A 901,060-nucleotide genomic window follows, 5' to 3' on the forward strand; every position below is an offset into this window, starting at 1 on the left:
GTCCTGCCCGGTGAGCAGCTGCGGCCACAGCGCGGCGAGCACGAACAGCACCAGCACCAGCGCGCACAGCAGTGTGCCGATGTCTGCGGCCAGGCGCACCCAGCCGCGCCAGCGCACGTGCTGCCGGGCGGTGACGGCCTCGGCGACGACTCCCCCGCTCATGCGGTGGCCTCCGTTCGGTCGGCGTCCGTAGGTTCGGATGCCGCAGCGGCGTCGTCGTCCTTCGACGGGGCGATCACGCGGTCGGCGTCGCGCACCCGCGGATCGACGAGCGCGTACGACAGGTCGACGAGCGTGTTCACGAGGATGAACACGGCGGTGCCGACGAGCACGACGCCGATCACGACCGGGATGTCCTGCGAGGCCACCGAGTCGACGAGCAGCCGCCCGAGCCCCGGACGGCTGAACAGGGTCTCGGTGATCGCGGCGCCACCGAGCAGGGCCCCGAACGAGAACCCGAGCATGGTCAGGTACGGCACCGCGGCGTGACGGAGCGCGTGCCGCACGGTCACGGCGAGCGACCCGAGACCGCGCGCACGGGCCGAGAGGATGAAGGGCTGCTCGAGCGCATCGTCGAGCGACTGCCGCAGCACCTGCAGCAGCAGGGCGGCCGTCGGCAGCGCGAGGGTGAGGGCGGGGAGGACGAGCGAGCGCAGATCACCGCTGTCGAGGATGGGGAGCGCGCGCAGCCACACGGCGAACACGAGCATCAGCACGAAGCCGAGCCAGAACACCGGGGTCGACGCGAGCACGAGTTCGACGCCCGAGGAGATCCAGCTGGGCAGGCGGCGACCGGCGGTCAGCACACCGCCGGTGAGCGAGATCACGACGGCGAGCACGATCGCGACGAGCGCCAGGGCGATCGTCGGACCCGCCTGCGCGGCGAGCAGCGGGGCGACCGGTTGCTCCTGCACGTACGACATGCCGAGGTCTCCGCGCAGCAGACGACCGAGGTAGAGGAAGTACTGCACGATCAGCGGCTCGTCGAGGTGGTACTCCTGCCGCACGACGGCGAGAACCTCGGGGCTGATGTCGACCTGCTGCTGACCGGCGCCGAGGATCGCGAACGCCGGGTCGACCGGCACGAGCCGCAGCGCGAAGAACGTGAGGGTCGCCGCACCCCACAGCGTGATCAGGCTCACGCCGAGACGGCGCAGTACTCGCCAGACCGTGCTCATGTCGTTCCTCCTCCGTGTGCGTCTCGGGGCGGGACCCTTCGACAAGCTCAGGGACCCAGTACCGGGGCGGGACCCTTCGACAGGCTCAGGGAGAGCGACCGCCCTGGGTTGCTGAGCCTGTCGAAGCATCCCAGGGCGGTCACCCCGCGAGACTCAGTTCTTCCAGGCGTCGAACAGGTACGGCTGCGGCCACGCGTAGTCCCACGCGACGCCGTGCACGTTCGGCTGCCAGGCCACCACGCGGGCCCGCGAGTACAGCGGGATCGACGGGGCGAGTGAGGGCAGCAGCTCCTGCGCCTGGCCGTAGAAGTCGGCGCGGGCGGCCGGGTCGGCGCTGGCGCGCGCCTGGGCCAGGATGCCGTCGAGCTCGGCATCCGCCAGGAACGACGCGTTCGAGCCGATCGACGAACCGTCCGACACGTTGTCGCCGCCGTACAGGCGCCACAGCTGCATGCCGGTCGCCTCCGACTGGAACGACGGCATGATGCCGTACTCGCCGGTGTACAGGCGCTGCGAGAAGTCCGCCGCCGGAACCGGCTGCAGCACGAGCTCGAAGCCGAGCTCCTTCGCGTCGATCTGCACCTGCTCCAGCGTGCGCTGGGCGAGCTGGTCGTTGTCGGCGTAGGGCACCGTGGTGCTCAGGCGCTCGCCGTCCTTGGTGCGGTAGCCGTCGGCATCCGTTCCCGTCCAGCCGGCCTCGTCGAGCAATGCGCCCGCGGCATCCGCGTCGAACTCGATGACGTTCTCGAGGTCGGTCTTGTAGTCGGGCGTCGTGGTCGCCAGGTACTCCTGCACGGGGTACGCGCCGAACGTCGCGCTCTTGACGATCGCCTCGCGGTCGATGCCGGTGAGCAGCGCACGGCGCACGTTCACGTCGTCGAACGGCGCGGTGCGCGTGTTCAGGTGCAGCGTGAACCCGACGCCCGGCAGCAGGAACTCGTCGGACTCGTAGCGGTCGTCGGCCGTGACCTCTTCGGCGTACTCGGGAGCGATGTAGTCGACGATGTCGGCTTCGCCCGTGAGCAGCGCGTTGTAGCGCGTCTGGTCCTCGGGCAGGAAGCGGTAGGTGATCTTGTCGAGGTACGCGGCGCCCTCGTGGGTGCCCTCGGGGCCCCAGTCGTAGTCGTCGTTGCGCACGTAACTGATGCTCTGGCCCTTGACCCACTCGTCGAAGACGAACGGACCGGTACCGACCACGGTCGACGCGAGCGAGTCCGGGTCGTCGAGCAGCTGTGTCGGCGACACGATGCCGAAGTACGGGGCGGCGATCAGCGTGAGGAAGCTCGACTCCGGCTGCTCGAGCGTGATGCGCACGGTGTACTCGTCGAGCACCTCGGCCGTCGGGCCCAGCTTCGCGACCGAACCCGTGGACTTGTTGGCCGGGTCGGCGACGTAGTCGAAGTTGACCTTCACGGCCTCGGCGTCGAACGGGGTGCCGTCGTGGAAGGTCACGTCGTCGCGCAGCGTGAACGTGTACACGCGGGCGTCGTCGGACACCTCCCAGTCGGTCGCGAGCCACGTGCCGTAGGTGCCGTCGCCGTTGTCCCACACGAGGGAGTCGACGACCGGGGTCAGCACGTGCGCGCCGCCCATCTGGTCGACGAGCGGGTTGAGCTGCGGCGGTTCGGAGCGAGCCGCGACGACGAGGTCGCCGCCGGTGACGGGCTCGCCGTTCTCACCCGAGGACTCGGGGGCGGCCGAGGCGCAGGCGGTCAGGGTCAGAGCGGTGACGACGGCTGCTGCGACGGCAGCGCCGAGGCGACGGGGGATTCCGGATGCCACGATGGGTCCTCTCGGGTCGGCACGGGCTTCCGACGCTATCCAGGCCCGCGGATGCCGGTCGCCCCGGGCTACACAGGGCGACACCGTGCGTCAGATTGCGTCACACGGGTGAGTTGCGAGGGCGAGTGGGCTAGGGTCGGCGCCCTTCTTGCGACAGGCCAACGTGTTGGGCGGAGAACTCCGTGTTGGGCGGACGAATCTTCGACATTCGTCCGCCCAACGGCGAGAACTCCGCCTCAGCGATCATCCCGAGCCGAAAGGAAGACGCTAGCGGCGAGAGTTGAGCCAGGTCCGATCGTCGGAGTCTGCGTAGCTGATAACGACGATCTGCTCGGAGATCGCGTCGCGCTCCGCTCTCTTGAGACCCGCAGCTTTCAGGAACTTCCTTCTCACGTCATCCTCAGCAAGCTTGGAACTACTATCTGCGTTCCACCAGTAGAGGAGCAACGCCCGCTTCTCATCCTTGAGCAGCGCATCCGCGATGTTCTTCCACCACCACTCGTCGGTCTTGCCCAGCGAGCATCCGAAGACGATGAACAAGCTCGTGTCATCGAAGAGGTGCGCATAACGCTGCTCCACTCGTGCCCAGTACGTCTTCGCCAACTTAGCGCCAGGGCTCCGAGGATCACCGTCGCCGTTCGTTCCGAAGAGAAGCGAGCGAGGAATGTCCTGATAGCCATGAGGGTGCGCGACCTGCATCTCGACGTAGCTCGATGACGCGTAGTCCCACTTGTCGAGCGCTAGCCCGCGAGGGTCCGCCTCGAAAGTGAAGTTCGTATCCACCGTCGAGTACGGCACGGGGTCGAACTGCTCCGAATCCATATAGAGGTAGTTGTCCAGGAGCGAGGTGTAGTTGAAATTCACGAAGTAGAAGTTGTAGAGGTCGTAGTTCGCCTTCTTCAGGCCGAACGGAATCCTCTCCAAGTCCTCTCTGCTCTCGATGTCCTTCAAGAACTTGGAGAGGGACGCTCGGCCCCAGCGATTCGATTGCGCGTCCGAACTCACTTCGGCGAGAAGCGATGTACTCACCACCATGTTGAGGAACTCGGAGAAGTGTTCGCGAACCTCATCGAGAGACCGCCGAATCTCTGCAATCGGCTCACGAGCGGCTTCGAGGCTGGCGATGCATTCCTCGATGTCGCTCCAGTTCTCACGCCCCTTCTTCAGAGCCGATTCCATCTCGCCGACGATCAAATTTCCATCATCGACGTTCTTCATCTTCATGAAGTGATAAAAATCCGCATAGCGCGTCGTCGTCGTCTGCTCGTACTCGCGCAGGATCTGGATGTCGAACCCGTTTCCGACGAGCGCCATGATGTTGATCTGATCGTTGAGGTGATTCAGTCCCGATACTTGCGCGTAGCCCAACGGATCGTCTCCCTCGATTTTGCGAAGCCTTGTGGCACCGCTCCCATATGATGGTGGATTCCGCCCAACCGGGACAACTCACAACGAGGGTCAGCCCCCGAGCAACTCCCGCCGGAGGCGCTCGAGTCGCACGGCGGCCTGCAGGCGGAACCGGTACTCGGCATCCGCGGGGTCGCCGTCGAGCAGCGTCCAGATCCGGTCGAGCCGCTGCTGCACCGTGTTCGTGTGCACGCGCAGCGCGGTCGCGGCACCCTGGCGGCTCTCCCCCGCGTCGAAGTACGCGACGAGGGTGTCGACGAGAGCCGTGCCCCGCCGTTCGTCCCACGCGCGCACCGGCCCGAGCACCCCGTCGACGAACCGGGCCGCAGCCTCCGGCTCCCCCGACGAGAGCACGTGATACGGCGCGAAGTCGTCCGACCGCACGGTCGCCCCCGACACCCCGAGCGGTCCCAGGAACCGCAGATCGCGCACCGCACGCTCGACCGACGCGCGCAGCGCCGGCACCCCGTCGACCGTCGCGCCGACGACCGCGGTGACCGACGGATCGTCGAGCCGCTCGGCGAGGATCCGCCGCACCTGCTCGGTCGCGGCCACGAGACCGGCCCCGCCAGCCCCGGCCCCAGCCCCGGCCCCAGCCCCGACGGATGCCGTCCACGCGACCACGAGCCCGTGTTCGCGCACCGTGACGAGGCCGTGGTCGCCGACGGCATCCGCGGCCACCGTCAGCGCACCCTCGCGTCCGCGCACATCGATCGCCGCCGCGCCCACGAGCGGGTGCACGACCTCGGCGGAGAGAACGGATGCCTCGGCCGAACCGTCGAGCACCGCACCGAGCACGCGTGCACGGCGTTCGGCGCGGATCGCCGAGACGGCATCGCGTTTGAAGGAGACGAGGGCGGCGACCTGCGCGGCGCGCTCGAGCGTGGGGCGGGCGACGTCGTCGGGCACGGCGTCCTCGTCATCGGCGACCATCGCACCGAGCACCCGGTCGGCACCGAGGATCGCGACCACCAGCCACCGGCGCTCCCCGTCGACCACCGCGACCGCATGCCCGCTCGCCCGGCTCTCCCGGATCGCATCGGCGAGGGGCCTGCGGCGCGGCAGGCCCGCACGGGCATCCGCTCCCGCATCGAGGGGAAGCCCCGTCTCGTCGACCGCGCGCACGCGCCGCCCGAGGCGATCCGACACCGTCGCGACGAGATCGATCAGGGTCGCGCCCGAGACGACGGCGGCGGTGAGCTCTTCATGGATGCCGCCGACGATCTGCGTCGCGGCGAGGTGGCGCTCGAGCTCGGCGTACGCCTCTTCGGCGCGGGCGCGGGCAGCCGCGCTCTCGGCCAGCACGCGCGCGCTGTGCAGCACGGCGGCGGCATGATCGGCGAACGCCGAGAGCAGCAGCACCTGGTCAGGCGTGAAGTCGTGGGCGAACCGGTTGCAGGCGAACAGCGCTCCGAGCACCTCGTCGCCGACGGCCAGCGGCACGCCGAGGAACGAGACGAGTCCCTCGCGCGCGACCGCATCGTCGATGGAGGGGTCGTGCGGAGCATCCGCCATGCGCGTGTACTCGCGCACCCAGACCGGTTCGCGGGAGTCGGCGACCAGGCTCGCGAGGCCGTACCCGGCGGGCACGAGCAGGTCGCGGAACTCCGGGGTCACCGTGCCCGCCGAATACCGCACGCGCAGATCGCCCTGCGCGTTGTCGACCTCCGAGAGGTACGTGACGTCGGTACCCATGAGTTCGTGCGCGCGCTGAACGAGGCGGCGCAGCACGTCGGTCACGTCCTGCAGTCGCACGAGTTCGCGCGCGGTCGAGAAGAGCGCCTCGAGTTCGACGGTGCGCCTCCGCAGCCGCGCGGTCTGCTGCTGCGACTCCTGCACCGCGGCGAGGATCTCCTCGACATCGGATGCCGCGGCATCCGCCTCGGTGAGCAACTGCGTGAGCGCGAGCATCCGCTCCCCCGGCTCGGCACGCGCGGCCGCGACGACCTCGCGCACGAGCGCGGACGCGGTGTTCTCGGCCATGAGGCTCCTCTCACCCCCACCTTCCCACGGGCCCGGTTTCCGCCGGGTATCTGCGCGATGCCGCCGGAGGATCGCGGATCCCGTCGAGACCCACCGATCGCGTCGAGACCCACCCTCCGCGACGTCGGGCGTGAGGGGTTTCGACGCCGTGGGACCCTTCGACAGGCTCAGGGACCCAGTCACGCGAAAGGACCCTTCGACGGGCTCAGGGACCAGTCATGCGCCCCGCGACGGGAACCGCGGGGGGCGGCGCTCGGCGAAGGCGGCGAGGCCCTCGCGGGCGTCGTCGCTCGCGAACGCCTGCTGCCCCAGCACCGCCTCGAGGCGGAACGCCTCCGACTCGGGCAGGTCGGCGAGCGCACGCACGGCCCGCTTCACGGTCGCGAGCGCTGTGGCGCTCTTCGTGAGCAGCTGCTCGGCGACGGCGATCGCTTCGTCGTGCAGAGCGGATGCCTCGACCACCCGGTTCACGAGCCCGTACCGCAGCGCGGTCTCGGCGTCGATGCGGTCGCCGCGCAGCATGAGGTCCATCGCGAACGCGTAGGGGATCTGCCGGATGAGCCGCACGAGCGTGCCCCCGGCCGGCACGACGCCGACACCGGTCTCGGGCAGCGCGAACTGCGCATCGGCGGAGGCGAGACGGATGTCGGTCGACAGCATGATCTCGAACCCGCCGCCGAGGCAGAGACCGTTGATCGCGGCGACCACCGGCTTCTCGAGCGTCGAGTGCTTCTGGTGCGCGGCATCCCACTCGCTGATGTCGAAGCGCTCCTCGGTGAGCGCCGGGATCGATTCGCCCAGATCGGCGCCGACGCAGAACGCGCGCTCCCCCGCCCCCGTCAGCACCGCGACGCCGATGCGCGGGTCGCCCTGCACCTCCGCGAACGCGGCGCCGAGTTCGTCGTACATCGCGAGCGTCAGTGCGTTGAGCTTCTCGGGGCGGTCGATCGTGATGACGCCGATGCCATCCGTGCGGTCGAGACGGATGCCCATCAGATCGTGCCTCCCGTGCGCAGCGCGGCGACCTCGTCGGCCGAGTAGCCGAGGAACTCTCCCAGCACCCGATCGGTGTGCTCACCCATGTCGGGCGCGAGCCCCGCGGTCTGCGCGGGAGTGCGATCGAGCTTCACCGGCGACCCGAAGGTGCGCAGCGACCCGTGGCCCGGGTAGTCGTTGTCGACGATCATTCCGCGCGCGGCGATCTGCGGATCCTCGACGACCTCGCCGATGTCCTTCACCGCGCTCAGCGGCACGAGGTCTCCGGCGAGCGCCTCGAGCTCGGCCTTGGTGCGGTCGGCGAACCAGCGCACCACCATCGGCTTGACCCTCTCCTGGTAGACCTCGGCATCGAAGCGGGCGGCCATGCTGTGCAGGTCGGGGTTGTCGTCCCAGTCGGCCGGACTGCCGAACGTCTCGCACGAGATGCGCCAGAACTTGTCGGTGTACCCGCCGAAGAACACGAAGCCGTCGGCGCACGGGAACAGCTCGTAGGGGCGCACGAACGGATGCTGGTTGCCGAGGGGCTTCGGCACGACACCGTCGACCGTGTAGGACACGACGGCGTTCTCGGTGAGAGTGAGGACGGAGTCCTGCTGCGAGATGTCGACGAGCTGCCCCTCGCCCGTCTGCTCGGCGTGCCGGAGCGCCGCGAGCACCCCGATCACGCCGTAGAGGCTGGCGGCGAGGTCGCCGATGATCGTGCCCACACGGGTGGGCGGGCCACCGGCCTCACCGTTCATCGACCACAATCCGCCGGTGGCCTGCGCGCTGTTGTCGTAGGCGGGGCGCAGCCGGTACGGACCCGACTGGCCGTAGCCGCTGAGCGCCGCGTACACGAGCTTCGGGTTCACCCGACGCAGACGCTCGTAGCCGTGCCCGAGACGGTCCATCGTGCCGGGGCGGAAGTTCTCGACGAGCACGTCGGCGCGCTCGACGAGCCGGTCGAGCACCTCGGCGGCACCCGGGCTCTTCAGGTTCAGCGTGACGCCCAGCTTGTTGCGGTTGTACTGCGCGAAGAATCCGCTCAGCGGCTCCGCATCCTCGCGCGGCAGCATCGGCGGGAAGGTGCGCGTGTAGTCGGGGTCGCCGGGGTTCTCGACCTTGATGACCGTCGCGCCCAGGTCGGCCAGGATCATCGAGCAGTAGGGCCCGGCGACGACGCGTGTGACGTCGACCACCACCACCCCCGCGAGTGAGCCGGGAGCGGCATCCACTCCTCCGAGTCCGGCGAGCAGGGCGCGGGTGGCGTCATCGATCATCGAGAGGATCCTTCCGGGGCGGGAGCGGCGGCACGGCGCGAGAGGCGGTGGAGCAGGGTGACCGAGACGAGGGTGACGATGCCCGCGACGACCATGTAGAGGGCGATCGCCCACGAGCCGCCGAACACGTCGAGCAGCTCGAGGTAGATGATCGGCACGAACGCCGAGCCCACGATCGTGCCGATGCCGAGCGCGAGCGACATGCCCGTGTAGCGGATGCGCACGTCGAACGCCTGTGCGTAGAGCACGCCGAGGGTGCCGTAGGTCGCGCAGAAGCCGATCGTCGTCGCGATGTAGGCGACGTATGCGGCGGCGAGGCTGCCGGTGTCGATCAGCCAGAACGCCGGGAACGCGAGGAGCACCGAGAGGATCGTGCCGGAGGCGAAGACCTTCGCGACGCCGAAGCGGTCGGCGAGCCACCCGGCGAGCGGGAGTCCGACCAGCGCCAGCAGCGAGCAGATCGTCGCGATCGTGAGCATCTCGGGCTGCGTGTGCCCGACGAACTGGGTGCCGTAGGTGAGGCTGAACGTGAACAGCATGTAGAAGACCGCACCGATGACGGCGAAGCTGAGGGCCGCGAAGACGACCTGGCCCGGGTGGGTCTTGAGGGTCTCCCAGAGCGGCACGCGGGCGGCCTTACCGGCATCGCGCATCTTCTCGAACTCGGGGGTCTCACTGATCTTCAGACGGATGAACAGGCCCACCAGCACCAGCACCGCGCTGATGAGGAACGGCACCCGCCAGCCCCACGCCTGGAAGGCGTCGCCGGGGAGCGCGACCAGCGGCAGGAACACCAAGGTCGACAGCGTCAGCCCCAGCGCGAGTCCCACCTGCGGGAAGCTGCCGAGGAACGCGCGACGACGCGGCTCGGCGTGCTCGACGACGAGCAGGACCGCACCGCCCCACTCGCCGCCGAGAGCGAAGCCCTGCACGAAACGCAGCACCATCAACAGGATCGGGGCGGCGACCCCGATCGCGGTGTAGGTCGGCAGGAGACCGATGAGGAAGGTGGCGACACCCATGAGGACGAGCGAGATGACGAGCATCCGCTTGCGTCCGATGCGATCGCCGAAGTGCCCGAACACGATCGACCCGAGCGGGCGGCCGAAGTACCCGACAGCGATACCGCCGAACGCCAGGATCGTGCCGACGAGCGGGTCGTAGTCGGGGAAGAAGAGGCTGTTGAGGATCAGCGCCGCCGCCGTCGAGTAGGCGAAGAAGTCGAACCACTCGACGGTCGTGCCGACGACGCTCGATGCGACGATCGTGCGGATCTGCGAGCGCTCCGCGGGAGGCGCGTCGCGCCGGGCGGTGGATGCCGAGGTCATGGGGTTCCCTTTCCGCGGCGTCTCCGCTGACGCCGGCCAGGGATCAGCCTGTCAGGGCGGGAGGCACGGGCCTATGTCTCGGACGCATACACCTGTGGTCTCCATGTGGCGCTTTGAGCCACGGGCATCCGCGGGGTGGCGCCCTTCGTCTCGTCGCTGCGCTCCTCGCTCAGGAACCGGTTCGTCAGTCTCGCTGCGCTCCTCGCTCAGGAACCGGGAGGTACAGCCGGTCCCTGAGCGAGCGGAGCGAGACGAAGGGCCGCACACAGCGGAGGAGATCTCGCGTTCCGCAGGAGCATCCGCTGGATTCGATCCTGCGTTGCGCGAGATCTCCTCCGCTGCGGGGCGCGGCACCGCAGGGCTTGTGTGCCTCGGGATGGCCTGGGAGGCTTCGAGGCAGGAGAGGATGCCGATGAGCCAGCGAACGCGACGAATGCGACACGGGGTCGGGATGACGCTGGGACTCGTCGCCCTCACCACCCTGGTCGCATGCACGGCCACCGACCCGGCTCCCACGACATCGAGCGCCCCGGCCTCGCCGACACCGTCGTCCGCCGCGGCATCCGAACACTTCCTGGGCGAGTGGGTGTCGCCCGACGACGCGGCGGTCACGTTGACGCTCAGCGCTGACGGCACGCTGGTCGCCTTCGACGGATGCAACTCGCACTCCGGAACGTGGGTCGGGCCGAACGGGGGAACGATCGGCCTGGAGTTCACGTCGAGCACGGAGGCGAGCTGCCCCGAGGGCGTCGTCCCGTGGCTCACGACGTCGGATGGCGCGATCGTCGACGGGCCCGAGGTCGCCCTCACACTCTTCGGCCCGACGGATGCCGAGACGGGAAGCCTGGTGCGGGCCGACGGCTAAACGTTCGTCGGGGCCCTTCGACAGGCTCAGGGACCCAGTTGCGGGTGCGGCGAAAGCGGGGTCGCTGAGCCTGTCGAAGCGTCCCTCACGAGATACGGCCTCAGCCGCGCAGCAACCGGCGCCAGGTGAGCTCGGCGAGGACGGATGCCTGCAGCGGAAGCACCTCGTCGTCGAAGATGGCCTGCTCGGAGTGCAGCGGCATCGGACCCGAGTCGGGGGCGGCACCGACGAACACGAGGGCGCCGGGCACTTCCTGCAGCACGTAAGAGAAGTCCTCGGATGCCATCGACGGCGCCGCGAGCCGGATCACGCGCTCCTCCCCGACGAGCTCGTCGAGCACCTCCAGCACCTCGCGAGTCTCGGCCGGGTCGTTGTAGGTCACGGGGTACGAGGCGATGAACTCCGACTCCAACCGGCATCCGTTGGACTCGGCGATCCCCGCCAGCATCACCGGCAGCTGCTCGCGCACCGTGTCGAGGGTCTGCATCGACAGGGTGCGGATGTTGGCCTCGAGCGACACGGTCGCGGCCAGCACGTTGCTCGCCTCGGAGTCGCTGCTCAGGCGCGTGATCGAGATCACGGCCTGGTCGGTGGCGGGCAGGCGGCGTGCGGCGAAGGTCTGCACCGCGAGGATGAGCTGCGCCGCCACCGGCACCGGGTCGATGCCGAGCTGCGGGAAGGCGGCGTGGCCGCCGGTGCCGTGCAGGGTCAGGCGCAGCGCGCTGGCGCTCGCCATCATCGCGCCCTCGCGGGTGACGAGCTGTCCGCGCGGGGTGGCGCTGTCGACGTGGATCGCGTACGCCGCGACCGGCCGCGCCCCGGCGGCGTCGAGCACGCCCTCCTCGATCATGATGCGACCGCCGGCCTGCCCCTCCTCACCGGGCTGGAACATGAACACGACCGTGCCGGGGAGTTCGTCGCGGCGGGCGGCCAGCAGCCGCACGGCACCGAGCACTCCGGCCATGTGCAGGTCGTGGCCGCAGGCGTGCATCGCGCCCGAGGTCGCGGCGAACGGCAGACCGGATGCCTCGGTGATGGGCAGTCCGTCCATGTCGCCGCGCAGCAGCACCACCGGGCCCGGACGCCCGCCGCGCAGCACAGCGGTGATCGACGACAGCGACTGCCCGACGGTGATCTCGAGTCCGAGACCCTCGAGCTCACGCAGCAAAATCGCCTGCGTGTTCGGCAGGTCGAGTCCGATCTCGACCGCTCCGTGCAGCTCGCGCCGCACGGCCGTGAGGTGCGCGCGCAGTTCTTCCGCCGCACCCCCGAACCCGCCGTCGAAACCAGAACCCGCGTCCGAACCGGAACCCATCAGAACTGCATCCTCTCGCCGAGAACGGGGACCGCGTCGAGCAGGTCCACCGTGTAGGGGTCGGCGGGGTTCGCGAGCAGTGCTTCGGTCGGCCCGGCCTCGACCAGCTTGCCATGTCGCATCACGCACACCTCGTCGCTGATGTACCGCACGACCGCGAGGTTGTGCGAGATGAACAGCATCGACAGCCCCAGTTCCTGCTGAACCTCGCGCAGCAGGTTGAGGATCGCGCCCTGCACCGAGACGTCGAGGGCGCTGGTGACCTCGTCGGCGATGAGCACCGAGGGCTCGCCCGCGAGGGCGCGCGCGATCGTGATGCGCTGACGCTGGCCGCCCGAGAAGGCGCCGGGCCGCTCGCCCGCGCGGTCGGGGTCGAGGTGCACCTGGGCGAGCAGTTCGCGCACGCGGGCGATGCGCTCGGCGCGGGTCCAGCGGCGGCCGGTGGCGCGCAGGGCCTCGGCGATCGAGTCGCCGATGGGCATGAGCGGGTCGAGGGCCGAGAACGGGTCCTGGAAGACGAGCTGCATGCGGCGGCGTGCGCGGCGTGCGGCCGCCCCATCGGTCGCCGTCTCGACGCCGTCGACGCGGATCGATCCGGATTCGGGGCGCACGAGCCCGACGGCGGCGGCCGCGATCGTGCTCTTGCCCGACCCGGATTCGCCGACGAGTCCGACCGTGCGGCCCTTCGGCACCGACAGGCTCACCCGTTCGACCACGCGGGTACGGCCGTAGCGGACACTCAGGTCCGTGATCTCGAGCGCGTTCACACCGGCACCTCCTTCTCGTGGGCACCGTCGTGGGAGCCCTCGCGGGCATCCGCCGGGTCCTCGGTCGGCGCGGAGTCGTCCAACGCCTCGGGCATCAGTTCCGGCGGGATCACCGGCAGCGGCTGCGTTCGGTCGCTCGTCATGTCGGGGAGGCACGCGATGAGCGCCTGCGTGTACGGATGCTGCGCGTCCTGCCGGATGCGGCCGGCCGAGAGCGCCTCGACGACCCGCCCGTCCTTCATCACGATGACCCGGTCGCAGAACGCCGAGACGAGGGCGATGTCGTGCGAGATGAACACGATCGCCGCTCCCGTCTCCTCCTGCGCCCGGTGCAGCACGCCCATCACCTGACGCTGCACGGTCACATCGAGCGCGGTGGTGGGCTCGTCGGCGATGATCAGCCGCGGCTTGCCGGTGAGCGCCATGCCGATCATGGCCCGCTGACGCATGCCACCCGAGAACTCGTGCGGGTACTGCTTCAGCCGGTTCGCGGCATCCGGGATCCCGACGGCGGTCAGCGCGTCGGCGGCGCGCACGCGCGCCTCCTTCGGGCGCATGCCCATGTGCACTTCGGGCACCTCGGTGAGCTGGCGTCCGATGGTGAGCGCGGGGTTCAGCGAGGTGAGCGGGTCCTGGAAGATCATGCCGAGCTCGACGCCCAGGCGGGCACGATCGGATGCCGTCAGCTGCCCGGTCATGTCGAGGTCGTCGAAGCGGTGCGCGGAGGTCGTGATGATCGCGTCGTCACCGAGGAGCCCGGCGAGCGCCATCGCGGTGAGCGATTTGCCCGACCCGGATTCGCCGACGATGCCGACGATCTCGCCCCGGGCGACCCGCAGGTCGACGCCGCGCACGCGCTCGACCACGCCGCCGTCGGCGGTGGGGAAGGCGATGTGCAGGTCGGTGATCTCGGCGACCACGTCGCTCTCGGGCGCCGCGGCGGCCGGGGCCGGGTTGCGTCGGCGCGAGGTGATCGTCACCCCGCCGACGGCCCGGGCGGCGACGGCGCGGAAGCCCGAGCCGCGGGTGCCGGCGACGGCTTCGCTGAGCAGCGTGAAGACGAGACCGGCGAGCACGATGGCGATGCCGGGGCCGATCGCCGCGAGCGGGTTCACGTAGATGCGCAGGATGCCCTCCTGCAGCATCCGCCCCCAGTCGTACGCGGGCGCCTGCACCCCGAGGCCGAGGAACGAGAGACCGGCGAACGACAGCAGCGTGACGCTCGCGGTCGCGGCGGCGTTCACGAAGAACGGGTTGGCGATGTTCGGCAGCACGTGCCGCAGCAGGATGCCGACCGGCCCGACGCCCACCACGCGGGCGGCCCGCACGTAGTCGCGGCCCGACACGGAGGAGGCGAGGTTGTACACGAGACGGGCGAACGACGGGATGCCCGCGAAGCCGATCGCGAGCATCGCCCCGGTCGCCGTCGCGCCCCAGATGACGGTGAAGAACAGCACCATCAGCAGCCAGGGGAACGCGAGCAGGATGTCGAGGAGGCCCGTGAACCAGCGCCGCGGGTACTTGGGCAGGATGCTCGCGACGAGACCGAACACGATGCCGCCGGTGAGCGCGATCGCCGTGGCGCCGAGCGTGAGCAGCAGCGTGAGGCGCGTCGCGGTGAGCACGCGGGCGAGGATGTCGCGGCCCAGCTCGTCGGTGCCGAACGGGTGCGCCGCGCTCGCGCCGAGCAGACGCGAGGAGACGTCGGTGGTGTCGGCGGCCGGGCCCCAGATCGTGGGACCGGCGACGGCGAGGAACACCAGGAGCGCACTGCCGGCGAGGGCGGAGATCGCGGTGGCGTTGAGGAGTTTCTTGCGCACGGACATGTCTCAGCCCTCCGTGATCGACGAGCGCGGATCGATGGTGGCGAGGATGACGTCGACGACGAGGTTCACGCCCAGCACGATGAGCGCGTAGACGATGACGACGCCCTGCACCATCGGGTAGTCCTTGGCCCCGACCGACGAGACCATGATGGTTCCGAGTCCGGGGATCGCGAACACGGTCTCGATGAGCACGGTCGCGGCGGTGAGGCCGGCGAGGATGAGCCCGCCGACGGTGAGCGACGCGGTGACGATGTTCGGCAGCGCGTGCCGCAGGTGGATCAGGTGCCGCGGCAGGCGCTTGGCCCGGGCGGTGGTCATGTAGGTGGTGTCGAGCACCGCCAGCATCTCGACCTGCACGATGCGCACGAGGTACGCCATCGGGCCGATCGCGAGGGCGATGACCGGCAGCACGGCATCCGCCGGTTTTCCCCATCCGGCCGCCGGCAGCCAGCCGAGCTGCACCGCGAACAGCGAGATGAGACCGACCGCCACGAGGAAGCTCGGGACGGCGATCAGGATGCCGAGCACGGCCGAGAGCGTCATCGACAGGCCGCGGCGACGGCCGGAGCGCGCGAGCACCGCCGCGCCGATGCCGGCGGGCAGCGCCCCGATCACGGCGATGATGAAGGCGAGCACCGCGAGCAGCAGCGTGGTCGGGAAGCGCTGCGCGAGCACGTCCGCCACCGGTCGCTGCAACCGCACCGAGGTGCCGAGGTCGCCCGTGAAGAGACCGCCGATGAAGCGGAAGAACTGCTCCCACATCGGCCGGTCGAGGCCGAGCTGGGTGCGGGTCGCCTCGACGAGCTGCGGCGTCGCGCTCTGACCCAGCGCCGCGCGCACGGGGTCGCCGGGCACGAGGTACATGAGCAGGAACGACGCGACGATCACCACGGCCAGGGAGATCACGAGCCGGCCGAGGCGGCGGAGCAGGAACGCGGTGCGCGGGGAGAGCCCCCGACGCAGGCGGCGCTCCTCCACCCGCGCCGCCAGGGCGGCCGTGGTGGTGTCGACCACCTCGGCGGTCGCGGGAGGAGGAGTCGTCGTCATGTCAGCCCAGCATCCGGATCGAGGTCGGCTGGATGAAGTTCGGCTGCTCGAACACCGCGCCCGACTGGTAGGTCGGCAGGATGTTGTCGGTCACCGGGAACACGTCGAAGCGGTTGATGAGCTCGGCCTCGGCGTCCTGCCAGATGCCGCAGGTCTCCTCGGGGCTCGCGCTCGAGGCCTCGGCGGCGAGAGCGGAGTACTCGGGGTTGTCGACCCACATGAAGTTCAGACCGCCCTGGTCGGGGGTGGCGCCGTCGAAGAACGTCGACAGCACGACCGGGCCGCCCGGTGCCACCTGCACCCAGCCGGTGTCCCAGTCGAAGGTCGACCAGAGCTGCTCCGACCAGGCCGCCGCGTCGTTCGCGAACAGCTCGGTCGTCACGCCCAGCTCGTCCCACGTCTCCTTGACGAGCTCGGCCGCGGCCGCGTGCGTCGAGGTGGGGGCGTTGTAGACGAACTTGATGGTCAGCGGCTGGCCGTCCTTGGTGCGCGTGCCGTCGGAGCCGACCGTCCAGCCGGCCTCGTCGAGCAGCTCGGCCGCCCGGTCGAGGTCGGTGTCGGGCAGCTCCCACTTCGGACCGTCGGCGACGCAGAGCAGCGGGTTCTTGGTCACCAGCGAGACGGACTCCAGTGCCTCGCCGTCGGCGATCACCGTGCCGACCTCGTCGCGGTCGATCGCGATCGACAGCGCCTCGCGCACGAGCGGGTCGGAGAACGGACGACCCTCCTTCTCGTTGAAGAGGATCATTCCGACGGGGTTGCGCACACCCGAGTGGGTGAGTCCGGCGCCGTCGAGACGGGCACGGTCCGCGCCCGAGATCGTCGCCGCGTTGATCTCGCCGGAGACGAGCAGGTTGGCGGCCGTGCTCTCATCGGTGACGACGCGCGCCTGGATCGTGTCGGGCAGACCGACGGTCTCGCTCGTGACGTCGTCGGGGCCCCACGTGTAGTCGTCGCGCTTGGTGAACGTGTAGGTGTCGCCCGGCTTGACGTCGCTCAGGCCGAAGAGTCCGGTGCCGTCGGTCGCGTCCGACAGCGTGGTCGGGTCGGCGAGGCCGGCGTCGCAGACGAGCATGATCGTGCCGACGTTGACGGCCAGGAACGGGTTGTTCTCGGTGCTCGTCACCGTCACGACGTTACCGTCGGCGGTGGCCGAGATCGTCTCGTCGATGACCGAGCCGTACGAGAAGGTCGCGTTGGCGGGGTCGGCGTTGTAGTTGAGGTTGTCGGCGACGGTCTGCGCTGTGAACTCCGACCCGTCGGTGCAGGTGATGCCGTCCTTGAGGGTGAAGACGACCTCGGTGCCCGTCTCCTCCCAGCTTTCGGCGAGCCAGGGCACGAGGTCTCCCTCGTCGGTGACGGCGATCAGCGATTCGTAGGCGAGGCTGACGACCGCGAACGTGTCGGGCGAGACGGCCTTGAGCGGGTTCAGGTCGCCCGGGTCGTCGCCGACGGCGGTCACGAAGGTGCCGCCGGAGACGTAGTCGCCCTCGGCGGGCGCGGACTGATCGTTCGAGCCCGCGCAGGACGTCAGTGTCAGCGCAAGCGCAGAGAGAACGGCGGCCACGGGTACTGCGGTACTGCGTTTCATAGCGATCTCCTGATTTCGGGTGAGGGGGTGGAGCTGCGGATGCTGTGGTCTTCTTCTTCCGGTCAGCGGACCGGAACCTCGGCCGAGAGCCGCGCGAGCGGGCCTGCGGCCTTGACCGTCACGTTGACGGTGGGCTGGGCGGTGTAGGGAACGTGCGTCTCGAGGACCTCGACGATCGACACCTGCAGCGGGTCGGCGCCGGCCTGGATCGCCTTCGCGATGGCGGCTTCGGATGCCTGCTCGATCGCCTGGTTGCGATCGCCCATCGGGGCCATCTGATCGGCTCGGCCGCCGGCGAGCGAGATCGCCGCGCCGACCGCGTTGGCGACGCCGCCGTGGTCGGGACGCAGGATGCTGCCGGCGCTCGCGAGGCTGTCGGGAACGAGGAATCCGCCGCCGCCGACGACGACGAGAGGGATGTCCATGCGTCCGAGGGAGAGGCGTTCGACGGCCTCGTCGAGGCGATCGGCGACCTTCGCGAGCGCCTGCTCGAGCGCTTCGGTCACCTGCGACGACAGCGCGGGCAGCGTGCGACCGGCGACGGGGCTGCCGGCGAGGGCCGCGGCATCCGTCAGCGTCGGGGTGGAGCCGCCGAACAGCAGGCCCTCCCGGTCGATGCGGTAGCCGACCGAGTCCGGGCCGACGCGGCCCGAGGCGACGTCGACGATCGTGCCGCCGCCGATGCCGACGCTGAGGATGTCGGGCATCCGGAAGTTCGTGCGCACCCCGCCGATCTCGCGCGGCAGCGTCGACTCGCGGGGGAATCCGCCCACGACCACGCCGAGGTCGGAGGTCGTGCCGCCCACGTCGATCACGATCGCGTCGTCATGGCCCGAGAGGTACGCGGCGCCGCGGATGGAGTTCGCGGGGCCCGATCCGATCGTGAGCACGGGGTACTGCGCGGCGTAGTCGAGCGACATCAGTGTGCCGTCGTTCTGGGCGAAGAAGGTGGTCGCGTCGAGACCCTCCTCGGCGACGACCGTCACCAGCGCTTCGGTCACCGACCGGGCGACGCTGTAGAGCGCGGCGTTGAGGAGCGTTGCGTTCTCACGCTCGAGCAGACCCGTCGGGCCGATGTCCTGGCTGAGGAACACCCGGGTGTCCTGCCCCAGGTGGCCGCGCAGCAGGTCGGCGACCTCGAGCTCCTGCTCGGGCGACGAGGGGCTGAAGATGCCCGCCACGGCGATCGCATCGAAGTCGTCGAGGCCGTCGACGAAGCGCAGGATGCCGTCGCGGTCGAGCGGGGCGATCGGGGTGCCGTCGACCATGTGGCCGCCGCCGAGCATCGTGGCGCCGGCGAGCACCATGCGCACGAGGTCGTCGGGCCAGCCGGTCAGCGGCGGGTACTCGGTCGCGGCCGGCGCACCGAGGCGGATCATCGCGACCCGGTCGAGCTGGCGGCGCTGCACGATCGCGTTGGTCGCGTGGGTCGTGCCGAGCATGACGCGCGAGACACGGGAGCGGTCGTCGCCGATCGCGGCGAGCACGTCGCGGATGCCGGCGCGGATGCCGCCGGTGATGTCATCGGTCGTGGCGCGCTTGGTCCACGCGAGCACCCGGCCGTCGCCGTCGAGCACGACCGCGTCGGTGTTCGTGCCGCCGACGTCGACGCCGATGGAGAGGTCGCGGGCGGTCATCGGGTCGCTCCTTCGAACGGGACGTACGGCAAGTCGTAGCCGAAGGCCAGGGGCCCGGCGAGTTCGAGGCCGCGGGGCGTGCGCCAGATCGGGTCGCAGGCCCACGCGAGAACCGAGACGCGCTGGCCGAAGCGCAGCATCTCGGTGGTGATCGCGTGGCCGGTCTCGGCGTCGATGATCGTGATGAGGTCGGGCACGCTCACCAGCACCTCACCGTCTTCGAGCACGAGCAGGTTCTCGTTCTGCAGCTCGAGGCGCTGCAGGCGGCCCCGGTCGGCGCCGGTGCCGGTGATCGTCACCGAGCCGCGCACGAAACCGCCGACGGTGCGGCGGTCGAGGTCGGTGATCTTGCCGGTCATGAGCACGCGGGCGTCGAGCTCGGCGGCAACGGCGGCCACCGGGTCGGACGACGACATCAGGGCGTGGCCGACGCGGATGGCGGCGCTCACCGTGCCCTCGATGACCGAGCCCTTCACCTGGTCGGCGGTCATCGGGTAGTGCGCGCCGATGCAGATCGAGCCGCTCGCGACGGTGAGGGCGCGGGCGTGACGCTCGAGCCAGTGCAGGTCGACCGTCTTCATGACCGAGATGTTGCCGACGACGTCGCTCTGCACGGCCCATGCGCAGGGGACGCCGGCGACGTTCATCGCCACCATCGCGGCATCCGGGAACGCCCGGCCCATGCCGTCGGCGTCGAGGATCTGCAGGCCGAGGCGGGCGGCCCAGCCGATCGGCTGCACGCCGTTGCTTCCCCCGATCTCGGCCGCCATGAGCGTCGTGACCTTGCGGCCGAGCAGCCTCTCGGCCTCGGCGAGCAGCGCGTGGATCTGGTCCTTCGCGGCCAGCATCTCGATGCCGACCGTCGGGGCGCCGATGCCCGACATCAGGATGACGACGTCGTCGGCGCCGAGGTCGTCGACCTGCACCAGGCGCACGGGGCCGTGCTCGCGCAGCGCGGTCTCGACCATGATCTGCGAGGTGTAGACGGCGCCACCGCCGCCGGTGCCGAAGATCGCAGTGCCGACGCCGAGCGCGGCGATATCGTCTGCCGTGATCTCGGTGATCGGAGCCGCGGTGCGTGCGACGGAGGAAGTCTGGGCCATGTGTTCACGGTACGGAGCCGTTCACCTCCCGGCAATGTTTCCTGCATCCAGTGATTCCGGGCATACTGTGCGCATGGCACAGTACACACTGCGGGATCTGCGTGATGACGCCGACAGACTCGGGCTGCGCTCGCACGCCGGCCCCGTCGACGACCGGCAGATCGTGCGCGTCGACCTCGCCGCCGTCGACCGCCTCGACGCCCTCGCCACCGGCACCCTCGCGATCATCGACGGCGAGGAGCAGCCACCGCCCTTCCGCATCGACGTCGCCCTGCGGCAGGCCAGCGCCCGCGGCCTCGCCGGCCTCGTCTTCACCGCCCCGCTCACACTCGCCGAGACCGCGCGCGTACTCGCCGAGCGCGCCGGCGTCCCCGTGTTCTCGGCCGTGGGCGTCGGCGCCGCCGACCTCGCGAAGACCATCGACCGGGCCATCTCGGGCGGGGCGTCGGAGGCGATGATGCGCGGAGCGCACGCCATCGCCCTCGCGACCGAGGCCGCGGCATCCGCAGACAGCACGACCGAGAGCATCCTGTCGGTCGCCGGCGGCGCACTCGGGGTCGCGCTGTCGATCGCCCCCGACCAGGCCGCCGCGTGGACCGATGCGGATGCCGTGTTCATCGGCGAGGTGCTCATCGGGCGCCTCGTGGCCGATCGCACCGACGGCGCGACCGAGGTGTCGCTGCCCGTGATCGCCTCGCTGCTCTCGCGCGTCGCGCAACGGCAGAGCCGCGACCGGTTCGCCCCCACGCAGTCGCGCGCCGACCTGCTCGTCGAGCTCGTGCTCGCCGAGCCCTCGCGCGCCGAGGGCTTCGTCGCCCAGGCCGCGCGTCTCGGGCTGCCCCTCCCCCAGTCGCACGCGGTCGCCTGGCTCGCCCCGACCGGCACCGCCGACCCCGACGCCCGGGCGCCGCGCAGCGTGCAACCCGCGCTCGAACTGTTCGCGCTGCAGCTCGTCGAGGCGCGCGAGGAGATGTGGCACGTCGCCTTCCTGCAGGACGACCTGCTGCTCGTGTGCACCGAGGAGCACGGGGCCGGCGACCATCAGCGCCGCGTGCGCGAGGTCGCGATGCTCATCCAGGAGCGGGCGCAGGAGATCGCCGGCTCCGACTGGGCCTACACGCTCGGGCTCGGCACCCCGCAGGTCGGCGCGCTGGGACTGCGGCAGTCGGCGGCCGAGGCGCGCATCGCGGCTGAGTCGGCGATCGCCGCCGGGCGCCTCGGCGGGGTCGAGCTCACCGATGTCACGGGCCTGCGGCGGGTGCTGCTCGACGTCTACGCCTCGCCGATCAGCCGCGAACTGCTGCACGACATCCTGCGTCCGCTCGACGACCTCGGCCCCGAGCGCGCGCTGCAGTCGGTGCGCACCCTGCTCGTGTACCTCGCGCACGAGGGGTCGCTCGTGCACGCCGGCCGCGAGCTCATGCTGCACCCGAACGGCGTGGGGTACCGGATGCGGCGCATCCGCGAGCTGCTCGGCATCGATCTCGCCGATCCCGACGCCCGCTTCGCCGTCGAGCTCGCCTGCCGCGTGAGGTTGCTCGGCGCCGGGTAGCCCCGTCTCCCGGTCAGCGACCGAGCTCCGCGCGGAGCGCCGGGCCGTCGGCGTCGAGACCGGGCGCGCGTGCCAGCCGCACCGTGCCGTTGGTGCCGAGCGCCGACCGGGCTATCGACACCCCGTCGTCGTGCTCGATCAAGCCGAGAGCATCCGCCTGCGGGCCGCGGGCCGCCGCCTCGGGGGTGCGCACGCGCGCCACGAGCACACGCGCCGCCTGCAGGCATCCGACCACCGTCTCGAGCGGCAACGATCCCACCCGCGCGGCCAGGATGCGCTCGAGCTCGTCGCGCCCCTCCACCCGGGCCCGGTTGCCCGCCCACTCCGGCCCACCGAGCACGGCGCCGAGGTCGAGCGCCGCCACGAGACGCGCGAACATCGCGTCGTTGGTCGCGCCGAGCACGACATGACCGTCGGATGCCGCGAACGCGCGGTACGGCACGATCGACGGGTGCGAACTGCCCCACGGCTTCGACGGGGGTCCGCCGGCCGACGTCGCGGCGATCACCGTGCCCAGCGAACTGAGCGCGGTCGCGAACAGCGAGAACTCCAGACGGCGGCCGACACCGGTGCGCCCGCGTTCGAGGAGGGCGGCGAGCACGCCGTTGATCATCGACATCCCGGTCGCGATATCGACCATCGCCACCCCGGAGCGCACGGGATCGGCTCCCTCGTACCCGGTCACGTGCATGAGCCCGGACTCGGCCTCCACCGTCACGGCGGTGCCCGGTTCGGCCGCGAGCGGGCCCTCCTGCGAGAACCCGCTGATCGAGGCGTAGACCAGCCGCGGGAACCGTTCGCGCATCGCGTCGGCGCCGATCCCCAGTCGGTCGGCGACCCCCGGACGGAAACTCTCGACCACGACATCCGCCGTGCCGATCAGCGCGTGCGCGGTCTCGCGATCGGCGGGGTCGGCCAGGTCCAGCGCGATGCTGCGCTTGCCGCGGTTGATCGCGTGGAAGTACGCGCTCGCCCCGTGCACGAACGGCGGACCCCAGTGCCGGGTCTCGTCGCCGATGCCCGGCTGCTCGACCTTGATCACGTCGGCGCCGAGCTCGGCGAGGGTCATGGTCGCGTACGGCCCGGCGAGCAGCCGGGTGAAGTCGATCACGCGCACGCCCTCGAGCGGCCGGAAATCTCCGTCAGTCATCGTCGCCCCTTCGCTCCCGAGCGAGGTTATCGACGAGCGGATGCCGTCGGCGATGGGTGCTGCGCACACCGAACGGGGCGCGGGGTGGGCCCTTCGACAGGCTCAGGGACCCGGTTTCCGGGCAGGAACCGATTCCTGGGTCGCTGAGCCTGTCGAAGCGTCGCAGGAATCCCCACCAGCCTCAGCGCACGAACACCCGCTCGCCGCGGATCCAGGTCTCGGCCACGCGCACGGCGGCGATCTCGTCGTCGGGCACCGTGAAGACGTCGCGGTCGAGCACGGCGAAACTGCCATCGAGCCCCGGTGCGAGGCGCCCGACACCCTCCAGCGGCGACAGCGAGGCCGCCCGCGAGGTGTACAGCAGCAGCGCCTGCGGCACGGTGATCGCCGCCTCGGCGCCGAACTCGATGCCGTTGTAGGTGCGGCGTCGCACGGCGGCCTCGACCGAGAGCATCACGTCGTCGGCGCCGCTCCACGCGGTGGCCGGCCGGTCCGACGACAGTGCCAACGGCTCGAGCCCCGCGTACAGGCGCGCGATCGGGTAGGCATCCGGCACCTGCTCGACGCGCAGCGCCTTCTCGTACCCGTCGTACTCGGCGTAGAAGAACACCGTGTGCGTGGCGATGCCGAACGACATCCGCCCCGATCCCAGTCGCGCGAGATACGCGTCGCTCACGATCGTCGCGTGCTCGATGCGCACCGAGGGGATGCCGTCGAGCCACGGCTCCTGATCCTCGAACAGCTCCACGACGCGGTCGAGCGCCCGGTCGCCCATCGCATGCACGGCGAGCTGCACGCCGTTGCGGCGGGCCCAGTCGCCGGCCGCGAGCACGTCGGCGTCGTCGACGAGACGCAGGCCGTGGTCGCAGGAGTCGGGGTACGCCTCGTGCACCCAGGCGGTGCGGTTGGAGTACGCGCCGTCGAGCACGACCTTCACGCCCGCGATGCGGATCGGCCCGGTGCGGTCGTCGTCGGTCAGCTCCCCGAGGGGCGCCTCCGGGTCCCACCCCGGGTACAGAGCGACGCGGGTGCGCAGGCCGCGCTCGGCGGCGGCGCGGAAGGTCTCGAGCGGGCGGTCGATGCGCGACGACAGCAGGTCGCAGACCGCCACGATGCCGCGTGAGGCGAGCTCGTCGCCGATCGCCACGATCGCATCGATCTGCTCGTCGCGGCTCGGCGCCGGGATGAAGGCTGCCACCACGTTGACCGCCGCGATCTCGGTGAGCACCCCGTTCGGGTTGCCGTCGGCGTCGCGTTCGAACCGCGCCCCCTCGGGGTCGACCGTCGTGGCGGTGATGCCGGCGATCTCGAGCGCGCGGGTGTTGCAGACGGCCGAGTGCGCGTCGCAGCGCCAGACCAGCACCGGGCGATCGGTGGCGATGCGGTCGAGGTCGGCGGCCGTCGGCATCCGCCCCTCCGGGAACTTGGTGTCGTCGAATCCGCGCCCCAGCACCCAGGCATCCGCCCCGCTGATCGTCGCGGCGTGCGCGTCGAGCACGCGCACGAGGTCGTCGGCGCTGAGCACGGCCGGCGGGAAGCACTCCGCCGCCGCCGCGGTTCCGGCAAGCAGCGCGGGGTGCGTGTGGCTGTCGAGCAGTCCGGGCAGCACGGTGCGGCCGCCGAGGTCGACGGCATCCGCATCGGTCACGTCCGCCGCGTCGCCGACCCAGTCGACGATCCCGTCGACGACGCGGAACGCCGAGGCGAACGCGGTCTCGCTCTCGCCCGTGAACACACGGCCGTTGGTGAAAGTGGTCATCACAGCTCCCGGTGGGTGAAGCGGCCGCCGAGCAGGGTGGCGGCGACGGGCATGGACCGCAGTTCGTCGCGGTCGCTCGCGTAGGGGTCGCGGTCGCCGATCACGAGGTCGGCGGGCTGCCCGACGGCGAACGAGGTACGAACGGATGCCGCGAGCGCCACGTCGAGCGGAAGACGCTGCTCGGGGTGCCAGGCGTCGCGGTCGCCGCGGCTGCGCGCGGTGGCCGCGCTGAGCGAGATCCACGGGTCGAGCGGGGCGACCGGGGCATCCGATCCCAGGCGCAGGGTCGCGCCCGAGCGGTGCAGCGAACCGAACGCGAAAGCGCGACCGGTGCGGCCCGCCCAGTGGTGGTCGGCGACGTCGCGGTCGTCCATGGCGTGCTCGGGCTGCACGCTGGCGATCAGGCCGAGCGCGGCGAAGCGGGCGAAGTCGTCGTCGCGCACGAGCTGGGCGTGCTCGATCACGCCCTTCATGTCGAGGGCCTGGAACGTGTCGAGCACCTCGGTGTTCGCGCGGTCGCCGATCGCGTGCACGGCGGCCTCGATACCGGCGCCGCGGGCGCGTTCGAGCAGGCGGCGCAGCTCGGGGATCGGCACGCTCTCCATGCCGCAGGCGTGCGGGTGGCCGGGGTCCATGCCGGGGTACGGGTCCCAGCACCAGGCGGTGCGGGTGTTCAGCGAGCCGTCGACGACGACCTTGAGCCGGCCGAAGGTGACCAGACCCGCCTCGTCGACGATGTCGCCGGTGCGGACGCCCGTGGCGATCACCTGCTCGAGCAGGTCGGGCCACACCGCGATGTCGGTGCGGAGGCTCGTGAGCCCGCCCGCCGTGCGCGCCGACCATTCGGCGATATTGTCGGTCTTCTCGTACTCGACGATGCCCACGACGCCACGCGCGGCGGCGGCCGACGCGGCATCCGCATAGGCATCCGCCGGCAGCTGCGCGGCCTCGTCGAAATCGTGCAGGATGCCGATCCACGGCCCCTCGCGCAGCAGCCCCGTCTCGTCGAGCTCGACACCCAGGCGCGCGGCCGCCGCACGGTTCATCCAGCCGCAGTGCAGATCGCCGCTCACGAGCACGACCGGGATGTCGCTGACCGTGGCCTCGAGGGCCTCGAGCGAGGCGGGCACGGGCCACAGCCCGTCGCGGAACCCGTAGCCCATCAGCATCCCGTCGCTCGGGGGGGCGCCCTCGGCGCGCGCCCGCCGCACGATGTCGAGCACGTCGTCGGCGGTGCGGGTCTCGGTGAGGTCGAGGCGCCGGCGACGGATCACGTGCTGCGTGAAGTGCACGTGCGCGTCCCAGAACCCCGGGCCGATCCAGCGACCGCCCGCCTCGACGACCTCGCCCGCGGGTGCGACCGTTCCGGCGGGGCCGATCTCGGCGATCACTCCGTCGCGAACGAACACGTCGACCGGCTCACCGCCGTCGTACGGGCGCACGTCCCGCAGGGTGAGGGACTCGGTCATGCTGCTCCTCTCAGCGCGCGGCGCGCGCGGGGATGGTCGGGGTCGGCGGGCGGGGCCGCCGGTCAGGCGACGGGGACGGGCGAGGTCGCGAAGCCGAAGAGGTCCTTCGGGTCCTCGGGGGCGGCGACGAGGTCGATCTCGGTGTCGAGCCCCGTGCCCGCGAGATCGGCGCGCAGGTGACGCAGGGCCGAGAAGTCCTCGATCGCGAAACCCACCGAGTCGAAGATCGTCACCTGCTCGGGCGAGGTGCGTCCCGCAGCCGTCCCGTTCAGCACCTGCCAGAACTCCGTGACCGGGAAGTCGGCGGCGACGTTCTGGATCTCGCCCTCGACGCGCGTCTGGGGCGTGTACTCCACGAACACCGGACCGCGATCGAGGATCCGCGGGTCGAGCTCGGTCTTGCCCGGGCAGTCGCCGCCGATCGTGTTGATGTGCATGCCCGGGGCGACATCGGCATCCGTCAGCACCTGCGCGACCGCCTTGTCGGCCGTGCACGTCGTGACGATGTCGGCGCCGGCGGCGGCCTCCGACGCCGAGGCGCACACCGTGATGTCGAAGCCGCGCGGTGCGAGGTTGCGCACGAACTTGGCGGATGCCGCGGGGTCGACGTCGTAGATCCGCAGCCGCGAGACACCCAGCACCCCGCGGAACGCGAGGGCCTGGAACTCGGCCTGGCTGCCCGCCCCGATCATCGCCATCGTCGACGAATCCGGGCGCGCGAGGCGCCGGGCCACCATCGCCGAGGTCGCCGCCGTGCGCAGCGCCGTGAGCATGGTCATCTCGGCGAGGAACACCGGGTAACCGTTGTGCACATCGGCGAGCACACCGAACGCGGTCACCGTCTGGTACCCGCGACCCGGGTTGAACGGGTGACCGTTGACGTACTTGAACGCGTAGATGTCGGGGTCGCTGATCGGCATGAGCTCGATCACGCCGAACGGCGTGTGATTGGCGACGCGCTCGCTCTTGTCGAACGACTCCCACCGGCGGAAGTCCGCCTCGATCGTGTCGGCCATCTCGGTCATGATCGTCTCGGCTCCGCGGCGCGAGATCCACTCGACCATGTCACCCACTCCGACGAACGCGGTCATGCGGTCACTTCCTTTCCATCGAGCACGTCGCGGTTCACATCCGCGATGCGATCGGCGAGCTTCGGGTTCTCATAGGGGCCGGGGTTGCGCAGCGCCTCGACGACGCGCGCGATCACCTCGGGGGACTTGTCCTGGTGCATCTTCTCCTTGGCCTCGATGCGGGTGGCCCGCAGGCGGAACCCCACGGTGCCGTGCACGATGCGCTCGGCGTAGGCGGTGTTCTCGAGAGTGCGATGCATCAGGTACGGGTCGGGCAGCGGGCTCTCGAACCAGCTCACGAGGCGGTCGAGCACCGCGAGGTTCTCGTCGTCGGAGAGGATCTCGGGGGTGCCGAACAGGTGCGCGACGGCGAAGTCCCACGTGGGCACGGCCGGCGACGTGCCGTACCAGCTCGGCGAGACGTAGCCCTGGGGGCCGTAGACGATCACCATCGTCTCGTGCCGGCCGAGCTGGTGCAGGCGCTCGTCGGGGCGACCGACGTGGCTCACGATCGAGATGCCCTCGGCATCCTCTTCGAGCAGCACCGGGTAGTGCGAGGCGACGAGTCCCTCGCCGGGCACGTGGCTGACGATCGTCGCCCACGGGTTCTCGCGCACGAGGGCGCGCACGGTCTCGACGTCATCGAGGGCGTAATCGGGGTTGTGCCTCACGGTGTCTCCAGGTGGGGGGTGGGATGGCCGTCAGGCCCAGGTGATGTCGGCGGTGGCCAGCACGACATCGTCGGCGTCGACGGCGGTGACGCGGATGCCGTCGGGCGCGGTGTGTCCGACCAGACGCAGCGGCCGGTCGACGAGCACCGGTGCGATCGCCCGCACGTCGAGACGCGCGGGGACGCGCTCGGGCGTGTGCCGTCGGGCGGCGTCCATCAGCAGGATGCGCGTCAACGGCCCGTGCACGAGCAGGTCGGGCAGGCCCTCAACGTCGCGCGCCCAGGCCCGGTCGTAGTGGATGAGGTGCGTGTTGAACGTGAGCGCCGAGAACCGGAACAGTTGGCGGGCGTCGGGCGTGAGCTCCTCGACCCACTCCCCCTCCGCCGCGATCGACGGGTCGGGGCGCGGGGCGCGGGCAGGGGCATCCGGATCCGCCGCCTCGAGGAAGACGTCGTGCCACACGCTGCGCACCGCCACCTCGCCAGCGACCGCATACTCGCGCACGATGTCCACGAAGGTCAGACGCCCGCGCGAACCGGTCTTGTCGACCACCGAGCCCGGGGACGTGGTCTGCACCACCTCGTCGCCGAGGCGGATCGGTCGCAGGAACTCGGTCGTCTCGCCCGCGTACATGCGGCGGGGCAGGTCGATCTCGGGCACGACGCCGTCACGCGCCGGGGTGCCGTCGGGGCGCAGGTCGGCCAGTGGCACCGCGAACGGGAAGAACACGCCCTCCCAGGCGGCGGGCAGCAGGTCGCCCGCGGCGAGCGCCGGATCGGCTGCCGCGAACGTGCCGCGGTACGCCTCGACGGTGTCGGCGGTGATGGGCGCGGTGCGCACGACGGGCGCGGGGGTGCTCACGGCAGTGCCCCGGCGGCGCGCAGCTCGGCGATGCGGGCGGCGTCGTACCCGGCGAACCGCGCCAGCACCTCGTCGGCGTGCTCGGCGAAGCGGTTGGCGGTGCGGGCGGGGGTCGCGGGGGTCTCCGACAGTTTGATCGGCTGACCGAACATGCGCAGCACGCCCAGGTCGCCGTAGTCGGCCTCGACGATCATGTCGCGCTCGGCAGTGCCGGGGTCATCGACCACCTCGCCGATCGTCTTCACCGCGGTGAGGGGCACGACGTCGCCCGCGAGGTCCTCGAGCTCCTGCTTGGTGCGGGTCGCGAGCCACCCCGCCACGATCGGCTTGACGCGGCGCTCGTACACATCGGTCTCGAACCGCTTGCGCATCGTGTCGATCTCGGGGTCGTCCTTGAGCTCGGGGGTGCCGAACAGGTCGCAGCTCGCGTTCCACAGCTTGTCGGTGTACGCGCCGAAGAAGACCTGACCGTCGGCGCAGTCGAACAGCTCGTAGGGCCGCACCCAGGCGTGCGCGTTGCCCTGCGGCGACGCGACGTTGCCCGTGACCGTGTAGTCGACGACCGCGGTCTCGGTGAGGGCGACGATGCTGTCGACCTGCGCGACGTCGACGACCTGGCCGACGCCGGTGGCCTCGGCGTGACGCAGCGCGGCGAGCGTGCCGATCACGGCGAACAGGGTCGCCGAGAGGTCGCCGATCGTGACGCCGACGCGCACCGGCGGATGCTCGGCGTAGCCGTTCATCGACCAGATGCCGCCCGCGGCCTGGGCCGTGTTGTCGAAGGCGGGGCGCTTGCTGCGCGACCCCGTGCGGCCGTAGCCGGAGATGGCGGTGTAGACCAGGCGCGGGTTGATCTCGCGCAGCACCTCGTAGCCCACACCGAGCTTCTCCATGGTGCCGGGGCGGAAGTTCTCGACGAGCACGTCGGCGCCGCGCACGAGGTCCTTCAACACCTCCTTGCCCTCGGGGGTCGCGAGGTCGAGACCGACGCCGAGCTTTCCGCGGTTGTACTGGGCGTAGTACGCGCTGAACTCCTCCTCGCCGTCGGTGAGGTACGGCGGGAAGCCGCGCGACACGTCGGGGTCGCGCGGGTTCTCGACCTTGATGACCGTCGCGCCGAGGTCGGCGAGGGTCTGCGAGGCGTAGGGGCCGGCGAGCACGCGCGACAGGTCGATCACGGTGACTCCGGCGAGCGCGCCGGGGGCGGGGAGGGTGGTGTCGATCATGCGGGAGTGACCTCCTGTGCGGGTTCGGGGGTGTCGAGTCCGGCGGCCGCGAACGCGCGGGCCACGTTCGACGCGGGCCGCACGGTGCGGATGCGGGAGAGCCAGAGCGTGGTGGCGGCCAGGGCTTCGAGATCGAGTCCGGTCTCGATGCCGAGGCCGTGCAGCATCCACACGAGGTCCTCCGTCGCGAGATTACCGGTCGCGCCCTTGGCGTAGGGGCAACGGCCGAGCCCGCCGACCGACGCGTCGAACTCGGCAACGCCCAGTCGCAGGGCGGCGTGCACGTTCGCGAGCGACTGCCCGTAGGTGTCGTGCAGGTGCAGGGCGATCGCCTCGACGGGGATGCCGGCGTCGAGGGCCTCCTCGATGACCGCGATCGTGTGACCGGGCGTGGCGACGCCGATCGTGTCGCTGATCGCGATCTTCCGGGCTCCGGCCTCGTGCAGGGCGCGGGCGGCTTCGGTGACGGCATCCGTGTCGACGCTCCCCTCCCAGGGGTCGCCGAAGGCCATCGAGACGTAGCCGCGCACGGGGATGCCCTGCGCGGTCGCCGCGGCGATCACCTCGACCGCGCGGTCGATGGCGCCTGCGCGAGTGGTGTTGAGGTTGGCCTTCGCGAACGACTCGGTGGCGCTGACGACCACCGACACCTCGCGGATGCCGGCGTCGATCGCGCGCTGCAGACCGCGGAGGTTCGGCACGAGGCCGACGGCGCGGGCGCCCGCGGGCACCTCGAGGCCGGAGACGACCTGCTCGGCGTCGGCGAGCTGGGGGATCCAGGTCGGCGGCACGAAGCTCGTGACCTCGAGGTCACGGCTACCGGCGGCGTACAGCCGACGGCAGAGCTGGATCTTGACGGCGGCGGGGATGATGTCGGTCTCGGCCTGCAGGCCGTCGCGCGGACCCACCTCGAACACGGTGACGCGCGCGGGGAGCCCGTCCTCGCGGATCACCCGGGGCGCCGGGACCGTGGCGGTCATGCGCCGGCCCCGCCCCCGCGCAGTTCGGCGAGCACCTCGCGGGCGTACTCCACGCGGATGCGGCGGTCGGCGACGATCCGGGCGGCGACCGCGCCGATCTCGTCGACGTCGGCACCCGCGGATGCCGCGATCGTGCGCGCGTGCAGGGTCATGTGTCCGCGCTGGATGCCCTCGGCGGCGAGCGCCCGGCAGGCGGCGAGGTTCTGGGCGAGTCCGACGGCGGCGATGACGCTCGCCAGCTCGCGGGCGGTCTCGACGCCGAGCAGCTTCACGGACGCCTGCGCGGTGGGGTGCGCGCGGGTGGCACCGCCGACGAGCCCGACGGCGAGGGGCACCTCGAGCGTGCCGACGAGGTTGCCGTCGGCATCCTTCTCGAACTGCGACAGCGCCGTGTATCCGCCGGCTCGGGCGGCGTGCGAGTGGCAGCCCGACTCGACCGCGCGGGTGTCGTTGCCGGTGGCGAGCACGACCGCGGTGATGCCGTTCATGATGCCCTTGTTGTGCGTGGCGGCACGGTAGGGGTCGGCCTCGGCGAACGCGCTCGCGGCGACGATGTCGTCGACGACCTGGGGACCGCCCAGCAGTTCGGCGTCGAACACGGCGCGGGCGCGGGTGAGGCGCAGCTCGGCCTTGTTGGTGAGGATGCGCAGCAGCGTGCGGGTGCCGGCGAGCTCGGCGATGCGCGGGGCGATCGCCTCGGCCATCGTGTTGACCGCGTTCGCGCCCATCGCATCGCGCACGTCGACGTGCAGGTGCACGATGACCTGCACTCCGGCGCGGGTGGGGAGCACGCGCACCGAGATGTCGAACGCCCCGCCGCCGAGCGAGACCAGCATCGGGTCCTGCTGGTTGGCGAGCTCGAGCAGCTCGTCCTTCGCCTCTAGCAGAGCGAAGCGCGCGCCGTGCGGGTCGATCGCGTCGAGCACCTGGATCTGGGCGATCATCACATCGCCCGTGTACGAGGTCGTGAAGCCGCCGTGACCGCGGGCCATGCGGGCGGCGTTCGAGGCGGCGGCGACGACGCTCGGCTCTTCGGTGGCCATCGGGATCAGGCGGTCGCGTCCGTCGATCGTGAAGTTCGTGGCGACGCCGACCGGCACCGCGATGAGACCCACGACGTTCTCGACCATGTGGTCGGCCTGAGCGAGCGAGAGACCGCTGTCGGGGCGCAGCGCCCCCAGAGCATCCGCATCCAGCTCCGCACCCTGCGCGACGAGCGCGAGGCGCTCATCCGGGGTGTGATCGCGGAGTCCGGAGATTCGGCTGTTGATCGACATCGGCCACCTTCCTTCGGGACAGCGACCGGGTCATCGGCGCTGTGGTCAAGGAAGACACTAGGAGCGGGCGGCAGGGGCGACGATGGGTGGAACACTCATCCTCGGGGCCCCGCTGTATGCGGTCGACACATCACCCCGCCTGATCGCGGAACCTAGACTCGCACCATCACCCGGAGCGCGGACCGCGGGTCCCCCGAGCGCGAGGAGTACGCATGCCCTACACCGATTCCGCCGATGTGCGCCTGTACTACGAGGTGTTCGCCGGGGCCGATTCCCCCGCCGACGCCCCCGTGCTCGTGCTCGTCTCGGGCGGCGGCGCCCAGCTACTCAGCTGGGACGAGGAGTTCATCGGCATCCTCACCGCCGGCGGCCTGCGGGTGGTGCGCTTCGACAACCGCGACACCGGTCTCTCGCAGCTCTTCGGCGGACCCGACGACGTCGACGGCGGCTACGACCTCATCGATCTGGCCGAGGACGTGCTGCGCGTGCTCGACGATCTGGGAGTCGCGAAGGCGCACGTCGCCGGGCATTCGATGGGCGGGATGATGGCGCAGATGCTCGCGATCCACCACCCCGAGCGCATCCTCAGCCTCGGGCTGCTGTCGACCATCCCCGGCCAGTCGCGCCGCTGGGTCGCGCACGGCGAGCGCCCCGAGCTCGCCGAAGCGCCCGTGCGCGTCACGCGCGAGCAGGCCGTGGCGTTCACGCGCACAGCCCTCGAGGCCGCACCGGTCGGACGCTTCGACCACCAGGTCGAGTGGCACGTGCGCGCGACCGGCGAGGCCTACGACCGCGGCTACCACCCGGAGGGCTTCTCCCGGCAGTGGGCGGCGCTCACGCGCGCGCCCGAGCGCCTCGACGCCCTGCGGTCGGTGACCGCTCCCGCGTTCGTCTTCCACGGCCGCGACGACGACGTGCTGCACTGGGCATCCGCCGTCGACATCGCCGAGGCGATCCCCGGCGCCGAACTGCAGGTGCACCCCGACATGGGGCACCTCATCCCCCACGAGCTGTGGCCCGAACTCGCGGCCGGACTCCTGCGCACCGCCGCACGCGCCGAGGGTCGCGGCTGAGGGACCTGATTTGAGGGCGACAGCGCTCATGCTCGACACTGAAGTCACGCGCCTGTCGGCGCCGCCCTCCCCCGAAGGGACGAAGATGCCCGAGCACGACGACGCCATCGCCTCGCTCCTCGATGCGGCCCACGACCCCGAACTCGTCGGCCCCACCGGTGTCAGCGACGCCCTCCGCGCGCTCGGGGCCAGCGAAGCGGATGCCGCGCTGCTCGCCGAGCGCGTCGCCCGCATCCAGCGCGAGCTGTCGCGTCTGCGCCGCCGCGAGCACGAGCTCACCGCCCTCTTCTCCAGCGCTCGCGAGCTCGCCGAGCTGCGCGACAGCGACGCCGTGCTCGCCCGCCTCGTGCAGCGCGCCCGCGAGATGATGGGCGTCGACCTGGCCTACCTGTCGGAGTTCGACCCCGACACCTCCGAGCTGCGGGTGCGCGAGACCAGCGGTTCGGTGAGCGCCTCGTTCCAGCAGTTGCGCGTGCCCCCGGGTCGCGGCCTCGCGAGCGTCGTGGTCGAGTCGCGCACCGCGCAGTGGGTCGCCGACTACACCGCCTACACCGAGGACCGCCACGACACCGGCATCGACGACGCCGTCTCGGCCGAGGGCCTGGTGTCGATGCTCGGCGTGCCGATGCTCAGCAGCGACGACGTGCTCGGTGTGCTGTTCGTCGGCAACCGCGAGACGAAGGAGTTCTCCCCCGACGAGGTCGCGCTGCTGTCGGCGCTCGCCGACCACGCCTCGGTCATCCTGCAGACGACGCAGACGCTGCGCGAGCTGCAGCTGTCGGAGGATGCCAGCCGTCGCACCCTCGAGAGCCTCACCGCGCACCTCGTCGAGCGCGACCGCGCCAACACCGTGCACCAGGAGCTCGTGCAGGCGGTGCTCGCCGGCGGCGGATTCGGCCCGGTGGCCGAGACCCTCGCCTCGGCCCTCGGCCGGGCGGTCGCGATCATCGATGCGCAGGAGAACGTGATCGCCGCCGCGGGGCTGCCGCTCGCCCCCGGGATGCTGTCGCTCGACGAGCCCGTGCGCGACGCCCTCGCCGAGAGCCGCCGCAACGGACACTGCGTACCGGTCGCGGGCGCGGGCGTGCGCGCCGTTTCGGCTCTCACCGCCGGGAACCGCCACTTCGGGGCGCTCCTGCTCGGCGACGGCGCCTTCGAGCTCGGCGCCGTCGACTTCCGCACCGTCGAGCGTGCGGCCCAGGTCGGGGCGCTGCTCGAGCTGCAGCAGGAGGCGGCATCCGGAGCCGACCACCGCGTGCGCAGCGAACTGATCGCCGACCTGCTCGACGACGTGCCCGAGCGGCGCTCCGACGTCGAGCGGCGTGCGCGCCGCCTCGGCGTCGACCTCGCGACCCTCGACTCCCTGCTGCTGCTGGCGGTGCCGGGCGATCAGCAGACCGCCGCGGCGCGCGCCGTCGTGCGCTCGCTCGACGACCGTGCGCTGGTCGGCGAGTACCGCGGATTCGTGGTCGCCGCCCTCGCGAGCGACCGCGGCCCCGTCGATCCCGAGCGCCTGCGGAGGGAGGTCGCCTCCGCGATCCAGGAGGCGGTGACCGTCGTCGTACCGCCGCCCGCGAAGGGTCCGCTGCCCTCGGCGTTCCTCGCCGCCCGGCGCACCGCGCGCCTGCTCGCCGCGCTCGAGCTCGCCGATCTCACCGCGCGCGTCGAGGACTTCCTGCCCTACTCGGCCGTGCTCGACACCGATGCGCAGGGGCTGTCGGCGTTCCTGCGCGACACGATCGGGGCGGTGCGCCAGTACGACGCCGAACGCAACGCCGATCTGCTCGGCACCCTGCGGGCGTTCGTGCGCAACAACGCCAGCCCCACCCGCACGGCGCGCGCCCTCAACTTCCACACGAACACGATCCTGCAGCGCCTCGACCGCCTCGACCACGTGCTCGGTGCCGGATGGCGCGACGACGAGCGGATGTTCCGCATCGGCATCGCCGTGCGCCTCGACGAACTGCGCGAGCGCCTGCGGGGCCCGGCCTCGTAGCGTTGCGCCCCTGTGTGCACCGATCGGTCATGAATGCCGGTTCTGAGGCATGAAAAGCGGCATTCATGACCGATCGGTGCATCCATAGCGCGGATGCCGCGGGGCGGGGCCCTTCACGCGCGACTCGGGAGGAGAACACAGCCTCCGCAGGAAGCATCCGCCGTTCCGATCCTGCTCAGGCCGCGAACTCCTCCCGAACGGATGCCGCGAGGTGCCCCCACGCGCGACTCCGGCGGAGAGCTCCCCGTCGGGCGGAAGCATCCGCGCGAGAACTCCGCCCAACGACGAGAACTCCGCCCATCACGGATGCCACCGAGCGACCCGTCGTCGACCGGTTCCTGAGCGAGCGAAGCGAGACGAAGGGCCCCCGCCCTCACCAACGGAGGAGAACACAGCCTCCGCAGGAAGCATCCGCCGTTCCGATCCTGCCGAGGCCGCGAACTCCTCCCGAACGGATGCCGCGGGGTGGGCCCTTCGACAAGCTCAGGGACCCAGCTCCTCCTACCGCTCACCCTCCGCGTCGAACGCCTCGACCCCGGTCTGCGGGAACGGATGCGGGCCGCGAGGCCCGAACACGAGCACGAGCTCGGCGACGGCATCCGACTCGTTGCGCACCCCGTGCCGCATGCCCTCGGGGGCGTAGAAGGCGTCACCCACCCGCAGAACCCGGCGATCGGAACCCGCCGTGATCACGACCTCTCCGCGCGTGACGATGTACATCTCGTCGGAGCTGTTCGGCGAGCAGCTCGTGGGGTCGTCGTCGAGGTGATGGTGCTGCCCCTCCTCGGCGCCCGGCTCGAGCCGGTACATCATGACCGACGTGGGCAGCGACGTCGATTGCTGGAAGTACCACTCGATGCCGATCCGGCCCTCGCCGTGGTACAGCTCCCAGTCGTGCTCGTTGTCGCCGCGTCTCTGCACGCGCATGTGCGACCCCTTTCGAAGAGACCCTCAGCTCCGGTACAGCACCGGCATCGATTCGAGGAGCTTCTGGGTGTACGGATGCTGCGGAGCGTTCATGACCTGCTCGCCGGTGCCCTCCTCGACGACCCGCCCCTGGTGCATCACGGCCACCCGATGGGCGATGTGGTGCACGACCGAGAGGTTGTGGGTGATGAAGAGGTAGGTGACGCCGGTGTCCTTCTGCAGCTGCACGAGCAGGTTGAGCACCTGCGCCTGCACCGACACGTCGAGCGCCGAGGTGGGCTCGTCGAGCACCACGAACTCGGGTTCGGCGGCCATGGCCCGTGCGATCGCGATGCGCTGGCGCTGTCCACCCGAGAACTCGTGCGGGTAGCGTCCGGCGGAATCCATCGGCAGTCCCACGCGGTCGAGCGAGTCGGCGATCCGGCGGCGGCGCTCCTTCTGGCCGATGCCCGCCGCCACGAGCGGCTCGGCGATCGACCGGGCGACCGTGAAACGCGGGTCGAGGGAGTCGTTGGGGTCCTGGAAGACCATCTGGATGCGGCGGCGGTGCGTGCGCAGGGCGCGACCGCGGATACCGGTGACGTCGGCGCCGTCGAACTCGATCGTGCCGAGCGTGGGCTTGCGCATGAGCAGGATGGCGCGGGCGAGCGTGCTCTTGCCCGACCCGGATTCGCCGACGAGACCGAGCGTCTCGCCGCGGGGCACGTTGAGGCTCACGTCGTCGAGGGCGGTCATGACGTTGTCGCCGTGTCCGAATCGCTGGGTGATGTTCTTCACCTGCAGCACGTCGTCGGGAAGGGCTGCGGGGGTCTGCAGGGCGTCGGTCACGATGCCTCCTCGAGCACGGCGGGAACGCTGTCGAAGTCGTTCACGGCGGGGATGACGGCGAGCGGCGAGCGCACGGGCACCGAGGGCCGCGGGATGCTCTCGAGCAGCGCCCGGGTGTACGGATGCCGCGGGTCCTCGAGCACGCGTCGGGCCGAACCGGTCTCGACCACGCGTCCGCGGTACATCACGGCGACCCGCTCGCAGAGCTGGCCGATGACGCCGAGATCATGGCTGATGAACAGCACGCCCATGCCGGTCTCGTCGCGGAGGCTCTTGATGAGGTCGAGGATCTGCGCCTGCACGGTCACGTCGAGGGCGGTGGTGGGTTCGTCGGCGACCAGCAGGTCGGGGCCGGCGGCGACGGCGATCGCGATGACGACGCGCTGGCGCTGACCGCCGGAGAGCTGGTGGGGGTAGTAGTTCAGGCGCTTCTCGGCATCCGGCATCTGCACGAGCCGGAGGATCTCGAGGGCCCGGGCGCGCGCCTGCTTCTTGTCGGCCTTGCCGTGGATCTGCAGCACCTCGGCGATCTGGGCGCCGATGCGCATGCAGGGGTTGAGCGCCGACATCGGCTCCTGGAAGACCATGGATGCCTTCACTCCGCGCACCTGGGCCCAGTCGCGCTCGGTGGCGTCGTTCATGTCGGAGCCGGCGACGTCGATGCTCGCGGCGGTGACGCGGGCCGAATCGGGCAGCAGCCCCATCATGGCGAGCGCGATGCTCGACTTGCCGCTGCCGGACTCGCCGATCACGCCGACGATCTCGCCCTTGCGCACGCGCAGCGAGACGCCGGAGACCGACGGCGGGGCGCTGCCGTAGGCGATGCTGAGGTCTTCGACGCGGAGGGCGTCGGTGGCGTCGGTCATGCGCGACTCGCTTCTGTGATCGATACGGGAGAGAAAGCGGGGAGGGGTGCCCCGGCGCCTCCGGGGGGGGGAGAGGCGCCGGGGCGGGGTGTCACTGCGTCAACCAGGCGTGGTCGAGAGCCGAGCGCGCGTAGAACGCGTCGTTCTCGTAGTCGTGCAGCTTGTTGCTGTCCCAGACCTCGAAGTACACCGGCACCGCGGCGGGCACGAACTCGAGCGCCTTGTCGGCCGCCTCGGTCGCGAGTTCCGCCACGAGCTCGTTGTACTCCTCGGGGGTGGCCGCCGACTTCGCCTGCACGAGCAGTTCGCGGGCCTTCTCGGCGTCGGGGTTGCCGTCCCAGTGGTTGTAATAGCCGCCCTCGAGCAGCACCGGCTCGAGGTAGTAGGCCGCCGAGGCGCGCGGGCTGCCCGGGATCGCGACGAGGTCGGTCCAGGACTCGCCGGTGGTGAAGATCGGCGAGATCTCGGCGAGCGGCGTGGCCTTGAGGTTGAGGGTGATCCCCGCCTCGGCCAGCTGCTGCTGCATCATCTCGTAGACCGGGTGGTGCGCCGCGGCGACGTCACCCATGTAGCTGAGGGTGATCTCGGGGTTGGGCTGACCGGCCTCTTCGAGCAGACGCTTCGCCTCGTCGACGTCGCGCTCGTGGTACGGGAGCTTCGTGGCGTCGGTGGCGCCGGGGTCTCCGGCGGGCGGCACGAACGAGATGCCGGCGTTGCCGAGCATGGCGGTGTCGACGATCGCCTGTCGGTCGAGCGCGAGCGAGAAGGCGCGGCGCACGTCGACGTCGGCCAGCGGACCCGACTCCGGGTTCACGTAGACGGCGAGGTTCTGACGGAACGCGGCCTCACCGAGCGTGAAGCCCGACGAGGCGGCCTGCTGCGCGAGGCTGCCGTCGATGAACGACGCGGCCTGCACGCTGCCCTGCTGCACGGCGGCGAGCAGGGTGTTCTCGTCGGGGTACAGCTCGAACACGATCGTGTCGATGTAGGGCTCCTCGCCCCAGTAGTTCTCGTTCTTCTCCATCGTCACCGAGACGCCCTGGTTCCACTCGGTCACCTGGTAGGCGCCCGTGCCGACGCTCGTGGTCTGACGCTCTTCCTCGGTGGCGTTGCCGTAGGCCTCTTCGCTGACGATGAGGAAGGTCTGCCGCGCGGAGACCGCGTCGAGGAACGTGCCGTCCGGGGCGCTGAAGTGGAACGTCACCTCGTAGTCGCCGGTGGCCTCGACGCTGTCCATCAGGCTGAGGTAGGTGGCGTTCGTGCCGCCGTCCTTGCGGGTCTCGAACGAGTAGACGACGTCACCCGCGTCGAACGGGGTGCCGTCGGCGAACGTGACGTCGTCGCGCAGCTGGAACACCCAGGTGGTCTCGTCGGTCTGCTCCCACTCGGTGGCGAGGGCCGGCTCGATGGTGCCGTCGTCGTCTCGGGTGAGGAGGGTGTCGTAGGCCATCGAGTAGATGACCTCGGCGGCGATGGCCGAGGCCACCATCGGGTCGATGCCGCCGGCCGAGGGCTCGGCGGGCACGCCCCACGTGAGGGTTCCGCCGGCGACCGGGTCACCGGCATCCTCTCCGCCGGTGCCGGTACCGCCGCCGGACGTGCATCCGGCGATCGCCAGGGTCGCGACGGCGAGTGCCGCCACCCCTGCCCAGTGTCGTCTGTTCATACCTCTACTCCGTTCGGGTGTGCTGCGTGGATGTGGTGGTGCGGTCGGGGTTCGCCGGGCCGCGGCGCTTCGTGCGGCGCCCGAGCGAGAAGGCGGGCTCGCGCCGCGGGGCGAGGTAGTCCTGCATTCCGTCGGCGAGGAGGTTCCACGCGGCGGACAGCAGGATGATCACCAGCGAGGGCAGGATGATCAGCAACGGCTGCAGCTGCATGAAGCGGGTGAACTCGCTGATCATGCGGCCGGCCGAGGGCTCGGGCGCCTGCACGCCCTGGCCGAGGTAGCTCAGCGCCGCCTCGATCAGCACGACCTGCGAGGCCACCGAGGCGAACTGCACGAACAGCGGGGTGAGCACGTTGGGCAGCAGGTGCTCGACGATCACGCGCGCCGGGCGCACGCCGCTGAGGGTCGCCGCGAGCACGAAGTCCCGCTCGCGGAGGGCGATCACCGGAGCCCGCATCACCCGGGCGAAACCGGGGGCGAACACGAGCCCGAGAGCGAGGATCAGCGGCCACGGCCCGTTGCCGATCACGACGCCGACGACGAGGGCGACGAGGATCGCCGGCAGGGCGAGCACCGCGTCGACGACGCGCATGATGACGGCATCCACCCATCCGCCGACGTACCCGGCCACCAGACCGAAGAAGGTGCCGATCACCGCGCCGAGCAGCGCGGCCGCCCCCGAGATGATGAGGCTGGTGCGGGCGGCGAGCGCGAGGCGGGTGAACGTGTCGCGGCCGAGGTTGTCGGTGCCGAGGATGTGGTCGAGGCTCGGCGCGGCGAGCGCAGGGCCCGAGGCGACGAACGGATCGTAGAGCGGCGCGACCGTCATCCAGCCGGCGAGGATCAGGATGACGCCGAGGATGCCGGCGCCGCTCCAGAAAGCGGGGCCGAACTTGCGGCGGGCCGGGCGCTTGCCGGCGACCTCGGCGAGGGCGAGTTCTCTTGTGACGGTCATCGCGTGTGCACCCTCACTCGGGGATCGATCAACGGATACAGCAGGTCGACCACGAAGTTGATCACCACGTAGACGACACCGATCAGCAGCACGGTGGCCTGGATGATCGGATAGTCGGAGGAGCGGATGCCGGTCAGCAGCAGTGAGCCCATCCCCGGCAGCGAGAACACCGCCTCGATGACGACGGTGCCGCCGACGAGCGCCGCGAGCTCGATGCCGATGACGGTCGTCACCGGGATGAGCGCGTTGCGCAGCGCATGCCGGCCGACCAGTCGTCCGGGCGAAGCGCCCTTGGCGCGGGCGGTGCGCACGAAGTCCTGACCGAGGGTGTCGAGCAGGGTGCCGCGCGTGTACCGGGCGACGATCGCGGCGAGCACGATGCCGATCAGCAGAGCGGGCAGGATCAGCACCCCGATCGCCCGCAGGGGATCGTTCGCCGCCCCCGCGTATCCCACGAGCGGGAGGCGGAGGGTGAGCGAGTTCACCAGGATGAGAACGGTGCCGAGCACGAACGGCGGCGTGGCCAGCAGCACGAACGACAGACCGCGCACGACGTGGTCGGGCAGCCGGCGCCAGCGGGTCGCTGCCAGCACACCGGCCGGGATGCCGAGCACGGTGCCGAACACGGTCGCCATCACCGCGAGGGTGAGGCTGAGCGGCAGGCGCGTCGCGATGAGGGTCGACACCTCGCCCGGCACGGTGATCGCACGGCCGAAGTCTCCCTGCACGACGCCCAGCAGCCACGAGAAGTACTGCGTGATCCACGGCTGGTCGAGACCGAGCTCGGCGCGCAGGGCCTCGAGCTTCGCGGGGTCCGGGTTCGCCGGGTCGACGAACGCGGCGAGCGGGTCGCCCGGGATGATCCTCACCATCGAGAACACGATGATCGAGAGGATGAAGAGCACGAACAGCGACGAGAGGATGCGCTGGATGATGTAGCGGGTCACCGTCGTGTCACTCCCCCGTGCTCATCACGCGGTCGCGTGCGCCCGCTGTCGCGTGCGTGCGGGGTCCGAGAACGGAGGGTGTCGTCGATGACATGGCGGTCACGCTACCCAGCGCGCGAGGGCGTCTGTACGGTGCGGCGGCCCAGGGGAACGGTCGCATGATGGGCGAAACCTCCATAGCAGGGGCGGAAGAAGGGCGCGGCGATCGGGATGCCGCGGGCAGGCGGGTCAGACGACCATCGAGTCCGCCGCGGCGAACTCGCTCAGGTCGTCGGTCGACTCGCCGTCCAGGGCGAGCTCGGCGAGCACCCGACCCAGGGCCGGCGTGAACTTGAAGCCGTGACCCGCAGCGAGGCCGACGATGATGTCGGGGTGCTGCGGCAGCGCGCTGAGCACGAACCGGCGGTCCTTGGTGAGGGCGTACTGGCAGGTGACCGTGCGCAGTTCGGGGCCGGATCCGGGGATCACGTCGTGCATGAATCCGGTGAGCTGCTCGATGAGCTCGGGCGAGGGGACGAACGACCGGTTCTCGGGCGTCATCCGGTTCTCCGACACGTCGCGGGCGGCCTTGATGGTCGGCTCGCCGTAGGTCGGGAACCCGTAGTAGCACTCGTCGTCCTCCCAGATCCACACGGGGAAGACCGAGCGATCGTAGTTCTCGGGCTCGGCGGGGCGGAAGTAGCTGACCTGCTCCTGCATGATGTCGAGGGGGATCGTCGCACCGAGCGGGTCGAGGAGCGTGTTCGTCCAGGCATCCGTCGCGAGGATCACCTTGCCGGCGCGGATGTCGCCGTTCGACGTGTGCACGATCACGCCGTCGCCGTCGGGCGTGAGGCTCTCGACGGCGGTGCGGTCGCGGATGTCGGCGCCATGCACGCGGGCGCGCATCTGCAGCGTTGCGACCGTGCGGGAGGCATGGGCGATGCCAGTGTCGGCGGTGTAGACCGTCTCGACGTTCTCGGGCACGCGGAACTGCGGCCAGCGCGCCTGCACCTCGGCGGGCGAGAGCAGTTCGTGCGCGACGTCGCACTCGGTGAGAGCGGTGGTGAAATCGGATGCCGAGTAGGGGCCGTCGGAGGGGATGAGGATCACCCCGCCGGTGATGGTGAGCAGGCGCTCGCCCGACTCGGCCTCGAGGTCGGCCCAGTCGCGGTACGCGGACTGGGCGAGGCGCACATAGGCGGTGGATCCGTACGAGGTCCGCACGATGCGCGAGGTGTCGTGCGAGGCTCCCCGCACGTGACCGAGCTCGTACTGCTCGAGCGCGACCACCTTCGCTCCACGACGGGCCAGGTGGTAGGTGGCGGCGCTGCCGAGCGCTCCCATCCCGACGACTGCGACCTCGAACGACTCCATGATGCTCCGTCTCTTCCGCGGACGGTGCACACCACCGGCCTGTTGTCGTTCAGTGTGGATGCCGCCGCGGGGCCGTTGCTATGGGGCGATGTCCCATGTTGTTCGCACAGGAATGTGCCTTCGATACGCGTCCGACCCCGCAGATGACAGGCGTGGGCAGAAGGTGTTTCCGGCGCGTTTCGGGTGCAGCGGCGGGCCCCTTCGACAAGCTCAGGGACCCAGTTGCAGAGGCTGGGTCGCTGAGCCGCACTACTGGGTCGCTGAGCCTGTCGAAGCGTCCCTCCCCGAGGAACGGGACAGCCTCGGCAGATCTTCGCCCCGCTGCTCGATGAGCGCGATCTTCTTCGCCCGGCTCCAGCCCTGGATCTGCTTCTCCCTGAAGAACGCGGCGTCCACGGTGTCGAACTTCTCCGCGTAGACGACCACGACGGGTCGGCGGACACGAGTGAAGTGCGCCGCGAGCTCGTCATCGTGGTTGTGCTGCCACACGCGTGCGTCGAGATCGCCGTTCGTGCTTCCGGTGTAGAAGCATCCGTCGTTGCAGCGGAGGATGTACGTCCAGGCCATGGGCAATTGTCGGATGCCGTGAACGGCGCGTTTGCCCGCCTGGGGATAAGTCTCGTCGGGCAGGGCCCTTCGACAGGCTCAGGGACCCAGTCCCCGACCGGGTCACCGAGCCGCGCCACCGAGTCGCTGAGCCGAACCGCTGGGTCGCTGAGCCGCACCGCTGGGTCGCTGAGCCTGTCGAAGCGTCCCCCACGAGACGCAGCTCCGCGGGGAGGGGCCCTTCGACAAGCTCAGGGACCCACTCCTCGAAACCGGGCCGCCGCTCACGACGAAGCCCCCGCAGACACGCTGTCTGCGGGGGCTCGGCCGGTCTCGGTAGCGGGGGGTCTACTTCGAGACGAGCTCCGACGGGAGGTCCTTCGCCGTGGCGACGGCGCGATGCTGCCGCACGGTCATCGTGAGGATCGCGCCGACGATCATGATGCCGCCCGTGATGTACAGGGCGACGGTCGCGACGCCGGTCGTGTCCTTCACGAAGCCGATCAGGTACGGTGCGGCGAAGCCCGCGAGGTTACCGGTCGAGTTGATGAGCGCGATACCGCCGGCGAGGGCGGTGCCGGCGAGCATCGAGGTCTGGAAGCTCCAGAAGATCGCCGGGATCGACAGGGCACCCGCGTTGGCGAGGCACAGGCCGATGATTCCCCAGACCGGGTCGGTGCCCGCGATGATGCAGATCGCGAAGCCGGTGGCGCTGAGCAGGAAGGCTGCGGCGATGAACTTGCGGCGCTCGCCGGCGCGGTCCGACAGGTAGCCGAACGTGACCATCGAGATGATCGCCGCGAGGCTGGGCAGCGCGCTGAGGAAGCCGATCTGCACGGTGTCGGTGATGCCCAGGTCTCCGATGAGGGTCGGCAGCCAGAAGCTGATGCCGTACAGGGCGAAGTTGTACGAGAAGTACACGGCGGTGAGCAGCCAGATCAGCTTGCTGGTGAAGACCTTGCGCAGAGGGGTCTCGGCCTCGTCGACGCGTTCGGCGGCGAGGAGGGAGCCGAGGCGATCGCGCTCGGGTTCGGTGAGCCAGGTGACCTTGCGGTAGTCCTCCTGCAGGCAGAAGAGGATGACGATACCGAGGAGCACGGTGGGGATCGCCTCGATCACGAACAGCCACTGCCAGCCGGTGTGGCCCCAGACGCCGTCCATGCCGCTGAGGATGAAGCCCGAGACGGGGCCGCCGATGAGGCCCGACGAGGCGAGCGCGATGTAGAAGATGCCCCAGGCGCGTCCGCGGCGGCTGGCGGGGAACCAGTGCGCCATGTAGAAGAGGATGCCGGGGATGAAGCCGGCCTCGGCGACACCGAGCAGGAAGCGCAGCAGGTAGAACATCCACTCGCTGTCGACGATGAACATGAGGCCCGAGATCAGGCCCCAGGTGATCATGATGCGGGCGATCCACTTGCGCGCGCCGACCTTGGCGAGGATGAGGTTCGAGGGGATCTCGAAGATGAAGTAACCGATGAAGAACAGTCCGGCACCGAGACCGTAGACCACGTTCGAGAATCCGAGGTCGGCGCTCATGGTGGCCTGCGCGTAGCCGATGTTCACACGGTCGAGGTACGAGAGGAAGAAGCCGAGCATCGCGAGCGGGAGCACGCGCAGCATCACCTTCCGGAAGAGCTTGTCGTCGTTGACGGTCGTCATGAGGGTCCTTCGTCGGTTCAGGGGGGTGTCAGAGGGTTTCGGGTGAGCGGTAACGGGTCAGACGGCGGGTACGTCGAGTCGGTAGACCCGCGCGGCGGTGCCGTGGAAGAGGGCGTCGAGTCCCGCGGCGTCGAGGCCGGCGGCGCCGGTGAGGATCGTGTCCATCACCTCGTCGAAGTCGGGGGCGGTCAGGGTCGCGACCGGCATGTTGGAGGCGAACAGCGCGCGGTCGGCGCCGAAGATCGCGAGGGTGTCGCGCACGACCTCCTCGTTGGAGGAGCGGTCCCAGCGGTTGCGGTACAGGCCGAGCTCCGACACCTTGACGGCGGTGCCGGGCAGCGCGGCGAGGCGTTCCATGCCGTCGCGCCAGACGCGCAGGGCGTCGGCGTCGCGGTCGAGCGGCAGGCCGCAGTGGTTGATCACGACGGTCAGCTCGGGGAAGTCCGCGAGTACGTCGGCTGCTTCGGCGAGGTGGTAGTACGGCACGCGCAGGTCCCACGAGAACCCGTGCGCCGCCAGCGCCGCGATGCCCTCGACCCACGCGGGGTCGTGGAGGGTGCCGGGGCCGGTCGCGGTCTCGTCGGCTCGTGCGGCGATGACGGGCTTCGAGCGGATGCCGCGCACGATGGAGCGCTGCGCGTGCCCGGCGAGCACCTCATCGCGGTCCGGCTGCAGGAATCCGACGTGAGCAACGGCGGCGATCGGGAAGCGTCCGCCGGTGGCGTCGCTGAGCCCCTGCAGGAAGTCGTCCTCCGCGACCTGTTCGCTCCGGCTGCGCTCGGCCTCGCAGTGCACGGTGCCGAGGATGGTCCAGCCAGCGGTCTCGGCGAGGTACTCGCGCGGCAGGAAGGTGCGGCGCATGGCGTTGTAGTCGCCGAGGAAGAACTGCTCGTTGTACTCGTCCTGGATCCAGGGCCAATGGCCGTCGCCGTCGAGGTCCCAGAAGTGGTGGTGGGCGTCGATGATGCGCAGATCGTGCCCCTCGGGGAGGCGCGTGTCCTGGATCCGGCGAGCTGTCTCGATGCTCACAGCCGCACGCCCTCCACGAAGGCGGTGCGCACGTCATCGGCCACGCCCGCGAGGTCGGCGAGGCGGATGAGCTCGCCCTCGGCGATGTCGCGCACGAGGCGTGCGCCGGAGAGCAGGTAGTACGCGGCCGCGAGGGTGTCATCGGCGTCGGTGACGGCATCCGCCCGATCGATGATGACGGGTGCGACGCCGTCGATCTCGTGGTGGTGACCACGCACCTCGAACGTCTCTCCCGCGGCGAGCGCGCGGGCGGCGCGGGCGGCGAGCACCGTGTGGTGCCGGGGCTCGGCGAAAGTCGAGGTGCCCTCGACCAGAGCGTCGATCGTGAGCGGGGTCTCGACGCCCATGAAGTGGTACGGCCAGTAGATGCAGGCGTAACGACCCGAGCGCGAGACGATGTGACCCTTGCCGGCGAGCAGGTCCCAGGTCTCGGGGTCACCGGTGGTGACGATCGCGAACACGCCGCCGGCGAAGCTCGTCTCGCCGGGCAGGCGCAATGCCGAGAACACGTCGACCGTGCGGTCGGTGCCGATGATGCCGCCGTCCGCGCGGCGGGCGTAGATGTCGGCCAGCTCGCTGGGGCGGGCGACGGGGTAGTGCATGCGCTCGGTGTCGGCGGTGGCGCCGGCGTAGAGCGAGACGACGGCCATCTCGCAGGAGTCGGCGGCGGCGGCGCGCTTGAGCGGTGCGACGACGGATGCCCGGGCGGCGAGCGTCTTGTCGATGTCGTCGCCGAGGAACAGGTGGTCGGTGAGGGCGGATGCCTCGATCCGCTCGCCCTGCTGCTCGAGCACTCCGGTGGCGGGGTCGAAGACGAGATCGTACTCGCCGGACTTGCCGAGGGCGACGACCTCGAGGCCGACGCGCTCGACCCAGTCGAGCAGGCGCAGCAGGTTGGCGGGCTGGTCGCCGTCGCCGGGCAGGTAGCCGACGCCCTGGGCGCGGGCGGCGCGCGAGAGCGAGACACCGGCGACGCTCTCGATCTCCTTGCTGACCATGACGACGTGGATGCCGCGCTCGATGGCCTCGGCGGCGTAGCGGTAGCCCGCCTCGACGCGACCGGAAGCTTCGACGAGCACGTCGATCTCGTCCCAACGGACGTCGTCGTGGCCGGGGATCGGCTCGGCGTCGGGGAGTCCGCCGAGGTCGGCGATGAGGGTGCGCACGCCGTCGACATCGGGGTCGATGAGCTGCGTGGCCGTCATACGGTCGATCGAGCGCAGCTGGGAGAGGAACGTGCGGCCGAAACCTCCGCGTGCGCCGGTGAGAGCGACGCGGATAGGAGCGCGGGTCATCGGTGGTCCCCTCTGCACGGGACGTTCCGTGCGGTCGTACGAGTGCAGCGGGAGCGGGTTCTCCCTGCGGCCTCGAACACTGTTTCACAGACGTAAACATTTCTCAAATTTGTTCACAACAGTTCACACGTGATGGAATGGGGGCACCCACTCCCGAGGAGGAACCGTGATCGACATCGGCGCCGTCGCAGACGACTTCACCGGCGCGACCGACCTCGCCATCGCGCTGCGCCAGCGCGGGTTCCGCGCGATCGTCTCGATCGAGGACGCCCCGCTCGACCCGGCCGAGCTCGGCGATGCGGATGCCGTCGTCGTCGCCCTCAAGACCCGCACCGCCCCGGTCGGAGACGCGGTCGCCCAGTCCCTCCGCGCCGTGCGCGCCCTCGAGGCCCTCGGCTCCCGCCGCTACTACGTGAAGTACTGCTCGACCTTCGACTCCACACCCGAGGGCAACATCGGCCCGATCCTCGACGCCGTGCTCGACGAACTCGGCGAGACCCGCACGATCGTCGTGCCCTCGTTCCCCGACAACGGCCGCACCGTCTACCGCGGACACCTGTTCGTGCACGACGAGCTCCTCGAGCACTCCCCCATGCGACAGCATCCGCTCACACCGATGACGCAGTCGCGCCTGCGCGACATCCTCACCCCTCAGACCGCGCGCCCGATCCACGAGGTGGGGGCGGATGCCGTGTGGGCGGGCCCCGCGGCCCTGCGCAGCACCCTCGGCTCCGAGCCGGCCGGCTACACCGTCGTCGACGCGATGACCGACGCCGATCTCGAGACCATCGCGACCGCCGTCTCGGACTGGCGCGTCGTCACCGGCGGGGCGGGTCTCGCCCTCGGGATGACCGGACCGCGCCCCGGCACCCTCTCCCAGATCGAGGTCACCCCCGGCCGCCGCTTGATCGTGTGCGGCAGCGCCTCGGCGAAGACCCGCGCGCAGATCGCGCACGCCGCTCACACGCTCCCCAGCCGCAAGCTCGACATCGAGGCGATCGCAGACGATCCCGAGCAGGTCGTGGCCGACACGGTCTCGTGGCTCGAGACGCTCGACGCCGACAGCATCCCGCTGGTCTACACCGTCGGGTCGCTCGACGACATCCGTCGCGGCCCCGAGGGCAACACCGTCTCCGGCCGGATCGAAGAAGTGCTTTCGGCGATCGTCGACCGCGCCACCGCCGAACTCGGCGTCACCCAGGTGATCGTCGCCGGCGGCGAGACCTCGGGCGCGGTCGTGCAGCGCCTCGGCATCCAGCGCCTGCTGATCGGACCGCGCATCGCCCCCGGCGTGTGCTGGAGCGGCGCCGAAACCGCGCACGGCCCCGTCACCATCGCTCTCAAGTCGGGCAACTTCGGCGCCGACGACATGTTCACCACCGCCTGGAGGGCGCTCGATGACCACTCCCACTGACGCACTCATCGCGGCCGGCGCACGCGTCGCCGCCGCCGGCATCAGCCCCGGCAGCAGCGGCAACGTCAGCATCCGCGTCGACGACGTCGTGTACATGACCGGCACCGGCACCGACCTCGGCCGCCTCACCGACGCCGACATCGCGGTCGTCACCCGTGGCGGTGAGCACCTGCGCGGCGCGAAGCCGTCGAAAGAGCTGAGCCTGCACCTCGGGTTCTACGCCAAGAACGTCGAGCACACCGCCGTCGTGCACCTGCACTCGCCGTTCGCGGTCGCCGCGAGCTGCCTCGAGCCATGGTCCGAGTACAGCGCCATCCCGCCCCTCACCCCCTACTTCGTGATGCGCGTCGGCCAGACGCCGCTGGTGCCGTTCCGCGTGCCGGGCGACCCCGACCTCGCCGCGCAGATGCTCGCGCTGCCCGGCCCGTTCCGCGCCGCACTGCTCGCGAACCACGGTCAGATCGTCTCGGCACCCGGCCTCGATGCCGCCGTCGAAGCGGCGATCGAGCTGGAGGAGGCGTGCCGCATCGCGCTGCTCACCGACGGCAAGCCCCGCCGCCTGTTGCCGCCGGAAGACGTGCGCGCCCTCGCCGATCGCTGGGGCACTCCCTGGACCGAGGAATCCACCCTCGTTCGCTAGGCTGACGACGACATGACCCCCTCCGACGACGCCACCGCCACGCCGCTCATCCCCGAGCAGCGGCGCGAGCTGATCGTCAAGCACCTGCGCCGCGAGGGCGTGCTCAGCTACCGCCAGCTCACCGGCATCCTCGGCGTCAGCCACATGACGATCCGGCGCGACATCGCCGTACTCGAAGAGGCTGGCCGCGTGCTCGCGACCCCCGGCGGGGCGAAGATCGCCTCGCGCCTGGTCACCGAGCCGTCGCGGTTCGAGAAAGCTCGGCAGGACGTCGCCGAGAAGGACGCGATGGCCCGCCACGCGGCATCCCTCGTCACCGAGTCGATGACCATCTACCTCGACGCCGGCACGACCATCCAGGCGATGCGCCCGCACCTCGAGACGGTGCAGGACCTCACGGTCGTGACCAACGACCTCGCCATCATCGCCGCGTTCCTCGACCACCCCACCGCCGACATCATCGCCATCGGCGGACGCGTCGAGAAGGCCAACCAGTCGACCACCGGGCGTCTCGCCGCTCTCACGCTGCACGAGCTGTCGATCGACATCGCGTTCCTCTCGTCGTCGTCGTGGGATCTGCGCCGCGGCGTCACGACCCCGACCGAGTCGAAGATCGCCCCGAAGACCGCGGCGATCGAGAGCGCGAGCGAGACGGTGCTCGTCGCCGGCAGCTCGAAGTACGGCTCGTTCGGCCGCTACCGGGTGTTCGACCTCGAAGACCTCGACGTGATCGTCACCGATGCGGGCCTGAGCGACGCCACCGCCGCCGGCATCGAAGAACGCGGCGTCACGGTCGTCCGCACCGGCGCGTAGACCCGTCCCGAACCGGGTCGCTGAGCCACCTACCGGGTCGCTGAGCCTGTCGAAGCGCCCCACGACGCACCCGGTTCCTGAGCGAGCGCAGCGAGACGAAGGGCCCCGCTCCGCAGGAGATCACACGCAACGCAGGATCGGATGCCGCAAACGCTCCTCCGTTACGCGAGAACTCCTCCGCAACACGGGGCGGGACTCCTACGCCACCAACTCCCCCGCATGCACCGCCCGCAGCAGCGCGCCGAACTGCGTCGCAGCGGTGAGCGGATGCTCAGGATGCCACTGCACCCCCAGCAGGGGCAGGGTCTCGTGGGCGATGGCCTCGATCACGCCGTCGTCGGATCGCGTGAGCGCCATCAACCCCTCGCCGAGTTCGTCGATGGCCTGATGGTGTGTGCACAGCGCGGGCGGCGCGAGCCCCGGCGCGACGGCCGCGAAGTCGAGCGTCGTGGCGATGAACGGCTCCGCCCCCGGCCCCCGGTGCCCGGGAACGTGCTGCAACAGGCTCCCGCCGAGGGCGACGTTGAGCAACTGATGTCCCCGGCACAGTCCGAGCAGCGGGCGCCCGGCGCCCACGGCATCCATGATCACGGCGATCTGCAGCCGGTCTGCCCGGCGTTCGTACGGCGACCTTCGCGGCCGACGGTCCTCCTGACCGTAGAGTCCGGGTTCGATGTCGTCGCCGCCGAGGATCACGACCACATCGGCCTCGCGCGAGGCCTGCCGCAGCTCGGGCTCGGGGTCTTCGGCCGCGGCGTGCAGCGAGGCGGTCCATCCGAGCCCCTCGACGGCGGCGACGGCCGCCTCGTTGAGCGAGTCGAGGAGGGCCTGGTACCCGGCGGCGGCGCGGGGCCGGTGGGTGCGCACATGGAAGAGAGCGACGTGCGGGGCGGTCATGCGGATGCCTCGGTCATGGGTACTCCTCCAGCACCAGGAAACCGTGCGAATAACCCCAGGTCAAATGCGTTATTGATACCTTTTCGCTCGCAATCTTCCCGTAACGGAGCGGTAATACGAGACACGTATCGTGCCCTCATGGAGCTCCGTCAACTGCGCTATTTCATGGCCGTCGCCGACGAGCTCCACTTCGGCCGCGCGGCCCAGCGGCTGCACATGTCGCAGCCCCCGCTGAGCGTGCAGGTGGGCAGGCTCGAGCAGGAGGTCGGCACCGCGCTGTTCGAGCGCAGCACCCGTCGCGTCTCGCTCACCCCGGCCGGCCGGCATCTGCAGGAGCGCGCCCGCCGCATCCTCGACGAGGTCGAATCGGTGCGCTCCGACATGCGCGACTACGTCGATGGCCTCGCCGGTCACCTCACCGCGGGCTTCGTCAGCTCGGCGAACTACACCCTGCTCCCCGGCGTCGTGCAGCTCTTCCGCGCCCGCCGCGAGAAGGTCACGCTCAGCCTCGTTCCGCTCACCTCGGGCGAGCAGTTCGCCCGGCTGCGCGAGGGCACGCTCGATGTCGGCATCGTGCGTGACGAGGTGCCGCCGCAGGGGCCGGCATCCGTTCCCCTGACCTGCGAGGTCGTCTTCGAGGAGCGCCTCGTCGCCTGCCTGCCCGTCGACCATCCGTTGGCCGGCCTCTCCGAGGTCACGGCCGAGCAGATCACCGGTGTACCGATGATCACCTACCCCCGCGCGCTCATGCCGGGCTTCGTCGATCGCGTCGCCGAGGTGCTCGGGGCGAGCGGCCGCACGCCCCGAGTGATCGAAGAGGTCGCCCACCAGGAGACCGCGCTCGGCTTCGTCGCCGCGGGCATGGGTGCGAGCATCCTGCCCGAGTCGGTGCGCCAGCTCGTGCCGCCGTCGATCGCCGTCGTGCCGCTCGCCGGCTCACCGACGACCCAGCTGCTCGCCGTTCGCCAGGCCCGGGCCGGGAGCCCCGTTCTCACCGCGTTCATCGACTGCCTGCACGACGCCGCCCGGTCGCTGCCCGTCTCGGCGTAGTCCCCGGCATCGGCTTCTCACCCCGGACCCGCCGAAAACTCACCCCGGTGGTCGCGTCACGAAAACCGATATACGGCGTCTTAACCAGTGAAGGGCTTCTTGCCTTCGCCGGCCTCCCCGCCGGCAGCCGGCCTCCCCGCCGGCATCCGATCCAGGTCCCCACGACCGGATCCCGAGGGAGGGCGCCCCAACGCCCTCCCTCTTCTCTGTGCCGCCGACGCTCGCACGCGTCTCGATGAGCGGATGCCGCCACTCAGGCGCCGTCCAGAATCAGTCCGTATCGTCGCCGACTCGCTGTCCATCCTGGGGAGGGTCGACGAGCGAAAGGGGATCCCCATGTGGGAGACCGTTGTTCCTGCGCTCTACGCGATCGTGCTGGCTTTCTGGATGTTCATCGCCGGGACGCTCATCGCGTCACGACGCCGCGGCAGGCTCGACCGCAACAGGCGAACCATCGCGATGCTGGTTCCGATGTGGGTGATGATCGGCGCTCTCTGGTTGTGGAAGTACCCGGCGATCGAGCCCCTCTGGCTGCAATACCTGCTCCTGATCGCGCTGCCCGCGGTCGTGGGGGCCGGCGTCGCGGGGATCATCGGCCATGTGCGGGCCAGCCGCTCGACCGCTCCTCACGAGGATCGCTCGATCTCGGAGGGAGAGCGATGACCGACCAGCTCGCCACGACCATCAGCATCGCCGTCGCGATCGCACTGGCACTCGTTTCACTGGCGTACGGCCTCACCCTCGGCCACCTCCGCCGCCACAAGCGGGAAGCGCGCGGCCCGGCGCGACCCCGCAACCTCGGGGCGATGATCTTCTTCTCCGCCGCGATGCCCGGGGGCATCGTCTTCCTGTGGAGCCGACCGATCTTCGAACCCGTGCTGCAGATCGCGCTGCTCTGCATCCTCCCGGCGCTGATCGGCTACGGCATCCACGCGGTGGTCCGTCGACACCGGGAGCCCTGAGCCGTCGCCGCCCTGATCTCCCTGTTCCGCGAGAGGATGGTCTCGGCCCACCCTCGAGGAGACCCATGTCCGCAGCATCCGCTCCCCTGTCCCAGCCGCTGTACCGCGCGACGTTCGCGCAGGCGGTGAGCCGGTTCTTCCGTCAGTTCGCGACGTTCACCGGGCGGGCCTCGAAGAGCGAGTTCTGGTGGGTGGCGCTGTTCGTTTTCCTCGTGACGCTCGTGCCGAACGCCCTCCTGACCGTGGGCCTCACCTCCGGCATCACGCACTCGATCACCAGCCAGCTCACGGTCTCGGCCGGCACCGACCTCGACTCCGCGATGCCGGTCGGCACGACGGGCGCGGCGATCCTCGACGACCCGACGGCCGCACTGCTCATCCCGCTCGGGGCCGCGATCGGCGGCGTCATCGCCCTCGCGCTCGTGGTGCCGTGGCTCGGCCTGACCTGGCGCCGCCTGCACGACGCGGGCCTCGCCGGGGCGTGGTTCTTCCTGTCGTTCCTCCCGGCCGTCGGCGGTCTCTTCCTGCTCGTGCTCATGCTGCAGCCCGCCAAGCGAGAGGGCCGCCGGTTCGACCCGGCTACCTGACGCGGCCGCCCGGCCCCTCACGCCCGGCGTCGTCGCCGTGACCGCGCCTCCTCGTCGAGCATCCGCCGCCGCTCCCGCCACCCCAGGAACAGGGCGACCGAGGCGATCACGAGACTGACGAGCGCGGCGACCCCCACCCATACCCCCGCGGATCCGACCACGAGCGCGAGCCCGAACAGCACCCCAGCGGCGAGGAACAGCACGCCCTGCACCAAGAACCAGCGCCAGCGCGGCATCCGCCCGCCCCTCAGCCCTCGCCCCGCACGGAATCGGATGCCGCGGCCACCGCCCCATACCGGCGACTGCTCGGTCGGCGCGGCGTCGCGCGTTCGCGCGCCCGCTCGCGCAGCGCGAGCGAGAACCCCAGCGCCGAGATCGAGAACACCAGGATCAGCGTGAGGATCGCCTCGATGACGTGCCGATCGTCGCAGGCGAGCAGGAGCATGCCGCCGACGACCAGGAACACGAGCCCCTGCAGCAGATACGCCAACGTCGTCATCACGGGCGCCGTTCCGTGTGGGTCACCCGACGCTCACGACGGCGCTCGCGCAGCGCCCGGGTGAGCATGATCCCCGATGACAGGAACGCCGCGGGCACGACGAGTGCCACCCACCAACTGGCGCCGACCGCCGCGATGACGAGCGAGAACACCATCGCGCCGAGGAACAGGATCCCCGCCTGCCCGAGATTCCACTTCCACTGATCCATGACCGTTCCCCCTCGCATCGCGCCGGCGTCGCCTCACACGCACGCCCCCTCATCCACATGACGAGATCGGCCTCGCGATCGGTCGCACTCCGTCCCATCCGGCTCGATTTCGAGCACCCGCGTAAGAAATCGCCCCCTCGCTCGTCTCCTAAGGGGGCATCGCGCCCGCATCGTTCGAACCGGGGAAAGGAACGACGACATGAGCGAGGGAATCCCTCTCTGGTCACCGGGTTCGCTGACCGCGCCCGACTCCGCCGCGCACGCGCGCTTCCACGTGCACGCCGACGCGGATGCCGTGGCCGCCGCCGTCGAACAGATCGTGATCGGCGGCGAGCACACCGATCTGCAGGTCGACGATTCGCGACAGCATCTGCGATTCCGCACGAAGCGCACGATCTGGAACTGGGAGATGGAGGTCGGCGTGACCTCGACCCCGATGCGCCGCGGGTGCGAGGTGCAGATCTCGCTCGACGTCGCGCCCGACCGCCCGTTCAGCCCGCACGACGCCGAGAAGAACGCCGCCGCGCTCGAGCAGATCCGCTGGCAGCTCGAATCCGCCGTCGGTTGATTTCCGGAATCTGCGACAGATTCCTGCACTCCATCCGTCAATAGATGTGGAAGCGGAGTCTCGGTCTTCGCTTCCGCCCTCGATCCGGGAATATCGAGGCCACAGGTGGGCGGCATGGGGGTGTCGTCCACCGCAGGTGGCCGGCATCTCTTGCATGCGGATGCCGGCCACCCCGGTGGGGATTACTCCCCATGTCCCCTGCCATAGCGGCCGCACAGGTTTCGCTATGCTCGGGCGCATGACCCTGGCTACCGTCCAACACCAACTGTCCACGCCCGAAGGTTTCGCGAAGGCGGTCGACGGCAAACGCACCGTCTCGAGCCTCGGCTGGACGAGCCTCGGGCTCGGCGCCGCGGCGTTCGCGTTCAACCTCTTCTCGACCGGTCAGGCCGTGGACTGGGCGTGGGAGTACATCCCGCAGCTGCTCTTCCGCCCCGACCTCTTCGAGTACTCGAGCGGACGCAGCGAGGTGTGGTCGTACGTCTACTCCTTCGCCCCGCTCATCCTCGTGCCGCTCGGCATCATCCTGCTGATCGTGCACTTCGCGACGCGCAAGAACGCGGGCGCGAACCTCTTCACCGACTTCCAGTCGCGCGGCTGGGTCGGCAAGCAGCGCTACACCGGGCTGCAGGTCAAGAACGGCAACCAGACGGTCGACACCGTGCTGATCTCGCACCCGAGCATCCCCGACGAGAGCTTCGACGCGATCGCCCTGCAGTTCCAGACCTACGTCACGAGCCTCGATAAGAAGGCGCTCAAGGCGTTCACCACCAGCGCGACGAAGGCGGGCGTGCTCACCGGCATCCCCGCCGCGGTGATCGCACCGGGCATCCCCGCCGAGGTCGTCATCGCCCCGACGCAGGGCAAGAGCGAGTTCGCCGTCGTCATTCCGCCCGCTCCGGGCACGACCGGCAAGTTCAAGGTGCTGCCGATCAAGAGCTGATTTCCTGCACTCAGTCGCCGATTCGACGAGCGAGCGTCAGATTCCTGACGCTCGCTCGTCAATCTTTTGAGGGGTAGTCGGTTCCCTCATCTACGCGGCGGCTCCAGGGGAGTGTCGCGTGAAGGGGGCGGAGTGTGGTGCGCCGCTCCCTTCACCCTCCACAGTGAGTCGATTGGTGAGAGATGAGCGTCATCCTGGACGAAGTCCGCGTACGGCCCCGCAAGGCATCGAAGAGGGCGCGGATGCCGAAGGACTTGGCTCTCACCGACCCCCTCCCGGGAACGCTGGGGGTACCCCGCGCAGAGGCGTACCTGGGTGGCGAGCCGCGGCGTGAGCGTCGCTATCTCGGCGACGAGGCGTTCCTCGAGATCGGAACGGCCATCGCGTCAGGCGTGCTCGAAGACGGCGAGCTGCTGCGCGACCGCGAACTGGCCGAGCAGATGGGCATCTCCCGAACGCCGGTGCGCGAAGCGATCTTGCGCCTGCAGCAGATCGGCATGATCGATGTGCTCCCGTCTCGAGCTACGCGCGTGACGCCGCTGACCCGCCAGATCGCCGAGGACTGCCGGCGCTGGGCGGGCTACTGCGGGGGCATCGCCGCCCGCCAGGCGGTCGCGTCGCTGTCGACGACGGATGCCGAGACCGCCGTCTCCCGCATCGATGGGCTGCTCGAGGCCATCGGCTCGCCCGCCGAGGCGGCGACGGCCGCGCTCGACCTCCTGCTCTTCCTGTCGGCTCGCGCCGGCAGCCCGATCCTCCACGCCGAGCTCACCGAGCGCCAGTTCTCGCTGTTGCGGGCACTGCGCCGGCTCTCGTACTCGTCGCGCGAGGTCGACTCCGCGCGCAGGGCCAGCCGCGAACTCGCCACCGCGATCGCACGCCGCGACGGCGACGGCGCCGAGACGGCGATGCGGCGCATCTTCGGCATCCGCTGATCTCGTTCCGGTGGCGTCACTGAAGCACCGTGAGAATCAGCGCGGTGACTCGTCTTCTCTCCTGACACCCTTTCCCGGAACCAGAGGAGCCCACGGTGGAAGCCATCGGGTTGTACGCCCTGCTCGCCTTCGTCATCGTCGTGCCGATCGTGTGGGCGGTGATCGGCCGACGGGTCCGCGCTCGGGCCGCTGAGGCCGGGACGACGGCGGGCGTCAGCCTCGAGAAGCGCGTGCGCGCGTCGTCCGCTACCCGCCTGCACGGCGACGCGGTCGCGATGGGTGCACGACTCGTCTTCGCCGATGCACCACGAGGGAGGGCCACGGTCGACGCCGCCCTCGCGGGAATCAAGGCCGTCACCCGTATCAACGGCGACACGTGGCACATCGCCCACGGTTCACCGCGCGCGGTCACCGCCGCGTGGGCCGTCGACGAGCACGACCGAGGCATCTTCTACGCGGCCCGGGCCACCGAGACCCTCGGCTCGCTGATCGCGACGCACACGTGGAAGAAGGCGCTCACGAAGATCCAGGAGCTCGCCGCGGCGCAGGGAGTCGAGGTGGAGGCATCGGTCTCGGCGCTGGTGCGCACCGACGAGAAGGATGCCGGCGACGCCGTGTGGGTCGCCGCCCTCTGAGCACTGGGGGGCGGGCCCTTCGTCTCCCTCACCCGGCCCCTGAGCGAGGAGCGCAGCGACGAGACGAAGGGCGCCGCCCCGAGGCTCAGCGCTCCTCGGCCTCGGCATCCGTCGGGTGCGACTCGCGCCGCGCGTACCCGACCCATGCGTCGCGCTTGGCCGCTTCCTCTGCGGCGCGACGACGGCGCTGCAGCACGATGAACACGACCGCGAGCGCGATCAGCACCACGACCAAGCCGATTCCCACCGCGAGCAGGATGCCGGGCAGCGGACCGACCTCGGTCTGCACGTCGTCGACGCCGTCGATCGGATCCGCCGAGGCGGTGCGCACGAGCGGACTCGTCCCATCGCCGACGTAGAGGCTGAGCAACGCGGTCGCCCGCAGCTCGGCCTCGGGGATGTCGCCGATCCGCGCGGGGATCTCGATCGTCTTGGTCTCGGCCGCTCCGAGGGTGAGCGACCAGGTCGCCTCGTTTCCGTCGACCTCGGCCCCGTCGAGCGAGCCGAGTGCGACGTAGGTGGGCGGGGTGAGCACCACGCGGGCCTGAACGGCCTCGCCCCTGTTCACGATCTCGGCGGTGTAGGTGATCCGCTCCCCAGCGGCGAGAGCCTCGGCGTCGCTCGTGAGCGTGACCGCGATGTTCGGCGCCGACTGCTCGGCGGCGGCCGCCGGAGCCCCATCGAAGCCGAGCAGGCCCAGCACCGGCAGTGCGATTGCGAGCACGGCCGCAAAACGGGTGACAGTTAAGAGATGTATGCGTGACATGTCGTGGATGCGGTGAACGGGCGAGGCCTGATGGCCCCGCCCGTTCACCTCTGCCTTACTTCTCGATTACTCCGTGATGTTCTGACGACGGCGCACCAGGAGCAGTGCGAGTCCGGCGAGGATCGCCAGCGTCGCGACTCCGAGGCCCCCGCCCACGATCCACGGGTTCAGACCCGTGGTCGCCAGCGGCGGGGCCGGCGGCGTGACCGTCGTGGTGACCGAGCACGCGTCGCCGCACGCTCCGCCGTCACCGGGGAGCACCGCGTTCACGAGCTCACGGTCGCCCGTGAGGGGATCGTTGACCGTGACGCTGTAGGTGACCGAGACGACCTGGCCGACCTCGAGCGCACCCGCCCAGCTCAGCACCGGAGCGGTGTAGGTCGCGCCGTTCGTCGCGTCGCCGTTGTAGGTCGCGTCGTCGAGCACCTCCGACAGGTCGTCGGTGAACGATGCCGGCGTCTCGTCGGTGTACGCGACCGCACCGGTGTTGCCGATGGCGATCGTGTAGGTCACCTTCTGACCCGCGGCCGTGGTCTCCGTGTCGACCGACTTGGAGACCTCGTACGCGGAGATCGGCGTGTTCGTGACGCACGAGCCCTCCTCGAGGCACTCGCCGCCATCACCCGGGGTGACGGTATTGGCGAGGTCGAGGTCACCGGTCGCGGGGGCGTTCACGGTCACCGAGTAGGTCAGCGTGACGCTGTCCTCGACGGGGATCGCGAGCGACCACGACAGGATCGGGGCGGTGTAGGTCGCACCGTTCGAGGCGTCGCCGTTGTAGGTCGCATCGTCGAGCACACCCGAGAGATCATCCGAGACCGTGGCCGGGGCATCCGTCGTGAAGGCAGCGGCACCGGTGTTGGTCACTGGGGAGGGTCGAATGGGGAGAAGGCTCCCCACACTCAGTTGACGGGTCCAGCGACGGAATCTGTCGGTGGCACACGAAATCAGTCGTCGATCGTGCCCGTGGAGGCGCCGGTGAGCATCGCCCCACCCTCTGTGCGGCCATCGAAACGGAACTCGTACTCGATCTGCGCGCCCGGGACATGCCCGATGTCGAAGCGCCCACCACCCGGAGAATCGAGACTGGTCGTGCACGTCACGTCACCGCCCTCGACGAGACAGTCCCATCCGGAGGGAGCCGACACCGACTCGACGTCGACGGACAGGTCGATCCGGAGGAACCCGACCGTCCACGATTCGTCCTCGATGGCGAGCGACATGTCGAACTCGCTGGTCGCATCGTCTACCTGCACGGCCGTCACCGTCAACGAACCCGGCGGGGTCTCGGCGAAGAACCACGTCTTCGTGACGAAGGTCACGACGACCACCGTCATGAGCACGAGCGCCGTCGCGGCGGCCGCGAGCATCGCCGTCGTGCGCGCCCACTCCTGCCAGAACGACCCGGAACCAGCATCGGAAGGAACGTCGGCCGGGACATCGGCGGGAGCATCCGCCGGCATCTCCGGCGCCGAGGCATCCGTCCCGTCGACCGGTTGCTCGCTGGCCTCGGCCGAGCCCGACGGGCCGGCCAGTGCCACCGCTCCCGCGAGCGGCAGTGCGCCGAGCGTCGCGAGCCCGGCGAATCGTTTCCACGACCGACGGCAATACGGGCAGGTGCGGTAGTGGTCGGTCGCCCGGCCGCCTTTCGTGCCCTCGGGGGTGTCGCCCACCGCATCGGGCAGCAGCTGCGCCGCCGCCACGCACTCAGGCCGGGCGTTCTCCTCGAGCAGCAGCCGCAGGGTCGTGCGACGCAGATTCCCCTTCGCCCGGCGCGACAGCGAATAGATCGCGGATGCCGGACGCGCCATGTGCTCTTCGAGGTCGCGCGGCTTGCGCCCCTCGAGCACGGTTGCGACGAGCACACGCTGCTGGTCAGACGGCAACTCGGCGAGCGCCTTGCGCACGATCGCCAGCTCCGACTCGATCTCGAGTTCGCGGATGCGCGGATCGGCGCTCGACACCGGCTCCTCGACGTTGTCGAGCGGGGCGACCTTCGACCGCGGCGAGCGGAAGTCGTCACGGATGCGATTGCGCATGGTCTGGGCGATGTACGCCGGCACGTTCTCGGTCGGGCCCGTGCCCTGCGACCACTTCGCCAGCACCATCAGCAGCGCATCGCCGAGCAGATCGTCGGCGTCGTGCGTAATGCCGGCGATCCGTTTGGACGTGTGAGTCAACGACGGGAGCACCTGCGCGAAGTACTCGCCCGCGGCATCACGATCTCCCTCCGCCGCCCGAAGCACGAGAGCGTTCAAGTCAGCGGGATCGAGCGAAGGCGCGTCATCGGAATCATTACCGGCGCCGGAACGGGCAGTCGCCGCGTCGGGGGGAAACGCGTCGGTCATCACAATCCTCATCGAGTCGCAGGCGATCGCGGAGCACGTTCGGGTGTGCTGCCGCCGAGCCGCTACGATACACCGGCCGACCGACGAAGAGTGTGAGATTGGGTTTTCACGGGGACGAAATGATCCCGGGTGAGGTCAAGATCGACGGACCGATCGTCCCTGTCCGCCGCCTTTTCAGCGCGGAGCAGATGCTTCCGTCAAGCCTCGCTTGAGCGCGGCTTCAAGCGCGTCGTAGTCCGCGCCCTCGAAGACGACGGGTTCGGAGAACGTGCGTTCCTTGTTGTTCTTCCCTTCGTAGAGCACGAGCGTCGCCAGGCCGAGCCGGTCTTCCTTCGACGTCCAGAACTCGATCTCCACGTTCGTGTGGGATGGCTGCGGGGGGAGAGGAGTGAAGAAGGCGGGATCATGTGTCTGGAATGCGCGCAACAGCGAGTCGTAGACAGCACGCCCTCCCGCGGCCGAACTGTAGTGACGCCTACGAAGAGGATTGCCGGACCGGACGAGCTTCCACACCCGCCCCCAGCGGGCCGCTGCGATGAGAAGCGCGATGACGACCAAAGCGAGGAAGAGCGGTGCCACCAGCGTTCCCAACCGGCGACCGACGGTGCGTCTGGTAGAGCCCGTCTGCTGCGCGGCATCCTCGCGCAGGTCGGCGAAGTTCACGAGCACGTACACGAGAATCGCTGCCGCCAGGATCGCGAGGACGAGGAAGATCACCGTCCGCGGCCAGGATCGCTGCCGCACATAGGTTTCGGGCCGACGATTGAACTCCGGATCGAACGCTGCCACGACTTTGCTCCCTCGTCTGCTACCGGGCGCCAGCCCGAGGCTCCCAGATCGGTCGCCATCATCAAGACGAGATCGGCATCGGAATCAATCGCCGACATCGGACACGAGATCAGATGGCGGAGATGCGCCAGGCCGCGGCGTGCGACTGCCCGGGCTCGAGCACCACCAGGTCGACGCCCGAGTTGAAGGCATCGGGAGGGCACGTCATCGGCTCGACGGCGAGGCCGATCCGGTTCGTCTCGGGCAGCGGGGTGTCGGCCGTGTGCACCTGCACCCACGGGCAGCGCTCGTCGAACGTGATCGCGACGCCGTGGCCGTCGGTCGCGAGCACCGTCACCGCGGCGACGCCCGACGGATGCCGCTCGAGAGACGTGAACGCGTGGTCGATGAATGTCTCACCGATCAGCCGCTCCTCACGGAAGTCGAACTCGGGCACCAGCTCGACGGCTTCGACGCGCACCGGGCTCAGGCGATCCTCGGTCACGAGCAGCACCTCGGATGCCGGCAGGCTCAGCGTCCAGGCATCCACCCCGCCGTCGCCCGCCCACAGGTACGGGTGCGGTCCCGTGCCCCACGGCGCGGGCACGTCGTCGACGTTCGTCGCGGTCACCGTCTGGGTGAGTCCGTCGATGCCGACCGCGTACTCGGTCTGTACGGTCACGCGGAACGGGTACCCGTCCTGCGCGGGGATCGTCGCCTCGAGCGTCACCCGATCGGATGCCGTCGCCACCGCGTCCCACTCGGCCCAGGCGAGCAGCCCGTGCAGGGCGTGCCCGCGCGCGGGCTCGGTGAGCGCGAGCTGGTGGTCGACACCGCCGAACGAGTATGTGCCGTCGACGACGCGGTTCGGCCACGGGGCGAGGGTCGCTCCGCGGTAGGCGGGGCGCACGGCATCCGCGTCGAAGGGAACGACCAGATCGCGACCCTGGAACGTCAACGCGCGCAGAGAGGCGCCGACGCTCGCGATCGTCGCCTCGTAGCCGTCGGAGAAGATCGTGAACTGGCGGCCGGAACGCGGGGTGGTGGTCATTGGATCCACGTTACTTGTGCGGGCGGGTCACAGGCCCTGGGCGAGGCGGTGGTAGGCCTGGTTCCAGCGCACCTGCTGCTGGAACTCGGACAGGCGGGTCGTGTCGTCGATCACGAGCAGTTCGACCTCCGCCATCTCGGCGAAGTCGCGGAACGCCTCGATGCCCACGGCCGTCGACATCACGGTGTGGTGCGCGGCTCCGGCGGTGAGCCAGGCGGCGGCGCTGGTCGGGAAGTCGGGCTGCGGCTTCCACACGGCGCGGCCCACGGGGAGTTTCGGCAGCGCCGCGGTCGGCTCGACGTTCTCGACGACGTTGGCCGTGAGGCGGAACCGGTCGCGCATGTCGGACAGCGCCACCACGACCGCCGGGCCCGGGTCGGCCGTGAACACGAGGCGCACCGGGTCGCCCTTGCCGCCGATCCCCAGCGGATGCACCTCGAGCGTCGGCTGCTGCGACGACAGCGACGGTGAGACCTCGAGCATGTGCGCCCCGAGGATCACCTCGTCGCCCGGGGACATGTCGTAGGTGTAGTCCTCCATCAGGCTCGCGCCACCGGGCAGACCCGCACCCATCACGTTCGCGACGCGCACGAGCAGCGCGGTCTTCCAGTCGCCCTCGGCGCCGAAGCCGTAGCCCTCGGCCATCAGGCGCTGCACCGCGAGACCCGGCAGCTGCGTCAGCGCGCCGAGGTCTTCGAACGATGTCGTGAACGCGCCGAATCCCCCCTCCTCGAGGAACGAGCGCAGTCCGATCTCGATCGCCGCCCCGTCGCGCAAGGACTGGTGGCGCTCGCCCCCGCGACGCAGTTCGGGAGACACGGCGTAGAGCTCTTCGTACTCGGCGACGAGGGCGTCGATCTCGGCATCCGAGGCGGCGGCGACGGCATCCGCCAGGTCGTTCACGCCCCAGGTGTTGACCTGCACGCCGAAGCGCAGCTCGGCCTCGGTCTTGTCGCCCTCGGTGACCGCGACGAAACGCATGTTGTCGCCGAACCGGGCCAGCTTCAGCGACCGCGCCGCCGCGAGGCCCGCCGCCGCGCGCTGCCAGGTCGCGAGCTCGGCGCGTACGCGCGGGTCGCTCGCGTGACCGACGATCGTCTTGCGCGGGATGCCGAGGCGCGTCTGGATGTACCCGAACTCGCGGTCGCCGTGCGCGGCCTGGTTGAGGTTCATGAAGTCGAAGTCGATCTCGCTCCACGGCAGCGCCACGTTGTGCTGCGTGTGCAGGTGCGCGAGCGGCTTGCGCAGGCTGTCGAGGCCGGTGATCCACATCTTCGCCGGGCTGAACGTGTGCATCCAGGCGACGACGCCGATCACGCGGTCGTCGGCGTTCGCCTCGAGGGCGATGCGGCGGATCGCGTCGGAGTCGGTGAGCACGGGCTTCCAGACGATGCGCACCGGCACGTCGTCGGCCGCGTCGAGGATGCCGGCGATCTCCTGCGACTGGGCGGCGACCTGGGCGAGGGTCTTCGGGCCGTAGAGGTGCTGGCTGCCGGTGAGGAACCAGACCTCGTAGCCGTCGAGCGACGTGGTCAGCGGGGTGCGGGTCATGAGGCGTCCTTCTTGAGGTCCGGGCGGGGGGCCTGGCTGGTTTCCTGCGTGGGCAGAGCGGTGATGGCGGCGGCCTCGATGGCGAGGCCCGCGCGGTAGCGGTCGAGGTAGGCGGCGAACCCGGCGACGTCGGTCGGGTCGGGTTCGGCGGTGGTGACGGATGCCCCGGCGAAGACGGCCTCGTCGAGATAGGCGGCGAGCGGTCGGTCGGCCTGATCGAGGTACGCGGCGAGCACCGCGATGCCCCACGCTCCGCCCTCGGCGGCGAGATCGCCGACGTCGACCGGGGTGTCGAGGGCCGCGGCGAGGAAGCGCTGGGCCACACCCGCCGTGCGGAACAGGCCGCCGTGGGCGAACATCCGCTCGATCCGCACGCCGTCGTCGGCGAGCATCCGCATGCCCAGGGCGAGTGTGCCGAAGACGCCGTAGATCTGCGCGCGCATCACGTTCGCGAGGGTGAAGGAGGCATCCGGGGTGCGCACGAAGAGCGGGCGGCCCTGGTCGAGTCCGACCACCGGCTCGCCGGCGAGATGGTTGTAGGCGAGCAGGCCACCGGCATCCGGATCGCCCTGCAGCGCCTCGGCGAACAGGGTGGCGAAGACCTGATCCTCGTCGACGAACTGCCCGCTCGCGACCGTGAACCGGTGGAACAGCGCCGCCCAGGCGCCGAGCTCGCTCGCGCCGTTGTTGCAGTGCACCATCGCGACCGTCGCGCCGGCGGGCGTCGTGACCAGATCGAGCTCTTCGTGCACGGTGGGCAGCGGCTTCTCGAGCACCACCATCGCGAAGATGCTCGTGCCCGCGCTGACGTTGCCGGTGAGCGGGGCGACCGAGTTCGTCGCCACCATGCCGGTGCCCGCGTCGCCCTCCGGCGGGCAGAGCGGAATACCGGGCTGGAGCACGCCGGTCGGGTCGAGGAGCGCGGCCCCCTCGGGGGTGAGGGCGCCGGCATCCGCCCCCGCCGGGAGCACGGCCGGGAGCAGCGGGCGCAGGTCGCGACCGGTGTGGTCGCGGTAGGCCTGGAGCAGGCGCTCGTCGTAGTCGATCGTGGCGGAATCGATCGGGAACATGCCCGAGGCGTCCCCCACTCCGAGCACGGTGCGACCGGTCAGGCGCTCGTGCACGTAGCCCGCGAGGGTGGTGATCGACGCGACGTCGGCGACGTGGGATTCGCCGTCGAGCGCTGCCTGGTGCAGGTGCGCGACCGACCATCGCTGGGGGATGTTCACGCCCAGAACCTCGGTGAGCTCGGCCGAGGCCTCGCCCGTGCTCGTGTTGCGCCAGGTGCGGAAGGGCACGAGCAGAGTGCCGTCGGCGTCGAAGGCGAGGTAGCCGTGCATCATCGCCGATATACCGATCGCCCCGAACGAGGAGGGGCGGATGCCGTGGCGCTCCTGCGCGTCGTCGACCAGTGCGGCGTGCGCCGCCTGCAGCCCCAACCACACCTCGTCGAGCGGATAGGTCCAGCGGCCGTCGACGAACCTGTTCTCCCACGTGTGCGATCCGGTCGCCAGCACCTCGGCGGTGTCGGCGTCGATCAGGCAGGCCTTGATACGGGTCGATCCGAGCTCGATGCCGAGGGCGGTGCGGTTGCGCGCGATGGCGTTCGCGGCGCTCGAAGCGGTCATCGGCGGGCGTCCGCACTCTGCCCGTACACGTTCTGGTACCGGTCGAACAGGCGGTCGATCGCCTCCTGCGGGAGGGGGATCACCGGGCCGGCCTCGCGGGCGTAGTGCACGGTGCGGGCGACGTCTTCGACCATGACCGCGGCCTTCACGGCATCCTTCGCGTCGACGCCGATCGTGAACGGCCCGTGGTTCTGCATCAGCACCGCACGGCTGCGGTGACCGCTGAGCGTCTCGACGATGCCGCGACCGATCGAGTCGTCGCCGATGATCGCGAACGGGCCGACCGGGATCGGGCCGCCGAACTCATCGGCCATCGCCGTGATGACGCAGGGGATCTCCTCACCGCGCGCCGCCCAGGCGACCGCGAACGTGGAGTGCGTGTGCACGACCCCGCCGACCTCGGGCATGTGGCGGTAGACGTACGCGTGCGCCGCGGTGTCGCTCGACGGGCTCCGCTCGCTGCCGGGGGCGCCGGGGATCGCGGTGCCGTCGAGATCGCAGAGGATCATGTTCTCGGGCGCGAGATCGTCGTAGCTCACGCCCGAGGGCTTGATCACGAACAGGTCGGCTCCGGGCACACGGCCCGAGACGTTGCCACCGGTCCAGACGACCAGGCCGTTGCGCACGAGTTCGCCGTGCAGGCGGGCGACATCGGCGCGGGTGCGGTCGATCGCCGCCTGGATGTCGGGGGCGTATCGGGGGGCGTCGTCGCTCATGGCACCTCGTCGTGTGTTTGACTGTGACCGGTCACAGTTCGTGTCACGGAAAGCCTACGGCCGGGTCGGTGGCGGGGTCAAGCGGCCGGGCGGCCGCACCTTCGGGAGGAGATCTCACGCAACGGAGGACCGCTTGCGGCATCCGCTCCTGCATTGCGCGTGATCTCCTCCCGCCACGCGCGCCGGGTCCCCGAGAAACGCCTCAGACCGACGGGGCCGCGATCGAGTCACGCACCACGAGTTCGGGCACGATCGACTCCGCGGATGCCGCGGCATCCCCGGCGATCACCGCCGCGACCGCCCGCCGTGCGAGCTCGTCGAAGTCCTGCCGCACCGTCGTCAACCGCGGCCAGGCGTACGCCGCCTCCGGCAGATCGTCGAAGCCGACGACGCTGATCTCCCCCGGCACCGCGACACCTGCCGCGTGCAGCGCGCCGATCAGCCCGAGCGCCATCTGGTCGTTCGCGGCGAACACCGCCGTGGCTCCGCCGTCGCGCAGCGCCTGCGCCGCCTCGAATCCGGCGCGCGCGGTCCAGTCACCGACCACGGTGAGCACGGGCTTCAGCCCCCGGGCCGCGAGCTCGGCCGCGAAGCCCTCGGCACGGGACTCCGCCTCGAGCCAGTCGGCGGGTCCGGCGAGGTGGGCGATGCGAGTGTGCCCGGCATCCGCCAGCGCCCCCACCGCCAACCGCGCACCGGCGACCTGGTCGACGCCGACCCCGCGCGCATCGTGGCCGGCCGAGTGCAGGGTCACGATCGGAACGCCGACCGAGACGGTGTCGAGCATCCGCAACGTGCGGGCGTGCGGGGCGACGACGAGGATTCCCTCGACCCCCTGGGCGACGAGGTGATCGACCGCGGCCGACACCGATGCCGCGTCATCGGCATCCGCGAAGGCCGCGCTCACCCAGTACCCGGCGGCGCGGGCGGATGCCTCGATCGCCGCGATGCTGCGCGAGGGACCAAACTGCAAGGCGTCGGAGGCGAGGATCCCGAGCGTGCGCGACCGGCGCGTGCCCAGGGCGCGGGCGGCGTTGTTCATGCGATAGCCGAGCTCGCCCATCGCCTTCTCGACCCGCTCGCGCGTGGCGTCGGCGACATCCGGATGCTCGTTCAGCACCCGCGAGACTGTCTGCCGAGACACTCCGGCGAGCGCGGCGACATCGCGCACTCCGACCGGCCGCCCATTGTTGTCCACCACGTCGAGGAGTCTAGGCGGCGCGGCATCCCGTCCCTAACTCAGGACACTCGGGGCGAAACGCATCCGAAAGCCCCGGTTTGGGGCCCGAATCCGCAGTTTGTCCTGAGTTGGGTACGCGCGGCTTCGGGCATGACTCCGGCCCGACTACCCCGCGACGACGGCGAGGGGGTCGGTCCACAGCGGGCGGAACGCGAGTTCGGCCGCGCCGACGAGCAGCCGGTCCGAGCCGAGGGCCGCGGTGCGCAGCTCGACGACCTCGGCGCTCTCGCTCATCGCGAGTCGCGAGACCTCGGCCGCGAGGGTGTCGTGCTCGGCGTCGTCGAGCAGCGCGAGGAATCCGCCCAGCACGACGACTGCGGGGTTCAGCACGTTCACCGCGTTGGCGAGAGCGCTGCCGAGCACCCGGGCCTGCCGAGCGACCTCGGCCTCGGCAGCGGGGAGGGCTGCCTCGTCGAGCGCTGCGGCGAGCGCGGCGTCGTCGGCATCGTCGAGGCCGAGGAGCGCCAGCAGATGCCGCCGGTTCACCTCTTCTTCGAGCACCCCGTCTGACGTGCGTCGGTCGGCGTCATCGTCGATGCGAGGGCGGTTGTGACCGAACTCCCCCGCGTAGCCGTTCGCCCCGGTCGCGGCCCGTCCGTGGATCACGAGCCCGCCGCCGATGCCCGAGGCGCCGCCGTTGAGGTAGACGAGTTCGTCGATGTCGCGGCCGGCGCCGAAGAGGTGCTCGGCGAGCGCCCCGAGGGTCGCATCGTTGTCGACGGCGGTGCGGATGCCGGTGAGCTCCTCGATCCGCGCGGCGAGAGGTTCATCGGTCCAGGCGAGGTGCGGGGCGTTGCGCACGACGCCGTCGGCGGTGCGCACGAGCCCGGGCACGGCGACGCCGATGCCGATCACGGTGCTGTGCAGCAGAGCATCCGTCTGCCAGTGCGCCAACCGGGTGGCGACGAGCGCGGCGACCTCGGCGACGGTCGGGGTGGCCGTGTTGACGATGCGCTCGCGCACGACGATGCGGCGGTCGAGGGCGACGGCGGCGATCTCGACCGCGTCGACCTCGGGGTGCACGCTGATCGCGACGACGGATGCCGAGGGCGCGACCACCGGCGAGGGGCGGCCGGCGCGCGACGAGGATTCCGGCGGGCGCTCGTCGACGAGTCCCGCGGCGGCGAGTTCGAAGACGAGGGCGGCGATCGTGGAGCGGTTGAGCCCGGTGGCCTCGGTGAGGGCCGATCGCGACTGGGCGCCGTCGTGATGGACGATCGACAGGATCCGCGCGAGGTTCGCTTCGCGGGAGCGCGGGGTGGTCAGGTCACGGGGCACGTTCCCACTTTAGGGGTGCGGATGCGGCCCGTCATCGGTTATGTTGTGAATCACAACTTATTGCGCCGCGGCATCCGCCCCGGCCCCGCAGACCACCGCAGCACTCGCAGAGGAGCGATCATGCCCACCCCCACCCGCGCCGACAAGTTCTCGTTCGGACTCTGGACCATCGGCTACAACGGCACCGACCCGTTCGGCGGCCCCACCCGCCCGGCGCTCGACGTCGTGCACGCCGTCGAGAAGCTGTCGGAGCTCGGCGCCTACGGCCTCACCTTCCACGACGACGACCTGTTCGCCTTCGGATCGACGGATGCCGAGCGCCAGACCCAGATCGACCGCCTGAAGGGTGCGCTCGCCGACACGGGTGTCGTGGTGCCGATGGTGACCACCAACCTCTTCAGCGCTCCCGTCTTCAAGGACGGCGGCTTCACCTCGAACGACCGCCAGGTGCGCCGCTTCGCGCTGCGCAAGGTGCTGCGCAACCTCGATCTCGCCGCCGAGCTCGGAGCCAAGACCTTCGTGATGTGGGGTGGCCGCGAGGGCGCCGAGTACGACTCGGCGAAGGACGTGCGCGCGGCTCTCGAGCGTTATCGCGAGGCCGTCAACCTGCTCGGCGACTACGTCACCGACAAGGGCTACGACATCCGCTTCGCGATCGAGCCCAAGCCCAACGAGCCCCGCGGCGACATCCTGCTGCCGACGCTCGGCCACGCGATCGCGTTCATCGACTCCCTCGAGCGCCCCGAGCTCGTGGGCGTCAACCCCGAGGTCGGGCACGAGCAGATGGCGGGCCTCAACTTCACCGCCGGCATCGCCCAGGCGCTGTACCACGGCAAGCTCTTCCACATCGACCTCAACGGTCAGCGCGGCATCAAGTACGACCAGGACCTCGTGTTCGGTCACGGCGACCTGCACAACGCGTTCTCGCTCGTCGATCTGCTCGAGAACGGCGGCCCCGGCGGGGTTCCGGCCTACGACGGCCCCCGCCACTTCGACTACAAGCCGTCGCGCACCGAGGACGAGACCGGGGTCTGGGACAGCGCCGCCGCCAACATGCGTACCTACCTGCTGCTCAAGGAGCGCGCCGCGGCCTTCCGTGCCGACCCCGAGGTGCAGGAGGCACTCGCCGCCGCGAAGGTCGCCGAGCTCTCGACGCCCACCCTGAACGAGGGCGAGAGCTACGACGACCTGCTCGCCGACCGCGCGGCCTACGAGGACTTCGACGCGAACGCGTACCTCGGCGGCAAGGGATTCGGCTTCGTGCGTCTGCAGCAGCTCGCCACCGAGCACCTGCTCGGCGCCCGCTGAGTCCGGCGATGGCACTCGTCCTCGGGGTCGACTCCTCGACCCAGTCCTGCAAGGTGGTCGTCGTCGACTCCGTGACGGGTGCCATCGTGCGCTCCGGCCGCGCCCCTCACCCCGACGGCACGTCGGTCGATCCCGAGGCGTGGTGGGACGCGCTGCAGCAGGCGATCGCGGACGCCGGGGGCCTCGACGACATCGAGGCGTGGGCCATCGGCGGTCAGCAGCACGGCATGGTCGCGCTCGACGCCGAGGGCCGCGTCATCCGCGATGCGCTGCTGTGGAACGACACCCGTTCCGCGCAGGCGGCCGACGATCTGATCGGCGAGTTCGGGGCATCCGTCCTCGCCGATCGCACCGGCCTCGTACCGGTGGCATCGTTCACGATCACAAAACTGCGCTGGCTGCGCGATCACGAACCCGACAACGCCGCCCGGGTCGCCGCCGTCGCGCTGCCTCACGACTGGCTCACCTGGCGCCTGCGCGGCTTCGGACCCGAGCGGCCCGACCTCGGCGAGCTGGTGACCGACCGATCGGATGCCTCGGGCACCGGCTACTGGAATCCCCGCACCGGGGAGTACGACCGCGAACTTCTCGTCGCCGCGCTCGGCCACGACGCCGTGCTGCCGCGGGTGCTCGGCGCCCGCGAATCGGTGACGGATGCCGCGGGCCGGCGCGTCGCGCCCGGTGCCGGCGACAATGCCGCCGTCGCCCTGGGCGTCGGTGCCCGGACGGGCGACGTGGTGGTGTCGATCGGCACCTCGGGAACGATCTTCGCGGTGACCGACCGGGGTGTGGCCGATCCGAGCGGGATCGTGGCGGGCTTCGCGGATGCCGCCGACGGCTACCTGCCCCTCGTCTGCACCCTCAACGCCGCACGCGTGCTCGACGTGATCGCGCGCCTGCTCGACGTGGACCATGACGGATTGAGCACCCTCGCGCTGGAGGCGTCGCCCGGAGCGGGCGGGCTCGAACTCGTGCCGTACTTCGAGGGGGAGCGCTCGCCAAACCTGCCCGAGGCGAGCGCGAGCCTGAACGCCATGACGCTCGCCTCGACGACGCGCGAGAACCTGGCGCGCGCCGCGGTCGAGGGGATGCTCGGCGGGCTGCGCTTCGGTCTCGACGCGCTCCGCGAGCTCGGCATCCCTCTCGATCGGGTGCTGCTCGTCGGCGGCGGCGCTCAGTCCCGTGCCGTGCGGGAGATCGCGCCGCTGGTGTTCGGTCTGCCGGTCGAGGTGCCGGAGGCGGCGGAGTACGTCGCGGTCGGCATGGCCCGGCAGGCGGCATCCGTCCTGCGCTGACCCGCAGGCAGGGTCAGGTGATCGTCGCGACGAAGACCGGGGTCATCGCGGCCATCATCGCGGCCGAGATGACCATGGTGACCGCGCGCGACACGGCATCGCCCGTCGGGCTGCCCTCGGTGAGCTGCTCGATGCGCTTCTTGAGTCGACCCGACGAGATCGGCCCCACCTCGTCGCGCAACAGCGGATGCGCCGCATTCATCCCCTGCAGGATGGCGAGCAGCGCGAGATCGGCCTGGGTCGGCGCGAGCGTTCCCGCGATCACCGCGGCGAGACGCGAACGCAGCAGCGTCTCGGGACCGGGATCGGACTCGGGAGTGCGCTCGGCGCCCCACCCGAAGAAGCCCCGCTCGCCGCGCGCCAGAATCCCCTGCGTGACCAGGGATTCGACGACCTCATCGAGAGGATCGAGCTTCGACCGCATTACGAGCGACTGCAGCCTCTTGCCGTTCACCGGCGCGAGACGGGCGAGCGCGGCATCCAGAACCGGATGCCCGGTCGGCTCGGCGGAGACGATCGTGATCGCGGGGTTCTTGCCCTCGCCCACGGTCACGCGATGATGCAGCACGAGGTCGACGATCACGGCCGCGATCTCACCGAACAGGCGGTTGGTGCTCACGCTCGACTCGACCCGGCCATCCGGCCGGAGCAGCAGCAGGTGGAGTTCCTCGACGATCAGCATGCCCTCACGGTATGCCGCGGCATCCGCCCGCCGCATCCCCCGTGAGGCGGATGCCGTTTGACAAGCAGGGACGCTTCGACAGGCTCAGCGCCTCAGAGTGAACGGGTCCCTGAGCCTGTCGAAGGGCCCGCCCCGAGTTACTCGGCCGCGGCGATCTTCTTCACGTCGTCACTGTTGAGCAGACGGAACGCGAGGGCCGCGAGGGCGCCGCCGACGATCGGGGCGACGACGTAGAGCCACAGCGAGCTCCAGGCGAAGTGACCGCTGACCGAGAGGCCGAGCGCGACCGCCGGGTTGAAGCCGCCGCCCGAGATCGAGCCGACCGTCGTCGCACCGACGAACACCACGCCACCGATCGCGAGGCCGTAGAACGAGTTGCCCGCGGTGCCCTTGGCCGTGGCCACGTTGAGCACGACGTACACGAGGAAGAACGTGAAGATCGCTTCGACGAGGAACGCCGGACCGACCTGCACGACCATGGCCTCCTTCTCGGGCGCCCACCAGACGGCGCTGACGAGCGCTGCCAGCACGCCACCGATGGCCTGGGCCACGATGTAGGCGATCAGGTCGGCGACGCTGAGGCCGCCGCGCACGAAGACACCGACCGTGACGGCCGGGTTGAGGTGGGCACCGGAGATGTGCCCGGTCGCGAAGATCAGCACGGCGAGCGCGAAGCCGATCGCGAGCGGGGTCAGCGCGCTGCCGCTGTTCACCGCGCCGATGATGCTGAGAACGAAGAGGAAGGTGGCGAGCGCTTCTGCGACCGCCTTGCGTGCCGTACCGGTCATGGAGATCCCGTTTCTCGAGTCTGGTGGTGCGCGATCCCCCCGGACCGCCGGCTGAAAACTATCGGCACCTCCCCCGGGCGTGTCGCGCGACGCGCGGCATTCCTGAGAAATCGCTGAACGAATATCACCCTGTCAAGCCCGTCGCCGAACGGATGCCGCGCCCCTAGTGTTCCGAGGATGACAACCGAAAAGGCCCCGGCGGCCGAAGCCCCGACGCGACTGCGGCGGGCGATCACCGGTCCGCTCCTGTTCGCCTTCATCCTGGGCGATGTCCTCGGTGCCGGCATCTACGCGCTCATGGGCGTGCTGTCCGAGAAGGTCGGCGGGGTGCTGTGGGCACCGCTGCTCGTCGCACTCCTGCTCGCGCTGCTCACCGCGGGGTCGTACGCCGAACTCGTCACGAAGTACCCGCGCGCCGGTGGCGCCGCGGTCTTCGCCGAGCGGGCGTTCCGCAGTCCGGTCGTCTCGTTCCTCGTCGGCTTCAGCATGCTCGCTGCCGGTGTCGTGAGCGCCGCAGGCCTCTCGATCGCCTTCGCCGGCGACTACCTCGGCACCTTCATCGACCTGCCGACGACACCCGTGGCGATCGCCTTCCTCGCCGTCGTCGCGCTTCTCAACGCCCGCGGCATCCGAGAATCCCTCGGAGCGAACCTGGTCATGACCGCCATCGAGCTCAGCGGTCTGGTCATCGTGATCGCCGTCGTCTCGGTGTTCTTCTTCGGCGGCGGGGGCGATGCCTCCCGCGTCGTCGAGACGCCCGAGGGCACCCCCGCGGCACTCGCCGTGCTCGCCGGCGCCGTGATCGCGTACTACTCCTTCGTCGGCTTCGAGACCTCCGCGAACATGATCGAAGAGGTCAAGAACCCGAGCCGCACGTACCCGCGCGCACTGTTCGCCTCGCTCCTCACCGCCGGCGTCGTCTACGTGCTGGTCGGTCTCGCGAGCTCGATCGCCCTGCCGGCCTCCGAGCTGCAGGAGTCCTCCGGCCCCCTGCTCGCGGTCGTCGAGGCCGCCGGGGCCAGCATTCCCTCCTGGCTGTTCAGCCTCATCGCCCTCATCGCCGTCGCCAACGGCGCACTGCTCACGATGATCATGGTCAGCCGCCTGACCTACGGCATGTCCGAGCAGAAGCTGCTGCCGGACGTGCTCTCGCGTGTGCTGCCGAAGCGCAAAACGCCATGGGTCGCGATCCTCGTCACCACGCTGGTCGCGATGGGCCTCACCCTCGTCGGCGACCTCGAGACGCTCGCCGCGACGGTCGTGCTCCTCCTGCTGGTCGTGTTCCTCAGCGCCAACGTCTCGGTGCTGGTGCTGCGTCGCGACAAGGTCGCCCATCCGCACTTCCGGGTGTGGACGTTCGTCCCCGTGCTCGGCATCCTGTCGTGCATCCTGCTCTTCACGCAGCAGAGCCCCGAGGTCTGGCTGTTCGGCGCCGTCCTGCTGGCCGTCGGAGCCGTGCTCTTCCTGCTCACCCGCCTCGCGCGACGACGCGCAGACACGACCACCCACCACCCCACCGAGGAGAACACCCATGAGCACGCAGAATGACACCGCGAATGACGGCGCGAACGACGGCGAGGACTTCGAAGCGAACCGTCACGACCAGCTCACGTCGGCCCCCGAGTCGACCGAAGCGGATGCCGCTCCCCGCATCGACGTGAGCGAGCACGACGGCACGACGCGCATCGACATCCGCGACGACGCCGAGGTTCGACCCGGCGCCGGACCGGGGATGCCGGAAGCCGACGGCGAGTAGCCCCGGCTCTCGGGCTCAGATCACTCGACGGGCGGCTCGACGCACGGCAGCGCTGCGGCGTTGACCGCCTCGCGATACTGCTCGGCGGTGAACGGCAGACCGAAATCGGGAGCGGTCTGGCCGTCGGCGGCCGGAGCCTTCGAGCCGATGGCCGCGAGCTCCCAGGCCAGGGACTGCGCGATACCCGCCCCCGCGGTCGAGTTGTTCAGCACCACGGCGACGGTGAAGCCGCTCGCCGGGTCGGAGTACGCGGCGGTCGCGTAACCGGGCGTCCACCCGTGCTGACCGACCATCGAACCGACCAGGAACGCGCCGCCCGTGGCCTGGTACCAGGACTCGGCACCGTCGAACGCGGGCAGCGGCGCGGCGAAGCGGTCGGGCTCCTCCTTCGTGCGCAGCACCTGACGGGCTTCGGCCTGCGCATAGCGACCGAGGTCGGCGATCGTCGAGACGGCACCCGAATCGGTGAACCCCGAGCTCGACGACATCTTCGTGATGTCGACGGGGGCGCTGCACGCGAAGCCGCCCTCGACCGGGTTCAGGTAGTGGCCCTGGAGCACGTCGCCGGTCGACGGCGTCGCGGAGGTCGAGGGCGGGAGCGACGTGTTCGCGAGGCCGAGCGGCTCGGTCACGTACTCGGCGATCAACTGCGACGCCGACATCCCGGAGGCGCGCTCGAGCGCGAGGCCGAGCAGCAGGTACCCGGCGTCGGAGTCGCGGTACGTCGTCGCCACGGGAGTGCGCGGAGCGGCGAGGCCGAAGCCGGCCAGCTCGAGCGGAGCCCACACGCGGTCGGGGGTCTTCAGCCACTCCGCCTTGATCTTCTCCTCCGACGATCCGAGGCCCGAGGTGCCGTTGCAGAGGTCGAGGAGGGTGACGTCCTCGAGGTCGGGCACGCCCGACACGTAGTCGGGAACGGCGCCGTCGAGGTCGACGGTGCCCTCGTCGGCGAGCGCGTAGAGCACATCGCACGTCATGAGGCGCGTGACATCGGCGATGCGGAACGACATGTCGACATCGACCGGAGTCTCACCACCGGGCTCCTGCGAGCCGACGCCCGTCACCCACTGGCCGCTCCACGGGGCCCAGACCCCGACGATCGCGGCCGACGAGCCCGACGCGCGGATCGCGTTGTCGACGGCTTCCTGCATCTGCGCGGTCATGTCGTCGGGCAGAGCGCCGTCGACCTGCGCCGGAGGCTCGTAGGTGAAGCTGTCTTCGGAGGTGCATCCGGTGAGGACGAGTCCGAGCACGACCGCACTGGCCGCGGCGGCGCGCCAGCGGCGCGACGAGAGAAGCTGCATGTAGGAAACCCCCGGAGATGTGTCCCCCGATTCTAGAGCGCCGAGCCTGAAAGACGACATCGAGCCCTCGGCATCCGCCGACGTTCTATGGTGATCTGGTGCCCCACATCTTCGATGACGCCGTGACCGCCGCCGTCCTGCACCACATGAACGACGACCACACCGACGACAACCTGCTCATCGCCCGTGCGTTCTCGACGGCATCGGATGCCGAGGTGACGGATGCCGTCATGACCGCGTTCGACGGCGACGGCGGCACCTGGCAGGTCACCCGTGCCGGCGAGACCACGGAGCTCGTCGTGGCGTGGCCGGGCGGATCGATCACCGAGCGCCCCGAGGTTCGTCGGGAGATCGTCGCGCTCTACGACGCGGCCTGCGAACGGCTGGGCATCGAGCCCCGTCCGCACGCCTGATCCGGGGTCGTCACAGGGTTTCGCCAAAGGTAAGGCTGCCCTTACACTGAAGGCATGCCCGAGATCCTCTCCTTCTCCGCCGCCCTGCGCGAGCGCTCGTCCGGATCGCACTCCCGCAGCGAGACCGCCGGCTTCATGTCCGACCTCCTGAAGGGCGAAGGCTCCCGCGAGGACTACATCTCGCTCGTCGCCCAGCACTACTTCATCTACGAGGCGCTCGAAGGTGCCGGCGACCGCATGCGCCAGGACCCCGTGGCCACCGTCTTCATCAGCGACAAGCTCACGCGCCTGCCCGCGCTCGAGGCCGACCTCGAGTTCCTGCTCGGCGCCGACTGGCGTTCGCAGATCGTGCCGCTGCCCACCACGCAGCGCTACGTCGAGCGCATCAACCAGGTCGGCGCGACCTGGGCGGGCGGATTCGTCGCCCACCACTACACCCGCTATCTCGGCGACCTCTCGGGCGGCATCTTCATCGGCCGCGTGATGGCCCGCCGCTTCGGCTTCGAGACCAACGGCATCGGGTTCTACCTCTTCGATGACATCGCCGACCCGGCGGCCTTCAAGGACGTCTACCGCGAGCAGCTCGACGCCGCCCCGTGGGACGAGGCCGAGCGCGAGCGCGTCATCGACGAGGTGCTGCTCGCCTACCGCTTCAACACCGAGCTCTTCGAAGACCTCGACCGGGCCCGCGCCGCGGCGTAGTCCCGCACGTAGCGGGCCCTTCGTCTCGTCGCTGCGCTCCTCGCTCAGGAACCGGGTCTCTTTCGGAACCGGTCGCCGAGCGAGGGCAGCGAGACGAAGGGTCAGGCCTTCGGGAGCTCGGGCGTCGAACGCGCGATCCAGGCTTCCCGCATGAACCGCCGCACGTCCTCGTCGACGCGGATGTCGCTCGGGCGCAGCGCGCGCGACAGGTACAGGCCGTCGAGCGAGGTGAGGCGGCTCAGCGCGACGTACGTCTGCCCGGGCGCGAACGCCCCGGATCCGAGGTCGATCACGGCGCGGTCGTAGGTCTTGCCCTGCGATTTGTGGATCGTGACCGCCCACGCCAGCCGCAGCGGGAACTGCGTGAACTCGGCCACCACGTCACGGCTGAGCTTCTTGGTGTTCTGGTCGTAGGCGTACCGGAAACGCTCCCAGACCGCCGGCTCGACGTCGACCTCCTCGCCGTCGATGTCGACGCGCACCGCACCGCCGAGAATGCGCAGCACCGTGCCGATCGTGCCGTTGACCCACCGCGGCGGCTCCCCCGACATGGCGGTGTCGTTGCGCAGGAACATGACCTGCGCGCCGACCTTGAGCTTGAGCTCCGACTCCGCCGGCAGCGACGCCTCGCCGCGGCCGAAGTCACCGCTGACCTCCGCCCGCGCGGTCTGCTCCTTGCCCGGGAGAGCGGCGAGGTGGCGGCTGTTGATGCCGTTCACGATGTCGTTGCGGGTGGCGAGGGTGATCATCGGCACCTCCCCCGGCTCGGGGTCGGGAGGGGTACGCGCGCCCTGCGTGTTGAGCACGCCCGCGATCTCGGCGGTGACCCGCCCGTAGCGCACGGCGTTCAGCATCGCCTTGAAGCCGTCATCGGACTGCCGGTGGATCTGCACGAGTTCTCGCACGTGCAGCTCGGCACGGGTGTCGACGGCGAACAGCCCGTCCTGGTCGGAGGAGCCTTCGCCGCCGCCGGTGCCGGCCCACACGTGCGCATCGAAGAACCAGAACGAGCGGTAGTGGTCCTTGACGTAGCGGGCCTCGTCGCCGCGGGGCGGCACGGGCGCCAGCTGGTACGGGTCGCCGAACATCACGACCTGCACCCCGCCGAACGGCTCGCCCCGACGCCCGCGCGCCTGACGCAGCGAACGATCGATGGCATCCATGAGGTCGGCGTTGACCATCGAGATCTCGTCGATGACGAGCGTCTCGATCGCATTGAGGATGCGCCGGGTCGCGTCGTTCTGATCGATGTCGCCGTCGGCGATGAGGCCGATCGGCAGCCGGAACAGCGAGTGGATCGTCTGCCCCTCGACGTTCAGGGCCGCGACGCCGGTCGGCGCGCAGATCGCGATCTGCTTCTTGGTGTTCCAGGCGAAGTACTGCAGCAGCGTCGACTTGCCGGTGCCCGCGCGCCCGGTGATGAAAACGTGCTCGTTCGTGTCCTCGATGAGTCGGAAGAGCTCGTGCTGTTCTTCGGACAGGGCAGGAAGGGACACGGTTCTCGCAGAGGAAGACGGACGGATGCGGGCGCCCCACCATGCTACGGCTCGCCGTGCGACGCGGGGTGTCGGCGCTCGGCTTCGTCCCAGGACGCTTCCCTAGACTGACCCCATGGACGGGGTGGAGTCTTCGGCGCGCAAGCGCGCGCGCGTGGGGGTCGATCTCACGATCCTCGCCCTCGTCGGCATCGTCCTGATCGCGGCCCTCGGCGCCGGCGGAGCCGTGCTCTACAAGGACTACTACAGTCCGTCCGCGTTCGTCACCCGCTACCTCGACCTGCTGTCCTCCGGCCGCGCCGCCGACGCACTGCGCGTTCCGGGCGTCGCCGTCGACCGCGAGACCCTGGATGACGCGGGACTCTCGCCCACGGCATCCGAGGCCCTGCTGCGCCATGCGGCGCTCGCCCCGCTCACCGACGTGCGCATCGAGTCCGAGAAGGCCGTCGACGACGGCTTCGCGGTGACCGTCGGCTACTCGGCCTCCGGTCACCCCGGCACGACGACGTTCACGGTCACCCAGGACGGCTGGGAGGGTGTCGCCCCGCGCTGGCGCTTCGACGACAGCCCGCTCGCGGTCGTCGATCTCACGCTCCGCGGCGCCGACCAGTTCTCGGTCAACGGCTTCGCGGTCGACCGACGGCAGGTCTCGGCCGCAGGGATGGATGCCGCTCCCCTCGACCCGTTGCCGCTGCTCGTCTTCACCCCGGGCCTGTACGCGGTGACGGTCGACACCGCCATCTCGGAGTCGTCGGGCATCGGCGTGCTCGCCGACACGCCCCTGGCCACCACCCCGCTCGACGTGCAGACGACGCCCACCGAGGAGTTCCTCTCGGTCGTGCAGGAGCGCGTCGAGGAGTATCTGACGAGCTGCACCTCGCAGGAGGTGCTGCAGCCGACCGCCTGCCCCTTCGGCATGGAGGTCAAGAACCGCATCGCCACGCTGCCCGCGTGGTCGATCGTCACGCAGCCGACGGTGACCGTCGAGCCCGACGGTTCGCAGTGGCAGATTCCGCCGACGGATGCCGTGGCCCACGTCGAGGTGGATATCCGTTCCCTGTTCGACGGGTCGATCCAGACGGTGTCAGAGGACGTGCCGTTCCAGGTCAACGGGACGATCGTGATCCTCGCCGACGGCACGGCGTCGATCCGCGTCGGCTCGCCCGAGGACGCCCCAGCCGGCTAGTCGTCGGGTGTCTCCGGCTCAGCTGCGGCCGGCGTCGGCGTTCTGGCGGTCGCGCTCGGCGATGCGGGCGAGCTTGGCGTTGTACTCCTCGAGCTCCGCGTCTCCGGTGCGGTCGGCGTGGCGGTCGCGGCGCTTCTGCAGCTTGGTGTCGCTGCGGCTCCACTGGATCGCGACGGTGATGGCGAGGATGAGCGTGGGGATCTCGCCGATCGACCAGGCCACGCCGCCGCCGATGTACTGATCGTCCATCGGGTCGGGTCCCCAGGTGCGGCCCATCGAGCCGAACCAGTCGGCGACCATGAGGCCCTCCTGCATCATGATCGCGACGCCGAAGAACGCGTGCATGGCCATGATGGCGATCAGGGTGATGAGCCGGCCCGGATACGGCAGGCGGTACGGAATGGGGTCCTCGCCGATGAGCGTCAACACGAAGAGGTAGCCCGAGATGAGGAAGTGGATGACCATCCACTCGTGCCCGAGGTGCTCGAACATCGACCAGCGCACGAGGTCGGTGAAGTAGAACGCCCACAGCGACAGGATGAAGATGCCCGCCGCGACGAACGGATGCGTGACCACCTTCGAGAACGGCGAGTGCACCGCCCAGAGGATCCATTCGCGGCCGCCGCGCGTGCCGTCGTCGCGCTTGTGGATCGCGCGCAGCGCGAGCGTCACCGGAGCACCCGACACCAGCAGCAGCGGGATCGCCATCGACAGCATCATGTGCCCGAGCATGTGCACGCTGAACAGGTACTCCTGGTACGCGTTGATCGGGCCGCAGGTGACCCAGACGAGCAGCAGCATCCCGAGCACCCAGAAGACGGTGCGGTGGATCGGCCAGCGATCGCCGCGGCGCTGCAGACGGATGACGCCGGCGATGTAGAGGAAGAGCCCGAACCCGGCGGCGACCAGCCACAGGATGTCGAGGTCCCACGAGGTGAACCAGCGGTCGAGGGTGAACTCCGGCGGCACGTTCGAGCGGGTCAGCACCTCGGCGGGGGTCTGCGCGAACGCGGCCTCCTCACCGGTCGGCGGGGGTGTGCGGGCGAGGGCCGCGGCAGCACCCGAGGCGAACCCCATGAGGGCGACCTCGCAGAGCACCAGCATCCAGAACCAGGCGGATGCCCGGGGGCCGTCGAGCTTCGGGATCAGACGCGCGCGGTACCAGGCGCCGAGCAGGCCCATACCGCCCAGGAGCACGACCTTGGCGAGCAGGATCGCTCCGTAGGGCGTCGCGAGCTGACTCCAGTCGCCGAGGGCGACGACCGAGCGGGCGACGCCCGAGATCGCGACGACGAAGAACGCGGCGATCGCGAGCGACGAGTAGCGTCGCACGAGCTGCGCACCGTCGACGCCGTCGCGTCCGCGCAGCAGCACGATCAGCAGCAGACCGCCGAGCCACACCGCGGCGCCGATCGTGTGCAGCAGGATCGAGTTGACCGCGACCGTGTGGCCGGCGAGATCGCCCGAGTGCCCCTGCGTGGCGAGGGGGAGGAAGGATGCCGCGGCCAGGAGCGCCGTGATGAGCGTCGGCGTCCAGGTGCGCCAGGCGAAGGCGAGCACCGTGATCACGGAGCCGAAGATGGTCGTGATCAACCACGACTGACCCAGGGCCGTCTCGAGCAGGTAGCGGCCGAGCTGCGCACCGAACTCGCGCTCGATGCTGAGCTGCGGGTTGAACGCGGCCATGAACGTGAGGAACGCGGTGAACCCCGCCGAGATCGTGAAGACCGCCGCACCGATCGAGGCGATGTTGAGGGCCGTGTCGAACGGCTTCTCACCGCTCTTGAGGGAGAACAGGGCGAGCACGAGCGAGCCGAGCATCGCGGCGGCCGCGACGTTCATCGTGAGCTTGACGATCGGGGTGGCCCACATGACGAAGGGGCCAGGATCCTGCAGCAGCAGGGGTGCCGCTCCCCCGCCGACGATCAGCGCGGCGACGACGCCGACGATCGCGGCGACGGCGAGGATTCCGATGCCGGCGAGGCGGTAGGCCGACGCGCTCGATCGGGTCGTCGCGGCGCGGGTGTTCACCCCTCCAGCCTAAGCCGCGGCATCCGTGCCGGCTGACGTGGCGCTGGATGCTGCAGGCTCTCTGCCTGGGACGCAGAAGGCCGCCACCCCGAGGGGCGGCGGCCTTCGACAGGAAGCGTCTTACTTGACGGCTGCCTTCAGCTTGGAACCAGCGGTCACCTTGACGCGCTTGCCGGCCGGGATCTTGATCTCGGCGCCGGTCTGCGGGTTGCGGCCGGTGCGAGCGGCGGTGTCGACCTGCTCGAACGAGATCCAGCCCGGGATCGAGACCTTGCTGCCCTTGGCAACGGCGTCGGAGACCGTGGAGAACAGCGCGTCGAGGACACCCGAGACGGTGGCCTGGCTCTGGCCGGTGGCGCTGGCGATGCTCGCGACGAGCTCGGTCTTGGTGATGGACTTGTCAGCCATGTCATCCTCCAGCGACGAGGATCTCGTCGCATCGTTGTGTGGATCGGGGCGGATGCCCCTGGTCGAGTGACCGCCTTGAATGTATCAATGACCACCCCCGTTTCCGCGTCATTTCGCGGGTTTTGGTCATTTATTGGGCGTGTTGCACGACTTTTGTCACTCCAGTCACAGGTTTTCGGGCGTGTCCCGACCCTTTTCAGGGCCGGTGCGCCGCGATCACGGCCTGCGCCGTGCGCTCGAAAGCGGGCGATACGCGGTCGTCTCCGTCGAGGTATCCGCCGACCAGAGCGGCGTCGCGGAGCAGCACGAGCGAGGCCGCGACCTCGGCCGGCCGCTCGAGACCGGCCGCTCCGGCGACCTGTTCGAGCGTGCTCCGGAACCACTCGCGGTGCTCGTCGATCATCGCGCGTACGGGTCCCTCGCCGTCGGGGTACTCGGCTGCGGCGTTGATGAACGGGCAGCCGCGGGTGTGCCGCAGGCGGATGTCGGCGACGATGCCGTCGATGACGGCGTCGATCAGCCGCGTGGGGTCGGTGACGGCGGATCCCGCCTCGGCGAACATGTCGCGCAGCATCCGATCCTCGTTCTCGAGGTAGGCGAGCACGAGGTTCTCCTTGCCGCCGAACTGCTTGTACAGCGTGGCGCGCGTGACCTCGGCCTCAGCGATCACGCGGTCGACGCCGACCGCGTGGATGCCCTCCTCGTAGAAGAGGCGCGTGGCGGCCTCGATCAGGCGTGCGCGGGCGGGGCTCGGGCGCTTCGTGGTGTCGGTGCTCATGGTGGGTCCTCCCCTCATCGTGGCATCCGTTCGGCGATTTCTCGATTCTCGGGAATACCTTGCGGTAGATAGAACGTTCGGTCTACTATCAGCGTAACGCACTTCCACCCCGCAGGACCGAACACAGGAGAAAGATCATGAACAGCACCGACAAGACCCCCATCGTCCTCATCCACGGACTCTGGATGACCCCGAAGAGCTGGGACACGTGGGCCGAGCGCTTCCGCGCACAGGGCCACGAGGTCATCGTTCCCGGATGGCCCGGCATCGACGACCGCACCGTCGACGACATCCGCCGCGACCCCTCGGCCCTCAAGGGCATCGGCCTGAAGCAGATCGCCGACAACTATGAGCGCATCATCCGCGCACTCCCCGTCAAGCCGATCATCATGGGCCACTCCTTCGGCGGCGTGCTCACGCAGATGCTCGCCGACCGCGGCCTCGGCGCCGCCTACGTGGGCGTCGCTCCCGGACAGACCGCCGGCGTCACCGCCCTCCCCCTCTCGACCCTCTGGACCGGTACCCCGATCCTCTCCAACCCCTTCGGACGCAACGGCGCCAAGCCCCTCTCGAAGCGCCACTTCCACTTCACCTTCGGCAACGACCTGTCGCGCGCGGCATCCGACGCCCTGTGGGAGGAGTACGCCGTCAACTCGTACAACCGGGTGTTCTTCGAGGGCGTGACCTCGGTGCTCAACGAGAAGGGCGGCGTCACGCACGTCGACTACGCCCGCGCCGACCGTGCTCCGCTGCTGCTCATCGCCGGCGAGATCGACCACGTCTTGCCGCCGGCCATCGTGCGGGCGATCGAGAAGAAGTACCGCGCTTCGGGCAGCCCCGCGATCGTCGACTACATCGAGTACCCCGGACGCACCCACCGCCTCGTCAGCCAGGACGGCTGGGAGCAGATCGCCGACCACGCCCTCGCCTGGGCGGTGCAGCACGCCGAGGCATCCGTGGCGTGAGGGGTGGGGCTCCGCACCCCGTTGGGCGGAGAACTCTCGGTTGGGCGGAGAAAAAGCCCCTAATTCTCCGCCCAACGCGGAGTTCTCCGCCCGGCTCATGACGCAAGGTGGAGCCGCTGGGCCACGGCGACGAGGATCTGGGCCTGAACCGATGCCCACTGGTTCATGAGCTGGTCGTACCCGATCCGGATGACGTGATAACCGCGCAGCATCAGTTCGGTGTCGTGGGCGATATCTCGCGATCGTTGACCCCCGACGTGGTGACCGCCATCGATCTGAATCACGAGACGCTCGCCGATCACGAAGTCCACGCGATGACCGAACAACCACACCTGAGGCGTGATGGGAAGCCGCAACCACGCGAGCCGAGTGCGGAAGATCGTCTCGGTTCCGGCATCCGCGAACGGCGCCGCATCCGCGAGCAGCTGACGCGCCGCCGGAGGCAGACTCACCCGGGCGAGCGCGTCCGGATCGACTACCCGCTTCCGCAGCGCGGACTCCCAGGTCGCGAGCGCGTCTTCATACGGCTGACAGCGCGCGATGAGGACAAGCGCATTCTCGATCGAATCCTCGAGCACCTCCGGATCTCGGAGGAAGAGCGGCTTGCTCCAGTGCACGACACCCTGGACTGCGCCCGCGTGGCCTGATGCCGGAGGAGCGGCGACGTGCACGCCGTCTGCGCTCGAGACCCAGAGCCCCCGACGCGACGCGAGTGTGATGCAGCTCAGCACCACACCGCGCCTCGCCGCCGCGATGAGCATCGGATCGCAATCCGGGCGCGCCACCCAGCCGCGGCACACCGAGATCAGCGACGCGCTACGGATCGCCTTCCGCAACGAATGCTCCGTGACGCCAGCCAGACGCAGCGTCGAGATTCGGGCGATGCCCCTCGCGCAACGACCTCTCTCACCGCATGCATCCGTCGAGGATGCCCGCCGCGCACCGTCACGAGGGTCGCCAAGGCCGGGTTCTGTGGACATGCAGCCGCTCGCGCGAGATGTGGAGAGCAACACGTCGGGCGGAGAACTCACCGTAGGGCGGAGGTTTCGACTCCAAGCATCCGCCCCACGCGGAGAAGTCCGCCCATCGCGTCGCCCAGCACCACCCCCACACACGCAAAAGGGGCGAGGATCCGAAGATCCTCGCCCCTCCGGACCCCGAGACGAGCTCAGGGACCGAAAATGCTACTTACCAGCTGGACTTGGTCACGCCGGGCAGCTCGCCGCGGTGCGCCATGTCACGGAAGCGGACACGCGAGATGCCGAACTTCGTGAGGACACCGCGGGGGCGGCCGTCGATGACGTCGCGCGAACGCACGCGAGCCGGCGACGCGTTGCGCGGCAGCTTCTGCAGGCCGACGCGTGCGGCCTCGCGGGCCTCGTCGGTGGCGTTCGGGTCGACCAGGGTCTTCTTCAGCTCGGCGCGACGCTCGGCGTAACGCTCGACGATGACCTTGCGCTGCTCGTTGCGAGCGATCTTGCTCTTCTTAGCCATTGATCAACGCTCCTCTCGGAATTCGACGTGCTTGCGGACGACCGGGTCGTACTTCTTGAGCACGAGGCGGTCGGGGGTGTTGCGGCGGTTCTTCTTGGTCACGTACGTGTAACCCGTACCCGCCGTCGAACGCAGCTTGATGATCGGACGTACGTCCTGAGCCTTCTTGGCCATTAGAGCTTCACACCCTTCGCCTGGAGGTCCTTGACCACGTTCTCGATGCCGCGGACGTCGATCACCTTGATGCCCTTGGCGGACACGTTGAGCGTGATCTTACGACCGAGCGACGGAACGAAATAGGTCTTCTTCTGCACGTTCGGGTCGAAGCGACGCTTCGTCCGGCGGTGCGAGTGCGAGACGTTGTGACCGAAACCGGGAACAGCTCCGGTCACCTGGCACACTGCTGCCATGATGACTCCTTCTATACCGTGAGGCCGGACGGCCCCACCCAAGATCCCTTGTCTGCACGCCATCCACCCCTCGGGACGAACAGCATGCGAACTGCGCACAGGAGTGTGCACAGACAATCGCCAATGCTATCACAGCGCAAAGGGATGCCGAGAACGCCGAAAGGCCCGCGGATGCCGGAGCACCCGCGGGCCTTCGAGAACCGGAGAACCTACTCGGTGACCGGGATCGATGCCGACTTCAGGGCGTCGACCGTGGAGGTCTGCGCGTCCTTCAGCGCATCGGCGAGGGTGCCACTGCCGCTGACCGCACCCTTGAAACCGTCGGAGACGTCGGCGTAGGTCTGCGTCATGGTCGGGCCCCACACGAAGTCCGGCGACACCTGCGTGGCCGCCTCGGCGAACACGTCGTAGATCTTCTGTCCGCCGTAGAAGTCGACGCCGTCGGCGTAGACCGGCAGCTTCAGGCCGGCGGTGGTGGCCGGGTAGAGGTTCGCGGCCTCGGCGAGAGCGGTGAGCGCCTCCTCGGAGGTGTTCAGCCACAGCGCGAACTTCGTCGCCTCGTAGACGTGCTCGCTGCCCTTGAGGACCGCGGTCGACGATCCGCCCCAGTTTCCGGCGACGGAGTCACCCGCGCTCCACTGCGGGAGCGGCGCGACGGCCCAGTTGCCGGCCGTGTCGGGGGCACCGCTCGAGATGGAGTTCGCGCCCCAGACGGCGGAGTTCCAGGTCCAGACCTCGCCCGAGTTGTAGGCGTTGTTCCACTCGTCGGTCCAGGCCGGGACGGTGGCGACGAGGTCGTCGTCGAGCAGACCCTGCCAGTAGTCGGCGACCGAGACGGACTGCTCGCCGTCGAGCGAGACGGTCCAGCCGGCGTCATCGCTCGAGAACCACTGCCCGCCGTCCTGCCACACGAAGCCGGCGAACTGGTTGATGTCGGACTGCGAGAAGTTGGTGATGTAGCCGCCCAGCGCGCGGATCTGCACCGCGGCCTCGCGGTACTCGTCCCACGTGGTGGGGATCGGGATGTCGTTCTGCTCGAACAGGTCGGCGCGGTAGAACAGCGCCATCGGGCCGATGTCCTGCGGGATGCCGTAGACGCCCTCGGTGCCGAGCGTCACCTGCCCCCAGGCCCAGTCGACGAAGTCGCCCTCCGCGGCCACGACGTCTTCGCAGGCGCTGAGGTCTTCGATGCCGTCCTGCACGAGGAAGTTCGGCAGGGCGTCGTACTCGATCTGACCGAGGTCGGGAGCGTCGCCCGCCTGGAGCTGGTTGAAGAAGTTCTGGTACGTGCCGCCGTTCCCGTTGGGGCCGGTCTGCACCTTCACCTGGATCTCGGGGTTCTCGTCGTTCCAGATCTTCACCACGTCTTCGATCCCGGGGATCCACGACGTGAACTCGAGCGTGACGTCACCGTCCGCCGGGGTGCAGGCGGCGGCGTCGCCCCCTGTCGAGGTGTCTCCGCCACCGGCGGAGCATCCCGTGAGCACGAGCGCCGCGATGGCGATCGCGCCGGCTGCCTTCTTCTTCGAATGCTGCATTTCTGACCTTTCTCGGGTGGTGCATCGCCGGACGGGCCATCCGCCCGGCAACCTGCTCACTTCAGGGCGCCGGCGCCCAGACCGTTGCGCCAGAAGCGCTGGAGCAGGAGGAACGTGACGATGAGGGGGATGACCGACAGCAGGGCGCCGATCAGCACGAGGCCGCGCAGCTCGGGGAGCTGGTTCAACTGGTTGTTCCAGTTGTAGAGGCCGTAGACGACGGGGAAGAGCTCTTCGCTGCGCAGCATGATCATCGGCAGGAAGAAGTTGTTCCAGATCGCGACGAACTGGAAGAGGAACATCGTCACCAGCGCCGGGGTCATCAGGCGGATGCTGACGGTGAAGAACGTGCGGATCTCCCCCGCACCGTCGAGACGGCTCGCCTCGAGGAGCTCGTCCGGCACCGACGACGCCGCGAAAATGCGCGCGAGGTACACGCCGAAGGGGCTCACGATCGAGGGCAGGAAGACCGACCAGAAGGTGTTCGTGAGGTTCGCCTGGCTGAAGATGAGGAACAGCGGCAGGGCGAGCGCGGTCGCGGGGACGAGCACACCGCCGAGCACGATGTCGAAGAGCGCGTTGCGCCCCGGGAAGCGGTACTTCGCCAGCGCGTACCCGGCCATCGCCGCGAGGAGCGTGGCGATCGCGCCGCCGAGCGCGGCGTACAGCACCGAGTTCAGCATCCACTTCAGGTAGACACCGTCGCGGTAGGCGAACAGGTCGACGATGTTGTCGAAGAACTTCACGTCGGCGAACCACAGCGGGGCCGTCGTGAGGATGTCGCTGTTGTCCTTGCTCGCCGCGACCAGCAGCCACCACAGCGGCAGCAGGAAGTACACGGTGAACACGGCCATGATGAGCATCGCGGCACCGCGCGAGATGCCCGATTCGCGTGCGGCGCGTCCGGTCGAGCGGCGCGCCCCGATGATCGTCGCGGTGGTCATGCGTTCTGCTCCTTGCGCTGCATGTACTTCATGAATCCGAACGAGAGCACGAAGGTCGTCACCGCGAGCACGACCGAGAAGGCCGCCGCGAGGTTCGTGTTCGGGATGGATGCCGTCGCGAACACGGTCATGTTCGGAGTGAACGTGCTGGTGACCGCCGAGCTGAACGAGCGGAAGACCTGCGGCTCGGCGAGCAGCTGCAGCGTGCCGATGATCGAGAAGATCGCGGTCATCACGATCGCCGGTCGCACGAGCGGGATCTTGATCGACCAGGCGATGCGCCACTGCCCGGCGCCGTCGAGGCGGGCTGCTTCGTACAGCTCGGTCGGGATCGACAGCAGCGACGAGTAGATGATGAGCATGTTGTAGCCGACGTAGACCCAGGTGACGACGTTGGCGATCGACCAGAGCACCAGATCGGCGCCGAGGAAGTCGATGTTCTTGGTGATCGCGGTGAAGGGCGACAGGTTGGGCGAGAACAGCGAACCCCACATGATCGCGGCGATCACGCCGGGAACCGCGTAGGGCACGAAGAACGCGAGCCGGAAGAAGCGCTTGCCCTTGACCAGCGGCGAGTCGAGCAGCAGCGCGAACAGCAGCGCGAGGCCGAGCATGATCGGCACCTGCACGACGCCGAAGAGCAGCATCCGCCCCATCGAGTTCCAGAAGGCCGAGTCCTGGAAGACCTGCACGTACTGGGCGAAGCCGCCGAAGACGAGCTCGGCCTTGCCGAAGGTGCCCTCGCGGCGCACGACCAGCAGCGACTGCCAGAACGCGTAGGCGATGGGGGCGACGTAGAACAGCGCGAACAGCACGCCGAACGGCAGGAACAGGAAGGCGATCGCGCCCTTGTGCGGGATGCGGGATCGACGCCGACCCGGCGCCGCGCCGGTCTTCGCCGGCGCTGTGAGCGTGGTGGTCATACATCCTCCTTGATGATGCGGACCGCCCCGGCGGGGACGGTGATGATGCCGGTGGCGGCGGAGCCGGTGAGGAGCTCGGTGCCGGTCGCTGCGACCTCGATGGGGTCTGCGCCGTGGTTGATGATGAAGCGGTAGGCGGCATCCGCTCCGACGCGGCGCACCACGTCGACGTCGGGTCCGGCTCCGGGTGCCGCGGCGATGCCCGCCGCGTCGGCGAGCCGCGCGACGAGCGCGCGGTACGCCTCGGGCGACGGCTGCGTCGCGAGGTACCAGGCCTCGCCCGCGCCCTGCGCCCGGCGCGTGATCGCGGGGTGACCGGCGGAGGGCCCATCGACGAAGGAGGCGATGGCCTCGGCATCCGTCGTGCGCAGCCGCTCGCTCCAGACGGATGCCGTCGAGCCGTCGCTCAGCGCGACGCTCTGCCCCGGCACGAGCGGCGCGAACTCCTCGGAGCGGATGCCGAGCAGCTCGCGGAACGCGCCGGGGTAGCCGCCCGTGCGCACGCGATCCTCGGCGTCGACGATGCCGCTGTAGAAGGTGACGAGCACGGTCGCTCCGCGCTCGACGGCGCGGGCGATGACGGCCGCCTCCTCGTCGCGCACGAGGTGCAGGGCCGGCACCACGATCAGGCGGTAGGCGTCGAGGTCGGTGCCGGGGCGCACGACGTCGGCGACGATCCCGGCATCCGCCAGGGCGGTGTGCGCGGCGTGCACCTGGTCGAGGTAGCGCACCTCTTCGCTCGGGCGCCCCTCGTTCTCGACGGCCCACCAGTTCTCCCACGAGAACAGCACCGCGGCGTCGGCGACGACGCGGGTGCCGGCGACCTCGCCGAGGCTCTCGAGCATGCGGCCCAGTTCGACGGTTCCGCGCCACAGGTCGCTGTCGGTGCCGGCGTGCGGCAGCAGCGCAGAGTGGTACTTCTCAGCGCCCTGGGTCGACGCGCGCCACTGGAAGAAGCAGATGCCGTCGGCGCCGCGGGCGACGTGCGAGGCGACGTTGCGGGTGAGCTCGCCCGGGGCCTTGGCGAGGTTGACGGGCTGCCAGTTGACGGCGCTGGTCGAGGTCTCCATGAGCAGCCAGGGGTCGCCTTCGGCGAGGCCGCGGGTGAGGTCGGCGGCGAACGAGAGCTCCTGGCGCGGGTTCGCGATCCGACGGTCGAGATAGTGGTCGTTGGCGACGAGGTCCATGTCGGCGGTCCACGACCAGTAGTCGAGGGCGCGGATGTGCGCGGTGACCATGAAGTTCGTCGTCACGGGGGTGTCGCTGTGCGCGCGGATGATCTCGGCCTCGGCGCGGTAGAGCGCGAGCTGCTCGTCGGAGCTGAAGCGCTGGAAGTCGAGCACCTGGCCCGGGTTGCGCAGCGAGAGCACCTGCGCGGGAACCTGCACCTCGTCGAACGAGCCGTAGCGCTGGCTCCAGAAGCTGGTGCCCCAGGCGGTGTTCAGCGCGGCGATGTCATCGGCGTAGCGGTCGCGCAGCCAGGTGCGGAAGGCGCCGGTGCTGGTCTCGCAGTAGCAGAGGGCGTTGTGGCATCCGAGCTCGTTCGAGACGTGCCAGAGGGTGACGGCGGGGTGCGAGCCGTACCGCTCGACGACGCGGCGCGTGACCTCGGCCGCGTAGGCGCGGAAGACGGGGCTGCTCGGGCAGTAGGCCTGACGGCCACCCTGGTGGAAGACGGTGCCGTCGATGCCCTCGGGCAGGATCTCGGGGTGCGTGGTCGTGAGCCACGGGGGCGGGGAGGCCGTGCCGGTGCCGAGGTCGACGCGAATGCCGGCGGCGTGCAGCTGCGCGATGATCTCGTCGAGGCCGGAGAAGTCCCAGCGGCCCTCGCCCGGGTTGATCGTCGACCATCCGAAGATGTTGATCGCCACGAGTCCGACGCCCGCTTCGCGCATGAGGCGGATGTCTTCGGGCCAGACGCTGCGGTCCCACTGCTCCGGGTTGTAGTCGCATCCGAAGACGAGACCCTCCCCCTCGGACAGAGAGGAGATGAGGGTGGGCGCGGCGGCGGGCATTCGGTTTCGCTCCTTTGCGGAAGAGATGTGTGCACGTGCACAGTTCGACTCACGAAAAGATCGGGATGATTTTCTGTGAACGTGCACACATCGTCACATGTCCGCCGGCTCGACGTCAAGTCCAGTCGCTAGGCTGAGCATCATGAGCTCCTCGACGCGCCGCCGCAGCACCGTGCACGACGTCGCGCGCGTCGCCGGCGTCTCGCGCGGAACCGTCAGCCGCGTGCTCAACGGCGGCTACGTCTCGGACTCCTCCCGCACCGCGATCGAAGAGGCCATCCGCGAGGTCGGCTACGTGCCCAACACCGCCGCGCGCAACCTCGTGCGTCAGCGCACGCAGGCCATCGCGTTCATCGTGCACGAGCCGCACGCGCTGTTCCTCGAAGACCCCAACATCGGGGCGATCATGCTCGGCACCAACGAGACGCTCTCCGAGGCCGACTACCAGATGGTGTGCCTCGTGGTCGACTCCGACCGCGACACCGAACGCGTCGCCCGGTACCTGAACGGCGGCTTCGTCGACGGCGCGGTGATCGTCTCCGCCCGCGCGCAGGACCCCATCACGAAGGCCGTCATGCGCCTCGACCTGCCCGTCGCCTACGTCGGGCACCCGCCCGACGTCGATGCGGCCTGGGTCGGCGTCGACAACCACGGAGCCGCCCGCGCGATCACGTCTCGGCTGCACGCGACCGGACGCCGCCGCATCGGCATGATCGCCGCGGCGCTGGATCGCGACTCGGGTGCCGATCGCCTCGCCGGGTTCACCGAGGCCCTCGGCGCCGACTTCGACCCCGCACTCGTCGAACCCGTGCCGCTGTACTCCTACGCCGACGGTGCCGCGGCCATGACCCGCCTGCTCGAGCGCGCGCCCGACATCGACGGCGTGTTCGCCGCATCGGATGCCGTCGCCGCCGGCGCGATCTGGGCGCTGCGCGAGGCCGGTCGCCGCGTGCCCGAAGACGTCGGCATCGTCGGCTTCGACAACAGCACCTGGGCGATGCGCACCACTCCCCTGCTCTCGACGGTCGACCAGCCCGCCGAAGGACTCGGGGCGGCGGCCGCGGCATCCGTGCTCGCACAGCTGCGCGACGACGAACCCGCCGCCCGCACCGGCATCATGCTCGACACCCCGGTCGTCTGGCGCGACTCCGCCTGACGGGTGAGGCGTCTCGGGGCGGGACGCTTCGACAGGCTCAGCGACCCAGTGGTGCGGCGCCCGTCCGGGGAGGGACGCTTCGACGAGCTCAGCGCCCCAGTGGTGCAACGGCCGTCAGGAACTGGGTCCCTGAGCCTGTCGAAGGGCCCCACCACGCGCCGCGTCCTCGGCGCCGCGGCCCCAGCGGAACGGCGAGACCGTCGGGTCGCCGGCGATCCAGAAGCGCCAGGGGAAGGCATCCGTCCCGGCGATCCCGGCGACGCCCACCCGCGGGCCCGACGCCACCTCGACCGGCTCGTCGCTCAGCCACAGCTCGGCGCGCGCTCCGTGCCACTCGGCGCCCGTGACCGCGTCGATGCCGTCGTGGAGCGGATGCTTCAGCCCCACCGCCTGCCCGAACCGCCCGGGCCCGCGCGCGAGATCCCGCAGCACCCGGGGCGTCAGCGACGCGTCGATGCCGCGGCGGCTCGCTGCGGCATCCACTCCCCCGTCGACCTCCCCGGCGCGCAGCAGCACACCGCCGGCGACGCCCTCCGGTCCGCACACGACGTTGACGCACGAGTGGATGCCGTGACTCAGATACACGTAGAGATGCCCGGGCTCGCCCCACATCGTGGCGTTGCGGGCGGTGCGCCCCATGCGGGCGTGGGAGCCGGGATCGGCGAACTCCCCCGTGCCCTGCCCGTGGTAGGCCTCGACCTCGGTGAGGCGCATCCGCACCTCGACGGCCGGCTCACCGGGCACCGCGACGACCGTGCGCAGCTCGGCGCCCAGCAGTCGCGGGGCGACGTCGACCGGCAGACCGCTCAGCTCGTCGCGGGTCGCCCGGTGCAGAGCGCCGACCATGTCAGAAGCGCGGGGCCGTCTGGCACCACGAGGCGTCGAAGCCGGTGAGCACCGGCATGGCGTCACCCGTGCGCAGGTCGATCAGGTGCGTCTCCATCGTCTTCGGCAGCGGGAGCAGCATCTCGTCGTAGGGGTTGTCGGTCATGTTCGGGGCGATCACCACCGCGGCGTATTGGCCACTGGGCGAGGCGCAGGCCTGCAGGATCGAATCCGTCGAGGGAACCTCGATCAGCGGGCTCGCCGTGCCGTCGTCGTCGACCTTCACGACCGCCTGGCCGGTCGGGATGCCGAGCTCGTTGCGCTGCACGACGTGCCGGAGCGTGCCGCCGGGGAACGGAGTGATGGTCGAGGCGATGCCGTAGTCGGGGTTCGAGGCGGCGAGCGGCTGCTCCGATCCGTCGGCCAGATTGAGCTCGACGACCGTGCCGTCGAGGCGCTCGACGATCGCGGTGTACGTGCCGCGGCTGATGCCCTGGATGTTCGCGGCCAGACCGAGCGACTGCACGCCGGCATCGCTCGAGCGGTCGACGAGCGACAGCGCGCCGTCGAAGTCGATGAACAGCACCGCGGCGCTGTCGGGCACGAACTGCCACGCGAAGATGCTGGCCTCGGTGTCGCCGACCTCGATGACCTGCGGCTCGGAGTCCTTGTCGTTCAGCGACTGGGTCACGAGCACGCTCGCGCGGCCCTCGGTGTCGCTGAGCTCGCGGTCGGAGTAGCTGTAGCCGACGAGTCCCCCGCGCTCCGACACCTGGATCGATCCGACGTAGCCCTCGCCGGGCAGGGGCAGCTCGCGCTGGTTGCCGCCGTCGTGGTCCATCACGAGGATGTGCGAGCCGTCGTCCTCCTCGACCGTCACGACCAACTGCGACGAGGTCGCGCGAAAGTCGTTGATCTTGTCGGCGGCGAACACCGGCACGCCGTTCTCGCCGGTGAGGTCGGTCTGGAAGATCTTGTCTTCCTTGTCGCTGCGGTTGAGCAGGAAGATGCTCGAGGGCGGCGTGGTGAACGTCGTCGTCAGGTCGTTCTTCGGCCCACCCGATGCGCCGGTCGCGTCGGCGACCGTGACGGTGTACTCCGTCTCGTCGTCGAGCGGAACGGTGAAGCGGATGCCGATGCCCCGGCCCGCGGCATCCACCGTGAACGGCACCGACGGTTCGACCGTCACCTGCGCGGGGTCGATCGCCGCGAGCGACTGGTTGGCCGTGAGGATGAGACGGCTGCCCGAGGCGTCGATCGCGTGCGCCGGATCGACCTGCACCTCGGTGATGCGCGGACCCTGCGTGAGGCTCACGACGCCGAGGCCGGCGCCCACGAGCACCAGGATGCCGAGCACCGCGGCGAGCGCGATCCCGAACCGGCGCGAACGCTTCGGGGTGGCCTCGACGGACCCGGGTTCCTGAGCCACGGGTTTCACAGGCTCCGCGAAACTGGGTCCCTGAGCTTGTCGAAGGGCCCCGCCCCGAGGCTCCTCGACGAGCGGGGATGCTTCGACAGGCTCAGCAACCCAGGTTTCCGGGGCGTCAGCGGAACGGGGTTTCGGGGCGTCAGCGGAACGGGGTTTCGGGGTGTCTGACTCCGGGGCATCCGCAGCCCCGGGGTCCTGAGCTTGTCGAAGGGCCCCGCCCCGAGACTCCTCCTCGGCCGCCTCCGCCGCCGCGGCGGCCTCGCGGGCGGCGCGCATCTCGGCGCGCGTGCGCGGGACGGCGGGGCCTTCGGGCCGCTCGTCGTCAGTACTCATACGGGTCTCCCGGCTCGTCGATCGCGACGACCTCGGTGGGGACGATGCTCAGCTTGCCGTCGGCATCCGTCTTCACCGTTCCCGTGACCTCGACCCACTGTCCGGTGTCGTACGCGCTCGCGTCGACGTCGACCGGCAGCGTCGCCGGCTGCGCGTCGATCACGCAGTGCGTGATGACCATGCGCGTGAGGTTGACCTCGCCGTCCTTCACCGCGTCGGGGGTGACGAACCCGACCAGCGAGACGGATGCCCCGTCGTAGGCCGCCGTGTTCGTCGCCGTCGCGAAGACGCTGGCCCAGTCCCCCACCCCGAAGGTGGAGGTGTCGGCGATGCCGAGCGTGACGTCGTCGGAGCCGGCGAAGAGCGCCGTCTGCTCGCCGACGCGCGACATCGCGAGTTCGACCGAGAGCGACGCCGGCGGCAACACGAGGGCCGCCGCGACGACGCCCGTCGCGAGGATGCCACCGGTCACCGCTCCGGCGGCGGCGAGGGCGCGGCGCGGGGTGGGAGCGGCATCCGAGTCGTCGTGCGCGGTGCCGTGATCGTGACCGTGATCGGCCTCTTCGCCCAGCGGCAGGGTGCACGACCAGATCGCACCCAGAAGGGTCACGACCGCCGCGGCGCACGCGAACCACACCGACTCGGGGCTGATGTAGAGGGTGAGGCGGCCCGTGAAACCGAGGCCGAGCGTGACGATCGACACGAAGGTCGCGAGCCCGATGCCCAGCCACCGCGTGCCGAGGGCGCGCAGACGAGAGCGCGAGGGGGCGTGCGTGTGCTCAGCGGTCGTGTTCTCAGCGGTCGTGTTCTCAGACAAGGACGTTCACCCCGATCCCGATCGCGAAGGCCGAGGCGACCACGACGCCGACGATGCCGAGCAGCGTGCGCGCCGTGAAGGTCGTGCGCATGAGTGCGAGCATCTTCACGTCGACGAGCGGGCCGACGAGCAGGAAGGCGACGAGGGCTCCCGACGAGAACGTCGAGGCGAACGACAGCGCGAAGAACGCGTCGACGTTCGAGCAGATCGCGACCGTCATCGCGAGCGCCATCATGGCGACGATCGACAGCACCGGGTTCGCGCCGATCGCGAGCAGCATGTCGCGCGGGATGAGCACCTGCACGGCTCCGGCGAGGGCCGAGCCGATCACGAGTGCGGGCATCACCGCGCGCAGCTCGATGAGGAACTGCGTCAGGCTGCGCTTGACCGGGGTGCCGTGCTCGTGGGTGACGCGGTCGCACGTGTCGATGAAGCGCTGCGTGAGCATCGCGTCGGGCGAGGGGTGGCGGCTGTAGATCCAGCCGATGAGGTTCGCGATCAGGTAGCCGCCGACGAGACGGGCGACGAGGATGCCGCCGTCCCACCCGAACGCCGCGTGCGTGGTGAGGATCACGATCGGGTTGACGATCGGCGCCGCGATGAGGAAGGTCATCGCCTCGGCCGGCGCGAGCCCGCGCATCATGAGTCCGCGGGCGAAGGGCACGTTGCCGCACTCGCAGACCGGGATCAGCATGCCCAGCAGCGACAGCACCGCTCGGCGGGCCCACGCGCGCTTCGGCAGCCAGCGGTGGATGACGTCGGCCGGCAGCCACACCTGCACGACGATCGACAGCAGCACGCCGAGGATCACGAACGGCAGGGCTTCGATCAGCACACTGAGCGCGAGGGTCAGTCCGTCCTGCGCGCGGGTGGGCAGCGAGGCCGGGAACAGCTGAGGCAGGAACGCGTCGACCAGGAACAGCGCCGCGATGATGACGGCGCCCAGGATCAGGCCGATCCACGCCGAGCGCGGCGACCGCGTCGAGCCGTGGGCGTGCGCGTGGCGCTGCGGGGCGAGCAGAGTCACGCGGTCGCGGCCCTCTCGGCATCGCGTTTGTTGGTGCAGGGGGCGCACAGTCCGAAGATGTCGACGACGTGCGCGGCATCCGTGAATCCGTGCAGTGCGGCCGTGCGGTGCGCCCACTGCTCGACGTCCTTGGCCTCGATCTCGACCGTGAGTCCGCAGTTGCGGCAGATCAGGTGGTGATGATGGCCCTGCGTGGTGCAGGCGCGGTAGAGCGCCTCGCCCTCGGGGCTCTGCAGCGAGTCGGCATCGCCGGAGGCGGCGAGACCCGCGAGCGCGCGGTACACGGTGGCCAGGCCGATGCCCGTGTTGTCGTCGCGCAGCGAGGCGTGCAGGTTCTGCGCGCTCACGAAACCGCGCGCGTCGGCGAGTGCTTCGCGCACGCGTTCGCGCTGCCAGGTGTTCCGCTGAGCCATACCGACGATTCTAGGCGTCGGGGATCGGCGAGGGCTGGGAGTCGCTCACGTCAGACCCGCACCCGCCGCACGCGGGCCCGGGCCTTCTGCACCACCCAGCACACGACGTAGATCGTGAACGACAGGGTGGTGATGTACGGGCTGACGGGCAGGGTGCCGGCCAGGGCGAGCAGGATCCCGCCCACCGCTGAGACGAAGCCGAACAGGGCGGCGAGCAGTGGCACGGCCACCGGCCCGGCGGTCACGCGCATCGCGGCGGCGGCGGGGGTGACGAGCAGCGCCATCACGAGCAGCGCACCGATGATGTGCACGCTGACGGCGACGATGAGGCCGAGCAGCACCATGAACAGCAGGCTCACGGCACGGGTGGGCACACCGCGGGCGGCCGCCGACTCGGGGTCGAGCGAGTCGAAGCGCAGCGGGTTCCACATGATGAGCAGCCCGAGCAGCACCACCAGGCTGATGCCCATGAGCCAGCCGAGGTCGGGGCTCGACACCGAGACGATCTGCCCGGTGAGCAGGCTGAACCGGTTGGCGCTGCGGCCGTCGTAGAGCGACAGGAACAGGATGCCGAGGCCGAGGCCGAACGGCATGAGGACGCCCACGATCGAGTTGCGGTCCCGGGCCTTCGCGCCGAGGACGCCGATCAGTATCGCCGCGACGAGGGCTCCGCCGAGCGACCCGAACACGACGCTGCCACCGAACAGCAGCGCGGCAGCGGCGCCCGCGAACGACAGCTCGCTCACCCCGTGCACGGCGAAGGCGAGGTCGCGCTGCATCACGAAGACGCCGATGAGTCCGCCGACGATGCCGAGCACGGCCCCCGCGATGATCGAGTTCGAGAGCAGGGCCACGAGCTCGCCGTAGTCCTGGAACGAGAAGACGTCGCTCCAGTCGACCAGAGGCCTCATGCTGCTCCTCCGTGCGCGTGCTCGTGGTCGCCGTGATCGTGGTGGGGCTCGGCATCCGGAACGCCCACGACCACCAGCCGGTCGCCGGCGCGGAGCACGAACACCGGGGTGCCGTAGAGGTCGGTGAGCACGCGCGTCTGCAGCACCTCGTCGGGGGTGCCGAGCAGGAAGCGCCCGCCGGCGATGTAGAGGATGCGGTCGACCTTGCCGAGGATGGGGTTGATGTCGTGGGTGACGAACATCACGGCCGCCTCGCGCTCGCGGCGCTGCCGGTCGATGATGTCGGTCACGGCGACCTGGTTGGCGAGGTCGAGGTTCGAGAGCGGCTCGTCGCACAGCAGCAGTGCCGGCTCGTCGGCGAGTGCCTGACCGACCCGCAGCCGCTGCTGCTCACCGCCGGAGAGGAGTCCGACGCGGCGATCCGCGAAGTGCGCGGCCCCGACCGACTCGAGCAGACGGTCGACCTTCGCACGGTCGCCGCGGTGCGGCACCGGGAACCCGAAGCGGCTGCCGTGCACGCCCAGGGCGACGAGGTCGCGGGCCCGCATGCTCGTGTCGGGCGCGAGCGAGCGCTGCTGCGGGATGTAGCCGATGCGCGAGTTCCCCCGGTGCACGGGCTCACCCGCGACGCGGATGGTTCCCGACGACAGCGGCTGCAGACCGAGGATGCTGCGCAGAAGGGTGGTCTTGCCCGAACCCGAAGGGCCCAGCACGGCGATGAACTCGCCGGGCTGGACCGTCAGATCGAGTCCCGACCAGAGTTCGCGGTCTCCACGGTGGAGCGAAGCATCCGCGATCTCGAGGACGGGGCGCCGACTCACGACTGGGTCGCGGCGGCGAGGCTCTGGATCGCGTCACTCATCCACTCAGAGTACGACGATCCGTCCTCCAGCAGCTCCGTGAAGGCGATCACGGGGATGCCCGCGGCCTTCGCGGCATCCTCGACGCGCTGCGTCTCGGAACCACCGGTCTGCGCGTTGGTGAGGAGAGCGGTGACCTCGCCGCTCTCGATCACGTCGAGTGCCTGCAGCAGAACGGCGGGGGCGACATCGGTGCCCTCCTCGACCGACTCGGCGAAGCCCTCGGGGGTGACATCGGTGAGTCCGGCGGCCGCGGCGAGGTAGCCGGGCAGCGGCTCGGTGATGAAGACGTCGATGCCCGAGGCATCCGCCTTGATGGACGCGAGGTCGGCTTCGAAGCCCTCGAGCTCGGCCGTGAGCTCCGCCGCGTTCGCGGCGAACTCGTCGGCGCCGTCGGGGTCGAGCTCGGCGAGCTCGTCGGAGATCGCCTCGACGACGTGGATCATCGTGTGCGGGTCGAACCACACGTGCTCGTTGAAGCCCTCGATGTGGTCGTGACCCTCGTGGCCCTCTTCGCCCTCGGCGTGCTCGTGGTCGTGCTCCTCCTCGGCGGGCGCCTCGGTCGCTTCGTCGTCGGCGGCATGGTCCTCGTCGGCATGGTCGTCGTGAGCCTCGTTGCCGGGGTAGTCGTGCGAGTACTCGACGGCCGTGACGACGTGGGGGTCGTTCGCGTCCTGCAGGAGCGTGTCGATGAACGCGTCGTATCCGCCGCCGTTCTCGATCACGAGGTCGGCCTTCTGCACCGTGAGGCGGTCGCGGGCGGTGGCCTCGTAGGAGTGCGGGTCCTGCGAAGCGGAGGTGATGATCGACTCGACGTCGATACGGTCGCCGCCGATCGTCGAGGCGATGTCGCCGTAGACGTTGGTGCTCGCGACGACCGTGATGGTGCCGTCGTCGCTCGCGCCCTCTCCCGCAGCGGCGGTGGAGCATCCGGCCAGCGTCAGGGCGGCGACGGATGCGAGGGCGAGAACGATCACGGGCTTCTTCATGCTCTCACTTTAAACGCTAATGAGAACCATTATCAAATCGGCATCCGCAGACGTGCTCCTCCCCACCGTCGAGACCCATCACTCGCGTCGAGACCCACCACCCGCGACGTGCGGGGTGATGGGTCTCGACGGCGGTGATGGGTCTCGACGCGGCCGGACGGGTGTCAGGCGAGCAGCGCGGCCGGGGCGATCCAGACCGTGGCCTCGCCGGGAAGCGACGAGCCCTCGAGCGGGATGCTCGTGAGCACGACGTCTGCGGCATCCGCTCCCAGATCGAACGGCTCGGTGCCGAAATTCGTGACGATCTGCCATCCGTTCGGACGCGCGAAGCGCAGCACGTCGGCGCGACCGGTCTCGACCCACTCCAGCGTCTCGCCCGTCTGCAGCGAGTGCCGCAGGCGCAGCGCCTCACGGTACAGCGACAGCGTCGATGCCGGATCGGATGCCTCGGCATCCACCGCGTGATCGGCGAACCACTCCGGCTGGGGCAGGTGCGCGGCAGCCGCGCCGAACCCGAACGAGACGCCGTCGGCGCTCCACGGCAGCGGCACGCGGCATCCGTCCCGACCCAGTCCGTCGAACTCCGCCCCGCGGAAGAACGCCGGGTCCTGTCGCTGCTCGGGCGAGATCTCGGCGACCTCGTGCAACCCGAGTTCCTCGCCCTGGTACAGGTAGGCGCTGCCGGGCAGGCCGAAGAGCAGCAGCGACGCGGCCGTCGCGCGACGCAGACCGCGCTCGCGATCGAGCAGCTCGGAGGGGCCGCCGGCCGCGACCCACTCCGTGCCCTGCTTCACCGCACGACCCTGCAGCGGTGCGAGGCCGTAACGGGTGGCGTGGCGGGTGACGTCGTGATTCGAGAGCACCCACGTCGTCGACGACCCGCTCTGCCGGGCCTGTGCGAGGTTCTCGTCGACGATCTCGCGGAACTGCGCGGCGTCGAAGTCGGCCTCGAGCAGGTCGAAGTTGAACGCCTGCCCGAGCCCCTCGGCGGAGGCGTAACGGGCGCGGCGTTCGGGTGTATCGACCCACGCCTCGGCGACCGCGGTGCGCGGCGGGTCGTACGAGTTGAAGACCTGCCGCCACTCCGCGTAGATCTCGTGCACGTCGTCGCGGTCGATCAGCGGGTGCGAGCCCGAGGAGCGGTCCATCGCGTCGAGCTCGGCGCGCGAGGGCAGCGGCTCGCTGAGGTCCTTGGTGAGCATGTGCGCGACGTCGATGCGGAAGCCGTCGACCCCGCGGTCCGACCAGAAGCGCAGGGTCTTCAGGAAGTCCGCACGCACCTCCGGGTGATCCCAGTTGAAGTCGGGCTGCTCGGTGGCGAAGTTGTGGAAGTACCACTGGCCGTCCTCGACCCGCTCCCACGCCGACCCGCCGAACACCGAGACCCAGTCGGTGGGCGGCTCGGCGCCGTCGGGCCCCGTGCCCTCGCGGAAGATGTACCGCTCGCGCGCGGCCGAACCTCGGCCCGCGGCGAGCGCCTCCTGGAACCACGCGTGCTGATCCGACGAGTGGTTCGGCACGATGTCGACGATGACGTGGATGCCGCGGGCGTGCAGCGCCTCGACCATCGCGTCGAAGTCGGCGAGGGTGCCCAGTCGCGGGTCGACGTCGCGGTAGTCGGCGACGTCGTAGCCGCCGTCGGCGAGCTCGGACGGGTAGAACGGGCTGAGCCAGACCGCATCGATGCCGAGCGCCGACAGGTAGTCGACGCGCGACAGGATGCCGGGGATGTCGCCGAGCCCGTCGCCGTTGGCGTCGGCGAAGCTGCGGGGGTAGATCTGGTAGACGGCGGCCTGCCGCCACCACGCTGCCGTCTTGTCGTCTTCGCGGGTCTCGGTGAGAAGCGAATCGGTCATATCGGGGAGTGCTCCTTCGTTTCTTGCGGTGGTTCTCGTGTCAGCCCTTGACGGCGCCCTGCGTGACGCCCTCCATGACGAAGCGCTGCGTGAACAGGTAGGCCAGGATCGCCGGGGCCATCGCCATCAGGTACGAGGCGAACGACACGTTGTAGTTGTTGCTGAACTGGGTCTGGAACAGGTTCTGCCGCACCGGCAGCGTCTGCAGCGCCGGGTCGGAGATGATGAGCGACGGCATCATGAAGTCGTTCCAGGCGTAGAGGAAGGCGAAGATGCCGACCGTCGCACTCATGGGGGCGAGCAGCGGGAAGATCAGCTTCCAGAACGTCTGCCACGTGGTGGCGCCGTCGATGCGGGCGCTCTCCTCGAGCTCGATCGGGATCGACCGCAGGAACGCCGTGAACAGCAGCACGCTGAAGCTCAGCTGGAACATCGTCGCGAGGATGATCACGCCGAACGGGTTGTCGAGCCCGAAGCGTCCGGTGAGCTGGATCTGCGGCAGGGCGACGACCGGGAACGGGATGAACATCGCCGCGAGCAGGTAGAAGAACGAGTAACGGAAGAGGCGGCGGTCCCAGTTGCGCACGATCGCGTACGAGGCGAAGGCCGCGAGCACGATGGTCGCGATCACGGTGCCCGCCGTGACGAGCAGGGAGATGCCCGCGCCGACCGGGAACTTCGTGAGGTTCCACGCCTCGACGAACCCGTCGATGCTGAACGGCGCCGGCAGCGAGAACGCGTTGCCGTCGACCGCCTGGCCCGTGGTCTTGAACGCCATCGAGACGGTGACGTACAGCGGGAGGAGAACGGTGACCGCGCACAGGATCAGGATGATCGTGCCCGACCAGTTGACCCGTTCCATGCGCACGCGGGGCTTCTTGCCCGCGACCTGTGTGGTGATCGTCTGCGTCGACATCAGAGTGCGTTCCTTCCGCGCGTCAGCGACAGCTGGAGGAGGGAGATGAGCACGGCGACGATGAAGAAGATGGTCGCGTTGGCCATCTGATAGGCGTAGTCGCCGCCGTTGAAGCCCGCGATGATCGTCATCGCGACGCTGCGGGTGGAGGTTCCGGGGCCGCCGTTGGTGAGGCCGACGATGATGTCGTAGGCGTTCAGGAAGCCCTTGAACCCGAGGATGACGTTGATCACGACGTAGCCCATGACGAGCGGGAGCGTGATGCGGGTGAGCTGCTGCGTCTTGCTCGCGCCGTCGATGCTCGCCGCCTCGTAGACCTCGCCGGGCACCGAGAGCAGGCCGGCGATGTAGATCAGCAGCGTGCCGGGCACGGCCTGCCACGCGGTGACGATGACGATCGCCACCCAGGCCAGGTCGGGGTTGGCGAGCAGGCTCGTCTGCAGCCACGGGATGCCGGTGGCCGCCCCCGCGGCGGGGATCGAGTTCGAGAACAGGAAGTTGAAGACGTAGGCGATGATGATGCCCGAGATCACCATCGGGATCACGAAGATCGTGCGCAGCCCCGTCTTGAAGCGGATGCGGGAGGTGAGCCCGACCGCGAGCAGGAACGCGACCACGTTGACCACGATGACCGTGGCGATCGAGAACCCGAACGTGAAGAGGTAGCTCTGCAGGATCGCCGGGTCGCTGAACATGGCGATGTAGTTCGTGAAGCCGTTGAAGCTCCACTCGCCGATGCCGATCGAGTCGGTGAAGCTGAAGAAGATGCCCATCACGCCCGGCACCGTGATCGCGAGGGTGAAGATCACGAGCGTCGGCAGCAGGAACAGGTAGTAGATCGGCTCGACCCGGCGGGTGCGAGGACGGATGCCACGCTTGCCGCCCGTGATGACCGCCGTGGTGTCGGTCGGAATCGTCGGAGTGATGGTCATGATGCCGGCTCCTCTGCCGAGGCGTTGTCCTGGGTCGACGGGATCGGGGCGCGGAACGCGATGCGCGCCCAGTCCGCGTCCATGGTGCGCAGCGTGTTCTGCGTCGAGGCGCCCAGCACCATCGCCTGCGCGTAGTTGAAGATCGGCAGGGTCTTGGGCACGAGCACCGAGGGGCCCTGGTAGATCTTGCCCTCGTCGTAGTACTCGATCATCCCCTCGATGCGCGGGTCGTCGGGGGCCGGGGCATCCGTCGTCGGGGTGAAGCCGAGCTGCGAGGCGTTGTACTCCTCGATGTTCTCGGGCTGATACAGGAACTCGAGGAAGTCGCGGGCGGCCTCCTGGTGGCGCGACCCCTCGGGGATCATCGCCGCGAGGTCCATGTTGACGCGCACCTCGAGGTCGTCCGGGTCGTCGGTCATCGGCAGCGGGAACGTTCCGAGCGGCAGGTCGGGTGCGGTCTTCGCGATCTCGCTGAACGCCCACGGCCCCTGCAGGTACATGGCCGCCTCGCCCTTCGCGAAGGCGAGATTGCCGTCGCCGTACGCCCTGCTCGCGGCATCCGCATTGGTGTAGTTCTCGGCGAGCTGCATCATGCGATCCATAGGCTCGGCGAAGTCCTTCTCGAACGAGACCGGGGCGTCGGGCCCGACCTCGGTTCCCTCCTCGGCGAGCGCGTCGAAGAAGTCGATCACGTCGACCGATCCGCCGGCGGTGTAGTCGTACCAGCCCTGACCGACGGTCCAGTCGTCCTTGAAGGTGCCGTAGAAGGGATCGATGCCCGCGGCCTTGAGCTGATCGCAGACGGCGATGAGCTCGTCCCAGGTGGTCGGGACCTCGAGGCCCTGGGCCTCGAAGATCTCCTTGTTGTAGATGACGGATGCCGCCATCACCGAGTACGGCAGGGCGCTCGTGCGACCCTCGCAGGAGCCGTACTGGTCCATGAGCGGCTGAAGGTCGTCGCGGATGGTGGCCGCGGCGTCGGTGCCGGAGAGATCGGTGAGCGCGCAGCGCTGCACGAACCGAGCGATCTCGTAGTTGTAGTTGCCGAGCATGATGTCGGGCGGGTTGCCGCGCACGAAGCTGGCCGAGACGACGTCGACGCCCGAGGTGTCGATCTCGACCTTCACGTCGTCCTGCGAGGCGTTGTACTCGGCGACGCGTTCGGTCATGAACTCGATCGCTTCGCGCTTGCTGAAGGTGAAGCGGATGGTCTCCGCTCCCGAGCCGGCTGCGCAGCTCGTGAGGGCGGCACCGATCAGCGTGAGGCCGAGGCCCCCGGCGATCAGCCGCAACGCGCGTGTTCGTTCTCCAGACACCGTCGTCCTTCCGGTTTTTAGATCCGATAACTAAATCTAATGAGCGAATTTACTCCGCTGGAAGGTACTCTCTCATTCAGACGACAGGAAGGCAAGAGCGTGGCAGACATCACCGCGGGGCTCGGCACGGGGCGTGCCAGCGTCGGCGCCGTGCTCGACTTCGCCTGGAGTGCGGGCGAGTTCACCGCCACCGACGTCATGGCCGCGACCTCGCTGACCCGCTCCACGGCCATCGATGCGATCGACACGCTCGTCGGCGCCGATGTGCTGCGCGAACTGCCGAACGCCCGCGTGGCCGGCAGCTATCGCTCCGGCCGACCCGCCCGGCGCTTCGCCCTCTCCCCCGACCTCGGCGTCGTCGTCGGGATCGACGCGGGCGACACGCACCTCTCCGTCACCGTCGCCGACCTGCTCGACCGGAATCTCGTGCACCATCGCGTCGAGGTGTCGCAGACGCAGCCCGCCGCCGATCGTCGCGCGCTGATCATCGAACGCCTGGGCGCCGCTCTCGACGAGGCCGGAGTGACGCGGGATCAGGTGCTGGCCGTCTGCGCCGGCGTCGCCGCCCCCGTCGATCGCAACGGCATCTCTCCCCCGCACCCCGACGGCTTCTGGGAGCGCACGAACCCCGGGCTCGCCGAGGCGCTGCGCGGCTGGGCGCCGGTCGTGCACGTCAAGAACGACGCACAGCTCGCGGCGATCGCCGAGGGCGCGGTCGGCGGGGCGATCGGATGCCGCGACTACGTCGCCCTGATCGCGAGCGAACGCTACGGCGGCGGCGTGGTCGTCGACGGGCACGTGCTGCACGGCGCCCACGGCGGCGTCGGCGAGGGCGTCGTGTTCGACCACATCATGGGCGTCGGCTCGGCCGTCGGCCTCCCCTACTCGGTGCAGGATGCGGCACGGGATGCCGTCGCCTCGGGCACCGTGGCGCCGTCGTCGGCGTTGGGGCGGCTCGTGGCGGAAGAGCGCATCGACCCGCGCCTCGTGCTCACGCTCGCCGCGTCGGGCGACCCCGATGCCCTGCTCGTCACCGAGCACGTCGGCGCCGTCGTCGCCCGCATCGTCGGCGTGCTCGGCAGCATGTACGACCCGGCCCGCGTGATCGTGTGCGGCGCCGTGGCCGAGAGCATCGAACCCGTGCTCGAGGTCGCCCGCCGCCTGCTGCCCGCGGAGCTGCACCTTCCCGCGCCCCTCGTGCTCGCCTCCGAGCTCGGCGCCGAGGTCGTGTCGGTCGGCGCCGTCGCGACCGCCCGCCGTGCGGCGCGCGAGAGCTCGGTGCCGCTTCTCGCGGAGCAACGTCTGTCGGTGCTCGCGTAGCGCCGCGGCATCCGTTTCCGACCGTGAGGAGTCACGACATGCCGCAGGCGGATGCCGATTCGCGACGCGTCGTGACCCCTCACGCGGCGGCGGCCCAGCGTCGCCGATCGCCGTCGACGATCGAGCTGCTCCTCGACGCCGCCGCCGAAGACGCGGTGCGAGCCGAGTGGGATGCCCTCGCCGCGCTCGGTCTGTCGAGCCTCGCCGGACACACCTCGGCGAGCAATCGACCGCACATCACCCTGGCCGCTCGGACGGAGCTGCCCCCGCTCGACGCGGGCGTCTTCACGGACCTCCCTGCGCTCCCGATCACGCTCGGCGCCCCGGTGCTCTTCGGCACCGGCGAGCGCCGCGTGCTCGTCCGCAGCATCCTGCCCACCGCAGAACTGCAGCGTTTTCACGCGGCGATCCACACCGCGATCGGTCCGGGAGAGGATGCCCCGCACACCGCCCCGGGCGAGTGGACCCCGCACGTCACCCTCGCCCGCCGGCTGCGCCTCGCCGATCTCGAGACCGCGCTCGGCTGCATCGGTGGCGATGTTCACAGCCGCGCTACGAGCGTGCGGCGCTGGGACCCCGCCACCGGAACGACCACCACGCTCGCGACGCTGCCGCAGGGCTAGGGACGATCGGCTCGGCTACGCCCCGTCCGCCTTGTCGCTGCGATCCGCCGCCGCCAGGATGGTTCCATGAGACGCGTGCTGGTGGGACTTCTGGCCGGCGGCGTCCTGCTCCTCACCGGCTGCGGAATGAATCAGTCCGCCGCTGACGAGGTCGTGCCCGGCCTTCCCGACGGCTGGAGCGGGCCGCAACCCGATCTCATCACCGCAGAGCCCGTCGCGGGATGGGTCGACGGCGAGGATTCCTTCGGGATCGTGACGTTCGGCAGCTCGAGCTGCCCCCTCGTCGCGGCCTCGGTGTCGGCTGACGACCCCGGCACGGTCACGGTCGATTTCCGGTACTCGAACAACCCGTGCACGGCCGACATGGCGATGACCACGCACGTCTTCACGCTCCCCGAGAACGTCACTCAGCGCCCTGTGGCCGTCGCCTTCGTCCTCGACGGCACAACCGTGCGCATGGAGCTACCGGGCTGAGCCGGGGCCGCTCGGCCGGGTCACGGCATCGCCCTCACACGGGCGCCCGGCGGTTGTGAGCGCTTCGCGCCACAGTCGTAACCTGCCGCCCGATCGCCGGAAACGACGCTCTTGCACCATGAAAGAACCTGAGTTTCCGTGTTCCCTCTCGTGGAGGTCCCGTGTCCTATATCAAGCCAGCCGAGCTCGCCGTTCGCATGGTCGACGCCGGCGCATACAAACTGCAGTTGTCCACCCGCGATACGCTCATCCGCTCCTTCATGGGCGCGGCGCTCCTCACGATCGCCGCCGCATTCGCGGTGACCGTGTCAACGCAGACGGGGCAACCGCTCCTCGGCGCGCTGCTGTTCCCCGTCGGGTTCGTGATGCTCTACCTGCTCGGCTACGACCTGCTCACCGGCGTGTTCACTCTGGGTCCGCTCGCGCTGCTCGATCGCCGCCCCGGGGCGACGTTCGGCGCGCTCATGCGCAACTGGGGCCTCGTCTTCCTGGGCAACTTCGGCGGCGCCTTCCTCGTGGCGATCCTCATGGCGGTCTACTTCACGTACGGATTCTCCACCGCCCCGAGCGCCGTCGGTGAGGCCATCAGCGAGATCGGGCACGGGCGCACGGTCGGGTACGCGGACCACGGAGCGGCGGGCATGCTCACGCTCTTCATCCGGGGCGTGCTGTGCAACTGGATGGTCTCCACCGGTGTGGTGCTCGCGATGATCTCAGACAGCACGATCGGCAAGATCGTCGCGATGTGGCTGCCGATCATGCTGTTCTTCTACATGGGGTTTGAGCACTCCATCGTCAACATGTTCCTGTTCCCGTCCGGCCTGCTCATGGGAGCCGACTTCACGGTGTGGGACTACCTCGTCTGGAACGAGCTGCCGACGGTCATCGGGAACCTCGTGGGCGGTCTCCTGTTCGTCGGCCTCCCGATCTACCTCACGCACGGTCGGCAGAAAGCGCGCTCCACCGGCGACCGGAGCCGTCGTGTCCGCTCGCGCACGACCGCCGTCGCGATCAGCGCCGACGCACCGGTCTCGCCGGTCGTCGAACCGGAACGCGAACCGTCTCGCGTGTGACGCGCATCGTCGGAGGGGCGGATGCTTCGGCATCCGTCCCTCCACCGTGCGGCACGGGATCGCGGTCGATCAGGCGGTGCCGCGGAAACGATCGACGATGACGTCGGCCACCCGCGCATCCGCACCGAGCGGAGCGGAGGTGAGGTCGGCTCCGGCTCGCTCGACCAGTCCGGCGAAGAAGCCGGGAGCGAGAACGTGGCTCGCCGCGATCACCCGACGAGCACCGGAACGGCGGGCGTCGGCCACGGCAGCGGAGATCCGTGGGTCGATGGCCGAGGCGTACCCCACCGTCAGCGGCACGGGGATCAGGCGGGCGAGCGCCTCGGCGGTGCGGGCGACGTCGACCGCCGAGGCCGGATTGCGGGATCCCGCAGCGGCGAGAACGACATGATCGCCCTCCTGCCAGCCCCCGTCGACCACCTCGAGAAGGCGGGAGAGCAGGAGGTCGGCGATGAGCGGGTGCGTGCCGAGCGGCTCGGTCTGACGCACGTTCGCATGCGGGGAGACGGCGTCGGTGATGTCGACCGCCGTGTGGAATCCGGCGGACAGCAGAAGGGGCACGACGACGACCTCGTCGTCGTGCCGCTCGCGCTCGACCACGTCGTGCACGGTCGGCTCCTGCACGTCGACGAACGCCTCGACGACTCGGGTCTCGGGGAGCCTCGCCCGCACGAGATCGACGATCTCCGCGACCGTCGACCGGCCGACCGGGGAGTCGGTGCCGTGGGAGCACGCGATCAGGGTGGTCATGATTCCTCCTCCACGGCCAGGCGATACCCCCGCTTGACGACCGTCTGGATGCACGCCGCCCCTCCCAGCGCCTCGCGCAGACGGGCGACGGCCATCTCGACGGCATGCGCACTCTCGCCGCTGCGCGGCAGCGCGCGGGCGATCTGCTCACGGGAGCGCACGTCGCCCGCGGCATCGAACAGCTCCGACAGGACGCCGGTACCCGAGCGAGACAGCGGCACGAACGTGCCGTCGAGCACCACGCCGCCGCTGCGCATCTCCATCGTTCCCGCCGCCGTGCGCAGACGAGGCGCGGCCCCGGAGGAGAAGTGGTCGACCACGCACCGCACGAGCGAACCCAGGCGACCACGCGCGGCGAGGGTCGTGCGCAGATCGGCGTCGACCAGCGGCGCGGCCGTGATGGGTCCGACAGCGGCGAGAAGCAGCCGCGCGCTCGCGGCTCGACGGCGGATCGCACCGAGGATCTCGGCCCGTTCGGCCGCCCGGATCCACTCCGCCGCACCGGGGGACGACGTGAAGAGCACCGCATCGACCTCGCCGTGTGCGGCCTGGATCACCGTTCGGCGCAGCAGCTCCGGATCCGGAGGCGGCCCCCAGCGGTAGACGGTGATGCTCACGACATCCGCGCCCTGTTGGCGCAGCAGCTCGTCGAGTCCATCCGAGCCGGCCCCGTGGTGCTGGACCGCGATGCGGAGACCCGCGACGCCCTCCGAGGTCAGATACTCCCCGACCTCCGCCGATGTCTCGGACTCCGCGACCCAGTCCGCGGTGAACCCGGCCTGCTGGATCGCGCCGTGCGCCTTGGGCCCGCGGGCGACGAACTGCGCATTCGCGAGCGCAACCGTGAGGTCCTCGGCCAGACCGTTCTCGTGCGCCGCATCGATCCATCCGCGCAGGCCGACTCCGGTCGTGACGACGACGATGTCGGGTGGTCGGCTGATGAGCTCCGTCGTTCGTGCGAGCAGATCGGCATCGTCTTCATTGGGAAGGATGCTGAGCGCCGGGGCGCGAAACGTCCGTGCTCCGCGTCGCTCGAGCGCCGATGCGAGCTCGCCGGCGCGCCGATCCGCCGCGATGGCGATCGTGCACCCCTCGAGGGCGGGGGCGAGTCTCGGTCCGTCCGTCACGCGTTCGCTGTCTCCTTCGGGATCGGCAGAGGAAGAAGCAGACCCTCGTCCGCGACATCGCCGATCACGATCACCGCCGGGTTCTGCAGACCCACCGCCTCCGCGTCGCGCACCGCGTGTCGCAGAGTCGTGCGGGTCGTCCGCTGCTGGGGCGTATGCCCGCTCTCGACGAACGCTACCGGACGATCTTCCGGAGCGCCCTGCGCCAGCGCCTTCGCCACCAGACGCGGCAGTGCCGCGACGCCCATGAGCACGATCGTGGTGACGGCATCGTCGGCCATCGCGCGCAGCGTGCTCTGCGCGATCTCGCCCTGGCCGTTGACGACATGGAACGCGCCGGAAGTGCCGCGATGCGTGACGGGGATGCCGGCCGCCTGGGGCACCGCCACCGCGCTCGAGATCCCGGGAGTGACAGCGACGGCGACCCCCGCGGTCAGGCACGCCTGCATCTCCTCGCCACCGCGACCGAACACGAAGGGGTCTCCGCCCTTGAGGCGTACGACGCGTAGACCCGCCAGCGCGCGATCGACGATCAGCCGGTTGATCTCCGCCTGCGGAACCGGGTGCCGTCCCGGAGCCTTCCCCACGTCGATGACCTCCACGTCGGCGGCGAGACCCTGCACGATCTCGGGCCCGGGGCCCAGACGGTCCATGACGAGCACATCGGCCTCGGCGATGAGACGTCGCGCCCGCACGGTCATCAGGTCGAGGGGCCCCGGCCCGCCGCCGACGAGGTCCACCCGGCCCGAGCGCGGCGCCCGATGCCGACGGAGCGGGAGCCGCCCCTCCCCAACCAGATCGACGATGGCGTCACGCACCGCGACAGACCTCCGCGGATCCGCGCCCGCGGTGCTCGTCACGCCGACGATCACGTCACCGATCTCGGCCTGCGCCGACAGCCGCGCCGAACCGTGCCCGCCGTCCGTGGCGTTGATGCAGAGCACGCGCGCATCCTCGCAGCGATCGGCCACTTCGCGGTCGACGCGAGTATCGCCGGTGGCCGTGTGCACGAGCCACGCCCCGTCGAGGTCGGCGGGGAGGAACGGGCGCTCGATCCACTGCGCCTCTCCACGATCGACCACGGCCGCGATGTCGGCGTGCACCTCGGGAGCGACGATCCGCACCCGTGCGCCCTCGGCGAGGAATCGGCGCAGCCGCCGTGCGGCCACCGCTCCTCCGCCGACCATCAGCACATCGCGTCCCGCCAGCGAGACACCGAGCATCATCGTCATCTTTCCTCCTCCGAGAACAGCTCGACCTGACCGTCGACGACCACGACCGTCCAGACCCTCAGCGCCGCAGGCTCGCGCCCCTGCGCGTCGAGGCACTCGCCGGTTCGCAGATCGAAGACCTGCTTGTGCATGGGAGAGGCGACCGTCGGCGCGTCTCCGCGAGTGCCGACGATCCCCCGGGAGATGACGTTGGCCCCGCTGAAGGGGTCGAGGTTCGACACCGCATGCACCGATCCATCGGCGAGCAGGAACAGCGCGACCTGCGTTCCGTCGTGGAGCGCGGCACGACCGCGCTCCACCTCCAGATCGCTCACGGCGCAGATCCGGATGCCGCGCGCGACGGGACTCGTCGCTTCGAGAGTCATCGACGCACCTCCAGCGTCGTCCCGGCGATGAGCACCGATCCCGACTGCTTCTCCGCCTCCGTCGCCGGCCGCACCTGACCGCGCTCGGGCACGTACGCGAGAGACGGGTCCGGGGTGTCGGTCGCGTTCACGAAGGACTCGAAGCGTCGCAGCTTCGCCGGGTCCTTCAAAGTCGCAGCCCACTCGTCCTCGTAGCGGTCGACGTGCAACGCCATGGCGGCGTCGAGATCATCGCAGATCCCGAGGCTGTCGTCGAAGATCACCTCACGGAGACCATCGAGCCCGCCGTCGAGCTCGGCGCACCAGCCGGCGGTCCGTTGCAGGCGATCGGCCGTGCGGATGTAGTACATGAAGAAGCGATCGATCGCGCGGATGAGCCCCTCATCGTCGAGGTCGGCGGCGAGCAGCTCGGCATGCCGCGGAGAGAAGCCCCCGTTGCCTCCGACGTACATGTTCCACCCGGTCTCCGTGGCGATCACACCGACGTCCTTCGACCGGGCCTCCGCGCATTCGCGCGCGCAACCCGAGACACCGACCTTCAGCTTGTGCGGTGCGCGGAGTCCGCGGTAGCGCAGCTCGAGGCGCACGGCCATCCCCACGGCATCCAGAACGCCGTACCGGCACCAGGTGGACCCGACGCACGACTTCACGGTGCGCAGAGCCTTGCCGTAGGCCTGGCCCGACTCGAACCCGGCATCCACCAGCCGCTGCCAGATCTGCGGAAGCTGCTCGAGGCGGGCACCGAACATGTCGATGCGCTGGCCGCCGGTGATCTTCGTGTAGAGCCCGTAGGTGTCGGCGATGGTGCCGATGGCGATGAGTCCGGCGGGAGTGACTTCGCCGCCCGGCATCCGCGGCACCACCGAGTAGGTGCCGTCCTTCTGCATGTTCGCCATGACGTGGTCGTTGGTGTCCTGCAGCGTCGCGTTCTCACCGTCGAGCACGTGCTCGCCGACGAGGACGGCGAGGATGCTGGCGAGGGCGGGCTTGCACACATCGCACCCTCGGCCCGATCCGAACCGCGCGATGATCGCGCTGAACGTCGAGAGTCCCGAGACGCGCACGGCGTCGAACAATTGCCGCCGTGACATCGCGAAGTGCTCGCACAGGCCCTCGGATGCCGTCTGCCCCAGCTTCACGAGCTCCTGGCCGACGATCTTCTTGACCATGAAGATGCACGATCCGCAGGTCGCGCCCGCTTTGGTGCACGCCTTCACCGCCGCGGCATCCGTGCATCCGTCTTCGTGCACGGCGTCGCGGATGCGGCCGGCCGTGACGTTCGAGCAGGAGCAGACGACTGCCTCGGCCGGAAGCTCGGTGGTCGGCTCCGAGCCGCCCGCCGGTGCCAGGTAGGCTGCGGGGTCACCTCCGAGCGCTGCTCCGACGAGCGGACGCAGGGCGCCGTAGGCCGACGCGTCGCCGACCAGGATGCCGCCGAGCAGAGTCTTCGCGTCGTCGGAGAGCACGAGCTTCTTGTAGACACCGTTCACGGGGTCGGTGAAGACCACATCCAGCGCGTGGGGCGTGGTCGCCATTGCATCGCCGAAACTCGCCACATCGACGCCGGAGAGCTTGAGCTTGGTCGAATCGTCGTACCCGGGGAAGGTCGCGTCGCCGCCGAGGAGCAGAGTCGCCGCGACTTCGGCCATGGCGTAACCCGGAGCGACGAGCCCGACCGACCGACCGTCGTAGTTCGCGACCTCGCCGATGGCGAGGATATGGGGGTCGGCCGTACGGCACCGCTCATCGATGAGAACGCCACCGGTCGGGTGCACGGCGAGCTGCGCTTCACGTGCCAGCGCATCGTGCGCCCTCACGCCGACGGTGAAGATCACGATGTCGGTCTCGTGCATGGCGCCGTCGTCGAACTGCAGCGCGGCCACCCGGCCGGACGCGTCCGCATCGACGCGCGTGGTGCGGGTACCCGTGCGCACGTCGATGCCCTTGGACTCGATGAGTCGGCGCAGGATCGTGCCGCCGGGCAGATCCAGTTGCGCCGACATCAGACGGTCGGAGGACTGCACCACCAGGCAACCGACGTTCATGGTCTGCAGCGCTCCTGCCGCCTCGAGCCCGAGCAGCCCGCCGCCGATCACCGTTCCGCGCAGCGGACGACCGAGCGCGGCCTGTCTCTTCGCGACGTACTCCTCGATCGCGACGACGTCGTCGAGGGTGCGGTAGACGAAGCATCCCGGGAGGTCAGCACCGTCGACGGCAGGGCGCAGGGCCGTGGAGCCGGTCGCGAGCACGAGGGTGTCGTAGCGGTGGGCATCGCCGGACCGCGTGTGCACGACGCGCGCCGATCGATCGATCCGTAGAACGCGGTCTCCCTGCGAGAAGTTCACCCGCGAATCCGAGAAGACACTCTCCTCGAGTGCGAGATCGGAAGGCGTCGCCCCCGCGAAGAACGAGGTCAGCTTGACGCGGTCGTACGGCAGGTGCCCCTCATCGCCGATGACGGTCACTCGGGGAGACGCACCGGGCGACCGGAGCAGACTCTCGACGAACCGGTGGGCGACCATGCCGGCCCCCACGACGACGATCTCGTCCGACGTCGACTCTCTCGCGCTCACAGTGCCTCCTCCGATGACACTCCTGACGCTAAGCGGGAGATGTTTCGCGAGGCGACGGGCGGCCGTTACGCGCAGAGAACGTTCTGCTCACAAGTCCGTAACGGGGATGTGAGGTGCCCGGGTGCTCGACTCAGTCGACGAGCAGCGCGGGCTCCTCGAGCACCGATGCGACATCGGCGACGAAGCGGCTCATGGCGTCGCCGTCGACCACGCGGTGATCGAACGAACCGGCCACCGTCGTCACCCAGCGGGGGCGCACCTCGCCGTCGACGACCCACGGCTTCTGGCTGATCGTGCCCATGGCGACGATGCCGGCCTCGCCGGGGTTGATGATCGGGGTGCCGGCATCCATCCCGAACACGCCGATGTTGGTGATCGTGATGGTGCCGCCCTGCTGGTCGGCGGGCGAGGTCTTACCCTCGCGGGCCGTGAGGGTAAGGCGGTTGAGGGCGCGGGCGAGGTCCTTCATGCCGAGGTCCTGCGCGTCCTTGATGTTCGGCACGAGCAGGCCGCGGGGTGTGGCCGCGGCGATGCCGAGGTTCACGTAGTGGCGCACCGCGATCTCGGCCCCGTTCTCGGTCTCGACCCATGCGGCGTTGATCATGGGCGTGCGACGCGCGGCCCAGATCACGGCGCGGGCCATGATCAGCAGCGGCGAGACCTTGATGTCGGCGTACTCGGGCGCGGCCTTCAGGCGCTTGACGAGCTCCATCGTGCGCGAGGCGTCGACCTCTTTCCACACGGTGACGTGCGGGGCCGAGTACGCGCTCTGCACCATCGCCGAGGAGGTCGCCTTGCGCACGCCCTTCACCGGGATCGACTCGGTGCGCTCGGCATCCGACGCCGACACGGATGCCGCGACCGGCGCGACACCGCGGGCGAGACCCACCGGGGCGTTCTGCGGTGCGGGCACGGTCTCCTCGCGCACGGCACCCCACTCCGGGGTCTCGATGTTGCGGAACACGCTCGCCTGCGAGGCGAGCTTCATGACGTCGTCACGGGTGACCTCGCCGTCGGCGCCGCTCGGGGTGACCGTGGTGAGGTCGACGCCGAGGTCGCGAGCGAGCTTGCGGATCGGAGGCTTCGCGATGACGCCCACCGACGAGCGCACCGGGCGCTCGGCCGGGCGCTTACGACGCGAGGTCGCTCCTCCCCCACTGCCGTAGCCGACGAGAACGGATCCGCCGCCCTCTTCCGCGGCGGGCGCGGCAGCTGCCGGCGCCGGAGCGGCCGGAGCCGCGGCATCCGCCTGCACGAAGGTGATGATCGGGGTGCCGACCTCGACCGTGGCGCCCTCGGCGACGAGCAGCTCGCCGACCGTTCCGGCATGGGGCGAGGGCAGCTCGACGAGCGACTTGGCCGTCTCGATCTCGCAGATGACGTCGTTGATCGCGACCGTGTCGCCGGGCGCGACCTTCCACGTGACGATCTCGGCCTCGGTGAGGCCCTCGCCGACATCGGGAAGGGTGAAGTTCTGCGTGCTCATCTGCGGTCCTTTCGGAACGTCTCAGTAGGCGAGTGAACGGTCGACGGCCTCGAGGATGCGGTCGGCATCCGGGAGGTAGGCGCCCTCGAGCTTGGCGGGCGGGAACGGGGTATCGAAGCCCGACACCCGCAGCACCGGCGCCTCGAGAGCGTAGAACGCGCGTTCCATGACAGTCGCGGCGACCTCGCTGCCGATGCTGCCGAAGCCCTGGGCCTCCTGCGCGTAGACCATGCGTCCGGTCTTGCGCACCGAGTCGAGGATCGGCGCGTAGTCGATCGGCGAGATCGAGCGCAGATCGACGACCTCGCAGCTGGTGCCCTCCGACTCGGCCAGCGCAGCCGCCTGCAGCAGCGTCGTGACCATCGCGCCGTGTCCGACGAGGGTGACGTCGGAGCCCGCACGCACGACCCGCGAGGAGTGCAGCGGGGCGGCGGAGGCCTCGAGCTCGACCTCGCCCTTGGGCCAGTAACGGCTCTTGGGCTCCATGAAGATCACGGGATCGTTCGAGGCGATCGCCTCCTGGATCATCCAGTAGGCGTCGTTCGGCGTCGAGGGCGACACGACCCGCAGGCCCGGGGTGTGCGCGAAGTACGCCTCGGGGCTCTCCTGGTGGTGCTCGACCGCGCCGATGTGCCCGCCGTAGGGGATGCGGATCACGATCGGCATGCTCAACGAGCCCTCGTGACGATTCGTGAGCTTGGCGAGCTGCGTGGTGATCTGGTCGAAGGCCGGGAACACGAAGCCGTCGAACTGGATCTCGACCACCGGGCGGAACCCGGCCATGGCGAGTCCGATCGCGGTGCCGACGATGCCCGACTCGGCGAGCGGGGTGTCGAGCACGCGCTTGTCGCCGAAGTCGCGCTGCAGGTGCTCGGTCACGCGGAATACACCGCCGAGCTTGCCGATGTCCTCGCCCATGAGCAGGACCTTGGCGTCGTCTTCCATGGCCTTGCGCAGACCGGCGTTCAGAGCCTTGCTGAACGGCATCGTCTCGAGGGTCACTGCGCTCCTCCTTCGAACGACGCTTCGTACTTCGCGAGCCACGCCTTCTGCTCGGCGATCAGCGGGTGCGCCTCGCTGTAGACGTGGTCGAACATCCGGCTGACCGGCGGCGGGCCGAGTTCGACCGTGCGGGCGCGGAGGTCTTCCGCGGCATCCGCGCCTTCGGCGTCGACGTCGGCGAAGAAGGATGCCGCCGCTCCCCGGTTCTCGAGGAACGCGCGCATGCGGGTGATCGGGTCGCGCTGCGCCCACGATTCCTCTTCGTCGTTCCCGCGGTACTTGGTGGGGTCGTCGCTGGTGGTGTGCGCGCCCAGGCGGTAGGTGACCGCCTCGATCGCGCGCGGCCCCTGGCCGGTGCGCGCCTCGTCGAGCGCGGTGCGCGAGACGGCGTAGCTCGCGAGCACGTCGTTGCCGTCGACGCGGACGCTGGGGATGCCGTAGCCGGCGCTGCGCTGCACGAGCGGAACGCGCGACTGCGTCGATACCGGCACCGAGATCGCCCAGTGGTTGTTCTGCAGGAAGAAGACCGTCGGCGACTGGTAGCTGGCGGCGAAGACCATCGCCTCGTGCACGTCGCCCTGGCTGGAGGCGCCGTCGCCGTAGTAGACGATGACCGCTTCGTCGCGGTCGACGTCACCGCTGCCGGAGCGGCCGTCGAACGCCAGGCCCATCGCGTAGCCCGTGGCGTGCAGTGCCTGCGACCCGAGCACGAGGGTGTAGAGCCGGGTGTTGCCGTTCTTGGGATCGGAGGGATCCCAGCCGCCGTGCGAGACACCACGCATCAGCTTGATGATGTCGAGCGGGTCGACGCCACGGATGCGGGTGACGACGTGCTCTCGGTACGACGGGAAGATGGTGTCCTGCGCACGGGCCGCTCGACCCGAGCCGACCTGCGCCGCCTCCTGGCCGCGGCTCGGCGGCCAGAGCGCCAGCTGCCCCTGCCGCTGCAGGTTGGTGGCCTGGGTGTCGATGGCGCGGATGACGACCATGTCGCGGTAGAACTGCTCGAGTTCGGCATCGCTGATCGATTCGATCAGCGACAGGTACCGCTCAGCAGCGGGGGTAGGGGCGAATCGGCCGTCTGCCTCGAGGACGCGGACGATTTCGTTCTCTGACGAGCTCACCGTTCCACGCTATCCGAGGAACGGTGCCTAGGGCTGGAGAGTCCGCACAACGGATTCAGAAACCTGTAGGACCTTGTCCACCGATTCATGCTCTCCGACGGATATGCGGATGCCGTCACCCGAGAACGGGCGCACGACGATGTCGCCGGCGACGAAAGCCGCGGCGACCTCGTCGGTGCGGTCGCCGGCGGGCAGCCAGACGAAGTTGCCCTGGGAGTCGGGCACCTTCCAGCCCTGGGCGCGGAGCCCGGCGACGAGGCGGGTGCGGCGGGCGACGATCTCGGTGACGCGTTCGAGCAGCTCGGCTTCGGCGTCGAGGCTCGCGATGGCCGCGTTCTCCGCCGCAGCCGTCACGGAGAGGGGTACGCCGGTGACGCGGGCCGAATCGAGCACCTTCTCGTGGCCGATCGCGTAGCCGATGCGGAGGCCTGCGAGTCCGTACGCCTTCGAGAAGGTGCGCAGGACGACGACGTTCGGATGCCGGTCGAAGATGCGCTCGGCGAGACCGTCGACCGCATCGGGCGCCGTGACGAACTCGGCGTATGCCTCGTCGAGAATGATCAGGACGTCGGCGGGGACCCGCTCGACGAAGGCCGCGAACTCGCCGCTCGTGATGATCGGACCGGTCGGGTTGTTGGGCGTGCAGACGATGATCGCGCGGGTGCGGTCGGTGACGGCATCCGCCATCGCGTCGAGGTCGTGACGCGCGTCGTCGGTGAGCGGGACCGGCACTCCGGTCGCTCCGGAGATGAGCGGCAGGCTCGGGTACGCCTCGAACGACCGCCACGCGTAGATGACCTCGTCGTCGACGGATGCCGTGGCGAGGATCAGCTGATGCAGGATCGACACGCTGCCCGCGGCGACGTGCACCTGGTCGGGCTCGACGCCGTACCGCGCACCGAGGCGCTCGCGCAGCCGCAGCGCCGTGGCGTCGGGGTAACGGTTGATCGGCGTGATGTGCTGCATCGCCTCGACCACCGACGGCAGCGGGTCGAAGGGGTTCTCGTTGCTCGACAGCTTGAACGCATCGGGTCCCGCCTGCTTGCCCTGGCGGTACGGCGCGAGCGCGGCGATGGCGGGGCGGATGCGGGGAAGGATCGGGTCGGTCACGAGGACGAGTCTACGAGTGCTCGAGGGAAGCGCAGCGGACGAGTCCTCCTGACAATCACCACTCCCGCGTGGAAGACTGGGCGGACCATGCGCTTCATCATCCGAGTCGTCGTCAACGCGTTCGCCCTGTGGGTCGTGACGCTGATCCCCGCGCTGCAGGTGAGCATCATCGCGTTCCCTCCGGGCGAGACGCTGCAGCTCGTGCTCACGCTGCTCGCGGTCGCCGCGATCTTCGCGCTCGTGAACACGATCATCGGCACCGTCGTGAAGATCGTCGCGTTCCCGCTCTACATCCTCACCCTCGGGCTCATCGGGTTCGTCATCAACGGCTTCCTGCTGTGGCTGACCGCCTGGATCACGAGCGGCTTCGGCTGGGGACTCACGGTCGGCCACTTCTGGTGGGGCGTCGTCGCCGCGCTGATCATCTCGATCATCAACGGTATCTTCGGCTTCATCCTGCGCCCGCAGGCCAAGAAGCAGCGCCGCCGCGACTGAGGTCACAGCACGTCCTTCCGTCGCCACCACTCGTCTCCGATGACCGGTGCCGGTGCGGGCGACCCGCCCGGTGCCACCACGTCCTCGGGCAGCACGCGCTCGGCCCGATAGTCGGTCGACGTGACCGAGGTCGCCTGACCGAGTTCGTTCCACAGGCCGTCGAGCCCGTCGACCCGCGGGTCACCCGACTCCTCGACCATCTCGGCGGTCTCGACGTAGGTATCGAGCATGTGCGGTTCGAGCGTGAGATCCTGCAGACCCTCGACCGGATCGCCGACGCGCTCCGCGGTGAAGCTGTCGGGAGAACCGGTCCCGCCGGGGGATCCGCCGCCGGCCAGGGAAGACACGACATCGTCGGTGTGCCGCAACTGCACGAGCGTCTGGTCGTCGTCGAGCGTCGGCTCGACCGGGCTTCCCGCGGTGATCTCCACACCGACGTCGTAGACGTCGTCCATCGCGAGATGCGAGGCGATCGCCCCTCCCTGCGAGTGCCCGACGACATCGACCCGGTCACCCGGTTTCGCGCCCGATGCCTTCAATGCGTCGAGCGTCGCTTGGTAGGAGGCCGACTTCTGTTTCGAGTAGAGCTCGACGTTGGACTTCATGTCCCACGGCTCCTTCCCCCCACTGAGGAGCGACTGGGTGCCCTTCACATACGCGACGAAGCGGTTCGTCCCATCGGGCATCGTGTACTTCTCCACCCGCACCTGCGCTCCCCCGGAATTCGGAAACCGCTGGAGGGCCTCCGGCAGCGAGGTCGGCGGGGCTTTCGGGGTCGTCGTCGCGACCGGAGTGACGCGCACGGCATCCGCCCTGCCCTGCAGCGTCGTCCCCTTCGGGATCACCCCCTTGCCGAGCAGGGCGGCCGCCATACCGATCCCGCCGAAGAGTCCACCGAACCACGTATCGAACCCGACCTGCGTATCGAGTCCGTCGAACCGGTGCGTGCCCCAGTCCAGAACGAGGGCAGTGACGAGGCCCTGGACCCGGGGATCGGCATCCAGGATCTCGTCGGCCCGTGCGTTCAAGGCAGCCGCCGCAGCGGCATCGCTCGCGGCGAGCGCCTCCGCCTGCGCGCGCAGCTCGACCACCTCGTACGCATCCGCCATGAGCAGCGTCGAGGACGCCGTCGTCTCGGCCGTGAGCCGCAGCTCGTCGAGTCGGGTGCGACTGCGCCCGAGCGCATCGAAGCCGCTCCACGAACGGCAGGCGGCCGATCCCATGAGCAGCGCATAGGCGTTACCCGCAGCGGCCGCACCCTGCGCGAGTGACCCCGCCGCCGCGGCCAACCGCGTGCCGATGTCGCGCAGCACCTCGGTGTCGACCGAGATCGCGCCGCCGTAACGGATGTCGAGGTCGTCGCTCATCCGAGTCCCACCGCTCGCTGCTCGGCCTCGGTCGACTCCAGGATCATCACCTCGAGGGCGACGAGTCCGCGCTGCTCGGCCATCGTCTCGTGCAGCGACCTCAGCCCGTCGGACGACCATTCGGTCTCGTCGACGAGCGGATCGAGCGTCGCCGCTGCGGTCTGCGTGAAGTCGAGGGCGACGCGGAGCTGAGCCCCGGCCTGCTGCCACATCGACAGGTCGTACGGGGTCCACTCATCGGTGGTCGGGAGGGCGATCGAGGAGTACATGCCCACAGCCTGCGCCGCGCGACGACTCGGCGATCACCGTGGGCGCACGAGCGGTGCAGAGCATCGCTCGATCGCGAGCTGTGCAGGATGAGTCCGACCCCGAACTGTGCACGACGGCCCGGGAGCGGCAGAATGGTTCTGTGACATCCCCGGATCCCTTTCGCGTGATCTTCGTGTGCACGGGGAACATCTGCCGATCCCCCATGGCCGAGGTCGTCTTCCGCGACCTCGCCGAGCATCAGGGGCTGGGCTCGCGCATCGTCTCGCGCAGCGCGGGCACGGGCGACTGGCACCTCGGCGAGCGCGCCGACCACCGCACGATCGACTCGCTCGCCCGCCGCGGGTACGACGGATCGCAGCACCGCGCGAAGCAGTTCACCGCGGCATCCTTCCTCGAGAACGACCTCATCGTGGCCCTCGACCGCACGCACGAGCGCATCCTGCGCGAGTGGGCGCGCGACGAGGACCAGGAGGGCAAGGTCACCCTCCTCCTCGGCTTCGACCCCGACGCCTCGACCCATGATGTGCCCGACCCCTACTACGCCGGCCCCGAGATGTTCGATTCGGTGCTCGGTATGATCGAGACGGCGACTCGCGGGCTGTTCCGTCAGCTCGAACCCGCCCTGCGCCAGCCCCGCACGCCCCGCATCTGACGGGCCCGATCAGGAGGATTCCCCTGACTTTCCAGCCTTCGCTTCCGCCGCAGCCCCTGAGCCCCCTCGACGGTCGCTACCGCGGCACCGTCACCGGACTCGCCGACTTCCTCTCGGAGGCCGGCCTCAACCGGGCCCGCGTCGAGGTCGAGGTCGAGTGGCTCATCGCCCTCACCGACCGCTCGCTGTTCGAGACGTCCCCCCTGTCGGATGCCGACAAGGAGCGCCTCCGCGCCCTCTACCGCGACTTCGGCCAGGCCGAGATCGACTGGCTCGCCGAGAAGGAGGCGGTCACCCGCCACGACGTCAAGGCCATCGAGTACCTCGTGCGCGACCGCCTCTCGACGCTCGGCCTCGACGCCATCGCCGAGCTGACGCACTTCGCCTGCACGAGCGAGGACATCAACTCGGTCTCGTACGCGCTCACCGTCAAGCGCGCGGTCGAGAGCGTCTGGCTCCCCGCCCTCGACTCCGTCATCGCCAAGCTCCGCGAGCTCGCGGTCGAGCACGCCGACGCCGCGATGCTCTCGCGCACCCACGGCCAGCCCGCGACCCCGTCGACCATGGGCAAGGAGATCGCCGTGTTCGCGTGGCGTCTCGAGCGCGTGCGCGGCCAGATCGCGGCATCCGACTACCTGGCGAAGTTCTCGGGCGCGACCGGCACGTGGTCGGCGCACCTGTCGGCCGACCCCGACGCCGACTGGCCGACCATCGCCCGCGAGTACGTCGAGGGCCTCGGTCTCGGCTTCAACGTGCTCACCACTCAGATCGAGTCGCACGACTGGCAGGTCGAGCTCTACGACCGCGTGCGTCACGCCGGCGGCATCCTGCACAACCTCGCCACCGACATCTGGACGTACATCTCGCTCGGCTACTTCGCGCAGATCCCGGTCGCCGGTGCGACCGGGTCGTCGACCATGCCGCACAAGATCAACCCGATCCGCTTCGAGAACGCCGAGGCGAACCTCGAGCTCTCGGCCGCGCTGCTCGGGTCGCTCTCGCAGACGCTCGTCACGAGCCGCCTGCAGCGCGACCTGACCGACTCCACCACGCAGCGCAACATCGGCGTCGCGTTCGGGCACTCGCTGCTCGCGCTCGACAACCTGCGCCGCGGGCTCAATGAGATCTCGCTGTCGCGCGACGTGCTGCTCGCCGACCTCGACGTGAACTGGGAGGTGCTCGCCGAGGCGATCCAGACGGTCATCCGCGCCGAGGTCGTCGCCGGTCGCTCGAGCATCACCGACCCGTACGCCCTGCTCAAGGAGCTCACCCGCGGACACCGCATCGGTGGCGCCGAGCTCGCCGAGTTCGTGCAGGGCCTCGAGATCGGCGACGCGGCCAAGCAGCGCCTGCTCGCGCTGACCCCCGCCACGTACACGGGAATCGCCGAGCGCCTCGCGCGCTGACGCCTCTCCGCCACGCAGAAACGCAGAAACGCACCCCATGCCCATCGGGCGGGGTGCGTTTCTGCGTTCGGCTCGGGCACGCGCGTGCACCAATTCAGGAAGATCGATCGACTGCGATCGGCGGGTCCGCGGGATTCCGCGGGTGACCCCACTCGGCGGCCACGGTTTTCCTGATTTATGACACGCGCCAGGCGGGCACGCCGCCGGCAGGACTATTCCGTGCGGTCGGTGCGGGCGTCGCCCGCGGCAGCGCCGTCGTCGGACTCGGGGTCGTAGAGCACAGGACGGTCGACCGTCTTCGTGACGTCGGCCGGGTCGACGGCCAGGATCAGCATCGCCAGCATGAGCAGCGTCACGATGAACGCACCGCCGCCGACGACCAGTCCCAGCATCACCGGGGTGAGGCCCTCGTAGCTGCCGTTCGCGATCGCGGTGTTCACGCGGGCCGTGAAGGCACCGGTCGAGACGAGCGTCACGATCATCGCGAACACACCGCACGCGAGGGCGATGCCCAGCAGGTGCAGCGGCCGCAGGATGTCGCGGCGGGTGGGCTTCTCTTCGCTCATCGGGCGTCTCCGCTCTCGGCGGGAACGGATGCCGGGGCGACGGCATCCGCCTTCTGGGGCGTGAGTCCGGCGATGCCGAGGAAGACGGCGACGAGCGCGGCGTAGCCGCCGAGCATCCCGACCCCGAGGATGATGCCGGTCAGCTCGAAGGTGCCCGCTTCCTTGATCGTGTAGTCGTGGGTGAAGCCGGCAGGGATCACCCAGAGCAGCACGGCGAGCAGGATGCCGAACGACCCGATGATGATGGAGTCACGAGCCGTCGGGTCCGTGCCGATACGGCGAGCACGGATGCCGGCGAGCAGTTCGGTCAGACCCGTCGCGAGCGCCCAGGCGCCGACGACGATGAAGAAGACGTCATTCGTGCGCCACACGGGGATGCCGGTCGCCATGCCGGCCGCGACGCTGAGCAGGCCGATCACGACGGCGGGCCACCGCGACCCCGCGGGGAACACCAACCACACCGACAGCAGCATCACGAGGGCCGTCGCGATCGCGAAGCCGCTGAAGACCGAGAGACCCACCGACGCGGAGTGATCGGACGAGAACGTGATCATGAGGGCGGCGACGGCGGCGAACAGCGCGCGCAGCAGTTGCACGTTGCGCACGGTGAAGGTGCGGGAAGGGGCAGACATGAAGATCCAGAGTCCTCCGGGGTTGTGCTCCCAGTCTACGCGGGGGCGCCGGGGCGGAAGGACGGGGCTGTTCGCGGGGCCCGATGGATCTCCCCAGATCGATCATCGGGCCCCACGAGTACGCAGCACGGGGGCATCGCTGCGCCCGATCATCCTCCGCAAGGTCGGGCACCCTGCCTGCGTCGAGACGATCACGTCGACCCCACTTCGTCACCCAGGTCCCCAGGGGTGGCCTCGTGCGGTCGTAAGCTCACTCTAAACAGCAGTTCTTCACATACCGGAGGGGGTCTGTGATGGAGAGTGAAGATTTTCTGAAGCCCTCGAACGGGCCCGGCTTCCCCGCCGCGTTCAGGGATGCGATCAACGCGCGCCGCGTGACGCTGTCGTGGGTGCAGGAGCGTCTGCGCGCCCGTGGCAACCAGGTGTCGATGGCGACGTTGAGCTACTGGCGCTCGGGGGCGCGGCATCCGGAGGGCGCACAGTCGCTGGCCGCGGTCGCCGATATCGAGGAGCTGCTGCACCTCGACCGCGGTGCGCTGACCGGGCTGCTGCGGTCGTCGCGAACGGGGCCGCTCGGACCGAACCTCTTCCCGATCGACGAGCACGCCATCGAAGAAGCCGTGAAGGAGGCCTTCGCGGCGCTCGGTGCGGAGTACCCCGACACCTCGCGCGAGCTGACGACGCACTCGGTGACGGACGTCGGGATCGAGGGTCACGTCGTGCAGAGCCGCACGCGCAGCATCGTGCAGTCGACGATCGGCACCATCACGGCGATCCCGTTCCTCGAGCTCACCCCCGGCATCCCCACTCCGGCGCCGGAATTCGCCGCCGACTTCGGGGGTCGCATCGCGAACCGCTACTCGCACCCCAGCGGCGAGGTGCACGGCGTGCTGTTCGAGCTCGACGCACCGCTCACGGCGCCGAACACGGCGATGGTCGAGTGGTCGGTGTCGTATCCGCCGGGGTACCCGCCGCAGCTCGAGACCGGGCACGCGGTCGCCCGCCAGTGCCGCGAACTGCTGGTGTGGACGAGGTTCCACCCCGAGGCGCTGCCCGACTGGTTCGAGGAGCAGGTCGACACTCCGCAGAGCCAGACGGCGACGCCGGTGACGCTGGAGTCGGGCACATCGATCCACCAGGTGCGCCGCGCGTTCGGGCCGGGCGCACTGCTGCTGCGCTGGGGCTTCGGCGAGCGCGAACCCGAATCGGATCCGTCGGGTCAGCCGGGCTGATCGCCCGTCGCGATCGGACGCCCCGGCGTGTTCGACCACTGGCTCCACGAACCGGGGAAGACCTTCGCCTCGATGCCGACCTCGTCGAGCACGAGCGCCGTGTGCGCGGCGGTGACGCCCGAGCCGCAGTACGCCGCGACGCGGGTGCCCTCGGCGATGCCGACGGTGGCCAGGTTCGCGCGCACGGTCGCGACGTCGAGGATGCGTCCGTCGGCGTCGAGGTGCAGCATCGTGGGCAGGTTGACGGCGCCGGGGATGTGCCCGGCGATCGGGTCGAGGGGCTCGGTCTCACCGCGGTAGCGCTCGGGAGCGCGCACGTCGAGCAGCACCCCGGATGCCGGGAACGCCGCCGCCTCGTCGATCGACAGGGCGTCGTCGCCGATCTCGCGGAGCACCGCGGTGCCCTCCTCGGGCGACTCATCGGCCGTGTCGACATCGTGACCGGCGGCGATCCATCCGCGGATGCCGCCCTCGAGCACGTGCACGTCGACGCCCGCCTGGCGCAGCAGCCACCACGCCCGCGCAGCGGCGAGGCCCTTCGCATCGTCGTAGGCGACGACCAGATCGCCGTCGTGCACACCCCATCGGCGCACCGCCCGCTGCAGGGTCTCGGTCGACGGCAGCGGGTGGCGGCCCTCGGAGGCCTCGCCGTGCGTCGCGAGCTCGGAGTCGAGCGGCACGTAGACGGCACCGGGGATGTGGCCCTCGAGATACTCCGCGTGGCCGTCCGGACGGTCGAGCCGCCAGCGCACGTCGATCACGCGCACGGGGGCACCCTGCTCTCGCAGGTCGCTCAGTTCGTCGGGGCTCACGAAGTTGCTCATGCAGCGAGGCTACCGACGCGTTCGATGCATCCGCTCGGAGCCGACATTCTTCGTGATCTTCCGGCATCCCGCACGGCGCTATCCTCGATGAGGCAGCCGTCGAGAAAGGGCCCCGCGATGCCCACTCGTCTGCGCTGGATGCGCTTCCGCCCGCAGGAGGCCGCCCTCATCGCGATCACCGCGGTCTGGGGCAGCACCTTCCTGCTCGTGCACTGGGCGATGCAGCACTCGGGTCCCTGGTTCTTCGTGGGGCTGCGCTTCCTCGTGGCGGGACTCATCAGCGTCGTCATCTTCCACCGCGTGCTGCGCGGCATCCGCTGGCGGGACATCGGCGCCGGTGTCGCGATCGGCGTCATGATCCATCTCGGCTACGGCTTGCAGACCGTCGGACTGCAGACGATCGACTCCAGCACCTCCGCCTTCATCACCGCGATGTACGTGCCGCTGGTGCCGCTCGCGCAGTGGGCCGTGTTCCGCAAACGCCCGCCCGCGATGGCGTTCGTCGGGGCGGCGCTCGCGTTCGTCGGGCTCGTGCTGATCGCCGGACCCGACGCGTTCTCCCTCACCCTCGGCGCCGGCGAGATCGCCACGATGATCAGCACTCTGCCGATCGCGGCCGAGATCATCCTCATCAGCGTGTTCGCCGGGCGCATCGACCTCGGACGCATCACGATCGTGCAGCTGCTCACGGCGGGCGTGCTCGGACTGCTGACGATGCCGCTGGTCGGCGAGGGGTTCCCTGCGTTCTCGTGGGTGTGGGTCGTGTGCGCGATCGGGCTGGGCGCGGCGAGTTGCCTCATCCAGCTCACGATGAACTGGGCGCAGAAGTCGGTCTCCCCCACGCGCGCGACGATCATCTACGCGGGCGAGCCGGTCTGGGCGGGCGTGATCGGGCGCATCGCCGGCGAGCGCCTGCCCGCCCTCGCCCTGGTCGGTGGCGGACTCGTGGTGCTCGGCACCCTCGCGAGCGAGCTGAAGTTCGTGCGGCGGCGGGACCGGGCACCGTCACCCGAGGAGCCCCGGGAATAGACCCGGCCGTGCCGCGTTCTACCCCACATGATTGAAAGTTCAACGGTGGTTCCCCTCGCCTCCGAGCGGACCCGCGTGCGCGTACCGATGGCCTTCGCCGACGGGTACTCCACCACCGCCGACGTCGTCACCTTCGACGGCCTCGTCGACGGACGCGAGCACCTGCTCCTCGGCCTCGGCGACTGGCGCGCGGCGCTCGACCGTGCAGCCGACGGCGGACCCGCCCCCCTCGTGCGCCCGCACAGCGAGTGCCTCACCGGAGACGTCTTCGGTTCGCAGCGCTGCGACTGCGGCCCCCAGCTGCGCGAGGCCGTCGAACGCATCGCCGACGAGGGCGGCTTCCTTCTGTACCTCCGCCAGGAGGGTCGCGGCATCGGCCTCTACGCCAAGCTCGACGCCTACGCGCTGCAGGACTCCGGCCTCGACACCTACGAGGCGAACGTCGCCCTCGGTCGCGGTGAGGACGAGCGCGACTACACCGTCGCCGCTCAGATGCTCGCGGCGGTCGGCGTCGACGGCATCCGCCTGCTCAGCAACAACCCCGACAAGGCGCGCCAGCTCGAGGCCCTCGGCATCCGAGTGACCGAGCACGTGCCCACCGGAGTGCACCTCTCGGAGGCGAACACCCGCTACCTCGAGGCCAAGCGCGACCACACCGCGCACACCATCGACCTCTCGGCGGCGTGAGCATGGACGCGCGGATCGACGGACAGACGGATGCCGTGCGGCACCCGCGCCGGCTCGATGACGCCGAGATGCAGACGTGGCTGCCGGTCATCCGCTTCGTGCAGCTGCTGCCACAGGTGCTCGATCGCGCGCTGAAGGACGAGGTCGGGCTCAACCACGCGCGGTACGCGATCCTCATCATGCTCGCCGGGCAGATCGACGGCGGGGCGACCACCATGACCGAGCTCGCCCGCATCGCGGGGCTCAGCCGGTCGCGCCTGAGCCACGCGATCGACTCCCTCGAGGAGCGCGGCTGGGTGGAACGCACCTCGTGCGGCGCCGACAAGCGCACGCTCTCCGCAGCCCTCACCCCGGCCGGGCGCGACCTGTTGCGCGAGGCGGCGCCGGTGCACGTCGAGCAGATCCGCGAACTCGTGCTCGACCCGCTCACCGACGAGGAACGCGGTCAGCTCGCCGGCATCCTCACGAAGCTGCTGCCCGGGGTGACGGCGGCGCTGTAGGCGTTCTGCTCGGGTTCTGCTCTGAGCAGAAACGATGCCGCCGAACCGTGCGTCGTACCGTGAGGCATGGCCGACATCGTCCCCTTCCCGCGCACGCCCCGCCCGAGCGACCCCGAGCCGCTGTGGCGCCACCTCCTCGGCGAGCAGTTGCGCCGACGCCGGCACGAGCGCGGCGAGACCCTCACCGAGACCGCCGACACCGCGGGCGTCTCGCCCCAGTACCTCTCGGAGGTCGAGCGCGGGCGCAAGGAGCCGTCGAGCGAGATGATCGCGGCGATCGCCGGCGCACTCGACACCAGCCTCGTCGAGCTCACCAGCGCGGTGGCCGATGAGCTGCGCGCGGCGTCGGTGCCGGCATCCGCCCGTGCATCGGTCTTCGCCCTCGCTGCCTGACCCTTCGCGGGGGCTGGGGCGCTTCGACAGGCTCAGCGACCCAGGGTGGTGGCCCAACAAGCCTGGGTCCCTGAGCCTGTCGAAGGGCCCGCCCCGCGCCTCTACCCCCGCTCCCCCAGCACGGTGTCGATCAGTCCGTAGGCCTGGGCGGCGGATGCCGTGAACACGCGGTCGCGGTCGGTGTCGGCACGCAGCTCCCGGGCCGTGCGGCCGCTGTGCCGGGCGAGGATCTCCTCCATGTCGGAGCGCACCCGCACGACCTCGTCGGCCGCGAGGATCAGGTCGGGGATCGCCCCGCGCGACTGCCCCGCCGGCTGGTGCAGCACCAGTCGGGCGTGCGCGAGTGCGGCCCGCTCCCCCGGTGCTCCGGCGGCGACGAGCAGGGCGGCGGGTCCGATCGCCTGTCCCACGCACGTCGTCGCGATGCTCGGGCGGATGTGCTGCATGGTGTCGTAGATCGCGAGCGCCGCCCCCGGATCGCCGCCCTCGCTGTTGATGTAGAACTGGATCGCGCTCTCGGGGCTGTCGGCGTCGAGGTGCAGCAGCTGGGCGATCAGCGCGTTCGCAACGCCCGCGTCGATGCCGGTGCCGAGGTAGATGACGCGCTCGGCGAGCAGGTGCGAGTACACGTCCATGACGCGCTCGCCCCGCGGATGCTGCGCGATCACGTTCGGGATCGTGTAGCCGCTCATGCGCCCGCCCCCAGCCCGACCCGCGCACGTCGCCGGGGCATCACGTCGGAGAGAGACGACACGATCTCGTCGATGAAGCCGTAGTCGCGCGCCTGCTCGGCCGTGTACCAGCGGTCGTGCAGCGAGTCCTCGAAGATGCGCTCACGGGTCTGCCCGGTGTCGTCGGAGATGAGTCCGAGCACCGTGTCGCGCATGTGGCGGAGGTCGTCGGCCTGCGTCTCGATCTCGCCCGCCGATCCGCCGATCCCCGCCGAGCCCTGATGCATGAGGATGCGCGCGTGCGGCAGCGCCCGACGCTTGCCCGCGGCGCCCGCCGAGAGCAGGAACTGCCCGGCGCTGCACGCCAGCCCGAGCGCGAGGGTCGAGACGTCGTTGGGGATGAGCCGCATGATGTCGCGGATCGCGAGCATCGACGGCACGGAGCCGCCGGGCGAGTGGATCCAGAGGGCGATGTCGGTCGCAGCATCCTCGGCCGAGAGGGTGAGCAGCTGCGTCATCAGCAGCGTACCGTTGTCGTCGTCGAGGGCGCCGTCGAGCACCAGGACGCGTTCGTGGAACAGGGCGCGTCGGGCCTCGGGCCCGAACTGCGGGAGGGGGTTCTCTTCGCTCATGCCCCCAGCATCCGCCGGTCGCCCCTCGCGCACGCCGGAATCTGCCCTCGGCCGATCCGCCCTGGGCAGAGGGCCCCTTCACGGCGCGTAACACCGCCGACTCACGCGGTTCCTAGGCTGGAGGCATGGCCAAGCATGAAGAGAACTCGTGGTCCGAGGACGGCATCAACTTCCGCACCCGCAAGTGGGTGCGCCCGGAAGACCTCAATGCCAACGGGTCTCTGTTCGGCGGGAGCCTGCTGAAGTGGATCGATGAGGAGGCCGCGATCTACGCGATCGTGCAGCTCGGCAACTACCGCGCGGTGACGAAGCTGATCTCGGAGATCAACTTCGAGGCCTCCGCCGTGCAGGGCGACCTGATCGAGATCGGTCTGACGGCCACGCACTTCGGCCGCACCTCGCTGACGATGCGGGCCGTCGCGCGCAACATGATCACGCGCAAGCGCATCCTCACGATCGAGAAGATCGTGTTCGTGAGCCTCGACGAGGACGGCAACCCGACCCCGCACGGCTACCGCGACATCACCTACAACCGCGACCGGATGCCCACCGAGCGGCTCTCGACCGGAACGGTCATCCTGCCCAAGCTCTGAGCGGCGGGCGCGAGCCCGGCGAACGCGGTCGCGAGGTCGGCGATCAGGTCGTCGACATCCTCGAGTCCGATCGACAGGCGCAGCACGTCGGCGGCGGGGCGCGCTTCGGCCGGCACCGGTCGGTGCGTGAGCGCGGCGGGGTGCTGGATGAGCGAGTCGACACCGCCGAGCGAGACCGCGTGGGTGAAGAGCGTGGTGCCCGAGGCGACAGCGGATGCCGCGGCGTACCCGCCCTGCATCCGCATCGCGATCATCGCCCCTGTGCCGCGCATCTGACGGTCGAGGATGCCGTGCGGGTCGCCGTCGAGCCCGGGGTAGAAGACCTCGGCGATCTCGGGCCGGTCGAGCAGCCACGACACGATGCGGCGGGCGTTCTCCTGCTGACGCTGCATGCGCACGGGCAGGGTCGCGAGTCCGCGGTGCAGCAGGTACGCGCCGAGCGGGTGGAGCAGGCCACCCGTCACGGCGCGTACGCGTCGCAGCGCTTCGGCGGTCTCCTCGGCGCAGGCCACGACTCCGGCGATCACATCGCCGTGCCCTCCCAGGTACTTGGTCGCGCTGTGCAGCGACATCGCCGCACCGAGATCGATCGGGTTCTGCAGGATCGGTGTCGCGAACGTGTTGTCGACGACGACCGGCACCTCGCCCGCCTGCCCCACGACCTCGGCGATGTCGGCGATGTCGAGCGTGGGATTGGCGGGTGTCTCGAGCACCACGAGGCCGGTGTCGGGACGGATGCTGCCCGCCACCTCGTGCGGATGGCAGTAGGTGACCTCGGCGCCGAGCAGCCCCGAGCCGAGCAGATGGTCGGTGCCGCCGTAGAGCGGGCGCACCGCGACGACGTGGCGCTTGCCGACCGCATTGGTGTGCGCGAGGATCACGGCGGTCATCGCCGCCATGCCCGACCCGAAGGCGACGGACGCCTCGGCGTGCTCCATCTCGGCGAGCGCCTCTTCGAAGCGGGCGACGGTCGGGTTCCACAGGCGCGCGTAGACGAGGCTGCCGTCGGCGGGCGGGCGCCCACCGGTCGCCATCGCCTCGTAGGAGTCGCCGCCGCGCTCGACGTCGGGCAGTGGGTTCGTGGTCGACAGGTCGATCGGCAGCGCGTGCACTCCGAGATCCGCGAGGTCGGAGCGGCCGCTGTGGACGGCGACGGTGTCGGGATGCAGCGGGGCGGTCATCCCTCCATGTTGCGCGTATCGCGGCGTGGACGGTGAGAATCGACAGCATCCGCCGCCGATCAAACTGATATCGCTATTCTGAGCAAGAACGGATGCCGAGGAGGACCCGACGTTGCCCAAACCCCCAGGATCGCCGCTCGACGAGACCGACCTCGCGTTGCTCGCCGTGCTCACCCGCGAGGCCGACATCACGAACAAGGCGCTCGCCCACCGCCTGAACCTCGCCGAGTCCACCTGCGCGCACCGCGTGCGGGCGCTGCGCGAGCGCGGGATCATCCGCGATACGCGGATCCGCCTCGACGAGGCATCCGTCGGCTATCCGTTGCAGGCGATCATCAAGGTGCGCCTCGCCAACCACACCGGCCCCACCGTCACCGCCCTGTTCGACGCGCTCGCGAGCGTGCCGCGCGTGCTCCAGGTCTTCCACGTCGCCGGGGTCGACGACTTTCTCGTGCACGTCGCCGTCGAGGACGCGACGGCGCTGCGCGACATCGTGCTCGAGCACATCACCGTGCACCCGGTCGTGCGCGGCACCGAGACCCAGCTCGTGTTCGAACTGCGCGACGGCGCCGGGCTGCTCGCGCGCTAGCGGCGGCATCGGCTCGTTCCGGAATCAGCCATTCGCGCGACGGGACCGACGCACCTGCGCGAGGATGGAACGCATGACCCGCAGTGCCACCGCCGCCACGCAGACCATCCGCGAGATGCGCGACTTCCTGTTCGCGAACGCGACCGACTACGACGCCGCCCGCGCGGGGTTCTCGTGGCCGCAGGTCGACGAGTTCAACTTCGCGCTCGAGTGGTTCGACGTCGTCGCCGGCGAGACACCCGACCGCCCCGCGGTGCAGATCGTCGAGGCCGACCTCTCGCTGCGGTCGTGGACCTACGGCGAACTCTCCCGCCGGTCCGACCAGGTCGCCGCATGGCTGACCGGTCTCGGCATCCGTCGCGGCGACCACCTGATCGTGATGCTCGGCAACACGATCGAGCTGTGGGAGGTGATGCTCGCGATCACCAAGATCGGCGCGGTGTCGATCCCGACCTCGACGCTGCTGTCGGCATCCGACCTCGCCTACCGGATCGATCACGGCCGCGCCCGCGCGGTCGTCACGCTCGGCACCCTCGGCGACCGTCTCGCAGACATCGACGACGGCATCCTGCGCATCGGCATCGGCGACGGCATCCCGGCGGGTTGGGAGCGATTCGCCGATTCGGCGGATGCCCCGACCGTCTTCGAGCCCGACGGCCCGACGCCCGCCACCGACACCTCGCTGCTGTACTTCACCTCGGGCACTACCAACCGTCCGAAGCTCGTGCAGCACACCCACGTCTCGTACCCGATCGGGCACCTGTCGACCATGTGGTGGCTGGGCGTGCGCCCCGACGACGTGCACCTCAACATCTCGTCGCCCGGCTGGGCGAAGCACGCGTGGTCGAGCTTCTACTCGCCGTTCCTCGCCGAGGCGACCGTGTTCGTCTACAACTACGCGCGCTTCGATGCGAACACCCTCATGCAGGTCATGGACACCCACCACGTGAGCACGTTCTGCGCGCCGCCGACCGTGTGGCGGATGCTCATCCAGGCCGACCTCGCCCGCCTCACCCACCCGCCGCGCGAGCTCGTCGGCGCCGGAGAACCGCTCAACCCCGAGGTCATCGACCGCGTGCGCGACGCGTGGGGTGGAACCATCCGCGACGGCTTCGGGCAGACCGAGATGACCTGCTGCGTGGGCAACTCCCCCGGGCAGCCCGTGAAGGTCGGCTCGATGGGACGGCCGCTGCCCGGGTACCCGGTGGTGCTGCTCGACCCGGTGACCGGCGAGATCGTCGACGGGGCGAGCGAGGGCGAGATCGCGCTCGACCTGTCGCAGCCGCCGCTGGGGCTCATGGCCGGGTACTACGACGACCCCGAGAAGACCGCGGAGTCCCGCGTCGGCGGCTACCACCACACCGGCGACATCGCGGTGCGCGACGATGAGGGGTATCTCACCTACATCGGGCGCGCCGACGACGTGTTCAAGGCATCCGACTACAAGATCTCGCCGTTCGAACTCGAGTCGGTGCTGCTCGAGCACGACCTCGTGATCGAGGCGGCGGTCGTGCCCAGCCCCGACCCGACGCGCCTGTCGGTGCCGAAGGCGTACGTTTGCCTGACGGCGGATACCGCCGCCGACGGCGAGGCCGCCCGCTCGATCTTCGCCTACGCGAACGAACGTCTGTCGTCGCACCTCTGGGTGCGGGTCATCGAGTTCGTGGACGAGCTGCCCAAGACGATCTCGGGCAAGATCCGCCGCGTCGAACTGCGGGCCCGCGAGGCCGCGCGCGTCGAGGCCGGAGATTCGGCCGGGCAGCACTGGGAGCGCGACTACCGCTGAGACCGGTGAACTGCCGGAACTCGGCGAACGGGACTCAGCGCACGACGGCGATCGCGCCGGTCGCCGTACTCGGCGTGCGCGCCGGAACCCGGATCGTGGTCGTGGCCGGCGCGGGCTGCGCCGCCTCGACCACCGCTGCCGCTCGTGCCGCGCTGCGCGTCATGCGCCCGTTGTCGGCGGCGCTGATGATCGCGCGCACGATGCCGCCGAGCACGAGCATCGCCCCCAGGGCCGCTCCCGAGATGATCAGGGGCAGCCACTGGTGGGCGAACGATGCCGTGGAGCTCAGGAGCGCCGCGGGAATCCACACCCCGACCGCCCCGCCGCTGAGCCCACCGGCACCGCGAGCGATCGCGGCCCCCGCCACGATCGCGCAGACGACGGCGATCGCCGCGCCGATCCATCCGATCGGAACCAGAAATCCGGCCAGGTCCCTGGCAATGGCAGCTGTCGTCATGATGACCCCCCGGTCTGCGGAATCTCCGCACTCTCCACAGTAGAAAAGCGTACGCGGATCCCCATCCGTCTCACGCATGATCTTTGTCATCCTTTCGGAGGACAGCGATCGGAACCCTTCTTCTACTAGACGACCGAAGTGCTCATTTCTGACGCGGTTTCGGCGTTCGATTCGCGTGGGGTCCGGATGCCTCAGCGGCGCGCCCTGCGGCGCGACGGGCGCAGGGTCAGCCGACGCAGGCCGCGCTTGCGCACGACGGGGATCGGCTGGGTGACGACCGCGTCGACCACCATCGATCCGTCGGTCGGGCCGACGATCGCCATCGCCGAGGTCTCGGTCGCCTCGGCGGGCGCGACGGGCAGTTTCGCGAGCGCGCGATGCGCCTTCACGTACGCGGGCACCAGCAGCACGATCGCGCCGACCCAGGCGAGCGGGTTGCTCAACGCGACGCCCGCGAACCCGATGACCGCGCCGAGTGCGACCGCCGCGACGACGCGCATGACCAGCTCGATCACGCCGGTGACCGTCGGAACGAGCGTGTGGCCGAGCCCCTGCAGCGCGCCGCGCAGCACGAACAGGATGCCGAGCGCCCAGTAGCCCGCACCGTTGATGATGAGCATGAGGTGCGCGAGATCGACGACCTCGTCCGACCCCTCGCCGACGAACAGGCGCACCATCGGCGCACCGAAGGCGACGAGCAGTCCGCCGAGCACGAGGCCCGCGGCGATCGCCATCCACGTCGCCTCCTTGACCCCGCGGCGGATGCGGTCGGGGCGGCGTCCGCCGTGGTTCTGCGCCGCGTACATCGAGGTCGCCAGCCCCAGTGACGAGAGCAGGGCGACGGCGAGACCGTCGACGCGCGAGGCGGTGGTGTAGGCGGCGACGGCATCCGATCCCAGCGTGTTCAACGCGACCTGCACGGTCAGCGTGCCGATCGCGATGATCGAGGCCTGGAAGCCCATCGGCAGGCCGAGGCGCAGGTGCTCGGCGATGTCGGCGCGGGTGACGCGCCAGTCGCTGCGACGCAGGTGCAGCATCGGCAGGCGACGACGCACGAACTCTAGGCACAGGGCGACCGAGATGGCCTGGGCGATGACGGTGGCGAGGGCCGCTCCGCCGACACCCCACTCGAGCGGGCCGACCATGAGCACGACGAGTCCGACGTTGAGCGCGCAGGAGATGGTGAGGAAGACGAGCGGGGTGCGCGAGTCGCCGATCGCGCGGATGATCGCCGACAGGTAGTTGAAGAACATCGTGGCGCTCGCGCCGAGGAAGCTGATCTGCGTGAACGTCGTCGCCTCGGGCATGAGCTCGGTCGGCGTCTGCAGGAGGGCGAGCAGGGGGCCGGCGATCAACGGCGCGCACGCCGTGAGGATCACGCTCGTCGCGCCGCTGAGCAGCACGCCGGTCGCGACCGAGCGACGGACGGCCGCGTTGTCCCGCGCACCGAACGCCTGGGCGATCGGGATCGCGAATCCGCTCGTCAGTCCCCACGCGAAGCCGAGCAGCAGGAACAGCAGGGGTCCGGTCGCACCGACCGCGGCGAGCGAGGTCACGCCGAGGTGCCGCCCGACGACGATCGCGTCGGCGAACTGGTAGAGCTGCTGCACGACGTTGCCGAGCAGCAGGGGGATCGAGAAGGCGAGGATGACGCGCCACGGACGGCCCGTCGTGAGGGAGGTTGCCATGAGGGAGGACTCGCAGGGCTGGAGTACGGATGCGGGGATGGCGGCACTGCTCCGTGTCGCGGGAAAGAGTCTATCGAATCGATTCGGTGAAGTGCACGCGAATCCGTGGATAGGGTGGGCGGATGAGCAGGTATCCGGCGACGATCGCGGGTGCCGTCGACCACGAGCTCGCCATCAAGAAGTCGCGGTTCCTCACGCACATCGCGCCGGTCGGGTCGGTCGAGGAGGCCGAGGCGGTGATCGCCGGCATCCGCAAGAGGGCGTGGGATGCCGCGCACAACTGCACCGCGATGGTGACCGGTCTGCTCGGCGATCAGGCCCGCTCGTCGGACGACGGAGAACCGTCGGGCACCGCGGGGATCCCGATGCTCGAGGTGCTGCGCCGCCGCGAGCTGACCGATGTCGTCGCCGTCGTCACCCGCTACTTCGGCGGCGTGAAACTCGGCGCCGGCGGGCTCGTACGGGCCTACTCGACCGCGACCTCGGAGGCGCTCGACCTCGCCCGGCTGGTGCGGCGCGAGGCCCTCACCCAGGTGCGGATCGAGGTCGCGCACGCCGACGCCGGGCGCTTCGACAACCTGCTGCGCGACTGGGCCGGCCACCACGGCGCCACGCTCGGCGAGCCCGCGTACGGCGCGGCGGCCACGCTCGAGGTCTGGGCGCCGGCGCTCGAGATCGCGCACCTGACGGATGCCGTGGCCGCGGCATCCGGCGGGGACGTCGTGCCCGTGGTCGGTGTCGAGCGGGTGGTCGACGTTCCGGAGTGAGGGCGTTTCTCGGGGCGGGCCCTTCGACAGGCTCAGGGACCCACTCCGCACAACTGGGTCGCTGAGCCTGTCGAAGCGTCCCCCACCCACGCGGATATTCTGAGGGGATGTTCGACAGCCCGCTCTCGGCCTCGGCGTACGAGGTCCTCGGGGTGACGCCGGGCACCGACGACGACGAACTGCGCCGCGCGTATCGCGCCCGCCTGCGCGAGGCGCATCCCGACACGGGCGGCGATGCGGCGGTGTTCATCCGGGTGCAGCGGGCGTGGGAACTCATCGGCACCCCCGCGGGCCGCGCGAGCTACGACCGCACGCGCAGCGGCGGAGACGAGTGGCGCGCGCCCGAGCCCGCCCGCACCGACACACGCCCGCGCCCGAAGACCTCCGGCGAGGCCGGCGCCTGGCGCCGTGCCCGCTACGTGGCATTGCTCGAGGAGTGGGCGGGCGAGAGCATCCCCGACCCGTACGCCCCGAGCCTCGTGCGCGCCGCACCCCGCGCCCTGCGCCGCCTGCTCGCCGACGCCCTGGCCGAAGAGGGCACCGCCCACGCGGTGGCGGGGCTGGGCATGGGCTTCACGCTCTGGCACGGGATCGCGACCAGGCCCGCGAGCGCCGGCGACGACGCGGATGCCGAGCACCGCCTCGACCACGTGATCCTCGGACCGTCGGGCCTGTACGGGGTGATGTCGGCCGACTTCGGCGGCGTCGTGGGTTTCCGCCGCGGCGAGATCACGGGCCCCAGCCTCGGGCACCGCGCCCCCGTGACCGACCTGCTCGCACAGATCCGCTCCGTCGCCCGGGCGGCCCGCGTGACCTTCAGCGGCGCGATCGTGGTGCTGCCCGACGACGACCTGTCGATGCCCTCGACGCCTCTCGGGAGCATCCGCGGTCTGCCCGTCTTCGTCGTGCGCCGCAGCATCCTGCCCACTCTCCTGCGCCAGGGCCTGCCGGGTACGCGGGTGATCGGTGGCAACGAGCTGTTCGACATCCGCACGCGCCTTCGGCACAGCATCCGCCACCTCTGACGCACGCCGCACCTCTGACGCACGCGATCGGGCGACACGCGGGCCGACACGCCGTACTTTTGAATCACTAAAAAGAGCGGGTAGGGTCGGAGACATGGAGACCACACTCGATCAGGCGCTTCGCGGCGCCGGACTGAGGGCGACTGCGGGCCGCGTCGCCGTTCTCGAGGCGCTGGACTCCATGGCCCATACGGATGCCGAACGCCTCTACCGGGCGATCTCGGAGGTGCTGCCGACCACGTCGATCCAGTCGGTGCACAACATCCTCGCGGACCTGACGACGGCGGGCCTCGTCCGCCGGATCGAACCGGCAGGCTCCGCAGCGCTCTACGAACGGCGCATCGGCGACAACCATCACCACATCGTCTGCACATCCTGCGGGGCCGTCGGCGATGTGGACTGCGTCGTCGGCGAAGCGCCGTGCCTCACCCCGTCGTCTTCGGGGGGATTCACCGTCCAGACAGCAGAAGTCACCTTCTGGGGCCTGTGCCCCAGCTGCCAGAACGCCGCGCAGTAGTCCGACGCATCCGCCACCGACCCGCCACCCGCGGAGAAGGGCTGTTCGCCGTACCCGCGCGCAGAAGGAGAACACCATGACGAAACCCGCCACCACCACCCAGACCGGCACCCCGGTCGCGAGCGACGCGCACTCGCTCACCGTCGGAGCCGACGGCCCCACCGTCCTGCACGACCGCTACCTCGTCGAGAAGCTCGCCTCCTTCAACCGCGAGCGGGTGCCGGAGCGCAACCCGCACGCCAAGGGCGGCGGCGCTTTCGGCGAGTTCGTCGTCACCGAAGACGTCTCGGCCTACACCCGCGCGGCCGTCTTCCAGCCGGGCGCCACCAGCGAGACGCTGCTGCGCTTCTCCTCGGTCGCCGGCGAGCAGGGCTCCCCCGACACCTGGCGCGACGTGCGCGGCTTCTCCCTGCGCTTCTACACGACCGACGGCAACCTCGACATCGTCGGCAACAACACCCCCACCTTCTTCATCCGCGACGCGATGAAGTTCCCCGACTTCATCCACTCGCAGAAGCGCCTCGGCGATTCGGGTCTGCGCGATGCCGACATGCAGTGGGACTTCTGGACCCTCTCGCCCGAGACCTCGCACCAGGTCACCTACCTCATGGGCGATCGTGGCCTGCCGCGCAGCTGGCGCCACATGAACGGCTACGGATCGCACACCTACCAGTGGGTCAACGCCGCGGGCGAGCGCTTCTGGGTGCAGTACCACTTCCTGTCGAAGCAGGGCGTCGAGGCGATGGGCGCCGACGAGGCCGAGCGCCTGGCCGGATCGGATGCCGACTTCTACCGCCGCGACCTGTTCGACTCGATCGCCGCGGGCGACTTCCCGGAGTGGGACGTCTACGTGCAGATCATGCCGTACGACGAGGCCAAGGCGTACCGCTTCAACCCGTTCGACCTCACGAAGACCTGGTCGAAGAAGGACTACCCGCGCATCAAGGTGGGCACGTTCACCCTGAACCGCAACCCGGAGAACTTCTTCGCGCAGATCGAGCAGGCGGCGTTCTCGCCCGGCAACCAGGTGCCCGGTACCGGCATCTCGCCCGACAAGATGCTCATGGCGCGCGTCTTCGCGTACCCCGACGCGCAGCGTCACCGCGTCGGCACGAACTACAACCAGCTGCCGGTCAACCAGCCGCATGCCGCAGAGACCCGCAACTACATGCACGAGGGCAACATGCAGTATCGGTTCAACCCCGCCGAGCACCGCGTCTACACCCCGAACTCCTACGGTGCGGCCGGCGGCCCCGAGGCCGACCCGCAGGCGGGTGTCGAGGCGAGCTGGGAGTCCGACGGCGAGCTGATCCGCTCGGCGGCGACCCTGCACAGCGACGACGACGACTTCGGTCAGGCGGGCACGCTGTACCGCGAGGTCTTCGACGACGTGCAGCGCGCACGCTTCCTCGAGACCCTGACCGGTCAGGGCAAGTCGATCACGGTGGACGGCATCCGCGAGCGCTTCTTCCAGTACTGGACGAACGTCGACGCCGCGCTCGGAGAGGCCCTGCGTAGCCGCGTCTGAGGTGAGTCGGGTCACTGACGGATTCGCGTCGAGACCTACCACCGCCGTCGAGACCCATCGCCCCGCACGTCGGGGGCGGTGGGTCTCGACGTTCCCGGTGGGTCTCGACGCGCATGCACGCCCCGCCGCAGAGCAGAATGGATGCCGTGGCTGTCCCTCTCTCCGACCTCACCCGCATGCCCGAACCCCAGCAGGTCTACGCCGCTGACGGCACTCGCCTCGCGACGTACACCTGGGGAGAACTCGACGCCCCGGTCGTCGTGATCGTGCACGGGTTCGCCTCGAACGCCCGTGACAACTGGGTCCTCACCGGCTGGGTGCGCGAGCTCACCAAGGCCGGGTACCGCGTGCTCGCCCTCGACCAGCGCGGGCACGGACTCAGTGAGAAGCCTCACCAGGCCGAGGACTACAGCATCCGCACCCTCGTCACCGACGTCGAAGCCGTGATGGACGCGTACCTCGTCGACGACGCCGTGTACGTCGGATACTCATTGGGCGCGCGGGTGGGCTGGGAGGTCGTGAAGGAGCTACCGCACCGCATCGGCCGTGCCGTGCTCGGCGGGGTGCCCGACGGCATCCCCCTCGCCCGTCTCGACCTCGACCAGGTGCGCGCGTACATCGCCGACGGAACGCCAGTCGCCGACCCGACGACCCAGAACTACATCGCCCTGACCGAACGAGTGCCCGGCAACGACCTGCGCGCGCTCGTCGCGCTGGCCGAGGGCATGCGGGCGTCCGGGTCGATCGACCCCGACCCGGCGGATGCCCCCACCCGCCCGATCCTCTTCGCGACGGGGTCGAAGGACGCGATCATTGAGGGCTCGCGCGCCCTGGCATCGGCCGCCCCCGACGCCCGCTTCTTCGAGATCCCCGACCGCAACCACTTCAACGCCCCGGGCTCGTCGGCGTTCAAGAGCGCCGCGGTGGAGTTCCTGCAGGGTTGAGGGCTGGAGCTGCCGGACGCGCGCAGCGGAGGAGATCACACGCTCTGCAGGACCGGTTTCGGCATCCGCTCCTGCATTGCGCGAGATCTCCTGTGGACGTGATGCGCCGGGTACCCTGACGGCGCGACCACGAAGACAGAGCGCGGCTCACGGAGCGACGTCTTCCTGAGCGTCTTCCTGACGTGGATGCTGACGGTGTTCGGCTTCGGGGCCTCGATCGTCGCCCTGTGGTTGATCGCGTTCAGCGGCTGGGGTGAGCCCGGATCCAGCCCGCAGATCGTGTCCGCCCTCACCGTTGCGCACCTGATCGTCGGAGTGGGCGCGATTGCAGCCGGAATCGTGTTGTCGCTGGCGCTCCGCGAACACGCACGTCTCATCGCGCTCATCGTCCTCTGCACCGTGGGGCTGTCGGCCGCGGGATCCATCGTCGGCGCGTGGATGGTCGCTTCCGGCTGAGGGCCGATCCGGCCGCGCGCAGCGGAGGAGATCACACGCTCTGCAGGACCGGTTTCGGCATCCGCTCCTGCATTGCGCGAGATCTCCTGTGGAGCGTGCGTCAGTCGGCGGCTGCGCCCCGCGACTGTTCGCCCTCGCGCGAGCGCCGCACGAACCAGGCGGTCGGGCCGATGACCGGCACCAGTGCGATGACCAGGAACCACAGCAGGAAGCGGATGCCGACGACTCGGCGATCGCGCACGGCGGAGACGAGAGCGACCACCGTGTAGACCATCGCCCCAACCCACAGCGCGAAGAGGATCACGTCGTAGGCGGTGGGGATGAGCGGGTTGGCGTCCATACGGGAGTCTCCTCAGCGGTCGAGAGCCCAGCCTTTCACGCCGTCGGGCACCGCGTCGGGCGGAGATCTCGGCGTTGGGCGGAAATTCCGGGACAGTTCGTCCGCCCAACGCGGAGAACTCCGCCCAACCGCGCGCCCCGCGCCCCCGCGCCCCACGCATGCGAAAGGCCCGCCGCCTCCGAGAGACGACGGGCCGGGCAGAGACTCAGACCGCGGTCTCGGCGCGCTTCGGCAGCACCCATCCCGCACGCGGGAAGTGGCAGGTGTAGCCGTTCGGGTACTTGATCAGGTAGTCCTGGTGCTCGGGCTCGGCCTCCCAGAACGGGCCCTCGGCCTCGATCGTGGTGACGGCCTTGCCCGGCCAGAGGCCCGAGGCATCGACGTCGGCGATGGTGTCGCGGGCGACCTGCTGCTGCTCGGGGCTCAGCGGGAAGATGGCCGAGCGGTAGCTCGACCCGATGTCGTTGCCCTGACGGTCACGCGTCGACGGGTCGTGGATCTGGAAGAAGAACGCCAGGATGTCGCGATAGGTCGTCTTGGTCGGGTCGAACACGATCTCGACCGCCTCGGCGTGACCGGGGTGGTTGCGGTAGGTGGCGTGGTCGTTCTGGCCGCCCGTGTAACCGACCCGGGTGTCGAGCACGCCGGGCTGGCGGCGGATCAGGTCTTCCATGCCCCAGAAACAACCGCCGGCGAGAACCGCCGTCTCGGTGCCGGGGGTGCGGGTGATGGTTCCGGTGTCATCGGTCATGACTGCTCCTCGGAGTCGTGGGTGGTGGTGCCGGTGCCGTCGGCGGAGAAGAGGCCGCTGTAGCGACCGTACCCCTCTTCGACGAGCTGGTCGGCGGGGATGAAACGCAGGGCCGCGGAATTCATGCAGTAGCGCAGGCCTCCGGCGTCGCGCGGGCCGTCGTCGAAGACGTGCCCGAGGTGGCTGTCTGCCCCGCTGGATCGCGCCTCGGTGCGCTTCATGAACAGCGAGCGGTCGGTGCGGGTGGTCACGGCATCCGCCTCGATGGGCTTCGTGAAACTCGGCCATCCCGTGCCGCTGTCGAACTTGTCGGTGGAGCTGAACAGGGGCTGGCCCGAGACGACGTCGACATAGATGCCGGCGTCGTGGTTGTTCCAGTAGGCGTTGCGGAAGGGCGGCTCGGTGGCATCCTCCTGCGTGACCTCGTACTGCAGGTGCGTGAGGTCGCTGACGGCCTCGGGCGTCTTGCGGAAGTCGTTCGACATGGTCTGTGTCTCCTTTGTCCGACGCCGCTGGCTGCGACGTCTCTGATCACAACCAGCGAGCGACCCGTTTTGGTCCCGCAGGGCTGAGAGCGGGCTGTGAGTTTTTCTTCGTCACGCGAGCACGCGGACATGAGACGATTCCGAGGATGGATGCCGCCAACGATGCCGAACTGCGCGAACTCCGCGCCCGCGCCTACGGCCCGAGGGCCGACATCACGAACGACCGCGCCGCGATGCGACGTCTGCGCGAACTCGAAGCGGCCCGACGTGCCGAGCAGAGCGCCGCGACGGCTCCCGCAGGACCGCCGGTCGGCGCGGAAGAACCGGATGCCGCCCCCGCCGAGCAGCTCCCCACCGACGCGGCACCGGCGGTCGCCGCCCGCTCCGGTGCCCCCACCGCCGACGACGGCGAGCCCGAGTGGTGGCACCCCGGCGACGAACCCGACGATGACGCTCGCGTCGGGGCGACGGCATCCGTTCCTCGTCGGCGACGCGTACTCTGGGCGCTCTCGGTGATCGCTTCGGCCGCCGTGGCTGCCGGCGTGACCTACGCGCTCACCGGGGTTGCACCGGTGTCGGCATCGTCGGGTGTGCCGCAGACGACGACCCTGCATCCGACCTCGGCGACCGCGGTGCCGCAGGGGTTCTTCGGCGCCGCGGAGGACACCCCCGTCTACGACTTCTATGGCCTCACGCTGTTCCACGCCGAGGGCGGTTTCGGGGTCGGCGGGAGCGGTGTCACGGATGTCTGCATCATCGCCGTCGCGACCGAGGAGGTGCCCGCGGTCGACTCCTTCGACTCCACGTCGTGGGGAGTCAACGGCCCCATCTACAACGGATGCAGCGCGGGTGCGTTCCCCGCGACCATCGAGGTCCCCCTGCGGAGCGAAGCGCCCGAAACGCTCCGCGCCCGGTTCCCCGAGGCGCGTGGCGTGCAGTTCGTGCTCGACGGCGACCGCATCGGGGTGTTCGTCGACAACGGGCCGACGTTCGGCTGAACGGGGGCCGATCGGCCCGCCTCTAGGCTGATCCCGTGGATTACGCCGCCGATCTCCGCCGCCACCCGCCCGTCGCGGGAGCGACGACCGACACCGGACTCATCGAGTTCGAGTGCGACCTTCTGCGAGGCACCGACGATGAACTCGGGATCCAGGCGTACGCGACATCGTCCGCATCGCTCGAGAGCGACGTGCTGCCGGTGCTCACGAATGCGCTGGATCGGCTCGATTCCCTCCGTCGGATGATGCCCGAGTACGACGCCGACCTGGCGATCGTGACGCTGTACGAGGGGCGCCTCGGCCTGACGTTCTGGGAGCGCACCCAGAACAACGAGTTCATCGCGATCTTCACCCCCGACGACGCCGCCCCGCACGGGTGGCGCTACGACGGGCTCGGCGACCTCTTCGGCGGCTGAGGGCGCGCGGCCGTCCCGCGCTGCGGCGGCGCACTCCCGCGTCGCACTCCCGCGCCGCGCCGACTCGATAGAGTGTCTCGTCTGCACACACACCCTGGGGGACGCACATGTCGGTTGGTCTGCTCGCCGTCGTCGACGACATCCTGAGCGCGGCGATGAAGGCTTCGGCCAAGGCCGCGGGCGTCGTGATTGACGACGCCGCCGTCACGCCGCAGTACGTGCAGGGCATCACGCCCGCGCGCGAGCTGCCGGTCGTCGCGAAGATCGCCGTCGGGTCGCTGGCGAACAAGTTCGTCATCATCATCCCGGTCGCGCTGCTGCTCACCGCCTTCGCACCGTTCGTGCTGCCGTACCTGCTGATCCTCGGCGGCGCGTACCTCTGCTTCGAGGGCGCCGAGAAGGTGCTCGAGTGGTTCGGGGTGCAGCACGGCCACGCCGACGAGGGCGCCCGCAACGAGAACAAGCTCGTGTGGGGCGCCGTGCGCACCGACCTGATCCTTTCGACCGAGATCATGCTCATCTCGCTGTCGAACCTCGAGGCGGGCCTCGACATCTGGACCACCCTCGCGATCCTGGCCGTGATCGCGCTCATCATGACCGGCGTCGTCTACGGCGCGGTCGCGCTGCTGGTGAAGATCGACGACATCGGTCTCAAGATGGCGAAGAGCCGCGAGAAGCGCGTGCGCCACACCGGCATGCGCATCGTGCGATCGATGCCCGGAGTGTTCCGCTTCATCAGCATCCTCGGCACGGTCGCCATGCTCTGGGTCGGCGGGCACCTGCTGCTGGTCAACCTCGGCGAGGTCGGAGTGCACTTCGGCGCCGACATCCTGCACGGGATCGAGCACATCCTCGAACCTGCGGGCGCCGTCATCGTCTGGATCGGCGACACCCTCTTCTCGGCGATCGCCGGCCTCGCCGCCGGACTCATCATCGTCGGGATCGTGCTCGGGATCGCGAAGGTCTTCGGCAAGAAGCCGAACTTCCACGAGGGCGAGGAATCCCCCGCCGACGTGCACGCCTGACATTCGCCGACGAGGGTTCCCGTCGCGGAGCCGCTCTGCCACAATCGGGCGTGTGAGCACCCTGGTGAATGCCGACAACTTCGTCCGCGCCGAGAACGACCGCATGTTCGCCGACCTGCAGCGCGATGCGGGCGGCATCAACACGTTCTCGCACAACCGCGAACCGGCCGCGATCGACAAGCAGACCGTCATCCGCCTCAACCGCGACACCCTCTACAGCTTCGCCATCGTCGACATCTCGCAGGGCGCCTCGTTCACGCTGCCGGATGCCGGCGACCGCTACCTCTCGGCGATGGTCGTGAACGCCGACCACTACGTCAACCGCGTCTTCCACTCCCCCGGTGAGCACGAGCTCTCGGTGGAGGAGTTCGACTCCCCCTACGTCGCCCTCGCGATCCGCATTGTCGTCGATCCGGCCGACCCCGCCGACGTGGCGGCCGTCGTCGCCCTGCAGGATGCGATCGAGCTGCGGAGCGCCTCGGCCGTGCCGTTCGAGATGCCCGACTACGACACGGCCTCGTTCGACGAGACCCGGTCGGCACTGCTCACGTTGGCGGGGCGGATGACCGGCTTCGAGCGCACCTTCGGGCGCGTCGACGAGGTCGACCCGGTGCGCCACCTGCTCGGCACGGCCGCGGGATGGGGCGGACTCCCGACGAGCGAGGCGACGTATTTCGGAGCGAACCCACGCCTTCCCCTCGGCACCTACGAGCTGACGGTCGGCGACGTGCCGGTCGACGGCTTCTGGTCGATCTCGGTCTACAACGCCGAGGGCTTCTTCGAACCGAACGCGGCGGACGCCTACACGGTGAACGACATCACCGCCGAGAAGAACCCCGACGGATCGGTGACGGTGCACTTCGGCGACTGGCCCACGGGCACGCCGAACGTCATCCCGACGCCCGAGGGGTGGAACTACCTCGTGCGCCTGTACCGCCCGCGCGCCGAGGTGCTCGACGGGAGCTGGACGTTCCCGACGCTCACCGCCTGAGTCGGGCGGATGCCGGCCGGCTCAGCCGCGCCGACGGCGAACGACGATGCGCTTCTCGTCGGCGGGGTTCATCCGGTCGAACCAGACGTCGACGGATTCGCCCTCGACGAGCGGATCGGCGACGTCGATGACCGCGCCGCGACGAACGAAGCGCTGCGTGCCCTGTCCGTCGACGAAGGAGTAGGTGACAGCGGTGAGGATGCGCGTCGACTCACCGAAGTGCGTGTACCCCTGATTCGTCACCGTTCCGTCGACCGGATCGGAGCCGCGCACGATCTCCTCCTCGATACTCGCCTGCGTCGTACGACGACGCAGACCCACGACGGCCAGCACGGCGAACAGCGCGCCCACCCCGAGGAGGGAGACGCCGAGAACGATCGGTCCGGCGTTCAGCAGGCAACCGACTCCCGCGCCCGCGGTCACGAGCGCGATCGGCGCAGCCCACCCCGGGAGACGGAGGTTCTTGACCGAGAGCCGTACCCAGAAGATCAGACCGACGATCGCCGCGAGACCGCCGATCAGGGTACCCATCATCGCCACCAGCAGCCACCCGGTGTGCGCCGACACCTCGTCGGCCGCGGGCTCACGCGCCATCATGAGCACGCACGTCATCAGACCGCCCGCGCCGGCGAAGGCGAGGATGCCGGGGACGAAGAGATCCTTGATGGTCGGAACTCGAGCGGCTCGCGCGCGGCGGGCCGCATCGGGATCGACGGTGCTCATGCCTCCATCTGAGCACATTCTGCGCGTGCGCTCCAGAGAGGCCCTCCCGACCTCAGCCGCGCGCGTGATCCGGGCTGCGCAGCCATTCGTCGAACGTGATCGCGCCCTGCAGCGCGTCGGGCCCGCCGCGCAGCGCGCCGGAAGCCAGCCCGCGACCGTAGGCGCCGGGCAGCTTCACGTCGAGCACCCGCCGACGGATGCCGTCGAAGGCGAGCTGCCGTCGGGCGACGTCGACGAGCGTCTCATCGCGCGGACCCACGAGATCCTGCGCGCGCCCCACCGGCCCTGCCTCGACCACCCGCACCACGTGAGCGGCGACCTCGCGGGCGGCCACGGGGCGCATGAGCGTGCGCGGCGCGACCGCGAAGGGCCCGGCGATCTGCGCGAGCACCTGCCCCGCGAACTCGTGGAACTGCGCGGCGCGCACGATGGTGTGCGGGATCGTGCCCGCCGCGACCGCCCGTTCCTGGGCGAGCTTCGCCGCGTAGTACGCGGTGTCGATGCCGTCGATCCCCACGATCGAGAGCGCCACGTGGTGCGTCACCCCGACCTGCGCCCCAGCCGCGAGCAGGGTGCGCGTGCCGGTCGAGAAGAAGTCCCGCGCCTTCTTCCCCGACAGCGTCATGATGCTGGTGACGTCGATGACGGCATCCACTCCGGCGAGCGCCTCGGTCACCCCCTCACCGGTGAGCACGTTCGCCCCGCTCGCGCGCGCGAGCACGACGACATCGTGCCCGGCCTCGCGGGCGGTGCGGCTGACGTGGCGTCCGACGGTTCCGGTGCCTCCGGCGACGGCGATCCTCATGGGTGTTCCTCTCGTTCGGGGTGCCCTGCGCGTCACCCTGTCACAGGTCCGACGATGCAGTGGGCGCGAGTGTGAGGTCGGTAGTCTTCGAGAGCACCCGTCTTCGAGAGTGCCCCGACGAGGAGAACCCGTGGACGACGACCAGGACGACGTGTTCGGCGAACGGCGCCGTCTCACTTCCCTCGCCTATCGCATGACGGGAACCCTTGCCGATGCCGAAGACGTCGTGCAGGAGACGTACGTGCGCTGGTATCGCCTGACGGATGCCGAGCGCTCCGGCATCCTCAACCCGCCCGGGTGGCTCACCACGGTCGCGAGCCGCATCTCGCTCGACCTGCTGACCTCGGCGCGGCGACGACGCGAGCAGTACGTCGGGCAGTGGCTGCCCGAACCGGTGCCGCTCGACCTGTTCGTGGGTGGGGAGCGGATCGCCCCGGCATCCGTCGCCCTCGACGACCCGTTGGAGCGGGTCGCGCTCGATGAGTCGGTGTCGACCGCGCTGCTCGTGGTGCTGGAGTCGATGACGCCGGCCGAGCGGGTCGCATTCGTGCTGCACGACATCTTCGAGGTGCCGTTCCCCGAGATCGCCGAGATCCTCGGGCGCTCGGCGGCAGCGGTGCGTCAGCTCGCCACCTCGGCCCGGCGCCACGTGCGCGAGAACCGCACGAGCGCGGTGCCGCGCGCCGAGCACGACCGGGTGGTGCGGGCGTTCCAGCACGCGAGCCGTTCGGGCGGTATCGAGCAGTTGCTGCGGGTGCTCGCCCCCGACGTCGAGCTGCACAGCGACGGCGGCGGGGTCGTGCGCGCGGCGCTCAACGTCGTGGCCGGCGCCGATCGCGTGGCCCGGTTCCTGCTCGGGATCGCGGCGAAGCGCCCCGACATGCAGCTGGAGGAGATCGAGACAGGCGACGGGATCGCACTGCTGTTCCGCGAGTACGGCGAGGTCGTCAGCGTCGTGAACCTCGGCGTCACCGACGGGGCGGTGACCCGCGTGTGGATCATGATGAACCCGCACAAGCTGTCGCACTGGCGCACCGACGTCGCCGCATCCTGATACCGTCGGCGATGCGCTTCCCGCAGCGCAGACCCAGGAGAACCCCGTGCAGATCAGGGATGCCGGAGTCGCCGACCTCGAGGCGCTCACCGAGATACACAACCACGCCGTGGCGCACACGACCGCGATCTGGAACGAGGACTCCGTCGACGTCGACGACCGGGCCGCGTGGCTGGGCGAGCGTTCGTGCGACGGATTCCCGGTGATCGTCGCCACGGATGACACGGGCGTGCTCGGCTACGCGTCGTTCGGTCGGTGGCGCCCGCACAGCGGTTATCGGCACACGGTCGAGCACTCGGTCTACGTGCGCGAGGAGCAGCACGGACGCGGCATCGGACGCGCCCTGCTGACCGCGCTGATCGAACGGGCCCGCGCGCAGGGCGTGCACGTGATGGTCGCCGCCATCGAGAGCGGCAACGCCGCCTCGATCGCCCTGCACGAGAAGCTCGGCTTCGTCGAGGTCGGACGGATGCCGCAGGTCGGTGCCAAATTCGGACGCTGGCTCGACCTCACCTTCCTGCAGCTCACGCTCGACGAGCGGGCCACCCCCGCACCGGCATCCTGAGCATGGATCCCCTGAACTGGCTCGTCGAGGCGTTCAACTCGAACTGGGTGCTGCCCGGCGGGCAGACGCTCCTCGTGCGCGAGGTCGTCGGAAACGCCTTCGGTCTCGCGAGCGCGATCGGCGGGATGCGCCGGCGCATCTGGGCCTGGCCCGTCGGCATCATCGGCAACGTGCTGCTGCTGACCGTGTTCCTCGGCTCGGTGCTCAGCCCCGACCACTCGCTGCCGCACCTGCTCGGGCAGGCCGGACGCCAGGTGATGTTCATCGCCGTCGCGATCTACGGATGGGTGCGCTGGCGTCAGGCCGAGGGGGGTCGGATCCAGCCGCGGTGGGCGCCGACCGGAGCGCGCATCGGTCTGGTGCTCGCCCTGGTGATCGGCACGGTCGCGCTGACCCCGCTCTTCCGGGCGCTCGGTTCGTGGGAGCCCGTCTGGGCCGACGCCTGGACCTTCGTCGGCTCGCTGCTCGCGACCTACGGCATGGCCAAGGGGTGGACCGAGTTCTGGCTGATCTGGATCGCCGTCGACGTGGTGGGCGTGCCGCTGCTGTTCAGCTCGGGCTATTACGCCACCGGACTCATGTACGTGTTCTACGGCGGGTTCACCGCGGTCGGTTTCATCGTGTGGATGCGCACGCAGCGGCGGGCGGTCGAACCGATCCTCACCGCGCAGACCGGGCTGATCCCTGTGCAGAAGAGTGTGCAGAAGAAGAGCGCTCGGGGATCAGCAGCACGACCCCCAGCAGCAGACTGATCCCGAGCGCCACCATCTCGCCGACCGCCGATGCGAGCGGCATGTGCGCGAGGTGGAACGCGTGGTACGCGAAATGCAGCGTGCCGAAGACCGTCCAGGCGAGACCGAGCACGCGGTGCGCGATCGGGTGACGCCAGATCAGCCCGCCGATGCTCGCCGCTCCGAGCGCCAGGTACACGGCGCCGACATCGCGGATGAGGTGTTCGTTGAACGGACCGTCGACCGAGACCCACGAGCCGAGCACTCCGGGGAACGAGTCGTAGAAGCTCTGCGCCGCGAAGTACGCCCAGCCGCCGACGAACAGCGCGAGCAGGGCGGAGAACGCGAGGGCGAGGAAATGGAGTCGTCTCATGCTCCTGATGACGACGCGGGAGGGGCGGGTGTGAGGTCGGGGGTCGCCCGTCGCACCGCGGCCCCGTACCCAACTCAGGAAGATCGGGGCGAAACCGGCTGAATCCAGGCCAGATCGGCACCGAGGCGACCGACCTTCCTGAGTGAGGTACGCCCGTCCCCCGGGCTCACTCGCGCTCGCGCCGCCGCAGCACCCCGGCGAAGAGCACCACGGCGATGCCGACCGCGGGGATCAGCAGCAGCCCCACGCGCAGGCTCGTCGCGTCGGCGATCATTCCCACGACGGGCGGAGACAGCAGGAACCCGAGGCGCATGAGCCACGAGACGACCGTGAGTCCGGTGCCGTGACGTAGGCCCGGCAGCACATCGGCCTCGTTCATCGCGGCGGGAACCAGGGTCGCCACTCCGAACCCGGCGGCGGCGAAGCCGATGATCGTGCCGGGGATCGTGGGGAACGCGAGCGCGACACCCATGCCCACCACCACGATCACGCCACCGGCGCGCGCGACGAGTCGCTGGCCGAAGCGGTCGACGAGGCCGTCGCCGAGCAGGCGCCCGATGAACTGCGCGCCGACGAGCGCGATGAACCCGGTCGCCGCGATCGCCGCGGGGGCGCCGAGCGAGCCCAGGTACAGGGTCGCCCACGAGTTACCCGCGTCTTCGACGATCGTTCCGGCCATCGCGATGATCACCAGGGCGATCAGCATCAGGACCACGCGAGGACGGATGCCGGCACGCACCGCCGCGCGCACATCAGCGGGGTCGGCCACCGCCTCTTCGTCGGCGGCTGCGGCGGCCGCATCGAGTCCGGGGAGGCAGAACCGCAGCGCCGTCAGGGACACGGCCGAGAACAGCACCGCCGAGATCGCGAGGTGCACACCGATCGGCAGGCCGAGGGCGATCGCCGCGGCGGCCATCGATCCGCCGAGCACCGCACCGATCGACCAGACCGCGTGGAAGGAGTTGAGGATCGAGCGGCCGTACCCGCGCTGCACGCGCAGACCGTGCGCGTTCTGGGCGACGTCGGTGATGGCATCCATCGCGCCGCCGAGGAAGAGGCCCAGCGCGAAGAGCAGCACGCTGGGCGCGAGACCGGCGGCGAGCACTCCCACGCTCGTGAGCACGGTGCCGACGACCGCGACCTTCGCCGAGCCGAAGCGCCGGATCAGTGCTGCGGCGGCGAGACCCGCGACGATCGCACCGACCGGGAACGAGGCGACGGCGAGACCGTAGACGGTGTTGTCGAGCCCGAGCTGCTCCTTGATCTCGGGGTAGCGCGGCAGGATGTTGGCGAACAGCGCCCCGTTGGTGAGGAAGAGCGCGGCGACGGCGCCGCGGGCGCGACGATCGGCACGCGTGGGTGCGGTGGTGGTGGTCATGATCTTCCGAGGTCAGCGAGTGGTGATGCGCTCGACGGCGATGGCGACCTCGGCCGGGTCGCGCTCGTCGTCATCGAGGGCGCGATGGATCGAGAGGCCTTCGATCAGGGCGTCGAGCATCCGGGCGGTCTGCGGGTCGAAGTGCCGTTCGAGGGCCACGCGGCTCCGGGCCATCCACGCCGTCGTGATGGCCCGGTAAGCGGGATCGCGGGCGGCGAGCGTGTAGATCTCGTGCGAGAGAACGAGCTCGCGCGCATCGCCGAACACGTCGCGCAGGATCAGCTCGACCACCGCGGCGCGCGCCTCGGCGGGGTCGGATGCCGCCGCCATCCGCTTCTCGAACCGTTCGCTGATCTCGGTGCCGAAGCGCGTGAACGCCTCCCGCAGCAGGTCGTCGATGCCGTCGAAGTAGTAGGTCATCGACCCGAGGGGCACACCGGCGGCCTCGGCGATGCGACGGTGCGACGCCCCCGCGACGCCGGACTCGGCGACGACGTCGAGGCAGGCGTCGATGATGCGGTCGCGCGCGCGGGATCGTTCTGGCGCCCGCGGCGACTGCCCGGTTCAGGCGCCATCGGCCGTGTCGATCTCGCGGATCACGCGTGCCGGGTTGCCGACGGCGACGACGTTCGCCGGGATGTCGCGGGTGACGACGGCGCCCGCGCCGATCACGGAGTTCTCGCCGATGGTCACGCCGGGGCACACGATCACTCCCCCGCCGAGCCACACGTTGTCGCCGATGACGATGGGTTCGGCGGCCTCGAGCTTGTCGCGCCTCATCGTCGGGTCGATCGGATGCGTGGGCGTGAGCAACTGCACGTTCGGACCGATCTGGCAGTCGGCACCGATCGTGATCGTGGCGACGTCGAGTGCCGTGAGGTTGAAGTTCACGAAGGTGCGCGCGCCGATCGAGATGTGATCGCCGTAGTCGACGTGCAGGGGCGGACGGATCGCGACGTCGTCGCCGAGGTCGCCGATGAGGTCCTGCAGCCAGCCGCGCGCGGCCGGGTCGCCCGAGATCGTCTGCCGGTGGTAGAGGTCGGCCAGGCGCGCGGCGCGGGCCGTGCGGGCGGCGAGCTCGGGGTCGTCGCCGATGTACAGGTCGCCGGCGAGCATCCGCTCCCGCTGCGTGCGGGGATCGCCCGCGAAGTAGTCGGTCATGGATCGAGGGTATCACCGTATGCGTACGATCGTACGCACTATCTCAGACCGCAACGCGAGGGGCCAGGGCCGACAGCATCCGCAGCTTCTCGTGGCTCTCGCTCCCGGGGATCGCCGTGTACACGAGCAGCGCCTGCGACTGCTCCGGATCGAGCAGGCTCTGACAGGTGAGTTCGAGCGCCCCGAGATCCGGGTGCACGAAGCGCTTCGTCTCGTGCGGGCGGAGCCCGACCTCGTGCGTCTCCCAGATCTCCCGGAACTCGGCGCTCTGCGCGTGCAGATCGTCGGCGATCGCCGCCGCTCGCGACCGGGGGCCGCGCCGTGCGATCACCTCGCGCAACCCCGACACCCAGAGCCGGGAGAGGTAGTCGTGCTCATCCTCGGCGTACAGCTCGCGCGTGCGCGGGTCGCTGAACCAGCGATATCCGATGCTGCGCTCGGGACCGCGCAACGATGCCGTATCGCCCGTCAGCGCGATCCCGAGCGGCGTCTGCCGCAGTGTCTCGCCGAGCTCGCTGACGATCTCGGCCGGGGTGTCGCCCAGGCGGTCGAAGATGCGCAGCATGCCCGGGCCGATGTGGTCGCCCGCTCCCCCGCGCGGTGGCGGTTCGTGCCCCGCGAGGCGGAAGAGGTGGTCGCGCTCGTCGATCGTGAGGTGCAGGCCCTGCGCGATCGCGGCGATCATCTGCTCCGAGGGCAACGGCCCGTCGCCGCGTTCGAGACGGGCGTAGTAGTCGGCCGACATATGGCTGAGCGCCGCGACCTCCTCCCGGCGCAGCCCCTCGGTGCGGCGGCGCTGACCCCGGTGCAGCCCGACGTCCTCCGGCTGCAGACTGTCTCGGCGCAGTCGCAGGAACCCCGCCAGCGCCTCTCTGTCGATCGCCATCCGGCACCGTCCTTTCGCCGCACCGATCCTCGCACCCGCGGCCGAGGCGTATCCACTGCATGACGTGTCCTGGATGCGCGGGGCCGACGACCGCACGCTGGAAGCAGACCACGAAGGAGCACACCATGACCCGCAGAAGCATCGACATCGAGATCCCCGACCTCACCGGCCGCCGCGCCGTCGTCACGGGAGGCAGCGACGGCATCGGCCTGCGCATCGCGACCCGCCTCGCCGCCGCCGGCGCCGAGCTGGTGCTGCCCGTGCGCAATCCGGCGAAGGGCGAGGCCGCGGCATCCGTCATCCGCGCCACCGCGCCCGACGCCCGCGTGCAGATCGCCGCGCTCGACCTCTCGTCACTGGCATCCGTCGCTGCACTCGGCGAGAGCCTGCTGTCGGACGGACGACCGATCCACCTGCTCGTGAACAACGCCGGCGTCATGACTCCACCCGATCGCCAGACCACCGCCGACGGCTTCGAGCTGCAGTTCGGCACCAACCATCTCGGCCACTTCGCCCTCGTCGGGCACCTGCTTCCGCTGCTGCGGGCCGGGCGGGCACGCGTGACCTCGCAGGTGAGCGTCGCCGCGAACCAGGGCGCCATCAACTGGGACGACCTCGGGTGGGAGCGTTCGTACAACGGCGGGCGCGCCTACAGCCAGTCCAAGATCGCGTTCGGGATGTTCGGGCTCGAGCTCGACCGTCGCAGCGCGGCCCACGGCTGGGGCATCACGAGCAATCTGTCGCACCCGGGTGTCGCCCCGACGAACCTGCTCGCGGCGCGACCCGAGCTCGGGCGATCACGCGACACCGTGGGGGTGCGCGTGATCCGCTGGGCCTCGGCGCGCGGCATCCTGCTGGGCACTCCCGAGACCGCGGCGCTGCCCGCGCTGTACGCGGCGACGTCATCGGATGCCCGGGCCCGCCGCCTCTACGGCCCGAAGGGACCCGGACACCTCGGCGGTGCACCGGCCGAGCAGCCGCTCTACTCACGGCTGCGCAGCGAGGCGGATGCCGCGCGCATCTGGCGGCTGTCGGAGGAGCTGACGGGTGTCGCGTTCCCTGACGCCGCGATCAGTCGGTCGACCGCGAGCTGAACAGCCCGCGCAGCACGAGGAAGACCACGACCGCGACGACCAGCACGATCGCGAGCTTGGCGACGAACCAGAGGATCGAGAACAGCGCGCTCACGATCCACCAGGCGATCACGATCGCCACGATGACGCCGAGGATGGTCCAGAGGTTCTTGGTCATGCCTCCAGCCTAGGTTCCCTCGCGGGGCGTTCGAATCGCTCAGGCCGCCGGGATCTCGTCGATCGAGAAGTACACCGGCAGGCCGCTCTCGCGAGCGATCTCGACGTCCGTGTCGGCGCCGGCGGATGCCCCGGGCAGACGCAGCACCGCATCGCAGTGCTGCAGCAGCCGGTGCGCGGTCTCGTACATGACGTCGCCATCGGCGTCCGCGGCGTCCGCCGCGCCGAGCGTGCGCAGGATCGGCAGCGCGACCCATTCGCCGATCATCGGCACGTGCCCGAGGCGGAAGATCGGAGCGGATGCCTCTTCGAGCCGCTCGAGGTTGGCGGCGATGCGCGCGGGGTCGCCGTCGGTTCCGGAGCGGTAAGGGCCGGCGATCAGGATCAGCAGTGGAGTTCTCATGCCGAAGACTGTAGCGTTAACCGTGCAAGAACGTGCAACTTCATGAAGGAACGCAAATGCTCGGTGCGCAGCGCAAAACCCACCTGCTCGAGATCCTCGCCCGCGACGGCCGGGTCGTCGCGAAGGACGTCGCCGCCGAACTCGCGCTCTCCGAGGACTCCATCCGCCGCGACCTGCGCGAACTCGCCGACGAGGGCAAGGTCATCCGTGTCTACGGCGGCGCCCTCCCGGTGCCCGCCGCCGACCGCCCCGTCGACGAGCGGTCGGACCTCGCGACGGCGAGCAAGGAGCGGGTCGCCCGGCGTGCGGCCGACGGCATCCGTCCGGGCTCGACCATCGTGCTCGACGCCGGCACGACCACCCTCGCCCTCGCCCGTCTGCTGCCGTCCGGCGCCGATCTCACCGCCATCACCCCGAGCCCCGCGATCGCCCTCGCGGTCGCCGCGCACTCCGATGCGCGGGTCGTCATGATCGGCGGTGAGCTGTCGCGGCACTCGATGGTCGCCGGGGGCGCGCTCGCGATGGAGGCGATCCGCCACCTCGCCGCCGACACGTTCTACCTCGGCGCCACCGGCATCCACCCCGAGCACGGCCTCACCACCGGCAGCCTCGACGACGCCGTCACCAAGCGCGCCATCGCCGAGCGCTGCGCCGAGACGATCGTGCTCGCGAGCGAGGAGAAGATCGGCGCGGTCTCGCGCTTCCCCGTGCTCGATCTCGCCGCCGTGACGGCCGTGATCACCGATCCGCTCGACGAGAATCCGCTGATCGCAGGGCTGGCCTCGGCGATCGCGCGTTCATAACTCCGGAAGAACATCGGCGAACCGCCAAGTTCGCACCGCTTTCGGACTCCGCAGACTCGTTTTCGAGGAGTTATGAACCGCAACCGGCTCAGACCGGTACCGGAGCTGTACCCAACTCAGGAACAACGGGCGAAACCGCACCGAGAACAGTCGATTCGGACCGCCCGAGCCCTGATCTTCCTGAGTTGGGGACGCGGGGTGCGCGTGACTCCGGAGAATCGGAGGGTTCGGGCCGGATTCGACCGAATCGGGGCCGGCGGCACGAAGTCTTCCGGAGTCACGCGCACCGTCCGTCACACTTCCCGCGGCTACGGCGTCAACACTTCGACGGCGCACCCCGCGCCGACGAAGGAGACAACGTGTCGCACGTCAACATCGGCAAGACCTACCCCGCTCCCTACCAGGCGATGCTCGCGTTCGCGGGCACGGCCGCCGAGGCCGGAACGGATGCCGGGCTCTCGCCGCTGCTCGTCGAACTGGTGAAGGTGCGGGCCTCGCAGCTCAACGGCTGCGCGTTCTGCCTGCGCATGCACGCCGCGGATGCCGTGAAGCACGGCGAGACCGCCGACCGACTGGCCGTGCTCGCCGGCTGGTGGGAGTCGCAGTACTTCAGCCCCGAGGAGCAGGCCGCCCTCGTCATCGCCGAGCGGGTGACCCTGATCGGCGACCACGGGCGCCTGCCCGATCGCGGCATCACGCCCGAAGACGTACTGACCGAGAAGCAGATCGCCGCGGTCACCTGGCTCGTCGTCGTGATCAACAGCTGGAACCGGATCGCGATCACGAGCCACTACCCCGTCGCGCCCTGACCGCGCGCGGGCCGGAACCGAGAGGGAGGGGAGGACGCTCCCCAGCCTCCTCCCCTCCGTGATGCCCCGGTCCGACGGGGAGACGGACCGAGGACGTGGCGCGCGATGAGGGAACGGCGCCATCTAACACGACGAGACCGGTGCGATTTTCTTACGCGGTTTCGGCGGCGACTTCGACGGGAGGATGCTCCGCCGCCCACGAGGCGAGCAGACGCAGCCGCTCGGCCGACGGCGATCCGGGTTCGGCTGTGTAGATCATGAGCACGTTGCCGGGCTCGGCGGTGATCGCGAGTTCCTCGTAGGCGAGCGTCAGCTCACCGACGACCGGGTGCCGGAACCGCTTCGTGCCGGTGCCGTGGATCCGCACATCGTGCGCCGCCCACAGCGCACGGAAGACCTCGCTACGGGTCGACAGCTCGCCCACCAGATCCTGCATGCCCTTGTCGTGCGGGTCGCGGCCCGCCTCGGCGCGCATGATCCCGACGCACATGCTCGCGAAGAGATCCCAGTCCGGGTAGAAGTCCCGCGACGCGGGGTCGAGGAACTGGAAGCGCGCGAGATTCGGGGTGCGCCCGCCATCGCCGATCACGGGCGAGTAGAACGCGCGGCCCAGCTCGTTGGTCGCGAGCAGGTTCTGGTTCGCGTCGCGCACGAAGGCCACGGCATCCGTCATCGCGGCGAGCGCCCACGTCAGACTCGGGCGCGGGGCGCTCTGTTTCGTCGCGCGGCGGCGCGCACGCCCACTGGCGGGCACGCCGTCGGCGGCGCGCGCCAGGTCGAGCAGATGCGCACGCTCGGCCTCGTCGAGCAGCAGCGCCCGCGACAGCGCATCGAGAACGGATGCCGACGCCCCGGCGAGCGCGCCCCGTTCGAGTTTCGCGTAGTACTCCACGCTCACCCCGGCGATCGCTGCGACCTCACTGCGCCGCAGCCCGGCGACACGACGGTTGGTGCCTGCGGTGAGTCCCACCGCCTCGGGGGTGAGCCGTGCGCGGCGGGTCATCAGGAACTCGCGCACCTCGGATCGGTTGTCCATGACTTCAGGGTAGGTCGCAGGTCGCCTCTGCGGGAGGCGCGAGGGGTGCCCTGCCGGTACACCCCTTCGCAGGGACTCCCTCCCCCGTCGCGCGAGGCGCACAGTGGGAAGCATCCACTCAGAGAAGGAGACCACCCACATGCGTGGAGTCGTCATGCACGCCCCCGGCGATGTCCGGACCGAAGACCTCGAGATGCCCGTCATCGTCGAGCCGACCGACGCGATCATCCGCGTCACCGCGACCTGCATCTGCGGGTCGGACCTCTGGCCGTACCGCGGCCTCGAGCCCCTCGCCCCGCACGGACAGCGGATGGGCCACGAGTACATCGGTGTCGTCGAGACCGTCGGCGATTCCGTGACCTCCGTCGCGCCCGGAGACTACGTCGTCGGCTCGTTCGTCGCCTCCGACAACACCTGCGAGATCTGCCGAGCGGGCTACCAGTCGCGCTGCGTGCACCAGGTGATGATGGGATCCGTCGGCACCCAGGCGCAGTACGCGCGCATCCCCCTCGCCGACGGCACCCTCGTGAAGACGCCGGGCGAGCCCTCCGCCGACCTCGTGCCGTCGCTGCTCGCGGCATCCGATGTGCTCGGCACCGGCTGGTACGCGGCCATCGCCGCCGAAGCCGGCCCCGGCAAGACCGTCGCGGTCGTCGGTGACGGCGCCGTCGGACTCCTCGGCATCCTCGCCGCGAAGCAGCTCGGTGCGGAGCGCATCATCGCGATGTCGCGGCACGCCGACCGGCAGGCGCTCGCGCGCAGATTCGGTGCGACCGACATCGTCGAGGAGCGCGGGGATGCCGGCGTCGCCGCGATCAAGGAGCTGACCGGCGGACTCGGTGCGCACAGCACCATCGAGGCCGTCGGCACGCAGGAGTCGATGGAGCAGGCGATCCGCGCGACGCGGGCCGGCGGGCACGTCGGATACGTCGGCGTCTCGCACGACGTGTCGCTCGACGGCTTCGAGCTGTTCTTCTCGAGCGTGCACCTGCACGGCGGGCCCGCTCCCGTGCGCGCCTACCTGCCCGAGCTGATCCAGCTCATCTGGGACCGCGAGATCGACCCCGGCGTCGTCTTCGACCTCACGTTGCCCCTCGACGAGGCATCCGAGGGGTACAAGGCGATGGACGAGCGCCGTGCGACCAAGGTGCTGCTGACGACGGACTGACCGTCGGCTTTCGAGAGGAGACACCATGAACATCGAAGCATCCGTGCCCACCACGAAGAACCCGCCGGAGCAGTTCGCCGGCGACGTCTGGCTCGACGTGATCGCCGCCCCGCACGAGGCGGGCCAGCGCGCGACCGTCGCCCTCGTGCGCTTCGCGCCCGGCGCCCGCACCGCCTGGCACTCGCATGCGCGCGGCCAGTACCTGCGCGTGACCTCGGGTGTGGCCCGGTTCGGCGACCGCGACGGCAACATCATCGAGGTGCATCCGGGGCAGACGCTCTACACGCCGCCCGGCCAGGATCACTGGCACGCGGCGGCACCCGGCTGCTTCATGGAGCACATCGCGATCCTCGAAGCGGGCGACGACCCGGCGGCGACCACGACGTGGAAAGAGCACGTGACGGATGCCGAGTTCGACGGGGCGGTCGGCGCATGACCGGCTGGACGGGCGGGCAGCGTTCCGTCGGCGACATCGCCCCGGCCCTCGCCCACTACACGGATGCCGTGCTGTTCGACGAGGTCTGGGCCAGGCCCGAACTCTCGCCGCGCGACCGCAGTCTCGTCACGGTGTCGGCGCTCGTCACGCTCGGGGCCGTCGATCAGCTCGAGTTCCACCTGGGCTTCGCCCGCGACAACGGCGTGACCGAGGAGGAGCTGGTCGAGGCGATCACGCACTTGGCGTTCTACGTGGGCTGGCCCCGGGCGATGGGCGCGATCGCGGCGGCGCGGAGGGCGTTCGCGGCGTCCTGAGTGACGGCATCCGGCTGTTCTCCTGCACGACTTCGGAGCTCTCGGGTCTCGCCTCTCGCCTCTCGCCGGCACAACTTCGGAGCTCTCGCTTCTCCCCCGCACAACTTCGGAGTTCTCGGGCGACACGCCGGGGGGACGGATGCCGCGACGCGGCGTGTCTCGTCGGATCTCCGAAGTTGTGCGGCAGCTGACCCGCGCATACGCGTAGACCGCGGCGCGAGCCCGGGTACCGTGGGCAGGTGTTCGAAGAGACCGTGACCGACCGGCTGATCCTCACTCCCATCGCCTCGGCGGATGCTCGGACCGTTGACGCGATCTTCGCGCTGCAGTCCGACCCCGCGACGTGGGCGCATCTGCCGGAGGCCGTCGAGACCGACATCTCCCAGAGCCGGGCTCGCGCGGCCGATCACGGAAAGTCGTGGGCGGAGTTCGGCCTCGGCTGGTGGGTGCTGCGACTGCGCGCGCCCCTCGGAGACCTCGACACCGAAACGGTCATCGGGATCGGCGGGGCTGCGATCCGACCGCATCAGGCCGCCGCATGGAACCTCGGTTACCGGCTCACTCCGGGCGCCTGGGGACACGGGCTCGCGACCGAGGTCGGCCGTGCGGGCCTGGCCGCGGCGACCGCCGCCCGCCCCGATCTGCCCGTCACCGCCCGCGTGCTCGCCCACAACCGCGCGTCGTGGCGCACGCTCGAGCGGGTGGGTCTCGCGCAGGTCTGGGAGGGAGACGCGCCCGCCGACTACGCCCTCACGTCGGGCATGCGGCGACGTGTCTATGCCGATCGAGCTCTGTCCCCGGAACTCTGCGACCGTCTCATCGCCCTGGGCTGATCCGGTCGCGCCCCCGCACGACTTCGGAGTTCTCGGGCGACACGCCGGGGGACGGATGCCGCGACGCGGCGTGTCTCGTCGGATCTCCGAAGTCGTGCGGGGCGGGGGGCGCTTCGACGGGCTCAGCGACCCAGCGGGGCGCGGACCCTCAGACGTACAGGAGGTCGTCGGCGACAGCATCCGCCCAGCCCGGCACCGCCAGGCGCGCGGGGTCGTCCCACTCGCCCGCGACGATCTGCGCGAAGGCACCGCGCACACCGAAGAGCTTCTCGAGCGGGCTCCAGTCCGACTCCCCCGGCATCGGCACGAGCGAGCGCTCGACGAGCGCGCCCGGGTGCAGCTCCTCGATCAGCGACAGCAACCGCACGCCCGCCGACACGGGGCGCAGCGCCTCGGCATCCGTCACGTGCAGGATGATGCCCTCGCACGCCTCGCCCGCGTGGTCGCGCACGAGCGGGGTGAACCCGTAGGGCACGGCGGCCAGTCCCGGCAGGCCCGCGGCGTTGACGGCGGAGGCGTAGCGTTCCCCGTCGATGAACGGCGCCGCGATCACGCGGAACGGCACGGCGGTGCTGCGACCCTCCGACACGTTCACGCCCTCGGCGAGACACGTGCCGGGGTACAGCAGCGTCGTGGTGGGGCTCGGCAGGTTCGGCGACGGCGGCATCCAGGTGCCCTCCCCTCCGCCGATCGTCGCACCGCGGGTGAGCCCCCCCACCTCGACGACCTCGAGGTCGACGTCGATGCCGCGCGTGCGCACCCAGTGCCGGGCGAGTTCACCGATCGTGAGGCCGTGGCGGATCGGCATCGTCCAGCGGCCGACGAGGGACTGCGCGCCCTCGTCGAGCATCGGCCCCTCCGCGCGATCGAGCCGCCCGCCGAGCGGGTTCGGGCGATCGAGCACGACGACCGCGACGCCCGCATCGGCGCAGGCCTCGAGCAGGTGGCTCATCGTCCAGATGTACGTGTAGAAACGGGCGCCGACGTCGGGCAGGTCGACGAGAACGACGTCGAGGTCGTCGAGATCGGATGCCGACGGCCGCACCGCTTCGCCGTAGAGGCTGCGCACCTCGACGCCGGTGACGGGATCGCGCAGGTCGCCGACGTGTTCTCCCTCTCGCGCCCGCCCGCTCAACCCGTGCTCGGGCCCGAACAGCCGCGCTAACGAGAAGCCCGTCGCGGCGAGCGCCTCCCTCCCCCGCAGCAGCCCGGAGGTGAGTGCGAGGTCGTTCGTCAGCATCCCGATCCTGCCGCCGGTGAGGCGGGCGAGCAGATCGGGGCGGATGTCGCGGCGGATCAGTCGGTCGATACCGAGGTGCAGGGCGGGCATGTGATCAGTCGATTCTGTGGTCGGTGACGGCGTTGAAGGTGCGCTGCAGGTTGTCGGCGATGGTGTCGTAGTCGGCCTGGGCGATGCGCGTGAACAGGAAGTCGAGCACTGCGAGCTGCGCGATGCGGCTGGCCATCGCGCCCGAGCGGAAGGTCGACTCGGAGACGGCGGTGAACAGCACGAGATCGCAGACCCGCGCGAGCGGCGAGCGCGGGTTGTTGGTGATCGCGATCGTGGTGGCGCCCGCACGAGCGGCGACCTCGGCCGACTGCACGATCTCGAGCGTGCGCCCGGAGTGCGAGATCGCGATGGCGACGTCGCGCTCGTCGAGCAGGGCGGCGCCGGTGAGCGCGAGATGCAGATCGGTGCGTGCCTGGGCCACGAGTCCGGCGCGGTGCAGTTTCTGCTCGAGATCTTGAGCGGCGAGTCCGCTCGATGCGGCGCCGTAGATGTCGATGCGGCGAGCGCCGCGCACGGCGCCGACGCACGTCTCGAGCACGTCGATGTCGACCTGGCGCGCGGTGCGCTCGATGGCGGATGCCTCGGCGAAGGCGATCTTGCGCACGGTCGTGAGGGCGTCGTCGTGGCGACTGACATCGCTCTCGGACACTTGGAAGCGCTCACGTTCGGAGGCCGTGCGGTCGAGTTCGGTGGCGAGGGCGAGGCGCAGATCGGGGTAGCCGGAGAAGCCGAGGCTCTGCGTGAAGCGGGCGATGCTGGCGACCGAGGTGCCCACGGCGAGCGCCAGCTGGGTGATGGAGTTGTCGACCGCGCTCTGCGGATCGGCGAGCACGTGGGAGGCGATCCGGCGCTCGGTGGGCGTGAGCACGGAGAGCCTCTGGTGGATGGCGGTCATCGCGCTGGTGGTCACGCCAAAAGGATTGCAGATTCGAATCAATAAGTGAAAGGAATTTTCAGAAAGCCCTTGATCTTCTGTAACTCATTGCCCAAAGTAGGGCAGAGGCATTCACAGCAGAGCGCCCCGGTCCCGTCCGACGGCTCTCATCAACCGAGAGGATTCCCATGCGACACCGCACCACCCGACTCGCGTTCACCGCGGGCCTTCTCGTCACCGGGCTCGCCGTCGCGGGCTGCGCTCCCGCCGCGTCCAGCGGTGACGGGGACGGCGAAGAGGTCACGCTCAAGATCTGGTCCTGGCAGGCATCCTCGTCGCCGAAGTGGGAAGCCGTCTTCGACAAGTACGAGGAATCGCACCCCGGCGTGACCATCGAGTTCGAGGGCTACCAGCCCACCGAGTACAACCAGATCCTCGCCACCGGCCTCGAGGGCAGCGACGGACCCGACATCGCCATGCTGCGCGCCTACGGCGGCATCCAGCCCGCGATCCAGTCGGAGCAGATCGTGCCGATCGACGACATCGTCGACGGTCTCGACCAGTTCGACCCGACCGTGCTGCGCGCCGCTCAGGGCAAGGACGACGGGGCCACCTACGGCGTGCCCTTCGCGTACCAGACCATGCAGATGTTCTACAACAAGACGATGTTCGACGAGATGGGCCTCGAGGAGCCCACCGACTGGGACGAGTTCATCGAGCTGCAGGACACCCTGCTCGACGAGGGCGTGACGCCGATGGCGCTCGGCGCCCGCGAGGACTGGGTGCTGCCGATGTTCCACGACATCGTGGGCTCGGCCAACTACGGCGGCGCCGACTTCGAGGAGAAGGTGCTCGCCGGCGAGACCGACTTCACCGACCCCGCCTACGTGTCGTCGCTGCAGATCGTGCAGGACATGCAGAAGTACCTCGACAAGAACGTCAACGCGATCGCCGTCGCCGACGCCGTGCTGCAGTTCACCTCGGGCCAGGCCGCGCAGTGGCCCGGCGGCTCGTTCGACCTGCCGACGTTCCAGAACTCGGCGCCCGACACCGAGTGGGGCGTGTACGAGGTGCCGCCGGCCCCCGGCAGCGCCCTCGACCACGCGGTCACCCCGGGCTACGCCGACGGCAGCTTCGGCATCAACGCCGCGAGCGAGAACCAGGATGCCGCGACCGAGCTGCTCAACTGGATGACCACGACGGAGTTCGGCCAGCTCGTCGCCGACGAGGTCGACCAGTTCTCGGCGCTCCCGGGCGTGACCTACTCCGACCCGCTCATGCAGGAGATGAACGAGGCGTACACCGCCAACCCGGCGCCGTACCTGCTGCTCGTCGACTTCCGCTACGGCGACCCGACCGGCACCGCAGTGCTCGGCCCGGACATCCAGGCGATGTTCCTCGGCGACAAGACGCCCGAGCAGCTCGGCGCCGACCTGCAGTCCGGGGTCTCCACCTGGTTCACCCCGGGTTCCTGATCCGAACACGAGGGGGCGTCGATCCGGCGCCCCCTCGCGGAGCGAAAGACACACCATGGCCCTGACCCTCCCCCTCCGGCGCGACCCCGCCACCTCGGGCGCCCCGAAACGCCGCACCCGCGCGGGCATCGCGCTGAGCACCCCCACGGCGGCGCTGTTCGTGCTGCCCGCGGCCGTGCTCTTCGCGGTGCTGATCCTCTACCCGATGCTCGCCGCGCTCAGCTACTCGTTCTTCGACTGGCAGGGCACCAAGCAGGGCGGCTTCGCCGGCGTCGCCAACTACATCACGCTCCTCACGAAGGAGCCGTACGCCTCCGAGCTGTGGAACGCGTTCGGGCACAACCTGCTGCTGTTCGCCGGGGCGCTCGTCTTCCAGAACTCACTCGGCCTCGGCATCGCGACGCTGCTGCATCGCCGCAAGCGCACCAAGCGCTTCTTCCAGACGATCTTCGCGCTCCCCTACCTCGTGAGCCCGATGGTCATCGGCTACCTGTGGTCGCTCATGCTGTCTCCGCTGTTCGGTCCGGTCAACGCGATCCTGCGCGGCGTGGGCCTCGAGAGCCTCGCCCTGCCGTGGCTCGGCGACCCGCAGCTCGCGATCTGGGTGATCGTGCTCGTGAGCGCCTGGCAGTGGCTCGGTTTCCCGATCCTGCTCTACGGCGCGGCGCTCGGCGGCATCCCCGAGGAGATCGAGGAGGCCGCGTCGCTCGACGGCGCGACCGCCGCCAAGCGCTTCCGCTACATCACCCTGCCGATGCTCACGCCCACGATCGGCATCATCACCGTGCTCACCTTCATCGGCAGCATGGAGGCGATGGCGATCCCGTTCGCCCTCGCCGGATCCAACGGCGCCCCGGCCGGGTCGACCGACGTGATGATGCTGCTCTTCTACCGCACCGCCTTCGAGTCGGGCAACCCGAACTCGATCGGCGTCTCCTCCGCGCTCGCGACGGTCCTCTTCATCTTCATCATGGTGATCTCGGTCGTGATCACCTCGACGATGCGTCGCGCCGAACGAAAGCTGTTCTGATGAGCACCGCCACCGAAACCCGCCCGGAGCCGACCACCGAGGCCATCGTCTCGGGCCGTCGCCCCGCCGCGCCCCGACGCCGGTCGAGCCGCACGAACGACACCCCGTTCATCGGACGCCTGTTCGCGAACGTGTTCCTGTGGGGATACGCGCTCGTCGCGATCGGCCCGCTGCTGCTCATGGTCAACAACTCGCTGCGCACCCAGCAGCAGATCGCGACCGAGCCGCTCGGCCTGCCCGTGCCGCCGACGTTCACGAGCTTCCAGAACGCGTGGATCACGGCATCCTTCGACACCTACTTCGTCAACTCGATCACCGTCACGGTCGGCTCGGTCATCGTGACCACCGTCGTGTCGGTGCTCGCGGCCTACGCGTTCGCCCGGGCGCGGGCGAAGTTCTTCCGGGGCATCGAGGCGGTGTTCCTCTCGGGCCTCATGCTGCCGGTGCACCTCGCGATCCTGCCGCTGTTCTATCTGCTCGACTCGCTCAAGATGACCAGCAACGTGTTCAGCCTGATCCTCGTGTACGGCGCCCTCGGCATCCCGTTCACGACCTTCGTGCTGACGGTCTTCTTCCGCGCCCTGCCGATCGAGCTCGAAGAGGCGGCGCGCATCGACGGCGCGGGTCCATTCCGCACCTTCGTGCAGATCCTGCTGCCGCTCGTGCGTCCGGCGCTCGCGACCGTGATCGTCTTCCGCTTCGTGCCCGTGTGGAACGACTTCTTCTACCCGCTGATCCTGCTGCGCGACCGTGACTCGTACACGCTGCCCGTCGGGCTCACCCGCTTCTTCGGCGAGTACTCCACCGACTGGCCGCAGCTGTTCGCGGGTCTCACGATCGCCACGATCCCGCTGGTCGTGCTGTTCCTGCTGGCCACCAAGCAGATCATCAACGGCCTCACCTCCGGCATGAGCAAGTGAGTCGCGCGTGGTGAACGGCGCTCCGGGGTCGGCGTGGGCATCGCTGCGGTCGATCGACGACGGTGCGGTGGTGCTCGGCTCCGCCGCCGATGACGAGCGGATGCCGTTGACCCCGGCGCACCTGTTCGACCTCGCCTCGCTCACCAAGACGTTCACGACCGTCGCCGTGCTGCGGCTCGTCGACGCCGGGCTGCTGGGGCTGGACGAGCCCGTGCGGTCGTTCGTGCCCGTCGGCTCGGAGGCCGATGGCGTGACGCTGCGGCAACTGCTCACGCATACGTCGGGCTTGCCGGCCGAGGGGCGGATGTGGCGGACCGGACTCACCGGGGAGGAGCTGCGCTCGGCGGTGCTCCGGTCGCCGCTCGTCGCGTCGCCGGGCTCGATGCACCGCTACTCGGACGTCGGATTCATCGCGGTCGGCGAGATCGTGGAGCGGGTCTCGGGGCGGGCGTTGGAGGCGCACGTGGCCGAGATCGCGGGGTTGCTCGGCGCATCGTCGTTGACCTGGCAGCCTTCGGCGGACCTCGCGGTGGCGACCGAGGTGCAGCCTCATCGCGGGCTCGTGCGCGGCGAGGTGCACGACGAGTTGGCTCACGCCCTCGGCCGCCCCGCGGGGCACGCCGGGCTCTTCGGGGCGGTCGAAGACGTGGCGGCGCTCGCGCGCATGATCCGCGACGACGGGGTCGGCGCCGGCGGACGCGTGCTGTCGGCCGACGGCATCCGTCTGATGACGACGCCCGCCGCGACCGCCGATGCCGGGTACGGACAGGCGGTCGGCCTGCGCGTGCGTGACGCGGCCTGGATGGGCGGGGCGGATGCCGTCGGCCACACCGGCTTCACGGGCACCGCGTTCGCGGTCTCGCGCTCGGGCGCCTTCGGCGTGCTGCTCACCAACCGCGTGCACCCGACTCGCGAGGGCACCGATCTCAGCACCGTGCGCCGGGAGTTCTTCTCGTTCCTCGGGTGAGGTGGGTTCCTCGTGCCGGGACGCTTCGACAAGCTCAGCGACCCCGTGTCGGTTCCTGAGCGAGCGGAGCGAGACGAAGGGCTTGCATCTCGATGCTCGGTTCGGTGCTCGTCGATCAGCCCTCGCGCCCCGACTTCAGCCGCGCTTCAGCAGAAAGGCAGCACACTGGAGGCATGCGCATTCTGGTGGTCGACGACGAGGTGCGTCTCGCCGACGCCGTGCGCCGCGGGCTCGAAGCCGAAGGGTTCGCGGTCGACGTCGCCCACAACGGGGTCGACGGGCTCTGGCGCGCCCGCGAGACCCGCTACGACGCGATCGTGCTCGACCTGATGATGCCGGGCATGAGCGGGTGGAAGGTGTGCGAGGCGCTGCGCGCCGAGGAGAACTGGACGCCCGTGCTCATGCTCACCGCCAAGGACGGCGAGTGGGACCAGGTCGAGGCCCTCGAGACCGGTGCCGACGACTACGTCACGAAGCCGTTCTCGTTCGCGATCCTCGTCGCCCGGATCCGCGCCCTCGTGCGCCGCGGGGCGGTCGCACGCCCGGCCGTGCTCGAAGCCGGAGACCTGCGCCTCGACCCCGCCGCCCACGACGTCTGGCGCGGCGAGACGCCGATCACCCTCACCGCCCGCGAGTTCTCGGTGCTCGAGTACCTCATGCGCCACCGCGGGCAGGTGATCTCGAAGCGCACCCTCATCGAGGGCGTGTGGGACGACGACTTCGACGGCGACCCGAACATCGTCGAGGTCTACGTCGGCCACCTGCGGCGGAAGGTCGACAAGCCCTTCGACCGCGAGGCGATCGAGACGATCCGCGGCGCCGGATATCGATTGGCGGCCGACGGTGGCTAGGCGCGGCTGGCGGTCGGTGCGCGGGCGCACCACGCTCGGTGCGACGGTCGTCGTGGCGGTGGCGCTGGCGATCGGCGCGGTGTCGTTCTACGGCATCCTGAGCGGGAGCATCCATTCGGCGACCGAGCGCTCCGCCGAGCAGCGCCTCGACGAGCTCGCCGAGCGGCTCGACCAGCCGGGCGGTCGCGGGCCCGACGGCGCCGACGGGCTCGGCGGGCTCGGCGGGCTCGATGACGAGATCGTGCAGATCATCGCCGACGACGGATCGGTGCGCGCCGCCAGCGAAGAGGCGCGGGATGCCCTCGGCTCGACCGCTCTGCCCGTCACCGACGACGCGATCACGATGACCATCGACGACGAACCGATGCTCGTGCTCTCGGACGACCTCGACGACGACCGGACCCTCGTGCTCGCCGTCTCGGTCGAGAACGACGCCGAGACACTGTCGACCGTCGCGGTTCTGCTCACCGTCGCCGTTCCGCTGCTGCTGCTGCTCGTCGCCGTGACGACGTGGCTCGTGACCGGACGCGCGCTGCGGCCGGTCAGTCGCATCCGCGAGGAGGTCGACGGCATCACCGCCGAACGCCTGCACCACCGGGTGGCGGTGCCCGACTCCGCCGACGAGATCGCGGCACTCGCGTCGACCATGAACGGGATGCTCGATCGGCTCGACGCGTCGGCGACGGCTCAGCGCAGATTCGTGTCGGATGCTTCGCACGAACTGCGATCGCCCCTCGCCGTGATCCGCCAGCACGCCGAGCTCGCCCAGGCCCACCCCTCGACCACGAGCATCGGCGAACTGGCCGAGGTCGTGTCGGACGAGGGGCTGCGGCTGCAGGGCATCGTGGAGTCGCTGCTGCTGCTCGCCCGCCTCGATGAGGGTGCCGGCTCGGTGCACGAGCCGGTCGACCTCGACGACATCGCGCTCGGAGAGCTGCGGCGACTGCGCTCCTCGGGGGTGGAGGTCGACGGGTCCGGCATCCGCGCCGCCCGCGTCGAGGGTGACCCGCGCCTGCTCGGGCAGTTGCTGCGCAACCTCGCCGACAACGCAGCCCGGCACGCGCAGGGCCGCGTGGCGATCGGGGTCGCGCCCGCCGACGGGTACGTGTTCGTCACCGTCGAGGACGACGGCGCGGGTGTGCCGGTCGACGAGCGGGAGCGGGTGTTCGAGCGCTTCGTGCGCCTCGACGAGGCGCGAAGCCGCGACGCCGGCGGCAGCGGACTCGGGCTCGCGATCGTGCGGGGTATCGCCGCGGCCTCGGGTGGAACGGTCGCCGTCGACGACTCCCGCTGGGGTGGCGCACGGTTCGTCGTGACGCTGCCGCTCGCGCGGTAGCGGCACGGAGCCAGTTCTCGTGGCGGGACGCTTCGACAGGCTCAGCGACCCAGCGCGACAAGGTCCCTGAGCCTGTCGAAGGGCCCACCGCACGGAGCCGCGTTCCTGAAGACCGCTTCAGGACGCTTCAGGGTGGCTTCAGCGGTGTCGCGGGAGCATGAAGCCATGAACGACAAGACCCCGAACCCCGACCAGACGCCCGAGTCCACGCCCGACGCTCCGACGGTGCCCGTGACCCCGACGACGGATGCCGCGACGCCCGCGCCGACCGCACCCTCGGCCGAAGCATCCGCCGCCCCTGCCGCTCCCGCCCCGAAGCCGGGACGCAAGCGCGCCCTGCTCATCGGCGGAGGAATCGCCGCGGCCGTGGTGCTCGCCGGCGGCGGCGTCGCCATCGGAGCGGCGATCGGCGACGACTTCGGTGACGACGACGACCGCCCCTCGATGTCGGACGGCCAGCGCCACGACGGCGACCGCGGAGACGACCGCGGACAGGACGACCGCTCCGACGACGGCGCGCCGCAGCAGGACGGCCCCGTGACCGGCATCGGTTCGGACTCCGCCGACGAGATCGTCGAGATCGCGGATGCCGCCCGCGGCGCCGCCGACGGCGAGGTCACCTCGATCGACGCGAAGCGCGACGGCACGTGGGAGGTCACGCTCGAGACGGCATCCGGTGACGAGTCCGAGGTGCGCGTCACCGCCGACCTCGCGACGAGCATCGTGTCGACGGATGCCGCCGACGGTGACGACACCGGCCCATCGCTGACCCTCGATGAGGCGACCATCCGCTCGCTCGTCGCCGCGGCGCTCGACGAGGCCGAGGGGCTCATCACCGACCTCGACGTCGACGACGACAGCGTCAGCCCCTACGACGTGTCGGTGCTCACGAGCGACAACCGCTCGATCGACATCGACCTCGACAGCGCCTTCGCCGTCGTCGGCACCGACCTCGACGACTGAGGCCCGCGCCGGGGCGGATACGATGCAGGGATGAGCGCTATCGACGACGTCTCCATCGGCGGTGAGGTGATCCGCCTCGGCCAGTTCCTGAAGTTCGCGGGACTCATCGATTCCGGCGGCGACGCGAAAGAGGCGATCATCGACGGCTTCGTGAAGGTCAACGGCGAGGTCGACCGCCGCCGCGGGCGCCAGCTGCACGACGGCGACCTGGTGTCGTTCGAGGCCCGCACGGTGCGCGTACGCCCCTGACCCGATCCGCCGTCAGGCGCCGGCGACCTGATACCTCAGGTACATCAGCCCTCCGTCGAAACGGTGCTCGTCGATCAGGTCGAGATCGAGGCGAACCCCGTCGGGGAAGAACCGCAGCCCGCCGCCCACGATGCCGGGCCCGATGAACATCTGGAACTCGTCGACCAGGCCCGCGCGGATCGCCTCGGCCGCGATGGTGGGGCCGTCGATCGTGAGGTCGTGCGGCAGTTCGTCCTTCCACCGCGCGACCGCCTCCGGGTCGAACTCGCGCTCGATACGGGTGCGGGCGCTCGACACCTCGGCCAGCGTGCGCGAGAAGACGATCTTGTCGGCCTTCTGCCAGCTCAGGGCGTAGTCGATGCCCTCCTGCGGCTGGTCGGGCTCGAGGTGCGCGGTCTCCCAGTACGACATCGTCTCGTACATGCGCCGGCCGTACAGGTAGGTGCCGACGTCGTCGAACCGTTCAGTGATGAAGGCGTGCACGCCCGGGTCGAGCGCCCAGTCGAACCCGCCGTCCGGACCGCTCGCGTAGCCGTCGAGCGACGTGATCATGGAGTAGATGAGGCGTCCCATGGGGCGACGGTACCCCGCCCGCTCGGGCGGCGATAGGGGGTGCGCACGCGGTGGGACCCTTCGAGAAATGGGGCGGATGCTCCGCTCAGACCGCGAGCAGACGCCGCGGCGAGACCGCCTCCACCGGCACCTCCGCCCTCGCCGATGACGCCCCCGCGACCCCCGCGACCGCACCGAGCGCCCGATCGAGATCCGCGACGAGGTCGTCGAGGTCTTCCAACCCGATCGACAACCGCAGCAGACCGGGGTGGATGCCGGCGGCGGCGAGCTCGTCGGCATCGCGCAGCACGTGCGTGGTGGTGGCGGGGTGCAGCACGAGAGAGCGCACATCGCCGAGATGGGTCATGCGGGTGAAGACGCGCAGGGCGTTCGTGAAGGCGCGAGCCCCGTCGACCCCACCGCGCACGGTGACGGCGAGCACCGCCCCGAATCCGCGCGTGAGGTAGCGGCGGGCGACGGCGTGGTGCGGGCTCGACGGCAGCCCGCTGTAGTCGACGGACTCGACCTGCGGATGCCCCTCCAACCAGCGCGCCAGGTGCAGTGCCGAGTCGGACTGCCGTTGCACGCGCAGCGACAGCGTCTCGATCCCCTGCAGGATGAGGAAGGCGTTGAGCGGCGACGGCACCGGCCCGTACCGCATCGCGACGCGGCGGGCGAAGTCGAGGAACGCCGTGTGCGGCGAGCGCTCGGCGAAGGTGAGTCCGTCGGGCCCGGGCGTGCGGGCGATCTGCGGGTAGGCGTCGGCGTGGGCCGCCCACGGGAACGTTCCGCCGTCGACGATGACTCCGCCCAGCACCGTGCCGTGGCCGGCGAGGAACTTGCTCGCCGAGTGCACGACGATGTCGGCGCCGTCTTCGAGGGGCCGCAGCAGGTAGGGCGTCGCGAGCGTGTTGTCGACGACGAACGGAATCGCGTGCCGACGGGTGAGGCGGGCGAGGGCGGCGACGTCGAGCACGTCGTTCTTGGGGTTGGGGATCGATTCGGCGAACACCACACGGGTGTTCGGACGGATGCCGCGCTCCCACGCCGCGAGGTCGTTCGGGTCCGCGACGAAGTCGACGGTCACGCCGAGGCGGGCGAGGTCGTCGCGGAGCAGTTCGCGGGTGCCCTCGTAGATGCTCGACGAGGAGAGCACGTGGTCGCCGGTCGAGACGAGGGCGAGGATCGTGGTGGCGACCGCGGCCTGTCCGCTGCCGACGAGCAGCGCCGCGGAGGCCGACTCGAGATCGGCGATGCGGCGCTCCGCGGCGGCGTTCGTGGGGTTGCCCACGCGCGTGTAGCTGAAGCCCTCGTCGGTGCCCGCGAAGCGCGCATGCGCCTGATCGAAGTCGTCGAACACGAAGCCCGCGCTGAGGTGGATGGGTGTCGCGCGTGGCGCGTGCGGCCCGTCGTACCGCTCCCCCGCGTGCAGCTGCCGCGTGCTGAATCCGAGGCCGCTCATGACAGCACCGACTCCGGCACCCGGCGCTCGGGCCGCGCGCGACCGAACCGCTCGCCGAGCGTGCTCTCCTCGTACGCGCGCCGGGTGAGGCCCCGCAGCTGGAGCTCGGGCACCACCTGGTCGACGAACTCGCGGAACCCGGTCGGCTGCGTGAGCGCCTGCACGACGAAGCCGTCAGCGGCGCCGGTCTCGAAGCGCTCCTGGATGTCGTCGGCGATCTCGAACGCCGTACCCACCGACACCGACTCCCAGAACGACTCGGCGTACAACTCCCGCGCCGTCAGGCGCTCCCCCGCCTGCAGCCGCGCGAGGCGCCGGTTCGGCGACTTCGACTCGTTGGCGATGCCGGCGGCGACACCGCCCGCGGCACCGGCGTCCGACTCGAGCGCGATCACGGCATCCGGATCCGCGCTCAGCACCTGCCCGATCGAGTGCGCGACGTCTTCGACGATCAACGCGTCGGGTGTGGACGCGAGGATGCGTGCGGCCTCGGCCCGGGCATCCGCCGTCGTCTCGCCCACGACCGGGCGGTACTGCGGCAGGATCGCGACGTCTCCGGGGTCGCGCCCGTGGGCGACCACACGCGCCTTGAGCCCGGCGGAGAACCGCTGCGCCTCGGCGAGCGGCAGCGAGCGGGCGAACACGGCATCCGCGGTCGCCGCCGCCAGCTCCTGCCCGGCCTCCGACCCGCCGGCCTGGAAGAGCAGCGGATGCCCCTGCGGAGGTCGCGCGATGTTGAGGGGCCCGCGCACCGCGAAATGGTCTCCCCGATGATCGGTCACGTGCAGCTTCTCGGGGTCGGCGAACAGCCCGCTCGTGCGATCGGCGAGGATCGCATCGTCGGCCCAGCTGTCCCAGAGCAACTGCACCACGTCGACGAACTCCCGCCCGCGCTCGTACCGCAGCGCGTGGTCGAGGTGCGCATCGCCGCCGAAGTTGCGGGCCTCCTCGGGGTAGCGCGAGGTGACGAGGTTCCAGGCGGCGCGTCCACGGCTGATGTGATCGAGCGAGGCGAGCGCTCGGGCCACGTGGTACGGCTCGTTGTAGCTGGTCGAGACCGTGGCCGCGAGCCCGATCCGGCTCGTGCGCGCGGCGAGCGCCGACAGCAGCGTGAGCGGTTCGAGCCGGGTCTGACCGTAGTGGTCGATCCCCGAGGGGAAGCGATCCCAGAAGTACAGCCCGTCGGCGAGGAAGAGCGTGTCGAAGATGCCGCGCTCGGCGGTCTGCGCGAAGTCGGCGTAGTAGTCGATGTCGACGTGCCGGTGCGGCTCGGCGTCGTCGTGACGCCAACCCGAGACGTGCGACCCTCCCGGGTGGAAGAGGAAAGCGGCGAGGAGCAGTCGACGGGTCATGCGGCGTACCTTCCGGCGGGGCGGGCGAGGCCGAGGTTCTCGCGCAGGGTGTCGCCCGCGTACTCCCCCGGGTAGATTCCGTGATCGGTCAGGCGGGGCACGATGTGCTCGACGAACCGGGTGAGGGTGTCGGGCAGGGTCGGCGCCATCAGGATGAACCCGTCGGCCGCACCGTTCTCGTACCTCTCGATGAGGTGGGCGGCGAGGGTGTCGGGCGTGCCGACGGTGAAGCGGCGGCGCAGCACCTCCCACGCCAGCTCCCGCAGCGTGTAGGGGCGCTGCGCGAGCAGGTCGGCGATCGCCTTGTACCCCGACTTCGACTGGTTGAACCCCTCGTGATCGAAGTCGAAGGTGAACGTCTCGTCGACGTCGCGCTCGCCCAGATCGACGCCCAGGTAGTGCGCGAGCAGGTCGACCTGCACCCGCTCGGGGGTGAGCTCGGCGAGCTCGCGGAACCGCTCCTCGGCATCCGCATCGGTGTCGCCGATGATCGGCGAGAACCACGGCAGCACCTTCAGATCGTCGGCCCCGCGGCCTGCGGCGAGCGCCCGCCGCTTGTAGTCGTCGTAGAGCTTCTGGCCCGACGCGAGCGATCCACCGCCGAGGGTGAAGACGGCATCCGCCGTGCGACCCGCCAACGCTCGGCCGGCCTCCGACGCCCCGGCCTGGAACAGCGGCGGATGCCCCTGCACCGGGCGAGGGATGTTGAGCGGTCCGCGCACGGCGAAGTGCTCGCCGCGATGTTCGAGCACGTGGAGCTTCGAGCGGTCGGCGTAACGCCCGGAGCTCTTGTCGAAGATGAAGGCGTCGTCGTCCCAGCCGTCCCAGAGACCGTTCACGACGTCGACGAACTCGGCGCCGCGCTCGTAGCGGATGCCGTGGTCGAGGTGCGTGTCGCGGCCGAAGTTGCGGGCCTCCTCGTCGCTCGCGCTGGTGACCAGGTTCCACGCCGCGCGGCCGTGGCTGAGGTGGTCGAGCGAGGCGAGCTTGCGGGCCACGTGATACGGCTCGTTGTAGGTGGTCGAGACCGTGGCGGCGAGGCCGATCTTCGTCGTCAGCTGCGAGAGCGCGCTGAGCAGCGTGAACGGTTCGAGGCGCACGTTGGTGCCGTGCTCGATGCCCGAACGGAACCGATCCCACACGTACAGCTCGTCGGCGAGGAACAGTGTCGCGAAGCGCCCGGACTCGGCGGTCTGCGCGAAGCGGGTCCAGTAGTCGAGGTCGAGGTACGACGACGCGTCGGCGCCCGACCTCCAGCCGGTGATGTGCTCGCCGCCCGGGTAGAACACGCCGGCCGCGAAGACGAGGGGCGCGCGGCTCATGCGGCCACCTCGCGGCGGATCGCCGCGTTCAGCGCCGGTGCGACGTCGGAGGTGAAGAGCTCGAGGGCGTCCTTCTGCTGCTCGAGCGAACGGTAGAGGCCATCGAGCTGCAACTGGATCTGCGTCGTGTGGGCGAACGCCGGGTGGGTCGCGATCGACGCCGCGATGTCGTCGGCCGTGCCGTAGTGCAGGTTGAGGCGCTCGGCGATCTGCGCGGTCGAGTCGGCCTGGGGCAGGAAGTCCCGCGCCCACTGCCACTTCGCGATCAGCCCCTCCTCGGCCTGGGCGAGGGCCTCCTCACGCGTGCGGCCGGGGAAGATCCACGTCGACAAGCCGAGCCGCGGCACCGCCCCCTCGGCGAGACCCCGGTGGTACGCCTCGGCCGACACCTCGCCCGGCACGACCTGGGTCGTGCCGATCAGCACGCCCTCGCCGCGCTGACCGGTCTCGTACGCGCTCTGCGCGGTGAGGGTCGCGTGCCAGATCCGGTCGGCGAGGTCCGGTCGCGCCGGGGCGATCACCTCGCCGTCGACGGTCACGGCCTCGCCGCGCAGGGCGGCGGCCAGCCGATCGACGGCCTCGAGATAGGCCCGGCGGCTCTGCGTGCGATCGCCGATGTGCGGGATGCCGAACGCGGATGCCGTCTGCGGCTGTCCACCGTTCGCGAGCCCCAACTCCACCCGGCCCCCGCTGAGTGCGTCGAGCACCGCGGCATCCTCCGCCACCCGCAGCACCTGCTCGAGCGGAAGCGTGATCGCCGCCGTGCCCAGCCGCAGTGTCGAGGTGCGCGCGGCGAGGGCGCCCAGGAACACGAACGGCGACGGTAGGCCACCCAGCCGACCGGCATCCGGTTTCGCCAGATGGAACTGACGCACCCACGCCGACCCGACGCCCAGCCCCTCGGCATGGACGAACAGATCGAGGTAGTCGAGGTACGTCTGCTCAACCGCGCCGCGATGATCGGCGAGGTGCGCGAACAGACCGATGTGCAGGGACTCGGTGACGCCGGCGGGCGAGTGCGGGGTTGACATGGCGCCACGTTAGAGCGGCCCCTCGACGAGCGGAACGGTGCGGTTCACGGGGCGTCAACGCCGGTCACGCGGAGACCGCGCGCGTCATCCGGAGTCATGTGTCGTCACCGAGAGGAACCATCGTCGCGCGATCCGGGCGACGGGGCTTTGATGGGCGTGTCATCCGACCGAGGAGGAGAAGATGCTCGAACCCACCGCGACGCTCGTGATCCAGCACGCGACGTTCCTCTTCGGCGCCCGGCCACCCCGAAGGAGGAACACCATGACCGATTCCGCCGTGCTCGACGCCCCCGGCATCGCCACCGACGGCCTCGTGCACCTGACCGCGCACGAGGGAACGGTGGAGGTCTGGAGCGGCGACGAACGCATCGCCACCAGCTCGAACGTCATCGAACTGCACGAGGTCGACGTGCCCACGCGGCTCTACTTCCCGCGCGGCGACGTCGACCTCACCCGGCTGCGCCGCGTCGAGAACACCACGTTCTGCCCGTTCAAGGGCGTCGCCAGCGACTACTGGGCCCTCGCCGACGGTGCGGATGCCTCGCCCGTCGCGTGGTCGTACCCCGAACCCATCAGCGCGTTCACGCCCATCGGCGGGCACATCGCGTTCTACGACTCCCTCGAGATCCGCCCCGTGGGCGACGGCCCCGGCGCAAAGGCCTGACCCGGTGAGCACGGGGACCACCGCACGTCGCGCCGACTACCCGGCCGCCGACCCCGGACCGGTCCCCGTGCGCATCCGCCACTCGAAGGGCGGGGGTGCGCTCGGCTTCTTCGAGACCACCGGCGACGTGCGCGCCTTCACGCGCGCGGGGCTCTTCCAGCCCGGCATCCGCACCGATGTCGTCGTGCGATTCTCGGCGACTCTCGGCTACCGGGGCAGCCGCGAGGCCTGGCGCGACCTGCGCGGTTTCGCCGTGAAGTTCCTCACCCCCGACGGCGAGTACGACCTCGTCGGCAACAACTCCCCCGTCTTCTTCCTGCGTGACGAGGCGAAGTTCGCCTCTCTCGTCGTCGCCCACAAGATGTACCGCGACGGCTCGGTCTTCGACTACGACCGGCTCTGGGACTTCTGGACCCGCAACCCCGAGTCCGCCCACCAGGTGGCGTGGCTGCTGAGCGACCGCGGCATCCCGCGGTCGTGGCGGCACCAGGACGGCTTCGGATCGCACACGTTCCAGTGGGTGAGTGCCGCCGGCGAGCGCTTCTGGGTCAAGTACCACCTGCGCACCGACCAGGGCATCTCGAACCTCTCCGACGACGAGGCATCCGAGATCGACGAGACCGAGGTCGACCATCAGCGGCACGACCTGCGCGCCGCGATCGACCGGGGAGAGCATCCGTCGTGGACGCTGTCGGTGCAGGTCATGCCCGACGACGACGCCCGCAGCGCCCCGTTCAACGCGTTCGACCTCACCAAGACCTGGCCGAAAGCGTCGTATCCGCTGATCGAGGTCGGCCGGCTCGTGCTCGACCGCAACCCCGACGACGAGGTCGCCGAGATCGAGCAGGCGGCGTTCGCCCCGTCGAGCTTCGTTCCCGGCATCGGCCCGAGCCCCGACCCGATGCTGCTCTCGCGCATCGACAGCTACTGGCGCTTCCACCGGCACCGCGTGCAGGAGGGGGTCGCGAGTCGTGCGGTCGCGCCGTTCACGGCATCCGCCCGCGGCTGGGACGACGACCTCGCCGCGCAGGCCCGGGAGTGGGACGCCGACGACGACTTCCGCCAGGCGGGCGACCTCGTGCGCCGCGTGCTCGACGATGCCGGCCGAGCGAGGTTGCGCGGCGTGGTCGTGTCGCAGCTCGCCGAGATCACCGACCCGGCGCTGCGCGACCGCGCCGTGGAGTTCTGGCGCCGCATCGACGCGGCCGAGGGTGCGGCGATCGCCGACGCTCTCACGTGACCCGGTCAGTCGGGCCATTCGCGGCGCAGGTCCTCGAGGTACCCGACCGGATAGACCTGGTCGCACTAGCCCGCCAGGGACACGAACGCCCTGTTCCCGGAATCGGCGCGGGCGAGCGGACCGTGTGCGGACGAGATGTTCTGATGCGTCCCGCGAGTGTACGCGCGACAGGCGGACGCCGTCCTAACTCAGGACAAACGGGCGGAATCGGGCCAGAAACAATGGATTTCGGTCCGCCGAGCTCGGTTTGTCCTGAGTTGGGTACGCAGGGGCCGCGCATAACTCCGGAGAATCGGGAAGATCGGGCCGGATTCGGCTGTTTCAAGGCCCGGCGGACGCGTTCTTGAGGAGTTATGAACGCGGGCCGCTCGGATTCGGGTCCCGGAACTTGTCGAAGGGTCCCGCCCCGCGATGCTTCGACAAGCTCAGCAACCCAGGGCTCAATCTCAGCAACGCAGGACTCACGCTCATCAACGCAGGGCCCACGCTCAGCAACGCAGGGCCCGAGGAGACGACCGGGCGCGACCTCCCGCAGGTCGCGCCCGGTCCTTCGCGGGCCTACGCGGCGATGACGTCGCGGAGCCCCCGCGTGGTCTCGCCGCGCAGGCTGCGGGCGGCATCCACGAGGGATGCCGAGTACGGATGCCGGGGCGCACCGAGCACGTCGTCGACCGCTCCGGTCTCGACGATGCGTCCGCCGTTGAGCACGGCGACGCGATGCGCGATGCGGCGGACGACAGCGAGGTCGTGCGTGATGAAGAGGTACGACACCCCGGTGCGCTCCTGCAGCTCGACGAGCAGGTCGAGCACGCGCGCCTGCACGCTCACGTCGAGCGCCGAGGTCGGTTCGTCGCACACCACGAGCGGGCTGCGGCCGGCGAAGGCACGGGCGATCGCGACGCGCTGCTTCTGGCCGCCGGAGAGTTCGTCGGGGAGCTTGTCGAGCACGTCGCCCGCGAGTCCGGTCGAGAGGGCGAGCTCTTCGGCGTCGGTGTCTCCGCGCAGCAGCTGGATCGATCGCGTGAGCGTCTGCCGCACGGTGCGCCGCGGGTTGAGCGAGGCGTCGGGACTCTGGAACACGAACTGCACGGGCACCGCGTCCGCGGCATCCGAACCGTCCAACTCCACCGTGCCCTCGGAGCGCGCGAGCCCCGCGATCACCCGGCCGAGCGTGGTCTTGCCACTGCCCGATTCGCCGACGAGGCCGAGCACTTCGCCGCGGCCGATGTCGAGGTCGACGCCGTCGAGCGCGAGGTGCGCGCCGTAGCGCTTCGTGACACCGCGCACCGACAGCAGCGGCTGCGCGTGTTCGGGCTCGACGGGGCGCGACGGCGCGTCGAGCGAGGGCACCGCCTCCACCAGCACACGCGAGTACGGGTGCAGCGGGGTCTCGACGAGGCCCGCGGCTTCACCGTGTTCGACGAGGATGCCGCGCTCGAGCACCCCGATCCGCTCGGTGTGGCTCGCGACGAGCGGCAGGTTGTGGCTGATGAGCAGGGTGGCGAACCCGCGCTCCCGGCGCAGTCGGCCGACGAGCGCGATGACCTCGGCCTCGACCCGGCTGTCGAGCCCGGTGGTCGGCTCGTCGAGGATGAGCAGGCGCGGATCCGCGGCGAGCGCCATCGCGATGACGACGCGCTGCTGCTGCCCTCCCGAGAGCTCGTGCGGGAATCGATGGACCAACGAGGCGGGGTCGGGCAGGCCGACGTCGGCGAACGCGGCGATGGTCGCCGCCCGCGCCGCCGCCGAGCGCAGACCCTGCAAGCGGTACGTCTCGGCGACCTGGCTGCCGACCGACCGAGTGGGGTTGAGCGCCCGCGCGGGCTCCTGGTAGACGAAGCCGATCGAGCCTCGACGGTACTCGCGCAGTTCCCGCGGTCCGAGACCGAGCACGCCGTGCCCCGCGACGGTCAGCCGCTCGGCACTCACCCGGGCCCCCGCCGGCAGGTACCGCGCCAGGGCGAACGCGATCGTGCTCTTGCCCGACCCCGACTCCCCCACGAGTCCCAGTGACCCACCGGGCTCGATATCGAAGTCGACGCCGTCGACGGCCCGCCGCCGCTGACCCTCGACCTCGTAGTCGACGCTCAGTCCGCGCACGCTCACCAATGGTTCGGTCATCGTCGGAACACCTCTCGGAAGTTGTCTGCGATCAGGTTGAGGGAGACCACGAGCGAGGCGATCGCGAGGGTGGGGAACGCGAGCGTCCACCACGCGGCCTGCAGGTAGGTGCGGTTCTCGTTGACCGCGAGCCCCCAGTCGGGCGACGGCGGCGCCGACGCGAGTCCGAGGAACGACAGCGACGACGAGATGAAGATCGCGCCGGCCACGCTCAACGTCGCCTGCACGAGCACCTGCGGCCAGACGTTCGGCAGCAGCTCGCGGAAGACGATCCGCACCGCACTCTCTCCCTGCACGCGCGCACTGGTCACGTACTGCTTGCCCATCTCGACGAGCACGGCGGCGCGCACGATGCGGGCGATACCGGGGGCGAAGAGGATGCCCACCGCCACGATGATCGTCGGCGCGCTGCCGCCGAACGCGCCGACGATCACGAGCAGGAAGATCAGCGTCGGCAGGGTGAGGAACACGTCGAAACCGCGCATGAAGAGCTGGTCCACCCAGCCGCGGCGGTAGCCGGCGATGAGGCCGAGCGTCGACCCGAGAGCGGTGGCGAGCGCCGCCCCGATCGGTCCGACGAGCAGCGCCGGTTCGGCCCCGGCGAGCACGCGGGCGAACACGTCGCGACCGATGCGGTCGGTGCCGAACCAGTGCTCGGCGCTCGGCGGCGACAGGCGGGCGCCGCTGTCGGCGAAGGGATCGAGGCCGACGAGGCGCCACCCCACGGCGGCCGCGACCCAGAGCAGCACGATGAGCGCGCTGATCACGAACGTCGGGCGGCGCAGGAGAGCGGCCCAGCGACGCGGCCGCGGCGAACGCGATCCAGAAGGACGACGGATGCCGGTGGCGACGGCATCCGTCTCGATGATGTCGATCGCGGCCGGGTCGGCACCGCGCACCGCTTCGGTGAGTGCCATGTCATTCCCCTTCGTCGAAGCGCACGCGCGGGTCGATGAGCACGAGGGCGATGTCGGTGATCAGGAGCGCGAGCAGCGCGACGACCCCCGTGACCATCACCCCGGACTCGAGCAGGAAGATGTCCTTCTCCACCGTCGCCGACACCAGCAGGGCACCGAGCCCCGGGTAACCGAACAGCGTCTCGACGATCGCACTGCCCCCCAGCAGCGTGCCGACGTAGACGCCCAGCAGCGACACCGTGGGGATGAGCGCGTTGCGCGCCACGTGCCCGACCGCGAGCTGCGGACCGTGCACCCCCTTGATGACGGCGGTGCGGTAGTACTGCGAGTCGAGGGTGTCGAGCACGCCCGTGCGGGTCATGCGCGCCAACACCGACAGGTAGCCCAGGGCGAGGGTCACCGCCGGCAGCACGAGCGCCCGCAGCACCTCGACCGGAGGGCCGTCGAGGCTGATCGACGACTGGATCGGGAACCACTTGAGCCACAGGCTGAACACGATCAGCAGCAGCACGCCGACCACGAACTCCGGCACGGAGGCCAACGACATCAGCGCGATCGTGAGCGTGCGGTCGGTGCGCGATCCCTCGCGGCGGGCCTGGATCGCGCCGAGCCCGAAAGCCACCGGCACCAGGATCACGAACGCCACCGCCCCGAGGAAGAGCGAGTTGCCGAGGCGCCCCAGCACGAGTTCTCGCACCGGAGCGCCGTAGATGAGGCTGGTGCCCCAGTCGCCCTTGACGAAACCGAACAGCCAGGCGAAGTAGCGGGAGACCAGCGAGCCGGTCAGCCCGTGAGCCTCGTTCCATGCCTGCACCTGCTCGGAGGTCGCGTACTGGCCGAGGGCGTTGCGACCGGGATCACCGGGTACGACCTCGATCAGCCAGAACACCAGCAACGACACCACGAGCAGCACGAGCGGCACCTGGATGAGGCGCTGCCCGATCAGTCGCGGCACCTGGCTGTGCCGGGAACGGAGGACCGCCAGCCCCCGTCGGGCGGACGACGCCGTCGCGGCGTTCCCGCCCGACGAGAAGCTGACGGTCATGGGTCACTCGCTCGCGATCGAGATGCCGGCGAAGTTGTAGCCCGACCAGAAGTCGATCGGGGCGATGAAGTCGCCCGTGACCCGCTTGTTCTGCAGCACCTCCGAGCGCACCAGGGCGGGGATGATCGTCGGAACATCCGTCCACTCCGTCTGCGAGATCTCGGTGATGAGCTGCTCGCGCTCGGCTTCGTCGGTCGTGGCGTCGAAGTCGGTGACGAGCGTCCCCAGGTCGGGGTTGGCGTAGTGCGCGGCGTTCCACGCCGCGCCCTCTGCGTAGAAGAGCGAGTAGTACTGCGAGGGCACGCGCTTGCCCCAGCTGGTGATGGTGAGCGGAGCGTTCAGCCAGGGAGAGTCGTCGCCCTCGGCGTAGTACTGCTCGTCGGAGAGCACCTCGAGCTGCACGTCGAAGCCGTCGATCGCGTTGAGCTGCTGCTGCAGCACCTCGCCGTAGAGCTGGAACGACGTCGTGATCGTGAACGACACCGTGCGCCCGTCGAGCAGATCGGCGACCTTGTCGAGATCCTGCGCACGCTGCTCGATGTCGAGCGGCTGGGGCAGGTAGTCCGGCAGCACGGGGAAGTCGTTGCCCGGTGTGGCCGTACCCCCGAAGACGAGGTCGACGATCGCATCGCGGTCGATCGCCCAGGCCAGCGCCTGCCGGATCGTGACGTCGTCGAACGGGGCCTCGGTGACGTTGAGGTGGATGCCGTAGAAGTGGCTGTATCCCGCCGAGAGGGTGTCGTAGTCGTCGACGTTCACGGTCGCGAGCACCTCGGGTGACACGGTGATGCGGTCGATCTCCCCCGCCTGGAACGCGAGCACGATCGCCTGCGGATCCTTGTAGACCTTCAGTTCGATGCCGTCGAGGGCGATCTCGTCGGCGTTCCAGTAGTCGGGGTTCTTGACGTAGGTGACACTGCGGCCGACCTCGTAGTCCTCGAGCAGGAACTGCCCCGCACCGACCGGGTTCTCGAGCCAGGTGCCGGGTTCGTAGTCGGCGGGCAGGATGCCGGTGTTGTTGCCCGCGAGCAGACGCGGGAAGTCCGAGAACGGCCGCGCGAGCGTGAACGTCACGGTGCCCTCGTCGGTGGCGGCGACGGAGTCGAGGATGCCGGTGAACGCGCTCTTCGCGGGCGAGATGCTGTCGTCGCCGATGAGGGCGTCGAACGTCGCCACGACGTCGTCGGCGGTGACCGGGTCGCCGTCGTTGAACGTCGCCCCCTCGCGCAGCGTGAACGTCCAGGTGAGACCGTCGTCGGATGCCTCCCAGTCGGTCGCGAGACGCGGCAGCGCCTCGCCGTCGGCGGTGAAGCTCACGAGCTGCTCCGTGACGAGCCCCGTGATCAGCTGCGCGTCGCCGTCGGCGACCGTCAGCGGGTCGAGCTCGGCGCCGGGATCGCTGATGCCGATGCGGTACACCGCGGACGCGGCATCCGCCGTCGTGTCGTCGGAGGGCGTGGCGGTCGCGCATCCGGCGAGCGCCAGCAGGGTCGCGCTGAGGGCGGCGACGATCGCCAGGGGCCTGCGGCGCCCCGGCACAAGTGCCGTCGGGGGCGAGGAGAGAACGGTCATGGGCGGTGTCCTTGGGGTCGGGTGAGGCGTTACTGCGGAAGGAGTTCGGCGGCGTCCACCTGGACGCGCTCGGAGTAGAAGGCCACGTGGCCGGCGATCGGCTGCAGGTAATCGAACGGGGTCGGGTACGACCAGGCGACGTCGGTGGCGGGGTCGCTCTTCAGCGCCCAGTAGTCGTCGGCGTCGCCCTTGACGGGACAGTGGCTCGTCGACGCGGTCTCCTGCAGCAGGTCCCAGTTCACGTCTTCGCGCGGCAGGTAGTAGCGGTCGGCGTGGTTCGACTCGTGCAGCACGATGGCGCGGGTCGAGTCGGCGAGCACGGCGTCTCCGGCGAGCACGCGCACGCGATGGGCGGCGGGCTCGGTGGTGACGGTGTGGGCGGGCTTCTGCGCGGTGGTGTCGGACATGACGGCGGCTCCTGGATCGCTCGGGCGTGCGGTGGGTACGCCCATAGAACCGTCAGATCGCCCGGGCGCCTATCGACGTTCCGCACCGTGAACAGACGTTCCGTCCGATGACGTCACATTTCCGCGTGAGTCGACCGTTCGTCTCGTGCGCGCACGAAAAGGGGCGGCCCTTCGTCTCGTCGCTGCGCTCCTCGCTCAGGAACCGGTTCCTGAGCGAGCGCAGCGAGACGAAGGGCCGCCCCTTCGAAACCGCCCCGCGGCCTACCGCTCGATGTGGTCGAGGTGCAGCATGCGGGCGAGGTTCTTGTCGAGTTCGTCGTCGCGGAAGATCTTCTTCCAGTCGTCCTTGATGATCGACTCGCGGCCGTAGTCCATGGCGATCAGGCAGGCGTCGGAGAACGGGTTGTCGCCGCGCAGACCGTTGGCGAGCGCGACCTGGGTGTGGCCGTAGAGGATGCTGCGCGCCGCCGCCTCGGGCACGCCCATGGTCTTGACGGTCTCGTCGAGCGCCTCGTTGAGGAGCGCGCCGATCATGCAGGCGACGGTCTCGACGAGGGTCGGCTCGAGCTGCGCGAGCTGCTTGATCGTCACCCAGTGCACGTCGATGACGGGGGCGTAGATCGCGCGCACGGTCGCCTCGACGATGGCCTGCTTGGCGGGGTCGTCGCTCTCGATCGCGGCGATCGCGTCTTGCGGCGCGGCGATTCCGCCGAAGGTGTCGGCCCACTGCTCGGGCGTCTCGCGCTGCAGGAAGATCGACGGGTGGCACGGGTGCGCGACGGCCTGGATGACGTCGTCGCGCGTGGTCAGCAACCCGGCGTAGGCCGCGGCCGGGTCGAGCGTGAGCACGATCGCGCCGGGTCGCAGCTGCGGCACGAGGTCGGCGGTCACCGGTCCGAGGGCGAGGTCGGGCACGGCGAGCACCACGATGTCGGCGTCGGCGACGGCGGTCGCGGCATCCGTCAGTTCGCGTCCCGCGTCGACAGTGCGCTGCTGGCCGGCCGGCGAGTTCTCGACGAACCAGACCGTGTGGTCGGTCTTCACGAGGTTGTTCGAGACGCGCATGCCCATCTTGCCGCCGGCGCCGATCACGGCGATCCGGTAGGTCGCGGTCTCGGTCGCCGCGGCTGTCGAAGTGTCGGTCATGGAGTGCTCCTCAGCAGTTCGAGTGTGATGCGGGTCCATTCCCGCTCGATTCGGATGGTGGTCGCGGCGTCGCCCTGCCAGGGCAGCCAGTGCTCGACGATCTCGTTGACGCCTCGCTCGCGCGGACGCACGGTCTCGAGCAGGTGGGCGTAGTCGTGAAGGCCCGTTCCCATGGCGGTGCCCGAGTAAGTGAACCCGACCCAGCCGTCCTGCCGCGCGAAGGCGAAGTCCTTCACGTGCACGTTCTTCACGAGTCGCGCGGTCTGCTCTGTGCAGGTCTGCGGATGCTCGAGTCGGGCGACCACGTTGGCGGGGTCGAGGCAGATGCCCAGCCGCGGGCTGCCGACCCGGTCGATCACGCCGATGAGGTCGGCGGTGGCGACCTGCTCGTAGGTCTCGAGGGCGAGGGTGACGCCCGCGCGTTCGAAGGCGCGCATGCTGCTGCGCAGCGAGGTCTCGGCCTCGGCGAGCGTCGGGCGCGAGTCGGGGCCGTAGAGCATGCCGCGCACGAGTCGCGCGTCGAAGACCTCGGCCAGACGCAGGTAGCGGGTGAGGTGCTCGGGAACGATGCCCTTGGTGCCGAGTTCGATCGTGAGGCCGAGGTCGCGCGCGGCCCGGGCCGCATCGCGCACCTCGGCATCGCTCATCGTGTCGAGCGGGGCGTAGTCGCAGATCTGGAAGAGGTCGACGCCGTGGGCCTTGGTGTCTTCGAAGGCGCCGATCAGGCCGAGCTGCGCGGGCGCACGATCGGAGTGCTGCCAGAAGTACGCATAGGTGCCGAAGCCGATCATGCGGCGCCGCCTTCGCGACGACGGGCCAGGACGGATGCCTCGTCGAGCACGGAGAAGAGGGCATCGGGGTCGTGCGCGAAGCGCCCCAGGAACACCCCGTCGACCGCATCGCCGAGGGCGGTGAGGAGCCCCGGTCCCGCCGCGCCGCCGTAGATCACGACCGATCCGTCCCGTGCGGCATCGGCGTCGAGCGCCGCGCGCAACGCCGACGCGACGACGCGCACGTGCTCGTCGGGCGCGGGTTCGGGGGCGCCGATCGCCCACACCGGCTCGTAGGCGACGATCACGGCGCCGGCGGGGGCATCCGTCAGCGCCGAGTGCAGCTGTGCGACCGCGACGTCCGCGGCATCCGCCGGAAGCTGCCGCTCGCTCTCACCGATGCAGAGCAACGGGGTCAGCCCGGCCCTCAGCGCGGCGGCGACCTTCGCGGCGACGACCTCATCGGTCTCGCCGTAGAGGCGGCGCCGCTCGGCGTGCCCGATCTCGGCGATCGTGGCACCGACCTCGGCGAGCTCGGCGGCGGCGACCTCTCCCGTGAACGCACCGGGTTCTTCGGCCGAGACGTCCTGCCCACCGACGCGCACCGGCGTACCGGCGAAGGCGGCGAGCGCGGGCAGCACCTGCAGATAGGTCGGAGTCACGAAGAACGTCACCGCACCGGAGCGCACGGCGTCGTGGTCGCGCACGCGCGCGGCGACGTCGTCGAACCAGGCGTGCGCCCGCTCGTGCCCGAAGTACGTCTTCAGGCTCACCCCGACCGTGACCTGCGGCATCAGCAGGCGCCGGTGGTCTCGTACGCGTCGATGACGGCGACCTTCTCGGCGCTCGCGCTGGTGGTGTCGAACCGGTAGCCGAGCCACTCGCGCACGAGACGACGCGCGAGTTCGATGCCGACGACGCGCTGGCCCATCGTGAGCACCTGTGCGTTGTTCGAGAGCACGGCGCGCTCGACCGAGAACGAGTCGTGCGCGGTGACGGCACGGATTCCGGCGACCTTGTTGGCGGCGATCGCCACGCCGAGACCCGTGCCGCAGATGAGCAGCGCGCGATCGGCCTCGCCCGCGGCGACCAGTTCGGCGGCGGCGATCGCCACGCGCGGGTAGGCGGTGTGCCCGTCGGCGTCGACGCCGACATCGACCACCGACACGACGCCGGGGTTCTGCTCGAGGTCGCCCTTGAGGATCTCCTTGTAGTCGAATCCGGCGTCATCGCAGCCGATGACGAGGCGCAGCTGGTCGGTCATGTCGTCTTCCTTCAGTCCTGTACGGCGAGATCCCGGGCGGAGTCCCGGGCGGAGTCCCGGGTGGCGAGGAGCTCGCCGAGAGCGGTGGCGATCAGTGCGAGCGAGATCGCACCGGGGTCGGGGGTGCCGACGGAGTGCTCGCCGTGAGTGCGCGCGCGGCCCATCCGCGGCAGCAGATCGGCGGTCGCGGCGGCGGCGTCGGTGGCGGATGCCGCGGCCGAGGCCCAGGCATCCCGCAGCCGCTCCCCCTCGCGGGCGCCCGCCTGCAGTGTCGCGGCGAACGGCACCAGCGCGTCGACGAGGGTCTTGTCGCCGACCTCGGCCCTGCCGTACTCCTGCACCCCGCGCAGCCCCTCGGCGACACCGGCGGCGACGGCCGCGGCATCCGGTGTTCCCGCATCGCCGAGCCGTGCGGCGACGGCGTTCAGGATCACGCCCCAGAGTGCGCCCGAGGTGCCACCGGCCTTGTCGGCCCAGGCGTCGGCCGCGGCGGCGAGGGTGGTCCGCGCGCCGGCCCCGGCCTCCGCTGCGGCGATCCCCGCGGCGAGCGCGGCGTGCGATCCGCGCTGCATGCCGATGCCGTGGTCGCCGTCGCCGGCGATCGCGTCGATGCGTCCGAGCTCGTCGGCGTGGGCGTCGATCGTGTCGACGATCACCCGCAGCGCCGCGCTCACGGTGCGCGCCGCCTGCTGCGAGGCGTCGTCACCGGGCGTGATCTCGTGCGCTTCAACCACTTCCTCGTGCGCGTCGGACTGCGCGGCCGCGACGACCGACCCGCGGCGGTAGGCGGGGGCGTCGACCGGGGTGTCCCACAGACGTTCGAGTTCTTCATCAAGCCAGAAGAGCGTGAGCGAGGTGCCGGCCATGTCGAAGCTCGTGCAGTACTCGCCGACGTGGGGGTCGACGAGGACGAGGCCCGCCGCTTCGAGCAGCTGGGCGATGCGCCGGTAGACGACGAACATCTCCTCGTACTTGAGCGAGCCGAGTCCGTTGAGGATCGGCACGACGCGCGCGCCCTCGACCGAGACGCCCGCAGGGATCTCGTCGAGCAGACGTTCGACGAGCAGTTGCGCCAGGCCGTCGGCGGTGGGGATGTCGGTCTCGTCGATGCCGGGTTCGCCGTGGATACCGAGGCCGATCGCCATGCGCCCGCTCGGCACCGCGAACAGGGGCGCGGGGGCGCCGGGGAGGGTGCAGCCCGTGAACGCGACACCGAACGAGCGGGTGCGTTCGTTCGCGAGGGCGGCGACGCGGGTGACGCCGTCGAGGTCGTAGCCCGCCTCGGCGGCGGCGGCCGCGGTGCGGAAGACGGTGAGGTCGCCGGCGATGCCGCGGCGCTTGTGCTTCTCGGCGGGCGGGGCGCTGAGGATGTCGTCGGTGACGGTGACGGTCCGGGTGGGGATGCCTTCGGAGCGCAGCTTCTCCTGCGCGGCATCGAAGTTGAGCACGTCGCCGGCGTAGTTGCCGTAGCTGAGGAAGACCCCGGCGCCCCGGTCGACGGCCTTCGCGATCGCGTAGACCTGCTGGGCCGAGGGCGAGGCGAAGAGGTTGCCCATCGCGGCGCCGTGCGCGAAGCCCTGTCCGACCAGTCCGCCGAAGGCCGGGTAGTGCCCCGATCCCCCACCGATCACGACCGCGACCTGTCCGTCGGGGATCACGGTGCTGCGGATGACGCCGCCGCTCGCGCGGCGCACCGACCGGGGGTTGGCGGCGACGAAACCCTCGATCATCTCGTCGGCGAAGTCGGCGGGGGCGTTCCAGAGTCGGGTCATCGCGCGCTCGCCTTCGTCGTGCGGATGCTGTCCACGGTGACTCCTCTGTCGGTGGCCGTCGGTCGGGTCGCCGTGCGGACCCGGGTCTATATTGGCAAACCGGTTGACCAATTGCAAACGCGCAACGGTGCCGCCGTGAGCCGGGCGCGATGCCGGCGACGCCCCGCAGAACCGGCTCAGCCCGCGGCGTCGCCGCTCAGACGCAGCAGCGCGGTCGACATGTGCGTCGCCATCGCGGCGGCAGCGGCGTTCTCATCGGATGCTGCGACCGCCCGCAGGATCGCATCGTGCTCCTCGATCGCGGTCAGCACGCTCTCGGTGTCGTGCACGGCGCGGTCGGAGTACACCTGCAGCAGCGACCGCACGACGTGCAGCATGTCGACGATCGTGCCGTTCGCGGCGGCCTCCGAGAGGGCGCGGTGAAAGCGGCTGTCCGCCGCGGCGAACGCCGAGAAGTCGTCCATCGATGCGCGCATCGCCTCGAGGGTCGTGGTCAGTGCGGCGACGGCCGAGGCATCCGCTCGTGCGGCCGCCAGGCGGGCGACGTAGATCTCGAGACCCGACCGCAGCTCGATGAGCTCGGCCGTGTTGCGGTCGCCGATGAGCAGACCCCAGCGCAGGGTCTGCGGCAGGAGGTCGCTCGCCGATCCCCGCAGGTACGTGCCCGAGCCCGGGCGCACGTCGACGATGCCGAGGATCTCGAGCGCCGCGAGCGCTTCGCGCACCGCCGAGCGCCCCACCTCGAGCGTCGCGGCGAGCTGGCGCTCGGGAGGCAGACGCGTGCCCGGGGCGATGTCGCCCCCGGTGAAGAGGTCGAGCAGCCGCCGTGCCACTTCGGTCACCGGCGACCCCGCGGGCAGCGCGTTGAGCGAATCCGCGATGTTCAACGTGCGGTTCTCGGGGTAGGCGGGCATGGGTTCGAGAATAGCCGTCGCCGTGGCGTTACCCGGTCGACGGCGTCCGCCGCAACCCCGCTCCCCTTTCGCCCGGTCCCTGGCAGGCTGACGTCATGAAACTCGTCTCCTACGCCGCTCAGCAGCTCGTCACCACCGACGACGTCGCGGACGCTCTGGTCGTCCTCGCCGCCGAGATCGCGAACGAGGGAGGATCGCAGGCCCTGCAGATCCCGATCCTCGTCGATGACGAAGAGGATCTGGCCGAGCTCGTGGTCGGCGTGGGCAACGACGTTCTGGTCGGACCGCACGCCTCCACGGGCGCCGATCCGGACTTCTCGGAGCACGCCGCGCGTCTGCGCTCGCACCCCTCCTACCCGAAGCGGCGGGCCGCAGACGGCGACGCCGACGAGGAGGACGGTGCCTGGGTCGTCGACTTCGATCTCGACGCGGGGGCGAATCGACTCTGATCACCCCTCGGAGGAAGACTGTCCGGTCCTCCGTCGCCCGAGACGGAGGACCGGCGAAGTCGACGAGAGGTGCGCAGAGCGCTCCGCCCCCCGGGGCGTCGCTCCTGACCGAGAGAGAACAGGAAGCGCGCCGTCCGGTTCGACCGACGCAGAACCGGCAGTGCCGACTCGTTGTCCTCCGAGCCTAGGAGCCACGCCAGAATCGGCCGCATCGGCCCTCGACCATTGACGCGCGATGCGCATTGCTGCTAGACGACGAAGGGGCGGATGCCGAAGCATCCGCCCCTTCGGAGGGAAAGGACTCCCTCTTTCACCGGCGATCAGGATCGACGAGCCCGACGCGCGACGGTGAACGCGCCGCCGGCCACCAGGAGCACGAGCGCGAGTCCGACCAGGGCGAGGGGGACATCCTGTCCGGTGCTCGCGAGCCCGCCCGCAGAGGGCTGCGGTGCGGCCGAGGGGGAGGCCGGGGGCGTGGTCGGCTCGTCGGTGGGCGACGGCACGAAGGTGTAGACGATCGAGCACGTCACGTCCTGCGTGAGTGCCAGAGCGACCACATCGGTGGATGACACGTCGACCGCGGTGTCGGTGCCGCTGATGACGCAGCTCCAGTCGGTCGTCGTGTAGCCGGCCAGGACGGATGCCGAGAGGGCGTAGTCGCCCGCATCGACGGCCGCGGCGGTGACCGCGGCCTCACCCGTGACACCGACGACGCCGGCGGTCGGGCCGTCGGCCGTGAGCTCGGCGTCCGCAGCCGTGAGGGTGCCGCCGTTGACGGTGGCCTGGAGCGTGAGACGCGGCTTCGCCGAGACGGCGCCCGTGATCGTCTTCGTCAGGTTGCAGCCGTCGAACAGCACCGCGAGGGTCACCGGGGTGACCTCGCCCGTGAACCCGGACTCGGGCGTGAAGGTGACGGTGTTGTCGGCGTTCGCGACGTACGTGCCCTCACCCGCGACGGCGAGCGTGTTCTGCACGGCGCCGTCGGCGTCGAGGAACCCGATGCCGGTGGGCACGTCGGTGCCGCTGTCGCCCTCGAGGGCGTCGAAGCTCACGGCGGTGTTCTCGACACCCGAGAACGCGACGTGGGCAGTCGTGTAGTCGACGGGCGTGCTCGTGATCCAGTCACCGTTGCCGGCTTCGTTCCACGGCGACACGCGGAACGTGTAGTTCGCGGCGGGGTCGAGGCCGCTCACGCTCTGCTCGCGCTCGGCGGAGATGCCGGCATCCTTCGACACCACGCTCCACGTCGCGCCGCCGTCGGTCGAGGCCTCGATGACGTAGTCGAGCAGCTGCGTCTGCTGGTACGGAGCCTCGGCGCCCTGGGGGCCGGAGGCGCAGTCGATCGTGAGCTGCGCGGTGGTGCGGTCGGCGCCGAGCGTCGTGCACACCGAGGTGACGGGGTCGGGCGTCTTGCCCAGGATCATCACGCGGGTCGAGTTCGTCCCCTCGCCGACGGTGACGTACATGCGGCCGTTCTCGTCGAACGTCATGCCGCGTGCGGTGGTGAGGCCCGGGTAGGTGCCCGGCGTCGTGCCGTTGCGGAAGACCTCGATCTCGTTGCCGTCCTTGTCCCACTCGACGATCGCGCCGTTCTGGCTCCAGGCGAACACGTGCTGCGTGCGCGGTTCGACCTCGGCGCTGAACACGACCTGGCCGGCGAGCAGCGCCGACGAGGTGAACTGGCCGATGACCTGGTTCGCGGCGTTGCGCTTCTCGAGGAAGGGCGTCGCGGCGGGCTCGTCGCGGAAGTTGATGAGCGGCACGTACATCGATCCGTCGACCTTGTCGACCGCGACGCTGTACGGGTTGCGATACACGGGGCCCGCGAGGTCGAGCAGCACCGAGCTGTTCCAGGTGCCGTCGGCGTTGTACTTCTGGAAGCGGTCGCTCACCTCGGAGTTCACCAGCACGCCGCCGTCGGGCGTCGTGTCGATGCCGGTGCGGTAGAAGTGCACGCCGGGCTGGTCGCGCTGCGCCCAGGTGCCGGTCCAGCCGGCACCGGCGATCTCGTTCAGGTTGAGGTCGTAGCGCTTGATCGCTCCGGCGGCACCGCCCACGGGGGCCGCACCCTCCGAGTTGACGACCCACGCCGTGCCGTCGGCCGTGTGCGCGATCCCGCGCGGGCCGTTCAGTGCATCGACGGGGAGGTTCACGTTCGTACGGTCGGCGTACGAGGCATAGAGCTGACCGATACCCGTGTTGCGAACGCGCGCGCTCGAGGCGGACCCGTTGACGGCGTACGTGCCGGCGCCCGTGTACTCGGTGACCGGCGCGTCGGTCGTGCCGATCGCCGCCGGGTCTCCGCCGAGCAGCGAGTAGTCGGCAATGCTGGGCGTGCCCTGCTGACACGGCGACGCGGCGCCGAGGAACCCGCAGAGGAGGTTACTGTAGATGACCTTGCCGCTGTCGCTCGTGGTGAGCGCACCCGTGACCGGATTGATGTCGGCGCCGTAGGTGAAGGTGTTCGCGCCCTCGTAGGTGCGGATGTCGCCGACGACACCCCACTTTCCGGAGCCCTCGGCCTTACCGGAGGTGTACGGGACGCTCGTCGTGGTGCCGGTCTCGGTCGGCGCGGCGCTGGCTGCCGTCGGGACGCTCACGACGGCGAGCCCTCCCGCGAGGACGACGGCGAACGTCGCGGCCAGCGCGCGGGCGCGCCGACGTGGTGCTAGAGAATGATCCATGCCCTTAACGACGAGGGAATCGCCGTTTCATGACGCGGAACCCGTCGCGGCCTTCCTCTCCGCCCCCGCGCGATAGCGAGTGAGCGGCCGTCACGCAAGGCTTTTGCCCCATCCGCCCGACGCGCGCACGATGGCGATATGTCCACCCCCATCGGTCGCCCCCTGGAGACCTACGCTCCGATCGGCGACGGTCGCACGGTCGCCTTGATCGGCTCGGATGGCTGCATCGACTGGCTGCCCTTGCCCGATCTCACCGATCTTCCGGTGTTCGCGCGCCTCCTCGATGAGGAGACGGGGGGATGCTTCGAGCTGCGGCCCGTCGCCGAGTTCCGCACCGAGCGACGCTATGTTCCCGAGACGAACGTGCTCGAGACGACCTTCGTGACGGATGCCGGACGCGTCCGCGTCACGGACGCCCTGGTGTCGGGTGTCGCCGGACGACTGCCGTGGGCCGAGCTCGCCCGGCGGATCGACGGCATCGAGGGTTCCGTGGAGATGCGCTGGTGCGTGCGTCCCGGCACGTCGCTGCGCACGGCGGCACCCTGGATCGAGAACACCGACCACGGCCCGGTGGTGCGCAGCGGCGCCACGGCGTTCGCCGTCGTGGGCTTCGATCACGGGCCACTGCATCCCGATCCCGACGGAGCCGACGGGCCGCGTCTCGACGGTGCATTCTCGGCAACGGCGGGCTCACGCCACCTGATCGCCCTCGCGGCCACGCACGACGAACCCCTCCACATCCCCGATCCGCACAACGTCGACGACGGCATCGATCGCACGATCGAGAACTGGCGGCACTGGTCTCGCGTCTTCTCGAACGAGGGCCCCTGGAGCGAGCAGGTGCAGCGCAGCGCCCTCGCCTTGAAACTGCTCATCTACAGTCCGTCGGGCGCCATCGCCGCTGCCGCCACCACATCGCTGCCCGAGAACCCGGCCGGCGGCAAGAACTGGGACTACCGTCACGCCTGGGTGCGCGACCTCGCCTACACGGCGCACGCGCTGGTGCGCTTCGGCCTGCGGGAGGAGACCCAGGCCGCGCTGTCGTGGATGCTCCGCACGATCCGCGACCACGGCCCCGAGCTCCACGTCATGTACACGCTCGACGGCGGGCTCGTGCCCGAGCCCCACGAGTACGACGTCGAGGGCTGGCGCGGGATCGGGCCGGTCGTGACCGGAAACCCCGCGGGCGACCAGCTGCAGCTCGGCGTCTACGGCGACCTGCTCGCGATCTGCCGCACCTACGTCGATGCGGGCAACGTGCTCGACATCGGCACGGCACGGATGCTCGCGGGAATCGCCGACCGTACGTGCGATCTGTGGCGCAATCCGGACTCGGGCATGTGGGAACTCCCCGAGGAGCGGCACTACGTCTCGTCGAAGATGGGCTGCTGGAAGGCCCTCGATGACGCCGTCGCGCTGGCCGACGCCGGTGCGATCCCCGGGAGCGCCGATCGCTGGCGGGCCGAGCGCGAGCGCATCCGCGGGTGGATCGACGCGAACGGCTGGTCCGCCGAGCGCTCGGCGTACGTCTTCTACGCCGGCTCGGAGGAGCTCGACGCCTCGGTGCTGCTCCACGCGCCGTCGGGTTTCGACCGCGGAGAGCGCATGTCGACGACGATCGATGCCCTGGCCGACGAGCTCGGCGCGGGTCCGCTCCTCTACCGCTACAGCGGGGCGGATGCCGAGGAGAAGACGTTCGTGGCGTGCGCGTTCTGGCGCGCCGAGGCGCTCGCCTGCGTCGGCCGGCACGACGAGGCCCTCGCCCTCATGGACGAACTCATCGCCCAGGCCAACGACGTGGGCATCTACGCCGAGATGATCGACGCCGACGACGGCTCGGCCTGGGGCAACACCCCGCAGGCACTCAGTCACCTCGCGTTCCTCACGGCCGCCATGACCATCCGCGACGTCGTCCCCGACGAGCTGTTGCGCGACCGCACCTGAAAGACCGACACGAAAACAAGGAAGGGGAACACCATGTCCCGTGACCAGTACACCTTCACCAACCCCGCCGAGCTGTACGCCGACATCGAGCCGCAGAAGCAGCACATGCCCGAGCCGGGCCTCGACGCGGACCTCGCCCCGAAGGCTGACCTCGGCGAGGAGAGCTACCGCGGCTCCGGCCGCCTGACCGGCCGCAAGGCCCTCATCACCGGTGGCGACTCCGGCATCGGCGCCGCCACCGCGATCGCCTTCGCCCGCGAGGGCGCCGACGTCGCGCTCTCCTACCTCCCCGAGGAGCAGGAGGACGCGGACCGGATCGCCGGCATCGTGCGCGAAGCGGGCGTCAAGGTGGCGACCTTCCCCGGAGACCTGCGCGATCCCGAGTACTGCCGCACGCTCGTCGCCGAGACGGTCGGAGCCCTCGGCGGTCTCGACATCCTCGTGAACAACGGTGGCAAGCAGATCTACCAGGAGTCGCTGACCGACATCACCGACGAGCAGTTCGACGACACGTTCAAGACGAACGTGTACGCGATGTTCTGGATCACGAAGGCCGCGCTCCCCCACCTCCCGGCAGGCTCCGCGATCATCAACACCACATCGATCCAGGCGTACTCGCCGTCCGACATCTTGGTCGACTACGCGTCGACCAAGGCGACGATCAACGCCTTCACGAAGGGCCTCGCCCAGCAGCTCGCGCCGAAGGGCATCCGCGTGAACGCCGTCGCCCCGGGACCGATCTGGACCCCGCTGCAGCCGAGCGACGGACAGCCGCAGGAGAAGATCGACCAGTTCGGTGAAGACACCCCGCTGGCCGCATGGGCCAGCCGGCCGAGCTCGCCCCGGCCTACGTCTTCCTCGCATCGGCCGAATCGAGCTACGTCGCCGGTGAGACGCTCAATGTGAACGGCGGCATGCCGACTCCCTGATCGCCGCGGCCCTTCGTCTCGTCGCTGCGCTCCTCGCTCAGGAACCGCGCTCGAACACCGGTTCCTGAGCGAGCGCAGCGAGACGAAGGGCCGGTACCCCGCACGGCTCGCGCCCGTCAAGCCCGTCGCGCCTCGGCATCCGCCCCGGCACGCTGGAAGCACCCAGACCACCGCCCCCAGGAGGACTCCATGAACACCGACTCCAGCGACAGCCGTATCGACGAGACACCCGAGAACGTCCAGCCGCTGCGCGACGACGAGGCGACCTCGTTCGCCGACCCGTCCGACGACCCGGCCCAGGCCGAGTGGGAGCGCACGGATGCTCTCGACGCCGGTGCCGACATCGATGAGGTTGTGGCCACCGGAGCCGACCCCGACGAGCTGCCGTCGGACGACGACGAGATCCCCGCGACGGACCTGCCGTCGAGCGGCCTTCAGCCCGAGACGCAGGAGGGCGACCCGGTGATCGCCGAGATCGGCGAGGACGGCGAGGGCGACCTCTCGCCCAACGACCTCTGACCGCCGGTGGCCACGCGACTGCTGCTGCTCGCCGACACGCACGTGCCCGCGCGGGCGAAGCGCCTGCCCGACGCCGTGTGGCGCGAGGTCGACCGCGCCGATGTCGTCATCCACGCCGGCGACTGGATCGACCTCGCGACGTTCGAGACGCTCGACGCCCGCGCCGCCCGATTGATCGGGGTGTGGGGCAACAACGACGGTGCCGACCTGCGAGAGCGGATGCCGGAGTTCGCCGTCGAGGCGATCGAAGGTCTCACCGTGGGCGTGGTGCACGAGACCGGTGCGGCCACGGGCCGTGAGCGGCGCATGGACCTCGCATACCCGGACGCCGCACTCGACGTTCTGGTGTTCGGGCACAGCCACATCCCGTGGGACTCGCGCACGCCCCGCGGCATCCGCCTGCTCAATCCCGGGTCGCCGACCGACCGACGGCGCCAGCCCGTCTGCACGCTCATGACCGCGGTCGTCGACGGGGACGAGTTGCGCGACGTCGAGCTGGTGCCGGTCGAGCGGGCATGACCCCGCTCCTCAGGCGGCGAGCGCCGACTGCTCGCGCCGCGTCTTCGCCTCGCCCCGGAGCACGGCCGCGACACCGAGACCGCAGAGCGCGAAGCCGACGAACGTCACGATCGTGAGGGGTTCGCCGAGCAGGATGCCGCCGGCGATCGCCGTCGCCGGCGCGATGAGGAACAGCAGCGCCTGCAGGGCGGTTATCCCCACCCGTCGCAGCAGCCACCAGTAGAGGCCGTAGGCGGCGAGCGTCGGGAACAGGGCGGTGAGCACGACGGCGAGCCAGAACGATGCGGATGCCGGGGGCACCAGCGACCCGGTGGCCACCGACACCGCGAGCAGCAGGACGGCGGTCACGGTGACGTGGATGGCGAGCGTCACGAGCACCCCCGTCTGCACCGCGGATCGCCGCTGCAGGAACGTGCCGACGATGAGGCACACCATCGCGGTGGCCGGCAGGAGGTAGGCGATCGGGGGTGCGGCCGACGATCCGAACTGCGAGCGCACGACGAGCAGCACACCGACGGCGCCGAGGGCGAGGCCCGCCCACTGCGATCCCCGCACGCGCAGTCCGAGGATCGGTCCGACGAGCACGGCGACGATGAGGGGCTGCACCGCATCGATGAGCGCGACCGTGCCCGTGGCGATGCCTGTCGCGACGGCTCCGTAGACGGCGGCGCAGTATCCGAACTGCGCGAAGAGCCCGATCAGCGCCTGCGTGCGCACGTCGCGACCGGTGACGCCCTTCGCGGCCCCCGAGACGCGGACGATGAGCAGCAGCACGATCGCCAGGGGGACGAACCGCCAGACGAGCAACGTGAGCGGTGCGACGTCGACCGTGGCGAAGGCCGGGATGATGAAGCCCGAACTCCACGTGACGATGAAAGCGGCTGCCGCTGCGGCCGTGAGCAGCCCGCGAAGTACACCGATCTGTTTACTCATGCGTCCGACTATACAGGTTGGTATAGTTTTTGCATGACCTCGTCCGTTCCCGAGCTCGCGCCTCTCACCCCCGGAGCACGCCGTGTGCTCGACGCCGCCTCGCAGCTCTTCTACGAGCGCGGCATCCATGCGGTCGGGGTCGACACGATCGCCGAGGTCGCCGGTGTCACCAAGAAGACCCTCTACGACCGGTTCGGCTCGAAGGAGGCGCTCGTCGTCGCCTACCTGCAGCACCGCGACGCGCGCTGGCGCGAGCACGTGGCCGCGCACCTCTCCCGGGTTCCCGAGCCGGGCATCGACCGCGTGCTCGCGATCTTCGACGCGGCGATCACCTGGTCCGACGACAACAGCCCCAAGGGCTGCAGCGCCATCAACGCCCGCGCCGAGATCGGCGAGGGCAACGACGACCACCCCGTCTTCCCCGAGGTCTCCCGCCAGAAGGTGTGGCTGTTCGACCTGTTCGACGAGCTCTGCGCCGAAGCCGGCATCCGCGATCACCGCGCCGTGGCGCAGGCGATGATGCTCCTCTACGAAGGGGCGATCGTCACGGTCGGCATGGCGACGTTCACCGACCCCTTCGTCGTCGCGCGCGGCTGGGCGCGCACGCTGCTCACGCGGAGCTGATCGCGCGGCGGCGGTCGCCGGTCACCCCCGAACGGGCTCCAGTCCGGGCTCGCGGTGGATCGCGACGGTGTATCGCTCGATCTCGGCCTCGAGCCGCGCGACCGGCCAGAGCTCCGACCCGCCGTAGCTCCAGAGGCGGATGAACTCGCGGATCGAGTCGAGATAGTTCGCGGCCTGATGCCATGCCGGGTAGGCGTCGCGGTGTTCGCCGTACGGGAAGGGCTCGTCGAGATACGGGCGCAGCAGCCGACCGTTGAACACGTTGTCGTGCGGGCGGACGGCGACGGAACGGGCGACGTCGGCCTCGAGCAGAGAAGCCGAGGGCGACCCGTCGCGCACCGCGAAGTAGAAGGCGGAGCGCACGATGCTCACGAGGTGGATCTCCTCGGGCACCCGGTGCGTCGCGAACGGCAAGCGGGTGATGACCTCGGCTGCCCGCACCGCGCGCGTGGTCTGCCCGTAGACCCCGAGGCCGAGCACGGCCCCCGTCGCCATCGCGATCGATCGCTCCGACGAGAGCGAGAACGCCTTGCTGCGGAGTCCCGTCATCACGAACTTCGCCTTCTTCGGCATCCCGGTCAGGTCTTCGGGGGCGAGGGCCTCGACGAACAGCGGCGTCAGCCGCGCCTTGAGCGCACGGTGCTCGGCCGGGTCGAGCTCGGGAAGCGACGGACGATCCATGGCGATGATTCTCCCGGACGGGTGAGGGCGGAGGGAAGCCGCCCTCACCCGGCCCTGCCGGACGACAGGGTCGGCTCCGGGACGAGCCGAGCGAGGCGATGGGGTTCCTCACCGGGGAAGACGAGGTGGGCGAGAGAATCTCACGGGGTTTCCGGAAAAGGGCTGACCCGCGGGCGGTTCTGCGCCATACTGTTGCTCGATACAGGCGATATATCGGTAACCGGGGGGTAATGATGGATGCTGCAATGGCCGTCGATCTGACGGTGGCATACGTGTGGTCGCTCGTGAGCGGGTTGGCCGTGTACGTCTTCTACGGATTCGCACTCATGGGGATCTTCCGCAAGGCCGGGCTGAAGGCCTGGCCCGCATGGGTGCCGCTCTTCAACACCTGGCGCGTGCTGCAACTCGGCGGGCAGAAGGGTTGGTGGGTGCTGATCGGGCTGATCCCGGTCGTGGGCACGCTGCTCTACCTGGTGTTCCTGATCATGGCGGGCCTCAAGATCCAGGAGGCGTTCGGCAAGCCCGGCGTGTTCTTCGTCCTCGCGATCCTGCTCACGCCGGTCTGGTACGGCATCCTCGCCTGGGACTCGTCGGTGTGGCGGCCGAAGCACACGCCGATCGTTCCGGCATCCGGCTACGAGGCGGCCACGCCCGCATGACCACCGCACTCGCGGTGCTCGCCCTGCTCGGGGTCGCCGTCGCGGTCATCGCGCTGGTCGCCCTGCACGTCGTGCCGAGCGGACTGTCTCCCCTGCGCGACCCCGTCAGCGCCTACGGCATCTCGCGCTGGCGCGCCCTGTATCGCACGCAGACCGTCGCGACCGCGGTGGCCGCCGTCTCCCTCGCGGGAGCGCTCCTCACCGCCGGCATCCCGTCGACCCTCCCTGGCCTGATCGCGCTGGCGGCGCTCGCGCTCACCCGCGCCCCGATCAGCTGGGTGCCGATGGATGCCGCGGACGCACCCCGCACCGCCACGGGGAGCCGACACAACCTGCTCGCCTTCGGTGCGTTCGCCGCGGCATCCGTCGGTGGATTCATGACCGGCATCGCGTTCTCGGCCGCCGGGTTCGACGGCGCTGCGAACGCCTCGACCGTTCTCGGCTGGGTGATGACCGTGGCGAGCGCCGTGACGATCCTCGCCTCGGTCGTACGGCCGCTCAAGCCGATCTTCGGCCTCGCCGAGCGTGTCATCTACCTCGGGATGTTCGCCTGGCTGGTGCTGAGCTCCGTGGCGCTGCTCGCACGCTGAGGTCAGTCTCCCGAACCCTTGCCCGGCTTTCCCGCGTGGTCGGGCTTGTTGCCGTTCTGATCCGACGGGTTGTCCTTGGCCCCGTTACCGGGGGTGCCCTTCTCGCCCTGACCGGAGTTGCCGTTCTCCCCGTCGTCGACGGTTTCGACGACCGACTCTGCCGGTGAGACGGGCTCGCTGACGACCTCGTCGCTCACCGGCGCCTCGGTCACGACCTCCTCGGGCGCGACCTCCGCGGGTGCGACCTCGATAGAAGCAACCGCACGGGCCACGGCCTCCGAGAGCGCACTTCCCGAGGCGCCCGAGTCCGGGACAAGGGCCATCGCGCCGGCGACGGAGACTCCGGCGACCACGAGCGCGGCTGCCCCGGCGATCACGCGCGTGCGGGCGCGGCCGACGCGTGCGGGGCGCTCGGCGGGGAGAACGGCCGTGCGGCCCGTCTCGGCATCCGCAGCTCCGCGGTCGTCCTCGACGGTCGCCGCTTCGGCCACTGCGGGCGGAGCAATCCGGTCGGCGGCCGCGCGACTCGTCGCCGGCTCGTCCCCGCTCAGGAGCGCGCCCGCCGCCCTGGCCACCTCCGCGGCGGTCGGTCGCCGATCCGGCTCCATCGCGGTCATCCGCTCGAGCAGATCGCGCCAGGCCGGGTCGACATCGCCGGGAACCGGGGGCGATCCGGCCAGCCGTGCGATCGCGGCGGCGCGACCCGAGCCGATCGGCGTGTATCCGGGCTCGCCGGTCAGCGCTTCGAGCACGACGAGGCCCAGAGCGAAGATATCGGCGGGTGTGCCCGGGTCGTGGTCGCGCAACTGCTCGGGAGCCATATAGGTGAGAGTGCCGAGCACGATGCCGGGCGTGGTGAGGCGCGATCCGTCGACGAGGCAGGCGATCCCGAAGTCGGCGAGCTTGGCCGTCCATGCTCCCCCGCTGCGCGTCCCACGCCTCTGCAGCAGAACGTTCGACGGTTTGACGTCGCGATGCACGATGCCTGCCGCGTGCGCGGCGGCGAGGCCCTGCGCCAGATCACGGGTGAGCGCGGCGAGTTCGCGCGAGGGGATCGGTCCCTGCGCCATGCGCTGGGCGAGCGTCGGCCCGTCGATGAACTCCATCACCAGGTACTGCGGCCGCCCCGGATCGAGCTGGGCGTCGAAGAGCGTCACGAGCGCCGGATGGTTGAGCGAGGCGAGCAGGGCCTTCTCGGTGTGCGCGCGTTCGACCGAGACCTTCGCCTCGTCTCCCGGATGGATCATCTTGATCGCGACCGTCCGCCCGAGATGCGTGTCCTCGGCGCGGTAGACCGTCGCCATGCCGCCCTGTCCGACGCGGTCCTCGAGCAGGTACCGGCCGTCGAGCAGAGCCTCTGTCGGCGAGACGACTTCCAGCGTCATCGGGTACTCCTCATCGCGAAACGTCGATCGATCCTCCGACACTATGCCTCTCGAACGGCCGGAGTCAGTGGGCTTGACTCCGGCCGATCGAGTGGTTCGCTGCCTGCGAGACGTCACGCCGCGAGCGGCACCGCCCCCACCAGCACGCCGACCGCGAGCATCACCAGCGACACCGCGCACGCCCGCCACAGCACCTTCTTGTGGTGGTCGCCGAGGTTGACGCTCGCGAGCGAGACGAGCAGCAGAATTGCCGGCACCAGCGGGCTCTGCAGGTGCACGGGCTGGCCGGTGATCGATGCCCGAGCCATCTCGACGGGTTCGATCCCGAAGTGCTCGGCACTCTGGGCCAGCACCGGCAGGATGCCGTAGTAGAAGGCGTCGTTCGACATGAAGAACGTCAGCGGGATCGACAGGATGCCGGTGATCACCGCGAGGAACGGCCCGAGCGCGGTGGGGATGGCGGTCGTGATCCAGCCGGCCATCGCGTCGACCATGCCCGTGCCGTTCAGCACGCCGACGAGCACGCCGGCGGCGAGCACCATCGAGACGACGCCCACGATGCTCGGGGCGTGGGCGACGATCTCGTCGGCCTGGCTCTTGAGCTTCGGGAAGTTGATCACCAGCGCGACCGCCGCCCCGACCATGAAGACGTAGGCGAGCGGGAAGATGTCGGCGACGAGCAGCACCATGACCGCTGCGGTGAGGGCGAGGTTGACCCAGATGAGCTTCGGGCGCAGCGTGGCGCGGTTCGGGTCGAGCATCGTGTCGGCCATCGCCGTGTCCTCGCGGTCGAGCAGCGCGGTCGCCGCCGGCAGGCCTCCGCGGCCACCGGCGAGGGTGACGATGTTGCCGGTGCGCAGCGTGGCCCGGGCGCCGGGGGTGGCGTTGCCGCCGCGGAACACCTTCGAGCCGGTACCCGCCGAGCCGCCGATGCGATCGGGGTCGATGCTGCCGAGGCGCTTGCGCTCTCCCAGCCCGAGGAACCAGGCGAAGAGCAGGGCGACGATGAGACCGGCCGCCAGCGAGGGCAGCATCGGCACGAAGACGTCGGTGGGCTGCAGGCCGAGTGCGGTCGCGGCGCGCACGGTCGGGCCACCCCAGGGGACGATGTTCATGGTGCCGTTCATGAGACCGGCGACGCAGGTCAGCACGACCGGGTTCATGCCCAGCTTCAGGTAGATGGGCAGCATCGCCGAGGTGGTGATGATGAAGGTCGTCGAGCCGTCGCCGTCGAGCGAGACCGCGCCGGCCAGGATGGCCGTGCCGAGCACGATCTTGGCCGGGTCGTCGCCGAGCAGCCGGGTGATGAAGCGGATGAGCGGGTCGAAGAGTCCGACGTCGATCATGATGCCGAAGTACATGATGGCGAACATCAGCAGCGCGGCGGTCGGTGCCATGTCGGAGATCGCGTCGATGATCATCTCACCGAGGCCGAGACCGGCGCCGGCGAAGAGTCCGAACACCGTCGGCACCAGGATGAGGGCGACCATCGGGGTGAGGCGGCGGGTCATGATGAGCGCCATGAAGACGAGCACCATCGTGAACCCGAGGGCCACGAGCACGCCCTCGGGCGGCAGGAACGCCGTCGCGTAGCCCTCCTCGGCGGAGAGCAGGATCCCAGGTTCCACGTTCACATCGACTCCTTCGTCGTGTCGTGCATCAGAGCGGAGCACCGCGTGCGGCGCATCCCGAGAGACTAGGTCGATCGCAGACGCCGCGCGCGCTATGTCGCATTGCTGCACGTTGTGCGCGTAGCGTGTGTTCTGCGCATTGTGCTCACGACGCGACGAGGAGGTTGCCCCGGTGCGTTTCGCCACCCGACTGCTGCTCGTGCAGCTCGCGACCGTCGCCGCGGTCGTCACCGTCTGCACCCTCGTCTTCGGATGGCTCGGCGTGCAGCAGCTGCGCGCCGAGTCCGAGGCGACCGCGCTCAATATCGCCCGCACCCTCGCCGAGGACCCCGATGTCCGTCAGCTCGTCGCCGAGTTCTCGGCCGATCCCGGCACGCCCGAGGCCGCGGCGCTGCGCGGCGGACCCCTGCAGCAGATCTCGGTCGACGTCGCCGATCGCACCGATGCCCTGTTCGTCGTGATCACCGACGATCACGGCATCCGCCTCGCCCACCCCAACCAGAATCTACTCGGCCAGGTCGTCTCGACCCCGTTCGAAGAGGTGCTGCGCGGAACCGAGGTCGTCGACTGGGAGGTCGGTACGCTCGGCGAATCGGCGCGCGCCAAGGTGCCGATCTACGCGACGGCCGGCGAGCCGCCGGTCGGCGAGGTGAGCGTCGGGTTCGAGCGCGCGAGCGTGTTCGACGAACTGCCCGCCCTGATCGCGACCATCGCGGTCGCCGGGGTCGCGGCCCTGGGCCTGGCCGCCCTGGCCACGCTTCTGCTGCGGCGCCGTTTCGAGCGGCTGACGCTGGGCCTGCAGCCCGAAGACCTCGTCGCGCTCGTGCAGAATCAGGCCGCCGTGCTCGAGGGGGTCGGCGACGGCGTCTTCGCGGTCGACCCGGAGGGCGTCGTGCGCGTCTGCAACAGCGCGGCGGAGCGGATGCTGCAGCTCGACTCCCCCGTCGGTCGCCGCGTCTCTGTTCTCGGGTTGGACGACACCGTGAGACGGCTGCTCGACGGTCGCGGTGCGATCGCCGAGACGGTGGTCGGCGATCGGGTGCTGTATCTCGACGCTCGTCCGGTCGTGCGGGAGGCCCGGCCGCTCGGGGTGGTCGTGGTCGTGCGGGATCGCACCGACATCGAGGCCCTGGCCGGTCGCCTCGAGACCGTGCGCGCGACGACCGAGGCACTGCGGGTGCAGCGTCACGAGTTCGCCAATCGTCTGCACGTGGTCTCCGGCCTGCTCGACGCCGACCGCGGACGTGAGGCACGCGCCTTCCTCGACGAGCTCACGCACCGCGGGTCGGTGGGCGGCGATGTCGAGGGGATCGAGCGGGTGCCCGATCCGTTCCTGCAGTCGTTCCTCGGAGCGACCGCGGTCACGGCCCGCGAGCGCGGTGTCGCGCTGGTCATCACCGACGACACGCTCCTGCTCGGAGAGGTGACTGCCGCCGAAGACGTCGCTGCCGTGATGGGCAACCTGGTCGACAACGCGATCCGTGCCGCCGTCGCAGGCACCGAGCCGCGACGGGTCGAAGTCACCCTCCTCACCGACGGCAGCGAGTTGGTGCTGACGGTCGCCGACTCCGGCGCGGGCATCACCCCGCCCGACCGCGACCCCTTCGCCCCGACCACCGAGACGATCGCCGTGCGCTCCGGTTCCGACGCATCGGATGCCGGACCCGTGCACGGCCACGGCTACGGGCTGCCACTCTCCCGCGACCTCGCCCGCCGGCGCGGTGGGGACGTGTGGCTGATCTCGTCGGGTGGCGGTGGCGGCGGTGTCGGCGTCGGTGCCGTCTTCGGCGCCCGCATCCCTTCGGCGGTCCGACCGCCCGACGACGACCGGCATCTGGAGGAACAGTGACCGACGACATCCGCGTGCTCGTGATCGACGACGACTTCCGCGTGGCGGGGCTGCACCGCGACGCGGTGGCGAGCGTGCCCGGCTTCACCCCGCTCGAGGCAGTGCACACGCTCGACGCCGCGCGCCAGGCGCTGCGCGCGCATCAGCCGGACCTGCTGCTGGTCGATGCGTACCTGCCGGACGGCGACGGCATCCGCTTCGTCGCCGACACCGAGCGCGACGCCTTCGTGCTGTCGGCGGCGACCGATGCCGTGACCGTGCGGCGCGCGATCAACGCCGGCGCCCTCGCCTACCTCGCCAAGCCCTTCGACGCCACGGCGCTGGTCGACCGACTGCGCCGCTACGCCCGCATGCGCAATCTGCTCGGCGGCGACGCGGCGCTCACCCAGGAGCGCATCGACCGTGCGATGTCGATCATGGCCGGCGGCGCCGAACCCGCGACCGTCTCGCGCTCGGCGACCGAACAGCTCATCCTCGACGGACTCGGCGACGACGACGAGGCATCCGCCGCCGAAGTCGCCGAGCGCGTGGGCATCTCCCGCGCGACGGCCCAGCGTCATCTCGCCGCCCTCGCGACGCGAGGCCAGGTCGAGGTGCGCCTGCGCTACGGCACCACCGGGCGGCCCGAGCATCGGTACGTGCGGGTGGGGAGTCGGTAGTTCGGATGCGGATGCTGGCTCCGGCGATGCCGCCGATGGGATGCTGAGCACGATGAAGCGTTCGACGAAGATCACGATGATGGTGTCTGCAGCCGTCGTTACGGGGCTGCTCGTTCTCGCGCTGCCGGCGGTGCTCGGGGCGACGACCTGGGTCACCGGAGTGTTCGGTGCGGGGTCGGGTTCTCCCGTTGCGACCGCGTCTCCGAATCCGACCGATGCCCCGGCATCCGACGATGGTCTGGTCGACCTCGGCGACGGCATCTCGGTGCCCGCCGGCGGGCCGGGCGAGTGCACGAGCACCGCCCACATCAGCACGATGTCGACGCGGACCGACGACTCCGGCCCGTACTACTCGAAGCTCATCGGTGACCTTGTCGACAGGGGCCCGTCGGAGCTGGCCAGTGGCCAGGCACTCACTGACGAGGCTGGCGACGTCTACGCATACGAGGTCGCTGCGGGCGACAGCGCGATCGCGATCGGCGAGCGATTTTGCATCGACTACATCACGGTCCAGTCGCACAACCATGTGCGCGCCGGCATGATCCACACAGGCAACATCCTCTACCTGCGCCCCGACCCGACGCTTCCGTGGGTCAGTCCCTATGAGCCGTTCGACGTTCAGCCCGGCGAGCAGACCGGCCCGTACTACGACGCGATCGACTTCATGCGCAATGCGGTCGTCGCGCGAGACCTCGCGGAGGCGCAGCGGGTGTGGGCCGGACTCGGCCCGCGCATCCATCCGGACGCCCGGACGATCGCGACGCGGGCGCTCGAGGCGGGCGATTGGGAGCTGCTACGGCAGATGTTCCCGTGAGGGGTGAGAGGGGCGTTGATGAATTTATCAACGCCCCTCTCACGCCCGGCCCGATCAGTTGAAGTCGCCACCCGGGGCCATGTCCATGAACCGTGAGTAGTGGCCCTGGAACGCGACCGTGATCGTCGCGGTCGGACCGTTACGGTGCTTGGCGACGATGAGGTCGGCCTCGCCCGGACGCACGTCCTTGTCGTAGACGGAGTCGCGGTGCAGCAGGATCACCATGTCGGCATCCTGCTCGATCGAGCCCGACTCACGCAGGTCGCTGATCGCGGGCTTCTTGTCCTGACGCTGCTCCGGACCACGGTTCAGTTGCGACAGGGCGATGACGGGAACCTGCAGCTCCTTGGCGATGAGCTTGAGGCTTCGCGAGAACTCCGAGACCTCCTGCTGGCGCGACTCGACGCGCTTGCCCGAGGTCATGAGCTGCAGGTAGTCGATGATGACCATGCGCAGTCCGGCGCGCTGCTTGAGACGGCGGCACTTGGCGCGGATCTCGACGAGCGTCATGTTGGGGCTGTCGTCGATGTAGAGCGGGGCGTCGTTGATGCGGCCACGGGTCGCCGCGACGGTGGTCCAGTCGCGGGGGTCGAGGGTTCCCTTGCGCATGTTCTGCAGCGGGATCGCGCCCTCGGCGCTGAGCAGACGCATCGCGATCTCGCTCTTACCCATCTCGAGCGAGAAGAAGATCGACGGGAAGTCGTGACCGATCGATGCCGCGCGCGCGAAGTCGAGCGCGAGCGTCGACTTACCCATGGCGGGTCGGGCGGCGACGACGATCATCTGCCCACCGTGCAGGCCGTTGGTGAGTTCATCGAGCTCGCGGAATCCGGTCGGGATGCCGGTCATCGAACCGTCGCGGCCGTTCGCGGCCTCGATCTCCTCGATCGCGGCGTCGACGGCGTTCGTGAGGGGAACGTAGTCCTCGGCGGTCTCGGTTCCGGTGACGGAGTAGATCTCGGCCTGCGCGTTGTTGACGATGTCGGTCGCATCGCCCTCACCCGCGTAGCCGAGCTGCACGATGCGGGTTCCGGCGTCGACCAGGCGGCGCAGGATTGCGCGCTCCGAGACGATGCCGGCGTAGTAGCCGGCGTTGGCCGCGGTGGGGACGATCGAGGTGAGCGAGTGGAGGTAGTCGGCACCGCCGGCCCGGCCCAGCTCGCCCGTCTTGATGAGCTCATCGGTGACGGCGACGACGTCGGTCGGCTCGCCGTGCGAGTAGAGCGAGAGGATCGCCTCGAAGATGAGCTCGTGCTTCGGCACGTAGAAGTCGGCGCCCTTGAGCGTCTCGATCACGTCGGCGACGGCATCCTTCGACAGGAGCATGCCGCCCAGCGCGCTCTGCTCGGCGAGCAGGTCGTGGGGCGGGGTGCGCTCCGGCCCGCGCGGGCTTCCGCCCATGCGCTCTTCTGAGATGTCGGCGATCGACACGCTGCTCCCTTCGCTGCGACGTTCTGCGGTACCGCGACACCCGGGACCTGGGGCGTCGTGCTGTCGTCCGGGCCGAGAACGGCCATCTGCGCAGCACATCACGGACTTCCGACATTGGGTCGCTCGCCCACGCTACGAGCGGCGTTATCCACACGCAACACGGCCTGTGGATAACTCTGTGGAGAGCGTGCGAACAAGTCCGGAGAGTCTGTGCACAACGCATGTGGATAACCCGGTGGAGTACCCCGAGTTCAAACTTTCTTTTTCGCCTGGACCGGGGGTTTCCTGTTTCCCCACCCTGTGGATGAGAACGGGCTTCAACTGCACATTTAAGGTTTGTTCATCTCGAAGACACATGTGAAGAACTTGGGGAAAGTCAAGCCGGAATTTCGCCGGGCGCGTCACACGGCGACACGCGCGGAATCCTGCGGAAGGTGTCATCGGATCGGCGCGAGATGGATGGACATCGCGATATACCGGGAGTATCGTCACCCGGTATCGACGCAGAGCGCGTCGGAACGATCGTCTTTCGGAGGGGGAAGTCGACGTGAACGCTCGAGCAACCCGTCGCGGCGTACCCGCGATCGCCCTGTGGGGCGGTCTGGGAGCGCTCGCGTGGGCGACGATCACCGTCCTCACCGGCGGCGGATCCGCTCAGGCCGACGAGCAGAAAGACCCCTCCCTTCTCGGAGAAGTGTCGTCTCTCGTCACCGGAACCGTCTCCACGGTCGGCGACACCGTCACCGCCGTGACCGAGCCGATCGTCACCCAGGTCGTCGCGCCCGTCGTGAACCAGGTCGTCGCCCCGGTCGTGCACGAGGTGGTCGCTCCGGTTCCCGAGACCGTCCCCGCCGTCGTCGAACACGTCACCGACACGGTCGCCGAGGTGCCCGTCGTGGGAGATGTCGCGACCCCTGTCGTCGAGACCGTCACCGACACCGCACAGGCCGTCGTCACACCGGTGGCCGACCTGCTGCAGGATGCTCCGGTGTCGCAGATCGTCGATCCCGTGCAGGATGCCGTCGCCGCACTGCCGGTGGTCGGCGGGCTGCTCCGCGACCTCGGCGTCACGAAGCTCCTCGACGATGTGACCGGTGTCGTGGACGACACCACGGGCATCGTCGGCGAAGTCGTCGAGAACACGGTGCCCCCGGTGCTGGTCGGGCTCGACCCGACCGAGTCGCTCCCGCCCGTCGTGCTTCCGCCCGTCGTGGTCCCCGATCCCGGATTCGCGGGCGTTCCGACCGTGGTGCCGGCGGATGCTGCGGGCGCCAGCACCGTGTCGACGCTCGCGCCCGCGCCCCGGCATCCGCTCGACGAGTCTGCGCTCTCCGCGCCCGTCGAGGCCCCTGCTCCGGCGACGACTGCGTCCGCGTCCGGCCATGCCTCCGGCCCCGCCACGGCCCCCGTCGGCGGGCCGCTCGCACCGTCTTCCTCCGCCACTTCCGGCGGAGCATCCGCTGTCTCTCCCGCCGGTCTGACCGACGCGGGAATTCCCGCGCTCCGTGCCGAGGAGCGCACCTCCGGCGCATCCGACGACGTCCTGCCGACGTCGTCGGTCGCCGACACCGACGTCTCCCCCGACTGACGGGTCGTCACGTCGTCCCCTCGAGGACGACAGATGCCGTGCTGCGCGCGCACATCTTCGCGTGCACCCACATCAGACACCCCAGTCCAGTCAAGGAGAAAGTCATCATGCGTACTTACCTCAAGCGGGCCCTGTGGGGAACGCTTCTCGCCGGCGGGATCACCCTGCTCGGCGCAACGGCCGCGAACGCGGCAGACACCTCGGGAGACGACAGCGTCCTCTCGGGCACCCAGGTCGAGGCTCCGGTCTCGGTCCCGGTCACGATCGTCGACAACGCGATCTCCCTGCTCGGAGACTCCTCCGCGCAGCAGGCTCCGGCCCCGGCGCCCGCACCTGCGCCTGCCCCGGCACCAGCCCCCGCCCCGGCACCGGCGCCGGCGGCCACGACGAACGGTGACTCCGGCACGGCATCCGGATCGCAGGCCGTCGTGAACGTCACGGTGCCGGTGACCGTCACCGACAACTCCGTCAGCCTGCTCGGCGACTCGTCGAGCGAGCAGACTGCGGCGCCCGCCGAGGCCCCGGCCCCGGCTGCCGCCGCGCCGGCCCCGTCGGTCACCACGACCGGCGTCGACGGTCTGCTCTCGGGCACCCAGGCGCTCGTGCACGTCGACGTGCCGGTCACCGTCTCGGGCAACGCGATCTCCCTTCTCGGAGACAGCGCGACCGCAGGTCAGGATGCCGCGGCACCGGCACCCACGACCGCACCGACGGATGCCGTCGCCCCGAGCACTTCAGGTGACGACGCTATCGCCGGCGGCACCCAGGTGATCGCGCCGATCTCGGTTCCGGTCGACGTCTCGGGCAACGCGATCTCCCTTCTCGGAGACAGCGATGTCGCGGGTGGCGACGCGGCACCGGCGGCACCGGCAGCACCGGCAGCACCGGGTGAGTTCACGGCGCTTCCGGCACCGTGGACGAGCACGTCCGGCGATGACGGACTTCTGAGCGGCACCCAGGTCACCGCCCCCGTCACCGCACCCATCGACGTCACCGGCAACGCCATCTCCCTCACCGGAGACAGCGACGTCAGCGGCACCACCGGCAACGGCACCGGCACCACCCCGGGCGCCCCCACCACCGGCGGCACCACCACCGGTGACGACGGCATCCTCGGCGGCACCCAGATCACCACCCCCGTCACCGCACCCATCGACGTCACCGGCAACGCCATCTCCCTCACCGGAGACAGCGACGTCAGCGGCACCACCGGCAACGGCACCGGCACCACCCCGGGCGCCCCCACCACCGGCGGCACCACCACCGGTGACGACGGCATCCTCGGCGGCACCCAGATCACCACCCCCGTCACCGCACCCATCGACGTCACCGGCAACGCCATCTCCCTCACCGGAGACAGCGACGTCAGCGGCACCACCGGCAACGGCACCGGCACCACCCCGGGCGCCCCCGCCACCGGCAGCACCACCACCGGTGACGACGGCATCCTCGGCGGCACGCAGATCGGCCTTCCGATCACGCTGCCGGTGACGATCGGAGACAACGCGATCTCGGTGATCGGTGACAGCACGGTGACGACGCCGACCGGCACGGACCCGGGAACCGATCCTGGGACTGACCCCGGAACGGACCCCGGAACGGACCCTGGCACCGACCCCGGCACGGATCCGGGAACCGACCCCGGTGTGACGCCGGGTACGGACGCCGGAGTCGGACCGAGCTCGGGCGGCACGATGGCCGCGGGCATGGCGACCTCGTCCGGAGGAGCTGACGCCCTCGCCACCACGGGTGGCGCGGCGTCGCTCGCCCCGGTGTTCGTCGCCGTTCTCCTGCTCCTGACGGGAGCGGGCCTGCTGCGCCGCCGCACGGCGTAACGCGGACCCCGGTGGTCCGGCGCCCTGGAGGGAGGAGGCGCCGTACCACCGGCGCGCCGCGTCGCCGAGGGAGCGACGAGTTGCCCCCGGGTCCCCAGCCCGGCGTCGACCTCTGACGCGGCTGCAAGGGCGGATGCCCCGTGCCCCCAGCGCGGGGCATCCGTCGCGCCCGTTCACAACTCCGGGGATCTGCGTTCATTTCGGTCGAGGAGGCCCCGAATCCACCGATTCCACGTGGATTCTCCGGAGTTGTGCACCGCACCCGTGGACGTTCGAGGACGCGTGCGAGTGGATGGTCGAAGAGTGGGGGCCCCGCGCTGTGAGCAACCCGTGGCTTTCGGCCTTTCCTTCGGGTTACGCCCGCGCATGACTCCGGAGATCTGCGCTCGGTTCGGTCGAGGAGGCCCCGAATCCACCGATTCCACGTGGATTCTCCGGAGTTGTGCACCGCACCCGTGGACGTTCGAGGACGCGTGCGAGTGGATGGTCGAAGAGTGGGGGCCCCGCGCTGTGAGCAACCCGTGGCTTTCGGCCTTTCCTTCGGGTTACGCCCGCGCATGACTCCGGAGATCTGCGCTCGGTTCGGTCGAGGAGGCCCCGAATCCACCGATTCCACGTGGATTCTCCGGAGTTGTGCACCGCACCCGTGGACGTTCGAGGACGCGTGCGAGTGGATGGTCGAAGAGTGGGGGCCCCGCGCTGTGAGCAACCCGTGGCTTTCGGCCTTTCCTTCGGGTCACGCCCGCGCATGACTCCGGAGATCTGCGCTCGGTTCGGTCGAGGAGGCCCCGAATCCACCGATTCCACGTGGATTCTCCGGAGTTGTGCACCGCGCATGTGCACTAACTCAGGAAAAACCGCACCGAACTCCCCCGAATCAGCCCGAAACCACCCCCAAGCCCGCGCTTTTCCTGAGTTAGCGCACACCCCTCCCATGCCACACCCCCAGAAACGCCGAACGCCCCCTGTCCCGAAGGACAGAGGGCGTTCGCACTTCGACGGGCTCAGTGACCCAGCGAAGACGGAATTACTTCGCGGCGACGACCTGCAGCGTGATGACTGCGGTCACGTCGTCGTGCAGACGAACCGTGGCCTCGTGGTCACCGGTCGACTTGATCGGCGAGGTGATGTGCACCTTGCGCTTGTCGATCGAGCCGAGGCCCGCAGCGGCGACGGCGTCTGCGACGTGCTCGGTCTTGACCGAGCCGAAGAGACGACCAGCGGCGCCGGCCTTGACGGCCAGACGGACCTTGGTGCCCTCGAGGGCGTTCTTCAGTGCGACAGCGTCGTCACGATCGTGGATCGCGCGTGCCTGACGCGCGGCCTGGATCGATGCGACCTGCTTTTCGCCACCACGGGTCCACGCCGTAGCGAAGCCCTGGGGGATGAGGTAGTTACGGGCGTACCCGTTCTTGACCTCGACCACGTCACCGGCACTACCCAGCCCGGCGACCTCGTTCGTGAGAATCAGCTTTGCCATCTCGATACCCCTTACCGGCCGGCGCCAGCGTAGGGCAGGAGCGCCATTTCGCGCGCGTTCTTGATCGCCGTGGCGATCAGACGCTGCTCCTGCACCGAGACACCGGTGATACGACGGGCACGGATCTTGCCGCGCTCCGAGACGAACTTGCGAAGGGTGGCGACATCCTTGTAATCGATGACTCCGACCCGGATCGACTTCGCGGGAGCGGTGGGCTTGCCACCCTTCCGCGGCTTGCGGCGGTCGCCGCTCGACTTTCCAGCCATGGTTTTTCCTTAGTTATGAGCGGATGCCGTCCCCGAAGGGGCGGATCCAGAAGTGTTGATCAGAACGGGGTGTCGTCGCCGAAGCTGCCCGGAGTGCTCCAGGCATCGGCGCTGGTCGACGAGCCGGGGGTAGACCACGGCTCCTCCGACACCTGCTGCTGCTGTGCGGGGCGAGACTGTCCTCCGCCGCCACCGCCGTTCGAGGCCGCACGGGTGACCTGCGCGGTCGCGTACCGGAGCGAGGGGCCGATCTCGTCGACCTCCAGCTCGATCGCGGTGCGCTGGTTGCCCTCGCGGTCCTGGTAGGAGCGCTGACGCAGACGGCCCTGCGCGATGACGCGCATGCCCTTCGTCAGTGAACCTGCCACGTGCTCGGCGAACTCGCGCCAGACGGATGCGCGGAGGAACAGCGCTTCGCCGTCCTTCCACTCATTCGCGGCACGGTCGAAGTTCCGAGGCGTCGATGCGATGGTGAAGTTCGCCACCGGCAGCCCGTTCTGCGTGTACCGCAGCTCGGGGTCGGCCGTGAGGTTTCCCACAACGGTGATGACGGTTTCGCCGGCCATGGGACTTAGGCCTTCGCAGCCTTGGCGGCCTTGCGAGCAGCCTTCTCTTCGGAGCGCTTGGCTTCCGAAGCGACCATCGCCTGAGCCTCTTCCGAGCGGAGGACCTTGGTGCGCATGATCTGCTCGTTCAGCTTGAGCTGACGGTCGAGCTCCTGCGTGGCCTCGCTGGTAGCGGTGAAGTTGACGACGGCGTAGATGCCCTCGTTCTTCTTCTGGATCTCGTAGGCCAGACGGCGCTTACCCCAGATGTCGACCTTGTCAATCGAGCCACCATCGTTGGTGATGACCTTCAGGAACTTGTCGAGCGTAGGTGCGACCTGGCGCTCGTCGATCTCGGGGGTCAGAATGACCATGAGTTCGTACTGGTGCGTCACTTACCCACCTCCTTCGGACTAGAACGGCTTCCGAGGATTTCTCGAAAGCAGGAGGGTGTGTGAACGTGCCTGCCAGAAGGCAGACAACCTGGACAGTCTAGCGGACGCAACCCTGAGCTTCCACCGCGCGTGACTCTCGCCCTTTGGCATGCTTGTCTGCGGTGGCCGGTGACCGTCATCGGCCACGTGAAGGGGGGACGCCATGCGCGTCAACATGTGGAAGGCCGGAGCCGTCATCGCCGCCGCGATCCTGCTGGCAGGATGCTCGGCACCGAGCGGGAATGGCAACGAGAGCAAGCCCAGCAGCTCGAGCAGCTCCTCGTCGTCGGAGGAGACGTCGACGGCATCCGACTGCCCCGAACTGAAGGAGGGCGAGACGATCGACATCGCCGACCTCAGCACCTGCTCGGCTGACCGGATGGAGGAATCCGCCGGTTATGCGGCCACGTCGACCACCATGGGAATGGTCTCGACCGCGCGCTACGACTCGGCCAACGACGCCACCGAGGTCATCTCCGACATGGGCTCGATGATCATCATCGGCGACGACACCTGGGTGAAGAGCCCGACCAGCGAGTGGCAGGTCGCCGACCCGAACGCCAGCGACCCCGTGATCGCGGCGCTCAGCACGGCCGCGCAGAACGCCGCGTCGCTCGATCCCGCGACGGCGGCCGCCGCTCTCTCGGGCGAGTTCACCGTGACCGGCACCGGCGAGCGCCTCGGCCAGAAGGTCTACCTCGTCACCGGCACCGCTGAGACGCAGGGAGTCGAGGTCGACGCGACCTTCGAGGTCACCGCGGACTACATCATGCTCGCGACCTCGACGAAGACCGAGGTGCAGGGTCAGGCCATCGAGTCGGTCCTCGAGATCACCGACTGGGACGTGAAGCAGGACATCGTCGCCCCGATCTGATCGGCGACGCGGAAGGGCCCGGCATCCACCACGGATGCCGGGCCCTTCTGCGTCGCGTCAGTTCAGGACGGGCGGGATCTCCGACCACACCTCGCGGTCCTCGGTGGACGGGGCGTCGGGGATGCGGCCGGCCCCGTCGGGCTCGGGGATCGCCGCGAGCAGCGCCTGGGTGTACGGATGCTGGGGCGCGGCCCAGAGCCGATCGGTCGGCCCCGACTCGAGCACGCGCCCGGAGTACATGACGAACGTGCGGTCGGCGATGCGTCGCACGACGGCGAGGTCGTGCGAGATGAAGAGCATCCCCGCGCCGGACTCCGCCACGAGGTCGCGCATGAGGCCGGCGACACTGGTCTGGGTCGACGCATCGAGGGCCGAGATCGGCTCGTCGGCGACGAGCAGCGAGGGCCGAGCGGCGAGCGCCCGGGCGATCGCGATGCGCTGCTTCTGCCCGCCCGAGAACTGGTGCGGGAAGCGCGAGGCGACCGAGGTCGGCAGACCGACGCGCTCGAGCCATTCCTCGACGGTGGATCCGGCGGCACCGCGCGCTCGGGCGGTGGCGATGCCGTCGGAGATCTGGTCGCCCACCCGCCGGCGCGGGTTGAGCGAAGTCGACGGGTCCTGGAAGACCATCTGGATGCCGGTGAGGGCGATCGAGCGTCGACGGATGCCGAGGGGCGAGACCGGTGCACCGTTGAACAGCACCGTCCCTCCCGCGGTCTTCTCGATGCCGACGACGGCGCGAGCGAAGCTCGACTTGCCGCTGCCGGACTCGCCCACGAGGGCGACGGTCTCGCCCGCGGCGACGGTCATCGACACCCCGTTCACGGCGATCACGGGCGGGTTGCCCGGGTAGCGCACGACCATGTCCTGCGCGTCGAGGACGGAGACCTCACTCATCAGCGTCCTCCTCGATGCGGGAACCGGGCAGTGCGGCGAGCAGCATCCGCGTGTACTCGTGCTGCGGGTCGCGGAACAGCGTCTCGCGATCGGCCTTCTCGACGATCAGGCCGTCCTTCATGACGGCGACCTCGTCGGCGATCGCGCTCATCACGCCGAGGTCGTGCGTCACGAGCAGCACGGCGAGCCGGCGCTCGATCGCGAGGTCGCGCAGCAGCTGCAGGATGCCGGCCTGCACCGTGACGTCGAGCGCGGTGGTCGGCTCGTCGGCGAGCAGCACGTCGGGGTCGCAGGCCAGGGCGCACGCGATCGCGATGCGCTGGCGCTGACCTCCCGAGAACTGGTGCGGGTAGCGCTTCAGCGCCTCGGCGGGGTTCGGCACCTGCACGGTCTGCAGCAGCTCGACGGCCTTCTCGCGGGCCGCCGCACCGCGGAGACCGAGGTGCACGCGCATGTGGTCGGTGAGCTGGCGGCCGACGGGCAGCTGCGGGTGCAGCGATGCCGAGGGGTCCTGGAACACCATCGCGATGCGCTTGCCGCGCACGCGGTTCATCGCCCGACGCGTGAGCCCGACGAGCTCCTCGCCCGCGAGGGTGATCGATCCGCCGGTCTTCGCCTGTCGCGGCAGCAGTCCGAGCACGGCGAGCGAGGTGAGGGTCTTACCCGAGCCGGATTCGCCGGCGAGACCGTGGATGCGGCCCGCCTCGAGGTCGAGCGAGACCCCCTTCACGAGCGGGCGGCCGATGTCGATCGTCAGATCGCGGATGCTCAGCGCGGTCATGCGGGCACCCCCGCGGCATCCGTCTTCTCGGCCTGCTTCTCGTGCGTCACTTCGGCCGTCGGGTCGAGGATGTCGCGCATCGCGTCGCCGAGGAAGTTGAACGCCAGCACGACCGTGAGGATCGCGAGACCCGGGAAGACCCCGAGCCACCAGGCGTCGAAGTTCTGCATGGCCGACGAGATCATCGAACCCCATTCCGCCGTGGGCGGCTGCGCGCCGAGGCCGAGGAACGACAGCCCCGACAGCAGCAGGATGGCGGCACCGATGTCGAGCGTCGCGAGCACCAGCACGGGGCCGGCGATGTTGGGCAGGATGTCGACGAACAGCGTGCGCAGCGGCGAGTGGCCGAGCAGGCGTCCGGCGATGACGTAGTTCTGCCCGCGGAGGCCGAGCACGATGCTGCGGGTCACACGCGAGTACTGCGGCCACGAGACGACGATGGCGGCGATCACCGCATTGAACAGCGACGGTCCGAGGGAGGCCGCGACCACCATCGCGAGGATCACCGTCGGGAACGCCATGAAGAGGTCGGTGATGCGCATGAGCGTCTCGTCGACCCAGCCGCCGAAGTATCCGGCGAGCGCACCGATGAGGGTGCCGATGATCATGGCGGCGACGACGAGCATGAGCGCGAGCGGCAGGCTCACGGTCGCACCCGTCATGAGGCGCGAGAAGATGTCGCGGCCGTTGCCGTCGGTGCCGAGAAGGGTCTCGACCCCGGGCTCCTGCAGGCGCGGGAAGATCTGCGCGTTGGGGCCGTAGGGCACCCACCACTGCGCGGTGAAGGCGACGATCACCCAGGCACCGGCGATGACGGTGCCGATGATGCCGAGGGGCGTGCGCCAGGCGCGCGGCCAACGGAAGCGGAACCGCCAGGGCCCGGATGCGGCGTCGATGCGGCTCATGCGATCCTCACTCTCGGGTCGAGGACGCCGTAGAGCATGTCGACGACGAAGTTGATGAGGAGATAGATGAACCCGACCACGAGGCCGACGCCCATGATGCCGGGCAGGTCGAGGTTCGCGGCGGAGTTGTAGGCGTAGGTGCCCAGGCCCGGCCACGCGAAGACCGACTCGACGAGCACGGTGCCCGAGAGCAGGGTGCCGAACGCGACGCCGACGACGGTGAGGATCGGGAGGGATGCGCCTCGCAGCACGTAGTCGAGGATGACGCGCATCGCGGGGAGGCCCTTGGCGCGGGCGGCGCGCACGTAGTCGCTGCCGAGCACCTCGAGCACCGAGGTGCGGATGAAGCGGGTGAGCAGGCCGATGGTGACGAGCGACAGCACCATGACCGGCAGGGCGAGGTGGGCGAGGGCGTCGAAGTAGCCGACGGCGTCGCCGTTGAGCAGGTAGTCGACCGTGTAAAGACCCGTCACGCGCGGCGGCGGGGTGATCGACGGCGAGATGCGGCCCGACCCGGGGGCGATGCGCAGCTCGAGGAAGAAGACGTAGAAGCTGACCAGAGCGAGCCAGAAGGTCGGCACGCTGAGGCCGACGAGCGTGACGACGCGGATGACCTGGTCGGTCACGAGTCCGCGGCGGTACGCGGCGAGCGTGCCGAGCACGATGCTGACGACCAGACTCAGGATGATCGCGCCGATGGCGATCTCGATCGTCGCCGGCACGGCGGTGGAGAGGTCGCTGGTGACCGCACGGCCGGTCACCAGCGACGTCCCGAGGTCCCCGCGGAGCAGGTTCCCCATATAGATGAAGTACTGCACGATCAACGGCTGATCGAGTCCGTGCTCCCGGATGAACGCCTCTCGCGTCGCCGGGTTCTGCGATGCGCCCTCACCGAGCGCGGCCGAGACCGGGTCTCCCGGCACCAGGTTGGTGAGCAGGAACGTGACGATCGTCACGCCCACCAACAGGAGCAGGGAGGTGCCGGCCCGCCGCAGCAGGTATCCGATCAGGGGAGACCGACGCCTGCGCGCCTGTCTCTGCACCGCCACCGTTGTCATGCGTCGCTATCCGTTCAGCCGGCCGGGGTGATCTCGGCGATGTCCATCTCCCACACCGAGTTGTACACGGCGCCCGAGACGGCGGATGCCGAGGCGATGTTGCGACCCGGAACGATGAGCGGCACGAACGGGCCCTCGGCCTGCATGGCCTCGGCGAACTCGGTGAACAGGGCGGTGCGCTCGTCGGCATCCGTCGCACTGGCCGCGTTCGCGGCGATCTCGGCGATCTCGGGGTTCGCCTCGGCTGCCCAACCGGCACGGAGGCCGACCTTCAGGCCCGGGCCGAACGGCAGGAAGTTCGCGGAGTCCGCGTAGTCCGGACCCCAGAACCACAGGCCGAAGCCCTCGGTGCCGTTGACGTAGGCGTCGAGCTCGGTGGCGAACGGCGCCGGGGCGAGCTCCACCGCGATGCCGGCATCCTCGAGCTGCGCCTGGATGCGCTCGGCGAGCGGGGTGAACTCCACGCCGCCGACCGGGTAGTCGTTCGGGAACTGCAGCTTCAGGGTCTGGCCCGTGTAGCCGGCCTCGGCGAGAGCGGCCTTCGCCGCGTCGAGGTCCTGCGAGACGCCGCCGTCGAGCGAGCCCTCGAATCCGGGCGGGATGACGCCGGTCGCCTGCACCGCGCCGGCACCGGCCAGTTCGAGCAGCGCGTCGTAGTCGAGCGCGTAGCGGATCGCCTCGGCGATCTTGACGTTCGCGAGGTCGCCTCCCGCCTCGCCCTGGTTGAGCAGCAGGAAGATCGTCTGGCCCGAGGGCACGGAGTCGACCGTGAGGTCGTCGCCGAGGCCCGCGACCTGGTCGCCGTTCAGGTCCATCGCGACCATCGAGTCGCCGCCCTTGAGGTTGGCGAGCTGCGTGGCGCTCTCCGAGACGTTGCGCACGACGACGCGGTCGTAGGCCGACTCCTCGTCGCCGTTGTACTCGTCGTTCTTGGTGAGCACGACCTGCGACGAGAGGTCGAGGGTGTCGAGCACGAACGGACCGGAGCCCGCCGACTCGCCGTCGAGGAAGCTCTGCGCGCTGTCGGAGCCGTCGGTCGCGCCGCCGTTCTCGATCACGACGTCGGAGTTGACGATGCCGAGCGCCGGGTTCGCGAGGATCGCGGGCAGCTGCAGCAGCGGGGTCTCGGACGTGAAGGTGATCGTCTTGTCGTCGACCTCGGTGATCGTGATGCCGGCGAGCAGGAAGTTGGGCTTGGCGTCCTCCATGCCCTGGATGCGCTGCAGCGAGAAGACGACGTCCTTCGCCTCGATCGGGGTGCCGTCGGAGAAGACGCGGTCGCCCTCGAGCGTGAACGTGAACTCGGTCGCGGTGTCGTTCTGCTCCCAGGAGGCGAGTCCGGGAACCGGCGTCGAGACGTCGGAGCCCTCGAAGTCGACGAGGGTCTCGTAGATCGCCTTGGCGATCATGTTGCCGGTCGGGTCGTAGGTGTGACCCGGGTCGGTCGTCTCGATCGAGAACGCGGTGTCGATGACCAGCGAGCCGGAGCCCGACGAGTCATCGCCGTTGTTGGCGGAGTTTCCTCCCGAGCAACCGGCGAGCGCGAGGAGCGCGACCGCTCCGAACGCGAGCGCAGGCAGAGTGCGGCGTGACGACATGTGAGCCTCCAAGGGCGAGGAGTACATTCGGGTGTCGGCCGCCACTGGTGTGGACGACCGTGGATCAGATTCGCATCATATGCGACGATGTGTCCAGCAAGTGTCGGGATGACCGACACGGTCTGTCCAGATCATCAACCGTGGGGAGCAATATGTCCAGCAAGGATGCTGAAGCATCGAAGCATTCTGGACGAAGTGCCACCGGGTTGGACGAGATCGCATACAAGATTCTCGAAGTGCTCCGTGATAACGGTCGCATCTCGATCGCCGCACTCGCCGACAGGGTGGGGATATCCCGCGCCAGCGCTTATTCGCGAGTCGAATCATTGGTGAGCGACGGCGTGATCACCGGGTTCAGCGCCCGGGTCGATCAGGCCAAGGCGGGTCTCTCCATCGGCGCCCTCGTCTTCGTCACGGTGCTGCCGCAGGCCTGGGCGTCGTTCCGTGATCGCGTGAGCGAGATGCCCGACGTCGAGTGGTGCGCGATCACGACCGGCGAGCACGATGCCATGCTGCTCATCCGCGCCGTCGACGTCAGCGGCGTGCACGAGTTCTCGACCGGGGTCATCGCGCAGCTGCCCGAGGTGCGCACCGTCGTCAGCGTCGTGGTGCTCGACGAGGTCATCCGTCGGCCCTACCTGCTGCCCTCCGACATCCCCGAGCGTCACGCCGAGATCCCCCTCGGCATGACGCGCTGGACGCCGGCATCCCCCGGGCGCGACGCGCTACCGCCCCGCTGACCCGGTCAGGCGGGGATCTCCTCGCACACGCTCAGCTGCGGCAGGCCGTGCATCTCGTAGTGCTCGACGAGGCGGATGAGTCCGTCGTCGGTGAGCTCGAGCTCGCTCTCCCCGTCGCCCGTGACGACCTGGCCGTCGGCCACGAGCACGTGCACGAACGACACCCAGATCGTGTCGGCGGTGCGGGTCCCCACGAACTTGCCGAAGGTCACCGTGTCGCCGGTGTACCCGCCCCAGATCGCACCGTCCTTCTCGAAATACTCGAAGATGCTCGGAGCCTCGGGGTCGACCGCCGAGGTCGTGGACGAGATCATCCGGAAGCGGCGGCCATCGAGCGAGGGAAGGGTTGCAGTCGCAGTCACCCTTCGATTATGGCGGGCGCATCACACCTCCCGGGTACCGTGGTCGCATGGAGTGGATCGCGAACCCGACCGTCGGCGACTGGCTGCGGGCGCGGCTCGACACTCGCACGGGAACCATGCACGCCGCGGTCCCGCACGGGTTCGAGGCCTATGCGCGCGTGTTCCATCGGGGCTTCACCCGGTCACTCCCCGGTCGGGCGGTCCCCGCTCCCGAGGAGTGGGAACGGATGCCGAACGCCGAGCGCGAGCGCCTGCAGGGCGAGTTCGTCGACGCCGAGGTCACCTGGGCCGAGACCGCTGCGGCGTTCGGCACGACGATGCATGCGCTCGCGCAGTGGCATCGCCTCGTGCGCACTCCGATGGCCGGCGACTGGCGCACGCGCATCGCCCCGGACGGCCGCGAGTTCGACGCCCCGACCGAGGGCGAGCTCGATCCGTCACTCCTGCCCGCGGTGGCCGACGTGCTCGCCGCGCACACCTCGACGCCGGATGCCGGGTTCGCAGCGCTCTGGGAGGGATGGGGCAACCTCGTGGGCCACCTCGGCATGCCCGCGAATCCGGGCCTGTTCGGTCCGTCCGGAGGCGACGACCCGCACCACCAGGCGATGCTCGGACGCAGCACGCACGATCCGTTCAACAACGTCTTCCGCAAGCCGACCTGGCAGGAGGGCCTGCTCCCCCGCGAGGTCTCCGAAGGACCGCGGCTGGAGTTGCCCGACCGTGCCCACGTGCTCTTCTCCGCCGGGCCGCGCGTTTTCGCCGACCCGGACTGGGTGCTCGACGCACCGTGGCGTGACCGCCCGTCCGAACAGGACGGCTTCCCCGCCTACGCGCAGAGTCCGAATCTGATCTGGCCCGAGGACCGGGCCTGGGTGATGGTCACCGAGATCGACGCCGACTCGACCGTCATCGCCGGGTCCGGCGACCTCATCCGCGCGCTGTGCACCGACGACCGCATCGAGGCCCTCCCGCTGCGTGAGGGTTCTGCGCTGACCTGGGATTCCGATGAGGTGAATCGATGAGTTCGCCGCAGCATCCGGCATCCGCCTTCGACGCCCGCGCACTGACCGGCCCGGTCGATCCGCGGGCGGTCGGGGCGTTCACGGCCGACCTCAAGGCGCGACGCGCTCCGGCGTCCGCCGGCACGATCGCCGGAACGGTGATCGGCGTCATCGCGCTCGGATTCGCCGCTCTCGTGGGCGTCGTCGTGCTCGGTGGAGTCGTCACCAGCACCCTGCGCACGGGAGGGTCGACGGGCGCCTCGATCTTCGCCGTGCTCCTGGTGCTCGCCCTGGGCGCCGCCGCCGTGATCACGTTCTTCACGGTGCGCGCCAACCGCATCCGCCGCTATCGGATCGGCATGTTCGCTCAGGCGAACGGCATGAGCTACACCGAGCGTATCGCGAACCCGCCGCTGCCGGGCATGATCTTCAGCCTCGGGTCGGGGCGGCTGGCGACCGACCTGGTGCGCGGAACGCAGCCGCGGTTCGTCGAGTTCGGCAACTACCAGTACACGGTCAAGCACGGCAAGAGCTCGACCACGTACCGCTGGGGCTACATCGCCGTGAAACTCGACGTGCCGCTGCCGAACATCGTGCTCGACGCGCTCGGCAACAACGGTTTCGGCTCGAACCTGCCGGCGTCGTTCCAGCGCGCGCAGCGCCTGTCGCTCGAGGGAGACTTCGACCGGCACTTCACGCTGTACTGCCCCGAGGGGTATGAGCAGGACGCCCTCTACCTCTTCACGCCCGACATCATGGCGCGGTTCATCGACCATGCCGCCCAGCTCGATGTCGAGATCGTCGACGACTGGATGTTCCTCTACACGAGGCGCCAGGCGTCGACGCTCGACCCGGCGACGTGGGCCTGGTTGTTCGGCGTCGTCGGTGCGCTGATGACGAAGTTCGACCAGTGGGCGCGCTGGCGCGACGACCGCCTGCGTGCGCAGCATCGGCAGATATCGGATGCCGTCGCGCCGGGTGCCGCGGCATCCGCATCGCTGCCCTTCGCACCGCCGGCGGGACTGCTCACTCCCCCACCGGGCGTCGCCCCGCAGGGCCGACGACTGAAGCGCCGGGTGACGTGGATCCCACTCGTCATCGTGATCTTCATCGGCGTCGCGTACGCGTTCATGTCGATGCGCTGACCCACGTCGGCGGGTGCGGACATCGAGTGTGGGGGTGGGTGCTGTTCTGGGGACCAGCACCCACCCCATCCCCCCTCGGGATCAGAAGAAGTTCGACTCTCCCTCTGCAGACGGCTGTGCCGTCAACGCCTTCGCCTGCTGGGGACAAGCGGTATATCGGCGGTTGCAAAAATGGTATTCCGGACCACGTTGCAATTCGTTGCACAGTTATTCAGTCTTCACACCCATCGGTTCCTGAGCCTCGACCTGGGTCCCTGAGCTTGTCGAAGGGTCCCCCACCCTCACTAGGGTGAACGTCATGCCCGACGCACCCGCACCCGTCCCCTCGCGCGCCGTCGGCCTCACCCGAACCGTCGTCGGGCTCTCCGTCATCACCGTGCTCGTGCACACCTATCTGCTGGGCATCAGCGCCGGGCGCACGAGCCTGATCGACTACTTCGGATACTTCACGACCCTCACGAGCCTGCTCACGAGCGCCCTGCTCCTCGCGTCCGGAGCGCTCGCGCTGCGCGGTCGACGGCATCCGCTCTGGTTGTCGTACGCGCGCGGAGTCGCCGTCACCTGCATGCTGCTCGTGGCCGTGATCTACAACCTGATCGTGCCGGGAACCGGATCGGCGCCGGCGTGGGTGAGCGTGGTGCTGCACGCCGTCTTCCCCCTGCTCGTCGCGCTCGACTGGTTGCTGATCCGCGACCGCCCGGTGCTGGCCTGGCGACACCTGTGGGTCGTCACGGTCTACCCGCTCGTGTGGATCGTCGTCGTGCTCATCCGCGGCGCGACCGACGGCTGGGTGCCGTACGGATTCCTCCTGCCGTCGCACGGCCCCGCCGTGCTGGCGGCACATGTCGCCGGGCTCCTCGCCGCCCTGCTCGCCCTCGGCGCACTGGTCTGGCTCGCGAGTCGCTTCCGTCTCGTCCGCCGCAAGAGCCCGGGGCCCTGAGCCCGTCGAAGCTGCGCCCCCCCGCCGTATCCGTTCGGGAGGATTTCTCGCGCTCGGCAGGATCGAAACGGCGGATGCTTCCTGCGGAGGGCGAGTTCTCCTCCGCTGCTGCACGCGGGCCCCGCGAACCTCACGCCAACCCGAAGTACTCCAGCTCCTGGTCGTCGAGCATCCGCGACCGGATCAGGAACCGCATGCCGGTCGGCCCCTCGACCGAGAACCCGGCACCGCGCCCCGGCACGACGTCGATGGTGAGGTGCGTGTACTTCCAGTACTCGAACTGCGACTCCGACATGAAGACCTCGACCTCTGCCTCCAGCCCGACGTCGAGACTCCCGAGCTGCACGTCGCCCGGCCCGGTGAGGAACATCCCCACCGGGTAGCACATGGGCGACGAGCCGTCGCAGCATCCGCCCGACTGATGGAACATGAGCGGGCCGTGCTGCACCGTGAGGTCGCGGATGAGGGATGCCGCAGCATCCGTCACCGCGACCCGCTGGTAGGTGCCGATGTCGACCATCAGAAGAAGCCCATCGGGCCCTCCGCGTACGAGACGAGGAGGTTCTTCGTCTGCTGGTAGTGGTCGAGCATCATCTTGTGGTTCTCGCGACCGACGCCCGACTGCTTGTACCCGCCGAACGCGGCGTGCGCCGGGTACTGGTGGTACGTGTTGGTCCACACGCGCCCGGCCTCGATCGCCCGACCCGCGCGGTAGGCGATGTCGCCGCTGCGACTCCACACCCCCGCGCCCAGCCCGTAGAGGGTGTCGTTGGCGATGTCGATCGCGTTGTCGAAGTCGTCGAACGAGGTGACCGACAGCACCGGGCCGAAGATCTCCTCCTGGAAGATGCGCATGTCGTTGGTGCCCTCGAACACGGTCGGCGCCACGTAGTAGCCCTCGCTGAGATCGCCGCCGAGGTCGACCCGCTCGCCGCCCGTGAGCAGCCGCGCACCGCCCTGCTTTCCGATGTCGATGTAGCTCAGGATCTTCTCCAGCTGATCGTTGGATGCCTGGGCGCCGATCATCGTCGCGGGATCGAGCGGATTGCCCTGCACGACCTTCCCGACCCTCTCGAGCCCGTCGGCGAGGAATCCGTCGTAGATCGATCGCTGGATGAGCGCCCGCGACGGGCAGGTGCAGACCTCGCCCTGGTTGAGCGCGAACATCGTGAAGCCCTCGAGCGCCTTGTCGTAGAACGGGTCGCTGGTGGAGCGCGCGACGTCTTCGAAGAACACGTTCGGGCTCTTGCCCCCGAGCTCGAGCGTCACCGGGATGAGGTTCTGCGAGGCGTACTGCATGATGAGCCGGCCGGTCGTCGTCTCGCCCGTGAACGCGACCTTGCGGATGCGCTTGTGCTGCGCGAGCGGGGCGCCGGCCTCGATGCCGAAGCCGTTGACGATGTTCACGACGCCGGCGGGCAGCAGGTCGCCGATGATCTCGAACAGGAACAGGAGGGATGCCGGTGTCTGCTCGGCCGGCTTGATGACGACGCAGTTGCCCGCGGCGAGCGCCGGGGCCAGCTTCCACACGGCCATCAGGATCGGGAAGTTCCACGGGATGATCTGCCCGACCACACCCAGCGGTTCGTGGAAGTGGTACGCGACGGTGTTCTCGTCGAGCTGGCTGATACCGCCCTCCTGCGCCCGCAGCACACCGGCGAAGTAGCGGAAGTGGTCGACCGCGAGGGGGATGTCGGCGGCGAGCGTCTCGCGCACCGGCTTGCCGTTCTCCCACGTCTCGGCGACGGCGATGCGCTCGAGGTTCTGCTCGATGCGGTCGGCGATCCTGTTCAGGATGACCGAGCGCTCGGCGGGACTCGTCTTGCCCCAGGAGGCGAAGGCCTTCCAGGCGACGTCGACCGCGCGGTCGATGTCTTCACCGGTGCCCCGGGCGACCTCGGTGAACGGCTTGCCGTTGACGGGGCTGACGTTCTCGAAGTACTGGCCCTTCGCGGGTTCGACGAACTCGCCGCCGATGTAATGGCCGTAGCGGGGGCGGTAGTCGGCCAGGGATCCCGGCTGACCCGGGGCGGCGTAGGCAGTGGACACGTCTTCTTCGACGATGGTCATCGTGACTCCTCGGGCTGGGCCGCGCCTCGGTGCGCGGCTGTCCTCCGACGGTAGGTCGCGCGACGTTGCACCCGGGTGCGCAACGTTGCGCCCGGTTGCGGATGCTCCTCAGGCCTGCGCGCGCTCGAGTCGCTCGATCCGGGCGACCAGTCCGGGCCGCTTCGGCGAGCGCGCCGGCAGCATCTCGAGCGCGAGGCGCAGCGCCTCGGCATCCGACTGCCCCTCGGGGATCTCGGCGTACGAGAGCAGCACGTCGAGGCTCGCCTCCGACAGCATCGCCTCCCGCAGCGCCGCCCGCACCGTCTCACGGAACTCCTCGACCCCGGGCGAGGTCGACTCGGGCAGCACCGGGCCCCGGTAGGCGGTGAGCGCGACCCGGTGCGCGCCGCGGTCGAGCAGCGACATCACGTCCTGTGCGTCGGTGTCGAGGGTCACGGGCAAACGGTACGGTCTCGACTCGGGCACCAGCTCCGGCATCCGCTGTTCGAGCACTTTGCGCAGCCGCACCATCTCGGGGCGCAGCGTGTCGGGCGAGACGTCGGCGCCGTAGACGAGCTCGGTGAGGCGCTCGGCCGACAGCCCCTGCCGGTGGACGGCGAGCATCAGCAGGATGGCCGCGTGGCGGGCGCTGAGCTCGATGACCGATTCCTCATGATCGGATGCCGTCTCGAGCCGTGCCCTGTCGCGACCGAGTACGTGCAGGGTCGCGCGCGCCGCGGCGCGGGTGCGCGTCGGCGCAGGGTGCACCCGGGGCGCCACCTCGGCCCGGGCGCGCAGGCGGGTGATCAGCAGTTCGGACTCGACGGCACGGGCGGTCGCATCCACGAGCAGTCGCGCCTGCGGGGTCACGACCTCCGAACCACCCGTGATGTCGATCACTCCGAGCACGCGCTGCGTCTCGGGGTCGCGCACCGGTGCCGCCGTGCACGACCACGGGTGCACCAGGCGGTTGTAGTGCTCGGCGCCGCGGATCTGCACCGGCTGTCCGAGGGCGAGCGCGGTGCCCGGGGCGGTCGTGCCGACGGCACCCTCCGCCCAGTTCGCGCCCGCGACGAAACCCATGTCGTCGGTGAGGCTCTGCAGCTGGCGGTCTCCCTCGATCCACAGCAGTCGACCGGCCTGGTCGCCGATCGCGATCACCACTCCCGCGTCTTCCGGAGTGCCCGGCAGCAGCAGGCCGCGGATCGTGTCCATGACGGCGGCGAGCGGGTGCGCACGCCGATACTCCTCGAGCTCGTCGAGGCCGAGTTCGAGCGCGGGCGGGCTCTCGGGGCCGACGCGTCCGCGCCACGACCGCTCCCACGACGCCCGCACGAGCGGGCGCACCTGCTGCAGGCGCTGGTCATCGAGGTTGCCGGCGAGCAGCTCTTCGTGCGCACGCTCGATGATCAGGCGAGAGGCCTCAGGCGAAGACTGCCACTGCGACGGCACAGGGACTCCGTTCCTCGGGGGTGGAGCGTGCTCCCAGTGTAGGAGCCGAGGTCGCCCGTGGGAACCCTCCCACGGGTGATCGAGGAGGTTCTGCCGCGAGGCGAAAGACCGTCCGCCGCCGCCACCACCGCCCGCCTCGGCGGCTCAGGCGCGCGCCGCCCACCAGGCGCGCAGACGCTCCTCGGCGACCTCCGGACCGAGCACGCCCTCGTCGAGGCGCAGGTCGAGCAGGAACTTGTAGGCCTCGCCGACCTCGCGACCGGGACGGATGCCGAGCACCTCCTGGATGCGGTTGCCGTCGAGTTCCGGACGCATCGCGTCGAGCTGCTCCTGTTCGGCGAGCGCCGCGATGCGCGACTCGATGTCGTCGTACGCCGACGACAGTCGCGCCGCCTTGCGCTTGTTGCGCGTGGTCACATCCGCACGGGTGAGGATGTGCAGGCGTTCGAGCAGGGGGCCCGCATCGCGCACGTAACGGCGCACCGCGGCATCCGTCCAGGCGCCCTCGGCGTAGCCGAAGAACCTCAGGTGCAGCTCGATGAGGGTGGCGACGGCATCCGTCGTGGCGGTGTCGAACCGCAGGGCCTGCAGGCGCTTGCGCGCCATGCGGGCGCCGACGATGTCGTGGTGGTGGAACGTGACCGCTCCGCCGTCTTCGAGCTTGCGGGTGCGGGGCTTGCCGATGTCGTGCAGCAGAGCCGCGATGCGCAGCGCCACGTCGGGCTCGGCACCCGGATGCCGGGAGTGCTCGAGCGAGATCGCCTGGCGCAGCACCGTCAGGGAGTGCTCGTAGACGTCCTTGTGGTGGTGGTGCTCGTCGACCTCGAGCTTGAGGGCGCTCACCTCGGGCAGGAACTCATCGATCAGTCCGGTCTCGACGAGAGCGCGGATGCCGCGCACCGGGTCGTCGGTCTGCATGAGGCGTACGAGCTCGGACTGGATGCGCTCGGGGCTGACGATCTCGAGCGTCGACCGCAGCCGGGTGATCGCGTCGGCGGTGTCGTCGTCGATGCGGAAGTCGAGCTGCGCGCTGAACCGGGCGGCCCGCAGCATGCGCAGCGGGTCGTCGCCGAACGAGACGTCGGGGTCGGTCGGAGTGCGGAGCACTCCCGCGATGAGGTCTTCGACCCCGCCGGTCGGGTCGACGAGCTTCACCGAGGGCACCTGCAGCGCCATCGCGTTGACGGTGAAGTCTCGGCGCACCAGGTCGGCGTCGATCGTGTCGCCGAACTCGACGGTGGGCTTGCGCGTCACCCCGTCGTAGCTGTCGGCGCGGTAGGTCGTGATCTCGACCTGCTCCTTCTGCACGCGCGCACCGATCGTGCCGAACGCACGGCCGATGTCCCACTGCGCGGTCGAGATCGGGGTGACGATGCGCAGGATGTCGTCGGGCCGAGCATCGGTCGTGAAGTCGAGGTCGTGGGTCGGACGCCCCAGCAGCGCATCGCGCACGGGACCGCCGACGACGGCCAGGTCGAACCCGGCATCCGCGAACGCCGTGGCGAGGGTGCGCACCACCGGATGCGCGGCGAGCGCGCCGAGACGGTCGAGGCCTTCGGCCATGTTGAGCATGGGTTCCAGCGTAGTCGGGCGGTGTGGTCGTGCCCTCAGAACAGCGGGTTCTCGCCCCGCGCCCGGTCGATCGCCTGCACCCGGCCCTGGATGAGGCGCAGCAGCATCATGCTCAGCACGCCGCCGCCGATCACGGCCACCGCGACGAGGAACCAGATGCCGACCTCGGGGTCGATGAGCTCGAACCCGTAGATGAGCACTGCTCCGAGAAGCAGGACCGGCCCCTCGATCAGCGCGAACGTGATGAAGAGGCGGGTCTGGCGCGAGAGGTACTCCTTCTCGACGGCTCTGACCCGTGCATCAACCGAGGAGTCTCCCGCGTGGCTCATGCATCCACGGTACCGATGCGACGGGATGCGTTCCAGCATTCCGCCGCCGACGTCCCCGCCATAGGATCACCCCATGGCCGACGACAGCACCCCTCCCCCGGCATCCGATCCCGCATCCGACCGGAATCCCGACGCCGCCCGCACCCCGTCGCGGCGCGGGTTCCTCAAGATGGGTGGGGCCGCGTTCGCCGGCGCCGTCGTCGGCGGTGCGGCCGGAGCGGCCATCGGGGCATCCGTCGCCGCGCAGAACTCGCGCAACGGGTTCGCGTCCGAACCCGACCCCTTCGCCGCCCTCACCCCGCGCAGCGAGCCCGGGTTCGACCACCTCGTGGTCGTCATGGGCGAGAACCGCTCCTTCGACAACCTGCTCGGCTACCTGTACTCGCAGCAGACGCTGCCGGCCGGCGAGACGTTCGAGGGGCTCGCGTTCGGGAAGCACAGCAACACGGCATCCGATGGCACCGTCGTCGACGCCCACGTGTACACCGGCGACACCGATCGCATCATGAGCCTGCCCGATCCCGACCCGGGCGAAGAGTACCCGCACGTCAACACGCAGATCTTCGGCACGGTCGACCCGAAGGGAAACGCCGATCTGTTCGTCGACGAGATGACCGCCCCGTTCAACGCCCCGACGCACGGCGAGAAGGCCACGATGTCGGGGTTCCTCGAGGACTACATCATCAACTTCCGTCGCCTGCGCAAGGGCACGGAGCCGAAGCCCGAAGAGGCCGCGCACATCATGGGCTCGTTCTCGCCCGAGATGCTCCCGGTGCTCTCGACACTCGCGAGCGAGTTCGCGGTCTTCGACCACTGGTACGCCGGCGTGCCCTCGCAGACCTTCTGCAACCGCTCCTTCTTCCACGCGTCGACCTCGCACGGCTTCGTCACCAACCAGGCAGGCGGCGGCTACAAGAAGTGGCTCGACGCTCCCGCCGCCCCGACCGTCTTCAACCGGCTCGAAGAGAAGAAGGTGAGCTGGAAGATCTACATCGACAAGCTGCAGCTCGTCTCGTTCACCGGGATGCTGCATGCCGCCGTGCTCGAGAAGTACTGGCGCACCGACCACTTCGGCACGATGGAGGACTTCTACGCCGACACGAAGAACGGCACCCTCCCCGCCTACGCGTTCATCGAGCCGCGGATGGTCTACGACCACAACGACTTCCACCCGCCGTTCGGCTCGCCCCGCGAGAGCACGGTCGACGGAGAGCCGGTCTACGACAGTGCGATCTCCGACGTGCGCGCCGGCGACCGACTCATCCACGACATCTACGAGGCCGTGCGCACGAGCGCCTCACCGAAGGGGTCGAACGCGGTCAACACCCTGCTGCTCATCACCTTCGATGAGCACGGCGGATGCTACGACCACGTGCCGCCGCCCGCCGCGACCAAGCCGACCGCCGGCACCGGTGCCGGCGAGATGGGGTTCACCTTCGACCGCCTCGGATGCCGCGTTCCCGCGATCGCCGTGTCGGCGTACACGAAGCGCGGCACGATCGTGCACGACGAGATGCATCACGGCACCGTCACCGCCACGCTCTCGCGGCTCCACGGATTGAAGCCCCTCAACGATCGCGACGCCTCGGCGAACACGTTGTTCGAGGCCATCAACCTCGATCAGCCGCGGCATCCGTCGGACTGGCCCGTCACGACTCCCGCCTACACGCCGCCGAACCCCGAGGAACTCGAGCCGAAGCCGGGAGACCCCTCCGGCATGAAGCCCCTCACACCGCCCGCGCGGGGACTCCTCGGACTGCTGCTGTCGCGCTATGGAAAGCCCGGAGAGCCCGACCCCGAGACGTTCGCCGACGCCTATCGCCTGCTGCACGAGCACGGCGAGGAGCTGTTCGGGCCGCCCACCTCCTGATCGGATGCCTAGGCTGAGGTCATGATCACCGCCGACCCCACCGCCCTCGCCTCGTTCTGGGATGGGGTGCGGTCGGAGCATCCGGAGCTTCCCACCGCCGTGCCCCTGGCCTGGGCCTTCGGCGCGACCCCCGCGCACGCGGATGACCTGCTGGCTCTGGTGCTCGAGGGCATCAAGACGGGCACCGCCTCATCGGTCTGGGACTACGAAGCAGCAAGCGATCCACTCCCCGTCGAGGGCGAGCTGAGCATCATCCTCGACGGCACCGGAGCACCGCGCGCGGTGATCGAGACGACGAGCATCCGCATCGTCCCCTTCGACGAGGTCGAGGCCGCGCACGCCCACGCCGAGGGTGAGGGCGACCGCACGCTCGAGTACTGGCGCACCGCGCACGAGCGGTACTGGCGCGCGCACTCCGAGAATCCGCGGGGTTTCGCGCCGGATATGCCGGTCGTGTGCGAGCTGTTCCGGCTGCTGCACCCGGCCGGGCGTCCATAACTCCGGAGAAAACTGCTTCAGCACTCCGAACACATCGAATCCGGCCTTGAACACCCAAATTCTCAGGACTTGTGAACGCGAAGAACGGATGCCTCACCCCTCGTCGCGCCCGCGCGCCCGCCGACGCGACACGATGAGCAGCGTCGCGCCGAGCAGCAGCACGACCGCTCCGCCGGCCGCCCACGCGAAGGTCTCGGGGCCGAGGCCCGTACCGGGGAGCGTTCCGGTGCCCGCACCACCCGTGCCCGGCGCCGGCGGTGCGACGGGCGTCGTCGGCGGGTCAGGATCCGGCGACGGGCTGGGCTCGACCACGACCGCGGCGAGCACGAAGTCCTGGGCGATGACGGTGCCGCCGCCCTGTGGCAGGAAACCGAACGAGCGGCGCGCGAAGTCGACCGCCTGCGTGCCCTCGGGCGGGACGACCGTCAGGACGTAGTCTCCCGGCGCGAGACCGCCGAGGCTGTAGGAGCCGTCTTCCGCCGACACGAGCAGCCGCGTTCCACCCGGACCCTCGAGCGTGAGGGCGACCCCGGCGACCGGGGCACCCGATGCATCCCGCACGGTTCCCGAGAAGCTCCCCAGCAGCGCGAGCTCGAAGTTCACGTCGGTCAGCGACTCACTGCCGAGCTCGACCGTCGCGCTGGTGGGTCCGAGTGGCGCATAGCCGCTCGGCGGCGCGATCGTGACCGTGTAGTCACCCGGGGGAAGGCGCGGGATCGTGTACTCCCCGAGCGGGCGGGTCACGGTCGTCGCGACGATGTTCCCGTCGGGGTCGGTGACGGTCACCACCGCCCCGCTCACGCCGATACCCGTCGCCGGCGATGTGACGACGCCACTCAGATCGGCGTTCGTCAGCAGCACGAAGTCTTCTTCCGGCGGGATGGTGATCGGTTCCTCACTGTCCTCCGGCACCGAGATCGAGCGCGTGTCGGCGGCGGTCGAGAAGCCGCCCGGTGGGATGACGCGCACCACGTGGTCACCGACGGGCACGGTGTCGAAGAGGTACCGCCCGTCCGACTCCGTGATCGCGGTGAGCTCGGTCCCGTCGACGACCACGGTGACCGCGCCGACACCGTTGCCGCTCTCGTCGACCACCCGTCCGGAGACCGCGACCGGCACGATGTCGCGCACGACGAAGTCGACGCCGACGGCATCCGTCTCACTGAGGTCGACGGGTCGGGTCGAGGGGCCTTCCGCGATCTTTCCCTCGGGTGCGCTCACTCGCACGGTGTACCCGCCGCTGCCTTGGATGCCGGGGAAGGAATAGGTGCCATCGGCGCCGGTCGTCGTCGAGGCGACGACCCGACCGTTCGCATCGGTCAGTATGAGATCCACATCCGCTTGCGGTGCATCGGCGTCGTCGACGACGGTTCCGCTGACGTCGCGCGCGAGCGAGGCGAACCACGTCTGGTACACCGGCAGACCCGAGCGGCGGGTGAAGACGAAGCTCAGGGTCGTGATGGGAGCGGAGGGTTCGAACCAGGCCGCCGCACCCGAGGTGTCGACCGCACCGGCGTTGCCGGTCAGCGTGAGGGTCGTGTCGTCCCAGGTGGGCACATCGGTGGCCGATCCGGTGCATGACGGCTTGCCGACCACGCCGGGAGCGCAGTAGTTGAAACCGCCGCGGAACCCGAGCTCGTCGGCGGTGAGCGCCTGTCCGTCGGGACCGGTGGCCTGGATGCGCACTGCGTCGGCGTCGATGTCACCGAGCACGAAGGTCCAGCCTGCGGTGGGTGTCGGGTCGAGGAAGGAGTACGTCGTCGTCGACGATCCGGTGGGGGTGTCGGCCTGCGGGCGCAGGTTCAGATAGGGCTGGTCCCGGCTGGATCCGTACTTCGCGCCGACGGGGGTGCCCTGCGAGAGCCACGTCGATGCGCCCGAGATCACTCCGACCTGACCGGAGCGCGAGGTGCTGGTGACGATCGCGACCATGGACGGGTCGGGGGTGATCTGCACCGAGGTCGAATACGCACCGCTCGTGCCGGTCAATGGCTGCCAGGTCGCCCACTGCGTCGTGGTCGCGGCGGACGCGGGGCTCGCGACCACCGCGACAGCAGCCACCAGGGCCAGGACTCCGATGACGATGCTGCTTCGCTTCGCGCGCATGGCGCCAGGCTACATCGGTATACCAGCGAGGCGAAGAAAAACTTCCGCCTCGGCCGGCCGTCAGTTCGCGCGCGAGAACGTCAGGTGCACGACCCCCGACTCGGCCGTCTCCGACGCGACGGAGTATCCGGACTCGAGTCCGCGCAGGTCGTCCCACAAGCGGATGCCGCTGCCGATGAGGATCGGGGTGATGCCGACGTGCAGCTCGTCGACGAGACCCGCGCGCAGGTATTCGCGCACGGTCGTCGCTCCGCCGCCCACCCGCACGTCTGCGCCCTCCGCAGCCTCGACCGCGCGTCGCAACGCCTCTTCGGGCGCCGCGTCGATGAACTCGAACGACGTGCCGTTCGCGAACTCGATGCGCTCGCGCGGGGTGTGCGTGAGCACGAACACCGGCGCGTGGAAAGGCGGCTCGTCGCCCCACCAGCCGCGCCAGTCGGGGTCGTCGGGGTTCGCGTGCAGACCGAACATCCCGGCGCCCATGATCTCGGCGCCGATGTTCTCGAAGTAGCGTGCGGCGTACTTCTCGTCGACCCCGGTCGTGCCCGCACCGCTCGTGTCGTGGAACACCCGCTCACGGAACGTGCGCGTCGCGGCATACGCCGCCGTGAGACGACCCCAGTCCTCGCCGAACGGATTTTCCGGGGTCTGGTCGGTGGTCGTGGCGAAGCCGTCGAGAGAGATGTTGAGATCGACGCGAACGCAGGTCATGGGGTCTCCGATGTCCGAGGAGCGGATGCCGCGGCATCCGACACGGCGAACCCACTGTCGACCATCCCGCGCGCCGTGTCAACGGCCGGCCGGTCCCGGCGAGCGCCCACCCTCGACGCCGAAACCCGCCACCCGCGCCCGACGCGTCTCAGACGACCGGGTCGCCCTGCACCGGCCCCTCGGTGTTCGGCTTCCAGCCGAGCGCTGGCGCGACGTGCTTCGCGAACGACTCGAGCACGTGCAGGTTGTATGCGGGGCCGAGCTGGTTCGGGATCGTGAGCAGCAGGGTGTCGGCGGCCATGACGGCGGAGTCGTTCTTCAGCTGCTCGATGAGCACGTCGGGTTCGGCGGCGTAGGTCTTGCCGAAGGTCGACCGGTAACCGTCGATGATGCCGATCTGGTCGCCGCTGTCCTCGCTGCGCAGACCGAAGTACGCCCGGTCCATGTCGGTGATCAGCGGGAAGACGCTGCGGCTCACCGAGACGCGCGGCGAACCGGTGTGACCGGCCTCTTTGTAGGCCGCACGGAACAGCGCGATCTGCTCGCTCTGGAGTTCGTGGAACGGCACGCCCGTGGCCTCGGTGAGCAGCGTCGAGCTCATCATGTTGAGGCCCTTACGCCCCGTCTCCTCGGCGGTCGCCCGCGATCCCGACCCCCACCAGATGTGGTCGCGGAGCGTGGGCGACTGCGGCTCGATCTGCAGGTAGCGTCCGGCGCCGACCATCCGAGGGTCGCCCGGGGCGAGGCCCTCGCCGTCGATCGCGCGCAGGAAGAGGTCGAACTTCTCGCGGGCCATCACACCGCCGCGCTCGGGATCCTCCTCGTCGTGGAAGCCGAACGTCTCGTAGCCGCGCAGAGCCGTCTCGGGTGACCCACGGCTCACGCCGAGCGCGATGCGTCCGTCGGCGATCAGGTCGAGGGCGGCCGCCTCCTCGGCGAACTGGAACGGGTTCTCGTAGCGCATGTCGATCACGCCGGTGCCGACCTCGATGCGCTTCGTGCGCGCGGCCATCGCCGACAGCAGCGGCATGGGCGAGGCGGCCTGGCGGGCCCAGTGGTGCACGCGCACGTAGGCGCCGTTCACCCCGATCTCATCGGCGCCCTCGGCGATCTCGATGGTCTGCTTCAGCATGTCGCCCGCGGTGCGGGTCGCCGAACCCTGGACATCGGCGTAGTGACCGAACGAGAGGAATCCGAAAGCCTTCATGGTGTATTCGAACGCATGGATGCCGCGGGTTATTCCGCCGCGAGGAACCCGTCGATCAGCAGCGCCCGGATGCGCGGCTCCAGCTCGGCCCAGAGATCGGCGAGCGGAACGTCGAAGAGGTCGGCGAGGGCCGCGGCGATCTGCCCGACCGTCAGCTCGCCGTCGCAGGCGCCCACGAATGCGGCGAGCGCCGGGTCGACGTTCACCGTGCGTCCGAAGCCGCCGCCCTGACGCAGTTCGATCACGCTGGGGTCGTCATTGCCGGGCAGCAGGTGCCGGGCCTCGGTGACATCGGATGCCGTGACGAGGGTCGCGGGAATTCCGCTCGCGAGCAGGTCGTGCGCCACGAGTCCGCGGCCCAGCGCCTCGCCCACACCCGACACGGCCTGGCCGACGTGCTCGCTGCGTCGGAGCACGGGGGCGTCTCCGCGACGGATGAGCACGTATCCGAAGCCGATCGCGGTCACCCCGCGTGCGGCGAAGTCGTCGAGCCAGGCGGTGAGCAGCGGCGTGAACTCCGCATCGCGCGGGGTGGTGCCGCCGTCGCGGATCCACAGCTCGGCGTAGGCGAGGGGCGAGAGCTCCTCCCGCTCGACGACCCAGAGGTCGAGGTCGCCCGGCACCCAGGCGTCCAACCGCGCCAGGCCCTTCACCCCGTCGCGCGACTCCCAGTTGCCGAGCAGCTGGGCGCTTCCGCCCGCGGTGAGGAAGGCGGGTGCGGTGCGCACGAACTGTTCGACGAGCGCGTCTCCGATGAGTCCGCCGTCGCGGTACTCGTACTCGGGCACGCCCTCGGTGCGCGGCGTGATGACGAAGGGCGGGTTCGAGACGATCAGGTCGAAAGCCTCCCCCGCGACGGGCTCGAACATGCTGCCCAGACGGAACTCGATGTTGCCGATCCCGTTCAGTCGTGCGTTGAGCTCGGCGTAGGCCAGGGCCCGAGAGGAGATGTCGGTCGCGACGACCCGTCCGGCACGGCGCGATATGAGCAGCGCCTGGATGCCGCATCCGGTGCCGAGGTCGAGCGCGCGCTCCACCTCGATCGGCACGACGATCTCGGCGAGGGTGCGCGAGGCGCCGCCCACTCCGAGCACGTGGTCGGCGGGCAGCGCGGTGCCGAGCGCGACCTCGTCGAGGTCGCTCGCGATCCACCACTCCCCGACCCCGTCCGCGTCGACGAACGACTGCGGGCGCAGGAGCGCGGTGGGCGTGACGACGGTGTCGGATGCCGTGGCGAGACCGAGAGCCGTCAGCCCGTCGACGCCGAGACGTGGAAGCGCCTCCTCGACGGAGCGTCGCGGCTGCGGCATCCCGAGCACGAAGAAGCGCCCCAGGGTCGCGAGAGTTCTCTCGTCACCCTCGATCGCGCGCAGGATGGGCTCGCGCATGCCGCGGGCCAGGGCGTCGTCGGCCTCTTCGCCCCACAGGCGGCGCAACGGTGCGGAGCGCAGGTCGGCGGCGTCGAGGTCGGCGGCGAGCGAAGCGCATCCGAGCGGGTCGGGAACGGGCATGGCAGAGGCGGACACGGCCGTCACTCTACGCGTCTTCAGGGTTCTCCTCCGGCGCGCCTTCTAGAATCACAAGGTCAGTACTCACGATTCCGCCCTCTTCCCGGGCGTTCGAGGAAGACCTTCATGACCGCGAGCACCCCCGACAGACGCCTCCGTGCGCGTCTTCGGCGACTCACGAGCGCGGCGGCCGCGTTCGCCCTCGCGGCCGGTCTCGGCGCGCTCGCGTCTCCGGCGATGGCGGCCGACGGCGACGACGAGACGACGGATGCCGGCATCGTCGAGCTCTCCGTCGCGATCGGCTCGCACGGCAGGATCACCCCGGGTGCGTCGGCCACGGCATCCCTCTCGCTGCAGAACGACACCGATGCCCGCCTGTCGACCGGCACCGTCACGGTCGAGATCAACCGCACTCCGCTCTCCGACGGCACGGCCGTCTCGACCTGGCTCGATGAGACGTCGGCGCCCGGAGAGTTCGAGACGCTCGGATCGAAGGCGACGGATGCCGTCGAGGCGGGCGGCTCCGATCGCGTCTCGGTCGACATCCCGCCGGAGTCCCTCGCCGAGCTCGCTCCCGGTGTCTATCCGATCCGGGCGGGACTGAGCGGAGCGAGCACCGGCACGGTCGGCAGCGATGACTTCGTGTCGCGCAACGTCTCGGCCGACAGCGTGCTCGTCGTGACCGCCGATGCCGTGCAGGTCGGGGTGATCGTGCCCATCACCGCGACTCCTGCCGACGGCGTGCTGCTCACGGCCGACGAGCTCGCCGAGCTCACGGCGGCCGACGGGGCTCTCACGGCTGCTCTCGAGGGCGTCTCGGGCACGGCGGCCGTGATCGCCATCGACCCCGCGATCGTCGCGGCGATCCGGGTGCTCGGCACCTCGGCGCCGGCGAACGCGACCGATTGGCTCGAGCGCTTCGACGATCTCCCCAACGAGCGCTTCGCCCTGCAGTTCGGCGACGCCGATGCGACGGTGCAGGCGCAGGCGCAGCTGCCGGAGCTGCTGCAGCCCACGACCCTCGCGCCCTTCGTGAACCCCCTGAGCTTCCCGAGCACCCCGGCGACGGCCACGCCGACCCCCGGCACCTCCACGCCGTCTCCGACGCCCTCCGCGACCGACGCGCCCGTGCTGCCCGACGACGAGACGCTCACGACCATCGACGACGCCATCGAGGGAATCGTCTGGCCGTTGGCGGGCGCCCGCTCCGAAGACCTCGCGAGGTTCACCTCCTACTTCGGCGGCGAGGTCACGACGATCGTCTCGTCGTCCGCGACGGATGCCGTCGACACCGCGCACGCGACGACCGACGGGCACGACCTGCTCGTCGTCGACGAGGCGATCTCCGCCGCGATCTCCGGTGCCGCGGGCGAATCGGCTTCGGGCGCCCGGCAGCGCTGGCTCGCCGCAGCGAGTGCACAGCTCTACTTCGCCGGGCAGGCGGCGCCGCAGGGCCCGCTCCTGGTCGGCCTCGACCGCGACGAGACCCGAGACGCCGCAGCGCTTCGTGAGGCGATCGCCGCGGTCGACTCCCCCGGATTCGACCTGTCGTCGGTGCGCTCGGCTCCTGCCGCGGGCGTCGCCCTCACCGGTGCCGTCGACGACCTCCGCGTCAGCGCTCTCCAGAACATGCTGGTCGACGAGGGCACGCTCGCCACCTTCGCGACGATCCTCGACGACCCCCAGGTGCTGCTCGGTCGGGAGCGCATCCGCGTGCTGCGCGAGATCGCGGTCGGCGTGCCCGAGACGAAGTTCAGCACCAACGTCGCCGTGCACCGTGCGGCGACGAACGACACGCTCCACGCCGTCAGCATCCCCCCGTCGAGCACGATCCAGCTGCTCAGCGCCAACGCCGACCTCCCGTTCAGCGTGCGCAACGACCTGCCGTGGCCGGTCAATCTGCGCCTGACGGTCGCGCCCACCGACCCCCGCCTCGAGGTGCAGGGCAGCAACGAGGTCGTCGTGCAGGCGAACTCCAGCGCCCGAGTCAAGGTTCCCGTCTCTGCGCGCGTCGGCAGCGGCGAGCTCGATCTGCGCCTGAACCTCTACAGCCCCACGGGGGCACTGATCGACGGCCCGCAGACGGTGCGCGTCGCGGTGCGCGCCGAGTGGGAGACGATCGGTCTCGTCATCTTCGGCGGTCTCGCCGTGCTGCTGATCGTCGGCGGTGTGATCCGCACGGTGCTCCGTCGACGTCGGGAGTCGTCGGTCGCGGGTGGCGAGACGGATGCCGCGATCGATGCTCCGGCCCAGACCGACGAGGACATCGACGCCGGAGAGAAAGAAACCACGTGAGCAGTCTCGGGCGCGCGAGCGCGATCATCGGCGCCGGCACCCTCGTCTCCCGCATCACGGGGCTGCTCCGCAGCATCGTGCTCGTCGGGGTACTCGGATCGGTCGCCTCCGAGGCGGCGGACGCCTTCACCTACGCGAACCAGCTGCCGAACAGCGTCTTCTCCCTGATCTCGGTCGGCATCCTCACCGCGGTGATCGTCCCTCAGATCGTGAAGGCCACCGCGGATGCCGACGGCGGCAACGCCTTCATCTCGAAGCTCTTCACCCTGGGCACGGTCGTGCTCGTGGTCGTGACCGCGATCGCCACCGCGGCCGCGCCCTGGCTCGTGCACCTCGTGGCCGGCAAGGCGAGCGATGATGCGCTGGCGCTGGCCACCGCCCTCGCCTACTGGTGCCTGCCGCAGATCCTGCTCTACGGTCTGTACGCGATGCTGGGCGAGGCGCTCAACGCGCGCAAGATCTTCGGTCCCTTCACGTGGGCCCCCGTCGTCAACAACATCGTCTCGATCGCCGGCTTCCTCGCGCTCGGCGCCCTCTTCGGCCCGGTCTCCACCCGGGCCGCCGACTGGACGCCCGAGATGATCACCGTGCTCGGCGGCACCGCCACGCTCGGCATCGCGCTGCAGGCCCTCGTGCTGCTCGTGTTCTGGCGCCGCACGGGACTCGCCCTCAAGCCCGACTTCCGCTGGCGCGGTGTGGGTCTCGGCAACGTCGGTCGGCTCGCCGGATGGACGTTCCTCATGGCGTTCGCGAGCCTCGCGGCCGGCATGTACCAGGGCTACCTCGTGAGCGAGGTGTCGGGCCTCGGGGCCTCGGCCACCGTGACCGCCAACGCCTGGCTCATCTTCATGCTCCCCTACTCGGTGATCGTGCTCTCGATCGGCACCCCGTACTTCACGCAGATCAGCGCGCACGCGGCAGCCGGACGAGACGACGAGGTGCGCGCGGACATCGCGCAGAGCATCCGCACCCTGCTGTTCTTCATCGTCGCCGCCACCGCCGCCGTCGCCGCGGCCGCGATCCCCGCCTCCCGCGTCTTCACCGACAACGCCGACGACGCCCAGGCGGCCGCCCTCGTGCTGATCGCCTACCTGTTCGGCCTCATCCCGCTCACGATCCTGTTCATCGTGCAGCGCACCTTCTACGCCTACGACGACACGCGCACGCCGTTCTGGTTCACGATCTTCCAGTGCGTGCTCATCGTCGGCACGGCCCTCGGGGCTCTCGGCCTGCGTGAGGCGGGCATCATCCCGCTCACCTCGCTCGCCGCCGCCGTGGCCCTCGGCCAATCGATCGCGAGCATCGTGCAGACGATCGTCGCCACCTGGCTGCTGCACCGCAAGATCGGCGGCCTGCAGATCCGCTCCTGGATGGCCGCGATCGGCCGCTTCGCCCTCGCCGGCATCCCCGCGGGCTTCGCCGGATGGGGCGCCTTCGTGCTGCTGGGCGGCGTCGACGGCTGGACGATGGCCGACAAGTTCCAGGGCGCCCTCGGTACCGCGATCGTCGGACTCGTCGTCGTGGTCGTCTACCTCGGCATCCTCGCCCTGCTCCGCGCTCCCGAACTGAAGGCCGCCGGAGCCCTCGCCCGTCGCTTCCTGCCCGGTCGCTGAGCGTCTCCCGTCGCGGGAATGCCGCGCGGTTACCATGGGTTGAAGCTGTCGGACATCATTCGATGGCATTGCAGTTCTCACAGGGAGCATTTCATGCGTCAGGTCGTCATCATCGGCTCCGGCCCCGCCGGTTTCACCGCCGCCATCTACGCGGCGCGCGCGAACCTCGAGCCGCTGCTCATCGCGAGCTCGGTCGAGGTCGGCGGTGAGCTGATGAACACCACAGAGGTCGAGAACTACCCCGGCTTCCCCGATGGCATCCAGGGCCCCGAGCTCATGGCCAAGTTCCAGGAGCAGGCCGAGAAGTTCGGCACCGAGGTCGTCTACGACGACGTCGCGTCGCTCGAGCTCGACGGACCGGTCAAGAAGGTCACCCTCGGCAGCGGCACGGTGCACGAGACCCAGACCCTCATCTACGCGACGGGCTCGGCGTACCGCAAGCTCGGCATCGAGGGCGAAGAGCGCCTCTCCGGCTACGGCGTCTCGTGGTGCGCCACCTGCGACGGCTTCTTCTTCCGCGAGAAGACGATCGCGGTCGTCGGCGGCGGCGACTCCGCGATGGAGGAGGCCACGTTCCTCACCCGCTTCGCCGACAAGGTCTACGTGATCCACCGCAAGGACACCCTCCGCGCGTCGAAGATCATGCAGGAGCGCGCCTTCGCGAACGAGAAGATCGAGTTCATCTGGAACAGCGAAGTCGCCGAGATCCTCGGCAAGGACTCGGTCGAAGGCGTGCAGCTGCGCTCCACCGAAGACGGCACGCTGCGCGACCTGCCCCTCGACGGTCTCTTCGTCGCCATCGGCAACGACCCGCGCACGCACCTCGTGCACGACAAGCTGAAGCTCACCGCCGAGGGCACGATCTGGGTCGACGGCCGCTCCTCGGTCACCTCGGTTCCCGGTGTCTTCGCCGCCGGCGACGTGATCGACCCCACCTACCGTCAGGCCATCACCGCTGCCGGTTCCGGAACGGTCGCCGCCCTCGACGCCGAGCACTTCCTCGCCGACCTCGAAGACGCCTCCGTCGAGTTCCCGGCCGCCGAAGCGGCCGAGATCATCACCGCCTGACCTACGGGAACACTTTCCCCCGGTCGGCTGTTGTATCCGACGAACCTCGAACAAGGAGAAACTCTGATGAGTGCACAGGCTACGAGCCAGGCGACCTGGGAGCAGGACGTACTGCAGGCCGAAGGTCCCATTCTCGTGGACTTCTGGGCCGAATGGTGCGGACCGTGTCGTATGGTCGCCCCGGTCCTGGACCAGATCCAGGCCGACAACCCCGACAAGATCACCATCCTCAAGCTCAACGTCGACGAGAACCCCGAGCTGGCGATGAAGTACCAGATCACGTCGATCCCGGCGATGAAGGTGTTCCAGGGCGGTGAGGTCAAGACGACCATCATCGGCGCGAAGCCGAAGCCGGCCCTCGAGAAGGACCTCGCGGCCTTCATCGGCTGAGTCTGAGAAGTTTCGGGCCGTCGTCTCCTTCGGGAGGCGGCGGCCTTTTCTGTTCTACGGATGCTTTCGGTGACGGGCTCCGGGATGTTCCCCTCTCTCGCAGAACGGGGACCCTCCCGCTTCGCGGGCCCCTCCCGACAGAAGCTGGGTCCCTGGGCTTGTCCAAGGCCCCACCCCGCGGCTACTTGTCCGACACCTCGACCCGCGGCAATCCACGGGCTGTGCGCGCGCGATCCACGATCTCCTGGATCACCGGGGTCTTCGCGGCGCTGTAGCTCGAGGTACCTCGGGCAGCGGCGGCCACGGCATCGCACTTCGCGTGCCGGTAGCGATCGGCATCCGCGGGGTTCTCGAGCAGCCAGTCCCGCAGGATCCTCTGGTCCACGGCATCCCAGTCCGCCGCGGTGAAGAAGTGCGCGATATGCGTACGCACGCCGTCCCTCTCACGGAGCATCACCGGGTGACTGCGCACCGCGCTCCCCCGCCGCCAGCCCGACCTCTCGAGCGCACTCCGATGCCGCTCGAAGTCCGCGGCATCCGCGACCCGCACCGCGAGGTCGATGATGGGCTTCGCGCGCATGCCGGGGATCGCGGTCGAGCCGATGTGCTCGATGACCCAGTCCGGGTCGCCGTGCGAACGCAGCTGAGCGGCGGCAGCTGCGAACTGCTCGGGCCACGACGGGTCGTAGGCGACGAGCATCCGTGGCATCGTCAGGAGGCGTCCGCGACCGTCGGGTCCCACCGGCGGTAGCGCTGCTTGTCGTCGAGCAGGCCCCACACGGCCGGCGTCAGCTCCGGGTACTCGAGCGCGATCTGCCGCAGCACCCGGTAGTGCCGGGCTTCGTTCGGCCGCACGCCGTCGTTCGCGCTGATGTTGTCGGCGCGCAGCAGGTAGACGACGAGCTCATCGATGCTGGGGAGGTCCTCCATGAACTCCCACGGATCCTCCCCGCCCAGCAACCGCTCCTGCACGATCACGGCGAGTTCGTCGGATGCCTCGGCACGCAGTACTTCCAGGCTGGCGCGACGGGGGACGGACTCGCTCATGCCTTCCAGCCTACGCGTGTGCGCGACGGGGTCGGCGCTCGACCTTCACATCCTCGCTCATGTCCTCGAGCTCCTTGCCCTTGGTCTCGGCGACCTTGAAGTACACGAAGAAGAACGACAGCAGTGCGAAGAACGCATAGAAACCGTAGGCGAACGGCAGGCCGATGTTGGCGAACGCGGGGAACGTCGTCGAGATGAAGAAGTTCGCCGCCCACTGCGCCGCCGCCGCGACCGCAAGGGCGCCCGCGCGGATCGAGTTCGGGAACATCTCGCCCAGCAGCACCCATACGAGCGGACCCCAGGTGGCCCCGAAGAACACGACGAACGCGTTGGCGCAGATCAGCGCCACGGTCGACCAGGGTTCGGGCAGCGTGACGGCACCGGCGGAATCGAGGGTGCCGAACGAGAACGCGAGAGCCATGAGGCCGAGAGAGATCGTCATGCCCACCGATCCGACGAGCAGCATGATGCGCCGGCCGACCTTGTCCACGAGCAGGATCGCGACGATTGTCACCACGATGTTCGTCACGGAGGTGATCACCGTGATCAGCAGCGCCTCGGATTCACCGAAGCCGACCGACTGCCACAGCGTCGTCGAGTAGTAGAAGATGACGTTGATGCCGACGAACTGCTGGAAGACCGACAGCAGGATGCCGACCCAGACGATCGGCTTGAGGCCGAAGCGGTTGCCGCGCAGGTCGCGCAGGGATTCCTTCTTCTCCGTGTCGATCGTGCCGGTGATCTCGGAGATCTTGGCCTTCACGTCGACCGTCCCCGTGACGGTCGTGAGCACCTCGGATGCCTTCTCGATGTCGCCCTTGCGCACGAGATAGCGCGGGGATTCGGGGAGTTTCAGCGCCATGATGCCGTAGACGATCGCCGGGATCGCTTCCGCGATGAACATCCATCGCCAGGCGTACAGGCCCCAGAGCGACTCGGCAGCCCCGCCGGCGACCTCGGCGAGCAGGGCGTCCGACAACAGGGCGACGAAGATACCGCTCACGATCGCGAGCTGCTGCAGCGAGCCGAGTCGACCGCGCATGCTGGCGGGCGAGACCTCGGCGATGTACGCCGGCGCGATGACGGATGCCGCGCCGACACCCAGGCCACCGACGATGCGCCAGATGATCAGGTCGATGACGCTGAAGGCCAGACCGGAACCGATCGACGACACCAGGAAGAGGACCGCAGCCGCGACCATGATGGGGATGCGTCCGTACCGGTTCGCCAGCGGACCGGCGAACCACGCGCCGACCGCACAACCGATGAGGGCCGACGAAACGGCGAAGCCCTTGAGGCCGGCGCCGAGGTCGAAGCCCGACTGGTTGCCGGCGAGAGCATCCACCGCGCCGTTGATGACCGCTGTGTCGAATCCGAAGAGGAATCCACCGAGGGCCGCGGCGATGCTGATCGCGATCACCTTCCCCTTGATGCCGGATCCGGATGCTGTCGCTGACATGTTGCCCTCCCATGGGTCGTCCTCAGCGAGTCTAGAACTCCGGAGAATCTCGCGGGGGTGCTTGACATCGAGGGCCGTCAACGAGAAAAGCGCCCGACTCCCCGAGATTCAGGGGGTCGGACGCGGTTCTCTGCGGTGGATCCGGCTCAGTTGCCGTAGCTCTCCTCGCCGAGTTCACTGAGGATGCGGTTGAGATCCTGGATCGAGGCGAAATCGATCGTGACCTGGCCTTTGCGCGAGCCGAGGGAGATCTTCACCCGCGTGTTGAGGCGATCCCCGAGCTTGCCGGCGACCTCGTCGAGGTAGGCGCGGCGCGCTCCCGGCGTCGCCTTCGTCGTCTTGGTGCCACTGCTCCACTGCGTCTTCGCGGCCTCCTCGGTCGCGCGCACCGAGAGGTCTTCGTTCACGACCTTGTCGGCGAGGCGCTGCATCGATTCGGGCGTCTCGAGGCTGAGGATCGCGCGAGCGTGGCCCGCGGTCAGCACGCCCGCCGCGACACGCTGCTGCACGGGCACCGGCAACTTGAGCAGACGGATCGTGTTGCTGATCTGAGGACGGGAACGACCGATGCGCGTCGCGAGTTCCTCCTGCGTGATGCCGAAGTCCTCGAGCAGCTGCTGGTAGGCGGATGCCTCTTCCAGAGGGTTGAGCTCGGAACGGTGGAGGTTCTCGAGCAGCGCGTCGCGCAGGAGATCCTCATCGGCGGTCTCGCGCACGATCGCGGGGATGGCGGTGAGGCCGGCCTCCCGAGCGGCGCGCGTGCGCCGCTCCCCCATGATCAGCTCGTAGTCGCCCTCGGAGTTGGTGCGCACGACGACGGGCTGCAGCACGCCGAACTCCCGCACGCTGTGCACCAGCTCGGCGAGATCATCGGCGTCGAAGTGGGTGCGCGGCTGGCGCGGGTTGGCGACGATCTTGTTCGGGTCGACCTGCACGAGGTGGATTCCCGGCACGACGGTGAGGTCCGCAGCATCCGCGCCCTCAGCCGGTGCCTCGGTCGTGGTCGTCGACTCCGACGGACGGATGCTCGAGCCGGGGAAGAACACGTCGACCGGACGCTCCGTCTGATCGGCCGTGGGGATGAGTGCGCCGATTCCGCGGCCCAGACCAGTGCGCTTCGCCATCATTTCTCCTTGCTCTGCGCCGCACGCGACGCGATTTCGACAGCGGCCTCACGGTACGCGATCGCGCCGGCGGACTGACCGTCGTAGGCGATCACCGTCTGGCCGAAACTCGGGGCTTCCGACACGCGCACCGACCGCGGGATCATCGTCTCGAGCACCTGCTCGGGGAAATGACCGCGCACCTCTTCAGCCACCTGCTGCGCCAGGCGGGTACGCCCGTCGTACATCGTCAACAGGATCGTCGAGAGGTGGAGACCCGGGTTCAGGTGCTTCTGGATCATCTGGATGCTGCCGAGCAGTTGGCTCAGACCCTCCAGCGCGTAGTACTCGCACTGAATGGGAATGAAGACCTCGGATGCCGCGGTGAACGCGTTGATCGTGAGGAGACCGAGCGACGGCGGGCAGTCGATGATCACGAAGTCCATCGGCGTGCTCTTGAGGTACTCGTCGAGTGCTGTGCGCAGTCGATGCTCGCGCGCAACCTGCGCCACGAGCTCGATCTCGGCGCCGGCGAGGTGAATCGTGCTCGGCGCGCAGAAGAGGTTCTCATCTTCGGGGCTCTGCTGGACGATCTCAGCGAGGGGCGTGCCCTCGATCAGGACGTCGTAGATGCTCGCGGTCTCCGCATTGTGTGGAACTCCGAGCGCCGTCGACGCGTTTCCCTGCGGATCGAGGTCGATCACGAGGACCTTCGCCCCCAGTCCGGCGAGGGCCGAAGCCACGTTCACCGCGGTCGTGGTCTTACCGACCCCACCCTTCTGGTTGGAGACCGTCATCACCCGCGTCTCTCCGGAGAACTCCACCTTCGTGGACTCCAGAGCACGACGTCGAGCTGACAGGTCGGCGAGCTCCCGCGCGAGCGGTGTATCCATCCCGAATGATTCACTCGGGGATGCCTTTTCGGACTGTTTCACGTGAAACATCCACTCCTTTCGGGGCCGCGTTCCACTCTAATCGCTTGGACCGACGTCGGAACGCCGAGGATGGGGTTCCTAGGGCTGTCGAGGGCTGTATCTCGGGTTTCCCGGGCGCTCTTCGGGGTGTGGGGGTGCAGTAGTCCCTGGGGTGTGGAGGTGAAGCGCTCCCTTCGTTCGCAGAACGGGGATCCTCCTGCTTCGCGGGCCCCTCCCGATGCTCACTCCCGGGAGTACTTCACCTCCACACGGCTCCTTTGCCTCAACCAAGGGTGGTTGGCGTCCTATCCTTCTCAGCGTTTCACGTGAAACATGTCGGCTCCAAGGGGGATGCGTCGACAGGCATAGGTCTGGTCTCCGCGTTGCAGCCTGCGCGATGTGCCGGGCCTGCGTCTGTATGGTCACGCGACCTCGCAACCGGAGCCGGCTGCCATCGACGTGACTTCTGCCAGGCGCGTGCCGGACCTTGGCCGTACGGCCCGGCTGCCCTCCTGTGGCCGTAGGTGGATACTCACTAGAGGACGACTCCGCTGGTTCCTGACTATTCGGAGTCGCACAGGTGCAGTGTTAGCCGCCGCGGCTGAATACACGTTTCACGTGAAACACAGGGGGATGAGTGTCTAGCGGGCCCGGGCTGAGAGATACCCACGGTCCCTGAGCGAGCGAAGCGAGACGAAGGACCGCCAGCGAGGAACAGTCAGCTACGCGCCCCCGCGCAGTACCTCTCTCGTCACTCTCCATCCCCCGTTCCCCACTCTCCCCTTTCCCCCCTCCCCTCGCCACGCTCCCCGCTTCTCTCGCTACGTGCTCCGCACTCCTCGCCACGTTCTCCGCACTCCTCGCCAGTCCCCGGCCGCCGTCTCGGCGATGAGGAATCGTATGTTTCACGTGAAACAAGTTCAGATGGGCCCAAGCTGCGGCGCTTCGAGCCTTTGATCATCACCGATTGCTTCCGCCGAAAGGAAGTGGGGCACTCCCCCAGACGGCAGCGGTAGCCCGCAACGCGGCGCCCGCCCCGCCCCGTCCGCCCGTGCCGTACCGCCGCCCCGCCGCCTCCCGCCGTGCCCTTCCCCGCGTCCCCCGCGTCCCCCCGGCGTCCCCCTCGTCCCGCTTCGCCTCGCTGCGTCTTGCTTTGAGCGATCCCGCTTCGCGTCATCCCGCTTGCCTCGCTTCGCATCCCCATGCCTCGTTTCATGCCGGCTTGCCGCGTTTCGTTCCGGTTCACCGAGCTCTCCTACGAGGGGTGGGGCGGAAGGCGCGAAGTGGCGCGGCGCAAGGCGAAGGGAAGCAAGGCGAAGGGCCGAAACGAGTGCCACCAGTCCCCACACCTCCCCACACTCCCTCAATTTGTTCGTCGCTATCCCGGCCGCAGCACCACATGTTTCACGTGGAACATCGCCCTCAGAGCCCCGGGAACGGCGCAACGCGCAACGACAGGTGACGTGGACCGCAGAGGTGACTGGGTGCTCCAGGACCTATCGTCGCGCGACCCGCGGCCCAGCGACCCCCGCCATCACTGCGCGAGTGGGCCACATGAAACAAGAAGAAGCGAACGAAGTCACAAGCGAAGGGAACACCACCACTGCGCACCAGCTGCCTCAAACCCTCTGATCGGGCTTTCTAACCAGATGTTTCACGTGAAACAAAGCCATCCGACACCAGCAGCCCTCAACGCACTCGCCCTCCGCGCGCTGCTGCACCAGATTGCGTGAGGTTGGTGCCGCTCGCTCGCCTGAGCATCGGCACGAGCTCGCGAAGCAGCAACGCCTCAAGCTCTCCTCAACGAGCGGGAAGTACCTAAGAGCCGCAACCCAACCGACCAACCCTGCCACTCCCAACGTCTTCGCAGTGGAGACGACGATCTTCATCGAGAACGATGTTTCACGTGAAACACAGATGTCCAGAGGCCGTCAGCGCCCGCTCCTCCCTGCTCGCACAGGCCTACAAGCCACCGTGTGGAGGTGGCGTACTCCCGGGAGTGAGCATCGGGAGGGGCCCGCGAAGCGGGAGGGTCCCCGCTCTGCGAACGAAGGGAGTACGCCGCCTCCACACCCACAAGAAACGCACGAAAGCAGTCACCGACGTTTCACGTGAAACAGCAGAACTACGAGGACTCCACTCCCCCACGAACCATGAAGACGTCCACGGCATCCTCGCTCTCGAGCCTGAACCCATGACGCTCATAGAGACGCCGAGCGGCACTCCCCTGCAGCACGTTGAGGCGCAAAGGGAGCCCGGTGTCATGCTTCTCGAGAACGTGAGTGAGCACCGCAGTCCCCACACACCCTTGCCCTGCACGTTCGGGTCCAGATAGAAGTGCTCGATCCATACGGCATCCGGCTCGTCGCGAACGGCAACGGATCCCACGTCGCGCCCATCGAGGACGATGACCCAGGTGTTCTCCGGCACGAAAGCCCTCAGGAAGCGTTCACGCACCCAGGTCGGGTCGTACCTGTCGAGTCGCTCGAGATCCGGACGCATCACCACGGCGCGCAGCTCGGCCATCCACGCCGCATCGGTCGATGTGCTCGTGCGCAACGTCCAGCCCATGTCGATACCCTCCCGACCGCGAACACTCTGATCTAAAGCGAATCCGCGCGACGTTTCACGTGAAACATCGTCGACCTCAGGCGTGACCCCTCCCTCGGCGATGCGATGTTTCACGTGAAACATCCGCGCTCAGGCGCGTACGAAGGCCCGGATCACGCGGGTGATCTCCGGGAGAACGCCCTCACCGAGCACCTCCACTCGCACGTCGCTGAGCTTGTACTTCTTGATCTGCTTCTGCGCGGCGTCGATCTCGTTCGCCGCGTTCATCCCCTTGAGGAGAGTCACCTCTCCCCCATCGCGCACGAGCGGGGCAGTGAGAGGGAGCAGTGTGCGCAGAGCGCTGACGGCACGCGCGGTGACCACGTCGAAGGCGCCGGGTCGACCCACATCCTCGGCACGAGCGCGCAGGATGTCCACGTTCTCGAGGCCGAGCTCGTCGACCTGCTCGGTCAACCACGTCACGCGTCGTTCCATGGGCTCGATGAGGGTCCAGTGCACATCCGGTCGGGCGATCGCCAGCACCAGACCCGGAAGTCCCGCTCCAGAGCCGATGTCGGCGACACGGCCGTGGAAGAGAGGTGCGGCGATCGCGCTGTTCAGAATGTGACGCGTCCACAGTCGCGGCAGTTCCAACGGGCCGATCAGACCACGCTGTTCTCCCTCACGGGCGAGGGCGTCGGTGAAGGCACGTGCGGTGTCGATCCGATCACCGAAGAGCGTGGCCGCAACGGCCGGTTCCGCCTCGAGCCCACTCATGCCGAGTACATCCGACATCGATCGTTCGATGTCAGCGACGGCGCAGAACCGTGTGACGGTCCGCGCCCTCGCCGTACGACTCGGAGACGAGTCCACGTTCCGCCGCGATGTCGTGTACGAGCTTCCGCTCGTAGCTGGACATCGAGGGCAGCGACGCCTGAGACGCACCCTCGTCGAGCTTCGCTGCAGCGGCATCCACCAGCGTCTCGAGCTGACGACGACGCGTGTCGCGCGAACCGCCGATGTCGAGGATCAGGCGGGAGAACGATCCGGTCTTGCTCTGCACGGCGAGGCGCGTGAGCTCCTGCAATGCCTGAACCGTGTCGGGAGCCGACAGGAGGCTGAGCCCGTCGCCCTCCGCCTCGACCGAGACGTACGCACGTCCCTGACGAACATCGAGATTCAGATCGCCGTCGATGTCGGCGATGTCGAGCAGCTCCTCGAGGTAATCCGCGGCGATGTCGCCCTCGTTCTCGAGCTCGGCCACCGTTGGCTCGACGTTCTCGGTCACGCTCTCGCTCATCAGGAGCCCTTCTTCTTCGCGCGCTTCTTGCCCACCGGCTGCTGACGCTTCGGGGCTTCGGCCTTGGCCTTCTCCGCCTCGTCGAACAGACGCTTCTGCTCGGCCTCGTACGCGGCCATCGGAACGACCTTGCCCGAGGAGTCGATCGCCTTGCCCTTGCGAGCGAGGCGCTCCTCGCGGGCCTTGGCTGCTTCGGAGCCGGGCGTCGGCATCTCGCGGATGACGAGGAACTGCTGCCCCATCGTCCACAGGTTCGAGATGAACCAGTACACGACGACGCCGAGCGGGAAGAAGATGCCCGAGAAGATGAAGCCCAGCGGCAGAACGTAGAGCATGATCTTCTGCATCTGGTACGCCTGGCCGGTCTTGGCCTCGGGCGACAGGTTCTTCGAGATGATCTGCAGCTGGGTGAAGAACTGCGAACCGATCATGAGCACCACGAGCGTGACCAGGATGATGATCGCCGTGGTGTTACCGGCGTCGACCGCGTTGCCCAGCGTCTCGTGCAGCGAGGCGACACCGAAGAGCTTCGCGTCGTAGAACTGCTCGGTGAGCTCGGCGTTGAGCAGGCCCACACCGCCGATGCCGGCCGCGTGGTGCTTGGTGACATCGCTGAGCACGCTGAAGAGCGAGAAGAAGACCGGCATCTGCACGAGGAGCGGGAGACAGCTCGACATCGGCGTCGTGCCGTGCTTCTTGTACAGGGCCATCGTCTCGCGACTCATGGCCTCACGGCTGAGCTGGTCGCGCTTGCCCTTGTACTTCTCCTGGACTTTCCGCAGTTCAGGAGCGATTTCCATCATCTTTCGCTGGCTCTTGATCTGCTTCACGAAGAGCGGGATCAGAGCAGCACGCACCACGATGACGAGACCGACGATCGACAGGACCCAGGTGATGCCCGACGCTGCCGGCAGGCCGACGGCGGTCAACAGCCAGTGCCAGGCGACGAGCACCAGCTCGACCAGCCACTTGAGCGGCCAGAGGATGGTTCCGATCAGATCGAAACCTCCGGAGGAGGGGGCCGGCGACGGTGAGACGCTGGCGAACAGAAGGTCGAGACCCACCGGTCAGTCCTTTCGAGCGGGAACGACGAAACCATGGGCGGTCAGGTCGTGGCGGAAGTGTTCGTGCGGTTTCACGTCGTCGACGCCCCCGCGGGTCCAGGGATTGCAACGGAGGATGCGCCATGCCGAGAGCAGTGTTCCCCGCACGGCACCGTGCTGTTGCACCGCACCTACAGCGTAAGCCGAACAGGACGGGTAGTACGCGCAGACATCTCCGTACATCGGGGAGATCACCCTGCGGTACCCGGTGAGGAACCCGAGCACGAGATTGCGCGGGATCAACGGGATGCTGCGCATCAGATCACCCGTGTGCAGGTGTCCCGTCCCGATGGAGGATGCCGGCAGCGCGGTCATCGCGCGTCCGTCGGTGCGAGTCGGGAGAAGCAGCGCTCGACATCGGCCTGGAGCTCGGCGTAGGTCGCGGTCGCGGACGAAGGAAGGGCACGGATGACGACATCCGTGCCCTGGGGTACGCGAGACAGCGCTTCGGCGCACACAGCTTTGAGTCGACGCCGCACGGTGTTTCGAACCACCGCCCCGCCGACCTGCTTGCTGATGATGAAGCCGAAACGCGCGGCCCTGCTCTCATCCGTCGTCATCATCGAGGTGATGACGCGCGCCCCGCCACAGCGTGAACCGCGACGAACGACCAACCGGTAGTCGCTCCCGCGGGTCAGCCGATAGGCGCGGGCGAGCACAGCGGATTACGCGGAGAGCTCGGTGCGGCCCTTCGCACGACGCGCGGCGAGGATGCCACGACCCGCACGGGTACGCATACGGGCGCGGAAGCCGTGCTTCTTGGCGCGACGACGGTTGTTGGGCTGGAAGGTGCGCTTGCTCATAAGATCACTCCGGGAATGCTGCCACCGGATTCACTGCGACCGGAGACAATTTTGGGAACTGCCGAAAAGGCATAAGTCAACCGACTAAGGGTACGTCGCGGCGGCGCACAGAGCAAATCTGCGCGCTTCGCCGCGGTGGATCGGTGAGTACCGCACAGCCATTATCCACAACCTCGAACGCCGGGCGTGACACAACACGCGCGTTGATTTTCCAGGGCAGGTTGCCGTTCCCGGCTGCGATGACTACCGTTGGCATCCGTAGTTATCCACAGGGGCGACCCGCGTCTCGCAGCCCCTCACCGATCCCCGCCCGGAGCGTCATGTCCTCACCTGCCCAGCCCGACGTCCCGATCTGGACCACGGTGCAGGAGTTGCTGGTCGATGACGATCGGGTCACGCCGCAGCTGCAGGGCTTCCTGAGTCTCGCCGTCCCGGCAGGGGTCATGTCGGCCACCCTCTATCTCGAGGTGCCCAACGACCTCACCGCCGCACAGATCAACAAGCGTCTGCGGCTGCCGATCATGGAGGCCCTCACCCATATCGGTGAAGAGGTCACCTCTTTCCGCGTCGTGGTCAACCACGAGCTCGCCGAGCAGCCCACCGCCCCCATCGCCGTCGCCGACTTCGGGCGACAGGAGAACGTTCGGGTCGAGTCGCCGATGGAGCAGCCCACCCCGCTGCGCCACGAGTCGCGCCTCAACCCCAAGTACACGTTCGACAACTTCGTCATCGGTCAGTCCAACCGTTTCGCGCACGCGGCGGCGGTCGCCGTGGCCGAGGCGCCGGCCAAGGCGTACAACCCGCTCTTCATCTACGGCGACTCGGGGCTGGGCAAGACCCACCTCCTCCACGCGATCGGCGACTACGCACAATCCCTCTATGCGGGGGTCAAGGTGCGCTACGTCTCGAGCGAGGAGTTCACGAACGACTTCATCAACTCGATCGCGAACAACCGCGGCGCCGCGTTCCAGGCGCGCTACCGCGAGGTCGATATCCTGCTCATCGACGACATCCAGTTCCTGCAGGGTCGCGCCGAGACGCAGGAAGCGTTCTTCCACACCTTCAACACCCTTCACGACCACAACAAGCAGGTCGTGATCACGAGCGACGTCGCACCGAAGCACCTCACCGGTTTCGAGGACCGCATGCGCAGCCGCTTCGAGTGGGGTCTGATCACCGACGTGCAGGCGCCCGACCTCGAGACCCGTATCGCCATCCTGCGCAAGAAGGCTCAGAGCGAGGCCCTCCACATCCCCGACGAGGTGCTCGAGTACATCGCGACCGTGGTGTCGTCGAACATCCGCGAACTCGAGGGCGCACTCATCCGCGTCTCGGCCTTCGCGAGCCTGAACCGCTCGGCGCTCGACATCTCCCTCGCCCAGACGGTGCTGCGAGACATCGTCGACACGGCGGAGGACAACATCATCTCGCCAACCGACATCATCACCGCGACCGCTCAGTACTTCAAGCTCACGGTCGACGACCTGTACGGATCGAGCCGCTCGCAGCAGATCGCGACTGCGCGTCAGATCGCCATGTACCTCTGCCGGGAGCGCACGAGTCTCTCGCTGCCGAAGATCGGTCAGCTGTTCGGCAACCGCGACCACACCACGGTGATGTACGCCTACAAGAAGATCAGCGACCTCATGAAGGAGCGACGCTCCATCTACAACCAGGTGACCGAGATCACCACGCAGCTCGGTCGACGCTGACCGCTCGCACCGCAGTAAGCGCCTCGAGAAGGGGGACACGGCATCCGTTCGCGGGTCGTGTCCCCCTTTTTCCGACTTGACGACGATCCGCGGCATCCGATAAATGCCTCTATGCACATGTGGATAACTTGTGGATGGTTGTGAATCACATCGGGATGAATGAGGTCCGAAGACCCAAACCTGTGGATAACTTCGGGGGACGGACCGGACGGTCGGATGCCTCGAACCCGCGGTTTCCTCAGGGATTCCACAACTGACAAGCGTGTAGTTCCCTACTCGCGACTACTATCCACCGAGTTATCCACAGTATCCACAGCTGTTAACACCGTTAAGGAGTTAACCCGGTTAAGGCGCGATCCGATCACCAGACGGTGGGGAGAACCACCCCGAACGACAGATTCCCGTCGGCGTAGGGATCCGAAGGTCTCTGGGGCTAGCATGGGAAGCCCTGCGGTGGGCCCACCTCGCAGCAGTACCGACGACACCGTCCTAGATCGACGACAAGGGAGCACCCGTGAGGTTTCAGGTCAACCGCGATGTCTTCAGCGAGGCAGTGTCGTTCGTCGTCAAGCTGCTGCCGCAGCGCAACCCGCAGCCGATCCTCGCCGGAGTGCTGATCGAGGCGGACGGTTCAGGTCTGACCCTTTCGGCCTTCGACTACGAGGCATCCGCCCGCACCACGATCGAGGCCACCGTCGACACCCCCGGCACGATCCTCGTGCACGGCCGTCTGCTCTCCGACATCGCCAGCCGTCTGCCGAACGCTCCCATCGAGATCGCGGTCGAGGAAGACGGCGGCATCACGGTCACCTGCGGATCCGCCCGATTCACCCTCGCGGCCATGCCCGTCGAGGAGTACCCGTCGATCCCCGAGGTCGCCGGCTCCTCCGGTGTCGTCCCGGCCGACGACTTCGGCACCGCGATCGCCCAGGTCGGCTTCGCCGCTTCGCGTGACGATGTCACCCCGGTGCTCACGGGTGTGCAGCTCGAGGTATCGGGCCAGAGTCTGAGTCTCGTCGCGACCGACCGCTACCGCGTATCGCTCCGAGACGTGCCGTGGGACGGCGAATCCGCTGCCGATCAGACCGCACTCGTCCCCGCCCGCACGCTCGTCGAGGTCGGGAAGACCTTCGGCCACGCCGGAACCATCCAGATCGCGTTCTCGGGTGCCGGCGATCGCGAGATCATCGCATTCACCGCGGGCAACAAGACCGTGACCTCGCTGCTGATCAAGGGCAATTTCCCGCCCGTGCGCCGCCTGTTCCCCGAGCAGACCGAGCACTACGCGGTCGTCAACACCGCCGACCTCATCGAGGCCGTGCGTCGTGTCGCCCTCGTTCTCGATCGCGCGGCTCCGCTGCGGTTCACGTTCTCGAGCGACAGCGTGACGATGGATGCCTCGGGCAGCGAGCACGCTCGCGCCTCCGAGTCGGTCGACGCGATCCTCTCCGGTGGCGAAGAGGTCGTGCTCGGCCTCAACCCGCAGTACCTGATCGAGGCGCTCGGCGCCGTGAAGAGCGAGTTCGTGCGCGTCACGTTCACCTCGAGCGACAACGCCAACAAGCTCAGCCCCGTGCTGATCACGAGCCAGACCTCGGTCGACCAGGCGGGTCTCGACTCGTTCAAGTACCTCCTGCAGCCGAACCTCCTGCTGCGCTGAGCCGCCTGCGCTGAGCCCCGGATCCGGCCGTTACGCGCCGGAAACCATAGCGCTCAGAATGCGAAACACCCGACTGCGAGAGTCAGCCGTACCCCCTGAGCACGGCTGCTCCGCGTAGCCGTGCAGCCGAGCTCGTCTCTCCAGACGAAAGACGCTCCGCATGCCCGAGATCCCCCCTGCCCGATTCCGCCGGTTGCGAGAGCTCGCATCCGGCGTCGCATTCACGGCCGCGACGCTGCTCGCGTTCGGTGCGGCATCACCCGCCTCGGCCGTGGTCGTGCCCGACTCGTACGAAACCGCCACCCTCACCGCCGCTCCGACGTCGGTGTCCGTCGGTGACACGATCACCGTCAGCGCGGTGTTCACCGGTCTGGTCGACGCCTACGCGTACGAGCTCGACATCGCCTACGACCCCGACCTGCTCGCGTTCGTCGCCGACAGCGAGATCCTCCCGACCGGCGGCTTCGGATCGGCGACCGACTCGGGCAGTGAGATCGCGGTCGCCGCGACCCGGCTCGGCACCTCCCCCGGTCTGACCGGCACACAGACCCTGGTCACACTCACCTTCACCGCACTCGAGGCGGGCGACGCCTCGCTCGACATCGCGAACGGACGCATCGTCGACTCGAGCACCGCATCGTCGACGGTCGATTCCGATGCGCCGGGCACGTCGACGACGGTGGAGATCACCGCCGATGAGGACACGGAGCCGGGGCCCGGTGACGGAGGCTCCGATGGTGGCTCCGACGGCGGCGATACCGACACCGGTTCCGGATCGGGTTCGGGTTCCGGTTCCGGTTCCGGATCGGGCACGACGACGGACGGCTCGCTCGCCGTCACGGGCGCGGATGCCGCACCCTGGCTGATCCTCGGTGCGGGAGCCATCGCCGCCATCGCGGCGGGCACCGTCATCGCCGTTCGACGGAGGACCCGATGACCGCGCACGACACCCGAGCAGAGAAGCCGAGAACCAGGAGAGACACCACTGTGAAGAAGACCACCCTGCGGATCGTCGCCGCCGTCTCGGTCGTGGGTTCCACGATCGTCGCGGCCGGGATGGCGAGCGGAGCAGCGACGGCGGCGGCACCGGCCACCGTCAGCCTCCCGCCGTACTACAGCGAGCTCGACGTGACCGGTGATGAGATGGTGACGGCCGCGGATCTGTCCGTCGCCGCCGAATCCCTCGGTCTCACGGCGTCGTCGCCGGACTGGTCCCGAGTGGCCGTCCTCGATACCGATGCCGACGGCGAGCTCACGATCCTCGATCTCGCCGATCTCTCGCAGCGGATCATCTACGACGACGGTCCCTTCGAGCTCGTCGAAGCATCCGTGATCGACATGCAGGCGGCGATGAATGCGGGAGTCGCGACCTCCCAGAGCATCACTCAGGAGTACCTCGACCGGATCGCCGCGTACGACCGCACGGTCGTGCCCGGCGGAAGCCGTCCGCTCAACTCGATCATCACGGTGAACCAGAAGGCCCTCGCCGATGCGGCTGCGGCTGACCAGATCCGTGCATCCGACGGCATGACGAGCATGCTGCTGGGCGTGCCGATCGCGCTGAAGGACAACTACGACACGGTCGACATGGTCACCACCGGTGGATGCGCCTGCTGGAACGAGAACCAGACCGCGACCGACGCGTCGATGGTGCGCGGACTCCGCAGCGACGGCGCCGTGATCCTCGCGAAGGCCAGCCTCGACGAGTTCGCCTACGGATTCGTCTCGGAGTTCTCCTCGTTCCAGGAGCCGGGAGCGACGTCACTCGTGGCGAGCCCGTACGACACGACGCGGACGGCCGGCGGATCCAGCGGTGGCACGGGAGCCGCGATCTCCGCGAACCTCGCCGGCATCGGCTTCGGCACCGACACGGGTGGGTCGATCCGTGTCCCGTCGTCGTACAACCAGCTCGTGGGTGTCCGCCCCACGGTGGGTCTGGCCAGCCGCGACGGCATCATCCCGCTGGCCCTCTCGCAGGACACCGGTGGGCCGATGGCCCGTTCCGTCATCGATGCCGCCGTCGCTCTCGACGCGGTGGTGGGAGTCGATGACGCCGATCCCGTCACCGCACGACAGGAGGGCCTCGTGCCCGAGTCGTACACGTCGTTCCTCGACGCGGATGCGCTCCAGGGCGCGCGGATCGGCTACGTCTCGTCGATGGTGGGAACCAACGCCGGCACCGTGCGACTCTTCTCCGAGGCGACCGCAGCGCTGACCGCGCAGGGCGCGACCGTGGTGCCGATCACTCCTCCGTCGGGGTTCTCCGCCGTTCTGAACGAGGGCTCCGGGTCGACGAACGAGTTCCTCCACGATCTCGACGAGTACATCGCCACGCATCTCGGCCCCGATGTCGAGGCGCGCACTCTGACCGACATCCTCGCGACGAACAGCTTCGTCACCTCGCGGCGGTCGATCTACGTCGCGCGCAATGCGGTCACCGAAGCGACCTACCAGGGCTGGGCGGGCGAGACCGGTACGCACACCGTGCAGCTCGCGGCCGGCAAGACGCTCGTGACGCAGATGATGGAGGATCTCGACCTCGACGCGATCGTCTACCCGAGCACGAACGCCTACGGGACCCAGGGAACCAACATGCGGCTGAGCCCGAACACCGGGATGCCGTCGGTCACCGTGCCGATGGGGCAGACGATCGCGGGTGAGACGCTGCCCGGCAGCGGCGTGAACCTCGAGTTCCTCGGACGCGACTTCGACGAGGGAACCCTCCTCGGTCTGGCGTACGCGTTCGAGCAGGCGACGGATGCCCGCACGGCGCCGTCGCTCTACGGCCCGCTGCCGTGATCCACGACCGGCGACTGCTCGAACAGCTCGGGCAGTCGCCGGTCCGGCTCCGCCGGGGAAGATGTCCGACCCCGAAGGTAGGCTGACTCCGTGATCGTGGAGCATCTGAGTCTGGTGGATTTCCGCAATTACGCGACCGCCGAACTCGCTCTGCACCGCGGACCGAACGTCCTGGTCGGCCGGAACGGGCAGGGAAAGACGAATCTCGCCGAAGCCGTGGTCTTCCTCGCCACGCTGGGCTCGCACCGGGTCTCGTCCGATGCCCCCATGGTGCGCGACGGACAGGAGTTCGCGATCATCCGCGCGCGACTCTCGCACGGGGAGCGCAAGGTGCTCGCCGAGGTCCAGGTGAATCGGCAGGGCTCGAACAAGGCGCGCATCAACGGCTCCCCGTCGAAGACCAACGAGCTGCCGCGTTACGCGCACGTCGTGCTCTTCGCCCCGGAGGATCTTCAGATCGTGCGTGGCGACCCGTCGTCGCGCCGCCGTTTCGTCGACCAGCTGCTCATCCAGCGCACGCCTCGCCTCGCCGCCGTGCTCGCGGACTACGACCGTGTGCTCAAGCAGCGCAACGCGCTGCTGAAGTCGGCCCGGGCCCGCGGCATCCGGGGTGAGGGACTGAGCACTCTCGACGTCTGGGACGACAAGCTGGTCGCGCTCGGCTCCGAGATCATCGTCGCGCGCCAGCGCCTGGCCAACGACCTGCAGCAACCGGTCGCCGATGCGTACGCCGCGATCGCGGGTGCCGATCATAGACCCCAGCTCGAGTGGGCGCTGTCGATCCGCGGCGGGGATCCCGAAGAAGACGAAGACGATGCCGCCACCGCGTCCGAGGATGCCGTGACGCCGGCGGCCGTCGCCGAGCAGTTCCGCGCGTCGCTCGCGTCGAAGCGCTCGAACGAGCTCGATCGCGGTCTCACGCTGACGGGTCCGCATCGAGACGATCTGGTGCTGCGCGTCCGCTCGCTCCCGGTGAAGGGCTACGCCTCGCACGGCGAATCCTGGTCCGTCGCGCTCGCGCTGCGTCTCGCCTCGGCCGAGCTGCTGCGCAGCGAATCCCCGGCCGGCGACCCGGTGCTGATCCTCGACGACGTCTTCGCCGAGCTCGATGCCGACCGTCGTCAGCGGCTCGCTGCGCTCACGGCGGGCTACGAGCAGGTGGTGGTGACCGCGGCCGTGGAGGAGGATATCCCCGAGGTGCTGCATGCGCACGTCGTGCGGATCACCGCGGGAACCATCAGCGACGAGCGGTCGGGGGGCGACGAATGAACGACATCGTGAATCCGGCATCCGTTCCGGCATCCGAGACCTCCGCCCCCGAAGCGCCCGAGACGGTGGCGACCTATCTGCGTCTGCGGGGACTCAAGCCCAGCGCCAAGAACTGGCGCAAGAAGAAGCGCGTCTCGATCGACGACGAGAACGCCCCGTTCGCTCCCGGCCGCGACCCCGGTGCCCTCGGCGCCGTGCTCGACAAGCTCAGCCGCGACTCCGGTTGGCAGATCACCCTCGCCCGGGAGGACCTGGTGCGGCAATGGGCCGATCTCGCCGGTGCCGATACGGCGAAGCACTCGGAACCGGTCTCGCTGGAGCGCGGGCTGCTGACGGTGAAGTGCGATTCCACCGCGTGGGCGAAGAACCTGCAGTACATGCGGGCGACCATCCTCACCGAGATCGGACGACGGTATCCGGATGCCGGCGTCGAGAACCTGCGCTTCATCGGACCGGACGTCCCCTCCTGGAAATGGGGTCCCAGAGTCGTTCCAGGGCGGGGCCCGCGCGATACCTACGGGTAGGGCACCATGCAAGGGGGTAAAACCTCTCAGAGGCCCACACGCGGCCGTTGAGCGATATTTCGAGAGAAAACCCGGCTAGACTGGGAGTTCGCAATATCGATGTGGAGAATGTCTTCTGATGACGCCTGAATCCCCCGCCGACGAGTCCGAATCGACCACCGGGGGAACCCCCGACCCTTCGACGGGTGCGACCGGAGGAACATCGAACGCACCCGCGGGCGATCTCCCCGAATACGGGGCCGACTCGATCCAGATCCTCGAGGGCCTCGAGGCCGTGCGCAAGCGCCCCGGTATGTACATCGGGTCCACCGGTCCGCGCGGTCTGCACCACCTGGTCTACGAGATCGTCGACAACTCGGTCGATGAGGCGCTGGCCGGCTACGCCGACACGATCCTGGTGACCCTCCTCGCCGACGGTGGCGTGCGCGTGGTCGACAACGGCCGCGGCATTCCCGTCGATCCGCACTCCTCCGACCCGACCAAGTCGACCGTCGAGGTCGTCCTCACGATCCTGCACGCCGGTGGCAAATTCGGCGGCGGCGCCTACGCCGTCTCGGGCGGTCTGCACGGCGTCGGCTCCTCGGTCGTGAACGCGCTGTCGACGCGCTTCGAGGTCGAGGTCAAGCAGAAGGGCTTCGTCTGGCGGCACAGCTTCGCCGACGGCGGCGCCCCGCAGCAGCAGCTCGAGAAGGGCGAGGCGACCGACGAGACCGGAACCGCGATCACCTTCTGGGCCGATGGATCGATCTTCACCGAGACGACCGAGTACGACTACGACACCCTGCGCACGCGCTTCCAGCAGATGGCGTTCCTCAACAAGGGACTCCGCATCGAGCTGAGCGATGAGCGTCCGTCCTCGACCTACGAGATCGAGGAGAACGGGCAGACGATCGAGAAGCAGCCCGGCGACGTCTTCTTCTACGAGCGCGGACTCGTCGACTACGTCGAGTACCTCAACAAGGTGCGTCACGCCGAGGTCGTCACCGAGGAGATCATCGCGTTCGAGTCCGAGGACACCGAGCGCAAGATTTCGCTCGAGGTCGCGATGCAGTGGACCACCTCGTACACCGAGAACGTCTTCACCTACGCGAACACCATCAACACGCACGAGGGTGGAACTCACGAAGAGGGCTTCCGCGCCGCACTGACCACCCTGGTCAACAAGTACGCGCGCGCGAACAACCTGCTCAAGGAGAAGGACGACAACCTCTCGGGCGACGACGTGCGCGAGGGGCTCACCGCCGTCATCTCGATCAAGCTCGGCGAGCCGCAGTTCGAGGGACAGACCAAGACCAAGCTCGGCAACACCGAGGCGAAGGCGTTCGTGCAGAAGGTCGTCGGCGATCAGCTCGGCGACTGGTTCGAGCGCAACCCGAGCCAGGCGAAGAACGTCATCCGCAAGGCGATCGATGCGGCGACCGCGCGCCTGGCGGCTCGAAAGGCACGGGAGACCGCGCGTCGCAAGAGCGTCTTCGAGTCGGCCGCGATGCCCGACAAGCTCAAGGACTGCACGAGCAAGGACCCGTCGATCAGCGAGATCTTCCTCGTCGAGGGTGACTCGGCCGGCGGTTCCGCGGTGCAGGGTCGCGACCCGCACACGCAGGCGATCCTGGCGCTCCGCGGCAAGATCCTCAACGTCGAGCGCGCGCGCCTCGACAAGGCCCTCGGCAACAAAGAGGTCCAGGCGATGATCCAGGCCTTCGGCACGGGCATCGGCGAGGACTTCGACATCGAGAAGGCCCGCTATCACAAGATCGTCCTGATGGCGGATGCCGACGTCGATGGCCAGCACATCACGACGCTGCTGCTCACCCTGCTTTTCCGCTACATGCGCGGACTCATCGAGGCCGGCTTCGTGTACCTCGCGATGCCGCCGCTGTACCGCCTGAAGTGGTCGAACTCGCCGCACGAATACGTGTTCAGCGATGACGAGCGCGACGCGCTGCTCAAGTACGGCCTCGACAACGGCAAGCGCATCCCGAAGGATGCGGGCATCCAGCGCTACAAGGGTCTCGGCGAGATGAACGCCAAGGAGCTGTGGGAGACCACGATGGATCACTCCACCCGCACCCTCCGTCAGGTGACGATCGAGGATGCCGCGGCCGCCGATGAGATCTTCAGCGTGCTGATGGGTGAGGACGTCGAATCGCGCCGCACCTTCATCCAGCGCAACGCCAAGGACGTCCGCTTCCTCGACATCTGACGCCACCCTGGGTCCCTGAGCTTGTCGAAGGGTCCCGGATGCTTCGACAAGACTGAACGACCGGAATCGAAAACCACATGACTGACGAAGAACGCCCCGTCCCCGAGCACGACCACGGCCGGATCGACCAGGTCGACCTGCAGTCGGAGATGCAGCGCAGCTACCTCGACTACGCGATGGCCGTGATCGTCGGCCGCGCGCTGCCGGATGTGCGCGACGGCCTCAAGCCGGTGCACCGCCGCGTGATCTACGGCATGTACGACGGCGGGTTCCGCCCCGACAAGTCGTTCTCGAAGTGCGCCCGTGTCGTCGGCGAGGTCATGGGTCAGTACCACCCGCACGGCGACTCGGCGATCTACGACGCCCTCGTCCGTCTCGTGCAGCCGTGGTCGCTGCGGTACCCGCTGGCACTCGGCCAGGGCAACTTCGGGTCGCCCGGCAACATGGGAGCCGCCGCCCCGCGATACACCGAGACCAAGATGGCCCCGCTCGCGCTCGAGATGGTGCGCGACATCGAAGAGGACACGGTCGACTTCACCGACAACTACGACGGTCAGACCCAGGAGCCGACGGTCCTCCCGGCCCGGTTCCCGAACCTCCTCGTCAACGGCTCGGTCGGTATCGCGGTCGGTATGGCCACGAACATCCCGCCGCACAACCTGCGTGAGGTGTCGGAGGCCGCGCTCTGGGCCCTCGACAACCCCGGCATCACCCGCGAAGAACTGCTCGACGGCCTGATCCAGCGCGTTCCCGGCCCGGACTTCCCGACCGGCGCGCAGATCCTCGGCACCAAGGGCATCCACGAGGCGTACCGCACCGGCCGCGGATCGATCACGATGCGCGCCGTCGTCAACGTCGAGGAGATCCAGGGTCGTACCTGCCTGGTCATCACCGAGCTGCCGTATCAAGTGAACCCCGACAACGTCGCGGTCAAGATCGGCGATCTCGCCCGCGACGGCAAGATCACGGGCATCGCCGACATCCGCGACGAGTCCTCCGACCGCACGGGTCAGCGACTGGTCGTCGTGCTCAAGCGCGATGCCGTCGCCAAGGTCGTGCTCAACAACCTGTACAAGCACACGCAGCTGCAGGAGAACTTCGGCGCGAACATGCTCGCGATCGTCGACGGCGTGCCCCGCACCCTCGCGATCGACGGGTTCATCAGCCACTGGATCGCGCACCAGATCGAAGTGATCGTGCGTCGCACGCAGTTCCGCCTCAACGAGGCCGAGAAGCGGATGCACATCCTGCGCGGATATCTGAAGGCGCTCGACGCTCTCGACGAGGTCATCGCGCTCATCCGCCGGTCGCAGACCACGCAGGAGGCGAACGAGGGACTCCAGAAGCTCCTCGACATCGACGAGATCCAGGCCGAGGCGATCCTGCAGATGCAGCTCCGTCGCCTCGCCGCGCTCGAGCGTCAGAAGATCATCGATCAGGCGAACGAGCTCGAAGCGCTCATCACCGACTACAAGGCGATCCTCGCCGACGAGGGCCGTCAGCGCACGATCATCCGCGAAGAGCTCACCGGCATCGTCGACAAGTTCGGCGACGAGCGCCGCACGCACATCCTGCACGGCTACGACGGCGACGTCTCGATGGAAGACCTCATCGCCGAGGAGGAGATGGTCGTCACCGTCACGCGCGACGGCTACATCAAGCGCACGCGCAGCGACAACTACCGCTCCCAGCACCGCGGCGGCAAGGGCATCAAGGGCGCCCAGCTGCGAGCGGATGACATCGTCGAGCACTTCTTCGTCACGACGACGCACCACTGGCTGCTGTTCTTCACCGACAAGGGTCGCGTGTACCGCGCCAAGACCTACGAGGTGCCCGAGGCCGGCCGCGACGCGAAGGGCACGCACGTCGCGAACCTGCTGGCGATGCAGCCCGACGAGAGCATCGCTCAGATCCTCGACATCCGCGACTACGCGGTCGCCGAGTACCTGGTGCTCGCCACGCACAACGGTCTCGTCAAGAAGACCCGCCTCGAGGCGTACGACACCAACCGTCAGGGCGGCGTCATCGCGATCCGCCTGAACGACGACGACGCACTGGTCGGCGCTCTGCTGGTCGATGCCGAGGACGACATTCTCCTCATCAGCCGCAAGGGCATGTCGGTGCGCTTCCAGGCCACCGATGAGGCGCTGCGTCCGATGGGTCGAGCGACCGCGGGTGTGAAGGGCATGAAGTTCCGCGAGGGCGACAGTCTGCTCTCGGCGTCCGTCGCCGCCCCCGGCCGATTCGTGTTCGTCGTCACCGACGGCGGGTACGCGAAGCGCACGGCGGTCGAGGAATACCGCGTCCAGGGACGCGGCGGATTCGGCATCAAGGTGGCCAAGCTGCACGACGATCGGGGCACTCTCGCGGGTGGTCTGATCGTCTCCGCAGACGACGAGGTCCTTGTGGTTCTGTCCAGCGGCAAGGTGGTACGCTCTGCCGTGGCCGAGGTGCCCGCCAAGGGCCGAGACACCATGGGAGTGGTGTTCGCCCGGACGACGGAAGCCGACCGGATCCTCGCGATCGCCCGCAACGGCGAACGTGGCCTCTCCGACGAAGACGACACGGATGAGGCGGATGCCGCAGCAGACGTCACCGAGACGACAGAGACCCCCGAGGAGAGCACGGACGCATGAGCACGGTAGCCGACAAGCTCGCGAAGAAATCCACCCGTAAGACCGGTGGCAAGCAGGTTCGCCTGCGCCTGGTCTACGTCGACTTCTGGTCGGCCGTGAAGCTCTCCTTCCTCGGAGCTGTGGCCCTCGCGGTCGTCACGATGGTGTCGTTCTTCCTGATCTACCTCGTGCTGCAGGCGACGAACGTGCTGACCACGGCCGATTCGTTTCTCGCGGGCATCACCGACAACGCGTTCAAGCTCACCGAGGTCGTCGGACTTCCGCAGGTGATGGCCTTCGCTGCCGTCGTGGCGATCCTCAACCTCATCGTCTTCACGGTGCTCGGCGCCGTGATCGCGGGGATCTACAACCTCGCTGTGAAGGTCACCGGCGGCCTGCTCGTCGGCTTCATGTCGAACTGACCGATTTTCATGGAGGGGCGGATGCTGCGGCATCCGCCCCTTCGTCGTGCTTCGCTCGCTCACGGACCGGTTCCTGAGCGAGGAGCGTAGCGACGAGACGACGGGCGCACGGGGGTAGGGAAAACCCGAACCCAGGTGTCCGGGTTCCTCGGTGTCGGCGCGATCTGCGCGCCCGTACCTTGGAATCATGACGACACAGACTGCGACCCCGCCGCAGGCGACGGCCGTGAAGCCGCCGCTGAGGATCCCGCTCACCATCCTGCATCTCGCGGGAGTGGGCGTCATCGGCGGCATCATCAACGCGACCCTCATCGGGATACTCGGAACCGGCCTCGGACTGCTCTTCGCCTTCGGCATCGGGGTGGTCTTCCTCGTCGGCCTGGTCTACGCGCTCTTCGGCGTCGGTTGGTTCGAGGTCGCCCGGGTGAGCGCGCTCTACCGCACGCCGATCGCGCCGCTGCGTCTGCGGCCGCGCGAACGGCCCGGCTTCGGCGGGTGGCTCCGTGCTCTCGGCCGCCAGACGATCGACGGACGCATGTGGCGGGCGCTCGCGAACTTCGCGATCGCCGTGGTGCTGGGCTTCATCGTGCTGCGTCTCGCCGCCGCGTTCGCGTGGTCGGTCGTGATCTCCTTCGCGCCCCTCACCTCCGCGGAATCGGTGGTCGGTCCGTTCGGCGGTGGCGCCGTGCTCGTCGCCTGGGCCCCGCTCGTCGGCGTCCTCGGGATCGCCGCGTCGGTCGCCGGCATGATCGGTCTCGCCCTTCTCCACCGCACGCTGTCGCTCGCGATCGTGGTGCGCAGCCGTGAGGCCGAACTCACCGAGCAGGTGCGCACGACCACCGCGCAGCGTGAGGGAGCCGTGCGCGCCGCCGACGTCGAACGCACCCGCATCGAGCGAGACCTGCACGACGGCGTCCAGCCGCGACTCGTCTCGGTCGGCATGACGCTCGGGCTCGCCCAGCAGAAGATCGAGACCGATCCCGATGCGGCGAAGGAACTGATCGCCGAGGCGCACACGTCCACGAAGGCCGCCATCACCGAACTCCGACAGCTCGCCCGCGGCATCCACGCCTCGGTGCTCGACGACCGGGGACTCGACGCGGCCCTGTCGGCACTCGCCGGTCGCTCGCACATCCCGGTCTCGCTCGACGTCCGCATGGACGGACGATGCAGTCGTGAGGCGGAGGCGGCCGTGTACTTCTCGATCGCCGAGTCGCTGACCAACGCCGCGAAGCACTCGCGGGCCAGCGAAGCGCGAGTGACGGTGCGGATCCGCGAGGGCAACACGCTCTGGGCCCGCGTCGAGGACAACGGCATGGGCGGCGCGCAGGTGCAGCCCGGTGGCGGACTCGACGGGATCGCCAACCGCGTGCTCGCCGCGGGAGGGACCTTCCGCCTCGAGAGCCCGCAGGGCGGCCCGACCAGCCTGGAGGTGAACGTGCCATGCGCATCCTGATCTGCGAGGACTCGGTCCTGCTGCGCGAAGGTCTCGTGCGTCTGCTCGAGGACGCCGGCCACGAGGTCGTCGCGGCACTCCCCGACACCTCGGGACTCACCGAGGCGGTCGCCACGACGGATCCGGAACTCTGCATCCTCGACGTGCGCCTGCCCCCGACGTTCACCGACGAGGGCATCCGTGCGGCGCTCGGACTGCGGTCGACGCATCCGTCGCTCGCCCTCCTCGTGCTCTCGCAGTACGTCGAGGAGCGCTACGCCTCCGATCTGATCGCCGCACAGGGCGGTCCGCTGGGCTACCTGCTCAAGGACCGGGTCGCCGATGTCGCCGAGTTCCTGCAGTCGGTGCAGCGCATCGCGGAGGGCGCGACCGTGCTCGACCCCGAGGTGGTGGCGCAGCTGCTCACGCGGCGCAATCGCGACGATCGGATGCTGCGGCTCACCGAGCGCGAACGCACCGTGCTGGCGTTGATAGCGGAGGGCAAGTCGAACCAGGCGATCGCCGGACTCCTCTTCGTCTCGGAGGCGAGCGTCGAGAAGCACATCACCTCCATCTTCCAGAAGCTCGGGTTCGAGCAGGACGAGTCGGGAAACCGCCGTGTGCTCGCCGCCCTCGCCCACATCGAGAACACCGGCGGTCCCATCCCGCCGGCCACCCAGAACGGAGCGGCGCGATGAGCACCGACCAGAACGACCACCAGGGCGGACACACCCCGCTCACTCCCCCGCCGGCGTCCGCGCCGCCCCAGCCGACGGCATCCGTTCCGCCCACGCCCCCGCCGACCGCGCCCGGCGGGCCGACCGGTACCGGTGCACGATCGGGCGGGGTGACCGCGATCGCGATCGTCACCGCGGTGGTCGGCGGAATCGCCCTCGTCGGTACGGCGGGGACGGCGGCGATCGGGGCTATGAGCAACGTCAGTGTCGCGAGCAACGCGGGTGGTGACACCGTGCAGGGCATCGACGTCGACGGCATCGACTCGCTCACCGTCGACGCCGATGCCAGCAGCATGCGTGTGGAGTTCGGCGACGTCGATCAGGCGGAACTCTCCATCTCGAACCGCCGTGGCCCGGACTGGACCATCGAGCGCGACAGTGACGAACTGGTGGTGCGCAGTCCCGACAATCGCTGGGACTGGTGGTTCGGCGACTGGGGCCGTGAGGGCGAGGTCGCCGTGCTGACCCTGCCGGAGGCTCTCCGCACCGACGCGATCGACGCCGACCTGACGCTCGACGCCGGAAGCCTCGACGTCGTCGGTGACTTCGGTGCTCTCGACATCGACGTGAGCGCGGGGGCGCTCGATGTCGAAGGGTCGGCGACCGCTCTGGCGGTCGACATGAGCGCGGGCCGTGCCGACATCGTCCTCGCCGACGTCGACGACGCATCACTGAGCGTCTCGGCCGGAGAACTCAATGTCGAACTGACCGGAACCGCCCCGACGCGGACGACGGTCGAGGTGAGCGCGGGCTCGGTCGACCTCACGGTGCCGGATGTCGCGTACGACATCACCCAGAGCGTCGACGCCGGGTCCCTCGATGCTCGGGTCGAGCAGTCCGCGAGCGCCCGACGCAGCATCGAGGTCTCGCTCTCGGCCGGTGGCGTGACGATCCGTCCGGGCCGCTGATCGCCCATGAGCGCGGGGACTCGCCCGGGTCCCCGCGCTCGATTGGGAGTTTCGGCGAATCTCCGGTAAAGTTTCGGAGGTTGACGGGCCCATAGCTCAGGTGGTTAGAGCGCTTCACTGATAATGAAGAGGTCCCAGGTTCAAGTCCTGGTGGGCCCACACATCAACTCAAGAAATACCCCTCGGGGCCTTAGCTCAGTTGGTAGAGCGCCTGCTTTGCAAGCAGGATGTCAGGAGTTCGAATCTCCTAGGCTCCACACTGTGTTGAGACAGTTCGAGAAGGCCCCGCCATGTGCGGGGCCTTCTCGTTTCCACAGGTGTTAACAACTCTGTTAAGAACTTTCGGGCGGTTGCTGCCGGATCCTGGGAGCACCGAGACTCCATCGCCGCTGTTCCCGCCTCCGCCCGCACCCTGAGCGTGGACCGAACCTCCGTACCTCCTCCGAGTGCGGGCGATCGACTCGATCCCGTGGGTCGATCTCCGTAGCGTGGGACGCATGGACATCAGACGAGGACTCACCATCGGGGCGGTGCTGACGGTCGGCATCGCCCTCACCGGGTGCACGGGTGCGCCGACGGATGCCGAGAAGCCTGCGCCATCGGCATCCGCTTCGTCCGCTCCGACCCCGACGCCCGCCCCGACCGCGGATGCCGACACCGACGCGGCCCTGCTGCCGATTCCCGTCGACGACATCACGGACTGGGCGGACACCGCCATCACCTGGGCCGACGACGCCCAGGGCACCGGTACGTTCTCGGGCTGGCTGAGTGAGCACACCTCCGCGCACCACCTGACGAGCTTCTCGTCGGTGCCCGCCGGCACGTACCAGGGGCAGATCGCCTGCCGCGGCGACGGCACCATCACCCTCCAGGGGGGCGAACTCGACAGCGACCCGAGCACCGAACCGATCGAGTGCACGAACGCCACCATCGCCTTCGACCTCACCACCACCGGCACCGGGATGAGCGTGACGCTCGATCTCGACGGAGCCCCCACCGTCTACGCCGTCGCCCTCCAGCGGGTGGAGTGACCGTCCCGCGCACTTCTCAGCGGATGGCGCTGATCCGCACCGGTCCGCGTACGTGATCGATGCGCACGGGCTCGCCCTTCTGCGTGACGACGACGTCGCCCTGCGCGGCGAGGGCTCCGGCGATCCGGCGCACGTCGTCCATCGAATCGCGCCACGTGTCGCCACCCACGGTGCGGGCGACGTCGCTCGGGCAGATCGACGAACCCTCCCGTCGGCGCGTGAGAGTGCGGATGGCGGCGGCGATCCTCTCGTCGAACCCGCTGCCGGTTCGCTGCTCCCACCACGGGTGTCCGCGCTCTCCGAGAGCGACCTTCGCGTCCTGGACGCGCCCCCGAGCATCCGTCTCCCCGTCCTTGACGGCGCGACGTGCGGCCATCAGTTCATCGACCAGCTCCTGCCGGAACGAGTCGGGGATCGACGGATCCGTCGCCCGCCAACGTCGTCCGTCGATCACGAAGTGGTGGCCGTCCGGCGTGCGCTCGGGCTCGGTGCGGTGGTCGGTGGGGGTGGACATGGAGTCACTCTGCGCGCGGTTCCCTCGGAGATGAAGGGACTTGACGCGCGGGTGCGAAGCCGTGCACAGCGCCTGAGGGGTCACGACACGCCGTCATCGTCCGCTCGGGCACGGCGTGTTCTGACCCCTCGCGAGGACGACACGCAGGTACCGCGACTAGCCTGGCGCGCATGACCGAGAACAGCGACCTGACCGACGCGAGCACCTTCGACCTGGCCGAGCTCTCGATCGGATTCCTCGCCCCGCCCGAGGTCTTCGACGAACTGCACCGCCGCGTGCACGAGATGCTCGAGACGGAGTTCGAGAACGTGGTGTGGGAGATGCACATCCGCGAGAACCTCACCGACGACCCCGACCACCGCGAGAACTATGCCGGCCTCTACGAGCAGGTCGAGATCGAGGAGAAGCACGGGTTGCTGGGCAAGCCCGTCGACTCCTGATCGTGAGGGGTCAAGACACGCCCCGAGCGTGCGGCTCGGCACGGCGTGTCTTGACTCCTCACCGATAGGAACTCAGTCCCTCCGGCGGAAGAACCTCGCGCGGGCGGCGGCATCCGCCGGGGTGTAGACGACCAGCTGGATGTCGGTCTGGTCGGACGGCCGCAGCTGGTGATGCTCGAACACGAGCCTGCCCAGTGACGGATGCCGGAACACGCGTTCGCGCGATTCGAACCCCCGCACGTCGTGGCTCTCCCAGCGTTCGCGGAACTCCGGGCTCGCCTCCATCAGCCGCCCGACGAGGTCGCGATAGCGCGGGTCACCGAGTCGCGGCCCCGCCTCGGCGCGGAACTCGGCGAGGAAGCGGCGGCTGGTGTCGTCCCAGTCGTCGAGCAGGTCGCGCACGGCGGGGTCGGTGAAGATCAGCCAGAGCAGGTTGCGCTTCTCGGGCGGTGTGGTGGCGACGTTCGGATAGAGCGCCTCGTAAGCGGCGTTCCACCCGGCGACGCCCCAGTCGGGCGCGAGTGCGTAGGCCGGGTGCTCCTCCAGCGCATCGAGGAAGCGCTGAACGTGGGCCGGTGCGGTCTCGACCGCCTCACCCGTGCCGGGCCGTGCGGGTGCGAACCCGGCCAGGCGCAGCGCGTAGTCGTGCTCGGCCACGGTCAGGTGCAGCGCCGTGGCGACGGCATCCAGCACCTGCCGCGAGGGATTGATGTCACGCCCCTGCTCGAGCCAGGTGTACCAGGTGACGCTGACGCCCGAGAGGTACGAGATCTCCTCACGGCGCAGACCGATCGTGCGGCCGCGCCCCGCGGGCGGCAGGCCGTAGGCGCCGCGGTCGAGCTGCTCGCGCCGGGCACGGAGGAACGCGCCCAGTTCTCTGCGCTGCTCCTCGTCCACGGCCACAGAACAAACCTAGTGCTCTCACTACTAGTGTCAGCGCCGTCTTCCGGCATCCGTCCCGTCCCACGAAAGTGGAACCATGCCCACCCCTCTTCGTTCCCGCACAGTCACGCATGGCCGCAACGCCGCCGGAGCCCGCGCCCTCTTCCGCGCCGCCGGCGTCAACGCCGCCGACTTCGGCAAGCCGATGATCGCCGTGGCGAACAGCTTCACCGAGTTCGTGCCCGGCCACACGCACCTGCAGCCGGTCGGACGCATCGTCTCCGACGCGATCTCGGCGGCGGGCGGCATCCCCCGCGAGTTCAACACGATCGCCGTCGACGATGGCATCGCCATGGGTCACGGCGGCATGCTCTACTCGCTGCCCTCGCGCGACCTGATCGCCGACTCGGTCGAGTACATGGTCAACGCGCACCAGGCCGACGCGCTCGTGTGCATCTCGAACTGCGACAAGATCACCCCCGGCATGCTCATGGCCGCGCTGCGCCTGAACATCCCCACGGTGTTCGTGTCGGGCGGTCCGATGGAGGCCGGTCGCGCGACGCTGGTCGACGGATCGGTGCGCACCCTCGACCTGGTCGACGCGATCTCCGAGGCGGCGAACGACACGGTGTCGGATGCCGACATCCAGCGCATCGAGGAGAACGCCTGCCCGACCTGCGGATCGTGCTCGGGCATGTTCACCGCCAATTCGATGAACTGCCTCGTCGAGGCGCTGGGCCTCGCCCTGCCGGGCAACGGTTCTGTTCTCGCCACCCACACCGCTCGTCGCGCGCTATACGAGAAGGCCGGTGAGGTCGCGGTGCAGATCACCCGTCGCTTCTACGACGAGGACGACCGTTCGGTGCTGCCGCGCGAGGTCGCGAGCTTCGCCGCGTTCGAGAACGCGATGGCGCTCGACATCGCGATGGGCGGATCGACGAACACGATCCTGCACCTGCTCGCCGCCGCCCACGAGGCCGGGATCGACTTCGGCCTCGACGAGATCGATGCGATCTCGCGTCGCGTGCCCTGCCTCGCCAAGATCGCCCCGAACCCGGCCTACGGCCGCATGTACTACATGGAGGACGTGCACCGCGCGGGCGGCATCCCCGCCGTGCTCGGCGAGCTGCGTCGTGGCGGTCTGCTGAAGGAAGACGTGAGCACCATCCACTCGGAGTCGTTCGCGGCCTGGCTCGACGACTGGGACATCCGTGGCGGAAAGGCGACCGACGTCGCGAAGGATCTGTGGTTCGCGGCTCCCGGTGGCGTGCGCTCGTCGAGCGCGTTCTCGCAGTCGGAGCGCTGGGCGGCTCTCGACGAGGACGGCGAGAACGGATGCATCCGCGATGTCGACCACGCTTACTCGGTCGACGGCGGTCTGGCCGTGCTGCGGGGCAACCTGGCCGTCGACGGCGCCGTGGTGAAGACCGCGGGTGTCGACCCGTCGATCCTGGTCTTCTCGGGCCCGGCGGTGGTGTGCGAGTCGCAGGAGGAGGCGGTCGCGAAGATCCTCGGCAAGAAGATCCAGCCGGGCGACGTGGTCGTCATCCGTTACGAGGGCCCGAAGGGCGGCCCGGGCATGCAGGAGATGCTGCACCCGACGTCGTTCCTCAAGGGCCGCGGACTGGGCAAGGTGTGCGCCCTGATCACCGATGGCCGCTTCTCGGGCGGCACCTCGGGTCTGTCGATCGGGCACGTCTCGCCCGAGGCGGCATCCGGCGGCGTCATCGCGCTCGTCGAGGACGGCGACATCATCTCGATCGACATCCCCACCCGCGGCATGACCCTCGAGGTCAGCGAGGCCGAGCTCGAGCAGCGCCGCGCGCGCCTGCTGGACGCCGGTGGGTACCGTCCCGTCGACCGTCAGCGCCCCGTCTCCCTGGCGCTGCGCGCCTACGCGGCCATGGCGACCTCGGCCGACCGAGGCGCCGTGCGCGACGTCGAGGCGGTCGAGAACGCCCTGCGCGAGCAGGAGATCCGGCGGGCGTCCGCGCTCGTCTGAACCCGACGCTGAGGGGTCAGAACACGCCGCTCGCGACTGCACGCCTGCAGCGTGTCGTGACCCCTCACGATCACTGTGAGCGGGTCGACGTCCGTTCGATCAGGCGCATCGGCACCACCACGCTCTCGGGTTCGCGGGTGCGGTCGCCGAGGCGGGCGAGTGCCAGGCGTGCGGCCGACCGTCCGAGCTCTTCGACGTCGCCGGTCACGACGCTGATCCCGAGCACCGTCGCCCACTCCGGGTCGTCGAAGCCGATCACGGCGGGCGGCGCATCCGTCGTCGCGATCTCCTCCATGACGCCGAGCAGCACGCGGTTGTTGCCGGCGACGATCGCGGTCGGAGGTTCGTCGAGGGCGAGCAGTTCGCGCACGCACTCGCGCGACGATGCGACGTCGTGCGCGTCGGTGCGCAGCAGCTCGCGCCAGGCGACCGGCGACCCGTCGAGCACGTCGCCCATGCCGGCGAGACGGGCGCGGTAGGTGGGCAGCCAGGCGTAGTCGCCGATGAACGCGATGCGCCGGTGTCCGCGATCGATCAGGTGCTGGGCGACGAGGCGCCCGCCCTCGCGGTTGTCGAACACGACGGAGTCGGCGGCGAGATTCTCGGCCGGCCGGTCGACGAAGACGACCGGGATGCCGCGGGCCTGCAGCGTCGCGTAGTCGGCGTGATCGGTCATCGCCGAGACCGTGATGACCGCCTTGGTCTGCCGGTCGGCGAGGTCGTGCGCGACGCGCTTCTCCTGCTCGGCGGACTCGCGGGAGTTCGCCACAGACAGGTGCATACCGCGCGGGCGGATCTCGTCTTCGACGGCCTGGGCGAGAGCCGAGTAGAACGGGTTGGTGAAGTCTCCGGTGATGAGTCCGAGCGAATCCGCGAGACGACCGCTGGCGAGGAGGCTCGCGGCGGCGTTGCGCTGGTAGTCGAGCTCGGCGGCCGCGGCGAGCACGCTCGTGAGGGTCTTCTCGCTGACGTACGACTCGCCTCCGAGTGCACGCGATGCCGTCTTCAGGCTCACGCCGGCGCGTGCGGCGACCTGCGCGAGCGTGGGGCGGGGTGCGGCCCCGTCTTCGTGTGGTGTCATCTGTTCCTCTACCGCCTCGAGCGATCTGCTCATTATGACGGGTCATCCGATGGGGGATGCATCTTCCGCCCACGGCATCCGCTGTGTTAGTGTCTCGATCTATGACAGCGATGTCATAAACGTCGCGCAGCCCGCCCCCCGGTATCTGCGACAGGCGAACGACACACCGCAGTGGAGTTTGAGGAGCAACCATGACTGTTCCCCGTAAGAGGAACGAACGACCCGCAGGTCGCATCTGGGCGGCCGCCGGCGCCGCCGTGACGGTGACCCTGGCCATGCTGACGCCGCTCCCCGCGGCGGCTGCAGCAGGAGGGACGTTCTCGTCGTCCTTCGAATCGACGGATGCCGTGCCCGCACTCGCGGGCACCGGTGAAGCCGTCAACATCACCGGCGACCGCTTCGCCCCCGGCAGCATGCTGCCCGCGATCGCGCCGAACGGCGTCACGGCCTCGGCGCAGAACGCGCCGAACGAAGCCGCCGTGTTCGCCGCCGATGCCAACGCCTCGACCAAGTGGCTCGCGTTCGTCAACAAGGGGTGGCTGCAGTACCAGCTCACCGCCGCGCAGCCGCTGCAGAAGTACACGCTCACCTCGGGTGGCGACGCGCAGGAGCGCGACCCCAAGAACTTCCGCGTGCTGGGCTCGAACAACGGCACGGACTGGACCCCGGTCGACGAGCGGAGCGGTGAAATGTTCACCGCGCGCGGTCAGACCCGCACGTTCGAACTGGCTGCGCCGAGTGCGCCGTTCCTCTACTACCGTCTCGACATCACCGAGAACCGCACGCCCACCACCAACCTCATCCAGCTCGCCGACTTCGAGCCCATCGCGGTGAGCGACGGCGCCCCGACCGCGAGCGACCTGCGTGTCGTCGTCGGCAACGGTCCGACGGCGTCCGACACCGCCAAGACCGGCGTCGGCTTCACCGGAACCAAGGCCGTGCAGTACTCGGGCCGTCACCTCGACGCCGGCGCCGCATCGTCGACCACCACCCTCTACGAGAACGTCGATGTGACCGTCGACGGCGACAGCCAGCTGTCGTACCTCGTCTTCCCCGTGCTCGACGGCGAGCAGACGTACGCGGCCACCTTCGTGGCCGTCGATCTCGCCTTCGACGACGGCACCACGCTCGCCGCGACCCCCGGCGTGACCGACTCGTACGGCTACCCCGTCACCGCCACCGAGCAGGGCCGCTCGAACAGGCTCTGGCCCAACCAGTGGAACAAGGTCACCGTCGACCTCGGAGCCTTCGAGGGTCGCACCGTCGAAGACATCCGCTTCACGTACTCCCACCCGGGCGCGGACGTGAAGAACATCGAGGCGCCGACCGCGGCCACCGCGTTCACCGGCTGGCTCGACGACGTCGAGATCGACGCCGCGACCCCGCTCGATGACTCCGACGGACTCGTGTCGTACGTCGACACCCGCCGCGGCACGAACTCGACCGGCGGCTTCTCCCGCGGCAACAACCTGCCCGCGACGGCTTGGCCCAACGGCTTCAACTTCATCACCCCGATGACGAACGCGGACAACACCGGAACGATCTACCAGTACCAGCGCGCCAACAACGCGCAGAACAAGCCCGGACTCAACGGCATCGGTTTCTCGCACCAGCCGAGCATCTGGATGGGCGACCGCAACCAGCTCGCCGTGCTCCCCGCCGCGAACGCCAACCCGACCTCGAACCTGAACGACCGCAAGCTCACGTTCACGCACGAGAACGAGATCGCGCGGCCGGACATCTACGACGTCACCTTCGACAACGGCATCCGCACCGAGGTGACCGCCACCGACCACGGTGCGATCTACCGCTTCGAGTTCGCCGGCGACGCGAGCTCGATCCTCATCGATCAGCTCGTGAACTCGTCGAAGCTCTCGATCTCGGGCGACACGGTCAGCGGCTGGGTCGACGGAGGTTCCGGCTGGCCCGGACGCACCCGCATGTTCGTCTACGGCACCTTCGACCGCGCACCCGCGACGGCCGGCCCGACGACCGTCGGCGACCGCAACGGCACCGCGCGCTTCGCCTCGTTCGACACGACCGGTGACCGCTCGGTCGAGCTGCGCATCTCGTCGTCGTTCATCTCGCAGGACCAGGCGAAGAAGAACCACGACTTCGAACTGAAGGACGTCTCGTTCGACGACGCCCACGCCGCGGTGAAGAATGCCTGGAACGAGCGCCTCTCGGTCGTCGACGACGTGCAGGGCGCGACCGAAACCCAGCTCATCACGCTCTACTCGAGCCTCTACCGGCTCAACCTGTACCCGAACTCGCAGTTCGAGAACACGGGCACCGAGGCCGACCCGGTCTACAAGTACGCGAGCCCCGTGGCCGGCACGACCGGCTCGGCGAGCGACACCCAGACCAACGCCAAGATCGTCGACGGCAAGATCTACGTCAACAACGGCTTCTGGGACACGTACCGCACCGCCTGGCCGCTGTACTCGATGCTCTACCCCGACGTGACCGAAGAACTCGTCGACGGCTTCGTGCAGCAGTACCGCGACAGCGGATGGATCGCACGTTGGTCCTCTCCCGGCTACGCCGACCTGATGACCGGCACGAGCTCCGACGTCGCGTTCGCCGAGGCGTACCTCGCAGGCGCCCTCTCGACCGACACGGCACTCGAGGCCTATGACGCCGCGGTGAAGAACGCGACCGTGCTGCCGGCATCCAACGCCGTCGGCCGCAAGGGACTCGGGCAGTCGATCTTCCTCGGCTACACCGAGGCCACCACCCACGAGAGCGCGTCGTGGGGTCTCGAGGGCTACATCAACGACTTCGGTATCGCCGAGATGGCGAAGGCCCTGTCGGAGGACCCGAACACCCCCGCCGACCGCGTCGCTCAGCTGAAGGAGGAGGCGACGTACTTCGAGGCGCGCGCCGAGCACTACGGCGAGATGTTCAACCCGGAGGCGGGCACGTTCACCTCGCGCAACGCCGACGGCTCGTGGACCTCGGGCGCCGACTTCGACAAGAAGGCGTGGGGCGGTGCATTCACCGAGGCGAGCGCCTGGACCTTCGGCTTCCACGCGCCGCACGACGTCGACGGCCTGGCCGCGCTCTACGGCGGACGCCAGGGCCTGGTCGACGTGATGCACGACTTCCTCACCGTGCGCGAGAAGGCCGACTACTCCGGCATCCACGAGGCGCGCGAGGCGCGTGACGTGCGACTGGGCATGCTCGGCATGTCGAACCAGATCGCGCACCACATCCCCTACGTGCTCGCCGAGGCGGGCGACCCCTCGGGTGCGCAGGAGCTGATCCGCGACATCCAGGACCGCCTCTTCATCGGCGACGACATCGGCCAGGGCTACCCGGGCGATGAGGACAACGGCGAGTTCTCGGCCTGGTACGTCTTCTCGGCGCTCGGCTTCTACCCGCTCGAGGTCGGCTCCGGGGACTACACGATCGGTACGCCGCTGTTCGACAGCGCGACACTGAACATCGGCGGCAAGAAGCTCGTCATCAACGCCCCCGGGGCGTCCGCGGGCAAGGACTACGTGGCGGGCGCCAGCATCAACGGCACCCCGATCACGGAGACCACCTTCGACGGAGACCTCGTCCGCGCGGGCGGAACGCTCGACTTCACGATGAGCGACACGCCCTCGGCGTGGGGTGCGAAGGACCTCGGTGAGGAGCTCGACGTGCCCGCGACCCTGGTCGACGCGACGAAGGCCGGACGCGGCGTGCTGACGGCCACCGATGGAACCCCCGTCGGGTCGCTCGTCGACGACAACATGAGCTCCAACGTGGCGTTCACGGGCGACACCGCCGAACTCGTCTGGACGTCTCAGTCCGGTCCGGTCTCGATCGGGCAGTACACGCTCACGAGTGCGAACAGGGCGAACGCGCCGTCGAGCTGGACGCTCGAGGGCTCGGTCGACGGCACCACCTGGACCGAGATCGACAGCCGCACGGCGCAGTCCTTCACCTGGGACACGCAGACGCGACCGTTCACGACCGCGAACCAGGACGGCTTCACGAGCGTGAAGCTGACGCTGAAGACGGATGCCGCGACGCTCGCGCTCTCGGAGGTCGAGCTGTTCGCCTCGGCATCCGCCGCCGACGGTCTCGCCATCTCGGCCGGGTCGCCGCAGCGGGTCGCGGTCGACACCGAGTTCACGGGAACCCTCGCCACGATCGTCGGGACCGAGACGGATGCCTCCGGCTACACCGTCACGGTCGACTACGGCGACGGTGTCGCGGTGACCGACGTGACGCTGACGCGCGACGACCTGGGTGGCTGGAAGGTGAGCGCACCGCACACCTTCACGAAGCCGGGCACGTACTCGGCAGCGATCACGGTGCGGGACTCGGCCGGAGCGGTGGCGCAGACCACGGCGACGGTGACCGCGTTCCGAGACGAGACGCTGGTGGGCGCCTTCAACAACGTCTGCATCGGTGACCTCAACGTCACGGCCGCGAACTGCGACTCGCAGGGCCACGGGTACTTCCGCGACAAGATCAACGCCGACGGCTTCGTGCAGGGTCAGACCCTGACCGTCCCGAACACGACGCTGACCTACGACCTGCCGGCGATCCCGGCCGGCCAGCCCGACAACATCACGGGCGAGGGTCAGACGGTCAAGGTGTCGCTCGGCACCGGTGCCACGCAGATCGCGTTCATCGGAACCGCCACCGAGAGCAACCGCGACTCGGTCGCGACGCTGCACTTCACCGACGGCACGACGCAGCAGGTGACGATCAGCCTGGGCGACTGGGTCGGCGCATCCGGCAACCCCTACAAGGGCAACACGGTGCTGACGATCTCGGAGGGCCGCCTCTCGGGCACGGGTCCCGAGGGTTCGGTGAAGAACACCGCCATCTACGCCACCGCCGGCATCCCGCTGGCGGTCGATGGAGACGGTGCGCCGAAGGTCGTCGAGTCGCTCACGATGCCGAAGGAGGCGGGTTCGCTCAACGACGGACGCGTGCACATCTTCGCTCTCGCCTCGGACGGCGACCGCACGGCAGCAGCTCCCCTGAGCGTCACGGCCGGAACGGTCGACGGTCAGATCGCGGGCGAGGAGTTCGACGCGACGCTCGCGACGATCGCCGGTGGTCAGGGCGAGACGTCGGCACTCGTCAACTGGGGTGACGGAACTCCTGTCGCCGAAGTGACGATCGCCGACGGCGCGGTCACGGGAACGCACACCTACGCCACCGCCGGCACCTACACGGTGACGGTCACGGCCGACGACGGCGTGCGGTCGGCGGATGCGCAGCTCGAGATCGGGGTCGTCGACCCCGAGCCCGAGTACGCCCCCGAGATCCAGGTGCCCGAGGGCACGGTCGCCCCGGGAGACCGGGTGACCATCACGGGTTCGGGCTTCGCCGCCGGAGAGAACGTGTCGGTGCGCATCGACTCGGAGACCCCGGTGGTCGTGAAGGCCGATGGGAACGGTGCGATCAGTGCCGAGATCACGGTTCCGGTGGATGCCATCGACGGCGCGCACCCGGTGGTGGCGCTCGGCGACGTCTCGAAGGTCGAGGCTCGTGGAGCGGTCCAGGTGGCCGTCGACCCGACGGCCCCGCGCAACACGTCGGTCTCGCTGTCGGCCGGATCGGACGACCCGGTCGCGGGCGAGTCGATCCCGCTGATCGCGACGGTGAAGCCCGCGGGCGCCGCCGGCAAGGTCGACTTCTTCGAGGGCGACGAGATCGTCGGCTCGGCGGAGGTCACCGGTGGCACGGCCACGGCCGACGTCACCATCGCGACCTCGGGTGCGCACACCTACATCGCCCGGTTCGTGCCGTCCGACGACACGGCGTTCCGTGCCTCGGAGTCGGCGCCGCTCACGATCGACGTGCGAGACACCCCGGTGCTCGAGGCCGAGCTCGTGATCGGAGCGTCGACCGTGCAGCAGGGTGGCACGGTGCAGGTGACCGGTCGCGGGTTCGCGTCGGGTGAGGTCGTGTCGCTGACGCTGCACTCCGAGCCGATCCACCTGACGGATGCCGTCGCCGACGAGTCCGGAGCGTTCCGACTCCAGGTGACGATCCCGACGAACGCGGAGGTCGGCGCCCACACACTGATCGCCGTCGGAGCAGATTCCGGTCTGACCGCGGAAGGCGCTCTCACGATCACTGCCGCACCGGTCGGTGGCGGTGGTGGCGGCGACGGGCTCGCCGGAACCGGCGGAACCGTCCCGATCGCCGCGATCGCGGTGCTGTTGCTCCTGCTCGCCGCCGGTGGCGTGCTGGTGCTGCGCCGACGCCGCGTGGAGTCCTAACCCCCGCTCCACTCCCCACAGAAGCCGCCCTCCCCGCCCCCGGGGGAGGGCGGCTTCGCCTTTGCGTGGCGGGCCCTTCGACAGGCTCAGGGACCCAGTTCCTGCGGTCAGGGCACGTCCGCTGGGTCAGGGCACGTCCGCTGGGTCGCTGAGCCTGTCGAAGCGTCCCACCACGTGACCGCCCGATACGCTCACGGGATGGATGAGCACGAGATCGTCGTCCGCGTGACATCGGATGCCCCGTGGCTCCCGCCGGGTGGCCGGGCCGAAGTCGTGCGGCGGGACAGTCCGTCGAGCCCGATGTCGATGGTGAGACTGCTCCTTCGCCGCGGTGACGAGGTGTTCTGCGTCCCCCGGGCGGAGACGGGAAAGCTCGACCTCCCGACGGGACTGACGGCTGCGAACGACCTCGACGGATCGGTCGCGATCCGCGCGCTCGCCGCGGAGGTGGCGGGTCTCGGTGTCGATCTCGCGTTCGTCGGTGCCGTGCGCAACGTCGTCGAGCGTCCGGTGGACGACTACCCCTGGCCGACTCCGCGCGCCCACTTCGGCGTGTGGGCGTCTCCGGATGCCCCGATCATCGACGGCACCTGGGTCGATCTCGCGACGCTGACCGAACGCCACTGGCACCCACTCGCCGGTTGATTTCTCCCGTCCCAGCGCCCCCACCCCGCGCGAGCGTTCAGACCGAGCGCAGGGAATGCTCGGAGGTGTTGAGGCGCTCGCAGCCGTCGGCGGTGAGCACGACGATGTCCTCGATGCGGGCGCCCCACTCCCCCGAGAAGTAGATGCCGGGCTCGATGCTGAAGGCCATGCCCTCGCGCAGCACCAGGTCGTTTCCGGGCGCGATGTAGGGCTCCTCGTGCACGGAGACGCCGATGCCGTGACCCGTGCGGTGCAGGAAGGCCTCGCCCAGCCCGGCATCCGCGAGCACCTGCCGGGCGGCGGCGTCGACCTCGGATGCCGTGACCCCGGGCCGTGCGGCGTCCACTGCCGCCTGCTGCGCGCGCACGAGTACGGCGATGCGCTCGGCCGCCTCCGGATCGGGGGCGCCGACCGCATAGGTGCGCGTGCTGTCGGAGTTGTAGCCGCTGGGCACCGCTCCCCCGATGTCGACGACCACGATGTCGCCCTCTTCGATCACGCGATCCGACACCTCATGATGCGGGTCCGCGCCGTTCGGCCCCGACCCGACGATCACGAACTCGACGGTCTCGTGACCCTCGGCGACGATGGCCCGGGCGATGTCGGCGGCGACCTCGCGTTCGGTGCGACCGGCGCGCAGCCACTCGGGCACGCGGCGGTGCACGGCGTCGATCGCGTCGCCCGCCCGACGCAGCTCGGCGACCTCGGCGGCATCCTTGATCATGCGACCCTCGCGCAGCACGGGCGTCGCGAGTTCGAGGCGCACGCCCAGTCGCTCGCCGATCGGGATCACGTGCAGGGCGGGCAGGGCATCCGACACCCCGACCCGCGCCACCGAGCCGACGGCCACCGAGCCGACGGCGTCCGCGACCAGGTCGTACGGGTTCTCGCCGTCGACCCAGTCCGACACCGCGAGGCCGAGCGTGCCGACCGCCGTGCTGCGCACCTTCGCGAGTTCCATGCGGGGCACGACCACGGTCGGCGCGACACCGGGCCCGATCACGAGAGCGGTCAACCGCTCGATCGTGTCTCCCTCGACCCCGATCAGGTACTGCAGGTCGGGACCGGGGCCGACGATGACGGCGTCGAGCCCCGCTTCGGCGGCGAGAGCGGATGCTCGCTCGAGACGGGCGGAGTATACGGAGGAGGAGAAGGGCGGAGTGCTCACCCGGCCCACGCTACTCCGCCGCGGGCCTCAGCTGATGGCGAGACGGATGCGCTCGGTGAGCAGCGTGCGGTTCGCCGGGGTGAGTTCGAGCAGTGCATAGGCGGTCGGCCACATCGTGCCCTCGTCGAGGTTGGAGATGGGCTCGAAGCCGAACGTGCCGTAACGCACCTTGAACTTGCTCGCGGGCTGGAAGAAGCACAGCACCTTGCCGTCCTTCCCCCACCCGGGCATGCCGTAATACGTGCGGGGCATGAGGTCGGGCGCGACCTCCATGACGAGTTCGTGCAGCGCGGTGGCGAGCTTCTTGTCGTTCTCGTCGGGCAGCTTGGCGATCGCCTCCCGCAGGTCGGCCTCCCCTGCCACGCGCTGCTCCTCGGGCGTCTTCTTCGCGCGGGAGCGCTTCGCCTTGGCCTCGTGGGCGGCGGCCTGCATGGCTTCGCGTTCTTCGGCGGTGAAGTTCTTCGTGTCGGTCTTCTTGTCGTCGGCCATGACGACTCCTCTCATCGGTGCGTGATCTCAGCGTAAGGATGCCGGGGGCCGCGTGGCTTCTCGATTCGTGATCGATCGCCCGCGGCATCCGTCATACGCGGAGATCCCCCGGTGAGCGCCGGTTAGTGTGGGGGAATGGACCTGCGTGTGGCGGCATACGCGGTCGTCACGGACGACGACGACCGCCTGCTCCTCGCGCGCTGGATCGAGGGCCGCCGCGTCGCGTGGACGATGCCCGGTGGAGGGCTCGAGGCCGGGGAGTCTCCCGAAGACGCCGTGCGCCGCGAGCTCCGCGAGGAGACCGGGTACACCGTGAAGGTCGGCGAGTTGCTCGGCATCCACTCCCGGGTCATTCCCGCGAGCCAGCGCGTGCACAAGGCCGATCAGCCGCTGCACACCCTCCGCATCGTCTATCGGGCGACCGTGACGGGCGGCAAGCTGCGTTACGAGACCGACGGGTCGACCGACATGGCGGGATGGTTCACGCGCTCGGCGGTCGCGGAGCTTCAGCGGGTCAAGCTCGTCGACATCTCGCTGCGCATGGCCGGGATCTTCTGACCGCGACACGCGAGCGAGCGGATGCTCAGGCCCGGGGTTCCTCGGGAACCGAGATGTCGGCGACGGTGGCGCCGTAGGCGGCGATGAGGTCGTCGGCGTCGACGAACAAGCTGTATCCGTGCGCTCCCGCGCCCATGGCGATGCGCTGTCCGACGATCGACTCGTCGGCGAAGACGGGCCAATCGGTCGTGCTGCCGATCGGCACGATGGTGCCCCGCTCGTAACCGGTCGCGGCGAGCGCCAGGTCGGCCTCAGGGAGCCGCAGCTTGTTCACGCCCACGACGGCGCGCAGCTTGGGCCACGAGATCGAGCGTCCACCCGGGATCAGGGCGAACAGATAGGTGTCGTCGGCGCGCTTGACCACGAGGGTCTTCACGATGCCGGACGGGTCGAGCCCCAGGAGCTCGGCTGCCTCGAAGAGGCTCCGCGCCTCCGGCCGCTCGCGGATCTCGATGTCGAGACCGCGAGCGGCGGCGGCGTCGGTGACCCGCGCGTGCGGGTCGGTGGAGTGTTCGGCGCTCACGCGTCGGGCGCGGAGAGCGGGTCGTCGGCGACCCAGAGCTCGTCGTCCGCACGCAGAGCGGTCCATGCGGCGTAGAGCACAGCGGCGGCTGCGGCGGCACCGAGGATCAGCGCGACGATCGAGCCGAGGCCCGAGCTCTGCTGCTGCTTCTTCTGGTGGGCCTTCTGCGCCTTCTTGATCTTCTTCGAGACCGGGGCGACGATGCCGTGACGCTTGTTGTTGGCGACGTCCCAGGCGCTGAGTGCCGTGCCCACGACGCCTCCGACGATCGGCACGACCTTGTCGTCGACGACGTGCTTGCCGATCTTCACGCCGCGGTCGACCACGGGGGCGACGCGACGGTTGTAGGCGTCCTGCACGACCGGCACGACCTGCTCCCGGTAGGAGTGTCCGAGCTGGTGGCTGGCCTCTCGGGCGACGCCGGCAGCGTGCCCGACGAGCTCCTGCTGCGCCTCCCAGAGCTGGTTCGCGTCCTTCTGAAGACGACGCAGTTGCTTCTTCCGCTTGCGGCTGAGGCTCACGATGCTCTCCTGTCGATGTGGAGTACGGGTTCCCCATCCTGCCAGACAAGTCTGTACGGGGGGAGGGAATCGCCCACCCCTTGACTTATCCCGAGATGTGCAGGAGAACCCGGCGAACACACCGGAAGCTCTGCGAGAATGGACCTATGCCTCACGCTTCCCATGTCGCAACCCTGCACACCAACCACGGTGACATCGTCATCAACCTCTTCGGCGACCAGGCCCCGAAGACGGTCAAGAACTTCGTCGGCCTCGCCGACGGCACCCAGGAGTGGACGAACCCCGCGACCGGTAAGCCGGGCGAGGGTCCCCTCTACAAGGACGTCATCTTCCACCGCATCATCCCGAACTTCATGATCCAGGGCGGCGACCCGCTCGGTCAGGGCGTCGGCGGTCCGGGCTACAACTTCAACGACGAGATCAACGCCGAGCTCAACTTCGACCAGCCGTACATCCTCGCGATGGCGAACGCCGGCTTGCGCCGCAACGCCATCACGGGCGAGGTCGAGGGCACGAACGGCTCGCAGTTCTTCATCACCACCGACCCGACCCCGTGGCTCAAGGGCAAGCACACGATCTTCGGCGAGGTCGCCGATGACGCCTCGAAGGCCGTCGTCGACAAGATCGGCTCGGTTCCCACCGCTGCCGGCGACCGCCCGATCGAGCCCGTCGTGCTCCAGTCGATCGACATCGTCGCGGCCTGACGACAGCGATCGCCGATCCGGATGACGACGCCTGAGTTCGCGAGCAATCGCGACAACTTCTGTTACCGGCATCCGGATCGGCAGAGCTTCGTGCTCTGCCAGCGCTGCCTGCGCACGATCTGCGGCGAATGCCAGACGCCCGCCGCGGTCGGGGTGATCTGCCCTGAGTGCATGAAGGCCGAGCGCAAGAACCGCACCCCCGCGCAGAAGCGCGCCGAGCGCCGCTGGGGTGGTGGTTCGACGGCCGCCGTCATGGGGATCACCCGCAGCGGACGCCCTCTGGTCACGTACGCCCTCCTGGCGGTGACCTCGTTGATCGGTCTCATCCAGCTCATTCCCGGGGTGGGCGAGGCGCTCACGCAGCAGATGGTGTTCGCGGCCGCGTACCTCTACCCCGATCTGTCCGGAGCGCCTTTCCAGCCCTGGCGCTTGCTCACGGCGGTGTTCGCGCACGGCGGGTTCATCCATCTCGCCCTCAACATGCTCGCGCTGTGGTTGATCGGCCAGAGCCTCGAGCCCATGCTCGGCCGGGTGCGCTTCCTCGCGCTCTACCTGATCAGTGGTCTCGGTGGCTCGGTGATGGTCGCCCTTCTCGACCCGAGTCAGCCGACGGTCGGAGCATCCGGTGCGATCTTCGGCATGATGGCGGCTCTGCTCATCATCGGCCGCCACATCGGAGCCAATGTCACCGGACTCCTGGTGATCCTGGGCATCAATTTCGTCTATGGACTCTTCTTCGGCGGCGGGCGCATCTCGTGGCAGGCCCATCTCGGCGGACTCGTCGTGGGCGCGCTCGTGGCCTACATCATCGTCAAGACGAAGCGGCGAGAGCAGCGGATCTGGCAGACCGTCGCTCTGACGGCGCTGACGGTCGTGCTGCTCGTCGTGGTCTTCGTCGTTCCACCGCTGATCATTCTGGCCTGATGAGGGGTTGTTAACAACTCTGTTAACACCTGTGAATAACACCGGTGTAATTCTCCCCAGGTGTGGATAGACCTGTGGATAACTCTGTGGGCGGCTTGTGAGTTCCTGGGGATACAGCCCGCCCGGAACGACGAAGGCCCCTCGCCGGAGCGAGGGGCCTTCGGAAGTCGTGGGTGCTGAGCTCAGCGCCAGCGCGTGGTCATGAGGAAACCGATCAGCGCGATGCCCAGGCCGATGCCGAGGTTCCAGTTGCCGAGGCCCGGGATCGGGAACTGCTGGCCCGAGATGTAGAACACGAGGATCCACGCGAGGCCCAGCAGCATGAAGCCGATCATCACCGGCTTGAACCACACGGCGTTGGGAGCGGCGTCGCCTTCGGCGCGCTCGACAGCGGGTTCTTCGGTCTTTCGGTCTCGTGCCATTCCAGCATTGTACCGAAATCGAGTGATGATCCCGAGTGCGGATGCCGGGGCGCTCCTCGACGGTCGCGGCGCACCCACAGCGCGACGGGATAAGATCACGCCATGACTGCATCCGTCGTGCCTGGGGGGCGACGCGCGCGACGGTCCCGTCGACGTTCGCGCGCCACGTTCGCGAGCGTTCTCGGGGAGCTCCTGCTCACCGCCGGCGTACTCGTTCTGTTGTTCGTCGCGTGGCAGATGTGGATCGGCGACATCATCATCGCCGCCCAGAAGAACGAAGAGGGCGCGGCCGTCTCGGCCGAGTGGGCCGCAGGTCCCACGCCCGAGCTCCCCCCGCTCGTGGAAGGCGACGACGGCTCGACGTATTACGAGCCGGTGATCCCCGCAGCACCGGCCGACACCGAGCAGCTCGGTCAGATGCACATCCCGCGTTTCGGTGCCGACTACAACTACGGCATCTACGGCGGCACGACGCGTGCCCGCACGCTCGACAACCTCGGCATCGGCGTCTACACGAACTCGAAGATGCCGGGCGAGGTCGGCAACTTCGCGATGGCCGGGCACCGCACGACCTGGGGCAAGCCGTTCAACCAGCTCGACAAGCTCCAGATCAACGACGCGATCGTCGTCGAGACGAAGGACGGCTGGTTCACCTACCGCTTCCGCACCCTCGAGTACGTCAAGCCGACACAGACCGACGTGCTCGCCGACGTGCCGCAGATGCCCGAGGTCGCGACCGGTGAGCGCTACATCACCCTCACCGCGTGCTCTCCCCTGTACTCGCTGGCCGAGCGCATCGTCGCCTACGGAGTGTTCGAGAGCTTCCAGCCCCGTGCCGAGGGTCCGCCCCCGGCACTGACAGACCCGCCGCCGCCCCCGGCCGCACCGTCCATTTAGAGGCACGAGGAGAAACATGTACGCCGCAATCTGGCGCCTGCTGCCCGGCCCCTGGTGGATCCGCCTGCTCATCGTGCTCGTCGTCGTCGCCGCGATCCTCTACGGGCTGTTCTGGTACGTCTTCCCGTGGATCAGCCCCATCATCAACCCCGGCGAGGTCGACCTCGAATGACCCGGGTGCTCGTGGTCGACAACCACGACAGCTTCGTGCACACCCTGGTCGGCTACCTCCACGAGCTCGGCGCCGAGACCTCGATGATCGAGGCGGACGCCGTCGACGCCGCCGAACTCGACGCGCTCCTTCCGGAGTTCGACGCCCTGCTCCTCTCCCCCGGCCCCGGCACCCCGGCGGACGCCGGAGTGTCGGTGGATGCCGTACGACTCGCGGCCGAACGACGGATGCCGCTGCTCGGCGTCTGCCTCGGGCACCAGGCGATCGGCGAGGCCTTCGGCGCCCCGGTGACCGCTGCGCCCGAGCTCATGCACGGCATGGTGTCGGCGGTCGTGCACGACGGGTCGGCGCTGTTCGACGGCATCCGCTCCCCCTTCGACGTCGGGCGATATCACTCGCTCGGGGTCGCGGCATCCGATCTGCCCGAGGCGCTGCGCGTGACCGCGCACACGGCGTCGGGCACCGTCATGGGCATCGCGCACCGCGACCTGCCGATCGTCGGCGTGCAATTCCACCCCGAGAGCGTGCTCACCGAGAGCGGCTACCGCCTGCTGGCGAACTGGCTCGCCCTCGCCGGCGACACGGATGCCGTGGCGCGGTCGACGGGCCTCCACCCCCTGGTGTGACCCCCGGGGTCAGCCGGCGGAGTCAGCCAGCGGGGGCGGTCGAGCAGAAGCGCAACTCGACCGTCGAGCCGACCGGCACGTCACCGGGCGCTGCCGACATCGAGATCACCGTGTTCGGCGCGACACCCGCGGCGCACTCCCCCTGGTCGATCGGGCTCGCGATGAGCTTGAGACCCTCGAGCTCGGCCGTCGCTGCGTCGATCGTGAAGCCGCTGAGGTTGCGCAGCGTGACCTTGCCGCTCGCGACGACGAGGTTGACCACGGTTCCGGGCGCGACCTCGGCGTCGGCGGGCTGGCTCGACTCGATGACCGTGTCGCCCGCGATTTCGGGTTCGTTCCTCTGGATGACCGTGCCGAGTTCGAGTCCGGCATCCGCCAGTGCCTGACGGGCGGCATCGAGCGCCATGCCCTCGATGGCCGGGACGGCGACCGTCTCCTGACCCGTCGAGACGTAGATGGTGACCAGGTCGCCCTTCGCGACGGCGACACCGGCCTGCGGATCGGTGCGCGTGACGTTGCCCTCGGCGATGTCGGAGCTCGTCTCGAGCACCAGTTTCGCCTCGAGATCGAGTTCGGAGAGATCGGCCTGGGCGCGGTCGGAGGCGACGTCGACCAGGTCGGGCACCACGCGAGCGGTCTGCGGCACCTCGGGGGGACGCATCGTGACCACCCAGAACAGCACCGAGGCGATGAGCACGGCGAGAAGGGCCACACCGGCCCAGATCCACGCCACCGGCGGGCCGGACTGCGTGCGCGCCATCGTCGTGTCGGTGCTGAGCTGGCGCAGCGATCGAGCCGTCTCCTGCGCCTGGCGCGGGTTGGCACCGTAGAGCTCGCTCGTGAGTGCGCCCAGCTGCTTGCGCGTCGGAGCCTCGCCCGCGACCGCGGCGTCGAGGGCCGAGCGGAAGTGCGCGGCATCCGGGTACCGCTGGTACGGGTCCTTTGCGAGAGCGCGCAGCACGATCGGATCGAGGGCGCCCGGGGAGTCCTCGTTGAGCTCGGTCGGCGGCACCGGGGTCTCGCTGACGTGCTGGTAGGCGACGGCCACGGGCGATTCGCCGCGGAAGGGCTGACGACCGGTGAGCAGTTCGTAGAGCACCACGCCGGTGGAGTAGAGGTCGGCGCGCGCGTCGACGGGCTCGCCCTTGGCCTGCTCGGGGGAGAAGTACGCGGCCGTTCCGATGATCTGCGTGGTCTCGGCGACCGTCGACGAGGAGTCCGAGACGGCACGGGCGATGCCGAAGTCCATCACCTTGACCTTGCCGTCGGGCGTGACCATGACGTTGCCCGGCTTGATGTCGCGGTGCACGACGCCGGCACGGTGCGAGTAGTTCAGCGCCTCGAGGATGCCGTCGACGTAGCGGATCGTGTCGTCGAGGGGCACGGGGCCGGCCGCGATGATGTCCTTGAGCAGCGTCCCCTTGACGAGTTCCATCACGATGTAGGGCGGATCGTCGGACGAGGCGTCCGCCGCCGAATCGCCCGCGTCGAAGACGCGCACGATCGAGGGGTGCGACATGCGCGACGCCGCCTGCGCCTCGAGCCGGAACCGGGTGCGGAACGCGGTGTCGCGCGCCAGGTCGGGATCGAGGATCTTGATCGCGACCTCGCGCCCGAGGGTCAGGTCGTACCCGCGGTAGACCTTCGCCATGCCGCCGTGCCCGATGAGCTCGTCGACGCGGTACCTACCCGCGAGAACGCGTGGCTCTGTGGACACGGATGACCCCCCTGGGACAACTGGACGTGATGTGTGGTGGAGTAAAGGCTACCCTCAGTTGCCTGAGTTCCCGCCGTTCCCACCGTCTCCGCCGTCGTCGCCGTTGCCCGGATCGACGGCCGCTCCCTGGATGGCGGTCGACTGCCCCTGCGGGGAGTTTCCGGACTCGCGGTCGCCGCAGAACGCCTTGTAGGTGCCGGTCACGACCTGCCCGGCCGTGCCGGTGTTGATCGAGATTCCCGCCGTGGTCTCGTTCGGTCCGAAGCTCTTCGTGGTCACGGCCGGCTGGCCGGGACCCGCGAAGGATGCGTTCGTGATCGTCACCTCGTAAGAGGAAAGGGTTCCGGTGCCGTTCGGGCAGGAGAACGCCGTCCAGTTGATCGTCGCAGAGCCGCCCTCGAGGAACGTGCCCGAGAACGTCGGCGCGTTGGTCGGGGCTCCGACCGCGGCCTGGTCGGCGTAGAGGTAGAGCGTGATGTCACTGCCCACATCCACCGAGCCACGGGGCTCCACGCGCTCGACAGCGCCGACGAGGTCGGCGGACGGGGCGACGGTCGTTCCGGTCACGCAGTTGGGGACGAGGCCCGCACCGCGTGCGGCGGCGAGAGCCGCGTCGCACGTCATACCCGGCAACTGCAGGGCATCGACGTCGACCGGCTCCGGGGCGGGCGTCTCCGTCTCTGTCGGAGTGGGCTTCGGGGTGGGGGTGCGAGAGGTCGACGTGCTCGGCGTCGGGTCGGCGTCGCTGTCGCCCTGGTTCATGAGCGCGAAGACGGTTCCGCCGAGCACGATCACCAGCAGGGCGATCAGAGCGACCAGCGGCCACGTCCACGGGCTGCGCTTCTTCTTCTTGCCGTCGGTCGCCTCGTCGTCGCCGGCTCCGGTGGGGAGCTGCGCCGTGGTCGGCAGCACGCGGGTAGCCCCGTCGTCGCCACTCGCGGTGAGGATGCGCGTCGCGTCGTCGGCGACGCCGCCCGTCGCGATGGCGGGCACGGCGATCGCCGCGGAGTTCAGGTCGCCGCGGCGCAGCGCCTGGGCGGCGCGTGCGACGGTGGCCGACGACGACGGACGGTCGCTCGGCTTCTTCGCGATCATCGCCATCACGAGGTTCTGCACGGGGATCGGCACGGTCGGCGGCAGCGGCGGCGGCTGCTCGTTGATCTGCGCCATCGCGATCGCCACCTGCGACTCGCCCGTGAAGGGGCGCTTCCCGGCAAGGCATTCGTAGGCGACGATGCCGAGCGAGTAGGTGTCGGTCGCGGGGGAGGCCGGGTGACCCGAGGCCTGCTCGGGCGACAGGTACTGCACGGTTCCCATGACCTGACCGGTGGCCGTGAGCGGCACCTGGTCGGCGATGCGCGCGATACCGAAGTCGGTGATCTTGACGCGGCCGTCGGGCGTGATCAGCAGGTTTCCCGGCTTGATGTCGCGGTGGACGAGACCCGCCGCGTGCGCGGCCTGCAGAGCGGATGCCGTCTGGGCGACGATGTCGAGAGTCTTGTCGGCGCTCAGCGCGCCGTCGCGCTCGAGCACGGTCGACAGCGCCTCGCCGGGCACGAGCTCCATGACGAGATAGGCGCTGCCGTTCTCCTCGCCGTAGTCGAACACGCTCGCGATGCCCTCATGGTTGACGAGTGCGGCGTGACGGGCCTCGGCGCGGAAGCGCTCGAGGAACCCGGGGTCGCCCATGTACTCGTCCTTGAGGATCTTGATCGCGACGGTACGTCCGATGACGTGATCCGTCGCCTCCCAGACCTCACCCATGCCACCGATCGCGATACGCGACTGCAGCTCGTAACGACCACCGAACGACACACCCTGCGTCGGTCTCATCTGCCCAGCACCGCCTCTATGACCTTCTTCGCAATCGGAGCGGCGATCGTGTCGCCGGATCCGGATTGACCCTGTCCTCCGCCGTCTTCGACGACGACTGCCACCGCCACAGCGGGGTCGTCCGCCGGCGCGAAGCCGGTGAACCACAACGTGTGCGGCTTGTTTCCGTTCTCAGCGGTGCCGGTCTTACCGGCCACGTCGATCCCGTCTATTCTTGCACCCTGCGCAGCGCCCGTTGAGACGCTCGCGACCATGGCATCCGTCACCTCGTCGGCGATGTCGGGCTCGAGCGCACGGCCGAACTCGGTGTCGTCGTAGGAACGCACGACCGAGAGGTCGTTGCCGATCACCTGATCGACCATCCGCGGGTTCATCACCAGGCCGTCGTTCGCGATTCCGGCCGAGATCATCGCGACCTGCAACGGCGTCGCCGTGACCTGTCCCTGTCCGAATCCGGAGAGGGCCGTCTGCGCGTCGTCGAGCGCGCGCGGGTAGCTCGAGGCGGTCGAGACGAGCGGCGTCTCGAAGCTCTGGTTGTAGCCGAACTTCTCCGCCATCTCGCGGATCGCGTCGTCTCCGAGCTTCACCGCGAGCTCGGCCATGGGGATGTTGCAGCTCAGGCGGATCGCCTCGGCGATCGTGACGGTCTCACCGCCGCCGCAGGTGCCTCCCCATGCGTTCGAGACGCGGTTGCTCGACCCGGGAAGCGTGTACGACGCGGGGTTCGGGAGCGTGGAGTCGGGCGTGAAGTCACCGCTCGCGTAGGCGGCTGCCGCAACGACGAGCTTGAACGTCGAGCCCGGTGGGTTGAGGTCGCCGGCGATCGCGCGGTTGGAGAGCGGCTTGAGCGGATCCTGCACCAGCTGGTCGTACGTCGCGTTCGCGGCATCCGCATCGTGCGTGGCGAGCAGGTTCGTGTCGAAACCGGGCGTCGAGACCATCGCCAGAATGCGGCCCGTGCTGGGTTCGATCGCGACGACCGCGCCCTGCAGCCCGCCGAGCGCATCGTAGGCGGCCTTCTGGGCCGCGGCATCGAGCGAGAGCTCGACGCTGAAGCCGGTCTGCGGCTGCCCGGAGAGGATGCGCTCGATCTCGGAGAAGAATGCGCTCGATCCGGTTCCCGAGAGATCGGCGTTCATCGCCTGCTCGATGCCGGTGCGGGAATCGAGGGCGGCGTTGAAGTATCCGGTGACGGGCGCCCACATGCCGGCGTCGGCATACACGCGCTGGAACTGATAGCGATCGTCGGACGGCACGGAGGTGGCGACGTTCGTACCGTCGATGATGATCGAGCCGCGCTGGATCTCATAGCTGTCGAGGCGCGTGCGCTGGTTGTTGTCGTTCTGGGCCAGCGCATCGGCGTCGACGACCTGGATCCAGCTGGTGGCGGCGAACAGCGCGATGAACATGAAGAGCATCACGATGCTCAGGCGACGCAACTCACGGGTCATCCGATCACCACCCTCGGTTGGCGGCGTACGCCGTCGGAGATGCGCAGCAGCAGCGCCACGATGAGCCAGTTGGCGACGAGCGACGAACCGCCCGCGGCGAGGAACGGCGTGGTCAGACCCGTCAGCGGGATGAGGCGGGTGACACCGCCGACCATGATGAAGACCTGGAGGGCGATCGTGAACGAGAACCCGATCGCGAGCAGCTTGCCGAAGTCGTCCTGACCGGCGAGACCGATGCGCACCCCGCGACTGACGAACACCATGTACAGGCAGAGGATCGCGAACAGGCCGATCAGGCCGATCTCCTCACCGAGGCTGGTGATGATGTAGTCGCTGTGGGCCAGGGGAGTGACCCATGGGCGGCCCTGGCCCCAACCGGTACCGAGCATCCCGCCGTGCGCGAGACCGAAGAGCCCCTGCATGGGCTGGTAGCCGGCACGTTCGGGGTCGACCTGGTTCGGGTCGAACAGGAACAGCCAGTTGATGAAGCGCCCGCGCACGTAGCTGAGGATCTGGGTCGCGAGCGCGACGCCCGCCGCCACGAGCCCGAGGCCGATGACGACCCAGCTGGTCTTGCCGGTGGCGACGTACAGCATCGCCACGAACATGCCGAAGATCAGCGTTCCGGTACCGAGGTCGCGTTGCAGCACGATGATGCCGAGCGAGATCAGCCACACCACCAGCACCGGACCCAGCTCGCGCATGCGCGGCCAGGTCATGCCGAGGAAGCGCGTGCCGACCGAGGTAAGGCTCTCCCGCGTGCGCACGAGGTAGCCCGCGAAGAAGATCGCGAGGCAGATCTTCGCGATCTCACCCGGCTGGAAGGCGAACGCCCCGCCGAGCGACACCCACACGGCCGCATTCGCGTCGGGGATGCGCAGGCCGGGCACGAACGGCAGCAGCAGGAACACGATGCCCGCGAAGCCGAAGATGTACGTGTAGCGGAAGAGGACGCGGTAGTTGCGCAGCAGGATCACCGCGGCGATCGCGCCCGCCAACGAGATGCCGGTCCAGGCGAGCTGCTTCGTCGAATAGGCATCCCACCCGGTGAACGACTTGGCGATGTCGATCCGGTAGATCATCGCGATGCCGAGGCCCGTGAGCAGGGTCGCGATCGGGACGACGAAGGGATCGGCATCCGACGCCACGACCCGCAGCACGATGTGCAGGGCGAACGCGAGCACGGCCAGGCCGCCGCCGATCGCGAGGATGACGGGGTCGACGGTGCCGAGAGCGCCGAGCTGCACGAGAGTGAGCGCGGAGCCCGCGATCAGCACGGCGAACAGGAGCAGCCAGAACTCGCGGTTGCGCTGCTTCTGCGGGGTGCGGATGCGCTTGAGCGCCTTGAGGACCGCGGTGTCGGCGGAGACGTCGGTGCTCATCCGTCGCCTCCGTCCTCGGCGGGAGTCTCGGAAGGCGTCGGCGTCGGTGTGGGGAGCGGGGTCGGAAGCGCGTTGGCATCGGCACCCGCCCGCAGACGATCGACGATGGCCATGGCATCCGACAGCGAGCGGGCCGTGATCGTGCGCTCGACCGACGCGCGCTGGTACTCCGGCAGGTTCGCGAGCAGGATGTCGGTGTCTTCGACGGGCGTCGACAGGGTGATCGGGCCGATGTTCTGCTGCACGCCCTGGAAGATCACCACGCTGTCGTCGTCGGCGCCGATGAAGTAGCGGGTCTGCGTCCAGCTGTAGGCCGCGAACGCGGCGAAGCCGAGCATCGCGAGCACCAGGAGCATCGCGGCGATCCAGCCGACGCGGCGACGGGTCGCGCGCCGACGATCCTCCTCGATGAGCTCTTCGAGGTACTCGGCGGCCGGTTCGAAGTGGCTGGGATCGTTGGCCGCCTGGCGCACCGGGTGCAGCCAGTTGCCGCGCGGGGCGCGCACGGGCGGCACGATGATGCCCGAGGGGTTCGAGGCCGCGCCGACGATCGTGGGCGTTCCGGAGGAGAGCGGATGCTGTCCGCCGACGTCGACGATCACGATCGTGACGTTGTCGGGGGCGCCGCCGTCGAGGGCCTGCTTGAGGAGGTTGTCGGCCGTGCGCCCCGGCGCGAGGCCCAGGCGCATCGCCTTGAGGATGCGGTTCTCGTCGACGACCCCCGAGAGGCCGTCGGAGCAGAGCAGCCAGCGATCGCCCGGCTGCGTCGGCATGACGAACATGTCGAGCTCGGGGTCGGAGTCCATGTCGCTGAGCACGCGCATGAGCACCGAGCGACGCGGGTGGTAGCGCGCCTCCTCGGGCGTGATGCGGCCCGAGTCCACGAGCCGCTGCACGAAGGTGTGGTCGGCCGTGATCTGCGTCAGGGCGTCGTCGCGGTACAGGTAGATGCGCGAGTCGCCGATGTGGCCGATGACCGCGTACTCGTCGACCATGATGATCGCGCTGACCGTGGTGCCCAGGCCCGCGAGCTCGGGGCGGTCCTTCGCGGCGCGGATGAGATCGCCCGCCGCGGTCGTCGCCGCGGCCTGCAGCGATGCCTGCGCGTCGTCTGTCGAGGCGTACGCCTGATCGAGCGGTTCGAGGCGCTGGATCGCGAGGCTCGATGCGACGTCACCGCCGGCGTGACCGCCCATGCCGTCGGCGACGACGAACAGGTTGGCTCCGGAGTACCCGGAGTCCTGATTGTTGGAGCGGATCTTGCCCGTATGGGAGATCGCGGCGCTCGAGCCCTCGAAGACCATGCCGGCGTCAGGCTCGCAGCTCGAAGGTCGTGGCGCCCACCTTGATGGGGGTGCCGAGCGACAGCGAGACGGGGGAGTTGCCGACGCGCTGGCCCGCGACGAACGTGCCGTTGGTGGAGTCGAGGTCCTGCACCGCCCACGCGTCGCCGCGCAGGATCAGGCGGGCGTGGTGGCTGGACGTGTAGTCGTCACGGATCACGAGGGCGGACTCGCTCGAGCGGCCGATCGTGAGGGTGTCGTTGCCGAGGGGGAGTTCGAGCCCCGCCTTCGGGCCCGAGGTGATGACGAGACGCTGGGCGGTCGCGACGGTCGCCGGACCCGTGGAGGGCTTGGCGGAGGCGGGCTTCGCCGAGGCCGGCTTCGCGACGGGGGCGGCCGGAGCCGCGGAGCCGGATGCCGGGGCACCCGCAGCGGCCTCGGCGGGGAGCTTGCGCACCTTCACGCCGAAGAGATCGGCGCGCAGCGAGTAGACCACGCCGAACACGAAGAACCACAGCAGCACCAGGAAACCGATGCGCAGGAGCAGGAGGACCAGTTCACTCATGGATGCCTCCGAACGCACGGGTGGCGTCGCTGACACGCGCAGGTACCGTCTGCGGCACCACGCGGAAGACGAGATCGGTGCGACCGATCGTGATCGTGGTGTCGGAGGGGAGGGCCGCTTCGCGCAGCTTCTGACCGTTCACCTTGGTGCCGTTGGTGGAGCCGAGGTCGCGCATCATGGCGCGCTCGCCGTCCCAGAGGATCTCGGCGTGCTTACGGCTCGATCCGGCATCCGCGATGGTGATGTCGGCATCCGTGCCGCGTCCGATGACGGTGCGCGCGCGGGTGATGCGGTGCCGGCGACCGTCGACGTCGACCACGGCCTCCCAGCTCACACGGCCCTCGACCGTTCCGGAGCTGACGCGCACCGTACCCGTCGACACCTTCTCGTCGGGTTCGAGCACGATCGAGAGCGGGCCGCCGAAGCTGTAGCCCTGCGACTTCGAGTGCTTCGTGAGCAGGGCGTGCAGCTCGTCGGTCAGAGCGCCGCCGAGTCCGCGCATCCGCTCGGCGTCGTCGGCGCTGAGGCGCACGACGTAGTTGTTGGGCGCGATGATGCGGTCGCGGCTGACGACCGCCGCCTTCGTATCGGCCTCGCGCCGCAGCGCCGAAGCGATCTCCACCGGCTGGATGCCGCTGCGGAAGGTCTTCGCGAACGCGCCGTTCACGGCGCGCTCGAGACCCTTCTCAAAGCTGTCAAGTAGTCCCACTGGGCTCCTCTGGCATGCCAACTGGTAGGGACATCGTAGCCAGGTGTGCTGAAGATCCGCCCCGCGACGGGCTCGGAGTCGCGGATTTCCGGGGTTTTCTGGGGTACGGGGGGAGTTTCTCGTGGGGTCGCGACGCGTGATAGCCTTACGAGGTTGAGTTCTTCGGAACGAGACACTCGCGCGAGTGGCGGAATGGTAGACGCGCTGGCTTCAGGTGCCAGTGTCCTTGCGGGCGTGGGGGTTCGAGTCCCCCCTCGCGCACAGCGAGTTGAAAGGCCCGGTTCCTCTGTGGAACCGGGCCTTTCGCGTGCGGAGAAGTCCGGCCGTATATGCGGCTTCGCGTCGTTTCACGCCGGACTCCACACACCGCCCGGCCCCGCGGCCTCCGCCACCTTCCGACTGATGACCCCCAGCTGCCGCGCCTGGGCATCCGTGAGGGTGTCGAACACGAGGCTGCGGATGAGCGCGTGGTGGGCGGGGGTCGACTCGGCGACCACCTGCGCGCCGGCGTCGGTGAGGATGCCGAGGGTGAAGCGTCCGTCACTCGGGTCGATCTCGCGACGCACCCACCCCTTCGTCTCGAGTCGGGAGACCGCGCGCGACAGGCGCGACAGCGTGCAGCTCGCGTAGGCGGCGAGGACGCTGAGACGCAGGGTGCGCTCGGGGGCGCTGTGCAGCGCGAAGAGGATGCCGTGCTCGAAGTGCGTGAGCCCGCTGTCGCGCTGCAGCTGCGCGTCGAGGGCGGTGGGCAGGCGCTCGAGCAGGGTGGCGAGCGAGGCCCAGATCGCGAGCTCGTCGGAGCTCAGGCCGTGGTCGGCGTTCGTGTTCGGCATGGCCCCAGGGTATCCCGAATTGACTTGCTTGAGCAAGTGAAAGCCTGTAGCGTGACTTGCTCAAGCAAGTGAAAGGACATCGAACATGGATCTGCGACTCGCAGGCAAGAAGGCATTCGTCAGCGGCTCGACCCAGGGGATCGGCTACGCCATCGCCGCAGCGCTCGCCGCGGAGGGCGTGCAGGTGACGCTCAACGGTCGCAACGCCGAGCGCCTCGACAGCGCCGTCGCGCGGCTCCGGGCGGAGCATCCGGAATCCCACCCGAACGGTCTCGTCGCCGACTTCGCGAAGCCCGACGAGGTCGCGCGCCTTCTCGCCGACCTCGGCGACGTCGACATCCTCGTCAACAACGTCGGACTGTTCGGCCTGGCCGACTTCTCGGCGACCTCCGACGACGAGTGGTCGCGCTACCTCGACGTGAACCTCATGAGCGCCGTGCGCCTGTCGCGGCAGGTTCTCGGGGGCATGCTCGATCGCGGGTGGGGGCGCATCGTCTCGATCAGCAGCGAGTCCGGCGTGAACGTTCCCGCCGACATGGTGCACTACGGCGTGACCAAGGCGGCGATGATCGCCCTCACCAACGGCCTCGCCAAGCTCACCCGCGGCACCGAGGTCACCGTCAACACGGTGCTCGGCGGACCCACGTACTCCGACGGGGTGGCCGCGACCGTGGCTGCGGTGGCCGAAGCGCAGTCGCTGCCCGCCGACGCCATGAAGCAGGCGATCATCGGCCAGAACGCCACGACGCTGCTCGAGCGATTCCTCGAGCCGACCGAGATCGCGAGCCTCGTCACGTACCTCGCGAGCCCCGTCGCCTCGGCGACCAACGGTGCCGCCCTCCGCGCCGACGGAGGCGTGCTCACCGCGATGCTGTGAGCCGCGAACGGATCAGCCGCGAACGGATCAGCGCGAACGGATCAGCGCGAACGGATCAGCGCGAACCGATCAGACGGCACACTCCTCGGATCTCTCGGTGATGATCCAACCGGTCACCTCGCGCGTCATGACCACCGTGCCGCAATCGCCGGAGGCGAGGTAGGTCACGAAGAGGGTGGCGTCGCTCTCTGTCTGCTCCTGGATCGTCACATCGACCTCGCTGCTCTGCGCGGTCGCGCGATACAGGTCGGCGGTGGCGGTGATCATCTCGGCGCAGGTGCTCACCGCGAACGCGCCGCTGCCGTTGAGTTCGGCGATCATGCGCGCGGCGAGTTCGGGGGAGAGACCGGCGCACGCCGCTTCGGCGTCGGGGGCGCGCGAGGCTTCGAGCCAGGCGAGGAAGCTCTCGACCGGGCCGAGGTCGCCGGACGGCGTTGCGCTCGGGAGAGGGGAGGCCGTGATCGGTGTCTCGGCGGCCGGGGCATCCGACGGGGCTGCGGGCGAGGGCGTGGCCGCGCATGCGCTCAGCACGACGGCTGCGGCCAGGAGGACCGCGCCCGCCATCACACCGCGTCGGGGCTGGAAGATCACCCGCTCATCATGTCAGGGCGCCCTCAGCCCTCGCATCCCGGGCAGACTGGAGGGAACGTTCGACACCCCGGGAGATGCAGATGACCGACCAGCCTCGTAAGCCACCCGCACAAGCAGTTCTCACCGTGCAGGAGGTCGAGCAGGTCAGTCCCGATCTGATCCGCATCACGGCCGGCGGCGACGGCTACGCGGACTTCACCGACAACGTCTACACCGACAAGTACGTGAAGATCCTCTTCGCCGACCCCCGTCACGGCCTCGTGCCACCGTACGACCTGGCGCAGCTGCGCGAGGAGAGTCCCGAGAAGCTCCCGACGCGGCGCACCTACACGGTCCGTTCGGCCGACCCCGAGGCGCGCCTGATCGTGATCGACTTCGTCGTGCACGGTGACGAGGGCGTCGCGGGTCCGTGGGCCCGCCGGGCGCAGCCGGGCGACACCCTCGTCGTGAGCGGTGCCGGGGGCGGGTATCGGCCCGAGCCGTCGACGCCCTGGCATCTTCTCGTCGGCGACCACACGGCGCTGCCGGCGATCTCCTCGGCGATCGAAGCGATGGAATCGGATGCCGTCGGCCACGTGATCCTGACGGTCGCCGACCCGTCGGACCGGGTGCTGCCCGCGGCGCCCTCCGGCGTGAGCGTGCGCTGGACCGCCACCGACGAAGAACTGCTCACCGCCCTCGCCGACCTGCCCTGGGCCGACGGCACCCCCGGGGTCTTCGCCCACGGGGAGCGCGGCACGATCAAGGAGGTGCGCGCACTGCTGAAGCAGCGCGAGGTGCCCCGCGAGTCGCTCTCGATCTCGGCGTACTGGGCGCGCGGTCGCGCTGAGGACCAGTTCCAGGCCGAGAAGCGCGAGCCGATCGGGCAGATCGAGTAGTCGCCGTCCGGCATCCGTCGAACATCCACGAGAAGGAAGAACTCATGATCGAGCCCGGTGACCACGTACGACTCGGACGATCGGGGCTGCGCATCTCGCCCGTCGTGCTCGGATGCATGAGCTTCGGCGCCCCGGATCGCGGCGCGCACGGCTGGTCGCTCGATGAGGAGTCGAGCCGACCCCTCATCCGGCAGGCCCTCGAAGCGGGGATCACGACGTTCGACACCGCCGACGTCTACTCCGACGGCACGAGCGAGGAGTTCGTCGGCCGCGCGCTCGCCGGCTTCGCCCGCCGCGACGAGATCGTGCTCGCCACCAAGGTGCACGGGCGCATGGGACCCGGCGCGAACCAGGCCGGCCTCAGCCGCGGGCACATCCTCTCGGGCATCGACGCGAGCCTGCGGCGCCTCGGCACCGACTACGTCGACCTGTACCAGATCCACCGGTGGGACCCCGAGGTGCCGATCGAGGAGACGATGGAGGCGCTGCACGACGTCGTGCGCTCGGGCAAGGCGCGGTACATCGGCGCCTCGTCGATGTGGGCGTGGCAGTTCGCGAAGGCGCAGCACGTCGCCGCGCAGAACGGGTGGACCCCGTTCGTGTCGATGCAGGACCAGTACAACCTGCTGCAGCGCGAGGAGGAACGGGAGATGCATCCGTTCTGCCTCGACTCCGGCGTCGGAGTGCTGCCGTGGTCGCCGCTCGCGCGGGGACGCCTGACCCGCGACTGGGACGAGACGACGAATCGCACAGGGAAGGATGCCTTCGGCGCGACGCTCTACCACCGCGAAGAGGAGTCCAACCGGGCGATCGTCGAGGCCGTCGCCCGTGTGGCATCCGATCGGGGCGTCTCCCGCGCGCAGATCGCCCTTGCCTGGGTCGCGCAGCAGTCGGCGGTCACCGCGCCCATCGTCGGCGCCACCCGTGCGGCCCACATCGACGACGCGGTCGCGGCTGTCGGCATCCGTCTCGAACCCGCCGAGATCGACGCGCTCGAAAGGGCCTACACGCCCCGCGAGGCCGAGGGGTTCTGAGAGGCGCCGCAGGGTTCTGAGGGGCGCCGCAGGCCGAGTGCATCGGTACGCTCGGGGGTGAGCTGCGAGCACACATGACCAAGGACGGTGATGGGCGATGAGCCGACCGGAGACCCCGCCGATCGCCGTCGAGAGTGCGCCGGTGCGGTGGTCCCGCTGGTGGGTGTCCTCGGGAGCGCTGTTCCTGCTGACGGCCCTGCTCGCCGCGTATCGCAGTCTGCCCGGCACGCTCGACGGGGGCGTGCTCAGCGCACTGAGCGTGGCGACGTCGGCGGGGTTCGGTCTCGCGTTGATCACCGCGGCGATCGCCGGGGTGAGGCATCCGTCGGTCGGGTTGCGCAGGAGCGCGATCGTCGCCCTGGGCCTTCTGGCCGTCTGGATCGTCGCCGGCCCGCCCCTGCTGCTCGCCGTGTTCGGCGTGTCCTCCTCGGCGCCCGTGTTCATCGACGCGATCGTCAAGATCGCGCTGAGCGGCGTGGTCGTCGCGGGCTTCACTCGCAGCACCCTGCCCGACCCGTGGCGGTACACCCCGGCGGCAGTGCTCGCCGCGGTCGTGCTCGCCTCGCTCATGGAGTTCTTCCTGCGCTCGGGAGCGGTGACCGACATGAACGCGATCGTGCTCGTCGCCAACGTCCTCCTGCTCACCCGGATCGTCGCGACCGGAGCGCTGGGGGCGGTGGCCCTGCGGGCCGCCCGATCGCGCGCGGACTCGGTCGTCGTGCTCGGAGGACGGGCCGACGCATGAGCGATGACGAGCTGCGGGCCCTGCGTGCGCGGGCCTACGGGCGGGATGCCGACATCGACGGCGACCCCGCAGCGATCGCCCGGCTGCGCGCGCTCGAGGCGCAGGCGGCACCGGCGGCGCTGGTCGTGACGGCGCCGGTTCGTGAGGTTCCCGTCGTTTCGGTCGCTCCCGCGCCGCCGGTCGAGGAGGCGGCGACGGATGCTGCGCCCGATGAGTTCGGCCGCAGCGGCGAACTCCCGCGCACCGGTGAGCCGTCGGCGATCGACGCCGAGAACGCGGAGCCCGAGCATCCGTCGCCCTCCCGCCTGCGCACCCTCTTCACGCCGCGGCCGTCGGCACCCTGGCTGTGGCTGGGCGCGGCGTGCATCGCGCTCGCCGCCTTCGGATCCGCGGCCGTCGCGGCGGCCGTGCGGTCGGCCGACCCGCGCTTGGTGGCCGAGATCGCGGTCGACCCGGATGCCTCGTGGCCCGAGTCGTTCGGCGAGAAGGGGCCCGACGCGGCGCTGTTCGAGGAGTTCGCCGGTCTGACGATCGCCCGCGGCGTGGAGTGGCTGTCGTTCGATGAATCGGACGCGATGTGCATCGTCGCGATCGACACGGAGGAGCTCGTCGGAGACTCCGGAGGCTTCCAGATCGCGGCCTGGGGGTGCGACGCCGGGTCGTTCCCGCCGGTGATCCGGATCGAGGTCACGTCCGCTCAGCCCCAGGCGCTGCGCGACCGCTTCGGCGACGGCACCGGCCTCGAACTGATCATGCGCGGCGACCGCATCGAGGTCTTCGCCGATCGGTGAGGAGACGGGTTTCTCGGGCGGCACCCTTCGACAGGCTCAGGGACCCAGGCTCTTCGCGTCGTCGGGCACGGCATCCGCGTCACATTTCGGGCACTGACTCGTCTTCCTTCCTGGGGAGCACGCGTTCGGCGTGCCGTGGAGGGGAGCAGGGCCGATGGCTCAGTCGCCGCGTATGTACGGCATCCGCGCCGATCACGACACCGACAGCATCGTGATGTACCAGGCGTACTCCGACGCGATCGCCGATGCGGCGCTCGCGAACGGCCGCTTCGTCACCCCCTTCTCGTTCACGCGGATGACGTGGATCAAGCCGTCGTTCCTCTGGCTCATGCACCGCAGCAACTGGGCGCGCAAGCCGGGCCAGCAACGCATCCTGGCGGTGCGCCTCAGCAGGGAGGGGTGGGAGACCGCCCTCTCGCGATCGGTGCTGACGACGTCGCATCCGGATGCCGTCGCCGACGCGGCCGTGCACGTGCAGTGGGACCCCGAGCGCTCGATCCGCGGTGCGGCACTCGACCACTACAGCATCCAGGTCGGCGTGGGTCGCGGGCTCATCCGCACGCTCGCCGACGAGTGGACGCTCGGGATCGACGACCTCACGCCGACCGTCCGCAAGATCGCCACGCTCGTGCAGAGCGGTCAGGCCGATCGCGCGCGTCGTCTGCTGCCCCCGGAGCGCGCCTACCCGCTGCCGCCGGCGCTGACGCGGCGGATCACACCCTCGGACCGCTGATCCGTCGGGCCGGACACCCGCCGCTCAGAGCGTTCTGAACTCGATCGATCGGGTGCGGCTGCGCATGCGGCGGATCGTGAAGACACGGTTCTCGCGCACCCAGCGCCCCGGACCCTCGGCCGGTCCCAGTGCCTCCGTCAGGTACTGCTCCACCGACGCCAAGCGCGCATCGTCATCGTCCGGCCGGGTGCCCGGCGCGCGCGTGCCCGGCGCCATGAAGAACGTTGCGCGCGGGCCGGGCGACGCGTCGAGGTACACACGCACCGCCGAGGGGAAGAAGCGCGGTGGTGAATCGGCCGCCCTGTCGAGCGGGGAGCGATCGTCGAGGTAGCGGTGGCGGGCTGCCCAGGCGGTGGCCTCCGCGCCCTGGAGCCAGTCGGCCGCGGCATCGCGCAGCTCGATCGCCGAGTACTCCGGCGACAGGCTCAGGCCGAGACTGCGGTTCGTGGCGGTGACCGCGGCGGTGAGGTGCCCGAGATTCCAGTGCTTGTCGGTGCCGGACGGCTTGCCGACCCGCTTCGTGACCGCGGCGAGCAGACGCCGCTCGAAGCCGGCATCCGGTTCGGCGGTGAAGACGAGATGGACGTACGGATGCAGCGACGAGAGCTCCGGTCGCACGTCGTCGGCGGCCAGGCCGTTCGCCTCGAAAGCCGCGAGGATCGCATCGGCGTCGCGCGATTCCCGTCGCCAGAGGTCGTCGATCAGAGCAGGGATCGCGGTCAGCAGGTGGTCGGGGGAGTACTCCGGCGCCTTCGGTCGGGCGGACTCCGACGCGGTCGCCGGGGCTGCGTCGCTCGCCGCCGGGGCCGCCGCCGGGGCCGTGGCCGCCGGGCCTGACGTGCCCGCCGGGCCTGCCGTGGCGACCGTGGCGAACGCGGCATTGACGTAGGGGCGTCGACTCGTCGGGGCGCCGGGTCGAAGGGTGAACTCGCGGGCGCCGTGCGCCCATCGCCCCTCTTCCGTGGCGGGGCCGAGCGCCTCCGTGACGTAGCTCTCGATGTCGGCGAGACGACCCGCATCATCGGCCGCACGGGAGCCGGGCGCACGCGTGGTGGCCGGGAGGAGAAGCGTGACGCGCGGGCTCTCCTCGTCGTCGAGGTCGAGGTACGAGCGGGGCACGAAGTGCTCACGCGAGGCGTCGGCCGCCTGCTCCGACGGCGACCGGCCATCGATGAAGCGGTGGCGGATCGCCCAGTCCTCGGCATCCGTTCCCTCGAGCCATTCGACCGCCGCCGCACGCATCTCGGTCACCGCGTACACGGCGAACAGGCGCACCTCCACGCGCGTCGCCGAGGCGATCAGTCCGGCACGGAAGCGGCCGATGTTCCAGGCTCGGTCGTCGCCCGATGCCTTGCCCAGGCGCTTCGTGACGGCAGCCCTCAGCTTGCGTTCGAGCGTCGCCTCTCCCGCCTCCGCCAGTCGGAACCGGAAGGGTGCAGCCGGCCGTACCGCGGCGACACGGGCGTCGTCGTCGACGGTCAGGCCCACCGCGGAGACGGCGGCGAGAAGGTCGTCGGGCCGCCGTGAGTCCCGACGCCAGACCTCTTCGAGGAAGTCGGGCAGCGCCGTCATCAGGAACTCGGCGGAGTAGAGAGGGGCTTCGTCGATCGCTCGCGTATCGCTCATAACCCCACCAGGCTAACGGCGTGCCGTGCGGCGCGCGCTACTCCTCGTCCCAGAGCGTGTAGCCGGTCACGCCCGCGGGGATGAAGTCGAGGGGCTCGGTGAGCTCGTCCTCGGTGCCGACGATGCGCCCGGTCTCGCGTGAGACGAGCACGGTGAGCCGGTAGAGCGGGTTGGACGGTTCGGCGACCTCGAGGCCCACCACGTCGCGCCCGAGTCGATCGGTCGTGCGGCCGAGCACGGTCACCCCGCCGGCATCGACGAGCATGTCGAGGAGGGTCGCGTGCTGCGCGTCGGTGAGCGTCCACTGCGACATCAACGAGACGATGGCCGCCCCGAGTTCTCCCGACGTCGGCGCCGGATCATCGCTCAGATAGGGGGCGAGCGCGGCCTTCAGCTCGTCGCGACTCGACCCGTCGAGGGCGGCCGTGGCGGGCGGGATGTTGAACTGCTCAGGCGTCATCGTGACGCGGTCGATCAGCTCCCCCGGCTCGTAGGGGCTCTCGCCGAGGCCGGCGGGTCGCTCGCCGTCCTCCCAGTAGGGCTCGCCGGCGACGATCGTCGTGACGCCGCCCTCGTCGAGCGTCCAGTCGATCGTGACGTCCTGCGGGATCACCTCGATGTTCTTCTCCGACATGTCGATGCTCCAGCCCCAGGTCACGAGCTCCACATGCGGTGCCTGCACCGGTCCGTCGCCGTCGGCGAGCGCCGCGTGCGCATCGGCGAGCACCGCGTCGAGCGGCTCGGCATCCGTATAGATGAGGGGCGGCGGGGTGAGGGCGACCGCCCGCTGGTCGGGAGCGAGCACGTTCACGGCGATCAGTGCGACGATCGCGCAGGCGGCGACCGCGGTGGTCAGACCGGCCGCCCAGATCCCGCGCCGGTGCGGCGCTCGCCGCGGGGCGAGGTCGCCGCGGATGATCCGCTCCCGCAGGGCGATGTCCTGGGCGCGCAGCGCGGTCTCGCGGGCGGGCGAGGGGTGCGCGAGCGCGAAGAGCTCGTCGAGCCGGTCGTCGGTGAGAGTCATGCGTCCGCCTCCTTCGCCTCGAGCTGCCGGCGCAGTTTGGCGCGTGCGCGGGTGAGCGTCGTCCAGACCGCGGCCGCGCTGCACCGGAGCACCTGCGCCACCTCCCCGGCGCTGAGCTCGTCCCAGTAGGTGAGCACGACCACCTGGCGTTCGCGCGCGCTCAGGGTGACGATCGCCTCGCGCAGGGCGAGGGCTTCGAGCGGATGCAGTGCGTCGGAGGTCTCCTGCAGGCCACGAGTGAGTGCGTCGATCGCCCGGCGCTTCGAACGATCGCGCCGGGCGGCGTCGCGCAGCTTGTTGTCGGCCGTGCGGATCAGCCAGGTGATCCCCATCGGATTCTCGGGCTGGAGCTTCTTCCACGCCACGACGAAGACGTCGGCGGCGATCTCCTCGACCTCGCTCCGGTCGTCGAGGAAGCACGAGAGGTGACGCCGCACCCGGGGCAGGTGCTCGTCGAACAGGATGCGGAAGGCGACGGCTTTGCTCCGCGGTGCCGGGGCGCCCGGTGCGCCCGTCGCGCCCGTCGCTCTCGTCGTTCCCGTGCGAGTGGCGTGAGCGCGTTCGCGCGCGATCCGGCCGTCGACCTCGGCGAGCACGACGCGCAGGCGCGCGCGAGGGTCCGATCGCAGACGCATCGCCACCCCGCTCCGTCTCTTCCCTGCCCCCTCACGGTACCGGGAGGAAGCACTCGTGCGCCCCGTGTCAGCCCCTCGACGGGGCGCACGAGCCGGCCCCCCGACTCTCAGTATCGATCGGGGGCGCGGAGCGGCGGCATCCGCTCTTTGGCTCGAACGGTCGATTCCTTACACACTTCTCTTCGGGGTCATGCGCGGCGATCGATCGCCGTGAGCACGACGTTGCCGATCGTCGCGACGACGACGATCGCGAGGCCGAGGAAGAAGACGGCGACGAGCAGGGTCGGCACCGGTTCGGCGTCGATCAGCGGATGCCGGAGCGTCCACAGCCGCAGCACCACGGCGGTCGCCACCGCCGCGAGACCCAGCACCAGCAGCATCACCCACACGAGTCGTTGCACGGTCTCCCCCCTCCGCGAGCGACGCTACAGCGCGGGTCGTGTGCTCGCGCGCCCTCTCTTTGCACGTACGACGGATTCCTGACAGGCGCGGCGGGTGGGACTCGGGGCATCCTCCGCAGGTCGTACGCCGGTCATCCGCAAGACGGTACCTGCGGCGGATGCGCTGGGGTCTCCGCCGCTCGTAGCGTGGAGCACATGATCACAGCAGAAGGCCTCACGAAGAGGTTCGGAGACAAGACGGCCGTCGATGACGTGTCGTTCACGATCAAGCCCGGAGCCGTCACCGGCTTCCTCGGGCCCAACGGTGCGGGCAAGTCGACCACGATGCGGATGATCGTCGGGCTCGACCGCCCCACGTCGGGCCGCACGACCGTCGGCGGCCGCGAGTACCGCAAGCTCGGGGCGCCGCTCACCGAGGTGGGCGTGCTGCTGGACGCGAAGGCCGTGCACACCGGCCGCACCGCCCGCAACCACCTGCGCGCGATGGCGGCGACCCACGGCATCCCCGCGTCGCGCGTCGATGAGGTCATCGACCTCGCCGGCATCGGATCGGTCGCCCGCAAGCGCGCCGGCAAGTTCTCGCTCGGCATGGGGCAGCGCCTCGGCATCGCGTCGGCGCTGCTCGGCGACCCGCACACGCTCATCCTCGACGAGCCGGTCAACGGTCTCGACCCCGAGGGTGTGCGCTGGGTGCGTCAGTTCGTGCGGCACGCGGCATCCGAGGGACGCACCGTGCTGCTCTCGAGCCACCTCATGAGCGAGATGGCGCAGACCGCCGACCACGTCATCGTGATGGGGCGCGGCAAGGTGCTGGCGGATGCTCCACTCGAAGACCTCGTGCGGGCCTGGACCACGAACCGCGTGCGCGTGCGCACCCCGCACGGTGCGGCACTCGCACAGCTCGTGGCGGGGCCCGACGTCGAGATCGTGAGCACCGCACCCGATCTGTTCGACATCACGGGCCTGCCCGCCGCGCGCATCGGCGACCTCGCCGCCGAGCGGGGCGTCGCCCTGCACGAACTCACCCCGACCACCGGATCGCTGGAGGACGCGTACCTCGCGCTTACCGGCGAGGCCGTCGAGTACCGGACGAAGGAGATCGCATGACCGCCCCGGCCCTCACCCCGCCCCGCGCCGCCGTGCCGCACCAGGTCGACACCCGCTACCGCCTGACCTTCGTGCGCGCGCTGCGCGGCGAGTGGATCAAGCTCACCACGGTGCGTTCCACCTGGTGGTCGATCGCGATCGCCGCGGCCCTCACCATCGGCATCGCGGTGCTCTTCGCCTCGGCCGTCGACATGCCCGGCTTCGAGCCGATCCAGGCGGTCGTCTCGCCGATCCAGTTCACGATGCTGCTCGCCGGCATCCTCGGTGCCATCGCGGTCACCGGCGAGTACTCGACGGGCATGATCCGTTCGACGCTCACCGCCAACCCGGGTCGCGGCTCGGTGCTGGCCGCCAAGTCGGTCGTACTCGCGGTGTTCCTCTTCGTGTCGTCGCTGATCATCTTCGGCATCACGGCGGCTGCCGTGTCGGCCGTCGTGGCCGGTCGCGACCAGGGCATCGACTGGTCGGACTTCGACCTGTCGTTCGGGCCGATCCTCACGGCGTCGCTCTCGATGGCCGTGTTCGCGCTGATCGGTGTCGCCTTCGGGTTCATCCTGCGCTCGGGCGCCGGGGCGATCGCGGCGACCGTCGGTCTGCTGTTCGTGCTGCCGATCGTGGCGAGCATGTTCTCGATCGCCGGCGAGGCCTGGAAGTGGGTGTCGGATGCCGGGATGTACCTGCCCTCCTCGGCGGCGCAGAGCCTCATCCTCTCGGGCGGACCGCTCGAGACGCCCGTCGCGTACCTGACGCTCGGCGCCTGGGTCGTCGCGACGCTGCTCATCGCGTGGGGCGTGCTGCGCACTCGCGACGCGTAGAGTCTGGCGAGTGATCACGACGCGCAGCCGCAGCGCCTCGGTCCGAGCCCCGGCTCGGGCCTCGGCCCGGGTCTCGGCCCGGGACGACGAGGAGCTGCGGCTGCCGCGTCCGCCCGGGGTGTTCCGGCGCTTCTGGGCGCGGCACCCCGTCGTGGGCGATGCGGTCATCGCGCTGCTCTGCCTGTTCCTCACGCTGACGCCGGCGAGCAGCGTGCGCACCAGCATCCCGGACCCCGCGGGCATCGTGCTCTCGATCATCGCGCTGGCCGGGGTGCTGGCCGCGTGCGTGGCCCTGTTCTGGCGGCGTCGGCATCCGCTCGTGCCGTTCGTGCTGTCGTTCGCGCTGCAAGCGCTGTTCGTGGTCGGCATCCTGCCGGGCGGCACTCCGCTCATCCTGGTCACCGCCTACGCGCTCGCCGTGTACGGCTCGTCCCGCGCGGCGTGGATCGGATTCGGGGTCGCCCTGGGGGCGCTCGTCGTCTGGGGAGGCGCCTTCGTGCTCGGCGGCGGGCTGGGGTTCGCCGACGCCGCGAACGCCGTGATCGGTGCGGTCATCTTCGGTCTGATCGGCACCCTCATCGGCGTCAACGTGGGCGGGCGCAAGCGCTATCTCGACGCGATCATCGACCGATCGCGGCAGCTGCTCGTCGAGCGCGATCAGCAGGCGCAGCTCGCCGCCGCCGCCGAGCGGGCGCGCATCGCCCGCGAGATGCACGACATCGTCTCGCACTCGCTCACCGTGATCGTCGCGCTGTCGGAGGGGGCGGCGGCGACGGCCGATCGCGAGCAGGCCCGCACCGCATCGACCGCGACGGCTCAGACCGCCCGCACGGCTCTCACCGAGATGCGGGCGATGCTCGGGGTGCTCCGCGACGACACGAGTCCTCTTCCGCTGGCGCCCCTCACCGCCCCGTCGCCCGAAGACACGGTGGCAGCGGCGCAGAGTGCGGGGTACCCGATCAGCCTGACCGCATCGGGAACACCCGTGATGTTGTCCGCACCCATCGACCATGCGCTGTCGCGGATCGTGCAGGAGGGGGTGACGAACGCCATGCGTCACGCTCCGAGCGCGACCGCGACCAGCGTGCGCGTCGAGCACCGGGCCGATGCCGTGATCGTCGAGATCGTGAACGACGGGGCGACGGAGCCGGGCGATTCCCCCGGCTTCGGGCTGCGCGGCCTCGACGAGCGCGTCGCGCACGTGCGGGGCACGATCGCGCACGGCCCGGTCGACGGAGGACGATGGATGCTGCGGGCCGAACTCCCGCTCATACAGGAGGACGCATGACCGAGAAGATCAGGGTGCTGCTGGTCGACGATCAGCAGCTCATCCGTCTCGGATTCCGGATGGTTCTCGAAGCCGAGAACGATATCGAGGTGGTCGGCGAGGCCGGCGACGGTGAAGTCGCGATCGCCCAGGCCGCGGCGCTGCAGCCCGACCTCGTGCTCATGGACATCCGGATGCCCGGGCTCGACGGCATCGCCGCGACCGAGCAGATCGTGCACCGGCATCCGCAGACCCGCGTTCTCGTGCTGACGACCTTCGACCTCGACGACTACGCCTTCGGCGCGATCCGCGCGGGGGCGAGCGGATTCCTGCTCAAGGACGTGCAGCGGCACGAGTTGCTCTCGGCGCTGCGCGCGGTGCATCGCGGCGACGCGGCCCTCTCGCCGCGGATCACCCGGATGCTGCTGCAGCACGTGACCCCGACACTGGGTGTCTCGGGTGTCTCGGCTGTGTCGCCCGCCTCGGCTGTCTCGCCCGCCTCGCCTACCTCCGTGGCGGCGGTGGAGGTTGCCGCCGACCGGGGAGATGCGGCCGCCTCTCTTCTCGAGTCGCTCACCGACCGCGAGCGCGACGTCTTCCTCGCTCTCGCCCGGGGTCTCAGCAATGCCGAGATCGGTGACAGCCTCTTCGTGACGGAGTCGACGGTCAAGACGCACGTCGGCCGCGTGCTCGCCAAGCTCGGTGCTCGCGACCGCATCCACGCCGTGATCCTGGCGCACCGTGCGGGGCTCGTCGTCGGCGACTGACCGAGAATCGCGGCGGATCGGCCCCGCGTGACGTCGATGAGGCGCGTGATGCGCTCGGCGTCGATGAGGTGCGCGAGGTCGATGAGGCGCGCGGGGTCGAGGGACGCGCGACACCGAGGGGCGTTCGACGTCGAGGGGGTGCGCGACGTTGATGCGAGGCGACGCGACGCGCGCAGCACGCGTCACACGAAGAGCACGCGCCACACGAAGAGCACGCGCCACACGAAGAGCACGCGCCGCCCAGAGAGCACGCGTCAGACGAACATCACGCGACGCGGAGCGCGGTCGGCATGGATGCGGCCGAGGGGGCTGGTCCACTCGATGGTGCCGTCGGGTCTGGAGCGCGCGGTCCAACGGTGGTCGGAGTCGATGTCGGGATGTTTGAGCTGGTGGTGACTCCTGCAGAAGTGGGCGAGGTTGTCGATCGCCGTTCTGCCGCCCTGGGCGTGGTCGTGGTTGTGGTCGATCTCGCAGCGGTGAACGGGCATGCGGCAGCCGGGGAAGCGGCAGTGTTGATCCCTCGCGCGGAGGTATCGGCGCATGCCCTCGGTGGGAGTGTAGGTGTCGGTTTCGGTGACCATGCCGCTGGCGTCGAGGAAGAGACGGCTCCAGCCGTTGTTGCGGCCGGCAAGGGCGCGGGCGATGTCGGGGTCGAGGGGGCCGTGGCCGTCGAGTTCGGCAGGGTGGTCGTCGAGTCCGGCGAGGGTGGTCGCGGCGATCGTCACCTGGATGCGTGCCTGCACCCCGTCGAGGTCGTTGCCGAGTGCGGGACTGGGCGAGGCTGCGAGCAGCAGGTCGCTGAACAGGTCGGCCCGGACCTGATCGATGGTCCGCTCGTCGTCAGGAACACTGATGCTCTCGGGAGCCGCAGGTGATGCGAGTGGGTCGATGGTAAAAGTGGAGTCCTCGCCGAAGATGACACCGGCGAGCGGGTCGTCCGGCGCGATGTGTTCGGGCAGGATCACGTCTTCCGGATCTTCGCCGTCGAGGAACGTCGGTGCGGGTGCGTCATCGCGGGCCCGGATCACCTCTCGTGCCATGCGCGTGATGCGGTCCTGGATCGCCACGGCGAGCGTCTCGGGCAGTACCGCGGTGAGCAGGGCGAGTCCGTCGTCGAGCGACCGCACGGTCACACTGCGTTCGGAGGCTGCTCGTCGGTGCCGTTCGAGGAGCGTCTCACCGGCGAGGGCCGCGGCGACCTGCCGGGCGTGCGCGCGGGTGCGGGCGGGCGAGTCGGCTTCGGCGACCACGAGTACCGCGGTCTCGTAGAGGCCCAGCACCGCGGCATCCGCCCGACCGTTGCGCACCGCCTCGCGCACCACGGACGCTGCTCTCACCATTTCGCGCACGTGCGCGGCGGTCACTCGTCCCGCGGTGAACGCCCCCTCGACCGCCGGCATGCTCTGCAGAGCCAGCGCGTCGGAGAACGCGAACTCCACCGCACCCCGCGACAGGTGTCCCGCCGCGGAGTACTCCGCGATCATCGACCGGTAGATCGCATCGCGGTGATACGGATGCTCCGCGACCTCCGCATCGTGCTCGCCGATCCGCTCGCCCAGCAACGCGGTCGCCTGCGCTTCGAGCTCGGCGATCCGCCGCCGCACCTCCACCCACGCGTCGAGCAGACGACCGCGTTCGACCCTGTCGAGGGAAGTCGCGGCGTCTGATGTCATGCTCCGAGTTTAGTACATATGTTCGATTCGAGCAAGCATCCGAGCCAGGAGATCGGGTCTCGTTCAGCCCCGACCAGTACCCTGGCTGCATGCCCTCCCTCGTCGCCGCAGGTTCGACGCGCGCTCCGCGCCGCCTGGCGTCGGCGACCCCGATGGGGGAGTGGATGCGCGTCGTGATGCACCCCGGCACCAACGGATGGACGAGCGTCTGGGGAACGATCTCGCACGGCGAGATCGCCGGCTGCCCGCCACCTCGTCGACCTTAGGCCGCGCCTCACCGGGGCGGCCGAACGTTTCGTCGACCACTCCCACTTCTCGAGGTACCCCTGTGTCTTCTTCCCGTCTTCGTCTTGCCCCGCACGAGCTGTGGCGAGGCATCCGTTCCACCGCCCGCAGCGACGTCTTCGGTGGCGCGCTGCTCCTCGCCGCCACCATCGCCGCGGTCGTCCTCGCCAACTCTCCGGCCGCACCCTGGTACGAGGCCGTTCGCGACTTCACCTTCGGCATCCCCGCGCTGCATCTCGAACTGAGCGTCGGTGCCTGGGCGGCCGATGGACTCCTGGCCATCTTCTTCTTCGTCGTCGGACTCGAGCTGAAGGAGGAGTTCGTCGCGGGTCGGTTGCGCGATCCCCGGCGAGCGGCGCTCCCGATCGCGGCGGCGATCGGCGGTGTCGTCGTTCCGGCCCTGTTCTTCCTGATCGTCAACGCGTCGAGCGATGCGGAGGTGTTGCGCGGCTGGGCCATTCCCACGGCGACCGACATCGCCTTCGCGGTCGCGGTCATCGCCGTGGTCGGTCGATTCCTGCCGCCGGCACTGCGCGTCTTCCTCCTCACTCTTGCCATCGTCGACGACCTGATCGCGATCACGATCATCGCGACCTTCTACACCGAGTCGATCAGTCTGCCGCTGCTCGTGCTCGCGCTCCTCCCGCTCGCCGGTTTCGCCTTCGCGGTGCAGCGGGGCGTGCGCGCGTGGTGGATCCTGCTGCCGCTGGCGATCGCGGTCTGGGTCTGCGTGCATGCGGCCGGTGTGCACGCCACCGTCGCCGGGGTGCTGCTCGGATTCGTCGTTCCCGTGCTGCCGACCGAGCGGGCGCGTGTCGCCGTCGGTGAGGATGACGACGGCACGCAATATGACGGCTTCGCGGCGCATTTCGCCGACCGCTGGGGAGTCGTCGCGACGCTCTTCGCCGTGCCGGTCTTCGCCTTCTTCGCGGCGGGTGTGAGCATCGGCGGGATCGACGGACTCCTCTCGGCGCTGCGCGACCCGATCACGATCGGCATCATGATGGGCCTCGTCGTGGGCAAGCCGATCGGCATCCTCGTCACGACGTTCCTGCTGAGTCGCATCCCTGCGCTCCGTCTCGACGCGTCGCTGCGGTGGCCCGATCTGGCGGGCATGTCGTTCCTGGCGGGCATCGGGTTCACGGTTTCGCTCCTCGTCGGCGAGCTCGCCTACGGCTCGTCGTCGGTCGCCGACGAGCACGTCAAGATCGGGGTGCTGCTCGGATCGTTCCTGGCCGCGGTTCTCGGCGGTGCGGTGCTGGGCGTTCGGAATTCGCGTGCGCGTGCGGAGCTGGACCCCGCGGGACGACGGCCGGATGCCGACGGCCCGCAGCCGCCCCGGCATCCGTAGGCTGGTCGGAAGCCACTCGACGAAAAGGACACCCCATGGCAACGACAGCGCTCAGCAGTGCGGACTTCGCACAGACGGTCGAGAAGGACGGCATCGTGCTCGTCGACTTCTGGGCGGAATGGTGCGGCCCCTGCCGGATGTTCGGCCCGATCTTCGAGGGGGCGTCGGAGCAGCACCCCGACATCACCTTCGCGAAGGTCGACACCGAGGCGAACCAGGACCTCTCGCGCGCTGCGGGCATCGTCTCGATCCCGACGCTGATGGCTTTCCGCGACAACATCCTGGTCTTCTCGCAGGCCGGCGCCCTGCCCGCCCCGGCTCTCGAGAACCTCATCGGCCAGGTGCGCGCCCTCGACATGGACGCCGTCCGCGCTCAGATCGCGGAGGCGGAGGCGGCGGCCGAGTAGTCGCCCGCGAGGGGCATCCCTCACCGCACGATCGGACTCTCGGCGGCGATCACCTCGCTCGACATCGGCAACTCGCCCAGGATGCGAGGCGCACCGTCGACCCATTCGACCCGCACGCCCTGTGCCTCGAGCGCCTCGACGTCGATCTCGATGTCGAGGAGTGGAAGCCGGAGATCGCCGAACCGTCGCGCGACGACCTCGCTCACGCGATCGGCCGTGGTCGCGTGGATGAATCCCACGTCGTCGAGATGCATCCCGCGCGTCGAGACGACGTACTCGCCGAATCCGCGACTCATCTCCCAGTCGTCCTGGATGGCGATGTGATGGATGTGATTGCCCAACGCTCCTCCTTAATGAAACGCAACCGTTGCATTAAACGCTAGGCTACTCCTATGACAGGAAAGCGCGGACGACCCTCGGCCGCCGAGAGGCTCGAACGTCACGAGCGGATCGTCGAGCTCGTCGTCTCGCTCCTCGCGTCCGAGGGGTACGACGCCGTGACCTTCGACCGCATCGCCGCCGACGCGCACGTCGCCAAGCGCACTCTCTACAGCGAGTACGGTGACCGGCTCGGACTGATGCGCGCCGCCGTGCGCCGACAGCACGCCTATGCAGACGAGGCATGGCGATCGGTGGGCGGGGTGCGCGAAGCATCCGTCGCCGTGGTGAGCCACCTCCTGGCCGACGATGCGATCGCCGTTCATCGCGCGCTCATCGGGGCGGCAGGAGCCGATGCGACGCTCGCCGCGGAGTTCTACGACGAGGGGCCGGGTCGGGCGCAGCGATTCCTCGGCGAGTACCTGCCGGTGGATGCCGTCGTCCCCGCCGACCTCCTCTTCTCCGCGCTGCTCGGCGAACCGCACCGCCGGCGCCTGCTCGGGCTCGATGCGGCACCGTCGGCCACGACGGTTTCCGCGCACGTGGACCGCACGCTCGCCGCACTCGGCCTGTGACGACGGGCGTTCGGGGCGTCCCCTCCATCACACCCCGCGAATGCGACCCGCGATCACCCGCCGACGCGGCCGATCGACCCGCCGAAGTACACCTCGACGGCGCGCACGCGGCCGTCGTGCACCTCGAGCGACTCGACGTTGCGCCACAGTATGCCGTCGACGGCATACTCGTAGCGGTGCAGCACGAGACCGTCGATCGGGATGATCTGGAGGGTCTGCGCCGGTGAGCTGAAGTGACCCGCGGTCGGGAAGCAGCGCTCCAGCCAGGTCGCCTTGTCGATGTGGTCGTCCTGCGGGCTGGTGAACACGAAGTCGTCGGCCATGATCCGCTCGGCCGCCGCGCGATCCTGCTCGCGGAATGCCCGCATGAACTCCTGGACGACCCCGACGGCGCTGCTCGACATGTCGCGAGCGTAAGCCGCGACGGATGCCGTCGCAAGCGGATGCTCCTGCCCGGCCGCGTCACGAGGTCGGCTAGAATATCGCTGCCTCTCCACTCCTCGGGCGGAGTCGAGGTGATGGGGGATGTACGCCCGGTATCCGTCCGGCTTTACCCGAAGCCATGAAGGAGAACCCCGGTGGGGAACACTCGCGTTCGCGCGCGCCTTTCGCGCACCCTTTCGATCCTTACCCTGGCGGCTGCGCTCGCCACAGGACCGGTCCTCGTCGCGCCCGCCGAACCCGCCGCCGCGGCATCCGGGTTCACACAGGCCGCGACCGATCGAGCCCTGACGGGCGAGACGCCGTCGCCGCGCACGGAGGTGAGCGACAGCACCGGGCTGACACCCGCAAACCTCGCCATCGCCGGCCTGAGCGGCGCCTTGCTGCTCGCCGTCATCGGCGGGGTGGTTCTCGACGTGCGCCGTCGCCGCCCGTCGCGGCGGAATCGGATGCCGGGGGTGTGAGCGCATCGATAGAGTGTGCGCGGGGATGACCGCGTCAGCGATGAGGGGATTCAGGGAATGACGGTTTCGACGCGCACGATTCGTGGTGCACGGGGGCGGGCTCTCGCAGCCCTCGGCGGGGTGTTCGCGCTCGCGTTGGCAGCGGGCGCGGCTGCGGTGCCGGCCCAGGCGGCGGAGGCTCCGCTCGCGGTCACGCCGGGGGCCTGCGTGCCCGCCGACGTCTACGTGAACAGCGGCGACGACCCGCTCACCCTCCAGCGCTACGGGGCGGATGCCGCGACCGGTGCTCTCGCGCTCGAGTCGAGCGTCGCGCTCGACCGCTCATTCGGCGACATCGCCTGGAACGCCGATGAGACCGTGCTCTACGGGGTGGACTGGACCGACCCGCAGCACCTCTTCACGATCGATGCCGCCACGGGCGTCTCGACGGATGCCGGTGAGATCCTGTTCGACGACGGCAGCGCCCCCTTCGAGGACAACTGGCTCAACTCGCTCTCCGCGACCGCCGACGGCCGACTCCTCGCGGCCGGGTACCAGTACACGAGCATCTGGTTCCTCGATCCGGAGACCGCGCGGCTGACCGATGCGCCGGTGAGCTTCCCGATGCTGGCCGACGGCGAGACGTACCTCGCCTCGGGCGGCGACTTCCTCACCCTCGACTCCGGCCTGATCCTCGGTCTCGCCCACGACGGCGCCGACCGCGGGTTCCTCGTGCTGTTCGATTTCGCCGCCGGCACCAGCACGGTCGTCGGCCAGGTGCCGCTGTCGTTCGGTGCGGCGCTCTCGGGCGGACGCGTGTACCTCGCGGCATCGACCGGCGAGATCCTCGTGCTCGACGGCATCCCGACCACGGCATCCGAAGCGCCGCTGGCGACGTCCGTCGTCGCGACCACCGATCTCCCCCTGTACGGAGCGACCTCGCGCCAGGACTCGGGGGCGTGCCCCGTCGCGGCGCTGACGTTCGTGAAGGACTTCGCCGGCAACGATGACGCCGACGGCTCGGGAACGGTGACCGTCGGCGACACGCTGAGCTACACGCTGACGGCGACCAACACGGGCGAAACCGCTCTCACCACCGTCACGGTCGACGACCCGCTCACGGGGCAGAGCACCTCGTGCGAGCGGGTGGAGGTCGGGGCGGCCTGCGTGCTCACGGCGACGCACCGGGTGACGGACGCCGACCTCGTCGCCGGGCAGGTCGTGAACACGGGGCGGGCGAGCTCGGCCGAGACGGATGCCGTCGAGGATGCCGTCACCACGCCGGTCGTGGCCGCACCGGCCCCGCAACCCAGCACGGGCGGCGGCGGTGCTGCTGCGGCTCCCGCTCTCGCCGAGTCCGGCGGCGCCACCGGACTGCCCGCCATCATCGCGGCGATGGGTCTGCTTCTCTGGGGGGCGGTTCTCGTGATCCGTGAACTTCACCCCCGGTTCACCCACCGCGCTCCGTAATCGGAGCCCTTCTTCCCCGTCTCTCCAGTGCAGGGGTCTTCGGACCCGTGCGTGAACGCCCGGTTCCCGAGGCCGCGGCGTTCGACGAGTACCGGAATCGGTACCGACGCAGGGGTGCGTCCCCCCATTGACGCGCCCCCTCATCTGTTCTGGAGTAATCGATGTCTGAGCACATCGCGCGGCGATCCCGCGCGCGCACATTCGTTCACTGGCTGGCGGGTATCCTCGTCGCCCTCATGTCCATCGGCGGGCTGAGCGCTCCGGCGCTCGCCGCGGGTGGCACGGTCACGGTCTTCCCGGTCGACACCGGAAGCGGACACAACGGCATGCCCGTGCTGACGGAGGGTGGAACCTACGCCTTCCAGCTCGGCTACGGCAGCATGGACGACGGCGCCGTCGTCGCGATCGGCCTGCCGTCGGGGATCACGATCCCCGATGCGGCTCTCACCGTTCCCGACGGCAACACCGCCGTTCGCTCCCTCGCGGTCAACGCCGCCGGCGAGCTCGTCGTGACGTTCAACGATCCGTTCCCGGCCGATGTGAACCAGGGTGTTCTCGATCTCTCGTTCACGGTCGAGAAGGTGCAGCGGTCCGAGGTCCGCGACCTGGTCTGGAACGTCGACGGCACCCCCACGACCCAGAAGGTGATCATCACCGAACCCGGCGAGTCGCCGCAGTCGACGGGCACATCGTCGAACAAGTCGGTCGGCGGCGTGAACATTCCGCACACGGTCGTCGACGGTCGCGTCGTGATCGACCCGAGCGCGCTCGACATCGCCCTGCCGTACACGGTCACCGTGTCGAGCAGGGAGGCGCGCGACATCACGGTGACCGACACCCTCGGCGCCCACCTCGCCTTCGTCGAGGGGTCGCTCGCCGGCACCAAGGTCGTGCGCGACGCGAACGACCTGAACCCGGTCACCACCGCGCTCACCGATCTGCCCGCGATCTCGGGCACGAGCTTCGCCCACACCTTCCGTGCCGAGGCGAACTCGATCTACACCTTCACCTATCGGGCGACCATCGCCGACGCCGCTGCCCTCGAGGCCGTGCGCGCCGACCTGCAGCGCGCGTACGACGCCGTCGACAAGATCAACGGCGGTTCCTACTCCGTCACCGTCACCAACCAGGTCGACGTGAACGGCACGAAGCACAGCGCCGGCACCGCCATCCGCGGTTCGGTCAAGGGCCAGGACCGGCCGGGAACGGGCGCCGCCTTCGGCAAGACCGTCGACCCGACCGCCGTACAGCTGCAGAAGCAGCTCGCCGCCGGCGCGACCCTCGAGACGGCGATCGACGCGACCTACACGCTGCGCGCCGACCTGCGCGTCTTCGCCGACTTCGCCGACGGCCCGTTCGCGCTGACGCGCAACGTCGTCATCCGTGACACACTGCCGGCTCAGACGTCGTGGAAGACGGATGCCGCCGGCTTCCTCACCGCGATCGATCAGGACGGCACCGCCGTCGCACTCCGCCCCGCCAAGGGCATCACGAGCGACGTCGAGAAGACGATCGCCGCCGACGAGTACCGGGGCACCTACGTCGTCGACGGCAAGAACCTCTTCGTGAACATCGGCAAGGACGTCACCAGGGAGTACCGCCTCTCGGCCGCCGCCACGATCACCGCTCTGCCGCAGCAGGCGAGCAGCGACAACCAGTACGCGACCCAGTACCGCGTGTCGAACGACGCGTACTTCGTGTACGACGACGGCAAGTACGAGTCGAAGTCGGCCTCGACGACGATCACCGTCCCGAAGGACACCTCGGGCGGCGTCGACGACCCGGGCCGGTTCTCGAAGACCGCCCCGGGCGGAACCGTCTCGGTCACCGGCGGCACGTCGACGACGATCCCGTACACGTTCCGCATCGGTGAGAACGTCGGAGACGCCGCGACCTCGCGCATCGTCGACGAGATCGATCACTCGATCTTCGACGTGACCGCGGCGACGCTCCCCGCGATCAAGGAGTCGATCACCGGCGCCTACGACTACAACTACCCGCTCGACGGCGACACGTTCGACGTGACGATCGCCGAGGACGGCACGCTGGTCATCGCCCCGAACGACGCGTTCCCCAAGGACGCCGCGTGGGGAGCCGCTGCCGCGCCGTTCACCAAGAGCTGGACGATCACGGTCGACCTGCCCACGCAGGTGCTGCAGGGGAAGCAGACCATCGAGGTCGACAACTCGGCACGCTACGAGGGGGAAGGTCAGGAGATCGTCTACACCTCGACCTCGCGCACGACGGCGACCAGCTTCGGCAACGAGATGGAGGTGCGCAAGCGCGTTTACGACGCCGCGAACGACGCCTTCACCGGAAGCCTGCGGGTCGAGATGGATGCCGAGGGCGCCCTGACGCAGACCGACTTCATCTACCGCGTCGAGCTCCTGCCGCACGGCACCTTCACCCACATGGTCGAGGACGTCGTCGACGTGCTGCCCGCGGGCGTGGAGTTCCTGGGATGGGTCGCACCGGGTGACGTGACCTCGGGCACGACGACCGGCGGTGCCACCTACACGGTGCCGGGCACGAACATCACGGCTGCGTACGATGCGTCGACCGACACGGTCACGCTCGAGCGCGGACGCCTCGTGAGCGGTGAGACGCTGGCCCTGTTCTTCAAGGTGCGCGTCGTCGACTACCAGGCGAACGTCGGCATCACCAACATGATCGGCGCCGTCGGCGCCACGATCACGCCGACGAACGACTACCCGCTGAACCTGCTCAAGCGCGACAGCACGGATGCCGCGAAGCTGATCACCGACGCGGGCGCCCGCTTCTCGGTGCTGGCCGACGACCAGCAGACGGTCGTGCTGAGCGACCTGCGCGTGGTCGACGGCAAGATCGTCACGGCCGAGGGCACGACGCCGACCGTGAAGAGCGCCGGAACGTTCTGGCTGCGCGAGGACGTCGCGCCCGCCGGGTACCAGCTGGCGACCGAGCTCACTCGCATCGCCGTCGCGGCGAACGGGGTCTCGGACGACGTGGTGCTCTACAACACCCCGGGCACGACGCCCGAGCCCGAGAAGACGTACGCGATCGGCGACGTCACGTGGATCGACGCGAACAGGGACGGCCGACAGGACGACGACGAGCAGGTTCTGCCCGGCGTGACCGTCGAGCTCATCCAGGACGGCGAGGTCATTGCGACCACGACGACCGACGAGCGCGGGCGTTACCTGTTCGACGAACTGCCGGCCGGGGAGTATCGCGTGAAGTTCACCCTGACCGCGGACCAGAAGAAGACGTACGTCTTCACGCAGGCGGATGCCGGGGCGGACGACACCGTGGACTCGGATGCCGACACCACGACCGGCATGACGCAGACGATCGTGCTCGGGCCGGACAACGTCCACCTCTCGCGCGATTACGAATGGAACGACGTGCGGGCCACCGAGGGCGTCGACCCGACCTGGGATGCCGGCGTGATCGTGCGCGAAGCGCCGACCGAACCGACGCCGGGCACCCCGGGTGCAGGCGCCGAGGAGCCGGGAGAGAGCCCGGTCGACCCGGCGCGGCCGGGCACCCCGGGCGTCAACGCGCTCGCCACGACGGGCGGCGACCTGCCGCTCGCGCTCGCCGGAATCGCGCTGCTGCTGATCTCGGGAGGTGCCGTCACGTTCGCCGTACGCCGACGCCGCGCGGCCTGATCCGCGGAAACATCGAGTCCGGCGCGGGACACCACGAGAGACGTGGTGTCCCGCACCGGGGCGGGTGAAGCGAGGGTGAAGTTTCGCCTTCGCAGCGGCTCGGCGACCCTTCAGACGACAACATGCAGATGAGGCTCTGTCCTCGCGACCTCTGCGTCGCCCTGCGGTTTCTGAAGGGGAGTTCAATGACCGGTCCATCTCGCGCGCCCTCGCGCCTGCGCACAGCAGCCGTCGCCATGCTGGCGACGCTCGCCACCGTCACCATGATGCTGGTGGCCGCGCCCGCGGCGTACGCGGCGGGACCCGCCGTGCTCTCGATCGAGATCACGCCGGTGAATCCCACTACCGGCGAGGCAGTGACGGCGACCGGCTACGGACAGCAGAACAACCGTCTCGGATACCGCATCGCATACTCCTGCTCGGTCGCGGAGTGCACCGACACCGTGGTCACGCTGCCCGCGGTCGCCCTCGACCCGACCTACGGCACCTTCCGCATCCACCGCTACGAGACGTGGACACCGCCCGCCGGCGGTGGCGCGACGATCGCCAACACGGTGACGGGCGGAGTCACCGTGCGATTGGGCACCGTCGCGGCCGGGACGTCGTCGACGTTCCTCGTGCAGTACGTGCGCGACATCGATGCCAGCGCGCCCGGCGCCGCGGCTCCCGCCTACTTCCCGAACGGCTACCAGATCAGCAACTCGGCGACGATCACCTCGCCGAACGCGGTCGGACCCGCCACGGCCACTGCAGCGCCGGTCACGTGGCAGATCGCATTGCCCGCAACGCCCACCGTCGTGAAGACCGGTCCGGCGACGGTGCGCCCCGACACCGACATGACCTACACGGTCGCGATGTCGGACGGGTGCTTCACCAACCGCGGCTCCGGTCGCTGGACCGCCGCGGGCAACCTGCTCTGCGGCGAGAGTTACAGCGTGGTGGATCGGCTGCCTGCCCAGGCGCAGTTCGTCAGCGCCGGGGACGGCGGCGTCTACGACGCGGCGAATCACACCGTGACCTGGACGAAGTCCGGCGCGACCGCGGCCGGTGGATTCGGTGTCGCCGCCGTGGGCGGCTGGACCCAGGGGTACGGATACAACCCGCGCACCGTAACGGTCCGCTATCCCGCGAGCGCCTTCCCCGAGTCGGCGGACGGAGCGGACTTCATCGCTCCCGTCACCAACAACGTCGATGTCAGTGTGACCTACCTCGACGACGCGCAGACCGTGAAGACGGCGACCACCTCGTTCCGGCACGACGTCGTGCGGGTCGAGCCGTTCGGCCGCGCCGAGCAGACGAAGATCGGCAACGCCGACCAGGACATCAACGGATCCCGCTGGGTGAACGTTCCGCCGGACACGACCGGACTGGTCTGTCCGACGAGCGGCCGCGACGACTGGAACCGCGTCTGCACGCCGGGACAGACCGTCGCGCCATTCGCGACGCGCACCGACCGCTTCTGGCAGGTCGACACCTACAACCGCGGCAACGTCGCCGGCATCGCGACCGTGGTCGACGACGATCTGGGCAACTCCGACGTGCGCGTGCGGCGGATCACGACCTCGGGCGGCGCGACCGCACCGACGATCGCCTGGACGATCACCGACGGCACGACGACGACGCAGGGAACCACGACCGCGACCACCTACACGGCCCCGGCGGGCTCGTGGCTGACCGCGGCCACCGTGACCTCCGGTTCGCTGGCCGGCCCCAACCTGCTTCCGAGCGGCACGGCCGGAACCCTCTTCCGCATCAACTACGGGTACGATCTTCCGGTGGGCAGCCCGCTGTTCACGTGGCGCAACGCTGCGTCGGCGACCATGACCTACCCCGATCAGCCGCAGATCTCCCCGATCCCGGTGACCTCGACCGCAGCGGTGATCTTCCGCGAAACCCCGAAGGTCGCCGCCGCGGCGCCCGCTTTCAGCGCGGGATTCGTCGGCACACCGGTGGTCGAGGGCGGCGGACAGGTCGTTCCCGGAGGCAAGGTGACGTACCGCGTCAACGGCGCCACTGCCAATATTCCGGCCGACCGTACGGTTTCGCCCCAGTACGTCTTCATCGCACCGATCGGGTGGAACATCACTCCGAACTCGGCGAGCTTCGCCGCGGGAACCGTGCCGCCGGGAGTGAGCTTCACCTCCAAGAACGTGACGATCGCAGGCGTGACGCGTCAGGCGGTCATCGCCTCGTGGCCGACCGGGGCGACGTTCGGCGCCAACGCGACCTGGCCGACGATGAGCGTCTCGGCGAGCCCGACCTCGGCGGTCGCCGCCGGAACGAGCAGTGTCGCGAACGTCTGGACAGGAGACTCGCGCAACGCGTTCGCTCCGGACGCCACCACATGGGGCGGAAAGGTCGTCGACACGACGGACGTCGACGGAGACGGCAACATCACGGAGGCGTTCGCCTCGAACTCCATCAGCGTCTCGGTGAGCGGCGTGGCACGTCTCGACGTCGTGAAGGAGATCTGCGTGGTGACCGACGACGACTGCGTGTGGGTGTCGAACCCCGACGTGGTGGTCGGCGTCGATCCCGACGCGAGTGACATCACCTACCGCGTCACGCTCGTGAACTCGGGAAACACCGTGCTCTCGGGCATCGTCGGCTACGACATCCTGCCGCACGTCGGCGACGGCCGCGGCAGCACGTTCGCCGAAACGTTGAACACCGTCACCTTCCGATCCTTCAACATGGCGCTGAGCTACTCGGCGTCGCAGAATCCGTGCCGCACCGAGGTGCTCCCCACGAACCCCGGATGCACCACCGGGTGGACGGCCGGCGCGTTCGGTGCCTCCGCGATCCGCGCGCAGGTGAGCGGCAATCTCGCACCGGGAGAATCGTCGTCGTTCGAGTTCACGGCGAACGTCGTGCCGGGCGCCCCCGCCGACGCGATCGCCTGCAATTCGGTCGCCATCGACAGCGCCAGCACACTGCCGACCGAACCGCGCCCTGTGTGCGCGACCACGCAGGAGGCCGATCTCGCGGTCTCGGTGCCCGATCGCCTGCCGCTGCAGGCCGGACGCCCCGGCACGGTTCCCTTCGTGGTGACGAACCTCGGCGGGTCGGAGGCTGCGCCGGCGACCGTCGAGATCGCCGTTCCTGCCGGCATCCGCATCACCAGCCTGACCCCCGAGGGGTGGGTGTGCGATGCCGATGATGTCGCCGCCGACGGCTCGGTGCTCGGACCCGTGACGTTGACGTGCGATCCGGTGACGGCGGAGGGCGCATCGCGCATGCTCGCGCTCGACGAACCGAACCCGCTCGACCTGCCCGCCGTCATTCCCGATGACCAGCTGGTCGGTGACGACACGTGCTTCGGGGCCGAGGTCTCCGGCCTGATGTCCGACCCCGTCGACGCGAACAACACCACCGAGGCGTGCTTCGTCGTCGCGCAGGGAGACGCCCTCATCGGCATCACCAAGACCGACGGCATCGACACCGTCGCGATGGGCGAGGAGTTCACGTACACGATCGACGTCGCCAACCTGCTCACGGGCGAGGCGATCGCGGATGCGGTCGTAACCGACACCCTGCCCGACACCCTCGCGTTCGTCTCGGCCAGCGCGGGTGGCGTGGTGACCGATCAGGGCGAGGCGGATGCCGACGGCCTGCGCCCGGGAGGAACGGTGACCTGGAGCATCGCGTCCCTGGCGCCATCGGGCCGGCTCGGCGACGGCGATGCCGCGACGGGGGCGGCGGGCTCGACCCAGCAGGTCACCGTCACGGTGCGCATCGTGCAGGCCGCGGAGACGCAGGACGAGATCGTCAACGGCGTCCGGGTCGAGGCGGGCGATCCGGCTCTCCCGGGTGTCATCCTGGCTGCCGACGACTCCGACACCGACGACCTGATCCGATCGGCCGCACTGACGCTCGTGAAGTCGGCATCGCCGACCATCGTCGACGGCGTCGGCGACGAGGTCGCCTACTCCTTCGAGGTCACCAACTCCGGTGACGTCACCGTCGCCGACGTGCAGATCGACGAGACCGCCTTCTCGGGAACGGGTACGGCTCCGGTCGTCACGTGTCCGGCGGAGGCGGGCGAGCTCGCCCCGGGCGACGTCGTCACCTGCTCTGCTGCATACGAGGTCACGCAGGCCGACCTCGACGCCGGAGCGATCACCAACACGGCCATCGCCTCGGCGTCGGCTCCCGCCGGCGTCGACGATCCCGAGTCCGAGCCGTCGACCGCGACCGTCGACGTGACCGCGGCGCCCGCTCTCTCCCTGGTGAAGTCGGTGGCATCCGATCCGATCCAGGCGGCGGGTGACGAGGTGTCCTACGTCTTCACCGTCACGAACGACGGCAATGTCACACTCGAGGGCATCGAGATCGAGGAGACGGCGTTCACCGGATCGGGTGAGGACGTCGTCGCGAACTGCGCCGACGGCTCCCTCGCGCCGGGCGACTCCGTCGACTGCACCGCGACGTACGCGGTGACCCAGGCCGACGTGAACACCGGACGCATCGACAACACGGCGGTGGCCCACGCCACCACCCCGGCGGATGACGTCGTGTCGAGCGACCCGTCGTCGGCCCCCGTGATCATCGACGCGGCTCCGGGTCTCACGGTCGTCAAGTCCGCGACCCCGACCGACCTCGCGGTCGACGACGAGGTCACGTACTCGTTCGTCGTCACCAACACCGGCAACGTCACGCTCCAGAGCGTCGCGGTCGTCGAGGGCGAGTTCACCGGATCGGGCGACCTCTCGGCCGTCGACTGCGGCGATGTCTCGCGCACCCTCGATCCCGACGACCAGTTGATCTGCGAGGCGACGTATGTCATCACGCAGGACGACGTGGATGCCGGTTCGCTGTCGAACACTGCGACCGCGACGGGTACCGGTCCGGGCGGGCCGATCGCGTCCGACCCCTCGCGCGAGGATCTCTCGTTCGAGCGCGTGCCCGGCCTGGCGATCGTCAAGACGGCCGACGTCGAGGGCATCGAGGCGGCGGGGCAGGAGATCGAGTACCGCTTCCGGGTGACGAACACCGGCAACGTGACGGTCTCGGACATCGCGGTCGAGGAGGGGGCGTTCTCCGGAACGGGCGAGCTCTCCGAGATCGGCTGCGAGACCGGGAGCCTCCTGCCCGGTCAGTACGTGGACTGCGTCGCTGCGTACGAGGTCACGCAGGACGACGTGGATGCCGGCGGCATCACCAACACGGCGTCCGCGACGGCGAGCGTGCTCGGCGATGCGACGGTCGACGCCGATCCGTCGACCAGTGAACTGCCGTTCATCGGCGTGCTCTCCCTCTCTCTCGAGAAGGTCGGTACCCCGATCGACGTCGACGGTGACGACAGGATGACGGTGAACGACCGCATCCGCTGGACCTTCACCGTCACGAACCCGAGCGCGGCGACGCTCTCGGGTCTTGAGGTGTCGGACCCGATGGCGGGTGCGATCGAGTGCGAGGCCGACGTGCTCGCTCCCGGAGAGACGGTGGCGTGCGCGGCGATCGAGGAGTATCAGGTCACGGCCGCGCAGGCCGCGGCAGGGGAGGTCGTCAACGTGGCGACGGCCACCGCGACGGGTGTGGGTGACGCCCGGGCGGATGCCGAAGCGACGGCCAGTGTGACGATCGTCGAGGTCGCTCCCGCTGCTCCCTCGCCGGCGGGTCCGTCAGGCCCGCTGGCCACGACCGGCGGCGACCCCCGGGCGTGGACTCTCCTCGCCCTTCTGGTGATGCTCGCCGGCGCGGGACTGGTCGTCGTCTCGCGGCGGCAAGGGGTGCGGCGGGGTTAGCGTCGCGCCCGCGTACGGAGCGGCGGCCGACGACCCGAAGGTCGGTCGCCGCTCGGTATATTGCATAGGAGAAAAGAGAGCGATTCCCTCCCCTCATGAGCAGTGATCCCCTGGGTGACGTGCGCCTCCCACCGTCCCCCGACCAGGTCGAGCACGGCCTGCGCCGCGCGCTCGACGAGGAGGACTGGTCGTCGGCCGTGCAACTGCTCGGCACGCACTGGTCCCTCCTCCTGGACGAGCATCGGGAGCTCCTCGACCTGGCCCTGAAGGCCGTGCCGCTCGGTGCGTTCGAGCAGGATGCCCGAGCCGCGGCCGTGCGCGACATCCGCCTGCACTCCTCGGCGGACGCCGTCGACCGGATGCTGGGCGCTGCCACTCTCCCCGACGCCGACGACACCGCGAAACTGGAGTCCCTCGCACGTTCGGAGCGAGCGCTCAGCCTGCTCAGTGTCGCCTCGTCGCGCATGATCGCGCTCCGCGTGCGAGGCAGGATGTCACGCGCGATCCAACTCGCCCGGCTGGTGGAGATGTTCGGGCGCATCGCCGCGGTGCATCAGCCCGCACTCGTGCACGATCGTCTGCCGCCGGCGCTGCTGCAGGCGGGGATCACGCGCGGACTCGCCGACGACCTCCCCGGCGCCGCCGTCGGGCTGCGCGATGCCTACGAACGCGCTCATCAGTCCCGCGTCGCCTACGTCGAAAGGGATGCCGCCGGGAAGTCGGCCCTCTTCCATGCGCTGGAGGGCGACATCGAGCAGGCGCGCTCCTGGCTGGAGCGTCACGACGATGCACCGACCGCCGACGGCTGGTATCGCTCCCGGATCGCGCTCACCGCGGATGTCGCGCGGAGCCTCGTCGCGATCGAGGGTCTCCGGTCGTCCGAGGCCCAGGCCGCCGTGCGCTTGCTCGATCAGCCCGTCAACGCCGAGCAGAGCTGGGGGCCGACCGTCTCTTACGCTCGGATGCGCTACGCGCTGGCGTGGGGGGACCGGCTCAGCGCGCTGGATTCACTGCGCTCGGATCGCGTCAGGTACGCGGAGTGGCTGGGCGAAGGCACGACGATGGGACCCCTGTTGGCCCAGGGAGAGGTCGATCTCCTGCTCTCCCTGGGGCAGACGCGTCAGGCTCGCCTCGTCATCGACGCTCAGGACGACCACCTCGTGAACCGTGTGGCGCGCGCGCAGCTCGCTCTCGTCGAGGGAGACGTCGTCGGGGCGGCGCGTCGTGCGGCGGCGACGCTGGGGGAGAGGCAGACGATCCGCGCGCGGGTGAAGGCCCTGACGGTGCACGCCGTCGCCACCGATCGCCGTCCCGGGGGGATGAGTGCGGCCGAGAGCTACTCGGATCTCAGAGCGGCGATCGGCGAGCGCGGGTTGCTGTTCGCCGCGCTGAGCGTGCCGGCCGATGTGCGAGGGCCGCTCGATGCGCTCCTGCCACCGGATCACGGCGCACGCCAAGTGCTTCCGGATCCGACGGATCGGGTGCGCCTGACGCCCCAGCAGCAGCACGTGCTCCTCGGGCTCGAGCGGGGCCTCACCGTGCGTGAGATCGCGCTCGAATCGCACCTGTCGACCAACACCGTGAAGTCGCACGCACGGGCGCTCTACCGCCGTCTCGAGTCGACGACTCGCGATGAGGTGATCGGGCGGGCCTACGAGCTGGGGCTGTTGTGAGGTGCCTCCGTACGGTTTCGTCCGACGCCGGCGCGATGCAGGGCGGAGGCGAGGGCGCCGGAGAGCTCCGACGCCAGCAACTCGCCGACGATGCGCCCGAGGAATGATCCCAGCAGGATCGCCGGGGAGAGGTGCTCGGGCGAGAACACGACGATGGAGACCCCGAAGAGAGCCGTCCCGGCGCACACCGCCGCCAGGAGATACCGTCGGCGTACCCGCGCGCCCGTGCCTCGCGTGCGCCAGACGACGAGGTCGATGACCGCTCCGGCCAGCACCAGCGGGAAGATCACGATCACTCCCGCGGTGTTCGCGACCGCGATGAAGACGGCGGCGATCGCACTGGTGAGCACGGCCGTGCCCGGCACATCGGTCAGCCGCCGGGCCAGGAACGGCAGGAGGCTGTGCACTCCGGCCACCAGTGCGTACATCGGCGGGGCGAGCGGGGCGAGCGCGGTGAGCAGGGGGGCGGTCACGAAGTGGATCAGCAGGTGCACCGCGGCCAGCGCTCCGCAGATCAGGAGCACGCGAGTCGTCGGGCGACGATGAGTCGGGGAGGCCATCCCCCTCACGGTACCGGGGTGGGGCCCTTCGATGGGCTCAGGAACCCACGCGGGGCGGGTGAGATTCCCGCCCGTCGCTCGTCTAGAAGATGAGGACCTCCCCAGGCCTCGATGGAGCGGGCTCGCCCGCGGCTGCGGAGCCTTCCTCCCACATGACCCCGCAGCGTCGCGAAGAAGGAGGGGCGTTCCCCAGCGCCTCTCCTTCTCGGCTCTCGCTCCGCATCGACCCCGCCGCATCGAGCCCGCAGAGGGTGAGTGAGTGGGTGAACTCGTGGGTGATTTCTCCGACGTTGCCGTTTCGGAACACCCCTCTTCTTGTTCTCTTCTCATAAGGGGAGCGGGCGACTGCCGTCCGCTGCAAGGGGAGACATGATCGATGTGGATGGACCGACGCGCTTCGCGACGGATGCTGCGGCAGGGGATGAGAACGACCTCGCCCGTGCGACGAATGCGGGGGAGCGCGGGGCGGCCGATGTGCTGTTCACTCGGAGCATGCCGACTCTGCTGAACCTCTCGCGTGCGATCGCGGGGCGAGCGATGGAGGCGGAGGAACTGCTCTCGGTCGCCCTGCTCGCGACCTGGGAGAAGTGGTCGCAGGGTCGCGGCCCGGTCGAGAACGCCCACGCCTACATCGCGCAGACGATGCGCAATCGTCTGCGCGACGAGATGCGCGCTCCGCGGTCGCGCAACGTCGCGCTCGATGACGCCAACGTGCACGAGTTCGCGCACCACGACGAGACCGATCGCATCCACGCGGCGATCGACAACGAGATCGTCGGGGTGGCGTTCGCGCGGTTGTCGGACGAACAGCGGATGCTCCTCACCGAGGTGCTGATCAACGGTCGCAAGCCGCAGGAGGTCGCTCTCGAGCTCGGCCGTTCGTCGGGGCGGGTGAGCTCGGCGGTGTACCGCGCGAAGGCCGCGCTGCGGACCGAGCTGGTGGCCGAGTGCCTTCGGCGGGCGTGCCCCGGGGCGGGGTGCGGCACCGACCAGGAGGGGATCGCTTTGCTGGTGGGTGCGAAGCACACGTGGAATGCCGGTCATCCCGCCGTGGCCGCGGCGCACGAGTGCCCCGGATGCCGGGCGGGCCTGCAGGCCTATGCGGCGCTGCCCGGGGCGCAGTCCGTGACGGTCGCCGCGTGAGCGCTCCGGTCGACGGCACGGACCTCTGAGTCATGTCGTCGTACATCAGCGCCGTCTCCGAAGCGGCGCTCACCGAAGCGCTGGACTCGGGCGACGAGGATGCCGTCGCTGCTGCACTCACCCTGCACGTGTGGCCCTTGCTCAACGCCCACTACGACGCCTTCGAGCAGGCCTTCCGATCACTGCCCGTGACGGTGCGTGCCCGGCACTTCCCCCTCGAAGCGCTCGGGCAGCTCGCGATGGTCGCCGGCTCCCATCGAGCGCGTGAGGTGCTGCTCTTCGACCACCGCCGCGCATCCGCTAAGGAAGCCGGGGGCATCCACTTCGTGCAGTTGCTCGCCGCCCGACTCGCGGGAGACTACGCCGCAGCCACCAGATCGGCCTCGCGCCTCGCGGACTGGAGCCGTGCGGCGTCGGACGAGGGACTCATCGCCGATGGCCCTGCCGCGTTCTTCATGACGCAGAGCGGCTTCACCGATTTGGTGAACGGACGAACCGCGACGGCCGTACGCCGGTTCGGCCTCGCCCGACGGATGGCGACCTCGGCGACGCTGCACGACAGCGAGCGCGATGCGCTCGGGAAGTCGGCGCTCGCACACATCGTGCGCGGATCCCTCAGCAGCGCGCGTCAGGCGCTCGCGCTCGCCGAGGAACTCCCCGTGCGGGCCCCCACGCTCTTCCAGAGATTCTCGGCCAGCACCGAACGTTCCGCGCGAGCGCTGATCGCCGTCGAGCAGCAGGATGACGCGGCATCTGCCCTCGCCGCTCTCACGCTGCTGGAATCTGCCGACGAGCTCTGGCCCTTCAAGCTCCTCGCCCTGGGGCGCGACGCGCTCGCGCGGGAATCCCCGCTCGAGGCGCTCGAGTTCGTCACCGTCTCCCAGGCGACGCAGCTCATCCCCGCGCGCTCGCTCGCGTCGGATATCGTCACGGCGTTGCGGGTCGAAGCGTTGCTCGCGATGGATCAGCCCCTCGCGGCCGCCCGCGCCAGCGAGAACGACGAGACCGGGATCTTCACGCGGCTCGCTCGCATGCGCGTCGCGATCAGATCGGGCGACCGCGAGCGTGCGCGCCGTCTCGGCGCGGCGATCGTCTCGGACCCCGAGGCCACCCCGCATGTGCAGCTCGAGTCGCGCCTGCTGCTCGCCTGGGCCGACGTGCTCGACGACACGTCGCTCAGTTCCGCGACCGCGGCCATGGCCACGGCCTACTCGGCGCAGGGGGGAGTGCGCCAGTTCACCGGCGTGCCCGGTTACGTGGTGGAGGCTCTGCGCGCGCTCGTGAACGACCCCGCCTCGATCCCGAGCCCCGAAGCATCCGCCCTGACGACCGGCCAGTCTCTGCTGCGAAATCCGCTCACGCACCGCGAACGGCACGTGCTGATCGCCGCGTCGAACCATGCGACGCTCGCCGAGATCGCGTCGGAACTGAAGGTGTCGCGCAACACCGTGAAGACCCAGCTCTCGTCGCTGTACCGCAAACTCGGCGTCGGAACGCGAGCGGATGCCGTGGCCGCCGCCACTCGATTGGGGCTGCTCGACACCCCACGGCTCGGAGATCCCGACGGCGTCTGAACCGGCATCCGCCGGCCTGTGACACGGCATCCGCCCCGTCCCGGTGATGTTCCGGGCCGTCGCTCGTCTAGTTAACGATCGCTGGCGCTCTGCGCCGGACGACACATCATCTGGATGGGGAGGAATCGGAATGAGTAACGAGAGAGGACCGCGCGGGGGCGCGGTCGCACAGACATGGGGGCGGCGACTGCGTCGCGCCATCGGTCTCGGTGCTGTGGGCATCCTGGCGAGCTCGGGGCTCGTTCTGGGAGCGGTCGCGCCCGCGAGCGCGGCCGACGGGGACTTCACGCTCGACCTGCAGGCACCGGAGTCGGTGCCAGTCGGTCAGTCGTTCAACTACACGGCGACGCTCGACTTCGAGGGCCCGGCGGCGACGCACAGCGGCGTCGTGCTGACGACGACCATTCCCGAGGGGCTCGCCTTCGAGTCCTGCCCGATCGGCGGATCGTCGCCCATCGCGAGCTGCTCGTTCGATGCGGACACGCGCGCTCTCACGATCACTCTGAACGACACCGACACCGACCCGCTCAGCGTGGCGTACACGGTGCGCCAGCAGCCCTACAACGACCGCTACGAGGGTGAGATCTTTACGACCTCTATCACCGGCACGGGTGGGCCTTCGGGCCCCGTGACGTCCGACCCGGTCGAGACGGTGCTCACCGGCTCGAACCAGTACAACGCGGCGAAGGGTTTCGAGACGCTCACGGGTAGCGACAACCGCACCGTGACCTACAAGTTCAACATCGGCGTCGGCGGTCCCCTCCCCGGGACCTTCGCCTCGCACGCGCAGGAGCTGATCGACACGTTCCCCGCCGGGGTCGAGTTCGTGAGTTCGAACGCCGGAATCGGTTCCTGGGACGTGTCGGCGTTCCCGACCGTCGTGTGGTCGAACGACACCGTGTACTACAGCTTCGGATCGATCGACATGTCGGGCAACGCGATCTCGATCACCGTTCGGTACCCCGAGGAATCGTTCCCGGGCCTGGTGCGCCCGCCCACGAACACGGTCGACCTTCGGACCCAGGACGCGAGCGGCGTCTGGCACGACGGGTCGCCGGCATCGGTGCAGTCGGTTCCCTTCGCCGAAGGGAACGCACCCGGCGTCGCCGCGTCGAAGGAGGTCCTCTTCGGCGGGAGTTCCGCAGGGTTCCTGTCACTCGCGATTCTCATGAAGGGGTCGTACGTCGGGCCGGCGGGAACGCCGAACCTCGACGCCCTCGTCCTGGAGGACTCGGGCGCGGCGGGCAGTGCGAATGCCGCGTGGTTCGAGCACTACAACGTCCTCAACCTCGATGTCGCGTTCAACGGTGTGCTCGCGGCGGCCGACCTTCCGTACACCCTGGAGTACCAGGTCAACGGGTCGCCGACCTGGCGCAGCGTGACGCCGGCGAGCGGCACGGGCACGTCGGCGAGGTACGTCGCCCATGTCGTGGGTTCAGAGGGATGGGATGCGGGTGTCTCGCTGGGACTCGTGGCCGGCGAGACGCTGAGTGGATGGCGCATCGTCGTCGCGCCCGGTGCGGAGACGGTTCCGCTGGCGAGTGAGGTGCAGGTGACCATGGCGGGGCAGCCGGTGTTCCGGTCGATCTCCGAGGGCATCATCGAAGCTCCCGCACCGGCGGGACCGCCGGTCGGACCGGTGGACAACACGCTCAGCGTGCACAATGGCGACAGCTCGATGACGGCCGAGGACGACTACTCCTTCACGCCCGCCGACTCCGTCTACCTGACCACGCGGATCGATGGTCCTTCGTCGATCAGCGTCGGCGGAACCGGAACCTATCGCGCCGGCATCGTCAACCAGAACCCCAGCGAGGTCTACCAGGATTCGGTGATGTCGGTCCTGCTGCCCTGCGGTGTGCTGTACGACTCGACCCAGCAGATCTCTCCCGTGAACCCGCCCACGCTCGGTATCCCGTCGGCGGCCCCGGCGATCGGTTCGGGAGTGACGGTCGATTCGTCGAAGCGCATCACGAACGCTGACGGCTGCGAGCAGCAGGTCGTCGAGTTCACGTTCGACGAGGTGCCGCCGATGCGTGCGCCCGGGGTGGCGAACCACCGCGGCGTCGAGAACACCGGCTGGATGTACGACATCCCGGTCACCGTTCTCGCCGAGGCGTACGACCCGGCCGCGACCACCATCGCGCCGCAGTCGTGGGTGCACACGAACGACACCCGCTTCCTCAGCGTCGCCGATGGCGGCACGGGAGCAGCGACGGTCCCGATGATCGGCTACAACCCGTTCTTCAACACCGATCTGAACGACTTCGACCCCGCGCGCGGCGTCATCGCCTACGCGCAGACGTTGACGACGATCAACACCGCCGGTGGCGTGCTGATCGACAAGCTGTCGTCGGCATCCGTCGATGGACCGTACGCGATCAGCAGCGAGGTGAACGAGGGCGCGTTCTGGCGCATCTTCGTGAGCAATGTGTTGCCGGGCACGGTGTCGGATGCGGTCTACTTCGACCGCCTGCCGAACGTCGCCGACGGCGACGACTTCTCGGTCACGCTCTCGGGTTCGGTCACCGGCATCCCGACGGGCGCGACGGTGGAGTACTCGACCGACGCGACTTCGGCGACCACGGGAACGTGGACGACCGACCCGACCGGCGCCACGGCGTTCCGCGTGCTGGTGCCGACGATGGCGACCGGTGCGAACTTCACGCTGATCGTCCCGACCTCGGTCGATGGCGAGACGGTGGCGGCGCAGTCGGCCGACAACGAGATCTCGGCGACGGCGATCTACAACGGCAACGCGGTGGCGTTCGAGTCGAACCCGGCAGTGGTGACGATCTCGTCGGCACCCGGCATCGGCATCGTGAAGACGACGAACGGCATCGACGTGCCGACCTCGGATGCCGCGCCGGTCGTTCCCCAGGGATCGAACGTGCAGTGGAGCTATGTCGTCACCAACACCGGTAACACGGTGCTGACCGATGTGACCGTTGCCGACATCGGCGGCGCGATCGGGTCTGACGGCGAGGCCGTCGAGGTGTTCGCGCCCGACGGATTCGACGGCGCACTCGCTCCCGGAGAGTCGGTGACGTTCACGGCGAGCGGCATCGCGATCGAGGGTCTCTACGAGAACACCGCGACCGCGACGGGAGTGCCGTCGGACGAGGAGGGCACGCCGATCCCGGATGCGGCACCCGTCGATGCGGCGGACTCGTCGTGGTACACCGGTGGAGCGGTGGGACTCGAGATCGTGAAGCAGGTGTCGCTGAACGAGGACGGCCCCTGGTCGGAGACGGTCACGGCACCGGTCGGCACGATCATCTACTGGAGCATCGCCGTCACCAACACCGGTGAGACGCCGCTGACGAACGTCGTGGTGTCCGACCCGCTGGCGACCTCGTTCGAGGAGACCACGATCGAGACCCTCGCCGTGGGTGAGACGCGGGTGTTCGTGGTCGAGCACGAGCTGACCGAGGGGCTGACGAACGTCGCGACGGCATCCGTCGACATCGATGGCGAGCCGGTCGTCGTGGCCGACGATGCGGCCGCGTCGATCACTCCGGTCGTGCCGTCCGCTCCGGCTCCGCCGGTGCAGGGCCTCGCCATCACCGGTGGCGGGCTCGCGGTCGGGTTCCTGGTGCTCGCACTGGGTCTGATCGCCGCGGGTGCGTTCTTCGTGATCCGCCGACGCCGCACGGCCGAGTAACCCGGTCATCGCCATCAGCGCCCGGACCGCCCTTCAGGGGTGTCCGGGCGCTGATGCGTCCGGGCATCTCGACTGGCTCCGCTATTACCGGTTCCCCTGGTGATGTTCCGGGCCGTCGCTCGTCTAGTTAAGGATCGCTGGCGCTCGGCGCCGGCCGCACACCATCTGGATGGGGAGGAATCGGAATGAGTAACGAGAGAGGACCGCGCGGGGGCGTGGTCGCACGAGGAGGCGCTCGGCGGGCGTTGCTGGCGGGGATGCTGTCGTTCATCCTGGCGGTCACCGGTCTGCTGAGCGTTCCGGCTGCCGCCCAGGCCGCCGATGGCGACTTCACCATCGCGCTGACTACGGAGCCGACGGTCCCGTTCAAGGAGAACTACAACTACACCGCGTCGATCAACTACAGCGGTGTAAGCGCGTCCAACCCGTCAGGTGAGGCGACGCTCCGCACGATCCTTCCCGAGGGGACGGCCTTCGAGTCGGTTCCGTTCGGTGACGGTCAGCCGGTTTCGTCCTACACCTATGACCCGGCGACCCGCGAACTCGTCCTCACCCTTCGCCCTTCGACGGAGCAGCTCGTGAGCGTCGTCTACACGGTGCGCCAGGTCGACAATGCCGAGAAGTACTCTGGCATCACTCTCGACACCTCCATGACCGCCACCGGTGGACCGAGCGGACCGGTGTCGTCGGCTCCCGTCAGCACCGAGGTGGTCTCGGGTAACGACTACTACGCCACCAAGTCGGCGTCGACGGTGAGCGGGAGCGACAACCGCACCGTCACGTACACGTTCGGTGCCGGCTATGCCGGGACCCCCTTCACCTCCCACGCCCAGGAGTTCACGGACGTGTTCCCCGCCGGAACCGTTCTCGTGGGAACCACCGGATCGGGGTGGGACACCAGCGCGTTCCCGACCGCGGTCTTCCGTAGCTCTGCGCTCTACGGCGCCGATGGCGCGACGTTCGGCGCGGGGTCGATCACGGTGAAGTACCCGGCGTCGGTGCCTGCGTGGCAGGTCGGTACGCAGCCTCCGGCCAACACGGTGACCCTGCGCACCGAGGACGCGAACGGTGTCTGGCGAGACCAGTCGCCCGCGACCGCTCAGGGTCCCGCTTTCGCCGAGGGTGAAGCCCCCGGCGTCAACGCGACGAAGTCGGCTCCGCCGACGAGCAGCGCCGGCCTGCGCACCCATTACACACAGACCACCGGCGCCTACAACGGCCCGGATGGCACGGCGGATGCCCCCGAGCTGGTGCTCACCGACAGCGGAGCGGTGGGCGCGGGTTCGAACGCGTGGTATCACCACAACGACGTCATGCAGCTCCTGATCGAGTTCGACCCGAGTCTTGTTGCGCGCAACTTGCCCTACAAGATCGAGTACCAGACCAACTGGTCGTCGTCGTGGAACGACTACACCTCGTTCAACACCGCGCCGACGACCGCGAACACCAAGGTTCTCTCGGTCGCCAACGTCGGTTCGACGAACGTCGGCGGCACGGATCAACTCCTGCTTCCTGTCGGCGAGGTGCTCACCGGATGGCGGGTTACCCTGGCCCCCGGGGCAGAGACGGTTCCGGTCGGCTCCGAGGTGCGCGTGCGTATCGGCTCGCAGCCGGTCTTCCGCGACATCGCCGACGGTATCTTCGAGGCTCCGGCTGCCGCAGGCGTCAGCCCGGGCGTGCTCACGAACACGCTCGAGGTGGCGGCGGGCGGAATGAGCAGTACCGCGAGCACGAACTTCACCCCTGTCGACTCGGTGCACCTCACCACCCACATCGAGGCGCCCAGCTCGCTCTCGGTAGGCGGGTCTGGGGTGTTCACGGCGGGAATCGTGAACGAGAATCCGTCCGAGACCTACGAGGACTCCGTCATGAACGTGCTGCTGCCGTGCGGTGTGGTCTACGACCCCTCGGTCGGCATCACCCCCCTCCCGATCCGGGCGGTCGACGTCGGCGTGCCCGCAGCTCCCACCGTGGGTGCGGGCGTCACTGTCGACACGTCGAAGCGAATCATCGACGAAGACGGCTGCGAGCAGCAGGTCATCTCGTTCACCTTCGATACGATCGCGCCGATGCGCGCCCCGGGCGCCGCGAAGAACGGCGAAGTCGGTACCGGGGGGTGGCAGTACCAGATCCCCGTCACGGCCCTCGCTCAGGCCTACGACCCGACCGACATCATCGTCACGGCATCGTCGAACGTGCACTCGGCGGACCCGCGCTTCATCTCGACGGCGGAAGGGGGAACGGGGGTCGCCACAGTGCCGATGCTCGGTCACCTGTTCTTCGCTGACGTGCATGACTTCGATCCTCATCGGACGATCATCGCGATCGCCTCGGCGAACACCTCGGTCAATGCGGCGGGTGGTTTGCTGATCTCCAAGCTCTCGAGTGCCGCCGCGGCGGGTCCGTGGGCTCTCGACTCGGAGGTGAGCACGGCGTCGTTCTGGCAGATCTTCGTCAACAACATCCTGCCGAACCCCGTGACGGACGTCGTTCTCTTCGACAAACTGCCGAGCGTCGCCGACGGTGACGACTTCGACACGCGCCTCACGAGTGCCGTCACCGGTGCTCCCGCGGGTGCGGTCATCGAGTACTCGACCGATGCGACCAGCGCGACGACGGGAACATGGACCGCGAACCCCGTGGGGGCGACGGCCTTCCGCGTGGTCGCCGGAACCCTCTCCAACGGTGCGACGTTCACGCTGACGGTGCCGACGGAGAACCTCGGTGATCTGTCTTACGGCCAGCGTGACACGAACACTCTGTCGGCCACCGGCACGTACAACGGGAACCCCGTGCAGTTCGGCTCGAACGAGGCGGCTGTGACCGTTCTCGCGACGCCGAACTTCTCGCTCGTGAAGAAGACGAACGGGGTCGAGTACGACGCCGCACCGGGTGCCCTCGTGGCGGCCGGGTCGACCGTGACGTGGACCTACGAGGTCACGAACACGGGCGACGCGCCTCTCGACGACATCGCGGTGTCGGATGCCTTCACCGATGGCTCCGGAACGACGGGTACGTTGACCCCGACGAGCGAGGCCGACGGTCCGCTCCTGCCGGGTGAGACGCGCACCTTCGAAGCGACGGGGACCGCGGTCTCCGGTCAGTACCAGAACACCGCCACGGCCACCGCGACCGCGGTCGACGACGAGGGTGCGGCTCTGCCGCAGCAGCCCGCGCCGCAGATCGACGACTCCTGGTACCTGGCGGGCGAGTCGGGCCTGTCGATCGTCAAGACGACGAACGGCGAAGAGGTCACCTCGGCTCCGGGTCTCTGGCTCACGCCGGGCAGTGACGTCGAGTGGGCGTACACGGTCACGAACACCGGGCAGCTTCCGCTGATCGACGTGCTCGTCACCGACGTCGACTCCGAGGGCACGCTCGTGTTCGAAGACGTCATCGATCGCCTCGAGCCGGGCGAGAGCGTCACGCTCACGGCCTCGGGAACCGCGATCGTCGGCCAATACCGCAACACGGTGACGGCCGAGGCATCCGATCCCGCCGGCGAGGGAACGCTCGTCGCCGCCGATGACTCGTGGTACTTCGGCGTCGAGTCCGGTCTCGCGGTCGACAAGCTCGTTTCGGCTGCCGAGAACGGGCCCTGGACCGAGACCGTCGAGGTCGCGTCGGGGGCTGCGACGTACTGGCAGCTCACGGTCACCAACACGGGAAACTCGCCCCTGACCGACGTGGTTCTCAACGACCCGAAGCTCGACCAGTCGATCACCGTCGGTGATCTGCTGCCGGGTGAGGCGGCTGTTGTGGTGCTCGAGCTGGAGCGCACGACGCAGAACATCGAGAACGTCGTCACCGCGGCCGGTGCCGATCCGCTCGGCGGCGCGGTGACCGACTCCGACGACGCGTCGGCGACGGTGATCGTTCAGGGCCTCGCCATCACCGGTGGCGGGCTCGCGGTCGGATTCCTGGTGTTCGCACTGGGTCTGATCGCCGCGGGTGCGTTCTTCGTGATCCGCCGACGCCGCACGGCCGAGTAGCCGGCGGCTGACGCCCTGAGAGCGCCCGGGCATCCCTTGAGAGAGCGGATGCCCGGGCGCTCCGTCGTGGACGGAATGGCTTGCACATGAGTTCCGCTGAATACCCGTTCAGCGGTAAAGAAGTATTCAGTTGCATATATCTCCGGAACCCCAGTAGCCTCCGAGACGACGGTGCGTCAGATTCTCTGCGTTCATCCGTTGTCACTTATGCGTCGGCTACCCGGGCCGACCTGGTCGGCCACCCTGCCGACCGAGGGGAGGGGCGCCGTCGTGCGCCCGGAGATGAGGAAACCGATGGGGGAGTACACGAAAGACGCGCGCTCGACGCGCAGACGAAAGACTCGCGGACTGGGGATCGCCACGGTCCTCGGCGCCGCAGCGGCGGTGGCTCTGTCACCGCTGGCGGCCTCGGCCGCACCGACGCCCGACGCCGGCCCGACGATCGGGGGCGCGACCGTGAGCGACACCGTGATCGGTGTGCGGTTCACGGACGTCTCGGCCGACCTCGGACCGTCGTACGCGCTCGGCGACGACGGCAACGCCTACGCCTGGGGCCTCAACTCGCTGGGACAGCTCGGCGACGGCACCACCACGAACCGCCTTACCCCGGTTCGGGTGGCGGCGCCCGCCGGCGTGACCTTCACCGAGGTCGCGGGCGGTGAGGGCTTCGCGATCGCCCTCGACCCCACCGGTCAGGCCTACTCATGGGGACAGGGTCCCTACGGCCAGCTCGGTGACGGCGACACGCAGAGCCGCACCGCGCCGGTCGCGGTGCAGATGCCCGCGGGCATCACCTTCACCGATGTCGATGCGGGCTCGTACCACTCGCTCGCCGTCGGTTCCGACGGCCTTCTCTACGGCTGGGGCTACAACGGGCAGGGGCGCATCGGCGACGGCACCACCACCCAGCGGACCGCTCCGGTGCAGCTTCCCACCCCGGCGGGCGTGACCTTCACCACCGTCGACGCGGGGAGCACGTACTCGCTGGCCCTCGCGAGTGACGGATCGATCTACGCCTGGGGCCAGAACTACTCCGGCACACTCGGCGACGGCACGCAGAACGACCGGGCGACCCCTGCTCTCGTGCAGACACCCGCTGGCGTGACCTTTACGCAGATCTCGGCGGGCAACAGCCACGCGCTGGCACTCGCCTCCACCGGCGAGGTCTACGCCTGGGGATCGAACCTCGGCGGACCGATCGGCACCGGCGACACCTCGGGCGACCCCGTGCTCACCCCCGCGATCAGCGCGATCCCCGCGGGGGTGACGATCGCGCAGATCAGCGCGGGTTCGTCGTACTCCCTGGCTCTCGACAGCAGCGGTCAGCTCTATTCGTGGGGCGCCAACGACAACGGCACGCTCGGCACCGGCACCACGACCGGCCGTTACGTTCCGGGTCTCGCGCAGCTGCCCGCAGGAGTGACGTTCACCTCGATCGACGCCGGCTCGCAGCACGCGCTCGCCACCGGCTCCGAGGGCAAGACGTACTCCTGGGGCGTCAACAGCATCGGCATGCTCGGCGACGGAACCAGCCAGAACCGCCGCGCCCCGGGGCTCGTGCGCACGCAGGTCACCGTCACCGGCGTGACCTTCGACGGCATCCCCGGCACCGACCTCGTGCAGAGCGACGGCGCCTGGAGCGTCACGACACCCGCGTACTGCGGACCGTCCGACGTGGCCGTCTCGTACACGCAGTTCGGCGTCGCGGCATCCGTGGTCTTCGATGACGGCTATGTCTTCGGCTCCGCCCCGACGATCACCGAGAGCCCCACGCCCTCGGTCGTGGTGGCCGGTCAGTCGGCGACGCTGACGGCCGCGGCCGACGGCGACGACGCACCGACTGTGCAGTGGCAGCAGGCGCTCACGGCGGGAGGCCCGTGGGAGGACATCGTGGGGCAGGCCTCGACCTCGATCACGGTGAACCCCACCGACACGACGTACTACCGCGCCGTGTTCACCAACTGCCTGGGCCAGGCGATCACCGAGCAGGCGACCATCAGCCTGCGCGCCTCGACCGGCGACCCGGGAACAGGCGACCCGGGAACCGAGAACCCCGGAACGGAGAACCCCGGAACGGACGATCCCGGCACCGAGAATCCCGGCACCGATGAGCCCGGTACCGAGAACCCGGCGGGCGGCGGCAGCAGCGCGCCCGGCGCGGGTGCGAGCTCGAACGGCAGCGCCTCGGCGGACGCGACCCTCGCGCTCACCGGTGGCGGAGCGCCCTGGGCTCCGATCGCGATCGGCGGGGGACTGCTCCTCGTCGGTGCGGCCGGAATGCTCCTGCGCGGGAGGCGGTTGGTCTGACGACCGCACGCGTCGAATCGGCGGCACCGGATGACCGGTGCCGCCGATTCGCGTTGGTCCCGGGCGGGCGGGAGTGCAGGACAATGATGATCGGGGAGGTCGTCAGATGGCAGTACGGGCACGGCAGCGCACGATCGATCCGGCGATCCTGCGCGAATACGCGGAGGACGACCGGCTCAGCGCGGCCGCCAACGCGGGCGATCGCGCGGCCGCCGGCATGTTCCTGCTCCGCAACCAGCGGATGCTTCTCACCACCGCGCGCCGACTCGCCACCAGCGGTATCGACCCCGACGACCTGCTCGCCGATGCCCTCGTCGGCCTGCTCTCGCTCTGGAAGAGCGGCACCGGACCGAAGGAGAAGGCGGGGGCGTACGTGATCCGCTCCATGCGCAACCGCATGATCGACGAGTTCCGCTCGCCGCGCTCTCGCGTGCTGCCGCTCGTCGATACCGAAGACAACCTGCCGACGGTGATGCAGGACACGCGGCACATCGAGCTCGACACCGAGTACCGTCGCGTGCGCACAGCGCTGCTGCTGCTTCCCGACGATCAGCAGCAGGTGCTGCGCGCCACGATCATCGACGGACGCAAACCCGCCGAGCTGGAGGATGAGCTCGGGCGGCCGGCGTCGTCGATCTACGCCCTCAGTCTGCGCGCCCGCAAGGGACTGCGCCGCGCCATGCTCCGGGTGATCCTCGAAGAGGACGATCCGCCCGCCGAGTGTCGTCACGCGGCCACGAGACTCCCCCCGGTGGTCACCGAAGACGTCGACGACGCCGCGGACTCGACCGGCATGGAGCACATCCGCGACTGCCCCCGTTGCCGCGCCGCGTGGGGTCGATTCGGCACCACGGCCACGCTGCTCGGCGTCGCCACCGTGCTGCTGATCGGCAACATCGTGCTCGGCCCCACCAGCGCCGAGGCATCCGAGGAGCCCACGAGCGACGCGGAACCATCGGCCGAGTCGCCGTCAGCCGGATCACCGTCGGTCGGATCGAGCGCGCCGAGCGTGAGGGGTGGGGCCGCGGCATCCGTCTGGCAGGTACTGGGCAACATCTGGCCGGTGCTCGCGATCGTCACGGGTCTCGGCATCCTGGGCGTGGTCGCTGTGCCGCCCGTGATCGAGCAGATCGCCGCCCCGGCGCCGATCGTCTCCGAACTCGTCGTCACCTCCGACATCACCGGGCAGGGCACGGCGACTCTCGCCGTCTCGCTCACCGGGCGCGAGGAGTCGTCGACCGTCTCTCTCACCCTGCCCGAGGGGCTCGCGGTGGTCGCGGCCCCGACCGGGTGGGAATGCCGGCCGACGGATGCCGCGCTCGTCTGCACGGTCGAGGGGCAGCCGGACGGCCTGTTCGTGCTCAGCGACGACCGGGCCGAACAGGTCGGCGACTACCGCCTCGAGGTCTCGGCCGTCATCGGCGACCAGACCCTCACCGGCAGCGCCTGGGGCCAGATCGGTCCCGATTCGCAGACCGTCCGCGCGTCGATCGACTGAGCGCGGCGTCTACGTGCCGAACGGATGCCTGTCAACGGGCATCCGTTCCCGGCCCGTCGCGGGCACGCTGGAATCCTCACGACCGACGACGAGAGGAGCACGACATGTCGAATCCCGAGGGTCTCATCAACTCCTTCGGTGCCGAGGAATCGGCGATCCGCCCCGAGGAGGAAGACCTGATCGCGGAGGAGCACGCCGAATCCGACGACGAGGTGTCTGCGGAGGAGCGCATCGCCGGCCAGGACGCGATCGGCGGCGGCGTCAACACCGATCCCGACCTCGGACTCGCGAGCTCGCCGTCGGACATCTCGGCCGCCGACCTTTCCGACGGCACCTCATGAGCGGGTCGGACTCGAGCGCCGACATGCCGACCGGAGCCGAGGCCGAGGAGCGCATCGCGGAGCTGCTGGAGCAAAGACAAAGCGACGGAGTCGGGGTGGACGACGTACCCGCGGGTGGCGGCGGTGCCGACTCCGGCGCGGCCGGCGCAGTGGGGGTCGACGACGACACGGATGCTGCGGCATCCGCCGACGCCGATTCTTACGACTCCGCGCATAACGACGAGCCGGGGGTCGGCAACCGCCGCCCGTGACGCCGCCCGTGACCTCGCGGGTGGGCGGGCACGGCCTCAGGCCGCTGACGGGTGCAGGACGACCTTGATGCAGCCGTCCTCCTTCTTCTGGAACATGCTGTACAGCCCGGGCGCATCCTCGAGCGGAGCGTGATGGGTCGTCAGGTCCATCACCCCGAGCGGATCGGCGGCGTCCTCCACCAGCGGCATGATGTCGTCGATCCAGCGCTTGACGTTGCACTGCCCCATACGCAGGCTGATCTGCTTGTCGAACAGCGTCTTCATGGGCATGATGTCGGCGTCTCCCGCGTAGACACCGCTGAGCGAGACCGTTCCCCCGCGACGCACCGCGTCGATCGATGCGTACACGGCGGCGAGGCGATCGATGCCTGCCTTGTCGAGCAACTGGCGCGCGGCGGCATCGGGGAGCAGCCCCACCGCCTTCTGCACGAACTCCACTCCGGCGTTGCCGTGCGCCTCGAGACCGACGGCATCCACCACTCCGTCCGCGCCGCGGCCCTCGGTGAGGTCGCGCAGCTCTTCGACGATCGTGTCGGTGAGATCGAAGGTGTCGATGCCGTGACGCTCGGCCATCGCGCGGCGTTCCGGAACGGGATCGACGGCGAGCACCCGGTAGCCGCGGTGCCGACCGATGCGAGCGACGAACTGACCGACGGGGCCGAGCCCCATCACCGCGAGCGTGCCGCCCTCGGGCACCTCGGCGTACTCCACGCCCTGCCATGCGGTGGGGAGGATGTCGCTGAGGAAGAGGTAGCGCTCGTCGGGGAGGTCGACGCCGATCGGGATGTGGTTGTAATCGGCCAGGGGTACCCGCAGGTACTCCGCCTGTCCGCCCGGAACCTGGCCGTAGAGCTTGGTGTAGCCGAAGAGCGCCGCCCCGCTGCCGTACTCGCGCACCTGCGTGGTCTCGCACTGCGACTGGAACCCGTGCGTGCACATGAAGCACTCGCCGCAGGAGATGTTGAACGGGATGACCACCCGGTCGCCGACCTTGAGCTTCGTCACGCCCGCGCCGACCTCGACGACGACCCCCATCGGCTCGTGGCCGAGCACGTCGCCGCGGTCGATGAACGGTCCGAGCAGCTCGTACAGGTGGAGGTCGGACCCGCAGATCGCCGAGGACGTGATGCGGATGACGGCATCCGTCGGTTCCTGGATGACGGGGTCGGGCACCTCCTCGACCGTCACGTTACGGGTGCCCTGCCAGGTGAGTGCCTTCATCGTGTGCTCCGATCCGTGGGTGTCGTCCCACCGTCGTCGCGGTCGACGACGCCGGCATACCCGGTTGACAGGCCCCGGTGAGGGTGCTTCGAGGGTGCGCGCAATACGCTGGTCGGGTGCTCACCGGTCTCAGTGCTTTTCCGCTCACCCCGATCACCGACGACCGGGTCGATCTCGCCGCCTACGGCGGACTGATCGACCGTCTTGCCGATGCGGGGGTCGATTCCATCGGCGCGCTCGGCTCGACAGGGTCGTACGCCTATCTCGACCGGCAGGAGCGTCGGGCCGTGGCCGTCGCCAGCGTCGAACACTCCCGGGGGATCCCGGTGGTGGTCGGAGTGGGCGCGACGCGCACCTCGCACGTGCAGGCGCTCGCCGATGACGCGCAGGATGCCGGGGCGTCCGCCGTGCTCCTCGCCCCGGTGAGCTATCAGCCCCTCACCGACGACGACGTCTTCGGGCTGTACGCCGACGTGACCGCGGGCCTCTCGGTGCCGCTCGTCGTCTACGACAACCCCGGCACGACCCGGTTCACGTTCTCGCTCGACCTGTACGCGCGGATCGCGGAGCTCCCGCAGGTCGCGGCGATCAAGATCCCACCGGTCGGAGGGGTCGACGCGTCTCGGGCCCGTGTCGCGGAGATCCGCGCAGTCGTGCCGGAGCACGTGCGCATCGGCATCTCGGGCGACGGGGTCGCGGCGGCCGGCCTGCTCGGCGGGTGCGACACGTGGTTCACCGCGGTCGGGGGCACGCTGCCGCAGTCGATGCTCGCGATCGCGCGCCCCGCGCTCGCCGGAGAAGAGGTGGCGCTGACGGAATCCGCCCGCCTGCAACCGCTCTGGGACCTCTTCGCCGTGCACGGAAGCGCGCGTGTCACCGCGACGATCGCCGAGCATCTCGGCCTGGTCGCCGCCCCCTCGCTGCCCCGGCCCCTGCGCGGACTCGACGGCGTGGATCGCGCGCGAGTGGTCGCCGTGGTGGAGGAGCTGGGGCTGCGCGACTGAGCCGCGTGCGGCGGCCCTTCGTCTCGTCACTGCGCTCCTCGCTCAGGAGCCGGGTTCCTGAGCGGGCGCAGGGAGACGAAGGGCCGCCCCTCGACCCGGGTTACTCGGCCGCGGCCCGGCGGCGGCGGGCGACGACGAGCGTCGTTCCTCCGGCGGCGAGCAGGATGCCGAGGGCCAGAGCGCCGAGCGCGAGCTGTCCGCCGGTCGTGGCGAGCCCGTCGGGATCGGCGGCACCGCCACCGGTGCCCGGAGTCGTGCCCTCCCCCGCGCCGGGGTCGGTGCCCTCACCCGTCCCGGGGTCGGTACCCGGATCCGTCCCCGGGCTCCCGCTCTCGACGAGTCCGTCGATCGCCGCGCGCAGTGTCTCCGTTGCACGCGCGATGGTCGCGGCATCCGTACCGAGGTCACCGGCCACGGCCCGCGCCTCGACGAGAGCCGACTGCAGAGCCGCGAAGCTCGCCGTCGTCCACCCGTCCGCCGTGATGGCAGCCGCCTCGGCGATCGTCTGCTCGAGAGCGGTCGCATCGGCGAGGCGCACCGTGATGTCGAACGTCTCGCTGCGGGTCTCGCCACGATCCGTGAACGTCACCGTGACGGTGCGGACACCGGCCGACGAGGCGTCGAAGCCCGTGACCGTCACGAGCGGGGTCACGTGGAGCGTCGATCCGTCGGCGTACGAGGCGATGACCGCCAGGCCGTCGTCGTCGAACGCGTCGCCCACCAGGTACGCGCTCTTGGCCGGGGCCGTGAGGGCGATCGCATCGAGCGCCGCCACCGCCGGAGCGTTCGCGGCGAAGGTGTTGTACTCGCCGCGCACCCCCAGCACATCGGCGATGTTCTCGGCGATCGTGCGCTTCGTGCCGTCGTCGGCCGCCGGGGCTCCGAACGAGAACAGCTGGAACACGTCGTTGATCGCGATGTGGCCCGACTCGGCGATGACGCGTCCGTCGGCGTTGTGCGAGGCGGCGTAGGTCGCTCCCGAGCTGTAGACCGCGAGCGTGCGGCGCATGACCGACGCGCTCGTGATCACCGTGTACGACGAGTCGCCGCGCGCGCTGAGTGCGAGCATGGCGTGCTGCGCTCCCTGCACCAGGCTCGACGAGGTGTCGACGACGACGATGCGGTCGGCCGCGACGCCGTTGGCGAGCAACCAGGTGCGCTGCGCACCGGCCTCGGTGATGCCGTTGCGCGCGGCTCCGCCGACCACGGTGACCGTCGATCCGGGGTTCGCGGTGAGCGCCTCGACCGCGATGCGCAGACGCGCGAGCGACGTCTCGGTGAGCGAACCGTCGTCGTTCAGCTGCGAGCCGGGCACGATGAAGGTGTGACCCTTCGCCGGGACCTCGGCCACGGCATCCGCGAACTCGGTCATCGTCAGCGCACCGTTCCACCGCTCGGCCAGGTCGGCGAGACGGTCGGCGTACTCGGGCGAGAACGCCCGGATCTGCGAGACGACGCGCAGGGCGTCGACCGCGTCGCCGAGGCGCTGCGCGTTGACGAAGCGGCCGACGAGCTGGCGCTGCACGCCGTTGTAGGCGTCGGTCTCCACGTTCACGCCCCACACCTTCGCGACGTTCTGCGTGATCGAGTCGCGCTCCGAGATCGAGGGCGGGTTCTCGGACGTGCGGTTGTCCATGTACGCGAGGTTCGCGACCGAGACGGGAGCGGATGCCGTGCCATGACGCAGCTGCGCCGACAGCGCCGCCGCCTCGAACACGACCGTCGCGCGACGGAGGTGCGAGGCGCTCGACACCAGCGTGTAGCTGGTGATCGACGGGTCGGCCACGAGCATCTCCATGGTGTTGATGCCATTGGTCGGGGTGTCGGTCGCCGCATTCTCGAAGATGATGCGGTCTTCGGAGATCCCCTGGCCGAGCAGCCAGGCGCGCATGACGCCGGCCTCTGTCTGGCCGTTGCGCACGACGCCGCCGGTGACGACGATGCGGGAGTTCGGGTAGGCGTCGAGACCGGCTTTCGCCTGCTCGAGACGACGGATGAGCTCGGGCTGAGCCGTGCCGTCGTTGTTCAGCGCGTAGCCGAGGATGATGAAGACGTGGCCCTGCTGCGGGATTCCCGCGGGCACCGTCTCGTTGATGCGGAACGCCGTGTTCGCGGCATCCCACGTCTCGATGAGCTGCGACCACGCGGCCGAGAGCGCGGGCGAGGTGTCGCCCATGCGCGCGGCCGACAAAGCGGCATCGGCGGTGAGGTTGTTGCGCATCTGGCTGATCGCGCGCGGCACGAAGGCGTCGGCCACGGCGGCATCCGGTGCGGTCACGACATCGACGGGCTCGGCGACGGCACGGAGCACGGGGCGCTTGGCCTCGTCGCTCCACTGCCAGACGGTGTCGAAGTCCCAGCCGAGCGCGGTGAAGGTCGCGGCCTCCTGCAGCTCGCGGGCGGTCTTCGGTGCGCCCTGCAGGTTGTCGGCCGACCCGCCGTTCACGGCCCAGCCGTTGACGGTGATCGTGTTCAGGGCGAGGTTGTCGCGCAGCGTCGGGTTGCCGACGCCGACCAGGCGCGCGGCGTTGCCGCTCGTACCCTGCACGGCGCCCGCGAGCGCGACGTTGCCGGTGATCTGCGCGCCGCCGTTGCCGACACCCGCGATGGATCCGACGTTCGCGTACGCCGCGGTGACGGTGACGGTCGTGTAGTTGTCGCGCACGATCGCCGAGCTGTCGTTCCACGCGGTGATGCCGCCGGTCTCCCACTGCCCCGACGCGCGGCCGGTGCTGTAGGTGTTCGTGACGGTGCCCCAGTTGTTCGACACGATGACGCCGCTGCGGTGCCCGCCGGTGACGACGCCGCCCCGCACGAACACCTGGTCGATGGTGCCGTAGTTGTTCGCGGCGACGACCGCCGCACTGGCGTCGACGGTGAGACGCGAGACAGGGTTCACGAAACCGAGTCCGCGGATCGTGCCGTTGTTCTGCGCGACGAAGCCCTGGTTGTTGGCGGTGACGATCTCGAGGCCGGTGATGACGTGGCCGTTGCCGCGCAGTTCGCCGGTGAACACGGGGACCGGCGTCCAGCGCGCGGTCATCGTGATGTCGGCGGTGAGTTCGAACGTGCCGTCCGGGTGCTGGCGCAGCAGGTCGAGGTCGGCCTCCGATGAGATCGTGTAGACCTGCTCGGCGAGCACGGTGATGCCGGCCGTCGCGGCGACGGTGTCATCGGCGCGCAGCAGAGCGATCGTGCGGGTGCCGGTGCGGGCGTCCGCCGGGATGACGACCTTGCCCGAGACCGAGCCGCCGGTCGTGGCGCGGAAGGAGCCGAGCACGGTCGCGCGGTCGTCGTCGAACACGACACGGTAGTCGGCACCGGCGTCGAGCCCGGACGCCGCGAACGCGAGCGTCGTCGAGACCTCGACCGTGTCGCCGTCGGGCAGCACGAGCACGGCGGCGCCGTCGGCGCCGATCACGGTCGGGGCGGTGCCGGTCGCGATGACCTCGACGTCGCCCGCGTCATCGACCTCGACGGTCGCGGTCATCGCCGCGGCCAGATCGATGCGCTGCCACGAGCCGGTCGGAGTGCCGGTGCGGTCGAGCGGGTAGCCCGGTTCGATCTGCGTCTGGGCGAGCACCTCGGTGCGCTGCGCGTCGGTCAGCGTCGGGTAGGTGCTGCGCAGCAGAGCGGATGCCGTCGCCGGAACGGAGGGAGCGAGATCGGTCGGGCCGGTCTGCGCGAAGCCGTAGGTGAGGCGCTCCTGGAATGCTGTGATCGCCGAGGCGCGATCGGTCACGACCTGCGCCGTGCCGCCGGGAACCGCGGCGCCGGCGAACGGATCGTTCTGGAACGGCGTGCCGGTGGCGGCGCAGGCGGCGAGGTCGTCGCCGCAGTTCGTCTCGAGGTACGCGACGAGTTCGTCGCGGGCGGGGTCGATGACGTCGCGGCGGTAGGCGGCATCCGTCCATCGCTCGGCGACGAGCGCCTGACCGGCGATGCGGCCGCCCATCACGTCGAGGGGGTAGTGCATCCCCAGCACGATGCGGTTGGTGCCCATCTCGCTGACGCGCGAGAGGATGCCGGGGGCGAGCTCGGGCACGAGGGTCGCGAGGGTGAGGCCGGCGAGGTAGGAGTTGGTGGTGTGGCCCGAGGGGAACGAGGCGCTGGCGCAGTAGCCGCCGTAGCCGACACCGACGGTGCGCGGGTCGGTGAAGACGCCCGAGGAGTCGGTCGTCTCGGGAACCTGCTCGATGCTCAGGCTTCCATTCGCCTCGGTGTAGGCGGTGCCGGTGCGGATGCCGGCGAGCGACGACGCGTTGTAGGTGTTCGCGTCGCAGGCCACGCCGGTGGTCGCCGGGTCGGTCGCGAGGAACGGACGCGGGTAGTTGAACGCGACCTTCGCGGCGTCGGTGTCGGCGTACCCGGCCATGCTGTTCATGAGCTCGCGGGTCTTGGGCAACTGCCCGCCGCGCAGGCCGTTGATGTAGATCGGCTGCAGGGTCGAGCCGAGACCGGTGCCCACGAGCAGCGCGGCGTCGTAGTTCGCGTCCTGCAGGGCCTTCAGCTGCTGCGCTTCGGTGGCGTGGTTGTTGATCCACACCGTGAGTTCGTCATTGTGGGCGGCTGCCGCGGCGTTCGCCACCTCGCCGTCCATCGTGCCTCGGCCGTCGGAGTGCCAGATGGCGTCGTAGCCGCCGAGGATGTCGAGGGAGTCGGGGCGTGTGCCATCGCTCGGGTAGGTCGCGGCGGTCGCCGACAACGGGGTCGCCAGGGCGACGAGGGTGGCGGCCAACGCGGCGGTGAGAACCTTCGCCGAGCGCGACCGTATCGGTTGCTTCATGAGGGATGCGTCTCCAGGGTGAGGGATGCGCGTCGGGGCACGCGCGACCTGGGGACACTAGCGGTGGCGGGGTAATCGTTCGGGTGAACGGGTGCTGGTTTCGGGGCCCGCCGGGTGAACGGTCACCTATAGGATCTTCGAAATCACCCTGGTCGTGCGGGAATCCCGAAGGCGTTGCACAATTCACCGAGAGTTCGGATTGCGGGCGCGGTGTGCGCGGCCTCAGACCGCGGGAAAGCGTTCGATGTTCAACTCGACCCAGTCGCGGAGTCCGCGCAGAGGGCGAGCGGCATCGATGCCGAGCTCGGTCAGTGAGTACTCGACCCGCACCGGCACCTCGGCGAAGACCTCGCGCGTGAGCAGGCCTCGGTCCTCGAGGCGGCGGAGCGTGGCGGTGAGGACCTTCGGGCTGATGCCCATGAGCCGCTTCTTGAGTTCGCCGAACCGCAGTGCGCCGTCTTCGAGGGCTCCGATCGCGAGCGCGCTCCACTTGTCGGCGAGCAGGTCCAGAACGCCGCGGCACGGGCACTGGGCGTCGTAGACGTCATGCGGGGTGCCGAGCGCGCAGGTGTCGAGCGTGGTCATCCCGCAATGGTAACCGAAAGATACTAGAGACCCTTGCGGGTAACTGGGGTGGACTGGATATGGTCGAGCCATGGCAGAACAGACGTCCCCCACGACACCCGCAGAACTCCCCGCGACCATGCTCGCGATCGACGCGCCCGGCGGTGCGGCATCCGATCCGGGTTCGATGGTCGACGTGGAGATCCCCACTCCCGTTCCCCACGGACACGACCTGCTCGTCGCGGTCGACGCCGTCTCGGTCAATCCGGTCGACGTCAAGAATCGCGGCCGTGCGAAGAAGGGGGATGCCCCGCGTGTGCTCGGCTTCGACGCCGTCGGCCGCGTCGTCGCCGTCGGCGAGGACGCTCGTCGTTTCGCCGTGGGTGACCGCGTCTTCTACGCCGGTCAGGTCGACCGTGCAGGATCGGACGCGCAGTTCCAACTCGTGAACGAGAACATCGTCGGCGCGGCACCGGAGTCGCTGACGGATGCCGAGGCCGCCGCCGTGCCGCTCACGGCGATCACCGCCTGGGAAGCGTTGTTCGATCGGCTCCGCCTCGACGCCGACAGCGAGGGCACCCTGCTCGTGATCGGTGCTGCGGGCGGGGTCGGGTCGCTGATCATCCAGTTCGCCCGGGCGCTGACGCGACTCACGGTGATCGCCGTGGCCTCCCGTCCGGAGTCGGAGGAATGGGTGGCGCGGATGGGCGCCGACCACGTCGTCGGGCGCGACTTCGCCGACGCCGTCCGCGAGATCGCACCGGGGGGCGTCGACTACGTCTTCACCTCGTTCACCCCGGGCAACATCGACGCCATCGCCGCGGTCATCCGCCCCCGCGGCGAGGTCGTGTCGATCGACGAGACCGGTGGCAGCATCGACGCGCTCAAGGGCAAGAGCGTCACGTGGCACTGGGAGCTCATGTTCACCCGGCCCATCCACGAGCCCGACGACGACTACCAGCACGAACTGCTCACGCGCGTCGCCGGTCTCCTCGACGCCGGGGAGGTGAGCACGACGCTCACGACCACTCTCTCGCCGCTCGATGCGGCGACCCTTCGCGAGGCGCATGCGCTCGTCGAGACCTCGCGCACGATCGGGAAGGTCGTCGTGACCGGTCCGTGGGGCGCGGAGTAATCGGCTAGTCGCCCAGCGCCGCCGCGATCGCGGCATCCACGTGCAGCGAGGTCGTCGGGAACACGGGCACCGGCACGTCGTCGGCCGTGAGCAGCAGCTCGATCTCGGTGCAGCCGAGGACGATGCCCTCCGCGCCGCGCGCGATCAGCCGGTCGACGACCTCGACGTACGCCCGTCGTGACTCGTCGCGCACGACGCCGTGCACCAGTTCGTCGTAGATCACGGCATGCACGGTGCGGCGGTCGTCGGCATCCGGAACGAGGGTGCGGATGCCGTGCGCCGCGAGCTTCTCGGCGTAGAACGGCTTCTCCATCGTGAAGGCGGTGCCGAGCAGGCCGACGGTGGCGAGCCCCGCGCCCGACGCCGCCGCGCCGGCGGCATCAGCGATGTGCAGGAAGGGGATGCCGACGGCATCCGTGATCCGGTCGGCGACGAGGTGCATGGTGTTGGTCGCAAGCACGAGGATCTCGGCACCTGCTGCCTCGAGCGCGCGGGCGCGATCGGCGAGGAGAGCGCCCGCGGAGTCCCAGTCGTCCTGCGCCTGCAACGCCTCGATCTCGGCGAAGTCGAGCGAGTCGAGCAGGATGCGGGCCGAGTGGTAGCCGCCGAGTCGTGCGGCGACCCGCTCGTTCGCGAGCCGGTACCACTCGAGGGAGGACTCCCAGCTCATGCCGCCGAGAACACCGATCGTCTTCATCCGATCAGGCTATCCGCGGTGTGGGACCCTTCGACAGGCTCAGGGACCCAGCCTCTGCAACGGGTCGCTGCGTCTGAAACTGGGTCGCCGTGCACGCAACTGGGTCGCTGAGCCCGTCGAAGCGCCCCGCCGCGAGACTCACGCCAGCGCGGAACTCCCCTGCAGGGCGTGCACGACGGGGGCGAGCTCGGGCTGATCCATGGCGTCGCCGAGCGTGCGCTCGAGGGTCTCGTCGTGGATCGGGTGCGCCTGGTCGTACAGCGCACGCCCGGCGGCGGTGAGCTCGGTGTAGATGCCGCGGCGATCGTCGGCGCAGAGGATGCGGGTCAGCAGCCCGCGATCTTCCAGGCGGGTGACGAGGCGGGTGGTGGCGCTGGGGCTGAGGGCGGTCGCGCGCGCGAGCTGCTGCATCCGCATGTGCCAGCCGTCCTGACGGCTGAGCGCGTCGAGCACGGTGTACTCGACGACCGACAGGCCCACGGATGCTCCGAGTGCGCGTTCGAGCTCGGTCTCGATGATCCCGTGCAGGGCGGCGAGTGTGCGCCAGCCTCGTGCGCGGATCTCGACGGCGTCGTCCGAGATGCCCATGGTGACCTCCGAAAGTCGTTGCTTGCGCAAACTACTTGCGCGTGCAATCATTGTGTTCCGGACGCAATATCCCGCGTCTGCAACTACCTTATCAGAGCACCACGGAGCACCACCATGCCACTCGGACTCATCGCACTCGCCCTCGGAGCCTTCGGGATCGGACTCACGGAGTTCGTGATCATGGGCCTGCTGCCCGAGGTCGCCGCCGACTTCGCCGTGAGCGAGGCCACCGCCGGCTGGCTCATCTCCGGCTACGCGCTGAGCGTCGCGGTCGGAGCGCTCGTCGTCACCGCCGCCACGGTGCGGCTGCCGCGCAAGGCCGTGCTCATCGGGCTGCTCGTGCTGTTCATCGCCGGCAACGCCCTCACCGCGATGGCTCCCGACTACACCGGCGCCATGATCGGACGCATCGTCGCGGCGCTGTGCCACGGGGCCTTCTTCGGCATCGGCTCGGTCGTCGCCTCCGAGCTCGTCGCCCCCGACAAGAAGGCCGGTGCGATCTCGATCATGTTCACGGGCCTCACCGCGGCGAACGTGCTGGGCGTGCCGTTCGGAACCTTCATCGGCCAGCAGTTCGGCTGGCGTGCGACGTTCTGGGTGATCACCGTCATCGGTGTCGTCGCCCTGATCGGCATCGCCGCCGTCGTGAAGGCCCCGCGCTCCGCCGACGCGGTCGTGAGCCTGCGGCAGGAGCTCTCGGCGTTCCGCTCCGGGCAGGTGTGGCTGTCGCTCGTCATCACGGTGCTCGCCTTCGGCGGCATGTTCGGCGCCTTCACCTACGTCGCGTACACGCTCACCGGAGTCTCGGGCTTCGACACCGCCGCCGTGCCGTGGCTGCTCGTGCTCTTCGGCGTCGGTCTCGTGGCCGGTAACGCGATCGGCGGACGCCTCGCCGACCGCTCGATCGACCGCACGCTCCTTCTCTTCATCGCGGCGCTCGTCGTCGTGCTCGTCGCGTTCGCCCTGCTCGCGTGGTCGCAGCCCGCGACGATGGTGATCCTCGTCGCGATGGGCGGCTTCGGCTTCGGCACCGTTCCCGCGCTGCAGAGCCGCATCATGCAGTTCGCTGGTGGGGCGCCGACGCTCGCCTCGGGCGCGAACATCGGCGCGTTCAACGTCGGCAACGCGCTCGGCGCCTGGGCCGGAGGTGTGGGGATCGCCGCCGGGCTCGGCTACACCTCCCCCATCTGGATCGGCGCGGCGATCACGGCATCCGCCCTGGTGATCATGGTGTTCGCGGCGCGGGCGGCCTCTGCGGCGCGGCGCGCGCACCGCGCGGAGTCGGTCGAGCTCGTCTCGGTCTGAGGATCTCGGGGTGGGGCCCTTCGACAAGCTCAGGGACCCAGTTTGTGGGGCCCTTCGACAAGCTCAGGGACCCGGTTGCTGGGTCGCTGAGCCTGTCGAAGCGCTCCGCCCGGGCGACTACTGCGCGCGCATGAACTCCTCGGCCTGGCGCACCTGCTCGGCCGACGGGCGGATGCCGGTGTACAGCACGAACTGCTCGAGCGCCTGCCGCGTCGCGACCTCGGCGCCGCTGATGACCGTCTTCCCCGCCGCGCGGCCCGCGCGCACGAGCGGCGTCTCGGCGGGCAGCGCCACGACGTCGAAGACGACGGATGCCGCGGCCACCGCCTCCTCCGAGAACGACAGCGTGTGCTCATCGGGCCCGCCGGCCATGCCGATCGGGGTGATGTTCACGATGATGTCGGCGGTGCTGTCTCCGGCATCCGCCTGCCAGGCGAAGCCGTACAGGTCGGCGAGGGCGCGCCCTGCCCGCTCGTTGCGGGCGACGATGGTCACGTTCGCGAATCCGGCGTCGCGGAAGGCGGCGGCTGTGGCCTTGGCCATGCCGCCCGATCCCTTCAGCAGCACCGAGGCTGCGGCATTCAAGCCGTTCTCCTGGATGAGCTGGGCGATGGCCGAGTAGTCGGTGTTGTACGCGGTGAGCACGCCGTCGTCGTTCACGATCGTGTTGACCGAGTCGATCGCCGAGGCCGACTCGTCCATGCGGTCGACGAGCGCGATGACGTCTTCCTTATAGGGCATCGAGATCGCGCACCCGCGGATGCCGAGGCCGCGCACGCCCGCGATCGCCTGGGCGAGATCGGTCGGCGCGAAGGCCTTGTAGATCCAGTTGAGGTCGAGGGCCTCGTAGAGGAAGTTGTGGAAGCGCGTGCCGTTGTTGCTCGGTCGAGCCGACAGCGAGATGCACAGCGTCATGTCCTTGTTCAGCATGGTCACCCGCTCAGGCTACTCAGCTTCGAGCGCCTCGCGGATTCGGGAGAGGCGGAACGCCGGAGGTGCCCCCGTGCTGTCCGCCCCGCCTCTTCCCGAAACCTGCGATCCTTGCGGATCAGTCTCCCCACCCTTGCCGCTTCCGCCACGGCCCCCGTCGTAGCGTGTTCGTGCTTCCTCCCCTATGGTGAAGATGCATGCACATGGGGATCGATCGTCTCCGTCTTTCCCCAGAAGACGGGAAGCCTTCCCCAGAGGCAAGACGATCCGTGCATGCGATTGGGCCCTCTCGAGTAGGTCAGTCCCCAATGGGCTACTCGAGGGGGCCGCTATCGACATGATTGCACTTTTTTTGAGATTTGTCCCCCAAATGGGGGACACGGATCCAAAAAAAGAGGTACAGTGGAATCTGACGCACCCTCCGGTCGTCTTCGGCCCTCATCGCTCCCCCCGCGGTGAGGGCCACACCATTTTCTGAGCGAGGGTCCGTCCTCGGGGGCGTCGGCGCACGACGCCCCCGCTACCGTGCCGCTCGTGCAACATTTGGATTACCTTCTGATTGCGGCTATTGCCCTCGGGGTCTCCTCCACTAGCGTTAGCGATGTCGGTGCATCCCTGCGTCGGCTATTTTTTCCAGCAGAACAGGCAGTACATGAGCACCCAGGGCACGGTCAAGTGGTTCAACTCGGAGAAGGGCTTCGGCTTCATCTCCCCCGACGACGGAGGCGCTGACGTCTTCGCGCACTACTCCGCAATCGATTCCTCCGGCTACCGGTCTCTCGAAGAGAACCAGCGAGTCGAGTTCGACGTGGCGCAGGGCCCCAAGGGCCTGCAGGCAGAGAACATCCGCCCCCTCTGAGCGGGCAGGAGCATCGCTCCCCGACCGGATCCGTCGCCATCGGTGACATCCGGCGGGGAGCTTTGTGCTTTTCGGGGTGATTCCGGGGCGGGCGACGCGTCGGTCGGCGTGCACTAACTCAGGAAGAACGGGCGATTTCCGCCGGATCCGGCCCGAATCGCGCCCGATCGGTCGAGTCTTCCTGAGTTGGGTACGCGACCGATCGGCGTCAGGCCGAGAGCAGCAGTGCGCGCAGCTCGTCGACGGATGCTGCGCGGAACGCCGCGTCGTCACCCTCGTGCGCGTCGCTGAAGCCCCACTCGACGAAGATCACCGGAACGCCGTTGGCGTTGCCGCCCTCGACGTCGTGGTGACGATCGCCGATGAGCACCGGGCGCGAGACGTCGGCGCCGCGCTCTTCGAGGCGGCGCAGCGCCTCGGCCACGATGTCGGTCTTCGAGGCGAGGGTCGACTCGTCGGGCGTCGCTCCGACCGTCGTGACGAAGTCGGCGCGCAGGTCGAAGTGATCGATCAGGGCGTCGACCTGGTTCTCGGGCTTCGAACTCGCGGTCGCCTGCGGGATGCCGGCGGCGTGCACGTCGTGGATCAGGTCGGTCACCCCGGGGTAGGTGGTGACGTCGGTCGTGTAGCCGTCGGCCTTGCCGAGCGTGCGGTAGAACGACACGGCCTCGGCGGACTGCTCGGGCGTCATGCCCGCCTGATCCTGGAACGACTGGAACATGGGCGGCCCGATCCAGTGCACGAGCTGCTCGCGCGTCGGCGCCGGGTGCCCGAAGTGAGTGAGGGCGACGTTCAGGCGGCGCAGAATGCCCACCGAGGCGTCGACGATCGTGCCATCGACATCCCACAGCACGCAGGAGTAAGGGGAGGAGGCCATGCCCTCCAGCCTATGGGGCGCGGGGCGCGTGATCGCACACGGTGCACGGACGTGCAGATGGGGGCAGGCGTCAGAACAGGCGGGGGATGCCCGACTCGATGCCCTTCATGTCGTCGTAGTCGAGAACGAGGCAGCGGATGCCGCGGTCCTCGGCGAGCACGCGCGCCTGCGGCTTGATCTCCTGCGCGGCGAACACGCCCTGCACGGGGGAGAGGTGCGGGTCGCGGCCGAGGAGTTCGAGGTAGCGGGTGAGCTGCTCGACGCCGTCGATGTCGCCGCGGCGCTTGATCTCGACCGCGATGGCGGCGCCGTCGGCATCCCGCACCAGCAGGTCGACCGGGCCGATCGCCGTCGGATACTCGCGGCGCACGAGCGTCGCGCCCTCGGAGATGCGCTCGACCTGCTCGGCGAGGAGGCGCTGCAGGTCGGCCTCGACGCCGTCCTTCTGCAGGCCGGGGTCGATGCCGAGCTCGTGCGAGGTGTCGTGGATGACCTCGTAGATCTGCACGCGCAGCGCATCGCCGGTCTTCTTGTGGCTGACCCGCCATACCTCGACGACGCCGGCGCTCGCTTCTTCCTCGCCGGGCTCCTCGGTGGTGAGGGTGCACGGCGGGCTCATCCAGTTCAGCGGCTTGTAGCTGCCGCCGTCGGAGTGCACGAGCAGACTCCCGTCTCCCTTGTGCACGAGCAGACGCGTGGCAAGCGGAAGATGGGCATTGAGCCGACCGGTGTAGTCGACCGAGCAGCGGGCGATGACGAGACGCACCCGACGAGCCTACTTCGTCGCGCGCGGGTTCTCGCGCGACGGGTTCGCGAGTCTGCGCAGGGCTGGGGCGCGGGTGCTCACCTTCGACGCACGGTCGACGGGATCGTCTCGCGGGTTGAGTGTCGGAGGGCGCAGCGGCAGGCGGATGCCGCGCGGCCGACGCGCCTACTTCGTCGCAGACACCTTCTCGTCGGCGCGGAGCGGGCGGGCGGCGCCGGAGAACAGGCCGGATGCCACGATCAGGGCGACCAGGATGAACAGCGTGTTGAGCAGGCCGATGTGCTCGCTGATGAAGCCGAGCACGGGAGGGCCGCCGAGGAAGGCGACGTAGCCGATGGTCGCGGCGGCGCTGACGCGGGCTGCGGCCTTGGCGGGGTCGTCGGCCGCCGCCGACATGCCGATCGGGAAGCCGAGCGAGGCGCCGATGCCCCAGAGTGCCGCGCCGACCAGCACCAGGGGCAGGTTCGGGGCGAGGATGAACAGCAGCACACCGCTCGCCGCCGACACCGCGAGCACGCGCAGCACCGCCACACGGCCGAAGCGGTCGACGAGGGGTCCGCCGAAGAGGCGCACCACGGTCATCCCGACCGAGAAGACGGCGAGGGCGATGGCACCGGTGCCCGTCGTGAAGCCGTGACCCTGCTCGGTGCCGAGAGCGATCCAGTCGTTCGCGCCGCCCTCGGCGAAGGCCATGCCCAGCATGACGACGCCGAGGAGGTAGGTGCGGGGCTCGCGCCACGCCTCGAGCGAGGTGTGCAGGCGCTCGCGCCAGGCGGGCTTCTCGGCGGGTTCGGGATCGAGCGCGGCCTCGCGCACGGGAACCTGCAGGAAAGTGGCGACGGCGACGAGAGCGAGCAGCATGCCCATGATGCCCGCGTGGGTCGCGACGGTGAGCTGCAGCCAGGCGGCCAGCGCGCCGATTCCCGCGCCGATCACGGTACCGAAGCTGAAGAACGCGTGGAACACCGGCAGCACCGTCTTGCCCATCTGCTGCTCGATCGCCGTGGCCTCGACGTTCATCATGACGTCGAGGCATCCGTTGCCGAATCCGAACAGCACCATGCCGGCGAGCACGAGCGGCACCGAGCCGAACACGGTGGACCCGAAGCCGACGAGCGCGATGCCCGCCGAGAACATCAGCATCATCGTGAGCATGCCGACGCGCGCGCCGGTGCGGGCCATGACGGCGGGGCTCGTCGAGATACCGATGATCGAGGCGATGCCCATGCCGAGCAGGATGAGTCCGACCTGCGCGTTGTCGAGGTCGAGATCGGCTTTGATGCTGGGGACGCGCGACGCCCACGTGGCGATCGACAGACCGCTGGCCATGAAGATCGCGAAGATCGCGGCGCGCCAGCGGACGAACTGCGAGCGGGTGAGGACGGCATCCATGCGCGTCATCCTATCGAATCGATTCGACGCGCGGAAAGGCGGGCGGGCTATTCTCGAAGCATGAGCAGTCAGGAGCCGCCTCGGCGCGCGACCATCGCCGACGTCGCCCGTGAGGCAGGAGTCGCGACGTCGACGGCATCCGTCGTCTTCAGCGGCAAGGCCAAGGTCGCCGACGCCACCCGCGAGCGCGTGCTCGCCGCCGCCGCCGACCTCGGCTACGCGGGCCCCGACCCGCGGGCCGCCTCGCTGCGACTCGGACGCAGCGGCATCGTCGCCGTGGTCTTCGAGGGGCACCTGCGCAACGCCTTCCTCGACCCCGTCACCACCGCCATGATGGACGGTCTCGCCGACGGGCTCGCCGAGCTCAGCGCCGGCATCCTGCTCATGCGCGACGAGCCGGGCGAAGACGGCCCCGGCCTCGCCAGCGCCCCGGTCGACGCCTACGTGCTGATCGGCTGGTCGGGTCGCACGCGCGAGTCCGTCGAGGTGGTGCGCGGTCGCGGCCTGCCGGTGGTCGTGATCGAGGGCGACCCGGGCGACGGCACGATCCCCCGCATTGCACTCGACAACGCGGATGCCTCGGCCGAAGTCGCCCAGCACGTCTACGACCTCGGGCATCGCGACGTCGCCCTCATCACCCTCACGCTCGGCCACGACCGCGAACGCGGACCCGTCACGCCCGAGCGCCTCGCCGCCGCGACCGTCGGGGTGACCGTCGACCGGCTCGAGGGCATGCGTCGCGTCTTCCCCGACGCTCCGGCGATCTCGGCATCCGGCAGCTTCATCGACGAGGGCATCGTCATCGGACGGATGCTGCTCGCCGACGCCGCGACCCGACCCACCGCCGTGCTCGCGCAGAGCGACCTGCTCGCGGTCGGTGTGATCCGCGCCGCGGAGGAACTCGGCCTGCGGGTGCCGGAGGACGTCTCGGTCGCCGGGTTCGACGGCATCGCGATCGACGGGCTCGGTGGGCAGTCGCTCACGACGACCGTGCAGCCGGCCGTCGAGAAGGGGCGCGCCGCCGGCGAGCAGGTCGCGCGGATGCTCGGCGGCGAGGCCGGGGAGACGCAGAACCTGACGTGCGTGTTCCGGCCCGGCACGACGACCGGGGTTCCGGCGCGCTGAGGCCCTTCTCGGGGTGGGGCCCTTCGACAGGCTCAGGGACCCAGTAGCGGAAACTGGGTTGCTGAGCCGAAAACTGGGTTGCTGAGCCTGTCGAAGCACCCACCACGCAGCACGTCAACTGCGCTGCGGCCCCAGGGGCAGCTCCGTCTCGCCAAAGTCGAGGATCCGGTAGCGGCCGCACTCGATGATCTCGTCGGGGATCGCCTGGATCGGCAGTTCCCACTCGACCGTCTGAGCATCCTCGACGAGGAACGACACGGTTTCGGTGTCGAAGTCCGTCCGGTTCACGAGCCACGCGTAGCCGTTGAGCTGGTGGTCGACCTGCACGAGCTGCGACGGGTCGTCGAGGTGGAGCTTGGGCAGACGAACGGTCCAGAACTGCCCGGCGCCGGTGCGGGCGGATGCCTCGACCCAGTCGGTCACGCACGCGGCATCCGCATCTGACGCGTTCGCGGCGTCACTCAGGCGGGGGATGCTGAGGCCGCCGCCGACCAGCAGGATCACCGCCGCGACCGCCGCCGCTTGCCGCCGGAGTCGTGTCGGCAACCGCAGCGTGCTCGGCATCGCCACGAGCGCGAGCGCCGGGGCGAACGCGACCGGTTGCAGGTAGCGCGCGGCGTGCGTGCCGAGCACGATCGCCCCGACGGCGACCAGCACTGGCAGGGCCCAGCCAGCCACGGCGACGAACCGTGAGCCGGGATCGTCGACCCTCACGGTCCGTACGACGGCCAGCGCGATCAGGGCGAAGACGACGAGGAGCGCGACGACCCCGGGCGGTGTCGAGAGCCGCGCCGCGAGCAGGTCGCCGTAGTAACCGATCGACTCGCGCCAGAGGTCGGGCTGGGCGTATCCGGCACCGGTGTTCGCGATCCATGCCGAGAACGGAATACGCGCGGCGAAGCCGAGCGCGGTGCCGCCGATGAGTGCAGCGAGAACGGTCAGCATCCGCCGCCGCGTGGCTGCACGCAGGGCGCCGATGATCGCGATCGCGCCGAGCGGTACGGTCGCCCACGCCGCGAAAAGCGGGTTCGACAGCGTCGAGACGAGGGCCACGGCGCCGAGCACGAGAGACATCGGCACGAGGTGGGCGCCGTCGAGCATCCGTCGGGCGATGCCGAGCACGAGAACGACCCCGACGACCGTCGCCGAGTAGTACGTGGTCGTGAGCTGCAGCGAGGCGAGTTCGAGGGCGTCGCGCGAGGCCGAGGTCTCGGTCATCGCGAGCACGCCGAACGCGGCGAGAGCGACCACCGACCAGGCGACCGGTGCCCGTCCTTCTCGCCGTCGCCCGGCGACGAGCCGCAGCGCGCCGTAGAGGGCGAGCAGGTTCACGACCGCGCTCACGGCGAAGAGTCCGTTCGCGTCCAGCGGCAGCGCCGCGTCGAGACCGGTGAAGACCGCCGTCTCGGGCAGGAACAGCACGCTCGACATCGCCCAGTCAAGCGAGTCGCCGGCGAGCAGCGAACGCGAGAGCATCGCGACGATGAGAGAGTCACCGTCGCGGAACAGCAGGTCGGCTCGGACGGAGGAAGCGACGGATGCCGCGACGATGAGCGCCACGGCGGCGGCCATCACCCATCCCCCGAGCTCTCGCACCCACGTCCGCGTCACGGGCTTACTCTGCCACGACCGTGTTCTCGTGGGGGACGCTTCGACAGGCTCAGCGACCCAGTTCTTGTCAGCGACCCAGTGGCGTGGGATGAACACGAACTGGGTCCCTGAGCCTGTCGAAGGGCCCCGCCCCATGGCCGCTCGATGCCGCAGTTGTATAGTCAGCGCATGCGGAGGATCTGCGCCGGTATCGGCCTAGCGGGGATGCTCGCTGTCGGGCTCACCGGGTGCAACCTCCCGTTCCCGGGCGAGTACACGAACTCGCCGCTGAAGTTGTCGAAGGTGGATGGGAGCCCGGCCATTGCCTACTGCGGCGATCCCGGGACGCTCGTCTATGTCGTTATGTGGTGGGCGCAACGGTCGGACACCTCGTATGGTGAGGTCGCCTTCAAAGCGTCAGGAACGGCGGAGATTCTCACCGGAACGATCATCGGGCCTTCCTCCCTCCCCTCCGGAATGACCGTCGCGGACGACTCAGGATTCCCCGCAGACTTGGACAACATAGACGTCACTGTCGAGGTCGACGGTATGAAGTCGAGCGTTCAGTTCTTCTTCGAGGATGATGTCGCGTCGATCGAGGACTGGCAGCCGGACGGATGGATGCGCGCGGACGGGTCGTACAGCGAAGAGCCGTGCGGGTGAACCACGACGGTGGTGGGGTCGACGGGGCCGTCGTGCGGAACCGCGCGACGACGCCTCAGGGGAATGTTCACCGAATCCGGAGGATCTGCGCCGGCGTCGGCATAGCGGCGATCCTTGCTGTCGGGCTCACCGGGTGCAACCTCCCTTTCCCCGGGGAGTACACAGACGCGCCACTGAAGTTGTCGAAGGTGGACGGGAATCTGGCCATCGCGTACTGCGGTGATCCCGGAACGCTCGTCTTCGTTGACATGTGGGTGGCGCGGCGATCGAACACCGCGCGCGGCGACGTTTCGTTCGAAGCGTCGGGCTCGGCGGAGATCGTCGGCGGATCGGTCATCGACACCGCCGCGCTCCCCGCGGGGCTGACCGTCACGGCCGATTCCGGATACCCCTCGGATCCGGACAACATCGCTGTCACTCTCGAAGTTGATGGTGTGCAGTCGTTCGCTCAGTTCTTCTTCGAGGATGATGTCGCGTCGATCGAGGACTGGCAGCCGGACGGATGGATGCGCGCCGACGGGTCGTACAGTGCGGAGCCGTGCGAGTGAATCCTGACCTCATCATCGGGGGAGTGCTCGTCGCCGTCGGGATCATCGCGATCCTGGTGAGACGGCCCTTCGTGCGGCTCATGTATCGCGGTCTCCGCATGTTCTATGGAGAGCCAGTGGCTGACGACTCGATTCGCGGACGCCCGATCGTGCGCATCGCGGTGGTGGGCGCGTTCACGATCGTGTGCGGTGGCGTGCTGTTGGTGACGGCGGCGATGGAGCTGCTTTGAGAGGACAGGGTGTTCGCGTGGGGGACGCTTCGACAGGCTCAGCGACCCAGTTCTTGTCAGCGACGCGGGCCCGCCCCTTCGTCTCGCTTCGCTCGCTCAGGAACCGGCGGCTCGGTCCCTGAGCGAGGAGCGAAGCGACGAGACGAAGGATCTCAGTCGACCTGGGCGCGGAGGTCCCAGACCTGTTCGATCGGGGCGAAGCCCTCGGCGCCGTCCGGGCCGCGGAACAGTTCGACGAAGCGGCCGATGTCCTTCTGCCACTCGGCGTTCGCCGGGTCCTCGTCGAGCTCGGCGACGGCGGCATCCCAGTCGTCGCACTCGACCAGGTGGAACAGCCGCTGGCCCGAACGCCAGATCGTCCAGTCGTGGATACCGATGCGCGCGAACGTCGCCGCGAGGGCATCCGGGATCCGGGCGTGGTGCGTGCGGTAGTCGTCGATCGCGCCGTCGCGGATCTCGGAGTGCAGGGCGATGCGCATGGGCATCCTTTCGTCGGTCGTGCGGGTCAGTCGCGCGGGCGGAAGGAGATCGCGACGGGGATCGCGGCATCCGCTGCTTCCACCACGATGGCATCTCCGTCGCGCGAGGCCGAGACCGGCTCGTCGCCGATGCGCGCGCTCGTCTCGTCGAGCAGGCCGTCGGGATCGGGCAGACGGATGCTTCCGCGCTGATCGGTCACGGCATGCACGGCGCCGTCGGTGCGGGTCCAGCGCACCCACGGCTCGTCGGATGGCTGCAGGCGCGGCTCGGGCCGGGCGCCGAAGACGGCATGCCCGAACCGCTGGTTCCACTCGCCCAGCCCCTCGAGCGTCTGCCGCTGCGCGTCGGGGATGCGACCGGATGCCTCGAGTCCGATGTTCAGCAGCAGGTTGCCGCCGCGCGACACGACGTCGACGAGCAGGCGCACGGCCTCGTCGGCGGTGAGGAGGTGCTCGGTACCCTCGTTGCGGTTGTGCCCGAAGGAGAGGCCGATGCCGCGGCAGTTCTCCCACGCCTCGCCGACCTCGACCGCGGTGCCGTGCACGTACTCGCTGGTGCGGAAGTCCCAGTGCGACTCGCCCCACCGGTCGTTGACGACGCCCTCGGGCACCGCGTCATAAAACGCCTGGAACGCGTGCGCGAGGCTCTTGGGCCCCGGTTCGATCCCGGCCTGCGGCCAGCGGATGTCGCCCCAGAGGATGTCGGGGCGGTAGCGGTCGATGAGGTCGATGACGTGATCGTGCGCGTACTCGGCGTAGGCGAGGTCGTCGGGGGCCGGGGCGTCGTCGCGGTCGATGGGCGGCAGGTCGGAGAAGTGCCAGTCGAGACCGCCGGAGTAGTAGACGCCGAAGCGCAGGCCGCGGGCGCGGGTGGCGTCGGCGAACTCGGCGATCAGGTCGCGCTGCGGTCCCCGGGCGACGGTGTTGCGTCCATCGGTGGCCGGCGCGTCCCACAGGGTGACGCCGTCGTGGTGCTTGGTGGTGGGGATGAAGTACCCGGCGCCGGTCGCGGCGACGACCGCGAGCACCTCGTCGGCGTCGAACTCCTCGGCCTTCCACTGGTCGAGGAAGTCGTCGTAGGGGGCTCCGCCGTGTACCTCCTGCTGGTGCCGGTGCGCGGGCGATCCCTCGATGCGGATCGTGTTGGCGTACCACTCGGCGTAGGGGTTGTGGGCGTACCACTCCTCGCGCGGCACGGCTCCGAGCTCGCCGGTCGGCTCGGCCCAGGCGGGCACCGAGTACGGCCCCCAGTGCACGAAGATCCCCAGCGCCGCGCCGCGGAACCACTCCGGCAGCGGGCGCTCGAACGCGCGGTACTGCGCGGGGCGAACAGGATCGGTCTTGAACATGGCCATCATCGGCACCCTTCGTCACACCCTTGTGAATTGCTTCGACTATCACCTATCCTATAGGAAATCTGGAACTCAACGAGGAGCTTCAATGACACCGGCAGACTTCCGACGCCCCACCACCCGCATCCCCGGCGGTGAATGGTTCAGCGGCGCGGGCTTCGGCATCTTCGTGCACTGGGACCAGGCATCCCAGCAGGGCATCGAGATCTCCTGGCCGCTGGTCGGCCGCTCGATCATCCCGGGCGTGGATGCCGTCGACGACGCGGTGACCGTCGCCGAATACCAGGCCACCGCGCCCACGTTCGACCCGCAGAACTGGGATGCCGCCGACCTCGCTCGCCGCGCGAAGGCGGCCGGTGCCACGTACGTCGTCTTCACCGCGCGCCACCATGCCGGATACAACATGTTCTTCACGGAGCAGTCGGACTTCGGGGTCGAGCACGGCCCCTTCGGTCGCGACATCACCCGCGAGTTCGTCGACGCCGTGCGCGCCGAGGGGCTCAAGGTCGGCATCTACTACAGCCTCCCCGACTGGAACCACCCCGACTACCCGGCGTTCCGCGATGAAGACCTGCCCTACAAGCTCGAGCACTGGCCCGCCGCCGGCATGCCCGAGTTCGCCGACACCCCGGATGCCACCGATCGTCACCGTCGCTCCAGCCCCGAGGAGTGGTCGCGCTACCTCGAGTACGTGCGGGCGCAGCTGACCGAGCTGCTCACGAACTACGGCACGATCGACCTGCTCTGGTTCGACGGCGACTGGGAGCGCTCGGCGGCGGAGTGGACCGCTCCGGGTCTGCGTCGCCTGATCAAGGAGTTGCAGCCCGACGTCGTGATCAACGACCGCCTCCCCGGGCAGGGCGACTACCGCACGCCCGAGCAGGGGTTCCCGCTCACAGTGCCCACCGGTCCGTGGGAGCTGTGCCTCACGATCGGCGACCACTGGGCCTGGCGCACGCACCCCGACAACGAGAAGTCCGCGCGGTCGCTGCTGGTGACCCTCATCGACGTGGTCGAGCGCGGCGGCAACCTGCTGCTCAACGTCGGCCCCGGCCCCGACGGCACCCTGCCCGAGGTCGAGAACGAGCGCCTGCAGGAGTTCGCCGAGTGGATGCACGCGCACGCCGAATCCGTGATCGGTGTGGAGCCCACGCAGGGCATCGACTTCCACGGTCCGACGACCGCCCGCGAAGGGCGCCTCTACCTGCACCTGACCGCGATCCCGGTCGACGAGATCATCGTGCGCGGTCTGCCGGTGCGGCGCATCACGCGGGTGCACCGGCTCGCCGACGGCCTCGAACTGCAGCACGACGCGAGCTTCGAGGTGCACGAGGCATCCACCGCCGGCGACGACTCCGGCGAGCTGCGCATCGTCGCACCGGCATCCCCCAGCGGTGCCCTCATCGACGTCATCGCCATCGACTTCTCCACCGAGTGATACCCGAGTGATCCGAGCAGTACCGCAGTAACCCGAGCAACACCCCCTCAACAACACACGCATCAGTTGCAGCATCCAATGAAGGAGGCAGTCAGTATGAATGCAGTCTCGAACCGGCGCGCGAAGCGCCTCATCCTCACCGGCGTCGCCGGCCTCAGCGCCCTCGCTCTCGCGGGGTGCGCGAGCGGCGGCGGCGGGGGAGGCGGCGGCGAGGCGGGCGGCCCGCTCGTGCTCTACACCTGGGCCGCGAGCGAGGGCGACCAGGCCCAGTGGGCCGACTTCATCTCCGGGGCGCAGGCCGAGGATCCCGACCTCGACATCTCGGTCGAGGGGCCGAGCTTCTCCGACTACTGGACCAAGGTGAAGACCCGCCTCTCGGGTGCCAACCCGCCCTGCCTGCTCACGACCCAGGCCGCCCGTGCACAGGAGCTCGGCGACCTGCTCATGCCCCTCGACGACCTGATCGAGAAGAGCGGCTTCGACATCGAGAACATCGACGAGTCGATGCTCAGCGGCATGACGGTCGACGGCACGATCCGTGCGATCCCCTACGACGCCGAGCCCATCGTGCTCTTCTACAACGTCGAGGCCTTCCAGGCCGCCGGCCTCGAGCTGCCGGGTGCGACCTACACGCGCGACCAGTTCGTGTCGGATGCCAAGGCGCTCACCGACGGCGACAAGAAGGGCCTCGCGCTCGCGCCCGGCATCTTCATCCCGAACGCATGGTCGCTGGCCGACGGCGTGCCCGCGGTCACCGAGGACGGCGAGCTCGACCTCACCAACCCCGAGTTCGTCGAGCAGATCCAGAGCTTCTTCGACCTCGTCGCGGTCGAGGGCGTCGCGAAGGCCCCCGAGGCCGCCGACGGCTCGGAGGTCTCGCAGCAGGCCTTCACCAGCGGCGAGGTGCCGATGCTCATCGAGGGTCCGTGGATGTACGGCAGCTTCGCGGATGCCGCGGACTTCACCCTCGGCGTCTCGATCGTTCCGTCGACCAGCGGCGACGCCGCGGCGATGACCGCCGGCTCCGGCTTCGGCATCGCGGCGAACTGCGACCGCCCCGACGAGGCGTTCGCGGCCATCGAGGCGCTCACCTCGCTGTCGGTGCAGGAGAAGCAGGCCGAGGCCCGCGGCATCGTTCCCGCCCGCATCGAGGCGCTCCCGGCCTGGGCCGAGGGCAAGACCGAGGGCTCGTCGGAGGTGGTCGAGGCTCTGCTCTCGAACGCGACCCCGCAGCGCACGACCCCGACCTGGAACCAGGTCGAGACCCTGATGACGCAGTACGGCGTGCAGGGCTACCGGGGTGAGCTGACGGCGGAGGAGATCATGGACACGATCACGAACTCGGTCGCGGGCTGAGCGGATGGCGATCATGAGCGACCGGAGCGAGGCCACGGCCTCCTCCGCGATGCCCGGCGTGGCGGGGGTGCCCATCGGCGCCCCCGCCCCGCCGGGGCCGCGGCTGCCGCGTCGGCGCGGGAACGGGTGGGTGGCGGTGGCGTTCCTCGCCCCCGGGATGATCGGGTTCGTCCTCTTCATCCTCACGCCGCTGTTCGGGTCGGCCTTCATCAGCCTCTTCGACTGGAAGCTGTTCGGAAGCCCCGACTTCATCGGCCTCGAGAACTACGTCAAGCTGTTCCGCGACCCGACCTTCTACACGGTGCTCGGCAATACGGTCATCTTCGCCGTGGTCTACACGGCGCTGAACCTGTTCGTCGCTCTCACGATCTCGCTCTGGCTCAACACCCGCATGAAGGCCGCGGGCGCGTGGCGGGTGATCTTCTTCCTCCCGGTCATCACCCCGATGGTCGCGAACGCCCTCGTCTGGCGGCTGCTGCTCTCGCAGGACGGTCTCGTGAACTCGATGCTCGCCACCGTCGGCATCGACGGACCCAACTGGCTCTCCGACTCGGCCTGGGCACTGCCCTCGGTGATCGCGATGTCGGTGTGGCAGTCGTTCGGCTACAACGTCATCGTGCTGTCGGCGGGACTCAGCGCCATCCCGAAAGAGCTGCTCGAAGCATCCCGCATCGACGGCACCAGCGCCTGGCAGCGACTGCGGTACATCATCCTCCCGCTGCTCTCGCCCTCGCTCTTCTTCTGCTCGACCATGACGATGATCGGCGCCTTCCAGGTCTTCGTCCAACCGCTGTTCCTCACACAGGGCGGCCCGGGCGAGAGCACCAACACGTTCGTGCTGTACCTCTACCGCAACGGCTTCGTCTTCGACCGGCTCGGCTACGCCTCCGCCCTCGCGTGGATCCTCTTCGTCGTGGTGATGCTCATCACGGCCCTGCAGTTCGTCGGCCAGCGCAAGTGGGTGAACTATGAGTGATCGTGACCTCTCGGCGACCGCGCTGCTGATCCTGCCGCGCCGTCGGCACCAGCGCCGATCGACCCTCAAGGAGTGGTTGAACACCGCTGCGATCGCGCTCGTCGCGCTGATCTTCGCGTTCCCCTTCATCTGGATGTTCCTCACGGCCCTCAAACCCGAGAACGAGGTCTTCACGGCGACGCCGCAGATCTTCGGGTCCGAGATCCGCTGGGCGAACTTCGTCGAGGCGTGGACGGTCGTGCCCTTCGGGCGCTTCATCCTCAACGGGCTCATCGTCGCGATCGCCGGTGCCGCGCTCTCTGTCGTCGTCGCCGTGCTCTCGGCCTACGCCTTCTCGCGGCTGCGCTTCAAGTTCCGCGACAAGCTCTTCCTGCTGTTCGTGCTCACGCTCGTGCTGCCGCAGGAGGTGCTCGTCGTGCCGCTGTTCATCATGATCAACAGCTGGGGCTGGAACGACACCTACGGCGCGCTCATCATCCCGTTCGCCTTCACCGCGTTCGGCACGTTCCTCATGCGACAGTTCTTCCTCACGATCCCGATCGAGTACGAGGAGGCCGCGCTCATCGACGGTGCCTCGCGCCTGCGCACGCTCTGGTCGGTGCTGCTGCCGCAGCTGGTCGCACCGCTGAGCGTGCTCGCGGTCTTCTCGTTCATCGGCTACTGGAACTCGTACCTGTGGCCGCTGATCATCATCAACACACAGGACATGGCGACCGTGCCGCTCGGGCTGGGGATGTTCACCGGCCAGTTCGGCACGCAATGGTCGCTACTCATGGCGGCGTCGACGCTCGCCGTCATCCCCTCGTTGATCCTCGTGCTGCTGCTGCAACGGCAGCTCATCAAGGGGGTCACCCTGGGCGGACTCGGAGGACGATGATGAACGCATCGCAGAACACCGGCTCGAGCATCCTCGACGCCACCACCGCGGCCCACGCTGCTTTCGCCGATGTGACGGCGGGCAGCCGGATCGTGCACGTCGAGGCGCAGCTCGTCGACCTGCCGGTCGAGACCGTGCGCACCGACGCCCTGCAGACCTTCGTCAAGCAGGAGACGATCTTCGTGCGGATCCGCACGGCCGACGGCACCGAGGGTGTGGGATACAGCTACACGATCGGCACGGGCGGCGGGGCGGTGCTGAGCCTGCTGCGCGAGACGCTGCTGCCCGCACTGATCGGGCTGGAGGCCGAGAGGCCCGAGGCGGTGTGGCTCGCGCTGTTCGGCATCACCCGCGCCACCACCGTCGGTCCGATCACCGCGCTCGCGCTCGCCGCGGTCGACACGGCGGTGTGGGATGCGAAGACCCGCCGCGCCGGCCTGCCGCTGTGGGTCGCCGGCGGGGGAGCCTCGCCGTCGATCCCGATGTACGACACCGAGGGCGGATGGCTGCACCTCACCGTCGACGAGCTCGTCGCGCACGCGGTCGCCTCGAAGGAGCGCGGCATGGGCGGGGTGAAGATCAAGGTCGGCAAGCCCCGCGGTCACCAGGACCTCGAGCGTCTGCGGGCCGTGCGCGATGCCGTCGGCGACGACCTCGACATCATGGTCGACGCCAACCAGTCGTTCACGGTCTCGGAGGCGGTGCGCCGTGCGCGCCTCTTCGAGCAGGTCGACGTGTTCTGGTTCGAGGAGCCGCTGCCCGCGGAAGACATCGAGGGCCACCGCCAGCTCGCCCGGTCGACCTCGGTGCCGATCGCGGTCGGCGAGAGCATGTACTCGATCGGCCACTTCCGCGAGCACCTGCAGCGCGGGGGCGCCTCGATCGTGCAGCCCGATGTCGCGCGGGTCGGTGGCATCACGCCCTGGCTCAAGATCGCGCACCTGGCGGAATCGTTCAACGCCCCCGTCGCCCCGCACTTCCTCATGGAGCTGCACGTGTCGCTCGTGTGCGCCATCCCGAACGCCCTCTACCTCGAGCACATCCCGCAGCTGCGGGCCGTCACCACCGACGAGCTGCGCATCGAGGGCGGTCGCGGCTGGGCGCCGACCACGGCGGGCCTCGGCATCGCGTGGGACGACGCGGCGCTCGGGCGGTTGATCGTCTCGTGACCCGTCCCGTTCCCGTGCGCATCGGTCGCGGCGGACTCTCGGCCCCGCCGATCGGGTACGGCGCGGCCGCGCTCGGCAACCTCTACAGCGCGCTCGCCGACGACGCCTGGCCCGAGGTGGTGCCCGCGGCGTGGGCCGGCGGCATCCGCTACTTCGACGTCGCCCCGCACTACGGTCTCGGTCTGGCCGAGCGGCGGTTGGGCGAGAGCCTGCACGCGCTGCCGCGCGAGGAGTACATCGTTTCGACCAAGGTCGGACGGCTGCTCGTGCCGCAGGATGCCGCGGGCCGCACCGACCTCGACAACCTGTTCGCCGTGCCCGCCGATCATCGGCGCGTGCGCGACTACTCGCGCGACGGGGTGCTGCGCTCGATCGACGACTCGCTCACGCGGCTCGGCCTCGACCGGATCGACCTGGTGCTGGTGCACGACCCCGACGACTTCGAGGCCGAGGCCCTCGACGGCGCCTTCCCCGCGCTCAGCGACCTGCGCGACCAGGGCGTGATCCGCTCGTTCGGGGCGGGCATGAACCAGAGCGCGATGCTCGCCCGGTTCGTGCGCGAGACGGATGCCGACGTGATGATGGTCGCCGGGCGTTGGACGCTGCTCGACCAGTCCGCCGGCGACGACCTGCTGCCCCTCGCCGCCGAGCGCGATGTCTCGGTGCTCGCCGCGGCCGTCTTCAACTCCGGCATCCTCGCGACCGATACCCCCGGGCAGGGGAGCCTGTTCGATTACGGTCCGGCCGACCGCGCGGTCGTCGAGCGCGCGCAGGAGATCGCGCGCATCGCGCATCGGCACGGGCGCACGCTGCCCGAGCTCGCGGTGCAGTTCCCGCTGCGGCATCCGGCCGTCGCCGCCGTCGTGCTGGGCGGGGCCAGCGCCGCCCAGCTCGCGCAGAACAGCGCGCTCGCCGACCGACCGGTGCCGGAGGATGTCTGGCGCGAACTGCAGGAGCAGGGCCTGCTCGGAACGGATGCCTCCGCGCGGCAGCCGCGGGCGCGAGAAGGGCAACCCGTACGATGAGACTCATGTTCAGCGACGACGAAGCCCGTGGACCACGGGCTCTGCCCGCCCGCCGTGCCCTCGTCGACGACGTCTACGACGCCGTGCTCGGGCTGCTCATGGACCGGGTGATCGAACCCGGTGCCCGCGTGAACATCGACGCGGTCGCCCGCGACCTCGACGTCTCGCCGACCCCGGTGCGCGAAGCACTCACCCGCCTCGAGTCCGAGGGGCTCGTGATCAAGCGCGCGCTCAAGGGCTACGTCGCCACCCCGCTGCTCGATGCCGACGGCCTGCGCGACCTCTACGACATGCGCGAACTCCTCGAGCCCGAAGCGGCACGCCGCGCGACGACGCACATCGACGCCGAGACCGAGGCCGAGCTAACCGCCTCGGTGGCGCAGATGCGCACGGCATCCGCCCCCGACGACGACGAGCACTTCGAGAACTACCGCCGCTTCATCGACGAGGACCTGCACTTCCATCACCTCATCGCCGAGCACGCCCAGAGCCCGCTGCTCTCGGAGGCGATCGTGCGGCTGCGCTCGCACATGCACCTCTACCGGCTCAACTTCCGTCACGACTTCGAAGACGACACGGTCAGCGAGCACGAGAAGATCCTCTCCGCCCTGCGCGATCGCGATGCGGATGCCGCGGCAGCCGCCATGCTCACCCACATCACCAACTCCTACGCCCGCCTCGGCCCGGTGCTCGCGGCGCGCTCGGAGTAGCTCCCGGGGCGCCCCGCTTCGACAGGCTCAGCGACCCGGTCGTGGTGGTCCCTGAGGTCGCGACCGTGGGTCCCTGAGGTCGCGACCGTGGGTCCCTGAGCCTGTCGAAGGGCCCCGCCTCACGGCCGCGGCCTAACGGTTCCCTAACGCCAGGTAGAATAGAACCAGACACCCGCCCGCCTGCGCCGTTTTCCCCCGGCCGACGAGCCCTGAGGAGCCGCGTATATGCTGACGCTCCTCGCCGTGTTCCTCCTCGGGTCTCTCCTGATGCCCGTTCTGGTGCGCTGGCTGGGGTCTCAGGCATTCGCGATCGCCGCTCTCATTCCCGCGGCGGCATTCGTCCACGCGCTGGTGATGACGCCGCAGGTGATCGACGGTGACTCCCCGTTCGTCTCGGTGTCGTGGATCCCGCAGCTCGGGCTGAACCTGTCGATGAACATGGACGTGCTCGGCTGGGTGCTCACGCTCATCGTCACGGGCGTCGGATCGCTGGTTCTCCTCTACTGCCGCTGGTACTTCCACGACGAATCGGCCGGGATCGGCCAGTTCGCGGGCGTTCTGCTGGGCTTCGCCGGCGCGATGTACGGCCTCGTGCTCACCGACGACCTGGTCATGCTCGTCATGTTCTGGGAGGTGACGAGCATCCTCTCGTACCTCCTCATCGGTCACTACCGCCGTCGCGCGGCCAGCCGTCGTGCCGCGCTGCAGGCGCTGCTGGTCACCACGCTCGGCGGACTCGTGATGTTCGTCGGCGTCGTGCTGCTGGTGGTCGATGCCGGAACGTCGAGCATCCGCGAGATCCTCGCCGAGGTGCCGACCGGTCCGATGATCGATGCCGCGATCGTCATGCTCCTGATCGGCGCGATCAGCAAGTCGGCGATCTTCCCGTTCCACTTCTGGCTGCCCGGTGCGATGGCCGCTCCCACTCCGGTGAGCGCCTACCTGCACGCCGCCGCGATGGTGAAGGCGGGTATCTACCTCATCGCGCGCTTCGCGCCGATCTTCGCGCTGAGCCCCACCTGGCGTCCGATCGTGATCAGCCTCGGCATCCTGACGATGCTGATCGGCGGGTTCCAGGCGCTGCGCGAGACCGACCTCAAGCGTATCCTCGCCTTCGGCACCGTCAGCCAGCTCGGTTTCTTCGCCGTGGTCGTCGGCTACGGCACGCAGGCCGCGGCGCTGGCGGGGCTCGCGCTGGTCATCGGCCACGCGCTGTTCAAGTCGGCACTGTTCCTCATCGTGGGTGTGATCGACCGTCAGCTCTCGACGCGTGACATCAACGAGCTCTCGGGCGTGGGCCGGCAGGCCCCGGTCATGACGACGGCGGCGTTCATCTCGATCGCCTCCATGGCCGGCATCGCCCCGACCCTCGGTTTCGTGGCGAAGGAATCGACGCTCACCGCCCTGCTCGACGATGCGATCGGCGGATCCGCGTGGGGACTCGTCGCCCTGATCGGCGTGATCCTCGGATCCATGCTCACTGCGGCATATGGCGTGCGCTTCCTCTGGGGAGCCTTCTGGACCAAGCGCGACGCGCAGGGCGATCGGATGCCGGACACCCCCTGGCCCGACCCGCCCGTCGGGTTCCTGTCGGCGCCGATCATCCTCGCGGGTGTCACGCTCGCCGCCGGCATCGGCGCTCCCGCGCTCGACGTCGCGCTGCAGGGATACGCGGTCACGGCGACCCCCGGCCTCGACGCCGAGGGGCTGGCCGTCGAAGGCCCGGGGCACCTCGCCCTCTGGCACGGCTTCGAGCCGGCGCTCGGCATCTCGATCCTGTCGATCGTGCTGGGATTCGGGATCTTCCTGCTCTCCCGCCGCACGGGCTGGGACCGCAAGGCCCGCCTGCTGCCGTTCACCGCAGCCGATGTCTACTACTTCGTCATGCGCGGCGTCGACCGCCTGTCGGTGCTCAGCACGACCCTCACCCAGCGCGGTTCGCTGCCCGTGTACGTCGGCACGATCTTCGTGGTGTTCGTCGCCGCCGAGGTCACGGCGCTCGTCGCGACCGACATCGACCGCTTCCAGCTGTCGGCCTGGCACACGCCGGTGCAGATCGTCGTGGCGCCGATCATGGCCGCCGCCGGTCTCTTCGCGGTGCGGGCGCAGAAGCGCTACACCGGAGTCGTGCTCGTGTCGGTCACGGGCCTCGGCATGGTGGTGCTGTTCGCGACCAGCGGTGCCCCCGACCTCGCGCTCACGCAGATCCTCGTCGAGACCGTCACGATGGTGACCTTCGCCCTCGTGCTGCGCCGCCTGCCCTCGAAGATGGGCGAGCACAACGCCTCGGTCGGGCGCATCCCGCGGGCGCTGCTCGCGGTGGGCGTCGGTCTCACGATGGCGCTCGTCGCCGTGGTCGCCACGCAGTCGCGCATCCACGAGCCCATCTCCACCTCGTTCGCGCAGCTCGCCTACGAGATCGGCCACGGCAAGAACGTCGTCAACGTCGCCCTGGTCGACCTGCGTGGATGGGACACGATGGGTGAGCTGTCGGTGCTCGTGCTCGCCGCGACCGGTGTGGCCTCGCTCGTCTTCGTCACCCATCGCGCCGACATGCTCGCCGCCACCCTCAAGCTGCCGCGGTCGAAGCGCCGCCGCACGCAGAGCCGCCCGCTGGTCGAGACGACCGAGGGCATCCGTTTCCAGACCACCGAGAACGAGAGCAGCCCCCGGGCCTGGCTCGTCGGCGGAACGAAGATGAAGCCCGAGAACCGGTCGATCCTGCTCGAGGTGATCGTCCGGGTGCTGTTCCACACCATCATCGTGGTGTCGATCTTCCTGCTCTTCTCCGGTCACAACCTCCCCGGCGGCGGTTTCGCCGGCGGTCTCGTCGCGGGCATGGCGCTCGTCATGCGCTACATCGCGGGTGGCCGCTGGGAGCTCGGAGCAGCCGCACCCACCGACGCGGGACGTCTGCTCGGCGCGGGCCTCATCCTCGCGGTCGGCAGCGCGCTGATCCCCCTGTTCTTCGGCCAGGCGCCGCTCACCAGCACGTTCTGGGAGTGGGAGATCCCCGGCTTCGGCCACATGGAGTTCGTCACCTCGACGATCTTCGACGTGGGCGTCTACCTCGTCGTCATCGGCCTCGTGCTCGACGTGCTGCGCAGCCTCGGGGCCGAGGTCGACCGTCAGACCCAGGCGCTGCGCGATGCGCCGATGGTCTCGCGTGAGAGGCGGGGTGCCCACTGATGGACGTCTCGCTCACCCTCATCGTGATCATGGCCGTGCTCTTCGCCTGCGGCGTGTACGCGATGCTCGAGCGCAGCCTGACCCGCGTGCTCATCGGATTCCTGCTGCTCGGCAACGCGACGAACCTGCTGCTGATGATCGTCATGGGCGTGCCCGGACGCGCGCCGTTCTACGGCGTCGACGGCGACATCAGCGACCCGCTCCCGCAAGCCCTCACCCTCACCGCCATCGTCATCACGTTCGCGGTCTCGGCGTTCCTGCTCGCGCTCATCTACCGCTCCTGGCAGCTGGGCCAGGCCGACACGGTCGAAGACGACGAGGCCGACATCGCGCTGCGCGAGCGCACCGACGCCGACGAAGATCTCATGGACGACGAGTCCGAGTCCGACGACGACGAGGCCACCACCGACTTCGTCGGCGTGCAGACCGCGCCGATCACGGTGCTCCACATGCGCGACCACTCCTCGATCCAAGACGACGCGCCCGTCGATCGTGCCTACGGCTCGTACGGGACGGATGCCTCCGCGGGCGTCCTCGATGCCGAATCGGCGCCTCCCGACGACGACGAAGAGGAGACCGAGTCCGTCGACGAAGCGGATGCCGAGGGATCCTCCTTCCGGACGGATGCCGACACCCACGCCGCCGATGCCGACGAAACGGATGCCGCGGACGCGGCCCGAGACACGGCTTTCGATCCGGCATCCGACGACAACGCCCCCGAGCACAACGATGAGGAGGATCGCCGATGAGCGTTCTGGTCCCCCTCCTCGTCGGGCTCCCGCTGCTGGGCGCCGCGATCACGCTCGTCTTCGGTCGCAACGCGCGCCTGCAGGTGTTCGTCACCGTCGTCACGCTCGCCGCCGTCTCGGTGATCGCCGCCGTGCTGCTGGTCGCCGTCGACGCCGGCGACACCCCGATGGCGGTGTCGGTGGGCGGATGGCCGGTGCCGTTCGGCATCGTGCTCTACGTCGATCGGCTCGCCGCCCTCCTCGTACTGATCTCGAGCATCGTGCTGCTCGCCGTGCTCCTCTTCTCGATCGGTCAGGGGGCCGCCGACGGCACCGACGAGACCCCGATCTCGATCTTCAACCCCTCGTACCTGATCCTCGCGGCGGGCATCTTCAACGCCTTCATCGCGGGCGACCTGTTCAATCTGTACGTCGGGTTCGAGATCCTGCTCGTGGCCTCGTACGTGCTGATCACGCTGGGCAGCACCGAGTCGCGCATCCGCACCGGCGCCGTGTACATCGTCGTGTCGCTGGTGTCGTCGATCCTGTTCCTGGCGTCGATCGCGATGATCTACGGAGCCGTCGGCACGGTCAACATGGCGCAGATCGCCGAGCGCATGGCCGAGCTGCCGCAGGAGACGCAGCTCGTGCTGCACCTCATGCTCGTCGTGGCGTTCGGCATCAAGGCCGCCATCTTCCCGGTGTCGTTCTGGCTGCCCGACTCCTACCCGACCGCGCCCGCCCCGGTCACCGCCGTCTTCGCCGGATTGCTGACCAAGGTCGGCGTCTACGCGCTCATCCGCACCGAGACGCAGCTGTTCGCCTCGAACAGCATCGACACGCTGCTTCTGATCATCGCGCTGGCGACCATGGTCGTCGGCGTGCTCGGCGCCGTCGCGCAAGCCGAGCTCAAACGAATCCTGTCGTTCACACTCGTCAGCCACGTCGGGTACATGATCTTCGGTCTCGCGATCGCGACGCCCGCGGCCATCGGCGCCACGGTGTACTACATCGTGCACCACATCGTCGTGCAGACGACACTGTTCCTCGCCGTGGGGCTGATCGAACGAAGAGCCGGCAGCACCTCGATCCTGCGGGTCAAGGGGCTGCTGAAGATCGCGCCGGTGATCGCCGTCCTCTACTTCATCCCCGCCATCAACCTCGGCGGGTTGCCACCCTTCTCCGGGTTCATCGGAAAGTTCGCGCTCTTCGAGGCCGCGGCATCCGTCGGCACCCCCCTCATGATCGTGCTGATCATGGGCGGCATCCTCACCTCGCTCCTCACCCTGTACGCGCTCATGCGCGCCTGGAACCTCGCGTTCTGGCGTGAGGAGGAGGACTCGACCGAGACCGAGGGACGCATCTCGTACCTCGGCAACGCGCCGGCAGCCGATGAGCAGCAGGAGCGTCGCCGCATCCCCAAGATCATGACGCTCGCGACCGCCGGCATGGTCGGGGTCACCGTCGCGCTCACCGTCTTCGCGGGCCCGCTCTACGAGCTCTGCGACCGCATCGGCGAGACGCTGCTGCAGCCCGTCAACCTCGTGCAGCTCGAAGAGGAGGTGGGCGGATGAGTCCCGAGGGCAAGCGTCACTTCTGGCGCGACCTGCGCGCCCAGCTGCCGTTCCTCGCCTGGCTGGTCGTGCTGTGGATGCTGCTGTGGGGGCAGTTCACGCTGCTGGCGTTCGTCTCCGGACTCGTCGTCGCGGTGTTCGTGACCCGGGTGTTCCGCCTGCCGACGGTCGAGCTGTCGGGGCGGGTCAACGTCTTCTACGCCGCGCTGTTCGTGGTGCAGTTCCTCTGGGCGCTGCTGCGAGGCGCCGTCACCGTCGCCATCCAGGTCTTCGACTTCCGCAAGCAGCCGGGCACCGCCATCATCGCGGTGCCGCTGCGCTACGCCGACGATCTTGTCATGACGCACGTCGCGGTCGTGTCGTCGCTCGTGCCGGGCTCGCTCGTGGTCGAGGCCGATCGTGATCGCCGCGTTCTCTACATGCACGTGATCGGCGTGGACGGGATGGACGACGTCGAGAAACAGCGCCGCATCGTGCTGCGCTGGGAGCAGCGGGTGGTGCGTGCGCTCGGCGATCCCGCGCAGTATCGTGCGCTCAAGGCCGATGAGCGGGCACGGGCGACCGCCGCCGGATCTTCGACGAAGGGCGGTGCCCGGTGAACATCCTGCTGCTCGTGATCATGGTGGTGTTCGGCATCGCCGCGATCCTCACCGTCATCCGCATCTTCCGCGGGCCCACGATCCTCGACCGCGCGGTCGCCTCCGACGTGCTGCTCACCGAGGTCATGTGCGTGCTCGGTGCCGAGATGGCGATCAACGGCCATACGCGCAGCATCCCGGTGCTGCTCATCATCGCCGCGATCGGCGTCTTCGGATCGATCTCGGTCGCCCGCTTCGTCGCACGAAGGGACAACACGACGCCATGAACATCTTCGGTCTCGTCATCCCCGACGCCGTCATCGACGTGACGGTGCTCGTGCTCATCCTGCTCGGCGCGCTGCTCTGCCTCTCGGCAGCGGTCGGACTGCTGCACTTCCGCGATGTGCCGTCGCGGCTCCACGCCGCCACGAAGCCGCAGGTGCTCGGACTCGTGTTCATCTGCCTCGCGGTCGCCCTCGCGCAGCGCAGCGTCGGCGGCATCCTGCTGGGGCTGCTGCTGGTCGCCCCGATCGTGCTCATGCAGTTCGCGACCGCCCCGCTCTCGGCGCACATGGTCGGACGCCAGGCCTACCGCAACGGCTCCGCCGATCAGCGCCACCTCGTCGTCGACGAGCTCGCCGACGCCAAGCAGACCCCGCCCGCCGCGGGGTAGTGCGCGGGGGCGTGTGTTCACAACTCCGGATAATCAGGCACTATCCACCTGAATCTGCTGTCCTGAGCGCCATCCCATCAGTTTCTCCGGAGTCATGAACAAGCTGGGAGGGCGCCACTACTCCTCCACGGTGCGCCAGTGTGCCGGACTTGTTCCGATGTCCGCGATACGTGAGTAGCGCAGGCCCCCCGCCGCACACACTGCTGTGGTGCGAAACAGCAAGAAAGCCGTCAGAGATCGAGTCGTAGAGGTGTATGCGCCCTGCGTGTTCACGCGATCGAATTTGCTCGCTCGCGGGGTGAGCGGGCGCTCGATCACGCGGGCCGTCGAGGCGGGAGCGCTGCTACGACTGCGACGAGATCGCTATGCGTATCCGGACATCGCGGCCGAGGTCGCAGAGGCCGTGCGCATCGGTGGACGACTGTCCTGCCTGTCGCTTCTCGTGGCGATCGGAATCTTCGTGCATCGGGCCTCGGGCCTGCACGTGCAACTCGCACCCGACGCGTCGCGCGTGCGACCGCCTGGCTCAGCACGCACTCGGCTGCATTGGAGCGCACCGTCGTCCGTGCCGGCGCCCCTGCATGCGGCGGCATTCGAGGATGTCGTCCGACATGCGATCAGATGCCAGACGCCTCGTGGTGCACTGGCGACGCTCGACAGCCTGCTCCACCACAGGCTTCTGACTCGGAGACAACTCGCCACAATCTTCGACGGGTTGCCGCAGCGCTACGCCCGCCTTCTTTCCCTCGTCGATGCGACCGCAGAGTCGGGGCCGGAGACCTTCATGCGCCTCATCCTGAAGGCGATCGGCGCGGAGTACGAGACGCAGGTGCGCATAGAAGGAGTCGGGCGGGTGGACTTCGTCATCGAGGGGTGGTTGATCATCGAGTGCGACAGCAGGGAGTTTCACGAAGGATGGCTTGCGCAGGTCGAGGATCGGAGACGTGACCTGGCTGCTGCCGCACGCGGCTACGTCACGATTCGACCGCTTGCAACGGACGTCATGGAGCGACCGGACATCGTGCGAGGTGCCGTGATCGACGTGATGGCTGCTCTTGGCATGCGTGGCGGACGCGGTCGGCGTTCATAATTCCGGATACTCAGGGGCTCAGCGCGCACTTGCGCTCGTAAAGGGGGCGAGAGCGCGCAGAATTCCGGAGTTGTCGACGTCCGAGACCGGTGGCCGGTGAGGGGGAGGAGTGCGCTCGTCCGAGCGTTCGCTCTGGACGCTCTGTTCATAACTCCGGAGAAAGCGCCGTCGATGTGGCTACCGCGAGCATGTGGCCGGTGCGTGCGACCTTTCTCCGGAGTTATGCGCGCTGCGCCACACCCCTCACAACTCGGCGGCGAAGCCCTCGATCAGGCGGGCGGCGGGCTCGGAGTCGCTGATCAGCGTGCCGTGGCCGTGGTCGGGGATCACCTCGAGCCGAGCACCGGGAATCGCATCGAGGATCGCACGGCACCAGCTCATCGGCGCGAGCGGGTCGTCTTCACCGCGCAGCACGAGCACCGGCGCGGTGATGCGCACGAACGCCTTCTCGGGCTGGTGAGCGATCGTGGCCCTGATCTTGCGGATCAGGTGCGGCCCGCCGCGCAGGTACTCGCGCGCGCCGCGCCAGATCACCAGCGGTCGCTCGCCCATCAGGTCGCGCATCAGGTACGAGCCCTGCGCCGCGAGGTTGCGCTTGGTCTTGTCGACGGTGGGCCCGGCGAGTACGACGCCCGAGACGAGGAGCGGATGCCGTGCCGCGAGCTCCGCCGCGATCTGGCTGCCCATCGAGTGACCGATCACCACGACGGGTCCCTCGCCCGTGTGCCGGAGGTATGCCGCGACGAGGTCGGCGTGGCGCTCCATCGTGAGGGTGCGGGTGGGTTCGGGGGCCTCGCCGAACCCCGGCAGGTCGAGCGCGATGAGCCGACCCGGGAGCCGCTGCGCGATGTCGAGGTAGACGCTGCGCCCCATGCCGATGCCGTGCAGCAGAAGGAACGTCGGCTCGCCCTCACCGAAGGTCTCGGCGATCAGGGTCGACCCGGCGTGCTCGAATTCGAGGAGCGTGACGGGGGTCCCGGCGGGGGCGAGATAGCTGGTGGGCACCGTTCCACGTTAGTAGAGACGGCCTCCCGCCCCGCACCGGGGACTCAGCCCCCCCCGCCCCGCACCGGGGACTCAGCCGATGAGGCTGGGCTGCAGGTCGCGCAGCGTGCGCCGATGCGTCATGCGTGTCACGCCGATCATCGCGAACAGCAGCGCACCGACCAACCAGATGCCGAGCACGATCAGGTCGCCGCCCGCTCGGGCGAGATCACCCCCGTACATCAATTGCCGCATCGCATCGACGACGTAGCCGAGCGGCAGCACGTGGTGCAGTGCCGCGAGCGGGGCGGGCAGCGTCTGCCAGGGGAACGTGCCGCCGGCGGTCACCAGCTGCAGCACCATGAGCACGAGCCCGAGGAACTGCCCCACCGAGCCCAACCACACGTTGAGCGCGAGGATGATCGCCGCGAACGTCGCCGAGGCGAACACCAGCACCCCGAGGGTGCCGAGCGGATGGTTGAACGTGAACCCGAGGGTGAGCGCGAGGATGCCCATGAGCCCCACCATCTGCACCGCGCCGAGCGCCGCGGGCGTCAGCCACCCGGCGAGCGTGATGCGGATCGGGGAGTGCAGCGCGGTGATCGCGCGCCGCGAGATCGGCTTGACGATGAGGAACAGCGCGTAGATGCCGATCCAGGCCGAGAGGGCGGCGAAGAACGGGGCGAGCCCGGCACCATAGTCCTCGGCCGAGGCGACCTTGTCGCTCGACACCTTCACCGGGTCGGCGATCGTGTCGGCCTGCAGGCTGCGCAGCTCGGGGGTGGATGCCGGGATCTGGTCGACACCGGATGCCAAGCCGTCGCGCAGTTCGGCCGCTCCGCCGGCGAGGGTGCTCAGTCCGTCGCGCAGCTGCGCCGCGCCGTCGTTCGCGGATGCCGCGCCCTCCGCGACCGTGCCCGCACCGGTGGCGAGGCTCGAGGCGCCGGTCGAGAGGGTCGCCGCGCCGGAAGCGACCTGTGCCGCGCCATCCGCGAGCTGATCGATCTTGCCGACGTCCGCCTGCACGGTCGCGTTGCCGTCCTGCAGCCGGGTCGCGAGCGGGTCGAGCTTCGCGAGCACCTGGTCGATCTCCTCGGGCGTGAGGCCCTGATCGGTGAGGATCGTCGTGATATCGGTGCGCACCTGCGGCAGGGCATCCGTCGCCTGCTGCACGACCGAGCCCGCCCGGTCGGCGATGTCGGCGAGCTGGCGGTTGCCGTCGCTCACCTGCGCGGCGCCGTCGGCGAGGGACTGCGCCCCGGTCGCCAGGGTCTGGGCGCCGGAGGCGAGCTGTGCGGTGCCGTCGGCCAGCTGGGCCGTGCCGTCGGCGAGGGTCGCGCTGCCCGTCGCGGCGGTGTTCGCGCCGTCGGTCAGCTGCGTCGCCCCGTCGGTCGCGGTCACGAGGCTGTCGCGGATGTCGCTGAGCCCGGTGAGCAGGCGCTCGGCCGCCTCGCTGCCGACCATCTCGGCCACCGAGCTGCGGATCTTCTCGACCGCCTGCGTGCCCATCGACGATGCGAGGTAGTTGTTCGCGTCGTTGGTCTCGAGGTCGATGCGGGCCTGGTGCGGGTCGTCGCCCGCGGCCGAGGTCAGCGCCGTCGAGAAGTCGGAGGGGATGGTCACGGTGAAGTCGACGGTGCCGTGGCGCAGGGCATCCGCTGCTTCGTCGGCCGTCATCCGCTGCCAGTCGAAGGCGTTGCCGTCGATGAGGTTGTCGGCGACGTCCTCGCCGTAGTTGACGGTGTCGCCGGCGGCGGCGTCGGATGCCGTGGACGGCGCCCCCGCATCGTCGACGACGAGTGCCACCGGCACCTCGGGGAACTTGGCGTACGGGTCCTGGTTCGCCCAGAGGTAGAGGCCGCCGTAGAGGATCGGCACGCACACGAGCGCGATGAGCGCGATGATGCCCATCTTGCTCGCCGTCAGCCGCCGCAGCTCGGCCGCGATCATCGCGGGAACCTTCATGAGGCGGCTCCGTTCGTGTCGTCTTCGTCTTCGTCGTCGGGGTCGGGGTCGGGGTCTGTGGTGCGGCCCTTCGTCTCGTCGCTGCGCTCCTCGCTCAGGGGCCGGGCTTCTTCGGGTTCGGGTTCCTGAGCGCCCGCCGTCTCGTCGCTGCGCTCCTCGCTCAGGGACCGGGCTTCTTCGGCATCCGCTTCTGCGTCGGCATCCGCTTCCGGCTCGAGCACGAGTGGCTCGACCGGGCCGGAGGCGTTGACCGCGCCGAGCTCCTGCATCCGCTCCAGCGCCACGGCTGCCGAACCGCCGAGGATCACGAGCATCGCGAACCCGCGCTCGGCGAACTCGGCGGCGATGCGCCACCAGCCGTCGGGCGAGCCGCCGTGCCGGTCGGGCGACACGAGCACGACGGCATCCGTCCCGTCGCGCAGCACCGCGAGCTCGCACAGGATGCGCACGCGCGCCGAGGGGTCGATGTTGCCGATCGGCACCGAGGCGAGCTCGGCGTACCCGAGCTGCGACAGCCAGCGCTTGGCGTGGAGCGGCGTCGCGCCGAGCCCGGCGAACATCAGTTCCTCGCCGACGACGCCCGCGAGCGAGATGTCGGGGTGCGGGTCGCTGACGTCGGGGGCGTCGACGAGGGCGACCCGGCGGCGCAGCTCCCTGGCGCTCTCGGAGTCATCGATCGTGACGCGACCGGTCTCGGGGCGCATGCGTCCGCTCGCGATCAGGCCGAGGACGGTCGGGCGCTGCTCGGTCTCGGCGAGGGCGTACCGCACCTCGCCGGTGTGGAACTCGAGAGTCGTGGGCGGGAGGGCCTGGCCGTTCTTGCCCTTGCTCACGTCGTGCAGGGTGATCCTCATGCGGGGACCTCCGTCGGGCCGGTGACGATGTCGGGGTGGGCGGCGAGCAGCTCATCGGCTTCGCGCCACGAGAGCCCGGCGATGCTGAGCACCGCGCGGACGGCGAGGTTCGCGGCGCCCGTGCTCGCGGCATCCGTGCGGGAGATGACCGTGCGCGCGATCTCCTCGATGAGACGGGCGAGGGTGGGGGCGGCGAGGTCGCTGCGGAAGCTGCCGTCGTCCTGGCCGCGGCGTACCAGGGCGGCGACCGTGCGGCGCAGCGGGGCGAGGGCGTCGGCCGTGTGCTGCACGTGCGCCTCGTCGAGCGCGAGGGCGGCGGCGACCTGCACGTGCGCGGCCTCGTGCCAGAGGCGTGCCGTGAGGCGGGCGAGGGCGAGGCGGGCGTCGGCATCGGTCACGGATTCGGCGATGGCGTTGAAGCGCTGGGCGCCGGTCGAGATGAGTTCGCGGATGAGGGCTTCGCGGTCGTCGAAGTGGCCGTAGAGGGTGCGGCGCGAGAGGCCGGCGCTGCGGGCGATCACGTCGACCGAGGCATAGGGGTCGACGGAGAGCGCGGAACGGGCGGCGTCGAGGATGCCGGCGCGGTTCTCGATGGCGTCGCGACGGGGTGCGCGGGTGGTCATGGATTCGAGTGTACTTAATGTGCACAGTTGTGTGCAAGATAACTCAATGGACTCACAGCATCCGCTCGTGCCACGCACTCCGCGAGGCCGCACGGAAAAGGGGGCGGATGCCGCAGCATCCGCCCCCTGATCGAAACCCGCGAGGGGTCAGTCCGTGCCGGAGTCGAAGGCCGCGCCTTCGGAAGCCGTGTCGACCGCGTCGGCGAGGTTCTCGTCGACCTCTTCGACCGCACCCGTGATCTCGCCCGACTCGCCGGCGGTCACGCGACCGACGAGCTCGCCCGTGGCGCCGCCGACGAGGCCGAGGCCCGCATACTGCTCGAGGCGGGCACGCGAGTCGGCGATGTCGAGGTTGCGCATGGTGAGCTGGCCGATGCGGTCGACCGGGCCGAAGGCCGCATCGCCGACGCGCTCCATCGACAGCTTCTCGGGGCCGTACGACAGGTTCGGCGAGACGGTGTCGAGGATGGTCCAGTCGTCACCACGGCGCAGACGGATCGTCACCGATCCGGAGATCGTGAGGCCGACCCAGCGCTGGATCGACTCGCGCAGCATGAGCGACTGCGGCTCGAGCCAGCGACCCTCGTACATCAGGCGACCGAGGCGTCGGCCCTGCTCATGGTACGTCGCGAGCGTGTCTTCGTTCAGGATGCCGTTGACCAGGCGCTCGTAGGCGATGAACAGCAGGGCCATTCCGGGGGCCTCGTATATGCCGCGCGACTTCGCCTCGATGATGCGGTTCTCGATCTGGTCGCTCATGCCGAGGCCGTGGCGTCCGCCGATCGTGTTCGCCTCGCGCACGAGCGCGACCGGGTCGGAGAACTCGACGCCGTTGAGGGCGACCGGTCGGCCGGCCTCGAACGTCACGGTGACGTCTTCGCTGTCGATCGCGACCGACGGGTCCCAGAACTTCACGCCCATGATCGGGTCGACGGTCTCGAGCGAGACGTTCAGGTGCTCGAGGGTCTTGGCCTCGTGCGTCGCGCCCCAGATGTTGGCGTCGGTCGAGTAGGCCTTCTCGGCCGAGTCGCGGTACGGGAAGTCGCGGGCGACGAGCCAGTCGCTCATCTCCTTGCGCCCGCCGAGCTCGGTCACGAAGTCGGCGTCGAGCCACGGCTTGTAGACGCGCAGACGCGGGTTGGCGAGCAGGCCGTAGCGGTAGAACCGCTCGATGTCATTGCCCTTGTAGGTGGAGCCGTCGCCCCAGATGTCGACGCCGTCCTCCTTCATGGCGCGCACCAGCATCGTGCCGGTCACCGCGCGCCCGAGGGGAGTGGTGTTGAAGTAGGTCTTGCCGCCCGAGCGGATGTGGAACGCACCGCACGAGAGCGCCACGAAGCCCTCTTCGACCAGCGCGGTCTTGGCGTCGACCAGGCGCGAGGCTTCGGCGCCGTACTCGAGCGCACGGCCCGGGATCGAGTCGATGTCGTCTTCGTCGTACTGGCCGAGGTCGCCGGTGTACGTGTAGGGCACGGCGCCCTTCTCGCGCATCCACGCGACGGCGACGGAGGTGTCGAGTCCTCCGGAGAAGGCGATGCCGACGCGCTCGCCGACGGGCAGGGACTGGAGGACCTTGGACATACCCTCCAGTCTACGGCGGGCGGCGTGTCGCTCCCGAATGCGTGACGGCATCCGGATGCGGTCCATTCCGGACTGCTGCCGGCGTGCGGCTGCCGGCTCCGGCGCATGCAGCGGAGGAGATCGCACGCAACGGAGGAGCGAATCCTGGATTCCGTCCTGCGGAGCGAGAGATCTCCTCCGTATGGGAGAGGCGGATGCCGTAGGCGCGCTGTCGTGCCAGAGTGGGCCACGGAGGTGCTCATGGGCGCAGCAGTGCTGTGGGGCGTGGTCGCGGCGGCGCCGCTGTTCATCGGTGCCGTGCTCGCGATGCTGCGGAAATGGCCGCCGCGCTGGCTGGGCATCGTGCTCGGCTTCGGTGCGGGCGCGCTCATGGCCTCGATCGCCTTCGAGCTCTGGGAGGAGGGCCTCGATCGCGGGGGCCCGTTCCCCCTGGTCATCGGCGTCGCCCTCGGCGCGATCAGTTACTACGTCGCCGCACGCATCCTCGACGCGCGCGCCGCGAAGAAGAAGGGCGACGCGGGCGGCGGACAACTCGCCGTCGGTGCACTGCTCGACGGCATCCCGGAGCAACTCGTGCTCGGCATCGGCCTCGCGTCCGGCGAACCGGTGAGCATCGCGCTCGTCGTCGCCATCCTCGTCTCCAACCTGCCCGAATCGATCGGCTCGGCCGCCGACCTGCTCGACGGCGGCATGAAGCGCTCGCGCGTGCTGCTGCTGTGGGCCGGCGTCGCCGTGATCTGCGCCGCCGCGACCGTCGCGGGCTTCGGCCTCGCCAGCATCACCGGCGACGCATTCCGCACCGCGGCCAGCGGTTTCGCGGCCGGGGCGCTGCTCGTGATGCTCGTCGATTCGATGGTGCCGGAGGCCCAGTCCAAGGCCAAGGAGTCGACCGGTCTCGCGACCGTTCTGGGCTTCGCGCTCGCCGCGGGTCTCGCGCTCGCGAGCTGAGCGCCTCGGCGGGGGTGGGACGCTTCGACAGGCTCAGCGACCCAGCGAGGGGCAGCGGCCCCGGGCCTCAGAACCCGGGGTACTCCTGGATCTTCTTCTCGAACTCGTCGCGGTCGTCGTCACTGAGCACGGCGCTCGCGATCACGAACAGCTGCAGTCCCTCGACCGGCTCGCCGGTGCGCGCGTTCTGCGCCTCGCGCTCGGTTCTGAATCCGCCGTCCGTGTCGTTCGACAGGTCGTAGATCGTCGCATAGAAGCGCAGCGGATCGGGGTAATTCTCGGTGTACGACTCCCACGTGTGCTGGGTGCGCGGGTCGTCGCTGCCGTAGAGCTTCTCGATCATCGTCGGGTCGATGCCCGATCCGGTCGGGTCGTTGAAGGCGTACAGACCGTACATCCCGTGCTCCTGCACGACCTGATCGATCACGGCCATGACCTGCTGTTTGCGCGCGTAGTCCTGGATCGGTTCGTTGGTCGCCCAGCCCGCCGAACCGTACTCGTAGAGCATCGACTCCCCGCCGTAGCCGTTGCGCTCGGGCCGCAGGTCTTCGTCGGTGAACTGCGTCCAGGTGTAGCCGAACTCGTCGCTGAGGCGCTGGCGCACGTCGGCGAAGAGGCTGTCGGCCTCGGCACGCACCTCCTCGAGCGACTGCTGGTTCAGCACGTCCTGGTTGTCGGTGCCCTTGATGCCGGGGTAGGCCTCGGCGTGCTTCTGCTCGTCGGACTTCGCTCCGTCGTAGTTGCCGCTGGCCGACGATTGCAGGGCGCTGAGCCCGCCGACGGTGGCGACGTTGAACAGCACCGCGATGACGAGGGCGATCGCGCCGAGCAGCCGCCCCCGCTTCGTGGCGATCGCCGCGATGATGACCGCGACGAGCACGAGCTGCAGGGCGAGCATCGTGACGCCGTAGAGCAGGTCGGTGCCGCCGGCGAGCATCGTACCCAGCAGCACGATGGCGAACAGGATGCTGGCGAGCAGGGCGATCCATCCGATCGCGTTCGCCGACCGGCGCTCGTCGTCGCCGTCGGCCACCGACACGAACGTCGGGAACGCCGGTGCCTCCTGCGGTCCGGTGCCGCGGCGCGCACCGCGGTAGCCGCCGGGCGGCGGAACGGGTGGCGCACCTTCGGCGCCCGCGAGGTAGCGGGCGCGCTGGCTCTCGTGATCCATCACCATGGCCTGTCCGTTCCCGAGCCGGGCTCGTCGCCGCCCTGCTGCTGGTCGCGCTCCTGCGTGCCCTGGTCGAGCTTGTCCTTGAGGTCGTCGAGCTTCTGCTCGTCGGGCTGCTGCGGCTGCTCCTGCTGCTCCTCGCCCTCCTGCGGGTCGGGCTGCTGCTCCTGCTCCTGCTCCTGCTGCTTCTCCTTCAGGCGCTCCTCGGAGTCGTCGAGGCTCTCGCCCATGTCGCGATCCGGATCGGACGACTGGTTCTCGGCCTCTTCGCTGTTGCACTCCTCGGGCGTCTCGACGACGATCGTCAGCGCCTCGGCGTACAGCTGGGCCGCACCGGCGCCGTCGCCGCCCTCGCGGGCCGCATCGCCCATCCGCTCGATCACGAGCGAGAGGTTGACGCGCACGGCGCAGACCTCCAGGCCCGTCGCCAGGTCGAGGGCCTCTTCGAGCTTCGTGCGTGCCTTGGGCAGTTCCTCGGCGCCCGCGAGCGCGGTGCCGACGTTGAAGGGGGCCTTGTACGGCTCGAAGAAGTTGAGGAACTCCTGGCCCTCGGCCGCCGCCTCGGAGCCCGCGTAGTCGTCGACGACATAGGCGCTGATCGCCTGGTGCGCGAACGCGTACATGCTGAGGATCTTGCCCACGAAGAACAGCGACACCAGCACGAGGGGCAGCGAACCGATCGCGATCCATCGACGGATGCTGCGGCGCCGACGGTTCGAGGCGAGCAGTTGCGCGGCCGCGGCCTGCGGGTCGGTCGCGGTGGCGGACGGAGCGTCGGTCATGCCGTGCCTCCCTTCGGGGTGCGCAAGCCGCGCAGGCGGGCGATCAGCATGGCCGCGCGCGCCAGTTCGATCCCGAGCAGCACGATGAGCACGAGCGCCGCGATCCAGTAGAGCTCGGTCACGTTGCCGACCTCGCCCGATTCGGCGTAGTTCGTGGTGGTCGTCGGCGCCTCGGGCAGCTTCGGCTCGGTGTCGGCTGTGCGGTGCTCGTACTCGACGCCGAGTTCGGCGGCCAGCGCCTGCAGGTTCTGCTCATCGACGACCGACAGCGCATCGGAGCCCTGGTACTGGATGTACCCGGCATCCTTTCCGTCGACGCCGCCGCTGGTGATGCGCATGGGCCCGCCCTCGGCGGTGCCGTACCCGAACACCGCGCCGGCGTCGATGTAGGGCGCGCTCGCGGCGAACGACTCGGGGTCCGACGACACGGTCTGCTCGCCGTCGCCGAAGTAGAACACCATGCGCGAGCGGTCGGGCGACGACTCGGCCGCCGACGCGAGCGTCTGCTCGAGCAGGGTCGCGGCGATGCCGATCGAGCTTCCGCGCGACTGGCTCGTGACCTCGGGGCGCAGCACGTCGAGAGACCCGACCAGCGCCGTGGTGTCGGTGGTCAACGGCATCCGCAGTTCGGCGGCGGCGTCGAAGGTGAGCAGCGCGAAGCGCGCGCCCGGGTACTCGGCGATGATCGTGCGCACGTCGGCGCGCACGCCGTCGAGGCGCGGCTCTCCGTCGGCCCAGTCCTCGGCGACGACGCTCGCGGTCGTGTCGACCACCAGCACGATGTCGGTGTCGGTCGCCAGGGTCTGCGTGGCGCCGCCGGGGATGCCGGGGCGCAGCAGCATGACGAAGCAGGCGAGCACCGCGGCCAACCGCAGCGCCCAGAGCAGACGGTGGTTGCGCGTCTGGGCGGTCGAGCGCCCCGCGTCCTTCGGCGCGCGCACGAGCACCCACACCACGAGCGCGGCGATCGGGGCGAACAGCAGCAGGAGCAGGAAGACGTTGATGGCGGGTTGGAAGATCACAGTCGCACCCTCCACAGCAGCACCACGAACGACAGCAGCGCGATCGAGACGACCACGATCCACAGGTCGGGGGCGTCGGTCCACACCACCTGCGCCTCGCCGCGGAGCTCGGTCGCATCCTGCTCGCGCACCTGCTCGACGATGTCGCCGACCGTGGTCGTGTCGCGCAGTCCGTAGGCCTGACCGCCGGTCGCTTCGGCCGCAGCGGCGAGTTCGGCGCTCACATCCGCGTCCTTGCCCTCGACGGGGTTCAGCGCGAACACGCGCACGCCGTTCGATGCGGCGTAGTTCGCGGCCTCTTCGAGCGTCACGATCGACGCGCCGTTGATCTCGTTGTCGGTTGCGAAGATCACCGAGCGCGAGCGCTCGTCGTCGGGGTGGTCGAAGCCCATCGCGCAGGCGGCGAGCCCGTCGCCGATCAGCGAGGCGCCGTTGCCGTTGAGCGTGCCGACCCAGTGCTCGGGGATCTGATCGACGTAGTCGAAGCTCTCGCGCATGCTCTCGAGGTGCGTGCGGATGAAGTCGTAGTCGTCGGTGAGCGGGAAGATCTGCACCGGCGAGCTGTTGAAGATCGTCAGCCCGATGCGCTCGCCCTCGAAGCCGTCGAGCAGCTCTTCGAACACCGTCAGCACCTCGACGTCGACCTCCGACATCGATCCCGAGACGTCGAGGCAGAGCATGATGTCGCGGCTCGTGTTGACGGGCTGGATCGTCTGGGAGGACATCGGCCGGGCGGCCACGACACCGGCCGTGATGACCGTGAGCGCACCCAGGAGCAGGATGCCGCTCAGGGCGATGATCCGTCGGGAAAGCGCTTCGCGGAACGCGGGCAGCGCGCGCAGACGCTCCGCGCGGGCGATGCGTGCGCGGTCGGTTCCCGTGGACTGCCCGCGGCTGCGCAGTCCGAGCGCGATACCGATGCCGAGGGCGGCGATCACGACCGCGGCCGCCACGATGATGAGCCAGCCGTTCGCTAGTGCCATGAGCGCACCACCGTCCGCGCCGCCTCGGCGCCGGCGAGAGGATCGATCGGCGGGCCCTGGCGGAAGATGCTCGGATAGTAGTGCCGGCGCATCGCGTCGATCAGGGCGGGGTGCACTCCACGGGAGACGAGGTCGTCGAGGGCGAGCACCGGGGCCTCGAGGCCGCTGTACTCGTTGACGAAGGTGCGCACCACGCGACTCAGTTCGAGGTTGGCGTTGCGGGGCGAGAGCCGCTTCTCGCGGTAGTCGGTCTCGATCTGCTGCACGCGGTCGAGGTACTCCACGCGCAACTGGCTGAGCACGTCGCCCGTGAGCAGCTGCGGCTGCTCGATGCCGAGACGGTCGGCGGGGCGGCGCTGCTTCGTGAGGGCGATCACGAGCCACGCGCCCACGATCAGCAGGGCGAGGATGCCGAACGCGAGCAGCACCCAGCCCCAGCCGTACTGCGCCGGCGGGTAGAGCTCATCAGACCCGGGCATTCGACCTCCCGCCGGATCGGCTGAGCGCCCCGTGGAGCAGGCGCAGCAGCTGGGGGACGGCCGACTCCTGACCCTCGAGCACGGCGTGGCCGATCTCGAGGCGCTTCAGGGTCTCGGCGAGGTGCGCCTCCTCGGCCTGCGCCTGCGCGGTGAGCTGGCGCACGATCGCCGCATCGCCCTGCACGAAGTCCGGCACGTCCCAGCTGCTGTCGACGTCGCTGCGGATGCGCCCGGTCGCGTGATCGAGCACCGGATCCGCGTCGCGGAGGGTGAGCCACAGCACGTCGTGCTGCACGCGCAGCCGGCGCAGCATCCGCTCGGTCTCGCTCGTGATGGGCGCCTCGTCGGTGATGACGGCGACGATCATGCGCCGCGACACCGTGCGGGTGACGTACGAGAGCAGGCCGTCGCGGTCGTTGGGAACCGTGCTCTCGTCGGTCGCCCGGCTGATCGTGCGCAGTGCGTGCTCGAGCGCGCCCTCGCTGCGACCGGGGGGCAGGCGACGCGCGCGCGAGGCATCGCCGTACACCGTGGTGAAGTCGTCGCCGTGACGCAGGGTCAGGATGCCGAGAGCACCGGCCGCCATGATCGCGAGGTCCTTCTTCGGGCGTTCGTCGGCCGCGAGGGCCGTCATCGAGCGCCCGGTGTCGACGACGAACAGCACCGTCTGCATGCGCATCGCCCGCGATCGCTTGACCAGCGGCGTGCCCAGGCGGGCCGTCGCGCGCCAGTCGATGTCGCGCACCTGGTCGCCGTATTCGTACTTGCGCAGGTCTTCGAAGTCCAGGCTGCGCCCGCGCAGCAGCGACGCGTGCGCACCGTCGAGCGCGTGCATCGACTTGCGCGACGAGTGCAGGAAGAGCTTGCTCTTCACCTGCGTGATCAGACTGGGCATGGGCTTCTGTTCCGGTGCGGGGCGACGGTTCCTGGCTCGGCGACCGGGTCAGGGAGTGGGGACGGCGGCGAAGATCTGGTCGATGATCTCCTCGCTGCGGATGCCCTCGGCGTCGGCCTCGAACGTCAGCAGCACGCGGTGGCGCAGCACGAGGTGCCGCAGCTCGCGGATGTCTTCGGGCAGCACGTGCGAGCGACCCTTGAGCAGGGCGAGGGCGCGCGACGCCTGCAGGAACGCGATGCTCGCGCGGGGGCTCGCGCCGTACTTGATGAACCGGGCGCGGTCGTCGCCGATGTACGGTGCGGGGTTACGCGTGACGTACGCGATCGACACGATGTAGTTGCGGATCGCGGGGTCGACGTAGATGCGGCTGGCCACGTCCTGCAGCATGTGGACGTCGTCGAGCGAGATCGCGCTCGAGACGTGCCGGTCGGGGTCGAGCACACCGGAGTCGATGCGGCCGAGGATCTCGAACTCCTCGGCGGGGCTCGGGTACTCGACGATCTCCTTGAGCAGGAAGCGGTCCATCTGCGCCTCGGGCAACTCGTAGGTGCCCTCCTGCTCGATCGGGTTCTGCGTCGCGATCACGAGGAAGGGCTTCGGCAGGTGGTGCACCTCACCGCCGATCGTGGTCTGGTGCTCCTGCATCGCCTCGAGCATGGCGCTCTGGGTCTTGGCGCTCGATCGGTTGATCTCGTCGAGCAGCACGAAGTTGGCGTGCACGGGGCCGAGCACGGTGCGGAACGAGCCGGTCGCCGCGTCGTAGATCTGGTTGCCCGTGATGTCGCTCGGCAGCAGGTCGGGCGTGCACTGGATGCGCTTGAACTGCGCCTTGACCGTGTCGGCGAGGGTGCTCGCGGCGGTCGTCTTGGCGAGGCCGGGCACGCTCTCGAGCAGGATGTGGCCGCCGGCGATGAGTGAGATGAGCAGGCTCATGCGCAGGCGCTCCTGGCCCACCATCTTCGCGGAGTAGGCGTCGGAGACGACCTTCAGCACGTCGCTCGCCCGCGAGATCTCCGCGTCGGACGGGGCCGTCCTGGGCGCGGCATCCGCTTTCGGAGCCGGGGCGGATGACGGGGCCTGTGCAGCTGCGGCGGGAGCGGATGCCGGGAACGTCGGGGGCGTCGCCGCCGCGGCGGGAGGAGGCGGCGTCGGCGCGTCGCGCTGTTCGCTGCGAAGCGCGGGTGCCGGCGCGGGAGGCGCGGGCGGGGGCGGAGGGGCCGTATTCGTCGACGGGTCCGGCGCGTAGGGCTCGTTCATCTGCAGTCTCCTCGATCACGCGGGGAAACATCGCGTCCTTCCCCCGCACCAGGGTAACCGCATCCACCGACGCGCCGGCTCGGAGCCGATGGGGAGGAGTCCCCATCGGCCGAGCGCCCCGTCGGATCAGGGAACGCGGATGCCTCGGCGACGACCCACCCAGACCACACCGGCGGCGACGGCGATGATGCCGATCGCGATCCCGATGATGTAGACGACGACCGAGCCCCATCCGCCGGGGCCGTGCGGGTCGAGGAACGGATAGGGGTACCACCACGGGTTCCCGGTGATCGGGCCCGTGATGAAGTTCGCGCGCACCATCGTGTAGACGGTCCATACCAGCGGGAAGATCACGGCGACGAGGGCCGCGCTCCACGGCAGTGCGCGCCGACGGGGCGCGAAGAGCACATCGAGGAGCATGACGAGCGGCACGATCACGTGCAGCGTCTCGTTGGTCCACACCTCCGAGACCCCGTCGAGGTTGATGTACCGGAGGAGCAGGTTGTAGACGATGCCCGTGACGATCATGTACGTGCTGGTGCAGACGAGCAGCGTGGCCAACCAGCGGGGTTCGGGGGTGTCGTCGCGGCGCGTGCGGATCATCCAGATCGCGGCGATGGTCAGGGAGACCACGGCGCCGATGTTCGACAGCACGGTGAAGAAGCTGAAGAAGTTCGCCACGACGGTCGGCACGTGCGAACCCCACTCGGTGGTCGACGAGTGCGCGTTCGTGATCGACACCGTGATCTGCCGCACGAGCGCCGCAGCGCCGAGAAGGGCTGCGGCGATCCGCAGGTAGGGCCACCAAGTAGTCATCATGCCTCCGCCGCCAATGTATCGGGAGAAGACCGATGACATCAGGCGAAAAAACCATTTGCATGGAGTTGGTATATCGATAACCTCCGAGTGGGGACGCGCTCACGGATGACGACGGAGGACGCGGATGAGCGAGCAGGGCACGGTCGGGGAGAAGACGGAACGGCGACTGCGGCGCCTGCGCCCCGGGCTCAGCATCCAGTCGAAACTGCTCATCATGCTCCTGGCGGTGAGTCTCGTCTCGTCGGTCATCGTCGGTGCCGTGGGTTTCATCAACGGACGCCAGTCGCTGCACGACGCGGCGGTCGATCAGCTCATCACCATCCGCTCGATGCGCGCGGCCGAGGTCACCGACGCGATCGAGGCCGTCAAGAAGGATGCCTCGCTGCAGTCGCGCAACCTCAGTGCGCAGACGCTCTCGACCACCGTGAACGCGGGGTACGAGGAGCTGGAGCAGCGCGAGGTCACCGCCGACGAGCGCGCGCAGCTCGAGTCCTACTACTCCGACACCTTCATTCCCGCGCTGGAGGGTCGTGCCGGCGAGCAGTACGGTGACAGCGCCTTCATCCCCGAGTCGAACGCCGGGCAGTTCCTGCAGACGCGCTTCACCACGCAGAACCTCGACTTCGACGCCGATTACGACACCCTGCTCAACGACAATGATGCCGAGGACGGATCGTCCTACTCCGCAGCGACCGAGCGCTACGGTGACTACCTCGGACGGCTCATAGAGCAGGCCGACTACGAGGACGCGCTCCTGCTCAACCTCGACGGCGACATCGTCTTCTCGGCGTACAAGGGCGTCGAGCTCGGCAGCAACCTGAACACGGGTCCGTACCGTGACACGATGCTCGCTCAGGCATACGCGGATGCCATCGCCACGAACTCCGTCAGCACCGTTGTGCTCACCGACTTCGAACGCTGGATCCCCTCGCTGAACGTGCCGACGATGTGGGTGGTCTCGCCCATCGGCAACGACAGCCGCATCACCGGCGCCCTCGCCCTGCAGGTGTCGTTGGAGACGATCAACGACCTGACGACGGGGTCGGAGGGCTGGAAGGAGCAGGGTCTCGGCGACACGGGCGAGGTGTACCTCGTGGGTCTCGACGACCTCATGCGCAGCGACTCGCGGCGCCTCATCGAAGACCCCGAGAACTACGAGCAGCTCGCGATCGACGGCGGCACCCCGCCGAGCGTTGCGAAGCGCATCGTCGAGGTGCAGGGAACGGTGCTCCTCCAGCCGATCAACACGCGGGCGGTGGCGGAGGCGCAGGCGGGCAGGACCGGCACCACGACGGGTCCCGGGTACCTCGGCATCGACAGCGTCACCGCGTACGCCCCGCTGGAGGTCGATGGACTCGACTGGGTCATCATCGCCCGGATCGACTCGTCGGAGGCGTTCGCCCCCGTGGCCGACTTCACCCGCATCGTGCTGCTGTCGCTCCTCGGCATCCTGCTCGGCGTCTCGCTGCTGTCGCTGTTGCTCGCCCAGGTCTTTACCCGACCCATCCACCGCCTCGTCGGCGCGGTGCACCGGGTCGCCGAGGGCGATCTCGACGTGCAGGTGCCGCAGGGCGCGCGCGACGAGTTCGGCGACCTGGGCAGTGCGTTCAACGACATGGCGTCGAGCCTGCGCATCAAACAGGAGCTCATCGATGAGCAGCAGGCCGAGAACGAGAAGCTGCTGCTCACGCTCATGCCCGAGAGCGTCGCCGCGAAGTACAAGCAGGGCGACGAGACGATCTCGGAGGCGCACGAGAACGTGTCGGTCGTGTTCGCCGAGCTCGTCGGCTTCGACGACTACGCGCGCGGGCTCTCGGCCGAGCAGGAGATCGGCCACCTCAACACCCTCATGCGCGGTTTCGACGAGGCCGCCGAGAAGGCCGGGGTCGAGAAGGTGCGCACCCTGCGCGGCGGGTACCTCGCCTCGTCGGGACTGATCGTGCCGCGCGTCGACAACGTGCGCCGCAGCGTCGAGTTCGCGAAGAATCTGCTCGGGGTGATCGAGCGCTTCAACGCGCAGAACGGGTCGTCGATCGGCCTGCGCGCCGGTGTCGACACCGGCACGGTCACGAGCGGGCTCGTCGCCCGCACGAGCCTCGCCTACGACCTGTGGGGCGATGCCGTGAACCTCGCCTACCGGGTGCGATCGGTCACGGGCGAACCGGGCGTCTACGTGAGCCAGACGGTCTACGACCGCACCCGCGAGATCTTCTCGTTCACCGAAGCGGGCACCGTCGAGGCCCGCGGCACGACCGAGACGGTCTGGAAGGTGGCCTGACATGTTCGAGGACGCGTTCCGCGACGGCTGGGGATGGTGGGTCATCGCGCTCGCCGTGGGCGTGCCGGTGCTGCTGGTCGTCCTCACCGAGCTGATCAACGGGCTCCGTCGTCGCAACAATGCAGTCGCCGGGCCGCTGCGACTGCTGCGCAACGGCGTGATCCCGGTCGGTGCGCTGTTCGCCCTGTTGGCGTTCGCGATCCAGTCGCCCGCCGAGCAGGTGTGGACCCGTGTGGTCGCCACCGTGTTCGGGTTCCTGGTGATCCTGTTGCTGCTGTCGTCGTTCAACGTGGCGCTGTTCGCGCACGCCGCCGAGGACTCGTGGCGCAAGCGCATCCCGACGATCTTCGTCGAGATCGCCCGGCTGGTGCTCGTCGCGCTGGGCCTCGCCCTGCTGTTCTCGTGGGTATGGGATGCCGACGTGGGCGGTCTCTTCACGGCCCTGGGGGTCGGGTCGATCGTGATCGGCCTCGCGCTGCAGAACGCGGTGGGAGGTGTGATCTCGGGCTTGCTCCTGCTGTTCGAGCAGCCGTTCAAGATCGGGGACTTCCTCGATGCGGCGGGTGTTCGCGGGCGGGTCGTCGAGGTGAACTGGCGCGCGGTGCACATCGACACCGGCTCCGGCATCCAGATTGTGCCGAACTCCAGCCTCTCCGGTGCGTCGTTCACCAACCTCAGCGAGCCCGACGGGCCCTACTCCGCGTCGACCTCGGTGAAGTTCTCGACCGACGATCCGCCGCACGAGGTGATGGCGCTGCTCGTCGAGGTCGCCGACGCCCTGCCGATGAAGGTCGCGCGGGAACGGGCATCCGTCAGCTACTCCGGCGCCGGGGCATACGGCGTCGCGATCCCGGTGGCGGGGCCGTCGGATGCTTCGCGCGCCCTGTCGACGTACCTCTCCTGGCTCTGGTACGCCGCGCGCCGCCACGGCTTCGCGCTCGACGGCGACGCCACCGATCCGATCGCCGAGCCCGGGCGTCTCGCCGAGGCCCTGCGGTCGATCGCGTCGACACTGCACCTGCGCGACGACGACCTCGAGGCACTGCTCACGGCCTCGTCGCTCGAGCGCTACGGGGTCGGCGAGATCGTGCTGCCGAGCGGCGTCGTGCCCGACGAGGTGCGGGTCGTGGTGTCGGGCCGGGCGATCCTGTCGCTCGAGGTCGACGGCGGGCGGGTGGAGTTCGCGGCGGCCGAGAAGGGCGACATCATCGGGCAGACAGCCCTCACCCGCGAACGCACGCAGGCGGTCACCGTCGCCGGCGAGATCCTCACGGTCGTGGTGCTGCCGCTCGCGACGGTCGACGAGCTGATCCGCACGCGCCCGCGTCTGGCGGCGGAGATCGGGGAATCGCTCGAGCTCAAGCGCACGCTCGCCGCTGATCGGCTGGCCGCGCTGAGTCTGTCGCGGGGGTCGATCGGGTCGCGGTGAGGCGGAACAGGTCGCGGTAAGGCGAACGGCGCGACTCAGTGACGCTTTCGCGCGCCGCGGAGGCGCCCGATCCCGACGACGATGAGCGAGATGACGACGATCGCGGCCGCGATGGCGGCGACGTACAGGCCCACCGAGGCCCAGCTCGAGGTGTTCGGGTTGAGGAACGGGTACGGGTACCAGTAGGGCGTGGCGGTGAACGGGTCGGTGATGAACGGCCCGCGAACCAGTGTGTAGCCGCCCCACGCGAGCGGGAAGACCACGGCGGGGAGCGCGGTGCCCCAACCGAGTGCGCGGCGGCGGGGTGCGAAGAGAACGTCGAGCAGCATCACGATCGGGAGCACGACGTGCAGCGTCTCGCTCGTCCACGCCTCGGTCGCGCTGTGCGAGGGGATGTCGCGGAGCAGCAGGTTGTAGACGATGCCGGTCGTGATCATGTAGGTGCTCGCGTAGGCGAGCAGCACGGCGAGCCAGCGGGGTTCCGTGTCGTCGCTGCGGCGGGTGCGCAGCATCCACCCCGCGGCGATCAGCAGGACGATGGCCGCGATGAGACCGGAGAGCGTGGTGAAGAAACTGAAGAAGTTCGAGACCGCGGTGGGGATGTCGCGTCCCCATTCGGTCGTCGCCGCCTGGGCGGTCGCGATCTCGCGTGTGAGCTGCCGCGCGAGTGCCGCGAGCGCGAGTAGGGCGGCGACGATCCGCACGAAGGGCCACACAGTTTTCATCGTTCCTCCGACGTTCCGTGCTCGACACTCTGGCGGTCGAACCGTCGGACACCGTAGCCGTGAAATAGACGAACTCCGGCATCTCCGGGCGGTTTCCCACTCTGGACGCGGGCTTGTCGGAATATCGCTAAGTGGGGCGCCGAATTCGGGCGGATTCGGGCGGATTCGGCCGGATTCGCTATGGCGATCGGTATATCGACACGCCTGAGTCAGCCCCGCCGCCCCCACCGCAACCGCGTCACGAGCACACCCAGCAGGCAGAGCGCGCCGCCGAGGAACATCAGCGGGGTCGGCACTTCGCCGAAGATCGCCCACGACATCAGGATCGCGACCGCGGGCACGACGTAGGTCGTGGCGGAGGTCTGCCCCGCGGTGCTGCGCTGCAGCACGTAGGCCCAGGTCGTGAAGGCGATCGCCGTGGGGAAGATGCCGAGGTAGACGACCCAGAGGGTCGAGCCGAGGGGAGCGCTCTGCATCGCACCGATCAGGCTGCCCGTCCACGGCAGCAGCGCGACGGTGCCGGCCATCGCGCCGAGCCAGGTGAGCGTGGTCGCATCGGACCCGGCGCTCAGCAGATGCTTCTGCAGCAGCGTGCACCCTGCGTACATGACCGCGGCGAGCAGGGCCAGCAGCAGCCCTGTGAGATCGGGGCCCTCACCCTCGGCCGCCTGCGAGTTCATGCCGATCAGCACGACGCCGAGGAACGCGATCGGCGCCCCGATGATCAGCGGCTTCGGGAACCCCTCGCGCAGGAAGAGTCCGCTGAACACCACGACCATCAGCGGTGCGAGGTTCACCACCATCGCCGCCGTGCCCGCGTCGAGCGTGCGCTCGGCGGCGTTGAGCGCCAGGTTGTAGACGCAGAACCACCCGACGCCCCACACCGCGACCAGCCACCAGTGCCGGCGAGCGGGCAGACGGATGCCGTGGCGCACCGCGATGATCGCGAGAACGAGACTGCCGACCGCCATGCGCAGCAGCGCGAGCGCACCCGGGTCGAAGTGCGGACCCGCCCCGCGGATGCCGATGAACGCCGACGCCCAGAGCACGACCGTCACGAGGGCGGCGATCAGCACGAGCGGTCCCTGCCGGGGCTTCGTGCCCGGCAGGTCGCCGGTGAGGGGAGCGGTCTTCGACATCCTCCGATGGTGTCAGGGGCCTCCGACATCCGCGATGCGCGGGAGCGACAGCATCCGTCCATATCCCGCCAGGACCTCGCCGAAGGCGATGTCGGCCCCTTCGATAGGATGGGGGAGCCCGACAAGGGCCAGCTCATCAGCCGGTGCAAACCCGGCGAAAGCAAGGGGGACACCCATGCCAGGAATCGTTATCGTCGGCGTGCAGTGGGGCGACGAAGGAAAGGGCAAGGCCACCGATCTGCTCGGTGACCGCACCGACTGGGTCGTGAAGTTCAACGGCGGCAACAACGCCGGGCACACCGTCGTGGTGGGCAACGAGAAGTACGCCCTGCACCTGCTGCCCTCCGGCATCCTCTCCCCCGGCGTGACGCCGGTCATCGGCAACGGCGTCGTCGTCGACCTCGAGGTGCTCTTCCACGAGCTCGAGGCGCTCGGCGCCCGCGGCATCGACGTGTCGCGCCTGAAGGTGAGCGCCAACGCGCACATCATCACCCAGTACCACCGCACGCTCGACAAGGTCACCGAGCGCTTCCTCGGCAAGCGCATGATCGGTACCACCGGACGCGGCATCGGACCGGCCTACGCCGACAAGATCAACCGCGTCGGCATCCGCGTGCAAGATCTGTTCGACGAGAACATCCTGCGCCAGAAGGTCGAGGGTGCGCTCGACCAGAAGAACCACCTGTTGGTGAAGATCTTCAACCGCCGCGCCATCACGGTCGACGAGATCGTCGAAGACCTGCTCTCGTATGCCGAGCGGCTGCGCCCGCTGGTCGCCGACACCGGCTACCTGCTGGCCGAGGCGCTCGACCGCGGCGAGGTCGTCGTGTTCGAGGGCGGCCAGGCCACCATGCTCGACGTCGACCACGGCACCTACCCGTTCGTGACGTCGTCGTCGGCGACCGCGGGTGGCGCGGCCACCGGTTCGGGCGTCGGTCCCGGTGCGCTCGACCGCATCGTCGGCATCGTCAAGGCGTACACGACCCGCGTCGGATCGGGTCCGTTCCCGACCGAGCTCTTCGACGAGCAGGGCGAATGGCTGCGCTCGCGCGGCTTCGAGTTCGGCACCACCACCGGCCGTCCGCGCCGCGTCGGCTGGTACGACGCCCCGATCACCCGCTACGCCACGCGCGTCAACGGCATCACCGACCTCGTGCTCACCAAGCTCGACATCCTCACCGGACTCGAGCAGATCCCCGTGTGCGTCGCCTACGACGTCGACGGCGAGCGCTTCGACGAGGTGCCGGTCAACCAGACCGACTTCCACCACGCGACGCCGATCCTCGAGTACTTCCCCGGCTGGAGCGAAGACATCTCGGTCGCCCGCACCTTCGACGACCTGCCCAAGAACGCGCAGGACTACGTGCTCGCGCTCGAGAAGATGAGCAACACGCGCATCTCGGTCATCGGCGTAGGCCCGGAGCGCGACCAGGTGGTCGTGCGCCACGACCTCGTCGACTGACCCCGTGACCCGTTTCTGGCTCGGGGGCTACGGCCCCGAGATGGACGGCTCCGCCGAGGGGATCGGATTCCTTGCCGGAGACGACGGCCGCGAAGCCACGACGCTCGGCTACCGCGACCTCGCGGCGACGGCATCCTCGCCGTCGTGGTTGGCGCAGCATCCGGCGCTCGACGTCGTCTATGCGGCGCTCGAGCACGAGGGCGCGGTGCAGGCCTTCGTGCGCTCGGGCGAGGGATCGCTCGCCCCGCTCGGCGGCCCGGTGCAGGCGGGTGACGCCGTGTGCCACTTGGCCGTCTCGCGCGACGGGGCGACGCTGATCGCCAGCTGCTACGGCGACGGTCGGGTCGTGCGATTCGGCCTCGCGACCGACGGGCGCATCGTGCGGGCGAAGGCGGATGCTGCGGCGGCGCTGCGCGCGGCACTGTTCGGCGAGGACGAAGACCCCGACGCGGTGCGCGAGGAGCCGGGCGTGGGTGCGGCGGCATCCGATCCCTACGGTCTGCCCGCTCGCGCTTCGCACGCCCACTCGGCGGTGTTCCTGCCGGACGGGCGTATCGTCACGACCGACCTCGGCTTCGACCTCGTGCGCTTCTGGCGGCTGTCGGGCACCGGGCTGCGCCTCGACCACGAGGTGATCCTGCCGCTCGGCGTCGGTCCGCGTCACATGGTGGTGCACCCGAGCGGGCATCTGCACATCGTCACGGAGTACTCGTGCGAGGTGTTCACCCTCGCCGAGACCCCGAGCGGGTCGTGGGCCGTCGTGTCGTCGACCCTGTCGAGTCCCATCGCCGAGGTCGGCGTCGACTTCCCCGCCGAGCTCGCCCGCACCCGCGACGGCGCCTTCCTGTACACGGCTCTGCGCGGCAGCAACACGATCGCGGCGCTGCGCGTGCTCGGCGGAGGTGAGCGCCTCGAATCCATCGCGCTCGCCGACTCCGGCGTCGACTGGCCGCGACATCACCTGGTGTTCGAGGGCAAGCTCGTGGTCGCCGGGCAGCGGTCCGACTCGATCAGCCTGATCGACCTCGACGAGCGCACGGGCGCGCCCCTCGGCATCCGCCACCAGGCCCCCGCCGCGACGCCGACGCACATCCTGCCGGTGCGCTGACCCGGTCGCCGGGGCTTCGGTCCGGCTCGGCGTGTGTGCCCAACTCAGGAAGAACGCTCGGATTTCGCCGGATTCGGCTTGTTTCGGGCGGTTCTGTTTCGGTCCTTCCTGAGTTGGGTACGCCCTCGGCCGGAGAAGCGGTGCACAACTCCGGAGAATCGGTCCCGATCTGGCGGGTTTCGTACCCCCAGCGCCGGCGCGGCCCGGTTTCTCAGGAGTTGTGAACCCCGCGCGGCGCATACCGTACCCGGCGCGTCGGGGAACAACCACCCCGTGACACGACGTTGCTGTTCAGCGAGACTGTTGCGCGGAGAGGTGCGAAGCGATGACTGCAGACAAGACGAACGAGTACGACCTGATCGTGCTGGGCGGAGGACCGGTCGGCGAGAACGTCGCGGACCGCGCGGTGCAGGGAGGTCTCACGGCGATCATCGTCGAGAGCGAGCTGGTCGGCGGGGAGTGCTCGTACTGGGCGTGCATGCCGTCGAAGGCGCTGTTGCGCTCGGCCCAGGCGCTGCGCGCGGCCCAGCACGTCGCCGGCGCGAAAGAGGCGGTGACCGGTGCTCTCGACGTGCGTGCGGTCTTCGCGCGCCGCGACTCCTTCACGAGCAACTGGTCGGACGACGGCCAGGTGAAGTGGCTCGAGTCGGCGCACATCGATCTGGCCCGCGGGCACGGGCGCCTGACGGGCGAGCGCGAGGTCACGGTGACCGATGCCGACGGCGGCACGCGCGTGCTGCATGCCCGCCACGCGGTCGCGATCAGCACGGGTTCGGATGCCGTCGTGCCGCCGATCCCCGGTTTGCGCGAGGCTTCTCCGTGGACGAGCCGCGAGGCCACGAGCGCCGAGGAGCTTCCGGACTCGCTGGCCGTGATCGGCGGCGGTGTGGTCGCGGTCGAGATGGCGACGGCCTACGCCGCGCTCGGATCGACGGTCACCCTCATCGCACGCAGCGACCTGCTGGGCGGCATGGAGCCGTTCGCGGGCGAGCGCGTCGCGGCGGGGCTGCGCGAGCTCGGCGTCGACGTGCGGCTGAACACGGGCACGTCGGCCGTGTGGCGCGATGACGCCGGCGTCACGATCACCCTCGACGACGACAGCGAGGTCACCGCGAGCGAGGTGCTCGTGGCGACGGGGCGTTCGCCGCGCAGCGGCGACATCGGCCTCGAGACGGCGGGCCTCGAGCCCGGCACGTGGATCGAGGTCGACGACACCCTGCGGGTGCCCGGTTCGGACTGGCTGTACGCGGTCGGCGACGTCAACGGCCGGGTGCTGCTCACGCACCAGGGCAAGTACCAGGCGCGCGCGGCGGGCGATGTGATCGCCGCCCGGGCGAAGGATGAGCCGGTGGATGCCGACGAGTGGGGTCGCCACGCCGCCACCGCAGACCACGCCGCGGTTCCGCAGGTGACCTTCTCGATCCCCGAGGTGGGGTCGGTCGGGCTCACCGAGAAGGCCGCACGCGATGCGGGCCACGAGGTGAAGGTCGTCGACTACGACCTGGGCTGGGTGGCCGGGGCGAGCCTTTACGAGGACGGGTTCGAGGGGCAGGCCCGGCTCGTCGTCGACACCGCGCGCGACGTCGTGCTCGGTGCGACGTTCGTCGGCCCGGAGGTCGCCGAACTGGTGCAGGCCGCGACGATCGCGGTCGTCGGCGAGGTGCCGATCAAGCGCCTGTGGCACGCCGTGCCCTCGTATCCGACGGTGAGCGAGGTCTGGCTGCGCCTGCTCGAGGGCTACGGGCGGGCCTCGGCGTGAGCCGCCGGGCCGGGGCGTCGACGGAGGCGCTGCGGCATCCGATCCGAATCGGCCGACGCTCCGAACAGGGAGTGACGGCGGATGCTTCGCTGTGCGCTTTATTTCTCACATTGACGGCCGTGCGCACAACCCCCGCCGCAATGTCGGCGACCTCTTATACGCTCTAACCCACATCCCAGGAGGCAGAACCATGAAGGCTGTACTCGCAGGAACCGTGATCGCCGAGGCCGACGAAGCCGACCTCTTCCGCATCGAGGGCAACTGGTACTTCCCGCCGGCGTCGATCACGCCGGGCGCGCTCGTCGAGAGCCCGACGCCGTACACGTGCCCCTGGAAGGGTGCGGCGCAGTACTTCTCCGTCGAGGTCGACGGGGAGCTGCACAAAGACCTCGCGTGGTCGTACCCGACGCCGTACCCGACCGCTTTCGAGCGCGTCGGCGGCGACTTCTCGGGCTACGTCGCGTTCGACCCGAGCGTCGAGGTCTCGGCCTGACCGGCGACGGCATCCGCTCGTCGTCGTAGAACCCGCCGCACACATGCCCGCCATCGTCGCGCCCTGCATCGATCCCCCGACGGGAGACCACCCATGATCGAATTCCGCAACGTCACCAAGCAGTTCCCCGACGGCACCGTGGCCGTGAACGACTTCAGCCTGGTGCTGCCGTCGCGCAAGACGACGGTGTTCGTGGGCTCGTCGGGCTGCGGCAAGACGACGCTGCTGCGCATGATCAACCGCATGGTCGAGCCGACCTCGGGCGACGTCGAGATCGACGGCGAGAGCGTGCTCGGCGGCGACCCGGTGCAGCTGCGCCGTCGCATCGGCTACGTCATGCAGAACTCGGGGCTGATGCCGCACTTCACGGTGATCGACAATGTCTCGACCGTGCTGCGTCTGAACGGCGTGAAGAAGTCCGACGCTTATGCGCGCTCCCGTGAGCTGCTCGACACGGTCGGTCTCGACCAGAAGCTCGCCGAGCGTTACCCCAGCCAGCTCTCGGGCGGTCAGCAGCAGCGCGTGGGTGTGGCCCGCGGTCTCGCCGCCGACCCGAACATCCTGCTCATGGACGAACCGTTCGGCGCCGTCGACCCGATCGTGCGCGCCGATCTGCAGCAGGAGACCCTGCGGCTGCAGCACGAGCTCGACAAGACGGTCGTGTTCGTCACGCACGACATCGACGAGGCGTTCCTGCTCGGCGACCAGGTCGTCATCCTCGACAAGGGCGCGCGGGTCGTGCAGGTGGGCTCGCCGAGCGAGATCATCGAGAACCCGGCCGACGACTTCGTCGCCTCGTTCATCGGCGCGGACCGCGGGCGCCGCGCGCTGCACCTCAAGCAGACGCCGCAGGGCACCGTGGTCGTCGACTCCGAGGGGCGCACCCAGGGGGCGCTCGTCGCCGAGACCGAGCACGTCGACGGTCCGCTGGCGGGGCCGGATGCCGCTGCCCTCGGCGCCGTGCAGGGTGGTCAGCCGTGAACTGGGTCGTCAACAACTTCGGGCTGATCCTCGAGCTCACCGCGGTGCACCTGCGGCAGAGCATCGTGCCGATCGTGCTCGGGTTCGTCCTCTCGCTGCCCCTCGGCTGGGTGGCCTGGCGTTACCGACTCGTACGCGGCCCGATCATCGTTCTGACGGGTCTGCTGTACACGATCCCCTCGCTCGCGCTGCTGATCCTGCTGCCCGCCACGCTCGGCTACTCGGCGATCAGCGAGACGAACCTCGTGATCGCCCTGACGATCTACGCGATCGCGATCCTCGTGCGCGCCGTGTCCGACGGCCTCGACTCGGTCGACGACGATGTGCGCCAGGCGGCGACGGCCACCGGGTTCGCGCCCTTCCGCCGTTTCTGGGCGGTCGAGTTCCCGCTCGCCGGCCCCGTGATCCTCGCCGGACTCCGGGTGACCGCGGTCAGCACGATCTCGCTCGCCACCGTCGGCATCCTGATCGGCGTCACGAACCTCGGCTACCTCTTCACGAACGGCCTCGAACGGCGCATCATCGCCGAGGTCTTCGCCGGGGTGATCGCGGTCGTCGTCATCGCCCTCGTGATCGACCTGATCCTGCTGCTGATCGGCCGCGCGCTCATGCCGTGGACGCGGGCGGCCTCGAAGGCCACCGCGAGCCGCGCGATCGCCGTGGGGGCTCCCGCATGAACCTCTTCGTCGAAGCCTTCGCCTGGATCTTCGCCCCCGCCCAGTGGACCGGCACCTATGCGCTGCCCAAGCTGCTCGGCGAGCACCTCGCCCTCACCGCGATCTCGGTACTGATCGCCGCGGCGATCGCGATCCCGATCGGGTGGCTGATCGGGCACACGGGCCGCGGACGCGAGGTGGCGGTCGCCGTCTCGGGTGCCGCCCGCGCCATCCCCTCGTTCGGACTCATGGTGCTGCTCGTGCTCCTGCTCGGAGTGCTCCGCATCCCCGAGGCCGCGATCATCACCTTCGTGCTCCTCGCGATCCCCTCGCTGCTCGCCGGTGCCTACACCGGCCTCGAAGCGATCGATCGGCGCACGCTCGACGCCGCCAAGGCGATGGGCATGACCGGCTGGCAGGTGTTCTGGAAGGTCGAGGTGCCCCTCGGCCTGCCGCTGCTGGTCGGCGGCATCCGCTCGGCGCTCCTGCAGGTCATCGCGACCGTCACGATCGCCGCCTATGTGAACCTCGGCGGTCTCGGCTGGCCGATCATCCAGGGCATCCCGCTGCGCCGGTTCGACCAGGTGCTCGCGGGCGCGATCATCGTCGCGGTGCTCGCCCTGATCGTCGATCTGCTTCTCGCCACCGCGCAGCGCGCCGCCGTTCCCGCCGGGCTCCGTGGCGGTGGGCCCCGCGCCGACGGCAAGCGATCGAGCCGGACCGCGGCTTCCCGCACCGGCTCGGCCACGGCATCCGCCACCAGCTCCGAACCCGCACCCGCCACCGCCTGAGCACCGCCCGGCGTCATCCACCTGAATCCACAGCACTCGAAGTCCCAGCAGTTTCCAGAGAAGAGGAAATCCATGTTCACAGCACGAGGCAAGCGCTCCGTCCTCGCCGTCGGCCTTGTCGCCGCGGCCGCGCTCACCCTGTCGGCCTGCGGCGGAAGCAACCCGCTCGACGAGCCGTCCGACAGCGCCGGTTCCGGCAGCGGCGACACGATCGTCGTCGGCTCGCAGGCGTACTACTCGAACGAGATCATCGCCGAGATCTACGCCCAGGCCCTCTCGAACGCCGGTTTCGACGTCGAGACGCAGCTCAACATCGGTCAGCGCGACGCGTACATGCCCGAGGTCGAGTCCGGCGCGATCAACGTCTTCCCCGAGTACACGGGCAGCCTGCTCGAGTACCTGTCGAAGGACGGGGTCGACGTCACCAGCCCCGACGATGTCTACGCCGCCCTGCAGGACGCCCTGCCCGACAGCCTGACGGCTCTCGACTTCGCCGAGGCATCCGACCAGGACACCTACACGGTGCTCAAGAGCTTCGCCGACGAGTACGGCATCACCTCGATCGCCGACCTGTCGAAGGCTCCGTCGCCCGTCACCATCGGTGCGGCTCCCGAGTTCGAGCAGCGCCCGTACAGCCCGTCTGCGGCCAAGGATGTCTACGGCGTGGACCTGCAGTTCTCGGCCACCGGCCCGAGCACGCTCGAGTCGCTGCTCGCCGGCGAGATCCAGGTCGCCGACATCTACACCGCCGACCCGGCCTTCGAGACCGAAGACATCGTGGCCCTCGAAGACCCCGAGAACCTGATCATCTCGTCGAACGTCGTGCCGATCGTGTCGAGCGACATCGCCGACGAGGTCTCCGACGTGCTCAACGAGGTCAGCGCCAAGCTCACCGCCGAGGAGCTCGTGTCGCTGAACGTGCTCAGCACGGTCGACCAGCAGTCGTCGAAGGACATCGCCAAGAAGTGGCTCGAGGACCAGGGTCTGATCTGACCTCCTGACCGCATCACCGGAAGTGCCCGGGCCCGATGGGTCCGGGCACTTCTGCGTGTGCCCGGCATCCGTCCCGGCATCCGTCCCGGCATCCGTCCCGGCATCCGTCCCGGCATCCATCCCCGGCATCCGGGGACCCGTCGAAACCATCACCCCCGTCGAGACCCATCGTCACCGACGTGGCTCGTGGTGGGTTTCGGCGCGCGTGGTGGGTTTCGGCGCGACTCCGAGAGGGGATGCGCGAGGGGCGTGCGAGAGACGGGATCCGACGGAGGATCCGCCCCTGCTACACCCGGGCGTCCTGCCTCGGCACCCAGACCTGCTTGATGATGATGAGGATGGATGCCGCCACCGGCACCGCGACGAGAGCCCCGAGCAGACCGAGCAGCGTGCCCCCCGCGAGGGCGCCGATCACCACGAGCGAGCCGGGGATCGCGATCGCCTTGTTCATGACGCGCGGAGTGATGACGTACGCCTCGATCTGCATGTAGACGAGGTAGATCGCCGCGAAGATCAGCGCACCGAGCGGGTCGGTGAAGAGCGCGAGGCCCGTACCGATGATCCAGAACATCACCGATCCGACCAGCGGGATCAGCGTGATGCAGAACGCGACCGTCGCCATGAGCGGCGGGAACGGGAGCCCCAGGAACGTGTAGAGCAGCAGCGCGAGGATCGCATTGAAGAACGCGAGCACGACCATGCCCATCACGTACCCACCCACCGAATCGGTGATCTGGTCGGTGATGTCGCCGGCGCGGTCGCGGTCACGGGCGGGGATCAGGCGCAGCATGCTCTGCTTCATTCCCGGCAGAGTCGCCACGAAGTACAGGGTGAGCACGAGCACCACGATCACACCCGAGATCCCCGAGGCGATGGATGCTCCGACCTGCAGTGCGCCGCCGCCGATGCTGGCGATGTTGCCGGGGTCGGTGAGGAACTTCTGCACGTCGGCCACGAGGCCCTGGAACTGGTCGCCGAACTGGTCGTCGAGCGTGGCGTAGAGATCGCTGCGCTGGAAGTCGGCGATCATCCCGGGGACCGATCGCACGAAGCTCGCGATCTGCTCGATCACGATCGGCAGCACCATCCAGAGGATCAGCGCCACGACGACGATCAGCGACAGGATCACGATCACGACCGAGATCGCGCGGGAGAGCCCGCGGCGCTCGAGGAAGCGCACCGACGGATCGAGCCCGAGGGCGGCGAAGAGGGCGAGGGCGATGTAGATGAGCACGGTCGACAGGCTCGTGACCGCGAGCCCGAGAACGAGGGCGCCGAGACCGCCGAGCGTCACCAGGAAGCCGAAGACGAAGGGGCGATCGATGCGGGTCCAGAACGAGCGGCTCGGCGTCATCGGCTCGATCACGACGGCCCGCTGCGGGTGCGACGCAGCCGGCGCGCCCGACGCGTTCGCCGGTGCCGCGGCCGACGCCGCAGACGGAGCGGTCGCAGAGTCCGCGGCCGGCGAGTGCTCGTCCGCCGACGCGGCGTCGTCGGAGTGCCCGGATGCCGGCGGCTTCTCGTTGCTCATGTGCTCACGATAGCGGTGCCCGGCATCCGATCACCGGCGTTCGCTCGCGCTCTAGAGTGGAGGCATGACCGCGCCACAGGATCCGAAGGCCGAACTGCTGCGCCTGCGCGCCAGCATCGACAACATCGACGCCGCGCTGATCTTCATGCTCGCCGAGCGCTTCCGGGCGACTCAGCAGGTCGGTCATCTCAAGGCCGAGTACGACATGCCCGCCTCCGACCCCGGTCGCGAGGAGCAGCAGGTCGCCCGCCTGCGCGCGCTCGCCGAGGAGGCGCACCTCGACCCCGAGTTCGCCGAGAAGTGGTTCAACTTCGTGGTGGCCGAGGTCATCCGTCACCACACCGCGGCAGCCGAGTCACGCTGACCGAGCCAGCCGGCCAGACCGCCCGCCAACCCGTCGGTCAGACCGTGATCGTCCGACCCGTCTCGAGGCCCTCCACCGCGAGGGTGTAGGCGCGACCGATCTCGTCGTCGCCGACCGGGCGGTGACCGGCGAACAGCCGGTGATAGCCGGGGGAGTTCTCGAGCACGTCGGGCGAGACCGCGTTGATGCGGATGCCGCGGGGCGCCTCGGCGGCCGCCGTGATCACGAACGACTCGAGCGCACCGTTGGCCATCGCGGCCGCCGCGCCGGTGGCGATCGGGTCGCGCGACAGCACGCCGCTGGTGAGCGTGACCGATCCGCCGTCGCGCAGGTGCGTGATCGCCTGACGCACGACCTCGATCTGCGGAAGCGTCTTGCCGAGGAACGCCGCCGTGTAGTCGTCGCGGTCGAGTTCGGTGAGGTGCTTGAACGGCACGGAGCCCGCCGCCACGACCACGGCGTCGATGTCGTTCACCTCGACGAACAGGGCGGCGATCGACGCGGCATCCGCCAGATCGACGCGCACCTCGCCGGTGCGCGACGCGCGGATCACCTCGTGCCCGCGGGATTCGAGCGTGCCCGAGACGACGCGGCCGATGCTTCCGGATGCTCCGATGACGACGATCTTCATGACCCCAGTCTTTCACCGCAGACGGACGAAGGGCCCGGCGTTCCCCGTCCGCCGGACCCTTCCGAGGTCATCACGGAGCCGAGCCGCGGTGATCTCTGAGCAGTCGGTGCCGGTCGTCGCCCTCCCGCACTCCCCAGTGCACGGATGAACCCCCCTCGACCGCGTCCTCCCGACTCCGGTGCTCGGAGCCTCCCGCGTTCGACACCTTCCGAAGAACAGGAGCGCCTCGCGCCCCTCGTGATACATCGCGTCGAGAAAAACTCGAAAAACCTCAGAACCCGGCGCCGTGGCACTGGAACGGCGCCCGATGCCCGGTCTCCTGCGCGGCGACGGCGAGGGCGGGCGCGGGGTCCATGCCGTCGGCGAGGTGTCCGTGCACCGTGGCGAGCAACTCGCACGCGACGTCGTCGGGCACGGTGACGGGGGCGGCGATCACGCAGCGGGTGCCGGCGTGCAGCCACACCCGCGTCATGCCGAGCGCCTCCTCGCCCCAGCGCACCGCCGAACGGCCCAGCTCGCACGCCGAGAGGATGACCGTCTCGGGGGCCGTCGGGATCAGGTCGACGTCGTAACCGAACAGCGTGCCGTCGGCGAGCTCGAAGCCCGAGAACAGGGGGTTGTCGGCGGAGTGCCGCCCGTGCGCGGCGATGTGCAGCAGATCGGACGCCCCGGCCAGCTCGGTCACGGCCGACACCGTCGCCTCGCCTCCGAGGAGCGTGGGGGTCGCGGCATCCGTCGTCGCCCAGGCCGCGCGTGCGCGTTGCACCTCTTCCCCGGCGCGGGGCACGCGCGGACCGGTGGCGAAGCCGATGCGTTCCGGGCGACGACCCGTCGCGCGGCGGGTGCGCACCTCGGCCCAGCGCGACGCCGAGGTCGCGACCGTGAAGGGCACGCCGTGCATGCCGGGCAGCATCGCCCACGGCACACCGGCCAGTACGCCGGGCAGGGTGATGACGATGCGCTGCGCATCCGCCGGGTTCACCGCGGCGCGCACGGGGGTGAGGAGCTCGTTGTCGAGGGTCTGCAGGCGCACGGCCAGCGAGCGCTCGATCAGCGCGGACAGGGGGCCGCCCCGGGTGAGGGCGGCGACGTCGAGGTCGGCACGGAGCCCGTCCATCGCGGCGCGCACGCGCGGCCACGACAGGTCGACGACCGTTGCTCCGGATGCCGTCGTCGCCACGCACAGCAGCTCATCGCCCGTGTAGAGGTACGCGAGCAGTGCCGTGCCGGGGTCGAGGTGCGCGCGGGCGCCGGGGAGATCGAGGCGCCCGCGGGTCTCCCCGGCGCCGGTCGCCGCCCACTGCCGCTCGCGCACCCGGTCGCGCAGCACGCGCACGCGGGCGTCGGTCGTCCAGTCGGCACCGGCGAGGTCGGCGCGCAGCATCCGCAGCTCGGCGAGATCGGATGCCTGTGCGTCGTCGACCGGCGGACGCACCGGCGCGACCTGGTGGCTGAGGTGACGGGCGCGCTCCGCCCACTCGAACAGCACGGCGGGGTCGCGCGTCCTCGCCGCCGCCCGAAGGCCCGCGAACATCAGATCCGTGCCGTGCATCGCGACGGACGCCTGCAGGTCGAGCGCGCCGAACGACTGCTGCCACGAGGTGAGCAGGTCGAGTCCCTCGGTCGCCGCGCGCAGGGCCGCCGTGTGGCGACCGCCCGCCGCCGCCCGGGCGGCGCGCACCTCGTGCGCCCTCAGCCGCAGCGGGGTGGGGGCGCTCGCATCGACGCGCGGCATCCGTCCGCTGCCGTCGCGGCGCGCGTCGAGGCGCAGGGCGGTCGCCTCGGTGCGGAAGCCGCCGTGCGCGAGAGCGGATGCCGTGCGCTCGATGTCGTCGTCGATGCGCGCACTGCGGCTCGAGGGCCGTGTGCGCAGCCGCGACTCGAGGCGCACGGCGTCGGCGCGCGCCGCCCAGCCCGCGCTGCCGAGGGCGGCGAAGCGGCGGGCCGCGGTGCGTGCCATGCGCTCGGCCGCCACCGGGTCGTGCCGCATCAGGGAACGCGACAGGTGGAACTCCGCCTCGCCCCGGGCCTGCGGCATCCGCTGCGCCCCGAACTGTCCGGCCACCCGGGCGAGCAGGGTCTCGGCCTCGGTCGTCAGCCCGGCATCGCGCAGCACCTCGGCGCGGTCGAGGTCGCTGATCGCCGTCGCGAGGTCGCTGGTCGCCGCGAACACCGGGCGTGAGGCGGTCATGAGCGACAGCGCGGTCACGAGGTCGCCACCGAGCAGCGCCGCGTAGCCGAGGTTGTGGCGGGCCTCGGCGAGGGGTTCCTCGTCGCCGTTCGCCTCGTAGACCGCGACGGCCCGGTGCAGGTCATCGGTCGATGCCGCGAGCTCGTGCCGCTGCATCCGCACCATCGAACGGTTCATGAGGCAGTTCGCGAGCTCGGTGCTCTCGTCGCCGGTCGCCCCGAGCGCGTCGATCGCGCGGCTGAGCATGACCTCGGCCTCGGCGAGGGTGCCGCCGTGCATGAGCAGCGTGCCGAGCTGCCCGCTCAGCAGTGCGACGGTCGCGTCGCTGAGCCCCGCGCGATCGAGCGCCTCGCGGCACAGCTGCTCGGCCTCGGACGGATGCCCGGTCTGCGCCTGCACGTACGCCCGGGTGCCGTCGATCCGTGCCCGCAGGTCGGCGTCATCGGTGCGGGCCGCGGCGTCGTCGAGGGCGCGACGGGCCGCCGCGAACCGTCGGGCGTTGGCCGCTTCGACCCCGCGCCGGTGCAGTTCGCTCGCGGACAGGGGCATCCCCCCAGAATGCCGGGTCGCGGCACCCGGGGGGAAGTCCTGTCGCCGGCTGGCTGGGACCCGTCGACAGTCTCAGGGCCCCAGCCGATGCCCCAGGGGGAGGCCTAGTCGACGGGTGAGGGGAGGTCGGCGACCACCGAGGTCACGGCGGCGTCGACGGCATCCGCGTCGACATCCGCCACCGAGACCTCGCCCAGGAGCGCGGCGATCCGGCCCGCGACGTACGGTGCCGCGAACGACGTGCCGCTCCACACCGCGAAGCCGCCGCGGTAGTCGTCGGGATCGATCGTCTCGCGCCGCAGCCCGTCGATATCGGCCCGCGTCATCGCCTGCTGACCGCCCACGAACGCCGGCGACGTGCTGACGACCGCGGCCCCCGGGGCGTACAGCCGCACCCACGGTCCGACGTTCGAGAACAGCGCCACCGACCGGGCCGAGGGGTTGAGCGCCCCGACCGAGACGAGCGGCGCCCAGCGGTCGCGGGCGATGCCGTTGTCGGCCCCCGGCCACGCCCACAGCGACGCGGGGAACGACGGGCGGTCGATCGCATCGTTGCCGGCCGAGCACACCACCACGCAGCCGAGCTCCCGCGCCTTGGCGAGCAGCGCGTAGAGGGTGCGGCTGTAGAGACCGTCCTCCGGGGTCTCGTGGTAGTACCCGAGCGACAGGTTGAGCACGTCGATCGGATGCCCCGTCTTCGGGTCCTCGCGATACCTCCGCAGCAGCTCGATCACCTGCGCGAGCGTCGTCAGCAGGTCGCTCTCGTCGACCACTCCGAGCGCCCCGGCGACGCGCACCGAGAGGATGTCGGCATCCGGAGCGGTCTGGCGCACGATGCCCGCGATGAACGTGCCGTGCCCCGCGACCGCGTCGATCTCACCGTCGAGCTGCCCGTAGAGGTCGGGGTAGCGCTCGGGATCCGCGTCGTCGGTCAGGCCGATCGGGACCCCGTCGAGCTCGACGTGCCGGGTGACGATGTCATCGGGCAGCCAGTCGTGCACTCCGCAGCCGGTGTCGAGCACCGCCACCACGGGGCGCCGGCCCGTCGTCGGGTCGGGTCCGCGCCGGGGCGCAGGGCCCAGCCAGCTCACCGGCTGCCGCGCGCCGCGACCCGGCTCGAGGTAGTCGTCGCTGCCGCCCGCGCCGGCCCCGCGCACGGGATTCGTGCGGCTGAACGGGTTGGTGCGGCTGAACGGGTTCGTGCGGCTGAACGGATTGAGGCCGACCGGATCGATCGACAGCACGTGCTCGAGGCTCGTGCGCGGCATGGTCGAGCGCGACATGCGGCGGGCGCGCTGCAGCACGCGCCAGGCATCCGGAGCGACCGGGGATTCGCCGCCGGTCGGCTCTTCGGGGGTGGTCAGGCGCGCGCGGAGGAAGCCGGGGACGCCGGGCAGCAGCTCGCCGGCATTCTCACGATCGGATGCCTCGATCTCGAGCGTCCATCCGAAGGAGTCGGCCGCGTCGCGCAGCGTGCGCAGCTCGCGGTCGTACTCCTCCCCGTTCTCGAGGTCCTGCGTGATCAGCAGGCGCGTGGGCAGGTACGCGGTGGGGAACGCGCGGATGCCGTCGACCGGCTCCACACTCGGATCCAGCGCCGTGCCGCGCCTGATCGATCCCTCCGCCCGGTCCTGCCAACTCCACCCTCTCGGCTGCTCCATGCGTCATCCCTTCCTGCGCGGGTCCTTCCCCGCGTTCCATTCCCGGTGCCCGTCGGGTCGGCGGGCACCGCCACAGCTCACAGCGGTTACAGCGATCTACAGCGGTACAGCGATCTACAGCGGTACAGCGATTACGGCGATACAGCGGTCAAAGCGTCACGGCGTCACGGCGTCACGGTGGTCAGAGTTCGAAACGCGGCGTCGCGAGAGTGCGCGCCTCGCCGCCGACCGTTGTGGTCAGGCGCACCGTGGTCATGCCCGCGGGGACCTCGTCGAACACGAACCGTCCGGTCTCGGCGGGTGCGGTCGTGCGGATCGTCTCGCCCGCCGAGCCCTCCTCGCCCTGCGCGAGCACGATCTCGGCGGCCGCCGTGTCGACCCACCCGTCGACGCGGCGCAGGCCGCCCGCGCTCGCCGTGGCGTGCAGCAGGATGCTCGTCGTGCCGTCGCTGAACTGCAACGTCAGGGCATCCGTGTCTCCGCGCACCGCGCCGAGCCGGTCCTCGATGAGCGTGAGCAGCGCGTACTCCTGGTTCAGTCCGTCCGCGGCGACGGCCGCGATCATCCGATCGACGAGGGTGTCGGGCACCGGGTCGGCATCGCGCCACATCGCCCGCAGCTCGGCGAACAGGGCGTCGTCGTGGGCGCTCATGCGATCCCCTCCGCCCGCGGGGCGGTGTCGAGAAGCGAGCGCAGTTTCGCCAGGCACCGCTGCCGGGTCGGGCCGATGCTCCCCACCGGCATCGCGAGATCCTGGGCGAGGCGGGCGTAGTCCGGGCGGTCCTCGAACGCGACCACCCGCAGCAGACGCTGGCACCGTTCGGCCAGTCGACGCACGGCGTTCCAGAGTTGCCGCCGCTCATCCGCGATCGCCGCCCGCTCCTCGGCCGAGTCCTGCACCGGCAGAAGGGCGTCGAGGTCGTCGGCATTCGTCGTGTCGACGCGTCCGTGGGCCTTGCCCACGCGCCAGGCCTCGCGGCGGGCGGTCGTCGTGAGCCAGGCCGACACCGCCTGCGCGTCGGAGATCGCGGCGTGACCGCGCACCAAACGCATCCATGTGGTCTGCACCACGTCTTCGGCGAGTGTGCGCTCGAGTCCATACGCCCGGACGACATGCCACAGCACGGGCGTCATCAAGCGGACGAGCCCGTCCATCGCGCGACCGTCGCCCTCGCGCCATGCGTCGAACAGGTTCGCCGCATGCTGCCAGCGAGGGGGACCGTCGTCCGACGCAGGATCGAGCGCGGTGCCGGGAGCACCGTCGATCATGAAAGACATTGTGAGCACACCTACCAGGAGCACGGCAAGAGGTTTCTGATACATGACGTGATTGGTCGGAGTCCAGGAATTCGGGGAGCGGATGCCGTCATGCCGGGCCGATACGGTGGACGGGTGACCCTTCTCGCCGTCATCCTGTTCCTCAACGCCGCCTTCAACGCGATCGCGTGGCCGCAGTTCCTCCGCCGGGTCGCGAAGGACCCGCGTGCCAAGGACGCGAACGGCAAGGCCACGAAGTTCCTGATCGTGCACATCGTGCTGATCTCGATCGCGCTGACCCTCGCCCTGCTCTCACTGCTCGCCGGCATCGCCGCGCTCACGGGCGCGCTGTAACTCGGGCGCCGAGGAATTCGGGCATCCGTTCGTCGAGACCCATCGATCGCGCCGAGACCCATCGTCCGCGACGTCGATAGGGGTGGGTCTCGACGGTTCCGGTGGGTTTCGAGGCGCAGGCGGATGCCGAGGGCTCAGGCCTCGTAGCGGCGGGCGTGCTCGGCCCACCGCGCCTCGACCGGCAGGGCGCGCAGTGCGCGGTTGCCGGTCGCCAGCGCGACCGCGACCGTGCAGAGCGCCGCGCAGACCAGGATCGTGTTCTGACGGCCGATCCAGGCGAGTCCGAATCCGGCGATCAGCGGTCCGAGCGGCATCGCCCCCATGCCCAGCACCCCGGCGGCGCTGTTCGCGCGCCCGAGCAGGCGGCTCGGGGTCGCGACCATGAAGTAGCCCATCATCCCGGCGTTGAGGGCGGGCACGAGCAGCACCGCCGCGCCGAGCACGGCGATGATCGCCCACGGTTCGACCATCCATGACAGCGCGACGGTGGCGACCGCGACCACCGAGAGGGCGGTGATGGTCAGGATGCCGGCGCCGATGCGCGGAACCAGCAGCGGGGCGATCACAGCTCCGACCAGCATCACGCCCCCGACGCCGGCGCTCAGGGCGCCGATCAGCAGTTCGGAGTGCCCGGCCTGCTGCAGCGCGTAGATGGTCGTGGTGATCGCGGCGTTGAAACCGAGGTTCACGATCGTGGTGATGGCGAGAACTCCGCCGAGATCCGGGCGGGAGAACAACCAGCGGAACGCCTCGCCCATTTCACGGACTCCGCTGCGAAAACCCGGACCGCCCGCGGCATCCGCGGCGTGTCTGAGCGCGACGTGCCGAGCATCCGTCTGTTCGTCTCCGTTTTCGCGCGTCGTGCGCGAGCCGCCCCGCGCGAGCACCCACGCGGTGCCCGCGGCGATCAGATGGCAGAGCGTCATGACGAGGCCGACCAGCCACCCTCCGACGCCGAGCAGCACACCGCCGAGCGGTCCGCCCGCGAGCTGCAGCGCGGCATCCCGCCCCTGGTTGGCGGCCTGCGCGCGGCCCATGGCGTCGTCGGGAACGATCTCTTTCAGCGCGCTCTCGCCAGCCACGTCGAAGAGTCCGCTGCGTGCCGCGAGCAGCAGATTGATCGCGAACAGTGCGCTGAAGGTGAGCGCCTCGCTCGCCGCGAGCAGGGTGAACGCCGTGGCGAGCGCGATACCGAGCAGTGAGCCGACGAGCATCAGCACGACGCGGCGGTGGCGATCGGCGAGCACCCCGCCGACCAGGGTCGTGAGCAGGCGGGCGACGAGTCCGGCCCCCGCGATGATGCCGGCCTGCGCGGGGTCGTCGGTGACGATGAGGGCGAGGAGCGGGATCGCGAAGCCCGACAGGGCGGCGGCGAGGCCCTTGCTCGTGTCGCTCACGAGCCAGGTGAGATAGCGGGTGTTCCGCCACAGGCGGTGCGGGGCGGTCGCGGTGGTCATGGCTCGATGGTAGATCCGCAAGAAAAGTTGCGCAACTACTATTGCGCAAATTCGGGTGCGGATAGACTCGGCGCATGGCTGACGACGAGACCGCGGCGGATGCCGAGTGGATGACCTCGGCGATGCTCAAGGCGTTCGCGAATCCGCTGCGCCGCCGCATCCTGCGCCTGTTCTCGCGCCATGAGCACCTGCGCGCGGCCGACATCGCCGCCGAGCTCGAGGTGCCGGCCAACAGCGTCAGCTTCCACCTGCGGGCACTGGCGGATGCCGGGCTCATCGTCGAAGCGCCCGAACACGCGCGCGACCGCCGCGACCGCGTGTGGACGAGTCGCAAGGGGGCGCTCAACGTCGGTGGCCCCGAGAACCCCGTCGTCGACGAGGCTCTCGGAACCGCCGTGATCTCGGCCATCGCCGAAGAGCATCAGGACCTGTTCCGCCGCGTGATCGCGTGGACGCCCGAGTATGTCGCCGGGCGCACGGCCGAGGTGCACGCGACCTTCTCGCAGCGCACGATCCGGCTCACCGAGGCCGAGTTCGAGAAGGCCATGATCCGTGTGAACGACGTGCTCGATGAGGCGCAGAAGGCGCACGACGACGCCGACCCCGCCGGTCGCCACTGGCAGATCGACGTGATCGGCGCCGACGACACGATCTGATCGAAGTTGTGCGGGGTGGGACCCTTCGACAGGCTCAGGGACCCAGTACGTGTGCGGGGCTACTGGGTTGCTGAGCCTGTCGAAGCATCCCCCATGCGGGAGGCCCGGCGCTACGGCTTCGCGCGGCGGAAGGCCAGGAACGAGATCGCGGCGAGGATCGCGGCCGCGAGCAGTCCCCACAGTGCGATGCCGAGCGCGCCGGCGTCGAGGAACGCGGCGCCGACCTCCCCCCAGAGCTCGAGCCGAGTGGCCAGGAAGGCCAGGCCGATGAGCACGAGCGACAGCCCGACGCTCACGATCGTGAGCACCGTCGGTCCCCAGCTCTTGTAGATCGTCGCTCCGGTGAAGCCGATCACGAAGAGGAGCAGGGCCAACGCGAAGTAGACCGTGAACGCTCCGAGCGGGCCGGCCTCCCAGAGCCACGGAAGGTAGAACACGTAGCCGTTGATGCCGTAGCCGTCGGTGAGGGTCTCGATCGCACCACCGATCAGGAAGATGATGCCGAGGAAGGTGCTGCCGAGAACCGCGGTGAGGAGAGTTCCGACGAAGAACTCCCGGCGCGTGACGCTCATCGCCTGGGAGAACGGGAACGTGAGCGTCATGGACGACAGGCCGAGCGCGAAGAAGTACCAGAGCGGGGCCTGCCCGCCTCCGCCGTACTTGGGGCCCGAGGTCGGGATCATCGCGTAGATGAGCACCGAGATCACGACGGCGGATCCGAGGATGATCAGCGGCACCCAGACGAAGGTCTGCCGGTTGATGAGCTGCAGGCGGACGACGTTGAGCGTGCGTCGCATCAGAGTGCCCCTTCCTTCACGGCCGAGGGGATCTCGGCCTTCTGGGTGAGTCGGACGATCAGCTGCTGGAGAGAGACGGGCGCGAGGTCGAGCCCGAGTCCGGTGACCTCGGCGCGTTCGGCGGAAGAGAGGGCGCCGAGCACGGTGACGGATGCCACGCGCCCGAGCGACTCGCGATGGAGGACTTCCCGGTCGCCGACCCAGGAGTCGACGGCGGCGGCGTCGCCGACGACGGTCACGGCACGGTCGCGCACGGCATCCGTGTCGTCGTTGAGGAGGATGCGCCCCTGGTCGATCACGATGACCTTCTCGATGAGGTTCGACACCTCGTCGATCAGGTGCGACGACAGGATGATGGTGCGCGGGTGTTCGGCGTAGTCCTCGATGAGGCGGTCGTAGAAGATCTGCCGGGCGACGGCGTCGAGCCCCAGGTAGGGCTCGTCGAAGAACGTCAGCTCGGCGCGCGAGGCGAGCCCGATGATGACTCCGACCGCCGAGAGCTGGCCGCGCGAGAGCTTCTTGATCGTCTGCTTCATGGGCAGCTGGAACTCGGCGATGAGTTCGTCGGCGAGGGCCTGGTCCCAGTTCGGGAAGAACAGGCGGGCGGCCGTGAAGGCGTGCCGCGGGTAGGCGTCGTCGGGGTACTTCTGACTCTCGCGCACGAAGCAGATGCGGCTGAGCACGCGGGAGTTCTCGTACGGGTGCTCGCCGAACACCCGCACCGAGCCCGAGGTCTCGAAGTTCTGGGCGGTGAGGATCGACATGAGCGTCGTCTTGCCGGCGCCGTTGCGACCGAGGAGGCCGTAGATGTGGCCGCCCTCGAGCGAGAGCGACACGTCGTCGAGCGCCCGGGTGTCCTTGTAGCGCTTGGTGAGGTTCTGCACCTCGATGACGGTGGTCATGCGGGGGTCTTCCCTTCTCGTGCGGTGGGGGTTCGTGCCGCGCGCTCGGCGAGCAGCGCGGCGAGGTCGTCGGCGTCGAGACCCAAGGTGCGGGCCTCGGAGATCAGCGGATCGATGTACCGGTCGGCGAAGGCGGCGCGACGCTCGCCGAGGAGGCGCTCGCGGGCGCCGTCGGCGACGAACATGCCGATCCCGCGGCGCTTGTAGATGACGCCCTTGTCGGTGAGCATCGCGACTCCTTTCGCTGCGGTGGCGGGGTTGATGCGGTAGAACGCGGCGAGCTCGTTGGTCGAGGGCGCCTGGGCCTCCTCGGCCAGCGAACCGTCGACGATCGAGTCCTCGATCTGCTCGGCGATCTGGAGGAAGAGGGGCTTGCCTTCTTCGATCACGCGTCCTCCATGGGTTAGGGGGTTACTTACATGACTAACTAACCCCCTAACCGGGAGTGTTGTCAACCCCTCGGTCGCGTAGATTCGTAAGGACCCCCGACGAACCCCACGCGAAGGACACCCCATGGCACGGCTTCAGGACGGGTGGGGCGACGAGCGCCTCACCGCACGCGACAAGGGAATCCCCGACCGAGCGATCGGGCTGACCGTCGACGAGTTCCTCGCGACCGGGCCCCGGCTGTCGGAGTTCTGGACGCCGATCATCGCGCTCGACGACGCAGCGATGCGCCACAACCTCTCGGTGATGGCCGACTGGACCTCCGCCCGAGGCCTGCAGCTCATGCCCCACGGCAAGACGACCATGGCCCCCGCGCTCTGGCAGCGTCAGCTCGACATCGGATGCCCCGGCATCACCCTCGCGACCATGGGGCAGGTGCGCACCGCCCGCACTTTCGGCCTCGACAGCGTCATGCTCGCGAACGCCGTCGTCGACGCGCGCTCGCTGCGGTGGCTCGCGGGCGAGCTCGCCGACCCCGACTTCCGCTTCGTGAGCTGGGCCGACTCCCTCGAGACCGTCGACGCGATGGAGCGCACCCTGCGTGAGACGGGTGTGCCGCGTCGGGTCGACGTCTGCGTCGAACTGGGAGCCGAGGGCGGGCGCACCGGCGCCCGGAGCGTCGAGGCGGCGATCGAGATCGGGCGTCGGATCGCGGCATCCGATGTGCTCCGCCTCGCCGGCGTCGGCGGCTACGAGGGTGCGCTCGGGCACGACCGATCGGATGCCGCGCTCGCCGCCGTCCGCGCCTACCTGGCCGACCAGCTCGTCGTGCACGAGGCCCTCGGCGACCTCTACGACGAGGGCGATGTCTTCGTCACAGCGGGCGGCAGCGCCTATTTCGACCTGGTCGCCGAGGTCTACGCGCCCGCGATCGCCCGCGACTCCCGCACGCGGTTCACGCTGCGTTCGGGCGCGTACATCGTGCACGACGACGGCTTCTACCGCGGCATCTCGCCTCTCGACGAGACGTTCCCCGGCACGGAGGCGGGCGGGGCGTTCCGCTCGGCGATGCGCGGCTATGCGCGGGTCGTCTCGCACCCCGAGCCCGCGCTCGCCCTGCTCGACGGCGGCAAGCGCGACTTCCCCTTCGACGAGGGGCTGCCCGTCGTGCACGGGCTCGCCGGAGAACTCGGTGAGGCGCTCGCGCCGCTCGCCGGGGCATCCATCACCGCGATGAACGACCAGCACACGTTCGTGCGCGGCGCGGACGTCGCGATCGGCGATGTCGTCGCCCTCGGCCTCTCGCACCCGTGCACCGCGTTCGACAAGTGGCACTTCCTGCCCGTCGTCGAGTCGGCCGAGTCGGACCGCGTCGTGGAGCTCGTGCGCACGTTCTTCTGAGGGCTCTCTCGTGGTGGGCCCTTCGACCGGCTCAGGGGCCCAGTTCCTGAACCCTGGGTCGCTGAGCCTGTTGAAGCGTCCCGGACCCCGGCTCAGGGACCCAGTTGCTGGTGTCGAGACCCAGCACCCGCGTCGAGACCCGCCACTCGCACGAAGTGTCTCTGTAGGGAGAGCTGCCGGAGCGCCACCCGGAGGGCCGCGGGGGAGAGAATCTCGGCCGAAGTAAGCGCAGCGCGTCCGAGAATCTCGGCGGAGACGGGCCCCACGCAGTGGGGCTTGCGCGCAGACAGATCGACCGGAAAATACCGCAGGCTTCACGGTGTTCGAACGCGCGGCCGCGCGTTCGAACACCGTGGCCGGCGGCGCCGGCCTCCGCTCAGCTGAACAGCGAGGAGATCGTCGCGGCGATCTTCCCCATCAGGGCGACCCGGTCGACCGTGGCAGCCCACGCCCACCGGTCGCGGATGCCGTCGACGAGCAGCTGCACGCACATGCGCTCGAGCAGCTGCATGAGCAGCCGGCGGATGCCGTCGATGAGACGGCGGCGCCACACGCCACGGCGTCGACGTCGGGCGCGAGCTCGACGGGTGGCTAGGGATGCGCGAGTGAGGTTGTTCATGTTCGTGATGCGCCGGTCGGGGCCGGTGGAACAACCTTCGGGGGACTGGGAACTGATGCCGTTTTCGTGGGTCATGCACGCCATGTACGAGGCATCGAGGAATTTTGGTGAGGTCCGGCTGTCCAACCTGGTGGGCGAGTAGAGCCGTGACGGAGCTCGGGTCGTCCACAGGTGGTCAGGGGGTGACTCCGCGGCGCCACAGGCGCACGGTCCGATACCTGGCCCACGGGCGAAACAGACAGTGCGCCAAATGACGAAGCCCCCGGCCAGACGGCCGGGGGCTTCGCTGAACGAACGTGAGAGTTGGCTCAGGTTTCAGTACTTGGGCGGGTCAGCAAGACGCCCAGGTTCCCTGGGGCAAGTTCACCGGAGGGGTGTACGAGTGCTGACCCGGTGCGAGCGTCGCGCAAGGCATCCACGTCATGCCGGGGTAGCTCACCCGGTGCTTGATCTTGATGGTGTAGGTGTTGCAGTTCTGAGTGTTGAACCAACCGAACTCCCAATAGGCACGCACGCCGCTGTTCTGCTGCGAGCAGGGGCCAGTCGGTCCGCGGAGGGTGTCGTCGGCGGGGACACTCACGGTCGTTGCGGGTTCTGCTACGGGTGCGGCAGCAGCAGGCGCGACCGTTCCGAACATGGCGAGGGCGCCGATGCCCACGGCCGCGAGAACCTTCGCGGGCGTCCATTGGGAGTTCAACTTCAAACGCATACTTATCTACGGTCTATTGACTGAATATTCAATCGATTTTGAATATCACTCAACAACATACCGACGCATGCAGGAGATTCATAGGTTGAATTTTGAAGCGACTTCGGTTATCAGAGAAGCAGCGCTACACCCCGGGATCATCGCTTGGGCTTGAGCGCCCGGATGAGGACTGTGACTTGCCAGCCCGCGACGCAGAGCTCGGAAATCGCGACTGCCCACGCGACGTGGGGCACGGATTCGAGCACGGCAAACAGCACGATCAGCGGTGCCCCGACACCCGCCCCGATCAGCGTCGACACGGCGAGCGTGCGGACTTTCCCCACGGCGATGAGGCAGGCATAGCCGACGAGGGCGGAGGTGCCGATGCCGATGAAAGCGACGCCGAACGGGATCGAGAGCTCGAGCGGGACGTGCAGGTTCCCGGCGGTCAGCAGGGGCGAGATCACGGGGGAGAGGAACGTGATCGCGATGCCTCCGACGACGCCGAGGAAGACGCCCGTATATGTCGCGATGCGCGCGCGACGGGGCAGGTCGTCGGGGTCGACGGGCACCCAGCTTTGGAAATACTGCTGAATGGGCTGGAGTGCGATCGACGCGTACTTGAACAGTCGATCGGCGATCGCGTAGAGCGGTTGCATCGCCGGGACGAACGTCTGCACCGCGATCATCGGCAGCGAGACGTACAGGCTCGTGGTCAGCGAGGCGGTCGCCGCGTGACGCTGCGCCTGCAGAGTGGCAAGGAAGCGGGCCGGCGGGGTCGATCGCGTGGGCGCTCCGCGGAGGATGACCACGGCGTCGATGACGACGGCAGCCAGGAACCCCAGCCCCTGCCCGAAGAGGTACATCCACCCCTCTCCGCTGATCATCGCGAGCACGACGCCGAGAACGTTCCCGACCATCATGGGCACGGTGTCACAGAGGAACAGGCGCAAAGGCCGCCCTTCACCGATGAAGTACCACGCCCCGCCCAGCGACGGCAGGAGGTATGCGGCCGCGCCGATGACCGCGACCGGGAGGTCACCACGGGACAGCAGGAACAGCAGCGCCGCGGTGAACGGGAGGGTGATGACGTAGAGAATCGCTCGGATGCGCAGAGAGTCTCGATAGAGGGCATGCCGGTCGTGGACGGGAGTGCCGGCGATCATCGCGGCGCCCGTTGCACCCCACCCGTAACCGACCAGGATTCCCGCCATCTGCCCGACGGTCTGCACCAGGACGAGCCGACCCCAGTCGGTCGGACCCAGGCTGAGATTGAGGAGCCAGAGGGCGATCAGCCCGAGCAACGTGGACAGGCCCACACTCAACGAGAAACCACCAATGCGACCTAGAGCCGAGGTTCCCCGGGGCCGCTCGGAAAGGTCGCTACGCCGATCATCCGTGTCCTCGAGCCTCGACGTCATACGTCGATGTTCGCATGAACGAGCGACACGCGACTGAGACGTCCACCAGGCGCACACGTCCGTCCTGTGCACGAAACTGGCCGTCGACGCATCCGGGGGACAAGATCGAGGGCCAGCGGATCGAGTCTGTTCGCTCGGATGCTCTGGGCGTGTTCGGGGTGATTGGGGGACGAAGCGGTCGAGCAGGGGCCGGACGTCCAGGGATGGCAGCAGCGATTTCGCGAGTAGACCGAGTTCCTTCATTACGCCTGCGTCGGTGGGTTCCTCGAGGGCGATCCAGATGTGGCGGCCGCTGGTCGGCCCGGACTAGGCGATCAGGTGGTCGATGCGCAGCTCGTCCAGCCACAGCGACAGCCTGTCGGCATCGCGTACCGCGTTGCCGTGGCCGGCGTCGAGGTCGAAGGTGAGGTAGTCGTACTGTTCGCGATCGCCCGAGAGGTACATCGTTCGTGGGGCGGGCGCGCGATGGGGCACTCCGACAGGCTCAGAGACCCAGTTGCGTGGTGTCGAAACCCACCGCGCGTATCGAGACCCACCGCTCGCCGCATCGCTACCGACGGGTTTCGCACACTAGAAGCGCGGGAGAAGGGTGTCAAGAGCCCTTCGTCGGTTCCTGAGCGAGGAGCGCAGCGACGAGACGGAGGGCCCCGCGTACAGTGAACAGGTGCCGGAGTTCCCCTACAGCCGCCTGCGTCGCTGGCCCGATGTCGAGGCCGAGAACCTGCAGGCGCACGACGCGACCGACCTGCTCCTGACCGAGCGTGCGCTCGCGCTCGTCGCGGAGCGCGGTGTCGCGGGCCCGGAGATCGCGGTCATCGGCGACGAGTACGGGGCGATCACGCTCGCCTTGACGGATGCCGGGCTGCGCGGCATCCGCGTGCACCAGGATCTGGCGACCGGTCGCCGTGCGCTCGACCGCAACGCCGCCGACCTGGGGATCGACGGCTTCGTCGCGCACGAACTCGACAGGTCGCTGCTCGACGGCGCGCGACTGGTGCTGCTGCAGCTGCCGAAGGCGCTCGCCGAGCTCGAGGAGATCGCGGATGCCGTGGCCCGCTGGGCCGCCCCCGATGCGGTGCTCGTCGCCGGCGGGCGCGTGAAGCACATGGCCATCGCGCAGAACGAGGTGCTCGGGCGCAGCTTCGGCGTCGTGCAGGCGCAGCGCGCCGAGCGGAAGTCGCGACTCGTCATCGCGTCGGAGCCGAAGGAAGTGCCGGTCGCGCCGCCTTTCCCGGTGACGGCCACGCATGACGGGTTGACGCTCGTCGCGCACGGCGGGGCGTTCGCCGGGGCGAAGCTCGACATCGGGACGCGGGTGCTGCTCGACGTGCTGCGGGGTGGGGCCCTTCGTCTCGCTTCGCGGTCCCTGAGCGAGGAGCGCAGCGACGAGACGAAGGGCGCTCAGGAACCGACGAAGGGCGCTCAGGTCCTCGACCTGGGCTGCGGCACCGGAGCCCTCGCCGTCTCGTACGCCCGGGCGCACCCGGATGCCCGCGTGATCGCGACCGATCGCTCGGCCGCAGCCGTCGCCTCCGCCCGTGCGACCGTCGTCGCGAACGGCGTCGCCGACCGGGTCACGGTGACCCACGACGATGCGGCCTCCGAGGTGCCGACGGCATCCGTCGACGTCGTGCTGCTCAACCCGCCGTTCCACCTCGGCGCGAGCGTTCACACGGGCGCGGCGACGCGCCTGTTCGAGGCATCCGCTCGTGTGCTCCGACCCGGCGGAGAGCTCTTCACGGTGTTCAATTCGTCACTCGGATACCGGGCCGAGCTGACCCGTCTGGTCGGCCCGACCGAGCAGCTGCACCGCACGCCGAAGTTCACGGTGACGCGCAGCATCCGTCGCCCGCGCTGAGGGGTCAGAACACGCCGCGATCGGATGCCGCCGTGCGGCGTGTCTCGACCCCTCAGGGGGCACGAGAAACGCGCGCGGCACGCCCGCTCGAGATTCGCTAGATGCCCGAGCAATTCCCCGGTCAGCACGCGATTCTATGAGTATGCCGATAGACCGGATTTGCCCCTGACCGGCCATTTCGTTACGTTGGTCTGTGGGCCTGACGGCCCGAAGACCAGTCCGCGACCACGTCCTTCTTTCGATGAGCTGTGCTGCGAAGAGGCGTGGACGTACGGTCGTTGCTCTATCGCGGTGGATCCGAAATCCGCCGTCCGTGCCGCCACAGCAGACATGTCGAACGGCCTCGAGAGCATCACCCGGGCGTAACCGAAGCAGGCTCAGCCACCCGAAGGCGAGCCGCAGGGGAAACGTGTCCGAAACCGTTCTAGAAGCGCGCAATCTTTTCAAGGTGTTCGGGAAGAATCCGAACCAGGCCGTCCGCCGGCTGAAGGCGGGCGAGAGCCGAACGCAGGTCGCCGAGGCGGGAACCGCCGCCGTCATCGACGCCAGCTTCACCGTCAACCGCGGTGAGATCTTCGTCATCATGGGGCTCTCCGGCTCCGGCAAGTCCACCATCATCCGCATGCTCAACGGCCTGCACCCCGCCACCGACGGATCCGTCACGGTGAACGGCGACCCGATCACCGGCATCCCGGCGTCGCGTCTGCGCGAGATCCGCCGCGACCGCGTGTCGATGGTCTTCCAGCACTTCGCCCTGCTGCCGCACCGCACGGTCGCCGCGAACGTCGCCTACCCGCTCGAGCTCAAGGGCGTCGCCAAGGCCGAGCGCCTCGCGAAGGCCGAGGAGATCCTGTCGCTCGTGGGCCTCGAGGGCCAGGGCGAGAAGCTGCCCTCCGAGCTCTCGGGCGGAATGCAGCAGCGCGTCGGCATCGCCCGCGCGCTCGCCGCCGACAGCGACATCCTGCTGATGGACGAGGCGTTCAGCGCCCTCGACCCGCTCATCCGCCGCGAGATGCAGGAGCAGCTGCTCGAACTGCAGCAGAAGCTGCACAAGACGATCGTGTTCATCACGCACGACCTCAACGAGGCGATGTTCCTCGGCGACCGGATCGCGGTCATGCGCGACGGCCGCATCGTGCAGATCGGTACGCCGGAAGACATCCTCACCGACCCGGCCAACGACTACGTCGAGCAGTTCGTGCAGGACGTCGACCGTGCCCGCGTGCTCACCGCCGGCAACGTGATGGAGCGTCCGCGCCCCGTCGTCGCCGAGGGAGCCGGCCCGCGCACCGCGCTGCGCCAGATGCGCGACGCCTACATGTCGGCGACCTATGTCGTCGGCCGCGACCGCCAGCTCGTCGGCATCGTGACCGACCGGGATGCCGTCAAGCTCGTGCGCAAGGGCACCTCGACCCTGCGCGACATCATCAAGCCCGTGCCGCAGAGCGTGAGCGAGGACGAGGTCCTCATGAATCTGTTCGTGCCCGCGGTCGAGTCACCGCTGCCCCTCGCGGTGACGGATGCCGCCGGCCGACTCGCCGGTGTCATCCCGCGCGTGACCCTGCTCGCGGCCCTCGGCCCCGGCCCCGGTGCGACGGGCGAACTCACGCTGCCCCTGCTGCCGATGCCGCAGGCCGAGATCGACGCCGTGCTCGACGACGGCTGGACGGCGGAGCCCGCGACGGGATCCGATGCGTCGGCCGTAGGGGAGGTGCGCTGATGGACTTCCGCATTCCCCTCGGTACGTGGGTCGCTGCCGGTGTCGACTGGATCAAGGACAATCTCGACGGTTTCCTCGGTGCGATCTCGTTCGTCGTCTCGTTCCTCGTCGACGGTCTGACGCGCGCGCTGCTCAGCCCGCACTTCATCGTCATCATCGTGATCGCCGCGCTCATCGCGTGGCTGGTGCGTTCGTGGCAGCTCGCGATCGGCACGGTCGTGTCGTTCGGTCTGATCGTCGCGATGAACCTCTGGGTGCCCGCGATGCAGACGCTCGCGCTGGTGCTCGTCGCCGCCGTGATCGCCGTCGTCATCGCGATCCCGCTCGGCATCTGGTCGGCCCGCAACGCCACCGTGCGTGCGATCCTCAAGCCGGTGCTCGACTTCATGCAGACGATGCCCGCCTTCGTCTACCTGATCCCGGCGATCGTGTTCTTCAGCATCGGCGTCGTGCCGGGCCTCGTCGCGACCGTGATCTTCGCACTGCCTCCGGGCGTGCGACTGACCGAGCTCGGCATCCGCGGTGTCGACTCCGAGACGGTCGAGGCCGGGCAGGCGTTCGGCGCCAAGCCGGGCCAGATCCTGCGCGGCATCCAGCTGCCGCTCGCGATGCCGACCATCCTCGCCGGCGTCAACCAGGTCATCATGCTCGCCCTGTCGATGGCGGTCATCGCCGGCATGGCGGGCGCCGACGGCCTCGGAAAGCTCGTCGTCGAAGCGATCTCGACCATCAACATCGCCAAGGGCGTCGAGGCGGGTCTGGGTGTCGTGCTCATCGCCGTCTTCCTCGACCGCGTGACCGCGGCGCTGGGCACGCTGGGGGAGAACCCGTCGTCGCTGCTCGGCATGCTCGCGCGTCGCAAGGCGAAGCAGCGCGGTGCCACGGCATCCGCTTCGTCGTCCGGTTCGACGGATGCGACGGATGCCGCCGACGAGGCCGAGCGCCACGTCGCGTCGCCGCACCGCGCCCCGGTCACCACCGCCTGACGTCTTCCCTTCCGAAGCACCACTGCAGTACCCGCAACACAGCACACATCCATACGTGACGAGAGAGATACACATGAAGAAGAAGCTCCTGACCATCGCGGCGATCGGCGCCGCAGCATCCCTGACGCTCGCCGGTTGCAGCGGCGACGGCATGGGCGGCACCGGAGGCGGCTCCGACAGCGGCGACGCCGGCTCGGGCGACAAGGGCACGATCACGCTCGGATTCCTGCCGTCGTGGACCGACGGCCTGAGCACCGCGTACCTGCTGCAGGACCAGCTCGAGAAGATCGGCTACACGGTCGAGATGAAGACGCTCACCGAGGCCGGCCCGCTGTACACCGGCCTCGCGCAGGGTGACGTCGACATCTACCCGTCGGCCTGGCCCGAGCTCACCCACAAGTCCTACATGGACACCTACGGCGACGACATCGAAGACCTCGGCGCTTACTACGACAACGCCAAGCTCACGATCGCGGTTCCGGAGTACTCCGAGCTGAACTCGATCGAGGACCTCGTCGGCAAGGGCGCAGAGCTCGACGGCAAGATCTACGGCATCGAGCCGGGTGCCGGTCTCACCGCGCAGACCCAGTCGATGCTGCCCGAGTACGGCCTCGACAGCGAGTACGAGCTCGTCACCTCGTCGACCGCCGCGATGCTCACCGAGCTGAAGTCGGCGACCGACAAGCAGGAGGACATCGTCGTGACGCTGTGGCGTCCGTTCTGGGCCAACGACGCCTTCCCCGTGAAGGACCTCGAAGACCCGAAGGGTGCCATGGGCGACCCCGAGGCCCTGCACTTCCTGGGAACGAAGGGCTTCGCCGAGGAGTTCCCCGAGGCCGCGGAGCTGATCGAGCAGATCAAGCTCGACGACGCCCAGTACGGTTCGCTCGAGGACCTCGTCGTGAACGAGTACGGCGAGGGCAAGGAAGCCGAAGCGGTTGACGCATGGCTCGAGGAGCACGGCGCGGACTTCGACTGGGTCGTCAGCTGATCTGACGCTCTGTCTCGCCCCGCGCTGCAACGCGATGGGCGGATATCTCGCCGATGGGCGGAGGATTCTTCTCGAATCCTCCGCCCATCGGTGTTTTCTCCGCCGGAACGATGATGCCTCGGGTCACCGCACCTTGCGGCGGTAGGCGAGCATCGCGAAGGCGTAGGCGACGATCAGGATGCCGACGCACCAGGCGAGGGCGACCCAGATCGCGGACCCCACGGGCTCGCCGGCGAACAGCGCCTGGATTGTGTTCACGATCGACGTGACCGGCTGGTTCTCGGCGAACCAGCGCACGGGCCCGGGCATCGTGTCGGTCGGCACGAAGGCCGAGCTGATGAACGGCAGGAAGATCAGCGGGTACGAGAACGCGCTCGCCCCGTCGACCGTCTTGGCGCTGAGTCCGGCGATGATCGCCAGCCAGGTGAGCGCCAGGGTGAACAGCAGCAGGATGCCGATGACCGCGAACCATGCTCCGACGCTCGCCCCGGTGCGGAAACCCATCAGGAACCCGACGCCGAAGATGATCGCCAGGGTGATGCCGTTCGCGACGAGCGAGGTGAGCACGTGCGCCCACAGCACGCTCGATCGGGCGATCGGCATGGAGTGGAAGCGCTCGAAGATGCCGCTCTGCAGGTCGGTGAAGAGCCGGAACGCCGTGTAGGCGATGCCCGACGCGATCGCGATGAGCAGGATGCCGGGGAGCAGATAGTTCACGTAGTTCTCCTGGCCGGTGCTCTGACGCAGAGCCCCGCCGAAGACGTACACGAACAGGAGCATCAGGGCGATCGGGGTGACCGCCGTGGTGATGATGGTGTCGGCGCTGCGGAAGATGTGCCGCATCGACCGGCCGGTGAGGGTCGCCGTGTCGGCGGCGAAGTGCGTGCTCATGCTGCGTCCTCCTTCGGGGCGCTCGGGCCGACCAGCGAGAGGAAGATCTCCTCGAGCGTCGGCTGCTTCTCGACGTACTCGACCTTCGCGGGAGGCAGCAGTGCCTTCAGCTCGGCGAGCGTGCCGTTCGCGATGATGCGGCCCTCGTGCAGGATCGCGATGCGATCGGCGAGCTGCTCGGCCTCGTCGAGGTACTGGGTGGTGAGCAGCACGGTGGTGCCGGTGTGCGCGAGGTCCTTCACGACCTGCCACACCTCGAGGCGGGCCTCGGGGTCGAGACCCGTGGTGGGCTCGTCGAGGTAGATGACTGCGGGGTCGCCGATGAGGCTCATCGCGATGTCGAGGCGGCGGCGCATGCCGCCGGAGTAGGTGCCGACCTTCCGGCCCCCGGCATCCGTCAAGCGGAAGCGGGCGAGCAGATCGTCGGCGATCCGTCCCGCGCCGGGCAGATGCCGCAGCTTCGCGACGAGCACGAGGTTCTCGCGTCCCGTGAGGATCTCGTCGACGGCGGCGAACTGGCCGGTCAGGCTGATCGTCTCGCGCACCTTCAGCGGGTCGCTCGCGACGTCGTGTCCACGCACGTTCGCCGTGCCGGCATCCGCCGTCAGCAGCGTCGAGAGGATGCGCACCATGGTCGTCTTGCCGGCGCCGTTCGAGCCGAGCAGGGCGAAGATCGACCCCGCCTCGACCTCGAAGTCGACGCCCTTCAGCACGTGGAGGTCCTCGTAGGACTTCTCGATACCGGTGACGGTGATCGCTGCGGTCATGACTCCTTCTCCTCGTCTCTCGCTTCGTCGACGGCCTTGATCAGGCGCGCCCGCTCCTTGTCGATCCACTGCACTCCGCCGTACGACTCGGCGTAGGTCTCGGCGAACTCGACGGGGTCGTCGCCCACGATCGCCGAGATCGGAGTGCCGTCGATCGCGGCCCGCTCCCACAGGTCGGCGAGGCCGAGGAAGATCTGCACCAGGGTGTCGCCGTCGGTGATGCCGCCGTAGTACATCGAGTAGCGGTGCTGGGCGTTCGCCACCGAGCGGTAGGGCTCGGGGAGGGCGTCGATCCGCTTCTTCGCGTCGCGGTACTGCTTCTTCTGCTCGAGCGATCCGGTGAGCGCTTCGATCCACTTCGCAGCCATGTCAGTTCTCCTCTTTCGTGGTGTGGGTGTCGTTCGTGTCGTTCGGGGTGTTCGTGTCGTTCGTGATCGCGGGGTTCAGGCCGTCGATCCGTCGCGCGAGCAGGTTCCAGGTCTTCCAGAACTCCGCCAGCTCGTGGGTGCCCTGCGCGTTGAGCGTGTACACCTTGCGGGGCGGGCCCTTCTCGCTGGGCACCTTCTCGACGTCGACGAGCCCGCGCTGCTCGATCCGCACCAGCAGCGCGTACACGGTGCCCTCGGCGGTGTCGGTGAAGCCGTGCTCGCGCAGGCGTGCGGTGATGTCGTATCCGTAAGCCGGCTGCTCGGCGAGGAGCGCCAGCACGATGCCCTCCAGGGTGCCCTTGAGCATCTCGGTCATCTGCTTGCCCATCAGGTTCGCCTCCCTCTCATCCGTCGGTACTCAGTGATACTGGGTACCGGTACAAAGTAACACTAGGTACCGGTACTTAGCAACACTGAATACCGGTTACATCGTCAGACACCGGTCCCTGCCTCGTTGTTGATCAACGGGAAGGCGTCGATGGGGCGCCGCTGCCCGTCACAACTCCAGGGGGAGAAATGAAGTTCACGAAGATATCGGCGCTGGCCGGTGCGGCGACGCTGGTGTCGCTGCTGCTCACGGGGGTGGCGGCCGCACCGGCGACCGCGGCGCCCATCGATGCGACATGCGGTTACGCGGAAGAGGGCACCGGCGGCAAGTTCACCGACTCGATCTGCTGGTTCGATTTCGCCGGGTACGACCAGTCCATCGGCCTGACCGCGGAGGGGCAGCGGTTCGAGACCACGCTCGGCGAGTACGACATCGCCTACACGGTCACCCAGCGGCCCACGGGCATGGGGTGGCAGCCGCGCGGCGTCGAGGCGCGACCGTCGACCGACCCGTTCTTCCCGATGGGCAACTGGGACTACTACGACGGCATCCCGGGCCTGCCCTACCTCTACGCCAACCGCGGCGCCTCGTTCGGCTCGGTGCAGATCAACATCGTCGACGTCGAGGTCACGCTGAAGGGCGTGCCGGTGACCGGCTACGACCTGGTCACGGCCGCCCCCGAGACCCCCGACGCCATCGTCGGCTCGCTGGGCGAGCGGATCTTCTGGGACTCGGATCAGCCGCTCACGATGATCGACAGCACGACGCCGATCACCTCGGGCGGGGGATGCACGATCCCGCTCGCCGGCGACGGAACGCACGCCGCGGTGTGCAACCCGGCGAACGCCGGAACCACGAGCGCCTTCGGCACCATCCTGGCCGCTCCGTCGGCCACCGCGATCTCCGGCACGCTCTTCCTGAACTCGGCCGGTGAGCGCGAAGCGCTCGCCTTCGGCATCCGCACCTCCACGCTCACGCTCGAGAAGAGCGTCGACGGCCGCGTCGACCCGCTCGACTCGTTCGACGTGCAGGTCACCTCGCCGGAGGGCGTCGCCCTCGCGACCGCCACGACCGGCGCCGATGACACCGCCGCCACCTCCGCGACCACCGTGATCCCGAGCGGGGCGTTCACGCTCTCCGAGGCGGCCACGGCCGGAGCGCCGAGCCCGCTGGACTACTACGACGCGGCGTGGACGTGCACCAACAACACCGAGGGCAGCACCACCGTCCTCCCGAACGGCACCGATCCGGCGCAGCAGCTCACGCTCGCCGCGGGTGACTCGGTCGACTGCGTCGTGACGAACACCGCCAAGCAGGCGTCGCTCGGCCTCGTCAAGTCGGTCTCGCCCGCCACGGCATCCGTCGGCGACACGGTCGTCTACGACTTCGCCGTCACCAACGACGGCGCACTGCCCGTCGAGAACCTCGTGATCGATGAGACGACGTTCACGGGCACGGGCGAGCTGGGCGACATCGTCTGCCCGGTCACCACGCTCGCGGTCGGCGAGTCGACCACGTGCCAGGCCCCATACGTCGTGACCCAGGCCGACATCGATGAGGGCCTGGTCTCGAACGAGGCGACCGCGTCGGCCGGCGTGGTGGGCACCTCGGTGACCGTCGATGCGAACTCCTCGACCGCGCTGCTCGACACCCCGGGCACCGGACTGCTCGACGTCGTGAAGACGGTCGACAGCCCGACCGCGGCCGTCGGCGACACCGTGCTGTACACGCTGACCGCCACGAACGCGGGCACTCTGACGCTGTCGGACGTGGAACTCTCGGACGTCGACTTCACGGGCGCGACGCCCCTCGACGAGCTGACCTGCGACAAGAGCGCACCGGTCACGCTCGCTCCCGGTGAGACGCTCACCTGCACGGTCGAGTACGAGGCCGCGGTCGCCGATATCGGCACCGTCACCAACGACGCGAGCGGCACGGCGACCGATCCGCACGGCGAGCCCATCGCCGGGAGCGACTCGGCTTCGCTCTCGGTCGTCGCGGCGCCGGCGCTGCCCGAGACGCCGGATGCACCCGTCGCGCAGACCGGCGCGACCCTCGCCATCACCGGCGGCGACGCCCCGTGGCTCGTCGGCGGCGTGGGCGCGATCCTGCTCCTCGTCGGAGCATCCGTGCTGGCCTTCCGTCGCGCACTCCGGAGCTGATCCGCGCGCGACACGGAGCGCCTCGGACCTTCGGGTCCGGGGCGCTCCGTGCGTCGGGGCCGTACCCGGTCCTCCTCCGCTGCCGAGCCGTCGGGGCCCGCCCCGGCACAACGTCGGAGACTCGAGGAGACCCGCCGAGTCGACGGCATCCGTGGCCGGGGTGTCGGGTCGGATCTCCGAAGTCGTGCGGGCAGCGGGAGGTGAGGTGGTGGTGGTGCCGCCCGGCCGGACGGGCCAGAGTGGGGGACATGGCGTCGGCGGTCGCGTGGTCGTGGCGGAACGCCCTGCACGGGGCGGTGCTCGGAGTGCCCGCCGGGATCGCGATGCTCGCCGACCCCGTCGACGGCTTCACGACCGGGCTCACGCTCGCGGTCGGCGTGCTCCCGGCGGCCGGACTGGGAGTGGCGGCGACCCGGCCGCAGCGGGCGCGCGGCCTCGTGATCGGCGCCATCGCGGCGGCGGCGATCTTCGTCGGATCGGTGATCGGACGGATGCCGGCACTCGCCGTCTGCGTGATCTTCGTGCTCTGCGTGGCCGTGGCGCTGCTCGCCGCCGACCGCTCCCGTCGCCTCGCGACCCCCGTGCTCGTGCTCGGACTGCCGTTGATCGGCGTCGGGCTCTCGTTCGCCTCGATCAGCGACGGGGCGGGCGCCGCGCTGCTGATCCTCGCGGGCACCGTCTACGCGTTCCTCGTCTCGCTGCTCTGGCCGGCGCGGGAGTCCGCCGTGCGCCCCGTCGCCCCGCCCGCCACCCGCGGGGCGATGCTCGTGTACGGCATCCAGATCGGGATCGCGGGTGCGCTCGCCGCGGCGTGCGGCTTCGCCCTCGGCGTCGACCACCCGGGGTGGGCGTGCGTCGCGGCGCTCATGGTGAGCCGACCGGCGCATGCCGCGCTGGTGTCTCGGGGGTGGGGGCGCGCCCTCTCGGTGCTCATCGGGGCGGTGCTGGCCCTCGCGGTCGCCACCCTCTCGCCGCCGTCGGCCGTGTTCGCGGTGATCCTGGTCGCCGTGCTGACGGCGGCGACGGGCACCGCGGGCAGTCGCTGGTACGTGTTCCCGCTGTTCTCGACGGTGATCGTGCTGTCGCTCCTCATGGGTCCTGAGGGCGAGGCGCCCGCGCACTGGTTCCTCGAGCGCCTGGGTATGACCCTGCTCGGCATCGCCCTGGCCCTCGCCGCGGCGGCCGTGGTGCCGCGCGTGGCCGCACGACTTCGGAGATCGTGACGGATCGCTAGCGCCGCCGCCAGGGCAGCAGCCGGTCCCACACGCCGCGCGGGGCCTCGGCGACGACGGCCGGCGGCGGCACCACGAACTGCACGATCTCCTCGGCTCCGTGGTGCACGACCCGATACAGCGCGGTGCCGATCAGCACGCCCAGCGCGATCGACATGACCGAGACGAGAGCGGCCAGGAAGTCGGCGAGTCCGCTGTCGGTCGCGACCGCCTCGGTGAGCCCGACGAGCCCCGCGGCTCCCGGAACGAGCAGCCAGAACGCGGGCAGGAACGTGATCTGCGCCGGGGCGGCGTGGCGCAGCGAGGCGATCCAGAACACGACGAGCGTCATGGCGACCGCACCGATGAATCCGCCCATCGTCGCGCCGAGCAGCACAGACCCCGCCCACTGGCCGCTGTAGGCGGCGATCAGAGCGAGCAGCACCCAACCGAACGTCGACGCGGGCGCCGAGAAATGCAGGTAGTTGCCGAGGGCGAGGACCAGGATGCCGATGAGCGCCACCCACCACGGCAGGAAGGCGCTCGCGGCGAGGGGCTCGTAGGAGCGGGATTCGACGCCGATCACCGTGCCGGCGGCGAGGATGCCGAAGGCCAGCAGTGCGAGTTGAACGAAGCCGTAGACCAGCCTCGACGCCCCCGAGATCATCTGTCCCGCGGCGAGCTCGACGGTCGCGGTGGTGAGCACCCCGCCGGGCAGGAACGTCACCAGCGGCGCGATGAGCAGCCGGATCGGGTCGCCGATCTCGATCACCTCGGCGAGCAGGAACACCGCCGTCGCGCACACGAACGCGGCGGCGATCGGCAGCACGAGCTGCAGGGTGGGCGAGCGTACGAGCTTGAGCAGCCCGATCCCCGCACCCAGCACGAACGCGACGATCGCGCCCTGCCAGGTGGGGGTGAGCAGCAGCGCGAGGCCCGTCGTCAGCACGGCGTGACCGAACGTGCGGGTGACCCAGCCGAGGCGCGGGCGCATCGCGCCGACCTCGTTCAGGCGACGGATGCCGTCGAGCGGTGGCACTTCGCCGGCCCTGGCCCGCGCGATCAGCTCGTACAGCGCGGCGATCTGATCGAAGCGGAACGAGGCGTTCGTCGCAGAGCGGATCGCGACCCGCGACTCCTCGTCGTCGCCCGTCTCGACGAGGATGATCGTGGGTAGCACCACGAAGTCGGTGTCGTCGCCCCCGTAGGCGTCGGCCACCTCGGTCATGGTGTCGCGGATGCGGTCGACCGATTCGGCCGAGGCGTTCATCCCCTGCGCCAACCCGAGCAGGAACTGGCGCAGGGCCGATCGGTCGACGGCATCCGTCATGCCGCCGACCCGCCCTGCGCGTGCGCCGTCATGTCACGAGAACAAGAACGACAGCGTGACTCCGACGATGATCGCGACGCCGACGTACACGAGGTTCGGCAGCTGGAACGAGTGGTCGAAGACGTACTTTCCCATCTTCGTCGTGCCGGTCTGGTCGAACGCGACGGTCGCGACCTGGCTGCCGTTGGCGGGCAGCGTGTAGATGCCCATGGTCGACGGCCAGAGCCCCACCAGCAGAGGTGCGGGTAGGCCGATCGTGATGCCGATCGGTACGATCGCGTTGGTCGCACTCGACTGGCTGGTGGTGAGCATCGCGACAGCGAACAGCGCCAGCGCGAACAGCAGCGCCCCGAGGAACGCCGACGACCCCGAGACCACCGAGCCGAGCCCGTCGACGATGAGGGTCTGGTTCGCGGCGACGAAGGTGTTGGCGAGCCACGCGATACCGAAGAGGGCGATCGCACCGACGAGGCCGGCGGGGAACGTCGGCTGCTTCGGCACATCGGATGCCCTGACCTTGCAGAACACGAAGATCAGCGCCGCGATCACACCCATCACGACCTCGATGATCACGGTGACGCTGAGTCGCACCGGGTCGCCGGAGTCGTCGGTGCCGATCACCGGACGAAGGCCTTCGAAGAGTCCGAAGAACACGATCACGCCGACGCCGATGAGGAACAGCGCGGCGGAGAGCACCGCGGTCGGGGCGAGCTTGTTCTCGTGGGCATCCACCGTCGGCGGCTTGATCTGCTTGCCGGCCAGACGGCGCTGGAACTCGGGGTCGTCTTCGAGGTCCTTGCCGTGGCGCATCATGACGAGCGCGGCGACGAACAGGCCCGCGATGGATGCCGGCCACATGATGAGCAGCAGCCCACCGAGGTCGACGCCCTGCGGCGCGAGCAGCACCACCATCGACGCGGTGGCGGCCGAGACGGGCGAGCAGAGGATGCCGACCTGCGAGGCGACCGCCGAGACCGACAGCGCCCGTTCGGGGCGGATCTTCTGCTGGTACGACACGTCGTAGATCACGGGGAGCAGCGGGTAGAAGATGTTGCCGGTGCCCGCGCCGACCGTGAAGAGGAACGACATGGCGGGCGCGAGGAACACCACCGACTTCGGTTTGCGCCGGATCACCTTCGCCGCGACCGACACCATCCAGTCGATGCCTCCGGCCGCCTGCATCGTGGATGCCGCGGTGATGACCGTGATGACGATGAAGACGGCATCCACCGGGGCGTTGCCGGGTGCTTCGCCGAAGACGAAGATCAGCACGGCGACGCCGACGAGTCCCCAGACGCCCAGGCCGATCCCGCTCGTGCGGGTGCCCATGTAGATCGCGAGGATGACGACGATCAGCTGTGCGACGAGGATCCACACGTTGTCGTTCATGACGACGGCCCCCGCGTGATGGGGCCGGTGCCCGTGAGGATCTCGGTCGCGAGCTCGGTCTCGACGATGCGTCCGTCGATGGCCTCGACCCGCAGGGCCAGGGGGTTCTCGACCGGGCTGATCGCGGTGACGAAGTCGGCGTTCTCGAAGTGCAGCGACTGCAGGTTGCCGACCGCGTAGCCCGTCGCGAGCTCACCGCTCAGCAGCGAGTCGTGGAAGAGCGGGCGCCGCTGGTCCTCGGCGTCGTAGTGCGGGCAGAAGCTGCCGTGCAGGAACCCGAGTCCTTCGGGGAGCACCTGGAGGGTCGGACCGTAGCTGTCGGTGGTTCCGCCCTCGAACCAGCAGATGCCGCCGGCGCTGCCGCCCGTGAACACGACGTTCGAGTCGGGGTCCTCCCACATCTCGCGCATGATCTCGTCGAGGCCCTGCCGCTTCCACACGTCGAGCATGTTGGCGGTGTTGCCGCCGCCGACGTGGATCACGTCGAAGCCCTTCACGAAGCCGGCGAGATCGTCGACCGCGCGGTGGAAGAGCGGAAGGTGGTGCGGCGCGCACCGGTCGGAGTCGTACGTCGAGTAGAAGCTCACGATATATGCGGCGTCGTCTCCGGTCGCCGTGCCCACGAAGAGGACCCTCGGTCTCTTCTTGCGCGTGAGACCGAGGATGTAGTCGTGCGTCGGATCATTCCGACGCTCCATCATCGCCTTGCCCGCTCCGGTTGCCACCACATGAGACATGAGCCACCCCGCTCTCGACTGCAGATGCGGCCAAGATATCGGTGTGCCGGGGGTCCCGCTAGCCCATCTTTGAAAAGGCTGTGGGCGTGGTCAGCGGGGAAGGATCGCCGAGACCTGCGTACGGACGCCCTCGACGATCTGCGTGACGTCGACCTCGGCATCGCTGGACGCCATGGTGAGGAACATGATCGACGAGACCACCCGCGCCAGGGCCGAGGCCTCGGCGGCGGGGATGCTTGCGAGGCGGGAGAGGGTCTCGGCGAGAGCCTGCTCGGTCTCCCCGACGATGGCGAGCGCCGCGGCGTGATGCGGTTCGGTCGGGTCGCCGAAGACCATCTCTCGCAGGTAGGTGCGCCCGTTCTCGACCTGCACCCGATTGCACTCGATGATGGGCGTCGCCAGCGCCATCATGCCGTCGAGGGGCGTGCGGGCATCGGCGGATGCCGCGCGGCCGCGCTCGAGCGCGTCGGCGTAGTGCGAGTTCTGCACGAGCAGCAGGAGCTCGCCCTTGGTCTTGGCGTACAGGAACAGGGTGCCGGTGCCGATGTCCGCCGCATCGGCGATCTGCTGCGTCGTCACCTCGTCGACGCCGCGCTCGGAGAAGAGCTCGGCGGCCGCGGCCACGATGCGCTCGAGCTTCTGCTGCTTGTTCCGTTCGCGTCTTCCGACGGGTGCGCTCTCTGCGGGCACGAGACTCCCCTCGGAATAGATTCTGACCAGGCTCAGTTATGAGTTTAGTCGCGATCGTGCGGGCCACGAGCGACAGGAATCATTGTTCCACGAGCCGAAAGAAGTCCTGATGACCTCCCTCACCCACGCCGTCGTCCTCGTCACCGGAGCGAACGGAGGCATCGGAACGCATCTCGTCGAGCAGGCACTCGCCCGGGGCGCCGCGAAGGTCTATGCGACCGCCCGCCAGCCCCGCGAGTGGGCGGACCCGCGCGTCGTTCCGCTCACTCTCGACGTCACGGACCCGGCGTCGATCGCGGCCGTCGTCGCCGCGGCATCCGACGTCACCGTGCTCGTGAACAACGCCGGTGCCTCGACGCCCGCCCCCGGCATCCTCACCCACACCGACGAGGAGATCCGCCACAACGTCGAGACGAACTTCCTCGGACCGCTGTTCCTCGCTCGGGCCTTCGCCCCGCTGCTCTCGGCGCACGGCGGGGAGACCGCCATCATCGATATCCACTCGGCCCTGTCGTGGTACGCCGTCGCCGGCATCTACTCGGCGACGAAGGCGGCCCTCTGGTCGGCCACCAACTCGCTGCGGCTCGAGCTGCAGCCCGCCGGGGTGCAGGTCGTCGGCGTGCACGTCGGCTACGTCGACACCGCGATGGCGGCGCACGCCACCAGCCCCAAGCTCGACCCGGCCGACCTCGTCACCCAGATCTTCGACACGCTCGAGGCCGGCGGGTACGAGGTTCTCGCCGACCAGACCTCGGTGCAGGCCAAGGCCGGACTCTCGGCTCCGCTCGAGGTGGTCTATCCGCAGCTCGCGCAGGGCTGAGCCTTCTGCGACAAAGAGGGCGCCACCGAGCGGTGGCGCCCTCTTTCGCATGCCGAAGGCCGTCAGGCGGCGAGGAACCTCGCGGCCATCGGGGCGAACTTCTCCCAGTACTGGAAGATGCCGCCGTGCCCGGAGTTCGGGTAGATGATCAGCTCCGACCCCGCGATGCGCCGGTGCAGATCCTCGGAGAGGACCGACGGCACCATGCGGTCGTTGTCACCGTTGGCGATGAGCGTCGGCTGCGTGATCACCGACAGGTTCGACGGGGCGGAGCGGCCGAAGCGCTGGATCGCCTTGAGCTGCGTGCTGAACGCCTTGTTTCCGATGGGCGCATCCCGGTCGATCGCGCGTTCCTTGAGACGCTCGACGAACGCCTTGCTTGCCCGCTTGCCGATCGCGTCGCGGTTGAAGAAGAGGAACTCCTTGGGGTCGGATCGGGTGAGGGCCGACCGGAAGATGTCCCAGTACGTCACACCCACGACCTTGTCCATGTCTTTTCCGCCCCGCGGTCCCGTGCCGGTGAGCACGAGCTTGCGCACGAGTTCGGGATGCGCGACGACCAGGTCCTGGGCGATCATTCCGCCCATCGAGAACCCGAAGACGTCGATGGTGTCGTAGCCGAGCCGGCGGATGAACGCATACGCATCGTCTGCGGCCTCCTCGAGTGTGGCCGGCACGGTGCCGCCTGACGCGCCGACGCCCTGCTGATCGAACGTGATGACGTGCCGAGTCTTCGCGATGGTGTCGACGATGCGCGGATCCCAGTTGTCGAGGGTCGCGGCGAGATGCGTGAAGAAGACGACCGGTACATCCTCCGTGGGACCCAGCTCGCGGTACGCGAACTTCTTGCCGTCGACCGTGATCGATCGGGTCGGCGCCTGCGCGTAGGAGGTGATGGGTGGGGTGTCTGCGGTCATGATCGAGTTCCTCTCCGTCCGCGCTCGATGGTGCAGGGGCGGGTCAAGCGACCGCCCCCGCCCCCGTGACGACGACCTTGCCGCGCAGGCCGCCGCGCGTGAGCGCGGCCAGGGCCTGCGGGGTCTCGTCGAACGGGAACGCCGCGCCCACGACGGGGCGGATGCTGCCGCTGTCGACGAGCGCGGCGATCTCCCGCAGCTGCGAGCCGTCGGCCCTCATCCACAGGAACTCGTAGCCGACGCCGAGCTTCTTCGCCCGCGCGCGGACCTTGCGGCTCAGCGCCGCGATCGCGAGGCGGAGGAGGGGGTTGAGTCCCGCCGCGCGAGCGAAGGCGGGGTCGGGAGGCCCCGCGATCCCGATCGCCTTTCCGCCGGGGCGCAGGACGCGCAGCGACTTCTCGAGGTTCTCACCGCCGAGGCTGTCGAGTACGAGGTCGTAACCCGAGAGTTCTTTCTCGAAGTCCTGGGTACGGTAGTCGATCACCACGTCGGCCCCGAGTTCGCGCACGAAGTCCGCGTTCTTCACGGATGCTGTGGTGGCCACGTGCGCGCCGAGATGCTTCGCGAGCTGGATCGCGATCGAGCCGACTCCGCCGGCGCCGGCGTGGATGAGCACCTTTTGACCGGCCTGCACGTTCGCCCTCTCGACGAGTGCCTGCCATGCCGTCAGTGCCACGAGCGGCAGTGATGCGGCCTCGACGATGCCGATCGACGTGGGCGCGGGGGCGAGGTCGGCCTGGTCGATCGCGATGCGCTCGGCGAACGTTCCGATCCGCTGGTCGCGGGGACGGGCGAACACGTGGTCGCCCACGGCGAATCCCCTGACCTCCGAGCCCACGCGCAGCACGGTGCCGGCGACGTCGTGACCGAGGACGAGGGGCAGCGGGGAGGGCAGGATCGCCTTGAATTCGCCCGCGCGGATCTTCTCGTCCAACTGGTTGACGCCGGCCGCCTCGACGCGCACGAGCACGTCGCGCACGCCGAGTTCGGGCTCGGGCGCTGCGACTTCGTGCAGCGGCTGTGAGTAGGTGTCGAACGCGAACGCGCGCATGTAGCGTCTCCCAAGGTCGAGTTGACTCAATTATGAGTCAACTCAGTTTCCTTGTCAACGCAGAGCGTGCCGGGCCGGGGTGGGCTGATGCCGCGGGTCAGACGGCCGTGAAGTGCAGGAGCAGTGCGTTGCCGGGGTTCAGCACCGGCAGGGGGAGGCCCTGCGCGAGCACCGCGCCCGTGACGGTGAAGTCGGATGCCGCGAGCCACGCCGGGTCCGCGACCTGGTGGCGGTGCGCTCCGCCGATCTCGTCGCGCACCCGCACGCGGTACGTCGCCGCGGGGTCGAGGCCCGGGATCGGTACGCGCGGAGACTGCGCTGTGGCACTGGTCTCGGTGCGCACCCACGCGAACACGGCCTCCTCGCGGTCGGCGCTCACGACGCCGTGCAGCAGGCTGCCGGGGTCGACGTCGTCGCCGCGCACCGTGACGCCCGAGTGCAGCAGTCCCCGCAGCTCGCGGTACAGGGCGGTCCAGGCGGCGATCGCGGCGCGGTCGTCGTCGGATGCCGTCGTGAGATCCCACTCGAGGCCGGCGTGACCGAACAGGGCGGTCGCGGCGCGGAACGCGAACGACGCGTGCCGACCGGTGGTGTGCGAGACCGTCGGGCCGACGTGCGCGCCGATCAGCTCGGGCGGCAGCAGCGTCTGCGTGCCGCGCTGGATGCTCTGGCGCTCGATCGGGTCGTTGCAGTCCGACGCCCAGACACGGTCGGTGCGGGCGAGGGTGCCGAGGTCGGTGCGGCCTCCGCCCGAGGCGCACGATTCGATCTCGAGACGCGGATGCCGGCGACGGATCTCGTCGAGCACGCGGTACACCCCGAGCGTGTGGGCGTGCACGCGGCGGCGGCCGCGCGCGTCGAGCGAGGCGTGCAGGTCGCGATTGTGGTCCCACTTGACGAAGTCCACGCGGGCACGCGTGATCACGTCATCGAGCCGCTCGACGATGTAGTCGACGACGTCGTCGCGCGAGAAGTCGAGCACGAACTGGTGGCGCGAGGCGAGCAGCGGGTTCTCGCCGAGCAGCCAGTCCGGATGCTGTCGCGCCAGGTCGGAGTCGGGGTTCACCATCTCGGGCTCGAACCACAGGCCGAACTCGAGGCCGAGGTCGTGCACGCGCGCCGAGAGCGGTGCGAGCCCCTCGGGCCACACGTCGCCGTCGATGAACCAGTCGCCGAGGCCCGCATGGTCGTCTCGGCGTCCGCGGAACCAGCCGTCGTCGAGCACGAACCGCTCCACGCCCAGCTCGGCGGCGGTCGTCGCGAGCGCGGTGAGGGTGTCGAGGTCGTGGTCGAAGTACACGGCCTCCCACGTGTTGAGCAGCAGCGGCCGCGGCGTCTTCGGGTGGCTCGGGCGCGACCGGATCGACGCGTGGAACCGGGCGGTCACGCCGTCGATCCCCTCGTCGCTCCAGGTCGAGAGCAGCTCGGGCGAGCCGTACGTCTCGCCGGGCTGCAGACGCACCTCGCCCGCATCGACGAGTTCGCCGCCGCCGAGCACCGAGCGGTGGGCTCCGGCGCCCTCGGGCAGACGCTCGACCAGCATCTCCTGGTTGCCGCCCCACGCGAGGTGCGCGGCCCAGACCTCGCCCGAGCGGAAGCGGAAGCCCTCGGTGCCGGTCAGGGTCAGGAACGAGGAGTCGTGGCCGGGGCGTCCGCGACGCGACGACCGCAGCCAGGTGCCGTCGTGGATCGCGGCGCGCTGCGACACCTTCTCGTTCGTCCAGCGGCCCGTGAAGTCGACGACCTCGGCGGCGCGGGCGGGCAGCGGCAGCAGCGAGCGCACGGCGCCGACGTCGACCGGATGCTCGGCGCCGATGTTCTCGAGGACCACGGAGGAGTGCAGCACGCCGGCGTCGTCGAGCACGAACGTGAACGTCGCCTCGACCGTGGCGCGCGCATCCACCAGCACGAAGCTCGCGCTCGCGGCATCCGTCTGCACCGTCCGCGTCCGCGCGAACCCGTCGATCACGGCATCCGCTGCGGTCGCCTCGATCGCCGGGGTGCCCGACCATCCGTGCGCGCGGCCGGGCGCGATCGAGAACGAGCGGGCGACGTCGAGGGAGCTGTTCATCACGGCCGGGGTGGCGGTCGCGAGGAGGCCGGGGATGTCGGCATCCGTCAGCGGCGCACCCCAGTGCGCGATGGTCGGGGCGCCGAACAGGTCGGTCGTGACGACGAGGCTCACGCCTCCGTTGCGCAGGTGCGTGGCTTCCGGAACGGCGCTGTCCGGAACGGGGTTACTTGACGACATGAATTAATCATAGCCAGACCGGAGACGGGAGTTGTCGGCAAGGATGGGAACATGACCACTGCACTCGACGAACTCCTGGCCGCCGTCATCGAGAGCGGCCACCTCGACGAACCGGTCGCCGAGGACGGCATCGTGCACGGCCGCGCCCACCTCGAGGCCGCCGGCACCGACGTCACCGTCAACATCGACCCCGAGATCGAAGACGGCGATGCGGATGCCGAGGCCGACGTCGACGAGCTGGTCGCGGGAGTCGAGCGCATCCTCTCGATCACTGAGAAGCGCTGGCGGGCCATCGTCGACGAGGCCGCGTCCGACATCGAGGAGGCGGTCGGCGAGTCCGAGGTCAGCGAGCGCATCGACCTGCGCGATGACATGGAGGCTGCGTCGGTCGTCGTCTTCGCGGATGCCGTGCTCGTGTCGTTCGATGCCCCGCGGCAGTTCCCCGACTCGCGCATCCTCGTGCAGCTCGACGAGGAGCTCGAGGTCGACGGCGTCGAGGTCGCCGAAGACGACGGGGTCGAGACGATCTCCTTCGCCTCGGGCGACGCGCTGCTCGACCACATCAGCCGCGACGACGCCTGAGGTTCTTGCCGCGGGACGCTTCGACAGGCTCAGCGACCCAGTTTCTTCCGCCCCACGGGGTCCCTGAGCCTGTCGAAGGGCCGGCCCGCGCGACCAATCAGCTGTAGATGCGCGCCGCGCCGACCTGCGCCTCGAGCAGCGGCAGCGTGCGTGAGCGCTCCGGCTTCGGGCGGATGCCGAGCACCGTCGCGATCTCGAGCGCGAGGGCGGCGTGCCCGGCCGCGTTCGGGTGGAACGGGTCGCCCATCAGCCCCCACGGGATTCCGCCGGCGCCGAGCTCGATGAGCCGGGCGTACTGATCGACGAGGATGACGTCTTCGCTCGCGGCGACCTGCCGCACGGCATCCGCGAATTCGGCGACACGGGCCCGCTCCGGAGCGTTGGCGACGTCGATCGGCGGCGGGGTCTGCAGCACCGCGATCGCGCCCAGCGCCCGCACCCGTGCGACGAACTCGCGCAGCGAGGCGGCGTACTCCTCGGGCGAGATGACCGGCTGCGGTCCACCGGTCGAGAGGTCGTTCGTGCCGATCATCAGCGTCACGACGTCGGGCCGCCACGACGACACCCGGCGCTCGAAGTCTCCGAGGATGTCGACGATCCGGTGCCCGCTGATCGCCGAGTTCACGACGATGTCGCGCACCCGCTCGAGCTCACCGCGAACGAGTTCGTGCAGGTGCTCGGCGTAGCTGCGGCCGCCTTGCGTGAAGACGAGGCCGTGGGTGATCGAGTCTCCGGTGATCACCCAGGTCAGCGGGTCGCCGCCCGCGAGCAGGTCGGCGAGGCGGGCGAGATCGGATGCAGCGGTGGGGGCGGTGGTGTCGGACACGCCTCCGACCCTATCCACAGCATCCGACGTCGTGCATGCGGCCACGCAACGGGAGGAGATCTCACGCTCCGCAGGATCGAAAGAGCGGATGCCTCCTGCGGAAGCCGAGTTCTCCTCCCGGGGCGCGCGCCGCCGCGCTCAGAGCCAGCGCTTGTACTTGAAGATCCCGAAGAGACCGATCGCGAACGCCGCCATTGCGCCGAGAGCGAGCGGGTAGCCGAACGCCCAGTGCAGCTCGGGCATGACCTCGAAGTTCATGCCGTAGACGGTGCCGACGAGGGTGGGGGCGAAGATGATCGCCGCCCACGAGGAGATCTTCTTGATCTCGTCGTTCTGCGCGATGCTCGTGTCGGTCTGACGACGGGCGACGAGGGCGGAGTGCACGCGCAGCGCGTTCTCGAGGATCGCGCGGAACGAGTCGACCCGCTCGTTCACGCGGATCGTGTGGTCGAGCACGTCGCGCAGCGACCGCTGCAACTCCTCGTCGATGCGGTACTTGTCGGACCCTCGGCGCAGCCACTCGAGCATGCCGGTGAGGGGGTGCACCGCCCGCTGGAAGTTGATGACCTCGCGCGAGAGCTCGTAGATGCGCCGGGAGAGCGCGTCGTCGTCGCTGTCGCCGAAGAGCTGGTCCTCGATCTCGTCGATGTCGTTCTCGAGCCCCGCGACGATCGGCTCGTACTCGTCGACGACCTCGTCGAGGATCGCGTAGAGCACCGCTTCGGGTCCCATCGCGAGCAGCTCGGGGTGCGCCTCCATCCGCCGCCGCACGGCCGCGAGGTCGGGCGACTCGGCATGGCGGATCGTCACCACGAAGTCGGGGCCGACGAACAGGTGCAGCTCGCCGAACTCGACGGACTCCTGCTCGTCGCGGTAGCGCGCCGGCCGCAGCACAGCGAAGAGCGTGTCGCCGTAGCGCTCGACCTTGGAGCGCTGGTGGCCCGAGAGCGCGTCTTCGACGGCGAGCGGATGCAGATCGAACTCGCGCGCGACCGAGGCGACCTCTTCGGGGCTCGGTCGGTAGAGGCCGATCCACGCGATGCCACCGACGGAGTCGAGGATGCGGTAGGTCTCGTCGAGGTTCTGGGGGGTCTCCACGCGACGTCCGTGGACGTACACGCCGTTGTCGATCAGGGCCATGGGAGTGCTTCTTCTCTCGCAGGCGCACACCGACCGGGGTCGGGTGCGCGGGTTCGTCAGGATGCGGAGGACGCCACCCGGGACTGCGGAGATCGACGTGCGAACGCGGAGCGGATGCTCAACGCGCGAGCGCAGGGAGTCGCGACGCAGCGAGGGCGGCGTCGTTACTATCGTCGGACATCGCCATCACCGCCTTTCGGGACTCATCGGGTCACTCGACCCAAGGGGAGAGCATACTCCTCGGCTCTGGCAGGATTCTGCGTGCTGGGACCCATCGACAGGCTCAGGGACCCAGTTCAGCGCAGGGGCGCTGCGGGTCTAAGAACTGGGTTGCTGAGCCTGCCGAAGCATCCCGCCCGCGCGCTCGGGAGGAGTTCTCGCGCAACGGAGGAGTGTGTGCGGCATCCGCTCCTGTGCTGCGGGAGAACTCCTGCGTTGTGCGCGGGGGAGGGGCGACGTCTCGGGCGGAGAACTCGGCGTCGGGCGGAGTAATCGGGCGGATGCTTCCGCCCAACGCGATGATCTCCGCCCGGAGCGGGGTGGGGGCCGCAGGCAAGGCTCAGAGACCCAGTTCAGCGAAGGGCCAGCCGGGCTATAGGGTGACGACCTCGCCCGCGCGAGCGGCGGAGGCCTGGGCGGCCTTCACGATCTCGACGGTGCGGATGCCGACACCGGCGTCGGGTTGCGGCTGACGCCCGGCGCGCACGGACGCGACGAACTCCTCGAGCAGCAGGGCGTCGAGGTCGGCGCCGATCGGGTCCCATGTCTCGCCCGCGGCGTCGTGACCGGCCACACCCTTCGCGAACGGGCTGACGGTGACGGTGCCGCGCTCGGCGACGACCTGCAGGGTGAGTCCGCCCCAGGTCGCCGAACTCATCGGCCAGCTCCACGAGCAGTCGATCGTGGCGATCACGCCGCTCGGGTACTGCAGGGTCACGAGCCCTCCGGTCTCGACGGCGAGGTCGCGCTGGCCGTGCAGGATGCCGTTCGACACGGCCCTCACCGACGCGGCGCGCTCACCCAGGAGGTCGTCGAGCAGATCGGCGCAGTGCACGACATGGTCGACGAGAGCCCCGCCGCCGGCCAGCGACGGGTCGGTGAACCACGCGCGATCCTGCGGCAGCTTGCCGTTGTTGATGCCGGTGACACCGAGCACCCGGCCGAGGCGCCCGCTGCGCAGCTCGGCGATCGCGTCGCGCACGGCGGGCGCGAAGCGCACGGGGTAGGCGACCATGAGGATCACTCCGGCGTCGTCGCAGGCGGTGCGCATCGCGACGGCATCCTCGACCGTCGTCGCGAGCGGCTTCTCGCACAGCACGTGCACTCCTTCGGCGGCGGCGCGCTCGACCAGCGCCCGGTGCCGGGAGTTCTCGGCCGCGACGACGACGGCATCCGGCTTCCAGGCGAACGCCTCGTCGTAGGTCTCGACGTACGCGACGCCGAGCTCGGCGGCCAGTGCGGCCCCGCGCGGCGCGTCATCCGGCGCCGATGCCCCGTCGGGGTCGGTCGCGATCAGCTCGATGCCGGGCATCGCCGACAGGGCGTGCACGTAGCTGAGGGCGTGCGTATGCGCGAACGACAGCACGGCGATCCGCAGGGGCGTGGTCATCGGACGACCTCCTCGGTCGGCGAGGGAACGGGGGAGACGGGCGTCCCGGCGGCGATCGACGCGATCGCCGCCTCGGCGACAGCGACCGCGCGGATGCCGTCGGCCGGTGTCACCCGCGCCTCCCGCCCTTCGCGCAGCGCTGCCACGAAATCGGCGATCTCGGCGTAGTACGGGCTGTCCTGCGGCGACATCGGCGGCAGGTAGTCGGTGGCACCGGGGAGGGCTGCGGCATCCGTGCGCAGCGTGCGGTCCTCGGCGCTGTCGTATCGCAGGCGTCCTTCGGAGCCCGCGACCTCGACGCTCGTACGGAACGGGATGCCCGGGGCGACCCAACTGCCGTGGATGTGGCTGATGACCCCGTTCGCGTGCGTCAGCACGATGTGCGAGGTGACGGGAGCGGGCACGCGGTCGTCGATCGTCGGCGGGTTCTGCACCGCGAACACCTGCGACACGTCTCCCGCGAACCACAGGGCCTGGTCGATGTCGTGGATCATGAGGTCGCGGATCAACCCGCCTCCCGCGCTCTCGGAGAAGAACCACGGCGACTGCGGCGCGGCACCGGCCCGGCTGAACCGCTGCACGGCGAGAGTTCCGATGCGCCCCGCGTCGACGGCGGCCTTGATCTGCGCGTACTCGCCCATGTAACGCACGACGTGCGCGGGGAAGAGGCGCACACCCGCGGCGGCCGCGGCATCCGTCACCCGTGCGGCGTCGATCGACGTCGCCGCCAGCGGCTTCTCGCAGACGACGTCGCGGCCCGCGGCGATGGCGCGCAGCGCGAAGTCGGCGTGCGTGCTGCTGGGAGTCACGATGTCGACGAGGTCGACCAGGTCGATCAGCGCGTCGACATCGGCGACGAGCTCGAACCCGTATTCCTCGGCGATCTCCTCGGCACCCGCCAGCGAGGTCACGTAGCCCTGTGCGCCCAGCGCCCTCCAGGCGTCGGCGTGCACGCGCGAGATGCCGCCGGCTCCGATGAGTCCGACCTTCAGGGTGCTCACTTCGTCTCCTCGGGGGTGGGCGATGCCGTGTCGTGCGGCAGCGGGGTGATGGGCGGCACCGGCATGTCGTCGATGCCGTAGATGTCGGCGGCGTGCCGCTGGAAGGCGTGCACGACCGCGCCGTGCGCCGCGGCCTCGCCGCCGAGGCGCGCTTCGGCGAGGGGCACCTGGAACGGCAGTCCGAGATGCCGGGGGAGCGCCTGGCGCAGTGGATCGAGCAGCTGCTCGTGCGCCGCCGACAGACCGCCGCCGATCACGATCATGGCGGGGTCGACGGTCATCGTGAGGGTCGCGATGCCGTGCGCGAGTTCCTCGATGAAGGCGTCCAGCTCGTCCTGCGCGGCACGGTCCCCGGCCCGCGCGGCGGCGAACACCTCCGCGGCCGTCGGGGCGGTGCGCCACGAGATCTGCCCGGTCTCGGTGTTGAGGCCGCGGAAGGCGAGACGGCCGATGTCGCCGGCCGCGTTGTGGATGCCCCGCCGCGGGCGCCCGCCGAGGATGAGCCCCATCGAGATGCGGTTACCCACCGAGAGGTAGATGACGTCGTCGACGAGCTGTGCCACCCCGAGGTGGTGCTCGGCGACCGCGGCGAGTCGCACGCCGTTGTCGACCGAGACGGGGCAGCCGAACGCCTGACGCAGCTGCGCACCGATGTCGGCCCCCGACCACTCGGGGATCACGACCGAGAGCACCACGCGGCCGGCGTCGTCGACCAGACCGGGGAGCGAGACGCCGATGGCCCGCACGCGGGACGAGGCGACGGATGCTCCGCCCAGTGTCTGCCGCACGTCGTCGATCACGGCCGCGAGCTTGGCGGCGCCGTCGGGGTGCGCTTCGACCCCGGGGAAGCTGCGCTGGGCGATCACGCGGCCGGCGAGGTCGGAGAGGAGCACGCGCACGCTCGCGACGCCGATGTCGACTCCGACGACGGTGCCCGCCTCGGCGTGGAACGAGTAGTGCCGCGCGGGGCGGCCGGCTCCGCCGACGCTCGCGACGGGGGCGTCGACGATCAGCCCCGAATCGCTCAGCACCGACACGGCGTTCTCGACCGAGGTGCGCGAGATCTCGAGCGACCGGGAGAGGTCGTTGACCGTCGAGGGCCCGCCATCGCGGAGCTGCAGCGCGGATCGCGCGACGATCGACAGCTGGCCTGACACGCCCATGTGCGGTCCTCTCTTCATCGACGTGGTCGGTGTGCGAACAAGTTAGCACACCGGATTCTCAGATCAGGCTCGGACGTTCTCGAGCCGGAAACACGGCGGAAACAACCGTCTGAGAACTTGTCCTTGACGAATTATCCCATCCCGATGTCATAATGAACCGTACTCAGCACGGTTCAAGCAAAGGAGCACCATGCGCGTCAGCAAGATCACCGGCGTCGTCGCGGGAGTCGCGACCGCCACCCTGTTGGCCGGATGTTCGGCCGGCGGAGGAAGCACCGCTGAAGGAGACCAGAGCATCACGGTCTGGCTCTACCCGGTCATCGCCGACGAGGCGGTGCACAAGGACTTCTGGGACTCGACGATCGAGGCCTTCGAGGCCGAGAACGACGGCATCGACGTGAACTACGAGATCTTCCCGTGGGCCAACCGCGACGAGTCCCTGCAGACGGCGATCGCCGCGGGCAAGGGTCCGGACGTCGTCTACCTCATCCCCGACCAGCTGTCGGCGTACCAGTCGTCGATCGCCCCGCTCAACGACCTGCTCAGCGAGCAGCGGCAGGACGACCTGCTCCCCAACGTCAAGGAGTCCGTCACGATCGACGGCGACATCCTCGGGGCGCCGATCCTGACCAGCGCCCAGCCGCTCATCTGCAACGCCGCCGCCTTCGAGGCCGCGGGCGTGACCGAGTACCCCGAGACCTGGGACGACATCATCGACATCGCGCCGGAGTTCACGGCGGCCGACATGTACGTGCTGAACTACCCGGCGTCGGCGGAGAACACCCTCAACCTCACCTTCTACCCGCTGCTCTGGCAGGCCGGGGGACAGGTCTACGACGACGGCGAGGTCGGCTTCGACAGCAAGGCCGGCGAAGAGGCGCTCACGTTCATCACCGATCTGGCCGAGGCGGGGGCCCTCGACCCCGAGGCGCTCACCACCAACGTGGCGCTCGAGCAGACCGCGATCGCTCAGGGCAAGGTCGCCTGCACCTGGAACAACGGCGTGACCGAGGTCGCTCCGTTCTGGGGCGAGGAGAACGTCAAGGTGCTCGCTCCGCTCACCGATGAGAAGTCGGTGGCCTACGGCACGGTCGGTTCGCTCTCGGTGCTCAAGGGATCGAAGGCGCAGGATGCCGCGGCGAAGTTCGCCGAGTACGCCACCAGCGCCGAGGTCGTCGAGCCCTACCTCACCGCCGCCGGGTACTTCTCGGCGCTCAGCACCACCGAGCCGCTCTACGCCGACGACCCGCTCCTCGGCGAGGTCGAGAAGTACGTGCCCGACACGACGGTGGGCGAGCTGAACGAGAGCTCGCGTGCGCTCATGGGCGTGCTCGCCCCCGAGATCCAGGCGGCGCTGCTGGGTCAGAAGTCCCCGGCCGACGCGCTGAAGGATGCCGCGACCGCCGCGGCCCCGCTCATCAAGTAGTGACCACGGGGGTGCGCCGCGGCATCCGCTGCGCACCCCCGTCCCTTCCCGACCCGACGTGAGGTTCTCATGACGACGGCAACCATGCCGAAGAAGCCGCAGGGCACGGTGACCCGCCTGCTCGCCCGGCGCGAGGCGCGGGTGGCGTTCCTCTTCGTGCTCCCCGCCTTCCTGCTCTTCATCGCGTTCCGCTTCGGCCCCAGCATCGCCGGCGTCGCGCTGAGCTTCTTCGACTACGACATCTCCGGTGAGATCGCGTGGCGGGGTCTCGACCACTTCCAGCGACTCGTCGCCGATCCGCTCTTCTGGCGGGCGATGGGCACGACGCTCGTCTACACCGTCTTCGCCGTGCCGATCTCTCTGGCGCTCTCGACGATCATGGCGCTGGGGGTGCGACGCGCGTTCCGCGGCGCGCGGTTCTTCCGGTCGATCTTCTTCCTCCCCGTCATCACCTCGCTCGTGCTCGCGGGCAGCATCTTCGTCTGGATCTTCTCGAGCAACGGGCCTTGGTCGCAGCTCATGGCTCCGCTCGGGCTCGGCGGCTCGTGGCTCGGCAGCACCGTGCTCGTCATCCCCGCGATCGTCGTCGTGGGCGTCTGGTCGCGGTTCGGCTACGGGATGATGATCATCATCGCGGCCCTGCAGGACGTCCCTCGCGAGCTCGAGGAGGCGGCGCTGGTCGACGGGGCAGGGGCATGGAAACGCTTCCGCTACATCGTGCTGCCGTACCTGCGCCCGACGTTCTTCTTCCTCGCGGTGATCGAGACGACCGCCGCCTTCCAGGTCTTCGACGTCATCTACGTGATGACCCAGGGTGGGCCGGCGAACGCCAGCTACTCGCTCGTCTACCTGCTCTACGACCAGGGCTTCCGGTACTTCGACTACGGCTACGCGGCCGCGGTCGGTGTCGCCCTCTTCGTCATGACCCTCGTGGTCGCCCTCATCCAGCGCCTCGTGATCGGAAAGCAGAAATGACCGCCCTGATCCAGCCGCCCACGCAGACGCCGGTCTCGGCGCCGCCGCAGAAGCCGGCCGCCCCGCGCCGCCATCGCTCGTTCCGCGCGCTCGAACCCACCCGCATGGGCGTGGTCGTGCGGTGGATCTGGCTGAGCCTCGCCGGCATCCTGAGCTTCTTCCCCTTCTACGCGATGGTCGTGCTGAGCCTCAAGCCCGGCATGGTGGTCGACCTTCCCGGATCGCTGATCCCCTGGACCGACATCTCCTTCGAGTCCTACGAGCAGGTGCTGGGCGGGCAGAACATCCTCGGCTGGCTGTTCAACACGCTCGTCTACTCGCTCGTCTCGGTCGTCGCCGTGCTGTTCCTGTCGGCGCTCGCCGGGTACGCGTTCGCCAAGAAGCGCTTCCGCGGCAAGGAGGTGATGTTCTGGTCGTTCCTCGCGATGGTGATGGTGCCGTTCCACGTCACCCTCATCCCGACGTTCATCCTGATGGCGAACCTCGGCGGCATCGACACCTACTGGGGCCTCATCCTGCCGACGCTCGCGAACGCGCAGGCCGTGTTCCTCATGCGCCAGTTCATCCAGGGGCTGCCCGACGAGCTGTTCGAGGCCGCGCGGATCGACGGAGCGGGCGAGTTCCGCATCTTCCTGCGCATCGTCCTGCCGCTGTGCAAGCCGATCCTCGCGACCCTCGGCATCTTCGTGTTCCTGTGGCACTGGAACGACTTCCTGTGGCCGCTCATCATCGCCAAGTCGAACTCGATGTTCACCCTCACCGTCGGCATCTCGTCGCTGCAGCAGCAGAACGTCCCGTTGAGCACGATGCTCGCGGGGTCGGTCGTCGCGCTGCTGCCCATCTTCCTCGCGTACCTGATCGCTCAGCGCTACGTGCAGGAGGGCGTCACGGGCACCGGCATCAAGGGCTAGAGACACCAGCTGAGAAGAAGGGAAAGCACCACATGCCTCAGCGCCACTTCACCTCCGAGGCCGATCTCGAGGAGGCCCTCGCGACACCGAGCGACGCGCTCGTCGACGACCTCGCGAGCGGTTCGGGCGACCTCGTCATCCTCGGGGCCGGCGGAAAGATGGGCCCGACCCTCGCGATGCTGGCCCGTCGCGGGATGGATGCCGCGGGCCGTGAGGCCGATGCGGTCTACGCCGTCTCGCGGTTCGGCGACGCCGAGATCCGTGCGCGCCTCGAGAGGGCCGGTGTGCGCGTCGTGCCGTTCGATCTCATCGAGAACGACGACTTCTCGTCGCTGCCGGATGCCCCGAACGTGGTGTTCATGGTGGGGGCGAAGTTCGGGGCCGCGACCAACGCCTCGTGGGCGTGGGAGGTCAACGCGGCGCTGCCCGACCGGGTCGCCCGCCGCTACCGCGACAGCGCGATCTCGGTGCTGTCGACCGGGAACGTCTACCCCTTCGTGCCGGCGTCGTCGGGCGGAGCATCGGAAGAGCTCGCTCCCGCACCGATCGGCGAGTACGCGCAGTCGTGCCTCGGACGCGAGCGGGTCTTCGAGTTCGGTGCGCAGGAGCGCGGGACGAAGGTCGCGATCATCCGCCTCAACTACGCCGTCGATCTGCGCTACGGCGTGCTCGCCGACATCGGCAGTGCGGTGAACGCGGGTGAGCCGGTGTCGGTCGCGACCGCCAACGTCAACGTGATCTGGCAGGGGTACGCGAACGAGGTGGTGCTGCGCAGTCTGAACCACGCCTCCACCGACCCGTTCACGATCAACCTCACCGGTCCCGAGCTGCTGAGCGTCGAGTCGATCGCCCGCCGCTTCGGAGCGCTGTTCGACCGCGAGGTCGACCTCGTCGACGAGCCCCAGCCGACCGCGCTGCTCAGCGATGCGCGTCGGTGCATGGCGCTGTTCGGCTACCCGTCGGTGTCGGCCGAGACGCTCATCGCGATGCAGGCCGACTGGATCGCCGGCGGCCTGCCCATGATCGCCAAGCCCACCAAGTGGGCCGTGCGGGACGGGAAGTTCTGATGGCGACCTCCGCCGCGCGTACCGCGACCGTGCCGTCGCTGCGTCCCGAAGCCGCGGCCACTCTGGCCCGCGGCGCGGTGATCCCCGCGCATCCGCTCGCACTGACCGCTGATCGCGCACTCGACGAGCGTCGCCAGCGTGCCCTGTCGCGCTACTACCTCGACGCCGGGGCCGGGGGTCTCGCCGTCGGCGTGCACACCACGCAGTTCGAGATCCGCGACCCCGAGCACGCCCTCTTCGAGCCGGTGCTCGCGCTCGCGGCCGAGGAGATGGATGCCCGCTCCGATCCCGCTCTCGTGCGCATCGCGGGGGTGGCCGGAGACACCGCGCAGGCGGTCGCCGAAGCCGAGCTCGCACGCTCGCTCGGCTACGACGCGGTGCTCATCAGCCCGCGCGTCGCGGGTGCCGACGAGCGCGCGCTGCTCGACCGCGCCCGCGCCGTCGGCGAGGTGCTTCCGCTCGTGGGCTTCTACCTGCAGACCGCGATCGGCGGACCGGTTCTCGACCGCGACTTCTGGCGCGAGTTCGCGGCGATCCCCGCGGTCGTGGCCGTGAAGGCGGCGCCCTTCGATCGCTACCGCACCCTCGAACTGGTGCGCGGGGTCGCGGCATCCGGTCGTGCCGACGAGATCGCGCTGTACACCGGCAACGACGATGCGATCGTCGCCGACCTGCTCGCGGAGTTCCACGTCGAGTCGCCCGACGGGCCGCGCACGCTGCGCTTCGTCGGCGGACTGCTCGGCCAGTGGGCCGTCGGCACGCGCGCCGCGGTCGCGCTGCTCGAGAAGGCGCACCGTGCGATGGCGGGGGATGCCACGGCCTATCGCGAGCTGAGCCTCCTCGCCTCCGACATGGTCGACCTCAACCAGGCGGTGTTCGACCCGGGCAACGACTTCCACGGCGTGATCGCGGGAGTGCACGAGATGCTGCGACAGCAGGGTCTGCTCGAGGGCACCTGGTGCCTCGACCCCGCCGAGGGCCTCTCCCCCGGGCAGGCCGAGGAGATCGCCCGCGTACGCCGGGCCTACCCCGCGCTGAACGACGACGCGTTCATCGCCGCGCACCGCGAGGACTGGTTGCGATGAGCGCCCTCCCCGTCGTGGTCGCAGTGGTGTCCGAGGCGCTGTACGCGGAGTTCTTCTCGCCCGACGATGCCGATCGCCTCGCGGGGGTCGCCGGGCGGCTGGGGGGATCGTTTGTGCGGGTGGACCGGCTGACGGATGCGCCGCTCGACGAGGTGCGCGTCGTGATCACGAGCTGGGGCATCGATCCGTTCGACGCCGCCGTGCTCGACCGGATGCCGCGGCTCGAGCTCGTCGCGCACACGGGCGCCTCGATCAAGGCGTTCGCGACCGCGGAGCTGTTCGACCGGGGCGTCGTCGTCACGCAGGCGGGGGCGGGCATGGCGCGATCGGTCGCGGAGGTGTCGCTCGCCTTCACGCTCGCGCTGCTGCATCGCGTGCCCGAGATGCACAACGGGCTGCGGGGCGGCGGCTGGGACGCGGGCGTCCCGGCGCAGCACGAGATCCTCGATGCCCCGATCGCGGTGATCGGGGCATCGCGCACGGGTCGCGCCTACCTCGAACTCATCCGGCTGCTGGGCGCGCGTCCGCTGCTCGTCGACCCGACGCTCGATCGGGCCGCGGCATCCGCTCTGGGTGCCGAACTCGTCACGCTCGACGACGCCATCGAGCGGGCGCGGATCGTCGCCGTGCACGCGCCGACGCTGCCCGAGACGCACCATCTCATCGGACGCCGCGAACTGGCGCTGATGCCCGACGGCGCCGGTCTCGTGAACACCGCGCGCTCCTGGCTCGTCGATGAGGAGGCGCTCGTCGACGAAGTGCGAGCGGGGCGCCTCAGCGCCGCGATCGACGTGTTCGACGAGGAGCCCCTCGATGCGGAGCATCCGCTGCGCACGCTGACCGGCGCGCTGCTCACGCCGCACCGGGCGGCCGGCACGACCGAGGGTCGGCTGCGCCAGGGCCGCATCGTGGCCGACGAGCTCGATCGCTTCTCTTCGGGCCGACCGCTCGCCCATGCCGTCGATCGCGCGCACTTGGCGTCGATGGCATGAACCCGAAGACCTCTGGGGGCTCTGGGGACTGAACCGGATGTTGCGTGACGACCGCGAGGCCGCACGCCCGACCGCGGCCACGCTGCCGCAAGGAGGTACGACATGACGATCACGCACGACACCGACAGCACCACCTCGACCGCCGCGCTGCGCAGCAGGCGCATGCTGCTCGCCGGATTCGGCGCCGCCGCCCTCGGCGGTGTGGCGGCGGTCGCGGTGCAGACACCCGCGCAGGCCGCCGGCCCGGTGGCGCCGATGAGCTCTTCGGGCTCGAAGGACGTCGGCAACGCCGGTCTCGCGACCGACCTGCCCTCGCTCAAGGGCAAGAACGGCGACCTCGTACGCACGAGCGGTTACGGGGCGCCGGGCGACGGTGGCCACGGCCTCTACCGCTTCGTGAAGAAGGACGCCCCGGCCGTGAACGGCGGCACCGTCATCGCCGCGCGGAAGGAAGGCGCGTGGGTGCTCGTGCATCACGGCGTCGTCGACTTCCGCACGTTCGGGATCATGGACGCGAGCGTGAACGCCGATGATGCGCTCGATGCGATGGTGAACGATCCGAGCATCCACCGCGTCGAGGCGCACAGCGACCTCAACTTCGTGCGTCGGCACATCTTCCGCCGCTCGGGCATCGCGTTCGATTTCGGCAACCACCTGATGACGACCGTGGGCATCGAGAACGCCGGCAAGGACGACCCGTTCGCCGCCGTGATGTTCTTCCAGGGCGAGGTGACGGGTGCGGCGCAGGAGGCGCGCCTGAACGAGGTCGTGCCCGACCTCGGCGACGTCTTCCCGGTCGCCGATTCGTCGTTCTTCACGGTCGGCGACTGGTACGCGGCCGAGGTAAACGCGCTCGCCGGCCGCTGGGAGCGCGAGCTGCAGAGACTGGTGCAGGTGACGCAGATCGTCGACGGCACGCACATCCGCATCAACTACAAGAACGGCTGGCCGCTCGCCGCCGACCGCACGATGACCTGGCGTCACGTGCTGCCCGTGCAGGACGTGACGGTCTCGAACCTGAAGTTCCTCGGCACCGGGACCGACGAGTACACCGGATCGCACCCCCTCGCCTTCGAGTACGCGGTGCGCTGCGACGTCGACCACATCGACGGAACCGGAACCTTCTGGCCGCTGATCCAGCGCCGCTGGAACACCTATTACTCGACGGTGAGCTGCACGCTCAAGAACCCCACCTCGGTGACCTGGGGCGGTGCCGGGTACCTGACGCAGCAGATCTACTGCCTCTACGGCTACGTCGCGAACTGCCACACGGCCAACGCGCGCCACCTCAACGACTTCACCGCGAGCGCCTACTGCCTCGTCGAGAACTGCCACGGCGACGGTGACGACCAGGGTCCGTTCGTCACCCACGGGCAGTACGAGCACGACCTCACCTACACCGGCAACTCGGGGCTCATGACCTTCGCGAACTCCGGCGCGGCGTGGGGCTCGGCGGCCAAGCGCATCACGGTGCGCAAGCACGTGTGCTCGTGGTTCGTCGCCCGCGTGCGCATCACCGACCTCACGCTCGAAGACGTGCAGGTCATCGGCAAGCCGTCGCTCGCAGGCTCCGGCATGCTGTGGATCAACGCCGACGGTGCGCAGCTGCGCGGGTGCACGGCATCCGACACGCTCATCATCACCCAGCAGTCGGATGCCTCGTCGCGGCCGAACATCATCGAGGGCTCGCACGTCACCTTCGTCGCGGCCGGCGGCGAGCTGACGAGTGCGGCCGTCACCACCCCGGTCACCTTCGTCGACACGGTGCTCAGCGGGGTGGGCGGACTGAAGATCACGGGCCCGGGTGCCGTGACTTTCCGGGGGTCGACGCTCGTGGGAGCGGACGACGCCGCACCGATCGTGTCGCAGTCGGAGCGGCTGCGGTTCGAGGGCTCGACCCTGCGCAACGCCCGTGTGGCGGCGGCGCGGGGGGAGCGCCAGACCATCGAGGTCGCGGGGTCGGACGTCGTGAACGTCGGCGGCACGGGCCTGGCGCGCACCGGAGCGGGCGAGCTGCACGTGGCGCTGTCCGACAGCACGTTCCGCGCCGAGGGGGCGGCGACGCACGTGTCGATCACCACCGGCGCCACGCACTACCGTGCGGTCGGCAACCGCTTCGAGGGCGGCGCGATCGAACTCGGCGACGGGGCTTTCGGGTCGTCGTCGACGCTCGTGCACACCGCCAACGTCGAGTCCGGCGTGACGCGCACGGCCTTCCCCGCCGCGGGCGACCGCGTCGTCGACACCGCGAACGTCACGGTCTGAGGTGCTCATGCGTGGGGGGCGCTTCGACAGGCTCAGCGACCCAGTTTCTTGCGACTGGGTCCCTGAGCTCGTCGAAGGGCCCCGCCGCGCGCAGACCTGGGTCCCTGAGCTTGTCGAAGGGCCCCGCCGCGCGGCATCCGCGTCAGTAGCGGGCCGAGAAGCCGCCGTCGGTGTGCAGGAGCTGGCCGGAGATCCAACGACCCTCGGGCGAGAGCAGGAAGGCGGTGATGCCGGCGATGTCTCGCGGCGTGCCCGCACGGCCGAGCGGATGCATCGGGGTCAGCGCATCGCGGATCTCGTCGTCCATCCATCCGGTGTCGATCGGCCCCGGGTTGACGACGTTCGCCGATATGCCCTGCGGGCCGAGCTCGCGCGCCGCCGAGATCACGATGCGGTCGAGTGCGCCCTTCGACGCCCCGTAGGGGAGGTTGCCGGTGGTGTGGTCGCTGGTGAAGGCCACGATCGCACCGCCGTCGGGCCCGACCTGACGCGCGAAGGCGGCGATGAGCAGCAGACTCGCGCGCGCATTGACCGCGACGTGCCGGTCGAAGCTCTCCGCGGTCGTGTCGAGGATGCCCGACTCCACGTCGTGGGCATGGCTCAGGACCAGGGCCGAGAGCTCGCCGTGGTCGCGACGCACACGGTCGATCAGGGCTTCGGGCGCGGCCGGGTCGGAGAGGTCGGCGGGGTGGTCGCCGCTGTCGAGGTCGCTGGTCACGACGGTCCAGCCGTCGGCGCGCAGACGGGGCACGATTCCCGCGGCGATGCTGTTCGACCGTGCGGCTCCGGTGACGAGTGCGAGAGGCATTCCCGAAGGGTATCGAAGTCGCCGGATCCCCTACACCCCGACGAGCTCGGCGCTGCGCTGCCAGAGGGCCTCGGCGAGGGCGGGGTCGTCGACCTGCGGGTTGGTCTTCGACGACAGCGTGCGCTCGTCGTAGTACGCCCCCGAGAACCACGTCTCATCGGGCGTGCCCTCGATGAACCAGCGCAGGATCGCGCCGCCCTCATCTGTGCTCGTGAGCAGCAGCCTGCCGAGGAAACTCCGGTAGACGAGCCGCATCAGGCTCGACGAGTCCGAGGCGAAGTTCGTCTGCACGGTGCCGGGGTGGAAGGCCACCGAGCTCAGGCCGTCGGGGTGGAACTTCGTGTGCAGGCTCTTCGTGAAGAGCACGTTCGCGAGCTTCGCGTCGCCGTAGGCCTTGTTGGCGCTGAACTTCTTCGAGTTGTCGAGGTCGTCGACGTCGATGTGCCCGAAGAGCCGGTGCCCGACGCTCGACGTGTTGATCACCGCCGCCTTCGACGCCAGCAGCGTCGGCATCAGCAGGTTCGTCAGCAGGAACGGCGCGAGGTGGTTGACCTGGATGGTCTTCTCGAAACCGTCGACCGTGGGCGTGCGGTCGCCGAAGATGCCGCCGGCGTTGTTCGCCAGCACGTGGATGCCGTCGGCGCCCACGGCATCCGTCAGCTTCGCGGCCAGCTCGCGCACGTCGTCGAGGCGGGCGAAGTCGGCGAAGAAGTACTCGGCGCCGGTGTCGTCGGCCACGGCCTTCGTCTTCTCGGGCGAGCGCCCCACGAGGATCAGCCGGTGATCGGTCGCGGCGAGCTGGCGGGCCGCGGCCGCGCCGATGCCGTCGGATGCTCCGGTGAGGACGATCGTTCTGGCGGTCATGCGTCTGCTCCTGTCGTCGGGGTGATGCGTTCGACCGCTCGGGTGATGTGCCCGGCGACGACGGCCCGCACGCGGTCGGGGTCGCCGCTCGCGAGCGCGTCGACGATCTCCTGGTGGCTGCGCACGTGCTCCTCCTGCTCGTCGACGTCGAGGGCGGCGTTCGCGGCGCGGATGAACCCGGCGATGCGTCCGCGCAGCTGCGCGCTGACCTCGTCGAGGAAGCGGTGCTCCGCCAGATCCGCGAGCGTCTCGTGGAACAGCCGGTCCTGCCGCAGCACCTCGTCGACGTCGCCGGGGGCGGCGGCGCCCATCGCGGAGACGATCGTCTCGAGGCGCGCCGCGGCATCCGCGTTCCACCGCTCCTGCACCCGGATCGCCATGAACTGCTCGAGCACGATGCGCAGGCTCGAGATGTCGTCGAGATCGGATGCCGTCAACTCCGCGACCCGTGCACCCCGGCGGGGTTCGCGCACGATGAGCCGCTCCTCGGCGAGCCGCGTGAGGGCTTCACGCACCGGGATGTGGCTGACGCCGAGGCGATCGGCGAGCTTGCGCTCGACCAGGCGCTCGCCGGGGGCGAGCTCGCCGGAGTGGATCGCGGCGCGCAGCTCGTCGGCGACCTGCTCGGCGATGTTCTGGTCTGACACGGTGCGCATCGGGGGAGTCCTTCCGAACGGGCGGCGATCGGCGGAGCTCGGGGTTCCGAGATCGCACGCTCGCACCGATGCTATGGCATCGGTCGATGAGGCGGCCGAACGTCGGGAGCACCCACGATGAACACCGCTCTGGGCGACAGCATCCGCATTCCGCGCAGCGCGCTGCAGGTCGGGGTGGCGCGCCGAGACATCACGCCACCCACCGGCATCCGCGCCAAGAACTGGGGGCCCGCCGACTGGGAGCGCTCCGAGGGCGCGCATCGGCCGTTCGAGCTGACGGCCCTCGCGATGATCGGCGACGACGACCGTCCGCGTGTTCTGCTCGCGGTCGACGGCACCTGGTGGCGGCGGGTCGCCGACGAGCAGGGGGTGCGCGGGTCGATCCTCGCGGGCCTCGGGCTCGCTCCCGACCAGCTCATGCTCTCGCTCTCGCACACCCACGCGGGCGCCGTGCTCTGCGCCGCCGACGCGCATCTGCCCGGCGGCGAGTTCATCCCCGGGTACCTCGATGCGCTCGCCGCCGCGGGCATCGCGGCCGGACGCGAGGCGCTGAGCACCGCCGAGGCCGGCCTGATCGAATGGACGACCGGACACTGCACCCTCGCCGCCGACCGCGAACTCGATCTCGACGGGCGTGCGCTCGTGGGTTTCCACCCGGATGCCGTCGCCGACGACACCGTCGTGATCGGTCGGGTGAGCGTCGCAGGTCGCGTGCGCGCCACGCTCGTGAACTACGCCTGCCACCCGACGACGCTCGCGTGGCAGAGTCGCGCGGTGTCGCCCGACTACGTGGGCGCGATGCGCGAGGTCGTGGAGGCGGCGACCGGTGCCCCGTGCCTGTTCGTGCAGGGCGCGTCGGGCGAACTCGCCCCGCGCGAGCAGTACACGGGAGATGTGACGGTGGCCGATCGTCACGGCCGCTCGCTCGGGCACGCCGTGCTCGCGGCGGTGGACGCGCTGCCGGTTCCCGGCGAGGAACTCACGCTCGATCGCATCGTCGAGTCGGGTGCGCCGCTGGCGGTGTGGGCGGGGCGCAAACGGGTCCCTGAGCGAGGAGCGGAGCGACGAGACGAAGGGCGCTCGGCCGGCGTCACGGCATCCGTCTCCCTCCCCCTGCGCGACCTGCCGACGCTCGACGATCTGGCGCGCGAGTGGGCCGACATCGATCCGCGCTCCCGCGAGGAGCGCCTCGGGCGCGCGCGCAATCTGCGCGAGGGGTACATCGACGGTCCGACCGTCGCGCACCCCGTGTGGGCGTGGCGTCTCGGCGATGCGGTGATCGTCGGACACCCGGGCGAGGCGTACTCGCGGTTGCAGACGACCCTGCGCGCGAGGTTCCCCGAGAACCCGATCGTCGTGATGAACCTCACGAACGGACCCGGCTTCGTGTACCTCCCCACGCGCGACGCCTACGACCGCGGCGCCTACCAGGCCTGGCAGACCCCGCTCGCCCCCGGCGCTCTCGAGCTTCTCGAGGAGCACGCCGCCGACCTCGTCGCCGCGCTTCTGGCGACCACGACCCCAGGAGAGAAATGACCCGTCTCGTCGCCATCGTCACCGGAGGTTCCGCCGGCATCGGCTGGGAGATCGGCCAGCGTCTCGCGGCCGACGGCTACCTCGTCGTCGCCGCCGATCGCGTGCCGGGACTCACCGCCGGTGAGAACCCGGCCGGCATCCTCTGGCGCGAGCTCGACGTCACCGATCACGACGGCGTCGATCGCGTGTTCGGCGACATCGAAGCCGAGCTCGGGCCCATCGAAGTGCTCGTGAACAACGCCGGGATCCAGAGGCATCGCGGGATCGAAGACCTCACGTGGAGCGAATGGCAGGCGGTGGTCGACGTGAACCTGCACGGCGTCTTCTCGGCGCTGCAGGCGGCCGGACGGCGGATGCTCGAGCGCGGGGACGGGCGCATCGTGAACATCTCGTCGATCTCGTCGCGCGGCTCGGCCGGACGCGCGCCGTACGCCACGACCAAGGCCGCCGTGATCGGTCTCACCGCGACCGCCGGCGCCGAGTGGGCCGCGCGCGGCGTGCGGGTCAACGCGGTCGCCCCGGGTTACGTCGACACCGGGGTGTTCCGCCAGGGCGTCGAGGCGGGCACGCTCAGCCTCGACACGATCCTGTCGCGCATCCCGGCCCGGCGGTTGGCCGAGGCGAGCGAGATCGCGGCGGCCGTGAGCTTCCTCGTGTCCGACGAATCGCGTTACATGAACGGGCAGACGCTGTACGTCGACGGCGGATTCCTCATCGACTACGGCGTGCCGCTCGCGAAGAAGCCCGCATGACCGGCATCGCGCGCATCGAGACGGCGACGGCCGTGCTGCCCCTTCCGGCGCCCCTGCACCTCGGGGCGATGACGGTGACCCGGCGCGAGTACAGCGCGGTGCGGGCATCCGACGCCGATGGTTTCTCGGGCGTCGCCTACTGCCTGTCGCGCGAGGCGCCGATGGCCGAGATCGTCGAGCGGCTCGTGGCGGGGCACGCGATCGGAGCGGATGCCGACGACCCGGCCGCGACATGGGACCGGATGCTGCGCGGCAGCGCGATCGTCGGGCGGGTCGGCCTCGTGCGCCGAGCCATCGGACTGGTCGACATCGCGCTGTGGGATGTCGCCGCGCGGCGGGCGAAGATGCCCCTGTGGCGGATGCTCGGCACGGGGGACGCACCGCGCGACGCGATGCTCGTGGCCGCCTACCCCTCGGCAGCGCGTGCGCCCCGAGAGGTCGCCGACGAGGTGCTCGCTCAGGCGGACGCGTGGTCGCAGGTGAAGATCTCGCGTATGCCCGATCCGGCATACATGCGCGAACTGTTGGCCCTGCTCGGCGATGATCTGCCGTCGGGGACCGGTCTCGTCGTCGACGTCGGCTTCGGCTGGCGCGATGCCGACGAGGCGCTGGCCGAAATCGCGCAGTGGGGAGACCCGCGCCTCGCGTGGCTCGAGGACCCGCTGCTCCCGGAGGACGCCGCGGGGTGCGCGCGCATCCGCCGCGAGAGCGGGCTGCGCGTGTCCGTCGGCGACGAGGTGACCGACCCCGCCGTGCTGCGCGCACTGGTCGAGGCCGAGGCCGTCGACGTGCTGCGCCTCGACGTGGTGGCGGTCGGAGGAGTGACGCCGGCCCGCGAAGTCATCGCCTGGGCGTCGGATCGTGGCGTTCCGGTGTCGGGCCACGTGTATCCCGAGGTCACGGCGCATCTCGGCATCGGCGTCGAGACCTTCGCGCGCGGCACGAACCCTTACGACCCGGCGCCGTCGTTCATCGTCGGAGGACCGGTGTTCGACGGCACGGTCAGGCCGACGGATGCCGCGGGCCTCGGGTTCACCCTCGATCCGGGGGTCTTCGATCTCGGCGCGTTCTCGGGAGGAGAGGGTGATGACTGACGCCATGCGCAGTGTCGTGGTGACCGGGAGCGGAAAGGGCATCGGCCGCGCGGTCGCCGAGCGGCTGACGGCCGACGGCTGGGTCGTGGTCGGGCTCGAGCGCTCGCCCGGATCGGGCACGGTCGAGGCCGGCGTGGTGGCCGAGGTGGTGCTCGGCGATGCGTCGGATCGCGCGGCGCACGAGCGGGCCGCCTCGGTCGCCCGCGGTCTCGCGCCGCTGGCCGGGTGGGTGAACAACGCGGGGATCACGAAGCGCACACCGCTGCACGAGCTCGACGAACGCGTGGTCCGCGAGATCCTCGACATCAACGGCTTCGGCTACCTCTGGGGGTGTTCCGCCGCCGTCTCGGCCTTCGTGGATCAGGGCATCGCCGGGGCGATCGTGAACATCGGCTCGATCCATGGGCGGGCGTCGTTCGTCGACCACGCCGCCTACGAGTTCACGAAGGGCGGCATCGATGCGCTCAGCCGCAGTGTGGCGGTGACCTACGGCGCACTCGGCATCCGTGCGAACACGGTCGCACCGGGCGGGGTGCGCACTCCGCACCTCGAGGCGCAGATCGCGGCATCCGTCGACCCGATAGCCGCCGAGCGGGCACTGTCCGAGGGGCCGCCCATGGGGCGCATCGCGCGAGCCGAGGAGGTCGCAGCGGTCACCGCGTTCCTGCTGTCGGACGCGGCGCCGTACCTCTCGGGGCAGTCGATCGCGGTCGACGGGGCGTGGACGGCATCCTTCGGCGACGTCGCCGTCGACCCCGCGCTGCGCGAGCGCTTCGACAGCTGAGCCGAAGGGCTACGCCTTGAGCATCGAGGCGCGCGAGATCAGCCCGTCGACGACGTCGAAGGTGGCGATGGTCTCGGTCGCGGTGCCCGCGTTGACGACCTGCTCCTGTGCGACGACCCACCGGTCGCCGAAGAGCACGGTCTGCTCGATCACGCACGACAGCTCGGGGTTCTGCAGCCGCGGCTCGTAGAAGGCGCGGATCGCGGCGGTGCCGACGATCGGCTCCGGAGTGACGCCGGTGATGACGGCATCCGAGGCGTATGTCGCGACGAAAGCCTCGAGGTCGTGCGCGTTGAACGCGTCGAGCTGGTCCTGCACGGTCTGCTCCGCGGACCGGGAGTGGATGCTGTCAGTCAATGCGAACGCCTCCGTTGACGTCGTACGTGGCGCCGGTGATGAAACCCGCCCGCGGCGAGGCGAGTGAGGCGATGATCCAGGCGACGTCGGCCGGCTGTCCGAACTCCCCGAGCGGGATCGATGCCTCGAGCTTCGCGCGTCCCTCGCCCTGCAGCTGATCGGTGATCGCACTGGCCACGGGCCCCGGGGTGACGGCGTTGACGCGAATCCCCTCCGGCGCCAGGTGGCGGGCGAAGCTGCGGGTCAATGCCAGGATCGCGCCCTTGCTCGCGGCGTAGTGCAGCCCGGTCTGCAGGGCGCCCACCTGTCCGGCGATCGACGACAGGTTGATGACGCTGCGATCGCCCGCGGCGGCGCGCAGCAGCGGTAGCGACCCGCGCGTCAACAGGAACGTGCCGCGCACGTTCGTCTCGAGCACGCCGTCCCACTCCTCGATGTCGATTTCGTCGTAGGGCGTGTAGGGGCACACGCCGCCGTTGTTCACGAGCACGTGCAGTTCGCCCCAGGCATCCGTGATCTCCGCGACCAATGCATCGATCGAGGCGGGGTCGCGCAGGTCGAGTCGCGAGACCCGCACATCGGACGCCCCGACCGCGCGGCAGTCCTCGGCGACACGAGCGGCCTCGGCCTCGCGCCCGGTGTAGGTCAGCCAGACGTTGAGCCCCTCGCGGGCGAGTTCGAGGGCGGCGGCCGTCCCGATGCCGGAGCTGGCCCCGGTGATGAGTGCGCGGCGAGTATCCATCACTAAACGCTATAGCAAAGCATCGGTCCGACCAACCCCCGCCCCCACGCGCACCCCGCGCCCCGGCCTTCCGCCCGCACCCGCCCCCACACCGCATTGACCGGTGCGAAACGTCGGTTCTGAGCCCCGAGAACCGACTTCTGTGACCGATCGATGCACTGCGGGGAGAGCCGCGGAAACGAGTACCGCCCAGGTCCCTGACTTCGGCACTCGTTGTCGCGGATGTTAGGGTTGCCTTGCCAAACCTCGTTCGGCCCGATCGACCCCCCGACTCCCTCAGAAAGAGACGATTCGTCATGCTCTCACGTGCCCGTCGCCGCTCCGGCGCGCTCCTCGCCGCCTCGGCCTGCGCCCTCCTCCTGCTGTCCGGATGCGCGGCCGCCGACGCTCCCGCCGAGGGCGATGCCGCACCCGAGACCAGCGGAACGCACGAGGTCGACCACGCCCGCGGCACCACGGCCGTGCCCGACGACCCGCAGCGTGTCGTGACCCTCGAGCCGCTCGAGCTCGACACCGCCGTAGCAGTCGGCATCGAGCCGGTCGGGGCCGCGGTCGCCAGCAACGTCACCGGCGCTCCCGCCTACCTCGAGGCCGACGGCGTCGAACCCGTCGGTACCGTTCCCGAGCCCGACCTCGAGGCGATCGCCGCGCTGAAGCCCGACCTGATCCTCGGTACCGAGGCCCGCCATTCCGAACTCTACGAGCAGCTGTCGGCCATCGCTCCGACGGTCTTCATCGAGACGCAGGCCGACCCATGGCGCGACAACGCGTTGCTCATCGGCGAGGCACTGGGCCGCGAGGACGAGGTCTCCGACCTGCTCACCGCGGTCGACGAACGCTGCGAGGCTCTGGCCGACGAGTACGCGGTCGACGGCCAGACCGTGCAGCTGATCCGCCCCCGCGACGAGACGACGCTGAGCCTCTACGGCCCCGTGTCGTTCTCGGGCAGCCTGCTCGAGTGCGTCGGATTCACGATCCCGGATCAGGACTGGGCCGATGGGCTGCAGGCCGACATCTCGCCGGAGAACATCCTGTCGGCCACCGCCGATCACGTCTTCGTCACCGTCGCCGACGTCGATGACGAGTCGGAGATCCCCGCCGCGATCGCCCAGAACGCGGATGCCTTCCCCTCGGTGACCCCGGTCGACACCAGCTACTGGGTGTCGGGCGTGGGCCCGAAGGGCGCCCAGTCGGTGCTCGACGACATCGAGGCGTTCCTCGAAACGACCCGGTGACCATCGCCTCCACCATGAACATCGCGGGGGCGCCGCCGACGCGGCGCCCCCGCCGTCGTGCGCGCGCGGTCGGGGGGATCCTGATCCTCCTGGCCGCGCTCGTGTGCGCCGTGCTGCTCTCGCTCGCCGTCGGCGCCAACCCGCTCCCGCTCGACGCCGTGGCCGCGGCGCTGCGTGGCGACGGCACGGCGGAGACCGCCTACGTGGTCCTCGACCTCCGCGTTCCCCGCACGGTCACCGGGCTGGTCGCCGGAGCCGCCCTCGGCGTCGCGGGAGCGCTCATCCAGGCTTTCACCCGCAATCCGCTCGCCGATCCCGGCATCCTCGGTGTGAACGCCGGCGCAGCGCTGGCGGTGGCACTCGGGGTGAGTCTGCTCGGCCTACGCGATGCATCGCAGTTCGTGTGGCTCGCCTTCCTCGGAGCCCTCGTGGTCACCGTCGCCGTGTACCTCGTCGGGTCTTCGGGTCGCGGTTCGGCCGACCCGATCCGGCTCACCCTCGCCGGTGTCGCACTCGGCGCGGTGCTGTCGGGCATCACGACCGGCATCGCGCTCAGCGACCCGGACGCTTTCGACTCGATGCGCAGCTGGAACGCTGGTTCGTTGCTCGGCCGTGGCTTCGACGTGATCGTGCCCATCGTGCCTTTCGTGCTGCTCGGTCTGGTGCTCGCCGTCGTGCTCGCTCCGGGGCTGAACGCCGTCGGCCTCGGTGAAAACGTCGCGCGTGCGCAGGGCGCGAACGTCGTCGGCATCCGCATCGGCGTGATCGTCGCCGTCACCCTCCTCGCCGGAGCGGCCACCGCGCTCGCCGGCCCGATCGCGTTCGTGGGGTTGATGGTGCCGCATGTGATCCGTTGGACGTTCGGCGTCGACCAGCGGGTGATCCTGCCGCTCTCAGCCGCGCTCGCCCCCGTGGTGCTGTTGCTCGCGGACGTGCTCGGTCGGGTCATCATCGCGCCCGCCGAGGTTCCGGTCGGCATCGTGGCGGCCTTCGTCGGGGCGCCCGTGCTCATCCTCCTCGCCCGTCGTCGTCGAGCGAGCGCGCTGTGACCGGGCCGTCGACGACGATCCGGTCTACCCCGGTCGGCTACCGTCGCGTCCTGCTGCGCATCGGACCGGTACGGATGCCGCTGCGCCTGCGCAGTATCTTCGTGGGGATCGCCGCGGTTGTCGCCCTGTGCGTGCTCGGCGTGATCGCGCTCGGCCTCGGCACCTATCCCGTAGCGCCGCAGGATGTCGTCCGCACGCTCTTCGGAGGCGGCGATGCCATGGACCGTACGGTCGTGATCGATTGGCGGCTGGCCCGAGCCGTCGCCGCGATCACGATCGGGGCGCTCCTCGGCATCGCGGGCGCGCTGTTCCAGACGGTGACGCGCAATCCACTGGCCAGCCCCGACATCCTCGGCCTCTCGAATGGCGCCTTCACCGGAATGCTGCTCACTCTGGTCTTCGTCTCGAGCGGGTGGCCGCAATTGACGGCCGGCGCTCTCGTCGGAGGACTCGCGACGGCGCTCGTGATCTGGCTCCTCGCAGCGCGCGGCGGTGTGCAGGGCTTCCGGTTGATCGTCGTCGGCATCGGCGTCTCGGCGATCCTCGCCTCGCTCAACACGTGGATGCTGCTGCAGATCGAACTCGAGACCGCGATGTTCGCGTCGGCCTGGGGTACCGGATCGTTGAACGGCGTGACCGCCGGCCCGCTCCTGGGCGCGCTGCTGTGCGCGCTGCCGTTCGTCGTCGCAGCGATCGTGCTCGTGCCGTCGCTGCGACAGCTCGGTCTGGGCGACGACATGGCGGCGGCGTCGGGTGCGCGACCGACGGTGATCCGCACGCTCGCCCTGCTCGTCGGCGTGGTGCTGGTCGCCGCGGCGACCACGGTCGCCGGACCCGTCGCGTTCGTCTCGCTCGCCGCCCCTCAGATCGCCCGTCTCGTCGCCCGCACGCCCCAGCTCTCGCTCATGCTCTCTGCGCTGTTCGGCGGCTTGCTGCTGCTCGGAGCCGACCTGGTCGCGCAGCACATGCTGCCCACACCTCTGCCCGTCGGGGTCGTCACCGTCTCGGTCGGCGGCGCGTACCTCGTTCTGATGATCATCCTGGAGATCCGCCGCCGTGCTTGAGACCCCGCCCCCGTTCGACGATCCGCTCGGTTTCTCGCCCGTCCCTCGACTGGCGGCCGAGGAGATCACCCTCTCGTACGACCGCACCGAGATCGTGCGCGAGCTCTCCGTAGCCGTGCCGACCGGCGGGTTCACGGTGATCATCGGGCCGAACGCGTGCGGCAAGTCCACGCTGCTGCGCGGTTTGTCCCGCCTGTTAGCGCCGACGAGCGGACGCGTCGTGCTCGACGGGCGCACGATCAGCGCGTTCCCGGCGAAGGAGGTCGCTCGGCGACTCGGCCTACTGCCCCAGAGCGCCGTGGCGCCCGACGGCATCACGGTCGCAGATCTGGTGGCGCGTGGCCGCTATCCACACCAGAGTCTCGTGCGTCAGTGGTCGGATGCCGATGAGCACGCGGTCGCGCGGGCGCTGGAGGCGACGGGAACCGTCGATCTCGCCGATCGTCCGGTCGATGCGCTCTCCGGCGGCCAGCGTCAGCGCGTCTGGGTCGCGATGGTGCTCGCGCAGGAGACCGACCTGCTCCTGCTCGACGAGCCCACCACCTTCCTCGACGTGGCGCATCAGGTCGAGCTGATGGAGCTGTTCGCGCAACTCAACGCCGAAGGGCGCACGCTCGTCGCGGTGCTGCACGACCTCAATCATGCGGCGCGTTATGCGAGTCACATCATCGCGATGCGCGACGGGCGCATCCTCGCCGAGGGGCCGCCGGATGAGGTCATCACGAGCCAACGGGTGCGCGAGGTCTTCGGCCTCGCGAACGTCGTGATCCCCGATCCGGTCACCGGCGGGCCCCTTGTGGTGCCCCTGCGCGGGACGGCGCCGATCGGAGGCCGGTCGTGACGGTCGAGCGGCCACCCGTCGTGCCCGCGGAGCGGCCGTGGGCGTACAGCGCGTTCCCCGTGCGGGTGAGCGCACGACGGATGCTCAGCCCGCACTTCGTCCGCCTGACGCTGGCCGGTGAGAGCCTGCGGAACTTCGCCGCCTGGGGCATGGACCAGCGGATCAAAGTGGTGCTGCCCTTGCCGGACGGCAGCTTCGCCGACACCGGACTCCTCGAGGAGCCCACCCCGCACCCCTCTGACTGGTACGCGCGCTGGCGTGAACTCCCGGGAGACGAGCGCAACGTCCTGCGCACGTACACGCCCGCCGCGATCCGCGCCGAGGTGGGGGAGATCGACATCGACTTCTTCCTGCACGAGCCCGCCGGGCCGGCGTCAGCCTGGGCGTCAACGGCGCAGCCGGGTGATCACCTCGTGGTGAACGGGCCTGACGCCCGGATGGGCTGGACGGGATACGGTCTGCACTGGCATCCGGGCGACGCGCGCCGGTTCCTGCTCGTCGCCGACGAGACGGCGTTCCCGGCCGTGCGCGGCATCCTCGCGACTCTGGAGTCGGATGCTGTCGGCGAGGTGATCCTCGAGTGCGCCGACCCGGCCGACGACCTGGTCTCCGCCGAGGTGCCCGAGGGCATCCGGGTGCAGCGTGTGCTGCGCGAGGGCGGCGACCCCCGCGTCGAGCAGGCGGTGCGCACCTGGGGTGCGGCGCACGGCGAGGAGGCGCGTGACGATGCGGGGTTCTACGCCTGGATCGCCGGCGAGTCGGGGACGACGACCTCGATCCGGCGCTACCTCACCGCCGAGCTCGGCATCCCGAAGGAGCGGGTGTCGTTCCTCGGCTACTGGAAGAGCGGCGGGCCGCTCGTCGGCTGAGATCTCCCGGACGTCCGTCCCGGCATCCGCACGTGCGGTTCGCACTGATCGGCGCGAAACGTCGGTTCTGAGCGCGCAGAACCGACGTGTGGCAGCGATCGATGCACCTGGACGCATGCCGCGCCCGGCGGATGCCCCGCTGGACGGATGCCGCGCGCTCAGCGCTCGAAGACGACCTCGCCGCCGACCACCGTCGTCGTCACGTACTGGTCCGCGATGCGCTCGGGCTCGATCTCGTACAGGTCGTCGCTGAGGGCGATGAAGTCGGCCAGCATCCCGATCTTCAGGGTGCCGGTCGCGTGCTCCTGGCCGACCGCGTACGCCGACCCGTACGTGTAGGCGCGAACGGCCTCGTCGACCGTCACGCGCTCGCGCTCGCCCAGCACCTCGCCGCCGCTCGTGCGCCGCAGCACCATATCGCGGATCGACACGATAGGGTTGGCGTCGGAGATGGGCGAATCGGTCGAACCGTTCAGCACGATGCCGGCATCCGCCAGCGACTTCACGCGGTAGATGTCGTCTCGCCGGTCGGCGGCGACCGCCGCGGCCATGCCGTCGCCGAAGTCCGACACGAACACGCCCTGCGGCACGGGGATGACACCCAGCCGCGCAGCGCGGGCGATGTCGTCGTCGCTCGCGAGGGCGAAGTGCTCGATGCGGTGCCGTACGTCGGGGCGCGGAGCGATGCTCTGCGCGTGCTCGATCGCGTCGAGCACGTGCGTGATCGCCCGGTCGCCGATCGCGTGGGTCGCGACCGTCCACCCGGCCCGGTGCGCCCCGACGATGTAGTCGCGCAGCGCCCCGGGCTCGTGCAGCAGCACGCCGAAGTTGTCGGCCTCGCCGTGGAAGCAGGCGTGCATGGCGGCCGAGCGTCCGATGAACGACCCGTCGGCGACGATCTTCACCGGTCCGACGCGCAGCATGTCGTCGCCGAGACCGGTGCGGATGCCGAGGTCGAGGCCGAGCACGTCCTTGTCGGGAAGGTCGGTGAAGGGGTGCAGCACCGTGATGTACGGCATGAGGGTGGTGCGCACCCGCAGCTGCCGCTGCTCGACCGCCGACTGGTAGGCGTGGTAGTCGAGCGGACTGTTGCCCACCATCCGGATCTCGCCGATCCCCGGCTCGGTGACCGAGGTGAGTCCGTAGCTCAGGGCCTGATCGCTCGCGAGCCCCAGGTTGCGCTGCACCTCGTCGAGGCTCATCGGCCGCACGAGCGCGAAGATCGGGGCCATCGCCGACTCCTGCAGCAGGCCCTGCGGCCGGCCGGCGGCGTCGCGGGGGATGCCGCCGCCCGCGATCTCGGGGAACCCCTCGCGTCCGGTGTACCCCGCGAGCTCGAAAGCCTTCGTGTTCGCGACCATCATGTGCCCCGAGACGTGCTCGAGGATCACGGGCCGCCCGCCCGCGACCCGGTCGAGCCCCTCGGCCGTCGGATGCGCCTCGAGGAAGTTCTGGTCGTAGCCGGAACCCCGCACCCAGGCATCCGGCGCCAGCCCCTCGGCGTGCACGCGCACCGCCTCGTACAGCTCGTCGAGCGAGTTCACCGCGCCGGGGCGCAGGTTCAGCGACGCGAGACGGAAGCCCGTGAGCGAGAGGTGGTGGTGCGCGTCGTGGAACCCGGGCAGCACGGGCTGACCGCCGAGGTCGACCACCCGGTCCGCATCGACTCCGTGCAGGTCGTCGTCGAAGCCGACGATGCGGCCTCCCAGCACGCCGATGCTGTGCGCCGCGGGGCGGTCGGCGTCGAGCGTGCGGATGCGGGCGTGGGTGAAGATGGTGTCGACGCGCATGGTCTCTCTCGGTTCTCGGGGGTCGCTCGGGTGGTCGCTCGGCCGGCGGGACGGATGCCGGTCGGGCCGGGGCTGCCGTCAGGCCACGGATGCCGTGGCCGTGGCCGCGGTCTCGGCCTCGACCGATCGGGCGATGCGTCGCTGGAGTCCCCAGACACCGGCGATCGTGATGAGGATCATCACCGCGTAGAACACGGCCACACCCCACACGCTGCCGCCGGTCGAGTTGAGGATCCACTGGGCCACCAGCGGGGTCGACCCGCCGAAGACGGTCGCGCACAGTTGGTAGGCCAGCGAGACGCCGGAGTAGCGGATGCGGGCCGGGAACGCCGAGGCGAGCAGCGTCGCGAGCAGCGCGTAGTAGGCGGTGCTGCCGATGATCGTGGCGTAGAGGGTGACCGTGATCCACAGGGGGGAGGCGGCCTGGATGGCGAGGAAGTACGGCACCGTGAGCACGACGCTGAGGATGAGGCCCGCGAGCATCACCCGGGCGATGCCGAACCTCTCGGCGATCTTGGCGGCGATCGGCTGCCAGATGAACTGCAGGATCGCCATGCCGAGCAGGATGTTGAGCATGAGCTGCCGCTCGATGCCCAGGGATCCAGTGGTCCAGGCGAGCAGGAACGTGTTCGAGAAGTAGGCGTTCGAGATGCCCATGACCGACGCGAGCACGCCGAGCCCGATCAGCAGCGGTGCGGTGCGGATCGCCACGAGCACCGGGGCGCTCACGACCTCGTTCGACTGCTTCGCCGCCTCGAAGTCGGGCGACTCCTCGACCTTCACGCGGATGACGAGGCCCACGATCACGAGGATCGCCGACACGAGGAACGGGATGCGCCAGCCCCAGGTGATGAACTGCTCGTCGGGCAGCAGGCCCACGATGAGGAACATCACGGTCGCGAGGATGGATCCGGCGGGCGAGCCCTGCTGCACCCAGGCTCCGGCGAGGCCCTTCTTCTTGGCCGTGGCGTTCTCGGTCGACAGCAGCACGGCGCCGCCCCACTCGCCGCCGACCGCGAAGCCCTGCAGGCCGCGCAGCACGACGAGCAGGATCGGCGCGAGGATGCCGATCTGGGCGTAGGTGGGCAGGAGGCCGATCAGCGTGGTGGCGGTGCCCATCAGGATGAGCGTGAGCACGAGCACGTTCTTGCGCCCGAACTTGTCGCCGAAGTGGCCGAAGACGAGTCCGCCGACCGGGCGCATCAGGAAGCCGACCCAGAAGGTGGCGAACGAGGCGAGCAGCGCGGCGCCGGGTGCGACGTCGGGGTAGAAGACGCGGCCGAAGACGAGGGCGGCGGCCGTGCCGAAGATGTAGAAGTCGTACCACTCGATCGCGGTGCCGACGAAGGCACCCACCATCGAGCGTCGTTGCCGGGCAGAACTGATATCAGTGCGGGAAGCAGCCATCGGGAGGGCTCTCTGTCTCGGGGAAGGAGGGGGAAGTTCGGGTTCTGCCCATCCTGCGGTGATCACCCCATGCTCGTCCAATGAGGAAAACGGGGTGAGGTATACGGTTTACGTATGTACGGGGAACGCGAACTCGAGGCATTCGTCGCGGTGCTCGACACCGGGTCGGTCAGTCTCGCGGCAGAACGCCTGATCAGGACGCAACCGACGGTATCGCGGCAGATCGCCTCGCTCGAGCGCCAGGTGGGAGCATCCCTGTTCCGACGGATGCCGCAGGGCATGGTCGCGACCTACGCGGGCGACCGTCTCGAACCGATGGCGCGCGACCTCGTGCGCCGGGGCCGGAGAGCGCGCGAGGTGATGAGCGGCATCGTTCTCAAGGAGCGCTCGTTCGTCGCCGCAGCCCCCGAGATGACGAGCGTGCTCGTGCTCGCGCCGTTCATCGCGGGCGGCGGACCCATCTCCGACGTCGTCGTCGCGACGCCGGTCGAGACCTACGACCGGCTGCGCTCCGGGGCGGATCTCGCGGTGACGACGAGTCCGCCGGACTCGCGGCTCAGCAGCATCCGCATCATGAACCTGCCCCTCTACTGCCAGCTGCCGGCGTCGCATGCGCTCGCCGCCGGGGACCGCCTGGAGCTGGAGGATCTGCTGGCCGGCCCCTTCCTCACCTCGGGCACCGGATCGGCGGCGTGGACGCAGATCCAGCGCGCGGCCGAGAGCGAGGCCTGGTCGGTCGAGATGGCGAGCTTCGGCGCGGATGCCCCGATCATCCAGGCCCGGTCGGCCGCCGGCCACGGGCCCTGCGTGGTCGTCGAGCCGCCGCGCTTCGGGTTGGTGTCGAAGCCGCTGCACCACCGCGGCATCCCGATGCAGTGCGCGCTGTACGCGAGTTGGGAGCGCACGCACTACGCGCGCGACGATATCCGCGGGGTGGCCGAGCAGCTCAGCGCCTTCGCCGCCGACCACGTGCTGAGCCTGTACGACGCGGAGGACTAAGTGCTGAGCCTGTACGACGCGGAGGACTAAGTGCTAGATGCTATAGCATCGCACTCATGACAACGCCGTTCATTCTCGTCAGCGACTGCGACCTCCCCGGAACCGTCATCGAAGACACGCTCCGATCCGCCGGGCTCCATGCCGAACGGGCAGCGTCCCCGGCATCCGACGACCTCGCAACTCTCGGGGCGGATGCCACAGGGCTCGTCGTGCAATGGGCCCCGATCACGGCCGAGGTACTCGATCGGATGCCGAACCTGCGCATCATCAGCCGCGTCGGCATCGGGTACGACATGATCGACGTCGAAGCAGCCACCGCTCGCGGCATCGCGGTCGCGAACACCCCGAGCTACTGCATCGAGGAGGTCGCCGCGCACACCATCGCGATGATCATGACCCAGGCGCGCGGGCTGCCGGCCTACGACCGCGCGGTGCGCGCCGGCACCTGGAAGGCGGTGGACGCCCGGCCCCTCGCCGTGCGTCCGTCGACGACCACGCTGTCGGTGCTCGGCTTCGGCCGCATCGGATCGATCGTGGCCCGCGGATGCCGGGCGCTCGGTTTCCGGGTGCTCGTCGCCGACCCGTACGCGTCCGCCGACGGCATCCGCTCGGCCGGGTGCGAGCCCGTCGAGATCCCGGATGCCGTGGCGCAGGCCGACATCCTCACCCTGCACGTGCCGCTCACCGAGGCGACCCGGCACCTGATCGACGCCGAGTCGATCGCGACGATGAAGCCCGGAGCCGTGGTCGTGAACACGTGTCGCGGACCGCTCATCGACGAGCGAGCGCTGGCCGATGCGCTGCGCTCCGGGCACTTGGGCGCGGCCGCGCTCGACGTCTTCGACGGTGAGCCGCTGGCCGACGGCTCCCCGTTGCGCGACCTCGATCAGGTGCTGCTCAGCCCGCACGCGGCGTGGTTCTCGCCCGAGGCGCTCGCCGACCTGCCCGTGCACGCCGCCGAGAACGTGATCCGCTTCCTCGCCGGGGAATCGGTGCCGATCGTGAACCCGGCGTACGCCGGCTGAGCCTCGGCCCAGTTCCTCACGCGACCCCCGGGTCGCCGTGCCCGTTCGGGAGGAGATCTCCGCGTTGGGCGGAGGAATCCGCTGTTTTTCTCCTCCCTTGGGCGAGTTCTCCTCCCGAACGGGTGCCGAGCGGATGCCGCGCACAACGACGATGTCGCTGGGTCAGGGGCCCTTCGACAGGCTCAGGAACCCAGCTTCTGACTGAGTCGCTGAGCCAGCTTCTGACTGGGGCGCTGAGCCCGTCGAAGCGTCTCGCCCCGAGAAACCCGGTCCCGAGAGAGCCGTCAGCCGGCGAACGCCGCCACGGGCATACCGCTCACGCCGGGCTGGACGGCGAAGAGTGAGCCCGCCTCGGTGCCGTGGTCTGCTCCGAGCCCCTGCGCCGAGGTCGTGATGAAGAGCGTGCCGAGGTCGTCGCCGCCGAACGTGCAGGCACTGACCTGGGGGACGGGCAACTCGATCCGAGCGATCAGGGAACCGTCGGGCGCGTAGCCGTGCACCGCCGAACCGCCCCAGAGCGCGACCCACACCGATCCGTCGGCGGCGACGGTCAACCCGTCGGGCGACCCCTGCTCCTCGGGGATCGTCGCGAATCCGCGCCGTCCACGCAGCTCCCCCTCAGCCACATCGAACACGTCGACCCGCTGCGTGACAGTGTCGACGTAGTAGGCCCGGGATCCACCCGGGGCGAAGGCCACGCCGTTCGAGACGGTCACGCTCGACAGCACCGTGGTGGAGGCGAGGTCGCCGCCGATCCGCAGCATCCGCCCCACGGCTCCGGCATCGCCGAGAGCCATCGACCCGGCGAGCAGCCGCCCGAGCGGGTCGACCGTGCCGTCGTTGAAGCGCGCATCGCCGAGGTCGAAGGTCGCGGCGACGCGCGCCGGTCCGTCTGGCGAATCCGTGAGGTGCAGCGAGCGCGCACCGAGGGCGACGAATCCGCCGCCAACGCGCGGGCGCACGAACGCCGCATACGTGTCATCGAGGTGCAGGCGATGGATGCCGTCGTCGCGCAGCGTCACGAGGTCGGCGGCGTCGCCGTCGACCCAGCGGATGCCGCCCCACGATGTCGACCAGACGGGCGCCTCGGCGTGCACGCAGATCGGGCCGGTGAGGTTCTCGGCCTTCACGACTGCTCGTCGGTGCGCCGCAGCGGCATCCGCTCGGGCTCGGGGGTGGAAGCCGTCTCCGGGGTCGACGCCGCACTCGGCGCAGAGGCAGGTGCGGCGGGAGCCGCGATCTCTCGCGCGACCTGCTTCTCGAGCACCTGCACGGCGTCGTCCGACAGCAGGATGAGACCGTCGAGCTCTTCGCGCACGCGCTTGTAGGCGACGTTGCGCTCGGCCTGCGTGGCCGACTCGTCGACCGCGACCTTGAGCAGCTGCTGCGCGCGATCGAGGCGCTTCCGCTCGGCGTCGGTGAAGGTCGAATCGCGCAGACGCCGGGCATCCTTCTCGGCGATCTCGAACGCGACGGCGTACGCACCCACCGCGTCGAGGTACTCCGACACCTGCTGCTCGGTGACCTTGGCCTCGGCCGACGCCGGACGCAGTGCGTCGGCGGTGCGCTTCGCGCGCAGGAACGCGGCCGTGAGCGGCTGGCGCCCATCGCTCATGGCGGGGAAGGCGATGAGCTTCGCGACGTCGAGCTCGTAGTCGAGCCAGCGCGCGGTTATCTCGTCGTGCTCGGCGAGCAGGCGCGCGAGCAGATCGTTCGGAACGGGGGATGCCGTGGTGTCGACGACCGTCGTGCGCTGGCCCCGCGGTTTCTGGCTCAGTGCTCGCGCCTCGATCTGCGCGGTCTTGAGCTGCGCCTTCATGCGGAGGGTCTCGATCCGGCGCTCATGGCGGCGCTTGGCCGAACGCTCCCACGCCTTCGCAGCGCCTCCGGCCATGCCCATGATCGGGAAGATGAGCCACCAGTAGTCGCCCGCGAAGTCCAGCAACGGTTGCATGATGTGCCCAGCCTACTGGCGTGCGGCGACACCGCCGAGGCCCGTCTTCGAGAGGATGGAGGCATGGCAGCGCACCGCATCGGCATCGTCGGCATCGAGAACACCCACGTCGATGGGATCGTGCGCGCGCTCAACGTCGACGGCGTCGAGGATGCCCGGATCACGGCCCTCGTCGCCGGTGTCGCCGACCGCACGGAGCGGCTGGCCGAGCTCGGCGGCATCGAGCGCATCGTGACGGCATCCACCGACCTGATCGGCGAGGTCGACGCCCTGATCGTGGCCACTCGCGACGGGTCGACGCATCGCTCGCTCGCCGTGCCCTTCCTCGAGGCGGGCGTGCCGGTGTGGATCGACAAGCCGCTCGCGCTCTCGGTCGCCGATGCCGACGCGATCCTCGCCGCCGCCGGGTCGACGCCCGTCACGTCGTCGTCGACGCTGCGCTGGCTGCCCGACACGGATGCCGTCGCCGCCGCGCTCCCGTCGATCGGGGAGGTGCAGAGTCTCACCATCACCGGTCCGGCCGATCCCGACGGACCCTACGGCGGCCTCTTCTTCTACGGCATCCATCTCGCCGATCTCGCCCAGCGCCTGGTTCCCGGGGCGCCCGAAGAGGTCGAGGTGGAGCACTCCCCGGGGCGCGTGCGCGCCCGATACGCCGTCGGCGGGGTGGGGGTGACGCTCGATTTCGTGCGCCCGGAGGGTGAGGTGTCGGTGCCGTTCCGCGTGACCGCCGTCGGCAGCGGCGGGACGGAGAGCCGTGAGATCGTCGTCGGGTCCGACTACGTGCGTCCCGGCGTCGAGGCCTTCGTGCGCATGCTCGACACCGGCGAGCTCCCGGTACCGCCCGAGCAGATGACCGCGACGGTCGCCGTGCTGGCCGCGGTCGTGGCCGAGAGGTCGTGAGGCGCCCTCTTCGATGACGGCAGGCGCAGGAAATCGGTTTCCCGGTGGCATTCGAACCTAGAATGTGCGCATGGTGGCGCGGGGAAGGTACGCGAAGGGTGTGGCGAAGCGGGAGGAGATCCTGCAGGTCGCGCTCGACGTGGTGGCGGAGGTCGGTTATCGCAAGGCGTCGAATCGAGAGATCGCCGCGCGGGTCGGTCTGACCCAGCCCGGGCTCATGCACTACTTCGGCTCGCGCGAAGAGCTCTACATGGAGGTTCTGCGGGCCCGCGACGAGCGCGACCTCGGCGAGTTCATGGACCCCGACCCCACGTTCGCCGGGTTCCTGTCGATCATCGAGCACAACGTCTCGGTCCCCGGTCTCGTGAGGCTCTTCGTCGAGTTCTCGGCGGAGGCCACGATGGTGGGGCATCCCGCACACGAGTACTTCGTCGAACGCTACGCGTGGGCGCGCGGCGTGCTCACGGGCGTGATCGACCGCGCCCAGAAGTCCGGGGAGCTCGGTGCGACGCTCGACCCGAAGATCGCGGTCGACATCGTGCTCGCCGCCGCCGACGGGCTCCAGGTGCAGTGGCTCCTCGACCCCGAGGTCGACATGGTCGAGCGTCTCTCGCGGCTGTGGGACGGCATCCGCCTGGCCTCCCGCCGCGACTGACGCGCTGCTCTCGCTCGGGATCAGCCGCGAGTGAGGTCCTGCGCGAGCATCACGATGATGCCGCTCGGGCCGCGCACGTAGGCGAGGCGATAGACGTCCTGGTAGTTCGCGACCCCGCGCAGCGGGTGGCAGCCGTGACGGGCGGCGATCTCGAGGGATGCGTCGATGTCGTCGACCGAGAAGGCGACCCGGTGCATGCCGATCTCGTTCGGGAGGGTCGGCTCGGTCTCGATCGCATCGGGATGGATGTACTCGAACAGCTCGAGACGGCCGTGACCGTCGGGCGTCTGCAGCATCGCGATGCGCGCGTGGTTGCCGTCGAGCCCCACCGCCGTGTCGGCCCAGTCGCCGCTGACGGTGTCGCGGCCGACGACCTCCAGGCCGAGGTCGGTGAAGAAGGCGATGGTGGCGTCGATGTCGCGCACCGCGATGCCGACGTTCTCGAGTGCGATGGGCATGCTCGGAATGCTAGCCCCGCGCGCCGGAGTTGTCAGTGCCCGAGCTTCTCGGCGCAGGCGACGCAGTACTCCGCGAACGGACGCACCTCGAGCCGGGCGGCCGGGATCGGTCGGCCGCAGTTCAGGCACACGCCGTAGGTGCCGGCATCCATGCGGGCGAGCGCGTCGTCGACCTGCTGGAGTTCGGATGCCGCGGCCTCCGCGAGCCCGGTCAGCCGCGACCACTCCGACGACAGCGTGACCCCCTCGGGGTCGTGCTCGTCGTCGTCGTTCGAGCCCTCGCGGTCGTGGGTGAGATCGGTGAGGATCGCCGCGGTCGCCCGGACACGGGCATCCGCCTGCGCACGCATGGCCGTGAGCAGCGCGCGCAACCGACCGTCGTCCTCCTCCATGCGGCCACCCTACTGTGCGGCCCATCGTCTCGTCGCTGCGCTCCTCGCTCAGGAATCGGGTTACTCGGTTCCTGAGCGAGCGGAGCGAGACGAAGGGCTCAGCCCTGCCGCTTGCGCTCGGCCCTGCCGCTTGGGCTCAGCCCTGCCGCCGCTTGCGCTCGGCGCGCGTCTTCGGCTCGGGCGTCTCGACCGTCGGGATGCTGTCGGTGTGCACGGCGGGGTGGTCGCGCTCGAGCGCGGCACCCTCCATGTCGACATTGGGCAACAGGCGGTCGAGCCAGCGCGGCAGCCACCAGGCCGATTTCCCGAGCAGGTGCATGAGCGCGGGCATGAGCAGCATCCGCACGACGAACGCGTCGAGCAGCACACCGAACGCGAGGCCGAAGCCGATCGACCGGATGATCGTCGACTCCGAGAAGATGAACCCGCCGAACACCGACACCATGATGAGGGCGGCGGCGATCACGACCGAGCGGCCGGCGCGGAAGCCCTGCGCCACGGCATCCCGCGCCGACGCCCCGTGCACGTAGGCCTCGCGCATGCCGGAGGCGAGGAAGAGCTGGTAGTCCATCGCGAGTCCGAACAGGATGCCGACGAGGATCACCGGCAGGAAGCTGAGGATCGGTCCGGTGCTGTGCAGCCCGATGATGTCGGCGCCCCAGCCGAACTGGAACACCGCCACGATCAGGCCGTACGTCGCGAAGAGCGACAGCACGAAGCCTCCGGTGGCGATGACCGGCACGAGCAGCGAGCGGAACACGACGATCATGATCAGCAGCGAGAGTCCGACGACGACCACGAGGTACAGCGGCAGGACTCCGGCGAGTGCCTCGGAGATGTCGATGTTGACGGCCGCCTGACCGGCGACGCCGAGCGTGATGCCGCCGTCGAGTTCGGGCAGCGAACGGATACTCTGCACGAGCTGTTCCGTCGAGGAGCTGTTGGGGCCTTCGGCCGGCAGCACCTGGAAGGCGAGGAGCGTGTTGTCGTCGGAGGTCGCGACGGGCGCGACGGCGACCACGTCGTCCTGATCGGCGAGCTTCTGCGCGACCTCCACCTGCGTGGCGAGCAGGTCGTCGTCACTGACCGCCTCGTCGAGGGTGGCCGTGACGAGGAGCGGGCCGTTGGCTCCCTCGCCGAACTGCTCGTTCACGGCGTGGAAGGCGCGGTAGCTGGTGGAGTCGCTGGGCTCGCTGCCGCCGTCGGGCAGGCCGAGGCGCATCGACATCGAGGGGATGGCGATGATGAGCAGGCCCACGATGCTGACGAGCACGGTGACGACGGCGCGCAGCGTCGACATGCGCTTCACGGGCTTGCCGGTGGCGTGCGGCTCGCCGACGGTCGCGCGGGCCTTCTTGCCGAGCAGACGGTCGCCGATGAGGCCGAGGATCGCGGGGGCGAGGGTGATCGCGACGAGTACGGCGACCGCGACGCACACGGCGCCGACGGTGCCCATGAGGCCGAGGAACGGCACACCAGTGACGTTGAGGGCGAGCAGCGCGACGATCACGGTCGCGCCGGCGAAGACGACCGCGGTGCCCGAGGTTCCGGTGGCGAGCCCGATCGACTCGCGCACGGGGGATCCGGCGAGCAGCTGCTTGCGGTGGCGGTTGACGATGAAGAGCGAGTAGTCGATGCCGACCGCGAGCCCGAGCATCACCCCCAGCACGGGGGTGACGGATGCCATGTCGACGACGCCCGAGAAGGCCAGCGACGAGGTCACGCCGACGCCCACGCCGACGATCGCGGTGATGATGGGGAGTGCGGCGCCGATCAGCGAGCCGAGCATGACGATGAGCACGACCGCCGCGAAGGCGAGTCCGATCGCCTCGCCGATGCCGAAGATCTCGGGAACGCCCTGGGCGATGTCGGTGCCGAAGTCGACCGTGGTGCCCTCGACGGCGGTGTCGTCGAAGTGCGAGATCGTTTCCTGCTTGACCTCTTCGGAGAGCTCGAGGCGCGGGTCGACGAACGAGACGTTGACGATGGCGGTCGAGCCGTCATCCGAGACGACGCCGATGCCGTCCGTGAGATCGAGGAGGGTGGTGCCGAGGTCGAGCTGCTCGGCGTTGGCGTCGAGGTCGTCGCGGTTCTGGTCGATCGTCTGCTGCTGGGCGTCGAGGGCGGCGAGCTGAGAGGTGAGCGCGGCCTTCTGCCCCTCGAGCACGGTGATCTGCTGTGCCGGGGCTCCGGCCGCCTGGGCCTGGGCGATGCCGGCGTCGATCTGCGCGATGCCGTCTTCGAGCTGGGTGCGTCCGCTGTCGAGCTGGGCCTGACCGGCATCCAGCTGCGTGCGGCCGTCGGCGATCTGTGCGGCGCCGTCGGCGAGCTCCTGCTCCTGGTCGGCCTGCTGCTGCTGGGCGTCGAAGGGGTCGATGACCCGGGCGACGCCGTCGAGGTCTTCGGCGCTCGCCGCGAGCGCCGAGATCTCCTTCTTCTGCTCGTCGGTGAAGGGCTCGCCGTTCTCGGTCTGGTAGACCACGGTGCCCGTGCCTCCGGCGGTGTCGGGCAGCTTGTCGGCGAGCTCGTCGATGACCTCGCCCGAGGCGGTGCCGGGGATGTCGAAGCTGTTGCTGAGCGTGCCGCCGAGCGTGAGGAACGCGCCGACCCCGAGGCCGAGGATCACGACCCACGAGATGACCACCGTCCACGCCTTGCGCGCAGCGAAAGAACCCAGACGGAAAAGCAGTGAAGCCAAGACGATCTCCTTCAGACTCGTTGAGCATACGGCACGTCTCGTCTAGAGATCTGTGGCTATCCTGAATGGATGGTGAACGAGCATCGAAGCGGACCCGTGCGCAGCACCGCCGCGCGCGAGGCGATCCTCGACGCCACCGCCCGCCTGTTCCACAATCAGGGCTACGACCGGCTGACGATCGAGGGCATCGCGAAAGAGGCCGGCGTCGGCAAGCAGACCATCTACCGGTGGTGGCCGTCGCGCGGAGCCCTGATCGGGGAGTGCCTCGCCGAGGGGCGGCTCATCCCCGTCGACTTCGTCGTGCCGTACACGGGCGACCTCTCCGCCGACGTCGAGGCGTGGTTGCGCAGCGTGCTCGCGATCCTCGACGAACCCCAGGGCGGCGCGCTGCTGCGGTCGCTGGTCGCGGCGGCGACCGAGGATGCCGGAGTCGGCCAGCACCTCGGCGAGAGTCTGGGCGTCGAGGAGCATCTCGGCTCGCGGCTGCGCGCCGGCATCCGCGACGGCCAGCTGGCCGAGGATGCCCCCGTCGCGCAGATCGGCCGCGCGATCCTCGGCGCCATCATCGTCGAGTCGCTCGGCCGCGAGAAGCGCGACTCCGAGGGCGTCGTGCGGTTGGCGCGGTTCCTGTTCGCGCGCTGAGCGCCCTTCGTCTCGCTGCGCTCGCTCAGGGACCGGGTTTCCCCCCTGGGCCGCTGAGCTAAGACGCTGGGGCGCTGAGCCAAGACGCTGGGTTGCTGAGCCAAGACGCTGGGTCGCTGAGCTTGTCGAAGCGTCCCCTACGCAGAACGGCAGGAGATCTCGCGTATCGCAGGAGCATCCGCGGTATTCGATCCTGCAGAAGGCGAGATCTCCTGCGTTGCGGTGCGCGGGGTCGGGCCCTTCGACAGGCTCAGGGACCCAGTTTCAACGCTGGGTCGCTGAGCCGACCGCCCTGGGTCGCTGAGCCGACCGCCCTGGGTCGCTGAGCTTGTCGAAGCGTCGCAAGCCCGGAAAGCGGATGCCTCAGAAACCGGGGAGCAGGGTGAACAGCGTCGCGCCGCCACCACCGAGGATCAGCGCGATGATGACCGTCCACGCGATCACCCGGATGCGCCGATTGCGGCGCTCGCCGAGGTCGCCGTAGTCCTCGCTGAGCTCGGGACGGGCGCTCTCGCGCCGGGCCGGCTCGTTCGGCTCGCGCCGGCTGAGGTCGCTCATCAGGAAACCTGTTCGGTGACGGTCGGACCGAAGTACGACGGCAGCGTGGCGGCCGAGCGCTCGCGCAGCTCGGCGACGGGGATCGTGAAGACGTCCTGCACCTCGAGCTGCGGCTCGCTGTCGGTCACGCCGATGCGCATGACCGGGTAGCCGCGTCCCTCGCAGAGTCCGCGGAACTTCACGTCGTCCTCGCGCGGCACGGTCACGATGACGCGACCGGTCGACTCGGAGAACAGGGCGGATGCCGCATCCACACCGTCGCGGTCGATGATCTCGGTGAGCCACACGCGGGCGCCGACGCCGAAGCGCATGACCCCCTCGGCGAGGGCCTGGCCGAGGCCGCCCTCGGAGACGTCGTGCGCCGACGAGATCAGCCACTCGTCGCGAGCGGCGGCGAGCAGGCCCGCGAGGCGCTTCTCGCCCGCGAGGTCGACCTTCGGGGGGAGTCCGCCGAGGTGCTGGTGCACGACCTCGGCCCACGCCGAACCCGAGAGCTCGGTCGAGGTGGTGCCGAGCAGGTAGATGTTCTGGCCCTCGTCCTGCCATCCCGAGGGGATGCGACGCGAGACGTCGTCGATGATGCCGAGCACGCCCACGAGCGGGGTCGGGTGGATCGGCACGTCGCCGGTCTGGTTGTAGAACGAGACGTTGCCGCCGGTGACCGGGGTGCCCAGTTCGAAGCATCCGTCGGCGAGGCCGTCGACCGTCTGGCCGAACTGCCACATGACCTCGGGGTTCTCGGGAGAACCGAAGTTGAGGCAGTCGGTGATCGCGGTGGGCACGGCGCCGGTGACGGCGACGTTGCGGTACGCCTCGGCCAGGGCCAGCTGTGCACCCGCGTAGGGGTCGAGCTGGCAGTAGCGGCCGTTGGCGTCGGTGGAGATCGAGAATCCGAGACCCGACTCCTCGTCGACGCGGATCATGCCGGCGTCGTCGGGGAAGCTCAGGGCCGTGTTGCCGAGCACGTAGTAGTCGTACTGGTTGGTGATCCAGCTCGTGTCGGCCAGGTTCGGCGAGCCCACCAGCGCGAGGAACTGCTCGCGCAGGGTGTCGGCGTCGTTCGCGCGGGGCAGCAGCTCGGCGGCATCCGCCTGCAGCGCGTCGATCCACGTCGGGTAGGCGACCGGGCGGTCGTAGACCGGGCCGTCGACCGCGACCGTCGAGGGGTCGACGTCGACGATGCGCTCGCCCTGCCAGTCGATGACGAGGCGTCCGTCGCCGGTGACCTCGCCGAGCACGGAGGTCTCGACCTCCCACTTGTTCACCACGGCGAGGAACGCGTCGAGCTTCTCGGGCGCCACGATCGCCATCATGCGCTCCTGCGACTCCGACATGAGGATCTCTTCGGCGGTCAGCGAGGGGTCGCGCAGCAGCACGTTGTCGAGCGACACCTTCATGCCGCTGTTGCCGTTGGCGGCGAGCTCACTGGTCGCGCACGAGATGCCCGCGGCGCCGAGGTCCTGGATCGCCTCGACGAGCTCGTCGCGGTAGAGCTCGAGGCAGCACTCGATGAGCACCTTCTCGGCGAAGGGGTCGCCGACCTGCACCGCGGGGCGCTTGGTCGGGCCGCCGTCGGCGAACGTGTCGGAGGCGAGGATGCTCGCACCGCCGATGCCGTCGCCACCCGTGCGGGCGCCGAACAGCACGACCTTGTTGCCGACTCCGGTCGCGTTGGCGAGCTTGAGGTCCTCGTGGCGGAGCACGCCCACCGCGAGCGCGTTGACGAGCGGGTTGGCCTGGTAGACCGAGTCGAAGACCGTCTCGCCGCCGATGTTCGGCAGGCCGAGGCAGTTGCCGTAGAAGCTGATGCCGCTGGTCACTCCGTGCACGACGCGGGCGGTGTCGGGGTGGTCGATCGCACCGAAGCGCAGGGCGTCCATGACCGCGACCGGGCGGGCGCCCATCGAGATGATGTCGCGCACGATGCCGCCGACGCCGGTCGCCGCACCCTGGAAGGGCTCGATGAAGCTCGGGTGGTTGTGGCTCTCGGCCTTGAAGGTGACGGCCCAGCCCTCGCCGACGTCGATGACGCCCGCGTTCTGGCCCATGCCCACCATGAGGCGTTCCTTCATCTCGTCGGAGACCTTCTGGCCGAAGCGGCGCAGGTAGTTCTTGCTGCTCTTGTACGAGCAGTGCTCCGACCACATGACCGAGTACATCGCCAGCTCGCCCGAGGTAGGGCGGCGTCCGAGGATCTCGCGGATCTTCGCGTACTCGTCGGGCTTGAGTCCGAGCGCCGCGTAGGGCTGCTCCTTCTCGGGCGTCGCGATCGCGTTCGAGACGGAGTCGGGGACGTGCTTGCGGGCAGGTGCAGGGGCGGTGGTCACGCACACTCCAAGAGGAAGGGGCCGGCGGGGCAGTGCCAGTCTACCGGGGTGCGGTCGGGTGGCCGGCCGGGGGGCGAGAGGGGGCGGATGCTGCGGCCAGGCGTGCCGAGAGGGCGACGGATGCCTCGGCGAACGCCGCGGGTCCCTCGATCGTGAAGGGCGCGTCGAAGCGGGCGACCGCGGCGACCAGACCGGTCCACGACCAGGAGCCGAGCGTGAGGCGGCAGCGTCCGTCGGGGAGCTGCTCGAGATCGCCGTCGTCGAGGTACGGAGTGATCTCGCGGGCAGGCAGGTCGATCACGACGGTGCCGATGCAGGGCCAGCGGTCGGCGGCATCCGATCCCTTCGACCGCGCTGCGAGGAAGGTGCGGGCGTTGACGCCGCCGGGCAGCGGGCGCGGGGTGAAGGCCGGACCGGTCGGGATGCGCGGGTGCAGGCGGTCGAGGCGGAAGATACGCCAGTCGTCGCGGTCGAGATCCCACGCGATCAGGTACCAGCGGCCCTGGCGCGACACGACATCATGCGGCTCGACGCGGCGGCGCGAGGCATCCGATTCGGTCACTCCGTAGTCGAACCGCAGCATGTGCCGGTCGCGCACCGCGGCCGTCACCGCTTCGAGGGTGGCGGGGTCGACGCGGTCGGCGGCCGTCGATCCCTGGAAGCGGATGCCGTCGATCCGATGCCGCAAGCGCGACGGCATGACCTGGCGCACCGTCGCCAGGGCTCGCTCGGCTCCCTCGTCGATGTCGATCCCGCTCGCCGGGATGCTCTGCAGGGCGACCGCGACGGCGACGGCCTGCTCGTCGTCGAAGAGGAGGGGTGGGAGCTCCGACCCGGCGGCGAGTCGGTACCCGCCGTCGGGTCCCTTGACCGCGCCGATCCGGTAACCGAGATCGCGGAGCCGGTCGACGTCGCGGCGCACCGTGCGCGGGCTCACCTCGAGACGCTCGGCGAGCACGGCACCGGGCCAATCGCGCTGCGTCTGCAGAAGGGAGAGCAGTGCGAGCATCCGTGACGAGCTTCCGGCCATGTCTCCATTGTGCGCCGAGTAGAGGACCGAAACTGACCTCTTCTGTCGAGAGAGTGGTCGTACGGGCATCCGCTCGGCTCATCTCTCACAGGAGGAATCATGACCGTCACCACCACGACCCACCTCAACTTCGCCGGCACCGCACGCGCGGCGCTCGACTTCTATGCCGAGGTCTTCGGCGGCACCGTCACGGCCGCGACCTACGGGGACTTCGGAATGCCGGCCGACGTGCCCGGTGCCGACAAGGTCGTCTTCGGGCAGATCGCCGGGGGCGCGATCGCACTGATGGCTTACGACATCCCCGGAGCGACGGATGCTCCGGCCGGGGTCACCCGTCGAGAGAACGGCGTGACGATCACCGACCGTCCGTTCTTTCAGTCGCTGCGGGCCTCGTCGCTCGACGAGCTCACCGGGTACTGGGAAGCGCTCGCCGTGGGCGCTGTGATCGTCGAGCCGCTCGCCGCCTCGGCCTGGTCGGCCGGATTCGGCATGCTCACCGATCGGTTCGGGGTGACCTGGGTGCTCGACGTGGCGTGAGGCCGGTCGGCGCTGTACCCAATTCAGGAAGAACTGGCCGAATCGGGCCGGAACGGAGGTTTTTGGGCCGATCCGGCCGACCTTTCCTGAGTTGGGTATGGGGTGCGGGCGAGTCGGCGTGCGTCACTCGGGTCGTTGCAGGCGCTGCGCCCGCAACGCGAAGTCGAGGTGCTGCTGCGCGATCGAGCGGATGCCGACGAGCAGCAGGCCGATGAACAGCGACACCGCTCCGAACCAGAAGATGACGGTGCCGAGCTGTGTCTGGAAGATCGCCCAGTCGGCGTCGCGATCCGCGTTGATCGTGCCGAGGAACGCGCCGATCGGCAGGAACAACGCGGCGACGACGAACAGCGTCGGCGCGAGCGCGGGCAGGGCGATCCGGTTCGGACGCACGTGGGGTGCGGGGGAGTTCGTCATGCCGCCGAGTCTAGGAGTTACCACCGCACCGATCGGTGCGAAATGTCGGTTATCCGGCGGCAGAACCGACATCCTGCACCGATCGGTGCACGCGCAGGGGCGACTCAGTCGCGGCGGGTGCGATCGATCAGGCGCCAGGTGGCGGGGAGGAGTCCGGCCATCGCGACGATCTTGATCGCGTCGCCGATCAGGAACGGCACGACGCCGAGGCCGATCGCGGTGGGGATGTCGACCCCGGCGAAGGCCGCGAGCCACGGCACACCGCACGCGTAGATCGCGAGCGAGCCGAGGCCGGCGAGTCCGAGCGTCGAGAGCACGGAACGGTCGGCTCGGCGGCGTGCCAGAGTGCCGACCAGCAGGGCGGCGACCACGTAGCCGACGATGTATCCGAACGACGAGAACGCCCAGCCCGCATTGCCGCCGGCGAAGAGCGGCACGCCGATCACGCCGAGAGCCAGGTAGAGGAGTGCGCTCGCGCTTCCGCGCAGGGGTCCGAGCGAGGCGCCCGTCAGCAGCACGGCGAAGGTCGCGAGCGACAGCGGCACCGGCGTGAACGGAAGCGGAATGGCGATGTATCCGGCAACCGTGATGAACGCGGTGCCGGCGAGCGTGAGTGCGATATCCCGCACCCGTGCGCCGGGAACGAGGTCGGCGAGCACCAGAGCGGAGCGCGGGGAGACGGCGGATGCTGACATGGGAAGTTCCTCCTGAACACTGTTCACCTGAACACTGTTCGGTACAGTAGCACCATGAACGCGGCATCCGCAGATCAGCCCGCCCCGAGGCGCAGCAAGCCCGACGTCGTCGACGCGGCCATGAGCGTTCTCGCCGAGAACGGCATCGCCGGGCTCTCGATGCGCCGCATCGCCGACGAACTCGACGTGCAGGTGAGCGCGCTGTACTGGCACTTCCCGAACAAGCAGGCGCTCCTGGCCGCGGTCAGCGCCCGCATGGTTGCGGGCGAATCGGATGCCGAATCGGATGCCCCCGACCTCGCCGCCACGGCCACCGCGCTGCGCGACCGTCTCCTCGCCCACCGCGACGGCGCCGAGGTCGTGTCGAGCTCGCTCGCGCTCGGGCTGCTCGACCTGCCCGCTCGGCAGCGGCTCGTCGAGGCGGCGCTCGCCGCGGGGCTCACGGATGCCGCGGCCGAGGTCGCCGCCGACACCCTGGTGCACTACGTGATCGGGTTCACGTTCCACGAGCAGCAGCGGGTGCACGCGGCTGTCATCGGGGCCGCGGATCCCTCCGTCGACCTCTCGCCCGCGCGACTCGCCTCCCCGGGCGCCAGCCCGGACGACAACTTCGCCGCGGGGCTCGCGCTGATCGTCTCCGGCATCCGCTCGGCCGCCGTCGCAAACTCCTGAGCTCCACCCGAGCCGCCGAGGGGTCAGAATACGCCGTGCCGCGGCATCCGTCTGCGGCGTGTCTTGACCCCTCACCACCGCGCGACCGCCGCCCGACCACCGCCGCGCCGCCGACCGCACGCGAAAGCGCCCGCCCCCGGAATCCCGGGGACGGGCGCTCGCGTGCGTCAGCCGATCAGACCTCGAGCTTGCGGCGTCGGGCGGCGACGAACATGCCTCCGCCGACGAGCAGCACGAGGGCCAGCAGGCCGAGTGCCGTGGGCAGTTCGCCCCCGGTCTGGCTGAGTTCGCCCGAACCGTCGGGGTCGCCGGGGGTGACGGCTCCGCCACCACCCGTGCCGCCGCCGGTGCCGCCGCCGTTGTCGGGGTCTTCGCCTCCGCCGGGAACCTCGGCCGCGGCGACCGCGACGGTCGCCTCGCTCGTGACCGATCCGCTGCGGAAGCCCTCGAGGGTTCCCGTGACCGTGACCGTGATGCGGGCGCCGAGAGCGGATGCCGGGATCACGAAGCTCGGTCCGGCATCGACGGCGCGAGCGGCCATCAGCCCGGCGGGCTCGTCGACCGGCTCTTCCTCGTCCTCCGCGGGAACTTCGACCGGAACGCCGTCGATCGCCCACTCGTAGGTGAGGTCGGTGCCCTCGGGCCAGCCCTCGGAGGTCGCGGTCAGCGTCTCGCCGACGACGGCCTCACCCGTGATGGTGGGCAGCTCGGTCGGGGCGACGATCTCGACGACCGAGGTGTCGACCGCGCACGTCTCGGTGCAGCTTCCACCGAGGGTGAGGGGCTTCACGGCCAGCGCGAACGAGCCGCCGGCCGATTTCTCGCTGATCGTCGCGTCGATGGTCAGCGACGCGCTCGTGCCGACCGCCGTGCCGACCGGGATCGGCCAGCTGAGCGTGGTGCCGTCGAGCGTGGCTCCCTCGGGCACGACCAGGTCGGCGTTCGCGAGCAGTGCGCTCACGTCGACCGACACGACCGACGAGGCCAGCGGCACGCGACCGGTGTTGAGCGCCGTGACGGTGTACGACACGGTCTCGCCCGGGTAGAGCGCGACCTCGGGGCTGCCGCCGCTGAGTGCGACCGAGTACTTGTCGGGCCAGGCGGGCTTGCCGGGCTCGAGGATCCAGTCGGTCCAGAAGGCGGTGAGGTCGAAGCCCGAGAGCTCCTCGGCCAGGGCCTTCAGGTCGGCGCCGGCGAGGCTCTTGCCCGCGTTGTCGACCTGCCACTGCTTGATCAGGGTGAAGTACGGCTCATCGCCGATCGCGACCCGCAGCGCCGCCCAGAACTGCGCGCTGCGCGTGTAGGTCTGGTAGCCGTAGAGGTTGGCCGAGTCGGTCTGACCGCCCGGTGCGATGTTCCAGTTGGCGCTGGTCGGAGCGGTGTTGTTCCACGAGTTGAAGTACGTCTGCTCCGAGGGTGTCGTGCCTGCGCCGAAGCCCTCGAGCGTGTTGTAGTACGTCGGCCCCCAGGTCGCCATGCCCTCGCCCATCCAGATGTCGGTCCACGTCGACGGGGCGACGTTGTTGCCGTACCACTGGTGCACGAGTTCGTGGATGAGCGTGTTGCCGTTGACCGAGTTCACGCTCGGGAAGAACGAGCGGTCCTGCGTCTCGAGTGCGTAGTTGATCGCGCTCGGAACGGTCTTCACGATCACGCCGGTGCTGTTGCCCGGGTAGGGACCGTAGATGCGCTCGAGGTTCTGCGTGATGGTCTGCAGCTGCGTGATGCGGTTGCGCACCGTGGTCTTGTTCGCGTCGCTGAGGCCGAAGTCGATGAACGACCACGACGGGATCGTGCGACCGTCGAGCAGCGTGATGCTGCCCTCGACGACCTCGTAGCGGCCGATGCCGATGACGACGAGCTCCGACGCCATCTGCTTCTGCTGGCGCCAGGTCCACGTGGTGCGCTCGCCGGACTGGCTGACGACCTTCGACTGCAGCTCGCCGTTGCTCGCGACAGCGCCCGGGGCGCTCACGCCCGCGGTGTTGGTGAGGGTCGACGGGGCATCCACCGTGATCGTGTAGGTGGCCTTGTCGCCGGGGGTGTTGTTGTGCGGGAAGCCGGTCATCATGCCGATGGGCTGGCCCAGCAGCATCGCGCCGTCGTTCGTGCCGCTCCAGCCTTCCTGGCTGTCGTCGGCGTCGGTGTGGAACACCGGAACGCCGCTGTAGTTCACGGTGACGGTGAACTCGCCGGTGACGGGGGTCGCCGGGGTCACGATGAGCTTGTACTTGATGGCCGCCGCGTCGATGTCACGGGTCCAGGTGGCGGGTTGGCCGTTCACGAACACGCTGTCGACGGTCAGACCCTCGAAGTCGAGCGAGAACGAGCGCAGCGGCGCGAGGGCGCGGGCCGTCATGGTGGTGGATGCCGAGTCGAACTTGCCGGTGACGACGGCGGTGTTGCCCGTGCCGGCGACGCCGGTCGGGCTCCACGCGATGTCGATGTCGTAGTCGAGTGCGTCGTACCCGCCGTTGCCGACGTTGGGGAACATGGCGTCGCCCGAGGTGCGGGCTCCGTCGATCGGGTCGTCGGCGGCGGATGCCGGAACGGCGGTGGCGAGGAGGGAGCCGGCGAACAGCGCGGTGACCATGGTGGTCGCGAGCAGCCGCCGACGTCGGAGAGGAGTCAGTCGGGTCATGAGTGCTTTCGGGTAGGCAGGAACGAAAGGCGACCGGTCACGTCGTCGTGGTGCAGGGGTGGCTTGTGGCCGGGGTCGCGAATGCGGGTTGATCGCAACCTAGGGAAGTCCTATGTCGGCAATATATCGCCATTGTGTCGGGCAGATTGCAGGAATTTTTCCTGTCCCGTTACCTGCCGTCGAGGGATCCGGCAAGGGGGTTCTGCGGGGCGGTGCCGTCGCGTAGACAGGGGGCCAGATCGAAGGAGAGATAGGCATGGCTGCCGGCGACATAGTGACGTTTCACCGCAACGGAATCTGGTTCAACCGCATCGAAGGAGAGGCGGGGGTGGTCGGATCGGGATACTTCACCGAAGCGGATGCCGTCGTCGCGGGCCGCGGTTCGGCCGCCGCCCGCCAGGTCGAGCACCTCATCCACGACGAGGAGCCTCCCGCCGACGCCGATGACCCGTACGCGCGGCATCCGCGCGATCGCGTCGGGGTGTCGATGAAGGGCTGAGCCTCGGCATCCGAAGCTTCCGGTCGCGTCCGCGCGCCCGGGCAAGGATCGAGAGCGCACCGTCACCACCCCTGGGCGGTGCGCTCTCGTGTGTGCGGGTGACGTCTCGTCGCCGCAGTGGCCACCGACCGGTCGGAAATGACGGTTCTGAGCGTCGATAGGCAGCATTTCGCACCGATCGGGTGCGGCACACCGCCCCACTTTGGCCCGCGGCCCTAGCGTGGGGGCATGTTCGCTCCGACCTTCGTCATCGGCCTGCTCATCTACGTCGCGATCGTGCTGATCGGCCTGCTCGTGCTGTGGTTCGTGATCTACACGGCCGTGCGCGCGGCGCTGACCTCGCATCGCCAAGCACTGGCGGAGGAGCGGCTCGGGCGCTCGTGATCTCCGACTACGTCCGTGCGATGCGCGACCGCATCGGACACGACCTGCTGATGCTTCCGGGCGTCACCGCCGTGATCCGTGACGGCGAGCGCTTCCTGCTCGCGCGCAGCGCTGGGACAGACGAATGGAGCCTGATCGGCGGCGGAGTCGAACCCGGCGAGGAACCCGCGGATGCCGTTGCGCGAGAGGTGCGTGAAGAGCTCGGCGCCGGCATTCGAATCACCGGGATCGTCGGTGCCTACGGGGGTGAGTCGCTCGTCGTCGAGTACCCGAACGGTGATCGCGTCGCGTATGTCACGACGGCCTACGCGTGTGAGGTGGTCGACAAGGTCGAGCCCGACGGTGAGGAGATCGTCGAGGTTGGGTGGTTCACGGCATCCGAGATCGCGGGCCTCGATCGTGAGCCGTGGATCGACCGGGTGCTGGCGGATGCGGTGCGCTGAGGCGCCGGAATCAGATCCGCTCCTGAACCCCGGCATCCGCACCGTGTTCATCCTCGAACGCCCGAGTGTCGTGGCGCGCCTTGCCGAGTGAGACCATGCACGCGATCGCGAGGAGGAGGAAGACGATCGCGGCGATCCACGGCCAGGGCTTGGCGCCCCCGTCAGTGATGAGCACCACGACCCATCCGGCGGCCAGGACGAGCGAGATGACGAGTTGGCCCATCGCCCACCGGCTCTTCCGGTCAAGCGCCATCCGCTGCTGGATCAGCGACGGCTGCGGTGTAGAGGCGTCTGATTCAGTCATCCGGCGAGCCTAGGCGATCGCCCGCTCCTTGTGGGGTGAGGTTCCGATGCTCCCGCGGCCCGCCTCTGATCGGTCAGAAATGTCGGTTCTCCGGGCCGAGAACCGACATTACTGACCGATCGGTGCACTCCGGCGCGCGGCGAGAGGCCTACTGCACCGACCAGCCGCCGTCGGAGGCGAGGATCGCGCCGTTGATGTTCACGCCGTCGTCCGACAGCAGGAAGGTGATCGAGGCGGCGAGCTGCTCGGCGGTCGCGACGGTCGGGATCGCCTGCTGGAACGGGGAGAGGCGGGCCGAGCCGTACTCCGACATGTGCGGGGGCATCGGGATGCCGGTCGCCACCCCGCCGGGAGCGACGCTGTTCACGCGGATGCCCTTCGGGCCGTACATGAACGCCGCCGACTTCGTGACGCCGATGATGCCGTGCTTGCTGGCGGTGTAGGCGTTGCCCGAGGCGTTTCCGCGCAGACCCGCCTCGCTCGAGACGTTGAGGATCGACCCGCGGCCGGCCTTCTCCATGATCGGCAGCACCGCGCGCATGAGCTTGAAGGGGGCGGTGAGGTTGATCGCGATGACGCGGTCCCACACGGCATCCGTTGTTTCCCCTGTGGGCGAGAAGTCGTCGTTGATGCCGGCGACGTTCGCGAGTCCGTCGATCGTGTCACCCGCGGCGGCGATGACGGCGTCGATCGCGTCCTGCTTCGTGAGGTCGCCGGCGACGGTGACGATGTCGGCATCCGGGTTGTCGGACTTGAGGGCGTCGAGCTTCTCGGCGGCGATGTCGCTGGCGATCACGCGGCCGCCTTCGCGGGCGATGCGCTCGGCGGTCGCCCGCCCGATGCCGGATGCCGCGCCCGTGACGATCACGGTCTTGCCGGTGAACCGGGCGCCGGCCTCGACGACCGGCTCGGCCTCTTCGACCGGCACGACGCCCCCGTTGGCCGCGCGCACGAGGTCGTCGACGACCGACTGCGGCATCGCGCCCTGGCTCATCGCGACGAGCTGCTGCAGGGGCAGGCCGAGCACGGGGGTGAGGAGCGACGGGTCGGCGCCGGTCTGCTCGAAGAGTCCGCGGATGAGCGGGCCGCCGGTCGGGTCGTCGAGCCATTCGCCGATGGTGGAGTGGGCGGTGAGGGCCATGTCGTGCTCCTTGTTCGGGTTCCTGCGAGTTTCGCAACGGTGCGTCTACTTATGGATCAGTGTACGCCCGAGTAGCCTCTGATGGTGCCCCGTCCTCGCAGTGAGAAAGCGCGCCGGTCCGTTCTGGACGCGATGCGCACCGCGGTGTCGACGGGCGCCTACGAATCGGTGACGATCGAGGGGCTCGCCGAGGCCGCCGAGGTCTCGAAGCAGACCATCTACCGCTGGTGGCCGTCGAAGGCTGCGATCCTCGGTGAGGCGCTGCTCGAGGGGGCGGTGCCCGGCGCCGCGGTCTCGGTGCCGTTCACTTCTGATCTGGGGGCGGATCTGCGCGCCTGGTTCTCGGCCATGAGCCTGTCGCTGGGTGACGCCGAGGGCGTCGCGATCGCGCGGGCGCTGATCGTCGTGACGGCGTCGGATGCCGCGCTCGGGCTCGCGTTGAACGAACGGCTGGCCGCGCCGATCCGCCAGTGGGTGCGCGAGCGGTTGGCGCTCGCGGTCGCCGACGGCGAAGTGCGATCGGATGCCGACGCCGAGGTCATCGCGGATCAGTTCGTCGCGATGGCGAGCTACGCCGCGTTGCTGGGCCGGCCGCTCAGCGACGAGCGGGTCGAGGCGACGGTGCGGGTGCTGCTGTGGGGGATCGCGGCGGTTTGACGGGGCGGGATGCTTCGACAAGCTCAGCAACCCAGTAGTGCAGGCTCAGCAACCCAGTAGTCGGAAGTGGGTCCCTGAGCCTGTCGAAGGGCCATACCCCGAGAGACTGGGTCCCTGAGCCTGTCGAAGGGCCCACCCCGCAACACCTGCAGGGAGATGTCACGTCTGCAGGGAGCATCCGCCCGTTTCTCCGTGCAGATGTGATTCGTCCGTGCGGATGAGCGGGCAGATGGGCGGACAGGCGAGCGGATGCCGAACACCCCTTGACCCCGCACTTGCATTTTGCAAGGATCAACGCATGAGCCTCTTCATCACCTGTCCCGTGGCTGACGTCGAACGAGCCACCGCCTTCTACACCGCCCTCGGGTGGACCCTCAACGCCGAGATGTCGGACCACAACGTGTCGTGCTTCCAGATCGCGCCCGAGCAGTACGTGATGCTCGGCAGCCGCGAGATGTACGCGAGCGTCGGCGGCACCGAAGACCTGATCGGCGGCCCCGACACCCCGTCGAAGGTCACGGTCTCGTTCGACCTCGACAGCCGCGAGGCGGTCGACGAACTCGTCGCGCGCGCCGAAGCCGCGGGCGGTCGCGTCGGTGACATCGACGACTACCCCTTCATGTATCAGCGCCAGTTCGACGACCCCGATGGCTACCACTACTCGCCGTTCTGGATGAAGCCGGCGACCGACCAGACCGCGTGAGCGACCTCTCCGCCGCCCTCGACATCGTCGGTGCGCGCTGGGCGCTGCTCATCGTGGAGCAGCTGCTCGCCGGCCCGCAACGCTACGGCGATCTGCAGCGCGAGCTCGGGGCGCCGACGAACATGCTCGCGACCCGCTTGCGCGAGTTGGAAGAAGCCGGCGTGCTGAGGCGATTGCCGCTAACGCACAACACCCGTGCCTACGTGCTGACCGAGCGCGGGGAAGCGCTGGGGGAGGCGATCGATGCGTTGGGCGCGTGGGGTGCCGCGGGGCACCCAAACGCCTCACCCCATTAACTTTTCGTTCACTCCTGCGCCGCCTGCCGGCATCCGCGATCCCTAGGTTCGGAGGCGGCGCGGCGAGACCCCTGCTCGTGCGCGCTCCGAAAGGACCCCCCCCGCATGAGAACCGTCTCTCGTCGTGCCCGTCGGCGTGCCCTCGCGACCCTGAGCGTGGCCGCCCTCACCTCCCTCGCCCTGCTGCCCTCGATCGCGGTCGCCGAGGCCGATCCCGATCCCGCGCTGCTCGGTGAGCCGACCCCGTTCCTGATCGAGAGCCTCAGTGCTCCCGGCAAGGTGATCGAGATCGGCAACCCGAACGCGCAGACCACCGTGCCCGACAGCACGCGTGCCGCCGCGGCGGTGTTCCCGTTCGCGAAGACCCCCGCCGAGCTCAGCGCCCAGGCGGTGCTCGCCTACCCGGTCGAGGGCGCGAGCAACACCTTCGTGCTCGCGAACGACGACGGTCAGGTGCTCGCCCGCCGTGCGAACGACGACCCGAACTTCCGCTACCTGACGCTCCCCGGCGTGACGCTCGACGAGGCCGCGACGAACCCCCTCGCGCAGTGGACCGTGACCGATGCCGGCAACGGATACAGCTACCTGCGCAACGTCCAGGCCTACGGCAACGGCGCGATCGCCGGCCTCGACATGTACAACTGGGCCACGGCGGCGGGCAGCGAGGTGCAGACCTATGACGCGGGCGGCGCGAACGTGCAGAAGTGGCGGATGCATCCGCTCACCGCCACCGTCGAGACCCACCGGCAGCGCGTCGACACGGGCACGACGCCCGCGTTCCCGACGGCACTGACCGGGAAGTACTCGTGGGGCCTCACCGCTCCGCTCGCGAACATCGCGTGGAACGCGCCGGCATCCGATGTGTGGAACACCGACGGCACGGTGACCGTCGAGGGAACCGGCACCGGATACTTCGGCGAGACCGTGACGGTGACGGCGGAATACCTCGTCGGCTCGCTGGGAGGCGCGGCCGACGCGACGATGTCGGGCTACGTGGGCCAGACGCTCAAGGAGCTGCAGATGCACGCGCCGACCCACGTCGAGCGCACGGTCTCGGGCTCGACGACCACGGTGCGCGCGAAGGTCACGTGGGACTGGGCGTCCGTCGCCGCCGATGCGACGGCATCCGCCGGCACCATCGAGGTCCCCGCCACCGCGGCCACCGGCTTCGACGCCCGCCTCGTCATCACGATCGCGCCCGCCGAGAGCGTGAACATCCTGCGCGGCGCCGGCATCCACTACGACTACACGCACATGAACGGCACGAACTTCCGCCTGACCGACGGTAACCGCACGGTCACCGGGTTCGACGACTGGCGCAGCGGCGGGGCCGCAAACCGCGTCAACCCCAACACGGTGAGCTTCTACTTCGACCAGCCGCGCCAGCTCACGGGCGCCGGGGTCTTCGACCTCAACGGCCTGAAGAACGTCGGCGGGGTGACGGTGCAGTACCGCGATCTCATCGGCGGCTGGATCGACATGCCCACGGAGGCCGTCGCCTGGCCGTACGTGAACCAGACGCCCGACCTGAGCCTCGAGTTCGAGAGCACCCCCGTGCTCGCCACCGGCCTGCGCGTGATCATCACGAACAAGGCGAGCAGCAACTGGATGAGCCTGTCCGAGATCGAGGCCTACGGCCCCGCGCTCGCCGGCTGACCCCCTCTCCCTTCTTTCCCCTTCTCCCTGAGGAAGACCATGACCTCCCCCACTTCGCGCCGCCCCTGGCGCGCTCTCTCCGCCGCGGTCGTCACCGCCGGCCTTCTCGCCGCGCCCGTCGTTCCGGCGGCTGCGGCCGATTCGACCGATTCGATCGGGGATGCGCTGGCGCAGGCATCCGCTGTCATCGCCGATGAGATGCGCTCGAGCTTCGTGCTGCCGGTGCTGCCCGACACGCAGTTCTATTCGCGGTACAGCGCCTCGCAGTTCTACCCGAAGTACGACACGAATCCGTTCGAGGTGCAGACCGACTGGATCGTCGAGCACCAGGATGACCTCAACGTGCCGTTCGTCGTGCACGTCGGCGACGTCGTCGACCAGCAGTGGGTGACGGGCGAGTGGGATGCCGCGGCCACGGCCATGCAGAAGCTGACCGATGGGGGCGTGCCGTACTCGGTCGTGCCCGGCAACCACGACGTCGCCGACATGAACGCGCGGTCGTCGGAGGCGAACTCGTGGCAGTACCTGCAGCGGTTCGACGCGGGTCGCATGGCCGCGCAGGGCGGTGAGACGTTCGTCGACAGCTTCCAGAACGGGCTCTCGACCGCGTACATCTTCGAGGCCGAGGAGCACGAGTGGATGTCGCTCGCGCTCGCGTGGAACGCCTCGGCCGACACGTTCGCGTGGGCGCAGCGCGTGATCGACGCGAACCCGGGCATTCCGGTGATCCTGTCGTCGCACGCGGTGATCAACATCGCGCTCGACCAGACGTCGCCGGCGGACTGGTGGTGGGGCGAGGAGCTGTGGAACCAGCTGATCCGCTCGAACGACGAGATCATCATGACGGTCAACGGGCACTTCCACGGCACCACGATGCGCGAGCGCACGAACGACTTCGGTCACCCGGTTTACCAGGTGCTCACGGATTACCAGATGGCGGCCGACGGCGGCAACGGATACATGACGCTGTTCGAGTTCGACCTCACCAACGACCGCATCGACGTCGAGTCGGTGTCGCCGTGGGTGACGGTGAAGGACAAGGAGTCGCTGACCGCGAACGACACTCCCGTGCTGGATGGGAAGTGGCAGTCGTTCTCTATGGATCTGGACTTCGAATTGCGGTTCGGATACTCGCCGGTTGCCGGTTCTGAGACGAAGGGCGACCTGTCGGAGCGGGCCAAGGAGATCGTCCTGGAGGGCTGGGACGGCACCGGCGTCGGCGAGCAGTGGGCCGCGGCGGGTCGGGCGGATGACTACGTCGCCGTCGACGGCACAGTGGCGCACTGGCGGTTCGGTTCGGTGGCGGAGGGTGTCGTGGATTCGTCCACGGAGATCCCGGATGTGGCCGGCGACAGCCCGATGTATCGCAGCGCGATCGAGAACACGGATGCCCCGGAGAAGCTCGAAGACGTGCAGGTATCCCACTCGAACGTGCCGTTCTATTCGTCGGATCGCGGAGCCGTGTGCTTCGCTGACGTGCACCGCAACGCGAGCGGCCCCGACAACATGTCGTACATCTCGACCGAGTACGGGGCGCCGGCGACGTTCGCGGATCTCTCGTCGTCTTCGGGGTACACGGTCGAGGCGTTCCTGCAGCTCGACGAGGAGTGGACCGAGGCCGCCAACCGCTGGAGCGCCGCGCTGACGCGTGGCGGCGCACGCCAGTGGATCGGGATCAACGACTCGTCCGACCCGGGTGCCGGCGCCGCGTGGCTCGGCATCTCGAGCCTGCGCGAGTACCAGTTCTCGGCGGGCGACACTGACACTCGTAACTCGTACACGCTGTGGTCGGGCGAGATCATGCAGGGGTCGTGGCACCACGTCGCGATCGTGAACGACCCTCGCGCGGACACCGCCATCATGTACGTCGATGGCGTGCCGGTGCTGCGCAACGCGTCGAACGTCGGCGGCATGATGGCCGCGGACTTCATGCCGTGGATCATCGGCGCCTCGACCTGGAACACCGAGGTCGAGCACGGCTGGCACGGGTGTGTCGGCGAGGTGCGCGTGGTGGATCATGCGCTGTCTTCGCGTGAGTTCTTGTACCAGCGGGCTGATCTTGGGTCTGTTTTCTCGGTTTCCGGTGACTTCGATGCGGTGCTGCCGTCGGATGCTGTGGTGTCGTCGTTCTCCGGGCGCGGGTTTGCCGGGTCTTCGGTGAGTGTGGTTGTTGATGGGGTGTCGCTCGGGTCTTCGGCCGTTGCGGCTGACGGGTCGTGGACCGTTGCGCTGTCGTCGCCCATCTCGGGATCCGGCACGCACGCGGTGTCGTTCGTTCCGTCGATCGGGACGCGGAGTGCTGCGGCTGTATCTGTGTCCGTGGTGATCGGTGAGGGCGCTTCGCCGTGGACGCCGGTGGAGTCGGATCTGACGGACGCGCTGGAAGGCGTGATCTCGGTCGACCCGTCGCGCTTCGCGCCGGGGGCTACGGTGTCGGTTTCGCTGCCTTCGAGGTTCGACGGTGCGACGGTCTACGGGTATCTGTTCTCTTCGCCGGTGTCGGCTGGGTCGGGGGTCGTGGCTGATGGTGCGGTCTCGTTGACCGTGCCGGAGACGGTGCCGTTCGGTGAGCACCGCTTCGCGCTGTATGCCGCGGATGGGGAGGTCATCGGGTGGGATTCGGTGACGGTTGTGGATCCTGCTGGTGGTTCGGATGGTGGGGATGGTTCTGGTGGTGAGAACGCCGGTGGTGGAGCGGATGCCGGGACAGGTGCGGGGTCTGAGGATGGCTCGCTCGCCACGACCGGGGTCGATGGGCCGTGGATGCTGCTGTGGATTGCGCTCGGCGCGGGCGCGCTCGGCGCGGGTATCACGCTGGCTCTCCGCCTGCGGCGGTCCTAGCCGCCGGGTGGGAGGGGCTCATAGCGCCCCTCTCACCCGACTGGGTCCCTGAGCTTGTCGAAGGCCCCGCCCCCGAAGACCCGGTCCCTGGGCCCGTCGCAGGCCCCGGTAAGAACTGGGTCCCTGAGCCTGTCGAAGGGCCCCACCCGAGACGCCGTCAGAAGTCGCCGTCGGCGACCTGGAAGCAGACCAACCCGCGCGACCGCCACATCTCGACCACGCTGCGTCGATCGTCGACCACCCCGATGACGTCGTAGTGCGGCGCGATGTACGAGTCGTAGATCTCGCCCTCCACGATGTTGTCGGCGCGCTGGTCGCCGGTGCGGCGGAGCAGCAGCCGATCGAACGGGATGTTGTTGAACGACAGCCATGCTTCGGTCGCCCGGCGTGCGGTCTCATCGCGTCCGGACACGACGAGCAGCGCATCGACATCCGGGTGAGCAGGGAGCGCCTGCGCCGCCATCACGACCGGGCGGTGCGGGGTGTCGATCGAGACGTTCCGCATGTCGTACGGCGAGCGGTCGCCGATGAGGGCGAGGGTGCCGTCAAGAGCGAAGATCGAGGCGTGCGGTCGTGAAGGGGCGGAGGCTGTCGGATGCTTCTGTAGATTTCGCTTGGTGCGGGCGCTAGTGCTGCTGGGGAGTGGATCGCGGCACCTCGCATGAGCGCCTATCTCGGGCGGCGCGGCGCATCTTCGATTCGAAGGCCCGAGAGACATATGCCTTCATCGAAGGATGAAAACTCGTTGTCCGAAAGCGATGCGCCTATAGGCGCAGACTTGACTGCACGACCAAACGCCGCACTATGAGTCCTCTCCAGCGCTCGACTCGGTGGATGCGGCTGCCTGGCGCTCTTCTTCCCTCTGGATAAGCACTCGCAGATCGCGAAGGGAAAGGACCGTGAGGCGCGCCTCGCGCACCCATCGAAATTCCTCGAGCAACGAAGGGTGACCAGATGAGCCAGTTTTCCAGTCAGGCTTTGAGTCATCGGTTACCCACACAAAGTGGTCCCTGTTCTCTTCCACCTCGACGCACAGACAGCCAAGAAGAAAATCTGCCCAGACGAAAAAATCTCCCGCAGCGGCAACCTTCGATCCCTCATCGGCAAATCCTGGCGGCGTTTTTGTAGACAGTCGCGCGCTGGCGACGTCAGCGAACCGCACGCGCGACACCTGCGGAACGCGAGCTGTCTCGAGCATAGATTGTACAAGCGTACGCGAAGTGGCGAGGTACTCGGGTGATTTCGTTTCGTGGAGATCGGAGCTCACCTCTTGAACTAAGCGAGAAATCTCGCCCACTCTAGCGGCGTCAAAATCCAAAAGATTGCCACGCTCGATACGCTTCTTGAGATTACCCAAGTCATTGCGGAAGGAGTTCCACTCATCGTTAGCAAAGACATGATGGTTATTCCAAAACTCGACGAGGGATTGCCCCGGAGTTATCAGCGCAACTTTATTCGCTTTCAACCGTAGGAAAAGGCCGTCAGCGAAAGTGGAGTCGCGACGAAGGCCCTTGAGAATATTGGTATCGAGTCCCACCGCGGCGATTGTTGAGATAGATTCGACGGTGTGTGCATCGAGGATTTTCCGATGGATCTCAGCGCCGTCGCGTGGAGAAGTCAACTTTGTATATAGGGTTTGCTGCGCGACATCAAGATCCATACCAAAGCTCCGCCAGACTTCCGATGACACCGTCGGATCGAGCCTCGACGCCGTCTGCACTCCAGGAGAGCACAGACTCCCGCGTGAGCGTCTCGCCGGGCATGAGCAAAGGCAGTATGCGATCACTCACAGCGTCAGGCGTCCGCGCTCCTTGTGGTCTACGCTCGATGGAAGTTAACACCCAGTTGCCAATACGGCCACCTATTTCAGAGTATGCATCATCGTCAAAATTCCTCCAACCCTCTCCGTTTCGCGGTCGCACTTGGTGAGGGTATCCTGAAAGCTCCGGAATAGACGCCTGCTGAAGAAAGGCTGAACGGGCGACGTGGGCCTGCGGCCGATTCAAGCTCCGCCGAAGCCGCACTAAGAATTCGTCCCTGGGGGGGCGCAAGTCTGCAAGCCGCCGGAGCTCACTTTGCCAGTCTGATTCACCTCTACTGAGGCGCCGTGAGCTACGTGCGATCTGGGCTTCAGCGCTTCCAGTGCTGAGAGCGCCAACGAGCGCAGCAGGTAGAGCGAAGCTCATGATCTCTTCGTAAAGTCTGTCGGCTTCTGAAGACGAGAACTGGCTGGCGACAAGAAGCAGGGGACGTAGTCGGCTCATTGCGAGCGCCTTGATGATAGTAAACGTTCTTGTGCGAGTCTCGGAAGACTCGACGTCCGAGGACGGGTCCAACATCTGGAGATACACGGGCAGATAATTCTCGAGCTTAGTGAGAAGATCGCGAACGCCGCTCGCCTCGGGGTATCGCTTTGAAACGACGCCGTAGAGGTCCCTCGGAATGACATAGCCGTGATCAAGGCTCACCACGTGTCTGACGAAGGTAGTGAGCTCGTCAAACCCACCAACCAGCTCAAGCTGATCTTCAATCTGGTGCCATCGCGCATGAGTCTGGTCACGGTCAACTTGGTCGCTACTACCGATGAGGAAGGACTTGATCAGCTCAGAGGGCGTGAGGCTTTTCCCGCGCGTGTTGATCACTTCATACACGCGAAACGCCGCAGCCCGATCGGGATGCATAAAGACAGCAAACTTCAACCGCTTAGAAATGAACTCTGTCCATTGCCCGACCCGTATGGCAGCGTTATCGTGCTTCTCGAGGTCCGACATCAATAGGTCGTGCAGTGCGGTGTGGGCCTTATGTACTGCTGACGCCATATTCAACTCGATGCTCTCGGCCGAATCGGCGACCAGAAGAGCGCTGAGCGATTGCTGATCCACGACGTCAGTGAGAACTACGCGGGCGAGCTGCTCCTCCGTCGCGAAATCGATGGAATATAGGAAGTCAGTACGCAGGCTCTCGGCGACCAATCGTCTGCCGAGCCTCATGGCGGCGAGGCGCAACGCATTGGCGAGTAGGACTAACGTAACTAAGCGCTGCTGGCCATCGACGATCTCTATACGCGCAGATGGCGATGTCGCGTTGTCGGTTGGATTCGTGACAACGATCAGCCCTAGAAAATACTCTGGAGCATTCAACGCATATGATAGATCGCGCCAGAACTCAGCAACTTGAGTGTCAACACTCCAGCTGTATCGCCGTTGATAGTCAGGTACAACTAGACGATTGTTCGAGAGAAAAGAGCCCGCGCTTACAGTGGACGCCTCGACTTGTGTGCTCATGGTCTCCGCTAGGTGGATGCTCCGCGCTGCGCGCAACGGCAGCGTCATCGATTCACTGTACCGGAAGCATCTTCGGGTGTGGAAGCGCCCAGAAAGACATAGTTCTCATGTGTGGCCTCGAGGCTGCGGACGAACTGCGTTCGTAGCTTCTCTATCCCAGAGTAGTATGTCCGGAAACTTTCGGAAGCTTTATCAGCGGCAACTTTATCCGGCGCCCAAGGTATCTCGATCTCGAGGTAACGCCTTCCGACGTCCTCTCGATTCGTCTGCATGAAGACCACTCGCTTCCACTGTTCACGAGTAACTCTTAGTGAGAGTGCCCATAAGAGATAAAAGGAATCTGCCGCGGAGCCCTTTCCAGGGCGTAGGACTAAGACTTCTTTCGTAACTACGACATCTTCTTGTCCAGGCATGAGCAGGGCAAACTCGCCGATGTTTTTCGATGCCCTCACTGGGGTGACAAGATCGAAAGCCTTCAGCCCGGAACTGCGCGATCGCCAATGGCGTTCCGCGACAACACGCGGGACCATATTTGTTGGGTTGATGTTCACCTGCCCTGCTCTGATGTCGCTCACTTTGATGTAAGGAACCTCGCCGTCGCGCAGGTCTGCCGAGGGCGAACCGTGCCCGTGCCTCGCTTCGATTTCTCCGGACTCGATGAGGCTCTTGAGCGACCGAGCCTTGAATCCGCGATACGCGGGCTTACTAAGCAACGCATCCAAGGGCGCATGATATGCGCGGCTATAGTAAGCGGGCACGCCAACAGAGTAATCCTCGCTCCTCACCCAACGACTGTGCGCTCCTTCATCTCCCACAAGTAGATGTGCGATATCCTCGGCAACGCGATCGTCTATATCCTCCGTTCGGGTTCCAGTCGCGGCGTCAATCTTGTACAGTTCGTTACCATCTTTGTTGATGCCGACTGTCTCTGCGTGCGATACGTAAACGAACCCGTCTCTAAACCAACGAGGTTTATGCGCCACGTTTCTCACCTTCGATCTTTTCCATGACATACAGATTTGTCTTCGCGCGACAAAAACCTTGGAAAGCTTCCATCGGGATGTTAACTACACCTCTCATGATGAAACGCGTAGACATCCACTCGCCGAGGTAGGAGTAGCTCGGAGAAAAGAAGTAGGTTTCCGGTAAAATGATTCCCATTCTTCCCCCAGGTTGAAGTAGTCGGTACGCTCGCTCGAGAAATACAAGCCCAATCTCGAGATCTTTATATTTACCCTTCCCCGCGGCGGAGGAGATTGAGTATTTGTTTGCCTCACAGTCCCTGGCGGCGATCTTCAGGTTTTCGCCAAAAGGGGGATTTGTGAGCACCACGGTGAAGGAATCGTCTCGCATTGATGTTTCCAAGAGCGGGTAGTCTGCTGCCCAGCGGTCTTGTCGGAGCGAGTCGCCGATGTGAATGTGAGCACTGCCATCACCGAGGACGAGCATCATTGCTCGGGTGAGTTTGACGTTAATTGAGTCTTTATCGACCCCGAAGACATTTCGGTGCGCCCATGTGCGTACGGCTGCATCATCGCCGATGCTAGCCGCGAGCTGCCTGAAGGCTTCAACTAAGAAGCCCCCCGTGCCGCAGGCGGGGTCGATTATCTTGTCCTCCGGGCGAACGTCCATGATTCGGACTGCGCTTTCGATTACTCGCGATGGTGTGAAGTACTGTCCCTCGCCGGCTTTAAGGTTCGCGCGACGGAATACTTGAAAAGCATTCGATACTGCTTCCGCGCCTACATCGAGTAAGCTCCAGCCTGACCAAGCAAACACGACCTCACTAATCGTGTGATCATCGAAAAGTAGTTGTGGAGCATGCTCGTCACGGAAGATTTCCTCGCGGCTCTTCACGAGCTCGGCGAATGCTTCTCGGATGTGTATACCTGTCGCTCGTTCGTTCTCGCGAAGCTGAAAGATCACAGGATTCTTCGGGGACAGTTTTGCGAAGATGTCTGACTCTAGCTTCAATAGGAGAAGATTGCACAACTGGTCTAGCTGAGATTCTGAGCGCGTGACCACGCTGTCCCTTGCAACTACCAGATCGAGCAATGCGCGGAAGGAAGTGCGCAGGTCAATTTCGGACGGCGTGTTGAGGTCGGTCCAGACAATTGCTTTATGGGTTGGGTGAATAAAATCATCATTTGGAGCGGGAAGCCGCAGGCCGTCGTGTCGAGTGTGTTTGAAACTTCCGTCAGGTAATTTCCATACGAAAGCAGTTGACGCACCGTTCGACCAAACGCCAAACCTTGCGCGGGGTTCTCGGGCAAGGTACGTTTCTAGTTGTGAGATGCCACTTTTGCTGGTTGGCGCCTTCAGCTCGAAGATGGCGAGAACGTTTTGCCAGTCGGCAGGTGCCTCAGCATCTTCGAACAGGACGAGGTCAACTGGCCATCCGGCGAAGCCGTGCCGCCCTTCCCGGCGGCTTGCTTCGCTCGGCGATTTCGGCACGCGCCACTCAGGCTGCCATTGCATCTGATGGTCGGTCCATCCGAGCACTTTCAGTGCCTCGATGATAGGGACGCGCACTAGAGTGTGCTCTGGGCCGCTGAGTGCCATGTTGTTGCTCTTCTCGATGCGTGATCTGTTCACGTTGATTCTGGGGTCGGGCTCTACGCTACTCGCGGTCGAGGACGTGCTCGGATGGCCGCGCCGGAGTGCCACCCCGTGGCTCAGGATGAGTACTGCTCTGCCCGCGTCGTGTCGACGCGGATTTTGTATCGCAGGCCCAATCCTGTGTCGGCGACGGTGCGCGCGAACCAGGTTGCTCGGTGGAGATCTTCTTCGATGTGGATGTCTCTGCCGTGGATGCACGGAATCCGTGGCGCAGGTGCTTCGGCTGAGACTCGCTCTAGGTCCATGGCGATCATCCGCACTTGAAAGTTGTTGAAGTCTCTTTGAAAGGATGCGCCCGAGAGTGACCGCTCAGGTGGGGGCCCCTCAAACATGGCGAACGACAGCCTTCGATGATCGTTGATCGTGTCTCCAAGGAGGTGTTGCATTTCTGTGAAGCATGGTCCGAGGTCGAGCGTGAGCGTGCGGGTTTCGCCGAGCGCAGGCGAAGTCGATGAGTAAGTTGATGTGGGCAACGGCGCGGCTGTGTACATGAGCATTGTGAAACTGTGCATTACAGGCGCCCATGCTGGGCTGGTGACTCAGCGGTGCGTGCGAAAACCGAAGGAAGCCCATTCCGCGGACGAGGTGTGGAGAGACAGTGGTTCGCGGAATGCGGGAGCTGCGGAACGCAGTCTCGAAGGCGCCAGGCGAGATGCTCCTCAGTCGCAGGCGATCCCATTCCCATCGCGATCCAGGTCGTACACGTCGGGTCCCACGACTTGCAGTGGCCCGCGAACGTATGCCGGTCCGTTCCCACTGCCACCTTCACAGTCAACATCCGACGCAATCGGCACGCACACGCCCGCATAGCTCCCGTGGCATTCCGCGGCGGGCTGCACCAGCGGCACCGGCGCGGGCGGGGGAGGAGGCTGGCGGGTCCCGTTCGATGTGACCTCGTTCACCGGTGCAACCGTCACTGCCTCGGTGACGATGTCGCGCGACACCTCGATGCTGTCGACGTAGGTCACCTTGTATGTCGTGACCTTCGTTCCATCCGCCCCCACCGTGGTGATCGGCGCCTGGCCGACATCGATGTTGGGGTCGTCGACGGCGGTGCGCTCGAACGGGATGGCCGTCGTCTCCTCGATCTCTTCGAACGTCGTGGGTTTCGGGGCGGGAGTCGGTGTCGGCTTCGCCGTCGGGGTCGCTGCGAAGGGTTTGGGCTCAGTTGAGGCGCCGGACGAGCCCGCCTCGCTCGAACCCGACCCGGGCGCACCCAGCACTGCGTTTGCCCCTGAGCCCGCGAACATCAGCACAAGCGCGATGCCGAGCGCGGCGAACGCCGCGCCGCGCGAGCGAACGCGGAAGAGTTTCGCAGACCCTCGCACGATCCCATAGATCGCGACAAAGAAGAGGAACAGCCCGGCGAACATCATCAGCACCCCGAGACTCCGGGTAAGGAGCGTGATCGCGAGGATGACGCCGCCGACAATCAGCCAGGTCTTGAGCTGCGATGATTTCGCCGCGGGCGCCTCGGCGACGGCCGCCGCGGTGCCTGACCCAGAGGAGCCGTGTTCTCGCTCCACTGCGCTCCGTCCCACCACCGCTGCTGCGCTGGCTGGTGCGGGTCGGCGTACCAACCTGGGGGCATATCGGGCATCGTCGCCGTCCTTCGACTCGGGTATGCGTGAACAATACCGATATTTCGGCATCTGTATCCAGATGCATCTACTCGCCCCCGTTCCTGCCAGGATGATCGCGTGAGGTCTGTGAACACGGCAAACAAGATGGGGCGAGACATCGCCCGCGCGATCCCGGATCCGTGGGTGGATGACGAGCTGCTTCGCAAGCACCTACGCCGGACGATCGGCCCGAAGATCAACCTGCACCGTTCCGACGAAGACAGGTCGAGTGAAGCCTGGCAGGGCTGGGTTGCCATGGTCGCGGTTCTGCTGATCGTCGCTGCCGCCGTCACTGTCCTGCGGCTCCTACCTGCCGACTTCCCCGATCTACCCGACTGGATCGACTCACCACGTCAGTGGTTGGCGGCATATCCGGCGTTTCCATTCATCGGCGTAACGGCATCCCTCGTCATCCTGGTCGCGCTGCTTTCCATTGGCTCACGCTCTGCATCCAAGCGCGCGAGCGCAAAGTACGACAGAACGGTGGCTGAACTGCACGACGCAGCCTTCCAAGGGGCGCTTTCAGTGCTGGAGGGGCGCCGCCGCAAGGTCGGCATGCCCATCGAACCGTCGCGCCATCGGTCATTCCCGCCGCCGTCCCCTCGCCCGGAAGGCGTTACCCCGCGCGGCGCGGAAGAGGTTGTCGCTCAGTGGATGCGTCACCTCGGCGAGGCGGATGCCGAACTCACGAGCTACACGGGCGATGGCGGCATGGATGTTGTCGGGCAGAAGAGCTTCGCTCAGGTGAAGCACTTCTCGAAGGCCGTGGGCGTTGCGCCCATTCGCGAGCTAGCCGGTGTCGCGGCGAATGATCGCCAAGGTCGCCACGCGCTCTTCTTCACGAGCGTCGGCTATGCGTCGGGTGCCGTGGACTTCGCTGACGATGCCGGCATCGCGCTCTTCGTCTATGACGTGCAGAACGCCGGGCTCGAAGCGATGAACGCTCGCGCCAAGACGCTCATGTACAACGGGATCTCCTAGCGACCTCGGGTCGTCTTTCCCACGGGAAGGTCTCGCTGAGTTCAACGGAAGCGCGTGCTCACCGGCTCCAGCAGGAACAGCATCGAATCCGGCTCGAATGACCCCACCCGTGCCACGATCCGCACGTTCTGACCGACACCGATCGTGTCGGGAACGTTCTCGCCCTCGTAGTGCAGGTCGCTTGTGGTGTTGACATCACGGAACTGGAAGCTCGGTCCGCCGAAACTCTGCGTTTCGCTGTAATCGCCGGAGGCGATAAGGATGTCGTAGCGCGTGTTGTAGTCGCCGTGTTGAGCCATTGCGCCGATGCTGCCGTCGAACTCAATGAGGCGACCCTCGTAGGTGTCGGCGAACTGCTCGACAGGTGCTCCGTCCGATGGTCCCGACAGCAGCGCCGCGAGATCGGCGTTGTTCTCGGCAGTGAGGATCTCGTCGGTTGTCGGCTTGACGGGTTCAGTCGATTCGACCGGCGCTTCGGAAGCTGGAGTCGCTTCCGCAGCGGTTGAGCTGGTGGGCGATGAAGATGCCTCAGGCTCCTTCGACCCGCCACCGGACACGGAGACGCCGATCACGATCACGATGGCGCACACCGCCAACACACCGCCGATGATCGCGAGTGTGCGCCACGGGACGGGTGTCTTGGGTCGGCGAAGTGTGATCTGGGTCTGGATCTTGCCGACCTCTTGGGACACGAACTCCCAGCCGTCCTTCTCCCACTTGGCGATCGTTCGCGCTTCGAGCCCGCGCACCGATCGAACAGTGGTCAGGTCGTACTTCACTTCACGATCGGGGCTCGACGGCGTCGAGTTGTTCTCACTGCTCACGTAGATCCTTGGTCAGGTGGCCGCCGCAATTCGCGGGCTTCTCTGATCATGGCGCATCGGAGACGCTGCTCATGCCAACAACGTGTCGTGCGCGTGCGCTTCACTCGATGGCCTTTTCCACCTGCCCCCGCAAATCCCGAGCCGAATACCCCGGCCACCCGTGCAGCACCCCGACCCACTCCCCGGGCAACCCCGAAGCACCCCACACCGCCCCGCCCAACGCCCCGGCGATCGCGGCAACGGTGTCCGTATCCGCCCCACCCCGCACGGTCCGCTCCAACGCATCCACCAGCGACGACGCCCCGGCCACAGCAGCCAACGCCCCCTGGAGCGCCCGCACGACCCAGCCGTTCTGCGCCATGAAGTCCCGCGGATGGGCCCCGGGCGCCAGCGCCTCATCGATCAAGGCGCCCCAGCGCGCAGCATCCGCCGCCGGCAGCAATGACAGCTGACCCCGGGCGTCGAGCTCGCCGGTGAGGATCGCGTGCCGGATCGCCGCCGACCAGAGGATGCAGGCCGATGCGCTGTCCTGCTCCCAGTGGGTGAGCTGCGAGATCGCTTCGGCGGCGGCTGCGAGCTCTGTGGCGGGCCGGTCGAGATACCCGAGCGCGAGCGGACCCGTGCGCATAAGTGCCCCGTTGCCTCCGCTGCGTCCGGCGCGGTCGTGCTCGGCGCGGGATGCCGCGAGCACATCGGCCTCGGTGAACGGCTGCGGGATGCGCGCGAGCACCGCGCGGGTCTGCGCGCCGACGTCTTTCGCGGTCTGCGCCCATCCGATCCAGCGGCCGACGATCTCCTCGCGCGACGCGGCATCCTCCAGCCGATCACCGCGCGCGAGCACGTCGAGGATCGGCACGGCCATGCTCGTGTCATCGGTCCACTCGCCGACGCCGTGCCCGAACTGCCCGACGCCGAATACTGGCGTCACCGCATCGTCGAGCGCCGGACCGAACTCGTACTGCGACCCGAGCGCATCGCCGGCGGCCGAGGCGAGCACGGTACCGACCGCGCGGTCGAGCTGAGGGGCGGTGAGGGGCATGAGGTTTCCCTGGGGTGGTCGATGGCAGTGAACGTTCTAGAGCGCGTTGTAATAGGCGCGAATGTAACGCGCCATCAGTGCGCGACGGTCGCCCAGGAACCGCTCGTACGTATCTGCAGTTGTCGCGCTGAGATCCGTCGGCACGGCGTTCATCAAGAAGTTTCTCTCGAGATCCTCGGTCGAAACGATCTCGCCCAAACGAAGATCCCCCGATGACACTTGCGCGCCGACGATGCCCATATAGTCCGACGGGGCTCGGTCCTTGATCGCAATATTGATCGGCGTTTCGGTCAAGGCGAAATTCGCGATCTGGTTGTAGTCGCTCCGATCGTTGATTCCGCTCTTGATCAGATAGTTCTTCGGCACGATGTGATGGATGTCGCCGACTTCCTCGATCATGCTCGAGATCGTGATGTTCTTCGACAGGAATCCCTTTGCGCCTCGGTGCACCTGAGCGGCGAGGAACGTGAGGAAGTACGGACTGCGCACGCTCGACGATTTCATGTCCATCGGCAAGGCGACGTCCCAGAAGTTCGCCGCGAGTTGCGATGCTTCGATATCGTCCAGGGCGCGTCGCGCGCCGAGCTCGTCGATCCGCTTGATATCGGCCTCGAAGGCGGTCTCGAAGCTGCCGGTGTAACGCCCCGTGAGGATTGACATCACGAACCACTTGCGCACCACGTACTTGATGTCCGCTTCGTTCAGCGTGCGCTCGGAACGAAGTTTCAAGTAAAGCGCGTAGGCGAAGTTTAGCGCGTTCTTGGAACTGATGAGACGCGGTGCGATGAATCCCGCCGACCGAATCGTCAGCGTGAACTGGCGGAAGTTGCGCTCGTTGACGATCTCGAGCAACACGCGGTCGAGCCGTTCGAACGATTCGACAGCGAGTGCTTCGTCGAACGATCGCGATTCGAAGTCGCGACCCGACAGCACGCTCACGAGTGCGGCGACCTTACCACGCCCGAACTCTTTGATGCCGGCGACGCGAATGACGTCGGTGTAGCTCGGGTCGTAAAGATCGGAGGAGTCGTTCCTGAGCCAGGCGATGGCATTCAAGTAAGGGGATGCTGCGAACTCGGCGTCGTTGGCGGCGATGTCGTCGTACACATGAGGCGCGACAGATAGGTGGCAGAAGTAGTCGATGAGCTTGCGCAGGTTCGCACCGAACTGGCCATGGCTGGCGATCTTGCTCATCGCGAAGTCAGCGCTGCTCAGTGGCACTCCCTTCGAGTTGATGCGGATGAAGATCTCGGTGACGGTCTCGATGTCGAGGTCTTCTGCGAGGGTGATGATGCCGACTTGGGCCTGCTTGATCGACGTGAGGCGCTCAAGCGAGCGCTGCGCGACCTCGGCGTCCACCCCGGGGTTCGCGTCGAGATACGCCTTGGTCGCGGAGAAGTTCGGAGCGTTCACGAACTCAGCGACGTCTGAGATCCACGCGGCGTCTCGATCGATGACGGGAGTGAGCGTCGCGAACTTCTCCGTTGCCGGGTTGAACGCGATCTTGATGCGTTTTTTGCGATAGGACTTGTCGACGACTTGCTGACCGACGAGGGCGGCTGTCATCGCGGTGATGCGCTGCTGTCCGTCGATCAGGATCTGCCTGAAGGCGGACTTCGAACCGTCCTTCAGCCCGACATCTGCGCTCTGCCAGGTGATGAGATAGCCGATCGGAAAGCCGTTGTAGAGCGAGTCCAAGAGGTCGCGGACCTTGGTGGAGTCCCACACGAACGGCCGCTGCATTTCGGGGATTGCGACCTGACCCGATTTCACCCACGAGAGGAGTGTGTCTACGGGCTGTTGGTGAACGGAATACTTGGCCATTGTCTACAGACCAGCCAGCAATGTTGCCTTGGCGGCGGTGAACTCTTCGTCGGACAGAATGCCCTCCTGGTGCAAGGCCGACAGTTCTCGGAGACGGTCGGACAGAGTGGGTGCGGCCGGAATGGCGGCAGCCACCGCGACTGCTTCTACCGCGACTTCGGCCTCGTGCTCGGCGTTCACGCCGAGCACAGACTCTCCTGCGTCGACGAGCGCGCGGGCGACCGCGTCATGCTCCTTGTAGCTCACGTTGAATGCGCCGTTGTTCTTCTGGTTCACCAGCGTGTAGATCGACTTGTCCGTTGTGATGACGAGGTTCGATTTTCGGGCGGCGTTAGCCGCAAGCTGCGCCACCCCCTCCGTCGCGAGCCCGACGACGGTTCCCTTTGCGAGCATTTTGCCGCCTTTCATGAGGCCAGACATCGCCTGCATGACGGCTCCTTCCAGAGGCAAACTCGGCGTAGCCGAGGTGGGCTTCTCTGCCTCGGGTGACGCGAACGAGATGGAGCGAAGCTTTTCGAACGGCGTGTACTTCTCGATCTTGGCGGCCGTCGAAGCACCTTCTTCGGCCTCAGCGACACGCACATATCCACCCTCGTAGATCTCGATCGTCGAGGTGCCGAAGACGCCGCTGGTGACCATCGGGCCGGCAGCAAGCGCACGTTCGGTGTGCGCGCGCTCTTTCTCCTCCCGAGCCGATTCTTTGTCGGCAATCGCCTTCTTGCGGGCCGCGCTGATCTTGGCGAACACGCTTGTGCCTCCGGTGGCCTCGGAGGTCGCAACGGCCACAGCGACTGTGCCCACCGGCGGCGGGGTGGTGGGCGTCGCGGGCGGCGCAGGGGTCCGGATATGGGCCGTCCAGGATGCTCCGTCCCAGAATCTTTCGTTACCGCTGCCGTCCGGGTACCAGCCCGCTGGTGCTTGCTCGCTCACGCGTTCATATTGGCATGAATGGAGGACACTGCGCCTCACAGGTGAGGCGGCTGGCACGCGCGGCGGCGGTCACGAAGAAGCAGTCGGGTGCCGTCCTCTTCACGAGGGTCCGTCGCTAGCATCTGAAACATGGCCCAACTCGAACCCCTCACCGATCGCAATGCAGTCGAAGAAGCGCTCGCTGAATGCGATCAACTCGGCCGATTCGTCTTCCTCGAGAAGTACGGATTCGGCGAAGCCAAGGAGTACTTCCTCGTCACAGACTCAGGCAACTACGACTCGAAAGCCATCTTCGCCGCGGCATACGAGCGCCAGCACGGCGTGAGACTCACGAGCGACGACTTCTCTGGGGGTAAGCAGGGGGCTGCGCGGTGGCTCGATGAACTCGGGTTCACCATCGAGGGCCTCGATAAGAAGGAGGGGCGACTGACTTTCGATGCGTTCGAAGCCGCGCTCAACGCCTTTCATCTTGCAGTGGAGAACATCGCGCCAGCTCGTGCATTCGTCGCCAGCCGTGACTTCGTGTCGTTCTATCTCCCGCCCAGTCGTCAGTACATCGCGATGATTCCACGCGGAGAGACGCGGCCTACTGCTTGGGTGAATAAAGGGTATGTCTGGTTCAAGAACGACGATGGGACGCAGGAGGGTATCCCGTTCCCCTATAACAAGCTTCGCGATGGCGGCCGTAGCTCGGGCCAGCGTCGGCAGGAAGAAGCGGAGAGTCGAGTCTGTCCCACACCGGGGTGTGGGATGGTCCTCCCAGCCAATGGAGTCTGTGACTTCTGCTGAGCGTCGCCGGGATGGAGCATTTAGCTCGGGCCACTCGTGACGCCAGTCGGCACGATCACGCTCAGTTGAACCTCGGCCGTATGCGCTCGAGCAGTTGCGTTCTCAGCCGAGCCGCATCAGAGCGCCGGTCGGTTACGAGCCACCCTACGTCGCAACGACGCAACCATTCGGCTACGGCATCCGCTTGCTCTTGGCTGATCCTGCGGGCACGCGCCCGATCGACACCGAGAACGTCAACGGCGACGCGGGCACGCAAGTTGCTTCGGGTGAGATCCTGGCTCGTGGATAGATGTTCTGTGATGCGGCGGCGAAGGTTGCTGCTCGCGCTGAGGTAAATGCATACTCCGTCGCGGAACCACGCGACTAGCCCCGGCGTCTCGGGCACCTCATCGAGATCAAGCTTGGCTGCTTCGACTCGGGTCGGTACGACAGAAGAGGAGTCCAGGTCCGCAACGGTCGAGTCCCCGAGCTCCAACAGACTGTTCGCGATGACGGGCCAGACGCTACTCTCCTTCGCTTCATCGGGAACCGCGGCAGAGAAGGCGAGCAAGGCAGCCCTCAGCGCCGCGTCGGCCGGGGCGAGTGCTTCGGCGTACCCGCTCGCAAGAAGATAGGAATGAGTCGATGCGGAGTGAGCGAGAACTGCATCGAGAAAAATGTCGTGCAAGCGCGGACTCGCCAGAACGACGAACTCCAAGTCGCCTTGCCAGAGGCGGCTGGTCGTAGAGCTGTCCTTGAGCGTGAGCACGGTGCCGAACGGGCCACCCGTTGCGGGCAACGCGCGGCGGACGTCGTGAACGATCTCGTGAAAGTGCGGGTCATTGACGCCGAAGCCAGTGAAGAGCAAGCGTCGGGTCATCAGCGTTGCTTTCACCAACGAACTCAGTGCCGCACGGTCGGCGTTGAAACTCAGGTAGTCGTCGCGCGTGAGGACGATTGAGTTCGGGTCGGTGACGCTTCCGTGCAGTTTCAGCAACCAGCGTTCGGGATCAGTCGCGTCGCCGGGAATCACTCTCCGCGGCATCCCGCCATCGTCGGCTGCCAATTCGAAGAGCTCGTCGTAGTTCAGCGTGACGGCTTGCTCTGAGTCCAGCGCGGCAAGGAGAGCGGGCGCGAGCCCGTAGCGTCGCATGTCGACCGCTTCGATGACTTGGCGAGTGAAAGCGTCCGGATCTCCCGGGAACACCCGATCAAACTCTCGATGAAGGTATCCAGCTTGATCGAGTACATCATGGTTTTTCGCGAGGTCTGCTGCGACCGATTCGTCCAGTCCTGCCGTGCGGGCGAGTGACTCGATAAGTCCGGCCCAGTTCGGAGCGCCCGCGGACACGCTGATGCCCGCACCCATAAATGGGACGAGTCTCGCATCATGAGCTTCTGATCCCAGGCGAGTGGCCGTCTTCAGTTGTTCCTTCGTCAATCCGGGCCAGGCTTGGCGGTCTGCGCGACGTATCGCTTGGGCGAGGTCATAGTCTCGAGCAGTTCGTAGCACGATCGCAATGTCGACCCGGTACTCCTTCGCTGCTTCGCGGCATGCGTCGTAAAGCTCTCGGAAGATCTCACCGCGGACGGGTCCACCACCGCCTCCCCCGACGCCGAAGAGTGGCACGGCGAGAAGCGGGAGGCTGTCGGCGCCGCGCGTAGGGCCGGTTCGACGTTCGGACGCCGCCTTCGCCGCGACGGCGAAGAACTCATGGACGCGAGGGAGGATGTCAGACGCGCGGTCTATGCCACCGTACGGGACGGCGGTGATGATGATTTGCGGATCCCGCTCTAAACCGTCTTGTGGATTCAGCGGGAGTGTAAATCGCAACTCGGCTTGATAATCAGCACGGATGTTTGGATCCAAGCGCTGTTCGACGTGATCACCGGCGTCTCGCCATCCGCCCTCCGCCCGGAGCTCTTTGTCCGAGGTCCACATGAACGCGTCACATGCGAAGCGGCGAACATCGCCTTTGATAACGAAGACATGAGGCGGCGGCTCGAGTGTCGAAGTCATGAGCCGATCCTGACAGGCATGCCTTCGCGGCGAAAGGTTGAGAAGACGGTAGATGCGCAGCCGCTGTTTTCGACAGCTACAGAGTGCAGTCCCGTCGAGACCATTAGTCTCGTGGATGCGCTCTTCGCTCAGGAGCCGCCGGGGTGGGACCCTTCGACAGGCTCAGGGGTCCAGTGGCGTGTGCGGCCCTTCGTCTCGTCGCTCCGCTCCTCGCTCAGGAACCGGAGGTACTGTCAACCCTCCGCGACCCCGTCCGTCCCACCCGCTAACCTGGCCCCACCGACACACACGATCCCAACCGGAGGGGACCCGCATGTCATCCGAAGCCACCACCACGTTCCACTCGAACGCCGACGCCGCGACCACTGCTGCAGCCGTGCAGAAGACCCTCGCCGACACCAAGGCGAAGGTGCTTGGGCAGAGCCCCGACGGCACGCAGATCGACTTTCAGACCCGCAAGACGATGCTCAACTGGGAGCTCATCGGGCGCGCGACGGTCGTGCCCGCGGCATCCGGGTCCGACGTGCATCTCTGGCTGAACGTGCACCACAACCGCCCGCCGGCACTCATGGACGGCGTCAAGAACAAGAAGGCCGTCGAGAAGCTCGCTGGTCAGATCCAGGCGAACCTCGGCTGACGGCATCCGCTGTGTCGTTCGTGCGGGTCGCCGACGGTCTCGCGATCGTCGACGAGATCCTGCGCATCCGCCGGGGTGAGCGTCGCGGACCCGACGGGCGCCCCGACGTCGAGGTCGACTGGCGCGCGCTCACCCCGTGGATCGTCGAGAACGATCGGGTGAGGATCTTCCCGCTGGCGCGGTCCGAGGGTGACGACCCCGACGAACGGATGCCGGCGCTCCGGCGCGAGCTCGAGATGGCGTTCGTCCACTTCTACGGAGGAGACGGGTTCCACGCGGAATCGCCGCTCGACCCCGATGAGGGATACGGCCGCGTGCTGAGTCGGGAGAAGCTCGTGTCGTTCCCGCGTGCGGTGTGGCGGGTGCAGGACTACGCGTTCACGCTCGTGCACGCCGTCGATCCGCACACTCCCGACGCGACGACGCTCGCGCTCCACATCTTCCCCGCCGAGTGGCGCTGGCCGGTGCTCGGCAACGCCGACACCAAACGCGCGACCTCGCACCGCCGCCGAGTCGAGAAGCAGGTGCGCGAAGCGAACGCGAGCTGGACCTGGCCGGAGGACGCCGGTGAGTGACCGGCATCCGTGCTGCGATCCGTACCGCGACGGTGACCGCACCGACCCGAACGACGAGCAACGCGCCGGTCGCGTGCGGATCGTCGAGACGTCCGAGCCCGGCTGGTCGATGACCTACCGCGTCGAGTGCACGACCTGCGCGCGCCGCTTCACCGTGACGCAGATCGACGGCCCGGCGCTGCGCTGGACGTGGGTTCCGCAGGGCGAGAAGCGCCGACGCGCGCACTGATCGGTGCGCAAGCGTGCACTGATCGGTGCCATATGTCGGTTATGGGCGCTCAGAACCGTCGTTTCGCACCGCTCCGTGCACAACCGATCCGTGCACGCGCACCGATCCGTGCACAAGAGGCCGCATCCCCCGCACCTACGCCCGCCGCACCCGCAGCACGAACGCCACCGCCGCCAGCGCGATCACGACGACCCCGTATCCGAAGCACACCGCCTCGAGCCCGACGACGCCCACGAGCAGCCCCGCCGCCACGGCCGGCACCCCGAACGCGAGATACGCCAGCACGTAGATCACGGCGAACGTGTCGGCGCGCTCGGTCGCGGGAATCTTCGGCTCGAGCGACGCGACCACCCCCGAGAACGCGGTGCCGAAGCCCATGCCCGTGACTCCCGCGGCGACGAGATAGAAGGGAAGCGACTGCACCGAGAGCGCCGCGAGCGACAGCGCGGTTCCGACGGCCAGGGCCGCCGTGCCGAACAAGACGGTGGTGCGCGCCGGCATCCGTCGCATCGCGAACGCCGTGACGGCGCCGACCCCCGCGAGCAGCACGACGCCCAGTCCCTGCCACACGTGCGCCTCGCCGCCGAGCTCGCCGCGCACGATGTTCGCACCGAGCGAGAGGAACAGCCCGCCGGTCGCCCAGCCCGCGATGATCGCGGGCGCACCGCGCCAGAAATCCGAACGGATGCCGGTGGGCACCGACAACCGGAAACTCAGCGACGCCCAGACCCCGGGCCGACGCGGCGCGGTCTCGGGGATCGCGAAGAACAGCGCGGCGAGCAGCACGTACGCGGTGGTGAGCGGCGCGAAGACGTCGAGCAGGGCCTCGCCGGTCACGTCGAGCAGCACCGCCGACACGAGTGCGCCGGACGCGAGACCGATGCCGGGGCTCAGCGAGTTCCAGAGGGCCGCGGCCTTCGGGCGCCCGGTCGGGGCGAAGTCGAGCACGGTCGCCGACAGCGCCGAGATGAGCAGACCGCTCGCCGCGCCCTGCAGGATGCGGGCGAGGAACAGGGTGGCGACGGCATCCGCATGCCAGAACAGCACCATGCTGGCGGCGAGCAGCAGGAATCCGCCGACCGCCACCGGCCGCCGGCCGATGCGGTCGGAGAGCGAACCGGCCGTGAGGAGCGTGAGCAGCAGTGCCACCGCGTACACGGCGAACACCGCGCTGATGACGATCGCGTCGAACCCGATCTGCTGCGCGAGCACCGGGTAGAACGGCGACGGCGCGCTCGCGCCCATCATCATCACGATCTGCGCGACGACCGCGAGCGGGAAGCCGAGGCGGGAGCGTATGCCGTCGCGACGCTGATCCGCGCGGGCTCCCTGAGCCTGTCGAAGGGTCCCACCGCGCTGCGGCGGCACGGTGATCGACTCGGTACTGGTCATGCGGCGCTCCTCAACCGTTCGAGTTTTCTCGAACCATCCGACCGTACTCGCCATCCGTCGATTGTTCAACTATTCTCGAACCATGCCTGGCGATCTTCCGCACCCGGAGCGCTCCGAGATCCAGCTGACCGACGTGCTCTTCGCGCTCAGCGACCCCGAGCGCCTCGCCATCACCCGCCAGCTGGCCGACGGTCCGCTCGACATGGCCGCCTGCCACGCCACCGACCCGAACCTGCCGAAGTCGACCAAGTCGCACTTCATGAAGGTGCTGCGCGAGGCGGGCGTCATCCGCAACGAGCCCGACGGCCGGCGTCGCCGCCTGACCCTGCGCCGCGACGACCTCGACGCGCTGTTCCCCGGGCTGCTGGACTCGGTGCTCGCGAAATAGCTGCCGCTGAACAGCGGATAACGAACCCGCAACACCGGCATATCGGTTCTCAGCGTTCTGTCAGGATGAGCGTATGACTACACCGAACGACACCCCCGCGGGCTGGTACGACGACGGCTCCGGACGTCAGCGCTGGTGGGACGGTCAGCAGTGGGGAAACTTCGCCGACGAGGCCAGTGCTCCGGAACCCACGGCTCCCGTCGCCCCCGCTGCCCCGGCAGATTTCTCCGCGCCCGCGCCCGCGCCCGCCTTCGCTGGAGCATCCGCTCCCGCGTACCCCGGCGCGCACACCGCCGTGGCGGAAGAGCCCAAGAAGAAGCTCAACGTGCTCGCCCTGGTCGCGGCCATCGTCGGCGCTGTCGGCTTCATCTTCGCGTGCGTGCCCGGCGCGCTGATCCTCGGCTGGATCCTGCTGCCGATCGCTTTCATCCTCAGTATCGTCGCCCTCTTCCTCAAGGGTGACAAGAAGTGGCTCGCCTTCATCGGCCTCGGGCTGTCGATCGTGGGAACCATCGTCGGCTTCGTCGTGTTCTTCGCGGTCGTCGCCAACTCGTTCGAGGTCGCCTTCGGCAGCGGAGAGACCACGGTCTCCCAGCCGGCCGAGGACGAGTCGGATGCGGATGCCGACGCCGAAGAGCCCGTCGCCGAAGAGCCGGCCGATGCGGCACAGGGCACCCGCGAGAACCCGTACCCGGTGGGGTCCACGATTGACAGCAGCGACTGGACCGTCGTCATCAACTCGATCAACCCCGACGGCAACGCAACGGTCTCCGAGGCAAACCAGTTCAACGACCCGGCTCCGGCCGGTTCGCACTACGAGATCGTCAACTACACCGTCACCTACAAGGGCGACGAGTCGGGCATCGCCGCTGAGGTTCAGCTCGCCGCCGTCACGGCGTCGGGCTCGGTCATCAACAGCTACGACGCGCTGGTCGCGCTGAACGACGGCATGGGGCTCGACGAGCTCTACGCCGGCGGCTCGGCCACCGGATCCGAGGCCTTCCTCGTTCCGGACGGCGAGACCGTCGTCTATCGCATCACGCCCGGCTTCTTCGCCGACGACGTCTTCGTCAAGTAACCACCAGCCCGAGTGAGGCCCCGGTTCGCGGAAGCGGCCGGGGCCTCCTCCGTATGTCCCTCCCATTGCATCTGTCCGCGACCTCGGCGAGGCTCGAAGCATGGCCATCACTGCGACTCGGATCGACGATTACTTCACCCGCTACGCCGCAACGCTGACGAACTTCGACGCCGGCGCGTGGGCGAAGCTGTGGGCCGAGCCGGGGGTGGTCGTCGACGACGCGGCGTCGATGGTGGCCGAGTCCCGTGAGGCGCTCGTGCAGGGGCTCTCGATGTCGTTCCCCCTGCACAAGCGGCTCGGTTTCGCCGCGGCGGGGCACGAGGTGCTCGACATCACCCTCGTGACGGACAAGCTCGCGCTGGTGCACGTTCGCTTCGCGTTCCGTGATGCCGAGGGTGCTCGCCTCAGCGAGATCACCAGCTACTACCTGCTGCGCGACAACGGTTTCGGGCTGCAGACGGCGGTGTGCATCGAGACGGATGCCGCCGAGAAGACCCGCGAACTCGCCACCGCCCGAGGGGTCGAACTGCCGGGGTGAGCTGCGGGGACGCGAGACCTCGCGCTCGATCGGTGCGAAGTGTTGGTTATGGCGCGTCATTACCGACATTTCGCACCGGTCGGCGGCACTCGGACGCGTCGGAGCGCCGCGCCGCCGCGCCGCCGCGCCTACGACGCCACGCGACCCGGAGCCGCGGCATCCGCACCGATCTCGGCCCATACGGCGTCGAGCGACAGGCCCAGAACCCCCGCGATCGCGGCGATCGTCGAGAACGCAGGTGTCGCGACGCGGCCGGACTCGATCTTCCGCAGCGTCTCGGGGGAGACTCCGGCGTCGAGCGCCACGCCCAGCATCGACCGCTCGCCCCGCGCAGCGCGCAGCAGGGCACCGAGGCGCTCGCCGCGTTCGACCTCGGCGGGGGTGAGGGGCATCCGGACCATCATGATGCCAATACTAATCCCGGGATAGGATTGCCGGGATAGTTATTGGTCGCCACCGGAAAGCACCCCATGATCGAAATCCTCACGCCCGACGAACTCGACCGCGCCCGCGCGACCGGCGCCCTCGTCGGCGACATCCTGCACGCGCTGAAGGCCCGGGCAACCGTCGGCACCAACCTGCTCGACATCGACCGTTGGGCGAAGCAGATGATCGAGGATGCCGGCGCCGAATCCTGCTACGTCGACTACGCCCCCTCGTTCGGTGACGGGCCGTTCGGTCACTACATCTGCACCGCCGTGAATGACGCCGTGCTGCACGGCATGCCGCACGACTACACGCTCGCCGACGGCGACCTGCTCACTCTCGACCTCGCCGTCTCGCTGCGCGGGATCGCGGCCGACGCGGCGATCAGCTTCATCGTCGGCGCCACGCGCGACCCCGAGGACGAGCGTCTGATCGAGACGACCGAGCGCGCGCTCGCCGCGGGCATCGCCGCCGCCCGCCCCGGCGCCCGCATCGGCGACATCTCGCGCGCGATCGGCACGGTGCTGAAGGCCGAGGGGTACCCGATCAACATGGAGTTCGGCGGCCACGGCATCGGCTCGACGATGCACCAGGACCCGCACGTCGCCAACAACGGACGCCCCGGCCGCGGCTACGTGCTGCGCCCCGGCCTGCTGCTCGCGCTCGAGCCCTGGATCATGGCCGACACCGATGAGCTCGTGACGGATGCCGACGGCTGGACCCTCCGTAGCGCGACGGGTGCCCGCACCGCCCACACCGAGCACACGGTCGCGATCACGGAGAACGGCGCGGAGATCCTGACGCTGCCGACGCGGTAGGTGAGGTCCCCCGGGCGGGGCCCTTCGACAGGCTCAGGGACCCAGTCCGGACGAGGAACTCAGCCCTGGGTCGCTGAGCCTGTCGAAGCGTCGCAGGGCAGCATGACCTAGCTGCGATGCAAGACACGACGTGCGCGTCGCGCCGACCGGCCCGCCAGGTCGCGTAGCCCCGTGCCCGACCCCTCGCGCTGCAGCTCGACGCCGCCGCTCGAGCCGGTCGTGAGAAGCACGGCGCTGCCGGCCAGCAGCGGCGACGATCCCGCGCGCATCAGCGCACCGGCATCCGAGGTCACGGGCACGTCGAACGTCCACCCGGCCCGCCGCACCTTCGCCATCAGGCGGAGGGTCGAGGAGGGGCCGTGGCCGGCGAACACCCTCAGCGGATCGATCGCGACCGAGATGCCGGAGCGCGCACGGGGTCGCTCGCTCGCGATGCGACGTTCGTCGCCCGGCTCGTCGCCGAGGAGGAACAGTTCGATCCGGTCGTTGGTGCGCTCGCGCCCGGCGATGAGCGCCTCGGGCGGCAGGTCGGTGAGCGACTCCAGCGGCAGCGACGACAGGCGGTCGGTCTCGGTGTCGAAGACGAGCGCCTCGCGCCCGTCGCGCAGGATGCTGACGTCGATCGACAGGTGCAGTCCGCCGCCGCGCGACCAGTTCGCCGAGGTCACCGCGGCCACACACGACAGCTCCGTCTCGAACTCCGCGAAGCGCACGAGGTCGTCGCGCAGCCCGGCACGCAACAGCGCCGCGCGGATGCGGTGGGGGAACGACAGCCCGGCGTCCACACCGGGGCCGAAGCGCCTCTCGACGATGGGTGTCACCACGTCGATCAGCCGGTTTCGGTAATCGGCGGGGTACCGCAGCATTTGCCTGCCGCTCAGGCGCTTGAGGATCTTGCCGCGGAACCAGTGCCGCAGCAGGCGGTCGCGCAGGGTGCCCGGCTCGGTGTTCGCCTCGACGACGTCGAGCACGTTCTCGAGGTGCGGGTAGTAGGTCTCGGGATCGATGCGCGAAGCGCTTGCGCTGCCCGGATGCTTGACCCACGCGTAGCAGGGCACGCTCGCGAGGATCGAGATCCTCGACGCCGCGAAGTACGCCTGCATCACGTAGAGGTGGTCCTCGAGGCGCACGCGGCCGTCGGGGAAGCGGATGCCGTGGGCGCGCAGGAACTCCGTGCGGAACAGTTTGTGCGGTGTGAGCATCTCGAGCAGCGGGTGCTCGCCGAGCACGGCATCCGGAATATCGCGACGGAAGATGCGGCTCGGCAGGTCGCGTCCGATGCCCACCTCCTTGCCGACGACGATGTCGGAGCCGTTCGCATCGGCGTAGTCGCAGAGGGCCTGGAGGGCGGTGTCGAAGAGGTAGTCATCCTGGTCGACGAACTGCACGTAGGTTCCCTGAGCGGCCGCGACGCCCTCGTTGCGCGGCGTGCCCGGCCAGCCGGAATGCGGCAGATTCAGCACGCGAACATGCGGTCGATCCTGAGCGACGCGGTCGAGGCGCTGCTTCGTCGCCTCGTCGGATCCGTCGTCGCAGAGGAGGATCTCGAACTGATCCGGGCGCAGGCTCTGCCGGTCGAGCGAGGCGATGAGGTCGCGGAACCCGTCGCCCGGGTTGAAGACGGGCACGATCACGCTGACCCGGATGGACGGCTTCTGGATTCCGATGAACGACGACATTGCCGCCAGTAGAACACTCGTCGCTGTGACCCGCACCGGGATTGCATTTCCCCCGGGCGTGTGGTGGGCACGATCGGGGCGGTCTCAGGGGGTCGGTGGCCCGTCCGGCTCGGGCGGCGCGTCGGGCGAGGCATCCGTCTTGTTCTTGTTCTGCGCGTCGATCGCCAGCCCGATCGCGATGCCGAGCGACAGCCCGAGCCCCATACCGAGGCCGAGGTTGTCGAAGAACAGCAGGCCGGCCACGACGCCGAACGGGATGCCGAGGGCGATGCCCATGACGAGGCCGGTCTGGGTCTCCTTCGCGGACTTCTCTGACTTCTCTTCGGGATCTGTCATGCCTACGACGGTACGGAGGTCGGAGGGACGGCGCATCCCCCGCGTGGGGGACCCGGATTCCCACCCCGCACCCAGGTGAACGATATATCGTTGAGTATCGTTCACCACCCCATCTGGAGGTCATCATGAACAACGCATTCCCCTTCGGCGGAACCGGCAGCAACAGCAGCAACGCCGACAACCCGCTCGGCAACATCTTCGGCACCGGCGGCCTCGGCGGCCCCAACGGTCCGGCCGGCGCGCTCTTCGACGCCTTCGACCAACTGCGCAAGTCGTTCGACCAGCAGCGTCCGTCCGGCGGCAGCCGCATGGCCCGCGGTGATGTCCGCGCGGCGGTGCTCTCGCTGCTCGCCGAGCGCCCGATGCACGGCTACCAGATCATCAACGAGATCTCCGAGCGCAGCGGCGGCTCGTGGAAGCCGAGCGCCGGCTCCGTGTACCCGACGCTCCAGCTGCTCGCCGACGAGGGCCTGATCGAGGCCGAGGAGCAGAACGGTCGCAAGACCTATTCGCTCACCGAGGCGGGTCGGGCCGTCGCCACCGAGACGACCGAAACGAAGGCTCCGTGGGAGTCGACCTCGAAGGACGGCCACCGCAACGACCCGCGCTTCCACGCGCTGCCCAAGGCCGGTGTCGACCTCGCCGCGGCCGCCGCTCAGGTCGGCCGCAGCGGATCGCCCGAGCAGGTGCAGGCCGCGATCGACGTGCTCGACGACGCCCGCCGTAAGCTGTACAGCATCCTCGCGCAGGACTGATCCGGCCGGGATGACGCGCTTCTGCCCGCCCGGCCTCCGGGCGGGCGTTCCCGACGGCGGAGGAAGAACACGATGACGGATGCCCCGGCGCAGAGCGCCCACCGCGCTCGCTACCGTCGCATCATCTCCTTCGCCGCTCGGGAGTTCGTGAAGATCTGGTGGTTCGAGCTCGTGCTGCCGCGCTTCGGCATGAGCGGCATCTCCGAGCGCACGCGCGCTCCGCGCATGCAGAAGTTTGCCCGCCGGTTCCACGGCCTCGCGGTCGAGCTCGGCGGCCTCATGATCAAGGTCGGCCAGTTCATGTCGTCGCGTCTCGACGTGCTGCCGCCCGAGATCACCGCCGAGCTCGCCGGCCTGCAGGACGAGGTGCCGGCCGTACCGTTCGCCGATATCCGGGTGCTCGCCGAGGCCGAGCTCGGGATCCCGCTCGGGCGTGCGTTCGCGTGGGTCGACGAGACTCCGCTCGCCGCGGCATCCCTCGGTCAGGCCCACCGGGCGAAGCTGTCGGAGCAGGATGCCGCCGACACCGGGCTCGACACGGTCGTGGTGAAGGTGCAGCGTCCGGGGATCGACGGCATCGTCGCGACCGACCTCGCCGCCCTGCGCCGGGTCGGGAAGTGGCTCACGCGGGTGCGCATCGTGTCGGACCGGGTGGATGCCCCCGCCCTCGTCGAGGAGTTCGCGGCCACGAGCCTCGAGGAGATCGACTACCTGCACGAAGCGGCATCCGCCGAGCGTTTCCGGGAGGCCTTCGCCGACGACCCGCGCGTCGACGCGCCGGAGATCGTGTGGGAGCGGTCGACCCGCCGCGTGCTGACGCTGTCGGACGTCACGGCCATCAAGATCAACGACACCGACGCGTTGCGCGCCGCCGGCATCGACCCCGCGCAGGTCGCCGAGGTGTTCGCCGAGGTCATGTTCGACCAGGTGTTCACGCACGGCTTCGTGCACGCCGACCCGCACCCCGGCAACATGTTCGTGACGCCGCGGGCGGCGGGAGCGGATGCCGGTGACCCGCCGTGGCACCTCACCTTCATCGACTTCGGCATGATGGCCGAGGTTCCGGCGAACCTGCGCGCCGGCCTGCGCACCCTCCTGATCGCGGTGACCGCGCGGGACAGTCGCGGACTCGTCGCCGCCGCGAAGGAGATCGGGGTGCTGCTGCCCTCGGCCGACACCGGCGAGCTCGAACGGGCGCTCACCGCCCTCTTCGCACGCTTCGGCGGCATGGGCTTCGCGGAGCTGTCGAAGGTCGACCCGCGCGAGTTCGCCGACTTCGCCGATGAGTTCGGCGACATGGTGCGCCGTCTGCCGCTGCAACTGCCCGAGCACCTGCTGCTGCTGATCCGCGCGGTGTCGCTCACCTCGGGCATGTGCAGTGCGCTCGACCCGACGTTCAACGTGTGGGATGCCGCCGAGCCCTACGCCAACCGGCTGCTGCGCGACGAGAGCGGCAACCTCGTGCAGGACATGGCGCAGCGCGCCATGAAGACCGCCGGCATCACGATGCGTCTTCCCGACCGCATCGACGCGATCATCACCCGCGTCGACGACGGCAACGTCACCTTCGACACCTCGCGGCTCGAACGCCGTCTCGACCGGCTCGAGGGCATCGCCCGCCGCATCGGGTCGGGCGTGCTCTTCGCCGCGATGCTCGTGGGTGGCGCACTGCTCGTCGAGCCGGTGCCCGGACTCGGCTACACCCTGCTCTGGGCATCCGCTCTGCCCCTGTTGCACTCGGTGTTCTCGGGCTTCTTCCGCCGGTAGCCGCGGGGCCGCCCTGCGACGCTTCGACAGGCTCAGCGACCCAGGCCGGGGGTGTCTCGGAACTGGGTCCCTGAGCTTGTCGAAGGGCCCCGCCGCGCCCGCGAGCGGAGGAGATCTCGCGTTCGGCAGGAGCATCCGCCGCTTTTGGTCCTGCGCAGCGCGAGTTCTCCTCCCGAGCGAATGGATGCTGCCGCCCTGCGACGCTTCGACAGGCTCAGCGACCCAGGCCGGGTGGGGGTGTCTCGAAACTGGGTCCCTGAGCTTGTCGAAGGGCCCCGCCCCGCGCAAGCCCCCGTCCCGGTGAACGCGCCGTGGGAGAATGGTTTCTCATGGAGACCCCCGAAGAGAAGCCTCCCCGCACCACCGCCACCAATATCGTCCCCAAGGCCACCGAGACGGGCCGCAAGATCGTCCGCGACATGTCGGCCGTTCCGCCACGCGGACTGCACCCGGCGCTGATCCCCGGCGTCTCGGTCGAAGAGACCGGGCGCACCTATCGCACCGACCACCTCGTGTTCGGCGTCGCGCTCCTCGCGACCGTCGCGTTCATCGCCTGGGGCGTGTTCGCGGGCGACAACCTGTCGGGCACGGCGAGCAGTGTGCTCGCGTGGGTGGTCGAGTACTTCGGCTTCTTCTTCACGACGATCGCCACCGTGATCCTCGTGTTCATGCTGTTCGTCGGCTTCAGCCGGTACGGGCGCATCCCGCTCGGCCGCGACGACGAAGAGCCCGAGTTCTCGATGTTCTCGTGGATCTCGATGCTGTTCGCCGCCGGCATGGGCATCGGTCTGGTGTTCTGGGGTGCCGCCGAGCCGCTCACCTTCTTCGAGACGCCGCCGCCCGGCACCGTCGAGGCCAACACCCTCGAGGCGATGCACACCGCGCAGGCCCAGGTGCTCTACCACTGGGGTCCGCAGGCCTGGGCGTTCTACGCGCTCGTCGGCGGCGCGATCGCCTACGGTGCTTTCCGCCGCGGCCGCACCCCGCTGATCTCGTCGATCTTCGCGCCGCTGCTCGGCGAGGGCCGCACGACCGGGCCCCTCGGCCGCACGATCGACATCTTCTCGATCATCGTCACGCTCTTCGGCACGGCCGCCTCGCTCGGACTCGGCGCCCTGCAGATCGGCCACGGCGTCGAGCTCGTCACGGGCATCGGAGAGGTCGGCAACGGCATCCTGATCGCGGTCATCGCCGTGCTCACCGCCTGCTTCATCGCCTCGGCCGTCTCTGGCGTCTCGAAGGGCATCCGCGCGCTCTCCAACACCAACGCCGTGATGGCGCTGGTGCTCGCGTTCTTCGTGTTCTTCGTCGGACCGTCGATGCTCATCCTCAACGTCATCCCCTCGGTGGCCGTGCAGTTCCTCGGAGACCTGCCCACCATGATCGCCCGCTCGGCGTCGCAGGGTGCCGAGGTCGAGACGTTCCTCTCGGGCTGGACGATCTTCTACTGGGCCTGGTGGATCTCGTGGTCGCCGTTCGTCGGCATGTTCATCGCGAAGATCTCGCGCGGCCGCACGCTGCGCCAATTCGTGGCGGTCGTGATCGTCGTGCCGTCGGCGATCTCGCTCATCTGGTTCGCGATCTTCGGCACCACGGCGATCAGCCAGCAGATGGACGGCGCCGGGCTCGTGGTCGATCCGCCCGAAGAGGTGCTGTTCGGCGTGCTCGAGAACCTGCCGTTCCCGCTGATCACGAGCATCCTGCTGATCCTGTTGATCTCGATCTTCTTCATCACCGGCGCCGACTCGGCCTCGCTCGTGATGGGCACGCTGTCGCAGCAGGGTCGTCCGGAGCCCGCGCGCTGGGTCACGGTCACCTGGGGCGCCCTGGTCGGCGCGATCGCCGCGGTCGTGCTCGTGTCGGGTGACGAGGGGAGCGGACTGCAGTCACTGCAGAACGTGACCATCATCGCGGCGCTGCCGTTCGCGGTGATCATGGCGTTCATGATGGTCGCGTTCATGATCGACCTGCGCCGCGACCCCATGATCCTGCGCGAGCGGTATGCCCGTGCGGCGGTGCGCCACAGCGTCATGGCGGGCCTCGAGGAGTACGGCGACGACTTCGCCCTCGTACCTGTCGAGTACGACCACTCGGGTGACGACCTCGCCTGGATCGACGAGGAGACCGTCGACGAGACGCTCTCCGAGGTCTACGAGGCGGCGACCGAGGCGATCGACATCATCCCGCAGGGAGACGTCGACGCCGCGGTGGATGCCGCCGTCGACCCCGAGCAGACGGATGCTCCGGAGCGGCCGCGCGTCGACTGATCGGTGTGCGCGGGGGGCCCTTCGTCTCGTCGTTGCGCTCCTCGCTCAGGAACCGGTTCCGGTTCCGGAGCGAGCGCAGCGAGACGAAGGGCCGACCCGGCGAAACCTCAGCCGAGGCGGGTCAGGCGCACGACGAGCAGGCCGACCGAGGTGATCAGCACGAAGTAGCTGAGCACGAGCCCGAGGATGGCGGCGAGGAGCATCCGCCCTCGATGGCCGACGGCGCGGTGCCCGACGAACACCGCCGCTCCGGCGACGACGATCGAGACGAGATACCCGACGACGCCGCTCGTGAACGTGAGGAACACGATCAGTGCCACGATCCCCGCGGCCAGCGCGATGAGGTGACGGTACGGGTTCGGTTCGGCCGCGGTCATGCCCCGAGCCTATCCAGACGAGGGGCGCGCTACTCCTCCGCACCCTCCGCCGTGGCGGTGATGCGGGCGGCCATGCCGGCGAAGATCGCGCCGTGGAACGGCAGCACCGCGAGCCAGTACAGACGTCCGCTCAGCCCGCGCGGGAAGAACACCGCCCGCTGCTCGTACCGGGCGCCCGTCCCCTCCGGCAGGGCGCGCAGCTCGAGCCAGGCCGAGCCCGGCACCTTCATCTCGGCGCGCAGCCGCAGCAGCCCTCCGCTGGCGGGTGAGGCATCCGTCGTCGTGCCCGGTGCCTCGACGGCCTCGACGCGCCAGAAATCGATCGCGTCGCCGACCCGGGCGTCGGTGCGGCTGCGGCGTCCGCGGCGCAGGCCGACCCCGCCGACGAGGCGGTCCATGAGACCGCGCACCGCCCACAGGAACGGCGACGAGTACCATCCGTTCGATCCGCCGATGCCCAGGATCACGCGCCACAGCTGATCGACGGATGCCGTCGTCTCGAGCGACCGTGCATCCGTGAACACCGTGCGCCCGGCCCAGTCGGGGTCGCTCGGCAGCGGGTCGCTCGGTGCGCCCGAGACCTCGGCATCCTGCCAGCTGGTCTCGATCGTGTCGTTGTTCGACCGGCCGATCGCGAGCGCGACGGCCCGGCGATACGGGGTCAGGCCGCCCGTCGGCCGCGGGATGAGGTCGTCGACGTCGCGGTTCTTCACGACGCACTCGTTCTGCAGCGAGGCGACGAGCGGGCGCGCGATCGAGCGCGGCACCGGCGTCACGAGGTTCACCCAATGCGAGGCGAGACCCGGGGTGAGCACGGGCAGGGCGGCGATCGCGCGCTGGGGGAGTCCGGCCTCCACCGCGTAGCCGTTCATCATCTGCCCGTAGCGCAGCACGTCGGGGCCGCCGATGTCGACCGCCCGGTTCACGCTCTCGTCGACCCGGGCGGCACCGAGCAGATAGTGCAGCACGTCGCGGATCGCGATGGGCTGGATGTGATTGCGCACCCACTTCGGGGCGGGCATGTACGGCAGCACCTCGGTCAGGTGACGGATCATCTCGAACGACGCCGAGCCCGACCCGATCACGACCCCGGCCTGCAGCACGAGCGTCGGCACCCCCGATTCGAGGAACACCTCGCCCACCCGCACGCGCGAACGCAGGTGCGGCGACAGCTTCACGTCGTCGGGATGCAGTCCGCCGAGGTACACGATGCGGCGGGCCCCGGCCGTCGCCGCGGCATCCGCCACCGTCTGGGCCGCGCGTTCGTCGGCCTCTTCGAAGTCCTTGCCGGCGCCCATCGAGTGGATCAGGTAATAGACGACATCGACGTCGCGTATGGCTTCGGCCACGGCATCCGCGTCGTCGGCCGAGCCCTCGATGATCTCGCAGTCCGGACCCCAGGGGAAGGATGCCGCGCGGGCCGCGTCGCGCGCCAGGACCCGCACCCGGTATCCGGCGTTGAGCAGGCGCGGGGTGAGGCGTCCGCCGATGTACCCGGTCGCCCCGAGGACCAGGGCGACGGGGGCGCTGCCGTCGTCTCGGGGGATCGCGCGCAGGTCGTCTTCGCGTCCGGTGGGCTGGGTGAGCTCGGTCATGTCCCGAGCGTAGGTCGGATCACCGGAGATTTCACTAGGCTGGCGTTTCACTAGTCAAACTAGTAATCTTTCTTCCGAGGAAGGTGATTCGATGTCCCCGGCAGTGGAGAAGACCCGCACGATCGGCACCCGACGCGCCCTCCGCCGGACGCCCGGGATGATCCCCGCAGACGGCGTCGACCTCACCCCGCTGTCGGCCCGGCAGGCCGTCGGCCGCATGTCCGGCATCACCGCTCCCGTCGAGCGCCGATCCTTCTGGCGCGCCGCCGGGATCGTCGGCGGCGTCTCGCTCGTCGCCGCGGCATCCGCTCCGCTCATGGCCGGACTGCTGCTCTCCGGATGACCCGGCATCCCCGGATGCCCCACCAGACCATCGCGAACCACCGAGAAGAAAGGAGCCCCCCATGGGACTCGACGACAAGATCAAGAACGCCGCAGAGGACATCGCCGGTAAGGCGAAGGAGGCTGCGGGCAAGGTGACCGGCAACGAGAAGCTCGAGGCCGAGGGCAAGGCCGATCAGGCCAAGGCCGACGTGAAGAAGGCCGGCGAGAACGTCAAGGACGCCTTCAACAACTGAGCGAGCCGCAGGAACTTCGGGGAGACGGTGGGTGTACCGTCTCCCCGAACTCTGTCCCGGGGCATTCGCCTCGCGACGGGAAGAAAGTGAGAACGACATGTCCGATCCCGTGAAGAGCGAATCCCTCTGGCAGCGGCTGCTCCGCCGCTTCCGACCGGCGCCCACCGAACCGCGTCGGCTCACGGTCGACGACGTGACGGTGGTCGATCGCCCCATGCTCCGACGGGCGGTCGCCGGAACCGTGGTCGGCAACCTCATGGAGTGGTACGACATCGGCGTCTACGGCTACCTGGCGGTGATCATCGGACGGGCGTTCCTGCCGGATGCCTCGGCCGGGGCGCAGTCGCTCTTCTCGCTCGGCGTTTTCGCCGTGACCTTCGTCGCGCGCCCGCTCGGCGGCATCGTGCTCGGCCAGCTCGGTGACCGGATGGGGCGTCAGCGCGTGCTCGCCTTCACGCTCATCATGATGGCCGCCGCGACGTTCCTCATCGGTGTACTGCCCGACTTCTCGGTCATCGGGGTCTGGGCGCCCATCCTGCTGATCGTGCTCAAGCTCGCGCAGGGCTTCTCCACCGGCGGCGAGTACGCCGGGGCGACGACCTTCATCACCGAGTACGCGCCCGACAAGCGACGCGGGTTCTACGCCTCGCTGCTCGACCTCGGCTCCTACATGGGCTTCGCGATCGGCGCGGCGTTCGTCTCGATCCTCCAGCTCACGCTGTCGGCCGACGTCATGCAGGGCTTCGCCTGGCGCATCCCGTTCCTGGTCGCGCTGCCGCTGGGTCTCATCGCCATCTACTTCCGACTCAAGATCGAAGACACCCCCGCTTTCCAGGAAGCGCAGGATGCCGCGGCCCACGCCGCCGACGAAGCGCAGGCCGCGGCCGATGCGCCCAAGGGTGTCATCGCCCTCATCCGCGCGTACTGGCGCGAGCTGCTCACGGCCTTCGTGCTCGTCGCCGCGGCGAACACGGTCGGCTATGCGCTCACCTCGTACATGCCCACGTATCTCACCGGAACCCTCGGCTATGACGAGGTGCACGGCACGCTGCTGACGCTCCCGGTGCTCGTCGCGATGGCCCTCTGCATCCCGCTCACCGGTCGGCTCTCCGACCGCATCGGCCGCAAGAAGGTGCTGTTCATCGGCTCGATCTCGGCGATCGTGCTCGCGGTGCCCGCGTTCCTGTTCATGATGCACGGCGAGATCTGGTCGACCGTGCTGGGACTCGTGCTGCTCGCGTTCCCGGTGACGTTCTACGTCGCCAACCTCGCCTCCTCGCTCCCGGCGCTCTTCCCGACGTCGTCGCGCTACGGCGGCATGGGCATCTCGTACAACCTGGCCGTCGCGCTGTTCGCCGGTACCGCGCCGGTCGTGATGGAGGCGCTCGTGCAGATGACGGGTTCGTCGCTCGCGCCCGCGTTCTACGTGATCGGCACGTCGATCGCCGGGTTCATCGCGGTGGTCGTGCTCAAGGAGTCGGCGCGCCGACCGCTGCCCGGCGCGATGCCGAGCGTGCAGACCGAGCAGGAGGCCATCGAGCTCGTCGAGGGGCAGGACGACAACCCCGACCTCGACCTCGACGAGCTGTTCCCCGAGCGCGTCGAGCAGGCGGCGGATGCCGCGGGCGACGCCGAGCCGGCCGAGCCCGAGAAGGTCTGAGGCGGGCGGGCTAGTCGCCCGCCCCTCCCTCGCCCTGCGCTTCCTCGTGGTCGCGGATCACGTCGCGCAGTTCCTGATCGAGATCGGATGCCTCTTCGATCGCCGAGGTCATGCCGGCGAGGAAGCGGGTGACCACCGCGCGCTCCTTGTCGGACATCTCGTCGACGAGCGACAGCATCCGCCGGTGCATCGCACCGAGGGTGTGGCGCACCTCCTCGTCACTGCTGACGGTGGGGACGACGATGCCCGCGCGGCGGTCGGTCGGGTGCGCCTCGCGGCGGACGTGCCCGCCCTTCTCGAGGCGGTCGATGAGGGTCGTGGTGGATGCCGTCGAGATGTCGAGCATGCGGGCGATGTCGATCGAGCGCACGATGCGTCCGGCGCGCTGCTCGCGCAGCAGGAAGCGCAGCGCGACGAGGTCGGTCTCGTTCATGCGCATCGACGCGCGCGTGCGGGCGCGCATGGCCGTCTCGGCCGAGCGGTAGCGGCGCAGCAGGTTGAGTACATCGACCGTGCTGGCGGACTCGGCATCCGGGTACCAGTAGCCCGAGCGCGTGAACTCCTCGGAACTCTCCATCACGCTACCCCTTCGTTCTCGGCGCTCACGCTCTGCGACTCGCGCTCGAGCATCTCGATCGTGCCGTCCTCGACCTCGGCGGGAACGATCTGCAGCACACCACCGGTGATCGCGTCGTGCTCGGCGGCCGCGACCTGCTCCAGCCGCCACACCGGCACGGTGGGGAAGCGCTCGCGCAGGCGCTCGACCATGTCGGAATACAGGATGTATCCCGCTTCGTCGAGAGTGAATCGCTCAGCCATGGCATCCTTTCCGGCAGGCGGTATTCCATCTTCTCACCAGAAAGACGCCCTGATCGCCATTGAAAACCGCTAGGCCACCTCGTTACGTGAGCGTCTTGTAGCATGGAAGGGTCAGGGGGTGACACTTGGTGAATGAAACGACGACGATCACATCCGATCTCGTGCACTGCGTCGACGAGTTCCGTCGGGTCGATGCGCAGTTCGCGCGACGCCTCGCTGCGGTGCGCGCTCCGAACGACACCGACCGGGTCGCCATGCGCTTCATCGCGGACGCCCCGGCCGACGCCCCGGTGACGCCCGGTGATCTCGCGGCGCACCTGAGCGTGAGCACTGCGGCCATCACGAGTGTGATCCGCCGCCTGCAGGAGCGCGGTCAGATCGTGGTTGCCCCGCACCCGGCCGATGCCCGGTCGAAGGTGCTGCGCCCCTCGCTGCGCGACATCAACTCGCCCGTGGACGACCTCACGCGCCGCGTCGAGGAGATCGGCGAGGAGTTCACCCCCGAGCAGACCGCCGTGATCACCCGCTTCCTCCGTCGGCTCACCGAGGAGATCGACGACCTTCCGTAGGTTCGCGTCGACCGTTATATCGGTCGATGTTTCGTTCCGCTTTGAAAGTAACTAGGTAACCTAGTAATGTAAATCTCACGCAGTCTCGACCACGAGGAGAGCAGCATGGGACACCTGACCTACGGAAACACCAACGCCCCGATCGACGTGGATGACGCCCTGCTCGTTCACCTCCGTGCCGTCACCGTCACGAAGCTCCGGCGCAACGAGTCGTTCGCCCTCACCGTTCCGACCTTCGACGGCACGGTCCAGACGCTCTGGATCCACGCCTCCATCCCCCTCCGGTTCTCGTTCGACGGCGACCCCCAGCTGCACCGGCCGCTGCTCGCGAAGATGATGGAGGCCGCGAACTCCGCGAACGGTCTCGACCTTTCGCGCGAAGAGTACGCCTCGTCGCTCGAGCAGGCTCGCGAACTCCAGACTGTGAGCGCCTGACATGCCCCATCGAGATCGCAAGGCATCGCGCGCGTCACTCGCGAAACCGCGTCGCCGGTTCACTGTTGCTCTGCCTGCTCGCGGCCTCTGGGTCGAGGTCGAGCGAGGATTCCACGTCGGCAACGAGCGCGGGGTGTTCCTCGGCTCGGTGAAGGCCGCCGACCCCGAACCCGGTTATCACGCCTTCGGGCCGACCTCCGAGCACATCGGGTGGTTCGACCAGCTCGAAGCGGCGAAGGTCGCCGTGATCGCGGCCACCGGAGTGGGCTCGCTGGCCCACTGACGGCTGGGCGAGACGACGGGCCCGGACACGGAAGAGGGGGCCGCGGGTGAATCCGCGGCCCCCTCTTCGTTCACTCAGACCTGCGCGTTGCGGCGGCGGATCATCAGGCCCGCGCCGGCGAGCAGGGCCAGGATGCCGAGCATCCACAGCAGCGAAGCCTCGCCGCCCGTCGCGGGCAGCGTGCCGTCACCGGCATCCGTCCCGTCTCCGGGCGCGACGACCCCGCCGTCACCCGGCGTGCCGGGGGCACCCGTGCCGGGGTCGGTCGGATCGGCAGGCGGCACCACCGTGACCGCGCTCTGCGCGACCGCCGTCGTGCCGTAGTCGTCGGTCACCGTGTAGACGAGCGCGTACGCGCCCGCCGACGGCCCGACCATGCGCGCCGCGCTGGCCGCCTGCACCAGCTCGACCTCGATCCGGTCGGTCAGATCGACACCGTTCGCGTCCTTCGCCGATACCCCGGCGAGCTCGTCGAACTCCTCGCCCTCGACGACGGTGCGGGTCGGCGGGACACCGCCGAACGTCGGCTCGACCGCGGTCACGGTCACCGTCCGCTCGACGACCGTCTCGTTGCCGGCCAGGTCGGTCACCCGGTAGGTGAGCGTGTAGAGACCGGGCGTGGTGGTGTCGACCGTGCCCTCGACCGTGATTGCCGAGGTGACGTCGCCGTCGATCTCGTCGGTCGCCGAAACTCCGGCGAGCGGCTCGAACGGCTGACCCTGCGCCACCTCGGACTCGGCGGGAAGGCCCGCGAACTCCGGACCCTTCTCGTCGTTCACCGTGCGGGTGAGCGTCACCTCGTCGATCACCTTGCGATCCATCGTCTGGTAGGTCGTGAGGGTGATCGCCGCGGGCGTCACGTCGACGTCGGTGTACTGCGGCTGGTTCGACTGGTCCTTGATGGCCGCCTCGGGAGACGACGCGTCGAGACCGTAGAACTTGCTGCCGCTCGAGGAGTTGCCGGTCACGTACAGCACCTGCCCCTCCTCGGCCGCGAGCGTCACTCCCGACTTCTCCTGCGCCTCCAGGTCTCCGGCCGGCGTCGTGCCGTCCATGAGGTAGCTGCGCGTGTAGATGTGGTCGTGACCGGCGAGCACCAGGTCGATGCCCAGTTCGCTGAACACCGGCGCGAGGGCCGCACGGCGCTCCTTCACGTCCTGCTCCACGGAGTGGAACGCGGCCGAGTACAGCGAATGGTGCATGACGACGACGATCCAGTTGGCGTCGGCTCCCTGCTCCTCGACGACCTCGCGCAGGAAGGCCGCGTGGTCCTCCTCGTTCGTGCTGCGCGCGTTGGTGTTGATGTTGAGGTAGAGCACGCCGTTGTAGGTGTACCAGTAGTCGCCTCCGGCTCGCCCGTCGATGCCCTCGTACCCGTGGGTCTCGGAGCGGTTCGGGGTGAAGAAGTGCGAGTTGAACTGGTCGGACTGGTTGTCGTGGTTTCCGATCGTCGCCTGGAAGGGCACCTGCTTGAGCAGCTCGGGGGCGATCAGCGAGGCGTACTCGTCTTCGGAACGGTGCGTCTCGATCTGGTCACCACCGCTCACGATCATCGAGGCATCCTTCTCGAACTGGTCGATCTGACCGAGCGATGCGGCCCAGCGGTCGCGGTCGTTCTGCCAGCTGCCCGACGCACCGATCTGCGCGTCCGTCAGGTAGACGAAGCTGTACGTCTCGTCGAACGTGCCGGTCCACAGCTCGTACGAGCGCGACCATCCCATGTCGTCGTTCCCGACCCGGTACAGGTACGAGGTCTCCTCGGCCAGTCCGTCGATGACGACCTGGTTCGAGTAGCGCCCGTCGCGGGCCTGCGCAGTGGTGGCGTCGAGCGTGCGCGCCTCGGCGACCGGGAACCCGGCGCCGGTGCGTGCGGATGCCGGTGCCACCTGCACCTGCGCCGCGATCCGACGGTCGGTGTAGAACGTCAGATTGCGCTGCGTCTCGTCGGATCCCACGTGCAGGAGCACGTCGGAGATCGCGGCGGGAGCGCCCTGGGCGGCGATGGTGAGCGAGGTCAGCTGCATGAACACGTCGGAGCTCGTCGCGTTGGTGTTGTGCACCTGCACCGCGATCGTGTTCGTGCCCGCCCGCAGAGCGGATGCCGGAACCGTGAACGCACCCGTCAGCGGCGCCGACCCGTTGTCACCGGCGTAGACCATGTTGCTCGGGCCGTTGCCGATGCGCGCATCCGCGAAGCCGCCGACGAGCTGCCCGTTGACGTACACGCGTGCCGCGTCGTCGTAGGCCAGTTCTCCGTTCAGCTGAGTGATCTGCGCGAGGTCGGCCTCGTCGATCTCGAACGTCGTGCGGAAGAAGAACGCCTCCGTATTGGTGGTGCCCGTCTTGTACTGGGTGACGAGGGTGCTCGGCGTGTAGCCGCCCCCCAGGTCGCCGATCACGCCGTTCTTCGCGCCGAAGCTGCCGGCGCCGGTCTTCCACGACGTGTCGTCGTAGTCGGCGGCGGTCCAGCCGGTGTGGGTCGCCAGGCCAGCGGCGGGGTCGTCGGTCGTGTCGTGGAAGCGCCAGACGGTGTCGGCGTTCGTGACCGCGGTGCCGTCGATGTCGATCGGCGCCTGCACGGTCGGCTCGGTCGGCTCCTGCGCGTCGGGGCGCGTCGGCAGCGTCGGCTCACCCGGTTCGGTCGCATCGAGCGGGCGCAATGCGACGTCGAAGACGTGCATGATGCCCTTCGAGACGTCGTTCGGCAGGGTGACGCTCTTGACCGTCTTCTTCGTGTCGAGCGGAACGACCGCCGTCGCGAAGAGGGTCGGCTTGGCGGTGTCGGAGCCACCGGCGAGCGTGTTGCGCTTCGTGAGCGGGACCAGGCGGATGTTCCCGGGCTCGGCGCCCGTGTTCGTCCAGTCGGTGAGGCGCACATCGACCTTCTTCGTCGAGCCGTCGGTGTAGGTCACCAGGGCGGTGCCGCGCGAGGGGCCGTTGGTCGCGAGACCGAGGAAGGAGATCCCGGATGCCGCGACGTCGCCGAAGTCGAGCACCTGGCCGTTCGGGATCCAGTGGTCGACCTCGCCGGCCACCGTGTCGGGCCAGGTGAACTCCACACCGGTGTCACCGAGGGGGAGCTTCGCCCCACCGGTGACGCCCGCCGCCGCGAGGTCTTCACGCGAGAGGCCGATGCCACCGGCATCCAGTCCTCCCATGTTGACCGCGCCGTCGGAGGTGATGCCGATCGAGTTGCGGTTGTCGCTGCCGTCGCGGAACGACGGGGGCACGTCGCCCTCGCCGGTGCCCCACGTCGAGGCCGTCGCGCCCATCGTGAAGTCGAGCGTTCCACCCGAGCGGGCGAAGTCGGCGGGCAGCCACGACGCGGTCTGCGCCTGACCGTTCACCGACAGGCCCGTCGTGTAGCGACGGTCGTCGCCGGCGCCGGGAGCGTCGATCGAGATGGTGCGGTCGGAGCCGATCGAGGTGATCTCGATGTGCTCGAACATCGGCGCTGAGACCAGCAGGTCGGCGGTGCCCCAGATCGCGGGCATCAGCCCGATGTTGGCCCACACGTACCAGGCGCTGAACGAGCCGAGGTCGTCGTTGCCGGCCAGGCCGTCGGGAGCCGCGGTGAACAGCTCGTCGGCCGCGCGGTACAGCGTCTCTGTCGTCTTGTGCGGAGCCTGCAGCCAGTTGTAGACCCACGGCAGGCCGAAGCTGGGCTGGTTGGCGATGTACGCGGCGTCGCTGAAGGCGCCGGCGTCGAGATCGCGCAGGATGCGGTCGAGCTGCTCGGTGGCCTCGTCCTTGCCGCCGCGCAGGTCGATGAGGTCGGCCATGTTGTGCGACACGTTGAAGCCGTACTGGTGCCCGGTCGACTGCTCGAACTGCGCGCCCTGCGTGGTGAGCGAGGTGTTCAGGAAGCCGTTGCGGTTGCGGGCGTCGATGTGCCCGGTGGCCGTGTTGAAGATGTTCTTCCAGTTCTGCGAGCGGGTCGAGAACTGCTCGTACGCGGCCTCGTTGCCGAGGCGCTTCGCCATCTGCGCGATCGCGAAGTCGTTCGTCGTGTACTCGATGGTGCGCGAGGTCGCGGCGCCCTGCTTGTCTCCGTCGATCCATCCGTGGATGCCGTACATCACGGCATCCGATCGTCCGGTGTTCGTCATCGGCAGCGTCTGCGTAGCGAGCATGCTCTCGAGAGCCTTCGCGCGGTCGTAGTCGGTCGAGCCGAAGTCATCCGTCGCCGCGACGATGTTCTGCAGCGAGTCGCCGCTCATCTTCGTCTGGATCTGGTTGTAGGTCGGCCAGCTCGTCCACTTGCCCGACTGCGAGACCATGTCGACGATCGACTGGTTGATGTCGCTCGCGCGCTCCGGGTAGAGCAGGGCCACCAGCTGCGACTGGCCACGGTAGGTGTCCCAGCCCGAGAAGTTCACGTAGAAGTCGCGGCCCTCCTCGACGCTGTGGATCGTTCCGTCGTAACCCGTGTAGCGGCCGTCGACGTCCTGGAACGTGTTCGGGTGCAGCAGCGAGTGGTACAGCGAGGTGTAGAAGGTGATGCGGTCACGGTCGGTGCCGCCGGTCGCATCGATCGATCCGAGTCCCTCTTCCCAGGTCGCGCGCGCCTGAGCGCGGGTCCGGTCGAAGTCAAGCGCGTCGGTCTCGGCCTGCGCGTTCGCGCGGGCGCCGTCGACCGAGACGTAGCTCAGGCCGATCTTGGCCGTGACATCCGCGCCGTCCGCGAAGGTCAGGTAGGCGCCGGCGCCGTGCTTGGTAGCGGCGGATGCCTCGGTGCCGCCGGCCTGCACGCCCGCCGGTGTCCACGTGCCGAACGACTCGACCGGCTGGTCGAAGGTCGCCGAGAAGTAGGCGGTGTACTGCGAGCCGCCGTTGCAGACGATGTTGGCCTTGACCGAGCCGGTGAGCTCACCGGTCGCGGGGTCGAAGGCGATGTCGGAGGCGTGCACCTGGTTGTTCGATCCGCCGGCTTCGAAGAGCAGTGTCGAGGTCGTGGCCGTCTCGTCGAACGAGTAGCGGCTGACCGCGGTGCGGGTCGTGCTGGTGAGCTCGGCCTGCACGTTCTCGAGGCCGACGGAGTAGTAACCGGGCTCGGCGGTCTCGTCGTCGTGCGAGAAGTCGAGGAAGTACTCGCCGATCGCGCTCGCCGGGTTGGTCGGCAGGGCGCCGTCGGTCAGGGCTCCCGTGAAGGGGATGACCGGGAAGTCGAAGCCACCGAAGTTCGACCGGCATCCCGTGCCCGAGAGGCGGGTCATGCCGAAGCCACGGATCTGGTCGGCGTCGTACTCGTAGCCGCCGAACTGCTGGCCGTTGCCGGTCTCGAACGTGGTGGGGCTGGACTGCACCATGCCGAACGGCACGGTCGCGCCGGGGAAGGTATTGCCGTAATGGTCGTTGCCGCGACCGTTGTTCGCGTCGTTCATCTGGGTGCCGATGAACGGGTCGACAGCCTCGAACGGCGTGAGCGTCGAGACCTCTTCGGCATAGGCGGCGGGCGTCACGAGGACGGACGACGCCGTGAGGGCGGTGATGATTCCGGCGGCGAGGGCCGCGCGGCGTCTTCTCATGTGTCGGCCGGGGGATGCCGAACGCATGGGGGGCATGCGATTACCTCCATGTGGTGGGTGGATGCGCTGCCCGCATTCTGACAACGCTGTCAGGAACACTATGGAGGTTTGTGGACGCGATGTCCAACAACAGGTGAACGAAAGATGTCGGCGGGCGGGGCGGGGCCCTTCAACAGGCTCAGGGACCCAGCAGCTGGTAGCTGGGTCCCTGAGCCTCAGAGGCTGGGTTGCTGAGCCTGTCGAAGCAGCCCGCCCCGCGGCATCCGCTTACTGGGCGGTGTAACCGCCGTCGACGAGGTGGTAGCTGCCGGTGACGAAGCTCGCTGCGTCGCTGGCGAGGAAGGCGATGAGGTTCGCGACCTCGTCGGCCTGGCCGAGGCGGCCGATCGGGTGCTTGCTCACGAGGTACGCCTTCGCCTCTTCGCCCATGGTCGCCAGCAGCGGGGTGTCGATGAAGCCGGGGCCGACCGAGTTCACGCGCACGCCCTGCGCCGAGTACTCGAGAGCGGCCGACTTCGTCATGCCGACGACCGCGTGCTTCGCGGCGACGTAGGCGGGGGAGTTGGCGAAGCCGACGCTGCCGAGGATCGACGCGACGTTGACGACCGAACCGCCGCCGTTGGCGAGGATCGCGGGCAGCTGCGCCTTCATGTTGCGGAAGACGGCGTTGAGGTTGATCGAGATGACCTTGTCCCAGGCCTCGTCGGAGTACTCGGCGGTGGGGGCGGATGCTCCGCCGATACCCGCGTTGTTCACGCCGATGCGCAGAGGGGCGAGGGAGTTCGCGAGCTCGACCGAGGAGGCGATCCAGGCCGGGTCGGTCGCATCGCCGACGGATGCCTCGGCGACGCCGCCCGCGGCACGGATCTCTTCGACGACCGCGTTCGCGTGCTCGGCGTTCAGGTCGTTGACGACGACCGCGGCGCCGTTCTTCGCGAGGAGGAGGGCGGTGGCCTTGCCGATTCCGCTGCCTGCTCCGGTGACGATCGCCGAGCGGTCCGAAACGTCGTACTGAGCCATGGGTGGGCTTCTTCCCGGGCGGGCACTGCTTCCGGGAGATCTTCTCGGACGGTCCGTCCTTCTCTCCAGCCTACGCCCGTTCCGAGTGGGTGGATTCGCGTGAATGGAGTTTTCGGGTGGTGTTCGGCATCCGTTCGGGAGGAGTTCTCACGGATGGGAGGAGGAATCTCCCGCATCCGTCCTCCCTACGCGGAGATCTCCTCCCGAACGTGTGCGGGGCGGGCGCTCGCTCCGAGGGGTTAGGCGACCCGGGCTCACTGACCGAGGAGCCCGAGCAGATGGCGGGCCTGGGCTTCCGTCGAGCCCGACGGGTTGCGGGAGAATCCTCCGTTCCCCGGAAGGAGCATCGCGAGCCAGAACGCGGCCCAGAGGGGCCGGTACGCGTGGAACCGATCCTTACCCTCGTCCGAGATCCCCACAGCGGCGAGCAGAGTTCCCGCGTCGAAGACACCCGTGAGGCGACCCGCGATGTGCTCGACGTGATCCGCCAGGTCATAGGCCGGATCCGTGAGCCCGCCGTCCTCGAAATCCACGAGGCGGCAGGTGCGCCCGTCCCAGAGGACGTTCGCGGGATTGAGGTCTGCGATCCCGAGGCTCACGATCTCGGGGGCGGGGAGCGCATCAGACGACGAGAGCCAGGCCGCCGCGGCGTCGATGCCCGCGCGTACCAGAGCCGGATCGTGACATGCCGAAAGGTCCTCGGGGGCGCGGAGCCATTCGCGAAGAGCGGGGCGGAGCGTGGATGGGCCGAGGCGGCGCTCGCCGATTCCGGATGCCATGACCCGGTCGAGGGGGATGCCGTGCAGCCGCCGCAGGGTCTGTCCGAGAGACGCGGTCTGCGCGGGAGTCAGAGGTGCGCCCCCGAGAGCGTCACCGGGAAGCCGCGTCATGACGACCACGGGGTGGCCACCCACCGTCTCGCGCCTCAGCGGCCGGGGCGCGATGCCCGGTGCGTGCGCCTCGATCGCCTGGAGACAGGCCCACTCCCGGTCGGCTTCCCCCTCCGACCAGGTGAGGAACCTCTTCTGCACCTCACCCCCGGTGAACGTCAGGTCGTGCGTGTGGGACTGCATGCCGGACAGCATACGTGCGCGACGACGGTCCGTCGTGGGACGTCGCTCCTGTCGGGTGGCGCACGCCGCGGAGGCGCTTCGTCTCGCTCCGCTCGCTCAGGAACCGAGGAAGCGGTCAGCGGATGCGGGCGATCTGCAGCTGGATGCGTGCGGTGTCGGGGGTGTGCGCGAGGAGCGTGTCGGCGACGCGGCGCGCGGTGGCGACGCTGCTGTCGTCGGTTGAGGTGGCGATGCGCGTCGAGACGACCGAGGTGCCATCGGGTTCGGTCGAGACGAGGATGTCGGCCACCGGGCCGTCGGAATCCTTCGCGGATCCCGCCGCGACGACCTCCGGCAGGCGGGCGAGCAGCGGCCGCGCCGTGAAGATGTTCGTGACGCCGGGAACGGTGCGCACGTGGCGGGCGAGGTCGACGGGTTCGTCGGGCGTGGTGGTGCTCATGACACATCCTTGATGTCGGTGTGGATGTCTTCGACGGAGATGTTGACGGCGACGACGTTCAGGTCGGTGTGCTTCGCGAGGGCGGCGTAGGCGACGTCGCGGAGCTCGTCGGTCAGGTGCTGGATCGACGTGCCGAAGCGCACGGATGCCGTCAGGTTGATCTCGACGGGAGCGCCGAGCGTCTCGGCGTCGCCGACGATCTCGGTGCGGCTGATGAAGACGCCGTCGATCGCGTCTCCGCTGTCACGCAGGAGCGCGCGCACTGCCCCCTCGGTGACCGTGATCTGCACACGCGGATCGGGGTGGCTGATGGGCAGGCTGCGGCCGGCGCGCAGCTCCTCCTGGATAGAGGTGAAGATGCGCTCGAACCAGGAGTCGGGAGGTGCGGGCAGCTCGGCGGCATCCGCATCGATGAGGTCGCGCGACAGGCGACCCACGCGTTCGAGCGCCTCGAGCGCGTTGAGGCAGTCCGGGCAGCTCTCGATGTGCGGGTCGCGCGGCGTGCGGTCACGGTCGAGGTAGTCCGAGAGCTGATCGATGGTCGTGCCGCAGTCGAGCGCGTCATCGTGATCGTGCGCGGTCATCGCCAGCCTCCCATCTGGATCGTGATGCTCGAACGGGCACGGGAGAGGAGTCCTCTGACCGTGCTGGGTGAGGTTTCCATTTCCTCTGCAATCTCGGTGTAGCTGAGCTCTGCGACCTGGCGCAGCAGCCAGCACCGTCGTTGATCTTCGGGCAGCGTATCGAGGGCCTTCGACAGGGCCGCGAGCTGGGCGTTGCGGATCGCGATCTGCTCGGGTTGGGTGCTCTCGGTATGAGGGGCATCGTAGCCGGTGAGCGTGGCATCCGTGGGGCGTCTGCGGATGAAGGCGAAGGCCTCGCGGCTGGCGATGCGCATGAGCCAGGACTTCACGGCATCCGGATCCCGCAGCGAGTCGAGCTGGCGCCAGGCCGTGACGAGGGCGTTCTGCACGACGTCGTCGGCCTCGCTCAGAGAGCCGACGATGCGCGACACGTACGCCCGCATCGAACCCGCGTACCGCCGCACGATCTCGCGGAAGGCGGAGGAGTCGCCGTCGACGGAGCGATGCACCAGGACGCGATCCGAGACGACCGTCAGATCGCCGCTGCGCGGATCCGTCGAGCGGGCCATCGGACCTCCACCAGAACTTTCTGAAACTTTTTTGTGACGGATCGCGTGATCCGCGCCTCTTACTTGTGAGCGACGTTATCGCTCCCGATCCGGATCCCCCAGGGGTTGTGGTCGGCCGTCGAAAGAGATAGGACACGTCATGGCAACGCAGGATCAGAAGAACACGTCGACCAGCCCCGCCGAGAAGGAGCTGCCCGACACCACCGGCACCCCGACGCCGGCCGCCGTCGCTCCCCGCGTGGACCGTTCCGCCGGGTTCTCGACCTCTCGCATCCCCGCGGATGTCGACGCCGCCGGTACGACCACGATCGCCGAGGGCGTGGTGGCCAAGGTCGCCGGTATCGCCGCTCGTGAGGTTCCCGGTGTGTACGCACTGGGTGGCGGCGGAGCACGCGCATTCGGCGCGATCCGCGACGTGATCAACGCCACCGACCTCGCACAGGGCGTCAAGGTCGAGGTCGGAGAGACCCAGGCCGCGGCCGACCTGACCATCGTCGTCGAGTACCCCGCACCCATCCAGACCGTCGCGAACAACGTCCGCGCCGCGGTCGCCGGGGCGATCACCCGTCTCGTCGGCCTCGAGGTCGTCGAGGTCAACGTCGAGGTCAACGACGTGCACGTGCCCGGTGACGACAACACCCACGAGAACGAGGAGTCGCGCGTCTCATGAGCCCCACCACCACCGGCGCCCTGATCGGCGCACTTCTCGCCCTCGCCGCCCTGCTCTTCGGCTTCTGGGGATTCCTCCTCATGGCCGTCTTCGCAGGGGTCGGAGCGATCGTCGGACGCATCGCCTCCGGCAAGCTCGACGTCCGCGGTCTCGCCGACGTCATCACGGGGCGGCGAACCTCCTGATGCGCGTCGACCAGAACGTCATCGCCGGTGGCCGCCCCGCGGGGCAGGCCACCGGCGGGGAGTCCGTCCCGGGCCGCGTCGAGGTGAAGGAACGCGTCTATCGCACGGTCGCGGAACAGGCATCCGCATCGGTGATCGGCGTCTCCCGCAGTGACGTGAAGGCCGACGTCGTCGCGCGAGGTGCGGGGTTCGCCCTGCGCATCTCGTCACCGCTTCCCGTGCCCGATCTCGACGACACCGCCGCGATCGCCCAAGCCACCCCGGTGCTCGACCGGGCCCGCGAGCTGCAGGAGCACCTGCAGCGGGAGCTGACCGGCCTCTTCGGCCACGAGGTCACCCGCGTCGCCCTCACCATCACCGGCGCCATCATTCCCGAAAGGAGACGAGTGCGATGAGCACCCCCGCACTTCGCCGCGTCATCCGACGCGAGACCCACTCGCCGCGCACCGTCGCGATGTTCGTCGCGGTCGTCCTCCTCATCCTCGCCCTCGCCTACGTCGCCCTCGAGATCGTGTTGAGCCTCGCCGCTCAGCCCGCGCTCCTCGTCGGCCCGGTGGCGGCCGCGGGCTGGCTGGTCGGCCTGCCGACGCAGCCCGCCGGTCTCGTCATCGCCGGCAGCGTCGTGCTCGCGCTCATCGGCCTGGTGTTCGTCATCCTGGCGATCACCCCGGGGCGACTGTCGAAGCACACCCTCGATGCGGGCGACCGCGCGGTCGTCGTCGACAACGGCGTGATCGCGAGCGCCCTCGCCCAGCATCTCTCCGAGGAGACCGGGATCGCGCGCGACGCCATCACCGTCGGCGTCGGCCACCGCAGCATCGACGTGACCGTGCGCCCCGGCGCCGGAGTGCCTCTCGAGCAGAGCGAGGTTCTCGCCCTCGCCGAGTCCGAGCTGCAGACGTATCGGCTGACCCGCAGCATCCGCACCCGCGTTCGCATCGAACGCGCGACCGAGAAGGACGCCGACCTGTGAACGCCACCAACCGTGCGCTGAACCGCACCCTGCTGCTCCTCATCGGCCTGATCTTCCTGGCCCTCGGTGCCGTCGGCATCGCCCTCCTGAGCTGGCCGACCGCGGCCGACGTCTGGACGGATGCCGGCAAGAACGCCGAGACCTGGCTCGATCAGGCGGGCGCCGCGACCGCGATCGCCGGCGGGGCCGCCTCGTGGCTCGGTGTCGGAGCCGTCGTCGCGATCGTCGTCGTGATCGCGCTGCTGATCCTCGCCCTCACGAGCGTCTCGGGTCGTCGGTCGAAGACGGCGCTGCGCTCCTCCGGCGCGCAGAACCCGCTCGGACGCGTCACTGTCACGGAGTCGTTCGTGTCGGATGCCGTCAAGAAGTCGCTCGCGGGCCGCGACGAGATCCTCTCGGCGAGCGTGACCGCCAACGACGTGCGCCACGAGCCGGTGCTGCACGTGGCGGTCACCCCGCGACAGAACACGGATCCGCGCGAGCTGGTCGATCACCTCGACCGGCTGCTGACCAACCTCGCCACACTCACCGGCCGCGAGACCGCCGCCTACGTGTCGATCCACACCAGCCTGCGCGCCCGTCTCGCCCACGATCAGAGGCGGTTGTCGTGACGGCATCCGCCCGCTGACCGGACTCACAGACTCGCCGTCGGTCGCGCATGGGCCGACGGGAGGACGGCGGGGGCAGGACCCCGCCGCCAGAACCACCATCACGAAGGGAAACATCATGGGACTCGACGACAAGATCAAGAACGCCGCGGAGGACATCGCCGGTAAGGCGAAGGAGGCTGCGGGCAAGGTGACCGGCAACGAGAAGCTCGAGGCCGAGGGCAAGGCCGATCAGGCCAAGGCCGACGTGAAGAAGGCCGGCGAGAACGTCAAGGACGCGTTCAAGGGCTGACATGATTCCCAGCCGCGCGCTGGGTGAGACCTGCTGGGGACAGTGGGAGGGGGCGGGGCCATTCGACGGCCCCGCCCCTGTTTTCGTGCCTGCGGTGCCGGCGGTGAGCGCACCGAAGACTGTTGCAGATCGAGAATGCTAGCTAAGCTAGAGATCATGGAAAAGCACGAGAGGCTGCGGTGGGTCGGCCTGGTCTTCATCAGCATCGCGGTGTCGTTGATCATCGTCGACTCGACGATCGTGAACGTCGCGATCCCGGCCATCGTCGACGACCTCGGCATCACCTCCACCGAGGTGCAGTGGGTGCAGGAGTCCTACACCCTCGTCTTCGCCGCCCTGCTGCTGGTGTTCGGCAGTCTCGCCGACCGGTTCGGGCGACGGCGGATGCTGCTCATCGGCGTCGTCGTCTTCGCGGGGTCGTCGGTGCTGGCGTCGCTCGCCTCGGACGGCGGTGCGCTGATCCTCGCCCGCCTCGCGCAGGGGGTCGGTGGAGCGATGATCCTGCCGACCACGCTGTCGATCATCAACGCCACCTTCCGCGGCCGTGAACGCGGGATCGCCTTCGCGGTGTGGGGGTCGACCATCGGAGGCATGGCCGCCGTCGGGCCGCTGCTCGGCGGATGGCTGACGACCGCGTTCTCGTGGCGGTGGGCCTTCGGCATCAACATCCCGCTCGGCGTGCTGATCATCATCGGCGTCGCGCTCACCGTCGCCGAGACGCGCAGCGATCGTGCCGAGCGCATCGACGGGGTGGGGGCCCTGCTCTCGGTCGTCACGATGGGCAGCCTCGTCTTCGGTCTGATCGAGGGGCGCACCTACGGTTGGTGGGGCGTCGAGCAGCGGCCCGAGATCGGCGACTGGACCTGGCCCTTCGACATCTCGCCCATCCCGTTCGCGTTCGCGCTGGCGCTGGTCGGGCTCGTCGCCTTCATCGCCTGGGGCGTTCATCGTGAGCGCGCCGGTCGCTCGACCCTCCTCGCCCTGCGGCTCTTCTCGATCACGTCGTTCCGCAACGGCAACATCGCCGCCGCGGTCGTCTCGCTCGGCGAGTTCGGGATCATCCTCGCCCTGCCGCTGTGGCTGCAGTTCGTGCTCGGCTTCGACGCGCTGCAGACGGGTCTTCTGCTGCTCTCGCTCGCCGGCGGTTCGTTCCTCGCGAGCGGCATCGCGGGGGCGATGAGCGGTCGGATCGCGCCGGTATGGATCGTTCGCATCGGACTCCTCGCCGAGATCGTCGGTGTCGCCGGCGTCGGCCTCGCGATCGGTCCGGATGCCTCGTGGGTTCCGCTCATCCCTCTCCTGTTCGTCTACGGGGTCGGTGTCGGGCTCGCGACCGCCCAGCTCACCGGCGTCGTTCTGGCCGATGTGCCGGTGGCCGACAGCGGCGCCGCCTCCGGCACGCAGTCGACCTCGAGACAGCTCGGGGCGGCGCTCGGAGTGGCGATCCTCGGAACCGTGCTCTTCACCAGCACGGCCGGCATCCTCGCCGCTTCGCTCGACGACCAGGGCGTGCCGACGGCTCAGCGCGATCAGGTGGTCTCGTCGGTGGTCGACAGTGCGGGCGCGGCGATCAGCGGACTGGCGGCGAACCCCGAAACGGCGGATGCCGCGGATGCCGCGCGCGAGGCATTCTCGGACGGCACGCGCTACGCGGCGTGGACCGCCGCGGGCTTCCTCGCCCTCGGCCTCCTCGCGACGGTGTCGCTCGGGGGTGCGGCGGCGCGCCCGTCGGAGCGCGAGGAGAGCGAACGCGAGGCCGAGGACCCCCGATAGGTTCCCGGCCCTCGGTGCGACGTCTCCCGGTGCGGCGGCGCGCCGCACCGGGAGCGACGTCGAGTCTCGATGCTGATTAGCGTCGTCGTATGCATCGACCGTTCATGAAGACGCCCGAGCAGCTCGAGTCCCTGGAAGGGCAGCAGTATCTCGTGCTGCGTCCGACGTGGGAGTTGGCGGATCGCTACAGCGCGGAACAGACCGACGCTCTGGCGCTGAGTCGACTCCCGCATCCGCACACCGGCCACGTGACGCTGCGGGGCTTCTACGAGCCGGAGCGTCGTGCAGAGCTGAGCGCACTCGTGCGCGCCTGGGCGATCGAGCAGGACCCGATCGAGATCACCGGCGAGGCCATCGACGCCTTTCCGGAACCCTGGCAGATCCTCATCCTCCGCCTGGCTCGCACCGACTCCCTCCTCTCCGCCTATGCGACTCTGACCGACAGGCTCGATGCGACGGATTTCCGGCGGCTCGGTGAACTGCCGCTCGACGAGTGGACGTTCCACATGTCCGTCGTCTACGGCGCGACGCTGTCGGGCCCGGAGTGGAAGGCGCTCGAGTCTGCGCGAGTCTCGGAGTTCGCACGCCCCGTGCGCGAGACGGCCACCCAGGTCGAGCTGGTCTCGTACTCGAACGGCGTGGAACACACCGAGGTGATCCCGCTCGGGCGCTGAGGACGGGTCCGGGGGCGGGAGCCTACCCTTCGGTTTAGTTCTGTTTAGTGCCTGGGCGACATCGGCAATGTCTTTTTCGCGCGATTATTCGCTCCTTTTGTGTGCGCAGAGCACACTCTTGACGCATGCTTACAAAACCGGTTTACTTGGGTCGAGCGATCCTCCGCGATCGCCCCACCACAGCAGGTAGCCGACCCGAGGCGACCGAACGAAGGAGTTTCTCGCAATGAAGCGTTATGCAGGTGTTCTCGCCCTCGCCGCCCTCGCGCTGCCCCTCGCGGCATGCGGCTCGTCCGGCGGCGACGCAGCCCCCGACGGCGGGGAGCTGACCTCCGGCCCGATCTCGATCTGGTACTCGACGAACGAGCAGGAGATCGAGTGGGCCGAAGCCGTGGTCGAGGCGTGGAACGCCGACCACCCCGACGAGCAGGTCACCGCCGCGGCCATTCCGTCGGGCAAGTCGTCGGAAGACGCGATCGGTGCCGCCATCACCGCCGGCAACACCCCGTGCCTCGTCTACAACACGGCGCCGGCCGCGGTTCCCGCCTTCCAGAAGCAGGGCGGTCTGGTCAACATTTCGAAGACGTTCGACGACGGCGAGTCCTTCATCACCGAGCGATCCGGCGACGCGGCCGACGGCTTCCGCTCACCCGACGGCGACCTGTACCAGGTGCCGTGGAAGGCCAACCCCTTCATGCTCTACTACAACAAGGACGTCTTCGCCGCGGCCGGACTCGACCCCGAGAACCCCGAGCTCGCGACCTACGACGACGTGCTCGCCGCCGCCGCGGCCGTGAAGGAGAGCGGCGCCGCCGACTACTCGCTGTACCCGCCGGCATCCGGCGACTACACGAACTCGCTCTTCGACTTCTACCCGTTCTTCCTCGCGAACTCGGGAGGCACCCAGCTCGTGAGCGACGGCGCCGCCGCGTTCACGAGCGAGGAGGGCCTCGAGACGCTCGAGTTCTGGAAGACCATGTACGCCGAGGGGTACTCCTCGGCCGAGGCCTACAGCGGTGACGCCTGGGCCGGTCCCTTCGCCGACGGAGTGTCGGCCATGGGCATCGCCGGCCCCTGGGGCGCCGGAGCGTTCGACGGCAAGGTCGAGTACGGCGTCGTGCCGCTGCCGACCGCCGCGGGCACGGCCGCCGCAGACACCTACACCTTCGGCGACTCGAAGAACGTCGGCCTCTACACGTCCTGCGAGAACAAGCAGACCGCGTGGGACTTCGTGAAGTTCTCGATGGATGCCGAGAACGACCTGGCCCTCCTCGAGACCACGGGGCAGTTCCCGACCCGCACCGATGTCGATGCGATCGCCGCCGACTACCTCGCGACGAACCCCGTGCTGGCGACCTTCGCCGCCTCGGTGCCCCTCACGGTCGACGTGCCGAACGTCGCGGACGCCACCGAGATGTGGCAGACGTTCCGCGACGCCTGGGGTCAGGCCGTGCAGGCGGGAGAGGGCGACCTCGAAGAGACCTTCTCGACCGCCGCGGACAAGATCGATGCCCTGATCGCCCAGGGCTGATCGATCTCGACCGGCTCCCCAGCCGGTCACCACCCCGGGGTGCGCGTGTCATGGCGCGCACCCCGGGACTCTTCGCTCCGCCGTCGTGCCGGAGCCCCGCCGCCGCACCCGCAACGGTGCCCGGCAACGCAGAAACCCGGCAAAGGAGCCCCGCCATGAAGCGCATCGCCGCGTTCATCGCCTTCACCCTCGCTCTCGTCCTCGGATCGTCCGCGCTCGCGGCTCCGGCATCCGCCGCCCCGGAGGACGACGTCGCGACCGTCATCGATCGCCTCGAGGAGTACTACCTCGGGCAGGGCGACGAGATCATCATCGCCAACGGCATCTACCTCGCCCGCACGTCGGAGGCGCTCGACTACGTCGCGTCGCAGAACGCCGACGGCTCGTGGCCCGACGTGAACTACGCCGATCGCACCAGCTCGGCGAACGGCAGCGTGTGGTCGGCGTACACCGCGCTCTACCGGATGCTCGCGATGACGCAGGCGTACAAGGACCCGAACGCCGAGGGCTTCGGGGACCCCCGCCTCGTCGACGCGGTCGGTCGGGCGCTGCTGCACTGGGATCGTGTGAACCCGGGCAACACCAACTGGTGGGAGACCGAGATCGGCGAGTCGATCGCGATGGGGCGCATCTCGATGTTCCTCGGCTCGGCGCTGAGCCCCGAAGCGTTCGACGTCGCGTTGAAGCACAACACCGGCAAGCTCGACCCGGTCGGTGCGAACGGCGCATGGCGCACCTCGAACTACATCTTCGAGGCGCTGTCGACCCGCGACATCGCGAAGGTCAAGGAGGGGTTCGCGACCATCGTCGCCACGATCGCGGTCGATCACTCCGGCACCGTGCAGGAGGCCGTGCAACCCGACGGCAGCTTCTGGGCGCACGGCGCGCAGCTCTACAGCGAGGGCTACGGCATGGTGCTCTTCACCTACGCCGCACTGTGGTCGGATGTCGCCCGCGGCACCGGTCTCGCCTTCACGCGCGACCAGCTCGACTCGATCGCGTTCTACTTCATCAGCGGTACGCGCTGGCTGATCCGCGGTGAGATCGGCATGCTCTACCTCAACTACCGTCCGCCGAAGACGGTGAACGACATCACCAGCCATGCCTCCGAGTTCATCGAACCGCTGCAGCGGATGGCGCGCACCGACGCCCTGTACGCCACCGCGTACCAGGCGGTGCTCGACGGCGTGCTCGGCAAGACCGAGACGAACGGCGTCACCGGCAACAAGTACTTCTGGCGCTCCGAGTTCTCCTCGCACCTGCGCGACGGATACGGCATCTTCACGCGCCTCAACTCGTCGCGCACCTTCGGCGCCGAGCTGCGCACCTCGTACCGCGATGAACTCGGCAACCCCGTCTACTGGAACGCGATGGGCTCGACGGCGATCCAGGTGAACAACCGCGAGTACCTCGATCTCGGACCCGCCTTCGACTGGTGGCACTACCCCGGGGTGACCGCTCCGAACGTCAAGCGCACCGAGCGCGGCTTCGAGAACCGCGGCCGCAACGGCGACGGCGGAAGCTTCACCGGCGGTACCTCGAACGGCGAGTTCGGAGCGAGCGTTCTCACCCTCGACACCGCGGGGACCGCGGCGCAGAAGAGCTACTTCTCGTTCGACGAGGGCATGGTGGCGCTCGGCGTCGGCATCGCGTCGACCAGCGACGCGGCCGTGCACACGACCATCAACCAGGCAGCCGCGAAGCCGAATGCGAGCGTGGGCGGTCGGCCCGTGGCCGGCGGCACCGATCAGCAGGGCGTCGGGTCGGCCACGTGGGCGTACAACGACGAGGTCGGGTACGTGTTCGCCGCGGGCCAGGACGTGAAGGTCTCGAACAAGACGCAGTCCGGCAGCTGGGAGGGCGAGGAGGCGATCAGCCGCGATGCGTTCTCGCTGTACGTCGACCACGGGGCGAAGCCCACGGCCGGCGCCTACGACTACACGGTCCTGCCCGCCGCCACTCCCGCGGAGGTCGAGGCGTACGCGGTGAAGCCCACGATCCGCACCCTGCGCAACGACACCGCGGTGCAGGCCGTGCGCAGCAGTGACGCGGGCATCACGATGGCCACCTTCTTCGCACCGGGATCCCTCGACCTCGGCGACGGCCGCACCCTGACGGTCGACCAGCCGTCGATCGTGCTGCTCGACGAGCGGGGCGATACCCCGGTCGTGAGCCTCTCGAACCCCGACCGTGCCGGCCTGTCGGTCGGTGTCACCCTGGCCGGGGGCGGAGCCGAGAAGCACGCGGTGTTCCGACTCGGTTCGGGCGAGAACCTCGGCAAGACGGTGACCGCGCCGCTCGTCGACGGGACCCTCCCGGCATCGTCGCCGTTCGCCGCCAGCAGCACCGCCGACGGCTCATCCGTCGACGCCCTGGGCGACCGGGACGCCGCGTCGGTGTGGCGCTCGGCCGCCGGGGGGACGCAGTGGGCCGCGGCCGCGCTGCCCCGCGGATCGTGGGTGACGAAGGTCACGATCGACTGGGCGGATGCTCACGCCACCGACTACGTGGTGCAGTCCTCGCCGAACGGCGTCGACTGGACCGACCGCGCGAACATCTCGGGCGGCGACGGCGGCGTCGACGAGGTGCCGATAAACCCCACCGCTGCCGAGCACGTCCGTGTGCTCCTCCTCGGCGGAGAGGGTGCGGGCTACGGCATCCGGGAGCTCACCGTGGCGTCGAGCGTGAATCTCGCTATCGACAGTGCCACCCGGGCGTCCGGCTACGCCGGATACAACCTCGTGTTCTCCCTCGCGGACGGCGACCCCGACACGCGCTGGCGGGGCAACAACGCCGACAGCGCCTGGGCGCAGATCGACCTCGGATCCTCGAAGCCGGTCTCCACGGTGCGTTTGTCGTGGGAGGCGGCGTTCGCCAAGACCTACAAGATCCAGCTCTCCGACGACGGAAGGTCGTGGCGCGACGCGTACACGACTCCGTCGGGCGGCAGCGACGGGGGGATCGACGTCATCACGCTCGACGGGCAGACCGCGCGCTACGTGCGCATGCAGACGCTCACCCGAGCGCTCAACTACGGACCCTCGCTCTGGGAGTTCGAGGTATTCTCCGACCGCCTGGTCGTCGAGGCCCCGGCCGTGCCCGCCGCCAACGCGAACCTCGCCCTGGGCCGACCGACCACCGTCGACAGCGTGCACCAGAACAACGCCACCATCACCGGGCCCAAGGCCACCGACGGCTCGAAGTCGACCAAGTGGTCGTCGGCGCGCGCGGTCGCCGAGCACTGGCTCCAGGTCGATCTCGGGAGTGTGCGCTCGGTCTCGCGCGCCGTGGTGGCGTGGGAGGCCGGTACGTCGAACGACTACCGGATCGAGGGTTCGATCGACGGTGCGACGTGGATGCCGTTGGCCCGCGTCCAGACGGCGCAGCCCACGCTCACCCACACGCACGACTTCGCGCCCGCCGAGGTGCGGTACGTGCGCCTCGCGGGTCTCCCCTCGACGCAGTACGGACTCAACATCTGGGAGTTCGAGCTCTACGGCGGATACACCTTCGAGTGCACGGGACCGGTGACCGCGCCACGCGACTCGACGGCGGTCGTCGCCGCCACCGTGTCGCCGGTGACCCCCGACGACGTCTTCACCGCGATCTCGATGGACGAGTCCGTCGTCACCGTCGCGGGAGACGCGCGGGTGTCGCCCGACGGGCGGGTCGAGGTCGACCTCCAGGCCCGCGAACCCGGACGCACGACGGTCGGCATTCGTCATCAGGGCGGCACGGAGATCGCGTGGTGCGGGGTGACGGTCGACGCCGACACCTCGTGGCTGCAGGCGCAGATCGATGCGGCGAACGCCCTCGACAGCACCGCCTACACCCCCGAGAGCTGGGCGCCGTTGCTCCCGGCGCTCGAGGCGGCGAAGCAGGTGCGCGGCACGCCCGGCGCTCCCCAGGAGGATGCGGATGCCGCGGCCGCTGCTCTCGAGGCGGCGCTCGCCGGCCTCGTGCGGCTCGACGCCGTGTCGAGTGCTCCGCGCGATGTCGTGGCGACGGCCTCACGGGATGTCGTGACCGTGCAGTGGTCGGCTCCCGAGCGTCTCGGCGGATCGCCCGTCACCGCCTACGAGGTCACGGTGGGCGATCACGTGGTGCAGGTGGTGGACGGTGCGCTGACGGCATCCGTCGCCGACCTCGCCCCCGGCGACTACGGCGTCACCGTGCGCGCGCAGAACGCCGGCGGGTGGTCGGAGCCCTCGGCGCCGGTGACCGTCACGGTCGATCCCGACGTCGTGACACCCGTGGTGACGGTCGAGGGATCACCGAAGGTCGGCGGCCGCATCGACGTGACGGGCAGTGGCTTCGAGCCGGGCGTCGAGTACGTCATCCAGCTGCGATCGACTCCCGCCGACCTCGGTGTGGTCATCGCGGAGGACGGGGCGATCGCGTTCCGCGGTGTCGTCCCCGAGGACACCGATCCCGGCGAGCACACGATCGTGGTGATGCAGGCGGATGCCGACATCGCCTCGACCCCGGTGCTCATCCTCGCCGCCGACGAGCCGGGCGTCCCCGGTGGACCGGGCACCCCCGGCACTCCCGGCGGTGGTACCCCCGGAGGGGGAACTCCCGGCGGGGGAGCCGACGGCCCCGGTGGCCTGCCGGCGACGGGCGGCGACCTGACGTGGTTGCCCTGGACGCTCGCCATCGCGTTGCTGTTGCTCGGATCGGGCGCCGTCGCTGTGCGGTTGCGGAGAGGCGCCACGACCGATTGAGTGCGAGTGCGAAGGGGTCGTCCCACTCGGGGCGGCCCCCTTCGTCGTGCCCTAGCGCGCGCGTGGCGGGTGCTTCGACAGGCTCAGCAACCCAGTGAGGGAGCCTGTCGAAGGGTTTCGGGTGGGTGAGGTACTGGGTCCCTGAGCCCGTCGAAGGGTCCCGGGTGGGCGTGAGGGTACTGGGTCCCTGAGTCCGTCGAAGGGTCCCGGACGAGGAGCCCGGGCGGGGGGACACGACGAAGGCCGCCTCCCGAGGGAGGCGGCCTTCGAGGTCCGGGACTCAGAGGTGCGTGAGCTCGGCCACGCCGATCGACGAGTCGGCCATGCCGTAGAACACGAACGTGCGCTCGCCGATCTTCTCGACCGCGGTCGGGAAGACGACGTTCGCGAGCGTGCCCTGCGTCTCCTCGGCGGTCTCGGGCGCGAGCAGCGGCTCGGGCGAGCGCGCGAGGATCCGCCGCGGGTCGTCGGCGTCGAGCAGGATCGCACCGGCGGAGTACACCGACCCGTGCGCCAGCTCGAAGCCCTTCGGGGTCGCGCCGGAGACGCCGTGGTGCAGCAGCAGCCACCCCTCCGGCACGCGCAGCGGCGAGGGGCCGGCGCCGATCTTCGCACTCTCGTACGCCATCTCGGGCGCGGCGATCATGGCCGAGCCGTGCACGCGGGTGAGGGCGGAGGCATCCGCTCGTGCCGCCTCGACGTCGACGTAACCGATCCAGATCGACGGACGGTCGTCGTCGATCCCGGCCGGCGGGCGCGCACCCTCACCGGGGCGCAGCCAGTCGAGGTCCCACATCGGGCGATGCAGCAGGGCGATGCTCGGGCGGCCGTCGGGCCCGGGGACGAGCTCGGGGAAGAACACGATGTCCTTATTGGCGAACAGGTTGAGATCGCTCGCGAGCTCGGGCTGGTACGCGAACTGGATCGGTCCGAGCCGTTCCCACGAGACGGTGTCGCGTGAGATCGCGAGAGCGGGTCGCGGGCCGAGCGGGCCGTAGGCGATGTAGGTCATCACGTGCAGGCCGAGGGGCTCGAGGAAGGTGATGCGGGGGTCCTCGACCCCGCCGTTCTGGCGGCCGTGCTCCCACTGCTCGTCGGGGGCGAGCACGACGCCGAGGCGCTCGACACCGACCGGCACGCCGTACTCGACGACCACCCTCGCGCGCGCGATGCGCGAGACGTTGCCCGCGGCCACGACGCGCGGGAAGAGGTAGAGCTCGCCGTCGGGGCCCCAGGCCGTGCCGGGGTTGAGCACCCCCTCGGCCTCGAGCGGGTCGTCGACGCTCGCCGTCATGATCGTGCCGAGACGGGTCAGTGCGTAGGGGATCCGCGTCGTGAGGTCGGCGGCGGGTGGGGAGGATGGAGTCATGGCGATGCCTTCGGGGTCTTTCGGTGTCGAGTGCTCAGCCCTTGATGGCCGAGCCGAGGTTCGCGGACGTGAAGTGCCGCTGGAACAGGAGGAAGAGCACGACCACCGGCACGGCGAGCACGCAGGCGCCGGCGAGCACGGCGCCCATCGGGTTCTCGAGGAACGAGCCGTTCGTCTGCGAGAAGTTCGCCAGGCTCACGGCCAGGGTCTGCTTCGTCGCGTCCTTCGTGACGAGGAACGGCCACAGGAACTCGTTCCAGGGCCCGATGAAGGTCACGAGCATCGCGGTGAGCACGGCGGGGCGCACGAGCGGCACGGCGATGAAGAGCAGGATGCGCACCTCGCTCGCGCCGTCGATGCGTGCGGCGTCGAACACGTCGCGGGGGATCTGCAGGAAGTACTGGCGGAAGATGAGCACGGCGACCGAGTTGATCGCGAAGGGCAGGATCATGCCGATGAAGTTGTCGGCGAGACCGAAGTAGCGCACGACCATGACGTACAGCGGGATCATGAGCAGCTGGAACGGGATCGCCTGCACGAGCAGCACGAGGGCGAAGACCATCCCTCGACCGCGGAACGAGAGAACCGCGAGCGCGTAGCCGACGAGCAGGCCGAACACGAGGGTGCAGCCCACCACACCGGCGGTGAAGATCAGGGAGTTCAGCAGTGAGCCGAGCAGGTTCACCGACTGGTTGATCGCGACGAAGTTGTCGAAGGTGAGGTTCTGCGGAAGCGGCAGCAGACCGAACAGACTGGTGTCGCGCGTGCGCTGGAGGGCGCCGATGATCATGTAGTAGAACGGCACGAGCGCCGCGAGCGCCCCGATGAGCAGCAGCACGAAGCGCAGCACACCGAGCACCCGTCCGCTGCGCGCGGGGCGGGCGGCCTTGTCGGGAGCGATGCGGGTCGTCGACGTGGTCATCGGTTCTTGCCTTCCGTGATGCGGCGCGAGACGAGCGAGACGATCATCACGGCGATGACGAGGATCATGCCGATCGCGGCGGCGATGTCGGGCTTCCCCTGCTGGATGCCCTGCTGGTACATGAGCAGCGCGGGGGTCATCGAGGCGTTGTTGGGCCCTCCGCCGGTGAGCAGGTACGGCTCGGTGAAGATCTGCCCGGTGGTGATGATCGACAGCAGCACGACGAGCGAGGTGACCGGGCGCACGGCGGGCAGCGTCACCGAGCGGAACCGTTGCCAGCGTCCGGCGCCATCGAGCTGGGCCGCCTCGTGCAGCTCTTTGGGCACGTTCTGGAGTGCAGCGAGGTACAGCAGGATGTAGAACCCGAGGTTCTTCCAGGTGACGTACACGGCGATGAGCGGCATGATCAGCGCCGGGTTGGCGAGCCACGACGGGTCGGGGGCGAGCGAGCCGAGCAGGGAGTTCACGACGCCGTTGCCGTTGAACAGGAAGATCCAGACGGCCAGCGTCGCGACGGATGCCGTCACGTAGGGCACGTAGTACGAGATGCGGAAGAAGCCCTTCCAGTGCACGACGGCGTCGAGCCCGGAGGAGAGCAGGAGGCCGAGCACGACGGTGAGCGGCACGTTGATGACGAGGAAGATCAGCAGGTTGCCGAACGCCTGCCGCACGATCGGGTCGGCCAGCACGGTCGCGAAGTTCTCGAAGCCGACGAACGGATGCTCGACCGCGACGCCCGGGGCGGTGAAGTAGAAGTCGTGCACCGACATCCAGATCCCGAATCCGAACGGGATGAGGAAGACGACGATGACGAAGAGGATGTACGGAGAGCTCAGCAGGAGTCCGAGGGGATTGTCGCCGAGCCATCGGTGCAGCGCGCCGCCGCGACGACGCGGCGGGTCGGCCTTCGATCTCTGCGCTGGTGCGGCACTGCCCATGGCGATTGTTCCTCACTGATACGACCGTTCCGTCGTCGCATCCGGCCGTGGTCCGGTGGTGCGCGACGGTGACAACTCCTTTAGTAAACCGGTTTTGCTGTGCGAGGTCAACCTGCCGGACTTCCGGTGGAGGACGGCGCTAAATCCCGCTAAACGGTCGGTTACACTACAACCATGAACGCGACTCCCCCCGACGGCGTCGGCGCCGATCGGCCCGCCTCGCCCGTGCTGCAGCGCAAGATCACCATCGGCGACGTCGCGGCCAGGGCCGGCGTCTCGAAGAGCGCCGTGTCCTTCGTCTTCAACGGCCGCTCCGGCGTGGGTGAAGAGGCGCGCGAGCGCATCCTCGAAGCCGCTCGCGCTCTCGAATGGCGGCCGGATGCCCGGGCGCGCGCTCTCTCGCGCAGCCGAGCCCAGGCGCTGGGCCTCGTGATCCGTCGCGCCCCCGAGCTGCTGAGCACCGACCCGTTCTTCCCGCAGTTCGTCGCGGGGGTCGAGAGCTTCCTCTCGACCGTCGGCTACGCCCTCGTGCTGCAGGTCGTCGACGGCGAGGAGGCCGAGCGCGAGGCCTACTCGCGCTTCGCCCACGAAGCCCGGGTCGACGGCGTCTTCCTCACCGACCTCCGCGTCGAGGACGAGCGTCCGGCCGAGCTCGCCGGACTAGGGATGCCCTGCGTGCTGCTCGGTTCGGGGACTGGCGAGGGCACGGCCCCCATCGGGCTCGACGACGCCGCCGGCATCCGTCGCGCCGTCCGCCATCTGCACGCCCTGGGTCATGAGCGCATCGCGCACGTCTCGGGTTCCGATCGCTACGTGCACTCGCGCGTGCGTCGCGAGGCCTGGGCCTCCGAGCTCGCCCAGCTGGGGCTGCGCCCCGGCACCGTCGTCGAGGCCGACTTCACCGGTGCGGCCGGCGCGCGCGCGACGCACGAACTGCTCGACGACCCCGAACCGCCGACCGCCATCATCTACGCGAACGACATCATGGCGATCGCCGGCATCTCCGCCGCGATCGATCGGGGCGTCCGCGTGCCGCACGATCTCTCGATCATCGGCTTCGACGACATCCCGCTCGCGCCGTACATCATCCCGCCGCTGACGACCGTGCGACAGGACGTCTTCCAGTGGGGCAACGCCTGCGCGCGCGCCCTCGTCTCGATCGTCGAGGGGAACGAGCCGGGAGCGATCGAGCTGCCTCCGGTGGAGTTCATCGTGCGGGGCAGCACGGGGCCCGTGCGGGGGCAGGGCGAGGCGATCATCGAGGCGGCGGGATGACCGCGCCCGCTCCGCGCCTCGTGGCCTTCGATCTCGACGACACCTTGGCGCCGTCCAAGAGCGCGATCGACCCCCGGATGGGGGCGCTCCTGGTGGCGCTCGCCGAGCGCGTGACCGTCGCCATCATCTCCGGCGGGCGACTCGAGCAGTTCACGGCGCAGGTCGTCGACAGGCTGCCCGCCGCCGGCCCGGAGACGCTGGCGAACTTCCACCTGCTCCCGGCCTGCGGCACCCAGTACTACCGCATCCGTCCGCACGGGATCGAGACCGTCTACGCGCTCGACCTCGCTGCGGGGCGTCGCGCCGCAGCGACCGCCGTGTTCGAAGAAGAGGCGCGCCGGCTCGGTCTGTGGGAGGAGACGACCTGGGGCGACGTCATCGAGGACCGCGGCTCGCAGATCACCTTCTCGGCGCTGGGGCAGCAAGCTCCGCTCGATGCCAAGGCGGCCTGGGATCCGACGGGCGAGAAGCGCAACGCGCTCAGCGCCGCCGTCGCCGCTCGATTGCCGGATCTCGAGGTGCGCTCGGGAGGGTCGACGTCGATCGACGTCACCGAGCGGGGCATCGACAAGGCGTACGGCATGCGACGACTGGTCGAGCAGACCGGCATCCCCCTCGACGACATGCTGTTCGTCGGCGACCGGCTCGATCCCGCCGGGAACGACTACCCCGTGCTCGCGATGGGAGTCGAATGCCATGCGGTCACCGGCTGGGAATCGACGGCGGAGTTCCTGGAGGGTCTCCTCCCGCGGTTGTGAGCCAGGGCCGACACCCGTTCGGGAGGAGATCACACGGATGGGAGGACGGATTCTGAGAATTCGTCCTCCCATCGCGGTGTTCTCCTCCCGAACCGGGGGCGGGAAGAGCGCCCGGGATCAGCCGGCGGCCGGCGCGATCTCGTTCGGCGTGACCTCGAGCTCGGTGCTCGCGAGCACCTCGCCGGTGGTGAGGTCGACGGCGTGCACGCTGTTCGCGGCGGGCTCGGTCACGTAGGCGATGTCACCGGCCACGACGATCGCGGGGTGGGCGTCCTGCCACTCGGCGGGTCCCTCCCACGCGTCGATCACGGGGAAGGTGTCGGTGATCTCGCCGGACTCGGGGTCGAGCACGTGGATCGACCCGTCGGATCCGAGGATGTACGCGAGTTCACCCGGGCCGCGGGCGACGTCGCGGAACGTGTACTCCGCGCCCTCGGGCAGGTCGACGACCTCGTACGTCAGCGCCTCGGTGTCGATGAGGGTGACGGCGCCGAGCAGGTAGCCCTCGGCGTCGGGGTCGTTCTTGTAGTCGCCGACGATGATCGGGCTGGATTCGCTCACGTAGGCGTTGCCCATCCGGCCGTAGGGCTGGTCGGGGGCGGAGAGCTTCGTGATCTCGCCGTCGGCGTAGACCAGGGCGCCGTCCTCGCAGCCGAAGACGACGACCTCATTCGCGGCCGTGCCCTCGCCGTGCACGCCGGGGCACTGGTCCGACGAGGCGATCTCCGCGCCGTCGGCGTCGCGCACGACGATGCCGTTGCGCCCGTCGGCGTTGCCCACGGTGGTGAGGAACGTGCCGTCCTCGAGCACGATCGAGACGCCGTGGTGCGCCTCGACGCCCGCGATCGTCTCGACCTCGGGAAGTCCGTCGGATGCCGCGAGATCGGCCGTGTCGAAGATGGTCGTGTCGCTCGTGCCGTCGGCGTAGAGGATCGTCTTGCCGCCGTGGCGAACGACGTGACCGGGGGTGTCGGCCGCGAAGACCGTGTCGGTGAGGGCCGCGTCGTCGGAGGAACCGGCGCCGGTGTCGAGCACCTGGAAGCCCTCGCTCATCGTGACCATGACGTGCCGGTCGTCACCGGCCGGATTGAGGCGGGTGAACTCCTCGGAGTCGAAGTCCGCGACGGTCTCGAGGGTCTCGCCGTCCAGCACCAGGATGCCGCCGTCGTACGAGATCGCGACGCGGGCGCCGGCATCCGTCGTCGAGCTCTCGCTCGCCGGGGCATCCGCGGCGGGGGTGGTCGAGCAGGACGCGAGGGTCACGACCGCGCCGAGGGCGACGGCACCGACCAGCGCTCTGCGCAGGGGGAGTTTCTTCATGCAGGTGCTTCTTTCTCTGTGAGGGGTGGTCTCAGCGGGTGAGACCGGAAACGATGCGCTCGGTGTTGACGCGCATCATGGTCAGGTAGTCGGGGGCGCCGCCGTCGGCGTCGGTGAGCGACTCGGTGAAGAGCTCGATCACCTCGACGTCGATGTCGGCCTCGTCGGCGAGAGCCCGTGCGAGACGATCGGGCGACGACGACTCTGCGAAGATCGCCGGGACACCGGTCTCCTCGATCGCGTCGACGAGGTCGGCGAGATCGGATGCCGAGGGCGCGGCGAGCGTCGTGCCGCCGGGGATCACGGCCCCGACGACGTCGAAGTCGAAGCGCTCCGCCAGGTAGCCGAAGACGTGGTGGTTGGTGACGAGGGCGCGACGGTCGGCGGGGATGCGCGCGAAGGCATCCGTCATCTCGGCATCCAGGTCGTCGAGCTCGGTGCGGTAGTCGGCGACGCTCGACTGCAGGGCGTCGGGATCGATCCCCTCGATCTCGGCGAGCGCGGGTTCGAGCGCGTCGACGACGGCGAGCATCTGCGCCGGGTCGGTCCAGAAGTGCGAATCCGGCATGCCCGCGGCATCGCCCTCGCTGTAGTCGAGCACCTCGATCGCGTCGCCGGCGACGAAGGTGCGGGCGTCGGAGGCGGATGCCGCATCGAGGTGCTGCTGCAGCCCCTCCTCGAGTCCGAGTCCGTTCGAGACGATCAGGTCGGCCTCGCGCAGGGTGGCCGCCTCCTGCGCCGAGATCTCGAAGGAGTGCGGGTCGGCGTTCGGCTTCATGAGCGTGACCACGCGCGCCTGACCACCGACGAGCTGCCCGACGACGTCGCCGAGGATGTTCGTCGAGACGACGACGAGGGGGCGCGGGTCGGTCGCGGGCGGCGCGCACGCCGTGAGGGTCGCGGCGAGCAGGCCGACGGTGGCGAGGGCGGTCGCGGCGCGGGAGCGGAGGCGGGGCGGTCGCATGTCAGCGTCCTGTCTCGGCGACGAAGGCCGGCTCGGTGGCGGTCTCAAACGTGCGGGCGATGCGGGCGGCATCGGCGTAATCGATCTCGTACAGCTGCCGCTCGACGGGGGCGCTGAGGTAGGCGCGGTGCTGGTCGGCGACGAGCACCGGGGCCGCGCCCGACGCGAGCGAGGCGGCGACGAGGGGCGCCGTCTCGGCGAGCAGCGAGCCGTCGGCGGCGCTGAGCACGAGCATCCGCCCGTCCTCGGCCAGCCCGAGAAGGTGACCGTCCTCGTCATCGACCGCGGTCACGTGCACGAGCGGGGCCGGTGCCGTGAGCAGCGTCCAGGTGCGGGCCCGGGTGTCGAGCAGGCGGATGTCGGTCGGGCTCGCCAGACCGGCGACCGTCGGGCGCCCCTCGCGGTTGTCGAAGGAGGCGACCGCGCCGGTGGGAGCATTCGCCGGGTACGGGATGTGCTCGACGACGAGCTCGCCGTCGTCGACGTGGGCGAGCAGGGCGCCGTCGGCGCATCCGATCACGGCGCCGACCCGGGTCGTGATCGTGCCCGAGGGGGCGGCGCACGTCTCGTCGAGTCCGGTCGGCTCGCCGTCGGCGGTGTAGCCGGCGACGCGCGCCCCGACCCCGTCGACCGCCTCGGTGACGAGCGCGAACGACCCGACGGGAACCACGAGTCCGGCGTGCGGCTCGCGCTCGAGGCGGAACTGCTCGCGGATCTCGCCCTTCGAGAGAGCCTCGGTGCTGAGCAGCACGGCATCCCCCGAATCGGTGAACGAGATGCCGGTGCCGCCGGAGGTCGAGCTGTTCGTCGTGGCGACGGTCGCCGAGCCGTCGCCGTCGACCGTTCCGAGCAGGGCCGGGGCCGCGCGGTAGTAGTGGAAGTGGTCGACGTGGTCCCACGTCCACACGCCGCTGTCGACGATCTCGATGCCGTCGCCGACGTCGGCGAACAGGTAGCGGCCCTCGGTGGTCATCGCCCGCGGTGCGTCGATCGCGCCGATCTCGGTCACGGTCTCGTCGAGCAGGTCGAGGTGCGTGACCGTGCCGGCGGGGTCGATCGCCGTGAGCCCGAGCGGGGGTTCGGCGACCTCCTCGGCTCCGGCGATCGCGCCGTGCCCGTCACCGGTGGAGGGGGCGTCGGTCGCCGTCTCGGCGGACGTGTCGGCGGTGGGCGCTCCGGTGCAGGCGGCGAGGCCGAGCGTGAGGGCGCCCAGGAGGGCGAGGGAGGTCGAGCGGGAACGCACGGGGTCCTTTCGGGGGCGGGTGGGGCCGGTTCGGGCGGTCATGCCGCCACCGGTGCGGTCGTCGCGTGGGTCGTCGAGCGGATGCCGGTGACGGCTGCTCGGGCGACCCACGAGAGGCAGGTCAGGGCGATCGCCGCGGCGGCGACGGATGCTCCGGCGGCGGTCGCCGCGAACCATGAGGTGACCAGGCCGAGGAAGACGGCGACGATGCCGAATACGCAGGCGAGCAGCATCCGCGTGGGGATGCGGGTGGTCCAGTGGCCGGCGGCGACTGCGGGGGCGAGCAGCAGACCGACCACGAGCATCGAACCGACGGCCTGGTACGAGGCGACGACCGCGAGGGTGACGAGGCCCACGAGCGCGGCCTGTGCGAGCCGCGGGCGCAGGCCGAGCACGGTGGCGATGCGGGTGTCGAGCGCCAGCGCGACGAACGAGCGGTGGAAGCCGCAGGTCACGGCGAGGCCGATCGCGGCGGCCGCGGCCAGCAGCACGAGGTCGGCCGAGGTGATGGCGAGGATGTCGCCGAAGAGGATCGCGGTCGCGTCGGTGGCGAAGCTGCCCGAGTGGGAGATGATGATGACCCCGAGGGCCAGCATCGAGACGAACAGCAGCCCGATGCTCGTGTCGTAGGACAGTTTCGCTCGGCGCTGGAGCGCACCGATCCCGATACTCATGGCGACGGCACTCAGGGCGCCGCCGGCCAGCACGGGCAGGCCCAGCACCGTGGCCAGCGCGACGCCGGGGAGCATGCCGTGGGCCAGTGCCTCACCGAGGAACGCCATGCCGCGGATCACGACCCACGTGCCGACGACGCCGCAGAGGATCGCCACGAGTGCGCCGCCGAGCATGCCGCGCTGAACGAACTCGAGCGCGAAGGGGGCGAGGAGAGGAAGGGTCACGTTGAGCGAGCCTAGAGCTTTTTGAGAATGATTATCAAACTCATATGATCGAGACATGACTTCGTCCCCCGTGCTCGCCGATCCGATCGCCGTCCTTGACGACGTGCACGTCGCCTTCGACGGCGTCGACGTGGTGTGCGGCGTCGATCTGCGCATCGTGCCAGGGGAGTTCGCGGTCATCGCCGGGCCCAACGGCGCCGGCAAGTCGACGCTGCTCGAAGTGCTCGCGGGCACGCGCTCGCGGCGGCGCGGTCAGCGTTCGGTGCCCGGCGCCGTCGCCTTCGTGCCGCAGCGCGCGGCGATCCCGCCCCGGTTGCCCGTCACGATGCGCGACGTCGTCGCCGTCGGCGTCTGGGGTCGGCTCGGCCCATGGCGACGGATGGACGGCGAGGCGCGCACGGTCGTGGCTCGGTCGCTGGAGCGACTGGACATCACCCGCCTCGCGTCGAGCCCGTTCGCCTCACTCTCGGGCGGGCAGCAGCAGCGCGCCCTGCTCGCTCAGGGTCTCGCGCGGCAGGCCGACCTGCTGCTCCTCGACGAGCCGACGACCGGGCTGGATGCCGAGAGCAGTCGGCGCATCCGTTCGGTGCTGCGCGAGGAAGCCGATCGGGGCGTGGCCGTGGTCTGCGTCTCGCACGATTCGGCATTGCTGGATGCCGCGGATCGGGTTGTGCGTGTGGAGGAGGGGCGGGTCGTCGGGGTGCCTCGCGCGTAGCGGAGGAGATCTCGCGCAGCGCAGGAGCGGATGCCTCGAACGCTCCTGCGTTGCGAGAGATCTCCTCCTGAGCTGACGCCGCGGCATCCGCTCGTCTGCACGGACCGCGCACGTCTGCACGGAGATTCGGGCGGATGCTCCGTGCAGATGTGATTCGTCCGTGCAGGTGAGCGCGGGGTGCGCCCTTCGTCTCGCTTCGCTCGCTCAGGAACCGAGAAACCCGGCTCCTGAGCGAGAAGCGCAGCGACCCGGTTTCCGTAGAGCCGCTACTGGGGCCCTGAGCAGCCCCTGGGTCCCTGGGCCTGTCGAAGGGGCCCTGTCCGAGACGCCCTACGGCACGAACTGCGGCTCGGGCTCCACGACCTCGGGCGCGACCCGCGGGGTGCGGGCATGGTCGACCACCGCGATGACTGTGGCGGCGACGAGGAAGATGCTGACGGCCCAGAGCGCCCACATCGCGCCGGATGCCGGCCTGCCGGCGAAGCTCGTGTCGGAGAAGAACGCGTAGTAGATGATCAGCGCGAGCGCCATGCCGATCGCCGAACCCGTGCGCTGTGCGAACTGGATGAGCGATCCGGCCACACTCGAGCGGTGCCCCGGCGTGTGCAGCAGTGTGCGCGCCTGATTCGCGGGCGCGGAGAGGCCCGAACCGAACGCGCTGACGCAGAGGAGCGCGGCGATGAGCGGCGGAACGGTGCTCGTCGAGGCCGCGCCGAACACGAGCCCGCTCCCCGCGAGGGCGAGTGCGCCGGTTGCCGTGCCGAGCGCGACCACGTGGCCGTTCGTCGGCGAGACCCGCGTCGCGATCCAGGAACCCAGGAGGCTCGCGGCGGCTGCCGGCAGCATCCACATCGCCGTCTCGAGCGCCGACAGGTGCGCGAGCTGCTGCAGGGCGATCGTCACGACCAGGGTGCCGGCGGTCGCCGCCGCGTGCATGCATCCGGAGATCAGCACGCCCGCCGGGAGGTGGGGGAGGCGGAACAGTTCGGGGTCGACGAGGGGTTCGCGACCGCGCCGGGTGACCCGTCGCTCGTGGGCGATGAAGGCCGCGAGGAAGGCGATGCCGAGTCCGATGCCGACGAAGATCCACGGTGCGGGGGGTTCGGTGCCGGAGATCGCGCTGAGCGGGCCGATCGTGAGGACCACGCCGACCGCGAGCAGCACGGTGCCGATCGTGTCGTATCCCCGGCGGCGCTCGCCGACGGGTTCGTGAACGACCACGAACGCGAACGGGAGGATGATGGCGCCGGCGACCACGGTCACGAGGAACAGCAGTCGCCAGCCGAGCTGGTCGCCCGCGACGTCCATGATGAACCCCGCGAGCACCGGGGCTCCGAGCGAGGTGAGGGAGGTGATGGCGGCGAGGGCGGCGAGTGGCTTGGCACGCTCTCCGGCGGGGAACACGCGCTGGATGAGCCCGAGTACCTGCGGCATGAGCAGGCCGGCGCCGAGGCCCTCGATCACGCGCGCCGCCACCAGCCACTCGATCGTGGGGGCGAAGGTGCACGCGACACTCGACGCGACGAACACGATCATGCCGGTGAGGAACACCGTGCGACGCGGCACCACGTCGCCGATACGGCCGGCGGGCAGCAGCATCGCGGCGTAGGCGAGGGTGTAGCCGACGAGCATGAACTGCACGGTCGCGGGGTCGCCGCCCATATCCGCCTGGATGGCGGGAAGGGCGATGCCGAGCTTCGAGACGTCGAGGATCGTCAGCGCGGCGGCCCCGGCGAGCACGGCGAAGACCGCCCACTTCCTGCGACCGCGCGTGCCGTCGATGGTCGTCGCATCCGACACGTTGATCCTCCTGAAAGTAATACCGACGTAACGTAAAGGACTATATAACAGTATTGGACTATCAAGACACACTACGAGATTGGGTTTGAGATGAGCTCGAGAACAGCGCTGATCATGATCGACATGCAGAACATGTACCTGCAGCAGGAGCGGCGGAGCGCCCTGGGGTGGCCGCCGATCTGGAACTTCGACGAGGTCGTCGCCGAGTGCGCCGAGCTGCTCGCGGCCGCTCGCGCACAGGGGATGCCGGTGATCTACACGCGGCAGACCTCCCGCGCCGACGGCGCGGACGCGACGCCGAGCATGCGCCGTCTGCTGGCGTCGTCGGCTGCGAGCGACGAGGAGTCGCCGATCGGCGACGACGCCGACTGGGGCTCGCAGGTGCTCGACGCCGTGCGCCCCGAGCCGGGTGACATCGTGATCGAGAAGCACCGGTGGGATGCCTTCTTCAACACCGACCTCGACCCGATCCTGCGCAACCTCGACGTCACCCGCCTCATCGTCGCCGGCCTGCAGACGAACGTGTGCGTCGAGACGACCTCGCGCACCGGCATGATGAAGAACTTCGACGTGGCGGTTCCGCTGGATGCGGTCTCGACCGACGGAGAGGCGCTGCACCGCGCCGCCCTCGACTCGCTCCGCGTGCTCTACGTCGAGGTCGCCCCGTGGCGCGAGCTGCTGGCCGAGGATGCCGAGTGGGCGCAGCGGTACACGACGCCGGGCTACGGCCGGACGGCCGAGGATCTGGCGACGATCGGCGCCTGAGCGGCACCGCCGCAGGACGGCTCCCGAGGGGTTGTCTCCGCACGCATCACGCGCGTGCGGGGGCGGCCCCTTCGAGTGCGTCGGGCACGGGGATCTCGGGATGCTCGAGCACGACGCGCAGTTCGTCGAGCCAGTCGAGGGTCAGCGTCGTCTGCCGCAGCCACAGCGTGTAGAGCGCTCGCCGACTGCGCCAGACCGGGCTGTCGTAGTCCTCGCGCTCCTCCTCCCAGTTCGACAGGAGGTGGGTCAGGCTGAACTGCCGCTGGCGCTGGAACGTGACCTCGGCGTCGAGGAGGTAGGCGGCGTCGGCGTCGTCGAGCGTCCAGAGGTTCAGCAGTCGCAGCATCGCGTCGTCGCGCACGCCGTGGTCGGGCTGATCGTGGAGCAGCCAGCGCCGGAGCTCGTCGAGGCCCTCTTCGTTGATGATGTAGCTCGTGCGGCCGCGCTGGTTGCGCTCGCTGATGTCGATGAGGCCGAGCTTCTCCATCTTCGTCAGCTCGGAGTACACCTGCGAGGGACTCGCGTGCCAGGCGCGGTCGTTGACGTCGTTGAAGCTGGAGTTGAGGTCGTATCCGGTTCGAGGCTTTCCTCGCGAGAGGGCGGCCAGGATCGCGTGCCGGAGGGCCATGGGGGTCCTTTCTCTGACGGACGTCGTGCAGATTTCTTCGGACTGCGACGTGATTCTCGCGTGTCGGATGCCCGGAAACACGGGGCTCGTCCCGACGGGGACAACAGTGTCATCAATACGAAACAGTACCGAAACAGTACATCAGTGCATAATTCCAATTATGGACTACAAAGCCATCGCACAGAACCGGTTAGTGCGTCTCGTGAGCGGTCGGATCGTGATGACCGTCGTGACGGCGCTTTTCATCGCCGTCGTCGTCTTCTTCGCCATCCGCGCCATCCCCGGTGACCCCGCGCTGACGATCCTCGGAACCGACAGCAGCCCCGCCGAGCGCGAGAAGCTGCGCGAGGTGATGGGCCTCGACCAGCCCCTGATGTCGCAGTTCACGATCTGGATCGGGCAGGTGCTCGGCGGCAACCTCGGCTTCTCGTACAGCCAGGGTCGCCCCGTGACCGACATCATCGGACCGGCGCTCACGAACACCCTGCTCCTGGGCGGACTCGCCAGCATCCTCGCGATCGGTCTCGCCATCGTGATGGGCAACCTCGCCACCACTCGGTTCCGCGGCGTGCGCCGCACGACCGACTGGATCGAATCACTGTTCCTGTCGGCCCCGCAGTACACGGTCGCGCTCGTGCTGCTCATCGCCTTCGCGGTGGTCTGGCCGCTGTTCCCCGCCGGCGGTGTCTCGACCCGCGGCGACGGCTCGGTCGGCGACCTCGCCGCCCACCTCCTGCTGCCGGCGACCGCGCTGGCACTCGCACCCGGCGCCCAGATGGCGCGGTCGCTGAAGACGTCGATCTCGACCCTGCAGTCGACCGACCTGCTGCCCACCCTGCAGGCGCGCGGCCTCTCGCCCTGGCGGCTGACCGTGCACGCGCATCACAACGCGCTGCCGCCGATGATCACGGTGCTCGGCATCCAGGTCGGCACGATGCTGGGCGGCGCACTGTTCGTCGAGCAGATCTTCAGCATCCCCGGCCTCGGCGCCCTCATCGTGCAGTCGGTCGGCCTGCGCGACTACACGCTCGTCCAGGCCGTCGCCCTGATCATCGCGATGATCTTCGTCCTGGTGCTCCTCGTCGCCGACGTCGTCAACGCGGTCCTCGACCCGCGAATCAGAAAGGGACGCGCATGAGCGCACTCGCCGAACCCCCGGTCCTCACCGCCTCCGTCGCGGTTTCGGATGCCGTGCCCCGATTCCGTCGCCGATCGGTGCTCAGCCGGATGCCGCTGCGATCCGTCGTCGCGCTCGGCATCGTCGCGCTGCTCACCGCCGTCGTGCTCGCGGCTCCGCTGCTGCCGCTCGCCGACCCGCTCACGGGGTCGCTGTCCGAGCGTCTGCTCCCCTTCTTCACCGACGGCCACGTGCTCGGTACCGACACGCAGGGGCGCGACCTGCTCAGCCGACTCGTCTACGGAACCCGCACCTCTCTCATCGTCAGCGTGGTCCCCATCATCATCGCCACCGTGCTCGGCCTCGCGATCGGCACGATCGCCGGTCTCGCCGGCAAGGTCACGAACACGATCCTGATGCGCGGGGTCGACCTGCTCTTCGCCTTCCCCGGAGTGCTGCTCGCCCTGCTGCTGGCGATCTCGTTCGGTGTCGGCCTGGGCACGCTGATCCTCGCGCTCACCCTCGTGTGGATCGCGCCGGTCGCCCGCATCGCCGAGACCGAGGTCTCCCGCATCCGCGAGCTCGACTTCGTCACCGCGGCCCGTTCGAGCGGGGCGACGGGCGGCACGATCCTGCTGCGGCAGATCGTTCCGGTCACCCTCCCCGCCGTTCTCGCGTACTCGACCTCGCTCGTCGGTGCCAACGTCGCGATCTCGGGCGGTCTCGGATTCATCGGACTCGGCGTCCCCTCGCCGCAACCCGAGCTCGGGTCGATCCTCTACGAGATGCAGGCGGCGGTCTACACGAACCCGACACTCGCGCTCGCGCCCGTGGTGATGATCCTGCTGCTCTCGATGCTCTTCCCGCTCGTCGGCGACGGCATCCGCGATGCGATCTCCGGAAAGGGACAGAAATCATGACCGAGACCCTTCTCGCCCCTCCGGCCGGCGGCCTCGCCGACCCGGCCGCGCTGGTGCTCGACGCCACCGGCATCAGCGTCTCGTTCCCCCGCTCGGGCGGCGGCGCCAGCACCGTCGTCTCGAACCTCGGCCTCGGTCTCGAGAAGCGTCAGGTGACCGTGCTGCTCGGCGAGTCCGGCAGCGGCAAGTCGGTGTTCGCCCGGGCGGTGACCGGCCTGGCGGCGCGGACCGCGACGGTGAGCGGAACCTCGTACTTCGACGGCGTCGACCTCATCGGCGCCCCGGCATCCCGTCTGCGGATGCTGCACGGCGACCGCATCGGAATGGTGCCGCAGGACCCGAACTCGTCGCTCGACCCGATGCGGCGCATCGGATCGCAGATCGTCGAAACCCTGCTGCAGCACCGCCAGTGCCCGAGTCGCGCGGCCGCCAAGGCGCGTGCGCTCGAGCTGCTCGAGCAGGTGCAGATCCGCGATGCCGAGCGGGTGATGCGCTGCTATCCGCACGAGGTCTCGGGCGGAATGCGCCAGCGCATCGCCATCGCGATCGCGATCAGCTGCGGGCCCGAACTCATCGTCGCCGACGAACCGTCGAGCGCGCTCGATGCGGCCGTCGGCGCACACGTCGTCGGATTGCTCGACGATCTGCGCAACCGTCTGCATACGGCGATCCTCTTCATCACGCACGACATCGGCGTCGCGACGCTCATCGCCTCGCAGGCGCAGGACCGCGTGGCCGTGATGCTGGGCGGTCAGATCGTCGAGCTGGGCTACGCGCCCGACGTGCTGCGCGCTCCCCGCCACGAGTACACCCGAGCGCTCCTCGCCGCGGAGCCCTCGGCCGGAGTGCCGCGCGGCGGGCTCGCCGTCGTTCCCGACTCCGTGCGGATGCGCCGCGACTGGGGAACCCTGCACGAGGTCGCACCCGGCCACGCCGTCGCCGACGGAAGCGTCGGAGCCGGCGGATCCGACGGAGCACAGGAGGAGGCAGCATGACCGCGGTACTGGAAGGCTCCGGCATCGTGAAGCGCTTCGGCGACTTCACCGCCCTGCACGGCGTCGACTTCTCGATCGAGTCCGGACGCACGCTCGGTGTCGTGGGCGAGTCCGGCAGCGGCAAGTCGACGCTCGGGCGCATCGTGATGCGCCTGATGCGACCGGATGCCGGCACCGTGCGGCTCGATGGGCGCGATCTCTTCGCGCTGAGCGCGAAGGAGCTGCGGCAGGCCCGTCGTGACTTCCAGCTCGTGCCGCAGGACCCCCGCAACGCCCTGAACCCGGCGATGACGATCGGTGACAGCCTCGCCTTCCAGCTGCGCGCGCAGGGTATCGCCCGCCGAGAATGGGCGTCGCGTTCGGTCGATCTGCTCGCAACCGTCGCCCTCGCCGCCGACTACGTGCACGCCTTCCCGCACGAGCTGTCGGGCGGACAGGCCCAGCGCGTGGCGATCGCCCGCGCCATCGCCAGCAAGCCGAAGCTGCTGATCTGCGACGAGGCGGTGTCGGCGCTCGACAAGTCGGTGCAGGCGCAGGTGCTGAACACGTTCGCCGACCTGCAGGCGCAGCTCGGGGTGGCGATGTTCTTCATCACGCACGACCTCGCCGTCGTCGAGCACATCGCCGACGACATCCTCGTGCTCAACCGCGGCCACGCCGTGGAGTCCGGCGAGACCGCCGCCGTGCTCGCCGACCCGACCGATCCGTACACCCGAGAACTTCTGGCCGCGCGCACCCTGATGCACGCCTGAAGACCGCACCACCCCTACCCGCACCACCGCACCACTACCCGCACCACACACAGCGAACCTGAGGAGAGACATGAACACCCCATCCCCACGCCGCAGAGCGGCAATCGTTGCAGGCCTCGTTCTGGCGTCGAGTCTCGCGCTCTCGGCCTGCTCCTCCGGTGGAGCGCCGACCGGCGGATCCGACGGCGAGCAGGAACTGGTCATCGGCTCGCAGATGGCCTCGTTCCCGAGCCTCGACACCGGCGCGATCACGACCGCCGGCTACGAGGGCCAGCGCCTGATCGGCAACCTCGTGTACGAGGGCCTCACCAAGCGCGATGTCTCCGACCCGAACGCACCCGCCGGTGTGGCGCCCGCGCTCGCCGAGTCGTGGGACGTCTCGGAGGACGGCCTGCAGTACACCTTCCACCTGCAGGAGGACGTCACGTTCCACGACGGCACCCCCTGGGACGCGGATGCCCTGATCTACAACATCACCCGCTACACCGACGAGTCCGACCCGAACTACGACCCGGTGCTCATCACTTACTACACGGTGCTCACCTTCGTCGATTCGGTCGAGAAGGTCGACGACCAGACGGTGACATTCACCCTGAACCAGCCGTTCGCCTTCTTCCTGGCCGACCTGTACAACGTCTACTTCGCGAGCCCCACGTCGCTCGACGAGTCGGGGGCCGCGGGCCAGGCCACGAACCCGGTCGGCACCGGTCCGTTCGTGTTCGACTCGCTCGCCCAGAACCAGTCGATCTCGTTCACCCGCAACGAGGATTACTGGGGAGACGTCGCCAAGCTCGACCGCCTCACGGTCGAGCTGATCCCCGATCCCTCCGCACGCACCGCGGCTCTGCGCTCCGGACGCGTCGACTGGATCGAGGCCGCGCTGCCCGACGACCTCGCGAGCCTCGAGGATGCGGGCTTCGTGGCGACCGGCAACCCGTTCGACTGGGAGTGGTCGTGGCAGCTCATGACGCAGGAAGCACCGTTCGACGACATCCGTGTGCGTCAGGCGATGAACTACGCGATCGACCGCGACGCGATCGCGGACGACCTTCTGCACGGCACCGCCGCTCCCGCCGCCCAGATGTTCGCCGAGGCGAGCCTGTACTACACCGCCGATGACGACCTCTACACGTACGACCCCGAGAAGGCCAAGGCGCTGCTCGCCGAGGCCGGCTATCCCGACGGCGTCGACGTGACCGTGGGCTACATCACCGCCGGATCGGGCTCGATGCAGGCCAAGGCCATGAACGAGGGGCTGCAGGCGCAGCTCGCCGAGGTCGGCATCGACGTCTCGCTCGAGCCGGTGGACTTCTCGGGCATGTACGCGCAGCTCGGCGAAGGCAACACCGGATGGCAGGCCGCGAACCAGGCGTTCAGCCTGGAGCAGCCCTCCAGCTGGAAGGGCTTCTGGTTCGGCTGCGACGGCAACTTCTTCAACTACTGCAACGAAGAGGCCGAGGCGCTCTACGACCAGGCGCTGGTCACGGTCGACGACGAGGAGCGCGCCGCTCTGCTCACCCAGGTCGGACACCTGGTGACGCAGGATGCCGCGTGGCTGTTCGTCGCCAACGACACCGCCCCCCGTGCGATGTCGTCGGCCGTGCAGGGCTTCGAGCAGCCGAAGAGCTGGTGGCTGGACTTCACGTCGGTGTCGATGGCCGAGTGAACGGATCACCCCTGAGGTGACTGAGGGGAGGAGGGCGACGGGACGCAGGTTCCGTCGCCCTCCTTCTGCGTGCTGCTGGTCCCTGAGCCGCTCGTGGGCCCCTGAGCGCTACTGGGTCCCTGAGCCGCTCGTGGGCCCCTGAGCGCTACTGGGTCCCTGAGCGCTACTGGGTCCCTGAGCTTGTCGAAGGGCCCCGCCCCGCCCCGTTCTCAGTTCTCAGTTCTCGGTCGGAGTCGGGGTCGACGGCTTCTGCGGCACCGGCTCCCACACGACGAGCAGGAATGCCGCGATCGGTCCGAAGAAGAGCGTGAGCAGGAACCACGTCCACGCCGAGCGGTTGCGCGTGCGGGCGTAGCCGCCCGCGAGCAGCGCGACGGAGGTCCACATCGCGGAGACCAGGGGGAACAGGGAGTTGTAGTCCATGCGCTCGACCCTAGGTCGAGGTTCCCGGGCGTGGCGGCGCCGGTCGGGCGCGCCTGCCGATCACCTGCAGGGAGTTCTGACACGTGCAGGGAGAAACGGGCGGATGCTCCCTGCACGTCTGTTCTCTCCCTGCAGGTGAGCGCGGAACTGGGGCGCTTCGACGGGCTCAGCGACCCAGATCGGCGTGGTTCTGGGGGAACTGTCGAATCTGCCGCGGCGTGACATCAAGCTGGCTCGTCGGCGTTCCTGTGGAGCGACTGAACCCGGTTACACCCTCCTGAGCGCTGGCCACGCTCGCGTGAAGCGTCCGGAGTCCGCCGAGCTCCACGACCCGACCACCTGACCACCGCCGTTGACTGACCGGCTCACTGCGCGCTCGCCTGATAGCACGGGGCACCTTAGAGCGGCGCGCTGGATGAGTCGCGCCGCTCGTCGGCAACGCCCGATGCTCCAGCGTTTAGCGCATTGTCAGTCGATGCGGAATTCAGCTCGGCGATGCGTAAGGAAGCAAGCTCGCTACAAAAGTTCGCAGTCACCGAGGTCACGAGCGTGATGCCGACCGCGATGATCATAGGAACGAGAACCGGTCGCTCGTCGTCGCCGAGTGTCCAGAATCCGATGATCACCGTCTGGAGAGTCGCCGCAGCCGTGATTGCGCCGGATACGGTGCGGGACGCCGCCAAAGTTCGGAGGCTCAGTCGAAGGCTTGTGAGACGGCGCACGAAGGTGGCGGAAGCGATGGAGAGGATCGTCAACCCGGCGACCACGCCGACCAGAGGGAAGCTGCCCTCCGAGAAGAATCCTCCGACCGTAATCAGAGCCCCACAGGCCGAGATCGCACCGAGGACATAAGCCGAGAGGGTGAACTGATCGGCAAGCTGGTTTGCAAGCGCCCCGTGCAGTCGGACGACGAGCTCGTCGCTGGCGATTGGCTCGTCCGCGCAGCTGTCGGGCAGGTCGTCATGCGCCGGAAGACGCAACATGTCGTTGAGCAAAGCACGCTGGGCGTCCGTTCGCTCGGTTGTCAGGAGCGCCGCGAATTGTTCAAGGCGCTCGCCCCAGGTCTTGAAGTCTCTCGCGCGGTTCTCAGGAACCGCCTTCTTGACCCTCCACAGTGTGGCGTGGGTGAGGTAGTTGCGTGCAGTCCAAGGCGCGAGTGTCTTCAGCGCCTCCAATAGTTCGCGCCCAAAGAGTCGGCTCGCGCTCACTGTCTTGCTGCGGAAGTACTGACACAACCTGATCTGATCCGAAACAACGTCCTCGTCAAGGTCGGCGACCCCGCCCTTGGCCGCTAACGCGCGACCGACTCGTATCAAGGCGTCGCGGGCCTCCTCATCCGTCATCTGCACGTCTGCGTCCCAAACCTGCATCAGGCGGTCCTCCCGGTCCCGCCTGTCCAACTCATCAGGGGGCAAGTACTCGTCCGTCTCCATGCCACCACCGTAGCCACCAGCACGCAACTGGCGCCGCACCTAGTCGATTGTGGCGACCAGGACGCGCGGTCTTCTGGCTCGCGTCCAGTACATGACGAGCCCGATCGACGCTCCGACTATGCGCTTCATAGCCGACACGCGTCGCGCTGGCACTGGTTTACGCGTACCAGCGGGTGATGCCGACCATCGGGATTCACCGCCTGGCACCAGAAACGCGCTCGCTCGCACTGACTATGCGTGTATTTCGACGAGGCTGCCGCTGGCTTATCTCCCGGAACATACCTGTCCGTATGCAAGAACGAGTTCGCCTTGCGCGTGTCGCCACAGGGATGCCCCGGTTCTTGACGAACGTCACCGCCGCAGCTGTAGGTGTGGCCGCGGATCCGCTTATCGGTTCCTCGAGCATCGACCAAATCGTGATGCTGCTGCGTGCTTCGATCCCTCACATCTGCCCGAGAGTTGACCGCCCCCCAACAGAAGGTGGGCACATTCTTCGCGAAACCGGGCGCGGAGGCGGCCGTGCGCGTCGTCATCATCGGTTGAACAGCGGCAGAGCGCACTGCGGGTAGCAAGAGGTGCGGGCAGGGCTGGCCGGATCACTAGGAGAGTCATCGTCGAGGCGCGCGAGGGGCGCATAGCGATACGTTCGCACTGCGCGGTGCGACCCCCGGGCAGACGGTAAGCGCCCGCGATGTCACGAGTTCAGCGCCGTGGGTATCGTCCATGAACGTGCGCTTCTCCGCCAGCACCAATACGATGCAGAGAACGGGGGTTTGCGAAGGGGGAATCGACTATGCCGCTACGGATATTGCACGTGAGCGACATCCACTTTGACGATCGCGGGTGGGACGAGGACCGAGATCAGCGCACTGAACTCGTGCGCGATCTGAAGGCTCACGTGGAGCAGAGCAGCAAGATCGACGCGATACTCGTCGGCGGCGACATCGCTTTCGGCGCGGAACCAGCTCAGTACGTCACCGCGCGGGAATGGATTGACGAGCTGCTTGACGCCGCCGGTGGCCTGGAGCCGAGTGACGTCTGGGTGGTCCCCGGCAATCACGACGTCTCGTGGGAGACGATCGGAAAAAGCGCCATCGCCCGAGACTTTCGGACAGCCGTCGCTGGCTGCGACCTTACCGACATTGACTTGGTGTTACAGGAACGCCTCGCTCTGGATCCGCAAGCCGGATCTGTCTTAGCCCCCCTGGATGCCTACAACGAGTTTGCTTCGACCTTCGGTTGCGGCATCACTGCAGAGTCACCTATGTGGGAAGACGACACTCTCGAGGTCGATGGTTTGGTCCTGCGGCTCACCGGTGTGAACTCTGCGCTCGCAAGTCATAAGGATTTCCACGAACCAGACAAACGTAACCTCGTCGTCGGCACTCACCAGGTTCAGCTCGACCGGCAACCCGGCCTGCTCCATCTCGTAATGATGCATCACCCCCCGAGTTGGCTCCGAGATTGGGAACATATCGCGCCGTACTTGCAGCGCGCCCACCTAATTCTTTTCGGTCACGAGCACGCGTACAGTTCCTTGCAGCCCGACGGAGACGGAAGCACGGTGCATGTGAATGCGGGGGCCGTAGCTCCGGAGCGTCAAGCGGGGGGCGAACAGGACCCGTTCCTTGCGAGCTACAACGTCATCACTCTCACCAAGGTGAGCAAGGGCATCGAAATACATGTCAACCCCCGGTACTGGAGCAGGGCGCATACGCGGTTCGTCGCGCATCCTTCGGGTGAGATGACGTATTTCGTGAGGAACGATCCCGGCGCCCCGAGTGTCGTCGACGATGCCTCGCCCCTCGCTCATGGACCGGAAGACGAGGCTGTCGTGACTGCTTCTCCTCTTCTCGGCAATGCGGCAGACATGCCGGCCGCCGTCCTCTCGAGCGCGGCGCGCAAGGACCTTCGTCGAACAGCCGTGAGGTTCTTGCAGCTGTCGATCACTCGTCGAAGAGAGATCGCACGTAGTCTCGGCGTCCTGAGTGACGAAGACCTGATCACGCCTGACGCCGAACTATGGACACGCGTTCTGAGACGTGTACGTGACCGTAACTTGATTGACCAACTCGAAGAGGAGCTTCCGTGACAAGTGGTCCGACGTTCGATGAGATGGCCGCCGCTCTGTCCGCGGCGACGATGGAAATCGAGATCGCAGAGATTCAGAACCGGATGACGGCCGCAGCTGACGCGATCACCGAGGTCTCGGTGCTCGATCTTGTTGCCGTGGCATACAGCGCGCCGGTCCCCGACGCGTTTCAATCTGTAGAGTCCACCGTCCGTGCACACGACGGGACATGGGTGACTGGCCGACGTGAGGAGGTGGTTCGGATCGTGGCCGGAGCAGCAGTAACCGCGCTGTTGCGCGACCCTGATCGCCGCCTGCTCGCTGCTCTGGCGTGCCAGTCTGCAAGATATTTGGGATTCGAAGCTCGTAGCGGCCAGCTGGACGATCTCGCTGATGCGACGGTGTTCGATGAGAGTACCAGCGGGCGCGCCCGCACGGCTATCACGGTGCTTCGAGACTCGGCTAGGAAGCTGCTTCAAGGACATCAAGATCTCGAGGGGCCCCAGGCCGTGTCCGCAGTGCGTTCGCTCGCTCGACGCTTCGAAGAGGTCGCGGCACAGGTCAGCACTCGCCTGGATCGTATGGATGAAGAGCTCAACACACTGTGGTGGTCACGTAAACGAGTTCACTCGAACTCTGGAGTCGAATGGACGGAGATTGCCGAACCGCAGCGAGTCATCCGGGCGGCCATCGAGGTCGAAGAGTTCGTGACGGTCGCTCCCGCGGCGCGCGGGACGATCGAGGTTCTGAATGACCTCGTCGGCGATCTCGATGACGGGCAGACGATTCCACTCGTGGACGTCGCTGAGGAGTTGTTGGATACCGTTCACTCGGGCTCACCGTTGAGCCACCTACTGCTTCCCGTGAGTTCGGTGGCTTCCGCTCTGATGAAGTTCAAGAACGATCGAGATGTCGCCTCGCCTGTTGTCGAACAGAGCACCGGTCTCGATCCTTCCCACCGTGTGCCGCTCGTCGGGCTGGGGGCACAGCTCCTCCGCGAGTACTCCATGATGAGGGTGTCGTAACGATGCCAGCCAACGACGAACTCGACAGCGACGCAACCGCTGCCACGACGCTCGATGGTGACGACGATTCGCTCACGCTTGACGAAGAAGACGGCGCTGATGAGGAGACCGAGTTCGATCTCGGCGACTCGGCCGAGCTACCGCCGCCGAGGGCTCGGATCAAAATCACCGGAGGAGATGGCCTCACGCTCAGTGAGGCCAACGTGCTAGTCGGAGATGTCCCCTCAACGGTTGTTCTCATCGCCGGTGAAGCGAATGCGGGTAAGACAACTCTGCTAGTGGAGCTGTTTGCTCAATTTCTAACGGGACCGGTGCACGGTTGGCAGTATGCGGGTTCTAGGACGCTGTCTGGATTCCATCGACGCCATAAACCCGCCCGGGCATCGTCCGGCTCGACATCCCCTGCAACTGAACGGACGCAGGACGACGACATTCGTCACCTCCACCTTGCGGTCGCCTCTCGGACCCGTCGCGTGGACCTCGTCGTCTCGGATATTCGCGGCGAGGTGTTCGAGTCGATCGTGGACGGGGCCGACGCCCACGACCAGCTACCTTTCTTGCCCCGCGTCGACGTCTGCTTGGTACTGGTCGATGGCGAGCTGATGCGACGCGCGTCCACGAGGACCCTTCAGCTGCTGAGGGCTAAGCAACTTCTGATGGGCCTACTCGCGCCCGATGCCCTCGCGGACGGGGCGAAGGTTCTGATAGTCGCTACGAAGGCAGACACCCTGACGCCTCAGTTGCAGGACACCGTGACGTCAGAGCTCGACAAGATGGTTTCTTCGGTTCTTCGCCGGCCAGTTTCGGTGTCAACGAGTGTCCTCAGCGCCCGACCCGCAGATCAGACGTCTCGGCAAGGACTTGTGGAAGTCTTCGAGATACTCGTATCCGACCGCGAACGCCGTCCTCAGATTCGGCAGCAGGTTACGCTTCCTGGAGCTCGATACTTCTGGAATGGAAACAGAGCATGACGAATACGCCGCGAGCGATCCTGATGGGATTCCCCCACGCCGGAAAATCTACCTATCTCGCGTTGCTGTTCCTGGCCATACTGCGAGGCGAGCGTTGTTCAATCGAGCTAACGGATCATCGCGACGACCGCGAGCACGCCAACATGCTCACGTCTGCCCTACTTAACTGCGAGGAGGCGGGACGCACCGAAGTCTCACAGAGCAATGGCCTGCGCCTGTCGATTCGGCATGCATCGGGGGAAGAAGGCCAGCTCGATGTGCCGGACCTGTCCGGGGAAACATGGCTTGACGTCATCGAAACGGGAACGATGGACGTTGACCTGTTCGACGATCTGCGCAGCGCACGCTCAGCGGTACTTTTCATACATGTCGGTGATTTCGAGCATGACCCACTCATCGCGGAGGTGAACGCGGCAGCTCACGCCCTCGGTGAGTCACGGCCTCCGGAGAACTCCGCGCCCCAACCCTCTACGCCCACGCAAGTCGACGTCGCCGACCTGTTGCAAGTTCTCGACGAAACAGTGGATCCGAGATGTCAAGTCAGCGTTGTCTTGTCGGCCTTCGACTTGGCCGGCGATATCACCCCCTCCGAATGGCTGGCAGTGAACGCGCCACTCGTTGCTCAATATCTCCACACCGCCCAGATTCGAAGGGAGATTCGTATCTTCGGGCTCAGCGCGCAGGGCGGAAGCTTCACGACCGAACGGGAACGGTTGTCCGACCAGGATGGGCTTGATCGGGCCACGATGACAGACGGCGACGGAAACGAAGCCGCGATCGATGCGCCAATCATAGGCGTGCTACAGCTATGAGAACAGCCACGGTCCATCAAGCCCTCTACGGCTATTCGCGCGGGCACCGGCTGTTGAGCTCCTCGTTGCAGATCGAGGCAGACGCTGGTCGCTTGCTACGCGTCGCAACTGACATGAGCTTCGAAGGCCGTAGCGGCTCGTACCTATCCGTGCTCCCGCTCGCGTCCATCCGGATGCAAGCCTTTGTTCGCACCTGGCCCGCAGGCTCCTGGATGAGGCCGGGCTCGGTGTGGTCACACGTTCTGCTAGTCGAGTGGTCCGATCTCGCCCGGATCGAGGACTTCCGCGACTTACTCAATCTCAACCGGCCGCGAGGTGTGCGAGACGATGAGGAAGCTGAAAGCCTCGCGTACGAATGTTCCCGCGAGCTTCCCCTTGCCATGATGCCTCGTTCGACGGAGCTCCCCGTCTCCGGTGGCGTTCTTGACCCAGCCGTGCTGGCCAGTGCCGTCTACTCGTCCAGTCGCGCTGTAACCGCCACCTCCCCCTCGCCGGAGCGCGAGGAGGACGTGCTGCTGGAGTTGTATGCCCAGCAGTGGCCGCGCCTACGCCGATCCTTTGCGTTTCGGACCCGCTATCGTTCCTCCGACACCACGGTGCGTTTCGACCTTGAGGTGGTCGAGAGGGGCGATCGAGTCGACGCGAGTTGGCCAATCCGCGACTGGTCGAGGCCCCTTGCCGAGGACATTCTCGGCCACCGGCCAGCGCTGCGACTCTTCCTCCATACTTATGGCGCGGAGAGCCGACGGGGCCGGCGGGACATGTCCGTCCTCACCCGGATTTTCGAATCCATCATGAACGAGAACTATCACGAAGCGCTCTCCACCCTCTTCGATGAATTCCCGTCCCCTGGCCAGATGCGTCGCCTCAAGACCGACATACTCGCCGAAACAGGGCGCATCGAGCTCCCGGAATCGGAGCGACTCGCTCTCGCGATCTCGTTCTCGGCGCATCTAGATCTGGACGAACTCGAACTGGGTCAGCGATTCGTTCGATTGGTGCTATCGGGGTCCGTGACTAGGGATTCCCTCGAACAGGTACACGAAGCCGAGCTCGGTGCCATCCCTGAATCCCAGATCGACTCGGTCCTTTCTGCAATCGCAGACCATCTCGACGATGAAACCGTCGCGCGGTTCGCGGGTATCCATGAGGATCTCGGGCTTCTCGTCATCGCTCGTCGTCCAGAGTTCCTCAGGAACCCGGGCGTATGGCAGGCACTCGAGGGCGAGTCTGTGGGAGACGTGTTCGCATCGCTCGACGCAGGCGAGCAGAATCACATCCTTGAATCTCTTCTGAGCAACGGATCCATTGAGGCCCTTACTCTTGCCTGTAGCGCATCGCCCGAGGCGTGGTGGAGCCTCGTCGACCTGGTCAGCCGCAACGCAGATACAGTCAGACAGGTCATCGCGCAGGCCCATGTCCTACGCGAGACCCTGCACAGAATCGGCTTGGCTAGCCTCTCTGGCAAGGTCTCTCGCGGAACGTCTCCACGTTTCGCTCTAACCGTCCTACTAGCCGCACCACTTCATGCCGGTTTGTGGCGACGAGTCAACGCCCGCGACTGGTTGAAGACCCTAGAATCGGTCGCATCGGGCGAGCTTCGCGGTGTTCCCTCTTGGGTGCAAGAGCGGTTGCTCGCGGTGGGCCTCGTTGCCTCCATCCAAAGCGGGGAAGTCCCCCTACGCAAAAGGGGATGGCTGGTCACGTTCCCGCTTCTACACGAGGCGTTGAGAAGTGAGGGCTTCGATGCGGAGGCGTGGGGGGTTCTCGGAGCCGCGTTGCCTTCAGGCCCTACATGGGATCGATGCTACCGGCTTCGTCGAGGTGCCGTGAGCGAGGTTCGGCGGGACGAATGGGGAGCGGCATCGACCAGCGATCTGATACGGGGCGCCGGAAGGCAAGCCTCGGACATGGCTGAGCAGATCACGCGTCGAAAGAACGCTCGAAAGAGTTGGGTAAGTGACGTCTTGAAGATCCTTGGGTTCCACTGACACGTAATCTCTCACTCTCGAGAGTCCAAAGTTCGAGACGATCAGACGTTTCCGAGGCGTTGAGCGCCATGCCCGTCGCCGGCCAGAACCTCTGTTCGTCGCGCGAGCCCTCGCGCATAGCGCGCGATCTAGGGCATCTTGGCGGCGGCCGCCATGTTGGCACGCTGCAATTTAACGAACTCAGGCGAGTCCACGCGCGTGATCTTCTCAACGCGACGCAGCTGATTTCGAATTTGCTTCCGTAGCTTGCGCATGTCGCGGCCCTCGGTTGCGAGGTCGTCATAGAACCGGCGGGCAACCTGGTAGGCCCACCCCTCCCGATGGGGGTCTGACTTCAAGAGTTGCATCAGGTTTCCGGTCGGATCGATTAGATGGGAGTCCGGCTCGTCGTTCAGCGCCGAGATAAACACCCTTTGCATGTCCTCGACGTCTAAGTCCCGCTCTAGGAGCACAGCGCCGCAAACCATCAGGGCATCAAGTCGAAGGTTCCTGCCCAGCCTAAGCAGCTCGTCGAGACTTGCAAGTTGCTCAACGATTTCTCGACGCAACCGCTGAGCCTTCCCCCAGGGCACGTGCAGTTCGATCGATCGGACGACGTCGCTGAGTGATGCGGAGATCAAGGTGGAGACTGGCAGCGTAATCACAATGAGAAGTGACGCCGCGACTGAGAGCAAAGACAGCCAGTAGTAGATGTTGTCTATCAGCAGTACCGGTCTGTCTGGATCGAGAGACAGGCTCTGCAAAGCGGTGTACTCGGATAAAGTCAGCAGCAGCGCGAGAAGGAAAAACACGATCGACCAACGAATGCGTCGTCCCCGAAACTGATATGTGCTCTTCCTGCTCAACCGGCGAACAATAACTCGAGCTTCGATCACAAACGCGAGCGCGACCACCGGAACTATCTGCGCGATCGCACCCCAGTAAAGTGTCAGATCACCCTGGGTCACGGGGTCAGCCTACTGGCCCCAGACACGTTCGCTCGTCCACGCGACAACCGCCTACGGCGCCGCCGACCATCAACCCACAAGAAACGGTGGGTCCGCGCCATCTGGACCCGCCTAGCCCTGAGCTTCGGTCTCTCGCCTCCAGTGGATCTCAACTCCTGCTGCCGTGGCCCGCTTGACAACTCCCCTCTATGCCGCGCGATGCGCTTCCTCAGTCTCATCCTTGACTCGGCGCCGGCCTCGCCTACTTCCTGACTACGGTGAGCCGTGGTGGTCTCTATAGCCCGGATAGAACGCGTTAGGCGGAGCAGTGCCGATACAGTCGGCTCCCCCACCCCTTCTCTTCAAAAATCGCCCTCGGTCCACTCGGTGATCATGTCCCTCACTCCAGATCCGAGCGCTATGGACTGGCACGGCGACTTGCGAGATGGCAAGGTGCCTCCGTTAAGAACTAGGTTCGCCTATCGAGACAGTGGATTCCTCTCTCAGAAAGACCTCGGCTCTCAGAGAGACCTCGGCGACGGCGTCCGATCCTCGCTTTACGTCGGACTTAGTCCAATCTCATCGCGATTCCGACAGGAACCTCTTGACACGCCCCGCGCCCCGGTCTAACGTACAACCAAATGGTTGCACAAAGAGAACTCACCGAAGCGGAGGTCGACCGTGTCTTCCACGCACTGGCCACGTCGACCCGGCGCGACATCCTGCGCCGGACGATCGAGAACGAGCAGTCGGTCTCGACCCTCGCCGCCGAGTACGAGATGTCGTTCGCCGCGGTGCAGAAGCACGTCGCCGTGCTGGAGGCCGCGAACCTCATCGTCAAGCGCGCCGAGGGACGCGAGCGCCTCGTGCGCGCGAATCCCGAGATGATCGCCCGGGCCAGGGCGCTGCTCGCCCGCTACGAAGAGCTGTGGAGATCGCGCATCGCCCGCCTCGACGACCTGCTGGCCGCGCCAGCCCCGAGCACCGACAGCACCACGAGCACCACGAAGAACACCGAACCGACCGAACACGAACAAGGAGACTGACAATGCCTGTCACCGATGTGATCACGGATGCCGAGAACCTCACCATGACGGTCGTCGCCGATCTGGCGGCCCCGGTCGAGCGGGTGTGGGACGCCTACAGCGACCCGCGTCAGCTCGAGCGCTTCTGGGGTCCTCCCGGATGGCCCGCCACCTTCACCCACTGGGACCACACCGTGGGCGGCAAGGCGAACTACACGATGAACGGACCGCGCGGCGAGAAGGCCTCCGGCACCTGGGAGTTCCTCAACATCGACGGCCCGAACGGCTTCGAGGTCCTCGACGCCTTCGCCGACGAGGACGGAACCCCGAACCCCGACCTGCCGTCGATGCGCATGACGTTCACGTTCACACCGACCGCCGAGGGCACGCGCATGGTCAACACCAGCTACTTCGCCTCGGCCGAGGCGCTCGAGCAGGTCGTGGCGATGGGCGCCGTCGAGGGGACGACGCTCGCGATGAGCCAGCTCGACGCCGTGCTGCAGGACCTCCGCGACTACGCGCAGGGCAAGGGCACGCGGGTCGAACTGCTCGACGACACCCACGTGCGCATCACGCGCCTCGTCGAGGGGCCGCGCGAACTGGTCTGGCGTGCGCACAACGAGCCCGAGCTCATGAAGCAGTGGCTGCTCGGACCCGACGGGTGGGAGATGACCGAGTGCACGGTCGCGACCGAGGTCGGTCAGGGCTACGTCACCTCCTGGGCTCCGGTCGGCGACACGGAGGGCGAGGCGTTCGGCTTCGAGGGCGAGGCGCTGCTGATCGACGCCCCGAAGCGGTCGGTGCAGACCGAGCGGATGATCGGGATGCCGGTCGAGACGCTCAACGATCTCAACCTCTACGAGGAGGACGGCGCGACCCTCATCACGCTGTACATCGAGTACCCCGACAAGGAGACGCGCGACATGATCCTCGCCACCGGCATGGCCGACGGCATGGAGACCTCGTACGCCCGTCTCGAGCGGGAGCTGCTCGCGGTCTGACCGTTCACAACTCCGGAGAAACCGGCCGATTCCGCACGGATCGGTCGGTTTCTTCGCGTTGCGGGCGCTGATCTCCGGAGTCGTGAACGGTTGCCGGTGCCCAGCGGAACCTGTCGACGAACCGGCCCAGTCGAGGCATCCGCACGAGGAGGAGCAGGATGCCGTAGCCCAGAGCGCCGCCGGTGACGTTCGAGAGGAAGTCGTTGATGTCGGCGACGTGACCACCCGCGAAGAACCGCTGCGCCGCGAGCTGCGAGAGCTCGACCGCGAGGCTCACCCCGGCGCTGATCGCGACGACTCGCGGCCACGTCGGACGTGCGAGCACGAGCGCGACGAGGATGCCGAGCGGCACGAAGACGAGAACGTTCGTGAGAGCGTCGGCGATCTCGTAGTCGGCGAAGGGCACGAGCGCGAGTGCCGGAGACCAGGGCTCCCCACTGCTCGGCTTGCCCAGGAAAATCGGGAAGATCGTGTTGCCGACGATGCCTGCTCCGTACACGGCGAGGGCCGCGGCCACCGCGGCGCGGGGCCACGAGAACGCACGGCGGATCTGCAGTCGCCACAGCATGAGCAGGAAGACCACGAGCGCGAGGGGAATGACGACCGGCAGCACCGGCACTTCGCCGAAGGGATTGTCCATCGCATTCGACGTTACGGTCAATGCCGTCGCCGCCGCATCAGCCTGCGGAGTGATGTTCGGCACTCGCCCGTGGCACCAACTCAGGAAGAATCGACGATCCGGGCCCGAATCCGGGGGTCTCCGTGCCCGACGGCCGCACTCTTCCTGAGTTGGGTACGCCCTCCCGAGCAGCCACCGTCCACCCGGGCGGGATAAAGTGGCGACACGATGAGGATCACGCGCCGCACTCTGCTTCTGGGCGCCGGGGCCGGAGCCCTTTCGGTGCTGCTCGCCTCGTGCACCCCGGAGCCCGAGCCCACGCCCACGCGCACCCCGACGCGTTCGCCCGAGCCGCAGCCCACGAACGGCGTGCCGCTTCCGGCCGCCAGCATCCGCTCGACCTGGACGAGCGACCAGTACGCGTTCGGTGCCGTCAGCTTCGTGCCCGCCGGCGTGGGGGCCGAGACCCGCAGCGCCCTCGCGCGTCCGGTCGACGACCGCCTGTTCTTCGCCGGCGAGGCCACCGATGAAGAGGCCCCGGCCACCATGCGCGGAGCGATCGCCTCGGGTGAGCGCGCCGCCGATGAACTGCGGGATGCCGCGGGCGACGGCGAGCGCATCGCCGTGATCGGTGCGGGGCTCGCCGGCGCCACGGCAGCCGCGCGGCTGAACGACGCGGGGTTCGAGGTGACCGTTCTCGAAGCGCGCGACCGCGTCGGCGGACGCGTGTACTCGCGGCTCGATGACGCCTGGCCACTTCCTCCGCAGCTCGGTGCGTGGCTGTTCGGCGAGGCGGATGCCGACCTCGTGCAGACCCTCGAGGCCGAGGACATCTCCGTCGTCGACCTCGCGGGCTCGCTCTGGCGCTCGCCCGACGGAGATACGGATGCCGTCGCCACCGAGTCCCTCACGGCAGCGATCGCCGCCGCTCAGGCCGCCCCCGTCGACAGCTCGGTCGCGGATGCTCTCGTCGCGGCCGGCGTCGACACGGCCGACCCCACGATCCTCGCCCTGCTCGCGCTTCTCTCGACGGCCTCGGGCGCGGAGGCCGCGAAGCTGTCGAGCTGGTTCGCCCCGCCGCTCCCTCCGACCGAGCCCCGCGCCGCCCGCGACAGCCTGCTGCCGTTCATCGAGCACACGCTCGACGGCGTGCAGGTCGGTCTCAACCAGCCGGTCACCCGCCTCGCCTACGACGACACCGGCGTGAGCGTGCGCATGGGCACCGGTGAGGCGCTGTCGTTTGACCGCGTCGTCGTGACGGTGCCGCTCGGAGTGCTGCAGGAGCAGGGCATCGAGTTCGACCCGCCGCTGCCGTTCGCCAACCGCGGCGCGATCTCGGCGCTCGCGATGGGGTCGATCGAAACCGTGTGGCTGCGCTGGGACGAGCCGTTCTGGAATGCCGAGGAGGCGGTGTGGCACACGGTCGGCGGCGATGTCGGCATCCGCACCTGGATCAACTTGCTCCCCGCGACCGGCGAGAACGTGCTGGTGGGGATCGTCGGCGGCGATGCCGCGGCGAGGTTCTCGGAACTCGGCAAGGACGAGGCGGTCACCCTGGCGCTGGAGGCGCTCGGACCCTACGCGGCGTGACGCGGCGGTGCGCCGCCTGGCACGGCGGTGCGTCGTCTACCCGGCCTGATCCTGCCGCAGGCGACGGGGCAGCGGCATCCGACTGATGAGCACGAGCGCGGTCGCGACGGTCGCGAACGTCGCGAGGGCGATGCCGGACGACACCAGGAACTCGGCCGGTCCGCTGATCTGCCGCGGGTCGAGGAAGTAGTACGGGTACCAGCCGATGATCGGGCCGCGGATCATCGTGAACCCGCCCCACACGAGCGGGTAGATCAGCGTCGCCGGGATGACCCGCCACGGCACCGCGCGATGGCCGGGCGCGAGCGCCCAGGCGAGTGCGGCGCAGGCCGGCAGGTAGAAGTGCAGCACCTGATCGGACCAGGGCACGTCGATGCGGATGCCGCGCAGCCCCGCCTGCCAGACGAGGATGGCGAACACGATGCCGGCCGTGATCGTCCAGGTGAGCACGAGGGCGAGGGTGACGGTGAGCCAGCGCGGATCGCGGGCCTTGCGGAGCGCGATGATGCCGGCGATCGTGAGCAGCACCACGAACGCGACGTTCGACTGGTTGGTCAGGTAGGCGAAGAAGTTCTGGCTGGCGATCGTGTGCGAGGCGAGCCCCCACGCGAGACGGTGGATGAGGGCGACCAGGCACAGCGCGGCGGCGCCGAGTCGGAGCAGGCCGAAGACGGTACGCGTCCTCACCGCTGCGTCACCCGCCGTCCACTCATCCGCCGAGTCTACTTTTGGTCGGCTCCGCGGGCCGTGGGAACGCGCCTCAGCGGCGCGTGCGGGTCGACCACAGAGCCAGTGCGACCAGCGCCGGCTGGAAGAACAGTCGCACGAAGCGCTTCATGTCGGTGTCGAGGCCGAAGCCGTCACGCTGGTGCATCCACTGCGAGACGTTGCCGGGGAACACCGCGATGAAGAACAGCGCGGCGATCGTGCCGACCCGACGGCGTCGCTTGCGGGCCAGCAGCAGCGCCGAGCCGAGACCGACCTCGACGACGCCCGAGGCGAGCACGGTGACGTCGGGGTCGAGCGGCAGCGATTCGGGTACCTGGGCTTGGAACTCGCGGCGGGCGAACGTCAGGTGCGAGACGCCGGCGAAGACGAGGGAGGATCCGAGGAAGATGCGGCCGATCGTGCGCGCGGTTGTCGACATGAGGCGAGTGTACGCGCGTCAGATCAGACGGCGCAGGGCCGCTTCGAGCGAGATGCCCTGCGCCTCGGCGCGGTCGCGCAGGCGGGCGTGCTCATCGCCGGTGAGGCTCAGGCGCAGCTCGATCGGGTCGGCCGAGGGAGTGTCGAAGTCGTCGAACAGCGACGACGTCTCGGCCCAGAGCGGGGCATCCGAGGGGGCGGTCGTGACCGGAGCGGATGCCGCAGACGGGGCGTGCTGCGCAGATGCCGCGACCGGGGCGGAGGCCGCGACGGCGGCGCCGGCGCCGGACGCGAGCGTGAACCCGGGGCCGCGGCGCGGTTCCTGCTTCGCCTGATAGGCCTTCGCCGCGGCATTCGCCCGCTCGTCGGCGGCCTCGTTCAGCCGGTCGCCGGCATGCCCCTTGACCCACGAGAATTCGACGTCGCGCCCGCGGATCGCCTCGTCGATGCCCTCGAGGATGTCGCGGTTGAGCACGGGGCCGCCGTCGGACTTGCGCCAGCCCTTGCGCTTCCAGCCCGGCATCCACTTCGTCACCGAGTCGATCACGTACCGGCTGTCGCAGCGGATGAGCAGCTTCTCGTCGGTGCCGGCCGTCGCGCGCAGCAGTTCGAGCACCGCCTGCAGTTCGCCCTGGTTGTTGGTGCCGTGGGGAGACCCGCCCGCCGCCCAGTTGTCGTCGTCGATGTACCAGGCCCAGCCGTTGGGGCCGGGGTTGCCCAGAGCGGAGCCGTCTGCGGCGGCGGTGATCGTCATCCCTCCACCGTAGCCCGGGCCGCCGACGTCGCCGGCGGGGCGCGTCTCACGAACGTGAGGGGTCACAACACGCCGCAGCGGATGCCGGTGGCGCGGCGTGTTTTGACCCTCACGAGGAAAGAGGGCGCGTCAGCGCAGGGTGCGGCGCATCCGGATCTCGCGGCGACCGTCGGGGAGCAGGTCGCCGGGTTCGTCGAGGGGTGTGAAACCCGCGCGCTCGTAGGCGCGGTGCGCCGACGGGTTGTCGGGCATGACCGAGAGATCGAGGACGGATGCCCCGGCCTCCGTCGCCCAATCGACGATGCGATCGATCAGATCGGCGGCGAGTCCCGTGCCGCGCGCCGACGGAGCGACCCACATCGAGATCAGTTCGGTGCGGGAGGGGTCGTCGGCCACCGGCATGCCGGTGATCATCCCGACGACGTGCTCGCCGTCGATCGCGAGCAGGTCGTGCGCTCCGGGAACCGACAGCCGCTCCCGCCACCGCGACTCGGGCGCCTCGATCCAGTCGGTGAGCTGCGAGCCGAAGGCGGCGGGTGATTCGCGCAGGGCCTCGAGACGCGCGGCGCGCCACAGCATCCATTCGTCGGCCGTCACGCGGCGGACCTCGATGCCGTCGGATGCGGGGGAGGTCATGTCAGTCCTCGTCCGGTTCGCGATTCTCGGTCGACACCGCGGACGGTGCCGGGGGCGCGACGGGGAACACGATCGACCCGAGCTCGGCGCCGAGGCCGATCGACAGCGGGTCGACGGCGGGCGTCGTGGCGAGCGTGTCGACACCGTCACGTTCGAGCGGCTCGGACGGAAGCCCGGCCCACTGGTTCTCTTCTTCTTCCGGGCGGTGCTGGAACAGTCCCATTCGCCCATTGTCTCTCCGTCGCAGCGGGGTGGTGCCGATTCACACCGGATCCACGGGGCGCGCGGGCGGGGCCGAGGCGCGAGGGGTCGAGACTGCCGTGTTCAGGCATCGCGAGCGGCGTGTGGAGACCCTCGCGGCGAGAACGGGCGTCATGCCGAGGCGAACGGGCCTCAGGCCGAGGCGGCGCGCACGGCATCGACGAGGTCGCGCCAGGGCCCGGCGACGGCGCCATCGGGGAGCTCGCGTTCGAGGTGCTCTGTGGGGGTGCGCGCGCGGATGCTCCAGACGAAGCGGTCGGCGCCGGCGGAGCTCTCGGGGTCGGCGCTCCACGGGCAGCGTTCGATGAGCGCGATCCACGGTTCGGCGTCAGGAGAGTCGGATGCCGCGATCTCCACGCGCCATCGTCGGCTGATCCCCGCGATCCCGCCCGTGCGCACCACGGCGATGACCACCCCGGGGTCTGCTGACCGCCCGCTGTCGCCCGGCGGCTCGGGCGCAGCCGACGGCTCGGCGTCAGTCGGCTGCGGGGACTCGCTCATCCTCATAGACTCCCACGGTCGTCCAGGCGCGTCGAGCGGCTGTCGCGGTGGCCTCATCGACGTCAGATGCCGCGGCGACCGTCGCGTCGGCGAAGGCCGTGAACGTCGCCGTGCTCGACAGCCCTCCGGTGAGCGCGCGGTACCAGACGGTGCCGGCGGTCTCCCACGCGTTGCCCCCGAGGTCGGTCGCGAAGAGGGCGAAGGCGCGGTTGGGGATGCCGGAGTTGATGTGCACACCGCCGTTGTCTTCGGTCGTGCGCACGAAGCCGCTCATGTGGTCGGGCTGCGGGTCCTTGCCGAGCTCGTCGTCGTCGTAGGCCGTTCCGGGCGCGATCATCGACCGCAGCGCCACGCCTTCCACCGCCTCGGTGAAGATCTCGGCGCCGATGAGCCAGGTGGCGTCGGCGGCGCTCTGCCCCTGCGCGTACTGCTCGGTCAGCGCACCGAACACATCGGCGATCGATTCGTTGAGCGCACCGGGTTGCCCCTGGTACTCGAGGTTCGCGGTGTGCTGCACGACCCCGTGGGCGAGTTCGTGGCCGATCACCGTGAGCGATCCGGTGAAGCCGCGGAACACCTCGCCGTCGCCGTCGCCGAACACCATGCGCTCGCCGTCCCAGAAGGCGTTGTCGTAGTCGACGCCGTAGTGCACCGTCGCGTCGAGAGGTGCGCCGGCATCGTCGAGCGAATTGCGGCCGAACGCCGAGAGCAGCAGTTCGAAGGTCGCCCCGAGCCCGTCGTAGGCCTCGTTGACCGGCGCATCGGCGACGGGCGGGTCGTCTTCGGAGCGCACGACCGCGCCCGGAAGGTCTTGCGTGTTCGCCGCGTCGCTGATCGTGCGGTTCGGGGCATCCGACAGCTGCGCGACCAGGTCGCCGTTCTCGTCGATCGAGAGGTCGATGCGGGCGCGGAACGGCGGCCGGCCCGCGGTGAGGGTCTGCCGCGCGGCGGCGGCCGCACGCGGGAACCGCCCCGATGCAGCCAGCCGGGCGAGCAGATAAGACGGGACGACTCCGTGGCTTTCGATCTGTGCGCTCATGCAGCGACCCTACGCCGGGTCTCCGACACTGCGGCAGAGTCTCGCGCCCGTCACGCCGGTTCGATGCTCATCACCGTCGTGCGCAGTACCCCGCCGTCGAGCGGCACCTCGTAGCGCACCGGCATGCCGGGGTGGGCGGGCGAGAACCAGTACGTCTCCACCGGGGCATCCGGGCCGTCGGACGTGTCGTAGCGCGTGCACTCGACGCGGCCGAGGGGGATGTCGATCGCCTCGGTCGTGACGGTGGTGTGGTCGGCGGGGAACGCCGCGTGGTGCTGCAGATCGGTCCAGGTGACCCGGCTCGTCACGACGTCGGCGGGGTTCTCGGCGAACCAGGCCCGGAGCGTGGCGCCCTCGGCATCCGTCTGCTCGAATCGGTTGAACCGCTCGTGCTGAGATCCGTCGGGTGACTCGACGAACAGGCGGATGGTCTTCCCGGCGCCGGTCGCCTCGCGGATCTCGTCGGCCGTGAACGGCGTCGGCAGCAGGCCGGGGCCGAGGACATGCGCATCAGTGGGCATGCAGACATTGTGCCCCCGACGGGTGGCTCGGGTCGAGGGGCTGCTCCCGTCCGCAGGGCACGCCCGGGTTTCTCGCGTAAAATCGGCACAATGACCGATGCGCCCCGCGACGACCTCAGCGATTCCGGCGACCTCGGCCCCGGCATCGATCCCGACGATCTCGCCACGACCCTGCGCGTGCTGAGCGAGCTGCACGAGATCGACAACGAGCACCCCGACTTCGTGGCCGTGCGCCACGCGACCGCCGCGATGTTCAAGGCCGTCAAGCGCGTGCGCCGCAAGGAGATCCGCGACGCCATCGCCGAGGCCGACAAGGCCGTCGTCGCCCGCACGGCGACCGGTGCACCGGACCGCATCGACGACGAGACGCGCGGCAACGACCTCGCCACGAGCGTCGTCGACGCCCCCATCGCCGGCGAGCTGCTCAAGCCCCGCAACTGCTACATCTGCAAGCAGCCGTACACGCTGGTCGACGCGTTCTATCACCAGCTGTGCCCGGACTGCGCCCGCTTCAGCCACGGCAAGCGCAACGCCCGCACCGACCTCACGGGCAAGCGCGCACTGCTCACGGGCGGCCGCGCGAAGATCGGCATGCACATCGCGCTCCGGCTGCTGCGCGACGGCGCGCACACCACGATCACCACGCGCTTCCCGCGCGATGCCGTGCGCCGGTTCACCGCGCTGCCCGACTCCGCCGACTGGCTGCACCGCCTGCGCGTGGTCGGCATCGACCTGCGCGACCCCGCCCAGGTGATCGGCCTCGCCGACTCCGTCGCCGCGCAGGGGCCCCTCGACATCCTCATCAACAACGCCGCGCAGACCGTGCGCCGCTCGCCGGGTTCGTACTCGCTGCTGGCGGATGCCGAACTCCACCCGCTTCCCGACGGCCCGCTCCCCGAGATGGAGACCTTCGGGCACACCGCCGATCCGCACCCGCAGGCGCTGCAGGCGTCCGTCGATGCCCACCCGCTGCTGTCGGTCGCCGCCCTCGGCGGAACCGTCGCCGAGCAGGGCGGCCAGGCGCTGACCGCCGAGGACCTCGCCCGCGTCGCGATGGCGCCCGGTTCGTCGTCGCTCGAGAAGCACGCCGACGGAACCGCGATCGACGCCGGCGGACTCGTGCCCGACGTCAACACCGTCAACAGCTGGGTGCAGTCGGTCGACCAGGTCGATCCGCTCGAGATGCTCGAGGTGCAGCTCGCCAACACGACCGCGCCGTTCCTGCTCATCAGCCGCCTGCGCGCGTCGATGGCGGCGTCGTCGGCGCACCGCAAATACGTGGTGAACGTGTCGGCGATGGAGGGGCAGTTCTCGCGACGGTACAAGGGGCCGGGGCATCCGCACACCAACATGGCCAAGGCCGCGCTCAACATGCTCACGCGCACCAGCGCCGGCGAGATGCTCGAGAAGGACGGCATCCTGATGACCGCCGTCGACACCGGGTGGATCACCGACGAGCGCCCGCACTACACGAAGGTGCGACTCGCGGAGGAGGGCTTCCACGCCCCGCTCGACCTGGTCGACGGCGCCGCCCGCGTGTACGACCCGATCGTGCGCGGCGAGGCCGGTGACGACATCCACGGCGTCTTCCTGAAGGACTACGAGCCCAGCCCCTGGTGAGTCGCGGCTCGAGACCCATCTGAGTCGCGCGCCGACTGCGGAGATCCGTCGCCGAGCAGTGCGGGCACTCTGGCGCAGCGGATGCCCCTGGACGGGCGGATGCCGTCGTCAGCGGCGTACGAGGTTGGCGGATGCCCAGGTGCCGAGGTCGTCGAGGATCGGCAGCAGTCCCTCACCGCCGGGTGTGAGTGCGTAGGAGACGGTGACCGGCGGGCCGGCGTCGACCGTGCGTGCGACGAGACCCGCATCGGCGAGTTCGGCGAGGCGGTCGGAGAGCACGGTGTCGCTGATGCCCGCGACCGCGCGGCGCAGGGAGACGAACGTGGAGGGGCCGCCGCCGAGCGACGACACGATCATGCCGTTCCAGCGCTTTCCGAGCACGCTGAAGGCGAGTGTGACGGCGGCGTCGCACCGGTGCAGATCGTGCTCGATCTCGGCCATGCCCTCATTCTAGCGTGCTACGTTAACCGATGTCGCTAAGAAAAACCGAGCGACTACGAAAACGAGAGGTGTCATCCATGTCCCTGTTCCGCCTCGATGCGAGCATCCTTCCCGCGTCGTCCGCCAGCCGGTCGCTCGCCGACCTCGTCGAAGCCGAGTGGACCGCGTCTCACCCCGACTCCCGCGTCACCCGGCGCGACCTCGCCGCCGACCCCGTGCCCGCGACCGCGTGGGCGGATGCCGTCACCGGCGGCTTCGTCGACGAGGCCCAGCGCACCCCCGGACAGGTCGAGGCCCGCGCCCTCGCGACCTCGTTCGCCGACGAGCTGATCGGCGCCGACGCGCTGCTCTTCGCGGTGCCGCTGTACAACTACGGCGTCTCGCAGCACTTCAAGACCTGGTTCGACGTGGCCTACACCGACCCGCGCATCGACCCGACCGGCACCGCGCTGCGAGGCAAGCCCGCCACCCTCGTCACCGTGCTCGGCGGCAACTACGCGCCCGGCACCCCCAAAGAGGGCTGGGACCACTCGACCGGCTGGCTGCGTCGCGTGCTCGAAGACGTGTGGGGCCTCGACCTGCGCGTCGTGGAGCGTCCGTTCACGCTCGTCGGTGTGAATCCCGCGCTCGACGCTTTCGCCGACACCGCGCGCGAACTCAAGGAGAACGCCGAGACGGATGCCCGCACCTACGGGCGCGAGATCGCGGCACTGCGCGGCAACGTCGCCTGAACTGAGGTGGGGCGGGGCGGCCGCGCGCTCGTCTGCACGGAGATGTCACGTCTGCACGGAGCATCCGGTGGTTTCGTCGTGCACGTGTGATCGATCCGTGCAGATGAGACGGCGGGAGGCGCGGTACCTGGCGCCCTGAGCTCGTCGAAGGGCCCGCCGTGTTGTGCACGTGCAGGGAGGATGCACACGTGCAGGGAGGACCGGGGGGATTCTCCCTGCACGGGTGCATCGCACCTGCAGGTGCGTGTTCAGCAGCCGGGGGCGGTGGGTTGTTCGGTGCAGGTGTGGGCGACGAGGGCGGTGTGGGCTTCGTAGATCCGGATCTGCTGGGTGGGTCCGGGGATGGTGAGGGTGCCGGTGAGGGGGATCCACCCGGTGCCGAGGTCGATCTCGGCGGTGTAGTGGATGGTGACGGTGGTGTCGTAGGTGCCGCGGTCGGTGTAGGTGTGGCTCGTGGCGGTGGGGGTGAACTGGGGCTGGCCGAGGGCGTCCCAGGTGGCGCCGGGAGTGGTGGTGTGGGCGGTGGTGCCGTCGCCGTAGGTGAAGTCGTAGCCGACCGGGGTGAAGCGGGCGGTGAGGGGTGCGCCGAAGAGGGTGCCGGTGCGGGTGTGCACGGATGCGGTCGTGACGAAGTTCGTGGGGAGTCCGGCGATGCCGACGTTGGAGGGATCGGCGGTCGGGGTCGCGGTCGCCGGGGTGAGGGTGACGAGGTCGGTGATTGAGATCGTCGGGGCGGCGGGGGCGGATGCCGGGGCCTCAGGCGTCAGACCGGGTTCTGCGCCGCGCACGCATCGGAGGTCGGAGACACCGCGACAGTCGTCCGTGTCGTAGTTCTGCTGCGGGCGCGAGTAGCGGGGCGCGGACGTTCCCGGGTTCGAGTAGCCGGAGTTCGAGCCCGGATTCGACGACGAGCCGGGGTACTGCGGGCTCGGCTGGGTTCCGGTGACCGTCACGGACGTGCCGTCCGTCGAGCCGCAGAGGCCCACGGTCTTGATCGCTGGCGCGCAATCCTGCGTCGCTGCGACCGCAGGAGCAGGGTGGAGAGAAAGCATGAATACAAGCGCGAGCACGGCACCGAGCCGTTTCATCTTCATCAGCACTCTTCCGCCGACGCAGCGGACTCGGTCGTGATCTTGAGCTGATCGCCGACCCGCACGAAGGTAACGAGCTGAGCGACGACTTCTTCACGATCCTGCGGAGTCACGTCCGCGTTGTTCGCGTCACGCACATGGAGGCCGCTCCCGTCCAGGCAAATGCGTGCGCTGATGGTGGGCTCGCTGTCAAGACCCGAAGCGTCGACTCCTGTGAATGACGTGAGGCTATTAACTCCCACGAGACGCAGCCCCTCCTCCTGCAGGAACCGAATCCCGTCGATATCAGCCTCCAGCGCCTCTCCAATGAGGAAGTCCTGCGGATCCGGATCCGACCCTCCCGCAATCCGCGCGTTCCCGGCCTCGTTGTACGCCCGGTACACCTCCTCCGCCGCGGCGAACGCCTCCTCTTCGCTGGCGAACGCCGGCGTCGGAGTGGGCGTGGGTTCCGGGGCGGGTGCGCAGCCGCTGAGGGCGGCGGCGACGACGGCGAGTGCGAGGGTGGCAGCGGGGTATCGAGTCGACATCACCGCCACAAAGTAGCCCGAATCTGAGCGCACCCGCGGGAGTTATCCACAGGCCGCCGTCGCGCATCGCGGGGTGGGACCCTTCGACGGGCTCAGGGACCCAGTTCTGGTGGGGTGGGCCCTTCGTCTCGCTGCGCTCGCTCAGGGACCGAGTGGGGGTGGGACCCTTCGACGGGCTCAGGGACCCAATTCCGGTGGGCGGGCCCTTCGTCACGCTGCGGTCGCTCAGGAACCCGACCGGCGGCATCCGTTTGCAGGGAACGACGACGGATGCAGGTCCCTGCAGATGTCGGGCCCGCTCGCTCAGGGACCGGCGGGCCGGGGCAGCCACACCGTCACGATGAGGCCGCCGTCGGGGCGCGGGGTGAGCACGAGACTCCCGTCGTGGGCCTGGGCGATCCGCTCGGCGATCGCGAGGCCGAGACCGACTCCGACGTGGTCGTCGCCGCGGGCGCGCTCGGCACCCCGCTGGAACGGTTCGACGAGCACCTCCGCGCGATCGGCCGAAACGATCGCCCCGGTGTTCTCGACCACGACCGCGAGCCCCTCGGGGAGGTCGTGGGTGCGCACGGCGACGCGTCCGTCGAAGTCGAGGTTGTGCATGATCGCGTTGTGCACGAGTTCGTCACCAGTTGTTGCAGCAGCGCCGCCGACCCCGAGACGACCGCGGGAACCCCACCGACCTCGACCGTGACCCCGCGGCGGTCGGCCAACGGCAGCAGGGCCTCGACCGCCTCTTCCGACACGAGCGACAGATCGAGGGGCTCATGCGTGAACGACCGCCGGTCGGCACGACTCAGCAGCAGCAGCGCCTCGGTCAGTTCGATCGCCCGGACGTTGACCTCGTCCAGCCGCGAGATCAGGGCGTCGACGTCGCGATCGGGATCGGTGCGGGCGACTTCGAGCAGTGTCTGCGAGATCGCCAGAGGGGTGCGCAGTTCGTGCGAGGCGTTCGCGGCGAATCGGCGCTCCTCCTCGACATGGGCCTCGATCCGTTCGAGCATCGCGTCGAACACGTCGGCCAGGTCGCGGAACTCATCGGCCGGACCCTCCAACCGCACCCGATGCGACAGCGACCCCTGGGCGGCGAGCTGAGCGGCGGCGCCGATGCGCGACAGTGGCGCGAGCATCCGTCCGGCCAGCAACCATCCGCCGGCGAGCCCGACGGCGATCAATCCGATCATCGCCCAGGTCGCGAACGGGGTGAACGCGCGGATCAGGTCGGAGCGATTCGGCACGAAGAATCCCGCATCGATGTTCTGATCCGGCACGTACCGCAGTAGCCACAACCACACGACCGCCAGCAGCACGAAACCCGCCAGCGCGACGACACCGGCGTAGCTGATGGCGAGTCGCAGACGTGCGCTCATCCCGCGATGTCTAAGCATCGGCATCCGCCCTGGCATCCGCCCCGGCATCCGCCGCCGCACCCCCAGCATCCGACACCGCACCCCCGGCATCCGTCGCGATCCGATACCCGACGCCCGGCACCGTCACGATCACCCAGGGTTCCCCGAGCCGCTTGCGCAGCGATGACACGGTGATGCGCACGGCGTTGGTGAAGGGGTCGGCGTTCTCGTCCCAGGCGCGCTCCAGCAACTCCTCGGCGCTCACGACCCCGCCCGCCGCGTCGACGAGCACCTCGAGCACCGCGAACTGCTTGCGGGTGAGGGCGACGTACCGCTCGTCGCGGAAGACCTCGCGGCGGAACGGGTCGAGCCGCAGCCCCGCGACCTCGAGCACCGGCGGCCGGGCGCGCTCGCGGCGCCGCCCCAGCGCACGCAGGCGCAGCACGAGTTCGCGCAGTTCGAAGGGCTTGGTGAGGTAGTCGTCGGCGCCGAGCTCGAACCCCGAGGCCTTGTCGTCGAGGCGGTCGGCGGCGGTGAGCATGATGATCGGGATGCCGCTGCCCGACGCGACGATCGCGCGGGCGATGTCGTCGCCCGACGGGCCGGGGATGTCGCGGTCGAGCACCGCGATGTCGTAGGAGTTGATGTCGAGCAGCTCCAACGCGACGTGCCCGTCGCCCGCGATGTCGGCGGCGATCGCCTCGAGCCGCAGCCCGTCGCGGACGGCCTCGGCGAGGTAGGGCTCGTCCTCGACGATCAGCACACGCATGGCTGCGATCCTACGCACCCGCGCATATCGGGAGCATATGCAGAACCGCATACGCCCCGGCAACAGCCCGGCGACTGCACTGGGGGTATGAACAGCACCACCTCCACCACCCGCCGTGCGCGGCGGATCGTCTGGTCGGCGATCGCACTGATCGTCGCCGTCATCGCCGCCTTCGCCGTGCAGCAGTCGCTCGCCGCAGCGGATGCCGTGCTCTCGCACAGCTTCACCGCCGGCCCCGGACCCGACGCCTCCACCGACGACAGCGCCGCCGAGACCTCGGCGGGTGCCGCCTCGATCCCACCGGGAGGATCGGTGCTCGCCCCGAGCGACGCCGACGGTGTGATCCGTGACGGCGACCAGCCGACGGTCTTCGACACCGACCGCGTGGCCGTCGGCAACCTCGACCCGGCGCTGCTCGACGCGCTGCAGCGCGCGGCATCCGACGCCGACGTCCCCTTCCTCGTCAACAGCGGCTGGCGCTCGGCGGCCCTGCAGCAGCACATGCTCGACCAGGCCGTGATCAGCTACGGATCGGCCGAGGAGGCGGCGCGGTGGGTCGCGACGCCCGAGACCTCGCTGCACGTGTCGGGCGAGGCTGTCGACCTCGGCGGTCTTCCGACCCTCGACTGGCTCGCCCAGCACGGCGCCGGTTATGGGCTCTGCCAGATCTACGCGAACGAGTCGTGGCACTACGAACTCCGGCCGGATGCCGTGACTGAGGGCTGCCCCGAGATGTACGCCGACCCGACCGAAGACCCGCGGATGCAGCGATGAGCGCCGTCATCGAGGGGGTCGCGCTCTCGCTGCTGCACGCACCGACGCTCACCACCCTGCCGACGGCCGTCGCCGCGAACATCGCGCGGGTGCGCGCCTCGACGCGCGCCGCCGTCATGGCGGTCGTCAAGGCCGACGGCTACGGCCTCGGGGCCGTGCCGGTCGCGCGCGCCGCGGTCACGGCCGGGGCGACCTGGCTGGGAGTGACGGATGCCGCCGACGCCGTCGAGCTGCGTGAGGCCGGGCTCACGCAGCCGATCCTCGCGTGGCTGAATCCCTCGGGCGTCGATGCGCGGCTCGCGCACGAACATCGCGTCGACATCGCGGTGGGATCGGTCGAGGAGCTGCGACAGCTGGCCGCGGATGCCGCCGCTCCCGTGCGTGTGCACCTGCACCTCGACGCCGGGATGGCTCGCGGCGGATGCCCGGTCGAGGACTGGGCCGAACTGCTGCGGGTCGCACGGTCGGCGCGCGGACGGATCGAGGTCGTAGGTGTGATGGGCCACCTGCCGCGGGCCGACGCCGGCGACCCGTGCGCGAACGCGGCGGCGGTGCGGCGGTTGCGTCAGGGGAGGGATGCCGTGCTGCGCGCCGGCTTCGGGCCGCTGACCGTGCACCTCGCCGCGACCGCCGGGGCGCTCACCGACCCCGCCACCCACTTCGACCTCGTGCGGATCGGAGCCGGCCTCGTGGGGATCGATCCCTCCGAGACCACAGCGCTCGCCGGGGCCGCACGGTGGACGGCATCCGTCGTGCACAGCGCGCACGTGCCGGCCGGAACCGCGGTCGGCTACGGCGGAGACCACGTCGCGGAGCGCGCGACGCACCTGAGCGTGATCGGCGTCGGATACGCCGACGGGGTGCCCCGCGAGCTGTCGCCGGCGGCGGGTGTCGCGATCGACGGTGCGCGGCATCCGATCGTCGGACGGGTGTCGATGGATCAGATCGTCGTCGACACGGGAGATACCGCGGTTCCGCGCGGTGCGGAGGCGGTGCTGCTCGGGCCGGAGGGCGGTGCGGTGCCGTCGCTGCAGGACTGGGCGCGCTGGGCCGGAACGATCCCGCACACCATCCTCACGGGCATCGGCCCCCGCGTGCAGAGGAGCATCGCATGACCGTGCACGTGCTGGTGGTCGGGGGAGGGCAGAACGCCGAGCACAACGTGTCGCTCGCCTCGGCGGCCGCGGTCGCGGCGGCCCTGCGGATGGGGGACCACATGGTGACCTGCGTCACGATCGACCGGGAGGGGATCTGGCGGGCCGACGGCATCCGGGCGGGAGCGTCGGCGGCGGAGTCGCTGGCTCTCGCGATGCCGCTGATCGCGCAGGCCGACGTCGTGTTCCCTGCGGTGCACGGAGCGCCGGGCGAGGACGGCGCACTCGCGGCGCTCTGCGCGCTCGCCGGAGTACGCGTGGTCGGCTCGGGGGTAGGCGCCGGCGCGCTCGGGATGGACAAGTGGGTGACGAAGCTGGTGGCGGATGCCGTCGGCATCCGGACGGCGCGGGGACGCGTGATCTCGGCCGAGGACATCGGTGACGTGGAGTTCGAGGGTGCCGTCGTCGTCAAGCCGGTCTCGGCCGGATCGAGTCACGGGGTCGCGCTCGTGCGCGAGGAGGCCGAACTGCTTCCCGCGCTGCGCGCGGCGGCGCGACTCGACCGGCGCATCCTCGTGGAGGAGGTCGTCCGCGGACGCGAGATCGACGTCGCCGTGCTGTGCGAGGCGGGCGGCATCCGTTGGGCGGCACCGCCGCTCGAGATCCATGCCGAGGGGCTGTTCGACACGGCGACGAAGTACGACGGAACCGCGCGCTTCACGGTGCCGGCGCAGCTCGCGTCCGACGAGTCGGCGGGCCTCAAGCGAGCCGCGCTGGCGATGTTCGACGCCCTCGGATGCGGGGGCCTGGCCCGCATGGACTTCTTCCTCACCGACGACGGGCCGGTGCTCAACGAGGTCAACACCATGCCCGGGCTCACCGCCGCCTCGCAGGCGCCGCGCATGTTCGCCGCCGCCGGGGTGGCGTATCCCGACCTGGTGGCGCGGCTCGTGAAGGGGGCTCGGGTGCCACGCTGACTCGCTCCCCGTGACCGACTAGAGCCGGTCGACCGCCGTGACCGTCACGACCGCTTCCCCGGCCTCATCGGATGCCGCGAGGTCGACCGTCGCCGAGATGCCCCAGTCGTGGTCGCCGGCCGGATCATCGAAGATCTGGCGCGCCGTCCACGTCGTCTCGCCGGGGGTCAGGATGAGCAGCGCGGAACTGCGGGCATCCGCCCCGGTGAGGATCTGGTCGTGCTCGGCGAAGTAGCCGTCGAGGGCGTCGTTCCAGGCATCCGCTCCGAAGGCGGGATCGAGTTCGGCGAGGGCGTCGACGTCTTCACGCGCGGCGAGCTGCACCCGGCGGAACAGCTCGTTGCGCACGAGGGTGCGGAACGCGCGCACGTTGCTCGTGAGGCGCTTCGGTGCGGGCGGCACGATCTCGTCGGGGGAATCGACGCGTCCGTTGTCGATGCCGGCGCGCAGCTCTTCCCACTCGTCGAGCAGGCTCGAGTCGACCTGGCGCACGAGTTCGCCCAGCCACTCGATCAGGTCGCGGAGGTCTTCGGTCTTGAGCTCTTCGGGGATGGTCTGGGATGCCGCGCGATAGGCATCCGACAGGTAGCGCAGCACCACGCCCTCCGAGCGGGCGATCTTGTAGAAGGCGACATATTCCCCGAACGACATGGCGCGCTCGTACATGTCGCGCACGACCGACTTGGGGTGCAGTTCGAAGTCGCGGATCCACGGCTGCGCGGCGCTGAAGGTCTCGAACGCGGCGGTCAGCAGCTCGTCGAGCGGCTTCGGGTAGGCGACCTGCTCGAGCAGCTCCATGCGCTCGTCGTACTCGACGCCCTCGGACTTCATCGCCGCGACCGCCTCGCCGCGAGCCTGGAACTCCTGCTGGCTCAGCACGGCGCGCGGATCGTCGAGCGTGGACTCGACGATCGAGATCATGTCGAGGGCGTAGCTGGGGGACTCGTCGCCCAAGAGCTCGAACGCCGCGAGGGCGAACGGAGACAGCGGCTGGTTGAGGGCGAAGTTCGGCTGCAGATCGACCGTGAGCCGGATCTCCCCGGCATCCGTCTGCTCCACCACTCCCGATTCGAGCAGGGTGCGGTAGATGCCGATCGCCCGCAGGGCGAGTTCGCGCTGGCGGGCGCGCGGCTCGTGATTGTCGTATACCAGCGCGCGCATATTGCCGAACACGTCGCCCCCGCGGCCGATGACGTTCAGCATCATCGCGCTGGTGATCTGCATGTGCGAGGTGAGCGTCTCGGGTGTCGCATCGATGAGCTTGCGGAACGAGGGCTCGCCCCACGACACGAAGCCGTCGGGCGCCTTCTTGCGGATGATCTTGCGCTTCTTCTTCGGGTCGTCACCCGCCTTGCGGATGGCGGCGAGGTTCTCGCTCTCGTGCTCCGGCGCCTGCGCGACCACGGTGCCCGCGGTGTCGTAGCCCGCACGACCCGCGCGGCCGGCGATCTGATGGAACTCGCGGGCGTTGAGCTGCCGCATCCTCGTGCCGTCGAACTTGGTCAGCGCGGTGAGCAGCACCGTGCGGATCGGCACGTTGATCCCGACGCCGAGCGTGTCGGTTCCGCAGATCACGCGCAGCAGACCGCGCTGCGCGAGCTGCTCGACGAGACGACGGTACTTGGGCAGCATCCCCGCGTGGTGAACGCCGATCCCCGCCCGCAGGAAGCGCGAGAGCGTCTTGCCGAACGCCGTCGTGAAGCGGAACGCACCGATCAGATCCGCGATCGCGTCGCGCTGCTCGCGGGTGGCGACCTTCGTGCTCGACAGCGCCTGTGCCCGCTCCATCGCCGCGGCTTGCGAGAAGTGCACGATGTACACCGGTGCCTGGTTGGTGTTCAGCAGTTCCTCGATCGTCTCGTGGATCGGGGTCTGCTCGTAGAAGAAGTGCAGGGGCACCGGGCGCTCGACACCCGTCACCGTCGCCGTGTCGCGGCCCGTGCGGCGGGTCAGGTCGGACGCGAGCGCGGTCACGTCACCGAGCGTGGCCGACATCAGGATGAACTGCGCCTGCGGCAGCTCGAGCAGCGGCACCTGCCAGGCCCATCCGCGGTCGGGGTCGCCGTAGAAGTGGAACTCGTCCATCACGACCTGGCCGACCTCGGCATCCGTCCCCTGCCGCAGCGACAGGTTCGCGAGGATCTCGGCGGTGCAGCAGATGATCGGAGCATCCGCGTTCACCGAGGAATCACCCGTGACCATGCCGACGTTCTCGGCGCCGAACACCTCGACCAGTGCGAAGAACTTCTCGCTCACCAGGGCTTTGATCGGTGCGGTGTAGTAACTGCGGCGTCCGTCGAGCAGGGCGGCGAAGTGCGCGCCGATCGCGACGAGCGACTTCCCGGTGCCGGTCGGGGTCGACAGGATCAGGTTGTTGCCCGACACGATCTCGATGATCGCCTCGTCCTGCGCGGGGTAGAGGGTCAGGCCGGTCGACTCGGCCCATTCGACGAACGCCGTGTAGACGGCATCCGCATCGGATCCGTCGGGAAGGGTGGCCGGGTCGAGGAGGGATGCCATGGTGCTTCGATCATCCCATCCGGCGCGGGCGGTCGATGCCTCAGACCGAGGTCGCGGCGCGCAGCGCGATGCGGATCATGTCGCCGAAGGTCTGCTCGCGCTCCTGCGCCGTGGTCTCCTCGCCCGTGACGATGTGGTCGGAGACCGTGCAGATCGCGAGCGCGCGGCGGCCGTGGAAGGCGGCGAGCGTGTAGAGGCCCGCGGCCTCCATCTCGACGCCGAGGATGCCGTGCTTCACGAAGGGCTCCGTGAGTTCGGGACGCGTGCTGTAGAACTGGTCGCTCGAGAACAGCTGACCCACGTGCACGGCCGAATCGAGTTCTTCGCTCTCGCTCGCCTCGACCGCTGCGCGCAGCAGGGCGAAGTCGGCGACGGGGGCGTAGTCGAGTCCGTGGAAGCGCACCCGGTTGATGCCCGAGTCGGTGCTCGCGGCGTTCGCGATGATGATGTCGCGCACCTTGAGCTTCTCGGTCAGCGCACCGCACGAGCCCACGCGCACGATCGTCTGCACGTCGTACGAGTCGAACAGCTCGTTCGCGTAGATCGCCATCGAGGGCTGACCCATGCCCGAACCCTGCACCGAGACGCGGTGACCCTGCCAGGTACCGGTGAAACCGAGCATCCCGCGGGTCTCGGAGTAGAGCTCGGCGTCATCCAGGAAGGTCTCGGCGATCCACTTGGCCCGCAGCGGGTCGCCGGGGAAGAGGACGATGGGGGCGATCTGACCGGGCTCCGCCGCGATGTGGGTGCTCATTCCTCCAGCGTAATCAGAGCGTGCAGGAGCGCGGCATCGGATCAGCCGGCCCGCCGCACCATCTCGCCGATCCAGATCGGGGCGAACGGAGAGGTGCAGCCGGGTGCTGTCGGGTAGTCGGCGAGCACCTGCAGGCGGTCGCCGATCGCGAGGGCGCGCTCGCGCAGATCCGGATGATGGATGCCGATCTGCGCGAGCGTCTCGTTCATCGACCATTGCGGCCGTGCCGGGGCATCCTTCATCTGCGCCTCGATCAGGTCGAGCAGACGGTCGAGGTCGAGGCCGGCGGGGTCCTTGACGACCCGCACCGAGGTGAGCGACCAGGCCGCCGCAGCGACCGTCGGATCGGCGTCGTCGAACCAGCGCAGGCGCATCTCCTCGGCGAGCGGGCTCTTCTTGGCGACGTAGTTCACGAACCAGTCGTTCACCTTCGGCGGATCGGTCTCGCGCAGCATGGCGTCGAGTTCATCGGCGCTGAAGTTCTTCGGGCGGCAGACGAGGAGGGCGAGCAGGCGGGCGGGCGTCTCGCCCGTCGCCCACAGCTCGTGCGCGAGCGGGTGGTCGATCTTGATGGTCTTCGCCAGCGCGCGCAGGCGGCTCAGGTTCATGCCATGGTCGTCGCCGCGCTTCTCGTTGGCCGCGCGCATCTTCGGGTCCTCGAGGGCGGCGAGTTCGGCGAGCGCCCGGTCGAGGGTGACGTCGCTCATGGGACCAGAGTAGGCCGCGAGGCCGACATACCGACGTCCGGATGCCGCCGCCGGATCACTCGTCGTCGACGAGCTCGCCGCGGATACGGCGGAGATCCTCCATGAGCGATCCGATGAGGATCCAGTGCTGGCTCGACGGCGGCCGGATCACGAGCGGCGCGGTGAGGGCCGGGATGGCGGAGGTCAGCGTCTCGGGTTCGGGGGCGACATCGGCGATCTGCACGGCGAGGCGCACGTCGTGCCCGGCTCGTCGAAGTTGCTCGGCGATGGCGATCACCGCGGGTTCCTCGCCGATCGAGTCGTCGTAGTGGTCGGCGTAGGCGCGGGTCATCCCGATCACCTGCGTGACGATCGGCGACAGCCGTTCGAGCAGCGCGCGCATCTCCCGCAGATCCGCGCGGTGCGTGGATCTGCGCGGGTTGAGGGTGAGCGATTCCTCGCCCGCGGCGATCGCGGCATCCGCGGCATCCTTCATCGGGCGCAGCAGGCGGGCCTCGAGCATCAGCTCCTGCATCCGTGCCGGAGGTTGCGGGTTCGGGAGAGCGTCGGCCAGCCGGTCGAGGCTCGCCGCGAGCTCGGCACCGAGCAGGCCGAGGTGGTGACGCGCGGGGGCCACGAGCACGGGCGGCACGATCAGGGCGTTCACGACGATGCCGATCGCGACGCCGATGAGCGTCTCGATGATGCGGGCGAACGCGTACTCGGGGCTCGACGAGCCGAGGGCGAGCACGAGCATGGCCGAGATCGCGACCTGGTTGCCGGTGCCGGGGGAGGCGCGGAAGATCCAGGCCACGAGCATCGCGACGACGATCGCGAGCAGCACGATCCAGCTCGGGGACCCGAGGAGCAGCCCCAGGCCCATCGCGATGACGACGCCCGCGATCACGCCGATGCTGCGCTCGAGGGCCTTCGAGAGCGACTGGTTGACGCTCGGCTGCACGACGAGGAGGGCGGCGATCGCGGCGAACACGGGCAACTGCGAGGGGAAGACCCATCCGGCGATGAGCCAGGCGGCGATGGTCGCCGCTGCGGATTTCACGACCTGCAGCAGCGGGGATCGCTGGCTGGCGCGGATCGCGGCGGGAATGCGCATGTCCCCACGGTAGTCCCGGAGTGCCGCTTCTCGGGGTGTGCGCGGGAACGGGTGGATGCTTCGACCAATTGCTGATATACCGGCGTAACCAGTTAGTGGTTCGATGTACCCATGGACCAGGGACAACGGCTGCGCGGCGAGACCGTCGCGGTCTGGGCCACGGTCGTCTGCTTCGTGCTCGGCACCTCCGCCGGCTTCCTGCTGCTGGGCCCCGAGCCTCGGATGCTCATCGGCTCCGGCTCCCTGGCGCTTCCCGCCGCCTCCGCCGCCGGTGTCATCGCCGGCGGCGCCTTCGTCGTGAGCACTCTCCGGCATCGCCGGAACGAGACCGCGCCGATGCCGCGCTGGCAGCGCATCATCACCGATATTTCGGCGATCGCCCTCACCGTCGCCTTCGCCGGTGTCGCGGGCATGGGCGTGCTCCTCGGCACCCAGGTGCTGGCGATCGGGCTGCAGGGCCTCGAGCTGACGCTCGTCGGCGGCGCCCTCGTCACCGGGTTCGCCGCGGCCGTGGGCGGACGCTTCGCCTTCGCCGCGGGCATCGGGCTGCGCACGGCCGACCTGTCGAGCATCCTGTTCGGCTATCTGGTGATCGGCACCCTCTTCGCGATGGTGACCGCCGCCGACCCCCGGTGGTGGGAGATCAACTTCTCGCAGCTCGGCATGGGCGACGACGCCTGGGCGTTCAACGGCACCCTGGTCGTCGCCGGTGCGCTGGTCGGCACGGTCGGCGCGTACATCGGCCGCGACCTGCACCGCATCCTCGGAGACCCGGCGCTCGGGCGCATCGCGGTCACCTCGGGACTGTGGATCGTCACCGGGTTCGCGCTCGCCGGGGTGGGCCTGCTGCCGCTGCACCGCTTCCCCGAGGCGCACAACATCGTGGCGCCCATCACGCTCCTGTTCTTCGCTGCGTCGATGACCGTGACGGCGATCGTCGTGCCCGGGGCACCGCGCGCACTGAGCATCACCACGATCGGGGTGGGGGCGCTGGTCACGGTCGCGTTCGTGCTGTTCGCGGTCTTCGGTCTCATCACGATGACCGCGCTCGAGGCGATGGCGGTCGGTCTCGGGCTGCTCTGGATGACGACCCTCGTGCGCGTGCTCGCGATCCTCTCGCCCGACGTGCCGCGTCCGTCGGCGCGCGCGCACCTGCTGCACGCCTGACCCGGGCGCCGAGCATCCGCCTTCGAACGGGTGCTGTCAACCCCGTCGTCGCGATCGGCGATGCCGTGCTGAATAGGACTCCGACTTACAAGGAGGAATCACCATGGCGCAGATCATCGAGACCATCGACGTGGACGTCCCCGTCACCACCGCCTACAACCAGTGGACGCAGTTCGAGAGCTTCCCGCAGTTCCTGTCGGAGGTCGAGTCGATCACCCAGATCGACGACACCCACAACCGCTGGAAGGTCAAGGTCGGCGGTGTCGAGCGCGAGTTCGACGCCGAGATCACCGAGCAGCACCCCGACGAGCGCGTCGCGTGGAACAGCATCGGCGGCGACACCGAGCACGCGGGTGTCGTGACGTTCCACAAGCTCTCCGACATCAAGACACGGGTCACCGTTCAGATCGACTGGGAGCCCGAGGGCTTCGTCGAGAAGGTCGGCTCTCTCGTGGGAGCCGGATCGCACGCCGTGAAGAAGGACCTCGAGAACTTCAAGGAGTTCATCGAGACGCGCGGCGCCGAGACCGGCGAGTGGCGGGGCGACGTCGACGCCTGACGTACGCGGGCTCGATCGCCGAGCCACCCCTCTGCAGCCCAGCCACCCCCTTCTGCCCCGTGCAGGAGGGGGTGGCTCGCGCATAAGGGGGTGGGTCGGCCGAAGATAGGGAATCCGTCCGATGTCGTGAGGGGGCCTCAGAGCGTTGTCTAGGGATATCGACAACGAGGAGGCGTCATGTACGAGCAGACCTATTCGCACCAGGTGGTCACCGCATTCGAGCAGCAGCAGCGGGAGCGGGCGATCGAACGGCGCCGGTCGATCCGCGAGCACGCCGAGCAGATCGTGCCGCGCCCGGTGGGCGTGATCGGGCGGATGCTGGGGCGTCGGGCGAGCGCACTTCCTGTCGTGCGTGGTCGGCGTCGGGCGCCCGCCCCGCAGGGCTCGACGACGGATGCCGCGCTCGCACGCAGCCGCGCCACCGGTGTGCCGCGCGAGCCGGTCGCGGCCCGGTGAATCCGGTCGTCGCACTGCGCCGAGACCGGCCCGGCGTCGGCGATCGGGCGAGCCCGGCGGATGTCGGAGGGGAGTGGCACGATGAAGGCATGTCCTCCTTCGCGCCGAGTTCCGCGATGGTCGGGCGCGAAGCCGAGATCGGCCTCGTGCGCCGGCTCTTCGAGGGTGCGGCCGAGGGCGTCCCGGTCGGTGTGCTGGTCGACGGCGAAGCCGGTATCGGCAAGTCGCGGCTGCTGCGCGAGTTCGCGACCGAGGTCTCGACGCGCGCCGACGTGCACGTGGGCTGGTGCCTCGATCTCGGCGCGGCCCGCACCGCCTACGGGCCCCTCACGGCGATCCTGCGCTCGATCGTGGGGCACCTGGGCGCCGAACGCGTGCGCGAGGCCGTCGGCGTCGGTGCCGAGGCCCTCGGCATGCTGCTGCCCGAACTCGTCGACGAGCCCGCCGACCGGGCGCGCACGAGCCCCGACCGCCTGCGCGACGCGATCGCCACGCTCATCGAGACCGCGGCCGAGGCGGCCCCGCAGGTGCTCGTGATCGAAGACCTGCACTGGGCCGACGAGTCGACGCTCGCGCTCCTCTCCTTCCTGCTGCGCACCCTCGCGCGGGGGCGGGTGCTCCTGCTGCTCAGCTGCCGCAGCGACGACGTGCGCCGGGGCGATGCCGTGAGCCGGTTCATCGTCGAGGCGACGCGGTCCCGCCTGATCGAACGGGTGACTCTGCCGCGGCTCGACGGCGACGCCGTGCGCGCCCTGGCCGAGCAGCTCACCGGCCGCTCGGTCTCCGACGGCGCTCTCGCCCGCATGCAGGAGCGCGCCGAGGGAGTGCCGTTCTTCGTCGAGGAGATCGCCGACTGCACGACGGGTCCGCTGCCCGACGGTCTGCGCGACGTGCTCCTCACCCGCTTCGATCGCCTCGGCGACGACGCGCAGCGGGTGGTGCAGGTCGCCTCGGGAGCCGAGCGCCCCCTCTCGCACCCGCTGCTGTCGACGCTGGCGGGGCTGCCCGAGGATCGGCTCGACGAGGCGATCCGCGAGGCGGCGCGCGGCGGCATCCTGGTGATCGATTCCGACCTCTACCGGTTCCGGCATGCGCTGCTGCGCGAGGCCGTGCACGACGACCTCCTGCCCGGTGAGCGGTCTCGGCTGCACCGCGCCTACGCCGAGGCGCTCGAGGCGCGGCGCGACGGAACCGACGGCGTCGACACCGCCTCGCTCGCACATCACTGGCATCTCGCGCAGGACGAACCGCGCGCGCTCCTCGCCTCGATCGACGCGATGCGCGATGCGAAGGGGCGCTTCGCGTTCGCGGCCGCCGCGCGCTTCGGCGAGCTCGCGCTCGAGATCTGGCCGAGCGTGCCCGACGCCGCGACCGTCGCCGGGCTCTCGCACGTCGACCTGTTGCAGACGCTCGGATCGGTGCTCCGCAACGCCGGTGACGGCGAACGCGCACTCGCCGTGATCAGCGCCGCACTCGACGAGATCGACCCCGAGACCGTCGCGCCGAGGCTCCATGCCCGTCTGCTGCGCGACAAGGCCCAGTACCTCGCCAACCTCGGCCGCCCCGGCGCGATCCCGCTCACCGAGCAGGCACTCGACCTCGCGGCGCGGGTCGGCGACGATGCGCTGCACGCCACCGTTCTCAATCAGCTCGCCAGCCGTTACATGGTCGCCGGGCGACTGCATGATGCGCTCCGCGTCGCCGACGAGGCCGAGCAGATCGCGAGCCGTGCGGGCGACCGCGATCAGATGTCGATCGCGGCGAACGTGCACGGCGTCTCACTCGCACACCTGGGCGACATCACGGGCGGCATCCTGGAGTTCGACCGCGCGCGTGACCTCGCCCGCAGCTCCAACGCCGACCTGCGCTACCGCGTCAACTACTCCGATGCCCTCACCCTGCTCGGTCGCTACGGCGAGGCGGTGCTCATCGCCGAAGAAGGCCTCGCCCTCGCGCGATCACTCGGTGTCGGACGCAGCTCGGGCTCGATCATGATGCAGAACATGTCGGTCGCGCTGTTCGAACGCGGCGAGATCGAGCGGGTCGACGAGATGATGTCGCGCGATCACCGGCAGGGAGCGCTACGGGTCTTCCGCATGTACTCGAGCATGACGCGGGTGCGCGCACTCGCCTGGCGCGGGCGGTCGACCGAGGCCGCCGACATGCTGCGCGAGTGGCGCCCGGCCTTCGTCGAGACCGGGCAGACCGAGCGGCAGATCTGGTACGACCTCATCACGATGACCGTCGCCGTGGCCGAGAGCGCCGGAGACCTGCGCGGTGCGCTCGCCGAGATCGTCGTGATGCTCGACGACGACGGCCCGGTACTTTTGCACCAGAGGCGACTGCTGCTGCAGGCGGCGGCGATCATCGCCGAGCTGCGCGCCGAGGGCGACGACACCGCTGCGGTGTCGGAACGGGTGGCGGATGCCTGGGCGGCGCAGCCCGCTCAGCTGCTCGCCGACTCGTGGTCGCCGATCGTCGAAGCTCTGCTGTCGCCGTCCGACCCCGCGTTGCAGCGAGCGATCGACGTGGCCGAGGGAGACGACGTGCCCGTCGTGTTCCGCGTCATCACTCGTCTCGAGCGAGCGCGACTGCTGCTGCGCACGGGCGATCGAACGGCGGCGGGGATGCTGCTGGCCGAAGCCGCGACGATCGCGCGGACGCTCGGCCACGCCCGCCTCACGACCACGGTCACGACCTTCGCGCACGCGGCCGGGCTCTCGCTCGATCCGGTGCGCGGTGACAGCGCGGTGACGGCATCCGCTCCCGATCCCGACGCGCTCACCGCCCGCGAACGGCAGGTGCTCGACCTCCTGGCCGAGGGGCTGAGCAACCGCCAGATCGGCGAGCAGCTCTTCATCAGCGTCAAGACGGTGAGCGTGCACGTCTCGGCCGTGCTGCGCAAGCTCGGCGTCAGCACCCGCACCGAGGCGGCCATCGCGGCGGGTGCGCGCCTGCCCGCCCAGGTGAACTCCCGACCGGGCGTGATACGGTGACCTTGCTCCTCCTTCCGGGGGATCGTTCATCACCGGCCCGCGAATCTCCACGAGACGTGTGCGGCCCTCTACACGGATCCGACTTCTGCGCCGATCGGTTCGGCACGGATTCCGAAAAACCTTCATCTCACGCCTCCTCGCCGGAGAGCGTCACCCTGTACCCATCGGATGCTCCGGTGCGGTGCTGCGGCCGTGTACAACAGCGGCCACATCAAAAAAGAAAGAAGAAAACACATGGCCACTGGCACTGTGAAATGGTTCAACGCGGAAAAGGGCTTCGGCTTCATCGCTCCCGATGACGGCACCGACGACCTGTTCGCCCACTACTCGGCGATCACCGGAAGCGGCTTCAAGGAGCTGCGCGAGAACCAGAAGGTCGAATTCGACGCTGAGCGCGGCCCCAAGGGCATGCAGGCTGCGAACATTCGCCCCCTCTGATCCCTCGTGATCGTATGAGGCCGGTCGGCTCCTTCGGGAGCCGGCCGGCTTCTTCGTTTCCGGGGTGAGTCCCTTCGTCTCCCTCCGCTCGCTCAGGAACCGGATCCGGCTCCGCTCGCTCAGGAACCGGCTCGGGGACCACTGGAATACGGGTAACGATGCGGCCACCCGAATTGAGGTTCGCCTTACTTCGGGTTACATTAGGTCAGCCTTACCAAACCGGCGCGACTCTGCGCCTCACCCCTCCTCAACCCGAAGGGATCTGCTGTGCGCACTTCTCGTCTCCTCGCCGTCGGTGCCGCCGCGGCACTCGCGCTGAGCCTCACGGCCTGCGCGACGTCCGCCTCCGAGAGCGGTTCGGATGCCGGCGCCAACCCGGCCTCCGACGACGCCTTCCCCGTGACGATCGAGCACGTCTACGGCGAGACCACGATCGAGTCCAAGCCCGAGCGCGTGGCGACGGTCGCCTGGGCGAACCACGAGGTGCCGCTGGCGCTCGGCATCGTGCCGGTCGGTTTCAGCAAGGCCAGCTGGGGCGACGACGACGACAACGGCATCCTGCCCTGGGTCGAGGAGAAGCTCGACGAGCTCGGCGGCGAAGAGCCGGTGCTCTTCGACGAGGCCGACGGCATCGACTACGAGGCCGTCGCCGACACGAACCCCGATGTCATCCTCGCCTCGTACTCCGGCCTGACGCAGGAGGAGTACGACACCCTCTCCAAGATCGCTCCGGTCGTCGCCTACCCCGAGATCGCCTGGGGCACCCCGGTCGACGAGATGATCGAGATGAACTCGAAGGCCCTCGGCCTCGAGGAGGAGGGTCAGGCCCTCATCGACGACCTCCACGCCGACGCCGATGCAGCGCTCGAGGAGAACAGCGTCCTCAAGGACAAGAAGGTGCTCTTCGCCTTCTTCGACCCGACCGACCTGAGCCAGATCGGCTACTACACGGCCGTGGACACGCGCCCCGGCTACCTGCACGACGACCTCGGTCTGCCGTTCCCCTCGATCGTCGAGGAGTCCGCCGACAGCAAGGAGTTCTACCTGTCGGTGAGCGCCGAGGACGCCGCGAAGTTCGACGACGTCGACGTGATCGCCACCTACGGCGACGAGTCGCTCATCGCGACCCTGCAGGCCGACCCGCTGCTGTCGAAGATCCCGGCCATCGCCGAGGGACGCATCGCGATCCTCCCTGATGCCACCCCGATCGCGGCATCCGCCAACCCGTCGCCGCTGTCGATCCCGTGGGGTCTCAGCGACTACCTCGCCCTGCTGGCCGCGCCGCTCGCTCAGTAATCGATCAGTCCGCTCGCGCGGAGTGACACCTCAGTGACCGCCACCACCACCATCGCACCGGGCGCCGCAGACCTGCGGCGCCCGGTGCTGGTGCGCACGCTCTGGCTTCTCGCCGGAGTCGCACTCCTGCTGGTCCTCAGCATCCTGTCGGTGTCGTTCGGCGTGCGCGCCGTGTCGTTCGACGACATCGTCGCGGCGTTCAGCGGCCACAGCGACACGATCGAGCAGGCCGCGATCGTCAAGCGCATCCCGCGCACGGTGCTCGCTCTGCTCGTCGGCGCCGCGCTCGCTCTCTCGGGTGCCACGATGCAGGCCGTCACCCGCAACCCGATCGCCGACCCCGGCATCCTGGGCGTCTCGAACGGCGCATCGCTCGCCGTCGTGATCGGCATCGCCTTCTTCGGACTGGCCAACCCTTACGGGCAGATGGCCTTCGCGATCGTCGGTGCCGCCGCCGCGGCGACCTTCGTCTACACGGTCGGGTCGCTCGGTCGCGGCGGCGCGACCCCCCTCAAACTCGCCCTGGCGGGCGCCGCCACCTCGGCCGCGTTCGCCTCGCTCATCAGCGCCATCATGCTGCCCCGCGTCGATCTGCTGCAGACGTTCCAGTCGTGGCAGGTCGGTGGCGTCGGCGGCGCCGAGTGGCCCCGCATCGCTCTCACCGCCCCGGTGCTCCTCGTCGGTGCCCTCATCTGCTTCGCCAGCTCGCGCGGCATGAACTCGCTCGCGCTGGGCGACGACATGGCCAAGGGGCTGGGCGAGCACGTCTTCCGCACCCGGATGCTGTCGGCCCTGGGCGCGGTCATCCTCGCCGGTGCCGCCACCGCCATCGCGGGACCGATCGGATTCGTCGGCCTCGTCGTCCCCCACGTCTGCCGCATGCTGATCGGCACCGACCACCGCTGGCTGCTGCCGTTCTCGGCGGTCGCCGGCGCCGCGCTGCTGACCGCGAGCGACATCGTCGGACGTGTGATCTCGCCGACGTCCGAAGAGATCCAGGTCGGCATCATCACCGCGATCATCGGCGCCCCGTTCTTCATCTGGATCGTCCGCCGTCAGAAGGTGCGTGAGCTGTGACCACGACCGACCGCACGAACTCCTCGGGAAGCACCGGCCCCGCCGGTGCCCCCGAACACACGCTCGACCGCCCGGAGCAGACGGCATCCGCCCGCGTCGCCGCCATCGTCGCCGGGCGCCGTGCGCGCCACCGCCGCCACGCCAGCGCGACGATCGTGCTCGGCATCCTCGTCTTCGCGCTGTTCGCCGTCGCGCTCATGGTCGGCAACACGTTCTACACGCCTGACGAGGTCATCCGCGTGATCCTCGGCGAGACCGTGCCCGGGGCCTCGTTCACGGTCGGCGACCTGCGTCTGCCGCGCGCGGTGCTCGCGATCCTCACCGGTTTCGGATTCGGCATCGCAGGTGTGAGCTTCCAGACCCTGCTGCGCAACCCGCTCGCCTCGCCCGACATCATCGGCATCTCGGCGGGGGCGGGCGCGGCGGCCGTGTTCGGCATCATCGTGCTGTCGCTCAACGGGCCCGTCGTCTCGGTCTTCGCGCTGGCGGGAGCCGTGCTCACCGCGCTCGTGATCTACCTGCTCTCGATCAAGGGCGGCTTCGCGGGCACCCGGCTCATCCTGATCGGCATCGGCGTCGCCGCCATGCTGCAGAGCCTCATCTCGTACATGCTGTCGCGCGCCGCGAACTGGGACATCCAGACCGCGATGCAGTGGCTCACCGGCAGCCTCAACAACGCCTCGTGGGAGCGGGTGCTGCCGATGGCGATCGCCGCAGCCGTGATCGTCCCGCTGATGCTGTCGCAGGGGCGGGCGCTGGGTGCCCTGCAGCTCGGCGACGACTCGGCATCCGGCCTCGGCATCCGCGTGAACGTCACCCGCCTGCTGTTCATCCTCGGAGCCGTCACCCTGCTCGCCTTCGCGACCGCCGCGACGGGGCCGATCGCCTTCGTCGCGTTCATGGCGGGTCCGATCGCTGCACGCATCACCGGCCCCGGCGCGAACCTGCTGCTGCCCAGCGCCTTCGTCGGCGCCGTGCTCGTGCTCGGCAGCGACCTGATCGCCCAGTTCCTGCTCGGCACCCGTTACCCGGTCGGCGTCGTCACCGGCGTGCTCGGCGCTCCGTATCTGATCTACCTGCTCATCCGCACCAACCGCTCGGGAGGATCGCTGTGACCGTCTCGCACAGCCTGTCGGCCGAAGGGGTCACCCTCTCCTACGGCGACCGCACCATCATCGACGGCCTCGACCTCACGGTCGCGCCCGGCAAGATCACGACGATCGTCGGAGCGAACGGATGCGGCAAGTCGACGCTCCTGCGCTCGCTGGCGCGCCTGCTCTCGCCGGCCGCCGGCCAGATCGTGCTCGACGGAAAGTCCGTGCACGCGCGACCGACCAAAGAGGTCGCCCGCATCCTGGGTCTGCTGCCGCAGTCGCCGGTCGCCCCCGAGGGGATCGCCGTCGCCGACCTCGTCGGGCGCGGGCGGCATCCGCATCAGAAGACGCTCGCCCGCTGGAGCGCCCACGACTACGAAGTCGTCGCCGATGCGCTCGACGCCACCGGGGTGACCGAGCTCGCCGACCGCAGCGTCGACGAACTGTCGGGCGGACAGCGCCAGCGCGTGTGGATCGCGATGGCACTCGCGCAGGAGACCGACATCCTGCTGCTCGACGAGCCCACCACGTTCCTCGACGTCGCCCACCAGGTCGAGGTGCTCGACCTGCTCACCGACCTCAGCGTCGCCCGCGGCACCACGATCGTGATGGTGCTGCACGACCTGAACCTCGCCGCTCGCTACGCCGACGAGCTCGTGGCGATGAAGGAGGGGCGCGTGCACGCGATCGGCGCCCCGGCCGAGGTCGTCACCGCCGAGCTCGTCGAAGAGGTCTTCGGCCTCGCCAATCAGATCACCATCGACCCGGTCTCCGGCAAGCCGATGGTCACACCCATCGGGAGGCACCATGTCCGCTGAGACCACCACCACCGAGAAGCCGGCGTACATCCTCGCCCGTGCCGAGGTGCGCCGGGTCGAACGCGTCTCGCCCAACTTCGTGCGGGTGACCTTCGGCGGCGCGGACCTCGACGAGTTCGGCACGCCGGGCGAAGTGTTCGACGCCCGCATCAAGCTGATCTTCCCGCCGGCATCCGGCATCCTGCCCCCGCTGGAGCGCGACACCCCCGACTGGTGGGCGTCGTTCCTGGCCGTGCCCGAAGACGAGCGCGGCACCATGCGCACGTACTCGATCCGCGACCTGCGGGTCGATCCGGCCTCGGGCGACACCGAGGTCGACATCGACTTCGTGCTGCACCTCGCGCCCGGGCTCACCGGTCCCGCGTCGCGCTGGGCGAGCGCGGCCGAGTCCGGGCAGGAGCTCATCATCATCGGACCGCGTCGCGGCGTGGTCGCGGGCGGCGGCACCGAGTACCGGCCCGGCGATGCGCCCTCGGTCGTGCTGGTGGGTGACGAGACCGCGGCCCCCGCGATCGCGCGCATCCTCGAAGACGCCCCGCGCGACCTGCGCGGCACGGCGTTCATCGAGGTGCCGTCGGCGGCAGACGAGCTCGCGATCGACGCTCCCGCCGGGGTCGAGGTGCACTGGTTGGCGCGCGACGCCGACCAGGCCCACGGGCTCCGGGTCATTCCAGCGGTGCTCGCGCACCTCGGAGACGCGGATGCCTCGGACGAGATCGCGGTGAAGGACATCGAGAGCGACGACCTGCTGTGGGAGACGCCGGCGTACTCGGGGCTCGGCGAAGAGATCGCGGCATCCGACGCCCCCGGCGATCGGTACTTCTGGATCGCCGGCGAGAGCGGTGTGGTCACGACCCTCCGCCGTCACCTCGTGAAGGACCTCGGCATCGACCGCGGCCAGGTGGCGTTCATGGGCTACTGGCGCCGCGGCGTCGCCATGCGCGGCTGAGTTCGCGAGGCTGAGTTCGCGAGGCCGCCCCGCCTAGCGCACTGACCGGTGCGAAATGTCGGGTATGGCGGCTCAGAACCGACGTTTCGCACCGATCGATGCAGAAGTCCCGCCACCCGGATGGGCGGCGGGACTTTCGCTGGGCCGGACGGATGCCGTGTGGCGGGGTTACTTCGCGAGGAAGTCCTTCAGCGCCGCGTTGACCTCGTCGGCGTGGGTCCAGAGGAGGCCGTGCGGGGCACCCTCGACCTCGACGTAGTCGGCCGCGGGAACCGCCTGGTGGAAGCGGCGGGCGGTGGCGTCGATCGGGAGGATGTTGTCCTTCGTGCCGTGCAGGATCAGCGTGGGCTTCGCGGCGGCGGCCACGGCCTCGACGTCGGCGCGGAAGTCCTCGATCCACGACGAGACGACGGCGTAGGCGGCGACGGGGGCGCTGCCGATCGCGACGTTCCAGCTGCCGGTGACGGCCTCCTGGCTGATGCGGGATCCGAGGTTCTCGTCGAGGTTGTAGAAGTCGTTGTAGAACTGCGTGAACCAGGCGAAGCGGTCACCCTTGGCAGCGGCCTCGATGCCGTCGAAGACATCCTGCGGCACACCCTCGGGGTTGTCGTCGCGCTGCACGAGGAAGGGCTCGAGCGAGGCGAGGAAGGCGAGCTTCGCGACGCGGTCGGAGCCGTAGCGGCTGACGTAGCGGGCGAGCTCTCCGGTGCCCATCGAGAAGCCGACGAGCACGACGTCGCGCAGGTCGAGGGTCTCGAGCACGGTGTTGAGGTCAGCGGCGAACGTGTCGTAGTCGTAGCCGACGTTGACCTTCGACGATCCGCCGAAGCCGCGGCGGTCGTACGTGATGACGCGGTAGCCCTGGGCGAGGAGTTCGCGGGTCTGGCGCTCCCAGCTGTGGCCGTCGAGCGGGTAGCCGTGGATCAGGACGACGGGCTGACCCGAACCCTGGTCTTCGTAGTAGAGCTCGATCGGGGTGCTGTTCTCGTTGCCGACGGTGATGTAACCCATGATCCTGATCCTTTCGGTTCGGTGAGAACGATCGTTCTCGCCTGATGTGATCAATCTAGAGAACGATCGTTCTCATGTCAAGTAGACTTCTCGCATGACCGAAGACGAGGCACGCGAACGCATCCTCTCCGCCGCCGAGGAGCTCTACTACCGCAAGGGATACGCGGCCGTCGGCATGGACGAGCTGCGTCAGTCCGCCGGCGTGTCGCTGCGCCGCCTCTACGGTCTCTTCCCCGCGAAGAACGACATCGTCGCAGCGGTGCTCGAGCGCAAGCACGGCGAGTGGGAGTCCGGCCTGACGGCCGCCGTGACGGATGCCGGGGGCGACCCCCGCGCCCGCCTGCTCGCCGTCTACGGGTACCTCGAGGACTGGTTCTGCACCGACGACTTCCGCGGCTGCGCGTTCATCAACGCGTTCGGCGAGCTCGGCGGCACGAATCCCGAGGTCGCCGAGATCGTGCGCTCGCACAAGGCGTCGTTCCAGGAGTACATGTCGGGCCTCGTCGCGAGCACGGGCGCCTCGCCCCTCCTCGCCGCGCAGCTGTCGATCCTCGCCGAGGGTGCGCAGAGCACGGCGGCCATCTCGGGCGACGCGGCGGTCGCGGCTCAGGCGCGGGGTGCCGCCGAGGTGCTGATCGACGCGGCGGTTGCGGCCTGACTCCGACCGATTCTCGAAGCGCAGCGCGACCGACCCAATTCGCTAGCCAGGCTAGACAATTGCCAGGCGAGAGTCAAGGCCCCTGCGGCGGCGCCGACCCCTCAGTATCGTCCGGGGCATGGAGTCACAGACGAAGGGCATCGCCCGACAGAGCCTGATCATCGCCGCGGCATCCTTCATGCTCATCGCGGCCGCCGTCGGCGCCGGAGCGTTCGGCGGAGCATCCGTCGACGATCTGCAGGACGGCGCGCTCTCGGCGCAGGGGTCGTACCTCGCCCCCGCCGGCCCTGCGTTCTCGATCTGGTCGCTGATCTACATCGGCCTGCTCGCGTACACGGTGTGGCAGGCGCTGCCCGCGCAACGGGCGGATGCTCGGCAACAGGCCGTCGGCGGGTGGATCGCCGCCTCGATGGTGCTGAACGGCCTCTGGTTGGTGACCGCGCGGTTCCTGACGCTGTGGCTCACGGTGATCGTGATCGCGCTGCTGGTGGCGGTGCTCGCCCGGGTGATCGTGCTGCTCGGGCGGTTCCCCGCGAAGAACCTCGCCGACCGCATCCTCACCGACGGTGCCAACGGCCTGCACTTCGGCTGGGTCACGATCGCGACCGTGGCGAACACCGCAGCGTGGTTCACGCAGATCGCCCCGGCGGACTGGGCCGATCAGGCGGATGTCTGGGCCGTCGCCGTGCTCGTGGTGGTGGCGGTCATCGGTGTCGCGGCGGCACTCGTGACCGGCCGCATCGCCCCGGCCCTCGCGACGGCATGGGGCCTCGTCTGGCTCGCCGTCGGACGCTTCACCGACGCCCCGGAGAGCGTGCCGACCGGCATCGCGGCCCTCGTGGTCGCCGTCGTGCTCGTGCTCGCGGGCGTGATCGGGGTCGTGCGGGGGCGGGCGGCTCGCTGAGACATCACTTCGGTATCGTGTGCGCATGGCCACCGAGAAGAAGACATTCACCACGGCGATCGGCGTCGACGTCAAGGGCGAGACGTGGAGTTGCGTCGAGATCCCGGATTCGGCCGAGTTCTTCGGCACGGGGAAGACCGTCAGGGTCGATGCCGTGGTCGACGACCTCATCCTGGAGAACGTCGGTGCGATGGTCACGGGAACCGGCGGTCACATGGTCTCGCTGAGCGCGAAGGTTCGCAAGGCACTCGGCAAGGACATCGGCGACGAGGTTCAGGTGACCGTCACCCCGCGATAACGCGGCTCAGACGACGAGGCGGTAGCCCATCCCCGACTCGGTGAGCAGGTGCACGGGCGCACTGGGCTCCTGCTCGAGCTTCTTGCGCAGCTGCGACATGTACAGCCGCAGGTAGCCGGAGTCGGAGACCTGCTCGCTGCCCCAGATCTCCTTCAGCAGGTCCTGGCGGGTGACGAGGGCTCCCGGATGCCGCGACAGATGCTCGAGCATCCGCCACTCCGTCGGGGTGAGGTGCACGCGCGATCCGCCGCGCGTGACGGTCTTGGTCGCGAGGTCGACGACAACATCGCCGAACGTCACGGTCGACTCGCCGCCGGCCGGAACCGCGCGCCGCGACAGCGCCCGCAGGCGGGCGAGGAGCTCGTCGACCTGGAACGGCTTGGTGACGAAGTCGTCTGCCCCGGCATCCAGCGCCTCGACCTTGTCGGCCGAGCCCGTGCGTCCCGAGACGACGATGATGGGCACGTTCGTCCAGCCGCGCAGGGCCTGGATCACCTCGATGCCGTCGAGTCGCGGCATGCCGAGGTCGAGCATGATGAGGTCGGGGTGGGTCTGGGCGGCGGCGGCGACCGCGGCGGCACCGTCGGCCGCGACGACCACCTCGTATCCGTGTGCGGCGAGCGTAATGCGCAGCGCCCGCACCATCTGCGGATCGTCGTCGGCGATGAGGAGCTTCACTCCGTGTCCTCCGTGTCGGCGCCGGCCAGCGGCAGTGAGATGACCATCGTGAGGCCGCCCCCGGGGGTGTCCTCGGGAGTCAGGCTACCGCCCATGCCCTCGGTGAAACCGCGCGACAGGGCGAGTCCGAGACCCAGGCCGGTCGTGTTATCGGTGTCGCCGAAGCGCTGGAATGGCTGGAAGATGCTGTCGCGTCGCTCCACCGGCACGCCCTCGCCGCGGTCGATGATGCGGATCTCGGCCCGCTCTCCCAGGGCGCTCGTCGACACGAGCACGCGGGTTCCGGCGGGGGAGTGGCGGTGCGCGTTCGCGAGCACGTTCACGATCACGCGCTGCAGCAGCACCGGGTCGGCCCGCAGGGCGGGGAGGGCCGGATCCAGGGCGAGCTCGACGTCGGCCGGCCCGAGACCGAGTTCGTCGACGGCGGCGAGGATGGGGCCGGTGGCATCGAGGCGCGTCGACGAGACTGCGAGCACGCCCGCTTCGACCCGGCTGACGTCGAGCAGGTCGGTGACGAGGGTCGAGAGGGTCGCGAGACTCTCGTCGGCCGTGGCGAGCAGCTCGGCGCGGTCGTCGGGGGAGAGGTCGTGGGCTCCGCGCAGTCCGCCGATCGCCGCGACCGCCGAGGCGAGTGGGCGGCGCAGATCGTGGCTGAGCGCCGAGAGCAGGGCGCTGCGCACCTGGTCGGTCTCGACCAGTGCGGCGGCCTCCTTCGCCGTCTCGCGCAGCCCGGTGTGCTCGATCGCGGCCGAGAGCTGCGCCACGATCGCGTCGAGCAGGCGCCGGGCCGGGGCGTCCAGCGCATCGCCGCTGAGTTCGAGCACGGCGTGCGACGCGCCGACCTCGACCGTCGTGGTGCGACCGTCGGCGAGCGGCTCGCCGTCGCTGGCCAGCACCTCGCCCTCGGCCGTGAGCAGTCGCACGCCGCTCAGCCCGAACGCCTCGCGCGTGCGGCTGACGAGCGCCAGCACGGCGTTGTCCCCGCGCAGCACGTTGCCGGCGACGGCCGCGAGCAGTTCGGCCTCGGCGGTCGCTCGTTTCGCGGTGCGGGCACGGCGCGCGGCCTGGTCGACGATGATGCTCACGAGGATCGCGATCACGACGTAGAGCGCGAGGGCGAGCACGTGCAGGGGGTGCGCGACGGTGATCGTGAACAGCGGCGCGACGAAGAGGAAGTCGAGGGTGATGCCCGACAGCACGGCCGCGAACACGGCGGGACGGATGCCGCCGATCAGGGCCACCACGACCACGAGCAGTTGATAAGCGAGCACCTCGGAGGTGATCGACTCGGGGCTGCGGAATGCGAACATGATCCACGACAGCAGCGGCCCGAAGGCGAGCGCGACCGCGAAGCCGAGCAGTTGCCGTCGCCAGCCGAGTGCCCCGCCGGTGATCCGGGGGAGGGCGATGCGTCCACCGGCGGCGGCGTGCGTGACGATGTGCACGTCGATGTCGCCCGAGCGGCGGATGACCTCGGAGCCGATGCCCGGTCCGGTCAGTGCCGCCATCAACCGCCCGCGCCGGCTCACGCCGATGACGAGCTGCGTGGCATCCGCTCCCTGCGCGAATTCGACGAGGGCGCCGGGGATGTCGTCGCCGATGATCTGGTGGAAGCTGCCGCCGAGCGACTCGACCAGCGCGCGCTGCGCCGCGAGTGCGCCAGGGGTCTCGTCGCGCAGGCCGTCCTGCGTGGAGATGTGCACCGCGAGCAGTTCGCCGCCCGCCGAACGTGCGGCGATGCGGGCACCGCGACGCAGCAGGGTCTCGCCCTCCGGGCCTCCGGTCAACGCCACGACCACGCGCTCGCGGGCCTGCCAGGTGCCCTCGATGCCCTGCTCGGCGCGGTAGCTGCGCAGGGCGCTGTCGACCTCGTCGGCGAGCCACAGCAGGGCCAGTTCGCGCAGCGCCGTGAGGTTGCCCAGCCGGAAGTAGTTCGAGAGAGCGGCGTCGATGCGCTCGGCCGGGTACACCAGACCCGCCGAGAGGCGGTCGCGGAGGGTCTGCGGGGCCAGGTCGACGACCTCGATCTCGTCCGCGGCCCGCACCACGGCATCCGGGATCGTCTCCTGCTGCGCGATGCCGGTGATCTTCTCGACCACGGCGTTGAGCGACTCGATGTGCTGCACGTTCACGGTCGTGACGACGTCGATCCCGGCATCCCGGATCGCCTCGACGTCCTGCCAGCGTTTCGGGTGCCGCGAACCCGGAACGTTCGTGTGCGCGAGCTCGTCGACCAGGGCGATCTCGGGCCGGCGGGCGATCACGGCGTCGACGTCGAGCTCGGTGAGGGCGATGCCCCGGTGCTCGGTGGTGCGCCGCGGCACCTCGGGCAGACCGATCGTCTGGGCGAGCGTCGCGGCACGGCCGTGGGTCTCGACGACCGCGATCACGACATCGCGGCCGTCGTCGAGCAGGCGTCGCCCTTCGGCGAGCATCTCGAAGGTCTTGCCGACGCCGGGGGCCGCGCCGAGGAGAACGCGGAGACGGCCCCGCCGCTCTCGTGTCATTCGCCCTCCCGCTCATCGAGCGCGAGATTGAGTTCGGCGACGTTGATGCGCTCTTCGCCGAGGAATCCCAGATCCCGCCCTTGAATCCTAGACTCCACGAGCGCGCGCACCGCGCCGTCGGAGAGACCTCGGGCCTCCGCCACCCGCGGCACCTGCAGCAGGGCGTACGCGACGCTGATGTGCGGGTCGAGTCCCGAGCCGGATGCCGTCACCGCGTCGGCCGGCACCTCGGCGGGGCTCACGCCCTCGCGCTCGGCGATGGTGGCTGTGCGCTCCTCGATCGCGGCGATCAGGTCGGCGTTCTCCGGGCCGAGGTTGCTGCCGCTGGAGGCCGCGCCGTCGTAGCCGTCGCCGGCGGCCGAAGGGCGGGACTGGAAGTACTCGGGAAGCGCGTCGCCGTCGGCCGTGCCTGTGCTGAGCTCCGTCGAAGCAAAGGACTGGCCGATCAGCGCGCTGCCCCTGTCGTCGGCGAGGGGTGAGCCGTTCGCCTGCGCGGGCAGGATCAGCTGGCCGATGCCGGTGACGACGAGCGTGTAACCGACGCCGAGCACGAGGGTGAGGACGAGCATCGCGCGGACGGCGACGCCCGCGGTGCGGACGGTGGTGCGGGTGGACGACATGAGGGGGCCTTTCAGAAGCCGGGGAGGAAGCTGACGACGAGGTCGATCAGCTTGATGCCGATGAACGGGGCGATCACGCCGCCGAGTCCGTAGACGAGCAGGTTGCGCTGCAGGATCTGCGAGGCGCTCGCCGGGCGGTACTTCACGCCGCGCAGCGCCAGCGGGATGAGGAACACGATCACGATCGCGTTGAAGATGATCGCGCTGGTCACGGCGGATGCCGGGGAGTGCAGTTGCATGACGTTGAGCACCGCGAGGCCGGGGAAGACGCCCATGAACATCGCCGGGATGATGGCGAAGTACTTGGCGATGTCGTTCGCGAGCGAGAACGTGGTGAGGGCGCCGCGCGTGATGAGCAGTTGCTTGCCGATGCGCACGATGTCGATGAGCTTGGTCGGGTCGGAGTCGAGGTCGACCATGTTGCCGGCCTCCTTCGCCGCCGACGTACCGGTGTTCATCGCCACGCCGACGTCGGCCTGCGCGAGCGCCGGAGCGTCGTTCGTGCCGTCGCCGGTCATCGCGACGAGACGACCGCCCTCCTGCTCGCGCCGGATGAGGGCGAGCTTGTCTTCGGGGGTCGCCTCGGCGAGGAAGTCGTCGACCCCGGCCTCGGCGGCGATCGCCTTCGCGGTGAGCGGGTTGTCGCCCGTGATCATGACGGTGCGGATGCCCATGCTGCGCAGCTCGTCGAACCGCTCGCGGAGGCCGTCCTTGACGATGTCCTTCAGGTGCACGACGCCGAGGATCTCCTCCTTGCCGGTCCCGGAGCCTGCCGAAGGGCCCTTCACCGCGACGACGAGGGGCGTTCCGCCGCTGGAGGCGACGGCATCCGTGCGGCTCATCAGCTCGGCATCCGTCTGGGCGGAGCCCTCGGAGAGCCACGCCCGCACCGCGGAGCCGGCGCCCTTGCGGATCTGCGTGCCGTCGGCGAGGTCGAGGCCGCTCATGCGCGTCTGCGCCGTGAACGGCACGACGACGGCATCCGTCTGCTCGTCGATGCGGATGCCGCGGCTCGCCGCAAGATCGACGATCGACGCGCCCTCGGGCGTGGGGTCGGCGAGCGAGGCGAGAGCGGCGACGCGCAGCAGCTCGTCGGCGTCGACGCCGGGCAGCGGCAGCACCTCGTGGGCGCGGCGGTTGCCGTAGGTGATCGTTCCGGTCTTGTCGAGGAGGAGCGTGGTGACGTCTCCGGCGGCTTCGACCGCACGGCCCGACATCGCGAGCACGTTGCGCTGCACGAGGCGGTCCATTCCGGCGATGCCGATGGCCGAGAGCAGCGCGCCGATCGTCGTCGGGATGAGGCACACGAGCAGGGCGATGAGCACCGGGATGCTGACCGGCGACGCCGCGTACGACGCGATCGGGTTGAGGGCGAGCACGACGATCACGAACACGATCGACAGGCTCGCGAGCAGGATGTTCAGCGCGATCTCGTTCGGAGTGCGCTGACGGCTCGCACCCTCGACGAGTGCGATCATGCGGTCGACGAACGTTTCGCCCGGCTGGGAGGTGATGCGCACGACGATCCGGTCGGACAGCACGCGCGTACCGCCGGTGACGGCGCTGCGATCGCCGCCCGACTCGCGGATCACCGGGGCGCTCTCGCCCGTGATCGCCGACTCGTCGACGGTCGCGATGCCCGCGACGATGTCGCCGTCGCCCGGGATGAGCTCGCCCGCCTCGACGATCACGAGGTCGTCGCGCTGCAGTTCGGCCGACGAGACCTCGACGGTCTCGGTGCGGGCGGCGAGAGCATCCGTCGCGGCGTCGTATCCGACCACCCGTCGCGCCATGGTGCTCGTGCGGGTCTTGCGCAGGCTCGCGGCCTGAGCCTTGCCGCGGCCCTCGGCGACCGACTCGGCGACGTTCGCGAAGAGCACGGTGAGCCACAGCCACACGGCGATCCCGGCGGTGAACGGCGCGGGCACGGGGGTGCCGCCCGACTCTCCGGGGCCGCCGAGGAACGGCTCGGCGATCGCGAGCACGGTCGTGAACGCGGCGCCGACCCAGACGATCAGCATCACGGGGTTGCGCACGAGGGCGGCGGGATTGAGCTTGCGCAGCGCACCGGGCAGGGCGGCGACGAGCTGCGGCCAGCCGAACGTGCGCGGCGCCTTTTCGGTGGACGGCGCGGATGCCGCGGCATCCGCTTCTCGAGTGGTGATGAGTGTCATGGTCAGACGAGTCCTTCGGCGAGCGGGCCCAGGGTGAGCACCGGGAAGTAGGTGAGCGCGGTGACGATGACCGTCACGGCGAGGAGCAGGCCGACGAACTGCGGCCGGTGGGTGGGCAGGGTGCCGACGGTCTCGGGCACCTTCTCCTGCGCGGCGAAGGAACCTGCCAGGGCGAGCACGAGAACGATCGGCAGGAAGCGCCCGAGCAGCATCGCCACGCCGAGTGCGGTGTTGAACCACGGGGTGTTGGCGGTGAGACCGGCGAACGCCGAGCCGTTGTTGTTCGCCGCCGAGGTGAACGCGTAGAGCACCTCGCTCATGCCGTGCACACCGGGGTTCAGGATGCTGGTGGCCTCGACGTCCGCCCGGATGCCGGGGATCGCGAAGCTCAGCGCCGTGCCGAGGAGGACGAGGGTCGGCGTGACGAGGATGTACAGGCTCGCGAGCTTGATCTCCTTCGGGCCGATGCGCTTGCCGAGGTACTCGGGCGTGCGGCCCACGAGCAGCCCGCCGACGAAGACGGCGAGGATCGCGAGGACGAGCATTCCGTACAGACCCGATCCGACGCCACCGGGGGCGACCTCGCCGAGCATCATGTTGAGCATCGGCATCATGCCGCCGAGCGCCGTGTACGAGTCGTGCATCGAGTTGACCGCACCGGTGGAGGTGAGGGTGCTCGCGCTGCCGAACAGGGTCGAGCCCAGGATGCCGAAGCGCACCTCCTTGCCCTCCATCGCGGCTCCGGCGAGCTCGGGGGCGGTGCCGCGGCCGGCGAGTTCGAGGGCCGAGAGCGCGAACGTCGAGACGAGGAAGATCGTGCCCATCACGGCGGCGATCGCGTAGCCCTGACGGTGGTCGCCCACCATGCGGCCGAACGTGCGGGGGAGCGCGAACGGGATCGCGAGGATCAGCAGGATCTGCAGCAGGTTGGTGAACCCGGTGGGGTTCTCGAAGGGGTGCGCGGAGTTGGCGTTGAAGAAGCCGCCGCCGTTCGTGCCGAGCAGCTTGATGGCCTCCTGCGAGGCGACGGGTCCGCCCGGAATCGTCTGCGGGTTCCCCGCGACCGTGGTGATGTCGGTGAAGCCGGCGAAGTTCTGCACGACACCGCCCGCGAGCAGGGCGAGCGCCGCGAGGATCGAGATCGGCAGCAGCAGGCGTCCGAGTCCGCGGATGAGGTCGACCCAGAAGTTGCCGATCGTGGTCGAGCCGCGGCGGGCGATGCCGCGGATCAGCGCGACCGCGACCGCGAGGCCCACCGCCGCCGACACGAAGTTCTGCACCGTGAGACCTGCGAGCTGCACGGTGTAGCCCATGGTCTGCTCGGGCGAGTACGACTGCCAGTTGGTGTTGGCCACGAACGACGCCGCGGTGTTGAACGCCAGGCCCTCGGGCACGGCGGGCAGGCCGAGCGACTCGGGCAGGAACGCCTGCAGCCGCTGCAGTCCGTAGACGAGCAGCAGACCCACGACCGAGAACGCCAGCACACTGCGGGCGTAGGCCCGCCAGGTCTGCTCGGATGCCGGGTCGACGCCGATCACGCGGTACACGCCGCGCTCGACGCGGGCGTCGCGCGGGCTCGTGAAGACGTGCGCGATGTAGTCGCCGACCGGGCGGTAGAGCAGCACGAGGGCGACGATGAGGACGGCGGCCTGCAGCACGCCGAACCAGATCTCGGCGCCCATCAGATGCGCTCCGCCGCGACGAGGGCGATCACGAGGTAGACGACGGCCGCGGCGGCGAGGGCCGCGGCGATGATCTCGAAGACGATCACAGCTTCTCCACCCCCTTCGCGGCGAACGAGACGAGGGCGAACAGCGCGAGAGTCAGCGCGAGGTAGAGGATGTCGAGCACGTCACCGATACAACTCCGCGGGCGCCGGGCATTCGACGATCCTCACGGTTCCCGTACGGTGCTCGCGCCGATGCATGCGCCTTGCTCACGGCATCCGCTCCTCCGGGGCTCGGGAGATCTATGCTCACGAGGTGGGAGACAAGACGCGGCGACTCGGGGCCGGAACGTGGATCGTCGGCGGGCTCGTCGCGGTCGCGGTCGTGTGCGTCCTCACCGGCATCCTGCCGGGGGCGGATGCCGGGGCGCTCGGCGAGAGGATCGCGCCCGTTCTCGGGTTCGTGGTCGCGATCACGATCGTCGCCGAGCTCGCCCGCGACGCCGCCGTGTTCGACGTGGTCGCCCAGCGCCTCGCCCGCTGGGGTCGCGGCCGGGTTCTGTTGCTCTGGGGGCTCGTGATCGCGCTCGCCGTGGTGAGCACGGTGTTCCTCTCGCTCGACACGACCGCCGTGATCGTCACGCCCGTGGTGGTGGTGCTGGCGCAGAGCATCGGGGTGCCGCCGATCCCCTTCGCGCTGGCGACCGTGTGGCTCGCGAACACTGCATCGCTGGCTCTGCCGGTGTCGAACCTCACCAACCTGCTCGCGGCGTCGCAGATGGGCGGTCCGGGGGCGTTCTTCGCGCTGAGCTGGGCGCCCACCCTCGTCGGCATCCTGATCCCGGTGGCGATCCTCACCCTCGTGCATCGGCGCACTCTGTTCTCGGCCTACGAGGTGCCGCCGCCGCGCCGCTCGGCCGATCCCGTGCTCTTCTGGTCGGCCACCGGCATCCTGGTCGTGCTCATGCCGCTGCTCGCCCTCACGCACGACGTGTGGATCCCGGCATCCGTCGCCGCCCTCGCGCTGATCGTGCTGTTCGCCGTGCGTCGGCGCCGTGCGCTGCGGCTCGGTCTCGTACCCTGGCAGGCGCTCGCGCTCGCGGGGGCCCTGTTCGTGATCGTCGAGACGCTCCACGCCCGCGGCATCCTGGACTTCCTGACGACCCCGATCGCCGGCGACGGTCCTGGCGACCTCTTCCGTCTCGCCGCTCTCGGCGCGGTCAGCGCCAACGCGATCAACAACCTGCCGGCCTATCTCGTGCTCGAGCCCGCGGCCGGCGACCCCGTCGCGCTCATGGCACTGCTGATCGGAGTGAACCTCGGTCCGCTCATCACGCCGTGGGCATCGCTCGCGACCCTGCTGTGGCACCACCGGATCACCGCTCTCGGCGTCGAGATCCGCTGGGGCCGGTTCATGATGTGGGGTGCGATCGCGGCGATCCCGACCGTCGCGGTGGCGGTACTGGCGCTGCTGCTGGTGGCGTGAGTCGCACGTCGATGGGCGGAGAACTCCCTGTCAGGCGGATGTTCTCGTCCGATTCTTCCGCCCAACGGCGAGAACTCCGCCCAACGCCGAGAGCTCCGCCTCCGAAGAGACGCGACCTACTCCTGCGGCGGACCCTCCGGTCGGTGGGCACGGCGACCCGAGACGACCACCGGGGCGACCGGGCGACCGGCTCGCTCCTGCCCGGGCAGCGGGCGCGAGCGGCGTCCGTAGATGAGCTCCGACGAGTCGAGCAGCCACGGCACGAGCGTGATCGAGACGCCGTGCACCAGCATGAGCTGGTTCGCGAGACGGCGGGCGCGGCGGTTGTGCAGGAACGATTCCCACCAGTGCCCGACGATGTACTGCGGCAGGTAGACGGTCACCACCGACGAGCCGTGCTTCTCGCGGTACTGCGTGATGAACTGCGTGACCGGCTGCGCGAACGACCGGTACGGCGACTCGACGATCACAAGCGGGATCGGCACGAGGTGGTCTTTCCAGTCCTTCTGCACGGCGGCGGCGGCATCCGCCGAGACGGCCACGTGCACGGCCAGGGTCTTGTCGTGCTTCGCGGCGATCGCGTAGTCGATGGCCTTCATGACCGGCTTCTGCAGGTGGTTGACGAGCACGATGGCGACGTCGCCGGATGCCCCGAACCGCGTCGTGTCGTCGATCGCGATCTCGTGGTCGACGTCGCGGTAGTACCGCTTCACGCCGAGCATGAGGAACGCGAGGATCGGGATGGCGAAGAACACCAGGTACGCGCCGTGCGTGAACTTCGTGATCGTGACGATCAGGAGCACCAGCACGGTGAGCGTCGCGCCGGCGGAGTTGATCACCAGGCCCACGCGGGCGGATCGGCGATCGGATGCCGCGGCCCCGTCGTGAGAGGCCGCACCGTGCCCGCGCAGCACGCGCCGCCAGTGCCGCACCATGCCGATCTGGCCGAGCGAGAACGACACGAACACGCCGATGATGTACAGCTGGATCAGCGTCGTCAGCTTCGCCTGGAACACCACGAGCACGACGATCGCGGCGATGCCCAGCAGGATCATGCCGTTCGAGAACACCAGGCGGTCGCCGCGGGTGTTGAGCGACTTCGGAGCGTAGCCGTCGCGGGCGAGCACGGCGCCCAGCAGCGGGAATCCGTTGAACGCGGTGTTGGCCGCGAGGAGCAGCACGCACGCGGTGGCGGCCTGCACGACGAAGAACAGGATGCTTCCACCGCCGAACGTCGCGGAAGCGATCTGCGCCATGAGGCTGGGTTGCGGGTTCGTGCAGTCGAACCCGATGAGATCGCAGGGGTTCTCGGCGTAGTGCACGCCGGTGATGAGCGCGAGGGCGGTGAGGCCGGAGAACAGGCAGATGGCGATCGTGCCCATGAGCACCAGGGTGGACTGCGCGTTGCGCACCTTCGGCGCGCGGAAGGCGGGCACTCCGTTCGACACGGCCTCGACGCCGGTGAGGGCGGAGCATCCGCTCGAGAAGGCGCGCAGGATCAGCAGGATCACCGCGGCCTGGCTGAGGTTCTCGGCCTGCACCGAGAAGTCGGCACTGGAGGCGACCGGCGCATCGCCGAGGAACGTGCGCACCAGTCCGGTCACGATCATCAACCCGACCGAGCCGATGAAGACGTAGGTGGGGATCGCGAAGACGAGGGATGCCTCGCGCACTCCGCGCAGGTTCACGATGATGATGAGGATCACGAACCCGACCGCCAGCTCCACGCGGAACGGGTCGAGGCCGGGCAGCGCCGAGATGATGTTGTCGACACCGGAGGCGACCGACACCGCGACCGTCAGCACGTAGTCGACGAGCAGGGCGGCCGCCACGATCACGCCGGGGATCTCGCCCAGGTTCTTCGAGGCGACCTCGTAGTCGCCGCCGCCCGAGGGATACGCCTTGATGAGCTGGCGGTAACTGAGCACGACCACGATCAGCAGCACCACGACCGCCACCGCGACGAGCGGGGTGAAGGAGAGGAACGTGAGCCCGCCGATCAGCAGGATCATCACGAGTTCCTGCGGGGCGTAGGCGACCGAGCTGAGGGCATCCGACGCGAAGATCGGCAGGGCCATGCGCTTCGGCAGCAACTGGTCGTCGACCTGGGCGCTCGTCAGGGGTTCGCCGATGAGGATGCGCTTGACCGCCGGCGCATCGCCGCCCTCTCTGAATTCTTCCGACACGTCCGGCGACACTACTCCTGCCGAACGGCATCCTGACGGCATCCTCACGGAATCCCTACGGCCCGGGCGGGCGCCCTCACGAAATCCTCACGGGGCGGACGGACGGATGCACAGCCGTTTCCGATCACGGGTGGATAACGTCGAGATCATGACCACCCTCCCCGTCGATGAGATCTCGATCCAGGAGACCAAGGCCCTGCGGGACCAGTTCCAGCGGTTCCTGCGCGAGTACGAGTTCGGTATGCGCGAAGTCGAGACGAAGATCTCGATCCTGCGCGACGAGTTCACTCACGACCACGCGTACAACCCGATCGAGCACGTCAAGAGCCGGCTGAAGTCTCCCGACAGCATCGTCGAGAAGCTCGCGCGCAAGGGCATCGACGAGCCCGACTTCGAGCTCATCCGCTCCGAGATCACCGACATCGCGGGCGTCCGCGTGACGTGCAGCTTCGTCGCCGACGTCTACCGGCTGTTCGATCTGCTCACCGCGCAGGACGACATCACCGTGCGGGTCGTGAAGGACTACATCGCCACGCCCAAGCCCAACGGCTACAAGAGCCTGCACGCGATCATCGAGGTGCCGGTGTTCCTCTCGACCGGTGCGCTGTCGGTGCCGGTCGAGGTGCAGTTCCGCACGATCGCAATGGACTTCTGGGCCAGCCTCGAGCACAAGATCTACTACAAGTTCTCGAACCAGGTGCCTTCGCATCTCGTCGACAGCCTGAGCGATGCGGCCGAGGCCGCCGCCGAACTCGACACCCGGATGGAGCGGCTGCACCGCGAGGCGCACGGGGTGCCGAAGCGCCAGCTCGCCCCGCCTCCCCCGCCGCGCATCGTCGAGGTGTAGCCTCGGCGCCATCCGATCGGTCGTCCGCTCCGAAGAACCGGGGAGCACCGTCACCGGTGGACGAGGAGGGCATCATGGCCGATCGGCGTAGTGGAAAGCGGTTCATCGCGTGGGCGGCGCTGGCCGGCCTGATCAGCGGCGCGGTGTTCCTCGCCGTCGCCGAGCTGTTCGCCCTGCTCGTCGCCCGCGCGGCGAGCCCGGTGCTGGCCGTCGGCGGGTTCGTCATCGACATAGTGCCGCAGCCGTTCAAGGAGTTCGCGATCGCGACCTTCGGCGAATACGACAAGATCGCCCTGCTCGCCGGTCTCGGACTGGCGGTGGTCATCGCCTCGGCGATCGCCGGCATCCTGCAGCTCGTGCGCGCCCCGCTCGGTGTGATCGCACTCGGCATCGCCGGCGTGCTGTCGACCGCGGCGATCGTGACGCGCGCCGGGGTGACGCCCCTGGCCTTCCTGCCTCCCGTGCTCGGCACGGTCGCGGGTGCCGTCATCCTCGTGCTGCTGATCCGCCGGCTGCGCCGCTGGCGCGAGGCCGCGCTGGCCCCGGCCGCGGCGAAGAAGCCCGCCGTCGACCCGTCGACGCCCCCGATCACCAAGCCGTCTCCCACCGACCTCGCCACCGCCGACACGAAGGTCGGCGTCAGCCGTCGCGGATTCTTCGGCCTCGCCGCGATCGCCGGCATCTCGGCCGTCGTCGTCGGGGTGGCATCACGCGCGGTGAGCATGACGGTCTCGTCGGTGGAGAGCATCCGCAAGGCGTTGAAGCTCCCCACCCCCAACAGCACCGTCACCATTCCCGACGGCGCCGAGCTCGACGTGCCGGGGATCAGTCCGCTCTTCACCCCGAACGAGGACTTCTACCGGGTCGACACGGCGCTCACCGTTCCGACCATCGACCCCGACACCTGGCGCCTCGTGATCGACGGAATGGTCGACGAGCGGGTCGAGATGAGCTTCCAGGATCTGCTCGACATGGGGCTCGACGAGTACGTCATCACCCTGACCTGCGTGTCGAACGAGGTCGGCGGCGAACTCGTCGGTAACGCGAAGTGGCTCGGCGTGCCGATCCGCGACGTGCTCGCGAAAGCCGGCGTGAAGTCCGGTGCCGACATGGTTCTCTCGCGCAGCGTCGACGGCTACACCGCCAGCACGCCGTTGGCGTCGCTGACCGACGACAACCTCGATGCGATCCTCGCGGTGGCGATGAACGGCGAGCCGCTGCCGCTCGAGCACGGGTTCCCGGTGCGCATGGTCGTGCCGGGCCTCTACGGCTACGTCTCGGCGACGAAGTGGCTCACCGAGCTCAAGGTCACCACTTTCGCCGACGACGAGGCCTACTGGACCCCGCGCGGGTACAGCGCCGAGGCGCCGATCAAGTTCTCGTCGCGCGTCGACACCCCGAAGCTCGGCGAGGCGGTCGAGGCCGGACGCATTCCGATCGCCGGGGTCGCCTGGGCGCAGTCGGTGGGCATCGACCGGGTCGAGGTCAGCATCGACAACGGCGAATGGACCCCGGTGACGCTATCGAAGGCCATCAACGACGACACCTGGGTGCAGTGGTTCATGGAATGGGATGCGACCCCGGGCACCCACTACGTGGCGGTGCGGGCGATCAACAAGAACGGCGACACGCAGATCGAGGAGCGCGCGCCGATCGCGCCGAACGGCTCATCGGGCTGGCAGCGCTCGCTCGTGCGGGTCAACTGATCGGTGCGGGTGGCCCCGGCGCGTCCTAGGGTGGACGCATGACCTCGCCCTCCGCCTGTGTGATCACCGTGTCCGACCGATCGTTCGCGGGAGAGCGCGAGGATCGCGGCGGCCCCATCGCCGTCGGGCTGCTCCGCGAAGCGGGATGGCACTGCCCGGATGCCGAGATCGTCGCCGATGGCGCCGACTCCGTCTCCGACGCTCTACGTCGCGCGCTGGCCCGCGGTGTGAAGCTCATCGTCACGACCGGCGGCACGGGGATCGCTCCGCGCGACGAGACGCCCGAGGGCACCCGTCCGGTGATCACGCGCGAGCTTCCCGGGCTCGCCGAGGAGCTGCGTCGTCACGGTCTCGCCGACACCCCGAAGTCGGTGCTGTCGCGGGGCCTCGCCGGCGTCGTCGACCCGTTCGGCGCGCTCGTGGTGAACCTGCCCGGCTCCACGAACGCCGTCTCGTCCGGCATCCCGATCGTGCTCACCGTCGCCGCGCACATCGTCGACCAGCTCGCCGGCGGTGACCACGGATGAACGACGTCCGCATCGCCGCGATCGTCGAGCACCCGCTCGACCTCGACGCGCACCTCGCCGCGGTCGACGACCCGCGGCTCGGCGCGGTGACGACCTTCGTCGGGCGCGTGCGCGACAACGACCCGGATGCCGACACCCCGGTGATCGGACTCGAGTACAGCGCCCACCCCGACGCCACCGTCACCCTGCGGCGTATCGCCGCGGAGGCCGAGGGCGGGGCCGAGGGCGGCACCGGCGCACTCGTCGCGGTCAGCCACCGCATCGGTCAGCTGGCCGTGGGGGACGCCGCCGTCGTGATCGCGGTGGCATCCGCGCACCGGGCCGAGGCCTTCGCCGTATGCCGCGAGATCATCGAGGCGATCAAGCGCGACCTTCCGGTGTGGAAGCGCCAGCACGAGTCCGACGGCACCTCGTCGTGGAAGGGTATCGGCGGCTGACCTCCACCAGCCCTCGTAAGGATGGACATCATGAAGACCCGCGTTTTCGCCAGCGTCGCTCTGCTGGCCATACTTCCGCTCGCCGGGTGCGTCGACACGACGGCTGAGACGGCAGACGAATCCGACGCTTCCCAGAGAGAGGCGTCCTGCCAGATCGTCGTCGACGAGCTCCCGGAGTACACCGCCCAGCTCGCTGAGAGTGCAGATGGCCTCACCACCTACGGCCCGTCCACGATGCTCTCGTTCCACACTGGGGCCGATGAGAAGCTGGCCGCCGTTGCGGCGAAGCTCGATGACACCGAGGTGAAAGACGCCGTCCTCGCCGTGCGTGACGCCGCTGCACGGTTCATCCCGATCTGGGAGAGAGCTCACGAGGATCCCGACACGTGGGCGGATGGAACTCTGACCGCCGACATCGCAGCCGCCGATGAGGCCACCACCACTGCACTCGCTGAACTCGGCGACATCTGCCCTGGTGTGAACGACGTCACCCCTTAGCGATCGGGTGACACCCCGGACCGGATTCTGATTCGGATTCCGTGCAGGTGAGTTCCGCTTCTCGCCACCGAGTCTCGAGAAGCGGCGAGGGTCACGGACAGGTGACCGTGAAGGATACGGTTCCGTCGCGCTGCTCGAATCCCTGAAAGTCGTACTCTCCGATCGACGTCTTCTGGGGATCGCGAGGAAGAACCGACACCTCTGGAGACTTGCCGGCAATCACGATCATCCCGTCCTCCGGGCACGACCGTAGCCCATCGGGGATCTCGCCCGTCACGGTGTGTCTCTCGCCGTCCACACGCCCGCATCGCCACGCGAGAGTATCGATCAGCCGCCCGCGAAGGGCGGGAGCACGTCGATGAGCTCGACCCCGTCGAGAGAGCGATCGTCATCGCTGCGCACGCCGTCGACCATCACGGCGCAGCGCGGCAGGATGTCGGCGAGTGCCGGGTGATCGGCGACGACCGCGGCGCGGAGCCCGTCCAACGTGGGCTCGGTGCGCTCCTCGGCATCCGTCCCCGCGGCTTCGGCGGCGGCGGCGAAGTAGCGCACGCGGGTCATGCGGATGCCTCGCCGGGTTCGGACTCGCCGGGTCGCACCCAGTCGCCCGAGCGCCCACCCGACTTGGCGGTGATGCGCACGTCTTCGATCACGACCGAGCGGTCGAGTCCCTTGACCATGTCGACGACCGCGAGCGCCGTGACCGAGACGGCGGTGAGCGCTTCCATCTCGACGCCGGTGCGGTCGGCGGTGCCGACGGTGGCTTCGATCTGCACGCCGTCGTCGACGATCTCGAGGTCGACGCTCGCTCGGTGCACGCCGATCACGTGGGCGAGGGGCAGCAGGGATGCCGTCGACTTCGCGGCCTGGATACCGGCGATGCGGGCGACGGCGATGACGTCGCCCTTCGGGGTGGTGCCGTCACGCAGAGCGGCGACCACGTCGGTGCTGCAGCGCACGAACCCCCGGGCGGTGGCGGTGCGGACGGTCGGCTGCTTGAGAGTGACGTCGACCATGTGCGCGTGACCGGCGGCATCCAGGTGGGTGAAGCTCATTCCACCAGCATGACATCGATCCGATCGCCGACGGCGACGGCTTCCACCTCGGCCGGAACGATCGCGAACGCCTGCGCCCGTGCGAGTCCTCCCGCCAGGTGCGAGCCGGAGCCTCCCGCGGTCGCGGGACGCACGGTGCCGGCGACGAGGTCGACGACGGCCGGAAGGTACTGGCGTCGGCCCGGAGGCGTGGTCCACGCGGCATCCGCGGTCAGCGATGCGAGCGGCCGATGGATCGCGGCCCGCCCCTGCATCGCCAGCAGCGCCGGCCGCACGAACACCTCGAACGACACCGCGACGCTCACCGGGTTGCCGGGCAGGCCGAAGACGAGCGTGCCGGAATCGAGCACGCCGAACGCCTGCGGCTTGCCGGGCTGCATCGACACGCTCGCGAACTCGACCTCGCCGCCGCCGTCGAACGCCCCGCGCACGGGCTCGTAGGCCCCGGCGCTCACACCGCCCGTGAACACGATCACGTCGGCACCGAGGGCCACCGCGTCGGCCGTGACCGCGCGCACGGCATCCGCCTCGTCGGCCACGCGGGCGACCAGTACCACCTCGGCATCCGCCCCACCGACCAACTGTTCGAGGAGCGGGCCGTTCGAATCGGGGATGCGCCCCCGCACGACGGCATCGCCGGGGGCGAGCAGCTCGCTGCCGGTCGACACGACCGCCACGCGCGGCGCGCGGCGCACGGCGACCTCGGCGATCCCGGCGGCGACGGCCGCGGCGATCTGGAACGCGCCGAGCCGTTCGCCGGCGCGCACGACGGGGTCGCCCGTGACGAGATCGGCTCCCCGGCGGCGCACGAACACGCCCGCCTTCGCCGGCGCGCGCAGCACCCGCACCTCGCCGAGAGAGTCGGCGAGACCGCCCGCGGTGTCTTCGAAGGGGACGATCGCGTCGGCGTCGGTCGGCGCCGGCGAACCGGTCATGATGCGGGCAGCCTCGCCGGGGGCGAGCGCCGGGTCGTCCGAGACCCCGGCCGGCAGATCGGCGACGACGCGCAGGGTGACGGGGGCATCGGCGGATGCCGTCGCGACATCCGCGTACCGCACGGCGAAGCCGTCCATCGCGGAGTTGTCGAAGAGCGGGATGTCGTGCGCGGCGGTCGCATCGGCGGCGAGGGCGCGGGCGGAGGCGTCGCGGATCGCGCGGGTCTCGGACGGCAACGGACGCACCGCGTCGAGCACGCGCGCGAGCTGCTCCTCGACCGTGCGGCGGCCCCCGGGTGCGGCGCTCACGCCGTGACCTCCGTCGCGACGCGGGCCGGGCCCGCGGGGCGGATCGCGACCTCGTGCTGCCGCGCCGAGAGGGCGTCGATCACGGCCAGGCGACCCAGCAGCGGGTCGCCGGCACCCGTGACGAGCTTCACGACCTCGCTCGCCAGCATCCCGCCGACCTGCACGCACAGCGCGCCGAGCACGCCGACCTGCGCGCAGCTGGGCGGTTCGCCCTCGGTGCCGATCGGGAAGAGGTCGGCCAGCACGACGGCATCCGATGCGGGTGGGTCCGACCAGAACACCGTCACCTGAGCGTGCCATTCCTGCACGGCGCCCCAGACGAGGGGAACGCCCAGGACTTCGGATGCCGCGGCGACGGCCCGCCGCGTCTCGAAGGAGTCGCTCGTGTCGACGACGATGTCGGCGCCCGCGAGCAGCCTCTCGGCGTTGTCGGGGGAGAGGCGCTCGGAGCTCTGCACGACGGAGGTCTGCGGGGCGAGAGCCGTGATCGCGCGCGCCGCAGAGGCGGTCTTGGGGGTGCCGATGTCGTCGACGCGGTGGGCGAGCTGGCGCTGCAGGTTCGTGAGTTCGACCACGTCGTCGTCGATCACGGTGAGGGTGCCGATGCCGGCCGCGGCCAGCGCGAGCAGGGCGGGCGAGCCGAGGCCGCCGGCGCCGACGACCGCGACGTGCGCGGCGTTGAGGCGACGCTGCCCCTCTTCGCCGATACCGCCGAGCACGGCGTGACGCGCGGTGCGCACGAGCTCGGTCGGGTCGAGGGCCGGTGCGGGGGCGACGAGCGGGTCCATGGGTTCAGGGTATGCCGTGCGCTCGCCGTTCCGGAGGCCCATGAGGGGTCAAGACACGCCGCGACACGTGGCCCGCATCCGGCGTGTTGTGACCCCTCACGGAGAGATCGGTTGCGGGCGAAAGATCTATACTCCGTTTGTGCGGAATCCTGGGTTCGGAATCTCCGCATGTGCGGTAGATTCGTGTCTATGCAGACGTATCGGATCGCACGAGCCGCCCAGCTTCTCGGGGTCAGCGACGATACGGTGCGCCGCTGGGTCGATCAGGGTCTGCTGCCCGTGACCGACTCCACGCCCGCCGAGATCCCCGGCGATGCCCTCGCCGCCCGCGCGCTCGAGCTCGCCGACGAGGCGACCGCGCAGAGCGACTCCCTCTCGAGCGCCCGCAACCGCTTCGTCGGCATCGTCACGCGCGTGCAGATCGAGGGGCTGATGGCGCAGATCGACATCCAGGCCGGGCCCCACCGGGTCGTCTCGCTCATGTCGGCCGAGGCCGCGCGCGACCTGCGGCTCGAGATCGGCTCGCTCGCCACCGCCTCCGCCAAAGCGACCCAGGTCGTCATCGAAGTCCCGAAGGGTTGACCATGCACCGCTCTCTGCGCCGCTCCACCGCCGTCGGCATCGCCGCGCTCGCACTCGCGCTCGCGGGGTGCGCGAACGCGGCGCCCGCCCCATCGTCGACGGAAGCCGCGGCCGACACGCTCGACGGTGAGGTCTCCGTCTACGCCGCGGCCTCGCTGGCGGGCGCTTTCGACGAGATCGCCACGGCGTTCACGGCCGAGCACCCCGACGTGACCGTGGTGCCGGTGTACGACGGCTCCTCCACCCTCGTGACGCAGATCCTCGAAGGCGCCCCGGCCGACGTGTTCGCCTCGGCCGACGAGGCCAACATGGACAAGGCCGGAGATGCCGCCGTCGATCCGGAGCTGTTCGCCTCGAACACCCTCGTGATCGCCGTTCCCGCCGGCAATCCGAAGGGCATCGCCGACCTCGCCGATCTCGCCGATGCGACGACGGTGCTGTGCGCGGCCGAGGTGCCGTGCGGTGCGGCATCCGCGAAGCTCCTCGATGCGGCCGGCGTCACGATCGAGGCCGCGAGCCTCGAGCAGAACGTCACCGCGGTGCTCACGAAGGTCGAGACCGGCGAGGCCGACGCCGGCCTCGTCTACGCCACCGATGTGATCGGCCGTGACGACGTCGAGGGCGTCGTGCCCGAGAACGCCGACGACGTCGTGAACCACTATCCGATCGCCGCCCTCGCGGACGCCCCGAACCCGGATGCCGCGCAGGCCTTCGTCGCCTTCGTGCTGTCGGATGCCGGACAGGCCATCCTCGCGGAGTTCGGATTCGGGAAGCCGTGAGCACCGCCCGCGTGCCGGGGTACGCCCCGCGCGCACTCGCGATCCCCGCGACGATCGGGCTCGTCTTCCTGCTGCTACCGCTGATCGCGCTGATCTCGCGGGTCGAGTGGGCGACGTTCCTCGACGACGTGACCTCGGATGCCGCTCGCTCCGCACTCGTTCTCTCGCTCGGCACGGGACTCGTCGCCACGCTGCTCTGCATCGTCGTCGGTGTGCCGCTCGCCCTGCTCATCGCGCGCTCCGGCCCCCGCGTCGCGGCGGTGCTGCGCGCCGTGGTGACCGTGCCCCTCGTGCTGCCGCCGATGGTCGGCGGTGTCGCGCTCCTCTACCTCTTCGGGCGCGCGGGGTGGCTCGGCGGGCTCGGCCTGTCGTTCAGCACTCCCGCGGTCGTGCTGGCGCAGTCGTTCGTCGCCCTGCCGTTCCTCGTGCTCGCCGTCGAGGGAGCCGTGCGCGCTGCCGGAGTCGATCACGAACGCACCGCCGCCGCCCTCGGTGCCGGACGCTGGACGATCCTGCGCCGGATCACCCTCCCCCTCGCGGCTCCCGGCATCGTCGCGGGCGTCGTGCTGTGCTTCGCCCGGGCGATCGGCGAGTTCGGGGCGACCGCGCTCTTCGCGGGCAACCGGCCGGGGGTCACGCAGACCATGCCGCTGGCGATCTACACCGCGTTCAACGGTGCGGGCGTCTCGCAGGGTGCGGCGGTGGCCCTCGCGCTGCTGCTGCTCGCGACCGCGATCGCGGTGCTCCTGCTCGTGCGGGGCTGGCGGCCGGGAGCGGCGCGATGACGGCGCTGCGGGCGCATGTGATCGTCGAGCGCGAGCACTTCGCGGTCGACGTCGCCCTCGCCGTGGCCGCCGGTGAGACGGTCGCGGTGATGGGCCCGAGCGGCGCAGGGAAGTCGACGCTGCTGCAGGCGCTCGCCGGGCTCGTGCCACTCGGCGGCGGCGAGATCTCCATCGGCGAGCAGGTCGTCGACCGCACCGCCGCGCCCCGCGTGCAGGTCGCCCCCATGCACCGCGGAATCGTGCTGCTCGGACAGGACGCCCGCCTCTTCCCGCACCTCTCCGTGCGCGAGAACGTCGCCTTCGGCCCGCGGTCGGCCGGCGTCGCGGCTCGCCAGGCCCGGGCATCCGCCGATGCCTGGCTGGAACGCGTCGGCCTCCCCGGCGCCGGCGATCGGATGCCGCACGAGCTGTCGGGCGGCGAGAGCCAGCGCGTCGCCGTCGCCCGCGCGCTCGCCGCCTCGCCGCAGGCCGTGTTGCTCGATGAACCGCTCGTCGCCCTCGACCCCGACACGGCGGCCGGCATCCGCCGAATGCTGCGCGCGCAGCTCGCCGGCGTCACGACCGTCGCCGTCACCCACGATGCCGCCGATGCGGTGGCGCTCGCCGACCGGCTGCTCGTCATCGAGGCGGGGCGGGTCACGCAGAGCGGACCGGTGCGTGAGGTGCTCGGCGAGCCGGCATCGGACTTCGTCGCCAGCATCGGCGGGGTGAATCGCCTGGTCGGCGGCGCGGACGGAGCGGACTGGGTGGCCGGCGAGGTGCGACTCGCGAGTGCGGATGCCGCGTCGCGGGCGCTCGCCGCGGTCGACGGGGCCCCGTTGGCCGCCGTGTTCCGCCCGGAGGATGCGCGGCTGGTCGGGGAAGAGGCGGCGGCCGTCGACACCTGGACGGTCACCGTGACGGATCTGGAGCAGACGCTCACCGGAGTGCGCGTGCGGACCGGCCTCGGGGTCGTCGACGTGCCGCTGGCGGATGCCGGGGGGCTCGCGGTCGGGAGCACGGTGCGGGTGAGCGTCGATCCGGCTGCCGTGCGGTTCGTGGCCGTCGACTGATCCGGCGGCGGCATCCGTTCGGCCTGGCCGACCGCCGGGCCCTGGCAATCCCCCGTCGATCGCCGACGCACCCGCCCTGACCGGTATTCCAGCGGCTATTCTCGGAGGATGACGGGGATCGAGGGGGAGCGATGACGGCCGTACCGGTCGTGATCGGCCGCCGACCGCCCGCTGCCGAGTCTCGCGAGCGGGCGGCGGTCGACCCGCGCGGGCTCGTCGACACCCACGGCCGCGTGCACCGCGACCTGCGCATCTCCCTCACCGACCGCTGCTCGCTGCGCTGCACCTACTGCATGCCCGAGCAGGGCAATGAGTGGCTCGCACGCACCAGCATCCTCTCGACCGACGAGATCGTCGAAGTCGCCGAGGTGGCCGCCGCCCTCGGCATCCGCACGTTCCGTCTCACCGGTGGCGAGCCGCTCCTCCGGCCCGACATCGTCGACGTCGTGCGGCGCATCTCGCGCATCCAGGGGGAGGACGGCCCGGTCGAGGTCGCGATGACGACCAACGGGATCAGCCTGGCCCAGAAGCTCCCCGCACTCATCGACGCGGGTCTCACGCGCCTGAACATCAGTATCGACACGATCGACCGGCAGCGCTTCGCCGACCTCACCCGACGCGACCGGCTCGACGACGTGTTCGAGGGCATCGCGGCGGCCGCGGCATCCGAACTGCGACCGCTCAAGCTCAACGCCGTCGCCATGCGCGGCGTCAACGACGACCAGCTCGCCGACCTCGTGGCGTTCGCGATGGGCGTCGGCGCGCAGCTGCGCTTCATCGAGCAGATGCCGCTCGACGCGGGGCACACCTGGGATCGCGCGACGATGGTCACGCGCGAGGAGATCCTCGAAGCCCTCGGTGAGCGGTGGTCGCTCGAGCCGGTTCCCGGACGCGGGGGAGCGCCCGCCGAGAAATGGCGCATCGACGGAGGACCCCACGAGGTGGGCGTCATCGCCTCGGTCACCGCCCCGTTCTGCGGTGCCTGCGACCGCCTGCGGCTCACCGCCGACGGGCAGCTGCGCAACTGCCTCTTCTCGAACGACGAGTACGACCTCACGACGCTGCTGCGGGGCGAAGCATCCGTTCCCGGACAGCGCGACGATCAGATCGCCGATCTGCTGCGGTCCTGCATTCTTGGAAAGCTGCCGGGCCATGCGATCGACGACCCGTCGTTCCTGCAGCCCGCCCGGGGGATGAACGCGATCGGCGGCTGAGCGGGCGGTTCTCCGCGGAGCTATGCGCGGGGCGGGTGGTCCTAACTCAGGAAGAACTCGCCGAAACGCGCCGAAAACGGGCTGGAAGGGGCAATCCGACCGGTTCTTCCTGAGTTAGTGCACGGGCCCGCCGCCGCCTCAGCCCAGGAACTCCCGCGCAGCGGCCGACATCGCGGTGACCCCGACCTCGATCGTCGGGTGGATGACCGGCGCGAAGTACGGCGAGTGGTTGGTGGGGATGTCCTTGTCGAGCGTGCCGCCCGCCATCGCCGCCGCGAACGTCGCCGGGTCGACGCCGCCCCAGAACCAGAACACGAGGGGCGCGCCGGTGTCGCGGGCGAACCAGGAGACGTCCTCACTGCCGGTGAACATGCCGGGATCGACGACGGATGCCTCCCCGAGAACACTCTGCAGCGCTCGGGTGACGCGGGCCGTGGCATCCGCATCGTTGATCGTGGGCGGCAGGGTGTGGTCGGTGCGGATCTCGGGCTCGCGCTCGGCTCCGGATGCCGCGGCCTCGGCGCGCACGATGCGCTCGACGCTCGCGAGCACGCGGTCGCGCATCTCGTCGTTCGGGTATCGCAGGCTGAGCTCGAGCTTCGCCTCGGCGGGGATGATGTTGTTCTTGAGTCCGGCGTGGATCGAGCCCACGGTCACGACGGCGACATCGCGCGGGTCGACCTCGCGCGAGGCGATGGTCTGCAGGCGCATGACGGTGGCCGCGGCCATCACGATCGGGTCGATCGTGGAGTGCGGGCGAGAGCCGTGCCCGCCGCGTCCGTGCAGGGTGACGGTGAGGCCGTCGGATGCCGCCATCTGCGTGCCGGGGCGCACCCCGATCGTGCCGGCGGGCAGCGGGGTGACGTGCTGGCCGAGCACGATGTCGGGCTTCGGGGCGATGTCGAGCAGCCCGTCGTCGAGCATCGCGCGGGAGCCGGCGCCATATTCCTCGGCGGGCTGGATGAGCACGACGAGCGTGCCCGACCACTCGGCGCGCTCGGCGACGAGCTTCTCGACGGCACCGATCATCGCGGTCACGTGCATGTCGTGGCCGCAGGCGTGCATGACGGGCACGGTGTTACCGGCGGGGTCGATGCCGGTCGCGGTGCTCGCGTAGGCGAGGCCGGTCTGCTCGCCCACGGGCAGTGCGTCCATGTCGGCGCGCACCCACACGACCGGGCCGTCGCCGTTGGTCAGGATGCCGACCACGCCCGTCACCCCGACGCCCTCGTGCACCTCGAGTCCGAGGTCGCGCAGGTGGCCGGCGGCGATGCCGGCGGTGCGGGTCTCCTGGAAGGAGAGTTCGGGGTGCTGGTGCAGGTCGACGTAGAGCGCTTCGAGATCGATCGTCATGGCCCGAGCCTATCCGGCGGCGAGCGGGTCGCGCCTGGTGCACCGATCGGTGCAGAACGTCGGGGGTGAGCCTCCAGAACCGGCGTTTCGCACCGATCAGTGCACGGGGTCGCCCGGGTCAGGCGCCCGCGACGTAGGTCTCGAGGGCGGGGCCGGGGCGCAGCACCGCGGTGACGATCGCCTGGATGGCGAAGGCGCTGGTCTCGCCGAGCTCGATGAGGTCGGGGTGCAGCAGCCACTGCAGCTGCAGGCCGTCCATCACGGCGAGGATGCTGGCGGATGCCGCGGCGATCGTGTCGGGTGCGGTGACGCCCTCCTGCGCGCAGAGCTCGTGGAACGCGGCGGTCACCTCGCGGCGGAGGGTCGTGTAGCGCTCCTCGAAGTACTCGCGTCCGGGGTGGTGGTCGGTGACCGACTCCGACGAGAGCACGGTGTACGCCTGCACGATGCCGGGGCGCAGCTCGTTGGCGAACGCGGTGCGCACGAGGTGCAGGAACAGCTCCGGCCCGTCCGGGATGTGCTTCTCGGCGAGGTCGGCCACGTCGGTCTGGTCGCGATAGGCGAGCACTTCGAGCAGCAGCTTCTGCTTCGAGCCGAAGTGGTGGAGCACGCCGGCGTGGGTCATGCCCACCTGTTCGGCGACATCGGCGAGGGTGCCGTTGGTCGATCCCTTGTTGCCGAAGATCTCGACGGCGGCCTGGAGGATCAGCTCGCGCTTGGCGCGGGTCGCCGGGCGCACCCGCGACTTCTCGCTGCTCTCGTTCACGGGACCCCCGTCGTTGGTGTTCAGGCTTGCCATCTTACTCACCAGTAGGTAACCTCACGAAAGCTTACTTTCTCGCCAGTAAGCAAATCACGACGCCGTCGATCGACCGACCGCTCGACGGCAACGCAGCACAATGACCCGTGCCCCCAAGGAGAAGCAATGAAGCTCAGAAGGTCCTTGATCGCCCTCGCGGCGGTCACCGCGCTCGGCACCACCGCGCTCGCCGGATGCTCGTCCGGTGGATCATCGGATGCCGGTGACGGCGCCGGCTCCGCCGCCCTCACGATCGCCAAGCCCGACGGCGCGATCACCACCGAGTCGAACAACCCCTACGTCGGCGACTCCGCCGCCTCGAAGTACGGGTACGGCAAGGTCATCTTCGAGACCCTCGGGCTCGTCAACCAGACCGGCGACCGCGGCGTCACCCCGTGGCTCGCCGAGAGCATCGAGTGGAACGACGACTACACGCAGCTCACGGTCGTGCCGCGCGAGGGCGTCACCTGGAGCGACGGCGAACCCTTCACCGCCGACGACATCGTCTTCACCTACGAGCTCGTCTCGACCCCCGCGCTCGACACCGCCGGCCTGAAGTTCGAGGGGGCGACCGTCGACGGCGACGCCGTGACCCTCACCTTCGGAGAGTCGAAGTACGTCAACCAGGCGCGCGTGCTGCACGTGCCGATCGTGCCGAAGCACATCTGGGAGAACCTCGACGAGCCGGCCACCGACCCGGTCACGGGCGATGACCTCGTGGGCACCGGCCCCTACGTCCTCTCGAACTGGTCGACCGAGTCGGTCACCCTCGAGGCCCGCGACGACTACTGGGGCGGCGACCTCGCCGTGCCCGAGCTGCACTACGTCTCGTACGGCGACAACACCGCGCTGACCACCGCCCTCGCACAGGGCGAGGCGGACTGGGCGCAGGCCTTCATCCCGCAGATCGAGGAGCAGTTCCTCTCGGCCGACCCCGAGCACAACAAGTTCTTCGTCGCCCCGACCACGGGATCGGCGACGCTGTTCATGAACCTGCAGGAGAAGCCGTTCGACGACCCCGCGTTCCGTCAGGCGCTCGCCTGGGTGATCGACCGTGACGCCTACGTCGACATCGCCCGCGAGGGCGCGAGCGAGCCCGTGTGGTCGGTGACCGGTCTGTCGTCGATCCTCGAGGACGAGATCCAGCCCGAGTTCGCGGGCCAGAACTACGAGGTGGATGCCGAGAAGGCGCGCGACCTGTTGGAGGGCGCGGGCTACACGTGGAAGGACGACGCGCTCGTCGACCCCGACGGCACGCCCGTCTCGTTCACGCTCTCGGTGCCCTCGGGCTGGAGCGACTGGAACACCGCGCAGGAGCTCATCGCCGAAGACGTCAAGGAGTCCATCGGCGCCGAGGTCAAGATCGACATGCCCGACTGGGGCGGCTGGGCCGACCCGCGCGACAACGGCACGTTCTCGGCGATCATCCACTGGCTCGAGGACAGCGGCACGGCCTACGGCCTGTACACCTCGACCATGGACCCGCGTTGGATCTCCCCGGAGGGCATCGCCGGCTTCAACTTCGGCCGGTTCGAGGACCCCGCCGCGACCGAGGCGCTGAACACCTACGCGAACGCCTCCTCCGACGAGGAGCGCACCGCATCGCTCGACACGCTGCAGAAGATCTTCGTCGAGCAGGTGCCGGCGATCCCGCTCGGTGCGCACCCGCTGCTGGGCGAGTACAACACGCGCAACTACGTCGGCTGGCCGTCGGAGGAGGACCCCTACGCCTCGGGTGACCCGACGCAGCAGAACATCGTGCAGATCCTCACGAAGCTGAAGCCCGCCAAGTAGCCCTTCGTCTCGCTCCGCTCGCTCAGGGACCGGTCGCCATGCACCGGTTCCTGAGCGAGGAGCGGAGCGACGAGACGAAGGACGCCCCACGAAGGAACCCCCATGCCAGACCCCCTCCTCACCGTGCGCGACTTCTCGGTCGTGTACGACGTCGATCCGCCCGTCGCGGCGGTCAAGAACGTCACCCTCGAACTGCAGCGCGGCGAGATCCTCGGTCTCGCCGGCGAGAGCGGATGCGGCAAGACCACGCTCGCGTACGGCGTGCAGCGTCTCTTGCGGGCGCCGGCCGTGATCACCGGTGGCGACGTCACGTTCCACGACGCATCGGGTGTGGATGTCGACATCAACTCCCTCGACGTCGATGCGATGCAGCGCTTCCGCTGGGACAAGGTGTCGATGGTGTTCCAGGGCGCCATGAACGCCCTGAACCCGGTGGCGACGATCGGGTCGCAGCTCGAGGACGTGTTCGAGATCCACCGCCCCGACATGAACCGCCGCCAGCGCCGGGCCGAGGCCGAGGAGCTGCTCGAGATCGTGAAGGTCGGGCGGCAGCGGGTGCGCTCGTTCCCGCACGAGCTGTCGGGCGGCATGCGCCAGCGCGTGATGATCGCGATGGCGCTCGCGCTGCGTCCGCAGCTGATGGTGATGGACGAGCCGACCACCGCGCTCGACGTTCTGGTGCAGCGCGAGATACTCAAGCAGATCTCGCAGCTGCGGCACGAGTTCGGCTTCTCGGTGATCTTCATCACTCACGATCTGCCGTTGCTGCTCGAGATCAGCGACCGGATCGCGATCATGCGCGAGGGAGAGATCATCGAGCTCGCCACCGCCGAGCAGATCTGGCGGCAGCCGCAGCAGGAGTACACGCGCACGCTGCTGTCGTCGTTCCCCCGGCTCACCGGGGAGAGAGGGGTGCTGGTGCGATGACCACCCTCGAGTTCCAGAACATCACCAAGACCTACACGGTGCGCGGCGCCGGGCAGATCACCGCTCTCGACGACGTGAGCTTCACCCTCGACTCGGGGCGCACGCTCGGCCTCGTCGGTCAGTCGGGCAGCGGAAAGTCGACGATCGCGAAGATCCTCACGCAGCTCGAGACCCCCACGAGCGGTCGGGTGCTGCTCGACGGCGCACCCGTGCCGCGACGCGGCACGGGCCTGCGGCGGTACCGCCAGCAGTTGCGCATGGTCTTCCAGGATCCGTTCGCCTCGCTCAACCCGTACCACTCGATCCGCTACCACCTCGAGCGGCCGATCCGCCTCGACGACGTCGTGCCGAAGAAGGACACCGAAGACGAGGTGCGGCGCCTGCTCGCGCGCGTCCGTCTCGATGCGGATGCCGTGATCGATCGCCGCCCGCACGAGCTGTCGGGCGGCCAGCGCCAGCGCGTCGCGATCGCCCGCGCGCTGGCCTCGCGTCCGTCGATCCTGGTGGCCGACGAACCGGTGTCGATGCTCGACGTCTCGATCCGCCTCGGGGTGCTCACCCTGCTCGCCGACCTCCAGCGCGAAGAGGGGCTCGGCGTGCTCTACATCACGCACGACCTCGCCACCGCGCGCCACTTCAGCGACGAGATCATGGTGCTCAACCAGGGGCGCGTGGTCGAGTACGGCACCGCCGACGACGTCATCCTGAACCCGCAGGACCCCTACACGCGCGAGTTGCGCGCGGCATCCCCCGATCCCGAGAAGCACTTCGCCTCGGCATCCGCGAACGGAGGCGCGCTGTGAGCACCGCATTCCCCCAGCTCGACGACAACGACCTCATCCAGCAGGACGCGCTCGAGGTCGGCACGACCGCGACGACGGCCGAGCGCGGGCGACGCCCGGTCGCCTGGCGCTTCTTCCTCGGGCGCGCGGGCTTCTACCTGTTCACCCTCTGGGCCGCGATCACGATCAACTTCTTCCTGCCGCGCTTCATGAAGGGCGACGCGGTCAGCTCGTACCTCGCGCGCAACCGCAACGTCAGCCCGGAGGCGGCGGAGTCGCTGCGTATCCTTCTCGGCATCGACAGCGACAAGTCGATCTGGCAGCAGTACATCGAGTACTGGGGGATGCTGTTCCGCGGCGACCTCGGCATCTCGACGCTGCACGGGCTGCGGCCGGTGGGCGAGGTGCTCGCCGCCGCCCTGCCGTGGACGCTGGGCCTGGTGGGCCTCGCAACGATCATCTCGTTCCTCATCGGCACCGTCGGTGGCGCGATCGTCGGCTGGAAGCGGGGGAGCAGGCTCGACGCGCTCATCCCGATCACGACCTTCTTCAACACGATCCCGTACTTCTGGCTGGGGCTCATCGCGATCGCGATCTTCTCGTCGACGCTGAAGTGGTTCCCGTCGTCGCACGCCTACGACAAGGGCCAGTCTCCCGAGTGGAGCCTCGACTTCATCGGCCAGGTGATCATGCACGGCACGCTGCCCGCGATGACGATCATCATCGCGTCGCTCGGGGGATGGATGCTCGGCATGCGCAACATGATGCTGACCGTGCTCGACGAGGACTACATCACCGTCGCGCAGGCGAAGGGCATGCCGAACCGGCGCGTGCTGTGGGCATACGCCGCGCGCAACGCGGTGCTGCCGCAGATCCAGAGCTTCGCGCTCTCGATCGGCTTCATCGTCGGCGGCACGATCGTCATGGAGATGGTCTTCAGCTACCCCGGCCTCGGCAAGCTGCTGCTCGACGCCACCAACGCCAAGGACTTCGCTCTCATGCAGGGCGTCTTCCTGGTGATCACGCTCTCGGTGCTCGCGGCCAACATCCTCGCCGATGTCGTCTACGCGTACCTCGACCCGCGCACCCGCCAGACGGAGGCCTGAGATGACCGATACACGCAAGACCTTCTGGTCGCAGCTCTCGCAGGCGTTCGCGATGTTCCGCAACCGCAAGTCGATCGCCGGGCTCATCATCCTCGGCATCTTCGTGCTCATCGCGATCCTCGCCGACTGGATCGCGCCCTACGGCCCGACCCAGAAAGACCGCTCGGCGCTGCGCCAACCGCCGTCGTTCGAGCACTGGCTCGGCACGACGCACATGGGCGAGGACGTGCTCAGCCAGATCATCTTCGGCACCCGCGGCGTCATCGTGGTCGGCTTCCTGTCGGCCGCGATCGCCACGGTCATCGCGATCACGATCGGCGTCATCGCCGGCTACCTGCGCGGCTGGAAGAGCGAGTCGCTGTCGGCGCTGACGAACGTGTTCCTGGTGATCCCCGGCATCCCGCTGATCATCATCATCGCCTCGCAGTTCGACAACCCGCCGATCATCCTCATCGCCGCGGTGCTCGGCCTCACCGGCTGGGCGTGGGGTGCGCGCGTGCTGCGCGCGCAGACGATGTCGCTGCGCAACCGCGACTTCATCCAGGCGGCGCGCGCCAACGGCGAGCCCCTGCGCCGGATCATCACGGTCGAGATGCTGCCGAACCTCATGGCGCTCATCGCGTCGAGCTTCGTCGGCACCGTGACCGCCGCGATCCTGGGCCTGACGACGCTCGCGTTCATCGGGGTGATCCCGGTGAACAACCTCAACTGGGGAACGATCCTGTTCTGGGCCCAGCAGAACGGCGCGTTCCCGCGCCTGTGGTGGTGGTACGTGCCCGCCGGGCTCTGCATCGCGATCATCGGCGTCGCCCTGTCGCTCATCAACTTCGGCATCGACGAGTACGTCAACCCGCGCCTGCGCTCAGCGGGCGAGCGGGCGCGCGCGCTGAAGAAGAAGGGGCTCGACGTGAACGATGCCGTCACGGCGGTGCGCAGCATCCCGATGGCGAACACGGATGCTCCGCCCAGCTCGACCCGAGACGATACGACCACGCAGAACTCCTCGACCATCCTGACCCGGAACGCGAAGTGATGACCTCTCCCACCCTCACCACGGCTCTGCCGTACCAGGACCCCGCCCTCTCGATCGACGAGCGCGTCGCCGACCTCCTCGGGCGCATGACGCTCGAGGAGAAGGTCGGGCAGATGCTGCAGCTCGACGCGCGCGACGATCTCGACGACCACGTCCTGCGCCGTCACGCCGGGTCGATCCTGCACACGTCGCCCGAGCGCATCCTGCGCGCGAACGACCTGACCGCCCAGACCCGCCTGCGCATCCCGCTGCTGGTCGCCGAGGACTGCATCCACGGCCACTCGTTCTGGCCGGGGGCGACGATCTACCCGACCCAGCTCGGCATGGCCGCCTCGTGGGATGCCGAGCTCGTCGAGCGCGTGGCCCGCGCCACCGCCGAGGAGGTCGCTGTCACCGGCATCCACTGGACCTTCTCCCCCGTGCTGTGCATCGCCCGCGATCTGCGCTGGGGCCGAGTCGACGAGTCGTTCGGCGAGGACCCGTTCCTCATCGGCGAGCTCGCCTCGGCGATGGTGCGCGGCTACCAGGGCGACGGTCTCGACGACCCGACCGCGGTGCTCGCGACCGCGAAGCACTTCGCCGGCTACTCCGAGACGCAGGGCGGGCGCGACGCCAGCGAGGCCGACATCTCGCGCCGCAAGCTGCGCTCGTGGTTCCTGCCGCCGTTCGAGCGGGTCGCCCGCGAGGGCTGCCGGGTGTTCATGCTCGGATACCAGACGATGGACGGCATCCCGATCACCACCAACGACTGGCTGCTCACCGACGTGCTGCGCGGCGAGTGGGGGTACACCGGCACCCTGGTCACCGACTGGGACAACGTCGGTCGGATGGTGTGGGAGCAGCACGTGCAGCCCGACTATGCGCACGCCTCGGCCGCCGCGACGCGCGCCGGCAACGACATGATCATGACGACGCCGCGCTTCTTCGAGGGCGCGCTCGAGGCCGTCGAGCGCGGGTTGCTGCCGGCGGATGCCTTCGACGACGCCGCCGCGCGCATCCTCACCCTCAAGTTCGAGCTGGGGCTGTTCGAGGACCCGCGTCTGCCGCGCGATGACCTCGACGAGATCGTCGGCAGCGCCGCGCACGCCGAGTTGAACCTCGAGATCGCGCGCCGGTCGATCGTGCTGCTCGAGAACGACGGCGTGCTGCCGTTGGATGCCGCGGCGCCGACGAAGGTCGCGGTCGTGGGTCCGCTCGCCGAAGACGCGCAGACGCAGCTCGGCGATTGGGCCGGAGGGTCGGGCCAGGCCGGATGGCTCGACGGTCAGCCGCGCGAGATGATCACGACCGTGCTCGACGGGCTCTCGGGTGTCGGGGGCTGGGAGGTCTCGCACGCGCGCGGGGCCGACATCCTCACCCTTGAGGACGACCCGCAGGGAGCGCTGTTCCCCGACGGGCAGCCGCGCCCGCGCATCGTGAAGCCGTGCGCCCCCGATGAGGCGCTGATCGCCGAGGCCGTCGCCGCCGCGGAGGCCGCCGATGTCGTGGTCGCCGTCGTCGGAGACCGCATCGAACTCGTCGGCGAAGGCCGTTCGACCGCCACGCTCGAACTCATCGGCGGGCAGAACGCCCTGCTCGACGCGGTGATCGCTACCGGCAGGCCCGTGGTGGTGGTGCTGATGGCGTCGAAGCCGCTCGTGCTGCCGGCATCCGTCTCGCAGGCCGCCGCCGTGATCTGGGCCGCGAGCCCGGGCATGCAGGGCGGCCGTGCGATCGCCGAGATCATCGCGGGCGAGGTCGAGCCGTCGGGCCGTCTGCCGATCTCGTTCGCCCGGCACGTCGGCCAGCAGCCGACGTACTACAACCAGATCCGCGGGCAGCACGGCGATCGCTACGCCGACCTCACGCAGGCGCCGGCCTGGGGCTTCGGCGAGGGGCTGTCGTACACGACGGTCGCGTATTCGGACCTCGCGCTGGAGCGTTCGTCGCTCGGCCTCGGCGACATCGTCGTCGGGCACGTGACGGTGACGAACACGGGTTCGCGGCCGGTTCGCGAGACGGTGCAGGTCTACGTGCGGGATGCCGTGACGAGCGTCAGCTGGACCGATCGCGAGCTCAAGACCTATCGCCAGGTCGACCTGGCACCCGGTGCGTCTGAACGTGTGCGGGTCGAGGTGCCGGTGGCCGACTGCACGATCGTGGATGCCGCGGGCGTGCGGGTCGTGGAGCCGGGGGAGTTCGCCCTGCTGGTCGGCCCCTCGTCGCGCGAGGAGAAGCTGCTCGGGGCGGGGTTCACGGTGGAATGACGGTCCGGCGGTGGTACGCGCACGGCGGATAACCTGGCGTCGTGCATCGATATCGCGAGATCGCCCGCGACCTCACGATCCAGATCGCCGAGGGCGCATTCGACGCCACCGGGATGCTGCCCTCGGAGGCTCATCTCGCGGCCGACTACGAGGTCTCGCGCGGCACCGTGCGCAACGCGCTCGTGCTCATGGCGCGGCAGGGCGCGATCGCCCCGCGACGCGGTTCGGGCTGGCTGGTGCGCACGACGGTGCAGAGCCAGCGGTTCTCGGAGATGCGGTCGTTCGCGCAGTGGGCATCGAGCCGCGGCATGGAACCCGGCGGGCACGTGCTCACGCAGCAGCGCCGCCCGGCGACCGCGACCGAGGTGCGCCGCTTCCGGGGAGGTCGCGGCATCGGCGAGGTGCTCGAGGTCGTGCGTCTGCGATCGCTGAACGGGCGCGTCGTCATGCTCGAACGAACCGCGTATCCGTCGTGGATCGCCCCGATCATCGAGGAGCTGTCGCCCGACGAGCCGTCCGTGGTCGGTGCGCTGGAATCGCGCGGCGTGCGCATGGTGCACGGCGAGCAGACGATCGATGCGATCGCGGCTCCCAGCGAAGACGCCCGTCTGCTCGACGTGAGGCGTTCGAGTCCGCTCCTGCGCGTGAATCGCGTCAGCTACTCCGCCGACGGTCGTGCGATCGAGGCGGGCGACGACCGCTACCTCCCGGATGTCATGTCGTTCCAGATGCAGGCGTCGCTGCAGGGATACTCGCTCACGCGCGAGCTGGGCTGAGCGGCTCGACCTCGGCCCACGGCATCCGTGGTCCTGGCTGTACAACTGTGCATCGTGGGCTCCCGGATTCGGAGCGGATGCCGCAGCCGTCGCCGTTCGGACGAATCGCGTTCATCGACCGGTCATCTTGCGGCTGTTCTGTCGCTACAGGAGGCGATCACGACCTCCGATGGGCGTCCCGTCGGGGACGCCGACACTGTTCCCGGAAGGATCACGTCAGACATGTCCTCGTCACCTCCCCCCGTGGTGCGCCGTCGTCGGAGCGCGTCCCTGCTCGCCGCACTCGCCGCAGCCGCGGCGCTCCTCGTGTCGCCGCTGCTCGCCGCGTCGCCCGCAACCGCCGCCGCGGCATCCGAGATCACCCTCGAAAGCTCCGACGTCGCCGTCGGGGATACCCTCTCGGTCGCCTACTCGACCGATCGCCCGACGGCCACGAACTGGCTGGCGATCTACCCCGAGTCCCGGCCCGAGCCCTGCGACGCCTGCGGCATGGCCTGGGCGTACGCGCCCGGCGCGACCGGCACCGTGCAGCTGCCTACGAACGACCGTGCGGGCAACCCGCTCGCCGCAGGTAGCTACCGCGTCGAGTACCTCTACAACGACGGCTACTCCCGCGTCAGCGAGCCGGCGACGTTCACCATCGCGGCAGAGCCGGGCACCGGAGAGCCCGGTGAGGGCCCGGAGGTCGACCCGACGAAGCCGATCGACCTGTCGGTCGTACAGCTCAACGTCTGGGGCAAGACCACCGACGCGACGATGCTCGCCGAGATCGGCGCCGACCTGATCTTCGTCGAGGAGGCGCAGAGCGCGGCAGCAGCCGTCGCCCGCGACCTCGGCTTCGACTTCCACTCCACGGGCGGCAGCGCGGGTGTCATCTCGCGCTATCCGATCGTCGACGTGGGCGTCGTCACGACGCCCGGCACCCAGGGCGGATGGACCAAGGCGATCGTGCAGGTGGGCGACACCCAGATCGCCGCGTACGGAGGCCACCTCGAGTACCGCTACTACGCCACCTACCTTCCCCGTGGATACGCGGGCGACGTGCTCGGCTCCGGGTTCCCGACCGAGTGGCGCGGGTGGAACAAGCTGAGCGGTCCCGTGACCGACGTGCCCCAGATCCTCGCGGCGAACGAGGCATCCGGGCGACCGGCATCCGCTGCGGCCCTCACCGCCGACATGGCGAACGAGCGCGAGGCCGGACGCCTCACGATCATGGGCGCCGACATGAACGAGCCGTCGGTGCTCGACTGGACCGAGAGCACGGCGAACCTCTACGACCACAACGGGGTCGTCGCCCCGTGGCAGACCTCCCGCATCCTGCGCGACGGCGGTCTCGTCGACGCGTACCGCGCCGTGTACCCCGACCCCGTGACCCACCCGGGCTTCACGTGGCCGGCCGACACCCCCAACGTCAGCGTCTCGCAGCTCGCCTGGGCGCCCGAGGCCGACGAGCGCGACCGGATCGACTACATCTTCTTCGCGCCGGACGACCGCCTCACCCTGACGGGCACGCGCATCGTCGGACCGAAGGGCGACATCGTGCGCGGCGCCCGCGCCCTGCCCGTCTCGGACGAGGAGATCTTCACCCCGCAGACGCTGTGGACCAGCGACCACAAGGGCCTGCAGTCCGACTTCGTGATCTGCGGCGAGGCCTGCCAGGCGGCGGAGCCCGAGCTCGGCGAGCTCGTCGTCGGCACGCCGTCGATCACCGGCACGGCGACGGTCGGCGCCGAGGTCACCGCGGTGACCGGCGAGTGGACCGCGGGCACCGCCTTCTCGTTCCAGTGGCTGGCGGATGGCGCGGCCATCGAGGGTGCGACCTCGGCCACCTTCTCGATCCCGGCGGACCTCGCAGGTCGTGCGCTCTCCGTGCGCGTCGGCGGGACTCTCGAGGGATACGTCCCGGCCGAGGCGACGAGTGCTGCGGTCACCGTGACCGCTGCGGAGGTGCCCGGTTCGGATGCTCCGGCGGTGGTGCTCGGATCGTCGAGCGTGGTCGCGGGCGGAAGCCTAAAGGTCAGCGGCGCGGGCTTCGCGGCGGGCGCTCAGCTGAAGCTCGAGCTACGCTCCACGCCGGTCGCTCTCGGTACGGTGACCGCGTCGGACGCGGGAGCCTTCTCGACGACCGTCACCATCCCGGCATCCGTTCCGGCCGGAGCGCACACGCTCGTCGTGATCCTGCCGGACGGCACCGAGGTGACCGCCGCCGTCACCGTGACCGCGGCGCCGAGCGCGGGTGCGGATGCCGGTGGCGAGGCGCTCGCGCAGACCGGTGGAGAGATCCTGATGCCGGCGGTGTGGGCCGCGGTTCTGGCGCTGCTGGTCGGCGCGGGGCTGATGGTGCGCCGCCGGATGCGTCAGTCGTAACGGCATCCGTCCCTGGCGCTGAGCCACCCCTCTCAGTGCGAGCCACCCCCTTTCGCGCCGTGCGGAAGGGGGTCGCTCGTTCGTGAAGGGGTGGTTCGGCGGGGTCAGTCCTCGAGCTGGTCGAGGACCAGTTCTCCTCGCGAATTGAGCGACTCCATCAGGCGCTCGATGCGACGGCCGTCGATCGGCGGCAGAGCCGCCTCGTCGAAGGAGAGGACCAGAGGGATGCTCGGATGCATCCAGATGGTCAACCGGCCGGCCGGGTTCTTCGCCTCGGGGAGCCACGTCATCATGAAACTCTCCTGGCGGCGCAATTTCGTGCCGATCACGATCTTCAGATGCGCCAGCGTCCGATCATCGATCTCGATCGGAGGGCGGGCGCTGTTGTACTCCAGGGTTCCCATGGAGCAACCATACGTCCTCACCGGTCGTCTCTCGCAGGTCATCCGTGCGCGCGCAACCCCGGTCGCGCTCGGGTCGGCGCGGGCGTATCGTGCCCGGATGGACGGCATGCCAACGATGGAGAGAACAGAGATCCTGATCGACGGCGTCAGCGCGTACCTCGCCCAGGAACAAGACCTCGACGTGCTCCTGCGGCAGATCGAGACGGCCGCGAGCGGACCCGCGGCGTTCGTCGAGTTCGTCGTCGTGGGGAATCGGCGGGTGAAGGTTCTCATCACCCCGAGCTCCCGCGTCGTGATCTCCACCGAGACGGTGCAGCACGACCCCCGTGACACGGGGAACGACGCCTTTCCCTACGGGGGCCTTTACGACTTCGACCCCGAGCCGCTCGGCTGACGCCGCGTATGGGGTCGCCGTCACTCGCCGATGGTGCGGACGACCCGGGCCGGGGAGCCGAGGGCAATCGTCCCGGCGGGCACGTCTTTGGTGACGATGGAGCCTGCGCCGACGACGGCATCGTCGCCGATGGTGACGCCGGGGAGTACGGTGACGTTCGCGCCCAGCCACACGTTGCGCCCGATGGTGACGGGAGCGGGGAGGAGGTCGGCGCGTCGGCGGGGGTCGATGCCGTGCTGCAGTGTGGCGATCACCACGTTGTGACCGATGAGGCTGTCGTCGCCGATCGTGATCCCGCCCTGATCCTGAAAGCGGCACCCGGAGTTGATGAAGACCCGCTTGCCGATCGAGATGTTCTTGCCGAAGTCCGCGGTGAACGGCGGGAACAGCGTGACCGTGTCATCGACGGGTGTGCCGATCAGCGCACCCAGGAGTTCTCGCACACGGTTGGGCTCGTGGTATCCGGTGTTGAGTTCGCCGGCGATGCGGAGCGCCTCCTGGCTCGTCTCGTGCATCACCGCGTGGCCGGGTGATCCGCCGGGGATGGTCTCCCCGGCGTTCAGGAGGGTGAGGAGGTCGGTGAGGTTCATGCGACCCACCGTAGGTCGCGGCGCGCGAATGAGGGATGCCCTGTCGGTACACGCTCCGATGGGGCGACCTCGCGATGAGGGGGCATGGTACGTCGTGCCGGGGCATCCGTCGAGGGGCGCGGTGAAGTCGCCGCGGGGGCGCACGGTGAGTGCACACCCCACGGAGCCGACGGAGGCGCACCATGTATTTCCACGTGCAGGAATTCATCAACGAGATCGCGGCGGACGAGCCGGATCCCGCAGCGGCGAACGCGCTGCAGGAGGGGCTCGGCGGTCAGTTCGGCGAGATGCGCACCATGATGCAGTACCTGTTCCAGAGCATCAACTTCCGCGGCCCCGACGGCAAGCCGTACAAGGACCTCATCCAGGGGATCGGCACCGAGGAGATCAGCCACGTCGAACTGATCGGCACCACGATCTCCCGGCTCCTCGACGGTTCGCCGAAGTACCAGGGCAAGCCGACCGACCCGGTGGATCAGCCGGGTGCCGGCGGCGCGACGCCGCTGAGCATCGCCGTCGACACCAGCAACATCCACCACTATCTCGTCGGCGCGCAGGGCGCGCTGCCGGTGGATGCCGTGGGCAACCCGTGGTCGGGGAGCTACGTGTACAACTCGGGCAATCTCGTGCTCGACCTGCTCTACAACCTCATGCTCGAATCGACCGGGCGGCTGCAGAAGTGCCGGCTGTACGAGATGACCGACAACAAGACCGCGCGCACGACGATCTCGTACCTCATCGTGCGCGACCAGGCGCACGAGAACGCCTACGCGAAGGCGCTCGAGACCCTCGGTGTGAACTGGCGGACGTCGCTGCCGATCCCGAAGACGAACGCCGAGCAGTTCCCGGAGGTGAAGAAGCTCCTCGACCTCGGTCTGCAGAGCAAGAACTACTCGTTCGACCTCACGGCGCAGTCCGAGGCCGGCAAGATCTTCCAGGGCGCATCGCCGTCGAACGACGGCACCGAGCTCGACGCGAGCGAGCAGGCGCCCGAGGGTTTCCCGATGACCATCTCGCCGGAGCGCCCCGAGGAGTTCTCACCGGGCGCCGACGACGAGCTGCGCAAGCTCACCGAGGCGACCGCGGCGATGGAGATGGCCGACATCGATGCGACGTTCGGGCGGATGACGTAACTAAGAGGGAAGACGTCGACTCGAAAGCCAGTCGGTGGATGCTTGCTCGAGCAGGGCCGCGAGGTTGGCGAGTCCGGGGTCGGCGCGATCGGAGGCGCGCGTGACGAGGTGGATGCTGCGGGTGACGGGTGCGTCGAGTTCGAGCAGCTTGACGCCGGCGGGCGTCGCGGCGACGGTAAGGGCGGGGACGAGAGCCACCCCCACTCCGGCAGCGACGAGCTCGAGCTGCACGGCGAAGTCCATCGACTCAGCGACGATCCGCGGACGGAAGCCGGCGAGGCCGCAGGCACGTTCCATCATGTCGAAGCACGATACGTCTGATGTGGGCGCGATCCACGCCGCGGACGCGTAGTCGGAGAGCGTGGCAGTGGCCGCCGCTGAGTGCGCTGGGGCGCTCACTGCCAGCCACACGGGTTCGCTGCCGAGGAATCGGACGTCCACACTGCTCGGAAGATCGCGGGGCACGTTGGAGTAGGAGTGCACCACGGCGAGGTCGACGTCTCCGGCGGCGAGCGCACTGATGGAAACGCTGGGCTCGGCCGTCGTGAGGTGAACATCCAATGCGGAACCGGCATCCGACAACAGTGTTCGATACGCGTCGGCGACAAGGGTTCGCGCGGCGGAGGGGAAGGCGGACAGCGTGTAGCGCCCCACAGTTCCCGCTCTCAGAGCATCCACCTCGAGTTCCGCGAGTGAGAGCCGACCCAGGATGTCGTGCCCGTGGTTCGCGAGTGCTGAACCCGCGGCGGTCAACGTCAGCCGGCGTCCCTGTCGGCGGGTCAGCGCGATCCCCAGCTCCTTCTCGAGAGCGGTGATCTGCATGGAGACGCCCGGTGCGCTGAGGTGAACTTCCTCGGCAACGGCCGCGATCGTGCCGAGGCGTTGCAGAGCGGCGAGCAATCGAAGCTTGCGAACATCAATCATTTTATTAGTAAGTCTTGTTTAGGTGATTAGTCACAGATCGTCAGTAGTGCTTAACGTGCGATTTTGGCACGCTGACAGCATGAGAGTCAACAGAGCACTCCTCGCGGGACTATTCGTCGTCGTTCTCTGGGCGTCGGCGTTCCCGGCGATCCGAGTTGCCGCGCCCGCGCTGGGCGTCATCGGGCTGTCGTTCGCACGGTTGGCAGTAGCTGCGGTCGCTCTTCTGATCGTCGCGGTGGTTGTGAAGGCGCGATTTCCGAGGCGCGAGGATCTCGGCTGGATCGCGGCATGCGGATTCTTCGGCGTGGCCGTGTACCAGTTGCTGTTGAACTGGGGGGAGCTCTACGTCCCTGCGGGCACAGCGAGCATCATCGTCGCGGCGGCGCCGCTCGTTTCCGTCGTGGTCGCCCGTGTTCTGTTCTCCGAACGAATCTCGCCCGTCACGGTCGTCGGCAGCGTCATCGCTCTCGCCGGAGTAGCCCTCGTGTGTCTTGCGCGTGCAGGCGTATCTCTCTCCGCTGCGGTCTGGATCGTCGTCGCCGCGATAGTCGTGCAGGGCATCTATCATCCGTTGCAGCGTCCGTTGCTGAAGAGGTACACCAGTATCGAGGTCGCTTGTTACGCGATGATCGCCGGCACGATCATGACGCTTCCCCTCGTGCCGTTCGATATCGACGCGCTTCTCACGGGGGGACTCGCGCCGTGGCTTGCGGCGATCTATCTCGGTCTGCTGCCGTCCGCGGCGGGGTTCGTCCTCTGGGCCTATGCCGTCGCCCGGATGCCTGTTGCCGTGTCGACATCCCTTCTGTACCTGGTACCTCCCGTCGCGGTGCTCATCGCCTGGGTGTGGCTCGGCGAGCTGCCCATCCTGTCCGAGTTGCTGGGGGGCTTGGTCGTCATCGCGGGAGTGATCACCATCTCCCAGGTGCCGCGGATACTTGCACGTACGAAAGCCCGTCGAGAAGTCCGCGGCTCGATCGCGGCCGAATAAGGAAAGCAGAACACGCATGCGCATCCTCATCGTGGGCGCCGGAGCAGTGGGTGGGTATTTCGGATCCCAGCTCATCGCCGCGGGCGCCGATGTCACCTTCCTCGTCCGCCCTGCCAAGGCGGAACAGCTCTTCGCCACAGGCCTTGTCATCATCGACCCGGAGGGCCGCCGAGAAACCACGCATGTGACGACAGTGACCGCCGACAGCCTCGGAGTCGGGTGGGACCTCATTCTCCTGGCGGTGAAGGCCACGGCGCTCGACGGTGCGCTCGCCGACATCTCCCCCGCCGTCACGCGCGACACCGCGATCCTCCCCTTCCTCAACGGAATCGACCACCTCGAAACTCTGAGTAACCGATTCGGGCGTCAACACGTGCTCGGTGGTGTGGCCGTCGTCGCGGCGGAACTCACGGAACACGAAGAGATCGCGCTTCTCGCACCCGGCGCGTCCATCGGGTTCGGAGAGCTCGACGGCCACATGACGGACCGAGTCTCACGCATCGCGAATTCGTTCGCCCCCGCGGCGCTCGAGTCATCCGTGTCTGACTCGATCATTCAGGACATGTGGGAGAAGTGGCATTTCATGGCTGCGGGAGGTGCCGCCACGACACTGCTCGGAGGCTCCGTCGGCCAGATCGTCAGCACTCCCGGTGGACTCCAGTCGATCGAACGCATCATCGACGAGGCATCCGCCATCCAACAGGCGGAGGGTCATTCCCCCCGCGCGGCCGCGCTCTCCCGAACACGGGCAATCCTCACCCAACCCGGATCAGGGTTCACCACGTCGATGTACCGCGACTTCGCCGCACGCCGTCGCACTGAGGGAGAAACCATCCTCGGCAGCCTTCTCTTCCGCGGAGCGGAACACGAAATCGCCACGCCACTGCTGGAAGCGGCAACGGTCAAGCTGCGCATCTTCGACGCGATCCACGTGTAGCGCAACCACCAACTCCGGAGATGCTCGGCGCTCCCCCTCAGCGTCCACCGCCGTTGAGAATGTCCATCCAGTCGGCGGGAAGCCGGTCGCTCGGACCGGGAACGGCCTGTGATTCGGGATGGCTCGTCGGTGCGGCGAGCGACGGGCCATCGAAAGCGGTCTCGTCACGGAAGTCCCAGAACCAGTCCTCCCCGGGTTCGAAACTCTGCATCACGGAGTGGCCGGTCTCCTGCCAGTGCTTCGTCGCGTGCGTGTTCGGGGAGTCGTCGCAGCATCCGATGTGTCCGCATGCGGCGCACCGTCGCAGGTGAACCCACCACGAGCCGGTCTCATCGCATTCCACGCACCCCGTACCGCTGGGAGGCACTGTCACGTCGATCATCTCGGGATCTGTCGTCATGCCGCCATCATCGCGGTTCCCTCGCCGCTTGGACAGGCCCTCCTGGGGCCACTGCTAGGTTCGGACCTGCACAGGGGAGGAACGCGCATGACCGCAACCGAGGGTGACGTCTCCGAGGAAGAGCGGACGGAGGCGGCGAGGCTGGCCCTCGCGCGCGCGAAGTACGGATGGGTGTGGCCGCTCGCGGGTCTCAACGTGATCGCGCTGATCTTCGCGATCATCGGAGGCGTCGGCGAGACGAACACTTCCTCGTTCCTCTTTCCTCAGATCTGGGGATTCAGGTTCCCGATCGGTGCGGGTATCGGGGTGATCTCGGCATCCGTCGTCGTGGCCGTCGCGATCACCGCATCGAGGCGAGGCGTCGATCGCGCGGATCGCAGGTACCGGTTCTCCGCGTGGTTGACTCTCGCGTCGACGGTGATGTTCGCGGTCTTCCTCGGAGGAATGGGTGCACTGTTCCTGCTGCTGACCGCGGCCGATTGAGCGTTCGCAGCGAGGCACCCGCTGAGCGGCCTCCGATCGAGAAGGATAGGAGAATGGTGGATCAGACGCGCACGGTCATGGAGCAGCTGACGGACATCACCGTCGACGAGCCGCTCTTCTTCATCGCAGCGCTCCCCTGGACGCGAGCTCGCGAGCAGGATGACTCCCCACCTCAGCGGAAGATCTTCTTGACGCACGCGACGCAGACCCTGGCGGACTACGCGACGCTCGAGCAGCTGGACAGCCATGTGAGCCTGGGGTACAACTCGCTGTTGATCGGTCAGCGCGTCGGACTCATGCAAGCGGGCGAGGTCACCGCAGCGTGGCCCGTCGACAATACGGGTTGGCCGTGGACTGGAGCGCGTGGTGGCGGAGCGTGGGCCTTCCGTCACGACCCCAGCCCCGGCTACCAGAGGACCCCCGCCTCGAGCAGAGGGTTCGTCGTCGCCCAGGGCAGTCTGACGGAGGTCATCGATGCCGCCGAATCGGCGTCGATCGCTCACCCCGACGAGGCGATCGTCGTCGCCGGTGAGTGTTTCTTCGAAGCCCACTGGCACTAACCTCGTACCCGTCGAGAAACCAATGCTAGACACGACACCATGACTACCTACCCGACGGCGCGAGATCAGCAGACGGTTCATGCCACACCTGCGTGATGTGCGGATCGTCGTGCTCGGCATCCCCGATGACTTCGACTTCATGGACCCGCAGTTGGTCGGCCTTCTTCAGCGCAAGGTCCCTCCCCATCTTCGAGGGCGCTGAGGGTTCGTGTCGGGGCACTGCTAGGTTCGGAGCTTCAGGGGGAGAGGAACGGGCATGACCGCACCCGAACATGATGTCTCTGCAGAGGCGCGCAGAGCGGCGGCTCGGCTGGCTGTGGCTGACCCTCGTATCGACGATCACGTTCGCCGTCTTCTTCGGGGGCCTGGGGCGCTGTTCCTGATGCTGTCGACCGCGGTCCGCTGAAGGGGGCCTGATGCGTGACGTCAAGGTCGGCGGGATCAACACAGCCGACGAGTTTGCACGGCCGGCGAAGCCGCTGGGCGCGCTCGCCTGGAGCGCACTGATCCTGTCGTTGCTGTCCTTGCCGTCACTTATGCCCTACGGATGGCTGGACCCCGTAGGCGCCCTGATGCTCATGCGCGTCGGTGTCATTGCCCTCATCCTGAGCGTCATCGCGACCGTCCGGAGATCGCGGCCGCGCGGGGTCGCTCTCGCCGCCCTCGTGATCAGTGGCCTGTTCGTGCTGGTCGTCGTTCTTGCCGCAGGGCCCCTCGGGTTCCTACGTCTCCTGGTTGCCTTCTGATCTAGCGTTGACGAATCCTGGCGACGGCATACCCCAGGGGTGGGGCGATCAGTAAAGAGGACGCGCGACTCCGTTGGCGTTGTCGACAAGGATGGGGATGCGGAAAAGATCGACGAAAAGCCACCCCACGAGCACGACCAGGATGCAGAGTCCGATGTTGCGTGACGTGGGGTGCCCGCTGGCGAGGAAGATCGCTTGCGTGATCGCCATCACCGGGAACATCCACGCGGTGCTGGACCTGCGGAGGTAAAAGCGGTGAGCCCCGAATCCGCCGAGAAATAGCCACAACAGGTTCGCGGCAGTTCGGGTCTTGATCGGTGTCGGCGCCGAATGCTGCGGAGCGATCGGTCCCCATGAGGTTCCGTCCCACCACTGCTGTTGTCCGCGTGCATTGACATGCCAGCCGGCGGTGGGAGGTGTGGTGTTCGGAGAAGTCACGAACTGAATCTATCGGCACTGAGAGCAGTGAGCGGGCGGCCCCACGTCGTTTAGGGCGTCGGAAGGATATCCGTCCCGATGTGGCTCTGGGGCAGACTGAACGTATGAGGCGCAAGGGGATCGAGAGCCCGAGGGTGGTGTGCCTTTGCGGTTCGCTGCGCTTTCCCGACCTGTTTGACTCCGAGCGGAGACGACTGACCGCACTCGGCATAATCGTGCTCGCTCCAGAAGCAGTGAGCGGCGAAATTACGATGACTATGCGCGCTGCTCTTGGTGAGCTGCACCTGAGGCGGATTGACCTCGCCGACGACGTTCGCATTGTGAGCGAGGGCGGCTACATCGGAGAAGCGACTCGTCGTGAAATCCACTACGCACGCGCGATGGGGAAGACCATCAGCACAGTGGAGGCGCACCTCGATCTCGACGCAATCTGAATGCCTCTCCCCGCGGCATAGAGTGGATCGGCCCCATCGGGCCCATCACCCCCCCTCTGGAGCATCCGTGACCTCCGTCGACGACCGCGCGCGCTATCGCGCGAATCCCTCCGTGCTCACCGCGCTGAAGAGCCCTCGTTTGCTGACGCGCGAGGTGCTTGCCGGTCTCGTCGTCGGTCTCGCACTGATCCCCGAGGCGATCTCGTTCTCGGTGATCGCCGGCGTCGACCCGGCCGTCGGCCTGTTCTCGTCGTTCATCATGGCGATCGCGATCTCGTTCCTCGGCGGACGCCCCGCCATGATCACCGCCGCGACCGGCGCCGTCGCCCTGGTGATCGCGCCCGTCGCCCCGACGTACGGCATGGACTACTTCATCGCCACCGTCATCCTCGCCGGCGTCTTCCAGGTGCTGATGGCCGTGCTCGGCGTCGCGAAGCTCATGCGCTTCATCCCCCGCAGCGTCATGACCGGGTTCGTGAACGCGCTCGCGATCTTCGTGTTCAGCGCCCAGGTGCCGCAGCTCATCGGGGTGCCGTGGTTGGTGTATCCGCTCGTCGCGCTCGGCATCCTCGTCATGATCTTCATGCCCAAGATCACCAAGCTGGTGCCGGCGCCCCTCGTGTCGGTGGTCATCGTGACCGCCGTCGTGCTGGTGTTCGCGATCAACGTGCCCACCGTGGGCGACCAGGGCGCCCTGCCGCGCAGCCTGCCCGAACTCTTCATCCCGAACGTGCCGTTCACGTGGGAGACGTTCACGATCATCGCGCCGTACGCGCTCGGCGTCGCACTCGTCGGGCTTATGGAGTCGCTGATGACCGCGAAGCTCGTCGACGAGATCACCGACACCCACTCCCGCAAGACCCGCGAGGCCTGGGCGCAGGGCGCGGCGAACATGCTGTCGGGCATCTTCGGCGGCATGGGCGGATGCGCCGTCATCGGCCAGACCATGATCAACGTGCGCTCCGGCGCCCGCACCCGCATCTCGACGTTCTTCGCCGGCGTCTTCCTCTTCCTGCTCGTGGTCGTGTTCGGCGACTTCGTCTCGACGATCCCGATGGCCGCACTCGTCGCCGTCATGATCATGATCTCGATCAGTGCGTTCGACTGGCACAGCATCCGTCCGTCGACCCTCAAGCGGATGCCGAAGAGCGAGACGTTCGTCATGATCGTCACCGTCGTCGCCGTTGTGCTCACCCACAACCTCGCGGTCGGGGTCGTGGCGGGAGTGATCACGGCATCCGTCCTGTTCGTGCGCCGGGTGGCGCACGTCGTCTCGGTCACCCGCACCGTCTCGGACGACGGCGAGGTCGCGACCTACGTGGTCGACGGAGCCCTGTTCTTCGCGTCGAGCAACGACCTCACGACGATGTTCGAGTACGCCGCCGACCCCGCACGGGTGGTCATCGACCTGTCTCGATCGCACGTGTGGGATGCCTCGACCGTCGCCGCGCTCGACGCGATCGAGACGAAGTACGCCCGGCACGGCACGTCCGTCGAACTCGTCGGGCTGAACGAGGCGAGCGGTGCGTTCCACGGGCGACTGACGGGGCAGCTCGGCGGCGAGGGGTAGCGCGCATTACGCTGCATCACGGCGACCGACCCTCGGGGCTCCGGGGTGATTTAGCGTGAGGGTATGACTGCAGAGCCCCGCGTGTACGTGATCCACGAGAACGCCGAATGGTTCCCGCCGTTCGCCGCGGCCTTCGAGGCCGAAGGCGTGCCCGCGCAGGAATGGCTGCTCACCGACGGGTCGATCGACCTCAACGCCGAACCGCCCGCGGGCGTGTTCTGGTCGCGGCTGAGCGCCTCGGCCCACACGCGCGACCACGGCGACTCGAAGGAGTTCGGCCGTGCCGTGCTGCGGTGGCTCGAAGCATCCGGTCGCACCGTCGTGAACGGCAGCCCCGTGCTCGAGCTCGAGGTCAGCAAGGCCGCCCAGCACGCCGCACTGCAGCGTGCCGGCATCGAGGTGCCGCGCACCATCGCCGTCTTCGGCACCGCCGCGCTCAAGGAGCGCGCCCGCGAGTTCACCGCCCCCTTCATCAGCAAGCACAACCAGGGCGGCAAGGGTCTCGGCGTGCGCCGCCACGACAGCCACGACGAATTCGACGCCTGGGTCGACGGCCCCGACTTCGAGGCCTCGCCCGACGGCATCACGCTGCTGCAGGAGAACCTCTTCGCCGCCGCCCCGTTCGTCACCCGGGTCGAGTTCGCCGGTGGGGAGTTCGTCTACGCCGTGCGCGTCGACACCAGCGCGGGCAGCTTCGAGCTGTGCCCGGCCGAGGCGTGCGCGCTGCCCGGCGCCGACGGCGTCGAGCCCGAGCCGCTGTTCCGCATCCGCGAGGAGATCACGGCGCAGCATCCGCTCGTGCAGCAGTACCTCGCATTCTTGAAGGACGCCGGCATCACGGTCGCGGGCATCGAGTTCATCGAGACCGTCGACGGCCGCTTCGTCACCTACGACGTGAACACGAACACGAACTACAACCCCGACGTCGAGGCCACCGCCGCCGTCTCGGGCCCGCGCACGATCGCGAGTTTCCTCGGCGGACTGCTCGCCCGCGATGCCGCACCGGTCGGGGTCTGACGCCTCGCGCGTTCATAACTCTTGAGAATCGGGCCCTCAAGCCTGCGAAAGCCCCCGGAACCAGCGTTCCGGGGGCTTTCTTCCGGAGTTGTGCACCGGGAACTCCGTACCTAACTCAGGACAAAACGCCTCGAAGTCGCCAGAATGCCCCCGATTCCGCGGATTCGGGGGCATTCTTCCTGAGTTAGTGCCGCTTGCCGCCGAAGCGCTACCGCCCGCTGCCGGCGATGACGCCCTCCTTGACGTACCGCTGAGCGGCGAGAACCAGCACGAGCGCCGGGAGGCTGGCGATGAGGGATGCCCCCATCGTCGCCGCCCACGTGTTCATGTTCGAGTTCGCGAGCGCGTAGATGAACACGGTCACGGGATACATGTCGGTCTTCGTGACGAGGGTGAGGCCGAACAGCAGATCACCCCAGGCGAAGAGGAACGTGAACACCCCGGCCGTGATGATCGCGTTGCGCGACAGCGGCACGACCACACGCCACAGCGACCCGACCGGTCCGAGTCCGTCGAGGGTGGAGGCCTCGATGACCTCGGTGTCGAGGCGCAGCATGAACGAGCGCAGCAGGATGATCGCGAACGGGATGCCGGCCGTCGCATTCGCGAGGATCAACCCGATGTAGCTGTTCAGCGCGCCCCACGTGTTGAACATCGCGTAGAACGAGTTCGCGAGCACGATGCTCGGGATCATCTGCGCGAGCAACAGGATGACGAGTCCCAGGCTCACCGCCCGCGACCGCAGCCGGCTGAGCGAGTAGGCAGCGGGCACCGCGACGACGAGGGTGAGCAGCACCGATCCGATCGCGGTGATCAGGCTGACGCGCAGGCCGTCGAGGCCGCCGTCCTCGAACGCCGTCACGTACCCGTCGAGGGCCGGGGCGGTCGGGAACCACGCGGTGTCGGTGGAGTTGGCATCGGGCTGGAGGGATGCCGAGATCATCCAGTAGATGGGGAACAGGTAGACGATGAGGATCGAGACCGTGAGCACGGTCCAGAACCAGCCGCGGCTGCGGCGGGGAGTGCGGGTGCTCATCGCTCGGCACGCTCCTGTCGGGCGGACAGCCACGTGTAGACGGCGGCGAAGCCGAGGCTGATGACGAGCAGCAGCATGCCGTAGGCGCCCGCGTGCCCGAACTCGAACAGGCTGAACGCCGAACGGTACGAGAGCACGCCGAGGGTCATGGTGCTGTTGGCGGGGCCGCCCTGGGTGAGCGCGAGCACGAGGTCGACGATCAGCAGGTTGAAGACGACGCTCATGACGACGAGCACCGAGATCACGGGCCAGATGCTGGGGATGATGATGTGCCACAGGCGCTTGAACGCCCCGGCCCCGTCGAGGGATGCCGCTTCGAGGTGCTCGACCGGCACCTGCTTGAGGGCCGCGGCGAGGATCGTCGACCAGTACGGCAGGCTCGCCCACACGGTCACGATGATCACGGCGGCGAGGGCGGTGGCGGGATCGGCGAGCCAGGCGTTGCCGGGCAGGCCGAGGAATCCGAGGATGTCGTTGATCGCCCCGTCTCCCGCGAGCAGCGACTTCCAGATCGTCGCGACGACGACGGCCGGCAGCAGCCAGGGGATGAGGATGAGAGCGGGCAACCAGCGGCTGCCCGGGAAGCGCCGCGTGAACAGCAGCGCGAGCGCGAGGCCGATCACGAGTTCGGAGATCACGGCGACGACCGTGATGGTGAGGGTGTTCACGATCGCGATACCGGTGGCATCCGCGCGGAAGATGTCGATGAAGTTCTGGAACCCGACGAACGGCGCCTCGCCGGTGATGAAGGTGCCGGTCGTGAAGTCGGTCGTGCTCATGAACACGCCGTACCCGAGGGGGAACAGGAAGAACGCGGCGAAGAACAGGATCGCGGGCACGAGGAAGGCCCACAGCTCGAGGTTCCGTCGCCGCACCAGGGTCAGGCCGAAGCGGCCGAAGACACGAGTCCCCGGCCGCTTCGGCGCTGTGGCAGCGGCTGTCATCAACCCTGGTCGGCCTTGCTCAGCGCTTCCTCGGCGCTCACGCCGTTGACGGTCGCGTTCTGCAGCGCGTCGACGTACTTCGCCTGCAGGGCGCTCCACTCGGTTCCGAGCGTCGCCGGGTTGAAGGCGTTCGCGACGGGGGTGACGAAGGCCTCGGCGGCCGGGACCTCGGCGACGAAGGCTTCATGGGCCGACGTCAGCGCCGGGACGTACCCGCCCTGCACCGCGGTGTCGACCTGGTTCTCCTCCGAGGCGCGGCACTCGATCAGAGCGGCCGCCGCCTTCTCGCGCTTCTCGTCGCCCTGCACCGGCACGGTGTAGGCGTAGCCGAGGAGTCCGACGCTGCTCTCGTCGGCGCTGGTCGCGGCCGGCACCGAGAACGTGCCGTACTCGAAGTCGAGGCTCGTGTCGACGAGGTTCCAGGGGCCCGAGACCGTGATCGCGGCCTTGCCGGACTTCCACTGGTCGATGCCGTCCCAGCCCCAGTTCACGAACTCCTTCGAGAGGCTGCCGTCGTCGACGAGGGTCTTGTAGAGGTCGACCGCCGCGACCGCGCCGTCGCTGGTGAGGTCGGCCGGGTCGCCGCCCGCGCTCAGCAGGAACGGCAGGAAGTACGACGACGTCGAGCCGTCGCCCGCGATGCCGGGCAGCGCGATGCCGTAGTGGTCGGCGGTGGTGGTCGCCTTGGCGGCGGCGATGAGTTCGTCGAAGGTGGTGGGCAGCTCGGTGATGCCCGCCTCCTCGAAGTACGCCTTGTTGTAGAACACCGAGTAGTCCTCGACCTGCGTGGGCAGACCGTAGAGCGTGTCCTCGTATTCGCCGAGGGCGGCGACCGGCTCGGCGAGACCCTCGGTCGTGAGGCCGAGGGTGTCGAGGTCGGAGAGCACGCCTTGCGCTGCGAGCGTCGGCAGCTGGGTGTCGGTGTTGACGAGCGCGATGTCGGGCAGCGACTTCGAGCTCGCCGCCTGCAGCAGGCTGGTCGTGTAGTCGCCCGAGAGGGTTTGGGCGTCGATCGTGATGCCGAGGTCGGCGGCGCACTTCTCGAAGTACTCCTTCTGCAGCGTCTGGTACGGGTCGAAGTCGATGCTGCTCCACGACGTCAGCTCGACGCCCTCGAAGTCATCGGCGTCACCGGAGGAGCTCGACGGGGCGGACGAACCGGTGCAACCGGCGAGGAGGGCGACGGAGGCGACTCCGGCGGCGGCCGACAGCGCGACCCGGGTGGCGCGCGTGCGAGAGGTGCTCATGAGGGTGCGGGATCCTTAGCTCGACCGGGCTGTGACCGATCGTCGGGAGAAGGTCGGGCGGATGCCCGTGGCATGAGTCTCTCGGACGTGGGGGCATGCGGTCACGGGTTCGGAAACACGGCGAAATGATGTGACGCAGATCGTCATTCCCGCGAAATCTGCGCGTTACGCAGGGGCGGTTTCGGGACGCTTCGACAGGCTCAGCGACCCCGTTCTTGAGACTGGGTCCCTGAGCTTGTCGAAGGGCCCCACCCCGCGAAACCCCCCTCAGCGCCGCCGAGCCCCCGCGGGGTGGTCGGCGCCGAGCCGGTCCGCGCCGTCGGTGCGCAGGCGCGAGCGCAGCGTTCCTTCCGAGGGGCGTCCGCCGAACAGCCCCCGCTCGCGCAGTCGGGGCGCGAGCAGCGTCGAGAAGTCGTCGAGCGACCCCGGCGACAGGTACTGGTGCAGCAGGAACCCGTCGACCCCCGACGCCTCGACGAACTCCTCGACGTTCGCGGCGACCTCGTCGGGAGTGCCGATGAACCGGTCGTCGGCGAAGGCGGTCACCGAGGCGAAGCGGCGTCGCACGTCGCCCGCGGTGAGGGGCGGAGCATCCGACCGCGTCTCCTTCGTCTGCGTGTGGTTCGTCGACTGCTTCACGATGGGCTCGTCGTCGGCGTAGGCGGCGAAGTCGATCCCGCTCCAGCCGGCGTACGCGGCGAGCTGGGCGTCGGCGTTGTAGTGCGACTGATAGGCGTCGAGCTTCTGCTGCACCTCGATGCGGGTGGGCGCGAGCACCGGGTTCATCCCGACGACGGCGCGGATCTGCTCGGGGTCGCGGCCCAGCTCGGCGGCGCGGGCGCGGATGCCGGCGAGCCCCTCCCGAATGGCCTGCGGGTCGGAGTCGCCGACGAAGATCAGCTCGGCGTGCCGGGCGGCGAACTCGCGCCCGCGCGGCGACCAACCGGCCTGGATCAGGTAGGGCGTGCGCTGCGGCGACGGCGGGCTGACGTGCGGACCGGCGACGCGGAAGTGCGCGCCCTCGTGATCGACGCGGTGCACCTTCGACGGGTCGGCGAAGCGCCGCAGCTCGCGACTGCCGACGTAGGCGTCGTCGTCCCAGCTGCGCTCCCACAGGTCGTAGACGACCTCGAGGAACTCGTCTGCCCGGTCGTAGCGACTGTCGTGCGCGAGCACGTCGAGGCCGAAGTTCGCGGCTGCTCCCGGCAGGTACGAGGTGACGATGTTCCAGGCGATGCGCCCGGCGGTGAGGTGGTCGAGCGTGCTGAAGCGGCGGGCGTGGGCGAACGGATGCTCGTACGTCGTCGACACCGTCGCCCCGAACGCGATGCGCTCGGTGACCGCTGCGAGAGCGGGGATGTGCAGGAGCGGGTCGTGCGCGGGCAGCTCGACGCCCCACTCGAGCGCGGTGGCGGGGCCGCCGCCGAGCGTGTCGTACATGCCCAGCACGTCACCGAAGAAGAACAGGTCGAACTCGGCCTCTTCGGCGCGACGGGCGAGGTCGATCCAGTAGCGCAGGTCGAGTGCGCCGAGGCGCCGGTCATCGGGGTGGGTCCACAGGCTCACGGCCCCGGACCCGTTGCCGACGCACGCCTGCTCGTACAGGCCGAAGAAGAGGGGCTTCGTGTCGGTCATGCGCGGGCTCCCTCGAACGCGCTCCCTGAGCCCGTCGAAGGGCCCCGCCCCGCGGAACCCGCCTCCCACAGCATCCGTCCGTCGACCACCGTGCCGAGCGCCTCAGGCGCGCTCTCGACGATCTCGGCGAGCGCATCGCGCGGGTCGGCGGATGCCGTCGCGAACACCGCGAGGTCGGCCCGGGCGCCGTCGATCAGGGTGCCCGCCGGTGCGGGCCCGTCGGCGAGCCCGAGGGCGCGGGCACCGCCGGCCGTCGCCGCGTGCAGCAGCCGGGCGTGCAGGTCGTCGGCCGAGTACCCCTGGGCGCGGGCGAGCCGGTGCAATTCGGCGACGTCGTCGAGCACCCGCAGCGAGGGCGACGACGACAGCGAGTCGGTGCCCACCCCGATCGGATTGCCCTCGGTCAGGTACGCGGCGATGGGCGGGGCATCCAGTCCGATGACGGCGTTCGAGCGCGGACACAGCGCGACCGACACCCCGCGTTCGCGCAACAGGGCGCGGTCGGCGGCGTCGACGTAGATGCCGTGCGCGAGGTGCGAGTGCGGCGTGAGCACGCCGACCGTGTCGAGGTAGTGCACGACGCCGTTGCCCGATCCGTTACCCGAGAGCAGCTGCATGTCGGAGTGCCCGAGGCCGCGCCAGCGCTCGGCGAGGGGTCCGGTGCCGAACCGGGCGAACTCGTCTTCGGATGCCGACTCGGCGGCGTGGATGTGCAGACGCACGCCGTGCGCCTCGGCGAGCCGCTGCAGTTCGCGGAACACATCGGTGTCGAGCGAGTAGATCGCATGCGGTGAGAGGCCGGTCGCGGGAGGGGAGGGGAGCGCGTCGAGCTGGGCGAGCACGCGCTCGGGGCCGTCGTGCTGCCAGGCCGCGCGCTTCCAGCCGAACACCTCCCAGAACACGACGCCGTGCAGCCCGGCGTCGTGCACCGCGCGCCCCGCCTCGGGGTCGGTGACGATCTCGGCGACGGCGGTCGTGCCCGACTCGATCGACAGGCGCACGCCCTCGGCGGCCGACGCCGCCCAGTCGTGCTCGACGCGGTAGCCCTTCTCGAACGCGAGCGCCCAGGTCTCGAAGCTCGGGTACTGCCCCCGGCCCACCGCTGCCATGTCGGTGTACTGCAGGTGCGTGTGGGCGTTGACGAGTCCGGGCGTGAGGGCGCCGTCCCATTCGCGGCGCTCGCCGATCGCGTCGCCGAGCTCGGCGGTGAGTGCGTCGTGCGCGCCGACCGCGACGATGCGTCCGTCGCGCACGGCGACCGCGCCATCGGCGATCGGGGGCGCGGCGACGGGCAGCACGGTGCGCGCGCGGTGGAGGGTGATGTCGCTCATGGTCGTCTCTCGGGTGTGCGGGTCGGGTCGGGTTCAGGGGGTGACGTCGCGGGGGCGCCAGGATGTCAGGTAGTCGCTCTGCGCGGACGAGACGGCATCCAGTCCGCCGCCGAAGGCGCCGAGCGCCAGCGCCGCCACGCGATCGTCGGCGCTGCGGGGCAGAATGTGCACCGCGGGCGTGAGGGTGCCGCGGCCCGCGATCAGGTAGTCGACGGCCGAGAGCTGCACTCCGAACGACAGGTCCATGACCTGGATCGGATTGCCCTCGGCGGCGCTCACGTTGATGCAGTGGCCGTCGTCGAGCACGCGGATGCTGCGCCCGTTCGCGAGCCGCAGCACCGACACCGCGCCGCGCCGCGACGTCTCGACGGCGCCGGCGTCGAGGGCCGCGAGCAGCGAGATCTCCTGGAACGCCCCGCCGCCGACCGCGACCGCGGCGCCCTCGGGCAGCCGGTCGAGGTGCTCGACCGCGACGGTGTGCGCGATGCCGGTCGTCGAGATGAGCACATCGGCGTGCGCCGCGGCATCCGCCAACGGCTCGACGGCGTACCCGGCGAACGCCGCCTGCAGAGCGGCCACCGGATCGACCTCGGAGACGGTGACGCGCGCGCCGAGGGCGGCGGCGTGGCGGGCGACGCCGCTGCCGACGCGTCCGAAGCCGACGACGACTACGTCGCTGCCCGCCCACGACTGGTCGAGCAGATCGGCGACCGCCAGCACCACCGACTGGCCGGTGCCGTGCGCGTTGTCGAACAGCGACTTGGTGCGGGCGTCGTTCGCGGCGACGATCGGGATGCGCAGGGCTCCCTCGCGCTCCATCGTGCGCAGCGGGCGCACGCCGCTCGTCGTCTGCTCGGTCGCGCCGGCCATCGACCCCAGGATGCCGGGGCGCTCGGTGTGCGCGAGACGGATGGTCGCGGCACCGTCGTCGACGATCACCTCGGGGTGGTGGTCGAGTAGGGCGAGGACGTTGTCGCGGTCCTCGGCATCGGTCGCCCCGCGGTGTGCGTAGGTCGGGATGCCGGCGTGCACGAGCGCCGCGGCCACCGCGTCGTCGGTGTCGCGCCCGACGCACGAGACGGCGACGTCGGCACCGGCCTCGGCGAGCAGCAGTGCGACGGTCGCGGTCTTCGGTTCGAGCACGTCGGAGACGGCGATGCGGATGCCGCGCACCCGCCCGCTCTCGCGCAGCTCGGCCGCGAGAGCCGTCGTCGCGGGCATGAACTGCCGTGCCCAGGCGATGCGTTCGGTGCCCTCGCGCCAGAGGGCCGGGTCGGCGATGCGGCCGGTCATGCGAGCACCAGACGGGCGAGGTGGGCGTCGGCCAGTGCTGGGTCGCTGAGCTCGTCGAAGCGTCCCCCATTCTCGGCCCGGGCCGTGAGGATCGACAGGGCGACGAGCGCGTCGGCGAGGAGGCTCGACTGCCCCAGCGTCTCGAACACCCCCGGGGCCTCGACGACCCAGGTGCCTTCTCCGACACGGGTGACGAACGGGCGAACCGTGTCGCCTGCCGACGGCACCAGGCCGTTCGCATCCACGGACGCGTCGATCAGCACCCCGGTCACGGATGCCGGGTCGACGGGGGAGTGTCCCTCGCCGGTCGTCAGCACGAGGTCGGCCACGGGCCACGGCTCGTCGACCGTGCGGGCACCGGCGAGGTGCGCGCGGAGGCGCGCGACCGGATCGGCGATCCCGCGGATCACCCGGCTGCCCCCGATCGTGAGCGTCGCGGCGAGACGATCGGCGACGGGGCCGTCGCCGATCACGAGAGTGGATGCCGCGGGCAGCACGAGGTTCGTGCGGCGGGCCAGCGCGCGCACGATCTGCTCGGCGCGCGCGTGCGCGAAGATCGCCGCGAAAGCAGGGAGTTCGCGCGGGTCCGGCGCCGAGTCGGCGGCGGTGATCGTCACGCCGAACGCCGCGCGCGCGGCATCCGCCACCTGCTCCGGCAACGCCGCGAACCGCCACGACACGGCGGCGGGCGCATCGCCCGGCTCAGCGAAAGGCGCCGGGAGAGCGGATGCCGCGGCCGCCGCCCACCGGAATCCCGGGGGCGTCACGGCATCCGTCGACGGGGTGCGGGAGGGGGCATCGGTCACGGTCGCGACGCTATCCGTTCGCCGTCACGCGCCGCCGGTCTGTGACCTCTCATGACGCGCGGGCGAGCGCCGCGGGCGCGCGTTGTCTAGCGTCGGGGCAATGAGCGAAGGCATCCGTCCCGAATCCGTCCCGCACGAAGTGCTCGAACCGGTGTACGACTGGACGGGCTTCGGCTTCGACACCCGCCAGATCCACGCGGGGGAGTTCGACGAACCCGCCCACGGGTCGCGCATCGCGCCGATCTACCTGAGCGCGGCGTTCCGCTTCGACTCGTTCGACGAGAGCACGCGCCGCTTCGGAGGTGAGGACGGGCAGATCTACTCGCGCAACCTCAACCCCACGAACGAGGTCGCCGAGCGTCGCATCGCCGCACTCGAGGGCGGCGTCGGGGCCATCGTGGTGTCGTCCGGGCAGGCGGCGATCAGCGCCGCGATCCTGTCGATCGTCGGCAACGGCGACCGGTTCGTCTCGACCGCGAGCATCTACAGCGGCACGCGCATCCTCTTCGGTCGCTCGTTCGCCCGCTTCGGCGTCGGCGTCGACTACGTGCAGGACCCGACCGACGAGGCCGAGTGGGAAGCTGCGATCGGCCCCGACACCAAGGCGATCTTCACCGAGACGATCCCGAACCCCAAGAACGACGTGGTCGACATCGCGGCGGTCGCCCGCATCGCCGAGCGCCACGGCATCCCGCTCATCGTCGACAACACGATCGGCACGCCCTACCTCGTGCGCCCGCTCGAACTGGGCGCGCACATCGTCGTGCACTCGGGCACCAAGTTCCTCACCGGCCACGGTGCCGCGATCTCGGGCATCGTCGTCGACGGCGGCACCTTCGACTGGGCCGGCAGCCCGCGCGACTACCCCGGCATCACCGACTCGCCGGCGCCCGGCGTGCCGAGCGCCCTCGAGACGTACGGCCCCCGCGCCTACGAGTACTTCGTGCGCGGCGGCATCGTGAACGACCTCGGTCCGGCGCTCTCGCCGTTCCACGCGTTCCTGCTGCAGCAGGGCATCGAGACCCTGTCGCTGCGCATGGAGCGGCACGTGTCGAACTCCCGCGCGATCGCCGAGTTCCTCGCCCAGCACCCTGCGGTCGAGTACGTCGACTACGCCGGTCTCCCGGGGCATCCGCAGCACGAGATCGCCCAGCGCACGCTCGACGGCCGCAGCGGATCGGTGTTCGCCGTCACCGTGCGCGGCGGGCGGGCAGGCGCCGAGATCTTCATCGACAGCCTGCGGGTGTTCAGCCGCATGACCAACATCGGCGACGTGCGCTCGATGGTGCTGCACCCGGCGACCACCACCCACCTCTCGTTCACGCCCGAACTGCGGGCCCAGCTCGGCATCGACGAGGGGCTCGTGCGGCTGTCGGTCGGCATCGAGACGGTCGCCGATCTGATCGCCGACCTCGATTCGGCGCTCGCCGCGGTGAGCGCGCACCTTCCCGGCGATCCGGATGCCGCAGAGGTCGCACCGTGACCGCCCGCAGCCAGTGGACCGGGGTCGCGACCCGCGAGGAGAACGCGCACTGGCGCTCCGTCGCGCAGGCCGTGGCCGCGGAGCTCGCGGTCGACGTGCTCGCCCGCGAACGCGCCGGCGCCGTGCCGCGCGCCGAGTCTGCGCTGCTGCAGCGCTCGGGACTCACGACCCTGCTCGACCCCGCATCGCTGGGCGGCGGGGGAGGCCACTGGTCATCGGCATTCCTCGCGGTGCGCGAGATCGCCCGGGTGGATGCCGGCATCGCGCAGTTGTTGGGCTACCACTACGCCAACTCGGCCACGATCGCCCTGGTCGCGAGTGCCGACGAACGCGACGACTGGTACCGCCGGTCGATCGAGGGCACGTGGCTCTGGGGAGACTCGGTGAACCCGGTGGACCCGACGCTGTCACTCACCCCCGACGGAGACGGGTTCCGGCTGGCGGGGGTCAAGCGCTTCTCGACGGGATCGTCGGTGGGCGATGTGATCCTCGTGAACGCGGTGGTCGATTCGGGTCCGGACGAGGGGCGATTCGCTTTCCTCGTGCTGCCGGCGGGGCATCCGGGTGTCGAGGTGCAGGACGACTGGGACTTCCTCGGTCAGCGCCTGTCGGCCAGCAACTCGGTGCGGTTCACGGATGCTCCGGTCGGCCGCGAGCACCTGCTCGGCTTCGGCACCGACGAGTGGTTCCAGGCGCTGCTCACGCCCGCTGTGCAGCTGCTCTTCGGCAACCTGTACCTCGGCATCGCGCAGGGCGCGCTCGACCAGGCGCGCGAACTCACCAACGCGCGGCCGAACGCGTGGTTCCTCAGCGGCGCCGAGCGGTACCGCGACGACCCCTTCGTGCAGCGCCTCTACGGCGAGCTCGTCGCGCAGGTCGCCGCGGTCGAGGCGCTCGCCGATCGCGTGAACGAGGAGTACGACGCGGTCGTCGCGCGCGGGGACGAGGTCGACGAGCAGGCCCGCGGCGACATCGCGATCCGCGTCGCGCAGCTCAAGGTCGTCTCGAGCGAGACGGCGACCGACGTCGCCCACCGGGTGTTCGAGGCCACCGGGTCGAGTTCCACCGCCTCGAAGATCGGCCTCGACGCGCACTGGCGCAACATCCGCACGCACTCGCTGCACGATCCCATCGACTACAAGAAGCTCGAGGTCGGCGCCGACTTCCTCCTCGGCATCCGTCAGCCCCTGTCCCTCTACACCTGACCTTTCTCCGGTCCCTGAGCGAGGCCCTTCGTCTCGCTGCGCTCGCTCAGGAACCGCGGAGCGACGAGACGAAGGGCCGCCACGCGACGCGTCGTCGGGATCAGCGGCGGATGCTCGGACGAGACAGGTCGGCGTAGTCGACGACCAGATCTGCGGCACCGCGCGGGTCGCACTGCTCGAGATAGATCCGTTGGCCGCCGACATAGCGTGCGTTCTCGGGGGCGGCGGGGTCTGCCGGGAGGCCATCGCGCGTCGCCATGCGGCGAGCGGACTCGCGGAACGGAACGTCGAGGAAGATCGTGAAGTCCCACGCATCGCGCAGCTCGGTGCGATGCAGGAAGATCCCGTCGACGATCACGAGCGACCCCGCCACCACCGCCTCGCGCGGTCCATCGAGCAGGTCGTCGGTGTCGACGTCGTGAGTAGCGCGGAGGAAGGTTCCCTCGTCGGTGCGGAAGGGCCGAACGACCTCTCGGTGGAACGCGGCGTAGTCGTAGGAGTCGCGCCAGAATCCTTCGGCCGAGTGCCGTCCGTGGCGGTAGCGCTCCGCCCGGACCCGATGGAAGCCGTCGATCGAGATGCGCTCCACACGGGTGCGATCACGCAGCGCGTCAGCGAGCTGATCTGCGAGCACGGTCTTGCCGGCGCCGTCGACGCCGTCGATCCCGACGAGGATGCTCGGTCCGGTCGGTGAGGGCAGCGGCACGGCATCCGCCAACTCACGCAAGAACGTCGAACGGTGATCTTTCATCGCCAGGCTCCCCGGGTCGCGCGGACCGCACCAACCTGCCACGACTTCTCTGACAGACTCCTGAGCGCCCTTTCTCGGTTCCTGGGCGCCCTTCGTCTCGTCGCTTCGCTCGCTCAGGGACCGGTGTAGCTACCGGGTCTCGAGGTCGTGCAGGCGGGTCCAGAAGTGGTGGAGGCCGTGCTCCGACAGGGTGGCCGAGGCGCCGAGCGTCTCGAACAGCGCCCGAACGGCATCGCCGGCGAGGGGCACGAGACCCGCGGCCACGAGCTCGACATCGGCGACGGATGCCGTGCCCTCGTCGGCACGACGCAGCACCGACTCCGCGGCGGCGGAAGCCACGGCCGAGCGGGCGGCGGAATCGGCGAGAACCCGCAGGAACTGGGGGTCGTCGGCCGCGCGCTCGGTGTTGCCGTGCTGCTGACGGCGGGTGCGCGCTGCGGTCTGCGCGGCGCCCGTCTCGGTGACCTCGGCGATCAGGTCGGCGAGGTCGCGCACCAGCCCGGTGGCGCGGTCGGACGGCAGAGCGGAGGCGGGCATGGTGCTCCTCGGAGAAGAAAGCGGCGGGATGCTCCGACTGTATCGAACGGCATCCGTCGCGAACGTCATGCGCGTTAACAGGGACGCCCCCGCTCCCCGGTGCTGGATACGCTGAAGCCATGACCTCCCGTCCGTTCGGCTCCCTGGATTGGGCGCGGAGAACCCCCGGAATCCCGGCGCTCCTCGACGAGATCCGCCAGGCGAGCATCGCCGATGCCCCCGAGCTCCCGCAGAGCTTCTTCACCCGTCTCGCCGCCGCCGGCTTCGGCCGCATCCGCGTGCCCGTGGCCGAGGGTGGTCTGGGCGGCGATGTGCTCGACCTGCTCGACGCCCTGCTCGCGATCGCGGCGGCCGATTCCAACCTCGCCCAGGCCTGGCGCACCCACGTGCTCGCGACCGAGCGTCACGTGAAGTCGCCCGCCGGCCCGCTGCGCGACCGCTGGATCTCCCGCGTCGCCGCGGGTTCGATCATCGGCGGCGGCTGGACCGAGGCCGACGGCTCCGGCCCGAGCGTCTTCACCACCCGCCTCTCGACCGAGACCGGCGTCCCGCGTCTCACCGGACGCAAGTTCTACTCCACGGGCAGCCGTTACGCCGACTGGCTCGAGTACAGCGCGGTCGACGATGCGGGCGACCTCGTGATCGCGGCGCTGCCGGTGGATGCCGAGGGCGTCACGCTCCTCGACGACTGGACCGGCTTCGGCCAGCGCGCCACCGCCAGCGGAACGACCGTGCTCGACGGAGCTCCGGTCGATCCCGACGACGTCGCCCCGTGGCAGACGCAGCACCTCGGCACCCCGGGCTGGCAGCAGATGATCCTGCTCGCGGTGCTCGTGGGCATCGGCGAGGGTGCTCGCGCCGCGGCATCCGATCTCATCGACCAGATCGACCGCGCGCACGGCGGATCGCCGATCCTCGTGCTCGAGGGCTACGGCCGCATCAGCGCGCTCGTCGCCTCGGCCCGCGCCTCGCTCGGCGAGATCGGTCGGCTGAGCGAGATCGCGCACCGGGCGATCATCGCCGGAGATGCGGATGCCGAGACCCTCGCCGACGACGCGGTCAACGCCGTCTTCCAGGCGCAGGCCACGATCGTGCCACAGGTCATCGAGGCGGCCGACAAGCTCATGACCCTGCCCGCCCTCCTGGACGACGTCGCCGAAGCGCAGAACCTGCGCAGCTCCCTGCGTCTCGACCGGTTCTGGCGCAACGCCCAGACCCTGTCGACGCACAACCCCGTGCTGCACCGCCTGCGTGCGATCGCCGACCGCGAGATCTACGCGATCGATCGCATCGCCGATCCCGCCGAGCGCGAGGCCGCCGTCGCGCAGTCGATCGCCGACGGCATCCGTCCTCTGACCGTCGTGCGGCTCGATGCCGCGCTCGCCGCCCGCCTCGCCGCCGACCCGCGCTCGCTCGATGCGGTGGCCGCGGCGTTCGGCGGTCGCGAGCCCGTGCTCTTCCAGTTCGACGAGCGCCCGGGCGCGCACTTCGACGCAGCCGTCGCGATCGCGACCCTGCTGCACCGCCTGCCCACGGCGTGGTTCGCCGTCGGCACCGGCGATCTGTCTCTCACCGGTCACCCGTACAACCTCGCCCGGCGCATCGCCTCGCTCGAGCAGCTGTCGGGCGGACGCACCGCCTGGGTGCTCGACGACGGCGACACCGAGACCGAGGAGCAGCGCGACCGCATCCGCGTCGTGCAGCAGCTGCTGCGCACCTGGCCGCGGGAGAGCATCGCCGCGGATGCCGGTGCCCACCACTTCGCGCAGACCGAGAGCATCCGTCGCATCAACGCCGACGGCGCCTTCCCGACGGCGGGCCCGCTCAACGTGCCGAGCAGCCCGCAGCACCTGCCGGTGTTCGTGTCGTCGCGCAGGTTCGACGACGTGCACCGCTACGTCGACCTGCTCGTGCGCGACGACGCCTGGGTGCTGCCCTACGCGGATGCCGCCGGCCACCCGCTCGCGACCGGCCATGCGGTGGATGACATCGACGGACTGCTCGCGATCGCCGGTGCGCTGCCGCAGATCGCGGATGCCGGGTCGGATGCCGCGTCGGATGCCGCTCCCCAGACCCTGCGCGCCCGGCTGCGGTTGCCCGCGCCCGCCCTGTACGAACTCCCCGGAGCATCCGCCCGCTTCGAGCGCGGCAGCGAGACGGAGGCATCATGAGCGACGAGAACCGCCTTCTCACGGTCAACATCAACGTGCTCGGCGTCGGGCAGCGACCCGCCGCCTGGCGCGCCCCCGACATCCGCCCTGACGCGATCGTCGACCTCGCGCACTGGCAGAACGTGGCCCGTATCGCCGAGCGCGGTCTCGTCGACGCGATCTTCCTCGCCGACCGCCCGGCGATCACCGACCCGCGCAGCCGTCCGGTGCAGTACCTCGATCCGGGCGTTCTCGTGCCGGCGATGGCCGCGGCCACCGAGCACCTGGGCTTCGTGGCGACGGCATCCACCACCCTCAACGAGCCGGTCGAACTCGCGCGCCGCCTGTGGGCGCTGCACACCGCGACGCAGGGGCGCTTCGCGTGGAACGCCGTCACCAGCTGGGACGTCGAGGCCGTGCGCAACTTCGGCATCACCGAGGTGCCCGAGCGTGCCGTGCGGTACGCCCGCGCCGAGGAGTTCGTGACCGTCATCAAGCGCCTGTGGGAGACCGCGGGCACTTCCGACATCGTGGATCACGACGGCTCGTTCTCGGTGCATGCCGGGCTCGAGATGGACGCCCTCGTGCCCGAGCGGCCTGCCATCGTGCAGGCCGGCGGGTCTGAGCCGGGCTGGCGTCTCGCCGGGCTCGTCGCCGACGGGGTGTACTCGGTCGACCACGACCCGGCATCCGCGGCGGAGCACCGTCAGAAGATCCGCTCCTACGCCGTCGAGGCCGGTCGCTCGGCCGACGACGTGCGGGTCTTCCCGGGGCTCGCGGTCGTGATCGGCAGCACCGAGCAGGAGGCCTGGGACCGCTTCGACCACTGGGAGCACCTCGCCCCCGCGACCTACAGCCTCAACGAGCTGTCGAAGGCGCTCGGCGCCGACTTCTCGGGGCTCGACCTCGACGCGCAGGTGCCCGAGAAGGTGCTGGCGGATGCCGAGGCGCAGGATGCCGGATGGTCGGCGGCGTACCGCCGGGTGCTCATCGAGCGGATCCGGTCGGAGCAGCCGACGATCCGCCGCCTGCTGCGCGACTTCGGCGGGTACGGGCAGCGGTTCCTCGCCGGGACGCCCGAGCAGATCGCCGACACGATGGAGGAGTGGTTCCGGGCGGGGTCGGCCGACGGCTTCAACATCATGCTCGACCTGTTCCCGTCCGGGTTGGAGGACTTCGTCGACCAGGTCGTGCCCGAGCTGCAGCGCCGCGGGATCTTCCGTCGCGAGTACGGCCAGGGCGGGGTGCTGGAGCGCTTCCGCCGGCCCTAGGCGGGCGGTTCGTGCCGCGCGGCGGGAGGAGATCTCGTGCTGAGCAGGAGGCATCCACTGTGCTGATCCTGCGGAAGGTGTGATCTCCTCCGGTCGGTGACGGAACGGGGCCGCTGAGCCCGTCGAAGGCTCACGCGGTCAGTCCCGCCGAAGCTCCGGATCATCGGGGGCGACGTTCTTGACCCACTGCTGGATCTCGGGTCGCTCGAACCCGTACGGCACGAATCCCTCTTCGGTGGCTCGCGGTTCGTCGGTGAAGAGCGACACGTCGCCACGCGGCGCCGGCACGATCTCCACCCGGATCCCGCGGTACCTGCCGAAACGCGTCATGCTCCGAGCGTATCGGCGAGCAGAGAGGAGTGGCGCTCCGCACCCGAACGGTGCCGGCGGAGATCTCGCCGTCGGGCGGAGATCTTCCCCCGATCCCTCCGCCCATCACGGAGAACTCCGCCCCACGCGGTGCGAGAGGGGCTCGCGCACGCGCGAGGGGAGGAGATCTCGCCTTGTGCAGGAGGCATCCGCTGTTCTGATCCTGCGGAGCGTGTGATCTCCTCCGAAGCGGGGCGGGTGCTGTGGGGTGGGGCCCTTCGACAAGCTCAGGAACCCAGCGCCCTCAGGGACCCAGTCGTGTGAAGAAGCTGGGTCGCTGAGCCTGTCGAAGCGTCCCGCCCCGAAACCTCAGACCTGGTCGAGCCGACCCGACCCGGCGAAGGCCGGAGCGCCGACCGCGATCGCCGCAGACGCACCGAGGCCGAAGGCCGTACGCGCCCCGACGATGTCCTCATCGCCCTCGTCACCGATCACCGGCACCGTTCCCCACACCGGCAGCGCGGCCGCGTCGAGCACCACATCGACCCCCGGCCCCACCTCGGCAGAAGCCGACAGCAGCACCGTCACGGGTTTGTCCGACACATCCACCGGCACCGTCAGCGGCCCGCCGATCGACGGGAACGCGAGATCCGAGATCCGCACGATCCGTGAATCGTCGACGTACACCCCGGCCTCGGAATCGCCGACCATCGCATCGAGCGGCCACGACTCGAACAGCCGCGAGATCAGCGCCAGCACGGATGCCGACGTCCCGGCGAGTCCGATCCGCCGCCCGTGCAGGTTCGACAGGGTCGAGATGTTCCGACCCAGGTTGATCGGATGCTGCCGCTCACCGATGATCGGCACCACGACGACCCGCCGCGTGATCGCGAGCAGCGCCCCCGCGGCGGCGGTGCGGTCGGGCCCGGGGCCGGTGAGGTCGCCGAGCAGCAGCACGTCGGCCGCGGCATCCAGTTCGGCGCCGAGTGCGGCGCGCGCCGCACGTCCGGAGCCCGAGCGCACGGCGAAGGCGGCGAGGGTGGCGTCGTCGACGCGCAGCAGACGGGTCATCAGCGGGCCTCTCTCATCCAGCGGGTGAACGGCCGATCGCCGTGCGAGGCGAGCAGCCCGCGCTTGCGCAGCACGGGCGTCACGTGCTCGGCGAACTCGCGCAGGCCCCACGGGTTGGTGTCGAACAGCAGGTTGAAGCCGTCGGCGGCCCCGGCATCCACCCAGTCGGTCATGATGTCGACGAGCCGTTCGGGCGAGCCGACGAAGAGCTGGTGCCCGAACCCTGCGAAGTACCGCAGCAGCTCGCGCACGGTGAGGTTGCCGGCCGCGCCGTAGGCGGCGATCGCCTTGCGGAACCCGATGGGTGCGGCCGAGGGGTCGCCCGACAGGCGCTGGATCTCGCCCTCGGCCGGGGCGTCGAGGTCGAGCCGCGAGCCGTCGATGCCGAACATCGCGGTGAATCGCTTGAGCACGTAGCCGTTGGGGCTGCGCTCGTGGATCGTCTGGAAGCGGCGCTCGGCCTCCTCCTCGGTCGAACCGACGACGAGGTGGATGCCGGGCAGTACGAGCGGCGCGGGCCGCCCGAGCTCCGCCGACCGGCGGCGCAGGTCGAGGCGGTTCTCGGCCGCCGTCTCCTTCACGGTCTCGGCCGCGAACACGGCCTCGGCGCTCGCGGCGGCGAGCTGACGCCCGCGCGGCGAGCCGCCGGCCTGCACCACGAGCGGTGCGACGTCGGGCAGCAGAGCCCGGATCGCGGGGTCGACGCCCAGATCGGCACGACGGATGCTGTTGCCGAAGTACTCGCCCTCGTGCACGTAGTCGGTGTCGCCCTGCACGGCGGCGAGGAACGCGGTGTAGGCATCGACGAACTCCTCGGCGCGGGCGTAGCGCTCCTCGCGTCCGGGGTCGGAGGTGTAGCCGAAGTCGGTGACGGCGGGACCGGTGACCCCCGTGACGACGTTCCACCCGAACCGTGAGCCGCTGAACGCGCTGACGCTGAGCAGACGGCGGGCGAGTTCGACCGGGTCGTTCGTGCTCGACGAGACGGTCGAGATGATTCCGAGGTGCTCGGTCTCGGCGGCGACCGTGGCCAGCGCGGCGAGGGGCTCGAGGAGCCGGCTCGGACGGATCGCCGGGTTCGATGCGAGTCCCGGGGTGTCGGCGAGGAAGATCGCGTGGATGCCGGCGTCCTCGGCCGTGCGGGCCGCGTCGCGCCAGAAGTCGGCACCGAACACGCGCAACGGGTCTTCGCCCGGCGCGCGCCAGGCGCCGGCATCCGTGCCGTAGTCGTAGACGTTCGCGCCGATCACGAGGGGGCGGGTCATCGGGCGGGCTCCTTCTCAGCGGGCGTGGACGCGGTCGCGGATGCTGTCGTGGATGCGGTGGCGGATGCCGGAGCGGATGCCCCGAGCCGACCCGTGCCGACGTACCAGATCTCGGGGAGGTCGCTGCCGACCAGCGCGCGCTCGCCGAGCGCCCGGGCCTTGAGGTGCACGGGGTTGTGGTTGCTGAGCGTGCGGGCATTGCGCCAGTGCCGATCGAGGGCGAGGCGGCCGTCGACGAGCGATCCGCCGCCCAGATCGAAGACGCTCTGCGCGGCCTGCTGCACGAGTGCCGGCACCGTGATCTGCGCGCGCGTGACGGCGAGGTGCCCGTCACCGGTCTGCTCGGCGAGGGGGCGATCCAGGTCGGCTCCGAGCAGCGCGGCCGCCGTGCGCACCGACGCCACCACGGCCTGCGCGAGACCGTCGAGAGTGCCGATGCGCTCCTGCAGCTGCGGGTCGTCGGCGGGCACGGCGGTCGAGGCGTGGCTGAAGTTGCGGGTGCGCGAGCGCAGCCAGGCGATCGCGTCGTCGCGGGTGCGCAGCGCGATCCCGGCCAGCGTCGCGAGATGCGTGAGCTGCAGCACGGCGTCGAGGTTGCCGAGCCGGTCGGTGCGCGAGCCCTCGCCCACGCGCACGCGCTCCGGGTCGACGACCACGTCGGTGAACTCGACCGTGCCCGAGGTGGTGAGCCGCTGGCCCACGCCGTCCCAGTCGTCGTGCAGCACGACGCCCTCGGCATCCGCAGCCACGATCGCGACCAGGTGGCGGCCGTCCTCGTCGGAAGCGAGCACCGAGATCCGGTCGGCGTAGCCCGTGCCGGTCGCATAGGCCTTGCGGCCGTTCAGACGCAGGATGCCGTCGGCATCCGTGCGCAGCGTCGTGCCCACCGTGCCGATCTCTCCGGCGCCCTCGGTGGTCGCGCCGGCGAAGAGCAGGCCGGCCGCGATCTCGGCGGTCGCGGCATCCGTCTCACCGCGGGCGATGGCGCGGGCGGCGCGGTCGCTGGTGGTGAAGTGCGTGCGCAGGCTCTGCGTGACGTTCGCGTCGGCACGTGCCAGGAGGATCTGCAGGTCGACGAGCTGCGGGTACGTGAGCCCCGCGCCCCCGGCGGCGACTGGCAGGCGCGCTGCCGTCAGCCCGAGGCGGGCGAGCTCGCGCACGTCGGCGCGGAGTCCCCGCTCCGGGTCGCGGTCGTGGTCGCGCGCTGGCGACTCGGCGGCGATGCGGCCGATGACCTCATCGATCTCGGCGACGTTCGCCAGGGCGACCCCGACGTCTGCGACCGAGGTGAACGCGAGCAGATCCTCCGGCATCCGTCAGTCCGTCCCGCCCGCGCCCGACGGGCCGGAGTTCGGCCAGCCCGCGGGGGCCGTGCGACCGGCCGGGTCGAGCGCCGGACGCGTGCGGCCGTAGGCGAGCGCGTGCACGAAGCGGCGGCGGAACTCGGTCAGATCGAACGAGGTCACCGCCCGCGTCGAGGCGCCCTCGGGCGTGCCCCACACCAGCGGCAGACCGTCGCTCGTGAGAGCGACCCGAGTCGCGAGCGAACCCGCGGCCGGGGTGAAGTCGACCGGGCCCTCGATCCAGCCCGTCACGATCTCGGGGCGATGCAGGATCACCGACGACAGTCCGTCGTGGGCGGCCGAGATCCGGCGCCCCCACTTGTACTGGTAGAAGTCGTTGTACGCATCGAGGATCGTGCCCGCGAAGTGCGCCGCCGGCAGATCGGAGCCGAGCAGCAGCGCCGTGACGTCCTCCTCGAGCAGCGCCTGCGAGGTCACGTTGACGCCCACCATGATCACGTTGCCGCTGTTCACGGCGCCGAACACGGCCTCGGCCGCCGCGCGGTCGTTGTTCGTGTTCGCATCGGTCACGGTCGGGGTTCCGGGCGCCGGGTACGGGCCCGCGCCGCCCATGATGACGACCGAGCGGAACTTCAGGAACAGCTCCGGGTCCTTCTCGAGCGCCAGCGCGATGTTCGTGAGCGGTCCGAGCGGGTGCAGGTCGACCTGACCCGGGTGCTCGTTGGCGATGCGCACGAGGTAGTCGGCCGCGGACTCCGCCTCGAGTGTGGGCTCGGGGCGCTCGAAGCCGCGGTCGCCGAGGCCGTCGTGTCCGTGCACGAACCAGGCGATCGACGGGTCGCCGTCGAGGGGACCGCTCGCGCCCAGGTAGATCGGGATGCGCGGGGCGTCCGCCACGTCGAGCACGTACGCGACGTTGCGGGCCGAGTCCTCGACCGCGCAGTTCCCGTAGATCGTCGTGATACCGACGATCTCGACGTCGGGCTGGGCGAGCAGGTAGAGCAGGGAGTGGGCGTCGTCGATGCCGGTGTCGGTGTCGACGACGATCCACTGCTTCTCGGGGGCGAAGTCGGGCATGATCCTGCTCTCAGTGCTGGTGCTGGTGCGCGGGCTCGGCGAGCTTGAACGCCAGGCGTCCGTGCGCGAAGCCACCACCGGCGCGGATGGCGGTCGCGACCCAGGCGGCCTCGGCCAGTTCGGCCTCGTCGGCACCGGCCGCGACGGCCTTCTGCGAGTGCGCGTCGATGCAGTACACGCACTGCGTGGTGATGCCCACGGCCAGCGCGATCAGCTCGCGGTACTTCAGCGGGATCGCCCGCGACTCGTCGGGAGCGAACACGGCGCTGTCGAAGGCCGCGAACGCCGCGAGGATGTCGGGGGTGTGTTCCTTGTAGACCTTCGTGTAGGTCTTGTCGGCTTCGCTGTCGAAGTAGGCGCTCATGCTCTGCTCTCTGCTGGTGTGCGTCGGGTGCTCCCGCCGCCGGGCGCGACGGCGCCACCGAGGAAGGAGGGTCTACCGCGACGCTAAGACCTGCGGCATCCGCCCCGCACCTCGGAGTGCAACACGAGGTCATCCGGAGCGAGCGGTCAGACCTCGTCCTCGTCGCTGAGTCGGCGGGGGCCCGCCCCGAGACTGCCGAGTGCGTCGTCGGGGTTCAGCAGACCGCACGCCTTCATCGACAGGCATCCGCAGCCGATGCATCCGGTCAGTTCGCGTTCGAGGCGCTCGATGCCCTCTCGACGCTTCTCGAGCGCGCGCTTCCAGCGGCGCGAGGCGCGCTGCCAGTCGTCGTGGCTCGGGGTCTCGGTGAGCGGCACGTCGGCGAACGCCGTCTGCACGTCGGCGAGCGGGATGCCGAGGCGCTTCGCCACCGCAATGAGCGACACCCGCCGGATCATGTGCCGCGGGTAGCGGCGCTGGTTGCCGGGCGTGCGGAACGAGGCGATGAGGCCGATCGACTCGTAGAAGTGCAGAGCGGATGCCGCGACCCCCGTGCGTCGCGTCATCTCGCCGATCGAGAGGGCGTCCTCGGCGGTGTGCGCGGCATCGGCGTGCGAGGTCATCCCTGCCTCCGGAATACTGTGGCTCATGCCCGCGGATCCTGGCCCGCGGATTTGACCTAAAGTGTACTTGAGGTTTTAGCGTGGAACGCTGACCCGAAGGAAGACCCGATGACCTATGTGATCGCCCTGCCGTGCGTCGATGTCAAGGACCGCGCGTGCATCGACGAGTGTCCCGTCGACTGCATCTACGAGGGTGAACGCTCGCTCTACATCCACCCCGATGAGTGCGTCGACTGCGGGGCGTGCGAGCCGGTGTGCCCCGTCGAGGCGATCTTCTACGAGGACGACCTGCCCGACGAGTGGACCGACTACTACAAGGCGAACGTCGAGTTCTTCGACGAGGTGGGCTCGCCCGGGGGTGCGGCCAAGGTCGGCATGATCGCGCACGACCACCCGCTCATCGCCGCACTTCCCCCGCAGGAGGGCGCCGAGTGAGCACCGCAGAATCCGGCATCCCCGTCCCCAGCGCCGTCGGCGAAGGGCTCAAGGCGGCGTTCCGCACCCACCCCGCCGGCGTCGCGATCATCACCGCGGCGACCCCCGAGGGCCCCGTCGGACTCACCGCGTCGAGCGTGGCATCCGTCGCCGTCGACCCGGCCGCGATCGTGTTCTCGGTCACCCGGGCGACCGGAAGCGCGGGCGGGCTCCTCTCGGCCCCGACCTTCGTCGTGCACCTGATCGATCACGATCACTCCGAATTGGCGCAGAGCTTCGCCGTGAGCGGGTCGGAGCGCTTCACGCCCGAGCAGCAGTGGAGCACCCTGCCGACGGGCGAGCCGTACCTGCCCGCAGCCCGCTTCGCCCTGCGCTGCCGCGCGCTGCAGACCGTGCCCGTCGGTACGTCGAGCGTGGTGATCGCCGAGGTGCTCGAGGTGTTCGCCGGCCCGCAGGGCCGCCCCCTCGTCTACGTCGACCGCAAGTTCCACAGCCTCCCGCACCAGCCCTGACCGGCCCCGCGTGTACCCAACTCAGGAACATCGGCCGTCGAACGGCAGTTTCGGCCACTGAATCGGACGATCGCGCCCGTTCTTCCTGAGTTAGGTACGCCCCCCGCGGCGCATAACTCCTCAGAACCGGCCCCCGAACCCCGGTTCTGGCCGAAAACTACCCCGGAACGCCCGTTCTCTCCGGAGTTGTGAACCCCGATCCGCTCACACCGCGGCGGTCGAACCCCGGTCCGTGAGCACGAACGGCAGATCGGCGGGCGGGACCTCGCCTTCGCCCAGCTGCGCGAGCACCGCGGCGGCCGCGCGCTCGCCCTGCTGCAGCGGGAACTGATCGACCGTGGTGAGCCCGAAGATCTCGCCGAGCTCATGCCCGTCGATGCCGATCACCGAGAGATCCTCCGGAACGCGGATGCCGTGCTCCCGCGCCGCGAGGATCGCCCCGATCGCCATCTCATCGGATGCCGCGAACACCGCGGTTGGCCGTGGACCGCCCCCGCCGAGCAACTGATGAGCGGCGCGCAGGCCGCCCGCGATCGTGAAGTCGGCGGCCACCACGAGCGACGGGTCGACCGGAATGCCCGCGTCGACCAGCGCCTCCTCGAACCCGCGGCGACGATTGGTCGGCACATGGAACTCCTCGTCGAACTCGGCGGTCGCTCCGATGTACGCGATGTCTCGGTGGCCCAGCCCGATCAGGTGCTCGGTGGCGAGGCGGGCGATGCCGAGCTCGTCGACCGTGAGGGTCTCGAGGGTCGGATGCGGTCCGCCGATCGCGATGATCGGCATCCCCAGCTCGAGCAGCCGACGCGTCTCGTCGTCGTCGAGCCGGATCGACACGGCGATCACGGCATCCACGCCCTGACGCCGCAGGAAGGTGTCGAACACGTGCCGCCGCGTCTCGCGGTCGGGGGTGATGTTGTAGAGGGTGATGTCGAAGCCGGCGCGCATGAGCGCGGACGACACCCCCGACAGCACGGTGCTGAAGAACCAGCGGTCGAGGTAGGGAACGATCACCCCGACCGTGCGGGTGCGCCCGGAGGCGAGGCTCGACGCACGCGACGACACCACGTAGCCGAGGCTGTCGGCGGCCCCCAGAACCCGTGCGCGCGTCTCGTCCGACACCTTGCCGCGCCCGCTCAGGGCGCGCGAGACGGTCGCCGTCGAGACGCCGGCCAGTCGTGCCACGTCGTCGATGCTCGCCATCGCGCCGCCTTTCGAATCGGGGTGATCGGGTGGGTGAGCGGATGCCGGGGCCGCACGCACGTGCGGCCCCGGCCGGAGGGCATCAGCCCCGCGTGAACCAGACGGTCGTGTCGACGGGAAGCTCCGAGCCCGCGAAGGGCTGGCTCTTCACGAGGAACGTCGCGTCGTCGGGCAGCGCGATCGGTGCAGTGCCGAGGTTCGCGACCACGTGCACGTCATCGCGGCGGAAGGCGACGGCATCCGCACCGAAGTCCTCCCAGACCAGCGAGCCCGAGCCGAAGCCGTGCGCACGGCGCAGCGCCAGCAGTTCGGTGTAGAGCGAGAGGGTGGAGTTCGGGTCGGCCAGCTCGACGTCGCGCGCGTACGTCGCCCATTCGTCGGGCTGCGGCAGCCACGAGAGTCCGGTGTCGTTGAAGCCGAACGCCGGGGCATCCGCCTCCCAGGGCAGCGGCACGCGGCATCCGTCGCGTCCGTAGCGCTCGTGCTTCGTGCGGAACCAGGTCGGGTCCTGACGGTACTCGTCGGGGATCTCCATGGCCTCCGGTAGGCCCAGCTCCTCGCCCTGGTAGAGGTACGACGAGCCGGGCAGCGCGAGCATGAGGGTCGTCGCCGCGCGGGCGCGGGCGAGGCCGATCACGGCGTCGGGCTTGTTCGGGGTGTTGGGGCCGATGCCCTCGCCCTGCGGGTTGTCGACCGTGAGGGCGAGGCGGGTGGCGTGGCGCACCACGTCGTGGTTCGAGAGCACCCAGGTGCTGGGGGCGCCGACCGCTCCGAAGTCGTCGAGCGATTCGCGGATGACGTCGCCGAGTGCCTTCGCGTCCCACGCGGTCATCAGGTACGGGAAGTTGAAGGTCTGGTGCATCTCGTCGGGGCGCACCCACAGCGAGGTCTTCTTCAGCGTCGGCAGCCAGGCCTCGCCGCAGAGGGCGCGGTCGCCGTCGTACTCGGCGAGCAGTTCGTGCCAGTCGCGGTAGATGTCGTGCACGCCGTCCTGACCCCAGTACGGCACGTTCGCCTCGCCGCCGCCCATCGAGTCGGCATCCGACGGAGGGGTGTAGTCGGGCAGGCCGTCGGCCTTGATCATGCCGTGCGCCACGTCGACGCGGAAGCCGTCGACGCCGCGGTCGAGCCAGAAGCGCAGGATCGAACGGAACTCCTCGCGCACCTCTTCGTTGGTCCAGTCGAAGTCGGGCTGGGTGGCGTCGAAGATGTGCAGGTACCACTGGCCGGGGGTGCCGTCTGCCTCGGTCACGCGCTGCCACATGCCGCCGCCGAACACCGACTCCCAGTTGTTCGGGGGCAGTTCGCCGTTCTCGCCCTTTCCGTCGCGGAAGATGTAGCGGGCGCGCTCGCGGCTTCCGGGCGCCGCCTTCAGTGCCTCCTGGAACCACACGTGCTGGTCGGACGAGTGGTTGGGCACGAGGTCGACGATCACGCGGATGCCGCGGGCATGGGCCGCCTCGAGCATGGTGTCGAAGTCGGCCAGGGTGCCGAAGAGCGGGTCGACGTCGCGGTAGTCGGCGACGTCGTACCCGGCGTCGCGCTGCGGGCTGGTCATGAAGGGGCTCAGCCAGATCGCATCGACGCCGAGGTCCTTCAGCGAGTCCAGGCGGCTGGTGATGCCGGGGAGGTCGCCGATGCCGTCGCCCGAGGCGTCGGCGAAGGAGCGGGGGTAGATCTGGTAGATGACGGCGCTGCGCCACCACTCGGATCCGGGCGCGGCGAACTGTTCGATTTCAGGCATCCCCCGAGCCTAATGCAAGCGCTTGCATCACTCGCGCACCGCGCACCCGGGAGTACGCTGACGGCACCATCACGAGGAGGTGTCGCATGATTCCCGAGATCAACTACTGGGCCGTTCTGCTGGCCACGCTGTCGAGCATGATCGTCGGCTCGATCTGGTACTCGCCGAAGGTGTTCGGTACGCGCTGGTCGAAGCTCGCGAACGTCGACATGGATCGCCCGGCGGCCACCGCGGTCTGGCCGATCATCACCACGGTGATCGTGAGCTTCATCACGGCCTGGGTGCTCGCCGGAGCATCCGCCATCGCCTGGCACTTCTACGGCGGATCCTGGTTCTGGGGTGCCGTCATCACCGCGGTCACTCTCTGGGCCGGCTTCACGGCGGCCCGCTTCATCACCCACGACGCCTTCGAGGGGCGCTCGACCCGGCTCACGACCCTCAACATCGCGCACGAGCTCGTGACGGTGCTCGTGATGGCGGCGATCATCGGGCTGTGGCCGCCCGCGATGACCGTGTAGTGCGCCGGGCCCCGCACCGATGAAGCCTTTATTCATACACGAGCAGAAACTGTAAGAAATCCCCTTCCCTCTCGGCGACGGAACTGCGATGATCATCGCGTGACCTTCGGGTCGCCCGTGCGCGTTCCCCCACCGCGCACGGAGTTTGACGAGAGGTCCCCCAATGTCTCGTTCCCGTTCTCCCCGTCGTGCTGTCGGCTGGACGGTGGTCGTCGCGCTCGTCGCCACCGCCGTGCTCGCCGGTGCGGCATCCGCTGCCACCGGAGATCCCGTCCCCGCCGACGAGACCGCCGACCCGACCGCTCCGGAGCCCTCCGTGTCGATCGCCCTCGCCTACGAGTTCCTCGATGCGCGCACCGACCAGTTCTGCGACGGCGAGGGCATGTGCCTGCCGCGCAGCTACGAGGGCGGGTTCTTCACGACGCCGACCTGGGACTTCACACCGTCGTTCGTCTACGACGACGCACTGGTCATCATCGCGTACACCGCCCGCGGTCTTCCCGACGACATCCGCCGCGCAAAGAGCATCGGCGAGACGCTGCTCTTCGTTCAGGAGAACGACCCGATCGGCGACGGGCGCGTGCGCACGCACTACGAGCCCCACGCCATCCGTCAGGGCCGCATGGAGATCACCGGACCCGGCACGTTCACCGGAAACCAGGCCTGGGCCGGGCTCGCCCTCGCCCGCCTGTTCCACGCCACCGGCGACCAGCGCTACCTCGACGGTGCACTCGACATCGCGAACTGGATCCAGACGAACACCGCCGACATGGTGCGCGCCCCCTTCGGCTACACCGGTGGGCAGACGGATGCCGGTGACTCGCTCGTCTGGAAGTCCACCGAGCACAACGCCGACATCGCCGGTTTCTTCGGGCAGCTCGCCCAGCTCACCGGTGACACCGTCTGGGCCGACCGCGCCGCCGTCGCCGCCGCGTTCGTCACCGCGATGCAGAGCCCCGACGGTCACGTCGACACCGGTACGCTGCTCGACGGCAGCACGGTCAACACTCACCCCATCCCGCTCGACGCGCAGACCTGGACCTCGCTCGCGACCGGCGACCCGCGCTACGACGCAGCACTCGACTGGACGCTCGCGAACCTGGTCGGCACCGACGGCCCCTACACGGGCCCCGGGATCAGCGATGTCGACACCTCGAAGGTCTGGTTCGAGGGAGCAGCGCACCTCGCACTGGCCCTGAAGCTGCGGGATGCCGCCGGCGATGCCGCCTACGCGGACACGTTGCTCGACAGCATCCGTCTCGGTCAGCGCGATGCCGCGAACGGCGACGGCAAGGGCATCGTCGCGACCTCGACCGACGGCCTCGACTCCGGGTTCGGCGACCTCTACTACGCGAGCCTGCACACCGGCGCGACCGCCTGGTACCTGCTGGCCGAGGCCGGCGACAACCCCTTCACTCTGCCGGCCGACTGACCGGCGGCAGGAATGACGGAGGGGGCGGATGCCGAAGCATCCGCCCCCTCCGTCGAAGAAGTTACGCGGCGACGCGCGCGACCGCGGCGATCGCGCTCGCGAAGAAGCCGATCCCGTCGATGCCGGAGCGCATGGCCACCGAGGTGTCGGGGCCGAAGCCGGCCTCGGTCGCGTGCTCGGGGTGTGGCATGAGCCCCACGACGTTGCCCGCCTCGTTCGTGATGCCCGCGATGTCGCGCAGCGAACCGTTGGGGTTGACGCCCGCGTAGCGGAAGGCCACGAGGCCCTCGCCCTCGATGCGGTCGAGGGTCTGCTCGTCGGCGATGTAGCCGCCGTCGGCGTTCTTGAGCGGGATGACGATCTCCTGCCCGCGACGGAACTCGTTGGTCCACGCCGTGTCGGAGTTCTCGACCGTCAGCTTCTGGTCGCGACGGATGAAGTGCTGGTGGCTGTTGCGGATGAGTCCGCCGGGCAGCAGGTGCGACTCGACGAGCATCTGGAAGCCGTTGCAGATGCCGAGCACGGGCAGGCCCTTGGCGGCGGCATCCTTCACCTCGGCCATGATCGGCGAGAGCGCGGCGATGGAGCCGGCGCGCAGGTAGTCGCCGTAGCTGAATCCGCCGGGCAGCACGAGGGCGTCGACACCCTCGAGGTCGTGCGAGCCGTGCCAGAGGGCGACGGGCTCGGCGCCGGCGATGCGCACGGCGCGCTGCGCGTCGCGGTCGTCGAGCGAGCCGGGGAACGTGACGACCCCGATGCGTACGGTCATTCGACGACCTCGATGCCCACGACGTCTTCGATCACGGAGTTCGACAGCACCTCGTCGGCGATGCGGGTCGCCTCGGCGAGCAGCTCGTCGGTGACCTCGCCCTCGACCGTGAGCTCGAAGCGCTTGCCGATGCGGACGTCGGAGAAGCCCTCGACGCCGAGGCGTGCGAACGCTCCGGAGACGGCCTTCCCCTGCGGGTCGAGCAGTTCGGACTTGGGCATGACGTCGACGACGATGGTGGGCATGAACGGCTCCAGAAGTCGCGGGCAGGAAGGCGCGTCCAGTCTACCGCCCTGCTCCGGTCGCGATTCGCCGCCGGGCGTGGCGCGCGGGGCGTCGCTCAGGCGTGGAAGACGGTGTGCAGATCGCCGATGAGCTCGCGGCCGCCGAGGCCGTCGATCTCGAACAGCACCGAGATGCCGACCACGTGGCTGCCGAGGCGCTCGACGAGCTGGCGGCCGGCGGCGAGGGTGCCGCCCGTCGCGAGCACGTCGTCGATGAGCAGCACGCGCGATCCCGCGGGCAGGTCGTCGTGCATCTCGATGGTGGCGGTGCCGTATTCGAGGGCGTAGTCGACGGATGCCGCGGGGCGGGGCAGCTTGCCCGCCTTGCGGATCGGGATGAGTCCGGTGCCCGCGGCGATGGCGGCGGCACTCGCGAGGATGAACCCGCGGGCCTCGATCCCGGCGATCACGTCGAACTGTCCGGCGAACGGCTCGATGATGGCCTCGGTCGTGACGCGGAGGGCCTCGGCGTCGGCGAGCAGCGGCGTGATGTCGCGGAAGACGATGCCCGGCTGCGGGTAGTCCGGCACGTTGCGGATCAGCGACTGGGCGCGGACGAGGGCAGGGGAGAGTTCGGCTTCGGGCACTGAGCAAGGGTACTCCTCGTGTTCGAGGGTTTCGAAAACGGGGGCCCTTGACAATCGTGGGAGCGCTCCCATATCGTGGCCGGAACGTCGTGGGAGCGCTCCCATCGCGGAGCCCACGGCTCAGCACCATCCCGACGCACCACCCACCGCACCACCTCACAAAGGAGTGAACTGTGAACGCACGCGCCCGCCACCGGGTCCTCACGACCGCAGCCGTGGCATCCGTCTCGGCCCTCGCCCTCGCCGGCTGTTCCACCGGCGGAGGAGGCGAGGGCGGCTCGAACGCCGACGAGGAGATCACCCTCACCGTCACCACGTTCGGCACCTTCGGCTACGACGACCTGTACGAGGAGTACGAGGCCGCCCACCCGAACATCACCATCGAGGCCACCAACATCGACACCGGCGGCAACGCCCGCACCGACGCCTTCACCAAGATCGCGGCCGGCTCGGGTCTCAGCGACGTCGTCGCGATCGAGGAGGGCTGGCTCGGCGCCGTCATGGACGTCTCCGACACCTTCGTCGACCTGCGCGACTACGGCATCGAGGACCGCAAGGACGACTGGGTCGACTGGAAGTACGGTCAGGCCACGGATGCCGAGGGCCGGGTCATCGGCTACGGCACCGACATCGGCCCCTCGGGCATCTGCTACAACGGCGCCGCGTTCGAGGCCGCCGGTCTTCCGAGCGACCGCGAGTCGGTCGCCGAGCTGCTGAACGGCGACTGGGAGAACTACTTCCAGGTCGGTGCCGACTACACGGCCAAGACCGGCAAGGCCTGGTACGACCACTCCGGCTTCGTCTGGAACGCGATGGTCAACCAGCTCGACGAGGGGTACTACACCGCCGACGGCGAGCTGAACGTCGAGGGCAACGCCGAGCTGCAGGAGCGCTTCGAGCTGCTGGGGGCGGCGACCGAGAGCGGCCAGTCCGCCGCGCAGACCGCGTGGGACTGGAACGGCGGCAAGTCGTTCGTCGACGGCACCTTCGCGACGTTCGTGTGCCCGGGCTGGATGCTCGGCGTCGTGCAGGGTCAGGTCGAGGCCGGCGGCGGCGACGCCTCGACCGGCTGGGACTTCGCGGATGTCTTCCCCGGCGGAGCGGCGAACTGGGGCGGCGCGTTCCTGTCGATCCCCGAGTCCTCGCAGCACAAGGAGGCCGCGGCCGAGCTCGCCGACTGGCTGACGCAGCCCGAGCAGCAGGTGAAGCAGTCGGCCGCGGCCGGCAACTTCCCCTCGACGGTGAAGGCGCAGGAGACCCTCGCCGCCGACGCCACCCCGAACGCGTTCTTCAACGACGCCCCCACCGGCGCGATCCTCGCGGAGCGCGCGAAGGGCGTGGTCGCGCAGTTCAAGGGCGCCGATGACTCGGTGATCCAGGAGAACGTCTTCGGCCCGGCGCTCAGCGCGCTCGACCGCGGCGAGACCGACACGAAGGGCGCCTGGGATCAGGCGATCTCCCTCCTGAACGACCTGGTCGGCTGACCGGCCCTTCGACAGGCTCAGGGACCCATCGGTACTGGGTTGCTGAGCCTGTCGAAGCATCCCGCAAAGGAACCCCATGACTCTCACCGCACCGCCCGCGCAGCAGCGGGTGGCGGCATCCGCCCCTGAATCGGATGCTCCGCCGAATCGCTCCTGGCGCCATCGCGTCTCCCGCTTCGACCAGAACGCCTCGCCGTACTTCTACATCTCGCCGTTCTTCCTGCTGTTCGGGTTGGTGGGCCTGTTCCCGCTGCTGTACACGGTGTACGTCGCCGTGCACGAGTGGGATCTGCTCAAGGGCGAGGGCGGGTTCGTCGGCTTCGGCAACTTCGTCGAGATCCTCGGCGACGGGATGTTCTGGAACTCGATCTTCAACACCCTCAGCATCTTCCTGCTGTCGGCGATCCCGCAGCTCGCGGTCGCGCTGACGATCGCCTACCTGCTCGACCGCGGGCTGCGCGCCCCGACGTTCTGGCGCATGAGCGTGCTCATCCCGTTCGTGGTCACCCCGGTGGCGGTCGCGATCATCTTCTCGAGCATCTTCAACGAGGCCGACGGTCTCGCCAACAACCTGCTCAACCTCATCGGCATCGCCGACCAGCAGTGGAAGCACGACACCGCGCTGTCGCACATCGCGATCGCGGTCATGGTGAACTTCCGCTGGACGGGGTACAACGCGCTCATCCTGCTCGCCGCGATGCAGGCCGTTCCGCGCGACCTCTACGAGTCGGCGGCCCTCGACGGCGCGGGCGCCGCCCGCCGCTTCTTCTCGATCACGATCCCGACGATCCGCCCGACGCTGATCTTCGTCACCATCACGGCGACCATCGGCGGACTGCAGATCTTCGCCGAGCCGCGGCTGTTCGACGTCTCTACCGCCGGCGGCATCGGCGGCAGCGACCGGCAGTTCCAGACGACCGTGCTGTTCCTCTGGGAGCTCGCGTTCTTCCGGCGCGATCTGGGCGAAGCATCCGCTGTCGCCATCCTGCTGTTCCTGTTGATCGTCGGCATCGGCGTGATCAACTTCCTGATCTCGCGACGGATATCGACGGGGGATGCCGGCCGCAACCGCGCCGCGCGCCGCCGCGCCCGTGCGACCGCCGCCACCCTCGAGGAGGACGCACGATGACCGCGACGATGGCACTGAGCGTGCCCGAGAAGATCCGCCGTCGCCGGGGCAGTGCCCTCGGCAACGCGGGGATCGGCAGCCGCCCCGGCTTCCTCACCTACGGCCTGCTGGCCGCGTTCGTGATCGGCAGCGTGTACCCGCTGTGGTGGTCGGTCGTCGTCGCGAGCGGCACGAACGCCACGCGCGGCGAGACCCTGCCGCTCATCCCGGGCGGCAACTTCCTCGCGAACGCCGCCAAGGTGTTCGACGCGATCCCGTTCTGGCTGGCGCTGGGGAACTCGTTCCTCATCTCGGGGATCATCACGATCTCGGTCGTGACGTTCTCGACCCTCGCCGGCTACGCGTTCGCGAAGCTGCGCTTCAAGGGACGCGACGGCCTCATGGTGTTCGTGATCGCGACCATGGCGATCCCCACGCAGCTGGGCATCATCCCGCTGTTCATGCTCATGCGCGAGCTGGGTTGGACGGGCTCGATCGGGGCCGTGATCGTGCCGACACTCGTCACCGCGTTCGGCGTCTTCTTCATGCGGCAGTACCTCGTCGACGTCATCCCCGACGAACTGATCGAAGCCGCCCGCGTCGACGGCGCCAACCAGTTCCGCACGTTCCTGACGGTCGGGATCCCGGCCGCCCGCCCCGCGATGGCCATCCTCGGACTCTTCACGTTCATGACCGCGTGGACCGACTACCTGTGGCCGCTCATCGTGCTCTCGCCCTCGAATCCCACCCTCCAGACCGCGCTCAGCCAGCTGCAGTCCGGTTACTACATCGACTACTCGATCGTGCTCGCCGGTGCGGTGCTCGCGACCCTTCCGCTGCTCGTGCTCTTCGTGGTCGCGGGCAAGCAGCTGGTCAGTGGCATCATGGCGGGCGCGGTGAAAGGATGACTCCATGACCCGTGCGTTTCCCCAGAACTTCCTCTTCGGCGCCGCCACCGCGGCCTACCAGATCGAGGGGGCGGCTTTCGAAGACGGGCGCACCGCGTCGATCTGGGACGCGTTCTCGCGCGTACCCGGAGCGGTGATCAACGGGGACAACGGCGACGTCGCCTGCGACCACTACCACCGGTACCGCGACGACGTGGCGCTGATGAAGGACCTCGGCCTCCAGACGTACCGCTTCTCGACCTCGTGGTCGCGGGTGCGCCCCGACGGCGGCGCCGTGAACGCGCAGGGCGTCGACTTCTACGAGCGCCTGGTCGACGAGCTGCTCGCCGCCGACATCCTGCCGTGGCTGACGCTGTACCACTGGGACATGCCGCAGGCGCTGCAGGAGACCGGCGGCTGGACGAACCGCGACACGGTCGACCGCTTCCTCGAGTACGCGGGCACCATGCACGACGCGCTCGGCGACCGGGTGAACGTGTGGACCACACTGAACGAGCCGTGGTGCTCGTCGTTCCTGTCGTACACGGGCGGTGAGCACGCGCCCGGGCACACGAGCGTCGCCGAGGGTCTGCTCTCGGCCCACCACCTGCTGCTCGCCCACGGCGAGACGGTGCGCGAGCTGCGCGGGCGCGACGCCTCGCTCAACCTCGGCATCACGCTCAACCACACGGTCGCCGACCCCGCCGACCCGACCAACCCCGCCGACGTCGACGCCGCGCGCCGTATCGACGGGCAGTTCAACCGCTGGTTCCTCGACCCCATCTACCGGGGCGAGTACCCGGCCGACATCGTCGAGGACATCCGTGCGGTGGATGCCGCGGCCGTCGAGACCTTCGAAGCCGCGATCCACGATGGCGACCTCGCCACCATCGCGCAGCACATCGACACGCAGGGCGTGAACTACTACCACGGTGACCTCGTCTCGGGCGCCGTGCCCGAGAACGTCGCCGTCGAGAGCGTGCCGGACACCGAGCGCAAGGTGCGCAGCCCCTACCCGTCGTTCGAGAACATCCACAACGTCGAGCGCGGCCTGCCCCGTACGGCGCAGAACTGGGAGGTGCAGCCCGAGGGGCTCACCCGACTGCTGCAGCGCGTCTGGACCGAGTACGCGCAGCCCGCCGGAACCGTGCTGTACATGACCGAGAACGGCGCCGCCTACGACGACGTCGCGGTCGTCGAGGACGGCGAGACGCGCGTGCACGACGACGACCGCGCCGAGTTCCTGCGGCTGCACCTCGCTGCGGTGCTCGACGCGGCGGATGCCGGGGTCGACGTGCGCGGATACTTCTACTGGTCGCTGTTCGACAACTACGAGTGGGCGTGGGGCTACGACAAGCGCTTCGGCATCGTGCGCGTCGACTACGACACCCAGGAGCGCACGCTCAAGGACTCCGCGCGGGAGTACGCTCGCATCATCGCCGCTCGCTCTCTCTGAGACCGGGCGGCGAGGGCGGTCGGAGCATCCGATCGCCCCGCCGGATCGGAGGAAGAGCTGTGTCGCGAGCGACGATCGAAGAGGTGGCCGCTGCCGCCGGAGTGTCACGGTCGACGGTCTCGCGCGTCGTCAACGGTTCGACGGCGGTCAGCCCTGAGGCGCTCGCCGCGGTGCACGATGCGATCGAGCGGCTGAACTACGTGCCGAACCGCGCGGCGCGATCGCTCGCGTCGCGTCAGACGCACGCGATCGCCCTGATCGTGCCCGAAGACACTACGCGGTTCTTCGGCGACCCGTTCTTCGCCGCGATCGTCGCCGGCATCACCGGCACGCTGCGCACCTCCGACTACCTGCTGAACCTGCTCATCGCGAGCGACGACCCGGGCGACAAGATGACCGGCTTCGTGCGCAACGGCGGTGTCGACGGGGCGTTGCTGGTGTCGCACCACACGAGCGACGCGTTCATCGACCGGATCGCGGATGCCGTGCCGGTCGTCTACGGCGGGCGCCCCGTGCGCACGCGCGAGACCGACTACGTGGTCGACGTCGACAACGTGGCCGGGGCGCGTGAGGCGGTGCGCCGCCTGGTCGACATCGGCCGCACCCGTATCGCCACGATCTCCGGTCCGCTCACGATGCTGTCGTCGATCGATCGCGTGCAGGGCTTCCGCGAGGCGCTGGCGGATGCCGGGCTCTCGCCGTTCGCCGAGGAGGAGGGCGACTACAGCGAGGCCAGCGGCGCCGACGCCGCCCGCCGCATCCTCGCGGCGGGCCGCCCCGACGCGATCTTCGTCGCGAGCGACCTGATGGCCCGCGGCGCTCTCACGGCGCTGCGTGCCTCCGGCATCCGCGTTCCCGACGACATCGCCCTCGTCGGGTTCGACGACTCCTCGGTCGCGCTCAGTTGCGACCCGCAGCTCACGACGATGCGTCAGCCGATGTACGCGCAGGGCGAGGCGATGGCGCAGGTGCTGCTGTCGCGGCTCGCCGGGGGAGACCCGCCCCGCACGACCATCCTGCCGACGGAGCTCGTGGTGCGGGGTTCCGCCTGACGTCGGTCTCTCGGCGTGGGACCCTTCGACGGGCTCGGGGACCCAGTTCTGTGGGAGTGGGCCCTTCGACAGGCCCAGGGGCCCACTTCTGTGGGGTGGGGCCCTTCGGCGGGCTCAGGGACCCAGTATCGAAACTGGGTTGCTGAGCCTGTCGAAGCACCCGCCACGGGAACTGCACGGGTGCGCCCCTGTCGCCCCTCCGGGACAGGGGTGCACCCGCGGCTTCAGGGGCCGCCCAGGAGCGACGTGAAGAAGTCGCCGCCGAAGAGCGTCAGCGCCGTGACGCCGGCCGAGAGCAGAACCACGCCCACGGTGCCCGCCACGGCCAGCACCGAGATGCCGTGTCCGCCGAGGCGCTGTCCTCGCAGCCCCACCGAGACGCCGGAGCGCGACGCGATCTCGCCCGCCGCGTCGTCGCGGTAGAGCTCGGTGCGTGCCGCGAACCGGCGGTGGAACTCCTCGGCGAGAACGAGCGCCGCGGCCATGGTGGCGGGGCGATCGAAGCGCGTGCTCCCCGGCAGGTACACGTACAACCGGTCGGAGACGAGCTCGATCTCGGCGCCGCGTCCGAGGTCGAGCACGCGCGCCATCAGGTCGGGCGTGAAGATGTACAGGGCGTCGGTCTGGTAGCCCTCCGGCACGATCAGCCGGAACACCTTCGCGAACTCGCCCTCGAGCTCCATCCGGGCAGCGCCCCGGCCGAGGCCCAGCGTCGGGACGATGCTGCGTCGCCGGTTCGCGAGCACGATGTGCGGCACCGACGACGGCAGCGGCAGCTCGATGAACGCGAACGGTCGCTGCACGGTCGCGCCCTCCTGGCCGCGCGACAGCGAGTGATGGATGCCGAGCTCGAACGGCATCCGCGGATCGTCGCCCGCGACCACCGCGCGCTCCTGGCCGCGCAGCACGCCGGTGAAAGGAGCGCCGGGGCGGCGGGTGTGCTCGAGTCGATCCGCGTAGGCCCAGCCGTTCTGCCAGGCGAACGCCGCGATCTTCACGCGACGGCTGAGGCCCACTGCGAACCACACGAATCCGACGGCCGCGAGCAGCGTGTAGCCGATCACGAACACCGCGAGGATCGGTGCGACGGCGAGGATGTCGGTGCGCCCGAGGAACCACAGACCCGCGAGCATCGCCGCCGCGAACAGCAGCACGACCACGAGCAGGAACACGAAGCGCCGGTGCAGCGGGGTCTTCGTGATCCGCTCGTAGGCGACGATGTCGCGGATGCCGGCGCTGCGCTGCAGCGGAGCGAGGTCGACGGCTACAGCGTCCACGGCAGGGTCGCCCACGGACCGTTGCGCGTCTCGGTCGCTGCGGCCTTGAAGTCCGCCCACCCGTCGCCGAACTTCTCGAACGACTTCTCGTCGACGCGGCCGTCGGACCAGTGCATGACCCGGCCGGCGATGTAGCTGAGGCCGAAGTCGGCCCACGAGGAGAACGCGGGCCGCGCCTCGACGTTGATCGCGTGGATGATCGAGCGGGCCTCGGGCACGTCGCCGTGTCCGAGTGCGACGCCCCAGGTCGCCATCGCGACGGCCTGGCCGATCGCGTACCCGTCGAGGGTCTGCACGAACAGACCCGGCGTCACGATGTCCTTGCCGACGCGCTTGCGCACCTCGGACTCGATGTACTCGATCGCGGTGATGAACGTCTTGGCGTCGCGCTTGTCGCCGCCCTCCTCGACGATGGCCGCCAGCCATTCCTTCGCCTTCGGGGCGCGGCCGAGGCGCTCGGCGAGGGCGACGCGCACGGCGAGGTACAGCACCCAGACCTCGCGGCGGCGGCGCACCGTGGTGAGGCGGTCGATGTTCGACAGCCACTCCTCACGGGTGTGCACGCCCCACTGCTCGACGAGCACCGACTTCTCCGACGGGCCGAGGTCGCTCGCGGTCGGGTCGTTCCACGGGCCGGAGGGCAGGTTGCGGATCTGCAGGAAGCCCAGGGCGATCTCGTTGGCCTCGGCATCCGTCGTCGAGAACTTCTCGGAGGGCTTCACCTTCGCCGCGGGGATGATCCAGAGGATCAGGAAGAAGAGGGCCACGGCGCCGACGATCGCCCACACCCACCACTGGCCGATCAGCCAGCCGACGATGGACCCGAGGTCGTTGAAATCGACGGGCGCGAGACGGTGCATGGAGGCTCCCCAGAGATAATTAAACTGAACGTACATTCAGCGAGTAATCTATAGTACGGGGACGCACATCGGTGCACATTCGGGGGCAACGGGGAAGTGAACTTCACATGGCGCGATCGGAAGACCAGAATCGACGTGCGCGCGAACGAGCCAAGGAGGTCATCCTCCAGGCGGCGATCGAGGTGTTCGAGGAGCGGGGCGTCTCCGGCGCCAGCATCGCCGAGATCACCAAGCGCGCCGGCGTCGCCCAGGGGCTCGTCAGCTATCACTTCGGCGGCAAGGATCAGCTGATCGCCGCGGTCATCGACCGCTGGTTCATCACGCTCCTCGAGCTGCCGAGCGTCGAGGGCGACCCCGACGAGGTGCTCGCCTCGATCATCGACAGCGTGTTCCAGGCGACGGCCTACGCCGTGCCGCTGCAGCGCGTCGTGCTCGCGATCCAGCAGCAGCCGGCCACGCACCGCCTCTTCGCCGAGTCCGAGGACCGCTTCAGCGAGCAGGTCACGATGGCCGAAGACGCGGTGCGCAACCTGTTCCGCGCGCGCGGCGCAGCCGATCCCGGGCTCGAAGAGGTCATGTTCCGCAGCGTGCTCGAGGGCGTGTTCGTGAAGTACTCGGTGTACCGCGACACGTATCCGCTCGAAGATGCCCGCCGCTGGGTGCGTCGGCTCTACGACCTGCCGGAGCCGACCGTGCCCCTGCCGCTCGCCGTCGCCCCGCACGAGGGTGAGCCGCGCCCCCGGGCTCGCGGCGGGGTGTGCGAGGGTGCCGGCTCCGACGACTGACTCGGCTCTTCGTCCCGTCGCTGCGCTCCTCGCTCAGGAACCGCGCAGCGAGACGAAGGGCCGGCGCCTCCTGTCGTGCGTGCCGGGGTCAGGCCGGGTCGCCGCCCAGCGGTCCGACGGGCTCGAGCGGCTTGGGGTCGTCGGCGCCGGTCTTGCGCGCGCGGGCGATGAAGTTGCCCACGTGGTAGATCAGCAGCGCCGCGACGGTGCCGAGCACGATGCCGCCGAAGGCGAAGTCGCCCAGGTTCATCGAGAACCCGGCGATGCCGATCACGAGCGACACCGCGGCCGTGTACTGGTTCACCGGACGCGAGAAGTCGACGCGGCTGTCGACCCAGATCTTGATGCCGATGATGCCGATGAGGCCGTAGAGCGCGGTGGTCGCGCCGCCCAGCACACCGGCGGGGATCGAGTTGAACACCTCGCCGACCTTGGGCGAGAAGGCGAGGAGGATCGCGAACAGACCCGCGACCCAGTAGACGGCGGTCGAGTAGACGCGGGTGGCGGCCATGACGCCGATGTTCTCGCCGTACGTCGTGGTTCCCGAGCCTCCGAAACCGCCGGCGATGGTCGTCGCGACACCGTCGGCGATGAGCGCGCGACCGGTCTGCTTGTTGACCGTCGGGTCCTCGGTCATGGTGGCGACGCCGCGCACGTGGCCGATGTTCTCGGCGACGAGCACGAGCACGACGGGCAGGAACATCGCGATCGTCGACCAGGTACCGGGGGCGACGAAGTCGGGGAACTGGAAGTCGGGCAGGCCGACCCAGGATGCCTCGGCGATCAGCTCGTTGGGGGTCTTGCCGCCGCGCAGCTCGTTCGGCACGTCGAACGAGCCGTTGAACGCCGCCCAGATGAAGCCGACGGCCACGCCGAGGAAGATCGAGATGCGGCCGAGGAATCCGCGGAACAGCACCGCGAACACGATGATCGCGACGAGGGTGATCGTTGCGGTGACCGGGTCGAGGGTGAAGTTGTTCCACGCGGTCGGCGCGAGGTTGAAACCGATGAGAGCCACGATCGCGCCGGCGACGACCGGGGGCATGAGCGCATCGACCCAGCGCAGGCCGGCGAACTGCACCACGAGACCGACGAGGGCGAGCAGGATGCCGACGGCCACCACACCCGCGAGCGCCGAACCCGTGCCGCCCGCGGCGACCGCCGCGGTGATCGGCGCGATGAACGCGAACGACGAGCCGAGGTAGCTGGGGAGGCGGTTCTTGGTGATCAGCAGGAAGAGCAGGGTGCCCACGCCGCTGAACAGCAGCGTGGTCGAGACGGGGAAGCCCGTCAGCGTGGGCACGAGGAACGTGGCGCCGAACATCGCGACGACGTGCTGCGCACCGATCGCGATCGTGGCGGGCCAGTTCAGACGCTCTTCGGGGGCGACGACGGCGCCGGCTTCGACGGTGCGGCCGTTGCCGTGGATCTTCCACAGGGGCATGCGGGCTCCTCAGGGATTCGGGGTGGGGGAGTGCTGGAGCAACACTACCGATTCCTGAGTGTTCCCTGGGTGCCCTTCGTCTCGCGTGGGGGACGCTTCGACAGGCTCAGCGACCCAGCCACTGGGTCCCAGAGCCACTGGGTCCCTGAGCCTGTCGAAGGGTTCCGCCCTGCCTGGCTACGCCCCGAGGCGGTCGATCAGTTCGCGGTAGCGGTCGGCCGTGCGCGAGACGATGTGCTCGGGCAGCGCGGGGGGCTCGCCCTGCTTGTCCCAGTGCGACGCCAGCCAGTCGCGCACGATCTGCTTGTCGAAGCTCGCCATGCGCTGGCTCGGCGTGACGCCGGTGCGCCAAGCCTCGGCATCCCAGTACCGCGACGAATCGCTCGTGAGCACCTCGTCGGCCAGGCGCAGCGTGCCGTCGGCATCCGTGCCGAACTCGAACTTGGTGTCGGCGAGGATCAGACCCTTCTCCTCGGCGATGGCGGCCGCGCGCGTGTAGAGGTCGACCGAGACGTCGCGCAGCTCGGCGGCGCGCGCTTCGCCCACCAGCTCGACGGTCTGCGCGAAGGTGATGTTCTCGTCGTGCTCGCCCATTGGCGCCTTGTACGCGGGGGTGAACAGCGGCTCGGGCAGGCGGTCGCCGTTCTTGAGCCCGGCGGGCAGCGGGATGCCGCAGACCGTGCCGCTCTCCTGGTATTCCGCCCAGCCGGAACCCGTGATGTAGCCGCGCACCACGCACTCGACGGGCAGCATCTCGAGGGACTGCGCGAGCATGGCGCGGTCGGCGACGGCATCCGGGATCTCGCCCTCGGCGAGGTGGTTGGGGGTGTCGAGCTGCGCGAACCACCAGCGACTCAGCCGGGTGAGCAGGGCGCCCTTCTTCGGGATGCCGGGTGACAGCACGAAGTCGAACGCGCTGACGCGGTCGCTCGCCACGACCAGGATGCGCGTGTCGGCGGGATCCTCCGAGGCGTACAGGTCGCGGACCTTGCCCGAGTAGAGGTGACGCCAGCCGGGGATGCTCTGGGACGTGCTGTCTGCAGGAGTGCTCACCTGCCCCATTATCCCGGTCGCGCGAGGGTGCCGTGTCAAGGGGAGTGGCGGATGCCGCGGCATCCGCGATGCTCTCCGCAACGAACGGAGGATGCATGTCGAAGGAACTGTCGAAGGGCGACCGGGTGAGCTGGAACACCTCGCAGGGGCGCACACGAGGGACCGTCGAGGAGAAGCGCACGAGGGACTTCGAGTTCGCGGGGCAGCATTTCACGGCGACGGCCGATGACCCGGCCTACATCGTCGAGTCGGAGAAGAGCGGTGATCGCGCCGCGCACAAGGGATCGGCCCTGCGGCGACTGAAGAGCTGACGGCGCGCCCCCCCCGCGTCGCCGTCAGCCCGGTCGGTGTCAGTCGTTCAGGTGCGCGATCGCGTAATCCGCCTCTTCGGGCGTGAACTTCTCGCCGTACTCGCTGACGAGCTGGTCGCGGATCGCCGACGGCGACATGGCCATCGTCTCCTGGTAGGTCTTCGCCTTCTCGAGCGCGTTCGCGTTCCAGTCGGCGACCATCGTGTCGACCGCGTACTGCGCCGCCTCGGGCGAGAACTTCTCGCCGTACTCCGAGGTGAGCTGGTCGTAGATGCCGGCCTTGCTCATGTGCATGAAGTCGGAGTAGGTCTCGGCCTTGGTCAGCGCCGAGGCGTACTCGGCGGGGACGGCAGGTGCCTCGGGCTCGGCCGGCGCCTCTTCTTCGACCGGTTCGGCGGATGCTTCTTCGACGGGCTCCTCGGCGGTGGTCGTCTCCTCGGGTGCGGCCGACTCGACCGGGGCCGAGACCGCGGGGCGGTCGGAGGTCGGGCGCGACGACGCCTGCGAACCGTTCACGGCGCTGCTGACGATGCCGAGCGCGATCACGATGCCGGTCACGATCCAGGCGATCTTCTTGTGCTCCTCGTGCCCGGCGAGCGCGAACCCCTTCGAGTCGCGGGTCGAGTTCGTAAGCACCAGGATCAGGTCGATGAGTGCCCAGATGCCCAGGCCGCCGAACGTGACGAGCTTCAGGATGCCGGTGCCGACCTTGCCCAGGTAGAAGCGGTCGACGCCCAGCACGCCCAGCAGCAGCGCGAGCAGCCAGGTCACGAGGAACGACTTCTCGCCGATCGCGACGGGCGGTGCGGCCGGGGCGGGGGAGCCTGCCGCCGGTGCGGGGGAGCCCGGGGCCGGGGCGCCGGGTGCGGGGTATGCCGCCGTGGGGGCGGTGGGCAGCGGGGAGGGCGGGGGCGGGGGCGTGGAGCCCGTGTTGTCGAAAGTCATGACGAATCCTCGGTTCAAGGGGTGGGGACGTGGGTGGCGGATGGCGCCCTGGTCGGCGCTCGTCCATCACCTTCGCAGCCCCGCTCGGCCGGGGGTATCGGCCATCCGTCCACACCCGGGTACGCCGTTCGGCAGAGGCTTCTCGTGCCGTCCGGCAGGCGCGCGCGAGGCGCGCGGGGCAATACGCTCGGTCTGTGTCGGCATCGAACCCCTCCTCAGCGCGCTCCCGCGGTCGCGCCGTGACGTACACGGCCGGGTCGATCGCGCTCCTGATCGTGGGCGCGGTGCTCGACATCTGCGCCGTCGCCAACGTGCCCGGCGCCGCGACGTACCCGACCGTCGACGGGGCGGCCGGAGGCACCCTGCGGATCACCCCGGTCGGCGTGGGCATCGCCCTCTTCGCGATCGCCGCGTGGTTCACGGTGCTCTGGCGGCGGCGGCATCCGCTGGTCGTCGTGATCGCCGGTGGCGTGCTCGCCGTCGTCGGCACCTCGTATCTGCTGCTGCTGATCGGCGCCGTCGCGCTCATCCGTCAGAAGCCGACGAAGGTCGTGCCGATCGGCGCCGTCGTCGGCGGGAGCGTGCTGCTGTTCGCGCTGCGCGAGGCGTTGACGCCGTGGGGCGGGGCCCTGCCCTGGTTCCTCACGACCAGCATCGGCGCGGTCGACAGTGTCGAATGGAACGTCGCGGTGATCGTCTGCGCGCTCGTGTCGCTCGGTATCGCCGCCGGGTCGGTGGCACTGGCCCGCACGCGGGACCGCGCGGAGCGCAGCGAGCAGCGGGCGGCCGTGCAGACGCAACGAGCCGACGTGCTCGCCGAGCAGACCGTGCGTCAGGCCGAGCGCGAGCGCATCGCCCGCGACATGCACGACGCCCTGGCCCACCGCCTCTCGGTGGTCTCGCTGCACGCCGGAGCGCTCGAGGCGGCGGCCGACGAGGGCGTGACCGGTCAGATGGCGAGGACCGTCCGCGAGCAGACCCACGCCGCACTGCAGGACATGCGCGGCCTGATCGGCGAGCTGCGCAGCGGAGCGGATGCCGAGAGCTCCGCTCCCGCGACGATGCGGGCCGTCGGCGCCCTCGTCGCCGGTCTCCGCGGCGCGGGTCACGCGATCACCTCGCTGATCCTGATCGAGTCGCCCGAGCGTGCGGGCGCGCTCTTCGACGGCGCGGTGTTCCGGATCGTGCAGGAGTCGCTCACCAACGCCGTCAAGCACGCGCCGCGCGCACCGATCGACCTGATCGTGCAGGTCGCTCCCGAGTCGGGCGCGCGGATCCGCGTCGTGAATCCGGTCGGCGCCGGGGTGCCGGCGGGTGCCCCCGGAAGCATTCCGGGCGGAGGGAACGGCGTGCTCGGCATCCGCGAACGCGCCACGGCACTGGGTGGCCAGGCCTGGATCGGCGGGTACGAGGGCTCGTTCATCGTCGACGTGACGCTGCCCTGGCAGGAGCGCGGCTGAGCCGCGCCGATATGCTCGGTGCGTGACCGGTTTCGACGACACCCCCGTGCGGGTGCTGATCGTCGATGACGAACCCCTCATCCGCAGCGGATTCCGGTTCGTGCTCGGTGCCGACCCGTCGATCGAGGTCGTCGCCGAGGCATCCGACGGCGCCGCCGCGATCGAGCTCGTGCGCACGCACCGACCCGACGTGGTGCTCATGGACGTGCGGATGCCGGTGATGGACGGGCCCGAAGCGACCGCCGCCATCGTGGCCGAATCGGGCGCTCGAGTGCTCGCGATGACGAGCCTCGACGCCGAGGGGCAGCTCGTACGGATGCTGATCGCCGGGGCGCTCGGTTACCTGCTGAAGGATGAGTCGCCGACGCGCATCATCGATGCGGTGCGACGCACCGCCGCGGGCGAGAGCGTGTTCTCGGCGCAGAGCACGGCGCAGCTGGTGCGACGCGCGGTCGAGGGCGAGCAGGGGCAGGGGCGCGCCGCGGCGGTCGCCCGGATCTCGGTGCTCACCGAGCGCGAGCGCGATGTCGCCGTGCGGGTGGCTTCGGGCGCCACGAACCAGGAGATCGGCGCGGCGCTGCACATCGCCCCGGGCACCGTGAAGACGCATCTCGAGCAGGTCTTCGCCAAGCTCGCGGTGCGCAATCGCGTGCAGGTCGGTGTGCTCCTCGAACGCGCGGGGCACGGACCGATCGACGTCTGACGGCTGCGGTCGCAGCATCCGCCTCCTCGCCGGGGGCGTGCTTGATCGCGCCGCGGAACAGGCGTATAGTCCACGTGGACTAATCGAAGTGGAGCAGGTGATGAAGGATCCGATCGACACGCTCACACCCATGGGTGTGATGGTGCTCGCGCTGCTGCGCGAGGGCGACATGCACCCCTATGAGATGGTCCGTCTGCTGCGCATCCGTCAGGACGACCGCCTGCTCACGATCACCAACGGGACGCTCTACCACACGGTCGCGCGCCTGCAGAAGACCGGCCTGATCGACGAGATCGGCATCGATCGCGACGGCAACCGTCCCGAGCGCACCACCTACACGCTGACCGATGCCGGTCGCGACACCGTCATCGCGTGGGTGCGCCGCGAACTGCCCCGCACCGACAGCGAGACCGACTTCCGCATTGCGCTCGCCGAAGCGCACAATCTCGAGCGCGATGACGTCACCGCGCTGTTGCGCGAGCGTCGTTCCGCTCTCGTCGACAGCCACGTGGCCCACCGCGACGGGCTCCGCGCAGCACACGAACGGGGTACTCCCGCGCAGGTGCTCGTCGAGATAGAACGCCAGGAGGCACTGCTCGAGGCCGAGGTGCGCTGGCTCGACACCCTCCTCACCCGACTCGACGGCGACGGGCTCCGCTGGGGCCCGAACGACTTCGACGACACAGACCGCTACATCGCTCAGCGAAAGGCTGCACAGCAATGACCGATTCCCGACAGGCCGTCGGCCCCCAGACCGGCCCCTTCGCCGCGGGGCAGGCACCGAAGAGCCCCTGGCCCGCCCTCTGGGCGCTCGTCATCGGCTTCTTCATGATCCTCGTCGACACGACGATCGTCTCGGTCGCGAACCCCGCGATCAAGGCCGCCCTCGACCCGAACACCAACAACCTCGACAACGTCGTGTGGGTGACCAGCGCTTACCTGCTCACCTACGCCGTGCCGCTGCTGATCACCGGCCGCCTCGGCGACCGCTTCGGACCGAAGAACATCTACCTCATCGGACTCGCGATCTTCACCGCGGCATCCCTCTGGTGCGGTCTGTCGAGCTCGCTCGAGGGCTTGATCGCGGCCCGCGCCGTGCAGGGTCTCGGCGCCGCGTTCATGACCCCGCAGACCATGGCCGTCATCACCCGCACCTTCCCGCCCGAGCGCCGCGGCGCGGCCATGGGCCTGTGGGGTGCGACCGCCGGTGTCGCGACGCTCGTCGGCCCGCTGCTCGGCGGCGTGCTCGTCGACGGCCTCGGCTGGGAGTGGATCTTCTTCGTCAACCTGCCCGTCGGCGTGATCGCCTTCGTCGCCGCGTGGATCCTCGTGCCCAAGCTCAAGACGCACCCGCACCGCTTCGACATCCTCGGCGTCGTGCTGAGCGCCGTCGCGATCTTCCTCGTGGTCTTCGGCCTGCAGGAGGGTGAGAAGTACGACTGGGGCGTCATCTGGGGCCCGATCTCGGTGTGGGGCATGATCATCGCCGGCATCGTGGTGCTCGCGATCTTCATCGTGCAGCAGTGGAAGACGAAGTCCGAGGCGCTCGTGCCGCTGGAGCTCTTCAAGGACCGCAACTTCTCGGGAGCGAACGTCGCGATCGCCGCGGTGGGCTTCACGGTGACGAGCATGTCGCTGCCGCTGATGTTCTTCCTGCAGACGGCCCGGGGGCTCACCCCGACCGAAGCGGCGCTGCTGATGATCCCGATGGCGGTGCTCTCGGGAGTGCTGGCTCCGGTCGCGGGCAAGATCCTCGACCGCACCGACCCCCGCATCATCCTGATCCCGGGTCTGCTCGCCGTCTCGGGAGCCCTGTTCTGGTACTCGTCGCTGGTGAACATGGACACCCCGATCTGGATGTTCCTGTTCCCCTCCGCCCTCATGGGCCTCGGTAACGCCGGTATGTGGGGTCCGCTCGCGACGACCGCCACCCGGATGCTCCCGATGCGCCAGGCCGGCGCGGGCGCGGGCATCTACAACACCACCCGCACGATCGGATCGGTGGTCGGATCGGCCGCGATCGCCACGTTCATGCAGGCGCGCCTCGAGGCGAACCTGCCCGGCATGGACGACGCCGGCGGGTCGATCGGCTCGGGTGGAACCCTTCCGGATGTCGTCGCCGAGGGCTTCTCGACGGGCATGTCGCAGGCGATCCTGCTGCCGGCCTGCGTGATCCTCGTCGCGCTCATCGCGTCGCTGTTCCTGCGCGGTGCGCCGAAGCATCCGACCGTCTGATCCTCCGACGAACGCCCCGCCCCGAAATGGGCGGGGCGTTTCGCGTTGACTAAGGTAGACGGGCGGCGACCGGCCGGTCGCCACCCCGATCCGAGGAGCATCCGTCGTGATCCCACACCCCTCTTCCCTGCGCGCCCGGCTCCGCCGCCTCGCCCGCACGACCGGAGCCGCCGTGCTCGCGACCGCCGTCGCGGGCGCCGCGCTGCTCGGCGGAGCCGCCCCCGCCACGGCCGCCGACGGTGAGACGTACGTCATCGGCACCGACACGACCTTCGCGCCGTTCGAGTTCACGAACTCCGACGGCGAGCTCGTCGGCATCGACATGGACCTGCTCCGCGCGATCGCCGACGACCAGGGCTTCGAGGTCGAGATCCGCCAGCTCGGATTCGACGCGGCCCTGCAGGCCCTGCAGTCGAACCAGGTGGATGCCGTCATGGCCGGTATGTCGATCACCGAGGAGCGTCAGCAGACGTTCGACTTCAGCGAGCCGTACTTCACCAGCGGCATCCAGCTCGGCGTTCTCGAGTCGAGCGACATCGATTCGCTCGACGACCTCGACGGCAAGACCGTCGCGGTGAAGACCGGTACCCAGGGCCAGACCTTCGCCGAGGACAACCAGGACGAGTACGGCTTCCGCATCACGCCCTACTCCGACACGACCGACATGGTGGATGCCGTCAAGGCGAACCAGGCCGTCGGCTACTTCGAGGACTTCCCGGTGCTGGCGTACGGCATCCAGCAGGGCTCCGGTTTCCGTCTCGTGGGCGAGCCCGAGCTCGGCGGCGAGTACGGTTTCGCGGTCAACAAGGGCATGAACCCCGAGCTGATCGAGAAGTTCAACGCCGGGCTGGCGAACCTGCAGGAGAGCGGCGAGTACGACGAGATCGTGGACACCTACCTCAGCGCGGGCGAGGCATCCGCCCAGCCGACCGACATCATCTCCGTCGCCGTGAAGTACTGGCCGGCGCTGATGAGCGGACTCTGGCTGACGATCCTCGCGACGCTCGTCGCCCTCGTCGCCGCCTTCGTGCTCGGCATCGTGTTCGGCTTCGGACGCCTCTCGAAGTTCCTGCCGTTCCGGTGGATCGCGACCGCCTACGTGTTCGTGTTCCGCGGCACCCCGATCCTGGTGCAGGCGTTCTTCGTCTTCTTCGCCATCCCGCAGCTGTTCCCGGGCCTGCAGTTCAACCCGTTCGTGGCCGGAGCGATCACGCTCTCGCTCAACACGGGTGCGTATATGACCGAGATCATCCGCGGCGGCATCCAGGCCGTCGACCCCGGTCAGAACGAGGCATCGCGGTCGCTGGGTCTCGGCCACTGGAAGACCATGCAGAAGGTCGTGCTGCCGCAGGCGTTCCGCATCATGATCCCGTCATTCGTGAACCAGGGCATCATCACCCTCAAGGACACGTCGCTGATCAGCGTCATCGGCCTCGCCGAGCTGACGTTCCAGTCGCGTCAGATCATCGCCTCGACCTATCTGTCGGCGCAGGTGCTGACGATCGTCGCCATCATCTACTTCGTCGTGATCACGCTGCTGACGCTGCTCGCGAACCGCCTCGAGAGGAAGTTCAACGCATGAGCAAGATCGCCGTGCAGAACCTGCACAAGTCGTTCGGAAGCAACGAGGTGCTCAAGGGCATCGATCTGACGGTCGACGACGGCGAGGTCGTCGCGGTCATCGGGCCCTCGGGCTCGGGCAAATCGACACTGCTGCGCTGCCTCAACAAGCTCGAGGAGCCCACGTCGGGCAAGGTCGTCATCGACGGCGTCGACCTCACCGACAAGAGCGTCAAGCTCGACGAGGTGCGCCAGCGCATCGGCATGGTCTTCCAGCACTTCAACCTGTTCCCGCACATGACGGTGCTCGAGAACATCACGCTCGCGCCGGTCGAGCTGGGTCGTCTGTCGAAGTCGAAGGCGCGCGAGCGCGCGCTGGCCCTGCTCGAGCGGGTCGGCCTGTCGGAGAAGGCGGATGCCAAGCCCGCCTCGCTCTCGGGCGGTCAGAAGCAGCGCGTGGCCATCGCCCGTGCGCTCGCGATGGACCCCGAGATCATGCTGTTCGACGAGGCCACCAGTGCCCTCGACCCCGAGATGGTGGGTGAGGTGCTGCAGGTCATCCGCGATCTCGCCGAGGGCGGCATGACGATGGTGCTCGTGACGCACGAGATGGGCTTCGCCCGCGAGGTCTCCGACCGCACGGTCTTCATGGACGGCGGCGTCGTCGTCGAGGAGGCCGCGCCGGCCGACCTGTTCGAGGCGCCCAAGAACGAGCGCCTGAAGGAGTTCCTCTCGAAGGTGCTGTAGTTCGCGGCATCCGCTCTTTTGCTTCGCCGAGCCACCCCTTTCTGCTCGAGCCACCCCATTGCGGGCGGTGCGGAAGGGGGTGGCTCGTTCGTGAAGGGGTGGCTCGGCGCTCGGCGCACGGAATTGCGACCGGACACCGCCATCTGATGGGGTGGGGCGATGACCGTGCAGCTCGTTCGACCGACCGCCGACCTCTTCGACTCGTGGGCAGCCGCCGTAGCGGAGTTCGGTGAGGGGCATGTCGACGGGTCGGGTCTGACGGCTCCCGTGACGCCCGACCGAGCGACTCTGGATGCCCTGATCGCGGATGCCGAGCGCCTCGCCGACACCGCGATCGCCCCGCCCGCCGACCGGGTGCACAACGACCTGTACTGGGTGGTCGACGGAGACGAGGTCGTAGGCTTCCTGTCGTTCCGGCACACGCTCAACGAGTGGCTCGCCGAGGCCGGCGGGCACATCGGCTACTCGGTGCGGGCCTCACGCCGCCGCGAGGGGATCGCGTCGGCCGCGCTGCGCCTCGGCCTCGAGCGAGCGCGCGAGATCGGCCTGGAGCGGGTGATGATCACCTGTGACGTCGACAACGAGGGCTCGTACCGCACGATCGAGCGTGCCGGCGGAGTGCTGCAAGACATCAGCGACCAGTCGGCGCGCGGCCAGGGGATGCTGCGGCGCTACTGGATCGCGCTGTAGAGCAGCGTCATTCCGCGACGCGGGCGGCGATGTCGCCGCGGTAGTGCGCGCCCTCCAGACGGATGCGTCCGATCGCGTCGTACGCGCGGGCGCGGGCGGTGCCGAAATCGGATGCCGTCGCCACCACGTTCAGCACACGGCCGCCGGTTGCGAGCAGGTCTCCGCCCGGAGCATCCGGACCCGCCGTCGCGGCGTGCACGATGCGCACGCCCTCGACGGCCGCGGCATCCGCGAGGTTCTCGATCGGGCGACCGGTCTGCGGGGCCTCGGGGTAGCCCTCGCTCGCGAGCACCACGGTGATCGCGACGTCGTCGCTGAAGACGGGCTCGGGCTGGTCCTCGAGGGTGCCGGATGCCGCGGCGAACAGCAGCTCCGACAGGGGCGTGACCAGGCGCGGCAGCACGACCTGTGTCTCGGGGTCGCCGAAGCGGGCGTTGAACTCGATCACGCGCACACCCGCGGGGGTGAGGATGAGGCCGGCGTAGAGCAGGCCGATGAAGGGGGTGCCCTCGGCGTCGAGCTGGCGGATCACGGGCACGGCCACGTCGCGCGTGACCTCGGCGACGAACTCCTGCTCGCTTCCGAACTGCTCGGCGAGCCAGGGCAGCGGCGAGTAGGCGCCCATGCCGCCCGTGTTGGGGCCGGCGTCGCCGTCGAGCGCGCGCTTGAAGTCCTGCGCGGGGCTGAGGGCGCGCACGGTGTCGCCGTCGCTGAGGAAGAAGAGCGAGACCTCGGGGCCGGAGAGGAACTCCTCGACGAGCACCGGGCCGGCGGGCAGATACTGCTCGGCGTGCGCGAGGGCCTCGGCACGGTCGGAGGTGACGATGACGCCCTTGCCGGCGGCGAGACCGTCGGCCTTCACGACGTGCGGGGCACCGAGGTCGTCGAACGCCGCCTCGACCTCGGCGGTGGTGGTCGCACGCACGGCGCGGCCCGTGGGAACACCCGCGGAGTCCATGATGCGCTTGGCGAAGGCCTTAGAACCCTCGAGCTGGGCCGCCGCCTTGCCCGGGCCGAAGACCGGGATGCCGCGCTCGCGCAGCGCGTCGGCGACACCAGCGACCAGCGGTGCCTCGGGGCCGATGACGACGAGGTCGATCGCGTGCTCGTTCGCGAACGCGGTCACCGCGCCGCCGTCGAGCACGTCGACCGCGACGGGGGTCGCATCCTGTGCGATGCCGGCGTTGCCGGGGGAGACGAAGATCTCGTGCTCCGCCTTCTCTGCTCGCAGAGCGAGGATGATCGCGTGCTCACGGGCACCGGAACCGAGGACGAGGATCTTCACCCGCCCAGCCTATCGAGCCTCGCCCGTCGGGTTTCGGTGGGTTGCCGGGGCGGGCGGTGTTCGCGGGGTGGCACTAACTCAGGACAAACGGAGCGCTATGGGCCATCTAGGGCAGGAAAGCGCAGAATCAGTCAATTTGTCCTGAGTTAGGTACAGGTGCAGCTCGGTCCCTGAGCTTGTCGACGGGCCGCCGGTCCGTGAGCCCGCCGAAGGGCCCCGCCCCGAGGACCCCTCAGACCGGCCGCTCGTCGGCGACGTTCCACGGCACGGTCCACCCGGCCGCGTCGAAGATGCCGCTGAGCACCATGGCCGTGAAGCCCCACACGATCGTGCCGTCGACGTCGAACGCCGGAGCCCGGAACGTGCGGTCGCCGAACGTGCGCACCGAGGTGTACCGCGTCGCCGGGTCGAGCAGCTGCGCCACCGGCACCCGGAACACCTCCACCGTCTCGGCGTGATCGATCGCCGCCACCCGCGACGGCGTGCGCCACCACCCCAGCACCGGGGTGACGCGATGGTTGCTGGCCGCCAGGGGGATCTCGGGCAGGGTCGCCAGCACGTCGACGCCCTCCGGGTCGAGTCCGGTCTCCTCTTCTGCTTCGCGGAGCGCGGTGGCGGCGGCATCCGCATCTCCCGGCTCGACCCGCCCGCCCGGGAACGACACCTGACCCGGATGCGACGAGAGCGTGGGGGCGCGGCGCTGCAGCAGCACGTCGAGGTCGCGTGCGACGGCCGCATCGGGCACCACGGCCGGTTCGCGATCGAGCACGCCGAACAGGATGAGCACCGCCGCATCGTGCGCGTTCTCGGGATCGAGGAGTGCGGGGAAGGGGCCGCTCCAGCCGTGCCCGGATGCCGCGGCGAGCAGCTCGGCGCGGGCGCCCTCGGGATGCATGCTCATGCTGCGAGCCTACGCGCGGTCATAGGGTGAGGAGATGGCCAAGAAGATCGACATCGTCGACGGACGCACGGCGCTCGACGTCGTGAAGCAGGCGGATGCCGCGGGCGAGAAGCCTCCGCGTCCCGCCCTCGCCACGGCCGTGCGGTATCTGCTGCAGCTGCTCGACGAGAAGGCGCCGGGCAACAGCGTCGAGGTGCGGGTGCCGCCGTTCGGCGCGGTGCAGGTCATCCAGGGTCCGCGGCACACGCGCGGCACGCCCCCGAACGTGGTCGAGATGGATGCCGCGACGTGGCTCGCGGTCGCGCTGGGCGAGGAGCAGTGGGCGGATGCCGCGGCATCCGGTCGCATCGCCGCCTCGGGCACGCGCGCCGACCTCGTCGACGTGCTTCCGCTGCGCCCGTAGCGCGCCGGCACCTAGCGCCGCGCGACCACCAGCGGAACCCCCGTGGAGGGGTGGGGGAAGACGTCGACGGGCTGACCGTAGACCTCTTCGATGCGCGGCGCCGTGAGCACCTCGGCGGGGGTGCCGGTGGCGACCACGCGCCCCTGCGACAGCAGGGTGACGCGGTCGGCGTGCGCGAGGGCGGCGTTGAGGTCGTGCAGCACGATCGCGACGGCGACTCCCTCGGCCGCCTGCAGGCCGATGAGCCGCATGACGTCTTCGTGGTGCTTGAGGTCGAGAGCGGCGGTGGGTTCGTCGAGCAGCAGGATGCCGGTGCTCTGCGCGATCACGCGGGCCAGCGCCACGCGGGCGCGCTCACCGCCCGACAGAGACGTGACCGAGCGGGCGCTGAGCGGCAGCACCTCGGTCGATCCCATCGAGGTCGCGACGATCGCGTCGTCGTCGTCGGCCGCGGGAGTGCGCGCCCAGGGCGAGCGCCCCATGCGCACGACCTGCTCGGCCGTGAACGGGAACGTGACGGTGTTCTCCTGCAGCAGCACCGCCCGCTGCTGCGCGAGGGTGCGCGAACGGATGCCGGTGACCGGCGCCCCGTCGAGCTCGACCCGTCCGGTCTGGGCCGTCACGTCGCCGGCGAGCACGCCGAACAGGGTCGATTTGCCGGCGCCGTTGGGGCCGACGAGGGCGTGGATCTGCCCGGCGTGGATGTCGATCGAAGCGTCGTCGAGGATCGCGCGACCGTCGCCGACGCGCACGGTGAGCCCGGTGCCCCGCAGGCGGACGGTCATGCCCAGCCTCCCGCCCGGCGGCGCGTGCGCACGAGCAGCCAGAGGAAGAAGGGGCCGCCGACGAGCGAGGTGATCATGCCGATCGGCAGGTCGGCGAGGGGCACGGCGGTGCGGGCGACGAGATCGGCCACGGCGATGAGCAGCGCGCCGCCGAGAGCCGAGGCGATCACGAGCGGCAGGTGCGCGGGGCCGATGATCATGCGCATCAGGTGGGGCACGACGAGGCCCGCGAACCCGATGATCCCGGCGAACGCGACCGCCGCGCACACCAGCAGCGCCACGGTGACGATGACCGTGATGCGCAGCAGTTCGACGTTGAGTCCGAGGTGCCGTGCGGTGCGCTCGCCGAGAGCGAAGAGGTCGAGGCTCGGAGCGACGATCAACGCCACGACGATGCCGATCGCGACCAGCGGTGCGACGAGGGTGACGTTCTGCCACAGCGCGCCGTTGAGTGATCCGAGCTGCCAGAACACGATCTGCTCGCGCGTCGAGGTCGTGCCGATGAACGTGAGGAACGCCATCCCGGCGCCCGCGATCGCGTTGATCGCGATACCCGTGAGCAGGAGGGTGACGACCTCGGTGCGCCCACCCGAACGGCTGATGAAGTAGACGGAGAGCACCGCCACGAGTCCGCCGATGAAGGCGAACGCGGGGGTCGTCCACATCCCGAACGAGGCGAGTCCCAAGGTGATGCTCGCGGCCGCGCCGAGGGCGGCGCCCGACGAGACGCCGACGACACCGGCATCCGCCAGCGGGTTGCCGAAGATCGCCTGCATGAGCACGCCCGACACCGCGAGCGCGGCGCCGACGAGCAGGCCGAGCACCAGCCGTGGCATCCGGATGCTGTTGATGACGCCGTAATCGGTGGCGTTCGACGGCGCCCAGGCGGTGTCGATGCCGATGCCGTGCAGCAGCACGCCGACGAGATCGGTGGGGGAGAGGTCGTACTGGCCACTCGTGATCGATGCGATGCAGGTGATCACGAGCGCTGCGAGCAGGCCGATGACGACCAGCGCGAAGCGCAGCCCCCGGCGCGTGGTCGGCGTCGGGGTGACGACCTCCGAGGTCATTTCGCGGGCTCGGGCGCGTAGAGGGCGCGGGCGAGGGCGCTGATGATCTCGGCCGAGCGCGGCCCGAAGCTCAGGATCTCGCTGTCGGCCATGTCGATCACGCGGCGGTGGGTTCCGGCGGGCGTCTGGGCGACGGCGGGTACGCGTTCGATCAGACCGTCGATGCCCCCGACCGATTCGAGTCCGTCGGTCATCATCACGAGCACGTCGGGCTTCGCGGCGACGAGGGCTTCGGCGGTCATGGGCTTCATGCCCTCCCAGCCGATCTCCTCGGCGACGTCGACGCCGCCGACCGCGTCGATGAGGGAATCGGCGCCGGAGTCCTCGCCGAAGATGTAATAGACGTTCGCGCTGCCGCGCACGTAGAGGAAGAGCATGCGGGCGCGATCGGCCTCGTCGGCGGGCACGATCTCGGCGATCTCGGCCTCGGCGTCGTCGAGCTCGCCCGCGAGGCGTTCGATGAGGGCGGCTCCGCGGGTGGGCACTCCCAGGGCGCCGGCGATCTCGGTGACGAGTTCGTCGGTGGTGTCGATGCGGCGGTCGCTCGAGATGACGACGACCGCGATGCCCGCGTCGCGCAACTGCTGGCGCACCTCCTTGGGCCCGATGGTCGTGTCGGTGAGCACGACGGTGGGGGCGAGCTCGAGGATCGCCTCGGCGTTCAGGCTGTGCCCGCTCTGCGTGACGACGGGGAGGTCTTCGGTGCCGGCGAACTGGGTCGAGGCATCCCGCCCGACGACCTGGTCGCCGAGGCCCAGGGCGAAGACGGTCGAGGCGATGGTGCCCGAGATGTCGATCGGCAGGATGCGGTCGGCCGAGGTGATCGTGACCTCACGGTCTTCGCTGTCGGTCACCGTGACCGGCAGCTCGGGCGCGGTGTCGTCGTCGATGGGGGTGATGGCATGGCTCGACAGGCAGGCGGTCGATCCGCCCTCGACGGCGCGGACGTCAACGACGAGGTCGAGATCGGCGAGAGCGACGGATGCCTGGGGGCAATCGTCCGCGGGCGTTGCCGAGGCGTCGGGGGTTGCGGCATCCGCGCCGGGCTGTGCGCAACCGGCGAGTCCGATCGCGAGCGAGGCAGCGAGGAAGACGGCAAAGACGCGGCGCATAAGGCAAGGCTATCCTAAAACTTGACGCGAGCCTCGCGCACAGCCTACGCTCAGAAACGGTAGCTGCTTAGTGCAGCCTAACCTAATCCCTTCGCCCGACTGCATAGCGGCACCGCCGGCGTGCGTGCCCGCGCACCCCGGGGCCCGGAGAGAAACCGTGAACTCCACAGCACCCAGCACCACAGCGACAGGCCGCGTCCGCGCGGCGATAGCTGCCCTGATATCGCTCTTCCTCGTCGTGACCGGCCTCACGGTCGCTCAGCCCGCGCTCGCGGCCGATACCGTCGTCACCACCAGCGTCACCGTGGCCGATACTTCCGGTGTGACGGTGCGGGCCACGGCATCCGCTCTTCCCGAGGGAACGGCCGGCGCCTACGCCGCCGTCATCGAGAAGGGCAGCGAGAGCGGCGTGACCGCGGGTGGCGGATTCGCGGCCATGCAGTTCGTGCGCACCGTCACCGACGGCGGCTTCACGGTCGACCTCGCGGGGGCGGCATCCGCCTTCGACCGCACCAAGGCGTACGAGGTCATCGTCTGGCAGCAGCACACGATCCCGGACGCCACCAACATCTACGCCCGCGCCGATGTCGCCATCAGCGCGGAGCAGTGGGATGCCGTCTTCCCGCCCGCGACCGAGCCGGAGACCCCCGCTGAGCCGGAGACCCCGGCCGAGCCGGAGACGCCCGCTGAGCCGGAGACCCCCGCCGAGCCGGAGACGCCGACCGAGCCGGAGACCCCCACGCAGCCCGAGACGCCGACCGAGCCCGAGGTTCCGGCTTCCGCCGCGATCTCCGTCTTCCTCGCCGACGGCACCACGCCCGCGGCCGACACCGCGCTCAAGGCCGGCGACAAGGTCGTCGTGAAGGGCACGGGCTACGACCCGACCGCCAACGTCGGCGGCCGTGGCGCTCCGATCCCCGCGAACCTGCCCCAGGGCACCTACGTCGTGTTCGGCAACTTCGCCGAGAACTGGAAGCCGTCCGCCGGTGCCGCAGCCGCGACCCGCTCGGGTTCGGTGCAGGCGTGGGCGCTCGCCGAGAGCGTGCTCGACCAGGTTCCCTCGCAGTACCAGGCCGCCGTGCGCGGCCAGTGGGTGCCCCTCGCGGCCGACGGTTCGTTCACGGCGACCCTGACGCTCAAGGACACCACGGCGACCCCCGGCTCGTACGGCGTCTACACCTACGGTGCCGGTGGCGTGAACAACGCCGACCAGGAGCGCAGCGTCGCCCTCAACTACGCGCCGGCCCCGAAGGTCGCCGTCTCCGACCTCGCCGTCAGCGATGCGGGCATCACGGCGAATGTCACCGGCACGCTGTTCGGCGCCGCGACCGGCGTCTACGCCGCGATCATCGAGACCGGCACCGAGGCGAACGTCACCGCGGGCGGCGGATTCGCGGCGATGCAGTTCGTGCGCAACGTCTCGGGTGGAGCCTTCTCGGTCGCGCTCGCGGCTCCGGCCTCCGCTCTCGACCGCACGAAGACCTACGAGGTCATCGTCTGGACGCAGCACACGTTGCCGAACGCGCAGACCATGCTCGCGCGCACGCCCGTCACGATCTCGACGGCGCAGTGGGACATCGTCAAGCCGGTTCCGGCTGCCCCGTCGATCTCGGTCTTCCTGGCCGACGGCGTGACCCCGGCCGAGGGCACCGCTCTCAAGACCGGTGACAAGGTCGTCGTGAAGGGCTCGGGATACAGCCCGACCGCGAACGTCGGTGGCCGAGGCGTGCCGATCCCCGCGAACCTGCCCCAGGGCACGTACGTCGTGTTCGGCAACTTCGCCGAGAACTGGAAGCCGTCGGCATCCGCTCCTTCTGCGAACCGCTCGATCGGCTCTCAGCTCTGGGCGCTCTCCGAGACCGTGCTGAACCAGGTTCCGGAAGCATTCCAGCCGACCATCCGCAGCCAGTGGGTCGACATCGCGGCGGACGGCACGTTCACCGCGACGCTCACGCTGAAGGACTCCGCGGCCAAGCCCGGTGCGTACGGCGTCTACACCTACGCCGCCGGGGGCGTCGTGAACGCCGAGCAGGAGCGCAGCGTCGCCCTGAACTACAACGAGGCACCCGTCGCGACCGCGACGGTGAAGGCGGCGACCGAGGACGGTCTGACCGTCACGGCCGGAGGCTCCCAGCTCGGGTCGATCACGGGTGCGTATGTGGCGCTGATCGAGGCGGGTACCGAGGCGGATGTGACCGCCGGTGGCGGGTTCGCGGCGATGCAGTTCGTGCGCAACGTGTCCGGTGGTGCGTTCAGCGTTGATCTGGTGGCGGCGAAGGCGGGTCTTGACCGGTCGAAGTCGTACGAGGTCATCGTCTGGCAGCAGCACACCCTCCCGACCGCGTCGACGATCTACGCGCGTCAGGCCGTGAACGTGTCGGATGCGCAGTGGAACACGGTGTTCCCGCCGAGCAGCCCGACGGTGTCGGGTTCGGTGTCGGTGGCGTCGACCGAGGGTCTGACGGTCGCTGCGTCTGGGTCGAACCTGGGGCCGATCACGGGTGCGTATGTGGCGCTGATCGAGGCGGGTACCGAGGCGGATGTGACCGCCGGTGGCGGGTTCGCGGCGATGCAGTTCGTGCGCAACGTGTCCGGTGGTGCGTTCAGCGTCGATCTGGTGGCGGCGAAGGCGGGTCTTGACCGGTCGAAGTCGTACGAGGTCATCGTCTGGCAGCAGCACACCCTCCCGACCGCGTCGACGATCTACGCGCGTCAGGCCGTGAACGTGACGTCGGCCCAGTGGGATGCGGTGTTCGGTCCCCTGGACGGCCCGAAGGTGACGACCGCGGTGACGTCCGCGACCGCCCAGAACGGCCTGACCGTCACGGCGACCGGTTCGAAGCACGGCTCGATCACGGGTGCGTACGTCGCGCTCATCGAGAAGGGCACCGAGGCGGACGTCACCGCCGAGGGCGGCTTCATCGCGATGCAGTTCGTGCGCAGCGTCTCGGGCGGCGGCTACTCGGTCGACCTCACGGCGGCGGCGAGCGCGCTCGACCGCACCAAGACGTACGAGGTCATCAGCTGGCAGCAGCACACGATGCCGACCGCATCGACGATCTACGCCCGCAGCACGGTGACGGTCACCGAGGCGCAGTGGGATGCGATCTTCGGCAAGAAGCCGCCGCAGCCCCCGCAGCCTCCGAAGCCCCCGGTCACCCCGACCGCTCCGGTCGCGACCGTCCCGGGTGGCTCGCTGCGCTGGGACGTGTCGAGCACGTTCCTGCGCTACATCACGAGCGACATCGCCAAGGGCGCGATCGAGGTCACCGGTGGTGCCACGCGCGCCGACGGACTGTTCCAGTTCGGACAGGCGACCGGCAGCACCTACGACCCCGCGACCGGCCTCGGCACGGTCTCGTACGTGGGCGCGGTCCGGTTCACCGGTCACGGCGGCATCCTCGATGTCACGGTCGCCAACCCGCAGATCCGCTTCACCTCGGCGAATGCGGCGACGCTCTACGTGACCAACGGCGGAAGCCAGGTGCCGTTCGCGACGCTCGACCTGTCGCGTGCGGGCAAGACCACGGCGAACGGCGCGGTCACCTACACGTCGGCCCCGGCATCCATCACCTCCGCCGGCGTCAACCAGGTTTTCCAGGGGTACTCGACGACTCTGAGCCCGGTCACGTTCACGATCGGCTCCGCAGCCGCGGCTCCGAGCGGATCGACCGGCTCCGTCGCGGCGGCCGCGACGGTCGTCAAGAAGGCGGCCCTCCCGGCCACGCCTCCGGCGACCACCGGTATCGAGATCGACGACGAGAACCTCACCGCCCTGCAGTCGGGCAAGACGGCGACGATCACGGCATCCGGTTTCGAGCCGAACGAGAAGGGCATCCAGGTCGTCGTGTATTCGACGCCCGTCCTGCTCGGCACGGTGGATGCCGACACCAACGGTGTCGCCACGTGGACCGGCACGTTGCCCGCCACGCTCGAGAACGGTGAGCACACGCTCACCCTCCAGGGCTCGGTGACCCGCGGACTCGTCTTCACGCTGGCTCGTGAGACCGTCGTGATCGGCGCCTGCACCGTCGAGGGCGCGAGCCTGAACTGGGGATACAAGGAGTCGTTCCGCACCTACATCGAGGGCATCGCGAAGGGCGGCTGGACGCTCACCGACGTGGTTTACCAGTACCCCGACTTCGTGTGGTCGAACGGCTCCGGCTCGTACGACGACGAGAGCGGCGCGGGCCTCGTGACCTACGGCGGCAGCATCAACTTCACGGGCCACGACGGCGCGCTGAACACGACGCTGGCGAACTTCCGCCTCGAGCTCGCGGGCGACACCGGCTACATCGTGGTCGACGTCACCGGCACCACGCAGTCCGGCGAGGCCATCGACCTGAAGGACGTGCGGTTCGCCGAGTTCTCGCTGGCCGACGTCACCGCGGTCGACGGAGTGATCACGCTCGACGGCATCCCGTCGACGCTCACCGAGGCCGGTGCCGCAGCCTTCGGCACCTACGCCGCGGGCGAGGAGCTCGACCCGGTCAGCGCCGTCATCCCCGTCGGTGCGGACTGCGGAGTCGCGGCCCCGGCCGACGACGACGAGGAGACCGAGTCGGAGGCGACCACCGCGGTCACCGCCGTCACCGAGGTCGCCGACGAGCAGGGCGGCGTGCCGGTCTGGGTCTGGATCGTCGGCGGACTCGTGGTCGTGGCCCTCGTCGGCACGGGCGGTGTGCTCGTCGGGCGCCGCAGCCGCTCGACGGCAGAGTCGTCCGTCACGACCACCGAGGTCTGACACCCGATCGAACCGCCCTTCCGCATCACGCGGGAGGGCGGTTCGTCGTGGGTGGGTCGGGCGGAGGTCTCCGTGATGGGCGGAGCGACGCAGTGATGGGCGGAGTTCTCGGTGATGGGCGGAGGTTTCTGGGCGAAGCATCCGCCCGACGCGGAGTTCTCCGCCCGTGACGGAGGAGATCGCGCCTTCCCGACGGAGGAGATCTCGTCTTCCGCAGGATCAGAACGGCGGATGCTTCCTGCGGAGCGCGAGTTCTCCTCCGCTGCATGCGGGCCCTTCGTCTCGCTCCGCTCGCTCAGGAGCCGGGTCTCAGGGGCCGCAGACACCCGGCTCCCGATGGAGGAGCGGAGCGACGAGACGAAGGACGTGCCGCGGCCCGCAGGGAACGGTGGGAGAATGGGGGTATGTCCTCCTCCGAGACCCCGCAGACCGTCGAAGCGACCGTGCGCCACGTGCCGCGGTACGGCGTGTTCATGGGTATCGGTGTCGTGCTGGGTGTGATCGCCGCCGGCATCCTCACCTTCACCGGCAGCTTCGAGGAGTCGCAGGCCCTCGACGTCGTCTACCCGCCCGGCCAGGTCTTCGGATTCCTGCTGCTGTGGACGGTGCCGATCGGGATCGCCCTCGGCGGTGTCGTCGCGCTGATCCTGGAGCACACCGGCCGCCGGCACGACCGAGTCGTGCGCGTCGACCGCGAGACGATCATCGAGATCCACGACGAGGCACCCGGAGCGCAGACGGCACCCGAAGCGCAGGCGGCACCCGAAGCCGCGGCATCCGAGGCCGACGCACCCGCCCCCGAGCGCGACTGACCCTCAGGCCAGTTCGGCGATGACCGGCCGGATGGCCGAGTCGAACGCCACGATGTCTCGGCGCAGACCGTCGGTCACCGCGACGGTCAGATCACCGATCCACCAGATGCCGCGCTGCGAGAACGGCAGCACCTGCACGTTCAGCTCGAACGAGTGGGCCCGCCGGCCGATGTCGCGCTCGAACTCGGCGATCGCGCTGGCGTACGCCCGGTAGGCGTCGCCGCCGGTGTGGCTCTTCATCGACTTCACGTAGCGGTCGTGCGCGGCGCGCGCGTAGCGCAGAGCGGATGCCGCGTGCGCGGCGATCCCCGCCCCGAGCTCTTCCGCGCCGGAGGCGGGCAGTGCCACGAGCGTGTCGAAACCGTCGATCAGTTCGAGGGGCACACCGGAGGGGTGTGCGCGCGGCTCGACCGTCATGTCCCAGTAGTCGCGCCACTGCTTCTCGATGGCCGACGTGGCGTCGGCGGCATCCGGCGCGCGCACCGGCAGATCGCGCAGAGTCGGCAGATCGTCGGGAACGCGGATGCCGAGGGCCTGGCGCAGCGCGAGCGCGACGAGCACCGGAACGCTCGCGTCTTCGCGGATGAGCCACTGCGGCTTGTCGGCCATGGCCCCATCGTAGGGCTGTGGCCGCGCTCGGGGTGAGAATCCGGGAAGCAGTGCTAACCGCTGCCGCGCGCCGCGTCAACCCGCGCGCCCTTTCGACCGTCCAGGCGTAGACCGGGGGAAGTGGGCCATCCGCTGCCCGCGGACGAGAGGAAGAGATGATGCGCAATCAGGAGAACGAACGCACGGGCGAGGGCCCGGCAGCCGACGGCGCCGACGGAGAGTCCGGAGCGATGAGCGGGATGGAGACGGGGACCGCGCCCTGGGGCGTGACCGGCGAAGGCGACGCGCGGCACGGCGACGCCGCGGATGCCGGAGGAGAACGCGACACTACCGACGATGTCGACGGGGCGGACGACGCTCAGCACTGACGGTGACGCCGATGCGATCGCCTCCCTCCGCAGGAGCCGATCGCATCTCGGCACGCCCGGCGGGCGGTAGGCTGGACGCGTGGCTGCCTCCCCCACCAATCCCTATTCCGAAGCCGGCGTCGATACCGCTGCCGGCGACCTCGCCGTCGAGCTGATGAAGTCGTCCGTGCGGGCGACGCACGGCCCCGAAGTGCTCGGAGGCGTCGGCGGATTCGCCGGTCTCTTCGACGCGAGCGCGCTGCGCGACTTCCGCCGCCCGCTGCTCGCGACCAGCACCGACGGCGTCGGCACGAAGGTCGCGATCGCCCAGGCGATCGACAAGCACGACACGATCGGCCAGGACCTGGTCGGCATGGTCGTCGACGACATCGTCGTGGTGGGAGCGAAGCCGCTCTTCATGACCGACTACATCGCCTGCGGCAAGGTCTTCCCCCAGCGCATCGCCGACATCGTGCGCGGCATCGCCGAGGCGTGCGCCGCGACGGGCACCGCGCTGGTGGGTGGCGAGACGGCCGAGCACCCGGGTCTGCTGGGTCCGCGCGACTACGACGTCGCGGGCGCCGCGACCGGAGTCGTCGAGGCCGATGCGATTCTCGGCGCCGACCGCGTGACCGACGGCGACGCGGTGCTCGCGATCGCCTCGAGCGGTCTGCACTCCAACGGCTACTCGCTCGTGCGTCACATCATCACGGGCGCCGGCATCTCGTACGGCGACAACTCGGCCGACCTCGGCGGCACGTGGGGCGAGGCCCTGCTCGAGCCGACCCGCCTCTACACGCTTCCCCTGCTGCGTCTCATCGACGCCATCCCGGGCGCGGTGCACGCGCTCAGCCACGTCACCGGCGGCGGCATCGCGGCGAACCTCGCCCGCGTGCTCCCGCAGGGGAGCTGGGCCGAGGTCGACCGCAGCACGTGGTCGCCGAGCCCGGTCTTCCGCGTGCTCAGCGACATCGCCGGTTCGTCGCTCGAGTCGGCGGAGGGCACCTGGAACCTGGGTATCGGTTTCCTCGCGGTGGTCTCCGACAGCGCGAAGGATGCCGCGATCGCGGCGCTCCAGGCCGAGGGCATGCCCGCGTGGCAGGTCGGTACGGTGCGTTTCGACGGGCGTCCGGCAGGAGAGTTCGAACAGGGCGCCAAGGGCGTCGACGGTGGAGCGGTGCGCCTCGTGGGCGCCTACGCGGACGGAGCGAAGTAAAACCCCATGTGCGGCATCGTCGGAATGGTGGGGACGGCCCCGGTCAACCAGGACATCTACGACGCTCTCCTCCTGCTGCAGCATCGCGGCCAGGATGCGACGGGCATCGCCACGGCAGAGGCGAACGGCGTCATGCACAACGCCAAGGCGCAGGGGATGGTGCGCGAGGCGTTCCGCACCCGCGACATGCGTGCGCTGCTCGGCAACGTCGGTCTCGGTCACGTGCGCTACGCGACCAAGGGCACGGCATCGAACGAAGAGGAGATGCAGCCGTTCTACGTGAACGCGCCGTACGGCATCATCCTCATCCACAACGGCAACCTCACCAACACGCGTGAGCTCACCGCCGAGATGGCGAAGCGCGATCGCCGCCACCTCAACTCGTCGAGCGACACCGAGCTGCTGCTCAACGTGCTCGCGGGCGAGCTGCAGAACACCACCTCGACGGTCGACCTCGACCCCGAGCGGGTCTTCGAGGCCGTCGAGCGCACGCACGAGCGCATCGAGGGCGCGTACGCCGTCATCGCCGTGATCGCCGGCTACGGTCTGCTCGCCTTCCGCGATCCCTTCGGCATCCGCCCGCTGATCCTGGGGCGTCGCCCGTCGACCGTGCCCGGCAACGAGGGCAAGGACGAGTGGGTCGTCGCGAGCGAGTCGCTGGTGCTCGAGAACGGCGACTACGAGGTCGTGCGCGAGGTCGAGCCCGGTGAGGCCGTCTTCATCACGACCGAGGGTGAGCTGCACACCAAGCAGTGCGCCGCCGAGACGCAGCTCTCGCCGTGCGCGTTCGAGTACGTCTACCTCGCGCGTCCCGACTCGGTCATGAACGGCATCTCGGTCTACGAGTCGCGTCTGCGTATGGGTGACCGTCTCGCCGACACCATCGCGAAGCACGTGCCGATGAACAAGATCGACGTCGTCATGCCCATCCCCGACTCGTCGCGCCCCGCCGCGATGGAGGTCGCCCGCAAGCTCGGCATCGAGTACCGCGAGGGCTTCTACAAGAACCGCTACGTCGGCCGCACCTTCATCATGCCGGGGCAGGCGGTGCGCAAGAAGAGCGTGCGCCAGAAGCTCAACGCGATGTCGACCGAGTTCCAGGGCAAGAACGTGCTGCTCATCGACGACTCGATCGTGCGCGGCACGACGTCGAAGGAGATCATCCAGATGGCGCGGGATGCCGGCGCGATCTCGGTGACCTTCGCCTCGGCGGCGCCGCCCGTGCGGCACCCGCACGTCTACGGCATCAACATGCCGTCGCGTCACGAGCTCATCGCGCACGGTCGCACGATCCCCGAGATCGCCGAGGTGCTGGGCTGCGACCACCTCGTCTACCAGGAGGTCGACGACCTGAAGGCCGCGATCACCGAGGGCTCGGTCGTCGACGACCTCGACATGAGCTGCTTCGACGGCCGGTACGTCACCGGAACCGTGAGCGACGAGTACCTGGCCTGGGTGGAGAGCTCGCAGACCTCATGATCGCGGAGGGCCGCCCGCTCTGGCAGGGGCGGGCTCTCGCGCTGATCGGGATCGTGCTCGTGGCGTTCTCGCTGCGTTCGGCGGTCGCCTCGCTGTCACCGGTGATCGACCACATCTCCCGTGACTTCCCGGTGTCGCCCGTGATCGTCGGCCTCATCGGCGCCGCGCCGCCGGTGTGCTTCGCCGTGTTCGGGCTGGTCACCCCGCTCGTCGAACGGCGCTTCGGGCTCGAGCGCGTCGCGGTCGGCGCCCTCGCCCTGATGTCGCTCGGACTCCTGCTGCGCGGCTTCGCGGGCGATTCGACGAGCCTGCTCGCCGCGACCGTGGTCGTGTTCGCCGGTGTCGGCGCGGGCAACGTGCTGCTGCCGCCGCTGGTGAAGAAGTACTTCCCCGACCGTCTCGGCGTCATGATGACGCTGTACTCGACCATGATGGCGGTCTCGACCTTCGTGCCGCCGCTCGTCGCCGTGCCGGTCGCCGACTCGCTCGGCTGGCGGGTGTCGCTCGGGCTCTGGGGCGGGTTCGCGGTGCTCGCGCTGCTGCCGTGGATCGCGCTGCTGATCGGTGAACGCGGGCGCGCGTCGACGGCATCCGCTCGTGCCGCCGACGTCGTGCTCGACCCGACCGACGGGGTCGACGACCTGACGGATGCCGCGGCCGTCGCCACCGGACCCATCGCCACCGTGCCGGCCAGCCCGCGCGTGTTCGGCCGGCTGTGGCGGATGCCGTTGCCGTGGGCGCTCGCGCTGGTGTTCGGCACGTCGTCCACCATGGCCTACGTCGCCTTCGCCTGGCTGCCGACCATGCTGGTCGACATCGCCGGCGTCACCCCCGCGACGGCCGGATTCCTGCTCTCGCTCTTCGCACTCGCCGGTCTCCCGTGCGGGCTGCTGGTGCCGATCCTCATCGTGCGTTTCCAGGCGACGCGGCCGCTGTTCCTGTTCGCGGTCGCCTGCGGGGTTGTGGGTCTCGGCGGTCTGCTGCTCGTGCCGACGGTCGCCCCGGCGCTGTGGGCGATCATCTACGGGCTCACGGCGATCCTGTTCCCGCTCAGCCTCGTGCTGCTGAGCATCCGTGCGCGCACGCCCGAGAGCGCCGTCGCGCTGAGCGGATTCGTGCAGAGCATCGGCTACGGCATCGCCGCGGTCTTCCCGCTGCTGATCGGTCTGCTGCACGAGACCACCGGGAGCTGGCAGGTGCCGTTGATGGTCGTCATCGGCGTGCTCGTCGTGTCGATCCCCGCGGGTCTCGTCGCCGGGCGCCGCCGCACGATCGAAGATGAGTGGGAGGCGCGGCACGGCCGCTGGTGAGCTCGACGCTCAGGGCACGTGCACCTCGTCGCCGACGCGGATGACTCCCGCCGGCGTTTGCTCGTCGCTCGGCGGGGTGACCGGCAGGAACAGGCGTCCGAGCGTCGGCTCGTCCTGTCCGAGCGCACCGGTGAGGGTCGTGAGCACCTTGACGTCGCGTTCGCCGGTGTCGGGGTTCGCGTGGGTCGCGAGGCAGCGCACGATCGGTCCCTCCGTGGTCAGCGTGACGTCGCCGATCCGCACCTCGCCGTCCCAGTCCAGCTCGGCCCACGCATCGACCCCGTCGATGACGATGTTCGAGCGGAAGCGTCGATCGTCGATCCCCGTTCCCACCGCCTCGCCCAATGCCTCCGCGCTGCCGCGGCTGTGCAGAGAAACGTAGCCTCGGGCTCGGTCCTGGAAGCGCGAGGTCTCGCCGTCACCGACCAGCACGAGGGGGAGTCGCCCGGGACGCTCGAGGCGACGACCCTCCCGCGTCGCGCGCACGAACGCGGTGACGGCATCCGTCAGCTCTGCGCGTCCGTCGCCGTCGAGACCCGCCTCCGCGAGCACCGCGCCGTCGTGCTCGATCCGCACTCGTGCACGGGCGTCGTCGTAGTGGGTGCGCAGGGCGGCCAGCGCCGGAAAGTCCTGCAGCGCGAGGCCCTTCGCCTTCGGCCAGTGCTCGAGGCCGTCGCGCTCTTCCGGCGTCGCGGCATCCGCGAAACGGAACGCGAGCACGCGATCTCCCGCGGCCCGTCCGTCGGCCTGCACGGTCAGGGACCCGACCGACTCCGGAGTGAAGCCCTTGATCGGGTGACGGTAGAGAGCGACGACATGGGGCATGCGTCGATCCTCGCAGATCGTGTCGCCCGGGTACGACGAAACCCCCGTAGGTCATACGGGGGAGAAGTCGAACAGAGGGGCGGTCAGGCCTTCTCTAGTTCGTCCTCGTCTTCGTCGGCATAATCGTCCGCCCACTTATCGACGTAGGCGTCTTCGTCGGTCGGGTGACCCAGCTCGCGCTCGAGCGCGGAGTAGTTCACCGACGGACTGTACGCCTTGAGTTCGCGGGCGATCTTTGTGTGCTTCGCCTTCTGACGGCCACGGCCCATGCGCGAGACCCCCTCACGAGTTAAGCGGCGGGTGGTCAGGACCCGCGGCATTCACGACACCGGCGCGCAGCCGGTAAGAGTAGCATTCAGAATAGCACGCGGGTAATACCCTCTGGCTGATGCCAGGCTGGTGAAGGGAGCGATCATCATGACCGAGAACACCTCCACTCCGTCCGACGAGGCCGCACAGAACGCGGCTCTGCAGAAGGCCGTGATCGTCGGAGTGCAGCCCCATCAAGACGGCCGCGTGGTCGACGAGGCCGTGCGCTACGCCCGACTACTCGGTGTGCCCCTCGTGGTCGCCCACGTCGACGTGACGCGTTTCGTCACCTACGAGGACCCCGACGGCTACGTGCACTCGGCCCCCATCGACATCAACTTCGACGCCGGTGCGGCCGAATTCGAAGCCGTGCAGGCGGCGGTCGCCCCGGCCCTCGACGCCTCGGGCATCACCTGGACCGTCCGTCAGCTCGTCGGCGACCCGGCGCTCGCGATCAAGCAGCTGGCGAACAAGCTCGACGCGCAGCTGATCGTGATCGGCACCCGCAAGCGGGGCATCGGCGAGAGCATCCGAGAGTTCTTCACCGGATCGGTCGCCGCTCGCCTGGCGCACCGTCAGCACCGGTCGATCCTCGTCGTGCCGCTCGGCGACCTCGTGCCCGACTCGCAGAAGGAGATCTGGCCGGAGGCGGCGGAGTAGGTCTCCGGAGCGTCTCAGCCGACCCAGCTCGGGTCGTCGAACAGCCGCTGGAGGTCATCGACGAGGCGGCCGGTGTGGAAGCCGTCTGCCGCCGCGTGGTGGATCTGGATCGCGAGGGGCTGGATCACTTGGCCCGCGCGCTCGACGTAGCGGCCGAGGGTGAAGATCGGCGGGAGATGCGTCCCGGCATCCTTGATCTGCAGTGAGAACGCGGTGAACGTCGTCCACGGCAGGCTCGAGACGTCGAAGGTGTTGGGCGGCGTATCGGACTGCGGGAACATCTCCGTCGCCGAGCGGTGCGTGCTCAGGAGATCGACAGCGCGTTCGTGGAAGGCCGCGAAGTCGGGGTCATAGGGCGTCCACACGCTCGCGAACGTCTCGCGGTCGGGGTTGAACACGGTGAACGCAGGGTGCACGACGTCCCAGATGCCGGGTGCGCCGTCGGCGGTCAGGCCCATCCGGAACTGCTCGTGACGGTTGACCGCATCAGCAAGGGCCCAGATCTGTGTCGGATATGTCTTGCGCGCGGCGTTGCGGATCGCCGCCGTGAGCCGCGTCGCATCGAGCTCGACCGTGAGGGCGTAGCTGCACGGCACGGCGGTGGAGTAGTGCCGGAAGTGCTGGACGCGTGGCCATGAGTCGAGATCGATCGGTCGGAGGGTGCTCACGCCGTCATCCTCTCATCGGTCCCCGCGGTGAGCGAGGGACCTGACTGGTCCGATTCCATCGTGAGACTCAGCGCTGAAGTCGAAAGCTTCGGCCGGTACTCCTAGCCTCCCGGGCAGTCGCACGGGCTGCCGCTGTAACACTGGCACACGGGCGCCGGGTAATCAGCGTCAGTGACTTCGCGGCGCACGTCGAGATCGTCGAGGGAGTAGACGCGGTCGAAGTGCTCGAGCTGAGGGATGTCAGGGCACCTCGCGGGCGTGGTGACGATGCGATCCCGAGTCTGCGGGAAGGTCAACGTGACACAGACCGCGGCGGATTGTTGGTCGTACGTCCACCCGCCTCCCGTCTGCGCCCCACCCGATGCGAGCAGAGAGAGAGCCGGGCCGTCCTCGCCATCGCTCATGTTCAGAAGGAGCGTTCCTCCGCGGTTGTCCTCCAGTGGCACACCGTGACGGGCGTCCGCGATGAATCCGAGCGCGACGATCGCTTGTTCAGGATCAGCGACGATGTCCGCACGGTAGGGCCAGAGGTCGTCCTGAATCTGCTCGACGGACGAGGCGGTCGAACGCTGAAGGATGTCTGTGATGCTGGGAACGCATGCGGTGAGGGCGATGACCGAGAGCGCCACCGTAGCGGCGACTGCGGTGCTGCGGCGCAGCGGACGAGCGATGCTCATGGGGTGACAGTAGCGCAGAAGGTCCCGATATCGGCGGGCGATACCGGGACCTTCTTGGGGCGGGTGATGCGGGGCGCGGCGCTTCGACAGGCTCAGCGACCCCGTTCCGTCGGCGGCGGCCTAGCGGGTCGTCGAGATGCCGACCGTGACCGCGCGGGCGGCGGCGTCGAGGGCGTTCTCGAGATCGGTCACCACGTTCGCGGGGAGTGCGCCGCCCTGTGCCACGTGCGTGCGCAGATCGGTGCGGATGCGTGCACGGAACGCGTTGATCACGGCATCCGCCCGGTGCATCTCCTCGCGGCTCGTCACCCGGGTGTCATCGGATGCCGAGCGCGGGCGGCTCTTCGCCGACTGGCGTTCGTCGTGCGCAGCGGAGGCGAGGTCGGCCCGGAGGGTCTTCATCGCGTCCTGCACGCTCTGACGCACCTCGTTCGCGATGAGGCGCACCGAGTCGGCGAGCCCGGATTCGATCCCGGCCAGGTCGTTCTCGCGGGAGGCGAGTTCGGCGCGTCCCTCGTCGGTGATCGCGTAGATCGTGGTGCGCCCGTCGACCGTCTTGGTGACGAGCCCCTCTTCCTCGAGCTTCGCGAGGCGCGGGTAGATGGTGCCGGCGCTCGGGGTGTAGGTGCCGCCGGTGCGATCGGTGAGCGCCTGGATGATGCCGTAGCCGTGCTGCGGTGACTCGGCGAGCAGCGACAGCAGGTACAGGCGCAGGTCGCCGTGCGAGAAGACGGCGGGGGTCATGCCTCTTCCTCCCATTCCGCGTCGTTCGTGATCGACTCGGGGGTGCGGCGCAGAACCGTGACGCCGCCCGAGACGGAGTTCACCCGCAGGTCGACGAAGCGCCCGGCGAGCTCGCCCTTGGTGCCGGTGTAGTTGCTCGGCCCCGAGGAGCTGCGCTCGATGCCGTCGATGAGCAGGCGGCCGCTGAGCGAACGGATGACGTAGTTCGCGGCGAGCGACTCGTCGAGGCGCACCGTGGTGCCGCCCGAGACCGAGTTCACCGAGATGGTGTTCACGTCGCCGGCGGCGTCGACGGTCGTCGAGCCCGAGACGATGTCGACGGTCGCTTTGCGCACGACGCCGGTGACGGCCACGTCGCCCGACACGCTGTTCGCGTTGATCGAGCCGGTGAGACCGCGCACCTGCACGTCGCCCGAGACGGTGTTGACGGTGAGGTCGCCGATCAGGGTGTCGACGATGAGGTCGCCCGAGACGGTGCTGAGGCGAGCATCATTGCGGATCCCGGAGACGAGGGCGCCGGCGCTGACGACGCCGAGATTCAGCGCGATCGAGCGGGGCACGGCCACGCTCACCTCGGCGCGAGGCCCGCCGCTGCCGAAGTTGCGGAACACCTCGAGGAAGTTGTCCCAGCCGAGCTGCGGGTGGTCGATCTCGACCTCGCCGTCGTGGGATTCGATGCGGAGGTCCTTGGTGGTGACGCCGTGGACCTCGATGCGGATGCCGGGTTCGTCGTGCGCGATCACGTCGACCTGTCCGCCGACGAGGCCGACCTTGAGGCGCGTCACGGATTCGATGTCGATGACGCGTTCTTCGCCGGGGGCGATGAGCCACTTCTCGGTCATGTCTGCTTCTCCTGGGTTGTGCGGATCGAGATATATCGTGTTCGAGAAAGATAACACGATATATCTCGACATTGTCAAGAGGTCGGGAAACTCTGGGGTTAGCGGGCGCTTGACATTGACGCAACGTCAACTTCTACGGTGGAGACATCCATACGGAAGGAGAAGCGCATGAGCAGTCGGGACTGGTCGATCCAGGAGATCGCCCGCCTCGCCGGCACGACCAGCAGAACCCTGCGTCACTACGACGACATCGGACTGCTGGCGCCGACGCGCATCGCGGCGAACGGCTACCGCCACTACGACGAGACCGCCCTCGTGCGCCTCCAGCGCATCCTGCTGCTGCGCGAGCTCGGACTCGGGCTGCCGCAGATCGCGGAGGTGCTGGGCCCTTCGACAGGCTCAGGGACCCAGGGTGCCGAGGGCTCAGGCACCCAGGGTGCCGAGGGCGCAGGGACCAAGCGCGCGGAGGCATCCGCTCTCGAAACCCACCTCGCGCTGCTGCGCGAGGAGCAGATCCGGCTGGCGCGACAGATCGCGTCGGTCCAATCCACCATCGACGCTCTGAGAGGAGGTGAAGAACTCATGGCAGAGAACATGTTCGACGGCTTCGACCACACGCAGTACAAGGACGAGGTCGAGCAGCGCTGGGGCGCGAAGGCCTACGCCGACGGCGACCGCTGGTGGCGGAGCATGACGGATGCCGAGCGCACCGACTGGAAGCAGAGGGTCGCCGACCTCGGTCGCGACTGGATCGCCGCCGCCGAGAGCGGCATCGACTCGGCATCCGATGAGGCGCAGGCTCTCGCCCGCCGTCACGTCGAGTGGCTGACGGGAGTGCCGGGGACTCCGGCATCCGCCCCCGACGGTGACGTCCGCGCATACGTGCTCGGACTCGGCGAGATGTACGTCGCCGACCCGCGCTTCGGCGCGAACTACGCCACCTCGTCGGGTGGCACCCACGGCGCGGAGTTCGTCCGCGACGCGCTCCGCGTGTACGCGGAGGCGAATCTGTAGGCCGCCCTTCGTCTCGCTCCGCTCGCTCAGGGACCGGTTTCACCAGCCGGTCCCTGACCGAGGAGCGAATCGACGAGACGAGATGAGACGAGTCAATGGGCCGCCCCGCGGCATCCGTTCGGGAGGATTTCTCGCGTTCTGCAGGATCGAAACGGCGGATGCCTCGTGCGGAGGGCGAGTTCTCCTCCGCTGCTGCGCGCGGGGGCCCTTCGTCTCGCTGCGCTCGCTCAGGAACCGGGAGGGTGCCGTACCCACAGGGGTGTTTCGCGCGCAAGGGGTGGTTCTGCGGAGGGGGCGCGGGCGTAAGGTCGGGGCATGACGTGGAGGCGAAGGCGGCGGCGGAGCACGGCCGCACCGCTGTTCGTCGTCGCAGCATCCGCCTACGGGGCCAATGCCGCGCTCGGCACCGCCGTGGCCGCGAAGGTCATCGACACGCGGAACTTCCGGTGGGTGCACCACGCCCTCTACATCGCGACGTGCGTCACCACCGGCGGAGCCATCGCCGCCGGTCTGTGGGCGCGCCCGCGCCGAGCGAGCCGTCGCGCCGCCCTCGCCCTGCTCCCCGCTGCCGCGCCGCTCGCGGCGATCCCCTACCTCGGCACGCACAGCGCGCGGCATCCGCTCGTCGCGCTAGCCGCCGCCCCCTTCATCGTCGCGGGCGTCGTGTGCTCGCGCGTGCCGTCCGCCGACCGGAAGTGACCCCATGGAACTGCTCGACGCCATCCGCCGCCGCAAGACCACCAACGGCGGATTCCTGCCCGATCCGGTGAGCGAGGAGCACCAGCGCATCCTGCTCGAGGCCGCCGGGCGTGCGCCCTCGCAGCTGAACAGCCAGCCGTGGCGGTTCGTCGTGATCGAGAACCCCGACACGATCGCGCAGATCTCGCGCATCTCGGGCGAGAGCATGACCGAGGCGATGTCGAACGGCACGTTCTTCGAGCGCTACAAGCCGTACTTCCGTTTCAGCCAGGCCGAGATGGACGAGAAGCGCAGCGGGATGCTGTTCGACAAGCTGCCCGCGGCGCTGCGCCCCTTCACGAGCCAGGTGTTCACCAAGCGCGGGCAGAAACTCATGAACACGTTCGGCGTTCCGAAGACGCTGGGCGAGGAGAACCGCAAGCTCGTCGCCGGGTCGCCGCTGCTGCTGGGCGTGATGCTCGACCGCAGCGAGTACCGACCCGGGCAGCTCTCGTCGTTCTACTCGGTGTTCAGCATGGGCGCCGCGATGGAGAACATCTGGCTGACGACGGTCGAGCTGGGGATGGGTATCCAGTTCATCTCGTTCCCGATGGAGGTTCCGGGGCGGTGGGACGAGATCGTGCGGCTGCTGCGCGTGCCCGACGAGCTCGAGCTCATGGCCGTGTACCGGCTCGGCTACCTGCCGCCCGAGCAGCGCCGCCCGGCGATCGACTGGTCGAGCAGTCAGCGCAAACTCGCCTCGCAGTACGTCTTCCGCGAGGACTGCGAGACACCGCAACAGGGGTGGGATGCCGCGCCCCCGCACGCGGACTGACTCCTCAACGGATGCAGGGGGGCGTCAGCGCCGGCCGGTGCGGGGGAGTTCACGGAGGTCCTTCAGCGCCGGGCCCTCGATGCGCGTGCCGTCGGCGGCGAAGCGCGAGGCGTGCAGCGGGCAGTCCCACGTGCACTCGGCGTCGTTCCAGGCGAGCACGCCGCCCAGGTGCGTGCAGACGGCGTCGACCGCGCGCGTGACGCCGTCGACGGTCGAGACGCCGACCGGGAGACCGGCGCGGTTCGCGATGACCCCCTCGCCCTCGGCGGGGCGCGGTACCGGCACGGGATGGGTCTCGGCATCCGTCCATCCCTTCACCGCCTCCTTGCCGACCTCGAGGCCCTCCTGCGCACCCTGGGCGAGATCGGCGGGAACCGTCATGCGCGTGGCGATCGTCGTCATCCAGTGCGGCCGCTCGCGCCACGGCGTGCCGAGGATCTCGGACGACAGGCGGATCGCCGCCGCCGGGCCGTTCGACAGACCCCACTTCGCGTAGCCGGTCGCGAAGCGGATGCGGCCGAGGCCGCGCGGCATCGCGCCGACGAAGGGGATCTGGTTGTGCGATTGGTAGTCCTGCGCCGACCAGCGGTGCGTCTCTTCGGCGCCGGGGAAGTGCTCCTGCGTCCACCGCACGAGGTCTTCGACCGCCGCCTCTTCGCTGTCGGATCGTCCGACCGGATGCCCGTTCCCGCCCACCACGAGCTGGGCGATCCCGCCCGGGCCGTCGGCATCCGCCACCGGACGGATCGATCGGCTGGGCGAGTCCACCGAGAGGAACGTCTCGGCGGGCACCTCGCCCGGCACGCGGAACGAGACGCAGTACGACCGCATGCCGCTCGTCTTCGTGAAATACAGCCCGCGGTCGAGGATCGCGCTGCCGGTCGCCAGCACGACGTCCTTGGCGAAGATGGGTCCGACGGCGGTCTTCACGTGCGTCTCGGGGATCACCCGCACCCCGGTGGCGCGGATGCCGGTGTGCAGCGTGCCGCCCGCGGCGAGGAAGACGCGGGCCAGAGCATCCGCGACCTCGACGGGATCGATCGTCACCTGATCGTCGAGGGCCACCGCCCCGGCGATGGCGAACGGAAGCGCGCCGAGGTCGCCGGCCGCGAGCATCCGCGTCGGCAGGCCGGCTTCCTGCGCGGCGGCGTGCTGCGCCTCGAGGGTCTCGAGTCCGCTGCGGCCCTGGGCGTACGAGTGGTCGGTGCGGCGGAGGTACGAGACGTCGGCGCCGTCGGCGAAGGCGGTGAGCCAGTCCATCCCCGCCCGGTTCGACGCGACGTACGCGCGCACGAGCGCGGCCGGATGGTGCTCCCGGATCTCGGCCAGGCGCTTCCCCTGCAGGAGGGAGAGCTTGCCGGTGTTGCCGCCGGTCGCGAGCTCGGCGACATCGCCCGATTCGATGACGGCGACGTCGAGGCCGGCGCGGCTGAGCATCACGGCGGTCGAGAGACCCGTGATCCCGGCGCCGACGATCACCACGTCGTGACGCGCGCCCGGCTCGAAGGGAGTGCCGAGGGGAGCGGGGGCGTCGGACTTCCACAGGGGCTTCATGCGGGCCAGTCAACGCGGCCCGCACCGCACCGCCCACGCCCTTGACAAGTGCTCGGCGCGCCCTCGCGAGGAGTAGCGTGATGCCGTGACCCTCCGCCGCCTGCTCCTCGTGCTGGCCGGCGGCACGATCGGTACGGCGGCACGGTTGGCCCTGATGCTGCTGATCCCCGATCACGGCGGATTCCCCTTCGCGATCCTCATCGCCAACATCGTCGGGGCGTTCCTCATCGGCGTCGTCGCGGCGCGGTTGCCCGCGTCGAGGGATCTGCGCGTGTTCCTCGCCACCGGCATCCTGGGCGGTTTCACGACGTACAGCACCTTCATGACGGGCGCGCTGGCGCTCTGGGCGGATGCTCCGCTCGTGGGTGCCGCGTACGCCGTGGGGTCGCTCGTGTTCGGCCTCGTCGCCGCGGCGGCCGGGCTGCGCATCGGCCGTCCCCGACGTGATGCGGGAGTGCGTGATGCGGGAGCCCCGTCATGAGCCCGCTGCTGTTCGTCGCGGCCGCGCTCGCGGGAGGTGCGGGCAGCGTGCTGCGATACGTCGTCGATCAGGGCGTCGCCCGCTTCGCGGGCCGTCGCTACCCGTGGGGCATCCTGCTCATCAACCTCACCGGCTCGTTCGCGCTCGGGCTCGTGACGACGGCGCTTCCGGAGCAGCTCTTCCTCATCGGGGCCGGGTTGATCGGCGGCTACACGACCTTCAGCACGGCGATGCTCGACACCGTCGCACTGCAGCGGGGCGGCGCACGTCGGGCGGCGGCCTTCAACGCCGTCGGGATGCTCGTCCTGGGGCTTCTCGCCGCCGGTGCGGGGCTCGCGCTCGGCGCGGCGCTGCGGTAGACGGCATCCGCTCCCAGCTTCCTCCCACCCCAAAAATGTACAAATGTACATGTACGGACGTACGGGAGGACTCCGATGGTGACGAAAGCGCGGCGCAGACGCGACCCTGAAGCGCGCCGCCGCGAGATCGTCGAAGCCGCCGCCGAGCTGATCGTCGAGATCGGCGTCGACGCCCTCACCCACCGCAAGGTCGCCGCCCGGGCGTGCGTTCCGCTCGGGGCGACCACCCAGTACTTCGATACTCTCGACGACCTGCGCGATGCCGCTCTCGGCTTCCTCGTGCGCGAGATCGAACTGCGCATCGAGGCCACCCGTCAGGCCGTCGAATCGGTCGGTGTGACGCCCGAGGCGCTGGCCCGACTCATCACCGAGAGCCTCGCCGACGCCCGCGCCCTCGAGACCGATCGGGCCGTCGTGACCGCCGCCGTGCACGATCCGCGCGTGCGCGAACTGGCTCGGCGCTGGTCCGACCAGGTCGTCGAGTTCATCGCCTCCGTTCACGGACTGGACAGGGCCAAGGCCGCAGCCGTCTTCATCGACGGCGTACTCTGGCACGCCCAGATCAGCGACGACCCCCTCGAGGAGCGCCTCATCCGAGACGGCCTCGCCGGGATACTCACCCCGGGCAGCACCGCACCCGCAGCATCCGCACCCGCAGCACCTTCCCTCGCACCCGCACAGACAGCACCCTGAGGAACAACCTTGTCGAAACTCGCCGTCCTGAGCCTCAAGAACCGCGCGCTCATCGCCCTGATCACGATCGTCGCCGCGGTCTTCGGTGGGCTCGCGCTCACGAACCTCAAGCAGGAACTCATCCCCTCGCTGGAGCTGCCCGCGCTCGTCGTGATGACCACCTACCCCGGCGCCTCGCCGGAGGTCGTCGAGAACGACGTCTCGACGCCGATCGAGGCGGCGATCCAGGGCGTGCCCGACCTCGAGTCGACCACCGCCACGAGCACCACCAACGCCTCGATCATCCAGGCGAGCTTCACGTACGGCACGAACCTCGCGACCGCCGAGCAGAAGATGCAGCAGGCGATCAACCGCATCTCGTCGACGCTGCCCGAAGACATCGACCCGCAGGTGCTCGCGATCTCGATCAACGACCTCCCGGTGATCCAGGTCGCCGTGTCGGGCTTCGACGACGCCGACAACGCGCAGGCCGAGCTCGAGACCGTCGCGATCCCCGAGCTCGAAGACGTCGATGGCGTGAACGCCGCCGAGATCGTCGGCGGGGTCGGCCAGCGCATCACCATCACCCCGGACGTCGCGGCGCTCGCCGCCGCAGGTCAGAGCACCCAGGCGATCAGCGACGCGCTCGAACAGAACGGCACGCTGTTCCCCGGCGGTGACATCACCGAGAACGGCGAGACGCTCACCGTGCAGACCGGCGCGAAGATCGCCTCGGTCGACGAGATCGCCGCCCTGCCGCTCGTCGGCACCGACCTCACCGTCGGCGACGTCGCGACCGTCGTCCAGGAGTCCGACCCGGTCAGCTCGATCTCGCGCGTCGACGGCCAGGATGCGCTGTCGATCTCGATCACGAAGCTCCCCGCCGCGAACACCGTCGAGGTGTCGGCCGGGGTCATCGCCGCGCTCGACGAGATCGGCGAGGCGTTCCCCGACGCCACGTTCACCGTGATCTTCGACCAGGCGCCGTTCATCGAGCAGTCCATCGAGACGCTCGCGGTCGAGGGCCTGCTCGGACTCGTGATGGCCGTGCTCGTCATCCTGCTGTTCCTGATGTCGGTGCGCTCGACGCTCGTCACCGCGATCTCGATCCCGACCTCGGTGCTCGTCACCTTCATCGGTCTGCAGGCCTTCGGGTACTCGCTGAACATCCTCACCCTGGGCGCGCTCACGATCGCGATCGGCCGCGTGGTCGACGACTCCATCGTGGTGATCGAGAACATCAAGAGGCACTACGTCGGCGACGCCGACAAGGGCGATGCGATCCGGCTCGCGGTGCGCGAGGTCGCTATGGCGATCACGGCATCCACCATCACCACGGTCGCCGTCTTCCTGCCGATCGTGTTCGTCGGCGACATGGTCGGCGAGCTCTTCCGGCCGTTCGCGATGACCGTGTCGATCGCGATGATCGCGTCGCTCCTCGTCTCGCTGACGATCGTGCCGGTGCTCGCGTACTGGTTCCTCAAGCCCGGCAAGCCGCTGCTCGACGAGAACGGCGCAGCCATCGACCCCGAGCACCAGGATGCTCCGCCCACCCGCCTGCAGAAGGCGTACCGCCCGATCCTCGGCTGGACGCTCAAGCACTCGGGCGTCACCGTCGTGCTGGCCGTCGTCGTGCTCGGTGCGACCCTCGCCGCGGCCCCCTTCATGAAGCAGAACTTCCTCGGCGACTCCGGTCAGAACACCATGACGATCACGCAGGACCTCGGCCCGACGGCCAGCCTCGAGACCAAGTCCGATGCCGCGATCAAGGTCGAGGACGCACTCAGCGGCATCGACGGGATCGAGCATGTGCAGGCCTCGATCGGGTCGAGCGGCTCCTCGGTGCGCGACGCGTTCTCGGGCGGATCCTCGGGCGTGACCTACTCGGTGCTCACCGATGAGAGCGCCGACCAGGAGAAGCTGCGCGCCGATGTGCAGGACGCGATCGACGGTCTCTCCGACGTGGGCGACGTGTCGGTGGCCTCGTCGGCCGGGTTCGGCTCGAGCGACATCGAGATCACGGTCTCGGCCTCGAACGGCGACGACCTCTCCACGGCGACCACCGCCGTGATGGACGAGCTCGACGGGCGCGACGGCATCGATCAGGTGAGCGACAACCTCGCCGCCGCCCTGCCCTACATCGCCGTGGTCGTCGACCGTGAGGCCGCCGCCCAGCGCGGGCTCTCGGAGGTCGCCGTCGGAGCGATCGTGTCGAACACGATGCGCCCGCAGCAGCTCGGCTCGGTCGAGATCGACGACACCGCACTCACCGTGTACCTCGTCACCTCCGAGCCGCCGGCCACGGTCGAGGCGCTGCGCGAACTGACGATCCCGACGCAGCTCGGCCCGGTCGCGCTCAGCGACATCGCCACGGTCGAGCAGCGCAACGGCCCCACCTCGATCACCACCGAGCAGGGGCAGCGCACCGCCACGATCACCGTGCCCCCGGCATCCGACGATCTCGCGGTGGCGACGGCATCCGTCTCCGCTGCGCTCGCCGCGGTCGACCTGCCCGCGGGCGCGTCCGCCGAGATCGGCGGCGTCGCCTCGCAGCAGGCCGACTCGTTCTCACAGCTGGGTCTGGCGATGCTCGCCGCGATCCTCATCGTCTACGTGGTGATGGTCGCGACCTTCAAGTCGCTGCGCCAGCCGCTGCTGCTGCTCGTGTCGGTGCCGTTCGCGGCCACCGGTGCGATCCTGCTGCAGATCATCACGGGCGTGCCGCTCGGTGTCGCCTCGCTGATCGGTGTGCTGATGCTCATCGGCATCGTGGTGACGAATGCGATCGTGCTCGTCGACCTCGTCAACCAGTATCGGGAGAAGGGTCTGTCGACGGTCGCCGCCGTGCAGGCCGGATCGGAGAAGCGTCTGCGGCCGATCCTCATGACGGCGCTCGCGACGATCCTCGCCCTCACCCCGATGGCGCTCGGCATCACCGGGCACGGAGGGTTCATCTCGCAGCCGCTCGCGATCGTCGTGATCGGTGGACTCATCTCGTCGACCGTGCTCACGCTGATCGTGCTGCCGACGCTCTACAACCTCGTCGAGGGTGCGAAGGAGCGGCGCCAGGCCCGCAAGGGCGGGGGAGCGGATGCCGCGCCGACGGACTCCGCCCCGGATGCGCCGGAGGGGCCCGATGCGGGTTCGGCGGGGTCCGCGGTGGCGGTGGACGAGCTGGAGCTCACCGAGGCCGAGGTGTCGGTCGTTGCGCACGGAGCGACGCTCAGCCGCCGGGAACTGCGCGAGCGCCCGTGGCTGTCGCAGTGATGCGCTGTCCCTAACTCAGGACGAAAGGCCCCGAATCCGCGTGAAAGCGTCGGATCCGGGGCCTTTCGGGTCGATCGTCCTGAGTTATTGCACGCGTCTGCCGGAGAGTCAGCCCAGCGAGATGCCCCAGCCGAGGGTCCAGGTCTCGCCCGGAGAGAGGCGACGGACGCCGATGCCGCTGTTGAACGCGTCGGCGGGTGCGGTCATCGGTTCGATCGCGACGGCCAGGTCGTGGCCGGGGTAGTTCGTCGCCGTGTAGACCTGCACGAAATCGAAGCCCTCACCCTGCCAGAGCGTGAGGCGGCGGCCATCGGGAGCGGTCAGCGAGTGCCGCACGCGTCCGTCGGGGTCGCGCGCGAGATCGGTGAAACCGGTGTCGAGCTTCGCATCGCCCAGGCGGATGCCGTCGCGCAGAGCTGCCTCGACCGCACGGGTGCCGGTGGGCAGCATCCGCTCGTCGGTCTCGAAAGCGGTCGACGCCGGCACGCGGAGCACGAGGTCGTGCGCGTAGACATCGCCGATGGTCACGTACGGGTGCGTTCCGAGGGCGACGGGGGCCGCGGTTTCCGATCGGTTCGTGAGCGTGTGCGTCACCGCGACGCCGTAGTCGGTGAGGGCGTAGGTGACCGAGGTCTCGATGAGGTACGGGTAGCCGGTCTGCGGCACGATCGTCGCGCGCAGGGTGGCCGAGGCATCCGTCTGCTCGATCTCGTAGGCGGCGAACCGCAGGAGTCCGTGGCTGGCGTTGCCGAACTTCGGCTCGGTGATCGCGAGCTGACGGTCGGTGCCCTCGTCGTTCCATCTCCCGTCGCGGATGCGGTTGGGCCAGGGTGCGAGGACGACGCCCGAGCACCCCGGAGTCGGCTGATCGAGCGGATACGGAGAGATCAGGTCGACGTCGCCGATGCGCAGCGCGCGCAGCGAGGCGCCGACCTGGGCGATCTGCGCGGTGACGTCGCCGCGACGGAGGGAGACCTGGATGCCGGTGGGATTCACCTCGCCATCGTATGGCCGCGGGGGAGTCTTTCAGGTGCGGCGGGTACACTGGGGAAGTCGGCTTCGGACACCCGCGCAGCGCGCGGACGTTTTACCTGTTTGAAGTGTGAGTCCAGGGGCCGATGGTGAGCGTCCATCGACGCGCATTCAACCATCACATGAATGGCCCCGGCCCTTGAGCGTCCGGCACCCCTGATCCACGGGTGCTTCTCCGCGTGCGCCGTGCTGTTCTCGTGCGAGAACGAAAGACACACATGCCGAAGAACAAGAAGCCCCAGGGCGGCCGCGCCGCTCGCAACTTCGAGCCGCGCTACGGCGCGAACAAGACCTCCTTCCACGACCGTCACCGCGGCGCATCGTCGCGTGACGGCGGCCGCGACGAGCGCGGCGCACGATCGGATGCCGGCGACCGCCGCTCCGCTCCCGCCGCAGGTGGGTACGACCGTCGTCCCGGAAGCCGTAGCGCCGGCCACCGCGGCTACCGTCCGGCCGAGGCCGAGTCGGGCGCTCCGAAGCAGCGCTGGGGTGCGCAGGAGCGCGCCGGTCGTGACGAGGCCCGCAGCATCCGCAACCGCGCCGAGTCGGGCCGCCGTGAGGCGCCGCACCGTCGCGACGAGCGTCCCCGTTTCGAGGGCGGCTCCGAGCGCCCCCGCTACAACGACCGCCCGTCGGCCGGCCGCCGCTTCGACGACCGCCCGCGTCGCGACGACCGTGGTGGCGCCGAGCGTCCGCGGTTCAACGATCGTGGTGCTGACCGTCCTCGTTTCGACCGTGACGAGCGTCCGCGTCGTGACGACCGTGGCGGCGCAGAGCGTCCCCGGTTCAACGACCGCGGTGCCGACCGCCCCCGGCTCGACCGTGACGAGCGTCCGCGTCGTGACGACCGTGGCGGCGCAGAGCGTCCCCGGTTCAACGACCGTGGTGCCGAGCGTCCTCGGTTCGACCGTGACGAGCGTCCGCGTCGTGACGACCGTGGGGGTGCCGAGCGCCCTCGGTACAACGACCGTGGCGCCGAGCGCCCTCGTTTCAACGACCGTGCGGCATCCGATCGCCCCGAGCGTTCGTACGATGCCGACCGCGCCCGCCGCGCCTTCGACCGCGACCGCACGCAGCGCTCCTACGACGCACCGGGCGAGCGCAGCCGTCCCTCGACCGGTGGCGCGTACCGCACCGACCGCCCGCGCCGCGACGAGCGTCCGAGCCGTGACGCGCGCCCCGGCCGCAACGACTGGAACGCCAAGCCGAAGGCGGCCTTCGAGCCGACCGACGACGTCGTGCACGAGCGCCTCGAGGCGAAGTCCGTCGCAGCCGTCGAGGTCGACGGGGTGAGCTTCGGCGACCTGGGCCTCGGCTCGAACATCGTCGAGACCCTCGCCGGCATGGGCGCGGCGACGCCGTTCCCGATCCAGGCGGCCAGCATCCCGGCCGTGCTCGGCGGGCGCGACGTGCTCGCCCGTGGACGCACCGGCTCCGGCAAGACCATCGCCTTCGGTGCCCCGCTCGTCGAGCGCGTGCTGCAGTCGCAGGCCGGCAAGCGTCGTGAGTTCGGTCGTTCGCCGCGCGCGATCATCCTCGCTCCGACTCGTGAGCTCGCCCTGCAGATCGACCGCACGATCCAGCCGATCGCCCGCAGCGTGGGTCTCTTCACCACCCAGATCTACGGCGGCGTGCCGCAGGGTCGCCAGGTGGGCGCGCTCAAGAAGGGCGTCGACATCGTGATCGGCACCCCCGGTCGCGTCGAGGACCTCATCAGCCAGGGCAAGCTCGACCTCTCGGACTGCCGCATCGCGGTGCTCGACGAGGCCGACCACATGTGCGAGCTCGGATTCGTCGAGCCCGTGCAGCGCATCCTGCGTCACACCGCCGACGGCAGCCAGAAGCTGCTGTTCTCGGCGACGCTCGACCGCGAGGTCGCGGCTCTCGTCGACGAGTTCCTCGTCGACCCGGCCGTCTACGAGGTCGCCGGTGAAGACCAGGAGTCCAGCACGATCGAGCACCGCGTGCTCGTGATCGAGCACCGCGACAAGGCCGAGATCCTCACCTCACTCGTCGACCGCGAGGGCAAGACGCTGGTCTTCGCCCGCACCCGCGCTTACGCCGACATGCTCGCCGAGCAGTTCGACGACGCCGGCATCCCCGCGGTCTCGCTGCACGGAGACCTGAACCAGGCCAAGCGCACGCGCAACCTCGAGCGTCTGACCTCGGGCCGTGTGAACGTGCTCGTCGCCACCGATGTCGCCGCCCGCGGCATCCACGTCGACGACATCGATCTCGTCGTGCAGGCCGACGCTCCCGACGAGTACAAGACGTACCTGCACCGTTCGGGCCGTACCGGCCGCGCCGGTCGCTCGGGCCGCGTCGTCACGCTCATCACGCGTCAGCGTCAGCGTCGTATGACCGAGCTGCTCGACCGGGCCGAGATCGACGCGCCGTTCGAGAACGCGCGCATCGACGACGACATCATCGACGAGATCACCGGTCGCACCCCCACCGCCGAGGCGCTCACCCGCTGAGCCGCGGGCGTGCGCCGCTGAGGGTCGCGTGACCTGAGGGGTCACGAAAGGCCGGGTCGGAAGCATCCGACCCGGCCTTTTTCGACCCCTCGCGCGTGAGCCGCGGCACAACTTCGGAGTTCTGAGGCGACACGCCGGACTGCAGGGCTGCCGGCGCGGGGTGTCTCGTCCGATCTCCGAAGTTGTGCGGGCCGGGCGGGCGGGTGCGCGTAACGGAGGAGAGCGCACGATGCGCAGGAGCGGATCCGCGAGAGGCTCCTGTGGAACGAGAGATCTCCTCCCCAGGGCGCGGACGGTGCGGCACCGCGAGGGGTCGAGGCACTCCGTATCGGATGCCGGGGCTGCGGCGTGTCTTGACCCCTCAGGGGGGGGCTACCCGAGCTCGTGCTCGTGGATCGCGGTGGTGAGGTTGGCGCCGTTGAGGTCGAGGTAGAGCACCTGTTCGGTGACCGTGAGGGTGAGCGTGTTGCGGCGCTCGATGTGCGGCGTGACCTGGTCGATGAACCCGGGGTCGAAGCTGAACACGCGCAGGTCCTCGGAGCGGTGGATGCGCTTGCCGGCCCAGGGGAGCATGACCTTCTCGGGGTCGCGGTGCGTGTAGACGACGGTGCGCTCGGCGAGGCGGCTGCCGTAGTGCAGGCGTTCGGCGTCGGGGGCGCCGACTTCGATCCAGGCGGTGATCGCGCCGGTGAGGTCGCGGACGAGAACGGCCGGCTCATCGGTCTTCGAGATGCCCTCGCTGAATCCGATGCCCTCGGCAAGCTCGAGGCCGTAGGCGAGGATGCGGGTGATCATGTAGGCGTCGGTCTCGGACGGATGCCTCGCCACGCGCAGCGAATAGTCCTCGTAGACCCCGCGGTCGGTGTCTGCGAGTTGCACGTCGAACGTGTGGATGGTGGAGCCGGTAGCCATAGTCACCGAGCCTACGGGCCTGCGGCGCTCCGCCCCGACCAGCGGATGCCGCAGCCCACCCTCAGAAGAGCATGGGCTGCGCGGCGGCCGAGGTCGCCGAACCGGTGGTCCGGAAGGTGACGGCCGGGCTCGGACTGCCCGGTGCCCGCCCCGTCGTCGGCGCTCCGTCCTGACGCCAGATCGACTCGACGTGGCCCTGTCCCGGACGGAATCCGCGCCGGGGGTAGTCGTCTTCGTGGCGCGCGTCGAGGCCGTGCAGCCGGATCAGCGGTTTGACCCGTTTCGCGAGCCACTGCCGATAGGGCTTCGGCGCCTCGGCGGACGCTCCCGGGTAGAGGCCGCGGTACGACGAGACGAGGTCGGGCCGGTGCTCTCCGAGCCACTGGAAGAACCACGGCTTCACACCCGGCCGCAGGTGCAACGCTCCGTAGATCACCGTGCGCGCGCCCGCCTTTTTGATGCGCTCGAGCGCATGCGCGATCGCGTCGACCGAGTCGGTCATGTGCGGCAGGATCGGCATCAGGAAGACGGTGACGGGGAAACCGGCATCCGACAGCGCCTTCACCGTGTCGAGCCTCGCCTGCGTGCTCGGGGTTCCCGGTTCGATCGCCTTCTGCAGCTCGTCGTCGTACATCGCGATCGACATCTGCACGTCGATCGGCACGCGCTGCGCAGCCTTCACGAGCAGAGGGATGTCGCGGCGGATCAGCGTGCCCTTCGTGAGGATCGAGATCGGGGTGCCGGATGCCGCGAGCGTCTCGATGATCCCGGGCATGAGCTTGTAGCGCCCCTCGGCCCGCTGGTAGGGATCGGTGTTCGTGCCGAGAGCCACGGTCTCGTGCTGCCAGCTGCCCTTGCGCAGTTCGCGCTCGAGCACCTCGACGACGTTCACCTTGACCACGATCTGAGAGTCGAAGTCCGACCCGCCGTCGAGGTCGAGGTACTCGTGCGTCCCGCGGGCGAAGCAATTGTGGCTGATGACTCCGTTGGCGACGAAATCGCCGGTCCCGGTCGTGATGTCGAGGAGGTCCTGCACTTCACCGAGGGGTTCGATCGACACGACCCGGAGATCGGATGCCGTTTTCACAGCGGTTCCGATGATGTCGAGTTTTCGCGTGATGGCAGGTGAGGCGATCGCGAAGAACCTCTGGCGGCTGGGTAGCCCGCCCGTCACGCGCACGTCGCGGACTCCGTTAGCGCGCGCGCCTTCGACGATGTGGGGAACGTCGAAGGCGCGCATGCCCTGCTCGATCAGGCGGATGAGTTCGGGATCCCCATTCGAGATGCGGAGCACTCCGCGCGAACAACTCCCTTCCGCATCAAAGATGCCGCCGAGGAATCCAGCGAACCAGCTCTCGTTCGGTTCCTCGGGCGAGAGGATGAGTTGCTCGATCCGCTCGACTCCCGCCCGAGCCGCCGTGTGAATCGCGTTCGCCGCGCTCCGAGTCTCGGTCTGAGCGGCGAATGGTCTGGTCCTCGTCGGCACATCCTCAGCTTCGAGGAACTCCCGAGTCCGGTCGAGAGCCTCCGGATCGACCAGCGCCAGGCGGAACATGTGTACCTTCCGCACCCGCTCCGGGCTGGGATAGGTGCCGTGGAAGATCATTCCGTCTCCACGAATCATCCCGGCCAGGTAACCGCGTCGATAATCGGTGCTCGTCTGATCGATGTCTGCCCCCGCCGGCCCGATGCCGAACCCCAACAACCGGTTGTTCGTGGTGAGGTGTGGTCTCTGCCCGGACTCTGCGTCGGTGACGTGCTTCCATCCGCGCTCGGTCAGGAATCGGTGATCCCCGCTCGCGATGATCTCGGTGCCGTCGGCCAGCGTCACCCGATACGCCGCCTTGCGGGTCGACCACTTGGCGCGGATTTCGGTAGGCACATAGCGGCGGTACGCGCCCTCGCGCTCGGTGCCGATGATCTGGTCACCGATCTCCAGGTCGCGTAGGGGGCGCTGGCGCCCGTCGGCGCAGAGGATCAACGTGTCCGGCGAGACGCAGTAGACGCACGCATGACTGCATCCCCGATAGGGGTTGATCGTCCAGGCGAACGGCATGCGCGATGCGCCGGGAACGTGGTTGAGCGCCGACTTCGAGAGCACCTCGTGGAAGGTCACCCCGGCGAACTCGGGGGTCGTCACCGACCGCAGCACGCTCGACCGGTCTTCGAGACCGGGGAGTGCCGCGGCATCCGTCTCTCCGAGCTTCTGTCCCTGCCAACGCATGCTTCATTCGAACATGCATCCGAAATTAATGCAAGCGAGGTTCGAAGAAAATGACGAAGAGGCTATCCCGTCGGTTCGGTCGCCCGGATCAACCCGCACTCCACGCACGACCACACGACGAGGAAGCGCTCGTCGTCGAGGATCTCGAACGTCAGTGCTCCACCGCAGGTCGGGCAGACCAGGGGGTTCGGCACGTGCGCGTCCATCTCCTCAGCCTACGGACGTCCGCCTACCCCCGGGTCGGCAGGAACGGGTCGATGCCGGTCGGCGCACCCAGCGGATGCCGTCGCTCCGACACCGGTCGCGGCCCGGCGCCGCGCACATCCGGCACCCGGATGCCGAGACCCCCCGCCGGCGACCCCTCCCGCACGCGCAGATCGCGCGCTGCGGCATCCATGAACAGCGGATCGGCGGTGATCGAGTGCCGGTCGTGACCGAGTGCCGCCCACTCGTCGTCGAGGCGCTCGACGATCTCGAAACCGACCCGCCCATCCGGTCCCGTCGAGCGATCGGCGTTCGCCGCCCGCACCGCTCCGTCGAGCGGCGTCGCATCCCAGAACAGATTCAGGTCGCTGTCGATCCCGAAGCGCCGCAGGTCGCGGTGGTCGGGGTAGCCGATGAACGCGGGCATGCCCTCGCCCACCACGATGTTGCGGTGGAACGTGAACGACACGTGCTCTTCGGGGCGGGTGATCGACACCTGCCCGTTGCGACCGAACGCCCACACGTTGTCGCGGATGATCACTTCGCGCCCGTAGTGCTGGTGGTAGGCCTGGCTCGACACGTCGTGCACCACGTTCTGCTCGATCACCACGTGCGACGAGCCCTCATCGAGGTAGATCCCCCAGCCGCCGTAGTTCGCGCACTCGATGTCGTGGATGTGGTTGCCGCGCACGACCGTGCCCGGCGCGATGCCGAGCAGGTAGACGCCGCCCATGTCGTTGAGCAGCCCCTGGCCGAGGTGGTGGATGTGGTTGCCCTCGATGAGGTTGCCCTCGGACGGGCTGTGCAGATAGTCCCACATCCAGCCGACCGAGATGCCGGAGTAGAGGAGATCGCTGATCTCGTTGTGCGCGATCACGTTGTGCGATCCGTGCTGGAAGAGCACGGCGACGGCGTTGGGATAGACCTGACCGCCGCGCGCGATCGTGCAGTCGGAGACCTCGTTCGCGCGGTTGTACTCCGCCGCCAGGGCATCGATCCCTCCGCCCGAGCGCACGGCCCCGGCCCCCAGATCGCTGAACGAGACACCGCTGATGAGCGCCCCGCGCGTGCCGGGGCCGAGGCTCACGCCGTAGCCGCCGACGCGTGCGATGCCGCCGCCGATGAGCGCGCACGAGCGGGCGAAGTCGAATCGTACGGCGGCGGGGACGGTGCTCGCCGCCTGCACGTCGGCCGCGTACCGGCCAGCCGACGGCAACTGCGGGTCTTCGCGTACCCCGAACGGCGGCACCGCGGGCGGCACGACCTCGAAGTCCGCCTCCGCGAAGTGCATACCTTCGAACCGCACCTCGCGTACGGGCGCGTCGTCGGTGCCGTCGAGCGTCACGAAGGCGTCGGTCACGGGCATCCGCACGTCGAGCGCGTCGATGTCGATGCCGGGCTCCGGCAGGTAGAGCACGTGCGGACCCGACGCGCCGACCAGCTCGCCGGTCACGTCGAGATACCACTCGCCGGCGACCTCGCCGAAGCGCTCGGCGACGTTGTCGAGCCAGTAGCGCGCGAAGAGCTTCGCGGCATCGTCGCGCAGCGCGAAGATGCTGCGCAGCGAGCTCGTGAGGGTGCGGGTGTCGCGGTCGATCGCGGTGATCGGCATCCGCTCCTGCACCCAGTAGTGCGGCACGACGACCTCGACCGCGAGCTGCTGCGCGAGCTCGGGGATGTCGCCCTCGGCGAAGCGGAACGACGCCGCCCCGTCGAACAGCGTGCCGACGAAGCTGCCCGCCGGGTCAAGGCCCTGCTGCTGCTCGACGCGCAGGAATCCCTCGCGCGGATGCCGGGGGCGCGCCGCCGCGACGCCGTCGACGTAGAGCCGCCGGGCCGCCGCCCGCGGCGAAGGCGCGGCGTAGGCCGCGACCCCGTTCACCGTCACCGGACGCCAGCCCGTCAGGCGCACGGATCCGCGCAGCACCGGCGGGTTCGCGGCATCCGTCGCCACCACCGCGGTGAAGGAGTCGGATGCCGTGAACGAGACGGGCTCGTGATGCCGGTACTCGCCTCCGGCCATCCAGATCACGGCCCGCTGACCCGGCTCGCGCCGTGCCCGCACGAGGGCGAGGCCGTGCGCCAGGTCGTTCGCGGGGTAGCCGTGCGAGCCGTCGGCGTAAGGCGACCCCTCCGGGTCGACGTACACCTCGATCCGGTCGGTGCTCATGGGATCAGCCCTTCGTAGCTCCGGCCGTGACGCCGGCCGAGATCTGCCGCTGGAAGATCAGGTACACGATGATGATCGGCAGCACCGCCAGCAGCACGCCGGCGATGTACGTCGGCACGTTGTCGGGGTACTGGCCGCGCAGCGCGCTCACGCCGACCATGACGGTGCGGTTCTGCGGCGACTGCATGATCAGCAGTGCGATGAGGATGTCGTTCCAGACGAACAGCGCGTTCAGGATGCCCATCGAGATCAGCGCCGGCTTGCCGACCGGGATCATGATGCGCGCCCACACGCCGAACAGGCCGTTGCCGTCGACGCGCGCCGCCTCGGTGAGCTCCTTCGGGATGCCCGAGTAGTAGGAGGTCATGAAGAACACGGTGAACGGCAGGAACTGCGCCACGTACGCGGCGATCAGACCGGGGAAGGTGTTGATCAGTCCCATGTCGCTGAGCACCTTGATCGTCGGCACCATGATCACCTGGAACGGGATCATCATCATCGCGAGGATGATGAGGAACGCGACCTTGCTGCCGCGGAAGGTGAGGTGGCTGAGCGCATAGCCGCACATCGACGCGAGCACGAGCAGGATCGCGACCGAGAACACGGTGACGATGATCGTGTTCGCGAAGTAGCGGCCCATGTCGGCGTTGTTCCACGCGTCGAAGAAGTTCTGCACGTTGAAGGTCTGCGTGACCCCGAGACGATCGAGGACGTAGTCCTTGCGCGTCTTGAGCGAGATGTTCAGGCCGTAGAGCATCGGTGCGATCGTGGCGATCGCGAGCAGCATCATCGGTACGGCGATGATCCACTTGCCCAGGCGTTCGCGGCGCATCATGCCTCCTTCGTGGCGCGACGCAGCACGCGGATCTGGATCAGGCCGATGACGAGCACGATCAGCAGCAGGAAGACGGATGCCGCGGACGCGAGCGCCGGGCGGGCCTCGCCGTTGAGCTTCCAGATGAGGAACTCGGGCAGGTAGCTCGCCGCCCCCGGACCGCCGGCGGTCATCGTGTACAGCAGGCCGAAGAGGCCGGTGAGCATGCCGATCGTGGTCGTGACGAACACGAACTGGATGGTCTGGCTGAGACTCGGGATGATGACGTGCACGATCTGCTGCCAGAGGTTGGCGCCGTCGATCTTCGCGGCGTCGAGCAGCTCGGCGTCGAGGGTCGCGAAACCGGCGAGGAAGATCGTGAACGCCATGCCGAACGTCGCCCAGATGTGCACGACGAGCACCGAGGGCAACGCCGTGGTGGGGAGGCCGAGCCAGTCGACGCCCGGGATGTTGATGGTGTTCAGGGCGCCGTTGATCGGACCGTTCGCGGCGAGCAGGATGTTGAAGATCGCGCCGATGATGATCGGCGAGAGCACCACCGGCAGGAAGTACACGCTGCGGTAGAAGCGGTGGCCCGGGATCTTCAGGAAGACGAAGGTAGCGAGGATGCCGGCGACGAAGACCTGGATCGGCACGAACAGCAGCACGACCAGCACGTTGCGGGCGGATGCCTGGAACCGGGCGTCGCCGAGGAGGGTGAGGTAGTTGTCGAGGCCGACGAACTGCCCGTTGAGCTCCTTGTCTCCCGTGAACGAGAAGTTCACGCCGAGCAGGAGGGGGTAGAGGCGGAAGACCGCGAGGATGAGGATGACCGGCAGCACCATGAGGTAGGGCGCGAGCCGTTCGGACGTCCACGGCTTCTTGCGCAGCGGCTGGCCGAGATCGCGGCGTGCGCCGCGTTCCCGGCGGCCGCGGCCCGGACCCTTGTTCGCGAGAACGAGGGTCCGGGTCGAGGTGGTGTCGATCGCCAAGGGATCAGCCCTCCGACGCTGCCAGCTGGGCTGCGGCGTCCTGCACGGTGACCTCGCCGCCGAGCAGCTGCTGGCCGAGGCGGTGCAGCAGGTCGAGCGTCTCGGCCTCGAGGGCGGTGTGGAGCAGCGGCTTGCTGCCCGCCGACTCCGCGACGATGTCGTTCGCCGACACGATGTCGGTGTCGAGCTCGATGGTCGTGTCGGACGTGATCTGACCGCCCGCGAGCGAGTAGGCGGCGAGGGCGTCGTGGTCGACCGTGGCCTTGATCCAGTCGACGCCGAGCTCCTTCTTGTCCTCGTTGAGCACGCCGTATCCGATGCCGCCCTCGGCCGGGAGGGCCAGGGTGGTGCCGTCGTTGACGGTGACCGGCATCATGAACCCGAGATCCTCGCCGAGGAACTCGTCGAACTGCTTCCAGTGCGCCGTGCCGCTCATGAGTCCGATGACCATGGCCGACTTGCCGCCCGAGAACAGGTCGAACGAGTCGTTGAACATCGCGGTGGAGTTCGCGCCCTCGTTGTACCAGCCGTCGGCAGCGGTGTCGGCCCACATCTGCAAGACCTGCACCGCATGCTCGCTCGTCCAGTCGCGGTCGCCGTCGATCCAGGCGTCGTACTCCTCGGGGGTGAAGACGCCCGAGCCGAAGCCCGAGAGGAAGAACTCGATGCCGAGGCCCTCCTTGTTGCCGAGCGCGAAGCACGAGGCATCCGTCTTCTCGGTGATCGAGGTGCAGGCGGCCGCCAGCTCGTCCCAGGTCTGGGGCGGGTTGTCGGCGTCGAGGCCGGCTTCGGTGAAGAGGGCCTTGTTGTAGTAGATCGGGAAGCCCTGGAGGAACATCGGGGCGGAATAGGTCTCGCCGTCGGCCTGGAAAGCGGGCCAGCCGGCGAGGGTGTCCTCGAGGTCGGCGAGCTCGTCGGTGACGGGGATGAGGGAGTCGGCGCGGCTCTTGAGCTGCGTGCCGCCGTTGAACAGGGCGACGTCGGGGCCGGTGCCGGCCTCGATCGCGCTGCCGAGCAGCGTGTAGTACTGGTCGAACGGCTGGTTGACGATCTCGACCTCGACGTCGGGGTGCTTCTCGGCGAACGCCGCCTTGACGTCTTCGGTGTATGCGGCCGCGGCCTCGTCAGCGTCGCCCCAGTTCCAGACGACGAGCTTGTCGCTCGTGCCCGAGCCTCCGCCGGTCGATCCGTTCGGCGATGCTCCACCGCATCCGGTGAGTGCCAGTGCCGCCACGCCGATGGCGGCGGGGATGGCGATCCTTCGCTTCATTGCGATCCTCTCAACATTGATAGGGAAGTTGCTGCAGGGACCCGAGGGTGCAGGCCTTGCGTCGAAACATACTACGTCTTACGAAAACGATCAAGCAAACATCACATGACTGATGTTCTTTAGGTCGTGCTGAGGGTCGTGCGAAGGGTTGCGCGGCGGAGGAGGGCCCCGGCGCCTCCGTCAGGAACGCTTCTTCGACGGCAGGCGGCGGCGCGACCACGAGCCGAGGATGTGCTCGCTCATCGCGAGGCGCGCGGCCTCGGCGTCGCCGGCCGAGATCGCCTCGAGGATCGCGGTGTGCTCGGCGAGGGTCAGCTCGAACGCATGCGCGGGGTCGACACCGGTGAAGCGGTCGCTGCCCACCGCATGAGCGATGAGCACGCGCGCGATGTTCTCGGCGAGACCGTTGTCGGCGAGCTCCATCACGGCGAGGTGGAACTTCACGTCGGCCTCGCGGAATGCCGCCGAGTCGTCGACGTGAGCCTCCATCGTCTCCAGGCTCTCGCGCAGGCGGGTGCGGGCGTCGTCGTCGACCGCGCGGGCGGCGGCGGCGGCCATCGCCGCTTCGAGCGCCCCGCGCACCACGCTGAGGTCGTCGAGCACGCCGAGGGTCGAGTCGTTCTCGATCATGGCGGTGAGCACCGAGGGGTCGAGCACGTTCCAGCTCGTGGAGGGATTCACGTGGGTGCCGCGCCCCTGGGCGACCGTGACCATGCCCTTCTCCTGCAGGCGCTTCATCGTCTCGCGGATGACGGTGCGGCTCACACCGAACTGCACGCTGATGACGCTCTCGGGCGGCAGCAGGTCGCCCGGTGCGTACTCCCCGGTGACGATCGACTGGACGAGCTCGTTCAGCACGGTCGCGCCGATGCGATCGATGGGGGTGCGTGCGCGACCGGCGGTGGTGGCGTCTGCGGGCGGGGTCATGCCTGACACTCTATTGACCTCCGGAATGGGGCGGCAGGGGACACTCGCGAAACGACAGACATATGATGTATGTTGTTTTCACATTCGATCTCTCACACTCAAGGGCGACATGAAGATCACCGGCTACCGCACGCTGCGCACCGTCCACGACTGGGGGCGCCCCGTCGGCGACGTCAACGGGTTCATCGCATCCGGCGTCACCGACGTGCCGCTCGTGATCCTCGAGACCGACGAGGGCATCGAGGGTGTCGGCATGGGGTCGCACGCCGACCTCGAGCGCCTGTTCCCCGCCCTCGAGGGGCAGGACCCCCGCGCCGTCACCACCCTCTACGACGCCATGCTCGCGCGGGTGTTCAAGTCGTCGCACGGGGGCGCGACCTTCGGTGGCATCGGCGCCTTCGACACCGCGCTGTGGGACATCAAGGCCAAGCTCGCGGGTGAGCCGCTGTGGCGTCTGCTCGGAGCGGGCGACCGCTTCGTGCCCGGCTACGCCTCGGGCCTCGACGCCGCACTCGACGACGAGCAGCTCGCCGCCCTCTACCGCCGCTTCGGCGAGCGCGGCTACACCGCCGCCAAGCTCAAGGGCGGGCGAAACGTCGAGGCGGATCTGCGCCGCTTCGGCATCCTCACCGACGTGCTCCAGGCCGGCGGCGCGGCGCCTGCGCTCATGCTCGACGCCAACGAGTCGTGGAACCTCAAGCAGGCCGTCCGGCACGTCAGCGCGCTCGAGGAGCGCATCGACCTCACCTGGGTCGAGGAGCCGCTGCGGCGGTGGGATGCCGCGGGGCATGCGCGCCTGAGCGCGGCGATCAAGGCCTCCGTCGCCACCGGCGAGAACCTCACCGGGCTCGAGCAGTACCGTCCCCTTCTCGACGCCGGCGGTGCCGACATCGTGCAGGCGGGGGCGGTGTGGGGCGTCACGCACTTCCTGCGCGTGGCGATCGCCGCGCACGCCCGCGATCTGCCCGTCAGCCCCGTCGGGCTCACCGCGAACCACACCGTGACGGCGGCCGCGGCGGCCGTGCCGAATCACCTGTCGGCCGAGGTGCAGGATCTCGGGGCGCCGTTCGGTCTCGTGCTCGATCAGGAGTTCGCCGACGGCGGCGTCGTGCTCGGGGACCGTCCGGGCGTCGGCATCGAGGTCGACGAGGCGCTCATCCTCAAGGCCCGCAGCGAGGCCACCTGGCAGGAGCCGGCCGGGCCCCATGTGCGCTCGAAGCGCGCCGGACTCCGCCTGATCGACCACGGCACCTGGAGCGAATGATGCAGGTGCGTCACGGCATCCACCGCATCCAGGCGCCGCTCGGCGAGCGCTTCATCGCGATGTACCTGCTCACCGGCCCTGAGGGCGCCCTGCTGTTCGACACCGGTGTCGCCGACTCCGTGCCCGGCACCCTGCTGCCGACGCTGGAGGAGATCGGGTTCGATCTCGCCGACCTGCGCTGGGTGGTCAGCTCGCACTGCGACTTCGACCACACGGGCGGCAACGCGGCGCTCGCCGCGGCCGCTCCGCATGCCGAGTTCCTGGCCGGGCGCGCCGATGTCGCCATGACCGAGGACGTCGAGGCGCTCATCGCCGGGCGCTACGGCGAGTTCGCCGTCCGCGACGGCTTCGACGACCCGCCCGAGACGACCGCCGAGGTGCGGCGTTCGACCGGTCTCGTGCCGGTGGCGCGAGCCCTCGACGGCGGCGAGACGTTCGATCTCGGCGACCGCACGATCGAGGTGCTCGCGGTGCCGGGGCACTCCCCGGGGCACCTGGCACTGTGGGATGCCGCGAACGGCACCCTCCTCATCTCGGATGCCGTGCTCGGCGAGACGGTGCCGACGGCCGACGGTCGGGCCGCGTTCCCGCCCACCTATCGCGACACGGCCCGGTACGTCGACAGCATCCGTCGGTTGCGCGCCCTCGACGCCGAGCTGCTGCTCACGGCCCACTACCCGGTGTACGAGGGCGCGGCGGTGGCCGGGTTCCTCGACGACTCGCTCGCGTACGTCGAGCGCGTCGACCGGGTGATCGAACAGGTTCTCGCCGGCGGGGAGGAGCTCACTTCGCTCGAACTCATCCGGCGCGCGGCAGCCGATCTGGGGCCGTGGCCCGCAGCTGCGGCCGAGTATCTGATCTTCCCGATGACCGGCAATCTCGAGCGCCTCGCGCAGCAGGGCCGTGTCGCCGAGGGTGATCGCGACGGCATCCGCACCTGGCGGTGGGTCGTATGACCGCCGCGACGGTGCGCCTCGGCGCGATCGGTGCCGGCTGGTGGGCGACGAGCAATCACTTCCCGCTGTTCGCGGCGCGCGACGACGTCGAGCTCGTGGGCGTCTGCGGCAAGGGCGACGGGCTCGAAGCCGTGCGCGAGAAGTTCGGCTTCGGGTTCGCGACGGAGGACGCGACGGAACTGCTGGATGCCGACATCGACGCGGTCGTGATCTCCACCCCGCACGATCTGCACCACCCGCTCGCCGCACAAGCGCTCGACCGTGGACTGCACGTGCTGTGCGAGAAGCCGATGACCCTGCACGCCGACGAGGCGTGGGATCTCGCCGCCCGCGCCGGGCGCGCCGGCACCGTCTTCCTCGTGCCCTACGGCTGGAACTACAAGCCGTTCACGGTGGCGGCCAAGCGGATGCTCGATGCCGGGGCGGTCGGCGAGATCCAGTACGCCCTGTGCCATATGGCGTCCCCCACGCGCGGACTGTTCGGCACCGACCCGACGCACATGCTCGAGCGCTGGAACTCCGACACCGCTCCCGACCCGACCACGTGGTCGAGCCCCGAGCACGGCGGCGGGTATGCGCACGGCCAGATCACCCACTCCTCGGCGCTGCTGTTCTGGCTCACGGGGCTGCGCGCGGCATCCGTCGCCGGTCGTGCGATCACCGCCGGGGCGCCGGTCGACCTGTTCGACGCGGGAGTGATCCGCTTCGAGGGCGGGGCGCTGGGGTCGCTATCGGGGGCCGCGACGCTCGCCGACGGCGACAAGTACCAGGTCGACATCCGCCTGTTCGGCACCGAGGGCGTGCTCATGATCGACGTCGAGCGCGAGCGCGTGACCCTCAGCCGCTACGACGGCCGCCGCGAGGAGCTTGTGATCCCCGAGGGGGAGGGCGAGTACGAATGCCTCGTGCCGCCGGCCCGCTTCATCGAGCTGATCACCGGTGCGAGCCGCGAGAACAACTCCGATGTGACCGTCGCCGCCCGCTCGGTCGAGCTGATCGATGCGCTCCTGCGCTCGTCGGCCGCCGGCGGCGCCGACACGGCCGTCTGATCACGCCCGTCTGACAACCAGAGGAACGACATGTCCGACACCCCCACCCGCGGAATCCTCGACGGATACCGTGTCATCGACTGCTCGATCGCGATGGCCGGGCCCTTCGCCGCGCAGCGCCTCGGCGACCTGGGCGCCGACGTCATCAAGGTCGAGCCGACCGCCGGCGAATGGCAGCGCTTCGCCTCGGCCGGTGGCGCGCAGGGCAACGAGATCAACGTCTCGTTCCTCTCCCTCAACCGCAACAAGCGTTCGCTGGCCGTCGACCTGAAGTCGGATGCCGGGCGCGAGGTCGTGCGCGACCTCATCGCCGGGGCCGACGTGTTCCTGCAGAACTACCGCCCGGGGGTCGCCGCGCGTCTCGGCCTCGACTACGAGAGTCTGGCGGCGATCAACCCCTCGCTCGTGTACGTCTCGATGTCGGGCTACGGCGAGGACGGGCCCTACAAGGACCGTCCGGGCCAGGACCTCATCCTGCAGGCCATGAGCGGCGCGATGCTGTCGGCCGGGCGCGCGGGCGAGCCGCCGACTCCGGCGGGTCAGTACCTGGCGGACGCCGTCACCGCATCGACCGCGTTCGAAGCCGTGCTCGCGGCGCTGCTGCACCGCGAGCGCACCGGTGAGGGGCAGCTCGTGACCGTGAACATGCTCGACGCGCTCACCACCCTGCAGATGCAGGAGCTGAGCGTCTACACGGTCGGCGGGGTGCCGCAGAAGCGCGGCAGCGAGCCGAACGCGCACGTCTACATCCGCGCCCCCTACGGCGTCTTCGCGACGAGCGACGGCTACCTCGCGCTCGGGTTCGCCGACCTCGAGAAGCTCGGCGAGGTGCTCGACGAGCCCTCGTTCGCTGGTCTCGACCCCGAGGTGCACGGCTGGACGCACCGCGACGAGCTGTATGCGACGGTGGCCCGTCACCTGCGTGAGCGCTCCACGCAGCACTGGCTCGACACGCTGCTGCCCGCCGGCATGTGGGTGGGTCCGGTCTACGGTTACGAAGACCTCGTGGCCGACCCGCAGATCATCCACAACGGCACGTTCGTCGAGTACGACCACCCCACTGAGGGGCGCATCAAGACACCCGGGTTCCCGTACCGGTTCGCGAAGACGCCCGCCCGCATCGACCGCGGCGCCCCGCTCACCGGTGAGCACACGGCCGAGATCCTCGCCGAGCTGGGCGTCTCGCCCGAGCGCACGCAGGAGCTGCTCGATACCGGCGCGGTGGCGCAGACCGCCGTGCCGGTGCCCGTGGGTTCGAGTGCGGTGCCGTCGTGACCGACTACGTCGGCCTGACCTGGGATCACCCGCGCGGCCGTCACGCTCTGGAGGCAGCGGCCGGCGACCTCGGCGACGGCGACACCCTGCGCTGGGAGGTGCAGTCGCTCGAGGGGTTCGAGTCCGCGCCGATCGACGAACTCGCCCGCCGCTACGACCTGCTCGTGCTCGATCATCCGCACCTCGGCGACGCGCTCGTGAGCGGCGGCATCCGTCCTCTCGACGAGCTGTTCGACACCGCACGGATCGCGGCATGGGCGGATGCCGCGGTGGGGCCGAGCATCGCCTCGTACACGCTCGACGGGCGGCTGTGGGCTCTGCCGCTGGATGCCGCGACGCAGGTGTCGGTGCGCCGCCGCGATCTCGTCGCCGAGGCGCCCGAGACCTGGGACGACGCTCTCGCTCTCGCCGAGCGCGGGCTCGTCGCGACGAGCCTGGCCGGCCCCCACGCGTTCCTGTCGCTCTGCTCGATCGCGGTGTCGCTCGGCGACGACCCGGGACGCGGAGAGGGACTGTTCGACCTCGCCGTCGCGCGGCGGGCGCTCGATCTGCTCGCCCGCCTCTCGGTGCACGCCCCCGCGGGCACCGAACTGCTCAACCCGATCGGTCTGCTCGACCGGATGCGCGACCGCGGCGACATCGGGTACATCCCGCTCGTCTACGGCTACGTGAACTACAGCTCGCCGGTCGTCGCCTTCGACCGCGCACCGGCGCACGCGGGACGCCTCGGATCAACGATCGGCGGCACCGGCATCGCGATCACCCGTCGCTCCGCGCCCTCGCCCGCCCTGCTCGCGCACCTGGAGCACCTGCTCAGCGACGACGCGCAGCGCGGGTTCATCCCCGCGCACGACGGTCAGCCCGGCCTGCGCGCGGCGTGGACGGATGCCGCGGTCGACGAGGCCGCGTACGGCTTCTACTCGCGCACCCTCTCGAGCATCGAGGCGTCGTGGGTGCGACCCCGGATCGCCGGGTACATCCCGTTCCAGTCCGCGGCATCCGCTCTCGTGCGCGATGTCGTCGCCGGGCGCCGACATGCCGACGACGTGCTCGACGAGATCGAAGCGCGGTTCGCCGCTCTTTCTCCCGATGCCGCGACCGCCGACGACCGCCTGCAGAAGGAGACCGCATGACCGACTCGGCCATCACCGACGAGCCGTTGATCGTCGTCACACGAGAGGGGCACGTCGCGACCGTGCGCCTGAACCGCCCCGCCAAGCTCAACGCCGTCACCCAGGCCATGAGCGACGAGCTCGTGGGCATCGTGCGCCGCCTCAACGACGACCCCGAGGTGCGGGCCGTCGTCTACACCGGCACGGGTCGCGCGTTCAGCGCCGGCAGCGACATCTCGACCCTCGACCGGTACGAGACGCCGTGGGAGTTCCGCAACCGCCGCGACTACTGCGACGCGCTGCGCGAACTACGCAAGCCCGTGATCGCCGCGATCAACGGGTACGCGTTCGGGGGAGGGCTCGAGGCGTCGCTGACGTGCGACATCCGCATCGCCGCCGAGACCGCGAGCTTCGCCGCTCCGGAGATCAAGCTCGGCTGGATCGGCGGGGGAGGGATGTCGGTGCTGCTGGCGAACTCCATCGGGGCGAGCAACGCCGCCCTCATGCTGCTCAGCGGCGACCCGATCGATGCGCAACGCGCCCTCGCCTGGGGTCTCGTCAGCGAGGTCGTGCCCGCCGATGATCTGCTCGCCCGGGCGCAGGAGCTCGCCGCGACGATCGCCTCGCGTCCTCCGATCGCGGCCGAGGCCGCGAAGGCCAACCTGCGCGCCGCGTTCAACCTGCCGCAGGACCAGGCCATCGCCTACGAGCGCGAGATGCAGGGCATCACCTTCGCCACCGAGGATGCCGCCGAGGGGCGCGCCGCCTTCGCCGAGAAGCGCCCCGGCGTCTTCCACCGGCGCTGACGCCCGGTGATCCCGCCGATATCGACCGAGCTCCCGACCGACCTCCCGAGGAGAGACATGAGCGACACCTGGACCGGAGACGCCGCCGGCATCCTTCCCGCCGATGCGAGCGACGCCCTGCTCGTCGGGCGTGTGCAGACGCCGGCAGGCCCGAGCGTGGTGGTGCTGCGCGACGGCATCCTGCGTGACCTGTCAGCCACCTTCCCGACGATGACCGCGCTCACCGAGAGCGCCGACCCGGCAGCCGCCGCGCGTGCCGCCGACGGGCCGTCACTCGGTGCGTTCGCCGACGTCTGGGCGAACACCGCGCCCGACACCCGCGACGATGCCCACCCGTGGCTGCTCTCGCCGATCGACCTGCAGGTCGTCAAGGCCTCGGGCGTGACCTTCCCCGTATCGATGCTCGAGCGCATCATCGAGGAGAAGGCGCGCGGCGAGGCCGAGTCCGCCGACGGCATCCGCGCCACGATCCTCGACGCGCTGGGCGGTGACGTGCGCGACCTCGTGCCCGGATCGCCCGAGGCCGCCCGCCTCAAGCAGGTGCTCATCACCGCGGGACTGTGGAGCCAATACCTCGAGGTCGGCATCGGCCCCGACGCCGAGATCTTCACGAAGGCGCCCGTGCTCGCCACGGTCGGCGGTGGATCCGACGTCGGCGTGCTCGCCGAATCCCGATGGAACAACCCCGAGCCCGAGGTCGTGCTCGTCGTCTCCTCGCGCGGCGACATCGTCGGGGCGACGCTCGGCAACGACGTCAACCTGCGCGACATCGAAGGGCGCTCGGCCCTGCTGCTCGGACGCGCGAAGGACAACAACGCCTCGGCATCCGTCGGCCCGTTCATCCGCCTCTTTGATGGAGGGTTCTCGCTCGACGACGTGCGCGCCGAATCGGTCACGCTCTCGGTCGAGGGCGACGACGGCTTCGGTATGCGGGCCGAATCGCACATGGCGCAGATCAGCCGCGACCCCGCCGATCTCGTGCGGCAGGCGTCGGGCGACCACCACGCCTACCCCGACGGCTTCGTGCTCTACTTGGGAACGATGTTCGCGCCCACCGACGACCGCGACGAGCCCGGCCACGGCTTCACCCACCACCTCGGCGACGTCGTGCGCATCTCGTCGCCGCACCTCGGCGCGCTCGTCAACCGGGTGCAGCACAGCGAGGATCTCGCCCCCTGGAGCGTCGGCATCGGCGCGCTCATCACCAGCCTCGCTCAGCGGGGACTGCTCGGAAAGGCCAGCGCATGACCACCCTGACGACCACCGATCCCCGCACCGGCGCACACTCCGACACCGGCATCGAAGCGACGGATGCCGCGGTCGTCGCTGCGACCACCGCCGCTGCGGCATCCGCCTTCGCCGACCTGCGCTCGCGTCCGCGCGCCTGGCGGGCCGGGCTCCTGCGCGCGCTCGCCGACGGGCTCGAGGCCGACCGCGCCGCGCTCGTCGACGCCGCTCTCGCCGAGACCGGGCTGCCCGAGGCGCGCCTGAACGGCGAGCTCTCGCGCAGCGCCTTCCAGTTCCGTCTCTTCGCCGACGCCGTCGACGAGGGCGGCTACCTCGAGGCGATCATCGACCACTCCGGCCACACACCGCTCGGCCCGGGCCCGGATGTGCGGCGGATGCTCGTGCCGATCGGCCCCGTCGCCGTCTTCGGCGCCAGCAACTTCCCCTTCGCGTTCTCGGTCATCGGCGGCGACACCGCCTCGGCGCTCGCCGCGGGCAACCCGGTCGTCGTCAAGGCGCACAGTTCGCACCCGGTGACCTCGCAGCGCTCGTTCGAGTCGCTCGTGCGCGCGGCCGCGGCGTACGGGGCGCCGGAGGGCACGTTCGGGATCGTCTACGGCCAGCAGGCGGGAGCCGTTCTCGTCGCCGACCCGGTCATCACGGCCGTCGGGTTCACGGGGTCGCTGTCGACCGGCAAGATCCTGCAGGCGATCATCGACGAGCGCGAGACGCCCATCCCGTTCTACGGCGAGCTGTCGAGCCTGAATCCGCTCGTCATCACGCCGGGGGCGGCGTCCGCGCGCACCGCGGCCCTCGGCGAGGGTCTGTTCGGGTCGGTCACGGGATCGGCCGGGCAGCTGTGCACGAAGCCCGGCATCGCCTTCGTGCCGGCCGGGGCCGAGGGTGACGCGCTCGTCGCCGATGTGGTGACGAGGGCGCAGGATTCCGCGGCGCAGACCCTCCTGAACTCGCGCATCCACGGGGCGTTCGACGAGATCCGTGAGCGGCTGATCGCCGAGGGCGGGGCGCGCAGCCTCGTTACCCCGCACGCCGGAGCCGACGGTTTCTCGCTGACGCCCGCGGTGCTCGAGATCGCGGCGACGGATGTCACTCCGGCGGTCGCCGAGGAGGCGTTCGGCCCCCTCGTGGTGCTCGTGCGGTACGCCTCGACGGGCGAGATCACGGCGGCCCTGCAAGCCGTGCCGCACTCGCTGACCGCCACGATCCACTCGCAGCCCGAGGAGGCCGAGGTGCGCGGCGAGCTCACCGACGCCGCGCGCGACCTCGTCGGCCGCATCGTCTACGACGGATACCCCACGGGGGTGCGGGTGTCGTGGGCCATGAACCACGGCGGCCCCTGGCCCGCGACCAACACGCAGCACACCTCGGTGGGCGTGACGGCGCTGCGGCGGTTCCTGCGCCCGCTCGCCTGGCAGGATGCCCCGGCCGACGTGCTCCCCGCCGAGCTGCGCGACGGTGCGGTCGATGTGCCCCGCCGCGTCGACGGCGTGCTGGAGTTGGCCGGCGCCTGACCCTCTCGTCGGGACCCTTCGTCTCGCTGCGCTCGCTCAGGAACCGGTTCCTGAGCGAGGAGCGCGGCGACGAGACGAAGGACCCCGCCCCGCGGCATCCGTTGAGGAGGAGTTCTTGCCGTTGGGCGGAGTTTTCGCGCGGATTCTTCCGCCCAACGCGGAGTTCTCCGCCCGAGTCGCGCGTGGGGACGCTTCGACAGGCTCAGCGACCCAGCGTCTGAAACTGGGTCCCGGTGTTTGCCACTGGGTCCCTGAGCTTGTCGAAGGGCCCCGCCCCGCGGCATCCGTTGAGGAGGAGTTCTCGCGTTCGGGAGGATCGAAACGGCGGATGCCTCCTGCGGAGCGTGTGTTCTCCTCCGTTGGGTGAGGGCGAGGGCCCTTCGTCTCGCTGCGCTCGCTCAGGAACCGGTCCCTGAGCGAGCGCAGTGACGAGACGAAGGGCCCTCAGCCGAGGATGCCCTCGGGCAGCAGCCCGCGCGAGATCAGCGCGTCCCAGAGGCCCTCGTCGACCACGGCATCCATACGCTCGACCCCTTCGACGACCTGGCGCGCGTCGCGGCATCCGAGAACCACCGAGGTGACGGCCGGATGCCGCAGGCTGAACTGCATGGCGGCGGTCGGCAGGTCGGTGCCGAACTCCTCGCACACCTCGGCGATCGCGTTCGCCCGGGCGATGAGCGCGGCCGGGGCCTGCACGTAGTCGTAGGTCGCGTCCGCCGCGACCCGCGGTCGGGCCAGCAGGCCGGAGTTGTAGACGCCGACGTTCACGATGCCCACGCCCGCCTCGAGCGCCGCGGGCAGCAGGTCGGCCAGCGGCCCCTGTTCGAGCAGGGTGAACCGCCCGGCCAGCATGACCACGTCGATGTCGGTCTCGCGCACGAACCGCGCCGGCAGTGCCGACTGGTTCATGCCCACACCGATCGAGGCGACGACGCCCTGCTCGCGCAGCTCGATGAGCGCCCCGATGCCCTCGGTCGATGCCTGCTCCCAGTGGTGGTCGGGGTCGTGCAGGTAGACGATGTCGAGCCGGTCGAGGCCGAGCCGGTCGAGGCTCTGCTCCACTCCGCGCAGGATCGCGCCGCGCGAGAAGTCGAACTCGCGGCGGTACGCCGCGGGCACCGCGAAGCCGCCGTCGTCGAGCTGACCGGCCGAGTACACCTGCGGCACGAGCGTGCGCCCCGCCTTGGTCGAGAGCACGTACTCGTCGCGCGGATGCTCGGCGAGCAGTTCGCCCAGTCGCCGCTCGGAGTAGCCGAGACCGTAGTGCGGGGCCGTGTCGAACAGGCGCGATCCGCGCGCCCATGCCTCCTCGACCGCACCCCTCGCCTGCTCGTCGGTGGTGACGCGGCCGAGGTTGCCGAGCTGCGCGCCGCCGAGTCCGAAGCGGGTGAGCGGGGTGCCGGTGCGCAGGCGCGCGCTCTCCATCGTGACCGGGGGCATCAGCGCCCGAGCCATCCGCCGTCGACCGGCAGCACGATTCCGTCGACGTAGTCCGAGGCCGCCGACGACAGGAACACTGCGGCTCCGCCGAGATCGGATGCCGCGCCCCATCGCCCCGCCGGGATGCGGGCGAGGATCGACTCCGAGCGCTCGGGGTCGTCGCGGAGGGCCTGCGTGTTGTCGGTGGCGATGTAGCCGGGGGCGATCGCGTTGACGTTCACGCCGCGACCCGCCCACTCGTTCGACAGCGCCTTGACGACGCCCGCGAGACCCGACTTCGCCGCCGCGTATCCGGGGACGTTGATGCCGCCCTGGAAGCTGAGGAGCGACGCGGTGAACACGATCTTGCCGCGTCCGCGCTCGAGCATCGATCCGCCCACGGCCTGCGCGAGAGCGAACTGGCTGGTGAGGTTGATGCGCAGCACGCGTTCGAACCACTCCATCGGATGCTCCGCCGCCGGCGCGCGCAGAATGGTGCCGGCGTTGTTGACGAGGATGTCGACCTCGGCTGCGCGCAGTTCCGCGCCGAGCTCGGAGACGGCGTCGGCATCCGACAGATCGCACCGGATCGCGCGGAACCCGCGCCCGCGTGCGGTGACGGCCTGCTCGATGTCGCTGCCGGAGGGCTCGATGCTCGTGCTGACCGCGATGATGTCGGCGCCCGCGTCGGCGAGCGCCGTGGCGATTCCGAAGCCGATGCCGCGGTTCGCGCCCGTGACGACGGCGCGCTGACCGGTGAGGTCGAAGAGCCCGCTCATGCGCCGGCCTGCACGTCGACGAGGATCTTCATCGCGCGCCCCGCTTCGAGCTCGGCGAAGGCGTCGGCGGTCTCGGCGAGCGGCACGATGCGCGTGATGACCCGGTCGGTGGGGATCACGCCGTCGGCGAGGAGCTCGATCGCGGTCTCGAAGTCGGCGCGCTGGTAGACCCGTGCGCCGAGCAGGCGCAGCTCGCGCCAGAACACGCGCTGCAGGTCGACCTCGCGCGGGGTGGGGTGGATGGCGACGACGACGATCGTGCCGCGCACCTTCGCGAGCGCCGTCATGCCGCGCACTGCGGTGGCCGCGCCCGAGACCTCGAACACGACGTCGGCCCCGGTGCCCGCGGTCCACTCCTCGACCCAGGCGACCTGGTCGGATGCCGAGGGGTCGAGCGTCGTGAATCCGAGATCTTCGGCCTGGGCGCGGCGCTGCGCATCGATCTCGATCACGACGACCTCGGCACCGGTGTGCCGGGCGACGGTGGCGATGAGCGTGCCGATCGGGCCGCCGCCGATCACGACGGCCTTCTGCCCGGCGGTGAGGTCGGAGCGCCGCACGTCGTGCACCGCGACGGCGACCGGTTCGACGAGCGCGGCGTCATCGAGGGGGATGTCGGCGGGAAGTGCGAGGAGGGTCTCGGCCGGAACGTTCCACAGCCCCTGCAGCGAGCCGGGGGAGTCGATGCCGATGAAGTTCAGGTTCTGGCAGATGTGCTCGTTGCCGGCGAGGCAGGCGGGGCAGGTGCCGTCCCAGTCGAGGGGCATGACGGTGACCTTGTCGCCGACGCTCCAACCGGTGACCCCGGCGCCGAGGGCGTCGATAGTGCCGCTCATCTCGTGTCCGAAGACGAGCGGGCGCTCGACGCGGGCGTCCATGTCGCCGTGCAGGATGTGCAGGTCGGTGCCGCAGAGACCGGTGTAGGCGACGCGGATCCGCACCTCTCCGTCGCGCGGTTCGGTCTGATCGGCCGTGCGCACGTCCAGCGTGCGATCGCCTACGTAATTCACAGTCAGCACTGATTGCTCCTCTTCTCGCAGAGTTCCAGATTACTCATACGTATGATGAATCTCCACCTGCCTGTGAATGCATATCGGTGACCGCGCGGCGATCGGGGCAGAATGGAGATCATGCCCGAATCGCCGCACGCTCAGCATGCGGCTCCGCGCTCCCCGATCCGTGGTCCCGCCCTGCCGATCGGCGTCGCGGTGACCGCCATCGGCATCCTCCTCTCTCTCGCTTCGGCGCCGGCATCCTCGACGCCCGAAGCCTCGCGGATGCCCGAGCCGGTCGCGGTCGTGCAGGTGCCCTCGGTCGACGTCGGCTCCACCCCGGCCGCCGACCCGTGCGCCGAGGCATCCGTGCAGGAGTCGCTCGCCGCCGGAGACGACGCGGCCACCATCGCCGGCTTCGGTGGGGGCGAGGCGTTCCGCGCCGCCGTCGTGGCGGGCAACGCGCCGTGCATCTCGCTCTCCGACCCCGCGCGGGTGTGGGTCGTCGTCAACAAGGCGCGACCGCTCGACCCCGCCGACTACGCGCCCGGCGCTCTCGCCGACGTGCCGCTGCAGATGACCACGGCATCCGGGCAGGTGCGCACCGACGTCGCGACCGCGGTCGGCGACATGGCTAACGCGGCCATCGAGGCCGGGGTCGGGCGCCTCGGTGCGAACAACGGCTACCGCTCTTACGGCCTGCAGGTCACGACCTACGAGTCGCACGTGCGCGACCAGGGGCAGGCCGGGGCGGATGCCGGATCCGCGCGCCCCGGACACTCGGAGCACCAGACCGGCCTCGCGGTCGACGTCGTCGCGTGCGGTCTGGGGTGCGGCGGGCTCGACGGGTTCGGCGGCACCACGCAGAGCGACTGGGTCGCCGCCCACGCCTGGGAGTACGGGTTCATCGTGCGCTACGAGGACGGGGGCTCCGGCATCACCGGCTACGCTCCCGAGCCGTGGCACCTGCGCTACGTGGGGCGCGACCTCGCCGCGGCCTACCAGGCGGGCGGGTTCCACACGCTCGAGGAGTTCTTCGGGCTTCCTGCCGCGCCCGACTACCTGCCCTGAGCGACGCTCGGAGGCATCCCACAATCGCGGTACCCAGTACCACGAAACGCGGGATGCATTCCCACAACGTCCTGTCGCGGCATCCGTCATCGCCCTAGAATCGCGGGAGCAAAGACGCCGACACGTTCAGGAGGACGCGCAATGGAACGCGACATCTATGAAGAGGATCACGAGGCCTTCCGCGACCTCGTCAAGGACTTCGTCAAGCGCCACGTGACGGGTGCGGACATCGAGCGGTGGGATGCCGCGGGCGAGGTCGACCGCGACACCATGCGCGCGGCCGGCGAGGCCGGGATCATCGGCCTGTCGGTTCCCGAGGAGTTCGGCGGGGCCGGGATGCTGCAGGACTACCGCTTCCGCGCGGTCGTGAACGAAGAGGTCATCGCCGCCGGCGCGGGCTCGCTCGCCGGGGCCTTCGGCATCCAGGACGACCTGGCGGTTCCGTACCTCGTGCACATGGGCACCCAGGAGCAGAAGTCGAAATGGCTGCCGCGGATGGCGACCGGCGAGGTCGTCGGCGCGCTCGCGATGACCGAGCCCGGCGCGGGAAGCGACCTGCGCGGCATCAAGACCACTGCCAAGAAGGTCGACGGCGGGTACATCGTCAACGGTGCCAAGACGTTCATCTCGTCGGGCGCGACTGCCGACCTGGTCGTCACGTTCGTGAAGACCGGTGAGGGCAACCGACCGGATGCCTTCAGCCTCGTGCTCATCGAGAACGGCATGGAGGGCTTCGACCACGGCAAGAAGCTGCACAAGATGGGCTTCCAGGGCCACGACACGGCAGAGCTGTCGTTCAGCGACGTGTTCGTTCCCGACGAGAACCTCATCGGCGGAGTCGAGGGCAAGGGCTTCGTGCAGCTCATGATGAACCTGCCGCTCGAGCGCCTGTCGATCGGCGTCGCGGGTGCCGCGGCCGCGCAGGCCGCCCTCGACTGGACCGTCGCCTACACGAAGGACCGCGAAGCGTTCGGCGAGCGGATCATCGACTTCCAGAACAGCCGCTTCGCGATCGCCGACATGGCCACGACGGTCGACGCGCTGTGGGCGTACATCGATCGGGCGCTGCTCGCGTACTCTCAGGGCAAGCTGTCGGCCGAGGAGGCCGCGAAGGTCAAGTTCTGGGCCACCGAGCGCGAGTGGGAGGTGCTCGATCAGGGCGTGCAGCTGCACGGCGGCTACGGCTACATCACCGAATACCCGATCGCCCGCGCGTTCCTCGACGCCCGCGTGCACCGCATCTACGGCGGCACGAACGAGATCATGCGCGAGATCGTCGGCCGCCAGATCGCCGGCAAGCGCTGACCCTCGGCCGGTTCCTGAGCGAGGAGCGCAGCGACGAGACGAAGGGCCGCCCCGGTCCCTCGAGCTGGGTCCCTGAGCCTGTCGAAGGGCCCCGCGCGACGTCTCAAGCGCGAATGCTAGGAGGTGGCAATATCCTTGCTACCCGAGTAGCATTGAAGCATGACGAACAGCAAGGTCAGCCTCAGCCTCAGTGCGAGTGACGTAGCGTTCCTCGACGCGGAGGTCTTGATGGGAAAATACGCCACCCGGTCGGCGGCGGTTCAGGATGCTGTGTCGCTCTTGCGCGAGAGCCGTCTGGCAGATGCCTACGCCGAAGCATTCGCTGAAGGCTACGACGACGAATGGGACACGGCTGCCAGCGACGGACTCGCCTCAGCGTGAGTGCGCCGTCGACCACGCTGCTGCGGCGCGGCCAGATCGTGCTGGTCGCCTTCGACCCGGTTGTCGGGGCCGAGGCCGCGAAGACCCGTCCTGCCGTTGTCGTCAGCAACAACACGGCCAACACCGCGGCTGTACGCAGTACGCGCGCGACGGTAACGGTCGCGCCGGTCACGTCCAATGTCGCGCGAGTCCTCCCATTTCAGGTTCTGTTGCCTGCGGCGGGCACCGGGCTCAGCGTCGATTCGAAGGTACAGATCGAACAAGTCCGCACGATCGCGACCTCGCGCATTGTTCGGCCGGTGGGATGGGTGCCTGCCGAACTGATGGGAGAGGTCGACGAGTGCCTTCGCATGCACCTCGCACTGTGATCGTCGTCCGGCATTAACGCCGCGCGTCAGCGGCGTCCGCCGACGCCGGCGCGGCGTAGGCGATCCGCGATCAGGATGCCGAGGGCCGTCGCCGCGACGCAGCTGGCCATCGTGACGGCGAAGAACGCCGCCTGGTACCCGAGGCCGAAGCTGCCCAGGTCGAACCAGGCCCACGCCGAGATCGGGTAGACGATCGCGACGGCGACCGCTCCGACGTAGTGCATCCAGGTGCCCCAGTAGCGCCACAGCACGAACAGGAACGGCAGCTCGGTGAACGCCGCCCACCAGAGGTTCGTGGCGACGCTGCCGAAGCCGTACCCCGAGAACGGCACCATGACGAGCCCCGCGATCAGCGCGACGAGCAAGCCGACGAGCGGACGCTTGAGCAAACGCAGCGCGATCACCGAGGGCAGCAGCCACAGTCCGGCGAGGCCCATCCCGAGGAAGGGCAGTGGTCCGGTGAGCAGGGTCGAGAGCCAGTTCATCGGCGCGAGCAGAACCGCCCCGGCGACGCCGAGCGCCGCGCAGGTCAGCAGCAGGGCAGTCGGGAAGCGCACCCGTCCGCGCGCGGGCCGCGTCGCCACGGCATCCACTTCCGTCGCCGCATCCGCGCCCGAACCGGCAGCCGACGAACCGGTATCCGCCCCGTTCATCCGAGCGGCTCCGCGGCGGCCTCGCGAGCGGCCTTCGACGTCGGGGAGGCGGCACCGATCTTCCAGTAGCCGCAGAAGCTGACGGTGTTCTTGTCGACGCCGCGCTCGCCGACGAGCAGCTTGCGCACACCCGAAGCGAGCGACTGCTCTCCGGCCGCGTAGGTGTGGAACGTCTCGGCCGGCAGGTCGATCTCGGCGACCCGCTGCAGCGCGAGGGCTCCCGGCTGCTCGTCGTGCGGGCGCAGCACCCACTCGACCGAGAGCCCCTCGGGGTGGGGGAAGTCGAGGGCGTCGTCGAGCGACGGCACCTCGATGATCGCGGTGCCGATGGCCCCCGCGGGAACGGATGCCGCGATCGAGGCGATCGCCGGCAGGGCCGTCTCGTCGCCCACGAGCAGCACCCGGTCGACACCGCGCTCGGGGTTGAAGGTGAGGCCCTCGTCGATGATGAGCACGTGCTCGCCCGGGGTGCAGGTCTCGGCCCACCGCGATGCGGGTCCGGCGGTGCCCTCGGCGGCCGATCCGTGCAGCACGAAGTCGACGTCGATCTCGGCGCCGCGATCGCCCTCGGCCGGTCGGTACGCGCGCACGCTGTAGTTGCGCATCACGGGGCGCTCGCCGTCGGGGATGCGCAGGAACTTCAGGTACCCGAACATCTTGTTGGCCTTGGCGGGCACGCGGTCGAGTCCGGCGTCACCGCCGATCGGCAGGAACAGGCGGAACCACTGATCGAAGCCCATCGGCCGGAACTTCTCGATCTCACCGCCACCGAGGGTCACGCGCATCCAGTGCGGGGCGAGACGCTCGGAGCGCAGCACGGTGAGGTGCACGAGTTCCTGCGTCTCGGGCTTGACGAGCTTGCTGAACGCCATCGGGTGCCTTTCAGAGGGAGGTCGGTTGCCAGGGGGAGAACACGAGGAGGATCACCGCGGATGCCGCGAGACTCAGCGCGACGAAGATCGTGTCTCGCGTGCGGAACGGCACCAGGTGCCGCTCGGTGCGGGTGGGGTGTGCGCCGAAGGCCCGGGAGTCCATCGCGAGGGCGACGCGCTCGGCGTGCCGGATGGCCCCGGCGAGCAGCGGGACGATGTACCCCCATCCGCGTGCGATGCGCGAGAAGGGGCCGTTGCCGCCATGGTGTCCTCGCACGCGATGGGCTGCGCGGATCACCGAGAGCTCGTAGCCGAAGCGCGGCACGAAGCGGAACGCGGCCAACGCCGTGTAGCCGATGCGGTACGGAACCCGCAGCTGCTGCACGCTCGCCCGCACGAGGTCGGGTCCGCTGGTGGTGAGCCCGCCGATGAGGGCGAGCGAGATGATCGCGCCGAGGCGCAGCGCCGTGGCGAAACCGATCATCAGTGCTCCGCTGTAGAGGGTCCAGTCGCCGATCCGCAGCACCGGGGTCGTGTCACCGACGAGCGCGGTGTCGACCCAGAGCGAGAAGCTCACGCCGATCACGGCCATGCCGACGGGCAGCACCGCGAGCAGCAGGAGCAGACGCCAGGTGAGGCGGGCGCCGACGAGCAGCAGCACATAGGCGAGCAGCAGGAACGCGGCCGGAGTGGCGAGGTCGCGCACGAACACCAGGAAGATCATCGCCGGGGCGAATCCCGCCACCTTCGCGAGCGGGTTGAGGGCGTAGAGGAACTGATGCCGCGAGGTGACGGTCATCGTCGCGTACGGGTCGAACGCGGTGGCGGTCATGCCTCGGCCCCCCGTGCGTGCGCCGCGAGCACCCGCTGCAGGGCGGGCAGGCGGAGCCCCGCCGAGGTGAACGTCTGCTCGTCGCGGAAGAGATCGGCCGTGCGTCCGCTCGCGTGCACGCGCCCGTCGGCGAGGATCACGGTGTGCGTCGTGTGCTCGGCGACGAGCTGCAGGTCGTGGGTGACGATCACGATCGTCGTGCCCTCGGCGCGCAGACTCTGCAGCAGCGCGAGCAGTTCGGTCGCCCGCGCGCGATCCTGGCCGAAGGTCGGCTCGTCGAGCGCGAGAACGCGGGGGCGGGTGATCAGCGCGGTGCCCACCGACAGGCGGCGCTTCTCGCCGCCCGACAGCAGGAACGGATGCACGTCGGCCTTGTGCGCGAGGCCGAAGCGCTCGAGCATCTCGGTCACGCGCTCGGTGACCTCGGCATCCGTGATCTGCTCGCCCTGCGGCCCCTGAGCCTGTCGAAGGGTCAGCCCGTGCGCGAGCTCGTCGAACACCGTGTGCGCGATGAACTGATGCTCGGGGTTCTGGAACACGAAGCCGATGCGGGCGGCGAGGTCGCGGGGAGCGGCCCGCCCGGGATCGATGCCGTCGACGTCGACCTGCCGCTTCGGCGGCGGAACGACGCCGGCGAGCGCCTGGATGAGCGTGGTCTTACCGGCCCCGTTGGCGCCGACGATGGCGGTGAGGCTGCCGGGCGTGAGATCGAGGTCGATGCCGTGCAGGATCTCGGTGCGGCCCCGGCGCACGGTGAGCCCGCGCGCCCGGATGATCGCCTCGCCCGAGGGCGCGGCATCCGTCGTCGGGTCGGTCGCGGTCGCGGTCGCAGCCGCGCTCGCGGGGGTGGATGCCGGGGGCAGTTGCGCCGCCAGCTCCTCGGGTGTCACGGGCAGGGGGTCGAGACGGATGCCGTCGTCGCGCAGTCGCAGCGCCGCCAGCGTCGCCGCGGGCAGCCACACCCCCATCGCGACGAGCTCGTCGGTGTGCGCACGGAGGATCTCGGCGACCGGGCCGTCGTAGGCGACGCGCCCCTCGCGGTCGAGCACGATCGTGCGGGTGACGAATCCCATCGCGGCGTCGAGGTTGTGTTCGACGAGGAGGATCGCCCGGTCGCCCGCGGCGATCACGTCGGCGAGGGCGGCGTAGACGTCATCGATGCCCTGCGGGTCGAGGTTCGCGGTCGGCTCGTCGAGCACGATCAACGGCGACCCCATGGCGAGGGCGCAGGCGATCGCGAGGCGCTGGCGGCCGCCGCCCGAGAGCCGGTCGGGGTTGTCGTCGCGGCGCTCCCATAGCCCGACGCGGCGCAGGGCGTCTTCGGTGCGGGCGGTGACTTCAGCGACGGGCAGGCGCAGGTTCTCGGGGCCGAAGGCGACCTCGTCGTAGAGGGTTCCGGTGACGATCTGGGCATCCGGGTCTTGGAAGACCATCGCGACCCGCGTGCTCAGCTCGGAGGTCTGCGCGTCGGCGGTGCCGACCCCGCCCGCCTCGACCGTGCCGGTCATGGTGGCGGGAAGCGCGTGCGGGATGAGCCCGTTCAGCGCGAGCGTGAGCGTCGACTTGCCCGAGCCCGAGGGGCCGAGCAGCAGCACGACCTCGCCCGGGTCGATGTCGAAGGTCACGTCGCGCGGGGAGGGGTGCGCGGCATCCGCGTGGGTGAGAGAGACATCACGCACGCGGAGAAGAGGCGCGGATGGGCGCACGGCGAGACCCCGGGTCGGTGGACGTACGTCTTCGGTGGAACGTACGTCTCTAACTTAGCCGAGCCTTACCTGGCCTCGCGACGTGCATTCGTGAGTCCGTAAGGGGTCAAGACACGCCTCACGCCCGGCATCCGCTGAGGCGTGTCTTGACCCCTCACGGAGAGTCGAGCGCGACGGATGCCGGGAACGACGCGCTCAGCGACGGGCGACGCCGGCGCGGCTGAGTGCCGTGCCGACCGCGAGGCCGATCGCGGTCCACGCGATGGGGCCGAGCACCGAGATCGCGAGGTACGTGATCTGCGCCCACAGCGGCATCGTGCCGAGGTGCGCGGCGAAGAACACGGCGACGGCCACGACGACGCCGATCAGCGCCGCCGAAATGAAGAAGCGCCAGGCGCCCCAGGCGCGGTAGCGGGTGAGGGCCGCGACGCCCTCCTGGATCGCGCCGAACAGCAGCGCCGTGCCGATGAAGCGCAGCGCCCAGGCCGGGTTGAACGCGCTCGAGACGAGGGCGGCGATCAGGTGCGTGATGAGCGCCACGAACGGACGCCGCAGCACCTCCTGCGCGATGATCCCCGGCAGCACGTGCGAGCCGAGCACGAGCCCGTAGAGGAAGAGCAGGGGGCTTGCGAGCAGGATCGGCGTGACCCATCCGGCGATGCCTCCGATGAGGCCGGTCGCGACGCCGATCGCGGCGCAGATCAGCAGCACGCGGGTCGGCAGGACAGAGGTTCGGGCCACGGTTCCAGCCTACTTGCGCGCACGATGCGCGGATGCCGAGGGGGCCGTGCAAAAGCACGGCGTCGGTGGTCAGCGCAGGCGTTCGGCCAGGTAGGGCGCCGTGCGGCTCGCGGGAATCTGCGCGACCTGCTCCGGGGTTCCGGCCGCGATGACGCGGCCCCCCGCGTCGCCACCGGCGGGCCCGAGGTCGATGACCCAGTCCGACGCGGCGACGACGTCCATCTCGTGCTCGACGACGACCACGGTGTCGCCGGAGTCGACCAGCGCATGCAGCTGCGCGAGCAGCCGTTGCACGTCGGCGGGGTGCAACCCGGTGGTCGGCTCGTCGAGCAGATACAGAGTGTGGCCACGGCGCACGCGCTGCAGCTCGGTCGCCAGTTTGATGCGCTGCGCCTCGCCGCCGGAGAGCTCGGTGGCGGGCTGGCCGAGGCGGAGGTATCCGAGCCCGACGTCGAGGAGAGCACGCAGGCTGCGCGCCGCCGCCGGAATCGAGGCCAGCGCCTCGGATGCCTGCTCGACGGTGAGGGCGAGCACGTCGGCGATGGTCCGGCCGTCGTAGGTGACCTCGAGCGTTTCGGCGTTGTACCGCGCGCCGTCGCACGTCGGGCAGCGCCCGTAGCTGCCGGGGAGGAACAGCAGCTCGACCGAGACGAATCCCTCGCCGAGGCAGGTCTCGCAGCGCCCGCCGACGACGTTGAACGAGAAGCGTCCGGCGCCGTACCCGCGCTCGCGAGCGAGGTCGGTGCGGGCGAAGACGGCACGTACGGCATCGAACAGACCCGTGTAGGTCGCAAGGTTCGAGCGCGGTGTGCGGCCGATCGGCTTCTGGTCGACCCGTACGAGACGATCGATGTGCTCGAGACCGCGCACGTCGCGCACGGTCAGGGAGTCGCCGCCCGCATCCGGCACCGTCGCCTCGGCCGGCCGGGAGTCGTCGCCTCCGGCATCGATCGGGGTGTCGTCGATCTCGTCGGGGGTGTCGTCCGAGCGCAGGTGCGCGCGCACGACTTCGGGGAGCACCCGACTGACGAGTGTCGACTTGCCCGACCCCGAGACACCCGTCACGGCGACGAGGGTGCCGAGCGGGACGGATGCATCGATGTCGGCGAGGTTGTGCAGGCTCACGCCCTCGACAGTGAGCCACGCCGATGCCTCTCGGCGGTCGCGTCGCGTCACGGATGCCGCATGCGCGTCGGGGAACAGGAACGGCCGGGTGACGGATGCCTCGACAGCGGCGAGCCCCGGGACCGCGCCGCTGTAGAGCACGTGCCCACCGCCTTCGCCGGCACCGGGGCCGACGTCGACGATCCAATCGGCGTGCCGGACGATGTCCATGTTGTGCTCGACCACGAAGACCGAGTTCCCGGAGCGTTTGAGCTGTGCGAGCACGTCGAGCAGCTGCTCGGCGTCGGCGGGATGCAGACCGGCCGAGGGCTCGTCGAGCACGTAGACCACCCCGAAGAGTCCCGACCGCAGCTGCGTCGCGAGCCGGAGCCGCTGCATCTCACCGGGGGACAGGGTGGTCGTCGCTCGGCCCAGCCCCAGGTAGCCGAGCCCCAGGTCGGTGAGCACCTCGATGCGCGCGAGGAGATCGGTCGTGAGGGCGACGGCGACGTCGGTGCGCTCGCCCGAAAGAGTGGTGGGGAGCGCAGGCGTGACCTCGGTGAGCTGCGTCGTCGGGCGGATGACGTCGGCGAGGTCGGTCAGCGGGAGAGCGTTGAGCTCGGCGATCGATCGGCCGGCGAACGTGACGGCCAGGGCCTCGCGCCGCAGCCCCGTACCCCCGCACAGCGGGCACGGTCCGGAACGCACGAACTGGAGCACCTTGGTGCGCATCATCTGGCTCTTCGAGTCGGAGAGCGTATGGAAGACGTACTTCTTGGCGCTCCAGAACATGCCGTTGTAGGGCTTGGCCACGCGGTCGCGCTGCGGGGTGATCTGCACGACCGGCTGCTCGTCGGTGAAGAGCAGCCACTCGCGATCGGCACGGGGAAGATCCCGCCAGGGGACGTCGACGTCGTAGCCGAGCGCGATCGTGATGTCGCGCAGGTTCTTCGCCTGCCACGCGCCCGGCCAGGCGGCGATCGCACCTTCGCGGATGCTCAGCGAAGGGTCGGGCACGAGCGAGTCCTCGGTGACGGTGTGTGCGACGCCGATGCCGTGACACTCCGGGCAGGCTCCGGCGACGGTGTTGGGAGAGAACGCATCGGAGTCGAGCCGGGTCGTGAAACCCTCCGGGAAGGTGCCCGCCCGGGAGAAGAGCATGCGCAATGAGTTCGACAGCGTCGTCACGGTGCCGACGCTCGATCGCGAGCTGGGCGCGCCGCGCCGCTGCTGCAGGGCGACCGCCGGGGGCAGGCCCGAGATCGATTCGACGTGCGGATCGTGGCCCTGCTGGATGAGCCGCCTCGCATACGGCGCCACCGACTCGAGATATCGGCGCTGGGCTTCGGTGAAGATGGTGCCGAACGCGAGCGACGACTTGCCCGATCCCGAGACTCCGGTGAACGCGACGATCCGATCGCGTGGCATGTCGACGTCGACGGAGCGGAGGTTGTTCTCGTTCGCCCCGCGGACGCGGACGAACGAGTCGGGTGCGTTCTCAGAGGCGGAGGGCATTGTCGCGAGTGTATCCGCGACGTCGGACATCGCCCTGGGTGCCGTTCAGGAACGGATGCCGCGGCATCCGTTCGTCGCATCGTCGATGCCGCTCGTCGCACGGCATCCGCTCCCGCTCCTCGACCCCCGCGCCCGTTTCCTAGCGTGGGGGAACGCAATGACGCGCACCCCGAGGAGAACCCCATGACCGCACCTTCGTCGCGCCGACGCGGCGCCGGAACCGTCGACGACGAGCCCATCATCGTCACCGACCCGAAACTCCCACCCGTCGCCCTCTCTCCCGAGCACGAGGAGAAGAGCCGGCGCTGGACCCTCCCGAAGATCCTGATCTGGACGGCGATCGCGCTGCTCGGCGGTGTCGCCTGGGTGATGCTCGCGATCGTGCGCGGCGAGACCGTGAACGCGATCTGGTTCGTCTTCGCCGCGGTCTGCACCTATCTGATCGGCTACCGCTTCTACTCGAAGGTGATCGAGAAGTACATCACCCGCCCCGACGACCGCCGCGCGACACCGGCCGAGGTCAAGCAGGACGGCAAGGACTACGTCCCCACCGACCGCCGCGTGCTCTACGGGCACCACTTCGCCGCGATCGCCGGCGCCGGCCCGCTCGTCGGTCCCGTGCTCGCCGCGCAGATGGGCTACCTGCCCGGCACGATCTGGATCATCGTGGGTGTCGTGCTCGCGGGCGCCGTGCAGGACTACACCGTGCTGTTCTTCTCGATGCGCCGCGGAGGCCGCACCATCGGCCAGATGGCCCGCCAGGAACTCGGGCGGATCGGCGGCACCGCCGCGATCATCGCCTCGCTGCTGATCATGCTGATCATCGTCGCGATCCTCGCGCTCGTCGTCGTCAACGCCCTCGGTGAGAGCCCTTGGGGCGTCTTCTCGGTGGCGATGACCATCCCGATCGCGATCTTCATGGGCATCTACCTGCGCTTCCTGCGCCCGGGCAAGGTCACCGAGGTCTCGATCATCGGGTTCGTGCTGCTCATGGCCGCGATCATCGGCGGCGGCTGGGTCGCCGGCACCGAGTGGGGTCAGGCGATCTTCCACCTCGACCGCACCACGATCGCGTGGGGCATCATCATCTACGGCTTCATCGCCGCGGTGCTCCCGGTGTGGCTGCTGCTCGCTCCCCGCGACTACCTCTCGACGTTCATGAAGATCGGTGTGATCGTGATGCTCGCCGGCGCGATCATCCTGGTGCGCCCCGAGATCACGGTGCCCGCGGTCAGCATCTTCGGCGAGAACGGCATGGGGCCGGTGTTCGCCGGTCCTCTCTTCCCCTTCCTGTTCGTGACCATCGCCTGCGGAGCGTTGTCGGGCTTCCACGCCCTGATCGCCTCCGGCACGACGCCCAAGCTCGTCGAGAAGGAGCGTCAGACGCGCTTCATCGGCTACGGCGGCATGCTCATGGAGTCGTTCGTCGCGATCATGGCGCTCGTCGCCGCGATCTCGATCGACCAGGGCATCTACTTCGCGATGAACGCGCCATCGGCGGTGACGGGCGGCACGGTCGAAGGCGCGGTCGCCTTCGTGAACTCGCTGGGTCTGACGGGGGTGAACCTCACTCCCGAGATGCTCACCGGCACGGCTCAAGCGGTCGGCGAAGAGTCGATCGTCTCGCGCACCGGCGGCGCCCCGACCCTCGCGCTCGGCCTCGCGCACATCATGCAGCAGGCGCTCGGCGGGCAGGCGCTCATGGCGTTCTGGTACCACTTCGCGATCATGTTCGAGGCGCTGTTCATCCTCACGGCGGTGGATGCCGGCACCCGCGTCGCCCGCTTCATGCTGCAGGACTCGATCGGCGCCTGGTTCCCGAAGTTCCGCGACGTCTCGTGGCGGCCCGGCGTGTGGATCTGCACGGCGATCATGGTGGCCGGCTGGGGAGCGATCCTCATCCTCGGCGTCACCGACCCGCTCGGCGGGATCAACACGTTCTTCCCGCTTTTCGGCATCGCGAACCAGCTGCTCGCCGCGATCGCGCTCGCCGTGGTGATGGCGATCGTCGCCAAGCGCGGCCGCAGCTACGTCAAGTGGTTGTGGATCATCGGCCTGCCGCTCGCCTTCACCGCGGTCGTCACGGTCACGGCCTCGCTCTACAAGATCTTCTCGCCGGTCCCGGCGATCGGATACTGGGCGAACCACTTCCGCTACCTCGAGGCGCTGAACACCGGCGACACGTCGCTCGGCGAACGCGAGGTGCTCGAAGCGGTCATCCGCAACACGGCCGTGCAGGGCACGCTCTCGATCATCTTCGTGACGCTCGCGCTGATCGTCATGATCGCGGCGATCGTCGTCACCATCAAGGCGATCCGCAACGGCGGCGGCGAGAACACCGAAGACGAACCGGTCGCCTCGCGCCGGTTCGCCCCGGCGGGCTTCCTGCCGAACGCCGACGAGCGCGAGCTCGAGAAGCAGTGGGAGCCGATCCTCGCCGACGAGCGCAAGGTCTCGAGCCACTGACATGGTGATCCATCACACGGATGCCGCGCCCACGCCGCTGCGTGCACTGCTCGGTGCCGTGGCGCGGGTCGGGCGCGGCATCCGCTGGTACATGACGACGCTGATGGGCGACACGGCCTACGCGACCTACGTCGCCCATCACCGTCGTCATCATCCGGACGAGGACCCGATGACCGAGCGCCAGTTCTGGCGTCAGCGCATGGACGACCAGGACCGCAACCCCGGCGCCCGGTGCTGCTGACCGGTGCGCATAACTGGGGCCCTTCGACAAGCTCAGGGACCCAGTTGTGCGTGGCGGGGCCCTTCGACAAGCTCAGGGACCCACAAGGGCTGGGTCGCTGAGCCTGTCGAAGCGTCCCCCACGAGGCACCCTGCCTAGGCTGATCACATGACCGACGTCGTTCTCGCCGCCGTGCTGGGCGTGCTCGGCGGCATAGCGCTGACGGTGCTGCTGCTGCTCGCCCGCCGTCTTGCGCGCGGCGCGGCCGATCTCGGCAGCGAGGGTGAGCAGGCGGCTCTGCGGGCGCTGCATCACGCGAGTCTCGCCGCTCCGCACCTGCGCGCGGGGCTCTCGGCTCCGGAGGTCGTGAAGGCCGCTCGCCATCTGCGCGTGCTGCTCGGCAGCGCCGCGGTCGCGATCGTCTCCGCCGACGACACCGTCTCGTTCGACGGCGCGCCCGATGGGCTGGAAGCCGCGGCCGTGCGGATCGCGAGCCGCGTGCGCGAGTCGGGTCGCCGACAGGTCTTCCCCTCGCGGGCCGCCGACGACCACCTCGAGGGCGTCGGTGCGCCGATCGTCGTCGACGGCCACGTGATCGGCGTGGTCGTCGCGTTCGCCGCCCCCGTGCGGGCGGCGCTGGTGCGCGCTGCGGAAGAGGTCGCCGACTGGTGCGCGGCACAGGTCGAGCTGGGCGGACTCGACGCCTCGCGCACCCAGCTCGCCGAGGCCGAACTGCGCTCGCTGCGCGCGCAGATCTCGCCGCACTTCATCTACAACGCCCTCACGGCGATCGCCTCCTTCATCACGACCGATCCCGCCCGCGCCCGCGATCTCGTGCTCGAGTTCGCCGACTTCACCCGTTACTCGTTCCGGCGGCAGGGCGAGTTCACGACCGTGGCCGATGAGCTCGAGAGCATCCGTTCCTACCTCGAGCTCGAGCGCGCCCGCTTCGGCGAGCGTCTGCGCGTGACGCTGCAGATCGCGCCCGAGACTCTCGCGACGGTGATCCCGTTCCTCTCCGTGCAGCCGCTCGTCGAGAACGCGGTGCGCCACGGGCTCGAGCCGGGCGAGGGCGGGGGCGAGATCCGGATCGCGTCGCGCGACGAGGGCACGCACACCGAGATCACGGTGGAGGATGACGGCATCGGCATGGATCCGGATGCCCTGCGCTCCACGCTCACAGCGGCCGACGACGGCCTGCACGTGGGGCTGCGCAACGTCGATACGCGTCTGCGTCAGCTCTACGGCGCGGACGGCGGTCTGGTCGTCGAGACGAATACCGGCGCCGGTACCCTGGTGCGCATGCGGGTGCCCAAGTCGCAACCGCTGAACGACCCGGACAACGACTGAGGTGCGGCCATGATCGACGTGCTCGTCGCCGACGACGAGAGACCGGCGCTCGACGAACTCGTGCACCTGCTGGGCACCGATGAGCGCATCGGCGACATCCTCACGGCCACGACGGGTGCCGACGCCCTGCGGCAGCTGTCCCAGCGCGCGGTGCGCATCGCCTTCCTCGACATCCACATGCCCGGTCTGCTCGGCACCGAACTCGCGCGAGGACTGCTCTCGCTCGCCGAACCGCCCGCCGTGGTCTTCGTCACCGCCGACGACGCCCGCGCCGTCGAGGCGTTCGAACTGCGCGCGGCCGACTACCTGCTCAAACCCGTGCGCGCCGGCCGCCTGCGGCAGGCCGTCGACCGGGTGATCGAGCGCGGTGACGCACCCTCGGCCGGTGACGACGAGGTGCTGCCCGTCTCGATCGGCTCGGCGGTGCGCTTCGTGCGCCGCAGCGACATCCGCTGGGTGCGGGCGCAGGGCGACTACTCGCGGCTCCACGCCGACGGCGATGCCGGGCATCTCGTGCGCATCCCGATCTCCGAACTCGAGGCGCGATGGGCGGATGCCGGATTCCTGCGCATCCATCGCTCGACACTGGTGCGGGCATCCGCCGTCACCGAGGCCCGGCTCTCGGGCACTGATCCGTCGGTATCGGTGGGCGAGATCGTGCTACCGGTGAGCAGGCGTCTGGTGCCGACCGTGCGCGAGGCGCTGGTGCGCAGCGAGGGGCTGCCGTGACCGAGGCGCCGAAGCGGGTGCGGGTGACGGCGGATGCCGCGCCGCGCCGCCAGACGACGGCGACGCGCGGGATCGCCCTGCCGGGCTCCCCGGTCGACGAAGCGGATGCCGTGTACGCGCGCGCCCTGATGCGCAGCCAGTTCCGGCTCGCCCTCGGCACGATCGCCGGGTTCGTGCTGGTGGTGCTGGCGATGGCGTTGACGATCGCGCTCATCCCTGCGATCGATCGGATCGTGCTGTGGGGGCTGCCGTTGTCGTGGCTGCTGCAGGCGTTCGCGTTCTATCCGGTGATCCTCGTGTTCGCGCTGCTGTACGTGCGCACCGCCGCGCGCAACGAGCGCCGGTACCGTGCCCTGCGGGACCGCGAGTGAACGCGGTCCTCGATCTGGTCGGCGTCGCGCTCGTGGTCGTCGCGACGCTGCTGATCGGCGTCTACGGCCTGCGGATCTCGCGCACGACGAGCGACTTCTTCGTCGCCTCCCGCACCGTGCGCCCGGTGTGGAACGCCTCGGCGATCAGCGGGGAGTACCTCTCGGCGGGCACCTTCCTGGGGCTCTCGGGGCTGGTACTGCTCGACGGGGCGCGTGGGTTCTGGTTCCCGATCGGCTACGCGGCGGGGTATCTGCTGGTGCTCGCGTTCGTCGCCGCACCCCTGCGCCGCAGCGGGGCGTACACGATCCCCGATTTCGTCGAGGCCCGGTTGGAGTCGACCTCGGCACGACGGGTGACGAGTGCGGCCGTGCTCATCATCGGTTGGCTGTACATCGTGCCGCAGCTGCACGGTGCGGGCATCACCCTCGTCGTCGTCGCGGGGCTGCCGGAGTGGGTGGGCGCGGTGACCGTGGCGGTGCTCGTGGCTGCCGCCGTCGCCGCGGGCGGCATGCGCGCGATCACCTACGTGCAGGCGTTCCAGTACTGGCTCAAACTCACGGCACTCCTCGTGCCGGTCATCCTCATCGCGTTCGCGCTGAGCGGCGGTCCGCACGACTTCGACCCCGCGCTCGTGTTCCCCGCCGAGGCCGGCCCCTCGGGGTTCGACGCCTATGAGACGGCCTCCCTCCTGCTCGCCCTGCTGCTGGGCACGATGGGGCTGCCGCACGTGCTCGTGCGCTTCTACACGAGCCCGACCGGCGTCTCGGCGCGCCGCACCACCGTGATCGTGATCGCGATGGTGAGCGCGTTCTACGCGGTCTCGAGCGGCATGGGACTGCTGGCGCGCATCGCCGCGCCCGACCTCGCGGTGCCGGGTCTCGCCGACACCGTCGTGCTGCAGCTGCCGTCGCGGGTGTTCCCCGGCATCATCGGCGAGCTGCTGACGGCCCTCATCGTCGCCGGGGCCTTCGCGGCATTCCTCGCGACGTCGGCGGGACTCGTCGTGTCGCTCGCCGGGGTGATCAGCCAGGACGTCTTCTCGGGCTCGGTGCGCTCGTTCCGCGTCTCGGCGCTGCTGTGCGCGCTGGTGCCCCTCGCGATCGCGCTGCTCACGGTGCCGGCGGGGTTGGTCGCGAGCGTCGGCGTGGTGTTCGTCGTCGCGGCATCCACGCTGTCGCCGGTCGTGCTGCTGGGGGTCTGGTGGCGCGGGCTCACCGCGCGCGGGGCCGTGGCCGGCATGGTGAGCGGAGGGGTCGCGTGCGGGCTCGCGCTGCTCGTGCACGCGGCGATCGACGGGGTCGGAATCGCCGCACCGTATCTCGCGCAGCCGGCCGCGTGGACGATCCCGCTCGCCGTCGTCGTCACGGTCGTCGTGTCGGTGCTCGACCCGCGCGGGCCCTCGCCCCGCACCGACCGGTTCCTCGCCCGCGTGCACACCCCCGAGCGCGGGTGAGGGTTCACCGCGGGCGTCAGAGCTTGCGGCTGCGGGGCATCAGGCGCACGGGCGGCAGCGGAGGAGCCGGGATGCGCACGTCGTGCCCCTCGACCTCTCCGAAGCGGGCGGATGCCGCCTCCCACTCCTCGCGCGCCTCGGCGATCTCGTCGTGCGAGCGGCCCGCGAAGTTCCACCACATGACGATCTCGTCTTCGAAGGGCTCGCCGCCGAGCACGAACAGCAGGGCGCCCTCTGCGCTCTCGACCGTGACCGTGTCGCGGGAGTCGCCCAGATAGAGGGTGTCGTTGAGCGAGAGCGGATGCTCCGCCACCTGCGCATCGCCCTCGACGAGCATCACAGCGTGCTCCCACTCGGGGCGCAGCGGCAGCCGCACGCGGGTTCCCGCGGGCACGACGATCTCGGCGCCGATGATCGGGGTGTGCACGGTCGCCGGTGAACGGACTCCGGCGAACTCGCCGAGAACGACGGTGGCGGAGGCATCCTCTCCCAGCTCGGCGGGAAGAGACAGGCCGGGCAGTTCGGTGTGCCGCTCGAAGCCGGCGGCCCCGTGCCGCGCGGACTCGGGCAGCACCACCCAGAACTGCAGGGCGTCGAGGGGGATCGGGTCGTCGCCGATCGAGTACTCGGAGTGCGAGATGCCGTTGCCCGCCGTCATGAGGTTGAGCTGCCCGCGGCGCAGATCGGCATCGCTGCCGAGAGAGTCGCGGTGGCGGATCTCGCCGACGAGCGGCCAGGTCACGGTCTGCAGGCCGATGTGCGGGTGGGGCTCGACGCGCATGCGGGTGTCGGCGGGGCCGAAGCGGTCGAGGAAGCACCACGCGCCGATGGTCGGCAGGTTGCGGTGGGGCAGCGCACGCAGCACGTTCATGCCCCGGACTCCGCCGAGGGGAACCTCGCGGGGTTCGAGGACGATGCGCCGCTCGCCGATCATGCGCCCGGTCGCTTCGGCCAGCGGATCTCGGCGCCCGGGATCTCGTGCGTCTCGAGGTAGGAGGCGATGTAGGGGCACAGCGGCACGATCGCGTCGCCGCTCGCCGCGGCATCCGTCAGCGCGGCCTTCGCGAGCTTGCCTGCCAGCCCCTGCCCCTGGAACGCGGGGTCGATCTCGGTGTGCGTGAACCGGATCTGGCCGTGCTTCGTCTCGAACGCGGCGAAGCCGGCGAGCAGGTCTCCGGTGCGGATCTCGTAGCGCGAGTCGTCGTCGTTGCGGGTGACGGTGATGTCGGTCATCGGATGCTCCTTCGGGCGTCTGGTTCAAACTTACGCCCGCGCGGGGGGAGCGCGGCTGACCCCTCAGGGTGTGGGGATACGGCGGCGCCCGCCCGCCGATGAGTCACCTGTGGAGAGGGGCGGGCCGGCGTCGGCGGGGGTCGTTACGCTGGAGGGATGCCGCAGACTCCCCGTGACCCGTACGTGGACCTGCCGTACGCCGACGAGCCCTACGACGACGGGTGGGAACCCAGCGCCCCGCCCGAGCCGATGGACTGGGAGCCGCAGGGCGCCGGTTTCGAGCCGCCCCTCGACTGGGGCCCCGGCCCCACGACCCCGGTGTCGACGGCATCCGCACCGCGGCCGAGCAGCGCACCCGTCACCCGCCGCGCCACGCCGAGCCGCTACGCGACCGCGCGCGAGGCGCTGCACACGGTCTTCGGCTACGACGATTTCCGCGGCGACCAGGCCGCGATCGTCGATCAGGTGATCGCCGGCGGCGACGCGGTGGTGCTGATGCCCACCGGTGGCGGTAAGAGCATCACGTATCAAGTTCCCGCGCTCGTGCGCGAGGGCACCGGACTCGTCGTGAGTCCGCTCATCGCGCTCATGCACGACCAGGTCGACGCGCTGCGTGCCAACGGCGTCAACGCCGCCTACCTCAACTCCACGCAGTCGCCGCAGGAGCGTGCCGAGGTCGAGCGCTCCTACATCGCGGGTGAGCTCGATGTCATCTACGTCGCCCCCGAGCGTCTGTCGAACGCGCAGACCACGGCGCTCCTCCAGCGCGGCACCCTCAGCGTGATCGCGATCGACGAGGCGCACTGCGTGTCGCAGTGGGGGCACGATTTCCGCCCCGACTACCTCGCGCTGGGCGACCTGGGCGAGCGGTTCCCCGGGGTTCCGCGCATGGCGCTCACGGCCACCGCCACCCGCGCCACGCACCAGGAGATCACCGAGCGCCTTCAGCTCGGTACCGCGCAGCACTTCGTCGCCAGTTTCGATCGGCCCAACATCCAGTACCGGATCGTGCCGAAGGTCGACCCACGCAAGCAGCTCGTCTCCTTCATCAAGTCGCAGGAGTCCGCCGAGGGCGCCGCCACCGGTCCCGCGGGAATCGTCTACGCGCTCAGCCGCAAGTCGGTCGAGCAGACCGCCACGTATCTCGCCGCGCAGGGACTCGACGCCCTGCCGTACCACGCAGGCCTCCCCGCCGAGGTGCGGGCCGCCAACCAGTCGCGGTTCCTGCGCGAAGACGGCGTCGTCATGGTGGCGACGATCGCTTTCGGCATGGGCATCGACAAGCCCGATGTGCGTTTCGTCGCCCATATCGACCTGCCCAAGTCGGTCGAGGGCTACTACCAGGAGACGGGGCGGGCGGGGCGCGACGGCGAGCCGTCCGTCGCCTGGATGGCCTACGGCCTGGGCGATGTCGTGCAGCAGCGGCGCCTGATCGACCAGAGCCCCGGCGACCGCACCTTCAAGATGCGCATGGGACAGCACCTCGACGCGATGCTGGCCCTGTGCGAGACCGTCGAGTGCCGCCGGCAGAACCTGCTCGGCTACTTCGGCCAGGAGTCGCAGCCCTGCGGCAACTGCGACACCTGCCTCGAAGACACCGAGACCTTCGACGGACTCGTCCCCGCCCAGAAGCTGCTCTCGACGATCGTGCGCCTCAAGCGCGAGCGCAACCAGGCGTTCGGTGCGGGGCACCTGATCGACATCCTCCGGGGCGCGTCGACCGAACGCATCCGCCAACAGGGCCACGACAAGCTCGCCACCTACGGCATCGGGTCCGATCTCTCGGATCAGGATTGGCGCAGTGTGGTTCGCCAACTTCTCGCCCGAAGCATTCTCATGGCGCAGGGGGAATATGGCACGCTCGCGCCCGGCGAACAGGCCGCCGGAGTGCTGCGCGGAGAGACCGCCGTGCCCCTGCGCAAAGACACGATCGGGCGCGCGACGACCACGCGTGCGCGGAAGGCGACCGCCGCGGATTCGGTCGATGCCGACGACCGGCCGTTGTTCGAAGCCCTCCGGATCTGGCGTGCGGAAACCGCTCGTGAACTGGGCAGACCCGCGTACATGGTGTTCAGCGACGCCACGCTCCGCGCCCTCGCGGAGAACCGCCCGGCGAGCCTCGCCGACCTCGATGGCATCAGCGGCATCGGAGCGAAGAAGCGCGACGACTACGGTGACGCCGTGCTCTCGGTGATCGCCGCCAACTGATCCTCTCCACCAGCGTCTCCGTCGATGACACGGGGCGCACAACGACGTTTCGCGACCCCGAATATTCTCGAAATGGAATTCACTGAACGCCTAGACAACCATCGAAATCTCCCGTAGAAACACTCTTACTTGCGCCTGACCGGTAAAGAAGCCGGTTCCTGGGGGGGCCTAGTGACGACGAACTTCGTTCGACATCACGGGAGGGCAAATGAGCAGTACACGAAGGAGGACTCTGCCCAAAAGCAGGATCCTCGCAGTAGCAGCAATCAGTGCAGTGGTGGTCGGGAGCGTCATCGCCCCGACAGCGGCGGTGGCAGCTCCAGGGGACGAGTCTGCCTCCAGTTCGCGGTTCCTCACGGGCAGTCTTCTGCTCGGTGGACTACCGCTCGACGACGTCGTGGCGCTTCAAGGGGTGCAGACGACCAACGACGGGTCGACGGGTGAACCCGTCGTCGACACCGGAGGCCTCGACATCACGGCGCTCAACGCGCTGAGTGTCAGCGTCCCGGGTGGTCTCAGCGTGCCGGCGCTCTCGAACTTCCTCACGCTCGGTGCGGCGAACCAGTACTCCGCCTCGAATCCCGATGGCTCGAGTCGCGCCGCGACCGGGGCAGTCGCGGACAACGGCGTAGTCGATACCACGGGCGCCGGTGCGTACCCGGCGAATGCCTCGCTCAACCTGCAGGGGCTGCTGGGCTCGACGGTGACGAGCGTCGTCGGAGACCTCGACGTCTCGCTCGGGGCGATCAGCTCCGAGGTTTCTCTTGCGGGCGATGGGACCGTCTCCCGCGACTACAACGTCGCCGGAGGAACGGTGACGCTCCAACTTCCCGCGGTGGCCGGGCTGACGAACACGCTCGTCGGTACCGGCGGTGTCGCCTCGACCGTCGACACGGCCGTGGGCACGCTCACCGGACCGAACGGCCTCCTGGCGGGTGCGATCGCGGGCCTCAACGCTGCGTTGGCGCCTATTCTCGGCAACCCGAACCTGAACATCACCATCACTACCCAGGTGAATCAGGCGCTGAACACCTTCCTCGACACGCCCATCGGCGATGACGTGGTGACGGTCAACCTGCGAACAGGAGTCGTCTCGGCCGATCTCGATGAGTTGCTGGAGGACACGACCGGCCGGGGACTCAACAGCCTCGAGGTCGATGAGGAAGTGCTCTCGGCGGAAGTGCTCAACAACCTGATCACCCGCGTCGGGAACGTGCTCGGCACGGTTCCCGAGCTCGTGCGCACGACGCTCACCACCACGCTCAACGCCGCGGTCCTGAACATCTCTGGCACCGTCTGCGTCGTGGGCACCGGCGCCACTTGCTCCACGACGCCGATCGACCTCGGAACCGGCGTCGTGATCGCGGTGACGAACCAGACCCTCGGCAGCATCACCGGCGCTCCGGGATCGCCCGCTCCGGCGGCCACGATCACGGTCAAGGTGGCGGGAGCGAACGTCCCGATCGCCCTCGGCACGCTCGTCGCAGCTCTCGCAGGGCCGATCAACACCGTGCTGCTCGGACCGGGTGGTGTCGTCAACACCGTCGTGCCCACCGTGACAACGGCGGTTACGGGGATCGTCACCGCGATCGCCCCGGCGGTCAGCCTGCTCAACGGCGTCGTCTCGCTCCGCGGCAACGTGCAGCCCGACAACGGCCCGATCTACAGCCAGGAGGCGTTCGTCCTCACGGTCGGCGCGATCGCCGGCGGAGGCGGGGTGGGCACGCTCGTGCTCGCTCGAGCCGAAGCGGGGCCGAATGCGCTCGCTCCTCTGCTCGAGGCGACGAGTCCGGTGAAACCGGGACAGCCCACCACGCTGACCTCCAGCGGTTGGCCGGCGAACACCGCCGTGAGCGTCCAGCTCGCCGATGCGGAGGGAACGGCGGTCGGTGATCCGATCAGCGTGACGACGAGCGGTGACGGGGACTTCCCCGCCGGAACGACGCTGGCGGTTCCGCCCACGGCGGCAGCCGGCGACTACACGATCACGGCATCCGCCGGTGATCAGACGGTCGAAGCGCCGCTGGTGGTCGAGGCCTACACGCCGACGGTCTCGGCGACCGGTCCGATCACGGTCGGAGAGTCCACGACGCTCACCTCGGGCGGCTGGCCCGCCGAGGCCGAGGTCACCTTCGAACTCGAAGACCCCACCGGCGCCGCTGTCGGGACTCCGGTGACGGTGACCACCGACGAGGACGGCAACATCCCCGCGGGCACGACGCTGACGGTTCCGGCCGGCTCCGCGATCGGCGACTACACGGTCGCCGGTGAGGACGAGTTCGGAAACACGGCCGAGGGCACCGTCACGGTGCTCGCCGTTCCGGGCACGCCGCAGCTGACGGCATCCGGTCCGGTGAAGCCGGGCCAGACGACCACGATCGCGTCGGGCGGGTGGCCCGCCGCGGTCGACGTCACCTTCCAGATCGAGACCGAGGCCGGCGATCCCGTCGGCGACCCGGTCACGGTGACGACCGACATCGACGGCAACATCCCGGCCGGCACGACCCTCACGGTCCCGATCTCGACCGACCCGGGCGACTACGTCGTCGTCGGTGAGGCCGAGGGCGACACGGCCGAGGGTCCGCTCGTGGTGGCTCCGTGGACCCCGTCCGTCGAAGCGTCGGGTCCGGTGAAGCCGGGTCAGGCGACGACGATCGCCTCGGGCGGATGGCCGCCGGCGACGTCGGTGACGTTCCAACTGGAAGACGCCGAGGGTGAGCCCGTCGGTGCTCCGGTGACGGTCACGACGGATGCCGAGGGTAACGTGCCCGCAGGGACCGTACTCACGGTTCCCGTCGGCACGGAGCCGGGCGACTACACGGTCGTCGGTACCGGCGTCGAAGGGATCACCGCGGAAGCGACGGTCACGGTGGAGGCCTGGACCCCGACCGTCGAGCTCTCGGGGCCGGTGAAGCCGGGGCAGCCCACGACGATCACCTCGGGTGGGTGGCCGCCGCTGGCGAGCATCACGTTCCAGCTGGAGGATGCCGATGGCAACCCGGTCGGTGACCCGATCACGGTCGAGGCGGATGCCGATGGCAACATCCCCGCGGGGACGACGCTGACGGTTCCGGCCGACGCGGATCCGGGCACTTTCACGGTGGTCGGCACGGATGCCGATGGCAACACGGGTGAGGGGGATGTGACGGTGGAGGCCTGGACCCCGACCGTCGAGCTCTCGGGTCCGGTGAAGCCGGGGCAGCCGACGACGATCACGTCGGGTGGGTGGCCGCCGCTGACGGAGGTCACGTTCCAGCTGGAAGACGAGAACGGCGACCCCGTGGGCGAGCCCGTCATCGTCACGACCGACGAGAACGGCGACGTTCCACCCGGAACGACGATCACGGTTCCGGCCGATGCCGACCCCGGCACGTTCACGGTCGTCGGTACCGACGAGAACGGCAACACCGGTGAGGGAGACGTGACGGTAGAGGCATTCGCGCCGACGCTCGACGTGACCAGCCCGGTCGCGCCTGGAGCTGTGACCACAGTCACCTCTGACGGATGGCCGCCGCTGACCGACGTCACGTTCCAGATCGAGGACGCTGCGGGCGACCCGGTGGGTGCTCCCGTCACCGTCGAGACCGACGAGAACGGCGTGGTGCCCGCGGGGACGCAGCTCACGGTTCCGGGAACGGCCGAGCCGGGTGACTACACAGTGGTCGGCGAGGACGTGAACGGCAACACCGTGGAGGCCGACCTCGTGGTCGAGGCCACCGGAACCGACACCGATCCGGTGACGGACCCGGGCACCGACACGGGCACCGATCCGGGTACGGACACCGACACGGGTACGGATACGGATACGGATACGGATACGGGTACGGACACGGACACGGGTACCGACACGGACACGGGTACGGACACGGATACGGGTACCGACACAGACACGGGTACGGACACCGATCCGGGTACCGACACGGATACCGATCCGGGTACCGACACGGATACCGATCCGGGTACGGATACGGACACTGATCCGGGTACGGACACGGATACCGATCCGGGTACCGACACGGATACCGATCCGGGTACGGATACGGACACTGATCCGGGTACGGACACGGGTACGGATACCGACACGGGTACGGACACGGGTACGGACACGGACACGGGTACGGACACCGACACGGGTACGGATACCGACACCGGTACGGACACCGATCCGGGAACCGACACGGGTACCGATCCGGGTACGGACACGGATACCGACACGGTTACGGATACCGACACGGGTACGGACACGGACACCGGTACGGACACGGGTACGGACACCGACACCGGTACGGACACGGGTACGGACACCGACACGGGTACGGACACGGACACCGGTACGGACACCGATCCGGGAACCGACACGGGTACCGATCCGGGTACGGACACGGATACCGACACGGGTACGGATACCGACACGGGTACGGACACGGACACCGGTACGGACACGGGTACGGACACCGACACCGGTACGGACACGGACACGGGTACGGACACCGACACGGGTACGGACACGGACACGGGTACGGACACCGATCCGGGAACCGACACGGGTACCGATCCAGGTACGGACACGGGTACGGACACGGGTACGGACACGGACACGGGTACGGACACCGACACGGGTACGGACACGGACACGGGTACGGACACCGACACGGGTACGGACACGGACACGGGTACGGACACGGACACGGGTACGGACACCGACACGGGTACGGACACGGACACGGGTACGGACACCGACACCGGTACGGACACGGACACCGGTACGGACACGGATCCGGGAACCGACACCGACACGGATCCGGGCGCTGACCCCGGCACCGACACCGACACGGGTACCGACACCGGAACCGACACCGGAACCGACACCGGGACCGACACCGGGACCGACACGGGCACGGACACCGGAACCGATCCGGGTTCCGAGCTCGGGATCACGATCCTCTACCCCCAGCGCGCACAGGGCGAGTCCCAGTCCGCGACGGGAACCGGGTTCCGGCCGGGCGAGGTGGTGACGGGCGTCATGCAGTCCGCGCCGCTCAACCTCGGCACGCAGGTCGCGAACGCGGCCGGCCAGGTGACGTTCACCTGGACGATCCCGGCAACGCAGGATCTCGGCATCCACACCGTGACGCTCACCGGAGCGGAGTCCGGATCGGTCTCCATCCAGTTCCGAGTGACCCCGTCGGGTCTGGCGACCACGGGTGCGGAATCCGGACCGTCGCTGGTCTGGGGCCTGGCGTTCCTGTTGGCCGGTGCGGCCCTCGCGGCCGGCGCGCGGAGGAGGCGGATGTCGGTGACGTCGAAGACGTGACCGATCACGATCGGCGGCACCCGGGATCCCCCGGCTCGGGTGCCGCCGTACGTCTCCGCAGCACGCCGAGCAGAGGACGCAGATGACCCACACGTCGACGAGAGCGCAGCCGATTCCGAAGGCGGCGAAAGTCGCCAGCGCGGCAGCGCTCCTCCTGGCGGCGGCGCACATCGCTCTCACCGCCGTGTTCAACGTCCCGTCGACGGAGGTCAAATACGAGGCGCTGCCCGGTCGGGCGGCGGATGCCTGGATCCGGCCCTACTTCGTGCAGGACTACCGGATCTTCGCCCCCGACCCGGCCAGCGCCGACCGCAACCTCTGGGTGCGGGCGTGGGTCGAGACGCCGGACGGCGAGCGGGTCGAGACGAAGTGGGTCGACGTCACGGCCATCGAACTCGCCGAACCGTACCGCCGCGTGCTGCGCAAGCAGCTCACGGTGATCGGTGCGGAGCAGCTCATGACCTCGTTCGGCAAGCTCACCGAGGCGCAGAAGGCGGTCGTCGAGGAGAACTTCCACACGAGCCCTGACCTGGCCGAACTGAACGAGGCTCTGCTCGCGGCCGACGATGCGAACGCGGGTGATGTGCGTTCCTTCATCCGCGCCACAAACTACACGACGTCGTACGCGACGCAGGCGGCGCGCGCACTCTGGGGCGACGACGGCGAGATCCTCGCCGTGCAGACCCGGTCGGTCTACAGTCCGGTGATCCGGTGGGACGACCGCAACGACCCGGATGCCGTCCGCCCCGACTCCTCTTATACGCAGCTGGGCTGGCGCCCCGTGCTCGACTGGTCGCAGCAGAGCGAAGACGCGTTCGCGCGCACGTTCCTGCACTGGGCCGAAGCGGCCGGCGTGACCGGCTCGCTGACCGGCGACGAGGAGGATGCCGGATGAACACGGTCACCCGACTCTGGGATTCCTTGCTCCACTGGCTGCTCGATCGCCGCCACGCGACCTACGGCCTCGCCGTGATGCGCATCGGCTTCGCGGGACTCACGATCGTCAGCATCCTGCTCTATCTGCCGGACTACTCCTATACCTTCGGTGAAGGATCGCGCTGGGGAGAATCGCTGTATCGACCGAGCGGGGTGAACACCTACATCTGGCCGATCTCGGTCCTGTTCTCGCGCAGCGATCCGGACTGGTTCACCTACCTCAAGCTCGCTCTGCTGCTCGCGGTCGCCGTGGCGTACCTGCTGGGCTGGCGGATGCGGATCATCGCTCCGCTCTTCGTCGTGCTGTGGCTCGGCTACGCGTCGACGAACCCGCTCGTGCTCAACACCGGCCACTACCAGACGTTCCGGGTGATGCTCCTCTTCCTCCTGCTCGCCGACACGTCGCGGCGCTGGTCGCTCGATGCGCGCCGTCGACGGATCACCCGTGACGAGCATCCGCTCTCGTTCCGCGGCCACATGCTGCCGCGCTGGGTGCCGGTGCTGTCGAACAACGTCGCCGTCATCCTCATCGGCGCGCAGCTGTGCATCGTCTACATCACCAGCGCACTGTGGAAGCTGCAGGGATCGATGTGGACCGAGGGCATCGCCGCCTACTACCCGCTGCGTCTCGAGCAGTTCATCCTGTTCCCCTGGCTCAACGAGATCGCCTGGCACGTGACCCCGGCGATCTTCATCGCCTCGTGGCTGAGCGTCTACATGCAACTGCTCTTCCCGCTGACGCTCCTCAACCGCTGGACGCGCATCTTCGGACTGATCGCGATCACGGGCATGCACGCGGGCATCGGCATCCTGATGTCGCTACCGTTCTTCTCGCTCGTGATGATCTTCAGCGACATGATCTTCGTGCGCGACGTGACCTGGCGCAAGGTGCAGCTCTGGGTCGTGCGGAGGTGGAAGCGACGCCGGACTGTGAGCAACCGACAACCCGACGCGGGCACATCCCGACAGGGCATTGGAGAGGATGCACAGGTGACTTCGCCCGAAGTTGTCGGAGTTCTACGATAAGAGCACTCCACCTTCTTCTCCGAGAGGAATGCTCATGGTCGACGCCGCCGTCCGCACCACGAAGACCCCGATCGTCGAGGCCACCAGCCCCGCCATCGATGTCGCCCGCGTCAACGATCTCCTGCTGGGGACCTGGGGCGACACCCGCCGCGAGGCCCGCGAGATGATCAAGGACTCCGCCTTCTGGCGGCAGGACGACCTCGGCAAGGACGAGCACCGCGAGCGCGTTCTCAGCCAGCTGCACCTGCTCGTCGAGAAGAAGGCCGTGCACCGGGCGTTCCCGAAGTCGCTCGGCGGCGAGGAGAACAACGGCGCCAACATCGCGAGCTTCGAAGAGCTCGTCGTCGCCGATCCCAGCCTGCAGATCAAGTCGGGTGTGCAGTGGGGCCTCTTCGGATCGGCCGTGCTGCAGCTCGGCACGAAGGAGCACCACGAGAAGTGGCTGCCCGGCATCATGGACCTCTCGATTCCCGGCGCGTTCGCGATGACCGAGATCGGCCACGGATCGGACGTCGCCGCGGTCGGCACCACCGCGACCTACGACCCCGCGACCGAGGAGTTCGTCATCCACACCCCGTTCCGCGGGGCGACCAAGGAGTACCTCGGCAACGCGGGTCTGCACGGCATCGCCGCGACCGTGTTCGCGCAGCTCATCACGAACGGTGTGAACCACGGCGTGCACTGCTTCTACGTGCCGCTGCGCGGAGACGACGGCGTCGATCTCCCCGGCATCGGCCGTGAGGACGACGGACTCAAGGGCGGACTCAACGGCATCGACAACGGGCGCCTGAGCTTCGATCAGGTGCGCATCCCGCGCACCAACCTGCTCAACAAGTACGGCGACGTCGCCGCCGACGGCACCTACACCAGCGCTATCGACAGCCCGGGTCGCCGCTTCTTCACGATGCTCGGCACCCTCGTGCAGGGGCGCGTCTCGCTCGACGGTGCGGCATCCTGGGCATCCGCCCTCGGCCTGCACATCGCGATCACGTATGCGACCCAGCGCCGCCAGTTCGACGGCGCCGACGGGCAGGAGGTCGTGCTGCTCGACTACGGCAAGCACCAGCGCCGCCTGCTGCCGCGCCTGGCCACGACCTACGCGCAGATCTTCGCGCACGACGAGTTCCTGCGGAAGTTCGACGGCGTCTTCTCGGGGCGCACCGACACCCCCGACGACCGCGAAGACCTCGAGACCCTCGCCGCGGCGCTCAAGCCGCTGTCGACCTGGCATGCGCTCGACACGCTGCAGGAGGCGCGCGAGGCGTGCGGCGGTGCCGGCTTCATGTTCGAGAACCGTCTCGTCGGACTGCGCGCCGACCTCGACATCTACGTCACCTTCGAGGGCGACAACAACGTGCTGCTGCAGCTCGTCGGCAAGCGCCTGCTCACCGATTACGCGAGCCAGTTCAAGGGCAAGGATGCCGCTGCCCTCGCCAAGTACGCGGTGGGGATGACCGCCGGCAAGCTCTTCCACGGTGCGGGACTGCGCCAGTTCGGTCAGTCGGTCGCCGACCTCGGACAGGTCTCTCGGTCGGTCGAGAACGGTCTGCGCGAGGAGCAGCAGCACCAGTTGCTCACCGAGCGCGTGCAGCAGATGGTGGCCGACATCGCGAACCGGCTGCGTCCCGGTGCGAAGGACAAGGCGCTTGGCGCCCGCCTGTTCAATGAGAACCAGGCCGAGCTCATCGAAGCGGCCCGCGCTCACGGTGAGCTGCTGCAGTGGGAGGCGTTCACGGATGCCGTGCACACCGTCGACGACGAGCAGACGAAGGCCGTGCTCACGTGGCTGCGCGACCTCTTCGGTCTGCAGCTCATCGAGAAGCACCTCGCCTGGCACCTGATCAACGGGCGTCTGTCGACGCAGCGCGCCGCGGCGGTGTCGAGCTACATCGACCGGCTCTGCGCCCGCCTGCGGCCGCACGCGCTCGACCTCGTGAACGCGTTCGGCTACGAGCCCGAGCACGTGCGCGCACCGATCGCCTCGGGTGCGGAGAAGGCCCGGCAGGACGAGGCCCGCGCGTACTACGCCGACCTCGCAGCCTCGGGCGAGGCTCCGATCCAGGAGAAGGCGCTGCGCGCCGCGAAGAAGCACTGAGCCGGGGTTCACAACTCCGGAGGAACTGCATGGAAAAGGGCCCGATCGGCGTGATCGGGCCCTTTTCGCCGATTCTCCGGAGTTATGAACGGGTCGGACCGGTGCCCGGGGCGGGCGGGTAGGTCGGAATCGCCGGGGAGTGCGCCGCAGGACCCATCCCCGTTCCCGGGAAGTACTGTGCGGGCGACGGCGGGTAGATCGGATGCTGACCCGGGAGCTGCCCGGACGACGAAGCCGCGACCGGGGCTGCCGGGGTCTGCTGCGCCCGCGAGCGAACCCGTTGCAGCACGAACGTATAAGAGAGGTACAGGAAAGCCGCTGCCGTGCCGGTGCCGAAGAGCAGAAGGGCCGGGAGCGTGCTGCTGATCTCCCGGGGCAACTGGAACAGCGCAGAGAAGAACACGTCGGGGAGAAGCACGAGCGCGTTGACCACGAGAAGCGCGAGCGCGGGCAGCAGGAGCGCGAACGGCGACCAGCGCGTCACCGCGATCCCGATCACCACGAGGATCACCCCACCGAGCACCGAGGCCACGGCGACGGGCTGCACGGCCATCTCGAAGCGCTGGTAGGCGTACAGCATCCCGGTTCCGATCCCCCAGGCGAGGAGTCCCGCGCCGAAAGCGAGCAGGACGGGGGCGAGGATGCCGCCGACGATGCCGAGGCCCGCACCCTTGGGCTCGGGGCGTCGACGCGCGAGGGCCAGGACCACCCCCATCGTTCCGAGCGCGGGGAAGAGCACGAGCGGCACGCCGTAGATGATGCCGTCGGTCCACTCGAGGGGGAGGCGGACCGCGCGCTGCGAGGTGATCAGCGCGGCCGGGAACATCGCGAAGACGATCGGTGCGAGGGAGAGCACGCCGACCGCGATGAGACCCGCCGAGCTCCAGATCCCCGTGATCACCACGGCGACGAGCAGCAGGATGCCGAGGACCTGCAGTGCGGTCGGTCCGGCCAGCTCCGCGAGGTCGAGCTCACGGGCGTATTGGAAGACCGAGGACATCCAGACCCGGCCCCCTCCGGCGAGGAGTCCGGTGCCGACGGGCGCGAGAACCACGGCGACGATGACGGTCAGGACACGCGCGAGCGCGGACGATCGGTACATGGGACTTCCCCTCCAGAGTCTCGTGCTCACCGTATCGACTCGGGGCCGTTGCGCGGAAGACGGGATAATCGTCGGCATGAGCTTTCTCTGGCGGTACTTCCGTCGCGAGGTCGACTATTCGTCACTCGATGACGGCACGCCCGACGACGACGCCCCGCTCCCGGCGCCGTCACGGGCCGGGCGAGTGCTCGCCTGCACCGTGGTGATCCTGTTCGGCGCGGTCTTCCTCGTCGCCGTGGTGGCCGTCGGCATCCGGGTCGAGTGGGTGCTGACCGACACGATCCCCTGGCGCAATACCGAGATCTGGGCCTGGCCGCCCATGGTCTTCTGCGCGATCGTCGGCGTGGCCGTGACCGGCTTCGGCGTGCGTCTGCTGATGACGGCGATCCGCGGTCCGCGACTCTGAGAAGACGCGACTCTGAGAAGAGGGGACAGGCGGCGCGGGTAACGTCGTGTGCATGACCCGCGTGAACGCCTATGCCGCCCCCTCCGAAGCCGCTCCCCTCGAGAAGACGACGATCGAGCGGCGAGAGCTCGGCCCCCACGATGTTCTGATCGATGTCGCCTTCGCCGGCATCTGCCATTCCGACATCCACACGGTGCGGGGCGACTGGGGTGCCCGCGAGTACCCTCTCGCGCCGGGACACGAGATCACCGGCACGGTCGCGGCCATCGGTGCCGAGGTCACGAAGCACGCGGTCGGCGACCGCGTCGGTGTCGGCTGCATGGTCAACTCCTGTGGGGAGTGCGACCAGTGCCGGCGCGGCGAGGAGCAGTTCTGCCGCAACGGCGCCGTCTTCACCTACGGCAGCGTCGACCGCGACGGCACGATCACGCAGGGCGGCTACTCCGAGAAGGTCGTCGTGACGGAGGGCTTCGTCGTGAGGATCCCGGATGCGCTCGCGCTCGATGTCGCCGCGCCCCTGCTGTGCGCGGGCATCACGACCTACTCGCCCCTGCGGCACGCGGAGGTCGGGCCGGATTCGCGGGTGGCGGTCGTGGGTCTCGGCGGGCTCGGCCACATGGGCGTGCAGATCGCTCACGCGCTCGGAGCGGAGGTCACCGTTCTCTCCCAGACGCTGAGCAAGAAGGACGACGGTCTGCGCCTGGGCGCCGACCACTATTACGCGACGAGCGACGACGACACGTTCCGCTCGCTGCGCGGCTCGTTCGACATGATCCTCAATACGGTCAGCGCGCCGATCGATCTGCGATCGTACCTGGGAATGCTCGACGTCGACGGGGCGATGGTGTGCGTGGGGATGCCGTCCGATGCGCTTCCCCTGTTCGTCGGATCGCTCATCGGCGGACGCAAGTCGATCTCCGGCTCCAACATCGGCGGCATCCGCGAGACGCAGGAGATGCTCGACTTCTGCGCCGAGAAGGGCATCGCCGCCGAGATCGAGGTGATCCCGGCATCCGACATCAACGCCGCCTACGAGCGCGTGCTCGCGTCGGACGTGCGCTACCGCTTCGTGATCGACGCCTCCACCTTCGCCGCCTGAGGTCCGCGGGGTGGGCCCTTCGACAAGCTCAGGGACCCAGTGCTTTGGGTCGCTGAGCCTGTCGAAGCGCCCCACCGCGAGGGGCCGTGTCGGTGCCCGCCGCTAGCGTGGGGGCATGAACTCGTTGATCACCGGTCCCGACGAACGCGCGCGCTGCGGCTGGGTGGGTGACGACGCCGAGTACCGCCGCTATCACGACGAGGAGTGGGGCACCCCGTTGCACGGCAATCGGGCCCTCTTCGAGAAGATGGCGCTCGAGGGCTTCCAGGCCGGTCTGTCGTGGATCACGATCCTGCGCAAGCGCCCGCGATTCCGCGAGGTGTTCGCAGGGTTCGACCCGGCGGTCGTCGCGGAGTTCGGCGACGACGACGTCGAGCGCCTGATGGGCGACGCCGGCATCATCCGCAACCGGGCGAAGATCCTGGCGACGATCGGCAATGCGCAGCTCGTGCGCGACATGGCCGAGGGCGAGCTCGACGAGCTGATGTGGTCGTTCGCGCCGCCGGCATCCGACACGCGCCCGGCGTCGTTCGCCGATGTGCCGGCGGTGACCGCGGAGTCGACCGCGATGAGCAAGGAACTGCGCAAGCGGGGGTTCCGCTTCGTCGGCGCGACGACCATGTACGCGCTGATGCAGTCGGCGGGAATGGTCGACGATCACATCGAGGGATGCTGGCGCGCCTGAGCGCGTCGCCGGTCGCGGTTATACTCGTGCGCGGGGGAACCCGCGGTGCGCTCGTGCCGCGGCGCTTTCGATGCGACCCCCGTCGATGACAATTCCCGGGGGAGGGCGAGTGGCGAAGCGGATTGCCTCCACGCCTCCGGTGCTGTCGGGCTACAGCTACGTGCGCCCGCTGGGCTCCGGTGGATTCGCCGACGTCTTCCTCTACGAGCAGGACATGCCCCGCCGCGTCGCCGCGGTGAAGGTGCTGCTGGCGGATGCCGTGAACTCCGACGTGCTGCGCGCGTTCAACGTCGAGGCCGACATCTCCGCCCGCCTCAGCGCGCATCCGTCGATCGTCACGATCTATCAGGCGTCGATCTCGTCGGACGGGCGCCCGTACTTCGCGATGGAGTACTGCCCCGACACGATGAGCGCCCGCTACAAGAAGGCACCGCTGCCGCTCGCCGAGGTGCTCGATATCGGCGTGCGCATCGCCGGCGCGCTCGAGACCGTGCACCGGGCGGGGCTGCTGCATCGCGACATCAAGCCCTCGAACGTGCTCATCAACTCGCTCGGTGCGCCGGTGCTCGCCGACTTCGGCATCGCGGCCGCGGTGCTCGACGAGGGCGACTCCGAGACCATCGCGATGTCGATCCCGTGGAGCGCCCCCGAGGTGCTGCAGGAGAAGGTGTCGGGCTCGGTACCCAGCGAGGTCTGGAGCCTCGGGGCGACGCTGTACACCCTCCTTTCCAGCCGCAGCCCCTTCGAGCGCGACGACCGTGCGTCGAACACGCGTGAGCTGCTCACGCAGCGCATCGTGAAGGCCAAGTACACACCGCTGCCGATCGCGGGCATGCCGAAGGTCATCGACGAGATCCTCGCCACGGCGATGGAGAAGGATCCGGCGCGCCGGTTCCCGAGCATGGCCGCGTTCGCCGACCGTCTGCGTCATGCGCAGTACGAGCTCGGCATCGCGCCCACCGCCTTCGAGGCGGCATCCGCCGAGTGGGCCGCGGCCTCGCCGGTCAGTTTCTCGGATGCCGCGCCCCGCGGCCCCGTCGTCACCACCGTCGCTCCCGACTCCCGTCGCGCCGCACGCGCCGCGAAGCAGCAGGGCGCTGCCCGTGACCGCGACGACCTGCCGGTCGCGACCCGGGCCCCGTCGCGTTCTCCGCTCGTCGCCGGAGTGATCGGCGCGCTCGTGGGCGCTGTCGTGATCGCGGGCGTCGGCGTCGGCATCCTCTTCCTCACCGGGGTCCTGTGATGGCGATCGGCGAACGCGACCGCACCGCGACGAAGCCCCGCTCCCGCGGGCGCGTCATCGCCGCGATCTCGGGCGTCGCGGCTCTCGCCGTGGTCGTCACCCTCGCCGTCACGGCGCAGGGCTACCAGTCGCAGGAGGTGCCCCGTCTGGAATCGGCCGTCTGGGTCATGCGCGACAGCGGCCAGTACGCACGGGTCAACACCGACCTCGCCGAGATCGACACGGTGCGCAACGTCGACGATCCCGAAGCCGTGTGGCAGAGCGGTTCCTCGGCCGTGCTCTACGCGCAGGGCAACCGTCAGCGCTGGGACCTCGATCCCGCGAGCCCCGGAGACCTGATCGCGGATGCCGGCGACGAGGGCACTCCTCTCGCCTCCGAGCCGACCCCGGCCGGAACCCGCGAGATCGTGTCGGCCGGGCCGTACGCGGCCTATCGCACCGACACCGGACAGGTCTCGGTCACCACTCTCGACGCGGGGGCAGGCACGGCTCTGGTCGACCCCTTCGCCGCGGTCGAGGTCGAGGAGGGCGAGGACCCGCCGTCGTACACGGCCGATGCGATCGGCCTCTCGCCCGAGGGCGTGCTCGCGCTCTACTCGGCCGAAGAGGGCGCGGTGCGCCGGTTCGACATCGATGAGCACCGCTTCCTCGGTGACGGCGCCGAGGTGTCCGACGCCCCCGAGGGCGGTGACGGTCTCGAGCTCACCGTGGTCGGCGATCGCTGGGCGATGCTCCAGGCCGCGGAAGGGCGACTCTGGACGTCGGGCGCCGACGCCCCGATCACGATCGACGTCGCCGAGGGCGCACGACTGCAGGCGGGCGCGGCATCCGGTGACGACGTCGTCGTCGCGGACTCCGACGGTCTCGTCTCGGTGGCGCTCGCCTCGGGCGACGCAGAGCGTATCGCCGAAGCATCCGGCGTCCCCGCGCGCCCTGTCGTGGTCGGCACGACGACCTACGGCGCTTGGCTCGACACCGGGTCCGGCACCCTGTGGGCCGGCGGCGAGACCACGTCGCTGTCCGTCCCCGACGATGCGCTCGAGTCCGCGACCATCGAACCCGTCTTCCAGGGCAACGGCGACCGCGTGGTGCTCAGCGAGATCGGCACCGGTCTGCTCTGGACGGCACCGGACGGCGTGCTCATCCCGCTCGAGCAGTGGGCGATCGACGACGACACCGAGCAGCAGGAGGGCACGATCATCGTCGAGGACGTGGCGGAGCAGATGCCGCCCGTCGCCGTCGACGACTCGTTCGGCGTGCGGGCCGGCGAGCAGGTCATCCTGCCCGTGCTTCTCAACGACCACGATCCGAACAAGAAGGACGTCCTGACGATCGACCCCGAGTCGGTGTCGGCGGGACTCGGCGACGACGGCTTCGGTCGGCTGTCGCTCGTGTCCGACGGACAGTCGCTCGTCGTCGACATGACCGCGACGAGCGGACAGGCCTCCTTCACGTACGCCGTGACCGACGGGGCCGCGGTGTCGCCGCCCGCCACCGTCACGCTCACCGTCGTCGATCCCGGGGTGAACTCCGCCCCGGTCTGGTGCGGTGTCGACGCGTGCCAGCAGGAGTGGCCGACACCGCAGCTGCTTCCGGGCGGCAGCACGGTCGTCTCGGCGCTGTCGGGATGGGTCGACCCCGAGGGCGATCCCTTCGTGCTCGTCGACGCCTACGAGACCGACTCCGCCGCCCCCGTGATGGTCGTTCCCATGGCCGACGGTCGGGTCGCGATCCGTCACACCGACCCGAACGCCTCGGATGCCGTCATCCCCGTGACCGTCGTGGTCGAAGACGTGCACGGTGCGCGCGCCGAGAAGAACCTCGACGTGCAGGTCACCGGCAGCCCCGCGCTCCTCGCCTCGCCGGTCGCGCTGACCGCGCGGGTGGGGGAGCCCCAGTCGATCCGCATCTCCGATCACCTCTCCGGGGGCTCCGGGTCGTACCGCCTGGTCGACGCCGTGCAGACGGCGGCGACGGCGGCGGGCCTCGAGGTCGCGCCGAACCTCGCCTCCGGCGACGTCGAGCTCACGGTCGCCGAGCCCGGTCAGTACGTCGTGACGTACACCGCGCAGGATGCCACGACGCAGGCCGAGCAGTCGGCCGTGATCCGCATCACGGCGGTCGACGGGGCGGCTCCCCTCGCGATGGCTCCGCTCACCGCTTTCGTGCGCGAGGGCGAGGACACCACGGTCGACGTGCTCAGTGCCGTGCAGAACACGACGGGCCGCGTGCTCATGCTCTCGGGAGCCGAGAGCTCGTCGCCCCAGTTGAGCGTGCGCGTCGTCAACAACGAGAGCATCCGCGTCAACGGCACGACCGACGACGGCGAGCCGGGCGTGATCGGCCGTGCACGCGTCACCGTCGCCGACGGCTCGGGTGCGGCCGTCGAGGGAACGGTCACCGTCTTCCTCACGCCGCCGTCGACCGTCACCCGCCCGATCGTCTTCCCCGACGCGATCACCGTGCGGGCGGGGTCGCTCACCCGCATCAACGTGACCGCCAACGACGTCGCACCGCGGGGCGAACCCCTCGTCGTGCAGCCCGAGGTGACCGGTTCGGGTGAGGCGGGAGAGCTCGTCTTCGCCGACGGCAACGCGCTCCGCTATCTCGCCCCGTCGACGCCCGGCACGTACCGGCTCACCTACTCGGTGTCGCTCGAGCGCAACCCGTCCCTCTCCGACGACGGCGCCGTGACGGTGACCGTCGTGCCGCCGGGCACCAACCGTGCTCCCACGCCCACCACGCTCACCGGTCGGGTGCTCAGCGGGCAGACCGTCTCGCTGTCGGTGCCCGCCACCGGGATGGACAGCGACGGCGACCGCGTCGTGCTCGCCGGCATCGATCAGCCCGGCAAGGGCGCCGGCACGGCCACGATCTCGGCGCGCGGCGACTCGATCGTCTACCGCGCTCCGGCCGGAGGCGTCGACGGCGGCCAGGCGACCTTCCGTTACACCGTGCGCGATCCGCAGGGCGAGACGGGCACCGGACTCGTGCGGATCGGCGTGCTCGACGCCGACATCGACGATGCGGCCCCGGTGACCTTCAGCGACTACGTGCGCGTCGAGGCCGGGTCGTCGACGCCGGTCGTGCTCGACCCCCGGGCGAACGATCTCGACCCGGCGCAGGGCGACCTCGAGATCACCGAACTGGTGCCCAACGCTCCGCCCGTCGCCGGCAACCCGCTCTACGAGCGGCTGAAGTCGCTGATCGACCCCGACACGTCGCTCGAAGACGGACGCGTCGTGCTGCGCGCGGGCGACGTGGCGGGCACGAACTCCTACTTCTACACGGTGACGTCGAGCCGCACGCAGAGCACCGCGCAGGGCCTCATCGTCGTCTCGGTGACCGATGGCGCCGTGACCGACCAGCCCACCGTCGCCGACACGGTGCTCACCGCGCGCGACCGCGACGATCTCGCCGACCGCGGCATCGACGTCGTCACCGACCGGGTCAGCTGGCCGTCGGGCGACGCGAGCTCGCTGAAGCTCAGCCTCTGGGGTGACCAGCCCGGCTTCTCGGTGCAGGGCGACCGCATCGTCGGCGCGGCCCCGGCCGAGGGCACCCTCGTGCCGTTCCAGCTCACGGGCACCGCCGCGGGCGGACGCGACGTCGTCGCCTACGGGTTCCTGCACATCCCCGCGTTCGACGACATGCAGGTGCAGATCACGCCGGGCGCGACCCCGGTCGTGGTCGACGAAGACGCCGAGGCGACGTTCACCGTTGCCGACTACCTCGACCTCGCGGCGAGCGACGCGGTCGAGATCGGAACGGGCGAGTTCACCACGCAGCGCGCCGCCGCGGTCTGCCTCCCCGCAGGCGGGGGAGAGGCGACCTATCGCGCCGGCCGCGAGTCGCCCTGGTCCGACACGTGCCTCGTGCCGGTGCGGCTCCAGGGCCAGGAGCGCTGGTCGTACATCGACGTGCCCATCAGCATCCGTCCCGCCGAGCCGCAACTGCTGCTCTCGTCGATCGCCCACACCGTCGCGCCGGGCGCGAGCGCGGACTTCGACCTCTACGCGAACATGGCGAGCTGGGAGGGCGGCCGCGAAGGCGACGCCCGTTCGCTCGACTTCCGCACGGTCTACAGCGGCGCCTCGTTCACGGTCACGCAGAACGGCCCGACGCTCACCGTCGAGGCGCACGCCGACGCGCGGCCCGGCTCCGCCGAGGCCGTCGAGGTGACCGTCTCGCAGTACGGCGAGGCCGCGGCATCCGTGCGTCTGGTCGTCGGTGCGGCGCCGCCGGATGCTCCGCGCGGGGCGACCTTCACGAAGCAGTGCGTCGTGACCAGCCCCAGTTGCTCGATCGACGTCGTCGACATCGCCGGCGAGTACGACCCGTTCGCGGGCAAGCAGGGCTCCGGCTTGAAGCTGGTGTCGCTCGGCTCCGGCGCCCGGTGCGACGTCGCGACGCTCGCCGCGTCGGGAGAGCGCGCGATCACCGCGAGCTGGCCCGGCGGCGGGCAGGCTCCCGGCGGGCAGTGCGTGGTGCCGTTCGTGGTGGCGGATGCTCAGGGCCGCACCGGCACGGGCACCCTCACCCTCGATCTGCAGGGCTACCCGCAGGCGCCGGCGAGCGTCACGACCGTCGGGTACACGCGCTCGACCGTCGTGCTCGAGGTGCCGCTCGGTGAGGCCGGACGCGCGCACCCCTCGGTGACCGGCGTGACGATCCAGCAGGACGGCGCGGCCGCGAACGCCTCGTGCGGGCCGGCCGGTGGCGGCCTGTACCGCTGCACGGTGAACGGCCTGGTCAACGGCGAACCGCATGCGTTCACGGCATCCGCGGTCAACTCCGTCGGTGCATCGGCTCCGACCTCCGCGCACACCAGCTGGGCGTACGCGGCACCGACGGTGTCGAACGCGACGGCGACGCCGGTGTATGTGGCCGGCACGACCAGCCGGACACAGGGTGTCGTGAGCCTCTCGATCGATGCCCCCGATGACGCGCGCTCGTTCCGCGTCGAGGAGACGGGGCAGGTCATCGATCGCACGGGCGGAACGACGGCGGCCCAGATCACGCTCGCTCCGGGTGCGCAGACGCTCACGATCGTGCCGATCAGCCAGTTCCAGCCGCCGACCGGCAACGCGGGCAACGAGGGTGGCGCGTTCACCACGCAGGCGACGGTGGCGGGAACTGTGTTCTTCGATCCGTCGCACACGGATGCCAGGCCGTCGTCCAACACCTCGATCAGCATCGCCTCTCCTGGCACCGGAGCAGCACAGGCGAACGGCAGCGCGCTCGGCGTGAACGTGACCTACGTCGCGTGGCGCTCCGGCACCGTCTCGTGCACGGCCGGCCCCAGCGGGGAACTCCGGGTGTCGGGAGCCGAGAAGCAATCCCCCTCTCCCTCGTTGGACGGGCTGGTCGAGTACCAGCTGTACAACGTCAAGGCATGCGCCTCGAACGGCTACGGCGTCAGCGAGACCTCTGCCACACAGGTGTTCACCTTCACGTCGGTCGAGGGCCCCGGAGGCGACACGAGCTATCGCGTCGCGACGACGCCGAACCAGAGCGGAAACTCGTACTCCTACCCGCTCGAACGCGGACCGTCGATCTCGGTGCGCGACGGGTTCGCGGCACAGTACAACGTCTACGGCACGTGGCGCTCGGAGTTCTCGTTGACCGCCGACACCGCACCCGCCCAGGTGCTCGCACAGGCATGCCACACGTTCGTGACGGGGTACTGCTCGGCACCGGTGCAGATCACCGCCCAAACCGTGCCCATGATCGTCAACGTCCAGTTCCGCGAATGCCTGCCCGAGAACATCGCCGACGTCGTGAGCGTCTCGGGCGCGGCGAGCGGGTCGCATCTGCCTCCCGCCGCGGTGGCGGTCGACCCCGCGGCGCCCGAGGGCGCCTATGACATCACCCTCACCTGGACAGGTGCGTACGGGCAGCTGGATGCCATCACGCACCGCGTCCCCGCCCCCTGCCCCTGACCCGTCCGAGACCATCGAGAAGAATACTGTTGCTCCTATGCCTGCTTCCTCCGCTGCACCCGTGACCATCGCCCCCGAACAGGCCGCCTGGTTCGCCGAGACGTTCTCGATCCTCACCGGCAACGTCGAGCAGGTCGTGCTCGGCAAGCGCCACATCGTCGAGCTGGTGCTCGCGGCGGGCATCAGCGGGGGGCACGTGCTGCTCGAGGACTACCCGGGCACCGGCAAGACCGCGCTCGCCCGGGCCATCGGCCAGACCATCTCGGGCACGAGCACGCGCATCCAGTTCACCCCCGACCTGCTCCCCGGCGACGTCACGGGCATCACCGTGTACGACCAGAAGGAGGGCACGTTCGAGTTCCACGCGGGTCCGGTGTTCGCGAACATCGTGCTCGCCGACGAGATCAACCGCGCGAGCCCCAAGACGCAGTCCGCGCTGCTCGAGGTCATGGAGGAGGGCACCGTCACGGTCGACGGCGTCACCCGCCCGGTCGGCTCGCCGTTCCTCGTGATGGCGACGCAGAACCCCATCGAGCAGGGCGGCACATACCGTCTGCCCGAGGCGCAGCTCGACCGCTTCATGATCAAGACCTCGATCGGCTACCCCGATGACGCGGCGACCATGCGCATCCTGCAGGGTGCGGCGCAGCCGACCCGCGTGCTCGACGGCATCGTCGGCACCGACACCATCCTGACGATGACCGAGATGGCGCGCGGCGTGTACGTGAACCCGCTCGTCTCGGACTACATCATGCGCATCGTCGACGCCACGCGCCGGGCATCCGAGGTGCGTCTGGGTGCCAGCGTGCGCGGCGCGATCGCGCTGTCGCGGCTCGTGATGACCTGGGCCGCGAAGAACGGTCGCACCTACGCCACCCCCGACGACGTGCGCGAGCTCGCCGTCGTCGCTCTGGCGCACCGACTCGTGCTCGAGCCCGAGGCCGAGTTCGACGGCGTGACCGCGGTCGCCGTGGTCGGCCAGATCCTGCTCGACGTCGAACCCCCGCGCGAGAACGGCACTGCGTGAGCTTCAACACCGAATCGCGCCTGACCCGCACCACCGCCGGCACGTCGACCTCGACGCGCACGGCGACGGTGACGCGGTACTCGCGTACGCGCCGCGGCCCCGTGCGGGGAGCGGTGTTCGGCATGCGCCGAGCGGCTCGCACCGTGACTCGCGTCGGTCGCCGCACGGCCGGCTGGGTGCGCGAGACGGTGACGGCCGCGGGCATGCTCGTGGCCGCGGCCCTGGTGCTCGGCGTCGTCGCGGGGCTGCTCTTCGGCTGGGTCGAGGCGTGGGCCGTGGCCGCGATCGCGCTGGTGCTCCTGATCGTGTGCGTGCCCTTCGTGCTGGGCGCGCACGACTACCGCATCCACCTCGCTCTCGACCGTGATCGTGTGGTCGCGGGGGCTGAGATCGGCGCGACGCTCGACGTGCGCAACAACGGCAGCCGCCTGTCGCTGCCCGGCGTGGTCGACGTTCCGGTCGGCGAGGGCCTGGTCGAGGCGCACGTGCCGCTGCTGCGCCCCGACGGGCACCACCGCGAAGAGCTCACGATCGCGGCGCACCGTCGCGGCGTGATCGACGTCGGGCCGATGACGATCACGCGTGGCGACCCGATCGGCATCCTCCGCCGCGAGATGCGCTGGCCCGAGGTGCAGCGCATCCACGTGCACCCGGTCACCGTGCGCATCCCGAGCACCAGTGCGGGGCTCATCCGCGACCTCGACGGCACCCCCAGCACGACGCTCGTCGACGCCGACCTGTCGTTCCACGCCGTGCGCGAATACGTCGTGGGTGACTCGCAGCGCCACGTGCACTGGAAGTCGACCGCCAAGACCGGCACGCTCATGGTGCGGCAGTACGAGGAGTCCCGGCACGCCCGCATCGCGATCATCCTCGACCTCGACGCCGAGTCGTACGACAGCGACGACGAGTTCGAGAACACGGTGAGCGCCGCGGCATCCCTCGCGCTGCAGGGCGTGCGCGACGGCCGCGACGTGCTGTTCTCGGTGAGCAACGAGATCCCCGAGCACAGTCGCACCGAGGTGCTGTCGATCCGCACCCTTCCGACCGTCACCCCGAAGGCGATGCTCGACGCGACCTCGACCCTCGACGCGTCCGACCGGGTCATGCGCCTCGAGGCCGTGGCAGCGCTGACGGTGCAGTCTTACCCCGACCTCTCGATCGGCTTCCTGCTCACCGGATCGCGCACACCGCTCGAGCGACTGCGGCACGCCGCGGTGAAGCTGCCCGCCCAGGTCGACGCCGTCGCCGTGCGCAGCGAGCTCGGCGAGCAGCCCACGATGCGCACGGCCCGCGAGCTGTCGGTCATGACCCTCGGAGCGCTCGGCGATCTGCCGCAGATGCTGGCCCGAGGAGCGCTCCGATGAGCGGCACGCGCACGCCTCTCCGGGGTGCGAACGGCCCCGCACTCCGGTTCTCGGCCCTCACGTTCTGGGCGCTCGGTTTCGTGGCGGTCGGCATCGCGCTCGCGACGGCCGCCGCCTGGCCGGTGTACGAGTCGCCGCGCGCGCTCGTCGTCGGTGTCGCCGGCGGCCTGCTCGGGATGGGGGTGGCGGTCCTCGCGCGGATGCTGCGCTGGGGCGCTCTGCTCGCCGCGCTCGCGGCCGTGGCGATGTACCTGATCGTCGCCGTCCCCCTGGCGATCCCCTCGGCGCTGTCGTCGGTGCCCGCGTTCCTCGGCGGCCTGCGCGACGCCGTGTTCGGCGTCGTGCTCGGCTGGAAGCAGATGCTGACCCTGGCCCCGCCGCTCGGCGAGTACCAGGCGGTGCTCATCCCGTTCCTCGTCGTGATGCTGTTCGGCGGATTCCTCGCGACCTTCCTCGCCCTCCATCCCGGGCGTCGTGCCCTGGCGGCGGTCCCGGTCGTCGCCGCGATGAGCGTCTTCGGAGTGGCCTTCGGGTTGAGCGCGACGAGTTCGCCGGTCGTCGTCTTCGGCATCGAGGTGCCCGCTCCGCGCGAGTGGCTCATCGGGGTGGGGGTGTTCGCCGCCGCCCTGGTCTGGGTGATCGGCCGGGCGCGCATCGAGCGGGCGCAGGCGCTGCGCATCGTCGCGGCGACCGGCGTCTCGCGCCGGGCGGCACCGGTGTGGCTCAGCATCCGCCGGCACCTGCTCGCGGGCGCGCTCGTGGTCGTCGCGCTCGTCGCCGGCGTCGCGGCGGCCCCCGTCGCCGCCGGCTGGACCGACCGATCGGTGCTGCGCGACGAGGTCGAGCCGATGATCGTCGTGCAGCAGCAGACCAGCCCACTCGGCTCTTACCGCGCGTGGTTCGCGGGGGATCGCCTCGACGAGACCGTGTTCGGCGTGCAAGGCAACCCCGGAGCCGTCGATCGCGTCCGTCTCGTCACGCTCGACGCTTACGACGGCAACGACTTCCACATCGCCGAGGACGACCGCTTCAGCCGGCTCCCGCGCACGGCCGGCCCGGGCGAGGGTCGTATCGCGCTCGACATCACGGTGGGCGATGCCTACCGGGGCATCTGGGTTCCGACCCCCGCCGGACTCGCCGAGGCGCCGGCGTTCGCCGGATCACGGGCGGATGCTCTCGCCGACGGGTTCCACATCGACGCCGACGGCGACACGGCCATCACGATCGCGGATGCTCCGGGCGGGGGGAGCGGCTTGGTTCCGGGCGACCGGTACTCGGTGCTCGTCGACGCTCCGGCCACCGGCGACGGGATCGCGCCGCTGCAGGGCGGCGACTCGACGCTCGACGCCGACGCGTTCCCCGCGCTGGTCGAGTGGGCCGAGATGCAGGAGCAGCCGCGCACCGGCGCCGGCTACGTCGAACTGATCGACCGACTGCGCTCGCGCGGCTACCTCAGCCACGCGGTGCTCGACGACGCCGCGTCGGCCGGGTGGATCGCCGCACTCGACGGGGCGGAGGGCTACGGCTTCGCCTCGAGCTATGCCGGTCACTCGGCGGCGCGCATCGAAGAGGTCTTCACCGCGATGGTCGAGCAGGAGCGGCGGGCCGGGTCGGATGCCGCGCCCGAGCTGCTCGTGTCGGCGATCGGAGACGACGAGCAGTTCTCGACGGCCGCCGCGCTGCTCGCCGAGCACTGGGGCCTCGAGTCGCGCGTGGTCATCGGTGCGCGTCTCGCGGGCGCCGAGGAGGTGCCCGGCATCCCGGCCTGCACCGAGGTCTGCACGGGCGAGAGCATGAGCGCCTGGGTCGAGGTGCGGTCCACCGGCGGCGAATGGATGCCGATCGACGTCACGCCGCAGTACGCGATGCTGCCGAGTGCGATCACCGAGGGCGAGCAGTTGCCCGAGCATCCGACCGTGCCGGAGCAGCCGCGCTCGGAGGCGCTCGATCCGCCGCAGGCGCAGAGCGACTCGAACGACGACGCTCCGCCGCTGGAGGCCCCCGAATCGGAGTTCCTGGCCGTTCTGCTGCCGATCCTGCGCGCCGTCGGTCTCGGCGTCCTCGCGCTCGTGCTCCTGGCGCTTCCCCTGCTGGTGCTGTTGATCGCGAAGGGCCGCCGGGCACGCGCACGGCGCGACGCCGGTGATCCCGAGGTGCGGCTCGCGGGCGCCTGGGAAGAGCTCGTCGACCTGTACACCGATCACGACGTCGCCCTGCAGACCCAGGGCACGCGCGTGCAGCGCGCCCGGTCGACCGATCGCTCGGCCGCTGTGCGGCTCGCGGTGCTCGTCGACCGCGGCATCTTCGCGGGGCATCCGCCCACCGATGCGGATGCCGTCGCCGCCTGGCAGATCGTCGACGACGAACGAGCCGCGCTGTCGACGGCCGACAGCCGGTGGCGGCGGCTGGTCGCGCGGGTGCGCCTCACCTCGTTGCTGAGCCGGGCGAGGCCGACGAGCGGTCCTCGTTTCGCGGGTCGCCGTCCGGTGATCGGTACGCTCGCAGTAGCCGGTTCGCCCCACGACCGGCAGAAGGAGACCCTATGACACCGTCAGCAGAGTCCGGACTGCTCTCGATGCTCCTCATCGGATGGGGTGTCGGCCTGCTCCTCGGCCTCGGCATCTACGTCTGGTACGCGGTGGCGCTGTCGCGCCTGTTCCCGCGGCTCGGGGGAGAGGCGTGGAAGGGCTGGGTGCCCATCCTCAACGAGGCCGAGATCCTCGCGCGCGGAGGCGTCGCCGCCTGGAAGGTCGTGTTCTACCTGATCCCGATCGTGCAGATCTACGGCATCTATCTCAAGGTGATCGCGACGCATCGGATCAACCAGCAGTTCGGTCGCGGCGCCGGGTCGACGGTGCTCGCGATCCTGCTGCCGCCCGTGTGGGCGACGATCCTCGCCGCCGGGGCGCCGCCGTACCCGGAGGGCGACCGCCTCGCGGCTCTGCAGCCGGGCCCGCGCCGCACCCCGCAGCCGCTGCTCGAGCCGACCACCGGAGACACCCGCGACTATGCGCTCCCGGCCTTCGCGCCGCAGCGCCCCGCTTCGGCACACGCCGGAGCGGCTCCGTCGGGGGGATTCATCCCGGCCCCGCGCTCGACGAACGCCGGGTCGGAGGCATCCGTCCCGCCCGCCGGGAACGCCGGGATCCCGGCCGAGTGGCAGGCGTTCGCCCCTGCCCCGCAGGCTCCCGCGTCTGCGCCGCAGGCTCCGGTTCCGCAGTCTTCCGCGCCCGAGTCTTCCGCGCCCGAGCCTTCCGAGGCCGCGCCTTCCGTGGCCGCGCCGCAGCCGCCTGCCCCCGCCCCGCAGCCGCCGGCTCCGTCCTTTGCTCCGCCCACGGCACCCGCTCCGCAGCCGCCGGTCGTCTCCGCTCCGGCCGCGCCGCCGGCCGCTCCGCCCGCTCCGGCCGCCGCCCCGGTGCCTCTCGCCGCTCCGGCCGCACCCGCGGGTCCCGCCGAGGAGTTCCCGCTGCCGCCCGCCTTCGCCCCGACCCCGCCCGTCTTCACGCCCCCGGCGCCCCCGGCCGCTCCGGCCGCGACGGTGCCGCCCGTGACGGAGACCCCGGCACCCGGAATCCGTCCCGTCCCCCTGATCGCCACGCCTCCGGTCGCTCCCGCCGCGCCGACCGAGACGTCGGCGGCGGAGGCTCTGCTCGCGCACGACGCCGAGTCCGACGACCTGCTCGCCGACGACCTCGCACAGACGATCATCAAGCCCCGCCAGGTCGCCGTCGACGACGACCTCGAGGCGACCGTCGTCGTGGCACGCAAGCGCGGAGTGCGTCGCTCACTCGTGCTCGACGATGGCCGCAGCTTCGCGCTCTCGGGCGCGAGCGTCGTGATCGGACGCAACCCGGTGGGCGATCCGGGCGAGCAGCGTCTGTCGATCACCGATGCGACCCGCACCCTCTCGAAGACCCACGCGCGACTCGTCGTCACCGATGACGAGTGGCGGCTGACCGATCTGCACGCGACCAACGGCGTCGTCGTGGTGGCCGAGGACGGCACCGAGGTGCTGCTCGACCCGGGCGAGAGCGTGGTCGGAACCGGACGCTTCATCCTCGGCGAGGTCGGGATGCACGTGATCGCGGAGCGCGATTCGTGACCGTCGAACAGGTCGTCCTCAATGTCGCGTCACTGACCGACACCGGTCTCAAGCGCGCCGCGAACGAGGACTCCCTGCTCACCGCGGCCCCCGTGTTCCTCGTGGCCGACGGCATGGGCGGGCACGAGGCCGGCGACCGGGCGAGCGCCGCGGTGGTCGCCGCCTTCGAGCCACTCCGGGGCACCGCCGTCACGATCGATGACGTGCGTCTGGCGCTGGGACGCGCGACCGCCGTGGTCGAGTCGATCGCCGCCGCGCACAAGCAGGGAGCCGGCAGCACGGTCTCGGGCGTGGCCCTGGTCGAGCACGAAGGACTGCCGCACTGGCTCGTCTTCAACGTCGGCGACTCGCGGGTCTACCGCCATCACGCCAACGATCTCGTGCAGCTGACGATCGATCACTCGCTCGGCCAGGAGATGGTCGACGCGGGCGAGATGCGTCCCGAAGACCTCGCGACCTTCGCGCAGCGCAACATCATCACCCGCGCGATCGGCGCGGCCGACAGCGAGGCCGACAGCTGGCTCCTCCCGGTGATCGACGGCGAGCGCCTGCTGCTCTGCTCCGACGGTCTCAGCGGCGAGGTGAGCGACGAGGCGATCCGCGCCACCCTCACGATGTGCGGACGCCCGGAGACCGCGGCATCCGCTCTGGTGCGCCGGGCGCTGCAGGCGGGCGGACGCGACAACGTCTCGGTCGTCGTGATCGACGTCGTCGCCGGCGGCCTGCGCGCCGGCCGTGACGACGACACGGCCGGCCGGTTGGCGGTGTCGGTCGGCACCGATTCGATGCTCGAGGGCACGACGATCCCGGTGCGCGCGCGATGACCGACGAGAGCATCGACGAGGAGACCGTCATCGTCACGCGACGCGACCGTCGTCGCGCGGTCGAGCAGGCGGAGTCCGTGCAGGCGGATGCCGTGCAGGCGGATGCCGTGCAGGCGGATGCCGAGTCGCAGCCGGCGTCGTCGCAGACGGATGCCGGGGCGCACGTCGAGGAAGACAACGAGGCGACGGTGCTCGTCGGGCGCTCCCGCCCCGCGGCATCCGACATCGACGAGGCGACCATCGTCGTCGACCGTACCCGCGACACATCGTCGGACGATGACCACGAGGCGACCGTCGTGGTCGACCGCGCCCGCCCGGCATCGTTCGAGCCGGACGAGTCGACGGTCGTCGTCGATCGCTCGGGCGGCGCTGCCGTCGCGCCGTCGGGTCTGGAGGAGACGATCGTGCGTCCCCGGCGCGGCCTGCGTCGCCGGCGGACCACGGTGTTCGATGATCCGTCCGACCTCGATGCGACGATCCCTCGGGGACCGGTCTCGTTCGAGCGCCCCACCGAGCCCGAGCCGCCGGCGATCTACAAGCCCCGCCCGGCTCCCCTCGTGCCGAAGGCCCCGCCCGCGGTCGGCGGCGGTCCGGCACCGACCCGCATCGAGGACCCGGGGCTCCCATCCGTGGCGCGGCAGGGAGTGCGCCGCAGTCGCACGGCGCTCCTCGCCTTCGTCGGTGCTTGCGCGGTGTCGGTCGCGGGGCTCGTGACGCTCGGCTTCGTCGTCTTCGCCTGACGCCGCGACGCTTCGCCTGACACGTACCGAACCGCATGGGGAACTCTCCCCATGCGGCGGTATTCCAGCGCGCGGTTAGGATGATCAGGTGCGCCGAGCGGCCCGAGGCCGTTCGGCCCCAGTCGAGCACGGACCTGTGGGGGGAACACGGAATGAAGGCGCTGTCCTGGATGCGCGCGCGACCGAAGACGCTGGCGTCCGCCGCCGGCGTCACCGTCGGTGTGATCGCGATCACCACCATGGCCTTCACCTACGAAGGCTTCCCGACCACCAAGGTCGACCTGAACGACGGCGGTGTCTGGATCACCAAGACGTCGAGCCTGCTGGTCGGCCACTTCAACCACGAGTCCACGGTGCTCGACGGCGGGCTGCGCACGACGGGTGAGAACTACGACATCCTGCAGGATGCCACGAACATCCTCGTCGTCGACGAGAGCGCCTCCACGATGACCGCGGTCGATCCCGCCCGCGTCGCCCTCGGCGATTCGGCCGCGATCCCCGCCGCCTCGAAGGTCGCCCTCGGCAACCGCACCACCGCGATCCTCGATCAGAAGACGGGCGAGCTGTGGGTCGTCCCCGTGCAGGGCGTGCCCGGGTTCGAACCCGAGGTGCAGGACCCGGTCGCCGAGCTCGGCGCCGACGCCGACGTCGCGGTCGGTACCGACGGAACCGTCTACGGTCTCTCGGCCGAGCGGGGCGAGGTCGTCACGGTCCCCGTCGACGCCGAGGGCGAGGCGGGCGCCCCCTCGGCCGCGTCCGTCGGCGAGATCGACACCTCCGCACGGCCCACCATCACCGTGGTCGGCACGACCCCGGTCGTGCTCGACGCCGCAGCCGGCATCGTCACCTCTCCCGGCGGCTTCCGCGCCGAACTCCCCGGGGCGAACGAGGCGGTGCTGCAGCAGGCATCCGCCGAGACGGATGCCGTCGCCATCGCCACCCCGGATGCCCTGGTGCGTCTGCCCTTCGACGGCAGCGAGCCGAGCACGACCCAGGCCGGGGGCACCGGAACTCCCACCGCGCCGGTCTGGCTGCGCGGCTGCACGTACGGCGCCTGGGCGGGGACGGCGACGTTCATCCGCGAATGCCCCGGCAGCACCAACGACGTCAATGCGACGGTCGAGGGCGCCGAGGAGTCGCAGAGCCTGGTGTTCCGCGTGAACCGCGACGTCATCATCCTCAACGACGCCGTCGGCGGTGCGGCCTGGCTGGCCGACGAGAGCCTGCAGCGCGTCGATAACTGGAACGACCTCACCCCGCCCGAGGGCGAGACCGAGAACGAGGACGACTCCACCGAGGAGACCGTCGAGACGACTCTGCCCGAGCGCAAGGAGGAGAACACCCCTCCGATCGCCGAGGACGACTCGTTCGGCGTGCGCCCCGGTGTCACGACCATGCTCCCGGTGCTCGATAACGACAACGACCCCGACGGCGACGTGCTGGTCGCCACGCTGGTCGAGGCGCAGCCGTCGATCGGAGAGATCCAGCAGGTGCAGAACGGCGGTTCGCTGCAGATCGCCGTCGCAGAGGATGCGAAGGGCTCGGCGACCTTCACCTACGAGGCCGACGACGGTCGGGACGGCAAGGACACGGCGACCGTCACCCTCACGGTTTACGACGAGAGCATCAACACCGCTCCCGTGCCCAAGCGCAAGACGAGCCTCACGATCGAGACCGGCGGCACGGTCTCGTACAACATCCTCCCGGACTGGATCGATCCCGAAGGCGACGACGTCTATCTGAAGGACGTCGTCCCCGCTCCCGGTGACGAGGTCGACTTCAGCACCGACGGCCAGATCACCTACAAGGCCACCGCGAGCCTGCAGGGCCGCAAGGAGGTGCAGGTCACGGTCGCCGACGGCTACGGCGAGAGCGCGACGGCATCCCTCACCCTCGACGTGCGCCCCGAGGGATCGACGAAACCGAAGACGAACGCCGATCACGTGGTGACCCGCGTCGGCGAGCAGGTCACGATCGCCCCGCTCGCGAACGACACCAGTTCGGGCCGCGAGCCACTGCGCCTCGGTCGCGTGAGCGAGGTGACCGGCGCCACCGTGCTGCCCGACGCCCCGAACAAGACGTTCACCTTCAGCGCCGACAAGGCCGACACCTACTACGTGCTGTACCTTGCGACGGCCGGTCCCGAGAACGGCGAGGGCATCGTGCGCGTCGACGTGCTCGAGGCGACCGAGACCGATCTGCCCCCGGTCGCCGTGCGCGACGTCGCACTTCTGCCCACCGGTGGCGACGTGCTCGTGGGTGTGCTCGCGAACGACGTCGACCCCGCGGGCGGCATCCTCGTCGTGCAGTCGGTGTCGATCGAGGAGGACTCCGGCATCTCTGTGTCGGTCATCAACCACGAGACGTTGCGCATCACCGACCAGGGTGCGCTGACCGATCAGGCGCGCATCACGTATCGCATCTCGAACGGCTCGAAGTCGGCCGAGGGTGAGGTCGTGGTCATCCCGATCCCGGCGCCCGACAAGTTGCTCCAACCCGTCGTGAACGATGACACCGCGACCGTGCGCGCGGGTGACGTCGTCACGATTCCGGTGCTCGACAATGACACCCACCCGAATGACGACGTGCTGCACGTCGTGCCCGAGCTCGTCGAGCCGCTCGTCGATCCCGAGGACGGCGAGGCCTTCGTGTCGCAGGACACGGTGCGCTTCAAGGCCGGCCCGGTCGCGAAGACGGTCTACCTGACCTACGAAGCCGTCGATTCACGTCAACAGAAGGATGCCGGCTACGTCACCATCCAGATCCTGCCGGTCGACGAGGAGACGAACGCCGCTCCGCGCCCGCAGGACCTCGTGGCGCGGGTGCTCGCCGGGTCGACCGCCAACATCGCGGTGCCGCTCGACGGCATCGACGCCGACGGCGACTCGGTCGAGCTGATCGACATCGCCTCCAACCCGACCAAGGGCCGCATCACCGAGACCGCGCAGAACTACTTCACCTACGAGGCCTTCGACGGCTCGGCCGGTGTCGACGTGTTCAAGTACCGCGTGCGCGATCGCCTCGGCAAGGAGGGCATCGCGACGATCCGCGTCGGCATCGCCCCCGCCGAGAAGGTCAACCAGGCGCCGTATGCGGTGAAGGATGCCGTCGTCGTGCGACCCGGTCGTGAGATCGCCGTGCCCGTGATGGAGAACGACTCCGACCCCGAGGGCGACAAGATCGTGCTGGTCGAAGACGGCCTCGAGGTGCCCACCGAGACGGGCATCGAAGCGCGCGTCTCGGGCGATCGCGTGCTCGTGCAGGCGCCGGATCGTCCGCTCGAGACCTCGCTGCAGTACACGATCCGCGACACCCGCGGCGCGACCGCGACCGCCGCGCTGCAGATCACGGTCGACGACGACGTGCCGCTGCAGGCGCCGATCGCCCGCGACGACCGCGTGCGGCCCACCGACCTCACCGAGGGGACGATGGATGCCGACATCGACATCCTCGCGAACGATGAAGACCCCGACGGCACCACCGATCGGCTCGAGGTGACCCTCGGTGAGGGCGCGACGCAGCTGGAGAACGGGATGGTGCGGGTCACCGTCACGGAAGAGCTCCAGCTCATCCGTTACACCCTCACCGACCAGGACGGCCTCGAGGCATCCGCGTTCATCTTCGTGCCGGCCGAGTCCGACCTGCGCCCGATCCTCGACTCCACCGAGCCGCTCGAGGTCATGAGCGGCGAGACCAAGGAAGTGCCGCTCGCCGACTACGTGACGGTCGCCGGCGGCGGCACGGCCCGCATCACCGAGCACGCCCGCGTGAGCGCCGTGCACGCGAACGGCGCTGACCTCGTGCAGGACGAGACCACGCTGGTCTACACCTCGGCCGACGGCTACTTCGGGCAGGACGCGCTCACCTTCGAGGTCACCGACGGCACCGGGCCCGACGACCCCGAGGGGCGCAAGGCCACGCTGAGCATCCCGATCAACGTGCTGCCGCCCGACAACCAGCAGCCCGAGTTCATCGGCACCGAGATGGTCGTCGCCGCGGGCGAGGACCCCGTGAGCCTCGATCTCGTGCCGCTGACGACCGACCCCGATCCCGAAGACGCCGGCGTGCACACGTACAAGTACGTCAGCGGCGCGGGCGACGGCATCAGCGCGCGGATCGACGGACAGGAGCTGCTCGTCGAGGCGGGCTCGGATGTCGCGAAGGGCACGGTCGCCTCGCTCAAGCTCGAGATCTCCGACGGCACGACCGACCCCGTCGAGGGCACGGTGACGGTGCGCGTCGGGGCGTCGACGCGTCCGCTCCCGGCCGCCAACACCGACACGATCTCGGAGGCCGACCAGGGCAAGAGCATCACGGTGCCCGTGCTCGCGAACGACTTCAACCCGTTCCCCGAGACGCCGCTCAAGCTCATGAACGCGTCGACCGAGTCGGGGTCGGGCGGTGCCGAGGTGCAGGGCGACGAGGTCGTGGTGACTCCCGCCGCGGACTTCGTCGGCACCATGGTCGTGCGCTACCGCATCCAGGACGCCACGAAGGATCCCGACCGCGAGGCCAACGGCCAGATCATCGTGACCGTGCAGGGTGTGCCGGATGCCCCGGGCACTCCCACCGTGTCGAGCGTGCAGGATCGCACGGTCGTCGTCTCGTACGGCGCACCCTCGAACAACGGCGCCGAGATCACGAAGTACACGGTGCGCTCGGTGACCGGCAATCCGTACTCGAAGGAGTGCGGCTCGACGACCTGCACCCTCGACGGCCTCACCAACAACGTCGAGTACTCGTTCCAGGTCACGGCCACCAACCGCGTCGGCGAGTCCGAGCCCTCGGGCGGCTCGGCGATCGCGCGGCCGGACGCGCGCCCCGACACCCCGAACCCGCCGACCCTGAAGTTCGGCGACAAGTCGCTCGACGTGAGCTGGCAGACGCCCACCACCCCGGGGTCGCCGGTCGAGAGCTACACCCTCGAGATCTCGCCCGCCCCGCCGTCCGGCGTGACGCAGAAGCAGGTCACGGGCAACTCCATGACCTGGGAGGGCCTCGAGAACGGCGGCAACTACCAGGTGCGCGTTCAGGCCCACAATCGTGCGCCCGAGCCGTCGAGCTGGAGCGGATGGTCTGCATCCGAGATCCCGGCAGGGCCCCCGATGCCCGCCGCCGCGCCCACGACCGCCGAGATCCAGGGCGTCGGCAACCAGGCGCAGATGCAGGTCTCGTGGGAGCCCGGCAGCGCCAACGGTGACGCGATCGACTCCTTCCAGCTCGAGGTGTGGGAGGGCAACACCCTCCGCAACACCCTCACTCCGAATGCGGGCGCCCGCACGCAGGCGGTCACGGTCTCGACCTCCGAGACGCCGTACACCTACCGCATCCGCGCGATCAACAAGGCCGGTTGGGGCGAGTGGAGCCCGATGTCGGCGCCGCGCCGCGGTGTGAACAAGCCCAGTGCGCCCTCGTTCTCGTCGGTCACCGACGGCGACCGGGCACTCACGCTCGCGTGGACGCAGGGTGCGCGCAACGGCGCCCGTGAGAACGAGGTGCAGTACCAGTACTCGCTCAACGGCGGGGGGAGCTGGGCAGGCATCCCGGGCAACAACGTGATCTCGGGCCTCACCAACGGCACGACCTACAACGTGGTGCTGCGCGCGGTCGCCACCGTCGACGGCACGACTTACGCCAGCGACGGCTCTGCCACGCGGTCGGGCCGTCCCTACGGGCCGCTCAGTCAGCCGGGGCTCTCGACCCGCCAGAACGCGACGAGCGTCACGTTCGAGTGGAACGGCAACCAGTCGATGAACGGCCGCGAGCTGAGCTCGGTGCAGATCCGGATCGACAGCGGCGGATGGGAGGACGTCGGCGCGACCGGCTCGCGCACGGTCGGCAACGGCTACAGCCAGCAGCACTCCATCACGGTGCGCGTGACGGACTCCGCCGGTCAGACGATCGAACGATCCGCCAGCGAGACCTCCGGCTCGAAGCCGCCGCCCAAGGCCTGGGTCACCTCGAGCGGTAACGCGAACGGCCAAGACAACTGCAACGACGGCACCTGCGCGTACTTCTACGTCACGATGCGCGACTTCCCGCCCAACAAGACCATGTACCTGCAGTGTGCGAGCAACGCGCCCGCACCCTACGGCGGCACGTTCGGCGGACGTAACGTCACCACCGACGGCAACGGCAACTTCGAGCAGCAGATCGGCTGCTACCTCGGCATGCGCCGCGGAACGATCGAGGCCTGGGTCGTCATCGACGGCACGGCCTACGAGCACAGGGTCTGGCAGTGATGCCGCACCACACCCCCGCACGCGAAGACACCCCACGAGAACAGGGAACGACACACTCATGACCATGACTCCCGAGCAGGCCACCTGGTTCCAGGGCACCTTCCACCGTCTCGTCGAGAACGTCGACAAGGCGGTGCAGGGCAAGCAGGAGATCGTCGGCCTGGTGATCTCCGCGATGCTCGCCGAGGGGCACGTGCTACTCGAGGATGCGCCGGGGACGGGCAAGACGAGCCTCGCGAAGGCTCTCGCCGCCACCGTGCAGGGCACCAGCGCCCGCATCCAGTTCACCCCCGACCTGCTGCCGTCCGACGTGACCGGCGTCACGATCTACGACCAGCAGCAGCACCGGTTCGAGTTCCACAAGGGGCCGATCTTCGCGTCGATCGTGCTCGCCGACGAGATCAACCGCGCCTCGCCGAAGACGCAGTCCGCACTCCTCGAGGTCATGGAGGAGTCGCGCGTCACCGTCGACGGCGTCACGCACGAGACCGGGCGCCCGTTCCTCGTCATCGCGACGCAGAACCCCATCGAGCAGGCCGGAACCTACAAGCTCCCCGAGGCCCAGCTCGACCGCTTCCTCATCAAGACGTCGATCGGCTACCCCGACCTCGCCGTCACCGAGAGCATCCTGGCCGGGGCATCCGACCGCAACCCCTCCGCCGGCCTCGGCGCGATCATCACCACCAGCGCGGTCGCCGACATGGCCGACCTCGCCGCGACCGTGCACGTCGAGCCCGCCGTGCTGCGGTACACCGCCGAGCTCGCCGAGGCGACCCGCACCGACTCGGCGACCCGCCTCGGAGTCTCGGTGCGCGGGGCGATCGCGATGATCCGCATCGCGAAGGTCTGGGCCGCCGCCCACGGCCGCCACTTCGTGCTGCCCGACGACATCAAGGTCCTCGCCCGCCCCGTCTGGCAGCACCGCATGCTGCTCGACGCCGAGGCCGAGTTCGCCGGAACGTCGAGCGAGACCGTGATCGCGCGGGTTCTCGACTCCGTGGCGGCCCCGCAGGCGCGAACGGCGGCCTGATGACCACGGAGGCCCTGCAGAGCACGCACCCCACGATCGACCGCGACGCCGGCTGGCGCGACATCGCGGCGGTCGTCGGTGTGCGGATGCTCGCGCGCCTCCGTCTCATCGCGCAGGCGGTGCGTCCGCTCGCGTGGGTGCTCATGGGCCTGGCGGTCGGGTTCTGGATCCTCGGGCAGGTCGCCGGGTGGGTGGAGTTCACGATTACCGCCCTCGTCATCGCGATCGTCGTCGCGCTGTGCGCTCTGTTCCTCATCGGCCGCACGGCCTACGACGTCTCGCTCGATCTCGCCCGCACCCGGGTCGTGGTGGGGGAGCGGGCGATCGGCGCCCTGAAGCTCGCCAACCTCGGAACGCGCGCCATCCTGCCCTCGCGCGTGGTGCTGCCGGTGGGGTCGGGACGAGGAGAGTTCGGCATCCAGCGCCTCGCCCCGGGAGCCGAGGCCGAGGAGCTCTTCGCGATCCCGACGCAGAAGCGCGGCGTCGTGAAGGTCGGTCCGGTGAGCGTCGTGCGCGGCGATCCACTCGGTCTCTTCGAGCGCGCCCGCCGCAGCGACGACCCGGTCGATCTGTTCGTGCACCCGCGCACGATCCTCTTCGACGGTCAGTCGCTCGGCTTCCTGCGCGACCTCGAGGGGATGCCGGCGGCCGACCTGTCGCGCGACGACGTCTCGTTCCACGCCCTCCTCGAGTACCAGCCCGGCGACGACCTGCGTCACGTGCATTGGAAGTCGACCGCCCGCACCGGCACCATGATGGTGCGGCAGTACGAGGAGACCCGTCGTTCGCACTTCGTGATCGGCCTCTCGCGCTCGACCGGCGACTACGCCCGTGACGAGGACTTCGAGCTCGCGATCTCGGCCGCCGGATCGATCGGCCTGCGCGCGCTGCGGGATTCGCAGCGCGTCGACATGCGGGTGCAGGGCAGGGAGCTGCCCTCGAGCACCGGCAAGCAGTTGCTCGACTCGCTCTCGGCCGTCGAGAACTCCAAGCCCCGCGAGGGCGGCATCGCCGAACTCGCCGGCGTGCTCGCCGCGAGCATGCCGCTCGCCAGCATCGTCGTGCTGGTGTGCGGATCGAAGGTGCGCACCGAAGATCTCCGGCTCGCGTGCGCGCGCCTGCCCTTCGGCGCGCGGGTGCTCGCGATCGTCACCGACTCCACGCTCTCCTCGCCCGAGCTGCGGCGCATCGGCGACGCCGACGTCGTCACGATCGGCGCGCTCGAGCAGATCCCCCTCGCCCTGCAGAAGGTGCTCGCATGACCGCGCCCGCGATCCCGGCTGCGCCGACCGCCCTTCCGCTGCGCCGCTGGATCCTCGATCTCCTCGCCACCGCCCTGCTCGTCGGCGCGATACTCCTCGGCTTCTGGCCGACCTTCGCCGGCGGGTCGTTCCTGCCCGCGGCGATCGGCGGACTCCTCCTCGGCCTGGCGGTCGCCGGCGTCTCGGCCTGGCGTCGCTGGGGCATCCTGATCATCACCGGTCTCACGATCGCGGTGTATTTCGTCTTCGGTGGGGCGCTCGCGTTGCCCGGCACGACCATCGCCGGTTTCGTGCCCACGATCGAGACGCTCCAGAAGCTCGCGCTGGGCGTGGTGACGTCGTGGAAGCAGATGCTCACGACCGTCGCCCCGGTCTCGGCCGCCGACGGCCACCTGCTCGTACCGTTCCTGCTGGCCCTCGTGGCGTCGACCGTCACGGCCTCGCTCGCTCTTCGGCTGTCGAACGTGGCCTGGGCGCTGATCCCCGCGGGCACGCTGCTCGTGCTGGTGATCGCGCTCGGCACTCCCGAGGCGGCGTTCCCGCTCGTGCAGGGACTCGTGTTCGCGGTCGTGGCCATCGCCTGGATGGCACTGCGTCAGCTGTGGGCCCCGCAGAACTCGGCCGTCTCGGTGAGCGAGGTCGACCCTTCGCGTGCCGCCCACATGCGCCTGCGCCGTTTGCTGGCCGGAGCGGCCGTGCTCGCGATCGCCGCGGGAGCGGGCATCGCCTCGTCGGCCATCGCCGCTCCCGCCGAGACCCGCCACGTGTTCCGCGACGTGATCATCCCGCCGTTCGACATCCGCGACTACCCGAGCCCGCTGCAGGCGTTCCGTAAGAACGTGCGCGACGAGAAGGTCAAGACGCTCTTCACCGTGCGGGGCCTGCCCGAGAAGGCGCGCATCCGCATCGCGGTCATGGACCAGTTCGACGGCATGGTCTACAACGTCACCGACGGGGGACCGGGGTCGTCGAGCGCGTTCACGCCGCTGCGCTCCGACATGTCGCCCGAGGCTGAGGGAATCCCGGTCACGCTGCAGGTCGAGATCGCCGAGTACGGCGGTGTGTGGGTGCCGGATGCCGGTGCGGTCTCCGAGATCGAGTACACGGGCGACCGCGCCGAAGAGCTGCGCCGCGGCACGTTCTACAACACCGAGACCGGCACCGCGGTGGCGACGCCGCGGCTCACGGCGGGCGACACCTACACGGTCGACACCGTCATCCCGAACGAGATCGACGACGACCGGCTCGCCGAGGTCGAGTTCGGCAACGTCACCCAGCCCAAGCAGAGCAACGTGCCCGAGGAGCTCACCTCGCTCGCGGCCGAGACGGTCGCGGATGCCGAGTCCCCGATCGAGCAGGTGCGGGCGCTCGAGACGATGCTGGCCGACGGCGGGTTCTTCAGCCACGGTCTGGAGGGCGAGGTCATCTCTCGCGCCGGCCACACCGCCGAGCGCATCTCGACCCTCGTGGGCGGCGACCAGATGATCGGCGACGACGAGCAGTACGCCGTCGCGATGGCGCTGCTCGCCCGCGAGGTCGGCATCCCCGCGCGCGTCGTGATGGGGTATTACCCCGACGAGGAAGACGCGAAGGCCGCCGAGTTCGCCGCCACCGGCGACGACGTCCACGCCTGGGTCGAGGTGAACTTCGAGGGCGTGGGTTGGCTGCCGTTCAACCCGACTCCTCCCGAGGACCAGGTGCCGAACGACCAGAACACCAAGCCGCGCGTCGATCCGAAGCCGCAGGTGCTGCAGCCGCCGCCCCCGCCGCAGGAGCCGGTCGATCTGCCCCCGACGCTGCCCGATGACCGCAAGTCCGAGGACGAGACGCTCAACATCCTCGGCATCCTGGGCGCGATCCTCGCGATCGGCGGCATCACGCTCGCGATCCTCGCCATCCTCGCCTCGCCCTTCATCGTGATCGGTGCGTGGAAGGCGGCCAAGCGCCGTGCGCGTCGCAGCGCCGCGCGCACCTCCGACCGCATCAGCGGCGGGTGGGACGAGCTCACCGATCGTGCGACCGACTACGGCGCGCGGATCGCTCCGGGAGGCACGCGCGTCGAGGACGCCGCGACCGTCGTCGCCACGCTCGATGTACCGAAGGCGGCCGCGCTGGCGCAGCGGGCGGATGCCGAGATCTTCGGCCCGACCGATCCGACGCCCGCCGATGTCGAGGCGTTCTGGAGCGAGGTCGACGACATCGTCGGCGGCCTGGGCAAGGAGGCCGGCTTCTGGCGGCGCTGGAAGGCGCGGGCGAATCTGCGCTCGCTCCTCGGCGGAACGGCTCTCTCGCACGGCTTCCAGAACCTGAAGGATGCCGCGGCCGCCCGCGTCGCCGACTCCGCGGACGCGCGCGCACGCCGCGAACCTGGCACCATCGAGAACAACGACCGCACCACCGCCCCCGAGAGCGAGAACCCATGACCCAGCTCCCCTTCGGTCAGATCGCCCCGATCTCCCGACGCGCGGTCGCGTACCTCATCGATGCGCTGATCGCCGGCGGTCTGGCGATCGTGCTCAGCGTGGTGCTCGGCATCGCCACCGCGCTCTCGGGTGGGCTCGAGGCGTCGTTGCTCACGGTGACCATCGGCGGGCCGCTCGTCGGGCTCGTGCTGCTGGGCTGGTTCGTGGTCTACACGAACATGCAGGCCGGTGCGGGCTCCATCGGCATGCGCGCTCAGGGCCTGCGCCTCGTGTCGGAGACCGACGGGTCGTCGATCGGCTTCGGCCGCGCCCTGCTGCGCAACATCATCTTCGGTCTCGCCGCCGGCATCGTCGTGGGGTACTTCACGCCGCTGTTCGACGGGTCGGGTCGCTTCCAGGGATGGCATGACAAGGTCGGCCGCTCGCTCGTGCTCGACGCCCGCGCCGAGGGCGGGATCGTGCCGATCGCGGCGCCGGCGACCACGGCGATGCCGACCGTCGACGGTGCGTCGCCGACGTCCCTCGCGCCGACCGCTCCGTCGCAGCCGCCCGCGATCCCGGGTCTGCCCCACCCCGGATCGTACGGGGCCCCGCATGCCCCGACCCCGTACGCATCGGCCTCGCACGCTGCGGTCTCGCCCTACGCACCGCCGGCCGCTCCCGGTCAGTCGCCCGCTGCTCCTCCCGCAGCCGCGGGGGTTCCGCAGAGCCCGCCCGCTCCGGCCGAGGCCTACGCGCCGTCGGCGCCCGTGTTCCCCGCCCCGGCGACGCCGGTGGCACCGGCCGCGCCGATCGGCGAGGGCGGCGACCTGATCGCCTTCGTCCCCGGCGTGACGCAGGATGCTCCGCCCCGCCCGCCGCAGCCCCAGGCCTCGGCCCCGGCCCCCGCCGAGCCCGAGCCCGTCGCCCCGGCATCCGCGCCGACGCCGCCCGCGCCCCCGGCACCGGTCACCGCACCGGCGCCTGCCGCGCCCGCCCCGGCCGCCGCGGCCGCGCCGGCTGCTCCCGCCCCGGCACCGCTCGTCGACGACCCCGACGTCGAGTCGACCCGCATCAGCATCCCCGGGCACCGTCTCGTCTTCACGTGGGACGACGGCACCCGCGTCTCGGTCTCGCGGCGCACGGTCTTCGGCCGCAACCCCTCCCCGGAGGAGGGCGCGGCGACGGTCGCGGTGCGCGACGAGACGCTCTCGCTGTCGAAGACGCACTTCGAGGCCGCCGCCGAGACCTCGGGCGGATGGGTGCTCGATCGCCACTCGACCAACGGCACCACGATCGTGCGCGAGGGTCAGCGCATCGCCTGCCCGCCCGGTCAGCGCGTGCCGATCCGGCTCGGTGACGCGATCGAGATCGGCGACCGCATCGTCACGGTCGGGGGCTACGCATGAGGCCCGGACTGGTCGTCTCGTCGGGCGCGGCGACGCACGCGGGTCTGCGCCGACCGCTCAACGAGGACGCCTACCTCGCCACCTCGCCCGTGTTCGTCGTCGCCGACGGCATGGGCGGGCATGAGGCGGGGGAGCGCGCGAGCGCGGCCGTCATCGCCGAGTTCGCCTTCTCGATCGGGCGCGCGGCGCTCGAACTCGACGACGTGCGCCGGGCGCTGGCCACGGCCCGCGAGCGTGTCGAGGAGCTGTCGACCTCGGGCAACGGCCGTGCGGGCACGACGCTCAGCGGTGTCGTGATCGCCGATGTCGACGGCATGGGCTACTGGCTCGCGGTGAACATCGGAGACTCGCGCACCTACCGCTTCGCCGACCGCGAGCTCGAGCAGATCACCGTCGACCACTCGGTCGTGCAGGAACTCATCGAGGCGGGCGAGCTCACGCCGCTCGACGCACTCACCGATCGTCGGCGCAACATCATCACCCGGGCGATCGGCGCCTCCAGCACCGGCGACGCGGACTACTGGATGTTCCCGGCCGAGCTGGGCGATCGGATGCTGGTGTGCTCCGACGGCCTCACCTCGGAGGTGTCGGACGAGCGCATCCGCGACATCCTCGGCACGACGCCCGACCCGCAGCGGGCTGCCGACGCGCTCATCGAGGCGGCCGTGGCCGCCGGCGGGCGCGACAACATCACCGTCGTCATCGCCGATGCCGTCTCGGTCGCCTCGCGCCCGGGCACACTGCTCGCCACCGACGACGACATCGACATGAACACGCGTCCGCGTGAAGCCGCAGCAGGAGGGGGTCGCTGATGCAGACCATCTATCGCCCGGGCCAGTGGAATCTCATCGTGATCCCCGGCGCGCTCGTCGCGCTGCCGCCGGATGCCCCGACCGAGGTCGTGTCGACGCTCTGGGAGCGGCTCCCCGCGCACAAGACGCTGGCGACGGTGGTCGACGTGCTCACGACGCAGGCGGGCGGGTCGTTCACCGCGCTGCCGCCGTTCGTCGCGGCGGTCGCCGAGGGCGCCGATGTGCGCATCGCGCTGCGCGGCGGGGTCGCCGCCCGCGTGACCGCGGTCGACGGCGCGCACGAACTCTCCGGCGCCGAGGTGACGACGTGGAGCGAGCGCTTCATCGGCGGAGCCACGCGCATCGAGATCACCGTCGAGACCGTCGAGGGCGACGCGGGCCTGCCGGTGCATACCGGAATCGTGCGCGCGGCCGCGGTGAGCGCCGATCTCGAATCCGACGACGCCGCTCCGCTGACGGGTGCGCTCGGGCCGGCGCCGGTCGTCGTCGCCACGCACGAGGGCGCCTCGGCCACGGCGCTCGCCGCCGCCCCGGTGCCGCTCGCCCTGTTCGGAGGTGCAGCGCTCGGGGGTGCAGCGCTCGGAGGTGCAGCGCTCGGAGGTGATGCCGCCGTCAGCGCCCCGCTCGTCGGTGCCGTCCCGGTGCCCCCGGTCGTGTCGCCCCCGGTCGTGACGCCACCGCCCGTTCCCTCGGCCGTGACGCCTCCGGCCGCGCCTCCCGTGCCGGATGCTTCCGTGCCGGATGCTCCCGTGGCTGATGCCCCCGTGGCTGAGCCGCCGGTCGCGCCGGTGACCGAGGAGATCCCCGAGCAGTCCTCCGACTCGGCTCCTCTGCCCGTCATCGAGGATGCCACCCTGGTGCCCACCGAAGACACGATCACCCCCGACGACGACGACATCTTCGACCAGCTCTTCGGGGCGACGGTGCACACCGCACCGGCGCCGGCCGATGCCCCGCCGGTACCGCCACTCCCCGCCCAGGGCGACCACGACGGTGCGACGATCTCGGCCGCCGAACTGCGCGCCCTGCGGCAGCAGCCCGCCTCGGCCGACGAGACGCCGACCGCCGTGCTGCCCGTCGCGGGAGCATCCGACGGCCCGACCATCGGTCGACTGCGGGTGTCGAGCGGACAGGTCGTCGAACTCGATCGCACCGTGATCATCGGGCGTCGTCCGCGCTCCACGCGGGCGAGCGGGGCGAGCCTCCCGCACCTGATCGCGGTCGAGAGCCCGCAGCAGGACATCTCCCGCAGCCACCTCGAGGTGCGCCCCGAGGGCGACACCGTGGTCGTGATCGACCTGCACACCACGAACGGGTCGACGCTGCTGCGTCCGGGCGCCGACCCCGTGCGCCTGCACCCGGGGGAGCAGACGCTCGTGCTCACCGGCGACGTGGTGGACCTCGGCGACGGGATCACCGTCGCCTTCGAGGACCTGCCGTGAATCGTCGCCCGTCACCGCCGCCCGTCCTTCCCGGCTTCACCTACGTGGAGCCGCTGGGCACGGGCGGCTTCGCCGACGTCTTCCTCTACGAGCAGGAGATGCCGCGCCGCCGGGTCGCCGTGAAGGTGCTGCTCGCCGACCGCATCTCGAGCGGATCCGCCCAGGAGTTCGCCGACGAGGCCAACGTCATGGCGATGCTCTCGACGCACCCCGCGATCGTCACGATCTACCAGGCCGGTGTCGCGGGCGACGGCCGCCCGTACCTCGTCATGGAGTACTGCCCGCGCCCGAACCTGCAGCTGCGCGCCCGCAAGGAGCCGTTCTCGGTCGCCGAGGCGCTGCGTGTCGGCGTGCAGGTCGCCGGCGCCGTCGAGACGGCGCATCGCGCCGGGGTGCTGCACCGCGACATCAAGCCGGCGAACATCCTCGTCACCGAGTACAACCGCCCGGCCCTCACCGACTTCGGCATCGCGTCGACCACCGGTGCGACGACCGAGGCATCCGGCATGTCGATCCCGTGGTCGCCGCCCGAGTCGTTCGCCGAGCCGCCCACGAGCGGCCCGCGCACCGACGTCTGGGCACTCGGAGCGACGCTGTTCACGCTGCTCGCCGGGCGCTCGCCGTTCGAGCGACCGGGTGAGCGCAACTCCAGCGCCGACCTCATCGAGCGCATCGAGCGCGCGGCCCTGCCGCACCTCGGCCGACCCGACTCCCCGGAGAGCCTCCAGCGGCTGCTCGAGCGGGCCATGGCGAAGAACCCCGACGACCGGTTCCCGAGCGCGGTCGCGTTCGCGCGGGCGTTGCAGAAGGTGCAGATCGAGCTGTCGCACTCGGTCACCCCGATCGACATCGTCGACGAGCATCCGTCCGCCGAAGAGCTCGAAGACGACGACGACGGCCTGACCCGGGTGCGCGAGGTCGTCAGCATCGACCCCGACATGGCCACGTCGACGCGGCCCTCGGCCACGACGCAGCGCCACACCCCGCCGCGCACGCCGGAGGTGCCCCGCTTCGACGCACCGGTCGCGCCCTCGGCGTTCGAGCAGACGCAGCTGCGCCCCTCGGCCGCGCCGGTGCCCCCGCCCGTCCCCGACGACGAGCACACTCTGCTCCGCGCGCCGCAGGTGGTCGCGCCCGAGACCCCGGCGTTCGTCCCGGCTCCGCCGGCACCCGGTTCCCCGGCGGCTCCCGCGCCCGCGGCGACGAGTGCCCGGCGCTCGCGCACGGGTCTCTGGATCGGTCTCGCCGCCGCAGCGGTGGTGCTCGTGATCGGCGGAATCGTCGGACTCAACCTGCTCGTCGCGGGTCTCGAGCCCGAACCCGCCCCTCAGGCATCCGAGGACGCGCAGCCGCAGGACGTCGTGCCGGACGTGGTGCCCACGCTCGCCGCGCCGACCGGCACGCGGGAGGGCTCGACCGTCACGTTCACCTGGACGAACCCCTCTCCGCAGGAGGGCGACAGCTACCTCTGGCACCAGGTGCGCCTCGACGATGTCGGCGAGCAGAAGCAGACCGCGGAGACGACGGTGCAGGTCGAGAGCCCGGCGGGCGATATCGTGTGCATCGAAGTGATGCTTCGGCGCGAGGACGGAAGAGCCTCGGAGCCGGTACGGGGGTGCGTGGAGTGAGCGGTACGACCGGAGTGACCGTCGAGTTCGCCGGGGAGTACTTCCCCATCGAGCGCGGGGGACGATTCATCGTGGGCCGGGAGGGGGATCTCGAGCTCGACGACAACCTCTTCCTGCACCGGCATTTCCTCGAGATCACGGATGCCGACGGGCTGTGGTGGCTGTCGAACGTCGGCACGCGGCTGACGGCGACCGTGACCGATTCGGCCGGCGGGGTGCAGGCCTGGCTCGCGCCTGGCGCCCGACTGCCGCTGGTGTTCGAGAAGACCACGGTGGTCTTCAGCGCGGGGCCGACGACCTACGAGCTCACCCTGCACGCCGCCGAGCCCGCGTTCCGCGCGACCCGGCGCGACCACGACGACGGCGGTGCGTCGACCATCGGGGACGTGCCCCTGACCCTCAGCCAGAAGCTGCTGATCCTCGCGCTCGCCGAGCCGCAGCTGCGCCGCGACGGCACGGGCATGAGCGACATCCCCACGTCGGTGAAGGCCGCCGAGCGCCTGGGCTGGACCGTCACCCGCTTCAACCGCAAGCTCGACAACGTGTGCGACAAGTTCGACCGCGTGGGCGTACCCGGTATGCGCGGAGGGCAGCGCAGCTTCGCCACCAACCGCCGTGCCCGCCTCGTCGAGCACGTGATCGCCTCGCGTCTAGTCAGTCGCGAGGACCTCCCGCTGCTCGACATCTCGCACGCCGACGAGGTCGAAGGGGAGCAGGAGTGATCTGGGAGATCGACGACGGCGCGTCCGTCGTCGAGGGTCTCGACGCGCACGGACGCCCGGATCCCGCCTACGCCGCCTCGCTCGGGCTGCTCCCCGCGCGCAAGGGATCGCGCGTGCTCGCCTCGCTCCTCGAGGCGGCCGTCGCAGTGCTCCTCGCCCTGCCCGCCCTCATCGTGCTGCCTCCGATCCTCGCCGACATCGCCTCCGGCGGGTTCGACGTCGATGCGTTCTTCGCCCGGGGCGACCTGGTCTGGGTGATCGTCGCGCTGGCCGTCTCGCAGGTGCTGACCCTGGCCTACGTGATCGTGCAACTGGTGATGCACGGGCGAAAGGGTGTGACGCTGGGCAAGGCGGTGTGCGGCATCCGCTCGGTGAACGTGCGCACCCTCGAACGCCCGAAGTTCTGGCGCGGAGCGGTCGTGCGCTACCTCGTCGCCTCCGCCTCGCTCATCGTGCCCGTGATCGGCCCGGTGCTCGTGATCGCCCTGTCGCCGCTCTTCGACATCGAACGTCGCGGGCGCGGGTGGCTCGACCTCGCCGCCGGCACCTGGTTCGTCGACGTGCGCCGGGGCCTCAACCCCTACGACCAGAAGCGCATGCGCATCGCCCGCAAGAGCGTCAAGATCTCGGAGCACGAGGAGAAGGCGCCGCTGCCCTCGCTCGCCACCCCGGTCGACCGTGACGCCCCCGCCGAGTACGTGCCGAGCGCGCGTCTCTCCGGCGGGGTCATCGGCGCGCATCGGTCGCAGACGCCGCAGCCGGAGCAGACGGATGCCGCCGCTCCGGGCTCGATGGTCGCGGCGGTGCCGCCGTCGCTCGCGACCGGCGCCCCTCCCGCGTTCCCGGTCGCCCCGGCCGCAGCTCCCGCCCCGGCCGTGCCCTCGCCCGCACCGCCGGCCTCGGTGCCGGCCGGGCCCGTCGTGGCACCGCCCCAGGCGCCGGCGGCCCCCGCTCCGGGACCCGCCGTCGCGCAGCCCGCACCCCCGGCGCAGGTCGAACCCGGCCCCGCGGTCGCGGCCCCGGCGGCGCCCGCTCCGGCATCGCCTTCTCCGGCAGTGCCCGCTCCGGCATCGCCTTCTCCGGCAGTGCCCGCTCCGGCATCCGTTCCCCGGGCCGACGCCGGCGACGGCATCCGCGCCGTGCTCGTGCTCGACTCGGGCGCGCGCGTCGAGGTGCGCGGAACAACGCTGTTCGGCCGCGCGCCCGCCGCCGCGGCGGGCGAGGGCGAGGCGCAGCTGATCCCCGTTCCCGATGAGACCCGGTCGGTCTCGAAGACCCACGTGGCCGTGATGCCCGCGCGCCGCGGTGTGTTCGTGGTCGACCGTGCGTCGACGAACGGGAGCGCGATCATCCGCGACGGAGCCGAGACGCCGCTCGTCGCCGGGCACCCCGCCGAGCTGCGCACGGGCGACACCGTGCGCTTCGGCGACCGCACGATGCGGGTGGAACACGCATGACCGGGGCCGAGTGCCCCACCGCCGGAAGACGTGAGACGCGCCCCGGGCGCGGTGAGGATCGACGATGAGAGTCAAGCTGACCCTGCGCCGCCCGGCGGCGCCCCTGACCGACATCGTCGTGATGGCCGACTCGACCGCGACCGTGGCCGACGTCGCGCGCCAGATCGCATCGACCGATCCGACCCGCAGCATCCCGGCCTCGCCGGCCGATGTGCTCACCCTCTCCGTCGCCCCGCCGACCAGCGAGCAGCTCACCATGCTCACCCCCGACCTCCTCGTCGGTGATGCCCCGATCGGTTCCGGCTTCCTCGCCGAGGTCGTCAACCTCGGCCCGAACCGGGCGTCGGTCGGCACCGCCGGGGCGCGCCCCGCCGCCGTGCTCACGGTGGTCGCCGGCCCCGCGCAGGGCCAGGAGTTCGCCCTGCCCCTCGGACACTTCCTCATCGGTCGCGACGCCGCGAACGACGTGACGATCGCTGATCCGCTGGTCTCGAAGCGCCACGCGCGCATCGAGGTCGCGACGACCTTCGTCGAGATCGTCGACCTGAACTCCGCCAACGGCATCCTCGTTGACGGCGGCCTCGTGCAGCGCCTGCGCGTGATCCCCGGCCAGCGCTTCACCCTCGGTGACTGCGAGTTCGTCGTGCACCTCGTGAGCGACTTCGACGGCTCGGCCGCCGGCGACCCCGTGCTCGAGCGCGGGGGCGCGCTGCTGTTCAACCGCAGCCCGCGGGTCGAGGCGCGATTCACCGGCGAAGAGCTCGACGAGCCCCGCTACCCCCGCGACCAGGTGCAGCGGCTCTTCCCGTGGCCCATGCTGGTCGCGCCGATCCTGCTGGGCGCGGCGATCTTCGCGATGAGCGGGAACCCGCGGTCGCTGCTGATCGTCTTCATGTCGCCGCTGATGATGTTCGGAAACTTCATCTCGCAGAAGACGAACCTCGGGCAGCGCCTGCGCAAGGAGGTCGAGAAGTTCGAGGAGAACTTCGAACGCCTCGAGGAGAAGCTCTACCTCGCCCAGCCGCGGGAGCGCGAGGTGCGCCAGAACGAAGTGCCCGCCGTCGCGGTCGTGTTCGACGAGGCGATGCGACTCGGCCCGCTGCTGTGGACCCGTCGACCCGAGCACTGGAACTTCCTGGCCGTGCGGTTGGGGAGCTGTACCGACGAATCGCGTACGCGCATCAAGCGCTCCGACATCCCCGAAGCGCTCCCCGAGTACATCGAGCGCGTCGACCGCCTCGAGGAGCGGTACAAGATGATCGACGACGTTCCGATCCTCGAGTCGCTGCAGAGCTCGGGATCGATCGGCGTCGCCGGCCCCACCTCGCTCGCCAGCGATGCGCTGCGGGGACTCGCGGTGCAGCTGTTCGGGATGCACTCGCCCAACGAGCTCGTCGCGGTCGCCCTCACCGAGCCCGGGTGGGCGAACGAACTCGACTGGCTCAAGTGGCTCCCGCACACCTCCAGCGAGCGCAACCCGTTCAAGGACGTCGCGCTGGCCGACTCGGCCTCGACGGGCACGGCCCTGCTCAACGGCCTCGAGGAGATCGTGCTCCGCCGCTCGCGTGAGGCGAAGTCGCAGCGCCCGCCCTACGGTGACGACTGGGACCCGATGTACTACGGCACCGACGTCAAGCGCGCCGCCGAAGAAGCGACGTTCCCCGGCCAGACCGCGATCTTGGTGATCGTCACCAACGACGCCCCGGTCGACCGCGCGCGCCTCACGCAGATCCTCGAGCGGGGAGCGGATGTCGGCGTCTACGGCCTCTTCGTGGCCCCGGTCGTCGAGTCGCTGCCGGCCGCGTGCCGCTCGTTCGTCGACGTCACCTCGGGCCTCGAGCAGGCGCGCGTCGGCACGGTGCGCAACGGCGTTGCCTACCAGGACGTGCGCGTCGAGGGCGTCTCGCACGCGTACATGACGATGTTCGCCAAGCGTCTCGCGCCGGTCGTCGACTCGAGCACCGTGATCGAGGACTCCTCCGACATCCCGAACTCGGTGATGTTCCTGTCGCTCGTCGGCAGCGAGCTGGCCTCCGACCCGAACGCCGTGATCGACCGCTGGCGTCAGAACAACACCATCCTCGACCGTTCGGGTGCTCCGCAGTCGCGCCTGAAGAAGGCGGGCAACCTGCGCGCCATCATCGGGCAGTCGCAGACGGATGCCATGACCCTCGACCTGCGCACGCAGGGGCCGCACGCACTCGTCGGTGGAACCACCGGCGCCGGCAAGAGCGAGTTCCTGCAGGCCTGGGTGCTCGGCATGGCGGCGGCGCACAGCCCCGACCGGGTGACGTTCCTCTTCGTCGACTACAAGGGCGGTTCGGCGTTCGCGGATTGCGTCGATCTGCCGCACTGCGTGGGCCTGGTCACCGACCTGAGCCCGCACCTCGTGCGACGCGCGCTCACCAGCCTGCGCGCCGAGCTGCACCACCGCGAGCATCTCTTCAACCGCAAGAAGGCGAAGGACCTCCTCGAACTCGAGAAGCGCCGCGACCCCGAGACCCCGCCCGCCCTCGTGCTCGTGATCGACGAGTTCGCGGCGCTCGCCGGAGAGGTGCCCGAGTTCGTCGACGGCGTCGTCGACATCGCGCAGCGCGGTCGCTCCCTCGGCATCCATCTGATCATGGCGACCCAGCGGCCCGCGGGTGTCATCAAGGACAACCTGCGCGCCAACACCAACCTGCGCGTCGCCCTGCGCATGGCCGACGAGTCGGATTCGAAGGACGTCGTCGACGACCCGGTGGCGGCGTCGTTCCCACCCTCGCTCCCCGGTCGCGGCATCGCGAAGACCGGCCCCGGTCGTCTCGTGCCGTTCCAGTCGGCGTACGCCGGTGGGTGGACGACCGACGAGGTGCAGCAGGCAGAGGTCAAGGTGGCCGAGCTGCGGTTCGGATCCATCCAGACGTGGGAGGCCGACCAGGCACCCGAATCCGACTCGCACGACGAGGACCTCGGCCCGAACGACCAGAAGCGCATCGTCTCGTCGCTCGTCGCGGCATCCTCGATCGCCGGCATCCCGGCCCCGCGCCGCCCGTGGCTCGACGACCTCGAGCGCGCGGTCGACATCCGCGACCTGCCGGTGCTCGGTGACGGGCAGATCCTGCTCGGCAAGATGGACGTGCCCTCCCGGCAGATGCAGGAGCCCGCGTACTTCGTGCCCGACAAGGACGGCTCGCTCCTCGTCTACGGCACGAGCGGCTCGGGCAAGTCGACCGTGCTGCGCACCGTCGCGATCGCGGCCGGGTTCCACGCCGGGCACTCCGAAGTCGAGGTCTACGGCCTCGACTTCGGGTCGGGTGCGTTGAGGAGCCTCGAGGTCCTCCCGCACGTCGGATCGATCATCGGCGGCGACGATGCCGAGCGCGTGCAGCGCATCCTGCGCTCGCTCGCGCGGGTGCTCGACGATCGCGGCAAGCGCTTCAGCGCCGCGAACGCCTCGAGCCTCACCGAGTACCGCGAGATCACCGGGTCGCGCGAGCCGCGCATCCTGCTGCTCATCGACGGATTCCCGCAGTTCCGTAGCGAGTGGGAATCGACCACCGCGCGGATGCCGTTCTACCAGACCTTCATGCGCATCCTCGGCGAGGGGCGCCCGCTCGGCGTGCACGTGATCGCGAGCGCCGACCGCTCGGGTTCCGTGCCGACGGCGGTCAGCGCGAACGTGTCGCGCCGCGTGGTGCTGCGTCTCTCCGACGACTCCGGCTACGCGATGCTCAACGCCCCGAAGGACGTGCTCGACGAGACGTCCGCCCCGGGTCGTGCCATCGTCGACGGCCTCGAGACGCAGATCGCGACGCTCGGCGGCACCCCCAACGTGGCCGAGCAGACCAAGCTGCTCGAGCAGCTCGCGGCCCAGCTGCGCGGAGCCGGGGTGCGCGAGGTCGAGGAGATCGGCGCGCTGCCCACCCGCCTCTCGGTGCGCGATCTGCCCGATCGCCTGGGCGAGTTCCCGGTGCTGGGTGTCGCGGAGGACACGCTCGCCGCGCGCGACTTCGATCCTGTCGGCACGTTCGTCGTGGCCGGTCCGCCGCAGTCGGGCAAGACCACGGCGCTCAAGGGGCTCATCACGTCGATGCGGCGGCTCGACCCGACGGTCAAGCTGTTCCACTTCGGCGGACGGCGGGCGCAGCTCAAGGGATACGCCGACTGGACGCGCAGCGCCACCACGCCCGAAGAGGCGAAGGAGCTCGCGAAGGAACTCGTCGAGCTCGTCGCCGACGAGACGCTCGGAATGCGCATCCTCATCGTCGTGGAGGACGTGCCGCAGTTCGCCGACTCGCCCGCCGAGCGCGATATGAAGGCGCTGTTCCAGGCGATCAACCGCAGCGACCACCTCATGATCGGCGACGCCGACGTGACGCAGGTCACCAGCGGCTTCGGGTTCATCGGCGACTTCAAGGCCGGCCGCAAGGGCATCATCCTTAAGCCCGACTCGTTCGACGGCGACGCGGTGTTCAAGGTGCCGTTCCCGAAGGTCAAGCGCACCGACTTCCCCGAGGGTCGTGGCATCTTCGTGCAGGCCGGTCGCCAGGTCACGGTGCAGATGCCGCTCGTCGAGGGCGACCGCATCGGGTGAGCTCCCGTCTGCGGCGGCATCCGGTCGGGAGAAAACCCGGGGCGGATGCCGCCGCTTCGGCGTGCCGGACGGTGGGAGGCCGTGACGCGCCGCCCGCGCAGCATCCGGTCTCCGTTTTCTCGCGTGGCCGAGCGCGGAGGCGCGTGCGTCCTACGCTGGTCGCGTGGGTGTGTTCGATGCGGTGGTGGAGTTCGAGCGGGGCGTGCTCGAGCGTGACGAGGCGCTGAAGCCGGTCTGGGAGCGTTTCGCGGTGTTGGGTGAGGCGCGGTTGGGGGTGTTGCGGGAGCGTGTGGGGTTTCCGTCGTGGCCGGGGGTGACGTCGGCGTCGGCGTTGAAGGCGGCGTCGGTGGAGGCGGAGGTGTTCGCGGTGCTGGCGGAGTATGCGCGGGAGGCTCGTGGGTTGGTGCGTGCGGGTGATGCGCAGCGGTGGGCCGGGCTGGTGGGCGAGGCGCAGCGTCGGAGCGGTGAGGGTTTTCTGGGTGAGTTGCAGGAGAGCACGGTGGGTGCTGCTCTGTTGCGGGAGCGGTGGGGGTGGGTTCCGCGGTCGAGGTCGCAGCGGGGTGGGATTCCGTGTCAGTGCGGGTTTGCGACCGAGGGTGTTCTGCCGCGGGCGTTGTGCGATGACTGTCAGGAGACGTTGTTGCGACGCTGGGTCGCGGAGGAGCGGCGGATACTGCGCGGGATGCCCGAGTACGCGGAAGAGGTCACTGCGGTCATCGAGCGCACCGCGCGAAAACAGGAGCAAGTGTATGTGACCGGCGGCGAGTACACCGCGTCTGAAGCGACTGGGTTTCGTCGAGCGGGAGGCCGCGTGGTCTCCCGCTTGCGTCGGCGGCACCGGGAGGAGCTGCGCGGCGTAGAGATGTCTCGATGGGAGACGCTGGGAGCACCTCTCGCCGCCGCGTCGATGCTCGCGTATCGCGAGACGGCGAGCAAGGTCTTGAGACGCGGACTCGGCGCCGCCGCCCTGACTGAGCTCGTCGGACTGGCGCTGCAGGTGAGAGCGCAGCATTCTCGACCGGCGACTGGACGCAAGAGTCGACGGTGAGCGCGTGCGGAGGCGCGCACGGCTTACGCTTTTCGCATGGGTGTGTTCGATGCGGTGGTGGAGTTCGAGCGGGGCGTGCTCGAGCGTGACGAGGCGCTGAAGCCGGTCTGGGAGCGTTTTGCGGCGGCGGGTGAGGCGCGGGTGCGCGAGGTGTCGCGCGATGCGGCGTTTCCGTCGTGGCCGGGGACGACGTCGGCGTCGGCGTTGAAGGCGGCGCTGGTGGAGGCGGAGGTCTTCGCGGTCCTGGCGGAGTATGCGCGGGAGGCGGGGCCGTTGGTGCGTGCGGGCGATGCGGAGCGGTGGGAGGCGCTGGTGCGCGAGGCGCAGCGCCGGAGCGGTGAGGGGTATCTGGGGGAGCTGCACGAGAGCGTCGTGGGTGCCGCGTCGTTACGGGAGCGGTTCGGATGGGCGCCCGCACGGCGCACACAGCGCGGGGGGATCCCGTGCGACTGCGGGTACGCGACGGACGGGACACGTCCATCGCGTCTCTGCGACGAGTGCGAGGATGCACTGCTGCGGCGATGGGTCGCGGAGGAGCGGCGGATCCTCCGGGGGATGCCCGCTTACGCCCAGGAGATCGCGGCGGTGATCGCCGACACGGAGGCGAAGCAGCGCAGGATCCTGGAGAAAGGGAGCGACGAATACAGCGAGACGTTCGGTCAGCGGAAGGCCGGGGGAAGGCGTCTCGGCCGACTGCGCCGGGCGCATCGGAAGGAACTCGACGCTCAGGACCTCCGCCGATGGACGCGGCTCGGCGAGATGGTGGAGCATTCCTCCACCACCAGCATCCGCACCACCGCGGCGAAGACGCGCGGTCGGGGCCTCGGCGCCGCCGGCATCACGGAGCTGGGGATTCTGGCCGATCGCGAGAGCATCCGGGCGCTGACGAAGAAGGCCGAGAACGGCACCGCGCGCCGTGCCGCGCGGTGATCCGCAACATGGGGAGTGCTCCCCATCGTGTGAGACATCGCCGCCCACTAATGTCGTATCGTCCAGGAACTGAGGAGGGGCGATGAGCGGCCAGAGCATGATCGTGCCGATCGAGTATCTGCAGACCACGAGCGAGCAGCTCACGGCGATCGTCAGCGAGTTCGAGTCGGCGTCGGGGCGCCAGGACGACGTCGAGGCCGCCGTCGCACGGCCCTACGGCGACGGTCGACTCCAGGACCGCTGCCATGACTTCGAGGGCAGCTGGAACGACAGCCGCGACAAGCTGCTGACGAAGCTCAAAGAAGTCGCCCAGCGAGTGCAGGGGACGGTCGACGAGGTCACCAGTCTCGACTCCGAGATGGCGACGTCGATGGAGCAGTCGGGCAGCAGCGCGGGCGGATCCGGCGGTCACGCGCCGGTGGCGTACTGACACGGAGGGGCGGGAAGATGCAGACGCACAGCGGACGCGATGTCGAGGTGGTCGCGGGGGATGCTGCGGCGATCTCCACGCGAGGGTCGCAGATCACCGAGCTCGGCGAGAGCATGGTCGAGGCGGCGAGCACGCTCGAAGGCATCAAGGACGGCACGATCGTCGGGCGCGGATATGCGATGGACAAAATCAAGGAGGTCATCGACGACGTCCACAAAGACCTCGACGAGGCCGGTCGGCGTTACACGCCGGCGGGGTCGACCCTCTCCGCCTACGCGACGGCGCTCGCTCAGGTGCAGTCGCGCATGCAGACGGTGGTCGCGGATTGCGAGTCCAGCCTCACGGCCCTGCAGACGGCGCAGTCGAACGCGGCGGATGCATCGGCCGCGCTGAGCACCCACAACACGAACACGCGTCTGAACCCGCCGGAGGAGGATGCCGCGGCGGCCAACACCGCTGCGGGGCAGGAGCTCGCTTCTGCGGCATCCGGAGCCCAAAGCGCTCTGAGCACGGCATCGAGCGATCACGATGACAACCTCGCCGCTTTCGACGCCGAGTACGACACCTGGCACGAGGCGTACGAGACGGCCGTGTCGGGCCTCACGGATGCCAACGACATCGGCAAGGACTCCACCTGGGAGGACATCGCGGGAGTCCTCGCGGTCGTCGCCGAATGGGTCAGCTGGGTCGGTCTCGCGATTGCGGTGCTCGGCCTCATCATCGGCGGCCCCTTCTTCGCGATCGCCGCCCTGGTCGTCGGCGTCATCGCGCTCGCCCTCACCGTCGCGCTCATGTTCGACGGCCGCAAGGGGTGGGGGGATCTCGCGTGGGCCATCGTCGGAGTTCTCCCGATCGGCAAACTCGGTCAGGGATTGGGCAAGTTCTTCAAGGCGATCCCGAAGCAGCTCACCGGGCCGCTCGGGCAGATTCGCAATATCCACAACATCTCCGCACTGCCGAAGAACGGCTGGCGCGCGGCGAGCAAGCTCAACTTCGCAAACTTCGTCGAGAACGTCTCGCGCACCCGGCTGACGGGGCCGTTCACGCTCGCAGGACTCGGACAGCGATTCCTCGGCGGAGCGAATCGGTCTTTCACCGTCGCGTTCCAGGAGGCCGCTGCGGTCGGTACCGGTTATGGGAACAGGCTCTACACGCAGCTGCCGCAGGCGCTGCAGCAGCTGGCCAAGTCCGATGCTCCCACGCTGTTCGAGCAGGCATGGAACGTCTACAAGTGGGCGGACAAGGGCGTAGCCATGACCAACGGTCGACCGTCCGGTGGCCTCTCGCCCGCTGGCCTGCTGAACGGGATCACCCGATGACGCCGCTTCCCGTCGAGACGGCGACCGATGCGCGATGGGACTTCGCCTACGACGACGAGTGGTTCCTCCCGCTGCCGACCGCCCGCGATCTCGCGGGCGACGGCGGAGAGGAAGCGTGGGTCGACGCGGCGGTCGAGCTCTACGCGACACGTTCGTCTCTCACCGACGGCGATCTGGATGCGATCCGCCTCACGGCGCAAGGCCTCGTCGGGCTCGCGGGCAACGCAGCGACCCAGCTGTGGTTCATCCCCCGCGGGGTGTACAGCGACGTCCTCGTCGAGATCACGGTGGCGGATGCCGAGGCGCTCGATGAGCGCGCTGTGCTGGAAGAGATCGTGACGCTGCCCGACTCCACGGCATCCGAGCTGATCCAACTCGAGACCGACGCGCACGGCAACGGATTCCTGCTGCGCCGCACCTCCGCCGTCGTCGTCGACGGCGCCGCGCGCCCGATCGCCAACTGGACGGTCATGCTCCGTGCGGGAGAATGGGTCATCATGATCGAGGCGATGGGCTCGACCCTCGAGTCCTTCGCCCTCATGGAGGAGCACATCCTCCGCGTGATCGACGGCATCACCCTGCCGGCGTGACCGCCGCCCCGAACAGACCAGCGCGAGGAGCCCTTCGGTGAACGAGATCAACGACCTCGGCGTCGAGATGCAGTTCGGCGTTCCCCCGTTTCGCCTCGTGCTTCCTCCGGGCTGGGCGCGGCACGTGCCCACCAATGCGGCGCAGCAGGAGGACGTGCGCAAGGCGAGTGCGATCTTCATGCAGGCCGGGCGTCCCGACCTCGATGCCGAGTTCCGCACCATGATGGCGCAGGTCAACCAAGTCATGCGCAACACCAAGGTGTTCGCCGTCTACCGGCAGCAGGACGTGCCGATGGAGGAACTGCTCCCCCTGTCGATCACGGCCTCGCTGCTCACGGCCGCCCACGGCGAGAACCTCGACGGCTGGGTGACCGAGGCCTTCCGCCTGCGGGGCGCCGTCTTCCTCGACGACCACGTCAAGCACATCGTGCGCTGGGTGACCGAGGCGAAGCGCCCATCCGGGGCGTCGTCGATCGACGGCGTCGGCGGACGCACGATCACCTACGTCGTTCCGGTTCCCGGCACGCAGCGCCGGAAGGCGCTCGTGTTCACGTCGACGATCGTCATCCCGGACGGCGACGTGCTGCCCGCCGAGGTGCTCGATGAGCTGGCGCTGCTGAGCGATTCGATCGTCTCGACCTTCGCCTGGGAGAGGGTCGCGGAGGAGGACGCCGTACCCGCGGTCTCGCCCGCTGAAGCCGGTTGAGGGCGTGGCGGACCACCGATGCGTCGCCCGAGCGAACCGATGCTCTGGATCGCCCACGATGCCGAGGGCGAGGCATGAAGCCGGTCGTGCGCCTCTCCGGTGACGATGAGACGGTCACCGCGGTTGCGAACGAAGCGGTGGAAGTGCTTCGCGCACAGCCGCAGGCGGCATCGGCGCTGTTCTCCCGCCTGTGGAACCTTCATCAGCGTCGGCGGCGCTTCGTCTCGGCGTCCGCGGCGCCAGCGATCGCCACCGCGAGCGCGCCGCCACGGGCGCAGTCGAGCGCGGGATATCTCGCCGTGTGGGGAACGCTGCTCGGCCTCGGACTGACGGCGGCCCTGACGTCGGCGGTGATGCTCGGTCCGTCCGACCGCAGGAACGCCTTCACCGACCCCGAGCTGGCCGTGTCGACCGCCGTCGTCGCGGGAGTGATCGCCATACCCGTTCTGCTCGTCGTGCTCTTGCTTCGGGTGCCTGACGTTCGGAGCGCCCGCATCGGCGAAACCAGCGCGGTCATGGTCGGCCTGCTCTGTGCCGCCCTGCTGGTGACACGCCTCCTCCTCGGTACCGGCGACGACCGCAGGTTCACGCCGGAAGACCTCGCGATCTGGCTGCCGATGACAACGGCTATCACCCTCCTCATCGCGGGGGTCGCGATCCGTAGCGATCGGGTGCGGAGACAGGATGCTGCGCTCACGCCCCGCGCGCGAGCATCCGTCGATCCGGGCGACCTGCGCCAGATGTGGCGTGATGCGGAATGGGCGGCGTCGTCGTCCTCGCCGACGCCCTCCGACAAGGCCGAGTGGTCCCGTCGACTCGACACCCTGGCGAGCGCGGGAATCGACGCCACGACCATCGCCCAGGCGCGCACGCTCGCGCCGGCCGCCTGGGTCGCGTGGCTCGCCTACGACGGCGAGATCGACATCGCCGGCGTCATCCCCCGGCCCTGATTCCGGTTCTTCGCCCGGTTCGGCTCGATGGGGAGGTCTCCCCATCGACGGTGGGGGTGGGGGTTGTTAGGTTTGTGGGTATCGGGCCGGAGGGGTCCGGTTCATTCGATTTCCGGAGGTGTGGACGATGGCCGATTTCGGTGCGTCTTATGCAGAGATGGAGCAGGTGGCGTCGTCGCTGTCGCAGGCTCGTGATGACATTCAGGGTCAGTTGGACACGCTGAAGGGTCAGGTGGACACCCTTCTGGGTGAGGACTTCAAGACGCAGCATGCGTCGGGCAAGTTCGGTGAGGGTTACACGGAGCTGACGACGGGTCTGAAGACCGCGGTCGATGGCATCAACGACATGTCGGAGTCGCTGCTGGGCATGATGCGTGCGATTCAGGACCTCGACACGCAGCTCGCCGGCAGCTGACCGAGCGTTCTTCGTGGGGCGTCGACCGACAAGGTCGGCGCCCCCTTTCGACCGGTGACCAGGGGAGGGGACACGTATGCCTGATGTGAGTATCGACTACTCGGCCATGGAGGCCAGCAAGACCGCGTACGCGAACATGCGCACGTCGTTGGATGCCGCGACCAGCGCTCTCGGCAGCGTCTCCGGCTCGGCCGTCCCGCAGCAGGAGCTGCGACGCCGTCTCGAAGACCTCCACGATTCGTGGGGTGGCGGCATCGACAAGCTCGGTCGCTACGCGGAAGATGCGAGCACCGGCCTGCAGGGCATCCTCGAGGCGTTCCGCGGGCTCGACTCCGAGCTCGCCGCCAGCATGGAGCCCGAGGAAGGGGCATCCGCATGACCGCGTTCCCCGCTCTGGGATTCGATCCCGCTCCCGGCGATCTCGGCGAGCTCGAGGGCTTCGTGCTCGGGCTCTCGACCGGCTGCGACAGCGTCGACGACGCGCTCGCGATGCTCAACGGCGACGATGACGCCGCCTGGACGGGCGAAGCCGCCGTGGCGTTCCGCGCCGCGATGAGCGAGGACTTCCGTCCGCACCTGGTCGACACGGGTTCGGCCCTGCGCACCTCCCGCGATGCGCTCAGCACCTGGGTAACGCAGCTGACCGGCTACCAGCAGCGCGCTCGCGAGCTCGAGGATCGAGCGGCCACCGCCGCCGCGTCGGTGAGCAGCAAGGCGACCGCGAAGGACAAGGCCGTCGACGGCGCCGACGCCGAGGATGCCGATCCCGACGCCGTGTCGAATGCGACCACTGCCCTCGCGACGGCGCAGGGCGCGCTCGACGACGTGATCGCCGAGGCGCAGCGCCTCAAGATCGAGGTCGACGACGACGCGGCGATCGCCGCGCAGCACCTCGTGAGCGCGAGCGACACGCTCAACTCCTATGCGGGCAACGCGTTCTCGAACTTCCTCGAGGGGGCGGGCGACTGGCTGGCGGATGCCGGCGAGTGGCTCATGGACAACGTGGTGCCGATCCTGGAGGACATCCTCCGCGCGGCGCTGCCGATCATCGCCATCCTCTCGCTCTTCATCCCGGTGCTCGGCACCGTGGCGCTCGTCATGGCGATCGCGCTGGTCGCGATCGACGGGCTGCAGGCGCTCACCGGCCGCGGGTCGTGGACGGACTTCGCGATCGGCGCGGTCGGGTTGCTCGCCGGTGGTCTGCTGGGTGTCGCGGCGAAGACGCTCATCGGCCCCGGCGGTGCGGTGCTCATCCCGTCGATCCAGCGCATGACCCCGGCTCTCGCCGGTGGCGGGACGGCGGCGGGAACCCTCGCCGTCACCCTGAACATCAACATGAGCAACATGGTCGCCAACACCTACTGGATGACCAACACCGCCATGGACGCGCACAGCAAGGGGCAGGACTTCGTCGACAGTCTGTTCGGTCCGTGGCAGAACCTCGCCGAACGTGTCGACAACACGGTCCACGGCAACGGCCCGAAGACGGACGACGAGCTGTGAGCGTCGAACAGGCAACCGGCCACCGGGTCTGGCAGCGGATGCCGCAGGGCTGGATCGAGTTCCGTGCCCTCGGCGATCGCTCGCCAAACGAATGGCTGGAGCGTTACCTCGAGGGCGGCAAGGGCTGGCTCCCGGACGAGGCGCGTGAGGCGATCGTCGCCGGCTTCCACGAGGGTGTGCGCACCTTCGCCGACACCGGATTCGACTTCGCCGGGGTGTCGATCGTGCTCGGTGAGCGGCCGGCGGTGTCGTTCCTGTGCACGAACGTGGTCGTCACGGGACCGGAAGACACCGCGGATGCCGTCTCGCTGCACCGTCTTCTGCCGCTCGGTCGCTTCGGCGACGACGCGACCGCCGAGACCTTCGCGTCGCCCGACGGGCGGGTCGGCACCGTGACGAGCGGACTGGTGTCGCGCGGGAGTATGGACGCGGTCATGACGGTGGGTGAGATCCGTCTTCCCGACGAAGCGGGAACCGTGGTCGTCATGGGCATGTGCTCCGACCCGGCGCAGCGGCAGGAGCTGGCGGTGATGACGGCGTTCGCGCTGTCGATGACGCAGTACCTTCCCGAAGGCGTCGAGCCGCAACTGCCGGAGGGCGCGCGATTCGAGACGCCGCTCGACGACGGCCTAACCTGAATCCATGCCCTTCGCCCTGATCCTCCCGGCCTCGCGTCCTCTCATCGCCGAGGCGGGATCCGATGACGCTCGCCCCGTCGAGGCCGACCGCGCCGCCGCGGCGCTGCGGGCGGACTTCGAACGATGGTCGCGGTGGGGTCTCGGCATCCTGGGCTTCGCCCTCGCTGCCGGGGGTTCATTCGTGGCGGTCGGTCTCATCGAGACGGTGCGGATGCTGGGCGGCACGCCCGTCGGCAGCGACCTGGTGACGATCGTGGTCGCCGTCATCGTCACTCTCGCGGGCGTCGCCCTGCTGGTGCTGCTGTGGTGGTCGGGGCGGCGGCTCCTCTCCGCCGCGACCTGGTGGATGCGCCTGCCGTACACGCGCGGAGGGCGCCAGCGCCGCGCCGGCGGTTGGCTGCAGGCTCGCACCGTGAACTTCGAACCGCGGGTGTTCGTGCGGATCGTCACGGCGACCCTGGCACTGCTGATCGCGGTGGGCGGGATCGCACTGTTCGTCCGCGACCTCATCGAGGGGTCGAGCGAGCTGACCGCGGCGGCGGGGGTCGTCGGTGTGATCGCCGCGCTCGCCGGCATCGGTCAGATCGGCGGGGTGATGCGGATCGTGTCCGGTCTCTCGGAGCGGGACCCGCTCTGGGTGCGGATCCGGTCGGGCGTGATCGGCCGCTGACCTCGCCGTCACTCGCGGCTCGATGGGGAGGTCTCCCCATCGACGGTGGGGGTGGGGGTTGTTAGGTTTGTGGGTATCGGGCCGGAGGGGTCCGGTTCATTCGATTTCCGGAGGTGTGGACGATGGCCGATTTCGGTGCGTCTTATGCAGAGATGGAGCAGGTGGCGTCGTCGCTGTCGCAGGCTCGTGATGACATTCAGGGTCAGTTGGACACGCTGAAGGGTCAGGTGGACACCCTTCTGGGTGAGGACTTCAAGACGCAGCATGCGTCGGGCAAGTTCGGTGAGGGTTACACGGAGCTGACGACGGGTCTGAAGACCGCGGTCGATGGCATCAACGACATGTCGGAGTCGCTGCTGGGCATGATGCGTGCGATCCAGGACCTCGACACGCAGCTCGCCGGCAGCTGACCGAGCGCAGTTTTCGAGGGGTCGACGGTTCGCCGTCGGCCCCTCGTCGTGTCCCGACCTCGTTGCCGGTACCGGATGGATGGGGAGTCCTGCCCATCGTGGCATCCCGATATGCCCCACTAGCGTGAAACCACGGAGCACCGGGGGGTGAAGATGTCGGACGTCGCGATCGACAAGGCGGCGCTCGACGGGGCGATCCTGCAGATCGACCTTTCGATCGGCAATTACGTGATGTATGCGAACGACATCTGGGCCCGCGACACCGGCGTCGGCAACCCAGTGGGGCGCACGAGCCTCCGGGTCATGCTCGAGAACGCACTCGGTCAGGCGTCGATGGAGGCGAAGGCGCAGCACCTCGACGGCATCGCGATCAGCGACCGCCTCAAGAGCATCAACGATTCGTTCGATGACCTCGACGTCTCGCTCGGCGCCGGATGGGATTCCGACTATGTCGCTGACTTCTCCTAATCGCGGCTGGACGCTCGAGGAGATCGAGTACGACAGCGGCTCGCTCGAAGGCATCCATCGTGACCTCGAGACGTTGATCGATGAGGGTGGCAACGCCCGGATCGTGCTGCGCAACATCGACGGCGGACTCGAAGGGCGCGGCGAGAGCATCGATCGCGTGCGGACCGAATCGGGCGCCCTCGCGAGCCGGATGAATCCGACGATCCTCACCCTCGAGCGCATCGCCGATGTCGTGCGCGCCTACGGCGAGGCCGTGGCGCAGCACGCGAAGGCGGCGAACGACCTCATCGACGACATCGAGACGGCCCACGCCGCGAAGGAGACTGCGGCGGCCGATCTCGATGCGGCCGAGCTCGCGCAGCGCCAGTGCACGCCCGACGACACCGCGCAGACCCGCAACACGGCGGAGCAGGGCGTGACGGATGCCGAGAGCGGTCTCGCCTCGGCCACCAGCACCCTCGACGATCTGTGGGAGCAGTGGGAATCGGCGTACTCGCTGTGGGATGAGGCCTATGGGGCTGCGATCTCGGGCCTGGTCCGCTCCGATGGCACGACCCTCAGCAACTCGACGCTCTCGGCGATCGATGCGCTCGCGAACGCCGACAGCCCGGCCGAGGTGGCCGAGATCTGGGACAGCCTCACCGATGCGCAGCGCGCGGCGTTGGCCCGCACCTACCCGGAGTTCGTCGGCAACCTCGAAGGCGTTCCCTACCTCGACCGGTTCCTCGCCAACAAGGCCGCCTACGACCGGGTGATCGAAGGCGGCCCGTATGGCGAGCCACTCGACTCGCAGCTCGAGCAGCTCGGGCGCGAGGTCACGGACTTCGATGGCCAATTGCTGATGTTCCACCCGTTCGAGCACCCGCAGGCAACCGCCGCTGTGATGTACGGCGTGCGCATCGTCGATGATGAAGGCAACCCTGTCGATCCGATGGACGGCATCACCAACGTCAACGTGCTGGTCGGTGGGATGTTCTCGAGCCTCGACGACCTCAAGGCATGGGGGGCGAGTGGCCGCAACCTTAACAAGTTCGCGAACGAGTACGGTGAGGGTGTGGGGTCGGCGACGATTGCCTGGTACGGCTACGACTCCCCGAATCTGGCGACCGAACACGTGATGGGCAGCGCGACCGAGGGCGCGGCGAGGCTCAGTTCCACGCTGCGAGGGCTCGACAACGAGGTTTCTTCACAGGTCACGACGTCGGTGATCGGGCACTCATACGGCAGCACGACCGCGTTCCTCGCGGTGGGCGGATCGCCCGACAACCTTGGAGTCGACAACCTCATCGCAGTCGGGTCGGCAGGCGTCCCCGACGGGTATCACGCAGGCTGGACCGGAGACGCGCCAATGGACTACTCCGGCACGCAAATCTACGCCTCGCGTGCTCCCGGGGATGTGGTCGCACGGTACGGGGAGCACAGCTCGTTCGGCCACGGGATGAATCCCGAGGCGTTGCCGGGTGCGGTCAGTTTCGAAAGCGACGGGGGTGAGGTGCCGAGCCTGGGCGGTGGTACCGAGATGGCGGTCGGAACACCCGGGCACGCGGCCCACGACGGCGGCAACACGGTGTGGGGGTGGTGGGAAGCGGGTAACGGGTACCTTTCTCGCGACTCGGAATCGTTCCGTAACATTGCCAACATCATCGCCACCGGCGAGCCGATCAATTGACTGGTACGCGGTGACGATACACGAGGAGTAGAGGCGTGCAGATGAGGAAGCGCTGGCGGGTGTCCGCTGCTGTGGTGGTGTTGTCGGTTGCCCTTACGGGGTGTGTGAACGGAGACGGAATGATTCCCACGGGTGACGAGCTTGTTGCTCAGTCGAAGCAGCACTACTTCGACTACCGGGCCATCACGAATGATGTCCAGGCGCTCATCTACGACGGGCCCTGGGAGTCGGATATCGGTTTGTTCGGGATGCAGCCTTCGGGCGCCGGGTGCGGTGACGACAGTTACAATTTCGATCTCACCCGCAACACGAAGATCGATCCGGATGAGCGGGATGGGATGCGCGAGAAGGTGCAGGATTATCTTGCCGATGCGGGCTTCGAGGTGGAGGGTCAGGAACTCGGCTCCGGTGACGCGCAGTCGTCCGATGTGATCGTGCGTCGGCAGGGCGACTTCTCGTTGCTGATGGTGACGTTCATCGCCAACGGCTCGGTTCTCGTCACCGCGACCACAAAATGCTGGCCCGGCGACCCGGCAGAGCTCAGCAAGCTCATCTTCGGCGGTGTCACCCTCTCGGAGGGGTATCTGCCGCGAGAGGAGTCGCCGAGCGATCCGCTCTTCTTCGGCGTCACGCCAGGTGAGCCGGCCTTCGGCCCCACACCCGCACCGTAAGCGTTCGTCAGCGCGCGAGATCCGCCAGGTGGCGCGCGTCGTGGTTGAGCACCTTGACGATGATGCCGCGGCGACGGAGGTCGGCGACCGTGCGCGACTCCTCTTCGCCGTCGCGCCCGAGCGCGTGCGTGTTCGCGACGACGAGCACGTCGCCCTTGTGCAGGGTGTCGATGAGGCGGGCGAGACGATCGCCCCAGCTCTCGAGGATGTCGGGTGCCGGGTGACGGAACCCCTCGATCGGAACGCCGAAGCGCGTGAGATCATCGCGCTGCTGCACGACCGGAGGCATGCCCTCGCGGGAGACCACGAGTCCGACGAGGCGTGAACCGTCGGGGCGAGCGAGCCAGAAGTCGCGGTTCTGCTGCAGTTCGGTGAAGCACTTGGGGCACTCCGCCGCGGCGTGCGGCAGGTGCAGCGGGCTCGTCAGCGCGTCATCGACCGATGCCGTGCCGGTGGTCCGGTCTGTCGTCTCGCTCATGGGCGCACCTCCGGACTCCATTCTGCCCTGTCGGTGCCGAATCCGTATCGACTCCGCCGACGGGATCGGATGCCGCTCAGAGCTGTTGCAGGCGACGGGGAGGTCCCTCGAGCCGGGCGATCGTGATCTTCACGTCGACCAGCTCGTGCTCGACGCCGAGGAGGCGTTCCTCCACCCGGTCAATGCGGGCGTCGACTCGATCGAGTCGGGCGTCCACCTGGTCGAATCGGCGATCGACCTGCTCGAACCGGGCGTCCACCTGGTCGAACCGGGCGTCGACCTGCTCGAACCGGGCGTCGACCTGCTCGAACCGGGCGTCGATCCGCGCATCCATCTGCACGAATCGCGCGTCCAGACCGCGCGTCTGGTGGGCGAGCATCGCGCCCACGCCGCTGAGCACCGTCGCCGTGAAGGCGAAGAGCGCGATGATCATTCCGATCGTGTCAGGAGACAAGGTCACCGGTCCATTCTGCTCCGCGGAGCGTCGTCAGTCCAGTAACCATATGTTGGCGAATCGCGTACGTGTGGGGACAGTGGATAAGTCGGTTATCCACACGTTCGCGCCGGAAGAGTGGGTCAGATCAGACCGAGCGACCGCACCGCATCGCGCTCCTCGACGAGTTCGGCGACCGAGGCGTCGATCCGCCGCCGGGCGTCCTCGCCGATCTCCAGAGCCTCGACGACCCGCCACTCGCCGTCGACCGCACGCACGGGGAACGACGAGATCAGGCCCGCGGGCACCCCGTACTCACCGTGCGAGACGACGCCGGCCGAGGTCCAGTCCTCGGTGCCGCGCACCCAGTCGCGCACGTGGTCGATCGTGGCGCTCGCCGCCGAGGCGACCGACGACGACCCGCGCACCCGGATGATCTCGGCACCCCGCTTGGCGACCCGCGGGATGAAAGTCTCGTCCAACCACGCCGGCACGTCGCCGACGATCGCGGCGAGAGCCTCCGCCGCAGGCTCGCCCGCCACGGTCGCGTGCGACACGTCGGGGAACTGCGTCGCGGAGTGGTTGCCCCAGATCGGCAGGCGCCCCACCGTCGCGACAGGCACGCCCAGCGTCTGTGCGAACTGCGCCCTGGCGCGGTTCTCATCGAGGCGAGTCAGCGCCGTGAATCGTTCGGCCGGCACGCCGTCGGCGGATGCCGCGGCGATGAGCGCGTTCGTGTTCGCGGGGTTCCCGACGACCGTGACCCGCACGCCGGGTGCCGCGTTCGCGGCGATCGCCGCCCCCTGCGGGCCGAAGATGCCACCGTTCGCGGCGAGCAGGTCGCCCCGCTCCATGCCGGGTCCGCGCGGGCGCGCGCCCACGAGCAGCGCGAGGTCGGCACCGTCGAAGCCGATCGCCGCGTCATCCGTCACCTCGACGTGCTCGAGCAGCCCGAAAGCGCCGTCCTGCAGCTCGAGCGCCGCGCCCTCCGCCGCTCCGATCCCCTGCGGGATCTCGAGCAGCCGCAGCCGCACCTTCTCGTCCGGTCCGAGCAGGTCTCCCGCCGCGATGCGGAACAGCAGCGCGTAGCCGATCTGTCCGCCCGCGCCCGTGATGGTGATCGTCGTGGTCATATCCCGAGCCTACGACCGTCCGAGGGGCGGAGTACCCTCGGAGCCATGACGTTCAACCCCGACGCCGACCTGTCGACCAACACCACGCGCCGCCGCGGTCGCAACGCGGCGATCGCGGGAGGCACAGGAGTCGGGGTGCTCGGCCTCATCGCCCTGATCGCGGGGCCGCTGCTCGGGATCGACCTGACGGGGCTTCTCGGCGGCGGTACGTCGACGGGCGGTTCGGGCTCCGACTCCGGGAGCTCGGTCATCGAGAACTGCGACACGGGGCAGGACGCGAACGAGAACGTCGACTGCCGCATGGCCGGCGCACAGGTCGCACTCGACGCGTTCTGGGAAGACAACGTCGAGGGGTACGTGCCGCCGACCCTGACGGTGGTCGACGGTGCGACCTCGACGCAGTGCGGCACCGCCTCCAACGCCGTCGGGCCGTTCTACTGCCCGCCCGAGCAGGGCGTCTACCTCGACCCCACGTTCTTCTCGCTCATGCAGCAGCAGTTCGGGGCATCCGCCGGCAACCTCGCCCAGCTCTACATCGTGGGTCACGAGTGGGGCCACCACATCCAGAACATCGTCGGCACGATGGATCAGTACCCGAACAACGGCACCGGAGAGGGCAGCAACGGCGTGCGCATGGAGTTGCAGGCGGACTGCTACGCCGGTGCCTGGATCGGGCGGATCTCCGAGCAGACGGACGCCGACGGTACGCCGTACCTGCAACCGACCACCGAGGAGCAGCGGCGGGACGCATTGGATGCCGCTGCCGCGGTGGGAGACGACCACATCCAGGAGATGTCGGGCGTTTCGAACCCCGACAGCTGGACGCACGGGTCGAGCGAGCAGCGGCAGTATTGGTTCGCGCTCGGCTACAGCGAGGGCCTGGGGGTCTGCGCCGAGACGTTCACCCGCTCGGTCGACGACCTCGACCCCTGAGACTGACCCAGGGGTGCGTCAGGCGCGCAGCGCCGCCAGCAGGGTCTTCACGAGGCCTCCCACGCCGCCGCTTGCGCGGAATCGGGTGAGCCCCTCGCTCACCTCGGCGCCGGTGCGCGAGGTCACGAACCACGGGGGCGTCGGCAGGATCGTGACCCGACCGCCGCCGTTGAGGCCCGGCGCGGAGCGAGGGAACGGCCGGAACGGGCCGCGCAGCACCGATCGCTCGACCCGATCGAGCAGCAGGGCGTTGTGCACGACGCCGATGCCGCTGCCGACGTCGTCGATCGTGCTGCCGGGGAAAGCGCCCCAGGTCAATGTCGGGGTGATGAACGCGAAGCCGGTCCAGCCGTTGATCGCGATCGATCCGTACCGGAGGTCGGCGATCGCCCTCTCGAATCCGGTGCCGAGCGACTTCTCGGTCGCCGGGTCGATGAGCACGTTCGCCCCGAGTGTGCCCTGCAGCTCGTCGTTCGCGTAGGCGACGGCGGCGTCGAGGAACTCCTGGCCCGTCCCGGCGACGCTCACGACGCCGAGGACCGGTGCGAAGTACTCGGTGCTCTGCAGGGCCGAGGCGTCGTCGTCGCCGTCGATCTCCACGAGCAGCCGGTCGCCGAGCACGAGGGCATCGGGGTAGGCATCGGATGCCTCGTTCATGCGGTTCGTCGACCCCGGGTACCAGGTGGGTCGCTCGGGCGCGCTCGCGTAGGCCCGACGGAGCGCGGCGCGGAAGGCATCCGCCTGGTCCCAATCCTCCGACAGGATCACGACCTGCCCGGCGATGCAGTTGTGGCCGCTGTTCTGCAGCCGCATGGTCGCGACGTGCTCGGCCTGGTACCGCAGGTCGGCGTCCGACCAGTCGCCGGGCACGACGATGATCGGCGAGACCCCGCCGAGTTCGGCCGTGATCGGCTTCGACATCGACGGCTTCTTGCGGCGGGCCCCGCGCGCGGTCTTCGGGCCCCAGACGATCGCGTCGAACGTCGCCGCGGACCCGGTGATGTGCACGTGCGAGAGGTCGGAGTGAGCCGTGAGGTAGGCACCGACCGCCGGGCCGCCGCGCACGATGCGCAGGAACCCCGGCTCGATGAGCGGGGCGAGCGCGCGCTTGTAGATCGGCACGAGGGGATCCTGCGTTGGGTTCACCTTGAGCAGCGCGGTGCGGTTCGAGGCGAGCAGTTCGTACAGCACGTCGAGCACGGGGATCGAGGTGACGTTGCCTGCGCCGAGCACGAGCCCCACTCCGCCGGAGACGGTCGGGGTGCGCTGGCCGAGCCCGGCGGCGGCTCGGGCCGCGCGCGGTGTCGTGCCCGGTTCGAGCCAGACCTCGCCGGTGAATCCCGACAGCAGGAAGCGATCGATGCCGGTGAGGGGGAACGCATGCACGCGCGTGCGGCCGCCGGGGGCGCGGTCGATGGTGATTCCGTCGAGCGGGTTGGCGCCGCGGGCGAGCCGCGAGAGCGTCTCGATGTAGGCGTCGAGCGCGCCGAGCACACCGTAGGGCCCGCTCAGCCATTCCTCGCCACGGAGCGGATGCCGCGCATCGAGCCCCTTCGTCGCCGCGGCGGTCGTCGCCCAGTCCTCGGCGGTCGCGGCCACGCTCGTGCGCACCTGACGCAGCAGCGTCACGCGCTGCGCGACCGTGAGCGCCGACCACACTCGGGCGCCCGTGTGCAGGTCGTCGATCGCCGTATCGAGCCGCGCGTGCTCGCTCTCGCCGATCTCGGGCGTGGTCGTGGCGACGGGCGTGGAGGTCACAGGCGGCTCCTTCGGACGGGATCCCAGCTTATGCGTCGATGTCGTGGCGGCGCAGGCGGTAACGGCGAAGAGGCAGGAGACTCGCGAGCATGATCAGTGCGGGAAGGATGCTGAAACTGAGCACGATGCCGGTGATGGCGGCATCCGGCTGCTCGACCGTCGTGCCTGCGACCGTCGAGACGTACCCGGTCAGGGCGAGGGTGAGCGAGACCGTCGTCGCACCGAGAGCGAAGCCGACGGTCTCCCCGGCGGTCCAGATGCCGGTGAAGGTGCCCGCGCGCCCGCTGCCGTGGGTGCGCTCGTCGTGCGAGATGACGTCGGGCAGCATCGCCATCGGCAGCGACTGCAGCCCGGCGTAGGCGATTCCGGCCACCGCGACGGAGGCGTAGATCCAGGCGCCGGGCGTCCAGACTGCGATCGTGAGGGATGCCGCGGCGAGAGTGAACAGCACGCTCGCGATGCCGAACGCGCGCTCCTTGCCGACCCGCCGGGCGATGACCGTCCAGACGGGCGTCGCCACGAGCGCAGGGCCGACGAGCGCGACGAACACGAACGTCACGGCGTCCTCCGACCGCAGTACCCAGGTCGCCACGTACTGCGCCCCGGCGAGCATGGTGCCGGTCGCGAGCGCCTGCAGCAGGAACGCGCCCAGCAGCGCACGGAAGGGCTGGCTGCGCCGCAGCGCCCGGAACCCCGAGGCGTACTGCTCTCGGATGCCGGCGGCCGGGGCCACCGCGCTCTCGTCGCCGACGCGGCGTGCGGCCGCGGCATCCGCCGTGCGCGTCGCCACGAACATGCCGATGCCGATCGCGAGTCCCGCGACGATCCCCATCAGCAGATATCCGAGCACGGGGTCGTCGCCCGCCTTGCGCAGTGCGGGGCCACCCGCCCCGAACAGGAGGATGGATGCCGTCAGCACCACGACCCGCCAACCGAGCAGGCGCGTGCGCTCGTCGTAACCGTCGGTGAGCTCGGCGGGCAGCGCGACGTACGGCACCTGGAACAGGCTGAACGCCGTGGCCGTGGCGAGGAAGGCGAGCAGCACGCACACCGCACCGGCCATCGGACCCCACGATGGAGGAACCGCGAACGTCAGCGCGAAGAACACGGGCAGCGTGACGGCGCCGAGCACCATGAACCCGCGACGCGAGCCGGTGCGCGCGAGCTGACGGTCGGAGGCGGCGCCGATCAGCGGGTCGATCACGACGTCCCAGATCTTGGCGGCGGTGACGATGATTCCGGCGGCCAGAGCGGCGACGCCGAGGTTGTCGGTGAGGAAGTACGTCAGTACCAGCCCGGGCAGCGTGGCGTATCCGCCGGTGCCGACGGAGCCGATCGCGTACAGCACGATCGTGCGCGCGGACAGGCGGACGGATGCTCGTTCGGGCCGAGCCTCTGTGCTCATCGCGCCAGTGTAGCGGTGGCCCTTCGTCTCGTCGCCCCGGCACAACTTCGGAGATTGCACACGACACGCCGCTGAATCGGATGCCGTCGCGGGGCGGCGCTCCGGAACTCCGAAGTTGTGCGGGCGCGGCGCTCCGGAACTCCGAAGTTGTGCCGACGCGGCGCTCAGATCAGGGAGAGCTCGCGCAGCTTCGCCTCGACGTCGGCGTTCGACGGCTCGACCTGGTGGGAGGAGTCGGGGTACAGGACGACGGGGATGTTCGTGCGGCCGGAGATGTCCTTCGCGACGTCGGCACCGGAGGGGTCGGCGACGAGATCGACGTACGTGTACTCGACGCCGAGGTCGTCGAGCTGCTTCTTGGTGCGGATGCAGTCGCGGCACCAGTCGGCACCGAACATCGTGATGGTGGATTCAGCAGGAGAAGTCATGACACAAGCGTAGAACGCCCTGGCGGGGAGAGGGCCGAGAGGGGGTTGTCGGTAAGGGTAGCCTTACCTATAATCGAAGCCATGAACCACGCGAGCGAGCACCTGGACGACCCCGACTGGGAGAGCATAGAGGGCGCCGTGCTCGTCGCCGGAGACGCGGCGGACGCCGGGGTGATCGCGGGGATCGCCGCCCGACTGCCGTGGGACGCGACAGGCGTGATCCTGCTCGAAGCGGCCGCGCGCATCCAAATGCGTCACATCGACGTGCCCGACGGCGTCTCGGTGCGCTGGCTCGTGCGCGGCGACGGTATCCGTGCGCACACCAAGGGCGAGCGCCTCGCCAATGCCGTGCACTCGTGGTGCGTCGAGTGGGCGTGCAGCGAGCCGCCGGCGCAGTGGACCGTCTGGCTGGGGCCGCACACGCCACCCCACGTGGCGCGCATGGCCCGCAGCCTGCTCGGCGTATCGAACTGAACCGCGCGCGGACCGACCGAACCGCTAGCGCGCGAGCGCCGGAGCCCCCGCACCCGCGGTGATCGCGTCGAGCGCTCGCCGCAGCGACGAGCTCGAGGTGTGCGCCGTGTACGGGAAGTACACGATCTCGACGCCGACGCGCGCGAACTCGCGCTCGAGCCGCAGCCCCTTCTCGGTGCCGCGCCAGTCGTCGCCCTTGAAGAAGTGCGTGAAGCGCACGTCTTCCCAGGCATCCAGCTTCGACGGCGTCGTCTCGACGTGCACGTCGTCGACGAACGAGATGTGTCGCACGATCTCCGCGCGCTCCGCCGTCGGGATGACGGGCTCGATGCCCTTCACCTCGCGCAGCATCTCGTCGCTCACGACGCCGGCGATCAGAATGTCGCACTGCTGCTTGGCGTGGCGCAGAAGGTTCAGATGCCCCACGTGGAACAGGTCGAAAGCTCCCGCGGCATAGCCGATACGCGTCCCCATGATCTCCCCAGATCAGTGATTCCCCAGTAGGCGGATCCCCATCCACCTGCGACTCCCACAGCCGCACGGGTCAGTCTAGACCTCCCACGTGCGAAAGCGCACCCCCGGATCCGGACGTGCGGCAGGGCGAGGTCAGGTTTCGAGCGCATAGGAACCCGTGGCACGATGAGATGCCGCACAGCGGCGCGCGCAGAGGGGGCGACATGGACACGAAGGTCACGGTCATCGTGCCCACCTTCAACGAACGCGAGAACGTCGCCGAGCTCGTCGCCCGCACCGCCGCCGCGCTGACGGGGTACGACGCCGAGATCCTCTTCGTCGACGACAGCAGCGACGACACCGCCGACGAGGTCGCGCGGGTCGCCGCGGATGCTCCGTTGCCCGTGCGCGTGATCCATCGGGTCGAGAACACGGGTGGGCTCGGCGGTGCCGTCGTGGTCGGCCTGGAGGCCGCGGCATCCGATCTCTGCATCGTCATGGACGGCGACCTGCAGCATCCTCCCGAACTCCTGCCCGTCCTGCTCGCCCGGCAGGCCGAGGGCGATGCCGACGTCGTCGCCGCCTCGCGCTACATCGGTGGTGGCGACACGAGTGGGCTCGGCACCGCGGTGCGCTTCGGCGTCTCGCGCGCGGCCACCTGGCTGACGCGGGCCATGTTCCCGATCCGCCTCGCCCGCAGCACCGACCCGATGACCGGGTTCTTCCTCGTCGACCGGAGTCGCCTCGACCTCTCGACGCTCCAGCCGCAGGGCTTCAAGATCCTGCTCGAGATCCTCGCGCGCACCGATCTGCGCATCGCCGAGGTGCCGATGGAATTCGCGGAGCGGCGCCACGGCACCTCCAAGGCGAGCCTGCGCCAGGGCGGCACGTTCATCGCGCATCTCGCTCGGCTGCGCTTCGGCAAGATGTCGCTGTTCGCCCTGATCGGCGCGGTGGGCGCTGTCGCGAACCTCGCCATCATGTGGCTGCTGACGGCGGCCGGCGTGCCGTACATCTGGGCGGCGATCATCGGGGCGGTCGTCACGATCGTCGGCAACTTCCTGCTGCAGGAGCGGTTCGTCTTCGCCGACATGCGCACGAATGCCCGCGGGGTGTGGCAGCGTTTCGCGGCGTCGTTCGCGTTCAACAGCATCGAGGCGGCGCTGCGCATCCCGGTGATGGCGCTGATGGTCGAGACCTGGCACATCTCGAGCGTCCTCGCGACGGGGCTCTCGCTGATCGTCGCGTTCTTCGCGCGGTTCCTGTTCCACTCGCTGGTGGTCTACGCGCCCCGACGCCGAGGGCAGAGCGGCGAGCCGAAACCCGACACCGCCACGCTGCGCATCATCCGCGCGATCGACGAAGAGGCGATGCGTCCGGGCGAGCTCTGACCCCGCTCGCCTCGCGACGGGATGCCAGCCGCGCCACCGGGATCGCCGTGAGCGCGAAGAGCAGTGCCAGGGTGCGCGACGACGTCAGCAGCGGGCTGAAGAACGTGTCCCAGGCGCCGAGCAGCACGAGCCACACCGCGATCCCGGCGGCGGCCTTGACCGAGACGCTGCGCGCGACGGCGTAGATCGCGCACCCGATCAGCGCGACGGCGAAGATCGCCCCGACCGGGCCGAAGCGCAGCCACAGGTCGCCGACCACCGAGTGCACCTCGTACTGGCCGCCGAACATGTATCCCTCGACGTAGCCGTTGTCGGGGTCGTAGTTCAGCTCGCTCATGCCGGTCTTCGCGATCCACACGTCGTGCGAGACGGGGAGCACTCCGCTGCCGAACCCCTGCGGCCGCTCGGCGACGAGCGCGGTCGCCGCTCCGAGTTCGGGGCGTCCGCCGGCGATGAGCGACCCGGAGGTGTCGATCTGCGCCTGGGTGCGCTGCTGGGCGGCGTCGCCGAGCGCCCCCTCCAGGATCAGCGCCTGCAGCAGGCTGAAGGCTGCGAGGCTCAGCACGCCGAGCAGTACGAGAGTCTGCAACGGGCGAGGCCGCCGGGTTCCCGGCGGCATGAACATCTGCCACAGCACGATGACGGCGGCCAGCAGCAGGAACGAGGTCATCGATCGGGAGTCCGACGCCAGGCACACCACGGCGAGCGCCCCGAGCGCGAGCAGGTCGAGCCACCGCCGTCCGCTCATCGCGGTGAGACCGAGCACGATGATGATCACGGGCACCGCGAGCGAGTACTTCCAGAGGTTCGCCGAGTTGCCGCCCGTGAGAACCACGTTCGCCAACGCCCCGACGCCGAACGCCACGGCGGTGCCACCGAGACCGATCTGCGTGCGCGCCCATAGCAGCACTCCGATACCGCCGGCGAGCGAGAGCAACGTGAACGTCTGCTCGAGCAGCAGGCTCGTCGACACCGGGCGCATGGTCTCGAACAGCGTGAGCACCCCGCCCCACACGGCGGCGATCGCGGCGAGGGCGAGCAGCAGGCGTGCGAAGCGGAACCTCGCCAGCACGTGCCACCACACCGGCAGCAGCACGACGGCGGCGATCAGCGAGAGGCTCACGCCCGGCCCGAACTGGTACCGGACCGCGGTCGCTGCCGCAGCGGCCGCCGCGACGATCGAGGTGGTCGTGTACTGCTCGGCGCGCCCCATGCCGGGTGCGCCGATCAGCGCAGGTCTCCGCGGAACACGGCGACCTTGGCGCCGAAGAGGTAGTCCACGGTCAGGGTGACGTCGTCGCGGTCGGCCTCGGGCACCGAAAACAGGTAGGTGCCCTCGGCGGAGTCACCGGGTTCCACGGTGCCCTCGAACGGTGCGCCGCCGGGCTGCGTCAGCGTGCCGGCCGGTGCACGATCCTCGCCGATGTAGGCGTTGACCGCCACGTACTCGAGGTCGAGCGGCTCGTCGCCGGTGTTCGTGATGCGCACGGTCGCGCGGATCGCGGGACCGGAGGTCTCGCCCGCGAGAGTGGCCTGACCGTCGACGGCCTGCAGCGACGACAGCGAGATCTCGATGCCCTCCTCGGTGACGATCGTCTGGTCGGGGGCGACCGGGCTCAGCTCGGCGAAGGGCTCGTCGGTCGCGCCGGCCGCGGGCGTCGGCGTCTGCGTCGGTCGCGGGGCATCGGGATCGACGATGTCGCGCGGAGGAGTGGTGGGAGTGGCGGATGCCGAAGGCTCGGTGCTCGGCGTTCCGGCGAGTAGCGGCGGCACGAAGATCGCGCCCAGGACCGCGAGCGCGATCACCACGACCAATGCCGACAGTGTGATCCACACGCGCCGACGATTCGGCTGCGTCTCTTCGGTTGCGTCCATCGCAGACCCCCTGCTCCCCGTGTCTCCCCATCCGGCGCCGCAGTGGCGGCGGCCGGTGATGAGAGTTTAGACCGCGGGCCCCCGCTGCGAACCAGCCTGTGCAAGAAGTCGTCGTCCGTCGCGCACACCGCGCCACGCCGCGCGCAGCGGAGCGATCGGGCGGAGGAACTGCCGGCGTCCCCCGCGCAGCAGAACCTGGCGTGCATTGCTCCAGGCGGTGCGCGACCAGGCCTCGGCATCCGCTCCGTCGAGCAGCAGACCCGCGAAGAGCAGCCGGTTGCGGATGTTGTAGTAGTAGTACAGCTCGGACTTCGCCTCCGGTCGCTGGGCTCTCGCGCGATGCGTGCCGCCCTCGTCGTGCACCGCCAGAGCGTCGTCGACGACGAGCAGGCGCGCCCCCGCGCGGGCGGCACGCACCGAGATGTCGACGTCCTCCCAGTACAGGAAGTACGCGTCGTCGAAGCCGTCCGTGAGGTCCCACGCCTCGCGGGTGAACCACAGGCAGGCTCCGCTGAGCCAGGGCAGGCGCCGGGCGTCCGGGTGCTCGCGGCGGCGACGCGGCCCGCCCATCGATCCGTCGTCGAGGTACACGTCCATGCCGGCGAACCACACCCGGCCCGCGGCGTCCTCGACGCGCGGCGAGGCGACGCTGGGCCCCTCCGCGGTCGCCGCGGCCAGTGCGGTGACGGAGCGACCGTCGATCCGGGCATCCGGATTCAGGAGCAGGATGTCGGTGACCCCGAGCTCGTCGAACGCCACGGCGGCTCCGGCGTTCACTCCGCCGCCGAACCCCGCGTTGTCGTCCATCGGCACGAGCCGCCACCCGTTCGCGACGCTCAGGGCCTCGACGCGTGCGCGCTCCTCCGGTGTCGAGCGGTTGTCGACGACGACGATCCGCGCGTCCGGCACCGCCGCAGCCGTCGCGGTCAGGTTCTCGGCGAGAAGGCCCGCCGAGGCGTAGTTGACGACGATGATCCCCAGCATCCGTCGTTCGTCCATTCGTGCATCCTCCCCGTCGTCACGAAACCCACGGACCCGTGCGAGGGCACCTGTGGCTATAGTGAAGGCTACATTTGACGCCACCTGGGGAGATGTCGTGTCAGAGATTCGTGGGGCGATGCTGCGTCTGAAACAGGCGCAGAAATCATCGAAGGGCGCGGCGGCATACTCGCGCTACGTGAACCGGCCTTTGGGGCGCCCGCTCGCGGCGACGGCCTACGCGTGGGGGATGACCCCGTCGCAGGTCACCATCGTGAGCGCGCTGTGCACCCTGACCGGGGTGGCGCTGATCGCGCTGCTCGCGCCGACGGTCTGGTCGTCGGTGCTGGTGGCGGCGCTGCTCGTGCTCGGCTACGCGCTCGACTCGGCCGACGGGCAGCTCGCGCGTCTCACCGGAACGGGCTCGCTCGCGGGGGAGTGGCTCGACCACTTCTTCGACTCGCTCAAGCTCGCGACGATCCATCTCGCCGTGCTCGTGTGCTGGTTCCGGTTCTACGATCTCGACGACCTGTGGCTGCTCGTACCGCTGGCGTTCGCCGCGATCGCGAACACGTTCTTCTTCGGCATCATCGCCGCCGACTTCCTGCGGCGCATCCACCGGCTCCAGTCCCCGGCCGAGACCGAGGAGGCGCCGCGCGAGGCCTGGCGCTCCGGCTCGCTGTACTCGCTCGCGGTGATCCCCAGCGACTACGGATTCCTCTGCCTCGCCTTCGCGCTGCTGTGGTGGCAGCAGGGCTTCGTGGTGATCTACACGGCGCTCGCCGCGATCAATGCGCTGCTCCTGCTGCTCGCCGCACTGCGCTGGCACCGCTCGATCAAGGGCCTGCAGGCCGATGGCTGAGCGCCCGGGGCCCGTGCGCGTCATGCAGTCCTTCGGGGCGCCGCGAGTGACGACCAACCCCTACATCACGATGCTCGATCGGGCACTCGCCGACTCCGACGAGGTCGAGCACCTCCGCTTCTCCTGGCGCGGCGCGATCCTCGGCCGCTACGACGTCTTCCACTGGCACTGGCCCGAGGTGAAGCTGCACGGCGGGAGTGCCGTGTCGTCGGTGGGCAAGTACGTGCTGACCGCGCTGCTTTCGCTGCGGCATTCGCTCTCCCGGCGGATCGCCGTCGTGCGCACCGTGCACAACCTCGAGCTTCCCGACGACAACGCCGCCCGGCTGTGGCTGCTGCGACGCATCGAGCACCAGGCCGATCACCGGATCGTCCTGAACGAGACCACGCTGCTGCCGGAGGGCACCGCGCGCTCGGTCATCCTTCACGGGCACTATCGCGACTGGTACGCGCCGCAGCCCCGCGCCGACCGGGTGCGCGGGCGCCTCGGAACCTTCGGCGGCGTGCGCCGGTACAAGGGCGTCTCGGGATTCGTGGATGCCTACGCCGAGGCCCGCGGAGATGATCGCGAGCTCAGCATGACGATCGGCGGGAAGGCCTCGACGCAGGAGTTGGCCGATGATCTGCTCGCGCAGGTCGAGGGGCTGCCCGGGGTGACGCTGCAGCTCGCGTTCCTCAGTGATGCCGAGCTGGTCGAGCTGGTCACGGCATCCGAGCTGGTCGTGCTCGCCTATCGCTTCATGCACAACTCCGGCAGCGTGCTCGCGGCCCTGTCGCTCGACCGGCCGGTGCTCGTGCCGCGCAACGAGCCGAACGAGGCGCTCGCCGCCGAAGTGGGCGCGGAGTGGGTGCAGATGTACGAGGGCGAGGTCGACGGCCGCGCGCTGCTCGAGGCGCTGCGCGCGGTGCGGCGGATCGAGGCCGAGCGGCCGGATCTCTCGCGCCGGGAATGGGCGGATGCCGGGGCCTCGCACGCGGCCGCCTACCGGGCGGCGCTGCGCAGCCGCTGGCTCGGCGCGAAGCCCCGGGGGGTGGACGCGTGATCCGCGAGGCGGCGTTCCGCCTGAAGACCGCGATCGGCGGACGGTCGAGCATAGAGGCCTACCGGGCGTTCCTGCAGATGGACGCGCTCGCACCCGAGGAGATCGCCGACATCAGTGCGCGTCGGTCGGCGGAGCACGCGCGGTTCGCCTTCGCGCACAGCCCCTTCTATCGCGACCTCTACTCGTCGCACGGGTTCTCCGACGACGACCTGCGCGACCCCGCATCGTTCTCGTCGCTGCCGATCGTCGACAAGGCCATGCTGCGCGAGAACTTCGACGCCATCCGTACCGATGAGGCCGACCAGCGCACCAGTGTGGTGTCGAAGACGGGCGGCAGCACGGGGCTGCCGCTGCATCTGCTGCGCGATCTGCGCTTTCCGGCGCGGGCGCTCGAGTGGCGGCTGTTCGAGTGGTGGGGCGTGACGCCCTGGGACGACCGCGGCATCGTCACCCGGCACGTGCTCACGGGAGCCGCGCGGCTGCGGCACGATCTCGGGTGGTTGCCCTCGCGGCGCGTGCAGCTCGACGCCTTCCAGATCACGGATGAGGCGGTGTCGCAGTTCGCCCGCGACTGGAACCGGGTGAAGCCGCGGTTCCTCATCGGCTACGGCGGCGGGGTGCTCGACACCGTGCGCCGCCTGCGGCGTCTGGGGCTGGAGGTGCATCCGCCTCGTGCGATCGCGGTGACCGCGGCTCCGCTCACCCCCGGCACGCGCGCCGAGATCGAGACGGCCTTCGGCGCCCCCTGCTACGACCACTACCGCTCGGCCGAGATCCCCTGGATGGCGGGGGAATGCAGTCACCAGAGCGGCTTGCACGTGTTCGCGGACGTGCGGCGGATAGAGATCGTGGACGCCGCGGATGCTCCCGTGCCCGACGGCGTCGAGGGCGAGGTCGTCGTCACCGACCTGAGCAACCGGGTGTTCCCGGTGGTGCGCTACCGCCTCGGCGACATCAGCAGCTACCTGCCCGGCACCTGCGCCTGCGGGCGCGGCCTGCCGAGACTGGGCGCGATCTCCGGCCGGTCGTCGGATGCCGTGCGCCTGCCCGACGGCACGACGATCGCGGGTGCGCTCGGCCACATCTTCGACGATGCGCCGCTGTCGATCCGGCAGTTCGAGATCGTGCAGGAGGCCGACTACGCCGTCACCCTCCGCTGCATCCCGAGCGATGCGCCGGATGCGCAGGCCGGGATCGACGCGGCCGCCGCGAAGCTGCGCTTCGCCACCAAGGGCCTGGTTCCGGTGGCGGTGGAGCGGGTCGAGAGCATCCCGCAGGTGGGCGGCAAGATGCGCTTCATCCGCAGCGCAGCGCCGGTCCCACCGGCCTGATTCCGGCCCGTCGGGCTTCCGATATATTTCAGTTTCGCAACGATCTTCCAGTAGGCGTGTGTACACTGACCCCTGGCCGCCGCCCTCCGGGTAGGCGGTGCGTACCGATACTGCACACCATCTCGCCCGGAGGGGGCAAGTTGGAGGGGCGCGGTGTACGCGGGCTGAAACCCCTAGGAGAACCCTGTTGCGTCTTCGACGTCACCATCACCGTCCCGATCCCTCCCCTCGTCTGGCGACCACCGGTGCCACCGCTGCGGTCGCAGCCGTGACGCTGCTGCTCGGCCTGGTCGGCGCTCCCGCCTCGGCGGCTGAGACCCCGGCACCCGAGCCGACGACGACCGAGACCCCGGCCCCGTCGCCGGAGCCGCAGCCGAGCGCGAGCGAGGTGCCGGCCCCCGATCCGGCGTCACCCGATCCCGCCCCCGGCGACTCCCCGGCCACGGATGCTCCCGCGCCCGAAACCCGCAGCGCGGCGGCAGCGGCACCGACCGTGCTGCTCGCCGACGACTTCGAGCGCACCTCGCCCGCGGGGTGGGGCAGCTCCGACAACGGGCTGGCCTACACCTCGTGGTCGTCGCGTGCGGGTGTCGCGAGCGTCGCCGACGGCGCGGCGACCATCGCGCTGAAGCCCGGCGAATCCGCCTACCTCACCCCTCGCGCCGTCCAGGCGAAGGACGTGCGGCTCTCCGCCGACGTGCGCCTGTCGTCGACGGGCGGGCGGGGCTACTACGCCTATACGACCCGCGTGCAGAGCGACGGCGCCTCGTACCGTGTGCGCCTGCTCACCGACGCGAAGGGGCAGGTGCAGCTCTCGGTGCTGCGCACCCAGGGCGGCAAGGACACCGAGCTGAAGTCGGCGTCGGTGCCGTTGAGCATCCTCGGTGATTCCTGGTACACGTTCGACGCGACCGTCACCGGAACGGATGCCGTCAGCTTCGAGGCCCGCCTCACGCCGAAGGGCACCACTCCCGGTGCACCGCAGCTGACCGTCACCGACACCTCATCGAGCAAGATCGGCGGAGCCGGTGGATTCGCGCTGTGGGGCTATGCCTCCAGCAGCGGCGCCTCGGCATCGGCGCTGCAGATCGATGCCCTCGAGGCCACGGTCGCCACGGGACCGTTGAGCAGCGAGGTCGTGACCGACCCGGAGCCCGAGCCCCAGCCGGAACCGCAGCCGGAACCGGAACCTCAGCCCGAACCGGAACCGCAGCCCGAGCCCCACCCCCAGCCCGAGCCGGAGCCTCAGCCGGAGCCGCAGCCCCAGCCGGGCACCGGTCTCGAGGCCCGCGGTTCAGCCCCGGTCGGCACCGCGTCGTACGCCGTGCCGCAGGGGGCCGTGTTCGTCAACGGTTCGTCGACGTCGCAGACCCAGAACGGCAGCGCGGCGGCGCCGTACCGCAGCGTGCAGAAGGCGGTCGACTCCTCTCCCGCCGGCTCGACGATCGTCGTGCGCGCCGGGGAGTACCACGAGTCCGTCGAGGTGCCCTTCAACAAGACCATGACCATCCAGGCCTACCCGGGCGAGGCGGTCTGGTTCGACGGATCGACCCGGGTGACGTCCTGGACGAAGTCCGGATCGTCGTGGGTGAGCGGCGGATGGACCGCGGAGTTCGACGACGACATGCTCAACGGCAACGCGAGCTGGTTCGTCGACCCGAACTACCCCATGGCCAACCACCCCGACATGCTTTTCATCGACGGGGTGGCGCAGAAGCAGGTGGCCTCGGCATCCCAGGTCACAGCCGGCACCTTCGCGGTCGATTACGCAGCCGACCGACTGATCCTCGGTACCGACCCGAGCGGTAAGCAGGTGCGGGCCAGCGATCTCGGGCAGGCGTTCAACGTGCGCTCCGCGAACTCGCAGCTCAAGGGCCTCGGCGTCCGCCGCTACGCGACCTCGTACGACGTGCTCGGCACCATCCGCATGCACAACGTCGGGGTCACGCTTCGCGATCTGGTCATCGAGGACAACGCCACGATCGGACTCTTCGTGGGCAACGACCGTGCCACGGTCGACAACCTCACGATCCGCCGCAACGGTCTGCTCGGCATGTCGTTGACCACGGCGTACGACTCGACCGTGTCGGACTCGCTCATCACCGACAACAACAACGAGCGCTTCAACGGCTCGCCCGTCGCCGGTGGTATCAAGGTCACGCGCTCCCGCGGGGTCGACATGACCAACGTCGACACGAGCCGCAACGTCGGCAGCGGAACCTGGTTCGACGAGTCCTGCTACGACGTGAACATCGTCGACGTCACGTCGAACGACAACACCGAGATCGGCATCCACGCCGAGCTCTCGTCGAAGGTCACGATCGCCCGCAGCCAGACGTTCGACAACAAGGAGGGCATCCGGATCTTCGATTCGGAGGGCGTGCTCATCACGAACAACGACCTCGGCAACAACTCCCGGCACGACATCAACCTCATGCAGGACGAGCGACGTCAGGCCACCCACAAGGTCGGACGCGACCCGCGCGTGACCGGTGCCGACCCGACGGTGACGTGGATCACCCGCAACATCACGATCCGCAACAACGTGTTCGGCGCGGGCGGACCGCGGGCGATCTTCGCTCACGACACCCAGACCGGGCGGGCCGTCGACACGTGGAACCTCACGATCGACGCGAACCTCTTCAGCAGTTCGAAGGGCGGACCGTCGATGGTCACCTGGGGTGGCTCGGGCAACGTCTACGAGACGTTCTCGACGCCGCTCGCGCTCGCCTCGGCGAAGAACACCGGATGGCGCAATGCGATGACCACCACCGCCGAGCCCTTCTCGGGCATGGCCGACGAGATCGCCGCCAACAGCGGCATCGCGCGTCCGCTCACCGGCGCGGCTGCGACCCTTCTCGGGGTCGGCAGCGGCACCGTGCTGCTGGGCAGCGGCCGCTGACACCCACCCCCACCGAATCCGCCCGCCGCGTCCGGGATGCGGCGGGCGGATGGGTGGTAGGGGCGCGCCGAGCGGCCGTGCCGTGCAGAATGGTCGGGTGACAGCCGACACCCGCCGCCCGCATCTGCTCGTGCACGCCGGCTGGGAACTGTTCGGTTCCGACCGGATGCTCCTCGAGAGCGCACGGGGTCTGCGCGACGCGGGCGAGCGGGTCGTCGTCGCGCTTCCCGCGGCGGGGCCGCTGGTCGGCGAGCTCCAGGCCGCCGGCGTCGAGGTCCTGATCCCGCCGACCTTCGCGTTGCGCAAGTCGGCTCTCCGCCCGCGCAACTGGCTGCGCTCCCTGCGCGATGCCATCCGCGGGTTCGTCGCCGCCGTCGTGATCACCCGTCGCCTGCGACCTCGGACGCTGTACGTGAGCACGATCGTGCTGCCGCTCTGGCCCATCGTCGGCCGCCTGCTGCGCGTGCCGACCGTGACGCACGTGCACGAGGCCGAAGCATCCGCCGCCCGCATCGTCAACACGGTGCTCTATGCACCGCACCTCGCCGCGCACCGCATCATCGTGAACAGCGAGTTCACGATGCGCACGGTGGGCTCGGTGATCCCGGCGCTCGGTCGTCGCGCGACGCTCATCCCCAACGGGGTCGACTCCCCGGACTCGGTGCCCGAGCCGCGCGCGGTGATCGATCGCCTGCGCATCGCCTACGTCGGTCGAATCTCCCACCGCAAAGGCCCCGACGTGGCCGTGGAAGCAGTCGCTCTCCTCGGCGACGCCGGGATCGAGGCGGAGCTCGATCTCATCGGGGCCGTCTTCGAGGGCAACGAGGCGTACGACGAGACCCTGCGGCGTCGCACCGACGAGCTGGGCGTCGCGCATCTCGTGCAGCACCACGGCTTCCGGTCCGACGTGTGGCCGGCGCTCGGAGCGGCCGACGTGCTGGTGGTGCCTTCCCGCCAGGACGAGTCCTTCGGCAACACGGCCGTGGAGGGTGTCCTCGCCGGGCGCCCCGTCGTGGCGAGCGAGATCCCCGGACTGCGCGAGGCGGTCGGGGCGTACGGCTCGGCCGCGTTCGTCGCGCCGGGTGATGCCTCGGCGCTGGCGGATGCTCTCGCCCGCGTCGTCGCGGACTGGTCGGCGCTCCGCGTGACGGCGCTCGCCGATCGTGACCGGGCGAAGGAGCGCTTCGCCCCGGAGGTGTACCGGGCGACGATCGCGGCCTTCCTCAGCGACCTCGCACGGGGGCGCTGAGATCGAGGGCGCAGGGGTCCGAGACCGCTGACGTCAGCGCGAACCCGACGCAGAGTCGAGGAAAGCCGCAGCCTGACGCAGGAACTGCCCGACCTCGGCCGACGTCGAGGTCAGCATCGCGCGGTGCTCGCGCGCCGAGTCGTGGTGCGCGTCGGCGATGTCGAACGGGTTCCGGCGGCGGCGACCGAACAGCGCGCGGTTCGTCTTCGGCGGTGCGGTGAAGCCGCGACGGGCGTGGAGCGCCTCGGCGTATCGGGCCAGGCCCGTGGTGCTCGCGGCATCCGCATCGAATTCGGCGATGATCTCGAACTCACGGGCATCGACGGGCTCGACCCCGAGGTGGATCGCCTCGCGCAGGGTGAATGCGCGGGAACGGGCGGCGGGTGCGGCGGCGGCGACCGCCGAGCGCTCGGCGCGACTGGCGGTGAGGATCAGATCGGCGGTCCGCAGCGCCTCGGCGTCGATCGCCTCCGAGCGGTGGCCGGCGGCGAGGATCGGCGTCTCGGCATCGCCGGAGGCCTCGGCGATCTCGGCCGAGGTCACGCACATGCGATTGCCCGCGGTCCCCACGCGGGTACCCGCGCTCGAGATCTGCCACCCGGCCGCATCGCCCTGCGCGCGGAGCACCAGCTCCATCAGCGGCGACCGGCAGATGTTCGCCTCGCAGACGAAGATCAGTCTGTGCGTCACGTGTTCCCCCGTCGTGCCCCGCAGAGATCTCTGCGGTCCGATCCTCCAACATAGGTGATAATGGTCGCGGGGAAGGCACCGTGCGAGACACTGAGGCACGTCGAGGTGCCGAGGGGATACGGGGACACATGACACTGCAGGACTATTTCCAGTCGCTCAGGAACCACTGGATCGTGATCGTCGTGCTGATGGTGCTCGGCGCGGGTTCCGCATACGGGTACTCGCAGTTCATCGACCCCGAGTACCGGGCCGAGTCGCAGGTGATCGTGATCCCGACCCGGGGCGAGAACACCAGCGAGCTGGTGCAGGGGTCGAACTACGTGCAGAGCCTGGTGCAGACCTACACGCTCCTCGTGAAGTCGCCGACCGTGCTCGACCCGGTGATCGACGACCTCGGGCTCGACGAGACCGCCAACCGTCTGGCGCGACGGGTCGACGTCAACGTGCCCCTGAACACCGTCGTCATCGAGATCGGGGTGACGGATGCCAGTGGCGAGAGCGCGGCCGAGACCGCGAACGCGATCGCCCAGGAGCTCGCGACGGCCGTCGCGGGCGTCTCTCCGGTCAGCGCCGACGGCGAGCCCGCCGTGCGCGTCGACACGATCTCCGCCGCACGCACTCCGACGGTTCCGATCTCCCCGAACACCCGCCTGAACGTGATGGTGGGTGCCGTCGCCGGAATCGCGCTCGGTGTCGTCTTCGCGCTGCTCCGACGGCTTCTGGCCACCCGCATCACGACCGCGCGCACGCTGAGCGACGCCACCGAGGTCGCCCTCCTCGGCGAGATCCCCGAAGCATCCGACACCCACACGATCGCCCGCATCATCCGCTCGCAGCCCGACGGCCGCGTCGCCGAGGCGATGCGGCAGGTCGCCGCGAGCCTCAAGTTCGTCGACGTCGACAAGAACCGTCGCGTCATCCTCGTCACCTCGTGCTCGGCGCAGGAGGGCAAGTCGTCGGTGAGCCTCGGACTCGCCCTGACCCTCGCCGAGGGAGGGCGCTCGGTGCTGTTCATCGAGGCCGACCTGCGCCGCCCGAGCACCGCCCGCTACACCCAGCTCGAGGGCTCGATCGGCCTGACCACCGTGCTGATCGGCGACGTGGAGCTCGCCGACGCCGTGCAGCAGTGGGGTAGACCCGGACTCGACATCCTCACCGCCGGAGCGCAGCCCCCGAACCCGGGCCAGCTGCTGTCGAGCGGCGGACTGCATCGCATCGTCGACGAGGCGCGCGATTCCTACGACTACGTCATCATCGACACCGCGCCCGTGCTGTCGGTCAGCGACGCGCTGTGGCTGTCGACGATGGCCGACGGCACCCTGTTCGTCGTGCGCTCGAACCGCACCAAGGCCGCCGATCTCACGCGCGCCCTGGGTTCGCTCGAGTCGACCAGGACCCCGGTGCTCGGAATCGTGCTGAACGGTGTGCGCGGCGCGGCGAAGAGCCCGTACTACACCGACGAGCCGAGACGCGGCGTCCGCCCGCGCCTCGCCGCCCGCGCCCCGCGCTGACACCGCCATGAACTCGCTCCTGGCCCTCGGCGCTCGCGCGCTGACGATGGTCGTCTCGCTGGTCTGCGGGGTCATCACGACCCGCATGATCCTCGGCGAGACCGACATCCAGCACTACGCCCTGTACTCGCTGCTCATCACGATCCCGTCGCTGCTGACGTTCACCGACCTCGGCAGCGGCGCGGTTCTCGTGAACGCCGTCGCGACCAGTGACGACATCCGCACCGATCGCCGGCTCCGACTGCAGGTCACCTCGGTCGGCCGCATCCTGCTGATGTTCGCGACCGGACTCATGCTCATCAACACCGTGCTGCTCGTCACGGGCGGATGGCGCGCCCTGTTCGGCGACGCCGGTGCGATCCCGGGGGCGGCGCTCGCCGCCTTCCTGTGCATCACGTTGTTCAGCCTGTCGATCACCCTGGGCGTGTGGTTCCGCATCCTGCTCGGGCAGCGGCGCAACCACCTGGTGATCCTGGTGCAGGGCCTCATCTCGCCGGTCACCCTCGGTGGTGTCTGGCTGATGCTCCACCTCGGCGGGCGTGAGTTCGATTCGTATCTCGCGATCGCCTCGTACGGCGCCTCGCTGCTGTCGGCGATCATCGGCTTCCTGCTGGTGACGCGGTCGACGCGGCCGCTGATCCCGGATGCTCTGCGGATGCTGTTCCGCTGGCGCAGCATCCCCGGGGTGAGGGTCATGGACGTCGGCTGGCCGATGCTCGCGCAGATGATCACCTACCCGATCGCCGTCGGGTCGCAGCGTTACGTGCTCGCCCAGTTCGGAACGCCGACCGACGTGGCCGAGTACGGTGTCACGGGTCAGGTGTTCTTCGCCCTCAACGGCCTGGTGATGGCCGCGGGCGTCGCGCTGTGGCCGCAGTTCGCCCGTCTGCGGCACAGGGGTGAGCTGAAGCGCGGACCGTATCTGCTCTCGCTGCTCTTCGCCGGAGCCGTAGCGGCCGCCACCGCGTTCGTCTGGCTGATCGCACCGTGGCTGTTCGAGTTCATCACCCAGGGCGAACTCGACGTGCGCACCTCGACGATCCTCGCCTTCGGCGCGATGATCATGCTCACCGCGGCCGTGTATCCGCTCGGGATGTTCATCATGGACAAACCCGGCATCCGCTTCCAGGTCATCCCGACCCTGGCGATGGCCGCGGTCAGCATCGTGCTCTCGCTCGTGCTGACGCCGGTGCTCGGCATCGTCGGACCGCTGCTCGGCGTGAGCTTCGCGCTGATCGTCTGCCAGGTGATCCCGTACGCGATCTACATCCACCGCCACCGGGATCGACTCCTGAAGAGCGAACCCGATGCCGCGGCCGAGACCGCGGTCGACGCGGTCTAGCCGGGCCACTCCGTCTCCGCGCGGTGCGCGCGGCGCGCGAGGGGATGGATGCTGTCGCCGGCCGCCAGGCGCCGGGCGAGGTCTTCATAGGTTGCGGCGACGTCGTCCCACGAGAACGCATCGGCCGCGCGACGCCGGACGGCAGCGGATGCCGCGGCGACGGCTCCGGCATCCGATTCCGCCGCGTCGACCGCAGCCGCGACATCCGCCGGCGTGCGGAAGTACCAGCCCTGCTCGTCGAGCACCTCGCGGTTGAAGACCACGTCGAACGCGATCACGGCCGTGCCGGCGCCCATCGCGCGCAGCAGGGAGGGGTTCGTGCCGCCGACCGAATGGCCGTGCAGGTACGTCGAGGCGTGGTGGTAGAGCGCGTCGAGGAGGTCTTGGTCGTAGACGGCGCCGAGCAGTCGGATGCGTGGATCGGCGGCGGCGATCCGGTCGATCGCGGCCGTGTACTCCGCGGCGTAGGGCGCGGAGCCGACCACGACGAGCGGTTTCGTGGCCTGCGACATCGCATAGCCCTCGACGATCTCGCGGACGTGGTTCTCGGGTTCGAAGCGGGCGACGACCAGGTGGTAGCCCCCGGGCTCGAGACCGAGTTCGCGGATGCCGTCGGACGGAGCGTCGTCGAGCAGGGGGGCGCCGTAGCGGATCAGCTCGCTCGCGACACCGAACTGGTGGTCGTAGTAGTCGGCGATGCCGGGGGCGTCGGCGATGATCGCGTCGGCCTGACGCACCCCGAACGACTCGGCGGCGCGGTAGTACGCCTTGCCGCGCGGGCCCCACTTCGAGCGTCGCCACTCCAGCCCGTCCATGTGGAGGGCGACCGGGATGCGACGGGCGCGCAGCAGCGGGAGGAAGGGCGAGTTCGCGGCGTTGAACACGAACGCGGCATCCGGTCGGGCCCTGGTGACGGCGTGCACCGTCGACAGGGCCGTGTGGCTGAGGGTCTCGAGCGCCTTCTGACGCACCGCCGGCAGGGTCACGCGGCGCATGCCGAGGTGCACGTCGCCCGCTGTGCCGGCGTCGCGCCCGTAGACCAGCACCCGATGCCCGCGTTCGACGAGGCGCCGTCCGACCTCTTCGACGGCGGTCTCGAATCCGCCGTAGGCGGCGGGGATGCCGCGCGTGCCGATGAGGGCGATGCGCAGGGACGTCGACGACGGAGCGGAGGCGGTCTGCATCGCATCAGTATGCCCGAGGCGGCCGACAACGCCGGAAGACCGCGGGCTATCCTGGGGCGGTGTCCACGCCGCCGCACGAACGCCGCCCGCTGATCTGGGGATTCCCTGCCGAGCAGTCGGTGACGCGCTGGGAGCGCCGGCACTCCGCCGGCGAGGTGCCGAGCGTGTGGCCCTACGGGCTCGACGGTCTGTGCGAGTACGCGCCGGTCGCGGTGCTCGACCTCCCGGCCCCCGGACGTCTCTCGCGCCTGCGGTCGCGCGTGGGGATCGGACCCCGACCGCGCGCCCAGACGGCGTTCACGTGGGACGAGAACGCGGCGTTCCGCATGCAGGTCGCGAGCCCCTACGAGCGGTTCGCCTCCGGAGTGATCTGGCTGACCGACATGATCGAGCGCGGAGCCGACACCGGTCGTCTCGTCGAGGTGCTCCGCGGCGCCGAGACGCTGTGGGTGCTCAGCGAGGCGCAGGTCGAGCCCCTGCGCGCCCTCTTCGGAAGCGCGGGGCCACGGATCGTCGCGGTGCCGTTCGGCGTCGACGCCGAGTTCTTCTCGCCCCGCCCGTACCCCGATCGCCCGCGCATCGTCAGCGTCGGCAACGACCGCGACCGCGATCCGCAGACGCTGTTCCGCGCGCTGGCGCGCGTGCACGAGCAGCGCCCGGACGTCGAGCTCATCGTCCAGTCGTCGGCGTCGACGGATGCTCCGGCCGGTGTCGAGGTCGTGCAGCGGATGAGTCATGGCGAACTGCACGAGCTCTATGCGACGGCATCCGTCATCGCCACCGCGACCCGGCCCAATCTGCACGTCTCCGGCATGACGGTGACGCTCGAGGCCTTCGCGACCGGTCGGCCGGTCGTGAACACCGACACCCCCGGAATGTCGCAGTACGTCACGGAGGGGCGCACCGGCCATCTCGTGCCGCTCGGCGACGACGAGGCCCTCGCGCAGCGGTTGATCGGCCTGATCGACGATCCGCAGCGCGCGGCGGAGATGGGGCTGGCGGGGCGTCGGGACGTCGAGGAGCGCTTCACGACGCACGAGATGTGCGCTCACCTCGCGCAGATCCTGGTCTGACGCCGGGGTGATCTTTCCGGCCCGAGACGCCTGATCCGGGGTGTCGCGGAACCGTCGCGAAACTTCTTCTGGTATCCGCCGCGGTTGTGCGCTATCGTTGCCGCGGATGCGTCTATGGGGGACGCGGGGGAATCCACTTCTTTTGCCGATCACTCGGCAGCCGCCTGGGGAGGCGCTATGCGAGTCCGTCGACTCGACGCGATCGAAAACGATCACGATTCGAATTCACGTCCATTCCGTCGTATCGCACTGGGGATCGTCACCGTTCTGGTGACAGCGATGCTCGGTGCCACACTGACGGCTCCCGCCGCGCAGGCCGATACGGTTCCGACCGATCCGGCGCTGCCGACGACCATGAGCGCCGATCCGCTGCCGACCGTGCAGATCAACGGCATCGTGTGGGCTCAGGCCGTCGCGGGCAACAAGGTCTTCGCCGGTGGCCAGTTCACCAGCGCGCGCCCGGCCGGCGCCGCCGCCGGCACGAACGAGACAGCGCGGTCGAACCTGCTGGCGTACAACCTCGCCACGGGTGTGCTCGACACATCGTTCAACCCGAACGTGAACGGTCGCATCCTCGCGGCCGCCGTCTCGCCCGACGGCTCCCGCCTCTACATCGGCGGCGGGTTCACGGCCGTCGACGGGCAGAACCGCTACCGTCTCGCGGCCTTCAACACCGCGACCGGGCAGCTCATCTCGACCTGGACCCCCGGGACGAACACGATCGTGCAGGGCATCGTCGCCACCGACACGACCGTCTACGTCACCGGTGAGTTCACCAACATCAACAACGTCGCCCGCACCGGTGTCGCCGCGCTGAGCGCATCGACCGGTGCCGTGCTCGACTTCAACCCGCAACTCGCGGGCGGCTACGGCGTGCGCGCCGTGGTGGTGTCGCCCGACAAGTCGAAGGTCGTCATCGGTGGTTCCTTCACCTCGACCAACGGCTCGACCAACCCCGGGCGCGGCATGGCCGCCCTCGACGCGGTCACCGGCCAGAGCCTGCCGTGGGCGATCAACAGCGTGATCCGCAACGCCGGCACCGGCGCATCGATCTACGCGCTCGCCTCCGACGGCGACAGCGTGTACGGCAGCGGCTACGACTTCGGCGGCTCCAAGACCGAGGACGACTTCGAGGGCGCATTCCGTGCGAACTGGAGCGACGGATCGATGGCGTGGATGGAGGACTGCCACGGCGACACGTACTCGATCTTCCCGACCGGGGGCGTGCTCTACACGGCGTCCCACACCCACTACTGCGGCAACATCGGTGAGTTCCCGCAGCTCGACCCGTGGAACTTCAACCACTCGCTGGCGTTCGACAAGAACCCGTCGAACCGCACCATCACGCCCGACCCCTACGGTTACCGCAGCTTCACCGGCAACCCTGCCGCGAAGCTGCTGCACTGGTACCCGAAGTGGCAGCCGGGCTCGGTCTCGGGCATGGACCAGGCCGGATGGTCGGTCACGGGTGCCGGCGAGTACCTGATCTACGGCGGTGAGTTCACGGCCGTCGGCGGCGTCGCCCAGCAGGGCCTCGTGCGTTTCGCGAAGCCGTCGACCGCGCCGAACAAGGTCGGCCCGACCATCCAGGGCGGGGCCTACCAGATCAGCACGCAGTCCTTCCGTGCCGGTCAGGTGCGCATCGCCTGGTCGGCCAACCACGATGCCGACAACGCGAAGCTGACCTACGAGGTCTTCCGCCGCGACATCGCGCAGCCGATCTACACGACCACGGCCGAGTCGACGTACTGGGTGCGTCCGCGCCTGACGTACTCCGACAACGCGGTCACCGCGGGTCAGACGTACCAGTACCGCGTGAAGGTCACCGATCCGAACGGCAACTCGACGACGTCCGACTGGACCTCGGCGACCGTGGCCGCGACCGGCACCGAGAACGCCTACAACATCGCCGTGCTCAACTCGCAGCCGAAGTATTACTGGCCGCTGAACGAGGCGTCCGGCACCTCGGGCATCGACTGGATGGCGGGCAACGACGTCACCCTCGCCGGCGGGACCACCCGCGGGCAGGCCGGCCAGGTCGTCGGAGCGGCGTCCTCGTCGACGGCGTTCAACGGCTCGAACGGCACGGGTGCATCCTCGGTGTCGGAGGTCGGACCCAACACCTTCTCGGTGGAGGCCTGGTTCCAGACCACCAGCACGAGTGGCGGCAAGATCGTCGGCTTCGGTAACAACGCCACCGGCAACTCCGGCAGCTACGACCGGCACATCTACCTCAACAACACCGGCCAGGTGTCGTTCGGTGTCTACCCGGGCACCACCCGGGCGGTCACGAGCGGCGCCGGTTTCAACGACGGGCAGTGGCACCACGTGGTCGGCACGATGAGCTCGTCCGGCATGGTGCTGTACCTCGACGGCAAGCGCGTCGGTTCGCGTTCCGACACCACGACCGGTCAGAGCTACTCCGGCTACTGGCGGATCGGCGGCGACTCGCTGGGCAGCTGGCCCTCGGCCGGCAGCTCGGGGTACCTGAACGGTCGGATCGCCGATGTGGCGGTCTACAACACCGCGATCACCCGTGACGTCGTCGACGCCCACTGGGTGGCCTCCGGTCGCACGTCGGCTCTGCCGGCAGCGCCGGCGGATGCCTACGGCAAGGCGGTCTACGACCTCGACCCGACCCTCTACTGGCGTCTGGGCGAGACCACGGGAACCGTGGCAGCCGACTCCGGCCGCGACGGCAGCACCGGCAGCTACAAGACGAGCGGCAACGCCTCCATCCAGCGCGGTGAGACCGGAGCCCTCGCGGGAGTGACCAACAAGTCGATCCGGTTCACGTCCTCGAGCGTCGGCAGCACCTGGAACAACCGTCAGAACGTGATCAGCGATCGTCAGTACGCGGCATCCGACATCTACTCCATCGAGACCTGGTTCAAGACGACCACGACCGGCGGTGGCAAGATCGTCGGCTTCGGCAACAGCAACTCGAACAACGCCAACGCCAGCTCGAACTACGACCGCCACATCTACATGGACACGGTGGGCCGCTTGAAGTTCGGCACCTACAACGGGGGGACGAACATCCTCACCGCGCCGAGCACCTACCGCGACAACCAGTGGCACTATGTCGTGGCGCAGCAGTCTCCGAGCGGCATGCAGTTGTACGTCGACGGTGAACTGGTCGCGTCGAACTCGGTGTCCAACGCCGAGGACTACGCCGGATACTGGCGGGTCGGCGGAGACTCGACATGGGAGGGCAACCCGTTCTGGGTGGGCTCGGTCGACGAAGTGGCGATCTACTCCGCGCCGTTGTCCGCGAGCCAGATCCTGCAGCACTACCAGCTGGGTAAGACCGGACAGGGCAACGAACTCCCGGTCGCGCAGTTCACGACCACGCCGACCGACCTGTCGGTGGCCTTCGACGCCTCGAGCTCGAGCGATGTCGAAGGGCCGATCGCCGACTACAGCTGGAACTTCGGTGACGGCGAGACCGGCAGCGGGGTCGCGCCGACCCACGCATACACGACGGCCGGAACGTACACCGTCACTCTGACGGTGCGCGACAGCGGGTCGTTGACCTCCTCGGTCAGCCACGACGTGGTCGTGCGCAACCCGAATGTGCTGCCGACATCGGCGTTCACCGCGAGTGCCGAGTTCCTGGCGCTGTCGGTCGACGGTTCGGCCAGCGCCGACCCGGACGGCACCATCGCGAGCTACTCGTGGAACTTCGGAGACGGAGCATCCGCGACGGGCGCGACCGCGGCGCACACCTTCGGCGCGAGCGGCACCTACGCGGTCTCGCTCACGGTCACGGACGATCGCGGCGGCTCGGCGACGAGCACACAGCAGATCGTGGTCGAGGCGGCGAACGTGCCGCCCAAGGCCGTGGCCAACGTCGTGCGCGGTGCGGACGGCATGACCGTCTCGGCCGACGGCAGCGGGTCGACGGACACCGACGGCACGATCACGGCCTACGCCTGGAACTTCGGTGACAACGCGACCGCGACCGGAGCGACGGCCAGCCACACCTACACGACCGCCGGCACGTACACCGTGACCCTGACGGTCACCGACAACCGCGGTGCGACGCACCAGGCGACCTCGTCGGTCGTCGTGGCTCCGGCCTCGACCGAAGACGTGATCGCCCGCGACGCCTTCGCACGGTCGGCGAGCGCCTCGTGGGGCAGCGCCGACGTCGGAGGCGCCTGGACGACCACCGGCGGGGCTGCGGCCTTCTCGGTCGTGGGCGGCGTGGGCAAGATGGCTCTGGCAGCCGGGCAGACCCGCGAGGCGCGCCTCGCCGGAGTCAGCTCGACGAACACCATCACCTCGCTGACGATCTCGTCGAGCAACGCGACCTCGGGCGGTGCCTTCAACCTAACGGTCAACGGCCGTCAGGTCGGGAGCGACGTCTACTCGGGCCGCATCAAGGTCGAGTCGACCGGAGTGATCCGCCTCTACCTGCTGCGCAACGAGACGGCGATCGGCAACAGCGTGGTGCTGCCCGGCAACTACGTCGCGGGTGAGAGCCTGTCGGCCGTGCTGTCGGTGCGGGGAACTTCGCCGACCAATCTGTCGCTCAAGGTGTGGCGCACGGGCACGACCGAGCCGACCACGCCGCAGCTCCAGACGACCGACACCACGGCCGCGCTGCAGCAGGCGGGATCCGTGGGGCTGAAGATGGCCGTCAGTTCGGTCTCGACCGTGTCGACCGTGATCAGCATCGACGACTACAAGGTGGTCACCGGTGCGGTCGTCGCGCCGCCGAACCAGGCGCCGGTCGCCGCGTTCGTGTCTTCGACGACGGGCCTCACGGCCAACGTCAACGCGAACGGTTCGAGCGACTCCGACGGCACGATCGCGTCGTACGCCTGGAACTTCGGAGACGGAGCGACGGGTACCGGCGTCACGGCGTCGCACCCTTACGCCGCGGCCGGCACCTACACGGTGACGCTCACGGTGACCGACGACGATGGAGCGACGCACACCGTCACGGCTCCCGTGACCGTGACCGCGCCGCCCGTCGACCCGCCGGCAGGACCGACGCCGCTCGCGACCGACGAGTTCAACCGCACTCTCACCGGAGGGTGGGGGACGTCGGATCTCGGCGGAGCCTGGGCCACGTCGGGCGGTAACGCCGCCTTCGGCGTCGCCGCCGGTCAGGGAACGGTGACTCTGGCGCCCTCGCAGACCCGTGAGGCCCGTCTGGGTGTCTCGGCGACGAACATCGTGCTCGACACGCTGTTCTCGTCCGATGTCGCCTCGACCGGCGGCACGGCGAGCGTGACGGTGCTCGGACGCACGGTCGGAACCTCGAACTACTCGGCCCGCGTGCGGTTCGAGCCGGCCGGGGTCATCCGCCTCTACATCCTGCGCGACGAGACCGCGATCGGGAACAGCTACGTACTGCCGACCGCGTACACGCCCGGGCAGGTACTGCACACCAAGCTGTCGGTCACGGGCACGAACCCGACCATGATCGCCGCGAAGATCTGGGTAGAGGGGCAGCCCGAGCCCACCGCGTGGCAGCTGCAGGGCACCGACACGACGGCAGCTCTGCAGGCGGCCGGCGGCGTCGGGATCAAGACGTCGATCAGCTCGGCGTCGACCAACCCGGCGACCAAGCTGTCGTTCGATCGCATCGCCGTGGTGGTTCCGCAGTAGGCACGGTGCGGGGAAGGCCAGGCCAGGCGCTCGCCCTCCCCGCATCTGGGCGATCCGGGAGTGCCCGATACGCTCCCGTCGCTGGAAGGCCCGGCATCCTCACGGATGCCGGGCCCTTTCCGTGCGCACGGACCTCCGTGAGGGGTCACAACACGCCGCACGCGGGCCGACCCGCAGGGCGTGTCTTGACCCCTCGCCCGGAGGTGGGGGGCGAGGACCCCTGCGAGGGGTCACGACACGCCGCCCCGAGGGCTCGGCAGGGTGTGTCTTGACCCCTCGCGACTGCCCGCGCCTGCACGGGTGACCAGAGGCGGCCACCGACGACCAACGACGGCCGCACGGGCAGCGCTGGCGCCGCGCGGACGGCTACGCCGGAGCGGAGTTCGGCTTCGGGGGCCGCGCGTACTCGGGCGTCACGTGCCCGATGGCGCCGAGGATGCGACCCTGCGCGAACCAGGTGCGTCGTGTCAGCACGGCATGGGCCGCGACGTCTCCCCGTAGACGCGCGAGCGCGCCGCGAGCCGAGAACACGATCAGGCGGGCGACGCCGCCGAGCAGATGCACACCGCGCAGAAGAATCCGCCGCGGCGTCGACGACGTGCGCGTGAGCAGGCGCGTGCGCATCTGCCCCTGCGAGATGGTCCGGCGTCGCACGAACTCTCGCGTCGTCCGGGCCATGGGAACCTCGTCGCGCACGACGGAGTCGGCAGAGGCGATGATCGACCCGCCCGACGCAAGGATCGCTCGCCCGAACAGCATGTCCTCGCCGCCGGCCAAGCCGAGGTTCGTGTCGAAGGAGACACCGAGCTGCCGCACCTGGGCGGCATCGACCAGCACGTTCCCGGTGGCGAGAGCATCGAGGTGCTGCCCGGTGACGCGTCGTCGGCGTCGCATGAAGCCGCCGGCGACGATCCACGGGTCCGTGCCCTCGGGCCACACGTACTCGACGTAGCCCATCACCACCGCGGGATGCTCCGCCGCCCAGACCCGCAGGAGGGCATCGAGCCAGCCCGGTTGCGGGACGACATCGTCGTCGACCATCGCGACGAGCTCACCGGCGCGGGCGGCGTCGAGCGCAGCCTGACGAGCCGCCGCGATCCCGGGAGTGGGCTCCGAGACGTAGTCGGCGCCGAGGCCGGCGGCGACCGCGGATGCCGATCGCTCCGGGTCGTTGTCGACGAGCGCGATCCGCATCCGGGTGCCCGCGGCTCCCGCGGAGTCTCGGATCGCGGCGACCAGCGGTGGCAGCAGCTCGGTGCGTCGGAAGGTCGTCACGGCGACAAGGACGGCAGGGCCCTCGTCGGGCGTGGCGGCGCTCATGCGTTCAGTATGCCCCGCTGGGCTGCACCATGACCTTCGCCGTACGCCACATGATCTGCAGGTCGTTCATGACCGACCAGTTCTCGACGTAGCGAAGGTCGAGACGCACGCTCTCGTCCCACGACAGGTCGCTGCGACCCGAGACCTGCCACAGACCTGTGATGCCGGGTTTGATGTAGAGGCGCCGGAACACCGTGCCGTCGTACGCGGTGACCTCGGTCGGCAGCGGCGGGCGAGGCCCGACCACGCTCATATCGCCGACGAGCACGTTCCAGAACTGCGGCAGTTCATCGAGCGACAGCTTGCGCAGCACGCGACCGACGCGCGTGACACGGGGGTCGTCCTTCATCTTGAACAGGAGACCCGAGCCCTCGTTCTGCAGCTTGAGCGCCGCGAGCTTCTGCTCGGCATCCGTCGCCATCGAGCGGAGCTTGACCATCCTGAAGCGCCGGCCGTCGCGCCCCACCCGTTCCTGGTGGAAGAACACGGGGCCGGGGGAGTCGAGCTTGATGAGAAGGGCGAGCGCCGGAAGGATCAGGCCGATCGGGATGAGGGCGAGGGTCGCGACGACCACGTCGAGCGCCCGCTTGAGCACGTGCTTGCCGCCCTCGTAGGTCGGGATCTGCACCTGGATCAGGGGGAGTCCCTCGACCGAGGCGAACGAGATGCGGGGGCCGGCGACGTCGGTGAGTCGGCTCGACAGCACCAGTTCGGCGGCCGTGCCCTCGAGCTGCCAGCTCAGGTGCTTGACGAAGTCGGGGTCGCGCTCCGGACGACTGGCGACGATGATCGTGTCGGCGCCGAGCTCGGTGGCCACCGTTGCCACGGAGTTGGAGTTGCCGAGCACCGGGAAGCGGATGTCGTCGATCTCGACGTCGCGGGCGTTGCCGTCGAGCAGTGTCGCCCCGACCACCTGATAGCCGGAGGCACCGATCGGGTGCAGCGTACGGATGACGTACTCGACGTCGTCCCGGTTGCCGACGACGAGTGTGCGGGAGGCGAAGCGCCCGTGACGCCGCTCGCCCTGCAACCAGTGCCGCCATCCCCAGCGCGTGACGAGGAGTGCGAGCAGTCCGACCGGCAGCCCGACGACGAGCATCAGCTGCATCGACTCCCACGCCAGCAGCACGTCGATGATCGCGACCAGCCCGAACGCGAGTCCGCTCGCGTTCGCGACGCCGCGGTACTCGGTCGCACTCGCCTGGAACAGCGCGGCGTCACGGGTGTGGAGCGCGCCGAGCATCAGGAACCACAGCACGGCCAGCGGCGCGCTGGCGCGCAGCACTTCGAGCACTGTGAGGCCGATGGACAGCTGGATCGCCGCCGTCAGTGCGACGGCGAGCAGGATGACAGCCGCATCCGTCGTCCGCAGTCGCATCCGATATCGCCGCTCCCACTGACGGCGGCGTTCCAGCGTTGCGGAGACGCGCGGTGAGACCACCGAGCGCGGCACCGACTTGACGGCTCGCGGAGCGGCAACCGGCACGAATGCCGTTCCTGCGCGAGTGATGCTCACGGCATCCTCTACGGAGGTCATGCCGAGGCTCCTCGAGCCGGTGATGTACGCAAAAATCCCCAGTGCGCCATTGTTTCCCCAGATATTCCCCAGACCGCCAGCCCCACGCTCGCGGTTTCGTCTGCATTCCCGACCCCTCGGGTCCCTCTGACGTTCCGTGATCCCACATCACGGGCGAGCAGACACCGTCCCACACGGCGAATGCATACAGAGAGCACTGCAGACTCCCGTCAGCATAGCCCACGGCGGTCGCGTTCGGTAGGTTCTCCGCGCAACGATCCGAAACGATATTCCGGTGGCCCCGCACGCCGCCGCGACAGCGGGTCTATCCTGGCGCGGTGACACCCAACGCCACTTCGCCGAGACTGCGTCTCACCCGCATGATTCCGCGTGACGCCGCCCAGCCGCACCGGGTCGCCAGCTCGCTCGAGCTGTTCTTCGACCTCGTGTTCGTCGTCGCCGTGAGCATCGCCTCGGCGCAGCTCCACCACGCCCTCAGCGAGGGGCATCTGCAGCACGGGATCATCTCGTACGCCATGCTCTTCTTCGCGATCTGGTGGGCGTGGATGAACTTCACGTGGTTCGCGACCGCGTTCGACACCGACGACTGGCTGTACCGCGTCACCACGATCGTGCAGATGAGCGGAGTGCTCGTGCTCGCCGCCGGCATCCCCAGCGCGTTCGAACACGGCCACTTCGCGCTCGTGGTCGTCGGATACGTGGTGATGCGCATCGCCATGGTCGCCCAGTGGTTGCGGGCGTCGCGCGCCGCGGGTCCGCTGCGCCAGGCGACCCGGCGGTATGCGTTCGGCATCGCCGCGGTGCAGGTGCTCTGGATTCTCTTCCTGCTGGTGCCGGAGGGGCCCTTCCAGCTCGTCGCCTTCGCCGCGTTCGCGCTGCTGGAGATGTCGATTCCGGTCTTCGCCGAGCACGAGCGGCAGACCCCTTGGCATCCGCACCACATCACCGAGCGCTACGGACTGTTCACCCTGATCGTTCTCGGCGAGAGCCTGCTGGCGTCGGCGAACGCGATCATCGAGGCGCTGCACGAGGCCGAGTCCTTCGTGCCCTTCATCTCCATCTCCGTGCTCACCCTGGTGGTGACGGCATCGCTGTGGTGGATCTACTTCTGGCCGGAGCACCATCGTGCGGTCGGATCGTTCGGCAGCTCGCTGCGCTACGGCTACACGCACTACCTGATCTTCGCGGCGGCGGCCGCCTTCTCGGCTGGCATCGAGGTCGAGCTCGACGTGCTCACGGGCAAGAGCGAGCTGTCGAGTACGGCCGCGTCCTTCACGGTGACGGTCCCGATCGCCGTCTTCCTGCTCGGCGTCTGGTGGGTCGCCATCCGCAGAAGCGCCGACCGCGTCGTGAACACGGTCGTGCCGATCGGTGCGGTGCTCGTGCTGCTCGACCCGATCCTTCCGGTCCCCGTGGCGCTCACCGCGGTGATCATGGTGATCATCGTCGTGTTCCTGGTGCTCCACCCGCCGGTGCCGGAGAAGAAGGCCGCCGTCATCGAGAACGCATAGCCCGCGCAGGGGCGACGCATCGCCCGCCGCGCGACCATGGATGC

General features: G+C 69.5%; 836 protein-coding genes, 3 tRNA genes and 8 pseudogenes (1 of these 847 running past the window's edge). 429 read left to right on the forward strand and 418 right to left on the reverse strand.

Features of this window, described 5'->3' with window-relative positions; all coding sequences use genetic code 11:
- From ACZ5Y9_RS00260 to ACZ5Y9_RS00295, 8 genes are all read right to left on the reverse strand, one after another.
- On the reverse strand, positions 1–162 hold the beginning of the coding sequence (locus tag ACZ5Y9_RS00260) for an ABC transporter permease (protein WP_247624301.1). It extends 711 nt beyond the left edge of the window; 162 of the gene's 873 nt are visible here — the first part of the coding sequence; the start codon lies at positions 160–162; its stop codon lies off the left edge, out of view.
- Positions 159–1,178, reverse strand: coding sequence for an ABC transporter permease (locus ACZ5Y9_RS00265; protein ID WP_464471941.1), 1,020 nt, complete (start codon positions 1,176–1,178; stop codon positions 159–161). The genes ACZ5Y9_RS00260 and ACZ5Y9_RS00265 overlap by 4 nt, the downstream gene beginning before the upstream one ends.
- Positions 1,179–1,331: 153 nt before the next feature.
- The gene (locus tag ACZ5Y9_RS00270; RefSeq protein ID WP_464471942.1) at positions 1,332–2,960 is read right to left on the reverse strand and encodes an ABC transporter substrate-binding protein; all 1,629 of its coding nucleotides are present in this window, start codon (positions 2,958–2,960) and stop codon (positions 1,332–1,334) included.
- Positions 2,961–3,227: 267 nt separating this feature from the next.
- A complete protein-coding gene (locus ACZ5Y9_RS00275; RefSeq protein ID WP_464471943.1) occupies positions 3,228–4,274 on the reverse strand; it encodes an AbiH family protein in 1,047 nt (348 codons plus the stop codon).
- 144 nt (positions 4,275–4,418) lie between these two features.
- Positions 4,419–6,350, reverse strand: coding sequence for a helix-turn-helix domain-containing protein (locus tag ACZ5Y9_RS00280; protein ID WP_464471944.1), 1,932 nt, complete (start codon positions 6,348–6,350; stop codon positions 4,419–4,421).
- A 216-nt stretch (positions 6,351–6,566) separates the two neighbouring features.
- On the reverse strand, positions 6,567–7,343 hold the full coding sequence (locus ACZ5Y9_RS00285) for an enoyl-CoA hydratase/isomerase family protein (protein ID WP_247957090.1): 777 nt from the start codon (positions 7,341–7,343) through the stop codon (positions 6,567–6,569).
- Positions 7,343–8,608, reverse strand: a complete 1,266-nt coding sequence (locus ACZ5Y9_RS00290) for a CaiB/BaiF CoA transferase family protein (protein ID WP_464471945.1) — start codon at positions 8,606–8,608, stop codon at positions 7,343–7,345. The genes ACZ5Y9_RS00285 and ACZ5Y9_RS00290 overlap by 1 nt, the downstream gene beginning before the upstream one ends.
- Positions 8,605–9,936: an MFS transporter gene (locus ACZ5Y9_RS00295; RefSeq protein ID WP_464471946.1), complete on the reverse strand. Its 1,332-nt coding sequence runs from the start codon at positions 9,934–9,936 to the stop codon at positions 8,605–8,607. The genes ACZ5Y9_RS00290 and ACZ5Y9_RS00295 overlap by 4 nt, the downstream gene beginning before the upstream one ends.
- A gap of 451 nt (positions 9,937–10,387) precedes the next feature.
- Between ACZ5Y9_RS00295 and ACZ5Y9_RS00300 the strand changes: the two genes are divergently transcribed.
- Positions 10,388–10,801, forward strand: coding sequence for an META domain-containing protein (locus ACZ5Y9_RS00300; RefSeq protein ID WP_464471947.1), 414 nt, complete (start codon positions 10,388–10,390; stop codon positions 10,799–10,801).
- Between the two features lie 100 nt (positions 10,802–10,901).
- On the opposite strand, the gene ACZ5Y9_RS00305 is transcribed toward ACZ5Y9_RS00300, so the two are convergent.
- From ACZ5Y9_RS00305 to ACZ5Y9_RS00335, 7 genes are all read right to left on the reverse strand, one after another.
- Positions 10,902–12,116 carry a M20 metallopeptidase family protein gene (locus tag ACZ5Y9_RS00305; protein ID WP_247624294.1) on the reverse strand — a complete coding sequence of 405 codons (1,215 nt, stop codon included), beginning with the start codon at positions 12,114–12,116 and terminating at the stop codon, positions 10,902–10,904.
- Positions 12,116–12,883: an ABC transporter ATP-binding protein gene (locus ACZ5Y9_RS00310; protein WP_464471948.1), complete on the reverse strand. Its 768-nt coding sequence runs from the start codon at positions 12,881–12,883 to the stop codon at positions 12,116–12,118. The genes ACZ5Y9_RS00305 and ACZ5Y9_RS00310 overlap by 1 nt, the downstream gene beginning before the upstream one ends.
- On the reverse strand, positions 12,880–14,709 hold the full coding sequence (locus ACZ5Y9_RS00315) for a dipeptide/oligopeptide/nickel ABC transporter permease/ATP-binding protein (RefSeq protein WP_464471949.1): 1,830 nt from the start codon (positions 14,707–14,709) through the stop codon (positions 12,880–12,882). The genes ACZ5Y9_RS00310 and ACZ5Y9_RS00315 overlap by 4 nt, the downstream gene beginning before the upstream one ends.
- A 3-nt stretch (positions 14,710–14,712) precedes the next feature.
- Positions 14,713–15,756 carry an ABC transporter permease gene (locus tag ACZ5Y9_RS00320; protein ID WP_247624291.1) on the reverse strand — a complete coding sequence of 348 codons (1,044 nt, stop codon included), beginning with the start codon at positions 15,754–15,756 and terminating at the stop codon, positions 14,713–14,715.
- A 1-nt stretch (position 15,757) separates the two neighbouring features.
- On the reverse strand, positions 15,758–17,347 hold the full coding sequence (locus ACZ5Y9_RS00325; protein ID WP_247624290.1) for an ABC transporter substrate-binding protein: 1,590 nt from the start codon (positions 17,345–17,347) through the stop codon (positions 15,758–15,760).
- Between the two features lie 62 nt (positions 17,348–17,409).
- Positions 17,410–18,984 carry a hydantoinase/oxoprolinase N-terminal domain-containing protein gene (locus tag ACZ5Y9_RS00330; RefSeq protein WP_464471950.1) on the reverse strand — a complete coding sequence of 525 codons (1,575 nt, stop codon included), beginning with the start codon at positions 18,982–18,984 and terminating at the stop codon, positions 17,410–17,412.
- Positions 18,981–20,087, reverse strand: coding sequence for a DUF917 domain-containing protein (locus ACZ5Y9_RS00335; RefSeq protein WP_247957096.1), 1,107 nt, complete (start codon positions 20,085–20,087; stop codon positions 18,981–18,983). The genes ACZ5Y9_RS00330 and ACZ5Y9_RS00335 overlap by 4 nt, the downstream gene beginning before the upstream one ends.
- Positions 20,088–20,160: 73 nt before the next feature.
- Here ACZ5Y9_RS00335 and ACZ5Y9_RS00340 point away from each other — a divergent pair, with 73 nt between their 5' ends.
- Complete coding sequence (locus ACZ5Y9_RS00340; RefSeq protein ID WP_464471951.1) at positions 20,161–21,639, forward strand: PucR family transcriptional regulator; 1,479 nt, start codon at positions 20,161–20,163, stop codon at positions 21,637–21,639.
- A 13-nt stretch (positions 21,640–21,652) separates the two neighbouring features.
- Here ACZ5Y9_RS00340 and ACZ5Y9_RS00345 read toward each other — a convergent pair whose 3' ends face one another.
- The 9 genes from ACZ5Y9_RS00345 to ACZ5Y9_RS00385 form a co-directional block, all read right to left on the reverse strand.
- Entirely contained in the window at positions 21,653–22,789 is a 1,137-nt protein-coding gene (locus tag ACZ5Y9_RS00345) for a CaiB/BaiF CoA transferase family protein (protein ID WP_464471952.1), read from the reverse strand.
- A 181-nt stretch (positions 22,790–22,970) separates the two neighbouring features.
- The gene (locus ACZ5Y9_RS00350; protein ID WP_464471953.1) at positions 22,971–24,548 is read right to left on the reverse strand and encodes an amidohydrolase; all 1,578 of its coding nucleotides are present in this window, start codon (positions 24,546–24,548) and stop codon (positions 22,971–22,973) included.
- Positions 24,548–26,017 (reverse strand): amidohydrolase, encoded by a 1,470-nt coding sequence (locus ACZ5Y9_RS00355; protein ID WP_464471954.1) that lies wholly within the window; start codon positions 26,015–26,017, stop codon positions 24,548–24,550. Before ACZ5Y9_RS00355 ends, ACZ5Y9_RS00350 begins: the two co-directional genes overlap by 1 nt.
- Before the next feature lie 62 nt (positions 26,018–26,079).
- Positions 26,080–27,108: an ornithine cyclodeaminase gene (locus tag ACZ5Y9_RS00360; RefSeq protein WP_464471955.1), complete on the reverse strand. Its 1,029-nt coding sequence runs from the start codon at positions 27,106–27,108 to the stop codon at positions 26,080–26,082.
- Positions 27,105–27,758 (reverse strand): FMN-binding negative transcriptional regulator, encoded by a 654-nt coding sequence (locus ACZ5Y9_RS00365; RefSeq protein ID WP_247624282.1) that lies wholly within the window; start codon positions 27,756–27,758, stop codon positions 27,105–27,107. Before ACZ5Y9_RS00365 ends, ACZ5Y9_RS00360 begins: the two co-directional genes overlap by 4 nt.
- A 30-nt stretch (positions 27,759–27,788) precedes the next feature.
- Positions 27,789–28,619, reverse strand: a complete 831-nt coding sequence (locus ACZ5Y9_RS00370; RefSeq protein ID WP_464471956.1) for an FAS1-like dehydratase domain-containing protein — start codon at positions 28,617–28,619, stop codon at positions 27,789–27,791.
- Positions 28,616–29,845: a CaiB/BaiF CoA transferase family protein gene (locus ACZ5Y9_RS00375; RefSeq protein WP_464471957.1), complete on the reverse strand. Its 1,230-nt coding sequence runs from the start codon at positions 29,843–29,845 to the stop codon at positions 28,616–28,618. Before ACZ5Y9_RS00375 ends, ACZ5Y9_RS00370 begins: the two co-directional genes overlap by 4 nt.
- Complete coding sequence (locus ACZ5Y9_RS00380) at positions 29,842–30,825, reverse strand: hydroxymethylglutaryl-CoA lyase (protein ID WP_247624279.1); 984 nt, start codon at positions 30,823–30,825, stop codon at positions 29,842–29,844. The genes ACZ5Y9_RS00375 and ACZ5Y9_RS00380 overlap by 4 nt, the downstream gene beginning before the upstream one ends.
- A complete protein-coding gene (locus ACZ5Y9_RS00385; protein ID WP_247633617.1) occupies positions 30,822–32,102 on the reverse strand; it encodes a hydroxymethylglutaryl-CoA reductase, degradative in 1,281 nt (426 codons plus the stop codon). Before ACZ5Y9_RS00385 ends, ACZ5Y9_RS00380 begins: the two co-directional genes overlap by 4 nt.
- 212 nt (positions 32,103–32,314) lie before the next feature.
- Here ACZ5Y9_RS00385 and ACZ5Y9_RS00390 point away from each other — a divergent pair, with 212 nt between their 5' ends.
- Both ACZ5Y9_RS00390 and ACZ5Y9_RS00395 read left to right on the forward strand, forming a co-directional pair.
- A complete protein-coding gene (locus tag ACZ5Y9_RS00390) occupies positions 32,315–33,175 on the forward strand; it encodes an alpha/beta fold hydrolase (protein ID WP_464471958.1) in 861 nt (286 codons plus the stop codon).
- A gap of 28 nt (positions 33,176–33,203) precedes the next feature.
- Entirely contained in the window at positions 33,204–35,171 is a 1,968-nt protein-coding gene (locus tag ACZ5Y9_RS00395) for a helix-turn-helix domain-containing protein (RefSeq protein ID WP_464471959.1), read from the forward strand.
- A gap of 501 nt (positions 35,172–35,672) precedes the next feature.
- Here the strand turns inward: ACZ5Y9_RS00395 and ACZ5Y9_RS00400 are convergent.
- From ACZ5Y9_RS00400 to ACZ5Y9_RS00450, 11 genes are all read right to left on the reverse strand, one after another.
- Entirely contained in the window at positions 35,673–36,098 is a 426-nt protein-coding gene (locus tag ACZ5Y9_RS00400; RefSeq protein ID WP_404597161.1) for a cupin domain-containing protein, read from the reverse strand.
- A 24-nt stretch (positions 36,099–36,122) separates the two neighbouring features.
- Entirely contained in the window at positions 36,123–36,926 is an 804-nt protein-coding gene (locus ACZ5Y9_RS00405) for an ATP-binding cassette domain-containing protein (protein WP_247624271.1), read from the reverse strand.
- Entirely contained in the window at positions 36,923–37,792 is an 870-nt protein-coding gene (locus tag ACZ5Y9_RS00410) for an ABC transporter ATP-binding protein (RefSeq protein WP_247624270.1), read from the reverse strand. The genes ACZ5Y9_RS00405 and ACZ5Y9_RS00410 overlap by 4 nt, the downstream gene beginning before the upstream one ends.
- A 91-nt stretch (positions 37,793–37,883) precedes the next feature.
- Complete coding sequence (locus tag ACZ5Y9_RS00415) at positions 37,884–39,458, reverse strand: ABC transporter substrate-binding protein (protein ID WP_247624269.1); 1,575 nt, start codon at positions 39,456–39,458, stop codon at positions 37,884–37,886.
- Positions 39,459–39,462: 4 nt separating this feature from the next.
- Positions 39,463–40,413, reverse strand: a complete 951-nt coding sequence (locus ACZ5Y9_RS00420; RefSeq protein ID WP_247624268.1) for an ABC transporter permease — start codon at positions 40,411–40,413, stop codon at positions 39,463–39,465.
- Positions 40,410–41,360 (reverse strand): ABC transporter permease, encoded by a 951-nt coding sequence (locus ACZ5Y9_RS00425; RefSeq protein WP_247624267.1) that lies wholly within the window; start codon positions 41,358–41,360, stop codon positions 40,410–40,412. The genes ACZ5Y9_RS00420 and ACZ5Y9_RS00425 overlap by 4 nt, the downstream gene beginning before the upstream one ends.
- Before the next feature lie 228 nt (positions 41,361–41,588).
- Complete coding sequence (solA, locus tag ACZ5Y9_RS00430) at positions 41,589–42,716, reverse strand: N-methyl-L-tryptophan oxidase (protein WP_464471960.1); 1,128 nt, start codon at positions 42,714–42,716, stop codon at positions 41,589–41,591.
- Positions 42,717–42,965: 249 nt separating this feature from the next.
- Positions 42,966–43,283 (reverse strand): GIY-YIG nuclease family protein, encoded by a 318-nt coding sequence (locus ACZ5Y9_RS00435; RefSeq protein WP_247624265.1) that lies wholly within the window; start codon positions 43,281–43,283, stop codon positions 42,966–42,968.
- A gap of 327 nt (positions 43,284–43,610) precedes the next feature.
- Positions 43,611–44,921, reverse strand: a complete 1,311-nt coding sequence (locus ACZ5Y9_RS00440) for an MFS transporter (protein ID WP_247957110.1) — start codon at positions 44,919–44,921, stop codon at positions 43,611–43,613.
- Positions 44,922–44,978: 57 nt separating this feature from the next.
- A complete protein-coding gene (locus tag ACZ5Y9_RS00445; protein ID WP_464471961.1) occupies positions 44,979–45,950 on the reverse strand; it encodes an amidohydrolase family protein in 972 nt (323 codons plus the stop codon).
- Complete coding sequence (locus ACZ5Y9_RS00450) at positions 45,947–47,245, reverse strand: homoserine dehydrogenase (protein ID WP_247633607.1); 1,299 nt, start codon at positions 47,243–47,245, stop codon at positions 45,947–45,949. Before ACZ5Y9_RS00450 ends, ACZ5Y9_RS00445 begins: the two co-directional genes overlap by 4 nt.
- Positions 47,246–47,411: 166 nt before the next feature.
- On the opposite strand from ACZ5Y9_RS00450, the gene otnK reads away from it, so the two are divergent.
- From otnK to ACZ5Y9_RS00465, 3 genes are read left to right on the forward strand one after another with little or no spacing between them, the layout of a single operon-like run.
- Positions 47,412–48,659, forward strand: coding sequence for a 3-oxo-tetronate kinase (otnK, locus tag ACZ5Y9_RS00455; RefSeq protein ID WP_247624261.1), 1,248 nt, complete (start codon positions 47,412–47,414; stop codon positions 48,657–48,659).
- Entirely contained in the window at positions 48,643–49,299 is a 657-nt protein-coding gene (locus ACZ5Y9_RS00460) for a class II aldolase/adducin family protein (RefSeq protein WP_247624260.1), read from the forward strand. Before otnK ends, ACZ5Y9_RS00460 begins: the two co-directional genes overlap by 17 nt.
- A gap of 12 nt (positions 49,300–49,311) precedes the next feature.
- Positions 49,312–50,112 (forward strand): DeoR/GlpR family DNA-binding transcription regulator, encoded by an 801-nt coding sequence (locus ACZ5Y9_RS00465; protein ID WP_464471962.1) that lies wholly within the window; start codon positions 49,312–49,314, stop codon positions 50,110–50,112.
- A 198-nt stretch (positions 50,113–50,310) separates the two neighbouring features.
- Here ACZ5Y9_RS00465 and ACZ5Y9_RS00470 read toward each other — a convergent pair whose 3' ends face one another.
- Entirely contained in the window at positions 50,311–51,009 is a 699-nt protein-coding gene (locus tag ACZ5Y9_RS00470) for a gamma-glutamyl-gamma-aminobutyrate hydrolase family protein (RefSeq protein ID WP_247624258.1), read from the reverse strand.
- A 138-nt stretch (positions 51,010–51,147) separates the two neighbouring features.
- Here ACZ5Y9_RS00470 and ACZ5Y9_RS00475 point away from each other — a divergent pair, with 138 nt between their 5' ends.
- From ACZ5Y9_RS00475 to ACZ5Y9_RS00490, 4 genes are all read left to right on the forward strand, one after another.
- Positions 51,148–52,059 (forward strand): LysR substrate-binding domain-containing protein, encoded by a 912-nt coding sequence (locus tag ACZ5Y9_RS00475; protein WP_247624257.1) that lies wholly within the window; start codon positions 51,148–51,150, stop codon positions 52,057–52,059.
- A gap of 336 nt (positions 52,060–52,395) precedes the next feature.
- Complete coding sequence (locus ACZ5Y9_RS00480; protein ID WP_464471963.1) at positions 52,396–52,722, forward strand: hypothetical protein; 327 nt, start codon at positions 52,396–52,398, stop codon at positions 52,720–52,722.
- On the forward strand, positions 52,719–53,021 hold the full coding sequence (locus tag ACZ5Y9_RS00485) for a hypothetical protein (RefSeq protein ID WP_464471964.1): 303 nt from the start codon (positions 52,719–52,721) through the stop codon (positions 53,019–53,021). The genes ACZ5Y9_RS00480 and ACZ5Y9_RS00485 overlap by 4 nt, the downstream gene beginning before the upstream one ends.
- A gap of 65 nt (positions 53,022–53,086) precedes the next feature.
- Complete coding sequence (locus ACZ5Y9_RS00490) at positions 53,087–53,608, forward strand: DUF805 domain-containing protein (RefSeq protein ID WP_247624254.1); 522 nt, start codon at positions 53,087–53,089, stop codon at positions 53,606–53,608.
- Between the two features lie 17 nt (positions 53,609–53,625).
- On the opposite strand, the gene ACZ5Y9_RS00495 is transcribed toward ACZ5Y9_RS00490, so the two are convergent.
- Genes ACZ5Y9_RS00495 through ACZ5Y9_RS00505 form a run of 3 tightly spaced genes read right to left on the reverse strand, consistent with a single transcriptional unit; the run spans position 53,626 to position 54,316 of the window.
- Positions 53,626–53,844, reverse strand: a complete 219-nt coding sequence (locus ACZ5Y9_RS00495) for a hypothetical protein (protein ID WP_247624253.1) — start codon at positions 53,842–53,844, stop codon at positions 53,626–53,628.
- An 11-nt stretch (positions 53,845–53,855) separates the two neighbouring features.
- Positions 53,856–54,107: a hypothetical protein gene (locus tag ACZ5Y9_RS00500; protein ID WP_464471965.1), complete on the reverse strand. Its 252-nt coding sequence runs from the start codon at positions 54,105–54,107 to the stop codon at positions 53,856–53,858.
- On the reverse strand, positions 54,107–54,316 hold the full coding sequence (locus ACZ5Y9_RS00505; protein ID WP_404597146.1) for a hypothetical protein: 210 nt from the start codon (positions 54,314–54,316) through the stop codon (positions 54,107–54,109). Before ACZ5Y9_RS00505 ends, ACZ5Y9_RS00500 begins: the two co-directional genes overlap by 1 nt.
- Before the next feature lie 199 nt (positions 54,317–54,515).
- On the opposite strand from ACZ5Y9_RS00505, the gene ACZ5Y9_RS00510 reads away from it, so the two are divergent.
- From ACZ5Y9_RS00510 to ACZ5Y9_RS00525, 4 genes are all read left to right on the forward strand, one after another.
- Positions 54,516–54,884 (forward strand): hypothetical protein, encoded by a 369-nt coding sequence (locus ACZ5Y9_RS00510; protein WP_247624250.1) that lies wholly within the window; start codon positions 54,516–54,518, stop codon positions 54,882–54,884.
- Between the two features lie 238 nt (positions 54,885–55,122).
- A complete protein-coding gene (locus tag ACZ5Y9_RS00515) occupies positions 55,123–55,827 on the forward strand; it encodes a hypothetical protein (RefSeq protein ID WP_464471966.1) in 705 nt (234 codons plus the stop codon).
- A 242-nt stretch (positions 55,828–56,069) separates the two neighbouring features.
- The gene (locus ACZ5Y9_RS00520) at positions 56,070–56,762 is read left to right on the forward strand and encodes a GntR family transcriptional regulator (RefSeq protein WP_404597143.1); all 693 of its coding nucleotides are present in this window, start codon (positions 56,070–56,072) and stop codon (positions 56,760–56,762) included.
- A 95-nt stretch (positions 56,763–56,857) separates the two neighbouring features.
- Positions 56,858–57,397 carry a hypothetical protein gene (locus tag ACZ5Y9_RS00525; RefSeq protein WP_464471967.1) on the forward strand — a complete coding sequence of 180 codons (540 nt, stop codon included), beginning with the start codon at positions 56,858–56,860 and terminating at the stop codon, positions 57,395–57,397.
- Positions 57,398–57,482: 85 nt separating this feature from the next.
- Here the strand turns inward: ACZ5Y9_RS00525 and ACZ5Y9_RS00530 are convergent, their stop codons facing one another.
- The 10 genes from ACZ5Y9_RS00530 to ACZ5Y9_RS00575 all read right to left on the reverse strand — a co-directional run bounded on the left by ACZ5Y9_RS00530 (position 57,483) and on the right by ACZ5Y9_RS00575 (position 68,743).
- Complete coding sequence (locus tag ACZ5Y9_RS00530) at positions 57,483–58,121, reverse strand: hypothetical protein (protein ID WP_464471968.1); 639 nt, start codon at positions 58,119–58,121, stop codon at positions 57,483–57,485.
- Between the two features lie 108 nt (positions 58,122–58,229).
- Positions 58,230–59,030, reverse strand: a complete 801-nt coding sequence (locus tag ACZ5Y9_RS00535; protein ID WP_464471969.1) for a DUF7927 domain-containing protein — start codon at positions 59,028–59,030, stop codon at positions 58,230–58,232.
- Positions 59,031–59,110: 80 nt separating this feature from the next.
- A complete protein-coding gene (locus ACZ5Y9_RS00540; RefSeq protein ID WP_464471970.1) occupies positions 59,111–60,421 on the reverse strand; it encodes an RNA polymerase sigma factor in 1,311 nt (436 codons plus the stop codon).
- Between the two features lie 264 nt (positions 60,422–60,685).
- Positions 60,686–61,300: a hypothetical protein gene (locus ACZ5Y9_RS00545; RefSeq protein WP_247624243.1), complete on the reverse strand. Its 615-nt coding sequence runs from the start codon at positions 61,298–61,300 to the stop codon at positions 60,686–60,688.
- Positions 61,301–61,409: 109 nt separating this feature from the next.
- Positions 61,410–62,330 (reverse strand): aldose 1-epimerase family protein, encoded by a 921-nt coding sequence (locus ACZ5Y9_RS00550; RefSeq protein ID WP_464471971.1) that lies wholly within the window; start codon positions 62,328–62,330, stop codon positions 61,410–61,412.
- Between the two features lie 27 nt (positions 62,331–62,357).
- Positions 62,358–63,881, reverse strand: coding sequence for an L-arabinose isomerase (gene araA, locus ACZ5Y9_RS00555; RefSeq protein WP_464471972.1), 1,524 nt, complete (start codon positions 63,879–63,881; stop codon positions 62,358–62,360).
- Positions 63,878–65,509, reverse strand: coding sequence for a xylulokinase (locus ACZ5Y9_RS00560; RefSeq protein WP_464471973.1), 1,632 nt, complete (start codon positions 65,507–65,509; stop codon positions 63,878–63,880). Before ACZ5Y9_RS00560 ends, araA begins: the two co-directional genes overlap by 4 nt.
- Positions 65,506–66,225, reverse strand: a complete 720-nt coding sequence (locus ACZ5Y9_RS00565) for an L-ribulose-5-phosphate 4-epimerase (protein ID WP_464471974.1) — start codon at positions 66,223–66,225, stop codon at positions 65,506–65,508. The genes ACZ5Y9_RS00560 and ACZ5Y9_RS00565 overlap by 4 nt, the downstream gene beginning before the upstream one ends.
- Before the next feature lie 202 nt (positions 66,226–66,427).
- Positions 66,428–67,426 (reverse strand): LacI family DNA-binding transcriptional regulator, encoded by a 999-nt coding sequence (locus ACZ5Y9_RS00570; RefSeq protein ID WP_464471975.1) that lies wholly within the window; start codon positions 67,424–67,426, stop codon positions 66,428–66,430.
- A gap of 144 nt (positions 67,427–67,570) precedes the next feature.
- Entirely contained in the window at positions 67,571–68,743 is a 1,173-nt protein-coding gene (locus ACZ5Y9_RS00575) for an ROK family transcriptional regulator (protein ID WP_247624238.1), read from the reverse strand.
- 120 nt (positions 68,744–68,863) lie between these two features.
- On the opposite strand from ACZ5Y9_RS00575, the gene xylA reads away from it, so the two are divergent.
- Positions 68,864–70,051, forward strand: coding sequence for a xylose isomerase (gene xylA / locus ACZ5Y9_RS00580; RefSeq protein ID WP_247624237.1), 1,188 nt, complete (start codon positions 68,864–68,866; stop codon positions 70,049–70,051).
- A gap of 8 nt (positions 70,052–70,059) precedes the next feature.
- Positions 70,060–71,346: a xylulokinase gene (gene xylB, locus ACZ5Y9_RS00585; RefSeq protein WP_464471976.1), complete on the forward strand. Its 1,287-nt coding sequence runs from the start codon at positions 70,060–70,062 to the stop codon at positions 71,344–71,346.
- Positions 71,347–71,359: 13 nt separating this feature from the next.
- Here xylB and ACZ5Y9_RS00590 read toward each other — a convergent pair whose 3' ends face one another.
- Together ACZ5Y9_RS00590 and ACZ5Y9_RS00595 are read right to left on the reverse strand one after the other, a co-directional pair.
- Positions 71,360–72,028, reverse strand: a complete 669-nt coding sequence (locus ACZ5Y9_RS00590; RefSeq protein ID WP_247624235.1) for a GOLPH3/VPS74 family protein — start codon at positions 72,026–72,028, stop codon at positions 71,360–71,362.
- Between the two features lie 137 nt (positions 72,029–72,165).
- Positions 72,166–72,816 carry an MIP/aquaporin family protein gene (locus tag ACZ5Y9_RS00595; protein ID WP_247633574.1) on the reverse strand — a complete coding sequence of 217 codons (651 nt, stop codon included), beginning with the start codon at positions 72,814–72,816 and terminating at the stop codon, positions 72,166–72,168.
- 177 nt (positions 72,817–72,993) lie between these two features.
- Here ACZ5Y9_RS00595 and ACZ5Y9_RS00600 point away from each other — a divergent pair, with 177 nt between their 5' ends.
- Together ACZ5Y9_RS00600 and ACZ5Y9_RS00605 are read left to right on the forward strand one after the other, a co-directional pair.
- Positions 72,994–74,364 (forward strand): APC family permease, encoded by a 1,371-nt coding sequence (locus ACZ5Y9_RS00600; RefSeq protein WP_464471977.1) that lies wholly within the window; start codon positions 72,994–72,996, stop codon positions 74,362–74,364.
- A complete protein-coding gene (locus ACZ5Y9_RS00605; protein WP_247633572.1) occupies positions 74,348–74,572 on the forward strand; it encodes a multidrug transporter in 225 nt (74 codons plus the stop codon). The genes ACZ5Y9_RS00600 and ACZ5Y9_RS00605 overlap by 17 nt, the downstream gene beginning before the upstream one ends.
- 20 nt (positions 74,573–74,592) lie before the next feature.
- On the opposite strand, the gene ACZ5Y9_RS00610 is transcribed toward ACZ5Y9_RS00605, so the two are convergent.
- Entirely contained in the window at positions 74,593–75,876 is a 1,284-nt protein-coding gene (locus tag ACZ5Y9_RS00610) for a serine hydrolase domain-containing protein (RefSeq protein ID WP_404597121.1), read from the reverse strand.
- 98 nt (positions 75,877–75,974) lie between these two features.
- Here ACZ5Y9_RS00610 and ACZ5Y9_RS00615 point away from each other — a divergent pair, with 98 nt between their 5' ends.
- Together ACZ5Y9_RS00615 and ACZ5Y9_RS00620 are read left to right on the forward strand one after the other, a co-directional pair.
- Complete coding sequence (locus tag ACZ5Y9_RS00615; RefSeq protein ID WP_247624230.1) at positions 75,975–76,289, forward strand: DUF2470 domain-containing protein; 315 nt, start codon at positions 75,975–75,977, stop codon at positions 76,287–76,289.
- 54 nt (positions 76,290–76,343) lie between these two features.
- On the forward strand, positions 76,344–76,991 hold the full coding sequence (locus ACZ5Y9_RS00620) for a biliverdin-producing heme oxygenase (RefSeq protein WP_247624229.1): 648 nt from the start codon (positions 76,344–76,346) through the stop codon (positions 76,989–76,991).
- Between the two features lie 101 nt (positions 76,992–77,092).
- Here ACZ5Y9_RS00620 and ACZ5Y9_RS00625 read toward each other — a convergent pair whose 3' ends face one another.
- Positions 77,093–78,487 (reverse strand): ATP-dependent DNA helicase, encoded by a 1,395-nt coding sequence (locus tag ACZ5Y9_RS00625; RefSeq protein ID WP_404597120.1) that lies wholly within the window; start codon positions 78,485–78,487, stop codon positions 77,093–77,095.
- Between the two features lie 115 nt (positions 78,488–78,602).
- On the opposite strand from ACZ5Y9_RS00625, the gene ACZ5Y9_RS00630 reads away from it, so the two are divergent.
- The gene (locus tag ACZ5Y9_RS00630) at positions 78,603–79,673 is read left to right on the forward strand and encodes a hypothetical protein (RefSeq protein WP_464471978.1); all 1,071 of its coding nucleotides are present in this window, start codon (positions 78,603–78,605) and stop codon (positions 79,671–79,673) included.
- Positions 79,674–79,691: 18 nt separating this feature from the next.
- Here ACZ5Y9_RS00630 and ACZ5Y9_RS00635 read toward each other — a convergent pair whose 3' ends face one another.
- The 3 genes from ACZ5Y9_RS00635 to ACZ5Y9_RS00645 form a co-directional block, all read right to left on the reverse strand.
- The gene (locus ACZ5Y9_RS00635) at positions 79,692–81,704 is read right to left on the reverse strand and encodes a bifunctional copper resistance protein CopD/cytochrome c oxidase assembly protein (protein ID WP_464471979.1); all 2,013 of its coding nucleotides are present in this window, start codon (positions 81,702–81,704) and stop codon (positions 79,692–79,694) included.
- Positions 81,705–81,824: 120 nt separating this feature from the next.
- The gene (locus ACZ5Y9_RS00640) at positions 81,825–82,112 is read right to left on the reverse strand and encodes an HU family DNA-binding protein (protein WP_247624225.1); all 288 of its coding nucleotides are present in this window, start codon (positions 82,110–82,112) and stop codon (positions 81,825–81,827) included.
- A gap of 196 nt (positions 82,113–82,308) precedes the next feature.
- On the reverse strand, positions 82,309–82,890 hold the full coding sequence (locus tag ACZ5Y9_RS00645) for a TetR/AcrR family transcriptional regulator (protein ID WP_464471980.1): 582 nt from the start codon (positions 82,888–82,890) through the stop codon (positions 82,309–82,311).
- Positions 82,891–83,027: 137 nt separating this feature from the next.
- Here ACZ5Y9_RS00645 and ACZ5Y9_RS00650 point away from each other — a divergent pair, with 137 nt between their 5' ends.
- On the forward strand, positions 83,028–83,855 hold the full coding sequence (locus ACZ5Y9_RS00650) for an alpha/beta hydrolase (RefSeq protein WP_464471981.1): 828 nt from the start codon (positions 83,028–83,030) through the stop codon (positions 83,853–83,855).
- Positions 83,856–83,950: 95 nt separating this feature from the next.
- Here ACZ5Y9_RS00650 and ACZ5Y9_RS00655 read toward each other — a convergent pair whose 3' ends face one another.
- The 8 genes from ACZ5Y9_RS00655 to ACZ5Y9_RS00690 form a co-directional block, all read right to left on the reverse strand.
- Positions 83,951–84,886: an endonuclease domain-containing protein gene (locus ACZ5Y9_RS00655; RefSeq protein ID WP_464471982.1), complete on the reverse strand. Its 936-nt coding sequence runs from the start codon at positions 84,884–84,886 to the stop codon at positions 83,951–83,953.
- Between the two features lie 157 nt (positions 84,887–85,043).
- A complete protein-coding gene (gene rpsN / locus ACZ5Y9_RS00660) occupies positions 85,044–85,349 on the reverse strand; it encodes a 30S ribosomal protein S14 (protein ID WP_017829734.1) in 306 nt (101 codons plus the stop codon).
- 3 nt (positions 85,350–85,352) lie between these two features.
- On the reverse strand, positions 85,353–85,523 hold the full coding sequence (gene rpmG, locus ACZ5Y9_RS00665) for a 50S ribosomal protein L33 (protein WP_046014935.1): 171 nt from the start codon (positions 85,521–85,523) through the stop codon (positions 85,353–85,355).
- Positions 85,523–85,759 (reverse strand): 50S ribosomal protein L28, encoded by a 237-nt coding sequence (gene rpmB, locus ACZ5Y9_RS00670; protein ID WP_017203559.1) that lies wholly within the window; start codon positions 85,757–85,759, stop codon positions 85,523–85,525. Before rpmB ends, rpmG begins: the two co-directional genes overlap by 1 nt.
- A 209-nt stretch (positions 85,760–85,968) precedes the next feature.
- Positions 85,969–87,297, reverse strand: a complete 1,329-nt coding sequence (locus ACZ5Y9_RS00675) for an ABC transporter substrate-binding protein (protein WP_247624221.1) — start codon at positions 87,295–87,297, stop codon at positions 85,969–85,971.
- Positions 87,298–87,353: 56 nt separating this feature from the next.
- The gene (locus tag ACZ5Y9_RS00680; protein WP_247957143.1) at positions 87,354–88,241 is read right to left on the reverse strand and encodes a carbohydrate ABC transporter permease; all 888 of its coding nucleotides are present in this window, start codon (positions 88,239–88,241) and stop codon (positions 87,354–87,356) included.
- Positions 88,238–89,164, reverse strand: coding sequence for a carbohydrate ABC transporter permease (locus ACZ5Y9_RS00685; protein WP_247624219.1), 927 nt, complete (start codon positions 89,162–89,164; stop codon positions 88,238–88,240). Before ACZ5Y9_RS00685 ends, ACZ5Y9_RS00680 begins: the two co-directional genes overlap by 4 nt.
- A complete protein-coding gene (locus ACZ5Y9_RS00690; protein ID WP_464471983.1) occupies positions 89,161–91,179 on the reverse strand; it encodes a beta-galactosidase in 2,019 nt (672 codons plus the stop codon). The genes ACZ5Y9_RS00685 and ACZ5Y9_RS00690 overlap by 4 nt, the downstream gene beginning before the upstream one ends.
- A gap of 142 nt (positions 91,180–91,321) precedes the next feature.
- Between ACZ5Y9_RS00690 and ACZ5Y9_RS00695 the strand changes: the two genes are divergently transcribed.
- Positions 91,322–92,335: a LacI family DNA-binding transcriptional regulator gene (locus ACZ5Y9_RS00695; RefSeq protein WP_247624217.1), complete on the forward strand. Its 1,014-nt coding sequence runs from the start codon at positions 91,322–91,324 to the stop codon at positions 92,333–92,335.
- Positions 92,336–92,449: 114 nt separating this feature from the next.
- Here the strand turns inward: ACZ5Y9_RS00695 and ACZ5Y9_RS00700 are convergent, their stop codons facing one another.
- From ACZ5Y9_RS00700 to ACZ5Y9_RS00755, 12 genes are all read right to left on the reverse strand, one after another.
- A complete protein-coding gene (locus ACZ5Y9_RS00700) occupies positions 92,450–93,181 on the reverse strand; it encodes a DNA-3-methyladenine glycosylase (protein ID WP_464471984.1) in 732 nt (243 codons plus the stop codon).
- Between the two features lies 1 nt (position 93,182).
- Positions 93,183–94,589, reverse strand: coding sequence for a hypothetical protein (locus tag ACZ5Y9_RS00705; protein ID WP_247624215.1), 1,407 nt, complete (start codon positions 94,587–94,589; stop codon positions 93,183–93,185).
- 322 nt (positions 94,590–94,911) lie between these two features.
- Entirely contained in the window at positions 94,912–95,739 is an 828-nt protein-coding gene (locus tag ACZ5Y9_RS00710; RefSeq protein WP_247624214.1) for a TIGR03943 family putative permease subunit, read from the reverse strand.
- Positions 95,732–96,697, reverse strand: a complete 966-nt coding sequence (locus tag ACZ5Y9_RS00715; protein WP_247624757.1) for a permease — start codon at positions 96,695–96,697, stop codon at positions 95,732–95,734. Before ACZ5Y9_RS00715 ends, ACZ5Y9_RS00710 begins: the two co-directional genes overlap by 8 nt.
- A 65-nt stretch (positions 96,698–96,762) precedes the next feature.
- Complete coding sequence (locus ACZ5Y9_RS00720) at positions 96,763–97,179, reverse strand: Fur family transcriptional regulator (RefSeq protein ID WP_247624213.1); 417 nt, start codon at positions 97,177–97,179, stop codon at positions 96,763–96,765.
- A gap of 50 nt (positions 97,180–97,229) precedes the next feature.
- Entirely contained in the window at positions 97,230–98,090 is an 861-nt protein-coding gene (locus ACZ5Y9_RS00725) for a metal ABC transporter permease (protein WP_247633555.1), read from the reverse strand.
- A complete protein-coding gene (locus tag ACZ5Y9_RS00730; RefSeq protein WP_247624211.1) occupies positions 98,087–98,911 on the reverse strand; it encodes a metal ABC transporter ATP-binding protein in 825 nt (274 codons plus the stop codon). The genes ACZ5Y9_RS00725 and ACZ5Y9_RS00730 overlap by 4 nt, the downstream gene beginning before the upstream one ends.
- Entirely contained in the window at positions 98,908–99,939 is a 1,032-nt protein-coding gene (locus ACZ5Y9_RS00735; protein WP_464471985.1) for a metal ABC transporter substrate-binding protein, read from the reverse strand. Before ACZ5Y9_RS00735 ends, ACZ5Y9_RS00730 begins: the two co-directional genes overlap by 4 nt.
- 164 nt (positions 99,940–100,103) lie before the next feature.
- Entirely contained in the window at positions 100,104–101,795 is a 1,692-nt protein-coding gene (locus ACZ5Y9_RS00740) for a glycoside hydrolase family 13 protein (protein WP_464471986.1), read from the reverse strand.
- 40 nt (positions 101,796–101,835) lie between these two features.
- A complete protein-coding gene (locus tag ACZ5Y9_RS00745) occupies positions 101,836–102,711 on the reverse strand; it encodes a carbohydrate ABC transporter permease (RefSeq protein WP_247624208.1) in 876 nt (291 codons plus the stop codon).
- Entirely contained in the window at positions 102,711–103,643 is a 933-nt protein-coding gene (locus tag ACZ5Y9_RS00750; RefSeq protein WP_247624207.1) for a carbohydrate ABC transporter permease, read from the reverse strand. Before ACZ5Y9_RS00750 ends, ACZ5Y9_RS00745 begins: the two co-directional genes overlap by 1 nt.
- On the reverse strand, positions 103,640–104,959 hold the full coding sequence (locus tag ACZ5Y9_RS00755; protein WP_464471987.1) for an ABC transporter substrate-binding protein: 1,320 nt from the start codon (positions 104,957–104,959) through the stop codon (positions 103,640–103,642). The genes ACZ5Y9_RS00750 and ACZ5Y9_RS00755 overlap by 4 nt, the downstream gene beginning before the upstream one ends.
- Before the next feature lie 99 nt (positions 104,960–105,058).
- On the opposite strand from ACZ5Y9_RS00755, the gene ACZ5Y9_RS00760 reads away from it, so the two are divergent.
- The 4 genes from ACZ5Y9_RS00760 (at position 105,059) to ACZ5Y9_RS00775 (ending at position 108,449) form a co-directional block, all read left to right on the forward strand.
- Positions 105,059–106,279, forward strand: coding sequence for an ROK family protein (locus ACZ5Y9_RS00760; protein WP_464471988.1), 1,221 nt, complete (start codon positions 105,059–105,061; stop codon positions 106,277–106,279).
- 38 nt (positions 106,280–106,317) lie between these two features.
- Positions 106,318–106,902 (forward strand): 2'-5' RNA ligase family protein, encoded by a 585-nt coding sequence (locus tag ACZ5Y9_RS00765; RefSeq protein ID WP_464471989.1) that lies wholly within the window; start codon positions 106,318–106,320, stop codon positions 106,900–106,902.
- Positions 106,903–106,968: 66 nt separating this feature from the next.
- A complete protein-coding gene (locus ACZ5Y9_RS00770) occupies positions 106,969–107,376 on the forward strand; it encodes a hypothetical protein (RefSeq protein WP_464471990.1) in 408 nt (135 codons plus the stop codon).
- Between the two features lie 161 nt (positions 107,377–107,537).
- Positions 107,538–108,449, forward strand: a complete 912-nt coding sequence (locus ACZ5Y9_RS00775) for a formate/nitrite transporter family protein (RefSeq protein WP_464471991.1) — start codon at positions 107,538–107,540, stop codon at positions 108,447–108,449.
- Between the two features lie 69 nt (positions 108,450–108,518).
- Here the strand turns inward: ACZ5Y9_RS00775 and ACZ5Y9_RS00780 are convergent, their stop codons facing one another.
- The 9 genes from ACZ5Y9_RS00780 to ACZ5Y9_RS00820 form a co-directional block, all read right to left on the reverse strand.
- Positions 108,519–109,199 carry a sirohydrochlorin chelatase gene (locus tag ACZ5Y9_RS00780; RefSeq protein WP_464471992.1) on the reverse strand — a complete coding sequence of 227 codons (681 nt, stop codon included), beginning with the start codon at positions 109,197–109,199 and terminating at the stop codon, positions 108,519–108,521.
- Positions 109,196–110,326, reverse strand: coding sequence for a uroporphyrinogen-III synthase (locus ACZ5Y9_RS00785; RefSeq protein WP_247633544.1), 1,131 nt, complete (start codon positions 110,324–110,326; stop codon positions 109,196–109,198). The genes ACZ5Y9_RS00780 and ACZ5Y9_RS00785 overlap by 4 nt, the downstream gene beginning before the upstream one ends.
- Positions 110,323–111,558: a uroporphyrinogen-III C-methyltransferase gene (gene cobA / locus ACZ5Y9_RS00790; RefSeq protein ID WP_247633543.1), complete on the reverse strand. Its 1,236-nt coding sequence runs from the start codon at positions 111,556–111,558 to the stop codon at positions 110,323–110,325. Before cobA ends, ACZ5Y9_RS00785 begins: the two co-directional genes overlap by 4 nt.
- Entirely contained in the window at positions 111,555–111,923 is a 369-nt protein-coding gene (nirD, locus tag ACZ5Y9_RS00795; protein ID WP_464471993.1) for a nitrite reductase small subunit NirD, read from the reverse strand. The genes cobA and nirD overlap by 4 nt, the downstream gene beginning before the upstream one ends.
- Positions 111,920–114,445: a nitrite reductase large subunit NirB gene (gene nirB / locus ACZ5Y9_RS00800; protein ID WP_464472755.1), complete on the reverse strand. Its 2,526-nt coding sequence runs from the start codon at positions 114,443–114,445 to the stop codon at positions 111,920–111,922. Before nirB ends, nirD begins: the two co-directional genes overlap by 4 nt.
- Positions 114,446–114,626: 181 nt before the next feature.
- Positions 114,627–115,982, reverse strand: a complete 1,356-nt coding sequence (locus tag ACZ5Y9_RS00805) for a dihydrolipoamide acetyltransferase family protein (RefSeq protein WP_464471994.1) — start codon at positions 115,980–115,982, stop codon at positions 114,627–114,629.
- 21 nt (positions 115,983–116,003) lie between these two features.
- On the reverse strand, positions 116,004–116,969 hold the full coding sequence (locus ACZ5Y9_RS00810) for an alpha-ketoacid dehydrogenase subunit beta (RefSeq protein ID WP_247624756.1): 966 nt from the start codon (positions 116,967–116,969) through the stop codon (positions 116,004–116,006).
- A gap of 11 nt (positions 116,970–116,980) precedes the next feature.
- Positions 116,981–118,108 (reverse strand): thiamine pyrophosphate-dependent dehydrogenase E1 component subunit alpha, encoded by a 1,128-nt coding sequence (locus tag ACZ5Y9_RS00815; RefSeq protein WP_464471995.1) that lies wholly within the window; start codon positions 118,106–118,108, stop codon positions 116,981–116,983.
- A 27-nt stretch (positions 118,109–118,135) separates the two neighbouring features.
- Entirely contained in the window at positions 118,136–119,218 is a 1,083-nt protein-coding gene (locus tag ACZ5Y9_RS00820) for a histidinol-phosphate transaminase (protein WP_464471996.1), read from the reverse strand.
- Between the two features lie 87 nt (positions 119,219–119,305).
- Here ACZ5Y9_RS00820 and ACZ5Y9_RS00825 point away from each other — a divergent pair, with 87 nt between their 5' ends.
- A complete protein-coding gene (locus ACZ5Y9_RS00825; protein ID WP_247624194.1) occupies positions 119,306–119,713 on the forward strand; it encodes a phage holin family protein in 408 nt (135 codons plus the stop codon).
- A 2-nt stretch (positions 119,714–119,715) separates the two neighbouring features.
- Here the strand turns inward: ACZ5Y9_RS00825 and ACZ5Y9_RS00830 are convergent, their stop codons facing one another.
- Complete coding sequence (locus tag ACZ5Y9_RS00830) at positions 119,716–121,080, reverse strand: Mbeg1-like protein (RefSeq protein ID WP_464471997.1); 1,365 nt, start codon at positions 121,078–121,080, stop codon at positions 119,716–119,718.
- Positions 121,077–121,349 (reverse strand): hypothetical protein, encoded by a 273-nt coding sequence (locus ACZ5Y9_RS00835; protein WP_247624192.1) that lies wholly within the window; start codon positions 121,347–121,349, stop codon positions 121,077–121,079. The genes ACZ5Y9_RS00830 and ACZ5Y9_RS00835 overlap by 4 nt, the downstream gene beginning before the upstream one ends.
- Before the next feature lie 203 nt (positions 121,350–121,552).
- On the opposite strand from ACZ5Y9_RS00835, the gene ACZ5Y9_RS00840 reads away from it, so the two are divergent.
- Both ACZ5Y9_RS00840 and purB read left to right on the forward strand, forming a co-directional pair.
- Positions 121,553–122,002 (forward strand): low molecular weight protein-tyrosine-phosphatase, encoded by a 450-nt coding sequence (locus ACZ5Y9_RS00840; protein ID WP_247624191.1) that lies wholly within the window; start codon positions 121,553–121,555, stop codon positions 122,000–122,002.
- Between the two features lie 23 nt (positions 122,003–122,025).
- A complete protein-coding gene (purB, locus tag ACZ5Y9_RS00845; RefSeq protein ID WP_464472756.1) occupies positions 122,026–123,408 on the forward strand; it encodes an adenylosuccinate lyase in 1,383 nt (460 codons plus the stop codon).
- A 212-nt stretch (positions 123,409–123,620) separates the two neighbouring features.
- Here the strand turns inward: purB and ACZ5Y9_RS00850 are convergent, their stop codons facing one another.
- Together ACZ5Y9_RS00850 and ACZ5Y9_RS00855 are read right to left on the reverse strand one after the other, a co-directional pair.
- Positions 123,621–123,974, reverse strand: coding sequence for a hypothetical protein (locus ACZ5Y9_RS00850; protein WP_464471998.1), 354 nt, complete (start codon positions 123,972–123,974; stop codon positions 123,621–123,623).
- Positions 123,971–124,606 (reverse strand): acyl-CoA synthetase, encoded by a 636-nt coding sequence (locus tag ACZ5Y9_RS00855; RefSeq protein ID WP_464471999.1) that lies wholly within the window; start codon positions 124,604–124,606, stop codon positions 123,971–123,973. Before ACZ5Y9_RS00855 ends, ACZ5Y9_RS00850 begins: the two co-directional genes overlap by 4 nt.
- A 293-nt stretch (positions 124,607–124,899) precedes the next feature.
- Between ACZ5Y9_RS00855 and ACZ5Y9_RS00860 the strand changes: the two genes are divergently transcribed.
- Entirely contained in the window at positions 124,900–125,838 is a 939-nt protein-coding gene (locus ACZ5Y9_RS00860; RefSeq protein WP_404597100.1) for a hypothetical protein, read from the forward strand.
- Here ACZ5Y9_RS00860 and ACZ5Y9_RS00865 read toward each other — a convergent pair.
- Positions 125,826–126,662, reverse strand: coding sequence for a sulfurtransferase (locus ACZ5Y9_RS00865; protein WP_464472000.1), 837 nt, complete (start codon positions 126,660–126,662; stop codon positions 125,826–125,828). The genes ACZ5Y9_RS00860 and ACZ5Y9_RS00865 overlap by 13 nt on opposite strands.
- A gap of 117 nt (positions 126,663–126,779) precedes the next feature.
- On the opposite strand from ACZ5Y9_RS00865, the gene ACZ5Y9_RS00870 reads away from it, so the two are divergent.
- From ACZ5Y9_RS00870 to ACZ5Y9_RS00885, 4 genes are all read left to right on the forward strand, one after another.
- A complete protein-coding gene (locus tag ACZ5Y9_RS00870) occupies positions 126,780–127,691 on the forward strand; it encodes a DMT family transporter (protein WP_464472001.1) in 912 nt (303 codons plus the stop codon).
- A gap of 27 nt (positions 127,692–127,718) precedes the next feature.
- Complete coding sequence (locus ACZ5Y9_RS00875; protein ID WP_247624185.1) at positions 127,719–128,378, forward strand: GTP cyclohydrolase II; 660 nt, start codon at positions 127,719–127,721, stop codon at positions 128,376–128,378.
- 2 nt (positions 128,379–128,380) lie between these two features.
- The gene (locus ACZ5Y9_RS00880; protein WP_247957171.1) at positions 128,381–128,878 is read left to right on the forward strand and encodes a MarR family winged helix-turn-helix transcriptional regulator; all 498 of its coding nucleotides are present in this window, start codon (positions 128,381–128,383) and stop codon (positions 128,876–128,878) included.
- Positions 128,879–128,944: 66 nt separating this feature from the next.
- Entirely contained in the window at positions 128,945–129,271 is a 327-nt protein-coding gene (locus ACZ5Y9_RS00885) for a helix-turn-helix domain-containing protein (RefSeq protein ID WP_464472002.1), read from the forward strand.
- Between the two features lie 101 nt (positions 129,272–129,372).
- On the opposite strand, the gene ACZ5Y9_RS00890 is transcribed toward ACZ5Y9_RS00885, so the two are convergent.
- Complete coding sequence (locus ACZ5Y9_RS00890) at positions 129,373–129,963, reverse strand: ClpP family protease (RefSeq protein ID WP_247957173.1); 591 nt, start codon at positions 129,961–129,963, stop codon at positions 129,373–129,375.
- A complete protein-coding gene (locus tag ACZ5Y9_RS00895; protein WP_404597094.1) occupies positions 129,960–130,574 on the reverse strand; it encodes a ClpP family protease in 615 nt (204 codons plus the stop codon). Before ACZ5Y9_RS00895 ends, ACZ5Y9_RS00890 begins: the two co-directional genes overlap by 4 nt.
- Before the next feature lie 125 nt (positions 130,575–130,699).
- On the opposite strand from ACZ5Y9_RS00895, the gene ACZ5Y9_RS00900 reads away from it, so the two are divergent.
- Positions 130,700–131,167, forward strand: a complete 468-nt coding sequence (locus ACZ5Y9_RS00900; RefSeq protein ID WP_247624180.1) for an acyl-CoA thioesterase — start codon at positions 130,700–130,702, stop codon at positions 131,165–131,167.
- On the opposite strand, the gene ACZ5Y9_RS00905 is transcribed toward ACZ5Y9_RS00900, so the two are convergent.
- Positions 131,101–132,348 carry a trans-sulfuration enzyme family protein gene (locus tag ACZ5Y9_RS00905; RefSeq protein ID WP_464472003.1) on the reverse strand — a complete coding sequence of 416 codons (1,248 nt, stop codon included), beginning with the start codon at positions 132,346–132,348 and terminating at the stop codon, positions 131,101–131,103. The genes ACZ5Y9_RS00900 and ACZ5Y9_RS00905 overlap by 67 nt on opposite strands.
- A 112-nt stretch (positions 132,349–132,460) precedes the next feature.
- On the opposite strand from ACZ5Y9_RS00905, the gene ACZ5Y9_RS00910 reads away from it, so the two are divergent.
- Complete coding sequence (locus ACZ5Y9_RS00910) at positions 132,461–132,937, forward strand: Lrp/AsnC family transcriptional regulator (protein WP_247633524.1); 477 nt, start codon at positions 132,461–132,463, stop codon at positions 132,935–132,937.
- Positions 132,938–133,010: 73 nt separating this feature from the next.
- Positions 133,011–134,723, forward strand: coding sequence for an AMP-binding protein (locus ACZ5Y9_RS00915; protein ID WP_464472004.1), 1,713 nt, complete (start codon positions 133,011–133,013; stop codon positions 134,721–134,723).
- Between the two features lie 34 nt (positions 134,724–134,757).
- Here ACZ5Y9_RS00915 and ACZ5Y9_RS00920 read toward each other — a convergent pair whose 3' ends face one another.
- Entirely contained in the window at positions 134,758–135,180 is a 423-nt protein-coding gene (locus tag ACZ5Y9_RS00920) for a hypothetical protein (protein ID WP_464472005.1), read from the reverse strand.
- Between the two features lie 191 nt (positions 135,181–135,371).
- Positions 135,372–136,868, reverse strand: a complete 1,497-nt coding sequence (locus tag ACZ5Y9_RS00925) for an MATE family efflux transporter (RefSeq protein WP_464472006.1) — start codon at positions 136,866–136,868, stop codon at positions 135,372–135,374.
- 122 nt (positions 136,869–136,990) lie between these two features.
- Here ACZ5Y9_RS00925 and ACZ5Y9_RS00930 point away from each other — a divergent pair, with 122 nt between their 5' ends.
- From ACZ5Y9_RS00930 to ACZ5Y9_RS00955, 6 genes are all read left to right on the forward strand, one after another.
- Entirely contained in the window at positions 136,991–137,635 is a 645-nt protein-coding gene (locus tag ACZ5Y9_RS00930; RefSeq protein ID WP_247624172.1) for an IMPACT family protein, read from the forward strand.
- Between the two features lie 107 nt (positions 137,636–137,742).
- The gene (locus tag ACZ5Y9_RS00935) at positions 137,743–138,660 is read left to right on the forward strand and encodes a J domain-containing protein (protein WP_464472007.1); all 918 of its coding nucleotides are present in this window, start codon (positions 137,743–137,745) and stop codon (positions 138,658–138,660) included.
- A gap of 94 nt (positions 138,661–138,754) precedes the next feature.
- A complete protein-coding gene (locus tag ACZ5Y9_RS00940; protein ID WP_247624170.1) occupies positions 138,755–139,177 on the forward strand; it encodes a Fur family transcriptional regulator in 423 nt (140 codons plus the stop codon).
- A 76-nt stretch (positions 139,178–139,253) separates the two neighbouring features.
- Positions 139,254–140,705 carry a catalase gene (locus ACZ5Y9_RS00945; protein WP_247624169.1) on the forward strand — a complete coding sequence of 484 codons (1,452 nt, stop codon included), beginning with the start codon at positions 139,254–139,256 and terminating at the stop codon, positions 140,703–140,705.
- Between the two features lie 137 nt (positions 140,706–140,842).
- Positions 140,843–141,649: an alpha/beta fold hydrolase gene (locus ACZ5Y9_RS00950; protein ID WP_281731544.1), complete on the forward strand. Its 807-nt coding sequence runs from the start codon at positions 140,843–140,845 to the stop codon at positions 141,647–141,649.
- Positions 141,650–141,835: 186 nt separating this feature from the next.
- Positions 141,836–142,105: a hypothetical protein gene (locus ACZ5Y9_RS00955; protein WP_464472008.1), complete on the forward strand. Its 270-nt coding sequence runs from the start codon at positions 141,836–141,838 to the stop codon at positions 142,103–142,105.
- A 100-nt stretch (positions 142,106–142,205) separates the two neighbouring features.
- Here ACZ5Y9_RS00955 and ACZ5Y9_RS00960 read toward each other — a convergent pair whose 3' ends face one another.
- The 3 genes from ACZ5Y9_RS00960 to msrB all read right to left on the reverse strand — a co-directional run bounded on the left by ACZ5Y9_RS00960 (position 142,206) and on the right by msrB (position 143,681).
- Positions 142,206–142,445, reverse strand: coding sequence for a hypothetical protein (locus ACZ5Y9_RS00960; protein WP_464472009.1), 240 nt, complete (start codon positions 142,443–142,445; stop codon positions 142,206–142,208).
- 205 nt (positions 142,446–142,650) lie between these two features.
- Entirely contained in the window at positions 142,651–143,196 is a 546-nt protein-coding gene (gene msrA, locus ACZ5Y9_RS00965; RefSeq protein WP_247624158.1) for a peptide-methionine (S)-S-oxide reductase MsrA, read from the reverse strand.
- Positions 143,193–143,681 carry a peptide-methionine (R)-S-oxide reductase MsrB gene (gene msrB, locus ACZ5Y9_RS00970; protein WP_247624157.1) on the reverse strand — a complete coding sequence of 163 codons (489 nt, stop codon included), beginning with the start codon at positions 143,679–143,681 and terminating at the stop codon, positions 143,193–143,195. The genes msrA and msrB overlap by 4 nt, the downstream gene beginning before the upstream one ends.
- Before the next feature lie 146 nt (positions 143,682–143,827).
- Here msrB and ACZ5Y9_RS00975 point away from each other — a divergent pair, with 146 nt between their 5' ends.
- The 4 genes from ACZ5Y9_RS00975 to ACZ5Y9_RS00990 all read left to right on the forward strand — a co-directional run bounded on the left by ACZ5Y9_RS00975 (position 143,828) and on the right by ACZ5Y9_RS00990 (position 147,111).
- Entirely contained in the window at positions 143,828–144,679 is an 852-nt protein-coding gene (locus ACZ5Y9_RS00975; protein ID WP_464472010.1) for a hypothetical protein, read from the forward strand.
- A gap of 35 nt (positions 144,680–144,714) precedes the next feature.
- Complete coding sequence (locus ACZ5Y9_RS00980; protein WP_247624155.1) at positions 144,715–145,095, forward strand: hypothetical protein; 381 nt, start codon at positions 144,715–144,717, stop codon at positions 145,093–145,095.
- Positions 145,096–145,202: 107 nt separating this feature from the next.
- On the forward strand, positions 145,203–146,120 hold the full coding sequence (locus ACZ5Y9_RS00985; RefSeq protein ID WP_336641482.1) for a DUF808 domain-containing protein: 918 nt from the start codon (positions 145,203–145,205) through the stop codon (positions 146,118–146,120).
- A 52-nt stretch (positions 146,121–146,172) separates the two neighbouring features.
- On the forward strand, positions 146,173–147,111 hold the full coding sequence (locus tag ACZ5Y9_RS00990) for a DUF1214 domain-containing protein (RefSeq protein ID WP_464472011.1): 939 nt from the start codon (positions 146,173–146,175) through the stop codon (positions 147,109–147,111).
- Between the two features lie 21 nt (positions 147,112–147,132).
- Here the strand turns inward: ACZ5Y9_RS00990 and ACZ5Y9_RS00995 are convergent, their stop codons facing one another.
- Entirely contained in the window at positions 147,133–147,834 is a 702-nt protein-coding gene (locus ACZ5Y9_RS00995) for a hypothetical protein (protein WP_464472012.1), read from the reverse strand.
- A 52-nt stretch (positions 147,835–147,886) separates the two neighbouring features.
- Complete coding sequence (locus ACZ5Y9_RS01000) at positions 147,887–148,639, reverse strand: SDR family oxidoreductase (RefSeq protein ID WP_464472013.1); 753 nt, start codon at positions 148,637–148,639, stop codon at positions 147,887–147,889.
- A 130-nt stretch (positions 148,640–148,769) separates the two neighbouring features.
- Here ACZ5Y9_RS01000 and sigJ point away from each other — a divergent pair, with 130 nt between their 5' ends.
- The 3 genes from sigJ to pnuC are packed head-to-tail and all read left to right on the forward strand — an operon-like array spanning position 148,770 to position 151,010.
- Entirely contained in the window at positions 148,770–149,693 is a 924-nt protein-coding gene (gene sigJ, locus ACZ5Y9_RS01005; RefSeq protein WP_464472014.1) for an RNA polymerase sigma factor SigJ, read from the forward strand.
- Positions 149,694–149,739: 46 nt separating this feature from the next.
- Positions 149,740–150,258 (forward strand): N-acetyltransferase family protein, encoded by a 519-nt coding sequence (locus ACZ5Y9_RS01010; RefSeq protein ID WP_464472015.1) that lies wholly within the window; start codon positions 149,740–149,742, stop codon positions 150,256–150,258.
- 2 nt (positions 150,259–150,260) lie between these two features.
- Complete coding sequence (gene pnuC / locus ACZ5Y9_RS01015; protein ID WP_247624148.1) at positions 150,261–151,010, forward strand: nicotinamide riboside transporter PnuC; 750 nt, start codon at positions 150,261–150,263, stop codon at positions 151,008–151,010.
- On the opposite strand, the gene ACZ5Y9_RS01020 is transcribed toward pnuC, so the two are convergent.
- The 6 genes and pseudogenes from ACZ5Y9_RS01020 to ACZ5Y9_RS01045 form a co-directional block, all read right to left on the reverse strand.
- The gene (locus tag ACZ5Y9_RS01020; RefSeq protein WP_464472016.1) at positions 150,919–151,362 is read right to left on the reverse strand and encodes a hypothetical protein; all 444 of its coding nucleotides are present in this window, start codon (positions 151,360–151,362) and stop codon (positions 150,919–150,921) included. The two genes, pnuC and ACZ5Y9_RS01020, sit on opposite strands and share 92 nt — an antisense overlap.
- 166 nt (positions 151,363–151,528) lie before the next feature.
- A complete protein-coding gene (locus ACZ5Y9_RS01025; RefSeq protein ID WP_247624146.1) occupies positions 151,529–152,740 on the reverse strand; it encodes an MFS transporter in 1,212 nt (403 codons plus the stop codon).
- Between the two features lie 12 nt (positions 152,741–152,752).
- Positions 152,753–153,160, reverse strand: coding sequence for a TetR/AcrR family transcriptional regulator (locus tag ACZ5Y9_RS01030; protein ID WP_464472017.1), 408 nt, complete (start codon positions 153,158–153,160; stop codon positions 152,753–152,755).
- A gap of 15 nt (positions 153,161–153,175) precedes the next feature.
- Positions 153,176–153,256: pseudogene (locus ACZ5Y9_RS01035) on the reverse strand (TetR family transcriptional regulator); the annotation flags it as partial.
- Positions 153,257–153,304: 48 nt separating this feature from the next.
- Entirely contained in the window at positions 153,305–153,901 is a 597-nt protein-coding gene (locus ACZ5Y9_RS01040) for a sugar O-acetyltransferase (RefSeq protein WP_247633499.1), read from the reverse strand.
- A 43-nt stretch (positions 153,902–153,944) separates the two neighbouring features.
- Positions 153,945–154,787, reverse strand: a complete 843-nt coding sequence (locus ACZ5Y9_RS01045; RefSeq protein ID WP_336641473.1) for a helix-turn-helix transcriptional regulator — start codon at positions 154,785–154,787, stop codon at positions 153,945–153,947.
- A 125-nt stretch (positions 154,788–154,912) separates the two neighbouring features.
- Between ACZ5Y9_RS01045 and ACZ5Y9_RS01050 the strand changes: the two genes are divergently transcribed.
- Entirely contained in the window at positions 154,913–155,881 is a 969-nt protein-coding gene (locus tag ACZ5Y9_RS01050) for an SDR family oxidoreductase (RefSeq protein WP_464472018.1), read from the forward strand.
- Here ACZ5Y9_RS01050 and ACZ5Y9_RS01055 read toward each other — a convergent pair.
- Both ACZ5Y9_RS01055 and ACZ5Y9_RS01060 read right to left on the reverse strand, forming a co-directional pair.
- Positions 155,859–156,038, reverse strand: coding sequence for a hypothetical protein (locus ACZ5Y9_RS01055; protein WP_247633496.1), 180 nt, complete (start codon positions 156,036–156,038; stop codon positions 155,859–155,861). The genes ACZ5Y9_RS01050 and ACZ5Y9_RS01055 overlap by 23 nt on opposite strands.
- A gap of 39 nt (positions 156,039–156,077) precedes the next feature.
- Entirely contained in the window at positions 156,078–156,440 is a 363-nt protein-coding gene (locus tag ACZ5Y9_RS01060) for a DUF4406 domain-containing protein (RefSeq protein ID WP_464472019.1), read from the reverse strand.
- A gap of 56 nt (positions 156,441–156,496) precedes the next feature.
- Here ACZ5Y9_RS01060 and ACZ5Y9_RS01065 point away from each other — a divergent pair, with 56 nt between their 5' ends.
- Both ACZ5Y9_RS01065 and ACZ5Y9_RS01070 read left to right on the forward strand, forming a co-directional pair.
- Complete coding sequence (locus ACZ5Y9_RS01065) at positions 156,497–157,243, forward strand: DeoR/GlpR family DNA-binding transcription regulator (RefSeq protein WP_464472020.1); 747 nt, start codon at positions 156,497–156,499, stop codon at positions 157,241–157,243.
- A 359-nt stretch (positions 157,244–157,602) separates the two neighbouring features.
- Entirely contained in the window at positions 157,603–158,052 is a 450-nt protein-coding gene (locus ACZ5Y9_RS01070; RefSeq protein ID WP_247633493.1) for a carboxymuconolactone decarboxylase family protein, read from the forward strand.
- Between the two features lie 151 nt (positions 158,053–158,203).
- Here the strand turns inward: ACZ5Y9_RS01070 and ACZ5Y9_RS01075 are convergent, their stop codons facing one another.
- Positions 158,204–159,088 carry a helix-turn-helix domain-containing protein gene (locus tag ACZ5Y9_RS01075; protein WP_464472021.1) on the reverse strand — a complete coding sequence of 295 codons (885 nt, stop codon included), beginning with the start codon at positions 159,086–159,088 and terminating at the stop codon, positions 158,204–158,206.
- Positions 159,089–159,227: 139 nt separating this feature from the next.
- Here ACZ5Y9_RS01075 and ACZ5Y9_RS01080 point away from each other — a divergent pair, with 139 nt between their 5' ends.
- The 4 genes from ACZ5Y9_RS01080 (at position 159,228) to ACZ5Y9_RS01095 (ending at position 161,839) form a co-directional block, all read left to right on the forward strand.
- The gene (locus tag ACZ5Y9_RS01080) at positions 159,228–160,256 is read left to right on the forward strand and encodes a zinc-dependent alcohol dehydrogenase family protein (protein WP_404597064.1); all 1,029 of its coding nucleotides are present in this window, start codon (positions 159,228–159,230) and stop codon (positions 160,254–160,256) included.
- Positions 160,257–160,281: 25 nt separating this feature from the next.
- A complete protein-coding gene (locus ACZ5Y9_RS01085; protein ID WP_247624135.1) occupies positions 160,282–160,692 on the forward strand; it encodes a (R)-mandelonitrile lyase in 411 nt (136 codons plus the stop codon).
- Positions 160,689–161,006 (forward strand): carboxymuconolactone decarboxylase family protein, encoded by a 318-nt coding sequence (locus ACZ5Y9_RS01090; protein WP_247624134.1) that lies wholly within the window; start codon positions 160,689–160,691, stop codon positions 161,004–161,006. Before ACZ5Y9_RS01085 ends, ACZ5Y9_RS01090 begins: the two co-directional genes overlap by 4 nt.
- A gap of 239 nt (positions 161,007–161,245) precedes the next feature.
- The gene (locus ACZ5Y9_RS01095; protein ID WP_247624133.1) at positions 161,246–161,839 is read left to right on the forward strand and encodes a GNAT family N-acetyltransferase; all 594 of its coding nucleotides are present in this window, start codon (positions 161,246–161,248) and stop codon (positions 161,837–161,839) included.
- 148 nt (positions 161,840–161,987) lie between these two features.
- On the opposite strand, the gene ACZ5Y9_RS01100 is transcribed toward ACZ5Y9_RS01095, so the two are convergent.
- Positions 161,988–163,169: an exo-beta-N-acetylmuramidase NamZ family protein gene (locus ACZ5Y9_RS01100; RefSeq protein WP_464472022.1), complete on the reverse strand. Its 1,182-nt coding sequence runs from the start codon at positions 163,167–163,169 to the stop codon at positions 161,988–161,990.
- Positions 163,170–163,173: 4 nt separating this feature from the next.
- Positions 163,174–164,040, reverse strand: coding sequence for a MurR/RpiR family transcriptional regulator (locus ACZ5Y9_RS01105; protein ID WP_464472023.1), 867 nt, complete (start codon positions 164,038–164,040; stop codon positions 163,174–163,176).
- Positions 164,041–164,192: 152 nt separating this feature from the next.
- Between ACZ5Y9_RS01105 and ACZ5Y9_RS01110 the strand changes: the two genes are divergently transcribed.
- The 8 genes from ACZ5Y9_RS01110 (at position 164,193) to ACZ5Y9_RS01145 (ending at position 171,795) form a co-directional block, all read left to right on the forward strand.
- A complete protein-coding gene (locus ACZ5Y9_RS01110; protein ID WP_247624130.1) occupies positions 164,193–165,479 on the forward strand; it encodes an ABC transporter substrate-binding protein in 1,287 nt (428 codons plus the stop codon).
- Positions 165,480–165,534: 55 nt separating this feature from the next.
- Positions 165,535–166,509, forward strand: a complete 975-nt coding sequence (locus ACZ5Y9_RS01115; RefSeq protein ID WP_247624129.1) for a carbohydrate ABC transporter permease — start codon at positions 165,535–165,537, stop codon at positions 166,507–166,509.
- Positions 166,509–167,429 carry a carbohydrate ABC transporter permease gene (locus ACZ5Y9_RS01120; RefSeq protein ID WP_247624128.1) on the forward strand — a complete coding sequence of 307 codons (921 nt, stop codon included), beginning with the start codon at positions 166,509–166,511 and terminating at the stop codon, positions 167,427–167,429. The genes ACZ5Y9_RS01115 and ACZ5Y9_RS01120 overlap by 1 nt, the downstream gene beginning before the upstream one ends.
- A gap of 7 nt (positions 167,430–167,436) precedes the next feature.
- Positions 167,437–168,396, forward strand: coding sequence for a serine hydrolase domain-containing protein (locus tag ACZ5Y9_RS01125; protein ID WP_247624127.1), 960 nt, complete (start codon positions 167,437–167,439; stop codon positions 168,394–168,396).
- 173 nt (positions 168,397–168,569) lie between these two features.
- The gene (locus ACZ5Y9_RS01130) at positions 168,570–169,247 is read left to right on the forward strand and encodes a response regulator transcription factor (protein ID WP_247624126.1); all 678 of its coding nucleotides are present in this window, start codon (positions 168,570–168,572) and stop codon (positions 169,245–169,247) included.
- Positions 169,240–170,583: a HAMP domain-containing sensor histidine kinase gene (locus ACZ5Y9_RS01135; protein ID WP_247624125.1), complete on the forward strand. Its 1,344-nt coding sequence runs from the start codon at positions 169,240–169,242 to the stop codon at positions 170,581–170,583. Before ACZ5Y9_RS01130 ends, ACZ5Y9_RS01135 begins: the two co-directional genes overlap by 8 nt.
- 165 nt (positions 170,584–170,748) lie before the next feature.
- Positions 170,749–171,546, forward strand: a complete 798-nt coding sequence (locus ACZ5Y9_RS01140; protein ID WP_464472024.1) for a hypothetical protein — start codon at positions 170,749–170,751, stop codon at positions 171,544–171,546.
- A gap of 30 nt (positions 171,547–171,576) precedes the next feature.
- Positions 171,577–171,795 carry an RNA-binding S4 domain-containing protein gene (locus ACZ5Y9_RS01145; RefSeq protein WP_247624123.1) on the forward strand — a complete coding sequence of 73 codons (219 nt, stop codon included), beginning with the start codon at positions 171,577–171,579 and terminating at the stop codon, positions 171,793–171,795.
- 12 nt (positions 171,796–171,807) lie between these two features.
- On the opposite strand, the gene ACZ5Y9_RS01150 is transcribed toward ACZ5Y9_RS01145, so the two are convergent.
- The 5 genes from ACZ5Y9_RS01150 to ACZ5Y9_RS01170 all read right to left on the reverse strand — a co-directional run bounded on the left by ACZ5Y9_RS01150 (position 171,808) and on the right by ACZ5Y9_RS01170 (position 177,514).
- On the reverse strand, positions 171,808–172,368 hold the full coding sequence (locus tag ACZ5Y9_RS01150; RefSeq protein ID WP_247624122.1) for a dihydrofolate reductase family protein: 561 nt from the start codon (positions 172,366–172,368) through the stop codon (positions 171,808–171,810).
- 85 nt (positions 172,369–172,453) lie between these two features.
- Positions 172,454–173,809: an O-acetylhomoserine aminocarboxypropyltransferase/cysteine synthase family protein gene (locus tag ACZ5Y9_RS01155; protein WP_464472025.1), complete on the reverse strand. Its 1,356-nt coding sequence runs from the start codon at positions 173,807–173,809 to the stop codon at positions 172,454–172,456.
- Positions 173,806–175,161, reverse strand: a complete 1,356-nt coding sequence (locus ACZ5Y9_RS01160; RefSeq protein ID WP_404597054.1) for an NtaA/DmoA family FMN-dependent monooxygenase — start codon at positions 175,159–175,161, stop codon at positions 173,806–173,808. Before ACZ5Y9_RS01160 ends, ACZ5Y9_RS01155 begins: the two co-directional genes overlap by 4 nt.
- Entirely contained in the window at positions 175,158–176,483 is a 1,326-nt protein-coding gene (locus ACZ5Y9_RS01165; RefSeq protein ID WP_464472026.1) for an LLM class flavin-dependent oxidoreductase, read from the reverse strand. The genes ACZ5Y9_RS01160 and ACZ5Y9_RS01165 overlap by 4 nt, the downstream gene beginning before the upstream one ends.
- A complete protein-coding gene (locus ACZ5Y9_RS01170) occupies positions 176,480–177,514 on the reverse strand; it encodes an LLM class flavin-dependent oxidoreductase (RefSeq protein WP_464472027.1) in 1,035 nt (344 codons plus the stop codon). The genes ACZ5Y9_RS01165 and ACZ5Y9_RS01170 overlap by 4 nt, the downstream gene beginning before the upstream one ends.
- Positions 177,515–177,695: 181 nt before the next feature.
- On the opposite strand from ACZ5Y9_RS01170, the gene ACZ5Y9_RS01175 reads away from it, so the two are divergent.
- The gene (locus tag ACZ5Y9_RS01175; protein WP_247624117.1) at positions 177,696–178,178 is read left to right on the forward strand and encodes a DUF427 domain-containing protein; all 483 of its coding nucleotides are present in this window, start codon (positions 177,696–177,698) and stop codon (positions 178,176–178,178) included.
- A 4-nt stretch (positions 178,179–178,182) separates the two neighbouring features.
- Positions 178,183–179,418, forward strand: a complete 1,236-nt coding sequence (locus tag ACZ5Y9_RS01180; protein WP_464472028.1) for a catalase — start codon at positions 178,183–178,185, stop codon at positions 179,416–179,418.
- A 558-nt stretch (positions 179,419–179,976) separates the two neighbouring features.
- Here the strand turns inward: ACZ5Y9_RS01180 and ACZ5Y9_RS01185 are convergent.
- From ACZ5Y9_RS01185 to ACZ5Y9_RS01235, 11 genes are all read right to left on the reverse strand, one after another.
- On the reverse strand, positions 179,977–181,539 hold the full coding sequence (locus ACZ5Y9_RS01185; protein ID WP_464472029.1) for an ATP-binding cassette domain-containing protein: 1,563 nt from the start codon (positions 181,537–181,539) through the stop codon (positions 179,977–179,979).
- Complete coding sequence (locus tag ACZ5Y9_RS01190) at positions 181,536–182,456, reverse strand: ABC transporter permease (protein ID WP_464472030.1); 921 nt, start codon at positions 182,454–182,456, stop codon at positions 181,536–181,538. The genes ACZ5Y9_RS01185 and ACZ5Y9_RS01190 overlap by 4 nt, the downstream gene beginning before the upstream one ends.
- A 1-nt stretch (position 182,457) precedes the next feature.
- Entirely contained in the window at positions 182,458–183,501 is a 1,044-nt protein-coding gene (locus tag ACZ5Y9_RS01195; protein ID WP_247624113.1) for an ABC transporter permease, read from the reverse strand.
- A 3-nt stretch (positions 183,502–183,504) separates the two neighbouring features.
- Positions 183,505–185,073, reverse strand: coding sequence for an ABC transporter substrate-binding protein (locus ACZ5Y9_RS01200; protein WP_247624112.1), 1,569 nt, complete (start codon positions 185,071–185,073; stop codon positions 183,505–183,507).
- A 29-nt stretch (positions 185,074–185,102) separates the two neighbouring features.
- Positions 185,103–185,480 (reverse strand): DUF427 domain-containing protein, encoded by a 378-nt coding sequence (locus ACZ5Y9_RS01205; protein ID WP_247624111.1) that lies wholly within the window; start codon positions 185,478–185,480, stop codon positions 185,103–185,105.
- A 261-nt stretch (positions 185,481–185,741) separates the two neighbouring features.
- Complete coding sequence (locus ACZ5Y9_RS01210) at positions 185,742–186,626, reverse strand: phosphogluconate dehydrogenase C-terminal domain-containing protein (RefSeq protein ID WP_464472031.1); 885 nt, start codon at positions 186,624–186,626, stop codon at positions 185,742–185,744.
- Positions 186,623–187,417 (reverse strand): sugar phosphate isomerase/epimerase family protein, encoded by a 795-nt coding sequence (locus tag ACZ5Y9_RS01215; protein WP_464472032.1) that lies wholly within the window; start codon positions 187,415–187,417, stop codon positions 186,623–186,625. Before ACZ5Y9_RS01215 ends, ACZ5Y9_RS01210 begins: the two co-directional genes overlap by 4 nt.
- Complete coding sequence (locus ACZ5Y9_RS01220; protein WP_464472033.1) at positions 187,414–188,190, reverse strand: triose-phosphate isomerase family protein; 777 nt, start codon at positions 188,188–188,190, stop codon at positions 187,414–187,416. The genes ACZ5Y9_RS01215 and ACZ5Y9_RS01220 overlap by 4 nt, the downstream gene beginning before the upstream one ends.
- Positions 188,190–188,660, reverse strand: coding sequence for a ribose-5-phosphate isomerase (locus tag ACZ5Y9_RS01225; protein WP_247624107.1), 471 nt, complete (start codon positions 188,658–188,660; stop codon positions 188,190–188,192). Before ACZ5Y9_RS01225 ends, ACZ5Y9_RS01220 begins: the two co-directional genes overlap by 1 nt.
- 11 nt (positions 188,661–188,671) lie before the next feature.
- Positions 188,672–190,432, reverse strand: coding sequence for a dihydroxyacetone kinase family protein (locus tag ACZ5Y9_RS01230; protein WP_464472034.1), 1,761 nt, complete (start codon positions 190,430–190,432; stop codon positions 188,672–188,674).
- Positions 190,433–190,608: 176 nt separating this feature from the next.
- Positions 190,609–191,346 (reverse strand): FadR/GntR family transcriptional regulator, encoded by a 738-nt coding sequence (locus ACZ5Y9_RS01235; protein ID WP_464472035.1) that lies wholly within the window; start codon positions 191,344–191,346, stop codon positions 190,609–190,611.
- Between the two features lie 95 nt (positions 191,347–191,441).
- On the opposite strand from ACZ5Y9_RS01235, the gene ACZ5Y9_RS01240 reads away from it, so the two are divergent.
- A complete protein-coding gene (locus tag ACZ5Y9_RS01240; RefSeq protein ID WP_464472036.1) occupies positions 191,442–191,795 on the forward strand; it encodes a hypothetical protein in 354 nt (117 codons plus the stop codon).
- Between the two features lie 320 nt (positions 191,796–192,115).
- On the opposite strand, the gene ACZ5Y9_RS01245 is transcribed toward ACZ5Y9_RS01240, so the two are convergent.
- On the reverse strand, positions 192,116–194,479 hold the full coding sequence (locus tag ACZ5Y9_RS01245; protein ID WP_464472037.1) for a hypothetical protein: 2,364 nt from the start codon (positions 194,477–194,479) through the stop codon (positions 192,116–192,118).
- A 138-nt stretch (positions 194,480–194,617) separates the two neighbouring features.
- Here ACZ5Y9_RS01245 and ACZ5Y9_RS01250 point away from each other — a divergent pair, with 138 nt between their 5' ends.
- The 4 genes and pseudogenes from ACZ5Y9_RS01250 (at position 194,618) to ACZ5Y9_RS01265 (ending at position 198,390) form a co-directional block, all read left to right on the forward strand.
- Positions 194,618–196,423, forward strand: a complete 1,806-nt coding sequence (locus tag ACZ5Y9_RS01250) for a glycoside hydrolase family 15 protein (RefSeq protein ID WP_464472038.1) — start codon at positions 194,618–194,620, stop codon at positions 196,421–196,423.
- 33 nt (positions 196,424–196,456) lie between these two features.
- A pseudogene (locus ACZ5Y9_RS01255) lies at positions 196,457–197,352 on the forward strand (SDR family oxidoreductase).
- 189 nt (positions 197,353–197,541) lie between these two features.
- Complete coding sequence (locus ACZ5Y9_RS01260) at positions 197,542–197,871, forward strand: sugar ABC transporter ATPase (protein ID WP_247624101.1); 330 nt, start codon at positions 197,542–197,544, stop codon at positions 197,869–197,871.
- Between the two features lie 6 nt (positions 197,872–197,877).
- Entirely contained in the window at positions 197,878–198,390 is a 513-nt protein-coding gene (locus tag ACZ5Y9_RS01265) for a metallophosphoesterase family protein (RefSeq protein ID WP_464472039.1), read from the forward strand.
- 9 nt (positions 198,391–198,399) lie between these two features.
- Here the strand turns inward: ACZ5Y9_RS01265 and ACZ5Y9_RS01270 are convergent, their stop codons facing one another.
- Positions 198,400–199,323 carry a DMT family transporter gene (locus ACZ5Y9_RS01270; protein ID WP_464472040.1) on the reverse strand — a complete coding sequence of 308 codons (924 nt, stop codon included), beginning with the start codon at positions 199,321–199,323 and terminating at the stop codon, positions 198,400–198,402.
- A gap of 33 nt (positions 199,324–199,356) precedes the next feature.
- On the opposite strand from ACZ5Y9_RS01270, the gene ACZ5Y9_RS01275 reads away from it, so the two are divergent.
- Positions 199,357–199,947: a TetR/AcrR family transcriptional regulator gene (locus ACZ5Y9_RS01275; RefSeq protein ID WP_464472041.1), complete on the forward strand. Its 591-nt coding sequence runs from the start codon at positions 199,357–199,359 to the stop codon at positions 199,945–199,947.
- A gap of 21 nt (positions 199,948–199,968) precedes the next feature.
- Here the strand turns inward: ACZ5Y9_RS01275 and ACZ5Y9_RS01280 are convergent, their stop codons facing one another.
- Positions 199,969–200,628 carry a hypothetical protein gene (locus ACZ5Y9_RS01280; protein ID WP_464472042.1) on the reverse strand — a complete coding sequence of 220 codons (660 nt, stop codon included), beginning with the start codon at positions 200,626–200,628 and terminating at the stop codon, positions 199,969–199,971.
- Positions 200,629–200,873: 245 nt separating this feature from the next.
- Between ACZ5Y9_RS01280 and ACZ5Y9_RS01285 the strand changes: the two genes are divergently transcribed.
- Both ACZ5Y9_RS01285 and ACZ5Y9_RS01290 read left to right on the forward strand, forming a co-directional pair.
- Entirely contained in the window at positions 200,874–201,287 is a 414-nt protein-coding gene (locus ACZ5Y9_RS01285; protein ID WP_247624096.1) for a DUF5684 domain-containing protein, read from the forward strand.
- Entirely contained in the window at positions 201,284–201,877 is a 594-nt protein-coding gene (locus ACZ5Y9_RS01290; RefSeq protein ID WP_464472043.1) for a DUF998 domain-containing protein, read from the forward strand. The genes ACZ5Y9_RS01285 and ACZ5Y9_RS01290 overlap by 4 nt, the downstream gene beginning before the upstream one ends.
- A gap of 2 nt (positions 201,878–201,879) precedes the next feature.
- Here ACZ5Y9_RS01290 and ACZ5Y9_RS01295 read toward each other — a convergent pair whose 3' ends face one another.
- Together ACZ5Y9_RS01295 and ACZ5Y9_RS01300 are read right to left on the reverse strand one after the other, a co-directional pair.
- On the reverse strand, positions 201,880–203,262 hold the full coding sequence (locus ACZ5Y9_RS01295; RefSeq protein WP_464472044.1) for a serine/threonine-protein kinase: 1,383 nt from the start codon (positions 203,260–203,262) through the stop codon (positions 201,880–201,882).
- Positions 203,263–203,375: 113 nt separating this feature from the next.
- Positions 203,376–204,800 carry a CitMHS family transporter gene (locus ACZ5Y9_RS01300; RefSeq protein WP_247634014.1) on the reverse strand — a complete coding sequence of 475 codons (1,425 nt, stop codon included), beginning with the start codon at positions 204,798–204,800 and terminating at the stop codon, positions 203,376–203,378.
- A 265-nt stretch (positions 204,801–205,065) separates the two neighbouring features.
- On the opposite strand from ACZ5Y9_RS01300, the gene ACZ5Y9_RS01305 reads away from it, so the two are divergent.
- From ACZ5Y9_RS01305 to ACZ5Y9_RS01315, 3 genes are read left to right on the forward strand one after another with little or no spacing between them, the layout of a single operon-like run.
- On the forward strand, positions 205,066–206,742 hold the full coding sequence (locus tag ACZ5Y9_RS01305) for a sensor histidine kinase (RefSeq protein ID WP_464472045.1): 1,677 nt from the start codon (positions 205,066–205,068) through the stop codon (positions 206,740–206,742).
- Positions 206,739–207,401, forward strand: a complete 663-nt coding sequence (locus ACZ5Y9_RS01310) for a response regulator (RefSeq protein ID WP_464472046.1) — start codon at positions 206,739–206,741, stop codon at positions 207,399–207,401. Before ACZ5Y9_RS01305 ends, ACZ5Y9_RS01310 begins: the two co-directional genes overlap by 4 nt.
- 52 nt (positions 207,402–207,453) lie before the next feature.
- On the forward strand, positions 207,454–208,215 hold the full coding sequence (locus tag ACZ5Y9_RS01315) for a hypothetical protein (protein WP_464472047.1): 762 nt from the start codon (positions 207,454–207,456) through the stop codon (positions 208,213–208,215).
- A gap of 54 nt (positions 208,216–208,269) precedes the next feature.
- Here ACZ5Y9_RS01315 and dnaB read toward each other — a convergent pair whose 3' ends face one another.
- Positions 208,270–209,616: a replicative DNA helicase gene (dnaB, locus tag ACZ5Y9_RS01320; RefSeq protein ID WP_247624751.1), complete on the reverse strand. Its 1,347-nt coding sequence runs from the start codon at positions 209,614–209,616 to the stop codon at positions 208,270–208,272.
- A gap of 577 nt (positions 209,617–210,193) precedes the next feature.
- On the opposite strand from dnaB, the gene ACZ5Y9_RS01325 reads away from it, so the two are divergent.
- The gene (locus ACZ5Y9_RS01325; protein ID WP_464472048.1) at positions 210,194–211,234 is read left to right on the forward strand and encodes a hypothetical protein; all 1,041 of its coding nucleotides are present in this window, start codon (positions 210,194–210,196) and stop codon (positions 211,232–211,234) included.
- Between the two features lie 107 nt (positions 211,235–211,341).
- A complete protein-coding gene (locus ACZ5Y9_RS01330) occupies positions 211,342–213,069 on the forward strand; it encodes a chaplin family protein (protein ID WP_464472049.1) in 1,728 nt (575 codons plus the stop codon).
- Positions 213,070–214,096: 1,027 nt separating this feature from the next.
- Here ACZ5Y9_RS01330 and rplI read toward each other — a convergent pair.
- From rplI to rpsF, 4 genes are read right to left on the reverse strand one after another with little or no spacing between them, the layout of a single operon-like run.
- On the reverse strand, positions 214,097–214,549 hold the full coding sequence (gene rplI / locus ACZ5Y9_RS01335; RefSeq protein ID WP_247624087.1) for a 50S ribosomal protein L9: 453 nt from the start codon (positions 214,547–214,549) through the stop codon (positions 214,097–214,099).
- A gap of 11 nt (positions 214,550–214,560) precedes the next feature.
- Positions 214,561–214,815 carry a 30S ribosomal protein S18 gene (gene rpsR, locus ACZ5Y9_RS01340; protein ID WP_017829850.1) on the reverse strand — a complete coding sequence of 85 codons (255 nt, stop codon included), beginning with the start codon at positions 214,813–214,815 and terminating at the stop codon, positions 214,561–214,563.
- A 59-nt stretch (positions 214,816–214,874) separates the two neighbouring features.
- The gene (locus ACZ5Y9_RS01345) at positions 214,875–215,381 is read right to left on the reverse strand and encodes a single-stranded DNA-binding protein (protein WP_050723584.1); all 507 of its coding nucleotides are present in this window, start codon (positions 215,379–215,381) and stop codon (positions 214,875–214,877) included.
- Positions 215,382–215,386: 5 nt separating this feature from the next.
- Positions 215,387–215,755, reverse strand: a complete 369-nt coding sequence (rpsF, locus tag ACZ5Y9_RS01350; protein ID WP_029264265.1) for a 30S ribosomal protein S6 — start codon at positions 215,753–215,755, stop codon at positions 215,387–215,389.
- Positions 215,756–215,957: 202 nt separating this feature from the next.
- Between rpsF and ACZ5Y9_RS01355 the strand changes: the two genes are divergently transcribed.
- Entirely contained in the window at positions 215,958–216,668 is a 711-nt protein-coding gene (locus ACZ5Y9_RS01355; protein ID WP_464472050.1) for a hypothetical protein, read from the forward strand.
- A gap of 57 nt (positions 216,669–216,725) precedes the next feature.
- Here the strand turns inward: ACZ5Y9_RS01355 and ACZ5Y9_RS01360 are convergent, their stop codons facing one another.
- From ACZ5Y9_RS01360 to ACZ5Y9_RS01380, 5 genes are read right to left on the reverse strand one after another with little or no spacing between them, the layout of a single operon-like run.
- On the reverse strand, positions 216,726–217,565 hold the full coding sequence (locus ACZ5Y9_RS01360; RefSeq protein ID WP_247624085.1) for an ABC transporter ATP-binding protein: 840 nt from the start codon (positions 217,563–217,565) through the stop codon (positions 216,726–216,728).
- Complete coding sequence (locus ACZ5Y9_RS01365; RefSeq protein ID WP_336641434.1) at positions 217,558–218,346, reverse strand: ABC transporter ATP-binding protein; 789 nt, start codon at positions 218,344–218,346, stop codon at positions 217,558–217,560. The genes ACZ5Y9_RS01360 and ACZ5Y9_RS01365 overlap by 8 nt, the downstream gene beginning before the upstream one ends.
- Positions 218,343–219,251, reverse strand: coding sequence for an ABC transporter permease (locus tag ACZ5Y9_RS01370; RefSeq protein WP_247633445.1), 909 nt, complete (start codon positions 219,249–219,251; stop codon positions 218,343–218,345). The genes ACZ5Y9_RS01365 and ACZ5Y9_RS01370 overlap by 4 nt, the downstream gene beginning before the upstream one ends.
- A complete protein-coding gene (locus ACZ5Y9_RS01375) occupies positions 219,248–220,309 on the reverse strand; it encodes an ABC transporter permease (RefSeq protein ID WP_247624082.1) in 1,062 nt (353 codons plus the stop codon). Before ACZ5Y9_RS01375 ends, ACZ5Y9_RS01370 begins: the two co-directional genes overlap by 4 nt.
- A gap of 14 nt (positions 220,310–220,323) precedes the next feature.
- Positions 220,324–221,907: an ABC transporter substrate-binding protein gene (locus ACZ5Y9_RS01380; protein WP_247624081.1), complete on the reverse strand. Its 1,584-nt coding sequence runs from the start codon at positions 221,905–221,907 to the stop codon at positions 220,324–220,326.
- Between the two features lie 152 nt (positions 221,908–222,059).
- On the opposite strand from ACZ5Y9_RS01380, the pseudogene ACZ5Y9_RS01385 reads away from it, so the two are divergent.
- Together ACZ5Y9_RS01385 and ACZ5Y9_RS01390 are read left to right on the forward strand one after the other, a co-directional pair.
- Positions 222,060–222,197, forward strand: a pseudogene (locus ACZ5Y9_RS01385) (winged helix-turn-helix transcriptional regulator); the annotation flags it as partial.
- A gap of 39 nt (positions 222,198–222,236) precedes the next feature.
- Entirely contained in the window at positions 222,237–222,647 is a 411-nt protein-coding gene (locus ACZ5Y9_RS01390) for an Lrp/AsnC ligand binding domain-containing protein (protein WP_247624750.1), read from the forward strand.
- 5 nt (positions 222,648–222,652) lie between these two features.
- Here ACZ5Y9_RS01390 and ACZ5Y9_RS01395 read toward each other — a convergent pair whose 3' ends face one another.
- On the reverse strand, positions 222,653–223,009 hold the full coding sequence (locus tag ACZ5Y9_RS01395) for an avidin-fold protein (protein ID WP_247624080.1): 357 nt from the start codon (positions 223,007–223,009) through the stop codon (positions 222,653–222,655).
- Between the two features lie 47 nt (positions 223,010–223,056).
- Between ACZ5Y9_RS01395 and ACZ5Y9_RS01400 the strand changes: the two genes are divergently transcribed.
- The 3 genes from ACZ5Y9_RS01400 (at position 223,057) to ACZ5Y9_RS01410 (ending at position 226,095) form a co-directional block, all read left to right on the forward strand.
- Positions 223,057–224,031: a hypothetical protein gene (locus ACZ5Y9_RS01400; protein WP_464472051.1), complete on the forward strand. Its 975-nt coding sequence runs from the start codon at positions 223,057–223,059 to the stop codon at positions 224,029–224,031.
- The gene (locus ACZ5Y9_RS01405) at positions 224,028–225,155 is read left to right on the forward strand and encodes a hypothetical protein (RefSeq protein ID WP_464472052.1); all 1,128 of its coding nucleotides are present in this window, start codon (positions 224,028–224,030) and stop codon (positions 225,153–225,155) included. The genes ACZ5Y9_RS01400 and ACZ5Y9_RS01405 overlap by 4 nt, the downstream gene beginning before the upstream one ends.
- Before the next feature lie 298 nt (positions 225,156–225,453).
- Positions 225,454–226,095 (forward strand): Pr6Pr family membrane protein, encoded by a 642-nt coding sequence (locus tag ACZ5Y9_RS01410; protein WP_464472053.1) that lies wholly within the window; start codon positions 225,454–225,456, stop codon positions 226,093–226,095.
- Between the two features lie 130 nt (positions 226,096–226,225).
- Here ACZ5Y9_RS01410 and ACZ5Y9_RS01415 read toward each other — a convergent pair whose 3' ends face one another.
- The 5 genes from ACZ5Y9_RS01415 to ACZ5Y9_RS01435 all read right to left on the reverse strand — a co-directional run bounded on the left by ACZ5Y9_RS01415 (position 226,226) and on the right by ACZ5Y9_RS01435 (position 231,497).
- Positions 226,226–226,615, reverse strand: coding sequence for a DUF779 domain-containing protein (locus ACZ5Y9_RS01415; protein WP_464472054.1), 390 nt, complete (start codon positions 226,613–226,615; stop codon positions 226,226–226,228).
- Positions 226,615–228,165: an acetaldehyde dehydrogenase ExaC gene (gene exaC, locus ACZ5Y9_RS01420; protein ID WP_464472055.1), complete on the reverse strand. Its 1,551-nt coding sequence runs from the start codon at positions 228,163–228,165 to the stop codon at positions 226,615–226,617. Before exaC ends, ACZ5Y9_RS01415 begins: the two co-directional genes overlap by 1 nt.
- A gap of 108 nt (positions 228,166–228,273) precedes the next feature.
- Positions 228,274–229,596, reverse strand: a complete 1,323-nt coding sequence (locus ACZ5Y9_RS01425) for a GAF domain-containing protein (RefSeq protein WP_464472056.1) — start codon at positions 229,594–229,596, stop codon at positions 228,274–228,276.
- A 144-nt stretch (positions 229,597–229,740) separates the two neighbouring features.
- Positions 229,741–231,168, reverse strand: a complete 1,428-nt coding sequence (locus ACZ5Y9_RS01430; protein WP_464472057.1) for a CCA tRNA nucleotidyltransferase — start codon at positions 231,166–231,168, stop codon at positions 229,741–229,743.
- 35 nt (positions 231,169–231,203) lie between these two features.
- Positions 231,204–231,497 (reverse strand): hypothetical protein, encoded by a 294-nt coding sequence (locus tag ACZ5Y9_RS01435; RefSeq protein WP_464472058.1) that lies wholly within the window; start codon positions 231,495–231,497, stop codon positions 231,204–231,206.
- A 73-nt stretch (positions 231,498–231,570) separates the two neighbouring features.
- On the opposite strand from ACZ5Y9_RS01435, the gene ACZ5Y9_RS01440 reads away from it, so the two are divergent.
- Positions 231,571–233,367: an alkaline phosphatase family protein gene (locus ACZ5Y9_RS01440; RefSeq protein ID WP_464472059.1), complete on the forward strand. Its 1,797-nt coding sequence runs from the start codon at positions 231,571–231,573 to the stop codon at positions 233,365–233,367.
- A gap of 21 nt (positions 233,368–233,388) precedes the next feature.
- A complete protein-coding gene (locus tag ACZ5Y9_RS01445; RefSeq protein ID WP_464472060.1) occupies positions 233,389–233,865 on the forward strand; it encodes an ASCH domain-containing protein in 477 nt (158 codons plus the stop codon).
- Between the two features lie 93 nt (positions 233,866–233,958).
- Here ACZ5Y9_RS01445 and ACZ5Y9_RS01450 read toward each other — a convergent pair whose 3' ends face one another.
- The 4 genes from ACZ5Y9_RS01450 to ACZ5Y9_RS01465 form a co-directional block, all read right to left on the reverse strand.
- Positions 233,959–235,971 carry an MSCRAMM family protein gene (locus tag ACZ5Y9_RS01450; protein WP_464472061.1) on the reverse strand — a complete coding sequence of 671 codons (2,013 nt, stop codon included), beginning with the start codon at positions 235,969–235,971 and terminating at the stop codon, positions 233,959–233,961.
- A gap of 60 nt (positions 235,972–236,031) precedes the next feature.
- Positions 236,032–236,682, reverse strand: a complete 651-nt coding sequence (locus tag ACZ5Y9_RS01455; protein WP_464472062.1) for a dihydrofolate reductase family protein — start codon at positions 236,680–236,682, stop codon at positions 236,032–236,034.
- A gap of 148 nt (positions 236,683–236,830) precedes the next feature.
- Positions 236,831–237,889, reverse strand: coding sequence for an LLM class flavin-dependent oxidoreductase (locus ACZ5Y9_RS01460; RefSeq protein ID WP_247624067.1), 1,059 nt, complete (start codon positions 237,887–237,889; stop codon positions 236,831–236,833).
- 29 nt (positions 237,890–237,918) lie between these two features.
- Positions 237,919–239,400, reverse strand: coding sequence for a DUF7059 domain-containing protein (locus ACZ5Y9_RS01465; RefSeq protein ID WP_464472757.1), 1,482 nt, complete (start codon positions 239,398–239,400; stop codon positions 237,919–237,921).
- 123 nt (positions 239,401–239,523) lie between these two features.
- Here ACZ5Y9_RS01465 and ACZ5Y9_RS01470 point away from each other — a divergent pair, with 123 nt between their 5' ends.
- The 4 genes from ACZ5Y9_RS01470 (at position 239,524) to trxA (ACZ5Y9_RS01485) (ending at position 244,763) form a co-directional block, all read left to right on the forward strand.
- Positions 239,524–241,692 carry a DUF6049 family protein gene (locus ACZ5Y9_RS01470; RefSeq protein WP_464472063.1) on the forward strand — a complete coding sequence of 723 codons (2,169 nt, stop codon included), beginning with the start codon at positions 239,524–239,526 and terminating at the stop codon, positions 241,690–241,692.
- Positions 241,689–243,305 carry a murein biosynthesis integral membrane protein MurJ gene (gene murJ, locus ACZ5Y9_RS01475; protein WP_247633426.1) on the forward strand — a complete coding sequence of 539 codons (1,617 nt, stop codon included), beginning with the start codon at positions 241,689–241,691 and terminating at the stop codon, positions 243,303–243,305. Before ACZ5Y9_RS01470 ends, murJ begins: the two co-directional genes overlap by 4 nt.
- A 93-nt stretch (positions 243,306–243,398) precedes the next feature.
- A complete protein-coding gene (trxB, locus tag ACZ5Y9_RS01480; protein WP_247633425.1) occupies positions 243,399–244,373 on the forward strand; it encodes a thioredoxin-disulfide reductase in 975 nt (324 codons plus the stop codon).
- 66 nt (positions 244,374–244,439) lie between these two features.
- Positions 244,440–244,763, forward strand: coding sequence for a thioredoxin (gene trxA / locus ACZ5Y9_RS01485; RefSeq protein ID WP_247624063.1), 324 nt, complete (start codon positions 244,440–244,442; stop codon positions 244,761–244,763).
- Between the two features lie 181 nt (positions 244,764–244,944).
- Here the strand turns inward: trxA (ACZ5Y9_RS01485) and ACZ5Y9_RS01490 are convergent, their stop codons facing one another.
- The 11 genes from ACZ5Y9_RS01490 to rpmH form a co-directional block, all read right to left on the reverse strand.
- Entirely contained in the window at positions 244,945–245,463 is a 519-nt protein-coding gene (locus tag ACZ5Y9_RS01490; RefSeq protein ID WP_464472064.1) for a GrpB family protein, read from the reverse strand.
- 11 nt (positions 245,464–245,474) lie between these two features.
- Positions 245,475–245,810 carry a tryptophan synthase subunit alpha gene (locus ACZ5Y9_RS01495; RefSeq protein ID WP_464472065.1) on the reverse strand — a complete coding sequence of 112 codons (336 nt, stop codon included), beginning with the start codon at positions 245,808–245,810 and terminating at the stop codon, positions 245,475–245,477.
- Positions 245,811–245,820: 10 nt separating this feature from the next.
- Entirely contained in the window at positions 245,821–247,269 is a 1,449-nt protein-coding gene (locus ACZ5Y9_RS01500; RefSeq protein WP_464472066.1) for a sugar porter family MFS transporter, read from the reverse strand.
- 146 nt (positions 247,270–247,415) lie between these two features.
- Entirely contained in the window at positions 247,416–248,393 is a 978-nt protein-coding gene (locus ACZ5Y9_RS01505; RefSeq protein ID WP_464472067.1) for a ParB/RepB/Spo0J family partition protein, read from the reverse strand.
- Complete coding sequence (locus tag ACZ5Y9_RS01510) at positions 248,393–249,316, reverse strand: ParA family protein (protein ID WP_247624058.1); 924 nt, start codon at positions 249,314–249,316, stop codon at positions 248,393–248,395. The genes ACZ5Y9_RS01505 and ACZ5Y9_RS01510 overlap by 1 nt, the downstream gene beginning before the upstream one ends.
- Positions 249,317–251,986: 2,670 nt before the next feature.
- Complete coding sequence (gene rsmG, locus ACZ5Y9_RS01515; protein ID WP_464472758.1) at positions 251,987–252,613, reverse strand: 16S rRNA (guanine(527)-N(7))-methyltransferase RsmG; 627 nt, start codon at positions 252,611–252,613, stop codon at positions 251,987–251,989.
- Positions 252,614–252,644: 31 nt separating this feature from the next.
- Positions 252,645–253,136: a Jag family protein gene (locus ACZ5Y9_RS01520; protein ID WP_247633419.1), complete on the reverse strand. Its 492-nt coding sequence runs from the start codon at positions 253,134–253,136 to the stop codon at positions 252,645–252,647.
- Positions 253,136–254,200, reverse strand: coding sequence for a membrane protein insertase YidC (gene yidC / locus ACZ5Y9_RS01525; RefSeq protein ID WP_336641408.1), 1,065 nt, complete (start codon positions 254,198–254,200; stop codon positions 253,136–253,138). The genes ACZ5Y9_RS01520 and yidC overlap by 1 nt, the downstream gene beginning before the upstream one ends.
- 3 nt (positions 254,201–254,203) lie before the next feature.
- Complete coding sequence (gene yidD, locus ACZ5Y9_RS01530) at positions 254,204–254,554, reverse strand: membrane protein insertion efficiency factor YidD (protein WP_464472068.1); 351 nt, start codon at positions 254,552–254,554, stop codon at positions 254,204–254,206.
- Positions 254,551–254,898: a ribonuclease P protein component gene (gene rnpA, locus ACZ5Y9_RS01535; protein ID WP_247624054.1), complete on the reverse strand. Its 348-nt coding sequence runs from the start codon at positions 254,896–254,898 to the stop codon at positions 254,551–254,553. Before rnpA ends, yidD begins: the two co-directional genes overlap by 4 nt.
- 6 nt (positions 254,899–254,904) lie before the next feature.
- Positions 254,905–255,042 (reverse strand): 50S ribosomal protein L34, encoded by a 138-nt coding sequence (gene rpmH, locus ACZ5Y9_RS01540; protein ID WP_013584598.1) that lies wholly within the window; start codon positions 255,040–255,042, stop codon positions 254,905–254,907.
- A gap of 437 nt (positions 255,043–255,479) precedes the next feature.
- Between rpmH and dnaA the strand changes: the two are divergent.
- The 15 genes and pseudogenes from dnaA to ACZ5Y9_RS01615 all read left to right on the forward strand — a co-directional run.
- Positions 255,480–256,754: pseudogene (gene dnaA, locus ACZ5Y9_RS01545) on the forward strand (chromosomal replication initiator protein DnaA); the annotation flags it as partial.
- A 514-nt stretch (positions 256,755–257,268) separates the two neighbouring features.
- Entirely contained in the window at positions 257,269–258,414 is a 1,146-nt protein-coding gene (gene dnaN, locus ACZ5Y9_RS01550) for a DNA polymerase III subunit beta (RefSeq protein WP_464472069.1), read from the forward strand.
- A 160-nt stretch (positions 258,415–258,574) separates the two neighbouring features.
- Positions 258,575–259,351 carry a cohesin domain-containing protein gene (locus tag ACZ5Y9_RS01555; RefSeq protein ID WP_464472070.1) on the forward strand — a complete coding sequence of 259 codons (777 nt, stop codon included), beginning with the start codon at positions 258,575–258,577 and terminating at the stop codon, positions 259,349–259,351.
- 50 nt (positions 259,352–259,401) lie between these two features.
- Positions 259,402–261,213, forward strand: coding sequence for an amidase family protein (locus ACZ5Y9_RS01560; protein ID WP_464472071.1), 1,812 nt, complete (start codon positions 259,402–259,404; stop codon positions 261,211–261,213).
- Positions 261,214–261,303: 90 nt separating this feature from the next.
- Positions 261,304–262,482: a DNA replication/repair protein RecF gene (gene recF, locus ACZ5Y9_RS01565; RefSeq protein ID WP_404596974.1), complete on the forward strand. Its 1,179-nt coding sequence runs from the start codon at positions 261,304–261,306 to the stop codon at positions 262,480–262,482.
- Entirely contained in the window at positions 262,479–263,006 is a 528-nt protein-coding gene (locus ACZ5Y9_RS01570) for a DciA family protein (RefSeq protein ID WP_247633412.1), read from the forward strand. Before recF ends, ACZ5Y9_RS01570 begins: the two co-directional genes overlap by 4 nt.
- A gap of 118 nt (positions 263,007–263,124) precedes the next feature.
- A complete protein-coding gene (gene gyrB / locus ACZ5Y9_RS01575; RefSeq protein WP_247957262.1) occupies positions 263,125–265,209 on the forward strand; it encodes a DNA topoisomerase (ATP-hydrolyzing) subunit B in 2,085 nt (694 codons plus the stop codon).
- 77 nt (positions 265,210–265,286) lie between these two features.
- Positions 265,287–267,845, forward strand: a complete 2,559-nt coding sequence (gene gyrA, locus ACZ5Y9_RS01580) for a DNA gyrase subunit A (RefSeq protein WP_247624046.1) — start codon at positions 265,287–265,289, stop codon at positions 267,843–267,845.
- The gene (locus ACZ5Y9_RS01585; protein WP_247624045.1) at positions 267,842–268,246 is read left to right on the forward strand and encodes a DUF3566 domain-containing protein; all 405 of its coding nucleotides are present in this window, start codon (positions 267,842–267,844) and stop codon (positions 268,244–268,246) included. Before gyrA ends, ACZ5Y9_RS01585 begins: the two co-directional genes overlap by 4 nt.
- A 187-nt stretch (positions 268,247–268,433) precedes the next feature.
- Positions 268,434–269,702 carry a sensor histidine kinase gene (locus ACZ5Y9_RS01590; RefSeq protein ID WP_464472072.1) on the forward strand — a complete coding sequence of 423 codons (1,269 nt, stop codon included), beginning with the start codon at positions 268,434–268,436 and terminating at the stop codon, positions 269,700–269,702.
- Entirely contained in the window at positions 269,690–270,379 is a 690-nt protein-coding gene (locus tag ACZ5Y9_RS01595) for a LuxR C-terminal-related transcriptional regulator (RefSeq protein ID WP_247624043.1), read from the forward strand. The genes ACZ5Y9_RS01590 and ACZ5Y9_RS01595 overlap by 13 nt, the downstream gene beginning before the upstream one ends.
- A complete protein-coding gene (locus ACZ5Y9_RS01600) occupies positions 270,376–271,326 on the forward strand; it encodes a hypothetical protein (RefSeq protein ID WP_464472073.1) in 951 nt (316 codons plus the stop codon). Before ACZ5Y9_RS01595 ends, ACZ5Y9_RS01600 begins: the two co-directional genes overlap by 4 nt.
- A gap of 85 nt (positions 271,327–271,411) precedes the next feature.
- Positions 271,412–271,485, forward strand: a tRNA-Ile gene (locus ACZ5Y9_RS01605).
- Positions 271,486–271,510: 25 nt separating this feature from the next.
- Positions 271,511–271,583: transfer RNA gene (locus ACZ5Y9_RS01610), tRNA-Ala, on the forward strand.
- A 240-nt stretch (positions 271,584–271,823) separates the two neighbouring features.
- Positions 271,824–272,357, forward strand: a complete 534-nt coding sequence (locus ACZ5Y9_RS01615) for a hypothetical protein (RefSeq protein WP_464472074.1) — start codon at positions 271,824–271,826, stop codon at positions 272,355–272,357.
- A 16-nt stretch (positions 272,358–272,373) separates the two neighbouring features.
- Here the strand turns inward: ACZ5Y9_RS01615 and ACZ5Y9_RS01620 are convergent, their stop codons facing one another.
- Positions 272,374–272,871 carry a DUF3253 domain-containing protein gene (locus ACZ5Y9_RS01620; RefSeq protein ID WP_247633404.1) on the reverse strand — a complete coding sequence of 166 codons (498 nt, stop codon included), beginning with the start codon at positions 272,869–272,871 and terminating at the stop codon, positions 272,374–272,376.
- A gap of 170 nt (positions 272,872–273,041) precedes the next feature.
- On the opposite strand from ACZ5Y9_RS01620, the gene ACZ5Y9_RS01625 reads away from it, so the two are divergent.
- Positions 273,042–273,311, forward strand: coding sequence for a hypothetical protein (locus ACZ5Y9_RS01625; RefSeq protein WP_464472075.1), 270 nt, complete (start codon positions 273,042–273,044; stop codon positions 273,309–273,311).
- A gap of 72 nt (positions 273,312–273,383) precedes the next feature.
- Here ACZ5Y9_RS01625 and ACZ5Y9_RS01630 read toward each other — a convergent pair whose 3' ends face one another.
- The gene (locus ACZ5Y9_RS01630) at positions 273,384–274,208 is read right to left on the reverse strand and encodes a helix-turn-helix transcriptional regulator (RefSeq protein ID WP_247624746.1); all 825 of its coding nucleotides are present in this window, start codon (positions 274,206–274,208) and stop codon (positions 273,384–273,386) included.
- 82 nt (positions 274,209–274,290) lie between these two features.
- Between ACZ5Y9_RS01630 and ilvD the strand changes: the two genes are divergently transcribed.
- Entirely contained in the window at positions 274,291–276,195 is a 1,905-nt protein-coding gene (gene ilvD / locus ACZ5Y9_RS01635; protein WP_464472076.1) for a dihydroxy-acid dehydratase, read from the forward strand.
- Positions 276,196–276,265: 70 nt separating this feature from the next.
- Here the strand turns inward: ilvD and ACZ5Y9_RS01640 are convergent, their stop codons facing one another.
- Positions 276,266–277,276, reverse strand: coding sequence for a LacI family DNA-binding transcriptional regulator (locus ACZ5Y9_RS01640; protein ID WP_247624037.1), 1,011 nt, complete (start codon positions 277,274–277,276; stop codon positions 276,266–276,268).
- Positions 277,277–277,467: 191 nt separating this feature from the next.
- Here ACZ5Y9_RS01640 and ACZ5Y9_RS01645 point away from each other — a divergent pair, with 191 nt between their 5' ends.
- On the forward strand, positions 277,468–283,512 hold the full coding sequence (locus ACZ5Y9_RS01645; RefSeq protein ID WP_464472077.1) for a GH92 family glycosyl hydrolase: 6,045 nt from the start codon (positions 277,468–277,470) through the stop codon (positions 283,510–283,512).
- A gap of 198 nt (positions 283,513–283,710) precedes the next feature.
- Positions 283,711–284,157, forward strand: coding sequence for an NUDIX hydrolase (locus tag ACZ5Y9_RS01650; RefSeq protein WP_464472078.1), 447 nt, complete (start codon positions 283,711–283,713; stop codon positions 284,155–284,157).
- 37 nt (positions 284,158–284,194) lie between these two features.
- Here ACZ5Y9_RS01650 and ACZ5Y9_RS01655 read toward each other — a convergent pair whose 3' ends face one another.
- Together ACZ5Y9_RS01655 and ACZ5Y9_RS01660 are read right to left on the reverse strand one after the other, a co-directional pair.
- Positions 284,195–285,325: a M24 family metallopeptidase gene (locus ACZ5Y9_RS01655; protein ID WP_464472079.1), complete on the reverse strand. Its 1,131-nt coding sequence runs from the start codon at positions 285,323–285,325 to the stop codon at positions 284,195–284,197.
- Positions 285,326–285,352: 27 nt separating this feature from the next.
- A complete protein-coding gene (locus tag ACZ5Y9_RS01660; protein ID WP_464472080.1) occupies positions 285,353–285,814 on the reverse strand; it encodes a hypothetical protein in 462 nt (153 codons plus the stop codon).
- A 135-nt stretch (positions 285,815–285,949) separates the two neighbouring features.
- Between ACZ5Y9_RS01660 and ACZ5Y9_RS01665 the strand changes: the two genes are divergently transcribed.
- Complete coding sequence (locus tag ACZ5Y9_RS01665) at positions 285,950–286,372, forward strand: NUDIX hydrolase (RefSeq protein ID WP_247624032.1); 423 nt, start codon at positions 285,950–285,952, stop codon at positions 286,370–286,372.
- A gap of 25 nt (positions 286,373–286,397) precedes the next feature.
- Here ACZ5Y9_RS01665 and ACZ5Y9_RS01670 read toward each other — a convergent pair whose 3' ends face one another.
- The gene (locus ACZ5Y9_RS01670; protein ID WP_247624745.1) at positions 286,398–286,826 is read right to left on the reverse strand and encodes an aminoacyl-tRNA deacylase; all 429 of its coding nucleotides are present in this window, start codon (positions 286,824–286,826) and stop codon (positions 286,398–286,400) included.
- Between the two features lie 65 nt (positions 286,827–286,891).
- Complete coding sequence (locus ACZ5Y9_RS01675; protein WP_247624031.1) at positions 286,892–287,416, reverse strand: DNA helicase; 525 nt, start codon at positions 287,414–287,416, stop codon at positions 286,892–286,894.
- A 146-nt stretch (positions 287,417–287,562) separates the two neighbouring features.
- Here ACZ5Y9_RS01675 and ACZ5Y9_RS01680 point away from each other — a divergent pair, with 146 nt between their 5' ends.
- Together ACZ5Y9_RS01680 and ACZ5Y9_RS01685 are read left to right on the forward strand one after the other, a co-directional pair.
- Positions 287,563–288,120, forward strand: coding sequence for a peptidylprolyl isomerase (locus ACZ5Y9_RS01680; RefSeq protein ID WP_247624030.1), 558 nt, complete (start codon positions 287,563–287,565; stop codon positions 288,118–288,120).
- Positions 288,121–288,141: 21 nt separating this feature from the next.
- Entirely contained in the window at positions 288,142–289,044 is a 903-nt protein-coding gene (locus tag ACZ5Y9_RS01685; protein ID WP_464472081.1) for a rhomboid family intramembrane serine protease, read from the forward strand.
- A 182-nt stretch (positions 289,045–289,226) separates the two neighbouring features.
- Here ACZ5Y9_RS01685 and ACZ5Y9_RS01690 read toward each other — a convergent pair whose 3' ends face one another.
- A complete protein-coding gene (locus ACZ5Y9_RS01690) occupies positions 289,227–289,466 on the reverse strand; it encodes a cell division protein CrgA (protein ID WP_247624028.1) in 240 nt (79 codons plus the stop codon).
- 102 nt (positions 289,467–289,568) lie between these two features.
- Between ACZ5Y9_RS01690 and ACZ5Y9_RS01695 the strand changes: the two genes are divergently transcribed.
- From ACZ5Y9_RS01695 to ACZ5Y9_RS01705, 3 genes are read left to right on the forward strand one after another with little or no spacing between them, the layout of a single operon-like run.
- A complete protein-coding gene (locus ACZ5Y9_RS01695) occupies positions 289,569–290,363 on the forward strand; it encodes a class E sortase (RefSeq protein WP_464472082.1) in 795 nt (264 codons plus the stop codon).
- Between the two features lie 16 nt (positions 290,364–290,379).
- Positions 290,380–290,535 (forward strand): hypothetical protein, encoded by a 156-nt coding sequence (locus ACZ5Y9_RS01700; RefSeq protein ID WP_247633394.1) that lies wholly within the window; start codon positions 290,380–290,382, stop codon positions 290,533–290,535.
- Complete coding sequence (locus ACZ5Y9_RS01705) at positions 290,532–291,161, forward strand: anthranilate synthase component II (protein ID WP_464472083.1); 630 nt, start codon at positions 290,532–290,534, stop codon at positions 291,159–291,161. Before ACZ5Y9_RS01700 ends, ACZ5Y9_RS01705 begins: the two co-directional genes overlap by 4 nt.
- Before the next feature lie 22 nt (positions 291,162–291,183).
- Here ACZ5Y9_RS01705 and pknB read toward each other — a convergent pair whose 3' ends face one another.
- From pknB to ACZ5Y9_RS01740, 7 genes are read right to left on the reverse strand one after another with little or no spacing between them, the layout of a single operon-like run.
- Positions 291,184–292,878, reverse strand: a complete 1,695-nt coding sequence (gene pknB / locus ACZ5Y9_RS01710; RefSeq protein ID WP_464472084.1) for a Stk1 family PASTA domain-containing Ser/Thr kinase — start codon at positions 292,876–292,878, stop codon at positions 291,184–291,186.
- Positions 292,879–292,932: 54 nt separating this feature from the next.
- Positions 292,933–294,711, reverse strand: a complete 1,779-nt coding sequence (locus tag ACZ5Y9_RS01715; RefSeq protein WP_247624024.1) for a serine/threonine-protein kinase — start codon at positions 294,709–294,711, stop codon at positions 292,933–292,935.
- Complete coding sequence (locus ACZ5Y9_RS01720; protein WP_247624023.1) at positions 294,708–296,162, reverse strand: penicillin-binding transpeptidase domain-containing protein; 1,455 nt, start codon at positions 296,160–296,162, stop codon at positions 294,708–294,710. Before ACZ5Y9_RS01720 ends, ACZ5Y9_RS01715 begins: the two co-directional genes overlap by 4 nt.
- Positions 296,159–297,544, reverse strand: coding sequence for an FtsW/RodA/SpoVE family cell cycle protein (locus ACZ5Y9_RS01725; protein WP_247624022.1), 1,386 nt, complete (start codon positions 297,542–297,544; stop codon positions 296,159–296,161). The genes ACZ5Y9_RS01720 and ACZ5Y9_RS01725 overlap by 4 nt, the downstream gene beginning before the upstream one ends.
- Complete coding sequence (locus tag ACZ5Y9_RS01730) at positions 297,541–298,848, reverse strand: PP2C family protein-serine/threonine phosphatase (RefSeq protein ID WP_247624021.1); 1,308 nt, start codon at positions 298,846–298,848, stop codon at positions 297,541–297,543. The genes ACZ5Y9_RS01725 and ACZ5Y9_RS01730 overlap by 4 nt, the downstream gene beginning before the upstream one ends.
- A 7-nt stretch (positions 298,849–298,855) precedes the next feature.
- Positions 298,856–299,392, reverse strand: a complete 537-nt coding sequence (locus ACZ5Y9_RS01735) for an FHA domain-containing protein FhaB/FipA (RefSeq protein ID WP_247624020.1) — start codon at positions 299,390–299,392, stop codon at positions 298,856–298,858.
- A complete protein-coding gene (locus ACZ5Y9_RS01740; RefSeq protein WP_247624019.1) occupies positions 299,385–300,101 on the reverse strand; it encodes an FhaA domain-containing protein in 717 nt (238 codons plus the stop codon). Before ACZ5Y9_RS01740 ends, ACZ5Y9_RS01735 begins: the two co-directional genes overlap by 8 nt.
- 178 nt (positions 300,102–300,279) lie before the next feature.
- Here ACZ5Y9_RS01740 and ACZ5Y9_RS01745 point away from each other — a divergent pair.
- A tRNA-Leu gene (locus ACZ5Y9_RS01745) sits at positions 300,280–300,362 on the forward strand.
- An 86-nt stretch (positions 300,363–300,448) separates the two neighbouring features.
- Here the strand turns inward: ACZ5Y9_RS01745 and ACZ5Y9_RS01750 are convergent.
- Complete coding sequence (locus tag ACZ5Y9_RS01750) at positions 300,449–300,934, reverse strand: MarR family winged helix-turn-helix transcriptional regulator (protein WP_464472085.1); 486 nt, start codon at positions 300,932–300,934, stop codon at positions 300,449–300,451.
- An 85-nt stretch (positions 300,935–301,019) separates the two neighbouring features.
- Here ACZ5Y9_RS01750 and ACZ5Y9_RS01755 point away from each other — a divergent pair, with 85 nt between their 5' ends.
- Positions 301,020–301,811 carry an SDR family NAD(P)-dependent oxidoreductase gene (locus tag ACZ5Y9_RS01755; protein ID WP_464472086.1) on the forward strand — a complete coding sequence of 264 codons (792 nt, stop codon included), beginning with the start codon at positions 301,020–301,022 and terminating at the stop codon, positions 301,809–301,811.
- Between the two features lie 69 nt (positions 301,812–301,880).
- Here the strand turns inward: ACZ5Y9_RS01755 and ACZ5Y9_RS01760 are convergent, their stop codons facing one another.
- Entirely contained in the window at positions 301,881–302,402 is a 522-nt protein-coding gene (locus tag ACZ5Y9_RS01760) for a hypothetical protein (RefSeq protein WP_464472087.1), read from the reverse strand.
- An 80-nt stretch (positions 302,403–302,482) separates the two neighbouring features.
- Here ACZ5Y9_RS01760 and ACZ5Y9_RS01765 point away from each other — a divergent pair, with 80 nt between their 5' ends.
- The 5 genes from ACZ5Y9_RS01765 (at position 302,483) to ACZ5Y9_RS01785 (ending at position 306,583) form a co-directional block, all read left to right on the forward strand.
- Positions 302,483–303,280: a siderophore-interacting protein gene (locus ACZ5Y9_RS01765; RefSeq protein WP_464472088.1), complete on the forward strand. Its 798-nt coding sequence runs from the start codon at positions 302,483–302,485 to the stop codon at positions 303,278–303,280.
- A gap of 44 nt (positions 303,281–303,324) precedes the next feature.
- The gene (locus tag ACZ5Y9_RS01770) at positions 303,325–304,314 is read left to right on the forward strand and encodes an aldo/keto reductase (protein ID WP_464472089.1); all 990 of its coding nucleotides are present in this window, start codon (positions 303,325–303,327) and stop codon (positions 304,312–304,314) included.
- A 97-nt stretch (positions 304,315–304,411) separates the two neighbouring features.
- A complete protein-coding gene (locus tag ACZ5Y9_RS01775) occupies positions 304,412–305,059 on the forward strand; it encodes a hypothetical protein (protein WP_464472090.1) in 648 nt (215 codons plus the stop codon).
- On the forward strand, positions 305,056–305,850 hold the full coding sequence (locus tag ACZ5Y9_RS01780; RefSeq protein WP_464472091.1) for a hypothetical protein: 795 nt from the start codon (positions 305,056–305,058) through the stop codon (positions 305,848–305,850). The genes ACZ5Y9_RS01775 and ACZ5Y9_RS01780 overlap by 4 nt, the downstream gene beginning before the upstream one ends.
- A gap of 154 nt (positions 305,851–306,004) precedes the next feature.
- Positions 306,005–306,583 carry a DUF4291 domain-containing protein gene (locus ACZ5Y9_RS01785; protein WP_247624011.1) on the forward strand — a complete coding sequence of 193 codons (579 nt, stop codon included), beginning with the start codon at positions 306,005–306,007 and terminating at the stop codon, positions 306,581–306,583.
- A gap of 24 nt (positions 306,584–306,607) precedes the next feature.
- Here ACZ5Y9_RS01785 and ACZ5Y9_RS01790 read toward each other — a convergent pair whose 3' ends face one another.
- From ACZ5Y9_RS01790 to ACZ5Y9_RS01805, 4 genes are all read right to left on the reverse strand, one after another.
- On the reverse strand, positions 306,608–308,209 hold the full coding sequence (locus tag ACZ5Y9_RS01790; RefSeq protein ID WP_464472092.1) for a hypothetical protein: 1,602 nt from the start codon (positions 308,207–308,209) through the stop codon (positions 306,608–306,610).
- 37 nt (positions 308,210–308,246) lie between these two features.
- Positions 308,247–309,233 carry a hypothetical protein gene (locus tag ACZ5Y9_RS01795; protein ID WP_464472093.1) on the reverse strand — a complete coding sequence of 329 codons (987 nt, stop codon included), beginning with the start codon at positions 309,231–309,233 and terminating at the stop codon, positions 308,247–308,249.
- A complete protein-coding gene (locus ACZ5Y9_RS01800; protein WP_464472094.1) occupies positions 309,230–309,868 on the reverse strand; it encodes an RNA polymerase sigma factor in 639 nt (212 codons plus the stop codon). Before ACZ5Y9_RS01800 ends, ACZ5Y9_RS01795 begins: the two co-directional genes overlap by 4 nt.
- Positions 309,869–310,056: 188 nt before the next feature.
- Positions 310,057–310,269, reverse strand: a complete 213-nt coding sequence (locus tag ACZ5Y9_RS01805; RefSeq protein ID WP_247624006.1) for a hypothetical protein — start codon at positions 310,267–310,269, stop codon at positions 310,057–310,059.
- Between the two features lie 195 nt (positions 310,270–310,464).
- Here ACZ5Y9_RS01805 and ACZ5Y9_RS01810 point away from each other — a divergent pair, with 195 nt between their 5' ends.
- The 4 genes from ACZ5Y9_RS01810 to ACZ5Y9_RS01825 are packed head-to-tail and all read left to right on the forward strand — an operon-like array spanning position 310,465 to position 314,225.
- Positions 310,465–311,376: an ABC transporter ATP-binding protein gene (locus ACZ5Y9_RS01810; RefSeq protein WP_247624005.1), complete on the forward strand. Its 912-nt coding sequence runs from the start codon at positions 310,465–310,467 to the stop codon at positions 311,374–311,376.
- Positions 311,373–312,191: an ABC transporter permease gene (locus ACZ5Y9_RS01815; protein WP_404596940.1), complete on the forward strand. Its 819-nt coding sequence runs from the start codon at positions 311,373–311,375 to the stop codon at positions 312,189–312,191. The genes ACZ5Y9_RS01810 and ACZ5Y9_RS01815 overlap by 4 nt, the downstream gene beginning before the upstream one ends.
- 10 nt (positions 312,192–312,201) lie before the next feature.
- Positions 312,202–313,479: a sensor histidine kinase gene (locus ACZ5Y9_RS01820; protein ID WP_464472095.1), complete on the forward strand. Its 1,278-nt coding sequence runs from the start codon at positions 312,202–312,204 to the stop codon at positions 313,477–313,479.
- Positions 313,476–314,225, forward strand: a complete 750-nt coding sequence (locus tag ACZ5Y9_RS01825) for a response regulator (RefSeq protein WP_464472096.1) — start codon at positions 313,476–313,478, stop codon at positions 314,223–314,225. The genes ACZ5Y9_RS01820 and ACZ5Y9_RS01825 overlap by 4 nt, the downstream gene beginning before the upstream one ends.
- 254 nt (positions 314,226–314,479) lie before the next feature.
- On the opposite strand, the gene ACZ5Y9_RS01830 is transcribed toward ACZ5Y9_RS01825, so the two are convergent.
- Positions 314,480–315,898, reverse strand: coding sequence for an HNH endonuclease signature motif containing protein (locus tag ACZ5Y9_RS01830; protein WP_464472097.1), 1,419 nt, complete (start codon positions 315,896–315,898; stop codon positions 314,480–314,482).
- Positions 315,899–315,987: 89 nt separating this feature from the next.
- Between ACZ5Y9_RS01830 and ACZ5Y9_RS01835 the strand changes: the two genes are divergently transcribed.
- From ACZ5Y9_RS01835 to trxA (ACZ5Y9_RS01845), 3 genes are all read left to right on the forward strand, one after another.
- Complete coding sequence (locus ACZ5Y9_RS01835; RefSeq protein WP_247624000.1) at positions 315,988–316,164, forward strand: hypothetical protein; 177 nt, start codon at positions 315,988–315,990, stop codon at positions 316,162–316,164.
- Positions 316,165–316,226: 62 nt separating this feature from the next.
- Positions 316,227–317,534: a Na+/H+ antiporter NhaA gene (gene nhaA / locus ACZ5Y9_RS01840; protein ID WP_464472098.1), complete on the forward strand. Its 1,308-nt coding sequence runs from the start codon at positions 316,227–316,229 to the stop codon at positions 317,532–317,534.
- 35 nt (positions 317,535–317,569) lie between these two features.
- A complete protein-coding gene (gene trxA, locus ACZ5Y9_RS01845) occupies positions 317,570–317,941 on the forward strand; it encodes a thioredoxin (protein ID WP_247623998.1) in 372 nt (123 codons plus the stop codon).
- Between the two features lie 20 nt (positions 317,942–317,961).
- Here the strand turns inward: trxA (ACZ5Y9_RS01845) and ACZ5Y9_RS01850 are convergent, their stop codons facing one another.
- On the reverse strand, positions 317,962–318,282 hold the full coding sequence (locus ACZ5Y9_RS01850) for a DUF952 domain-containing protein (RefSeq protein ID WP_464472099.1): 321 nt from the start codon (positions 318,280–318,282) through the stop codon (positions 317,962–317,964).
- A gap of 51 nt (positions 318,283–318,333) precedes the next feature.
- On the opposite strand from ACZ5Y9_RS01850, the gene ACZ5Y9_RS01855 reads away from it, so the two are divergent.
- Positions 318,334–318,894: a TetR/AcrR family transcriptional regulator gene (locus tag ACZ5Y9_RS01855; RefSeq protein ID WP_464472100.1), complete on the forward strand. Its 561-nt coding sequence runs from the start codon at positions 318,334–318,336 to the stop codon at positions 318,892–318,894.
- A 53-nt stretch (positions 318,895–318,947) separates the two neighbouring features.
- Here the strand turns inward: ACZ5Y9_RS01855 and ACZ5Y9_RS01860 are convergent, their stop codons facing one another.
- Positions 318,948–319,298: a nuclear transport factor 2 family protein gene (locus ACZ5Y9_RS01860; protein ID WP_464472101.1), complete on the reverse strand. Its 351-nt coding sequence runs from the start codon at positions 319,296–319,298 to the stop codon at positions 318,948–318,950.
- 174 nt (positions 319,299–319,472) lie between these two features.
- On the opposite strand from ACZ5Y9_RS01860, the gene ACZ5Y9_RS01865 reads away from it, so the two are divergent.
- The 5 genes from ACZ5Y9_RS01865 (at position 319,473) to ACZ5Y9_RS01885 (ending at position 332,318) form a co-directional block, all read left to right on the forward strand.
- Positions 319,473–319,799, forward strand: a complete 327-nt coding sequence (locus ACZ5Y9_RS01865; RefSeq protein WP_464472102.1) for a hypothetical protein — start codon at positions 319,473–319,475, stop codon at positions 319,797–319,799.
- A gap of 57 nt (positions 319,800–319,856) precedes the next feature.
- On the forward strand, positions 319,857–321,248 hold the full coding sequence (locus ACZ5Y9_RS01870; RefSeq protein ID WP_464472103.1) for a DUF7507 domain-containing protein: 1,392 nt from the start codon (positions 319,857–319,859) through the stop codon (positions 321,246–321,248).
- A 161-nt stretch (positions 321,249–321,409) separates the two neighbouring features.
- A complete protein-coding gene (locus tag ACZ5Y9_RS01875; protein WP_464472104.1) occupies positions 321,410–324,898 on the forward strand; it encodes an SdrD B-like domain-containing protein in 3,489 nt (1,162 codons plus the stop codon).
- Positions 324,899–325,083: 185 nt separating this feature from the next.
- Entirely contained in the window at positions 325,084–330,645 is a 5,562-nt protein-coding gene (locus ACZ5Y9_RS01880; RefSeq protein WP_464472105.1) for a DUF7507 domain-containing protein, read from the forward strand.
- Between the two features lie 95 nt (positions 330,646–330,740).
- Positions 330,741–332,318 carry a LuxR C-terminal-related transcriptional regulator gene (locus tag ACZ5Y9_RS01885; protein WP_464472106.1) on the forward strand — a complete coding sequence of 526 codons (1,578 nt, stop codon included), beginning with the start codon at positions 330,741–330,743 and terminating at the stop codon, positions 332,316–332,318.
- Here the strand turns inward: ACZ5Y9_RS01885 and ACZ5Y9_RS01890 are convergent.
- Complete coding sequence (locus tag ACZ5Y9_RS01890) at positions 332,297–332,878, reverse strand: hypothetical protein (RefSeq protein WP_464472107.1); 582 nt, start codon at positions 332,876–332,878, stop codon at positions 332,297–332,299. The genes ACZ5Y9_RS01885 and ACZ5Y9_RS01890 overlap by 22 nt on opposite strands.
- A 369-nt stretch (positions 332,879–333,247) precedes the next feature.
- Here ACZ5Y9_RS01890 and ACZ5Y9_RS01895 point away from each other — a divergent pair, with 369 nt between their 5' ends.
- The 8 genes from ACZ5Y9_RS01895 (at position 333,248) to ACZ5Y9_RS01930 (ending at position 347,648) form a co-directional block, all read left to right on the forward strand.
- Positions 333,248–334,021, forward strand: coding sequence for an RNA polymerase sigma factor (locus ACZ5Y9_RS01895; protein WP_247623978.1), 774 nt, complete (start codon positions 333,248–333,250; stop codon positions 334,019–334,021).
- A gap of 32 nt (positions 334,022–334,053) precedes the next feature.
- A complete protein-coding gene (locus tag ACZ5Y9_RS01900; protein ID WP_464472108.1) occupies positions 334,054–335,595 on the forward strand; it encodes a helix-turn-helix transcriptional regulator in 1,542 nt (513 codons plus the stop codon).
- 130 nt (positions 335,596–335,725) lie between these two features.
- Positions 335,726–339,259: a DUF7507 domain-containing protein gene (locus ACZ5Y9_RS01905; RefSeq protein ID WP_464472109.1), complete on the forward strand. Its 3,534-nt coding sequence runs from the start codon at positions 335,726–335,728 to the stop codon at positions 339,257–339,259.
- 185 nt (positions 339,260–339,444) lie between these two features.
- Positions 339,445–343,251 (forward strand): DUF7507 domain-containing protein, encoded by a 3,807-nt coding sequence (locus tag ACZ5Y9_RS01910; RefSeq protein WP_464472110.1) that lies wholly within the window; start codon positions 339,445–339,447, stop codon positions 343,249–343,251.
- Positions 343,252–343,545: 294 nt separating this feature from the next.
- On the forward strand, positions 343,546–345,558 hold the full coding sequence (locus ACZ5Y9_RS01915) for an RCC1 domain-containing protein (RefSeq protein ID WP_464472111.1): 2,013 nt from the start codon (positions 343,546–343,548) through the stop codon (positions 345,556–345,558).
- Positions 345,559–345,664: 106 nt separating this feature from the next.
- A complete protein-coding gene (locus ACZ5Y9_RS01920) occupies positions 345,665–347,056 on the forward strand; it encodes a sigma-70 family RNA polymerase sigma factor (RefSeq protein WP_464472112.1) in 1,392 nt (463 codons plus the stop codon).
- Between the two features lie 104 nt (positions 347,057–347,160).
- Positions 347,161–347,397, forward strand: a complete 237-nt coding sequence (locus ACZ5Y9_RS01925) for a hypothetical protein (RefSeq protein ID WP_464472113.1) — start codon at positions 347,161–347,163, stop codon at positions 347,395–347,397.
- Complete coding sequence (locus tag ACZ5Y9_RS01930) at positions 347,394–347,648, forward strand: hypothetical protein (protein ID WP_247623972.1); 255 nt, start codon at positions 347,394–347,396, stop codon at positions 347,646–347,648. The genes ACZ5Y9_RS01925 and ACZ5Y9_RS01930 overlap by 4 nt, the downstream gene beginning before the upstream one ends.
- Positions 347,649–347,684: 36 nt before the next feature.
- Here the strand turns inward: ACZ5Y9_RS01930 and ACZ5Y9_RS01935 are convergent, their stop codons facing one another.
- Positions 347,685–348,869, reverse strand: a complete 1,185-nt coding sequence (locus ACZ5Y9_RS01935) for an alcohol dehydrogenase catalytic domain-containing protein (protein WP_464472114.1) — start codon at positions 348,867–348,869, stop codon at positions 347,685–347,687.
- A gap of 116 nt (positions 348,870–348,985) precedes the next feature.
- Here ACZ5Y9_RS01935 and ACZ5Y9_RS01940 point away from each other — a divergent pair, with 116 nt between their 5' ends.
- Complete coding sequence (locus tag ACZ5Y9_RS01940; RefSeq protein ID WP_464472115.1) at positions 348,986–349,873, forward strand: dihydrodipicolinate synthase family protein; 888 nt, start codon at positions 348,986–348,988, stop codon at positions 349,871–349,873.
- 100 nt (positions 349,874–349,973) lie between these two features.
- Here ACZ5Y9_RS01940 and ACZ5Y9_RS01945 read toward each other — a convergent pair whose 3' ends face one another.
- Positions 349,974–354,659, reverse strand: coding sequence for an ElyC/SanA/YdcF family protein (locus ACZ5Y9_RS01945; RefSeq protein ID WP_464472116.1), 4,686 nt, complete (start codon positions 354,657–354,659; stop codon positions 349,974–349,976).
- Positions 354,660–354,881: 222 nt separating this feature from the next.
- Positions 354,882–355,244 carry a winged helix-turn-helix transcriptional regulator gene (locus tag ACZ5Y9_RS01950; protein WP_247623968.1) on the reverse strand — a complete coding sequence of 121 codons (363 nt, stop codon included), beginning with the start codon at positions 355,242–355,244 and terminating at the stop codon, positions 354,882–354,884.
- 70 nt (positions 355,245–355,314) lie between these two features.
- Between ACZ5Y9_RS01950 and ACZ5Y9_RS01955 the strand changes: the two genes are divergently transcribed.
- On the forward strand, positions 355,315–356,358 hold the full coding sequence (locus tag ACZ5Y9_RS01955; protein ID WP_247623967.1) for a zinc-binding alcohol dehydrogenase family protein: 1,044 nt from the start codon (positions 355,315–355,317) through the stop codon (positions 356,356–356,358).
- Positions 356,359–356,362: 4 nt separating this feature from the next.
- Here ACZ5Y9_RS01955 and ACZ5Y9_RS01960 read toward each other — a convergent pair whose 3' ends face one another.
- Positions 356,363–357,055, reverse strand: coding sequence for an aspartate/glutamate racemase family protein (locus ACZ5Y9_RS01960; RefSeq protein ID WP_464472117.1), 693 nt, complete (start codon positions 357,053–357,055; stop codon positions 356,363–356,365).
- 138 nt (positions 357,056–357,193) lie between these two features.
- On the reverse strand, positions 357,194–357,643 hold the full coding sequence (locus ACZ5Y9_RS01965; RefSeq protein ID WP_247957317.1) for a MarR family winged helix-turn-helix transcriptional regulator: 450 nt from the start codon (positions 357,641–357,643) through the stop codon (positions 357,194–357,196).
- 114 nt (positions 357,644–357,757) lie between these two features.
- Here ACZ5Y9_RS01965 and ACZ5Y9_RS01970 point away from each other — a divergent pair, with 114 nt between their 5' ends.
- The gene (locus ACZ5Y9_RS01970; RefSeq protein ID WP_464472118.1) at positions 357,758–358,948 is read left to right on the forward strand and encodes an MFS transporter; all 1,191 of its coding nucleotides are present in this window, start codon (positions 357,758–357,760) and stop codon (positions 358,946–358,948) included.
- A 117-nt stretch (positions 358,949–359,065) separates the two neighbouring features.
- Here ACZ5Y9_RS01970 and ACZ5Y9_RS01975 read toward each other — a convergent pair whose 3' ends face one another.
- Positions 359,066–359,863, reverse strand: coding sequence for a shikimate 5-dehydrogenase (locus tag ACZ5Y9_RS01975; protein ID WP_464472759.1), 798 nt, complete (start codon positions 359,861–359,863; stop codon positions 359,066–359,068).
- A gap of 667 nt (positions 359,864–360,530) precedes the next feature.
- Here ACZ5Y9_RS01975 and ACZ5Y9_RS01980 point away from each other — a divergent pair.
- The gene (locus ACZ5Y9_RS01980) at positions 360,531–360,737 is read left to right on the forward strand and encodes a cold-shock protein (RefSeq protein ID WP_247623963.1); all 207 of its coding nucleotides are present in this window, start codon (positions 360,531–360,533) and stop codon (positions 360,735–360,737) included.
- Positions 360,738–360,945: 208 nt separating this feature from the next.
- Here ACZ5Y9_RS01980 and ACZ5Y9_RS01985 read toward each other — a convergent pair whose 3' ends face one another.
- The 3 genes from ACZ5Y9_RS01985 to ACZ5Y9_RS01995 form a co-directional block, all read right to left on the reverse strand.
- A complete protein-coding gene (locus ACZ5Y9_RS01985; protein ID WP_247633349.1) occupies positions 360,946–361,614 on the reverse strand; it encodes an HAD hydrolase-like protein in 669 nt (222 codons plus the stop codon).
- 70 nt (positions 361,615–361,684) lie between these two features.
- The gene (gene nucS, locus ACZ5Y9_RS01990; RefSeq protein WP_247623961.1) at positions 361,685–362,380 is read right to left on the reverse strand and encodes an endonuclease NucS; all 696 of its coding nucleotides are present in this window, start codon (positions 362,378–362,380) and stop codon (positions 361,685–361,687) included.
- A gap of 165 nt (positions 362,381–362,545) precedes the next feature.
- Positions 362,546–363,772 carry an MFS transporter gene (locus ACZ5Y9_RS01995; protein WP_464472119.1) on the reverse strand — a complete coding sequence of 409 codons (1,227 nt, stop codon included), beginning with the start codon at positions 363,770–363,772 and terminating at the stop codon, positions 362,546–362,548.
- Between the two features lie 60 nt (positions 363,773–363,832).
- Between ACZ5Y9_RS01995 and ACZ5Y9_RS02000 the strand changes: the two genes are divergently transcribed.
- Entirely contained in the window at positions 363,833–364,897 is a 1,065-nt protein-coding gene (locus ACZ5Y9_RS02000) for a LacI family DNA-binding transcriptional regulator (RefSeq protein WP_464472120.1), read from the forward strand.
- 114 nt (positions 364,898–365,011) lie between these two features.
- On the opposite strand, the gene ACZ5Y9_RS02005 is transcribed toward ACZ5Y9_RS02000, so the two are convergent.
- On the reverse strand, positions 365,012–366,508 hold the full coding sequence (locus ACZ5Y9_RS02005; RefSeq protein WP_464472121.1) for a hypothetical protein: 1,497 nt from the start codon (positions 366,506–366,508) through the stop codon (positions 365,012–365,014).
- 168 nt (positions 366,509–366,676) lie between these two features.
- Between ACZ5Y9_RS02005 and ACZ5Y9_RS02010 the strand changes: the two genes are divergently transcribed.
- Genes ACZ5Y9_RS02010 through ACZ5Y9_RS02020 form a run of 3 tightly spaced genes read left to right on the forward strand, consistent with a single transcriptional unit; the run spans position 366,677 to position 367,928 of the window.
- Positions 366,677–367,150, forward strand: a complete 474-nt coding sequence (locus ACZ5Y9_RS02010) for a hypothetical protein (protein WP_464472122.1) — start codon at positions 366,677–366,679, stop codon at positions 367,148–367,150.
- Positions 367,147–367,698 (forward strand): hypothetical protein, encoded by a 552-nt coding sequence (locus tag ACZ5Y9_RS02015; protein ID WP_464472123.1) that lies wholly within the window; start codon positions 367,147–367,149, stop codon positions 367,696–367,698. Before ACZ5Y9_RS02010 ends, ACZ5Y9_RS02015 begins: the two co-directional genes overlap by 4 nt.
- Before the next feature lie 23 nt (positions 367,699–367,721).
- Complete coding sequence (locus tag ACZ5Y9_RS02020; RefSeq protein WP_464472124.1) at positions 367,722–367,928, forward strand: hypothetical protein; 207 nt, start codon at positions 367,722–367,724, stop codon at positions 367,926–367,928.
- 152 nt (positions 367,929–368,080) lie between these two features.
- Here the strand turns inward: ACZ5Y9_RS02020 and ACZ5Y9_RS02025 are convergent, their stop codons facing one another.
- Both ACZ5Y9_RS02025 and ACZ5Y9_RS02030 read right to left on the reverse strand, forming a co-directional pair.
- The gene (locus tag ACZ5Y9_RS02025; RefSeq protein ID WP_464472125.1) at positions 368,081–368,407 is read right to left on the reverse strand and encodes an L-rhamnose mutarotase; all 327 of its coding nucleotides are present in this window, start codon (positions 368,405–368,407) and stop codon (positions 368,081–368,083) included.
- A gap of 26 nt (positions 368,408–368,433) precedes the next feature.
- Entirely contained in the window at positions 368,434–369,762 is a 1,329-nt protein-coding gene (locus ACZ5Y9_RS02030) for an alpha-L-fucosidase (RefSeq protein WP_464472126.1), read from the reverse strand.
- Between the two features lie 85 nt (positions 369,763–369,847).
- Here ACZ5Y9_RS02030 and ACZ5Y9_RS02035 point away from each other — a divergent pair, with 85 nt between their 5' ends.
- From ACZ5Y9_RS02035 to ACZ5Y9_RS02100, 14 genes and pseudogenes are all read left to right on the forward strand, one after another.
- The gene (locus ACZ5Y9_RS02035; RefSeq protein ID WP_464472127.1) at positions 369,848–371,197 is read left to right on the forward strand and encodes an alpha-L-fucosidase; all 1,350 of its coding nucleotides are present in this window, start codon (positions 369,848–369,850) and stop codon (positions 371,195–371,197) included.
- Between the two features lie 96 nt (positions 371,198–371,293).
- Positions 371,294–372,553: an ABC transporter substrate-binding protein gene (locus ACZ5Y9_RS02040; RefSeq protein WP_464472128.1), complete on the forward strand. Its 1,260-nt coding sequence runs from the start codon at positions 371,294–371,296 to the stop codon at positions 372,551–372,553.
- 13 nt (positions 372,554–372,566) lie between these two features.
- Positions 372,567–373,529: a carbohydrate ABC transporter permease gene (locus ACZ5Y9_RS02045; RefSeq protein WP_464472129.1), complete on the forward strand. Its 963-nt coding sequence runs from the start codon at positions 372,567–372,569 to the stop codon at positions 373,527–373,529.
- Positions 373,522–374,406 carry a carbohydrate ABC transporter permease gene (locus ACZ5Y9_RS02050; RefSeq protein ID WP_247623950.1) on the forward strand — a complete coding sequence of 295 codons (885 nt, stop codon included), beginning with the start codon at positions 373,522–373,524 and terminating at the stop codon, positions 374,404–374,406. Before ACZ5Y9_RS02045 ends, ACZ5Y9_RS02050 begins: the two co-directional genes overlap by 8 nt.
- Complete coding sequence (locus ACZ5Y9_RS02055) at positions 374,406–375,575, forward strand: mandelate racemase/muconate lactonizing enzyme family protein (protein ID WP_464472130.1); 1,170 nt, start codon at positions 374,406–374,408, stop codon at positions 375,573–375,575. The genes ACZ5Y9_RS02050 and ACZ5Y9_RS02055 overlap by 1 nt, the downstream gene beginning before the upstream one ends.
- Entirely contained in the window at positions 375,572–376,600 is a 1,029-nt protein-coding gene (locus ACZ5Y9_RS02060; protein ID WP_464472131.1) for an aldo/keto reductase, read from the forward strand. Before ACZ5Y9_RS02055 ends, ACZ5Y9_RS02060 begins: the two co-directional genes overlap by 4 nt.
- A gap of 5 nt (positions 376,601–376,605) precedes the next feature.
- Positions 376,606–377,310, forward strand: a complete 705-nt coding sequence (locus ACZ5Y9_RS02065; protein WP_247633337.1) for a GntR family transcriptional regulator — start codon at positions 376,606–376,608, stop codon at positions 377,308–377,310.
- Positions 377,311–377,535: 225 nt separating this feature from the next.
- On the forward strand, positions 377,536–380,499 hold the full coding sequence (locus tag ACZ5Y9_RS02070) for a Na+/H+ antiporter subunit A (protein WP_247623946.1): 2,964 nt from the start codon (positions 377,536–377,538) through the stop codon (positions 380,497–380,499).
- Positions 380,499–381,002 (forward strand): annotated as a pseudogene (locus ACZ5Y9_RS02075) (Na(+)/H(+) antiporter subunit C); the annotation flags it as partial. The gene ACZ5Y9_RS02070 and the pseudogene ACZ5Y9_RS02075, both read left to right, overlap by 1 nt.
- A gap of 242 nt (positions 381,003–381,244) precedes the next feature.
- The gene (locus ACZ5Y9_RS02080; protein WP_247623944.1) at positions 381,245–382,801 is read left to right on the forward strand and encodes a Na+/H+ antiporter subunit D; all 1,557 of its coding nucleotides are present in this window, start codon (positions 381,245–381,247) and stop codon (positions 382,799–382,801) included.
- Entirely contained in the window at positions 382,798–383,400 is a 603-nt protein-coding gene (locus tag ACZ5Y9_RS02085; protein ID WP_404596900.1) for a Na+/H+ antiporter subunit E, read from the forward strand. Before ACZ5Y9_RS02080 ends, ACZ5Y9_RS02085 begins: the two co-directional genes overlap by 4 nt.
- Entirely contained in the window at positions 383,397–383,666 is a 270-nt protein-coding gene (locus ACZ5Y9_RS02090) for an MrpF/PhaF family protein (RefSeq protein ID WP_247623942.1), read from the forward strand. The genes ACZ5Y9_RS02085 and ACZ5Y9_RS02090 overlap by 4 nt, the downstream gene beginning before the upstream one ends.
- Positions 383,663–384,052, forward strand: coding sequence for a monovalent cation/H(+) antiporter subunit G (mnhG, locus tag ACZ5Y9_RS02095; RefSeq protein ID WP_247623941.1), 390 nt, complete (start codon positions 383,663–383,665; stop codon positions 384,050–384,052). The genes ACZ5Y9_RS02090 and mnhG overlap by 4 nt, the downstream gene beginning before the upstream one ends.
- Positions 384,053–384,260: 208 nt before the next feature.
- Positions 384,261–385,142 carry a type IV toxin-antitoxin system AbiEi family antitoxin domain-containing protein gene (locus ACZ5Y9_RS02100; RefSeq protein ID WP_247623940.1) on the forward strand — a complete coding sequence of 294 codons (882 nt, stop codon included), beginning with the start codon at positions 384,261–384,263 and terminating at the stop codon, positions 385,140–385,142.
- A gap of 243 nt (positions 385,143–385,385) precedes the next feature.
- Here the strand turns inward: ACZ5Y9_RS02100 and ACZ5Y9_RS02105 are convergent, their stop codons facing one another.
- From ACZ5Y9_RS02105 to argG, 5 genes are all read right to left on the reverse strand, one after another.
- On the reverse strand, positions 385,386–386,147 hold the full coding sequence (locus tag ACZ5Y9_RS02105) for an alpha/beta fold hydrolase (protein WP_247633333.1): 762 nt from the start codon (positions 386,145–386,147) through the stop codon (positions 385,386–385,388).
- Positions 386,148–386,219: 72 nt separating this feature from the next.
- On the reverse strand, positions 386,220–388,091 hold the full coding sequence (locus ACZ5Y9_RS02110) for a YhgE/Pip family protein (RefSeq protein WP_247623938.1): 1,872 nt from the start codon (positions 388,089–388,091) through the stop codon (positions 386,220–386,222).
- The gene (locus ACZ5Y9_RS02115; RefSeq protein WP_247623937.1) at positions 388,088–388,945 is read right to left on the reverse strand and encodes a hypothetical protein; all 858 of its coding nucleotides are present in this window, start codon (positions 388,943–388,945) and stop codon (positions 388,088–388,090) included. Before ACZ5Y9_RS02115 ends, ACZ5Y9_RS02110 begins: the two co-directional genes overlap by 4 nt.
- Positions 388,942–389,568: a TetR/AcrR family transcriptional regulator gene (locus ACZ5Y9_RS02120; protein ID WP_247623936.1), complete on the reverse strand. Its 627-nt coding sequence runs from the start codon at positions 389,566–389,568 to the stop codon at positions 388,942–388,944. The genes ACZ5Y9_RS02115 and ACZ5Y9_RS02120 overlap by 4 nt, the downstream gene beginning before the upstream one ends.
- Before the next feature lie 147 nt (positions 389,569–389,715).
- Positions 389,716–391,149 carry an argininosuccinate synthase gene (argG, locus tag ACZ5Y9_RS02125; RefSeq protein ID WP_247633329.1) on the reverse strand — a complete coding sequence of 478 codons (1,434 nt, stop codon included), beginning with the start codon at positions 391,147–391,149 and terminating at the stop codon, positions 389,716–389,718.
- A gap of 213 nt (positions 391,150–391,362) precedes the next feature.
- Between argG and ACZ5Y9_RS02130 the strand changes: the two genes are divergently transcribed.
- Positions 391,363–392,097 (forward strand): ZIP family metal transporter, encoded by a 735-nt coding sequence (locus tag ACZ5Y9_RS02130; protein ID WP_404596894.1) that lies wholly within the window; start codon positions 391,363–391,365, stop codon positions 392,095–392,097.
- Positions 392,098–392,164: 67 nt separating this feature from the next.
- On the opposite strand, the gene ACZ5Y9_RS02135 is transcribed toward ACZ5Y9_RS02130, so the two are convergent.
- The 8 genes from ACZ5Y9_RS02135 to ACZ5Y9_RS02170 form a co-directional block, all read right to left on the reverse strand.
- Positions 392,165–393,268: a DUF4064 domain-containing protein gene (locus tag ACZ5Y9_RS02135; RefSeq protein WP_464472132.1), complete on the reverse strand. Its 1,104-nt coding sequence runs from the start codon at positions 393,266–393,268 to the stop codon at positions 392,165–392,167.
- The gene (locus ACZ5Y9_RS02140; RefSeq protein WP_464472133.1) at positions 393,268–394,050 is read right to left on the reverse strand and encodes a hypothetical protein; all 783 of its coding nucleotides are present in this window, start codon (positions 394,048–394,050) and stop codon (positions 393,268–393,270) included. The genes ACZ5Y9_RS02135 and ACZ5Y9_RS02140 overlap by 1 nt, the downstream gene beginning before the upstream one ends.
- Positions 394,047–395,072 carry a vWA domain-containing protein gene (locus ACZ5Y9_RS02145; RefSeq protein ID WP_464472134.1) on the reverse strand — a complete coding sequence of 342 codons (1,026 nt, stop codon included), beginning with the start codon at positions 395,070–395,072 and terminating at the stop codon, positions 394,047–394,049. Before ACZ5Y9_RS02145 ends, ACZ5Y9_RS02140 begins: the two co-directional genes overlap by 4 nt.
- Positions 395,069–396,055 carry a VWA domain-containing protein gene (locus ACZ5Y9_RS02150; RefSeq protein WP_464472135.1) on the reverse strand — a complete coding sequence of 329 codons (987 nt, stop codon included), beginning with the start codon at positions 396,053–396,055 and terminating at the stop codon, positions 395,069–395,071. Before ACZ5Y9_RS02150 ends, ACZ5Y9_RS02145 begins: the two co-directional genes overlap by 4 nt.
- Complete coding sequence (locus ACZ5Y9_RS02155) at positions 396,046–396,534, reverse strand: hypothetical protein (RefSeq protein ID WP_247633323.1); 489 nt, start codon at positions 396,532–396,534, stop codon at positions 396,046–396,048. Before ACZ5Y9_RS02155 ends, ACZ5Y9_RS02150 begins: the two co-directional genes overlap by 10 nt.
- A complete protein-coding gene (locus ACZ5Y9_RS02160; protein WP_247623928.1) occupies positions 396,521–397,429 on the reverse strand; it encodes a DUF58 domain-containing protein in 909 nt (302 codons plus the stop codon). Before ACZ5Y9_RS02160 ends, ACZ5Y9_RS02155 begins: the two co-directional genes overlap by 14 nt.
- A gap of 48 nt (positions 397,430–397,477) precedes the next feature.
- The gene (locus ACZ5Y9_RS02165; RefSeq protein WP_247623927.1) at positions 397,478–398,689 is read right to left on the reverse strand and encodes an AAA family ATPase; all 1,212 of its coding nucleotides are present in this window, start codon (positions 398,687–398,689) and stop codon (positions 397,478–397,480) included.
- A gap of 126 nt (positions 398,690–398,815) precedes the next feature.
- Positions 398,816–399,505, reverse strand: a complete 690-nt coding sequence (locus ACZ5Y9_RS02170; RefSeq protein WP_464472136.1) for a Pr6Pr family membrane protein — start codon at positions 399,503–399,505, stop codon at positions 398,816–398,818.
- Between the two features lie 127 nt (positions 399,506–399,632).
- Between ACZ5Y9_RS02170 and ACZ5Y9_RS02175 the strand changes: the two genes are divergently transcribed.
- Together ACZ5Y9_RS02175 and ACZ5Y9_RS02180 are read left to right on the forward strand one after the other, a co-directional pair.
- Positions 399,633–401,786, forward strand: a complete 2,154-nt coding sequence (locus ACZ5Y9_RS02175) for an adenylate/guanylate cyclase domain-containing protein (RefSeq protein WP_247623925.1) — start codon at positions 399,633–399,635, stop codon at positions 401,784–401,786.
- A 1-nt stretch (position 401,787) separates the two neighbouring features.
- Positions 401,788–403,215, forward strand: a complete 1,428-nt coding sequence (locus ACZ5Y9_RS02180) for a mechanosensitive ion channel domain-containing protein (RefSeq protein ID WP_464472137.1) — start codon at positions 401,788–401,790, stop codon at positions 403,213–403,215.
- A 35-nt stretch (positions 403,216–403,250) separates the two neighbouring features.
- Here ACZ5Y9_RS02180 and ACZ5Y9_RS02185 read toward each other — a convergent pair whose 3' ends face one another.
- Both ACZ5Y9_RS02185 and ACZ5Y9_RS02190 read right to left on the reverse strand, forming a co-directional pair.
- The gene (locus ACZ5Y9_RS02185; RefSeq protein WP_464472138.1) at positions 403,251–403,940 is read right to left on the reverse strand and encodes a Pr6Pr family membrane protein; all 690 of its coding nucleotides are present in this window, start codon (positions 403,938–403,940) and stop codon (positions 403,251–403,253) included.
- A 209-nt stretch (positions 403,941–404,149) separates the two neighbouring features.
- The gene (locus tag ACZ5Y9_RS02190; RefSeq protein ID WP_464472139.1) at positions 404,150–405,079 is read right to left on the reverse strand and encodes a DMT family transporter; all 930 of its coding nucleotides are present in this window, start codon (positions 405,077–405,079) and stop codon (positions 404,150–404,152) included.
- A gap of 175 nt (positions 405,080–405,254) precedes the next feature.
- Between ACZ5Y9_RS02190 and ACZ5Y9_RS02195 the strand changes: the two genes are divergently transcribed.
- The 8 genes from ACZ5Y9_RS02195 (at position 405,255) to ACZ5Y9_RS02230 (ending at position 413,322) form a co-directional block, all read left to right on the forward strand.
- Positions 405,255–406,541 (forward strand): adenylosuccinate synthase, encoded by a 1,287-nt coding sequence (locus ACZ5Y9_RS02195; RefSeq protein WP_247623921.1) that lies wholly within the window; start codon positions 405,255–405,257, stop codon positions 406,539–406,541.
- Between the two features lie 4 nt (positions 406,542–406,545).
- On the forward strand, positions 406,546–407,649 hold the full coding sequence (locus ACZ5Y9_RS02200) for a lactonase family protein (RefSeq protein ID WP_464472140.1): 1,104 nt from the start codon (positions 406,546–406,548) through the stop codon (positions 407,647–407,649).
- Between the two features lie 325 nt (positions 407,650–407,974).
- Positions 407,975–409,408: a dihydrolipoyl dehydrogenase family protein gene (locus ACZ5Y9_RS02205; RefSeq protein WP_247623919.1), complete on the forward strand. Its 1,434-nt coding sequence runs from the start codon at positions 407,975–407,977 to the stop codon at positions 409,406–409,408.
- A gap of 190 nt (positions 409,409–409,598) precedes the next feature.
- Entirely contained in the window at positions 409,599–409,901 is a 303-nt protein-coding gene (locus ACZ5Y9_RS02210; RefSeq protein ID WP_336641318.1) for a DUF427 domain-containing protein, read from the forward strand.
- A 93-nt stretch (positions 409,902–409,994) separates the two neighbouring features.
- Positions 409,995–410,882, forward strand: a complete 888-nt coding sequence (locus ACZ5Y9_RS02215) for an ABC transporter ATP-binding protein (protein WP_247633313.1) — start codon at positions 409,995–409,997, stop codon at positions 410,880–410,882.
- Positions 410,879–411,559: an ABC transporter permease gene (locus ACZ5Y9_RS02220; protein ID WP_247623916.1), complete on the forward strand. Its 681-nt coding sequence runs from the start codon at positions 410,879–410,881 to the stop codon at positions 411,557–411,559. The genes ACZ5Y9_RS02215 and ACZ5Y9_RS02220 overlap by 4 nt, the downstream gene beginning before the upstream one ends.
- Positions 411,556–412,329, forward strand: a complete 774-nt coding sequence (locus tag ACZ5Y9_RS02225) for an ABC transporter permease (protein WP_404596881.1) — start codon at positions 411,556–411,558, stop codon at positions 412,327–412,329. The genes ACZ5Y9_RS02220 and ACZ5Y9_RS02225 overlap by 4 nt, the downstream gene beginning before the upstream one ends.
- A gap of 72 nt (positions 412,330–412,401) precedes the next feature.
- Positions 412,402–413,322, forward strand: a complete 921-nt coding sequence (locus ACZ5Y9_RS02230; protein ID WP_247623914.1) for an ABC transporter substrate-binding protein — start codon at positions 412,402–412,404, stop codon at positions 413,320–413,322.
- A gap of 286 nt (positions 413,323–413,608) precedes the next feature.
- Here ACZ5Y9_RS02230 and ACZ5Y9_RS02235 read toward each other — a convergent pair whose 3' ends face one another.
- Positions 413,609–414,853, reverse strand: a complete 1,245-nt coding sequence (locus ACZ5Y9_RS02235; protein ID WP_464472141.1) for an AI-2E family transporter — start codon at positions 414,851–414,853, stop codon at positions 413,609–413,611.
- Positions 414,854–414,917: 64 nt separating this feature from the next.
- Here ACZ5Y9_RS02235 and ACZ5Y9_RS02240 point away from each other — a divergent pair, with 64 nt between their 5' ends.
- Positions 414,918–415,217: a chorismate mutase gene (locus tag ACZ5Y9_RS02240; RefSeq protein ID WP_247623912.1), complete on the forward strand. Its 300-nt coding sequence runs from the start codon at positions 414,918–414,920 to the stop codon at positions 415,215–415,217.
- Positions 415,218–415,254: 37 nt separating this feature from the next.
- Here the strand turns inward: ACZ5Y9_RS02240 and ACZ5Y9_RS02245 are convergent, their stop codons facing one another.
- The 5 genes from ACZ5Y9_RS02245 to ACZ5Y9_RS02265 all read right to left on the reverse strand — a co-directional run bounded on the left by ACZ5Y9_RS02245 (position 415,255) and on the right by ACZ5Y9_RS02265 (position 421,518).
- Positions 415,255–415,848, reverse strand: a complete 594-nt coding sequence (locus tag ACZ5Y9_RS02245) for a short chain dehydrogenase (protein WP_247623911.1) — start codon at positions 415,846–415,848, stop codon at positions 415,255–415,257.
- Between the two features lie 271 nt (positions 415,849–416,119).
- Entirely contained in the window at positions 416,120–418,588 is a 2,469-nt protein-coding gene (locus ACZ5Y9_RS02250) for a CHAT domain-containing protein (RefSeq protein WP_464472142.1), read from the reverse strand.
- Between the two features lie 104 nt (positions 418,589–418,692).
- Positions 418,693–420,249: a S8 family peptidase gene (locus ACZ5Y9_RS02255; RefSeq protein WP_247633307.1), complete on the reverse strand. Its 1,557-nt coding sequence runs from the start codon at positions 420,247–420,249 to the stop codon at positions 418,693–418,695.
- A gap of 181 nt (positions 420,250–420,430) precedes the next feature.
- On the reverse strand, positions 420,431–420,901 hold the full coding sequence (locus ACZ5Y9_RS02260; RefSeq protein WP_464472143.1) for a hypothetical protein: 471 nt from the start codon (positions 420,899–420,901) through the stop codon (positions 420,431–420,433).
- Positions 420,898–421,518 carry an RNA polymerase sigma factor gene (locus ACZ5Y9_RS02265; protein WP_464472144.1) on the reverse strand — a complete coding sequence of 207 codons (621 nt, stop codon included), beginning with the start codon at positions 421,516–421,518 and terminating at the stop codon, positions 420,898–420,900. Before ACZ5Y9_RS02265 ends, ACZ5Y9_RS02260 begins: the two co-directional genes overlap by 4 nt.
- 99 nt (positions 421,519–421,617) lie before the next feature.
- Between ACZ5Y9_RS02265 and ACZ5Y9_RS02270 the strand changes: the two genes are divergently transcribed.
- Positions 421,618–421,860, forward strand: coding sequence for an SCO4848 family membrane protein (locus tag ACZ5Y9_RS02270; RefSeq protein ID WP_247957355.1), 243 nt, complete (start codon positions 421,618–421,620; stop codon positions 421,858–421,860).
- A gap of 134 nt (positions 421,861–421,994) precedes the next feature.
- On the opposite strand, the gene ACZ5Y9_RS02275 is transcribed toward ACZ5Y9_RS02270, so the two are convergent.
- Positions 421,995–423,317: an MFS transporter gene (locus ACZ5Y9_RS02275; RefSeq protein ID WP_464472145.1), complete on the reverse strand. Its 1,323-nt coding sequence runs from the start codon at positions 423,315–423,317 to the stop codon at positions 421,995–421,997.
- Between the two features lie 74 nt (positions 423,318–423,391).
- Between ACZ5Y9_RS02275 and ACZ5Y9_RS02280 the strand changes: the two genes are divergently transcribed.
- The gene (locus ACZ5Y9_RS02280) at positions 423,392–423,973 is read left to right on the forward strand and encodes an ArsR/SmtB family transcription factor (protein ID WP_247623904.1); all 582 of its coding nucleotides are present in this window, start codon (positions 423,392–423,394) and stop codon (positions 423,971–423,973) included.
- A gap of 110 nt (positions 423,974–424,083) precedes the next feature.
- Here ACZ5Y9_RS02280 and ACZ5Y9_RS02285 read toward each other — a convergent pair whose 3' ends face one another.
- Genes ACZ5Y9_RS02285 through ACZ5Y9_RS02295 form a run of 3 tightly spaced genes read right to left on the reverse strand, consistent with a single transcriptional unit; the run spans position 424,084 to position 426,061 of the window.
- Entirely contained in the window at positions 424,084–424,770 is a 687-nt protein-coding gene (locus ACZ5Y9_RS02285; RefSeq protein ID WP_464472146.1) for a hypothetical protein, read from the reverse strand.
- Positions 424,770–425,672 carry an ABC transporter ATP-binding protein gene (locus ACZ5Y9_RS02290; protein ID WP_464472147.1) on the reverse strand — a complete coding sequence of 301 codons (903 nt, stop codon included), beginning with the start codon at positions 425,670–425,672 and terminating at the stop codon, positions 424,770–424,772. Before ACZ5Y9_RS02290 ends, ACZ5Y9_RS02285 begins: the two co-directional genes overlap by 1 nt.
- Entirely contained in the window at positions 425,669–426,061 is a 393-nt protein-coding gene (locus tag ACZ5Y9_RS02295; protein ID WP_404596874.1) for a GntR family transcriptional regulator, read from the reverse strand. The genes ACZ5Y9_RS02290 and ACZ5Y9_RS02295 overlap by 4 nt, the downstream gene beginning before the upstream one ends.
- Before the next feature lie 124 nt (positions 426,062–426,185).
- Here ACZ5Y9_RS02295 and ACZ5Y9_RS02300 point away from each other — a divergent pair, with 124 nt between their 5' ends.
- The gene (locus ACZ5Y9_RS02300; protein WP_464472148.1) at positions 426,186–427,460 is read left to right on the forward strand and encodes a type III PLP-dependent enzyme domain-containing protein; all 1,275 of its coding nucleotides are present in this window, start codon (positions 426,186–426,188) and stop codon (positions 427,458–427,460) included.
- A gap of 376 nt (positions 427,461–427,836) precedes the next feature.
- On the opposite strand, the gene ACZ5Y9_RS02305 is transcribed toward ACZ5Y9_RS02300, so the two are convergent.
- The 4 genes from ACZ5Y9_RS02305 to ACZ5Y9_RS02320 all read right to left on the reverse strand — a co-directional run bounded on the left by ACZ5Y9_RS02305 (position 427,837) and on the right by ACZ5Y9_RS02320 (position 430,662).
- A complete protein-coding gene (locus ACZ5Y9_RS02305) occupies positions 427,837–428,154 on the reverse strand; it encodes a hypothetical protein (protein WP_464472149.1) in 318 nt (105 codons plus the stop codon).
- A 256-nt stretch (positions 428,155–428,410) separates the two neighbouring features.
- Complete coding sequence (locus ACZ5Y9_RS02310; protein WP_464472150.1) at positions 428,411–428,782, reverse strand: hypothetical protein; 372 nt, start codon at positions 428,780–428,782, stop codon at positions 428,411–428,413.
- Between the two features lie 143 nt (positions 428,783–428,925).
- Positions 428,926–430,188 (reverse strand): lipopolysaccharide biosynthesis protein, encoded by a 1,263-nt coding sequence (locus tag ACZ5Y9_RS02315; RefSeq protein WP_464472151.1) that lies wholly within the window; start codon positions 430,186–430,188, stop codon positions 428,926–428,928.
- Positions 430,189–430,494: 306 nt separating this feature from the next.
- Complete coding sequence (locus tag ACZ5Y9_RS02320; RefSeq protein ID WP_464472152.1) at positions 430,495–430,662, reverse strand: hypothetical protein; 168 nt, start codon at positions 430,660–430,662, stop codon at positions 430,495–430,497.
- 190 nt (positions 430,663–430,852) lie between these two features.
- On the opposite strand from ACZ5Y9_RS02320, the gene ACZ5Y9_RS02325 reads away from it, so the two are divergent.
- The 4 genes from ACZ5Y9_RS02325 to ACZ5Y9_RS02340 all read left to right on the forward strand — a co-directional run bounded on the left by ACZ5Y9_RS02325 (position 430,853) and on the right by ACZ5Y9_RS02340 (position 435,743).
- Positions 430,853–432,046: a class I SAM-dependent methyltransferase gene (locus tag ACZ5Y9_RS02325; RefSeq protein WP_464472153.1), complete on the forward strand. Its 1,194-nt coding sequence runs from the start codon at positions 430,853–430,855 to the stop codon at positions 432,044–432,046.
- 409 nt (positions 432,047–432,455) lie between these two features.
- On the forward strand, positions 432,456–433,766 hold the full coding sequence (locus tag ACZ5Y9_RS02330; protein ID WP_247633296.1) for a quaternary amine ABC transporter ATP-binding protein: 1,311 nt from the start codon (positions 432,456–432,458) through the stop codon (positions 433,764–433,766).
- Positions 433,763–434,752 carry an ABC transporter permease gene (locus ACZ5Y9_RS02335; RefSeq protein WP_247624741.1) on the forward strand — a complete coding sequence of 330 codons (990 nt, stop codon included), beginning with the start codon at positions 433,763–433,765 and terminating at the stop codon, positions 434,750–434,752. Before ACZ5Y9_RS02330 ends, ACZ5Y9_RS02335 begins: the two co-directional genes overlap by 4 nt.
- 73 nt (positions 434,753–434,825) lie before the next feature.
- Entirely contained in the window at positions 434,826–435,743 is a 918-nt protein-coding gene (locus tag ACZ5Y9_RS02340; protein ID WP_440747993.1) for a glycine betaine ABC transporter substrate-binding protein, read from the forward strand.
- A 123-nt stretch (positions 435,744–435,866) separates the two neighbouring features.
- Here ACZ5Y9_RS02340 and ACZ5Y9_RS02345 read toward each other — a convergent pair whose 3' ends face one another.
- The 4 genes from ACZ5Y9_RS02345 to ACZ5Y9_RS02360 are packed head-to-tail and all read right to left on the reverse strand — an operon-like array spanning position 435,867 to position 438,157.
- Positions 435,867–436,634, reverse strand: coding sequence for an ABC transporter permease (locus tag ACZ5Y9_RS02345; protein ID WP_247623896.1), 768 nt, complete (start codon positions 436,632–436,634; stop codon positions 435,867–435,869).
- The gene (locus ACZ5Y9_RS02350) at positions 436,631–437,401 is read right to left on the reverse strand and encodes an ABC transporter ATP-binding protein (RefSeq protein ID WP_464472154.1); all 771 of its coding nucleotides are present in this window, start codon (positions 437,399–437,401) and stop codon (positions 436,631–436,633) included. The genes ACZ5Y9_RS02345 and ACZ5Y9_RS02350 overlap by 4 nt, the downstream gene beginning before the upstream one ends.
- A complete protein-coding gene (locus ACZ5Y9_RS02355; protein ID WP_247623894.1) occupies positions 437,398–437,769 on the reverse strand; it encodes a DUF1048 domain-containing protein in 372 nt (123 codons plus the stop codon). The genes ACZ5Y9_RS02350 and ACZ5Y9_RS02355 overlap by 4 nt, the downstream gene beginning before the upstream one ends.
- 1 nt (position 437,770) lies before the next feature.
- Positions 437,771–438,157, reverse strand: a complete 387-nt coding sequence (locus tag ACZ5Y9_RS02360; protein ID WP_247623893.1) for a PadR family transcriptional regulator — start codon at positions 438,155–438,157, stop codon at positions 437,771–437,773.
- Positions 438,158–438,345: 188 nt separating this feature from the next.
- Between ACZ5Y9_RS02360 and ACZ5Y9_RS02365 the strand changes: the two genes are divergently transcribed.
- Entirely contained in the window at positions 438,346–440,319 is a 1,974-nt protein-coding gene (locus ACZ5Y9_RS02365) for a DUF7507 domain-containing protein (protein WP_464472155.1), read from the forward strand.
- 248 nt (positions 440,320–440,567) lie between these two features.
- Positions 440,568–441,542 (forward strand): FUSC family protein, encoded by a 975-nt coding sequence (locus ACZ5Y9_RS02370; protein WP_464472156.1) that lies wholly within the window; start codon positions 440,568–440,570, stop codon positions 441,540–441,542.
- 7 nt (positions 441,543–441,549) lie between these two features.
- On the opposite strand, the gene ACZ5Y9_RS02375 is transcribed toward ACZ5Y9_RS02370, so the two are convergent.
- From ACZ5Y9_RS02375 to ACZ5Y9_RS02390, 4 genes are all read right to left on the reverse strand, one after another.
- A complete protein-coding gene (locus tag ACZ5Y9_RS02375; protein ID WP_464472157.1) occupies positions 441,550–442,860 on the reverse strand; it encodes a threonine/serine exporter family protein in 1,311 nt (436 codons plus the stop codon).
- A 33-nt stretch (positions 442,861–442,893) separates the two neighbouring features.
- Positions 442,894–444,249, reverse strand: a complete 1,356-nt coding sequence (locus ACZ5Y9_RS02380) for an anaerobic C4-dicarboxylate transporter family protein (protein ID WP_464472158.1) — start codon at positions 444,247–444,249, stop codon at positions 442,894–442,896.
- Positions 444,246–444,986, reverse strand: coding sequence for a Type 1 glutamine amidotransferase-like domain-containing protein (locus ACZ5Y9_RS02385; protein ID WP_464472159.1), 741 nt, complete (start codon positions 444,984–444,986; stop codon positions 444,246–444,248). The genes ACZ5Y9_RS02380 and ACZ5Y9_RS02385 overlap by 4 nt, the downstream gene beginning before the upstream one ends.
- 90 nt (positions 444,987–445,076) lie before the next feature.
- Positions 445,077–445,676 (reverse strand): TetR/AcrR family transcriptional regulator, encoded by a 600-nt coding sequence (locus tag ACZ5Y9_RS02390; RefSeq protein WP_464472160.1) that lies wholly within the window; start codon positions 445,674–445,676, stop codon positions 445,077–445,079.
- Between the two features lie 109 nt (positions 445,677–445,785).
- On the opposite strand from ACZ5Y9_RS02390, the gene ACZ5Y9_RS02395 reads away from it, so the two are divergent.
- Positions 445,786–446,496, forward strand: a complete 711-nt coding sequence (locus tag ACZ5Y9_RS02395; RefSeq protein WP_464472161.1) for an SDR family oxidoreductase — start codon at positions 445,786–445,788, stop codon at positions 446,494–446,496.
- Between the two features lie 62 nt (positions 446,497–446,558).
- Here ACZ5Y9_RS02395 and ACZ5Y9_RS02400 read toward each other — a convergent pair whose 3' ends face one another.
- The 3 genes from ACZ5Y9_RS02400 to ACZ5Y9_RS02410 form a co-directional block, all read right to left on the reverse strand.
- Positions 446,559–447,413 carry an alpha/beta fold hydrolase gene (locus ACZ5Y9_RS02400; RefSeq protein WP_464472162.1) on the reverse strand — a complete coding sequence of 285 codons (855 nt, stop codon included), beginning with the start codon at positions 447,411–447,413 and terminating at the stop codon, positions 446,559–446,561.
- Positions 447,414–447,456: 43 nt separating this feature from the next.
- On the reverse strand, positions 447,457–448,464 hold the full coding sequence (locus ACZ5Y9_RS02405; protein ID WP_247623884.1) for an NADP-dependent oxidoreductase: 1,008 nt from the start codon (positions 448,462–448,464) through the stop codon (positions 447,457–447,459).
- Positions 448,465–448,561: 97 nt separating this feature from the next.
- Positions 448,562–450,715 (reverse strand): alpha-galactosidase, encoded by a 2,154-nt coding sequence (locus tag ACZ5Y9_RS02410; RefSeq protein WP_464472163.1) that lies wholly within the window; start codon positions 450,713–450,715, stop codon positions 448,562–448,564.
- Between the two features lie 51 nt (positions 450,716–450,766).
- Here ACZ5Y9_RS02410 and ACZ5Y9_RS02415 point away from each other — a divergent pair, with 51 nt between their 5' ends.
- The gene (locus ACZ5Y9_RS02415; RefSeq protein ID WP_247623882.1) at positions 450,767–451,297 is read left to right on the forward strand and encodes a cytochrome C5; all 531 of its coding nucleotides are present in this window, start codon (positions 450,767–450,769) and stop codon (positions 451,295–451,297) included.
- Between the two features lie 97 nt (positions 451,298–451,394).
- Here ACZ5Y9_RS02415 and ACZ5Y9_RS02420 read toward each other — a convergent pair whose 3' ends face one another.
- The 5 genes from ACZ5Y9_RS02420 to ACZ5Y9_RS02440 form a co-directional block, all read right to left on the reverse strand.
- Positions 451,395–452,123, reverse strand: coding sequence for an SGNH/GDSL hydrolase family protein (locus ACZ5Y9_RS02420; protein WP_464472164.1), 729 nt, complete (start codon positions 452,121–452,123; stop codon positions 451,395–451,397).
- Between the two features lie 138 nt (positions 452,124–452,261).
- Positions 452,262–453,263: a magnesium/cobalt transporter CorA gene (gene corA, locus ACZ5Y9_RS02425; RefSeq protein ID WP_247623880.1), complete on the reverse strand. Its 1,002-nt coding sequence runs from the start codon at positions 453,261–453,263 to the stop codon at positions 452,262–452,264.
- A 592-nt stretch (positions 453,264–453,855) separates the two neighbouring features.
- Positions 453,856–454,872, reverse strand: a complete 1,017-nt coding sequence (locus ACZ5Y9_RS02430; RefSeq protein WP_440748004.1) for a Gfo/Idh/MocA family protein — start codon at positions 454,870–454,872, stop codon at positions 453,856–453,858.
- The gene (locus ACZ5Y9_RS02435; protein ID WP_336641290.1) at positions 454,869–455,873 is read right to left on the reverse strand and encodes a Gfo/Idh/MocA family protein; all 1,005 of its coding nucleotides are present in this window, start codon (positions 455,871–455,873) and stop codon (positions 454,869–454,871) included. Before ACZ5Y9_RS02435 ends, ACZ5Y9_RS02430 begins: the two co-directional genes overlap by 4 nt.
- On the reverse strand, positions 455,870–457,036 hold the full coding sequence (locus ACZ5Y9_RS02440; protein ID WP_440748006.1) for an ROK family transcriptional regulator: 1,167 nt from the start codon (positions 457,034–457,036) through the stop codon (positions 455,870–455,872). Before ACZ5Y9_RS02440 ends, ACZ5Y9_RS02435 begins: the two co-directional genes overlap by 4 nt.
- Positions 457,037–457,226: 190 nt before the next feature.
- Here ACZ5Y9_RS02440 and ACZ5Y9_RS02445 point away from each other — a divergent pair, with 190 nt between their 5' ends.
- The 7 genes from ACZ5Y9_RS02445 to ACZ5Y9_RS02475 all read left to right on the forward strand — a co-directional run bounded on the left by ACZ5Y9_RS02445 (position 457,227) and on the right by ACZ5Y9_RS02475 (position 465,757).
- The gene (locus ACZ5Y9_RS02445; RefSeq protein WP_464472165.1) at positions 457,227–458,462 is read left to right on the forward strand and encodes an ABC transporter substrate-binding protein; all 1,236 of its coding nucleotides are present in this window, start codon (positions 457,227–457,229) and stop codon (positions 458,460–458,462) included.
- Between the two features lie 69 nt (positions 458,463–458,531).
- Positions 458,532–459,437, forward strand: a complete 906-nt coding sequence (locus ACZ5Y9_RS02450; protein WP_247633275.1) for a carbohydrate ABC transporter permease — start codon at positions 458,532–458,534, stop codon at positions 459,435–459,437.
- Positions 459,434–460,348, forward strand: coding sequence for a carbohydrate ABC transporter permease (locus tag ACZ5Y9_RS02455; RefSeq protein WP_247623874.1), 915 nt, complete (start codon positions 459,434–459,436; stop codon positions 460,346–460,348). Before ACZ5Y9_RS02450 ends, ACZ5Y9_RS02455 begins: the two co-directional genes overlap by 4 nt.
- A gap of 32 nt (positions 460,349–460,380) precedes the next feature.
- Positions 460,381–461,415: an NAD-dependent epimerase/dehydratase family protein gene (locus ACZ5Y9_RS02460; protein ID WP_247633273.1), complete on the forward strand. Its 1,035-nt coding sequence runs from the start codon at positions 460,381–460,383 to the stop codon at positions 461,413–461,415.
- Positions 461,415–462,500: a dihydrodipicolinate synthase family protein gene (locus ACZ5Y9_RS02465; RefSeq protein WP_464472166.1), complete on the forward strand. Its 1,086-nt coding sequence runs from the start codon at positions 461,415–461,417 to the stop codon at positions 462,498–462,500. Before ACZ5Y9_RS02460 ends, ACZ5Y9_RS02465 begins: the two co-directional genes overlap by 1 nt.
- Entirely contained in the window at positions 462,497–463,492 is a 996-nt protein-coding gene (locus ACZ5Y9_RS02470; RefSeq protein WP_464472167.1) for a hydroxyacid dehydrogenase, read from the forward strand. The genes ACZ5Y9_RS02465 and ACZ5Y9_RS02470 overlap by 4 nt, the downstream gene beginning before the upstream one ends.
- A gap of 102 nt (positions 463,493–463,594) precedes the next feature.
- A complete protein-coding gene (locus ACZ5Y9_RS02475; protein ID WP_464472168.1) occupies positions 463,595–465,757 on the forward strand; it encodes a peptidase C14 in 2,163 nt (720 codons plus the stop codon).
- A gap of 142 nt (positions 465,758–465,899) precedes the next feature.
- Here ACZ5Y9_RS02475 and ACZ5Y9_RS02480 read toward each other — a convergent pair whose 3' ends face one another.
- Genes ACZ5Y9_RS02480 through ACZ5Y9_RS02490 form a run of 3 tightly spaced genes read right to left on the reverse strand, consistent with a single transcriptional unit; the run spans position 465,900 to position 468,085 of the window.
- Positions 465,900–466,565: an SDR family oxidoreductase gene (locus ACZ5Y9_RS02480; protein ID WP_464472169.1), complete on the reverse strand. Its 666-nt coding sequence runs from the start codon at positions 466,563–466,565 to the stop codon at positions 465,900–465,902.
- Between the two features lie 30 nt (positions 466,566–466,595).
- Positions 466,596–467,429 (reverse strand): SDR family NAD(P)-dependent oxidoreductase, encoded by an 834-nt coding sequence (locus ACZ5Y9_RS02485; protein ID WP_464472170.1) that lies wholly within the window; start codon positions 467,427–467,429, stop codon positions 466,596–466,598.
- Positions 467,426–468,085, reverse strand: a complete 660-nt coding sequence (locus ACZ5Y9_RS02490; protein WP_464472171.1) for a GntR family transcriptional regulator — start codon at positions 468,083–468,085, stop codon at positions 467,426–467,428. The genes ACZ5Y9_RS02485 and ACZ5Y9_RS02490 overlap by 4 nt, the downstream gene beginning before the upstream one ends.
- A 117-nt stretch (positions 468,086–468,202) precedes the next feature.
- On the opposite strand from ACZ5Y9_RS02490, the gene ACZ5Y9_RS02495 reads away from it, so the two are divergent.
- Genes ACZ5Y9_RS02495 through ACZ5Y9_RS02510 form a run of 4 tightly spaced genes read left to right on the forward strand, consistent with a single transcriptional unit; the run spans position 468,203 to position 472,251 of the window.
- Positions 468,203–469,621, forward strand: coding sequence for a hypothetical protein (locus tag ACZ5Y9_RS02495; protein WP_464472172.1), 1,419 nt, complete (start codon positions 468,203–468,205; stop codon positions 469,619–469,621).
- Entirely contained in the window at positions 469,618–470,373 is a 756-nt protein-coding gene (locus ACZ5Y9_RS02500) for an SDR family NAD(P)-dependent oxidoreductase (protein ID WP_464472173.1), read from the forward strand. The genes ACZ5Y9_RS02495 and ACZ5Y9_RS02500 overlap by 4 nt, the downstream gene beginning before the upstream one ends.
- Positions 470,370–471,467, forward strand: coding sequence for a mandelate racemase/muconate lactonizing enzyme family protein (locus ACZ5Y9_RS02505; protein ID WP_464472174.1), 1,098 nt, complete (start codon positions 470,370–470,372; stop codon positions 471,465–471,467). Before ACZ5Y9_RS02500 ends, ACZ5Y9_RS02505 begins: the two co-directional genes overlap by 4 nt.
- Positions 471,460–472,251: an SDR family NAD(P)-dependent oxidoreductase gene (locus tag ACZ5Y9_RS02510; protein ID WP_464472175.1), complete on the forward strand. Its 792-nt coding sequence runs from the start codon at positions 471,460–471,462 to the stop codon at positions 472,249–472,251. Before ACZ5Y9_RS02505 ends, ACZ5Y9_RS02510 begins: the two co-directional genes overlap by 8 nt.
- A 9-nt stretch (positions 472,252–472,260) precedes the next feature.
- Here the strand turns inward: ACZ5Y9_RS02510 and ACZ5Y9_RS02515 are convergent, their stop codons facing one another.
- The gene (locus tag ACZ5Y9_RS02515) at positions 472,261–472,608 is read right to left on the reverse strand and encodes a nuclear transport factor 2 family protein (RefSeq protein WP_464472176.1); all 348 of its coding nucleotides are present in this window, start codon (positions 472,606–472,608) and stop codon (positions 472,261–472,263) included.
- The gene (locus ACZ5Y9_RS02520) at positions 472,601–473,350 is read right to left on the reverse strand and encodes an SDR family NAD(P)-dependent oxidoreductase (RefSeq protein WP_464472177.1); all 750 of its coding nucleotides are present in this window, start codon (positions 473,348–473,350) and stop codon (positions 472,601–472,603) included. The genes ACZ5Y9_RS02515 and ACZ5Y9_RS02520 overlap by 8 nt, the downstream gene beginning before the upstream one ends.
- A gap of 296 nt (positions 473,351–473,646) precedes the next feature.
- Here ACZ5Y9_RS02520 and ACZ5Y9_RS02525 point away from each other — a divergent pair, with 296 nt between their 5' ends.
- From ACZ5Y9_RS02525 to ACZ5Y9_RS02545, 5 genes are read left to right on the forward strand one after another with little or no spacing between them, the layout of a single operon-like run.
- Positions 473,647–474,585, forward strand: a complete 939-nt coding sequence (locus ACZ5Y9_RS02525; RefSeq protein WP_464472178.1) for an ABC transporter substrate-binding protein — start codon at positions 473,647–473,649, stop codon at positions 474,583–474,585.
- 14 nt (positions 474,586–474,599) lie between these two features.
- Positions 474,600–475,634 (forward strand): iron chelate uptake ABC transporter family permease subunit, encoded by a 1,035-nt coding sequence (locus ACZ5Y9_RS02530; protein WP_464472760.1) that lies wholly within the window; start codon positions 474,600–474,602, stop codon positions 475,632–475,634.
- A complete protein-coding gene (locus ACZ5Y9_RS02535) occupies positions 475,631–476,698 on the forward strand; it encodes a FecCD family ABC transporter permease (RefSeq protein WP_464472179.1) in 1,068 nt (355 codons plus the stop codon). The genes ACZ5Y9_RS02530 and ACZ5Y9_RS02535 overlap by 4 nt, the downstream gene beginning before the upstream one ends.
- Positions 476,691–477,539: an ABC transporter ATP-binding protein gene (locus ACZ5Y9_RS02540; RefSeq protein WP_464472180.1), complete on the forward strand. Its 849-nt coding sequence runs from the start codon at positions 476,691–476,693 to the stop codon at positions 477,537–477,539. The genes ACZ5Y9_RS02535 and ACZ5Y9_RS02540 overlap by 8 nt, the downstream gene beginning before the upstream one ends.
- Positions 477,536–478,408 carry a siderophore-interacting protein gene (locus ACZ5Y9_RS02545; protein ID WP_464472181.1) on the forward strand — a complete coding sequence of 291 codons (873 nt, stop codon included), beginning with the start codon at positions 477,536–477,538 and terminating at the stop codon, positions 478,406–478,408. The genes ACZ5Y9_RS02540 and ACZ5Y9_RS02545 overlap by 4 nt, the downstream gene beginning before the upstream one ends.
- Before the next feature lie 158 nt (positions 478,409–478,566).
- On the opposite strand, the gene ACZ5Y9_RS02550 is transcribed toward ACZ5Y9_RS02545, so the two are convergent.
- Positions 478,567–480,198 carry an amidohydrolase gene (locus tag ACZ5Y9_RS02550; protein WP_464472182.1) on the reverse strand — a complete coding sequence of 544 codons (1,632 nt, stop codon included), beginning with the start codon at positions 480,196–480,198 and terminating at the stop codon, positions 478,567–478,569.
- Positions 480,199–480,276: 78 nt separating this feature from the next.
- Positions 480,277–481,557 (reverse strand): MFS transporter, encoded by a 1,281-nt coding sequence (locus tag ACZ5Y9_RS02555; protein WP_464472183.1) that lies wholly within the window; start codon positions 481,555–481,557, stop codon positions 480,277–480,279.
- A gap of 162 nt (positions 481,558–481,719) precedes the next feature.
- On the opposite strand from ACZ5Y9_RS02555, the gene ACZ5Y9_RS02560 reads away from it, so the two are divergent.
- Positions 481,720–482,604 carry a LysR family transcriptional regulator gene (locus ACZ5Y9_RS02560; RefSeq protein WP_464472184.1) on the forward strand — a complete coding sequence of 295 codons (885 nt, stop codon included), beginning with the start codon at positions 481,720–481,722 and terminating at the stop codon, positions 482,602–482,604.
- Positions 482,605–482,660: 56 nt separating this feature from the next.
- Positions 482,661–483,629, forward strand: coding sequence for a C-terminal binding protein (locus tag ACZ5Y9_RS02565; protein ID WP_464472185.1), 969 nt, complete (start codon positions 482,661–482,663; stop codon positions 483,627–483,629).
- 284 nt (positions 483,630–483,913) lie between these two features.
- Here the strand turns inward: ACZ5Y9_RS02565 and ACZ5Y9_RS02570 are convergent, their stop codons facing one another.
- Together ACZ5Y9_RS02570 and ACZ5Y9_RS02575 are read right to left on the reverse strand one after the other, a co-directional pair.
- The gene (locus ACZ5Y9_RS02570) at positions 483,914–484,759 is read right to left on the reverse strand and encodes an SMP-30/gluconolactonase/LRE family protein (protein WP_464472186.1); all 846 of its coding nucleotides are present in this window, start codon (positions 484,757–484,759) and stop codon (positions 483,914–483,916) included.
- Entirely contained in the window at positions 484,756–485,583 is an 828-nt protein-coding gene (locus ACZ5Y9_RS02575; RefSeq protein WP_464472187.1) for a hypothetical protein, read from the reverse strand. Before ACZ5Y9_RS02575 ends, ACZ5Y9_RS02570 begins: the two co-directional genes overlap by 4 nt.
- Before the next feature lie 63 nt (positions 485,584–485,646).
- On the opposite strand from ACZ5Y9_RS02575, the gene ACZ5Y9_RS02580 reads away from it, so the two are divergent.
- Together ACZ5Y9_RS02580 and ACZ5Y9_RS02585 are read left to right on the forward strand one after the other, a co-directional pair.
- A complete protein-coding gene (locus ACZ5Y9_RS02580; RefSeq protein WP_464472188.1) occupies positions 485,647–486,486 on the forward strand; it encodes a Gfo/Idh/MocA family protein in 840 nt (279 codons plus the stop codon).
- A gap of 70 nt (positions 486,487–486,556) precedes the next feature.
- A complete protein-coding gene (locus ACZ5Y9_RS02585) occupies positions 486,557–487,141 on the forward strand; it encodes a TetR/AcrR family transcriptional regulator (protein ID WP_247623848.1) in 585 nt (194 codons plus the stop codon).
- 20 nt (positions 487,142–487,161) lie between these two features.
- Here ACZ5Y9_RS02585 and ACZ5Y9_RS02590 read toward each other — a convergent pair whose 3' ends face one another.
- From ACZ5Y9_RS02590 to ACZ5Y9_RS02600, 3 genes are all read right to left on the reverse strand, one after another.
- Positions 487,162–487,599: a VOC family protein gene (locus ACZ5Y9_RS02590; protein ID WP_247623847.1), complete on the reverse strand. Its 438-nt coding sequence runs from the start codon at positions 487,597–487,599 to the stop codon at positions 487,162–487,164.
- A 32-nt stretch (positions 487,600–487,631) separates the two neighbouring features.
- Complete coding sequence (locus tag ACZ5Y9_RS02595) at positions 487,632–487,991, reverse strand: TraR/DksA family transcriptional regulator (RefSeq protein ID WP_464472189.1); 360 nt, start codon at positions 487,989–487,991, stop codon at positions 487,632–487,634.
- A 136-nt stretch (positions 487,992–488,127) separates the two neighbouring features.
- A complete protein-coding gene (locus ACZ5Y9_RS02600) occupies positions 488,128–490,689 on the reverse strand; it encodes an MMPL family transporter (RefSeq protein WP_247623845.1) in 2,562 nt (853 codons plus the stop codon).
- Between the two features lie 69 nt (positions 490,690–490,758).
- Between ACZ5Y9_RS02600 and ACZ5Y9_RS02605 the strand changes: the two genes are divergently transcribed.
- Complete coding sequence (locus ACZ5Y9_RS02605) at positions 490,759–491,331, forward strand: TetR/AcrR family transcriptional regulator (protein ID WP_247623844.1); 573 nt, start codon at positions 490,759–490,761, stop codon at positions 491,329–491,331.
- Between the two features lie 363 nt (positions 491,332–491,694).
- Here ACZ5Y9_RS02605 and ACZ5Y9_RS02610 read toward each other — a convergent pair whose 3' ends face one another.
- From ACZ5Y9_RS02610 to ACZ5Y9_RS02620, 3 genes are read right to left on the reverse strand one after another with little or no spacing between them, the layout of a single operon-like run.
- The gene (locus ACZ5Y9_RS02610; protein WP_404596835.1) at positions 491,695–491,889 is read right to left on the reverse strand and encodes a hypothetical protein; all 195 of its coding nucleotides are present in this window, start codon (positions 491,887–491,889) and stop codon (positions 491,695–491,697) included.
- Positions 491,889–494,216: a phosphoribosylformylglycinamidine synthase subunit PurL gene (gene purL / locus ACZ5Y9_RS02615; protein ID WP_247633250.1), complete on the reverse strand. Its 2,328-nt coding sequence runs from the start codon at positions 494,214–494,216 to the stop codon at positions 491,889–491,891. The genes ACZ5Y9_RS02610 and purL overlap by 1 nt, the downstream gene beginning before the upstream one ends.
- Before the next feature lie 40 nt (positions 494,217–494,256).
- Positions 494,257–495,246 carry a helix-turn-helix transcriptional regulator gene (locus ACZ5Y9_RS02620; protein ID WP_464472190.1) on the reverse strand — a complete coding sequence of 330 codons (990 nt, stop codon included), beginning with the start codon at positions 495,244–495,246 and terminating at the stop codon, positions 494,257–494,259.
- 99 nt (positions 495,247–495,345) lie between these two features.
- On the opposite strand from ACZ5Y9_RS02620, the gene ACZ5Y9_RS02625 reads away from it, so the two are divergent.
- Positions 495,346–495,783: a VOC family protein gene (locus tag ACZ5Y9_RS02625; RefSeq protein ID WP_464472191.1), complete on the forward strand. Its 438-nt coding sequence runs from the start codon at positions 495,346–495,348 to the stop codon at positions 495,781–495,783.
- A gap of 123 nt (positions 495,784–495,906) precedes the next feature.
- On the opposite strand, the gene ACZ5Y9_RS02630 is transcribed toward ACZ5Y9_RS02625, so the two are convergent.
- Both ACZ5Y9_RS02630 and ACZ5Y9_RS02635 read right to left on the reverse strand, forming a co-directional pair.
- The gene (locus tag ACZ5Y9_RS02630; RefSeq protein WP_247623839.1) at positions 495,907–496,200 is read right to left on the reverse strand and encodes a hypothetical protein; all 294 of its coding nucleotides are present in this window, start codon (positions 496,198–496,200) and stop codon (positions 495,907–495,909) included.
- A 104-nt stretch (positions 496,201–496,304) separates the two neighbouring features.
- Positions 496,305–496,895, reverse strand: coding sequence for a biotin transporter BioY (locus ACZ5Y9_RS02635; protein WP_247623838.1), 591 nt, complete (start codon positions 496,893–496,895; stop codon positions 496,305–496,307).
- A 54-nt stretch (positions 496,896–496,949) separates the two neighbouring features.
- Here ACZ5Y9_RS02635 and ACZ5Y9_RS02640 point away from each other — a divergent pair, with 54 nt between their 5' ends.
- Positions 496,950–497,567: a TetR family transcriptional regulator gene (locus ACZ5Y9_RS02640; protein ID WP_464472192.1), complete on the forward strand. Its 618-nt coding sequence runs from the start codon at positions 496,950–496,952 to the stop codon at positions 497,565–497,567.
- A gap of 175 nt (positions 497,568–497,742) precedes the next feature.
- On the opposite strand, the gene ACZ5Y9_RS02645 is transcribed toward ACZ5Y9_RS02640, so the two are convergent.
- The gene (locus ACZ5Y9_RS02645) at positions 497,743–500,208 is read right to left on the reverse strand and encodes a M1 family metallopeptidase (RefSeq protein ID WP_464472193.1); all 2,466 of its coding nucleotides are present in this window, start codon (positions 500,206–500,208) and stop codon (positions 497,743–497,745) included.
- Between the two features lie 256 nt (positions 500,209–500,464).
- Here ACZ5Y9_RS02645 and ACZ5Y9_RS02650 point away from each other — a divergent pair, with 256 nt between their 5' ends.
- The 3 genes from ACZ5Y9_RS02650 to ACZ5Y9_RS02660 all read left to right on the forward strand — a co-directional run bounded on the left by ACZ5Y9_RS02650 (position 500,465) and on the right by ACZ5Y9_RS02660 (position 501,534).
- Entirely contained in the window at positions 500,465–500,707 is a 243-nt protein-coding gene (locus ACZ5Y9_RS02650; protein ID WP_464472194.1) for a hypothetical protein, read from the forward strand.
- A gap of 228 nt (positions 500,708–500,935) precedes the next feature.
- Positions 500,936–501,091: a hypothetical protein gene (locus ACZ5Y9_RS02655; protein ID WP_247623834.1), complete on the forward strand. Its 156-nt coding sequence runs from the start codon at positions 500,936–500,938 to the stop codon at positions 501,089–501,091.
- A complete protein-coding gene (locus ACZ5Y9_RS02660) occupies positions 501,088–501,534 on the forward strand; it encodes an NUDIX domain-containing protein (RefSeq protein WP_464472195.1) in 447 nt (148 codons plus the stop codon). The genes ACZ5Y9_RS02655 and ACZ5Y9_RS02660 overlap by 4 nt, the downstream gene beginning before the upstream one ends.
- A 10-nt stretch (positions 501,535–501,544) precedes the next feature.
- On the opposite strand, the gene ACZ5Y9_RS02665 is transcribed toward ACZ5Y9_RS02660, so the two are convergent.
- Together ACZ5Y9_RS02665 and ACZ5Y9_RS02670 are read right to left on the reverse strand one after the other, a co-directional pair.
- Positions 501,545–501,838 carry a hypothetical protein gene (locus ACZ5Y9_RS02665; protein WP_247623832.1) on the reverse strand — a complete coding sequence of 98 codons (294 nt, stop codon included), beginning with the start codon at positions 501,836–501,838 and terminating at the stop codon, positions 501,545–501,547.
- A 148-nt stretch (positions 501,839–501,986) separates the two neighbouring features.
- Positions 501,987–502,979: an SDR family NAD(P)-dependent oxidoreductase gene (locus ACZ5Y9_RS02670; RefSeq protein WP_464472196.1), complete on the reverse strand. Its 993-nt coding sequence runs from the start codon at positions 502,977–502,979 to the stop codon at positions 501,987–501,989.
- Between the two features lie 84 nt (positions 502,980–503,063).
- Between ACZ5Y9_RS02670 and ACZ5Y9_RS02675 the strand changes: the two genes are divergently transcribed.
- From ACZ5Y9_RS02675 to ACZ5Y9_RS02695, 5 genes are all read left to right on the forward strand, one after another.
- Positions 503,064–503,636: a TetR/AcrR family transcriptional regulator gene (locus ACZ5Y9_RS02675; RefSeq protein ID WP_464472197.1), complete on the forward strand. Its 573-nt coding sequence runs from the start codon at positions 503,064–503,066 to the stop codon at positions 503,634–503,636.
- A gap of 298 nt (positions 503,637–503,934) precedes the next feature.
- Positions 503,935–504,339, forward strand: a complete 405-nt coding sequence (locus tag ACZ5Y9_RS02680) for a VOC family protein (RefSeq protein WP_247623829.1) — start codon at positions 503,935–503,937, stop codon at positions 504,337–504,339.
- Positions 504,336–504,635, forward strand: coding sequence for a winged helix-turn-helix transcriptional regulator (locus tag ACZ5Y9_RS02685; protein ID WP_464472198.1), 300 nt, complete (start codon positions 504,336–504,338; stop codon positions 504,633–504,635). Before ACZ5Y9_RS02680 ends, ACZ5Y9_RS02685 begins: the two co-directional genes overlap by 4 nt.
- 105 nt (positions 504,636–504,740) lie before the next feature.
- Complete coding sequence (locus ACZ5Y9_RS02690; protein WP_464472199.1) at positions 504,741–506,291, forward strand: hypothetical protein; 1,551 nt, start codon at positions 504,741–504,743, stop codon at positions 506,289–506,291.
- Between the two features lie 39 nt (positions 506,292–506,330).
- Positions 506,331–509,132 carry a laminin G domain-containing metallophosphoesterase family protein gene (locus tag ACZ5Y9_RS02695; protein ID WP_464472200.1) on the forward strand — a complete coding sequence of 934 codons (2,802 nt, stop codon included), beginning with the start codon at positions 506,331–506,333 and terminating at the stop codon, positions 509,130–509,132.
- Positions 509,133–509,289: 157 nt separating this feature from the next.
- Here ACZ5Y9_RS02695 and ACZ5Y9_RS02700 read toward each other — a convergent pair whose 3' ends face one another.
- From ACZ5Y9_RS02700 to ACZ5Y9_RS02735, 8 genes are all read right to left on the reverse strand, one after another.
- Entirely contained in the window at positions 509,290–509,691 is a 402-nt protein-coding gene (locus ACZ5Y9_RS02700) for a phosphatase domain-containing protein (RefSeq protein WP_464472761.1), read from the reverse strand.
- Positions 509,692–509,934: 243 nt separating this feature from the next.
- On the reverse strand, positions 509,935–510,792 hold the full coding sequence (locus ACZ5Y9_RS02705; protein WP_464472201.1) for a PIN-like domain-containing protein: 858 nt from the start codon (positions 510,790–510,792) through the stop codon (positions 509,935–509,937).
- Positions 510,782–512,464 carry a DUF262 domain-containing protein gene (locus ACZ5Y9_RS02710; RefSeq protein ID WP_464472202.1) on the reverse strand — a complete coding sequence of 561 codons (1,683 nt, stop codon included), beginning with the start codon at positions 512,462–512,464 and terminating at the stop codon, positions 510,782–510,784. Before ACZ5Y9_RS02710 ends, ACZ5Y9_RS02705 begins: the two co-directional genes overlap by 11 nt.
- Positions 512,461–513,174 carry a restriction endonuclease subunit S domain-containing protein gene (locus ACZ5Y9_RS02715; RefSeq protein WP_464472203.1) on the reverse strand — a complete coding sequence of 238 codons (714 nt, stop codon included), beginning with the start codon at positions 513,172–513,174 and terminating at the stop codon, positions 512,461–512,463. The genes ACZ5Y9_RS02710 and ACZ5Y9_RS02715 overlap by 4 nt, the downstream gene beginning before the upstream one ends.
- 214 nt (positions 513,175–513,388) lie before the next feature.
- Positions 513,389–514,978: an HsdM family class I SAM-dependent methyltransferase gene (locus tag ACZ5Y9_RS02720; protein WP_464472204.1), complete on the reverse strand. Its 1,590-nt coding sequence runs from the start codon at positions 514,976–514,978 to the stop codon at positions 513,389–513,391.
- A 113-nt stretch (positions 514,979–515,091) separates the two neighbouring features.
- Positions 515,092–515,532 (reverse strand): hypothetical protein, encoded by a 441-nt coding sequence (locus ACZ5Y9_RS02725; RefSeq protein ID WP_464472205.1) that lies wholly within the window; start codon positions 515,530–515,532, stop codon positions 515,092–515,094.
- 162 nt (positions 515,533–515,694) lie between these two features.
- Entirely contained in the window at positions 515,695–516,561 is an 867-nt protein-coding gene (locus tag ACZ5Y9_RS02730) for a G5 domain-containing protein (RefSeq protein WP_464472206.1), read from the reverse strand.
- Positions 516,468–516,776 (reverse strand): DUF2510 domain-containing protein, encoded by a 309-nt coding sequence (locus tag ACZ5Y9_RS02735; protein ID WP_464472207.1) that lies wholly within the window; start codon positions 516,774–516,776, stop codon positions 516,468–516,470. The genes ACZ5Y9_RS02730 and ACZ5Y9_RS02735 overlap by 94 nt, the downstream gene beginning before the upstream one ends.
- Here ACZ5Y9_RS02735 and ACZ5Y9_RS02740 point away from each other — a divergent pair.
- A complete protein-coding gene (locus ACZ5Y9_RS02740) occupies positions 516,736–517,638 on the forward strand; it encodes a restriction endonuclease (RefSeq protein ID WP_464472208.1) in 903 nt (300 codons plus the stop codon). The genes ACZ5Y9_RS02735 and ACZ5Y9_RS02740 overlap by 41 nt on opposite strands.
- A gap of 41 nt (positions 517,639–517,679) precedes the next feature.
- Here ACZ5Y9_RS02740 and ACZ5Y9_RS02745 read toward each other — a convergent pair whose 3' ends face one another.
- The 5 genes and pseudogenes from ACZ5Y9_RS02745 to ACZ5Y9_RS02765 all read right to left on the reverse strand — a co-directional run.
- Complete coding sequence (locus ACZ5Y9_RS02745; RefSeq protein ID WP_464472209.1) at positions 517,680–518,462, reverse strand: DUF4839 domain-containing protein; 783 nt, start codon at positions 518,460–518,462, stop codon at positions 517,680–517,682.
- A gap of 100 nt (positions 518,463–518,562) precedes the next feature.
- Positions 518,563–519,501 (reverse strand): ADP-ribosylglycohydrolase family protein, encoded by a 939-nt coding sequence (locus ACZ5Y9_RS02750; RefSeq protein WP_464472210.1) that lies wholly within the window; start codon positions 519,499–519,501, stop codon positions 518,563–518,565.
- Between the two features lie 36 nt (positions 519,502–519,537).
- Positions 519,538–521,325, reverse strand: a complete 1,788-nt coding sequence (locus tag ACZ5Y9_RS02755; protein WP_464472211.1) for a GmrSD restriction endonuclease domain-containing protein — start codon at positions 521,323–521,325, stop codon at positions 519,538–519,540.
- 3 nt (positions 521,326–521,328) lie between these two features.
- A complete protein-coding gene (locus tag ACZ5Y9_RS02760) occupies positions 521,329–522,072 on the reverse strand; it encodes an SHOCT domain-containing protein (protein WP_464472762.1) in 744 nt (247 codons plus the stop codon).
- A gap of 117 nt (positions 522,073–522,189) precedes the next feature.
- Positions 522,190–522,312: pseudogene (locus tag ACZ5Y9_RS02765) on the reverse strand (hypothetical protein); the annotation flags it as partial.
- Positions 522,313–522,384: 72 nt separating this feature from the next.
- Between ACZ5Y9_RS02765 and ACZ5Y9_RS02770 the strand changes: the two are divergent.
- Positions 522,385–523,044: a hypothetical protein gene (locus ACZ5Y9_RS02770; protein WP_464472212.1), complete on the forward strand. Its 660-nt coding sequence runs from the start codon at positions 522,385–522,387 to the stop codon at positions 523,042–523,044.
- A gap of 61 nt (positions 523,045–523,105) precedes the next feature.
- Here the strand turns inward: ACZ5Y9_RS02770 and ACZ5Y9_RS02775 are convergent, their stop codons facing one another.
- Positions 523,106–525,043: an SIR2 family protein gene (locus ACZ5Y9_RS02775; RefSeq protein ID WP_464472213.1), complete on the reverse strand. Its 1,938-nt coding sequence runs from the start codon at positions 525,041–525,043 to the stop codon at positions 523,106–523,108.
- Positions 525,044–525,356: 313 nt separating this feature from the next.
- Between ACZ5Y9_RS02775 and ACZ5Y9_RS02780 the strand changes: the two genes are divergently transcribed.
- Genes ACZ5Y9_RS02780 through ACZ5Y9_RS02790 form a run of 3 tightly spaced genes read left to right on the forward strand, consistent with a single transcriptional unit; the run spans position 525,357 to position 526,484 of the window.
- Positions 525,357–525,680, forward strand: a complete 324-nt coding sequence (locus ACZ5Y9_RS02780) for a hypothetical protein (RefSeq protein WP_464472214.1) — start codon at positions 525,357–525,359, stop codon at positions 525,678–525,680.
- An 11-nt stretch (positions 525,681–525,691) separates the two neighbouring features.
- Positions 525,692–526,255: a hypothetical protein gene (locus ACZ5Y9_RS02785; RefSeq protein WP_464472215.1), complete on the forward strand. Its 564-nt coding sequence runs from the start codon at positions 525,692–525,694 to the stop codon at positions 526,253–526,255.
- A complete protein-coding gene (locus ACZ5Y9_RS02790) occupies positions 526,248–526,484 on the forward strand; it encodes a hypothetical protein (RefSeq protein ID WP_464472216.1) in 237 nt (78 codons plus the stop codon). Before ACZ5Y9_RS02785 ends, ACZ5Y9_RS02790 begins: the two co-directional genes overlap by 8 nt.
- 135 nt (positions 526,485–526,619) lie before the next feature.
- On the opposite strand, the gene ACZ5Y9_RS02795 is transcribed toward ACZ5Y9_RS02790, so the two are convergent.
- A complete protein-coding gene (locus ACZ5Y9_RS02795; RefSeq protein ID WP_464472217.1) occupies positions 526,620–527,876 on the reverse strand; it encodes an MFS transporter in 1,257 nt (418 codons plus the stop codon).
- An 82-nt stretch (positions 527,877–527,958) separates the two neighbouring features.
- Between ACZ5Y9_RS02795 and ACZ5Y9_RS02800 the strand changes: the two genes are divergently transcribed.
- From ACZ5Y9_RS02800 to ACZ5Y9_RS02810, 3 genes are all read left to right on the forward strand, one after another.
- Positions 527,959–528,264, forward strand: a complete 306-nt coding sequence (locus tag ACZ5Y9_RS02800; protein WP_247623814.1) for an ArsR/SmtB family transcription factor — start codon at positions 527,959–527,961, stop codon at positions 528,262–528,264.
- Between the two features lie 73 nt (positions 528,265–528,337).
- On the forward strand, positions 528,338–529,342 hold the full coding sequence (locus ACZ5Y9_RS02805; protein ID WP_464472218.1) for a DUF2510 domain-containing protein: 1,005 nt from the start codon (positions 528,338–528,340) through the stop codon (positions 529,340–529,342).
- 100 nt (positions 529,343–529,442) lie between these two features.
- Positions 529,443–529,880: a hypothetical protein gene (locus ACZ5Y9_RS02810; protein WP_247623812.1), complete on the forward strand. Its 438-nt coding sequence runs from the start codon at positions 529,443–529,445 to the stop codon at positions 529,878–529,880.
- A 128-nt stretch (positions 529,881–530,008) separates the two neighbouring features.
- Here ACZ5Y9_RS02810 and ACZ5Y9_RS02815 read toward each other — a convergent pair whose 3' ends face one another.
- Complete coding sequence (locus ACZ5Y9_RS02815; protein WP_247624739.1) at positions 530,009–530,281, reverse strand: helix-turn-helix domain-containing protein; 273 nt, start codon at positions 530,279–530,281, stop codon at positions 530,009–530,011.
- Positions 530,282–530,350: 69 nt separating this feature from the next.
- Here ACZ5Y9_RS02815 and map point away from each other — a divergent pair, with 69 nt between their 5' ends.
- Complete coding sequence (map, locus tag ACZ5Y9_RS02820) at positions 530,351–531,124, forward strand: type I methionyl aminopeptidase (protein ID WP_464472219.1); 774 nt, start codon at positions 530,351–530,353, stop codon at positions 531,122–531,124.
- 107 nt (positions 531,125–531,231) lie between these two features.
- On the opposite strand, the gene ACZ5Y9_RS02825 is transcribed toward map, so the two are convergent.
- On the reverse strand, positions 531,232–532,803 hold the full coding sequence (locus ACZ5Y9_RS02825) for a glycosyltransferase family 2 protein (RefSeq protein WP_464472220.1): 1,572 nt from the start codon (positions 532,801–532,803) through the stop codon (positions 531,232–531,234).
- Between the two features lie 84 nt (positions 532,804–532,887).
- A complete protein-coding gene (locus tag ACZ5Y9_RS02830) occupies positions 532,888–533,139 on the reverse strand; it encodes a hypothetical protein (RefSeq protein WP_464472221.1) in 252 nt (83 codons plus the stop codon).
- 125 nt (positions 533,140–533,264) lie between these two features.
- Here ACZ5Y9_RS02830 and ACZ5Y9_RS02835 point away from each other — a divergent pair, with 125 nt between their 5' ends.
- From ACZ5Y9_RS02835 to ACZ5Y9_RS02845, 3 genes are all read left to right on the forward strand, one after another.
- Complete coding sequence (locus tag ACZ5Y9_RS02835) at positions 533,265–533,894, forward strand: PadR family transcriptional regulator (protein WP_247957427.1); 630 nt, start codon at positions 533,265–533,267, stop codon at positions 533,892–533,894.
- 72 nt (positions 533,895–533,966) lie between these two features.
- A complete protein-coding gene (locus ACZ5Y9_RS02840; protein ID WP_247623807.1) occupies positions 533,967–535,661 on the forward strand; it encodes an ABC1 kinase family protein in 1,695 nt (564 codons plus the stop codon).
- 329 nt (positions 535,662–535,990) lie between these two features.
- Complete coding sequence (locus ACZ5Y9_RS02845; protein WP_464472222.1) at positions 535,991–537,928, forward strand: BCCT family transporter; 1,938 nt, start codon at positions 535,991–535,993, stop codon at positions 537,926–537,928.
- Between the two features lie 107 nt (positions 537,929–538,035).
- On the opposite strand, the gene ACZ5Y9_RS02850 is transcribed toward ACZ5Y9_RS02845, so the two are convergent.
- Positions 538,036–538,305, reverse strand: coding sequence for a hypothetical protein (locus ACZ5Y9_RS02850; protein WP_464472223.1), 270 nt, complete (start codon positions 538,303–538,305; stop codon positions 538,036–538,038).
- Between the two features lie 29 nt (positions 538,306–538,334).
- Entirely contained in the window at positions 538,335–539,900 is a 1,566-nt protein-coding gene (locus ACZ5Y9_RS02855; RefSeq protein ID WP_464472224.1) for an SDR family oxidoreductase, read from the reverse strand.
- Positions 539,901–539,991: 91 nt separating this feature from the next.
- On the opposite strand from ACZ5Y9_RS02855, the gene ACZ5Y9_RS02860 reads away from it, so the two are divergent.
- The 3 genes from ACZ5Y9_RS02860 to ACZ5Y9_RS02870 all read left to right on the forward strand — a co-directional run bounded on the left by ACZ5Y9_RS02860 (position 539,992) and on the right by ACZ5Y9_RS02870 (position 542,138).
- Positions 539,992–540,243, forward strand: coding sequence for a hypothetical protein (locus tag ACZ5Y9_RS02860; RefSeq protein ID WP_247623803.1), 252 nt, complete (start codon positions 539,992–539,994; stop codon positions 540,241–540,243).
- Positions 540,244–540,304: 61 nt separating this feature from the next.
- Positions 540,305–540,478 carry a CsbD family protein gene (locus ACZ5Y9_RS02865; protein ID WP_247623802.1) on the forward strand — a complete coding sequence of 58 codons (174 nt, stop codon included), beginning with the start codon at positions 540,305–540,307 and terminating at the stop codon, positions 540,476–540,478.
- 97 nt (positions 540,479–540,575) lie between these two features.
- On the forward strand, positions 540,576–542,138 hold the full coding sequence (locus tag ACZ5Y9_RS02870; protein ID WP_464472225.1) for an MFS transporter: 1,563 nt from the start codon (positions 540,576–540,578) through the stop codon (positions 542,136–542,138).
- 10 nt (positions 542,139–542,148) lie between these two features.
- Here the strand turns inward: ACZ5Y9_RS02870 and ACZ5Y9_RS02875 are convergent, their stop codons facing one another.
- Positions 542,149–542,715 (reverse strand): MarR family winged helix-turn-helix transcriptional regulator, encoded by a 567-nt coding sequence (locus ACZ5Y9_RS02875; protein WP_464472226.1) that lies wholly within the window; start codon positions 542,713–542,715, stop codon positions 542,149–542,151.
- Positions 542,715–542,957 (reverse strand): hypothetical protein, encoded by a 243-nt coding sequence (locus ACZ5Y9_RS02880; RefSeq protein ID WP_247623799.1) that lies wholly within the window; start codon positions 542,955–542,957, stop codon positions 542,715–542,717. The genes ACZ5Y9_RS02875 and ACZ5Y9_RS02880 overlap by 1 nt, the downstream gene beginning before the upstream one ends.
- Before the next feature lie 128 nt (positions 542,958–543,085).
- Here ACZ5Y9_RS02880 and ACZ5Y9_RS02885 point away from each other — a divergent pair, with 128 nt between their 5' ends.
- The 3 genes from ACZ5Y9_RS02885 to ACZ5Y9_RS02895 all read left to right on the forward strand — a co-directional run bounded on the left by ACZ5Y9_RS02885 (position 543,086) and on the right by ACZ5Y9_RS02895 (position 544,244).
- Positions 543,086–543,526 carry a MarR family winged helix-turn-helix transcriptional regulator gene (locus tag ACZ5Y9_RS02885; RefSeq protein WP_464472763.1) on the forward strand — a complete coding sequence of 147 codons (441 nt, stop codon included), beginning with the start codon at positions 543,086–543,088 and terminating at the stop codon, positions 543,524–543,526.
- A gap of 105 nt (positions 543,527–543,631) precedes the next feature.
- A complete protein-coding gene (locus tag ACZ5Y9_RS02890; protein WP_247623797.1) occupies positions 543,632–543,961 on the forward strand; it encodes a DUF7882 family protein in 330 nt (109 codons plus the stop codon).
- 1 nt (position 543,962) lies between these two features.
- Entirely contained in the window at positions 543,963–544,244 is a 282-nt protein-coding gene (locus ACZ5Y9_RS02895; protein ID WP_464472227.1) for a hypothetical protein, read from the forward strand.
- A 74-nt stretch (positions 544,245–544,318) separates the two neighbouring features.
- On the opposite strand, the gene ACZ5Y9_RS02900 is transcribed toward ACZ5Y9_RS02895, so the two are convergent.
- The 6 genes from ACZ5Y9_RS02900 to ACZ5Y9_RS02925 form a co-directional block, all read right to left on the reverse strand.
- Positions 544,319–549,808 carry a GH92 family glycosyl hydrolase gene (locus ACZ5Y9_RS02900; protein WP_464472228.1) on the reverse strand — a complete coding sequence of 1,830 codons (5,490 nt, stop codon included), beginning with the start codon at positions 549,806–549,808 and terminating at the stop codon, positions 544,319–544,321.
- A 231-nt stretch (positions 549,809–550,039) separates the two neighbouring features.
- The gene (locus ACZ5Y9_RS02905) at positions 550,040–550,792 is read right to left on the reverse strand and encodes an SDR family NAD(P)-dependent oxidoreductase (protein ID WP_247633201.1); all 753 of its coding nucleotides are present in this window, start codon (positions 550,790–550,792) and stop codon (positions 550,040–550,042) included.
- A gap of 254 nt (positions 550,793–551,046) precedes the next feature.
- The gene (locus ACZ5Y9_RS02910) at positions 551,047–551,865 is read right to left on the reverse strand and encodes an aminoglycoside phosphotransferase family protein (protein ID WP_464472229.1); all 819 of its coding nucleotides are present in this window, start codon (positions 551,863–551,865) and stop codon (positions 551,047–551,049) included.
- Between the two features lie 115 nt (positions 551,866–551,980).
- Positions 551,981–552,304 (reverse strand): hypothetical protein, encoded by a 324-nt coding sequence (locus ACZ5Y9_RS02915; RefSeq protein WP_464472230.1) that lies wholly within the window; start codon positions 552,302–552,304, stop codon positions 551,981–551,983.
- Complete coding sequence (locus ACZ5Y9_RS02920) at positions 552,301–552,888, reverse strand: Asp23/Gls24 family envelope stress response protein (protein WP_464472231.1); 588 nt, start codon at positions 552,886–552,888, stop codon at positions 552,301–552,303. Before ACZ5Y9_RS02920 ends, ACZ5Y9_RS02915 begins: the two co-directional genes overlap by 4 nt.
- Positions 552,885–553,457, reverse strand: a complete 573-nt coding sequence (locus ACZ5Y9_RS02925; RefSeq protein ID WP_464472232.1) for an RNA polymerase sigma factor — start codon at positions 553,455–553,457, stop codon at positions 552,885–552,887. The genes ACZ5Y9_RS02920 and ACZ5Y9_RS02925 overlap by 4 nt, the downstream gene beginning before the upstream one ends.
- Positions 553,458–553,596: 139 nt before the next feature.
- Here ACZ5Y9_RS02925 and ACZ5Y9_RS02930 point away from each other — a divergent pair, with 139 nt between their 5' ends.
- The 10 genes from ACZ5Y9_RS02930 (at position 553,597) to ACZ5Y9_RS02975 (ending at position 564,887) form a co-directional block, all read left to right on the forward strand.
- Positions 553,597–554,127, forward strand: coding sequence for an Asp23/Gls24 family envelope stress response protein (locus tag ACZ5Y9_RS02930; RefSeq protein WP_247623789.1), 531 nt, complete (start codon positions 553,597–553,599; stop codon positions 554,125–554,127).
- Positions 554,124–554,312 (forward strand): DUF2273 domain-containing protein, encoded by a 189-nt coding sequence (locus tag ACZ5Y9_RS02935; RefSeq protein WP_336641222.1) that lies wholly within the window; start codon positions 554,124–554,126, stop codon positions 554,310–554,312. The genes ACZ5Y9_RS02930 and ACZ5Y9_RS02935 overlap by 4 nt, the downstream gene beginning before the upstream one ends.
- A complete protein-coding gene (locus ACZ5Y9_RS02940; RefSeq protein WP_464472233.1) occupies positions 554,312–554,707 on the forward strand; it encodes a hypothetical protein in 396 nt (131 codons plus the stop codon). The genes ACZ5Y9_RS02935 and ACZ5Y9_RS02940 overlap by 1 nt, the downstream gene beginning before the upstream one ends.
- Positions 554,704–555,285: an Asp23/Gls24 family envelope stress response protein gene (locus ACZ5Y9_RS02945; RefSeq protein WP_464472234.1), complete on the forward strand. Its 582-nt coding sequence runs from the start codon at positions 554,704–554,706 to the stop codon at positions 555,283–555,285. The genes ACZ5Y9_RS02940 and ACZ5Y9_RS02945 overlap by 4 nt, the downstream gene beginning before the upstream one ends.
- Entirely contained in the window at positions 555,282–555,896 is a 615-nt protein-coding gene (locus tag ACZ5Y9_RS02950; RefSeq protein WP_404596787.1) for a hypothetical protein, read from the forward strand. The genes ACZ5Y9_RS02945 and ACZ5Y9_RS02950 overlap by 4 nt, the downstream gene beginning before the upstream one ends.
- A gap of 115 nt (positions 555,897–556,011) precedes the next feature.
- Positions 556,012–556,185: a CsbD family protein gene (locus tag ACZ5Y9_RS02955; protein ID WP_247623784.1), complete on the forward strand. Its 174-nt coding sequence runs from the start codon at positions 556,012–556,014 to the stop codon at positions 556,183–556,185.
- Between the two features lie 156 nt (positions 556,186–556,341).
- Complete coding sequence (locus tag ACZ5Y9_RS02960) at positions 556,342–557,958, forward strand: DHA2 family efflux MFS transporter permease subunit (protein WP_464472235.1); 1,617 nt, start codon at positions 556,342–556,344, stop codon at positions 557,956–557,958.
- Positions 557,959–558,047: 89 nt separating this feature from the next.
- Complete coding sequence (locus ACZ5Y9_RS02965) at positions 558,048–558,632, forward strand: 2'-5' RNA ligase family protein (protein ID WP_464472236.1); 585 nt, start codon at positions 558,048–558,050, stop codon at positions 558,630–558,632.
- A 226-nt stretch (positions 558,633–558,858) separates the two neighbouring features.
- Positions 558,859–560,163: an ABC transporter substrate-binding protein gene (locus ACZ5Y9_RS02970; protein WP_247633195.1), complete on the forward strand. Its 1,305-nt coding sequence runs from the start codon at positions 558,859–558,861 to the stop codon at positions 560,161–560,163.
- A 155-nt stretch (positions 560,164–560,318) separates the two neighbouring features.
- Positions 560,319–564,887 (forward strand): galactose-binding domain-containing protein, encoded by a 4,569-nt coding sequence (locus tag ACZ5Y9_RS02975; protein WP_464472237.1) that lies wholly within the window; start codon positions 560,319–560,321, stop codon positions 564,885–564,887.
- 280 nt (positions 564,888–565,167) lie between these two features.
- Here the strand turns inward: ACZ5Y9_RS02975 and ACZ5Y9_RS02980 are convergent, their stop codons facing one another.
- The 3 genes from ACZ5Y9_RS02980 to ACZ5Y9_RS02990 are packed head-to-tail and all read right to left on the reverse strand — an operon-like array spanning position 565,168 to position 568,116.
- Positions 565,168–566,256 carry a glycoside hydrolase family 130 protein gene (locus tag ACZ5Y9_RS02980; RefSeq protein ID WP_464472238.1) on the reverse strand — a complete coding sequence of 363 codons (1,089 nt, stop codon included), beginning with the start codon at positions 566,254–566,256 and terminating at the stop codon, positions 565,168–565,170.
- Positions 566,257–566,290: 34 nt separating this feature from the next.
- A complete protein-coding gene (locus ACZ5Y9_RS02985) occupies positions 566,291–567,178 on the reverse strand; it encodes a carbohydrate ABC transporter permease (RefSeq protein ID WP_336641214.1) in 888 nt (295 codons plus the stop codon).
- Positions 567,175–568,116 (reverse strand): carbohydrate ABC transporter permease, encoded by a 942-nt coding sequence (locus ACZ5Y9_RS02990; protein WP_247623778.1) that lies wholly within the window; start codon positions 568,114–568,116, stop codon positions 567,175–567,177. Before ACZ5Y9_RS02990 ends, ACZ5Y9_RS02985 begins: the two co-directional genes overlap by 4 nt.
- 174 nt (positions 568,117–568,290) lie before the next feature.
- On the opposite strand from ACZ5Y9_RS02990, the gene ACZ5Y9_RS02995 reads away from it, so the two are divergent.
- Both ACZ5Y9_RS02995 and ACZ5Y9_RS03000 read left to right on the forward strand, forming a co-directional pair.
- Positions 568,291–569,391: a LacI family DNA-binding transcriptional regulator gene (locus tag ACZ5Y9_RS02995; RefSeq protein ID WP_247623777.1), complete on the forward strand. Its 1,101-nt coding sequence runs from the start codon at positions 568,291–568,293 to the stop codon at positions 569,389–569,391.
- The gene (locus ACZ5Y9_RS03000) at positions 569,388–570,149 is read left to right on the forward strand and encodes an HAD-IIB family hydrolase (protein ID WP_336641213.1); all 762 of its coding nucleotides are present in this window, start codon (positions 569,388–569,390) and stop codon (positions 570,147–570,149) included. Before ACZ5Y9_RS02995 ends, ACZ5Y9_RS03000 begins: the two co-directional genes overlap by 4 nt.
- Before the next feature lie 117 nt (positions 570,150–570,266).
- Here ACZ5Y9_RS03000 and aztD read toward each other — a convergent pair whose 3' ends face one another.
- From aztD to aztB, 4 genes are read right to left on the reverse strand one after another with little or no spacing between them, the layout of a single operon-like run.
- Positions 570,267–571,469 (reverse strand): zinc metallochaperone AztD, encoded by a 1,203-nt coding sequence (gene aztD / locus ACZ5Y9_RS03005; protein WP_464472239.1) that lies wholly within the window; start codon positions 571,467–571,469, stop codon positions 570,267–570,269.
- A 31-nt stretch (positions 571,470–571,500) separates the two neighbouring features.
- Positions 571,501–572,433 (reverse strand): zinc ABC transporter substrate-binding protein AztC, encoded by a 933-nt coding sequence (gene aztC / locus ACZ5Y9_RS03010; protein WP_464472240.1) that lies wholly within the window; start codon positions 572,431–572,433, stop codon positions 571,501–571,503.
- A gap of 1 nt (position 572,434) precedes the next feature.
- Entirely contained in the window at positions 572,435–573,718 is a 1,284-nt protein-coding gene (locus ACZ5Y9_RS03015) for an ABC transporter (RefSeq protein ID WP_464472241.1), read from the reverse strand.
- Positions 573,715–574,575 carry a zinc ABC transporter permease AztB gene (gene aztB, locus ACZ5Y9_RS03020; protein WP_464472242.1) on the reverse strand — a complete coding sequence of 287 codons (861 nt, stop codon included), beginning with the start codon at positions 574,573–574,575 and terminating at the stop codon, positions 573,715–573,717. Before aztB ends, ACZ5Y9_RS03015 begins: the two co-directional genes overlap by 4 nt.
- A gap of 55 nt (positions 574,576–574,630) precedes the next feature.
- Here aztB and aztA point away from each other — a divergent pair, with 55 nt between their 5' ends.
- Positions 574,631–575,290: a zinc ABC transporter ATP-binding protein AztA gene (aztA, locus tag ACZ5Y9_RS03025; RefSeq protein WP_464472243.1), complete on the forward strand. Its 660-nt coding sequence runs from the start codon at positions 574,631–574,633 to the stop codon at positions 575,288–575,290.
- 330 nt (positions 575,291–575,620) lie between these two features.
- Here the strand turns inward: aztA and ACZ5Y9_RS03030 are convergent, their stop codons facing one another.
- Positions 575,621–577,090 (reverse strand): MFS transporter, encoded by a 1,470-nt coding sequence (locus ACZ5Y9_RS03030; RefSeq protein WP_464472244.1) that lies wholly within the window; start codon positions 577,088–577,090, stop codon positions 575,621–575,623.
- 90 nt (positions 577,091–577,180) lie between these two features.
- On the opposite strand from ACZ5Y9_RS03030, the gene ACZ5Y9_RS03035 reads away from it, so the two are divergent.
- Positions 577,181–577,855: a cysteine hydrolase family protein gene (locus ACZ5Y9_RS03035; RefSeq protein WP_247623770.1), complete on the forward strand. Its 675-nt coding sequence runs from the start codon at positions 577,181–577,183 to the stop codon at positions 577,853–577,855.
- Between the two features lie 46 nt (positions 577,856–577,901).
- Here ACZ5Y9_RS03035 and ACZ5Y9_RS03040 read toward each other — a convergent pair whose 3' ends face one another.
- Positions 577,902–578,483: a PadR family transcriptional regulator gene (locus ACZ5Y9_RS03040; protein WP_464472245.1), complete on the reverse strand. Its 582-nt coding sequence runs from the start codon at positions 578,481–578,483 to the stop codon at positions 577,902–577,904.
- Positions 578,484–578,703: 220 nt separating this feature from the next.
- Between ACZ5Y9_RS03040 and ACZ5Y9_RS03045 the strand changes: the two genes are divergently transcribed.
- The 5 genes from ACZ5Y9_RS03045 to ACZ5Y9_RS03065 all read left to right on the forward strand — a co-directional run bounded on the left by ACZ5Y9_RS03045 (position 578,704) and on the right by ACZ5Y9_RS03065 (position 583,933).
- Positions 578,704–579,621, forward strand: coding sequence for an ABC transporter permease (locus ACZ5Y9_RS03045; protein WP_464472246.1), 918 nt, complete (start codon positions 578,704–578,706; stop codon positions 579,619–579,621).
- Positions 579,618–580,520, forward strand: a complete 903-nt coding sequence (locus ACZ5Y9_RS03050) for an ABC transporter permease (RefSeq protein ID WP_464472247.1) — start codon at positions 579,618–579,620, stop codon at positions 580,518–580,520. The genes ACZ5Y9_RS03045 and ACZ5Y9_RS03050 overlap by 4 nt, the downstream gene beginning before the upstream one ends.
- The gene (locus ACZ5Y9_RS03055) at positions 580,517–581,515 is read left to right on the forward strand and encodes an ABC transporter ATP-binding protein (RefSeq protein WP_247623766.1); all 999 of its coding nucleotides are present in this window, start codon (positions 580,517–580,519) and stop codon (positions 581,513–581,515) included. Before ACZ5Y9_RS03050 ends, ACZ5Y9_RS03055 begins: the two co-directional genes overlap by 4 nt.
- A complete protein-coding gene (locus ACZ5Y9_RS03060) occupies positions 581,512–582,267 on the forward strand; it encodes an ABC transporter ATP-binding protein (RefSeq protein ID WP_247623765.1) in 756 nt (251 codons plus the stop codon). Before ACZ5Y9_RS03055 ends, ACZ5Y9_RS03060 begins: the two co-directional genes overlap by 4 nt.
- A gap of 70 nt (positions 582,268–582,337) precedes the next feature.
- Positions 582,338–583,933, forward strand: coding sequence for an ABC transporter substrate-binding protein (locus tag ACZ5Y9_RS03065; protein WP_464472248.1), 1,596 nt, complete (start codon positions 582,338–582,340; stop codon positions 583,931–583,933).
- A 216-nt stretch (positions 583,934–584,149) separates the two neighbouring features.
- On the opposite strand, the gene ACZ5Y9_RS03070 is transcribed toward ACZ5Y9_RS03065, so the two are convergent.
- Together ACZ5Y9_RS03070 and ACZ5Y9_RS03075 are read right to left on the reverse strand one after the other, a co-directional pair.
- Positions 584,150–584,356: a hypothetical protein gene (locus ACZ5Y9_RS03070; RefSeq protein WP_464472249.1), complete on the reverse strand. Its 207-nt coding sequence runs from the start codon at positions 584,354–584,356 to the stop codon at positions 584,150–584,152.
- A gap of 398 nt (positions 584,357–584,754) precedes the next feature.
- Positions 584,755–585,789, reverse strand: a complete 1,035-nt coding sequence (locus ACZ5Y9_RS03075; RefSeq protein ID WP_464472250.1) for a hypothetical protein — start codon at positions 585,787–585,789, stop codon at positions 584,755–584,757.
- Between the two features lie 814 nt (positions 585,790–586,603).
- Between ACZ5Y9_RS03075 and ACZ5Y9_RS03080 the strand changes: the two genes are divergently transcribed.
- From ACZ5Y9_RS03080 to ACZ5Y9_RS03105, 6 genes and pseudogenes are all read left to right on the forward strand, one after another.
- Positions 586,604–587,881, forward strand: a complete 1,278-nt coding sequence (locus ACZ5Y9_RS03080; protein ID WP_464472251.1) for a metallophosphoesterase — start codon at positions 586,604–586,606, stop codon at positions 587,879–587,881.
- 23 nt (positions 587,882–587,904) lie between these two features.
- Positions 587,905–588,885: a hypothetical protein gene (locus ACZ5Y9_RS03085; protein WP_464472252.1), complete on the forward strand. Its 981-nt coding sequence runs from the start codon at positions 587,905–587,907 to the stop codon at positions 588,883–588,885.
- 2 nt (positions 588,886–588,887) lie between these two features.
- Complete coding sequence (locus ACZ5Y9_RS03090) at positions 588,888–589,856, forward strand: TRAFAC clade GTPase domain-containing protein (RefSeq protein WP_464472253.1); 969 nt, start codon at positions 588,888–588,890, stop codon at positions 589,854–589,856.
- On the forward strand, positions 589,853–590,668 hold the full coding sequence (locus tag ACZ5Y9_RS03095) for a TRAFAC clade GTPase domain-containing protein (RefSeq protein ID WP_464472254.1): 816 nt from the start codon (positions 589,853–589,855) through the stop codon (positions 590,666–590,668). Before ACZ5Y9_RS03090 ends, ACZ5Y9_RS03095 begins: the two co-directional genes overlap by 4 nt.
- Positions 590,665–590,910: pseudogene (locus ACZ5Y9_RS03100) on the forward strand (GAP1-N1 domain-containing protein); the annotation flags it as partial. The gene ACZ5Y9_RS03095 and the pseudogene ACZ5Y9_RS03100, both read left to right, overlap by 4 nt.
- Positions 590,911–591,462: 552 nt before the next feature.
- Positions 591,463–592,659, forward strand: a complete 1,197-nt coding sequence (locus ACZ5Y9_RS03105) for a hypothetical protein (RefSeq protein ID WP_464472768.1) — start codon at positions 591,463–591,465, stop codon at positions 592,657–592,659.
- Between the two features lie 128 nt (positions 592,660–592,787).
- Here ACZ5Y9_RS03105 and ACZ5Y9_RS03110 read toward each other — a convergent pair whose 3' ends face one another.
- A complete protein-coding gene (locus tag ACZ5Y9_RS03110) occupies positions 592,788–593,606 on the reverse strand; it encodes a hypothetical protein (protein ID WP_464472255.1) in 819 nt (272 codons plus the stop codon).
- 620 nt (positions 593,607–594,226) lie between these two features.
- Here ACZ5Y9_RS03110 and ACZ5Y9_RS03115 point away from each other — a divergent pair.
- Both ACZ5Y9_RS03115 and ACZ5Y9_RS03120 read left to right on the forward strand, forming a co-directional pair.
- The gene (locus ACZ5Y9_RS03115) at positions 594,227–594,631 is read left to right on the forward strand and encodes an ArsR/SmtB family transcription factor (RefSeq protein ID WP_464472256.1); all 405 of its coding nucleotides are present in this window, start codon (positions 594,227–594,229) and stop codon (positions 594,629–594,631) included.
- A 2-nt stretch (positions 594,632–594,633) separates the two neighbouring features.
- Positions 594,634–595,611, forward strand: coding sequence for an SRPBCC family protein (locus ACZ5Y9_RS03120; protein ID WP_464472257.1), 978 nt, complete (start codon positions 594,634–594,636; stop codon positions 595,609–595,611).
- Between the two features lie 4 nt (positions 595,612–595,615).
- Here the strand turns inward: ACZ5Y9_RS03120 and ACZ5Y9_RS03125 are convergent, their stop codons facing one another.
- Complete coding sequence (locus ACZ5Y9_RS03125) at positions 595,616–596,251, reverse strand: VanZ family protein (RefSeq protein WP_464472258.1); 636 nt, start codon at positions 596,249–596,251, stop codon at positions 595,616–595,618.
- Positions 596,252–596,458: 207 nt separating this feature from the next.
- On the opposite strand from ACZ5Y9_RS03125, the gene ACZ5Y9_RS03130 reads away from it, so the two are divergent.
- Positions 596,459–597,820 (forward strand): flavin monoamine oxidase family protein, encoded by a 1,362-nt coding sequence (locus ACZ5Y9_RS03130; protein ID WP_464472259.1) that lies wholly within the window; start codon positions 596,459–596,461, stop codon positions 597,818–597,820.
- Positions 597,821–597,856: 36 nt separating this feature from the next.
- On the opposite strand, the gene ACZ5Y9_RS03135 is transcribed toward ACZ5Y9_RS03130, so the two are convergent.
- The 8 genes from ACZ5Y9_RS03135 to ACZ5Y9_RS03170 form a co-directional block, all read right to left on the reverse strand.
- The gene (locus ACZ5Y9_RS03135; RefSeq protein WP_247623758.1) at positions 597,857–598,507 is read right to left on the reverse strand and encodes a Pr6Pr family membrane protein; all 651 of its coding nucleotides are present in this window, start codon (positions 598,505–598,507) and stop codon (positions 597,857–597,859) included.
- 73 nt (positions 598,508–598,580) lie between these two features.
- Positions 598,581–598,967, reverse strand: a complete 387-nt coding sequence (locus ACZ5Y9_RS03140; RefSeq protein WP_247623757.1) for a DoxX family protein — start codon at positions 598,965–598,967, stop codon at positions 598,581–598,583.
- 18 nt (positions 598,968–598,985) lie between these two features.
- A complete protein-coding gene (locus tag ACZ5Y9_RS03145; protein WP_247623756.1) occupies positions 598,986–599,720 on the reverse strand; it encodes a ribonuclease H family protein in 735 nt (244 codons plus the stop codon).
- Between the two features lie 129 nt (positions 599,721–599,849).
- The gene (locus ACZ5Y9_RS03150) at positions 599,850–600,356 is read right to left on the reverse strand and encodes a GNAT family N-acetyltransferase (RefSeq protein WP_464472260.1); all 507 of its coding nucleotides are present in this window, start codon (positions 600,354–600,356) and stop codon (positions 599,850–599,852) included.
- A gap of 1 nt (position 600,357) precedes the next feature.
- Positions 600,358–600,579 (reverse strand): hypothetical protein, encoded by a 222-nt coding sequence (locus ACZ5Y9_RS03155; RefSeq protein WP_464472261.1) that lies wholly within the window; start codon positions 600,577–600,579, stop codon positions 600,358–600,360.
- 170 nt (positions 600,580–600,749) lie between these two features.
- Positions 600,750–601,118, reverse strand: coding sequence for a protealysin inhibitor emfourin (locus tag ACZ5Y9_RS03160; RefSeq protein WP_464472262.1), 369 nt, complete (start codon positions 601,116–601,118; stop codon positions 600,750–600,752).
- Positions 601,093–602,157 (reverse strand): M4 family metallopeptidase, encoded by a 1,065-nt coding sequence (locus ACZ5Y9_RS03165; RefSeq protein ID WP_464472263.1) that lies wholly within the window; start codon positions 602,155–602,157, stop codon positions 601,093–601,095. Before ACZ5Y9_RS03165 ends, ACZ5Y9_RS03160 begins: the two co-directional genes overlap by 26 nt.
- A 50-nt stretch (positions 602,158–602,207) precedes the next feature.
- Positions 602,208–602,678: a hypothetical protein gene (locus tag ACZ5Y9_RS03170; protein ID WP_247623751.1), complete on the reverse strand. Its 471-nt coding sequence runs from the start codon at positions 602,676–602,678 to the stop codon at positions 602,208–602,210.
- 90 nt (positions 602,679–602,768) lie between these two features.
- Between ACZ5Y9_RS03170 and ACZ5Y9_RS03175 the strand changes: the two genes are divergently transcribed.
- Entirely contained in the window at positions 602,769–604,298 is a 1,530-nt protein-coding gene (locus tag ACZ5Y9_RS03175) for an SDR family NAD(P)-dependent oxidoreductase (RefSeq protein ID WP_247623750.1), read from the forward strand.
- A 108-nt stretch (positions 604,299–604,406) separates the two neighbouring features.
- Here ACZ5Y9_RS03175 and ACZ5Y9_RS03180 read toward each other — a convergent pair whose 3' ends face one another.
- The gene (locus ACZ5Y9_RS03180) at positions 604,407–604,739 is read right to left on the reverse strand and encodes a winged helix-turn-helix transcriptional regulator (RefSeq protein ID WP_464472264.1); all 333 of its coding nucleotides are present in this window, start codon (positions 604,737–604,739) and stop codon (positions 604,407–604,409) included.
- Between the two features lie 77 nt (positions 604,740–604,816).
- On the opposite strand from ACZ5Y9_RS03180, the gene ACZ5Y9_RS03185 reads away from it, so the two are divergent.
- Positions 604,817–605,470, forward strand: a complete 654-nt coding sequence (locus ACZ5Y9_RS03185; RefSeq protein ID WP_247623748.1) for an FMN-dependent NADH-azoreductase — start codon at positions 604,817–604,819, stop codon at positions 605,468–605,470.
- 248 nt (positions 605,471–605,718) lie between these two features.
- Here ACZ5Y9_RS03185 and ACZ5Y9_RS03190 read toward each other — a convergent pair whose 3' ends face one another.
- The 5 genes and pseudogenes from ACZ5Y9_RS03190 to ACZ5Y9_RS03210 form a co-directional block, all read right to left on the reverse strand.
- Complete coding sequence (locus ACZ5Y9_RS03190; RefSeq protein WP_464472265.1) at positions 605,719–606,564, reverse strand: hypothetical protein; 846 nt, start codon at positions 606,562–606,564, stop codon at positions 605,719–605,721.
- Positions 606,564–607,091 carry a hypothetical protein gene (locus ACZ5Y9_RS03195; RefSeq protein WP_464472266.1) on the reverse strand — a complete coding sequence of 176 codons (528 nt, stop codon included), beginning with the start codon at positions 607,089–607,091 and terminating at the stop codon, positions 606,564–606,566. The genes ACZ5Y9_RS03190 and ACZ5Y9_RS03195 overlap by 1 nt, the downstream gene beginning before the upstream one ends.
- A gap of 300 nt (positions 607,092–607,391) precedes the next feature.
- Entirely contained in the window at positions 607,392–607,691 is a 300-nt protein-coding gene (locus tag ACZ5Y9_RS03200; RefSeq protein ID WP_464472267.1) for a sensor histidine kinase, read from the reverse strand.
- Positions 607,692–607,933: 242 nt separating this feature from the next.
- Positions 607,934–608,548, reverse strand: a pseudogene (locus ACZ5Y9_RS03205) (HAMP domain-containing protein); the annotation flags it as partial.
- Positions 608,469–609,206, reverse strand: coding sequence for a response regulator transcription factor (locus tag ACZ5Y9_RS03210; protein WP_464472268.1), 738 nt, complete (start codon positions 609,204–609,206; stop codon positions 608,469–608,471). The gene ACZ5Y9_RS03210 and the pseudogene ACZ5Y9_RS03205, both read right to left, overlap by 80 nt.
- Before the next feature lie 87 nt (positions 609,207–609,293).
- On the opposite strand from ACZ5Y9_RS03210, the gene ACZ5Y9_RS03215 reads away from it, so the two are divergent.
- Genes ACZ5Y9_RS03215 through ACZ5Y9_RS03225 form a run of 3 tightly spaced genes read left to right on the forward strand, consistent with a single transcriptional unit; the run spans position 609,294 to position 612,051 of the window.
- Complete coding sequence (locus ACZ5Y9_RS03215) at positions 609,294–609,980, forward strand: M15 family metallopeptidase (RefSeq protein ID WP_464472269.1); 687 nt, start codon at positions 609,294–609,296, stop codon at positions 609,978–609,980.
- A complete protein-coding gene (gene alr, locus ACZ5Y9_RS03220) occupies positions 609,977–611,095 on the forward strand; it encodes an alanine racemase (protein ID WP_464472270.1) in 1,119 nt (372 codons plus the stop codon). The genes ACZ5Y9_RS03215 and alr overlap by 4 nt, the downstream gene beginning before the upstream one ends.
- Positions 611,092–612,051 (forward strand): D-alanine--D-alanine ligase, encoded by a 960-nt coding sequence (locus ACZ5Y9_RS03225; RefSeq protein ID WP_464472271.1) that lies wholly within the window; start codon positions 611,092–611,094, stop codon positions 612,049–612,051. The genes alr and ACZ5Y9_RS03225 overlap by 4 nt, the downstream gene beginning before the upstream one ends.
- Before the next feature lie 18 nt (positions 612,052–612,069).
- On the opposite strand, the gene ACZ5Y9_RS03230 is transcribed toward ACZ5Y9_RS03225, so the two are convergent.
- From ACZ5Y9_RS03230 to ACZ5Y9_RS03245, 4 genes are read right to left on the reverse strand one after another with little or no spacing between them, the layout of a single operon-like run.
- Positions 612,070–614,571 carry a DEAD/DEAH box helicase gene (locus tag ACZ5Y9_RS03230; RefSeq protein ID WP_464472272.1) on the reverse strand — a complete coding sequence of 834 codons (2,502 nt, stop codon included), beginning with the start codon at positions 614,569–614,571 and terminating at the stop codon, positions 612,070–612,072.
- A gap of 40 nt (positions 614,572–614,611) precedes the next feature.
- Entirely contained in the window at positions 614,612–615,325 is a 714-nt protein-coding gene (gene deoD / locus ACZ5Y9_RS03235; protein ID WP_247957472.1) for a purine-nucleoside phosphorylase, read from the reverse strand.
- Between the two features lie 41 nt (positions 615,326–615,366).
- The gene (locus tag ACZ5Y9_RS03240; protein WP_464472273.1) at positions 615,367–616,032 is read right to left on the reverse strand and encodes a DNA alkylation repair protein; all 666 of its coding nucleotides are present in this window, start codon (positions 616,030–616,032) and stop codon (positions 615,367–615,369) included.
- 55 nt (positions 616,033–616,087) lie between these two features.
- Positions 616,088–617,125: an FUSC family protein gene (locus tag ACZ5Y9_RS03245; protein WP_440748114.1), complete on the reverse strand. Its 1,038-nt coding sequence runs from the start codon at positions 617,123–617,125 to the stop codon at positions 616,088–616,090.
- Between the two features lie 111 nt (positions 617,126–617,236).
- Here ACZ5Y9_RS03245 and ACZ5Y9_RS03250 point away from each other — a divergent pair, with 111 nt between their 5' ends.
- The 10 genes from ACZ5Y9_RS03250 (at position 617,237) to ACZ5Y9_RS03295 (ending at position 627,975) form a co-directional block, all read left to right on the forward strand.
- Positions 617,237–618,292, forward strand: a complete 1,056-nt coding sequence (locus tag ACZ5Y9_RS03250; RefSeq protein ID WP_247957476.1) for a DUF998 domain-containing protein — start codon at positions 617,237–617,239, stop codon at positions 618,290–618,292.
- A gap of 103 nt (positions 618,293–618,395) precedes the next feature.
- Positions 618,396–618,851, forward strand: a complete 456-nt coding sequence (locus ACZ5Y9_RS03255) for an SRPBCC family protein (RefSeq protein ID WP_247957477.1) — start codon at positions 618,396–618,398, stop codon at positions 618,849–618,851.
- Positions 618,852–619,028: 177 nt separating this feature from the next.
- Positions 619,029–619,307, forward strand: a complete 279-nt coding sequence (locus ACZ5Y9_RS03260) for a hypothetical protein (protein WP_464472274.1) — start codon at positions 619,029–619,031, stop codon at positions 619,305–619,307.
- Between the two features lie 89 nt (positions 619,308–619,396).
- Positions 619,397–622,303, forward strand: a complete 2,907-nt coding sequence (locus ACZ5Y9_RS03265) for a helix-turn-helix transcriptional regulator (RefSeq protein WP_464472275.1) — start codon at positions 619,397–619,399, stop codon at positions 622,301–622,303.
- A 234-nt stretch (positions 622,304–622,537) separates the two neighbouring features.
- Positions 622,538–622,741 carry a cold-shock protein gene (locus ACZ5Y9_RS03270; RefSeq protein ID WP_247623732.1) on the forward strand — a complete coding sequence of 68 codons (204 nt, stop codon included), beginning with the start codon at positions 622,538–622,540 and terminating at the stop codon, positions 622,739–622,741.
- 267 nt (positions 622,742–623,008) lie between these two features.
- Entirely contained in the window at positions 623,009–624,037 is a 1,029-nt protein-coding gene (locus tag ACZ5Y9_RS03275; RefSeq protein WP_247623731.1) for an iron-siderophore ABC transporter substrate-binding protein, read from the forward strand.
- Positions 624,038–624,070: 33 nt separating this feature from the next.
- A complete protein-coding gene (locus tag ACZ5Y9_RS03280) occupies positions 624,071–625,114 on the forward strand; it encodes a FecCD family ABC transporter permease (protein WP_464472276.1) in 1,044 nt (347 codons plus the stop codon).
- A complete protein-coding gene (locus ACZ5Y9_RS03285; protein ID WP_247623729.1) occupies positions 625,111–626,229 on the forward strand; it encodes a FecCD family ABC transporter permease in 1,119 nt (372 codons plus the stop codon). The genes ACZ5Y9_RS03280 and ACZ5Y9_RS03285 overlap by 4 nt, the downstream gene beginning before the upstream one ends.
- Entirely contained in the window at positions 626,226–627,026 is an 801-nt protein-coding gene (locus tag ACZ5Y9_RS03290; RefSeq protein ID WP_247623728.1) for an ABC transporter ATP-binding protein, read from the forward strand. Before ACZ5Y9_RS03285 ends, ACZ5Y9_RS03290 begins: the two co-directional genes overlap by 4 nt.
- On the forward strand, positions 627,016–627,975 hold the full coding sequence (locus ACZ5Y9_RS03295; RefSeq protein WP_464472277.1) for a siderophore-interacting protein: 960 nt from the start codon (positions 627,016–627,018) through the stop codon (positions 627,973–627,975). Before ACZ5Y9_RS03290 ends, ACZ5Y9_RS03295 begins: the two co-directional genes overlap by 11 nt.
- A 168-nt stretch (positions 627,976–628,143) precedes the next feature.
- On the opposite strand, the gene ACZ5Y9_RS03300 is transcribed toward ACZ5Y9_RS03295, so the two are convergent.
- Positions 628,144–628,986 carry an alpha/beta fold hydrolase gene (locus ACZ5Y9_RS03300; protein WP_464472278.1) on the reverse strand — a complete coding sequence of 281 codons (843 nt, stop codon included), beginning with the start codon at positions 628,984–628,986 and terminating at the stop codon, positions 628,144–628,146.
- A gap of 94 nt (positions 628,987–629,080) precedes the next feature.
- Between ACZ5Y9_RS03300 and ACZ5Y9_RS03305 the strand changes: the two genes are divergently transcribed.
- From ACZ5Y9_RS03305 to ACZ5Y9_RS03315, 3 genes are all read left to right on the forward strand, one after another.
- On the forward strand, positions 629,081–629,644 hold the full coding sequence (locus ACZ5Y9_RS03305; protein WP_247623725.1) for a TetR/AcrR family transcriptional regulator: 564 nt from the start codon (positions 629,081–629,083) through the stop codon (positions 629,642–629,644).
- A gap of 118 nt (positions 629,645–629,762) precedes the next feature.
- Positions 629,763–630,548 (forward strand): tryptophan-rich sensory protein, encoded by a 786-nt coding sequence (locus tag ACZ5Y9_RS03310; protein ID WP_247957483.1) that lies wholly within the window; start codon positions 629,763–629,765, stop codon positions 630,546–630,548.
- 25 nt (positions 630,549–630,573) lie between these two features.
- Positions 630,574–630,846, forward strand: coding sequence for a DUF1905 domain-containing protein (locus ACZ5Y9_RS03315; protein WP_247623723.1), 273 nt, complete (start codon positions 630,574–630,576; stop codon positions 630,844–630,846).
- A gap of 6 nt (positions 630,847–630,852) precedes the next feature.
- Here the strand turns inward: ACZ5Y9_RS03315 and ACZ5Y9_RS03320 are convergent, their stop codons facing one another.
- The 6 genes from ACZ5Y9_RS03320 to ACZ5Y9_RS03345 are packed head-to-tail and all read right to left on the reverse strand — an operon-like array spanning position 630,853 to position 638,596.
- Positions 630,853–631,524, reverse strand: a complete 672-nt coding sequence (locus ACZ5Y9_RS03320) for a response regulator (RefSeq protein WP_308194251.1) — start codon at positions 631,522–631,524, stop codon at positions 630,853–630,855.
- Positions 631,521–634,031 carry an ATP-binding protein gene (locus tag ACZ5Y9_RS03325; RefSeq protein WP_464472279.1) on the reverse strand — a complete coding sequence of 837 codons (2,511 nt, stop codon included), beginning with the start codon at positions 634,029–634,031 and terminating at the stop codon, positions 631,521–631,523. Before ACZ5Y9_RS03325 ends, ACZ5Y9_RS03320 begins: the two co-directional genes overlap by 4 nt.
- The gene (kdpC, locus tag ACZ5Y9_RS03330) at positions 634,028–634,651 is read right to left on the reverse strand and encodes a potassium-transporting ATPase subunit KdpC (RefSeq protein ID WP_247623721.1); all 624 of its coding nucleotides are present in this window, start codon (positions 634,649–634,651) and stop codon (positions 634,028–634,030) included. The genes ACZ5Y9_RS03325 and kdpC overlap by 4 nt, the downstream gene beginning before the upstream one ends.
- A gap of 11 nt (positions 634,652–634,662) precedes the next feature.
- Complete coding sequence (gene kdpB / locus ACZ5Y9_RS03335) at positions 634,663–636,825, reverse strand: potassium-transporting ATPase subunit KdpB (RefSeq protein WP_464472280.1); 2,163 nt, start codon at positions 636,823–636,825, stop codon at positions 634,663–634,665.
- 2 nt (positions 636,826–636,827) lie between these two features.
- Entirely contained in the window at positions 636,828–638,507 is a 1,680-nt protein-coding gene (gene kdpA / locus ACZ5Y9_RS03340) for a potassium-transporting ATPase subunit KdpA (RefSeq protein ID WP_464472281.1), read from the reverse strand.
- A complete protein-coding gene (locus ACZ5Y9_RS03345; protein WP_247623718.1) occupies positions 638,507–638,596 on the reverse strand; it encodes a potassium-transporting ATPase subunit F in 90 nt (29 codons plus the stop codon). The genes kdpA and ACZ5Y9_RS03345 overlap by 1 nt, the downstream gene beginning before the upstream one ends.
- A gap of 211 nt (positions 638,597–638,807) precedes the next feature.
- On the opposite strand from ACZ5Y9_RS03345, the gene ACZ5Y9_RS03350 reads away from it, so the two are divergent.
- The gene (locus ACZ5Y9_RS03350; RefSeq protein ID WP_247623717.1) at positions 638,808–639,977 is read left to right on the forward strand and encodes an SLC13 family permease; all 1,170 of its coding nucleotides are present in this window, start codon (positions 638,808–638,810) and stop codon (positions 639,975–639,977) included.
- Positions 639,978–640,093: 116 nt separating this feature from the next.
- Here the strand turns inward: ACZ5Y9_RS03350 and ACZ5Y9_RS03355 are convergent, their stop codons facing one another.
- Complete coding sequence (locus ACZ5Y9_RS03355) at positions 640,094–642,205, reverse strand: APC family permease (RefSeq protein ID WP_281731492.1); 2,112 nt, start codon at positions 642,203–642,205, stop codon at positions 640,094–640,096.
- 106 nt (positions 642,206–642,311) lie between these two features.
- On the opposite strand from ACZ5Y9_RS03355, the gene ACZ5Y9_RS03360 reads away from it, so the two are divergent.
- The 5 genes from ACZ5Y9_RS03360 to ACZ5Y9_RS03380 all read left to right on the forward strand — a co-directional run bounded on the left by ACZ5Y9_RS03360 (position 642,312) and on the right by ACZ5Y9_RS03380 (position 646,178).
- Positions 642,312–643,010, forward strand: coding sequence for a GTP pyrophosphokinase (locus ACZ5Y9_RS03360; protein WP_247623715.1), 699 nt, complete (start codon positions 642,312–642,314; stop codon positions 643,008–643,010).
- A 74-nt stretch (positions 643,011–643,084) separates the two neighbouring features.
- Positions 643,085–644,716: a molybdopterin-dependent oxidoreductase gene (locus tag ACZ5Y9_RS03365; protein WP_464472282.1), complete on the forward strand. Its 1,632-nt coding sequence runs from the start codon at positions 643,085–643,087 to the stop codon at positions 644,714–644,716.
- A 38-nt stretch (positions 644,717–644,754) separates the two neighbouring features.
- Entirely contained in the window at positions 644,755–645,243 is a 489-nt protein-coding gene (locus tag ACZ5Y9_RS03370) for a MogA/MoaB family molybdenum cofactor biosynthesis protein (protein WP_247633144.1), read from the forward strand.
- Entirely contained in the window at positions 645,240–645,680 is a 441-nt protein-coding gene (locus tag ACZ5Y9_RS03375; RefSeq protein ID WP_247633143.1) for a molybdenum cofactor biosynthesis protein MoaE, read from the forward strand. Before ACZ5Y9_RS03370 ends, ACZ5Y9_RS03375 begins: the two co-directional genes overlap by 4 nt.
- A 30-nt stretch (positions 645,681–645,710) precedes the next feature.
- Positions 645,711–646,178: a hypothetical protein gene (locus ACZ5Y9_RS03380; protein WP_464472283.1), complete on the forward strand. Its 468-nt coding sequence runs from the start codon at positions 645,711–645,713 to the stop codon at positions 646,176–646,178.
- A gap of 91 nt (positions 646,179–646,269) precedes the next feature.
- On the opposite strand, the gene ACZ5Y9_RS03385 is transcribed toward ACZ5Y9_RS03380, so the two are convergent.
- From ACZ5Y9_RS03385 to ACZ5Y9_RS03405, 5 genes are read right to left on the reverse strand one after another with little or no spacing between them, the layout of a single operon-like run.
- Complete coding sequence (locus ACZ5Y9_RS03385; protein WP_247623710.1) at positions 646,270–646,455, reverse strand: hypothetical protein; 186 nt, start codon at positions 646,453–646,455, stop codon at positions 646,270–646,272.
- Positions 646,456–646,505: 50 nt separating this feature from the next.
- A complete protein-coding gene (locus ACZ5Y9_RS03390) occupies positions 646,506–646,739 on the reverse strand; it encodes a MoaD/ThiS family protein (protein WP_464472284.1) in 234 nt (77 codons plus the stop codon).
- A complete protein-coding gene (moaC, locus tag ACZ5Y9_RS03395) occupies positions 646,736–647,233 on the reverse strand; it encodes a cyclic pyranopterin monophosphate synthase MoaC (RefSeq protein WP_464472285.1) in 498 nt (165 codons plus the stop codon). Before moaC ends, ACZ5Y9_RS03390 begins: the two co-directional genes overlap by 4 nt.
- Positions 647,230–648,477, reverse strand: coding sequence for a molybdopterin molybdotransferase MoeA (locus tag ACZ5Y9_RS03400; protein WP_247623707.1), 1,248 nt, complete (start codon positions 648,475–648,477; stop codon positions 647,230–647,232). The genes moaC and ACZ5Y9_RS03400 overlap by 4 nt, the downstream gene beginning before the upstream one ends.
- Positions 648,474–649,265 (reverse strand): HesA/MoeB/ThiF family protein, encoded by a 792-nt coding sequence (locus ACZ5Y9_RS03405; RefSeq protein WP_247623706.1) that lies wholly within the window; start codon positions 649,263–649,265, stop codon positions 648,474–648,476. Before ACZ5Y9_RS03405 ends, ACZ5Y9_RS03400 begins: the two co-directional genes overlap by 4 nt.
- 189 nt (positions 649,266–649,454) lie before the next feature.
- Here ACZ5Y9_RS03405 and ACZ5Y9_RS03410 point away from each other — a divergent pair, with 189 nt between their 5' ends.
- The 5 genes from ACZ5Y9_RS03410 (at position 649,455) to moaA (ending at position 653,677) form a co-directional block, all read left to right on the forward strand.
- Complete coding sequence (locus tag ACZ5Y9_RS03410) at positions 649,455–649,847, forward strand: TOBE domain-containing protein (RefSeq protein ID WP_247623705.1); 393 nt, start codon at positions 649,455–649,457, stop codon at positions 649,845–649,847.
- 2 nt (positions 649,848–649,849) lie between these two features.
- Positions 649,850–650,626 (forward strand): molybdate ABC transporter substrate-binding protein, encoded by a 777-nt coding sequence (gene modA, locus ACZ5Y9_RS03415; RefSeq protein ID WP_464472286.1) that lies wholly within the window; start codon positions 649,850–649,852, stop codon positions 650,624–650,626.
- On the forward strand, positions 650,623–651,411 hold the full coding sequence (modB, locus tag ACZ5Y9_RS03420; protein WP_464472287.1) for a molybdate ABC transporter permease subunit: 789 nt from the start codon (positions 650,623–650,625) through the stop codon (positions 651,409–651,411). The genes modA and modB overlap by 4 nt, the downstream gene beginning before the upstream one ends.
- Entirely contained in the window at positions 651,408–652,463 is a 1,056-nt protein-coding gene (locus ACZ5Y9_RS03425) for an ABC transporter ATP-binding protein (RefSeq protein WP_464472288.1), read from the forward strand. Before modB ends, ACZ5Y9_RS03425 begins: the two co-directional genes overlap by 4 nt.
- A 131-nt stretch (positions 652,464–652,594) precedes the next feature.
- Positions 652,595–653,677, forward strand: a complete 1,083-nt coding sequence (gene moaA, locus ACZ5Y9_RS03430; RefSeq protein WP_464472289.1) for a GTP 3',8-cyclase MoaA — start codon at positions 652,595–652,597, stop codon at positions 653,675–653,677.
- A gap of 138 nt (positions 653,678–653,815) precedes the next feature.
- Here moaA and ACZ5Y9_RS03435 read toward each other — a convergent pair whose 3' ends face one another.
- Positions 653,816–655,030 carry an amidohydrolase gene (locus tag ACZ5Y9_RS03435; RefSeq protein WP_464472290.1) on the reverse strand — a complete coding sequence of 405 codons (1,215 nt, stop codon included), beginning with the start codon at positions 655,028–655,030 and terminating at the stop codon, positions 653,816–653,818.
- Between the two features lie 118 nt (positions 655,031–655,148).
- Positions 655,149–655,829, reverse strand: coding sequence for a TetR/AcrR family transcriptional regulator (locus tag ACZ5Y9_RS03440; protein ID WP_247624736.1), 681 nt, complete (start codon positions 655,827–655,829; stop codon positions 655,149–655,151).
- Positions 655,830–655,955: 126 nt separating this feature from the next.
- On the opposite strand from ACZ5Y9_RS03440, the gene ACZ5Y9_RS03445 reads away from it, so the two are divergent.
- The 8 genes from ACZ5Y9_RS03445 (at position 655,956) to ACZ5Y9_RS03480 (ending at position 666,860) form a co-directional block, all read left to right on the forward strand.
- Positions 655,956–657,623: an ABC transporter substrate-binding protein gene (locus ACZ5Y9_RS03445; protein WP_464472291.1), complete on the forward strand. Its 1,668-nt coding sequence runs from the start codon at positions 655,956–655,958 to the stop codon at positions 657,621–657,623.
- A 102-nt stretch (positions 657,624–657,725) separates the two neighbouring features.
- Positions 657,726–658,550 carry an ABC transporter ATP-binding protein gene (locus ACZ5Y9_RS03450; RefSeq protein WP_247633129.1) on the forward strand — a complete coding sequence of 275 codons (825 nt, stop codon included), beginning with the start codon at positions 657,726–657,728 and terminating at the stop codon, positions 658,548–658,550.
- On the forward strand, positions 658,547–659,353 hold the full coding sequence (locus tag ACZ5Y9_RS03455) for an ABC transporter ATP-binding protein (protein ID WP_336641151.1): 807 nt from the start codon (positions 658,547–658,549) through the stop codon (positions 659,351–659,353). The genes ACZ5Y9_RS03450 and ACZ5Y9_RS03455 overlap by 4 nt, the downstream gene beginning before the upstream one ends.
- On the forward strand, positions 659,350–660,438 hold the full coding sequence (locus ACZ5Y9_RS03460) for an ABC transporter permease (protein WP_247633127.1): 1,089 nt from the start codon (positions 659,350–659,352) through the stop codon (positions 660,436–660,438). Before ACZ5Y9_RS03455 ends, ACZ5Y9_RS03460 begins: the two co-directional genes overlap by 4 nt.
- Before the next feature lies 1 nt (position 660,439).
- On the forward strand, positions 660,440–661,471 hold the full coding sequence (locus tag ACZ5Y9_RS03465) for an ABC transporter permease (protein WP_464472292.1): 1,032 nt from the start codon (positions 660,440–660,442) through the stop codon (positions 661,469–661,471).
- Complete coding sequence (locus ACZ5Y9_RS03470) at positions 661,471–663,717, forward strand: exo-beta-d-1,3/1,6-glucosidase (RefSeq protein WP_464472293.1); 2,247 nt, start codon at positions 661,471–661,473, stop codon at positions 663,715–663,717. The genes ACZ5Y9_RS03465 and ACZ5Y9_RS03470 overlap by 1 nt, the downstream gene beginning before the upstream one ends.
- 41 nt (positions 663,718–663,758) lie before the next feature.
- Positions 663,759–664,493: a GntR family transcriptional regulator gene (locus ACZ5Y9_RS03475; protein ID WP_464472294.1), complete on the forward strand. Its 735-nt coding sequence runs from the start codon at positions 663,759–663,761 to the stop codon at positions 664,491–664,493.
- Positions 664,494–664,715: 222 nt separating this feature from the next.
- Positions 664,716–666,860: an endonuclease/exonuclease/phosphatase family protein gene (locus ACZ5Y9_RS03480; RefSeq protein ID WP_464472295.1), complete on the forward strand. Its 2,145-nt coding sequence runs from the start codon at positions 664,716–664,718 to the stop codon at positions 666,858–666,860.
- Between the two features lie 104 nt (positions 666,861–666,964).
- Here the strand turns inward: ACZ5Y9_RS03480 and ACZ5Y9_RS03485 are convergent, their stop codons facing one another.
- Positions 666,965–667,264, reverse strand: a complete 300-nt coding sequence (locus tag ACZ5Y9_RS03485) for a DUF7882 family protein (RefSeq protein WP_464472296.1) — start codon at positions 667,262–667,264, stop codon at positions 666,965–666,967.
- Between the two features lie 97 nt (positions 667,265–667,361).
- Here ACZ5Y9_RS03485 and ACZ5Y9_RS03490 point away from each other — a divergent pair, with 97 nt between their 5' ends.
- On the forward strand, positions 667,362–667,658 hold the full coding sequence (locus ACZ5Y9_RS03490; protein WP_464472297.1) for a hypothetical protein: 297 nt from the start codon (positions 667,362–667,364) through the stop codon (positions 667,656–667,658).
- Between the two features lie 20 nt (positions 667,659–667,678).
- Here ACZ5Y9_RS03490 and ACZ5Y9_RS03495 read toward each other — a convergent pair whose 3' ends face one another.
- Entirely contained in the window at positions 667,679–668,248 is a 570-nt protein-coding gene (locus tag ACZ5Y9_RS03495; protein ID WP_247633120.1) for a sugar O-acetyltransferase, read from the reverse strand.
- A gap of 182 nt (positions 668,249–668,430) precedes the next feature.
- Between ACZ5Y9_RS03495 and ACZ5Y9_RS03500 the strand changes: the two genes are divergently transcribed.
- On the forward strand, positions 668,431–669,381 hold the full coding sequence (locus tag ACZ5Y9_RS03500) for a manganese catalase family protein (RefSeq protein ID WP_464472298.1): 951 nt from the start codon (positions 668,431–668,433) through the stop codon (positions 669,379–669,381).
- On the opposite strand, the gene ACZ5Y9_RS03505 is transcribed toward ACZ5Y9_RS03500, so the two are convergent.
- Positions 669,382–670,305 (reverse strand): LysR substrate-binding domain-containing protein, encoded by a 924-nt coding sequence (locus ACZ5Y9_RS03505; protein WP_247957509.1) that lies wholly within the window; start codon positions 670,303–670,305, stop codon positions 669,382–669,384.
- Between the two features lie 79 nt (positions 670,306–670,384).
- Here ACZ5Y9_RS03505 and ACZ5Y9_RS03510 point away from each other — a divergent pair, with 79 nt between their 5' ends.
- Entirely contained in the window at positions 670,385–671,296 is a 912-nt protein-coding gene (locus ACZ5Y9_RS03510) for a DMT family transporter (protein WP_464472299.1), read from the forward strand.
- A 16-nt stretch (positions 671,297–671,312) separates the two neighbouring features.
- Positions 671,313–672,233, forward strand: coding sequence for a ketopantoate reductase family protein (locus ACZ5Y9_RS03515; protein ID WP_464472300.1), 921 nt, complete (start codon positions 671,313–671,315; stop codon positions 672,231–672,233).
- Positions 672,234–672,270: 37 nt separating this feature from the next.
- Here the strand turns inward: ACZ5Y9_RS03515 and ACZ5Y9_RS03520 are convergent, their stop codons facing one another.
- Positions 672,271–672,633 (reverse strand): UBP-type zinc finger domain-containing protein, encoded by a 363-nt coding sequence (locus ACZ5Y9_RS03520; protein ID WP_440748331.1) that lies wholly within the window; start codon positions 672,631–672,633, stop codon positions 672,271–672,273.
- 87 nt (positions 672,634–672,720) lie between these two features.
- Between ACZ5Y9_RS03520 and ACZ5Y9_RS03525 the strand changes: the two genes are divergently transcribed.
- From ACZ5Y9_RS03525 to ACZ5Y9_RS03540, 4 genes are all read left to right on the forward strand, one after another.
- On the forward strand, positions 672,721–673,116 hold the full coding sequence (locus ACZ5Y9_RS03525) for a hypothetical protein (RefSeq protein ID WP_464472301.1): 396 nt from the start codon (positions 672,721–672,723) through the stop codon (positions 673,114–673,116).
- A 53-nt stretch (positions 673,117–673,169) separates the two neighbouring features.
- Complete coding sequence (locus ACZ5Y9_RS03530) at positions 673,170–673,676, forward strand: hypothetical protein (protein WP_464472302.1); 507 nt, start codon at positions 673,170–673,172, stop codon at positions 673,674–673,676.
- Positions 673,677–673,755: 79 nt separating this feature from the next.
- Positions 673,756–673,878 carry a hypothetical protein gene (locus tag ACZ5Y9_RS03535; RefSeq protein WP_464472303.1) on the forward strand — a complete coding sequence of 41 codons (123 nt, stop codon included), beginning with the start codon at positions 673,756–673,758 and terminating at the stop codon, positions 673,876–673,878.
- Positions 673,879–674,092: 214 nt separating this feature from the next.
- Positions 674,093–674,422 carry a hypothetical protein gene (locus ACZ5Y9_RS03540; RefSeq protein ID WP_247623684.1) on the forward strand — a complete coding sequence of 110 codons (330 nt, stop codon included), beginning with the start codon at positions 674,093–674,095 and terminating at the stop codon, positions 674,420–674,422.
- A 48-nt stretch (positions 674,423–674,470) separates the two neighbouring features.
- On the opposite strand, the gene ACZ5Y9_RS03545 is transcribed toward ACZ5Y9_RS03540, so the two are convergent.
- On the reverse strand, positions 674,471–674,860 hold the full coding sequence (locus ACZ5Y9_RS03545) for a TM2 domain-containing protein (protein WP_464472304.1): 390 nt from the start codon (positions 674,858–674,860) through the stop codon (positions 674,471–674,473).
- Between the two features lie 104 nt (positions 674,861–674,964).
- Here ACZ5Y9_RS03545 and ACZ5Y9_RS03550 point away from each other — a divergent pair, with 104 nt between their 5' ends.
- The 3 genes from ACZ5Y9_RS03550 to ACZ5Y9_RS03560 all read left to right on the forward strand — a co-directional run bounded on the left by ACZ5Y9_RS03550 (position 674,965) and on the right by ACZ5Y9_RS03560 (position 677,881).
- The gene (locus tag ACZ5Y9_RS03550) at positions 674,965–675,294 is read left to right on the forward strand and encodes a hypothetical protein (RefSeq protein ID WP_464472305.1); all 330 of its coding nucleotides are present in this window, start codon (positions 674,965–674,967) and stop codon (positions 675,292–675,294) included.
- Between the two features lie 67 nt (positions 675,295–675,361).
- Positions 675,362–676,864 (forward strand): SulP family inorganic anion transporter, encoded by a 1,503-nt coding sequence (locus ACZ5Y9_RS03555; protein WP_247633112.1) that lies wholly within the window; start codon positions 675,362–675,364, stop codon positions 676,862–676,864.
- A gap of 63 nt (positions 676,865–676,927) precedes the next feature.
- Positions 676,928–677,881: an ATP-grasp domain-containing protein gene (locus ACZ5Y9_RS03560; RefSeq protein WP_464472306.1), complete on the forward strand. Its 954-nt coding sequence runs from the start codon at positions 676,928–676,930 to the stop codon at positions 677,879–677,881.
- 208 nt (positions 677,882–678,089) lie between these two features.
- Here the strand turns inward: ACZ5Y9_RS03560 and ACZ5Y9_RS03565 are convergent, their stop codons facing one another.
- From ACZ5Y9_RS03565 to ACZ5Y9_RS03595, 7 genes are all read right to left on the reverse strand, one after another.
- Positions 678,090–678,917 carry a carbohydrate ABC transporter permease gene (locus ACZ5Y9_RS03565; protein ID WP_247623679.1) on the reverse strand — a complete coding sequence of 276 codons (828 nt, stop codon included), beginning with the start codon at positions 678,915–678,917 and terminating at the stop codon, positions 678,090–678,092.
- Positions 678,914–679,861: a carbohydrate ABC transporter permease gene (locus ACZ5Y9_RS03570; protein WP_247623678.1), complete on the reverse strand. Its 948-nt coding sequence runs from the start codon at positions 679,859–679,861 to the stop codon at positions 678,914–678,916. The genes ACZ5Y9_RS03565 and ACZ5Y9_RS03570 overlap by 4 nt, the downstream gene beginning before the upstream one ends.
- Entirely contained in the window at positions 679,861–681,108 is a 1,248-nt protein-coding gene (locus ACZ5Y9_RS03575; protein WP_464472307.1) for an extracellular solute-binding protein, read from the reverse strand. Before ACZ5Y9_RS03575 ends, ACZ5Y9_RS03570 begins: the two co-directional genes overlap by 1 nt.
- A 267-nt stretch (positions 681,109–681,375) precedes the next feature.
- Positions 681,376–682,743, reverse strand: coding sequence for an NtaA/DmoA family FMN-dependent monooxygenase (locus ACZ5Y9_RS03580; RefSeq protein WP_464472308.1), 1,368 nt, complete (start codon positions 682,741–682,743; stop codon positions 681,376–681,378).
- Complete coding sequence (locus ACZ5Y9_RS03585; protein ID WP_464472309.1) at positions 682,740–684,074, reverse strand: amidohydrolase family protein; 1,335 nt, start codon at positions 684,072–684,074, stop codon at positions 682,740–682,742. Before ACZ5Y9_RS03585 ends, ACZ5Y9_RS03580 begins: the two co-directional genes overlap by 4 nt.
- A 33-nt stretch (positions 684,075–684,107) precedes the next feature.
- On the reverse strand, positions 684,108–685,367 hold the full coding sequence (locus tag ACZ5Y9_RS03590) for an adenosylhomocysteinase (RefSeq protein WP_464472310.1): 1,260 nt from the start codon (positions 685,365–685,367) through the stop codon (positions 684,108–684,110).
- Positions 685,364–686,173, reverse strand: a complete 810-nt coding sequence (locus tag ACZ5Y9_RS03595) for a Rossmann-fold NAD(P)-binding domain-containing protein (protein WP_464472311.1) — start codon at positions 686,171–686,173, stop codon at positions 685,364–685,366. The genes ACZ5Y9_RS03590 and ACZ5Y9_RS03595 overlap by 4 nt, the downstream gene beginning before the upstream one ends.
- Positions 686,174–686,273: 100 nt before the next feature.
- Here ACZ5Y9_RS03595 and ACZ5Y9_RS03600 point away from each other — a divergent pair, with 100 nt between their 5' ends.
- Both ACZ5Y9_RS03600 and ACZ5Y9_RS03605 read left to right on the forward strand, forming a co-directional pair.
- The gene (locus ACZ5Y9_RS03600; protein WP_464472312.1) at positions 686,274–687,656 is read left to right on the forward strand and encodes an O-acetylhomoserine aminocarboxypropyltransferase/cysteine synthase family protein; all 1,383 of its coding nucleotides are present in this window, start codon (positions 686,274–686,276) and stop codon (positions 687,654–687,656) included.
- Positions 687,653–688,861: an acyl-CoA dehydrogenase family protein gene (locus tag ACZ5Y9_RS03605; RefSeq protein WP_464472313.1), complete on the forward strand. Its 1,209-nt coding sequence runs from the start codon at positions 687,653–687,655 to the stop codon at positions 688,859–688,861. Before ACZ5Y9_RS03600 ends, ACZ5Y9_RS03605 begins: the two co-directional genes overlap by 4 nt.
- Positions 688,862–688,961: 100 nt before the next feature.
- Here the strand turns inward: ACZ5Y9_RS03605 and ACZ5Y9_RS03610 are convergent, their stop codons facing one another.
- Entirely contained in the window at positions 688,962–689,612 is a 651-nt protein-coding gene (locus ACZ5Y9_RS03610; RefSeq protein WP_464472314.1) for a nucleoside/nucleotide kinase family protein, read from the reverse strand.
- Between the two features lie 129 nt (positions 689,613–689,741).
- Positions 689,742–690,149, reverse strand: coding sequence for a hypothetical protein (locus ACZ5Y9_RS03615; protein WP_464472315.1), 408 nt, complete (start codon positions 690,147–690,149; stop codon positions 689,742–689,744).
- Between the two features lie 119 nt (positions 690,150–690,268).
- Between ACZ5Y9_RS03615 and ACZ5Y9_RS03620 the strand changes: the two genes are divergently transcribed.
- The gene (locus tag ACZ5Y9_RS03620) at positions 690,269–692,320 is read left to right on the forward strand and encodes an acyl-CoA dehydrogenase family protein (RefSeq protein WP_464472316.1); all 2,052 of its coding nucleotides are present in this window, start codon (positions 690,269–690,271) and stop codon (positions 692,318–692,320) included.
- Positions 692,317–693,570 (forward strand): LLM class flavin-dependent oxidoreductase, encoded by a 1,254-nt coding sequence (locus ACZ5Y9_RS03625; RefSeq protein WP_464472317.1) that lies wholly within the window; start codon positions 692,317–692,319, stop codon positions 693,568–693,570. Before ACZ5Y9_RS03620 ends, ACZ5Y9_RS03625 begins: the two co-directional genes overlap by 4 nt.
- Positions 693,571–693,708: 138 nt before the next feature.
- On the opposite strand, the gene ACZ5Y9_RS03630 is transcribed toward ACZ5Y9_RS03625, so the two are convergent.
- From ACZ5Y9_RS03630 to soxR, 7 genes are all read right to left on the reverse strand, one after another.
- Positions 693,709–693,900, reverse strand: a complete 192-nt coding sequence (locus ACZ5Y9_RS03630; RefSeq protein ID WP_247623666.1) for a hypothetical protein — start codon at positions 693,898–693,900, stop codon at positions 693,709–693,711.
- Between the two features lie 348 nt (positions 693,901–694,248).
- Positions 694,249–694,950, reverse strand: a complete 702-nt coding sequence (locus ACZ5Y9_RS03635; RefSeq protein WP_464472318.1) for a hypothetical protein — start codon at positions 694,948–694,950, stop codon at positions 694,249–694,251.
- Positions 694,950–696,215, reverse strand: a complete 1,266-nt coding sequence (locus ACZ5Y9_RS03640; RefSeq protein ID WP_464472319.1) for an LLM class flavin-dependent oxidoreductase — start codon at positions 696,213–696,215, stop codon at positions 694,950–694,952. Before ACZ5Y9_RS03640 ends, ACZ5Y9_RS03635 begins: the two co-directional genes overlap by 1 nt.
- Entirely contained in the window at positions 696,212–697,528 is a 1,317-nt protein-coding gene (locus tag ACZ5Y9_RS03645) for an acyl-CoA dehydrogenase family protein (protein ID WP_464472320.1), read from the reverse strand. The genes ACZ5Y9_RS03640 and ACZ5Y9_RS03645 overlap by 4 nt, the downstream gene beginning before the upstream one ends.
- A 3-nt stretch (positions 697,529–697,531) precedes the next feature.
- The gene (locus ACZ5Y9_RS03650; protein ID WP_464472321.1) at positions 697,532–698,596 is read right to left on the reverse strand and encodes a nucleoside hydrolase; all 1,065 of its coding nucleotides are present in this window, start codon (positions 698,594–698,596) and stop codon (positions 697,532–697,534) included.
- 10 nt (positions 698,597–698,606) lie between these two features.
- Positions 698,607–698,960, reverse strand: a complete 354-nt coding sequence (locus ACZ5Y9_RS03655; protein WP_247623661.1) for a carboxymuconolactone decarboxylase family protein — start codon at positions 698,958–698,960, stop codon at positions 698,607–698,609.
- Positions 698,961–699,106: 146 nt separating this feature from the next.
- Complete coding sequence (gene soxR / locus ACZ5Y9_RS03660) at positions 699,107–699,583, reverse strand: redox-sensitive transcriptional activator SoxR (protein WP_247634004.1); 477 nt, start codon at positions 699,581–699,583, stop codon at positions 699,107–699,109.
- A gap of 108 nt (positions 699,584–699,691) precedes the next feature.
- Here soxR and fdxA point away from each other — a divergent pair, with 108 nt between their 5' ends.
- Complete coding sequence (fdxA, locus tag ACZ5Y9_RS03665) at positions 699,692–700,018, forward strand: ferredoxin (RefSeq protein ID WP_247623660.1); 327 nt, start codon at positions 699,692–699,694, stop codon at positions 700,016–700,018.
- Positions 700,015–700,530, forward strand: coding sequence for a flavin reductase family protein (locus ACZ5Y9_RS03670; RefSeq protein ID WP_247633092.1), 516 nt, complete (start codon positions 700,015–700,017; stop codon positions 700,528–700,530). Before fdxA ends, ACZ5Y9_RS03670 begins: the two co-directional genes overlap by 4 nt.
- A 204-nt stretch (positions 700,531–700,734) precedes the next feature.
- On the opposite strand, the gene ACZ5Y9_RS03675 is transcribed toward ACZ5Y9_RS03670, so the two are convergent.
- Together ACZ5Y9_RS03675 and ACZ5Y9_RS03680 are read right to left on the reverse strand one after the other, a co-directional pair.
- A complete protein-coding gene (locus ACZ5Y9_RS03675) occupies positions 700,735–701,733 on the reverse strand; it encodes a LacI family DNA-binding transcriptional regulator (RefSeq protein WP_247623658.1) in 999 nt (332 codons plus the stop codon).
- A gap of 82 nt (positions 701,734–701,815) precedes the next feature.
- A complete protein-coding gene (locus tag ACZ5Y9_RS03680; RefSeq protein WP_464472322.1) occupies positions 701,816–703,477 on the reverse strand; it encodes a glycoside hydrolase family 13 protein in 1,662 nt (553 codons plus the stop codon).
- Positions 703,478–703,563: 86 nt separating this feature from the next.
- Between ACZ5Y9_RS03680 and ACZ5Y9_RS03685 the strand changes: the two genes are divergently transcribed.
- Complete coding sequence (locus ACZ5Y9_RS03685) at positions 703,564–703,995, forward strand: DUF1761 domain-containing protein (RefSeq protein ID WP_404597950.1); 432 nt, start codon at positions 703,564–703,566, stop codon at positions 703,993–703,995.
- A gap of 163 nt (positions 703,996–704,158) precedes the next feature.
- Positions 704,159–705,427, forward strand: a complete 1,269-nt coding sequence (locus tag ACZ5Y9_RS03690; protein ID WP_247623655.1) for a hypothetical protein — start codon at positions 704,159–704,161, stop codon at positions 705,425–705,427.
- A gap of 61 nt (positions 705,428–705,488) precedes the next feature.
- On the opposite strand, the gene purQ is transcribed toward ACZ5Y9_RS03690, so the two are convergent.
- From purQ to ACZ5Y9_RS03705, 3 genes are all read right to left on the reverse strand, one after another.
- Positions 705,489–706,196: a phosphoribosylformylglycinamidine synthase subunit PurQ gene (gene purQ, locus ACZ5Y9_RS03695; protein WP_247623654.1), complete on the reverse strand. Its 708-nt coding sequence runs from the start codon at positions 706,194–706,196 to the stop codon at positions 705,489–705,491.
- Complete coding sequence (gene purS / locus ACZ5Y9_RS03700) at positions 706,193–706,441, reverse strand: phosphoribosylformylglycinamidine synthase subunit PurS (protein WP_247623653.1); 249 nt, start codon at positions 706,439–706,441, stop codon at positions 706,193–706,195. The genes purQ and purS overlap by 4 nt, the downstream gene beginning before the upstream one ends.
- A 95-nt stretch (positions 706,442–706,536) precedes the next feature.
- Positions 706,537–707,067: an adenine phosphoribosyltransferase gene (locus tag ACZ5Y9_RS03705; RefSeq protein ID WP_247623652.1), complete on the reverse strand. Its 531-nt coding sequence runs from the start codon at positions 707,065–707,067 to the stop codon at positions 706,537–706,539.
- A gap of 173 nt (positions 707,068–707,240) precedes the next feature.
- On the opposite strand from ACZ5Y9_RS03705, the gene ACZ5Y9_RS03710 reads away from it, so the two are divergent.
- The 5 genes from ACZ5Y9_RS03710 (at position 707,241) to ACZ5Y9_RS03730 (ending at position 713,054) form a co-directional block, all read left to right on the forward strand.
- Positions 707,241–708,551 (forward strand): ABC transporter substrate-binding protein, encoded by a 1,311-nt coding sequence (locus ACZ5Y9_RS03710; RefSeq protein WP_247623651.1) that lies wholly within the window; start codon positions 707,241–707,243, stop codon positions 708,549–708,551.
- Between the two features lie 76 nt (positions 708,552–708,627).
- A complete protein-coding gene (locus ACZ5Y9_RS03715) occupies positions 708,628–709,680 on the forward strand; it encodes a carbohydrate ABC transporter permease (RefSeq protein WP_464472323.1) in 1,053 nt (350 codons plus the stop codon).
- The gene (locus tag ACZ5Y9_RS03720; protein ID WP_372491944.1) at positions 709,677–710,567 is read left to right on the forward strand and encodes a carbohydrate ABC transporter permease; all 891 of its coding nucleotides are present in this window, start codon (positions 709,677–709,679) and stop codon (positions 710,565–710,567) included. Before ACZ5Y9_RS03715 ends, ACZ5Y9_RS03720 begins: the two co-directional genes overlap by 4 nt.
- A 4-nt stretch (positions 710,568–710,571) precedes the next feature.
- The gene (locus tag ACZ5Y9_RS03725) at positions 710,572–712,002 is read left to right on the forward strand and encodes a GH1 family beta-glucosidase (protein ID WP_247955436.1); all 1,431 of its coding nucleotides are present in this window, start codon (positions 710,572–710,574) and stop codon (positions 712,000–712,002) included.
- Between the two features lie 59 nt (positions 712,003–712,061).
- Positions 712,062–713,054, forward strand: a complete 993-nt coding sequence (locus ACZ5Y9_RS03730; protein ID WP_464472324.1) for a LacI family DNA-binding transcriptional regulator — start codon at positions 712,062–712,064, stop codon at positions 713,052–713,054.
- 224 nt (positions 713,055–713,278) lie between these two features.
- On the opposite strand, the gene ACZ5Y9_RS03735 is transcribed toward ACZ5Y9_RS03730, so the two are convergent.
- Positions 713,279–714,331 carry a hypothetical protein gene (locus ACZ5Y9_RS03735; protein WP_464472325.1) on the reverse strand — a complete coding sequence of 351 codons (1,053 nt, stop codon included), beginning with the start codon at positions 714,329–714,331 and terminating at the stop codon, positions 713,279–713,281.
- Complete coding sequence (locus tag ACZ5Y9_RS03740; RefSeq protein ID WP_464472326.1) at positions 714,319–715,191, reverse strand: DUF1266 domain-containing protein; 873 nt, start codon at positions 715,189–715,191, stop codon at positions 714,319–714,321. The genes ACZ5Y9_RS03735 and ACZ5Y9_RS03740 overlap by 13 nt, the downstream gene beginning before the upstream one ends.
- A 107-nt stretch (positions 715,192–715,298) precedes the next feature.
- Here ACZ5Y9_RS03740 and ACZ5Y9_RS03745 point away from each other — a divergent pair, with 107 nt between their 5' ends.
- Complete coding sequence (locus tag ACZ5Y9_RS03745) at positions 715,299–715,976, forward strand: TetR/AcrR family transcriptional regulator (protein WP_464472327.1); 678 nt, start codon at positions 715,299–715,301, stop codon at positions 715,974–715,976.
- 88 nt (positions 715,977–716,064) lie between these two features.
- Here ACZ5Y9_RS03745 and ACZ5Y9_RS03750 read toward each other — a convergent pair whose 3' ends face one another.
- A complete protein-coding gene (locus tag ACZ5Y9_RS03750) occupies positions 716,065–717,420 on the reverse strand; it encodes a uracil-xanthine permease family protein (RefSeq protein ID WP_247955440.1) in 1,356 nt (451 codons plus the stop codon).
- Positions 717,421–717,597: 177 nt separating this feature from the next.
- Complete coding sequence (locus ACZ5Y9_RS03755; protein WP_464472328.1) at positions 717,598–718,482, reverse strand: phosphoribosylaminoimidazolesuccinocarboxamide synthase; 885 nt, start codon at positions 718,480–718,482, stop codon at positions 717,598–717,600.
- An 86-nt stretch (positions 718,483–718,568) separates the two neighbouring features.
- On the opposite strand from ACZ5Y9_RS03755, the gene ACZ5Y9_RS03760 reads away from it, so the two are divergent.
- Positions 718,569–718,784, forward strand: coding sequence for a hypervirulence associated TUDOR domain-containing protein (locus ACZ5Y9_RS03760; protein WP_247633074.1), 216 nt, complete (start codon positions 718,569–718,571; stop codon positions 718,782–718,784).
- A gap of 39 nt (positions 718,785–718,823) precedes the next feature.
- Here the strand turns inward: ACZ5Y9_RS03760 and ACZ5Y9_RS03765 are convergent, their stop codons facing one another.
- Positions 718,824–719,729: an Ltp family lipoprotein gene (locus ACZ5Y9_RS03765; RefSeq protein WP_464472329.1), complete on the reverse strand. Its 906-nt coding sequence runs from the start codon at positions 719,727–719,729 to the stop codon at positions 718,824–718,826.
- Positions 719,730–719,923: 194 nt separating this feature from the next.
- On the opposite strand from ACZ5Y9_RS03765, the gene ACZ5Y9_RS03770 reads away from it, so the two are divergent.
- From ACZ5Y9_RS03770 to ACZ5Y9_RS03800, 7 genes are all read left to right on the forward strand, one after another.
- Positions 719,924–721,189: a sensor histidine kinase gene (locus ACZ5Y9_RS03770; protein ID WP_464472330.1), complete on the forward strand. Its 1,266-nt coding sequence runs from the start codon at positions 719,924–719,926 to the stop codon at positions 721,187–721,189.
- Positions 721,190–721,211: 22 nt separating this feature from the next.
- Complete coding sequence (locus ACZ5Y9_RS03775; RefSeq protein ID WP_464472331.1) at positions 721,212–721,892, forward strand: response regulator; 681 nt, start codon at positions 721,212–721,214, stop codon at positions 721,890–721,892.
- A gap of 100 nt (positions 721,893–721,992) precedes the next feature.
- The gene (locus tag ACZ5Y9_RS03780) at positions 721,993–722,616 is read left to right on the forward strand and encodes a PadR family transcriptional regulator (protein ID WP_464472332.1); all 624 of its coding nucleotides are present in this window, start codon (positions 721,993–721,995) and stop codon (positions 722,614–722,616) included.
- Complete coding sequence (locus tag ACZ5Y9_RS03785; protein ID WP_281731248.1) at positions 722,613–724,127, forward strand: DHA2 family efflux MFS transporter permease subunit; 1,515 nt, start codon at positions 722,613–722,615, stop codon at positions 724,125–724,127. The genes ACZ5Y9_RS03780 and ACZ5Y9_RS03785 overlap by 4 nt, the downstream gene beginning before the upstream one ends.
- 106 nt (positions 724,128–724,233) lie before the next feature.
- Complete coding sequence (locus ACZ5Y9_RS03790) at positions 724,234–725,709, forward strand: amino acid ABC transporter substrate-binding protein/permease (RefSeq protein WP_247623628.1); 1,476 nt, start codon at positions 724,234–724,236, stop codon at positions 725,707–725,709.
- The gene (locus tag ACZ5Y9_RS03795) at positions 725,706–726,434 is read left to right on the forward strand and encodes an amino acid ABC transporter ATP-binding protein (protein WP_464472333.1); all 729 of its coding nucleotides are present in this window, start codon (positions 725,706–725,708) and stop codon (positions 726,432–726,434) included. The genes ACZ5Y9_RS03790 and ACZ5Y9_RS03795 overlap by 4 nt, the downstream gene beginning before the upstream one ends.
- 159 nt (positions 726,435–726,593) lie before the next feature.
- Positions 726,594–727,124, forward strand: a complete 531-nt coding sequence (locus ACZ5Y9_RS03800) for a GNAT family N-acetyltransferase (protein WP_464472334.1) — start codon at positions 726,594–726,596, stop codon at positions 727,122–727,124.
- 7 nt (positions 727,125–727,131) lie between these two features.
- On the opposite strand, the gene purD is transcribed toward ACZ5Y9_RS03800, so the two are convergent.
- Both purD and ACZ5Y9_RS03810 read right to left on the reverse strand, forming a co-directional pair.
- Entirely contained in the window at positions 727,132–728,409 is a 1,278-nt protein-coding gene (gene purD / locus ACZ5Y9_RS03805; RefSeq protein WP_464472335.1) for a phosphoribosylamine--glycine ligase, read from the reverse strand.
- Between the two features lie 232 nt (positions 728,410–728,641).
- Positions 728,642–729,310 (reverse strand): NUDIX hydrolase, encoded by a 669-nt coding sequence (locus ACZ5Y9_RS03810; RefSeq protein ID WP_404597923.1) that lies wholly within the window; start codon positions 729,308–729,310, stop codon positions 728,642–728,644.
- 34 nt (positions 729,311–729,344) lie between these two features.
- On the opposite strand from ACZ5Y9_RS03810, the gene ACZ5Y9_RS03815 reads away from it, so the two are divergent.
- Complete coding sequence (locus ACZ5Y9_RS03815) at positions 729,345–729,713, forward strand: sterol carrier family protein (RefSeq protein ID WP_247623623.1); 369 nt, start codon at positions 729,345–729,347, stop codon at positions 729,711–729,713.
- A gap of 11 nt (positions 729,714–729,724) precedes the next feature.
- Here ACZ5Y9_RS03815 and ACZ5Y9_RS03820 read toward each other — a convergent pair whose 3' ends face one another.
- The 3 genes from ACZ5Y9_RS03820 to ACZ5Y9_RS03830 are packed head-to-tail and all read right to left on the reverse strand — an operon-like array spanning position 729,725 to position 732,680.
- Positions 729,725–730,498, reverse strand: a complete 774-nt coding sequence (locus ACZ5Y9_RS03820) for a heme ABC transporter ATP-binding protein (protein WP_464472336.1) — start codon at positions 730,496–730,498, stop codon at positions 729,725–729,727.
- Complete coding sequence (locus tag ACZ5Y9_RS03825; protein WP_404597920.1) at positions 730,495–731,568, reverse strand: FecCD family ABC transporter permease; 1,074 nt, start codon at positions 731,566–731,568, stop codon at positions 730,495–730,497. Before ACZ5Y9_RS03825 ends, ACZ5Y9_RS03820 begins: the two co-directional genes overlap by 4 nt.
- Complete coding sequence (locus ACZ5Y9_RS03830; RefSeq protein ID WP_464472337.1) at positions 731,565–732,680, reverse strand: heme/hemin ABC transporter substrate-binding protein; 1,116 nt, start codon at positions 732,678–732,680, stop codon at positions 731,565–731,567. Before ACZ5Y9_RS03830 ends, ACZ5Y9_RS03825 begins: the two co-directional genes overlap by 4 nt.
- Positions 732,681–732,918: 238 nt before the next feature.
- Between ACZ5Y9_RS03830 and ACZ5Y9_RS03835 the strand changes: the two genes are divergently transcribed.
- Together ACZ5Y9_RS03835 and ACZ5Y9_RS03840 are read left to right on the forward strand one after the other, a co-directional pair.
- Positions 732,919–737,424, forward strand: a complete 4,506-nt coding sequence (locus tag ACZ5Y9_RS03835) for an HtaA domain-containing protein (RefSeq protein ID WP_464472338.1) — start codon at positions 732,919–732,921, stop codon at positions 737,422–737,424.
- Between the two features lie 404 nt (positions 737,425–737,828).
- Positions 737,829–738,236 carry a potassium transporter Trk gene (locus ACZ5Y9_RS03840; protein WP_464472339.1) on the forward strand — a complete coding sequence of 136 codons (408 nt, stop codon included), beginning with the start codon at positions 737,829–737,831 and terminating at the stop codon, positions 738,234–738,236.
- A 3-nt stretch (positions 738,237–738,239) separates the two neighbouring features.
- On the opposite strand, the gene ACZ5Y9_RS03845 is transcribed toward ACZ5Y9_RS03840, so the two are convergent.
- On the reverse strand, positions 738,240–738,845 hold the full coding sequence (locus ACZ5Y9_RS03845; protein WP_247623617.1) for a zinc-binding alcohol dehydrogenase: 606 nt from the start codon (positions 738,843–738,845) through the stop codon (positions 738,240–738,242).
- Between the two features lie 158 nt (positions 738,846–739,003).
- Between ACZ5Y9_RS03845 and ACZ5Y9_RS03850 the strand changes: the two genes are divergently transcribed.
- The 4 genes from ACZ5Y9_RS03850 (at position 739,004) to ACZ5Y9_RS03865 (ending at position 743,197) form a co-directional block, all read left to right on the forward strand.
- Positions 739,004–739,213, forward strand: coding sequence for a hypothetical protein (locus tag ACZ5Y9_RS03850; RefSeq protein ID WP_464472340.1), 210 nt, complete (start codon positions 739,004–739,006; stop codon positions 739,211–739,213).
- A gap of 79 nt (positions 739,214–739,292) precedes the next feature.
- On the forward strand, positions 739,293–740,408 hold the full coding sequence (gene purM, locus ACZ5Y9_RS03855; RefSeq protein ID WP_247623615.1) for a phosphoribosylformylglycinamidine cyclo-ligase: 1,116 nt from the start codon (positions 739,293–739,295) through the stop codon (positions 740,406–740,408).
- Positions 740,409–740,414: 6 nt separating this feature from the next.
- Positions 740,415–741,887, forward strand: coding sequence for an amidophosphoribosyltransferase (purF, locus tag ACZ5Y9_RS03860; protein WP_247623614.1), 1,473 nt, complete (start codon positions 740,415–740,417; stop codon positions 741,885–741,887).
- A complete protein-coding gene (locus tag ACZ5Y9_RS03865) occupies positions 741,884–743,197 on the forward strand; it encodes an MFS transporter (protein ID WP_247633056.1) in 1,314 nt (437 codons plus the stop codon). Before purF ends, ACZ5Y9_RS03865 begins: the two co-directional genes overlap by 4 nt.
- A gap of 9 nt (positions 743,198–743,206) precedes the next feature.
- Here ACZ5Y9_RS03865 and ACZ5Y9_RS03870 read toward each other — a convergent pair whose 3' ends face one another.
- Together ACZ5Y9_RS03870 and ACZ5Y9_RS03875 are read right to left on the reverse strand one after the other, a co-directional pair.
- The gene (locus ACZ5Y9_RS03870; protein ID WP_464472341.1) at positions 743,207–744,022 is read right to left on the reverse strand and encodes an MOSC domain-containing protein; all 816 of its coding nucleotides are present in this window, start codon (positions 744,020–744,022) and stop codon (positions 743,207–743,209) included.
- An 83-nt stretch (positions 744,023–744,105) separates the two neighbouring features.
- Positions 744,106–744,291, reverse strand: a complete 186-nt coding sequence (locus tag ACZ5Y9_RS03875) for a DUF3073 domain-containing protein (protein ID WP_029259537.1) — start codon at positions 744,289–744,291, stop codon at positions 744,106–744,108.
- A 148-nt stretch (positions 744,292–744,439) separates the two neighbouring features.
- Here ACZ5Y9_RS03875 and ACZ5Y9_RS03880 point away from each other — a divergent pair, with 148 nt between their 5' ends.
- Positions 744,440–744,991 (forward strand): universal stress protein, encoded by a 552-nt coding sequence (locus tag ACZ5Y9_RS03880; protein WP_464472342.1) that lies wholly within the window; start codon positions 744,440–744,442, stop codon positions 744,989–744,991.
- Between the two features lie 14 nt (positions 744,992–745,005).
- Here ACZ5Y9_RS03880 and ACZ5Y9_RS03885 read toward each other — a convergent pair whose 3' ends face one another.
- The 4 genes from ACZ5Y9_RS03885 to ACZ5Y9_RS03900 all read right to left on the reverse strand — a co-directional run bounded on the left by ACZ5Y9_RS03885 (position 745,006) and on the right by ACZ5Y9_RS03900 (position 747,922).
- Positions 745,006–745,659, reverse strand: coding sequence for a CatA-like O-acetyltransferase (locus ACZ5Y9_RS03885; protein WP_464472343.1), 654 nt, complete (start codon positions 745,657–745,659; stop codon positions 745,006–745,008).
- Between the two features lie 101 nt (positions 745,660–745,760).
- Positions 745,761–746,336, reverse strand: a complete 576-nt coding sequence (locus tag ACZ5Y9_RS03890; protein ID WP_464472344.1) for a hypothetical protein — start codon at positions 746,334–746,336, stop codon at positions 745,761–745,763.
- Between the two features lie 120 nt (positions 746,337–746,456).
- Entirely contained in the window at positions 746,457–747,080 is a 624-nt protein-coding gene (locus tag ACZ5Y9_RS03895) for a PadR family transcriptional regulator (RefSeq protein ID WP_247623608.1), read from the reverse strand.
- Positions 747,077–747,922, reverse strand: a complete 846-nt coding sequence (locus ACZ5Y9_RS03900) for a DUF4097 family beta strand repeat-containing protein (RefSeq protein ID WP_247623607.1) — start codon at positions 747,920–747,922, stop codon at positions 747,077–747,079. Before ACZ5Y9_RS03900 ends, ACZ5Y9_RS03895 begins: the two co-directional genes overlap by 4 nt.
- Before the next feature lie 168 nt (positions 747,923–748,090).
- On the opposite strand from ACZ5Y9_RS03900, the gene ACZ5Y9_RS03905 reads away from it, so the two are divergent.
- The 3 genes from ACZ5Y9_RS03905 (at position 748,091) to ACZ5Y9_RS03915 (ending at position 750,449) form a co-directional block, all read left to right on the forward strand.
- Positions 748,091–748,936 carry a MerR family transcriptional regulator gene (locus tag ACZ5Y9_RS03905; RefSeq protein ID WP_464472345.1) on the forward strand — a complete coding sequence of 282 codons (846 nt, stop codon included), beginning with the start codon at positions 748,091–748,093 and terminating at the stop codon, positions 748,934–748,936.
- 315 nt (positions 748,937–749,251) lie between these two features.
- On the forward strand, positions 749,252–749,635 hold the full coding sequence (locus ACZ5Y9_RS03910; protein ID WP_336641087.1) for a hypothetical protein: 384 nt from the start codon (positions 749,252–749,254) through the stop codon (positions 749,633–749,635).
- A 4-nt stretch (positions 749,636–749,639) separates the two neighbouring features.
- Positions 749,640–750,449, forward strand: coding sequence for a nitroreductase family protein (locus ACZ5Y9_RS03915; protein WP_336641086.1), 810 nt, complete (start codon positions 749,640–749,642; stop codon positions 750,447–750,449).
- A 24-nt stretch (positions 750,450–750,473) separates the two neighbouring features.
- On the opposite strand, the gene ACZ5Y9_RS03920 is transcribed toward ACZ5Y9_RS03915, so the two are convergent.
- Entirely contained in the window at positions 750,474–752,003 is a 1,530-nt protein-coding gene (locus ACZ5Y9_RS03920; protein WP_464472346.1) for an FAD-dependent oxidoreductase, read from the reverse strand.
- A gap of 85 nt (positions 752,004–752,088) precedes the next feature.
- Here ACZ5Y9_RS03920 and ACZ5Y9_RS03925 point away from each other — a divergent pair, with 85 nt between their 5' ends.
- The 4 genes from ACZ5Y9_RS03925 to ACZ5Y9_RS03940 all read left to right on the forward strand — a co-directional run bounded on the left by ACZ5Y9_RS03925 (position 752,089) and on the right by ACZ5Y9_RS03940 (position 756,782).
- Positions 752,089–752,484, forward strand: a complete 396-nt coding sequence (locus tag ACZ5Y9_RS03925; protein WP_247623602.1) for a fluoride efflux transporter FluC — start codon at positions 752,089–752,091, stop codon at positions 752,482–752,484.
- Positions 752,481–752,843: a fluoride efflux transporter FluC gene (locus ACZ5Y9_RS03930; RefSeq protein WP_247623601.1), complete on the forward strand. Its 363-nt coding sequence runs from the start codon at positions 752,481–752,483 to the stop codon at positions 752,841–752,843. The genes ACZ5Y9_RS03925 and ACZ5Y9_RS03930 overlap by 4 nt, the downstream gene beginning before the upstream one ends.
- Before the next feature lie 75 nt (positions 752,844–752,918).
- Complete coding sequence (locus tag ACZ5Y9_RS03935; RefSeq protein ID WP_247623600.1) at positions 752,919–753,536, forward strand: TetR/AcrR family transcriptional regulator; 618 nt, start codon at positions 752,919–752,921, stop codon at positions 753,534–753,536.
- A gap of 9 nt (positions 753,537–753,545) precedes the next feature.
- Entirely contained in the window at positions 753,546–756,782 is a 3,237-nt protein-coding gene (locus ACZ5Y9_RS03940) for an efflux RND transporter permease subunit (RefSeq protein ID WP_464472347.1), read from the forward strand.
- A 108-nt stretch (positions 756,783–756,890) separates the two neighbouring features.
- On the opposite strand, the gene ACZ5Y9_RS03945 is transcribed toward ACZ5Y9_RS03940, so the two are convergent.
- Complete coding sequence (locus ACZ5Y9_RS03945) at positions 756,891–757,778, reverse strand: aldose 1-epimerase family protein (RefSeq protein ID WP_464472348.1); 888 nt, start codon at positions 757,776–757,778, stop codon at positions 756,891–756,893.
- 254 nt (positions 757,779–758,032) lie between these two features.
- Between ACZ5Y9_RS03945 and ACZ5Y9_RS03950 the strand changes: the two genes are divergently transcribed.
- Positions 758,033–760,291: a DEAD/DEAH box helicase gene (locus tag ACZ5Y9_RS03950; RefSeq protein WP_464472349.1), complete on the forward strand. Its 2,259-nt coding sequence runs from the start codon at positions 758,033–758,035 to the stop codon at positions 760,289–760,291.
- A gap of 372 nt (positions 760,292–760,663) precedes the next feature.
- Here ACZ5Y9_RS03950 and ACZ5Y9_RS03955 read toward each other — a convergent pair whose 3' ends face one another.
- The 8 genes from ACZ5Y9_RS03955 to ACZ5Y9_RS03990 form a co-directional block, all read right to left on the reverse strand.
- A complete protein-coding gene (locus ACZ5Y9_RS03955; RefSeq protein WP_464472350.1) occupies positions 760,664–761,203 on the reverse strand; it encodes a YaeQ family protein in 540 nt (179 codons plus the stop codon).
- A 61-nt stretch (positions 761,204–761,264) separates the two neighbouring features.
- On the reverse strand, positions 761,265–763,427 hold the full coding sequence (locus tag ACZ5Y9_RS03960) for an intein-containing Rv2578c family radical SAM protein (RefSeq protein ID WP_464472351.1): 2,163 nt from the start codon (positions 763,425–763,427) through the stop codon (positions 761,265–761,267).
- 62 nt (positions 763,428–763,489) lie between these two features.
- Positions 763,490–763,633: a hypothetical protein gene (locus ACZ5Y9_RS03965; RefSeq protein WP_247623594.1), complete on the reverse strand. Its 144-nt coding sequence runs from the start codon at positions 763,631–763,633 to the stop codon at positions 763,490–763,492.
- A gap of 23 nt (positions 763,634–763,656) precedes the next feature.
- Entirely contained in the window at positions 763,657–765,801 is a 2,145-nt protein-coding gene (locus ACZ5Y9_RS03970; protein ID WP_464472352.1) for a right-handed parallel beta-helix repeat-containing protein, read from the reverse strand.
- Positions 765,802–765,805: 4 nt separating this feature from the next.
- Complete coding sequence (locus ACZ5Y9_RS03975) at positions 765,806–766,636, reverse strand: carbohydrate ABC transporter permease (protein ID WP_247633039.1); 831 nt, start codon at positions 766,634–766,636, stop codon at positions 765,806–765,808.
- Entirely contained in the window at positions 766,633–767,607 is a 975-nt protein-coding gene (locus ACZ5Y9_RS03980; protein ID WP_247623591.1) for a carbohydrate ABC transporter permease, read from the reverse strand. The genes ACZ5Y9_RS03975 and ACZ5Y9_RS03980 overlap by 4 nt, the downstream gene beginning before the upstream one ends.
- 4 nt (positions 767,608–767,611) lie before the next feature.
- Positions 767,612–768,877, reverse strand: coding sequence for an ABC transporter substrate-binding protein (locus ACZ5Y9_RS03985; RefSeq protein WP_247623590.1), 1,266 nt, complete (start codon positions 768,875–768,877; stop codon positions 767,612–767,614).
- A gap of 180 nt (positions 768,878–769,057) precedes the next feature.
- Positions 769,058–769,804 carry a FadR/GntR family transcriptional regulator gene (locus tag ACZ5Y9_RS03990; RefSeq protein WP_247623589.1) on the reverse strand — a complete coding sequence of 249 codons (747 nt, stop codon included), beginning with the start codon at positions 769,802–769,804 and terminating at the stop codon, positions 769,058–769,060.
- Positions 769,805–769,913: 109 nt separating this feature from the next.
- On the opposite strand from ACZ5Y9_RS03990, the gene ACZ5Y9_RS03995 reads away from it, so the two are divergent.
- Genes ACZ5Y9_RS03995 through ACZ5Y9_RS04030 form a run of 8 tightly spaced genes read left to right on the forward strand, consistent with a single transcriptional unit; the run spans position 769,914 to position 779,025 of the window.
- Complete coding sequence (locus tag ACZ5Y9_RS03995; protein WP_247623588.1) at positions 769,914–771,068, forward strand: mandelate racemase/muconate lactonizing enzyme family protein; 1,155 nt, start codon at positions 769,914–769,916, stop codon at positions 771,066–771,068.
- The gene (locus tag ACZ5Y9_RS04000; RefSeq protein WP_464472353.1) at positions 771,068–772,024 is read left to right on the forward strand and encodes an MBL fold metallo-hydrolase; all 957 of its coding nucleotides are present in this window, start codon (positions 771,068–771,070) and stop codon (positions 772,022–772,024) included. The genes ACZ5Y9_RS03995 and ACZ5Y9_RS04000 overlap by 1 nt, the downstream gene beginning before the upstream one ends.
- Positions 772,021–773,073: a Gfo/Idh/MocA family protein gene (locus tag ACZ5Y9_RS04005; protein ID WP_464472354.1), complete on the forward strand. Its 1,053-nt coding sequence runs from the start codon at positions 772,021–772,023 to the stop codon at positions 773,071–773,073. The genes ACZ5Y9_RS04000 and ACZ5Y9_RS04005 overlap by 4 nt, the downstream gene beginning before the upstream one ends.
- A gap of 30 nt (positions 773,074–773,103) precedes the next feature.
- On the forward strand, positions 773,104–774,348 hold the full coding sequence (locus ACZ5Y9_RS04010) for a CaiB/BaiF CoA transferase family protein (RefSeq protein WP_464472355.1): 1,245 nt from the start codon (positions 773,104–773,106) through the stop codon (positions 774,346–774,348).
- A complete protein-coding gene (locus ACZ5Y9_RS04015) occupies positions 774,345–775,481 on the forward strand; it encodes a type 2 periplasmic-binding domain-containing protein (protein WP_464472356.1) in 1,137 nt (378 codons plus the stop codon). Before ACZ5Y9_RS04010 ends, ACZ5Y9_RS04015 begins: the two co-directional genes overlap by 4 nt.
- Complete coding sequence (locus tag ACZ5Y9_RS04020; protein ID WP_464472357.1) at positions 775,478–776,266, forward strand: enoyl-CoA hydratase/isomerase family protein; 789 nt, start codon at positions 775,478–775,480, stop codon at positions 776,264–776,266. The genes ACZ5Y9_RS04015 and ACZ5Y9_RS04020 overlap by 4 nt, the downstream gene beginning before the upstream one ends.
- 57 nt (positions 776,267–776,323) lie before the next feature.
- On the forward strand, positions 776,324–777,514 hold the full coding sequence (locus ACZ5Y9_RS04025; protein WP_404597877.1) for a fumarylacetoacetate hydrolase family protein: 1,191 nt from the start codon (positions 776,324–776,326) through the stop codon (positions 777,512–777,514).
- Entirely contained in the window at positions 777,511–779,025 is a 1,515-nt protein-coding gene (locus tag ACZ5Y9_RS04030; RefSeq protein ID WP_247623581.1) for an aldehyde dehydrogenase (NADP(+)), read from the forward strand. Before ACZ5Y9_RS04025 ends, ACZ5Y9_RS04030 begins: the two co-directional genes overlap by 4 nt.
- A 444-nt stretch (positions 779,026–779,469) precedes the next feature.
- Here the strand turns inward: ACZ5Y9_RS04030 and ACZ5Y9_RS04035 are convergent, their stop codons facing one another.
- From ACZ5Y9_RS04035 to ACZ5Y9_RS04045, 3 genes are read right to left on the reverse strand one after another with little or no spacing between them, the layout of a single operon-like run.
- Positions 779,470–780,465: an aldo/keto reductase gene (locus ACZ5Y9_RS04035; RefSeq protein WP_464472358.1), complete on the reverse strand. Its 996-nt coding sequence runs from the start codon at positions 780,463–780,465 to the stop codon at positions 779,470–779,472.
- Positions 780,465–781,223 carry an SDR family oxidoreductase gene (locus ACZ5Y9_RS04040; protein ID WP_464472359.1) on the reverse strand — a complete coding sequence of 253 codons (759 nt, stop codon included), beginning with the start codon at positions 781,221–781,223 and terminating at the stop codon, positions 780,465–780,467. The genes ACZ5Y9_RS04035 and ACZ5Y9_RS04040 overlap by 1 nt, the downstream gene beginning before the upstream one ends.
- A complete protein-coding gene (locus ACZ5Y9_RS04045) occupies positions 781,220–782,242 on the reverse strand; it encodes a zinc-dependent alcohol dehydrogenase (protein ID WP_247623578.1) in 1,023 nt (340 codons plus the stop codon). The genes ACZ5Y9_RS04040 and ACZ5Y9_RS04045 overlap by 4 nt, the downstream gene beginning before the upstream one ends.
- Before the next feature lie 111 nt (positions 782,243–782,353).
- Between ACZ5Y9_RS04045 and ACZ5Y9_RS04050 the strand changes: the two genes are divergently transcribed.
- From ACZ5Y9_RS04050 to ACZ5Y9_RS04065, 4 genes are all read left to right on the forward strand, one after another.
- Entirely contained in the window at positions 782,354–783,286 is a 933-nt protein-coding gene (locus tag ACZ5Y9_RS04050) for a M15 family metallopeptidase (protein ID WP_247623577.1), read from the forward strand.
- Between the two features lie 141 nt (positions 783,287–783,427).
- Positions 783,428–784,591 (forward strand): acyl-CoA dehydrogenase family protein, encoded by a 1,164-nt coding sequence (locus ACZ5Y9_RS04055; RefSeq protein WP_247623576.1) that lies wholly within the window; start codon positions 783,428–783,430, stop codon positions 784,589–784,591.
- 159 nt (positions 784,592–784,750) lie between these two features.
- Positions 784,751–784,972 (forward strand): ribbon-helix-helix domain-containing protein, encoded by a 222-nt coding sequence (locus tag ACZ5Y9_RS04060; protein WP_247623575.1) that lies wholly within the window; start codon positions 784,751–784,753, stop codon positions 784,970–784,972.
- Positions 784,969–785,340, forward strand: coding sequence for a type II toxin-antitoxin system PemK/MazF family toxin (locus ACZ5Y9_RS04065; RefSeq protein ID WP_247633021.1), 372 nt, complete (start codon positions 784,969–784,971; stop codon positions 785,338–785,340). The genes ACZ5Y9_RS04060 and ACZ5Y9_RS04065 overlap by 4 nt, the downstream gene beginning before the upstream one ends.
- Positions 785,341–785,366: 26 nt before the next feature.
- Here ACZ5Y9_RS04065 and ACZ5Y9_RS04070 read toward each other — a convergent pair whose 3' ends face one another.
- From ACZ5Y9_RS04070 to ACZ5Y9_RS04095, 6 genes are all read right to left on the reverse strand, one after another.
- On the reverse strand, positions 785,367–785,993 hold the full coding sequence (locus ACZ5Y9_RS04070) for an ECF transporter S component (RefSeq protein ID WP_247623573.1): 627 nt from the start codon (positions 785,991–785,993) through the stop codon (positions 785,367–785,369).
- On the reverse strand, positions 785,990–786,865 hold the full coding sequence (locus ACZ5Y9_RS04075; RefSeq protein WP_247623572.1) for a siderophore-interacting protein: 876 nt from the start codon (positions 786,863–786,865) through the stop codon (positions 785,990–785,992). Before ACZ5Y9_RS04075 ends, ACZ5Y9_RS04070 begins: the two co-directional genes overlap by 4 nt.
- Before the next feature lie 10 nt (positions 786,866–786,875).
- Positions 786,876–787,697: an energy-coupling factor transporter transmembrane component T family protein gene (locus tag ACZ5Y9_RS04080; protein WP_464472360.1), complete on the reverse strand. Its 822-nt coding sequence runs from the start codon at positions 787,695–787,697 to the stop codon at positions 786,876–786,878.
- Complete coding sequence (locus ACZ5Y9_RS04085; RefSeq protein WP_464472361.1) at positions 787,694–789,403, reverse strand: ABC transporter ATP-binding protein; 1,710 nt, start codon at positions 789,401–789,403, stop codon at positions 787,694–787,696. Before ACZ5Y9_RS04085 ends, ACZ5Y9_RS04080 begins: the two co-directional genes overlap by 4 nt.
- Positions 789,404–789,598: 195 nt before the next feature.
- On the reverse strand, positions 789,599–790,144 hold the full coding sequence (locus tag ACZ5Y9_RS04090) for an ECF transporter S component (RefSeq protein ID WP_247623569.1): 546 nt from the start codon (positions 790,142–790,144) through the stop codon (positions 789,599–789,601).
- A gap of 69 nt (positions 790,145–790,213) precedes the next feature.
- Positions 790,214–792,763, reverse strand: a complete 2,550-nt coding sequence (locus tag ACZ5Y9_RS04095; RefSeq protein ID WP_464472362.1) for an excinuclease ABC subunit UvrA — start codon at positions 792,761–792,763, stop codon at positions 790,214–790,216.
- 183 nt (positions 792,764–792,946) lie between these two features.
- Here ACZ5Y9_RS04095 and ACZ5Y9_RS04100 point away from each other — a divergent pair, with 183 nt between their 5' ends.
- The 6 genes from ACZ5Y9_RS04100 (at position 792,947) to ACZ5Y9_RS04125 (ending at position 799,353) form a co-directional block, all read left to right on the forward strand.
- Complete coding sequence (locus ACZ5Y9_RS04100; RefSeq protein WP_247623567.1) at positions 792,947–795,229, forward strand: carbon starvation CstA family protein; 2,283 nt, start codon at positions 792,947–792,949, stop codon at positions 795,227–795,229.
- A gap of 1 nt (position 795,230) precedes the next feature.
- A complete protein-coding gene (locus tag ACZ5Y9_RS04105; protein ID WP_464472363.1) occupies positions 795,231–795,470 on the forward strand; it encodes a YbdD/YjiX family protein in 240 nt (79 codons plus the stop codon).
- 147 nt (positions 795,471–795,617) lie between these two features.
- On the forward strand, positions 795,618–796,799 hold the full coding sequence (locus ACZ5Y9_RS04110) for a sensor histidine kinase (protein WP_247623565.1): 1,182 nt from the start codon (positions 795,618–795,620) through the stop codon (positions 796,797–796,799).
- Between the two features lie 9 nt (positions 796,800–796,808).
- Positions 796,809–797,528: a LytR/AlgR family response regulator transcription factor gene (locus tag ACZ5Y9_RS04115; protein ID WP_464472364.1), complete on the forward strand. Its 720-nt coding sequence runs from the start codon at positions 796,809–796,811 to the stop codon at positions 797,526–797,528.
- Positions 797,525–797,899, forward strand: coding sequence for a heavy metal transporter (locus ACZ5Y9_RS04120; RefSeq protein WP_404597855.1), 375 nt, complete (start codon positions 797,525–797,527; stop codon positions 797,897–797,899). The genes ACZ5Y9_RS04115 and ACZ5Y9_RS04120 overlap by 4 nt, the downstream gene beginning before the upstream one ends.
- The gene (locus ACZ5Y9_RS04125) at positions 797,896–799,353 is read left to right on the forward strand and encodes a sodium/solute symporter (RefSeq protein WP_247623562.1); all 1,458 of its coding nucleotides are present in this window, start codon (positions 797,896–797,898) and stop codon (positions 799,351–799,353) included. Before ACZ5Y9_RS04120 ends, ACZ5Y9_RS04125 begins: the two co-directional genes overlap by 4 nt.
- A gap of 16 nt (positions 799,354–799,369) precedes the next feature.
- Here the strand turns inward: ACZ5Y9_RS04125 and ACZ5Y9_RS04130 are convergent, their stop codons facing one another.
- Both ACZ5Y9_RS04130 and ACZ5Y9_RS04135 read right to left on the reverse strand, forming a co-directional pair.
- Positions 799,370–800,287 carry a pirin family protein gene (locus ACZ5Y9_RS04130; RefSeq protein ID WP_464472365.1) on the reverse strand — a complete coding sequence of 306 codons (918 nt, stop codon included), beginning with the start codon at positions 800,285–800,287 and terminating at the stop codon, positions 799,370–799,372.
- On the reverse strand, positions 800,284–800,586 hold the full coding sequence (locus tag ACZ5Y9_RS04135) for a GNAT family N-acetyltransferase (protein WP_247623560.1): 303 nt from the start codon (positions 800,584–800,586) through the stop codon (positions 800,284–800,286). The genes ACZ5Y9_RS04130 and ACZ5Y9_RS04135 overlap by 4 nt, the downstream gene beginning before the upstream one ends.
- A 156-nt stretch (positions 800,587–800,742) precedes the next feature.
- Here ACZ5Y9_RS04135 and recQ point away from each other — a divergent pair, with 156 nt between their 5' ends.
- From recQ to ACZ5Y9_RS04160, 5 genes are all read left to right on the forward strand, one after another.
- Entirely contained in the window at positions 800,743–802,794 is a 2,052-nt protein-coding gene (recQ, locus tag ACZ5Y9_RS04140) for a DNA helicase RecQ (protein WP_464472366.1), read from the forward strand.
- A 208-nt stretch (positions 802,795–803,002) separates the two neighbouring features.
- A complete protein-coding gene (locus ACZ5Y9_RS04145) occupies positions 803,003–808,108 on the forward strand; it encodes a choice-of-anchor G family protein (protein WP_464472367.1) in 5,106 nt (1,701 codons plus the stop codon).
- Positions 808,109–808,190: 82 nt separating this feature from the next.
- A complete protein-coding gene (locus ACZ5Y9_RS04150; protein WP_464472368.1) occupies positions 808,191–809,003 on the forward strand; it encodes a DUF5819 family protein in 813 nt (270 codons plus the stop codon).
- Positions 809,000–810,070 (forward strand): HTTM domain-containing protein, encoded by a 1,071-nt coding sequence (locus ACZ5Y9_RS04155; protein ID WP_464472369.1) that lies wholly within the window; start codon positions 809,000–809,002, stop codon positions 810,068–810,070. The genes ACZ5Y9_RS04150 and ACZ5Y9_RS04155 overlap by 4 nt, the downstream gene beginning before the upstream one ends.
- Before the next feature lie 34 nt (positions 810,071–810,104).
- On the forward strand, positions 810,105–812,165 hold the full coding sequence (locus ACZ5Y9_RS04160) for an acyl-CoA dehydrogenase family protein (RefSeq protein WP_464472370.1): 2,061 nt from the start codon (positions 810,105–810,107) through the stop codon (positions 812,163–812,165).
- Positions 812,166–812,247: 82 nt separating this feature from the next.
- On the opposite strand, the gene ACZ5Y9_RS04165 is transcribed toward ACZ5Y9_RS04160, so the two are convergent.
- On the reverse strand, positions 812,248–813,267 hold the full coding sequence (locus tag ACZ5Y9_RS04165; RefSeq protein ID WP_464472371.1) for a hypothetical protein: 1,020 nt from the start codon (positions 813,265–813,267) through the stop codon (positions 812,248–812,250).
- A 76-nt stretch (positions 813,268–813,343) separates the two neighbouring features.
- Here ACZ5Y9_RS04165 and ACZ5Y9_RS04170 point away from each other — a divergent pair, with 76 nt between their 5' ends.
- From ACZ5Y9_RS04170 to ACZ5Y9_RS04355, 38 genes are all read left to right on the forward strand, one after another.
- The gene (locus tag ACZ5Y9_RS04170; protein WP_247623553.1) at positions 813,344–813,673 is read left to right on the forward strand and encodes a hypothetical protein; all 330 of its coding nucleotides are present in this window, start codon (positions 813,344–813,346) and stop codon (positions 813,671–813,673) included.
- 52 nt (positions 813,674–813,725) lie between these two features.
- The gene (locus ACZ5Y9_RS04175; RefSeq protein WP_247623552.1) at positions 813,726–814,772 is read left to right on the forward strand and encodes an NAD(P)-dependent alcohol dehydrogenase; all 1,047 of its coding nucleotides are present in this window, start codon (positions 813,726–813,728) and stop codon (positions 814,770–814,772) included.
- A gap of 115 nt (positions 814,773–814,887) precedes the next feature.
- Positions 814,888–815,457 (forward strand): DNA-3-methyladenine glycosylase I, encoded by a 570-nt coding sequence (locus ACZ5Y9_RS04180; RefSeq protein WP_464472372.1) that lies wholly within the window; start codon positions 814,888–814,890, stop codon positions 815,455–815,457.
- Positions 815,458–815,566: 109 nt separating this feature from the next.
- Complete coding sequence (locus ACZ5Y9_RS04185; protein WP_247623550.1) at positions 815,567–816,700, forward strand: serine/threonine-protein kinase; 1,134 nt, start codon at positions 815,567–815,569, stop codon at positions 816,698–816,700.
- Positions 816,700–822,642, forward strand: coding sequence for an Ig-like domain-containing protein (locus ACZ5Y9_RS04190; protein WP_464472373.1), 5,943 nt, complete (start codon positions 816,700–816,702; stop codon positions 822,640–822,642). Before ACZ5Y9_RS04185 ends, ACZ5Y9_RS04190 begins: the two co-directional genes overlap by 1 nt.
- 37 nt (positions 822,643–822,679) lie before the next feature.
- Positions 822,680–823,669: an AAA family ATPase gene (locus tag ACZ5Y9_RS04195; protein WP_247632997.1), complete on the forward strand. Its 990-nt coding sequence runs from the start codon at positions 822,680–822,682 to the stop codon at positions 823,667–823,669.
- A complete protein-coding gene (locus ACZ5Y9_RS04200; protein WP_464472374.1) occupies positions 823,666–825,036 on the forward strand; it encodes a DUF58 domain-containing protein in 1,371 nt (456 codons plus the stop codon). Before ACZ5Y9_RS04195 ends, ACZ5Y9_RS04200 begins: the two co-directional genes overlap by 4 nt.
- Entirely contained in the window at positions 825,033–827,582 is a 2,550-nt protein-coding gene (locus tag ACZ5Y9_RS04205; protein WP_464472375.1) for a transglutaminase domain-containing protein, read from the forward strand. Before ACZ5Y9_RS04200 ends, ACZ5Y9_RS04205 begins: the two co-directional genes overlap by 4 nt.
- Positions 827,579–829,138 carry a DUF5684 domain-containing protein gene (locus tag ACZ5Y9_RS04210; RefSeq protein WP_464472376.1) on the forward strand — a complete coding sequence of 520 codons (1,560 nt, stop codon included), beginning with the start codon at positions 827,579–827,581 and terminating at the stop codon, positions 829,136–829,138. Before ACZ5Y9_RS04205 ends, ACZ5Y9_RS04210 begins: the two co-directional genes overlap by 4 nt.
- Positions 829,135–829,962 (forward strand): PP2C family protein-serine/threonine phosphatase, encoded by an 828-nt coding sequence (locus tag ACZ5Y9_RS04215; RefSeq protein ID WP_247623545.1) that lies wholly within the window; start codon positions 829,135–829,137, stop codon positions 829,960–829,962. Before ACZ5Y9_RS04210 ends, ACZ5Y9_RS04215 begins: the two co-directional genes overlap by 4 nt.
- Positions 829,959–830,702 carry a hypothetical protein gene (locus ACZ5Y9_RS04220; protein ID WP_464472377.1) on the forward strand — a complete coding sequence of 248 codons (744 nt, stop codon included), beginning with the start codon at positions 829,959–829,961 and terminating at the stop codon, positions 830,700–830,702. Before ACZ5Y9_RS04215 ends, ACZ5Y9_RS04220 begins: the two co-directional genes overlap by 4 nt.
- A 152-nt stretch (positions 830,703–830,854) precedes the next feature.
- Complete coding sequence (locus tag ACZ5Y9_RS04225; protein ID WP_247623543.1) at positions 830,855–836,944, forward strand: Ig-like domain-containing protein; 6,090 nt, start codon at positions 830,855–830,857, stop codon at positions 836,942–836,944.
- A 58-nt stretch (positions 836,945–837,002) separates the two neighbouring features.
- Entirely contained in the window at positions 837,003–837,974 is a 972-nt protein-coding gene (locus ACZ5Y9_RS04230; RefSeq protein WP_247623542.1) for an AAA family ATPase, read from the forward strand.
- Positions 837,974–839,236, forward strand: a complete 1,263-nt coding sequence (locus ACZ5Y9_RS04235; protein WP_247623541.1) for a DUF58 domain-containing protein — start codon at positions 837,974–837,976, stop codon at positions 839,234–839,236. Before ACZ5Y9_RS04230 ends, ACZ5Y9_RS04235 begins: the two co-directional genes overlap by 1 nt.
- On the forward strand, positions 839,233–841,659 hold the full coding sequence (locus tag ACZ5Y9_RS04240; protein WP_464472378.1) for a transglutaminase TgpA family protein: 2,427 nt from the start codon (positions 839,233–839,235) through the stop codon (positions 841,657–841,659). The genes ACZ5Y9_RS04235 and ACZ5Y9_RS04240 overlap by 4 nt, the downstream gene beginning before the upstream one ends.
- Entirely contained in the window at positions 841,656–843,047 is a 1,392-nt protein-coding gene (locus tag ACZ5Y9_RS04245) for an RDD family protein (protein WP_464472379.1), read from the forward strand. Before ACZ5Y9_RS04240 ends, ACZ5Y9_RS04245 begins: the two co-directional genes overlap by 4 nt.
- Entirely contained in the window at positions 843,044–843,859 is an 816-nt protein-coding gene (locus ACZ5Y9_RS04250) for a PP2C family protein-serine/threonine phosphatase (protein WP_247623538.1), read from the forward strand. Before ACZ5Y9_RS04245 ends, ACZ5Y9_RS04250 begins: the two co-directional genes overlap by 4 nt.
- Positions 843,859–845,301, forward strand: coding sequence for an FHA domain-containing protein (locus ACZ5Y9_RS04255; RefSeq protein WP_247623537.1), 1,443 nt, complete (start codon positions 843,859–843,861; stop codon positions 845,299–845,301). Before ACZ5Y9_RS04250 ends, ACZ5Y9_RS04255 begins: the two co-directional genes overlap by 1 nt.
- A complete protein-coding gene (locus ACZ5Y9_RS04260) occupies positions 845,298–846,929 on the forward strand; it encodes a serine/threonine-protein kinase (protein WP_247623536.1) in 1,632 nt (543 codons plus the stop codon). The genes ACZ5Y9_RS04255 and ACZ5Y9_RS04260 overlap by 4 nt, the downstream gene beginning before the upstream one ends.
- Entirely contained in the window at positions 846,926–847,651 is a 726-nt protein-coding gene (locus tag ACZ5Y9_RS04265; RefSeq protein WP_372491565.1) for a hypothetical protein, read from the forward strand. The genes ACZ5Y9_RS04260 and ACZ5Y9_RS04265 overlap by 4 nt, the downstream gene beginning before the upstream one ends.
- Positions 847,648–849,108, forward strand: coding sequence for an RDD family protein (locus ACZ5Y9_RS04270; RefSeq protein ID WP_464472380.1), 1,461 nt, complete (start codon positions 847,648–847,650; stop codon positions 849,106–849,108). Before ACZ5Y9_RS04265 ends, ACZ5Y9_RS04270 begins: the two co-directional genes overlap by 4 nt.
- A gap of 64 nt (positions 849,109–849,172) precedes the next feature.
- Positions 849,173–853,684 carry an FtsK/SpoIIIE domain-containing protein gene (locus ACZ5Y9_RS04275; protein ID WP_464472381.1) on the forward strand — a complete coding sequence of 1,504 codons (4,512 nt, stop codon included), beginning with the start codon at positions 849,173–849,175 and terminating at the stop codon, positions 853,682–853,684.
- Positions 853,685–853,847: 163 nt separating this feature from the next.
- Positions 853,848–854,732 carry a hypothetical protein gene (locus ACZ5Y9_RS04280; RefSeq protein WP_464472382.1) on the forward strand — a complete coding sequence of 295 codons (885 nt, stop codon included), beginning with the start codon at positions 853,848–853,850 and terminating at the stop codon, positions 854,730–854,732.
- 36 nt (positions 854,733–854,768) lie between these two features.
- Positions 854,769–855,662, forward strand: a complete 894-nt coding sequence (locus ACZ5Y9_RS04285; protein WP_464472383.1) for a hypothetical protein — start codon at positions 854,769–854,771, stop codon at positions 855,660–855,662.
- Positions 855,663–855,744: 82 nt separating this feature from the next.
- Complete coding sequence (locus tag ACZ5Y9_RS04290) at positions 855,745–856,092, forward strand: hypothetical protein (protein ID WP_247623530.1); 348 nt, start codon at positions 855,745–855,747, stop codon at positions 856,090–856,092.
- A 17-nt stretch (positions 856,093–856,109) separates the two neighbouring features.
- Positions 856,110–857,411, forward strand: a complete 1,302-nt coding sequence (locus ACZ5Y9_RS04295; RefSeq protein WP_247623529.1) for a hypothetical protein — start codon at positions 856,110–856,112, stop codon at positions 857,409–857,411.
- Positions 857,408–858,001 carry a hypothetical protein gene (locus tag ACZ5Y9_RS04300; RefSeq protein WP_464472384.1) on the forward strand — a complete coding sequence of 198 codons (594 nt, stop codon included), beginning with the start codon at positions 857,408–857,410 and terminating at the stop codon, positions 857,999–858,001. Before ACZ5Y9_RS04295 ends, ACZ5Y9_RS04300 begins: the two co-directional genes overlap by 4 nt.
- A gap of 37 nt (positions 858,002–858,038) precedes the next feature.
- Positions 858,039–858,707 (forward strand): hypothetical protein, encoded by a 669-nt coding sequence (locus ACZ5Y9_RS04305; RefSeq protein WP_464472385.1) that lies wholly within the window; start codon positions 858,039–858,041, stop codon positions 858,705–858,707.
- 74 nt (positions 858,708–858,781) lie between these two features.
- On the forward strand, positions 858,782–859,657 hold the full coding sequence (locus tag ACZ5Y9_RS04310; protein WP_464472386.1) for a hypothetical protein: 876 nt from the start codon (positions 858,782–858,784) through the stop codon (positions 859,655–859,657).
- 127 nt (positions 859,658–859,784) lie between these two features.
- A complete protein-coding gene (locus ACZ5Y9_RS04315) occupies positions 859,785–860,072 on the forward strand; it encodes a WXG100 family type VII secretion target (RefSeq protein ID WP_247623521.1) in 288 nt (95 codons plus the stop codon).
- A 76-nt stretch (positions 860,073–860,148) separates the two neighbouring features.
- Positions 860,149–860,451 carry a hypothetical protein gene (locus ACZ5Y9_RS04320; RefSeq protein ID WP_247623525.1) on the forward strand — a complete coding sequence of 101 codons (303 nt, stop codon included), beginning with the start codon at positions 860,149–860,151 and terminating at the stop codon, positions 860,449–860,451.
- A complete protein-coding gene (locus tag ACZ5Y9_RS04325; RefSeq protein WP_404597808.1) occupies positions 860,448–861,575 on the forward strand; it encodes a hypothetical protein in 1,128 nt (375 codons plus the stop codon). The genes ACZ5Y9_RS04320 and ACZ5Y9_RS04325 overlap by 4 nt, the downstream gene beginning before the upstream one ends.
- Positions 861,572–862,213: a hypothetical protein gene (locus tag ACZ5Y9_RS04330; protein ID WP_464472387.1), complete on the forward strand. Its 642-nt coding sequence runs from the start codon at positions 861,572–861,574 to the stop codon at positions 862,211–862,213. Before ACZ5Y9_RS04325 ends, ACZ5Y9_RS04330 begins: the two co-directional genes overlap by 4 nt.
- Before the next feature lie 4 nt (positions 862,214–862,217).
- Complete coding sequence (locus ACZ5Y9_RS04335; protein ID WP_464472388.1) at positions 862,218–862,883, forward strand: hypothetical protein; 666 nt, start codon at positions 862,218–862,220, stop codon at positions 862,881–862,883.
- 122 nt (positions 862,884–863,005) lie between these two features.
- A complete protein-coding gene (locus tag ACZ5Y9_RS04340; RefSeq protein WP_247623521.1) occupies positions 863,006–863,293 on the forward strand; it encodes a WXG100 family type VII secretion target in 288 nt (95 codons plus the stop codon).
- A gap of 147 nt (positions 863,294–863,440) precedes the next feature.
- Positions 863,441–863,761, forward strand: a complete 321-nt coding sequence (locus ACZ5Y9_RS04345) for a hypothetical protein (RefSeq protein WP_464472389.1) — start codon at positions 863,441–863,443, stop codon at positions 863,759–863,761.
- Positions 863,742–865,430, forward strand: a complete 1,689-nt coding sequence (locus ACZ5Y9_RS04350) for an alpha/beta hydrolase (protein ID WP_464472390.1) — start codon at positions 863,742–863,744, stop codon at positions 865,428–865,430. Before ACZ5Y9_RS04345 ends, ACZ5Y9_RS04350 begins: the two co-directional genes overlap by 20 nt.
- A gap of 41 nt (positions 865,431–865,471) precedes the next feature.
- On the forward strand, positions 865,472–866,101 hold the full coding sequence (locus tag ACZ5Y9_RS04355) for a hypothetical protein (protein ID WP_464472391.1): 630 nt from the start codon (positions 865,472–865,474) through the stop codon (positions 866,099–866,101).
- A 7-nt stretch (positions 866,102–866,108) separates the two neighbouring features.
- On the opposite strand, the gene ACZ5Y9_RS04360 is transcribed toward ACZ5Y9_RS04355, so the two are convergent.
- The 3 genes from ACZ5Y9_RS04360 to ACZ5Y9_RS04370 all read right to left on the reverse strand — a co-directional run bounded on the left by ACZ5Y9_RS04360 (position 866,109) and on the right by ACZ5Y9_RS04370 (position 868,145).
- Positions 866,109–866,579, reverse strand: coding sequence for a recombinase family protein (locus ACZ5Y9_RS04360; protein WP_247623517.1), 471 nt, complete (start codon positions 866,577–866,579; stop codon positions 866,109–866,111).
- 76 nt (positions 866,580–866,655) lie between these two features.
- Complete coding sequence (locus tag ACZ5Y9_RS04365) at positions 866,656–867,039, reverse strand: response regulator (RefSeq protein ID WP_247623516.1); 384 nt, start codon at positions 867,037–867,039, stop codon at positions 866,656–866,658.
- Between the two features lie 116 nt (positions 867,040–867,155).
- On the reverse strand, positions 867,156–868,145 hold the full coding sequence (locus ACZ5Y9_RS04370; RefSeq protein ID WP_247623515.1) for a malate dehydrogenase: 990 nt from the start codon (positions 868,143–868,145) through the stop codon (positions 867,156–867,158).
- Between the two features lie 45 nt (positions 868,146–868,190).
- Between ACZ5Y9_RS04370 and ypfJ the strand changes: the two genes are divergently transcribed.
- The gene (ypfJ, locus tag ACZ5Y9_RS04375) at positions 868,191–869,078 is read left to right on the forward strand and encodes a KPN_02809 family neutral zinc metallopeptidase (RefSeq protein ID WP_247623514.1); all 888 of its coding nucleotides are present in this window, start codon (positions 868,191–868,193) and stop codon (positions 869,076–869,078) included.
- A gap of 18 nt (positions 869,079–869,096) precedes the next feature.
- Here the strand turns inward: ypfJ and ACZ5Y9_RS04380 are convergent, their stop codons facing one another.
- The 3 genes from ACZ5Y9_RS04380 to ACZ5Y9_RS04390 form a co-directional block, all read right to left on the reverse strand.
- On the reverse strand, positions 869,097–870,836 hold the full coding sequence (locus ACZ5Y9_RS04380) for an aldehyde dehydrogenase family protein (protein WP_464472392.1): 1,740 nt from the start codon (positions 870,834–870,836) through the stop codon (positions 869,097–869,099).
- A 28-nt stretch (positions 870,837–870,864) separates the two neighbouring features.
- Positions 870,865–872,241, reverse strand: coding sequence for an MFS transporter (locus ACZ5Y9_RS04385; protein WP_464472393.1), 1,377 nt, complete (start codon positions 872,239–872,241; stop codon positions 870,865–870,867).
- Between the two features lie 164 nt (positions 872,242–872,405).
- Entirely contained in the window at positions 872,406–872,669 is a 264-nt protein-coding gene (locus ACZ5Y9_RS04390; protein WP_247623511.1) for a glutaredoxin family protein, read from the reverse strand.
- Positions 872,670–872,750: 81 nt separating this feature from the next.
- Here ACZ5Y9_RS04390 and ACZ5Y9_RS04395 point away from each other — a divergent pair, with 81 nt between their 5' ends.
- A complete protein-coding gene (locus tag ACZ5Y9_RS04395; protein WP_464472394.1) occupies positions 872,751–873,143 on the forward strand; it encodes an SIP domain-containing protein in 393 nt (130 codons plus the stop codon).
- A gap of 24 nt (positions 873,144–873,167) precedes the next feature.
- Here the strand turns inward: ACZ5Y9_RS04395 and ACZ5Y9_RS04400 are convergent, their stop codons facing one another.
- Positions 873,168–873,617: an FAD synthase family protein gene (locus tag ACZ5Y9_RS04400; RefSeq protein ID WP_464472395.1), complete on the reverse strand. Its 450-nt coding sequence runs from the start codon at positions 873,615–873,617 to the stop codon at positions 873,168–873,170.
- Between the two features lie 203 nt (positions 873,618–873,820).
- Between ACZ5Y9_RS04400 and ACZ5Y9_RS04405 the strand changes: the two genes are divergently transcribed.
- Positions 873,821–874,987, forward strand: coding sequence for a glycosyltransferase (locus ACZ5Y9_RS04405; protein WP_247623508.1), 1,167 nt, complete (start codon positions 873,821–873,823; stop codon positions 874,985–874,987).
- Here ACZ5Y9_RS04405 and ACZ5Y9_RS04410 read toward each other — a convergent pair.
- From ACZ5Y9_RS04410 to ACZ5Y9_RS04420, 3 genes are all read right to left on the reverse strand, one after another.
- Positions 874,941–876,200 (reverse strand): hypothetical protein, encoded by a 1,260-nt coding sequence (locus ACZ5Y9_RS04410; RefSeq protein ID WP_336641029.1) that lies wholly within the window; start codon positions 876,198–876,200, stop codon positions 874,941–874,943. The genes ACZ5Y9_RS04405 and ACZ5Y9_RS04410 overlap by 47 nt on opposite strands.
- 14 nt (positions 876,201–876,214) lie before the next feature.
- Positions 876,215–876,862, reverse strand: a complete 648-nt coding sequence (locus ACZ5Y9_RS04415) for a DUF4232 domain-containing protein (RefSeq protein WP_247632963.1) — start codon at positions 876,860–876,862, stop codon at positions 876,215–876,217.
- Between the two features lie 66 nt (positions 876,863–876,928).
- Complete coding sequence (locus tag ACZ5Y9_RS04420) at positions 876,929–877,861, reverse strand: glycosyltransferase family 2 protein (RefSeq protein ID WP_464472396.1); 933 nt, start codon at positions 877,859–877,861, stop codon at positions 876,929–876,931.
- A gap of 97 nt (positions 877,862–877,958) precedes the next feature.
- Between ACZ5Y9_RS04420 and ACZ5Y9_RS04425 the strand changes: the two genes are divergently transcribed.
- The 5 genes from ACZ5Y9_RS04425 (at position 877,959) to ACZ5Y9_RS04445 (ending at position 885,226) form a co-directional block, all read left to right on the forward strand.
- Positions 877,959–878,702, forward strand: coding sequence for a CDP-alcohol phosphatidyltransferase family protein (locus tag ACZ5Y9_RS04425; protein WP_464472397.1), 744 nt, complete (start codon positions 877,959–877,961; stop codon positions 878,700–878,702).
- A complete protein-coding gene (locus ACZ5Y9_RS04430; protein ID WP_464472398.1) occupies positions 878,695–879,744 on the forward strand; it encodes a glycosyltransferase family protein in 1,050 nt (349 codons plus the stop codon). The genes ACZ5Y9_RS04425 and ACZ5Y9_RS04430 overlap by 8 nt, the downstream gene beginning before the upstream one ends.
- Positions 879,741–881,075, forward strand: coding sequence for a phenylacetate--CoA ligase family protein (locus ACZ5Y9_RS04435; RefSeq protein ID WP_464472399.1), 1,335 nt, complete (start codon positions 879,741–879,743; stop codon positions 881,073–881,075). Before ACZ5Y9_RS04430 ends, ACZ5Y9_RS04435 begins: the two co-directional genes overlap by 4 nt.
- Positions 881,076–881,262: 187 nt before the next feature.
- Positions 881,263–883,977 carry a right-handed parallel beta-helix repeat-containing protein gene (locus ACZ5Y9_RS04440; protein ID WP_464472400.1) on the forward strand — a complete coding sequence of 905 codons (2,715 nt, stop codon included), beginning with the start codon at positions 881,263–881,265 and terminating at the stop codon, positions 883,975–883,977.
- 97 nt (positions 883,978–884,074) lie between these two features.
- The gene (locus ACZ5Y9_RS04445) at positions 884,075–885,226 is read left to right on the forward strand and encodes a glycosyltransferase (RefSeq protein WP_247623500.1); all 1,152 of its coding nucleotides are present in this window, start codon (positions 884,075–884,077) and stop codon (positions 885,224–885,226) included.
- Between the two features lie 33 nt (positions 885,227–885,259).
- Here ACZ5Y9_RS04445 and ACZ5Y9_RS04450 read toward each other — a convergent pair whose 3' ends face one another.
- Positions 885,260–885,916, reverse strand: a complete 657-nt coding sequence (locus ACZ5Y9_RS04450; RefSeq protein WP_247623499.1) for an arsenate reductase/protein-tyrosine-phosphatase family protein — start codon at positions 885,914–885,916, stop codon at positions 885,260–885,262.
- 128 nt (positions 885,917–886,044) lie between these two features.
- On the opposite strand from ACZ5Y9_RS04450, the gene ACZ5Y9_RS04455 reads away from it, so the two are divergent.
- Both ACZ5Y9_RS04455 and ACZ5Y9_RS04460 read left to right on the forward strand, forming a co-directional pair.
- Complete coding sequence (locus tag ACZ5Y9_RS04455; RefSeq protein WP_247623498.1) at positions 886,045–887,427, forward strand: tyrosine-protein kinase domain-containing protein; 1,383 nt, start codon at positions 886,045–886,047, stop codon at positions 887,425–887,427.
- A gap of 7 nt (positions 887,428–887,434) precedes the next feature.
- Positions 887,435–888,769: an MATE family efflux transporter gene (locus tag ACZ5Y9_RS04460; RefSeq protein WP_247623497.1), complete on the forward strand. Its 1,335-nt coding sequence runs from the start codon at positions 887,435–887,437 to the stop codon at positions 888,767–888,769.
- Here ACZ5Y9_RS04460 and ACZ5Y9_RS04465 read toward each other — a convergent pair.
- Positions 888,766–889,953: a DUF1972 domain-containing protein gene (locus tag ACZ5Y9_RS04465; protein WP_464472401.1), complete on the reverse strand. Its 1,188-nt coding sequence runs from the start codon at positions 889,951–889,953 to the stop codon at positions 888,766–888,768. The two genes, ACZ5Y9_RS04460 and ACZ5Y9_RS04465, sit on opposite strands and share 4 nt — an antisense overlap.
- A gap of 59 nt (positions 889,954–890,012) precedes the next feature.
- Here ACZ5Y9_RS04465 and ACZ5Y9_RS04470 point away from each other — a divergent pair, with 59 nt between their 5' ends.
- Both ACZ5Y9_RS04470 and ACZ5Y9_RS04475 read left to right on the forward strand, forming a co-directional pair.
- Complete coding sequence (locus ACZ5Y9_RS04470) at positions 890,013–891,026, forward strand: glycosyltransferase family 4 protein (protein WP_247623495.1); 1,014 nt, start codon at positions 890,013–890,015, stop codon at positions 891,024–891,026.
- Between the two features lie 279 nt (positions 891,027–891,305).
- Positions 891,306–896,648 carry a PKD domain-containing protein gene (locus ACZ5Y9_RS04475; RefSeq protein ID WP_464472402.1) on the forward strand — a complete coding sequence of 1,781 codons (5,343 nt, stop codon included), beginning with the start codon at positions 891,306–891,308 and terminating at the stop codon, positions 896,646–896,648.
- 366 nt (positions 896,649–897,014) lie between these two features.
- Here ACZ5Y9_RS04475 and ACZ5Y9_RS04480 read toward each other — a convergent pair whose 3' ends face one another.
- The gene (locus ACZ5Y9_RS04480; RefSeq protein ID WP_464472403.1) at positions 897,015–897,968 is read right to left on the reverse strand and encodes a glycosyltransferase family 2 protein; all 954 of its coding nucleotides are present in this window, start codon (positions 897,966–897,968) and stop codon (positions 897,015–897,017) included.
- A gap of 4 nt (positions 897,969–897,972) precedes the next feature.
- On the reverse strand, positions 897,973–899,505 hold the full coding sequence (locus tag ACZ5Y9_RS04485; protein WP_247623493.1) for a sugar transferase: 1,533 nt from the start codon (positions 899,503–899,505) through the stop codon (positions 897,973–897,975).
- Positions 899,506–899,864: 359 nt separating this feature from the next.
- Between ACZ5Y9_RS04485 and ACZ5Y9_RS04490 the strand changes: the two genes are divergently transcribed.
- Entirely contained in the window at positions 899,865–901,016 is a 1,152-nt protein-coding gene (locus tag ACZ5Y9_RS04490) for a low temperature requirement protein A (RefSeq protein ID WP_404597770.1), read from the forward strand.
- The last annotated feature ends 44 nt before the right edge of the window (positions 901,017–901,060 follow it).

It is taken from the genome of Microbacterium sp. T3-8, assembly GCF_055398145.1.

Bases quoted from the DNA above. Each gene is read 5' to 3' on its own strand.
- ACZ5Y9_RS00265 (WP_464471941.1), bottom strand. From the start codon at position 1,178: ATGAGCACGGTCTGGCGAGTACTGCGCCGTCTCGGCGTGAGCCTGATC.
- ACZ5Y9_RS00275 (WP_464471943.1), bottom strand. From the start codon at position 4,274: ATGGCGCTCGTCGGAAACGGGTTCGACATCCAGATCCTGCGCGAGTAC.
- ACZ5Y9_RS00280 (WP_464471944.1), bottom strand. From the start codon at position 6,350: ATGGCCGAGAACACCGCGTCCGCGCTCGTGCGCGAGGTCGTCGCGGCC.
- ACZ5Y9_RS00285 (WP_247957090.1), bottom strand. From the start codon at position 7,343: ATGGGCATCCGTCTCGACCGCACGGATGGCATCGGCGTCATCACGATC.
- ACZ5Y9_RS00290 (WP_464471945.1), bottom strand. From the start codon at position 8,608: ATGATCGATGACGCCACCCGCGCCCTGCTCGCCGGACTCGGAGGAGTG.
- ACZ5Y9_RS00295 (WP_464471946.1), bottom strand. From the start codon at position 9,936: ATGACCTCGGCATCCACCGCCCGGCGCGACGCGCCTCCCGCGGAGCGC.
- ACZ5Y9_RS00300 (WP_464471947.1), top strand. From the start codon at position 10,388: ATGACGCTGGGACTCGTCGCCCTCACCACCCTGGTCGCATGCACGGCC.
- ACZ5Y9_RS00305 (WP_247624294.1), bottom strand. From the start codon at position 12,116: ATGGGTTCCGGTTCGGACGCGGGTTCTGGTTTCGACGGCGGGTTCGGG.
- ACZ5Y9_RS00315 (WP_464471949.1), bottom strand. From the start codon at position 14,709: ATGTCCGTGCGCAAGAAACTCCTCAACGCCACCGCGATCTCCGCCCTC.
- ACZ5Y9_RS00320 (WP_247624291.1), bottom strand. From the start codon at position 15,756: ATGACGACGACTCCTCCTCCCGCGACCGCCGAGGTGGTCGACACCACC.
- ACZ5Y9_RS00325 (WP_247624290.1), bottom strand. From the start codon at position 17,347: ATGAAACGCAGTACCGCAGTACCCGTGGCCGCCGTTCTCTCTGCGCTT.
- ACZ5Y9_RS00330 (WP_464471950.1), bottom strand. From the start codon at position 18,984: ATGACCGCCCGCGACCTCTCCATCGGCGTCGACGTCGGCGGCACGAAC.
- ACZ5Y9_RS00335 (WP_247957096.1), bottom strand. From the start codon at position 20,087: ATGGCCCAGACTTCCTCCGTCGCACGCACCGCGGCTCCGATCACCGAG.
- ACZ5Y9_RS00340 (WP_464471951.1), top strand. From the start codon at position 20,161: ATGGCACAGTACACACTGCGGGATCTGCGTGATGACGCCGACAGACTC.
- ACZ5Y9_RS00345 (WP_464471952.1), bottom strand. From the start codon at position 22,789: ATGACTGACGGAGATTTCCGGCCGCTCGAGGGCGTGCGCGTGATCGAC.
- ACZ5Y9_RS00350 (WP_464471953.1), bottom strand. From the start codon at position 24,548: ATGACCACTTTCACCAACGGCCGTGTGTTCACGGGCGAGAGCGAGACC.
- ACZ5Y9_RS00355 (WP_464471954.1), bottom strand. From the start codon at position 26,017: ATGACCGAGTCCCTCACCCTGCGGGACGTGCGCCCGTACGACGGCGGT.
- ACZ5Y9_RS00360 (WP_464471955.1), bottom strand. From the start codon at position 27,108: ATGACCGCGTTCGTCGGAGTGGGTGACATGGTCGAGTGGATCTCGCGC.
- ACZ5Y9_RS00375 (WP_464471957.1), bottom strand. From the start codon at position 29,845: ATGATCGACACCACCCTCCCCGCCCCCGGCGCGCTCGCCGGAGTCACC.
- ACZ5Y9_RS00380 (WP_247624279.1), bottom strand. From the start codon at position 30,825: ATGACCGCCACGGTCCCGGCGCCCCGGGTGATCCGCGAGGACGGGCTC.
- ACZ5Y9_RS00385 (WP_247633617.1), bottom strand. From the start codon at position 32,102: ATGTCGATCAACAGCCGAATCTCCGGACTCCGCGATCACACCCCGGAT.
- ACZ5Y9_RS00390 (WP_464471958.1), top strand. From the start codon at position 32,315: ATGCCCTACACCGATTCCGCCGATGTGCGCCTGTACTACGAGGTGTTC.
- ACZ5Y9_RS00395 (WP_464471959.1), top strand. From the start codon at position 33,204: ATGCTCGACACTGAAGTCACGCGCCTGTCGGCGCCGCCCTCCCCCGAA.
- ACZ5Y9_RS00400 (WP_404597161.1), bottom strand. From the start codon at position 36,098: ATGCGCGTGCAGAGACGCGGCGACAACGAGCACGACTGGGAGCTGTAC.
- ACZ5Y9_RS00410 (WP_247624270.1), bottom strand. From the start codon at position 37,792: ATGACCGACGCCACCGACGCCCTCCGCGTCGAAGACCTCAGCATCGCC.
- ACZ5Y9_RS00415 (WP_247624269.1), bottom strand. From the start codon at position 39,458: ATGAACAGACGACACTGGGCAGGGGTGGCGGCACTCGCCGTCGCGACC.
- ACZ5Y9_RS00420 (WP_247624268.1), bottom strand. From the start codon at position 40,413: ATGACCGTCACAAGAGAACTCGCCCTCGCCGAGGTCGCCGGCAAGCGC.
- solA (WP_464471960.1), bottom strand. From the start codon at position 42,716: ATGGAGTCGTTCGAGGTCGCAGTCGTCGGGATGGGAGCGCTCGGCAGC.
- ACZ5Y9_RS00435 (WP_247624265.1), bottom strand. From the start codon at position 43,283: ATGGCCTGGACGTACATCCTCCGCTGCAACGACGGATGCTTCTACACC.
- ACZ5Y9_RS00440 (WP_247957110.1), bottom strand. From the start codon at position 44,921: ATGACGACCGTCAACGACGACAAGCTCTTCCGGAAGGTGATGCTGCGC.
- ACZ5Y9_RS00450 (WP_247633607.1), bottom strand. From the start codon at position 47,245: ATGACCCGCGCTCCTATCCGCGTCGCTCTCACCGGCGCACGCGGAGGT.
- ACZ5Y9_RS00460 (WP_247624260.1), top strand. From the start codon at position 48,643: ATGACCACTCCCACTGACGCACTCATCGCGGCCGGCGCACGCGTCGCC.
- ACZ5Y9_RS00465 (WP_464471962.1), top strand. From the start codon at position 49,312: ATGACCCCCTCCGACGACGCCACCGCCACGCCGCTCATCCCCGAGCAG.
- ACZ5Y9_RS00470 (WP_247624258.1), bottom strand. From the start codon at position 51,009: ATGACCGCCCCGCACGTCGCTCTCTTCCATGTGCGCACCCACCGGCCC.
- ACZ5Y9_RS00475 (WP_247624257.1), top strand. From the start codon at position 51,148: ATGGAGCTCCGTCAACTGCGCTATTTCATGGCCGTCGCCGACGAGCTC.
- ACZ5Y9_RS00480 (WP_464471963.1), top strand. From the start codon at position 52,396: ATGTGGGAGACCGTTGTTCCTGCGCTCTACGCGATCGTGCTGGCTTTC.
- ACZ5Y9_RS00485 (WP_464471964.1), top strand. From the start codon at position 52,719: ATGACCGACCAGCTCGCCACGACCATCAGCATCGCCGTCGCGATCGCA.
- ACZ5Y9_RS00490 (WP_247624254.1), top strand. From the start codon at position 53,087: ATGTCCGCAGCATCCGCTCCCCTGTCCCAGCCGCTGTACCGCGCGACG.
- ACZ5Y9_RS00495 (WP_247624253.1), bottom strand. From the start codon at position 53,844: ATGCCGCGCTGGCGCTGGTTCTTGGTGCAGGGCGTGCTGTTCCTCGCC.
- ACZ5Y9_RS00500 (WP_464471965.1), bottom strand. From the start codon at position 54,107: ATGACGACGTTGGCGTATCTGCTGCAGGGGCTCGTGTTCCTGGTCGTC.
- ACZ5Y9_RS00505 (WP_404597146.1), bottom strand. From the start codon at position 54,316: ATGGATCAGTGGAAGTGGAATCTCGGGCAGGCGGGGATCCTGTTCCTC.
- ACZ5Y9_RS00510 (WP_247624250.1), top strand. From the start codon at position 54,516: ATGAGCGAGGGAATCCCTCTCTGGTCACCGGGTTCGCTGACCGCGCCC.
- ACZ5Y9_RS00515 (WP_464471966.1), top strand. From the start codon at position 55,123: ATGACCCTGGCTACCGTCCAACACCAACTGTCCACGCCCGAAGGTTTC.
- ACZ5Y9_RS00520 (WP_404597143.1), top strand. From the start codon at position 56,070: ATGCCGAAGGACTTGGCTCTCACCGACCCCCTCCCGGGAACGCTGGGG.
- ACZ5Y9_RS00550 (WP_464471971.1), bottom strand. From the start codon at position 62,330: ATGACCACCACCCCGCGTTCCGGCCGCCAGTTCACGATCTTCTCCGAC.
- araA (WP_464471972.1), bottom strand. From the start codon at position 63,881: ATGACCCGCACCCCGCTGACCACGTCGCTCGACGGCTACGAGGTCTGG.
- ACZ5Y9_RS00560 (WP_464471973.1), bottom strand. From the start codon at position 65,509: ATGACCGCTTCGAGCGCCGCGAACGCCATCGCGCGCAACCGCACCGCC.
- ACZ5Y9_RS00565 (WP_464471974.1), bottom strand. From the start codon at position 66,225: ATGAGCGACGACGCCCCCCGATACGCCCCCGACATCCAGGCGGCGATC.
- xylA (WP_247624237.1), top strand. From the start codon at position 68,864: ATGCCCACCCCCACCCGCGCCGACAAGTTCTCGTTCGGACTCTGGACC.
- xylB (WP_464471976.1), top strand. From the start codon at position 70,060: ATGGCACTCGTCCTCGGGGTCGACTCCTCGACCCAGTCCTGCAAGGTG.
- ACZ5Y9_RS00590 (WP_247624235.1), bottom strand. From the start codon at position 72,028: ATGCTGATCGTCGAGGAACTCCACCTGCTGCTGCTCCGGCCGGATGGC.
- ACZ5Y9_RS00595 (WP_247633574.1), bottom strand. From the start codon at position 72,816: ATGACCGGTACGGCACGCAAGGCGGTCGCAGAAGCGCTCGCCACCTTC.
- ACZ5Y9_RS00600 (WP_464471977.1), top strand. From the start codon at position 72,994: ATGACAACCGAAAAGGCCCCGGCGGCCGAAGCCCCGACGCGACTGCGG.
- ACZ5Y9_RS00605 (WP_247633572.1), top strand. From the start codon at position 74,348: ATGAGCACGCAGAATGACACCGCGAATGACGGCGCGAACGACGGCGAG.
- ACZ5Y9_RS00610 (WP_404597121.1), bottom strand. From the start codon at position 75,876: ATGCAGCTTCTCTCGTCGCGCCGCTGGCGCGCCGCCGCGGCCAGTGCG.
- ACZ5Y9_RS00620 (WP_247624229.1), top strand. From the start codon at position 76,344: ATGCCCGAGATCCTCTCCTTCTCCGCCGCCCTGCGCGAGCGCTCGTCC.
- ACZ5Y9_RS00630 (WP_464471978.1), top strand. From the start codon at position 78,603: ATGGACGGGGTGGAGTCTTCGGCGCGCAAGCGCGCGCGCGTGGGGGTC.
- ACZ5Y9_RS00640 (WP_247624225.1), bottom strand. From the start codon at position 82,112: ATGGCTGACAAGTCCATCACCAAGACCGAGCTCGTCGCGAGCATCGCC.
- ACZ5Y9_RS00645 (WP_464471980.1), bottom strand. From the start codon at position 82,890: ATGAGCACCGACACCACGAAGCGCCCGAGCCCCGCCCGCGCACGCCTG.
- ACZ5Y9_RS00650 (WP_464471981.1), top strand. From the start codon at position 83,028: ATGAACAGCACCGACAAGACCCCCATCGTCCTCATCCACGGACTCTGG.
- rpsN (WP_017829734.1), bottom strand. From the start codon at position 85,349: ATGGCTAAGAAGAGCAAGATCGCTCGCAACGAGCAGCGCAAGGTCATC.
- rpmG (WP_046014935.1), bottom strand. From the start codon at position 85,523: ATGGCCAAGAAGGCTCAGGACGTACGTCCGATCATCAAGCTGCGTTCG.
- rpmB (WP_017203559.1), bottom strand. From the start codon at position 85,759: ATGGCAGCAGTGTGCCAGGTGACCGGAGCTGTTCCCGGTTTCGGTCAC.
- ACZ5Y9_RS00675 (WP_247624221.1), bottom strand. From the start codon at position 87,297: ATGCAGCATTCGAAGAAGAAGGCAGCCGGCGCGATCGCCATCGCGGCG.
- ACZ5Y9_RS00680 (WP_247957143.1), bottom strand. From the start codon at position 88,241: ATGACCACCGCGACGATCATCGGGGCGCGCCGCTCGACCGGACGCGCC.
- ACZ5Y9_RS00685 (WP_247624219.1), bottom strand. From the start codon at position 89,164: ATGACCACCACGCTCACAGCGCCGGCGAAGACCGGCGCGGCGCCGGGT.
- ACZ5Y9_RS00690 (WP_464471983.1), bottom strand. From the start codon at position 91,179: ATGCCCGCCGCCGCGCCCACCCTCATCTCCTCTCTGTCCGAGGGGGAG.
- ACZ5Y9_RS00695 (WP_247624217.1), top strand. From the start codon at position 91,322: ATGAGCTCCTCGACGCGCCGCCGCAGCACCGTGCACGACGTCGCGCGC.
- ACZ5Y9_RS00700 (WP_464471984.1), bottom strand. From the start codon at position 93,181: ATGGTCGGCGCTCTGCACCGGGCGACCCGCGACGAGCTGAGCGGTCTG.
- ACZ5Y9_RS00720 (WP_247624213.1), bottom strand. From the start codon at position 97,179: ATGGCTCAGCGGAACACCTGGCAGCGCGAACGCGTGCGCGAAGCACTC.
- ACZ5Y9_RS00725 (WP_247633555.1), bottom strand. From the start codon at position 98,090: ATGAGGCCTCTGGTCGACTGGAGCGACGTCTTCTCGTTCCAGGACTAC.
- ACZ5Y9_RS00735 (WP_464471985.1), bottom strand. From the start codon at position 99,939: ATGAAGAAGCCCGTGATCGTTCTCGCCCTCGCATCCGTCGCCGCCCTG.
- ACZ5Y9_RS00740 (WP_464471986.1), bottom strand. From the start codon at position 101,795: ATGACCGATTCGCTTCTCACCGAGACCCGCGAAGACGACAAGACGGCA.
- ACZ5Y9_RS00745 (WP_247624208.1), bottom strand. From the start codon at position 102,711: ATGTCGACGCAGACGATCACCACACAGGTCGCGGGCAAGAAGCCCCGC.
- ACZ5Y9_RS00750 (WP_247624207.1), bottom strand. From the start codon at position 103,643: ATGACCATCACTCCGACGATTCCGACCGACACCACGGCGGTCATCACG.
- ACZ5Y9_RS00765 (WP_464471989.1), top strand. From the start codon at position 106,318: ATGCCGCAGGCGGATGCCGATTCGCGACGCGTCGTGACCCCTCACGCG.
- ACZ5Y9_RS00770 (WP_464471990.1), top strand. From the start codon at position 106,969: ATGAGACGCGTGCTGGTGGGACTTCTGGCCGGCGGCGTCCTGCTCCTC.
- ACZ5Y9_RS00780 (WP_464471992.1), bottom strand. From the start codon at position 109,199: ATGACCACCCTGATCGCGTGCTCCCACGGCACCGACTCCCCGGTCGGC.
- cobA (WP_247633543.1), bottom strand. From the start codon at position 111,558: ATGACGATGATGCTCGGTGTCTCGCTGGCGGGACGCGATGTGCTGATG.
- nirD (WP_464471993.1), bottom strand. From the start codon at position 111,923: ATGACTCTCGAAGCGACGAGTCCCGTCGCGCGCGGCATCCGGATCTGC.
- nirB (WP_464472755.1), bottom strand. From the start codon at position 114,445: ATGGTCGCCCACCGGTTCGTCGAGAGTCTGCTCCGGTCGCCCGGTGCG.
- ACZ5Y9_RS00805 (WP_464471994.1), bottom strand. From the start codon at position 115,982: ATGAGCACGCAGAACTTCACCCTTCCCGATGTCGGCGAGGGCCTCACC.
- ACZ5Y9_RS00810 (WP_247624756.1), bottom strand. From the start codon at position 116,969: ATGCCGTTCAGCAAGGCTCTGAACGCCGGTCTGCGCAAGGCCATGGAA.
- ACZ5Y9_RS00825 (WP_247624194.1), top strand. From the start codon at position 119,306: ATGCGCTTCATCATCCGAGTCGTCGTCAACGCGTTCGCCCTGTGGGTC.
- ACZ5Y9_RS00830 (WP_464471997.1), bottom strand. From the start codon at position 121,080: ATGAGCGACGACCTCGACATCCGTTACGGCGGCGCGATCTCGGTCGAC.
- ACZ5Y9_RS00835 (WP_247624192.1), bottom strand. From the start codon at position 121,349: ATGTACTCCTCGATCGCCCTCCCGACCACCGATGAGTGGACCCCGTAC.
- ACZ5Y9_RS00840 (WP_247624191.1), top strand. From the start codon at position 121,553: ATGGCCGAGGTCGTCTTCCGCGACCTCGCCGAGCATCAGGGGCTGGGC.
- ACZ5Y9_RS00850 (WP_464471998.1), bottom strand. From the start codon at position 123,974: ATGAGCGAAGAGAAGCCCACCCGCCGCGACATCCTGCGGCCGCTGCAC.
- ACZ5Y9_RS00855 (WP_464471999.1), bottom strand. From the start codon at position 124,606: ATGTCTGCCCCTTCCCGCACCTTCACCGTGCGCAACGTGCAACTGCTG.
- ACZ5Y9_RS00860 (WP_404597100.1), top strand. From the start codon at position 124,900: ATGGAGAGTGAAGATTTTCTGAAGCCCTCGAACGGGCCCGGCTTCCCC.
- ACZ5Y9_RS00865 (WP_464472000.1), bottom strand. From the start codon at position 126,662: ATGAGCAACTTCGTGAGCCCCGACGAACTGAGCGACCTGCGAGAGCAG.
- ACZ5Y9_RS00870 (WP_464472001.1), top strand. From the start codon at position 126,780: ATGCCCACTCGTCTGCGCTGGATGCGCTTCCGCCCGCAGGAGGCCGCC.
- ACZ5Y9_RS00875 (WP_247624185.1), top strand. From the start codon at position 127,719: ATGATTGAAAGTTCAACGGTGGTTCCCCTCGCCTCCGAGCGGACCCGC.
- ACZ5Y9_RS00880 (WP_247957171.1), top strand. From the start codon at position 128,381: ATGGACGCGCGGATCGACGGACAGACGGATGCCGTGCGGCACCCGCGC.
- ACZ5Y9_RS00885 (WP_464472002.1), top strand. From the start codon at position 128,945: ATGGCCGACATCGTCCCCTTCCCGCGCACGCCCCGCCCGAGCGACCCC.
- ACZ5Y9_RS00890 (WP_247957173.1), bottom strand. From the start codon at position 129,963: ATGAGCGGCTACACGATCCCGAACGTGATCGCGCAGCATCCGCGGGGC.
- ACZ5Y9_RS00895 (WP_404597094.1), bottom strand. From the start codon at position 130,574: ATGAGCGAAGAGAACCCCCTCCCGCAGTTCGGGCCCGAGGCCCGACGC.
- ACZ5Y9_RS00900 (WP_247624180.1), top strand. From the start codon at position 130,700: ATGGCCAAGCATGAAGAGAACTCGTGGTCCGAGGACGGCATCAACTTC.
- ACZ5Y9_RS00905 (WP_464472003.1), bottom strand. From the start codon at position 132,348: ATGACCGCCCCGCTGCATCCCGACACCGTCGCCGTCCACAGCGGCCGC.
- ACZ5Y9_RS00915 (WP_464472004.1), top strand. From the start codon at position 133,011: ATGACCCGCAGTGCCACCGCCGCCACGCAGACCATCCGCGAGATGCGC.
- ACZ5Y9_RS00920 (WP_464472005.1), bottom strand. From the start codon at position 135,180: ATGACGACAGCTGCCATTGCCAGGGACCTGGCCGGATTTCTGGTTCCG.
- ACZ5Y9_RS00925 (WP_464472006.1), bottom strand. From the start codon at position 136,868: ATGGCAACCTCCCTCACGACGGGCCGTCCGTGGCGCGTCATCCTCGCC.
- ACZ5Y9_RS00930 (WP_247624172.1), top strand. From the start codon at position 136,991: ATGAGCAGGTATCCGGCGACGATCGCGGGTGCCGTCGACCACGAGCTC.
- ACZ5Y9_RS00935 (WP_464472007.1), top strand. From the start codon at position 137,743: ATGTTCGACAGCCCGCTCTCGGCCTCGGCGTACGAGGTCCTCGGGGTG.
- ACZ5Y9_RS00940 (WP_247624170.1), top strand. From the start codon at position 138,755: ATGGAGACCACACTCGATCAGGCGCTTCGCGGCGCCGGACTGAGGGCG.
- ACZ5Y9_RS00945 (WP_247624169.1), top strand. From the start codon at position 139,254: ATGACGAAACCCGCCACCACCACCCAGACCGGCACCCCGGTCGCGAGC.
- ACZ5Y9_RS00950 (WP_281731544.1), top strand. From the start codon at position 140,843: ATGGATGCCGTGGCTGTCCCTCTCTCCGACCTCACCCGCATGCCCGAA.
- ACZ5Y9_RS00955 (WP_464472008.1), top strand. From the start codon at position 141,836: ATGCTGACGGTGTTCGGCTTCGGGGCCTCGATCGTCGCCCTGTGGTTG.
- ACZ5Y9_RS00960 (WP_464472009.1), bottom strand. From the start codon at position 142,445: ATGGACGCCAACCCGCTCATCCCCACCGCCTACGACGTGATCCTCTTC.
- msrA (WP_247624158.1), bottom strand. From the start codon at position 143,196: ATGACCGATGACACCGGAACCATCACCCGCACCCCCGGCACCGAGACG.
- msrB (WP_247624157.1), bottom strand. From the start codon at position 143,681: ATGTCGAACGACTTCCGCAAGACGCCCGAGGCCGTCAGCGACCTCACG.
- ACZ5Y9_RS00975 (WP_464472010.1), top strand. From the start codon at position 143,828: ATGGATGCCGCCAACGATGCCGAACTGCGCGAACTCCGCGCCCGCGCC.
- ACZ5Y9_RS00985 (WP_336641482.1), top strand. From the start codon at position 145,203: ATGTCGGTTGGTCTGCTCGCCGTCGTCGACGACATCCTGAGCGCGGCG.
- ACZ5Y9_RS00995 (WP_464472012.1), bottom strand. From the start codon at position 147,834: ATGAGCACCGTCGATCCCGATGCGGCCCGCCGCGCGCGAGCCGCTCGA.
- ACZ5Y9_RS01000 (WP_464472013.1), bottom strand. From the start codon at position 148,639: ATGAGGATCGCCGTCGCCGGAGGCACCGGAACCGTCGGACGCCACGTC.
- pnuC (WP_247624148.1), top strand. From the start codon at position 150,261: ATGGATCCCCTGAACTGGCTCGTCGAGGCGTTCAACTCGAACTGGGTG.
- ACZ5Y9_RS01020 (WP_464472016.1), bottom strand. From the start codon at position 151,362: ATGAGACGACTCCATTTCCTCGCCCTCGCGTTCTCCGCCCTGCTCGCG.
- ACZ5Y9_RS01025 (WP_247624146.1), bottom strand. From the start codon at position 152,740: ATGACCACCACCACCGCACCCACGCGTGCCGATCGTCGCGCCCGCGGC.
- ACZ5Y9_RS01030 (WP_464472017.1), bottom strand. From the start codon at position 153,160: ATGACCTACTACTTCGACGGCATCGACGACCTGCTGCGGGAGGCGTTC.
- ACZ5Y9_RS01040 (WP_247633499.1), bottom strand. From the start codon at position 153,901: ATGACCGACTACTTCGCGGGCGATCCCCGCACGCAGCGGGAGCGGATG.
- ACZ5Y9_RS01045 (WP_336641473.1), bottom strand. From the start codon at position 154,787: ATGGCGATCGACAGAGAGGCGCTGGCGGGGTTCCTGCGACTGCGCCGA.
- ACZ5Y9_RS01050 (WP_464472018.1), top strand. From the start codon at position 154,913: ATGACCCGCAGAAGCATCGACATCGAGATCCCCGACCTCACCGGCCGC.
- ACZ5Y9_RS01055 (WP_247633496.1), bottom strand. From the start codon at position 156,038: ATGACCAAGAACCTCTGGACCATCCTCGGCGTCATCGTGGCGATCGTG.
- ACZ5Y9_RS01060 (WP_464472019.1), bottom strand. From the start codon at position 156,440: ATGAGAACTCCACTGCTGATCCTGATCGCCGGCCCTTACCGCTCCGGA.
- ACZ5Y9_RS01065 (WP_464472020.1), top strand. From the start codon at position 156,497: ATGCTCGGTGCGCAGCGCAAAACCCACCTGCTCGAGATCCTCGCCCGC.
- ACZ5Y9_RS01075 (WP_464472021.1), bottom strand. From the start codon at position 159,088: ATGGACAACCGATCCGAGGTGCGCGAGTTCCTGATGACCCGCCGCGCA.
- ACZ5Y9_RS01080 (WP_404597064.1), top strand. From the start codon at position 159,228: ATGCGTGGAGTCGTCATGCACGCCCCCGGCGATGTCCGGACCGAAGAC.
- ACZ5Y9_RS01085 (WP_247624135.1), top strand. From the start codon at position 160,282: ATGAACATCGAAGCATCCGTGCCCACCACGAAGAACCCGCCGGAGCAG.
- ACZ5Y9_RS01090 (WP_247624134.1), top strand. From the start codon at position 160,689: ATGACCGGCTGGACGGGCGGGCAGCGTTCCGTCGGCGACATCGCCCCG.
- ACZ5Y9_RS01100 (WP_464472022.1), bottom strand. From the start codon at position 163,169: ATGCCCGCCCTGCACCTCGGTATCGACCGACTGATCCGCCGCGACATC.
- ACZ5Y9_RS01110 (WP_247624130.1), top strand. From the start codon at position 164,193: ATGCGACACCGCACCACCCGACTCGCGTTCACCGCGGGCCTTCTCGTC.
- ACZ5Y9_RS01115 (WP_247624129.1), top strand. From the start codon at position 165,535: ATGGCCCTGACCCTCCCCCTCCGGCGCGACCCCGCCACCTCGGGCGCC.
- ACZ5Y9_RS01120 (WP_247624128.1), top strand. From the start codon at position 166,509: ATGAGCACCGCCACCGAAACCCGCCCGGAGCCGACCACCGAGGCCATC.
- ACZ5Y9_RS01130 (WP_247624126.1), top strand. From the start codon at position 168,570: ATGCGCATTCTGGTGGTCGACGACGAGGTGCGTCTCGCCGACGCCGTG.
- ACZ5Y9_RS01140 (WP_464472024.1), top strand. From the start codon at position 170,749: ATGAACGACAAGACCCCGAACCCCGACCAGACGCCCGAGTCCACGCCC.
- ACZ5Y9_RS01145 (WP_247624123.1), top strand. From the start codon at position 171,577: ATGAGCGCTATCGACGACGTCTCCATCGGCGGTGAGGTGATCCGCCTC.
- ACZ5Y9_RS01150 (WP_247624122.1), bottom strand. From the start codon at position 172,368: ATGGGACGCCTCATCTACTCCATGATCACGTCGCTCGACGGCTACGCG.
- ACZ5Y9_RS01155 (WP_464472025.1), bottom strand. From the start codon at position 173,809: ATGAGCGGCCTCGGATTCAGCACGCGGCAGCTGCACGCGGGGGAGCGG.
- ACZ5Y9_RS01160 (WP_404597054.1), bottom strand. From the start codon at position 175,161: ATGACCCGTCGACTGCTCCTCGCCGCTTTCCTCTTCCACCCGGGAGGG.
- ACZ5Y9_RS01165 (WP_464472026.1), bottom strand. From the start codon at position 176,483: ATGAGCCGCGCGCCCCTCGTCTTCGCGGCCGGCGTGTTCTACCCGGGC.
- ACZ5Y9_RS01170 (WP_464472027.1), bottom strand. From the start codon at position 177,514: ATGTCAACCCCGCACTCGCCCGCCGGCGTCACCGAGTCCCTGCACATC.
- ACZ5Y9_RS01175 (WP_247624117.1), top strand. From the start codon at position 177,696: ATGCTCGAACCCACCGCGACGCTCGTGATCCAGCACGCGACGTTCCTC.
- ACZ5Y9_RS01185 (WP_464472029.1), bottom strand. From the start codon at position 181,539: ATGACCGAACCATTGGTGAGCGTGCGCGGACTGAGCGTCGACTACGAG.
- ACZ5Y9_RS01190 (WP_464472030.1), bottom strand. From the start codon at position 182,456: ATGGCACTCACCGAAGCGGTGCGCGGTGCCGACCCGGCCGCGATCGAC.
- ACZ5Y9_RS01195 (WP_247624113.1), bottom strand. From the start codon at position 183,501: ATGACCGTCAGCTTCTCGTCGGGCGGGAACGCCGCGACGGCGTCGTCC.
- ACZ5Y9_RS01200 (WP_247624112.1), bottom strand. From the start codon at position 185,073: ATGACCGTTCTCTCCTCGCCCCCGACGGCACTTGTGCCGGGGCGCCGC.
- ACZ5Y9_RS01205 (WP_247624111.1), bottom strand. From the start codon at position 185,480: ATGTCCGACACCACCGCGCAGAAGCCCGCCCACACCGTCACCACCGAG.
- ACZ5Y9_RS01210 (WP_464472031.1), bottom strand. From the start codon at position 186,626: ATGACCGACACTTCGACAGCCGCGGCGACCGAGACCGCGACCTACCGG.
- ACZ5Y9_RS01215 (WP_464472032.1), bottom strand. From the start codon at position 187,417: ATGATCGGCTTCGGCACCTATGCGTACTTCTGGCAGCACTCCGATCGT.
- ACZ5Y9_RS01220 (WP_464472033.1), bottom strand. From the start codon at position 188,190: ATGCCGCAGGTCACGGTCGGGGTGAGCCTGAAGACGTACTTCGGGCAC.
- ACZ5Y9_RS01225 (WP_247624107.1), bottom strand. From the start codon at position 188,660: ATGACCGACCAGCTGCGCCTCGTCATCGGCTGCGATGACGCCGGATTC.
- ACZ5Y9_RS01230 (WP_464472034.1), bottom strand. From the start codon at position 190,432: ATGACCCGACTCTGGAACGCCCCCGCCGACTTCGCCGACGAGATGATC.
- ACZ5Y9_RS01235 (WP_464472035.1), bottom strand. From the start codon at position 191,346: ATGCCCGCCTACCCCGAGAACCGCACGTTGAACATCGCGGATTCGCTC.
- ACZ5Y9_RS01240 (WP_464472036.1), top strand. From the start codon at position 191,442: ATGAAACTCGTCTCCTACGCCGCTCAGCAGCTCGTCACCACCGACGAC.
- ACZ5Y9_RS01245 (WP_464472037.1), bottom strand. From the start codon at position 194,479: ATGGATCATTCTCTAGCACCACGTCGGCGCGCCCGCGCGCTGGCCGCG.
- ACZ5Y9_RS01250 (WP_464472038.1), top strand. From the start codon at position 194,618: ATGTCCACCCCCATCGGTCGCCCCCTGGAGACCTACGCTCCGATCGGC.
- ACZ5Y9_RS01260 (WP_247624101.1), top strand. From the start codon at position 197,542: ATGAACACCGACTCCAGCGACAGCCGTATCGACGAGACACCCGAGAAC.
- ACZ5Y9_RS01270 (WP_464472040.1), bottom strand. From the start codon at position 199,323: ATGAGTAAACAGATCGGTGTACTTCGCGGGCTGCTCACGGCCGCAGCG.
- ACZ5Y9_RS01275 (WP_464472041.1), top strand. From the start codon at position 199,357: ATGACCTCGTCCGTTCCCGAGCTCGCGCCTCTCACCCCCGGAGCACGC.
- ACZ5Y9_RS01280 (WP_464472042.1), bottom strand. From the start codon at position 200,628: ATGGATCGTCCGTCGCTTCCCGAGCTCGACCCGGCCGAGCACCGTGCG.
- ACZ5Y9_RS01285 (WP_247624096.1), top strand. From the start codon at position 200,874: ATGGCCGTCGATCTGACGGTGGCATACGTGTGGTCGCTCGTGAGCGGG.
- ACZ5Y9_RS01290 (WP_464472043.1), top strand. From the start codon at position 201,284: ATGACCACCGCACTCGCGGTGCTCGCCCTGCTCGGGGTCGCCGTCGCG.
- ACZ5Y9_RS01295 (WP_464472044.1), bottom strand. From the start codon at position 203,262: ATGACGCTGGAAGTCGTCTCGCCGACAGAGGCTCTGCTCGACGGCCGG.
- ACZ5Y9_RS01300 (WP_247634014.1), bottom strand. From the start codon at position 204,800: ATGGTGCTCGTCTTCATGGCGCTCATCATGACCCGCCGCCTCACCCCG.
- ACZ5Y9_RS01315 (WP_464472047.1), top strand. From the start codon at position 207,454: ATGAAGCGTTCGACGAAGATCACGATGATGGTGTCTGCAGCCGTCGTT.
- dnaB (WP_247624751.1), bottom strand. From the start codon at position 209,616: ATGGGCGGAAGCCCGCGCGGGCCGGAGCGCACCCCGCCCCACGACCTG.
- ACZ5Y9_RS01330 (WP_464472049.1), top strand. From the start codon at position 211,342: ATGCGTACTTACCTCAAGCGGGCCCTGTGGGGAACGCTTCTCGCCGGC.
- rplI (WP_247624087.1), bottom strand. From the start codon at position 214,549: ATGGCAAAGCTGATTCTCACGAACGAGGTCGCCGGGCTGGGTAGTGCC.
- rpsR (WP_017829850.1), bottom strand. From the start codon at position 214,815: ATGGCTGGAAAGTCGAGCGGCGACCGCCGCAAGCCGCGGAAGGGTGGC.
- ACZ5Y9_RS01345 (WP_050723584.1), bottom strand. From the start codon at position 215,381: ATGGCCGGCGAAACCGTCATCACCGTTGTGGGAAACCTCACGGCCGAC.
- ACZ5Y9_RS01355 (WP_464472050.1), top strand. From the start codon at position 215,958: ATGCGCGTCAACATGTGGAAGGCCGGAGCCGTCATCGCCGCCGCGATC.
- ACZ5Y9_RS01360 (WP_247624085.1), bottom strand. From the start codon at position 217,565: ATGAGTGAGGTCTCCGTCCTCGACGCGCAGGACATGGTCGTGCGCTAC.
- ACZ5Y9_RS01365 (WP_336641434.1), bottom strand. From the start codon at position 218,346: ATGACCGCGCTGAGCATCCGCGATCTGACGATCGACATCGGCCGCCCG.
- ACZ5Y9_RS01370 (WP_247633445.1), bottom strand. From the start codon at position 219,251: ATGAGCCGCATCGACGCCGCATCCGGGCCCTGGCGGTTCCGCTTCCGT.
- ACZ5Y9_RS01375 (WP_247624082.1), bottom strand. From the start codon at position 220,309: ATGACAACGGTGGCGGTGCAGAGACAGGCGCGCAGGCGTCGGTCTCCC.
- ACZ5Y9_RS01380 (WP_247624081.1), bottom strand. From the start codon at position 221,907: ATGTCGTCACGCCGCACTCTGCCTGCGCTCGCGTTCGGAGCGGTCGCG.
- ACZ5Y9_RS01400 (WP_464472051.1), top strand. From the start codon at position 223,057: ATGGAGTGGATCGCGAACCCGACCGTCGGCGACTGGCTGCGGGCGCGG.
- ACZ5Y9_RS01405 (WP_464472052.1), top strand. From the start codon at position 224,028: ATGAGTTCGCCGCAGCATCCGGCATCCGCCTTCGACGCCCGCGCACTG.
- ACZ5Y9_RS01410 (WP_464472053.1), top strand. From the start codon at position 225,454: ATGCCCGACGCACCCGCACCCGTCCCCTCGCGCGCCGTCGGCCTCACC.
- ACZ5Y9_RS01415 (WP_464472054.1), bottom strand. From the start codon at position 226,615: ATGGTCGACATCGGCACCTACCAGCGGGTCGCGGTGACGGATGCTGCG.
- exaC (WP_464472055.1), bottom strand. From the start codon at position 228,165: ATGACCATCGTCGAAGAAGACGTGTCCACTGCCTACGCCGCCCCGGGT.
- ACZ5Y9_RS01430 (WP_464472057.1), bottom strand. From the start codon at position 231,168: ATGCTCAACATGGCCGAAGGCCTCGACCGTCTCGGCGCGCTCGCCGCG.
- ACZ5Y9_RS01435 (WP_464472058.1), bottom strand. From the start codon at position 231,497: ATGAGCCACGCGGGAGACTCCTCGGTTGATGCACGGGTCAGAGCCGTC.
- ACZ5Y9_RS01440 (WP_464472059.1), top strand. From the start codon at position 231,571: ATGGCCGACGACAGCACCCCTCCCCCGGCATCCGATCCCGCATCCGAC.
- ACZ5Y9_RS01445 (WP_464472060.1), top strand. From the start codon at position 233,389: ATGATCACCGCCGACCCCACCGCCCTCGCCTCGTTCTGGGATGGGGTG.
- ACZ5Y9_RS01450 (WP_464472061.1), bottom strand. From the start codon at position 235,971: ATGCGCGCGAAGCGAAGCAGCATCGTCATCGGAGTCCTGGCCCTGGTG.
- ACZ5Y9_RS01455 (WP_464472062.1), bottom strand. From the start codon at position 236,682: ATGACCTGCGTTCGCGTCGATCTCAACATCTCTCTCGACGGCTTCGCC.
- ACZ5Y9_RS01460 (WP_247624067.1), bottom strand. From the start codon at position 237,889: ATGAAGGCTTTCGGATTCCTCTCGTTCGGTCACTACGCCGATGTCCAG.
- ACZ5Y9_RS01465 (WP_464472757.1), bottom strand. From the start codon at position 239,400: ATGCCCGTTCCCGACCCGCTCGGATGCGCTTCGCTCGCCGCCGACCTC.
- ACZ5Y9_RS01470 (WP_464472063.1), top strand. From the start codon at position 239,524: ATGACCGCGAGCACCCCCGACAGACGCCTCCGTGCGCGTCTTCGGCGA.
- trxB (WP_247633425.1), top strand. From the start codon at position 243,399: ATGCGTCAGGTCGTCATCATCGGCTCCGGCCCCGCCGGTTTCACCGCC.
- trxA (WP_247624063.1), top strand. From the start codon at position 244,440: ATGAGTGCACAGGCTACGAGCCAGGCGACCTGGGAGCAGGACGTACTG.
- ACZ5Y9_RS01490 (WP_464472064.1), bottom strand. From the start codon at position 245,463: ATGCTCGTCGCCTACGACCCGTCGTGGCCCGAGCAGTTCGCAGCTGCC.
- ACZ5Y9_RS01495 (WP_464472065.1), bottom strand. From the start codon at position 245,810: ATGAGCGAGTCCGTCCCCCGTCGCGCCAGCCTGGAAGTACTGCGTGCC.
- ACZ5Y9_RS01500 (WP_464472066.1), bottom strand. From the start codon at position 247,269: ATGTCAGCGACAGCATCCGGATCCGGCATCAAGGGGAAGGTGATCGCG.
- ACZ5Y9_RS01505 (WP_464472067.1), bottom strand. From the start codon at position 248,393: ATGGCGAAGCGCACTGGTCTGGGCCGCGGAATCGGCGCACTCATCCCC.
- ACZ5Y9_RS01510 (WP_247624058.1), bottom strand. From the start codon at position 249,316: ATGTTTCACGTGAAACAGTCCGAAAAGGCATCCCCGAGTGAATCATTC.
- rsmG (WP_464472758.1), bottom strand. From the start codon at position 252,613: ATGAGTGGGCTCGAGGCGGAACCGGCCGTTGCGGCCACGCTCTTCGGT.
- ACZ5Y9_RS01520 (WP_247633419.1), bottom strand. From the start codon at position 253,136: ATGAGCGAGAGCGTGACCGAGAACGTCGAGCCAACGGTGGCCGAGCTC.
- yidD (WP_464472068.1), bottom strand. From the start codon at position 254,554: ATGACCGCGCTGCCGGCATCCTCCATCGGGACGGGACACCTGCACACG.
- rpmH (WP_013584598.1), bottom strand. From the start codon at position 255,042: ATGAGCAAGCGCACCTTCCAGCCCAACAACCGTCGTCGCGCCAAGAAG.
- ACZ5Y9_RS01555 (WP_464472070.1), top strand. From the start codon at position 258,575: ATGCCCGAGATCCCCCCTGCCCGATTCCGCCGGTTGCGAGAGCTCGCA.
- ACZ5Y9_RS01570 (WP_247633412.1), top strand. From the start codon at position 262,479: ATGAACGACATCGTGAATCCGGCATCCGTTCCGGCATCCGAGACCTCC.
- gyrB (WP_247957262.1), top strand. From the start codon at position 263,125: ATGACGCCTGAATCCCCCGCCGACGAGTCCGAATCGACCACCGGGGGA.
- gyrA (WP_247624046.1), top strand. From the start codon at position 265,287: ATGACTGACGAAGAACGCCCCGTCCCCGAGCACGACCACGGCCGGATC.
- ACZ5Y9_RS01585 (WP_247624045.1), top strand. From the start codon at position 267,842: ATGAGCACGGTAGCCGACAAGCTCGCGAAGAAATCCACCCGTAAGACC.
- ACZ5Y9_RS01590 (WP_464472072.1), top strand. From the start codon at position 268,434: ATGACGACACAGACTGCGACCCCGCCGCAGGCGACGGCCGTGAAGCCG.
- ACZ5Y9_RS01595 (WP_247624043.1), top strand. From the start codon at position 269,690: ATGCGCATCCTGATCTGCGAGGACTCGGTCCTGCTGCGCGAAGGTCTC.
- ACZ5Y9_RS01600 (WP_464472073.1), top strand. From the start codon at position 270,376: ATGAGCACCGACCAGAACGACCACCAGGGCGGACACACCCCGCTCACT.
- ACZ5Y9_RS01615 (WP_464472074.1), top strand. From the start codon at position 271,824: ATGGACATCAGACGAGGACTCACCATCGGGGCGGTGCTGACGGTCGGC.
- ACZ5Y9_RS01620 (WP_247633404.1), bottom strand. From the start codon at position 272,871: ATGTCCACCCCCACCGACCACCGCACCGAGCCCGAGCGCACGCCGGAC.
- ACZ5Y9_RS01625 (WP_464472075.1), top strand. From the start codon at position 273,042: ATGACCGAGAACAGCGACCTGACCGACGCGAGCACCTTCGACCTGGCC.
- ilvD (WP_464472076.1), top strand. From the start codon at position 274,291: ATGCCCACCCCTCTTCGTTCCCGCACAGTCACGCATGGCCGCAACGCC.
- ACZ5Y9_RS01640 (WP_247624037.1), bottom strand. From the start codon at position 277,276: ATGACACCACACGAAGACGGGGCCGCACCCCGCCCCACGCTCGCGCAG.
- ACZ5Y9_RS01645 (WP_464472077.1), top strand. From the start codon at position 277,468: ATGACTGTTCCCCGTAAGAGGAACGAACGACCCGCAGGTCGCATCTGG.
- ACZ5Y9_RS01650 (WP_464472078.1), top strand. From the start codon at position 283,711: ATGGATGAGCACGAGATCGTCGTCCGCGTGACATCGGATGCCCCGTGG.
- ACZ5Y9_RS01660 (WP_464472080.1), bottom strand. From the start codon at position 285,814: ATGGCCGACGACAAGAAGACCGACACGAAGAACTTCACCGCCGAAGAA.
- ACZ5Y9_RS01665 (WP_247624032.1), top strand. From the start codon at position 285,950: ATGGACCTGCGTGTGGCGGCATACGCGGTCGTCACGGACGACGACGAC.
- ACZ5Y9_RS01680 (WP_247624030.1), top strand. From the start codon at position 287,563: ATGCCTCACGCTTCCCATGTCGCAACCCTGCACACCAACCACGGTGAC.
- ACZ5Y9_RS01685 (WP_464472081.1), top strand. From the start codon at position 288,142: ATGACGACGCCTGAGTTCGCGAGCAATCGCGACAACTTCTGTTACCGG.
- ACZ5Y9_RS01690 (WP_247624028.1), bottom strand. From the start codon at position 289,466: ATGGCACGAGACCGAAAGACCGAAGAACCCGCTGTCGAGCGCGCCGAA.
- ACZ5Y9_RS01695 (WP_464472082.1), top strand. From the start codon at position 289,569: ATGACTGCATCCGTCGTGCCTGGGGGGCGACGCGCGCGACGGTCCCGT.
- ACZ5Y9_RS01700 (WP_247633394.1), top strand. From the start codon at position 290,380: ATGTACGCCGCAATCTGGCGCCTGCTGCCCGGCCCCTGGTGGATCCGC.
- ACZ5Y9_RS01705 (WP_464472083.1), top strand. From the start codon at position 290,532: ATGACCCGGGTGCTCGTGGTCGACAACCACGACAGCTTCGTGCACACC.
- ACZ5Y9_RS01715 (WP_247624024.1), bottom strand. From the start codon at position 294,711: ATGAGACCGACGCAGGGTGTGTCGTTCGGTGGTCGTTACGAGCTGCAG.
- ACZ5Y9_RS01720 (WP_247624023.1), bottom strand. From the start codon at position 296,162: ATGACCCGTGAGTTGCGTCGCCTGAGCATCGTGATGCTCTTCATGTTC.
- ACZ5Y9_RS01725 (WP_247624022.1), bottom strand. From the start codon at position 297,544: ATGAGCACCGACGTCTCCGCCGACACCGCGGTCCTCAAGGCGCTCAAG.
- ACZ5Y9_RS01730 (WP_247624021.1), bottom strand. From the start codon at position 298,848: ATGGTCTTCGAGGGCTCGAGCGCCGCGATCTCCCATACGGGCAAGATC.
- ACZ5Y9_RS01735 (WP_247624020.1), bottom strand. From the start codon at position 299,392: ATGAGTGAACTGGTCCTCCTGCTCCTGCGCATCGGTTTCCTGGTGCTG.
- ACZ5Y9_RS01750 (WP_464472085.1), bottom strand. From the start codon at position 300,934: ATGCCGAACACGAACGCCGACCACGGCCTGAGCTCCGACGAGCTCGCG.
- ACZ5Y9_RS01755 (WP_464472086.1), top strand. From the start codon at position 301,020: ATGGATCTGCGACTCGCAGGCAAGAAGGCATTCGTCAGCGGCTCGACC.
- ACZ5Y9_RS01765 (WP_464472088.1), top strand. From the start codon at position 302,483: ATGACCGACCAGCCTCGTAAGCCACCCGCACAAGCAGTTCTCACCGTG.
- ACZ5Y9_RS01770 (WP_464472089.1), top strand. From the start codon at position 303,325: ATGATCGAGCCCGGTGACCACGTACGACTCGGACGATCGGGGCTGCGC.
- ACZ5Y9_RS01775 (WP_464472090.1), top strand. From the start codon at position 304,412: ATGAGCCGACCGGAGACCCCGCCGATCGCCGTCGAGAGTGCGCCGGTG.
- ACZ5Y9_RS01780 (WP_464472091.1), top strand. From the start codon at position 305,056: ATGAGCGATGACGAGCTGCGGGCCCTGCGTGCGCGGGCCTACGGGCGG.
- ACZ5Y9_RS01785 (WP_247624011.1), top strand. From the start codon at position 306,005: ATGGCTCAGTCGCCGCGTATGTACGGCATCCGCGCCGATCACGACACC.
- ACZ5Y9_RS01790 (WP_464472092.1), bottom strand. From the start codon at position 308,209: ATGAGCGATACGCGAGCGATCGACGAAGCCCCTCTCTACTCCGCCGAG.
- ACZ5Y9_RS01795 (WP_464472093.1), bottom strand. From the start codon at position 309,233: ATGACTCTCACCGACGACCGGCTCGACGAGCTCTTCGCGCTCGCGCAC.
- ACZ5Y9_RS01800 (WP_464472094.1), bottom strand. From the start codon at position 309,868: ATGCGTCTGCGATCGGACCCTCGCGCGCGCCTGCGCGTCGTGCTCGCC.
- ACZ5Y9_RS01810 (WP_247624005.1), top strand. From the start codon at position 310,465: ATGATCACAGCAGAAGGCCTCACGAAGAGGTTCGGAGACAAGACGGCC.
- ACZ5Y9_RS01815 (WP_404596940.1), top strand. From the start codon at position 311,373: ATGACCGCCCCGGCCCTCACCCCGCCCCGCGCCGCCGTGCCGCACCAG.
- ACZ5Y9_RS01825 (WP_464472096.1), top strand. From the start codon at position 313,476: ATGACCGAGAAGATCAGGGTGCTGCTGGTCGACGATCAGCAGCTCATC.
- ACZ5Y9_RS01830 (WP_464472097.1), bottom strand. From the start codon at position 315,898: ATGACATCAGACGCCGCGACTTCCCTCGACAGGGTCGAACGCGGTCGT.
- ACZ5Y9_RS01835 (WP_247624000.1), top strand. From the start codon at position 315,988: ATGCCCTCCCTCGTCGCCGCAGGTTCGACGCGCGCTCCGCGCCGCCTG.
- trxA (WP_247623998.1), top strand. From the start codon at position 317,570: ATGGCAACGACAGCGCTCAGCAGTGCGGACTTCGCACAGACGGTCGAG.
- ACZ5Y9_RS01855 (WP_464472100.1), top strand. From the start codon at position 318,334: ATGACAGGAAAGCGCGGACGACCCTCGGCCGCCGAGAGGCTCGAACGT.
- ACZ5Y9_RS01860 (WP_464472101.1), bottom strand. From the start codon at position 319,298: ATGTCGAGCAGCGCCGTCGGGGTCGTCCAGGAGTTCATGCGGGCATTC.
- ACZ5Y9_RS01870 (WP_464472103.1), top strand. From the start codon at position 319,857: ATGACGGTTTCGACGCGCACGATTCGTGGTGCACGGGGGCGGGCTCTC.
- ACZ5Y9_RS01875 (WP_464472104.1), top strand. From the start codon at position 321,410: ATGTCTGAGCACATCGCGCGGCGATCCCGCGCGCGCACATTCGTTCAC.
- ACZ5Y9_RS01880 (WP_464472105.1), top strand. From the start codon at position 325,084: ATGACCGGTCCATCTCGCGCGCCCTCGCGCCTGCGCACAGCAGCCGTC.
- ACZ5Y9_RS01885 (WP_464472106.1), top strand. From the start codon at position 330,741: ATGAGCAGTGATCCCCTGGGTGACGTGCGCCTCCCACCGTCCCCCGAC.
- ACZ5Y9_RS01890 (WP_464472107.1), bottom strand. From the start codon at position 332,878: ATGGCCTCCCCGACTCATCGTCGCCCGACGACTCGCGTGCTCCTGATC.
- ACZ5Y9_RS01895 (WP_247623978.1), top strand. From the start codon at position 333,248: ATGATCGATGTGGATGGACCGACGCGCTTCGCGACGGATGCTGCGGCA.
- ACZ5Y9_RS01900 (WP_464472108.1), top strand. From the start codon at position 334,054: ATGTCGTCGTACATCAGCGCCGTCTCCGAAGCGGCGCTCACCGAAGCG.
- ACZ5Y9_RS01905 (WP_464472109.1), top strand. From the start codon at position 335,726: ATGAGTAACGAGAGAGGACCGCGCGGGGGCGCGGTCGCACAGACATGG.
- ACZ5Y9_RS01910 (WP_464472110.1), top strand. From the start codon at position 339,445: ATGAGTAACGAGAGAGGACCGCGCGGGGGCGTGGTCGCACGAGGAGGC.
- ACZ5Y9_RS01915 (WP_464472111.1), top strand. From the start codon at position 343,546: ATGGGGGAGTACACGAAAGACGCGCGCTCGACGCGCAGACGAAAGACT.
- ACZ5Y9_RS01920 (WP_464472112.1), top strand. From the start codon at position 345,665: ATGGCAGTACGGGCACGGCAGCGCACGATCGATCCGGCGATCCTGCGC.
- ACZ5Y9_RS01925 (WP_464472113.1), top strand. From the start codon at position 347,161: ATGTCGAATCCCGAGGGTCTCATCAACTCCTTCGGTGCCGAGGAATCG.
- ACZ5Y9_RS01930 (WP_247623972.1), top strand. From the start codon at position 347,394: ATGAGCGGGTCGGACTCGAGCGCCGACATGCCGACCGGAGCCGAGGCC.
- ACZ5Y9_RS01935 (WP_464472114.1), bottom strand. From the start codon at position 348,869: ATGAAGGCACTCACCTGGCAGGGCACCCGTAACGTGACGGTCGAGGAG.
- ACZ5Y9_RS01945 (WP_464472116.1), bottom strand. From the start codon at position 354,659: ATGAAGCAACCGATACGGTCGCGCTCGGCGAAGGTTCTCACCGCCGCG.
- ACZ5Y9_RS01950 (WP_247623968.1), bottom strand. From the start codon at position 355,244: ATGACCACGCTCGACACCTGCGCGCTCGGCACCCCGCATGACGTCTAC.
- ACZ5Y9_RS01955 (WP_247623967.1), top strand. From the start codon at position 355,315: ATGGCAGAACAGACGTCCCCCACGACACCCGCAGAACTCCCCGCGACC.
- ACZ5Y9_RS01960 (WP_464472117.1), bottom strand. From the start codon at position 357,055: ATGAAGACGATCGGTGTTCTCGGCGGCATGAGCTGGGAGTCCTCCCTC.
- ACZ5Y9_RS01965 (WP_247957317.1), bottom strand. From the start codon at position 357,643: ATGGGCATCTCGGACGACGCCGTCGAGATCCGCGCACGAGGCTGGCGC.
- ACZ5Y9_RS01970 (WP_464472118.1), top strand. From the start codon at position 357,758: ATGCCACTCGGACTCATCGCACTCGCCCTCGGAGCCTTCGGGATCGGA.
- ACZ5Y9_RS01975 (WP_464472759.1), bottom strand. From the start codon at position 359,863: ATGACGCTGTGCATCTCGCTGTCGGCTCGACCGAGCAACAACGGCACG.
- ACZ5Y9_RS01980 (WP_247623963.1), top strand. From the start codon at position 360,531: ATGAGCACCCAGGGCACGGTCAAGTGGTTCAACTCGGAGAAGGGCTTC.
- ACZ5Y9_RS01985 (WP_247633349.1), bottom strand. From the start codon at position 361,614: ATGGCCTCCTCCCCTTACTCCTGCGTGCTGTGGGATGTCGATGGCACG.
- ACZ5Y9_RS01995 (WP_464472119.1), bottom strand. From the start codon at position 363,772: ATGGATGCCGTCCTCACCCGCTCGCAGTTCGTCCGCTGGCGCGCCGCG.
- ACZ5Y9_RS02000 (WP_464472120.1), top strand. From the start codon at position 363,833: ATGAGCAGTCAGGAGCCGCCTCGGCGCGCGACCATCGCCGACGTCGCC.
- ACZ5Y9_RS02010 (WP_464472122.1), top strand. From the start codon at position 366,677: ATGCGGAGGATCTGCGCCGGTATCGGCCTAGCGGGGATGCTCGCTGTC.
- ACZ5Y9_RS02025 (WP_464472125.1), bottom strand. From the start codon at position 368,407: ATGCGCATCGCCCTGCACTCCGAGATCCGCGACGGCGCGATCGACGAC.
- ACZ5Y9_RS02030 (WP_464472126.1), bottom strand. From the start codon at position 369,762: ATGGCCATGTTCAAGACCGATCCTGTTCGCCCCGCGCAGTACCGCGCG.
- ACZ5Y9_RS02035 (WP_464472127.1), top strand. From the start codon at position 369,848: ATGACACCGGCAGACTTCCGACGCCCCACCACCCGCATCCCCGGCGGT.
- ACZ5Y9_RS02040 (WP_464472128.1), top strand. From the start codon at position 371,294: ATGAATGCAGTCTCGAACCGGCGCGCGAAGCGCCTCATCCTCACCGGC.
- ACZ5Y9_RS02045 (WP_464472129.1), top strand. From the start codon at position 372,567: ATGAGCGACCGGAGCGAGGCCACGGCCTCCTCCGCGATGCCCGGCGTG.
- ACZ5Y9_RS02050 (WP_247623950.1), top strand. From the start codon at position 373,522: ATGAGTGATCGTGACCTCTCGGCGACCGCGCTGCTGATCCTGCCGCGC.
- ACZ5Y9_RS02055 (WP_464472130.1), top strand. From the start codon at position 374,406: ATGAACGCATCGCAGAACACCGGCTCGAGCATCCTCGACGCCACCACC.
- ACZ5Y9_RS02065 (WP_247633337.1), top strand. From the start codon at position 376,606: ATGTTCAGCGACGACGAAGCCCGTGGACCACGGGCTCTGCCCGCCCGC.
- ACZ5Y9_RS02070 (WP_247623946.1), top strand. From the start codon at position 377,536: ATGCTGACGCTCCTCGCCGTGTTCCTCCTCGGGTCTCTCCTGATGCCC.
- ACZ5Y9_RS02080 (WP_247623944.1), top strand. From the start codon at position 381,245: ATGAGCGTTCTGGTCCCCCTCCTCGTCGGGCTCCCGCTGCTGGGCGCC.
- ACZ5Y9_RS02085 (WP_404596900.1), top strand. From the start codon at position 382,798: ATGAGTCCCGAGGGCAAGCGTCACTTCTGGCGCGACCTGCGCGCCCAG.
- mnhG (WP_247623941.1), top strand. From the start codon at position 383,663: ATGAACATCTTCGGTCTCGTCATCCCCGACGCCGTCATCGACGTGACG.
- ACZ5Y9_RS02110 (WP_247623938.1), bottom strand. From the start codon at position 388,091: ATGAAGGTTCCCGCGATGATCGCGGCCGAGCTGCGGCGGCTGACGGCG.
- ACZ5Y9_RS02115 (WP_247623937.1), bottom strand. From the start codon at position 388,945: ATGAGGATCACCCTGCACGACGTGAGCAAGGGCAAGAACGGCCAGGCC.
- ACZ5Y9_RS02120 (WP_247623936.1), bottom strand. From the start codon at position 389,568: ATGACCACCCGCGCACCCCGTCGCGACGCCATCGAGAACCGCGCCGGC.
- argG (WP_247633329.1), bottom strand. From the start codon at position 391,149: ATGTCCAAGGTCCTCCAGTCCCTGCCCGTCGGCGAGCGCGTCGGCATC.
- ACZ5Y9_RS02135 (WP_464472132.1), bottom strand. From the start codon at position 393,268: ATGGATCACGAGAGCCAGCGCGCCCGCTACCTCGCGGGCGCCGAAGGT.
- ACZ5Y9_RS02140 (WP_464472133.1), bottom strand. From the start codon at position 394,050: ATGACCGACGCTCCGTCCGCCACCGCGACCGACCCGCAGGCCGCGGCC.
- ACZ5Y9_RS02150 (WP_464472135.1), bottom strand. From the start codon at position 396,055: ATGGCACTAGCGAACGGCTGGCTCATCATCGTGGCGGCCGCGGTCGTG.
- ACZ5Y9_RS02155 (WP_247633323.1), bottom strand. From the start codon at position 396,534: ATGCCCGGGTCTGATGAGCTCTACCCGCCGGCGCAGTACGGCTGGGGC.
- ACZ5Y9_RS02160 (WP_247623928.1), bottom strand. From the start codon at position 397,429: ATGCCCAGTCTGATCACGCAGGTGAAGAGCAAGCTCTTCCTGCACTCG.
- ACZ5Y9_RS02165 (WP_247623927.1), bottom strand. From the start codon at position 398,689: ATGAACGAGCCCTACGCGCCGGACCCGTCGACGAATACGGCCCCTCCG.
- ACZ5Y9_RS02170 (WP_464472136.1), bottom strand. From the start codon at position 399,505: ATGACTACTTGGTGGCCCTACCTGCGGATCGCCGCAGCCCTTCTCGGC.
- ACZ5Y9_RS02175 (WP_247623925.1), top strand. From the start codon at position 399,633: ATGAGCGAGCAGGGCACGGTCGGGGAGAAGACGGAACGGCGACTGCGG.
- ACZ5Y9_RS02180 (WP_464472137.1), top strand. From the start codon at position 401,788: ATGTTCGAGGACGCGTTCCGCGACGGCTGGGGATGGTGGGTCATCGCG.
- ACZ5Y9_RS02185 (WP_464472138.1), bottom strand. From the start codon at position 403,940: ATGAAAACTGTGTGGCCCTTCGTGCGGATCGTCGCCGCCCTACTCGCG.
- ACZ5Y9_RS02190 (WP_464472139.1), bottom strand. From the start codon at position 405,079: ATGTCGAAGACCGCTCCCCTCACCGGCGACCTGCCGGGCACGAAGCCC.
- ACZ5Y9_RS02195 (WP_247623921.1), top strand. From the start codon at position 405,255: ATGCCAGGAATCGTTATCGTCGGCGTGCAGTGGGGCGACGAAGGAAAG.
- ACZ5Y9_RS02205 (WP_247623919.1), top strand. From the start codon at position 407,975: ATGACTGCAGACAAGACGAACGAGTACGACCTGATCGTGCTGGGCGGA.
- ACZ5Y9_RS02210 (WP_336641318.1), top strand. From the start codon at position 409,599: ATGAAGGCTGTACTCGCAGGAACCGTGATCGCCGAGGCCGACGAAGCC.
- ACZ5Y9_RS02215 (WP_247633313.1), top strand. From the start codon at position 409,995: ATGATCGAATTCCGCAACGTCACCAAGCAGTTCCCCGACGGCACCGTG.
- ACZ5Y9_RS02225 (WP_404596881.1), top strand. From the start codon at position 411,556: ATGAACCTCTTCGTCGAAGCCTTCGCCTGGATCTTCGCCCCCGCCCAG.
- ACZ5Y9_RS02230 (WP_247623914.1), top strand. From the start codon at position 412,402: ATGTTCACAGCACGAGGCAAGCGCTCCGTCCTCGCCGTCGGCCTTGTC.
- ACZ5Y9_RS02235 (WP_464472141.1), bottom strand. From the start codon at position 414,853: ATGAGCAACGAGAAGCCGCCGGCATCCGGGCACTCCGACGACGCCGCG.
- ACZ5Y9_RS02240 (WP_247623912.1), top strand. From the start codon at position 414,918: ATGACCGCGCCACAGGATCCGAAGGCCGAACTGCTGCGCCTGCGCGCC.
- ACZ5Y9_RS02245 (WP_247623911.1), bottom strand. From the start codon at position 415,848: ATGAAGATCGTCGTCATCGGAGCATCCGGAAGCATCGGCCGCGTCGTC.
- ACZ5Y9_RS02250 (WP_464472142.1), bottom strand. From the start codon at position 418,588: ATGCCCCTGTCCGCGAGCGAACTGCACCGGCGCGGGGTCGAAGCGGCC.
- ACZ5Y9_RS02255 (WP_247633307.1), bottom strand. From the start codon at position 420,249: ATGGAGCAGCCGAGAGGGTGGAGTTGGCAGGACCGGGCGGAGGGATCG.
- ACZ5Y9_RS02260 (WP_464472143.1), bottom strand. From the start codon at position 420,901: ATGAGCGCCCACGACGACGCCCTGTTCGCCGAGCTGCGGGCGATGTGG.
- ACZ5Y9_RS02265 (WP_464472144.1), bottom strand. From the start codon at position 421,518: ATGATCGACGGTGCTCCCGGCACCGCGCTCGATCCTGCGTCGGACGAC.
- ACZ5Y9_RS02270 (WP_247957355.1), top strand. From the start codon at position 421,618: ATGCCGGGCCGATACGGTGGACGGGTGACCCTTCTCGCCGTCATCCTG.
- ACZ5Y9_RS02275 (WP_464472145.1), bottom strand. From the start codon at position 423,317: ATGACCACCGCGACCGCCCCGCACCGCCTGTGGCGGAACACCCGCTAT.
- ACZ5Y9_RS02280 (WP_247623904.1), top strand. From the start codon at position 423,392: ATGGCTGACGACGAGACCGCGGCGGATGCCGAGTGGATGACCTCGGCG.
- ACZ5Y9_RS02285 (WP_464472146.1), bottom strand. From the start codon at position 424,770: ATGCGACGCACGCTCAACGTCGTCCGCCTGCAGCTCATCAACCGGCAG.
- ACZ5Y9_RS02290 (WP_464472147.1), bottom strand. From the start codon at position 425,672: ATGACCACCGTCATCGAGGTGCAGAACCTCACCAAGCGCTACAAGGAC.
- ACZ5Y9_RS02300 (WP_464472148.1), top strand. From the start codon at position 426,186: ATGGCACGGCTTCAGGACGGGTGGGGCGACGAGCGCCTCACCGCACGC.
- ACZ5Y9_RS02305 (WP_464472149.1), bottom strand. From the start codon at position 428,154: ATGACCCACGAAAACGGCATCAGTTCCCAGTCCCCCGAAGGTTGTTCC.
- ACZ5Y9_RS02315 (WP_464472151.1), bottom strand. From the start codon at position 430,188: ATGACGTCGAGGCTCGAGGACACGGATGATCGGCGTAGCGACCTTTCC.
- ACZ5Y9_RS02340 (WP_440747993.1), top strand. From the start codon at position 434,826: ATGAAGAAGAAGCTCCTGACCATCGCGGCGATCGGCGCCGCAGCATCC.
- ACZ5Y9_RS02345 (WP_247623896.1), bottom strand. From the start codon at position 436,634: ATGAGCACGCACTTCGCCGCCGACACGGCGACCCTCACCGGCCGGTCG.
- ACZ5Y9_RS02350 (WP_464472154.1), bottom strand. From the start codon at position 437,401: ATGACCGCAGCGATCACCGTCACCGGTATCGAGAAGTCCTACGAGGAC.
- ACZ5Y9_RS02355 (WP_247623894.1), bottom strand. From the start codon at position 437,769: ATGGCTGCGAAGTGGATCGAAGCGCTCACCGGATCGCTCGAGCAGAAG.
- ACZ5Y9_RS02360 (WP_247623893.1), bottom strand. From the start codon at position 438,157: ATGGGCAAGCAGATGACCGAGATGCTCAAGGGCACCCTGGAGGGCATC.
- ACZ5Y9_RS02365 (WP_464472155.1), top strand. From the start codon at position 438,346: ATGAAGTTCACGAAGATATCGGCGCTGGCCGGTGCGGCGACGCTGGTG.
- ACZ5Y9_RS02370 (WP_464472156.1), top strand. From the start codon at position 440,568: ATGGCGTCGGCGGTCGCGTGGTCGTGGCGGAACGCCCTGCACGGGGCG.
- ACZ5Y9_RS02375 (WP_464472157.1), bottom strand. From the start codon at position 442,860: ATGACGGATGCCGTCGACCGATCGGCCCTGCGCCAGTTCCTGCTCGGG.
- ACZ5Y9_RS02380 (WP_464472158.1), bottom strand. From the start codon at position 444,249: ATGAACGACAACGTGTGGATCCTCGTCGCACAGCTGATCGTCGTCATC.
- ACZ5Y9_RS02385 (WP_464472159.1), bottom strand. From the start codon at position 444,986: ATGTCTCATGTGGTGGCAACCGGAGCGGGCAAGGCGATGATGGAGCGT.
- ACZ5Y9_RS02395 (WP_464472161.1), top strand. From the start codon at position 445,786: ATGACCTCCCTCACCCACGCCGTCGTCCTCGTCACCGGAGCGAACGGA.
- ACZ5Y9_RS02400 (WP_464472162.1), bottom strand. From the start codon at position 447,413: ATGACCGCAGACACCCCACCCATCACCTCCTACGCGCAGGCGCCGACC.
- ACZ5Y9_RS02405 (WP_247623884.1), bottom strand. From the start codon at position 448,464: ATGCGCGCGTTCGCGTTCGACACCTACTCACAGCCGCTGCACGAAGTC.
- ACZ5Y9_RS02410 (WP_464472163.1), bottom strand. From the start codon at position 450,715: ATGTCGTCAAGTAACCCCGTTCCGGACAGCGCCGTTCCGGAAGCCACG.
- ACZ5Y9_RS02415 (WP_247623882.1), top strand. From the start codon at position 450,767: ATGACCACTGCACTCGACGAACTCCTGGCCGCCGTCATCGAGAGCGGC.
- corA (WP_247623880.1), bottom strand. From the start codon at position 453,263: ATGGCCCTGATCGACAACGGCGTGTACGTCCACGGACGTCGCGTGGAG.
- ACZ5Y9_RS02430 (WP_440748004.1), bottom strand. From the start codon at position 454,872: ATGACCACGCCCCTGCGGATCGCCGTGCTGTCGTTCGCGCATACGCAC.
- ACZ5Y9_RS02440 (WP_440748006.1), bottom strand. From the start codon at position 457,036: ATGGGCGTGTCAGGCCAGCTGTCGATCGTCGCGCGATCCGCGCTGCAG.
- ACZ5Y9_RS02445 (WP_464472165.1), top strand. From the start codon at position 457,227: ATGCGCGTCAGCAAGATCACCGGCGTCGTCGCGGGAGTCGCGACCGCC.
- ACZ5Y9_RS02450 (WP_247633275.1), top strand. From the start codon at position 458,532: ATGACGACGGCAACCATGCCGAAGAAGCCGCAGGGCACGGTGACCCGC.
- ACZ5Y9_RS02455 (WP_247623874.1), top strand. From the start codon at position 459,434: ATGACCGCCCTGATCCAGCCGCCCACGCAGACGCCGGTCTCGGCGCCG.
- ACZ5Y9_RS02460 (WP_247633273.1), top strand. From the start codon at position 460,381: ATGCCTCAGCGCCACTTCACCTCCGAGGCCGATCTCGAGGAGGCCCTC.
- ACZ5Y9_RS02465 (WP_464472166.1), top strand. From the start codon at position 461,415: ATGGCGACCTCCGCCGCGCGTACCGCGACCGTGCCGTCGCTGCGTCCC.
- ACZ5Y9_RS02470 (WP_464472167.1), top strand. From the start codon at position 462,497: ATGAGCGCCCTCCCCGTCGTGGTCGCAGTGGTGTCCGAGGCGCTGTAC.
- ACZ5Y9_RS02475 (WP_464472168.1), top strand. From the start codon at position 463,595: ATGACGATCACGCACGACACCGACAGCACCACCTCGACCGCCGCGCTG.
- ACZ5Y9_RS02480 (WP_464472169.1), bottom strand. From the start codon at position 466,565: ATGCCTCTCGCACTCGTCACCGGAGCCGCACGGTCGAACAGCATCGCC.
- ACZ5Y9_RS02485 (WP_464472170.1), bottom strand. From the start codon at position 467,429: ATGACCGCCAGAACGATCGTCCTCACCGGAGCATCCGACGGCATCGGC.
- ACZ5Y9_RS02490 (WP_464472171.1), bottom strand. From the start codon at position 468,085: ATGCGCACCGTGTCAGACCAGAACATCGCCGAGCAGGTCGCCGACGAG.
- ACZ5Y9_RS02495 (WP_464472172.1), top strand. From the start codon at position 468,203: ATGAACACCGCTCTGGGCGACAGCATCCGCATTCCGCGCAGCGCGCTG.
- ACZ5Y9_RS02500 (WP_464472173.1), top strand. From the start codon at position 469,618: ATGACCCGTCTCGTCGCCATCGTCACCGGAGGTTCCGCCGGCATCGGC.
- ACZ5Y9_RS02505 (WP_464472174.1), top strand. From the start codon at position 470,370: ATGACCGGCATCGCGCGCATCGAGACGGCGACGGCCGTGCTGCCCCTT.
- ACZ5Y9_RS02510 (WP_464472175.1), top strand. From the start codon at position 471,460: ATGACTGACGCCATGCGCAGTGTCGTGGTGACCGGGAGCGGAAAGGGC.
- ACZ5Y9_RS02520 (WP_464472177.1), bottom strand. From the start codon at position 473,350: ATGGATACTCGCCGCGCACTCATCACCGGGGCCAGCTCCGGCATCGGG.
- ACZ5Y9_RS02525 (WP_464472178.1), top strand. From the start codon at position 473,647: ATGCTCTCACGTGCCCGTCGCCGCTCCGGCGCGCTCCTCGCCGCCTCG.
- ACZ5Y9_RS02530 (WP_464472760.1), top strand. From the start codon at position 474,600: ATGAACATCGCGGGGGCGCCGCCGACGCGGCGCCCCCGCCGTCGTGCG.
- ACZ5Y9_RS02550 (WP_464472182.1), bottom strand. From the start codon at position 480,198: ATGCGCGTCGACACCATCTTCACCCACGCCCGCATCCGCACGCTCGAC.
- ACZ5Y9_RS02555 (WP_464472183.1), bottom strand. From the start codon at position 481,557: ATGGTGGGTGCCTTCGTCGGCACCGCGATCGAGTGGTACGACTTCTAC.
- ACZ5Y9_RS02560 (WP_464472184.1), top strand. From the start codon at position 481,720: ATGTACGGGGAACGCGAACTCGAGGCATTCGTCGCGGTGCTCGACACC.
- ACZ5Y9_RS02565 (WP_464472185.1), top strand. From the start codon at position 482,661: ATGACAACGCCGTTCATTCTCGTCAGCGACTGCGACCTCCCCGGAACC.
- ACZ5Y9_RS02575 (WP_464472187.1), bottom strand. From the start codon at position 485,583: ATGCAACCGTTGCTGGACTTCGCGGGCGACTACTGGTGGCTCATCTTC.
- ACZ5Y9_RS02580 (WP_464472188.1), top strand. From the start codon at position 485,647: ATGGCAGCGCACCGCATCGGCATCGTCGGCATCGAGAACACCCACGTC.
- ACZ5Y9_RS02585 (WP_247623848.1), top strand. From the start codon at position 486,557: ATGGTGGCGCGGGGAAGGTACGCGAAGGGTGTGGCGAAGCGGGAGGAG.
- ACZ5Y9_RS02590 (WP_247623847.1), bottom strand. From the start codon at position 487,599: ATGCCCATCGCACTCGAGAACGTCGGCATCGCGGTGCGCGACATCGAC.
- ACZ5Y9_RS02595 (WP_464472189.1), bottom strand. From the start codon at position 487,991: ATGGAGGAGGACGACGGTCGGTTGCGCGCGCTGCTCACGGCCATGCGT.
- ACZ5Y9_RS02605 (WP_247623844.1), top strand. From the start codon at position 490,759: ATGGTGAACGAGCATCGAAGCGGACCCGTGCGCAGCACCGCCGCGCGC.
- ACZ5Y9_RS02610 (WP_404596835.1), bottom strand. From the start codon at position 491,889: ATGAGCGACCTCAGCCGGCGCGAGCCGAACGAGCCGGCCCGGCGCGAG.
- ACZ5Y9_RS02620 (WP_464472190.1), bottom strand. From the start codon at position 495,246: ATGGCCGGAAGCTCGTCACGGATGCTCGCACTGCTCTCCCTTCTGCAG.
- ACZ5Y9_RS02625 (WP_464472191.1), top strand. From the start codon at position 495,346: ATGACCGTCACCACCACGACCCACCTCAACTTCGCCGGCACCGCACGC.
- ACZ5Y9_RS02630 (WP_247623839.1), bottom strand. From the start codon at position 496,200: ATGACGAACTCCCCCGCACCCCACGTGCGTCCGAACCGGATCGCCCTG.
- ACZ5Y9_RS02635 (WP_247623838.1), bottom strand. From the start codon at position 496,895: ATGTCAGCATCCGCCGTCTCCCCGCGCTCCGCTCTGGTGCTCGCCGAC.
- ACZ5Y9_RS02640 (WP_464472192.1), top strand. From the start codon at position 496,950: ATGAACGCGGCATCCGCAGATCAGCCCGCCCCGAGGCGCAGCAAGCCC.
- ACZ5Y9_RS02645 (WP_464472193.1), bottom strand. From the start codon at position 500,208: ATGACCCGACTGACTCCTCTCCGACGTCGGCGGCTGCTCGCGACCACC.
- ACZ5Y9_RS02650 (WP_464472194.1), top strand. From the start codon at position 500,465: ATGGCTGCCGGCGACATAGTGACGTTTCACCGCAACGGAATCTGGTTC.
- ACZ5Y9_RS02655 (WP_247623834.1), top strand. From the start codon at position 500,936: ATGTTCGCTCCGACCTTCGTCATCGGCCTGCTCATCTACGTCGCGATC.
- ACZ5Y9_RS02665 (WP_247623832.1), bottom strand. From the start codon at position 501,838: ATGACTGAATCAGACGCCTCTACACCGCAGCCGTCGCTGATCCAGCAG.
- ACZ5Y9_RS02670 (WP_464472196.1), bottom strand. From the start codon at position 502,979: ATGGCCCTCACCGCCCACTCCACCATCGGCGAATGGCTCGACGACCCG.
- ACZ5Y9_RS02680 (WP_247623829.1), top strand. From the start codon at position 503,935: ATGAGCCTCTTCATCACCTGTCCCGTGGCTGACGTCGAACGAGCCACC.
- ACZ5Y9_RS02690 (WP_464472199.1), top strand. From the start codon at position 504,741: ATGAGAACCGTCTCTCGTCGTGCCCGTCGGCGTGCCCTCGCGACCCTG.
- ACZ5Y9_RS02695 (WP_464472200.1), top strand. From the start codon at position 506,331: ATGACCTCCCCCACTTCGCGCCGCCCCTGGCGCGCTCTCTCCGCCGCG.
- ACZ5Y9_RS02705 (WP_464472201.1), bottom strand. From the start codon at position 510,792: ATGGATCTTGATGTCGCGCAGCAAACCCTATATACAAAGTTGACTTCT.
- ACZ5Y9_RS02710 (WP_464472202.1), bottom strand. From the start codon at position 512,464: ATGACGCTGCCGTTGCGCGCAGCGCGGAGCATCCACCTAGCGGAGACC.
- ACZ5Y9_RS02720 (WP_464472204.1), bottom strand. From the start codon at position 514,978: ATGGCACTCAGCGGCCCAGAGCACACTCTAGTGCGCGTCCCTATCATC.
- ACZ5Y9_RS02725 (WP_464472205.1), bottom strand. From the start codon at position 515,532: ATGCTCATGTACACAGCCGCGCCGTTGCCCACATCAACTTACTCATCG.
- ACZ5Y9_RS02735 (WP_464472207.1), bottom strand. From the start codon at position 516,776: ATGTCTCGCCCCATCTTGTTTGCCGTGTTCACAGACCTCACGCGATCA.
- ACZ5Y9_RS02750 (WP_464472210.1), bottom strand. From the start codon at position 519,501: ATGCCCCTCACCGCCCCTCAGCTCGACCGCGCGGTCGGTACCGTGCTC.
- ACZ5Y9_RS02755 (WP_464472211.1), bottom strand. From the start codon at position 521,325: ATGGCCAAGTATTCCGTTCACCAACAGCCCGTAGACACACTCCTCTCG.
- ACZ5Y9_RS02770 (WP_464472212.1), top strand. From the start codon at position 522,385: ATGGCCCAACTCGAACCCCTCACCGATCGCAATGCAGTCGAAGAAGCG.
- ACZ5Y9_RS02775 (WP_464472213.1), bottom strand. From the start codon at position 525,043: ATGACTTCGACACTCGAGCCGCCGCCTCATGTCTTCGTTATCAAAGGC.
- ACZ5Y9_RS02780 (WP_464472214.1), top strand. From the start codon at position 525,357: ATGTCATCCGAAGCCACCACCACGTTCCACTCGAACGCCGACGCCGCG.
- ACZ5Y9_RS02795 (WP_464472217.1), bottom strand. From the start codon at position 527,876: ATGACCAGTACCGAGTCGATCACCGTGCCGCCGCAGCGCGGTGGGACC.
- ACZ5Y9_RS02800 (WP_247623814.1), top strand. From the start codon at position 527,959: ATGCCTGGCGATCTTCCGCACCCGGAGCGCTCCGAGATCCAGCTGACC.
- ACZ5Y9_RS02805 (WP_464472218.1), top strand. From the start codon at position 528,338: ATGACTACACCGAACGACACCCCCGCGGGCTGGTACGACGACGGCTCC.
- ACZ5Y9_RS02810 (WP_247623812.1), top strand. From the start codon at position 529,443: ATGGCCATCACTGCGACTCGGATCGACGATTACTTCACCCGCTACGCC.
- ACZ5Y9_RS02815 (WP_247624739.1), bottom strand. From the start codon at position 530,281: ATGGTCCGGATGCCCCTCACCCCCGCCGAGGTCGAACGCGGCGAGCGC.
- map (WP_464472219.1), top strand. From the start codon at position 530,351: ATGATCGAAATCCTCACGCCCGACGAACTCGACCGCGCCCGCGCGACC.
- ACZ5Y9_RS02825 (WP_464472220.1), bottom strand. From the start codon at position 532,803: ATGTCGTCGTTCATCGGAATCCAGAAGCCGTCCATCCGGGTCAGCGTG.
- ACZ5Y9_RS02830 (WP_464472221.1), bottom strand. From the start codon at position 533,139: ATGACAGATCCCGAAGAGAAGTCAGAGAAGTCCGCGAAGGAGACCCAG.
- ACZ5Y9_RS02835 (WP_247957427.1), top strand. From the start codon at position 533,265: ATGAACAACGCATTCCCCTTCGGCGGAACCGGCAGCAACAGCAGCAAC.
- ACZ5Y9_RS02840 (WP_247623807.1), top strand. From the start codon at position 533,967: ATGACGGATGCCCCGGCGCAGAGCGCCCACCGCGCTCGCTACCGTCGC.
- ACZ5Y9_RS02845 (WP_464472222.1), top strand. From the start codon at position 535,991: ATGGAGACCCCCGAAGAGAAGCCTCCCCGCACCACCGCCACCAATATC.
- ACZ5Y9_RS02850 (WP_464472223.1), bottom strand. From the start codon at position 538,305: ATGACCGCGGCCGAACCGAACCCGTACCGTCACCTCATCGCGCTGGCC.
- ACZ5Y9_RS02855 (WP_464472224.1), bottom strand. From the start codon at position 539,900: ATGACCGAGCTCACCCAGCCCACCGGACGCGAAGACGACCTGCGCGCG.
- ACZ5Y9_RS02860 (WP_247623803.1), top strand. From the start codon at position 539,992: ATGTCCCCGGCAGTGGAGAAGACCCGCACGATCGGCACCCGACGCGCC.
- ACZ5Y9_RS02865 (WP_247623802.1), top strand. From the start codon at position 540,305: ATGGGACTCGACGACAAGATCAAGAACGCCGCAGAGGACATCGCCGGT.
- ACZ5Y9_RS02870 (WP_464472225.1), top strand. From the start codon at position 540,576: ATGTCCGATCCCGTGAAGAGCGAATCCCTCTGGCAGCGGCTGCTCCGC.
- ACZ5Y9_RS02875 (WP_464472226.1), bottom strand. From the start codon at position 542,715: ATGGAGAGTTCCGAGGAGTTCACGCGCTCGGGCTACTGGTACCCGGAT.
- ACZ5Y9_RS02880 (WP_247623799.1), bottom strand. From the start codon at position 542,957: ATGGCTGAGCGATTCACTCTCGACGAAGCGGGATACATCCTGTATTCC.
- ACZ5Y9_RS02890 (WP_247623797.1), top strand. From the start codon at position 543,632: ATGGGACACCTGACCTACGGAAACACCAACGCCCCGATCGACGTGGAT.
- ACZ5Y9_RS02895 (WP_464472227.1), top strand. From the start codon at position 543,963: ATGCCCCATCGAGATCGCAAGGCATCGCGCGCGTCACTCGCGAAACCG.
- ACZ5Y9_RS02900 (WP_464472228.1), bottom strand. From the start codon at position 549,808: ATGCCCCCCATGCGTTCGGCATCCCCCGGCCGACACATGAGAAGACGC.
- ACZ5Y9_RS02905 (WP_247633201.1), bottom strand. From the start codon at position 550,792: ATGGCTCAGTACGACGTTTCGGACCGCTCGGCGATCGTCACCGGAGCA.
- ACZ5Y9_RS02910 (WP_464472229.1), bottom strand. From the start codon at position 551,865: ATGCAGTCCCACACGCACGACCTGACGTTCACCGGGGGTGAGGTGCAG.
- ACZ5Y9_RS02915 (WP_464472230.1), bottom strand. From the start codon at position 552,304: ATGAGCACCACCACGCCCGACGAACCCGTCGACCTCGCCCGCCACGTG.
- ACZ5Y9_RS02920 (WP_464472231.1), bottom strand. From the start codon at position 552,888: ATGACCGCGCACGATCACGATGACGCGCTCGACTGCGGCACGACCATC.
- ACZ5Y9_RS02925 (WP_464472232.1), bottom strand. From the start codon at position 553,457: ATGGCCCGCTCGACGGATCCGCGCAGCGGCGATCTGACGGTCGTCTCG.
- ACZ5Y9_RS02930 (WP_247623789.1), top strand. From the start codon at position 553,597: ATGGCAACGCAGGATCAGAAGAACACGTCGACCAGCCCCGCCGAGAAG.
- ACZ5Y9_RS02935 (WP_336641222.1), top strand. From the start codon at position 554,124: ATGAGCCCCACCACCACCGGCGCCCTGATCGGCGCACTTCTCGCCCTC.
- ACZ5Y9_RS02940 (WP_464472233.1), top strand. From the start codon at position 554,312: ATGCGCGTCGACCAGAACGTCATCGCCGGTGGCCGCCCCGCGGGGCAG.
- ACZ5Y9_RS02945 (WP_464472234.1), top strand. From the start codon at position 554,704: ATGAGCACCCCCGCACTTCGCCGCGTCATCCGACGCGAGACCCACTCG.
- ACZ5Y9_RS02955 (WP_247623784.1), top strand. From the start codon at position 556,012: ATGGGACTCGACGACAAGATCAAGAACGCCGCGGAGGACATCGCCGGT.
- ACZ5Y9_RS02960 (WP_464472235.1), top strand. From the start codon at position 556,342: ATGGAAAAGCACGAGAGGCTGCGGTGGGTCGGCCTGGTCTTCATCAGC.
- ACZ5Y9_RS02965 (WP_464472236.1), top strand. From the start codon at position 558,048: ATGCATCGACCGTTCATGAAGACGCCCGAGCAGCTCGAGTCCCTGGAA.
- ACZ5Y9_RS02970 (WP_247633195.1), top strand. From the start codon at position 558,859: ATGAAGCGTTATGCAGGTGTTCTCGCCCTCGCCGCCCTCGCGCTGCCC.
- ACZ5Y9_RS02975 (WP_464472237.1), top strand. From the start codon at position 560,319: ATGAAGCGCATCGCCGCGTTCATCGCCTTCACCCTCGCTCTCGTCCTC.
- ACZ5Y9_RS02980 (WP_464472238.1), bottom strand. From the start codon at position 566,256: ATGACTCCATCCTCCCCACCCGCCGCCGACCTCACGACGCGGATCCCC.
- ACZ5Y9_RS02985 (WP_336641214.1), bottom strand. From the start codon at position 567,178: ATGACCACGTCGACGACCCGCATCGCTCCCGACAAGGCCGCCCGCCCC.
- ACZ5Y9_RS02990 (WP_247623778.1), bottom strand. From the start codon at position 568,116: ATGGGCAGTGCCGCACCAGCGCAGAGATCGAAGGCCGACCCGCCGCGT.
- ACZ5Y9_RS02995 (WP_247623777.1), top strand. From the start codon at position 568,291: ATGAACGCGACTCCCCCCGACGGCGTCGGCGCCGATCGGCCCGCCTCG.
- ACZ5Y9_RS03000 (WP_336641213.1), top strand. From the start codon at position 569,388: ATGACCGCGCCCGCTCCGCGCCTCGTGGCCTTCGATCTCGACGACACC.
- aztD (WP_464472239.1), bottom strand. From the start codon at position 571,469: ATGAAGAAACTCCCCCTGCGCAGAGCGCTGGTCGGTGCCGTCGCCCTC.
- aztC (WP_464472240.1), bottom strand. From the start codon at position 572,433: ATGCGACCGCCCCGCCTCCGCTCCCGCGCCGCGACCGCCCTCGCCACC.
- ACZ5Y9_RS03015 (WP_464472241.1), bottom strand. From the start codon at position 573,718: ATGACCGCCCGAACCGGCCCCACCCGCCCCCGAAAGGACCCCGTGCGT.
- aztA (WP_464472243.1), top strand. From the start codon at position 574,631: ATGACTTCGTCCCCCGTGCTCGCCGATCCGATCGCCGTCCTTGACGAC.
- ACZ5Y9_RS03035 (WP_247623770.1), top strand. From the start codon at position 577,181: ATGAGCTCGAGAACAGCGCTGATCATGATCGACATGCAGAACATGTAC.
- ACZ5Y9_RS03040 (WP_464472245.1), bottom strand. From the start codon at position 578,483: ATGGCCCTCCGGCACGCGATCCTGGCCGCCCTCTCGCGAGGAAAGCCT.
- ACZ5Y9_RS03045 (WP_464472246.1), top strand. From the start codon at position 578,704: ATGACCGTCGTGACGGCGCTTTTCATCGCCGTCGTCGTCTTCTTCGCC.
- ACZ5Y9_RS03050 (WP_464472247.1), top strand. From the start codon at position 579,618: ATGAGCGCACTCGCCGAACCCCCGGTCCTCACCGCCTCCGTCGCGGTT.
- ACZ5Y9_RS03055 (WP_247623766.1), top strand. From the start codon at position 580,517: ATGACCGAGACCCTTCTCGCCCCTCCGGCCGGCGGCCTCGCCGACCCG.
- ACZ5Y9_RS03060 (WP_247623765.1), top strand. From the start codon at position 581,512: ATGACCGCGGTACTGGAAGGCTCCGGCATCGTGAAGCGCTTCGGCGAC.
- ACZ5Y9_RS03065 (WP_464472248.1), top strand. From the start codon at position 582,338: ATGAACACCCCATCCCCACGCCGCAGAGCGGCAATCGTTGCAGGCCTC.
- ACZ5Y9_RS03070 (WP_464472249.1), bottom strand. From the start codon at position 584,356: ATGGACTACAACTCCCTGTTCCCCCTGGTCTCCGCGATGTGGACCTCC.
- ACZ5Y9_RS03075 (WP_464472250.1), bottom strand. From the start codon at position 585,789: ATGGAGACGGACGAGTACTTGCCCCCTGATGAGTTGGACAGGCGGGAC.
- ACZ5Y9_RS03085 (WP_464472252.1), top strand. From the start codon at position 587,905: ATGGCCGCCGCTCTGTCCGCGGCGACGATGGAAATCGAGATCGCAGAG.
- ACZ5Y9_RS03090 (WP_464472253.1), top strand. From the start codon at position 588,888: ATGCCAGCCAACGACGAACTCGACAGCGACGCAACCGCTGCCACGACG.
- ACZ5Y9_RS03095 (WP_464472254.1), top strand. From the start codon at position 589,853: ATGACGAATACGCCGCGAGCGATCCTGATGGGATTCCCCCACGCCGGA.
- ACZ5Y9_RS03105 (WP_464472768.1), top strand. From the start codon at position 591,463: ATGAACGAGAACTATCACGAAGCGCTCTCCACCCTCTTCGATGAATTC.
- ACZ5Y9_RS03115 (WP_464472256.1), top strand. From the start codon at position 594,227: ATGGTTGCACAAAGAGAACTCACCGAAGCGGAGGTCGACCGTGTCTTC.
- ACZ5Y9_RS03120 (WP_464472257.1), top strand. From the start codon at position 594,634: ATGCCTGTCACCGATGTGATCACGGATGCCGAGAACCTCACCATGACG.
- ACZ5Y9_RS03125 (WP_464472258.1), bottom strand. From the start codon at position 596,251: ATGGACAATCCCTTCGGCGAAGTGCCGGTGCTGCCGGTCGTCATTCCC.
- ACZ5Y9_RS03130 (WP_464472259.1), top strand. From the start codon at position 596,459: ATGAGGATCACGCGCCGCACTCTGCTTCTGGGCGCCGGGGCCGGAGCC.
- ACZ5Y9_RS03140 (WP_247623757.1), bottom strand. From the start codon at position 598,967: ATGTCGACAACCGCGCGCACGATCGGCCGCATCTTCCTCGGATCCTCC.
- ACZ5Y9_RS03145 (WP_247623756.1), bottom strand. From the start codon at position 599,720: ATGACGATCACCGCCGCCGCAGACGGCTCCGCTCTGGGCAACCCCGGC.
- ACZ5Y9_RS03150 (WP_464472260.1), bottom strand. From the start codon at position 600,356: ATGACCTCCCCCGCATCCGACGGCATCGAGGTCCGCCGCGTGACGGCC.
- ACZ5Y9_RS03155 (WP_464472261.1), bottom strand. From the start codon at position 600,579: ATGGGACTGTTCCAGCACCGCCCGGAAGAAGAAGAGAACCAGTGGGCC.
- ACZ5Y9_RS03160 (WP_464472262.1), bottom strand. From the start codon at position 601,118: ATGAGCGAGTCCCCGCAGCCGACTGACGCCGAGCCGTCGGCTGCGCCC.
- ACZ5Y9_RS03165 (WP_464472263.1), bottom strand. From the start codon at position 602,157: ATGAGCGCACAGATCGAAAGCCACGGAGTCGTCCCGTCTTATCTGCTC.
- ACZ5Y9_RS03170 (WP_247623751.1), bottom strand. From the start codon at position 602,678: ATGCCCACTGATGCGCATGTCCTCGGCCCCGGCCTGCTGCCGACGCCG.
- ACZ5Y9_RS03175 (WP_247623750.1), top strand. From the start codon at position 602,769: ATGACCGATGCGCCCCGCGACGACCTCAGCGATTCCGGCGACCTCGGC.
- ACZ5Y9_RS03180 (WP_464472264.1), bottom strand. From the start codon at position 604,739: ATGGCCGAGATCGAGCACGATCTGCACCGGTGCGACGCCGCCGTCACA.
- ACZ5Y9_RS03185 (WP_247623748.1), top strand. From the start codon at position 604,817: ATGTCCCTGTTCCGCCTCGATGCGAGCATCCTTCCCGCGTCGTCCGCC.
- ACZ5Y9_RS03190 (WP_464472265.1), bottom strand. From the start codon at position 606,564: ATGAAGATGAAACGGCTCGGTGCCGTGCTCGCGCTTGTATTCATGCTT.
- ACZ5Y9_RS03200 (WP_464472267.1), bottom strand. From the start codon at position 607,691: ATGCACAACCTCGACTTCGACGGACGCGTCGCCGTGCGCACCCACGAC.
- ACZ5Y9_RS03210 (WP_464472268.1), bottom strand. From the start codon at position 609,206: ATGCGTGTGCTGATCGTCGAGGACGAGCCCTACCTCGCCGAGGCCGTC.
- ACZ5Y9_RS03215 (WP_464472269.1), top strand. From the start codon at position 609,294: ATGAACAGCACCACCTCCACCACCCGCCGTGCGCGGCGGATCGTCTGG.
- alr (WP_464472270.1), top strand. From the start codon at position 609,977: ATGAGCGCCGTCATCGAGGGGGTCGCGCTCTCGCTGCTGCACGCACCG.
- ACZ5Y9_RS03225 (WP_464472271.1), top strand. From the start codon at position 611,092: ATGACCGTGCACGTGCTGGTGGTCGGGGGAGGGCAGAACGCCGAGCAC.
- ACZ5Y9_RS03230 (WP_464472272.1), bottom strand. From the start codon at position 614,571: ATGGCATCCCTCCTCGACCCGGCCACCCTTCCCGACGGATCCGATGCG.
- deoD (WP_247957472.1), bottom strand. From the start codon at position 615,325: ATGAGCACCCACATCGCGGCGGAGCCCGGTCAGATCGCCCCCATCGTC.
- ACZ5Y9_RS03240 (WP_464472273.1), bottom strand. From the start codon at position 616,032: ATGAGCGACGTCACCCTCGACCGGGCGCTCGCCGAACTCGCCGCCCTC.
- ACZ5Y9_RS03245 (WP_440748114.1), bottom strand. From the start codon at position 617,125: ATGCGCATTCCCGCCGCGATCCGCGCCAGCCAGCGATCCCCGCTGCTG.
- ACZ5Y9_RS03250 (WP_247957476.1), top strand. From the start codon at position 617,237: ATGGACCAGGGACAACGGCTGCGCGGCGAGACCGTCGCGGTCTGGGCC.
- ACZ5Y9_RS03255 (WP_247957477.1), top strand. From the start codon at position 618,396: ATGGCGCAGATCATCGAGACCATCGACGTGGACGTCCCCGTCACCACC.
- ACZ5Y9_RS03260 (WP_464472274.1), top strand. From the start codon at position 619,029: ATGTACGAGCAGACCTATTCGCACCAGGTGGTCACCGCATTCGAGCAG.
- ACZ5Y9_RS03265 (WP_464472275.1), top strand. From the start codon at position 619,397: ATGTCCTCCTTCGCGCCGAGTTCCGCGATGGTCGGGCGCGAAGCCGAG.
- ACZ5Y9_RS03270 (WP_247623732.1), top strand. From the start codon at position 622,538: ATGGCCACTGGCACTGTGAAATGGTTCAACGCGGAAAAGGGCTTCGGC.
- ACZ5Y9_RS03295 (WP_464472277.1), top strand. From the start codon at position 627,016: ATGTCCGCTGAGACCACCACCACCGAGAAGCCGGCGTACATCCTCGCC.
- ACZ5Y9_RS03300 (WP_464472278.1), bottom strand. From the start codon at position 628,986: ATGGGTTACATCACCGTCGGCAACGAGAACAGCACCCCGATCGAGCTC.
- ACZ5Y9_RS03305 (WP_247623725.1), top strand. From the start codon at position 629,081: ATGACCGAAGACGAGGCACGCGAACGCATCCTCTCCGCCGCCGAGGAG.
- ACZ5Y9_RS03310 (WP_247957483.1), top strand. From the start codon at position 629,763: ATGGAGTCACAGACGAAGGGCATCGCCCGACAGAGCCTGATCATCGCC.
- ACZ5Y9_RS03315 (WP_247623723.1), top strand. From the start codon at position 630,574: ATGGCCACCGAGAAGAAGACATTCACCACGGCGATCGGCGTCGACGTC.
- ACZ5Y9_RS03325 (WP_464472279.1), bottom strand. From the start codon at position 634,031: ATGACACGAGAGCGGCGGGGCCGTCTCCGCGTTCTCCTCGGCGCGGCC.
- kdpC (WP_247623721.1), bottom strand. From the start codon at position 634,651: ATGTCGTCCACCCGCACCACCGTCCGCACCGCGGGCGTCGCCGTCCGC.
- kdpB (WP_464472280.1), bottom strand. From the start codon at position 636,825: ATGACACTCATCACCACTCGAGAAGCGGATGCCGCGGCATCCGCGCCG.
- kdpA (WP_464472281.1), bottom strand. From the start codon at position 638,507: ATGGGCGCCGAGATCTGGTTCGGCGTGCTGCAGGCCGCCGTCCTCATC.
- ACZ5Y9_RS03355 (WP_281731492.1), bottom strand. From the start codon at position 642,205: ATGCCGTCAGGATGCCGTTCGGCAGGAGTAGTGTCGCCGGACGTGTCG.
- ACZ5Y9_RS03360 (WP_247623715.1), top strand. From the start codon at position 642,312: ATGACCACCCTCCCCGTCGATGAGATCTCGATCCAGGAGACCAAGGCC.
- ACZ5Y9_RS03365 (WP_464472282.1), top strand. From the start codon at position 643,085: ATGGCCGATCGGCGTAGTGGAAAGCGGTTCATCGCGTGGGCGGCGCTG.
- ACZ5Y9_RS03370 (WP_247633144.1), top strand. From the start codon at position 644,755: ATGACCTCGCCCTCCGCCTGTGTGATCACCGTGTCCGACCGATCGTTC.
- ACZ5Y9_RS03375 (WP_247633143.1), top strand. From the start codon at position 645,240: ATGAACGACGTCCGCATCGCCGCGATCGTCGAGCACCCGCTCGACCTC.
- ACZ5Y9_RS03380 (WP_464472283.1), top strand. From the start codon at position 645,711: ATGAAGACCCGCGTTTTCGCCAGCGTCGCTCTGCTGGCCATACTTCCG.
- ACZ5Y9_RS03390 (WP_464472284.1), bottom strand. From the start codon at position 646,739: ATGACCCGCGTGCGCTACTTCGCCGCCGCCGCCGAAGCCGCGGGGACG.
- moaC (WP_464472285.1), bottom strand. From the start codon at position 647,233: ATGAGCTTCACCCACCTGGATGCCGCCGGTCACGCGCACATGGTCGAC.
- ACZ5Y9_RS03405 (WP_247623706.1), bottom strand. From the start codon at position 649,265: ATGGACCCGCTCGTCGCCCCCGCACCGGCCCTCGACCCGACCGAGCTC.
- ACZ5Y9_RS03410 (WP_247623705.1), top strand. From the start codon at position 649,455: ATGCAGACGTATCGGATCGCACGAGCCGCCCAGCTTCTCGGGGTCAGC.
- modA (WP_464472286.1), top strand. From the start codon at position 649,850: ATGCACCGCTCTCTGCGCCGCTCCACCGCCGTCGGCATCGCCGCGCTC.
- ACZ5Y9_RS03425 (WP_464472288.1), top strand. From the start codon at position 651,408: ATGACGGCGCTGCGGGCGCATGTGATCGTCGAGCGCGAGCACTTCGCG.
- moaA (WP_464472289.1), top strand. From the start codon at position 652,595: ATGACGGCCGTACCGGTCGTGATCGGCCGCCGACCGCCCGCTGCCGAG.
- ACZ5Y9_RS03435 (WP_464472290.1), bottom strand. From the start codon at position 655,030: ATGACGATCGATCTCGAAGCGCTCTACGTCGACCTGCACCAGCACCCC.
- ACZ5Y9_RS03440 (WP_247624736.1), bottom strand. From the start codon at position 655,829: ATGGCAAGCCTGAACACCAACGACGGGGGTCCCGTGAACGAGAGCAGC.
- ACZ5Y9_RS03445 (WP_464472291.1), top strand. From the start codon at position 655,956: ATGAAGCTCAGAAGGTCCTTGATCGCCCTCGCGGCGGTCACCGCGCTC.
- ACZ5Y9_RS03450 (WP_247633129.1), top strand. From the start codon at position 657,726: ATGCCAGACCCCCTCCTCACCGTGCGCGACTTCTCGGTCGTGTACGAC.
- ACZ5Y9_RS03455 (WP_336641151.1), top strand. From the start codon at position 658,547: ATGACCACCCTCGAGTTCCAGAACATCACCAAGACCTACACGGTGCGC.
- ACZ5Y9_RS03465 (WP_464472292.1), top strand. From the start codon at position 660,440: ATGACCGATACACGCAAGACCTTCTGGTCGCAGCTCTCGCAGGCGTTC.
- ACZ5Y9_RS03470 (WP_464472293.1), top strand. From the start codon at position 661,471: ATGACCTCTCCCACCCTCACCACGGCTCTGCCGTACCAGGACCCCGCC.
- ACZ5Y9_RS03480 (WP_464472295.1), top strand. From the start codon at position 664,716: ATGTCCTCGTCACCTCCCCCCGTGGTGCGCCGTCGTCGGAGCGCGTCC.
- ACZ5Y9_RS03485 (WP_464472296.1), bottom strand. From the start codon at position 667,264: ATGGGAACCCTGGAGTACAACAGCGCCCGCCCTCCGATCGAGATCGAT.
- ACZ5Y9_RS03490 (WP_464472297.1), top strand. From the start codon at position 667,362: ATGGACGGCATGCCAACGATGGAGAGAACAGAGATCCTGATCGACGGC.
- ACZ5Y9_RS03495 (WP_247633120.1), bottom strand. From the start codon at position 668,248: ATGAACCTCACCGACCTCCTCACCCTCCTGAACGCCGGGGAGACCATC.
- ACZ5Y9_RS03500 (WP_464472298.1), top strand. From the start codon at position 668,431: ATGTATTTCCACGTGCAGGAATTCATCAACGAGATCGCGGCGGACGAG.
- ACZ5Y9_RS03505 (WP_247957509.1), bottom strand. From the start codon at position 670,305: ATGATTGATGTTCGCAAGCTTCGATTGCTCGCCGCTCTGCAACGCCTC.
- ACZ5Y9_RS03510 (WP_464472299.1), top strand. From the start codon at position 670,385: ATGAGAGTCAACAGAGCACTCCTCGCGGGACTATTCGTCGTCGTTCTC.
- ACZ5Y9_RS03515 (WP_464472300.1), top strand. From the start codon at position 671,313: ATGCGCATCCTCATCGTGGGCGCCGGAGCAGTGGGTGGGTATTTCGGA.
- ACZ5Y9_RS03520 (WP_440748331.1), bottom strand. From the start codon at position 672,633: ATGACGACAGATCCCGAGATGATCGACGTGACAGTGCCTCCCAGCGGT.
- ACZ5Y9_RS03525 (WP_464472301.1), top strand. From the start codon at position 672,721: ATGACCGCAACCGAGGGTGACGTCTCCGAGGAAGAGCGGACGGAGGCG.
- ACZ5Y9_RS03530 (WP_464472302.1), top strand. From the start codon at position 673,170: ATGGTGGATCAGACGCGCACGGTCATGGAGCAGCTGACGGACATCACC.
- ACZ5Y9_RS03535 (WP_464472303.1), top strand. From the start codon at position 673,756: ATGCCACACCTGCGTGATGTGCGGATCGTCGTGCTCGGCATCCCCGAT.
- ACZ5Y9_RS03540 (WP_247623684.1), top strand. From the start codon at position 674,093: ATGCGTGACGTCAAGGTCGGCGGGATCAACACAGCCGACGAGTTTGCA.
- ACZ5Y9_RS03550 (WP_464472305.1), top strand. From the start codon at position 674,965: ATGAGGCGCAAGGGGATCGAGAGCCCGAGGGTGGTGTGCCTTTGCGGT.
- ACZ5Y9_RS03560 (WP_464472306.1), top strand. From the start codon at position 676,928: ATGACTGCAGAGCCCCGCGTGTACGTGATCCACGAGAACGCCGAATGG.
- ACZ5Y9_RS03565 (WP_247623679.1), bottom strand. From the start codon at position 678,917: ATGAGCACCCGCACTCCCCGCCGCAGCCGCGGCTGGTTCTGGACCGTG.
- ACZ5Y9_RS03570 (WP_247623678.1), bottom strand. From the start codon at position 679,861: ATGACAGCCGCTGCCACAGCGCCGAAGCGGCCGGGGACTCGTGTCTTC.
- ACZ5Y9_RS03575 (WP_464472307.1), bottom strand. From the start codon at position 681,108: ATGAGCACCTCTCGCACGCGCGCCACCCGGGTCGCGCTGTCGGCCGCC.
- ACZ5Y9_RS03580 (WP_464472308.1), bottom strand. From the start codon at position 682,743: ATGACCGACACGAAGCCCCTCTTCTTCGGCCTGTACGAGCAGGCGTGC.
- ACZ5Y9_RS03585 (WP_464472309.1), bottom strand. From the start codon at position 684,074: ATGAGCGACATCACCCTCCACCGCGCGCGCACCGTGCTGCCCGTCGCC.
- ACZ5Y9_RS03590 (WP_464472310.1), bottom strand. From the start codon at position 685,367: ATGACCGGCCGCATCGCCGACCCGGCCCTCTGGCGCGAGGGCACCGAA.
- ACZ5Y9_RS03600 (WP_464472312.1), top strand. From the start codon at position 686,274: ATGAGCGAAGGCATCCGTCCCGAATCCGTCCCGCACGAAGTGCTCGAA.
- ACZ5Y9_RS03610 (WP_464472314.1), bottom strand. From the start codon at position 689,612: ATGAAAGATCACCGTTCGACGTTCTTGCGTGAGTTGGCGGATGCCGTG.
- ACZ5Y9_RS03615 (WP_464472315.1), bottom strand. From the start codon at position 690,149: ATGCCCGCCTCCGCTCTGCCGTCCGACCGCGCCACCGGGCTGGTGCGC.
- ACZ5Y9_RS03620 (WP_464472316.1), top strand. From the start codon at position 690,269: ATGACCTCCCGTCCGTTCGGCTCCCTGGATTGGGCGCGGAGAACCCCC.
- ACZ5Y9_RS03625 (WP_464472317.1), top strand. From the start codon at position 692,317: ATGAGCGACGAGAACCGCCTTCTCACGGTCAACATCAACGTGCTCGGC.
- ACZ5Y9_RS03630 (WP_247623666.1), bottom strand. From the start codon at position 693,900: ATGACGCGTTTCGGCAGGTACCGCGGGATCCGGGTGGAGATCGTGCCG.
- ACZ5Y9_RS03635 (WP_464472318.1), bottom strand. From the start codon at position 694,950: ATGACCCGTCTGCTGCGCGTCGACGACGCCACCCTCGCCGCCTTCGCC.
- ACZ5Y9_RS03640 (WP_464472319.1), bottom strand. From the start codon at position 696,215: ATGACCCGCCCCCTCGTGATCGGCGCGAACGTCTACGACTACGGCACG.
- ACZ5Y9_RS03645 (WP_464472320.1), bottom strand. From the start codon at position 697,528: ATGCCGGAGGATCTGCTCGCGTTCACCTCGGTCGCAGACGTCGGGGTC.
- ACZ5Y9_RS03650 (WP_464472321.1), bottom strand. From the start codon at position 698,596: ATGCCCGACTTCGCCCCCGAGAAGCAGTGGATCGTCGTCGACACCGAC.
- ACZ5Y9_RS03655 (WP_247623661.1), bottom strand. From the start codon at position 698,960: ATGAGCGCCTACTTCGACAGCGAAGCCGACAAGACCTACACGAAGGTC.
- soxR (WP_247634004.1), bottom strand. From the start codon at position 699,583: ATGACCTCGCACGCCGATGCCGCGCACACCGCCGAGGACGCCCTCTCG.
- fdxA (WP_247623660.1), top strand. From the start codon at position 699,692: ATGACCTATGTGATCGCCCTGCCGTGCGTCGATGTCAAGGACCGCGCG.
- ACZ5Y9_RS03675 (WP_247623658.1), bottom strand. From the start codon at position 701,733: ATGGCGAGCATCGACGACGTGGCACGACTGGCCGGCGTCTCGACGGCG.
- ACZ5Y9_RS03680 (WP_464472322.1), bottom strand. From the start codon at position 703,477: ATGCCTGAAATCGAACAGTTCGCCGCGCCCGGATCCGAGTGGTGGCGC.
- ACZ5Y9_RS03685 (WP_404597950.1), top strand. From the start codon at position 703,564: ATGATTCCCGAGATCAACTACTGGGCCGTTCTGCTGGCCACGCTGTCG.
- ACZ5Y9_RS03690 (WP_247623655.1), top strand. From the start codon at position 704,159: ATGTCTCGTTCCCGTTCTCCCCGTCGTGCTGTCGGCTGGACGGTGGTC.
- purQ (WP_247623654.1), bottom strand. From the start codon at position 706,196: ATGACCGTACGCATCGGGGTCGTCACGTTCCCCGGCTCGCTCGACGAC.
- purS (WP_247623653.1), bottom strand. From the start codon at position 706,441: ATGCCCACCATCGTCGTCGACGTCATGCCCAAGTCCGAACTGCTCGAC.
- ACZ5Y9_RS03715 (WP_464472323.1), top strand. From the start codon at position 708,628: ATGACTCTCACCGCACCGCCCGCGCAGCAGCGGGTGGCGGCATCCGCC.
- ACZ5Y9_RS03720 (WP_372491944.1), top strand. From the start codon at position 709,677: ATGACCGCGACGATGGCACTGAGCGTGCCCGAGAAGATCCGCCGTCGC.
- ACZ5Y9_RS03725 (WP_247955436.1), top strand. From the start codon at position 710,572: ATGACCCGTGCGTTTCCCCAGAACTTCCTCTTCGGCGCCGCCACCGCG.
- ACZ5Y9_RS03740 (WP_464472326.1), bottom strand. From the start codon at position 715,191: ATGCACCGTCTCGCGCCCGTCGATTTCAACGACCTCGGGTCCATCGTC.
- ACZ5Y9_RS03745 (WP_464472327.1), top strand. From the start codon at position 715,299: ATGGCGCGATCGGAAGACCAGAATCGACGTGCGCGCGAACGAGCCAAG.
- ACZ5Y9_RS03750 (WP_247955440.1), bottom strand. From the start codon at position 717,420: ATGCCCCTGTGGAAGATCCACGGCAACGGCCGCACCGTCGAAGCCGGC.
- ACZ5Y9_RS03755 (WP_464472328.1), bottom strand. From the start codon at position 718,482: ATGGGGCAGGTGAGCACTCCTGCAGACAGCACGTCCCAGAGCATCCCC.
- ACZ5Y9_RS03760 (WP_247633074.1), top strand. From the start codon at position 718,569: ATGTCGAAGGAACTGTCGAAGGGCGACCGGGTGAGCTGGAACACCTCG.
- ACZ5Y9_RS03765 (WP_464472329.1), bottom strand. From the start codon at position 719,729: ATGACTTTCGACAACACGGGCTCCACGCCCCCGCCCCCGCCCTCCCCG.
- ACZ5Y9_RS03780 (WP_464472332.1), top strand. From the start codon at position 721,993: ATGAAGGATCCGATCGACACGCTCACACCCATGGGTGTGATGGTGCTC.
- ACZ5Y9_RS03785 (WP_281731248.1), top strand. From the start codon at position 722,613: ATGACCGATTCCCGACAGGCCGTCGGCCCCCAGACCGGCCCCTTCGCC.
- ACZ5Y9_RS03795 (WP_464472333.1), top strand. From the start codon at position 725,706: ATGAGCAAGATCGCCGTGCAGAACCTGCACAAGTCGTTCGGAAGCAAC.
- ACZ5Y9_RS03800 (WP_464472334.1), top strand. From the start codon at position 726,594: ATGACCGTGCAGCTCGTTCGACCGACCGCCGACCTCTTCGACTCGTGG.
- ACZ5Y9_RS03810 (WP_404597923.1), bottom strand. From the start codon at position 729,310: ATGAGCATGCATCCCGAGGGCGCCCGCGCCGAGCTGCTCGCCGCGGCA.
- ACZ5Y9_RS03815 (WP_247623623.1), top strand. From the start codon at position 729,345: ATGGCCAAGAAGATCGACATCGTCGACGGACGCACGGCGCTCGACGTC.
- ACZ5Y9_RS03820 (WP_464472336.1), bottom strand. From the start codon at position 730,498: ATGACCGTCCGCCTGCGGGGCACCGGGCTCACCGTGCGCGTCGGCGAC.
- ACZ5Y9_RS03825 (WP_404597920.1), bottom strand. From the start codon at position 731,568: ATGACCTCGGAGGTCGTCACCCCGACGCCGACCACGCGCCGGGGGCTG.
- ACZ5Y9_RS03830 (WP_464472337.1), bottom strand. From the start codon at position 732,680: ATGCGCCGCGTCTTTGCCGTCTTCCTCGCTGCCTCGCTCGCGATCGGA.
- ACZ5Y9_RS03840 (WP_464472339.1), top strand. From the start codon at position 737,829: ATGTCCTCCTCCGAGACCCCGCAGACCGTCGAAGCGACCGTGCGCCAC.
- ACZ5Y9_RS03845 (WP_247623617.1), bottom strand. From the start codon at position 738,845: ATGGCCGACAAGCCGCAGTGGCTCATCCGCGAAGACGCGAGCGTTCCG.
- ACZ5Y9_RS03850 (WP_464472340.1), top strand. From the start codon at position 739,004: ATGCGCAATCAGGAGAACGAACGCACGGGCGAGGGCCCGGCAGCCGAC.
- purF (WP_247623614.1), top strand. From the start codon at position 740,415: ATGTGCGGCATCGTCGGAATGGTGGGGACGGCCCCGGTCAACCAGGAC.
- ACZ5Y9_RS03865 (WP_247633056.1), top strand. From the start codon at position 741,884: ATGATCGCGGAGGGCCGCCCGCTCTGGCAGGGGCGGGCTCTCGCGCTG.
- ACZ5Y9_RS03870 (WP_464472341.1), bottom strand. From the start codon at position 744,022: ATGCCCCATGTCGTCGCTCTCTACCGTCACCCGATCAAGGGCTTCACT.
- ACZ5Y9_RS03875 (WP_029259537.1), bottom strand. From the start codon at position 744,291: ATGGGCCGTGGCCGTCAGAAGGCGAAGCACACAAAGATCGCCCGCGAA.
- ACZ5Y9_RS03880 (WP_464472342.1), top strand. From the start codon at position 744,440: ATGACCGAGAACACCTCCACTCCGTCCGACGAGGCCGCACAGAACGCG.
- ACZ5Y9_RS03890 (WP_464472344.1), bottom strand. From the start codon at position 746,336: ATGAGCATCGCTCGTCCGCTGCGCCGCAGCACCGCAGTCGCCGCTACG.
- ACZ5Y9_RS03895 (WP_247623608.1), bottom strand. From the start codon at position 747,080: ATGACCCCCGCCGTCTTCTCGCACGGCGACCTGCGCCTGTACCTGCTG.
- ACZ5Y9_RS03900 (WP_247623607.1), bottom strand. From the start codon at position 747,922: ATGACCGAGAAGTGGCTCATCGCCCCCGGCGAAGAACGCGTCATCGAC.
- ACZ5Y9_RS03905 (WP_464472345.1), top strand. From the start codon at position 748,091: ATGAGCAGTCGGGACTGGTCGATCCAGGAGATCGCCCGCCTCGCCGGC.
- ACZ5Y9_RS03910 (WP_336641087.1), top strand. From the start codon at position 749,252: ATGACGTGGAGGCGAAGGCGGCGGCGGAGCACGGCCGCACCGCTGTTC.
- ACZ5Y9_RS03915 (WP_336641086.1), top strand. From the start codon at position 749,640: ATGGAACTGCTCGACGCCATCCGCCGCCGCAAGACCACCAACGGCGGA.
- ACZ5Y9_RS03920 (WP_464472346.1), bottom strand. From the start codon at position 752,003: ATGAAGCCCCTGTGGAAGTCCGACGCCCCCGCTCCCCTCGGCACTCCC.
- ACZ5Y9_RS03930 (WP_247623601.1), top strand. From the start codon at position 752,481: ATGAGCCCGCTGCTGTTCGTCGCGGCCGCGCTCGCGGGAGGTGCGGGC.
- ACZ5Y9_RS03935 (WP_247623600.1), top strand. From the start codon at position 752,919: ATGGTGACGAAAGCGCGGCGCAGACGCGACCCTGAAGCGCGCCGCCGC.
- ACZ5Y9_RS03950 (WP_464472349.1), top strand. From the start codon at position 758,033: ATGCCGAAGAACAAGAAGCCCCAGGGCGGCCGCGCCGCTCGCAACTTC.
- ACZ5Y9_RS03955 (WP_464472350.1), bottom strand. From the start codon at position 761,203: ATGGCTACCGGCTCCACCATCCACACGTTCGACGTGCAACTCGCAGAC.
- ACZ5Y9_RS03960 (WP_464472351.1), bottom strand. From the start codon at position 763,427: ATGCGTTGGCAGGGACAGAAGCTCGGAGAGACGGATGCCGCGGCACTC.
- ACZ5Y9_RS03965 (WP_247623594.1), bottom strand. From the start codon at position 763,633: ATGGACGCGCACGTGCCGAACCCCCTGGTCTGCCCGACCTGCGGTGGA.
- ACZ5Y9_RS03970 (WP_464472352.1), bottom strand. From the start codon at position 765,801: ATGAGCACCGACCGGATCGAGGTGTACGTCGACCCGGAGGGGTCGCCT.
- ACZ5Y9_RS03975 (WP_247633039.1), bottom strand. From the start codon at position 766,636: ATGATGCGCCGCGAACGCCTGGGCAAGTGGATCATCGCCGTACCGATG.
- ACZ5Y9_RS03985 (WP_247623590.1), bottom strand. From the start codon at position 768,877: ATGAAGCGAAGGATCGCCATCCCCGCCGCCATCGGCGTGGCGGCACTG.
- ACZ5Y9_RS03990 (WP_247623589.1), bottom strand. From the start codon at position 769,804: ATGACCCCGCCCGCAGACGCCACCACCGCCGGTCGCGCACGCACCCCC.
- ACZ5Y9_RS03995 (WP_247623588.1), top strand. From the start codon at position 769,914: ATGAAGATCACCGGCTACCGCACGCTGCGCACCGTCCACGACTGGGGG.
- ACZ5Y9_RS04000 (WP_464472353.1), top strand. From the start codon at position 771,068: ATGCAGGTGCGTCACGGCATCCACCGCATCCAGGCGCCGCTCGGCGAG.
- ACZ5Y9_RS04005 (WP_464472354.1), top strand. From the start codon at position 772,021: ATGACCGCCGCGACGGTGCGCCTCGGCGCGATCGGTGCCGGCTGGTGG.
- ACZ5Y9_RS04010 (WP_464472355.1), top strand. From the start codon at position 773,104: ATGTCCGACACCCCCACCCGCGGAATCCTCGACGGATACCGTGTCATC.
- ACZ5Y9_RS04020 (WP_464472357.1), top strand. From the start codon at position 775,478: ATGACCGACTCGGCCATCACCGACGAGCCGTTGATCGTCGTCACACGA.
- ACZ5Y9_RS04025 (WP_404597877.1), top strand. From the start codon at position 776,324: ATGAGCGACACCTGGACCGGAGACGCCGCCGGCATCCTTCCCGCCGAT.
- ACZ5Y9_RS04030 (WP_247623581.1), top strand. From the start codon at position 777,511: ATGACCACCCTGACGACCACCGATCCCCGCACCGGCGCACACTCCGAC.
- ACZ5Y9_RS04035 (WP_464472358.1), bottom strand. From the start codon at position 780,465: ATGCCCCCGGTCACGATGGAGAGCGCGCGCCTGCGCACCGGCACCCCG.
- ACZ5Y9_RS04040 (WP_464472359.1), bottom strand. From the start codon at position 781,223: ATGAGCGGGCTCTTCGACCTCACCGGTCAGCGCGCCGTCGTCACGGGC.
- ACZ5Y9_RS04050 (WP_247623577.1), top strand. From the start codon at position 782,354: ATGCCCGAATCGCCGCACGCTCAGCATGCGGCTCCGCGCTCCCCGATC.
- ACZ5Y9_RS04055 (WP_247623576.1), top strand. From the start codon at position 783,428: ATGGAACGCGACATCTATGAAGAGGATCACGAGGCCTTCCGCGACCTC.
- ACZ5Y9_RS04060 (WP_247623575.1), top strand. From the start codon at position 784,751: ATGACGAACAGCAAGGTCAGCCTCAGCCTCAGTGCGAGTGACGTAGCG.
- ACZ5Y9_RS04070 (WP_247623573.1), bottom strand. From the start codon at position 785,993: ATGAACGGGGCGGATACCGGTTCGTCGGCTGCCGGTTCGGGCGCGGAT.
- ACZ5Y9_RS04075 (WP_247623572.1), bottom strand. From the start codon at position 786,865: ATGGCGTTCAGCAAGCTCGTCAAGCCCGAGACGCAGGAACTCGTGCAC.
- ACZ5Y9_RS04080 (WP_464472360.1), bottom strand. From the start codon at position 787,697: ATGACCGCCACCGCGTTCGACCCGTACGCGACGATGACCGTCACCTCG.
- ACZ5Y9_RS04095 (WP_464472362.1), bottom strand. From the start codon at position 792,763: ATGCCCTCCGCCTCTGAGAACGCACCCGACTCGTTCGTCCGCGTCCGC.
- ACZ5Y9_RS04100 (WP_247623567.1), top strand. From the start codon at position 792,947: ATGACCGCACCTTCGTCGCGCCGACGCGGCGCCGGAACCGTCGACGAC.
- ACZ5Y9_RS04105 (WP_464472363.1), top strand. From the start codon at position 795,231: ATGGTGATCCATCACACGGATGCCGCGCCCACGCCGCTGCGTGCACTG.
- ACZ5Y9_RS04110 (WP_247623565.1), top strand. From the start codon at position 795,618: ATGACCGACGTCGTTCTCGCCGCCGTGCTGGGCGTGCTCGGCGGCATA.
- ACZ5Y9_RS04115 (WP_464472364.1), top strand. From the start codon at position 796,809: ATGATCGACGTGCTCGTCGCCGACGACGAGAGACCGGCGCTCGACGAA.
- ACZ5Y9_RS04130 (WP_464472365.1), bottom strand. From the start codon at position 800,287: ATGATCGGCGAGCGGCGCATCGTCCTCGAACCCCGCGAGGTTCCCCTC.
- ACZ5Y9_RS04135 (WP_247623560.1), bottom strand. From the start codon at position 800,586: ATGACCGACATCACCGTCACCCGCAACGACGACGACTCGCGCTACGAG.
- recQ (WP_464472366.1), top strand. From the start codon at position 800,743: ATGCCGCAGACTCCCCGTGACCCGTACGTGGACCTGCCGTACGCCGAC.
- ACZ5Y9_RS04145 (WP_464472367.1), top strand. From the start codon at position 803,003: ATGAGCAGTACACGAAGGAGGACTCTGCCCAAAAGCAGGATCCTCGCA.
- ACZ5Y9_RS04150 (WP_464472368.1), top strand. From the start codon at position 808,191: ATGACCCACACGTCGACGAGAGCGCAGCCGATTCCGAAGGCGGCGAAA.
- ACZ5Y9_RS04155 (WP_464472369.1), top strand. From the start codon at position 809,000: ATGAACACGGTCACCCGACTCTGGGATTCCTTGCTCCACTGGCTGCTC.
- ACZ5Y9_RS04160 (WP_464472370.1), top strand. From the start codon at position 810,105: ATGGTCGACGCCGCCGTCCGCACCACGAAGACCCCGATCGTCGAGGCC.
- ACZ5Y9_RS04165 (WP_464472371.1), bottom strand. From the start codon at position 813,267: ATGTACCGATCGTCCGCGCTCGCGCGTGTCCTGACCGTCATCGTCGCC.
- ACZ5Y9_RS04170 (WP_247623553.1), top strand. From the start codon at position 813,344: ATGAGCTTTCTCTGGCGGTACTTCCGTCGCGAGGTCGACTATTCGTCA.
- ACZ5Y9_RS04175 (WP_247623552.1), top strand. From the start codon at position 813,726: ATGACCCGCGTGAACGCCTATGCCGCCCCCTCCGAAGCCGCTCCCCTC.
- ACZ5Y9_RS04180 (WP_464472372.1), top strand. From the start codon at position 814,888: ATGAACTCGTTGATCACCGGTCCCGACGAACGCGCGCGCTGCGGCTGG.
- ACZ5Y9_RS04190 (WP_464472373.1), top strand. From the start codon at position 816,700: ATGGCGATCGGCGAACGCGACCGCACCGCGACGAAGCCCCGCTCCCGC.
- ACZ5Y9_RS04195 (WP_247632997.1), top strand. From the start codon at position 822,680: ATGCCTGCTTCCTCCGCTGCACCCGTGACCATCGCCCCCGAACAGGCC.
- ACZ5Y9_RS04205 (WP_464472375.1), top strand. From the start codon at position 825,033: ATGAGCGGCACGCGCACGCCTCTCCGGGGTGCGAACGGCCCCGCACTC.
- ACZ5Y9_RS04210 (WP_464472376.1), top strand. From the start codon at position 827,579: ATGACACCGTCAGCAGAGTCCGGACTGCTCTCGATGCTCCTCATCGGA.
- ACZ5Y9_RS04220 (WP_464472377.1), top strand. From the start codon at position 829,959: ATGACCGACGAGAGCATCGACGAGGAGACCGTCATCGTCACGCGACGC.
- ACZ5Y9_RS04225 (WP_247623543.1), top strand. From the start codon at position 830,855: ATGAAGGCGCTGTCCTGGATGCGCGCGCGACCGAAGACGCTGGCGTCC.
- ACZ5Y9_RS04230 (WP_247623542.1), top strand. From the start codon at position 837,003: ATGACCATGACTCCCGAGCAGGCCACCTGGTTCCAGGGCACCTTCCAC.
- ACZ5Y9_RS04235 (WP_247623541.1), top strand. From the start codon at position 837,974: ATGACCACGGAGGCCCTGCAGAGCACGCACCCCACGATCGACCGCGAC.
- ACZ5Y9_RS04240 (WP_464472378.1), top strand. From the start codon at position 839,233: ATGACCGCGCCCGCGATCCCGGCTGCGCCGACCGCCCTTCCGCTGCGC.
- ACZ5Y9_RS04245 (WP_464472379.1), top strand. From the start codon at position 841,656: ATGACCCAGCTCCCCTTCGGTCAGATCGCCCCGATCTCCCGACGCGCG.
- ACZ5Y9_RS04250 (WP_247623538.1), top strand. From the start codon at position 843,044: ATGAGGCCCGGACTGGTCGTCTCGTCGGGCGCGGCGACGCACGCGGGT.
- ACZ5Y9_RS04255 (WP_247623537.1), top strand. From the start codon at position 843,859: ATGCAGACCATCTATCGCCCGGGCCAGTGGAATCTCATCGTGATCCCC.
- ACZ5Y9_RS04275 (WP_464472381.1), top strand. From the start codon at position 849,173: ATGAGAGTCAAGCTGACCCTGCGCCGCCCGGCGGCGCCCCTGACCGAC.
- ACZ5Y9_RS04285 (WP_464472383.1), top strand. From the start codon at position 854,769: ATGGGTGTGTTCGATGCGGTGGTGGAGTTCGAGCGGGGCGTGCTCGAG.
- ACZ5Y9_RS04290 (WP_247623530.1), top strand. From the start codon at position 855,745: ATGAGCGGCCAGAGCATGATCGTGCCGATCGAGTATCTGCAGACCACG.
- ACZ5Y9_RS04295 (WP_247623529.1), top strand. From the start codon at position 856,110: ATGCAGACGCACAGCGGACGCGATGTCGAGGTGGTCGCGGGGGATGCT.
- ACZ5Y9_RS04300 (WP_464472384.1), top strand. From the start codon at position 857,408: ATGACGCCGCTTCCCGTCGAGACGGCGACCGATGCGCGATGGGACTTC.
- ACZ5Y9_RS04310 (WP_464472386.1), top strand. From the start codon at position 858,782: ATGAAGCCGGTCGTGCGCCTCTCCGGTGACGATGAGACGGTCACCGCG.
- ACZ5Y9_RS04315 (WP_247623521.1), top strand. From the start codon at position 859,785: ATGGCCGATTTCGGTGCGTCTTATGCAGAGATGGAGCAGGTGGCGTCG.
- ACZ5Y9_RS04320 (WP_247623525.1), top strand. From the start codon at position 860,149: ATGCCTGATGTGAGTATCGACTACTCGGCCATGGAGGCCAGCAAGACC.
- ACZ5Y9_RS04325 (WP_404597808.1), top strand. From the start codon at position 860,448: ATGACCGCGTTCCCCGCTCTGGGATTCGATCCCGCTCCCGGCGATCTC.
- ACZ5Y9_RS04335 (WP_464472388.1), top strand. From the start codon at position 862,218: ATGCCCTTCGCCCTGATCCTCCCGGCCTCGCGTCCTCTCATCGCCGAG.
- ACZ5Y9_RS04340 (WP_247623521.1), top strand. From the start codon at position 863,006: ATGGCCGATTTCGGTGCGTCTTATGCAGAGATGGAGCAGGTGGCGTCG.
- ACZ5Y9_RS04350 (WP_464472390.1), top strand. From the start codon at position 863,742: ATGTCGCTGACTTCTCCTAATCGCGGCTGGACGCTCGAGGAGATCGAG.
- ACZ5Y9_RS04355 (WP_464472391.1), top strand. From the start codon at position 865,472: ATGAGGAAGCGCTGGCGGGTGTCCGCTGCTGTGGTGGTGTTGTCGGTT.
- ACZ5Y9_RS04360 (WP_247623517.1), bottom strand. From the start codon at position 866,579: ATGAGCGAGACGACAGACCGGACCACCGGCACGGCATCGGTCGATGAC.
- ACZ5Y9_RS04370 (WP_247623515.1), bottom strand. From the start codon at position 868,145: ATGACCACGACGATCACCATCACGGGCGCGGGCGGACAGATCGGCTAC.
- ypfJ (WP_247623514.1), top strand. From the start codon at position 868,191: ATGACGTTCAACCCCGACGCCGACCTGTCGACCAACACCACGCGCCGC.
- ACZ5Y9_RS04385 (WP_464472393.1), bottom strand. From the start codon at position 872,241: ATGAGCACAGAGGCTCGGCCCGAACGAGCATCCGTCCGCCTGTCCGCG.
- ACZ5Y9_RS04390 (WP_247623511.1), bottom strand. From the start codon at position 872,669: ATGACTTCTCCTGCTGAATCCACCATCACGATGTTCGGTGCCGACTGG.
- ACZ5Y9_RS04395 (WP_464472394.1), top strand. From the start codon at position 872,751: ATGAACCACGCGAGCGAGCACCTGGACGACCCCGACTGGGAGAGCATA.
- ACZ5Y9_RS04400 (WP_464472395.1), bottom strand. From the start codon at position 873,617: ATGGGGACGCGTATCGGCTATGCCGCGGGAGCTTTCGACCTGTTCCAC.
- ACZ5Y9_RS04405 (WP_247623508.1), top strand. From the start codon at position 873,821: ATGGACACGAAGGTCACGGTCATCGTGCCCACCTTCAACGAACGCGAG.
- ACZ5Y9_RS04410 (WP_336641029.1), bottom strand. From the start codon at position 876,200: ATGGGGCGCGCCGAGCAGTACACGACCACCTCGATCGTCGCGGCGGCC.
- ACZ5Y9_RS04415 (WP_247632963.1), bottom strand. From the start codon at position 876,862: ATGGACGCAACCGAAGAGACGCAGCCGAATCGTCGGCGCGTGTGGATC.
- ACZ5Y9_RS04420 (WP_464472396.1), bottom strand. From the start codon at position 877,861: ATGGACGAACGACGGATGCTGGGGATCATCGTCGTCAACTACGCCTCG.
- ACZ5Y9_RS04430 (WP_464472398.1), top strand. From the start codon at position 878,695: ATGGCTGAGCGCCCGGGGCCCGTGCGCGTCATGCAGTCCTTCGGGGCG.
- ACZ5Y9_RS04455 (WP_247623498.1), top strand. From the start codon at position 886,045: ATGACACTGCAGGACTATTTCCAGTCGCTCAGGAACCACTGGATCGTG.
- ACZ5Y9_RS04460 (WP_247623497.1), top strand. From the start codon at position 887,435: ATGAACTCGCTCCTGGCCCTCGGCGCTCGCGCGCTGACGATGGTCGTC.
- ACZ5Y9_RS04465 (WP_464472401.1), bottom strand. From the start codon at position 889,953: ATGCAGACCGCCTCCGCTCCGTCGTCGACGTCCCTGCGCATCGCCCTC.
- ACZ5Y9_RS04475 (WP_464472402.1), top strand. From the start codon at position 891,306: ATGCTCGGTGCCACACTGACGGCTCCCGCCGCGCAGGCCGATACGGTT.
- ACZ5Y9_RS04480 (WP_464472403.1), bottom strand. From the start codon at position 897,968: ATGAGCGCCGCCACGCCCGACGAGGGCCCTGCCGTCCTTGTCGCCGTG.
- ACZ5Y9_RS04485 (WP_247623493.1), bottom strand. From the start codon at position 899,505: ATGACCTCCGTAGAGGATGCCGTGAGCATCACTCGCGCAGGAACGGCA.
- ACZ5Y9_RS04490 (WP_404597770.1), top strand. From the start codon at position 899,865: ATGATTCCGCGTGACGCCGCCCAGCCGCACCGGGTCGCCAGCTCGCTC.